Origin of the sequence: Lysobacter sp. FW306-1B-D06B, from assembly GCF_038446665.1 — a bacterium.
Taxonomy (GTDB): Bacteria; Pseudomonadota; Gammaproteobacteria; order Xanthomonadales; family Xanthomonadaceae; genus Lysobacter_J.
The window spans coordinates 1,756,933-2,672,051 of the sequence record NZ_CP151802.1 but is presented as its reverse complement, the minus strand read 5'-3'; the positions used below and the strand labels follow the sequence as shown (position 1 = coordinate 2,672,051).

The 915,119-nt window shown below is 68.0% G+C and carries 795 protein-coding genes, 13 tRNA genes, 9 pseudogenes and 1 riboswitch (1 of these 818 running past the window's edge); of the genes and pseudogenes, 362 read left to right on the top strand and 455 right to left on the bottom strand.

Features of this window, described 5'->3' with window-relative positions; genetic code table 11:
* Positions 1-530, top strand: the 3' portion of a protein-coding gene (locus tag AAFF32_RS12180; RefSeq protein WP_342315317.1) for a ferredoxin--NADP reductase. The gene continues 280 nt to the left of window position 1, outside the view; only the last 530 of its 810 coding nucleotides appear in the window; the start codon falls outside the window, past its left edge; the stop codon is at positions 528-530.
* Between the two features lie 15 nt (positions 531-545).
* Here AAFF32_RS12180 and AAFF32_RS12175 read toward each other — a convergent pair whose 3' ends face one another.
* From AAFF32_RS12175 to AAFF32_RS12155, 5 genes are all read right to left on the bottom strand, one after another.
* Positions 546-3,674, bottom strand: a complete 3,129-nt coding sequence (locus AAFF32_RS12175) for a hypothetical protein (protein ID WP_342315316.1) — start codon at positions 3,672-3,674, stop codon at positions 546-548.
* Positions 3,675-3,877: 203 nt separating this feature from the next.
* Positions 3,878-4,270: a hypothetical protein gene (locus tag AAFF32_RS12170; RefSeq protein ID WP_216958044.1), complete on the bottom strand. Its 393-nt coding sequence runs from the start codon at positions 4,268-4,270 to the stop codon at positions 3,878-3,880.
* Positions 4,271-4,289: 19 nt separating this feature from the next.
* Positions 4,290-4,772: a glutathione peroxidase gene (locus AAFF32_RS12165; RefSeq protein ID WP_216958045.1), complete on the bottom strand. Its 483-nt coding sequence runs from the start codon at positions 4,770-4,772 to the stop codon at positions 4,290-4,292.
* A gap of 312 nt (positions 4,773-5,084) precedes the next feature.
* Positions 5,085-7,424, bottom strand: a complete 2,340-nt coding sequence (locus AAFF32_RS12160; RefSeq protein ID WP_216961689.1) for a TonB-dependent receptor — start codon at positions 7,422-7,424, stop codon at positions 5,085-5,087.
* A gap of 481 nt (positions 7,425-7,905) precedes the next feature.
* Entirely contained in the window at positions 7,906-9,969 is a 2,064-nt protein-coding gene (locus tag AAFF32_RS12155) for an amidohydrolase family protein (protein WP_342315315.1), read from the bottom strand.
* Between the two features lie 164 nt (positions 9,970-10,133).
* On the opposite strand from AAFF32_RS12155, the gene AAFF32_RS12150 reads away from it, so the two are divergent.
* Positions 10,134-12,335 (top strand): M3 family metallopeptidase, encoded by a 2,202-nt coding sequence (locus AAFF32_RS12150; protein ID WP_342315314.1) that lies wholly within the window; start codon positions 10,134-10,136, stop codon positions 12,333-12,335.
* 259 nt (positions 12,336-12,594) lie between these two features.
* Here AAFF32_RS12150 and AAFF32_RS12145 read toward each other — a convergent pair whose 3' ends face one another.
* The gene (locus tag AAFF32_RS12145) at positions 12,595-13,911 is read right to left on the bottom strand and encodes a glycerophosphodiester phosphodiesterase family protein (RefSeq protein ID WP_342315313.1); all 1,317 of its coding nucleotides are present in this window, start codon (positions 13,909-13,911) and stop codon (positions 12,595-12,597) included.
* A 382-nt stretch (positions 13,912-14,293) separates the two neighbouring features.
* Positions 14,294-18,817: a DEAD/DEAH box helicase gene (locus AAFF32_RS12140; RefSeq protein ID WP_342315312.1), complete on the bottom strand. Its 4,524-nt coding sequence runs from the start codon at positions 18,815-18,817 to the stop codon at positions 14,294-14,296.
* Between the two features lie 194 nt (positions 18,818-19,011).
* Between AAFF32_RS12140 and AAFF32_RS12135 the strand changes: the two genes are divergently transcribed.
* Positions 19,012-19,863: an NAD-dependent protein deacetylase gene (locus tag AAFF32_RS12135; RefSeq protein ID WP_342315311.1), complete on the top strand. Its 852-nt coding sequence runs from the start codon at positions 19,012-19,014 to the stop codon at positions 19,861-19,863.
* Positions 19,864-20,031: 168 nt separating this feature from the next.
* Here the strand turns inward: AAFF32_RS12135 and AAFF32_RS12130 are convergent, their stop codons facing one another.
* Complete coding sequence (locus AAFF32_RS12130; protein WP_216958052.1) at positions 20,032-21,471, bottom strand: amino acid permease; 1,440 nt, start codon at positions 21,469-21,471, stop codon at positions 20,032-20,034.
* Between the two features lie 343 nt (positions 21,472-21,814).
* Here AAFF32_RS12130 and AAFF32_RS12125 point away from each other — a divergent pair, with 343 nt between their 5' ends.
* The 3 genes from AAFF32_RS12125 to AAFF32_RS12115 all read left to right on the top strand — a co-directional run bounded on the left by AAFF32_RS12125 (position 21,815) and on the right by AAFF32_RS12115 (position 24,269).
* Positions 21,815-22,984 (top strand): MFS transporter, encoded by a 1,170-nt coding sequence (locus AAFF32_RS12125; RefSeq protein ID WP_342315310.1) that lies wholly within the window; start codon positions 21,815-21,817, stop codon positions 22,982-22,984.
* Positions 22,985-23,086: 102 nt separating this feature from the next.
* Positions 23,087-23,644 (top strand): DUF2939 domain-containing protein, encoded by a 558-nt coding sequence (locus tag AAFF32_RS12120; protein WP_216958056.1) that lies wholly within the window; start codon positions 23,087-23,089, stop codon positions 23,642-23,644.
* 109 nt (positions 23,645-23,753) lie between these two features.
* Positions 23,754-24,269, top strand: a complete 516-nt coding sequence (locus AAFF32_RS12115) for a CHRD domain-containing protein (protein WP_342315309.1) — start codon at positions 23,754-23,756, stop codon at positions 24,267-24,269.
* Here the strand turns inward: AAFF32_RS12115 and AAFF32_RS12110 are convergent.
* The gene (locus AAFF32_RS12110) at positions 24,266-25,171 is read right to left on the bottom strand and encodes a 5'-nucleotidase (RefSeq protein WP_216958060.1); all 906 of its coding nucleotides are present in this window, start codon (positions 25,169-25,171) and stop codon (positions 24,266-24,268) included. The two genes, AAFF32_RS12115 and AAFF32_RS12110, sit on opposite strands and share 4 nt — an antisense overlap.
* Before the next feature lie 157 nt (positions 25,172-25,328).
* On the opposite strand from AAFF32_RS12110, the gene AAFF32_RS12105 reads away from it, so the two are divergent.
* Positions 25,329-26,789, top strand: a complete 1,461-nt coding sequence (locus AAFF32_RS12105) for a DUF1254 domain-containing protein (protein ID WP_342315308.1) — start codon at positions 25,329-25,331, stop codon at positions 26,787-26,789.
* 451 nt (positions 26,790-27,240) lie between these two features.
* Here the strand turns inward: AAFF32_RS12105 and AAFF32_RS12100 are convergent, their stop codons facing one another.
* From AAFF32_RS12100 to AAFF32_RS12085, 4 genes are all read right to left on the bottom strand, one after another.
* Positions 27,241-28,014: an NAD kinase gene (locus AAFF32_RS12100; protein WP_216958064.1), complete on the bottom strand. Its 774-nt coding sequence runs from the start codon at positions 28,012-28,014 to the stop codon at positions 27,241-27,243.
* 278 nt (positions 28,015-28,292) lie between these two features.
* A complete protein-coding gene (locus AAFF32_RS12095; RefSeq protein ID WP_342315307.1) occupies positions 28,293-33,326 on the bottom strand; it encodes an NAD-glutamate dehydrogenase domain-containing protein in 5,034 nt (1,677 codons plus the stop codon).
* A 60-nt stretch (positions 33,327-33,386) separates the two neighbouring features.
* Positions 33,387-33,512 carry a hypothetical protein gene (locus AAFF32_RS12090; RefSeq protein ID WP_256448094.1) on the bottom strand — a complete coding sequence of 42 codons (126 nt, stop codon included), beginning with the start codon at positions 33,510-33,512 and terminating at the stop codon, positions 33,387-33,389.
* Between the two features lie 27 nt (positions 33,513-33,539).
* Positions 33,540-34,745, bottom strand: a complete 1,206-nt coding sequence (locus tag AAFF32_RS12085) for an acyl-CoA dehydrogenase family protein (RefSeq protein ID WP_342317273.1) — start codon at positions 34,743-34,745, stop codon at positions 33,540-33,542.
* Between the two features lie 178 nt (positions 34,746-34,923).
* Between AAFF32_RS12085 and AAFF32_RS12080 the strand changes: the two genes are divergently transcribed.
* From AAFF32_RS12080 to AAFF32_RS12065, 4 genes are read left to right on the top strand one after another with little or no spacing between them, the layout of a single operon-like run.
* Positions 34,924-35,889: a metalloregulator ArsR/SmtB family transcription factor gene (locus AAFF32_RS12080; protein ID WP_216958070.1), complete on the top strand. Its 966-nt coding sequence runs from the start codon at positions 34,924-34,926 to the stop codon at positions 35,887-35,889.
* The gene (locus AAFF32_RS12075; RefSeq protein WP_216958072.1) at positions 35,889-36,986 is read left to right on the top strand and encodes a homocysteine S-methyltransferase family protein; all 1,098 of its coding nucleotides are present in this window, start codon (positions 35,889-35,891) and stop codon (positions 36,984-36,986) included. The genes AAFF32_RS12080 and AAFF32_RS12075 overlap by 1 nt, the downstream gene beginning before the upstream one ends.
* Before the next feature lie 34 nt (positions 36,987-37,020).
* Positions 37,021-39,711: a methionine synthase gene (gene metH, locus AAFF32_RS12070; protein WP_342315306.1), complete on the top strand. Its 2,691-nt coding sequence runs from the start codon at positions 37,021-37,023 to the stop codon at positions 39,709-39,711.
* A 2-nt stretch (positions 39,712-39,713) separates the two neighbouring features.
* The gene (locus tag AAFF32_RS12065; protein ID WP_216958076.1) at positions 39,714-40,862 is read left to right on the top strand and encodes a prephenate dehydrogenase; all 1,149 of its coding nucleotides are present in this window, start codon (positions 39,714-39,716) and stop codon (positions 40,860-40,862) included.
* Positions 40,863-40,996: 134 nt separating this feature from the next.
* On the opposite strand, the gene AAFF32_RS12060 is transcribed toward AAFF32_RS12065, so the two are convergent.
* The 7 genes from AAFF32_RS12060 to AAFF32_RS12030 form a co-directional block, all read right to left on the bottom strand.
* Positions 40,997-41,629: a hypothetical protein gene (locus AAFF32_RS12060; RefSeq protein ID WP_342315305.1), complete on the bottom strand. Its 633-nt coding sequence runs from the start codon at positions 41,627-41,629 to the stop codon at positions 40,997-40,999.
* 6 nt (positions 41,630-41,635) lie between these two features.
* Entirely contained in the window at positions 41,636-43,747 is a 2,112-nt protein-coding gene (locus AAFF32_RS12055; RefSeq protein WP_342315304.1) for an acyltransferase family protein, read from the bottom strand.
* 43 nt (positions 43,748-43,790) lie between these two features.
* A complete protein-coding gene (locus AAFF32_RS12050) occupies positions 43,791-44,465 on the bottom strand; it encodes a DUF2058 family protein (RefSeq protein WP_342315303.1) in 675 nt (224 codons plus the stop codon).
* 136 nt (positions 44,466-44,601) lie between these two features.
* The gene (locus tag AAFF32_RS12045) at positions 44,602-44,847 is read right to left on the bottom strand and encodes a SlyX family protein (RefSeq protein WP_254200128.1); all 246 of its coding nucleotides are present in this window, start codon (positions 44,845-44,847) and stop codon (positions 44,602-44,604) included.
* Positions 44,844-46,184: a UDP-glucose/GDP-mannose dehydrogenase family protein gene (locus tag AAFF32_RS12040; RefSeq protein ID WP_342315302.1), complete on the bottom strand. Its 1,341-nt coding sequence runs from the start codon at positions 46,182-46,184 to the stop codon at positions 44,844-44,846. Before AAFF32_RS12040 ends, AAFF32_RS12045 begins: the two co-directional genes overlap by 4 nt.
* A 128-nt stretch (positions 46,185-46,312) precedes the next feature.
* Positions 46,313-47,101, bottom strand: a complete 789-nt coding sequence (locus AAFF32_RS12035; RefSeq protein ID WP_342315301.1) for an FKBP-type peptidyl-prolyl cis-trans isomerase — start codon at positions 47,099-47,101, stop codon at positions 46,313-46,315.
* 139 nt (positions 47,102-47,240) lie between these two features.
* Positions 47,241-48,176, bottom strand: coding sequence for an FKBP-type peptidyl-prolyl cis-trans isomerase (locus AAFF32_RS12030; protein WP_342315300.1), 936 nt, complete (start codon positions 48,174-48,176; stop codon positions 47,241-47,243).
* Positions 48,177-48,633: 457 nt separating this feature from the next.
* On the opposite strand from AAFF32_RS12030, the gene AAFF32_RS12025 reads away from it, so the two are divergent.
* The 6 genes from AAFF32_RS12025 (at position 48,634) to AAFF32_RS12000 (ending at position 53,170) form a co-directional block, all read left to right on the top strand.
* Positions 48,634-49,044: a hypothetical protein gene (locus AAFF32_RS12025; RefSeq protein ID WP_342315299.1), complete on the top strand. Its 411-nt coding sequence runs from the start codon at positions 48,634-48,636 to the stop codon at positions 49,042-49,044.
* 3 nt (positions 49,045-49,047) lie between these two features.
* Positions 49,048-49,416, top strand: coding sequence for a GntR family transcriptional regulator (locus AAFF32_RS12020; protein WP_216958097.1), 369 nt, complete (start codon positions 49,048-49,050; stop codon positions 49,414-49,416).
* Positions 49,413-50,303 (top strand): ABC transporter ATP-binding protein, encoded by an 891-nt coding sequence (locus AAFF32_RS12015; protein WP_216958099.1) that lies wholly within the window; start codon positions 49,413-49,415, stop codon positions 50,301-50,303. Before AAFF32_RS12020 ends, AAFF32_RS12015 begins: the two co-directional genes overlap by 4 nt.
* On the top strand, positions 50,300-51,358 hold the full coding sequence (locus AAFF32_RS12010) for a hypothetical protein (RefSeq protein ID WP_342315298.1): 1,059 nt from the start codon (positions 50,300-50,302) through the stop codon (positions 51,356-51,358). The genes AAFF32_RS12015 and AAFF32_RS12010 overlap by 4 nt, the downstream gene beginning before the upstream one ends.
* 329 nt (positions 51,359-51,687) lie before the next feature.
* Entirely contained in the window at positions 51,688-52,458 is a 771-nt protein-coding gene (locus AAFF32_RS12005) for a DUF4097 family beta strand repeat-containing protein (RefSeq protein ID WP_342315297.1), read from the top strand.
* Positions 52,459-52,495: 37 nt separating this feature from the next.
* Positions 52,496-53,170, top strand: coding sequence for a hypothetical protein (locus AAFF32_RS12000; RefSeq protein WP_342315296.1), 675 nt, complete (start codon positions 52,496-52,498; stop codon positions 53,168-53,170).
* Between the two features lie 138 nt (positions 53,171-53,308).
* Here the strand turns inward: AAFF32_RS12000 and AAFF32_RS11995 are convergent, their stop codons facing one another.
* Complete coding sequence (locus AAFF32_RS11995; RefSeq protein ID WP_342315295.1) at positions 53,309-54,733, bottom strand: class II fumarate hydratase; 1,425 nt, start codon at positions 54,731-54,733, stop codon at positions 53,309-53,311.
* 153 nt (positions 54,734-54,886) lie between these two features.
* Between AAFF32_RS11995 and purB the strand changes: the two genes are divergently transcribed.
* The 11 genes from purB (at position 54,887) to pilH (ending at position 67,648) form a co-directional block, all read left to right on the top strand.
* On the top strand, positions 54,887-56,257 hold the full coding sequence (gene purB / locus AAFF32_RS11990) for an adenylosuccinate lyase (RefSeq protein ID WP_216958107.1): 1,371 nt from the start codon (positions 54,887-54,889) through the stop codon (positions 56,255-56,257).
* 100 nt (positions 56,258-56,357) lie between these two features.
* The gene (locus AAFF32_RS11985; RefSeq protein ID WP_342315294.1) at positions 56,358-56,759 is read left to right on the top strand and encodes a VOC family protein; all 402 of its coding nucleotides are present in this window, start codon (positions 56,358-56,360) and stop codon (positions 56,757-56,759) included.
* On the top strand, positions 56,756-58,018 hold the full coding sequence (locus AAFF32_RS11980; RefSeq protein WP_342315293.1) for a cupin domain-containing protein: 1,263 nt from the start codon (positions 56,756-56,758) through the stop codon (positions 58,016-58,018). Before AAFF32_RS11985 ends, AAFF32_RS11980 begins: the two co-directional genes overlap by 4 nt.
* On the top strand, positions 58,015-58,929 hold the full coding sequence (locus tag AAFF32_RS11975; RefSeq protein WP_342315292.1) for a GNAT family N-acetyltransferase: 915 nt from the start codon (positions 58,015-58,017) through the stop codon (positions 58,927-58,929). The genes AAFF32_RS11980 and AAFF32_RS11975 overlap by 4 nt, the downstream gene beginning before the upstream one ends.
* A 304-nt stretch (positions 58,930-59,233) precedes the next feature.
* The gene (locus AAFF32_RS11970; RefSeq protein ID WP_216958115.1) at positions 59,234-62,065 is read left to right on the top strand and encodes a 2-oxoglutarate dehydrogenase E1 component; all 2,832 of its coding nucleotides are present in this window, start codon (positions 59,234-59,236) and stop codon (positions 62,063-62,065) included.
* Between the two features lie 82 nt (positions 62,066-62,147).
* On the top strand, positions 62,148-63,365 hold the full coding sequence (sucB, locus tag AAFF32_RS11965; protein WP_216958117.1) for a dihydrolipoyllysine-residue succinyltransferase: 1,218 nt from the start codon (positions 62,148-62,150) through the stop codon (positions 63,363-63,365).
* A gap of 98 nt (positions 63,366-63,463) precedes the next feature.
* Positions 63,464-64,906: a dihydrolipoyl dehydrogenase gene (gene lpdA, locus AAFF32_RS11960; protein ID WP_216958119.1), complete on the top strand. Its 1,443-nt coding sequence runs from the start codon at positions 63,464-63,466 to the stop codon at positions 64,904-64,906.
* Between the two features lie 146 nt (positions 64,907-65,052).
* Positions 65,053-65,646, top strand: coding sequence for a TIGR00730 family Rossman fold protein (locus AAFF32_RS11955; protein WP_216958121.1), 594 nt, complete (start codon positions 65,053-65,055; stop codon positions 65,644-65,646).
* A 252-nt stretch (positions 65,647-65,898) separates the two neighbouring features.
* Complete coding sequence (locus AAFF32_RS11950) at positions 65,899-66,168, top strand: GIY-YIG nuclease family protein (RefSeq protein WP_342317272.1); 270 nt, start codon at positions 65,899-65,901, stop codon at positions 66,166-66,168.
* Between the two features lie 28 nt (positions 66,169-66,196).
* A complete protein-coding gene (locus AAFF32_RS11945) occupies positions 66,197-67,192 on the top strand; it encodes a YhdH/YhfP family quinone oxidoreductase (RefSeq protein WP_342315291.1) in 996 nt (331 codons plus the stop codon).
* Positions 67,193-67,282: 90 nt separating this feature from the next.
* Positions 67,283-67,648 carry a twitching motility response regulator PilH gene (gene pilH / locus AAFF32_RS11940; RefSeq protein WP_216958125.1) on the top strand — a complete coding sequence of 122 codons (366 nt, stop codon included), beginning with the start codon at positions 67,283-67,285 and terminating at the stop codon, positions 67,646-67,648.
* Positions 67,649-67,657: 9 nt separating this feature from the next.
* Here the strand turns inward: pilH and AAFF32_RS11935 are convergent, their stop codons facing one another.
* Positions 67,658-67,780, bottom strand: a complete 123-nt coding sequence (locus AAFF32_RS11935) for a hypothetical protein (RefSeq protein ID WP_342315290.1) — start codon at positions 67,778-67,780, stop codon at positions 67,658-67,660.
* A gap of 100 nt (positions 67,781-67,880) precedes the next feature.
* Here AAFF32_RS11935 and AAFF32_RS11930 point away from each other — a divergent pair, with 100 nt between their 5' ends.
* Positions 67,881-68,402 (top strand): hypothetical protein, encoded by a 522-nt coding sequence (locus AAFF32_RS11930; RefSeq protein WP_342315289.1) that lies wholly within the window; start codon positions 67,881-67,883, stop codon positions 68,400-68,402.
* A gap of 61 nt (positions 68,403-68,463) precedes the next feature.
* Here AAFF32_RS11930 and AAFF32_RS11925 read toward each other — a convergent pair whose 3' ends face one another.
* On the bottom strand, positions 68,464-69,363 hold the full coding sequence (locus AAFF32_RS11925; protein WP_216958130.1) for a DnaJ C-terminal domain-containing protein: 900 nt from the start codon (positions 69,361-69,363) through the stop codon (positions 68,464-68,466).
* Between the two features lie 232 nt (positions 69,364-69,595).
* Between AAFF32_RS11925 and AAFF32_RS11920 the strand changes: the two genes are divergently transcribed.
* Positions 69,596-70,081 (top strand): peroxiredoxin, encoded by a 486-nt coding sequence (locus AAFF32_RS11920; protein ID WP_216958132.1) that lies wholly within the window; start codon positions 69,596-69,598, stop codon positions 70,079-70,081.
* Positions 70,082-70,103: 22 nt separating this feature from the next.
* Here AAFF32_RS11920 and pbpC read toward each other — a convergent pair whose 3' ends face one another.
* Entirely contained in the window at positions 70,104-72,452 is a 2,349-nt protein-coding gene (gene pbpC, locus AAFF32_RS11915; RefSeq protein WP_342315288.1) for a penicillin-binding protein 1C, read from the bottom strand.
* Positions 72,453-72,562: 110 nt separating this feature from the next.
* Entirely contained in the window at positions 72,563-77,512 is a 4,950-nt protein-coding gene (locus AAFF32_RS11910; protein WP_342315287.1) for an alpha-2-macroglobulin, read from the bottom strand.
* Between the two features lie 211 nt (positions 77,513-77,723).
* Between AAFF32_RS11910 and AAFF32_RS11905 the strand changes: the two genes are divergently transcribed.
* Positions 77,724-78,524, top strand: a complete 801-nt coding sequence (locus AAFF32_RS11905) for an MOSC N-terminal beta barrel domain-containing protein (RefSeq protein WP_342315286.1) — start codon at positions 77,724-77,726, stop codon at positions 78,522-78,524.
* A gap of 84 nt (positions 78,525-78,608) precedes the next feature.
* Here the strand turns inward: AAFF32_RS11905 and gyrA are convergent, their stop codons facing one another.
* The 9 genes from gyrA to ugpC form a co-directional block, all read right to left on the bottom strand.
* Positions 78,609-81,269: a DNA gyrase subunit A gene (gyrA, locus tag AAFF32_RS11900; RefSeq protein ID WP_342315285.1), complete on the bottom strand. Its 2,661-nt coding sequence runs from the start codon at positions 81,267-81,269 to the stop codon at positions 78,609-78,611.
* 409 nt (positions 81,270-81,678) lie between these two features.
* A complete protein-coding gene (gene mtnA / locus AAFF32_RS11895; RefSeq protein WP_216958141.1) occupies positions 81,679-82,740 on the bottom strand; it encodes an S-methyl-5-thioribose-1-phosphate isomerase in 1,062 nt (353 codons plus the stop codon).
* Between the two features lie 57 nt (positions 82,741-82,797).
* The gene (locus AAFF32_RS11890) at positions 82,798-83,565 is read right to left on the bottom strand and encodes a DUF3011 domain-containing protein (RefSeq protein WP_342315284.1); all 768 of its coding nucleotides are present in this window, start codon (positions 83,563-83,565) and stop codon (positions 82,798-82,800) included.
* Between the two features lie 88 nt (positions 83,566-83,653).
* Positions 83,654-84,376 carry a DUF3011 domain-containing protein gene (locus tag AAFF32_RS11885; protein ID WP_216958146.1) on the bottom strand — a complete coding sequence of 241 codons (723 nt, stop codon included), beginning with the start codon at positions 84,374-84,376 and terminating at the stop codon, positions 83,654-83,656.
* 87 nt (positions 84,377-84,463) lie between these two features.
* On the bottom strand, positions 84,464-85,435 hold the full coding sequence (gene epmA / locus AAFF32_RS11880) for an EF-P lysine aminoacylase EpmA (protein WP_216958148.1): 972 nt from the start codon (positions 85,433-85,435) through the stop codon (positions 84,464-84,466).
* 4 nt (positions 85,436-85,439) lie between these two features.
* Positions 85,440-87,791 carry an NAD-dependent DNA ligase LigA gene (gene ligA, locus AAFF32_RS11875; RefSeq protein ID WP_342315283.1) on the bottom strand — a complete coding sequence of 784 codons (2,352 nt, stop codon included), beginning with the start codon at positions 87,789-87,791 and terminating at the stop codon, positions 85,440-85,442.
* 316 nt (positions 87,792-88,107) lie between these two features.
* Entirely contained in the window at positions 88,108-88,848 is a 741-nt protein-coding gene (gene zipA / locus AAFF32_RS11870) for a cell division protein ZipA (protein ID WP_342315282.1), read from the bottom strand.
* 111 nt (positions 88,849-88,959) lie between these two features.
* Entirely contained in the window at positions 88,960-92,463 is a 3,504-nt protein-coding gene (gene smc / locus AAFF32_RS11865) for a chromosome segregation protein SMC (RefSeq protein WP_342315281.1), read from the bottom strand.
* Between the two features lie 178 nt (positions 92,464-92,641).
* On the bottom strand, positions 92,642-93,742 hold the full coding sequence (gene ugpC, locus AAFF32_RS11860) for a sn-glycerol-3-phosphate ABC transporter ATP-binding protein UgpC (RefSeq protein WP_342315280.1): 1,101 nt from the start codon (positions 93,740-93,742) through the stop codon (positions 92,642-92,644).
* Between the two features lie 141 nt (positions 93,743-93,883).
* Between ugpC and AAFF32_RS11855 the strand changes: the two genes are divergently transcribed.
* From AAFF32_RS11855 to pgl, 3 genes are all read left to right on the top strand, one after another.
* A complete protein-coding gene (locus tag AAFF32_RS11855; protein WP_216958157.1) occupies positions 93,884-95,269 on the top strand; it encodes a GH1 family beta-glucosidase in 1,386 nt (461 codons plus the stop codon).
* A gap of 284 nt (positions 95,270-95,553) precedes the next feature.
* A complete protein-coding gene (gene glk / locus AAFF32_RS11850; RefSeq protein WP_254200132.1) occupies positions 95,554-96,543 on the top strand; it encodes a glucokinase in 990 nt (329 codons plus the stop codon).
* A 40-nt stretch (positions 96,544-96,583) separates the two neighbouring features.
* Positions 96,584-97,324: a 6-phosphogluconolactonase gene (gene pgl, locus AAFF32_RS11845; protein WP_216958160.1), complete on the top strand. Its 741-nt coding sequence runs from the start codon at positions 96,584-96,586 to the stop codon at positions 97,322-97,324.
* 7 nt (positions 97,325-97,331) lie between these two features.
* Here pgl and AAFF32_RS11840 read toward each other — a convergent pair whose 3' ends face one another.
* Both AAFF32_RS11840 and AAFF32_RS11835 read right to left on the bottom strand, forming a co-directional pair.
* Positions 97,332-97,904: a hypothetical protein gene (locus AAFF32_RS11840; protein WP_342315279.1), complete on the bottom strand. Its 573-nt coding sequence runs from the start codon at positions 97,902-97,904 to the stop codon at positions 97,332-97,334.
* A gap of 181 nt (positions 97,905-98,085) precedes the next feature.
* Positions 98,086-99,024, bottom strand: a complete 939-nt coding sequence (locus AAFF32_RS11835; protein ID WP_216958164.1) for an AraC family transcriptional regulator — start codon at positions 99,022-99,024, stop codon at positions 98,086-98,088.
* Between the two features lie 264 nt (positions 99,025-99,288).
* Between AAFF32_RS11835 and AAFF32_RS11830 the strand changes: the two genes are divergently transcribed.
* Both AAFF32_RS11830 and AAFF32_RS11825 read left to right on the top strand, forming a co-directional pair.
* Complete coding sequence (locus tag AAFF32_RS11830) at positions 99,289-102,498, top strand: efflux RND transporter permease subunit (protein WP_342315278.1); 3,210 nt, start codon at positions 99,289-99,291, stop codon at positions 102,496-102,498.
* Positions 102,495-103,634 (top strand): efflux RND transporter periplasmic adaptor subunit, encoded by a 1,140-nt coding sequence (locus AAFF32_RS11825; RefSeq protein ID WP_342315277.1) that lies wholly within the window; start codon positions 102,495-102,497, stop codon positions 103,632-103,634. Before AAFF32_RS11830 ends, AAFF32_RS11825 begins: the two co-directional genes overlap by 4 nt.
* A gap of 358 nt (positions 103,635-103,992) precedes the next feature.
* Here the strand turns inward: AAFF32_RS11825 and AAFF32_RS11820 are convergent, their stop codons facing one another.
* The 9 genes and pseudogenes from AAFF32_RS11820 to AAFF32_RS11780 all read right to left on the bottom strand — a co-directional run bounded on the left by AAFF32_RS11820 (position 103,993) and on the right by AAFF32_RS11780 (position 116,816).
* Positions 103,993-107,169 carry a discoidin domain-containing protein gene (locus tag AAFF32_RS11820; protein WP_342317271.1) on the bottom strand — a complete coding sequence of 1,059 codons (3,177 nt, stop codon included), beginning with the start codon at positions 107,167-107,169 and terminating at the stop codon, positions 103,993-103,995.
* 41 nt (positions 107,170-107,210) lie between these two features.
* Entirely contained in the window at positions 107,211-108,032 is an 822-nt protein-coding gene (locus tag AAFF32_RS11815; RefSeq protein ID WP_216958169.1) for a carbohydrate ABC transporter permease, read from the bottom strand.
* 1 nt (position 108,033) lies between these two features.
* Complete coding sequence (locus AAFF32_RS11810) at positions 108,034-108,930, bottom strand: sugar ABC transporter permease (protein WP_342315276.1); 897 nt, start codon at positions 108,928-108,930, stop codon at positions 108,034-108,036.
* Positions 108,927-110,096, bottom strand: a complete 1,170-nt coding sequence (locus tag AAFF32_RS11805; RefSeq protein ID WP_342317270.1) for a sugar ABC transporter substrate-binding protein — start codon at positions 110,094-110,096, stop codon at positions 108,927-108,929. Before AAFF32_RS11805 ends, AAFF32_RS11810 begins: the two co-directional genes overlap by 4 nt.
* Positions 109,981-111,747: pseudogene (locus tag AAFF32_RS11800) on the bottom strand (glucoamylase family protein); the annotation flags it as partial. The pseudogene AAFF32_RS11800 and the gene AAFF32_RS11805, both read right to left, overlap by 116 nt.
* A gap of 237 nt (positions 111,748-111,984) precedes the next feature.
* Positions 111,985-114,954 (bottom strand): TonB-dependent receptor, encoded by a 2,970-nt coding sequence (locus tag AAFF32_RS11795; protein WP_342315275.1) that lies wholly within the window; start codon positions 114,952-114,954, stop codon positions 111,985-111,987.
* A gap of 89 nt (positions 114,955-115,043) precedes the next feature.
* Positions 115,044-116,060, bottom strand: coding sequence for a LacI family DNA-binding transcriptional regulator (locus tag AAFF32_RS11790; RefSeq protein WP_342315274.1), 1,017 nt, complete (start codon positions 116,058-116,060; stop codon positions 115,044-115,046).
* A 166-nt stretch (positions 116,061-116,226) separates the two neighbouring features.
* Positions 116,227-116,520, bottom strand: coding sequence for a BolA family protein (locus AAFF32_RS11785; RefSeq protein ID WP_342315273.1), 294 nt, complete (start codon positions 116,518-116,520; stop codon positions 116,227-116,229).
* Entirely contained in the window at positions 116,517-116,816 is a 300-nt protein-coding gene (locus AAFF32_RS11780; RefSeq protein ID WP_216958178.1) for a YciI family protein, read from the bottom strand. The genes AAFF32_RS11785 and AAFF32_RS11780 overlap by 4 nt, the downstream gene beginning before the upstream one ends.
* Before the next feature lie 358 nt (positions 116,817-117,174).
* Here AAFF32_RS11780 and AAFF32_RS11775 point away from each other — a divergent pair, with 358 nt between their 5' ends.
* The 10 genes from AAFF32_RS11775 to AAFF32_RS11730 all read left to right on the top strand — a co-directional run bounded on the left by AAFF32_RS11775 (position 117,175) and on the right by AAFF32_RS11730 (position 126,941).
* Entirely contained in the window at positions 117,175-118,089 is a 915-nt protein-coding gene (locus AAFF32_RS11775) for a ScpA family protein (protein ID WP_216958180.1), read from the top strand.
* A 148-nt stretch (positions 118,090-118,237) separates the two neighbouring features.
* Positions 118,238-119,260, top strand: coding sequence for an SMC-Scp complex subunit ScpB (gene scpB, locus AAFF32_RS11770; RefSeq protein WP_216958182.1), 1,023 nt, complete (start codon positions 118,238-118,240; stop codon positions 119,258-119,260).
* Entirely contained in the window at positions 119,253-121,004 is a 1,752-nt protein-coding gene (locus AAFF32_RS11765) for a pseudouridine synthase (protein WP_342315272.1), read from the top strand. The genes scpB and AAFF32_RS11765 overlap by 8 nt, the downstream gene beginning before the upstream one ends.
* A 265-nt stretch (positions 121,005-121,269) precedes the next feature.
* Positions 121,270-121,572 carry a hypothetical protein gene (locus tag AAFF32_RS11760; protein ID WP_342315271.1) on the top strand — a complete coding sequence of 101 codons (303 nt, stop codon included), beginning with the start codon at positions 121,270-121,272 and terminating at the stop codon, positions 121,570-121,572.
* Between the two features lie 50 nt (positions 121,573-121,622).
* Entirely contained in the window at positions 121,623-122,129 is a 507-nt protein-coding gene (locus tag AAFF32_RS11755; RefSeq protein WP_342315270.1) for a spore coat U domain-containing protein, read from the top strand.
* 4 nt (positions 122,130-122,133) lie between these two features.
* A complete protein-coding gene (locus AAFF32_RS11750) occupies positions 122,134-122,679 on the top strand; it encodes a spore coat U domain-containing protein (protein WP_342315269.1) in 546 nt (181 codons plus the stop codon).
* Between the two features lie 51 nt (positions 122,680-122,730).
* Complete coding sequence (locus tag AAFF32_RS11745; RefSeq protein ID WP_342315268.1) at positions 122,731-123,450, top strand: molecular chaperone; 720 nt, start codon at positions 122,731-122,733, stop codon at positions 123,448-123,450.
* Positions 123,451-123,523: 73 nt separating this feature from the next.
* Positions 123,524-125,278, top strand: a complete 1,755-nt coding sequence (locus tag AAFF32_RS11740; RefSeq protein ID WP_342315267.1) for a hypothetical protein — start codon at positions 123,524-123,526, stop codon at positions 125,276-125,278.
* A complete protein-coding gene (locus tag AAFF32_RS11735; protein WP_342317269.1) occupies positions 125,160-125,954 on the top strand; it encodes a fimbria/pilus outer membrane usher protein in 795 nt (264 codons plus the stop codon). Before AAFF32_RS11740 ends, AAFF32_RS11735 begins: the two co-directional genes overlap by 119 nt.
* A gap of 174 nt (positions 125,955-126,128) precedes the next feature.
* Positions 126,129-126,941 carry a spore coat U domain-containing protein gene (locus AAFF32_RS11730; RefSeq protein ID WP_342315266.1) on the top strand — a complete coding sequence of 271 codons (813 nt, stop codon included), beginning with the start codon at positions 126,129-126,131 and terminating at the stop codon, positions 126,939-126,941.
* A gap of 138 nt (positions 126,942-127,079) precedes the next feature.
* Here AAFF32_RS11730 and AAFF32_RS11725 read toward each other — a convergent pair whose 3' ends face one another.
* The 5 genes from AAFF32_RS11725 to AAFF32_RS11705 form a co-directional block, all read right to left on the bottom strand.
* The gene (locus tag AAFF32_RS11725) at positions 127,080-129,338 is read right to left on the bottom strand and encodes a hypothetical protein (protein ID WP_342315265.1); all 2,259 of its coding nucleotides are present in this window, start codon (positions 129,336-129,338) and stop codon (positions 127,080-127,082) included.
* 135 nt (positions 129,339-129,473) lie between these two features.
* Entirely contained in the window at positions 129,474-129,938 is a 465-nt protein-coding gene (locus AAFF32_RS11720) for a YbaK/EbsC family protein (protein ID WP_216958199.1), read from the bottom strand.
* 205 nt (positions 129,939-130,143) lie between these two features.
* The gene (locus AAFF32_RS11715; RefSeq protein WP_342315264.1) at positions 130,144-130,737 is read right to left on the bottom strand and encodes an OmpA family protein; all 594 of its coding nucleotides are present in this window, start codon (positions 130,735-130,737) and stop codon (positions 130,144-130,146) included.
* Positions 130,738-131,137: 400 nt separating this feature from the next.
* Positions 131,138-131,968: an amidohydrolase gene (locus tag AAFF32_RS11710; RefSeq protein ID WP_216958201.1), complete on the bottom strand. Its 831-nt coding sequence runs from the start codon at positions 131,966-131,968 to the stop codon at positions 131,138-131,140.
* A gap of 80 nt (positions 131,969-132,048) precedes the next feature.
* Positions 132,049-133,197, bottom strand: coding sequence for a pyridoxal phosphate-dependent aminotransferase (locus AAFF32_RS11705; RefSeq protein WP_216958202.1), 1,149 nt, complete (start codon positions 133,195-133,197; stop codon positions 132,049-132,051).
* Between the two features lie 136 nt (positions 133,198-133,333).
* On the opposite strand from AAFF32_RS11705, the gene AAFF32_RS11700 reads away from it, so the two are divergent.
* From AAFF32_RS11700 to AAFF32_RS11620, 17 genes are all read left to right on the top strand, one after another.
* Positions 133,334-133,804: a DUF3293 domain-containing protein gene (locus AAFF32_RS11700; RefSeq protein WP_342315263.1), complete on the top strand. Its 471-nt coding sequence runs from the start codon at positions 133,334-133,336 to the stop codon at positions 133,802-133,804.
* A gap of 114 nt (positions 133,805-133,918) precedes the next feature.
* Positions 133,919-134,569, top strand: coding sequence for a heme ABC exporter ATP-binding protein CcmA (gene ccmA / locus AAFF32_RS11695; RefSeq protein WP_216958204.1), 651 nt, complete (start codon positions 133,919-133,921; stop codon positions 134,567-134,569).
* Positions 134,566-135,258, top strand: coding sequence for a heme exporter protein CcmB (gene ccmB / locus AAFF32_RS11690; RefSeq protein WP_342315262.1), 693 nt, complete (start codon positions 134,566-134,568; stop codon positions 135,256-135,258). Before ccmA ends, ccmB begins: the two co-directional genes overlap by 4 nt.
* Positions 135,259-135,400: 142 nt before the next feature.
* Positions 135,401-136,168 (top strand): heme ABC transporter permease CcmC, encoded by a 768-nt coding sequence (gene ccmC / locus AAFF32_RS11685; protein ID WP_216958208.1) that lies wholly within the window; start codon positions 135,401-135,403, stop codon positions 136,166-136,168.
* Positions 136,165-136,332: a heme exporter protein CcmD gene (locus AAFF32_RS11680; protein ID WP_342315261.1), complete on the top strand. Its 168-nt coding sequence runs from the start codon at positions 136,165-136,167 to the stop codon at positions 136,330-136,332. Before ccmC ends, AAFF32_RS11680 begins: the two co-directional genes overlap by 4 nt.
* A 63-nt stretch (positions 136,333-136,395) precedes the next feature.
* Positions 136,396-136,875, top strand: coding sequence for a cytochrome c maturation protein CcmE (gene ccmE / locus AAFF32_RS11675; protein WP_342315260.1), 480 nt, complete (start codon positions 136,396-136,398; stop codon positions 136,873-136,875).
* Complete coding sequence (locus AAFF32_RS11670) at positions 136,876-138,843, top strand: heme lyase CcmF/NrfE family subunit (protein ID WP_342315259.1); 1,968 nt, start codon at positions 136,876-136,878, stop codon at positions 138,841-138,843.
* Positions 138,844-138,893: 50 nt separating this feature from the next.
* On the top strand, positions 138,894-139,436 hold the full coding sequence (locus AAFF32_RS11665) for a DsbE family thiol:disulfide interchange protein (protein WP_342317268.1): 543 nt from the start codon (positions 138,894-138,896) through the stop codon (positions 139,434-139,436).
* A 29-nt stretch (positions 139,437-139,465) separates the two neighbouring features.
* Positions 139,466-139,885 carry a cytochrome c-type biogenesis protein gene (locus tag AAFF32_RS11660; RefSeq protein ID WP_342317267.1) on the top strand — a complete coding sequence of 140 codons (420 nt, stop codon included), beginning with the start codon at positions 139,466-139,468 and terminating at the stop codon, positions 139,883-139,885.
* A gap of 11 nt (positions 139,886-139,896) precedes the next feature.
* On the top strand, positions 139,897-140,904 hold the full coding sequence (locus AAFF32_RS11655) for a tetratricopeptide repeat protein (protein ID WP_342317266.1): 1,008 nt from the start codon (positions 139,897-139,899) through the stop codon (positions 140,902-140,904).
* A 331-nt stretch (positions 140,905-141,235) separates the two neighbouring features.
* Positions 141,236-142,369: a homoserine O-acetyltransferase gene (locus AAFF32_RS11650; RefSeq protein ID WP_216958215.1), complete on the top strand. Its 1,134-nt coding sequence runs from the start codon at positions 141,236-141,238 to the stop codon at positions 142,367-142,369.
* A gap of 46 nt (positions 142,370-142,415) precedes the next feature.
* The gene (locus tag AAFF32_RS11645; protein ID WP_216958217.1) at positions 142,416-143,012 is read left to right on the top strand and encodes a cysteine dioxygenase family protein; all 597 of its coding nucleotides are present in this window, start codon (positions 142,416-142,418) and stop codon (positions 143,010-143,012) included.
* Between the two features lie 90 nt (positions 143,013-143,102).
* Entirely contained in the window at positions 143,103-143,561 is a 459-nt protein-coding gene (locus AAFF32_RS11640; protein ID WP_342315258.1) for a DUF2214 family protein, read from the top strand.
* 43 nt (positions 143,562-143,604) lie between these two features.
* A tRNA-Leu gene (locus AAFF32_RS11635) sits at positions 143,605-143,691 on the top strand.
* Between the two features lie 192 nt (positions 143,692-143,883).
* On the top strand, positions 143,884-144,372 hold the full coding sequence (locus tag AAFF32_RS11630) for a DUF202 domain-containing protein (protein WP_216958269.1): 489 nt from the start codon (positions 143,884-143,886) through the stop codon (positions 144,370-144,372).
* A gap of 10 nt (positions 144,373-144,382) precedes the next feature.
* Positions 144,383-145,054 carry a MarC family protein gene (locus tag AAFF32_RS11625; RefSeq protein WP_216958271.1) on the top strand — a complete coding sequence of 224 codons (672 nt, stop codon included), beginning with the start codon at positions 144,383-144,385 and terminating at the stop codon, positions 145,052-145,054.
* A gap of 72 nt (positions 145,055-145,126) precedes the next feature.
* The gene (locus tag AAFF32_RS11620) at positions 145,127-145,351 is read left to right on the top strand and encodes a hypothetical protein (protein WP_216958273.1); all 225 of its coding nucleotides are present in this window, start codon (positions 145,127-145,129) and stop codon (positions 145,349-145,351) included.
* Between the two features lie 9 nt (positions 145,352-145,360).
* On the opposite strand, the gene AAFF32_RS11615 is transcribed toward AAFF32_RS11620, so the two are convergent.
* Entirely contained in the window at positions 145,361-145,870 is a 510-nt protein-coding gene (locus AAFF32_RS11615; RefSeq protein ID WP_216958275.1) for a DUF1579 family protein, read from the bottom strand.
* Between the two features lie 36 nt (positions 145,871-145,906).
* Positions 145,907-146,113: a hypothetical protein gene (locus AAFF32_RS11610; protein ID WP_216958277.1), complete on the bottom strand. Its 207-nt coding sequence runs from the start codon at positions 146,111-146,113 to the stop codon at positions 145,907-145,909.
* A 193-nt stretch (positions 146,114-146,306) separates the two neighbouring features.
* On the opposite strand from AAFF32_RS11610, the gene AAFF32_RS11605 reads away from it, so the two are divergent.
* Together AAFF32_RS11605 and AAFF32_RS11600 are read left to right on the top strand one after the other, a co-directional pair.
* Positions 146,307-147,095, top strand: coding sequence for an NRDE family protein (locus tag AAFF32_RS11605; RefSeq protein ID WP_342315257.1), 789 nt, complete (start codon positions 146,307-146,309; stop codon positions 147,093-147,095).
* A gap of 109 nt (positions 147,096-147,204) precedes the next feature.
* Positions 147,205-148,122, top strand: coding sequence for a rhodanese-like domain-containing protein (locus AAFF32_RS11600; protein WP_216958281.1), 918 nt, complete (start codon positions 147,205-147,207; stop codon positions 148,120-148,122).
* 4 nt (positions 148,123-148,126) lie between these two features.
* Here the strand turns inward: AAFF32_RS11600 and AAFF32_RS11595 are convergent, their stop codons facing one another.
* The 8 genes from AAFF32_RS11595 to AAFF32_RS11560 all read right to left on the bottom strand — a co-directional run bounded on the left by AAFF32_RS11595 (position 148,127) and on the right by AAFF32_RS11560 (position 155,092).
* The gene (locus AAFF32_RS11595; RefSeq protein ID WP_254200138.1) at positions 148,127-148,564 is read right to left on the bottom strand and encodes a hypothetical protein; all 438 of its coding nucleotides are present in this window, start codon (positions 148,562-148,564) and stop codon (positions 148,127-148,129) included.
* 75 nt (positions 148,565-148,639) lie between these two features.
* Complete coding sequence (locus AAFF32_RS11590) at positions 148,640-148,837, bottom strand: PspC domain-containing protein (RefSeq protein WP_216958285.1); 198 nt, start codon at positions 148,835-148,837, stop codon at positions 148,640-148,642.
* A gap of 47 nt (positions 148,838-148,884) precedes the next feature.
* Complete coding sequence (locus tag AAFF32_RS11585; protein ID WP_342317265.1) at positions 148,885-149,208, bottom strand: DUF5329 domain-containing protein; 324 nt, start codon at positions 149,206-149,208, stop codon at positions 148,885-148,887.
* Positions 149,209-149,272: 64 nt separating this feature from the next.
* Positions 149,273-150,007 carry an SGNH/GDSL hydrolase family protein gene (locus AAFF32_RS11580; RefSeq protein ID WP_216958287.1) on the bottom strand — a complete coding sequence of 245 codons (735 nt, stop codon included), beginning with the start codon at positions 150,005-150,007 and terminating at the stop codon, positions 149,273-149,275.
* Positions 150,008-150,175: 168 nt separating this feature from the next.
* Positions 150,176-151,252, bottom strand: coding sequence for a class III poly(R)-hydroxyalkanoic acid synthase subunit PhaC (locus AAFF32_RS11575; protein ID WP_342315256.1), 1,077 nt, complete (start codon positions 151,250-151,252; stop codon positions 150,176-150,178).
* Entirely contained in the window at positions 151,252-152,295 is a 1,044-nt protein-coding gene (gene phaE / locus AAFF32_RS11570) for a class III poly(R)-hydroxyalkanoic acid synthase subunit PhaE (RefSeq protein WP_342315255.1), read from the bottom strand. Before phaE ends, AAFF32_RS11575 begins: the two co-directional genes overlap by 1 nt.
* Before the next feature lie 73 nt (positions 152,296-152,368).
* A complete protein-coding gene (locus tag AAFF32_RS11565) occupies positions 152,369-152,986 on the bottom strand; it encodes a phosphatidylcholine/phosphatidylserine synthase (protein ID WP_216958293.1) in 618 nt (205 codons plus the stop codon).
* Between the two features lie 288 nt (positions 152,987-153,274).
* Complete coding sequence (locus AAFF32_RS11560; protein ID WP_342315254.1) at positions 153,275-155,092, bottom strand: 3-hydroxybutyrate oligomer hydrolase family protein; 1,818 nt, start codon at positions 155,090-155,092, stop codon at positions 153,275-153,277.
* Positions 155,093-155,187: 95 nt separating this feature from the next.
* Here AAFF32_RS11560 and AAFF32_RS11555 point away from each other — a divergent pair, with 95 nt between their 5' ends.
* Complete coding sequence (locus AAFF32_RS11555) at positions 155,188-155,853, top strand: response regulator transcription factor (RefSeq protein ID WP_216958298.1); 666 nt, start codon at positions 155,188-155,190, stop codon at positions 155,851-155,853.
* A gap of 403 nt (positions 155,854-156,256) precedes the next feature.
* Here the strand turns inward: AAFF32_RS11555 and AAFF32_RS11550 are convergent, their stop codons facing one another.
* Both AAFF32_RS11550 and AAFF32_RS11545 read right to left on the bottom strand, forming a co-directional pair.
* Positions 156,257-159,610 carry a PAS-domain containing protein gene (locus tag AAFF32_RS11550; protein ID WP_342315253.1) on the bottom strand — a complete coding sequence of 1,118 codons (3,354 nt, stop codon included), beginning with the start codon at positions 159,608-159,610 and terminating at the stop codon, positions 156,257-156,259.
* Between the two features lie 267 nt (positions 159,611-159,877).
* Positions 159,878-162,124: a TonB-dependent receptor gene (locus AAFF32_RS11545; RefSeq protein ID WP_342315252.1), complete on the bottom strand. Its 2,247-nt coding sequence runs from the start codon at positions 162,122-162,124 to the stop codon at positions 159,878-159,880.
* 336 nt (positions 162,125-162,460) lie between these two features.
* On the opposite strand from AAFF32_RS11545, the gene AAFF32_RS11540 reads away from it, so the two are divergent.
* Positions 162,461-163,858: a GntP family permease gene (locus tag AAFF32_RS11540; RefSeq protein ID WP_342315251.1), complete on the top strand. Its 1,398-nt coding sequence runs from the start codon at positions 162,461-162,463 to the stop codon at positions 163,856-163,858.
* Between the two features lie 151 nt (positions 163,859-164,009).
* Here the strand turns inward: AAFF32_RS11540 and AAFF32_RS11535 are convergent, their stop codons facing one another.
* Positions 164,010-166,718 (bottom strand): bifunctional acetate--CoA ligase family protein/GNAT family N-acetyltransferase, encoded by a 2,709-nt coding sequence (locus AAFF32_RS11535; protein ID WP_216958305.1) that lies wholly within the window; start codon positions 166,716-166,718, stop codon positions 164,010-164,012.
* Between the two features lie 123 nt (positions 166,719-166,841).
* Between AAFF32_RS11535 and AAFF32_RS11530 the strand changes: the two genes are divergently transcribed.
* Both AAFF32_RS11530 and dinB read left to right on the top strand, forming a co-directional pair.
* Positions 166,842-167,207 carry an HPF/RaiA family ribosome-associated protein gene (locus tag AAFF32_RS11530; RefSeq protein ID WP_342315250.1) on the top strand — a complete coding sequence of 122 codons (366 nt, stop codon included), beginning with the start codon at positions 166,842-166,844 and terminating at the stop codon, positions 167,205-167,207.
* A gap of 273 nt (positions 167,208-167,480) precedes the next feature.
* Positions 167,481-168,590, top strand: a complete 1,110-nt coding sequence (dinB, locus tag AAFF32_RS11525; RefSeq protein ID WP_216958309.1) for a DNA polymerase IV — start codon at positions 167,481-167,483, stop codon at positions 168,588-168,590.
* Here the strand turns inward: dinB and AAFF32_RS11520 are convergent.
* From AAFF32_RS11520 to AAFF32_RS11510, 3 genes are all read right to left on the bottom strand, one after another.
* Positions 168,587-170,086 carry a helix-hairpin-helix domain-containing protein gene (locus AAFF32_RS11520; protein WP_342315249.1) on the bottom strand — a complete coding sequence of 500 codons (1,500 nt, stop codon included), beginning with the start codon at positions 170,084-170,086 and terminating at the stop codon, positions 168,587-168,589. The genes dinB and AAFF32_RS11520 overlap by 4 nt on opposite strands.
* A gap of 151 nt (positions 170,087-170,237) precedes the next feature.
* Positions 170,238-171,917, bottom strand: a complete 1,680-nt coding sequence (locus AAFF32_RS11515; RefSeq protein WP_342315248.1) for a phosphoethanolamine--lipid A transferase — start codon at positions 171,915-171,917, stop codon at positions 170,238-170,240.
* Entirely contained in the window at positions 171,914-172,663 is a 750-nt protein-coding gene (locus tag AAFF32_RS11510; RefSeq protein ID WP_342315247.1) for a phosphatase PAP2 family protein, read from the bottom strand. Before AAFF32_RS11510 ends, AAFF32_RS11515 begins: the two co-directional genes overlap by 4 nt.
* Positions 172,664-172,949: 286 nt before the next feature.
* Between AAFF32_RS11510 and AAFF32_RS11505 the strand changes: the two genes are divergently transcribed.
* Both AAFF32_RS11505 and AAFF32_RS11500 read left to right on the top strand, forming a co-directional pair.
* Positions 172,950-173,657 (top strand): response regulator transcription factor, encoded by a 708-nt coding sequence (locus AAFF32_RS11505; RefSeq protein ID WP_216958317.1) that lies wholly within the window; start codon positions 172,950-172,952, stop codon positions 173,655-173,657.
* Complete coding sequence (locus AAFF32_RS11500; protein WP_216958319.1) at positions 173,654-174,925, top strand: HAMP domain-containing sensor histidine kinase; 1,272 nt, start codon at positions 173,654-173,656, stop codon at positions 174,923-174,925. The genes AAFF32_RS11505 and AAFF32_RS11500 overlap by 4 nt, the downstream gene beginning before the upstream one ends.
* A 45-nt stretch (positions 174,926-174,970) precedes the next feature.
* Here the strand turns inward: AAFF32_RS11500 and AAFF32_RS11495 are convergent, their stop codons facing one another.
* The 29 genes from AAFF32_RS11495 to tpiA form a co-directional block, all read right to left on the bottom strand.
* Positions 174,971-175,420, bottom strand: coding sequence for a carboxymuconolactone decarboxylase family protein (locus AAFF32_RS11495; protein ID WP_342315246.1), 450 nt, complete (start codon positions 175,418-175,420; stop codon positions 174,971-174,973).
* Positions 175,421-175,511: 91 nt separating this feature from the next.
* Positions 175,512-176,381, bottom strand: a complete 870-nt coding sequence (locus AAFF32_RS11490; RefSeq protein ID WP_216958322.1) for an RNA polymerase sigma-70 factor — start codon at positions 176,379-176,381, stop codon at positions 175,512-175,514.
* Positions 176,382-176,491: 110 nt separating this feature from the next.
* Positions 176,492-176,911 (bottom strand): hypothetical protein, encoded by a 420-nt coding sequence (locus AAFF32_RS11485; protein ID WP_216958324.1) that lies wholly within the window; start codon positions 176,909-176,911, stop codon positions 176,492-176,494.
* Complete coding sequence (locus tag AAFF32_RS11480) at positions 176,908-177,546, bottom strand: DUF5671 domain-containing protein (RefSeq protein ID WP_216958326.1); 639 nt, start codon at positions 177,544-177,546, stop codon at positions 176,908-176,910. The genes AAFF32_RS11485 and AAFF32_RS11480 overlap by 4 nt, the downstream gene beginning before the upstream one ends.
* Before the next feature lie 158 nt (positions 177,547-177,704).
* Positions 177,705-179,813: a polyribonucleotide nucleotidyltransferase gene (gene pnp, locus AAFF32_RS11475; RefSeq protein WP_216958328.1), complete on the bottom strand. Its 2,109-nt coding sequence runs from the start codon at positions 179,811-179,813 to the stop codon at positions 177,705-177,707.
* Positions 179,814-180,075: 262 nt separating this feature from the next.
* Entirely contained in the window at positions 180,076-180,336 is a 261-nt protein-coding gene (rpsO, locus tag AAFF32_RS11470) for a 30S ribosomal protein S15 (RefSeq protein WP_216958330.1), read from the bottom strand.
* 193 nt (positions 180,337-180,529) lie between these two features.
* Positions 180,530-181,486, bottom strand: coding sequence for a tRNA pseudouridine(55) synthase TruB (truB, locus tag AAFF32_RS11465; RefSeq protein WP_216958332.1), 957 nt, complete (start codon positions 181,484-181,486; stop codon positions 180,530-180,532).
* Between the two features lie 156 nt (positions 181,487-181,642).
* Complete coding sequence (gene rbfA, locus AAFF32_RS11460) at positions 181,643-182,014, bottom strand: 30S ribosome-binding factor RbfA (RefSeq protein ID WP_216958334.1); 372 nt, start codon at positions 182,012-182,014, stop codon at positions 181,643-181,645.
* 102 nt (positions 182,015-182,116) lie between these two features.
* A complete protein-coding gene (gene infB, locus AAFF32_RS11455; protein WP_216958336.1) occupies positions 182,117-184,753 on the bottom strand; it encodes a translation initiation factor IF-2 in 2,637 nt (878 codons plus the stop codon).
* Between the two features lie 89 nt (positions 184,754-184,842).
* Positions 184,843-186,330, bottom strand: a complete 1,488-nt coding sequence (gene nusA / locus AAFF32_RS11450) for a transcription termination factor NusA (RefSeq protein WP_216958338.1) — start codon at positions 186,328-186,330, stop codon at positions 184,843-184,845.
* Positions 186,331-186,390: 60 nt separating this feature from the next.
* Positions 186,391-186,966: a ribosome maturation factor RimP gene (rimP, locus tag AAFF32_RS11445; protein ID WP_216958340.1), complete on the bottom strand. Its 576-nt coding sequence runs from the start codon at positions 186,964-186,966 to the stop codon at positions 186,391-186,393.
* A gap of 300 nt (positions 186,967-187,266) precedes the next feature.
* Positions 187,267-187,343, bottom strand: a tRNA-Met gene (locus AAFF32_RS11440).
* An 82-nt stretch (positions 187,344-187,425) separates the two neighbouring features.
* Positions 187,426-188,874 carry an NADH-quinone oxidoreductase subunit NuoN gene (gene nuoN / locus AAFF32_RS11435; protein WP_254200142.1) on the bottom strand — a complete coding sequence of 483 codons (1,449 nt, stop codon included), beginning with the start codon at positions 188,872-188,874 and terminating at the stop codon, positions 187,426-187,428.
* Positions 188,875-188,892: 18 nt separating this feature from the next.
* Positions 188,893-190,389 carry an NADH-quinone oxidoreductase subunit M gene (locus AAFF32_RS11430; protein WP_342317264.1) on the bottom strand — a complete coding sequence of 499 codons (1,497 nt, stop codon included), beginning with the start codon at positions 190,387-190,389 and terminating at the stop codon, positions 188,893-188,895.
* A gap of 51 nt (positions 190,390-190,440) precedes the next feature.
* Positions 190,441-192,624 (bottom strand): NADH-quinone oxidoreductase subunit L, encoded by a 2,184-nt coding sequence (nuoL, locus tag AAFF32_RS11425; protein WP_216958344.1) that lies wholly within the window; start codon positions 192,622-192,624, stop codon positions 190,441-190,443.
* Between the two features lie 16 nt (positions 192,625-192,640).
* On the bottom strand, positions 192,641-192,943 hold the full coding sequence (nuoK, locus tag AAFF32_RS11420) for an NADH-quinone oxidoreductase subunit NuoK (RefSeq protein ID WP_216961719.1): 303 nt from the start codon (positions 192,941-192,943) through the stop codon (positions 192,641-192,643).
* 20 nt (positions 192,944-192,963) lie between these two features.
* Positions 192,964-193,602 carry an NADH-quinone oxidoreductase subunit J gene (locus AAFF32_RS11415; RefSeq protein WP_216958346.1) on the bottom strand — a complete coding sequence of 213 codons (639 nt, stop codon included), beginning with the start codon at positions 193,600-193,602 and terminating at the stop codon, positions 192,964-192,966.
* A 13-nt stretch (positions 193,603-193,615) separates the two neighbouring features.
* Positions 193,616-194,104, bottom strand: coding sequence for an NADH-quinone oxidoreductase subunit NuoI (gene nuoI, locus AAFF32_RS11410; RefSeq protein WP_216958348.1), 489 nt, complete (start codon positions 194,102-194,104; stop codon positions 193,616-193,618).
* Positions 194,105-194,116: 12 nt separating this feature from the next.
* Positions 194,117-195,199 (bottom strand): NADH-quinone oxidoreductase subunit NuoH, encoded by a 1,083-nt coding sequence (nuoH, locus tag AAFF32_RS11405; protein ID WP_342315245.1) that lies wholly within the window; start codon positions 195,197-195,199, stop codon positions 194,117-194,119.
* Positions 195,200-195,214: 15 nt separating this feature from the next.
* Positions 195,215-197,443 (bottom strand): NADH-quinone oxidoreductase subunit NuoG, encoded by a 2,229-nt coding sequence (nuoG, locus tag AAFF32_RS11400; RefSeq protein ID WP_342315244.1) that lies wholly within the window; start codon positions 197,441-197,443, stop codon positions 195,215-195,217.
* Positions 197,440-198,807, bottom strand: coding sequence for an NADH-quinone oxidoreductase subunit NuoF (gene nuoF / locus AAFF32_RS11395; RefSeq protein WP_216958354.1), 1,368 nt, complete (start codon positions 198,805-198,807; stop codon positions 197,440-197,442). Before nuoF ends, nuoG begins: the two co-directional genes overlap by 4 nt.
* 11 nt (positions 198,808-198,818) lie before the next feature.
* Positions 198,819-199,346 (bottom strand): NADH-quinone oxidoreductase subunit NuoE, encoded by a 528-nt coding sequence (gene nuoE / locus AAFF32_RS11390; protein ID WP_216958355.1) that lies wholly within the window; start codon positions 199,344-199,346, stop codon positions 198,819-198,821.
* Positions 199,347-199,375: 29 nt separating this feature from the next.
* Entirely contained in the window at positions 199,376-200,668 is a 1,293-nt protein-coding gene (locus AAFF32_RS11385) for an NADH-quinone oxidoreductase subunit D (RefSeq protein ID WP_216961721.1), read from the bottom strand.
* 8 nt (positions 200,669-200,676) lie between these two features.
* Complete coding sequence (locus tag AAFF32_RS11380; RefSeq protein ID WP_216961727.1) at positions 200,677-201,405, bottom strand: NADH-quinone oxidoreductase subunit C; 729 nt, start codon at positions 201,403-201,405, stop codon at positions 200,677-200,679.
* 1 nt (position 201,406) lies between these two features.
* Positions 201,407-201,979: an NADH-quinone oxidoreductase subunit B gene (locus AAFF32_RS11375; protein WP_216958356.1), complete on the bottom strand. Its 573-nt coding sequence runs from the start codon at positions 201,977-201,979 to the stop codon at positions 201,407-201,409.
* The gene (locus tag AAFF32_RS11370; protein WP_216958357.1) at positions 201,970-202,326 is read right to left on the bottom strand and encodes an NADH-quinone oxidoreductase subunit A; all 357 of its coding nucleotides are present in this window, start codon (positions 202,324-202,326) and stop codon (positions 201,970-201,972) included. The genes AAFF32_RS11375 and AAFF32_RS11370 overlap by 10 nt, the downstream gene beginning before the upstream one ends.
* 164 nt (positions 202,327-202,490) lie before the next feature.
* A tRNA-Leu gene (locus tag AAFF32_RS11365) sits at positions 202,491-202,575 on the bottom strand.
* 125 nt (positions 202,576-202,700) lie between these two features.
* On the bottom strand, positions 202,701-203,183 hold the full coding sequence (secG, locus tag AAFF32_RS11360; protein ID WP_342315243.1) for a preprotein translocase subunit SecG: 483 nt from the start codon (positions 203,181-203,183) through the stop codon (positions 202,701-202,703).
* A 57-nt stretch (positions 203,184-203,240) separates the two neighbouring features.
* On the bottom strand, positions 203,241-203,993 hold the full coding sequence (gene tpiA, locus AAFF32_RS11355; protein WP_342315242.1) for a triose-phosphate isomerase: 753 nt from the start codon (positions 203,991-203,993) through the stop codon (positions 203,241-203,243).
* A gap of 92 nt (positions 203,994-204,085) precedes the next feature.
* On the opposite strand from tpiA, the gene AAFF32_RS11350 reads away from it, so the two are divergent.
* A complete protein-coding gene (locus AAFF32_RS11350) occupies positions 204,086-204,637 on the top strand; it encodes a DNA-deoxyinosine glycosylase (RefSeq protein WP_342315241.1) in 552 nt (183 codons plus the stop codon).
* A gap of 4 nt (positions 204,638-204,641) precedes the next feature.
* Here the strand turns inward: AAFF32_RS11350 and AAFF32_RS11345 are convergent, their stop codons facing one another.
* Positions 204,642-205,592, bottom strand: a complete 951-nt coding sequence (locus tag AAFF32_RS11345) for a 2-oxoglutarate and iron-dependent oxygenase domain-containing protein (protein ID WP_216958362.1) — start codon at positions 205,590-205,592, stop codon at positions 204,642-204,644.
* Between the two features lie 179 nt (positions 205,593-205,771).
* On the opposite strand from AAFF32_RS11345, the gene AAFF32_RS11340 reads away from it, so the two are divergent.
* Complete coding sequence (locus AAFF32_RS11340) at positions 205,772-207,622, top strand: sulfatase-like hydrolase/transferase (RefSeq protein WP_342315240.1); 1,851 nt, start codon at positions 205,772-205,774, stop codon at positions 207,620-207,622.
* Between the two features lie 129 nt (positions 207,623-207,751).
* On the opposite strand, the gene glmM is transcribed toward AAFF32_RS11340, so the two are convergent.
* The 4 genes from glmM to trpB form a co-directional block, all read right to left on the bottom strand.
* Positions 207,752-209,092 carry a phosphoglucosamine mutase gene (glmM, locus tag AAFF32_RS11335; protein WP_216958366.1) on the bottom strand — a complete coding sequence of 447 codons (1,341 nt, stop codon included), beginning with the start codon at positions 209,090-209,092 and terminating at the stop codon, positions 207,752-207,754.
* Entirely contained in the window at positions 209,089-209,991 is a 903-nt protein-coding gene (gene accD, locus AAFF32_RS11330; protein WP_216958368.1) for an acetyl-CoA carboxylase, carboxyltransferase subunit beta, read from the bottom strand. Before accD ends, glmM begins: the two co-directional genes overlap by 4 nt.
* A gap of 97 nt (positions 209,992-210,088) precedes the next feature.
* Positions 210,089-210,904, bottom strand: coding sequence for a tryptophan synthase subunit alpha (trpA, locus tag AAFF32_RS11325; RefSeq protein ID WP_342315239.1), 816 nt, complete (start codon positions 210,902-210,904; stop codon positions 210,089-210,091).
* A 115-nt stretch (positions 210,905-211,019) separates the two neighbouring features.
* Positions 211,020-212,228 carry a tryptophan synthase subunit beta gene (gene trpB, locus AAFF32_RS11320; protein WP_216958372.1) on the bottom strand — a complete coding sequence of 403 codons (1,209 nt, stop codon included), beginning with the start codon at positions 212,226-212,228 and terminating at the stop codon, positions 211,020-211,022.
* 80 nt (positions 212,229-212,308) lie between these two features.
* On the opposite strand from trpB, the gene AAFF32_RS11315 reads away from it, so the two are divergent.
* The gene (locus AAFF32_RS11315) at positions 212,309-213,199 is read left to right on the top strand and encodes a LysR family transcriptional regulator (protein ID WP_342315238.1); all 891 of its coding nucleotides are present in this window, start codon (positions 212,309-212,311) and stop codon (positions 213,197-213,199) included.
* 12 nt (positions 213,200-213,211) lie between these two features.
* On the opposite strand, the gene AAFF32_RS11310 is transcribed toward AAFF32_RS11315, so the two are convergent.
* The 8 genes from AAFF32_RS11310 to prmB all read right to left on the bottom strand — a co-directional run bounded on the left by AAFF32_RS11310 (position 213,212) and on the right by prmB (position 221,916).
* Positions 213,212-213,856 (bottom strand): phosphoribosylanthranilate isomerase, encoded by a 645-nt coding sequence (locus AAFF32_RS11310; RefSeq protein WP_342315237.1) that lies wholly within the window; start codon positions 213,854-213,856, stop codon positions 213,212-213,214.
* Complete coding sequence (gene truA, locus AAFF32_RS11305; protein WP_342317263.1) at positions 213,853-214,656, bottom strand: tRNA pseudouridine(38-40) synthase TruA; 804 nt, start codon at positions 214,654-214,656, stop codon at positions 213,853-213,855. Before truA ends, AAFF32_RS11310 begins: the two co-directional genes overlap by 4 nt.
* A 225-nt stretch (positions 214,657-214,881) precedes the next feature.
* Positions 214,882-216,756 carry a FimV/HubP family polar landmark protein gene (locus AAFF32_RS11300; protein ID WP_342315236.1) on the bottom strand — a complete coding sequence of 625 codons (1,875 nt, stop codon included), beginning with the start codon at positions 216,754-216,756 and terminating at the stop codon, positions 214,882-214,884.
* Between the two features lie 152 nt (positions 216,757-216,908).
* The gene (locus AAFF32_RS11295) at positions 216,909-217,934 is read right to left on the bottom strand and encodes an aspartate-semialdehyde dehydrogenase (protein WP_342315235.1); all 1,026 of its coding nucleotides are present in this window, start codon (positions 217,932-217,934) and stop codon (positions 216,909-216,911) included.
* Between the two features lie 72 nt (positions 217,935-218,006).
* Entirely contained in the window at positions 218,007-218,366 is a 360-nt protein-coding gene (locus AAFF32_RS11290) for an NIPSNAP family protein (RefSeq protein WP_342315234.1), read from the bottom strand.
* Positions 218,367-218,525: 159 nt separating this feature from the next.
* Positions 218,526-219,530: a D-glycerate dehydrogenase gene (locus AAFF32_RS11285; RefSeq protein ID WP_342315233.1), complete on the bottom strand. Its 1,005-nt coding sequence runs from the start codon at positions 219,528-219,530 to the stop codon at positions 218,526-218,528.
* Positions 219,530-220,627: a chorismate synthase gene (aroC, locus tag AAFF32_RS11280; RefSeq protein ID WP_342315232.1), complete on the bottom strand. Its 1,098-nt coding sequence runs from the start codon at positions 220,625-220,627 to the stop codon at positions 219,530-219,532. Before aroC ends, AAFF32_RS11285 begins: the two co-directional genes overlap by 1 nt.
* 344 nt (positions 220,628-220,971) lie before the next feature.
* Entirely contained in the window at positions 220,972-221,916 is a 945-nt protein-coding gene (prmB, locus tag AAFF32_RS11275) for a 50S ribosomal protein L3 N(5)-glutamine methyltransferase (RefSeq protein ID WP_342315231.1), read from the bottom strand.
* 89 nt (positions 221,917-222,005) lie between these two features.
* On the opposite strand from prmB, the gene AAFF32_RS11270 reads away from it, so the two are divergent.
* Complete coding sequence (locus AAFF32_RS11270; RefSeq protein WP_342315230.1) at positions 222,006-222,653, top strand: SCO family protein; 648 nt, start codon at positions 222,006-222,008, stop codon at positions 222,651-222,653.
* A 69-nt stretch (positions 222,654-222,722) separates the two neighbouring features.
* Positions 222,723-223,568 (top strand): archaetidylserine decarboxylase, encoded by an 846-nt coding sequence (gene asd, locus AAFF32_RS11265; protein ID WP_216958391.1) that lies wholly within the window; start codon positions 222,723-222,725, stop codon positions 223,566-223,568.
* A gap of 164 nt (positions 223,569-223,732) precedes the next feature.
* Here the strand turns inward: asd and AAFF32_RS11260 are convergent, their stop codons facing one another.
* Genes AAFF32_RS11260 through AAFF32_RS11250 form a run of 3 tightly spaced genes read right to left on the bottom strand, consistent with a single transcriptional unit; the run spans position 223,733 to position 226,637 of the window.
* Complete coding sequence (locus tag AAFF32_RS11260; RefSeq protein ID WP_216958393.1) at positions 223,733-224,401, bottom strand: lysoplasmalogenase; 669 nt, start codon at positions 224,399-224,401, stop codon at positions 223,733-223,735.
* The gene (locus tag AAFF32_RS11255; protein ID WP_342315229.1) at positions 224,377-225,033 is read right to left on the bottom strand and encodes a hypothetical protein; all 657 of its coding nucleotides are present in this window, start codon (positions 225,031-225,033) and stop codon (positions 224,377-224,379) included. Before AAFF32_RS11255 ends, AAFF32_RS11260 begins: the two co-directional genes overlap by 25 nt.
* A 56-nt stretch (positions 225,034-225,089) precedes the next feature.
* Positions 225,090-226,637 (bottom strand): transglycosylase SLT domain-containing protein, encoded by a 1,548-nt coding sequence (locus tag AAFF32_RS11250; protein ID WP_342315228.1) that lies wholly within the window; start codon positions 226,635-226,637, stop codon positions 225,090-225,092.
* 185 nt (positions 226,638-226,822) lie between these two features.
* Here AAFF32_RS11250 and AAFF32_RS11245 point away from each other — a divergent pair, with 185 nt between their 5' ends.
* From AAFF32_RS11245 to AAFF32_RS11220, 6 genes are all read left to right on the top strand, one after another.
* Positions 226,823-228,349, top strand: coding sequence for a helicase HerA-like domain-containing protein (locus AAFF32_RS11245; protein ID WP_342315227.1), 1,527 nt, complete (start codon positions 226,823-226,825; stop codon positions 228,347-228,349).
* A 137-nt stretch (positions 228,350-228,486) separates the two neighbouring features.
* The gene (locus AAFF32_RS11240; RefSeq protein ID WP_342315226.1) at positions 228,487-228,987 is read left to right on the top strand and encodes a copper resistance protein NlpE; all 501 of its coding nucleotides are present in this window, start codon (positions 228,487-228,489) and stop codon (positions 228,985-228,987) included.
* 184 nt (positions 228,988-229,171) lie between these two features.
* Complete coding sequence (locus tag AAFF32_RS11235) at positions 229,172-229,597, top strand: hypothetical protein (protein ID WP_342315225.1); 426 nt, start codon at positions 229,172-229,174, stop codon at positions 229,595-229,597.
* A 73-nt stretch (positions 229,598-229,670) separates the two neighbouring features.
* A complete protein-coding gene (greB, locus tag AAFF32_RS11230; protein ID WP_342315224.1) occupies positions 229,671-230,186 on the top strand; it encodes a transcription elongation factor GreB in 516 nt (171 codons plus the stop codon).
* Positions 230,167-230,640, top strand: a complete 474-nt coding sequence (locus AAFF32_RS11225) for a GNAT family N-acetyltransferase (protein WP_342315223.1) — start codon at positions 230,167-230,169, stop codon at positions 230,638-230,640. Before greB ends, AAFF32_RS11225 begins: the two co-directional genes overlap by 20 nt.
* A 436-nt stretch (positions 230,641-231,076) precedes the next feature.
* Entirely contained in the window at positions 231,077-232,315 is a 1,239-nt protein-coding gene (locus AAFF32_RS11220; protein WP_342315222.1) for a DUF4010 domain-containing protein, read from the top strand.
* Positions 232,316-232,435: 120 nt separating this feature from the next.
* On the opposite strand, the gene rimO is transcribed toward AAFF32_RS11220, so the two are convergent.
* Positions 232,436-233,785, bottom strand: a complete 1,350-nt coding sequence (gene rimO, locus AAFF32_RS11215) for a 30S ribosomal protein S12 methylthiotransferase RimO (protein WP_342315221.1) — start codon at positions 233,783-233,785, stop codon at positions 232,436-232,438.
* A gap of 144 nt (positions 233,786-233,929) precedes the next feature.
* On the opposite strand from rimO, the gene AAFF32_RS11210 reads away from it, so the two are divergent.
* The 10 genes from AAFF32_RS11210 to AAFF32_RS11165 are packed head-to-tail and all read left to right on the top strand — an operon-like array spanning position 233,930 to position 240,331.
* Positions 233,930-234,598 carry a dienelactone hydrolase family protein gene (locus AAFF32_RS11210; RefSeq protein ID WP_342315220.1) on the top strand — a complete coding sequence of 223 codons (669 nt, stop codon included), beginning with the start codon at positions 233,930-233,932 and terminating at the stop codon, positions 234,596-234,598.
* Positions 234,595-235,023 (top strand): HIT family protein, encoded by a 429-nt coding sequence (locus AAFF32_RS11205; RefSeq protein ID WP_342315219.1) that lies wholly within the window; start codon positions 234,595-234,597, stop codon positions 235,021-235,023. Before AAFF32_RS11210 ends, AAFF32_RS11205 begins: the two co-directional genes overlap by 4 nt.
* Positions 235,020-235,763, top strand: coding sequence for a 5-oxoprolinase subunit PxpB (gene pxpB / locus AAFF32_RS11200; RefSeq protein ID WP_342315218.1), 744 nt, complete (start codon positions 235,020-235,022; stop codon positions 235,761-235,763). Before AAFF32_RS11205 ends, pxpB begins: the two co-directional genes overlap by 4 nt.
* Positions 235,760-236,704, top strand: coding sequence for a biotin-dependent carboxyltransferase family protein (locus AAFF32_RS11195; protein ID WP_216958420.1), 945 nt, complete (start codon positions 235,760-235,762; stop codon positions 236,702-236,704). The genes pxpB and AAFF32_RS11195 overlap by 4 nt, the downstream gene beginning before the upstream one ends.
* Positions 236,705-236,746: 42 nt before the next feature.
* Positions 236,747-236,911, top strand: coding sequence for a DUF5668 domain-containing protein (locus tag AAFF32_RS11190; RefSeq protein WP_199244485.1), 165 nt, complete (start codon positions 236,747-236,749; stop codon positions 236,909-236,911).
* Positions 236,912-236,931: 20 nt separating this feature from the next.
* Positions 236,932-237,687, top strand: a complete 756-nt coding sequence (locus AAFF32_RS11185) for a 5-oxoprolinase subunit PxpA (protein ID WP_342315217.1) — start codon at positions 236,932-236,934, stop codon at positions 237,685-237,687.
* Positions 237,684-238,415, top strand: coding sequence for a DUF969 domain-containing protein (locus AAFF32_RS11180; protein ID WP_342315216.1), 732 nt, complete (start codon positions 237,684-237,686; stop codon positions 238,413-238,415). The genes AAFF32_RS11185 and AAFF32_RS11180 overlap by 4 nt, the downstream gene beginning before the upstream one ends.
* Positions 238,402-239,367 (top strand): DUF979 domain-containing protein, encoded by a 966-nt coding sequence (locus AAFF32_RS11175; protein ID WP_342315215.1) that lies wholly within the window; start codon positions 238,402-238,404, stop codon positions 239,365-239,367. Before AAFF32_RS11180 ends, AAFF32_RS11175 begins: the two co-directional genes overlap by 14 nt.
* Entirely contained in the window at positions 239,364-240,023 is a 660-nt protein-coding gene (gene pcp, locus AAFF32_RS11170; RefSeq protein WP_254200147.1) for a pyroglutamyl-peptidase I, read from the top strand. Before AAFF32_RS11175 ends, pcp begins: the two co-directional genes overlap by 4 nt.
* Positions 240,024-240,037: 14 nt before the next feature.
* Positions 240,038-240,331, top strand: a complete 294-nt coding sequence (locus tag AAFF32_RS11165) for a hypothetical protein (RefSeq protein ID WP_216958426.1) — start codon at positions 240,038-240,040, stop codon at positions 240,329-240,331.
* Positions 240,332-240,398: 67 nt separating this feature from the next.
* Here the strand turns inward: AAFF32_RS11165 and AAFF32_RS11160 are convergent, their stop codons facing one another.
* From AAFF32_RS11160 to apbC, 3 genes are all read right to left on the bottom strand, one after another.
* Positions 240,399-241,160, bottom strand: a complete 762-nt coding sequence (locus tag AAFF32_RS11160; RefSeq protein WP_342315214.1) for a M48 family metalloprotease — start codon at positions 241,158-241,160, stop codon at positions 240,399-240,401.
* A 133-nt stretch (positions 241,161-241,293) separates the two neighbouring features.
* Entirely contained in the window at positions 241,294-241,863 is a 570-nt protein-coding gene (dcd, locus tag AAFF32_RS11155; protein WP_216958431.1) for a dCTP deaminase, read from the bottom strand.
* Between the two features lie 75 nt (positions 241,864-241,938).
* A complete protein-coding gene (gene apbC, locus AAFF32_RS11150; RefSeq protein ID WP_216958433.1) occupies positions 241,939-243,015 on the bottom strand; it encodes an iron-sulfur cluster carrier protein ApbC in 1,077 nt (358 codons plus the stop codon).
* 203 nt (positions 243,016-243,218) lie between these two features.
* Between apbC and AAFF32_RS11145 the strand changes: the two genes are divergently transcribed.
* The 4 genes from AAFF32_RS11145 (at position 243,219) to rnfB (ending at position 249,345) form a co-directional block, all read left to right on the top strand.
* A complete protein-coding gene (locus tag AAFF32_RS11145) occupies positions 243,219-246,041 on the top strand; it encodes a TonB-dependent receptor (protein ID WP_342315213.1) in 2,823 nt (940 codons plus the stop codon).
* A 136-nt stretch (positions 246,042-246,177) separates the two neighbouring features.
* A complete protein-coding gene (locus AAFF32_RS11140) occupies positions 246,178-246,624 on the top strand; it encodes a DUF2147 domain-containing protein (RefSeq protein ID WP_216958437.1) in 447 nt (148 codons plus the stop codon).
* Between the two features lie 122 nt (positions 246,625-246,746).
* A complete protein-coding gene (gene metG, locus AAFF32_RS11135) occupies positions 246,747-248,828 on the top strand; it encodes a methionine--tRNA ligase (RefSeq protein WP_342315212.1) in 2,082 nt (693 codons plus the stop codon).
* 79 nt (positions 248,829-248,907) lie between these two features.
* Positions 248,908-249,345, top strand: a complete 438-nt coding sequence (gene rnfB, locus AAFF32_RS11130; RefSeq protein WP_216958441.1) for an Rnf electron transport complex subunit RnfB — start codon at positions 248,908-248,910, stop codon at positions 249,343-249,345.
* 20 nt (positions 249,346-249,365) lie between these two features.
* Here the strand turns inward: rnfB and AAFF32_RS11125 are convergent, their stop codons facing one another.
* The 6 genes from AAFF32_RS11125 to AAFF32_RS11100 form a co-directional block, all read right to left on the bottom strand.
* Positions 249,366-250,373 (bottom strand): TraB/GumN family protein, encoded by a 1,008-nt coding sequence (locus AAFF32_RS11125; RefSeq protein WP_216958443.1) that lies wholly within the window; start codon positions 250,371-250,373, stop codon positions 249,366-249,368.
* Between the two features lie 19 nt (positions 250,374-250,392).
* Positions 250,393-251,352, bottom strand: a complete 960-nt coding sequence (locus AAFF32_RS11120) for a DUF1684 domain-containing protein (RefSeq protein WP_216958445.1) — start codon at positions 251,350-251,352, stop codon at positions 250,393-250,395.
* Positions 251,353-253,215 (bottom strand): DNA mismatch repair endonuclease MutL, encoded by a 1,863-nt coding sequence (gene mutL / locus AAFF32_RS11115; protein ID WP_342315211.1) that lies wholly within the window; start codon positions 253,213-253,215, stop codon positions 251,353-251,355.
* A gap of 133 nt (positions 253,216-253,348) precedes the next feature.
* Complete coding sequence (locus AAFF32_RS11110) at positions 253,349-254,974, bottom strand: N-acetylmuramoyl-L-alanine amidase (RefSeq protein ID WP_342315210.1); 1,626 nt, start codon at positions 254,972-254,974, stop codon at positions 253,349-253,351.
* 87 nt (positions 254,975-255,061) lie between these two features.
* Positions 255,062-255,538: a tRNA (adenosine(37)-N6)-threonylcarbamoyltransferase complex ATPase subunit type 1 TsaE gene (tsaE, locus tag AAFF32_RS11105; RefSeq protein WP_216958452.1), complete on the bottom strand. Its 477-nt coding sequence runs from the start codon at positions 255,536-255,538 to the stop codon at positions 255,062-255,064.
* Positions 255,535-257,052, bottom strand: a complete 1,518-nt coding sequence (locus AAFF32_RS11100; RefSeq protein WP_342315209.1) for an NAD(P)H-hydrate dehydratase — start codon at positions 257,050-257,052, stop codon at positions 255,535-255,537. The genes tsaE and AAFF32_RS11100 overlap by 4 nt, the downstream gene beginning before the upstream one ends.
* An 82-nt stretch (positions 257,053-257,134) precedes the next feature.
* Between AAFF32_RS11100 and queG the strand changes: the two genes are divergently transcribed.
* A complete protein-coding gene (gene queG, locus AAFF32_RS11095) occupies positions 257,135-258,166 on the top strand; it encodes a tRNA epoxyqueuosine(34) reductase QueG (RefSeq protein ID WP_216961736.1) in 1,032 nt (343 codons plus the stop codon).
* Between the two features lie 396 nt (positions 258,167-258,562).
* On the opposite strand, the gene pgi is transcribed toward queG, so the two are convergent.
* The 6 genes from pgi to pcnB form a co-directional block, all read right to left on the bottom strand.
* The gene (pgi, locus tag AAFF32_RS11090) at positions 258,563-260,080 is read right to left on the bottom strand and encodes a glucose-6-phosphate isomerase (protein ID WP_216958456.1); all 1,518 of its coding nucleotides are present in this window, start codon (positions 260,078-260,080) and stop codon (positions 258,563-258,565) included.
* Between the two features lie 7 nt (positions 260,081-260,087).
* A complete protein-coding gene (panD, locus tag AAFF32_RS11085; protein WP_216958458.1) occupies positions 260,088-260,468 on the bottom strand; it encodes an aspartate 1-decarboxylase in 381 nt (126 codons plus the stop codon).
* Positions 260,469-260,609: 141 nt separating this feature from the next.
* Positions 260,610-261,458, bottom strand: coding sequence for a pantoate--beta-alanine ligase (gene panC, locus AAFF32_RS11080; RefSeq protein ID WP_216958460.1), 849 nt, complete (start codon positions 261,456-261,458; stop codon positions 260,610-260,612).
* A gap of 92 nt (positions 261,459-261,550) precedes the next feature.
* Positions 261,551-262,369 carry a 3-methyl-2-oxobutanoate hydroxymethyltransferase gene (gene panB, locus AAFF32_RS11075; RefSeq protein WP_342315208.1) on the bottom strand — a complete coding sequence of 273 codons (819 nt, stop codon included), beginning with the start codon at positions 262,367-262,369 and terminating at the stop codon, positions 261,551-261,553.
* Positions 262,370-262,399: 30 nt separating this feature from the next.
* Positions 262,400-262,933 carry a 2-amino-4-hydroxy-6-hydroxymethyldihydropteridine diphosphokinase gene (gene folK / locus AAFF32_RS11070; RefSeq protein ID WP_342315207.1) on the bottom strand — a complete coding sequence of 178 codons (534 nt, stop codon included), beginning with the start codon at positions 262,931-262,933 and terminating at the stop codon, positions 262,400-262,402.
* Complete coding sequence (gene pcnB, locus AAFF32_RS11065) at positions 262,930-264,258, bottom strand: polynucleotide adenylyltransferase PcnB (RefSeq protein ID WP_216958467.1); 1,329 nt, start codon at positions 264,256-264,258, stop codon at positions 262,930-262,932. The genes folK and pcnB overlap by 4 nt, the downstream gene beginning before the upstream one ends.
* A 115-nt stretch (positions 264,259-264,373) precedes the next feature.
* Here pcnB and AAFF32_RS11060 point away from each other — a divergent pair.
* Together AAFF32_RS11060 and fdxA are read left to right on the top strand one after the other, a co-directional pair.
* A tRNA-Glu gene (locus AAFF32_RS11060) sits at positions 264,374-264,449 on the top strand.
* A gap of 147 nt (positions 264,450-264,596) precedes the next feature.
* Positions 264,597-264,920 carry a ferredoxin FdxA gene (fdxA, locus tag AAFF32_RS11055; RefSeq protein ID WP_115840725.1) on the top strand — a complete coding sequence of 108 codons (324 nt, stop codon included), beginning with the start codon at positions 264,597-264,599 and terminating at the stop codon, positions 264,918-264,920.
* 107 nt (positions 264,921-265,027) lie between these two features.
* Here fdxA and AAFF32_RS11050 read toward each other — a convergent pair whose 3' ends face one another.
* Both AAFF32_RS11050 and dapA read right to left on the bottom strand, forming a co-directional pair.
* Positions 265,028-265,528, bottom strand: coding sequence for a hypothetical protein (locus tag AAFF32_RS11050; protein ID WP_342315206.1), 501 nt, complete (start codon positions 265,526-265,528; stop codon positions 265,028-265,030).
* 19 nt (positions 265,529-265,547) lie between these two features.
* Positions 265,548-266,453: a 4-hydroxy-tetrahydrodipicolinate synthase gene (gene dapA / locus AAFF32_RS11045; RefSeq protein WP_216958470.1), complete on the bottom strand. Its 906-nt coding sequence runs from the start codon at positions 266,451-266,453 to the stop codon at positions 265,548-265,550.
* A 242-nt stretch (positions 266,454-266,695) separates the two neighbouring features.
* On the opposite strand from dapA, the gene AAFF32_RS11040 reads away from it, so the two are divergent.
* From AAFF32_RS11040 to AAFF32_RS11010, 7 genes are all read left to right on the top strand, one after another.
* Positions 266,696-267,256 (top strand): glycine cleavage system protein R, encoded by a 561-nt coding sequence (locus AAFF32_RS11040; protein ID WP_216958472.1) that lies wholly within the window; start codon positions 266,696-266,698, stop codon positions 267,254-267,256.
* Between the two features lie 71 nt (positions 267,257-267,327).
* Complete coding sequence (locus AAFF32_RS11035) at positions 267,328-267,810, top strand: peroxiredoxin (protein ID WP_342315205.1); 483 nt, start codon at positions 267,328-267,330, stop codon at positions 267,808-267,810.
* Between the two features lie 175 nt (positions 267,811-267,985).
* Positions 267,986-269,383, top strand: coding sequence for a PhoH family protein (locus AAFF32_RS11030; protein WP_216958476.1), 1,398 nt, complete (start codon positions 267,986-267,988; stop codon positions 269,381-269,383).
* Between the two features lie 114 nt (positions 269,384-269,497).
* Positions 269,498-270,178, top strand: coding sequence for a YoaK family protein (locus AAFF32_RS11025; RefSeq protein ID WP_342315204.1), 681 nt, complete (start codon positions 269,498-269,500; stop codon positions 270,176-270,178).
* Positions 270,175-270,996, top strand: a complete 822-nt coding sequence (gene thiD, locus AAFF32_RS11020) for a bifunctional hydroxymethylpyrimidine kinase/phosphomethylpyrimidine kinase (RefSeq protein ID WP_342315203.1) — start codon at positions 270,175-270,177, stop codon at positions 270,994-270,996. The genes AAFF32_RS11025 and thiD overlap by 4 nt, the downstream gene beginning before the upstream one ends.
* Positions 270,997-271,006: 10 nt before the next feature.
* Positions 271,007-271,855 (top strand): alpha/beta fold hydrolase, encoded by an 849-nt coding sequence (locus tag AAFF32_RS11015; RefSeq protein WP_216958481.1) that lies wholly within the window; start codon positions 271,007-271,009, stop codon positions 271,853-271,855.
* Positions 271,856-272,081: 226 nt separating this feature from the next.
* Positions 272,082-273,839, top strand: coding sequence for a sulfatase-like hydrolase/transferase (locus AAFF32_RS11010; protein WP_342315202.1), 1,758 nt, complete (start codon positions 272,082-272,084; stop codon positions 273,837-273,839).
* A gap of 78 nt (positions 273,840-273,917) precedes the next feature.
* Here the strand turns inward: AAFF32_RS11010 and galE are convergent, their stop codons facing one another.
* Positions 273,918-275,003: a UDP-glucose 4-epimerase GalE gene (gene galE / locus AAFF32_RS11005; protein ID WP_342315201.1), complete on the bottom strand. Its 1,086-nt coding sequence runs from the start codon at positions 275,001-275,003 to the stop codon at positions 273,918-273,920.
* 272 nt (positions 275,004-275,275) lie between these two features.
* On the opposite strand from galE, the gene AAFF32_RS11000 reads away from it, so the two are divergent.
* The 11 genes from AAFF32_RS11000 (at position 275,276) to AAFF32_RS10950 (ending at position 287,511) form a co-directional block, all read left to right on the top strand.
* On the top strand, positions 275,276-275,896 hold the full coding sequence (locus tag AAFF32_RS11000) for an XrtA/PEP-CTERM system exopolysaccharide export protein (RefSeq protein ID WP_216958486.1): 621 nt from the start codon (positions 275,276-275,278) through the stop codon (positions 275,894-275,896).
* Positions 275,897-275,907: 11 nt separating this feature from the next.
* Entirely contained in the window at positions 275,908-277,506 is a 1,599-nt protein-coding gene (locus AAFF32_RS10995) for an XrtA system polysaccharide chain length determinant (protein ID WP_216958488.1), read from the top strand.
* Complete coding sequence (locus tag AAFF32_RS10990) at positions 277,503-278,273, top strand: CpsD/CapB family tyrosine-protein kinase (RefSeq protein ID WP_216958491.1); 771 nt, start codon at positions 277,503-277,505, stop codon at positions 278,271-278,273. The genes AAFF32_RS10995 and AAFF32_RS10990 overlap by 4 nt, the downstream gene beginning before the upstream one ends.
* An 88-nt stretch (positions 278,274-278,361) precedes the next feature.
* On the top strand, positions 278,362-279,651 hold the full coding sequence (locus AAFF32_RS10985) for an outer membrane beta-barrel protein (protein ID WP_216958494.1): 1,290 nt from the start codon (positions 278,362-278,364) through the stop codon (positions 279,649-279,651).
* A 13-nt stretch (positions 279,652-279,664) separates the two neighbouring features.
* On the top strand, positions 279,665-280,822 hold the full coding sequence (locus AAFF32_RS10980) for a glycosyltransferase (protein WP_342315200.1): 1,158 nt from the start codon (positions 279,665-279,667) through the stop codon (positions 280,820-280,822).
* A gap of 7 nt (positions 280,823-280,829) precedes the next feature.
* Positions 280,830-281,984: a glycosyltransferase gene (locus AAFF32_RS10975; RefSeq protein WP_342315199.1), complete on the top strand. Its 1,155-nt coding sequence runs from the start codon at positions 280,830-280,832 to the stop codon at positions 281,982-281,984.
* Positions 281,965-283,320, top strand: a complete 1,356-nt coding sequence (locus AAFF32_RS10970) for an O-antigen ligase family protein (protein ID WP_216958502.1) — start codon at positions 281,965-281,967, stop codon at positions 283,318-283,320. Before AAFF32_RS10975 ends, AAFF32_RS10970 begins: the two co-directional genes overlap by 20 nt.
* The gene (locus AAFF32_RS10965) at positions 283,317-284,351 is read left to right on the top strand and encodes a polysaccharide deacetylase family protein (RefSeq protein ID WP_216958505.1); all 1,035 of its coding nucleotides are present in this window, start codon (positions 283,317-283,319) and stop codon (positions 284,349-284,351) included. The genes AAFF32_RS10970 and AAFF32_RS10965 overlap by 4 nt, the downstream gene beginning before the upstream one ends.
* 10 nt (positions 284,352-284,361) lie before the next feature.
* Positions 284,362-285,126, top strand: a complete 765-nt coding sequence (locus AAFF32_RS10960; RefSeq protein WP_342315198.1) for a polysaccharide deacetylase family protein — start codon at positions 284,362-284,364, stop codon at positions 285,124-285,126.
* Positions 285,123-286,253, top strand: a complete 1,131-nt coding sequence (locus AAFF32_RS10955) for a glycosyltransferase family 2 protein (protein ID WP_342315197.1) — start codon at positions 285,123-285,125, stop codon at positions 286,251-286,253. Before AAFF32_RS10960 ends, AAFF32_RS10955 begins: the two co-directional genes overlap by 4 nt.
* A gap of 10 nt (positions 286,254-286,263) precedes the next feature.
* Positions 286,264-287,511 (top strand): glycosyltransferase family 4 protein, encoded by a 1,248-nt coding sequence (locus AAFF32_RS10950; RefSeq protein ID WP_342315196.1) that lies wholly within the window; start codon positions 286,264-286,266, stop codon positions 287,509-287,511.
* Between the two features lie 308 nt (positions 287,512-287,819).
* Here AAFF32_RS10950 and AAFF32_RS10945 read toward each other — a convergent pair whose 3' ends face one another.
* Positions 287,820-288,563: a YdcF family protein gene (locus AAFF32_RS10945; protein WP_342315195.1), complete on the bottom strand. Its 744-nt coding sequence runs from the start codon at positions 288,561-288,563 to the stop codon at positions 287,820-287,822.
* A gap of 121 nt (positions 288,564-288,684) precedes the next feature.
* Here AAFF32_RS10945 and AAFF32_RS10940 point away from each other — a divergent pair, with 121 nt between their 5' ends.
* Positions 288,685-290,520: a choice-of-anchor Q domain-containing protein gene (locus tag AAFF32_RS10940; RefSeq protein ID WP_342315194.1), complete on the top strand. Its 1,836-nt coding sequence runs from the start codon at positions 288,685-288,687 to the stop codon at positions 290,518-290,520.
* Positions 290,521-291,389: 869 nt separating this feature from the next.
* Here the strand turns inward: AAFF32_RS10940 and AAFF32_RS10935 are convergent.
* From AAFF32_RS10935 to AAFF32_RS10910, 6 genes are read right to left on the bottom strand one after another with little or no spacing between them, the layout of a single operon-like run.
* Positions 291,390-292,886: an oligosaccharide flippase family protein gene (locus tag AAFF32_RS10935; protein WP_216958523.1), complete on the bottom strand. Its 1,497-nt coding sequence runs from the start codon at positions 292,884-292,886 to the stop codon at positions 291,390-291,392.
* Positions 292,887-292,890: 4 nt separating this feature from the next.
* A complete protein-coding gene (locus AAFF32_RS10930; RefSeq protein ID WP_342315193.1) occupies positions 292,891-293,772 on the bottom strand; it encodes an alpha/beta hydrolase in 882 nt (293 codons plus the stop codon).
* The gene (locus AAFF32_RS10925; RefSeq protein ID WP_216958530.1) at positions 293,769-294,578 is read right to left on the bottom strand and encodes a hypothetical protein; all 810 of its coding nucleotides are present in this window, start codon (positions 294,576-294,578) and stop codon (positions 293,769-293,771) included. Before AAFF32_RS10925 ends, AAFF32_RS10930 begins: the two co-directional genes overlap by 4 nt.
* The gene (locus tag AAFF32_RS10920) at positions 294,575-300,703 is read right to left on the bottom strand and encodes an amino acid adenylation domain-containing protein (RefSeq protein ID WP_342315192.1); all 6,129 of its coding nucleotides are present in this window, start codon (positions 300,701-300,703) and stop codon (positions 294,575-294,577) included. Before AAFF32_RS10920 ends, AAFF32_RS10925 begins: the two co-directional genes overlap by 4 nt.
* On the bottom strand, positions 300,700-308,001 hold the full coding sequence (locus tag AAFF32_RS10915; RefSeq protein ID WP_342315191.1) for an amino acid adenylation domain-containing protein: 7,302 nt from the start codon (positions 307,999-308,001) through the stop codon (positions 300,700-300,702). Before AAFF32_RS10915 ends, AAFF32_RS10920 begins: the two co-directional genes overlap by 4 nt.
* Positions 307,998-308,255 (bottom strand): hypothetical protein, encoded by a 258-nt coding sequence (locus AAFF32_RS10910; protein ID WP_216958535.1) that lies wholly within the window; start codon positions 308,253-308,255, stop codon positions 307,998-308,000. The genes AAFF32_RS10915 and AAFF32_RS10910 overlap by 4 nt, the downstream gene beginning before the upstream one ends.
* A 153-nt stretch (positions 308,256-308,408) precedes the next feature.
* On the opposite strand from AAFF32_RS10910, the gene AAFF32_RS10905 reads away from it, so the two are divergent.
* Entirely contained in the window at positions 308,409-309,104 is a 696-nt protein-coding gene (locus tag AAFF32_RS10905) for a DnaJ domain-containing protein (RefSeq protein WP_216958538.1), read from the top strand.
* Positions 309,105-309,749: 645 nt separating this feature from the next.
* Here the strand turns inward: AAFF32_RS10905 and AAFF32_RS10900 are convergent.
* Positions 309,750-311,144, bottom strand: a complete 1,395-nt coding sequence (locus AAFF32_RS10900; RefSeq protein ID WP_216958545.1) for a TIGR03013 family XrtA/PEP-CTERM system glycosyltransferase — start codon at positions 311,142-311,144, stop codon at positions 309,750-309,752.
* Between the two features lie 136 nt (positions 311,145-311,280).
* A complete protein-coding gene (locus AAFF32_RS10895) occupies positions 311,281-312,111 on the bottom strand; it encodes a 4'-phosphopantetheinyl transferase superfamily protein (protein ID WP_216958548.1) in 831 nt (276 codons plus the stop codon).
* 261 nt (positions 312,112-312,372) lie between these two features.
* Between AAFF32_RS10895 and tviB the strand changes: the two genes are divergently transcribed.
* Together tviB and AAFF32_RS10885 are read left to right on the top strand one after the other, a co-directional pair.
* Positions 312,373-313,641 (top strand): Vi polysaccharide biosynthesis UDP-N-acetylglucosamine C-6 dehydrogenase TviB, encoded by a 1,269-nt coding sequence (tviB, locus tag AAFF32_RS10890; protein ID WP_254200301.1) that lies wholly within the window; start codon positions 312,373-312,375, stop codon positions 313,639-313,641.
* 2 nt (positions 313,642-313,643) lie between these two features.
* Positions 313,644-314,705, top strand: a complete 1,062-nt coding sequence (locus AAFF32_RS10885) for an NAD-dependent epimerase (protein WP_216958554.1) — start codon at positions 313,644-313,646, stop codon at positions 314,703-314,705.
* A gap of 226 nt (positions 314,706-314,931) precedes the next feature.
* Here AAFF32_RS10885 and AAFF32_RS10880 read toward each other — a convergent pair.
* The 9 genes from AAFF32_RS10880 to AAFF32_RS10840 all read right to left on the bottom strand — a co-directional run bounded on the left by AAFF32_RS10880 (position 314,932) and on the right by AAFF32_RS10840 (position 324,206).
* Positions 314,932-315,008 (bottom strand) — tRNA-Arg (locus AAFF32_RS10880).
* A 205-nt stretch (positions 315,009-315,213) separates the two neighbouring features.
* Positions 315,214-315,306, bottom strand: a tRNA-Ser gene (locus tag AAFF32_RS10875).
* A 66-nt stretch (positions 315,307-315,372) separates the two neighbouring features.
* Positions 315,373-315,579 (bottom strand): carbon storage regulator CsrA, encoded by a 207-nt coding sequence (gene csrA / locus AAFF32_RS10870; protein ID WP_216958557.1) that lies wholly within the window; start codon positions 315,577-315,579, stop codon positions 315,373-315,375.
* Positions 315,580-315,717: 138 nt separating this feature from the next.
* The gene (gene alaS, locus AAFF32_RS10865) at positions 315,718-318,351 is read right to left on the bottom strand and encodes an alanine--tRNA ligase (RefSeq protein ID WP_342315190.1); all 2,634 of its coding nucleotides are present in this window, start codon (positions 318,349-318,351) and stop codon (positions 315,718-315,720) included.
* A 209-nt stretch (positions 318,352-318,560) separates the two neighbouring features.
* Entirely contained in the window at positions 318,561-319,064 is a 504-nt protein-coding gene (gene recX, locus AAFF32_RS10860; RefSeq protein WP_216958563.1) for a recombination regulator RecX, read from the bottom strand.
* Between the two features lie 40 nt (positions 319,065-319,104).
* Positions 319,105-320,142 carry a recombinase RecA gene (gene recA, locus AAFF32_RS10855; protein WP_216958566.1) on the bottom strand — a complete coding sequence of 346 codons (1,038 nt, stop codon included), beginning with the start codon at positions 320,140-320,142 and terminating at the stop codon, positions 319,105-319,107.
* A gap of 215 nt (positions 320,143-320,357) precedes the next feature.
* Positions 320,358-321,014, bottom strand: coding sequence for a transcriptional repressor LexA (gene lexA, locus AAFF32_RS10850; protein ID WP_342315189.1), 657 nt, complete (start codon positions 321,012-321,014; stop codon positions 320,358-320,360).
* Between the two features lie 75 nt (positions 321,015-321,089).
* Positions 321,090-321,590 carry a CinA family protein gene (locus AAFF32_RS10845; RefSeq protein WP_216958571.1) on the bottom strand — a complete coding sequence of 167 codons (501 nt, stop codon included), beginning with the start codon at positions 321,588-321,590 and terminating at the stop codon, positions 321,090-321,092.
* A 78-nt stretch (positions 321,591-321,668) separates the two neighbouring features.
* On the bottom strand, positions 321,669-324,206 hold the full coding sequence (locus AAFF32_RS10840) for a TonB-dependent receptor (RefSeq protein ID WP_342315188.1): 2,538 nt from the start codon (positions 324,204-324,206) through the stop codon (positions 321,669-321,671).
* A gap of 426 nt (positions 324,207-324,632) precedes the next feature.
* Here AAFF32_RS10840 and mutS point away from each other — a divergent pair, with 426 nt between their 5' ends.
* From mutS to AAFF32_RS10825, 3 genes are all read left to right on the top strand, one after another.
* Positions 324,633-327,209 carry a DNA mismatch repair protein MutS gene (gene mutS / locus AAFF32_RS10835; protein WP_342315187.1) on the top strand — a complete coding sequence of 859 codons (2,577 nt, stop codon included), beginning with the start codon at positions 324,633-324,635 and terminating at the stop codon, positions 327,207-327,209.
* Between the two features lie 344 nt (positions 327,210-327,553).
* The gene (katG, locus tag AAFF32_RS10830; protein ID WP_342315186.1) at positions 327,554-329,725 is read left to right on the top strand and encodes a catalase/peroxidase HPI; all 2,172 of its coding nucleotides are present in this window, start codon (positions 327,554-327,556) and stop codon (positions 329,723-329,725) included.
* 137 nt (positions 329,726-329,862) lie between these two features.
* Positions 329,863-330,480: a DUF937 domain-containing protein gene (locus AAFF32_RS10825; protein ID WP_216958580.1), complete on the top strand. Its 618-nt coding sequence runs from the start codon at positions 329,863-329,865 to the stop codon at positions 330,478-330,480.
* 46 nt (positions 330,481-330,526) lie between these two features.
* Here the strand turns inward: AAFF32_RS10825 and AAFF32_RS10820 are convergent, their stop codons facing one another.
* Entirely contained in the window at positions 330,527-330,937 is a 411-nt protein-coding gene (locus AAFF32_RS10820; protein ID WP_342315185.1) for an RNA-binding S4 domain-containing protein, read from the bottom strand.
* Positions 330,938-331,094: 157 nt separating this feature from the next.
* Here AAFF32_RS10820 and AAFF32_RS10815 point away from each other — a divergent pair, with 157 nt between their 5' ends.
* Complete coding sequence (locus tag AAFF32_RS10815) at positions 331,095-332,570, top strand: MATE family efflux transporter (protein WP_342315184.1); 1,476 nt, start codon at positions 331,095-331,097, stop codon at positions 332,568-332,570.
* A 9-nt stretch (positions 332,571-332,579) separates the two neighbouring features.
* Here AAFF32_RS10815 and AAFF32_RS10810 read toward each other — a convergent pair whose 3' ends face one another.
* The 6 genes from AAFF32_RS10810 to ffh all read right to left on the bottom strand — a co-directional run bounded on the left by AAFF32_RS10810 (position 332,580) and on the right by ffh (position 337,507).
* The gene (locus AAFF32_RS10810; protein WP_342315183.1) at positions 332,580-333,524 is read right to left on the bottom strand and encodes a Mut7-C RNAse domain-containing protein; all 945 of its coding nucleotides are present in this window, start codon (positions 333,522-333,524) and stop codon (positions 332,580-332,582) included.
* Between the two features lie 155 nt (positions 333,525-333,679).
* A complete protein-coding gene (gene rplS, locus AAFF32_RS10805) occupies positions 333,680-334,060 on the bottom strand; it encodes a 50S ribosomal protein L19 (protein WP_216958587.1) in 381 nt (126 codons plus the stop codon).
* A 112-nt stretch (positions 334,061-334,172) separates the two neighbouring features.
* Entirely contained in the window at positions 334,173-334,967 is a 795-nt protein-coding gene (gene trmD, locus AAFF32_RS10800; protein WP_342315182.1) for a tRNA (guanosine(37)-N1)-methyltransferase TrmD, read from the bottom strand.
* Positions 334,968-335,073: 106 nt separating this feature from the next.
* Positions 335,074-335,613 (bottom strand): ribosome maturation factor RimM, encoded by a 540-nt coding sequence (gene rimM / locus AAFF32_RS10795; RefSeq protein WP_342315181.1) that lies wholly within the window; start codon positions 335,611-335,613, stop codon positions 335,074-335,076.
* Between the two features lie 35 nt (positions 335,614-335,648).
* Positions 335,649-335,906, bottom strand: a complete 258-nt coding sequence (gene rpsP / locus AAFF32_RS10790) for a 30S ribosomal protein S16 (RefSeq protein WP_216958593.1) — start codon at positions 335,904-335,906, stop codon at positions 335,649-335,651.
* A 233-nt stretch (positions 335,907-336,139) separates the two neighbouring features.
* A complete protein-coding gene (gene ffh, locus AAFF32_RS10785; RefSeq protein ID WP_216958595.1) occupies positions 336,140-337,507 on the bottom strand; it encodes a signal recognition particle protein in 1,368 nt (455 codons plus the stop codon).
* Between the two features lie 119 nt (positions 337,508-337,626).
* Here ffh and ccsA point away from each other — a divergent pair, with 119 nt between their 5' ends.
* The 8 genes from ccsA (at position 337,627) to AAFF32_RS10745 (ending at position 345,437) form a co-directional block, all read left to right on the top strand.
* Positions 337,627-338,418, top strand: a complete 792-nt coding sequence (gene ccsA / locus AAFF32_RS10780; RefSeq protein ID WP_216958612.1) for a cytochrome c biogenesis protein CcsA — start codon at positions 337,627-337,629, stop codon at positions 338,416-338,418.
* 101 nt (positions 338,419-338,519) lie between these two features.
* The gene (locus AAFF32_RS10775) at positions 338,520-338,978 is read left to right on the top strand and encodes a MarR family transcriptional regulator (protein ID WP_216958616.1); all 459 of its coding nucleotides are present in this window, start codon (positions 338,520-338,522) and stop codon (positions 338,976-338,978) included.
* A 2-nt stretch (positions 338,979-338,980) separates the two neighbouring features.
* Positions 338,981-340,489 (top strand): efflux transporter outer membrane subunit, encoded by a 1,509-nt coding sequence (locus AAFF32_RS10770; RefSeq protein WP_216958619.1) that lies wholly within the window; start codon positions 338,981-338,983, stop codon positions 340,487-340,489.
* Positions 340,486-341,685: an efflux RND transporter periplasmic adaptor subunit gene (locus AAFF32_RS10765; RefSeq protein WP_216958623.1), complete on the top strand. Its 1,200-nt coding sequence runs from the start codon at positions 340,486-340,488 to the stop codon at positions 341,683-341,685. The genes AAFF32_RS10770 and AAFF32_RS10765 overlap by 4 nt, the downstream gene beginning before the upstream one ends.
* A 204-nt stretch (positions 341,686-341,889) precedes the next feature.
* A complete protein-coding gene (locus AAFF32_RS10760) occupies positions 341,890-343,452 on the top strand; it encodes a DHA2 family efflux MFS transporter permease subunit (protein ID WP_254200307.1) in 1,563 nt (520 codons plus the stop codon).
* A gap of 107 nt (positions 343,453-343,559) precedes the next feature.
* On the top strand, positions 343,560-344,411 hold the full coding sequence (gene purU, locus AAFF32_RS10755; RefSeq protein ID WP_216958629.1) for a formyltetrahydrofolate deformylase: 852 nt from the start codon (positions 343,560-343,562) through the stop codon (positions 344,409-344,411).
* 50 nt (positions 344,412-344,461) lie between these two features.
* On the top strand, positions 344,462-344,905 hold the full coding sequence (locus AAFF32_RS10750; protein ID WP_342315180.1) for a hypothetical protein: 444 nt from the start codon (positions 344,462-344,464) through the stop codon (positions 344,903-344,905).
* A 70-nt stretch (positions 344,906-344,975) separates the two neighbouring features.
* The gene (locus tag AAFF32_RS10745) at positions 344,976-345,437 is read left to right on the top strand and encodes a hypothetical protein (RefSeq protein WP_342315179.1); all 462 of its coding nucleotides are present in this window, start codon (positions 344,976-344,978) and stop codon (positions 345,435-345,437) included.
* A 9-nt stretch (positions 345,438-345,446) separates the two neighbouring features.
* Here AAFF32_RS10745 and radA read toward each other — a convergent pair whose 3' ends face one another.
* The 9 genes and pseudogenes from radA to murJ all read right to left on the bottom strand — a co-directional run bounded on the left by radA (position 345,447) and on the right by murJ (position 355,420).
* Positions 345,447-346,853 carry a DNA repair protein RadA gene (gene radA / locus AAFF32_RS10740; protein WP_342315178.1) on the bottom strand — a complete coding sequence of 469 codons (1,407 nt, stop codon included), beginning with the start codon at positions 346,851-346,853 and terminating at the stop codon, positions 345,447-345,449.
* Positions 346,854-346,931: 78 nt separating this feature from the next.
* Positions 346,932-347,219, bottom strand: coding sequence for a hypothetical protein (locus AAFF32_RS10735; RefSeq protein ID WP_216958640.1), 288 nt, complete (start codon positions 347,217-347,219; stop codon positions 346,932-346,934).
* A gap of 365 nt (positions 347,220-347,584) precedes the next feature.
* Positions 347,585-348,076: pseudogene (locus tag AAFF32_RS10730) on the bottom strand (pyridoxamine 5'-phosphate oxidase family protein); the annotation flags it as partial.
* Between the two features lie 133 nt (positions 348,077-348,209).
* Positions 348,210-348,285, bottom strand: a tRNA-Thr gene (locus AAFF32_RS10725).
* Between the two features lie 113 nt (positions 348,286-348,398).
* The gene (gene ispH / locus AAFF32_RS10720) at positions 348,399-349,349 is read right to left on the bottom strand and encodes a 4-hydroxy-3-methylbut-2-enyl diphosphate reductase (RefSeq protein WP_216958645.1); all 951 of its coding nucleotides are present in this window, start codon (positions 349,347-349,349) and stop codon (positions 348,399-348,401) included.
* Positions 349,350-349,358: 9 nt separating this feature from the next.
* Positions 349,359-349,865, bottom strand: a complete 507-nt coding sequence (gene lspA, locus AAFF32_RS10715; protein ID WP_216958647.1) for a signal peptidase II — start codon at positions 349,863-349,865, stop codon at positions 349,359-349,361.
* The gene (ileS, locus tag AAFF32_RS10710) at positions 349,865-352,738 is read right to left on the bottom strand and encodes an isoleucine--tRNA ligase (protein ID WP_216958650.1); all 2,874 of its coding nucleotides are present in this window, start codon (positions 352,736-352,738) and stop codon (positions 349,865-349,867) included. The genes lspA and ileS overlap by 1 nt, the downstream gene beginning before the upstream one ends.
* A gap of 6 nt (positions 352,739-352,744) precedes the next feature.
* Positions 352,745-353,761, bottom strand: coding sequence for a bifunctional riboflavin kinase/FAD synthetase (locus AAFF32_RS10705; protein ID WP_342315177.1), 1,017 nt, complete (start codon positions 353,759-353,761; stop codon positions 352,745-352,747).
* Between the two features lie 69 nt (positions 353,762-353,830).
* Positions 353,831-355,420: a murein biosynthesis integral membrane protein MurJ gene (gene murJ, locus AAFF32_RS10700; protein WP_216961741.1), complete on the bottom strand. Its 1,590-nt coding sequence runs from the start codon at positions 355,418-355,420 to the stop codon at positions 353,831-353,833.
* Positions 355,421-355,556: 136 nt separating this feature from the next.
* On the opposite strand from murJ, the gene rpsT reads away from it, so the two are divergent.
* Positions 355,557-355,826 (top strand): 30S ribosomal protein S20, encoded by a 270-nt coding sequence (gene rpsT, locus AAFF32_RS10695; protein WP_216958655.1) that lies wholly within the window; start codon positions 355,557-355,559, stop codon positions 355,824-355,826.
* Positions 355,827-355,965: 139 nt separating this feature from the next.
* Here the strand turns inward: rpsT and obgE are convergent, their stop codons facing one another.
* The 3 genes from obgE to rplU form a co-directional block, all read right to left on the bottom strand.
* Positions 355,966-357,039 (bottom strand): GTPase ObgE, encoded by a 1,074-nt coding sequence (gene obgE / locus AAFF32_RS10690; protein WP_216958658.1) that lies wholly within the window; start codon positions 357,037-357,039, stop codon positions 355,966-355,968.
* A gap of 177 nt (positions 357,040-357,216) precedes the next feature.
* Entirely contained in the window at positions 357,217-357,474 is a 258-nt protein-coding gene (rpmA, locus tag AAFF32_RS10685) for a 50S ribosomal protein L27 (protein ID WP_216958661.1), read from the bottom strand.
* Positions 357,475-357,488: 14 nt separating this feature from the next.
* Positions 357,489-357,797 carry a 50S ribosomal protein L21 gene (gene rplU, locus AAFF32_RS10680; RefSeq protein ID WP_137833398.1) on the bottom strand — a complete coding sequence of 103 codons (309 nt, stop codon included), beginning with the start codon at positions 357,795-357,797 and terminating at the stop codon, positions 357,489-357,491.
* Positions 357,798-358,456: 659 nt separating this feature from the next.
* Here rplU and AAFF32_RS10675 point away from each other — a divergent pair.
* The 4 genes from AAFF32_RS10675 (at position 358,457) to AAFF32_RS10660 (ending at position 365,186) form a co-directional block, all read left to right on the top strand.
* On the top strand, positions 358,457-360,535 hold the full coding sequence (locus AAFF32_RS10675) for a S8 family peptidase (protein WP_216958664.1): 2,079 nt from the start codon (positions 358,457-358,459) through the stop codon (positions 360,533-360,535).
* Between the two features lie 129 nt (positions 360,536-360,664).
* Complete coding sequence (locus AAFF32_RS10670; protein WP_216958666.1) at positions 360,665-361,507, top strand: hypothetical protein; 843 nt, start codon at positions 360,665-360,667, stop codon at positions 361,505-361,507.
* 188 nt (positions 361,508-361,695) lie between these two features.
* Entirely contained in the window at positions 361,696-364,650 is a 2,955-nt protein-coding gene (uvrA, locus tag AAFF32_RS10665; RefSeq protein WP_216958669.1) for an excinuclease ABC subunit UvrA, read from the top strand.
* Positions 364,651-364,799: 149 nt separating this feature from the next.
* Positions 364,800-365,186, top strand: a complete 387-nt coding sequence (locus AAFF32_RS10660) for a thioesterase family protein (RefSeq protein ID WP_254200310.1) — start codon at positions 364,800-364,802, stop codon at positions 365,184-365,186.
* A gap of 215 nt (positions 365,187-365,401) precedes the next feature.
* Here the strand turns inward: AAFF32_RS10660 and AAFF32_RS10655 are convergent, their stop codons facing one another.
* Positions 365,402-365,845, bottom strand: a complete 444-nt coding sequence (locus AAFF32_RS10655) for a copper chaperone PCu(A)C (protein WP_216958675.1) — start codon at positions 365,843-365,845, stop codon at positions 365,402-365,404.
* Positions 365,846-365,888: 43 nt separating this feature from the next.
* Between AAFF32_RS10655 and AAFF32_RS10650 the strand changes: the two genes are divergently transcribed.
* Entirely contained in the window at positions 365,889-366,662 is a 774-nt protein-coding gene (locus AAFF32_RS10650) for an enoyl-CoA hydratase/isomerase family protein (protein WP_342315176.1), read from the top strand.
* An 18-nt stretch (positions 366,663-366,680) separates the two neighbouring features.
* On the opposite strand, the gene AAFF32_RS10645 is transcribed toward AAFF32_RS10650, so the two are convergent.
* The 4 genes and pseudogenes from AAFF32_RS10645 to AAFF32_RS10630 form a co-directional block, all read right to left on the bottom strand.
* Positions 366,681-368,018: a substrate-binding domain-containing protein gene (locus AAFF32_RS10645; RefSeq protein WP_342315175.1), complete on the bottom strand. Its 1,338-nt coding sequence runs from the start codon at positions 368,016-368,018 to the stop codon at positions 366,681-366,683.
* 110 nt (positions 368,019-368,128) lie between these two features.
* Positions 368,129-368,992: a sulfurtransferase gene (locus tag AAFF32_RS10640; protein ID WP_342315174.1), complete on the bottom strand. Its 864-nt coding sequence runs from the start codon at positions 368,990-368,992 to the stop codon at positions 368,129-368,131.
* A pseudogene (locus tag AAFF32_RS10635) lies at positions 368,989-369,806 on the bottom strand (CoA pyrophosphatase). Before AAFF32_RS10635 ends, AAFF32_RS10640 begins: the two are co-directional and overlap by 4 nt.
* Positions 369,807-370,010: 204 nt before the next feature.
* Positions 370,011-370,697 (bottom strand): FKBP-type peptidyl-prolyl cis-trans isomerase N-terminal domain-containing protein, encoded by a 687-nt coding sequence (locus tag AAFF32_RS10630; protein WP_216958687.1) that lies wholly within the window; start codon positions 370,695-370,697, stop codon positions 370,011-370,013.
* A 219-nt stretch (positions 370,698-370,916) separates the two neighbouring features.
* Between AAFF32_RS10630 and AAFF32_RS10625 the strand changes: the two genes are divergently transcribed.
* The 16 genes from AAFF32_RS10625 to AAFF32_RS10550 all read left to right on the top strand — a co-directional run bounded on the left by AAFF32_RS10625 (position 370,917) and on the right by AAFF32_RS10550 (position 386,935).
* On the top strand, positions 370,917-371,699 hold the full coding sequence (locus tag AAFF32_RS10625; protein ID WP_342315173.1) for an enoyl-CoA hydratase-related protein: 783 nt from the start codon (positions 370,917-370,919) through the stop codon (positions 371,697-371,699).
* Positions 371,699-372,094 (top strand): hypothetical protein, encoded by a 396-nt coding sequence (locus AAFF32_RS10620; protein ID WP_216958692.1) that lies wholly within the window; start codon positions 371,699-371,701, stop codon positions 372,092-372,094. The genes AAFF32_RS10625 and AAFF32_RS10620 overlap by 1 nt, the downstream gene beginning before the upstream one ends.
* Positions 372,091-372,807: an endonuclease III gene (gene nth, locus AAFF32_RS10615; protein ID WP_216958695.1), complete on the top strand. Its 717-nt coding sequence runs from the start codon at positions 372,091-372,093 to the stop codon at positions 372,805-372,807. Before AAFF32_RS10620 ends, nth begins: the two co-directional genes overlap by 4 nt.
* 481 nt (positions 372,808-373,288) lie before the next feature.
* Positions 373,289-374,575 (top strand): OprO/OprP family phosphate-selective porin, encoded by a 1,287-nt coding sequence (locus AAFF32_RS10610; RefSeq protein ID WP_216958698.1) that lies wholly within the window; start codon positions 373,289-373,291, stop codon positions 374,573-374,575.
* A 324-nt stretch (positions 374,576-374,899) separates the two neighbouring features.
* Positions 374,900-375,919 carry a phosphate ABC transporter substrate-binding protein PstS gene (gene pstS, locus AAFF32_RS10605; RefSeq protein WP_216958701.1) on the top strand — a complete coding sequence of 340 codons (1,020 nt, stop codon included), beginning with the start codon at positions 374,900-374,902 and terminating at the stop codon, positions 375,917-375,919.
* Between the two features lie 403 nt (positions 375,920-376,322).
* Positions 376,323-377,423 carry a phosphate ABC transporter substrate-binding protein PstS gene (gene pstS / locus AAFF32_RS10600; protein WP_216958704.1) on the top strand — a complete coding sequence of 367 codons (1,101 nt, stop codon included), beginning with the start codon at positions 376,323-376,325 and terminating at the stop codon, positions 377,421-377,423.
* Between the two features lie 400 nt (positions 377,424-377,823).
* Positions 377,824-378,795 carry a phosphate ABC transporter permease subunit PstC gene (pstC, locus tag AAFF32_RS10595; RefSeq protein ID WP_216958707.1) on the top strand — a complete coding sequence of 324 codons (972 nt, stop codon included), beginning with the start codon at positions 377,824-377,826 and terminating at the stop codon, positions 378,793-378,795.
* A gap of 1 nt (position 378,796) precedes the next feature.
* The gene (gene pstA / locus AAFF32_RS10590; protein ID WP_216958709.1) at positions 378,797-379,687 is read left to right on the top strand and encodes a phosphate ABC transporter permease PstA; all 891 of its coding nucleotides are present in this window, start codon (positions 378,797-378,799) and stop codon (positions 379,685-379,687) included.
* Between the two features lie 34 nt (positions 379,688-379,721).
* A complete protein-coding gene (gene pstB, locus AAFF32_RS10585; protein ID WP_254200161.1) occupies positions 379,722-380,531 on the top strand; it encodes a phosphate ABC transporter ATP-binding protein PstB in 810 nt (269 codons plus the stop codon).
* Between the two features lie 162 nt (positions 380,532-380,693).
* Positions 380,694-381,404: a phosphate signaling complex protein PhoU gene (phoU, locus tag AAFF32_RS10580; RefSeq protein ID WP_216958716.1), complete on the top strand. Its 711-nt coding sequence runs from the start codon at positions 380,694-380,696 to the stop codon at positions 381,402-381,404.
* A gap of 675 nt (positions 381,405-382,079) precedes the next feature.
* Positions 382,080-382,445, top strand: coding sequence for a hypothetical protein (locus tag AAFF32_RS10575; protein WP_342315172.1), 366 nt, complete (start codon positions 382,080-382,082; stop codon positions 382,443-382,445).
* An 18-nt stretch (positions 382,446-382,463) separates the two neighbouring features.
* Positions 382,464-383,342 carry a DUF692 domain-containing protein gene (locus tag AAFF32_RS10570; protein WP_216958721.1) on the top strand — a complete coding sequence of 293 codons (879 nt, stop codon included), beginning with the start codon at positions 382,464-382,466 and terminating at the stop codon, positions 383,340-383,342.
* Positions 383,329-384,120, top strand: coding sequence for a putative DNA-binding domain-containing protein (locus tag AAFF32_RS10565; RefSeq protein WP_342315171.1), 792 nt, complete (start codon positions 383,329-383,331; stop codon positions 384,118-384,120). The genes AAFF32_RS10570 and AAFF32_RS10565 overlap by 14 nt, the downstream gene beginning before the upstream one ends.
* 236 nt (positions 384,121-384,356) lie before the next feature.
* The gene (gene rnt / locus AAFF32_RS10560; RefSeq protein ID WP_216958727.1) at positions 384,357-385,004 is read left to right on the top strand and encodes a ribonuclease T; all 648 of its coding nucleotides are present in this window, start codon (positions 384,357-384,359) and stop codon (positions 385,002-385,004) included.
* Between the two features lie 17 nt (positions 385,005-385,021).
* Positions 385,022-385,573: a sugar O-acetyltransferase gene (locus tag AAFF32_RS10555; RefSeq protein ID WP_216961744.1), complete on the top strand. Its 552-nt coding sequence runs from the start codon at positions 385,022-385,024 to the stop codon at positions 385,571-385,573.
* 312 nt (positions 385,574-385,885) lie between these two features.
* On the top strand, positions 385,886-386,935 hold the full coding sequence (locus AAFF32_RS10550) for a lipid A deacylase LpxR family protein (protein WP_342315170.1): 1,050 nt from the start codon (positions 385,886-385,888) through the stop codon (positions 386,933-386,935).
* Between the two features lie 170 nt (positions 386,936-387,105).
* Here AAFF32_RS10550 and sugE read toward each other — a convergent pair whose 3' ends face one another.
* From sugE to AAFF32_RS10525, 5 genes are all read right to left on the bottom strand, one after another.
* Positions 387,106-387,423: a quaternary ammonium compound efflux SMR transporter SugE gene (sugE, locus tag AAFF32_RS10545; RefSeq protein ID WP_216958731.1), complete on the bottom strand. Its 318-nt coding sequence runs from the start codon at positions 387,421-387,423 to the stop codon at positions 387,106-387,108.
* A gap of 107 nt (positions 387,424-387,530) precedes the next feature.
* Positions 387,531-390,449, bottom strand: a complete 2,919-nt coding sequence (locus tag AAFF32_RS10540) for a diguanylate cyclase (RefSeq protein WP_342315169.1) — start codon at positions 390,447-390,449, stop codon at positions 387,531-387,533.
* Between the two features lie 139 nt (positions 390,450-390,588).
* The gene (gene rlmB, locus AAFF32_RS10535) at positions 390,589-391,341 is read right to left on the bottom strand and encodes a 23S rRNA (guanosine(2251)-2'-O)-methyltransferase RlmB (protein WP_216958735.1); all 753 of its coding nucleotides are present in this window, start codon (positions 391,339-391,341) and stop codon (positions 390,589-390,591) included.
* Between the two features lie 286 nt (positions 391,342-391,627).
* Positions 391,628-394,066, bottom strand: coding sequence for a ribonuclease R (gene rnr, locus AAFF32_RS10530; protein WP_216958737.1), 2,439 nt, complete (start codon positions 394,064-394,066; stop codon positions 391,628-391,630).
* 156 nt (positions 394,067-394,222) lie between these two features.
* Positions 394,223-394,307 (bottom strand) — tRNA-Leu (locus AAFF32_RS10525).
* Between the two features lie 253 nt (positions 394,308-394,560).
* Between AAFF32_RS10525 and rnk the strand changes: the two genes are divergently transcribed.
* The 3 genes from rnk (at position 394,561) to AAFF32_RS10510 (ending at position 398,156) form a co-directional block, all read left to right on the top strand.
* Complete coding sequence (gene rnk / locus AAFF32_RS10520; RefSeq protein ID WP_216958738.1) at positions 394,561-394,977, top strand: nucleoside diphosphate kinase regulator; 417 nt, start codon at positions 394,561-394,563, stop codon at positions 394,975-394,977.
* Positions 394,978-395,060: 83 nt separating this feature from the next.
* A complete protein-coding gene (parC, locus tag AAFF32_RS10515; RefSeq protein WP_216958740.1) occupies positions 395,061-397,304 on the top strand; it encodes a DNA topoisomerase IV subunit A in 2,244 nt (747 codons plus the stop codon).
* Between the two features lie 189 nt (positions 397,305-397,493).
* Positions 397,494-398,156 carry a thiopurine S-methyltransferase gene (locus tag AAFF32_RS10510; RefSeq protein ID WP_216958744.1) on the top strand — a complete coding sequence of 221 codons (663 nt, stop codon included), beginning with the start codon at positions 397,494-397,496 and terminating at the stop codon, positions 398,154-398,156.
* An 85-nt stretch (positions 398,157-398,241) separates the two neighbouring features.
* Here the strand turns inward: AAFF32_RS10510 and bfr are convergent, their stop codons facing one another.
* Both bfr and asnB read right to left on the bottom strand, forming a co-directional pair.
* Positions 398,242-398,730, bottom strand: a complete 489-nt coding sequence (bfr, locus tag AAFF32_RS10505) for a bacterioferritin (protein ID WP_216958747.1) — start codon at positions 398,728-398,730, stop codon at positions 398,242-398,244.
* Between the two features lie 112 nt (positions 398,731-398,842).
* Positions 398,843-400,534, bottom strand: coding sequence for an asparagine synthase B (gene asnB, locus AAFF32_RS10500; protein WP_342315168.1), 1,692 nt, complete (start codon positions 400,532-400,534; stop codon positions 398,843-398,845).
* A 329-nt stretch (positions 400,535-400,863) separates the two neighbouring features.
* On the opposite strand from asnB, the gene AAFF32_RS10495 reads away from it, so the two are divergent.
* Positions 400,864-403,215: a penicillin acylase family protein gene (locus AAFF32_RS10495; protein WP_342315167.1), complete on the top strand. Its 2,352-nt coding sequence runs from the start codon at positions 400,864-400,866 to the stop codon at positions 403,213-403,215.
* 172 nt (positions 403,216-403,387) lie between these two features.
* Here AAFF32_RS10495 and dapE read toward each other — a convergent pair whose 3' ends face one another.
* The 5 genes from dapE to map are packed head-to-tail and all read right to left on the bottom strand — an operon-like array spanning position 403,388 to position 409,230.
* Positions 403,388-404,539 carry a succinyl-diaminopimelate desuccinylase gene (dapE, locus tag AAFF32_RS10490; protein WP_342315166.1) on the bottom strand — a complete coding sequence of 384 codons (1,152 nt, stop codon included), beginning with the start codon at positions 404,537-404,539 and terminating at the stop codon, positions 403,388-403,390.
* The gene (locus tag AAFF32_RS10485; RefSeq protein WP_342315165.1) at positions 404,532-404,900 is read right to left on the bottom strand and encodes a Spx/MgsR family RNA polymerase-binding regulatory protein; all 369 of its coding nucleotides are present in this window, start codon (positions 404,898-404,900) and stop codon (positions 404,532-404,534) included. Before AAFF32_RS10485 ends, dapE begins: the two co-directional genes overlap by 8 nt.
* A gap of 8 nt (positions 404,901-404,908) precedes the next feature.
* On the bottom strand, positions 404,909-405,805 hold the full coding sequence (dapD, locus tag AAFF32_RS10480) for a 2,3,4,5-tetrahydropyridine-2,6-dicarboxylate N-succinyltransferase (protein WP_216958761.1): 897 nt from the start codon (positions 405,803-405,805) through the stop codon (positions 404,909-404,911).
* Positions 405,806-408,439, bottom strand: a complete 2,634-nt coding sequence (gene glnD / locus AAFF32_RS10475; RefSeq protein WP_342315164.1) for a [protein-PII] uridylyltransferase — start codon at positions 408,437-408,439, stop codon at positions 405,806-405,808.
* Positions 408,436-409,230, bottom strand: a complete 795-nt coding sequence (gene map / locus AAFF32_RS10470; protein WP_342315163.1) for a type I methionyl aminopeptidase — start codon at positions 409,228-409,230, stop codon at positions 408,436-408,438. The genes glnD and map overlap by 4 nt, the downstream gene beginning before the upstream one ends.
* A gap of 319 nt (positions 409,231-409,549) precedes the next feature.
* Between map and rpsB the strand changes: the two genes are divergently transcribed.
* Positions 409,550-410,362, top strand: coding sequence for a 30S ribosomal protein S2 (gene rpsB, locus AAFF32_RS10465; RefSeq protein WP_216958770.1), 813 nt, complete (start codon positions 409,550-409,552; stop codon positions 410,360-410,362).
* A gap of 134 nt (positions 410,363-410,496) precedes the next feature.
* Positions 410,497-411,378, top strand: coding sequence for a translation elongation factor Ts (gene tsf, locus AAFF32_RS10460; RefSeq protein WP_216958773.1), 882 nt, complete (start codon positions 410,497-410,499; stop codon positions 411,376-411,378).
* A 489-nt stretch (positions 411,379-411,867) separates the two neighbouring features.
* Here the strand turns inward: tsf and AAFF32_RS10455 are convergent, their stop codons facing one another.
* The 3 genes from AAFF32_RS10455 to AAFF32_RS10445 all read right to left on the bottom strand — a co-directional run bounded on the left by AAFF32_RS10455 (position 411,868) and on the right by AAFF32_RS10445 (position 416,315).
* The gene (locus tag AAFF32_RS10455; RefSeq protein WP_216958776.1) at positions 411,868-414,708 is read right to left on the bottom strand and encodes a TonB-dependent receptor; all 2,841 of its coding nucleotides are present in this window, start codon (positions 414,706-414,708) and stop codon (positions 411,868-411,870) included.
* Positions 414,709-414,774: 66 nt separating this feature from the next.
* Positions 414,775-415,737 (bottom strand): FecR domain-containing protein, encoded by a 963-nt coding sequence (locus AAFF32_RS10450; RefSeq protein ID WP_342315162.1) that lies wholly within the window; start codon positions 415,735-415,737, stop codon positions 414,775-414,777.
* 8 nt (positions 415,738-415,745) lie between these two features.
* Positions 415,746-416,315, bottom strand: a complete 570-nt coding sequence (locus tag AAFF32_RS10445; protein WP_342315161.1) for a sigma-70 family RNA polymerase sigma factor — start codon at positions 416,313-416,315, stop codon at positions 415,746-415,748.
* A 510-nt stretch (positions 416,316-416,825) separates the two neighbouring features.
* On the opposite strand from AAFF32_RS10445, the gene pyrH reads away from it, so the two are divergent.
* The 13 genes from pyrH to AAFF32_RS10380 all read left to right on the top strand — a co-directional run bounded on the left by pyrH (position 416,826) and on the right by AAFF32_RS10380 (position 430,715).
* Positions 416,826-417,551, top strand: coding sequence for a UMP kinase (pyrH, locus tag AAFF32_RS10440; protein WP_342315160.1), 726 nt, complete (start codon positions 416,826-416,828; stop codon positions 417,549-417,551).
* Positions 417,552-417,660: 109 nt separating this feature from the next.
* Entirely contained in the window at positions 417,661-418,608 is a 948-nt protein-coding gene (locus AAFF32_RS10435) for a cation diffusion facilitator family transporter (RefSeq protein WP_342315159.1), read from the top strand.
* 121 nt (positions 418,609-418,729) lie between these two features.
* Positions 418,730-419,287: a ribosome recycling factor gene (gene frr / locus AAFF32_RS10430; RefSeq protein ID WP_216958788.1), complete on the top strand. Its 558-nt coding sequence runs from the start codon at positions 418,730-418,732 to the stop codon at positions 419,285-419,287.
* A 19-nt stretch (positions 419,288-419,306) separates the two neighbouring features.
* Complete coding sequence (gene uppS / locus AAFF32_RS10425) at positions 419,307-420,074, top strand: polyprenyl diphosphate synthase (RefSeq protein WP_216958791.1); 768 nt, start codon at positions 419,307-419,309, stop codon at positions 420,072-420,074.
* Positions 420,071-420,922, top strand: a complete 852-nt coding sequence (locus AAFF32_RS10420; protein ID WP_216958796.1) for a phosphatidate cytidylyltransferase — start codon at positions 420,071-420,073, stop codon at positions 420,920-420,922. Before uppS ends, AAFF32_RS10420 begins: the two co-directional genes overlap by 4 nt.
* A gap of 19 nt (positions 420,923-420,941) precedes the next feature.
* Complete coding sequence (locus tag AAFF32_RS10415) at positions 420,942-422,108, top strand: 1-deoxy-D-xylulose-5-phosphate reductoisomerase (protein ID WP_342315158.1); 1,167 nt, start codon at positions 420,942-420,944, stop codon at positions 422,106-422,108.
* Positions 422,109-422,132: 24 nt separating this feature from the next.
* The gene (gene rseP, locus AAFF32_RS10410) at positions 422,133-423,497 is read left to right on the top strand and encodes an RIP metalloprotease RseP (protein ID WP_342315157.1); all 1,365 of its coding nucleotides are present in this window, start codon (positions 422,133-422,135) and stop codon (positions 423,495-423,497) included.
* An 86-nt stretch (positions 423,498-423,583) separates the two neighbouring features.
* A complete protein-coding gene (gene bamA / locus AAFF32_RS10405; RefSeq protein ID WP_216958805.1) occupies positions 423,584-426,067 on the top strand; it encodes an outer membrane protein assembly factor BamA in 2,484 nt (827 codons plus the stop codon).
* Positions 426,068-426,081: 14 nt separating this feature from the next.
* Positions 426,082-427,098 carry a UDP-3-O-(3-hydroxymyristoyl)glucosamine N-acyltransferase gene (gene lpxD / locus AAFF32_RS10400; protein ID WP_342315156.1) on the top strand — a complete coding sequence of 339 codons (1,017 nt, stop codon included), beginning with the start codon at positions 426,082-426,084 and terminating at the stop codon, positions 427,096-427,098.
* Between the two features lie 133 nt (positions 427,099-427,231).
* Complete coding sequence (gene fabZ / locus AAFF32_RS10395) at positions 427,232-427,687, top strand: 3-hydroxyacyl-ACP dehydratase FabZ (protein WP_137833343.1); 456 nt, start codon at positions 427,232-427,234, stop codon at positions 427,685-427,687.
* Between the two features lie 4 nt (positions 427,688-427,691).
* Positions 427,692-428,474 carry an acyl-ACP--UDP-N-acetylglucosamine O-acyltransferase gene (lpxA, locus tag AAFF32_RS10390; RefSeq protein ID WP_216958810.1) on the top strand — a complete coding sequence of 261 codons (783 nt, stop codon included), beginning with the start codon at positions 427,692-427,694 and terminating at the stop codon, positions 428,472-428,474.
* A gap of 377 nt (positions 428,475-428,851) precedes the next feature.
* A complete protein-coding gene (gene lpxB / locus AAFF32_RS10385; RefSeq protein ID WP_216958813.1) occupies positions 428,852-430,054 on the top strand; it encodes a lipid-A-disaccharide synthase in 1,203 nt (400 codons plus the stop codon).
* Between the two features lie 7 nt (positions 430,055-430,061).
* Positions 430,062-430,715, top strand: coding sequence for a ribonuclease HII (locus AAFF32_RS10380; protein ID WP_254200312.1), 654 nt, complete (start codon positions 430,062-430,064; stop codon positions 430,713-430,715).
* Here AAFF32_RS10380 and AAFF32_RS10375 read toward each other — a convergent pair.
* Both AAFF32_RS10375 and AAFF32_RS10370 read right to left on the bottom strand, forming a co-directional pair.
* Positions 430,705-431,175, bottom strand: a complete 471-nt coding sequence (locus AAFF32_RS10375; RefSeq protein ID WP_342315155.1) for a hypothetical protein — start codon at positions 431,173-431,175, stop codon at positions 430,705-430,707. The genes AAFF32_RS10380 and AAFF32_RS10375 overlap by 11 nt on opposite strands.
* Before the next feature lie 53 nt (positions 431,176-431,228).
* Entirely contained in the window at positions 431,229-433,475 is a 2,247-nt protein-coding gene (locus AAFF32_RS10370; protein ID WP_342315154.1) for a tetratricopeptide repeat protein, read from the bottom strand.
* Between the two features lie 141 nt (positions 433,476-433,616).
* Here AAFF32_RS10370 and AAFF32_RS10365 point away from each other — a divergent pair, with 141 nt between their 5' ends.
* The 3 genes from AAFF32_RS10365 (at position 433,617) to dnaE (ending at position 439,163) form a co-directional block, all read left to right on the top strand.
* Positions 433,617-434,258 (top strand): YkvA family protein, encoded by a 642-nt coding sequence (locus AAFF32_RS10365; protein ID WP_342315153.1) that lies wholly within the window; start codon positions 433,617-433,619, stop codon positions 434,256-434,258.
* Between the two features lie 295 nt (positions 434,259-434,553).
* Positions 434,554-435,180 (top strand): hypothetical protein, encoded by a 627-nt coding sequence (locus AAFF32_RS10360; RefSeq protein WP_216958829.1) that lies wholly within the window; start codon positions 434,554-434,556, stop codon positions 435,178-435,180.
* 416 nt (positions 435,181-435,596) lie between these two features.
* A complete protein-coding gene (dnaE, locus tag AAFF32_RS10355) occupies positions 435,597-439,163 on the top strand; it encodes a DNA polymerase III subunit alpha (RefSeq protein ID WP_342315152.1) in 3,567 nt (1,188 codons plus the stop codon).
* A gap of 293 nt (positions 439,164-439,456) precedes the next feature.
* On the opposite strand, the gene AAFF32_RS10350 is transcribed toward dnaE, so the two are convergent.
* On the bottom strand, positions 439,457-441,913 hold the full coding sequence (locus AAFF32_RS10350; RefSeq protein ID WP_342315151.1) for a TIM-barrel domain-containing protein: 2,457 nt from the start codon (positions 441,911-441,913) through the stop codon (positions 439,457-439,459).
* Between the two features lie 173 nt (positions 441,914-442,086).
* On the opposite strand from AAFF32_RS10350, the gene AAFF32_RS10345 reads away from it, so the two are divergent.
* Positions 442,087-443,046, top strand: coding sequence for an acetyl-CoA carboxylase carboxyltransferase subunit alpha (locus tag AAFF32_RS10345; RefSeq protein WP_216958837.1), 960 nt, complete (start codon positions 442,087-442,089; stop codon positions 443,044-443,046).
* Between the two features lie 440 nt (positions 443,047-443,486).
* Here the strand turns inward: AAFF32_RS10345 and AAFF32_RS10340 are convergent, their stop codons facing one another.
* Positions 443,487-444,548 (bottom strand): NADH:flavin oxidoreductase/NADH oxidase, encoded by a 1,062-nt coding sequence (locus AAFF32_RS10340; RefSeq protein WP_342315150.1) that lies wholly within the window; start codon positions 444,546-444,548, stop codon positions 443,487-443,489.
* A 112-nt stretch (positions 444,549-444,660) separates the two neighbouring features.
* Here AAFF32_RS10340 and tilS point away from each other — a divergent pair, with 112 nt between their 5' ends.
* Genes tilS through ispA form a run of 3 tightly spaced genes read left to right on the top strand, consistent with a single transcriptional unit; the run spans position 444,661 to position 447,195 of the window.
* Positions 444,661-446,001, top strand: coding sequence for a tRNA lysidine(34) synthetase TilS (gene tilS, locus AAFF32_RS10335; protein ID WP_254200167.1), 1,341 nt, complete (start codon positions 444,661-444,663; stop codon positions 445,999-446,001).
* Between the two features lie 32 nt (positions 446,002-446,033).
* Entirely contained in the window at positions 446,034-446,327 is a 294-nt protein-coding gene (locus tag AAFF32_RS10330; RefSeq protein WP_216958845.1) for an exodeoxyribonuclease VII small subunit, read from the top strand.
* A complete protein-coding gene (ispA, locus tag AAFF32_RS10325; protein ID WP_216958847.1) occupies positions 446,320-447,195 on the top strand; it encodes a (2E,6E)-farnesyl diphosphate synthase in 876 nt (291 codons plus the stop codon). Before AAFF32_RS10330 ends, ispA begins: the two co-directional genes overlap by 8 nt.
* A 227-nt stretch (positions 447,196-447,422) precedes the next feature.
* Here ispA and AAFF32_RS10320 read toward each other — a convergent pair whose 3' ends face one another.
* Together AAFF32_RS10320 and pmbA are read right to left on the bottom strand one after the other, a co-directional pair.
* The gene (locus AAFF32_RS10320) at positions 447,423-447,875 is read right to left on the bottom strand and encodes a DUF4870 domain-containing protein (protein ID WP_256448096.1); all 453 of its coding nucleotides are present in this window, start codon (positions 447,873-447,875) and stop codon (positions 447,423-447,425) included.
* Between the two features lie 91 nt (positions 447,876-447,966).
* A complete protein-coding gene (gene pmbA / locus AAFF32_RS10315) occupies positions 447,967-449,337 on the bottom strand; it encodes a metalloprotease PmbA (RefSeq protein ID WP_216961753.1) in 1,371 nt (456 codons plus the stop codon).
* A 147-nt stretch (positions 449,338-449,484) separates the two neighbouring features.
* Between pmbA and yjgA the strand changes: the two genes are divergently transcribed.
* The gene (gene yjgA / locus AAFF32_RS10310; RefSeq protein ID WP_216958849.1) at positions 449,485-450,060 is read left to right on the top strand and encodes a ribosome biogenesis factor YjgA; all 576 of its coding nucleotides are present in this window, start codon (positions 449,485-449,487) and stop codon (positions 450,058-450,060) included.
* A 205-nt stretch (positions 450,061-450,265) separates the two neighbouring features.
* On the opposite strand, the gene tldD is transcribed toward yjgA, so the two are convergent.
* The 4 genes from tldD to AAFF32_RS10290 all read right to left on the bottom strand — a co-directional run bounded on the left by tldD (position 450,266) and on the right by AAFF32_RS10290 (position 458,041).
* The gene (gene tldD, locus AAFF32_RS10305) at positions 450,266-451,708 is read right to left on the bottom strand and encodes a metalloprotease TldD (protein WP_342315149.1); all 1,443 of its coding nucleotides are present in this window, start codon (positions 451,706-451,708) and stop codon (positions 450,266-450,268) included.
* A 291-nt stretch (positions 451,709-451,999) separates the two neighbouring features.
* Positions 452,000-455,830, bottom strand: a complete 3,831-nt coding sequence (locus AAFF32_RS10300) for a YhdP family protein (protein ID WP_342315148.1) — start codon at positions 455,828-455,830, stop codon at positions 452,000-452,002.
* 136 nt (positions 455,831-455,966) lie between these two features.
* Entirely contained in the window at positions 455,967-457,460 is a 1,494-nt protein-coding gene (rng, locus tag AAFF32_RS10295; protein ID WP_342315147.1) for a ribonuclease G, read from the bottom strand.
* Positions 457,457-458,041 carry a Maf family protein gene (locus AAFF32_RS10290; RefSeq protein ID WP_216958860.1) on the bottom strand — a complete coding sequence of 195 codons (585 nt, stop codon included), beginning with the start codon at positions 458,039-458,041 and terminating at the stop codon, positions 457,457-457,459. The genes rng and AAFF32_RS10290 overlap by 4 nt, the downstream gene beginning before the upstream one ends.
* A 141-nt stretch (positions 458,042-458,182) precedes the next feature.
* Between AAFF32_RS10290 and AAFF32_RS10285 the strand changes: the two genes are divergently transcribed.
* The 4 genes from AAFF32_RS10285 to AAFF32_RS10270 all read left to right on the top strand — a co-directional run bounded on the left by AAFF32_RS10285 (position 458,183) and on the right by AAFF32_RS10270 (position 463,128).
* Positions 458,183-458,929, top strand: a complete 747-nt coding sequence (locus AAFF32_RS10285; protein ID WP_216958863.1) for an SIMPL domain-containing protein — start codon at positions 458,183-458,185, stop codon at positions 458,927-458,929.
* A gap of 2 nt (positions 458,930-458,931) precedes the next feature.
* The gene (locus AAFF32_RS10280) at positions 458,932-459,114 is read left to right on the top strand and encodes a hypothetical protein (protein ID WP_216958866.1); all 183 of its coding nucleotides are present in this window, start codon (positions 458,932-458,934) and stop codon (positions 459,112-459,114) included.
* Between the two features lie 118 nt (positions 459,115-459,232).
* Entirely contained in the window at positions 459,233-459,901 is a 669-nt protein-coding gene (locus AAFF32_RS10275; RefSeq protein WP_342315146.1) for a TonB family protein, read from the top strand.
* A gap of 266 nt (positions 459,902-460,167) precedes the next feature.
* Positions 460,168-463,128, top strand: a complete 2,961-nt coding sequence (locus AAFF32_RS10270; RefSeq protein WP_342315145.1) for an autotransporter outer membrane beta-barrel domain-containing protein — start codon at positions 460,168-460,170, stop codon at positions 463,126-463,128.
* A 76-nt stretch (positions 463,129-463,204) separates the two neighbouring features.
* On the opposite strand, the gene rlmH is transcribed toward AAFF32_RS10270, so the two are convergent.
* Positions 463,205-463,675, bottom strand: coding sequence for a 23S rRNA (pseudouridine(1915)-N(3))-methyltransferase RlmH (gene rlmH / locus AAFF32_RS10265; protein WP_216958875.1), 471 nt, complete (start codon positions 463,673-463,675; stop codon positions 463,205-463,207).
* Between the two features lie 116 nt (positions 463,676-463,791).
* Between rlmH and AAFF32_RS10260 the strand changes: the two genes are divergently transcribed.
* The gene (locus AAFF32_RS10260) at positions 463,792-465,336 is read left to right on the top strand and encodes an alkaline phosphatase PhoX (RefSeq protein WP_342315144.1); all 1,545 of its coding nucleotides are present in this window, start codon (positions 463,792-463,794) and stop codon (positions 465,334-465,336) included.
* 51 nt (positions 465,337-465,387) lie between these two features.
* Here the strand turns inward: AAFF32_RS10260 and AAFF32_RS10255 are convergent, their stop codons facing one another.
* The 8 genes from AAFF32_RS10255 to leuS form a co-directional block, all read right to left on the bottom strand.
* A complete protein-coding gene (locus AAFF32_RS10255) occupies positions 465,388-465,879 on the bottom strand; it encodes a DUF2269 domain-containing protein (protein WP_342315143.1) in 492 nt (163 codons plus the stop codon).
* Positions 465,876-466,241, bottom strand: a complete 366-nt coding sequence (locus AAFF32_RS10250; RefSeq protein ID WP_342315142.1) for a DoxX-like family protein — start codon at positions 466,239-466,241, stop codon at positions 465,876-465,878. Before AAFF32_RS10250 ends, AAFF32_RS10255 begins: the two co-directional genes overlap by 4 nt.
* Positions 466,242-466,243: 2 nt before the next feature.
* The gene (locus AAFF32_RS10245) at positions 466,244-467,392 is read right to left on the bottom strand and encodes a saccharopine dehydrogenase NADP-binding domain-containing protein (RefSeq protein WP_342315141.1); all 1,149 of its coding nucleotides are present in this window, start codon (positions 467,390-467,392) and stop codon (positions 466,244-466,246) included.
* A gap of 228 nt (positions 467,393-467,620) precedes the next feature.
* The gene (gene rsfS, locus AAFF32_RS10240; protein ID WP_216958880.1) at positions 467,621-468,049 is read right to left on the bottom strand and encodes a ribosome silencing factor; all 429 of its coding nucleotides are present in this window, start codon (positions 468,047-468,049) and stop codon (positions 467,621-467,623) included.
* A gap of 40 nt (positions 468,050-468,089) precedes the next feature.
* Complete coding sequence (gene nadD, locus AAFF32_RS10235) at positions 468,090-468,767, bottom strand: nicotinate-nucleotide adenylyltransferase (RefSeq protein WP_342315140.1); 678 nt, start codon at positions 468,765-468,767, stop codon at positions 468,090-468,092.
* Positions 468,768-468,779: 12 nt separating this feature from the next.
* Positions 468,780-469,847, bottom strand: coding sequence for a DNA polymerase III subunit delta (gene holA / locus AAFF32_RS10230; RefSeq protein WP_342315139.1), 1,068 nt, complete (start codon positions 469,845-469,847; stop codon positions 468,780-468,782).
* Entirely contained in the window at positions 469,847-470,452 is a 606-nt protein-coding gene (lptE, locus tag AAFF32_RS10225; RefSeq protein WP_342315138.1) for an LPS assembly lipoprotein LptE, read from the bottom strand. Before lptE ends, holA begins: the two co-directional genes overlap by 1 nt.
* A gap of 216 nt (positions 470,453-470,668) precedes the next feature.
* Positions 470,669-473,416 (bottom strand): leucine--tRNA ligase, encoded by a 2,748-nt coding sequence (gene leuS / locus AAFF32_RS10220; protein WP_342315137.1) that lies wholly within the window; start codon positions 473,414-473,416, stop codon positions 470,669-470,671.
* Positions 473,417-473,583: 167 nt separating this feature from the next.
* On the opposite strand from leuS, the gene AAFF32_RS10215 reads away from it, so the two are divergent.
* Positions 473,584-474,906: an amidohydrolase family protein gene (locus AAFF32_RS10215; RefSeq protein ID WP_342315136.1), complete on the top strand. Its 1,323-nt coding sequence runs from the start codon at positions 473,584-473,586 to the stop codon at positions 474,904-474,906.
* 22 nt (positions 474,907-474,928) lie between these two features.
* On the opposite strand, the gene AAFF32_RS10210 is transcribed toward AAFF32_RS10215, so the two are convergent.
* Positions 474,929-475,537 (bottom strand): DUF998 domain-containing protein, encoded by a 609-nt coding sequence (locus AAFF32_RS10210; RefSeq protein ID WP_216958899.1) that lies wholly within the window; start codon positions 475,535-475,537, stop codon positions 474,929-474,931.
* Positions 475,538-475,639: 102 nt separating this feature from the next.
* On the opposite strand from AAFF32_RS10210, the gene trxA reads away from it, so the two are divergent.
* The 8 genes from trxA (at position 475,640) to AAFF32_RS10170 (ending at position 486,099) form a co-directional block, all read left to right on the top strand.
* Positions 475,640-476,521, top strand: a complete 882-nt coding sequence (trxA, locus tag AAFF32_RS10205) for a thioredoxin (protein WP_342315135.1) — start codon at positions 475,640-475,642, stop codon at positions 476,519-476,521.
* 150 nt (positions 476,522-476,671) lie between these two features.
* On the top strand, positions 476,672-477,142 hold the full coding sequence (locus AAFF32_RS10200; protein ID WP_216958905.1) for a DUF4442 domain-containing protein: 471 nt from the start codon (positions 476,672-476,674) through the stop codon (positions 477,140-477,142).
* A 163-nt stretch (positions 477,143-477,305) separates the two neighbouring features.
* Positions 477,306-479,309, top strand: a complete 2,004-nt coding sequence (locus tag AAFF32_RS10195) for a bifunctional serine/threonine-protein kinase/formylglycine-generating enzyme family protein (RefSeq protein WP_216958907.1) — start codon at positions 477,306-477,308, stop codon at positions 479,307-479,309.
* Positions 479,310-479,413: 104 nt separating this feature from the next.
* The gene (locus tag AAFF32_RS10190) at positions 479,414-480,124 is read left to right on the top strand and encodes a DUF502 domain-containing protein (RefSeq protein WP_342315134.1); all 711 of its coding nucleotides are present in this window, start codon (positions 479,414-479,416) and stop codon (positions 480,122-480,124) included.
* A gap of 50 nt (positions 480,125-480,174) precedes the next feature.
* On the top strand, positions 480,175-480,957 hold the full coding sequence (locus tag AAFF32_RS10185) for a queuosine precursor transporter (RefSeq protein ID WP_216958914.1): 783 nt from the start codon (positions 480,175-480,177) through the stop codon (positions 480,955-480,957).
* A 257-nt stretch (positions 480,958-481,214) separates the two neighbouring features.
* Entirely contained in the window at positions 481,215-483,038 is a 1,824-nt protein-coding gene (locus AAFF32_RS10180; RefSeq protein ID WP_216958917.1) for a DUF885 family protein, read from the top strand.
* 154 nt (positions 483,039-483,192) lie between these two features.
* Positions 483,193-485,010 (top strand): DUF885 family protein, encoded by a 1,818-nt coding sequence (locus tag AAFF32_RS10175; protein ID WP_342315133.1) that lies wholly within the window; start codon positions 483,193-483,195, stop codon positions 485,008-485,010.
* A 411-nt stretch (positions 485,011-485,421) separates the two neighbouring features.
* Positions 485,422-486,099, top strand: coding sequence for a murein L,D-transpeptidase catalytic domain family protein (locus tag AAFF32_RS10170; protein ID WP_342317262.1), 678 nt, complete (start codon positions 485,422-485,424; stop codon positions 486,097-486,099).
* Between the two features lie 32 nt (positions 486,100-486,131).
* On the opposite strand, the gene AAFF32_RS10165 is transcribed toward AAFF32_RS10170, so the two are convergent.
* The gene (locus AAFF32_RS10165) at positions 486,132-488,552 is read right to left on the bottom strand and encodes a hypothetical protein (protein WP_342315132.1); all 2,421 of its coding nucleotides are present in this window, start codon (positions 488,550-488,552) and stop codon (positions 486,132-486,134) included.
* Positions 488,553-489,411: 859 nt separating this feature from the next.
* On the bottom strand, positions 489,412-490,173 hold the full coding sequence (locus AAFF32_RS10160) for an FkbM family methyltransferase (protein ID WP_216958925.1): 762 nt from the start codon (positions 490,171-490,173) through the stop codon (positions 489,412-489,414).
* Between the two features lie 186 nt (positions 490,174-490,359).
* Here AAFF32_RS10160 and AAFF32_RS10155 point away from each other — a divergent pair, with 186 nt between their 5' ends.
* Together AAFF32_RS10155 and AAFF32_RS10150 are read left to right on the top strand one after the other, a co-directional pair.
* The gene (locus tag AAFF32_RS10155) at positions 490,360-491,397 is read left to right on the top strand and encodes a L,D-transpeptidase (RefSeq protein ID WP_216958929.1); all 1,038 of its coding nucleotides are present in this window, start codon (positions 490,360-490,362) and stop codon (positions 491,395-491,397) included.
* A gap of 9 nt (positions 491,398-491,406) precedes the next feature.
* Positions 491,407-491,835: a nuclear transport factor 2 family protein gene (locus tag AAFF32_RS10150; RefSeq protein ID WP_342315131.1), complete on the top strand. Its 429-nt coding sequence runs from the start codon at positions 491,407-491,409 to the stop codon at positions 491,833-491,835.
* 86 nt (positions 491,836-491,921) lie between these two features.
* Here the strand turns inward: AAFF32_RS10150 and AAFF32_RS10145 are convergent, their stop codons facing one another.
* Complete coding sequence (locus AAFF32_RS10145; RefSeq protein ID WP_216958934.1) at positions 491,922-493,232, bottom strand: DEAD/DEAH box helicase; 1,311 nt, start codon at positions 493,230-493,232, stop codon at positions 491,922-491,924.
* Between the two features lie 341 nt (positions 493,233-493,573).
* Here AAFF32_RS10145 and AAFF32_RS10140 point away from each other — a divergent pair.
* Positions 493,574-495,399, top strand: a pseudogene (locus tag AAFF32_RS10140) (monovalent cation:proton antiporter-2 (CPA2) family protein).
* A gap of 48 nt (positions 495,400-495,447) precedes the next feature.
* Here the strand turns inward: AAFF32_RS10140 and AAFF32_RS10135 are convergent.
* The 5 genes from AAFF32_RS10135 to AAFF32_RS10115 all read right to left on the bottom strand — a co-directional run bounded on the left by AAFF32_RS10135 (position 495,448) and on the right by AAFF32_RS10115 (position 500,005).
* Positions 495,448-496,836 (bottom strand): MBL fold metallo-hydrolase, encoded by a 1,389-nt coding sequence (locus AAFF32_RS10135; protein WP_342315130.1) that lies wholly within the window; start codon positions 496,834-496,836, stop codon positions 495,448-495,450.
* Positions 496,837-496,891: 55 nt separating this feature from the next.
* Positions 496,892-497,209: a hypothetical protein gene (locus tag AAFF32_RS10130; RefSeq protein WP_342315129.1), complete on the bottom strand. Its 318-nt coding sequence runs from the start codon at positions 497,207-497,209 to the stop codon at positions 496,892-496,894.
* Positions 497,210-497,365: 156 nt separating this feature from the next.
* Positions 497,366-497,689, bottom strand: a complete 324-nt coding sequence (locus AAFF32_RS10125; RefSeq protein ID WP_342315128.1) for a thioredoxin family protein — start codon at positions 497,687-497,689, stop codon at positions 497,366-497,368.
* A 26-nt stretch (positions 497,690-497,715) separates the two neighbouring features.
* Positions 497,716-498,831, bottom strand: coding sequence for an alpha/beta hydrolase (locus AAFF32_RS10120; RefSeq protein WP_342315127.1), 1,116 nt, complete (start codon positions 498,829-498,831; stop codon positions 497,716-497,718).
* Between the two features lie 85 nt (positions 498,832-498,916).
* The gene (locus tag AAFF32_RS10115; RefSeq protein ID WP_342315126.1) at positions 498,917-500,005 is read right to left on the bottom strand and encodes a hypothetical protein; all 1,089 of its coding nucleotides are present in this window, start codon (positions 500,003-500,005) and stop codon (positions 498,917-498,919) included.
* Positions 500,006-500,200: 195 nt separating this feature from the next.
* On the opposite strand from AAFF32_RS10115, the gene AAFF32_RS10110 reads away from it, so the two are divergent.
* Together AAFF32_RS10110 and AAFF32_RS10105 are read left to right on the top strand one after the other, a co-directional pair.
* Entirely contained in the window at positions 500,201-502,372 is a 2,172-nt protein-coding gene (locus tag AAFF32_RS10110) for a M13-type metalloendopeptidase (RefSeq protein WP_342315125.1), read from the top strand.
* 240 nt (positions 502,373-502,612) lie between these two features.
* Positions 502,613-504,616, top strand: a complete 2,004-nt coding sequence (locus AAFF32_RS10105) for a M13 family metallopeptidase (RefSeq protein WP_342315124.1) — start codon at positions 502,613-502,615, stop codon at positions 504,614-504,616.
* A 52-nt stretch (positions 504,617-504,668) separates the two neighbouring features.
* Here the strand turns inward: AAFF32_RS10105 and AAFF32_RS10100 are convergent, their stop codons facing one another.
* Both AAFF32_RS10100 and AAFF32_RS10095 read right to left on the bottom strand, forming a co-directional pair.
* Positions 504,669-505,325, bottom strand: coding sequence for a rhomboid family intramembrane serine protease (locus AAFF32_RS10100; RefSeq protein ID WP_216958959.1), 657 nt, complete (start codon positions 505,323-505,325; stop codon positions 504,669-504,671).
* A 196-nt stretch (positions 505,326-505,521) separates the two neighbouring features.
* Positions 505,522-505,863, bottom strand: a pseudogene (locus tag AAFF32_RS10095) (MGMT family protein); the annotation flags it as partial.
* Positions 505,864-505,901: 38 nt separating this feature from the next.
* On the opposite strand from AAFF32_RS10095, the gene AAFF32_RS10090 reads away from it, so the two are divergent.
* Positions 505,902-506,312: a hypothetical protein gene (locus AAFF32_RS10090; protein WP_216958965.1), complete on the top strand. Its 411-nt coding sequence runs from the start codon at positions 505,902-505,904 to the stop codon at positions 506,310-506,312.
* Between the two features lie 153 nt (positions 506,313-506,465).
* On the opposite strand, the gene AAFF32_RS10085 is transcribed toward AAFF32_RS10090, so the two are convergent.
* Positions 506,466-507,593 (bottom strand): inorganic phosphate transporter, encoded by a 1,128-nt coding sequence (locus tag AAFF32_RS10085; protein WP_342315123.1) that lies wholly within the window; start codon positions 507,591-507,593, stop codon positions 506,466-506,468.
* Positions 507,594-507,605: 12 nt separating this feature from the next.
* Positions 507,606-508,232 carry a DUF47 family protein gene (locus AAFF32_RS10080; protein WP_216958972.1) on the bottom strand — a complete coding sequence of 209 codons (627 nt, stop codon included), beginning with the start codon at positions 508,230-508,232 and terminating at the stop codon, positions 507,606-507,608.
* A 248-nt stretch (positions 508,233-508,480) separates the two neighbouring features.
* Between AAFF32_RS10080 and AAFF32_RS10075 the strand changes: the two genes are divergently transcribed.
* A complete protein-coding gene (locus AAFF32_RS10075; protein WP_342315122.1) occupies positions 508,481-509,818 on the top strand; it encodes a hemolysin family protein in 1,338 nt (445 codons plus the stop codon).
* Positions 509,802-510,443, top strand: a complete 642-nt coding sequence (locus AAFF32_RS10070) for an exopolysaccharide biosynthesis protein (protein WP_216958978.1) — start codon at positions 509,802-509,804, stop codon at positions 510,441-510,443. The genes AAFF32_RS10075 and AAFF32_RS10070 overlap by 17 nt, the downstream gene beginning before the upstream one ends.
* A 209-nt stretch (positions 510,444-510,652) precedes the next feature.
* Here the strand turns inward: AAFF32_RS10070 and AAFF32_RS10065 are convergent, their stop codons facing one another.
* From AAFF32_RS10065 to rlmE, 10 genes are all read right to left on the bottom strand, one after another.
* Positions 510,653-511,945 carry an adenylosuccinate synthase gene (locus AAFF32_RS10065; protein WP_216958981.1) on the bottom strand — a complete coding sequence of 431 codons (1,293 nt, stop codon included), beginning with the start codon at positions 511,943-511,945 and terminating at the stop codon, positions 510,653-510,655.
* 240 nt (positions 511,946-512,185) lie between these two features.
* The gene (locus AAFF32_RS10060; RefSeq protein WP_216958984.1) at positions 512,186-512,371 is read right to left on the bottom strand and encodes a DUF2065 family protein; all 186 of its coding nucleotides are present in this window, start codon (positions 512,369-512,371) and stop codon (positions 512,186-512,188) included.
* Between the two features lie 9 nt (positions 512,372-512,380).
* A complete protein-coding gene (locus AAFF32_RS10055; RefSeq protein WP_216958987.1) occupies positions 512,381-513,244 on the bottom strand; it encodes a protease modulator HflC in 864 nt (287 codons plus the stop codon).
* Entirely contained in the window at positions 513,241-514,362 is a 1,122-nt protein-coding gene (gene hflK / locus AAFF32_RS10050) for an FtsH protease activity modulator HflK (protein WP_216958989.1), read from the bottom strand. The genes AAFF32_RS10055 and hflK overlap by 4 nt, the downstream gene beginning before the upstream one ends.
* Positions 514,363-514,475: 113 nt before the next feature.
* On the bottom strand, positions 514,476-515,798 hold the full coding sequence (gene hflX / locus AAFF32_RS10045; protein ID WP_216958993.1) for a ribosome rescue GTPase HflX: 1,323 nt from the start codon (positions 515,796-515,798) through the stop codon (positions 514,476-514,478).
* 114 nt (positions 515,799-515,912) lie between these two features.
* Positions 515,913-516,188 carry an RNA chaperone Hfq gene (gene hfq / locus AAFF32_RS10040; protein WP_216958996.1) on the bottom strand — a complete coding sequence of 92 codons (276 nt, stop codon included), beginning with the start codon at positions 516,186-516,188 and terminating at the stop codon, positions 515,913-515,915.
* Between the two features lie 124 nt (positions 516,189-516,312).
* Entirely contained in the window at positions 516,313-517,290 is a 978-nt protein-coding gene (gene miaA / locus AAFF32_RS10035; RefSeq protein WP_342315121.1) for a tRNA (adenosine(37)-N6)-dimethylallyltransferase MiaA, read from the bottom strand.
* A gap of 623 nt (positions 517,291-517,913) precedes the next feature.
* Positions 517,914-518,813 (bottom strand): dihydropteroate synthase, encoded by a 900-nt coding sequence (folP, locus tag AAFF32_RS10030; RefSeq protein ID WP_342315120.1) that lies wholly within the window; start codon positions 518,811-518,813, stop codon positions 517,914-517,916.
* Positions 518,814-518,935: 122 nt separating this feature from the next.
* The gene (gene ftsH, locus AAFF32_RS10025) at positions 518,936-520,837 is read right to left on the bottom strand and encodes an ATP-dependent zinc metalloprotease FtsH (RefSeq protein ID WP_216959005.1); all 1,902 of its coding nucleotides are present in this window, start codon (positions 520,835-520,837) and stop codon (positions 518,936-518,938) included.
* Between the two features lie 95 nt (positions 520,838-520,932).
* Positions 520,933-521,580, bottom strand: a complete 648-nt coding sequence (rlmE, locus tag AAFF32_RS10020; RefSeq protein ID WP_216959008.1) for a 23S rRNA (uridine(2552)-2'-O)-methyltransferase RlmE — start codon at positions 521,578-521,580, stop codon at positions 520,933-520,935.
* A 73-nt stretch (positions 521,581-521,653) separates the two neighbouring features.
* On the opposite strand from rlmE, the gene yhbY reads away from it, so the two are divergent.
* Both yhbY and AAFF32_RS10010 read left to right on the top strand, forming a co-directional pair.
* Positions 521,654-521,959 (top strand): ribosome assembly RNA-binding protein YhbY, encoded by a 306-nt coding sequence (gene yhbY, locus AAFF32_RS10015; RefSeq protein WP_216959011.1) that lies wholly within the window; start codon positions 521,654-521,656, stop codon positions 521,957-521,959.
* A gap of 57 nt (positions 521,960-522,016) precedes the next feature.
* Positions 522,017-522,391 (top strand): Mth938-like domain-containing protein, encoded by a 375-nt coding sequence (locus tag AAFF32_RS10010; protein WP_342315119.1) that lies wholly within the window; start codon positions 522,017-522,019, stop codon positions 522,389-522,391.
* On the opposite strand, the gene AAFF32_RS10005 is transcribed toward AAFF32_RS10010, so the two are convergent.
* The 5 genes from AAFF32_RS10005 to surE form a co-directional block, all read right to left on the bottom strand.
* On the bottom strand, positions 522,388-523,287 hold the full coding sequence (locus AAFF32_RS10005; RefSeq protein ID WP_342315118.1) for an endonuclease/exonuclease/phosphatase family protein: 900 nt from the start codon (positions 523,285-523,287) through the stop codon (positions 522,388-522,390). The two genes, AAFF32_RS10010 and AAFF32_RS10005, sit on opposite strands and share 4 nt — an antisense overlap.
* Complete coding sequence (locus AAFF32_RS10000; protein ID WP_254200170.1) at positions 523,284-524,048, bottom strand: peptidoglycan DD-metalloendopeptidase family protein; 765 nt, start codon at positions 524,046-524,048, stop codon at positions 523,284-523,286. The genes AAFF32_RS10005 and AAFF32_RS10000 overlap by 4 nt, the downstream gene beginning before the upstream one ends.
* 8 nt (positions 524,049-524,056) lie before the next feature.
* Positions 524,057-524,671, bottom strand: a complete 615-nt coding sequence (locus tag AAFF32_RS09995) for a YqaA family protein (RefSeq protein WP_216959025.1) — start codon at positions 524,669-524,671, stop codon at positions 524,057-524,059.
* Positions 524,672-524,748: 77 nt separating this feature from the next.
* Entirely contained in the window at positions 524,749-525,426 is a 678-nt protein-coding gene (locus AAFF32_RS09990; protein WP_216959028.1) for a protein-L-isoaspartate(D-aspartate) O-methyltransferase, read from the bottom strand.
* Complete coding sequence (gene surE / locus AAFF32_RS09985) at positions 525,423-526,226, bottom strand: 5'/3'-nucleotidase SurE (protein WP_342315117.1); 804 nt, start codon at positions 526,224-526,226, stop codon at positions 525,423-525,425. Before surE ends, AAFF32_RS09990 begins: the two co-directional genes overlap by 4 nt.
* A gap of 170 nt (positions 526,227-526,396) precedes the next feature.
* On the opposite strand from surE, the gene AAFF32_RS09980 reads away from it, so the two are divergent.
* A complete protein-coding gene (locus AAFF32_RS09980) occupies positions 526,397-526,966 on the top strand; it encodes a Smr/MutS family protein (protein ID WP_342315116.1) in 570 nt (189 codons plus the stop codon).
* A 67-nt stretch (positions 526,967-527,033) separates the two neighbouring features.
* On the opposite strand, the gene AAFF32_RS09975 is transcribed toward AAFF32_RS09980, so the two are convergent.
* The 10 genes from AAFF32_RS09975 to AAFF32_RS09930 all read right to left on the bottom strand — a co-directional run bounded on the left by AAFF32_RS09975 (position 527,034) and on the right by AAFF32_RS09930 (position 534,992).
* The gene (locus AAFF32_RS09975; RefSeq protein ID WP_216959037.1) at positions 527,034-527,276 is read right to left on the bottom strand and encodes a hypothetical protein; all 243 of its coding nucleotides are present in this window, start codon (positions 527,274-527,276) and stop codon (positions 527,034-527,036) included.
* A 156-nt stretch (positions 527,277-527,432) separates the two neighbouring features.
* A complete protein-coding gene (truD, locus tag AAFF32_RS09970) occupies positions 527,433-528,491 on the bottom strand; it encodes a tRNA pseudouridine(13) synthase TruD (protein ID WP_342315115.1) in 1,059 nt (352 codons plus the stop codon).
* Positions 528,488-528,967, bottom strand: coding sequence for a 2-C-methyl-D-erythritol 2,4-cyclodiphosphate synthase (gene ispF, locus AAFF32_RS09965; RefSeq protein ID WP_216959043.1), 480 nt, complete (start codon positions 528,965-528,967; stop codon positions 528,488-528,490). Before ispF ends, truD begins: the two co-directional genes overlap by 4 nt.
* On the bottom strand, positions 528,964-529,410 hold the full coding sequence (locus AAFF32_RS09960; protein ID WP_216959046.1) for a hypothetical protein: 447 nt from the start codon (positions 529,408-529,410) through the stop codon (positions 528,964-528,966). The genes ispF and AAFF32_RS09960 overlap by 4 nt, the downstream gene beginning before the upstream one ends.
* Positions 529,407-530,120, bottom strand: a complete 714-nt coding sequence (ispD, locus tag AAFF32_RS09955) for a 2-C-methyl-D-erythritol 4-phosphate cytidylyltransferase (RefSeq protein WP_342315114.1) — start codon at positions 530,118-530,120, stop codon at positions 529,407-529,409. Before ispD ends, AAFF32_RS09960 begins: the two co-directional genes overlap by 4 nt.
* Positions 530,117-530,461, bottom strand: a complete 345-nt coding sequence (gene ftsB, locus AAFF32_RS09950) for a cell division protein FtsB (protein ID WP_216959051.1) — start codon at positions 530,459-530,461, stop codon at positions 530,117-530,119. Before ftsB ends, ispD begins: the two co-directional genes overlap by 4 nt.
* Positions 530,462-530,478: 17 nt before the next feature.
* Entirely contained in the window at positions 530,479-531,765 is a 1,287-nt protein-coding gene (eno, locus tag AAFF32_RS09945) for a phosphopyruvate hydratase (protein ID WP_216959054.1), read from the bottom strand.
* Between the two features lie 106 nt (positions 531,766-531,871).
* Complete coding sequence (gene kdsA / locus AAFF32_RS09940) at positions 531,872-532,705, bottom strand: 3-deoxy-8-phosphooctulonate synthase (protein WP_342315113.1); 834 nt, start codon at positions 532,703-532,705, stop codon at positions 531,872-531,874.
* Between the two features lie 151 nt (positions 532,706-532,856).
* Positions 532,857-534,521 carry a CTP synthase gene (locus tag AAFF32_RS09935; RefSeq protein WP_342315112.1) on the bottom strand — a complete coding sequence of 555 codons (1,665 nt, stop codon included), beginning with the start codon at positions 534,519-534,521 and terminating at the stop codon, positions 532,857-532,859.
* Between the two features lie 231 nt (positions 534,522-534,752).
* Positions 534,753-534,992, bottom strand: a complete 240-nt coding sequence (locus AAFF32_RS09930; RefSeq protein WP_216959063.1) for a hypothetical protein — start codon at positions 534,990-534,992, stop codon at positions 534,753-534,755.
* Positions 534,993-535,243: 251 nt separating this feature from the next.
* On the opposite strand from AAFF32_RS09930, the gene parE reads away from it, so the two are divergent.
* The 3 genes from parE to AAFF32_RS09915 all read left to right on the top strand — a co-directional run bounded on the left by parE (position 535,244) and on the right by AAFF32_RS09915 (position 540,760).
* Positions 535,244-537,151 (top strand): DNA topoisomerase IV subunit B, encoded by a 1,908-nt coding sequence (gene parE / locus AAFF32_RS09925; RefSeq protein WP_342315111.1) that lies wholly within the window; start codon positions 535,244-535,246, stop codon positions 537,149-537,151.
* A gap of 90 nt (positions 537,152-537,241) precedes the next feature.
* Positions 537,242-538,891 carry a PQQ-binding-like beta-propeller repeat protein gene (locus tag AAFF32_RS09920; protein WP_342315110.1) on the top strand — a complete coding sequence of 550 codons (1,650 nt, stop codon included), beginning with the start codon at positions 537,242-537,244 and terminating at the stop codon, positions 538,889-538,891.
* Positions 538,892-539,113: 222 nt separating this feature from the next.
* Positions 539,114-540,760 (top strand): PQQ-binding-like beta-propeller repeat protein, encoded by a 1,647-nt coding sequence (locus tag AAFF32_RS09915; RefSeq protein WP_342315109.1) that lies wholly within the window; start codon positions 539,114-539,116, stop codon positions 540,758-540,760.
* 40 nt (positions 540,761-540,800) lie between these two features.
* Here AAFF32_RS09915 and hutG read toward each other — a convergent pair whose 3' ends face one another.
* From hutG to AAFF32_RS09890, 5 genes are all read right to left on the bottom strand, one after another.
* Positions 540,801-541,598 carry an N-formylglutamate deformylase gene (gene hutG / locus AAFF32_RS09910; RefSeq protein WP_342315108.1) on the bottom strand — a complete coding sequence of 266 codons (798 nt, stop codon included), beginning with the start codon at positions 541,596-541,598 and terminating at the stop codon, positions 540,801-540,803.
* A gap of 36 nt (positions 541,599-541,634) precedes the next feature.
* Positions 541,635-542,999 (bottom strand): glutathione-disulfide reductase, encoded by a 1,365-nt coding sequence (gene gorA, locus AAFF32_RS09905; RefSeq protein ID WP_342315107.1) that lies wholly within the window; start codon positions 542,997-542,999, stop codon positions 541,635-541,637.
* The gene (locus tag AAFF32_RS09900; protein WP_216959080.1) at positions 542,996-544,252 is read right to left on the bottom strand and encodes an FAD-dependent oxidoreductase; all 1,257 of its coding nucleotides are present in this window, start codon (positions 544,250-544,252) and stop codon (positions 542,996-542,998) included. The genes gorA and AAFF32_RS09900 overlap by 4 nt, the downstream gene beginning before the upstream one ends.
* 9 nt (positions 544,253-544,261) lie before the next feature.
* Positions 544,262-545,524 carry a DUF418 domain-containing protein gene (locus AAFF32_RS09895; protein ID WP_342315106.1) on the bottom strand — a complete coding sequence of 421 codons (1,263 nt, stop codon included), beginning with the start codon at positions 545,522-545,524 and terminating at the stop codon, positions 544,262-544,264.
* 218 nt (positions 545,525-545,742) lie between these two features.
* Positions 545,743-546,222, bottom strand: coding sequence for a peptidylprolyl isomerase (locus AAFF32_RS09890; protein ID WP_216959086.1), 480 nt, complete (start codon positions 546,220-546,222; stop codon positions 545,743-545,745).
* Between the two features lie 166 nt (positions 546,223-546,388).
* Here AAFF32_RS09890 and AAFF32_RS09885 point away from each other — a divergent pair, with 166 nt between their 5' ends.
* A complete protein-coding gene (locus AAFF32_RS09885) occupies positions 546,389-546,871 on the top strand; it encodes a C40 family peptidase (RefSeq protein WP_342317261.1) in 483 nt (160 codons plus the stop codon).
* 146 nt (positions 546,872-547,017) lie between these two features.
* A complete protein-coding gene (locus AAFF32_RS09880; RefSeq protein WP_216959089.1) occupies positions 547,018-547,698 on the top strand; it encodes a C40 family peptidase in 681 nt (226 codons plus the stop codon).
* 59 nt (positions 547,699-547,757) lie between these two features.
* Here AAFF32_RS09880 and AAFF32_RS09875 read toward each other — a convergent pair whose 3' ends face one another.
* Both AAFF32_RS09875 and AAFF32_RS09870 read right to left on the bottom strand, forming a co-directional pair.
* Complete coding sequence (locus AAFF32_RS09875) at positions 547,758-548,258, bottom strand: acyl-CoA thioesterase (RefSeq protein WP_216959092.1); 501 nt, start codon at positions 548,256-548,258, stop codon at positions 547,758-547,760.
* The gene (locus AAFF32_RS09870; protein WP_216959095.1) at positions 548,255-548,860 is read right to left on the bottom strand and encodes an NAD(P)H-dependent oxidoreductase; all 606 of its coding nucleotides are present in this window, start codon (positions 548,858-548,860) and stop codon (positions 548,255-548,257) included. The genes AAFF32_RS09875 and AAFF32_RS09870 overlap by 4 nt, the downstream gene beginning before the upstream one ends.
* A gap of 142 nt (positions 548,861-549,002) precedes the next feature.
* Between AAFF32_RS09870 and AAFF32_RS09865 the strand changes: the two genes are divergently transcribed.
* The 3 genes from AAFF32_RS09865 to AAFF32_RS09855 all read left to right on the top strand — a co-directional run bounded on the left by AAFF32_RS09865 (position 549,003) and on the right by AAFF32_RS09855 (position 550,895).
* A complete protein-coding gene (locus AAFF32_RS09865) occupies positions 549,003-549,428 on the top strand; it encodes a hypothetical protein (protein WP_342315105.1) in 426 nt (141 codons plus the stop codon).
* Positions 549,429-549,528: 100 nt separating this feature from the next.
* Positions 549,529-550,407: a subclass B3 metallo-beta-lactamase gene (bla, locus tag AAFF32_RS09860; protein WP_342315104.1), complete on the top strand. Its 879-nt coding sequence runs from the start codon at positions 549,529-549,531 to the stop codon at positions 550,405-550,407.
* A complete protein-coding gene (locus AAFF32_RS09855; RefSeq protein WP_216959103.1) occupies positions 550,407-550,895 on the top strand; it encodes an 8-oxo-dGTP diphosphatase in 489 nt (162 codons plus the stop codon). Before bla ends, AAFF32_RS09855 begins: the two co-directional genes overlap by 1 nt.
* 81 nt (positions 550,896-550,976) lie before the next feature.
* On the opposite strand, the gene AAFF32_RS09850 is transcribed toward AAFF32_RS09855, so the two are convergent.
* Together AAFF32_RS09850 and AAFF32_RS09845 are read right to left on the bottom strand one after the other, a co-directional pair.
* The gene (locus AAFF32_RS09850; RefSeq protein ID WP_342315103.1) at positions 550,977-551,408 is read right to left on the bottom strand and encodes a GNAT family N-acetyltransferase; all 432 of its coding nucleotides are present in this window, start codon (positions 551,406-551,408) and stop codon (positions 550,977-550,979) included.
* A complete protein-coding gene (locus AAFF32_RS09845) occupies positions 551,408-552,706 on the bottom strand; it encodes a dicarboxylate/amino acid:cation symporter (RefSeq protein ID WP_342315102.1) in 1,299 nt (432 codons plus the stop codon). Before AAFF32_RS09845 ends, AAFF32_RS09850 begins: the two co-directional genes overlap by 1 nt.
* Before the next feature lie 143 nt (positions 552,707-552,849).
* Here AAFF32_RS09845 and AAFF32_RS09840 point away from each other — a divergent pair, with 143 nt between their 5' ends.
* Positions 552,850-554,562 (top strand): alkaline phosphatase, encoded by a 1,713-nt coding sequence (locus AAFF32_RS09840; RefSeq protein WP_342317185.1) that lies wholly within the window; start codon positions 552,850-552,852, stop codon positions 554,560-554,562.
* Between the two features lie 596 nt (positions 554,563-555,158).
* Here the strand turns inward: AAFF32_RS09840 and AAFF32_RS09835 are convergent.
* Both AAFF32_RS09835 and purT read right to left on the bottom strand, forming a co-directional pair.
* The gene (locus AAFF32_RS09835; protein ID WP_216959115.1) at positions 555,159-555,593 is read right to left on the bottom strand and encodes a hypothetical protein; all 435 of its coding nucleotides are present in this window, start codon (positions 555,591-555,593) and stop codon (positions 555,159-555,161) included.
* 7 nt (positions 555,594-555,600) lie between these two features.
* Complete coding sequence (gene purT, locus AAFF32_RS09830) at positions 555,601-556,800, bottom strand: formate-dependent phosphoribosylglycinamide formyltransferase (protein ID WP_342317184.1); 1,200 nt, start codon at positions 556,798-556,800, stop codon at positions 555,601-555,603.
* A gap of 126 nt (positions 556,801-556,926) precedes the next feature.
* Here purT and AAFF32_RS09825 point away from each other — a divergent pair, with 126 nt between their 5' ends.
* From AAFF32_RS09825 to AAFF32_RS09800, 6 genes are all read left to right on the top strand, one after another.
* A complete protein-coding gene (locus tag AAFF32_RS09825) occupies positions 556,927-557,856 on the top strand; it encodes a hypothetical protein (RefSeq protein ID WP_216959120.1) in 930 nt (309 codons plus the stop codon).
* Between the two features lie 89 nt (positions 557,857-557,945).
* Positions 557,946-558,809 carry an SPFH domain-containing protein gene (locus AAFF32_RS09820; RefSeq protein WP_216959123.1) on the top strand — a complete coding sequence of 288 codons (864 nt, stop codon included), beginning with the start codon at positions 557,946-557,948 and terminating at the stop codon, positions 558,807-558,809.
* Between the two features lie 7 nt (positions 558,810-558,816).
* On the top strand, positions 558,817-559,104 hold the full coding sequence (locus tag AAFF32_RS09815; protein WP_216959127.1) for a hypothetical protein: 288 nt from the start codon (positions 558,817-558,819) through the stop codon (positions 559,102-559,104).
* 1 nt (position 559,105) lies between these two features.
* The gene (locus AAFF32_RS09810; RefSeq protein ID WP_216959130.1) at positions 559,106-559,300 is read left to right on the top strand and encodes an Arc family DNA binding domain-containing protein; all 195 of its coding nucleotides are present in this window, start codon (positions 559,106-559,108) and stop codon (positions 559,298-559,300) included.
* Positions 559,297-559,473 (top strand): DUF4177 domain-containing protein, encoded by a 177-nt coding sequence (locus AAFF32_RS09805; RefSeq protein WP_342317182.1) that lies wholly within the window; start codon positions 559,297-559,299, stop codon positions 559,471-559,473. Before AAFF32_RS09810 ends, AAFF32_RS09805 begins: the two co-directional genes overlap by 4 nt.
* 43 nt (positions 559,474-559,516) lie before the next feature.
* A complete protein-coding gene (locus AAFF32_RS09800; protein WP_342317180.1) occupies positions 559,517-560,326 on the top strand; it encodes a M15 family metallopeptidase in 810 nt (269 codons plus the stop codon).
* 34 nt (positions 560,327-560,360) lie between these two features.
* Here AAFF32_RS09800 and AAFF32_RS09795 read toward each other — a convergent pair whose 3' ends face one another.
* The 6 genes from AAFF32_RS09795 to AAFF32_RS09770 all read right to left on the bottom strand — a co-directional run bounded on the left by AAFF32_RS09795 (position 560,361) and on the right by AAFF32_RS09770 (position 565,275).
* Entirely contained in the window at positions 560,361-560,756 is a 396-nt protein-coding gene (locus AAFF32_RS09795) for a hypothetical protein (RefSeq protein WP_216959136.1), read from the bottom strand.
* 125 nt (positions 560,757-560,881) lie between these two features.
* Complete coding sequence (locus AAFF32_RS09790) at positions 560,882-561,556, bottom strand: DNA-3-methyladenine glycosylase (RefSeq protein WP_342317179.1); 675 nt, start codon at positions 561,554-561,556, stop codon at positions 560,882-560,884.
* 1 nt (position 561,557) lies between these two features.
* Complete coding sequence (locus AAFF32_RS09785; RefSeq protein ID WP_216959142.1) at positions 561,558-561,935, bottom strand: DUF423 domain-containing protein; 378 nt, start codon at positions 561,933-561,935, stop codon at positions 561,558-561,560.
* A 167-nt stretch (positions 561,936-562,102) separates the two neighbouring features.
* Positions 562,103-563,179 carry an SRPBCC family protein gene (locus tag AAFF32_RS09780; RefSeq protein ID WP_216959146.1) on the bottom strand — a complete coding sequence of 359 codons (1,077 nt, stop codon included), beginning with the start codon at positions 563,177-563,179 and terminating at the stop codon, positions 562,103-562,105.
* Between the two features lie 261 nt (positions 563,180-563,440).
* Positions 563,441-564,082 (bottom strand): response regulator transcription factor, encoded by a 642-nt coding sequence (locus tag AAFF32_RS09775; RefSeq protein WP_216959149.1) that lies wholly within the window; start codon positions 564,080-564,082, stop codon positions 563,441-563,443.
* Entirely contained in the window at positions 564,079-565,275 is a 1,197-nt protein-coding gene (locus AAFF32_RS09770) for a sensor histidine kinase (protein WP_216959151.1), read from the bottom strand. The genes AAFF32_RS09775 and AAFF32_RS09770 overlap by 4 nt, the downstream gene beginning before the upstream one ends.
* 184 nt (positions 565,276-565,459) lie before the next feature.
* On the opposite strand from AAFF32_RS09770, the gene AAFF32_RS09765 reads away from it, so the two are divergent.
* The 6 genes from AAFF32_RS09765 (at position 565,460) to AAFF32_RS09740 (ending at position 570,848) form a co-directional block, all read left to right on the top strand.
* Entirely contained in the window at positions 565,460-566,059 is a 600-nt protein-coding gene (locus tag AAFF32_RS09765; protein WP_216959154.1) for a GNAT family N-acetyltransferase, read from the top strand.
* A gap of 8 nt (positions 566,060-566,067) precedes the next feature.
* Positions 566,068-566,844, top strand: a complete 777-nt coding sequence (gene minC / locus AAFF32_RS09760) for a septum site-determining protein MinC (protein WP_216959156.1) — start codon at positions 566,068-566,070, stop codon at positions 566,842-566,844.
* Positions 566,845-566,868: 24 nt separating this feature from the next.
* Complete coding sequence (gene minD / locus AAFF32_RS09755) at positions 566,869-567,678, top strand: septum site-determining protein MinD (protein ID WP_216959159.1); 810 nt, start codon at positions 566,869-566,871, stop codon at positions 567,676-567,678.
* 3 nt (positions 567,679-567,681) lie between these two features.
* Positions 567,682-567,948 (top strand): cell division topological specificity factor MinE, encoded by a 267-nt coding sequence (gene minE / locus AAFF32_RS09750; RefSeq protein ID WP_137834801.1) that lies wholly within the window; start codon positions 567,682-567,684, stop codon positions 567,946-567,948.
* Positions 567,949-568,101: 153 nt separating this feature from the next.
* The gene (locus tag AAFF32_RS09745; RefSeq protein ID WP_342317178.1) at positions 568,102-568,581 is read left to right on the top strand and encodes a hypothetical protein; all 480 of its coding nucleotides are present in this window, start codon (positions 568,102-568,104) and stop codon (positions 568,579-568,581) included.
* Between the two features lie 260 nt (positions 568,582-568,841).
* Positions 568,842-570,848, top strand: a complete 2,007-nt coding sequence (locus AAFF32_RS09740) for a M2 family metallopeptidase (protein WP_342317177.1) — start codon at positions 568,842-568,844, stop codon at positions 570,846-570,848.
* A 62-nt stretch (positions 570,849-570,910) separates the two neighbouring features.
* On the opposite strand, the gene AAFF32_RS09735 is transcribed toward AAFF32_RS09740, so the two are convergent.
* Positions 570,911-571,762, bottom strand: a complete 852-nt coding sequence (locus AAFF32_RS09735) for a LysR family transcriptional regulator (protein WP_342317176.1) — start codon at positions 571,760-571,762, stop codon at positions 570,911-570,913.
* Between the two features lie 105 nt (positions 571,763-571,867).
* Here AAFF32_RS09735 and AAFF32_RS09730 point away from each other — a divergent pair, with 105 nt between their 5' ends.
* The 3 genes from AAFF32_RS09730 (at position 571,868) to AAFF32_RS09720 (ending at position 575,937) form a co-directional block, all read left to right on the top strand.
* The gene (locus AAFF32_RS09730; RefSeq protein WP_342317174.1) at positions 571,868-573,313 is read left to right on the top strand and encodes an amidohydrolase family protein; all 1,446 of its coding nucleotides are present in this window, start codon (positions 571,868-571,870) and stop codon (positions 573,311-573,313) included.
* A 46-nt stretch (positions 573,314-573,359) separates the two neighbouring features.
* Positions 573,360-574,448, top strand: coding sequence for an aromatic ring-hydroxylating dioxygenase subunit alpha (locus AAFF32_RS09725; RefSeq protein ID WP_342317172.1), 1,089 nt, complete (start codon positions 573,360-573,362; stop codon positions 574,446-574,448).
* Positions 574,449-574,656: 208 nt separating this feature from the next.
* On the top strand, positions 574,657-575,937 hold the full coding sequence (locus tag AAFF32_RS09720) for an amino acid permease (RefSeq protein WP_216959179.1): 1,281 nt from the start codon (positions 574,657-574,659) through the stop codon (positions 575,935-575,937).
* On the opposite strand, the gene AAFF32_RS09715 is transcribed toward AAFF32_RS09720, so the two are convergent.
* The 3 genes from AAFF32_RS09715 to AAFF32_RS09705 form a co-directional block, all read right to left on the bottom strand.
* Positions 575,934-577,187 (bottom strand): multidrug effflux MFS transporter, encoded by a 1,254-nt coding sequence (locus tag AAFF32_RS09715; protein ID WP_342317171.1) that lies wholly within the window; start codon positions 577,185-577,187, stop codon positions 575,934-575,936. The genes AAFF32_RS09720 and AAFF32_RS09715 overlap by 4 nt on opposite strands.
* A gap of 152 nt (positions 577,188-577,339) precedes the next feature.
* The gene (locus AAFF32_RS09710; protein ID WP_216959185.1) at positions 577,340-577,762 is read right to left on the bottom strand and encodes a VOC family protein; all 423 of its coding nucleotides are present in this window, start codon (positions 577,760-577,762) and stop codon (positions 577,340-577,342) included.
* Positions 577,763-578,141: 379 nt separating this feature from the next.
* On the bottom strand, positions 578,142-580,553 hold the full coding sequence (locus AAFF32_RS09705; protein WP_342317170.1) for an ESPR-type extended signal peptide-containing protein: 2,412 nt from the start codon (positions 580,551-580,553) through the stop codon (positions 578,142-578,144).
* Between the two features lie 210 nt (positions 580,554-580,763).
* On the opposite strand from AAFF32_RS09705, the gene AAFF32_RS09700 reads away from it, so the two are divergent.
* Both AAFF32_RS09700 and gcvP read left to right on the top strand, forming a co-directional pair.
* Complete coding sequence (locus AAFF32_RS09700; RefSeq protein WP_342317169.1) at positions 580,764-581,345, top strand: hypothetical protein; 582 nt, start codon at positions 580,764-580,766, stop codon at positions 581,343-581,345.
* 245 nt (positions 581,346-581,590) lie between these two features.
* A riboswitch (glycine riboswitch) is annotated at positions 581,591-581,721 on the top strand.
* Between the two features lie 56 nt (positions 581,722-581,777).
* Positions 581,778-584,675, top strand: coding sequence for an aminomethyl-transferring glycine dehydrogenase (gene gcvP, locus AAFF32_RS09695; RefSeq protein ID WP_342317168.1), 2,898 nt, complete (start codon positions 581,778-581,780; stop codon positions 584,673-584,675).
* 1,009 nt (positions 584,676-585,684) lie between these two features.
* Here the strand turns inward: gcvP and AAFF32_RS09690 are convergent.
* The 4 genes from AAFF32_RS09690 to AAFF32_RS09675 form a co-directional block, all read right to left on the bottom strand.
* Entirely contained in the window at positions 585,685-586,215 is a 531-nt protein-coding gene (locus AAFF32_RS09690) for a hypothetical protein (protein ID WP_216959194.1), read from the bottom strand.
* 83 nt (positions 586,216-586,298) lie between these two features.
* Positions 586,299-587,276, bottom strand: coding sequence for a hypothetical protein (locus tag AAFF32_RS09685; protein WP_342317167.1), 978 nt, complete (start codon positions 587,274-587,276; stop codon positions 586,299-586,301).
* Between the two features lie 31 nt (positions 587,277-587,307).
* Positions 587,308-587,586, bottom strand: coding sequence for a DUF4242 domain-containing protein (locus AAFF32_RS09680; RefSeq protein WP_216959201.1), 279 nt, complete (start codon positions 587,584-587,586; stop codon positions 587,308-587,310).
* A gap of 67 nt (positions 587,587-587,653) precedes the next feature.
* Positions 587,654-588,439, bottom strand: coding sequence for a methyltransferase domain-containing protein (locus AAFF32_RS09675; RefSeq protein WP_216959204.1), 786 nt, complete (start codon positions 588,437-588,439; stop codon positions 587,654-587,656).
* A 181-nt stretch (positions 588,440-588,620) separates the two neighbouring features.
* On the opposite strand from AAFF32_RS09675, the gene AAFF32_RS09670 reads away from it, so the two are divergent.
* From AAFF32_RS09670 to AAFF32_RS09660, 3 genes are all read left to right on the top strand, one after another.
* Positions 588,621-589,331, top strand: coding sequence for a response regulator (locus AAFF32_RS09670; RefSeq protein WP_216959206.1), 711 nt, complete (start codon positions 588,621-588,623; stop codon positions 589,329-589,331).
* Between the two features lie 236 nt (positions 589,332-589,567).
* Positions 589,568-592,426, top strand: a complete 2,859-nt coding sequence (locus tag AAFF32_RS09665) for a PAS domain S-box protein (RefSeq protein ID WP_342317166.1) — start codon at positions 589,568-589,570, stop codon at positions 592,424-592,426.
* A gap of 118 nt (positions 592,427-592,544) precedes the next feature.
* Positions 592,545-592,910: a response regulator gene (locus AAFF32_RS09660; protein ID WP_216959212.1), complete on the top strand. Its 366-nt coding sequence runs from the start codon at positions 592,545-592,547 to the stop codon at positions 592,908-592,910.
* A gap of 208 nt (positions 592,911-593,118) precedes the next feature.
* On the opposite strand, the gene AAFF32_RS09655 is transcribed toward AAFF32_RS09660, so the two are convergent.
* Positions 593,119-595,779, bottom strand: a complete 2,661-nt coding sequence (locus AAFF32_RS09655) for a M1 family metallopeptidase (protein ID WP_342317165.1) — start codon at positions 595,777-595,779, stop codon at positions 593,119-593,121.
* Positions 595,780-596,302: 523 nt separating this feature from the next.
* Between AAFF32_RS09655 and AAFF32_RS09650 the strand changes: the two genes are divergently transcribed.
* Positions 596,303-596,728: a hypothetical protein gene (locus tag AAFF32_RS09650; RefSeq protein WP_216959217.1), complete on the top strand. Its 426-nt coding sequence runs from the start codon at positions 596,303-596,305 to the stop codon at positions 596,726-596,728.
* Between the two features lie 137 nt (positions 596,729-596,865).
* Here AAFF32_RS09650 and AAFF32_RS09645 read toward each other — a convergent pair whose 3' ends face one another.
* From AAFF32_RS09645 to AAFF32_RS09625, 5 genes are all read right to left on the bottom strand, one after another.
* Entirely contained in the window at positions 596,866-597,540 is a 675-nt protein-coding gene (locus AAFF32_RS09645; protein ID WP_342317164.1) for a hypothetical protein, read from the bottom strand.
* A 102-nt stretch (positions 597,541-597,642) separates the two neighbouring features.
* Positions 597,643-598,323: a glycosyltransferase family 39 protein gene (locus AAFF32_RS09640; protein WP_342317163.1), complete on the bottom strand. Its 681-nt coding sequence runs from the start codon at positions 598,321-598,323 to the stop codon at positions 597,643-597,645.
* A 124-nt stretch (positions 598,324-598,447) separates the two neighbouring features.
* The gene (locus AAFF32_RS09635; RefSeq protein ID WP_342317162.1) at positions 598,448-599,569 is read right to left on the bottom strand and encodes a glycosyltransferase family 2 protein; all 1,122 of its coding nucleotides are present in this window, start codon (positions 599,567-599,569) and stop codon (positions 598,448-598,450) included.
* A complete protein-coding gene (locus AAFF32_RS09630; protein ID WP_342317161.1) occupies positions 599,557-600,366 on the bottom strand; it encodes a phosphatase PAP2 family protein in 810 nt (269 codons plus the stop codon). The genes AAFF32_RS09635 and AAFF32_RS09630 overlap by 13 nt, the downstream gene beginning before the upstream one ends.
* A gap of 5 nt (positions 600,367-600,371) precedes the next feature.
* Positions 600,372-600,593, bottom strand: a complete 222-nt coding sequence (locus AAFF32_RS09625; protein ID WP_342317160.1) for a hypothetical protein — start codon at positions 600,591-600,593, stop codon at positions 600,372-600,374.
* Between the two features lie 166 nt (positions 600,594-600,759).
* Here AAFF32_RS09625 and AAFF32_RS09620 point away from each other — a divergent pair, with 166 nt between their 5' ends.
* Positions 600,760-601,533, top strand: coding sequence for a response regulator transcription factor (locus AAFF32_RS09620; protein ID WP_342317159.1), 774 nt, complete (start codon positions 600,760-600,762; stop codon positions 601,531-601,533).
* Positions 601,517-602,920: an ATP-binding protein gene (locus AAFF32_RS09615; protein WP_342317158.1), complete on the top strand. Its 1,404-nt coding sequence runs from the start codon at positions 601,517-601,519 to the stop codon at positions 602,918-602,920. Before AAFF32_RS09620 ends, AAFF32_RS09615 begins: the two co-directional genes overlap by 17 nt.
* Positions 602,921-603,151: 231 nt before the next feature.
* Here AAFF32_RS09615 and AAFF32_RS09610 read toward each other — a convergent pair whose 3' ends face one another.
* Complete coding sequence (locus AAFF32_RS09610) at positions 603,152-604,858, bottom strand: diguanylate cyclase (protein ID WP_342317157.1); 1,707 nt, start codon at positions 604,856-604,858, stop codon at positions 603,152-603,154.
* 172 nt (positions 604,859-605,030) lie between these two features.
* Here AAFF32_RS09610 and AAFF32_RS09605 point away from each other — a divergent pair, with 172 nt between their 5' ends.
* Positions 605,031-605,657, top strand: coding sequence for a hypothetical protein (locus tag AAFF32_RS09605; protein ID WP_216959236.1), 627 nt, complete (start codon positions 605,031-605,033; stop codon positions 605,655-605,657).
* Positions 605,658-605,661: 4 nt separating this feature from the next.
* On the opposite strand, the gene AAFF32_RS09600 is transcribed toward AAFF32_RS09605, so the two are convergent.
* Positions 605,662-606,633, bottom strand: coding sequence for an MBL fold metallo-hydrolase (locus AAFF32_RS09600; protein ID WP_342317156.1), 972 nt, complete (start codon positions 606,631-606,633; stop codon positions 605,662-605,664).
* Positions 606,634-607,185: 552 nt separating this feature from the next.
* Here AAFF32_RS09600 and AAFF32_RS09595 point away from each other — a divergent pair.
* The 4 genes and pseudogenes from AAFF32_RS09595 (at position 607,186) to AAFF32_RS09580 (ending at position 613,855) form a co-directional block, all read left to right on the top strand.
* On the top strand, positions 607,186-609,609 hold the full coding sequence (locus AAFF32_RS09595; RefSeq protein WP_216959239.1) for a DEAD/DEAH box helicase: 2,424 nt from the start codon (positions 607,186-607,188) through the stop codon (positions 609,607-609,609).
* A 158-nt stretch (positions 609,610-609,767) separates the two neighbouring features.
* A pseudogene (locus AAFF32_RS09590) lies at positions 609,768-610,454 on the top strand (ribonuclease H-like domain-containing protein); the annotation flags it as partial.
* A gap of 208 nt (positions 610,455-610,662) precedes the next feature.
* Positions 610,663-611,721: a glycosyltransferase family 4 protein gene (locus AAFF32_RS09585; protein WP_216959243.1), complete on the top strand. Its 1,059-nt coding sequence runs from the start codon at positions 610,663-610,665 to the stop codon at positions 611,719-611,721.
* A 16-nt stretch (positions 611,722-611,737) separates the two neighbouring features.
* The gene (locus AAFF32_RS09580; RefSeq protein WP_342317155.1) at positions 611,738-613,855 is read left to right on the top strand and encodes an amylo-alpha-1,6-glucosidase; all 2,118 of its coding nucleotides are present in this window, start codon (positions 611,738-611,740) and stop codon (positions 613,853-613,855) included.
* 294 nt (positions 613,856-614,149) lie between these two features.
* Here AAFF32_RS09580 and AAFF32_RS09575 read toward each other — a convergent pair whose 3' ends face one another.
* Genes AAFF32_RS09575 through AAFF32_RS09565 form a run of 3 tightly spaced genes read right to left on the bottom strand, consistent with a single transcriptional unit; the run spans position 614,150 to position 617,896 of the window.
* Positions 614,150-615,664, bottom strand: a complete 1,515-nt coding sequence (locus tag AAFF32_RS09575; protein ID WP_254200174.1) for a response regulator — start codon at positions 615,662-615,664, stop codon at positions 614,150-614,152.
* A 1-nt stretch (position 615,665) separates the two neighbouring features.
* The gene (locus AAFF32_RS09570; RefSeq protein WP_216959249.1) at positions 615,666-616,106 is read right to left on the bottom strand and encodes a response regulator; all 441 of its coding nucleotides are present in this window, start codon (positions 616,104-616,106) and stop codon (positions 615,666-615,668) included.
* Positions 616,103-617,896 carry an ATP-binding protein gene (locus AAFF32_RS09565; protein WP_342317154.1) on the bottom strand — a complete coding sequence of 598 codons (1,794 nt, stop codon included), beginning with the start codon at positions 617,894-617,896 and terminating at the stop codon, positions 616,103-616,105. Before AAFF32_RS09565 ends, AAFF32_RS09570 begins: the two co-directional genes overlap by 4 nt.
* Positions 617,897-618,085: 189 nt before the next feature.
* Between AAFF32_RS09565 and AAFF32_RS09560 the strand changes: the two genes are divergently transcribed.
* The 4 genes from AAFF32_RS09560 (at position 618,086) to AAFF32_RS09545 (ending at position 623,059) form a co-directional block, all read left to right on the top strand.
* Positions 618,086-618,265, top strand: coding sequence for a hypothetical protein (locus AAFF32_RS09560; protein WP_216959254.1), 180 nt, complete (start codon positions 618,086-618,088; stop codon positions 618,263-618,265).
* 117 nt (positions 618,266-618,382) lie between these two features.
* Positions 618,383-619,540, top strand: coding sequence for an ATP-binding protein (locus tag AAFF32_RS09555; protein ID WP_342317153.1), 1,158 nt, complete (start codon positions 618,383-618,385; stop codon positions 619,538-619,540).
* Positions 619,533-619,922: a response regulator gene (locus AAFF32_RS09550; RefSeq protein ID WP_216959258.1), complete on the top strand. Its 390-nt coding sequence runs from the start codon at positions 619,533-619,535 to the stop codon at positions 619,920-619,922. Before AAFF32_RS09555 ends, AAFF32_RS09550 begins: the two co-directional genes overlap by 8 nt.
* 134 nt (positions 619,923-620,056) lie before the next feature.
* Positions 620,057-623,059: an EAL domain-containing protein gene (locus tag AAFF32_RS09545; RefSeq protein ID WP_342317152.1), complete on the top strand. Its 3,003-nt coding sequence runs from the start codon at positions 620,057-620,059 to the stop codon at positions 623,057-623,059.
* Between the two features lie 77 nt (positions 623,060-623,136).
* Here the strand turns inward: AAFF32_RS09545 and AAFF32_RS09540 are convergent, their stop codons facing one another.
* Both AAFF32_RS09540 and AAFF32_RS09535 read right to left on the bottom strand, forming a co-directional pair.
* Complete coding sequence (locus tag AAFF32_RS09540; protein WP_342317151.1) at positions 623,137-623,595, bottom strand: hypothetical protein; 459 nt, start codon at positions 623,593-623,595, stop codon at positions 623,137-623,139.
* Positions 623,596-623,689: 94 nt separating this feature from the next.
* Complete coding sequence (locus AAFF32_RS09535; RefSeq protein ID WP_342317150.1) at positions 623,690-624,601, bottom strand: DUF2785 domain-containing protein; 912 nt, start codon at positions 624,599-624,601, stop codon at positions 623,690-623,692.
* Positions 624,602-624,750: 149 nt separating this feature from the next.
* On the opposite strand from AAFF32_RS09535, the gene AAFF32_RS09530 reads away from it, so the two are divergent.
* The 3 genes from AAFF32_RS09530 to fdhD are packed head-to-tail and all read left to right on the top strand — an operon-like array spanning position 624,751 to position 628,042.
* Positions 624,751-626,994: an FdhF/YdeP family oxidoreductase gene (locus tag AAFF32_RS09530; protein WP_342317149.1), complete on the top strand. Its 2,244-nt coding sequence runs from the start codon at positions 624,751-624,753 to the stop codon at positions 626,992-626,994.
* Positions 626,991-627,227 carry a hypothetical protein gene (locus tag AAFF32_RS09525; RefSeq protein WP_342317148.1) on the top strand — a complete coding sequence of 79 codons (237 nt, stop codon included), beginning with the start codon at positions 626,991-626,993 and terminating at the stop codon, positions 627,225-627,227. The genes AAFF32_RS09530 and AAFF32_RS09525 overlap by 4 nt, the downstream gene beginning before the upstream one ends.
* On the top strand, positions 627,224-628,042 hold the full coding sequence (fdhD, locus tag AAFF32_RS09520; RefSeq protein ID WP_342317147.1) for a formate dehydrogenase accessory sulfurtransferase FdhD: 819 nt from the start codon (positions 627,224-627,226) through the stop codon (positions 628,040-628,042). Before AAFF32_RS09525 ends, fdhD begins: the two co-directional genes overlap by 4 nt.
* Before the next feature lies 1 nt (position 628,043).
* Here the strand turns inward: fdhD and AAFF32_RS09515 are convergent, their stop codons facing one another.
* Positions 628,044-629,924, bottom strand: a complete 1,881-nt coding sequence (locus tag AAFF32_RS09515) for a prolyl oligopeptidase family serine peptidase (protein WP_342317146.1) — start codon at positions 629,922-629,924, stop codon at positions 628,044-628,046.
* Positions 629,925-630,109: 185 nt separating this feature from the next.
* On the opposite strand from AAFF32_RS09515, the gene AAFF32_RS09510 reads away from it, so the two are divergent.
* Positions 630,110-631,933 carry a DUF885 domain-containing protein gene (locus AAFF32_RS09510; protein WP_342317145.1) on the top strand — a complete coding sequence of 608 codons (1,824 nt, stop codon included), beginning with the start codon at positions 630,110-630,112 and terminating at the stop codon, positions 631,931-631,933.
* A 279-nt stretch (positions 631,934-632,212) separates the two neighbouring features.
* Here the strand turns inward: AAFF32_RS09510 and AAFF32_RS09505 are convergent, their stop codons facing one another.
* On the bottom strand, positions 632,213-632,563 hold the full coding sequence (locus AAFF32_RS09505) for a GFA family protein (RefSeq protein ID WP_216959283.1): 351 nt from the start codon (positions 632,561-632,563) through the stop codon (positions 632,213-632,215).
* Positions 632,564-632,692: 129 nt separating this feature from the next.
* Between AAFF32_RS09505 and AAFF32_RS09500 the strand changes: the two genes are divergently transcribed.
* The 4 genes from AAFF32_RS09500 (at position 632,693) to AAFF32_RS09485 (ending at position 636,392) form a co-directional block, all read left to right on the top strand.
* Complete coding sequence (locus AAFF32_RS09500) at positions 632,693-633,130, top strand: VOC family protein (protein ID WP_342317143.1); 438 nt, start codon at positions 632,693-632,695, stop codon at positions 633,128-633,130.
* 2 nt (positions 633,131-633,132) lie between these two features.
* Entirely contained in the window at positions 633,133-633,954 is an 822-nt protein-coding gene (locus tag AAFF32_RS09495) for a DUF72 domain-containing protein (protein WP_342317142.1), read from the top strand.
* A gap of 121 nt (positions 633,955-634,075) precedes the next feature.
* A complete protein-coding gene (locus AAFF32_RS09490) occupies positions 634,076-635,041 on the top strand; it encodes an aldo/keto reductase (protein WP_342317141.1) in 966 nt (321 codons plus the stop codon).
* 28 nt (positions 635,042-635,069) lie between these two features.
* Positions 635,070-636,392 (top strand): MFS transporter, encoded by a 1,323-nt coding sequence (locus AAFF32_RS09485; protein WP_342317140.1) that lies wholly within the window; start codon positions 635,070-635,072, stop codon positions 636,390-636,392.
* A gap of 145 nt (positions 636,393-636,537) precedes the next feature.
* Here the strand turns inward: AAFF32_RS09485 and AAFF32_RS09480 are convergent, their stop codons facing one another.
* The 3 genes from AAFF32_RS09480 to AAFF32_RS09470 form a co-directional block, all read right to left on the bottom strand.
* Positions 636,538-637,440, bottom strand: a complete 903-nt coding sequence (locus AAFF32_RS09480) for a cyclase family protein (RefSeq protein WP_216959294.1) — start codon at positions 637,438-637,440, stop codon at positions 636,538-636,540.
* A gap of 236 nt (positions 637,441-637,676) precedes the next feature.
* Complete coding sequence (locus tag AAFF32_RS09475) at positions 637,677-638,576, bottom strand: DMT family transporter (RefSeq protein WP_342317138.1); 900 nt, start codon at positions 638,574-638,576, stop codon at positions 637,677-637,679.
* Positions 638,577-638,634: 58 nt separating this feature from the next.
* Positions 638,635-639,048 (bottom strand): cupin domain-containing protein, encoded by a 414-nt coding sequence (locus AAFF32_RS09470; protein WP_216959300.1) that lies wholly within the window; start codon positions 639,046-639,048, stop codon positions 638,635-638,637.
* 145 nt (positions 639,049-639,193) lie between these two features.
* On the opposite strand from AAFF32_RS09470, the gene AAFF32_RS09465 reads away from it, so the two are divergent.
* The 7 genes from AAFF32_RS09465 (at position 639,194) to AAFF32_RS09435 (ending at position 644,183) form a co-directional block, all read left to right on the top strand.
* Complete coding sequence (locus AAFF32_RS09465) at positions 639,194-640,078, top strand: LysR substrate-binding domain-containing protein (RefSeq protein ID WP_342317137.1); 885 nt, start codon at positions 639,194-639,196, stop codon at positions 640,076-640,078.
* Between the two features lie 110 nt (positions 640,079-640,188).
* Complete coding sequence (locus tag AAFF32_RS09460; RefSeq protein WP_216959305.1) at positions 640,189-640,617, top strand: YciI family protein; 429 nt, start codon at positions 640,189-640,191, stop codon at positions 640,615-640,617.
* Positions 640,614-641,054, top strand: coding sequence for a VOC family protein (locus tag AAFF32_RS09455; RefSeq protein ID WP_342317136.1), 441 nt, complete (start codon positions 640,614-640,616; stop codon positions 641,052-641,054). The genes AAFF32_RS09460 and AAFF32_RS09455 overlap by 4 nt, the downstream gene beginning before the upstream one ends.
* A gap of 197 nt (positions 641,055-641,251) precedes the next feature.
* Positions 641,252-641,659: a VOC family protein gene (locus AAFF32_RS09450; RefSeq protein ID WP_216959309.1), complete on the top strand. Its 408-nt coding sequence runs from the start codon at positions 641,252-641,254 to the stop codon at positions 641,657-641,659.
* Between the two features lie 29 nt (positions 641,660-641,688).
* Complete coding sequence (locus tag AAFF32_RS09445) at positions 641,689-642,114, top strand: YciI family protein (RefSeq protein WP_342317135.1); 426 nt, start codon at positions 641,689-641,691, stop codon at positions 642,112-642,114.
* Between the two features lie 9 nt (positions 642,115-642,123).
* Complete coding sequence (locus AAFF32_RS09440; RefSeq protein WP_216959315.1) at positions 642,124-642,651, top strand: SRPBCC family protein; 528 nt, start codon at positions 642,124-642,126, stop codon at positions 642,649-642,651.
* 209 nt (positions 642,652-642,860) lie between these two features.
* Positions 642,861-644,183, top strand: coding sequence for an RNA polymerase sigma factor (locus AAFF32_RS09435; protein ID WP_342317134.1), 1,323 nt, complete (start codon positions 642,861-642,863; stop codon positions 644,181-644,183).
* Here AAFF32_RS09435 and AAFF32_RS09430 read toward each other — a convergent pair.
* Positions 644,155-644,520, bottom strand: a complete 366-nt coding sequence (locus AAFF32_RS09430) for a DUF1428 domain-containing protein (RefSeq protein ID WP_342317133.1) — start codon at positions 644,518-644,520, stop codon at positions 644,155-644,157. The genes AAFF32_RS09435 and AAFF32_RS09430 overlap by 29 nt on opposite strands.
* Positions 644,521-644,590: 70 nt before the next feature.
* On the bottom strand, positions 644,591-645,184 hold the full coding sequence (locus AAFF32_RS09425) for a YceI family protein (protein WP_216959323.1): 594 nt from the start codon (positions 645,182-645,184) through the stop codon (positions 644,591-644,593).
* A gap of 171 nt (positions 645,185-645,355) precedes the next feature.
* Between AAFF32_RS09425 and AAFF32_RS09420 the strand changes: the two genes are divergently transcribed.
* Positions 645,356-645,520 carry a hypothetical protein gene (locus tag AAFF32_RS09420; protein WP_342317132.1) on the top strand — a complete coding sequence of 55 codons (165 nt, stop codon included), beginning with the start codon at positions 645,356-645,358 and terminating at the stop codon, positions 645,518-645,520.
* A 71-nt stretch (positions 645,521-645,591) separates the two neighbouring features.
* On the opposite strand, the gene AAFF32_RS09415 is transcribed toward AAFF32_RS09420, so the two are convergent.
* Complete coding sequence (locus AAFF32_RS09415) at positions 645,592-645,936, bottom strand: TfoX/Sxy family protein (RefSeq protein WP_216959328.1); 345 nt, start codon at positions 645,934-645,936, stop codon at positions 645,592-645,594.
* Positions 645,937-646,043: 107 nt separating this feature from the next.
* Entirely contained in the window at positions 646,044-648,497 is a 2,454-nt protein-coding gene (locus AAFF32_RS09410; RefSeq protein WP_216959330.1) for a TonB-dependent receptor, read from the bottom strand.
* Between the two features lie 448 nt (positions 648,498-648,945).
* Here AAFF32_RS09410 and AAFF32_RS09405 point away from each other — a divergent pair, with 448 nt between their 5' ends.
* From AAFF32_RS09405 to AAFF32_RS09390, 4 genes are all read left to right on the top strand, one after another.
* Entirely contained in the window at positions 648,946-649,884 is a 939-nt protein-coding gene (locus AAFF32_RS09405) for a DMT family transporter (RefSeq protein ID WP_216959332.1), read from the top strand.
* Between the two features lie 63 nt (positions 649,885-649,947).
* On the top strand, positions 649,948-651,237 hold the full coding sequence (locus AAFF32_RS09400) for an ExeA family protein (RefSeq protein WP_216959335.1): 1,290 nt from the start codon (positions 649,948-649,950) through the stop codon (positions 651,235-651,237).
* A gap of 4 nt (positions 651,238-651,241) precedes the next feature.
* Positions 651,242-652,012, top strand: a complete 771-nt coding sequence (locus AAFF32_RS09395) for a general secretion pathway protein GspB (RefSeq protein WP_342317131.1) — start codon at positions 651,242-651,244, stop codon at positions 652,010-652,012.
* Positions 652,013-652,073: 61 nt separating this feature from the next.
* Positions 652,074-652,469 (top strand): DoxX family protein, encoded by a 396-nt coding sequence (locus tag AAFF32_RS09390; protein ID WP_216959341.1) that lies wholly within the window; start codon positions 652,074-652,076, stop codon positions 652,467-652,469.
* A 67-nt stretch (positions 652,470-652,536) separates the two neighbouring features.
* Here the strand turns inward: AAFF32_RS09390 and dbpA are convergent, their stop codons facing one another.
* Positions 652,537-653,940 carry an ATP-dependent RNA helicase DbpA gene (gene dbpA, locus AAFF32_RS09385; RefSeq protein ID WP_342317129.1) on the bottom strand — a complete coding sequence of 468 codons (1,404 nt, stop codon included), beginning with the start codon at positions 653,938-653,940 and terminating at the stop codon, positions 652,537-652,539.
* A 102-nt stretch (positions 653,941-654,042) separates the two neighbouring features.
* On the opposite strand from dbpA, the gene AAFF32_RS09380 reads away from it, so the two are divergent.
* From AAFF32_RS09380 to AAFF32_RS09370, 3 genes are read left to right on the top strand one after another with little or no spacing between them, the layout of a single operon-like run.
* Positions 654,043-654,636 carry a hypothetical protein gene (locus AAFF32_RS09380; RefSeq protein ID WP_216959347.1) on the top strand — a complete coding sequence of 198 codons (594 nt, stop codon included), beginning with the start codon at positions 654,043-654,045 and terminating at the stop codon, positions 654,634-654,636.
* A complete protein-coding gene (locus AAFF32_RS09375; protein WP_216959362.1) occupies positions 654,633-654,884 on the top strand; it encodes a GIY-YIG nuclease family protein in 252 nt (83 codons plus the stop codon). The genes AAFF32_RS09380 and AAFF32_RS09375 overlap by 4 nt, the downstream gene beginning before the upstream one ends.
* Before the next feature lie 51 nt (positions 654,885-654,935).
* Positions 654,936-655,160 (top strand): RNA-binding S4 domain-containing protein, encoded by a 225-nt coding sequence (locus tag AAFF32_RS09370; protein WP_216959365.1) that lies wholly within the window; start codon positions 654,936-654,938, stop codon positions 655,158-655,160.
* A 9-nt stretch (positions 655,161-655,169) separates the two neighbouring features.
* On the opposite strand, the gene AAFF32_RS09365 is transcribed toward AAFF32_RS09370, so the two are convergent.
* The 5 genes from AAFF32_RS09365 to AAFF32_RS09345 all read right to left on the bottom strand — a co-directional run bounded on the left by AAFF32_RS09365 (position 655,170) and on the right by AAFF32_RS09345 (position 662,708).
* Positions 655,170-656,318 carry a hypothetical protein gene (locus AAFF32_RS09365; RefSeq protein ID WP_342317128.1) on the bottom strand — a complete coding sequence of 383 codons (1,149 nt, stop codon included), beginning with the start codon at positions 656,316-656,318 and terminating at the stop codon, positions 655,170-655,172.
* 330 nt (positions 656,319-656,648) lie between these two features.
* Positions 656,649-657,800 carry a hypothetical protein gene (locus AAFF32_RS09360; protein ID WP_216959369.1) on the bottom strand — a complete coding sequence of 384 codons (1,152 nt, stop codon included), beginning with the start codon at positions 657,798-657,800 and terminating at the stop codon, positions 656,649-656,651.
* Between the two features lie 203 nt (positions 657,801-658,003).
* The gene (locus AAFF32_RS09355) at positions 658,004-659,764 is read right to left on the bottom strand and encodes a DUF885 domain-containing protein (RefSeq protein ID WP_342317127.1); all 1,761 of its coding nucleotides are present in this window, start codon (positions 659,762-659,764) and stop codon (positions 658,004-658,006) included.
* A gap of 129 nt (positions 659,765-659,893) precedes the next feature.
* The gene (locus AAFF32_RS09350) at positions 659,894-661,573 is read right to left on the bottom strand and encodes a PQQ-dependent sugar dehydrogenase (protein ID WP_216959374.1); all 1,680 of its coding nucleotides are present in this window, start codon (positions 661,571-661,573) and stop codon (positions 659,894-659,896) included.
* A 163-nt stretch (positions 661,574-661,736) separates the two neighbouring features.
* Positions 661,737-662,708 carry an alpha/beta hydrolase gene (locus AAFF32_RS09345; RefSeq protein ID WP_216959376.1) on the bottom strand — a complete coding sequence of 324 codons (972 nt, stop codon included), beginning with the start codon at positions 662,706-662,708 and terminating at the stop codon, positions 661,737-661,739.
* 141 nt (positions 662,709-662,849) lie between these two features.
* On the opposite strand from AAFF32_RS09345, the gene AAFF32_RS09340 reads away from it, so the two are divergent.
* Positions 662,850-663,683 carry a helix-turn-helix transcriptional regulator gene (locus AAFF32_RS09340; RefSeq protein WP_342317126.1) on the top strand — a complete coding sequence of 278 codons (834 nt, stop codon included), beginning with the start codon at positions 662,850-662,852 and terminating at the stop codon, positions 663,681-663,683.
* A 224-nt stretch (positions 663,684-663,907) separates the two neighbouring features.
* Positions 663,908-664,789, top strand: a complete 882-nt coding sequence (locus AAFF32_RS09335) for a cytochrome c (RefSeq protein ID WP_342317125.1) — start codon at positions 663,908-663,910, stop codon at positions 664,787-664,789.
* Between the two features lie 15 nt (positions 664,790-664,804).
* On the opposite strand, the gene AAFF32_RS09330 is transcribed toward AAFF32_RS09335, so the two are convergent.
* From AAFF32_RS09330 to hutU, 6 genes are all read right to left on the bottom strand, one after another.
* Positions 664,805-665,380, bottom strand: a complete 576-nt coding sequence (locus tag AAFF32_RS09330; protein ID WP_342317124.1) for a hypothetical protein — start codon at positions 665,378-665,380, stop codon at positions 664,805-664,807.
* A 34-nt stretch (positions 665,381-665,414) separates the two neighbouring features.
* Complete coding sequence (locus AAFF32_RS09325; protein WP_216959383.1) at positions 665,415-666,098, bottom strand: GNAT family N-acetyltransferase; 684 nt, start codon at positions 666,096-666,098, stop codon at positions 665,415-665,417.
* A gap of 7 nt (positions 666,099-666,105) precedes the next feature.
* The gene (locus tag AAFF32_RS09320; RefSeq protein ID WP_216959386.1) at positions 666,106-667,554 is read right to left on the bottom strand and encodes an MATE family efflux transporter; all 1,449 of its coding nucleotides are present in this window, start codon (positions 667,552-667,554) and stop codon (positions 666,106-666,108) included.
* 148 nt (positions 667,555-667,702) lie between these two features.
* On the bottom strand, positions 667,703-668,431 hold the full coding sequence (locus tag AAFF32_RS09315) for a hypothetical protein (protein ID WP_216959389.1): 729 nt from the start codon (positions 668,429-668,431) through the stop codon (positions 667,703-667,705).
* A 66-nt stretch (positions 668,432-668,497) separates the two neighbouring features.
* Positions 668,498-669,571, bottom strand: a complete 1,074-nt coding sequence (locus tag AAFF32_RS09310; RefSeq protein WP_216959392.1) for a hypothetical protein — start codon at positions 669,569-669,571, stop codon at positions 668,498-668,500.
* Between the two features lie 114 nt (positions 669,572-669,685).
* Positions 669,686-671,350, bottom strand: coding sequence for a urocanate hydratase (hutU, locus tag AAFF32_RS09305; protein WP_216959395.1), 1,665 nt, complete (start codon positions 671,348-671,350; stop codon positions 669,686-669,688).
* Between the two features lie 160 nt (positions 671,351-671,510).
* Between hutU and AAFF32_RS09300 the strand changes: the two genes are divergently transcribed.
* The gene (locus AAFF32_RS09300; RefSeq protein WP_342317123.1) at positions 671,511-672,095 is read left to right on the top strand and encodes a TetR/AcrR family transcriptional regulator; all 585 of its coding nucleotides are present in this window, start codon (positions 671,511-671,513) and stop codon (positions 672,093-672,095) included.
* Between the two features lie 3 nt (positions 672,096-672,098).
* On the opposite strand, the gene AAFF32_RS09295 is transcribed toward AAFF32_RS09300, so the two are convergent.
* From AAFF32_RS09295 to AAFF32_RS09285, 3 genes are all read right to left on the bottom strand, one after another.
* Positions 672,099-672,575 carry a hypothetical protein gene (locus AAFF32_RS09295; RefSeq protein ID WP_342317122.1) on the bottom strand — a complete coding sequence of 159 codons (477 nt, stop codon included), beginning with the start codon at positions 672,573-672,575 and terminating at the stop codon, positions 672,099-672,101.
* Positions 672,576-672,579: 4 nt separating this feature from the next.
* Positions 672,580-672,945: a hypothetical protein gene (locus AAFF32_RS09290; protein WP_216959403.1), complete on the bottom strand. Its 366-nt coding sequence runs from the start codon at positions 672,943-672,945 to the stop codon at positions 672,580-672,582.
* A 98-nt stretch (positions 672,946-673,043) separates the two neighbouring features.
* Positions 673,044-673,592: a DUF4440 domain-containing protein gene (locus tag AAFF32_RS09285; protein ID WP_342317121.1), complete on the bottom strand. Its 549-nt coding sequence runs from the start codon at positions 673,590-673,592 to the stop codon at positions 673,044-673,046.
* 117 nt (positions 673,593-673,709) lie between these two features.
* Between AAFF32_RS09285 and AAFF32_RS09280 the strand changes: the two genes are divergently transcribed.
* From AAFF32_RS09280 to AAFF32_RS09270, 3 genes are all read left to right on the top strand, one after another.
* The gene (locus AAFF32_RS09280) at positions 673,710-674,957 is read left to right on the top strand and encodes an ectonucleotide pyrophosphatase/phosphodiesterase (RefSeq protein WP_216959406.1); all 1,248 of its coding nucleotides are present in this window, start codon (positions 673,710-673,712) and stop codon (positions 674,955-674,957) included.
* Between the two features lie 87 nt (positions 674,958-675,044).
* Complete coding sequence (locus tag AAFF32_RS09275; RefSeq protein WP_342317120.1) at positions 675,045-676,610, top strand: AlkA N-terminal domain-containing protein; 1,566 nt, start codon at positions 675,045-675,047, stop codon at positions 676,608-676,610.
* Positions 676,607-677,110, top strand: a complete 504-nt coding sequence (locus AAFF32_RS09270; RefSeq protein WP_342317119.1) for a methylated-DNA--[protein]-cysteine S-methyltransferase — start codon at positions 676,607-676,609, stop codon at positions 677,108-677,110. Before AAFF32_RS09275 ends, AAFF32_RS09270 begins: the two co-directional genes overlap by 4 nt.
* Before the next feature lie 45 nt (positions 677,111-677,155).
* Here the strand turns inward: AAFF32_RS09270 and AAFF32_RS09265 are convergent, their stop codons facing one another.
* Positions 677,156-678,505 (bottom strand): formimidoylglutamate deiminase, encoded by a 1,350-nt coding sequence (locus tag AAFF32_RS09265; RefSeq protein ID WP_216959415.1) that lies wholly within the window; start codon positions 678,503-678,505, stop codon positions 677,156-677,158.
* A 94-nt stretch (positions 678,506-678,599) separates the two neighbouring features.
* Here AAFF32_RS09265 and hutI point away from each other — a divergent pair, with 94 nt between their 5' ends.
* Both hutI and AAFF32_RS09255 read left to right on the top strand, forming a co-directional pair.
* Complete coding sequence (gene hutI, locus AAFF32_RS09260) at positions 678,600-679,826, top strand: imidazolonepropionase (RefSeq protein ID WP_216959417.1); 1,227 nt, start codon at positions 678,600-678,602, stop codon at positions 679,824-679,826.
* A 26-nt stretch (positions 679,827-679,852) separates the two neighbouring features.
* Complete coding sequence (locus tag AAFF32_RS09255; RefSeq protein ID WP_342317118.1) at positions 679,853-681,052, top strand: dipeptidase; 1,200 nt, start codon at positions 679,853-679,855, stop codon at positions 681,050-681,052.
* Between the two features lie 86 nt (positions 681,053-681,138).
* Here AAFF32_RS09255 and AAFF32_RS09250 read toward each other — a convergent pair whose 3' ends face one another.
* Both AAFF32_RS09250 and AAFF32_RS09245 read right to left on the bottom strand, forming a co-directional pair.
* On the bottom strand, positions 681,139-681,327 hold the full coding sequence (locus AAFF32_RS09250) for a 30S ribosomal protein THX (protein WP_216959424.1): 189 nt from the start codon (positions 681,325-681,327) through the stop codon (positions 681,139-681,141).
* Positions 681,328-681,481: 154 nt separating this feature from the next.
* Complete coding sequence (locus AAFF32_RS09245; RefSeq protein ID WP_216959426.1) at positions 681,482-681,892, bottom strand: MerC domain-containing protein; 411 nt, start codon at positions 681,890-681,892, stop codon at positions 681,482-681,484.
* A gap of 87 nt (positions 681,893-681,979) precedes the next feature.
* On the opposite strand from AAFF32_RS09245, the gene AAFF32_RS09240 reads away from it, so the two are divergent.
* The 5 genes from AAFF32_RS09240 to AAFF32_RS09220 all read left to right on the top strand — a co-directional run bounded on the left by AAFF32_RS09240 (position 681,980) and on the right by AAFF32_RS09220 (position 686,800).
* Positions 681,980-684,145 (top strand): TonB-dependent receptor, encoded by a 2,166-nt coding sequence (locus AAFF32_RS09240; RefSeq protein ID WP_342317117.1) that lies wholly within the window; start codon positions 681,980-681,982, stop codon positions 684,143-684,145.
* Between the two features lie 91 nt (positions 684,146-684,236).
* Complete coding sequence (locus AAFF32_RS09235) at positions 684,237-684,674, top strand: MarR family transcriptional regulator (RefSeq protein ID WP_342317116.1); 438 nt, start codon at positions 684,237-684,239, stop codon at positions 684,672-684,674.
* Entirely contained in the window at positions 684,671-685,912 is a 1,242-nt protein-coding gene (locus AAFF32_RS09230) for an MFS transporter (protein ID WP_342317114.1), read from the top strand. The genes AAFF32_RS09235 and AAFF32_RS09230 overlap by 4 nt, the downstream gene beginning before the upstream one ends.
* Complete coding sequence (locus AAFF32_RS09225) at positions 685,909-686,274, top strand: cupin domain-containing protein (protein WP_216959436.1); 366 nt, start codon at positions 685,909-685,911, stop codon at positions 686,272-686,274. Before AAFF32_RS09230 ends, AAFF32_RS09225 begins: the two co-directional genes overlap by 4 nt.
* Before the next feature lie 172 nt (positions 686,275-686,446).
* Positions 686,447-686,800 carry a hypothetical protein gene (locus AAFF32_RS09220; RefSeq protein ID WP_342317113.1) on the top strand — a complete coding sequence of 118 codons (354 nt, stop codon included), beginning with the start codon at positions 686,447-686,449 and terminating at the stop codon, positions 686,798-686,800.
* Here the strand turns inward: AAFF32_RS09220 and AAFF32_RS09215 are convergent.
* Positions 686,797-687,291 carry a transcriptional repressor gene (locus AAFF32_RS09215; protein ID WP_216959441.1) on the bottom strand — a complete coding sequence of 165 codons (495 nt, stop codon included), beginning with the start codon at positions 687,289-687,291 and terminating at the stop codon, positions 686,797-686,799. The genes AAFF32_RS09220 and AAFF32_RS09215 overlap by 4 nt on opposite strands.
* A gap of 28 nt (positions 687,292-687,319) precedes the next feature.
* Positions 687,320-688,726, bottom strand: a complete 1,407-nt coding sequence (gene gltX, locus AAFF32_RS09210; protein ID WP_216959445.1) for a glutamate--tRNA ligase — start codon at positions 688,724-688,726, stop codon at positions 687,320-687,322.
* A gap of 91 nt (positions 688,727-688,817) precedes the next feature.
* Between gltX and lpxH the strand changes: the two genes are divergently transcribed.
* Positions 688,818-689,555, top strand: a complete 738-nt coding sequence (lpxH, locus tag AAFF32_RS09205; RefSeq protein ID WP_216959460.1) for a UDP-2,3-diacylglucosamine diphosphatase — start codon at positions 688,818-688,820, stop codon at positions 689,553-689,555.
* A 25-nt stretch (positions 689,556-689,580) separates the two neighbouring features.
* Here the strand turns inward: lpxH and AAFF32_RS09200 are convergent, their stop codons facing one another.
* The 9 genes from AAFF32_RS09200 to AAFF32_RS09160 form a co-directional block, all read right to left on the bottom strand.
* On the bottom strand, positions 689,581-690,831 hold the full coding sequence (locus AAFF32_RS09200; RefSeq protein WP_342317112.1) for a hypothetical protein: 1,251 nt from the start codon (positions 690,829-690,831) through the stop codon (positions 689,581-689,583).
* Between the two features lie 51 nt (positions 690,832-690,882).
* Complete coding sequence (locus AAFF32_RS09195) at positions 690,883-691,707, bottom strand: ferritin-like domain-containing protein (RefSeq protein WP_342317111.1); 825 nt, start codon at positions 691,705-691,707, stop codon at positions 690,883-690,885.
* Between the two features lies 1 nt (position 691,708).
* Complete coding sequence (locus AAFF32_RS09190) at positions 691,709-692,065, bottom strand: ribonuclease E inhibitor RraB (RefSeq protein WP_342317109.1); 357 nt, start codon at positions 692,063-692,065, stop codon at positions 691,709-691,711.
* A gap of 1 nt (position 692,066) precedes the next feature.
* Entirely contained in the window at positions 692,067-693,533 is a 1,467-nt protein-coding gene (gene purF, locus AAFF32_RS09185; protein ID WP_216959470.1) for an amidophosphoribosyltransferase, read from the bottom strand.
* A gap of 43 nt (positions 693,534-693,576) precedes the next feature.
* On the bottom strand, positions 693,577-694,155 hold the full coding sequence (locus tag AAFF32_RS09180; protein WP_342317108.1) for a CvpA family protein: 579 nt from the start codon (positions 694,153-694,155) through the stop codon (positions 693,577-693,579).
* Between the two features lie 22 nt (positions 694,156-694,177).
* On the bottom strand, positions 694,178-695,212 hold the full coding sequence (locus tag AAFF32_RS09175) for an SPOR domain-containing protein (RefSeq protein WP_216959476.1): 1,035 nt from the start codon (positions 695,210-695,212) through the stop codon (positions 694,178-694,180).
* An 81-nt stretch (positions 695,213-695,293) separates the two neighbouring features.
* On the bottom strand, positions 695,294-696,598 hold the full coding sequence (gene folC / locus AAFF32_RS09170; protein ID WP_342317107.1) for a bifunctional tetrahydrofolate synthase/dihydrofolate synthase: 1,305 nt from the start codon (positions 696,596-696,598) through the stop codon (positions 695,294-695,296).
* 133 nt (positions 696,599-696,731) lie between these two features.
* On the bottom strand, positions 696,732-698,144 hold the full coding sequence (locus AAFF32_RS09165; RefSeq protein ID WP_216959483.1) for an amidohydrolase family protein: 1,413 nt from the start codon (positions 698,142-698,144) through the stop codon (positions 696,732-696,734).
* Positions 698,145-698,312: 168 nt separating this feature from the next.
* Positions 698,313-698,954: a histidine phosphatase family protein gene (locus AAFF32_RS09160; protein ID WP_216959486.1), complete on the bottom strand. Its 642-nt coding sequence runs from the start codon at positions 698,952-698,954 to the stop codon at positions 698,313-698,315.
* A 145-nt stretch (positions 698,955-699,099) separates the two neighbouring features.
* Between AAFF32_RS09160 and AAFF32_RS09155 the strand changes: the two genes are divergently transcribed.
* A complete protein-coding gene (locus AAFF32_RS09155) occupies positions 699,100-699,498 on the top strand; it encodes a DUF3224 domain-containing protein (protein WP_216959489.1) in 399 nt (132 codons plus the stop codon).
* 27 nt (positions 699,499-699,525) lie between these two features.
* On the opposite strand, the gene AAFF32_RS09150 is transcribed toward AAFF32_RS09155, so the two are convergent.
* The 3 genes from AAFF32_RS09150 to AAFF32_RS09140 form a co-directional block, all read right to left on the bottom strand.
* Entirely contained in the window at positions 699,526-700,899 is a 1,374-nt protein-coding gene (locus tag AAFF32_RS09150) for a hypothetical protein (RefSeq protein ID WP_342317106.1), read from the bottom strand.
* 128 nt (positions 700,900-701,027) lie between these two features.
* Positions 701,028-703,196 (bottom strand): S46 family peptidase, encoded by a 2,169-nt coding sequence (locus tag AAFF32_RS09145; RefSeq protein WP_342317105.1) that lies wholly within the window; start codon positions 703,194-703,196, stop codon positions 701,028-701,030.
* Between the two features lie 142 nt (positions 703,197-703,338).
* The gene (locus tag AAFF32_RS09140) at positions 703,339-705,423 is read right to left on the bottom strand and encodes a S46 family peptidase (protein ID WP_342317260.1); all 2,085 of its coding nucleotides are present in this window, start codon (positions 705,421-705,423) and stop codon (positions 703,339-703,341) included.
* Between the two features lie 235 nt (positions 705,424-705,658).
* On the opposite strand from AAFF32_RS09140, the gene tdh reads away from it, so the two are divergent.
* Entirely contained in the window at positions 705,659-706,693 is a 1,035-nt protein-coding gene (tdh, locus tag AAFF32_RS09135; protein WP_216959497.1) for an L-threonine 3-dehydrogenase, read from the top strand.
* Between the two features lie 197 nt (positions 706,694-706,890).
* Here the strand turns inward: tdh and AAFF32_RS09130 are convergent, their stop codons facing one another.
* Entirely contained in the window at positions 706,891-707,568 is a 678-nt protein-coding gene (locus AAFF32_RS09130) for a hypothetical protein (RefSeq protein WP_342317104.1), read from the bottom strand.
* Between the two features lie 88 nt (positions 707,569-707,656).
* Here AAFF32_RS09130 and kbl point away from each other — a divergent pair, with 88 nt between their 5' ends.
* A complete protein-coding gene (kbl, locus tag AAFF32_RS09125; protein WP_342317103.1) occupies positions 707,657-708,862 on the top strand; it encodes a glycine C-acetyltransferase in 1,206 nt (401 codons plus the stop codon).
* 93 nt (positions 708,863-708,955) lie between these two features.
* Here kbl and AAFF32_RS09120 read toward each other — a convergent pair whose 3' ends face one another.
* From AAFF32_RS09120 to AAFF32_RS09090, 7 genes are all read right to left on the bottom strand, one after another.
* The gene (locus AAFF32_RS09120; RefSeq protein WP_342317102.1) at positions 708,956-709,399 is read right to left on the bottom strand and encodes a hypothetical protein; all 444 of its coding nucleotides are present in this window, start codon (positions 709,397-709,399) and stop codon (positions 708,956-708,958) included.
* Positions 709,400-709,522: 123 nt separating this feature from the next.
* Positions 709,523-710,242 (bottom strand): pseudouridine synthase, encoded by a 720-nt coding sequence (locus AAFF32_RS09115; RefSeq protein WP_254200347.1) that lies wholly within the window; start codon positions 710,240-710,242, stop codon positions 709,523-709,525.
* Positions 710,243-710,316: 74 nt separating this feature from the next.
* Complete coding sequence (locus AAFF32_RS09110; protein WP_216959509.1) at positions 710,317-710,814, bottom strand: hypothetical protein; 498 nt, start codon at positions 710,812-710,814, stop codon at positions 710,317-710,319.
* Positions 710,815-710,973: 159 nt separating this feature from the next.
* The gene (locus AAFF32_RS09105) at positions 710,974-712,089 is read right to left on the bottom strand and encodes an OmpA family protein (RefSeq protein WP_216959512.1); all 1,116 of its coding nucleotides are present in this window, start codon (positions 712,087-712,089) and stop codon (positions 710,974-710,976) included.
* A gap of 221 nt (positions 712,090-712,310) precedes the next feature.
* Positions 712,311-713,393: an OmpA family protein gene (locus tag AAFF32_RS09100; RefSeq protein ID WP_216959515.1), complete on the bottom strand. Its 1,083-nt coding sequence runs from the start codon at positions 713,391-713,393 to the stop codon at positions 712,311-712,313.
* A 246-nt stretch (positions 713,394-713,639) separates the two neighbouring features.
* On the bottom strand, positions 713,640-714,746 hold the full coding sequence (locus AAFF32_RS09095) for an OmpA family protein (RefSeq protein WP_216959518.1): 1,107 nt from the start codon (positions 714,744-714,746) through the stop codon (positions 713,640-713,642).
* Positions 714,747-714,931: 185 nt separating this feature from the next.
* The gene (locus AAFF32_RS09090; RefSeq protein WP_342317101.1) at positions 714,932-716,395 is read right to left on the bottom strand and encodes a bifunctional 2-methylcitrate dehydratase/aconitate hydratase; all 1,464 of its coding nucleotides are present in this window, start codon (positions 716,393-716,395) and stop codon (positions 714,932-714,934) included.
* A gap of 135 nt (positions 716,396-716,530) precedes the next feature.
* On the opposite strand from AAFF32_RS09090, the gene AAFF32_RS09085 reads away from it, so the two are divergent.
* Positions 716,531-717,322 carry a class III extradiol ring-cleavage dioxygenase gene (locus AAFF32_RS09085; RefSeq protein ID WP_216959538.1) on the top strand — a complete coding sequence of 264 codons (792 nt, stop codon included), beginning with the start codon at positions 716,531-716,533 and terminating at the stop codon, positions 717,320-717,322.
* A gap of 198 nt (positions 717,323-717,520) precedes the next feature.
* On the opposite strand, the gene AAFF32_RS09080 is transcribed toward AAFF32_RS09085, so the two are convergent.
* Positions 717,521-718,438 (bottom strand): LysR family transcriptional regulator, encoded by a 918-nt coding sequence (locus tag AAFF32_RS09080; protein ID WP_216959541.1) that lies wholly within the window; start codon positions 718,436-718,438, stop codon positions 717,521-717,523.
* Positions 718,439-718,551: 113 nt separating this feature from the next.
* Here AAFF32_RS09080 and AAFF32_RS09075 point away from each other — a divergent pair, with 113 nt between their 5' ends.
* From AAFF32_RS09075 to AAFF32_RS09060, 4 genes are all read left to right on the top strand, one after another.
* On the top strand, positions 718,552-719,811 hold the full coding sequence (locus tag AAFF32_RS09075) for an MFS transporter (RefSeq protein ID WP_342317100.1): 1,260 nt from the start codon (positions 718,552-718,554) through the stop codon (positions 719,809-719,811).
* Between the two features lie 130 nt (positions 719,812-719,941).
* Entirely contained in the window at positions 719,942-721,189 is a 1,248-nt protein-coding gene (locus tag AAFF32_RS09070; protein ID WP_342317099.1) for an SGNH/GDSL hydrolase family protein, read from the top strand.
* A gap of 44 nt (positions 721,190-721,233) precedes the next feature.
* Entirely contained in the window at positions 721,234-722,262 is a 1,029-nt protein-coding gene (locus AAFF32_RS09065) for an aldo/keto reductase (protein WP_216959550.1), read from the top strand.
* A gap of 199 nt (positions 722,263-722,461) precedes the next feature.
* On the top strand, positions 722,462-723,481 hold the full coding sequence (locus AAFF32_RS09060) for a zinc-binding alcohol dehydrogenase family protein (protein ID WP_342317098.1): 1,020 nt from the start codon (positions 722,462-722,464) through the stop codon (positions 723,479-723,481).
* A 280-nt stretch (positions 723,482-723,761) separates the two neighbouring features.
* On the opposite strand, the gene AAFF32_RS09055 is transcribed toward AAFF32_RS09060, so the two are convergent.
* From AAFF32_RS09055 to AAFF32_RS09040, 4 genes are read right to left on the bottom strand one after another with little or no spacing between them, the layout of a single operon-like run.
* A complete protein-coding gene (locus AAFF32_RS09055) occupies positions 723,762-724,541 on the bottom strand; it encodes a fructosamine kinase family protein (RefSeq protein WP_342317097.1) in 780 nt (259 codons plus the stop codon).
* A 10-nt stretch (positions 724,542-724,551) separates the two neighbouring features.
* Positions 724,552-727,359 (bottom strand): AAA family ATPase, encoded by a 2,808-nt coding sequence (locus AAFF32_RS09050; RefSeq protein WP_342317096.1) that lies wholly within the window; start codon positions 727,357-727,359, stop codon positions 724,552-724,554.
* On the bottom strand, positions 727,352-728,071 hold the full coding sequence (locus AAFF32_RS09045; protein WP_216959564.1) for a hypothetical protein: 720 nt from the start codon (positions 728,069-728,071) through the stop codon (positions 727,352-727,354). The genes AAFF32_RS09050 and AAFF32_RS09045 overlap by 8 nt, the downstream gene beginning before the upstream one ends.
* Positions 728,068-729,627, bottom strand: a complete 1,560-nt coding sequence (locus AAFF32_RS09040) for a hypothetical protein (RefSeq protein WP_342317095.1) — start codon at positions 729,625-729,627, stop codon at positions 728,068-728,070. The genes AAFF32_RS09045 and AAFF32_RS09040 overlap by 4 nt, the downstream gene beginning before the upstream one ends.
* Before the next feature lie 361 nt (positions 729,628-729,988).
* Here AAFF32_RS09040 and AAFF32_RS09035 point away from each other — a divergent pair, with 361 nt between their 5' ends.
* The 4 genes from AAFF32_RS09035 (at position 729,989) to AAFF32_RS09020 (ending at position 734,476) form a co-directional block, all read left to right on the top strand.
* Entirely contained in the window at positions 729,989-730,339 is a 351-nt protein-coding gene (locus AAFF32_RS09035; RefSeq protein WP_216959571.1) for a hypothetical protein, read from the top strand.
* 199 nt (positions 730,340-730,538) lie between these two features.
* The gene (locus AAFF32_RS09030; RefSeq protein WP_254200350.1) at positions 730,539-732,596 is read left to right on the top strand and encodes an NADPH-dependent 2,4-dienoyl-CoA reductase; all 2,058 of its coding nucleotides are present in this window, start codon (positions 730,539-730,541) and stop codon (positions 732,594-732,596) included.
* 468 nt (positions 732,597-733,064) lie between these two features.
* On the top strand, positions 733,065-733,523 hold the full coding sequence (locus AAFF32_RS09025) for a cell wall hydrolase (protein ID WP_216959577.1): 459 nt from the start codon (positions 733,065-733,067) through the stop codon (positions 733,521-733,523).
* Between the two features lie 341 nt (positions 733,524-733,864).
* The gene (locus AAFF32_RS09020) at positions 733,865-734,476 is read left to right on the top strand and encodes a glutathione S-transferase N-terminal domain-containing protein (RefSeq protein WP_216959580.1); all 612 of its coding nucleotides are present in this window, start codon (positions 733,865-733,867) and stop codon (positions 734,474-734,476) included.
* Positions 734,477-734,536: 60 nt separating this feature from the next.
* Here AAFF32_RS09020 and AAFF32_RS09015 read toward each other — a convergent pair whose 3' ends face one another.
* The 3 genes from AAFF32_RS09015 to prpB form a co-directional block, all read right to left on the bottom strand.
* Positions 734,537-735,070: a hypothetical protein gene (locus AAFF32_RS09015; protein ID WP_216959583.1), complete on the bottom strand. Its 534-nt coding sequence runs from the start codon at positions 735,068-735,070 to the stop codon at positions 734,537-734,539.
* Positions 735,071-735,414: 344 nt separating this feature from the next.
* Positions 735,415-736,566, bottom strand: coding sequence for a 2-methylcitrate synthase (gene prpC / locus AAFF32_RS09010; RefSeq protein WP_216959586.1), 1,152 nt, complete (start codon positions 736,564-736,566; stop codon positions 735,415-735,417).
* A gap of 246 nt (positions 736,567-736,812) precedes the next feature.
* Entirely contained in the window at positions 736,813-737,697 is an 885-nt protein-coding gene (gene prpB, locus AAFF32_RS09005; protein WP_216959588.1) for a methylisocitrate lyase, read from the bottom strand.
* Positions 737,698-737,794: 97 nt separating this feature from the next.
* Between prpB and AAFF32_RS09000 the strand changes: the two genes are divergently transcribed.
* Positions 737,795-739,042: a citrate synthase family protein gene (locus AAFF32_RS09000; RefSeq protein WP_342317094.1), complete on the top strand. Its 1,248-nt coding sequence runs from the start codon at positions 737,795-737,797 to the stop codon at positions 739,040-739,042.
* A gap of 91 nt (positions 739,043-739,133) precedes the next feature.
* Here the strand turns inward: AAFF32_RS09000 and prpE are convergent, their stop codons facing one another.
* On the bottom strand, positions 739,134-741,026 hold the full coding sequence (gene prpE, locus AAFF32_RS08995) for a propionate--CoA ligase (RefSeq protein ID WP_342317093.1): 1,893 nt from the start codon (positions 741,024-741,026) through the stop codon (positions 739,134-739,136).
* 391 nt (positions 741,027-741,417) lie between these two features.
* On the opposite strand from prpE, the gene AAFF32_RS08990 reads away from it, so the two are divergent.
* Positions 741,418-742,611: a porin gene (locus tag AAFF32_RS08990; RefSeq protein WP_342317092.1), complete on the top strand. Its 1,194-nt coding sequence runs from the start codon at positions 741,418-741,420 to the stop codon at positions 742,609-742,611.
* A gap of 161 nt (positions 742,612-742,772) precedes the next feature.
* Here AAFF32_RS08990 and AAFF32_RS08985 read toward each other — a convergent pair whose 3' ends face one another.
* The 3 genes from AAFF32_RS08985 to AAFF32_RS08975 form a co-directional block, all read right to left on the bottom strand.
* Complete coding sequence (locus tag AAFF32_RS08985; RefSeq protein WP_342317091.1) at positions 742,773-743,756, bottom strand: malate dehydrogenase; 984 nt, start codon at positions 743,754-743,756, stop codon at positions 742,773-742,775.
* Between the two features lie 122 nt (positions 743,757-743,878).
* A complete protein-coding gene (locus tag AAFF32_RS08980; RefSeq protein ID WP_216959596.1) occupies positions 743,879-745,084 on the bottom strand; it encodes a pyridoxal phosphate-dependent aminotransferase in 1,206 nt (401 codons plus the stop codon).
* Positions 745,085-745,379: 295 nt separating this feature from the next.
* Positions 745,380-745,886, bottom strand: coding sequence for a peptidylprolyl isomerase (locus AAFF32_RS08975; RefSeq protein ID WP_342317090.1), 507 nt, complete (start codon positions 745,884-745,886; stop codon positions 745,380-745,382).
* Between the two features lie 204 nt (positions 745,887-746,090).
* On the opposite strand from AAFF32_RS08975, the gene typA reads away from it, so the two are divergent.
* The 3 genes from typA to AAFF32_RS08960 all read left to right on the top strand — a co-directional run bounded on the left by typA (position 746,091) and on the right by AAFF32_RS08960 (position 750,139).
* Positions 746,091-747,920 carry a translational GTPase TypA gene (gene typA, locus AAFF32_RS08970; RefSeq protein ID WP_216959617.1) on the top strand — a complete coding sequence of 610 codons (1,830 nt, stop codon included), beginning with the start codon at positions 746,091-746,093 and terminating at the stop codon, positions 747,918-747,920.
* A gap of 32 nt (positions 747,921-747,952) precedes the next feature.
* The gene (locus tag AAFF32_RS08965) at positions 747,953-748,420 is read left to right on the top strand and encodes a DUF2127 domain-containing protein (RefSeq protein WP_216959620.1); all 468 of its coding nucleotides are present in this window, start codon (positions 747,953-747,955) and stop codon (positions 748,418-748,420) included.
* A gap of 63 nt (positions 748,421-748,483) precedes the next feature.
* Entirely contained in the window at positions 748,484-750,139 is a 1,656-nt protein-coding gene (locus AAFF32_RS08960) for an amidase (RefSeq protein WP_342317089.1), read from the top strand.
* 70 nt (positions 750,140-750,209) lie between these two features.
* Here AAFF32_RS08960 and AAFF32_RS08955 read toward each other — a convergent pair whose 3' ends face one another.
* The 54 genes from AAFF32_RS08955 to AAFF32_RS08690 form a co-directional block, all read right to left on the bottom strand.
* The gene (locus AAFF32_RS08955; RefSeq protein WP_342317088.1) at positions 750,210-751,598 is read right to left on the bottom strand and encodes a 3-deoxy-7-phosphoheptulonate synthase class II; all 1,389 of its coding nucleotides are present in this window, start codon (positions 751,596-751,598) and stop codon (positions 750,210-750,212) included.
* A 119-nt stretch (positions 751,599-751,717) separates the two neighbouring features.
* Positions 751,718-752,221: a disulfide bond formation protein B gene (locus AAFF32_RS08950; RefSeq protein ID WP_216959628.1), complete on the bottom strand. Its 504-nt coding sequence runs from the start codon at positions 752,219-752,221 to the stop codon at positions 751,718-751,720.
* 177 nt (positions 752,222-752,398) lie between these two features.
* Positions 752,399-752,773 carry a 50S ribosomal protein L17 gene (rplQ, locus tag AAFF32_RS08945; RefSeq protein ID WP_200606488.1) on the bottom strand — a complete coding sequence of 125 codons (375 nt, stop codon included), beginning with the start codon at positions 752,771-752,773 and terminating at the stop codon, positions 752,399-752,401.
* Positions 752,774-752,996: 223 nt separating this feature from the next.
* The gene (gene rpoA / locus AAFF32_RS08940; RefSeq protein ID WP_115843835.1) at positions 752,997-753,995 is read right to left on the bottom strand and encodes a DNA-directed RNA polymerase subunit alpha; all 999 of its coding nucleotides are present in this window, start codon (positions 753,993-753,995) and stop codon (positions 752,997-752,999) included.
* A 19-nt stretch (positions 753,996-754,014) separates the two neighbouring features.
* Complete coding sequence (rpsD, locus tag AAFF32_RS08935; protein WP_216959637.1) at positions 754,015-754,644, bottom strand: 30S ribosomal protein S4; 630 nt, start codon at positions 754,642-754,644, stop codon at positions 754,015-754,017.
* Positions 754,645-754,658: 14 nt separating this feature from the next.
* On the bottom strand, positions 754,659-755,051 hold the full coding sequence (rpsK, locus tag AAFF32_RS08930) for a 30S ribosomal protein S11 (RefSeq protein ID WP_158982354.1): 393 nt from the start codon (positions 755,049-755,051) through the stop codon (positions 754,659-754,661).
* Between the two features lie 12 nt (positions 755,052-755,063).
* Positions 755,064-755,420, bottom strand: coding sequence for a 30S ribosomal protein S13 (rpsM, locus tag AAFF32_RS08925; protein WP_216959641.1), 357 nt, complete (start codon positions 755,418-755,420; stop codon positions 755,064-755,066).
* Between the two features lie 234 nt (positions 755,421-755,654).
* A complete protein-coding gene (gene secY / locus AAFF32_RS08920; protein ID WP_342317086.1) occupies positions 755,655-757,019 on the bottom strand; it encodes a preprotein translocase subunit SecY in 1,365 nt (454 codons plus the stop codon).
* Positions 757,020-757,026: 7 nt separating this feature from the next.
* Positions 757,027-757,470 carry a 50S ribosomal protein L15 gene (gene rplO / locus AAFF32_RS08915; RefSeq protein WP_216961790.1) on the bottom strand — a complete coding sequence of 148 codons (444 nt, stop codon included), beginning with the start codon at positions 757,468-757,470 and terminating at the stop codon, positions 757,027-757,029.
* Positions 757,470-757,670: a 50S ribosomal protein L30 gene (gene rpmD / locus AAFF32_RS08910; RefSeq protein ID WP_342317085.1), complete on the bottom strand. Its 201-nt coding sequence runs from the start codon at positions 757,668-757,670 to the stop codon at positions 757,470-757,472. The genes rplO and rpmD overlap by 1 nt, the downstream gene beginning before the upstream one ends.
* Complete coding sequence (rpsE, locus tag AAFF32_RS08905; RefSeq protein ID WP_216959650.1) at positions 757,663-758,205, bottom strand: 30S ribosomal protein S5; 543 nt, start codon at positions 758,203-758,205, stop codon at positions 757,663-757,665. Before rpsE ends, rpmD begins: the two co-directional genes overlap by 8 nt.
* Positions 758,206-758,367: 162 nt before the next feature.
* Positions 758,368-758,721, bottom strand: coding sequence for a 50S ribosomal protein L18 (rplR, locus tag AAFF32_RS08900; RefSeq protein ID WP_216959653.1), 354 nt, complete (start codon positions 758,719-758,721; stop codon positions 758,368-758,370).
* A gap of 28 nt (positions 758,722-758,749) precedes the next feature.
* Entirely contained in the window at positions 758,750-759,277 is a 528-nt protein-coding gene (rplF, locus tag AAFF32_RS08895) for a 50S ribosomal protein L6 (protein ID WP_216959656.1), read from the bottom strand.
* Positions 759,278-759,290: 13 nt separating this feature from the next.
* Complete coding sequence (rpsH, locus tag AAFF32_RS08890) at positions 759,291-759,689, bottom strand: 30S ribosomal protein S8 (protein ID WP_216959658.1); 399 nt, start codon at positions 759,687-759,689, stop codon at positions 759,291-759,293.
* A gap of 159 nt (positions 759,690-759,848) precedes the next feature.
* The gene (gene rpsN / locus AAFF32_RS08885) at positions 759,849-760,154 is read right to left on the bottom strand and encodes a 30S ribosomal protein S14 (protein WP_216959661.1); all 306 of its coding nucleotides are present in this window, start codon (positions 760,152-760,154) and stop codon (positions 759,849-759,851) included.
* A 15-nt stretch (positions 760,155-760,169) separates the two neighbouring features.
* Positions 760,170-760,712, bottom strand: coding sequence for a 50S ribosomal protein L5 (gene rplE / locus AAFF32_RS08880; protein WP_216959664.1), 543 nt, complete (start codon positions 760,710-760,712; stop codon positions 760,170-760,172).
* Positions 760,713-760,723: 11 nt separating this feature from the next.
* Positions 760,724-761,038, bottom strand: coding sequence for a 50S ribosomal protein L24 (rplX, locus tag AAFF32_RS08875; protein ID WP_216959667.1), 315 nt, complete (start codon positions 761,036-761,038; stop codon positions 760,724-760,726).
* 14 nt (positions 761,039-761,052) lie between these two features.
* Positions 761,053-761,421, bottom strand: coding sequence for a 50S ribosomal protein L14 (gene rplN, locus AAFF32_RS08870; RefSeq protein WP_056136003.1), 369 nt, complete (start codon positions 761,419-761,421; stop codon positions 761,053-761,055).
* Between the two features lie 14 nt (positions 761,422-761,435).
* The gene (gene rpsQ / locus AAFF32_RS08865) at positions 761,436-761,705 is read right to left on the bottom strand and encodes a 30S ribosomal protein S17 (protein ID WP_115843866.1); all 270 of its coding nucleotides are present in this window, start codon (positions 761,703-761,705) and stop codon (positions 761,436-761,438) included.
* Between the two features lie 11 nt (positions 761,706-761,716).
* The gene (gene rpmC, locus AAFF32_RS08860; protein WP_137835389.1) at positions 761,717-761,902 is read right to left on the bottom strand and encodes a 50S ribosomal protein L29; all 186 of its coding nucleotides are present in this window, start codon (positions 761,900-761,902) and stop codon (positions 761,717-761,719) included.
* Positions 761,902-762,315 carry a 50S ribosomal protein L16 gene (gene rplP, locus AAFF32_RS08855; RefSeq protein ID WP_055902334.1) on the bottom strand — a complete coding sequence of 138 codons (414 nt, stop codon included), beginning with the start codon at positions 762,313-762,315 and terminating at the stop codon, positions 761,902-761,904. The genes rpmC and rplP overlap by 1 nt, the downstream gene beginning before the upstream one ends.
* A 6-nt stretch (positions 762,316-762,321) precedes the next feature.
* Complete coding sequence (gene rpsC / locus AAFF32_RS08850) at positions 762,322-763,065, bottom strand: 30S ribosomal protein S3 (RefSeq protein ID WP_137835390.1); 744 nt, start codon at positions 763,063-763,065, stop codon at positions 762,322-762,324.
* Positions 763,066-763,079: 14 nt separating this feature from the next.
* The gene (gene rplV, locus AAFF32_RS08845; RefSeq protein ID WP_137835391.1) at positions 763,080-763,415 is read right to left on the bottom strand and encodes a 50S ribosomal protein L22; all 336 of its coding nucleotides are present in this window, start codon (positions 763,413-763,415) and stop codon (positions 763,080-763,082) included.
* A 10-nt stretch (positions 763,416-763,425) separates the two neighbouring features.
* Positions 763,426-763,695, bottom strand: a complete 270-nt coding sequence (gene rpsS, locus AAFF32_RS08840) for a 30S ribosomal protein S19 (protein WP_216959670.1) — start codon at positions 763,693-763,695, stop codon at positions 763,426-763,428.
* A 6-nt stretch (positions 763,696-763,701) separates the two neighbouring features.
* Positions 763,702-764,529 carry a 50S ribosomal protein L2 gene (gene rplB / locus AAFF32_RS08835; protein WP_216959673.1) on the bottom strand — a complete coding sequence of 276 codons (828 nt, stop codon included), beginning with the start codon at positions 764,527-764,529 and terminating at the stop codon, positions 763,702-763,704.
* 10 nt (positions 764,530-764,539) lie between these two features.
* Positions 764,540-764,836, bottom strand: coding sequence for a 50S ribosomal protein L23 (gene rplW / locus AAFF32_RS08830; protein ID WP_115843875.1), 297 nt, complete (start codon positions 764,834-764,836; stop codon positions 764,540-764,542).
* Entirely contained in the window at positions 764,833-765,438 is a 606-nt protein-coding gene (rplD, locus tag AAFF32_RS08825) for a 50S ribosomal protein L4 (RefSeq protein ID WP_216959676.1), read from the bottom strand. The genes rplW and rplD overlap by 4 nt, the downstream gene beginning before the upstream one ends.
* Positions 765,439-765,450: 12 nt before the next feature.
* A complete protein-coding gene (gene rplC / locus AAFF32_RS08820; RefSeq protein ID WP_137835396.1) occupies positions 765,451-766,104 on the bottom strand; it encodes a 50S ribosomal protein L3 in 654 nt (217 codons plus the stop codon).
* Positions 766,105-766,114: 10 nt separating this feature from the next.
* The gene (gene rpsJ / locus AAFF32_RS08815) at positions 766,115-766,426 is read right to left on the bottom strand and encodes a 30S ribosomal protein S10 (protein WP_036137876.1); all 312 of its coding nucleotides are present in this window, start codon (positions 766,424-766,426) and stop codon (positions 766,115-766,117) included.
* 489 nt (positions 766,427-766,915) lie between these two features.
* Positions 766,916-768,106, bottom strand: a complete 1,191-nt coding sequence (gene tuf / locus AAFF32_RS08810; RefSeq protein ID WP_216959677.1) for an elongation factor Tu — start codon at positions 768,104-768,106, stop codon at positions 766,916-766,918.
* 83 nt (positions 768,107-768,189) lie between these two features.
* Complete coding sequence (gene fusA, locus AAFF32_RS08805; RefSeq protein ID WP_216959680.1) at positions 768,190-770,310, bottom strand: elongation factor G; 2,121 nt, start codon at positions 770,308-770,310, stop codon at positions 768,190-768,192.
* A gap of 147 nt (positions 770,311-770,457) precedes the next feature.
* On the bottom strand, positions 770,458-770,925 hold the full coding sequence (gene rpsG, locus AAFF32_RS08800; protein WP_216959683.1) for a 30S ribosomal protein S7: 468 nt from the start codon (positions 770,923-770,925) through the stop codon (positions 770,458-770,460).
* A gap of 56 nt (positions 770,926-770,981) precedes the next feature.
* Positions 770,982-771,356, bottom strand: a complete 375-nt coding sequence (gene rpsL / locus AAFF32_RS08795; RefSeq protein ID WP_216959686.1) for a 30S ribosomal protein S12 — start codon at positions 771,354-771,356, stop codon at positions 770,982-770,984.
* A gap of 309 nt (positions 771,357-771,665) precedes the next feature.
* Positions 771,666-775,889, bottom strand: coding sequence for a DNA-directed RNA polymerase subunit beta' (gene rpoC / locus AAFF32_RS08790; protein WP_342317083.1), 4,224 nt, complete (start codon positions 775,887-775,889; stop codon positions 771,666-771,668).
* A gap of 95 nt (positions 775,890-775,984) precedes the next feature.
* Positions 775,985-780,151, bottom strand: a complete 4,167-nt coding sequence (rpoB, locus tag AAFF32_RS08785; protein WP_216959692.1) for a DNA-directed RNA polymerase subunit beta — start codon at positions 780,149-780,151, stop codon at positions 775,985-775,987.
* Between the two features lie 384 nt (positions 780,152-780,535).
* A complete protein-coding gene (gene rplL, locus AAFF32_RS08780; protein WP_216959694.1) occupies positions 780,536-780,907 on the bottom strand; it encodes a 50S ribosomal protein L7/L12 in 372 nt (123 codons plus the stop codon).
* A 63-nt stretch (positions 780,908-780,970) separates the two neighbouring features.
* On the bottom strand, positions 780,971-781,504 hold the full coding sequence (gene rplJ, locus AAFF32_RS08775) for a 50S ribosomal protein L10 (protein WP_216959697.1): 534 nt from the start codon (positions 781,502-781,504) through the stop codon (positions 780,971-780,973).
* Positions 781,505-781,841: 337 nt separating this feature from the next.
* Entirely contained in the window at positions 781,842-782,540 is a 699-nt protein-coding gene (gene rplA / locus AAFF32_RS08770) for a 50S ribosomal protein L1 (RefSeq protein WP_216959700.1), read from the bottom strand.
* 4 nt (positions 782,541-782,544) lie between these two features.
* A complete protein-coding gene (rplK, locus tag AAFF32_RS08765) occupies positions 782,545-782,973 on the bottom strand; it encodes a 50S ribosomal protein L11 (RefSeq protein ID WP_137835422.1) in 429 nt (142 codons plus the stop codon).
* Between the two features lie 176 nt (positions 782,974-783,149).
* Positions 783,150-783,719 (bottom strand): transcription termination/antitermination protein NusG, encoded by a 570-nt coding sequence (gene nusG / locus AAFF32_RS08760; protein WP_216959702.1) that lies wholly within the window; start codon positions 783,717-783,719, stop codon positions 783,150-783,152.
* A 5-nt stretch (positions 783,720-783,724) separates the two neighbouring features.
* A complete protein-coding gene (secE, locus tag AAFF32_RS08755) occupies positions 783,725-784,102 on the bottom strand; it encodes a preprotein translocase subunit SecE (protein ID WP_216959706.1) in 378 nt (125 codons plus the stop codon).
* Between the two features lie 86 nt (positions 784,103-784,188).
* Positions 784,189-784,264: transfer RNA gene (locus AAFF32_RS08750), tRNA-Trp, on the bottom strand.
* A 163-nt stretch (positions 784,265-784,427) separates the two neighbouring features.
* Positions 784,428-785,618: an elongation factor Tu gene (tuf, locus tag AAFF32_RS08745; protein ID WP_216959677.1), complete on the bottom strand. Its 1,191-nt coding sequence runs from the start codon at positions 785,616-785,618 to the stop codon at positions 784,428-784,430.
* Positions 785,619-785,666: 48 nt separating this feature from the next.
* Positions 785,667-785,742, bottom strand: a tRNA-Thr gene (locus AAFF32_RS08740).
* A gap of 35 nt (positions 785,743-785,777) precedes the next feature.
* Positions 785,778-785,851 (bottom strand) — tRNA-Gly (locus AAFF32_RS08735).
* 81 nt (positions 785,852-785,932) lie between these two features.
* Positions 785,933-786,018, bottom strand: a tRNA-Tyr gene (locus AAFF32_RS08730).
* A 128-nt stretch (positions 786,019-786,146) separates the two neighbouring features.
* Positions 786,147-787,238, bottom strand: a complete 1,092-nt coding sequence (ychF, locus tag AAFF32_RS08725) for a redox-regulated ATPase YchF (RefSeq protein ID WP_342317082.1) — start codon at positions 787,236-787,238, stop codon at positions 786,147-786,149.
* A 78-nt stretch (positions 787,239-787,316) separates the two neighbouring features.
* Entirely contained in the window at positions 787,317-787,898 is a 582-nt protein-coding gene (pth, locus tag AAFF32_RS08720) for an aminoacyl-tRNA hydrolase (RefSeq protein WP_216959722.1), read from the bottom strand.
* A gap of 54 nt (positions 787,899-787,952) precedes the next feature.
* Entirely contained in the window at positions 787,953-788,606 is a 654-nt protein-coding gene (locus AAFF32_RS08715) for a 50S ribosomal protein L25/general stress protein Ctc (RefSeq protein WP_216959725.1), read from the bottom strand.
* 114 nt (positions 788,607-788,720) lie between these two features.
* Positions 788,721-789,680 (bottom strand): ribose-phosphate diphosphokinase, encoded by a 960-nt coding sequence (locus AAFF32_RS08710; protein ID WP_342317081.1) that lies wholly within the window; start codon positions 789,678-789,680, stop codon positions 788,721-788,723.
* 104 nt (positions 789,681-789,784) lie between these two features.
* Positions 789,785-789,861: transfer RNA gene (locus tag AAFF32_RS08705), tRNA-Gln, on the bottom strand.
* 13 nt (positions 789,862-789,874) lie between these two features.
* Positions 789,875-790,780: a 4-(cytidine 5'-diphospho)-2-C-methyl-D-erythritol kinase gene (gene ispE / locus AAFF32_RS08700; RefSeq protein ID WP_342317080.1), complete on the bottom strand. Its 906-nt coding sequence runs from the start codon at positions 790,778-790,780 to the stop codon at positions 789,875-789,877.
* Entirely contained in the window at positions 790,777-791,415 is a 639-nt protein-coding gene (lolB, locus tag AAFF32_RS08695) for a lipoprotein insertase outer membrane protein LolB (RefSeq protein ID WP_342317079.1), read from the bottom strand. The genes ispE and lolB overlap by 4 nt, the downstream gene beginning before the upstream one ends.
* The gene (locus AAFF32_RS08690) at positions 791,415-793,106 is read right to left on the bottom strand and encodes a tetratricopeptide repeat protein (protein WP_342317078.1); all 1,692 of its coding nucleotides are present in this window, start codon (positions 793,104-793,106) and stop codon (positions 791,415-791,417) included. The genes lolB and AAFF32_RS08690 overlap by 1 nt, the downstream gene beginning before the upstream one ends.
* 105 nt (positions 793,107-793,211) lie before the next feature.
* Between AAFF32_RS08690 and hemA the strand changes: the two genes are divergently transcribed.
* From hemA to AAFF32_RS08645, 9 genes are all read left to right on the top strand, one after another.
* On the top strand, positions 793,212-794,492 hold the full coding sequence (hemA, locus tag AAFF32_RS08685) for a glutamyl-tRNA reductase (RefSeq protein WP_216959732.1): 1,281 nt from the start codon (positions 793,212-793,214) through the stop codon (positions 794,490-794,492).
* Positions 794,493-794,543: 51 nt separating this feature from the next.
* Positions 794,544-795,629: a peptide chain release factor 1 gene (prfA, locus tag AAFF32_RS08680; RefSeq protein WP_342317077.1), complete on the top strand. Its 1,086-nt coding sequence runs from the start codon at positions 794,544-794,546 to the stop codon at positions 795,627-795,629.
* Between the two features lie 196 nt (positions 795,630-795,825).
* The gene (locus AAFF32_RS08675) at positions 795,826-796,623 is read left to right on the top strand and encodes a GNAT family N-acetyltransferase (protein ID WP_216959736.1); all 798 of its coding nucleotides are present in this window, start codon (positions 795,826-795,828) and stop codon (positions 796,621-796,623) included.
* 4 nt (positions 796,624-796,627) lie between these two features.
* Positions 796,628-798,343, top strand: coding sequence for a UDP-N-acetylglucosamine-peptide N-acetylglucosaminyltransferase (locus AAFF32_RS08670; protein WP_342317076.1), 1,716 nt, complete (start codon positions 796,628-796,630; stop codon positions 798,341-798,343).
* Between the two features lie 9 nt (positions 798,344-798,352).
* Complete coding sequence (gene moaB, locus AAFF32_RS08665) at positions 798,353-798,874, top strand: molybdenum cofactor biosynthesis protein B (protein ID WP_342317075.1); 522 nt, start codon at positions 798,353-798,355, stop codon at positions 798,872-798,874.
* Between the two features lie 66 nt (positions 798,875-798,940).
* Positions 798,941-799,330 (top strand): helix-turn-helix transcriptional regulator, encoded by a 390-nt coding sequence (locus AAFF32_RS08660; protein WP_216959745.1) that lies wholly within the window; start codon positions 798,941-798,943, stop codon positions 799,328-799,330.
* Complete coding sequence (gene ppk2, locus AAFF32_RS08655; protein ID WP_216959748.1) at positions 799,330-800,106, top strand: polyphosphate kinase 2; 777 nt, start codon at positions 799,330-799,332, stop codon at positions 800,104-800,106. The genes AAFF32_RS08660 and ppk2 overlap by 1 nt, the downstream gene beginning before the upstream one ends.
* Before the next feature lie 148 nt (positions 800,107-800,254).
* Positions 800,255-800,629: a hypothetical protein gene (locus tag AAFF32_RS08650; RefSeq protein WP_216959750.1), complete on the top strand. Its 375-nt coding sequence runs from the start codon at positions 800,255-800,257 to the stop codon at positions 800,627-800,629.
* Between the two features lie 9 nt (positions 800,630-800,638).
* Positions 800,639-801,148: a DUF695 domain-containing protein gene (locus AAFF32_RS08645; RefSeq protein ID WP_342317074.1), complete on the top strand. Its 510-nt coding sequence runs from the start codon at positions 800,639-800,641 to the stop codon at positions 801,146-801,148.
* A 15-nt stretch (positions 801,149-801,163) separates the two neighbouring features.
* Here the strand turns inward: AAFF32_RS08645 and AAFF32_RS08640 are convergent, their stop codons facing one another.
* From AAFF32_RS08640 to AAFF32_RS08630, 3 genes are read right to left on the bottom strand one after another with little or no spacing between them, the layout of a single operon-like run.
* Positions 801,164-801,433 (bottom strand): acylphosphatase, encoded by a 270-nt coding sequence (locus AAFF32_RS08640; RefSeq protein WP_216959755.1) that lies wholly within the window; start codon positions 801,431-801,433, stop codon positions 801,164-801,166.
* The gene (locus AAFF32_RS08635; RefSeq protein ID WP_342317073.1) at positions 801,430-802,032 is read right to left on the bottom strand and encodes a TlpA disulfide reductase family protein; all 603 of its coding nucleotides are present in this window, start codon (positions 802,030-802,032) and stop codon (positions 801,430-801,432) included. Before AAFF32_RS08635 ends, AAFF32_RS08640 begins: the two co-directional genes overlap by 4 nt.
* Position 802,033: 1 nt before the next feature.
* Complete coding sequence (locus AAFF32_RS08630; RefSeq protein ID WP_216959759.1) at positions 802,034-803,299, bottom strand: YihY family inner membrane protein; 1,266 nt, start codon at positions 803,297-803,299, stop codon at positions 802,034-802,036.
* A gap of 112 nt (positions 803,300-803,411) precedes the next feature.
* On the opposite strand from AAFF32_RS08630, the gene wrbA reads away from it, so the two are divergent.
* From wrbA to AAFF32_RS08615, 3 genes are all read left to right on the top strand, one after another.
* Positions 803,412-804,005 carry an NAD(P)H:quinone oxidoreductase gene (wrbA, locus tag AAFF32_RS08625; protein WP_216959761.1) on the top strand — a complete coding sequence of 198 codons (594 nt, stop codon included), beginning with the start codon at positions 803,412-803,414 and terminating at the stop codon, positions 804,003-804,005.
* Complete coding sequence (locus AAFF32_RS08620) at positions 804,002-804,331, top strand: DUF2069 domain-containing protein (RefSeq protein WP_216959763.1); 330 nt, start codon at positions 804,002-804,004, stop codon at positions 804,329-804,331. The genes wrbA and AAFF32_RS08620 overlap by 4 nt, the downstream gene beginning before the upstream one ends.
* A gap of 62 nt (positions 804,332-804,393) precedes the next feature.
* On the top strand, positions 804,394-804,882 hold the full coding sequence (locus tag AAFF32_RS08615; protein WP_216959765.1) for an asparaginase domain-containing protein: 489 nt from the start codon (positions 804,394-804,396) through the stop codon (positions 804,880-804,882).
* 68 nt (positions 804,883-804,950) lie between these two features.
* Here the strand turns inward: AAFF32_RS08615 and AAFF32_RS08610 are convergent, their stop codons facing one another.
* The 7 genes and pseudogenes from AAFF32_RS08610 to sufT all read right to left on the bottom strand — a co-directional run bounded on the left by AAFF32_RS08610 (position 804,951) and on the right by sufT (position 814,827).
* Positions 804,951-807,326: a S8 family serine peptidase gene (locus AAFF32_RS08610; RefSeq protein ID WP_342317072.1), complete on the bottom strand. Its 2,376-nt coding sequence runs from the start codon at positions 807,324-807,326 to the stop codon at positions 804,951-804,953.
* A gap of 385 nt (positions 807,327-807,711) precedes the next feature.
* Positions 807,712-809,694 carry a S8 family serine peptidase gene (locus tag AAFF32_RS08605; protein WP_342317259.1) on the bottom strand — a complete coding sequence of 661 codons (1,983 nt, stop codon included), beginning with the start codon at positions 809,692-809,694 and terminating at the stop codon, positions 807,712-807,714.
* 264 nt (positions 809,695-809,958) lie between these two features.
* The gene (locus tag AAFF32_RS08600) at positions 809,959-810,186 is read right to left on the bottom strand and encodes a proprotein convertase P-domain-containing protein (protein WP_342317258.1); all 228 of its coding nucleotides are present in this window, start codon (positions 810,184-810,186) and stop codon (positions 809,959-809,961) included.
* 132 nt (positions 810,187-810,318) lie between these two features.
* A pseudogene (locus tag AAFF32_RS08595) lies at positions 810,319-811,548 on the bottom strand (zinc-dependent metalloprotease); the annotation flags it as partial.
* 156 nt (positions 811,549-811,704) lie between these two features.
* Positions 811,705-811,932, bottom strand: a pseudogene (locus AAFF32_RS08590) (proprotein convertase P-domain-containing protein); the annotation flags it as partial.
* Positions 811,933-812,064: 132 nt separating this feature from the next.
* Positions 812,065-813,786, bottom strand: a pseudogene (locus AAFF32_RS08585) (S8 family peptidase); the annotation flags it as partial.
* A gap of 483 nt (positions 813,787-814,269) precedes the next feature.
* Complete coding sequence (gene sufT / locus AAFF32_RS08580) at positions 814,270-814,827, bottom strand: putative Fe-S cluster assembly protein SufT (protein ID WP_216959781.1); 558 nt, start codon at positions 814,825-814,827, stop codon at positions 814,270-814,272.
* A gap of 160 nt (positions 814,828-814,987) precedes the next feature.
* On the opposite strand from sufT, the gene AAFF32_RS08575 reads away from it, so the two are divergent.
* Positions 814,988-815,404: a hypothetical protein gene (locus AAFF32_RS08575; RefSeq protein WP_342317071.1), complete on the top strand. Its 417-nt coding sequence runs from the start codon at positions 814,988-814,990 to the stop codon at positions 815,402-815,404.
* Between the two features lie 4 nt (positions 815,405-815,408).
* Here AAFF32_RS08575 and AAFF32_RS08570 read toward each other — a convergent pair whose 3' ends face one another.
* On the bottom strand, positions 815,409-816,851 hold the full coding sequence (locus tag AAFF32_RS08570; RefSeq protein ID WP_216959786.1) for a PLP-dependent aminotransferase family protein: 1,443 nt from the start codon (positions 816,849-816,851) through the stop codon (positions 815,409-815,411).
* A gap of 128 nt (positions 816,852-816,979) precedes the next feature.
* Between AAFF32_RS08570 and AAFF32_RS08565 the strand changes: the two genes are divergently transcribed.
* The 4 genes from AAFF32_RS08565 to AAFF32_RS08550 all read left to right on the top strand — a co-directional run bounded on the left by AAFF32_RS08565 (position 816,980) and on the right by AAFF32_RS08550 (position 819,637).
* On the top strand, positions 816,980-817,522 hold the full coding sequence (locus tag AAFF32_RS08565; protein ID WP_216959789.1) for a hypothetical protein: 543 nt from the start codon (positions 816,980-816,982) through the stop codon (positions 817,520-817,522).
* Between the two features lie 180 nt (positions 817,523-817,702).
* The gene (locus tag AAFF32_RS08560; RefSeq protein ID WP_342317070.1) at positions 817,703-818,542 is read left to right on the top strand and encodes a helix-turn-helix transcriptional regulator; all 840 of its coding nucleotides are present in this window, start codon (positions 817,703-817,705) and stop codon (positions 818,540-818,542) included.
* Positions 818,530-819,042: a hypothetical protein gene (locus AAFF32_RS08555; protein ID WP_342317069.1), complete on the top strand. Its 513-nt coding sequence runs from the start codon at positions 818,530-818,532 to the stop codon at positions 819,040-819,042. The genes AAFF32_RS08560 and AAFF32_RS08555 overlap by 13 nt, the downstream gene beginning before the upstream one ends.
* A 100-nt stretch (positions 819,043-819,142) precedes the next feature.
* Positions 819,143-819,637 (top strand): hypothetical protein, encoded by a 495-nt coding sequence (locus AAFF32_RS08550; protein WP_216959798.1) that lies wholly within the window; start codon positions 819,143-819,145, stop codon positions 819,635-819,637.
* Between the two features lie 180 nt (positions 819,638-819,817).
* On the opposite strand, the gene AAFF32_RS08545 is transcribed toward AAFF32_RS08550, so the two are convergent.
* Both AAFF32_RS08545 and AAFF32_RS08540 read right to left on the bottom strand, forming a co-directional pair.
* Entirely contained in the window at positions 819,818-821,209 is a 1,392-nt protein-coding gene (locus AAFF32_RS08545) for an NAD(P)(+) transhydrogenase (Re/Si-specific) subunit beta (RefSeq protein WP_342317068.1), read from the bottom strand.
* The gene (locus AAFF32_RS08540) at positions 821,206-821,505 is read right to left on the bottom strand and encodes an NAD(P) transhydrogenase subunit alpha (RefSeq protein WP_216959805.1); all 300 of its coding nucleotides are present in this window, start codon (positions 821,503-821,505) and stop codon (positions 821,206-821,208) included. Before AAFF32_RS08540 ends, AAFF32_RS08545 begins: the two co-directional genes overlap by 4 nt.
* A gap of 132 nt (positions 821,506-821,637) precedes the next feature.
* On the opposite strand from AAFF32_RS08540, the gene AAFF32_RS08535 reads away from it, so the two are divergent.
* From AAFF32_RS08535 to AAFF32_RS08515, 5 genes are all read left to right on the top strand, one after another.
* Positions 821,638-821,994, top strand: a complete 357-nt coding sequence (locus tag AAFF32_RS08535) for a hypothetical protein (protein ID WP_342317067.1) — start codon at positions 821,638-821,640, stop codon at positions 821,992-821,994.
* A gap of 111 nt (positions 821,995-822,105) precedes the next feature.
* Positions 822,106-822,621 (top strand): RNA polymerase sigma factor, encoded by a 516-nt coding sequence (locus AAFF32_RS08530; protein ID WP_342317257.1) that lies wholly within the window; start codon positions 822,106-822,108, stop codon positions 822,619-822,621.
* Positions 822,618-823,025: a hypothetical protein gene (locus AAFF32_RS08525; RefSeq protein ID WP_342317066.1), complete on the top strand. Its 408-nt coding sequence runs from the start codon at positions 822,618-822,620 to the stop codon at positions 823,023-823,025. Before AAFF32_RS08530 ends, AAFF32_RS08525 begins: the two co-directional genes overlap by 4 nt.
* Before the next feature lies 1 nt (position 823,026).
* Complete coding sequence (locus AAFF32_RS08520) at positions 823,027-823,482, top strand: DUF3106 domain-containing protein (RefSeq protein ID WP_342317065.1); 456 nt, start codon at positions 823,027-823,029, stop codon at positions 823,480-823,482.
* A gap of 68 nt (positions 823,483-823,550) precedes the next feature.
* Positions 823,551-824,687: an NAD(P) transhydrogenase subunit alpha gene (locus AAFF32_RS08515; protein ID WP_342317064.1), complete on the top strand. Its 1,137-nt coding sequence runs from the start codon at positions 823,551-823,553 to the stop codon at positions 824,685-824,687.
* A gap of 57 nt (positions 824,688-824,744) precedes the next feature.
* Here AAFF32_RS08515 and AAFF32_RS08510 read toward each other — a convergent pair whose 3' ends face one another.
* Complete coding sequence (locus tag AAFF32_RS08510) at positions 824,745-827,018, bottom strand: DUF1631 family protein (protein ID WP_216959818.1); 2,274 nt, start codon at positions 827,016-827,018, stop codon at positions 824,745-824,747.
* A 110-nt stretch (positions 827,019-827,128) separates the two neighbouring features.
* Here AAFF32_RS08510 and AAFF32_RS08505 point away from each other — a divergent pair, with 110 nt between their 5' ends.
* The 3 genes from AAFF32_RS08505 to AAFF32_RS08495 are packed head-to-tail and all read left to right on the top strand — an operon-like array spanning position 827,129 to position 829,260.
* A complete protein-coding gene (locus AAFF32_RS08505; protein ID WP_216959821.1) occupies positions 827,129-827,731 on the top strand; it encodes a nitroreductase in 603 nt (200 codons plus the stop codon).
* The gene (locus tag AAFF32_RS08500) at positions 827,728-828,663 is read left to right on the top strand and encodes a 5'-3' exonuclease H3TH domain-containing protein (RefSeq protein ID WP_342317063.1); all 936 of its coding nucleotides are present in this window, start codon (positions 827,728-827,730) and stop codon (positions 828,661-828,663) included. The genes AAFF32_RS08505 and AAFF32_RS08500 overlap by 4 nt, the downstream gene beginning before the upstream one ends.
* A gap of 30 nt (positions 828,664-828,693) precedes the next feature.
* On the top strand, positions 828,694-829,260 hold the full coding sequence (locus AAFF32_RS08495; RefSeq protein ID WP_342317062.1) for an NUDIX hydrolase: 567 nt from the start codon (positions 828,694-828,696) through the stop codon (positions 829,258-829,260).
* A gap of 96 nt (positions 829,261-829,356) precedes the next feature.
* Here the strand turns inward: AAFF32_RS08495 and pip are convergent, their stop codons facing one another.
* The gene (pip, locus tag AAFF32_RS08490) at positions 829,357-830,301 is read right to left on the bottom strand and encodes a prolyl aminopeptidase (RefSeq protein ID WP_216959827.1); all 945 of its coding nucleotides are present in this window, start codon (positions 830,299-830,301) and stop codon (positions 829,357-829,359) included.
* Between the two features lie 201 nt (positions 830,302-830,502).
* On the opposite strand from pip, the gene AAFF32_RS08485 reads away from it, so the two are divergent.
* On the top strand, positions 830,503-831,141 hold the full coding sequence (locus AAFF32_RS08485; RefSeq protein ID WP_342317061.1) for a hypothetical protein: 639 nt from the start codon (positions 830,503-830,505) through the stop codon (positions 831,139-831,141).
* A gap of 56 nt (positions 831,142-831,197) precedes the next feature.
* Here AAFF32_RS08485 and prmC read toward each other — a convergent pair whose 3' ends face one another.
* A complete protein-coding gene (gene prmC, locus AAFF32_RS08480; protein ID WP_342317060.1) occupies positions 831,198-832,103 on the bottom strand; it encodes a peptide chain release factor N(5)-glutamine methyltransferase in 906 nt (301 codons plus the stop codon).
* Positions 832,104-832,314: 211 nt separating this feature from the next.
* Between prmC and ahpC the strand changes: the two genes are divergently transcribed.
* The 3 genes from ahpC (at position 832,315) to oxyR (ending at position 835,714) form a co-directional block, all read left to right on the top strand.
* On the top strand, positions 832,315-832,878 hold the full coding sequence (ahpC, locus tag AAFF32_RS08475) for an alkyl hydroperoxide reductase subunit C (protein WP_216959835.1): 564 nt from the start codon (positions 832,315-832,317) through the stop codon (positions 832,876-832,878).
* Positions 832,879-833,103: 225 nt separating this feature from the next.
* Entirely contained in the window at positions 833,104-834,693 is a 1,590-nt protein-coding gene (gene ahpF / locus AAFF32_RS08470; protein ID WP_342317059.1) for an alkyl hydroperoxide reductase subunit F, read from the top strand.
* Positions 834,694-834,778: 85 nt separating this feature from the next.
* A complete protein-coding gene (oxyR, locus tag AAFF32_RS08465; RefSeq protein ID WP_342317058.1) occupies positions 834,779-835,714 on the top strand; it encodes a DNA-binding transcriptional regulator OxyR in 936 nt (311 codons plus the stop codon).
* 17 nt (positions 835,715-835,731) lie between these two features.
* Here oxyR and AAFF32_RS08460 read toward each other — a convergent pair whose 3' ends face one another.
* The 3 genes from AAFF32_RS08460 to AAFF32_RS08450 all read right to left on the bottom strand — a co-directional run bounded on the left by AAFF32_RS08460 (position 835,732) and on the right by AAFF32_RS08450 (position 837,315).
* The gene (locus tag AAFF32_RS08460; protein ID WP_342317057.1) at positions 835,732-836,307 is read right to left on the bottom strand and encodes a hypothetical protein; all 576 of its coding nucleotides are present in this window, start codon (positions 836,305-836,307) and stop codon (positions 835,732-835,734) included.
* Positions 836,308-836,471: 164 nt separating this feature from the next.
* Entirely contained in the window at positions 836,472-836,993 is a 522-nt protein-coding gene (locus AAFF32_RS08455; RefSeq protein ID WP_342317055.1) for an adenine phosphoribosyltransferase, read from the bottom strand.
* Between the two features lie 46 nt (positions 836,994-837,039).
* Positions 837,040-837,315 (bottom strand): DUF2007 domain-containing protein, encoded by a 276-nt coding sequence (locus tag AAFF32_RS08450; RefSeq protein WP_216959848.1) that lies wholly within the window; start codon positions 837,313-837,315, stop codon positions 837,040-837,042.
* 116 nt (positions 837,316-837,431) lie between these two features.
* Between AAFF32_RS08450 and AAFF32_RS08445 the strand changes: the two genes are divergently transcribed.
* From AAFF32_RS08445 to AAFF32_RS08425, 5 genes are all read left to right on the top strand, one after another.
* Positions 837,432-839,198: a glutamine--tRNA ligase/YqeY domain fusion protein gene (locus AAFF32_RS08445; RefSeq protein WP_342317054.1), complete on the top strand. Its 1,767-nt coding sequence runs from the start codon at positions 837,432-837,434 to the stop codon at positions 839,196-839,198.
* A 13-nt stretch (positions 839,199-839,211) separates the two neighbouring features.
* Positions 839,212-839,631, top strand: a complete 420-nt coding sequence (locus tag AAFF32_RS08440; protein ID WP_342317053.1) for a hypothetical protein — start codon at positions 839,212-839,214, stop codon at positions 839,629-839,631.
* The gene (locus tag AAFF32_RS08435; RefSeq protein ID WP_216959858.1) at positions 839,631-840,206 is read left to right on the top strand and encodes a nucleoside deaminase; all 576 of its coding nucleotides are present in this window, start codon (positions 839,631-839,633) and stop codon (positions 840,204-840,206) included. The genes AAFF32_RS08440 and AAFF32_RS08435 overlap by 1 nt, the downstream gene beginning before the upstream one ends.
* 16 nt (positions 840,207-840,222) lie before the next feature.
* Positions 840,223-841,287, top strand: coding sequence for a 23S rRNA (cytidine(2498)-2'-O)-methyltransferase RlmM (gene rlmM, locus AAFF32_RS08430; protein ID WP_342317052.1), 1,065 nt, complete (start codon positions 840,223-840,225; stop codon positions 841,285-841,287).
* Between the two features lie 119 nt (positions 841,288-841,406).
* Complete coding sequence (locus AAFF32_RS08425) at positions 841,407-842,108, top strand: hypothetical protein (RefSeq protein WP_342317051.1); 702 nt, start codon at positions 841,407-841,409, stop codon at positions 842,106-842,108.
* Positions 842,109-842,162: 54 nt separating this feature from the next.
* Here AAFF32_RS08425 and AAFF32_RS08420 read toward each other — a convergent pair whose 3' ends face one another.
* Positions 842,163-843,356, bottom strand: coding sequence for an FAD-dependent oxidoreductase (locus AAFF32_RS08420; RefSeq protein ID WP_216959866.1), 1,194 nt, complete (start codon positions 843,354-843,356; stop codon positions 842,163-842,165).
* Positions 843,353-844,636: a 2-octaprenyl-6-methoxyphenyl hydroxylase gene (ubiH, locus tag AAFF32_RS08415; RefSeq protein WP_342317050.1), complete on the bottom strand. Its 1,284-nt coding sequence runs from the start codon at positions 844,634-844,636 to the stop codon at positions 843,353-843,355. Before ubiH ends, AAFF32_RS08420 begins: the two co-directional genes overlap by 4 nt.
* Positions 844,637-844,689: 53 nt before the next feature.
* Between ubiH and AAFF32_RS08410 the strand changes: the two genes are divergently transcribed.
* The 9 genes from AAFF32_RS08410 to AAFF32_RS08370 all read left to right on the top strand — a co-directional run bounded on the left by AAFF32_RS08410 (position 844,690) and on the right by AAFF32_RS08370 (position 854,168).
* Positions 844,690-845,310 (top strand): DUF6580 family putative transport protein, encoded by a 621-nt coding sequence (locus tag AAFF32_RS08410; RefSeq protein WP_216959872.1) that lies wholly within the window; start codon positions 844,690-844,692, stop codon positions 845,308-845,310.
* A gap of 9 nt (positions 845,311-845,319) precedes the next feature.
* Positions 845,320-845,874: a cob(I)yrinic acid a,c-diamide adenosyltransferase gene (locus tag AAFF32_RS08405; RefSeq protein WP_342317049.1), complete on the top strand. Its 555-nt coding sequence runs from the start codon at positions 845,320-845,322 to the stop codon at positions 845,872-845,874.
* A gap of 13 nt (positions 845,875-845,887) precedes the next feature.
* Entirely contained in the window at positions 845,888-846,808 is a 921-nt protein-coding gene (locus AAFF32_RS08400; RefSeq protein WP_216959878.1) for a histone deacetylase family protein, read from the top strand.
* Positions 846,809-847,030: 222 nt separating this feature from the next.
* Positions 847,031-849,511 carry an LPS assembly protein LptD gene (gene lptD / locus AAFF32_RS08395; RefSeq protein WP_342317048.1) on the top strand — a complete coding sequence of 827 codons (2,481 nt, stop codon included), beginning with the start codon at positions 847,031-847,033 and terminating at the stop codon, positions 849,509-849,511.
* Entirely contained in the window at positions 849,508-850,878 is a 1,371-nt protein-coding gene (locus tag AAFF32_RS08390) for a peptidylprolyl isomerase (RefSeq protein ID WP_216959894.1), read from the top strand. The genes lptD and AAFF32_RS08390 overlap by 4 nt, the downstream gene beginning before the upstream one ends.
* Positions 850,879-850,885: 7 nt before the next feature.
* Positions 850,886-851,866 (top strand): 4-hydroxythreonine-4-phosphate dehydrogenase PdxA, encoded by a 981-nt coding sequence (gene pdxA / locus AAFF32_RS08385; RefSeq protein ID WP_342317047.1) that lies wholly within the window; start codon positions 850,886-850,888, stop codon positions 851,864-851,866.
* A 7-nt stretch (positions 851,867-851,873) separates the two neighbouring features.
* A complete protein-coding gene (rsmA, locus tag AAFF32_RS08380) occupies positions 851,874-852,698 on the top strand; it encodes a 16S rRNA (adenine(1518)-N(6)/adenine(1519)-N(6))-dimethyltransferase RsmA (protein WP_342317046.1) in 825 nt (274 codons plus the stop codon).
* Positions 852,699-852,772: 74 nt separating this feature from the next.
* Entirely contained in the window at positions 852,773-853,156 is a 384-nt protein-coding gene (apaG, locus tag AAFF32_RS08375; RefSeq protein ID WP_216959902.1) for a Co2+/Mg2+ efflux protein ApaG, read from the top strand.
* A gap of 10 nt (positions 853,157-853,166) precedes the next feature.
* A complete protein-coding gene (locus AAFF32_RS08370; protein ID WP_216959906.1) occupies positions 853,167-854,168 on the top strand; it encodes a symmetrical bis(5'-nucleosyl)-tetraphosphatase in 1,002 nt (333 codons plus the stop codon).
* A 13-nt stretch (positions 854,169-854,181) separates the two neighbouring features.
* Here the strand turns inward: AAFF32_RS08370 and AAFF32_RS08365 are convergent, their stop codons facing one another.
* The 9 genes from AAFF32_RS08365 to AAFF32_RS08325 form a co-directional block, all read right to left on the bottom strand.
* A complete protein-coding gene (locus tag AAFF32_RS08365; protein WP_342317256.1) occupies positions 854,182-854,676 on the bottom strand; it encodes a dihydrofolate reductase in 495 nt (164 codons plus the stop codon).
* A complete protein-coding gene (locus AAFF32_RS08360) occupies positions 854,676-855,278 on the bottom strand; it encodes a hypothetical protein (RefSeq protein ID WP_342317045.1) in 603 nt (200 codons plus the stop codon). The genes AAFF32_RS08365 and AAFF32_RS08360 overlap by 1 nt, the downstream gene beginning before the upstream one ends.
* A 16-nt stretch (positions 855,279-855,294) precedes the next feature.
* A complete protein-coding gene (locus AAFF32_RS08355; protein WP_342317044.1) occupies positions 855,295-856,089 on the bottom strand; it encodes a thymidylate synthase in 795 nt (264 codons plus the stop codon).
* Between the two features lie 12 nt (positions 856,090-856,101).
* The gene (gene lgt / locus AAFF32_RS08350) at positions 856,102-856,980 is read right to left on the bottom strand and encodes a prolipoprotein diacylglyceryl transferase (protein WP_216959916.1); all 879 of its coding nucleotides are present in this window, start codon (positions 856,978-856,980) and stop codon (positions 856,102-856,104) included.
* 162 nt (positions 856,981-857,142) lie between these two features.
* Positions 857,143-857,631, bottom strand: coding sequence for a TPM domain-containing protein (locus AAFF32_RS08345; protein ID WP_216959918.1), 489 nt, complete (start codon positions 857,629-857,631; stop codon positions 857,143-857,145).
* Positions 857,632-857,641: 10 nt separating this feature from the next.
* On the bottom strand, positions 857,642-858,502 hold the full coding sequence (locus AAFF32_RS08340) for a TPM domain-containing protein (protein ID WP_342317255.1): 861 nt from the start codon (positions 858,500-858,502) through the stop codon (positions 857,642-857,644).
* A gap of 79 nt (positions 858,503-858,581) precedes the next feature.
* On the bottom strand, positions 858,582-859,229 hold the full coding sequence (locus AAFF32_RS08335) for a LemA family protein (protein ID WP_216959922.1): 648 nt from the start codon (positions 859,227-859,229) through the stop codon (positions 858,582-858,584).
* A gap of 172 nt (positions 859,230-859,401) precedes the next feature.
* Positions 859,402-860,136, bottom strand: a complete 735-nt coding sequence (locus AAFF32_RS08330; protein WP_216959925.1) for a TerC family protein — start codon at positions 860,134-860,136, stop codon at positions 859,402-859,404.
* A gap of 17 nt (positions 860,137-860,153) precedes the next feature.
* Entirely contained in the window at positions 860,154-860,534 is a 381-nt protein-coding gene (locus AAFF32_RS08325; protein WP_216959928.1) for a diacylglycerol kinase, read from the bottom strand.
* Positions 860,535-860,832: 298 nt separating this feature from the next.
* Here AAFF32_RS08325 and AAFF32_RS08320 point away from each other — a divergent pair, with 298 nt between their 5' ends.
* Together AAFF32_RS08320 and AAFF32_RS08315 are read left to right on the top strand one after the other, a co-directional pair.
* Complete coding sequence (locus AAFF32_RS08320; protein WP_216959931.1) at positions 860,833-861,135, top strand: antibiotic biosynthesis monooxygenase; 303 nt, start codon at positions 860,833-860,835, stop codon at positions 861,133-861,135.
* A 50-nt stretch (positions 861,136-861,185) separates the two neighbouring features.
* Positions 861,186-861,662, top strand: a complete 477-nt coding sequence (locus AAFF32_RS08315; protein ID WP_216959934.1) for a VOC family protein — start codon at positions 861,186-861,188, stop codon at positions 861,660-861,662.
* Positions 861,663-861,870: 208 nt separating this feature from the next.
* Here the strand turns inward: AAFF32_RS08315 and AAFF32_RS08310 are convergent, their stop codons facing one another.
* Complete coding sequence (locus AAFF32_RS08310; RefSeq protein WP_342317043.1) at positions 861,871-862,893, bottom strand: isoaspartyl peptidase/L-asparaginase; 1,023 nt, start codon at positions 862,891-862,893, stop codon at positions 861,871-861,873.
* Positions 862,894-863,097: 204 nt separating this feature from the next.
* Between AAFF32_RS08310 and AAFF32_RS08305 the strand changes: the two genes are divergently transcribed.
* Complete coding sequence (locus AAFF32_RS08305; RefSeq protein ID WP_216959940.1) at positions 863,098-863,424, top strand: hypothetical protein; 327 nt, start codon at positions 863,098-863,100, stop codon at positions 863,422-863,424.
* Between the two features lie 10 nt (positions 863,425-863,434).
* Here AAFF32_RS08305 and AAFF32_RS08300 read toward each other — a convergent pair whose 3' ends face one another.
* From AAFF32_RS08300 to AAFF32_RS08280, 5 genes are all read right to left on the bottom strand, one after another.
* Entirely contained in the window at positions 863,435-864,670 is a 1,236-nt protein-coding gene (locus tag AAFF32_RS08300; protein WP_342317042.1) for an ABC transporter permease, read from the bottom strand.
* A gap of 61 nt (positions 864,671-864,731) precedes the next feature.
* A complete protein-coding gene (locus tag AAFF32_RS08295) occupies positions 864,732-865,502 on the bottom strand; it encodes an ABC transporter ATP-binding protein (RefSeq protein WP_216959945.1) in 771 nt (256 codons plus the stop codon).
* Positions 865,499-867,058, bottom strand: a complete 1,560-nt coding sequence (locus tag AAFF32_RS08290) for an efflux RND transporter periplasmic adaptor subunit (protein ID WP_342317041.1) — start codon at positions 867,056-867,058, stop codon at positions 865,499-865,501. The genes AAFF32_RS08295 and AAFF32_RS08290 overlap by 4 nt, the downstream gene beginning before the upstream one ends.
* Positions 867,059-867,212: 154 nt before the next feature.
* Positions 867,213-868,490, bottom strand: a complete 1,278-nt coding sequence (locus AAFF32_RS08285; protein ID WP_216959950.1) for a HAMP domain-containing sensor histidine kinase — start codon at positions 868,488-868,490, stop codon at positions 867,213-867,215.
* Between the two features lie 16 nt (positions 868,491-868,506).
* A complete protein-coding gene (locus tag AAFF32_RS08280) occupies positions 868,507-869,223 on the bottom strand; it encodes a response regulator transcription factor (protein ID WP_115843669.1) in 717 nt (238 codons plus the stop codon).
* Positions 869,224-869,331: 108 nt separating this feature from the next.
* On the opposite strand from AAFF32_RS08280, the gene AAFF32_RS08275 reads away from it, so the two are divergent.
* Entirely contained in the window at positions 869,332-869,673 is a 342-nt protein-coding gene (locus AAFF32_RS08275; protein ID WP_216959953.1) for a DMT family protein, read from the top strand.
* Between the two features lie 164 nt (positions 869,674-869,837).
* Here the strand turns inward: AAFF32_RS08275 and AAFF32_RS08270 are convergent, their stop codons facing one another.
* The 5 genes from AAFF32_RS08270 to nudE are packed head-to-tail and all read right to left on the bottom strand — an operon-like array spanning position 869,838 to position 872,680.
* Positions 869,838-870,140, bottom strand: a complete 303-nt coding sequence (locus AAFF32_RS08270; protein ID WP_216959956.1) for a DUF962 domain-containing protein — start codon at positions 870,138-870,140, stop codon at positions 869,838-869,840.
* 22 nt (positions 870,141-870,162) lie between these two features.
* On the bottom strand, positions 870,163-870,999 hold the full coding sequence (mazG, locus tag AAFF32_RS08265; protein ID WP_216959958.1) for a nucleoside triphosphate pyrophosphohydrolase: 837 nt from the start codon (positions 870,997-870,999) through the stop codon (positions 870,163-870,165).
* A 40-nt stretch (positions 871,000-871,039) separates the two neighbouring features.
* Positions 871,040-871,318 (bottom strand): hypothetical protein, encoded by a 279-nt coding sequence (locus AAFF32_RS08260; RefSeq protein WP_216959961.1) that lies wholly within the window; start codon positions 871,316-871,318, stop codon positions 871,040-871,042.
* 16 nt (positions 871,319-871,334) lie between these two features.
* Complete coding sequence (gene cysQ / locus AAFF32_RS08255) at positions 871,335-872,132, bottom strand: 3'(2'),5'-bisphosphate nucleotidase CysQ (protein WP_342317040.1); 798 nt, start codon at positions 872,130-872,132, stop codon at positions 871,335-871,337.
* The gene (gene nudE, locus AAFF32_RS08250) at positions 872,129-872,680 is read right to left on the bottom strand and encodes an ADP compounds hydrolase NudE (RefSeq protein ID WP_216959967.1); all 552 of its coding nucleotides are present in this window, start codon (positions 872,678-872,680) and stop codon (positions 872,129-872,131) included. The genes cysQ and nudE overlap by 4 nt, the downstream gene beginning before the upstream one ends.
* 118 nt (positions 872,681-872,798) lie before the next feature.
* On the opposite strand from nudE, the gene bioA reads away from it, so the two are divergent.
* Both bioA and AAFF32_RS08240 read left to right on the top strand, forming a co-directional pair.
* Positions 872,799-874,217, top strand: a complete 1,419-nt coding sequence (gene bioA / locus AAFF32_RS08245) for an adenosylmethionine--8-amino-7-oxononanoate transaminase (RefSeq protein WP_216959970.1) — start codon at positions 872,799-872,801, stop codon at positions 874,215-874,217.
* Positions 874,208-874,945, top strand: coding sequence for a 16S rRNA (uracil(1498)-N(3))-methyltransferase (locus AAFF32_RS08240; protein WP_216959971.1), 738 nt, complete (start codon positions 874,208-874,210; stop codon positions 874,943-874,945). The genes bioA and AAFF32_RS08240 overlap by 10 nt, the downstream gene beginning before the upstream one ends.
* A gap of 412 nt (positions 874,946-875,357) precedes the next feature.
* Here AAFF32_RS08240 and AAFF32_RS08235 read toward each other — a convergent pair whose 3' ends face one another.
* From AAFF32_RS08235 to pilG, 10 genes are all read right to left on the bottom strand, one after another.
* Complete coding sequence (locus tag AAFF32_RS08235; protein WP_254200186.1) at positions 875,358-875,708, bottom strand: helix-turn-helix domain-containing protein; 351 nt, start codon at positions 875,706-875,708, stop codon at positions 875,358-875,360.
* A gap of 176 nt (positions 875,709-875,884) precedes the next feature.
* Entirely contained in the window at positions 875,885-876,220 is a 336-nt protein-coding gene (locus AAFF32_RS08230; RefSeq protein WP_216959977.1) for a hypothetical protein, read from the bottom strand.
* A gap of 19 nt (positions 876,221-876,239) precedes the next feature.
* Entirely contained in the window at positions 876,240-877,316 is a 1,077-nt protein-coding gene (locus tag AAFF32_RS08225) for a heparan-alpha-glucosaminide N-acetyltransferase domain-containing protein (protein ID WP_342317039.1), read from the bottom strand.
* Positions 877,313-877,810, bottom strand: coding sequence for a chemotaxis protein CheW (locus AAFF32_RS08220; RefSeq protein ID WP_216959983.1), 498 nt, complete (start codon positions 877,808-877,810; stop codon positions 877,313-877,315). Before AAFF32_RS08220 ends, AAFF32_RS08225 begins: the two co-directional genes overlap by 4 nt.
* Before the next feature lie 33 nt (positions 877,811-877,843).
* Positions 877,844-879,520 carry a chemotaxis protein CheB gene (locus AAFF32_RS08215; protein ID WP_342317038.1) on the bottom strand — a complete coding sequence of 559 codons (1,677 nt, stop codon included), beginning with the start codon at positions 879,518-879,520 and terminating at the stop codon, positions 877,844-877,846.
* Positions 879,513-885,827, bottom strand: coding sequence for an Hpt domain-containing protein (locus AAFF32_RS08210; RefSeq protein ID WP_342317037.1), 6,315 nt, complete (start codon positions 885,825-885,827; stop codon positions 879,513-879,515). The genes AAFF32_RS08215 and AAFF32_RS08210 overlap by 8 nt, the downstream gene beginning before the upstream one ends.
* A gap of 94 nt (positions 885,828-885,921) precedes the next feature.
* The gene (locus AAFF32_RS08205; RefSeq protein WP_216959989.1) at positions 885,922-887,943 is read right to left on the bottom strand and encodes a methyl-accepting chemotaxis protein; all 2,022 of its coding nucleotides are present in this window, start codon (positions 887,941-887,943) and stop codon (positions 885,922-885,924) included.
* Positions 887,940-888,542 carry a chemotaxis protein CheW gene (locus AAFF32_RS08200; protein ID WP_216961802.1) on the bottom strand — a complete coding sequence of 201 codons (603 nt, stop codon included), beginning with the start codon at positions 888,540-888,542 and terminating at the stop codon, positions 887,940-887,942. Before AAFF32_RS08200 ends, AAFF32_RS08205 begins: the two co-directional genes overlap by 4 nt.
* A 16-nt stretch (positions 888,543-888,558) precedes the next feature.
* The gene (locus AAFF32_RS08195; RefSeq protein ID WP_115843696.1) at positions 888,559-888,924 is read right to left on the bottom strand and encodes a response regulator; all 366 of its coding nucleotides are present in this window, start codon (positions 888,922-888,924) and stop codon (positions 888,559-888,561) included.
* An 18-nt stretch (positions 888,925-888,942) separates the two neighbouring features.
* Complete coding sequence (pilG, locus tag AAFF32_RS08190; protein ID WP_115843698.1) at positions 888,943-889,341, bottom strand: twitching motility response regulator PilG; 399 nt, start codon at positions 889,339-889,341, stop codon at positions 888,943-888,945.
* A gap of 414 nt (positions 889,342-889,755) precedes the next feature.
* Here pilG and gshB point away from each other — a divergent pair, with 414 nt between their 5' ends.
* The gene (gshB, locus tag AAFF32_RS08185) at positions 889,756-890,727 is read left to right on the top strand and encodes a glutathione synthase (RefSeq protein ID WP_216959992.1); all 972 of its coding nucleotides are present in this window, start codon (positions 889,756-889,758) and stop codon (positions 890,725-890,727) included.
* The gene (locus tag AAFF32_RS08180) at positions 890,724-891,596 is read left to right on the top strand and encodes an energy transducer TonB (protein ID WP_216959994.1); all 873 of its coding nucleotides are present in this window, start codon (positions 890,724-890,726) and stop codon (positions 891,594-891,596) included. Before gshB ends, AAFF32_RS08180 begins: the two co-directional genes overlap by 4 nt.
* Before the next feature lie 151 nt (positions 891,597-891,747).
* Here the strand turns inward: AAFF32_RS08180 and tsaB are convergent, their stop codons facing one another.
* The 4 genes from tsaB to mrcB all read right to left on the bottom strand — a co-directional run bounded on the left by tsaB (position 891,748) and on the right by mrcB (position 897,675).
* Complete coding sequence (tsaB, locus tag AAFF32_RS08175; protein WP_342317036.1) at positions 891,748-892,464, bottom strand: tRNA (adenosine(37)-N6)-threonylcarbamoyltransferase complex dimerization subunit type 1 TsaB; 717 nt, start codon at positions 892,462-892,464, stop codon at positions 891,748-891,750.
* Positions 892,461-894,596, bottom strand: coding sequence for an ATP-dependent DNA helicase (locus tag AAFF32_RS08170; protein ID WP_342317035.1), 2,136 nt, complete (start codon positions 894,594-894,596; stop codon positions 892,461-892,463). The genes tsaB and AAFF32_RS08170 overlap by 4 nt, the downstream gene beginning before the upstream one ends.
* Positions 894,597-894,760: 164 nt before the next feature.
* Positions 894,761-895,294: a tetratricopeptide repeat protein gene (locus AAFF32_RS08165; protein ID WP_342317034.1), complete on the bottom strand. Its 534-nt coding sequence runs from the start codon at positions 895,292-895,294 to the stop codon at positions 894,761-894,763.
* A 2-nt stretch (positions 895,295-895,296) separates the two neighbouring features.
* Entirely contained in the window at positions 895,297-897,675 is a 2,379-nt protein-coding gene (gene mrcB, locus AAFF32_RS08160; RefSeq protein WP_342317032.1) for a penicillin-binding protein 1B, read from the bottom strand.
* Positions 897,676-897,819: 144 nt separating this feature from the next.
* Between mrcB and AAFF32_RS08155 the strand changes: the two genes are divergently transcribed.
* From AAFF32_RS08155 to AAFF32_RS08145, 3 genes are read left to right on the top strand one after another with little or no spacing between them, the layout of a single operon-like run.
* Positions 897,820-899,073, top strand: coding sequence for a glycosyltransferase family 4 protein (locus AAFF32_RS08155; RefSeq protein WP_342317031.1), 1,254 nt, complete (start codon positions 897,820-897,822; stop codon positions 899,071-899,073).
* The gene (locus AAFF32_RS08150) at positions 899,073-899,300 is read left to right on the top strand and encodes a hypothetical protein (RefSeq protein ID WP_216960005.1); all 228 of its coding nucleotides are present in this window, start codon (positions 899,073-899,075) and stop codon (positions 899,298-899,300) included. The genes AAFF32_RS08155 and AAFF32_RS08150 overlap by 1 nt, the downstream gene beginning before the upstream one ends.
* A complete protein-coding gene (locus AAFF32_RS08145; RefSeq protein ID WP_342317029.1) occupies positions 899,297-902,266 on the top strand; it encodes a glycosyltransferase family 1 protein in 2,970 nt (989 codons plus the stop codon). Before AAFF32_RS08150 ends, AAFF32_RS08145 begins: the two co-directional genes overlap by 4 nt.
* Before the next feature lie 18 nt (positions 902,267-902,284).
* Here AAFF32_RS08145 and AAFF32_RS08140 read toward each other — a convergent pair whose 3' ends face one another.
* A complete protein-coding gene (locus AAFF32_RS08140; protein WP_342317028.1) occupies positions 902,285-903,910 on the bottom strand; it encodes a hypothetical protein in 1,626 nt (541 codons plus the stop codon).
* 54 nt (positions 903,911-903,964) lie between these two features.
* The gene (locus AAFF32_RS08135) at positions 903,965-906,127 is read right to left on the bottom strand and encodes a bifunctional (p)ppGpp synthetase/guanosine-3',5'-bis(diphosphate) 3'-pyrophosphohydrolase (RefSeq protein WP_216960010.1); all 2,163 of its coding nucleotides are present in this window, start codon (positions 906,125-906,127) and stop codon (positions 903,965-903,967) included.
* A gap of 67 nt (positions 906,128-906,194) precedes the next feature.
* Here AAFF32_RS08135 and AAFF32_RS08130 point away from each other — a divergent pair, with 67 nt between their 5' ends.
* Both AAFF32_RS08130 and AAFF32_RS08125 read left to right on the top strand, forming a co-directional pair.
* On the top strand, positions 906,195-906,701 hold the full coding sequence (locus AAFF32_RS08130; RefSeq protein WP_216960014.1) for a hypothetical protein: 507 nt from the start codon (positions 906,195-906,197) through the stop codon (positions 906,699-906,701).
* Positions 906,702-906,748: 47 nt separating this feature from the next.
* Positions 906,749-907,228 carry a hypothetical protein gene (locus AAFF32_RS08125; protein WP_216960017.1) on the top strand — a complete coding sequence of 160 codons (480 nt, stop codon included), beginning with the start codon at positions 906,749-906,751 and terminating at the stop codon, positions 907,226-907,228.
* 6 nt (positions 907,229-907,234) lie between these two features.
* Here the strand turns inward: AAFF32_RS08125 and hrpA are convergent, their stop codons facing one another.
* On the bottom strand, positions 907,235-911,296 hold the full coding sequence (hrpA, locus tag AAFF32_RS08120; protein ID WP_342317254.1) for an ATP-dependent RNA helicase HrpA: 4,062 nt from the start codon (positions 911,294-911,296) through the stop codon (positions 907,235-907,237).
* Between the two features lie 97 nt (positions 911,297-911,393).
* Between hrpA and AAFF32_RS08115 the strand changes: the two genes are divergently transcribed.
* The 4 genes from AAFF32_RS08115 (at position 911,394) to AAFF32_RS08100 (ending at position 914,922) form a co-directional block, all read left to right on the top strand.
* The gene (locus tag AAFF32_RS08115) at positions 911,394-911,939 is read left to right on the top strand and encodes a Dps family protein (protein ID WP_216960020.1); all 546 of its coding nucleotides are present in this window, start codon (positions 911,394-911,396) and stop codon (positions 911,937-911,939) included.
* A 165-nt stretch (positions 911,940-912,104) separates the two neighbouring features.
* The gene (recQ, locus tag AAFF32_RS08110; RefSeq protein ID WP_342317027.1) at positions 912,105-913,919 is read left to right on the top strand and encodes a DNA helicase RecQ; all 1,815 of its coding nucleotides are present in this window, start codon (positions 912,105-912,107) and stop codon (positions 913,917-913,919) included.
* Between the two features lie 141 nt (positions 913,920-914,060).
* A complete protein-coding gene (locus AAFF32_RS08105; protein ID WP_254200382.1) occupies positions 914,061-914,465 on the top strand; it encodes a GFA family protein in 405 nt (134 codons plus the stop codon).
* A gap of 19 nt (positions 914,466-914,484) precedes the next feature.
* Complete coding sequence (locus tag AAFF32_RS08100; protein WP_216960025.1) at positions 914,485-914,922, top strand: GFA family protein; 438 nt, start codon at positions 914,485-914,487, stop codon at positions 914,920-914,922.
* The last annotated feature ends 197 nt before the right edge of the window (positions 914,923-915,119 follow it).

Here is a 915,119-nt window from a genome sequence, read left to right as displayed (position 1 = left end):
AGATCCTGATCGGCCGCAAGCCCACGGGCACGCTGTTGATCCACGACCTGCATCCGGGCCGCAACCTGTACCTGCTGGGCACCGGCACGGGACTGGCGCCGTGGCTGGCGGTGATCAAGGATCCGGAAACGTACGAGCGTTTCGACAACGTCATCCTCACGCACGGCGTGCGCAATGCGCAGGACCTGGCTTACCGGGATTACTTCCTCAACGAGTTGCCGCACCACGAGTTCCTCGGCGAGCAGATCGCCGCCAAGCTCAAGTACTACCCGGCGGTGACGCGCGAGGCGTTCGAGTTCGACGGTCGCGACCAGCGCGGCCGCCTCACCGAGCTGTTCGACAGCGGCCGGATGATGGAACACCTGGGCCTTCCATCGCTGGATCCCGAGCACGACCGCGCGATGATCTGCGGCAGCCCGCAGATGCTCGCCGACTTCCGCACGATCCTCGACGGCCGCGGATTCACCGCCGCACCGCGCATCGGCACGCCGGGGCATTACGTGTTCGAGCGGGCGTTCGTGGAGAAGTGAGGACTACGAGGGTCTTCAACCAAGCGAGTTGATCGATCGCACCAGGGTGTGGAGCGCGGTCCATACGTCCGGCAGCACCAGCGGGAGCAGCACCGCGCCCATCGCCAGGAACTTCGGCCATAGGGCCCGCAACGCGCCGCCGAAGCTGAGGTCATCGCCATGCCGGGTGAACATCGCGCCGAGCATCGGGTCCTTCTCCAGGCGCAGCACCGCAACGACGATGATGGCAAAGCTCGCCAGGAGCAGGCCGATCGACATCGTCCTGAGCCAGCGCTCGTATATCGGCGGGTACGCCGTCATCGCCAGCAGAACCGCCAGCGGCGCGGCCAATGCGCACCAGGCCGAGAACCGGATGGCGACCACAAGCAGCTTGAGCTCGGCGACCAGCTGACGTTGCCACGCATCGAACGTGGAAGCATGGGGTGGATACACGCCGTTTCCGTCGATGATGAGCCTCCCTTCGAGGATCCACGCCCGCAGCGGTCGCGACTTCAGGGCCGCAACGTCCTTTCGCCGCAACTCCAGGTTGAACGGCGTCTGGATGGTCTCCTGCAAGGCCTGCGGCGAGGGCCAGTCCTTCATGCCCTTGCGCGCCTGGACGGACGGAATGCTTCTGGACAGCCACAGCGTGACGCGGCCGAGTTGGCGCAGGTGCGAAGCCAGCGTCACCAGGAAAGCCACGCTGCACAACAGGGCAAGCATCGCGAACAACCAGGGATTGCGCGCATCCACGCTCACCGGCCGGGTGTCGGTGAAGTAGAACGTGAAGACCACGATCAGCAGGATGCCCACCGGAATCAGCCAGGGCCGCCTGCTCTGCACGGCATCGGGCCAGTCGAGGGACCGGCCATACACCTCGTAGCGTCGTCCCGCGATGCTCAGGCGCACCACGCCCACGATCGCGAAACAGGCATAAAGACCCCACAGGCAGTACACGGCCCACAGATCGCGGCCATGGGCCAGGTCGAAGGATGCGTCCAGACCGCCCCACCGACCGATCTGACCCAAACGCACCACCGCGACCAACGCCACCACACCGGCGATGACGGTCAGCCCCCAAAGCAGCGCGCGTCCAAGCGTCGCGAGAGACTCCACGGCCTCCGGGTCCTCCACGGGCGCCGGCCGCGAACGGTCCGAAGACGTCGTATCGCGGGCCAGGAACCAGCGGGTGAGCCATCGCGAGTCGGTGACGAGGTGTCCGGCGAAGTTCGACATTACGCTCCCGCCCGGCGTGCCGCGCACCATCCAGACACCGGCCGCGAAAAGGAAGATCGCCAATAGCGCCATCGCCAGGTACCAGGGCCGCTGCAACGCCATGCGCGAATCGGCGGCGACCATGGTGCTTCGGCGCTCCTCGTCCAGGCTCGCGAATCCGGCCAGGGTCGCCACGTACAGCTTGGGATCGCAGGGGCCGCCGGGGCACATCGCACCCATGACGTATTCGGAAAGACCGCCGTCGCGATAACCCGCGGCCCGTTCGCGATAACCGACCATGAGGTGAACGGCACGGAACATGTTGGCGGCGTGGTCGGTCGAGAACGGGATGCGCATCGCCTTGTCACGCGCCTCGCCCCGTTGCTTCAGGTTGGAACGGTCACTTCCGCGCCGTCGTGCGCAAGCGTCCACTTCGCCGTCCCGCAAGCAGACGATGGGGTCCAACGCGGGCACGATGACGGCGCCACGACTGGTCGCGCGGTAGTCGGGATGCACCATGAGATAGTCCATCTCCAGCATCACCGGCAATGCCGCCGGCAACGCCTTGCGCACTTCACTGAGCAGGAAGAGGCGGTCGCGCACATCGGTGGCGACGATCACCACCACATCCGGCTTTCCCCATACCCGCATCGAATCGAACATGCGGTGCAGCATGAGTTCGTCAGAGCGGGAGCTCAGCGCCGGCTGGTACGGAGGCGGACGGTCGACGCCCGCCTCCGTGCTGGCCATGTCCAGTTCCAGCAACCGCCCCGAACTACCCGTCGCCTGCTGGCGCGCCGCCAGTTCCGCCTTGCGCAGACGCGAGTGCTCGGCACGTATGGACGAGATGTTCGGCGAGAACGGTTTGACCTGGAACCTAAGGCTTCCCTTGCCCGGGCAACGCGGAGGGTCGTCGTCCAGTCGGTTCGCAAGGTCCCGGGCCCCTCGTCCGAAGGTGGATTCCTCTGCCAGAAACACGATCCTGCGCTCGTGCAGCAGGTCGTTGTCGCACAGGTATCGGGTGAGCGACTGCATCTGCCTGTCGAGCGTCCAGGCCAGTGAGCCGTACTCCACCTTGATGCCGTGGACAAAGCCATGTTGAGCGATCCACTGATTGGTCGACACCGACGCCGTGGGACTGATCAGGTTCACTTTGAGATCGCCCGGCCGCCCCGAGCCGTCGCACGTTTCGCCCCCACAGCCGAGCCGGCCTATGGCGACCGCCAGCGACTGCATCGAACCGGAAAAGGAAGGCCCGATCACGTTCAAGGTCTTGCTGCCTGGCGATGGTCGCCGGTTGCAGGGCTCCGCGGGCGACAACGCACTCACCGTCGCCCTGACGTCGTTGAACAGCAGCGCGCACTGGGCAGCCACCGCGAACGCACGCGGCTGGACCCCGTAGCTTGGCGAGTCGCCGACCAGATAGACCAGGTCGTACGCGACGTCGGCGGCGCCCAGGGCCAGTTCGCGACCACGCGCTGCCTCGGCACCCGGTTTTCCGTGTTCCCGCCACCCATCCTTTCGGAACAGAAGCAGGCTGGGCATGCCACGATGCTTGCCATCGTAGCTGGCGGTCCCCTGCACGCCTGCAGTGGGCAGAGCATCGGGCTTCCTCGGTTCCCACGAGAAGGCGAAACCGTCCAACTCGTAACCCTTTGCCTGGTAGGCACTCAGCACCGCCGCCACGGCCATGTCGAACGATTTGCCCATCGTCGTTTCGACCGGGTCGGGCACCGTGACCACCGACGCGTGCAGCACGACCTCGCCATCGGGCGGCAGATGGCGCAGGGGTGTGAGCGCGTTCTGCAACTGCGGCGTGGTGATGAAGTACGGGTTGCTCGGGGGTGACACGAGTGCAGGTGCGGATGCGGATGCAGGCTCACCAGGCGCAGGCGCGGCCGAGGATAGGCCGAGCTGGCAGGCCAGGGTCAGTCCAGCCATCCAGTTCATGATGCGGTGGCATGAGCGCTCTCCCGCCGCCATGCGCTGTACGCAGCCTCGCGACCATCCCCGCCCCGAATTCACGTCCCTGCCCATCGGATACCTCCGACGGTGCCAACGCCGGCCTTTCCGGTGACCGGCCAGCGACACGACGATCGCCGGTCGTCAGCCCACGTGAAATCCCAGCGCGACGTGACGATCGTGCGTCGGGATCAGTCGCTGCCTTCGCGCAACCACCTCTGAGCGGCGACCACGTCAACGAACACGCGCGCATCGATCCCGTGGGCGCGCGCGTAGAGTTCGCAATACTCCACTTCCTGCAAGCCGCGAGGCTTCACGTGTGCGATCTTCAGGCGGCGCATCTGCTCCGGATCTGTGCGCACGACCAGCTCAAGCCATTGCGCTTCCGACAGCGGCCCTCCATGCAACTCGTCGACAAGCAGCACCGCACTGGCTCCCGTCTCATGCGCCGCGCGAAGGATCACATGCCAATATGCGATGGCATTGCCCAGGGTTTCCGCACCATGGACGTCCACGCGCAAGCCCAGCGCATGCGGCGCGACCTCGACCTGCAGCGACGACTCGGAGGAAGTGTCGTGCGTCATGGCGGGCTCGGCGGTCGGCTCAGCTCAGCGCGGCCTCGATATCCTTCGCGATCGATTCCGGCTTGTCGGTGGGCGCATAGCGCTTGAGCACGCGGCCGTCTCGGCCGACCAGGAACTTGGTGAAATTCCACTTGATGCCGTCGATGCCGAGGAACCCGCCCTTCTCGTCCTTCAACCACTTCCACAGCGGATGCGCGGCGTCGCCGTTGACGTCGATCTTGGCGAACATCGGGAAGGTCACGTCGTAGGTGAGCGAGCAGAAATTCTTGATCTCCGCTTCGTCGCCCGGCTCCTGGTGGCCGAACTGGTCGCAGGGGAAACCCAGCACGTCGAAGCCGCGATCGGCGTAGTCGCGCTGCAGCTTTTCCAGGCCCGTGTATTGCGGCGTGAAGCCGCACTTGGAGGCGACGTTGACGATCAGCAGCGCCTTGCCTTTGAACTCGTCCAAGGGACGCGGTGCGCCGTCGATGTCGGTGGCGGTGAAGTCGTAGGCGGTGGTCATGGCGGTGCTCCGGTGACGGGTTCAAGGAAGGATAGCGCGGACCGGTGAACGACCCGCGCGCGCCGGAGCCGTCATCCCGGCGAAGGCCGGGACCCAGGCAATTCACCTTCCGAAGGGCGGCATTGCCTCAAGAACCTGCGATACGGGCCTGGGTCCCGGCCTTCGACGGGATGACGGTGTGGATTCGCCTCGATGACGGCTGCGGATTTGCTGCCACGACGGCATCGAAACCGCGACCACGATGCCCACTGCACAAACAACAACGCCGGGGCAAGCCCGGCGTCGTCGCTCATGCGTTGGAACAGGCAACCATCAGAACGAAGCGCGGAACTCCATGCCCAGCGTGCGCGGCTCGTTGATCATGCCGGTGAGGTTGTTGAAGTCGATCGCGCCCACCACCTGCACTTCGTCGGTGATGTTGCGGCCGAACAGCGCCAGGTCGTACTTGCCGTAGTCCCAGCTGTAGCCCACGCGCAGGCCGCCTTCGGTCAGCGACTTGCCGGTGAATTCCACCGAGTCGTACAGGAAGAAGTTCACGTCGCTGCGGTACACCCAGTCGGTGAAGACGTAGAACTCGTTGCCGTCGTTCATCGGGATGCCCCAACGCGCGGTCAGGTTATGCGTCCACTTCGGCGCCTGCGGCAGGGCATTGCCGTTGATGTTGGCGCTGAACGAGCCGGTGACGGGGTTGAACGTGGTCGGATCGGTCACGGTGCAGTTCGGACGCGCCGGATTGATGCTGTTCGCGCAGGTGGCCACGATCAGGTTCGGATCCTTGATTTCCGTGTCGTTGTAGCTGCTGCCCAGCGTCACCAGCACGTTGTCGGTCACGTAGGCCTGGAAATCCATTTCGAAGCCCTGGCCACGGGTTTCGGCGGCATTGAGCAGGATGTTCGCGTTGCCCTGCGCGCCGCCGACGGCGGTGAGCTGCTGGTCGTCGACCTCGTAGTAGAAGACGTTCGCGTTGATGCGCGCGCGGTTGCCCCACAGGTCGGCCTTCACGCCGAACTCGTAGGAGGTCGAAGTTTCCGGCGTGGCGACGGACTTGGCGTTGAACGCGCCGGCGGACTGGATGCTGCTGCCGCGATAGCCGGTGGCGACGCGCGCGTAGAGGTTCACGTCGTCGTTGATCTCGTACGTCGCCGCGAGGTCCCAGCTGAACTTCTTGTCCTTCGGCGAGGCCGACAGATCGCCGTCGGGCTCCTGCGCCGCCAGCTGCTCCAGCGTGCACTTGCCCAGCAGGACGCACGGCACGAAGCCGGTGTTCCAGTATTCCTCGACGGTCAGTTCCTTCTCGTCCCAGGTGTAGCGGGCGCCGGCGCGCAGTTCGAGCGCGTCGGTGGCCTGCCACGTCGCGGCACCGAACACCGCCCACGAATCGTTGGTCTGGCGAATGCGCTGGTAGCCGTCCGGCGTACCGCCGGCCAGGGAGTCGTAGCTGAAGCTTTCGACGTCGTAGTCTTCATTGAAATAGAACACGCCGCCCTGCCAGTTCCAGGCAGTGCCGGTGTTGGACTCGATGCGGAATTCCTGCGTGTACTGCGCGTGGCTCGGAATGCCGTCGGCCGTTTCCGAGGCGAACGGAATCACGCCCGGACCGGACAGGCCCGGCGGCAGGAACACGGCGCCGTAGCCGCCGTCGATGTCGCCGCGGCTGTAGGTTTCCACCGACTCGTAGCCGGTGATCGCATACAGCGTGTAGGTGTCGCTGAGGTTCCAGCTCAGGCGCGCGCTGGCACCCTTGCTGTCCAGCTCGGAATGGTTGAGGCCGTCGAGGGTGACGCTGTCCTCGTCGAAGCCGTCGACCAGGTCGTTGGTGCCCGGCTTGATGATGTTGGCGCGGAACAGGCGCGCGGTGCCGTTGAGGTGGCGCGCGTGGACGTTGAGCAGCAGGTCCCAGTCGCCGCCGTCGTACAGGGCCTGCACGCGGGCCGCGGACTCGTCGTAGCCTTCGAAGCCGTCATTGGGGCCGTCGAAATCGTTGGTGACCCAGTCGTCGCGACGCTGGAACAACGCCGAGGCGCGCGCCGACCAGTTCTCGCTGATGCCGCCGCCGACGGCGCCTTCGAAGTTCACCATGTTGTCGGTGCCGACGCCGAGCTTGCCGTAGCCGCTGAACTCCTGCGCCGGACGCGCCGACTCGAACTTCACCACGCCCGCCGGGCTGTTACGGCCGAACAGCGAACCCTGCGGGCCGCGCAGCACTTCCACGCGGTCCAGGTCGAACACCGGGAAGCCCTTCAGGATCGGGTTTTCCTGCACGACGTCGTCGTACACCAGCGACACCGGCTGCGAGGTATTGAGGCGGAAGTCCGTGTTGCCGTAGCCGCGGATGTAGAAGCGCGGGAACGCGCGGCCGAACGAGGATTCGATGTTCAGGCTCGGCACGCGGCCGGACAGGAAGCGCACGTCGGTGCCGCCGGAGCCCAGGACATCCAGCTCCTGCGCGTTGATCGTGCTGACCGAAACCGGCACGTCCTGCAGGTTCTCGACCCGGCGCTGCGCGGTCACCTGCACGGTGTCCAGCGTGGTGGCGGAGGATCCGGTCGTCGTGGGCTGCGCATCCTGCGCGAAGGCGGCCTGGCCCGGCAGCATCAGGGCGATGGCGACGGTCAGGGCGTGGCGGGGAAGCTTGCGCGAAGCTTGCGGCATGGAAGGCATGGAAACGGTCTCGATGGGTGGCGCCAGGCGATAGGCGGCGCCAAGGGTTCGAAGGCCGACGCATCGATGCCCCTCTCCGACATGCGATGCGGCGATGCAAAGGGTCAGACCGTCCCTTGACGGCCTCGGCGCGGACCCGGTCCCGCGCCATGGCAGCTCGACATGACGGGCGAATGTTACCAGAGTGTTAAAGGCCCGTACCGGGCCGTATTTGGCGCTGTCCGTTCCTTGCCTTCTCCCCATGCGGAAGAAGGTGCCCGAAGGGCGGTTGAGGGGAGCACGCCAGCATCGTAGCCCGGGTAAGCGCAGCGCACCCGGGGTGCGGTCGCATTCCCGGAGGTCGCGTTCCCGCGTGCGCTGCGCTTACCCGGGCTACACGGCTGGCGTGCTCGACAGGCACCACCGCCGTCCATGGCGATGCGCCTGGCTCCGGATCGCCCTGCCCGGCCCTCCTTGGCCGGTCGCCGCAGGCCTAGCGGCCCACCTTCACCGCCGGCGCGAACGGCTTGATCCCCAGCGCCTCATGGATCTCCGCCGGGTAGTAAGCCGTGTCGCCCTTCAGCACCAGCGCCACCTTGCGGATATCGGCGATGTTCTTCGTCGGATCGCCGTCGATCAGCACCAGGTCCGAACGCTTGCCCGGCGTGATCGAGCCCCGCTCGGCCAGCGTGCGGCTGTACTTGGCGCCGTTCCAGGTCGCGACCTGCAGTGCCTGCGCCGGCGTCAGGCCGGCCTGGACATACAGCTCCAGCTCGCGCTGCAGGGTGAAGCCAACCATCTCGTCGGTGCCCGCCACCATCGGCACGCCGGCCTTGTAGGCGCGACCGACGAACTCGACCATCTTCGCGTACGAGCGGTTGTACTTCGCCGCCGTGGCGTCGTCGGGGATGTTCATCTCCGCCGCGCGGCGACCGCGCTGCACGTCCGGCGGCAGGTGGTCGGCGACATCGGCCACGATCGGCGACATCTCGCCCTCGCGCTGGTGCAGGAACTCGAACGTCGCCAGTGTCGGGTCGATCACCACCTGCTTAGCTGCCAGCGTCTGGATGAAGTCCTGCACCGGCTTGCTGTCCAGGTCCAGGCCGTCGGTCTTGTCGGCGGGCAGGTAGAAGCGCGCCAGCGTGCGCGTGTCGGTCTTGTCGTCGACGAAGAAGTTCAGCATCAGCTGATTGATGTGCTGGATCTCGTCGAAGCCGTCGTCCACCACGTCCTGCGCGCGCAGGAACGCCGGCACGTGGCCGCTCACCCGCATGCCCTTGGAATGCGCGTAGGCGACGGTGTCCTTGAGGATGTCCTTGGGGAACGAGTTGTAGATCTTGATCTGCGGATAATGGTGCGCCGCATACCAGTCCACCGCCTTCTTCGCGTCGTCCAGGTTCTTGACCACGAAGCCGTTGCGCGCGGAGAACTTGCTCTCGCCTTCGATGAAACCGGCCGGCACGACATCCGGCGACATCAGCGTGCCGTCCTTGATCTCGCCCATCATCTGCTGGAGCGTGGCGTTGTCGTTGCCCATGTCGCGCACGGTGGTGACGCCGGCGGCGAGGTTGAGCCCACCGTCCCAGCGGCCGACATGGCCGTGCATGTCGAACAGGCCCGGCAGCAGCACCTTGCCGTTGGCGTCGATGACGTGGTCGGCGGCCGCAGCCTTCTTCGAGGCGGGAATGATGGAGACGATCTTTCCGTCCTTCACCAGCACGTCGCTGGCGGCGCCGAGCGTGGCCTTCTCGCTGTCGAACACACGCGCATTGCGGATCAGCGTGGTGCCCGCGAGCGGATGACCCAGGCGCTTGGCCAGTTCGACCAGCGCCTGGCCTTCGGCCTTCTTCTGGCGCGTTTCCAGATCGTTCGCGGCGGCCTGGCAGCCGTCCTCGATCAGCTGCAGGAAGCCCGGATAGATGTAGGCGAACAGGCGCGGGTTCTCCCCGGTCGTCGCCCAGGCGAACGTCGGCACCAGACCGACGCCGGTCATCGCCACCAGTTGCACGTCGCGCGTCTGGGTCCCGCATTGCACCTGCGTCTGTTCCACCTTGCGCGAGGTGAGCGTGCCGCTGGGGATCATCGGCAGCTTGCCGTCCGGCCGCTGCGAGAGCGCGTTGAAGGCGACCGAGAAGCTCGCCGGTGAACCGCCCAGCGGCTGGTAGAGCGCCGTGCCCGTGACCGTCTGCGTGCCCTGGTCGGAGGTGGACTTCCACTGCGCCTGATCGCCGTCGCGGCGGAAACTCTCGTTGATCTTCGCGCCGAAGGTGGACGTGCCCTGCACCTGATAGGTCTGGTACGTGCCGTCGGGCGCGAGAGTGAACGCCTCCTTCAGCTCCGGCCCGCGGCCGTTGTCCTTGAAGATGAAATCGACCTTGGTCGTGCCGTCGGCCTCACGGGTCACGATCTGATGGCCGGCCTGCTTGCCCCCGTCCACCAGGGCGACATAGCGCAGCGTCTCCGCCGCCAAAGCATGCGGTGCGAGGGCCAGCAGCCCCAGGGCCAGCGATCCGGCCAGCGCGGCGCGCGCCCGCGTCTGGCGAGTAGTCGTGTTCATGTCCATCTGTGTCCCGGTGTGGCCCGGACCGGCGGTCCGGTGTTCCCGGAGTGTAGCCAGCCTGTGCCCGTACAGGCCGTTCATCTCCCCATGCCTTTCGTCATGGGTCCGCCCGAGGCCCTTCGGGTAGGCTTCGGGCTCCCTTTGACGAGGTTTCCGTACCCATGAAGCACCCTCTCGCCCTGGCGTTGGCCGTGGCTTTGGCCGCAACCGCCCCCACCTATGCCAAAACCCCCAAGGCAGACACCGCCGTGAGTGCGCAAGCCGCGAACCCGTTCTTCGCCGATAGCCCGCTGTCCCTGCACTACCCGCAGTTCGACAAGATCAAGGACACCGATTTCGCCCCCGCCTTCGACGCCGGCATGGCCGAGCAGTTGAAGGAGATCGACGCGATCGCCAACAACACCGCCAAGCCGACCTTCGACAACACCATCATCGCGATGGAGAAGTCCGGCCGCACGCTGAGCCGCGCGACGGCGGTGTTCTACAACCTGGTCGGCACCGACACCAATCCCGCGCGCGAGAAGCTGCAGGGCGACTACGCGCCGAAGTTCTCCGCGCACCGCGACGCGATCAACCTCAACGGCAAGCTGTTCGCCCGCGTGAAGGCGCTGTACGACACGCGCGACTCGCTGGGCCTGGACGCGCAGGGCGTGCGCCTGATCGAGCGCTACTACACCGACTTCGTCCGCGCCGGCGCCAACCTGTCCGACGCCGACAAGACCAAGCTCAAGCAGATCAACTCGCAGCTGGCCGCGCTGGGCACCAAGTTCAGCCAGAACGTGCTGGCCGAAGTGAATGCCTCCGCCGTCGTGGTGGACACGAAGGAAGAACTCGACGGCCTGTCCGACGAGCAGATCGCCGCTGCCGCCGAAGCGGCCAAGGCGCGCAAGCTCGAGGGCAAGTACGTCATCGCCCTGCTCAACACCACCGGCCAGCCGCCGGAGTCCTCGCTGACCAACCGCGCCCTGCGCGAGCGCATCCACAAGGCGTCGGTCGCCCGTGGCGCGCGCGGCAACGAGTTCGACAACACCGGCATCGTCGCCCAGGTCACCAAACTGCGCGCCGAGCGCGCGAAGATGATGGGCTACCCGAACTACGCCGCCTACGTGCTGGAAGACGAAACCGCCAAGACGCCGCAGGCCGTCAACGCGATGCTCGGCCAGCTCGCCCCGCCGGCCGTGGCCAACGCCAAGCGCGAAGCCGCCGACCTGCAGGCGATGATCGACGCCGAACAGAAGGCCAAGGGCCAGCCGACGTTCAAGCTGGAGCCGTGGGACTGGTCGTTCTACACCGAGAAGGTTCGCCAGCAGAAGTACAGCTTCGACGAATCGCAGCTCAAGCCGTACTTCGAGATGAAGAACGTGCTGGAGAACGGCGTGTTCTTCGCCGCCGGCCAGCTGTACGGCCTGAAGTTCAAGGAGCGCACCGACCTTCCGAAGTACCACCCGGACACCTGGGTGTACGACGTGTTCAACGAGGACGGTTCGCAGCTGGCGATCTTCATCTTCGACCCGTATGCGCGTGCGTCCAAGCGCGGCGGTGCGTGGATGAACTCCTACGTCGACCAGTCGGGACTGATGGGCTTCAAGCCGGTCGTGGCCAACCACCTCAACGTTCCCAAGCCCAGCGACGGCAAGCCGACGCTGCTGACCTGGGATGAAGTGACCACCGCGTTCCACGAGTTCGGCCATGCGCTGCACGGCATGTTCTCGAACGTCGAGTACCCCTACTTCAGCGGCACCAGCGTCCCGCGCGACTTCGTCGAGTACCCCTCGCAGGTCAACGAGATGTGGGCCGACTGGCCGTCGATCCTGGCCAACTACGCCAAGCACTACCAGACCGGCGCGCCGATGCCGAAGGAACTGCTCGACAAGGTGCTGGCCAGCTCGAAATTCAACCAGGGCTTCGCGACGACCGAGTACCTCGGCGCGGCGATGCTCGACCAGAACTGGCACCAGGCCACCGAAGGCCAGCTGCCGGCCGCCAACGGCGTGATGGGCTTCGAAGCCACCGCGCTGAAGAAGGACGGCGTGGACTTCTACGCGGTGCCGCCGCGTTACAAGACGCCGTACTTCAGCCACATCATGGGCGGCTACGCGGCCGGCTACTACGCCTACATCTGGTCGGAAGTGCTCGACGCGAACTCCGTGCAGTGGTTCAAGGAGAACGGCGGCCTGACCCGCAAGAACGGCGACCACTTCCGCCAGTCGCTGCTCTCGCAGGGCGGCAGCACGGATGCGCTGCAGCTGTTCCGCAACTTCGCCGGCCACGATCCGAAGATCGAGCCGCTGCTGGAGAAGCGCGGCCTGACCGCCGCTCCGGCCGCTGCGCAGCCGACGGGCAAGGCGGCTTCGAAGAAGTAAGCGCTTCGAAGCTCGCGTGAAACGAAAGGCCGCCCGGGAAACCGGGCGGTTTTTTTATGGCTGTCGCATCGACCCGCCATTGCCACCTGGCACTGCCACCTGCCGCCGTTCGCCCTGAGCGTAGCGGCGCAGCCGCGAAGTCGAAGGGTGAGCGGGCCGCAGCGCCCAGCCCGTCCATCCTTCGACTTCGCTTCGCTATGCTCAGGACGAACGGTGACAGGCTGGCGTCGTCCCGCTCCGGGTCACGGTGGGGCGTTGCTCACCTTCCCCGAACCCCATTCACCTCAAGAAAAATCTCCCGCGCCAGCACGCCCTGATCCGGCTGATCGATGAAGAACCCCTGCGCGCCGAGCCCATACAACTGCAACGCTTCGGCAACGACCGACTGCGGCACGCCACCCGGCGTCTGCGCGAGGTAGGTTTCCTCCGCGCGCAAGGTATACGGATGCACCTGCAGCCCTGCCTTCAACGCCCAGCCCAGCATCGGATGGACGATCCCCGTGCCCTGCCCCGCAAGCTGCGCCTTGCCGTCGCCGTCGGCGTCCACCGGCGCGGCCAACGTCGTGCGCGGCAACAGACTGCCCTTCCACGGGCCGACGCCGCTGGCGTAGTTCGCCTTCATCCATGCGAGCACGGCTTCGTTCGCGAACGCACCGTAACGCGTGGCGGCATTCAATCCGCCCGGCACCTGCTGCGCGAGGCCGCCGTAGAGCGCCGCGAGATCGGCGCCGTGGGCCACGTTGTAAGCCACGTCGTAGGGCGTTGCACTGACGAAGTCGTCGTAGAGCTGCACCAGCGGCAGGTCGATGCCCGCCGCCGGCATCAGTTTCGTCTTCAGCTCGATCAGGTTCTCGAACTCGAAGCTCTGCACGTAGATGCGACGCGGGTCGGTGAAGCCTTCGGCGACCAGCGTCTCCACCAGCTTCGCGCCGAGCGAGGTGTGGATCGGCGTGCCGTCCAGACGCCGACCTTCACGCGCGAAGTACGTTGGATGCTTGGTTTCCGGATAGATGCCGATGCGACGTCCGTTGCGGCTTTCGCGCTTCACCAATGCGATGACTTCGGCCAGTGTGGGAATCGCATACAGCCCGTCGAAGCGCGTGTTGCCCGGGCGTATCGCCGGGATCCGCTCCTTCGCACGCAGCGTCTTCAGCTCGGCGAGCGTGAAGTCCTCGGTGAACCAGCCCGTCATCGTCACGCCGTCGATGGTCTTGGTCGCGCGGCGATTGGCGAACTGCGGATGCGAGGCGACGTCGGTGGTGCCGGAGATTTCGTTCTCGTGACGCGCCACCAGCACGCCGTCCTTCGTGGCGACCAGATCGGGCTCGATGAAATCCGCACCCTGGCGGATCGCCAGGCGATAGGCCTCCAGCGTGTGTTCGGGCCGGTAGCCGCTGGCGCCGCGGTGGGCGATGACGATCAAGCCCTGGCGGCCGGGTGGGTCCGACGGACGGTGGCGGTCATGGGTCATCGCCGCATCATCGGCGAAAGCGGTGGGCGTGGCGATGCAGCAGGCAAACAAGGTGACGGTGACGGCGGCGACACGGGCCAGGCGCCCGGACAACAACGTATGCATGGTGCGCTCCTTGCGTTCAGGGGACGCCGGCTCCCCCGTGCAACCGGCCGCGTCATGCTCGTCGTTCAAGATTGCGTGACGTTGACGGTGGTGCGTCAGGCGAATGGTCTTGCATCGGCGCGGCAAAGTGCGTGACGACGTCGCTACTTCCCGCCCGCCAAGCACAGCGGACATTCTCGCGAAGGCGGGAATCCAACGGTCGGGCGCGTCACGTCCTTCGAAGGCCGTGCAGGCTCGCATGCATGGATCCCCGCCTTCGCGGGGATGACGGCATTGGGGCGGATGACGAGATGGCCTGGGTCCCGGCCTTCGCCGGAATGACGGGCTGTTGCCAGAACGAGGGACTGCTCCCCAGCTGTCGGCCCGGAACCTGCGCGCCAGCTCAATGCGTCGTACGCACCACCGGCGCCAGCGACGGCAGCGTGACCGGCGCGGCGAAGCCAGCGATCGAACGCTCCGGTTCGCGCAACAGCACGCGGCGGACCGTGGCTTCCTCGTCGTTGGGCAGTTCGGCGAGCAGGTTCACCTCGCCCGACACCAGCGTCGCCAACGGCACGCCGTCGCGATACAGGACGCGCGCCCCCGCCAGCCGCGGCACCTTTTCGCCGGACACGACGGTTCCGACGAGATTGAGCGGATCCACCGCCGACACGACCACCATCGCCCCGTCGTGTGCGCGCTGGCGCACCTGGCGCATCAGGCCGATCGCCTCCGGCAGCGCGAACTGCTCGCCCGACAGGCCCGAGATGAAGCGACCACCGCGAATCTCGCCGCGCGCTTCGAGCCGGTGGTAGACGCGCACCAGATCGCGCCACGCCGGCAGCCACGGCGCTTCGCGTTCGAGCAGGCGCCAGCACACCACGCCGTAGCGGCGCAGCAAGGTGCGCGCGACGTGTTCGACATCCTCCGGCGTGCGCGCTGCATCGCCCGATGCGTTGCGGCGGATCAGCGCCCAGCGGCCCGCATCCTCGATGCCGAACAACGCCGCGCGACGGCGTCGGCCCGGGTTCGCACTCGGGCGCTTCGACGCGGGCACCAGCAAGGCGCGCAATCCGGCGTAGCTGTCGCAATGCACACGGCCGCGCGCGACGAGTTCGGCCAGCACGTCCTCCAGTTCGGTTCGCAGCAGGTGCGCGCCGGTGACCAGTTCATCGAAGAACGAAGCGCCGTGCTCGCCGAGGTAGTCGACCACCTTCTGCGCGCGCGAAGACAAGGCCTCGTCGGCCGCGGGCGGCGGCGCGAGCCGTGTCCACACGCCGGCATCGCGGCGCGGCAGCAACACGACCGGCGTGGCGCGCACCGGCGTGCTGCCGCGCGTGTTCGTGCTGTCGGCAGTGCCGGCGCGCAGACGCGTCCACAGCGTGCGGCCCGCGGTGCACAGGTCGTCGAGCCAGGTGATCGAATAGTCGTTCACGCGCGCGGGCAGCAGCTCGCTTTCCCACGCGGCGGCCGGTGCTTCGAAGCCTTCCATCTGCGCAAGCACGCCGGCCAGCGCCTCCGGTCCGTTGACGCGCGCCAAGGGCGCCACGCGCTGCCAGTCGAACAGGAAGCGCATGAAGTCGCGCGGCGCGACCGGTTCGATCTCGCGGCGCAGGCGCTTGAGCGTATAGCGATGGATGCGCGCCAGAAGGTGCCGCTCGCACCATTCGTCCACGCCGATGCCGGGCGTGAAGCGGCCCTGCATCACGTAGCCTTCGTTCTGCAGGCGCAGCAGCGCCAGCTCGACATCGGCCTTCGTCAGCGACAGGTCGTCCGCGATCACCTGCGCCGGCAGCGGCCCAAGTCCCGTCAGGCGCGAGCGCAGCAGTTCGACCAGCGCATCCTCGCGATCCCACGGCTGCGCGGCGTATTCGGCAGGCGCTTCGATCGGCGGGTGCATCGCGACATCGGCGAACACCGCCTGCAACTGTGGCAACCGCTCGGCCGCGACCCACAGGCCGTTGCCGTCGGGATTGCGCTGACCCACGGGCTTGTCGAGCGCCGGCGGTTGCAGCTGCGTGGCGCGGTGCGCCTTGACCAGCCGCTGCAGCCAGTCGGCCCAGCCGTTCTCGCGCACTTCGCGGATCGTGACCACGCCCAAGCCCATCAGCGCTTCGTGCATCTCGTCGGCGCTGCGCACCTGCGGCCAGCATTCCTCGCGCACGGCATCGATGGCGTCTGCGTCCAGGCGGCCCAGGTCGTCGGCGCTTTGCGCGTCGGTGTAGCGGCGCGTCTGCACGGCCTGCGTGCGGCGCTCTTCCAGAGGCGCGTCATCGAGGAAGGCGTAGGGCCGCGCGTTGAGTATCTCTGCCGCGAACGGCGACGGCGCGCTGAGATCGCGCGCGACCACCTGCACTTCGCCGGCCTCCATCGCACGCAGCACGTCGAGCCAGCCGTCGAGGTCCATCGCTTCGTGCAGGCAATCGTGCAGGGTCTGCGCGACCAGCGGATGATCGGGGACTTCGCGCTCGCCGACGAGGTTCTCCGCGCACGCGACCTGGTCCGGGAAGACGGTGGCGAGCAGGTCTTCGGACTTCATGCGCTGCAACTGCGGCGGCACCTTCTTGCCGCCCACGAAGCGTGGCAGCGCCAGCGCGGTGGTCGCCACCCAGCGCCAGCGCACGCCGAACAGCGGCGCATCGAGCAACGCCTGGATCAGCACGTGCTCGGCGGAGGCCGAATGCAGGTAGCTGGCCACTTCGATCAGCGGGAAGCTGTGGCTGGTCGACAGCGAGAGGATGATCGCGTCTTCCGTCGCCGCCGCCTGCAGTTCGAAGTTGAACTTGCGGCAGAAGCGCTTGCGCAGCGCCAGGCCCCAGGCGCGGTTGATGCGGCTGCCGTAGGGCGTGTGGATGATGAGCTGCGTGCCGCCGGACTCGTCGAAGAAGCGCTCCAGCACGAGCGTGTTCTGCGTCGGCATCGCGCCGAGTGCGGCGGCGGTGCTGGCAAGGTACTCGATGATCTGTCGCGCGGCTTCGGGAATGAGCTTCACCTCGTCGGTGAGCCAGGCGAAGGCGTCGCTGCCTTCGATGTGCGCCAGGTGCTGCGCACGCGCCTGCTCCTCCTCCGGGGTTGCCTCGATGGGGTCGTCCTGCATCGGCGATGACGCCAGCATCGGCGCCACGCGCGCGGTGACCTCCTCGCGCAGGCGCGATACCGCGAAGGACAACTCATCCGTCCGGCCCGGCGCTTCGCCCAGCCAGAACGGAATGCTCGGCGGCTGGCCTTGCGCGTCTTCCACGCGCACCTTGCCGGGCTCCACGCGCAGGATGCGGTAGCTGGCGTTGCCGAGCTGGAAGATGTCGCCGGCCATGCTTTCGACGGCGAAGTCCTCGTTCACCGTGCCGATGAACACCGACTCCGGTTCCATGACGACCGAGTAATCGGCCGTATCCGGAATCGTGCCGCCCGACATCAGCGCGGTGGTGCGTCCGCCCTTGCGGCCGCGCACGACGCGATTGACCGCATCGCGATGCAGATAGCCGGCGCGGATGCCGCGCCGCGTGGTGAAGCCGTCGGCGAGCATGCGCACGATGGCGTTGAAATCCTCGCGCTTGAGCTGCGCATACGGCCATGCGCGGCGGACCCAGTCGAACAGCGCGTCCTCGTCCCACTCGCGGCAGGCGGCCTCGGCGACGATCTGCTGCGCCAGCACGTCCAGCGGCGCGTCTGGCATGACCAGCGCGTCGAGTTCGCTGCGCTGCACGCTGTCGAGCAACGCCGCGCATTCGATCAGTTCGTCGCGTGTCTGCGGGAACAACCGACCCTTCGGCGTACCGCCGACGGCATGGCCGGAACGCCCCACGCGTTGCAGGAAGGCGGCGATCGAACGCGGCGAACCGAGCTGGCACACCAGGTCCACGTCGCCGATGTCGATGCCCAGCTCCAGCGATGCGGTGGCGACCAGCACGCGCAGTTCGCCGCGCTTGAGCCGCTGCTCCGCGTCCAGGCGCAGCTCTTTCGACAGGCTGCCGTGGTGCGCGGCCACCGCGTCCTTGCCGAGCTTCTCGCCCAGGTGGTGCGCGGCGCGCTCGGCCATGCGGCGCGTGTTCACGAAGACCAGCGTGGTGCGGTGCTGCTCGACCAGTTCGGCCACGCGCGTGTAGACCTGCTCCCACTGGTCGCTCGACATCACCGCGCTGAGCGGCGTGGGCGGCAGTTCCAGGGCGAGATCGCGCTTGCGGGTGTAGCCGATGTCGACGATCTCGCAGTCGGGCGTGCCGTCGCTGGCGACGGCGGCGGAACCGACGAGGAATCGCGCGACCTCTTCGATCGGCTTCTGCGTCGCCGACAGGCCCACGCGCGTGAGCCTGCGCCCGCACAGCGCTTCCATGCGCTCCAGCGAGAGCGTCAGATGGCTGCCGCGTTTGCTTGCGGCGACGGCGTGGATTTCATCGACGATGACCGTGCGCACGGTTGCGAGCATCGCCCGACCGGATTCGGAGCCCAGCAGGACGTACAGCGATTCGGGCGTCGTGACGAGGATGTGCGGCGGCTTGCGGCGGTTGGCGGCGCGCTCGGCCTGCGGGGTGTCGCCGGTGCGCACGGCGGTGCGGATGTCCACGTCCGGCAGGCCCATCGCGGCCAGTTCCTCGCGGATGCCGGCCAGCGGGGCTTCCAGGTTGATGCGGATGTCGTTCGACAGCGCCTTCAATGGCGAGATGTAGACGACGGAGGTTTCGTCCGGCAGGCCCGCGGGGGCGTCGAACAGGGCATCGCCGCCGGCATGCTCCAGGCCCTGACGGACGAGCGTGTCGATCGCGGTCATGAACGCGGTGAGCGTCTTGCCCGAGCCCGTGGGCGCGGCGACCAGCGTGTTGCGGCCACTGCGGATCGCCGGCCATGCCTGCACCTGCGCCGCCGTGGGCGCGGGGAAGGCCTTGGCGAACCAGGCCGAGACGGCGGGATGGAAGGCGCTCAGGGGCATCGGTGGATGGTGATGGGGCGGTGTCTCATTCCGTGAGACGAGGATGGGGCACGTCGCGCCCGTTTATCGCGACTGTTCATTGGGGAACGCAAAACGGGGGTCTTGTCCCTCTTCCGCAGGCGCCGGGGCCGCCTTCGTTCATCTTGCCGCAGCCCCTTGCGACGCGGCATTCGGTGCATACCTAAGATGGGGTCATGTCCGCCCTCGCCAACTCCCCTGCCCCTGCCCCGTCCCCGGCCGCCGAGCGCCTGCGCGCCTGGCTGGCGCCGTTCCGACGCGTGTTCGTGCTCACCGGCGCCGGTTGCAGCACCCGTTCCGGCATTCCCGATTACCGCGATGCCGACGGCCAGTGGAAGCGCACGCCGCCCGTCACCTACCAGGCCTTCACCGGCGATGCGCGCGTGAACGCGCGTTACTGGGCGCGCAGCTTCATCGGCTGGCCGCGCATCGACGAAGCGCAACCGAACGCGGTGCACCACGCCTTGGCCGATTGGGGTGCGCGCGGCGGCATCTCCGCGCTGCTCACCCAGAACGTCGACGGCCTGCACCAGCGCGCCGGTAGCCAAGGCGTGATCGACCTGCACGGCCGGCTGGACGGCGTGGTCTGCCTGTCGTGCCGCTCGCATTCCGCGCGCGCCGAGCTGCAAACGCGGTTGGCCGATGCGAACCCCGACTGGGCCGGGCTGGAAGCCACCACGGCGCCCGACGGCGACGCGGACCTGGACGGCCTGGACTTCACCCGCTTCCACGTGCCGGCCTGCGAAACCTGCGGCGGCATGCTGAAACCGGACGTCGTGTTCTTTGGTGAAAACGTGCCGCGCGAACGCGCCGTGCAGGCCGGCGATGCCTTGAAGGCTTCCGACGCGATGCTGGTCGTGGGTTCGTCGCTGATGGTGTATTCGGGCTTCCGCTTCGCGCGGATGGCGGCGGAAGCGGGAATCCCGCTGGCGATCCTCAATCGCGGGCGCACGCGGGCGGATGAGCTGGCTGCGTTGAAGGTCGAGGACGAGGCCGGCGCGGCGCTTGCTGCGGCGCTGGGCGGTTGAGGCAGCGGCGCGCCGGTACCAATACCGTCATTCCCGCCTTCGCGGGAATGACGACTGAAAGCGTGATGGCTGGACGGGCGATTCAAACGCTGGAAGGGCGAAAGTGCATAGCCCAAAAAACGAAAGGCGCCACCCGGCGCCTTTCGCAATTCAAGCGTGGACGAAAGATCAGGCTTCCTGTCCCTTCGCCAGCAGGCTCGCGCGGCGGCTGTAGGCCAGGTACACCACCACGCCCACGACGTTCCACGCCAGGAACCACAGTTGCGTCTTGTGCGGCAGGCTCCAGAACAGATACAGGCAGCCCAGGATCGCCAGCGGCCCCACTACCCACGCCATCGGCGTGCGGAACGTGCGCGGACGGTTCGGATCGCGCACGCGCAGCACGAGCAGGCACACCGCGACCGCGATGAAGGCCACCAGCGTGCCGGCGTTGGCCAGCGCGGCGATCTCGTCCAGACGTGCCACGCCCGCCAGCGCCGCGACCAGCACGGCGGTGAACACGGTGATGGCGACCGGCGTGCCGGTGCGCGGGTTCACCTTCGACAGGCTGCGCGGCAGCAGGCCGTCGCGCGACATCACGAAGAAGATGCGGCTCTGGCCGTAGAAGAACGCCAGCAGCACGGTCGGCAACGCGATCACCGCGACGATACCGATCACCAGCGCCGCGGTGCCGTGGCCGAGCTCGCGCATGATCAGCGCCAGCGGTTCGGCGCTCTTGCTGAAGACGCTGAAGCTCATCGCGCCCACGGCAGCCAGCGCGACCAGCACGTAGATGATCGTGCAGCCGATCATCGAGCCGATGATGCCGATGGACAGGTCGCGGCCGGGGTTCTTGGTTTCCTCGGCGGCGGTGGAGATCGCGTCGAATCCGTAGAAGGCGAAGAAGATGATGGCCGCCGCCGCCATCACACCGCGCTCCATGCCGTCGGCGCCGGTGGACTTGGAGAAGCCATACGGCATGAACGGCTGCAGGTTGCTGCTGTCGAACGCCGGCAGCGCCACGGCGATGAACACGCCCAGCGCGATCAGCTTGAACACCACCAGGAATGCGTTGAGCGTGGCGCTCTCGCGCGTACCGGCGATAAGCATGCCGGCGACGAGGAAGGTGATGACGATGGCCGGCAGGTTGATCACGCCGCCCGCGTGCGGCCCGGCGGCCAGTGCCGCGGGCAGGGTCACGTCCCAGCCTGTGTTTTGCGATACCCATTGCAGGAAGCCGGCAAAGTAGCCCGACCAGCCCACCGCCACGGTGCTCACCACCAGCGAGTACTCCAGGATGAGGCTCCAGCCGACGACCCAGGCGATGGCTTCGCCCAGCACCGTGTAGCTGTAGGTGTAGGCGCTGCCGGCCGCCGGCATCATCGTCGACATCTCGGCGTAGGCCAGCGCGGCGCAGGCGCAGACCATGCCGGCGACGATGAAGGACAGCAGCACGGCCGGGCCCGCCTTGTCCGCGCCCACGCCGATCAGCGTGTAGATGCCCGTGCCGACGATGGCGCCGATGCCCAGCGCGACCAGGTGCGGCCACCCCAGGGTGGGCACCAGCCGCCGCCCTTCCTCATGGACGGTGACCTTGTCGATGTCCTTGCGCCGGAGCCATGACTGCATGGAAGTACCTCGTGTGGAGCGGCTGGGAAGGCGCACATACTGAGCCATCGCACGGTCGGATGCGATGTGCGGTGCAGCTTGCGCGGGAACCGCCCGATGGTGCACGGCACGCCTCGGGCGCGCCGGCGCCGCGAAACGCTCGCAGTTGGAGCCCCGCTCCCGTTCGGGAGAGAGGGGGTGGGGTTAGGGGCGACGTTGCGGCAAGGTCCCTGCCCTCATCCGCCTGCCGGAGAGGGTGCACGAGCCCTCTCCCGCGAGCGAGGGTGAGGGCCGACGTTGCGGCAACGTCCGCACTCTCACGCGCGCCCTCATAATCCGCGTTCCCACGCCGCAGGCCGCTCGTTTGTCCCCCGCCGATTTCCGCCGCTACGCGCTGTTCTATCTGGGCTACTACGGCGCGTTGGGCGCCTACACGCCCTACATCGGCCGCTGGGTCGCGGCCAACGGCCACGGCGGCTACGTGGTCGGCGCGATGCTGGCGCTGTGGTACGGCGGGCGCATCGTCGCGCCGCCGACCTGGGCGCGCATGAGCGCGCGCAGCGCCACGCCGGGCCATTGGCTGGTCGCCGGCTGCGCGCTCGCGCTGCTGGGCTTCGCGGCGTTCGCCGGCTTCGACCATGGCGTGATGCTGTTCGTGGCGATGGCGTGGTTCGGCGTGTTCTTCAACGCGGTGATGCCGCAGTTCGAGGCGATGACGCTCTCCGCGCTGGGCGCGCGCAACCACGACTACGGCCGCATCCGCATGTGGGGCTCGATCGGCTTCCTCGTGGTCGCCGGCACCTACGGCTGGCTGCTCGATCGCCTGGGCAACGACGCCTTCGTCTGGCTCACCCTGCCCTGGCTGGCGCTCACGGTCGCGGCGGCCTGGCTGCACCGGGAAGATCGCCCGGTCCCGCAACCGGCCGCGGAAACCACCGTGCGCGGCGAACTGTGGCGCCGCCCCGGCGTGCGCCACCTGCTGGTGACGGCGCTGCTGATGCAGCTGGGCTTCGGGCCGTTCTACGTGTTCTACACCCTGCACCTGCAGGCCCACGGCCACGACGGCTTCGCGGTCGGCGTGCTGTGGGCGATCGGCGTGAGTTGCGAGATCGCGATGTTCTGGCTTGCCCCGCGTCTGGTGCAGCGCTACGGCGCGCACCGGCTGATGACCGCCTGCCTGCTGGCGACCATCGCGCGCTGGACGACCGTGGCGCTGTTCGGCGGCTCGTTCGCGTGGATGGCGCTTGCACAGAGCGGCCATGCGCTGAGCTTCGCCGCCTTCCACGCCGGCTGCATGCGGCGCATGGCCGAGCTGTTCCCACAGCGTCGCGACATGGCCGCCGCGCAGGGGTTGCTGTACGGCTTCAGCGGCGGCATCGGCGGCGTGGCCGGTGCGGGCGTGGCGGCGGTCATGTGGCAACTGGGCGCGGGGCGTTGGGCGTTCCTCGCCGGTGCGGCCATCGCCTGCGTCGCGCTTGCGGCCCATGTGCTGCCGGCACGCGAGCGGCGCGAGGCCGCGGTCGGCGACGCCTGATCGAAGCAAATCTGCCATGCAAGCCACCGCGGTGAGGGCGGCTTCATCCACGCGCGCGCCGCCGCCCGTACCATCGCGCTTCGTCCCGTCGAGAACGCACGCATGAAGAAGTGGATCGCCCTGGTCGTCGTCGTGCTGCTGGCCCTGGCGGGTTGGATCGCGGCCGGTCCTTTCCTCACGATCAATTCGATCCGCGAGGCGGTCGCGCAGGAAGACACGGCGGCGCTGTCGCGGCATGTGGATTTCGACGCCGTGCGCAGCAGCCTGCGCGCGCAGGTGGAAGACACGCTGGCGCGCAATGCGGGCGCCGGGATGCAGGACAACCCGCTGGGCGCGTTCGCGCTGGGCCTGGCGAACCGCGCCGCCGGTGGCATCGTCGACATGCTCGCCACGCCCGCCGGCATCGGCGCGGTGCTGCAGGGACGGGGGCTGCTCCATCGCATCAGCGGCGGCGGTGTCGATCCCAACGACGGCCTCGCGCACACCCCGCCTCCCGATCCGCTGCGCGATGCCCGCTATCGCTTTGAATCGCCCTCGCGTTTCACCGCCACGGTGCACAACGCCGACGGCGACCCGGTGGTGTTCGTGCTGACGCGCGACGGCTTGCGCTGGAAGCTGACCGACATCCGCCTGCCGCTGCAGGCCCTGATCGGGCCGTGACCGCCCGTCGCCCGGGCGCGGCGCCAGGGCCGGATTTCACCGTCCGATAACCGCGCCGGGACCACCGTCCGCTCGGCGTGATCCGCGCCGCGTTCCGCAGGTGAACGTCATGATCCGCACCGCACTGCTCGGAGTGGCCGTGCTCTTGTCGGCGGCCGCATTCCCCGCGTCCGATGCCCGCGCCGAAAACCGTCAGATCCGCGCCGTCCTGGAAGGCAGCGAAGAAGTCCCGGCCCTGTCCACCGACGGCCGCGGCAGCTTCCGCGCCCGCATCGCACCCGGCGGCGGCGCGATCCACTACGAGCTGGCCTACGCCGACCTGGAAGGCACCGTCACCCAGGCGCACATCCACATCGGCCAGAAGGGCGTGAACGGCGGCATCGCCGCGTTCCTGTGCACCAACCTCGGCAACGGCCCGGTCGGCACGCAGGCCTGCCCCGCGACACCGGGGCGCATCACCGGCGTGATCGTCGCCTCCGATGTCATCGGTCCGAACGGCCAGGGCGTGGCCGCCGGCGAACTGGACGAAGTGGTACGCGCGCTACGCGAAGGCTATGCCTACGCCAACGTGCACAGCACGCTCTATCCGGGCGGCGAGATCCGCAGCCAGCTCGGCGACGACTAGCGGTTGGCGATCCCGTGCGGCACGTGCCCGGCGGCGACGTGGTCGCGCGCCGACAGGATGTTGTGCTCGGAATCGTCGAAGAAGATGTCCGCGCCGAAGGCGTCCAGGAACGGCCCCTTCGCGCGGCCACCGAGGAACAGCGCCTCGTCCAGGCGGATGTCCCACTGGCGCAGCGTGCGGATCACGCGTTCGTGCGCGGGGATCGAGCGCGCGGTGACCAGCGCGGTGCGGATCGGCGAGCCCTGCCCGGTCGGGAAGGCCTGCTGCAAGCGGTGCAGCGCGTCGAGGAAACCGCGGAACGGCCCGCCCGACAGCGCCTGCCCGGCGTGGCTGCGCTCGTGTTCGGTGAAGGCCGCCAGGCCGCCTTCGCGCGAGACGCGCTCGCCTTCGTCGTCGAAGATCACCGCGTCGCCGTCGAAGGCGATGCGCAGCTGGTCGTGGCGCTTTTGTGGTGCCTTCGCCGGCAACAACGTCGCCGCGGCGACGCCGGCGGCCAGCGCGCTGCGCACGTCCTCGGCGTTGGCCGAGAGGAACAGGTCGGCGCCGAACGGACGGATGTACGGATACGGCGGTGCGCCGTTGCTGAAGGCCGCACGCTTGATCGCCAGCCCGTGGTGGGCGATCGAATTGAAGATGCGCAGGCCGCTGTCGGCGGAGTTGCGCGAGATCAGGATGACCTCCACGCGCGGCGCGTCCGGCGGCGCGCCCTCGTTGAGCGCAAGCAGCTTGCGCACCAGCGGGAAGGCGATGCCGGGCGCGAGCAGGTCGTCCTCGTGGGCACGCTGGAATTGCGCGTAGGAATCGATGCCCTCGCGCTCGAACAGCGCGTGGCTTTCTTCCATGTCGAACAGGGTTCGCGAGGAAATCGCGACGATCAACGGATCGGCATCACGGTCGGGCATGGGCCTATTGTGCCCCAAGCCGCCACCGCGGACCGGGCCAGGTCCGCCTTGATGCATCCCTTGCATCCGGGGGAGTAGTGTCCGCGGCAACGGGTCACGCGACGCGGTCCGGCGCGGGGCCGCCGGCTTGTGCCAGTCGAACCGCAAGGAGGACACCATGTCCGCCAGGCCGATCCAGAACGCGGTGCTCCTGGGTGCGCTGCTGCTCCCCGCGTTCCTGCTGCCGGGTTGCCGGCGCGATGCGCCCGATCCCGCGCCCGCATCGGGCACCGCCGTCACCGCCACGCCGGAGGAAGCGCGCAAGATCGCGCGCGATGCCTACGTCTACGGGTATCCGATGGTCGAGATGTACCGGATCATCCACGCCTACAGCATCGACAAGGCGAACCCGCTGTATCGCGGGCCGTTCAACACGCTGCTGAGCTTCGATCGCGTGTTCACGCCGGACGACACCGCCATCGTCACGCCCAACGCCGACACGCCCTACACGCTGGCCAACCTGGACCTGCGCCGCGAACCGGTGGTGTTGAGCGTTCCGCAGATGGACCCGAAGCGCTACTTCGTGTTCCAGCTCATCGACCTGTACACGTTCAACTTCGATTACATCGGCAGTCGCGCCACGGGCAGCGGCGGCGGCCACTTCCTGATCGCCGGCCCGGACTGGGAGGGCCAGCCGCCGCCGGGCATCGACAAGGTGATCCGCTCCGAGACGCAGCTGGTGATGATCGGCGGGCGCACGCAGTTGTTCGGCGCGGACGACATGGCGAACGTGCGCAGAATCCAGGCCGGTTACCAGTTGCGGACGCTGTCGGCCTTCACCGCGACGACGACGCCGCAACCGCCGCCGAAGATCCAGTGGATCGCGCCGTTGTCGCCGCAGGAGACGCGGACCTCGCCGGAGTTCTTCAACCAACTCGCCTTCCTGCTGCAGTTCGCGCCGGTGCATCCGTCCGAGCAGCATCTGCGCGATGGCTTCGCGCGGATCGGTGTCGTGCCGGGCGGCACGATCGATATTGCGGCGCTGGCGCCCGCCGTGCGTCAGGCGCTGGCCGACGGCATGGCCGACGGGCAGAAACAGATCGACTCGCGCCGCGCCGCGGCGACGGGCCGCGCCGACCAGATGTTCGGCACGCGCGAGGCGTTGAACAACGACTACATCGCCCGCGCCACCGCCGCGCAGGTGGGCATCGGCGGCAACTCGCGCGCCGAGGCGATCTACCGCCGGTACGAGATGGACAGCAACGATGAGCTCCTCGACGGCAGCCGCAACCGTTACGTGCTGCGTTTCGCCAAGGGCCAGCTGCCGCCGGTGAACGCGTTCTGGTCAGTCACCGCGTACACGCTGCCGCAGCAGTTGCTGGTGCGCAATCCGAAGGAGCGCTACCTCATCGGCTCGACGATGCTGCAAGACCTGAAGACCGACGCCGACGGCGGCATCACGATCCACCTGCAGAAGGACTCGCCGGGGCCCGCGCTGGAATCCAACTGGCTGCCCGTCCCGGACGGCCCCTTCATGCTGGTGCTGCGCAGCTATTGGCCGCAAAAGGCGATGCTGGAGTACGAGTGGTCGGCGCCGAAGGTGGAGCGGGTGCGGGGTGGAGCGGGTGCGCAAGGGTGATGGCGTCGTAGGCGGGCATGCGATCGCCTCGCACGATTCGCCATCCCGGCGAAGGCCGGGATCCAGGCCATCACGCGCTCCGCGTCTATCGCGTCATTCCAGCGGAAGCTGGAATCCATTTGCTGTTGCTGTGCCGCTGACAAACCACTGGTGAAAGCGTGAAACGTCCCTGGATTCCCGCGTTCGCGGGAATGACGGGCAAGGGAGCGCGTCTGCTGTGCTTGGGTGAAAGCGTGGAAGTAGCTGGATTCCCGCCTTCGCGGGAATGACGGGATGGAAAGGCATGAAGGGAATCGCGAAGCTGTGACACGTCAACGTTTGCAAGCGCTACGTCAGCAGGCGTCGACATGTCATCCATGGCGCAACGCAATCGGCTTCGGAACGCCCGGCCCGGCCATCCATGGCCGGGCGTTCGGCAGGCCGCGCGGCAGTGCCGCGCAAGCGGCCTGCCTCACCCAGCGATGAACTGCTCCGCCAGCATCCGCTCTTCCAGGTTGTGCTCCGGATCGAACAGCAACGTGACCGTGCGGTCGTGCGATTCGCGGATGGTCACTTCGACCACGTCGCGCACTTCGTGCGAGTCGGCGGTGGCGCTGACGGGGCGCTTGTATGGATCGAGCACGCGGAAGCGCACTTCGGTGTCGGCCTTGAGCACGGCGCCGCGCCAGCGACGCGGGCGGAATGCGGCGATCGGCGTCAGCGCGACCACGTTCGCGCCCAGCGGCAGGATCGGCCCGTGCGCGGAGAAGTTGTAGGCGGTGCTGCCGGCCGGCGTGGCCAACAGCACGCCGTCGCAGATCAGCTCGTCCAGACGCGTCTCGCCGTTGAGGTCGATGCGCAGGTGCGCGGCCTGGCGGGTCTGTCGCAGCAGCGAGACTTCGTTGTAGGCCAGTGAGCCGACGGTGGCACCGGACTCGGTCTGCGCGACCATCTCCAGCGGGCGCAGCACGGCCGGTTCGGCCGCATGCAGGCGCGCGTGCAGGCCCTCGCCGTCGTGGTGGTTCATCAGGAAACCGACGGTGCCCAGCTTCATGCCGTACACCGGTTTGCCCAGGCCGCCGTAACGGTGCAGCGTGGCGAGCATGAAGCCGTCGCCGCCCAGCGGTACGAGGATGTCGGCGTCTTCGGGTGCGTGCTGGCCATGGCGCGCGGTGAGCGAATGCAATGCGCGCTGCGCCTCTTCGGCGTTGCTGGCGAGGAAAGCGATGCGGGGCGTCGATGTCATCGGCGGCTCCAGGGTGACGGGGGGAGCATAACCGACGAGGCATGACGTTCGGATTGCCTTGGGACGCAGGCGGCCCGTCCATCCTTCGACTTCGGCCCTACGCTCAGCACGAACGGGGGCGGTCGCGTTGGCTCAGGCGGCAGCGATCGAGCATCACCGTTCGTGCTGAGCGTAGGGCCGAAGTCGAAGGATGGACGGGCCGGCGCCGCGCGTTCAATCCACGCAAAAGAAAAAACCCGGCACCAGGCCGGGCTTCTTCATTCCACTGCGACGACGGTTTACGCCGCCGACGCAACCTGCGCCAGGCGACGCACCGCCACCGACAGCGTCGGGTAGTCCAGCGCCTTCTGGCTGTGCAGGTCGGCGAACATCGCCAGCGTGAAGCGCAGCGAGGAATCGTCGCGCTTGAGCCAGGCTTCGACCTTCTGCTCCGCCGGCTTCTTGCCGCCTTCGGCGAGGATCTGCGAGACCAGCGAGCGCGCCTGCGTGGCCAGCTCGTCGCGCAGTGCACCGCGGGCCAGTGCCTGCCAGCGACCGTCGACCGGCAACTGCTCCACCTGCTCGTACAGCCACGGCAGGCTCAGCGCCGCGCCGAGCGAGAAGTAGGCCTTGGCCACTTCCAGCGGCGAGAGCTTGCGGGCCAGCGAGATCTCCACGACATCGCAGCCGAACTCCAGCAGCGGCAGCGCGGCGAGCTGTTCGGCCAACTGCGCCGGCACGCCCTTGCCCTTCCACTCGGCCACGCGCGCGTCGTATGCATCGCGACGCACGCCCGAGAGCACGCCCGGCAGCGCGGCGCGAACGGCGTTGAGGCCGTCGCTGTAACGCGCCATCGCATGCGTGATCTCCGGCATCTTGCCCGGACGCGACAGCAGCCAACGCGACATGGAGCGCAGCAGGTGCCAGATGACCTGCAGCGCATCGACCTGCACCGACTCCGGCACCTTTCCGTCGAGCGCATCGATCTGCGCCCACAGGTCGCGCGCATCCACCGCCTCGCGGGCGATGGTGTAGGCCTCGGCGACTTCGGCCGGCGTGCGACCGGTGTCCTCGGTCATGCGCAGGGTGAAGGTCGCGCCCATGCGGTTGACCATCGAGTTGGTCACCGCCGTGGCGATGATCTCGCGCTTCAGGCGGTGGCCTTCCATCGCCTTGGCGTACTTGGCCTGCAGCGGCTGCGGGAAGTAGCGCACCAGTTCCTTCGACAGGTACGGGTCTTCCGGCACGTTGGAATCCAGCAACTGCTGGAACAGCACGATCTTGCTGTACGACAGCAGCACCGCCAGCTCCGGACGCGTCAGGCCCTGGCCACGCGACTTGCGCTCGGCGATCTCGGCGTCGGACGGCAGGAACTCGATCTGGCGATCCAGCAGGCCCTGCGATTCCAGCGTGCGGATGAAGTGCTGCTTGGAACCCAAGCGATGCACGCTCATCCGCTCCATCAGGCTGATGGCCTGGTTCTGGCGGTAATTGTCGGTGAGCACCAGCTGGCCGACTTCGTCGGTCATCTGCGCGAGCAGCTTGTTGCGCTCGGGCAGCGTCAGCTTCTTCTTCTGCACTTCGCCGTTGAGCAGGATCTTGATGTTCACCTCATGGTCGGAGGTGTCCACGCCGGCGGAGTTGTCGATGAAGTCGGTGTTGAGCAGCACGCCGTGCTGCGCAGCCTCGATGCGGCCCAGCTGGGTCATGCCCAGGTTGCCGCCCTCGCCCACCACCTTGCAGCGCAGGTCGCGACCGTTGACGCGCAGCGCGTTGTTGGCGCGGTCGCCGACGTCGGCGTTGGTCTCGCTCGTCGCCTTCACGTAGGTACCGATGCCGCCGTTCCACAGCAGGTCGACCGGCGCCTTGAGGATCGCGCTGAGCAGTTCCGCCGGGCTGAGCGCGGTGATCGACGCGTCGATGCCGAGCGCCGTCTTGATTTCCGGCGACAGCATGATCGACTTGGCCGAGCGCGGGAACACGCCGCCGCCCTTGCTGATGAGCGACTTGTCGTAGTCGTCCCAGCTCGAACGCGGCAGCTTGAACATGCGCTCGCGTTCCTTGAACGTCTTCGCGGCATCCGGGTTCGGATCCAGGAAGATGTGGCGGTGGTCGAACGCGGCCAGCAGGCGGATGTGCTTGCTCAGCAGCATGCCGTTGCCGAACACGTCGCCGGACATGTCGCCCACGCCGACGACGGTGAAGTCCGCCTTCTGGCTGTCGCGGCCCATGGCGCGGAAGTGGCGCTTGACCGACTCCCACGCGCCGCGCGCGGTGATGCCCATGCCCTTGTGGTCGTAGCCCACTGAACCGCCCGAGGCGAAAGCGTCGTCCAGCCAGAAGCCGTGCGCGCGCGCGATGCCGTTGGCGATGTCGGAAAAAGTGGCAGTGCCCTTGTCGGCGGCGACGACGAGGTACGGGTCGTCGTTGTCGTGGCGCACCACGTTCGACGGCGGCACGACCTTGCCGTTCACCAGGTTGTCGGTGATGTCGAGCAGGCCGTTGATGAAGCGCTTGTAGCAGGCCACGCCTTCGTTGAACCACGCGTCGCGGTCGACGGTGGGATCCGGCAGCTGCTTGGCGAAGAAGCCGCCCTTCGAACCGACCGGCACGATGACGGTGTTCTTGACCATCTGCGCCTTCACCAGGCCCAGCACTTCGGTGCGGAAATCTTCGCGACGGTCGGACCAGCGCAGGCCACCGCGTGCGACCGGGCCGAAGCGCAGGTGCACGCCTTCCACGCGCGGACCGTAGACGAAGATCTCGCGATACGGACGCGGCTTCGGCAGGTCCGGAACCTTCGACGAATCGAACTTGAAGCTGATGTAGTCGGCCGGGCCGCCGTCGGCGCGCAGGCCGTCCTTGTACTGGATGTAGTAGCTGGTGCGCAGCGTCGCATCGATCACGCCGATGAAGCTGCGCAGGATGCGGTCTTCGTCCAGGCTGGCGACGCGGTCGAACAGACCCTTGAGCGCATTGCGCGTGGCTTCGACCTGCACGTCGCGCTTGCCGGCGCGGGCTTCGATCGCCGGCTCCAGCGTGGCGAGCGTGGCTTCGTCGCCGTGTGCGAGCGCCTGCAGCTGGGCGCGGAACTGCTCCATGCCGGCCTTGATCTCGGCCTTGGACTCGTTGCCGGTGACCGGATCGAACTTGGCTTCGAACAGCTCCACCAGCAGGCGCGCCAGCAGCGGATAACGGTTGACCGTTTCTTCCACGTAGCTCTGCGAGAACGGCACGCCGACCTGCAGCAGGTACTTGCAGTAGCCGCGCAGCATCGCGACCTGGCGCCACGACAGGTTGGCGGTGAGGATCAGGCGGTTGAAGCCGTCGTTCTCGGCATTGCCGCGCCAGATCTGCGCGAAGGCCTGCTCGAAGTTCTCGTCGAGGTTGGACACGTCCAGGTTCGGATCGTTGGTCTCGACCTCGAAGTCCTGGATGAACACGGTCTGGCCGTTCGCCTGCAGACGGTACGGGTGCTCGGAGATCACCCGCAGGCCCATGTTCTCCATCATCGGCAGCGCGTCCGACAGCGGGATGTCGTCGTTCTGGCGATAGAACTTGAAGCGCAGGCCGCCGTCGCCGTTGTGCGCGCGGTAGAGGCTCAGGCGCAGGTCGTCCGGACCGCTCAGCGCGGCCAGGTGCTCGACGTCGTCGGCGGCTACGTCGGCGCTGACTTCTTCGATGTAGCCCGCCGGCAGTGCGCGACCGTAGGTGTTGGTGAGCGTGAGGCCGCGCTGCTCGCCGTGGCGGGCGACCAGCCTCTCACGCAGGTCGTCCTGCCAGTTGCGCACCAGCTTGGACAGCTCGGCTTCGATCTTCGCGCTGTCGGTCTCGATCGTCTCGCCGGACTTCGGACGTACGATCAGGTGCACCTGCGCCAGCGGCGATTCGCCGCCCAGCGTGACGGAGGAATCCACGTGCTCGCCGTGCAGCTCGCGCTTGAGCATGGACTCGATGCGCAGGCGAACGTCGGTGTTGAAGCGGTCGCGCGGGATGTAGACCAGCACCGAGAAGAAGCGGCCGTAACGGTCGCGGCGCAGGAACAGCTTGCTGCGCACGCGCTCCTGCAGGCCGAGGATGCCGGTCGCGGTGCGCAGCAGTTCCTCTTCGCTGGACTGGAACATCTCGTCGCGTGGCAGCGATTCCAGGATGTGGCGCAGCGCCTTGCCGCTGTGGCTGTCGGGCTTCAGGCCGGACTGCTGCATCACGTAGTTGTGACGCTGGCGCACCAGCGGGATGTCCCACGGGCGACGGTTGTACGCGCTGGAGGTGTACAGGCCGAGGAAGCGCTCCTCGCGCACCGGCTTGCCCTTGGCGTCGAAGCTGAGCACGCCGATGTAGTCCATGTAGCCCGGACGGTGCACGGTCGCGCGCGAGTTGGTCTTGGTCAGGATCAGCGCATCGACCGAACCGGACTGCGGCATGTAATGCGCCGCCAGCGAGGTCAGCAGGCGCGGCTTGCCCACGTCCTTACCACGCAGCAGGCCCATGCCCGAGGACTTCACCGCGCTGAGCACTTCCGCGCCGCCCTTTTCGACGACTTCGTACTCGCGATAGCCCAGGAACGTGAAGTGGTTGTCGGACGCCCAGCGCAGGAACTCCTGCGCCTCGCGCTTGCCGGCCTCGCTCACGGGCAGGTTGCGCTGCGCCAGTTCTTCGGCGACCTCGCGCATCTTGACCTGCATCTGCGGCCAGTCGCGCACGGATGCACGCACGTCGGCCAGCACCGCTTCGATCGCCTTGGCGATCTTCGGCATCGCCTCGGCCGGCTGGCGGTCGATTTCCAGATGCATCAGCGATTCGGGCTGGCCTTCGCCGACGGCGAGGATCTTGCCCGTCTTGTCGCGCTGGAACAGCACCACCGGGTGGCCCAGCACGTGCACGCCGATGCCCTGCTCGGCCAGCGCCATCGTCACCGAGTCGACCAGGAACGGCATGTCGTCGTTGGCGATCTGCACGACGGTGTGGGTGGACTCCCAGCCTTCGCCCTTCATCGTCGGGTTGAACAGGCGCACGAGCGCCGAACCGGGCTTGCGTGCGCGGGCGAAGTCGAGGAAATCGGCGGCCAGCTCGGCCCAGCCCTGCGCGTCGTGCTGCGGCAGCTCGTCGCTGCTCATGCGCTTGTAGAAGGCGTTGATGAACGCTTCGGCCTCGGCGTGGCGCGCCTTGGGCAGGTGCTTGCGCATCGCCTCGACGATCGGCGCAAGCGACACGCTGTCGTCCTTGGTGCCGTTCTTCGCAATGGCCTTGGTGGAGGTGCTCTTTGACGACGCGCGTTTGGCCGGCTCGGCCTTGGCGGCAGGTTTGGCAGCAGCGTTACGTTTGGTGCTCATGGCAACGGAAGTTCCAATGGAAGAAGGCCCACGCTCTTCGCGTGGGCCGGGGGATACGGTTCAGTACGGGCTGTTCGCGGGCGCGATCTGGCGCGAGGCCGCGTGTGCGGCGTTCTCGCGCTCACTCCAGTCGCGACCGCGGTCGACAGGGCAGGCGGTGGGACGTGACGATCCGAAACGTTTCATGTCGGTTTCGTGCGTGCCGGCGGCCCGTCAGCGCAGGCCGGTCTCGTTGCGGGCGATCACCAGGCGCTGGATCTCGCTGGTGCCTTCGTAGATCTCGGTGATCTTGGCGTCGCGGAAGTAGCGCTCCAGCGGCATTTCTTTCGAGTAGCCCATGCCGCCGTGGATCTGCACGGCCTGGTGCGTGATCCACATCGCCGCTTCCGAAGCCGTCAGCTTGGCGATGGCCGCCTCGTTGCTGAAGCGCGCGCCGCCCTTGTCGTACTCGCCCTTCTGCCAGGCCGCGCGCAGCGTGAGCAGCGTGGCCGCGTCGAGCTTGCACTTCATGTCGGCGATCTTCGCCTGGGTCATCTGGAACGTGCCGATGGCCGCGCCGAACGCCTTGCGCTCGCGCACGTATTCAAGGGTCCTTTCGTAGGCCGCGCGGGCGATGCCGATGGCCTGGCTGGCGATGCCGATGCGGCCGGCGTCGAGCACGCTCATGGCGATCTTGAAGCCGTGGCCGACGTCGCCGAGCACGTCTTCAGGCTGCGCGACGTAACCGTCGAACTCGATCTCGCACGTGGCCGAGGCGCGGATGCCGAGCTTGGGCTCGGTCTTGCCGCGATGGAAGCCGGCGCGATCGCCGTCGACCATGAACGCGGTGATGCCGCGCGCGCCCTTGTCCGGGTCGGTCATGGCGAACAGGACGAAGTACTTGGCGACCGGGCCGGAGGTGATCCAGCTCTTCTTGCCGTTGATGACGTAGGTGCCGTCGGCCTGCTTCGTCGCCTTGCAGCGCATCGCGGTGGCGTCGGAACCGGACTGCGGCTCGGTCAGCGCGAAGGCGCCGATCTCGCGGCCTTCGGCGATCGCACGCACGTACTTCTGCTTCTGCTCCTCGGTGCCGAACTTGAGGATGCCGTTGCAGAACAGCGAGTTGTTCACCGACATGATGGTGGAGTGCGCGGCGTCGCCCGCCGCGATCTCGATCATCGCCAGCACGTAGCTGATCGGGTCCATGCCGGCGCCGCCGTACTCGGCCGGCACCTCGATGCCCATCAGGCCGTTCTCGCCCAGCGTGCGGATGTTCTCGAGCGGAAACTCGCCCGTCTTGTCGTGGTGCTCGGCGCTGGGAGCAATCTTTTCCTGGGCGATGCGGCGGGCCACATCCTGGATCAACAATTGCTCTTCGGTGAAGCTGAAATCCACGTCGATACCTCGTGCTTGAGTATTTGATCTTGCGAGCCCGCGAATTGTAACTGGCTCGTGTCGGGCGAGGCCATTGCGCGGCGCCGCATGCGGCCCTTCCCGCCCGTTTGCGGAAAACCCCGTTCCCGAACGCGCGGCGTGATACCGCTACCTTCACGTTGCCCTTGACCCTGCGCGCCTTGCGGACGAAACTTATCGCTATATCGCGATAGGTTGATGAAACATGGATCTGGAAGGCTGGTCCTCACGCTTGAAGGTGTTTGCCGACGCCACCCGCGTCCGCCTGCTCGCCCTGCTGGAGCGTGAGGAACTGACCGTGGCCGAGCTGTCCGCCATCACCCGCCTCGCCCAGCCGCGCGTCTCCACCCACCTGGCCAAGCTGAAGGAGGCCGGGCTGGTGCGCGACCGCCGGGCCGGCGTGTCGGCCTATTACCGCTTCGATGACGGCGCCCTGGACCCCGCCCAGCGCGCCCTGTGGCAGACCCTGCGCGAGGGCAGCGACGACCCGCTGCTGCGCCAGGACGCCGAGCGCGTCACTCATGTCCTGGCCTCACGCGCGGCCGACCAGAACTGGGCGGACTCCGTGGCCGGCGACATGGAGCGTCATTACTCGCCCGGCCGCACCTGGGAAGCCATGGCGCGCTCCGCCCTGCCGCTGCTGGAGCCCGGCGACGTGCTCGACGTGGCCTCCGGCGACGGCGTGCTGGCCGAACTGCTCGCCCCGCATTCGAACCGCTACGTCTGCCTGGACTCCAGCACCAAGGTCGTGCTGGCCGCCTCCGAACGCCTGCGCAAGCTCAAGAACGTCGAAGTGCGTGAGGGCGACATGCACGCCCTGCCCTTCACCGACGCGCACTTCGACCTGGTCGTGCTGATGCACTCGCTCACCTACGCCGAGCACCCCGCCCAGGCCGTGGCCGAGGCGGTGCGCGTGCTGCGCCCGGGCGGCCGCCTGCTGCTGACCAGCCTGGCGCGTCATGAGCACCGCAACGTGGTGGAAGCCTATGGCCACGTGAATCTGGGTTTCAGCGAGAAGGACCTGCTGAAGTTCGCGACCCGGGCCGGCCTCGACGTCACCAGTTGCGAGACCGTGACCCGCGAACGCCGCCCGCCCCATTTCGAAGTGATCGCGCTGATCGGCCGCAAGGGCGGCGACAGTGCGACCCGCAAGACCACGAGGAAGTCCTGATGAGCGCCCTGCCCTGGCTGAACCCCGCGCGTGCCGAAGCGCTGCAGCACCTGCTGCGCGAGCGCATCCTGGTGATCGACGGCGCGATGGGCACGATGATCCAGCAGCACGAGCTGGACGAGGCGGCCTACCGCGGCGAGCGCTTCGCCAGCGGCTACGACCACGCCTACGACCACGTCGAGCACGTGCACGAGGAAAACTGCGGCTGCGCGCGCGACCAGCGCGGCAACAACGATCTGCTCACGCTGACCCAGCCGGACATCATCCGCGGCATCCATGCGCAGTACCTGGACGCAGGCGCGGATCTGGTGGAAACCAACACCTTCAATTCGACGACGGTGTCGCTGGCCGACTACGGCCTGGAGCACCTCGCGCGCGAACTCAACGAAGCCGGCGCGCGCCTGGCCCGCGACGCATGCGACGCGGCCGAGGCGAAAGACCCCTCGCGCCCGCGCTTCGTCATCGGCGTGCTCGGCCCGACCAGCCGCACGGCCTCCCTGAGCCCGGACGTGAACCGCCCCGGCTTCCGCGCGATCACCTTCGACGAACTGCGCACGGCCTACCGCGAGGCCGCCGACGGCCTGATCGACGGCGGCGCCGACGTGCTCATGGTCGAGACGGTGTTCGACACGCTCAACGCCAAGGCGGCGCTGTTCGCCATCGAAGAGGCATTCGATGCGCGCGGCGTGCGCCTGCCGGTGATGGTGTCCGGCACGATCACCGATGCCAGCGGCCGCACGCTTTCGGGCCAGACGGCCGAAGCGTTCTGGTACTCGCTCCGCCACGCACAGCCGCTGGCCATCGGTCTGAACTGCGCGCTCGGCGCAAAGGACCTGCGCCAGCACGTCGACGTGCTCGCCCAGGTCTCCGACGCCTACGTCAGCACGCACCCCAACGCGGGCCTTCCCAACGCGTTCGGCGGTTACGACGAAACGCCGGAGGACATGGCCGCGGTGCTGAGCGAATTCGCGCGCTCGGGGCTGCTCAACCTCGTGGGCGGTTGCTGCGGCACCACGCCGGCACACATCGCGGCGATTGCCCAGGCCGTCGCCGGCGTAGCGCCGCGCGCGTTGCCTGCGCTGGTCGCCGCGGCCTGACGCGCCTGTCGATACACCAAGGAATTCGCAACAGATGAACCTCGCACTACCCCGGCAGACGCGGCTGAGCGGCCTGGAGCCGCTGCAGATCACGCCCGAATCCAACTTCATCAACGTCGGTGAGCGCACCAACGTCACCGGCAGCGCGCAGTTCAAGAAACTCATTCTTGAAGGCCGCCTGGATGAAGCGGTTGTCGTCGCCCGCCAGCAGGTGGAGAACGGCGCGCAGGTCATCGACGTCAACATGGACGAAGGCCTGCTCGATTCCGAGCGCGCGATGGTCGAGTTCCTCAACCTCATCGCCGCCGAGCCGGACATCGCGCGCGTGCCGGTGATGGTGGACAGCTCCAAGTTCAGCGTGATCGAGGCCGGCCTGAAGTGCCTGCAAGGCAAGGGCATCGTCAACTCGATCTCGATGAAGGAAGGCGAGGCCGAGTTCCTGCGCCAGGCGCGACTCGTGCGTCGCTACGGTGCGGCGGTCGTGGTGATGGCCTTCGACGAAGCCGGCCAGGCCGACACGATCGAACGCAAGGTCGAGATCTCCTCGCGCGCCTATCGCCTGCTGACGGAAGAGATCGGCTTCCCGCCGGAAGACATCATCTTCGATCCGAACGTGTTCGCCATCGCCACCGGCATCGAGGAACACAACGACTATGCGGTGGCCTTCATCGAGGCCACGCGCGAGCTGAAGCGGCGCTTCCCCTTCAGCCACATCTCCGGCGGCGTGTCGAACGTCAGCTTCTCCTTCCGCGGCAACGAGCCGGTGCGGCAGGCGATCCACGTCGTGTTCCTGTACCACGCCATCAAGGCCGGCATGGACATGGGCATCGTCAACGCCGGCGCGCTGCCGCTGTACGACGACCTGGACGCCGACCTGCGCGAGCGCGTCGAGGACGTGGTGCTCAACCGCCGCAGCGATGCGACCGAACGCCTGCTGGAGATCGCCGACCGCTACAAGGGCAAGAAGGGCGAGAAGAAGGTCGAGGACCTCGCCTGGCGCGAGAAGCCCGTGCGCGAACGCCTGTCGCACTCGCTGGTGCACGGCATCGATCAGTACATCGAAGCCGACACGGAAGAGGCGCGCGCGCTGTCGACGCGTCCGCTCGATGTCATCGAAGGCCCGCTGATGGACGGCATGAACGTGGTCGGCGATCTGTTCGGCGCCGGCAAGATGTTCCTGCCGCAGGTGGTGAAATCCGCGCGCGTAATGAAGAAGGCCGTGGCCTACCTGCTGCCGTACATCGAAGCCGAGAAGCTCCGCACGGGCGATGTCGGCAAGTCCAACGGCAAGATCGTCATGGCGACCGTCAAGGGCGACGTGCACGACATCGGCAAAAATATCGTCGGCGTGGTGCTGGCGTGCAACAACTTCGACGTGGTCGACCTGGGCGTGATGGTGCCGGCGCAGGTCATCCTCGATCGCGCGAAAGCGGAGAACGCCGACCTGATCGGACTTTCCGGCCTGATCACGCCGTCGCTGGAGGAAATGAGCCACGTCGCGCGCGAGATGCAGCGCCAGGGCTTCCAGGTCCCGTTGCTGATCGGCGGCGCCACCACGTCGCGCGCGCACACCGCGCTGAAGATCGATCCGCATTACAAGTCGCCCACCGTGTGGGTGAAGGACGCCTCGCGCGCGGTCGGCGTGGCGCAGTCGCTGATCAGCCCGGACCTGCGCGGCAACTTCGTCGCCGCCAACGACGCCGACTACGCCGAGATCCGCCAGCGTCACAAGCAGCGCGGCGACGGCAAGCGCCTGGTGTCGCTGGAGAAGGCCCGCGGCCAGCGTTTCGAGGGTGGCTGGAACGATTATGTTCCGCCGGCCCCGAAGCAGCCGGGTCTGCACGTGTTCGACGACTACCCGCTGGCGGAACTGCTCGATTACATCGACTGGACGCCGTTCTTCAACACCTGGGAACTGGCGGGCAAGTTCCCGGCGATCCTCACCGACGAGGTCGTCGGCACGCAGGCCAGCGAGCTCTACCGCGATGCGAAGGCGATGCTCAAGCGCATCGTCAATGAGAAGTGGCTGACCGCGAAGGCGGTGTTCGCGCTGTGGCCGGCCAACGCGATCGGCGATGACGTCATCGTCGATGCGAACGGCACGACCGCCACCCTGCACTTCCTGCGCCAGCAGGTCGACAAGCCGGCCGATCGCCCGGATTTCTGCCTTGCCGATTTCATCGCACCCAAGGACAGCGGCCGCCAGGACTGGATCGGCGGCTTCGCGGTGACGGCCGGCATCGGCATCGAAGAGCACGTCGCACGCTTCGAAGCCGACCATGACGATTACAACGCGATCCTGCTCAAGGCGCTGGCCGACCGCTTCGCCGAAGCATTGGCCGAACGCCTGCACGAGCGGGTACGCAAGCAGTTCTGGGGCTACGCCAGCGCCGAGACGCTCGACAATTCGGCGCTGATCGAGGAAGCCTACGAAGGCATCCGTCCGGCGCCCGGCTATCCGGCCTGCCCGGAACATAGCGAAAAAGGCACGCTGTTCCGCCTGCTCGACGCGGAGCATCATGCGGGTGTGCGCCTCACCGAGAGCTTCGCCATGTATCCGGCCGCTGCAGTCTCCGGTTATTACTTCAGCCATCCGAAGAGCCAGTACTTCGTGGTCGGCCGCGTATCAAAGGAACAGGTCGAGGACTACGCGCGTCGCAAGGGCGTGAGCCTGGCGCAGGCCGAACGCTGGCTGGCGTCTAACCTAGACTACGATCCGGAATAGCCGTGGCGCACGGGCCGTCGCCGGTCATCGGCATCGTGGGCATCCACGGTGCGTACGGCCGCTGGCTGCGCACGTTCTTCGAAGGCCGCATGGGTCTGACGGTCGTGGGCCACGACGTCGTCGGCGACGACACGATGGCGCCCATCGAGTTGGTCCGGCGTGCCGACGTGCTGATCTTCAGCGCGCCCATACGCCGCACGCCGACACTGATCAGCGAGTACGTGACGCTGGCCGACGGTGCCGAGCGTGGGCGTCTGTGGATGGACGTCACCTCCACCAAGGACGCGCCGGTGGCGGAGCTGCTGCGCTCGCAGGCCGAGGTGGCGGGACTGCACCCGATGACGGCGCCGCCGAAGACGCCGACGCTGAAGGGACGCGTGCTGGCCGTTTGCCCGGCCCGCATTGAAGCATGGCGGGAATGGTTCAAAGGCTTCCTTGCGCTGACCGAAGCCGAATGCGTCACCGTCGAACCGGCCGAGCACGACCGCGCCATGGCGCTGGTGCAGGGCCTGGTGCACGCCGCGCACATGGCGCAGGCCGACGTCATCCGTGAGTTCGCCCCGCCGCTGGGCGGTCTCGAACGCCTGCATCCGCTGCGCACGGTCGGATACGAACTCGACCTCACCGTCACCGAGCGTATCCTCTCGGGCAATCCGGCGATCTACGAGGACATCCAGTTCGAGAACCCGCATGTGCTTCCGGCGCTGGATCGCTTCGCGCAGGCCATCGACTTTCTGCGCGCGCGGGTACGTCACGGTGGCGAGGAGGCACGAGGCGAAGTCCGTTCACGCCTGCTCGACGAGGGCGCGGCGTTTTTCGGGACTTCGACCCTGGCGGCCGGCAGCCACGGATTCGAGCGGCTGGGGTATCTGCTTGCCGATCTGGAAAGCCCGAACTATCTCAACGTGTTCCTGCCCGAAGACTGCCCGGGTTCGCTGCGCGCGCTGCTGGCGGTGTTCGAGCGCCGCGGCATCAACCTCGCCTCGATCCACTCTTCGCGCACGCCAGACGGCGAACTGCATTTCCGCATCGGGCTGGATCCTGCGCAGGTTCGCGCGATGTCACCGGACGACGTTTCCACACTCTCCGCCAGCATCCAGGACGAAGGCATCGGCCGTGTTCTGCACGGTCGCGGCTTGCAGCGCGCATAGCGCCGACCGCGGCCAGTACCTCGTCAACGGTCGCGCGTCAGCTGGCGCAAACGGAACGCGGGCCGGCGTTGATCTTCGACTACAACCCGGAGCGAACTTAGCTGACGAAGGTAGCGACCGCCTGGGCGCATTCCTCAGCGCGGATCTGCAGCAGGAAGTGCGGCGCGTCGAAGCGATGCACCTGCATCCCGGGCACGATGCCGGCCAGGACCTTCGCCGCAGACTGGCCGATCAGGCGATCCTGGGACGCTTGCAGACATAGAGTAGGCACGGCAATTGTCGCGTGTCGCATCGACCGATAGCGCCTCGATCGCACGAACGCGGATCACGTCGGAATGCACGTGCGACAGGGCCAGCCTCAACGCGTCTACACGCTCGCGAGTGCGCCAGCGCCCCCATAGCAAGATCGACAGCATGGAAACGGGCGGGCTGCGAAACGGAACGAACGACGCGCAGCGCGACAGCCAAGCCTTGCCGGGCAGGTCTACCCGTGCGAACGATGCGCATAGGACCAGCGCCTTCATTCCAGCGGAGGCCTCACGCGCCAGGGAAAGCGCGATGGGGCCGGAAAAGGATTCCGCGATGAGGACAAACTCGCCCGCCGGAAGCCGGGCTCGCACGAACTCGTGGAGTTGCCGATAGCCAAGCGGCTCGTCCGGCGGATATGCAACCACCTGGACGTCGAAGTGCCGTCCAAGTGATTGCACGAAATCGGAAAGCAACGAGCCCGTTCCATCCATGCCGGGCAGGATGACTGCCTTCAGCATGCGTGCCTACCGGGCCAGATCATCCGGCATCTGGTACTTCTGACCCGCCGAACCAGGCCGCACCGATGACAGGTGCGCCAGAAACGCCGGTGTCAGCTTGCGGTTGGCGTAACCGCTGATGTGGTCCCCGTCGAAGTACAGGGGGCGACCGCCCTCCTCCACGCGGCATGTCGCCTCCGGGCACAGCAGCGGGAATGGATCCCACACGCTCACGCCGGGGACCTGCGCGGCGATCTGCGCGAAGGCATCCATCACCGGCCGGCGCAAGGCCTGCAAGTCTTCGCGCGACATGGTCAGCCCCTCGTTGCACGCCGGATTGCCGCGACTGAACCAGTCGGCGCAACGGTACGGCGGCGAGCGGAAGATCGGCTTGGGCGCCTCGAACACGATGGAGATTCCGCGCTCGCCGAGCGGCTTGAGCAGGCCGCTCGCCATTGCCTCGGCTTCCTGCCGGCTCGCCACGGCCGCATCGCCGAAGACGGCGTTGCGAACTTCGGCTGGATCGAAACTCGCCCATTGGTCCGCATAACGCGGCAGGCGAAGCGCAGGAAGGAACAGGACGTCGCCCGCCTGCGCACGCCTTTGCACGTCCGCCAGCGCCGCCTCGCCGAATGCGCGGCAATGAGGCAGTCGGTAGTCGCGCGACGGTTGCAGGTTGATGAAGGAACATCCCGCACGCGTATACAGGTAAACGTCGCGCCCGCTCTGCTCGGCGACGCGCGCCATCAAGCCGGCGTACGCCGCCGCGTGCGAGTCGCCGATGACGAACAGCCGCCCGACTTGCGATGGCTGCGCGCAGGATGACTTCGAGTAGATGCGCACGTCGGCATCGGGCACGGTCTCGACGTGACCGACCGCGGCGCAGTCCGGATACACCGGGCGCGTTTCGCGGCCCATCGGGTACCAGTCTTCGGCGTGCCGCGCGATCACGCTCAGCGACAGCTCCGGCTGCATGCGCCCGACTTTCCGGTACACGCCCATGAAGGCGAAGATCGCCACCACACCGACGCCGATGACGGCCAACTTGCGCGCATTGCGGAACACCGCCGCATGACGGAACGGCGTCTCGATGAAGTAGTAGGACAGCGCCGCCATCGCGAACGTGAGTACCAGCGCGAAAGCCTGAATCGACACGGACTCCAGCCCCACCGTCCATCGCAGCAGCACGAACACGGGCCAGTGCCACAGATAGAGGGAGTACGACAGCCTGCCCACCCAGCGAACAGGACCGCTCTGGAGCACGCCACGCAGCGGGCCACCGGCATCGGCCCGATGCAGGAACGCGAGCAGCCCCAGCGTTCCGAGCACGGGCAGCACCGCGTCGGGCCAGGGCGAGTGCCCCGCACGCGCGGTGATCAGTCCATAGCCGAGGGCGAGGAGCGACAGCACCGCGCCGGCCGTGGCAGCCCACGCGGGAATTCGCGAGAGCGCGCCGGGCGCGTTCGAACGCGTGAGCATCTGGAACAGCAGCACACCGGCGGCCAGTTGCCAGAAACGCGTGGTGAGCATGTAGAACGCCAGCGCCGGCTGCGACTGCGCCACCTGCGTGACGTACACCAGCGAAGCCACCAGGCCCAGCGCGAACAGCGCCATCGACCCGTTGCGCCCGCGCCGACCGTAGGCCCAGGCGAAGAACAGCAGCGGGAAGAGCACGTAGAACTGCTCTTCCACGCCCAGCGACCACGTATGCGTATACGGATTGAACTCGACCTTGGGCGAAAAATAATCGCCGTCGGTTCGCAGCAGGACGAAGTTGCTCAGGCCCACGAAGGCCCAGCGACCGACCTCGTTGCTGGTGTCGCTAAGCCATGCCTGCGGAATGAACAACGCGCTCGCCAGCCCGGTGATCATCAGGCACGCCACCAGCGCCGGCGCGATGCGGCGAATGCGACGCGCGTAGAAGTAGCCCAGGTAGTCGAGCAGGCGCGGCCTGTGGAAGTGCGCCATCGATGCGCTCACCACGAAGCCGGAGATCACGAAGAAGACATCCACGCCCGTGAAGCCGCCCGGCAACAGGCGCGGATCGAGGTGGTAGGCGATGACCGAAAGCACGGCCAACGCACGCAGGCCGTCTATGTACGGGAAATAGCGATGGCGCGTGTCGTCCGTGACGTGCATGCGTCGGAAGTTCTCGAAAAATCGTGGGGCCGAATGGCCGCGCCTACCAGACCAGATCGTCGGGCACCTGGTACTGCGGGTCGGCGTAGGGATCGAGCTCGGCAGGCGCGTTCGGATCGATCTTGAGCGCGACGGCCGGCGCGAAGATCGCCTCGGCCTGCGCAAGCAGTTCGGCCGTCACCAGCAGATAGCGTCCGTCCATCTGCAGCACGCCCAGTTCGCCCGCGTTGAGCGCCTTCAGCTGTGCTTCGTTGACGTAGATGCGCTTGATCTTGCCGCCGTACGGAAAATGGCGGGCGATCTCGGCAGCTGCATCGTTCAGCGACTTGTCCTTGACCAGTTCGGCCAGCTTCGCACGCGCCTCGCGACGCTGGCGCGCTTCTTCCTGCTTGGCGGCCTCGGCGGCGATGCGCTCGTCCTTCTCACGCTGGGCGCGGATGGCGTAGGCCTTGGCCAGATCGATGTCCTCGCGGGACTGCGGCCGACCGCCCGGGCGCGGACCGCCGGGCTTGCCACCGCCCGGTTTGCCACCGTGCGGCTTGCGCTGATCGGGTTTGCGAGGATCTGCGCTGCGCGCGTCCGGCCGGCCCTGCGGCTTGCCGGCGTGGCGGTTTTCCGGCTTGCCGCGACGTTCGTCCTTGGCTGGCGCGGTGCGCTCGGGCTTGGGGGCGGGCTTGAAACCCAGGCCCATCAACTGGTCGCGGAGGCTGTTGCTCATCGTGCTACAGGAAGGATGACGGCTGATGCCGAAGTATAGGCAGCCGGCGCCGTCAGCGCTCGGCCGCAGGGACGAATCGTCGGTGTCCAGTCATGCGGCAGCGCCCGGGAAGGCCTCGGCTGCCACCCTGCCCGCCTCAATAATGCGGCGGCGGCGGTTCCTGCGACGCGTCGGCCGAGAACGGGTTGGCCGCCAGCGCGCTGCGCATTTGCTTGAGTTCTTCCAGCACGCGATGCATCACCAGCGCGTTGCGGACTTCCTCGTCGCGCGCGGCAGCCAGCGCGTCGCTCAGCTCGGACAGCGCCTGCTCCTGGAACGCGAGCCGCGTTTCCAGATCGATGATCCGCCGTTCGAGCTCGTCCTGGTTCTGCGCCATCGTCATTCCGACTGGATCGAGCGCCCGCGCCCGATCCCGTAATACGCCAGCCCCGCGGCCTCGACCTCATCGGGGTGATACAGATTGCGCCCGTCGAAGATCGCCGCATCGGCCAGCGATTGCTTCAGTCGCGAAAAATCCGGGCTGCGGAACTGCTTCCACTCCGTCACCACCACCAGCGCATCGGCGTCGGCCAGCGCGGCGCGTGCCGAGTCGCACAGCACCAGGTCGTCCCGATCACCGAAGATGCGGTGCGCCTCCTCGCTGGCCTCCGGGTCGTACGCGCGCACCTTCGCGCCCGCGTCCCACAGCTGCTGCAGCAGGCGGCGGCTCGATGCCTCGCGCATGTCGTCGGTGTTCGGCTTGAACGCCAGGCCCCACACCGCGAAGGTCTTGCCGGCGATGTCGCCGACGTAATGGCGCTGGATCAGTTCGAACAGATGGCCCTTCTGCCGATCGTTCACCCCTTCCACGGCGCCCAGCAGCTGCGCTTCGTAGCCGTGCTGCTGCGCGGTGCGATGCAGCGCCTGCACGTCCTTCGGGAAGCACGAACCGCCGTAACCCGCGCCGGGATAGATGAAATGCCAGCCGATGCGCGGGTCCGAACCGATGCCCTGTCGCACCATCTCCACGTCCGCGCCCACGCGCTCGGCGATGTTCGCGATCTCGTTCATGAAGCTGATCTTCGTCGCCAGCATCGCGTTGGCGGCGTACTTGGTCAGTTCGGCCGAACGCACGTCCATCACCACGATGCGCTCGTGGTTGCGGTTGAACGGCGCATACAGGCGCTTGAGCCGCTCCACGGCCGTCGTGCTGCTGGCGCCGATGACGATGCGGTCCGGGCGCATGCAGTCGTTGACGGCGTCGCCTTCCTTGAGGAATTCCGGATTGGACGCGACCTCGAACGCCAGGTCGGCGCCGCGCGCGGCCAATTGCGCCGCGATCTCCGTGCGCACCTTGTCGGCGGTGCCGACCGGCACGGTCGACTTGTTGACGACCACCGACGGCCGCTCCAGGTGCTGGCCGATCGTGCGCGCCACCGCCAGCACGTACTTGAGGTCGGCGCTGCCGTCCTCGTCCGGCGGCGTGCCGACCGCGATGAAGATGACGTCGCCATGCGCGACCGACGCCGCGGCGTCGGTGGTGAAGCTCAACCGGCCCGCGGCGTGGTTGGCCTTCACCATCGGCTCCAGGCCCGGCTCGTAGATCGGAATCACACCGCGGTTGAGGCCGTCGACCTTGGCCTGGTCGATATCCACGCAGACCACGTCATGGCCCACGTCCGCCAAACAGGTGCCCGTGACCAGGCCGACGTATCCGGTACCGAAGATGGTGACGCGCATGCGGTTCCTCTGAAGCGAAAGGCGGAGACGGAAAACGGTAGCGACTGGCGGGTGAACGGCATGCGGCCGTCACCCGCCGGAAGCGTCCCTGCGCTATCCGATCGTTCCCGTCGCGCGTTGCGACCGGCTTACTTGCCGGCGCCCGGCTTCACGATGTCGAGCAGTTCGACTTCGAACACGATCGTCGCGTTCGGGCCGATCGGACCGGCACCCTGCTCGCCGTAGGCAAGCTTGCTCGGAATCCAGAAGCGGTACTTGCTGCCCACCGGCATCAGCGGAATGCCTTCCTGCCAGCCCGGCACCATCTGGCTCAGCGGGAAGTTCGCCGGTTCGCCGCGGTCGTAGGAACTGTCGAAGGTCTTGCCGTCGAGCAGCGTGCCCTTGTAATGCGCGGTCACGACATCGTTGACCGTGGGCTTGGGACCCTTGCCCTCGGTGATCACCTGGTACTGCAGGCCCGACGCGGTGGTCACCACGCCCGGCTTCTTGCTGTTCTCGGCGAGGAACTTCTCACCGTCCTCCAGGTTCTTCTTCGCGTCGGCGATCATCTTGTCAATGCGCTTCTGCTGCAGCTTCTTGGCGAAGGCCTCGCGGATCTCGCCGGCCTGCTTCTCGTCCAGCAGCGGCTTCTCGCCGGCGAGCGAGGCCTTGAGCGCCTTGTTCAGCGTGTCCAGGTCGATCTCGTCCTTGACCTGCTCCAGCGAGCGCGCCATGTCCATGCCGATCATGTAGCTGACCTGCTCCTTCTCCGTCGCCAGGCCCGGAATCGCCTTCGCGCCGTCCTTGCCGGCCTGTGCGGCGGCCGCGTCGGTCTTGGCGGCATCGGCCTTTTCGGCAGGCTTGTTGCAGGCGGCGGTCAGCGCGGCGAGCGAGGCGACGGCCAGGACAAGGCCGGTGTGGCGCGGGGTGAACTTCATCGGGCTAAAGCTCCAGTGAGGAAGGATCGCCGGGAGGAATGCCCGTCCCGGCGTTGCGGCCTGACAAACTGCCAGCGCCGAACTGAACCAAAGGCCTACCGCGCGAACGCCGCGCGGCATACCGCGACGCAGTGCCGAATTACAGGATCGCCATCAGTTCGACATCGAACACCAGCGTGGCGTTCGGACCGATCGGGCCACCCGGCGTGCCGTTGGCACCGTAGGCGAGATCGCCCGGGATCCAGAAGCGGAACTTGCTGCCCACCGGCATCATGCCGACGCCTTCGGTCCAACCCGCGATGACCTGGTTGAGCGCGAATTCGGCCGGCTGGTTGCGCGCGTAGGAGCTGTCGAACACGGTGCCATCCAGCAGCTTGCCTTCGTAATTGACGCGCACGCGGTCGGTGGCCTTCGGACGCGGGCCCGAGCCCTGGCGCAGCACCATGTACTGCAGGCCGGAACCGGTGGTGATCACGCCCTTCTGCGTCTTGTTCTGGGCGAGGAGCTTCTCGCCTTCGGCCTTGTTCTTGCCGCCCAGCTCGGCCGCCTGCGCCTGCATCTTCGCCTGCACCTTCTGCTGGAAGGACTGGCGCACGGCGCCCAGCTCGGCCTCGCTCAACAGCGGCTGGCCCTTGTCGAACGAGGTGCGGATCGCCTGGATAACCACCGGCAGTTCAACCTCGTCCTTGATCGGCGCGAGCGAACGACCGACGTCGGCGCCGACCAGGTAAGCGACCTTGTCCTTCGGCACGTCCGGCGCCTTGGTGCCGGCCGGCGCCTGGCCGGTGCGCGCGGCGATGCGCTGCATCAGCGCGGGGCCGACGGTCTGCGCTTCGGTCTCGGTGATCAGCGGCTTGCCGCCGTCGAAGGCGTTCTGAATGGCGCGCTGGAATGCGGCCAGGTCGATGTCGGGCGCCAGCGGCGTGAGCGACTGGGCGATGTCGGTGCCCACCATGTAGCTGGTCTTTTCACGTTCGGTCGTCAGCACGGTCTTGTCCTGGGCAGAGGCCGCCGCGCCGATCAGCGTGGCCGCAGTGGTGAGCAACACGGCGGTGCCGCGCAGAAATGCCTTCATCGGGAACCTACTCCGTATGGGTTTGTCGGCCGGCGTTCTGCCGGCAGCTTGCGATGCACGGCACCGACGATAGGCGCGGCGCGCGACACAAGCCGTGCATTGTCGCGGCATGAACGCGTGGCGGCAATCGTCTGCGTGTCTACCCGCGACGTCGGCACAAAGCCGTGAACGCTGCGCCTGGGCGCGACGCAGGTCAGCGCGACGATGCACCTGCACGCATCGCGGGGCGCTGCCGTCCGTCGCCACGCCTGCAATAGACACCCCGGGCAAAGACAAGCCGATCGTGCGGCGGGATGCTGGGAAGTCCCGCGTCTACCTCCAGGCTGAACAGGGACACCCCTCTCCCGAGACCGTTGGTCGGCCTATGCCATCAGTTGGGTAGAAGCCAGTTGACCGGTCGTATTTTGGTGTTATAGTTGCCTACAACACCGGTCTACTAACGAGCAGGACGTTCACCATGAACCGCAGGTTCCAGAACTCGCTCACCGCCCTGCTGGCTTCCGGCTCGGCCCTCGCGCTTTGCCTGGCGCTGGCGATGCCGGCCCCGCACAAGGCGCAGGCCAACCCGGTCGCGCTGCAGTTCGGCCCGATCGACGCCACCTTCACCCCGACCGACGCCTCGCTCAGCCAGCAGCAGAACATCGACGCGCTGGCCCGCAGCATCGAGCACCGCGCCGACCAGATCGACACCCTTTCCGACGCCGCCACCCTGGCGGCGGAGATCGCCACCGCCGCGGCCTTGGCCCAGGCGGTGAAGGAAGCCCGTGAAACCGCTGATATCGAACCCGAACACAAGGCAAGGACTGCCGCCCGGCATCGCCGGCAAACCCTAGTCATGCCTTATTTCTCATTCGCACCGCGGGGCTGAACCATGACCGCAATCCAATGGAGCGACGGCGCTCCGATCTACCGCCAGCTCAAGGAGCGCGTCATCGCGATGATGCTCGACGGGGTCCTGAAGCCGGGCGACGCACTTCCCTCCGTGCGACAGGTTGCCGCCGAATACCAGCTCAATCCCATCACCGTCTCGCGCGCCTATCAGGAATTGGCGGACGAGGCTCTCGTCGAGAAACGCAGGGGTCTTGGCATGTACGTGACCGAAGAGGCGGCAAAGAAACTGCTGTTCAATGAACGCGAACGCTTCCTGCGCGAGGAATGGCCGCTGGTGCTGGAACGCATCATGCGACTGGGCCTCACGGCAGAAGAGCTGCTGACCCCGGCCCAGGCAGGTACGCAATGAACGCACTCGCCGAAAACATCTCCACCGCCGCGCCGGTCGTCAACGCTCGTGGGCTTCGCAAGGCCTACAAGAACAAGCTTGCCCTGGACGACGCCGCGTTCCAGATCCCGGCCGGCCGCATCGTCGGCCTGATCGGCCCCAACGGCGCGGGCAAGACGACCGCGCTCAAGGCCATCCTCGGCCTGATTCCGTTCGAGGGCGAGCTGCGCGTGCTCGGTCGCGATCCCCGCACCGAGCGCGATGAACTGATGCGCGATGTCTGCTTCATCGCCGACGTGGCCGTGCTGCCGCGCTGGATCCGGGTGAAGGAAGCCATCGAGTTCGTCGCCGGCGTGCACCCGCGCTTCGACCGTGCCAAGTGCGAACGCTTCCTCGCCCACACGCAGCTCAAGCCGCAGATGCGCGTGCGCGAACTGTCCAAGGGGATGATCGTGCAGCTGCACCTGGCGCTGGTGATGGCCATCGACGCCAAGCTGCTGGTGCTCGACGAACCCACGCTGGGCCTGGACATCCTCTACCGAAAGCAGTTCTACCAGCGCCTGCTGGAAGACTACTTCGACGAGGAGAAGACCATCCTGGTCACCACGCACCAGGTCGAGGAGATCGAGCACATCCTCACCGACGTCATGTTCATCCGCGACGGAAAGGTCGTGCTGGACAACGACATGGAGACGCTCGGCGAGCGCTTCACCGAAGTGCTGGTCAACGGCGAGAAGTCCGGCGAAGCGCGCGCGCTCAAGCCGATCGACGAGCGCGCCCTGCCCTTCGGCAAGACGGTGATGCTGTTCGACGGCATTCCGCGCGAACAACTGGCCGGACTGGGCGAGACCCGCACGCCGGGCCTGGCCGACCTGTTCGTCGCCACCATGAAGGGGACCTACGCATGAATGCGATCAACGAATCCCACGAGCTCCCCCGCTCCACCGCCGTGGCCGCGCCGCATCGGACGCATACCTTCAAGATGCTGATGAAGCGCGAGTTCTGGGAGCACAAGGGCGGCTTCCTGTGGGCACCGCTGGTGGCCGGCGGCATCCTGCTACTGCTGACGCTGATGGGCATCGGTGCGGGCGAAGTGCTGCTGCGCAAGGTGCCGGACAAGGCGACGATCAACGTCGAAGGCGGCAGCTTCCAGGTCAACGGCCTGAACCTGTCGCAGCTCACCGCCAACATGAGCCCGAGCGAGCTGCGCGAGTTCGGCGGCGTGATCGACGCCAGCCTCTACATGGCCGCCAGCTGGCCCTTCATCGTGCTGGCCTTCGTGGTGTTCTTCTACTGCCTGGGCAGCCTGTACGACGACCGCCGCGACCGCAGTGTGCTGTTCTGGAAGTCGCTGCCGATCTCCGACCGCGACACCGTGCTGTCCAAGGTCGCCAGCGCGACGCTGATGGCACCGGTCATCGCCGCCCTCGCCGCAATCGCGGTGGTCTTCGGATCGATGGTGGTCTACAGCCTGGTCGTGCTGCTGCACGGCGGCAACCCGTACACGATGCTGTGGGGCCCGGCGAGCCCGCTGAAGGTCAGCCTGCACCTGATCGCCTCGATTCCGGTTTACGCACTGTGGGCGCTGCCGACCGTGGGCTGGCTGATGCTGTGTTCGTCGTGGGCGAAGAGCAAGCCGTTCCTGTGGGCGATCATGATCCCGGTCTTCGCCGGCATCTTCGTCAGCTGGTTCGATCTGATGCACCTGTTCGACCTGGAAACCGGCTGGTTCTGGAAGAACGTCGTCGCCCGCAGCCTGCTCAGTGCGGCCCCGGGTTCGTGGTTCGATGCGGCGCAGATCGGCGACATCGACGTCGACGGCCCGCAGGCCATCCACTCGGTCCTGAGCCTGCGCACGATGTACTCGGTGCTGGCGACGCCGCAGCTGTGGGTCGGTGCACTGGCTGGCGCGGCGATGATCTTCGGCGCGATCCGTCTGCGTCGCTGGCGGGATGAGGGATGAGGCACGCCGCTTGCGCGGCACTGCCGCGCGGCGTGCCGAACGCCCGGCCACGGATGGCCGGGCCGGGCGATCCGAAGCCCACAACCTGACGCCACGGACGGCAGCCACAGTTTTTCCGAAGCGGCGCTTTTGAAGATGAAAGCGACCGCAAGCCCCCAGATGGCAGGCCACCCGAGCCTCCACCAAGCACCACAAGCCGCATCCGTCTTCACCCAAGCAACGCCTTGAAGTCGCAGAACTGAGCCCGCTTCCGCTCGACGCCACGGCCGACGCAACCAACGCCACCGCGCTTGCATCCAAGTAGGGCCTTTCACGGAGAGACCATCGCAATGCGCACCCTGTCCCTGTTCGCCCTGCCCCTCGCCCTGTTCGCCGGCCAGGCCTTCGCCGACGAATGCAAGCATTCGCAGCCGCACAACCTGCAGCTCGATTTCAACGGCGTGAAGACCATCATGTTCGACATCGGCCCGCACGACCTCGTCGTCAACGCCCAGCGCGGCGCCAAGGGCGGCGTGCAGGGCAAGGCCTGCGCGTCCAATCCCGACCGCCTGAAGGAGCTTTCGCTCACCCAACAGCGCGTCGGCGACAAGATCATCGTCAAGGCCGAGCGCGCCGACACCATCAGCATCAGCTTCGGCAGCGCGAACTACGCGTACCTCTCCCTCAACGCGACCGTGCCGGACAACGTGCTGGTGCAGCTGAAGGTCGGCTCGGGCGACGCACGCGTCGTCGGCGCCTCGGCGCTGAGCGCCGACGTCGGCTCCGGTGATGTCGAAGCGCGCGACATCCGCGGCCAGGTCACCGCCGACGTCAACTCCGGCGACATCGAACTGGACACGATTGGCTCCCTGCACATCCTGTCCGTCGGTTCCGGCGACCTGAAGGCGCGTCGCGTCAAGGGCGACGTCGTCATCGGCAGCATCGGTTCGGGCGACGTGGAAGTGCGTGATGTCAGCGGCAGCGTCACGGCCGACAAGATCGGCTCCGGCGACCTCGATGCGCATGCCGTCACCGGCAACCTGACCGTGCGCCGCGTCGGCAGCGGCTCGGTCGATCACAGCGGCGTGTCCGGCCGCGTCGACGTGCCCGTCGACGGCTGACCGACCGCCTTTACTTCCCTTCCAAGGAATCCGCGCCATGAACCTGCGTCCCCTCGCCCTCTCCGCGGTGCTTTCCAGCTTTTGCCTGCTCGCGGCCTGCGGGGCGAATCCCTCCGGCCAGCAGCAGGCGCAGCAGAAGGCCGAACAGACCGGCGGAGTGATCTCCGGCGCGGTGCAGAAGGCCTTGACCGAAGCGAAGAAGGAAATCGCCGAAGGCAACATCAACATCGACAACGGCAAGACCGGCAAGCGCGTCGAACTGTCGCCCAAGGGCGATTTCATCGTCGACGGCAAGCCGGTGCCGGTGACGCCCGAGCAGCGCGCGCTGCTGCTGGAGTACCGCAGCCACGTGGTCGCGGTCGCCACGGCCGGCATGAACATCGGCATGCACAGTGCCGACCTCGCCACGCACGCGGTGACCGAATCGATCAAGAGCGTCTTCACCGGCGGCTCGGACGACATCGACGAGAAGGTGAAGGCGCAGGCGTCGAAGGTGGAAGCGGCGGCGCTGCAGTTGTGCAACGCGCTGCCGGGAATGATGACTTCGCAGGACCGCCTCGCGGCCGCGCTGCCGGAGTTCAAGCCCTACGCGAACCTGACGCAGTCGGACATCGACGAATGCGTCGACGAGGCGAAGGAGAAGAGCCACAAGTTGACGGCGGATGCCGCGGCCGAAGCGGCGAAGGCGTCCGAGGCGCCGTCGAAGCAGTAGGTCGGCAAAGCGGCCACGGCATTCGAACACATCGCTGCCGTCCATGGCGGGCCTGGATGGGCCCCGGATCGCCCGGCCCGGCCATCCATGGCCGGGCGTTCGGCAGGCCACGCGGCAGTGCCGCGTAGGCGGCCTGCCTCACCCACCCGCGCCGCCCCCGCCCTCGTGGATCCCGCCCCGCGTCAACGCCGTCGGATCCAGCAGCGCGCGCAGCTGCTTCTCCGATAGCCCGCTGGTTTCCAGCGCCACTTCCAGCACCGGGCGTCCTTCCTTGTAAGCCTGCTTGGCAATCGCCGCCGCTTTCTCGTAGCCGATGATCGGATTAAGCGCGGTCACCAGGATCGGATTGCGATCCAGCGCCTCGCGCACGCGTTCCGGCCGCGCCTTCAGGCCGGCAATGGCGTTGTCGGCCAGCAGCCGCATGACGTTGCCCAGCAGCTGGATCGAATCGAGCAGGTCGTAGGCGATCAGCGGCAACATCACGTTGAGCTGGAAGTTGCCGCTCTGCCCGGCGACGGTGATCGCGGTGTGGTGGCCCATCACCTGTGCGCACACCATGCAGGTGGCTTCCGGCACCACGGGGTTCACTTTGCCCGGCATGATCGAACTGCCCGGCTGCAGCGCCGGCAATTCGATCTCGCCCAGGCCCGCCAGCGGCCCGGAGTTCATCCAGCGCAGATCGTTGGCGATCTTCATCAGCGCCACCGCCAGCGCACTGAGCTGGCCCGACAGCTCCACCGCGTCGTCCTGCGCGGCGATGCCCTCGAACTTGTCGTCGGCCGATTCGAACTTCGTGCCCGACAACGCCGACAGCGCCTTCGCCATCGCCTTGCCGAAGCGCGGGTCGGCGTTGATGCCGGTGCCGATGGCCGTGCCGCCGATGGGCAGCCGGCGCACGCGCTTGAGGGCGTCCTCGATCCGCGCCTGCGCCGAGGCCAGCTGCGACGCCCAGGCGCCGAACTCCTGCGCGAAGGTCAGCGGCATCGCGTCCATCAGATGCGTGCGGCCGGTCTTGGTGACCTTGCCCAGCGCCCGGCCCTTGCGCTCGATCTCGCGGCGCAGGTGCTTCAGCGCCGGCAGCAGTTGCTCGACGGTGGCGATCTGCGCCGAAACGCGGATCGCGGTGGGAATCACGTCGTTGGAACTCTGGCCGAGGTTGACGTGGTCGTTCGGGTGCACCTTCGCCTTGCCGTCGCCGTTGGCGAGCGCGGCGATCACCTCGTTGGCGTTCATGTTGCTGGAGGTGCCCGAGCCGGTCTGGAACACGTCGATCGGGAAATGCACATCGTGCGTGCCGGCCGCCACGTCCAGCGCCGCGGCGCGTATCGCCCGCGACACGCCCTTGCCGAGCAAGCCGAGGCCGCCGTTGACCTCCGCCGCCGCGGCCTTGATCAGGCCCAGCGCGCGGATGAACTCGCGCGGCATCGGCCGGCCGGAAATCGGGAAGTTCTGCACCGCGCGCTGCGTCTGCGCGCCCCACAGCGCGTGAGCCGGGACCTGCAGCTCGCCCATGCTGTCGTGTTCGATGCGGAAGCCGCTGGCGCGGCGGGCCTGCTTCGCCATTGCGTGGTCCTCGGGGGTCGGATGGGCCGAGCTTACGCCCGGCGCATGGCGGGCGTATCACTCGCCCGAGGGAACGCGGTGCGGCATCCGCGACGGGCCGGCCGGGCGTCGGTAGTAGAATCGCGGTTTGCCTTCGCCCCACAGACGCCCGCCATGTCCGTTGAAGCCCAGTTGCTCGCCCTGTCCCCGCTCGATGGCCGCTATGCCGGCAAGGTGGACGCGCTCCGCCCGATCTTTTCCGAATACGGCCTGATCAAGGCGCGCGTGAAGGTGGAGGTGGAATGGCTGCTGGCGCTGGGCGCGGAACCGGGCATCGTCGAGCTCAAGCCCTTCTCCGATGCCGCCGCGGCGCGCCTGCGCGCGCTGGCCGACAAGCTCACGCCGGCCGATGCGGCACGCGTGAAGGAGATCGAGCGCACCACCAACCACGACGTCAAGGCGGTGGAGTACTTCATCAAGGAGCGCCTGAAGGACGACGCCGAGCTCGGCCCGGCGCTGGAGTTCGTGCACTTCGCCTGCACCTCCGAGGACATCAACAACCTCAGCTACGCGCTGATGCTCAACGAGGCGCGCCAGTACGTGCTGCTGCCCAAGCTCGACGAGCTCATCCAGAAGCTGCGCGCGATGGCGCACGAACACGCCGCGCTGCCGATGCTCTCGCGCACGCACGGCCAGACCGCCTCGCCGACCACCGTCGGCAAGGAAATCGCCAACGTGGTCGCGCGCCTGCAGCGCCAGGGCGAAACCCTGGCCGGCGCACGCATGCCGGGCAAGATCAACGGCGCGGTGGGCAACTACAACGCGCACGTCGCCTCTTACCCGGACGTGGACTGGCCGGCGTTCTCCGAGCGTTTCGTGCATTCGCTGGGCCTGAACTGGCAGCCGTACACCACGCAGATCGAGCCGCACGACGGCATCGCCGAAGTCTGCGACGCGCAGCGCCGCATCGACACCATCGCCATCGACCTGTGCCGCGACATCTGGGGCTACATCTCGCTGGGCTACTTCAAGCAGGCGGTGAAGGCCGGTGAAGTCGGCTCCTCGACCATGCCGCACAAGGTCAACCCGATCGACTTCGAGAACGCCGAAGGCAACTTCGGCATCGCCAATGCGTTGTTCGAACATTTCGCCGCGAAGCTGCCGATCAGCCGCTGGCAGCGCGACCTCACCGACTCCACCGTGCTGCGTGCGCTGGGCACCGCGTTCGGTCATGCGCTGATCGGTTTCGACGCGCTGCTGCGCGGCCTGGGCAAGCTGAGCGCGAACCCGGACCGCCTGGCCGCCGACCTCGACGCCGCATGGGAAGTGCTGGCCGAAGCGGTGCAGACCGTCATGCGCCGCCACGGCCTGCCGAACCCGTACGAGCAACTCAAGGCGCTCACGCGCGGCCAGGGCATCACCGAGGCCTCGATGCGCGAGTTCATCGGCACGCTCGACCTGCCCGCCGCCGACAAGCAGCGCCTGCTGGAGATGACGCCGGGCTCCTACGTGGGCCTGGCGGAGAAATTGGCGCGCGAGATCTGACCGAAACCGGTCACGGCTTGATCACGCTCAGGCCACGAGCCGCGGCGGAGTGTGAGGATGAGCGCCCGGTGCGTGGTGCGCTGGCCTGGAGACGATGCCCATGAACCTCATGGTCAACCTCGATGTCGACGACCTCGCCCGCGCGCAGGCCTTCTACATCGCCGCCTTCGGACTGACAGCGGCGCGCCGGCTCGGGCCGGACGTGCTCGAAATGCTCGGCGCGCAGGCGCCGATCTACCTGTTGCGCAAGGAGGCCGGCAGCGTGGGCGCCGGCGATTCCAGGCGCGACTATTCCCGCCATTGGACGCCCGTGCACTGCGACGTGGTGGTCGACGACCTGGACGCCGCACTGGCGCGCGTCCTGGCCGCCGGCGCCCGCCAGGAGGGCGAGATTCGCGAAGGCCGATGGGGCCGCATCGTCGCCGTCGCCGACCCGTTCGGGCACGGCTGGTGCCTGGTGCAGTTCCTCGGCCGCGGTTACGACGAGATTGCAGGCACATGACCCGGAAAACCCCCACCCCGACGAAGAAGACCACCGCCTCCCAAAAGGTGCCCGCGCGCAACGCGACGCTGCCGATCGAAATCGACGCGCGCCGCCTGCCGCCGCTGGGCATGCCGCCGGAGGTGTTCCTGCGCGATTACTGGCAGAAGAAGCCGCTGCTGATCCGCAACGCCTTCCCCGACTTCCAGACGCCCGTGCAGCCCGAAGACCTCGCCGGCCTGGCCTGCGAGGAGGCCGCGCTGTCGCGCATCGTCATGCACGATCGCGCCAACGACCGCTGGACGCTGCGACACGGGCCGTTCGAAGAGGACGAGTTCCCCGGCATGCCGCACCAGGACTGGACGCTGCTGGTCCAGGACGTGGACAAGTGGGACGCCGACATCGCCGCGCTGCTGCAGCACTTCCGCTTCCTGCCGCGCTGGCGCATCGACGATGTGATGATTTCCTTCGCCGCGCCGGGCGGTTCGGTCGGTGCGCACATCGACCAGTACGACGTGTTCCTGCTGCAGGCGTACGGCCACCGTCGCTGGCAGATCGACACGCGTCCGAATCCGCCGCTGGAGTTCCGTCCCGACGTCGAGCTCAAGCTGCTGCGCGAGTTCACGCCCACGCACGACTGGGTGCTCGGCCCCGGCGACATGCTCTACCTGCCGCCCGGCGTGCCGCATAACGGCGTGGCCGAAGACGCGTGCCTCACCTTCTCGGTGGGCATGCGCGCGCCGTCGGCGGCGGAACTGCTGGGGGATTTCGTCGACACACTGGCTGCGGACGCGGACGAGGCGCTGCGCTACCACGACCCGGACCTGACGCCGCCGTCGGATCCCAACGAGATCGACGTCGAGGCGATGAACCGCGCGGTCGAGGCCTTGAACCTGCTGCGCATGAACGATCCGGATCGACTGGGCGACTGGTTCGGTCGCTTCATCACCGTGTATCGCGCGGCCGGCGAAGTGCACGGCGGTGGCGAGGCGCGTTCGCGCATCGAGATCGAATGGGACCTGGACCACGGCGCCGTGCTGCATCGCCATCCGTGGTCGCGCATGGCGTGGCGGCGCGCGCACCGCAAGGGCGAGCCGGCGCGGCTGTTCGTCAGCGGGCAGGACCATCCGCTGCCGCCCGAGGACGCCGCCCGCATCGCCGATGCGGCGCAGCTGGATGGCGAGGCGTATGGCGCCCTGTCCGAAGAAGGGCGCGACCTGGTCCAGAACCTGCTCCAGGCCGGCCACTACAGCCTGGTGCTGCCGGACGAAGAAGAATGAGCGGCCCGGCAGCGACGGAGGCGTTCCAGGTCGAGGCCATCGCCTTCGACCGGGCCCTGGCCGACCTGCGCGCCGTGCGCGACATCGTGTTCGTGCAGGAACAGGGCGTCCCGGTCGAGCTGGAACGCGACGCGCTGGACCCGCTGTGCCGTCACGTCCTGGCCCGCGACCTGCAGGGCCGGCCGATCGGCACCGGCCGTCTGACCCCTGACCGCCGCATCGGCCGCATGGCGGTGTTGCCGCACTGGCGCAACCGCCGCGTCGGCGAGGCGCTGCTCAAGGCCCTGCTCGTGGAGGCACGCTCACTGGGCTGGCCCGAGGTAAGCCTGCACGCGCAGGTCCCGGCGATGGCGTTCTATGCCCGGCAAGGCTTCCTTCCGTATGGCGAGCGCTTCGTCGAGGCAGGCCTGGACCATCAGTCCATGCGCCTGGCGCTGGACGCGGTCAACCCCGTGCTGCGCCGCGACGGCGGGCTGGCCGCGCTGCTCGGCGTGGCCGAGGGCGCCCGCCGGCAGTTGCTGATCTACAGCCGCGACCTGGACCCGGGCCTGCTGGATCAGCCCGAGGCCCTGAGTGCCCTGCGCCGCCATGGTGTCGGGGGCGGTGAAGTGCGCGTGCTCCTGCACGATCCGGACGCACCCCGGCGAGCGCTCGCGCCGCTGATCGCCCTGGCCCAGCGCCTGCCCAGCGCCTTCGCGTTCCGTGCCATCGAGGAACCGGTGGACCGCGATTACCCGTCCGCCTATGTGGTCAATGACGACAGCGGCTGGTACTTCCGTCTGCTGGGGCACCGATTCGACGGCGAAACGCGCCTGGACGACGGCGCCCGCGCCCGCCAGCTGCGCGCGCATTTTGCGCCCGTTTGGGAACGCGCCCGCCCCTGCACCGAGTATCGCGCGCTGGGCATCTGAGCGACGCCGCGCCGGATTCGTGGCGTGAAGACGCCACGACCACACGCGTTCCCTGCGCCAAACCCCGTGTTTCCGCGCCCGCAACACGCCACCTCTTGAACACGGCGGCGCAGCCCAAACGCTATTCCCGGGCCGCATGACGGCCCACGGGTTTTCGAGATCCGTCCGCTATCCCGTTTCGACGTAAGTGTTAGCCGTTTGCCGGCAGTCAAGGGCTATAATTCCGAATCTTGGCGCCTGAATAGCCGCACGCGTGCAATCCGGGCCCTCTCCGTCTCCCTCACCGAGTTTCCCGATCGCCATCGTGGACAGTCTCCTGAAGCAGTTCTCCCAGTCCTCCCAGCTCGGCGCCAACGCCGCTTTCGTCGAAGACCTGTACGAGCAGTACCTGGTTTCACCCGACAGTGTCGACCCCAAATGGAAGGCGTATTTCGACGGCTTCAAGGGTCGCGAAGCCGGTGACATCCCGCATTCGGCGGTGATCGACCAGATCGCCGAAGCCGGCCGCCAGGCCGCGCGCGGCATGGTGTCCGTGGCCGCCGGTGCCGGCGACGAACGCGAGCGCAACATCGGCCGCCTGATCACGGCCTATCGTTCGCGCGGCCATCTGGGCGCCGACATCGACCCGCTGGGCCTGTGGCAGAAGCCGGAAGCACCGGATCTGGACCTGGCGTTCCACCAGCTCACCAGCAGCGACCTCAACGCCGAGTTCAGCACCGGCGGCGTGGGCGGCTTCGATCGCATGAAGCTCGGCGACCTGCTCGCCCTGCTCAAGGCCACCTACACCGGCCCGATCGGCGCGGAGTTCATGCACATCTCCGACGCCGAACAGCGTCGCTGGATCTACGAGCGCCTGGAGAAGGCCGGCGGCAAGTTCGGCCGCACCGCCGACGACAAGAAGCGCATCCTCGAGCGCCTCACCGCCGCCGATGGCCTGGAGCGTTACCTGGGCACCAAGTACGTCGGCCAGAAGCGCTTCTCGCTGGAAGGCGGCGACGCGCTGATCCCGCTGATGGACACCACGATCCGCCGCGCCGGCGAACAGGGTGCCAAGGACGTCGTCATCGGCATGGCCCACCGCGGCCGCCTCAACGTCCTCATCAACACGCTCGGCAAGCCGCCGCGCCACCTGTTCGACGAGTTCGAGGGCAAGTTCGAGCACGTTCACAGCGATCTGGCCCATCAGGGCGACGTGAAGTACCACATGGGCTTCTCGGCCGACGTCGCCACGCCCGGCGGCCCGGTGCACCTGGCGCTGGCGTTCAACCCGTCGCACCTGGAGATCGTCGACCCGGTGGTCGCCGGCTCCGTGCGTTCGCGCCAGAACCGTCGCGGCGACAAGGGCGCCGAGCAGGTGCTGCCGATCCTGATCCACGGCGACGCGGCATTCGCCGGTCAGGGCGTGGTGATGGAACTGTTCCAGATGTCGCAGGCACGCGGTTTCCGCGTCGGCGGCACGCTGCACATCGTCATCAACAACCAGGTCGGCTTCACCACCAGCGCGATGCAGGACGCGCGTTCGACGCTGTACTGCACGGACGTGGCCAAGATGGTCGGCGCGCCGGTGCTGCACGTGAACGGCGACAACCCGGAAGCCGTGGTGTTCTGCGCCGAGCTGGCGCTGGATTTCCGCAACAAGTTCGGCAAGGACGTGGTCATCGACCTGGTCTGCTACCGCCGCCACGGCCACAACGAGGCCGACGAGCCGGCAGCGACGCAGCCGGTGATGTACCAGGTCATCCGCAAGCACAAGACCCCGCGCGAGCTGTACGCCGCGCAGCTGGCCGCCGAAGGCTCGCTCAGCGCCGACGATGCGCAGGCGCTGGTCGACGGCTACCGCCAGAAGCTGGACGACGGCGTGGTCACCACCGAAGTGGTCGAGGTCAAGCCGGACGAGTTCACCATCGACTGGTCGAAGTACCTGTCGGGCAAGCTGACCGATCCGGTCGACACCACGTTCGACCGCAAGAAGCTCGATCGCCTGGCGACCGTCATCAACGACGTGCCGGCCGATCTGAAGCTGCACCCGCGCGTGGCGAAGATCTACGAAGACCGCCGCAAGATGAGCGCCGGCGAACTCCCGGGCGACTGGGGCTTCGCCGAGAACCTGGCCTACGCCACGCTCGTCGACGAAGGTTACAAGCTGCGCCTGGTCGGCCAGGACTGCGGTCGCGGCACGTTCTTCCACCGCCACGCGATCCTGCACGAGCAGACCAACGACGAGTACGTGTTGCCGCTGCGTCGCCTGGTCAAGAACCCGACCGACGTCACCATCATCGACTCGCTCCTGAGCGAGGAAGCGGTGATGGGCTTCGAGTACGGCTACGCCACCGCCGATCCCATGACGCTGGACATCTGGGAAGCGCAGTTCGGCGACTTCGCCAACGGTGCGCAGGTGGTGATCGACCAGTTCCTGTCCTCGGGCGAAGCCAAGTGGGGCCGTCTGTGCGGCCTGGCGCTGTTCCTGCCGCACGGCTACGAAGGCCAGGGCCCGGAGCACAGCTCCGCGCGCCTTGAGCGCTTCCTGCAGCTGTGCGCGCTGGAGAACATGATCGTCTGCACGCCGACCACGCCGGCGCAGGCGTACCACATGATCCGCCGCCAGATGCGCATGACCACGCGCAAGCCGCTGGTGGTGATGACGCCCAAGTCGCTGCTGCGCCACAAGCTGGCGGTGTCGACGCTGGACGAACTGGCCAAGGGCGAGTTCCAGCACCTGATCCCGGACGCCGCGGCGGACGTGAAGAAGGTCAAGCGCGTCGTCGTCTGCGGCGGCAAGGTCTACTACGACCTGCTGGAAGAACAGCAGAAGCAGGGACTGGACGACGTCGCCATCCTCCGCGTCGAACAGCTGTACCCGTTCCCGCGCGCGATGCTGCAGGCCGAACTCAAGCGCTTCAAGAACGCCACCGATGTCGTGTGGTGCCAGGAAGAGCCGCAGAACCAGGGTGCGTGGTACCAGATCCGCCACCACCTGGCCGCCTGCCTGCAGTCGGGCCAGACGCTGCACTACGCCGGTCGCGCACGTTCGCCCTCGCCGGCCGCCGGCCATCTGGCCGACCACGTCGCCGAGCAGACCTCACTGGTCGCCGACGCTCTGAAGAACCCGCTGCGCGGCGAAATCACTGCCGAATAAGTTGCGTACCTCACGGCCGGCTAACCGCCGGCCGTGGAACCTCACACACGATACGAATCACGTCATCCAGGATGCCCGCCCCATGAGCACCGAGATCAAAGTCCCCGTTCTGCCCGAATCCGTCTCCGACGCCACCATCGCGACCTGGCACAAGAAGGTCGGCGAAGCCGTCAAGCGCGACGAGAACATCGTCGACCTGGAGACCGACAAGGTCGTGCTCGAGGTGCCCTCGCCCGTCGACGGCGTGATCAAGGAAATCAAGTTCAAGGAAGGTGACACCGTCACCAGCCAGCAGCTGATCGCCGTCGTCGAGGAAGGCGCGGCCGCCGCTGCGCCGGCCCCGGCTGCAAAGGCCATCGACGCCAAGAACGATGCCGCCGCCAAGGACGTCGCTGCTCCCGTGCAGCCCAAGGCCGCCGCCGCCGAGGCCCCGAAGGCCGCCGGTGCCGTCGAACAGCTGCCGCCGGGCGCACGCTTCACCGCCGTCACCCAGGGCATCGACCCGGCGCAGGTGGAAGGCACCGGCCGTCGCGGCGCGGTGACCAAGGAAGACCTCGTCAACTACGCCTCGGGCAAGACCGGCGGCGTCGCCGGCGGCGCGCGTCCGGAAGAGCGCGTTCCGATGACCCGCATCCGCGCCCGCATCGCCGAGCGCCTGATGCAGTCCAAGAACTCCATCGCCATGCTCACCTCGTTCAACGAGGTCAACCTGGGCAAGGTCATGGCCATGCGCAAGGAACTGGGCGAGCAGTTCGAGAAGGCCAACGGCATCAAGCTGGGCTTCATGAGCTTCTTCGCCAAGGCCGCCGCGAACGCGCTGCAGAAGCACCCGGTGGTCAACGCCTCCGTCGACGGCAACGACATCATCTATCACGGCTACGCCGACATCTCGATCGCCGTGTCGACCGACAAGGGCCTGGTCACGCCGGTGCTGCGCAACGTCGAGCGCATGGGCTTTGCCGACATCGAGAAGGCCATCGGCGATTACGCCAAGAAGGCCCGCGACGGCAAGCTGTCGCTGGAAGACCTGCAGGGCGGCACCTTCACCATCACCAACGGCGGCACCTTCGGTTCGCTGATGTCCACGCCGATCGTCAACCCGCCGCAGAGCGCGATCCTGGGCATGCATGCCATCAAGGAGCGCGCGATCGTCGAGAACGGCCAGGTCGTCGCCGCGCCGATGATGTACATCGCGCTGTCCTACGACCACCGCATCATCGACGGCAAGGACGCGGTGCTGTTCCTGGTCGACATCAAGAACCAGCTCGAGAATCCGCACCGCATGCTGCTGGGGATGTGAGCCGGGAATCGGGAATGGAGAGTCGGGAATCGTAGAAAGCCCGCTCCGTTCCCACCCTCCCATTTCCCATTCCCTATCCCCCATTCCCGAGTAGAACCATGAGCGAACAGCAGAACTTCGACGTCATCGTCATCGGCGCCGGCCCGGCCGGTTACCACGCCGCCATCCGCGCGGCCCAGCTCGGCCTGAAGACCGCGTGCATCGACGCCGCGCTCGGCAAGGACGGCAAGCCGGCCCTGGGCGGCACCTGCCTGCGCGTGGGCTGCGTGCCGTCGAAGGCGCTGCTGGACAGCTCGCGCCAGTACTACAACCTGCAACACCTGTTCGGCGACCACGGCATCACGACCAAGGACGCGAAGATCGACATCGGCACGATGATCGGTCGCAAGGACAAGATCGTGAAGCAGTTCACCGGCGGCATCGCGATGCTGTTCAAGGCGAACAAGATCGCCACGTTCTACGGCTTCGGCCAGCTGCAGCCGGGCAACGTCGTCACGGTGAAGCAGCATGACGGCAGCACGGTCGAGCTGAAGGGCACCAACGTCGTGCTCGCCGCCGGTTCGGATTCCATCGAACTGCCGTTCGCCAAGTTCGACGGCGAGAACATCGTCGACAACGTCGGCGCGCTGGACTTCACCGAAGTGCCCAAGCGTCTTGGCGTGATCGGCGCCGGCGTCATCGGCCTGGAACTGGGCAGCGTGTGGAAGCGCCTGGGCAGCGAAGTCACGATCCTCGAAGCGCTGCCGGATTTCCTCGCCGCTGCCGACGCCGAGATCGCCAAGGTCGCCGCGAAGGAATTCAAGAAGCAGAACCTCGACATCAAGCTCGGCGCGAAGGTCAGCAACGCCGAGATCAAGGGCAAGGGCAAGTCGAAGGAAGTCGTCGTCACCTACACCGATGCCGAAGGCGAGAAGACGCTCACCGTCGACAAGCTGCTGGTCTCGGTCGGCCGTCGCGCCGCCACCAAGGGCCTGCTGGCCGAGGGCACCGGCGTGAAGCTCGACGCGCGCGGCATGATCGAAGTCGACGAGCACTGCCACACCGGCGTCAACGGCGTCTGGGCCGTGGGCGACTGCGTGCGCGGCCCGATGCTGGCGCACAAGGGCTTCGAGGAAGGCATCGCGGTGGCCGAGCTGATCGCCGGCCTGCCGGGCCACGTCAACCTCGACACCGTGCCGTGGGTCATCTACACCGAGCCGGAAATCGCCTGGGTCGGCAAGACCGAGCAGCAGCTCAAGGCCGAAGGCACGCCGTACAAGGTGGGCACCTTCCCGTTCGCGGCCATCGCCCGCGCCGTCGCCATGGGCGAGCCGGCCGGCCTGGTGAAGGTCATCGCGCACGAGGAGACCGACCTGATCCTGGGCATGCACCTGGTGGGCGTGGGTGTATCGGAACTGGTGCACGAAGGCGTGCTGGCGATGGAGTTCAAGGGCTCCGCCGACGACCTGGCGCGCATCTGCCACGCGCACCCGACCCTGTCGGAAGCGATCCACGATGCCGCGATGAGCGTGGCTAAGCGCTCGATTCACAAGGTGAACTGAAGGCCGGGATTCGTGAATCGGGATTCGGGATTCGTAAGAGCGGACTCCGATGCCCGACACGCTCCCGCTGCAAGCGACGCCGGGCACGCGCCCGGCGTTTGCTTTTGCGAATCCCGAATCCCGAATCTCCCATCCCGAAAGAAGCCATGAAAACCCTCTGCGTCTACTGCGGCTCCAACCCCGGTTCCCGGCCGATCTACACCGAGCGCGCCATCGCGCTGGGCACGCGTCTGGCGAAGGACGGCATCACCCTGGTCTACGGCGGTGGCAACGTCGGATTGATGGGCGTGGTCGCCGATTCGGTACTCGAGGCGGGCGGTGAAGTGATCGGCGTCATTCCCGAGCAGCTGGTGAACTGGGAAGTCGCGCACAAGGGCCTGACGAAGCTGGAAGTCGTCGGCTCCATGCACGAACGCAAGGCGCGCATGTTCGACCTCTCCGACGGTTTCGTCGCCCTGCCCGGCGGCTTCGGCACGCTGGACGAGATGTTCGAGATGCTGACCTGGCGCCAGCTCGGCATCGGCGACAAGCCCTGCGCGTTCTTCGACGTCGAAGGCTTCTACACGCCGCTGATGGGCATGCTCGACCGCATGGTGGCCGAACGCTTCCTGCATCCCGACCAGCGCGACGATCTGTGGCACGGCGACGACCTCGACGCGATGCTCGCCTGGATGAAGGCCTACACGCCGGCGAAGGCGGACAAGTGGATGGATGAGAAGCGGCGGAAGGCGATGCGGTGAGGAACACGACGCGACGCCCTCAAGCTTCGCGGCCGTGTCTGCCCGTGCCCTGCCCCATGGCCGGTGCAACGAACTGTCGTCATCCCGGCGAAGGCCGGGATCCAGGCCGACAACGCAACCGACCTTTTCCGACGCACCAAACCGTCGCTGACCGACTGCGCACACAACGCGCAGCTGCGACGCTCCCAGCCTGGATCCCGGCCTTCGCCGGGATGACGGCTTCGGTGGGCCATGAAGCAACCTTGCGTGTACATGCTCGCCAGCGGGCGTAACGGCACGCTCTACGTCGGCGTGACATCCGATCTCATCAAGCGCATGCACCAGCATCGATGTCGGGTCGTCGAGGGTTTCAGCCGACGCCACGACGTGCACACGCTTGTCTGGTTCGAACTGCATGGTTCGATGTACGCCGCAATCTCCCGCGAGAAAACGATCAAGGAGTGGCGCCGAAGCTGGAAGCTCCGCCTCATCGAATCCACCAACCCCCAATGGCGCGACCTCTTCCCGGATATCATCGGCTGACACGAATCGCCGCCCCCAGCGAGGCCCTATGTCCACCGTCCCTGCCACGTTCGACGTCTTCCGCATCCACAACGACGCCAGCGGCTACCGCAGCGGCGTCGAGCAGGTAACGCTCGACGACCTCGCGCCGGGCGAAGTGGTGATCAAAGCCACCTACTCGTCGGTCAACTTCAAGGACGCGCTGGCCGGCACCGGCGAAGGCAAGATCCTGCGGCGCTTTCCGCTGGTGGGTGGCATCGACGTGGCCGGCCATGTCGTCGCCTCCACCGATGCCGCTTTCAAGGAAGGCGACGAAGTGCTGGTCACCGGGTGCGGCCTGAGCGAAATCCGCGACGGCGGCTACGGCCAGTACGCGCGCCTGGAGTCGAAGTGGGTGATCCCGTTGCCCAAGGGGCTGAGCCTGCGCGAAAGCATGATCCTCGGCACCGCCGGCTTCACCGCCGCGCTGGCGCTGCTGCGCATGCGCGAGAACCGCCAGACGCCCGAGCTCGGCCCGCTGGCCGTGACCGGCGCGACCGGCGGCGTGGGTTCGCTCGCGGTGGACATCTTCAGCCGCGCCGGTTTCGAGGTGCATGCCATCAGCGGCAAGGCCGAACAGGTCGACTACCTCAAGCAGATCGGCGCCTCGCAGGTGCTCGGACGCGACGCGTTGGCCACCACGCGGCCGATGGAATCGGCGCGCTTCGGCGGCGGTCTGGACAACGTCGGCGGGCCGATGCTCGCCAGCCTGCTCGCGCAGACCACGCCCTACGGCAACGTCGCCAGCGCCGGCCTCGCCGCCGCGGCGGACCTGGGGACCACGGTCATGCCCTTCATCATCCGCGGCGTGTCGCTGCTGGGCGTGGCCTCGGCCGGCACCGCACGCGACATCCGTGAAGCCGTCTGGCAGCACCTGGCCGACGACTGGAAGCCGCGCCACCTCGATCGCATCTGCACGCGCGAGGTCGGGCTGGCGCAATTGCCGGACGTCTTCTCCGCCATGCTGGCCGGCGGTTCGCTGGGACGTACGCTGGTCGTGATCTGACGCACGGAATGGAGGCGCGGAAACCGCGCTGCCCGCTGTTGCGGGAACCCTGACGCTGGCTACAATCCCCACACGTTCAGGGGGAAACATATGGCGCGTATTCTCATCGTCGACGACTCGCCGTCGCAGCTCATGGGCATCCGGCGCATCGTCGAGAAACTCGGCCATGAAGCGCTCACCGCCGAGGACGGCGCCGCGGGCGTGGAAGCGGCCAAGCGCGAACTTCCCGACATGATCCTGATGGACGTGGTGATGCCGAACCTCAACGGCTTCCAGGCCACGCGTTCGATCACGCGCGACCCGACCACCTCGCACATCCCGGTCGTGCTGGTCACCACCAAGGACCAGGACACCGACCGCGTCTGGGGCATGCGCCAGGGCGCCAAGGCCTACCTCACCAAGCCCTTCAGCGAGGGCGACCTGTCCGACGTGATCGGCCAGGTCATCAAGCCCTGAGTCGCGCGGTCAGAAGAACAGCCGGTCGATCGCTTCGACCAGGATCGCCACGGCGGTGATCCCGCTCACGCCCCAGAGGAAGCAGATGGCGTTGCGCATCCAGCGCGCGCCTGATGGCAGTTGAGGTCGCATGGGGGAATGGCATCAGAGCCTTCCTCTGCGATCCATCAGAAAACTCTGAAAGCGGCCCACCCCAGGGATGGTCGGACGCCAGTCGAATGCCGGCGCTGGCATGCGCAATTCCGACGAGTCCTATGGAATGCCTCGGGTGCGGCCGAGAGAATCACTGGCTCTCACACCAGTGCCCCTCCCAATGCTTCAGAAAATCCTGTCCTGGCCTGCTGTCCTGCTCGCCTTCGCCGTGGCCGCGATCGTCGGCTTCATGGGCTACACGGAACACTCCGAAATGACCCGCCTGGCCGATCACGGCAAGCAGGCGATCGCGCAGATCGAAGAAGTCGAATGGAAGACGAAGCGCGGCATGGACCGCAACTTCGATCTGACCATTACCTTCGACACCGAGGCGGGCCAGAACGTCAAGGCGAAGCTCCGGGTCGACACCGACACCGGCAAGCGTGCGCGCGACGACGATGAGTTCGTCGAGCTCCCGATCGTCTACCTGCCCGAAAAAACCTCGGTGGTCCGCCAGGCAGGCGAAACCAATGCCTCGATGGGCATGTTCGTGATCGCGGCAATCGCGGCGCTGGCGGGCATCGTCCTGCTGGTCCTGCGACTTCGCTCCAGCAAGGCCTGAGCGGCTTCTCGCCGCTGCGTACCAAGGGGCGCCCTCAGGGCGCCTCTTCGCTTTCAGCGCCTCAGACGCGACGCCAGTCGTCGCCGAACGCCTCGCGCATGCGCTCGTAGGCCTCGCGCTGGTCCTCGTTGTGGATGCGGGGCGCGAGCACTTCCAGCTCGACGAGCTGATCGCCCGGCGGCTGCTTGCCGGTGGGGTCGTTGGGCAATCCGCGACCGCGCAGGCGCAGCTTCCGACCGGACTCGGAATTGGGCGGGATCTTCAACTCCACCGCGCCGCCCAGCGTCGGCACGCTCACCATGGCCCCCAGCGCCGCTTCCCACGGTGCGATCGGCAGCACGTGGATGACGTTGCGCCCGTCCACTTCGAACTGCGGGTGCGCGGCGTACTCGATCTCCAGCAGCAGATCGCCATGCGCGCCCTGCCCGGCCAGGCGGATCACCTGCCCCGGTCGGATGCCCTTGGGCACGCGCACGTCGAGGGTCTTGTTGTTGACCGAAATGCGCACGCTGCCGCCTTCGTAAACGGTCTCCAGCGAGATGGCGAGCTTGGCGCGCGTGTCGCCGCGCGGCTGCGGCCCCGGCCCGCGCTGGCCGAAGCCGCCGCGACCGAACAGGCTTTCGAAGAAGTCGCTGAAGCCGCCACCGGCACCGCCGCCGGCGAAGATCTCTTCGAAGTCCACACCGCCGTGACCGTTGCCGCCGAAACCGCCCGGCGGCGGCTGCACTTCGTCGCCGGGGCGGTAGCCGCGCGCGCGCAGTTGATCGTAGGCGGCACGCTTGGGCGGATCGCGCAGCGCTTCGTAGGCTTCATTGACGGCCTTGAACTTCTCTTCCGCACCCGGCTCCTTGCTGACGTCCGGGTGGTACTTGCGGGCGAGCCGGCGGTACGCCGTCTTGATTTCGGCATCGCCGGCGCCGGGCTCCACGCCCAAAGTTTCGTAGTAATCCTTGAACTGCATGTATGGTCCGTCCCGAAAGGCTGGCCGGCGGCAGTGCCGCACAGGCCGGGAGGTTAACGCACTCGCGGCGAGGCGGCAGTCTTCGCGAGGAACCTTCGCGCGCCTGCCCGAGCGCGTAGTGATGATCGGAAAGTAGGCGCGCCAGGCAGCGCTTTCAAGCGTGTTGACGCCAGCTTCCCCCGCGCCGTCTAGAATCCGTGAAGGCTTCGACACTCACCCCACAGGAACGGACATGACCATCCAGATCGGCGAACGCATCCCTGAAGTCCCGCTGCAGCGCATCCGCGAGGGTGTCGAAACCATCGACACCAACGCGCTGTTCGACGGACGCCGGATGGTGCTGTTCGCAGTGCCGGGTGCGTTCACCCCGACGTGCTCGGAAAAGCACCTGCCCGGCTTCGTGCAGCACTTCGACGAGTTCCGCAGCCGGGGCATCGAGGTCGCCTGCATGGCGGTCAACGATCCCTTCGTGATGCAGGCGTGGGGCGAAAGCCAGAACGTGCCCGACGGGCTGATGATGCTCGCCGACGGCAACGGCGATTTCACCCGCGCACTCGGCCTGGAACTGGACGCCAGCGCCTACGGCATGGGTCGTCGCGCGCGCCGCTTCGCGCTGTACGCCGACGATGGCGTGGTCAAGCTGCTCAACATCGAAGCGCCCGGCGAGTTCCGCGTGTCCTCGGCCGAACACGTGCTGGAAGAGCTCAAGCACCTGTAAGCGGCTGCGCCCGGCAAATCGCTCAACGCAGGACGCGGAAGCTCAGACGCGACCAGGCACCGCTGTCGGCCAGGGCCGTCAGCGAGTGCTCGCCGGGGTCGGCGAAGTCGTGGACGAAGGCGGCCTCGCCCCGGGATTCGCCGATGAGCCGGCCGTCGAGCAGCCAGCGCACGCGGGCATCACCGCCCAGCGCTCGCAATGACAGCCGAATCGCGCGCTCCCCGCCCGGCGCGGGCGCAAGTGTGGCGCGGTCGGCGACGCCTTCGATGCGCAGTTCCTGCGTGGCCTCGCGACCGTCGGGCGTGCAATCGGACGAAAGCGGCGGCAGTCGCGCCGCCTCGCGTGCCTGGCTCGACAGCCACGGCGAGGCCAGCGCGGGCCAGCGTGCGAGTTCGCGGCCCTGGCGCACATGCGGCCGCGTGCAGTCCGCCGATAGTCGCCGTCCGGTTTGCGCGTCCACCTCGAAGCGTTCGATCCCGGCGCTCCACAGCCGTGCATCGCGTTCGGCGAAGGTCGGCGGCACCGAGCCGTCCAGCGTCCACGCCTCGCGCTTCTGGCGGCACAGCTGGGGCGCGGCGGGATCGGGCGGAAGACCCAGCGGCCAGCAGACGTCCGCTTTCGCCACGCCGGCCGGTGGCGGACGCAGGTCGGCGTCGGCGCGCTGGCGCGGCAGGCTGTCGATAACCTCGAACAGCAGCGGCAATGCCGTGATCGCGCCGTACTGGCCCGGCAGCGGCGTGCCGTCCGGGCGGCCGACCCAGACGCCGACGGTGTAGCGCCGCGTACCGCCCAGCGCCCAGGCGTCGCGGAAGCCGTAGCTGGTGCCGGTCTTCCATGCCACGCGCGGCCGACCGCGTGTGTCGAACGTGTCCGCGCTGCTGCCCGGGCGCGGGTTGGCTTCGAGCATCTCGCGCACGATCCATGCCGCGCCGGGCGAAAGCAGGCGCCGGTCCACGCGCGGGGCGTCCGGTTTGTAGCGCACGCGGCCGGCCACGCCCTCGCGATTGAGCGCGGCGTAGGCGCCCACCAGGTCTTCCAGGCGGGCGCCGGTGCCGCCCAGGATCATCGTCAGGTTCGGCGTCGCGCCGCTCGGCCATTGCAGTCGGATGCCGGCATGCGCCAGCCGCGCGGAGAAGCGCGACGGACCGACGCGATCGAGCAGGTCCACCGCCGGCACGTTGAGCGAGAGCCGCAGCGCTTGCGCCGCACCGACCGGCCCGTTGAAAGCGGCGTCGAAGTTGCCCGGCCGGTAATCGCCGAAGGCCTGCGGCGCGTCGACGAGCAGGCTTTCCGAATGGATCAGCCCGTCGTCCAGCGCCAGGCCGTACAGGAACGGCTTGAGCGTGGAGCCCGGTGAACGCCAGGCCTTCACCATGTCGACGTGGCCCAGCCGCGTCGTATCGGCGAACGCCAACGAGCCCACGTATGCGCGCGCCTCCAGCGTGGCGTTGTCGACCACAAGCAGTGCCGCCGAAGTGCGTTCGGGCAATTGCGAGAAGTAGGCGGTGACGCGGTCTTCCAGCGTGCGCTGCAGATCCAGGTCGAGCGTGGACGCCAGCCGCACAGCGTCCGGCCGCTCGAATCGCAGCCGTTGCGCGAGCAATGGGGCCAGCCGCGGCGGTTGCAGCGACCGCGCGACCACGGACTCCACGCGCGCGTCTTCCACCTGCGCGGCCGACCACACCCCCAGTTGCTGCATGCGTGCGAGCACCTTGTCGCGTGCGATGCGGGCGCGCTCGGGCTCGCGATCCGGCCGCAGCCGGCTGGGGGACTGCGGCAGCACGGCCAGCAGCGCGGCCTCGGCGTGCGACAGGCGCGAGGACGGCTTGCCGAGGTAGGCCCAACTCGCCGCCTCCACGCCTTCGACCGTGCCGCCGAACGGCGCGCGATTGACATACAGCGACAGGATCTCGCGCTTGCTCAGGTGCACTTCCAGTTGCACCGCGCGCAGCATCTGCCGCAGCTTGCGCGCGGGTGTGCGCGTGGAGGTGCGTTCATCGGGGTGCGCGTTCGCATCGAGGATGCGCGCGACCTGCATGGTCAGCGTCGAGCCGCCGGACACGACGCGTCCACTGCCGATCCATTGCGCACCCGCCCGCAGCAATGCGAACGGATTGATGCCCGGGTGCCGCCAGAACCAGCGGTCCTCGTAGTTCAGCAGCGCCTGCACGTAGAGCGGCGATACCTGTTCGGGTTCCACCGCGTAGCGCCAGATCCCGCCGGCGTCGGCGAAAGCCCTCAGCGGCGTGCCGTCGGCTGCGGTGACGACGGCGCCACGATCGCGTGCATCGGGCAGCGGAAGCGGGAACGCAAGGTCGGCAAGCATCGCGGCGATCAGCAGCAATTGAGCTGCGAGCAGCGATTTCAGCACCGCTCGGCGGCCTTTCCTGCCGCCCGCAACGGCAGGCAGGATCCCGGCTTGTGCCGGGATGACGACGTTCTTCGCCTGCATTCGCGAGCGCTGCAACACCCCGCCTCCGCCTACTTCGCTCCCGGCTGCACCACCGTCAACGTGGCCGGCGCCACCTTGCCGACGCCCCGCAAGTCCGGTCGGTACATGTCTTCCACCAGCGACGGCGGCACCGTGTACGTGCCCGGCGTGACTGCGCGCACCAGGTAGAACACGCGCGCGGTGTCACCCGGCTCGAGCTTGAGCGCGGCCACGTAACGGTCGTCGCGGAACTCCTCGTGGCGTACTTCGGCCGCGTCGTCGCGATCGCTCAGTTCGATGCCGTCGATCACCACGCCCGCCCACTGCTTGGCGTCGCCGAGGTTGAAGTTCTCGATCTCCAGCCCGGCCGGCAGCAGATCGGTGAGCAGTGCGTCGGGCATCTCCCGCAAGCTGCGCACGCTGACCTGCACGATGAGCGCCTCGCCTTCGGCGAGCGAACCGCCGTTCCACTCCGTGCCCTGGGTCGTGTAGTACTTGCGCACGATGTCGATGACCGAGTTGTCGGGTGCAGGCGCCGTGCGCGGCACGCCGGCCACTTCGAAGCTTGCGTACAGCGGCGGCTCGCCCTTGGGCGCGAAGCTCACACCGCGCGCGACGGCCGCGGCATCGAACAGACGGCCCACCAGCCTCGCCGGACCGGCGTCGCTGGCCGCGTCGCCCACCTTCCATTCGCCCGACACCTGCTTGCCCTGCTCGGCCATCAGCGCCTTGCCCAGACGCGCGAGCGCCACCTGCTCCTGCGTGCTCAGCCACAACCAACCGCTATTGCGACGCGCGTCGAGTTCGCGCCCCAGCGCAACGGCACGCGCGTCGAACTCGGGCTTGTCCAGCTTGTGCTCGTGCACCAGCGCGATCATCAGCGCGTCATCGCGCAGGCGGCTGCCGTAGTCGCCGAAGTAGCCCGGACGGTCCGCCGAGCCGCGCGTGAAGCCCTCGGCGATCGCCTTCGCGCCGCGCACCTTGTCGCCCTGGAGCGTCAGGGCGATGCCCAGGTGGACCAGCGGCAAACCGGTGAGGGCCTGCTTGCGGTCGTTGTCGTACAGCGCACGCAGCGTGCCCAGCGGCGCGCGGTTGACGCGTGCCAGCGCATAACCCGCGTAGGCCTGATAGGCGAACTTGAGGTTCTCGCGCCGGTCGTAGCCGAAGAACGGCGCGCCGCCGGAGAGGAGATCCTCGTTGAGCACCTTCAACGCCTTCTGCAGCATCGAATCGGGCACGGCGAAACCGGCTTCACGCGCGTCGAGCAGGAACTCCACCACGTACGGCGTGATCAGCGGATTGACGTAGTCGCCGTCGCCCCACATCGAGAAATGCCCGGACCCGATCTGCATCGCCGCGAGGCGACCGAACGCGCCTTCCATGCGCGCGCGCCGCTTGGCCGCGTCCAGGCCGGTCGTGCCGAGCATCTTCGCCGTGGCGTCATCCAGTTCCAGCGCGGCGAAGCCCTTGCTGGTGGTCTGCTCCGCGCAACCGTAGGGATACTCCAGCGCGCCCTGCAGCGCGGTGGCGAACGGAATCGGCGGCAGTGCGCTCACCGACAAGCGTGCGTTGACCGATTCGGGCATCAGGCCCTCGGCCAGCGATTCGTCGAGCGCGATCGTGTCCAGCGAATCGAGCACCCGCGTGCGTGCGCGCACCACCGACGGCCACGCCGGCCGCACCGGCAGGTCATAACGCCGGTCGACCTTGTAGCCGTTTCCGTCCACGCGCACGCGCACCTGCGCCACGGTGTAGCCGGCGCGGGCTTGCAGCGGGAAGGTGTACGTCGTTTTCTCTTCCGCGCCAAGCTGCGCCGTGCGCGCACCATCGGCGATGGAGATCGGCCCGACTCCCGTCACCTGCACCTTGAACGTGCCGACGCGTCCGGTGAAGTTCTGCACATCGAGCGTGACATTGCTGCGGTCGCCCGGCGCGAGCACGCGCGGCAGGCTGGCTTCGGCCAGCACGGGCGCGCGCACGATGGTCTCCTGCGCGCGACTGCCGTACGTGTTCGCCGAATACACCAGCGCGGAGACGCGCAGCGTGCCGTTGAAGTCCGGCACCGCCAGGCGCACGCGCGCATTGCCTTTCGCGTCGAGCTTCACGGGCCCGGCGAACAGATCGACCGTCTGCACCTTCGCGGTCGGGCGACGGGCCTGCGGCAGCGCATCCAGCGCCATGTCGCCGCCGAAGCGGATCTTCGCCATCTCGCCTTCGAAGCTTTCGATGACGCGTCCGTACACGTCGTAGGCGTCCACGCCCAGCCGGCGTTGTGCGAAGAAATGCGCCGCGGCGTCCGGCACCGGGAAGCGCGTGATGTTGAGGATGCCCACGTCCACCGCCGACACGGTCACGAACGCCTCCTTCCCCGCAAGCTGCGGCGCGCTCACGGTTACCGGCAGATCGCGCTCGGGCTGCATCAGCTTGGGAACCGACAGACCCACGGCCACCTTGCGATCGCGCCGGTCCATCGGCACGAATGCGACACCGACCGCGCGGGCCGGCGTGACCTTGCTCGGCGCGCTGCCGCCGCGGAAGACCAGTGCGGTCACGTAGATGTCGTGGCGCTCCCAGTCCTTCGTCACCGGAATCTCGAACGTGCTCCCCGCCTTGGCGTCGATGTCCTGCACATAGAGCATGCGGTCGCTTTCGACCATCAGCAGGCCCTTGCCCGCGTGCGGCGGCGTCAGCGTCACCTTGAGCATGTCGCCGGCGCGGTACGCGGTCTTGTCGAGCGCGAGCTTGACCTTGTCCGGGCGCGCGTCGAGGCCGCGGTTCTCGTCGTTCCAACTCCAGCCGGCGGTGAAGGGATAACGCGTCGTCAGCTTCGTCGCCGGATCGAACACGTCGAGGCGGTAATCGCCCCATTCGACCGGGAAATCCACGCGCGCGACGGCGGCGCCGGGCTGCACGTTGCGGGTCTGCACGTCTTCGTAGCGACGCGTGAAGTCGTAATCCCAGCCGCCGTCGTCGGAGTGGTTCCAGTGGTAATCGCGATGTTCGCGCACCAGCGTCACGCGCAGCTCCTGGCCCGGGCGCGGCTTGGCGTCGGTGCCCACGCGCGTGATCTCGAAACCGACGGTGGCATTGGCGTCCGCGCCTTCCTTGTCGTCGAACAGCGGGCGCACGCCGACCAGCGCATCGGCCGGCCACAGCACGCGCTTGAGGCTGCGATTGACGCTGCGGCCACCGGTTTCGTACACGCTGCCGGTGACGATGGCGGCGATGGTGCTGGTCGGCTTGGCTTCGGCAGGCAGCGCGATGTCCTGCTGCAATTTGCCTTGCGCGTCGAGCGTGGTGTCGACGACGTCGGCGGCTTCCTTCGGCAGCGTCAGCGTGGGATCACCGAAGAAGTAGCCGGGCAGTTGGTCCAGCGGGTGCTGTTCGACGGCCACCGCGAGCTTCGCGGTGAAACGGTTGCCCGCGGCGGGCGCGCCGTACAGGTACGCGCCGTCCACGCTGAGCTTGAGCGCGTCGCCGGGCTTGAGGACGGGCTGGGCATCCAGGTCGAGCTTGAGCCGTTCGGGCAGGAACTCCTCCACCCGCAGCGTCATGCCCTGCACCGCATCCTTGCTGCCGGGATCGGTGCGGAATTCCACGCGCCAGCGGCCGGTCGCCGCATCCACCGGAATCACCTGGGCATGGCGCACATAGCCCTGAGCGTCGGGCTGCAGGCGCGTTTCGAGGAAGGTCTTGCCGTCCGGCTGCACGTAGCGCAGGAACAGCGGTTGCAGCGACTTGCCCGCCTTCGGCACGACCGGCTGGCCGTCCTGGTCGCGCAGCAGCGCCGACAGGCGCACCGTTTCGCCGGGACGGTACAGGTCGCGGCCGGACCAGGCGAACACATCGAACCACGCCTGCTCGCGCCCGCTCACCGCGAACTCGGACAGGTCCAGCGCGGGCTGGTTGAACGGCAGCATCGACACATCGCGGCCGTGGCTGGCAACCAGCACATGCGCGGCGTCGAGCTTGTAGCGCAACAAGGCGTTGCCGTGCGAATCGGTTTCTCCCTTGAACACCGTCTCGCCCTTGGCATCGAGCACTTTCAGCTCCACGCCCGACACCGAGGCACCGTTGAGCAGCGAAGCGGTGTGGACGAACAGCGTGTCCTTGTACGCGCGCGCATGCAGGCCCAGGTCGCTGACGGTGAAGAACGCCGTCTCGAACTGGTCCTGGAACTGCCCCGCCCGCTTCATCACGGCGAAGTAAAGGCCCGGTTCCTGCAGCTCCTTGATGTCCTGCAACGGCAGGTAGGTGAGCACGCGTTCGTTGGGCTTTCCGCCGAGGACGAAGCGGTTGACGTAAACGGGTTCTGCCAGGCGCTCCAGGGGCGTCTTTTCGCTGTACTCGCTGCTGAGTTCCCAACTGCCGCGACGGCCGCCGCGCTGGTACTCGGCGAAGAACTTCGGCAGGTCCTTCTCGCGCACGCGAAGGAACTCGACGTCGACTTCCGGCACGTTGACCGACACGACCGGCAGGCCACGGCTTTCGCGCGCGGGCAGCACGCTGCCCTGCGAGGCGAAACCGACGACGGGATCGAGCGGACCGGTGTAGACCTGCTTCGTCAGCGGCTGGCCCAGGCGCTCGCCGGACGCGGCGGTGAGGCCGGCCTTGATCGCCACCGAATAATCCTTGCTCGCTTCCACATGCGGAAAGCGCAGCGTCTTCGCATCGTCGGAGAGCACCCAGCTGCCTTTCACCGGGGCGCCGTTCTTGTCGGTGACGGCGATCAGTTCGTCGAACGACTGCGTGCCCACCAGCGGCTTGCTGAAATCCAGCGCGATGGCGAGTTGCTCGTCGCCCTTCTGGTCGGGATACGCGGCCACGAGGGCGAAACCCTTCACCGCCTCGGCCCTCGCCTTCACTGCCTCGCCGCTGGGCGCCGGCAACTGGCCGTCGGCATCGCGCCGGCATCCGGACAACGCCAGCATCGCGATCGCGATGGACGCGATCCAGGTGAGCAGACGGGCGTGGACGATTCCTTCTGCGGCGCGCTTCATGCGATCTCCCCAAGTTTGCGCCGAGTATAGGAGCAGGCGCGCGGGCGCCGCATTGCGAAATTCACGGGGGAAACGGGTTGCGTCATAAGCCGTTGTGCCGCGCGCGGATGAACGTCCGATGGGAGCGCTCACCTTCCGTCCGGGACACCGTCTGTTTACGGCGGCGGCCCGGGCGGTCACGATGGCCTGCCCCGTATTCCCGGCCCCGGCCATGACCCTCAGCGAGCTCTACGTCTACCCGATCAAGTCCTGCGCCGCCCTGCCCCTCGACGCGACGACCGTCGAAGCGCGTGGTCTGAGCGGCGACCGGCGCTGGATGATCGTCGACGCCGGCGGCCGCTTCATCACCGGGCGGCAGTTCCCGCAGATCACGCTGGTCCAGGCCCGCCCGGTCGACGGCGGCCTGATACTGGAAGCGCCGGGCATGCCGTCGATCCGTGTCGAAGCCCCGCAACCCGCCGCACACGAAACCGTCGAGATCTGGAAGGCGCCGGTCGCGGCTGTCCCCGCCTCCGAGGAAGCCAGCGCCTGGGTCGCCCGTTACCTCGGCACGGACGCGCGACTGGTCTACATGGACGAGTCGGTGCAGCGGCCGGTCAACCCCGTGTACGCGCGGCAGGGCGACATCGTCAGCTTCGCCGACAGTTTCCCGATCATGCTGCTGGGGCGCGGCTCGCTCGACCTGCTCAACACCAAGCTCGACGTTCCGGTCGTGATGACACGGTTCCGCCCTAACTTCGTCGTCGACACGCCCACGCCGCATGCCGAAGACGATTGGGCGCGCGTGGCGATCGGCGAGGTCGAGTTCGACGTGGCCAAGGACTGCACGCGCTGCAATTTCGTCAACGTCGACCCCGCGCTGGGCCGCAAGTCGCACGACGGCGAGCCACTGAAGACGCTGACCGGCTACCGCCGCTTCGACGATGGCGTGACGTTCGGACGGCACCTGATTGCGCGATCGCCGGGCGTCGTGCGGCGGGGCGACGCCGTAACGGTGCTGGCGACGCGGTAACTTTCCCGAACACCGCACGATCACAGCCGCGAAAACAAGAACGCCGCCCGGAGGCGGCGTTCTTGTTCAACACATGGCGATGGCTCAGCTGGCGACCGGACCGGATTCCGTCGCGACCTCGCCCGTCGTGCCGTCCACCGGGACGGCTTCGGTTTCGCTGTCGTCTTCGTCCAGGGAAGCATCGACGCGTTCCAGCGTCTGCAGGCTTTCCTCCGGTGCCATCCGCATCAGCGTCACGCCCTGCGTGTTGCGGCCGACCTGCGAGATCTCCGCCGCGCGCGTGCGCACCAGCGTACCGCCGTCGGAAATCAGCAGCACGTCGTGATGGTCGGACAGCTGCACCGCGCCGATCAGGTTGCCGTTGCGCTCGGTGGTCTTGAGCGCGATCACACCCTGCGTGCCGCGACCCTTGCGCGGGTATTCCTCGAGCGAAGTGCGCTTGCCGTAGCCGCGTTCGCTGGCGGTGAGGATGTCGCCGTCGCCTTCCACCACGATCAGGCTGACCACATGGGCGCCGCCGGAGTTCTTGCCAGCGTCCTCGGCACCCTCTTCGCCTTCCTCGCCCTCGGCCAGGCGGATACCGCGCACGCCGGTGGCCGTGCGGCCCATCGAGCGAACTGCATCCTCGGAGAAACGCACTGCCTTGCCGTTGCTGGCGAACAGCATGATGTCGCGCGAGCCGTCGGTCAGCGCCACGTCGACCAGCGCATCGCCGTCATCGAGATTGATGGCGATCTTGCCACGCTGCAGGCGGAAGGCGAACTCGGTCAGCGGCGTCTTCTTCACGGTGCCGTTGCGCGTGGCGAAGAAGACGAAGCAGTTCTCGGTGTACTCGCGCACCGGCAGCACGGCCTGCACCTGCTCGCCGGCTTCCAGCGGGATCCAGTTGATGATCGGACGGCCGCGCGCGTTCGGGCCGGCGTCGGACAACTGGTGCACCGGCAGCCAGAACACGCGGCCGGCGCTGGTGAAGGTGAGCAGCGTGTCGTGCGTGTTGACCAGCCACAGGTGGTCGATGAAATCCTCGTCCTTGGTCGCCGCCGCGTTGCGGCCCTTGCCGCCGCGCTTCTGCGCGCGGTAGGTGCTGACCGGCTGGCGCTTGGCGTAGCCGGCGTGCGAGAGCGTCACCACCACGTCTTCCGGCGCGATGAGGTCCAGGATGTCGAGGTCTTCCTCGCTGGCGCGGATCTCGCTGCGGCGCGCGTCGCCGAACTCTTCCTTGACGTTGCGAAGCTCGTTGCGGATCACTTCCAGCAGCACGCGCGGATCCTCGAGGATCTCGATCAGGCCACGGATGGTCTCCAGCAGGAGCTTGTATTCCTCGGTGAGCTTGTCCTGCTCCAGGCCGGTGAGCCGGTGCAGGCGCATTTCCAGGATCTGCTGCGCCTGGGTTTCGGTCAGCTGGTAGCCGCCGTCGACCAGGCCCACGCCCGCCGGCAGGTCTTCCGGACGCGAGGCATCGCTTCCGGCCGCGGCCAGCAGCGCGCCGACCAGACCCGGCTCCCAGCGGCGCGCGAGCATGCGTTCGCGCGCTTCGTTCGGGTTCGCCGAGGTCTTGATCAGTTCGATCATCTCGTCGATGTTGGCCAACGCGACGGTCAGGCCTTCCAACACGTGCGCACGCTGGCGCGCCTTGCGCAGTTCGAAGATGGTGCGGCGCGTGACGACTTCGCGGCGGTGCTTGACGAAGACTTCCAGCAGGTCCTTCAGGTTCAGCAACTTCGGCCGGCCGTCGACGATGGCGACCATGTTGATGCCGAACACCGACTCCATCTGCGTCTGCTGATAGAGGTTGTTGAGCACGACCTCGGCCGACTCGCCGCGCTTGACCTCGATGTAGATGCGCATGCCGTCCTTGTCGGACTCGTCGCGCAGCTCGCTGATGCCTTCGAGCTTCTTTTCCTTCACCAGCTCGGCGATCTTCTCGATCAGCCGCGCCTTGTTGACCTGGTACGGGATCTCGGTGACGACGATCGCCTCGCGGCCGTTGTCGGCCACTTCCACCTCGGCGCGCGCGCGCATGCGCACGCGGCCACGGCCGGTGCGGTAGGCGTTCACGATGCCGGCGGTGCCGTTGATGATGCCCGCGGTCGGGAAGTCGGGGCCCGGGATGTAGTTGATCAGCCCGTCCACGTCGATCGTCGGGTCGTCGATCAGCGCGATGGTCGCGTCGATGACTTCCGACAGGTTGTGCGGCGGGATGTTGGTCGCCATGCCCACGGCGATACCCGCCGAGCCGTTGACCAGCAGGTTCGGCACACGCGTCGGCATGACGGTGGGCTCGAGTTCCTTCTCGTCGTAGTTGGGCTGGAAGTCGACGGTTTCCTTGTCGATGTCGGCCATCAGCTCGTGGCTGATGCGCGACATGCGCGCCTCGGTGTATCGCATGGCCGCGGCGTTGTCGCCGTCGATCGAACCGAAGTTACCCTGGCCGTCCACCAGCATGTAGCGCAGCGAGAACGGCTGCGCCATGCGCACCAGCGTGTCGTACACCGCGGTGTCGCCGTGCGGGTGGTACTTACCGATGACGTCACCGACGATACGCGCCGACTTGTAGTACGGCTTGTTGCTGTGCGCGCCGAGCTCGTTCATCGCGAACAGCACGCGACGGTGCACCGGCTTGAGTCCGTCCCGCGCGTCCGGGAGCGCGCGTCCCACGATCACGCTCATCGCGTAGTCGAGGTAGCTGCGGCGCATCTCGTCTTCGAGATTGACCGGGATGATTTCCTTGGCGAGTTCGGCCATCAGGGTTCCGTTCGTGTGTGTGTCCGCGCAGGTGGCGCGAAGGCATTCCCCAACGAAACCGCCGCCCTGCATGGCCGGTTTCGCGCGCCCTTGGACAGGTCACGAAAACGGCGGGACGGGCCTGTACTGCAGCCCGCCGGAAGCGGCTTCAAAAGGACAGGAAATCATACCACGAAGCGGGGTTTCGAGGCACCCCGATTTTCGGCCAGAAACAAGCACTTGCGGGCGATTTGAACGGCTGTTTCGGAGGCGTTCGCCTGGCGCTCCAGGCCGTCATTCCCGCACAGGCACAATCCGGCCCTCAGGCGTGAAACATCCGCCATGGACGAAGCGATGTCGGCAGGCCTGATCCCCGCCCTTTGCTGGGATTGAAGGGCCGCGCGATGGACCGCAGAGGCTGCGGGAACGCTCAGCCCGCGCCGAACGCGGCCCGCATCGCGGCTTCGTCCGGCCGCTCGATCACGCCGCGCTCGGTCACGATGGCGTCGATCAGCTCGTGCGGGGTGACGTCGAAGACCGGGTTCCAGGCGCCGATCTCGTCGGCCGCCGTGCGCACACCACCGACGGCGAACAGCTCGCCCGGGTCGCGTTCCTCGATGTGGATGGCATCGCCCGATGCTGTCTGCATGTCGACCGTCGACGACGGCGCCACGACCATGAACTTCAGCCCGTGATGGCGCGCGGCGATGGCGAGCTGGTAGGTACCGATCTTGTTGGCGGTGTCGCCGTTGGCGCAGATGCGATCGGCGCCGACGATCACCCACTGCACGTCGCCGGACTTCATCAGATGCGAGGCGGCGGAGTCGGCGATCAGCGTGGGCGAGATGCCGTCCTGCTGCAGTTCCCACACGGTCAGGCGCGCGCCCTGCAGCCAGGGACGGGTTTCGCCGGCGAACACCTTGTCGATGCGGCCTTCGGCCACGCCGGCGCGGATCACGCCCAGCGCGGTGCCGAAACCGGCGGTGGCGAGCGAGCCGGTATTGCAGTGCGTGAGCACGCCGCTGCCCGGTGCGATCATCGCCGCACCCAGCGCGCCCATGCGACGGTTGGCGGCGAGGTCTTCATCGGCGATGGCCTGCGCCTCGCGTTCCAACACCTCACGCCAATCGGCGCCGGCGACTGTCAGGACACGACGCATGCGCGCCAGCGCCCAGGCGAGGTTCACCGCCGTCGGGCGCGCGGCGTTGAGGCGCTGCATCGCCGGTTCCAGTGCGGCTGCGGCGTCCGCGCCGTTGGCGGCTTCGACCGTCCGCGATGCCAGCACCACGCCCCAGGCCGCGGCGATGCCGATGGCCGGCGCGCCGCGCACGGTCAGCGCATGGATCGCCTCGGCGACGGCGTCGCTGTCGGCGCAGGTGACGTACTCGACCACGAACGGCAGCTTGCGCTGGTCCAGCAGTTCCAGGGCCTGCCCGGTCCAGCGGATCGGACGGATGCGGTCGTAGCGGTCGAAATCGATGGCGGTGCTCATTCGGGCGAGTTTACCGGGCGACGTGGACCACGTCGCCCGCCCGTTCCGCCCGGTGGCTCAATACACCTGGAAATCGCCCCGGCAGCCGTTGCTCACCCAGACGCCGTTGTTGTCCCAGCCCCAGCTGCGGCCTTCCACGCACGCGGCCTTCGAGGCCTGCCGCACCAGTCGCGCGTCGCGGCGAACGGTGACGTTGCAGCGGCGCGGGCGATTGTCGTCGGAGCCGCAGTAGAGCGTCTGGCCGGGGTTGTTCCAACCTCCGCCATGGCCGCCACCGTCGCCGCCGCCCCAACCGCCTCCGTTGCCACCGCCCCAGCCACCGCCGCTGGCGAACTCGGCACGGCAACCGTCGTTCACCCACACGAAGCCGCGCCCAACGCCCCAGCTGCGACCTTCGACGCACGGCGACTTGGAGTACTGGCGCACCAGGCGCGCGCCGCGTCCGTCGATGGCGCATTGACGGTAGCGGTTGTCGTTGGAGTCGCAGCGCACGGTGCGGCCATCGCCGCCATTGCCGCCGCCACCGTTCCAGCCGCCGCCGCTGGCGAACTCCGCACGGCAGCCGCCGTTGACCCAGACGAATCCGCGTCCCACGCCCCACGTGCGTCCTTCGACGCAAGCGGACTTGGAGTACTGGCGTACCAGCCGCGCGCCGCGTCCGTCGATGGGGCACTGGCGGTAGCGGTTGTCGTTGGAATCGCAGCGCACGGTCTGCGGCGCGCCGTAGCCTTGCGACTCGTATTGCGCGAAGGCCGACGGCGCCCAAAGCGCAGCCAGCGCCAGCGTCGCAAGAATTCCGAAGCCCCTAAGCGGTTGAGCGGTCATCGCATTCCCCTGTCCGATGAGAGTTTGTCTCAGACTAGCGATGAATCCTTAACGGGCGCCGCACCAGAACGCGTCCGTCCGCGTCGGTTCAGCCGCCGGATTGCTGCCGCTGATGGATCTCGAATTCGGCGCGGCATCCGTCCTGCACCCAGATGCCTTCGTCGTCCACGCCCCAGCTGCGGCCTTCGATGCAGGCCGCACGCGAAAGCTGGCGGAACAGACGCACCCCACCCTTCGTGTCGAGCGGGCAATGGCGATGGCGCTTCTCCACGGAATCGCAGCGGACGATCTCGCCACGCGGCGGTTCGTTGGCGACGTCGACCATCATGCGGAACTCGGCGCGGCACCCGCCGGACACCCAGACGCCGCGCGCGTCGGCGCCCCAGTTCTGGCCGCGCATGCAGGGGTTCTTCGACAGTTGGCGGACCAGTTCGACGCCGGCGCGTGTTTCCGCCGGGCAATGCTGCCAGCGGTTGCTGCGCGACTCGCAGCGGATCACGCGCGACCCCGTGCCGCTGCCCACCGTGCCGCCGTAGCCGAGCACGAAGTCCGCGCGGCAACCGTCCTTCACCCACACGCCCGACGGCGTGACACCCCAGGTCTTGTTCTCGTCGCACTGCGAACGCGAAAGCGTCCGCAACAGGCGCACGCCGCCGCGCACGTCGGCCGGGCAGATGTTGTCGTTCCCGTCCTTGGATTCGCAACGCAGGATGCGATCGCCGTAGAAATGCCCGCCCGACTCCTGCGCCATTGCGTCAGGTGCCATCACCGCCCATCCCACCAGCAACGTCGAGACCAACCAGCCGCGCATCATGCACCCCTGTCTTCCAGCCTTCACTGTAAAGGGTCGGGATGTAAACCGGCATCAACGGCCGGCGGAAAGGCGAAAACCGGGACGTCAGGCACGCGCGAAGTCGAACGCCAGCACGTCGGCGATGCGCCCCGTCCCCAGCATGGCCATCATCAGCCGGTCCATGCCCAGCGCGACGCCGGCGCACGACGGGAAGCCCGCCGCCAGCGCCTGCAGCAGGCGTTCGTCGCGCGGCGGTTGCAGGTCCGCGCGCTCGCTGCGGACCTGCAGGTCGCGGTCGAAGCGCGCGCCCTGCTCGGCCGCATCGGCCAGCTCGTGGTAGCCATTGGCCAGTTCCAGCGGGCCCAGGTAGAGCTCGAAACGTTCCGCCACCGGCACCTCGCCCGTGCGGATGCGCGCCAGCGCGCATTGCGAGGCCGGGTAGTCGTACACGGCCAGCAGCTCATCCGGGCGGAACGAGGGTTGCAGGCGATGCGTCATCAACAGGTCGAGCCAGTCGTCGCGGGTCAGGCCGGTGGGGTCGATCACCACCTCGCCCAGCGCCGCGCGCAACGCGTCGTCGCTCGCGAAGGCGGGATCCAGGCCCAGGCGCTCGCGGTACAGGTCGCGATACGCGATGTACGACAGCGTCGCGCTGCGCCCGACCAGTGCAAGCGCCGCCTGCACCAGCGCCGCCGTTTCCTCCACCAGACGCATGTGATCCCAGCCGAGGCGGTACCACTCCAGCATCGTGAATTCGGGGTTATGGCGGCCGCCGGCCTCGCCATCCCGGAATACCCGACCGAGTTCGTAGCAATCGCCGAACCCCGCCGCCAGCAGCCGCTTGAGCGGGTACTCCGGCGAGGTGCGCAGCCAGCGGGTGCGCGAGGCGCCGTCGGTGCGGCCGCTGAATTCCAGATGGAACGAGGCGATGTTGGGATCGGTGTTGCCCGCCACCGACATCACCGGCGTTTCCACCTCGACGACGTCGCGCTGCGCGAAGAAGGCGCGCACGGTTGCATTGAGGCGCGCGCGCAGGCGCAGCGCATCGAAGGACGCGGAAGGCTGCCAGTCGTTCATGCCGTTACGCGCCATGCTCGGCGAGGAACGCCAGCAGGCGCGCTTCGTCCCACACGTCCACGCCCAGCTCCTGCGCCTTGTCGAGCTTGGAACCTGCGGCCTCGCCGGCGACGACGAAGCTCGTCTTCTTCGACACGCTGCCGGCCACCTTGGCGCCGAGCGCTTCCAGCTTCGCCTTGGCCTCGTCGCGGCTCATCGCCGACAGCGTCCCGGTGAGCACGGCGGTCTGCCCTTCGAGCGGTCCGGTGGCGGCGGTCTCGCCGGCGGGCGTGAGCGCCGCCAGTGTCGCCAGCGACTCGCCCCCGCGCCCCAGCAGGCGCGCATGCTCCGCATCGTCGAGCCATTCGGCCAGCGCCTGCGCGGTGTCGGCCGGCAGGCCGGCGGCGACGAAGTTGTGCTGCGGCGCGTCCAGCAGGGCCTGCGCATCCGGGAACGCGCCGGCGAGTTGGTCGGCCCGCACGCGGGTCACCTTCGGGATTTCCAGGTCGACCAGCAACGTCGCCAAATCCAGGCCGTCGCGCAGCTTCGCGCTGGGCGCATGCGTGTCGGTGATGGTCACGCCGCGCGCGAGCAGGTCGTCGATCACCTGCTGGTTGCCTGGCTGGTCGAAGAAGTGGCCGATCGCGCGGGCCACTTCGCCGCCCACGTCGGGCACGCGCTTGAACAGCGGCCACGGCAACCGGCGGATCAGCGCGATGTCGCCGAACCAGTTCGCCAGCGCTTTGGCCGTGCTCTCGCCCACGTGCTGGATGCCCAGCGCGTAGAGGAAGCGTTCCAGCGTCGTGCTGCGGCTGTGGTCGATCGCCTCGATCAGGTTCTCCGCCCACTTGGTGGCGACCTTGCCGGACTTGACCGTTTCGGGCGTGGTGCCGTCGCGCTCGTCGGCGCGCCGCTTCATCTCCAGCAGGTCGTCGAGTTCGAGCTTGTAGAGATCGGCGACCGATTGCAGGTAGCCCAGGTCCGACAGGTCCTCGATGAAGCGCTCGCCCAGGCCTTCGATGTCCATCGCGCGACGCGAGGCGAAATGGCGGATCGCCTCCTTGCGCTGCGCGGCGCAGGTGAGCTCACCCGAGCAGCGCCAGACCGCTTCGCCTTCCTCGCGCACGATTTCCGAACCGCACACCGGGCACTGCGTGGGCATCTGCCATTCCGGCGCATGCGGATCGCGATACTCGGGAACTACGCGGACGATCTCGGGAATCACGTCGCCGGCGCGGCGCACGATCACGGTGTCGCCGATGCGCACGTCCAGTCGCTTGATCTGATCGGCGTTGTGCAGCGTGGCGTTGGTGACGACCACGCCGGCCACCTGCACGGGCTTGAGCCGCGCCACCGGCGTGGCCGCGCCGGTGCGACCGATCTGGATGTCGATGCCTTCCAGCACCGTGGACTGTTCCTGCGCGGGGAACTTGTGCGCGATGGCCCAACGCGGCGCGCGCGAGACGAAGCCCATCTCGCGCTGGCCTTCGTAGTCGTCGAGCTTGTAGACGACGCCGTCGATGTCGAACGCCAGAGAATCGCGCTTGGCGCCGATCTCGCGGTAGTAACCCAGCAACCCTTCCGCCCCGGAGACGATCGCGTTGAGCGCGCTGACCGGGAAGCCCCAGTCGCGCAGCTTCGCCAGCGTCTGCGAATGCGTCGGCGGCAGCTCGTAACCTTCCACGATGCCCACCGCATAGGCGTAGAACGCCAGCGGCCGCTGCGCAGTCACGCGCGGATCGAGCTGACGCAGCGAACCGGCGGCACCGTTGCGCGGATTGGCGAGCACCTTGCCGCCCTCCTTCACCGCGCGCTCGTTGTAGAGCTTGAACGCGGCCAGCGGCATGTAAACCTCGCCGCGCACTTCCAGCACGGCCGGCCAGTCCTTTCCGCGCAGTTGCAGCGGGATGGCCTTGATCGTGCGCAGATTGGCGGTCACGTCCTCGCCGGTCGCGCCGTCGCCGCGCGTGGCGCCCTGCACGAAACGGCCATCCTCGTAGCGCAGGCTGATCGCCAGACCGTCGAGCTTGGGCTCGACCGAGAATTCCGGCGCGCGGCGGCCGAGCTTCTCCTCGATGCGGCGTTCGAAATCGGCGACTTCCTCGTCGGTGAAGGCATTGCCCAGCGACAGCATCGGGATCGCGTGGCGCACTTCGGCAAACGTGCCGGACGGTGCGACGCCCACGCGCTGGGTCGGCGAGTCGGGCGTGACGAGGTCGGGATGCTGCGCTTCCAGCGACTGCAGTTCGCGCAGCAGCGCGTCCCATTCGGAATCGGGAATGGAGGGATCGTCGAGGACGTAGTAGCGGTAATTGGCGTCGTCGATGCGCTGGCGCAGGTCGGCGATGCGTGCGGCGGGAGTGGAAGTCTTGGCCACGGGCGGTCCTTGGGCCGTCGTCCGGCGGGAGCGCGCATATTCTGCGGGTGTGGGCGTGACGGAGGAAGCGTAGGTCACGTGGCCTTTGCCGAACGCAGCAGGCCGCTCCACGTTATCGGCCGCTCCACACATCAGCCCGCCAGCGCCGTCACTTCTTCTATGCCGTCATCCCGGCGAAGGCCGGGATCCAGGCCATCAACGTTCCCGCGCGACGCTTACTTCCGACGCTACCAGCCTGGATCCCGGCCTTCGCCGGGATGACGGTGATAGATGGCGCCGGCACCGATCAATCAGACGTTCCGCGCCGGAACTGGCCTCACCACCGTGCCGGCTTGGTTAGCGGCGGCGCTTCGCGCTGGCGGTCGTAGGCGCGCAGTTCGTCGCGGATGTGCGCGATGCGCTGGCGGCCGAGCGCGTTGCGCTGTTCGTCCAGCACCACGCCGTCCAGCAGTTCGGCCATGCGCTGCGCGGTGGGCAGCATCATCTCCCACGCGTCCAGCGCGTTGACCGGCGCCGGCAGCGTCAGGAAGAACGCGATCGCCGGCGTCTCCAGGGCCTGGATGTTGGGCATGTCGAAACTGCCCGGCTTCATGATGTTGGCCACGCTGAAGACCGGTCCCCGCTCGGGGTGGTTCTCGACGAGGCGGTGGAACACGCCCATGTGGCCGTAGACCAGGCCGGCCTTCTCGGCGGCGACGACGATGTCCGGACCGTGCAGCTTCTGCCCGGCACGCGCGGCCAGGTAAAGGGTGACGATCTTGTCGAACTCCTCCGTGACGCGGCGGCCGAGCTCGCTGTTGGCGCCGCCTTCCAGCGTGCGGTCGAACAGCTCCAGCTCCGCCTGCGCGGTGGCGTCGCCCGCGGCGCGCCCCTGCGCGGCGTCGCGCTCGATCTGCTCGCCCAGCGTGGGCTCGTGACGGACCGTGTCGCCGGACGGCTCTCGGGTCACCCGCCTGCCCTGCCCCGGCTTGCGCGGGCGGCCGAAGAACACGATCGCGGCGACCAGCACCAGGCCGGTGATCAGGATGCCGATCCGCAGCAGGGTCATGTCGGACATTCGATATCTCCTGAATGATGGGATTGGAGATTCGGGATTCGGGATTCGCAAAGGCGATGACGGCGCGCCGCATTCATCGAATCCCGAATCTCCATTCCCGAATCCCGGCTCTTACGCCACACCCGCCAGACGCGAGGCTTCGGCCAGGTCGACCGAGACCAGGCGGCTCACGCCCGGCTCGCGCATGGTCACGCCCGACAGCTGCAGCGCGGCTTCCATCGTCGCCTTGTTGTGGGTGACGAACAGGAACTGTACCTGTTCACTCATCTCGCTGACCATCTGAGCAAGTCGCCCGACGTTGGCTTCGTCCAGCGGCGCGTCCACCTCGTCGAGCAGGCAGAACGGCGCGGGATTGAGGCGGAAGATCGCGAACACCAGCGCCACGGCGGTCATCGCCTTCTCGCCGCCGGAGAGCAGCGAGATGTTCGACACGCGCTTGCCCGGCGGACGCGCCATGATCGACACGCCGGTGTCCAGCAGGTCCTCGCCGGTGAGTTCCAGGTAGGCGTGGCCGCCGCCGAACAGGCGCGGGTACAGCTCCTGCACGCCGGAATTGACGCGGTCGAAGGTGTCCTTGAAGCGGCCGCGGGTCTCGCGGTCGATCTTGCGGATGGCTTCTTCCAGCGTTTCCAGGGCGGTGGTGAGGTCGGTGTTCTGGGCGTCGAGGTATTCCTTGCGCTGCTCGGCCTCGGCGTGTTCGGCGATCGCGGCGAGGTTGACCGGCTCCAGGCGGCGCAGCTTGCCGTCCAGCTCGTTGACGGTGCGCTCCCAGACCTGCGCGTCCATGTCGTCGGTGAGCGTGTTGACCACATCCTCCAGCACGAAGCCCGCCTCGACCACGGCCGCGGCCAGCTGCTCGGCCTTGAGCACGAGCGCCTGCTGTTCCAGGCGGCGCTGGCCGATGGCCTCGCGCTGCTGGATGGCCTGGTCGTCGCGCTGGTGGCGGACCTGTTCGAAGCGGCGCAGGTCGTTGTCGATGCCGTCCAGCGTGGTGCGCGCGATGGTGAGGTTCTGTTCGGTGAGCACGCGCTGCTCGAGCGCGACCTGGCGCTGCTCTTCCAGCACGACGACCGGATCGTCGCCGTCGGTCAGCTGCGCGGACAGTTCGCCCAGGCGCGAGTCGAGCTGGCCGCGCTGGCCGCCCATGCGTGCCAGGGCCTGTTCGAGCGCGGTGATCTGGGTGCGCTGCGATTCCAGGGTGAGCGCCAGTGCGTGCGCGGTGTCGCGCGACTCGCGGGCGACGTTGCGCGCCTGCTCGCGCGCTTCGCCGAAACGGCGGCGTTCGCTCTCCAGCGCCTGGCGCGCGTCTTCCAGCTCGGTCATGCGCATGACCGCTTCTTCCTGCAGGTTGCGCGCTTCGCGTGCCTGCTCTTGCGCGGCCTCGAGGTTCTGCGCGATCTGCGCCAGTTCGGTGTCGATCTTCTCGATGCGCGAGCGTGCGCTGTCCAGGCGGCCCTGCTGGCTCTGCAGCTGGCCGGCCAGTTCCGACACGCTGCGATGCGCCATGTACAACGTGCGCTGCGCGTCCTCGCGCAGCTGCTCGGCGGCGAGCGTGCGATCGCGCAGTTGCACCTGCAGCGATTCCAGTTCCTTCTCGCGCGACAGCAGCGTTTCGATCTCGCCGCGCAGCGTCTGGATGTCGCGCTCGCGCAGCAGCGCGCCCTGCTGAGCCGCGCCGGAGCGCAGCACGCGCACCCAGCCGGCGCCCATGCGTTCGCCGTTGCGGGTGATGACGGATTCGCCCTCGCCCAGACGCGCCAGCAACGCACGTGCCTGGCTCAGATCCTCGGCCGCATGCAGGCGGGCGAGGATGCGGCGGACCGCGATCGGGCCACGCACCTTGGAGGCCAGCGAGGTCGGCGCGAACTCCAACGAATCGTTCTGCGGATCGACCAGCGCCAGCCGCCCTTCGCCGAGTTCGCCGATGGCCTCCACCAGCGTTTCCGGCGACTCCACCAGCACGCCTTCGATCATCTGGCCGAGCGCGCTTTCCACCGCGTTTTCCCAGCCGGCCTCGACCTGCAGCGCCTCGCCCACCCGCGTGGCCGAATCCAGCCCGCGTGCCTTGAGCCAGCTCAACGCCGCGCCCTGCTCCTGGCCGAGCGCGGCGTGCTGCAGGGTTTCCAGCGAGGACAAGCGTCCGCGCGCGGCTTGCGCCTGCTTGCGCACTTCGGCCAGCTCGGTCTGCGTGGCGCGCTGCTGATCCTGCAGATCGCCCAGCGCGCCCTTGCGGGTCTCCAGCTCCTCGCTGAGGCTGTCGATCGAAAACTTCTGCGTTTCGTGCTGTTCCTGCAACGTGGCGAAGGACTCGCTCAGCGCCGTCAGGTCCAGGCCGGAACGCTCGTTGTTGAGCGTCTCGCGGCGGCGGTCGGCGTCCAACACCTGGCGGTCCAGGTGTTCGATGCGCGTGCGTTCCACGTCGGCGGCGCGTGCGGCCTCGGCTTGTGCGCGGCTGTGCGCGTCCCAGCGCTGCTGCCAGTCCACGAGTGCGGCTTCCGCATCGCGCAACGCGTCCTGGCGCATTTCATCTTCGTCGCGCAGCTGTTCCAGGCGCGGCTCGGCGTCGGCCACGGCGGCGCGCAGCACGTCGAGCTTGGACTGGTCGCTGCCCATGTGCTCGCCCAGCTCGGCCAGCGCAGCCATCGCCTCGTCACGCGCCTTGTGCAGGCGGTTGGCCATCTCGCGCTGGTGCTGGATCTGCTGCTCGACGCGGGCCAAGGTGCCGCTGACTTCGTAGCTGGCGGCCTGCGCCTTGTTCAGGGCCTCGGCGGCGTCCTCGCGCTTGACGCGGCCGACTTCGATCTCGCGCTCGGCTTCGCGCTGTTCGGCGATGAGCTGCTGCAGGCGGGTTTCCTGCTGGGCCAGCTTCTCGCGCTGACCCTGCAGCTTCTGGTCGAGGGCGCGATGTTCCAGCGCCTTCCATTCCGCATCCTTGATCTTCCGCTCGGCCTGGATCGCCTGGTACTGCTCGGCCTGACGCGCCTGGCGCTTGAGGTGCTCGAGCTGCTTGCCGACTTCCTCACGCAGGTCGCCCAGGCGGTCGAGGTTCTCGCGCGTGTGGCGGATGCGGGTTTCGGTTTCCTTGCGGCGTTCCTTGTACTTGGAGATGCCGGCGGCTTCTTCCAGGTAGACGCGCAGTTCTTCCGGCTTGGCCTCGATGACCTGCGAAATCATGCCCTGCTCGATGATCGAGTAGCTGCGCGGCCCCAGGCCGGTGCCCAGGAACAGGTCGGTGATGTCGCGGCGGCGGCACTTGGCGCCGTTGAGGTAGTACTGGCTGGAGCCGTCGCGGCTGACGGTGCGCTTGACCGAGATCTCGTTGAACGCCGCGTACTCACCGGTGATGGTGTGGTCGGAGTTGTCGAAGATCAGCTCCACCATCGCCTGCGAGACGGGCTTGCGGGCGGAGGAGCCGGCGAAGATCACGTCGGTCAGCGAATCGCCGCGCAGGCGGCTGGCCGAGCTTTCGCCCATCACCCAGCGCACGGCGTCGATGATGTTGGACTTGCCGCAACCATTGGGACCGACGACGCCGGTCATGTTGGTCGGCAAATGCAGCGTGGTCGGATCGACGAAGGATTTGAAACCGGAGAGCTTGATCGTGGACAGACGCATGCGGCGGGCTTGCCTCTGGCGGCGCCTGGGCGCGGCCTTCGAAGTACCAACTGGGATGAGGTTTGTCGTCCAAGTCCTTGAAAGACACGGGCGAGCTACGGCTTTCCAGCCGTTTACAGAGGGAGTATAGCGGGCCGCAACGCGGCGGCGGCCGGGTCTTCGACGGGCGGCTGCGGGTTCAGGCGCGCAGGCTGCGGCCGGTATCCGGGTCGAAGAAGTGCAGGTGGTCGGGGTTGTGGTCCAGGTGGACGGTGTCGCCGACCTTGGGCAGCTTGCGGGGCGGGAGGCGCACGACCATCTCCTCGCCGCCACAGTCCAGATTGAGGAAGGCCTCGTTGCCGACCGGCTCGACCGTTTCCACCCGGGCCGTCAGGCGCCCGGGGCCGGCGTCGGCCAGGGAGAGGTCCTCCGGCCGCAGGCCCACGATCAGCCGCCGGCCGACCTGCCGGCGCAAGGTGCCGAGCAATTCCTCCTCGGCCACCAGAGCGAAGTCCACTCCGTCCGTCAGGCGCAACGCCAGCCCGCCGCCGCGCTCCACCACCTCGCCCTGCAGCAGGTTCATCTTCGGGCTGCCCAGGAACGTGGCCACGAACAGGTTCGCCGGCCGGTTGTACAGCGCCATCGGCGTGTCGATCTGCTGGATGCGGCCTTTGTCGAGCACCACGATCCGCTGGCCCAGCGTCATCGCTTCGACCTGGTCGTGGGTGACATAGATCATCGTCGTGCCGAGCTTGCGGTGCAGGCGCGCGATTTCCACGCGCGTGGATGCGCGCAGCTTGGCGTCGAGGTTGGACAGCGGTTCGTCGAGCAGGAACACCTGCGGCTGCCGCACCAATGCGCGACCGAGCGCGACACGCTGGCGCTGGCCGCCCGACAGCGCGGCGGGCTTGCGATCCAGCAGCGGTTCCAGTTCCAGCATCTGCGCCGATTCGCGCACGCGACGGGCGACCTCGTCCTTGGACGCGCCGCGCAGCTTCAGCCCGAAGCCGAGGTTCTCGGCCACCGTCATGTGCGGGTATAGCGCGTAGCTCTGGAACACCATCGCGATGTCGCGATCCTTCGGTGCGATGTCGTTCACCACGCGATCGCCGATGCGCAACTCGCCGGAGGTGATCGTCTCAAGCCCGGCGATCATGCGCAGCAGCGTGGACTTGCCGCAGCCGGAAGGACCGACCAGCACCATCAGCTCGCCGTCGCCGATCTCGAAGGTCGCGTCGTCCACGCCCACGTAGCCGTTGGGGTACACCTTGCGCAGACGATCCAGCGTGACCTTCGCCATGAATTCCTCGGGAGCCCCTGGGCGGCCTCGACGGACCGTACCGGCATTTTCGACGCGCCGGCGATGCAAATGTCACCGGCGTCCGCTATCCTGCCATGTAACCGTTTTCATGCCTATCCACCCCGTCAGGCCACCGTACCGATGAGTCAAGCGTCCGATCAGTTCGCATTCCCCAAGGGCTTCCTGTGGGGCGCCGCCACCGCCGCCCATCAGATCGAAGGCTCGCCGCTGGCCGATGGCGCCGGCCCGAGCATCTGGACGCGCTTCGCGCACACGCCCGGGATGATGCTCAACGGCGACACCGGCGATGTCGCGTGCGATCACTACAACCGCTGGCGCGACGACGTGAAGCTGATGCGCGAGCTGGGCCTGCAGGCCTACCGCTTCAGCGTGTCGTGGTCGCGCATCCTGCCCGACGGCACCGGCCGCGTGAACCAGAAGGGCCTGGACTTCTACTCGCGCCTGGTCGACGAACTGCTCAACAACGGCATCGAACCGCTGCTCACGCTCTACCACTGGGACCTGCCGGCGGCGCTGGACGATCGCGGCGGCTGGCTCAACCGCGACATCGCCGACTGGTTCGCCGAGTACGCCAGCGTGATGTACCGCGAGCTCGACGGCCGCGTGAAGAAGTGGGTCACGCTCAACGAGCCGTGGGTGGTCACCGACGGCGGCTACCTGCACGGCGCGCTGGCGCCGGGCCATCGCAGCAAGTACGAAGCGCCGATCGCCTCGCACAACCTGATGCGCGCACACGGCGCGGCGGTGAAGGCGTATCGCGAGATCGGCAAGCACGAGATCGGCCTGGTGGTGAACATCGAGCCGAAGTACCCGGCGACCGATTCGAAGGAAGACGCCGCCGCCGTTCGCCGCGCGCATGCCTACATGAACGAGCAGTACCTGCACCCCGCCCTGCTCGGCCATTACCCGCCGGAACTGAAGGAGATCTTCGGTGACGCCTGGCCGCAGTGGCCGGCGGAAGACTACGAGCTGATCAAGCAGAAGCTCGACTTCGTCGGCATCAACTACTACACGCGCAGCGTGACCAAGGCCGCCGAGAGCTACCCGCTCAACACCGGCGTCGTGCGCCAGCCGCTGGGCACCTACACCGAGACCGGCTGGGAAGTGTTCCCGCAAGGCCTGACCGACCTGCTGCTGTGGTTCAAGCAGACCTACGGCGACCTGCCGGTCTACATCACCGAGAACGGCGCGGCGTTCTTCGATCCGCCGACCGCGATGGCGGACGACGACGGCAAGCGACGCATCAAGGACCCGCTGCGCACCGATTACCTGCGCAAGCACCTGCGGGCGATCCACGACGCCATCGACGCCGGCGTGGACATCCGCGGCTACATGCTGTGGTCGCTGCTGGACAACCTGGAATGGTCGCTGGGCTATTCCAAGCGCTTCGGCATGATCCACGTGAACTACGCCACGCAGGAGCGCACGCCCAAGGACAGCGCGCTGTGGTACTCGAAGGTGATCGCAAGCCACGGGCGTTCGCTGTCCGATCCGCTGCCCTACTGAGGGCGCGTTTTCGCGACGGGATCCGCTGCCCCATTCCCTCCCTCGGCAGCGGGTCCCGCCGTCTTTGTAGCCCGGGTAAGCGAAGCGCACCCGGGTTCGTCGGCGCATCTGCCCGGATGCGCTTCGCTTCCCCGGGCTACGGGAACCATGTTGCCGCGCGCTGATTTCGTATTCAGTCGCCCGGACATCACCTTGGCGCGCCCGCATCGCAGACAGACGCGTGACGGTCCATTACGCTGCGCGACAACCTGCGCGATGCGCGACGACTCCGCCGTGGTGATGCCTTGAGCGACTCCTCCGCCCCCGAATCCCACGCCCTGCTCGCCGACATCGGCGGCACCAACGCGCGTTTCGCGCTGGCCCGGCACGACGACACCGATCCGCTGCTGATGGACAGCGTGCGCGAGTTCGCCGTCGCGGACTTTCCCTCGCTCGCCGATGCCGCCGCGCACTACCTGGACGTCACCGGCGCGCGTGCGCGCACGGGCGTGTTCGCCGTGGCCGGTCGCGTGGACGGCGATGAGGCGCGCATCACCAACCATCCCTGGGTGATTTCCGCCGCACGCACGGGCGAATCGCTGGGTCTGGAATCGCTGCGCCTGGTCAACGACTTCGCCGCGCAGGCCATGGGCGCCTCGCTGCTGCGTCCGCAGGATGTGGTCGCGCTGGGCGGCATCGGCTGGAATGGACACGATCGCCAGGACCGCACCTTCGCCATCATCGGCGCGGGAACCGGCCTGGGCGTGGGCGGGCTGCTGCGTCGCGGCGGCCGCCATTTTCCGCTGCAGACCGAAGGCGGCCATGTCAGCTTCGCGCCGAACTCGCCGGAGGAGATCGAGATCCTCCAGCAGATGTCGGCCGAGTTCGGTCGCGTGTCGAACGAACGCCTGGTCAGCGGCCAGGGCCTGGTGAACCTGCACCGTGCGCTGAGCAACATCGCCGGCGAAGACCCCGGCCCGCTCACGCCCGCCGACGTCACCGCGCGGGCGAAAGACGGCGACCCGCGCAGCCTGCGCACGATCGACGTCTTTTGCGCGGTATTCGGCGCGGCGGCCGGCGATCTGGTGCTGACGCTGGGCGCATGGGACGGCGTCTTCCTCACCGGCGGGCTGGTGCCCAAGCTGCTGCCGTCGATCGCCCATTCCGGCTTCCGCCAGCGCTTCGAATACAAGGGCCGGTTCTCGCCGGTGATGGCGCGCATTCCGACCCTGGCGGTGGTGCATCCGCAGCCGGGCCTGCTCGGCGCCGCCGCGCTCGCCCAGGACGTCGCGTAAGCAGACGTCGTCTTGAGGTGGGCTGTGCGAGGATTCGCGCATGGCCGACCGCTCGCCCCTTCCGCGCGACGACGCCGCTGCGGCGTACGTGCTGCACGTGCATCCGAACCACGAGGTCTGGACCTGGGCCGCGGCCGTGGCGATCGCCGCCGAACTGCGCCGCGAACTGAGCCTGCGGCCGCGCGCGCGGTTGCTGCTGTCCGGCGGTGGCACGCCGGGGCCGGTCTATCGCGCTCTGTCGCAGGCACCGCTCGAGTGGGAGCGCGTGGATGTCGGTCTGGTCGACGAGCGCTGGCTGCTGCCCGACGACCCCGACAGCAACGCCTGGCTCGTGCACCGCGACCTGCTGCGCGATCACGCCGCCGTCGCGCATTTCGAACCGATGACGCAGCCCGGCCGCCACATCGAAGGCGCGGTGGCCACCGCCAACGCGCACGCGCGCAACCAGGCGGCCATCGCGGTGCTCGGCATGGGCGAAGACGGCCACGTCGCGTCGCTGTTCCCCGGCATGGAAGGTTTCGACCGCATCCTCGCCAGCCCGCGCGACTACGCGGTCGTGGACGCGCACGATTGCCCGGGCGCTCGCCAGTGGCCGCGCCGCATCAGCCTCACGCCGTACGGTCTGGCGCGCATCCCGCATCGCCTTCTGCTGTTGCAGGGCGAGCGCAAGCGCATGATCTTCGAGCAGGCCGTCGCATCAAACGACCCGCAACGCTGGCCCGTGCTGCTCGCACTGGACAGCAAGCACGGCCGACCCTTGGAAGTGCACTGGTGCGAATGACGCCGGATCAGGCCGGCTCGGAGGCGATCTGCGCCGGTTGCGCCAAGGCAGGCACGGGGCGGCGCGCCATCTCGACCAGCGTGAACGCATAGGCGGCGACCACGACCGCCGCGCAGGCCGTGACCGGCCATTCCGGAAACAGCCACCACGCCGCGAGCAGCCCGAGGGTGCGCACGATCGCGTGCCGGTAACCCAGCGGATGCGCGACGATCCACGAGTACACGACCCAGTGCAGCCCGAGCGCGATTCCCAGGCTCAGCGGCACGAACCGCGGCATCGCGAAGTACAGCGGGATGTGCAGTGCCCACAGCAGGTTGACCATCACCACGCACGCGCCCATCAGCCGTGACAGCGGATTGTCGCGGCCGGTGAGTTCCTCGCCGCGAACGGACGCGACGGCCAGGGCGAGCGGGAAGATCAGCGCCATCGCGAGCACGAGCACGGTGACGCCCGATTTCAGAGGCAGGAACAGTCCGGCGACGCCCGCCACCGACCAGACGATGGTCCCGGCGATCGGCATGGACATGGAACGACGGCTACGGCGTTCGAAATCGATCCTCAGGTCCTGCAACGTGCTCATGGCGCGATCCCCTGTTGGCGTCGGATGCATCGGCGCGTGCCGGCGCGCGTCCAGTCTGACGGCGCCCACGGCCGGCTGTTGTGCCCGAATGAACACAACGCAGCGGGCGCGCCACTCCCCACCGTGGGGATTGGCGCCCGACTTCAGGCGGGCGGGCGGGCGCAGCGGCGGCCCGGGAGACCTACACCTGCGGCACACCCCGCGAACGACCCACCTCCGAGCGTGGCGGCGCACCGAACAGGCGCTTGTACTCGCGACTGAACTGCGACGGGCTCTCGTAGCCGACATGGCGCGCGGCGGAGAGCGCCTCCATGCCGCCGGCCATCATCAGGCGCCGCGCTTCGTGCAGGCGCAGATGCTTCTGGAACTGCAGCGGCGACATCGTCGTCACCGCCTTGAACTGGTGGTGGAACGAGGAAGTGCTCATGTGCACGGTGCGCGCGAGTTCATCGATGCTCAGCGGCTCCAGGTAGTCCTCGCGCAGCTTCGCCACGGCGCGCGCGATGCGGCTGGAGCGTGTGTCGGTCATCGCCAGTGCACGCAGGCGGTAGCCGAGTTCGCCGGTGAGCACGCGATAGAGGATCTCGCGCCGCGTCATCGCCGCGAGCATCGCCAGATCGTCCGGCGCGTCGAGCAGGCGCATCAACCGCAACACGGCGTCCATCAGCGGCGCGTTGACGCGCGCGGCGTACAGCCCCGGGTCCACGCCTGAAGGCGGCGGTGCCGGCGACTGCCCGGCGTCCACGAGAAGACTCGCCACGTCGTCCGGATCGATGTCCAGGCGCAGGCACAGGTACGGCTCATCCGGCGTGGCCTCGATCACCTGCCCCGACACCGGCAGCGTCACCGACACGACGAGGTAGTTGAGCGGGTTGTAGTAGTAGGTCTGCCCCGCCAGCGTCGCGGTCTTGCAGCCCTGCGCGACGATCACCAGACGCGGCTCGTACACGGCCGGCATGCACTCGGTCGGCTGGCTGATGCGGACCACGCTCAGCGGCGCGTACGCGGTGCCATGGACGCCGTCGGACGGCGTCAATCGGGCAATCCGGCCGGCAAGCTCGCGCAGCGCGGGGCAACCGGCATGGTGTTCGGGCGTTGCCGTGGAAACACTGGCATTCATGGCGTTCCGTCACGTTCCTCAACCATGCCGATTATGGCGTCTAGGCCAGAGGTCATGTTGCCGATCCGGTCGATTTGCAGGATCGGGCAATGATTTCGCAGCAATGGACTTTCCAACGCAACCGCCGCGGCGCGACCATAACCCGGACACGAAAGGCCCACGCGTCGTGCCCCACGCCCTGCCGCCCGTCGCGGCGCAGGTCGCGCGGGACGTTGCGGTTGGCGCCGTCTCCAGACGCTTCGCCCCGCAGAGGCCGGCCGCACCATGTGGATTGTCCAGTACGCCCTGAGCCGCCGGTACACCATCGGCGTGCTCGCGATCCTGATCCTGCTGTTCGGCACCCTGGCCGCGCGGCGCATGCCCACCGACATCCTCCCCGAGGTCGGCATCCCCTCGGTCAACCTGGTGTGGACCTACAACGGCCTGCCGGCTGCGGACATGGCCGCCAAGCTCACCTCGTTCTCCGAGGTGGCGATCATGAACACGGTCGATGACCTGAAAGAAGTGCGCTCGGAGACGATCAACGGCGCCAGCATCGTGCGCATCGATTTCCAGCCCACGGTGAGCCTGGATCGCGCACTGGGCCAGATCACCTCGGTCTCGCAGACGATCCTGCGCCGCATGCCGCCGGGCACTTCGCCGCCGCTGGTGATCCGCAACAACGTGTCCTCCACGCCGGTGCTGATGCTGGTGCTGTCCTCGGATTCGCTGACCGAAGCACAGCTGTACGACTACGCGCGCCTGCAATTGCGCTCGCAGATCCAGACGATCCCCGGCATCCGCATGTCGCTGCCCTACGGCGGCGCGGCACGGCAGATCATGGTCGACCTCAACCCGGCGGCGTTGCAGACCTACGGCCTCACGCCGGCCGACGTCACCGGCGCGCTCGAACGCGGCAGCCCCACCCTGCCCTCCGGCGCGATCCGCGAAAACGCGCGCGAGATGCAGATCTCGCTCGACACGAGCCCCGCAACGGCGGCGGACTTCCTCGACATCCCCGTTGCCTCGCGCAACGGCACGCTGGTGTACGTGCGCGACATCGCTTCGGTGCGCGACGGCGGCGCATTGCAGACCAACGTCGCGCGCATGGACGGTTCCAGCGCGGTGGCCGTTGCGCTGATCAAGCTCGGCAACGCATCGGCCGTGGAGCTGGTGCGCTCGGTGCGCGAGCGTCTTCCCGAAATCGAAGCCTCCGCGCCGCCCGGCACGCGCATCCAGCCGATCTTCGACCAGTCGGTGTTCGTCGACAACGCGATCGGCTCGATCCGCCACGAAGCGCTGCTGGTCGGCCTGCTGGTCGCACTGGTGGTGCTGGTGTTCATCGGCTCGTGGCGTTCCAGCCTGATCGTGCTGTCGGCGATTCCGCTGGCGCTGCTCGCCTCCGTCGCGATGCTCAGCCTGCTGGGCTACACCTTCAACGTGATGACGCTGGGCGGCCTGGCGCTGGCGATCGGCATCCTGGTCGACAACGCCGTGGTGGACGTGGAGAACACCAACCGCAACATCGCCCTGGGCAAGGACGTGCGAACGGCGATCCTGGACAGCGCGAAGGAAGTCGTGTTCCCGGAGATGGTGTCCACCATCGCCATCTGCATCGTGCTCACGCCGATCCTGCTGATGACGGGCCTGTCGGCGTGGGTGTTCACGCCACTGGCGCTGGCGGTGATCTTCGCGATGCTCGCCTCGTTCCTGCTCTCGCGCACGCTCATCCCGGTGCTGTGCTACCTGCTGCTGCCGGCGGACATCAAGAGCCGCGCGAACCCGCGCTGGGCGCCCGAGAAGTTGCTGCTCAAGATCAACCACAAGGTCGAGCACACGCTGGATTCGCTGCGCGACCGGCACCATGCGTTGCTGGTGAAGCTGGGCCACCACGGCGGCGTGCTCGCCATTGCCGCGCTGCTGGTGATCGCCATCGGCGGCGTGTCGGCGGTGTCGCTGGGCCGCGAGTACTTCCCGCATGTCGATGCCGGCCAGCTGCGTTTCCAGGTGCGTTTCCCGTCGGGCACGCGTCTTGAGGAAACCGCTGCGCGCGTCACCGACATCCAGCGCGAGATCCGCAAGATCGTTCCGGCCGACGAATTGCAGACCGTCTACGAGCAGATCGGCGTGCCCGACGCCGTGAACCTGTCGCTGGTCGACAGCGCGGTGGTCGGCTCGTTCGAGGCCGAGATCATGCTGCAGCTGAAGACGCCGCACGGCCCCAGCCACGAATACCTGTCGAAGATCCGCCACCTCATCGCCCAGAAGTACCCCGACGTGAAGATGTTCGAGCGCCCGCCGGACGCGACCAGCCGCACGCTGGCCGGTTCGGCCGCGGCGGCGTTCGAGGTGCGCATCATCGGTCGCGACAACGCGGGCAATCTTGCGCTCGCGCGTGAGATCGAACAGCGACTGGGCAAAGTCCCGGGCGCGGTGGACGTCGCGCTGCGCCAGGTGCTCGATCTGCCCGAATACCAGGTGCACATCGACCGCACGCGTGCCGCGCAACTCGGCCTGGATGCGCAGCAGGCCAGTCGCGCCGTGCTCGCGGTGTTGGGCTCCTCCGGCACGGTGACGCCGGTGTACTGGACCGACACCGTCAACGCGCTGGCCTACACCGTGCAGGTGCAGGCGCCGCCGGTGAACATGACCAACATCGACGAACTGCTCAACGCGCCGCTGCGCATCGGCAGCGATGGGCAGGCGGTGCTGTTGCGCAACATCGCCACGGTCACGCCGCGCCGCGTGCCGGCCTCGCTCGCCCGCACGACGCTGGCGCCGACGATCAGCGTGCTGGCCAACGTCGAAGGCACGGACCTGGGCTCGGTCTACGACGCATTGAACGGCATTACCAAGGAACTGGAAGGCCGCCTCAAGCCCGGCAACCGCATCGAGATCGTCGGCCAGGCCGGCGAGATGCAGAGCGCCTACAGCGAACTCGCCGCGGGCCTGCTGATGTCGGCCGCGCTCGTCTTCCTCGTGCTGGTGGTGAACTTCCAGTCGTGGATACAGCCGCTGGTGGCGATGTCCGGCCTGCCCATCGCGATCGCCGGCGCCGCGTTCGCCCTGTTCGTCACCGGCACGCCGCTGAGCGTGCCGGCGCTGATGGGCGTGATGATGGTGATCGGCGTGTCCACCGCGAACAGCGTGCTGGTGACGAGCTTCGCGCGCGGCCTGGTCGCGCAGGGCCACGATCCGGAACTCGCCGCCTACGAATCCGCCGCCGTGCGCCTGCGCCCGGTGCTGATGACCGCAAGCGCCATGGTGCTGGGCATCGTGCCGATGGCGCTGGGCCTGGGCGAAGGCGGCGAGCAGAACGCGCCGCTGGGCCGTGCCGTCATCGGCGGCCTGCTGTTCGGCACGCCGGCCACGCTGATCCTCGTTCCCTCGATCCTCGCGGTGCTCGGCCGGCGCATGCCCGCCGCCGCGCGCCATGCCGCCCATCCCGAAGACGTGCCCGGTGCCGAAGGTGCCGAAGCAGGAGCCACCCCATGACCACCTCCCTCTCTCACGCGCGCTTCACGTCGGCACGGGGTGCCCTGCTCGCCTTCAGCGCGCTGTCGCTCGCGATCGCGCTGACCGGCTGTAACGGCAGCTCGGCCGAAACCACGCCGCCGCAGGTCGTGGCGGAAGTCCTGACCGTGCAGGCCAAGGCCGCCGACAACACCTTCGAACTGCGCCTGCCCGCGCGCGCGCTCGCCGGAGAATCGGCGCAGCTCTTCCCGCGCGCGACCGGCTTCGTCAGCGAACGCCGCGCCGACCTGGGCGACAAGGTCGAAGCCGGCCAGGTGCTGGCGGTGATCTCCGCGCCCGAATCCGACCAGGCCGTGCGCGAAGCCGCCGCCGTGCTCGCCCAGGCCAAGGCCGACCAGGAACTGGCGAAGGTGAACTACGACCGCGCCGAAGTGCTCATCGGCTCCGGCGCGATCTCCAAGGAGCTCTACAGCGACCGCAAGGCCAACTACGACGTGGCCATCGCCGCGCGCGGCGCCGCCGAAGCGCGACTGGCGGCTGCGCGCGAGCGACAGGGCTTCCAGACCGTGCGTGCACCGTTCTCCGGCATCGTCGTCGCGCGCAATGTGGAACGCGGCGATCGCGTGGTCGGCGATGCGGCCAGTGCCGAACCGATGTTCGAGGTGAACGCGCTCGATCCGCTGCGCGTGGTGGTCGACGTTCCGCAGAACGTGGCGCTGCAGTTGCAGGCCGGCGTGGAAGGCGACGTCACCTTCCCCGAACTCCCGGGCCAGACGTTCAAGGCGCAGGTCGTGCGCAGCGCGAATGCCATCTCGCGCGATGCGGGCGTGATGCGTACCGAGCTGCGCCTGCCCAATCCCGACAGCCGCATTCCCGCCGGCATGGTCGGTACGGTCGCCCTGCATCTCTCGCGCGCGGCGCCGGCGATGGTGGTGCCGGTGTCGACGGTGATCCAGCGCGGCAGCGGCGCGCAGGTGGCGACCGTGAAGGACGGCAGGCTCGACTTCCGCGATGTCACCCTGGGGCGCAACCTGGGCAATGACATCGAGATCCTCTCCGGCGTGGCGGCAAACGACACCGTCGTGCTGGCGCCGAACGCGCTGCTGACCGCAGGCAGTCCGGTGAAGGCGCGGGCGTTCGTGGCGGAGAAGAAGTAGCCCTCGGCGCTCGCGCGCACCTCGGCCGCAGCGCTGCTCGAGGCGATAAAGACACCGTCATCCCGGCGAAGGCCGGGACCCAGGCACGCAGCCTTGCCGCTGCCATTCCGTCATTGCTGCGGAAGCAGGAATCCATTTTGGATCTTCGTGGCGCGCGCCAGCGTCACCCGATCGCAAGATCAACATGGATCCCAGCTTTCGCTGGGATGACGCTCGGGTTGTTTCGGCGCTGCGGTTGTTTCGGCGCTGGGGTTGTTTCGGCGCAGCGGTTGTTCGGCGCTTGATAGTTCGAATGCACTGCGCCTGGGTCCCGGCCTTCGCCGGGATGACGGTATAGCTGCTAGACCGAACGGCGGAATCAACGCAGCGCGACTTCGACCTTCGCTCCCGCACGCTCGATCTTCAGCTCGCCCCCCTTCCACTGCGCGGGCTTTCCGTCGATCCGCGTCGCCCCCGGCGCCGTCGCATACGGCCAGGTCAGCACCACACCGCCCGGCGGCACTTTCGTATCGGGCGACAGCGAGAACAGCACACGCCCATCGCGCTCCATCAGCGAATAGCCAAGCGGCCCGTACGTCGTGCGCAGGTTCGAAACGCCGACGCCCTCGCCCGCCAGCCAGCCCGACGGAATGCCCGCGGCGAGCACCAGCGCATCGTCCGCATCGCGCGTGTACGCGAACAGGTCCAACGCCGAACGCACGTAATCCGAAGCAACCCACGCATGCGGCAGATCGCCCACGAAGAACGGCTTGCGCGGCGTGCGCGAGACGACTTCGGCCCATTGGTTCCACGCGCGCGGCTGCTGGTCGGCGAAGAAGAAATCCAGCGCCTCGTGCGCGCGATCGCGCCAGCCCAGGCGGACGAAGGTGCCGATGGTGCGCAGCTCGTAGGGCGTGTAGTCCTTCCACTCGCGCGTGCCATCGCGACGGGCCACGAACTCGCGCCAGTAGCGTTCGAACGTGTTCGTCAGCAGGTCCTGCGGCAACCGCCCCTGTTCGCCGCCGGGCGCGAGCGCGATCGTCGTGGAAGTCGCATCGAAATCGCCCAGCTCCGCCGCACCCGGCAGGAAGTCGATGCCGTGCTGCTGCGTCGCCGCGCGCAGCGAGGCGTACAGGTCGTCGCGGAACTGGTCGCGCGAGACGGCGAACCGCTTCGCATCGTCACCCTTGCCCAGCCACTGCGCGATCTCCACCGCATCCTTGTAGCCGCGCAGCGCCCAGAAGTTGTCCCAGTACGAGTGCATCGGCTTGGCCGAATAGCCTTCGTGGCTGATCGAGGCCGGCATCATTCCGTAGAACGCGGGATTGCGCGCGCGGTTCGCCTCCGTGCGCTCGCTCAGGCGCAGCTTCTCCATGTACTCGAACGCGCCGACCACGTGCGGCCACATCGATTCGAGCAGGGCGCGGTCGCGGTTGAAGCGGTACACCTCGGCGATGGTGAAGATCAGCTCGCCGTGGCTGTCGTTCTCGGGCACCGGATCGCTGCCGCGATCGTCCACGCAGCACGGCACCTTGCCGTTGTCGAATTGATATGGCGCATACCAGCGAAGGAACTCCGTCGCCACGTCTTCGCGGCCCATGCGCAACAGGCCTTCGCCGATCATCGCGCCGTCGCGGATCCACGCGCGCGAATACGAGCGCGTTCCCGGTTGCAGGCGCGGTCCGATGCGGCTGATCAGCATGTGCGCCAGCGCGGTGCGCAGCGTGTCGACGACGTGCTGCCCATGCGCGGGAACACGCAGTTGCACGCGGTCGAGCTTGCTCCGCCACAGCGCGGCGGTGGCCTCCTGTGCCTTGGCGGCGTCGATCGGCGGACGCGGCGGCTGCGGGTCCTTCCCGGTGAGGCGCACGCTCCAGTCGAACTCGCTCGCCTGGCCCGGCGCCAGTTCCACCGAGTACAACAGCGCACCCGATGCGAGCCCGGTGTCGTCGGACACGCTCGTGGTTGAAGGGCCGACCGCGGTGAACACGTTGCCCGTCTCGCAGCCGCCCGCGCAGAACGAAGACCAGTCCGCGCGCGCCATCCGCGCCACCACGTCGCCCTCGTCGAAACGGCTGGCGAAGGCAGCATGGGACTTGCTCGCGCGCACCGGATTCCGGCCCTCGACCGAGATGACGCCTTCGCTCGCGCTGATCGAATGGATCGCACTCACGCCACCGACGGTGCTGAGGAACTGCGTCGGCGGATTCACCTGCATCGGCCGCGCCGCCAGCGCGAAGACGTAACGACGCGGGTGGTCGGAGGTGTTGCGCAGGCGATAGCGCGCGGTGAGATGGGAATTGTCGCGCTCGCCGTGCGCGAAGGCGGTGATGTCGAGGGCGAACTCGGCGTGCTGCCAGTGCACCGAGGGAATCGGCAGGTAGCCGTCCTGCAGCGACTGCGTCGTCTTCACGTCCGCCCACGACACGAGCCGGCCGTCGCTCACCACGAACGGCTCGATGCTGAAGGCGCCCTTGCCCACTTCGATGGCGCCATCCTCGCCGATCAGGCCCTGTTCGACGCCGCCGTCCAGGCCGAGGATCGTCCAGTACGGCTGCTCGCCGCTGAAACCGCGCGGGAAATGCCCACGCGGCGCATCCTTCGCGACGGAACGCACGAAGTCGTTCGGCGTCGCCGCGAAGGCCAGCGGCTCGATCACTACGTCCGCAAGCGCGTAGTACGGCGGCGAGTAAGGCTGCGCATCCTGGCCGGCCTCAAATTGCAGGCGCAGGTAACGCGCCTCCGATTCGGGCAGCGCGATCGGGTCCTGGCCGCCATTGCCACTGGATACTTCGCGCACGTCCTGCCAGTCGCGACCGTCGCGAGACAGCGCGACGCGGTACCGCGTCGCCGCGTGACCCGGCGCCCAGCGCAGGGTCAGTCCACCGAACTCACGCAGACGCCCCAGGTCCACTTCCAGCAGTGGCGCGGGCGACACCTCTACCGGTGCGATCCAGGCACTGGCCGCGTCGTCGTCGACGGCGAACGCCGGAGCGCCGCCGACCATCTCCACGCTGGCGCGTGCCGAAGGACGCGGCGGCGGTGTGGTGTCCACCGGCCGTCGACGGAAGGTTAGCGTGTCCAGGCACACCGTCCCTTTGCCGCCGACGCTGTTGTAGATCGTGAACTCGACCTTGCGACTGTGGCGCAGCGTCGAGTCCGGCGTAGGACCCCATGCACGGCTGATGTGACGTTTCTTGTAGACGACCGGTGTCCACTCCTTGGGAAACTCGAAGCGCGGCTTGTTTACCCACCACACGTTGTCGCCACTGTCGTCGACCAGCTTGAATTGCAGATCGTTGGGCGGCGAGTCGCCACGCACGCGGAAACCGAACTCGTAGTCGTCGGGATAGTCCAGCGGCAGTTCGCGTTGCAGGCCGGCGTAACCGGACACACCGTTGAAATCGTAATCCAGGCACACCGCCTTGCCGTCCGCGCCCGGCACTGTGCGCAGCTTGCCGCTGACCTGATCGGAGGTGACGACCTGCCACGGCGTCGTGGTTTCGAAGGCGTCCAGCACTCGGATCTCTCCGACGCCCTGCGCCCACGCCATCATCGGAACGAGCACACCGGCCCACGCCACACGCTTCACCGCTCTCACCCTTTCACGCTCCCGACCAGCAGGCCCTGCAGGTAGTACCGCTGCAACGCCAGGAACAGGATCAGCACCGGCAACACCGTCACCACCGACCCGGCCATCATCATCTCGTTGTCCTGCACGTGCTCGCGCGACAGCGAGGCCAGCGCGACGGGCAGCGTGAAATGGCCCGAATCGCTGAGCACGATCAGCGGCCACATGAAGTCGTTCCACGCGCCCAGGAACACGAAGATCGCCAGTGTCACCAGAATCGGCTTGAGCACGGGCAGCACGATCTGGAAGAAGATGCGTGTCTCGCTGGCGCCGTCGATGCGCGCCGCTTCCAGCAGTTCGTCCGGGATCGAGCGCGCGTACTGGCGCACCAGGAAAATGCCGAACACGCTCGCCATCAGCGGTACCACCGCGCCGGCGTACGTATTCACCAGCCCCATCTGCTTGAGCATCAGGAACAGCGGCATCATCGTCACCTGCGCCGGGATCACCAGCGCGGCCAGCAACAGTCGGAACACGCGCTCGCGCCCGGCGAACTTCAGCTTGGCGAAGGCGTAACCCGCCATGGTGTTGAGCAGCAGCGCGATGGCCGTGGCGACCGTCGCGATCAGCGTGCTGTTGAGCAGGTAGCGGCCCATGCCGGCGCGGGCGAACAGCTCGTGGTAGTTCGCCAGCGTGGCGTTGGAAGGCCACAACGGCGGCGGGAAGTGGCTGGCCTCGCCGGGCTGCATGAAGGACACCGACAGCATCCACAGCAGCGGCGCGAGGCTGATCACCGCCAGCGCGATCATCAGGCCGTTGACGATGGCACGGGCCAGGCGCGGGGTCATGTCATTCCGCTCCTTTGCGTCGTGCGAACCACAGCAGGCCGCTGGTCGCCACCGTCATCAGCGCGAACAGCAGGAACGCCACCGCCGACGCATTGCCCAGGTTCCACCACTTGAAGCCCTCGTCGTACATCAGGTACAGCACGCTCACCGTGCTTTGCAGCGGCCCACCCTGGGTGATGACGTAAGGCTCGGCGAACAGCTGGAAATAGCCCGACAGCGTGAGGATGCCGACCATCAGCAGCACCGGCCCCAGCTGCGGCAAGGTCACGTTCCAGAACTGCTGCGCGGGCGTGGCGCCGTCGATGCGCGCGGCTTCGTACAGGTCCTCGGGGATCGACTGCAGACCGGCGATGAAGATGATCATGTTGTAGCCGAAGTTCTTCCACGCGGCGAAGGCGATGATGGTCGGCATCGCCCAGGTGGGATCGCCCAGCCAGTCGATCGGATCCAGCCCGATGGAAGTGAGCCCCCAGTTCACCAGTCCGTAGCGCGTGTGGAACAGGTAGCGCCAGATCACCGCCACCGCGACCACCGTGGTGACCACCGGCGCGAAGAACGCGGTGCGGAAGAACGGCTTGAAAACCGCGACCTTGGAATGCAGCAGCAACGCCGCGCCCAGCGACACCGCGATCGACAGCGGCACGCCGACCACGACGAAGTACATCGTGTTGCCCAGCGCCTTCCAGAACAGCGGGTCCTGCAGCAGGTTCCAGTAATTGCCCAGTCCGACGAAGCGCAGGTTCGACAGATCCGCCAGCGAGTAGATGTCGAAATCCGTCAGGCTCAGTGCGAAGGCTGCCAGCACCGGCAATCCGAAGAACAGGCCGATCACCACCAGCGCGGGCGCGGCGAACATCCAGCCGGCGGTGGAGGCGCTGACCCTGGGCGCGATGCTCATCGCGAACCTCCGGTGGCGGCGTCCTGATCCATCATCCAGCGGCGCTTTTCGAGGATGGCGTCGGCGCGGCGGTCGAGTTCCGTCGCCGCTTCGTCCACGGTGTAGCGGCCGGCGACCAGCTGCTCGCCGACGATGCGCAGCTCCTGCGCGATGCGTTCCCACTCCGGTACTTTCGGCGCGGGTTTGGCGCGTTCGAGCTGTTCGCGAAACGGCAACGTGTACGGGTCGGTCGCCAGCGCCTGGCTGCTCTCCCACGCACTGCGGCGTGGCGGCAGGTTGCCCGTGAGCGTGTGGAATCGCACCTGCACCTGCGGATCCGACAGGTACGCGACCAGCTTCCACGCCGCGTCCTTGTTCTTCGCCTGCTGGAACACGACGAAGCTCGCGCCGCCGGCGACGGACGCACCCGGGCCGTCCGCACCCGGCAACGGCATCGTGCCCCACTTGCCTTCCATCGACGGCGGCAGGCGCTTGCGGAATTCGGCGATGTTCCAGGGGCCGTTGACGTAGAAGGTGTAGAGGCCGCGGCCGAACTCGTTCCAGACGTTGGAGATCTGGTTGTTGCTGAAGGGCGGCGCCCACTTCTGCACGAAGATGTCGTTGTAGAACGCCAGCGTGCGGCGGAAGCCGTCGCTGCGGAAATTGCCGTAGCGGCCGTCGTCGCGCAGCAGCGGGTCGGGCTGCTGGATGGCGAGGTTCAGCAGCGGCTCGTACTCGTTGAGCGGCAGCAGGATCGCGTAACGCTCGGGCCCGACGTGGCGCTTCACCGCCGCCATCGCCTCGCGCCATTGCGCCCAGGTGCGCGGCGGTTGCTTCACGCCCGCGGCCTCAAGGATGTCGCGTCGATAGAACGGCAAGCGCGTTTCCACGTACCACGGCACCGCGTACACATGACTGCCGATCACGCCGGTGTCCCACGAGCCCCGGAAGTAATCGTCGGGCGACATCGACGGCGTACGCGCGAGGAACGGCTCCAGCGGCGCGACCGCGCGCAGCTCGACAAACTCTGCCAGCCAGGTGTTGCCCAGCCCGCACACATCGGGCAGGCCGTCACCGGCGAAGGCGGTCAGCAGCTTCTCGTGCGCGGCGGTGACCGGCAGTTGCTGCACTTCCACGCGGATGTCGGGATGCAGGCGTTCGAAGTCGGGGATGAGCTGGCGCACCATCTCGCCTTCGAAGCCCATCGCCCAGAAGCGCACCACCTGGCGCGTGTCGCGCTCGCCTCCGCAACCGGCGATGACGAGCGTGGCGAGCATCGCCAGGACGAACGCCATCCAGCGCGCAACCCTCGTGCCGATGCCTGCCGTGCCGGACGCGCGCGCGTGGATCATCGCAGGCTCACTTCGGCTGCGGCTTGGATTCGGGTGCGGGCGGCGGCGTCTGCGATCCGCGGTTCACGCGCGACTCCGCCTCGCCCAGCGCGCGCGCCGTGGCGGCGTCCTTCTCTTCCTTGGTCTGCGGCTTGGGCTGCGTCGATGCGGTCTCGCCCTCCTTCACCGGTTCCAGCCAACCGCCCTTGAAGCCCGCCTTCTGCAATCCGTCGCGGATGTACTTGTTCCGCTTCATCACGTTCCAGACGAAGTCGTTGCGGTAGTTGGCGATCATCGCCAGGATCGGCCCCTGGTCGATGCCGATGTAATCGCTGGCGACCCAGCCCTCGCCCGGCACGAGGCGGCCGGTCTTGAGCGGGATGTCGAAGTCGAAGCTGCGATTGAACGAATCCAGGAAGCCGTAGCTGGAGTACAGGTACTCGCCGTAGCGTTCGTGGATCGCCACGGTGCTGGGAATGACGATCTCCGGCGCGAACGGCAGCGACGCGATGGCCGCCGTCGGCGCGATGGTGCCGTCGTCGAAGGTGTCGCGCAGGCCGGCGCCGCGTGCGGAGTAGTGGCGGAACTGGCGCTGTTCGCCGCGGAACTCCTGCAGCGTCTGCTGCGGGCCGTCGCTGGCGGTGAGGCCCCACACTTCCGGGCCGTAGTCCTTCCATTTCATCGGATTGGCGATGGCGTAGGCGCGTTGCGCGTAAGCCGCGCGGCGGCTGTTCTCGAAGTAATCGATGCCGCGCTCGCGCATGTAGTCGTCCTGGATGCCGCGGAAGTCGATCCAGACGTGGCTGTACTGATGGCCGAACAACGGGCCGAAGGCCAGGTATTCCTCGCCCTGATAGACGCCCCAGGAGTCGTTGTAGGTGCGCGTCCACACCTCCCATGCTTCCGGCTCCACCGGATGCGTGGGCGAAGCGAGCGCGAGGATGTAGAGCATCATCGCCTCGTTGTAGCCGGTCCAGTCGTGCTGGATGAAGCCGCTCTCGGGGAACCAGCCCATCGAGATCAACGGCGCGTTGCGCTGCAGCCACGGCCAGTCGACGCGGCGATAGAGCGTGTCGGCGATGTCGCGGATTTCCTTCTCGCGCGGATCGTCGCGGTCGTAGTAACTCTGCGCGAACAGCACGCCCATCATCAGCAGCGCCGTGTCCACGCTGGAGAGTTCGACCCAGCTCTGGTAGCGGTGGCCGGTGTCCATCTCCAGGAAGTGGTAGTAGAAGCCGTGATAGGCGCCCTTGCCTTCCGCCTGCTCGCCGGAAGGAATGTCGCGGAAGAACTTCAGCGTGGTGAGCGTGCGGTCCACCGCCTGGCGGCGGCTGACCCAGCCGTTCTCGATGCCGATCGGGTACGCGGTGAGCGCGAAACCGACCGAGGCGATGCTCGCGAAGGGACGCGAGGGATAGCGATCGGGCGTGAGGCCGTTGACTTCGTTCGTCGTATCCCAGAAGAACTGGAACGTGCGCTTCTCGATGTCGCGGAACAGCGGCGGCAGTTCGAGCTTGGTCGGCTTGAGCGGTTCGACTTCCACCGGAGGCGCGGCTGCGATCGGATAGGTCTGTGATGCCGGCTCGTTACGCCCGCAGCCCGAAATGAACACCAGCACCGCCACCAGCGATGCAGTTCCCCAACTGCGTCGGATCGATTGAAACATCAGCACGCTGTTCATCCAGTAAGAAGACACCCCGAGTCCGCCGACCGCCCCGACGAGGTAGGCGGCCGGCGGACCGGGTCAGAAGTTGAAGCCGAGCGAGAGCTTGAACGTACGGGTCGGGAATGCGACCTGCGAGTTCGGTTCACCGAAGTTGGGGTTCGCCGGGGACCCGAAGTTCCCGGGGAAATCGTCGTAGCCGTCGTAGTTCGCCCAGTCGAAGACGTTCAGGATGTCACCGCGCACCCACATCTTGAAGCCCGAACCGGTGTCGAAGTCCTTCTGCGCCGCCAGATCGACCTGCTTGTAACCGAAGTCGCCATCCGGCTTGTACTGATCGATGAAGCAGTTGTTCGGTCGATCGATGTCGAAGCAGTTGACGAAGTAGCGCGGGATCTTCGACGACAGCGTGATCTTGCCCGAGAGCGTCACGCCCCACGGGCCGTCGTAGAGGCCGGTGGCGACGAGGCGGTGATCGGGCACTTCGGCGTCGTTCCAGCCGTACTGGTTGAGCGTGGGGTAATCCAGCGCGAAGACTTCCGGCGACTCGCGCATCTCCTCCGCGTGCAGGAAGGTGTACGCGATGGTGACGCCCCAGCCGGATTCGGCCGTGTACGGCTTCTCCGCCTTCAGGTACAGCGAACTGGTGCGCGTCTTGAGGCCGTTGGTGCCCAGGATCAGGTTGCTGAAACCGTCCAGTCCCTGGTTGAACGGTGAGCCCCACTGGAAGCCGGGCGCGAAGAACGTGCCGTCGTCGCGACGGTTGCCGAGCAACCATGCGAAGCCGTCGTGCCCTTCCACGTACGAGATCGTGGCGTCCGTCAGCCATTCGCCCACGGTGTTACGCATGCCCAGGCTGAACTGGTCGGAGTACGGCACCTTCAGATCGTTGTCGAGCAGGAACACCTCACGTCCACCTCCGTCGGGCGACGCGAGCGCGGCCAGCGTCGCCGGATCGAAGAACGCCGGATTCCAGTCCACGCACGGTTCGGTCGCGAGCGGGCACGTACCGTCGCCGCGGCGGAAGTACACGTTGGTGGCCGGGAACGTGGCCTTGGTGACTTCCAGTTGCAGCCAGTCGAAGAGATTGCGGTCGTAGGCGCGTCCCGCACCGCCGTAGATCACGTGGCGCTGGTCGGCGTTGAGGTCGTAGGAGAAACCCACGCGCGGCTGCCAGGCGTCCTTGAACGAGTCGCGGTTGTTGCCGGTGCTGATGTAGTCGTTGATGTTCACGCCGGAGTTCGGCGCGTTGATCGCCGTGGACGCGCGCAGCGCGTCGACCACGTCGGCGGGCGTGACGAAGTTGGTGTAGCTGGGGCTCTTCTCGTAGTCGTAGCGCAGGCCGAGGTTGAGGATCAGGTGGTCGTTGACCTCCCAGTCGTCCTGGAAATAGATGCCGTACTGCTTGTTGCTCGACTCCGCGCTGCCGTCGCCGACACCCGGCAGGGCCGAACCGAACCGCACGTGGATGGGCTGGACGAGGCTGCCGTTGACGTCGTAGGTGAACTGCGGGTTGTACGGCTGGCGCTCGATCGCGCTGACGTCGACATCCTTGAACTTCACGCCCATCTTCATGGTGTGGCCCGTGAGGCCCGTGTAGGTCAGGTCGTCCTGGAAGCCCCAGCCTTTCTGTCCCTTCTCCTGGAAGTCCGAGCCCGCCCCGCTGCGCGTGATCAGGCGCGCGTTGACGTCGCTGCCGTTGAAGTTGATCAGGTTGTACGCCACGCCGTTGTTGAGCGGGCTGGGGTTGAAGCTAGCGTCCTCGTAGGTGATGTGCGCGTCGTTGAGCCAGGCACCATGGGTGAACTGGTAGCGCAGGTCTACGCGCGTTTCCTCGTTGAGCTTGTTGGTGGCGTAACTGGGCAGGTTGGGACCGTTGCCGAGGTTGGTCAGCTCGCTCTCGTCGCGGTACTTGGTGGTGAATTCGAAATAATGGTCCTCACCCAGCAGCCAGTCGATCTTGGCGAAGTACAGATCTTCCTTGAAGGGCGCGATGAACAGTCCGGTACCGGCCTCTTCCTGCAGCGCTGCCGGCAACCGGTCGATGGTGTAGCCCTCGCCCAGCGTCAGCGAGCGCGCCCGGTCGAACTCCTTCGCCTCGTAGGCCAGGAAGAAGTGCGCCGTGTCGCGCAGGATCGGGCCGCCGAACGTGGCGCCGTATTGTTCGGCACCGGTTTCGGCCTTGGTGTCCAGACGCTCCTCGAAGACCGTGCGCGTGCGCCAGTCCTTGGAGGTGCGGTCCCAGAAGAAGCTGCCTTCGAAGTTGTTGGTGCCCGAGCGCGTGGTGGCCACGATCGCTGCGCTGTTGAGCTGGTCGTACTCGGCCTTGTAGTTCTGCGTGATGATCTTGTATTCGCCGATGGCCGATTGCGGGAACGGGTTGCCGCTGGTGGAGTCCTGGCCGCTGATGCCGCCGCGCAGCACGTAATCCTTCTGGCCGACGCCGTCGATGTAGACGTTGATGCCATTGGGAGTGCCGGCGCCGGAGCGGATGCGCGTGGAGCCGTCGGCGCCCTGCTGGAATTCCATGCCCGGCGCCAGATCGACGAAGGACAGGAAGTTGCGCGAATTCTGCGGAAGCATGTCGATCTGCTTGCCGCTTACGTAGGTGGCGATTTCCGATGTCTTCACTTCCGCCAGCGCCACACCGGTGACGGTGACCGTGTCGACCGTCGTGGCGTCTGCGACCGGACCGGTCTCCGCGACGCCGCCGGCCGAAAGATTCAGCGTGGCGGTCTGGCCGACGGCCAGCGTTACGGTCTTGGTCGTGGTCTGCCCGCCGGCGACCGCGTCGATGCGGTAGGTGCCGGGCGGGAGGCCGCCGACGTTGTAGGTACCGTTGACGGCCTGCACCTTGCGCGAGAGTCCGGTGGCCGTGTTGGTGGCGGTGATCTGCGCATCGCTCGCGGGGGCCGAGTCGACGGTGACCTGTCCACGGATGGTCGCCGAGGTGCTCTGCGCCATCACCGCGGGGGCGGCGACGGCCAGGCAACTGGCCAGGGCGCAGGCAAGCAGCCTGCGCGACGGAAGGCGGGGGAACCTTGAATTCATATGCTTCCTCTCTCCAAAAGCATGTCGAACCGCATGGAATCGTTTACAGCGAACAGCCACAAGAATCCGTGACGCTCAGCGGGCGTTGGTCACGGAGAACGCGGGGAAGGCGTGGGCGAACCGCTCGACTCGCGCACGATCAGCTCCGTCGAAAGCACCGACGATTCGCTGGCCGCATCTCCGGCGACCTGCGCGATGAGCAATCGGGCCGCGCGCGCGCCGAGTTCGGCGATGTTGACGCGGATGGTCGTGAGCGCCGGGTGGACGTAGCGCGCCAGAGGAATGTCGTCGAAGCCGGCCACGGCGATGTCGCCCGGCACGTTCACGCCGGCCTGCGCGAAGGCGAACAGGCAGCCCAGCGCCATCATGTCGTTGGCGGCGAACACGGCATCGGGCCGCTGCGCGGCGGCGAGCAACTCGTGTCCGGCACGGTGCCCGGAGGCTTCGGAGAAGTCGCCCTGCAACACCCATTCGGCGGTGCCGGGCAGTCGCTGCGCGAGCGCATCGCGATAGCCGCGCAGACGCTCGTGCGCATCGAAATTGCCGGTGGGACCGGCGATGAAGGCGATGCGACGATGGCCGATGGCGACGAGGTGCTCGACCATCGTCACCGCGCCGCCGTAGTTGTCGACGCCCAGCACGGCGGTGCCGTCGAGTTCGGCCTGGCTGTTGATGAGCAGGGTCGGCAGCGACGGATCGAGGTGTTCGCCCAGGCTCGGCGTTTCGACGAAGGGCGACATGACGATCAGTCCGTCGACGCGTCCGCGCATCGCGCGCAGCGCGGCGCCCTGCTCTTCCGGATTGCCGTGATAGCTGGACACCAGCAGGTGCAGCCGTTGCGCGCGGGCGATCTGGTCGATGCCGCGGATGAGCTCGGAGAAGAATTCGCCGTGCAGGTCCGGCAGGACCACGCCGAGCGTCTGGGTGCGCCGGCTGCTCAGGCTGCGCGCGGCGGCGTGCGGCGTGTAGCGCAACTCCTGCGCGGCGGCGAAGACGCGGTTGCGGACGTCTTCGGCCACGTTGCCGTGGCCATTGAGCGCGCGCGAAACGGTGGCCACCGATACCTGCGCCACGCGGGCGACGTCTTTAATGGTTACGCTCGACACGCAGGGCCTCCGCGGACAATGCGCGCGGACTGTAATCGTTTTCAAATTCGAGTGTAAAGCGGACGTTATGTCGTTGCGCGAAACGTCGCCAACGTCTGCCTTCCTGCCACCAATCCACGCGACCATTGCTGCGCCGCGACAACGACGCGCAGCCGACTCGCCGGGCTCATTCCGCCTCGGCCGGGGTCCGCGCGCGGATCGCCAATGCGTGGATATCGGTGTCCATCAGGTTGCCGAGCGCGGCGTAGATCGCGCGATGGCGGGCAATCGGCGTCAGCCCGGCGAAGGCCGCGCTGACCACGTCCACCCGGAAGTGCCCTCGCCCGTCCGCCGCGCCGGCATGCCCGGCGTGGCGGTGGCTTTCGTCCTCGATCTCCAGCGAAATCGGGGCCAGGGCCGCCTCCAGCGCAGTGCGGATCGCGGCCGCGCGCTCGGCCCTGGGCAGCGGGCGGCCGCTCACGGCAGCACCTTGCGGAACGGACGAACCTCCACGCGCTGGTAGACGCCGGCGGCCACGTAGGGATCGGCATCGGCCCAGGCGCGGGCGGCCTGGAGGGACTCGAACTCCGCGATGACCACGCTCCCGCTGAAGCCGGCCGGGCCCGGATCTTCGGCGTCGATGGCCGGGCACGGCCCGGCGAGCAGCAGCCGGCCCTCGTCGCGCAGCGCGGTCAGGCGCGCCAGGTGCTCGGGCCGCGCAGCCAGCCGCTGGGCGAGCACGTCCTTGCCGTCATAGCCTTCGATCACGTACCACATGCGCCGTGCGTCCTCGGATTGGGGGAAACGAGCTGAATTGTAGTCGGCAAGCGGCTGGACACGGCCCGGGCGAGGCCGTACCCTTGCCTTCACAAGGCCGGCTGCAGCGGCCCGACGCGACCGGCTCCCCACACCGTCGCCTCGCACGCACCCAGGTGCGCCGCTGCCCCCGACGGCCCCGAGCCCGAAACCCCAAGTCGCCCGCCACGCCCTCGCGTGACGCGCCGGCCATGGCCGTTCGGACCGGGCCCGACGTTCCGACAAGTTCGTCTTAGCAAGTCCGTTGCATCCCCGGTGGCCCCGACGGCCGCCAGCCTGAGCGATATGCAGTGCCGTGGCCCGGAGGGGCCGCCTCCGAATGACCGAAGAACGCGCAGCCGACGCGAGCGATCCGCAACCCGTGGCCGCCCCGGCCCACACCACGCCTCAGCAGCAGGAAATGCGGCTGGCGGTGGTGCACGGCCAGCCCGTGTTGCAGATCCCGCAGGACCTGTACATCCCGCCGGATGCGCTGGAGGTCATCCTCGAGGCGTTCGAGGGCCCGCTCGACCTGCTGCTGTACCTGATCCGCCGGCAGAACCTGGACATCCTCGACATCCCAGTGGCGGACATCACCCGCCAGTACGTCGATTACATCCAGGCCATGCACGAGATGCGCTTCGAGCTGGCCGCCGACTACCTGGTCATGGCCGCCATGCTGGCCGAGATCAAGTCGCGCATGCTGCTGCCGCGCGCACCGAACGAGGAAGGCGAGGAAGAAGACCCCCGCGCCGAGCTCGTCCGCCGCCTGCAGGAGTACGAGCGTTTCAAGAAGGCCGCCGAGGACATCGATTCCCTGCCCCGCCAGGACCGCGACACCGCGCCGGTGCAGGCCTTCGTCCCGGACCGCGCCTCGGTGCGACTGCCGCCTCCGGTGGATCTGAAGGAAATGCTGCTGGCCCTGCACGACGTGCTCAAGCGCGCCGAGCTGTTCACCCAGCACGCGATCAAGCGCGATGCCCTCAGCGTCCGCCAGCGCATGGGCGAGCTGTTGGAACGCTTGAAGGACGGCGCCTTCTATCGCTTCGAAACGCTGTTCACCGCCGAGGAAGGCAAGCTCGGCATCGTGGTCACGTTCCTGGGCATGCTCACGCTGGCCAAGGAGCAACTGGTGGAAATCGTGCAGGAAGCACCGTTCGCACCGATCTACGTGAAGTCGCTCGCGCTGCTCAAGGACGGGGAAGAGATCGAACTGAGCAGCGAGTTCGACGAGCCGGCAGCCAACGATGGCTGACGGCGCCAAGGCGTCATCCCGCAACACCCCGTCGTCCCCGCGAAAGCAGGAATCCGGCGACCTCCGATTTGGCGTCAAACGCTTCCAAGGCACCGGATGCCCGCGTTCGCGGGACTGACGGGCCAAGAGACTGGAAACCGATCGATCCATGGATCAACAACTGATCACCCGCATCGTCGAAGCCGCGCTGCTGGCGGCGAACCAGCCGCTGACGCTGGCGCAGCTGCACGCGTTGTTCCCCGAAGACCAGCCGGCGCCGGCCGACAGCGTCGAGCAGGCGCTGGAAACCCTGCGCGAAGCCTGTGCCGACCGCGGCGTGGAGCTGGTCGAGGTCTCCTCCGGCTTCCGCTTTCAGGTCAAGGCCGACGTCCACTCCTGGGTGGCGCGCCTGTGGACCGAGCGCCAGACGCGCTACACGCGCGCCACGCTTGAGACCTTGGCACTCATCGCCTACCGCCAGCCGATCACGCGCGGCGAGATCGAGCAGGTGCGCGGCGTGGCGGTCAACAGCAACATCATCAAGGCGCTGGAAGAGCGCGAGTGGATCCGCGTCGTCGGCCACCGCGACGTGCCCGGCAAGCCGGCGCTGTTCGGCACCACGAAGGTGTTCCTGGACTACTTCGGCCTCAAGCGCCTGGACGAACTGCCGCCGCTGTCGGAACTGAAGGACATCGGCGAGCTGGAACCGCAGCTGGCGTTCGAAGGCACGCCGGCTCCGATCGCCGCGGGCATCGCGGACGAAGGCGCCGACGCATCCAACCTCGACGGCGCGCAGGCGTCGGATGAGGACGCGGCCGACGACACCGCCGCCGCGAACGACGGCGGCGCCGACGAAGAAAACGCCGCCGGCGCGGCCGAAGGCGAGGCCGACGACACCGGCAGCGACGAAGCCGCCGACGAGAACGCCGGGCACGCGCAGACCGGCGACTCCGTCGACGAAGTCGCCAATGCCGAGGCTGACGAAGACAACACCGAAATCACCGAAGACGAGGTCACCGACCTCGACATCGACGAAACCGAATATGCCCTCCAGGGCGACCCCGAAGCCGCGCCGGGCAAGCGCGCGGCGGACGCGAACGATCACGAGCAAGACAACGCCGTCGAGACGACGACCGTTCCGAATGATGACGAAGCCGAACTGGCCGAGTCGGAGCAACACAAAAATGACTGAAGAAAAGAGCCGCAAGCTCACCCTCAAACGCGCCGCCGATCCGGACGCCACCGAGGCGCCGCGATTGGAAGAGCGCCTGCACAAGGTGCTCGCGCAGGCCGGACTGGGTTCGCGCCGCGCGCTGGAACAGCGCATCGCCGACGGCCTGGTGAAGGTCAACGGCGAGACCGCGCAGGTGGGCATGAGCGTGAAGAGCGGCGACCGCATCGAGATCGACGGACGCCAGTTCGTCGCCAGTGCGCTGACCGAAGCCTCGCGGGTGCTGATGTACAACAAGCCCGAAGGCGAAGTGACCACGCGCGAAGACCCCGAAGGCCGCCCGACGGTGTTCGAGGCCCTGCCCGCGCTGAAGGGCGCGCGCTGGATCGCCATCGGCCGCCTGGACATCAACACCACCGGCCTGCTGCTGCTCAGCACCGACGGTGAGCTGGCCAACGCGCTGATGCACCCGTCCTTCGAAGTCGAGCGCGAATACGTCTGCCGCGTGCGCGCGCCGGAAGGCCAGGACGTCGTGCCGGACAACATCGTCGACCGCCTCGCCCGCGGCGTGGCGCTGGAAGACGGCCCGGCCAAGTTCGACGAGATCGAACGCATCGGCGGCACCGATTCGCACGACTGGTTCCGCGTCGTGGTGAAGGAAGGCCGCAACCGCGAAGTGCGCCGCCTGTGGGAGTCGCAGGGCTGCCAGGTGAGCCGCCTCAAGCGAATCCGCTACGGCGAAGTCGCCCTGCCCCGCGAACTGCTGCGCGGCCAGTCGCGCGAACTCGCCTCCGAGGCGGTGGAATCGCTGCGCAACAAGCTCGGTCTGGAAGACGGCACGCCGTCGGCGCTGACGCTGCAGCCGGTGATCGGCCAGCGCAAGGCCGCCAAGTCGACGATCGACCTGACCGGCAAGGCCCGCTCGCACGGCTACGTCGGCGGCCACAACACGGCCGACGAAGGCCGCGAACTGCGCCGCTTCGACCACGTGCGCGAAGACCGCGGTCGCGGTCGCGGCGGCCCGCGCAAGCACGGCGGCCTGACCGTCAGCGGCGAAGCCGCGGCGAAGGCCGGCAACAAGCCGTTCAAGCAGCGCAAGGAAAAGGGTCCCAAGCCGTTGCCGGAAGGCAATCCGGCGGCGTTCCGCACCTGGTACGTGCCCGATGGCGTCGATACCGGCCCGAGCGGTCACCGCAATCCCGATGCACGCGGCCCCCGCAAGCCCTACGGCGACAAGCCGCGCACGGGCGGCGGCGGTCGTGGACCGGGCGGTCCGGGCGGCGGTAGCCGCGGTCCGGGCGGCGGCGGTGCCTACGGCGAACGCGGTCCGCGTCGCGAAGGCGGCTTCGGTGGCGAGCGCAGCGGCGGTGGCGGTTACGGCGAACGCAGCGGCGGTGGCGGTGGCGGTGGCGGTGGCGGCGGCTATGGTGAACGCCGTGGCCCGGGCGGCGGTCAGGGCCAGGGTCAGGGCCAGCGCAGCTCGCGTCCGTACGGCCATCCGGGCAACGCGCCGAGCTTCCCGTCCGATCACGCCAATCCCGGCAGCTTCAACCCGTACGGCGACAAGCCGCGCGCGCCGCGTCCGGGCGGTCGTCCCGGCGGTCCGGGCGGCCCGAAGCCGGCGGGCGGCAAGCCCGGCGGCAACCGTCCGGGCGGCAACCGCGGCCCCGGTGGCGGCGGTCCGCGTCCGGCCGGCGCTGGTCCGCGTCCGGGCGGTCCGCGCGGTGGCGGACGCCCCGGCGGCGGTCGCGGTCCGCGCGGCTGATCGTTGAAGTAGTGAAAGAAACAGGGCGCCCAGGCGCCCTGTTTCTTTTTGTGGCGACGCGTCCCGTTGCGATGCATTGGTCGCAAGGCGCTTTGCACTCAGGCGCTCGCCGTTCGTCGCCCGGCACGCACCTTCGTGTGCGAATTCACGCCATTTCACCGTCGCTGAACACGCGCGGGGAAAGCATGGGGCGAGGCACACGTGACCGATGCCTCCGCCCTCCCTCACCGGCCGCACACCGGACGACAACCCAGGAGCCCGCGCCATGGCGATGGAGTGCACGATTCGTGCGGGCGCGGTCGCAAGCGCGCTCATGCTCGCGTGCGCGGCATCGGCGGCGACGCGGACCGGCTCATTTCAGGTTACCGCGCGGATCGACGCATCGTGCCTGATGCGCGCTCCATCGTCCTTCGACACGATGCCCGCAGCTGTCCGCTCGAACGAGCGTGTGCAGGTGATCTGCTCGCCCGCCGTACCGCACGCGGTGTCGATGACGCCGCGCATCTCCTCCGGCCGTGCGGACCACACGCCCGCGGCTCGCCGACTCATCGTCTTCGTCACGTACTAGTCCGGCCGGGCATCGGGTCCGGTCGCAGCACTGACATCAGGAGATCCGCCATGCATCCCGTGCTCCTCCTCAAACCGCTGTGCATCGTCACGATCGCCGTCGTTGCGTTCAGCCCGACGACGTCGACTGCCGCTACCAAGACAGCCACGTTCCAGGTATTGGCGACCATGGTCAGCGACTGCACCATCATCAGCGCGCCGAACATCGACTTCGGCACCGTCGGCGTGACAACGGCCAACATCGACACCACCAGCGTGCTGACCGTCGCGTGCACGCCCAGCACGACTTACACCGTTGCACTGGACGCAGGAACCGGCGCAGGTTCGACCATCACCGATCGACGCATGGCCAGCGGCGGCGGTGGCTCGCTGAAATACCAGTTGTTCCGCGATACCGGTCGCACGCAGAACTGGGGAAACACCACCGGCACCGACACCGTCGGCGGTACCGGCAACGGCAGCAACAACCTGTACACCATCTACGCCCGCATCCCGCCGCAGACGGCGCCTGCCGTGGGCAGTTACGCCAGCACGGTGACCGTCACGATCACCTACTGATCCGATGGCGACCACCGGCCACCGGCACGAGGCGGCTCGCGTTGCGTCCATCGTGCTGCGCGCGTCTCGCCTTTGCGCCATATCGATCATGGTGTCGGCGTTGGGCATCGCACCGCTGGACGCCGCGACGCGCACCGCTTCGTTCACCGTCAATGCAAGCATCATCAACGACTGCACCATCATCGCCATCCCGAACCTCGATTTCGGCACGATCGGTGTGCAGAACATCGCGTACTACGGCACGAGCAACCTCGTCGTCGCCTGCACGCCCGGCACGGCCTACTCGGTGAGCCTGGACGCCGGATCGGTCGGCGGCTCCACCGTCGCGGTGCGCTCTCTGAGCGGTCCCGGCGGCACCATGACGTTCAACCTCTACCGCGATGCCGGATACACGCAAATCTGGGGCATGACGCCCGGCACCGATACCGCCGGCGGCACGGGCACCGGCAGCAACCAGAGCTACACGATCTACGGCCGCATCTACGCGATGCAGACCACCAAGGCGCCCGGCACCTACACCACCACCATCACCGCGACGATCACCTACTAACCGCGCGGGCACCGTGCCCGCCGGTCCTCACCTGCTGCACGGAGACGCGCCATGAAGTTCACCCACCTGTGCAATGCGCTGCTAGTGACTGCTCTGTCGTTCGCCGTTGGCGGAGCAATGGCCGCGTCCATCCACGTCATGCCCACGAGCATCACGCTGGCCCCGGGCAAGGCGACGGCGGTGATGACCATCACCAACGAAGGCGACACGCCGATCAAGGCGCAGGTGCGCGTGTTCGCCTGGGAGCAGCAGGGCAACCAGGATCGCCTCACGCCGACGCAGAAGCTGGTGGCCAGTCCGCCCATGGCGACGCTCGCGCCCAAACAGACCCAGTCGATCCGCGTCGTGCGCGTGGACAAGTCGGCCATCACGACCGAGGAAGCCTATCGCCTGGTCGTGGACGAGATTCCCGATGCGAAGAACGCGCCGACCATCGGCGTGTCCGTGCAGATGCGCTATTCAGTGCCGGTGTTCGTGCTGCCCAAGGCGACGATGCCGCCGGGCCAGGTCACGATCGCCGCGCACGTCACCGGCAATGCGCTGACGCTCAATGCGCAAAACAAGAGCGACTCGCACGTGCAGGCATCCGAAGTGGTCATCGAACACGCCGGCGGGGCCACCACGCCCGTCGTGGGCGGGCTGCTGGGCTATGTGCTGGCGGGCAGGACGATGCAGTGGACCGTTACGATCCCCGCCAACGCCGCCGCCAAGGGGCGCCCCGTGCGCATGACCGCGATGTTCAACGGACAGCCGCTCAAGGTCGACCTGTAACCGGCAGAGCGGGTTGCGACGACGGCGATGCCTCACGGCGCCGCCCTGCCGCTGCGGAAGGGAGAGGCATTGGATGCGCGCGTACACGCGCACAACGCTGTTCATCTGCATCCTGGGGCTGATGTGCATCGTCTCGCCCACGATTTCGCGCGCGCAAAGCGCCGACGTGCCGCCCGCGTCGTACTACCTGGAGGCCTACTTGAACGGTCGGCCGACCGGGCTGGTTGTGCAGGTGGATCGCACGAACGCCGGCTTGCGCATCTCAGCCGATGAGCTGACCGAGATCGGCGTGCGCGTGGATGACCTCCCGCTCGACGCGGACCGCCAGATCCTGCTCGCCGACATTCCCGGCCTTGCCTTCAACTATGTGGAGGACACCCAGCGCATCGAGTTCACCCTGCCTGAAGCCGGGCTCGTGCCCGAACAACTCGGCGTGCTGCCACCGCCGCCCATGCTGACGCGATCGGGCACCGGACTGGTGCTCAACTACGCTGCGCAACTTCAGAACACGCGGGTGGCGTTCGAAGAGAAACGGCAGGGCCGCCGCTTGCACGTGCCGCTGCTCGGATCGGCGCGTTACGGCCGGCTTCCAGTCCTGGGCGCAGAGGAGTTCGAAGCGCAGTACGAGCGCCGAAATCGCACATTCGCACTCAGTACCGAACTGCGCTTCTTCTCGCCCGCGGGCGTGTTCGTCAACACCGGCTACACCACCGTGCAGGCCGGCGAATACGACTACATCCGTCAGGACAGCTACTGGACCTACACCCAGCCCGACGCCCTGCGCACATACACAGCGGGCGATCTGGTGTCCTCGTCACTGACGTGGTCGCGCGCGATCCATCTGGGCGGCTTGAGCGTGTCACGCAATTTCGAAGTGCGGCCGAACCTGGTGACGTTTCCGGTGCCGGCCATCGGCGGCACCGCCGTTGTTCCCACGATGGTGGACCTCTACATCAACGGCCTGCGCCAGTTCACCGGCAACGCCAGCGGAGGCCCGTTCCTGATCGCCCCCCCACCGGCACTGACGGGGGCAGGCATCGCGACGGTGGTGTACCAGGACGCGATGGGGCGCGAGGTCAGCCTCAGTCGCCCGCTGTACATCGATACGCGACTGCTCGGCCGCGGGCTGTACGACTATTCGGTGGAAGTGGGCTATCCACGCCGCAGCTACGGCAGCCGTTCGTTCGACTACGCGGACGATCCGGCGGCCAATGCGTCATGGCGTCATGGCGTGCGCGATGGCTTCACGCTGGAAGCCCACACCGAACTCACGCGCGGCCTGTACAACCTGGGCATCGGTGGCCTGGTGGAGCTGGGCAATTACGGCGTGCTCAATGCATCGGCGACGATCAGCGACGGCGACCAGCACGGCATGCAATGGGGCCTGGGTTACCAGTACCAGTCGCCGCATTTCAACATCGACCTGCTGGGCCTGCGCGCGGATGGCGGTTATCGCGACCTGGGCAGTCTGAAGGACGTGACCGTGCCACAGCGTCAGTTGCATGCTTCGCTGGGCGTTCCGCTGGGCCAACGCCATTCGGTCACCCTTGTCTATACGCGCCAGCAAGCCTCGGACCTGGGCGGCTCGCACATCCTTTCGATCGGATACAACGGTTCCTTCGGCGGCCAACGTGTTCCACGACCGGGACGTGTCCGATTCCCTCGGCATCTACCTCGGCGCATCGCTTTCGCTGGAGCGCCGCGCCAGCGTGGCCAGCAGTGCCAGCCGATACGGCAAGGAGAGTACGGCATCGATCTCGGCGAGCCGTTCGATGGACTACGACCGCGGCGGGTTCGGCTGGAGTGCGCTGCTCGACGGCGGCGATGACGGCTACCGGCACGGCATGGGACGCGTGGACTACCGGGGCACTTACGGCGATGCCTCGCTGCTGCTCGAACACTCCACGCGTGACGATTTCACCTACACCAATGCCACGCTGTTCGCGACCGGCGCACTGGTCTGGATGGACGGCGACCTGCTCGCGTCGCGCACGATCAGTGACGCGTTCGCCGTGGTCTCCACCAACGGCATGGCCGACATCCCCATCCTGCGTGAGAATCGCCTCGTCGGCGCGACCAATCGCGAAGGTCACCTGCTCATTCCGGACCTGCTCTCGTGGCAGAGCAATCGCCTGATGCTGGGAACCGTCGAGCTGCCACCGGACGTGCGCGTGGACGCCGACCGCATGGAAGTGGCGCCGCGCGGGCTGTCGGGCGTGCTGGCTGCCTTCCCGGTGGGGCGCTACACCGGCGCCGTCGTCATCCTCGTCGACGAGCGCGGGCAGCCGTTGCCGGTTGGCACGACGGTGACGGTGACCGACTCCGGCCTGACCGCGACGATGGGCTACGACGGCCAGGTGTTCATCGAGCAACTCGGGCCGCGCCAGACTGTTTCGGCCGAAGCGAACGATGCGACGTGCACGGCGGAAGTCCTGTTCGACGCCGCCGACGTGCTGACGACGATAGGCCCCTTCGTGTGCAAATCCTCGCAGGTGCTGCCATGAACCCGACCACACGCAAGCGCCTTTCATCGCTCGCGTTGCAGGCGTGCTTCGCCGCAGCGGTGTGGTTGCTGTCTAGCGGCCTGCCATTGCGCGCGCAGTCGTGCACGGTTCTGATCGACTCCACCTTGAATTTCGGCGATGTGGATCCGGCATCGAACAATCCCACCGATTTACGTGGGCACGCTCACCGTCGACTGCAAGAACCTCCACGACCAGTACGTCCGCGCCTGCGTGAACTTTGGACTGGTGACGGGAAGCTGGACCCTGCGGACCATGAAACAGGGGACCAACTCGCTCAACTTCAACTTCTACCAAGACGCGGCCCGCAACTCCCTGTGGACCAGCACCTCGGATCCGTCCCGAATGACGTTCATTGCGGATATCTACAACCCGGGCGGGTCGGCGATCCGAACGTACTCCATCTACGGTCGGATACCCGGCGGACAGAAGCCCAATCTGGGCACGTATTCGTCGACCTTCACCACGAACGAAGGCACGGTGCAGGTTGCTGAGTTCAACTCCACCTACGGTCCACCCACCTGCACCTCGTCCACGCCGCCCATCAACTCGCGATTTTCATTCACCGTGGTGGCGAACGTCGGCACCAGCTGTTCGGTCAGCGCAACCAACATCGACTTCGGACAGCAAGGCGTCCTCAGCGCGGCCGTCAACGCCACCGGCGTGATCACCACCACGTGCGGCACGGGGACGACGTACAGCCTTGCGTTGAGCGCGGGGAGCGGTGTCGGCGCGACCGTGGGCGCGCGCCGCATGACGCGCTCAGGAGGCAACGAAACGCTCGCCTACGGGCTCTACGTCGATGCCGGGCGAACCCAACCCTGGGGCGATGGCAGCAGCGGGTCGTCCACCGTTGCGGGCATCGGCAACGCCTCGGCACAAACCAACACGGTGTACGCCAAGCTGCCACCGCAAAGCGCGGCGATCGGCACGTACGCCGACACCATCATCGTGACCGTGACGTTCTGACGGCTCCCTGCGGGAAGATGCATGCGCGCCGCAACGCCCTCCCATCGCCATGATGTCTCCAGTCGACGGGGAACTGGCCTCTCCGCTTGATGGGGAAGGTGGCGCGAAGGGCGGGATGAGATGCAGCCGCGAAGCGTGTCAGCGCAACAACGCCGGCTGCGCGTCATACCACTCGCGCGCGTGCATCACGTGGAAGTCGCGATTCCCGTTGTTCACCGCCACCGCGGTGCTGAGTACGCCCCAGTGCGCGTACAGGCTGCCGGTGCGGCTCTTCCCGTGCAGGCGCAGGCGCGCCTTGACCTGGTAGCGCTGGTTGTCGGCCTGCACGTTGTCGAGGGTGAGCGTGTCGCCGCTCCACTGCACCTTCGCACTGACCTGCGCCTGCCCGGAGCCGATCAGCTTGAACACCCACTTCGGATAGTCGCGCTGCTTGGAGAACATCGACAGCAGGAAGCCCACGTCCTTCATCGCGACGCGCACGCGTCCATTGATGCTGATCGGCTTGTCCCAGTCCATGTGCGCGCGGTCCAGGTCGATGCGCGTCCACCAGCCACTGCGCGATTCGCCACCGGGCTCGGTAAAGCTGACGTTATTCAACGAAACCCGGCTGCCGTCGATGGTGAAGTTGCGCCGCTTGATGTCCGCGCGACGCAGGCGCAGGTCGGTGTCCATGTCGGTGCGCAATGCCAGCCCGGCCAGGTGCATGCGCGCGGCCTTCGCATCCACGCCCAGCGTGCCCTGCCCGATCACGCCCGCGCCGTCCAGGGTGAGGTCCCCCGACAGCGTGCCCGAGCCGCCGTCGAAGCGGATGTGCTCGTTGGGCAGGTAGCGGTTGTAGGCGCGCAGATCGGGCACCTTCGCGTTGGCGAAGGTGAGGTGCGCATTCAATGCGTTGCCGAGCTCCCGCATCGCCCCGGGCTGGCGCATCGCCTCGCGCTCCACGCCCGACAGTGTCTTCAGCGACAGCTGCAGATCGTTGCCTTCGATGTACGGCTGCGACGGCGCATCGTCGGCGGCGACGTTGAAGCGCTGCATGCGCAGGTCGAGGCTGGGCAGCAGTTCGTCGTTCGGACCGGCGTCCAGGCGCGCGTCGGCGCTGGCGCGGCCGCTGATGCGGTTGCCCATGACGTGCGCGATGGCATCGACTTCCGGCACGGTGACGCGACTGCCGCCGGCCACCTTGCCGTCCACCACGCGCACGTCGGCGTCCACCAGCCCCGAGCCATCCAGCGCCAGCCAGGGCGCATCGCTGAACATGCGCCCCAGCCAACGCAGCGAAGCGAAATGCCAGCGCCCGACGACGTGGCCGGAACTGCGGGGCAGCAACTCGCGCAGGCTTTCGTGCGGCGGCGCCAGCGGAATCTTCGTGCCGCGCACCACCAGGTCCGCGTCGAGCGACACGCGGCCGGTGTGCTGCGCAGGCGTCTTGGCGACCAGACGCATGTCGCGATCCACGTCCAGCGCGACATCGAGCGCGCTGCGGTGCATGGCGCCGGTCGCATCGCGGCCGCTGACGGGTACGTTCCAGCGCACGCGGCTGCCCGGCATCACCTCGCCGCGCGCCAGTCCCAGCTTCACCTGCGCCTTGCCTTCGCCAGGTACGTTGGTCAGCGTCACCTTGCCTTGCGGGTCCACGTCCACTTTGATCGCCGAGGCCTTGCCGTCCAGCTCCAGCGCGGCATCGGTGAGCAGCAGTTTGCGAATGCCGGGCGCCTGCGCGCGCGTATGGCGTGCGATGGCGAAGCGCGCGTCGATGCGGCCGTCGCGCAGCAGCTCTTCCTTGCCCGACTTCAGGCGCGCGTTGTCGAAGTGCGCGGTCGAGGGCATGAGTTCCAGTGCACCGCCGCGCAGCTGCTTGTAGAAGCCGACTTCGGCGCGCCCCTGGCCTTCCAGCACGAGGTCGCCAAAATAACCGCCGCGGATCGAATCGGTGCGGATGCGGTCGAACTGCAACACCCAGCCGCCCGGGCGCGCCTGCGGCGGCGGTGTGCGCTCGCCCTTCATCTGCGCGCCGCCGGTGACGCCTTCGGCGACCACTTCGGGCACGCGCACGGTCTTGCGCAACAACGGCCAGATCGCCACGCGCCCGCTCGCCTTCTCCGCATTGACCGACCAGTACGTGCGGGCGACGTGCCCTTTCATCTTCACGTCGTGCACCGTCGCGCGGCCGGGCCAGAACGTGTAGCCGCCGCCCCACTCGATCTGGAACTTCTCCGGCTTGCGGTTCGCCACCCACTCGCCCAGCGGCGTGTTGATGAACACGTTGCCGGCGATCACGTACAGCGCGTACAGCAACGCCAGCGCGAGTGCGATGCGCGCCACCCAGGTGCGAACGCGGGGCGGCAGGCGTTGCCATGCCTGGCGGGCGGGGCCTGCGTCCTTCGCGGCGCTGTTCATGTACGCACTAAGCCACAGGGTGGTGCCAAATTCAGGTGAAGAGGCGGTGACGTGGGGCGCTCGCAGGCGCCCTACCCCTCTCCCTGGCCGCCTTCGGCGACCGGTCCCTCTCCCGCAAGGGGAGAGGGCTGGTGCTCAATGCCGCGTCAGCTCCACCACGCGCGGATGCACCAGGCGTTCGAAGTCGCTCCATTCCATGCGCATCAGTTCGCGGTGCGAACCGGCGTTGAATGCGATGCGGCCGTCATCGGCCAGGCTTTCGGCGGCGTACACGTCCATGTTGTAGAGGTTGCCGAACGGCGGCATCGCCCCGACCTCGCATTCGGGGAAGCGATCCTTGAAGTCGGTTTCGCTCGCCAGCGCGACCTCGCGCGCGCCGCTGACCTGCCGCAGCTGCGAAACGTCGAGCCACTCGTCCGAGGGCAGCACGGCCATCGCGAGGCGGCCGTCGAGCTTCACCATCACCGTCTTGGCCATCGCATGGCGGTCGACATGGGCGCGCATCGCCGTTTCCTGCGCGGTGAAGGCGTGCGGGTGCGTCATCGTGTCGTAGCTGACGCGATTGGAGTTCAGGAATTCCTGTAGACGTGGGGACGACATGGCCGGGGGCTCCTCTGCGGTTGCGGGAGGCCGGGCGCGTCGTTCGTCATCGGCGCGGCGCGCGCCGGCATCGGCGGATTCATGGAAACGCGATCATCGAAACGCATTCATCGAAAAGCCGGGCCGCGCGAACGCGGCCCGGCCAGTGTACGCCCGATGCTGCGCTGCGATCCGGACAGCGCGCGTCAGTCCGGATCGCGGTGCGTTACAGCGAGGCGGTCTGCTGCGGCTGCGCATCGCTGCGCGGGCCGGCGTAGTCGACCACCAGCGAGACGCGACGGTTGGCCTGACCGGCTTCGCCCACGGCGCCTGCGTGCACCTGGCGGTTCTTGTCCTCGCCGTAGCTCACCGCACGCACCTGTGCATCGCCCAGGCCCGAGCCGACGAGGTAGTCGCGCACCGCCTGCGCACGGTGCAGGCCGAGACGGCGGTTGTGCGCGGCCGAGCCGGACGGATCGGCGAAGCCTTCCACCGTGATCACGGCCTGCGAATGGCTGTCGCGGATCACGCGGGCGAAGTCGTCCAGCAGCGGCTTGTCCTGCTCGCTGAGCGTGGCGTCGTTGGTGGCGAAGTGCGCGGCGGTGTCCACGCGAGTGCGGCCGGCGAGCTGCGTGACCAGCGCGTCGTGCTTGGCCGAGAGCGCGTCGAGCTGCGACTGCAGTTTCTGATCGGTGGCGCGAAGCTCGGCGATCGTCGCGTCGAACTCATCGCGCTTGATGTACTTGCTGCAGCCGGTGAGCGCGACGGCGCCCAGCGCCACGGCGAAACCGGTGTTGCGGATCAGACCGGTAGAAACCAAGGGATGTCTCCTTTCAATGACCGTGCGCAATGCCGCGCACGCAATGCCTGCGGGACCGGGGGAAGTCGAAACGCAGGCGCTATTGGACGTGTGTCGTGTTGTTGTTCTGCGCGGGGCGCGCGGTCTTGCGTCTTCAGGTTGTTGAGGTGCCGTAATGAATGACACGGCGAACCTTAACGAGCCATTTTCTGAACAGGCGAGAGGACGCCACCAAGCGCGAACCCGCGCACGGTTCAGTGATGTCAAGACGATGCTCGCGGGATGTGTACCGCGGCCGTTCATGGAAAAAGCCGGGATTCGGGAGTCGGGATTCCGGATTTGAAAAAGCGCGCGACGACCCGGCTGGCACTCCAGGATGAGTTGAGTTGAAGCTGGGCTTCGCAGAAGCGGAAGTCCGCTCTTACGAATCCCGAATCCCGAATCCCGAATCCCCGTTCTTCAGCTCAAACGCATCGGCGTCGAGCATCGCGGGGAAGCGTTCGCGATGCGCCGCGAGATCGGCGGCGGACAGCGTGGCGGTGACCACCGTTTCCACCTCGCCGCATTCGGTGATGGGCTGGCCGACGAAATCGATCACCGCGCTGTCGCCGGCGTAATGCAGGCCGTTGCCGTCGGTGCCCACGCGGTTCACCGCGGCGACGAAGCACAGGTTCTCGATGGCCCGCGCACGCAGCAGCGTCTGCCACGGGTAGCGGCGCGCCGACGGCCAGTTGGCGACGAAGAGCATCAGGTCGAAATCGAGCTCGCCGGCGCGTTCGACATCGAAACGGTTGCGCGAAAACACCGGGAAGCGCAGGTCGTAGCAGACCAGCGGGCAGATGCGCCAGCCGCGCCAGTCGAGCGTGAGGCGGTCGCGACCGGCGGCGTAGCGCTCGTGCTCGCGCGCGTAACGGAACAGATGACGCTTGTCGTAGGTGCTCAGCGCACCGTCGGGCGTGGCGAACAGCAGGCGGTTGTAGACGCCCTCGCCGTCGCGCAGCTGCACGCTGCCGGTCACCGCTGCGTCCAGGCGCGCGGCCTGTTCGCGGATCCACGCGACGGTCTGGCCTTCCATCGTTTCGGCGTTGCCGATGGCGTCGTTGGAAAAGCCGCTGGTGAAGGTTTCCGGCAGGATCACCAGGTCGGTGTTTCCGCGCAGCGGCGCGATCAGGCGGCCGTAGTAGTCGCGGTTGCCGGCCGGATCGTGCCAGCGGGTGTCGCCTTGGACGAGGGTGACGCGCAGGTCGTTCATGGGTGCTCGCGAAGTCAGGGGTTGTTACTTGCCGTCATCGTTTTGTGCCGTCATCCCCTTCGCGGGAACGACAGCTTCGTTCAAAGCTTCTGCAACCGCTCGATCGCCTTGTCCAGCGTCGCCTCGTTCTTGGCGAAGCACAACCGCGCCAGGCGCTGGCCGGACGGTGGCGATTCGTAGAACGGCGAAAGCGGAATCGCGGCGACGCCCTTCTCCGTCGTCAACCAGCGGCAGAACGCGGCATCGTCGAGGTCGCTGACGTCGGAGTAATCCACGAGCTGGAAGTAACCGCCCGGCACGGGCAGCGGCTTCAAGCGCGTGGTGAGCAGCTGCTCGCGGAAGCGGTCGCGCTTGGCTTCGTAGAACGCGCCGAGCTGTTCGTAGTGCTCCGGCTCGGCTTCGATCATCTCCGCGAACGCCCACTGCGCCGGGGCGAAGGTGCAGAAGGTGTTGTACTGGTGCACCTTGCGCAGCTCGGCCGACAACAGCGGCGGCGCGATGCAGTAGCCCAGCTTCCAGCCCGTGCAGTGGTAGGTCTTGCCGAAGCTGGACACGACGAACGCGCGCTCGCGCAGTTCGGGATAGCGCAGCACCGATTCGTGGCGACGGCCGTCGAACACGATGTGCTCGTAAACCTCGTCGGAAAGCAGCCAGATCTGCGTCTCGCGCAGCAGCGCGGTGAGCTGGGCGATGTCGTGCTCGCTGAACATTGCGCCCGACGGGTTGTGCGGCGAGTTGATCATCAACAGTCGCGTCTTCGGCGTGACCGCGGCGCGGATCGCCTGCCAGTCCGGTGCGAACGTGGCCGGGTCCAGTGGCACATGCACGGCGCGACCGCCGGCCAGGTCGATCGCCGGCTCGTAGGAGTCGTAGCACGGGTCGAGCACGATCACTTCCTCGCCCGGCCGCACGACCGCGGCGACGGCGTCGAAGATCGCCTCGCTGGCGCCGGAGACGACGGTGATCTCGGTGTCGGCATCCGGACGGTGGCCGTAGCAGCGCTCGGTCTTGGCGGCGATGGCCTGGCGCAGCGCGGGGATGCCGGTCATCGGCGCGTACTGGTTCTTGCCCTCGCGCATGGCGCGATCGAGGGCTTCGATCAGGCGCTCGGGGACGTTGAAGTCGGGAAAGCCCTGGCCCAGGTTGACCGCGTCGTGCTCGAGGGCGAGCTGCGACATGACGGTGAAGATGGTCGTGCCGACCTTGGGCAGCTTGGTTTGCAGGGTCATCGCGGGTGGGGACTCGACGTGGGGCGGGAAACCGTTAAGTTTAAGGACGCGGGCGCGGCGACGTCATGACGAACGCTCATCTGCGCATCGCAGGGCCACGATTGCACCCGCCACATCGGATGAGGACACTGCCCCCATGCGCGAGCTGCAGATCGTCGACGCCGCCGAACTGGCCACCGCCTACGCCGCCGCGGAGTACGTGGTGGTGCTGGACGGCGATTCCCTGCCGCTGCGCGTGGGCGAGCCCGCGCTGGATCTGGAAGCCTACGCGCCCGCGCCGAGCTACGCCTTCATCACCGCCTGGAATCCGGCCTCGCAGCCGCGCTCGGACACCGCCAACGAAGCCGCTGACGCCCTGCTGGTGGCGCAGCTCGACGGCCTGCGCGTGATCCGCCACGCGGCCTGGGCGCAGGACCTGACGGGCGAGTGGCGCGAGCCGGGCTGGCTGGTGGTCGGACTGGACGACGACACCCTGCTGCGGCTGGCGCTGGAGTTCGGCCAGGCGGCCGTCCTGCACTGGCGGGCGGGCGAACCGGTGCGGCTTCGCATGCTCATGCCCCGCCCGCTCGGCCGTGATGCCGCGCACACCGACTGGGTCGCCGGCTGAGCGAGGCGGTCTGAACGCCGTGGGCGGGCGTCCGCCCGACGCCGGCAAGCGGCGTCCCGCGCCCCTCGCATAAAATGCCGGGCACTCGGCCGACCGGCCGTCCCTGGCCGCCCGATGACGCCCACCGATCGCCCCGCCCCGCCGCTGCTGGCAGCCCGCGGCCTTCGCTTCGCGCGCAATGACGAGCCGGTTTTCGGACCGCTGGATTTCAATGTCGATGCCGGCGAAGCCCTGCTGGTCCAGGGCGACAACGGCGCCGGCAAGACCACGCTGCTGCGCGTGCTGGCCGGCCTGCTGCGCGCCGACGGCGGCGAGATCGACCTGGACGGCCAGCCAGCCGGTCACGCCCGCCGCGCCCGCGCCATCGCCTACCTGAGCCACCTTCCCGGCCTGAAGGCCGATCTGAGCGCGATGGAGAACCTGAACTTCCTGTGCGGCCTGCAGGGCCGCCGCCGGGCGCAACTGCCCGAGAACGCGCTGGCGATCGTCGGCCTGGCCGGCTACGAGGACGCGCTGGCCCGCCAGTTGTCGGCCGGCCAGAAGAAGCGGCTCGGGCTGGCGCGGTTGTGGATGTCGCCGGCGCCGCTGTGGCTGCTCGACGAGCCCTACGCCAACCTCGACCTGGAAGGCATCGAGCTGGTGAATCGCATGGTCCAGGCGCACCTGCGCGAAGGCGGCGCGGCGCTGGTCACCACCCACGGCGCCTACGCCGCGCCACCGGTGCGCACGCGCATGCTGGTGCTGAGCAAGGCCGGTGCGGCATGAGCGCGTCCAACATGCCCAGCCTGATCGGCGCGGCCCACGCCCTGCTCGCCCGCGACCTGCGCCTGCTCTGGCGCCGACGCGGCGATGCGCTGCAACCGGCGCTGTTCGCCCTGTTGGTGGTGGTGCTGTTCGCCCTGGCGCTGGGCGGCGAGCGGACGGCGCTGGCGAAGGTCGCCGCCGCCGTGCTCTGGCTGTCGATGCTGCTGGCCGGCCTGCTGTCGCTGGACACGCTGTTCCGCGGTGATGCCGAGGACGGTTCGCTCGAACAATGGATGCTGGCGCCGGTGCCGCTGGCCTGGCTGGTCGGCGTGCGCACGTTCATGCACTGGGCCACGACCGCGCTGCCGCTGCTCATCGCCGCGCCGTTCCTGGGCGAGCTGCTGTACCTGCCGCGCGAGCAGTTGCCGGTGCTGATGGCCTCCCTCGCCCTGGGCACGCCGCTGCTGAGCCTCATCGGCGCCGTGGTCGCCGCCCTGACGGTCGGGATGCGGCGCTCCGGTATACTCGTGGCCTTGCTCGCGCTGCCGTTGTACGTGCCGGTGTTGGTGTTCGGCGCGGGCAGCGTGGCTGCCTCGGCGCAGGGGCTGGATCCGATCGGGGCGCTGCTGTTGCTCGGAGCCGGGCTCGCCGTGGCGCTGGTGCTGGCGCCACTGGCGGCCGCCGCCGCGATCCGGATCGCGCTGAGTTGAACCGGTTCGCCCGATCGATGGTTCGAACGGAGCTTCGAGCCGGGCTTTGAGGAAGATCAAAGGCCACCGACCCGGCCGACGCGACAATCCGCCGCAACCCGCCACTGCCCGGACCGAACGCCCGGACGTGGGCTGAGAAACGATGAATCCAATCATCCGCTGGTTCCACAAACTCGGTTCGCCGCCGTACTTCGACCGCTTCGCCGCGCGCTGGGCGCCCTGGGGTTACGGGCTGGGCCTGCTGGTCATGGCCTGGGGCCTGTACGGCGCGCTGTTCCAGGTGCCGGCCGATTACCAGCAGGGCGACAGCTTCCGCATCCTCTACATCCACGTGCCCAGTGCGTGGATGAGCATGGCGGTGTTCGGCCTGATGGCGCTGTACGCGGCCATCGCGCTGGTATGGCGGATCAAGCTGTGCGAGATCCTCGCCATGGCCTGCGCCCCGATCGGCGCCGCCTTCACCCTGATCACGCTCGCCACCGGGTCCATCTGGGGCAAGCCGATGTGGGGCACCTGGTGGGACTGGGATCCGCGCCTGACGACGGAACTCATCCTGCTGTTCCTCTACCTGGGCGTGATCGGCCTGTACAACGCCATCGACGACCGCCGCGCCGCCGCGCGCGCCGCCGGCCTGCTGGCGATCGTCGGCGTGGCGCTGCTGCCGGTGATCCGATATTCGGTGGTGTGGTGGAACTCGCTGCACCAGGGCCAGACGATCAGCCTCTTCGGCGAGTCCAAGATGGACCCGAGCATGTACGCACCGCTGGTGTGGATGATCATCGGCACCAAGCTGTGGTTCGTGGGCGCCCTGCTGTCGCGCGCGCGCGCCGACAACCTGCGCCGCGAGAGCGGCAAGGGCTGGGTCGCCGCGCTTGCAGGCGGGAAGCCTGCGCAGGAGAGGCGCGCATGAGCTACCAGAATTACGTCGTCGCCGCCTATGCCGTGTTCGTGATCGTGCTGACGTGGGATTTCATCGCCACGAAGCTGCAGATCCGCCGCGAGCTGCGCGGCGCCCGCCTGCGCGCCTCGCGCGAGGCCGCGCGCCCGGGCAAGGACGCCGAGCTCACCCGCTAGACCGTCCACACCGTTTACGCACGCCAGCCACCGCCAGCCCGCTTCCGTTCGAGAGTGCCCCCGATGAATCCCGTCCGTCGCCGTCGTCTGCTCTGGGTCATCGCCCTGGTCGTGGCCGCCGGCATCGCCACCGCGCTGGTCGCGATGGCCCTGCAGCGCAACATCGCCTACCTCTACACGCCCAGCGAAGTGCTGCGCGGCGAAGCCGGCGGGCACGCGCGCTTCCGACTGGGCGGCATGGTCGCCGCCGATTCGTTCAAGCGCGCGCCCGGCTCGCTGGAAGCCTCGTTCCTGGTCGACGACGGCGATGCCAAGTTGCCCGTGCGTTACACCGGCATCCTGCCCGACCTGTTCCGCGAGAAGCAGGCCGTGGTCGCCACCGGTCGCATGGAAGGCGGCGTGTTCGTGGCCGAGCAGATCCTCGCCAAGCACGACGAGAACTACATGCCCAAGGAAGTCGCCGACAAGATGGGCATGGCGCACAAGAAGCACGACGTGGCGGCGCCCGGCGGCGTCGCACCCGCCGCGCAGGAAGCCAAGTAAGTGCTGGGCGAGATCGGGCAGATCGCGCTGATCCTGGCGCTGCTGGTGGCCGTGCTGCAGGCGGCGCTGCCGCTGGCCGGCGCGCAGCGCGGCGTGGCACCGTGGATGGCGGTGGCGCGACCGGCCGCGTACGCGCAGCTGGCGCTGGTGGCCTTCGCGTTCGTCATTCTCACGCACGGCTTCGTGACGCAGGACTTCTCGCTGCGCTATGTCGCCGAGAACAGCAATTCCCTGCTGCCGTTGATGTACCGCTACACCGCGGTGTGGGGCGCGCACGAAGGTTCGCTGCTGCTGTGGGTGCTGATCCTGGCGCTGTGGACCGGCGCCGTCGCACGCTTCTCGCGCAGCCTGCCGGAGACCGTGGTCGCGCGCGTGCTGGGCGTGATGGGGCTGGTGAGCGTGGGCTTCCTCGCCTTCCTGATCTTCACCAGCAACCCGTTCCTGCGCCTGCTGCCCGCCGCCGCGGAAGGCCGCGACCTGAACCCGCTGCTGCAGGACCCGGGCATGATCATCCACCCGCCGATGCAGTACGTCGGTTACGTGGGCTTCGCCGTGCCGTTCGCCTTCGCCATCGCCGCGCTGCTCGACGGGAAGATCGATTCGCGCTGGCTGCGCTGGACGCGCCCGTGGACCAATGTCGCCTGGGCGTTCCTGACGCTGGGCATCGCGCTGGGTTCGTGGTGGGCGTATTACGAACTGGGCTGGGGCGGCTGGTGGTTCTGGGATCCGGTCGAGAACGCCAGCTTCATGCCGTGGCTCGCTGGCGCGGCGCTGCTGCATTCCCAGGCCGTGACGGAAAAGCGCGGCAGCTTCCGCGGCTGGACGCTGCTGCTGGCCATCGCCGCGTTCTCGCTGTCGCTGCTGGGCACCTTCCTGGTGCGTTCGGGCGTGCTGACCAGCGTGCACTCCTTCGCGTCCGACCCGGCGCGCGGTCTGTTCATCCTGATCTTCCTCGGCATCGTCGTCGGCGGCTCGCTGCTGCTGTATGCGTTGAAGGCGCCGTCCATCGACGAAGCCGGCAAGCCGTTCGAGGTCAGCTCGCGCGAGACGCTGCTGCTGGCCAACAACCTGCTGCTGACCACCGCCTGCGCGATGGTGCTGCTGGGCACGCTCTACCCGTTGCTCGCCGACGCGCTGAACCTGGGCAAGATCTCGGTCGGCCCGCCGTACTTCGCGCTGATGTTCACCTTGCTGATGGCGCCGCTGGTGCTGTTGCTGCCGTTCGGGCCGATCACGCGCTGGCAGCGCGAGCAGGCGTCCAAGCCGCTGGCGATGCTGCTGCCGTGGGCGGGGCTGGCGATCGTGCTGGCTGCCGTCGCGTATTTCATGGCGCCGCAGGGGCCGGTGAAAGTCGCCGCGGGTGTATTCGGTGCGGCGTGGGTGCTGTTCGGCACGGCGCGATTCGTGTGGACGCGCGTGCGCAGCCAGACGACGGGCCAGCGCTTCACCGCAGAAATGCTCGGCATGACGCTCGCCCACTTCGGTGTCGCCGTGTTCCTCGTCGGCGCGCTGTTGACCGAAGGCCTGACGACGCAGCGCGAGCTGGCGGTCGCGCCGGGCCAGACCGTCGAACTGGGCCGCTACTCGTTCCGCTTCGACGGCGCCGCGCATTCGCAGGGCCCGAACTACGAAGCCGATCGCGGCACCGTCACCGTGTTCGAAAACGACAAGCCGTTGACCGTGATGCATCCGGAAAAGCGCGCCTACGCCAGCGGCGGCCAGGTGATGACCGAGGCGGCCATCGCGCGCGGTTTCACGCGTGATCTGTACGTCGCGCTGGGCGAACCGCTCGGCGGCGATACCTGGGCCCTGCGCGTGCATATCAAGCCGTTCGTGCGCTGGGTCTGGGCCGGCGCGCTGCTGATGATGCTGGGCGGGCTGGTGACCGCGACGGACAAGCGCTTCCGCCGCACCGCCACCGCAGCCGACACGGTGCCCGCGAACGAACCGACCCCGGAGCCTGCGTGATGAGCGAATCCCCGCCCAACAGCGACGCAACGCGCAACCGCTCTTCGACGATGCGCTGGATTCCGCTGGTGATCGTCGCCGCGCTCGGCGTGCTGCTCTTCGCCGGCGTGATGCTCAGCCGCAATCCGAACCGCGAGGCCCTGCCCTCGCCACTGATCGGCAAGCCCGCGCCCGCGTTCCGCCTGCCGGTGCTGCACGAACCCGGCCGCCTGGTCACCGACAAGGACCTGCGCGGCGCGCCGTATCTGCTCAACGTCTGGGGCAGCTGGTGCCCGGCCTGCCGCGACGAGCACCCGGTGCTCACGCGTTTCGCCGAGACCAAGCGCCTGCGCGTGGTCGGCTTCAACTGGAAGGACGAGCACGCCGACGCGATGCGCTGGCTGGAACAGTTCGGCAATCCGTATTTCATGGTCCTCACCGACTACGAGGGCAAGGCCGCGATCGACTGGGGCATCTACGGCGCGCCGGAGACCTTCCTGGTCGATGCCGGCGGCACAATCCGCTGGAAGTACGTCGGCCCGCTTACCGACGCGGTGATCCAAAACGAGCTGCTGCCGCAGATCGCGCGGCTCGACGCGGGCAAGCCGCTGTGATGCGCGCGCTGCTGCTCGCCTTCGCGCTCATGCTGGGCACCGGCTCCGCGCTCGCGCAGGTCGCCACCGACGCCTCGCCGCTCACCTTCACCGGCTCGACGGAAGAAAAGCGCTTCCACGCGCTGGTCAGCGAACTGCGCTGCGTGATGTGCCAGAACCAGTCGCTGGCCGATTCCAACGCGCAGATCGCGGTGGACCTGCGTCGCGAAGTGCTCCAGCTGATGCGCCAGGGCAAGAGCGACGCGGAGATCAAGGACTTCCTGGTGGCGCGTTACGGCGAATTCGTGCTGTACCGCCCGCAGGTGGAAAGCAAGACGTGGCTGCTGTGGTTCGGCCCGGCGGTGGTCCTGCTGGCGGGCGGCTTCATCGTGGCCGGCGCGGTTCGCCACCGCTCGCGCCGCTCGGCAACGACGACGCCCGACGAACGCAACGAAGAGCAGGAGTGGTGATGAGCGGTGCGATGTGGGGTTTCGTGATCGCCGGCCTGGTGCTGGCCGTGCTGACGCTCACCTACGTGCTGCGACCGCTGTGGCGCACGCGCCGCGTCGCAGGCGTCGCGGTCATCGTGGGGCTGACGCTGGCGACGGCGCTGGCCTACCTCGCCGTCGGTACGCCCACTGCGCTGGACTTCGCGCAGCGTCGCGCGCCCGAGACGCTGGCCGACGCCATCGCGCAACTGGAAGCCGAACTCAAGCGCGATCCGAACCAGGTCGAAGGCTGGCGCCTGCTCGGCCGCGCGTATGTCGCCGAAGGCAATGCCGCCAAGGCCGCCGACGCGCTCGCGCGTGCGGTGAAGCTGGTGCCGGACGATCCGGACCTGCTGGCCGAAGCCGCCGAGATGCGCGCCCTCGCCGCGCCGGAGCGCCGTTTCGACGCGCAGGGCGTAGCGATGCTGCGCCAGGCGATCGAACTTCAACCCATGCATCAGCGCGCGCGCTGGTTCCTCGGCATCGCGCAGCGTCAGGCCGCGCAACCGGCCGAAGCGGCGAAGACCTGGGAGCCGCTGCTCGCCGTCGTCGATGCGGCGGCCGCGGCACCGCTGCGCGCGCAGATCGACGCCGCGCGCGCCGAGGCCGGACTGTCGCCGCTGCCGCCGTCGGCGACGCCTGCTGCGTCGGCGCCCGCACAGGGCGGCCTCACCGTGAAGGTAACCATCGCGCCCGAACTGGCTGCGAAGGTGCCGGCGAACGCGAGCCTGTTCGTGATCGCGCGCCAGGCCGGCGGCCCGCCGATGCCGGTTGCCGTCGAGAAGCTGCCGGCGACGGATTTCCCGCGTGAAGTCATGCTCGACGACGGCGACAGCCCGATGCCGACGATGAAGCTCTCGCAGCTGGATCAGGTCGAAGTGCTCGCGCGCATCTCGGCCAGCGGTAATGCGATGCCGCAGCCGGGCGATCTGGAAGCGAAGGCGAAGCCGTCGGGCAAGTCCGGCGCGATCGAACTGGTGATCGATCAGGTTCGTCCTTGATGTTCAGCCCCTCTCCCGATGGGAGAGCGGCTGGGTGAGGTCGGCGGAGCACTCCGTGCAGTGGACGTCTGTGCAGGAGCCGTCATTCCCGCGAAGGCGGGGGCTTTCGGGCCGCCGAAGGGCGGCACTCTCCAAGGCTCCGCGGGCGCTCCGCTTTCCGAAGCGCGTGATGCCTTCACAGTTGGATCCCCGCCTTCGCGGGGATGACGCCATGACGCGGATTGGGTGAGTCCCGACAGGGCTCACAGAACCTCGAAGGTTCCCGCACGTGGAACGCTCGACCTCCATCTCCACCGATGCCGATCCGCGCCCTGCCCGTTAAGCTTGTCCCATGACCGAATTCATCCCCCCCGGCACCCGCTGGTTCGACCTGCCCTCCCCGTTCCCGATGAAACGCGGCGGCGAACTGCAGGGCGCGCGCGTGGCTTTCGAAACCTGGGGCACGCTCAACGCCGCGCGCGACAACGCAGTGCTCATCGTCACCGGTCTCTCGCCCGATGCGCACGCGGCCAGCAACGAAGCCAATCCGGAAGCCGGATGGTGGGAAGCGATGATCGGCCCCGGCAAGCCGATCGACAGCGACCGCTGGTTCGTGATCTGCGTGAATTCGCTGGGCAGTTGCAAGGGTTCCACGGGTCCGGCGTCGATCAACCCGATCACAGGCGACCTGTATCGCCTCGACTTCCCCGACCTGTCGGTGGAAGACGGCGCCGACGCCTCGGCGCACCTCGTGCGCGGCCTGGGCATCGAGCATCTGGCCTGCCTCATCGGCAATTCGATGGGCGGCATGACCGCGCTGGCGTTCCTGCTGCGGCATCCGGGCCTGGCGCGCAACCACATCAACATTTCCGGCGCGGCGAAGGCATTGCCGTTCTCCATCGCGATCCGCTCGCTGCAACGCGAGGCGATCCGCCTGGACCCGAACTGGAACCACGGCCAGTACGACGACGCGCACTACCCCGAATCGGGCATGCGCATGGCGCGCAAGCTGGGCGTGATCACTTACCGCTCCGCGCTGGAGTGGGACGGCCGCTTCGGCCGCGTGCGGCTGGATTCCGATCGCGCGGACGAAGATCCGTTCGGACTGGAGTTCGAGGTCGAAAGCTATCTGGAAGGCCACGCGCGCCGTTTCGTGCGCCGGTTCGACCCCAACTGCTACCTCTATCTCAGCCGCTCGATGGACTGGTTCGACATCGGCGAATACGGCGGCGGGCTGGCCAGCATCCGGCTGGAGAAGGCGCTGGCGATCGGCGTGCACACCGACATCCTGTTCCCGTTGCAGCAGCAGGAGGAAATCGCCGACGGCCTTCGTGCCGGTGGCACGGAAGCGACCTTCCTGCCGCTGCCCTCGCCGCAGGGGCATGACGCGTTTCTGGTGGACATCGCCCGGTTCGGACCCGCCGTCGCGGACTTCCTGAACGCACTGCAGGCGCCCTCGGAGGGCGCGCGTACCGACGAGGATTGATGCGACGCAAGAAAGTGCGCGCCGGGGCCGCGATAGAATCGCCCCCATGAACGCCACCGACACGCTTCCCGACTTCGACTTCCCCGGCCACGACAAGCTAGTCGCCGCCATCGACGCCGCCGTGAGCCACGGCGACGAACACGCGGTCACCAGCGCGCTGCGCACCACGCTGTGCAGCATGATCCGCGACCGCGACGTGCGCCTGCCGGAGTGCGTGCACGAACCCATCACCGACCACTACGCCCGCCGCGAGCTCTATCGCAGCCGCGAGCACGGCTACAGCGTGGTCGCGATGACCTGGGGCCCCGGCCAGGGCACGCCGGTGCACGACCACAGCGGCCTGTGGTGCGTGGAAGGCGTGTGGGACGGCGAGCTCGAAATCACCCAGTACGAACTGCTCGAACGCGAAGGCGAGCGTTTCCGCTTCCGCGCCACCGGCGGCATGCACGCCGGCCCGGGCAGCGCCGGCAGCCTGATCCCGCCGCACGAGTACCACACGATCCGCAACGCCAGCGACGACGCCGTCGCCGTGTCGCTGCACATCTACAAGGCGCCGATGGAATCGTGCGCGACCTTCATGCCCGAGCAGGGCGAATGGTTCTCGCGCGTCGCCAAGGTGCTGTGCACCGACGACGTCGACTGAGCCTCGCGCCACAGTCCTGACCTTCGGCACCTTGGCCGCGACGCCCCGCGGCAGTAGCTTGGGCGCTCCCGACGACAGGAGCGCCCACGCGTGCTGATCGATTTCGTCCTTGCTTCCCTGCACCACCTGCTCGTCTTCGGCCTCATCGCCATGCTGGTGGCCGAAGCCAGCCTGCTGCGCGGCACGCTCGACCGCCAGGTCCTGCAACGTCTGGCCGGCATCGACATGGGCTACGGCATCTGCGCGATGCTGCTGATCGTGGTCGGCATCGCGCGCGTGGCGTTCGGCATCAAGGGCCACGATTTCTACCTGCACAACCCCTGGTTCCACGCCAAGGTGGGCGCCTTCTTGCTGGTCGGCCTGCTCTCGATCCTGCCGACGGTGCGTTTCCTGCGCTGGCGCAAGGCGCTGGCGGCCAACCCCATCTATGTGCCGGACGCGGCAGAGATCGCCAAGCTGCGCGGCATCGTCCGCTTCGAACTGCTCCTGCTGGCGGCGATCTTCGTTCTGGCTGCGGCCATGGCCCGCCACGGCGGCCTGGGCCTTTAACCGGCTGCCATCGACTCCGCCCTCGGCTATACTGCGCGCCCGCGCCGGAATGGCGGAATCGGTAGACGCAGCGGACTCAAAATCCGCCGCCCTTAAAAGCGTGTGGGTTCGAGTCCCACTTCCGGCACCAGGATTTCGAAAGGCCAGGTCTTACGACCTGGCCTTTTCGTTTTCTTCGGGTCGGCAGGCAGCATCCGATCGCCGTTCGCATCTCACACCACACTAACGAACCGCGCGACATTGTTCGCAGGCCCGGCGCCTGCGTGCCCGGTATCGCACCAATCGCCGTCCACCGTTTCCCGAAAACGCGAGGCCGCATCCGATGAGTGCCGTCGATCCCACCCCTCCCCCGCTTCCTGCGGAACTCGCCGCGCAGATCCAGGACAAGCCCGATGCGGCCACGTCGTCGACGACCTTGTCGATGTACCGCACGCGGCTGTCGGTATATCGCACGCAGGTGTCGAACCTGCGCTCGCACCTGGCCAACGAACGCACGCATCTGAGCTACCTGCGCACGACGGTGTCGCTGGTGGGCTTCGGCATCACGCTCAATCGCTTCAGCATTTACCTCATCCAGCAAGGCAAGGCGCCGGAGGGCACCCGGCCGCTGCTGGAGAACAGCGGGCAGGCCGGCATCGGGATGGTGGTGCTGGGGCTGATCCTGCTGGTGTGGTCGATCTACCGCTACTGGCGCGTCGGGGAAGACATCGAGAAAGGCCAGTACGTGGCGCGCCAGAAGGGCACGATCGTCGCCAGCTTTGGCCTGCTCGTCATGGGCGGGCTGACGGCCGTGTGGTTGTTCCTGTTCTGAGGTTTCGACCATGCCCATCGAACTGCTCACGTTCCTGCAGACCGCCCCGGCCGTCGCCGCGTCGCACACCTACACGTTGAGTGCATCGAAGGTCTTCCTGTTCTTCTTCATCATGCTGGGACCGTTGAAACTGATCGGCCCGTTCTTCATGCAGACCCGCGCGCTCCCGCCGGCGCAGGCGCGGGCGATAGCGTGGAAAGTGTTCGCGATCTCGGTGGCGGCGGTGCTGGTGGCCGCCTTCCTGGGCGCGTCACTGCTGCGGAAATGGCAGATCGCGCCGACCGTGATGCAACTCGCCGCCGGGCTGGTGTTCCTGCTGGTGGCATTGCAGATGGTCTTGTCGCAATACGAGCCGCCGACGCCACCCGCCGACGCGCCGCCGGAGCCGCAATTGATGCGCCTGGTGTTCCCCATCGCGGTCACGCCTTACGGCGTGGCTACCGTGATCGTGCTGATGGCGATCAGCGCGGACATGCAGCGTTCGGTGTCCGTGCTCGGGCTGGCGATCGCGGTGATGGCGCTGAACCTGCTGGCGATGCTGTTCGCACGCACCGTGATGCGCGGCTTCGGCCCGCTCGTGTTGCAGATCCTCGGCGCGGTGCTGGGCATCCTGCAGGTCGCGCTGGCGCTGCAGTTCATCGTGATGTCGCTGGGGCAGATGGGATTGCGCATCGTGACCTGACGGCGCGATGCGCGATCTCAACCGGCGAGACGCCGATACCGGATCGTGTCGGCCGCCCCAGGGGAGCCGATCATGCCGAACGAGACCTTCAGCGCCTACGACGACGCCGGCAATCGCTACACCGTCCATGTGCGCCGCACCTACATCGACACGCGCAGCGCGGCGGGGCAGCGGCGCGTGGAAGGACTGCGTTCGTATCACCTCAGCGACGGCGGCGCGGTGGACCGCATCGATGCGGACTGCTTCGCCATCGTCGCCAACGGCGTCGCGCTGCGGCTGCACCGACAGGGTGTCTGACCGACCGCCTCACACGCCGGCGTTCGTCACCCGGCGATAGCGCACTTCCACGGCTCGCGCCGCTTCGCCCTGGGGCGAGATGTTGGTCATGGTGATGATGAGCTGGTCGGGATCGGGCTGTTCGATCTCGGTGCGCCAGTCCCAGCGCGGACCGCCCTGCCCGTCGCCGTAGCTGCCCAGCACGTTGAAATGCTCCGCCGTCGCCGGGCCGGTGGAGAACATGATGCTGGTTCCGGTGCCGAAGCTTTCCACCCACGCGGACTCGTAGGCGTTGTCGTCCAGGTGCAGGCCGTAGAGGGCCAGCCCTTCGATCGGCTCTTCGTCGAAACGCGTGCGGTATTCGTGCAGCAGGAAGCGGCCATCGAGAACGCCGCGGATCGTGCCGCGCTGCGGCGCCTCGCATGCGACGTGGTCGGGCTGGAACCACAGGCGGAACGTCCCTTCCCATTCGCCGATCATCCCCGCCATGCGGCGGTGGGCACCGTTGGCGATGGAGGCTTCGAATTCCTTCTTTCCCATGTCGTGCTCCCGGTTGGGCGGGAGCACGCCCGCCGCTCAGGGCAGCAGCGTACCGAACACGACGCGGGAGCGCTCGTCGTAGATGCGCAGCCACAAGGCCTGCTGGCTTTTTTCGGCGCAGCGTTTGGCCTGCGGCAACACCGCAGCCAGCGCGGCTTCGGCGCTGGTGTAGTCAGCGGACGCTTCGGCAATCTGCTGTTGCATCAGGCCGCCGTCGTGGCGAGATAGTTCGACGCGGTACATGAGGGGCTCCTCCCGGCTGGGGGACGTCCTGTGGGACGTGGGGGGACGGATTCATAGGCTGCCTAGGTTTTCTGCCCGTCACAGTCAGCGCGGGCACTACGGCTTTGTAGGACTATCCCTACACTGCTCCAGCCGGGTCAGCTGAACCCGGTGATGATTCCTCTTGTCGATTTCTCCGTATGTGGCTGATTGCATGTGCCTGATCGCCCTCTCCTGGAAGCACCATCCCCGCTATCGGCTCGCCCTCATCGCCAATCGCGACGAGGCGCATGCCCGCCCGACGTCGCCGGCGGGCGCCGACCCGGACGATTCGACCGTCTACGGCGGCCGCGACCTGCTGGCCGGCGGCGGCTGGCTGATGGCGTCCACGCACGGGCGTCTGGCCGCCGTCACCAACGTGCGGGCCGGTCAGCCGGAGGGCACGATGCCGCGCTCGCGTGGAGCGCTGGTGCGCGGGTTCGCCGCCGGCCGCGCCAGCGCACAGGAGGCCCTCGCCTCCATCGCCCCGCACGCCGCCGAGTACGGCCGCTTCAACACCCTGGCCTATGACGGCCAGGAGCTCGCTTTCGCCAGCAATTACCCGGCCTTCCAGACGCACGCTGTCGCCCCCGGCCTGCACGCCATGTCCAATGGCGCGTTCGATGCGCCGTGGCCGAAGAGCGGGCACGCGACCCGCGCGCTGGAGCGCTGGCTCGCCAGCCCCGCCGCGCTCGACGGCGCCACCGACGACGCGGCCCTGTCCCCGTTGTTCGACGCCCTCGCCGACACCACGGCCGCACCGGACGACACGCTGCCCGACACCGGCGTCGGGCTCGAGCTGGAACGCCTGCTCTCCCCGCCGTTCGTGCGCGGCGAGCGTTACGGCACGCGCTGCAGTTCCGTGGTGCTGATCGAGGACGCGCGCATCACGTTCGTCGAACAGGGCTTCGGCCCGGACGGTGTGCGCCTGGGACGCACGCGCGCGACCTTCCCCATCGCCTGAACACGCCAGCGGTCCATCGGCGGCACGCTGCGATGCACGGACGTGCTATCCGCCGGAAAGCGGCGCGCCTACCATGGCGCCACCGCCCCCACGGCGCCATGGATCGTCCATGGACACCCTCCTCCACCTGATCGCCGTCTACGGCCTGCTGGTCGTCTTCGTCAGCGTGCTGCTCGACCAGGGCGGCATCCCGGTGCCGGCGTATCCGCCCATCATCCTCACCGCCGCCCTCGCCACCGACCAGGGCAAGAGCGTGTGGCCGATCGTGCTCGTGGCCGCGCTCGCCGCGGTGCTCGCGGACTGGCTCTGGTACGTCGGCGGACGCCGCCTCGGCGCGAAACTGCTGCGCCTGATGTGCCGGCTGTCGCTATCGCCGGACTCGTGCGTGCTGATGACGCGCGGCATCTACGGCCGATGGGGACCGCCGTCGCTGATCGTCGCCAAGTTCATCCCGGGCTTCGCCGCCGTGGCGACCACGCTCGCCGGCGAGACCGGTACCCGCCCGGGCCGCTTCCTGTTGTTCGATGGCATCGGCGCCTTGTTGTGGGCGGGCGTGGCGGTCGCGCTCGGCGCGGTCTTCCACGAGGCGGTCAACAGCGTGCTCGAACAACTCGAAGCGCTGGGCCGCATGACGGTGCCGGTGGTGCTCGCGCTGATCGCCGCGTTCGTGCTGTGGAAGTACTGGCGACGGGCGATGTTCCAGCGTCAGCTGCGCATGGCCAGGATCACGCCGTCGGAGCTGAAGCAGCTCATGGACGGTGAATCGCCTCCGCTGATCCTCGACGTGCGCCCCGAACCGCAGCGCGCACTCACCGGTTGGATCCCGGGCGCGGTGTTCGTGCAGACGGTCGCCGACGCCACGTTGATGCCGCGCGAGGAAGTGATCGTCTATTGCGACTGCCCGAGCGAGGCGTCGGCCGCCGTGCTGGCGCGCGCGCTCAACAAGCGCGGCTTCAAACGCGTGCGGCCGCTGGCGGGTGGTTTCAGCGCGTGGAAGAGCGACGGGAACCTCGTCGCGTTCGACTGAACCCTCAGGACGCCGACCAGGGCCACCAACCCCGTCCCGTGCTGGCGTAGCGATCGGCCGCGCGCTCGAAGCGGTTACGCACGCTGATGCCGCCCGACAGCAGGTACAGCGGCAGGAACAACGGGCCCAGCGCGAGGTATTGGTAGACATGCGCGCGTTCGTGATCGGCCAGCACGATCGGCGGTTCATCGCCATGGCCGGCCCGGTGCGCGTAGGTGACGCAGGGCGAATCCAGGTCGTCGCCGGTGTGCAGGATCACGTTGCCGAAGGTGATCGCCCCACCCGGCCCCCAGGGCCAGCGGTGGAAGACCAGCGCCATCTCGCGTCCGCGCCAGTGCGCATGCGCGCCGAACGCCAGTCCGAGCGCGCCGAGCAGCAGCCCGACCAGCGTATTGGGCAACGTCCACAGCGCGCCCAGCGCGATGAGCACTCGATGGAGCATGGGCAATCGTCGAAGCATCGGCATGCGCGCAGCCTAGCGCATCGCCTGCGTCTCCCCGGACGCGAACGATCGGACTCAGTCGCCCTCGGGAATGAGCAGCCAGAGGATCAGGTAGACGAGGATGCCGGGGAACGCGGCCGATGCGATGGACACGAGCACGTACAGCGCACGCAGCAGCGTGGAGTTCCAGCCGAAGCGGCGGGCGAAGCCGCCGATGACGCCGGCGACCATGCGGTCGTGACGGGAGCGGTAGAGCGTGCGCGTGGCGTTCATGGCGGCGCGTCCGGTGGCTGGATGCGCCGCCAGTCTAGCGCCCGGCGTCAGGGCGTCGCGTGACGAATCGCCGACAGCCGCGCGCCCAGCCACTGCGCCGACGGCACGGTGCCCTGGCCGGGGCAGCGCACGGCGTACGCCCGGCCGCTCATGCTGCTCTGGGTGCCGGCGCGTTCGATGAACTGCTCGGCGGTGGCGACCATGTCGCGCTTGCGCAGGTAGTCGTACTTGCGCTGCAGGTGCGCGCGCGCCTCGCCGGCCGGGTACCACGTGCCGTTGCGCTGGAACTCGCAGCCGGAGCGACCCAGTGCGTCGATGAGCTGACCGATCTCGCGCTGCGCCTGCGGCGGCGGAGCGGCCCAACCGGACATCGCGCCCAGCGCGAATACGAGACCCACCAGCGATGCCTGCAGTGCCCGCGACGCGTTCATGGCATCACTGTAGTCCGGCCAGCCACGGCCGCACGACGCCGGCCCAGATCGCGTAGCCGCTGGCATTCATGTGCAGCCGGTCCTCCACGAACAGTTCCGCACGCGGCTGCCCCTGCGCATCGAGCATCGGCAGGTAGACGTCGAGGTAATCCACGCCCGGCGCTTTCTGCGCGTACTCGCGCACGAGCGCATTGGCCTCGCGGATCTGCGGCAGCGTGGCTGCGCGCGACGGACTGGGCTTGATCGCCACGAAGCCGATCGTCACGTTCGGCAACTGCGCATGCACCTTCTCGACGAAGGCGGCGAAATCGTCGCGCACCTGCTGCGGGGTGCGGCCTTCCTGCAGGTCGTTGTCGCCGGCGTAGAACACCACGGCCCTGGGCTGGTACGGCGTGACGATGCGATCGGCGTAGTAGGTCGAATCGCGCACGCGCGAACCGCCGAAGCCGCGGTTGATGGTGGCCACGCCGGGGAAGTCGTCCGGCATCGTCTCCCACATCCGGATCGACGAGCTGCCCACGAACACCACGCCGCCCGGCCGGCGCCGCACTACGCTGTCGGCCTGTTCGAAGGCGACGATGTCGGCTTCCCACTGCGAGGAATCGGCGACGGGAACCGCGGCCGACGGGACGCTGTCGATCGGTTTGTGCGAAGCGCAGGCACCGAGCAGGGCCACGCAGAGAATCAGGGCAATTCGGGTCACGGGACGCGTCCTTCGAGAATCGCGCAAGTCTGACATGCGCGATGTCGAAACCATCTCGTCGGATGCGCGGAAGCAGACCTTCGTCACGCGGCGTGGACGGGTGCGCTTCAGGTGACGATAGGAACACGTCATGCCGCCGACGGCGCGTGTGTCGTCGACTGGGCGCAGGCGTCCCGCCTGCGCGGGACTCACGGCTTTTGCGCCCTACTTCGCCCGCTGCGCCAACCAGTCGTGGATCGCCTGCGGCACTTCGCGCTGCGCGCGGCTCGACACGTAGATGCCGATGTGGCCGCCACGGAACGACAGCTCGCTGTAGTCGTCGGTGCCGGTCAGTCCTTCCAGTGCCTTCGACGATGCCGGCGGCACGAGGTGGTCCTGTTCGGCGTAGATGTTGAGGATCGGCACCTCGATCTGGCGCAGGTCCACCGCGCGCCCGCCGATGTCGATGCCGCCCTTGATGAAACCGTTGCCCTGGTAGAACTGCTTGATGAACTGGCGGAACGCTTCGCCGGCCTGGTCGGGCGAATCGAAGATCCACTTCTCCATGCGCAGGAAATCCTCCAGCGCCTTCGGATCGTCCAGCACGTCCACCATGCCCACGTACTTCTGCACGAACAGCCGCCACGGCTTGAGCGTGAGGTAGCACCAGTTCATGACATCCGCCGGCACGTTGCCCAGCGTGTCGACGAACAGATCCACGTCCAGCCCGCGCGTCCAGTTGCCCAGCATGTTGTCGCTGGTGTGGAAGTCCACCGGCGTGACCATCGTGATGAGGTTGCGCAGCTTGTGCGGATTGAGCGCGGCGTAGCACAGCGAGAACGCGCCGCCCTGGCAGATGCCCAGCACGCTCACTGCGTCCATGCGGTACTCGCGGCGCAGGTGATCCACCGCGCCGCCGATGTAGCGCTGGATGTAATCCTCCAGCTCGAGATAGCGATCGGAGCGGTCCGGGTAGCCCCAGTCGAGCACGTACACGTCCTCGCCGCGTTCGAGCAGGCCGCGCACGATCGACTTGTCGTTCTGAAGGTCCACCATGTACGGCCGGTTCACCAGCGCGTAGACGATCAGCAGCGGAACGCGCGCGGTCGGCGCACGGTCGCCGCGGAAGCGGTACAACGCGACCTTGCCGTCGCGCCAGACTTCCTCGCGCGCGGTCGCGCCGTAGTCGATGTCGTGCACCTGGTGCAGCGTGTCCAGGCCGGCGCGCAGCTTGGCCTGGAAGCGGAGCGATTCCTGCGCCAGCGTGTCGGGCGTGAAGCCCAGTGGACCGAATCCGTCCATCAGCGCGCCCTCCCCGTCTTGCCGGCGGTCTTGGCAGCGGTCTTCTTCACCGCCTTCTTTGCAGGCTTCGTCGCCGCCGATGCCTTGCGCGGTGCGGCCGGTCGCGGCGGCGGTTCGGCAGGCGCGGCGCGTGGGGCGCGCGGCGCTTCCTCCGACGGCCCGCGCGCGTGCAGCGCATCGCGCAGTCGACGCAGCTCGCGTTCCAGCTCCACGATCTTGCGATGCGCCGAATCCACTTCCGTCCGCGTGGGCATGCCGAACTGCGTGCTCAGCTGCTCGACTTCCTTCTGCATCCGGCCGCGCAGCGTCATCTGTGCGTTGACCAGCGCGGCGTAGGCGTCACGGAAGCGCGGCGACAACGCGATGTCCGCATACGCCTCCTCGGCGGCGTCGATCCACAGGTCGAACAGCGCACGCACGGAGTCCAGCTGCTTGCCCGGCGCGCTGCGCTCCTCCAGCTTTCGCTCGAAGCGCGTGAAGGCGTCCTGCCCGGCCTCGGCCAGCAGCGTCTGGTAGGCCTGGCTCTGCGATTGCATGTCCATCTGCGCCTGGGCGAGATGCTGCCAGCGCTCCTGGTGCTCGCGCGCGAAACCGAACGCGGGCAGATCCAGCCACGAGCGCCCTTCGCGCTGCATCGACTGCAGCCACGGTGCGAACGCCTCGAACCATTTCGACGGATCGGTCTGCGCACTGCCCGGCATGCTGGCGAACATCTGCGCGAACGGGTTGGCGCCGTCGCCGCCCAGCGCCTGTTTCCACGCCGATGCGATATCCGCCGCATTCGCCTGGCGCCCGGCGAACTGCGCCGCCAGCTGCTGCATCTGCCCGAACCAGCCCTGCGCCTGCGCGTTGAAGCGCGACACGGCCTCGTCGCCCTGCGGCAGGCCACCGCGCGCGAACTGCGACCACCAGCCGATCGCTTCGTTCCAGCCCGGCATCGCCGTACCGGAGGACTGGGGCTGCGTCGCACGCAGGGCATCGCCCCACGCGCTCCAGTAACGCCGGCCCCACGCTTCAAGATCGTCCACGCCCTGCATCGCCATCACCGCCATCGGGGAAGACGGCGATGGTATCAATGCCGCGACCACGCCCATGTGACAGGCGCCGCGGCGGCGCTCAGGGCTTGGGAATGCGCAGCGTCTTGCTGATCATCAGCGAGCCCGACAGCGCGAACATCAGCACCAGCGGATGGAACTGCCACGGTCCCAGCTGGACCATGCCCAGCCACAGGTTGTCGCCGATCGCGCCTTGCGAGGCGGCGACGGCCAGCACGATCACCAGCGCCAGGCTGGTCGGGATCGGCGTGCCCTCGAAGTACTTCACCTTGTCGTCGCCGCCGGACAGCGCCTCGGCGGTGACGTTGTAGCGCGCCAGGCGGCTCACGCCGCAGCCGACGAAGTAGCTCAGCACGATCCAGTCCCAGCCGCCCTGCAGGCCGCAGGCATAGGCCAGGGCCGCGGGCGCGACGCCGAAGGAGATCACGTCGGCCAGCGAATCCAGCTCGCGCCCGAGCGTGGACGCCGACTTGCGCCAGCGCGCCACGCGTCCGTCCAGCGCGTCGAAGATGAAGGCCAGCGGGATAAGCGCCATGCCGATGAGCAGGTCGTTCACCACCCCGTCCTGCAGGAAGCGCATCGCGGCGAAGATCGCGCCGGTGCCGCAGAAGGCGTTGGCCAGCGTGAACCAGTCGGCGAGGTGGAACTCGCGCAACATCGAGAAATGGCGACGCGGCATGCGGCGCTCCGTGTGCGGGAAGCCCCCAGCGTGCCGCAACGGGTGTGAAGCCAGCAAGAGGCAAAAGGATAAGCACGGGGCTTTCAGACAAAAGCTCCCTCTCAGGCCAGAGCCCCTCTCCCGCTTGCGGGAAAGGGCTTGGGTGAGGGCAACGAAGTCGTTGCACAGGGCAGCGAGTGCCTTACAGCACCGCGCAGCCATCGCGTGAGGCTCCGCCTCCCTCATCCACCCCCGGATCACGTCCCGGGCAGGCTCTTCGGGCCCCTTCTCCCGCAAGCGGGAGAAGGGTCAATCGCGCGGCATCGCCAGATCCGACGCCTGCAACGCCTTCCCCGCCCCGCGCGGCGTCGTTTCGATCACCGCGTCGCTCGGCAACGTACCGCCACCGTCCAGGTGCGCGCTCACCCGATCCAGCGCCGCATACACGTAAGGCAGCAGCGGCACGTAGCGCGCGCCGTAGTCCGGCAATCCCAGGAACGCGTCGAAATGCTGCGCGTTGCGCACCTGCCAGTAGCGCACGTCGCGACCGGCGGCCTGGGCCGCGCGCACGTACGGCACGCTGCTGAAGGCGGGCGGGATCAGGCCGTCGTCGGTGCCGTGGATGACCACCATCGGCACACCATCGCGCGGCAGGCCCGCGCGCGTTTCCGCCACGCCCTGCTTCACCCGCCGGGCGTTGTCGTCGTCGCCGGTCCACAGCCCGCGCAGGCATTGCAGCGTGGTGAGTGGCGAGGTCGGGTTGGGTTCCACGATGTTCACGCCCGCGCCGGGCGGTATGCCGCTGGCGTCCGACCACCAGGCCGCGCGTTCGGCCGCGGTGGCGGCGCGCGGGCTGAAATTGGCATCGAGCGCGCTGTAGCGGTTGCCGCACGGCAGTTCGCCGAAACCGTAGCGACCGTAGGCCGACGCATAGGTCACCGCCACCGCGCGCCACAGATCGAAGCCGACCGACAGCGCACCGGCGCGCAGGGCCTGGTCGGTCCAGCCGGCGGCTTTCATCGCTTCGTACGCCGAGCGCGCCTGCGCCGCGGTGTCGTCGCCCTGGATCGCGCCGCTCGCCTTCAACGCCGCGCAGCGCTGCGCCCACAGCGGCGCGACCTGCGCCGACAACGGCGGCTGCGGCAGGTTCTGCAGGTGGAGCAGCGCGCAGGGCATCAGCAGCGCCGCCTGCGTCGTGTAGTCGTACAGCGGACGCGCGCCTTCGACGTACACGTTCGGCTCGCCCGCCACCACGGCGTCGAGCCAGTCGCCGTCCAGTTCCGCCGCGCGCAGCACCGCGCCGCCGCCGTTGGACAGTCCCACCGCGATCACCCGCGTATTGCCGAAATCGAACGGCGCGGACTGCGGAAATGCCGCGTCCAGCGATTGCAGCGCGAATTGCGCCGCCTGCTTTACGTGGCGGCCCCAATCGGCCTCGGGGTTGTCTTTGGAATGCGCATGCTTGAAGGCCACGCCGGACGACGCCGTGGTCACCGGCTCGAACGCCATGCCTTCGCCGCGCGCAACGACCGTGCCGTCCGCACGCACGCCCTGCCCCGCATCCAGGTCGAAATAGTCCGTGCCCGCGCCCTTGTCGGTGTACGCCACCGCGCAACCCTTCGGCAGGCCCCAGGCGCCGGCCACGGCAATCGCGCCGTAGATGCCGCGCGAACCCGACGAAGCCGTGACCACCACGCAGCGCTTGCCCGCATCGAATGCATCGGGAATCTGCACCAGCACGCGGTGCGGCTGGCTCGCACCGGCGACAGTGGCGAACGCGCTGAACTCACGGCCCGGCACCGCGGCGACGCTGCCGTAGAGCTCGCCATAACCGCCGCCCGGCGCGAGGTCGGCGATGCCGCGCCAGTTGGCCCACAGCGCACGACGGCGCAGTTCGGCCGGCGTGGGATGTTCGGCATCGGCGAACGCGGGCGGCGTGATCGCACGCAACCCCGCCAGCCCGAGCCCGCCGGTGAGCAGGTCGTCGTTGCCGCGATGTTCGGTCGTGCGCGATTGCGAGAACACCGGCGCAGCCTCCTTCGCGATGCGTGGACGGGATGTGGCACAGGCGGCCAGCGCGAGCGCGGCCCCGGCGACGACGGCGATGCGGACGCAGGTCGGGTTCATGCGGCGAGCCTAGCAAGGCCCTGCGCCACGCCCATCGTACTTTCGTACCAGCACGGCGCCGCCCCGGATGCGCGCACGCTTGCTAGGCTGGTGCCATGCCGACCCTGCTGATCGCCGACGACCACCCGCTGTTCCGCGCCGCGCTGCGGCAGGCGGCGATGGAGGCCGTGGCGGAGGCGGAGATCCAGGAAGCCGGCAGCCTCGATGCGGTGCTCGCCGCGCTGGAGGCCGACGGCGGCATCGACCTGGTCCTGCTCGACCTGCACATGCCGGGCAATCACGGCCTGGCCGGGCTGGCGGCGATCCGCGCGCAGTACCCCGGCGTGGCGGTGGTGGTGGTGTCGGCCAACGACGACCCGCGCGTGGTGCGTCGTGCGCTCGACCACGGCGCCGCCGGCTACTTGCCCAAGAGCGCCGGCCTGGACGAACTGCGCGACGCCATCCGCGCCGTGCTCGCCTGCGAGCAATGGCTGCCCGCGTCGCTGCGTGCGGCGGTGGCGCGCATGCAGAGCGACAGCGGCGACGCCGACCTCGCCGCGCGCCTGGCGAGCCTGTCGCCGCAACAGTTCCGCGTGCTCACGCTGGTGGCGCAGGGCCTGCTCAACAAGCAGATCGCCGACCGCCTGGACGTGCAAGAACGCACGGTGAAGGCGCACCTGTCGGCGATCTTCGAACGTCTGGGCGTGCGCAACCGCACGCAGGCCAGTGTCGTGCTGCGCGAACTGGAACTGGCTGATCCGGCGCGGCAGTTGGCGTCCTGATTTTCAGTCCGTTGCAGCCCCTCTATCGCCGTCATCCCGGCGAAGGCCGGGACCCAGGCTGTCACGTCATCCGCTCCATCTCGTCATTCCAGCGAAAGCTGGAATCCATTTGGCTGTTCGAGGCCGGGTAAGCAGATGGACAGGCAAGAGCAACATGGATCCCAGCTTTCGCTGGGATGACGGAATGGAAGTCTTCACGCGTGACGGCCTGGGTCCCGGCCTTCGCCGGGATGACGGATTGCGAGAATGTCGGTTCGAGACGTTGAGGGACGCCCCGCCTCACGACAACTCCAACTCCCGCGCCGCCAGCACGTAGCCCGGGTAAGCGCAGCGCACCCGGGTTTCGACCCGTGAGCCGATCTGGAAACCCGGGTGCGCTGCGCTTACCCGGGCTACGAATGCGTCAGGACAACTCGAGCTCCCGCGCCACCAGCGCACGGTCGAGCACCGACTTCAACGCCAGCGGTTTCACAGGTTTGGCGAGCAGCGACAACCCCGCTTCATGCACGGCGCGGCGCACGTCCTCGCCACGATCGGCGCTGAGGATCAGCGTCGGACGCGCGCCGAACTGCGACGCCAACCGCTGCGTCAGCAGTACGCCGGTATCGCCGTCGTCGAGGTGGTAGTCGAACAGCCACAACGCAGCCGGCGCGCGATGCAGCGCGGCCTCCGCTTCCACGCCGTCGAGCGCGGTGACCACGTCATAGCCCCAGCGTTGCAGCACGGTCGCCAGCGCGTCCATCGCCAACGGATCGTTGTCGACCAGCAGCACGCGCAGCGGCCCGTCTTCGCGCATCGCCACGGCGTGCGACGCGGCGGCTGGACGCGCTGCCTGCGCGACGCGCACCGCGAACACCGTGCCCGCGCCGATCCGGCTGCGCAGCGACAGCGGTGCGTCGAGCAGTTGCGCGATGCGCTCGGCGATCGACAGGCCCAGCCCCAATCCCTGCCCCGGCGCGTCTTCGCCGCGACGGAATTCCTCGAAGATCGCCGCCCGCTGGTCGTCGGCGATGCCGGGCCCGGTGTCGTGCACTTCGATGCGCAACCCGTCGCCGTCACGGCGCACGCCCAGCAGCACACTGCCGCGCGGCGTGTAACGCACGGCGTTGGCGAGGAAGTTCTGCAGCACGCGGCGCAGCAGCTGCGGATCGCTGTGCGTCCAGCCGCGCGTGCCGACAAAGCGGAACGCCAACCCACGCGCAGCGGAGATCGCGCGGAACTCCGAAGCCAGCGGCTCCAGCACGTCGGCCAGCGGGAAGGCGCGCGGCTGCGGCACCAGGCCGCCGGCTTCCAGTCGCGACATGTCGAGCAGGCCGGTCAGCAGGTCGTTGGTGGAATCCAGCGCGCCGCCAATCTGCGCCACGGTTTCGCGCTGGCGCGCGTCGTGCACCTGCTGGCCCAGCGCATCGGCGAACAACTGCGCGGCGTGCAGCGGCTGCATCAGGTCGTGGCCGATGGCGGCGAGGAAGCGGCTCTTGGCTTCGTTCGCACGTTCGGCCTCGCGCTTGGCGACTTCCAGATCCGCGGTGCGCTCCACGACGCGCTGCTCCAGCGTCTCGTTCGCCATGATCAGACCGGCCTCGGCGCGGCGGAACGCGGTGACGTCGGTGAAGGTGGCGACGAAGCCACCGCCCGGCATCGGGTTGCCGCGGATCTCGACGATGCTGCCGTCGGGCAGCACGCGCTCGGACAGGTGCAGCGTGCCGGCGCGCATGAAGGCCAGGCGGCGTTCCAGTGCGCGTTCCAGCTCGCGTTCGCTCCAGGCGCGTGCGGGCAGGCGCTGCAATGCCCAGCGCGAGAGTTCGGCGATCGGGCGCCCCACCTGCAGCAGCTCCGGCGGGAAATCGAACAGCTCGGCGTAGCGGCGATTCCACGCGACCAGGCGCAGGTCGGCATCAACCACGCTGATGCCCTGGCTCATGTTCTGCAATGCGGCTTCGAGCACGCGCTGGTTGAAGCGCAGGTCGGCCGAGGCTTCGCCGACGATCGCCGCGACCGTGTCCAGGTCGTGCCCGGTGGCGCGTCGCGCCGCGTCGAGCAGCACACGCGCCGACGCCGAACCCAACACCGCAGCCAGTTCGCGCTCGATGCGCGCTTCGATGGGCGCCGGCACCGGGCCCTCGCCCGGGCCGTCTTCCAGCAGCTGCGCCACGCGCTCGCGCGGCAGGAAGCGCAGGCCGGCGTCGCGCAACGTGCGCACGTCCAGGCCGCGATGCGCGCGACGCGGCGCCTCGCGCCGCCACAACGCCGCGACCACCGTCGCCAGCGTGCCGACGAACAGGCTCGCGCCGACCGCGCGCCCCAGGCGGCTCCAGCCCGTCAGCCCGAACAGGCCGTCGGGCGCGAGCCAGCCCATGCCGAACGGCCCGGCGTCGATCCACGCCGGCGGCGTGCCGCGCGCTTCGAAGGTCATCGGCAGCAACAGCACCCACGCCCATGCCGCGAAGCCGGCCACGATCCCGATCACCGCCGCGCGCGCCGGCGTCTGCGGTCGCCACACCGCGAAGCACAGCACCGGCGCCAGCGTCGCCAGCGCCGAGAACGACACCGCGCCCACGTCGGCCAGCGCGTCGCTGCCCGCGAGCAGGCGGCTGTACGCCCACGCCAGCAGCATGATCGCGACGATGCCGCAGCGACGCAGCGCGATCACGCTTCCGCGCAGATCGCTGCCGTCGTTGCGCGACCACGCACCGCGCAGCAGGCCGGGCGCGAACCAGTGGTTGCCGATCATCAGGCTGAGCGTGAGCGTGCTCACCACCACCATGCCGGTCGCCGCGCTGAGGCCGCCGAGGAAGGCGAACAGCGCCAGGCCTTCCTGCCCCTGCGACAGCGGCAGTGCCAGCACGTACAGGTCCGACGGCACGCCGGTCCCGGCCAGCAGAGCCTGCCCCGCCGTCGCCAGCGGCAGCACCGGCAGCGCGATCAGCACCAGGTACAGCGGAAACTGCCAACGCGCGGTGCGCACGTCGCGCTCGTCGCGGCACTCGACCACGCCGACGTGGAACTGGTGCGGCAGGATGAACATCGCCAGCGCGCCCAGCAGCACCAGCGGTGCGAAGCCATCGGCCGCGCGCGGCGGCGGCGGTGCGGTCGCGCCCTGCGGCAGCTCGCCCAGGCCGAACCAGACGAACGCGCCCAGCGCCAGCATCGCGGCGAGCTTGAACACCGATTCGAACGCCATCGCCAGCACCAGGCCGCGGTTGTGCTCGGCAGCGCTCGCGCGGCGCGTGCCGAACAGCATCGCGAACAACGCCATCGCCAGCGCGACGTACAGCGCGCTGTCCTGCCACGCCGGCGCGGCGGCGCCCTCGGCGGTGCGCGTGGTGAGCATGGCGAAACTCATCGCCACGGCTTTCAGTTGCAGCGCGATGTACGGGATCAGGCCCAGCGCGGCGATCAGCGTCACCGTCGCCGCCAGCCACGCGTCCTTGCCCAGGCGCGTGGCGATGAGGTCGGCGAGCGAGGTCGCATTCGTCTCGCGCGACAGGCGCACGAGCTTCACCATGAAGGCGATCGCCAGTCCGTACAGCAGGATCGCGCCCAGGAAGGTCGGCGGCAGCGGCCAGCCGTAGCGCGCGGCCTGCGTCACGGTGCCGTAGAAGGTCCACGAGGTGCAGTGCACCGCCAGCGAGAGCGCATACACATGGCGCCATTGCCGCGCCAGCACGGTCGGCCGGCGCTCGGCGTACAACGCCGTGCCGAACATCAGCGCCAGCCACGCCAGGCTGGCGAGGGCGACGGTGGTGAAGCTCAGCATGGGCACGCGGTTCGGCTCATGGCTGCAGGATAGCGAAAGCGGCGCGCATTCGATTTCTTCGCCCGCCCTCTCAGAAGATCTGGAGCCCCTCTACCACCGGGAGAGGGGTTGGGGTGAGGGGCAACGGAGTGTCAAGGGACAACCCGCAGTGCAGTAATGCACTGACGGTAAAGACCGTGACGCTTCGTTTCCCCTCATCCGCCTTCGGGCACCTTCTCCCGGAGGGAGAAGGGAAAAGCAGTTGGCGGAGGAAAGAGCCGGTCCGACTCAGAAGTCGTACCGCACCGCCAGGCTGTACTGGCGCGGCGCACCATAGAACCCGGTCAGCACGCCCAGCGCGGCGTTCAGGTTGTAGCCCGTGGTGCGGTATTCCTTGTCGGCCAGGTTGGTGCCCTGCAGCGAGAACGACCAGTTGTCGTCCAGGCGCCAGATCACGCCCGCGTTGATCAGCCCGTAGCCGTCCTGCGTGATCGGCAGCGCGCCGGTGCGGACGATCTCCGTCGTGGCGACTACATCGTCCTGGTAGCTGTAGCCCACGCGCGCGGAGATGTCCCCGCCGTTCGACAGCGGCGTGCGGAACTCCACGTTCAGCGCACCGGAGAACTCGGGCGCGTTGGTGAACTCCTGCTCGTCGGCGATGTTCACACCGGCGTAGATGAACTCGTCGTACTTCGCGTCCAGCCAGGCGACGTTGCCGCTGATCAGCCAGTGCTTGGTCGGCAGCCACTGGTATTCGACTTCCACGCCTTCCACCGTGCCGGAGCCGGCGTTGGTGAAGTCGCCGAAGAACGCGTCGTTCACACCGTCGCCGTTGCTGTCGTAAGACGTGAACACCGACAGCTGGATGTCTTCGTACTTGTTGTGGAACGCGGCCAGGTTGAGGAACAGCGTCTGGTCGAGGAAGGCCATCTTGCTGCCGATCTCGTAGCTGTCGACCGACTCGTCGTCGAACGGCTCGGCCGAACGCGGCACTGCCGTGGCCTGCGCGCGGATGTTGTAGCCGCCCGACTTGAAGCCGCGCGAGGCCAGGCCGTAGATCATGATGTCCGGCGTGATCTGGTAGTCCAGCGAGACCTTCGGCGAGGTGTTCTCGAAGCCGATGCGCTTGTCGAAGTTGGCCGCGATCGGCGTCGGGTTGTTGGCCGCGCAGCGCACCGCCAGCGTGGAGAAGGTGGCATCGGTGTAGCAGCGGTTGAGCACGACGGCATGCTTGCGTTCGTCGGTGTAGCGCGCGCCGACGTCGAGCTTGAGCTTGTCGGTCAGGTCGAACGTCCAGTCCGCGTAAAGCGCCCACTGGTCGGTGTAGATCGTGCCCTGCGTGTCGCCGAAGGACGCGTTGAAGAAGTTGTTGAGGACCTGCCCGCCGGCCTGGCCGTCGAAGAAATACAGGCCGACGACACCGCGGCTGCGACCGCCGCCGTCGTAGTTCACCTGCAACTCGTTGCTGACCTGTTCGTCGCTGTAGAACGCCTTCACGTCGGCGATCTTGTTGGGCAGCGTGTCGAAGTCGATGTTGGTCTCGGTGTCGGACTCGCGCTTGGCGAGGATGTACTTCACCGCCCAGTCGTCGTTCACGCGCCAGTTCACCGTGGCCGAAGCGCCCTTCATCTCGGTGTCGTTGACGTTGGGCATGCCGCTGCGGATGTCGTAGCGCGAATCCAGCGGCGCGATGCCCGGCGCGAAGCGGTTGGGCGCGAGCATCTTTGCGCCGCGCACGCCGGACTGGTCGTCCATCCAGTCGAAGGCGAACTGGATGTCGAGGTTTTCGTTCACGTACGCGCCGAGCTGGCCGCGCGCGGCGAGGATTTCCTTGTCGCTCACTTCCTGGCCGCTGAACAGGTTGTCGCCGAAACCGTCGCGGTTGAGGCTGGCCACGGCCAGGCGGCCGCGCAGCGCGCCATCGCCCACCGAACCGCTGGCGGCGGCGCGCACGTCGAGCTGGTTGTAGTTGCCCACCGTCACCGACACCTGGCCGTCCGGCTCCACGCTCAGGCCGCGCGAGATGTACTTGATCGCGCCGCCGATGGTGTTCTTGCCGTACAGCGTGCCCTGCGGGCCGCGCAGCACTTCGATGCGCTCCACGTCGAACACGTCCAGCAGCGCGCCCTGCGGACGGGCGATGTAGACATCGTCCATGTAGATGCCCACGCCCGGGTCCACGCCCCACAGCGGATCGGACTGGCCGACGCCGCGGATGTAGGCGGTGATCGTGCTGGACGAGCCGCGCGCGGCGTAGATGGTGAGGTTGGGCACCTGCGCGTCGAGGTCGCTGAGGTCCTCGATGTTGAGCTGGTCCAGCGCGTCGGCGGTGAACGCGGTGACGGCGACCGGCACTTCCTGCAGCGTTTCCTCGCGCTTGCGCGCGGTGACGGTGACGCCGCCGAGCGTGGTGGCTTCCTCGCCCTGCGCGGCGACGGTTTCCTGCGCATGCACGGTCGGGGCCAGCAGCGCGGCAGTGATGGCCATGCCGATGGCGATGCTCAATCCGGTGCGGGTGCTCTTTTGCTTGATCATCTCGACGCTCCTCCCCCAACTCGTTCAAGGACGTCCACCGTGTGTTGCCGGCGGACGAAATGGACGACGGCCCTCCCCGTCATGGAGGCAAGCCTAGAGCGCAAGGTCCAAAGACCGCTCCTGTACCTTCGGACAATGCCAACGATCGGCGGGGCTGCGGAGACTGGCCCCGTCTTCCCACTCACCGGGATGACCGCGGGCCTCCAAGCCCGTCATTCCCGCGAACGCGGGAATCCAGCGACTTGAACGTCGCGCGAAGGCACTGGATCCCCGCGTTCGCGGGGATGACGGATCGGAAGCGACGACCGCAGTACTCCACTGGCTTCGGGGAACCCAATGGCATTTCTGATCGTGCTGGCCGCGCTGTGCTTCCTGATGTTCGTGGCCTACCGCGGCTACAGCGTCATCCTGTTCGCGCCGGTGGCCGCGCTGGGCGCGGTGCTGCTGACCGATCCGTCGCTGGTCGCGCCGATGTTCACCGGCCTGTTCATGGACAAGATGGTCGGCTTCCTGAAGCTGTATTTCCCCGTGTTCCTGCTCGGCGCGGTGTTCGGCAAGCTGATCGAGCTGTCGGGGTTCTCCAAGTCGATCGTCGCCGCCACGTTGCGCCTGTTCGGCGCCGGCCGGGCCATGTTGTCCATCGTGGTGGTGTGCGCGCTGCTGACCTACGGCGGCGTGTCGCTGTTCGTGGTGGTGTTCGCGGTGTACCCGTTCGCAGCGGAGTTGTTCCGCCAGAGCGACATACCCAAGCGCCTGATCCCCGGCACCATCGCGCTGGGTGCTTTCACTTTCACCATGGACGCGCTGCCGGGCACGCCGCAGATCCAGAACATCATCCCGACCACGTTCTTCGGCACCAACACCTGGGCGGCGCCGGTGCTGGGCACGGTGGGCGGTGTGTTCATCCTCATCGTCGGCCTGTTCTACCTGGACTGGCGCCGTCGCGTCGCGCTCGCGCGCGGCGAAGGCTATGGCACCGGCCTGGTCAACGAACCCGCGCCCTTCACCGGCCAGCAACTCGCGCATCCGCTCATCGCGATCGCGCCGCTGGTGCTGGTGGGCGTGTCGAACAAACTGCTGACTTCGGCGATCCCGCGCTTCTACGGCGAGAGCCACAGCTTCGATCCGGCCGTCATCGGCGGCGCCGCGCCGGTGGTGCAGGAAGTGTCGAAGATCGCCGCGATCTGGGCCGTGCAGGGCGCGCTGCTGCTGGGCATCCTGGCCGTGCTCGCGTTCGCGTGGAAGCCGGTGATGGCGAGCTTCGTCGAAGGCAGCCGGTCGGCCATCGGCGGCGCACTGCTGGCCTCGATGAACACCGCATCGGAGTATGGTTTTGGCGCTGTCATCGCCGCCCTGCCCGGCTTTCTCGTGGTGGCCAACGCACTGGCTGCCATTCCCGATCCGCTGGTGAACCAGGCCGTCACCGTGACCGCGCTGGCGGGCATCACGGGTTCGGCTTCCGGCGGCATGAGCATCGCGTTGGCGGCGATGTCGGAAACCTTCATCGCCAATGCGAACGCGGCCGGCATTCCGATGGAAGTCCTGCACCGCGTGGCCGCGATGGCGTCCGGCGGCATGGACACGCTTCCGCACAACGGCGCGGTGATCACGCTGCTCGCGGTGACCGGCCTCACCCACCGGCAGGCGTACAAGGACATCTTCGCGATCACGCTGATCAAGACCACGGCGGTGTTCGTGGTGATCGGAGTGTTCTATGCGACGGGATGGGTGTGAGGTTATCGGGCCGCGCCAACGCGTAGCCCGGGTAAGCGAAGCGCACCCGGGTTCAACGTCGCCGCACCGTCGATCCGTGACGCGCCCCGGGTGCGGCCTTCGGCCTTACCCGGGCTACATGGTTGGATCCCGGCTTTCGCCGAGATCACCTCTAAACGGACTTCACCGCATCCGTGATCGGCAAGGACACCGTCACCAGACTCGGATCGTCCGGATGGGTCACCACCGAGAACCCCAGCGCGCGGCACATCTCGATCATCGTGCGGTTCTCCTGCAGCACCTCGCCCTCGATCGAACGCAGGCCGAGCCAGCGCGCGTACTCGATCATGATCTGCATCAGCCGCCAGCCCAGGCCGTGGCCCTTGAGGTCCGATCGCACCAGGATGCCGTACTCGCCCTTGTCGTAGTTCGCGTCCGCATGCAGGCGCACAGCGCCGAGCATTTCGCCCGACGCCGGCTCGATGGCGACCAGCGCGATCGAGCGCGCGTAGTCGAGCTGCGTCAGCTGCGCGATGAACTCGTGACTGAAATGGCGCACCGTCTGGAAGAAGCGCATGCGCAGGTCTTCATCGGAGACGCGGCCGAAGAAGGCGCGGAACATCTCCTCGTCCTCCGGACGCACCGGGCGCACGAACGCCGTCGCGCCATCGGACAGGACGATCTCGCGCTCCCACTCCTTCGGATACGGACGGATCGCGAAACGCGGATGGCCCGGCCCCTTGTGCAGCAGGCGCGAGGGCGACACGCCGATGCGCGCGTCCACCGCGATCAGGCCGTCCTTGTCGGCCAGCAACGGGTTGATGTCGACCTCGCGGATGTCCGGCACGTCGCCGACCAGCTGCGCCAGCTTCACCAGCATCAGCGCGACGGCACGCTCGTCGGCGGCGGGCACGTCGCGGTAGGCCTTGAGGATGCGCGAGACGCGCGTGCGCCCGATCATCTCGTGCGCCAGGCGAAGGTCCAGCGGCGGCAGCGCGAGCGCCTTGTCGTCGATCACTTCCACCGCGGTGCCGCCGCGACCGAACACGATCACCGGGCCGAAGGTCTCGTCGTCCACCATGCCGGCGATCAGTTCGCGCGCCTTGGGGCGGGTGATCATCGGATGCACCGTGACGCCTTCGATGCGCGCGTGCGGACGTGCGTCGCGGGCGCGCGCCAGAATGGACGCGGTGGCCTCGTGCACGGCCTGTTCGCTGAAGAGGTTGAGGCGGACGCCGTCGACGTCGGACTTGTGGTCGATGTCGGGCGAGAGGATCTTCACCGCGACCTGCAGACCCTCGGCGAGCAGCGGCGCCGCCACGCGCGCGGCTTCGTCCGCATCGCGCGCCCGCGCGACCGGCGTGATCGGAATGTCGTAGGCGCGCAGCACACGCGTGACTTCGACCGGATCGAGCCAGCGCCGCCCTTGCGCGATCGCGCCTTCGACGATGGCGCGCGCCGTGGACGTGTCGACGACGAGGTCGTCGGGCAGGCTGGGCGGCGTCTCCATCAGCGTCAGGCGCGCTTCGCGATGGCGCACCAGGTACATGAAGCCGCGCACGGCGTCGGCTTCGGTCGGGTAGTTGGGAATGCGCGCGGCGTTGAGGCGATCGGCGGCCGCATCGTCCGCGCCGAGCCACACCGCGAACACCGGTTTGCGCGCGAGATGGCGCGGCAAGGCATCACGCGCCTGCGCAAGCGCGGCGGCGCGGCTGTCCGCACCGATCAGCGCGGTCGGCACGTTGAGCACGAGCAGCGCGTCGTTGCCCGCATCGGACGCCAGCGCCTGGAACGCGGCCTGGTACGAGGCGTTGTCGACGTCGCCGTAAAAATCCACGGGATTCGTGCCGGGCCAGGCCATCGAGGCGATCGGGCGCATGGCCTCGCGCGCTTCGTCCGACAGCACCGCTAGCGTGCCGCCCATGTCGAGCAGGCGATCGGCGGCGAGCGCGCCGGTGCCGCGGCCGTTGGCCATGATCGCCAGTCGTCGGCCCGGCAGCGTCTCGACGCGGCTCAGGGCTTCGGCCGCGGAGAACAGCTCGTTCAAGGCGCGCACGCGCAACATGCCGGCGCGGTGGAAGGCCGCCGCGTACACGGCGTCGGGCGATGCCAGTGCGGCGGCGTGCGTGCCAGGCGCGGACGGACGCGGCGCGTGCCGCCCGGATTTCACCACCACCACCGGCTTCAGGCGCGCGGCGGCGCGCGCGGCGGACATGAACTTGCGCGCATCGCGGATCGATTCGACATAGAGCAGGATCGCGCGCGAATGGCGATCGCGCGCGAAGTAGTCGAGCAGGTCGGCGAAGTCCACGTCGAGTGCGTCGCCCAGCGCGGCCACCGCGGAGAAGCCGATCGAACGCCCTGCGCCCCATTCGACCAGCGCGGCGGCAATGGCGGCCGATTGCGAGATCAGGGCGATGTCGCCCGGCGGCGGCGTGTGCGCGGCGAAGCTGGCGTTGAGCCTCGCGTGCGGCGCGATCACGCCCAGGCTGCTGGGGCCGGCCAGGCGCAGGCCGTGCTCGCGGGCGATCGCCTGCAGTTCCGCCGCGAGCGAACCCTCGCCCTGCCCGAGCCCCGTGCTCAGCACGACCGCGGCGGATGCGCCGTGTTCGGCCGCCGCCTTCGCGTACTTGGGGACCATCGCGGCGGGCGTGGCGATGACGACCAGCTCCGGCACGAACGGCAGGTCCGCCAGTCGCGCCACGGAGGCGACGCCCTCGATCTCGCGGTGGCGCGGGTTCACCAGTCCGATGGCGCCGGTGAAACCACCGGCCTGCAGATTGCGCAGCACGGCGCGGCCGATGGAACGCTCGCGCGGACTGCCGCCGACCACGGCGACGGAGGCGGGAGCGAACAGCGATTCGAGGGAATAGGTGCTCATCGGGCGTATCGCCAGTCCACCATCATGCACCGCCACCATGCACGCGGCCATGGGGAAGTTTCAAGCTGACATGCCATCGCACGGGCGCGCAAATGGACTTGGGTTCAACACAGCGAGGTCCACATGCGACACGACGTCACGATCCGCTTCGAAGGCATGCCCGTATCCGGGGCACTGCGCGACACCATCCATCGCCATGCGACGAAGTTGTGGCAGTTCGCACCGCAGTTGCAGTCCTGCGATGTCGCGGTGCGTCATGCGGAGCACCGGCACCAGCATGGAAACCGGTATGCCGTGCATGTTCACGCAGTGACGTCCGGCGCAACGTTCGAAGCCGGGCGCACACCGCCGAAGGATCATCGCCACGAGGACGTCTACGTCGCCGTGCACGATGCGTTCGAAGCGATGCGGCGGCAGTTGTCGGAACACGCACGCGGTCGCCGCGAAGGCGTTCGCGATGCGGGAGCGGTCTACGCCGAGGTTGTGTAGTCCCGTCTTGAGATGGCCCTATCCGCAAGCAACTGCCCTCCGCCCCTGCCGTCATTCCCGCGCAGGCGGGAATCCAACTGACCGCCGTCATTGCGTCCTCCGGAAGGCGTGATGCCCTCACAGTTGGGTCCCCGCCTACGCGGGGACGACGGCATGGGCGCGGATGCGGCAGGACTCGGCGCCCGATCTAGCCTCCGCCGGGATGACGGGATGCGGGGCGCGCGTTAGTATTTTGACTAACGCGCCCCCGAGGCGCCCCATGCGCTGCCGCCCGTGTCCGTTCCGCCCCGCAAGATCGTGCATGTCGACATGGACGCCTTCTACGCGTCCGTCGAGCAGCGGGACGATCCCTCGTTGCGCGGGCGGCCGGTCGTGGTCGCCTGGCGCGGGGCGCGCTCGGTGGTGTGCGCGGCCAGCTACGAGGCACGCCGCTTCGGGGTGCGCTCGGCGATGCCGGCGATCCGCGCCGAGCGCCTGTGCCCGCAGGCGGTGTTCGTGCCGCCGGACTTCACGCGTTACAAGGCCGTCTCGCGACAGGTGCGCGAGATCTTCGCCCGCCACACGGACCTCATCGAACCGCTCTCGCTCGACGAGGCCTATCTGGACGTGAGCGCGACCAAGACCGGTCTTCCCACCGCCACCGCCACCGCGCAGGCCATCCGCGAGGCCATTCGCGAGGAGACGCACCTCACCGCCTCGGCCGGTGTCGCGCCCAACAAGTTCCTGGCCAAGATCGCCTCCGACTGGCGCAAGCCGGACGGGTTGTTCGTGATCCGCCCGCATCAGGTCGAAGCCTTCCTCGCGCCGCTGCCCGTCGGCCGCCTGCCGGGCGTGGGCAAGGTCATGGAGCAGAAACTGGAGGAACTGGGCATCGCCACCGTCGCCGACCTGCGCGCGCTCGGGGACGCCGAACTGGAATCGCGCTTCGGCCGTTGGGGCCGGCGCCTGCACGAGCTCTCGCTGGGCATCGACCACCATCCGGTCGAACCCGAGCGCCCTACCCTGCAGATCTCCTCCGAAGACACCTTCGAGCGCGACCTGCTTCTGGAGGAAGTGGAGGCGCATATCGAGCGTCTTGCCGGCAAGACCTGGGACGGGTATTCGCGTGAGCTGGAACGCGATCCCGACCGCATCGCGCGCACCATCGTGCTCAAGCTCAAGACGGCCGACTTCCGCATCCTCACCCGCAGCTTCACGCCACCGGAGCGCCCGGCCAGCGTGGAGCAACTCACGCGCATCGCCTGCGATCTGCGCGCGCGCGTGCCGCTGCCCGCGGACACGCGCTATCGGCTGGTGGGAGTGGGCCTGTCGGGGTTCATCGATCGCGACGAGGAAAGCGTCGCGCAGAGCGATCTGTTCGAACCCGCCACCGCGACGCCCTAGCGACGCTCGTTCAGCCCGTCCTTTTCCAGCGCACGCGCCGCCGATTCCAGCGCGGCGCGCTGTGCGGCGTCGAGGCCGGCGCGTCTCGCGAAATCGGCGACATCTGCAAACACGCCCTCCTCGCGCCGGCTGAGCAGTGCGCGCTGCGCGATTGCCGCGTCGATGCCCGGCAAGGTGCGCAGTTGCTCGGCTTCGGCGGTGTTGAGGTTCACCGCTACGTCCTGGGACGGCATGCCCGGCAACTTCACCGGCGTGCGGCCGAGCAGCCACAGGTCCGGTCCGAGCGTGGCGCGCAGCAGCGCCGGCTGCTGCGCCACGCGCGCCTGCAGCTGCGCCATCTGCGCCCGTGCCGGCTTGAGGCCCGCGATGAACCCGGCCATGTCGCCGATACGTCCGCGCTCGGCCATCGCTTCGGTCGCACGCGGCATGGCGGCATCGGCGGTGGCGCCGTAGGTCGTGTCGAGCACGACGCCGCGCACGCGCGCGCAGTCGGCGGGCACGTCGGCGCAGTAGTGGTCGACGACATCGAGGAACACCGGCGAATCCGAACGGATCGTCCAGCCATCGGAACGCGCAAGCGTGCGGAACAGCTGCGAGTAGCGCGCCACGATCGCCTCGCGCGAGCCCTCGCCCGGCACCAGCCAGCGGTAGAACAGCGTGGCGATCACGCCTTCGGACGACATCATCTGCTGGCCGTTCTTCAGCCGCGCCATGTCGAAGGCGGTGCTTTCGTTGGCGCGCGACCAGGCTTCCGCGTCGCTGCCGGACGGAACCAGTTGCTGCTGCACGAACAGGTTGCGACGCACGCCGTCGATGCGGCCGACGCGATCGAGATTGCTCAGCCAGAACGGCACGAAGGGCTTCGCGTCCAGGCCCAGCGTCAGGTTCTCCAGGCGCGGATTGCGCGAGTACCGCCGCACCAGTCCCTGGAAATGCGTGGCGAAGCCTTCGTCGAACGCGGTCGGGTAATCGGTGACGCTCATGCTGCTGTGCGGCGTGCGCGACCAGCCGTACGGCAGGCCGGGCATCAGCCGACGCAGGAATACATGGCCCATCTCGTGGGTGAAGATTTCCTCGAAGCCGCCATCGGCCACGATGTCGGCATCGACGACGAGATCGACGAACAATTCGTCAACGAAACGGCGGCGGCCGTTCTCTTCCAGCCAGAAGCCACGGCGCGCGAAGCCGCCGTCCTCGGCCGAGAGATACAACCACGTCGGCACCCGCGTGCGCGCGCCGGCGATGCGCTGCGCGCTTTCGTCCAACGCCAGCACGGTGGCCACGAAGCCGTCGCGAGCCTCGCGCTGCACTTGCTCGTAGAGCGCACCAGACGTGACACGCGTGACCACTGGCGCCGGCCGTCCGGCCGGGTCCGCCTGCACCTGTGGCTGCCCGTCGGCGAGTACGGGCGCGAGTACGCCCAATTCAGCCGCCGCGACCGGGCTCATCGCCAGGGCCAGCAACCCGCCTGCACACCACGCCATCGTCTTCGACATCGTCCGATCTCCTCGATCGTACGCAGGATGGCGCACGGACGCAGAGCCGCACGCCTGCCATGCGGCGGCCCACTGCCGACACTTGCCAGCGGCCACGGTTCGCGCTTGGGCGCCGCGTCATGACGAACGCGACGCGGCGCGGGAGGCGGCCTCAGCCGTGGGGCGTGCAGCGGTCGAACAGGTCCAGCGTCGCGTCGTACTCCGGCGTGCGCACCTGCATCAGGCCGAGCACGGAGTGGAACAGGTTGTCCTGACTCACCGGCTCGTGGCTTTCGCGCTTCATGCAGGCGATGTCGATGTCGCGTTCGGCCGCCATGCCGGGGGAGAGCCACATCACCATCGGCACGTGCGTCTGCGTGTCCGGCGCGATCGCGTACGGCACGCCGTGCAGGTACAGGCCGTTCTCGCCGAGCGATTCGCCGTGGTCGGACACGTAGATCAGCGCGGTGTCGCGCGCGGACTGCTCGGCGAGGAAGCGGATCGTTCGCGCGAGGAAATCATCGGTGTAGAGCACGGAGTTGTCGTAGGCGTTGACGATCTCATCGCGCGTGCAGTCGCCCAGGTCGGCCGTTTCGCAGGTCGGCGTGAAACGGCGAAGACGCGCGGGATAGCGATGCGCGTAGCTGGGCCCGTGGCTGCCCAACTGGTGCAGCACGACCACCATGTCGCCGGGCCGACGCGCAACTTCCTCCGACAGGCCGTGCAGCATCACTTCGTCGAGGCAACCTTCGGCCGTGCAGGCCGCGGGATCGCGCGCATGCTCGAACGACTGGAACGGGAGTCCCTCGCACACGCCCTTGCAGCCGGTCTGGTTGTCGCGCCAGAGCGTGGCGATGCCCGCGTGATCAAGCACGTTCAGCAGCGACTGCGAATGCTCGATGCGGTCCTTGTCGTAGTGCGCGCGACCATAGGGCGAGAACATGCAGGGCACCGAGACTTCCGTGGCCGAGCCGCAGGACGTCACGTCGGTGAAGTTGATCGGACCGATCGCACGCAGCTGCGGCGTGGTCTGGCGCGCATAGCCGTTGAGAGCCCAGTTCTGCGCGCGGACTGTTTCGCCCACCACCAGCACCACCAGGCGCGGCTTCGCACTGGGCCCGCGACCGACGACGCGCGCGTTCACGCCGATGGGCGCCTTGGGTTCGTGGCGGCGTGCGCCGTCGTGCTGGAGCACGCGCACCAGCGACACGAGGTAATTGCCTGGCGTGATCAGGTGGCGGACTTCCTTGTGATTGCGCATCAGCGCGGACAGATCCTGGAACGAGACCATCATCGCCCCGCACGCCACCAGCAACGAAAGCACGATGCAGGACAACCGCACCAGCACGCCGCGCCCCACCGACCGCGGGCGCAGCCGCACGCGCCACACCAGCAGCGTCGGCACGACCCCCAGCGCCAGCAGGCTCGGCAGCATGCCCAAGGAAAGCAGCTCGCCGGACTCCTTGCCGTCGGTGTGCAGGATGTTGCGCAGCATGTCGGGGTCGAGATAGACCGTGTACTGGCTCATGAAGTGCGCCGCCAGCGCGGTCACCGGCAACAGCACGGTCAACACCGGCCGGAACGTCCAGCGATTGAGCAGCAGGCACAGCAGCAGCATGTTCAGCGCGCCCACCATCAGCACCAGGCTGAGCGCGGTCAGCCAGCCCTTGGGCCCGTGCAGGGTGCCGGTCGCCGCCACCGCGCGGAAGAACGCGCCGTTGCAGAACACGGTGAAGAACGCGGCCACGAGGAAGGCGAGCCGTTCGACCGTCATCTCCGGTCGCAACGACGACAACCGGCGAAGGCCGCGCAGCGCCTCGTCGAAGGGACGGTGGCGGACGATCGAGCTCATGCCGCCGCTCCCGACTGCGTGCCGAGGCCGGCCGCGAGCCAACGCGCCCGCACCAGGCGCGGTCGGAACGCCCACCACGTCGCCAGCGACACCGCCCAGCAGATCGCCGCCGTGCCGATGTCGTGCGAGACGAAATGCGCGCCGCGCAGCTGTTGCGCGATGCCGAACATCAGACCGGCCGCGAATCCGATCGCCAACCCGGCCCAGCGCCAGCGCGGCCGCACCGCGCCGAAGAAGAAGTACAACGCGAACCACGCATATCCACCGCTGGCGTGACCGGCGGGAAAGCACGCGCCGCGCGGCAGGCCCACCGGCCGCACCGTCCACAGTCCGATGTAGGGACGATCGCCGCCGTAGCGCAGCAGGTCCCACGGGCAGTCCATGTTCGACCAGGACTTGATCCACGCCACGCACAGCATCGACAGCGCAGTGGCGACGAGCAGGTACGCCAGCGGATCGCGCAGGTGCGACCAGGCGTCGCGTCGTTGCGAAACCACCCACGCCACCAGCAGCGTCAGCCACAGTGCGATGCCAACGTCGCGCCCCGCGCGGTGCGCGATACCCTGCGTCAGGAAGGCGTCCCGCAGGACCCAGTGCCCACCCTGCAGCGCGTACAACCGATCGGCCAGCCACTGATCGCCACCGCCTGCCATCGCCAGCGCCAGCAGCGCGGCGACCAGCAACGCCGGCAGCACCGCATGCGTCCACACCAGACGCGGACCGTCGCCGGGTTGAAGGCTGGGCAAGGCGGAACGCGGGGTGGGTCGCGGAACCGGCGCGATGCCGGAAGTGCCGAGGGAAAACACGCTGATCATGACTGCACGCATCGAGGGCCGATGGCCGGGAACGGTGCGAATGCTCGGGGGCGCGTCGTCGGAAACCGGTCGGACTTCGCGGCCACGGCACATCGCCGTTCATGCGTCGTTTCGCGATCAGGGCGCGGCATCGGACTCCGACAGGATTCCCACGCGCGAAGGCGCACAATGCCGCCTCGGCGCGCCCGCGCCGTGAATCGCCGAGGACGGATCGCCCATGCGCGTGCTGGTCGTTGAAGACAACCACAACCTGGTCGCCAACCTGTTCGAGTACTTCGACGCGCGCGGCTACACGCTCGATGCCGCGCCCGACGGCCCCACCGGGCTGCACCTGGCGATCACGATGGAATTCGACGTCATCGTGCTGGACTGGATGCTGCCGCGCATGGATGGCCGCGAAGTGCTCAGCCGCCTGCGCGAAGCCGGGCGCGACACGCCGGTGCTGATGCTCACCGCGCGCGACGAACTGCCCGACAAGATCGCCGGCTTCCGCGCCGGCGCCGACGACTACCTCACCAAACCCTTCCATCTGCCCGAGCTGGAAGTGCGGCTGGAGGCACTGGTCGCGCGCGCGCGCGGGCGCGGCCGCAACAAGGTGCTGCAGGTCGGCGACCTGCGCCTGGACACGGGCACGCTGGAGGTCACGCGCGATGGACGCCTGCTGCACCTCTACCCGGCGTGCCGCAAGCTGCTGGAAACGCTGATGCTGGCCAGTCCGGCGGCGGTCACGCGCGACCGTCTCGAACACGCGCTGTGGGGCGACGACCCGCCCGACGGCGACATGCTCCGCTCGCACATCTACGAACTTCGGCGCAGCGTCGACGGCCCGTTCCCGGTGAAGCTGATCCAGACCTTGCCGCGCGTGGGCTATCGCATCGTCGCATCGGCCAGCACCTCCTCCAATGAGCAGGAAGCGCTGCAATGAGCAAGACCCGGTCCGGCCTGCGCCGGCGCATCCTGCTGGCGTTGTTCGGCTATGTGGTGGTGTTGAGCGTCGCGGTGGTCGTGCACGGTTTCGTGGTCAACGAACACGCCGAACGGCTGGTCTGGCAGACGCTGCTCGATTCGGAAATGGACCATCTGCTCGAACTGCGCCGACAGGACCCCGGTTACCGCTGGACGAACACGCGCAGCATCGCGCTCTACGACGGACGCGATCCGCGCGATGTGCCCGCACCGCTGCGCGGCGTCGCGCCGGGCGTGTACGACGAGATCATCCTCGACGGCGTGGAGCGCGTCGCGCTAGTGCGCCAAGTCGATGGACGTCCGCTGATCCTCGCCCTGGACATCACCGACCTGGAGGAACGCGAGTTCGACATGGGCCTGACGGTCGTCGGCTCCGCTGTGACCTTGATCGCGCTGCTCGGCATCGCCATCGCCTGGAGTGTGAACCGCCTCGTCCGCCCCCTTCGCGACATGGCGCAGGCTATCGCGGCACTGCGTCCCGACCAGTCGGGGCAGCGCATCCACGCGTCGCCGTCGGCCAGTTCCGAGCTGGTGGTGATCGCCGACGCGCTCAACGACTACCTGCAGCGCAATGACCGCTTCGTCGAACGCGAGCGCGTGTTCATCGACAGCGCCAGCCACGAGCTGCGCACACCCGTGGCGGTGATCGGCGGCGCGGCGGAGAACGCCTTGCAGCAACCGCACTTGCCCGACGCCGTGCGCGGCCAGCTCATGCGCATCCAGCGCACCACGCGCGAGGTGGAGCAACTGGTCTCGCTGCTGCTGGTGCTGGCGAAGGATCCCGCGCGACTGGCGCGTTCGAACGATCGCGTCGAGCTGGATCAGCTGATTCCCGAGATCGTCGAGGACCATCGCCACCTCACGCGCGACAAGGACCTTCGCCTCGACATCGTCGCCCTGCCCGCGTGCGAGATCCTGGCGCCGCTGCCCATCGTGCAGGCGGCCATCGGCAATCTGCTGCGCAACGCGATCGAGCACAGCGATCGCGGGCGCATCACGATCCGGCTGGAGACGCCGGCAACGGTGATCATCGACGATCCGGGCCACGGCATGACGCCGGAGGAAATCGCGCAGATCTATGCACGCGTCGCGCGCGGCGGCGGACGCGACGGCGGCGGCATCGGCCTGGATCTCATCTCGCGACTGTGCGAACACCTGGGCTGGAAGCTCGACATCGCTTCGGACGAAGGCCGCGGCACCACGACGACGTTGCGGATGGGGAACTGATCTCCCTCCCCCTGCTCGCAGGGGGAGGAAGAACTGCCTCGCGGCTTAGGCCTCCGGCAGCGGCTTGCGCAGACCGACGTTGAGCACGTTCCAGGCGCGGATCGCGGCGACGGCGAAGGTCAGCTCGGACAGCTCACGCTCGTCGAAGTGCGCGCGCACCTGTTCCAGCGCCTCGTCCGGCACCTGCGCGGCACCGATGGCGTTGAGCGTTTCGGCCCAGCCCAGCGCGGCGCGCTCGCGCGCGTCGAACAGCGGGCTCTCGCGCCACGCGGCCAGCGTGTCGAGCTTGCGCTGGCTTTCGCCCATCTTGCGCAGCAGCACGCAATGCATGTCCAGGCAGTACACGCAGCCGTTGATCTGCGACACGCGCAGCGAGACCAGCTCGACCAGCTTGCTGCCCAGCGGGCCCTTGTGCAGGCCGGTGCTGAGCTTGAGCAGATGCTGGAAAGCCTCCGAGGCGTGGACGGTGTAGTCGATATGGGTGGCAGCGTTCATGGTCGTCTCTCATGTTGGCGGCCACGACGGCCGCTTCATGTACAAGGACGAGCGTGGGCTCCGTCCTGTGACAACCCAGGCGAACGATTTCCTAGTGCAATGCACGCAGCTTGTCGGGGTTGAGCACCGACAGCACCTGGTCGATGCGGCCTTCGTCATCGAGCGAGACGGTGATGATCGAATGCAGCACGCCGTTCTCGAAGCGCAGCAGTGCCGGCTCGCCGTTGACGTGGCCCAGGTGCAGGTCGGCCAGGCCTTCGGTGCGGCGCGCGACGGCCCAGAAAAGATCCGCGATGCGCTGCGCGCTCTCCAGAGGACGCGCGACCGCCGTGGCCTTGCCGCCACCGTCGGCCACCATGCGCGCGTCGGCGCGCAGCAGCGCGACGATGGCGTCGCGATCGCCGTGCTGCATGGCGTGCATGAAGCGTTCGAGCATGCGCCGGTGCATGTCCGGTTCGACGCTGAAACGCTGGCGATCGCTTTGCACGCGCGTGCGTGCGCGGCTCACCATCTGCCGGCAGTTCGCCTCGGTGTGTCCGAGCAGTTCGGCGATTTGCGGGTAGTCGTAATCGAACACGTCCTTGAGCAGGAACGCGGCGCGCTCTTCGGGGCCGAGCTTCTCGAGCACGGCGAGATAGGCCAGCGAAACCTGCCCGGCGATGTCGGCCTGCTGCTCCGGGCCGGGCGTGTCGTCGATGGTCAACGGCTCCGGCAGCCAGGGGCCCGGGTAGACCTCGCGCTCCTTGCGCGCCTGGCGCAGGCGGTCGATGCCCAGCCGCGTGGTGGCCGTGACCAGCCACGCCTCCAGGTCGCGGATCTCCGAGCGGTCGGCCTGGTGCCAGCGCAGCCAGGCGTCCTGGACGACCTCCTCGGCGTCGCTGCGGCTGCCCAGCAGCCGGTACGCCAGCGCGAACAGGCGCGGGCGGTGGGTTTCGAAGGCGGTGTCGGGCGTGGCGGACATGGGGGAGTCGAATCGGGGAAGCCTACTTTCAAGGACGGACGAAGGACGGGATCCGTGACATCCACCGCCCGCTCGAGCGGCGATGCTGGGCCGTCCGATGTCCCTGCCCGTCAGGGCTCGACCTTCGCCGGATCGGGAAGCTTCAGGTCGAAGCACTGCCTCCCACGCGGGTGCCGCCACTGGCCGCCCACGTCCCGCTCGGCCGTGTCGCTATCGAACATCGCGCACAGCCGGTAGCGACGGGCGCCCAGCACTTCGTATTCGTACGGCCGCGACGTGAAGGGATCGCGCATCGCCGGACGCGAGCCGGGGCGAGCCAGCGCGGACAAATTCGGCGGCAGCGCCTCGTTCCGCTCGGCCCAGATTTCGATGTCCACCTTCAGGCTGATCAGGTCGCGTTCGCGTCGTTCGTCCTGCCGCAACAGCCGCTGCTGCGCCGGCGTTCCGATCGCCACGATCGCCGCGATCACCGCCCCCGCAACCACCACGCCTGCCCCGACCAGCAGCCAGCGTCCCGCTGCGGCGCTCATGCGTCCACCTCTTCGCGACGCAGGTCGTGCAGGTACCAGGCGAACGCGCTGCCGGCGATCACCGCCACCACCAGCACCTTCAGCACGAAGCGCGTGCTCAGTTCGCCGCCCAGCAGGTTGAAGACCAGGGTGGTCATGTCGCAGATCAGGACCGTCGCCGCCACGAACAACGTCAGGTACGTCAGCCAGCGCCGCACGGGCGAGAGCCGCTTGATCGGATGGCGGGCCACGTCGCGGGCCACGTAGTGGGCGACGTAAGCAAAGACCGGGAAGGTGATGATAAGCGTCGCGGCGGACCAGCGGATCGAGCTGTCGAGTCGCCAGGCGATGGTGTCGGCCGGATCGGGCCAGGCGCGGTTGATCAGGTCGAACAGCAGGCTGCCCAGATGCCAGGCCGTGAAATACAGCGCGACGAACATCACCAGGTACAGAAACGCCTCGCGCGCGGAGACCGAGGCGCGCGGTCGCGGCACCGGCACGACGTAAGGCACGTCGGCGTAGGTGTCGAGCACGCCGCGCGTCTGCTCGTCACGCCATCCCGCCGCCGACAATGCCCGCGCGATGGACTCCTTGGATTCCCCGCGCACCAGCGCTTCATGGACGAAGCGTTCCAGTTCCTGCGATCCCGATGCCATTGCCTGCCCTTTCCGTGTTGGACGGGGGCAAGCCTAGCAAGACGCCGGGCGCGCGCGCGAAGACCGGGGCGCCGCGGGAAACCGGACGCAAAGAAAAAGCGGGCCGAAGCCCGCTTTTTCAAGATCCGGCGATGTCGCCGAAGGGATACGCGCGCGGCTTACTCGGCCGACACGCCCTCGCCTTCCTCGACGGCCTTGATCGACAGGCGGATGCGGCCCTGCTTGTCGACTTCCAGCACCTTCACCTTGACCATGTCGCCTTCCTTGAGCTTGTCGGAGACCTTCTCCACGCGCTCGCTGGAAATCTGCGAGACGTGCACCAGGCCGTCCTTGCCCGGCAGGATCGTCACGAACGCACCGAAGTCCATGATCTTGGCGACCTTGCCTTCGTAGATGCGGCCCGGCTCGACGTCGGAGGTGATCTGCTCGATACGCGCCTTCGCGGCCTGGGCGGCGGCGGCGTTGACCGAAGCGATGACGATGGTGCCGTCGTCCTGGATGTCGATCTGCGTGCCGGTTTCCTTGGTGATGGCCTGGATGGTCGAACCGCCCTTGCCGATCACTTCGCGGATCTTGTCCGGGTGGATCTTCATCGTCAGCAGGCGCGGGGCCCACTCGCTCAGCTCACCGCGCGGCGCGGTGATGGCCTTGGCCATCTCGCCGAGGATGTGCAGACGGCCTTCCTTCGCCTGGGCGAGGGCGACCTTCATGATCTCCTCGGTGATGCCCTGGATCTTGATGTCCATCTGCAGGGCGCTGATGCCCTCGGTGGAACCGGCAACCTTGAAGTCCATGTCGCCCAGGTGATCTTCGTCACCCAGGATGTCGGACAGCACGACGTAGCGGTTGTCTTCCTTCACCAGGCCCATCGCGATGCCCGCGACCGGCGCCTTCACCGGCACGCCGGCGTCCATCAGCGCGAGCGAGGAACCGCACACGGAGGCCATCGACGAGGAGCCGTTGGACTCGGTGATTTCCGACACGACGCGGATCGTGTACGGGAAGGATTCCATCGACGGCATCGAAGCGAGCACGCCGCGCTTGGCGAGGCGGCCGTGGCCGATCTCGCGACGCTTCGGCGCGCCGAAGCGGCCGGTCTCGCCCACCGAGTACGGCGGGAAGTTGTAGTGGAACAGGAAGTGTTCCTTGGACTCGCCCGAGATGGCGTCGATGATCTGGCCGTCGCGTGCGGTGCCCAGCGTGGTGACCACGATGGCCTGCGTCTCGCCGCGGGTGAACAGCGCCGAGCCGTGGGTGCGCGGCAGCACGCCGACCTTGCACTCGATCGGGCGGACGGTGGTCAGGTCGCGGCCGTCGATGCGGACCTTGGTGTCCAGCACCGAGTCGCGCATGGTGCGGTACTCGAGGTCGCCGAACTCCTTGGCGTAATCGGCGGCGAGCCAGCCCGAGGCTTCGGCGCGGCCGGCCAGCTGCTCCCAGGTGTCCTTGCGGATGACCGAGATGGCGTCGCGGCGCTCGCCCTTGTTGCGGATCTGGTAGGCCTGCGCCAGCGAGGCACCGGCGGTTTCGGTGATCGCGGCGATCAGCGCGTCGTTCTTCGCCGGAGCGGCCCAGGTCGACGGCTTGGTGCCGGCTTCCACGGTCAGCTCGTTGATGGCGTTGATGACCTTCTGCATCTCGCGATGACCGAACATCACCGCGCCCAGCATCACGTCTTCCGACAGCATGTTCGCTTCGGACTCGACCATCAGCACGGCGTTGGACGTACCAGCGACGACCAGCTCCAGGTCGGAGTCGACCAGCTGCGACACGGTCGGGTTGAGGATGTACTGGCCATCCTTGTAACCGACCTTGGCGGCGCCGATCGGGCCCTGGAACGGCGTGCCGGCCAGCGCCAGCGCGGCCGAAGCGCCGATCAGTGCGGGGATGTCGCCGTCGACGTCCGGATTCGACGACATCACCGTCGCGATGATCTGGACTTCGTTCTTGTATTCCTCGGGGAACAGCGGACGGATCGGGCGATCGATCAGGCGCGAGATCAGCGTTTCCTTCTCGGTGGCGCGACCTTCACGCTTGAAGAAGCCACCCGGGATGCGGCCGCCGGCGTAGAACTTTTCCTGGTAGTCGACCGTGAGCGGGAAGAAGTCCTGCCCTTCGCGCGCGCTCTTGGCGGCGACCGCGGTAACCAGCACGACGGTCTCGTCCATCTTGACGATGACCGCGCCGCTGGCCTGACGAGCGATCTCGCCCGTCTCCAGCGTTACCTGATGGGCGCCGTACTGGAAGGTCTTGGTGATTTTTGCCACGTTGGGTTCCTGTCGTTTCTGATGCGTTCCGGTCGGGGCCCCTGCCCCGCTCCGGCCGGCCGACGATGCGGCCTGAATTCGGATGGTCATGCGGCGGACGCGTTGCGTCCGATGCCCGCCGACCTCAGACGGTACGGGGCGTGCTGTGCGCCGTACCGGGTAATGCGAACTTCAACTTGGTACGCACGCCAGGCGCCGTACCGGTGCAGCCAACCTCAAAAACGAACCGCGGCGCATCGCTGCGCCGCGGTGGGTATTGCGTTTAGCGACGCAGACCGAGTTTCTCGATCAGGCTCTTGTAGCGCTCGTGGTCCTTGCGCTTGAGATAGTCGAGCAGGCTGCGACGACGGTTGACCATCTGCAGCAGGCCGCGGCGGCTGTGGTGGTCCTGCTTGTGGACCTTGAAGTGGCCGGTGAGCTGCTCGATGCGGGCGGTCAGCAGGGCGACCTGGACTTCCGGCGAACCGGTGTCGTTGGCGCCGCGCTTGTTGTCTTCAATGATCTTGCTGGTGTCGATGGACATCTTTGCCTCGTGATGCGTGGCCTGCAGAAGCGAATCGACCGGAATGAACCGCGCCGACGCACCGCCTGGCCCGCCGTTTGCTGTGGGATGTTGCGAAAGGGAACTGCTTAGGTGCTTGAAAAGCGACGAAATTGTAACAGCAGGCCCACGCGAATGCGACCCGCCCGAGTGTCTTTCGCGGGAAGACCGGCCTTCACGCGGGCGATCGCGCCGCCTGTTCAGGCTCGCCCGACTGCGCCGCCCAGCGGAACAGGCGCTGCGGCGCGAGCCGCTCCCCGGAACGCTGGCCGATGCCCAGGCAGCGGCCATCGGTCCCGAACACCGCGACCAGCCCCTCTTCACCCGCGGGGCAGTCCACGGCCTGGCCCATGCCCAGCCGACGCGCGGCCTCCGCCTCCAGCTCGACGCGGGGGAACTGGGACAGCCCGGCCTCGATGGGGAGCAGGCACGCCTCCAGCGCTGTCTCACCGCCCTCTTCCAGCAGCGAACGCACCGACTCCAGCGTGTGCATCGCCGGCGCGCGGAAGGGGTCGACCCAGAGCCGGCGCAGCGTGGCGACGTGGGCGCCACAGCCAAGGGTTTCCCCGAGATCTCGGACCAGGCTGCGAACGTAGGTGCCCGAGCCGCACTCCACGTGCAGACGCAGGCGGGGCCCGTCACGGTCGAGGAGTTCGAAGCGGTGTACGACAACGTCCCGCTCGGGCGCCTCGATGGACTCGCCCCGGCGGGCTTTGGCGTAGAGCGGCTCGCCGCCCTGCTTGAGGGCCGAATAGATGGGCGCACGCTGGCGGATCGGGCCGCGCAGCGGGACCAGCGCCGCCTCGATGGCGGCATCGTCCAGGACGGGCACGGGACGTTCCAGCAGCGGCGCGCCGTCGGCGTCGTCGCTGTCGGTGGTCAGGCCGAGCACGGCCGTCGTCTCATAGGCCTTGGCCGAGCCGAGCAGCAAGCCGGCGATCTTCGTCGCCTCGCCGAAACACAGCGGCAGCAGGCCGGTGGCGAGCGGGTCCAGGCTGCCGGTGTGCCCGCCCTTTTCGGCGCGGAACAGGTGGCGCGCCTGCTGCAGCGCCTGGTTGGAGCTCAGGCCCTGCGGCTTGTCGAGCAGCAGGATGCCGTCGAGCGGGCGGAAGCGCGTCTTGGCTTTCGTCATGGATCGTCGCGGGAGTCCATTGGTCGCCACGGTCACCGCGTCACGATCACAAGGTCGCAACGACGGCCTGCCGTGCGAATCCTGCGGGGGATCCGCGGCCAGGGCAATGGGAAACGGAGAAAGACGACGAACGGCGCGGGAGGCTCCCGCGCCGGCTCATTCGTCGGCGTCGGTGTCGGCGACCCGCGGCGTATCGCGCAGCAGGTTGCCGATGCGTTCGCCGCGATCGACCGAATCGTCGTAGTGGAAATGCAGTTCGGGCACGTGGCGCATCTTCACCGCGCGGCCGAGCTGGAAGCGGATCTGCGGGGCCAGTTCCTTCAGCGCCTTGACGGCCTCTTTGGAACGTTCCTGCTGAAGCGCAGTGACGAACACCTTGGCGTGCGCGAGGTCACGCGAGACCTCCACGTCGGAGACGCTGACTGACGGCAGGCCGTGCTCGCGCACGGCCTCGTGCACCAGCGTGCCCAACTCCCTGCGGAGCTGGGCGGAAACGCGATCGGTGCGATGGAACGATTTGCCTGGCACGTGATTTGTGATTCGTGATTGGTGATTCGTGGTGGAACTTGCGTGACCGGGACGCGCTCTTCGCTTCTACGAATCACGAATCCCGAATCACGAATCCCGGCTTCAGAGCGTGCGCTGCACTTCGATACGCTCGAAGCACTCGATCTGGTCGCCCGGCTTGACGTCGTTGTACGCCTTCACGCCGATGCCGCACTCGGTGCCGTTGCGCACCTCGTCGACGTTCTCCTTGAAGCGGCGCAGCGATTCCAGTTCGCCTTCGAAGATGACGGCGTTGTCGCGCAGGACGCGGATCGGCTTGTTCCGCTTGACCACGCCTTCCACGACCATGCAGCCGGCGACGGCGCCGAACTTGGAGCTGCGGAAGACATCGCGAACCTCGGCGGTGCCGATGATCTCTTCGCGGATCTCCACGCCCAGGATGCCGGACGCGACCTGCTTCACCTGGTCGATCACGTCATAGATGATCGAGAAGTAGCGCAGGTCCACGCCGTTGCCTTCGATCACCTTGCGCGCCGATGCGTCGGCACGGACGTTGAAGCCGATGACCGTCGCCTTCGCGGTGAGCGCGGCGTTGGCGTCGGACTCGGTGATGCCGCCCACGCCGGAGCTGATGACGTTGATGCGGATCTGGTCGTTGGACAGCGCGGTCAGCGACTGGCGCAGCGCTTCCACCGAACCCTGCACGTCGGCCTTGACGACGAGGTTGAGGCTCAGCTGGCCCTCGCCCTTGCCCATCTGGGCCATGATGTCTTCCATGCGGTTGCCGGCAGCGGCGACCAGGCGCGATTCACGGCGCTTGGCGTCGCGCTGCTGCGCGACGTCCTTGGCCAGACGCTCGTCGTCGACGACCACGAAGTCGTCGCCCGCGTCCGGCACGCCGGACAGGCCGAGCACCTGCACCGGAATCGACGGACCGGCGCCCTCGACCTGCTTGCCGTTCTCGTCGAACAGCGCACGCACGCGGCCGTACTGCACGCCGCACACGAGGTAGTCGCCCTTCCTGAGTTCGCCCGCCTGCACCAGCACGGTGGCGACCGGGCCGCGGCCCTTGTCGAGCGCGGATTCGATCACCGTACCCGTGGCACGGCCGGTCGGTACTGCGCGCAGTTCGAGCACTTCGGCCTGCAGCGAGATCGCGTCGAGCAGGTCGTCCACGCCCAGGCCGGTCTTGGCCGACAGCTCCACCATCTGGGTATCGCCGCCGAAGTCTTCGGCCACGATGTCCTCGGCGAGCAGGTCGTTCTTGACGCGGCTCGGGTCGGCGTCGGATTTGTCGATCTTGTTGATCGCCACGATCAGCGGCACGCCGGCCGCCTTCGCGTGCTGGATGGCTTCCTTCGTCTGCGGCATGACGCCGTCGTCGGCGGCCACGACCAGCACGACGATGTCGGTCAGCTTGGCGCCGCGTGCGCGCATCGAGGTGAACGCCGCGTGGCCCGGGGTGTCGAGGAAGCTGATGACGCCCTTGTCGGTTTCCACGTGGTACGCGCCGATGTGCTGGGTGATGCCGCCGGCTTCACCGGAGGCCACCTTCGTGCGGCGGATGTAGTCCAGCAGCGAGGTCTTGCCGTGGTCGACGTGGCCCATGATGGTGACCACCGGCGGACGCGCGACCTTCTCGCCCTGCGTCTCTTCGACGTGGGCCAGCAGTGCGTCTTCGGCGCTGGCGGCATCGGCCTTCACGACCACATGGCCCAGCTCCTCGGTCACCAGCGCAGCGGTGTCGTGGTCGATGGACTGGTTGATGGTCGCCATGACGCCCATCTTGAACAGCGCCTTCACCACGTCGCCGCCCTTGAGCGCCATCTTCTGCGCCAGATCGGCGACGGTGATGGTCTCGCCGATGGCGACGTCGCGCACGATCGGCGCGGTCGGTCGGGTGAAGCCGCTGCCCGAACGCGCCTGCTCGGCGTGACGGCGCTGCGGCTTGGCCTTGCCACGCGAGCTGGCGCCACGACGGGCGCGCTCGGAGGCGCTCAGGTGCATCTGGCCGGCGAAGCGGTTGGTGCGGTCGTCGTCCTCGACGGTCGTCACCATCGCGTGCGAGCCACGCGTCTTGTGCGCGGGGGTGCCACGCGGCGCTTCGGCCACGCGCGCCGGAGCGGGCTTGGGGTGACCGTGGCCGTGCGCGGCCGCAGGCTTGGGATGACCGTGGCCGTGGGTGGTCGCAGGCTTGCGCGCGGCCGGCTCCTCGGCGTCTTCGGCGACCACGCTGGCGTCGGCCAGGCGGGCACGCTCTTCTTCCTCGGCCTTCTGGCGCGCGATTTCCTCCGCCTCGCGACGGACCGCATCGGCCTCGTCGGCGCGACGCTTGTCGTCAGCGGCCAGGCGCTGCTGTTCGGCGAGGTTGCGCTGCTTGGATTCCTCCAGCTTGCGCAGGATCTCGGCGCGCTCGTCGCCCTCCGACATCGGCTGGCCTTCGGTCGGCTTCACCAGCGTGACCTTCTTGCGCACCACGACGTCGACGGTCGTCTTGTTCTTGCCGCCGCCGACGGTGATTTCCTGCTTCCGGCTGCGGTTGAGCGTGATCTTCTTCGCCGCGTCGCCCGGTTCGTCGGCCTTGTCGGCCTTGCCGTGGGAGCGCTTGAGGAAGCCGAGCAGCTTGACTTTCTCGATGCTGGTGACGACCTGGTCGGGGCCGCTGAAGGTCATGCCGGCCTCGGCCAGCTGCTCCAGCAACTTCTCGACCGGCGTGTTCACCAGTTCGGCCAGCTTGCGGATGGTGGTTTGCTGCGACATTCGGATTCCGTGTCCTCGTGGCGCGGGGCGGGCCCCGCGCGTGTTGGCGTCATTCTAGCCCGGCGGTGCCGGGCGGGCCGACGCGGTATTCATTCGAACCAGTGCTTGCGCGCTTCCATGATCAGCGCGGCGGCACGGGCCTCGTCGATGCCATCGATATCGGTCAGCTCGTCGGTGGCCATGTCGGCCAGGTCGTCGCGCGTGACCACGCCGCGCGCGGCGAGCGCGTAGGCGGTGGCTTCATCCATGCCGTCCAGCTCGAGCAGGTCGGCCGCCGGCTGGTGCTCGTCGAGCTCCTCCTCGGCCGCCAGCGCCTCGTTGAGCAGGGCGTCGCGGGCGCGCGAGCGCAGTTCCTCGACGATGTCCTCGTCGAAGCCCTCGACCGCGAGCAGCTCGCCGACCGGCACGTAGGCGATTTCCTCGACCGTGCTGAAGCCTTCCGAGACCAGGATGCCGGCGATTTCCTCGTCGACTTCCAGCTTTTCCTGGAACAGCTGGCGGGCGGCGTTCTGTTCGGCCTCCGACTTCGCCGTGACCTGGTCCTGGGTCATCACGTTCAACTGCCAACCCGACAGGCGGGACGCCAGACGCACGTTCTGGCCGCCCTTGCCGATCGCCTGGGCCAGGCGGTCTTCCGCCACGGCCAGGTCCATCGAGTGCTTCTCTTCATCGACGATGATCGACTGCACTTCCGCCGGCGCCATCGCGTTGATGACGAACTGGGCCGGGTTGTCCGACCACAGCACGATGTCCACGCGCTCGCCGTTGAGCTCGTTGCTCACCGCCTGCACGCGCGAACCGCGCATGCCGATGCACGCGCCGATGGGATCGGTGCGGTTGTCGTGCGCGACGACGGCGATCTTGGCGCGGTCGCCCGGATCGCGTGCGCAGGCCTTGATCGACACCAGGCCCTGTCCGACTTCCGGCACTTCGAGCTTGAACAGCTCCATCATGAATTCCGGCGCGGCGCGGCTGATGAACAGCTGCGGGCCACGCGGTTCGCTGCGCACGTCGAACAGGTAACCGCGCACGCGGTCGCCGGTGCGCAGCACATCGCGCGGGATGCCCTTGTCCTTCGGGATGATCGCCTCGGCGTTGCCGCCCAGGTCGACGTAGATGTTGCCGCGCTCCACGCGCTTGACCACGCCGGTGACCAGTTCGCCCACGCGATCCTTCCACGCGTCCACGACCTGCTGGCGCTCGGCCTCGCGCACGCGTTGCACGATCACCTGCTTGGCGGCCTGTGCGGCGATGCGGCCGAACTCGGGGTTTTCGATCTGTTCTTCGATGTAGTCACCGACCTCGGCGCCCTCGACCTCGTCGACGGCGTCCATCAGGCGGATCTGGCGATCCGGTGACTCCATCACGACGTCGTCGGCCACGACCTCCATGCGACGGTAGGTTTCGTAGCTGCCGTCCTTCTGGTCGATGGTGACGCGCACCAGCACGTCCTGGTCGTGGTAGCGCTTCTTCGCAGCCGAGGCCAACGCGGCCTCGATGGCCTCGAAGATGACCTCGCGCGGGACGCCCTTCTCATTGGCGACCGCGTCCACGACCAGCAACAGTTCCTTGCTCATCTTTCTAGCTCCGCACGGTCGGCGACTCGCGCCGCCGGCATTGGGTGGTGATGGGGTGGTTTACTTCTTTGCCTTCGAAGCGCCGCCTTTCGGCGCGCCCTTCGACGGCTTGTCTTTGCCCGGCTTGACCGGGGCGAATCCAAGCGCGGCCCAGTCCGGGACCAGGCGCGCCTTGTCGATGTTTCCGAACGGCACGACGAACTCGTTGCCGTCCAGCACGAAGACGACGTTGTCGCCGTCCACGCGCGCAATCTGTCCCTGCAGCCGGCGGCGGCCGTCCTGCGGCAGCTTCATGGCGACCTTGGCGGTCTCGCCTGCGAAGCGCTCGTAGTGGCCCAGCGTGAACAGCGGGCGGTCGATGCCGGGCGAGGAGACTTCCAGCGTGTACTGGCTGCTGATCGGATCTTCCACATCCAGCTGCGCCGACACCTCGCGGCTCACCGCCTCGCAGTCGTCGATGGTCACCGAGCGCGGCTGACCGTCCTCGCCCACGGCCCGGTCGGCCGGCACGTCGATATACAGGCGCAACACGGCGTTGCCGGGGGCTGCAAGGTATTCCGCGCCCAGCAGCTCGACACCCAGCGACGCAACGGTCGGGGCGAGCAGGTTCGCGATTTCCACAGCTTTGTCCGTCACGCGTCAGACTCCCACGAAGCCGGCACGGGACCCATCCCGATGCCGCGCAATGCCAAAAGGAAACGGCCTCGCGAACACGTTCTTCCGAAGCACGCATTCCTGGAGCAGGAACTTCCGAATCACATACCCACGGGCACGAAAACGACAAAGGGCCCTTGCGGGCCCCTTGTCCGTACAGCTGGATGTCGGTGTGATCGCGTGAGCAGTGCGCGATCACCAAGCCCGGCCTTTGGCCCGGGAAAGCCCGGAATCCGGGCTTTCCTCGGATCGTGTCGATGAACGAACGATCCTGGCCGAAGCTGGTAGCGGGGGCAGGATTTGAACCTGCGACCTTCGGGTTATGAGCCCGACGAGCTGCCAGACTGCTCCACCCCGCATCAGGCCGACCATCATAACGGCCGACTAAAATCTGCGCAAGCCCGATTCATGAATTAAATCGGATTCGCGCTAAAACTGCTGTCAGGCGAACGCCCTCTGGCACCACGCCATGATCGGATTCCAGGCCAGACCCAGTGCGAGCAGCGCCAGCGCGTTCACGCCGAAGGCAATGCGCAGCGGACGGTCGTTGCTGGGCTCCATGGGCTCCCCTTCCGGCTCGTCGAAGTACATCGCCTTGATGACGCGCAGGTAGTAGAACGCGCCGACCACGGCAAACACAACGCCGACGAGCGTCAGCCACAGCATGTCGCCCTGCAGCGCGGCGCGCAGCACGGCCAGCTTCGACCAGAAGCCCAGGAACGGCGGCACGCCGGCCAGCGAGGCCATCACGCACAGCACCAGGCCGGCCATCCACGGATTGCGCGCGTTGAGGCCCTTGTAGTCGTCGATGCGGTCGGCTTCGAAACCGCGGCGCGAAAGCACCACGATGGCACCGAAGGCCGCTGCCGACATGATCGAGTAGCTGATCGCGTAGAACAGCGCCGCGGCGAAGCCCTCACGCCCGCCGCCGGCCAGGCCGACGAACAGGAAGCCCACGTGCGAGATCGTCGAGTACGCCAGCAGGCGCTTGAGATTGGTCTGCACCATCGCGCTGAGGTTGCCGATGGCGAGCGACAGCACCGCGAGGATGGCCAGCATCAGGCGCCACTGCTCTTCGAACGCGGGCGCGCCGACTTCCAGCAGACGGTAGGTCATGCCGAACGCTGCCAATTTCGGCGCCGAGCCGATGAACAGCGTGATCGGCGTCGGGGCGCCGTGGTACACGTCCGGCAGCCACATGTGGAACGGCGCGGCGCCGAACTTGAACGCGATGCCGGCGACGATGAACACCACGCCGGTGATTAGCATCAGCGTCGACTCGCCGGCCTGCAGCTTGTCCTGCGTGACGGCGGCGATCTGGTCCAGCTGCAGCGTGCCCGTGGCGCCGTAAACCAGCGACAGGCCGTACAGCAGCAGGCCCGAGGCGAGCGCGCCCAGGACGAAATACTTGATGGCCGCTTCCGAGGCCAGCGGGCTTTCGCGGTCGACGGCCACCAGCGCGTAGGAGCAAAGCGCCAGCATTTCCAGGCCCAGGTACACCATCACCAGGCTGCCGGAGGACACCAGCAGCATCATGCCGGCGGTGGCGAAGAGCATCAGCACCGACACCTCGCCCTTGTACAGCTCGCGGGCGCGCAGGTACGGCCAGGTGTAGATCATCGCCAGGATGCCGACGACACCGATGGTCACCTTCATCACATCGGCCGCGATGTCGCGGACGAACATCCCGCCGAGCACGGTGCCCTGCCCGCCCACACCGGTGGCGACCATGAAGGTCGCGACCGCGAGCACGGCAATGGCGAACAGGTGGCTGACCACGCGGCGGCGCTCGTCGATGAACAGGTCGATCATCAGCAGCGCGAACGCGCCGAGGATCACCACCAGCTCGGGGAGCAGAGGCATCAGGTCGGCGATGGAACGGACAGGCATGTTCATTGCGCTACGACCTCAGAGCTTCGACGCGGCGATCTGCGTCGCCAGATTCGCGATGGCGGGTTCCATCAGGTCCGTCAGCGGCTTCGGCCACAGGCCCAGGATCAGCACGCCGGCGGCGAACACGCCCAGCACGAAGGCTTCGCGTGCGTTGATGTCTTCCAGTTCGGCAACGTGCGCGTTGGCCACTTCGCCCCACATCGTGCGCTTGACCAGCCACAGCGTGTAGGCGGCGCCGATGATCAGCGTGGTGGCCGCGACGAAACCGATCAGCGGGTGCTGCTGGAAGCTGGCGAGGATCACCATGAACTCGCCCACGAAACCCGACGTGCCCGGCAGGCCGGAGTTGGCCATCGCGAACAGCACCATGAACGCGGCGAACCACGGCATCACGTTGGCGACGCCGCCGTAGTCCTTGATCATGCGGGTGTGCATGCGGTCGTAGAGCACGCCGACGCAGGAGAACATCGCGCCCGACACGAAGCCGTGGCTGATCATCTGCACCATCGCACCCTGCAGGCCCAAACGCGCCGCATCGGTGTTGCCCGCATCGCGCACCAGCGCGAACGAGATGAACGTGCCCAGGGTGACGAAGCCCATGTGCGACACGGACGAGTACGCGATCAGCTTCTTCATGTCGTCCTGCGCCAGGGCGACCAGACCGACATAGACCACGGCAATCAGGCTCAGCGCGATGACGAGCCACGCGTACTCGGCGCCGGCATCCGGCACGATCGGCAGCACGAAGCGGATGAAACCGTAGCCACCGATCTTCAGCATGATCGCAGCCAGGATCACCGAACCCGCGGTCGGCGCTTCCACGTGCGCGTCCGGCAACCACGTGTGGACCGGGAACATCGGCACCTTGACCGCGAAGGCCACCAGGAAGCCGAAGAAGATCCACATCTGCTCCGTCGCCGTCAGCGGCTGCGCGTACATGTCGGCCAGCTGCCAGCTACCGCCCTTCAGGTACAGGTAGATCAGGCCCAGCAGCATGAACAGCGAGCCGAGGAAGGTGTACAGGAAGAACTTCACCGATGCGTACACGCGACGCGGGCCGCCCCACACACCGATGATGATGAACATCGGGATGAGCATGCCTTCGAAGAACACGTAGAACAGCATCGCGTCCAGCGCGGCGAACACGCCGACCATCAGGCCTTCGAGGATCAGGAACGCGGCGTAGTACTGCGCCACGCGCTTCTCGACGGAGGTCCACGCGCCGATCATCGCCAGCAGCGTAGTCAGCGTGGTCAGGCCGATCAGCGCGATAGACACACCGTCCACGCCCAGGTGGTAGCGGATGTTGTAGGCCGGGATCCAGTTGCGGTTCTCGACGAACTGCATGGCCGCGCTGGCCATGTCGAAACCGGTGAACAGCGGGATGCTCGCCAGCAACGTCAACAAGGCGATGCCGGTGGCGAACCAGCGGGCCGCATTGGCGCGCTGGTGGCCAAACGCCATCGTGGCCAGACCGCCGATGATCGGCAGCCAGATCAAGAGGCTGAGCAGGAAGGAAGTGCTCTGCAAGGGCTCGGAATTCACGTCGGGTCCTTGTCGTAATCAGCGCCAGTAGCGGATCAATGCGGCCAGCAGAACAATCAGGCCGACGATCATCGCGAACGCGTAGTGGTAGAGGTAACCGGACTGCATCCGGCGGGTCAGGCGGGCAACCAGGTCGACGACGCGAGCGCTGCCGTTGACCGCGGCACCGTCGATCACGTGCGTATCGACCGCACGCGAAACCTTGCCCAGCGCCAGGCCACCGCCGGCGAAGCCGCCGATCCAGAGCTTGTCGAAGCCGTACTTCTCCTCGAGCACGCGCACCGGCCAGGCGAACAGCTTGCGCGCCTTCGCGGGCAGCTCAGGCTTCCACAGGTACATGATCGTGGCGAGGATGAAGCCGCCCAGCGTCAGCCAGAACGCCGGCGCCTTGAAGCCGTGCAGCGCGTAAGCCACCGGGCCGTGCCACACCTCGGCGCCCACCTTGGCGACGGTGTCGCGCGCGGCGGCCACGTCGATGGAGCCCAGGAAGAACGGCAGCTGCTTGTGATGGCCCATCGTGTCGGTGCCGAACAGCATCTGGCCGACGGTGAAGAAGCCGATTACCACCGACGGGATCGCGAGCAGGATCAGCGGCACCGTCACCACCCACGGCGACTCATGCGGCGTGTGCGCGTGGTGATCGTCATGGCCGTCGTGGCCATGCGCGTCGTGCTTGTGGTGCGCGTCGTGGCCGTGCTGCTCGGCGAGCTGTGCTTCGTGCTCGCTGGAGTCCGCTTCCGGCGCGACGTAGTGGTCCGGCACCGGATCGTGGAAACGTTCCTTGCCGTGGAAGGTCATGTACAGCAGGCGGAAGCTGTAGAACGCGGTGACGAACGCGCCCAGCAGCACGGCCCAGTATGCGTAGGTCGCGACCCAGCTGTGCGCCTCGTGGGCGTGTTCGGCGGCGGCCTCGATGATGGTGTCCTTCGAGTAGAAACCGCTGAAGAACGGCGTGCCGATCAGCGCCAGCGTGCCGATGAGCATCGTCCAGTACGTGATGGGCATGTACTTCTTCAGGCCGCCCATGCGGCGCATGTCCTGCTCGTGGTGCATGCCGATGATGACCGAGCCGGCGCCCAGGAACAGCAGCGCCTTGAAGAAGGCGTGCGTCATCAGGTGGTACACGCCGGCGCTGTACGCCGACACGCCCAGCGCGACCGTCATGTAACCCAGCTGCGACAGCGTGGAGTACGCGACCACGCGCTTGATGTCGTTCTGCACGATGCCGATCAGGCCCGTCCAGAACGCCGTGGTGGCACCGATGAAGAGCACGAACGTCAGCGCCGTTTCCGACAGCTCGAACAGCGGCGACATGCGCGCGACCATGAAGATGCCCGCGGTGACCATCGTCGCGGCGTGGATCAGCGCGGAGATCGGCGTCGGGCCTTCCATCGAGTCCGGCAGCCAGACGTGCAGCGGCACCTGCGCCGACTTGCCCATCGCACCGATGAACAGGCAGATGCAGATGAAGGTCATCAGCGACCAGCCACCGATCGGCGCCAGCCAGCTGCCCGCCTCGGCCAGTGCCGGCCACGCGTTCTGCATTTGCGCGGCGGCCAGAGCCGGCTCGCCCGCACGGGCGAAGACGGTGCCGTAATCCAGGCTGTTGAAGGTGTACAGCACGCCGGCGATGCCGAGCAGGAAGCCGAAGTCACCCACGCGGTTGACCAGGAACGCCTTGAGGTTGGCGAACACCGCGGTCGGGCGCTTGAACCAGAAGCCGATCAGCAGGTACGACACCAGGCCCACCGCTTCCCAGCCGAAGAACAGCTGCAGGAAGTTGTTGCTCATCACGAGCATCAACATCGAGAAGGTGAACAGCGAGATGTAGCTGAAGAAGCGCTGGTAGCCGTCGTCCTCGGCCATGTAGCCGATGGTGTAGATGTGCACCAGCAGCGAGACGAAGGTGACGACCACCATCATCATCGCGGTCAGCTTGTCGACCATGAAACCGACGTTGGCCTCGATGCCGCCGACCTGGAACCAGGTGTAGACGTTCTCGTTGAACGGCGACGCGCCCTGCCAGGCAAGCTGCCACAGGACATGGATCGACAGCGCGCAGCTGGCGGCGACACCCAGGATGGTCACCCAGTGCGCACCGGCGCGGCCCACCTGGCGGCGGAACAGGCCGGCGATGATCGCGCCGAACAAGGGCGCGAGCACGATGGCGAGCAGGACGGACTTGGAGATGGCGTGCTCCACGATTGCGTTCTCCACGTCAGCCCTTCATCGAATCGATTTCGGCCACGTTGATCGTGCGCCGGTTGCGGAACAGCGTGACCAGGATGGCCAGGCCGATGGCGGCCTCGGCGGCCGCGACGGTCAGGATGAAGAACACGAACACCTGGCCGGCCGGGTCGGACAGCTGGCGCGAGAACGCCACGAAGTTGATGTTCACCGCGAGCAGCAGCAGCTCCAGCGACATCAGCAGCATGATCACGTTCTTCCGGTTGAGGAAGATGCCGGCGACGCTGATGCAGAACAGCACCGCGCCGAGCGCGAGGTAATGGCCGAGCGCCAGCCCGGCGCCGAAGAATTCGCTCACGGCTTGCCCTCCTCTGCCGGGGTTTCCGCCGGGGCCGGTGCTACCGGCTTGACGGCGTCCATCTTGATCACGCGCACGCGGTCGGTGGAGCGCACGCGCGCCTGCGCCGACGGGCTCTGGTGACGCGCACCGACGCGGCGGCGCAGGGTCAGCATCACCGCCGCGATCACCGCGACGGTCAGGATGACCGCAGCGACTTCGAACGGCAGCAGGAACTGCGTGAACAGCGCACGCGCCAGCCACTGCGTGTTGCCCGCCGCCGACGGATCGGCCGGGAACGCGGTGGCGACGTTGGCCTTGACGCCGATCAGGGTGAGCATTTCCACCAGCATGACCACCGCGACCACCAGGCCGATCGGCAGGTAGCGCACGTAGCCTTCGCGCAGCGGGGCGACGTCGATGTCGAGCATCATCACCACGAACAGCAACAGCACCATCACCGCGCCGACGTAGACCAGGATGAGCGCCACGCCGAGGAACTCGGCGCCGGCGATGATCCAGGTGCAGGCCACCGAGAAGAAGGTGAGCACGAGGAACAGCACGGCATGCACCGGGTTCTTCACGCTGATGACCGCAACGGCCGCCATCGTGGCGACGGCTGCGAAGAGGAAGAAGGCAATCTGGGCGAGATCCATGTTCGTCAGGCCCTCAGCGGAAAGGTGCGTCGGCGGCGCGGCGTTCGGCGATCTCCGCCTCGAGGCGGTCGCCGATGGCCAGCAGCTGCGGCTTGGTCAGGATGTTCTGGCCGCGCTTGTCGAAGTGGTACTCGTGCACGTGCGTCTCGACGATCGAGTCGACCGGGCAGGATTCTTCGCAGAAGCCGCAGAAGATGCACTTGAACAGGTCGATGTCGTAGCGCGTGGTGCGGCGGGTGCCGTCCTCGCGCTTGGTCGAATCGATGGTGATCGCCAGCGCGGGGCACACCGCCTCGCACAGCTTGCACGCGATGCAGCGCTCTTCCCCGTTGGGGTAGCGGCGCAGCGCATGCACGCCGCGGAAGCGCGGCGACTGCGGCGTCTTTTCCATCGGGTACATCAGCGTGTACTTCGGCTTGAACAGGTACTTGCCGGTCAAGGCAAGGCCCTGTGCGAGCTCGATGAGCAGCAGGCTCTTGAAGTAGGAAACGATGCGATTCATGCGTGATGCCCCTTACACGCCGGGCTCGAAGATTTTGAAGTACGCCATCAGCGCGACCACGCAGATCCACGCGATGGTGATCGGGATGAAGACCTTCCAGCCCAGGCGCATGATCTGGTCGTAGCGATAACGCGGGAACGAGGCGCGGAACCAGATGAAGCAGCTGGCGAAGAAGAACACCTTCGCGAGCAGCCACCACCAGCCGTTGCCCAGCACAGTGCCCAGCACCGGCACATCGGGGATCCACGACGCGGGAATGGGCGACAGCCAGCCGCCGAGGAAGAAGAGCGAGGTCAGGAAGCTGATCAGGATCATGTTCGCGTATTCGGCGAGAAAGAACAGCGCGAACGCCGAACCCGAATACTCGACCATGTGGCCAGCCACGATTTCCGACTCGCCTTCCACCACGTCGAACGGCGCGCGGTTGGTCTCGGCGACGCCCGAAATGAAGTACACGACGAACAGCGGCAGCATCGGCACCCAGAACCACTCCAGGAAGCCGGAGTTGCCCGACTGCGCCATCACGATGTCCGTGAGGTTGAGGCTGCCGGCGCCGACCATCACGCCGACCATCGCGAAGCCCATCGCGATTTCGTACGAAACCACCTGCGCCGCCGCGCGCATCGCGCCGAGGAAGGCGTACTTCGAGTTCGACGCCCAGCCGGCGAGGATGATGCCGTACACGCCCAGCGAGGTCATCGCCAGCAGGTACAGCAGGCCCGCGTTCGCGTTGGACAGCACGACCTGGTAGTCGAACGGCACCACGGCCCACGCGGCGAAGGCCGGCGCGAGCGCGATCAGCGGCGCGAGCTTGAACAGGAAGTTCTCCGCGCGCGTGGGCTGGATGACTTCCTTGAACAGCAGCTTGAACACGTCCGCGAAGGCCTGGAGGATGCCCCGGCCGACGTACATCGGTCCGTGGCGCACGTGCATCCAGCCGATGAGCTTGCGCTCCCAGACGACGTAGAAGGCCACGGTGATGATCACCGGCATCGCGATCAGCAGGATCTTCAGCACGATCCAGACGATCGCGCCCGTCATGCCGAAGGACAGGAAGAACTCGCGCAGCGGATCGACCACGTGGGTGGTGAACATTCCATTGGTCATCGCTTACGCCCTCCCCGCCTGCACGCGACCCGACATCGGCGCGGTGGCGCCGTGGCCGGTTTCGACCCACACGGTGCCGGGCGCGACCTTGTCGCTGACCGAAACCGGCAGCGTCGCGGTGCCCGCGGCGGTGTTGAACTTGCCCACCACGCCATCCGCGAAGCCCAGTGCGGCGGCGTCCGTCGGATTCAGCACGGCCTTGGGTTCGACGTTGAGCGGGTGCGCCTGCAGGGCCGGCGCGCGACGCACGACCGCATCGCTGCGGTAGATCGCGACGCTGGCAGCCACTTCCAGGCCTTCGCCCGCGACGTTGGGCGCCTTGCCGGCGACGACGTTCACTTCGCGCATCTGCATGCTCGCGCGCAGACCGGCCAGATCGACGAACTCGAAGCCCTTGGCTTCCAGTTCGCCACCCAGCGCACGCAGCACGCGCCAGCCGGCGCGCGCCTGACCCGGCAGCTTGCCGCCCGAAACAGTCGCCTGCTGGCGACCATCGAGGTTGGTGAGCGTCGCGTCGATCTCCGGCAGCAGACCGATCGGCAGGATCACATCAGCGACCGCGCGCGTCGAACGGCACGCGAACGTGCTGAACGCCACGACCTGGGCCGCGTTGAGCGCCTTCAGTGCGGTTGCGGTGTCGGCGAAGTCCATGCCCGGCTCGATGCCGTACAGCACATACGCCGAACGCGGATCGGCCAGCATCGCCTGCGCGTCGCGCGAGGTCGGCAGCACGCCGTAGTCGGACAGGCCGACGGCGTTCGCGCCCTGCGGGATGCGATTGAGCGAAGCACCCGTGGCAGCGGCGAAATCGGCGGCGGCCTTGCGGATCTGCGCGGCGTGCGGGCCGTTCTCCGCCAGCGCGCCGACGATGACGACCGCGCGCGTGGCGTTCTTCGCAATGTCGATCAGGCCACTGTCGCCGAGCACGCCGGCGATCTTCGACGGCGCGACGATCGCCTTCTGCGCGATGTCGTAGGTGAAGTCGAAATCGACCGGATTGACGACGTACACCTTGGCGCCGCGGGTCCAGGCCTTGCGCACGCGCTGGTTCACCAGCGGCAACTCATGGCGCAGGTTGGTGCCCACGATGACGATGACGTCGGCGTGGTTGAGGTCGGCGACGGGCGCGGCGAACGTCGTCGCATGCGCGGCGTCGCTCAGGTCGTGCTGGCCGATGCGATGGTCGATATTGCCGGTGCCGAGCGCGTCGGCCAGACGGGCGAGCAGCGCGCCCTCCTCGTTCGAGGTCGCAGGCCCGACGAGCACGCCGAGCTGGTCGGCGGCGTTGTCGCGCAGGATCTTCGCGGCCTTCGCCAGCGCTTCTTCCCACGAAGCTTCGCGCCACTCACCGTTGTCCTTGACCATCGGCGCGTTCGCACGGTCTTCGGCGTACAGGCCCTGGTGCGAGTAGCGGTCGCGGTCCGACAGCCAGCATTCGTTGACCGCTTCGTTGTCACGCGGCACGGTGCGCAGCACTTCACCGCGGCGCACGTGCAGGAACAGGTTGCTGCCCAGCGCATCGTGGTAACCCAGCGACTCGCGGGCGACCAGCTCCCACGGACGTGCCTTGAACTGGAACACCTTGTTGGTCAGCGCGCCGACCGGGCACACGTCGACGACGTTGCCGGAAAGCTCCGTCGTCAGCGGCTTGCCGTCGTAGGTGCCGATCTGCAGGTTCTCGCCACGGTACATGCCGCCCAGCTCGTAGGTGCCGGCGATCTCCGCGGTGAAACGCACGCAGCGCGTGCACTGGATGCAGCGCGTCATCTCGGTGGCGACCAGCGGGCCGATGTCCTCGTCCGGCACGACGCGCTTGCGCTCGACGAAACGGCTCACGGAACGGCCATAGCCGAGCGACAGGTCCTGCAGCTCGCACTCGCCGCCCTGATCGCAGATCGGGCAGTCGAGCGGATGGTTGATGAGCAGGAACTCCATCACGTTGCGCTGCGACTTCAGTGCCTTGTCGCTGCGCGTGGAGACCTTCATGCCATCCATGACCGGCGTGGCGCAGGCCGGCGCCGGCTTCGGCATCTTCTCCACTTCGACCAGGCACATGCGGCAGTTCGCCGCGATGGCCAGCTTGTCGTGGTAGCAGAAACGCGGGATCGCGATGCCGGCCTTGTCGGCGGCCTGGATGATCATCGAGCCCTTCGGCGCGGCCATTTCGACGCCGTCGATGAAGACGGTGACGTGGTCCGGCGGCAGGTTCGGATTTACGGGCTGTGCGCTCATGCGGCGACCTTCTCCACCACCGTGCCGGCGCGCTGGTCATCGACCAGGAAGCGCTTGTTCACGATCGCGTATTCGAATTCATCCCAGTAGTGGCGCAGGAAGCCCTGCACCGGCCACGCGGCGGCTTCGCCGAAGGCGCAGATGGTGTGGCCTTCGATCTGTCCGGCGGCGGCGCGCAGCATCTGCAGGTCTTCCAGCGTCGCCTGCTTGTCGACGATGCGGGTCAGCATGCGGTACATCCAGCCGGTGCCTTCGCGGCACGGCGTGCACTGGCCGCAGCTTTCCTTGAAGTAGAAGCGCGCGATGCGCTGGCAGGCACGCACCATGCAGGTCGTCTCGTCCATCACGATGACCGCGCCCGAACCCAGGCCCGAACCGGCCTTCTGGATCGAGTCGTAGTCCATCGTCAGCGACATCATCACATCGCCCGGCAGCACCGGCATCGACGAACCACCCGGGATGACGCCCTTGATCTTGCGGCCTTCGCGCATGCCGCCGGCCAGCTGCAGCAGGTCGGCGAACGAAGTGCCCAGACGGATTTCGTAGTTGCCCGGCTTGGCCACGTGGCCGGAGACCGAGAAGATCTTCGGACCGCCGTTGTTCGGCTTGCCCAGGTTGAGGAACCACTCCGCGCCGTTGCGGATGATCGCCGGCACCGAGGCGTAGGTCTCGGTGTTGTTGATCGTCGTCGGCTTGCCGAACAGGCCGAAATTGGCCGGGAACGGCGGCTTGTAGCGCGGCTGGCCCTTCTTGCCTTCCAGCGATTCCATCAGCGCGGTTTCTTCGCCGCAGATGTAGGCGCCGGCGCCGAGCGCGCCGTAGATGTCGATGTCCACGCCGCTGCCGAGCACGTTCTTGCCCAGCCAGCCGTGTTCGTAGGCTTCCTTCAGTGCCTGCTCGAAGTGCTCGAACGGCTCGTGATGGAATTCGCCGCGCAGGTAGTTGTACGCAACCGTCGAACCGGTGGCGTAGCAGGCGATCGCCATGCCTTCGACGACCGAATGCGGGTTGTAGCGCAGGATGTCGCGATCCTTTGCCGTGCCCGGCTCGGATTCGTCCGAGTTGCACAGGATGTACTTCTGCGTGCCGCTGCCCTTGGGCATGAAGGACCACTTCAGGCCGGTCGGGAAGCCCGCGCCGCCGCGGCCGCGCAGGCCGGAGCCCTTGACCAGGTCGATGATCGCCGACGGCTCCATCTTCTCGGTCAGGATCTTGCGCAGCGCTGCGTAACCACCGGTCTTGAGGTAGTTCTCGTACGACCACGGAGTGTCGTAGTGCAGCGTCGTGTAGACGACGGTGTGCTCCTGCGGAGCCGGGCCAACCGGACCGTAGCCCTTGGAGTAGTCGTGATGCTCGTGCGCCATGGAGTGAGGCCTCACTTCAGACCGTCGAGCAGCTCGTCCACCTTCGAGGCGTCGAGGTTCTCGTGGTAATGACCGTTGATGACCACCACCGGCGCGCCGCAGCACGCGGCCAGGCACTCTTCCTCACGCTTGAGGTAGACGCGACCGTCGGAGGTGGACTCGCCCAGCTTGCAGCCGAGCTTCTTTTCGGCGTGGCGGACCAGGTCCTCGGCGCCGTTGAGCCAGCAGCTGATGTTGGTGCAGAAAGCGACGTTGTGGCGACCGACCTGTTCGGTCTCGAACATCGAGTAGAAGCTCGCCACTTCGTACGCCCACACGGGCGGCAGGCTCAGGTACTTCGCCACGGCCGCGATGAGCTCGTCGCTCAGCCAACCACCGTTCTGTTCCTGCGCGGCGTGCAGGCCCTGCAGCACGGCCGAACGCTTGCGGTCCGGCGGGAACTTGGCCAGCCAGTGGTCGATGTGCGCGCGCGTCTTGTCAGACAGCGCGACCATCGGGTCGACGTGCTGACAGGCTTCGAAATTTCCGGTCGCCTTCATTTGCCCTTATTCCTCAACGGATCGCCGCCTTAGCGGTCGACCTCGCCGAACACGAGATCGTAAGTGCCGATCATCGCCACGACGTCGGCCAGCATGTGGCCCTTGACGATGGCGTCCATCGACGAAAGGTGCGCGAAGCCCGGCGCGCGCAGCTTCACGCGGAAGGGCTTGTTCGCGCCGTCGGAGACCAGGTAGCAGCCGAATTCGCCCTTGGGCGCTTCAACCGCGGCGTAGGTCTCGCCGGCCGGCACGCAGTAGCCTTCCGAGAACAGCTTGAAGTGGTGGATCAGGGCTTCCATGTCGTCCTTCATGTCCTCGCGCTTGGGCGGAGCGACCTTGAAGTTGTCGACGATGACCGGGCCCGGGTTGGCCTTCAGCCACTTCACGCACTGCTTGATGATGCGGTTGGACTGGCGCATCTCTTCGACGCGCACCAGGTAACGGTCGTAGCAGTCGCCGTTGACGCCCACCGGGATGTCGAAGTCGACCTCGGCGTACTTGGCGTACGGCTGCTTCTTGCGCAGGTCCCAGGCGATGCCCGAACCGCGGATCATCGCGCCGGTCATGCCCCAGGCCAGCGCCTGCTCGGGCGAGACGACACCGATGCCGACGGTGCGCTGCTTCCAGATGCGGTTGTCGGTGAGCAGCGTCTCGTACTCGTCGACGCGCTTGGGGAAGTCGTCGGTGAAGGCGTCGAGGTAATCCAGCATCGAGCCTTCGCGCCATTCGTTGAAGCGCTTGAGCTTGCCGCCCTTGCGCCACGGCGATTCCTTGTACTTGGGCATGCGGTCCGGCAGGTCGCGGTACACGCCGCCCGGACGGTAATACGTGGCATGCATGCGCGCGCCGGAGACCGCTTCGTAGCAGTCCATCAGCTCTTCGCGCTCGCGGAACGCGTACAGGAACACCGCCATCGCACCCAGGTCGAGCGCGTTGGAACCGATCCACATCAGGTGGTTCAGGATGCGGGTGATCTCGTCGAACATCGTGCGGATGTACTGCGCACGCTCCGGCGCCTCGATGCCCAGCAGAGTCTCGATCGCGCGCACGTAGGCGTGCTCGTTGCACATCATCGACACGTAATCCAGGCGATCCATGTAACCAATCGACTGGTTGAACGGCTTGGACTCGGCGAGCTTCTCGGTGCCGCGGTGGAGCAGGCCCACGTGCGGATCGGCGCGGTGGATGACCTCGCCGTCCATTTCCAGGATCAGGCGCAGCACACCGTGCGCGGCCGGATGCTGCGGGCCGAAGTTCAGCGTGTAGTTGCGGATCTCGGCACCGCTGCCGAGGCCGGACGTGCTGGACACGCCGTTGGACATCTGGGCGCTCACTTCTTCACCTCGCCGCGCTGCGCGGCCTCGCCCTGCGCGGTCTCGTAGCGGGCGTCGTCACGGATCACGCGCGGCACGGCCACGCGCGGCTCGATCGAAACGGGCTCGTACACCACGCGCTTCTTGTCGGCGTCGTAGCGCACTTCGACGTTGCCGATCAGCGGGAAATCCTTGCGGAACGGATGGCCGACGAAACCGTAGTCGGTCAGGATGCGGCGCAGGTCCGGGTGGCCTTCGAAGACGATGCCGTACAGGTCGAACGCCTCACGCTCGAACCAGTTCAGGCCCGGCCACACCGGCGTCAGCGAATCCACCACCGGCAGCTCATCGTTGTCGGCGAAGGTGCGCAGGCGCACGCGAGCGTTGTGCTGGTACGACAGCAGGTGCGCGACGGCGGCGAAACGGCGCTCCGGTGCGGCCGCGGCGCCGTTTGGCTGCTCGCCCCACACGAAGCGGCCGGCACTCTTGCCTTCCACGCCACGCGAGAAGCCTTCGGAGGACACATCGGTGTCCCACTCGTCGCTGCCGTAGCTGAGGTAGTCGACGCCGCTGATGTCCACGGCCTGCTCGAAGCCGAACTCATCACGCAGGGCCAGCGCGGTGGCAAGCCACTGCGCCGCGGTGACGTCGATGGTGATCTCACCGCGCGGCTGCGCGACGACGATCATGGCATCGGCGAAACGAGCGCCCAGGCGATCGGCAAAGGCTTGTGCGGTCTCGACCATGTCAGCGGACACCCTGCGGGTTTTCGCCGAAGTTGGTGCCGCGACGGATCTTCTTCTGCAGCTGCAGGATGCCGTAGACCAGCGCTTCGGCGGTCGGCGGGCAACCCGGCACGTAGACGTCGACGGGCACGATGCGGTCGCAACCGCGCACCACCGAGTACGAGTAGTGGTAGTAGCCGCCGCCGTTGGCGCAGCTGCCCATCGAGATGACCCACTTCGGGTCCGGCATCTGGTCGTAGACCTTGCGCAGCGCCGGGGCCATCTTGTTGACCAGCGTGCCGGCCACGATCATCACGTCGGACTGGCGCGGCGACGGGCGGAACACCACGCCGTAGCGGTCCAGGTCCAGGCGCGCGGCACCGGCGTGCATCATCTCGACCGCGCAGCAGGCCAGGCCGAACGTCATCGGCCACATCGAGCCGGTGCGCGCCCAGTTCCACAGCGCGTCCATGCTGGTGGTGACGAAGCCGTTCTGCAGCAGCGGGTTGTCGCCCTCGGGGCGCAGGATGTCGTCCAGCCGCCCTTCGGGCAGCGGGTTGTGCATGAGGTCAGAGACGCTCTGGATCACTCCCATTCGAGCGCTCCCTTCTTCCAGACGTAGACGAAGCCGAGCAAGAGCATGCCGGCGAAGATACCCATTTCGATCAGGCCGACGACACCGAGTTCGCGGAACACGGTGGCCCAGGGCACGATGAAGATGATTTCCAGGTCAAAGATGATGAACTGGATGGCGATGAGGTAATAGCGCACATCGAACTGCATGCGCGCATCCTCGAACGCCTCGAAGCCGCACTCGTAGGGCGCGAGCTTCTCAAGGGTCGGGCGCTGGGGGCCGAGCACTTTGCCCACCACCAGCAGGGCGACGCCGATACCTCCGGCGACGATCAGGAACAGCAGGGTCGGCAGGTATTCGGCCAGCACTCGATGTTCTCTCGCTTCGTTTAGCTCGATCGCGTGAGTCGCGACCTGGCTCGGCGGCAGCCGCCTGGGTGATCCCCGCGCGAGACTCGGCCCGCCGTGCGTGCCGCACCTCGGTCGGTGGTGCTAGTGCTGCAACAGTTCTCTTACAGCAGTGTTGTTCGGTGTGGTGCCCAAGGGGGGACTCGAACCCCCACGACTTACGTCGCTACCACCTCAAGGTAGTGCGTCTACCAATTCCGCCACCTGGGCAATCAAACCTGTTTTGTCGTCCTGACTGCGACCGTGCCGTGTGGGGCTTTGGTCGCTTCCGGTCATCGCTGACCGTACCCGGCAATCCGTGCCGGGCCGATGAAATCAAAGTTTACCGCGTTAGCTCAGCCGCCCGCAGGGGGTTGCGGCTTTGCCGGTTCCGGCGACTGGGCGGCCGGCGCCTGCTCAGGTGAGGCCGGAGTAGCCTCCTGACCCGCAGGAGCCTGCTCTGCCGGAGCCTGCGGAATCGTCGCAGCCGGGGCCGGAGCCTGCGTCGGCGCGGCCGGAATCGCGGCATTGCCGGCGGTCGGCGCGACCGGAACCGCAGGGACCTCGGCCATCACGCCGCTCGGCGTCGGACCGGTGTCGCCGGTGGCCTTGCGCGTGGCCTGCCAGGCCATGAAGAGGCTGATCGCGAAGAACGCGATGGCAAGCCACTTCGTCGCCTTGGAAAGGAAGTTCGCCGAACCGCGCGCGCCGAAGACGGTCGCCGAGGCGCCGCCGCCGAAACCGGAGCCGGCCTGGGCACCCGCGCCGCGCTGCATCAGGATCAACGCAATCATCGCGATCGCGATCAGCACGTAGATGACGTTGAGGATCAACAGCATCGTTGGGTTCTGCTATTCGTCTCGTGAACGACGTCCGGCGGACGGATCCGCGTTTCGTCAGGGCGCCGCCGCAACTGCGATGGCGTGGAAGTCTTCGGCCACCAGCGAGGCGCCTCCGACCAGGCCGCCATCGACGTCCGGCTGCGCAAACAGCGCGGCGGCATTGTCGGCCTTCACGCTTCCGCCGTACAGGATCGGAAGCGAGCCAGCGATTCTAGCATCGCGCGCAGCGATTTCGCTACGGATGAATGCGTGGACCTGCTGGGCCTGTTCCGGGGTGGCGGTCCGGCCCGTGCCGATGGCCCAGACGGGCTCGTAGGCGACGATCGCGCCTTCGAACACGTCCTTGCCGCCCAGCGCGAACAGCGGTTCCAGCTGCTCCTGGATGCGCCACTCGGTCTGGTCGTCCTCGCGCTCGGACAGGCTCTCGCCCACGCAAAGGATCGGCGTGAGCCCGGCCGCCTTGCAGGCGAGGAACTTGCGCGCGACCAGCTTGCTGGTCTCGCCGTGGTACTGGCGGCGCTCGGAGTGGCCGACCAGGCCGTAGGTCGCGCCCACGTCCTTGAGCATCTCCGCGGAGACCTCGCCGGTGTAGGCGCCCTTCTGGTTCGCGCTGACGTCCTGCGCGCCGAAGGACAGGCCGCGTTCGCCGTAGCGCGCGACCAGCCCGGCCAGGTACGGCAGCGGCGGCAGGATCAGGCGCTCCACGCCCTGCGGCGCCGACTTCTCGACCAGCGCATCGAGCAACTCCAGCGCGAAGCGGCGATCGCCGTGCAGCTTCCAGTTTCCGGCAACGATTTTGCGGCGCATGGCCACTCCTTCGAGTATTCGGGGATCTACGGCGCGAACGTCCGGCCGCGAGCGGCGGCAAGTTTACTCCACGTCGGCGAGAATCCGGACCCATGAGCACGCACGACGACGCGAACGCGCAACTTCTGAAAGGTTTCCCCGCGATCGCCGCACGCGATGCGCGCGTGCTGATCCTGGGCTCCATGCCCGGCGTCGCCTCGTTGCAGGCGCGGCGCTACTACGCGCATCCGCACAACCGCTTCTGGCCGATCATGGGCGCGCTGGTGGGCGCCGACCCTGCCCTGCCCTACGCGCGCCGCGTGGCCGCGCTGAAGGCCGCGGGCATCGCGGTGTGGGACGTGCTCGATCGCTGCGAACGCGAAGGCAGCCTGGACTCGGCGATCCGCGACGCGACCGCTCAGGCCAACGATTTCGCCGCGTTCTTCCGCCGCCATCGCCAGGTGCGGGCGGTGCTGTTCAACGGCGCCAAGGCCGAGGCTGCCTACCGCCGCCATGCGCCGCGGCTGGAGGACTTCGGCGTGCGCGCCTGGCGACTGCCTTCCACCAGCCCGGCCAACGCGTCCGTCGCGCCCGCAAAAAAACTGGCCGCCTGGCGCGAAGCGCTGCAGGCGGCCGGTGTCCTCGTCGCGAACGAAGAACGCTGAGGGTTTATTTCAGCTTGATCTCACGCAGGCGCTCTTCCAGGTAGCCGTGCGCGGTGATCGCGTCCGGATAGCGGTTCGGATTCTCGGCCGTGACGCACGAAGGCAGCACGTCGATCAGGAAATCCGGATTGGGGTGCAGGAAGAACGGCGTCGAGTAACGCGGCTGGCGCGCCTTCTCGCCCTGCGGATTGACCACGCGGTGTGTGGTGGACGGATACACGTGGTTGGTCAGGCGCTGCAGCATGTCGCCGATGTTGACCACGATGGTGTCGGCGTTCGCGGTAAATGGCACCCACTCGCCCTTGCGCGAAAGCACTTCCAGGCCCTCGGCGCTGGCGCCGACCAGCAGCGTGATGAGGTTGATGTCCTCATGCGCGCCGGCGCGGACGTTGGGGATGTCGTCGGTGGTGATCGGCGGATAGTGGATCGGGCGCAGGATCGAGTTGCCCGAGTTCGTCTTGTCGGCGAAGTAGGTCTCCGGCAGACCGATGTGCAGCGCCAGCGCGCTCAGCACGCGCGAACCCAGCTGGTCCAGCGATTCGTACAGGCCATAGGCCTGCGCGCGGAACTCGGGAAGCTCCTCCGGCCACAGGTTCGGCGGCATCACGTCGGCGTACTTCGAATCGCGCGGGATCTCGCGCCCGACGTGCCAGAACTCCTTGAGGTCGAAGTGCTTGGAGTCCTTCGCCGTCTCCACGCCGAACGGCGTGTAGCCGCGCGCGCCGCCGCTGCCCGCGACGTGGTACTTGCGCTTGACGTCCTCCGGCAGCGCGAAGAAGCGCTTGAACACGTCGTAGACCGCATCGATCTGCGTGTCCGCAATACCATGGCCGCGAATGCCGGCGAAGCCCCACTCGCGGTACGCCGCACCGAGCTCGGCCACGAAGGCCTCGCGATCGCCCGGACTGGCGGGATCGGTGAAACGACGGATGTCGAGGGTCGGGATGCGGTTCACGGGGGTTCCTGGGACGAAGGTGACGTTAGCCGCACATGATAGCGCCAGGGCGCACGGGCCCAGGGCGAGACCTTCCCGCAGGCCGGTTCAGGTTCGCATGCCTTCCTGCACGGGGACCGAAACTTGCAGTTGGCGGATAATGGCGCCCTTTTTTCGCCTTGGCTCCCCCCACAAGACGAATGGACACCGTCATCATTCCTCCCCGCCGCCAGCGTGCGCTGGCCTGGCTCACCGGCCTCATCCTCGGCAACGCCGTGCTGGCGGTGCTCATCACGCTGAGCAACATCCCGCTGACCGATGCCGCCAGCCGCTGGCATTCGGCGCTGTTCCTGATGCTCGCCCTGCCCGGCCATTTCATCTTCTTCGGCACGCTGGTTGCGCTGCCGGCGTACCTGCTCGGCCGCTTCGTGCGAAATCCGCGCTGGATGATCGTCGTCGCCGTGACGCTGCAGACGCTGTGGATCTGCCTGTTGCTGGCCGATGCGAAGGTCTTCGCGCTCTACCGGTTCCACCTCAATGCGATGGTGGTGAACATGATCTTCGGCGGCGCGCTGCAGGATCAGGTCACCTTCTCGGCGAAGATGTGGGCGCTGCTCGCGTTCGGCGGCGCGGCGCTGTTGACGCTGCAGGTCGTCGCGGCGCGGCTGTGGTGGAAGGCGCTGCGCCGCAAGCCTTCGCTGCTGCGCATCCGCCTGGCGTGGTGGATCGCCGGCGCGCTGTTCCTGATCAGCCAGGCGATGGTCGCTTACTCGGATGCTCGCGGCGACCGCGCCGTCATGTCGCAGCTCACCTACATCCCGTGGGCGCAGCCCATCACCCTGAAGAACGCGCTGCACCGCTTCGGCGTGCAGACCGCCAAGGCGGCCGAGCTGCCCGATACGGGCGATCGCCTGGGTTACCCGCGCCACGCGCCGCAATGCGCGGCCACGCCCGGGTTGAACGTGCTGGTGATCCTGGTCGAATCGCTGCGCCATGACGTGCTCGACCCGGCGGTGATGCCCAACACCTGGCGCTATGCGCAGGACGCGCAGTGGTTCCAGAACCACTTCAGCACGGGCAACGCGACGCGCTTCGGCCTGTTCGGCCTGATGTACGGGCTGCCGGGCGGGTACTGGCAATCGATGCTGGCCGAGCAGCGCGGCCCGGTCCTGATCGACCGCATGAAAGCCGACGGCTACGCGATGCACATCTACGGCAGCGCGCCGCTGTACAGCCCGGAGTTCGACCGCACCGTGTTCTCGCAGGTGCGCGATCGCATCGTCAACGGTCCGTCCAACCTCAAGAGCGCCGAGCGCGACCGCAACGTCGTCTCGCGCATGCAGGCCGACATCCGCAACCATCCGGCAGGCAAGCCGTTCTTCGGCTTCGTATTCCTCGACTCGCCGCATGCGCCCTACCACCTGCCCAACGGCTACCGCGCGCGGTTCGAGCCGATGGCGCAGGAAGTGAACTTCCTCAACCTCGGCCCGGATCACGATCCCACACCGGAGCTCAACCGCTACCGCACGGCGGTCCACTACAGCGACGAGCTGATCGGCGAACTGCTCGAAACACTTGCCGACAGTCCGCTGGCCGCGAACACCGTGGTGCTGATCACCGGCGACCACGGCGAGGAGTTCAACGACCTGCACAAGAACTACTGGGGTCACAACGGCAACTTCTCGGACTACCAGCTGCGCACGCCGTTCGTGCTGCACTGGCCCGGCCGTCCCGCGCGTCGCGTGGACACGCTGACCTCGCACGAGGATTTCGTTCCCACCGTGATGCGTCACGCGCTGGGCTGCAGCAGCGACAGCGCGGACTATTCGACCGGCCTGGACCTCTTCGGCGAGATTCCGGCGAAGCGTCCGCTGCTGGTGGAAAGCTGGTCGCAGCGCGGCATCCGCGATGGCGCGCTGATCTACCTGTTCGACAACTTCGGCTCGGCCAGCGTCGTGGATCGGCACTATGAGCCGATCGAGGACGCACAGGTGTCTGCGGATGCGGTGAGCGAATCGTGGGAAATGCTCACGCGCTTCAAGAAGCGCTGAGTTCCCAGGTGGCGGCGCGGGAGTACGGACCCGCCGCCAAACGGTCGTGGAGGGCGCGCCGCCCTCCTGCGTCTTGTCACGGGAACGCCCCCGTGAGCCCTTCTCCCGAGCAGGGAGAAGGAGCGTTCCTCACGCGGCGTCGCGCACCGCCGCTGCGAGCTTGTCCAGCGTGTCCTGCATCAGCACGGCATCGTCGGCTTCGACGGTGACGCGCACCACCGGCTCGGTGCCGGACGGGCGCAGGAAGGCACGTCCGCGACCGGCGACGGCCTGCTCGGCCTGTACCAGTGCGGCCTTCACCGAAGCGGCTTCGGCCGGCCTGGAGCCCGCGGCGAAGCGCACGTTGATCGTCTTCTGCGGCACCTTGCGGAAGCCGTCCAGCGCATCGCGCAGCGACACGCCGCGACGACGCAGCACTTCCAGCACCTGCAGCGCGCTGACGATGCCGTCGCCCGTGTTGGAGCGGTCCAGGCAGAGGATATGGCCCGAAGCCTCGCCGCCGAGCACGCCGCCGTTGTTCACCAGTTGCTGGTGCACGTAGCGATCGCCCACCTTGGCGCGGATGAAGTCGATGCCGCGCTCGGCGAAAGCGCGCTCCAGCGCGTAGTTGGTCATCAGCGTGCCGACGACCGGGCCGCGCAGGCGGCCGGACTGCTGCCAGTCGGTGGCCATCACGTACAGCAGGTCGTCGCCGTCGCAGACCGCGCCGTTGCCGTCGACGAACAGCACGCGGTCGCCGTCGCCGTCGAAGGCGATGCCGATGTCCGCGCCGGTGGCGCGCACGTGCGCAACCAGCGTGTCCGGATGGGTCGAACCGACGCCGTCGTTGATGTTGATGCCGCTGGGGTCGATGCCGATGGCGTCGACACGCGCGCCCAGTTCGCGCAGCACGAGCGGCCCGAGCTGGTAGGCCGCGCCGTTCGCGCAGTCCATCGCGATGCGCAAGCCGCCCAGGTCGAACCCCTTGGGCACCGAGTTCTTGCAGTGTTCGATGTAGCGGCCCAGCGCGTCGCGCGTACGTACCGCCTTGCCGAGCTGTTCGGACGGCACGGTGCGGAAGGGCTGCTCCAGCGCGGCCTCGATGGCCAGTTCGGTGGCGTCGTCGAGTTTCTCGCCCTCGGCGGAGAAGAACTTGATGCCGTTGTCGTGGTGCGGGTTGTGCGAGGCGGAAATCACGATGCCGCCGTCGGCGCGCATCGAGTGAGTCAGGTGCGAGACGGCCGGCGTCGGCATCGGGCCCATCAGCTGCACGTCGACGCCTGCGGCGACCAGTCCAGCCTCGAGCGCCGCCTCGAACATGTAGTTGGAGATGCGCGTGTCCTTGCCGATGATCACCACCGGGTTGCGCCAGTCACGACGCGGCAGTGCGTGGCCGTAGGCATTGCCCAGGCGCAGGACGAAGTCGGCCGAGATCGCCCCCTCGCCCACACGCCCGCGGATGCCGTCGGTGCCGAAGTAACGGCGGCTCACGCGCGGCTCCCCTCGGAGACGGCCTCGTCTTCCTGCGGCTGGGGCTGCTTCATCATCAGGGCGAACAGCGTGGCGAGGCGATCGCGCAGCTCGCGGCGGTCGCAGATCTGGTCGAGGGCGCCGTGTTCGAGCAGAAATTCCGAACGCTGGAAGCCTTCCGGCAGCGTCTCGCGCACCGTCTGCTCGATCACGCGCGGGCCGGCGAAGCCGATCAGCGCTTCGGGCTCGGCCAGGTTGAGATCGCCCAGCATCGCGAAGGATGCGGATACGCCGCCGGTGGTGGGGTGCGTCATCACGGAGATGAAAGGCAGCCCCTTCGCGCGCATGCGGCCCAGCGCGGCCGAGGTCTTGGCCATCTGCATCAGCGAGAACAGGCTTTCCTGCATGCGCGCACCGCCGGTCGCGGTGAAGCAGACCATGGGGCAGCCCAGCTCGACGGCACGCTCGGCGGCGCGGGTGAAGCGCTCACCGACGACCGAGCCCATCGAGCCGCCCATGAAGGCGAAATCGAACGCGGCGGCCACCAGCGGGCGCTGCTTGAGCGTGCCTTCCATCGCGACCAGCGCGTCGCGCTCGCCGGTGGATTTCTGCGCGGCCTTGATGCGGTCGCCGTAACGCTTCTGGTCCCGGAACTTGAGCACATCGGTCGGGCCGAGCTCGGCCGCGATCTCGCGCGTGCTGCCTTCATCCAGCAGCGCCGCCAGGCGGACGCGGGCGCGGATGGGCATGTGGAAGCTGCATTTCGGGCAGACCTCGAGGTTCTCCTCGAGCTCCGGGCGGTAGAGCACGGCGCCGCAGCGATCGCACTTTTCCCACAGACCTTCGGGCACGCTGCGACGCTTGGCGGCGGCGGCGTCGGTGCGGATGCCCGAGGGCATGAGTTTCTTGAGCCAGGACATGCGTTGAGAGTATTCCCGTTCGGCGTGAAGAAAGCCGGAGCGGATCCGGCCGAGCGGGGCAGTTTAGCGCAGCGGGCGGCGGCGGCCGCGCGCCCTCTCAGGCCGGATGGGCGGCGGCCGATACGGCGTCAAGCGCGGCGCGCAGCGGCGCCAGGAACATGCGGGCCTGTATGGCCGGATCGCCGGCCTCGGCCAGGGCCGCCACCAGGGCACTGCCCACCACCACGCCCTCGGCTTCACGGGCCATCGCCGCCGCGCTTTCGGCGTCCTTGATGCCGAAACCGGCGACCACGGGCACGCGGCTGCGCTGGCGGATCGCATGCAGGCGTTCGCTGGCCGCACCGGTATCGAGGCGATCGGCACCGGTCACGCCGGCGAAACTCACGTAGTAGAGATAGCCCTGCGCATCCGCACACAGCCGCTCCAGGCGTTCGTCCGTGGTCGTGGGCGAGGCGAGCAGGATCAGCGCCAGCCGTTGCGCATCGAATGCACTTCGGAACTCGGCCGCCTCTTCCGGCGGCAAGTCCACCAGCAGCACACCGTCCACGCCGGCCTCGACCGCGTCGCGGGCGAAGCGTTCGGCGCCGCGTATCTCGACGGGGTTGAGGTAACCCATCAGCACCACCGGTGTGTCGGCGTCGCGCTCGCGGAATTGGCGCACGGCCTCGAACACGAACGCCAGCCCCGCGCCGCGCGACAGCGCGCGCTCGGAACTGCGCTGGATCGTCGGCCCGTCCGCCATCGGATCGGAGAACGGCACGCCCAGTTCGATCACGTCGGCGCCCGCCTCCACCAGCGCGTGCATCACGGGCACGGTGGCCTCCAGCGAGGGATCTCCCGCGGTGAGGAACGGGATCAACGCCTTGCGGCGGGCGGAACGCAGCTGGGTGAAGCGTCGGTCGATTCGGTTCATTGCGAGGCCATGGTCTGGTGCTCCGCTTCAAGGGGAAGGCCCGGAAGGCGTGGGATGGGAGGGAGGGATGGTCCCGCCGCGTCCCCGACCTTCCCCTTGAAGCGCAGCGATGCCGCTAGAGCGAAATGCCTTCGCGCGCGGCGATGGTGTGGACGTCCTTGTCGCCGCGCCCGGAGAGGTTGCACAGCACCATCGCGTCGGCCGGGAGCTCGCGTGCGAGCTTGATGGCCTGCGCGATCGCATGGCTGGACTCCAGCGCCGGCAGGATGCCTTCCGTGCGCGAGAGCCGGTGGAACGCGGACAGTGCCTCGGCGTCGGTCACGCCGACGTACTGCGCGCGGCCGGTGTCCTTGAGGAACGCGTGCTCGGGACCGACGCCGGGATAGTCCAGGCCCGCGGACACCGAGTGCGTCTCGATGATCTGCCCGTCGTCGTCGCACAGCACGTAGGTGCGGTTGCCATGCAGCACGCCGGGGCGACCGGCCGCGAGCGAGGCGGCGTGGTGTCCGGTGGCGATGCCCTCGCCCGCTGCCTCGGCGCCGACCAGGCGCACGTCAGCATCGTTGAGGAAGGCGTGGAAGATGCCGATGGCGTTGCTGCCGCCGCCGACGCAGGCCGTGACGGCATCGGGCAGGCGGCCGTATTCGGCCAGCATCTGCGCGCGCGCCTCGCGGCCGACCACGGCATTGAAGTCGCGCACCATGCGCGGGTACGGATCGGGACCGGCCACGGTGCCGATGATGTAGAACGTATCGCGCACGTTGGTGACCCAATCGCGCATCGCTTCGTTGAGTGCGTCCTTCAGCGTCGCCGAACCGCTGGTCACCGGGATCACGGTCGCGCCCAGCAGCTTCATGCGGTAGACGTTGATCTTCTGGCGTTCGATGTCGGTGGCGCCCATGTAGACCACGCATTCCAGGCCCAGTCGCGCGGCCACGGTGGCGCTGGCCACGCCGTGCTGGCCGGCGCCGGTCTCGGCGATGATCCGGGTCTTGCCCATGCGGCTGGCGAGCAGCGCCTGGCCGATGGTGTTGTTGATCTTGTGCGCGCCGGTGTGGTTCAGGTCCTCGCGCTTGAGCAGGATGCGCGCGCCGCCGACCTCACGGCTCAGCCGTTCGGCGAAATAGATCGGACTCGGCCGGCCGACGTAGTGCGCCAGGTCGGCATCGAAGGCGGCGTTGAAGGCGGGATCGACGCGTGCGGCGTCGTAGGCGGCGGCCAGCTCCTCCAGCGGACCGATCAGCGTCTCGGCGACGAAGCGTCCGCCGTAGCGGCCGAAATGGCCGGAGGCGTCGGGGAAGGCGTGGAAGTCGGGACGGGACATGCTCGTGACTTTAGCGAACGACATGACGCCGGAACATGCATAAAATCGGACTGTCCTGTCAGAAAACCTCACACGTCCACATGAGCCGCGACCTACCCCCGCTCAATGCCCTGCGTGCCTTCGAGGCCGTGGCCCGGCTGGACAGCGTCAGTCGCGCCGCCGAGGAGCTGCATGTCACCCATGGCGCGGTGAGCCGCCACCTCAAATCGCTGGAAGAGGCGCTGGGCACCGCACTGTTCGTGCGCGAGGGCCGGGGGCTGGCGCTGACGCCGGCCGGGCATCGCCTGCACGAGGCCGCCGAGGCGGCGTTCGGGCCGCTGCGCCAGGCCTGGTCCGAACTGCGCCGCCGGCCGTCCCAGGCACCGTTCGTGCTGGGTTGCCCGGGCAGCGTGCTGGCGCGCTGGATGATCCCGCGCCTGGACCGCCTCGCGCGCGAGCGTCCCGACCTGACCCTGCACCTGGCCGCCAGCGACACCGCGCCCGACGCCGCCCTGACGGGGCTGGACGCGGCGCTGCTCATCGCCAACGGTCCCTGGCCGGCCGACTGGCAGGTCCACGAGCTCGCGCCCGAACGCATCGGCCCGGTCGTGAGCCCGCGCTTCGCCGGTTTCGAACGCCTGCGCGACGCCGCCCCGGAAGCGCTCGCGCACGAATCGCTGCTGCACACGCAGTCGCGGCCGCAGGCGTGGTCGGACTGGGCGGCCCGGTCGGGCGTCGATGCCGGCGCGCTATCGCCGGGCACCGGCTTTCCGCACCTGTACTACCTGCTGGAAGCGGCGAACGCGGGGCTCGGCGTGGCGATCGCACCCGAACCGCTGGTGACGGAAGACCTGGCCGCCGGGCGGCTGGAGGCGCCGTGGGGGTTCGTCGAAACCGACGCACGTTGGGCGCTGGTCGCGCGCAAACGTGGCAACGATCCGCGCGTGGCGGAACTCGCGCAGTGGTTGCGCGGTGCGTTGGCTGAAGGCTGAGACGCTCCGGGTCTACCGGGCCGCCGCGTCGGCGCGAGCGACTTCCTCGACGAACCGCCGCATCTTCGCGCCGTCCTTCTCGCCCGGCGCGGACTCGATGCCACTGGAGACATCCACGCCCCACGGCCGCACCGCACACACGGCGTCGAACACGTTGTCCGGATGCAGGCCGCCGGCAAGCAGGAACGGCCGGTCCAGATCATCCGGAATGCGCGACCAGTCGAAGCGGTGGCCGGTTCCGCCCGCCCCGCCCTTCGCGTGGCTGTCCAGCAGCAGGCCGACCGCGCCGGGATGACGCGACAACGCAGCCACGTCGGCATCGCCGCCCATCGCGACCGCCTTGAGATATGGCACGCCGAAGTCCCGACAAAACGCGTCGTCTTCGTCGCCGTGGAACTGGAGCAGCGTCGGGTGTACTTCGTCGATCACGCGCCGGACCAGCGCGGCCTCGTTGTCCATGAACAACGCGACGACCTCCACCAGCGGCAACGCCTGCGCACGCAGCGCGCGAGCCTGTTCAATCTCCAGCCGCCGCGAACTGCGCTGCGCGAAGACGAGTCCAACGGCATCCACGCCGAGCATGCACGCCAGCGCGACATCGTCCGCGCGCGTCATCCCGCAGAACTTGATGCGCGTGCGCAGCGGCGCGCGGTTCACAGCGTCACCTCGGCCGGCAGGTTCCACTGCGCCGGATAGCGCGGGCCGAGGAACACCAGCCCGGTCGGCGGCGCCGTCGGTCCGGCGACGGTGCGGTCGCGCACCTGCAGCAGGTCCGCGATCCAGTGCTCGGGTTTCTCGCCGCTGCCCACCATCAGCAGGCTGCCGACGATGTTGCGCACCATGTGGTGCAGGAAAGCGTTGGCCTGCACTTCGACTTCGACCACTTCGCCGTCGCGCGTCACGCGGATGTCCTGCAGTTCGCGCCATGCGTGCGGCGACTGGCAATGCACGGTGCGGAAGGAGGAGAAGTCGTTTTCGCCCAGCAGGGCCTGCGCGGCACGGTGCATGGCGTCGGCGTCGAGCGGGCGGCGCTCCCAGCTCAGGTACGGACGACCGAGCGCGGCGCGCACCGGGCGGTTGAGGATGCGGTAGCGGTAGCGGCGCGCCCGGGCGGAGAAGCGCGCGTGGAAATCCGACGCCACCGGCCGGCACCAGCGCACCGCGATCTGCGGCGGCAGGCGACTGGTGACGCCGAGCATCCAGCTGCGCGGATCGCGCGCGGCGTGGCTGTCGAAATGCACCACCTGGCAGGACGCGTGCACGCCGGCGTCGGTGCGCCCGGCGCAAATGGTTTCCACGGGATGTCCGGCGACGAAGGAAATCGCTTCTTCGAGGGCAGCCTGCAGCGTCTGCTCGCCTTCGCGCTCGGGCTCGCCGTGCTTGCTCAGGCGCTGCCAGCCGCTGAAGCCGGTGCCGTCGTACTCCACGCCGAGCGCGAAACGGCTGGTGGGGGCGATGTCGGCTATGGAGGATTCGGCAGGAGTGTTCACGGGAAAGATGTGCGTTCCGGCGCTGCCCGGAATCGGGGGTCGTGCGGCATCGTGCTTCGCGGGGTGTGCGAAGGCAAATCGCGTTCTGAAGAAAACCGGCGCGGTGCGAATGCGGCGATGTGTGTCGTCGCCGCTTCGTTGGCCCTCACCCCAACCCCTCTCCCGCGGGGAGAGGGGCTCAAAACCTCATGCTCAGCCGAGGTCCTGCAGCATCCTCGACGCGGTCTGGCGCGCGGCCAGGTCGCCGTTGATGACGACTTCGCTCAGCAGCTGGCGCGCGCTCTCGCGGTCGCCCAGGTCGATGTAGGCGCGGGCGAGTTCCAGGCGCTCCTGGCCCGGCTGCGTCGCCAGCGTCGGCTCGACGTGACCGCGGCGGCCGTTGCCGCTGGCGGCGACGTGCCAGGCCGGCGCGATCGGGGCGGACGGCGTCGGCGGAGCCGCCGGACGGGCCTGCAGTGCCGGCTGCGGCGTCAGTTCGAAGGCGGGTTCGGCGCGCGCGGGAGACTCCGCGGCGCGCTCGATGACAGGTTCGGGCTCGAGCACGGGCTCGCGTTCGTCGAAGGTCTCGACCTCGCGCATTTCCAGATCGCCCCCCGGCGCGAACGCATCGGAGATGGACGGCGTCGCCGCCGCGCCTTCCGACGGCGCACGGAACACCGGCTTGGTCGGCCTGCGTCGCCACCACCAGCCGCCCAGCAGCGCCAGCAGCAGCGCGCCGCCGCCGATGGCCCACGGCAGCGCGGAGCCGGTCTGCGCGGCCTGCGTGTCGGCATTGCTCTTGGCCAGGCGCTGCTGCGCGGCGGCCAGCTCGCTGTCCTTCATCGCCACCAGTTGCTGCTGCTTCTGCTGCAGTTGCTCCAGCTCGGCGATGCGGCTCTTGAGTTCACGAACCTCGGCGTCGCGCGCGGCGACCGTCTCCTGGCTCGTCTGCAGTTCCTGTCGAAGCATGTCGCCCTCACCACCGGACTCGATGCCGGACTGGGTGCCCGCCTGGGTCGCGCGCGAGGCGTCAGGCGGAACGATTTCCAGACGGGCATCGGCCGTTGCCGCGCCACCCGCCGTTGCATTGTTGTTGGAGGCCGCGGCAGCGGCGGGCGCTGCACTGGCCGCCGAGGCGACGGCGCCTTCCAACGCCGGCTGCGGCACCGCGCGGCGCGCATTACGCCACTGCTGCACCTGCGTGGCAACCAGACGGCGCGCTTCGCCTGCGTCGACGCTGGCCAGCTCGTCGTCGGCCGGCATGTCGAGCACGGCGCCGGCCTTGAGGCGGTTGATGTTGCCGTCGATGAAGGCGTCGGGATTGGCGCGCAGCAGCGCGATCATCGCCTGGTCCAGGCTGACCTCGCCCGGCATGCGGCCGGCGATGTCCGACAGCGTGTCGCCGCGGCGGACGGTGTAATCGCCCGACAGTTCGCGTGCGACGTCCGGCACCGGCGCACGCGGCGGCGTGGCGACGGCCACCTGCGGCTGCGGCTCGGGCTGCGGCGCGGCGGGGATGTCGCTGGCGTTCGCGTCGGCTTCGGCCGAGGTGTTCTCCTCGCGCGCCACGGCATTGGCGAGCGCTTCCTCGGGCGTCTGCTCGGGCGGCGCGGGCACCGCGGCGGTTTCGGCCGGGCGCTCGATGGTGTTGGGTTCGGAAACGACGGTCTCTTCGATCGCCGGCTGCAGCGGTGCGGACACCGTGCGCGGGGCATCGACCAGCGCGGCGTACTCGCGCACCAGACGGCCCTGGCCCCAGTCGACCGACACCAGGAAGGTCAGCAGCGGCTCACTGACGGGTTGTTCGGTGGTGACGCGGATGACCGGCCGACCAGCCGCATCCAGCGCCGAGGTGAACTGCAACTGCGCGACCAGCCCCATCGGCGGTTGCAGGCCGACGCGGGCGAAGACCATCGGCGAGGCGAGCTCGGCCTGCAGGTTCTCCAGCTCGGCGGGGTCGTTGGAGATGATCGGGATTTCGGCCAGGAACGGTTGCCCCAGCCGTGACTTGACCTCGATCTGCCCCAACCCCAGCGCCGAAGCGGCGCCACTGGCCACGGCCAAGGCCAGCCCCAGCGCGGTGCGCATGTAGCGTCTGGCGGAGCTTTGTTTGGCAACTTGTTGTTTCACTTCGGATCCCTGCCCTTCCCCGGCGCGACTCTAAGCCCTCGCCGGGGGACGGAGCAACGAAAACCGCCGCCGAATGCGACTTCGGCGGCGGATGGGGCCTTGCGGCGGGGTCAGCCGCGCTCGGCCAGGACCAGTTCGGCCAGCTGCACCGCGTTCAGGGCGGCGCCCTTGCGGATGTTGTCCGAGACGATCCACAGGTTCACCGCGCGCGGGTGCGAGAAGTCGTCGCGGATGCGGCCGACGTACACCGGGTCGTTGCCCGAAGCGTGCGTCACCGGCGTGGGATACCCGCCGGCCTTGGGCTCGTCCACCACTTCCACGCCCGGCGCGGTTTCCAGCAGCTTGCGCACGTCCGCCGCGCTGATCTTCTCGCGCGTCTCCACGTTCACCGCCTCGGAGTGGCCGAAGAACACCGGCACGCGCACCGCGGTGGGATTCACCTGGATGCTGTCGTCGCCCAGGATCTTGCGCGTCTCCCACACCAACTTCATTTCTTCCTTGGTGTAGCCGTTGTCCTGGAACTCGTCGATGTGCGGGATCAGATTGAAGGCGATCTGCACCGGGAAGCGCTCCGGGTTGGGCTCCTGGAAGCTCAGCAGCGCGGCGGTCTGCCGGCCCAGCTCCTCCAGCGCCGAACGTCCACCGCCCGACACCGACTGGTAGGTCGCCACGTTGATGCGCTCGATGCCGACCTTGCGATGGATCGGCGCCAGCGCGACGAGCATCTGCATGGTCGAGCAGTTCGGGTTGGCGATGATGCCGCGCGGGCGGTTGCCCACCTGGTCGGGGTTCACTTCCGACACGACCAGCGGCACATCGGCGTCGTAACGGAAGGCCGAGGAGTTGTCGATCACCACCGCGCCGGCCGCGGCGAACTTGGGCGCGTATTCCTTCGACACGCTGCCGCCGGCGGAGAACAGCGCGATGTCGATGCCGCTCGGGTCGAACGTCGCCAGGTCCTCCACCACGATTTTTTTCGCGCCGAACTCGATTTTCTCGCCGGCCGAACGCTCGCTGGCCAGCAGGTGCAAGGTGCCAATGGGGAATTTCCGCTCGACGAGGATGCGCAGCATCGCTTCGCCGACGGCGCCGGTTGCACCGACGATGGCTACATTGCAGGAGTTCTTGGCGTTCATTGGTTCCTTCTTCGTGGTTGGAGGAGGTCCGCCGGAACCATTCCGGCGGGTGTTGCGTTGACACGGACGGACTCAGCCAGCCGGGCCCGCGTCGCCGGCGTTACGGCGTCGCAGGTCGTTGATGGCATCCGGAGACAGCCACAGTACCGCATCCAGGTACTGCTGGATCACCGCGAGCACCGTCTCGCGGGGACCTTTTCGCCATTCCGGCGATCCATAGAAGGCATCCTGCCGGGCGTTCAGATCGGCCAGATCGTCGTAGGCGCGAATCAGGTAGTAGGCATCTTCCTTGTGGAGCGACGGCCCGAAGCTGACCACGTCGTGGCCGGCGGCGCGCAACAGCGGCACGGCGGCCTCGACGAATGCGCGGTGGAAGGTCAGCAGCGTGCCGGGCGCGAGCTGGTAGGTGCGGATCTGGATCAGGCGCTGCATGGCGGAATCCGTGAATTGGTAGCCCGGGTAAGCGGAGCGCACCCGGGTGTCGGCGGCGTGTCCGCATTATCCGACGGTGCGGCGAAGACAACGTGTGGCGGCGGTGGCAGCGTGGTCCCGGGTGCGGCCTTCGGCCTTACCCGGGCTACGGGTGCGTCGCTACTTCGACGCGCCCGGTTTTCGGGCATTCACCGGCGTCGGCGGATCGCCTGCGCGGGGGCCATGACCAAGCGCGGCGATCAGGTTCTCGACCGCCAGCGCCACCATCGCCCGGCGCGTGGCGAGGCTGCCGCTGGCGATGTGCGGCGTGAGCACGACGTTGCGCAGCGCGAGCAGGCGCGGGTTGATCGCCGGCTCGCCTTCGTAGACGTCCAGGCCGGCGGCGGCGAGGCGTCCGCGTTCCAGCGCATCGGCCAGCGCGTCCTCGTCGACGATGCCGCCGCGCGCGATGTTGGTCAGCGTCGCGGTCGGTTTCATCTTCGCGATCGCCGCCGCGTCGACGATGTGGTGCACGGCCGGCGAGTACGGCAGCACCAGGATGAGGTGGTCGGCCTGTGCGATGAGCGCGTCGAAATCGACATACGCGGCGTTGCATTCGCGTTCGACTTCGGCCGGCAGGCGCGAACGGTTGTGGTACAGCACGCGCATGCGGAAACCCGCCGCGCGTCGCGCGATGCCCTGCCCGATCCGGCCCATGCCGAGGATGCCGAGCGTGGCGCCGTGCACATCGCCGCCGAGCATCGTCTCGAAGCTCCACTGCCGCCATTGGCCGTCGCGCAGCCAGCGTTCGGATTCGGTGATGCGGCGCGCGGCGGCCATCATCAGCGCGAAGCCGAAATCGGCCGTGGTTTCGGTCAGCACGTCGGGCGTGTTGGTGACGAGGATGCCCGCCGCCGTCAGCGCCGACACGTCGAGGTTGTTGTAGCCCACGCCGACGTTGGCGATGGCGCGCAAGCGCGGCGCGTTCGCCACTTCCGCCGCCCCGATGGGATCGTTGAGCGTGACCAACGCGCCGTCGCAGGTGGCGAGCGCAGCGGCGATCTGTTCAGACGGATGCTTGCCGACCTGCACCGTTTCGATCACGTCGAAGTGTTCGCGCAGCCGCCCGACGATGTCGGCGAACAGCGGTTGCGAGACCCATACGCGCGGGCGGGTTTCGGCCATCAGAGCTGCGCGGGAATGCGCGGCGTCACCTCGCCGACGTCGCCGCACTGCGCGCGATGACGCAGCGCCTGGTCCATCAGCACCAGCGCGACCATCGCCTCGCAGATGGGCGTGGCGCGGATGCCCACGCACGGGTCGTGGCGTCCGGTGGTGACGACTTCGGCGACGTTGCCGTCGGTGTCCAGGCTGTCGATCGGCAGGCGCAGGCTGGAGGTCGGCTTGAACGCGACCGAGCAGCGCAGCGGCTGCCCCGTGCTGATGCCGCCGAGGATGCCGCCGGCGTGATTGCTGGCGAATCCCTGCGGCGTCATCTGGTCGCGGTGTTCGCTTCCCTTCTGCGACACGACGCCGAAGCCGTCGCCGATTTCCACGCCCTTCACGGCGTTGATGCTCATCAGCGCCGACGCCAGTTCGCCGTCGAGCTTGCCGTAGATCGGTTCGCCCCAACCCGGCGGCACATTCGTAGCGATCACGTCCACGCGCGCGCCGACCGAATCGCCGGACTTGCGCAACGCGTCCATGTACAGCTCCAGCTCCGTCACCTGGCGCGTGTCGGGCCAGAAGAACGGGTTGTTCTCCACCGCCGACAGGTCGAAACCGTGCGGCACGATCTCGCCGATCTGCGACAACCAGCCCTGCACGCGCACGTCGAAACGCTCGGCCAGCCACTTCTTCGCGATCACGCCGGCGGCCACGCGCATCGTCGTCTCGCGCGCGGACGAACGCCCACCGCCGCGGGGGTCGCGGATGCCGTATTTCTGCCAGTAGGTGTAGTCGGCGTGGCCGGGGCGGAACCGCTGCGCGATCTTCGCGTAGTCCTTGCTGCGCTGGTCGGTGTTGCGGATCAGCAGCGCGATGGGTGTGCCGGTGGTGAGGCCCTCAAAGACGCCGCTGAGGATCTCGACCTCGTCGGCCTCGTGCCGCTGCGAGGTGTGGCGCGTGCGGCCGGTGGCGCGGCGCTCGAGATCGTGACGGAAGTCGTCCGGCGCGATCGCGATGCCCGGCGGACAGCCGTCGACCACGCAGCCGATGGCCGGGCCATGGCTTTCGCCGAAGGTGGTGACAGTGAGGAGTTTGCCGAAGCTGTTGCTGGACACATGAAGGCCCGTCGGGTGCGGGCATTCACTTTAGCAACCTCGTTTGGTTGCTGCTGGAACCAGCGGCCCGCTGCATCCGAGCGGCTGCGCAGTCGCCTTCGAAGGCGTGCCGCGACGCCGCCATGGCCGAAGCAGTCAACCGATCATCAACCGAGGCGTCACCCGAACCCGTCATCCCGGCGAAGGCCGGGATCCAGGCTGGCAGCGTTGGAAGTCGCCGATGCTCGCGCTTCGGAAACGGTGATGGCCTGGATCCCGGCCTTCGCCGGGATGACGGCTCATCGTTGCAATCGCCCGCCTTTCGCTGTCAGCCAACGGCCCTACGCTACTTCCGGACGAGCTACTTACAGGCGCGCGTCCGCCAGTTCCTTGATCCGCGCGTGATGCTCCACCAGATCCGCACGCTCCACCACGAAGATGCCCATCTGCCCGACCTTGAACTCCACCCACGCCATGGGCAGCTCCGGCAGCAGTTCGACCAGCGCGTTCTCCGCCTCGCCGACTTCGCAGATCAGCAGGCCGTTCTCGCTCAGGTGATCGGGCGCGTCGCGCAGGATCTTCAGCGCCAGGTCCAGGCCGTCGTCGCCGGCGCGCAGGCCCAGTTCGGGCTCATGCGAGTACTCCTGCGGCAGCGCGTCGGTTTCGTCGTTGGTGACGTACGGCGGGTTGGTGACGATCAGGTCATACACCTGGCCCTGCAGCTGGTTGAACAGGTCCGACTTGCGCAGCGTGACGTTGCCGGCGTGCAGGCGTTCCTTGTTTTCCGCGGCGAGCGAGAGCGCTTCGTCGTTGATGTCCACGCCGTCCACCTGCCAGTGCGGGTGGTAGTGCGCGGTGGCGATGGCGATGCAGCCCGAACCGGTGCACAGGTCGAGCACGCGTTCGATCTCGCGGCCGCCCAGCCACGGCTCGTAGCCGTGCGGGATCAGCTCGGCGATCGGCGAACGCGGCACCAGGGCGCGGCGGTCGCTCTTGAAGCTCAGGCCGGCGAACCAGGCCTCGCCGGTCAGGTAGGCGGCCGGGATGCGCTCGGCGATGCGGCGCTCGAACAGCGCCAGCACCTTGGCCTGCTCGGCCGCGGTCACGCGCGAGGCGCCGTAGACGGGGCTCAGGTCGTGCGGCAGGTGCAGCGCGTGCAGGACCAGCTGCGTCGCCTCGTCCAGGGCGTTGTCGTAGCTGTGGCCGAAGGTCAGGCCGGCCTCGTTGAAGCGGCTGCCGCCGTAGCGGATCAGGTCGATGATCGAGACCTGCTCGAACTGGACGGGGCTGGGGGTCGCGGAGCCGGTCATGGCGAGGCCTTGCAGAGGGGGCGACATTATACGGGCCCCGGCCCGGTATCATGCCCGCGCTCCCGCTCCGAGCCCGACACAGAGCCGCCATGTTCAACCGCACCACGGTCTACATCCTGATTGCCGCCCTGGCCGCGGCCCTGGGCCTGTGGGCTGCCCAGCACTTCTTCGGCCCGTCCACGCAGTCCTCGCTGCCGGCGACCCGCGCCGTGCGCCTGTTCGAGCCCGCCCGCACGCTGCCGGCCTTCACGCTGCGCCAGTCCGACGGCACGCCGCTGATCCCGGGCGAGCTCAAGGGCCACTGGACGCTGGTCTTCCTGGGCTTCACGCATTGCCCGGACGTCTGCCCGACCACCCTGGCCGAAATGGCCAAGGCGCAGAAGCAGTGGGCCGCGCTGCCGGAGGCCACGCGACCGCGCGTGCTGTTCGTCTCCGTCGACCCCGAGCGCGACACGCCCGACCGCATCGGCGAATACGCCCACGCCTTCCATCGCGACACCATCGCGGCCACGGCCGACGTGCCGGCGCTGGAAACCTTCGCCAAGTCGCTGAGCATGGTGTTCGCCAAGGTGCCGGCGCCGGAAGGCGCTCGCGCCGACCAGTACAGCGTCGATCACAGCGCTTCGATGGCCGTGCTCGATCCGCAGGGCCGCATGGCCGGCATCGTGCAGCCGCCGTTCGATCCGGCCGCCATCGCCGCGGACATGATCGCGTTGACGCAGGCCTCGCCGAAGTAACCCTACTCTCGCGCAAGGCCGACGCGCCTTCCGCTTCCGCGCGTGCGTGCGCCCGAATCCGATAACGACATGAGCCTCGTCACCGCCCTCACCTACGTCCTGCCGCACCGCCTGCTGTCGTCGATGGCGCGCTCGCTCGCCTATTCCGACAACCCGCGCCTGAAGCAATGGCTGATCGACACGGTGACGCGTCGCTTCGGCGTGAACCTGGGCGAAGCCGCGCAATCGGATCCGACCAGGTACCCCACGTTCAATGCGTTCTTCACCCGCGCGCTGAAACCCGGCGCGCGCATCGCCGACGCCGATCCGCGCTCGCTGGTGATGCCCGCCGACGGCCACGTCAGCCAGTGCGGGCCGATCGAGAACGGCCGCATCTTCCAGGCCAAGGGCCAGTCGTTCACCGCCGCCGAACTGCTGGGCGACGAAGCCGACGCCGCGCCGTTCAACAACGGCCTGTTCGCGACGGTGTATCTGTCGCCGCGCGACTACCACCGCGTGCACATGCCCTGGACCGGCCGCCTGCGCGAAACCGTGCATGTGCCGGGCCGCTTGTTCAGCGTGGGCACCGCGGCCGTGGCGAACGTGCCGCGCCTGTTCGCGCGCAACGAGCGGCTGGTGTGCCACTTCGACACCGACTTCGGCCCGATGGCCTGCGTGATGGTCGGCGCGCTGCTCGTCTCGGGCGTGGAAACGGTGTGGAGCGGCGAGGAAATTCCCGCCTACGGCGACCGCATCAACCGCAAGGACTGGCGTGCGGAAAACATCACGATCGACCGCTTCGCCGAGATGGCGCGGTTCAACTACGGCTCGACCGTGATCGTGCTGCTGCCGGCCGGCGTTGCGACGCTGGATCCGTCGCTGCATGCCGAATCGCCGGTGCGTCTGGGGCAGAAGCTGGCTACGCGGATCGGCTGAGCATCTACCTTCCCTCTCCCCTTGCGGGAGAGGGACAGGCCGCCGAAGGCGGCCAGGGAGAGGGAGGCGCGCCGCAGAAGCACGGGCTCCGCGCGCTTCCCTCTTCCGACACTTTGCGCCACCTTCTCCCTCAAGGAGAGAAGGACCCCATCTTTACGGATCGCTCATCGCGGCATCGACCGCGCCAGCCCCCACTGCGCCAGCCAATAGCTCGCCAGCACCGCGAACGCTGCCGCCGCGAACGGCGCAACGAAACGGTCCCACGCCAGCAGCGCGTCGGAGAGCACGAAGCACGCCCCGCCCCACGCGCCGAACAGGCTTGCCGCATCGCGCCGCCGCACCCACACGGCCAGAGCCTGCGCCGCCATCGCCGCCAGCACGACCACGTACACCACAACCGGAACCCGTAGTTCGCCCGGCAGCGTCGGCCACAGCTGGCTGAGCACCAAGCCTGCGACCACCGCATACAGCGCGAACGGCCATGCGGAGGCGAACCAGCGTTCGCGCTGGCGCAAGGCCAGCAGGTACGCCAGGTGGGCCAGCAGGAAACTCGCCAGCCCAGGCACGAAGGCATCCATCGGCAGCATCAGGAACACATCGCCGAGCGTCGACAGCGCCAGCCCCGCGAGCAGCCATGCGCGATAACGCGGCAGCGACGAGGCCATGCGCCACACCGACCAGGCGATCAGCAGCGTCGTCAGCGGCTTGAAGATCCAGTGCAGCCACGGCATCGCCGGCGCGTAGGCACCGGCGATCGCCAGCAGCGCGCTGACGGCGACGGCCGCCGCCAGCGCGATCGGCGCGCGCGTCACAGCGCGAGCCGTCGTTGCCATTGCAGCGGCACCTGGATGCGCTTGCCCCAATCGCCGTTCCAGTCCACCGGCAGGCCGGCGGTGCGCAAGGCGTCGACGATCGTGCGGGCCACGGACAACGCCGCCGCTTCGCCCTCTTCGACCGCCCCGTAGTTGAGACACAGCCCGTAGCCGTCGACGGCGTGCTCGGTGTCCTGCATGTGGAAGAAGGCGTAACCGTGCACGGGACTGCCGCGGTCGCGGGTCGCCGCCATTTCGTCGCCGATCTCCGCCACGCCGCAGGTGCCGCAGCAGGTGAAGTTCTGCCGGCATACCACGCCCTGCGATTCCAGCGTGGCGAAGGCGTGTTCGAGGCGGTCGTGATCGGTCACCCGCGGCCAGTCCGCGGCCTGCGCACGGTAGCTTGCGATCTCTTCCTCGAGGATGCGCCGCGCATGCGCGCGCAGGACATCCTCACCGTGCGACTGCATCTCCAGCACTTCCAATGCGTTGTCGACGATGGTGTCGGGTTCGACGTAACCGCCACGCAGGTCGCGGACGATGTAGCTGCGCAGTTCTTCCAGTTGTTCTTCCAGCGGGAGTGCACCGTGAGCGGCCTGCGCCGCCCGCGCGTCACCCCGCCGGAACAGACCGACGATCTTCTGCCAGAGCATGCCCCACCCCCTCCATCCCTGTGGTGGGCCGAGCATGGACCGTCAGGGCGCGCGACTCAACCGTCGCAGCCGTTGAGCTTGAGCTTCTGCCCGGGCTTGATCGCGAAACGCGGCGCCTTGAGCTTGTTCGCCTTCGCCAGATCGCCGGTGTCGCACTGGAACTTCTGCGCGATGGCGGTCAGCGTCTCGCCGCGCTTTACGGTGTAGGTGGAGGGCTTGGCGGGCTTGGCGGGCTTGGCCGGCTTCGGCGCAGCGATCGCGCCCGCCGAGCCCGTACCGGCGCTTTCGGCCTCGTACACGGTGTCGTCCGACACCGGCGTCACCGGCCCGGTGCGCACGATCGCGGAGGACGCATCGCTCAGCACCAGCGTGTGTGCCAGCTCGGCGCGCTGGCCCTGCATGCAGTAGCGGCCGTACAGGCCGACGATCTTGCTCGTCGCGGCCAGCATGGTGCCGGTCGGCAGGTACTGGTCCGCCTGGTAGCGCGGGTTGAGGTTGCGCAGCGCGCGCATGTAGCCCTCGCGCGTGCCGCCGTTGCCCAGGCAGATGGTCAGTTCGTAGATCGAACTGGGCTTGGACAGGCGCAGCGACGCCGGGCGCGCGTCGACCTTGGGCATCGTCAGGCCGTATTCCTTCGGATGCAGGAACAACCACGCCGCGGCGATCACCATCGGCACGTAGTCGCGGGTTTCGGCCGGGAACTGGTTGTAGACCGACTCGTCCCAGAAATTGCGACCGCCGGTGGTGTTGAACACGCGCTGCGCGCGGCCCTCGCCGCCGTTGTAGGCGGCAAGCGACAGCTCGATGCTGCGGTTGAGCGTGCCCAGGCGTTCGTTGAAATACTCCGCGGCGGCCGCGGCGGAGGCGCGCGCGTCGTAGCGCGTGTCGAAGCCCGAGCCGTCTTCGCCCAGCCCGAAGCGGCGGCCGGTGGCGTACATGAACTGCATCGGTCCCGCCGCGCCCGCGCGCGAGGTGGAATGCACGCGGCCGTTGGATTCCTTCGCCATCACGCCGAACAGCAGCGCCTCCGGCAGCCCGGCGCGCTGGAACTGCGGCCACATCGTCTGGCGCAGGTATTGGTAGTTCTCGAAGCTGTCGATCAGCGACGGACGCATGTCGGTGAGCCAGCGGCGGATGCCTGCCTGCACCGCCGGGTTGTACTGCACCATCTTCACGAACTGCTGGCCGTCGGCGCTGAGCAGCGCGGCGGCGCGCGCGGCTTCGGGCACGTCGGCGGTGAAGCTGCCGGCGCCTTCGTCGTCGTTGTCCTCGGGCACTTCATCGCCGGAGGCGAGGTCGGCGTTCTGCTTCAACAGCCGCTTGTAGGCGGTGAGCATCGTCGTGGGCGAACAGCCCTTCTGCTTCACGCAGGCGGCCATCACGTCTTCCATGTCCTCCAGCGCGGCGTCCACTTCGGTGCGGCCGGCCGGATCGGCGTTGCCGATCTTCACCAGGCCCTGGCGGTAGCGCGTCTCCGCCGCCTGCATGCGCTGGTTGAGGGCATCGACGGCAGCCTGGTCGCGCTTGGAGAGCGCATGGGCCTGCGGCATCAGGACGAGCAGGCCAAGCGCCAGCAGCGCGGCGGAAGAACGGAGTACGGGCATGGACTGCGACAACGTGGACGGGGGCAGCGCAGGGTATCCGGGTGCGAGCAAGCGCGACAAGCCGGAAAGGTCCGAATTTGCATGGCCCGTTTGCATGAACGGCAGAAACACGCCCGGAGTCGCAACATGAACACGGCCGCGCACGACGCCCCCTAGAATCGCCGCAACTCCCCCGAGATCCGTCCATGGACCCCATCCTGCTTGGCAAGGCTGTCACCACGCCGCAATCGCTGCCCGAAACCCAGGGCCATGTCGTCCTGCAACCCAAGTTCGGCAACCGCCACGGCCTGGTCGCCGGGGCCACGGGCACCGGCAAGACGGTGACGCTGATGACGCTGGCGGAAGGCTTCTCGCGCCTGGGCGTGCCGGTGTTCCTGGCCGACGTGAAGGGCGACGTGGCCGGGCTGGCGGTGGCCGGCACGGACAACGAGAAGCTGCAGTCGCGCGTGACCGAGATCGGCCTGGCCGGCTACACGCACGAAGCCAACCCGACGGTCTTCTGGGACCTGTTCGGCAAACTCGGCCATCCGGTGCGCACCACCGTGAGCGAGATGGGCCCGACACTTTTGTCGCGCGTGCTGGAACTCAACGACACGCAGTCCGGCGTGCTCGACATCGTCTTCAAGCTCGCCGACGACCGCGGCCTGCTCCTGCTCGACCTGGAAGACCTGCGTGCCCTGCTCGGCCTGGTCGCCGAGGAACGCAAGGACATTTCCACCAGCTACGGCCTGGTCAGCGCGCAATCGATCGGCGCGATCCAGCGTTCGCTGCTGCGCCTGGAGCAGGACGGCGGCGAGATGTTCTTCGGCGAGCCCGCGCTGGAACTCACCGACCTCATGCGCACCACGCCCGACGGGCGCGGCGTGGTCAACATCCTTGCCTCCGAGCAACTGGTGCTGAAGCCGCGCCTGTATTCCAGCTTCCTGCTGTGGCTGCTGTCGGAGCTGTTCGAGACGCTGCCGGAAGTGGGCGACCTGGACAAGCCCAAGCTCGTGTTCGTCTTCGACGAAGCGCACCTGCTGTTCGACGACGCGCCGCCGGCGCTGCAACAACGCGTGGAGCAGGTGGTGCGACTGATCCGCTCCAAGGGCGTGGGCGTGTACTTCTGCTCGCAGTTCCCCGACGACGTGCCCGACGAGATCCTCGGCCAGCTCGGCAATCGCGTGCAGCACGCGCTGCGAGCGTTCACGCCGCGCGATCAGAAGGCGGTGAAGACGGCGGCGGAAACCTTCGTGCCCAATCCCGCGCTGGACGTGGCGAATACGATCTCGCAGCTCGGCACCGGCGAAGCGCTGGTCTCCACGCTGCAGGACAAGGGCGTGCCGATGCCGGTGGAGAAGACGCTGATCGCGCCGCCGCGCTGCCGCATGGGCGCGATCACCGAGGCCGAACGCGCGCAGGTGCGCAGCACCAGCCCGGTCGGGCACAAGTACGACGAACGCGTGGATCGCGAATCGGCCGCCGAGAAGCTGGCCACGCGCGCGCAGGTCGCCACGCAGAACGCCAAGGCGCCGCCCGCCCGCACGCGCGAGCAGGACGAAGCCGAAGACAGCGGCTTCGGCCAGTCGGTGAAGGACGCCGTGTTCGGCACCAAGCGCCGCCAGGGCATGGTCGAGACGATGGCCAAGCAGACCGCGCGCACCGTCGGCAACCGCATCGGTCAACAGATCGTTCGCGGGCTGCTGGGCAGCATCTTCGGCGGAAAGCGTTGATCCTGCGCTTCGCGCCGGATCCCCACGATTTGCTGCGCGAACCGCGGGCCCCGTATGCACTTCCAATCCCCGCCCCTGCCGGGGCGCCCCCTTACCAAGGGGGCTCTCCTCCGTCCTGCCAACGCAAGGAGTTCGTCATGCATGAATCCCGTTCGAAGTTTGTAGCGCTCGCATGTGCGCTGCTGTGTGCACTCTCGCTGTCCGCATGCAAGCCACAGGCGCCTGCGGAGCCTCCCGCAGCGCAGCCGGAAGCCACCGCCCCCGCGCCCGCCGCCGATGCCCAGCCCTCGGCGCAAAGCGCGCCGTTCGACGTGAAGGCCTTCGCCGGTACCTTCACCGGCACCCTGCCCTGCGCCGACTGCCCCGGCATCGACACGCGCATCGTGCTGGCCGCCGACGGCACCTACACGATCACCGAGTCGTACCAGGAACGTTCGGCGCCTGAACTGAAAGGCGACGGCACCTGGACCGCCGAAGAGAACAACCAGCGCCTTCGCCTGGACCCGAACAGCAAGAGCGACAACGACCGCCTGTTCGCGATCCTCTCGCACGACGAGATCCGCCAGCTCGACATGGAAGGCAAGCCGATCGAGAGCGCGCTGCCGTACAACCTGAAGCGCGAAGGCGCCGCGCAGTAACGCATCGGGTGCGGCGCGCCGCCCGTCGGGGCGCCGCGCCGCGTGACCGCTGCCGGCGGCCCGGTGCGTTGTTCCCTGCGTGCTTCAGGACGGGGGCCTGGGTGCAGCGTGTCGACATCGCGGCCGGAGGCGCCGACACGCCCCCGATCCGGCCGACGCGCCTTCAAGGCGCTGGAGAGCCGCCATGTCCCATGCACCCCGTCTGTTCGCCGCCGTCCTGGCCTGCACGGCGAGCCTGAGCTTCGCCGCACCCGCGTTCGCGCAGGAACCGCCCCGTGCCGTCGTGTCCATCTACCGGCCCGCACCGGGCAAGCAGCTCGATTTTCTCAAGTGGATGGCTGCACGCGAAGCGGTTGCGCGCGAGGCCGGGATTCCGGCGCAACAGTGGTACGCGCACATCAGCGGCGACAGCTGGGACTTCCTGGTCATCGGCCCCAACCTGGACGATGCCACGTCCGACAAGGTCGACGCGCTGGAGCGCAAGCGCGGGCTGAAGGTCGGTCCTGCGGCCTCGCTGGAGTTCCGCCAGGTAATGGCCTGGCACACCGACACGCTGGCGGCCGGCCCGATGACGGCGTCGCAGCTCATCGACGCGGCGGGCAAGCCGTAGCGCTTGAGCGCCAGCGGCGACTCTGAGATAACGGCGTCCCATTGCAGTCAACGGCGTGCTTCGCCGCAATCGCATGTCCCGCTGGCGCCCCCCTGGCGAAAAAAGCACCGCGTTGATCACCCGTTCCGGCCACGACCGGCTGAAGGCCGAGCTGGACGAGCTGTGGCGCGTGAAACGCCCGGAAGTGGTCGCGGCGCTCGCCGCGGCCGCCGCCGAAGGCGACCGCTCCGAGAACGCCGAATACACTTACCGCAAGAAGCAACTTGGCGAGATCGACCGCCGCGTGCGCTACCTGAGCAAGCGCGTGCCCGCGCTGCGCGTGGTGGACACCGTGCCCAGCGATCCGGAAGCGGTGTTCTTCGGCGCGCGCGTGGAGATCGAGGACGTCGCCAGCGGCGAATCGCAGCGCTACCGCATCGTCGGCCCCGACGAGACCGACGCCAAGGCCGGCTGGATCAGCATCGATTCGCCGCTGGCGCGCGCGATGCTGAAAAAGCGCCTGGACGACGAGTTCGAGGCGATGCTGCCGGGCGGCGCGGCGCGGTTCGTGATCGTCGAAGTTTCCTACGATGACGGCCGGGACGGCTGACGGCATCGTCCTGCGCGAGGCCACGATCGCCGACGCTGCGGCGATCAGCACACTGGTGAGCGCGCTGACGCGGCGCTGGATCGCCCCGGATTGCGACGAAGACGGGATCGCGCGGCTGCTCGATTCGATGGCGACGCAGCGCATCGAAGAGCGGCTGCGCGAGGGCCATCGCCACGTCGTCGCCGAACGCGACGGCCGCATCGTCGGCGTCGTCGCCCTGCGTTTGCCTTCGCACCTGTACTACCTGTTCGTCGCCGAGCAAGCGCAGCGGCGCGGCGTCGCGCGTGCGCTGTGGGACGCGGTGCGCGTCGCCGCCGATCCGGACGCGCCGGTCACGGTCAACGCCTCGCTGCTCGCGGTGCCTGTCTACCGCAAGCTGGGCTTCGAACCCGCGGCGCCGGAACAACACGATCGCGGGATTCGCTTCGTGCCGATGCGCTGGGTTCCGCGCTGACCGTTGCCCGTCATTCCCGCGAAGGCGGGGCTTTTGGGCCGCCGCACGGCGGCACTCTCCATGGACGTTCCACGCTTCCACCCAAGCACGGCAGACACCACCCCTTGCCCGTCATTCCCGCGAAAGCGGGAATCCAGCGACTTTCCACGCTTCAACCCAAGCACGACAGACGCGCCCCTTTGCCCATCATTCCCGCGAAAGCGGGGCTTTTGGGCCGCCGCACGGCGGCACTCTCCAGCGACGTTCCACGCTTTCACCCAAGCTCGGCAGACGCGACAACGCCCTCATCAGGCGCTCATACCGGATAGCCGGAGCAAAGGCACTGGATTCCCGCTTTCGCTGGAATGACGTTTTGCAGCGCCCCCACCGTCCCTTTTTTCGCGGGAACAACGCCGTCGGTGTTGTAGCGTGTACGCCCCACCAATTCCCCACCCGCATGGACCACGACCAGCTCCAGGGCCTGCTCACCGCGCTCGCGATCGGCCTGCTGATCGGCGTGGTGCGCGAGCGCCGCCACGGCGAAGGCCCCGCCGTCGCGGGCATCCGCACGCACGCGATGGTCGCGCTCGCCGCGGCGGTGGCGACGATGCTCGGCGTGGCGGTGCTGGTGGCGGTGACGCTGGCCGTCGGCGTGCTGGCGGTGGCGGCCTACCTGCGCACGCGCGGCGCCGATCCCGGCATGACCGGCGAAATGGCGCTGCTGGTCACCACCATGCTCGCCGCGCTCGCGCAGTCCGAGGGCTCGCTGGCCGCCGGCCTGGCGGTGATCGCGGCGGTGCTGCTGTTCGCCAAGTCGCCGCTGCACCGCTTCGCGCGCGACATCGTCAGCGAACGCGAAGTGCAGGATGCGTTGCTGCTCGCCGCCGCCGCGCTGGTGGTGCTGCCGATGCTGCCCGACGAGCCCGTCGACCCGTGGGGCGTGCTGGTGCCCTCGAAGCTGTGGAAGCTGGTCGTGCTGGTGATGGCGGTCGGCATGCTCGGCCACATCGCGCTGCGCGCGGTCGGTGCGCGCTGGGGATTGCCGGTGGCGGGCTTCTTCTCCGGTTTCGCCTCGTCGACGGCGGCGGTCGCCGGCTTCGGCCAGCGCACGCGCGAGGAAGCGGCGCTGACCGGTGTTTCGGCCTCCGCGGCCTTGCTGGCCAACCTCGCCTCACTGTTGCTGCTGACCGGCATCCTCGCCACCGCCGCGCCCGCGCTGCTGCGGGCCAGTGCGTGGCCGCTGGCCGCGGCCGCCGGCGTGCTGGCGATCACCGCCGCCATCGGCCTGCGCCGCCAGGCCGAAACGCCGGCGCTGCCGCACGAACCGCAAGCGCGCGCGTTCAAGCTCAGCCACGGCCTGTTGCTGGCCCTGATGATCGCCGTGGTGCTGGTGCTGTCGGCGTGGCTGCGCAGTGTGTTCGGCGACATGGGCGCACTGGCGACGGCGGTGCTGGTGGCGCTGGTGGAACTGCACGCGGCGGCGGCGAGCATCGCGCAGTTGTCCTCCGCCGGCGGGCTGACGATGACGCATGCGCAGTGGGGCATGGCCGGGCTGCTGGCCTCCAGCGCGATCGCCAAAACCGTGCTCGCCTTCGCCAGCGGCAACCGGCGCTACGCCTTCTGGGTGGGCGCGGGGCTGGTGGGAATGGCGGTGACGTGCGGCGTCGTGACGGCGCTGGTCACGGCGACGGCCTGACGGCCCGGCGGCGACGTCCGAAGTCCCGCGCGCAACGCGTGATCGCTTGCGCGCAAGACCGAATCGGCGGATCGCAAGGGAAATCTGCTTGCGCGCGACGCGGCGCGGCGCAAGCGCGTCTTAGTCGTCGAACGCGACCTCGCCGAACAGGTCGTGCTCATCGGCGCCCATGATCTCCACGTCGACGAACTCGCCCGGCTTCAGCCCGGCCATGAAGCCGTTCTGGATCTGCACCAGGCCGTCGATCTCCGGCGCGTCGTACATCGAGCGGGCGATGGCGAGTTCGCCGTCCAGTGCGTCGACGATGCAGCGCTGCGTCGTGCCCACCTTGGCCTCGAGCCTGGCCGCGGAAATCTCCGCCTGGCGCTCCATGAAGCGCGCCAGGCGCTCCTGCTTCACTTCTTCCGGCACCGGGTCGGGCAGCGCATTGGCCGTCGCGCCGTCCACCGGCGAATAGGCGAACGCGCCCACGCGATCGAGCTGCGCCTCGTCGAGGAAGTCCAGCAGCTCCTCGAACTCGGCCTCGGTCTCGCCCGGGAAGCCGACGATGAAGGTCGAGCGGATGGCGATGTCCGGTGCGATCGAACGCCAGCGCTGGATGCGTTCCAGCGTCTTGTCCACGGCGCCGGGGCGCTTCATCAGCTTGAGCACGCGCGGGCTGGCGTGCTGGAACGGGATGTCGAGGTACGGCAGCAGCTTGGGCATGCCGTTGGAACCCGTTTCCGCCATCAGCGCAATGATGTCGTCCACGTGCGGGTACGGATACACGTAATGCAGGCGCGTCCAGATGCCCAGCTCGCTCAGTCCTTCGCACAGCGCCTTCATGCGCGTCTGGTACGACTTTCCGCGCCACTCGTGCTGCGCGTACTTCACGTCGACGCCGTAGGCGGACGTGTCCTGCGAGATGACCAGCAGTTCCTTCACGCCGCCCATGGCGAGCTTTTCGGCTTCGCGCAGCACCTGATCGACCGGGCGCGACACCAGGTCGCCGCGCATCGACGGGATGATGCAGAAGCTGCAGCGGTGATTGCAGCCTTCGGAAATCTTCAGGTACGCGTAGTGCTTGGGCGTGAGCTTGATGCCCGTGTCGGGCACCAGGTCCAGGAACGGGTCGTGCTTGGGCGGAAGCGCCGCGTGCACGGCGTTCATCACGCTGCCGTAGTCCTGCGGGCCGCTGATGGACAGCACGCCGGGGTGGGCTTCACGGATCTGCTCGGGCTTCTTGCCCAGGCAGCCGGTGACGATGACCTTGCCGTTCTCGGCGATGGCCTCGCCGATGGCGTCCAGCGATTCGGTCACGGCCGAATCGATGAAGCCGCAGGTGTTCACCACCACCACGTCCGCGTCGTCGTAGGTCTGGACGATGTCGTAGCCCTCCACGCGCAGCTGGGTGAGGATGCGCTCGGAATCGACCAGGGCCTTCGGGCATCCGAGGCTGACGAAACCGACTTTGGGATTGGCAAGGGACATGGACGGACCGGAACGAAAGGGCAGCTGGCGGCGGCCCATCACCTTCGCGATGCGAGGGCGACGAGGCTGCGACGGGCGGGAAGGCTGCGGAGTATAGCGTCAGGGATAGAATCGACCTGTCCCCCGACCAAACTGAACAGCGCCATGGCCCACTGGATCGACCTGGAGACCCTGGACGGCCCCGTGCGCGCCTGGCGGGCCGACCCGGCCGGCCCGTCTCACGGTGCCGTGATCGTGTTGCAGGAGATTTTCGGCGCCAATGCGCACATCCGTGCCGTCGCCGAGCGCTTCGCCGCGGCCGGGTTCGTCGCCCTGGCGCCGGCGCTGTACGACCCGGTCGCGCCGGGGATCGAACTGGGCTACGACGAAGCCGGCACGCAGCGCGGCGTCGCCCTGCGCAACGAACTGGGGTTCGACCGCGCGGTGGACATCGTCTCCGCCGCGGCCGAAAGCTTGGGCGAAGAGGGCCTGCGCGTGGGCGCGGTCGGTTTCTGCTGGGGCGGCAGCGTGGCGTTCCTGGCAAACGCACGCCTTGGGCTGCCGGCCGTTTCGTACTACGGCGCGCGCACCCTGCCCTTCCTCGACGAGCCGCTGCGCGCGCCGATGATGTTCCACTTCGGGCAAGCCGACACCAGCATTCCCGCCGACGCCGTCGAACAACACCGCCACAAGCAGCCGCGTGCGACCATCCACGTCTACGCCGGTGCCGGCCACGCCTTCAACCGCGAGGTCGACAACGACGTCTACGATCCGGCCGCGGCGGAAACCGCGTGGCGGCGGACCATCGAGTTCCTCGAGGAGAACCTGCGATGAATCGCAGCGACGCGCACGGCGATTGGCATCTGCACGAGCAGCTCGCGCAGGACACGCACCCGGTCGCGCACCTCGCGCTGAGCGAGCTGCGCCTGATGGACGACGCCAACCACCCGTGGCTGATTGTGGTGCCGCGCGTGACCGATGCGGTGGAGCTGATCGACCTGGACGGCGCGCAGCAGGCCGCGTTGCTGCAGGAGATCAACCTGGCCAGCCATGCGCTGCGTGCGGTGTTCAAGCCGCACAAGCTCAACGTGGCTGCGCTGGGCAACGTGGTGTCGCAGTTGCACGTGCATGTGATCGCGCGTTTTCCCGACGACATCGCCTGGCCGCGCCCGGTGTGGGGCACGGCGACCGCGCAGCCTTATACGCCCGAGGCGCTGGTCACGCGCATCCAGCAGCTGCAGGGCGCGCTGAAGCAGTGACATCGCGCCCGGCCTGCGACATCGAACCGCTGGCCGACGACGCCTGGCTGCTGCGCTTCGGCGACACGCTAGACACCGGGCTCAACACCGCCGTGCACGCGATGGCCGCGCGCCTGCGCAGCGCCGGCCTGCCCTGGCTGCGCGATCTGGTGCCGGCATTCGCGAGCCTGGGCGTGTTCTTCGATCCGGCGATGGACCCGGCCGTGGTGCATGCGCGGTTGCTGGCGATGATCGAGGACGATGCGTCGGGCGATGGCCTGCCCCTCCCCCTGCGCACAGGGGCCGGAGACAACAGCAACGCAACGAACCTCGTCGAAATCCCCGTGCTCTACGGCGGCGAACACGGTCCCGATCTCGAATCCTCCGCCGCCGAACTCGGCCTGACGCCAAGCGAACTGATTCAACGCCACACCGCCGGCGAATACACCGTGGCGATGATCGGCTTCGCGCCGGGCTTTCCTTACCTGTCGGGCCTGGATCCCGCGCTGGCGTTGCCGCGACTGGCGACGCCGCGCGCCAGCGTCGCCGCGGGCAGCGTCGCCATCGGCGGCGCGCAGACGGGCATCTACTCGCGCGAAAGCCCCGGCGGCTGGCGCGTGCTCGGCCGTACGCCGTTGCGTCTTTTCGACCCCACGCGCGAGCCGCCGACGACGCTGCGACCCGGCGATCGCGTGCGCCTGCGCGCCATCGACGCGGATGAATTCGCGCGCCTCGAACAAACCGACGGAGCACGCGCGTGACGCGTGCCCTGCATGTCATCGCACCCGGCCTGCTCACCACGGTGCAGGACCTCGGGCGTCCCGGCTGGCGACACCTGGGCGTGGCGTACGCGGGCGCGCTCGATGCGGATGCCGCAGCGCTCGCGAATCGGCTCGTGGGGAACACCGCCGGGACCGCCGTGCTGGAACTGACGCTGCGCGGACCGACGCTGCGACTGGACGCACCCGCGCGGATCGCGATCGTCGGCGCGCAGATGGTGGCGAAGCTCGACGGCGAAGCGGTGCCCTGCGGACGTCCGGTCGACCTGCCCGCGGGCACGCTCGAACTGGGCGCGCTGCGCGACGGCGCGCGGGCCTGGCTGGCGATCGACGGCGGGATCGACGTGGCGCCGGTGCTGGGCAGCCGCAGCACCGATCTGCGCGGCGGCTTCGGCGGCGTGGACGGCCGGGCGCTGCGCAGCGGCGACGTCCTGCCGCTGGGCGAGGCCACGGCGCGCGACATCCACACACCGCGCGCACCGAAATGGTGGATCGACCCGTCGCACGACACGCACCTGCCGATCCGCTACCGCCCGTCCGCGCATGCGGCCGCGGCGGCGTTCGCGCGGCGCGGCTGGCGCGTCAGCGCGAGCAGCAACCGCCAGGGCCTGCGCCTGCAGGGCGATGCGCTGGCCGTGCCGACCGCCGACGGCGTGTCCGAGCCCGTCGCGCCGGGCACCATCCAGCTGCCGTCCGACGGCAACCCCATCGTGCTGCTGGCCGACGCCCAGACCGTCGGCGGCTACGCGAAGCTCGGCCACGTCATCGCCGCCGACCTGCCCCGTCTGGCGCAATGCATTCCGGGACAGACGCTCCACTTCGCGCCCTGCGATGCCGCAACCGCCCATCGGCTGGCTTGCGCGGCGCGTGCGCGCCTCGCCAGAATCGGCGTGATGATCGATGCGCGCCTCGCCGCGGTCTGAACCCACTCCCTTCTTTTCAAGCAACCTCCAGGCTCGACTTCCATGAAATCCCATATCGTCGGCGCGCTGGTGCTGGTCGTGATCGGCACCCTGTTCCTGCTCAACAACCTTGGCTTCACCGACATGAGCCTGGGCCGCCTGCTGATGACCTGGTGGCCTGCGATCCTGATCGTGGTCGGCCTGGGCATGCTGTTCAAGCGCGGCTGAGGCCGCGCGGCGACACCGTCGTGGCCGTGCGCATCGACTTCAACTGCGACCTGGGCGAAGGCTGCGGCGACGACGCGGCGATCCTGCCGCATGTCACGTCCGCCAGCATCGCCTGCGGCGGCCACGCGGGCGACGAGGCGAGCATGCGCGAAACGTTGCGCCTGTGCCGCGCGCACGGCGTCGCGGCGGGCGCGCATCCCTCGTTCGAGGATCGCGAGCATTTCGGCCGGCGCGTGCTCGACAAAGCGCCGGCTGAAATCGCCCGCACGGTGCGCGAACAGATCGAACGACTGCGTGCCATCGCCCGCGAGGAAGGCGTCGCGCTCGCGCACGTCAAGCCGCACGGCGCGCTGTACAACGTCGCTGCCGACAACCGCGACGTGGCCAACGCCATCGCCGCAACCGTGGCCGCCATCGACCCGGCGCTGGTGCTGTACGGCCTGTCCGGCTCCGCATTGACGCGGGCCGGTGCGGAACACGGCCTGCGCGTGGCCCACGAAGTCTTCGCCGAGCGCGGCTACGACGCACGCGGCCGCCTGCGCCCGCGCGGCACGCCCGGCGCGGTGATCGAATCGCTGGACGACGCCGTCGCGCAGGTGCGACGCCTCGCGCTGCACGGCGAAGTCGTGGCCGATGACGGACGCGTGGTGCCGGTTCGCGCCGACACGCTGTGCCTGCATGGCGATCGCAGCGATGCGGCGGAATTCGCCCGCGCCGTGCGCGCCGCGCTGGAAGCCGACGGGATCGCCGTGCGCGCATTCGGGGCGGCGGCGTGAACGACGCCATCAACTACTGGCCGCTGCTCGGCGTCGCCTGGGTCGTCGTCGGCTTCGTGCTGCGCGCCAACCCGGTAATCGTGGTGGTCAGCGCCGGACTGGTCAGCGGATTGCTGGCGGGCAAGTCGATGGGCGAACTGCTCGCGCTGCTGGGCGAAAGCTTCGTCTCCAACCGCGCGCTGCTGATGTTCGCGATGACGCTGCCGACCATCGGCCTGCTCGAACGCGCCGGCCTGCGCGAGCACGCGCTGCGCTGGATCGCGCGCTGGCGTGGCCTGACGCTGTCGCGGCTGCTCGCCGGTTACCTCGCGGCGCGCCAAGGCTTGAGCATGATCGGCCTGATCGACATCGCCGGACATGCGCAGACCGTGCGCCCGCTGCTGGCGCCGATGGCGGAATCGGCGGCGAACAAGCCCAACGGCCCGGTCTCGCGCGAGGACACGCAGAAGGTGTACGCGCTGGCCGCCGCGACCGACAACGTCGGGCGCTTCTTCGGCGAGGACGTGTTCCTCGCCTTCGGCGCGGTGCTGCTGATCCAGGGCTTCTACGCCGAACACGGCATTCATCTGGAGCCGCTGCAGATCGCGCTATGGGCGATTCCCACCGCCATCGCCGCGTTCGTGATCCACGCCGTGCGCATCGTCTTCTTCCAGCGCGGGCTGGACCGCCGCACCGCCGCGCGCCGCGCCGCGCAGCCTTCCGCGGAGCGCGCCGATGCTGTCGATTGAGCATTTCTATGCACTGCTTGCGCTGTTCCTGCTGTACGCGGGCCTGCGCAACCTGCGCGAGCGACGCTACGCGCACGCGGCGTTCTGGACCCTGATCGCGGTGCTGTTCGCCGCCGGCCGGCCGGTGCTGGATGCCGCGAAGGCCGGCGACAAGCTTCCCGCGCAGTGGGCGGGCGCGGCCGTGATCGCGCTGGCGTTGCTGGCCACGCGCATGCGCCGCGAGCACATCGAGGAAGCGCCGGAAGCGCAGCGGCTGGCATCGGCATTGCGACTGGGCCATCGATTGTTCGTGCCGGCGCTGATCATCCCGGTGGTGACGGTGCTGATCGTGCTGCTCGGGCCGAAGATCGCCATCGGCGGTACGCGGCTGTTCGGCGAAGGCAGCATCACGCTGATCGGGCTGGCCATGGCCTGCGTGCTGGCGACCTTCGCGGCGATCGCGGTCACGCGCGAGCGCCCCGTCGCCGCGCTCGGCGAAGGCCGGCGCCTGCTCGACACGATGGGCTGGGCGGCGCTGCTGCCGATCGTCCTGGCGACGCTGGGCGGCGTGTTCGCGGCCAGCGGCGTGGGCGATGCGGTGGCGTCGATCGTGTCCATGCTGATCCCCGCCGACAGCCGTCTCGCCTGCGTGCTCGCCTACGGGTTGGGCATGGTGTTGTTCACGGTGATCATGGGCAACGCGTTCGCCGCGTTCCCGGTGATGACCGCCGGCATCGGCCTGCCGCTGCTGGTGCAGGAACACGGCGCGGCGCCGGCCATCCTGGGTTCCATCGGCATGCTCACCGGCTACTGCGGCACGCTGATGACGCCGATGGCGGCCAACTTCAACCTCGTGCCGGCCGCGCTGCTGGAGCTGGACGATCCCAACGCCGTGATCCGCGCGCAGTTGCCGACGGCGATTCCGCTGCTGCTGGTGAACCTCGCGCTGATGTACTGGCTGGCGTTCCGATGAGCGCGACGCCGATGCCGCATGTGCTGCTGACCGGCTTCGCGCCCTTCGGCGGCGAGACGACGAACCCGAGCTGGGAAGCCGTGCAGGCGCTGGAAGGCGAGGTCGTCGCCGGGCATCGCATCGTCGCGCGTTGCCTGCCGGTGGAGTTCGACGCGTCGCTGCCTGCGTTGCGGCACGCACTGGACGAACTGGCGCCGTCGCTGGTGATCTGCGTCGGCCAGGCCGGCGGACGTGCGCAGCTGTCGCTGGAACGCGTGGCGATCAACGTGATCGATGCGCGCATTCCCGACAACGCCGGTGCGCAGCCGGTCGACGAGCCGGTGGTGATCGACGGCCCGGCCGCGTACTTCACCGGGCTGCCGGTGAAGGCGATGCTGGCGGCGCTGCGCAACGCGGGCGTTCCGGCCGAGATTTCGCAGACCGCCGGCACCTACGTCTGCAACCACGTCTTCTACGGACTGATGCACGCGCTGCGCGATGTGCCGGGCACGCGCGGCGGTTTCGTCCACATCCCCTACTCGCCCGCGCAGGCCGCGCTGCACGCCGGTGCGCCGAGCCTGCCGGTGTCCGTCGTCGCGCAGGCGCTGCGCATCGGCGTCGCCATCGCCCTGACCATCGAACACGACGTCCGCATCGGTGCGGGCGCCACCCACTGAAAGGACCTTCGAGAATGCGTAAACCGTTCGCCGCCCTGCTCGCCACGGCGCTGCTGTTCCCCACCCTCGCCTGCGCCGCGTCGCAGTCGTTCTACGACAAGAAGGCCGCCGAAGCCGGCGGCGCCGGCCAGCGCACGGTGAGCCTGTACGTCGACGTCGACCTGGGCGCGCGCAAGAGCGGTTCGGCGGGCGAACTCAACCAGGCGCACAAGGCCTTCAACGCGAACGGCTTCGATGTGGTGAGCGTGGTCGGCTACACCGAGAACGGCGACTTGCAGGGCTTCTTCGTTACCTACGTGCGGCGCTGAGGGACGCAACCCCTCACCCCAACCCCTCTCCCGCAAGCGGGAGAGGGGCTTCACCTCGCGGCGCGCCTCAGCGCTTCTTGCCCGCGATGTACTTCTGCAGCGCCTCGGCGCGCTGCGCCGACGCCGGATGGCTGTCGAGCAGCCCGGTCTTCTGCGCACCGCCCAGCTTCTTCATCGCCTCGACCGCGCCGTTGGGATCCAGATTGTGGCGGAGGAGGAAATCCACGCCGTACTTGTCGGCTTCGGTCTCGTTGCCGCGGCTGAACTTGGCCTTCACCACCGCCTCGCCGAGCGCGCCGAGCTGCGAAGACGCCAGCGCACCGACATTGCCGCCGGCCGCGGCCGCACCCTTGCGCGCGGCGCTGGTGAGGTAGGTGGTCTTGAAGCGCTCCAGCGAGTGCCCCTTGCGCACGTGCCCGATCTCGTGGCCGATCACCGCCATGAGTTCGTTGTCGTTGGGCATCAGGTCCATCAGGCCGGCGAACACGCGCACGGAACCGTCCGGCGTGGCGAAGGCGTTCACGTCCTTGACCATGTAGACCTTGAAGTTGAGGTCGAGGCCGTCCTCGTGCTCCATGCCCTTGGTCAGCCGCGCCAGCCGCTTGGCGTACTGGCTGCTGGCGGGCGCGACGGTGTTGTCCTTGTCCATCTGCACCACCGACTGGGCGGACAGCTGGCTGACTTCGGCGCTGGACATGGTCAGGCCCTTCACCGCGTCGCCGCCGGCTTCGAGCATCTTGTCGTTTCCGAGCAGGGCGCCGAGCTTGCCGGCGTGGGCGACGCCGATGCACAGCGTGCAGGCGGCAAAAAGCGAAATCAGTCGTTTCATGTCGTTCCTTCAGATGGGCGGGATGAATCACGCGCAAGGCTGCTTGATGCCTTTTTCCGCGGCCATCAGAGAGATTCGCAGGCAAACAAAAGGCCCGCGTTGGCGGGCCTCTCGATGCTTTTCCCGGGCGGGATCAGGTGCGCGGCAGCGTCACGCCGACCTGGCCCTGGTACTTGCCGCCGCGGTCCTTGTAGGAGGTCTCGCAGACTTCGTCGGACTGGAAGAACAGCATCTGCGCCACGCCCTCGTTGGCATAGATGCGCGCGGGCAGCGGCGTGGTGTTGCTGAATTCCAGCGTGACGTGGCCTTCCCATTCCGGCTCCAGCGGCGTCACGTTGACGATGATGCCGCAGCGCGCGTAGGTGCTCTTGCCCAGGCAGACGACCAGCACGTCGCGCGGGATGCGGAAATACTCGACCGTGCGCGCCAGCGCGAAGGAGTTGGGCGGGATGATGCACACGTCGCTTTCGATGTCGACGAAGCTGCCGCTGTCGAAATGCTTGGGATCGACGATCGTGGAGTTGATGTTCGTGAACACCTTGAACTCGCGCGAGCAGCGCACGTCGTAGCCGTAGCTGGAGGTGCCGTAGCTGACGATGCGGTGCCCATCGGCGGCGGTCTTGACCTGGCCCGGCTCGAACGGTTCGATCATGCCGTGCTGTTCGGACATGCGACGGATCCAACGGTCGGACTTGATGCTCATGCGGTGCGTGCGGGCTCGGGCGTGGGAACGGCGATTGTGTCAGCCGGGGAAGGCCGGGGCCAGAGGCCCCGGGGTTCAGATCAGCGAGGCCGACAGCGGCGTGGCCACGCGCGGGCGCAGGGCCAGCTCGATCGCCATGCGCCGGGCCGTGGCGCGGTACGCGGCGGCCGCGGCGCTGTCGGGCGCGGCGACGACCACCGGGGTGCCGGCATCGCCCTGTTCCCGGATCGCGATCTCCAGCGGCAGGCTGCCCAGCAGCGGCACGCCGTACTGCGCGGCCATGCGCTTGCCGCCGCCTTCGCCGAACACGTGCTCGGCGTGGCCGCAGTTGGAGCACACGTGCACGGCCATGTTCTCGACCAGGCCCAGCACCGGCACGTTGACCTTCTCGAACATCTTCAGCGCCTTGCGGGCGTCCATCGTCGCCACTTCCTGCGGCGTGGTGACGATGACCGCGCCGGCCACCGGGATCTTCTGCGCCAGGGTGAGCTGGATGTCGCCCGTGCCCGGCGGCAGGTCGACGATGAGGTAGTCCAGGTCGCCGCCGAGCGATTGTCCCCAGCGGGTCTCGCCCAGCAACTGGGTCAGCGCGGAGGTCGCCATCGGGCCGCGCCAGATCATCGGCGTGTCCTGTTCGACCAACAGGCCGATCGACATGGCCTCCACGCCGTGCGCCTGCATCGGCTCGATGCTCTTGCCGTCGGGGCTGTCGGGGCGGCCGCTGAGGCCGAGCATGGTCGGAATGCTGGGGCCGTAGATGTCGGCATCGAGCACGCCCACCCGCGCGCCTTCGCCGGCGAGCGCCAGCGCCAGGTTCACCGCGGTCGTGGACTTGCCGACGCCGCCCTTGCCGGAGCCGATGGCGATGAGGTTGCGCACGTTCGTCAGCGGCGAAAGCTGGGGCTGCACGGCGTGCGAAACGATGCGCGGATGCAGCTCCAGCCGGGCCAGCGTCGCGCCCTGGGCGGCGAGGAGCGCGGTGATCTCGCGCTCCATCCACGGCCGCAGATGGGCACACGGGAAGCCCGGGGCGATTTCGACCACCACGCGACCCTCTGCTTCGACCGCGCGGATGCGCGCGCCGGTCTGGGCCAGGGTGAGGTCGGTGTCTGGGAGCGGGAGCGCAGCGATTCGGTCTTGCAGGGAATCCATCACGAAGACAGCCGGAAAGTAAGACCGCCATTCTACGGGATCGCCGGCCAAGCCAACTTTTGATTGCGCAATGCACCACTCACGGTTGTATTTTCGGATTGTTCCGATTCTTCCCCGCTCCGCGCATTGCGATGGTCCCAGCGCCACGAAGGCGCGCGCCGCGATCCCATCCGCGCCGCGATCAACCATCGCAAGGGGAAAACATGAAGTCGATTCCGCAGTCCGCCGGGCGCACGCGCCTCTGCCTGGCCATCGCCGCACTGCTGGCGCCCGCCTGCGCCCTCGCGCAGACACCGGCGCCCACCGATCTGGACAAGGTCACCGTGACCGGCTCGCTGATTCCACAGACGCAACTGGAGAACTTCACACCGGTGACGGTCGTTTCGGCCGAGGACATCCAGGTACGCGGCTTCACCAGCGTCGCGGACGTCCTGCAGCAGTCCACGTTCCAGACCGGCGGCCTGCAGGGCGGGCAGACCTCGGCCGCCTTCACCCAGGGCGCCGAGGCGGCCGGCATGTTCGGACTGGATCCGGGCTACACCAAGTACCTCATCAACGGCCGTCCGATGGCCAACTACCCCGCGCTCTACAACGGCAGCGACACGTTCAACAACATCAGCGGCATTCCGGTGGATCTGGTGGAGCGCATCGAGATCCTGCCCGGCGGGCAGTCCTCGCTGTACGGCTCCGACGCGATCGCCGGCGTGATCAACATCATCCTGAAGAAGCAGGTCGACGGACTGTCGCTGAACCTGCGCGGCGGCTGGTACGACGAGGGCGGCGGCGACAGCCTGCGCCTGAGCGCGTCCGACGGCTGGAGCGCGATGGACGGCCGCCTGCAACTGCTCGCCGGCCTGCAGATGGAAACCCGCGATCCGATCTGGGGCCATCAGCGCGAGCTCACGCGGCAGTACAACCCACGCGGCACCTCCGCGCCGCTGGCCAGCCGCGACTACGTGGTGATCAACGCTTCGGCGCGCAACACCTACCTGTTCCTCGATCCGGCTCAGTGCGGCAACGTCACCGGCCAGTTCGACGGCACCGAAGCGCTGCAGATGCGTCCGGGCTTCGGCGCGTACTGCGGTTCGTTCAGCACGCCGGGCTATCGCACGTTGCGCAACGGCAAGGACAGCGCGCAGCTATACACGCACGCCACCTTCGACGTGAACGACGCCGTCCGCCTCTACGCCGACCTGCTCGCCGGCCAGGAAAACGTGGACTACGCCACCGGCTCCAACTACACCTGGTGGGGCACGAGCGCGAAGTACGGCTACTTCTACGATCCCGATCGCCGCGCCCTGCTCAACCTGCAGCGCGCGTTCGCGCCGGAGGACATAGGCGGGCTGGGCTTCGCCGACATCATGAACACCGACCGCAACCGCTCGACCATGATCACGCTGGGCGCGCAGGGCCAAGCCGGCGGGAACTGGGACTGGGACGTCGGCTTCACGCGCAGCGACTACCGCCTGCGCGAACACCAGTGGGCGCGATTCGCCGATCCCATCAACGCCTATTTCGAACAGCACGTCCTGGGACCGAAGCTGGGCATGCGCGGCGCCTATCCGATCTTCCGCCCCAACTACGCCGCGTTCTACCAGCCGATCTCGCCGGCCGACTTCGCCGGCTTCACCGGCTATGTCGACACCGACAGCAGGACCTACGACAACCTGCTGCGCGCGCAGCTGACCAACACCTCGCTGTTCGCGCTGCCCGGCGGCGACGCGGGGCTTGCGGTGGTGGTCGAGGCCGGCACGCAGGGTTGGGAATACCGGCCCGATGCGCGACTGGTGCAGGATCCGGACACGCTGAAGTCCCAGGTGTGGGGCCTCACCTCTGTCAGCGGCGAAGGCGATCGCGACCGTTACGCGGTGACCGGCGAACTGCGCCTGCCGCTGTGGAAGCCGCTGACGCTCACCCTCTCCGGCCGCTACGACGCCTTCGACGCGAACGGCCGCACGATCGACAAGCCCACCTACAGCCTGGGCATCGAATACCGCCCGATCGAAAGCCTGCTGCTGCGCGGCAAGTACGGCACCGCGTTCCGTGCGCCGACGCTGTCGGACATGTTCCAGGGGCCGAGCGGTTACTACAGCTCCACCACCGACTACTACCGCTGCTACCAGCAGGACCCGCGCTACACGCCGGGCAACACCGACGATTGCACTTACGATTCCTCGCAGTTCTTCGGCCAGCAATCGGGCAATCCGGACCTGCGTCCCATCGAGGCGGACGTCTGGAATGCCGGCCTGGTGTGGGCGCCGACGACGCGCCTGTCGATGTCGCTGGACTACTTCGTCTGGGACATCCGCGACGAAGTCGACCAGCAAAGCGCCGACCAGCTCATGCTTGCCGAATTCTTCTGCCGCACCGGTGGCGCCAACACCGCCACGGCGAGTTGCGCGCAGGCGCTGGAGTGGGTCAAGCGTGGCGAGAACGGCGAGATCCAGTCGATCCACACGCCCAAGGTCAACGTATCTCGGCAGAAACTGGAAGCCGTCACCGCCAGTGCGAACTACACCCTCGACCTAGGCCGCCACGGCACGCTGAACTTCGCCGGCCACTACACCAACAACCTCGAGCACACGGTCACGCCGCTGCCGGGCGACGAACCCATCGACCTGCTGCGCGATCCCTACGCCATGTGGCTCTACGACAGCTATGCGAAGACGCGCGCCGACGCCTCGCTGGGCTGGAACATCGGCAAATGGACGACGACCGCCTACGCCAACCGCATCGGCAAGACGCCCAACTACCTGGCCTACAGTTCCAAGTCATGGGACTACGTGCACCCCGGCGGACAGAAGGCCGGCTGGTGGGCGCCCTACACCACCTGGAACCTGAGCCTGAACTACGACGTGAACGACGACATCCGCCTCTCGCTGCTGTTCAACAACGTCCTGGACAAGACGCCGGAGCATCAGGCCGCCAATTACCCGGGCACGTCGGGCACGCCGTTCAACAACTACCTCTACAACCCCTACGGGCGATCCATCTACGCGGAGATGCGCTACGAGTTCGGCCACTGAAACCGCCCTTCCCCGCCACCGGACCGGTGGCGGGGTTCGCGCGCCGAACGCGGCCGAACAGTGCCTACGAGCGCACGCTCCATACGCCATGGGATGCGGTATAACTGGCGCGAACCGAATCCCTGGGAGGGGACACATGCTCACCAAGAAGCCCGCCAAGTTGCTCGCCCTGCTGTTGCTGACGCTGCCGCTGGCCGCGTTCGCGCAGACCTCGCCGGTCGGCCAGTGGACCACCATCGACGACAAGACCCAGAAGCCCAAGTCGGTGGTCGAGATCTACGAGGCGAAGGACGGCAGCCTGGCCGGGCGCGTCACCGAGATCCTGCAGTCCGATCGCGGCCCGAACCCGCTCTGCGACAAGTGCTCCGGCGACCGCAAGAACAAGCCGGTCAAGGGGATGGTGATCCTGTGGGGCATCAAGCAGAAGGGCGAGACCTGGGAAGGCGGTCAGATCCTCGATCCGGCCAGCGGCAAGGTCTACTCGGTGAAGGTCACGCCGGTGGAGGGCGGAAAGAAGCTGGAAGTGCGCGGCTTCATGGGCTTCTCGCTGCTGGGCCGCACGCAGACCTGGTCGCGGCGCTGACGCCGGCACCGCTGCACGTTGCACGACGACGCCCCGGCCTGGCCGGGGCGTTTCGTTTCCGCCACCGGAACGCCGCGGGGCGCATGCGATAATCCCGGGCTCACTTCGCTCACCCATCCCCCATGTCCCGCGAGTTCGTCGTTTCCTGCGCCCTGCCCTACGCCAACGGGCACCTGCACCTGGGCCATCTGGTCGGCTACACCCAGGCCGACATCTGGTGCCGCGCCCAGCGCATGGCCGGCCACAAAACCTGGTACGTGTGCGCCGACGACACCCACGGCACGCCGATCATGCTCGCCGCCGAAAAGGCCGGGCAGACGCCGGAATCCTTCATCGCCGGCATCCAGGCCAGCCACGAACGCGACTTCGCCGACTTCGGCGTCGCCTTCGACCATTACGACTCGACCAACTCCGAGCGCAACCGCATCCTCACCGAGGCGATCTACGCCAAGCTCGACAACAACGGCCACATCGCCCGGCGCTCGGTCGCGCAGTTGTTCGATCCGGTCAAGGGCATGTTCCTGCCCGACCGCTACGTGAAGGGCATCTGCCCCAACTGCGGCACGCCGGACCAGTACGGCGACAACTGCGAGAACTGCGGCGCGACCTACTCGCCGACCGAACTGAAGGAACCGCGCTCGGTCATCAGCGGCGCCACGCCGGAACTGCGCGAGTCGGAGCACTTCTTCTTCGAAGTCGGTCAGTTTGAGTCGTTCCTGCGTGAATGGCTGTCGGGCGACGTCGCATTGCCGGGCGTGAAGGCCAAGCTGCAGGAGTGGCTGGATGCCGAGGGCGGCCTGCGCGCGTGGGACATCTCGCGCGATGCGCCCTACTTCGGTTTCCAGATTCCCGGTCACCCGGGCAAGTTCCTGTACGTCTGGCTGGATGCGCCGATCGGCTACCTGTCCAGCTTCCAGGCGCTGTGCGAGCGCGAAGGCCTGGACTTCTGGTCCTACCTGCGCCGCGACAGCACGGCCGAGCTGCACCATTTCATCGGCAAGGACATCGTCAACTTCCACGGCCTGTTCTGGCCGGCGGTGCTGCATGGCGCGGGCTTCCGTGCGCCGACGCGCCTGCACGTCAACGGTTACCTCACCGTGGACGGCGCGAAGATGTCGAAGTCGCGCGGCACCTTCGTGATGGCGCGCACCTACCTCGATGCCGGTCTCGAACCCGAAGCGCTGCGCTACTACTACGCGACCAAGACCGCCGGCGGCGTCGACGACCTCGACCTGAACCTGGCGGACTTCATCGCCCGCGTGAATGCCGACCTGGTCGGCAAGTTCGTGAACCTCGCCAGCCGCTGCGCCGGCTTCATCGAAAAGCGCTTCGACGGACACCTCGCCGATGCACTGCCGGACGCGGCGATGTACGCGCGTTTCGTCGAGCAGCTCGCACCGATCGCGCAGGCCTACGAACGCAATGAAGCGGCCACCGCGCTGCGCCTGACGATGGCGCTGGCCGACGAAGCCAACAAGTACATCGACGAATGCAAGCCGTGGGTGCTGGCCAAGCAGGACGGCGCGGACGCGCAGCTGCAGGCCGTGTGCACGCAGGGCCTGAACCTGTTCCGCGTGCTCAACGCCGCGCTCAAGCCGGTGCTGCCGCGCGTGACCGCGCAGGCGGAGGATTTCCTCGCCGCGCCGGTGAAGACGTGGAACGACCTCGCCGCACCGCTGCTCTCGCACCGCGTCCAGCCTTACGCACCGCTGTTCACCCGCATTGACCCCAAGCACATCGACACCATGATCGAAGCCTCCAAGGACTCGCTGAAGTCCGAAGCCCCCAAGACCGAAGCCCCGGCCAAGGCCGAAACCAAGGCCGCTGCGAAGCCCGCTGCCGCACCTGCGCCCGCCGTGGGCGAAGCGGCGCAGTACATCGGCATCGACGACTTCACCAAGCTCGACCTGCGCGTGGGCAAGGTGGTGGCGTGCGAGTTCGTGGAAGGCTCCGACAAGCTGCTGCGCTTCGAACTCGATGCCGGCGAGCTGGGCACGCGCCAGATCTTCTCCGGCATCCGCGGTTCCTACGGCGAGCCGGAAAAGCTGGTCGGCCGCAGCGTGGTGTTCATCGCCAACCTCGCGCCGCGCAAGATGCGCTTCGGCGTGAGCGAGGGAATGATCCTGTCGGCGGGCTTCGACGGCGGCTCGCTGCACCTGCTGGACGCCGACGCCGGCGTGCAGCCGGGCATGCCGGTGCGCTGAGCGTCGGGATTCGAGATTTGGGATTAGGGATTCGTAACAGCGATACACCACCCGATTCGTCCACGCGAGATCAGATGTCATGCCTTCGCGAATCCCGAATTCCGAATCCCGAATCCCGGAAATCACCGAACGCCTCGACCGCCTCCTCCCGCAGACGCAATGCGGGCAATGCGGTTTCGCGGGTTGCCGTCCGTATGCCGAGGCGATGGCGCGCGGCGAGGCCGATGTCGACCGCTGCCCGCCCGGCGGCGATGAAGGCGCACGTGCGCTGGCGAAACTCCTGGAAGTGCCGGCGAAGCCCTACGACCGCACGCGCGGCGAACACAAACCGCCGCTGGTCGCATTGATCGTCGAGGCCGACTGCATCGGCTGCACCAAATGTATCCAGGCGTGCCCGGTGGACGCGATCGTCGGCGGCTCCAAGCACATGCACACCGTCATCGACCCGCTGTGCACCGGCTGCGAGCTGTGCGTGCCGGCGTGCCCGGTGGACTGCATCGTGATGGTGGCGGCGTAACGGCCGCCACACGCAGCGCCTTACTTCGTCTCGACGACTGCCTTCGTCGCTTCGTCGGCCGCGCAGACCGAGCACACACGCTCGACCGTATACCCCTTCGCGCGCAGTTTCTCGATCACGCCGTCCTCGCCGAGCAGGTGCAGCGCACCGACCACGACGAGCGTCTCGCCCTTCTTCTGCCCGTCGAGCATCTGCTGGATCTGCGGCACCCAGGCGTCGTTGCGCTGCACGTTGACGATGCGGTACGTCTGCGGCGTCTTGTCGCGCATCTCTTCGCGCGCGAGCTTGTCCAGGCGCGCGATGTCGCCAGCGCGCCAGGCGCCGTGAAGGTCTTCGAGCATGCCCGGCATCTCGGTGGGCTTGTCGAGGAACTCCTTCAGCGACGTCACCTGCTCGGCCATCGGCGTGGAATCGAGCACGTTCAACTGCGTGTCCAGCGACTCCAGCCCGCCCGTCGCCTTGCCGCTCGCCAGCGCCTGCTGGATCAGCGTCTGGTCCAGGCCCTTGTCCGGGCGGAACCCCATCTGCTGGGAAATGCCCAGCATCAGCGACAGGTTCACGAACCACGGCTCGTAGCCGTCGAACTGGGCGATCGACGAACCGCGCTGGGCGAGGATGCGGTTGAACTTCTCGCGCATCGCCGCCGGCAGCACCTGGCTGAGCGTGCGGCCATCGGCGTATCCGGCCGCAGCGAGGAATCTCTGCGCGATCGACGGATCCAGCATCTGCTCCGGCGGCACTTCGAACACGACCTTGTCGGACGCTGCGAAGGCCTGGTCGATATCGCCCGACAGCGGATAGTCGCTCTCCCTGAGCAGGTGGAACGACCCCAGCAGATACACCGCGTTGTCACGGTCGGACACCTTCCACAGCAGCGGCACCGGCGGCGTAGCGGCCGGCGCGGCGGCGGCGACCTGCGCCGGCGCGGCCGGCGCCGGGGCATGCGCCTGCTCGACCGCCAGCGCCACCGACATCAGGCCCGCGGCAGCGGCGAGCGAAAGCAACAACAGTTTCAGGCGGCGGCGCATCGGGTCGGTGTTCCTGGTATCACGGAGCGGAATGGGTGTAGGTCTTCTCGCCGGCCTGGATCGCGACATCCAGGCGGTTTTCCGGCGGCGGCAACGGGCAGGTCGCGAAGGCGGTGAACGCGCACGGCGGGTTGCGCGCCTGATTGAAATCCAGCACCACCTTGCCGCCGATGCCGGGCTTGGCGACATCGAGGAAGCGGCCGGCCGGATAGCTGCCGTGCCCGCTGGTGCGATCGGCGAAGACCAGGAACAGCGTTTCCTCGCCCTCGTCCAGCGCTTCGATGCGGTAGGTCTTGCCGTCGCGTTCGAACTCGATCGCGCCCGGATTAGGCACCGCATCGGTGGTGCCGATGATGTTGGCGATCTCCAGCGTCTTGCCCGCCGGGTGCGGAACGAAGCGGCCTTCCACGCGCCAGTCGCGGCTGGTCGGCCAGTACTCCAGGCCGCGGAAGCCGGTGCGGGTGGCGGCATCGGCGTGCTTCACGCGCAGCAGGTAGCGATCGCCGCGCTTGATCACCGTCGCCATACCCTTGCCCTCATCGAAGGCGATCACGCTGGGACCGGTGGGCGCGTCGTCGGCGCGCAGGACGGTGGCGCCGGTGAGCGGCTGGCCGTCGAGCGTCATCGCCGCGCCCTTCTCGGGCACGAAGCGCAGGGTGTTGTTCTGCAGATCGATCATGCCGAAGTGCGACGGCCCCATCGACAGCTTGATGCCGTTACCGGCCGAGGAACCGATGTAGTGCGCGCCCGGCTCGATCCAGTGCAGGCCGATGAGGCTGGTCCAGCCGTCGGCGCGCGTGAGGTCGACGACGCGCTGCTGCCGCACCATGTCCAGCTCGTTCTGGAACGAGGCCTGCGCCGCCTTGGCCTGTTCCGCCGTCGCGGCGTCGTCCTTCTGCGACCCGCAGGCCGCGAGCGTGCCGATCATCATCACTGCGAACATCCTCGAGACGAGCTTCCCCTTCGCCACTGCACTCATTCAACGTCCTCGCAGGAACCAACGGTCGATGTCGGGCAGCGTGAAGCGTGCCCAGGTGGGACGGCCATGATTGCACTGGCCGGAGCGTTCGGTGATTTCCATCTCGCGCAGCAGGGCGTTCATCTCGGGCAGAGTGAGACGCCGGTTGGCGCGCACGGCGCCGTGGCAGGCCATGGTCGCCAGCAGTTCGTCGCGCGCGGCGCCGACGCGGCGCGATTCGCCGTGTTCGCGCAGGTCGGCGAGCACGTCGCGCAGCAACGCTTCGACATCGCCATGGGCGAGCAGCGCGGGCACCGAGCGCAACGTCAGCGACTGCGGGCCGCTGCGCGTCACTTCGAAACCGAGTTCGGCCAGCGTCTGCGCTTCGCGCTCGGCCACTTCGGCCTCGCGCTCGGACACCGCCAGCGTCGCCGGCACCAGCAGCGGCTGCGTGCGCAGGCCTTCGCCGTCGTGTGCGGTCTTGAGTTTCTCGTAGCCGATGCGCTCGTGCGCGGCGTGCATGTCGACGACGATCAGCCCCTCGGCGCTCTCGGCGAGGATGTAGATGCCGTGCAGCTGCGCGATGGCGTAACCCAGCGGCGGCAGCGTGGCGTCTTCGGTGCGTGGCAGCGTGGCGGGCTGTGCGGTCTGCGCGAACGACGGCGCGGCGGTCGCGGCATTTCCACCGCCGTACAGGGCCGCGTAGCCGGCGCGCGTATCCGCAACCTGCATCGGCAACGGTGCCTGGGACGCGCGTTCGAGGTAGCTGTACGACGGCGAGGACGCACCGTATCCGGCGGAGTAAGCGGACGGCGCGCCGGGCCCATCGTTCGCGGGCACGCCGGCGACACCCGCCACGGTGCCGGCGCGCGTTTCCGCCAGCGCGTCCTGCAGCGTGCGGTAGACGAAATCGTGGATCAGGCGCGCATCGCGGAAACGCACTTCGTGCTTGGCCGGATGCACGTTGACGTCGACGCGGCGCGGATCGAGTTCCAGGAACAGCACGTAAGCCGGCTGCCGTCCGTGGAAGAGCACGTCGGCGTACGCCTGCTTGATCGCATGCGCGATGCTGCGGTCGCGCACCGCGCGGCCGTTGACATAGAGGTACTGCTGGTCCGCGCTGGCGCGGTTGTACGCGGGCTGTGCGATCCAGCCGTGCAGGCGCAGGCCCTGTCCGGAGCCCATCGCATGCCCCGCACCGGCGTGGTCGACGCGCAGCGCGTTGCGCGCGAACTCCTCGCCCAGTGCTTCGTGCAGGCGCACTTCGGAAAGCAGGTCGCCCTCGCCTTTCCAGCGCCGCGACGGCTTGCCGTTGTGCGAGACACGCAGCTCGACGTCCGGACGGGCCAGCGCCAGCTGGCGCAGCCATTCCTCGATGTGGCCCAGCTCGGTGCGCTCGGCCTTCAGGAACTTGCGCCGCGCCGGTACGTTGAAGAACAGGTCGCGCACCTCGACCGTCGTCCCCTGCGGATGCGGCTTGGGCGTGATCTCACCGACGCGACCGCCGTCGACTTCCAGCGTCGCGGCGCGGTCGCTGCCGTCGCGGCGGGACGTCAGCGCGAACCGGCTGACCGAGGCGATGGACGGCAGCGCTTCGCCGCGGAAGCCGAGCGTGGCCACGCCTTCCAGGTCGTCGAGCGAAGCGATCTTGCTGGTGGCGTGGCGCGACACCGCCAGCGGCAGTTCGGCGGGCTCGATGCCCTTGCCGTCGTCGCGGATGCGGATGAGTCGGACGCCGCCTTCTTCCAGGTCGATGTCGATGCGACGCGCGCCCGCGTCGAGCGCGTTCTCGACGAGTTCCTTGACCACCGACGCCGGGCGCTCGATGACCTCGCCGGCCGCGATCTGGTTGATGAGGGTGTCGGGGAGCTGACGGATCGTCACGGTGTGGCGATGCGCTCCGGCATCGTCGAGGGAATCGACAGGAATGATAGCCGACGCAATGCCCGCCGACCCGGCCCGGACAAACAAAAACGCCCGGGAATCCCGGGCGTTGGCGTGTACGAGGGGCAATGGTTCAGAGACTGCCGCCGTTCGCTTCGCTCGTGGCGTACTGCGCGTCGGCGCGCGCCGCGTAGAGCGTTCCCGGCGGCGGCTGGCGGGTGAAGTAGGTGTTGACGCCGTCCAGCACCGCGCGCGCCAGGTTGCGCTGGTGGGCGGGGTCGATGAGACGGCGCTCCTCGTCCGGGTTGGAGATGAAGGCCGTTTCGACCAGCATCGCCGGCATGTCGGAGGTGCGCAGCACGGCGAAGTTCGCGCGCTCGATGTTCGGCTTGTGGTTGGAACCCACGCGCTTGAGGCCATCCAGCACGTGCCCGGCGGCGTCTTCGGACGCCTTCATGTGGCCGCTCTGGGTGAGATCGAGCAGCACGGAGGCCAGCGTGTTGTTGGTCTGCTCCAGGCGCACGCCACCAATGAGGTCGGAGGCGTTTTCCTTGTCGGCCAGCCAACGCGCACGCTGCGACGACGCGCCCTTCAACGAGAGCACGTAGACGGACGAGCCCTTGGCGGAGCGGTTCTCGGCCGCGTCGGCGTGGATCGAGATGAACATGTCCGCCTTGGCCTGGCGCGCCAGCTGGGCGCGACGCGGCAGCGGGATGAACACGTCGGTATCGCGCGTCAGGTAGGCCTTCAGGCCCGGCGTGCCGTTGATCTGGCGTGCGAGTTCGCGGGCGATTGCCAGGGTCACGTCCTTCTCGCGCTTGCCCGACGGCCCGAGTGCACCGGGGTCCTGGCCGCCATGACCGGCGTCGATGGCGATGACGAGCGGGCGCATGCCGCGGCCGCGCATCACGTCCTTCATGGTCTTGACCGGGGCCTGCGTGGTCGCGGGATCGGCGGCGGAGGCCGTGGCGGCGCCCGGCACGGGGGTCGGGACGCCTGTGGCGATGCGGGTGGGAACGCCGGTCGCGATGGTCGTGGCGACGGGCGCATTGGCGGTCGCCGACCCCGCCGACGCCTGCGGTATCGCCGCCGACGGCACCACCGGCGTGACCGTCGGCATCGCCGAAGGCGGCGCTGCGGTGGTCGCCACGGTGGATGGAGCCGACGTACCGCCATCGTTGCGCGCAACGATCTCGGTGATCAGACGGGTGGTCGCGGCCGAGGATGCGGCCGGATCGAATTTGCTTGGCTCGCCTGCGGCAGGCGCTGCCGGAGCGGCGCCAGTCGCGGGCGCGGTCGCGGAAACAGTTGCCGCCGGTGCAGGCGCGGTGGCAGCCACCGCCGCAGAGGGGGCGCCATCACCCGGCCACTCCAGCACCAGTCGCGGTCCGTTGCCGCCCTGCTCGATGCGCGGCTTGAGGACGGCGACCGGCTGGGCCAGATCGAACACGATGCGTGCGGTGCCCGGCGTCGGCTCGCCGGTGCGGACGGACTTGACCACACCGGTGGCGCTCGGCATGCGGAAGCCGCGCGCCAATGCCGAGGCCGGCAGGTCGATGACGAGCCGGTCCGGTCCCTTGAGGTTGATGACCTTGAAGTCGGCGGCGCGGTCGAGCGCGATTTCGGCGCGCGTGCCGGTGGCGCCTTCGCTCAACTCCAAGCCTTTGATTTCACTGGCGTGAGCCAGATTCCAGGCGAGTGCCGCGAGCAGCGCGAGGCCGAGCAGACACTTCTGGACGGTGGCGGCCTTGACACGCATGAGCGGTAGTCAAGCACCGGCAAATCAAATTTGCAAGCACTTTTTCCTTACGAATCCGGGACCTGCTGGCGTTTCCTTCAAACCCGTTCAGGAGTCGGCCGCAACTCCGTGCCCGACGGAGACCCGCCCGACCCACGCCTCCCCGGTTCCGGACCCCGCGCGCAGCCGGGCAACCCGCCCGGGACCGCGCATCGCCAGTTCGACCGTAAGGTCCGGCGACGGCAGCGCGCCGACGCCCCGCTCCGGCCATTCGACCAACCACAGCCGCACTTCCGCGCCGTCCAGGCCAAGGAATTCCAGCTCGCCCGGATCGGCGATTCGATACAGGTCCAGATGCCAGGCCTCGCCGCCGTCGGCCAACGGATAGCGCTCGACCAGCGTGTAGGTCGGGCTGCGAATCGCGCCCTGCACGCCGAGCGCGCGCAGCAGTGCGCGCGCAAGCGTCGACTTGCCGGCACCGAGATCGCCGTGCAGATGCACCACGGCCTGCGCGGGACGCGTGATCGCCAGACGCGCACCGAGCGCGTCGGTGGCATCGGCATCGGGCAACCACACTTCGGTCATCGCATCGGCTCCGGGACGTACGGTTCTTGATTGGCGAAATGACGCAACCACGGCATCAGATCGCTGGGCAGCAAGCCGCGCTCGCCGCCGTCATGCGCGGCGGCGTCACCGGCCACCGAATGCAGCAAGGCACCGCAACTGGCCGCATCGAACGCGTCGTTGCCTTGCGCACGCAAGGCCGCGATCACGCCGCTCAGCACATCCCCCATGCCGCCCACCGCCATGCCGGGATTGCCCGCGGCGATCACGCGCGGCGCTTCGTGCGCGGACATGACGATGGTGCCTGCGCCCTTGAGCACAACCACGCACGCATACCGCTCGCACAACGCGCGTGCGGCGGCGAAGCGATCGCGCTGCACGTCGGCGGTACTCACGCCGAGCAGTCGCGCCGCTTCGCCGGGATGCGGCGTGATGACCGCATCGGCAGGCAATGCGAAGGGTTTGGTTGCCAGCAGATTCAACGCATCCGCATCCAGAAGCAGCGCTTTTCCGCTGGCGATCGCGCGTTCGTACAGCGGCGGCCCCCAGTCGTCACGCCCCAGCCCCGGCCCCAGCGCGATCGCATCGGCGCGCTCCAATGCGGCGTGGAAAGCGTAGGTGTCGCCGACTTCGTGCACCATCGCTTCGGGCACGCGCGCGAGCAATGGCGCGATGTGTCGCTCGCGCGTGGCGACTTCCACCAGCCCCGCGCCACTGCGCAGCGCTGCTTGCGCGCACAGCATGATCGCGCCGCCGCTGCCGTGGTCGCCGCCGATGCACAGCACGCGCCCGTTGCGACCCTTGTGCGTGTCGCGCGGACGCGGTGCGAGCCAACGCGGAAGATCCGTCGCGGACAGGCGCTCGGCGGCGTGCGCGATTCCTTCGAAATCCGCGGCTTCCAAGCCGAGGGATGCAAGCGACAGCGCGCCCGCGTGATCGAGCGCGCTGCCGGTGCGAAGGCCGGCCTTGCCCGCCATGAATTCGAGCGTCCGCGTCGCGATCACGGCGTCGCCGGGCACGCAGCCGCGATCGGAGTCCACACCACTGGGCACATCGAGCGCGAACACCGGAGCATGCGCGCCGTTGATCGCCGCGATCAGCGCCTGCGTCGACGCGTCGGGCGCACGCGAGAATCCGATGCCGAACACGGCATCGACGATCACCTCGGCGCGCGGCAGAGCTTGTTCGAAGTCAATGACGACTCCGCCGACTGCGGCATAGTCGTCGGCCGCGCGACGGGCCAGTTCGCCGCGTGGCGCGTGCTCGCGCAGGCGCACGACCCGGACTTCGCGCCCGGATTCATGGGCGTGGCGCGCCAACACATAGCCATCGCCACCGTTGTTGCCCGGCCCGCAGGCCACCACGATCCGCTGCGTTTGCGGCCAGTGCGCGAGCAGATCGCGCCATGCGGCCTGGCCGGCACGGCGCATCAGCTCGAAGGCGTCGCCCAGGCGCTGCGCGGCGTGCGTCTCGAGTTGGCGCAGCGCGGCCGCATCGTAGAGCGGATGAACGAAGGGGGCGGCAGCGTGGGCCATCGCGCGATTCTATACTTGGCGCGCCGTGAAACCCGTCGAATCGCCGCCGCTCCCTCCGACCACCGCGCCCGACCTCGAGGCGCTGGCCGACCGCGTGCGCGAACTCGCGCGCGAGTTGGGCTTCCAGCGCTGCGGCATCACCGGCATCGAGCTTGGCGAGGACGAGGCCCACCTGCGCGACTGGCTTGCGCAGGGGCTGTACGGCTCGATGGACTGGATGGCGCGCCACGGCGAACTGCGCGCGCGCCCGCACGAACTGCATCCGGGCACGGTGCGCGTGATCTCCGTCGGCCTGGACTACGGCCGCGACAGCGACGAAGCCTGGGCCACGCTGGACGACAGCGAGCGCGGCTACGTGGCGCGTTACGCACTCGGCCGCGACTATCACAAGCTGATGCGCCAGCGTCTGCAACGATTGGCCGACCGCATCGCCGACGTCGTGGGGCCGTTCGGCCATCGCGTGTTCGTCGACTCCGCGCCGGTGCTGGAGCGCGCGCTTGCGCGCAACGCAGGGCTGGGCTGGATCGGCAAGCACACCTGCCTGATCGACAAGGACGGCGGTTCGTTTTTCTTCCTGGGCGAGATCTACGTCGACCTGCCGCTGCCGATCGACACGCCCGCCAGCGCGCATTGCGGCACCTGCCGGCGCTGCATCGACATCTGCCCGACGCAGGCGATCGTCGCGCCGTACCGACTGGATGCGCGGCGCTGCATCGCGTATCTCACCATCGAGCACGAAGGCGCGATTCCGGAAGAACTGCGCGCCCCGATCGGCAACCGCATCTTCGGCTGCGACGATTGCCAGCTGATCTGTCCCTGGAACAAGTTCGCGCAACGCACGGACGAACCCGATTTCCGTGTCCGAAACAATCTGGACAAGGCCACGCTGGTGGAGCTGTTCGCGTGGAGCGAGGATGAATTCATGCAGCGCACCGAGGGTTCCGCTATTCGTCGCAGCGGCCATGAGCGCTGGTTGCGCAACATCGCCGTCGCGCTGGGGAATGCGCCATCGACGCCGGAGGTGATCGATGCACTGCGCGCAAGGCGCGAAACGTCCAGCCCCGTCCTGCGCGAGCACATCGAATGGGCGCTGCGAAGGCATGGGGCTGGCTGAGGAAGACGCAGCGACGGGATGGCGTGCCGCCATGCGGTAGCGGGAACGGGACCGCCTTCGCAGAAGGTCGAGTGTGTGCCAGAACTGCTGTCATCCCGGCGAAGGCCGGGATCCAGGTTGTCACGCTGTCTGACACCTCACGTCATTCCAGCGGAAGCTGGAATCCATCTTGTTGGTGATGTTCACAGGTAATCGGGAAGGCGTGAAACGTCCCTGGAGAGTACCGCCATACGGCGGCCCAAAAGCCCCGCGTTCGCGGGAATGACGGTGAGGCGGTTTGCCGCAAACGGAGTGCCCGTACGCTGCGGGCCTGGGTCCCGGCCTTCGCCGGGATGACGGTATTTGCGGTGGTTGCGGTGATGGCGGGCCGGCAGCGTGAGCGCTGCGCAGCGAACGCTACACGTCCCCGCGCAAACGCCCCAGCAACTCGCGCGTCACCGGATCATCCGCACCCGCCTGCCCTTCCAGTGCCGGCAACAGACGGCTGGCGACCTGCTTGCCCAGCTCGACACCGAACTGGTCGAACGCATTGATCCCCCACACCAGCGACTGCAGGTAGACGCTGTGTTCGTACAGCGCGAGCAGCGCGCCGAAAGAGAACGGCGTCAGCGCGTCGAGCAGGATCGTCGTGGTCGGCCGCCCACCGGCGTAGTTCCGGTGCGGGTCGTCGCTGTGCTGGCCGTTGGCGAACGCCTCGGTCTGCGCGAGCAGGTTGGCGTGCAGCGCGCGATGGTTCTGCGGATACGGCGCATCGGCACGAACCACGCCGATGAAGTCCGCCGGCACGATCGAGGTGCCCTGGTGCAGCGCCTGGAAGAAGCTGTGCTGCGTGTCGGTGCCTGCACCGCCCCACCACACCGGCACGGTTTCGACGCCGACCGGCGTGCCGTCGGTGCGCACCGACTTGCCCAGGCTTTCCATGACCAGCTGCTGCAGGTAGTTCGACAGCAACTTCAGGCGTTCGTCGTACGGCAACACCGCCTGCGTCGAATACCCCAGGCCGTTTCGGTTCCACACGCTGGTCAAGGCGTGCCACGCGGCGAGGTTGCGTTCCAATGGCGCGCGCAGGACGTGCGCGTCCATCTCGGCCGCGCCCGCCAGCATCTGCTCGAACGCGTCCATGCCGATCGCCAGCGCGATCGGGAAACCCACCGCCGACCATAGCGAATAACGTCCGCCGACCCAGTCCCACATCGGCAGGATGCGCTCGGGCGGGATCGAGAACGCCTGCGCGGCGCGTTCGACGTTCGCCGAGACGGCGTACAGGCGCTCGGTACCGCCCAGCCAGTCGCGCAGGATCGTGCCGTTGAGCAGCGTCTCCTGCGTGCCGAACGTCTTGGAGATCAGCACCGCGGCAGTGCGCGCGGGATCGAGTCCGGCGAGCACGCGCTGTGCGGCATGGCCGTCGACGTTGGAGAGGAAATGCACGCGGAAGCGCCCCGGCGCCGGCCCGCTCAGGGCGTCGACCGCCAGGCGCGGTCCGAGGTCCGAACCGCCGATGCCGACGCTGACGATGTCGGTGACGTCAGTGGCCGCCAGCGCGTCGATCAGCGTGCGCATGCGCTTGCGCGCGTCCAGCGCCTGCGCGTGCGCGGCCTTCGCGACGGGCGCGTCGGACAGATCACTGCGCAGCGCGGTGTGCAGCACCGAGCGGCCTTCGGTCAGGTTGATCTTCTCGCCGTCGAACAGCGCCTTCACGCGCGCCGGCGCATCGACCGACTGCGCGAGGGCGAACAGCGCCTGCAGTGCTTCGCGGTCGTAATGCTGGCGCGCGAAATTCGCGTAGATCGGGCCGACGCGCAGGGCGAAATCCTGCGCGCGTGCCGAGTCGTCGGCGATGAGGGTCTTCAGCGGTTGCTGGAGGGCACGCCCGGCCTGGGCGCGAAGTTGGCTCAGACGGGCGTCGGCACTCATGTCCGGATCAGGCGGCCTGGGCCGGCATGGACCGGTTGGTGTGCGTGAGCGCGTTGTCGCGGTCGACGTAGACCAGCGTGGGCTTGTACTTGGCGGCTTCGGCCTCGTCGCACACGCCATAGGCGCAGATGATGACCAGGTCGCCCGGCTGCGCGCAGTGCGCGGCGGCGCCGTTCACCGAGATCACGCCGCTGCCCTCTTCGCCGCGGATGGCGTAGGTGACGAAACGGTGGCCGTTGTTTACGTTGTAGATGTGGATCTGCTCGTACTCGCGGATGCCGGAGATGTCGAGCAGGCGGCCGTCGATGGCGCACGAGCCTTCGTAGTGAAGCTCGGCGTGGGTCACCGTGGCACGGTGGATCTTGGCCTTGAGGACGTTCAGTTGCATGGTGTTCGGCTCCGACCGCGGGCGCGGGCGTGTGGACGCAATTGGGGAAAGTCTAGCAGCGCATGGCGCGGTGCAACATCACCCCGCCTTCGCCATTGTCGACGGCCATGGAACGGTTAAGCCCGCCCATGGCGGCGGCGTTCAGGCGGTAAATTCGAGGTTGTCGATCAGCCGCGTACGGCCCAGGCGGGCGGCGATCAGGGCGACCCACGGTCCGGCCTCGCCGTCGGCGGGCACGGTCAGGTCGGGGCGACGGACCACGGCGTAATCCGGGACGAACCCTTCGGACACGAGGCCTCCGTGCGCGGCGGCTTCCACCGTTTCGCGCGGCTGCCCGGCCCGCACGGCGTCGGCCATGGCGGACAGGCAGCGGTGGATTCCGGCGGCCTGCGCGCGCTCGTCGGCCGACAGGTACTGGTTGCGCGAACTCATCGCCAGGCCGTTGGCCTCGCGGACGATCTGCGCGCCGACGATCTCGATGGGGAACGCCAGGTCGCGGACCATGTAGCGCACCACGGCCAACTGCTGGTAATCCTTGCGCCCGAACACCGCCACATCCGGCTGCACCTGGTTGAACAGCCGCGAGACCACCGTGGCGACGCCGTCGAAGTGGCCCGGACGGTGCGCGCCTTCGAGCGTCTGCGTCACCTGCGGCACCTGCACGCGCACGGTGGCCTCCACCCCGTAGGGGTACATCGCTTCCACCGTGGGCAGCCACATCGCGTCGCAGCCCGCGGCCTCCAGGCCGCGCGCGTCGGCGTCGGGTGTGCGCGGGTACTGGGCGAAATCCTCGTTCGGTCCGAACTGCGTCGGATTGACGAAGACACTGGCGACCACCCGATCGGCATGCTCGCGCGCGAGCTTCACCAGCGAGAAATGCCCGTCGTGCAGGTTGCCCATCGTCGGCACGAAGGCGACACGCAGGCCGTCGCGTTTCCAGCCGCGGACGCGTTCGCGCAGGCGGGCCAGGTCGGTGAAGGTTTCGATCATGGTGTGAGCGTGGGGATCAGACGCGGAAAGCAGAGGGAGGCAGGTATACGCCGGACGAACCGAGCACGGGCTCGGAAGCGGCCCGCAGGCGCTTAGGCGTAGGAGTGTTCGGCGTCCGGGAAGGAACCGTCGCGCACCGCCTGGGCGTAGGCGGCGAAGGCACCGGCCACCGAACCGCCTTCGACCAGGAAATCCTTCACGAAGCGCGGGCGGCGGTGACCGGAGTGCACGCCCAGCATGTCGTGCAGCACCAGCACCTGCCCGTCGCATTGCGGGCCGGCGCCGATGCCGATGGTCGGGATGTGCAGGTCGGTGGTGATCGCGGCGGCGACCGGCGTCGGCACGCATTCCAGCACCAGCAGGCTGGCGCCGGCGTCCTGCACGGCGCGAGCGTCTTCGCGCAGGCGTCGAGCGGCGAGTTCGTCACGACCCTGCACCTTGTAGCCGCCCAGGCGCAGCACCGACTGCGGGGTCAGGCCGAGGTGGGCGCAGACCGGAATCTCGCGATCGACCAGAAAGCGGATGACCTCGAGCTTGTGGCCCGCGCCCTCCAGCTTGACCATCGCCGCGCCGGCCTGGAGGAATGCGATCGAAGCTTCCAGCGCCCGTTCCGGTGTGGCGTCCGCACCGAACGGCAGGTCGGCGACCAGCAGTGCCTTGTCCAAGCCGCGCGCGACGCACGTCGTGTGATAGGCGATGTCGGCCACGGCCACGGGCAGCGTGCTGTCCTGGCCCTGCACCACCATGCCGAGCGAATCGCCCACCAGCACCAGGTCGACACCGGCGCTGTCCATCGTGCGAGCGAAACCTGCGTCGTAGCAGGTCAGCATCACCAGCTTGCGGCCGTCGCGCTTGGCATCTGCCAGCGCGGGCACGGTCCAGGGCTTCTCGTTCGGAGTTCCGCTGTACATGGGGTCTGAGTTGGCGCCGGCCGAGGAGGCTCAGGCGGGATCGTGGGGGTCCGCATACGTTACCCCCTGCACCTGCGCCGGTGCCATCCCGGCCAGTGCCTGCGCGGCCGTTCCAACGCCGGGAATGCGGGCGTCGGGCGAAATTTCCGCAAGCGGCACCAGCACGAAGGCGCGCTCGTGCAGGCGCGGATGCGGCACGTGCAGGCCCGGCTCGTCGATGCGCTGTTCGCCGTAGAGCAGCAGGTCGAGGTCCAGCGTGCGCGGCCCCCAGCGGTCGCTGCCATCGGCGAGGCGATGGCGGCCGGCATGGCGCTCGATGTCGAGCAGGTCGGCCAGCAGTTGCTGCGGCGCGCGCGAGGTGCGCAGCATGGCCACCGCGTTGATGAAATCCGGCTGCTCGGTAACGCCCCACGCGGCGGTCCGGTACAGCCGGGAGGCGCGCACCAGTTGCGTTCCCGGCAGCGCATCCAGCGCGCGCAACGCAGCCCGCAACGTCGCGATGCTGTCGCCCAGGTTGCTGCCCAGGCCAATGAAGGCGACCGGGCGGTCGTCGGTTTCGCTCATTCGCCGCCGTTGACGGGCTTGCGACGACGGCGACGGCGCTTGCGCGGTGCATCGCCCTCCTCGCCCGGTTCCACCTCGTGATGCGCGTGCGCCTCCACGGCCAGCGCCTCACCCGGATGAAGCTGCGCTTCGCGCCAGAACGCCACGTCGTCGGCGTGTTCGTCGGACGCGGCCAGGCGCAGGTTGAGGAAGTCGAACGCTGCCCGGAAGCGCGGATGCGAAAGCAGTCGGAACACCCGCTTGCGCTGGCGCTGCGAGAAGCGCGACTGCAGCAGCCAGATCTCCTGCATCGGCAGCGAGAAACGGCGCGGCAGCGCGATCGTCTCCAACTGGTGCACGGTCACGCGATCGGCAGCGCGACGCTGCGCTTCGGCCGCGTGCACACCCTGCGCCTGCAGCTGCGCCAGGGCACGGCAGTACGCCGGCCACAGCAGCAGCGCGAACAGGAACGCAGGCGATACCGGCTCGTCATTGGCGACGCGCGCGTCCGTGCCGCTCAGGCCTTCCAGCAGCATGCGACGCAGCGCACCGGTGCGGTTGGACTTCAGCGCGGCCGCGGTCTCGGGCAGCAGTGCGGGCAACAGGCCATGGCGTTCCAGGCCGATGAAGCTCTTCACCGCGTGGCCGGACAGGAACAGCTTCAGGCACTCCTCGAACAGGCGCGCCGGCGCTGCTTCGCGCAGCAACGGCGCGAGCTCCGGGATCGGCACCGCGGTGGCTGCTTCGATCTCGAAGTCGAGCTTCGCCGCCAGGCGCACCGCGCGCAGCATGCGCACCGGATCTTCGCGGTAGCGCGTATGCGGATCGCCGATCAGCCGCATCAGGCGATCGCGCACGTCCTGGTAGCCGCCGGTGTAGTCGCGCACCGAGAAGTCCTCGATCGCGTAATACAGCGCATTGGCGGTGAAGTCGCGACGGACCGCGTCGTCCTCGATCGTGCCGTACACGTTGTCGCGCAGGACGCGGCCGCCCTCGTGCAACTCGCGGTCGCCGCTGCCGTCGTCGCTGTTGGCGCGGAAGGTCGCGACCTCGATGATCTCGCGGCCGTAAACCACATGCGCCAGGCGAAAGCGGCGGCCGATCAGGCGGCAGTTGCGGAACAGCCCCTTGACCTCTTCCGGCGTCGCGTTGGTGGCGACGTCGAAGTCCTTGGGGTGGCCGCCGATGAGAAGGTCGCGCACCGCGCCGCCCACCAGATAGGCGTCGAAACCGCCCTCCCGCAGCCGGTAGAGCACGCGCAGGGCGTTGGGACTGATGTCACGCCGCGAGACGTTGTGCTGGTCGCGCGGGATGATCTGCAGATGGGTTTGGATGTTGGCTTGCATCAGGCGGGCTTGCCGCGGGTCCTTTGAAAGATGGTCGTTGCCTGGGGCTACGGCGGCGCATATACTAGCAAGCCGCGTTGTGTTGAGAGCCTCCGCGGGGTTCACCGCTCCATCCGCTCCCATCGTCTAGAGGCCTAGGACACCGCCCTCTCAAGGCAGTAACACGGGTTCGAATCCCGTTGGGAGTACCAATTCCGAAGCCCGCGCAGCGATGCGCGGGCTTTTTCGTTGCGGCCCCGGCGATCAGCCAAACCCCGGATTGGGACCTGCGGCGGCGAATCGTTAAACTACCTCCCGCGCCACTGCTCACGCGCGCCTTTCCCACGGAAATTCCCGCCATGCCCTTCGTCGTCACCGAGAACTGCATCAAGTGCAAGTACACCGACTGCGTGGAGGTGTGCCCGGTCGACTGCTTCCACGAGGGCCCGAATTTCCTGGTGATCGATCCGGACGAGTGCATCGACTGCACGCTGTGCGAACCGGAGTGCCCGATCAATGCCATCTACCCCGAGGACGACGTGCCGGCCGGCCAGGAAGGCTATGTCGCGCTCAACGCCGAGCTGTCGAAGGCCTGGCCGGTGATCACCACGCGCAAGGACCCGCTGCCGGACGCGAAGGAGTGGGAAGGCAAGCCGGGGAAGCTGGATCTGCTGGAGCGCTGAGCCCGTTTCCCGCGAGAGCGGTTGAGCCGCGCGGATGCTGTCTGGCTGACGCACAAAAAAACGGGCGCCCACGGCGCCCGTTTTTTGTGCTGCCGCGGCGTCGACGCTTACTGCGCGCCCAGCGCCGTGCGCAGCGTGTCGACCAGCTTCTTCGGCGCATCGCCGGTGGCCGGCAGGCCGCGCGGGTCGACGGCCGAAACGTAGGAGCCCGCACCTGCACCGGCCACGCGCACGAGGAAGTTGCTGCCCTCGTAGCCCACGTCGTAAACGCCCAGCGCTTCGGCGCGGCTGGTGATGTTGACGCCCTCCACCGCCGCCAGCGCCTCGCCGACCTGGGCGTAGGCCTCTTCGCGGGCGATCGGCAGCGTGAAGCCGCCGGAGGCCTGGCCGGTGCTGATCGCCTTGGCGGCGGCTGCGGACGGTACGTTCACCGCAGTGTCGGTGCGCGGCTGGTCCAGGTCCGGCGGGACTTCCAGCGGACGCGTTTCCGGGCTCTGGGCGTAGAGGTCGCTGCCCTTGCGGAACCAGCTGCAACCGGAGCCGACCACGATTCCGGCCAGCAACAGGCCGGCCACGGCGGCACGGGTCATCGAAACATTGGGACGCATGTAAGTCTCCTGCAGAGGTTCAGGCCACGAGCGATTCGCGGCATTCCAGTTCGAGTTCGGCCACCAGCGCGGCGATCGCCGTCGCGGTGTCCGTGTGTGCGGCCGAGAGCGACAGCAGCGGCAGACGCAGCCCGTGGCCGATGCCCCTTCCCGCCAGCAGTGCCTTGACCGGGATCGGGTTGGGCTCGACGCCGAGGAAATCGTAGGCCGGTTGCAGACGCGCATCGAGTGCCAGCGCCGCGTCGCGCTTGCCGGCGCGGGACAGGTCGGCCAGGCGACGAAACGCGCGCGGCACGACGTTGGACGCGACCGAGATCACACCGTCGGCGCCGGCGAACATCGCACGGCACGCCGTCGGATCGTCGCCGCTGAGCACGGCGAAGCCGTTGTCCTTGAGCGCCAGCAGCGCGGCCATGCGGTCGGGTTCGCTGCGCGCTTCCTTGATGCCGACGATGCGCGGATGCGGCGCGAGTTCGGCCACGGTTTCCGGCAGCAGGTCGCCGCCGGTGCGACCGGGCACGTTGTAGAGCACGAGCGGCAGTGCGCCGTCGTCGGCGATGGCGCGGTAGTGCGCGATCAGGCCGGCCTGGGTCGGGCGCACATAGGGAGGCGTCACGACCAGCGCGGCGTCGGCGCCCAGGCGCGCAACGCGGCGGGTCAGTTCGATGGTCTTGGCGGTGTTCGACAGGCCGGTGCCGGCCAGCACCGGCACGCGGCCGGCCACGCGTTCCACCGCCGTGCGCAGCAGCGTGTCGTATTCGGCGTCGAATAAGGCCGCCGCCTCGCCGGTCGATCCGGCCACCACGAGGCCCTGCGTGCCCGACTCCAGTTGCTCGTCGAGCAGTCGGTTCCAGGCGTCGAGGTCGAGTTCGCCGGACGCGGTGAAAGGCGTCGCCAGCGCGGTGATGCTGCCGGTAAGTCGCAAGGTCTTCAGGGTCCGAGGCCGCGTTTGCTTCTAGGTCCGTGCGATTTCGCACGGGTCGTTGGGCCGGGCCGTCGACCTGCGTCGTCGACTCGGGGCGTTCGAGCGGTGTCGAGCGCGCGCTCAGCGCCTTGCGATGTTACTTGCGGCCCGAAAGCGCGGGCAAGTATGCTCCTCGGCAAGCACGGGCCCCTCACGGGCCACCATTCAGTATCGCAGCTCACGCTCCCGACGCAGGCGCCGCCTTGACCGATTCCGCTTCCCGGCCGTCGCCGAACGAAAACCACCTCCTGATCAACGCCTACACGACGCATCCGGAGTCGCCGCTGCTTTCGGTGACGCGCCGGATCGCCGATTCGGGCTGCAATCTGGTGGACGCGCGCCTGGCCACGGTCGGTCGCGACGTGTCGGTGACCGCGCTGGCGGTGGGTTCCTGGGACTCGGTCGCCAAGCTGGAGGCCATGCTGACCCGCCTGGAGCGGGAAGAAGGCCTGAAGCTGGTGTGGTACCGGACCGGCGCCAAGCAGGCGCAGTCCAACCTGCTGCCGTACGTGGTCGAAGTGGTCGCGGCCGACAAGGCGGGCATCCTGTTCCAGCTGGCCGATTTCTTCGACCGCCAGGGCATCACCATCGAAAGCCTGCATTCCTCGCGCTACCGCGCCATGCAGACGGGCGCGGAGATGTTCTCGGCGCAGATCACCATCGGCGTGCCGTCGAGCATGCACATCGCGGCGCTGCGCGACGACTTCCTGGAGTTCTGCGACCACCTCAACCTCGACGCGATCATGGACCCCATGAAGTTCTGATTGCGAAACGCGCGCGAACGCGGCAAGTTGGTACCCGCAGCGGGCCAGCGCAGGAGCGATGAAGAAGTACGATGCTCGACACCGGCGACCGAATTCCCAAGACCGTTTCCGCCCTGCCCCTGGCGCTGTCCAGCGGTGAAACCGCCTCGCTCAAGGATTTCACCGGCCAGTGGCTGGTCCTGTACTTCTACCCGAAGGACAGCACGCCCGGCTGCACCACCGAGGGCATCGACTTCAACGCCCTGCTGCCGAAGTTCAAGAAGGCCGGCGCCACCGTGCTGGGCGTCTCGCGCGACTCGATCAAATCGCACCAGAACTTCTGCGCCAAGCAGGGCTTCAAGTTCGACCTGGTCAGCGACGGCGACGAAGCGCTGTGCAACGCCTTCGGCGTGATCAAGCCCAAGAAGCTCTACGGCCGCGAGTACGTCGGCGTGGAGCGCAGCACCGTCCTGATCGACCCCAAGGGCGTCATCGCCCAGTCATGGCGCCCGGTCAAGGTGCCCGGCCATGCCCAGGCCGTACTCGACGCGCTCAAGGAACACGCAACGCAGTGACCCCCTCCGCCTGCCCTTCGCGCCGCCGTCCCGCCCCGCGGGCCACGGCGGCGTCGCCGTGCGCGCGCGGTCCGCGTCTTGCATGTGCCGCAGTCAGGTTTCCGAACGCACAACGCAGTAAATCGTTCCATCAGCCACCGTTCTCCACGCTGTCTCACTCGCTCCGGAGTGTTCGATGACCAGAAGCAAGCGGATCTACGTGCTCGACACCAACGTCCTCATGCACGACCCGACCGCGCTGTTCAAATTCGAGGAGCACGATGTCTTCCTGCCGATGCAGGTCATCGAGGAACTCGACAACGCCAAGAAAGGCAACTCCGAAGCCAGCCGCAACGCCCGCCAGGTCAGCCGGTTCCTCAATGAGCTGATCGAAGCGCAGGGCAGCGACAAGATCTCCACCGGCATCCCGCTCAGCCGCCCGCAGGGCCTGCAGCTGCGCGGCGAGCAGAGCATCGGCCGGCTGCGTTTCCAGACGCGCGATTTCGACTCCGGCAAGCGCTTCGGCGCGGTGATCCCGGACAACCACATCCTGGGTTCGATCCTGGCGCTGAAGGAAAGCGAGCCGGGCGTGCCGGTGGTGTTCATCTCCAAGGACATCAACCTGCGCATCAAGGCGTCCATCGCCGGCATCGCATCGGAGGACTACGAGAACGACCGCGCGCTGGACGACTTCAGCCTGCTGTACACCGGCGCGACCGCGCTGCCGGAAGACTTCTGGCAGCGCTACGGCAAGGACCTCAAGTCCTGGACCGAGAAGGGCCGCACGTTCTACGAAATCTCCCGTCGCGACGAAGACGACTTCCATCCCAACCAGTTCCTCTACCTGCCCGGCGACGAGGAATCCGAACTGAAGGTCGCGCGCGTCACCGACGAGAAGGCGGTGTTGCAGATCGTCGACGACTACCGCCACCACCAGCACGCGGTGTGGGGCATCGCCGCGCGCAACCGCGAGCAGAACTTCGCGCTCAACGCGCTGATGGATCCGGAGATCGATTTCGTCACCCTGCTCGGCACCGCCGGCACCGGCAAGACGCTGCTCGCGCTCGCCGCGGGCCTGGCGCAGACGATGGACCAGCAGCGTTACCGCGAAATCATCATGACCCGCGCGACGGTGAGCGTGGGCGAGGACATCGGCTTCCTGCCCGGCACCGAAGAGGAAAAGATGACGCCGTGGATGGGCGCGCTGACCGACAACCTGGAAGTGCTCACGCACAACCAGGACGGCGGCAGCTGGGGCCGTGCGGCGACCAACGACCTGCTCGCCAGCCGCATCAAGATCCGCTCGCTCAACTTCATGCGCGGCCGCACCTTCCTCAACCGCTGGCTGATCCTGGACGAAGCGCAGAACCTCACGCCCAAGCAGATGAAGACGCTGATCACCCGCGCCGGCCCGGGCACGAAGATCGTCTGCCTGGGCAACGTGGAGCAGATCGACACGCCGTACCTCACCGAGACCACCTCGGGCCTCACCTACGCCGTGGACCGCTTCAAGAACTGGGAGCACAGCGCGCACGTGACGCTGCGTCGCGGCGAGCGCTCGCGCCTGGCGGACTACGCCTCCGAAGTGCTCTGAACCACCGCGTCGAATAAGCCCCTCTCCCGCTCGCGGGAGGGGGGTTGGAGTGGGGAGCCTGGTTGCCGTCAGGCACAATGCAACGCATCCACTTCGAACGGGCTGCGTCGCTCCATGATCAAACGCCTTCCCGCCTGGGTCTGGCTCGGCGCCGCGACGCTCGCTTTGGTGGCGGGCATGGTGAATGTCGTGGGTTACCTGGGTTTCGAACACCAGGCCATCACCCACCTCACCGGCACGACGACCCTGCTCGGCGCATCGCTCGCACAGGGCGATACCCGCGCTTCATGGCATCTGCTGACCGTGGTGCTGTCGTTCGTCGGCGGCGCGGTGCTGAGCGGGCTCATCATCCAGGACAGCACGCTGCGATTGGGCCGCCGCTACGGCGTGGCACTGGCGATCGAGTCGGCGCTGCTCGTCGCCGCCGTGCCGCTGTTCGAACGCCAGCAGATCGCCGGTGCCGCGCTCGCGGCGATGGCCTGCGGCCTGCAGAACGCGATGACCGCCACCTACAGCGGAACGCTGGTACGCACCTCGCACCTCACCGGCATGTTCACCGACCTGGGCGTCTTCCTCGGCCACCGCCTGCGCGGCGTGCCGGCCGAACCACGCCGGCTGTGGCTGTGCCTGTCGATCATCGGCGGCTTCCTGCTCGGCGGCGTGGTCGGCGCGCTGCTGTTTCCGCACCTGGGCTACCGCGCCTTGTACGTGCCCGCCGCAATCACCGGCGTGACCGGAGTGGCGTACGTCGCCTATCGCCTGCACCGCGGTCCGGCAGGCACACTGTCGCCATGAATCCTGCTTCCCCGCCCATCTGCGCGCTGACCATCGCCGGCTCCGACTCCGGCGGCGGCGCCGGCATCCAGGCCGACCTGAAGACCTTCGCCGCGCACCGCGTGCACGGCCTGAGTGCGCTCGCCGCGCTCACCGCACAGCACACGCGCGGCGTGACCGCGGTGCACGTGCCCGATACCGCATTCCTGCGCGCGCAGATCGACGCCTGTTTCGACGACTTCACCATCGGCGCGGTGAAGCTGGGCATGCTCGCCAACGCCGACGTGATCCACGCCGTCGCCGATGCGCTGGAACACCACCGGCCGCCGCACGTCGTGCTCGATCCGGTGATGGTCTCCACCTCCGGCGCGCGGCTGCTGGAAACCAGCGCACTGGATGCCCTGCGCACGCGATTGATCCCACTGGCGACGCTGATCACGCCGAACCTGCCGGAAGCCGAACTGCTCGTCGGCCGCGACATCGGCACGGTCGATGCGATGCGCGAAGCCATCGACGCATTGCGCGGGCTCGGCGCACGCGCCGTGCTGCTCAAGGGCGGCCACCTGCCGGCCGCGGCCTCGCGCGAGGAAGTGGTCGATCTGTTCCGCGACGACAACGGCGCGCACGCCATCGCCCACGCGCGCCTGCAACTGGATGCGCACGGAACCGGCTGCACGCTCGCCTCCGCCGTGGCGGCCAACCTGTGCCTGGGCATGGGCCTGCGTGAGGCCAGCGTCGCCGCCACCGACTACGTGCACGCCGCGCTGCTTGGCGGCTATCGCCCAGGTCGCGGCGATGTGCTGGTGCTGGATCACTTCGGAGCTGCTCCCCGTGGATGACGCAACGCGAATGCAGTCCGTAAAGGCGCTCGACCTCGACGCCCAAAGCGCCGACGGCCATCGCTTCCAGCTGATCGCGCGCATTCCGTCCGCGCCTCACGCAAGTCTGCTGTGGTTGCCGGCGATGGGCATAGGCGCCAAGCACTACCTGCCCTTTGCCGAAGCCCTCGCGCGGCGCGGCGTCGCGGTTTTCCTGCATGAATGGCGCGGCGCGGGCTCCAGCAGCCTGCGCGCCGGGCGCGGCAGCGACTGGGGTTATCGCGAACTGCTCACCCTCGACATCCCCGCCAGCGAGGCACTCGTCGCACAGCACGCGCCCGACACACCGCGCATCCTGGGCGGCCACAGCCTCGGTGGGCAGCTTGCCTGCTGCCGCCTCGGCCTGTCGCCGGAGAGCGCGCAGCGGCTGTGGCTGGTCGGCAGTGGCGCCCCGTACTGGCGCGCCTTTCCGCTACGCACCGCGTGCTGGCTGCCGTTCGTGTATCGATTCCTGGCCTGGCTGGCGCAGTTCCACGGTGCCCTGCCCGGTCGCCGCATCGGCTTCGGAGGCCAGGAAGCGCGCGGCGTCATCCACGACTGGAGCCGCACCGGCCTGTCCGGCCGCTATGCGGCGCAAGGCGTCGATCTGGACCTGGAAGCGGCGATGGCCGCGCTCACGCTGGACGTGCGCGCCGTCGTGCTCGCACAGGACTGGCTCGGGCCGCCGTCCTCGCTGGACTTCCTGTTGTCCAAGCTGCGCCGCGCCAATGCGCGCATCGACGTGCTGAGCGCCTCCGCGCTGGGCGCGCGCGCCGATCACTACGCCTGGATGAAGCAGCCCGACGCCGTCGTCGAGGCACTGCTGGATCCCTCGCCCTGACCGTTCGTCCGGGCACGCGACCGACGTCGCCCCCGCCTTGCGTTAGCCCGGAATGAGGCCACCTTCCCTTGCCGAAGGGTCGGCGGCCGGAATCCGGCCGCGCGCCGGGCATACAAGCGGTTTCCGTCCCTCCACTGCCCGCAAGGGACGCTGGAAGGGGTAACGGAGCAACGGGGGGCTCGATCGCATGGGCGGATGGGTATCGAGGTTTCCGGCTGCATGGATCGTGGTGAAGCTGGTCCTGATCGGCATCTATCTGCTTGGCACCAACCGCCTGCTCGCCGAGCGCGTGGCCCACATCGGGCTGCAACCCGGCCTGGCGGTGTTCGCCGCGGTCTGGCTGTTGTGCATCGTCTCGATGCTGGTACTCGCGTTCCATGCGCGTGCGGTCACACGCCTCGTATGGAGCGCGATCTTCTTCCTCGGCAGCACCTTCACCCTCGCCCACGCGCTGATCGTCTCGCGGCATCTTGGTCTGCTCGAATTCGAACAACTGCTGGGCCTGATCGGCTTCGCCAGCAACCTGAAAGGCTTCCACGACACGCAGGTGCTGCAGGCCGTCGCGTGGTCGGCGCTGGGCGTGATCGCGATCAATCTGCCGCCGTGGCTGGCGCCGCCCAACTCCGCCTCGCTGCTGCGCTGGCCGCAGCGCAATCCGGGACTGCTCCAGTTCCTGCCGATCCTGGCGATCGGCGCGATCCTGTACCTGCGCGGTGGTGAAGGCTCCAACGGTTTTCCCGGCCAGTACAACACCGCGGCGTTCGCCGGCGTGCTCAGCGCTGAAAAGCTTCTGGCACCTCCCGCACCGGAGCGCGAGGACATCGCGCTGGCGCACCTGGGCCAACGCCCGTTCCGCCACATCGTGTTGGTGATGGACGAAAGCGTGCGCGGCGACTATGTCGATCTCAACGTCGAGGACGGCGTGGAAACGGGACTGCGTCCGTTGGGCCCGGCGCTGTTCAACTTCGGCGTCGCGGCCTCGTCGGCCAACTGCTCGTCCACCTCCAACGCCAGCGTGCGCTACGGCGTCACCCGCGACAGCTACCTCAAGGACCTGCAGATCAACCCATCGTTCTGGCGCTACGCATCCCGCGCCGGCTACCGCACGGTCTACATCGACGCACAGCGCAACGACGGCAAGTTGCAGAACTTCATGGACAAGCGCGAAGTGGGCGAGATCGACGAGTTCGTCCAGGTCGGCACCGCATACGCGCCGGACGCGAAGGACATCCAGGCCGGCCGCCTGCTCAACAGCGTGCTGCTGCGCGACCGCCCCAGCTTCACCTACGTCAACAAGATGGGTTGCCACTTCCCGTACGAGGGCAAGTATCCGACGGCGAACACGCTGTACTCGCCCACGATGCCGCGCACGTTCCTGTCGAAGGAAGCCGACGACGGCACGGGCTACCGCCTGGCCGAGAACGCCGAACAACGCTGGCGCCAGGTCAACAGCTACCGCAACTGCGTGGCCTGGAACACGCGCGGCTTCTTCCGCGAGGCGCTGGCGAACGTGGATCTGTCGGACACCTTGATCCTCTACACCGCCGACCACGGCCAGAACTTCCACGAAGACGGAAGCCCCGGCGAGCAGACGCACTGCACCCCCGGCCGCGCTTCGGCGGGCGAAGGCCGCGTGCCGATGGCGGCGATCACGCGCAATGCCGAACTCTCGCCGTTGCTGCGCGATGCCTCGCGGCGCAACCAGGACAAGACGACCCATTTCAACGTCTATCCCACGCTGCTGACGCTGATGGGCTATGGCCCCCCGTCGGCGCAGGCGAATTTCGAACCGGACCTCATGGCGACTTTGCCTGAAGACCGACGCGCATTCCTGTCCACTTACTTCGTGCGTTTCGGACGGGATCCGGTGTGGAATTCCATCGGCCGCCCCGCACAACTGCGCGACGGACTCCAGCAGGCCCTGGCCGACGACGATCGACGCCCCCTCGCGGGCGACACGGGCACGGCTGGCGCGGCGCCTTGAGCGCCGTCGTCGCACGTACCACGACACTTTGACGAACGGCTCCCCGCGAGCGCTTACGCGCAAGCGGAGCCGCACGCATCAATACGCATCGGCCACCCGCGCCGCCACGATCTTCGGCCTGCGAACCCGCATGACCGGCGTGCGGCGTACCGACGTGCGGTAGCCCTCCGGATTCATCGCCTGCCACCGCCACGCGTCCCGGCACATCGCGTCCACGTCGAACTCCGCGCGCCAGCCCAGCAGTTCCTGCGCCAGCGAGGGATCGGCGAAGACGGACGCCGCATCGCCGGGGCGGCGGTCGACGATCTCGTAGGGAATCCGCCGCCCGCTCGCCCGCTCGAACGCGTGCACCAGTTCCAGCACGCTCACGCCGCGGCCGGTGCCGAGGTTGACGGTCACACTGCGATCCTCGCGCACCATGTACTCCAGCGCGTCCACATGCGCGCGCGCCAGGTCCACGACGTGGATGTAGTCGCGCACGCCGGTGCCGTCCACGGTGGGGTAGTCGCCGCCGAACACGCGCAGTTTCTCGCGAACGCCCACGGCGACCTGGCAGATGTAGGGCATCAGGTTGGTCGGCTCGCCGCAGGGGTCCTCGCCGATGAGGCCGGAGGCGTGCGCGCCCACCGGATTGAAGTAGCGCAGGTTCGCCGCGCGGAAACCGGTGTCGGCAGTGCACAGGTCGCCGATGAGTTGCTCGGCCACCAGCTTGGTGCGTCCGTAGGGGTTCATCACCGACAGCGCCGCGTCTTCGCGAACCGGCACCTGGGCTGGCTCGCCATAGACCGTGGCCGATGAACTGAACACCAGCCGGCGCACGCCCGCCGCCTGCATCGTCTGCAGCAGGACGATGGTCCCGCTGATGTTGTTGTCGAAGTACTCCAGCGGGCGTCGGCAGGAATCGCCCACCGCCTTGAGTGCGGCGAAGTGCAGCACCGCGTCGAAACGGTACGTGGCGAACAGCACCGACAACGCCCCGCGATCGCGCAGGTCGACACGATGCACCGGGACCGGCATGCCGGCCAGGCGACGCAGGCGCGGCACCACGCGCGCGGAACTGTTCACGCCGCTGTCGGCGACGACCACCTGGTGGCCGCGTTCGGCCAGGCTCAGGCAGGTATGGCTGCCGATGTAGCCCGCGCCACCGCAGACGAGGATTCGCATGGACGGTCGATTCCGGAAAGGCCCTCACCGGGCAACGCGTGACGACCGCCCGGGCGACCGACACGCACGCGCCGCCGGTGTTTCGTGGCGGCTCCCCCGGACGACGCTGATCCGCCGTCCTGATACCTCCAACGCAAAGTGCGGCCCGCGCCGGGCAGGTCGGAATGGCGTGAAATCCGGCATGCGCCGGCATGCCCCCGGCACGAGCCCAATTGGCCGGATTTCCGCCGTCGCGCCGTTCGCTCAGGACGAATGCAAGGGGGTTGTCCGACATGCGCACGTTCCACTTCGTACTCGTCATTGCTTTGATGGTGTTCGTCTCCGCCTGCGCCTCGTCGGGGCGCTCGGCAAACTCGCCGCCTCCGGCGGAATCGGAAAATCTGGTCGACGCCTACCAGATCGGCATCGATGACATCGTCCAGGTGTCGGTGTGGCGCAACCCGGAACTGGGCATCACCGTGCCCGTCCGGCCCGACGGCAAGATTTCCGTGCCGCTCGTCGGCGACGTGTCGGCCGGCGGCCGCACGCCCAACGCCGTCGCCAAGGAGATCCAGGAGCGCCTGGCCGTCTTCGTCCGCGACCCGCAGGTGGCGGTGATCCTCACCGACCTGCGCAGCCATGAATACCTCTCCCGCGTGCGCGTGACCGGCGCCGTGCGCCAACCGATCTCCATCCCCTTCCGCCAGGGCATGACGGTGCTCGACGCCGTTCTCGCCGCGGGCGGAGTGACCGAGTTCGCCGCGCCCGCCAAGTCCGACCTCTACCGCAAGACCGGCGAAAGCACGCGCAGCTATGCCGTGCGGCTGGACCACATCCTGGAAGACGGCGACCTGACGACCAACTTCAAGGTCGCGCCGGGCGACGTCATCACCGTCCCGGAACGCACACTGTGAACGGGGCATCGATGGACCTGACGGTCCCGGAGACGCGCCCCTCCGCCGTCGCGGCGATGGTGCCGGTGGCCTTCGAGGAATGGCGCCGCCGCCCGGTGATGCTGGCGACGGTGTTCACCCTGATCGCGCTGGGTGCCCTGGTCTTCGGCCTGCTGCTGCCGAAGAAGTACAACTCGCAGACGACGATCCTGGTCGAGGAAAGCAACATCATCAAACCGCTGATGGAAGGCCGCGCCGTGCCGACCAGTGTGGTGAGCCGCGCCGCGATCACGCGCGAGGTCGCCTTCAGCCGCAAGACGATGGAAGAGATCCTCAAGACCGGTGGCTGGCTGGCGAAGAACCCCACGCCGCTGCAGAAGGATCAGATCATCGAGATGATCACCGGCCGCACGATCATCTCCAATCCGCGCGACAACCTCATCCGCGTGTCCTACACCGACACCGATGCGGCGCGCGCGCACGACGTCACCCAGCGCTTCGCCGAACTGATCATCCAGGAAAGCCTGGCGACCAAGGCGAACGAAAGCCGCGACGCCTACGACTTCATCGACTCCCAGGTGCGCGCGTACCACAAGAAACTCACCGACGCCGAGTCCAAGCTCGAGGCCTACCGCAAGTCCAATCCGGACGCGCGCCCGGGCATCGACGGCGACGTGAACTCGCGCATCGGCGAGCTGCGCCGCATGGCCGACACCTCGCGCATGGAGCTGATGGACCTGGAATCGCAGGGCAATGCGCTGCAGGGCCAGCTCAACGGCGAGAACGAAGTCAACGTGGTGCAGACGCGTTCGGGCCAGCTGCTGGCGCGCATGGCCGAACTGGAAGCCGAGCACGACAAGCTGATGATGAACTACACCGAACAGCATCCGGACGTGGTGCGCATCCAGCACCAGATCCGCGACCTGGAAGAAGAAGTCCGCAACGAAGACGCACGCGTGGCCGCGCGCAAGGCCGCCGGTCCCGGCAATTCGTCGGGGCAGGACATGGCCAGCAACGGCACCGCGCTTGGCGGCGTCGCCGGGTTCAACCCGCTGTACGGCGAACTCAAGAGCAAGCTCTCCGAGAACCGCCGCCAGGCCGCCGCGGTGACGTCGCGCATCAACACCAGCCAGGCCCTGCTCGATCAGGAACTGGCGCGCAGCCGCCACATCGCCGCTTCCGAGAGCACGCTCGCCGAGCTCTCGCGCGACTACGAAGTCAACCGCGATCTCTACCAGGACCTGCTCAAGCGCCGCGAGAACGCGCGCGTGTCGATGAGCCTGGACTCCGAGCAGCGCGGCCTGAGTTTCCGCGTGCAGGAACCCGCCAGCTTCCCGCTGCGCGGTGTCGGCCTGCGTCTGGTCCACGTCGCCAGCGCCGGCCTCGGCGCCGCCGCATTGGCGCCGTTGCTGCTGCTGTTCGGCTTCGTCCGCCTGGATCCGCGCGTGCGTTCGCCCTATCAGATCGAAACAGCGGCGGCGCTGCCGGTGCTGGGCTCCGTGCCGCGCTACCAGACCGCGCCTTCGCGCCGCCAGGGCACGCGCCGCTTCGTGATCGCCGCGATGATCTTCCTGGTGGTACCGCTCGTGTACGGCCTGACCCTCGCCCTGAAGATGGTGAACCTGCAATGAGCGCCGCCAATCCCGAACTCGCACCCGAACTCGCACCCGCGCAGGAAGACTCCGCCCACGAAGACGGCCGCGAACGCGACCTTCGCCCCACCATCTCGCGCACGGCGGGCGTTGCCCAGCTCACGCCGACGCAGCTGGAAGACCGCGCGATCATCCACCGCGGCGGCGTGTCGCGTCCGGAGGTCGATGCCTTCCGCGAACTGCGCACGCGCCTGCTTTCGGCGATGGAAGGCAGCTTCGTGGCCCTGGTCGCGCCGGTCAGTGCCGGCAGCGGCGGCAGCTTCGTCGCGCGCAACCTCGCCACCGCGATGGCCTTCGACGAAACCAAGAGCGCGTTGCTGGTCGATTGCGACCTGCGCCATCCCACGCAGGCGCGCACGATGAAGATCGAGACCGAGGCCGGCGGCCTGGTCGAGTACCTGGAAGATCCCGAAGGCGACCTGGGCGATGTCATCTACGAGACCGGCGTGAACGGCTTGCGCCTGATCCCGGCCGGCACGCCGCGCGAAATCGGTGCGGAGTACTTCTCCTCCGTGCGCATGCGCCTGCTGCTGGATTCGATCCGCAGCCGGCATCCGAACTGCTACGTGTTCCTGGACGGACCGCCGGTGCGGGGCACGCCGGACGCACGCATCCTGGCCGACATCGCCGACGTGGTGATCCTCGTCGCCGGCTACGGACGCGACACGGCCGCGTCGATCGCGCAGGCGGCGGCGAATTTCGATCCGGGCAAGTTCGCCGGCGTCGTCTTCAACGAAGGCGTTTGAGAGCCAGCTCAGGGGAGATTCAATGGCCAACGGAAGACTCCATGCGGTCGCGGGCTCGTCCCGTCGATCCGCGCTCTGCATCGCCCTGTTGGCCACGCTTCCGATGGGAGCGAAGGCGGCGCAGATCAACTATTCGATCGGCGGACGCGTCGAGCACAGCGACAACATCGCGCTGACGGAAACCAATCCGCAGGAAGAAAGCACGCTCGCCACCGACCTGGACTTCGACCTCACCCAGACCGGCCGCAACACGGCACTCACCGCGCGCGGCGGCCTGGAGTACCTCTACTACACCGGCGATCTCTTCGACGACGACCTGCGCGCCACGATGGTGGGCACCTTCAACTGGAACACGTGGCAGGACCGGCTGAAGTTCATCATCGAGGACTACGCGAACTACGAGCCGATCGACGTACTCGCCGCCGACGCGCCCAACAACCAGCAGCAGGTGAACGTGTTCGTCGCCGGTGCGCAGTTCAACCTGCGCCCGGGCGCGGCCACGCGCGTGCGGCTGGACCTTCGCTACAACAACTACTGGGCCGAGGAAACCGACGACTTCAACGGCGACCGCTACAACGCGGCCTTCACCCTGTGGCAGGAACCCAGCGCGACCACGCGCTTCGCCGTGACCGTGGAAGGCAGTGAGGTCAAGTACGACCAGGTCAGCCTCGACACGCTCGGCGCCGACTACCGCCGCCTGGACACCTACGTGACCTGGAACCGCAACCTGGCCAACATCAACGTCGAAGTACGCGCCGGCTATTCGTGGATCGAGCTGACCGACTTCGGCACCAAGGACGACGCGCCGCTGTTCCGCACCGTGTTCACCTGGCGCGCTACACCGCGCAGCACGCTGGACATGGGCCTGTACTACCAGTTCTCCGACGCCGCGCAGGAACTGATGATCAACTCCGGCGACCCGACGCTGGGCGGCACGCCGCTCACGCCGGTGGACACGCCCAGCGCGGATCCGACCGGCGTCACCATCGGACCGGACCTGTACCGCCAGCGTCGCATCGACATCGGCTACCGCTACAACGGCGAGCGCTTCAACGCCAGCGTTCGCCCGTACTACGAAGACAACGACTACATCGACCCCACCGCCGACAGCGAAGGCAACTACGGCATCGGCGTGGGCATGAGCTGGGCGATCCAGCCCTCGCTGTTCCTGACCGGCTCGATGTCCGCCGGCGTGCGCAGTTTCGACAGTTTCGACCGCGACGACGACGACTTCTCCGTCTACGTCGGCATCCTCAAGGTGCTGACCCGCCACTGGAGCTTCGCCTTCGATCTGCGCCACCAGGAACGCGACTCCAACACTCCCGAAGCGAGCTATGACGAGAATGCCGCCATCTTCAGCGTTCGCTATACCCGCTGAGCCGGCGGCCGCCGTGCGCGCGGGCGATCGGCGCATCCGACTGCTGCTGATCACCGACACGCCGGTGCTCGCGCCCGGCGGCAGCGAACGCTTCCTGCAGAACCTCGCCACGCGCCTTCCGGCCGATGCGTACCGGATCACGCTGGTGCAGCTGCACGAGCAGAAGATGCCCGGCAACCACGGCCATCACCTGCTGAGCCAGCCGCACCTGCGCATGCTGTCGCTGCCGGTGCACGCGGTGTACGACCGCAGCGGCGTGAGCGTCTGGCGCCGCCTGGGCGAGATGCTGCGTCGCGAACGCTTCGATGTGGTGCAATCGCAACATGAGAAGGCCGACGTGCTCAACGCGCTCCTGCCGCGACTGCCGGGCACCGTATACATCTCCAACCGCCGCGACATGGGTTTCAAGAAGAGCCCGAAGCTGCAATACGCCTTCCGCTGGCTGAATCCGCGCTACGACACCGTCGTCGCACCGGCGCGGCAGATCCTCGCGGGCCTGGCCGATTGCGAGCGTCTGGACCCGCTGCGCATGACCTGGATCCCCAACGGCGTGGACACGCGCCGTTACGCGCCCGCGCCGTTGCAGCGCCGGCTCGATGCGCGCGCCGCGCTGGGGCTGGATTCCGAAGCGATCGTGTTCGGCTGCGTCGCACGCATGACGCCAGTGAAGCGCCACGTCGACCTGATCGAAGCCTTCGCCACCGTGCATCGGGAGCTGCCGCAGGCGCACCTGCTGCTGGTCGGCGACGGCCCCGACCTGCCGCAGGTGCAGGCGAAGATCGCCGAATTCGGCGTGGGCGACGCGGTGACGCTGCTCAGCTTCCGCGACGACGTCGACGACCTGTTGCCGGCGATGGACGCGCTGGTGCTGTGCTCCTCCAGTGAGGGCATGTCCAACGCGATTCTGGAGGCGATGGCCTGCGGCTTGCCGGTCGTCGCCACCGCGGTCGGCGGCAACCTGCACCTGGTGCAGCACGAACAGACCGGCCTGCTGGTTCCGCCGATGGATCCGATCTCGCTGGCCGCTTCGCTGCAATGGCTGGCGCAATCGCCGCACGCGCGCCGCCGCATGGGACTGGCCGCACGCACGCGCATCGAGCGCGAGTTCTCGCTCGACGCGATGGTGCTGGCCTTCGACCAGCTCTACCGGCGCCTGCTGGGCCGTGCCTGAGGCCGCCATGAGCGAACGTCGACCCGTCGCCCTGCAGGTCCGCTCCAGCGCCGGACTCTACGGTGCCGACCGCGTGGTGCTCGCATTGAACCGCGCGCTCGTGCACGCAGGCGCACGCGGCCGGCTGCTCAGCATCAACAACTACCGCATGCAGGAGCAGGCGCTGCACGACATCGCCTCGGCCACCGGCCAGGACGCGGTGCTGCTGCCCTGCCGGGGCCGCGTGGACACGGCGACCGTCGGCGCGCTGGCCGCGCAGATCGACGCCGCGCGCGAACGCGAGGGCCGCGCGCCCGTCGTCCACGTGCACGACTACAAGAGTGCTTTCTACGCCTGGCTGGCGACGCGACGCCAACCGGCGCCGCTGGTCGCCACGCTGCACGGTTGGGTCGAGGGTTCCACCTCGCTGCGTCTGTACACGCGGCTCGAGCTCGCACTGCTGCGCCGCTTCGATACGCTGGTCGTGGTCGCCGGCGAGCAGATCGATCGCCTCGTCCGCGCCGGCGTACCGCGCTCGCGCATCCGCCACGTCGACAACGGCATCGACTGCCCGGTGCGCGACGAGCGCGGCGCCTCCAGTCTGCGCGCGGAACTGAGGCTGTCGCCGAAGGCGCGCGTGTTCTCCGCCGTCGCGCGGCTGTCGAGCGAGAAGAACCTGGCGATGCTGCTGCGGGCGTTCGCGCCGGTGGCCAATCGTCATCCCGATGCGGTGCTGCTGCTCGCCGGCGACGGCCCGCAGCGGGAAGAACTGCAGGCGCTGGCCGAGCGCCTGTCGCTGGGAACGCGCGTGCGCTTTCTCGGCGTGCGCCACGACATGCCCGCCGTCTACACGCTCAGCGACCACCTCGTACTGCCCTCGCTTACCGAAGGCATGCCGCTGGTGGTGCTGGAGGCGATGGCCTGCGAAGTGCCGGTGATCGCCAGCGCCGTAGGCGACGTCCCGCGCCTGCTGGCGCAAAGCGCGCATGGCCGACTGGTGCCGCCGGGCGATGCGGACGCGCTGGAGCAGGCGCTCGACGAAGCCGCATCGCAAGCGACTGCGCGCGACACGAGCGCGCGCGATTACGTGCGCGAGCGCCACAGCGCACACGCCATGGCGATGGGATACGTGGACATCTACCGATCGCTTCGGGAGCGGGGCCATGCCCGGCGCGCATCCTGACTCCGGCGGTTCGCGCTTCCCGCTCGCGGCGCGTGCGCTGCGCGGCGGCATGCCGACGGCCACGCGCACGCGTGTGCCGGCCCTGCCCGGCGCCATCAACACCGCTGCGGCCGTGCCCACGGCGGGCCGCGCACCGCGCAACTGGGCGCTGTACCTGTTCCTGATCCTGCTTCCGTTGCAGAACATCACCGCCGGCTACCTGCCCAACATCGGCGGTGGCTTCAACTTCCTCAACGTGATGTTCCTGATCTCGCTGTTCACGGCGATGGCACAGGGCGGGAAGCTGGCACCCAACGAACCCGTCAACCTGTGGGCCGGCCTCTACGCCGGCTACATGGTGCTGTCGCTGCTGGTCGGCTATCACTTCGTCGACGATCCGGCCAACCACTTCAACCAGCTCAAGGATCACCTCGTCGGTCTGTTCGTGGTCTACGTCGTGCAGATGAGCGTGCGCGACTGGAACGGCGTGCGCATGGTCGTCCTGGCGACGCTGTTGCCGCTGCCCTACATCGCCAAGGTGGTGTGGAACCAGCACGTCAGCGTCGCCAGCACGCACTACACCGACGACCTGCGCATCAGCGGCACCTTCGCCCTGCTGGGCGCGAACGAATTCGCCGCGTTCTGCGTGACGGTTGCCGTCGTCCTGTTCGCGCTGCTGCTCGCCTGCCGGATCTCGCGCAAGTGGAAGCTGCTGCTGCTCGGCGGCATCGGCTGCATGATCGTGGGCGTGCTCTACGCCTATTCGCGCACGGCCTACATCAGCCTGATCATGGGCATGGTGGTGGTCATCATGGTCTGGCGCGGGCGGCTGAAGCTGATCCTGCCGCTGTGCCTGGCCGTGGCCGTGGCGCCGGCGGTGCTGCCCAAATCGGTGGTGGAGCGCTTCGACAGCACCACGGTGGAGGAAGGCAAGCGCGACGAGAGCACGGAGCTTCGCATCGAATATTGGAAGATCGCCTGGTCCAACTTCCTGCGAAATCCCGTGGTCGGAACGGGTTACCACACCTTCCACCACCGCGAGATCAACCCCTACGGCCGCGACACCCACAACCTCTACATCCGCCAGCTGAGCGAGGGCGGCGTGCTCGGGGCGATCGTGCTGTTGGGCATCCTGCTGGCGGTGCTGCGCACGGCCATGCGCGAGGTGGCCCAATCGCGGACAGGCACCTGGCGTTACGCCCTCGCGCTCGGGCTGATGGGCGCGTGGGTGTCGATGATCATCAGCAACCTGTTCGGCGACCGTTTCACGTATTACCCGGTAGTCGCCTACTTCTGGGCCTATGTGGCCCTGGTGATGAAGGCACGCCACCTGCCGCCGGAGGATTCCTCACGATGACCGCCGCACTGCGCGCCTGGATGCGCTACACGCTCGCCCTGTGCAGCCACTACAGCGGGCTGGATGCGCTGTACCGCCGGCTCAGCGGCTCGGGCCTGGTGATCCTGATGCTGCACCGCCTGCGCGATGACCACGACCCCTACCCGCTCAGCGTCTCGCGCGCGCAACTGCGGCAGCTGGTGACGTGGCTGCGCGCGCGCGGCGCGCTGGTCGGGCTGGACGACGGCCTGCGCGCGCTCTCACCCGAACGCGCGCAGCGCATCCACTACGCGCTCACCTTCGACGACGGCTACCGCGACAACCTCGGCCTGATCGACGCCCACCTCGGTCCCGTACCGGCGGTGGTGTACGTCGCCACCGGCCACATCGGCGGCGAGCCCATCTGGGCCTATCGCCTCGTGCACGCGGTGGAATCGCGCAGCCGCAACGCGCTCGACCTCGGCGGCCTGGGGCTGGGGCATTTCGATCTCTCGCTCAGCGACGACCGCGTGCGCCTCTACGAACTGTTGCCGCCGCGCCTGAAGAAACTGGAACCGGCCGAACTGGAAGCCTGGGTCGACCATGTCTGCGAACAGACGCGGCCGCGGCCGCTGCCGCACGAAGATCGCGAGATGCTCGAGTGGAGCGACGTGCGGCGCCTGGCCGACGGCGGCATCGAGATCGGCGGCCACACCTGCAGCCACGCGATCCTCAGCCGCCTGGACGATGCGGCGGCGAGCGAGGAAATCGGTCTCTCGCACGCCAGCATCCTCGCCGCGCTGGGCACGCCGCCGCGCCATTTCGCCTACCCCAACGGCGGGCGCGAAGACTTCGGCGAACGCGACGTGCGCCTGGTGCGCGACGCCGGCTTCGCCACCGCCACCACGTCGATCGAGGGCGTCAACCGCCCCGGCGCGGACCCGTACCGCCTGCTCCGCTTCAACGTGCACGAAGACCGCTTCCGCGCGCCATCCGGCCGACTGTCCAGGGCGCTGTTCTTCAGCGAGACCAGCGGCATGCTCGGCTGGCTGCGCGAGGCGCGAACCGCATGAGGTGCTGCCCGTGAGCACGCTTCCGATCCTGATGTACCACGGCCTGCATCGCGAGACGTCCTCGCGCGGCCGCTTCGATCCGGTGTACAGCGTGCATCCGGAGATGTTCGCCCGCCAGCTCGACTGGCTGCTGCAGCAGGGCCATCGCACGGCGCTGCTCGACGAACTCCCCGCCGGCCGCCGCGACGGACGCGATGTCGTCATCACCTTCGACGACGGCGACGTGTCCAACGTCGAGATCGCCCTGCCGCTGCTCGCCGAACGCGGCCTGCGCGCGGAGTTCTTCGTCACCACCGACTTCGTCGGCCAGTGCGGCATGCTCGCGCCGGACGACATCCGCTGCCTCGCCGCGCACGGCATGGGCATCGGCTCGCACGGATGCACGCACTCGTTCCTCTCCGACCTGGACGTGACCGATCTGATGGCCGAGCTCGACGACAGCCGCTGCCGCTTGCAGGCGATCTGCGGGCGGCCGATCGACTCGCTCGCCCTGCCCGGCGGCCGTGGCGGCGAACGCGAACTGCTCGCCGCGCAGCGACTGGGCTATCGCCACCTGCTCGGCTCGGTGCCCGGACCGAACCGCCGTCTGCGTGCCGATGCCTGGTTGCAGCGGTTGCCGGTGACGCGCCAACTCGCGCTCGACGACTTCGCCGCGCTGGTGCACTGGCGCGGAATCCCGCCCCGCTGGATGCAGGCACGCCACGCCGCGCTCGCGCTGCCCAAGCGCGTGCTCGGCAACGGCGGCTACCAGCGCCTGCGCGAGCGCCTGCTGTGAGCGCGGCGCTGCTGTTCTGGTGCTGCATCGCGCTGGTCGCGTACGCCTACGCGGGCTATCCGCTGTTGATGACGCTGCTGGCGCGGCGCTACGGGCACTCGCCGTTCGAGCACGACGACGGCGAACACCTCACCGTCGTCATCGCCGCATTCGATGAAGAGGCGCGCATCGCCGCGCGCGTGCATGACATTCTCGACCAGGACTACCCGGCCGATCGCCTGCGCGTGCTGGTGGTCAGCGACGGCAGCCGCGACGGCACCGCGCGTGCGGCCGCTTCGGTGGACGATGCGCGCGTGGCCGTGCTCGAACTGCCGCGCAATGTCGGCAAGGCCGCCGCATTAAACGCCGCGCTGCGCGAGGTGGACAGCGAACTGGTGGTGTTCACCGACGTCAGACAGCGCTTCGCGCCCGGCGCATTGCGTGCGCTGACGGCGCCGTTCGCCGATCCGTCCATCGGCGCCGTGAGCGGCGAGCTGATGATCGCCGCAGCCGAACACGGCACGGGCGAAGGCGTCGGCCTGTACTGGCGCATGGAGAAACGACTTCGTTCCGACGAAGCGCGGCTGGGATGGCTGCACGGCGTGAGCGGCTCGATCCATGCGCTGCGCCGCCGTTTGTTCGTGCCCATTCCTGCCGGCACCGTGCTCGACGACATGTGGATGCCGTTGCAGGTGCTGCGCTCGGGCCATCGGGTCTGGATGGCGCGCGAGGCCGTCGCCTTCGACCGCGCCAGCGTCAGCGTCGACGAGGAATTCCAGCGCAAGCTGCGCACACTGGCCGGCAACTGGCAACTGGTGGCGCGTCTGCCGTGGCTGCTCAATCCGTTCGCGAACCCGGTGTTCTTCGCCTGGTGCTCGCACAAGTTCCTGCGCCTGCTGGTGCCGTGGGCGCTGTTGATCGCGCTGGCGGCTTCGGCCTTCGCCGAAGGGACGTTCTACCGCGTTGCCTTCGGCGCGCAACTGCTCGGCTATGGCGGTGCATTGGGTGGTCTGGTGCTGCCGCGACTGGCGGCGCGCATGCCGCTGCTGCCGGCGGCCAGCAGTTTCGTGATGCTCAACTTCGCCGCGCTGCTGTCGCTGCCGGCCTCGCTGGCGATGGATCCGTCGCGTCTATGGAAGAAGCACTGAGAGGGACACGATGGCCCGCATCCTCGCCGTAACCAGCCGCCTGCCATTCCCGCCGCGCGAAGGCCACCAACTGCGCGCCTGGCACGTACTGCGCGCACTGGCTTCACGCCACGAGGTGACGCTGCTCAGCTTCCAGCGCAACGACGACCTGGCCGACGAAGCCGCGCCGCTGCACGCCGCGATGGCGCGCGTGGAGACCTTCCGCATTCCCTGCGAGCGTTCCCGCGCCGCGCTGGCGACCGCCGTGGTGCGCGGCACGATGACGCGCACGCCGTTCCTGGCGGCGAAGTACGACTCGCCCGCACTGCGTTCGCGACTCACCGCGCTGGCGGGCGACGCGGACCTGGTCCACTTCGACATGCTGCCGCTGATGGCGCACGCCGACTGCGTTCCCGACGGCATCCCGGTGACGCTCAATGCGCACAACGTCGAACACGACCTGCTCGCCACGCGCGCGCGCATCGAAACGCGCGCCTGGGCGCGGCGTTTCCTGTCAGGCCAGGTGCAACGGCTCAAAGCGTTCGAGCGCGCGGCCTGCGCGCGTGCCGACGCCGTGCTGTCGTGCTCGGTCACCGATGCGCAGGCACTGCGCGAGCTGGCCCCCGGATGCAAGGTGCACGTCATCGCCAACGGCGTGGACCTGGATGCGAACCGCCCCTCACCGCAGGCGCCCGACCCCGACCGGCTCGTCTTCGTCGGCCAGATGGGCTGGTTTCCGAACCGCGACGGCGTGGAGTGGTTCCTGCGCGAGGTCTTCCCGCGCATCCTCGCGCAGCGCCCGACGACGCGGTTCGAACTGGTGGGCAAGGCGGACGGATTCGAAATACCCGAGGCGGTGCGCGCCAACGTCACCCTCGCCGGTTTCGTCGACGACCTGCGCCCGCACGTGCACGCGGGCTCGGTCTACGTGGTCCCGTTGCGCGCGGGCAGCGGCACGCGGCTGAAGGTGCTTGAAGCGATGGCACTGGGCAAGGCGATCGTCACCACCTCGGTCGGCAGCGAGGGCATCGTGCTTCGCCATGAACGCGATGCGCTGTATGCGGACGATGCGGCGTCGTTCGCCGATGCGGTGCTGGCGCTGCTGGCGTCGCCTTCGCGTGCCGCGGAATTGGGCGTCCGGGCGCGGCAACTGGCCGAAGCCGAGTACGGCTGGGACGCGATCGGCACGCGACTGCTGAACGCGTATGAGCCGCTGCTCACCTCGAACGTGCGCGTGCCGCGGGCGCATGTGGAGACGTTGGGGGCGATTGAGGCTTGAGGGGTGTTACCAGACACCGTCATCCCCGCGAAGGCCGGGACCCAGGCTCGTAGCGCATGGGCACTCCGGTGGCGGCAAACCCTGTCACCGTCATTCCAGCGAAAGCTGGAATCCATTTGCTTTTGCTCCTCAGGACAACAAGGTAGAAGCGAAGAGCGAAAATGGATTCCAGCTTTCGCTGGAATGACGTGATGTGGTTCACCCGTGAAGGAGCGCCCGAACGCAACGGGCCTGGATCCCGGCCTTCGCCGGGATGACGGATTACGAAGACGACCGCGCGCGACGCCACCGCTTCACTCCGCCTTACTTCACTCCGCCTTACTCCGCCCCGCCTTCCACCGATAACTCACCGTCCCCGCCAGCTCATACAACGCCAGCTGCGTCTTCTGCATCGCCGACAACTGCGGCATGAAGTAACCCACGCTCCCCATCGGCACGAACGCCGAATCGCTCGCCACCGCGCACGGCGTGAATCCCGCCGCTCGGAAGGCCACCACCGCACGCGGCAGGTGCGTGGCCGAACTCACCACGCGCACGCGCGCCGGCAGCGTGCCTCGCAGCGCCATCGCGCTCTCCCACGTCGTCGTGGATTGCGTCTCTTCGCTCAGCATGGCCGCAGGAATGCCCCAGTCCTGCGCCAGCCGCGACAGCACCGTGGCTTCCTTGATCGCGAACGGACCGCCGCCGGCGATGACCATCGGCACCGGCGGCCCGCTGCGCCACAGCGCCACGCCGCCGCGCAGTCGGCGCCAGCTCGCGGGCATCAGCGCGATGTAATCGTCCTGCGCGCGGGGTTCGTCCGCCAGGCCGCCGGACAGCACGACGATCGGGGCGCCCGCATCACCGGCACCGCATCGCGCGTCGGTGGGCACATGCGATTCCACCACGCGGATCAGCGCGTTCGCGCCCAGCGGCGTGCACAGCAGCACGATGGCCAGCCCCGCGGCGACCAGCACCACGCGCCACCACGCACGCCCGCGTCGCCACGACATCCACGCCACCGCCATCCACAGCAGGGCCCAGGTCATCGGCGAGAGCAGGAGGTGGTGCATGGCCGGCGCAGTCTTGCATGAACAGGCGGGCTGCGCACGCGAAGGCCGAAGCACGGCGTACAACGCGTTCTTCACGGTATCGGGCCCTCGCCCGCTCCCTTTCCCGCGCCCGGTGTTCGCCATGAAGCTTCCACGCCTTCGCTCCGCCTCCCTCGCCCTGCTCGCATGGTGCGTGCTCGCCCCACTCGCGGGTTCGCTGTCCGCGCAGGCATCGGCAGCGACGTACTACGTGCGCACCGACGGCGGCGACGACGCGCAGTGCAACGGCCGCGCCGACGTGGCGTATCCGGGCAGCGGCAGCAACGTGGATTGCGCGTGGAAGCATCCCAACTACGCCCTGCCCGCCAACGACAAGCCGCGCATCGACGGCGGCGACACGCTCATCATCGGCCCGGGCGAGTACATGATCGGCTGGGATTCGCCGGGGCTTTCGACCAAGAGCCTGCGTTGCGACCGCAGTTCGCCCTACGACTGCTACCCCGCCGCGCCGCCCAGCGGCAAGCCCGATGCGAAGACGCGCATCCTCGGCGCGGGCCACGACAGCGGCTGCAAGGCGCCGCCGAAGTTGTGGGGCACCAACCGCGTCGAGCTCGTCTTCAACCTGCAGGATGCCGACAACGTCGAAGTCGGCTGCCTGGAAATCACCGACAAGAGCGACTGCGTGGAATTCCACGCCGACGACGCCGTGCGCTGCGAGCGCGACGCACCGCCGTTCGGGCAATGGGCGTCGATCGGAATCGGCGCCAAGAATTCGAAGAACGTCTATCTGCACGACCTCAACGTCCACGGGCTGTCGGGCCGCGGCATCATGGCCGGCGGCCTGCGCGACTGGACGATCGAGCGCGTGCGCATCGTCGCCAACGGATGGGCCGGCTGGGATGGCGATGTCGGCGAAGGCGAGAGTTCCAACGACGGCGACATCGTGTTCCGCAATGTCGAGATCGCCTGGAATGGCTGCGCCGAGCGCTGGCAGACCGGCGAACCGTTCGCGTGCTGGGCGCAGGAGGAAGGCGGTTACGGCGACGGACTGGGCACCGGCAAGACCGACGGCCACTGGTTGATCGAAGACTCGCGCATCCACCACAACACCTCCGACGGACTCGACCTGCTCTACACCGACGAATCCAAGACCGCCACCGTCGTCGTGCGCCGCCTCTACGCCGCCGCCAACGCGGGCAACCAGGTGAAGACGGCGGGCAACGCGTTGATCGAGAACTCGGTGATCGTCGGCCAGTGCGCCTACTTCCACGGCAAGTTCGCGATGAGCGACGGCGACATGTGCCGCGCCTACGGCAACGCGCTGTCGATAGGCATCGGCCCGAAACAGACCGCGACCGTGCGCCACAACACCATCACCGGCGAAGGCGACTGCCTGATCCTTACCGCGGGCGGCAACGCGACCTCGCGCGTGGACATCTACAACAACGCGCTGATCGGCCAGAAGGACGTCACCGCCAGCGACGGCGACATGCGCAGTTGCGGCCATTACGCCGACGAGAGCACGGCGGTGGTGACCTTCGCCGGCAACGCCTTCTGGGACGTGAAGGACGACATGTGCCCGCCGGGCAACGTATGCGGCCGCGAGCCGAAGATCGCGAGCATGGAGATGGGGAGCTTCGATCCTGCACCGCTCGCCGGCAGCCCGCTGATCGACCATGCGACGCACCAGACCAGCGTGACTTCGGACTTCCTGCGCCAGTCGCGCCCGATGGGCGCGGCACCGGACATCGGCGCGATCGAATACCAGGGTGGACAGGCGAAGGCGACGGGCGCCACGCCCTCCACATCGAAGGCCGCCTCCGGCGATGCGGACGGCACGAAGATCGACCAGACCTCCGGCGCGGCGACGCCGACGCAATCGTCGGGCTGGATGATTGGCACGCTGGCGGCGGCATCGCTGCTGACGGCCGGTGTCGCGGCGGCAATGCGGAAGCAGCGCGGGCGGAAAGGCGCGTAGTTCGCCGGTCATCCCGGCGAGGGCCGGGATCCAGGTCGTCACGCTATCCGTTACATCACGTCGTTTCAGCGAACGCATCAGCACATAAGCGCATTGCCAATGCCGTCATCCCGGCGAAGGCCTGTCCGAGCTGGTCGAAGGGCCGGGATCCAGGCTGTCACGCCATCCGACATGTCACGTCATTCCAGCGGAAGCTGGAATCCATTTTGCTGTTGCTGTTCACAGGCAACAGGCAAGCGTGAAAAGTCCCTGGATTCCCGCCTTCGCGGGAATGACGGTGAGGGCGTTCACCGCAGAGGGAGTGCCCGGACGCTGAGGGCCTGGGTCCCGGCCTTCGCCGGGATGACGGTGAATTTGCTGTTGCTGTTGCTGTTGCTGTTGCTGTCGAACAGCCTTTCAGATCACTAGCCCCGAAGGGCGCCGCACATGGATGTGCGGCGGTGAGCGCTGAGCCATGGATGGCGAATCGCGAACGCGCCTACTCGCTGTCCGGTCGTGGGATTGGTTTGGGCAAATGGAAGGCCCTTTCTTTTGGTTACTTTTCTTTGGGCAAGCAAAGAAAAGTGACCCGAGCGGCGTAGCCGATCGGAAGCTTTGCTATTGCTCCTTCTTTGAGAAGCCTGAGAAAGCCAAATCAAAATGGATTCCAGCTTTCGCTGGAATGACGGTGACAAGGTTTGCCACTATCGGAGTGCCCACGTACTGCGGGCCTGGATCCCGGCCCTTCGACCAGCTCAGGACAGGCCTTCGCCGGGATGACGGTGAAGTGGGTCGCCGCACGGGGAGTGCCCACGCCCTGCGGGCCTGGGTCCCGGCCCTTCGACCAGCTCAGGACAGGCCTTCGCCGGCATGACGGGGACCGCAAGCCCCTACCCCACAACCCCCTCACTCACCCGCCGCTCCACCGCACGCAACTTCGGATACAGCATCGCGCGCAAGCGCCCATCGAGCGTGAGCAACGCCAGCAGATACGGCCCGCCGATCAACATCCCACCGACCAGCATCCGCTGCCAGCCCGGCCGCAGGTCCAGATGCACGGTGATCCACTCGCCCGCCAGCGCCAGCACTCCCGCGCACAACGCCGTCAGCAGCGTGCGTCGATCCGGGAACTGCCGCAGCGCCGGGTTGACCAGCAGGCAGGCCGCGATGCTCGACACCGCCGAGCTCGCCAGCGTCGCATACGCCGCGCCCATCACACCCCAGGCCGGAATCCACCACCAGTTCAGCGCCGCGTTGATCGCCACCGCACCGCACATCAGCACCATCACCGTCTTGGTGCGACGTTCCAGCACCAGGCCGAAACCGCACACCAGCAGCACCGGCAGCACAGCGTTCATCGCGCCCATCAGCTCGAACACCGGCCCCGACGCCGCCTTGCTCGCGCCGCTGAGCGCGATGATCAGATCGGTGCCCAGCGTCCACAACAGCAGCGCCACGCCGATCGCGGCGTAGGTCATCGGCATCAGCATGGTGCGCTTGAGCGCGCGCACGGCGGCCGCGCCTTCGGTCACATAGACGCGATTGGCGGCGGGCGTGAACGACTCGAACACCGTGAGGTTCATGAACATGTGCACCTGCATCGCCAGCGCCGCGCCGACGCTGTAGATGCCCACCACCGCGAAATCGCCCGACAGGCCCTTGAGCATGATCCGGTCGATCGACACCAGCGCGACGGCGAGGATTTCGGTCATCACCAGCGGCATGCCGTAGGCGAACGACTGGCGCATCTCGCCCGCGTTCACCGTATCGCGCGCGAAGTGCAGGTGCCGGCGTGCCCAGCCCAGGTAGAACACCAGGCCGATCACCACCGCCAGCAGCTTGCCGCCGTACGCGGCGGCCGCCGTGTGCTGCACCGCCATCACCGCGCCGAGCATCAGCGCCAGCTGCAACCAGCGCCACGCCACGCGCGTGAACATCACCGTTCGCGACTGCTCGGTCACGCGCAGCACGGTCTCCACCAGGCTGGAATAAACCAGCATCGGCGTCATCACCAATGCCATCCAGAACACCGGCGAATGGCCGTCGCCCGTCGCGTAGCCGTGCACGATCGCCACCGCGCCGACGAACGCCCACAGCACCAGCGAGCCGAGCATCGGCAGGTAGAACAGGTTGGTGGCGAAGGCGCGCATGCGCGCTTCGTCGCCGCCGTGCGGATAGAAGCGCTGGATGGAATGCTGCGCGCCGAGCTTGGCGACCGCCACCGCCATCAGCACCCAGGTCTCGTAGTAGCCCAGGATGCCGTACTGCGTGTTGTCGAGCAGGCGCGTGAGCAGCGGGAACGACACCAGTCCCGCCATCATCACCAGCACGTTGGCGGTGGAATAGCGCAGGTAGTGCTTTGCCAGACCGGGGGAAGACTCGCTCATCGCGTCAATGCGACCCCACTGCGCCGAATTCCGAACGCATCCACGCGCCGATCCGCGCCAGCAGCACGCGCCGGTGCTTGCGCAGGAAGAAGGTGTGGTCGTACTCGCGCCAGAACTCCAGCCTCACCTGCGGCGATGCCGCCGCGCGCCCCAGGCAGGCGGTCAGCTGCGAGCGGTGGTTGAAGTAGTGGTACGCGCCGCCGGTGAACACGAACAGCAGCCTCGCGTCGCGCTCGACCATCTCGGCCAGCATGCGCCGTGCATCCGCGCGCGCGGGCCAGTCGCGGAAATCCGCCAGTGATGGCCCGGCGTTGCGGCGCGACAGCAGGAAGCGCAGCACCTTGCCGAAGTCGAGCAGGCGCGGCAGCGCGTGCCGCACCCAGAAGCCCGGCGTGGGATACGCGACGCCGTCCAGCAGGATCGCACCGGCGATGCGCGGATCACTCGCGCCGACATGGAAGGCGTCGTCCGCGCCGGAACACAGACCGCACAGCACGAAACGCTCCACCCCGGCTTCCTGCGCGAGCAGTCGCATCGCGGCATCGGTCTCACGATGGCGGCGCTCGCCCGCGGCCTTGCCGGGCAGCGCACTGTCGCCCAGTCCCGACTGGTCGAAACGCAGGACGGCGAAACCCTGCGCCGCCAGCATTCTTGCGAGGTCCACGTGCACGCGGAACGGCCCGGTGTGGCGCGTCAGGCCGGCATTGAGCAGCACGACACCCACCTTCGAGGCCGCGCCCAGCGGACGGGTGACCACGCCGACCAGGCCATCGCCGAAGCGGTGCGCCGTCTCCGTGGCCTCCAGTGCGGGCAGCCCTTCGGCTGCGCGTGCGGAGGGCAGTTCCTGGCGTTGTTCCAGCGCTTTCTCGTCGAGCTGCAGATTCACCACGGCACCTGTTCGGTCATGCGCTGCGCCAGCTGGGCCACGGCGCGTCGCGGAAACACCTGGCCGCCGAAGCGCGACGGCACGGTCCATTCCGGCCGCTCGCCTTCGTCGAGCAGCACGGCCTCCACCGACACGCCGTTGGCGCGCTGCTCGCGCGCGAAGCGGTCGAGTTCCTCGTCCATCTCCCACACCGCCATGCGCACACGGGTGCCGCTCGGCAAGCGCAGCTTCGCCGCGTCCAGGCCTTCCAGCGCCGACAGCAGCGCGTCGTCGACACCGAAGCCGAGCAGCTCGCCGGCATCGGACTCGTGGCGCGCGTTAACGTAGCGCCCGCTTTCGTGAAGTTGCCGCTGGTGCTGCGCTCTCCACTCGCGCACCAGGCGCGCACCGTCGAGTTGCGGATCCCACAGCACCACTTCCGCCGGCTCGGCGCTGCGCTCCAGGTGTGCGAACAGCGGCAACGCGGCGCTGCGCAGCGCCAGCCAGTGCAGGCGCGGTACTTCGCTGCGACGCAGCAGTTCGCTCGATGCCTGCTGCAGATCGTCGAGCATGCCCGGCAGCGTGAGCGCGGTGTCCTCGCCGGCCGAATCGCCCGTGCCGAACCAGTCGAAGGTCAGCGTCGGAACGCCATGCTGACCGACCGCTTCCGCCAGCGCCCACAAGGCACGATGGCTGCGTATGCCGTCCTGCAACAGCGGCGCGCAGACCAGCAACGCGTGGTCGGTCGACGCCGCGGCGCCGTCGCATTCGTGCAGCAGGCCGAACAGGTGGCGGTCCGCCGCGCCGAAGAAGAAGGGCGCGCTCATTCCACCGTCCCCGGCGTGCGCAGCAGGCGCTTCATCTGCCGCGCCATGCGCGCGCCGACGCCGCCCTTTTCCTCGCGGACGATGTGCTCGGGCAGGTCGGAGGCGATCTGCGCAAGGTTCTGCGCCGCCAGCCGCATCAGCTGGATGCGCACGCCCGTGTCCTTCACCACGCGGCTGGACATCTGCACGGCAAGCATCGAATTGCCTCCCAGGTCGAAGAAGTTGTCGTCGATGCCGACCTCGACACCGAGCAGGTCCTTCCACACGCTGCGCAGGTACTCGGCGCGCGGGTCCTGCGCGGCCACGCCATCGCCCGTTGCGGCGGTTTCGCGCGGTGCGTCCGGCGCGGTCACGGCGACCCGACCCTGCGCGCGCAGGATGGCGTTGCTGAGCTGGGCCACCAGCGACGGCGATTCGATCATCACGCGGTGGTCGCCGGGGATCGAGAGGACATCCACCGAACCGACCAGACCGTCCCAGCCCAGCGTGGGCTTGTTGCGCAGCATCGAGGGTTGATCGCTGGCGCGGAACAGCACCAGCGCGCCCGGATAGGGCTTGACCACGTACTTCCCGTACGCGCGCATGTGCGTGGCTTCCAGCTCCGCATAGCGCACGTTGTGCGGCAGGGCCTCGCCCGCTTCACGCGCGGCCTGCGCCTGCTGGCGCAGCTTGGATGCCTGCAGTCGGCCGTTGACCACACCGCCGATCGTGGCGATGCGTTCGCCCAGCGATTGCCCCTGCATGCGTCGATGCAGTCGCTGCACGCGCGCGGACAGGCCGCGGCGGGCGTCGTCGCGATAGCGCAGGCCGAATTCGGCGGAGGTGTCGACCAGGCCCAGCAGGCCGACCGTCTCACCGGCAGCCATCAACTGCTGCGCCATTTCGTAGGCGATGATGCCGCCCATCGAACCGCCGGCCAGGTGGTACGGGCCGTGCGGCTGCACGCTGCGGATCTCGGCCACGTAACGCTGCGCCATCGCCTCCACGCTTTCCAGCGGTGCGGTGCGGCCGTCCAGACCCAGCGCCTGCAGGCCGTACACCGGGATGCCGGCAGGCATCGCTTCGGCCAGCGGGCGGTAGTTGAGCACGTTGCCGCCCACGGCATGCACCAGGAACAGCGGCTTGGCATCGCCCTGCGCGCGGATGGACACCAGCGGCGCCCACGGATCGCGCTCGCCGCCGTCCAGCGCGTCGGCGTCGTTGCGGGCGCGCTGGTACTCGCGCGCCAGCGCACGCACGGTGCGCGCGGTGAGCAGCGTTGCCAGCGGCAGGTTCACGCCGGTCTCGCGGTTGAAACGGTGGAACATCTGCACGGCCTGCAACGAGTGCCCGCCGAGCGAGAAGAAATCATCGTCCGCGCCGATGTCGGGCTTGCGCAGCAGGTCGCGCCAGATCGCCAGCAGCTGCGTGCCCAGTTCGTCGAGCGGTTCGTACAGTTCGGCGTCCAGCGCCGCCGGGGCCGGCGCAGCCTCGATCGGCGTCGACTCGACGCTGCGGCCGAACTGCAGCGCCTGGCCGTCGTCGAACTGCGTGATCTGATCCAGCGTCAACGACGGATCGCGTCCCAGCGCCTTGAGCACGGCGATGTAACGGTCGCGCAGCAGCGCGGCGGTGTCGTCGAGGAAGATGTCGGCGTTGTAGATGAAGCCGCCCGACAGACCCGTGTCCTGTTCGACGAACCACAGGCCCAGGTCCTGCGTGGACGCGGTCTGGAACACCGGATAACGCTCGTGCGTGAGCGGACCCCATTCGCACACGCGCTGGCGGATGTCCTGGAACGAGAACAGCGCGTGGTAGAGCACGGCGCCGCCTTCGCGGCTGCGTACGCTGAGCTCCCGCACCAGGTCTTCCAGGCGGATGTCGGGGTGCGCGAAGCTGTCGAGCACCACGTCCTTCACCTGCTTGACGGCCTGCGCGAACGTCATCGTCGGATCGATCTCCATCCGCAGCGGCAGCAGGCTGGTGAAGTAACCCATCAGGTTCTCCACCTCGGCCGTGTTGCGACCGCGCACCGGCGTGCCGACGATCAGCTCGCGCAGGCCCGAGGTGCGGCTGATCAACGCGAAGTACGCGGTGAGCAGCACCATGTACAGCGTGGCATCGACCTGCTTGGCGGTGTCGTGCAGCGCTGCCGTCACGTCGTGCGCCACCACGATCCGATGCGTGACGCCCTTGCCCGACATTCCGGGACGACGCGGCATGTCGGTCGGCAACGCTTCGATTCCCCTGGACGCCGTGCCCTGCGCTGTACCGCCGAGGCGCTCGCGCCAGAAGGCCAGTTGCTTGGCGTACTCCGGCCCCTGCAGCCATTCGTGGTGCCAGGCGGAGAAGTCGGCGTAGCTCACCGTCAGTTCCGGCAGCGTCGGCTCGCGGCCTTCGATCTGCGCGGCGTAGAGCTCGGCCATGTCGGTGTACATCAGGTCGAACGACCAGCCGTCCCAGATGAGGTGGTGGGTCATGAAGAACCACACGTGTTCTTCCGGCCCCAGGCGGAACAGGCGCGAGCGGACCAGCGGCGCGCGGTCGAGTTCGAACGGCGTCTGGATCAACGCGTCCATGCGACGCGAGACTTCGGCCTCGCGCTCGTCTTTCGGCAAGTGGCTGACGTCGACGACGTCGGTGATGTCGACATCCACCGCGTCGTGCACGATCTGCATCGGTTCGCCGTCGACCAGACCGATCGTCGTGCGCAGCACGCTCTGGCGCTGGATCATCGCGTCGATCGCGGCCTGGAAGGCATCCAGCTGCAACGGCCCGCGCAGTCGGTGCGCGCTGGGCGTGTTGTAGGTGATCTGCCCAGGATTGAACTGCTCCAGCAGGTACAGGCGTTCCTGCATCACCGACATCGGCCCGCGCGTGCGGTCGGCCAGCGGCTTGATCGGCTCGCGCTTCGGCGCGGCTTCGCCGTCGATGCCCTGCACCATGCGCGCGAGCTTGGCCACGGTCGGGCCGTCGAACAGAGCACGCAGCGACAGCGCGATGCCCAGTTCCTTGTTGATGCGCGAGGTCAGCTGCGCGGCCAGCAGCGAGTGTCCGCCCAGCGAGAAGAAATCATCGTCCACGCCGACTTCGGCCACGCCCAGCACCTGCGCCATCGCCTCGGCGATGGTGCGTTCCAGCGCGTTGCGCGGCGCGACGCGTTCGCCGGCGAGCTTCACCGCCAGGTCCGGCACCGGCAGGGACTTGCGGTCGATCTTTCCGTTGGGCAGCAGCGGGATCGCGTCGAGGAACAGGATGTGCTGCGGGATCATGTAGTCGGGCAGCGAGCCCTTGAGGTAGGACGCGAGCAGCGATTCGCCCTCCCCCGTGGTCAGGCTGTCGGACACCACATAGGCCACCAGCCGCACATCGCCCGGGCGATCCTCGCGCGCCACGACCACGGCGCGCGCGACCTGCGGATGCGCCGCGAGCAGTGCTTCTATCTCGCCCAGTTCGATGCGATAACCGCGCACCTTCACCTGGAAATCCAGGCGGCCCTGGTGCTCGAGCACGCCGTCCGGACGCCAGCGGCCGCGATCGCCGGTGCGATACAGCAGCGCACCGCTCGCGGTGGAGAACGGATCGGGCACGAAGCGCTCGGAGGTGAGTTCGGGGCGGTTGAGATACCCCAGCGTCACGCCGTCGCCGCCGATCCAGATCTCGCCCGGCACGCCGAGCGGGCACAGCTCGCCGCGCGGATCCAGGATCCACACCTGCGTGTTGTCGATCGGCCGACCGATGTGGATGTCGCTTGCCGTCGTCACGCGCGAGCAGGTCGACCACACCGTGGTTTCGGTCGGCCCGTACACGTTCCACAGCGAGCCGCAGCGCTTGAGCAACTGCGCGGCCAGGTCCGGCGGCAGCGCTTCGCCGCCGCACAGGATCTTGAAGTTCGCATCGCCCTTCCATTCGGCGTCCAGCAGCAGCCGCCACGAAGCCGGTGTTGCCTGCATCACGGTGGCGCCACTGGCGGCAATCAGCGCCTTCAGCGCGACGCCGTCGGCGGCGGTGACGCGGTCGGCCAGTACGACGCGCGCGCCCACGCTCAGCGGCAACAGCAGTTCGAGCACGGCGATGTCGAACGATAGCGTGGTCACCGCGACGAGGCGGTCCTCGGCGGACAGCCCGGGCTCCTTCGCCATGCTCGCCAGGAAGTTGCTCACCGCGCGATGCGGCACCTGCACGCCTTTCGGTCGGCCGGTGGAGCCGGAGGTGTAGATCACGTACGCGATCGACTCCGGCTGCGCCGCGCCCTCGTCGCGGCCCAGGCGCGTGGCCGGCAGCGATGCAAGTTCGTCGTGCAGCGTGTCCAGCGACAACACGGGGCGCCCGCGCAGATCGAAATGGGCGGCGTGCTTCGTCGTCGTCAGCAGCGCAGCCAGGCCCGCGTCGCCGGCCATGTAGGCCAGGCGTTCGGCGGGGAAATTGGGGTCCAGCGGCACATAGCCCGCGCCGGCCTTCAACACGCCGAGCAGGCCGGCCAGCATGTCCACGCCGCGATCGAGCACCAACCCGACCAGCGTTCCGCGGTGCACGCCGCGCGCGCGCAACAGGTGCGCGATGCGGTTGGCGCGTGCTTCCAGTTCGTCGTAGCGGATGGACTCGCCGTTGAACTCCACCGCCACGCGCTCCGGCGTGCGATCGCATTGACGTTCGAACGCCTCGTGCATGCGGCACTCGCGGTCGAACGCGACCGCTGCCGGTTGCAGCGCCTGCAGTTCATCGCGCGCGGCATCGGAGACCACCGACAACCGGCCGAACGCAAGCGTGGGCCGTGCCACGGCGGCGCGCAACAGCGTTTCGTACGCGGCCAGCCAGCGGCGGATCGTGGCGTTGTCGAACAGGTCGGTGTTGTACTGGCACTCCAGGCGCATGCCGCCCTGCACCTGCACGGCGTTGACGAACAGCTCGAAGTTCTCGTAGCTGCGCGGGTTGGTGATCAGGCGCATGCCCAGGCCGTGGAAGCCGGTGCTCTCCTGGTCCATCGCCTGGTCGATGTTGAACATCACGCTGCACAGCGGCAGGCGTGCGGGATCGCGCTGCAACGGCAGCTTCTTCAGCAGCGTGCCGAAGGTGTAGCGCTGGTGTTCGATGGCATCCAGCAGCGTGGACTGGGCCGCGCCCAGTGCCTGTTCGAACGGCTGCGCCTGGTCGAGTTCGAAGCGCAGCGGCAGAAGATTCACGCAATGACCGACCAGATGGTCGTGGCCGTCCACCGACTGACCGGCGGCGGGAATGCCGATGACCACGTCGTTCTGCGCGGTCAGGCGCGACAGCAGGCCGGCGAAACCCGCCAGCAACGTCGCGAACAGGCTCGCGCCCTGGCGCGCACCGAGGCGACGCACGGCGGCGACGAGTTCGTTGTCGAGGATGTGGTCTTCGCGGATCGACGCAAACGTGCGGCGCGTCGGCCGCGTGCGGTCGGTCGGAAGATCCAGCACCGGGCCGCCGTCGGCAAAACGCTTGAGCCAGTACGCCTCGTCGGAGCGGTACGTCGCACCGTGCGGATGTTCGGCCTCGGCCAGCGCGTAGTCGGCGAAGGATTCGGCGGGCGGCAGCGGCTGCGCGCTCTGGCCCACCGCCTGCGTATACAGCGTGCCCAGTTCGCGCACGATCACCCACCACGACCAGCCGTCGCAGACCAGGTGATGCGCGGTGAGCACGAGATGATGATGGTCGAGGGACAGGCGCAGCAGTTCGGCGCGCAGCAGTGCGCCGTGGTCGAGATCGAACGGCGTCTCCACGACCTCGCGCGCGTGCGCGGCGATGCGTGCGGCGCGCTCGGCGTCGTCCAGTGCGGACAGGTCGATCAGCGGCAAGTCGATGGCGCGCTCGTCGCCGACGCACAGCGTCTTGCCGTCGGGGCCGAAGTTGGCGCGCAAGATGTCGTGCCGCGCCACCAGCCCAGCCAGCGCGGCCTGCAGCGCATCCACGGACAGCGGACCGCGGAAGTCCAGCGAGATCGACTCGTTGTACGCCAGCGAGGCGTCGTTGCCGAGGCGATCGGCCAGCCAGACTTCGCGCTGCGGTTCGGTGGTGGGCGCTACGCGGGAGAGCGGGCCGTCGGCGAACGGATCGTAGTCGACGGCCGTGTCGGTTCCATTCGACTTGTCCAACCTGCCCTTATCGAACACGGCTGCATTCATGCGCTCACCTTCATGTACTTGCCCGGCTCCGCCGGGTTCGGCACGAACCAGGCCGGCGTGCCGTCGGGCTCGCGGCCCAGGCGCGCGCCGGGCACGACGGGCTTGCTCGCGTCCATCACCGTTTTTGGCGTGGCCGCGCGGCGTGGCAACAGTTCCATGTCCTGCAACTCGCTCACCGATTCCTTGAACGCGGTGGCGATCCGCGCGATGTCCTCGTCGCTGTGCGCCGTGGTGATGAAGCACGGGAAGTTGTCGAGGATGTGGATGCCGCGCAGGCGCATCGCCGCGAACAGCAGGTCCTGCAGCGGGTGGTTCTCGGGCCAGTGGGTCTTCCACACCGACGCGTACTGCTTCACCGACACCGGCGCACCGACATCGGCACAGTAGGCGTTGATGTCCGTCGCCAGCGCTTCGGCCTTGGCGTTGAGGCGCTTCTGCAACTCGCCGCCGTCGGCCTTGAAGTGTTCGAGCACGGCCTTGGCCGCGACCAGCGCCAGCGGATGGCGCACGAAGGTGCCGGCGAAGTACGTCACGCCCACCGTCGGCACAGAATCGTCGCCGTACTGCCAGTGGCCGCCGTCGAGCGCGTCCATGTACTCGCGCTTGCCGGCAATCACGCCGATCGGGAAGCCGCCGCCGACGACCTTGCCGTAGGTCGCGATGTCGGCCTTGATGCCGAAGATCGCCTGCACGCCGCCCGGGTTTGAGCGGAAGCCGGTGACCACTTCGTCGAAGATCAGCAGCGCGCCGTTGTCCTGGGTGAGCTGGCGCAGTTCCTTCAGGAACTCCACCGGACGGAAGTCCAGGCGGCGGCTCTGCACCGGCTCGATCAGCACCGCGGCGATCTCGCCGATGCGCGAGCGGATGATCTCCATCGACTCCGGCGTGCCGTAGTCGAGCACCAGCACGTTTTCGGCCGTGTTGCGCAGGATGCCCGGCGCCGCCGGCACCGCGCGCAGCGACTTGGTGCCGCGCACGATCACTTCGTCGACGATGCCGTGATAGGAGCCGGTGAACAGCACCACCGTGCTGCGCGCCGTCACCGTGCGGGCGATGCGCAGCGCACCGAGCACCGCTTCGGAACCGGTGTTGCACAGCGCGGCGCGGTCGTGACCGGTGAGCTCGCACACCAGCTGCGCGACTTCGCCGGCGACGGGGTGCTGCGGGCCGATCTCGTAGCCCTTGTCGAGCTGCTCGCGCACTGCGTCGAGCACGAAGTCCGGCTGCCAGCCGAACAGGCTCATGCCGAAACCGTTGAGCGCGTCGATGTACTCGTTGCCGTCGATGTCGAACACGCGCGAACCCTTGGAGCGCTCCACCACGATCTGGTAGACGATCTCCTTGGTCAGCGGACGGAAGCCGTTGACCACGCGCGGATCGGCGAGCTGGGCGCGGTTGGCCTGCGTGTACTCCTTCGACTTGCGCGTGCGCGCGATGTAGCGGTCGAAGAACGTGTCGAGCTTGGCCTTCTGCTGCGGCGAGAGGTCCAGCTCGGCGTTGTTGTCGATGCGCGCGATCGCGCCGAAGGCCTTCTTGACGTCGTACTTCTGCTGCACGGCACCGGTGTCTTCCTCGCCTTCGGCGGGCTTGGGCGCGGCGGCCGGTGCGGATGCGACCGGAACCGGCGCCGCGGCGACGGGCTGCGGTGCGGGCACGGCGACGGGAGCCGTCGCGACCGGCGCGGCGACGCCGCCGGACAACAGCGCCAGCTGCTGCGCCATCAACTGCATCTGCTGGGCGATGACCTGGCGGGTGAAGTCGTTGCCGCCATCGAGCGCAGGCAATGCGACCGGCGCCATCGCGACCGGCGCGTACGCGGCAGGTGCGGCGACGGCCACCGGCGCGGCGGCCACTGGCGCGGGTACGGCTTCGGCCGGCAGTTCCGCATCGAGCATTCCGGCCAGGCGATCCAGGCTGGCGCAGTCGCCCATCAGCTGGCGGAAGTTCACCGGCACGCCGAATTCCTTCTGCAACTGCACCGCGACCTGGGTCAGCATCAGGCTGTCCAGGCCCAGCTCGATGAAGTTGGTGTCCGCGTCCGCGTCGGTCATGTCGAAGCCGGCGACGTTCTCGAACAGGCCGCGCAGTTGCCCGACCAGGCGCTCGCGACGGCCGGTGGCGGCCGCGGGGGCGACGGGGACGGCGGCGGGCGTGGACTGCGGCATGACGGTCTCCAGTACGGTCGGGGTTCGTGCGGCGGCCGCGACGGCCGGATGGGGAATGACGTTGCTCGGGTTCGCGGGTACTGCCTCCACCCAATAACGTTGTCTCTCGAATGGATAGGTCGGCAGGCGCAGGCGATGGCGAATCGCACGCGTGTCGAAGGCCGCCGGATCCACCGCGGCGCCCTGGCTCCACAGCTTTCCGGCGGCGGCGAGGACATCGCGGCACTCGCTGGCGGGGTTGTCGGTGAGCGTGGCGACGGCGGCGATGCGCTGCTTCTGCACCAGCGGCTGCTGGCGCGCCAGCGCGTTCAGCGTGCCGCGCGGGCCGACTTCGAGCAGCACGCGCCCGACGTCAGCCTCGCCTTCCAGCAACGCCTGCAGCGCGCTGGAGAAGCGCACGGGCTCGCGGAGGTGACGGGCCCAGTAGTCGGGCGAGGTGGCCTCGTCTGCGTCCAGCGCCGCGCCGGTGACGGTGGAGACGATGGGCCGCGTGGGCGGATTCAGGCGCACGGCGGCCACGGCTTCGCGGAACGGCGCGACCACCGCTTCCATCATCACCGAGTGGAACGCGTGCGAGGTGCGCAGCGCACGGCAGGCGATGCCCTCGCCTTCCAGCTGCGCCTGGAATGCCGCGATGGCATCCGACGGCCCGGCCACCACGCACGCCAGCGGCGAGTTCTCCGCGGCCAGCGACAGCGTTTCGGGCAGGCGCGACTGCACGGCGTCCGCCGGCAGCCGGATCGACAGCATGGAACCGGCCGGCTGCGCCTGCATCAGCGCGCCGCGACGGGCGATGAGATGCAGCGCGTCGCGCAATTCGAACACGCCCGCCAGCGTCGCGGCGACGAACTCGCCGATGCTGTGGCCGATCATCGCCGCCGGCTCGATGCCGCGGCTGATCCACAGCTTCGCCAGTGCGTACTCGATGGCGAACGTCGCCGGCTGCATCACCGAGGTCGGCAGCAGCGCTTCGGGTTCGTCGCCGAACATGCGTTCGCGAAGGTCGAAGCCCAGATCCGTGTGCAGCAGCTGCGCGCATTCATCGAGGGCGGCGCGGAAGACCGGCTCGCTCTCGTACAGGCTGCGGCCCATGCCGGGGTATGTCGCGCCCTGCCCCGGGAACATGAAGACGATGCCGCCCGCGCGCGCCGGTCGGCTGCGTGCGGCTTCGGCCTGCGTGTCGGGCGCGCGCAGCGCGTCGATCGCGCCGGACACGTCGTCGGCCGCGATGGCGATGCGGTGCGCGAATGCCTTGCGGCCCACGGCCAGCGTCCAGGCCACGTCGGCAAGGTTGAGGTCGCGATGCGCGTGGAGATGATCGGCCAGCCGGTTCACCGCCGCGCCCAGCGCCGCCGGCGTGCGTGCGGAGAGCACCAGCAGCTGCGCGCCGACGGCGTCGCCGGATTCGGGCAGTAGCGGCGCTTCCTCCAGCACCGCGTGCGCGTTGGTGCCGCCCAGGCCGAAGGAACTCACGCCTGCGCGGCGCGGCGCGTCGCCCTCGTTGTCCCATGCGCTCATGCGCGCATTGACGACAAAGGGCGTGCTGGCGAAGTCGATGGTCGGGTTGGGTGCTTCGAAATGGATCGTCGCGGGAATGCGCTTCTCGTGCAGCGCCAGCGCAGTCTTGATCACGCCCGCCGCGCCGGCGGCCGTCACCATGTGGCCGACGTTGCTCTTGAGCGAGCCGATGCGGCAGAAGCCGGTGTCGTGCGTGCCGCGACGGAACGCGCGCGTGAGGCCCTCGACTTCGATCGGGTCGCCCAGCGGCGTCGCCGTGCCGTGCGCTTCCACGTAGGAAATGCTGCGCGCGTCGATGCCGGCGCGGTCGTGCGCCAGCGCGATCACCGCCGCCTGCCCTTCACTGCTGGGCGCGGTGAAGCTGGCGCGGTTGGCGCCGTCGTTGTTGAGCGCGGCGCCGCGGATCACGGCGTACACGGGGTTGCCGTCGGCAATCGCATCCGACAGGCGCTTGAGCAGCACCACCGCCGCGCCGTCGCCGAACACCGTGCCCTTCGCGTTCGCATCGAACGTGCGCGTGTGGCCGTCCGGCGACAGCATCGATCCTTCCTGGTACAGATAGCCGCTGCGCGGCGGGCACGTGACCGCGACACCGCCGGCCAGCGCCATGTCGCACTGCCCGGACTGCAGGCTCTCCACCGCCTGCGCGATGGCCACCAGCGAGGTCGAGCACGCCGTGTGCACGCTCACGGCCGGGCCGGTGAGGTTGAGCTTGTGCGCCACGCGCGTGGCGATGTAGTCCTTCTCGTTGCCCAGCATCACCTGCAACGCACCGACGCGGTTCACCAGCTCCGGATGCGCGGAGGCGTGACGCTGGAAATAGGTGGCGTTGTTCATGCCGCCGAAGATCCCGGTGACGGTGGCGCCGGTGGAATCCGGTGCATGGCCGCCGCGCTCCAGGACTTCCCAGCACAGCTCCAGGAAGATGCGCTGCTGCGGATCCATCAACTCCGCCTCGCGCGGGCCGATGCCGAAGAACGCCGCGTCGAACAGCTCCACGTTGTCGATCACGCCGCGTGCGGCGATGTAGGACGGGTCGCTGCGGTCGCTGGCGCTGACTGCCGGATCGAGTTCGTCGATGCGGAACTTCGTGATCGAGTCGCGGCCTTCGCAGAGGTTGTTCCAGAATCCTTCGACATCGTCCGCGCCGGGGAAGCGCCCGGCCATGGCGATGATCGCAATGGGTTCGCGTGCATCGACCGCGCTGCGGCGCGCAGGCGCCTGCGCGGCCTGCACGCCTTCGAGCACGGCCGCGAGCCGCGCGGGCGTCGGGTTCTGGAAGATCGTCGGCGCCGCCACACGCGGGCCGGCGTCGTCGGTCTGCCAGCCTTCGTTGCGGATCTGCTCGGCCAGGCGCACCGCCAGCAGCGAGCTGCCGCCGAGTTCGAAGAAGTTGTCGTCGCGACCGACGCCCTCGATGTCGAGCAACGCGCCGAAGGCTGCGCACAGCTTCGTTTCCAGCGGCGTGACGGGCGGCGCGTGATCGACGGTGAGCTCCGGGCGGCGGCGATCGGGCGCCGGCAACGCGCGACGGTCGACCTTGGCGTTCGCGGTCAGCGGCAATTCGTCCAGGCGCACGTAGCGCGTGGGCACCATGTACGGCGGCAGGGACGCGGCCAGGTGCGCGCGCAGCTGCGGTGTGTGCGCCTCCACGCCCGTGGGGACGTAGTACGCAACCAGGCGCTTCTCGCCGGGGAAATCCGCGCGCGCCACGACCGCGCACTGCGCGATCGCCGGGTGGCGCGAAAGCACGGTCTCGATCTCGGTCAGTTCGATGCGGTAGCCGCGGATCTTCACCTGCGCATCGGTGCGGCCGACGAACTCGATCAGGCCGTCGTCGCGGTAACGCACCTGGTCGCCGGTGCGGTACAGCACGTCCGCATCGTCGCGATAGGGATTGGCCACGAAGCGGTCGGCATTGAGTTCGGGGCGTTTGAGATAACCGCGCGCCACGCCGACGCCGCCCACGCACAGCTCGCCGATCACGCCGGCCGGCAATGGCTGCAGGCGACGGTTGAGCACGTAGGCGCTGGCATCCTGCAACGGCCGACCGATCGGGATCGACGCCGTGCCTTCGGGCAGATCGCGCGGGATCTCGTAGGAGGTGCACATGATCGTGCACTCGGTCGGGCCGTAGCCGTTGTGCAGGCGCAACGTCGGCGAGATCGCGTGCATGCGGCGCACGTGGTCGACGGAGAGCGCCTCGCCGCCGATGATCAGGTCGCGCAGGCCGGCAAAGATCGTGGCGTCTTCGTCCACCACGGCATTGAACAGCGCAGCGGCCATGATGCCGGCGTTGACATCGTGGCGCTCGATGGTCTCGCGCAGGCGCGTGGCGGTCGGCGCCACTTCGTCGTGCACCACGATCGTGCCGCCGTTGAACAGCGTGCCCCACAGCTCCAGTCCGGAGATGTCGAAGCCCAGCGGCGCCTGGTGCAGCATGCGCGTTTGCGTGTCGAGGGTGACGTAGTCGATGCCGTGCAGGCGGCGCACCAGTGAGCGGTGGCGGATCTCCACGCCCTTGGGCACGCCCGTGGAGCCGGAGGTAAACAGCACGTAGGCCAGCGAGTCGCCGTCCGTGCCGGGATCGAACGCGGCCGGGGCGTCATCGCCGTGGACGTTCACGCGCGCCGGTTCGCGCGGCAACGCGGAGGCGTCGATGGCGGGGTCTGCCACGAGCGTGCGGACACGCGCGTTGTCGATCATGAAGGCCAGGCGATCGGCGGGCAGCGCAAGATCCAGCGGCAGATACGCGCCGCCGGCCTTGATCACGCCGAGCAGCGCGACGACGGCATCGAGCGAGCGCGGCAGCGCCACGCCGACGATGTCGCCCTTGACGACGCCCGCCGCGCGCAGGCGCGTGGCCAGCGCGGCGGCACGACGATCGAGTTCGGAATACGTGATGTGCGCATCGCGATGCTCCACCGCGACCTTGTCCGGCCATGCCGCCAGTGCCTGTGCGAAGCAGGCGTGCACGGTGTCGTGCAGCGTGCGCGCGGGCGGCGCCACGCCCCACTCCTGCAATTGGCGGGCGCGGTCGACGGGATCGAGTGCGTCGATACGCGAAAGCGGCTGCGCGGGAGCGGATGCGATCGCACGAAGGACACGCGTGGCCGCATCGCCGATCAGCAGCGCGGCCTCGTGCGTGAGCGGTGCGCGGAAGGTGACGTGCAGGCCGCCGTCGTCCAGGTGCCACTGCGATGCGGCGAACGCCGGAAGCGATGCTTCCGGTGCTTCATTCACCGCCCACACGCACGGCTGTGTCGATTCGGCGGCGGCGTTCAATGTCGCACCGACATGCGCGGCGGCGAGCGATGCCGGCGCGATGCGCGCCTGCCGCCATGCATCGCCGCACGACAGCGTCACCAGTACTTCTTCGCTGCCTGAGAGCCAGGATTCCACGGCCGCGAGCGCGGCGGCGAGTGCATGGGCGCGGGTCAGGCCGTGGCCGGCGAGCGCGGACGCGAGGCCGTCATCCACATCCAGCGTCAGCGCACGCGATGCGTCGCCGGCGGCATCGGCGTGCTGCGGCAGCACGTCCAGCAATGCGGAATCGATGGCCGGCGTCGCGCCGGGAATGGCCTGTGCCCGAACCGCTTCAGCCCGCGTACTCATTCCACCTGCTCCTTCTGCAACTGCCGGACGGCGCAGGCGCCGTCGGCAACGATCACGTCCAAACCGGCGACGATCGGCCGCCGGTCATGCGTTGAAAGCCGGTTGTCGGGCCGGCTCGGCGACGTCATTGCGCGCCGATGCGTTGCCCGGCCGATGGCGGGCGTGTCGTTGCGCACAACGTGTCCGGCACCTCGACGCGGGACGCCAGGCCCCTGCGCGAACGGAAATTGCCGGAACTCCACGACATCGCTCACCCCACATGCGGCACGACCGATGCCACCCGGCATCTGTCTCTTCCCTGCCCCTCTCATCAGTCCAAACGGTTCTCGCCGGATCAAACGGCCATTCGCCGGCGACAGTGCGTGACGACGGCCACCGCGCTAGGATGGCGCCGACAAGGGGGGCCCATGAGCCAGGACTTCGCGCTTCTGTACATGCAGCTTGGCCTGCATCCGGACTGCAGCCTCGAAGACCTCAAGCGCGCGTACCGTATCCGCGTGGCCGAACTGCACCCGGATCGCCACCTCGACCGGCCTTCCTCGAACGACGCAAGCGCCCTCACCGAACTCACTGCGCTGTATTCCGGCGCGATCCGCTTCCATCGCATTCACGGGCGTCTTCCGGGATCGACGTTGCGCAGCCCGGTCACGGTGCAGCGAGCGGTTCCCGATGCAGCCACGCCCGCGCAGGCGCAGGCACAGCAGACGCATTCCCGGACGATGTCCGCCACGTCGCACGAAACCCCCACCAGCGCTACGCCGCGCATCGCGGTGCTGAGCGTGCTCGTGCTGGTGGTCGTGATGGTGGTGCTGCACTGGTCCGAGACCGCACAGGTGACGCCGCAGGCCGACGCCAATGGCGCGGTGGCCGAAACCGCCGATCCGGATGCGCCCCGCCTGGAACTGGGCATGGAGGAAGCGGCGGTCGTCGCGATCCAGGGCCCGCCGGAACGCGTGCAGGACGATGTGTGGAACTACGGTTCCTCGTGGGTGCGCTTCGAGGAAGGCCACCTCGTCGACTGGGCAAGCGTGCCGCCGAACCGGCTGATGACGCCCACGCCCAGGCCGCCGACGCCGGAAGAGGACGAGGCGCAGGAGCCCTGAGGGCCGTCCGCGGTGTGTGACGCGCGGCCTTCGAACGAGCATGCGAGTGGGTTCGGACGAGGTCGCCGCTGGGTCGAGCGGGCAACGGAAAGACCTAACGTACCGGGATCAGGCAGCAGGCTGGGCTGTCATTTGAGAATCGTCGCATGTTCACCACTTCGCAGAGCGTCCATGCTCGCTGGGACAGTAACCGTCCATCTGCTGCTCGTGGCGAGCATCCATCAGGCGTCTTGGAGAGGAAATGCCCTCCGCCCGGTCAATCCCGACTTTGAACAAATGGTTCGGACGCACTGACGCAGTTGCCTGCGCTGTGTTCGTGCTGCTGTTCGGCTGGACGTTCATAACGTCCAGGTCACCTGACGAAGAAGCGTGGATCGTCATCGGTTGGTCAGCGATCATGGCGCTCTGCCTTGGCATTGCCTCCATCCTTAATCTTCGGAGACGAAGAGGAGGCTTTGCGGTGCACTGGATAGCTTAGTCGCTTGTCTCGATTCCGATCGCGATGACTATCGTCATGTCCAGCTATGAGGCGCGTTGATGTGTCGCAATTGACTCCGCCGACCAGCAACAGTCTTTATGGTGATGCGATCCTCGTTCGAACCCGCTCCTCCCCTCAATAAGGACCAGCGCGGCGGTGCGCGTTGTTTACCGGGACCCGCGCTGGAACAGCACCACCTCGACCGTCTGCAACAGGATGATCAGGTCGAACACCAGGCCGTGATTCTTCACGTAGAACAGGTCGAACTTGAGCTTCTCTTCGGCATCGCGCACCGAAGCGCCGTACGGGTAGCGCAGTTGCGCCCAGCCGGTCAGGCCCGGCTTCACGCAGTGGCGCACGGCGTAGTAGCGGATCTCGCGACTGAGCATGTCCACGAACTGCGGACGTTCCGGACGCGGGCCGACGATGCTCATCTCGCCGCGCAGGATGTTGAACAGCTGCGGCAGTTCGTCCAGCCGCGTGAGGCGGATGAACTTGCCCACGCGCGTGGTGCGATCGTCGCCGCGTTGCGCCCAGCGCGCCACGCCGTCGCCTTCGGCGTCCACGCGCATGCTGCGGAACTTGATCAGCTCGAACGGGCGCCCGCCTTCGCCGATGCGCGTCTGCTGGTAAAGGATGGGACCGCGCGATTCGAGCCGGACCAGCAGCGCGACCACCACCATGAACGGCCAGGCCACCAGCAGCAGCGCGGACGCGGCCAGAACGTCGAACAGCCGCTTGTTCATGCAGCGCGAGGTGGAGTGGTCGAAACCGCCTGAAAACACCAGCCAGGACGGATCGCACAGGTTGGTGGTGACGATGCCCGCCTCGCGCTCGAAGAACGTGGACAGGTCGGTCATCGCCACGCCGCGCTGCACGCAGGTCAGCATTTCTTCCATCGGCAGGCCGCCGCGGCGCTCGTCCGGCGCGACCACCACTTCGCTGATCTGCAAGCGGTGCGCAACTTCCGACAGCCCGTCGGGCGCGACCACCTGCATCGACGTCGGCACGCACGATTCCTGCCCGTTGATCGGCACGAAACCGACCAGCGTGAAGGCGCGTCGGTCGCTGCCGCGGCGCATGCGCGTGTTGATCAGGTCCGCGTTGTGACCGGCGCCCAGCACCAGCACGCGCCGTCTGAACAGGTCGCCGCTGAACACGTGCATCACACAGAAGCGCAGCAATGCCATCCCGAGCAGGCCCAGTACCATCGCGATCACGATGACGCCGCGGCCGATGTACGCGGTAGGGATCAGGTAGTACAGCACCATCAGCCCGATGCCGCCGATCGCGAACGACACCAGCAGACGCAGCGCGAATTCGAACCGGTTCAGGCGCACGTGCACCTGGTACAGCCCCAGCGCCGACATCGCGGTGGTGACGAACATCGCCACCAGCGCCGCGCGCAGGGTGAGGTTCTCGGAAAAGATTTCGTGCCCCTCGGGGTCGTTCATGAAGCGCAGCCACGCGGCACCAATGACCGCCGCCATCAGCAGCAGCACTTCGAGCAGCCACAACAGCAGCAGCGCCCGGTTCTTCAGACTCGCCTTGCCGAACGTCATGGACCGCACTCCCACGACGTGCGCACGCGGGCGCACGCACGTCTGTCAAACAACTGGTCGAAGGTTCGGAGGATCCCCGGCCCGGTGGGCCGTGCGTCGCGCGTCATGGACATGACGTTCCCCCTCTGCGACGCCATCACGACAGGTACAACGCCCTCTCGCCGGCCGTCCGGCCAGCGGAGTTCCCAAGCGGGTGCGCAAGCAAACATTCGACCGCGGCCTCACGCGGCGCCGCTACGGCCGCGGTCCATCGCTCGCCTACATCGAGCATGGCCAGGCGCACGCTGCACGCCGCAGGTTCCCGCGCGTGCCCGGCCAGTAAAAACTCCGCGCCGGCAGCGGCGTGGAAACTGCTCATCTCGCGCGCCAGGCCGATGCCTTCGGCCTTGAGCAGGGCTTCCTTGCGCACCCACAGCGCCAGCAGCGCGCGGCTGCAGGCCGGTTCGGGAAAGCCCGCCAGTGACTGCCATTCGTCCGGATGACAGACGCTGGCCGCGATGCCGGGCAATTCGGCCGCGCGGAACGCGGCTTCGATATCCACGCCCACCGGCCCCGCCGCGCACAGCGCGAAGGCCGCCACGCCGTCGGCATGGCTGAGGCTGGTGCGCACGGGCCGGCCGCGCAGGTGCACGCCGGGCAACCACGGGGCGCCTTCGGCATCGCGCGCGATGACGACCGACGCCTCGTCCAGATCCAGCGCCCGCGCCACGAAAAGCCGGTGCAGCGCATACGTCAGCGCCAGCGCTTCACGGTCGGCCGCGAAACGGCGCTGACTCACGCGCTGGCGGTGTGGCGCGTCGAGCATCGCCCAGGCTTGGTCCAGCCAGGGGTGCCAGTCGCGCAGGTCGACGACGGCGGTCGCACAGGCGCCGGGCGCCATCGGCCCGCACGCGAACGCCTCGCGCAGTGAACACGCCGATGCTTCCTGTCGCCATGCGACCGCCACCCTCGCCCCCTGTCCGGTCATGCCGGTTCCGATTCGGATTCAACTGAAGACGAACGCAGCGGTGGCCTGGACGCGGACACGGCCTGTTCCGGGCCCGCGCTGCGTTTGCTGCATCAAGGCGACCGTGGCCGCATGCGGCCGGTCGCCAGCCAACGAACGAGCGAGTGAATGGACACGACCGATTTCGGGGAACGGCTGGTCCACCGGCCCACACGCGACACCCACCGGCGCGATGCCGACGCGGCAGCGCAAGGCGGAGGCGTCGCCGCATCGCCACCCTCGCTGCAGACGGTGCGCGTGGGCGTGGTCGGCCTGGGGTATGTCGGATTGCCGTTGGCGGTGGCCTTCGGCCGCCAGTACGACACCGTGGGCTTCGACATCAACGCCCAGCGCGTGGCGGAACTGCGCGACGGGCGCGACAGCACGCTGGAAGTGGAACCGGCCGACCTGGCCGAAGCCCGCCGCCTGCGATGCAGCAACGACCTGGACATGTTGCAGCGATGCAACGTCTACATCGTCACCGTGCCCACACCCATCGACGCGGCCAAGCGCCCGGACCTGGGCCCGCTGGCGCGCGCGAGCGAGGCGCTGGGCAAGGTGCTCAAGCGCGGCGACGTCGTCGTCTACGAATCCACCGTGTACCCCGGCTGCACCGAGGAAGTCTGCGTGCCGATCCTGGAGCGCGCCTCCGGCCTGGTGTTCAATCGCGACTTCTTTGCCGGCTACAGCCCGGAGCGCATCAACCCGGGCGACCGGGAACACCGCCTCACCAGCATCCTGAAGATCACCTCCGGCTCGACACCGCAGGTGGCGGATTTCGTCGATGCGCTGTACGGCTCGATCATCGAGGCCGGGACGCACAAGGCCAGTTCGATCAAGGTCGCCGAAGCGGCGAAGGTGATCGAGAACACGCAGCGTGATCTCAACATCGCGCTGGTCAACGATCTGGCGATCCTGTTCAACAAGCTCGGCATCGACACGCTGGAAGTGCTGCAGGCAGCGGGAACGAAGTGGAACTTCCTGCCGTTCCGGCCGGGGCTGGTCGGTGGTCATTGCATCGGCGTGGACCCCTACTACCTCACCCACAAGGCGCAGGAAATCGGCCACCATCCGGACGTGATCCTCGCCGGCCGCCGCACCAACGACGGCATGGGCGCGTACATCGCCAGCGAGGTCGTGCGACTGATGGTGCGCAAGGGCATCAACCCGGTGCAGGCGCGCATCCTGATCCTCGGACTGGCATTCAAGGAAAACTGCCCCGACCTGCGCAACACGCGCGTGGTCGACATCGTGCATGCACTGCACGGGTACAACGCGCAGGTGGACGTGCACGATCCTTGGGTGAATGGCGGCGATGCCGCGCACGAATACGGCATCACACCGGTTCCCACGCCCGCACAGGGCGGCTACGACGCCGTGATCGTCGCGGTCGCGCACCGCGAATTCGCCGAACTGGGCGGGAACGGCGTGCGCGCATTCGGCAAGCCCGTGTCGGTGGTCTACGACGTCAAGTACGTGCTTCCGCGCGATGCGGTGGACGGCCGGCTGTGAGCATGAAGGTCCTGGTCACGGGTACGGCAGGGTTCATCGGATCGCATGTCGCGCAGGCGCTACTCGCCCGCGGCGACGAGGTGATCGGCTTCGACAACCTCAACGACTATTACGACGTGCGACTCAAGCGCGCACGGCTGGCCCGCTTCGCCGATCATCCCGGCTACACGCACGTGCACGGTGATCTCGCCGATCGTGACGCGGTGGAAGCGCTGTTCCGCGACCATCGCCCCGCGCGCGTCGTGCACCTGGCGGCGCAGGCGGGCGTGCGTTATGCCGCCGAGAATCCGCACGTATACGTGGCGAGCAACGTCACCGGGTTCCTGCATGTCATCGAAGGATGCCGGCATCACGGCGTGGAGCACCTGGTTTATGCATCGACCAGTTCGGTATACGGCGCGAACACCGCGATGCCGTTCTCCGAACACCAGCACACCGAACATCCGCTCACGCTCTATGCCGCGACCAAGAAAGCCAACGAGGCGATGGCGCACAGCTACGCGCATCTGTACGGATTGCCATGCACCGGGCTGCGCTTCTTCACCGTGTATGGTCCGTGGGGCCGGCCGGACATGGCGTTGTTCCTGTTCACGCGCGCGATCCTGGCGAGCGAGCCGATTGCGGTGTTCAACCACGGTCGCCACAAGCGCAGCTTCACCTATGTCGACGACATCGTCGCCGGCGTGGTGCGCGCGCTCGATCGCGTGCCCGGTGTGGATACGCGGTGGGACGGGCATTCGCCCGATCCCGCGAGCAGTGGCGTTGCGCCCTATCGGCTGTACAACATCGGCAGCGGTGAAAGCGTCGAACTGTTGCGCTACATCGAAGTGCTCGAACAATGCCTCGGGCGCAAGGCGACGATGCGCATGCTGCCGTTGCAGGCCGGCGACGTGCCCGCGACCGAAGCCGATTGCACGGATCTCGCACGCGACATGGGCTATGCACCCAGCGTGACGGTGGAAGAAGGCATTGCGCGATTCGTGGCGTGGTATCGCGAGTATTACGGCGATGCGCCGGAGCATGGACGCGAGTCGAACGCCGCAGCGGAAGTGACCGCGGGTTGAGCGTTGTCGGCGATATCGGCCTTCGCGTCGGTCAGGCTTGCGCTTGTCGTGCCGTCATTCCCGCGAAGGCGGGAATCCAACTTTCCAGACTCACGCTTTCCGGACGACACAGCGGCGTTTGCGAGTTGGATTCCCGCCGTCGCGGGAATGACGACTCGAGAGAAAATCCCGAATCGCAGACAAAACAAAAGGGCCGATGCTTTCGCATCGGCCCTTCTGCCTTGTATGGCGCGCCCGGAGAGATTCGAACTCCCGACCACCAAGTTCGTAGCCTGGTGCTCTATCCAGCTGAGCTACGGGCGCTGAGTTGAAAAATTATGAAGGACCGTTTCCGATTCGTCAAACATTTTTCGAACATTTCTGTCGATGCCGTTGAAGGCGATTCGACAGTGCACGGACCGCGCGGATCTCGTGCGACCGCTTCGGATTGCCTGCGCGACGCGGCGTACCGCTTCGTGCAGCGCCAGCATGCCGAAGCATCCTGGCCAATCCGGCCGGTCGATGGAACTGGCGGAGACTGAGGGATTCGAACCCTCGATGGAGCTTTTGACCCCATACTCCCTTAGCAGGGGAGCCCCTTCGGCCTCTCGGGCAAGTCTCCGCGGAACATCAAAACGGTGCGGGCGCAAAGGATAACGGCTCGCCCCGCATACGGCAAACGATTTTCTCAGGCCGCGCCGTGCTTGCCCGAATCGTTGTCCGCAGGCTCCTCGCCGCGCTGGATGCGCTGATAAATTTCTTCACGGTGAACCGCAACATCTTTCGGTGCGGTAATTCCAATGCGCACCTGGTTTCCCTTGACGCCGAGCACGGTGACAGTCACCGAGTCGCCGATCATCAAGGTCTCACCGACGCGACGCGTCAGGATCAGCATCTAAACGTCTCCTATAAGCCGGCTTACGGGTCCGGCATATGGCACTCCCCGGGGAGTGCCGCAGATCACATAAAAACGTAGGCCATCTTAGCGGTGGGCCAAACAGGCCCGCAACCGCAGGTGGCTTGCGTTCACCATTCAGCCAAGCTTGTTTTCCACCCAACGGGCCACTTCGGCAAGTGCCTGGACCAGGGCCGGACCATCCTCGCCGCCTCCCTGTGCCATGTCGGCGCGACCGCCGCCCTTGCCATTGATCCGACTGGCGACATGCGCGAGGAGTTCCCCGGCCTTCACCTTGCCGGCCGCACTGCCGTTCACTCCCGCCACCAGGGCTGCCTTCCCGTCCGCCGCGCCGGCCAGAACGATGACGGCATCGCCGAGTTGCTGCTTCAGGCGGTCCACCGCGTCACGCAGCGCCTTGGCGTCGAAGCCCTCCAACCGCGTCGCCACCACCTTCACACCGTGGACCTGCGTAGCGGAGCCCGCGAGATCGGAGGTCGCGCCGGTGGCGGCCTTGGCCTTGAGCGACTCCAGCTCGCGCTCGAGCTTCCTCTGGCGATCGAGCAGGCTGCGCAACTTGTCGGACACGTCCGCCGCATTGCCTCCCAGCAGGCGGGCCGCATCGTCCAGACGACGCTCTTCCTCGGCCACGAAGTCCAGCGCGCCCTGCCCCGTCAGCGCCTCGATGCGACGTACGCCGGCCGACACGCCGCTTTCGGAGACGATCTTGAACAGGCCGATGTCACCGGTGCGCGAAACGTGGGTGCCGCCGCACAGTTCGGTCGACGCCTCGCCCATGCGCAGCACGCGAACATGGTCGCCGTACTTCTCGCCGAACAGCGCCATCGCGCCGAAATCCAGCGCTTCCTGCATGCCCATGTGGTGCACTTCGGCAGCGTGGTTGTTGCGGATCTCGGCGTTGACGCGGCGCTCGATCTCGGCAAGCTCGCCCGCGCTCATCGGCGCGAAATGCGAGAAGTCGAAACGCAGGCGGTCGGGCGCGACGAGCGAACCCTTCTGGGTGACGTGATCGCCCAGGACGCTGCGCAGCGCGGCGTGAAGCAAATGGGTGGCCGAATGGTTCAGCACGGTCGCTGCGCGGCGCACGCTGTCGACGGTCGCGCGCACGCGTTCACCGCGCTGCAGCGAGCCGCTGGCGAGCGTGCCGACGTGGCCATGGAACTGGCCGGCGAACTTCACCGTGTCGCGCACGGCGAAGCGTGCCGCACCGGCTTCGAGGTCGCCGGTATCGCCGACCTGGCCGCCGCTTTCGGCGTAGAACGGGGTGCGATCGAGAATGACCGCGGCCTCTTCGCCCGCCTCGATGCGGTCGACCGCGCGACCATTTTTCAGCAGCGCGACAATTTCCAAGCCCTCGTCACCCAGTCGCTCGTAGCCGAGGAACTGCGTCGGCGCCAGTTGCGCGGCCAGCTCGGCCGGCATCGTCGCGGCATTGCCGAACTTGCCGGCGGCGCGGGCGGTTTCGCGCTGCTGTTCCATCGCAGCGTCGAAGCCTTCCATGTCCACCGACAGGCCGCGCTCGCGCGCGATGTCGGCGGTCAGGTCGACCGGGAAGCCGTAGGTGTCGTACAGGCGGAACGCGTCCACGCCCGGAATCGTCGTGTTCGAGCGCGAAGCGACTTCGTCGAAGATGCGCATGCCCGAATCGAGCGTCTCGGCGAAACGCTCCTCCTCGGCCAGCAGCGCGCGCTCGACGAACTCACGCTTGGCGGTCAGCTCCGGATAGGCATCGCCCATCACTTCGACCAGCGGCGTCACCATGCGGCTGAAGAACTGGCCCTTCTGGCCCAGCATCCAGCCGTGGCGCAGCGCCCGGCGGATGATGCGGCGAAGCACATAGCCGCGGCCTTCGTTGCTGGGCAGGACACCGTCGACGATGAGGAAGGCGCAGGCGCGGATGTGATCGGCGATCACGCGCAGCGACTTGTTGTCCAGATCGGCGGTGCCGGTGAATTCCGCGGCCTTGGCGATCAGGTGCCGGAACAGGTCGATCTCGTAGTTGCCGTGCACGCCCTGCAGCACGGCGGCCAGGCGCTCCAGGCCCATGCCGGTGTCCACGCACGGCGCCGGCAGCGGTTCGAGCGTGCCGTCGGGCTGGCGGTCGAACTGCATGAACACCAGGTTCCAGATCTCGATGAAGCGATCACCGTCCTCATCGGGCGAACCCGGCGGGCCACCGGCGATGTGGGCACCGTGATCGTAGAAAATTTCTGTGCACGGACCGCAGGGGCCGGTGTCGGCCATCTGCCAGAAATTGTCTGATGCGAACGGCGCGCCCTTGTTGTCGCCAATGCGGACGATGCGCTCGGCCGGCACGCCGATCTTCTTGTTCCAGATCCCGTAGGCCTCGTCGTCGGTGTGGTAGACCGTGACGGTCAGGCGCTCGGGCGCCAAGCCCCAGACCTGGGTCAGCAGCTCCCAGGCCCAGGCGATCGCGTCTTCCTTGAAGTAGTCGCCGAACGACCAGTTGCCGAGCATCTCGAAGAAGGTGTGATGGCGCGCGGTATAGCCGACCTGATCGAGGTCGTTGTGCTTGCCGCCGGCGCGCAGGCAGCGCTGCACGTCGGCCGCGCGCACGTAGCCCGGCTTTTCGCTGCCGAGGAAGACGTTCTTGAACTGGACCATGCCCGAGTTCGTGAACAGCAACGTCGGGTCGTTGGCCGGCACCAGCGGTGCCGAGGGCACGATGGTGTGGGCCTTGCTGCGGAAGAACTCGAGGAAATCGCTGCGGATTTCGGTAGTGGTTTTCATGCCTGTCGCGCGAAGTCGGTGACGGGGCCGGAGTGACTCGGACCGGCCCATGCCCTCTTGATTGGGGGCGTCGACTGGAGCAGGCAACCCAGGCCGGAAAGCCCGCTAGCGTAGCAGGCCCCGCGGCGATGCGCTTGGCAAAGTGGCATCGCCGGGTTGGCGGCGCCTTGGCAGTATCCGGCCGCCCTGCGGGGGGCGGCGGGGTCATCTCACTCGTCGTCCGGGTCCCACCGGGTCGCGGCCCGTACGCTGGAGTGGTCGAAACCACGGCGGATCAGGAAGTCCGCCGCCTTGCGACGCTGGGCGATATCGTCCACCGCGGCCCCGAAACGGCGGCGGACCAGATCGCGGGCGTTCTCGGTCCAGTCGCCTTCGAAGGTGTCCATGGCGCGGGCGACGGCCTCGCGATCGAGCCCGTGCGTGGACAACTCGGCACGGATACGCAGCGGCCCGTAGCCACTGGCGGCGCGGTTCCGGACGACTCCCTGGGCGAAACGCTCGTCGTCCTGCCAGCCCTCGCCCGCCAGCCGATCCACCGCGGCCTTGACCTCGCCGGCATCCAGGCCACGCGAGGTCAGCTTCCGGTTCAGCTCCTTGCGGGAGTGCTCGCGCCGGGTCAGCAGGCCCAGGGCACGTTGCACGGGGGTCTGCTCCCGTCCCTTGCGACGGGGCCGGCTCTCGCCGGGCCCGCTGTCGCTCGGATCGTCATGCATGGCGTGATGTCGCCTTCATTGGATCCAGCCCCGTACCGGTTTACTCGTCCTCGGCCGCGTCATTGGCCTCTTCGCGAGAGGCTTCGGCCGGCACGAACTTTTCGCGCAGCGCGGCTTCGAGCCTGGCCGCCACTTGCGGGTTGTCCTTGAGGTACTGGCGGGCGTTCTCCTTGCCCTGGCCGATGCGCTCGTCGTACGCGCTGTACCAGGCGCCCGACTTCTCGACCAGCTTGGCCTCCACGCCCATGTCGATCAGCTCGCCCTCGCGCGAGATGCCCTCGCCGTACAGGATCTCGGTGACCACCTGCTTGAACGGGGGCGCCATCTTGTTCTTGACGACCTTGATGCGGGTCTGGTTGCCGATGATCTCGTCGCCCTTCTTGATCGAACCGATGCGACGGATGTCCAGGCGCACCGAGGCGTAGAACTTGAGCGCATTGCCGCCGGTGGTGGTTTCCGGGCTCTGGCCCGGCATCATCACGCCGATCTTCATGCGCAGCTGGTTGATGAAGATCACCAGGCAGTTGGAACGCTTGATGTTGCCGGTGAGCTTGCGCAGCGCCTGGCTCATCAGGCGCGCCTGCAGGCCCGGCAGCTGGTCGCCCATCTCGCCTTCGATTTCCGCCTTCGGCGTCAGCGCCGCAACGGAGTCCACCACGACCATGTCGACGGCGTTCGAGCGCACCAGCATGTCGGCGATTTCCAGCGCCTGCTCGCCCGTGTCGGGCTGGCTGACCAGCAGGTCGTCGACGTTGACACCGAGCTTGCCGGCGTAGATGGGATCGAGCGCGTGCTCGGCGTCGATGAAGGCGCAGGTGCCGCCGGCCTTCTGGCACTGGGCGATGGCCTGCAGCGTGAGGGTGGTCTTGCCCGAGGATTCCGGACCGTAGACCTCGACCACGCGGCCCTTGGGCAGGCCGCCGATGCCCAGCGCGATGTCGAGCATCAGCGAGCCGGTGCCGATGACCTCGGCGGCCTCGATCGTGCGGTCGCCCATGCGCATCACCGAGCCCTTGCCGAACTGCTTTTCGATCTGGCCCAGTGCGGCCGAGAGGGCGCGCTTCTTGTTGTCGTCCATCGTGGTGGTTCCTTCAGTGTCAGTGGCGGAAGTCGTTGCTTGGGTCGCAATCTAGCGGGCGCGTATCGCACGGGTTGAGACGCGAACGCGGTCGTCGTCAGATTGCATGGGCGATGGCTCGCCGGGCATGAGGGGTGTCCGGGACAGGGTGTGGGAAAACCCCGCACCCTGCCCCGGAACGCCACTGACGCCGGTCCGGCCATTCGCCGGGAAGTTCATCGGTTCGGCCTCACCAGGCCGCAGTACAGGCCTTCGATGGCGAAGTCCTGGCCCGGCTCGACCTCGATCGGTGCGTAGTCGGGATTACGGGGAAGCAGGCGAATGCGGTCCTTGCCGATCTTGAGGAGCTTGACGGTGATCTCCTCGTCGATGCGCGCGACCACGATCTGGCCCGAGCGCGCGTCGTTCGTGCGGTGCACGCCGATGAGATCGCCGTTGAAGATGCCTTCGTCGCGCATGGAGTCGCCCTTCACCTTGAGCAGGTAATCAGGGGTGGGCGAGAAGAAGACGCGGTCGAGAAGGACGAAGTTGTCCGAGCCGATGTCGGCGCCAATCGGACGACCGGCGGCGACCTGACCCAGCACCGGCAGGCGCAGCGCATCGTTGGCGGCCTCTTCGGCTTCGACGTGCTTCACCGGGAGTTCGCGGGCGGACAGGTCCGGCACGGCGCACAGACGGATCGCGCGCGCCCGGCCCGGCATGCGCTGGATGGCGCCGGCCTGCTCCAGTGCTTCCAGGTGGTACTGCGCGGCGCGGACGCTGCTGAATCCCATCGCGCGGGCGATCTCCGTCTGCGACGGGGGAACGCCCTCGACCTCGATGCGCTCGGCGATGAGGGCGAGGATGGCGCGCTGGGTGTCGGTGATGTCCATTAGTAGCAATACTACTAACAGACTTTCCGGGGCGTCAACGCCGCTCGTCGGCCCCGGGTGGACTCGGCCGGTGGATCAGGCCATCAGCTCGGCCAGCCCGTGCAGCGCGGCGGCCACGGTCTGGCGGCGCACGGCGTCGCGGTCGCCGTCGAAATGGAACGTGACAGCCGTGGGATAGCCGCCGCGACGCTTCCACGCGATCCACACCGTGCCCACCGGCTTGTCCTCGGTGCCGCCGCCGGGGCCGGCGATGCCGGTCACCGCTACTGCGAGCGTGGCGCCCGAATGCACGAGTGCGCCGGAGACCATTTCGATCACCGTCTCGCGGCTCACCGCTCCATGGGTTTCCAGCGTCTGCGGACGCACGCCCAGCAACGCCTGCTTGGCCTCGTAGCTGTAAGCCGCCATGCCGCACTCGAACCAGCCCGAGGAACCGGGGATGTCGGTGAGCATCTTGGCGATCCAGCCGCCGGTGCAGCTCTCGGCGGTGACCAGGGTCTGGCGATGGGCGCGGGCGGATTCGCCGACCTGTTCGGCCAGGCGCAGCAATGCGGTGTCGGTGACGTCGTTCTTCATGGGCCGAATGATAACGGGTCGGCCCAGCCCTCAACCCAACCCCTCTCCCGCGTGCGGGAGAGGGGCTTCGAGCTCGAATCAGTACAGCACCCGCAACGTCATGCCGTAGGTGCGCGGTGCGCCGAGGAACGCGTTCCACGAACCGGTCTGCAGCGGCGCGTCGAAGCCGACCTGCATGTAGTCCTCGTCGGTGAGGTTGAGCGCCCACGCCTCCACGCTCCAGCGGCGGTTGCTCGCGCCGATGCCCACGCGTGCGTTCACCACGGTGTAGGCGTCCTGCAGCTTCTCGGGGTCCAGGTCGGAACCGGTGTTGTAGTCCGACATGTACTTGCCGCCGATGTTGAAACGACCCATCAACGTATCGGTGAAGTCCCACTCGTACGTCACCGACGCCGTCGCCGACCAGTACGGCGCGAAGCTGGCACGGCTTCCGGGCAGGCGCGCGAGGTCGGCGTCGGGCAGCGGGTCATCGCCGTAGCGCGTGTCCGCGTACACGACGCCACCCTGCAGGCTCAGGCCTTCCAGGCGCGTCTGGTACAGCACCTCGGTGTCGATGCCCTTGGAGATCAGCTCGGGAATCGAGCGCACCACGAAGCTGGTCCCGAGGAAGCTGTTGAGCTGGAAGTCGCTGTACTCCTGGTGGAACAGCGTCGCGTTGAGCAGCAAGTTGCCGTCGGCCCACGTCGTCTTGGTGCCCAACTCGTAGCTGTCGACGAACTCCGCAGGGAACGAGGTGTCGTTCACCGGCACGATGCCCGCCGTGCCGCTCGACAGACCGTCGGACGATTGCACGCGATCGAGGTTGAAGCCGCCGGCCTTGTAGCCGCGCGCGCCGGAGGCGTAGACCATCACCTGCTCGTTGAAGCGGTACGCGGCCTTGAGCGTGCCGGACCACTCCTTTTCCTCGCGCTCCTGGTGCGTGTCGCGACCGTTGTGGCGCACGTTGGCCCAGGGCAGGCAGCCGAAGGCGACCACCTGCGGCACCATCGCCGGAATCGCCGCCGCCGGCGCGCCGCGCGCGGCCAGCGCCTGCGCGGCGCGGGTCGGGTTGGTCAGCAATGCGCTGCAACCCGGGCTGCCGTTGGGATTGGAGTAGACCGAATCCAGCGTCTTCTCCTCACGCGTGTAACGCAGGCCCAGCGTGAGGTCGAGCGCGTCGGTGGCGTGCCAGGTGTTGTTGGTGAAGATGGCAGTGCTCTTGGCGTTCTGCTCGTAGTCGTCGTCCGCGCCCAGGCCCGCGAACACGGTGCCGAACGGACGTCCCGTCGCCTGCGAATAGAACGCCGCCGCATTCGCCATGTTCACCACGCCGGGCGGCAGGCGCGCGGCCAACTGGCCCAGCACCGCCGTCGACAGGTACGGCTCGTAGCCCGCGCCGATGCGATAGGAATCGTGGCGCGTGAGGTCTTCGTCGGAATAGAACAGGCCCACCATCCAGTCCACCTTGTCGGTGGAACCGGTGAAGCGGAACTCCTGACTCAGCGTTTCGAAGGCCGTCAGCGATTCGTCCGGGTTGGCCTCGCGGTACAGCAGGTCGGCGCTGGAGAAGTCGAAGTCCAGCCCGTTGATCGCCTCCCAGTCGCGCCAGCCGGTGATGGACGTCAACTCCGCCCCGCCGAACCACGGCGTGATCCAGTCGACCTGCATCGCCACGCCCTTGTCCTTGATGTCCTGCTCCGTGCTGCGATTGCTCCAGGCCTCGCGTGCGAACGGGTCGGCCACCGGGGCCACGCCGCTGTCGGTCGCCAGCGCGTCGATGATCGCCGCCGTCGGTCCGCGCACGGTGGTGACGCCGGCGCAGCAGTTCTCCTCGCGGCTGGTGAAATCGCCGATGAAGGTGATGTCGAGGTTGTCGGTGGGCTCCAGCAGGAACTGGCCGCGCAGCGAATGGAAGTTCTGATCGGTGTCCTCGTGCTCGGTGCGCGGGCCGGCGCCGGTGTGCACATCGAGGTAGCCGTCGCGCTTGCGCTTGGCGGCATATACGCGGAAGGCGGCCATGTCGCTCACTGGCATGTTCAACGAACCCGACACGCCCAGCGCGTTGTAGTTGCCCGCGGTGATCTCGCCCTCGACCTGGGTGATGTAATGCGGTCGCTTGGTGATGACGTTGATGACGCCGGCGGAGGTGTTCTTGCCGAACACGGTGCCCTGCGGGCCCTTGAGCACTTCGATGCGCTCGATCTCGCCCAGGTCGCCGAAGCCCACGCCGTTGCGCGGACGGTAGATGCCGTCGATGACCACGCCCACGGAGGATTCCAGGCCCGCGTTGTCGCCCACCGTGCCGATGCCGCGGATGCGCGCGACCGTCTGCACTTCGCTCTGGGTGCTGCTCACGGTGAGGCCGGGCACGAGGACCTGCACGTCCTTGACGTCACGTACGCCGGTGTCGCGGATGATCTGGTCGCTCAGCGCGGTGACCATGATCGGCACGTCCTGCAGCGCCTCTTCACGCTTCTGCGCGGTCACCACGAGGCCGGCGAGCGTCTTGGCCTCCTTGTCCTCAACCTCCTGCTCGGCGCTGAGGCCACTGCGCGGCACTTCCTGCGCGCGCACTTCGATCGCCGGCGACGATGCGAGCGCCACGGCGATCGCATACGGCATCAGCTTGCGACTCAACTCTCCCGAACCCTTTCCCGAACTGAAGCCCCCGGACATCCACGGATTGCACGAACCCATCGCGATCCCCTCCCCTCGTCGGAATGACTGGCGTGTGTCGTTATTGGAATGGCTTGCTTGCGAACTCCTGGCAACGTGCCCGGACGGGCACATGCCGGTGGCGCGACCGGCGGGTCTGGAAGTTATGGCTACGACGCGGTCCAGTTCCCCAACAGACGTGCGCGTACGGCGAGCCGACCGTAGCACGCCGCAGGCCCGGGTCACGCCGCAGCGCACAAGCCGCGGGCCGGGGCGTCCCGCTGCGGGTGCAACACGGTTCGGCGCCGCATGCAACGGCGCCGGAAAGGCCGTCGGCTGCTAGCCTAGTGGCCCGCTTCGCCGGCCCTTCCGCCGGCGCCACCGCCCCCCGCAGCAGATCCACGATCCATGAGCCAAGCCGAACGGCCGCAAGAACACACGCCCCTGATGAAGCAGTACTTCGCCGCCAAGGCGGACCATCCGGACGTGCTCATGTTCTTCCGGATGGGGGACTTCTACGAGCTGTTCTACGACGACGCCCGCAAGGCGGCGCGGCTGCTGGACATCACGCTGACCCAGCGCGGGCAGTCCGGCGGGCAGCCGATCCCGATGGCCGGCGTCCCGCAACACTCCGCCGAGGGCTACCTGGCCCGCCTGGTCGCGCTGGGCGAATCGGTGGCGATCTGCGAGCAGATCGGCGATCCCGCGCTGGCCAAGGGCATCGTCGAACGCAAGGTGGTGCGCATCGTCACCCCGGGCACGGTGACCGACGAGGCGCTGCTCAACGAGCGCCGCGACACGCTGCTGCTGGCCGTCGCGCGCGGCAAGACCGGCTACGGGCTGGCCTGGGCCGACCTCGCCGGCGGCCGCTTCCTGGTCAACGAAGTGGCCAACGAGGACGCGCTGGAGGCCGAGCTCGCCCGCCTGGAACCGGCCGAAACACTGATGGCCGACGAGGACGGCTGGCCGTCGTGGCTGGCCGAGCGCACCGGCCTGCGCCGTCGCGCGCCGTGGCTGTTCGACGCCGACAGCGGCCGCCGCCAGCTGCTGCGCTTCTTCAACCTGCACGACTTGTCCGGCTTCGGTCTGGAAGACAAGCCGCTGTCGATCGCCGCGGCCGCCGCGCTGCTGGGCTACGTCGAGGAAACGCAGAAGCAGCGCCTGCCGCACCTGACCTCGATCGCCGTGGAATCCGGCGACGGCGCCATCGCGATGAACGCCGCCACGCGCCGTCACCTGGAACTGGACACGCGCGTGGACGGCGATACGCGCCACACGCTGCTGGGCGTGCTGGATTCGACGATCACGCCGATGGGCGGCCGCCTGCTGCGCCGCTGGCTGCATCGTCCGCTGCGCGATCGCGGCGTGCTGCGCCATCGCCAGCAGGCCGTGGCGACGCTGCTGGAATCGCGTGCGGGCGATGATCTTCGCGAACGCTTCCGTGCGCTCGGCGACCTGGAACGCATCCTCTCGCGCATCGCCCTGCGCAGCGCGCGCCCACGCGACCTGTCCACGCTGCGCGATGGCCTGGGCATGCTGCCGGACGTGCGCGCCACGCTCGCGCCGCTGGATTCGCCCTGCCTGGCCGATCTGGCCGCGGAACTGGGCGAACACGACGAACACGCGCACCTGCTCAAGTCGGCGATCGTGCCGCAGCCGCCGGTGCTGGCGCGCGACGGCGGCATCTTCAACGAAGGCTACGACGCCGAACTCGACGAACTGCGCACGCTGTCGACCAACGCCGACCAGTTCCTGATCGACCTGGAAGCGCGCGAGAAGGCCGCCACCGGCATCGCGACGCTCAAGGTCGGCTACAACCGCGTGCACGGCTACTACATCGAAATCAGCAAGGGCCAGGCCGACAAGGCGCCGACGCACTACACGCGTCGGCAGACGCTGACGGGCGCCGAGCGTTACATCACCGAGGAGCTCAAGCAGTTCGAGGACAAGGTGCTGTCGGCGCGCGAACGTTCGCTGGCACGCGAGCGCCTGCTGTACGAACAACTGCTGGATGCGTTGAACGAACGCCTGGAACCGCTCAAGCGCTGCGCCACCGCGATGGCGGAACTCGACGTGCTGACCTGCTTCGCCGAACGCGCGCAGGCACTGGACTGGGCGCAGCCGCAGCTTGTCGACGAACCGGGCCTGCGCATCGAGCGCGGACGTCATCCGGTGGTCGAAGCGGTTCGCAGCGATCCGTTCGAGCCCAACGACCTCATCCTCGGCGAGGATCGCCGCATGCTCGTCATCACCGGCCCGAACATGGGCGGTAAGTCGACCTACATGCGGCAGAACGCGTTGATCGTGCTGCTGGCGCATATCGGCAGTTTCGTGCCGGCTTCGCGCGCCGTGCTCGGGCCGGTGGATCGCATCCTCACCCGCATCGGCGCGGGCGACGACCTCGCGCGCGGGCAGTCGACCTTCATGGTCGAGATGAGCGAGACGAGTTACATCCTGCATCACGCCACGTCGCAGTCGCTGGTGCTGATGGACGAGATCGGCCGCGGCACGTCGACCTACGACGGCCTCGCGCTGGCCGAAGCGTGCGCGCGCCATCTGGCGCATCACAACCGCGCGTACACGCTGTTCGCCACGCACTATTTCGAACTGACGACGCTGGCCGAGCCCGGCAGCGGCATCGCCAATGTGCATCTGGATGCGGTGGAACACGGTGACCAGCTCGTCTTCATGCACGCGGTGAAGGACGGCCCGGCCGATCGCAGCTTCGGCCTGCAGGTCGCGGCGCTCGCCGGTCTGCCCAAGGCCGTGGTGCAGCAGGCGCGCGGCCGCCTGGCCGAGCTGGAGCAGCAAAGTCGCGACGCGCCCACGCCGTCGCTGGCCCCGGTCGCGCTGGATGCACCGCAGCAATTCGGCCTGTTCGCGCCCTCCTCCGCCGCACTCGACGCGCTGGCGTCGATCGACCCGGACGAGCTGACGCCCAAGCAGGCGCTGGAAGCGCTGTACCGGCTCAAGGCGCTGGGCTGAGCAGAACGATCGAACACCGCACGTAGCCCGGGTAAGCGAAGCGCACCGGGTTCCCTGCCGTCGATCCCCGGGTGCGCTTCGCTTACCCGGGCTACTTCACGCCGTGGCCATCCCGCTTGAGGCGCGTTGTTACGTTTTCGTTGTCGCTGCGCGTTTGCCATAGCCGGGACGAATCGAATCGTTCGGATCATTCGATTTCATCTCCCGCCTGAACCTCACTAACGTGTCCCCGCAGGGGTATTCCGTCATCCGCCCGCGTTGCAATGCAGGCAGGCGCCGGCGCGCGGTCGCCCCGTCCTTCGTCGAACACGCACGACCCCAGGCACGCACCCAGGAGAGAGCAGATGTCCCTTGAATCGAAGTGTCCTTTCAAACACACCGTCGGCGGCGGCCGGACCAACCAGCACTGGTGGCCCAACCAGCTTCGTGTCGACCTGCTCCATGACCACTCCTCCAAGTCCGACCCGATGGGCAAGGGCTTCAACTACGCGTCCGAATTCAAGAAGCTCGACTACGCGGCACTGAAGAAGGACCTCGCCGACCTGATGACCGATTCGCAGCCCTGGTGGCCGGCGGACTTCGGCCACTACGGACCGCTCTTCATCCGCATGGCCTGGCACAGCGCCGGCACGTACCGCATCTTCGACGGACGTGGCGGCGGCGGTCGCGGCCAGCAGCGTTTCGCACCGCTCAACAGTTGGCCGGACAACGTGAGCCTGGACAAGGCGCGTCGTCTGCTGTGGCCGATCAAGCGCAAGTACGGCCAGCAGATCTCGTGGGCCGACCTGATGATCCTCACCGGCAACGTCGCGCTGGAGACGATGGGCTTCAAGACCTTCGGCTTCGGCGGCGGACGCGAAGACGTGTGGGAACCCGACCTGGACGTGTTCTGGGGCGAGGAAGAAGAGTGGCTCGGCGATCGCCGTTATTCGGGCGACCGCGAACTCGACAATCCGCTCGGCGCCGTGCAGATGGGCCTGATCTACGTGAATCCGGAAGGTCCCAACGGCAATCCCGATCCGGTCGCGGCCGCGCGCGACATCCGCGAGACGTTCGCGCGCATGGCGATGAACGACGAGGAGACGGTGGCGCTCATCGCCGGCGGCCACACGTTCGGCAAGACACACGGTGCGGGTGATCCGAAGAGCGTGGGCGTGGATCCGGAAGGCGACGACATCGTCGCGCAGGGCCTGGGCTGGCACAGCACGCACGGCACCGGCATCGCCGGCGACGCGATCACCAGCGGCCTGGAAGTGACCTGGACCAGTTCGCCGACGCGGTGGAGCAGCAATTTCCTGTGGAACCTGTTCGGCTACGAATGGGAGCTGACCAAGAGCCCCGGCGGCGCGCACCAGTGGCAACCCAAGGGCGGCGCGGGCGCGAACACCGTCCCGGACGCGCACGATCCGGACAAGCGGCGCGCTCCCGCGATGCTGACCACCGACCTCTCGCTGCGCGTGGATCCGGCGTACGAGAAGATCGCGCGGCGTTTCCTGGAACGTCCGGACGAGTTTGCCGATGCATTCGCGCGCGCGTGGTTCAAGCTCACGCATCGCGACATGGGTCCGCGTTCGCGTTACCTCGGTCCGGAAGTGCCGGCCGAAGAACTGATCTGGCAGGACCCGGTCCCCGCCGTCGACCATCCGCTGATCGACGAAGCCGACGCGGATGCGCTGAAGAAGAAGATCCTCGCCTCCGGTCTCACCGTGCCGGAGCTGGTGTCCACCGCGTGGGCGTCGGCATCCTCGTACCGCGGCTCCGACAAGCGCGGCGGTGCGAACGGCGCGCGCATCCGCCTGGCCCCGCAGAAGGACTGGGAGGTCAACCAGCCCGAACGCCTGGCCAAGGTGCTGAAGGTCCTTGAAGGCATCCAGTCCGACTTCAACGGCGGCGGCAAGAAGGTGTCGCTGGCCGACCTGATCGTGCTGGCCGGCAATGCCGGTGTCGAACAGGGCGCGAGGAATGCCGGCCAGGAGGTGACCGTTCCTTTCGCTCCGGGCCGCACCGATGCCTCGCAGGAACAGACCGATGTCGCGTCTTTCTCCGTGCTGGAACCGCATGCCGACGGCTTCCGCAATTACCTCAAGTACAAGGCCGGCGTGCCCGCCGAATCGCAGCTCGTCGACAAGGCGCAGCTGCTCACGTTGACCGGGCCGGAAATGACGGTGCTGGTGGGCGGCATGCGCGCACTCGACACCAACTTCGGCCAGACCGCGCACGGCGTCTTCACCGACCGCCCCGGCACGTTGTCCAACGACTTCTTCGTGAACCTGTTGAGCATGGACACGGAGTGGAAGCCGACGACGGACAACGAAGCGGTGTTCCAGGCATTCGACCGCAAGACCGGCGAAAAGAAGTGGACCGGCACGCGCGTGGACCTCATCTTCGGCTCCCACTCGCAGTTGCGCGCTTTCGCCGAGGTGTACGCCAGCAAGGATGCGGGGAGGAAGTTCGTCGACGACTTCGTCTCTGCGTGGACGAAGGTGATGAACCTGGATCGTTACGACCTGGCCTGACGCAAGTCGGCAAAGCAGAGAAAGAGGCCCGGCCAATTTTCGCCGGGCTTTTTTCTTGCGCGAGAATCTTCACGCCATCACGACGTTTGAACGTCGCGGCGCTAGCATCAACGCCCCCACCTCTCCACGGCCGCGCCATGAACAGCTCACTCACCAACGACCTGCTCAACCAGTTGCAGGGACAGCCGCTGGCCGACATCGGCAATCAGCTCGGCCTCTCGCAGTCGCAGACGGAAGGCGCCGTGTCCGCCGCATTGCCGCTGCTGCTGGGCGCACTGGGCCGCAACGCCAGCCAGCCGCAGGGCGCCGAGGCGCTGTTCGGCGCGTTGCAGCGCGACCACACGGGCCTGGACATCGGCAGCGTGCTGGGCGCGGTGATGGGCGGCGGCGGTCAAGGCGGTTCGATCCTTGGCCACGTGCTCGGCAACCGCCAGCAGAACGCGGCACAGGGACTGGGCGCGGCGACGGGCCTCGGTCAGGGTCAGGCCGGCACGCTGCTGCAGATGCTCGCGCCGCTGGTGATGGCCTACCTCGCCAAGCGCATGTTCGCGGGCAACGGCGCGGGCAACGCACTGGCGGCTTCACCGCAGCAACTGGGCGACGTGCTGGGCCAGGAGCGCCAGTCGATCGCGCAGCAGGGTGGCATCGGCGGCGGCCTGATGGGCGCAGTGCTCGATCGCGACGGCGACGGCGATACCGACTTCTCCGACCTGATCGGCCTGGCAAGCACCTTCCTCGGCGGCGGGCGACGCTGAGACGCCATGCTTCGCCCTCTCTCCGTGAGGAGAGGGGGCATCGCGGTTACAACGCGTCGATATCGCCCAGCGCGCGGATGAGCCGCCGCGCGCGTTTGTCGGGTTTGGTTTCCGGCGCGCGGTAGCCGGTGCGCTCGGCCACGCGCAGCGCGCGCGCCTGTTCACGCGCGAGGCGTGAGGGCTCGCTTTCGGCATACAGACCCTGTGCGACGCTGGCCGGGCCGCGCGTGTCGCCAAGCCCGCGCACTTCGACTTCGAAGGTTTCCTCGCCTCGCACGATACGCAGCGAATCTCCCACGCGCACCGCGCGTGACGGCTTTGCGCGCTGACCGCCGACGTCGATCTTGCCGGTCTCGATCGCATGCTTGGCCAGCGAGCGCGTCTTGAAGAAGCGCGCCGCCCACAGCCACAGGTCCAGGCGCACGGTCTGCGCGGAAGAATCGATTGCGTCGCTCACTGCAGGTCCGAAGGATCGCCGGTCGTTCGTCATCCAGGTTGGACATCATTATCGCAGCACCGGCGTCGCGGGCGCGCGTGCGATCGGACATGGCGCGCAGTTCGCGGCCTCGGTGCTACCGTGCGGGCCTCTTCACGTCGCCGGATCCGCATCCCGCATGGCGCCCACCACGCACAACCTCACCGAAGGCCCCATCGGCCGCAACCTGCTCGCTTTCGCGCTGCCCATCCTCGCCGGCAACATCGCCCAGTCGCTCAACGGCTCGGTGAACGCGGTCTGGGTCGGCCGCTTCCTCGGCGAGGAAGCCCTCACCGCGACGGCGAACGCCAACAACATCATGTTCTTCCTGATCGGTTCGGTGTTCGGCATCGGCATGGCCGCGACCATCCTGATCGCCCAGGCGATGGGCGCGCGTGACCTCGTGCAGGCGCGGCGCGTGATGGGAACCAGCGCGACTTTCTTCGTCGGGCTTTCGCTGGCCATCGCGGCGCTGGGCTGGTGGTTGTCGCGCCATCTGCTGGCGGCGATGGGAACGCCCGAAGCCTCGCTGCATCTGGCCGAGGATTACCTGCAGGTGATCTTCCTGGCGATGCCCGCGTTGTACATGTTCGCCTTCGTTTCGGCGGCGTTGCGGGGCGTGGGCGATTCGCGCACGCCGTTCCGCTTCCTGCTGGTGGCGGTGCTGCTGGACATCGTGCTGAACCCGGTGCTGATCTTCGGCCTGGGACCGTTCCCCAAGCTCGGCATCGCAGGTTCGGCATGGTCGACGCTGCTGTCCCAGACGACGACACTGGCCGCGCTGCTGCTGCACCTGCGGCGCAAACGCCATGCGCTGTGGCTGGGGCGGAAGGACGCAGGCATGTTCCGCATCGACGCGACGATCCTTCGCGCGCTCATCGTAAAAGGCGTGCCGATGGGCCTGCAGATGGTGCTCATCTCGCTGGCGATGATCGCGATGATGGCGATGGTCAACCATCACGGCACCGACACCACCGCCGCCTACGGCGCTGCGCTGCAGCTGTGGACCTATGTTCAGATGCCGGCGATGGCGGTGGGCGCGGCATGCTCGTCGATGGCGGCGCAGAACGTCGGCGCGCACCGATGGGATCGCGTGTCGGCAACGGCGCGCGCGGGCGTGCTCATGAACTTCCTGATGACCGGCGCGCTGATCGTCCCGCTGATCGTGCTCGATCGCTGGACGCTGTCGCTCTTCCTTCCGCCGGGCAGCGATGCGCTGGAGATCGCCCGCCACCTCAACCACATTTCGATCTGGTCGTTCCTGTTCTTCGGCGTGACCTTCGTGGTGTCCGGCGTGGTGCGCTCCACCGGCGCGGTCATCCCGCCGCTGCTGATTCTCGCGCTGGCGCTGTGGGGCATCCGCGTGCCCTTCGCGAACCTGATGCAGCCGCACATCGGCGTGGACGCGATCTGGTGGAGCTTCCCCATCAGCGCGGTGTGTTCGATGGTGATGGCGCTGGCGTACTACCGCTACGGCCACTGGCGGCGTGCGCGCATGCTCGTGCCGGACCGTCATGAAGTCGCCGCACCGGCGGAAGTGCCGGCACAGCCGCCTTCGCCGGTGGCCGATCCCAGTGCGGAACCGGAAGACAAAGCAGTGGAACCGGCCCGCTGACGCGCAGGCTCAGATCGGCACGCCGACTTCGGCGAGGCGTTGCCGCAATCGCGAGAGGTGACTGCCGGGCCAGTAGATCTGGCCGCATGCGCGGCATCGGCTCAGCGAGCCCGCAAGTTCGCCCGGCATGCGTAGCGGCGGTATCGCGCGGCCCCGCTTGTCCGGGCCCGGAGGCGTCGGGTTGCGCACTTCCGGCGGCGTTTCCGGGTCGCGCTCCGGCGGCGCGCGACCGGGATCGCGACGCTGCGGCGCGTTCCCGGGATCACGGCGCTCGCGCTCGCCCGAATCGGGATCGCGCTGCCGTGGCGACGGACGATCGGGGTCGTGTTCGTCCGGTGCGACGCCAAGACGCTCGACTTCGCCGTTGCAGCGCGCGCAACGCGTGAACGGATCGATGCGCGCGTCGAGTTGGAAGCGGTCGCAGACCTCGCGCAGCTGCCGGCGTGGGTCGGTGGCATGCAGGAAGGCGCCGTGCGTGAGTGCGGAGCGCTTGAACAATCCCGTATCGCGGCTGAGCAGGATGCGGTGCTGGGTGCACGAGATCATCAGGAGCTCATCGTCGTCGTAGTCGTTGCGATAGAGCGTGTCGAAGCCGAGCAGGCGCAGGTACGACGCCAGCCGCCCCAGGTGCACGTCGAGCACGAAACGCGGTTCGCGCAGCGGTCGCGGACGCAGGCGGTTGCCCTCCCCCAGTTCGAAACGCTCGAACATCGGATAGACCGCCACGCGTTCGCCGCCTGTGAGCCGGTGCGTGAAGGGAACGGGTTCATCGTCGACCAGGACTTCGGTGTGCGGCACGCCCAGCGATTCGATGCGGTCCTTCACCGAAGGCGTGCCGTCGAACGCATGCGTGAAGCTGCGCTTGCGGCGTTCGGGGGCAAGGAAATCGCCGAGTTCCTCGTAGAAGCGGAATTCGCACGATGACTGCGGGCACGGGCGCAACAGGCTGGCCACGACGGCATCCGACGCGCGATCACGCGATCGCAGTGGGCAGGCTACGACGCGCAGTGTCGGCACCGCGGCAAGACGCGCGTTCCGACGCCGGAAACGACGACGGCCGCCCTGAGGCGGCCGTCGGAGCGCGCGGGCGCAAGGCCCGGCAGCGCGGATTACTCGGACTTGGCGTAGGCGGACAGGTCTTCCTTGATGCGCGCCTTCTTGCCCTGCAGACCACGCAGGTAGTACAGCTTGCCCGCGCGCACCTTGCCGCGACGCTTGACGTCGACCGAAGCGATGGTGGCGCTGTGGGTCTGGAACACGCGCTCGACGCCGTAGCCGTGCGAAATCTTGCGCACGGTGAACGAGGAGTTCAGACCGGCGTTCTTGATGCCGATGACCACGCCTTCATAGGCCTGGACGCGCTCGCGGTTGCCTTCCTTGACCTTCACGTTGACGACGATGGTGTCGCCCTGGCTGAAGGACGGAAGCTGGCGCTGGATCTGCTCGGCTTCGAAGTTCTGGACGAGCGTGTGGATGGAGGGCTTGTTCATGGCTTTGGCCTGTTGGAGTCGTTGTAGCGCGAGTGCACGTGGACCCGCGTCTGGCATGGGTGGAGCAAATGGAAGCCGCGGATTATAACGGCATTTTTCCCGACGTGGCTAGTTACGCCGGCCCGGGAAGGCCCTTGGCCGGCCCCGGGACCGGCCCGGCGTCCTCGTCCGCCTCCAGGGCCGCCCGATAGGCCGCCAGGAGCTTGCGGTCGGCCTTGGACAGCGCGGCCTCGTCGATCAGGTCCGGGCGCCGCTGCCAGGTCCGGCCCAGCGACTGCATGCGGCGCCACTTGGCGATCTCGGCGTGGTTTCCCGACATCAGGACCTCGGGCACGCTTCCCAGCTCATGCTCGACCGGCCGGGTGTAGTGCGGGCAGTCCAGCAGGCCGTCCTCGAAGCTGTCCTGCACGGCCGACTCGGCGTCGCCCAGGACGCCCTCGCGCAGCCTGGCCACGGCGTCCACGACCACCGCCGCGGCCAGCTCGCCGCCGGACAGGACGTAGTCGCCGATGGAGATTTCCTCGTCGACCTCGGCGCGGATCAGGCGCTCGTCGATGCCTTCGTAGCGACCACACAGCAGGATCAGGCGCTCGTGCCCGGCCAGCTCGCGCACCTTCGCCTGCGTCAGCGGCGATCCCTGCGGGCTCATGTAGACGACCTTCGCGGGCGCCGGATCCGCCGCGCGGGCCGCGCGCAGGCTGGTACGCAGCGGGTCGATCAGCATCACCATGCCAGGCCCACCGCCGAAGGGACGGTCGTCGACGCGGCGGTAGTTGCCTTCGGCGTAGTCGCGCGGGTTCCAGCCGTGCACCGACAGCAGGCCGCGCTCCACCGCCCGGCCCACCACGCCGAACGCCGCGCATTGCGCGACGAAGTCGGGGAATAGGCTGACGATGTCGATGCGCATGGGCCGGGATTCGGGGTTGGAGATTCGGGATTCGATGGCGGAACTGAGGCTACGGCGACGCTTCTGCTTTTGCGAATCCCAAATCCCGAGTTCCCAATCCCGGCTCTCAGAAATCCGGATCCCAATCCACCGTCACCATGCCGGCGCTGAAATCCACCGACACGACGTACTGCGGCTGGACGAAGGGAATCATGCGTTCGCGCTCATCATCGCGCGCGACGAGCACGTCGTTGGCGCCCGTGGCGAACAGGTGCGAGACCGTGCCCAACGGCACGCCGTCCACCGTCACCACGCGCAGGCCTTCCAGATCGACCCAGTAGTACTCGCCTTCGCTCGGCGGCGGCAGCGCGGAACGCGGAACGTAGATCTCGGTGCCGCGCATGGCCTCGATGGCGTCGCGGTCGGTGATGTCCGGGAAGGTGGCAACGGTGTACTTGCCGCTTTCCTTGCCGCGCACGCCGCGCACTTCGCGCTCGTTGCCCTGCGTGTCGCGCAGGATCCAGGGCTGGTAGCGGAAGATCGCGCTGCGCGGTTCCGTCCAGGATTCGAGTTTGGCTTCGCCCTTGATGCCAAAAGCGCCGGAAATCCTGCCCAGCAGGATCCGGCGCTCTTGAAATCCGGCGCGCTCCGTGGAGTCGCCCGTCATGGGATCGTGGCCGCGCTTGAAGCGCGGCCCGCGGATCAGGCGGCGGTCGCGGCCTTCGCCGCTTCCTTGTAGATCACGGCGACCTTGTCGGTCAGCTGCGCGCCGTTCTTGATCCAGTGCTGCACGCGCTCGATGTCGAGCTCGACGCGCTTCTCGGCGCCCTGGGCGACCGGGTTGTAGTAGCCCACGCGCTCGATGTTGCGGCCGTCACGGGCGTTGCGGCTGTCGGTGACGATGACGTGATAGAACGGACGCTTCTTGGCGCCGCCGCGGGCGAGACGAATCTTGACCATGGTTCGGTGTTTCCTGTGTTGCCCAGCTGCCGGGATGGCAGGGTAAGCCGGCAAGTATAAGCCATTGATCGGGGTGGGGAAACCCCGGTCCGGGCGCGACGCCACGGTCCACGCCCCTTAGCCAAGAGGCGGTTCGCCCCGCAGGCGCGAATGGGCGGGGCATGGAGGCGCACTGGTTGGGGTCCAGGGTCTGCTCAGCAAACCCCGGGGGGAGTTCCGGCCAAGCCGGAAACTCAGCGGAACGGCATCCCGCCGCGGGCGCCCATCATGCCCTTCATGCCGCGCATCAGGCCCTTCATGCCGCCGCCGGACAGCTTGGACATCATCTTTTCCATCTGCTGGAACTGCTTCATCAGCTTGTTGACGTCCGCAGGCGTCATGCCGGCGCCCTTGGCGATGCGGGCGCGGCGCGAGCCGTTCAGCAAACCCGGATTGCGGCGCTCCTTCTTGGTCATCGAATTGATGATGGCCACCATGCGCGGCACTTCCTTGCCCGTGACCTGGCTCTTCACCGAGTCCGGGATCTGCCCCATGCCCGGCAGCTTGTCCATGAGGCCGTGAAGGCCGCCCATGTTCTGCATCTGCTCGAGCTGGTCGCGCATGTCGTTGAGGTCGAACTTCTTGCCCTTGGCGACCTTCTCGGCGAGCTTCTGCGCCTTGTCCTTGTCGACCTGCTGCTCGACCTGCTCCACCAGCGAGAGCACGTCGCCCATGTCGAGGATGCGGCTGGCGATGCGGTCCGGATGGAAGACGTCCAGGCCGTCGGGCTTCTCGCCCACGCCGATGAACTTGATCGGGCGCTGGGTGATGTAGCGCACGCTCAATGCGGCACCACCGCGCGCGTCGCCGTCGGTCTTGGTGAGCACCACGCCCGTCAGCGGCAGCGCTTCGCCGAAATGCTTGGCGGTGACGGCGGCGTCCTGGCCGGTCATGGAGTCCACGACGAACAGCGTTTCCACCGGATTGACCGCGGCGTGCAGCGCCTTGATCTCGGCCATCATCGCGTCGTCGATGCTGGTGCGGCCGGCGGTGTCGACCAGCAGCACGTCGACGTAGGACTTGCGGGCGTCGTCGATGGCCGCCTTGACGATGGCTTCGGGCTTCTGATCGGCGCTGGACGGGAAGAACAGCACGTCGACCTGCTGGGCGAGCGTCTTGAGCTGCTCGATCGCGGCCGGACGGTAGACGTCGGCCGACACCACCATCACCTTCTTCTTGCGCTTTTCCTTCAGGTGCTTGGCGAGCTTGCCGACGGTGGTCGTCTTGCCCGCGCCCTGCAGGCCGGCCATCAGGATGACCGCCGGAGCCGGCACGTTGAGGTTGAGGTCGGCGGCCTGGGAGCCCATCACCGCCGTCATCTCGTCGCGCACGACCTTGATCAGCGCCTGGCCCGGGGTCAGCGACTTGAGCACTTCCTGGCCGACCGCGCGCACCTTGATGCGCTCGATCAGCGCCTGCACGACCGGCAGGGCGACGTCGGCCTCCAGCAGCGCGATGCGCACCTCGCGCAGCGACTCGCGGATGTTCTCCTCGGTCAGGCGGCCGCGGCCGCGCAGGCGCTCGATGGTGCCGGACAGGCGCTGGGTAAGGGATTCGAACATGCGGGCGCCACCTGGGTGGAAGCAGAAAACGGGGCGCGAAGTATAGCCCTTCGCCAACTGCGACCGACTGCGCAACCGGCCCGCTGCGGTTCGTCTCGCCGCTGTGCGACACTGCGGCGATGACAATCGTTCTCATCGCCATCGTTCTGTATCTGATCGCGACCGCCCTTCTCGTCGGCGGCGTGCGCCAGGACCGGCCCCACCCGTCGCGCCTGTGGCTGTTCCCCGCCGTAGGCGGCGTGGTGCTGCACGCGCTCGCGCACCTGATCGCCTGGCGCACCAGCGGCGGGGCGGACATGCATTTCTACGCGGCGCTGTCCCTGGTGGGGCTGGGCATGGCGGCCCTGACGACGCTGGTCGGCGGCGGCGGACGGATGGCCGCGCTGGGAGTGGTCGTCTTCCCGATCGCGGCCCTGGCGCTGTTCGGCTACCACCATCACGGCCACCTGCTGGGCGAGCAGCTCGACTGGCGCCTGCAACTGCACGCCTGGCTGGCGCTGCTGGCCTACGCAACCCTGGCGATCGCCGCGTTGCTGGCAGTGATGTCGTGGGCCCAGGAGCGCGCCCTGCGCCGGCGCGAGTTCCACCGGTGGCTGCGCGCCCTGCCCCCGCTGGTCGAGCTCGAAACCCTGCTGTTCCGCACCATCGCGGTCGGCTTCGCCCTGCTCACGGCGACGCTGCTGACCGGCCTGCTGTTCGTGGAAAACCTGTTCGCTCAGCACCTGGTGCACAAAACGGTACTGAGCGTGCTGTCGTGGCTGTTGTTCGGCGGGCTGCTGCTGGGCCGCTGGCGCTACGGCTGGCGCGGCGCCACGGCGGTGCGCTGGACCCTGGCCGCGATGGCGCTCCTGATCCTGGCCTTCTTCGGCAGCAAGTTCGTCCTCGAACTGGTCCTCCGCCGCCCCACCTGACCCCCGTTCAGCTTTAGGCCCATCGCTGCAACGCGGCATATCCATTGCTGAAACAATATTTGCATTGACAAATATTGCGCGGGCGAAGAATATGCCCGCCCATGTCCAAGTCCCTACCCCCGTCCGCCTGCAGCGGCTCGACGCTGGGCCTGCTGTTCCGGCAGGTCCGCGATGCCATGTGGGCGCGCATGGAGCACGAACTGGCCGCCGCCGGCCATGAGCTCACCTTCAGCCAGTACATCGCGTTGAAGAAGCTGTCCGACGGTCCGCATGGCGTCACCGACCTCGCCCGCGCCGCCGAGCTCAACCCCGGCGCAATGACGCGCCTGCTCGACAAGCTGGAAGCGCGTGGGCTGGTGGCCCGCGTGGCCGACCCGGCCGACCGGCGCGCGCTGAACATCAACCTGACGCCAGCCGGTCAGGCGATGTGGCAGGACGTGAACCAGTGCGGCCAGCGCGTGCGCGAGCGGGCGATGCAAGGCATGGACGACGCCGAACGCGCGCAGCTCACCCGCATGCTCGAGCAGGTGCGCGACAACCTTTCCCTTTCCGACTCCTGACCATGGCCCATTCCTTCCCCCGCCCGCCTCGCGGGCTGAAGCCCGTGCCGTTGAAGCACGCGTTGTCTGCGATGGCCATCGCGCTGATCGTCGCGGGTTGCGCCAGTTCGCGCGGCCTGGTCCCCGAAGGCCGCCCGCTCGAAGCGGACAGCCTCCAGGCACAGCGTTCCTTCGCAGATGCGAACGTTTCCGCCGCGGCATTCCCGACGCAGGACTGGTGGACTTCGCTGGGCGACGCGCAACTTGATGCGCTCATCAACGAAGCCCTGCAAGGCACGCCGGGCCTCGATGCCGCCGATGCACGCGTGCGCCAAGCCGTCGCGCAGGCCGGTCTTGCCGACGCGGAACGCAAGCCGACGCTGGGCGCGAGCGCGCAGTACTCCGGCGTGCAGATTCCCGAAACCGTCGCGCCCGAACCGTTCGGCGGTTCCTACCAGGGCGTCGGTCTGCTGAGCCTGAACTTCAAATACACCTTCGACCTGTGGGGCGGTGAAAAGGCCAAGTGGCAGGCCGCCCTCGGACAGGCGCGCGCGGCGGAAGTCGATGCGCAGGCTGCGCGCTTGACGCTCTCGTCGAACATCGCCCGCGCCTATGTCGCATTGGCCCAGGCGTTCGACGCGAACGACGTGGCCAAGGCCGATCACGATCGCGCTTCGCGCCTGCTTGAACTGGGCCGCCAGCGCGTCGCCGCCGGCCTGGATAATCAGTTGCAGATCCGCCAGGCCGAAAGCGCCGTCGCCAGCGCGCAGCAGCAGATCCAGGCCAGCGAGCACGAGATCGAAACCACGCGCAACGCGATCGCCGCGCTGCTGGGCAAGGGCCCGGATCGCGGCCGCGACATCGCGCGTCCGACCGTCCTCAGCACGTCCACGCCGACGCTTCCGTCGGTGCTGCCGAGCGAACTTCTCGGCCATCGCCCCGACGTCGTCGCCGCGCGCTGGCGCGTGGAAGCCGCGCAGCACGGCATCAAGGCGAGCAAGGCCGCGTTCTATCCGACCATCAACCTGAGCGCGCTGGCAGGCCTCGCCGCCGGAAATCTCGGCGATCTGTTCAGCAGCGACGCGCTTCTGTTGCAGGGCGGCCCGGCGATCAGCCTGCCGATCTTCGACGGCGGCCGGCTGCGTAACAACCTCGCCAACAGCGATGCGACGTACGACCTCGCGGTGGCGAACTACAACCAGTCGCTGGTCGGCGCGCTGCGTGAAGTCGCCGACGCCGTGCATTCGGCGCGCTCGCTCGACGCGCAGATCGTCTCTGCCACGCAGGCGCGCGATGCCGCGCAGAGCGCATGGGACATCGCGACCTCGCGCTACAAGGCCGGCCTGGGCACGCAGCTCGACGTCCTCGCCGCGCAACGTCCGTTGCTCGAAAGCGACCGCCAGCTCACCGTGCTGCGCGCGCAGCGCCTGGCCGCTTCCGTCGACCTCGACCGCGCGCTCGGCGGCGGTCTGGTCCTGACTTCTCCTTCTCCGAATTCCGACTCCGACATCGCCAAGGCCGCAACGCCATGACCACCGAACCCAATCCCAACGCGCCGACCGCGAAGGCGCCCGCGCCGCAATCCAACGGCAAGCGCAAGAAGGCGCTGACGATCCTCGCCGCCGTCGTGGCCCTGGCGGGCATCGGCTGGTCAGCGTGGTACGTGCTTGTCGCACGCTTCCACGAAGACACCGACGACGCCTACGTGCAGGGCAACGTCGTCAGCATCGTCCCGCAGACGCAGGGCACGGTGGTGAGCATCGACGCCGACGACGGCATGAAGGTCGAAGCCGGCCAGCCGCTCGTGCATCTGGATCCGAACGATGCGCGCGTCGCCTACGACCAGGCTGTCGCCAACCTCGCCAACACCGTGCGCCAGGTGCGCGGCCTGTACAGCACCGTCGAAGCAGGCGCCGCCGATCTGGCCGCACGCGAAGCGCAGGTCGCGCGCGCGCGCGCCGACCTCCAGCGTCGCGAAGGCCTCGTCAGCAACGGCGCCGTGTCGGCCGAAGAACTTGCGCATGCGCGCAACGAACTGGCCGTGCTCGAAGCCGGGCTGCGCGCCTCCAGCGGCAACCTGTCGCGCAATCGCGCGCTCGTCGACGCCACCACCGTCGGCAGCCAGCCGCAGGTCGAAGCCGCCGCGTCGCAACTGCGCCAGGCGTATCTCAACCTCCAGCGCACCGCGATCGTCGCGCCGGTCTCCGGCTACGTCGCCAAGCGCCAGGTGCAACTCGGCCAGCGCGTGCAGCCGGGCGTGAACCTGATGACGATCGTCCCGCTGGAACAGCTGTGGGTGGAGGCGAACTTCAAGGAAACGCAGCTGGCGAAGATGCGCATCGGCCAGCCGGTGAAGGTGCATGCCGACCTGTACGGCGGCGACGTCGAGTTCGACGGCAAGGTCGCCGCGCTGGGCATGGGCACGGGCAGCGCGTTCTCGCTGCTGCCGGCGCAGAACGCCAGCGGCAACTGGATCAAGATCGTGCAGCGCGTGCCGGTGCGCATCGAGATCGAGCCCAAGCAGTTGGCCGACCACCCGCTGCGCCTGGGCCTGAGCATGCACACCGACGTCACCGTGCGCGACCAGACCGGCCCCGTGCTGGCCGCCGCGCGCAAGGACGACAAGCCGCTGTTCACCACCGCCGCGTACGAGAAGCAGCTCAATGATGCGAACGCGCTGATCGACAAGGTGATCCGCGAGAACCTGCCGGCCACGCGCCAGGGCTGATCGCCCGATCGCACCCTCACTCGTTCCACTGGTTTTGCCGTCATGCCCGCGAATGCGGGCATCCAGAGACTCCTCCCTCCCCCGAACAGTCACTGGATTCCCGCGTTGGCGGGAATGACGGCCCTTCCTTCCCGCCGTGCCTAGCCGCGCGTCGAACACGCCAAGACCCACGCCATGTCCACCATCGCGCAACAGGAAGAGGAGATGGGCTTGCCGGTCACGCCGGAGCCCAAACAAGCCTTCCGCCCACCCAACATCGCGTTGACGACCGTCGGCCTTGCGCTGGCGTCGTTCATGCAGGTGCTCGACACCACCATCGCCAACGTCTCGCTGCCGACCATCTCCGGCAATCTCGGCGCAAGCGCCAACCAGGCGACGTGGGTCATCACGTCCTTCGCGGTGAGCAACGCCATCGCGCTGCCGCTCACCGGCTTCCTCACGCGCCGCTACGGCGAGCGCAAGCTGTTCACCTGGGCCACGCTCGCCTTCGTGATCGCGTCGCTGCTGTGCGGCCTGGCCAATTCGATGGGCCTGCTGGTCGCCGCGCGTGCGCTGCAGGGCTTCGTCGCCGGCCCGATGTACCCGGTCACGCAGGCGCTGCTGATCTCGATCTATCCACCGCACAAACGCGGACAGGCGATCGCACTGCTGGCGATGGTGACCGTCGTGGCGCCGATCGCGGGCCCGATCCTCGGCGGCTGGATCACCGACAACTACAGCTGGGAGTGGATCTTCTTCATCAACGTGCCCATCGGCATCTTCTCCAGCATTGTGGTCGGACGGCAGCTCAAGGGCCGCCCCGAGCGGCTGGAGAAGCCGAAGATGGACTACATCGGCCTGGCGACGCTGGTGCTGGGCGTGGGCGCGCTGCAGATCATGCTCGACCTGGGCAACGACGAGGACTGGTTCAACTCGACCAAGATCGTGTGGCTGACCGTGATCGCGGTGATCGCGCTGGCGGTGTTCGTGATCTGGGAACTCACCGAGAAGGACCCCATCGTCAACCTGCGCCTGTTCCGCCATCGAAACTTCGCCAGCGGCACGGCGGCGATGGTGATGGCGTACTCGGCGTTCTTCAGCGTGGGCCTGCTGGTGCCGTTGTGGCTGCAACGCAACCTGGGCTACACGCCGATCTGGGCCGGCTACGCGAGCGCACCGATCGGCATCCTGCCGGTGCTGTTGACGCCACTGGTGGGCAAGTACGCGCCCAAGACCGACCTGCGCGTGTTGGCGACATTCGCCTTCATCGTGATGGCGGCCACCAGCTTCTACCGATCCGGCTTCAACCTCGACGTGGACTTCCAGCGCGTGGCCGAAGTGCAGCTATGGCAGGGCCTGGGCGTGGCGCTGTTCTTCATGCCGGTGCTCACGATATTGCTGTCGGACCTGGAACCGCACGAGATCGCCGCGGGCTCGGGCCTTGCGACATTCGTGCGCACGCTCGGCGGCAGCTTCGCGGCGTCCCTCACGACGTGGGCGTGGAACCAGCGCAGCACGATCCACCATGCGCGCCTGACCGAGAACATCAGCGCCTACGACCCGGCGATGCAGCAGACGGTCGCCGCACTGGGCCAGGGCGACACGCAGCGCGGCGCATTGGCGCTGAACCAGATGATCTCGCAGCAGGCGGTGCAGATCGGCTTCAACGAGATCTTCCACCTGCTGGGCATCCTGTTCCTGGTGGTGATCGTGTTCGTGTGGTTCGCCAAGCCGCCGTTCGCGGCGAAGATGGGCGGCGGCGGCGCGGCCGCCGCGGGCGGACACTGAGTCGCGGGATCGAAGGAAAGGGCCGGGAAACCGGCCCTTTTCGTTTCGCGGGCCGGGCCGGCTCGCGCATTGCGTTGTAACGAGCATCCGATCGCGTCAGCGCCTCGATGCCTCACTACGTCCTCACCCTCTCCTGCCCCGACCGTCCCGGCATCGTCAACGCCGTGACCGGGCACCTGCTTCGGTACGAGGGCAACATCCTCGAAGCGCAGCAATACAACGACCGGGAAACCGACCGCTTCTTCATGCGCACGGTGTTCGCGCTGGCGGCCGGATCCATCGCCGAAGTGCGCGATGGCTTCGACTCGCTAGCCCGGGCCTTCCGCATGGAATGGTCGCTGCGCGATCGCGACGTGCCGCGCCGCGTGATGCTGCTGGCGTCGAAGTTCGACCATTGTCTGGCAGACGTGCTCTATCGCTGGCGCATCGGCGAACTGCCGATGGAGATCACCGCCGTCGTCGCCAACCATCCGCGCGAGACGTATCGGCACCTGGACTTCGACGGCATTCCCTTTCATCACCTTGCGGTCGAAAAGGGACGCAAGCACGAGCAGGAGGCGGCCCTGTCCGCGCTCATCGACCAGACCGGCACGGAACTGGTCGTGCTCGCGCGCTACATGCAGGTGCTCTCCTGCGATCTGGCGAAGAAGCTCACCGGGCGCTGCATCAACATCCACCACTCCTTCCTGCCGGGCTTCAAGGGCGCGCGTCCGTACCACCAGGCGCACGCGCGCGGAGTGAAGCTGATCGGGGCGACCGCGCATTTCGTCACCGCCGACCTGGACGAGGGCCCGATCATCGAGCAGGACACGCAGCGCGTCAGTCATCACGACACACCCGACGACCTGGTCCGGATCGGACGCGACATCGAGCGGCGTGTACTGGCGCAGGCGCTGCGTTATTGGCTGGACGACCGCATCCTGCTCAACGGCCATCGCACGGTTGTGTTCGCGGTGTGAAGGCCTGGGCGTTCAAATTTCGGACACGCCCGCGCGAGTAAGTTCGGGGCATGGCTGCCGTCCGCTGGATCCTGCTGATTTGGCTGGGCACCGTCGTTCTCTCGACGTTCCTGGTCAGCTGGGTGGTGCTGTGGCACCGCCTGGCCTTGCAGCGCGAGGCCTGGCGATTGCAGTCGGCGTTCGACGCCCTGAGTTTCGATACGCCCCAAGGTCCGGTGTGCGGCGATGCGCTCACCGTGGTGAAGATCGCCTACCAACTGGACAATCACGCCGCTTCACCGCGCGCGCCGGTGGGATACGAGGAGCCGTGGGATTCGCTGTGGTATGCCGCGGGTCCGGGGCCGAGTTATTTCGTCGCCATCTGCAGCACCGACGTGCGCGATCACGCACCGCACTGGTGCGTGCGTGCCTTGGACGAGCCGCGCATGCGCGCGGCTATCAGCGGCGACCGGCATGCGGAAATGCTCGCCTTCGGCGAGGCGATCGAAGCCTGAGAGGATCGACCACTCCGGCGCGCGTGACTAGAATCGCCCGCTACGCCGCAGGACGCGGCTGGGGGATGTCATGGGGTACCGGCTTTCGGGGAAGGTGGTGTTCGTCCTGCATCTGATGGCGCTGGCGCTGATCAGCGCGGCGTTCACCAACATCGGCGGCAGCGGCTGGCTTCCGCCGGTGCTGTGGTTGATCGCCGCCTGGTTGCAATGGATGCTGACCACGCCCGGTGCGATGCGCGACATCGTGGGCGGACGCAGAATGCGCCTGCACAGGAACGTGGAGCAGAACGGCTGGGAGCATTGGGGCCATGCGCGCCGCCGCGACTGGGACCGCAAGGGCCGACAGTCTCGGATCTTCCTGCACATCGGATGTTTCGCGATCGCGCTGTTCTTCTTCGCCCAAGACCACGGGACGCGCTGGGGCGCGGCGCTGCTTGCGACTGCGTTTTCGCTGGGCGTGGAAATCGGATTCCGCGCGTTCATGACCGGCGACGCGTCGCAGTGGCGGCGCTACACGCGACGCTCGTCCTGACGCGAGGGCTCAGGCGCGTTCCAGCGCGTCCGCCAGTCGCTCCACACCGATCACTTCCATCTCGCCCACGCGACCGCTCCTGGGCGCGTTCGACTTGGGCACGATGGCGCGCTTGAAGCCGTGCGTGGCGGCTTCCTTCAGGCGTTCCTCGCCGTTGGGAACAGGCCGGATCTCTCCCGACAGACCGACTTCGCCGAACGCCACCGTCTGTTCGGCCAACGGCCGATCGCGCAACGAAGACAGCACCGCCAACAGCACGGGAAGATCCGCCGCCGTTTCCTGCACGCGGATGCCGCCGACCACATTCACGAACACGTCCTGGTCGCCCACGCCGATGCCGCCGTGGCGATGCAGCACCGCCAGCAGCATCGCCAGGCGGTTGCCCTCCATGCCGACCGCGACGCGGCGCGGGTTCGACAGCGGCGAGGCATCGACCAGCGCCTGCACTTCCACCAGCAACGGGCGCGTGCCTTCGCGCGTGACCATCACGCAGCTGCCCGGCTGCGGGCGTTCGCTGCCGGAGAGGAAGATCGCCGACGGGTTGGGCACTTCGCGCAGGCCCTTCTCGCCCATCGCGAACACGCCCAGTTCGTTGACCGCGCCGAAGCGGTTCTTGAACGCACGCAGCACGCGGAAGCGGCTGCCGCTTTCGCCTTCGAAATACAGCACGGCGTCGACCATGTGCTCGAGCACGCGCGGGCCGGCGATCCCGCCCTCCTTGGTAACGTGACCGACCAGGAACACGGCGGTGCCGGTTTCCTTGGCATAGCGCACCAGGCGCGCGGCGCTTTCGCGCACCTGGCTCACCGAGCCGGGCGCGGCGCTCAGTTCCTCCGTCCACAGCGTCTGCACGGAGTCGGCGACGATCAGGCCCGGCTTCATCTTCGCGGCGTGTTCGAGCACGCGTTCCACGCCGGTTTCCGCCAGTGCGTGCACGCCGTCCACCGGCACGCCCAGGCGCGAGGCGCGACCGGCCACCTGCGCCAGCGATTCCTCGCCAGTGACGTACAGGCCCGGCAGCGTTCCGGCCATCTTGCTGATCGCCTGCAACAGCAGCGTCGATTTGCCGATGCCCGGGTCGCCACCCACCAGCACCACCGAACCGTGCACCAGGCCACCGCCGAGCACGCGGTCGAACTCGCCGATGCCGGTGCTGACACGGTCTTCTTCGCTGTGGCGAACGTCCTTGAGCGCAGTGACGGCCGGCGCGTCGGCCTTGCCGGCCCAGCTGCCACGCCGGCTCGCGGCGACGCTCGCGCCCGCCTTGGCGGCGGGCTCCACGACGAACTCGCTCAGCGTGTTCCAGGCGCCGCACTCACCGCACTGGCCCTGCCACTTGTTGTGGTCGGCGCCGCACTCCGAGCAGACGTACGCGGTGCGGGCTTTGCTGCTGAGGGACTTCGCGGGTTTGGACATGAACGGCGGCGTGGCGAACGGATTGCCCGCACTCTACCCGGCCCGCGTCGCGGAAAGCGAGACGCGGGCGATGCGCGCTCAGGCGGCGTGGCGCAGGTGGAACTCGGGATAGAACGCGCTCAGTTCGCCTTCCGGCAGACCCAGCAGGCCGCCCACGTCGCCCTGCGGGACGATGCTGTAACCGCGCGCATCGATGTCCTTGGCGATGCCCTGCCAATCCAGACGCGGGGCGGCGCTTTCGCTGTCGACGGTCCAGCCGAAGCGGACCTCGCCCAGCACCGCCATTTCCTCATCGGGAAGCGGCGCGCCGCACGGCGCCACCACGAAACCTTCTTCCTGCCCCACCACGAAGACGTCCATTCGCATGCTCAACACCCTGTCATGCCCCTTCCGAAAAACTGGCGGCATGGTGGCGATCGCCGCGCTAAAAATCGGTGAACGCGAGATTGCGATGAGATGAAACGTTCAGGCGCGCGGGGTCGTGATGGAAGATTCATGCACGATGTGCTTGAGCACGAGGCGCGTGCGAGTCATTGCACGGCCAGTCAGCCGGAGGCGCTGCGCGTTCGCTTCGCTGCCGCCTTGCGTGCGGGCTTTGCCGTCTTCTTCGCGGCGCGCGTGGCGGAGGACTTGCGCGCGGCCTTCTTCGGCGCCTTCGCCGCGGCGCTGCGCGCGCCGCGCGGGGCGTCGGCGTGCGAGGGCGGCAAACGCTTGCGCGGGCGCTTGGCGGTGAGGTCGACGATGCGGTTCTCGCCCATCACCTCTTCCTTCTTCGTCACCCGCGCGATGAGGAAGCTGACCGCCTTGCCGATCCAGGTGCCCGGGCCGTCCCAGTATTCGACCGAATGAACGTCCACCTCCAGCAGCGTGAGGTTGGGATCGTTCCGGCCCTTGGGGAAGAACGCCTTCATCGCATCGTTCCACAGGGCATCGATGACGGCCTGCTCGCGGTTCACGCTCGCGGTACCGGTCATGGAGATGTAGACGTTCTTGCTCTTGGACGCGTAGGCGAGGTTCACCTTGGGATGGCGGCGGATCTCGGCGACCTTCGGGCTGTCGGCCTGGGTGAAGAACCACACGCGCCGTCCGTCGAACTGCGCATGCTGCGTGGACAACGGCCGGCTCATGAGGAAGCCGCCCTTGCCCGTCGTCGTCAGCATGGCGATGTCGATCTTCTTCAGCAGCGCGCCGATGCGCTTCACGTTCTCGTCGATACCGGCCATCGCTCCACTCCTCGGGGAAAGCCGTGACTGTTTCACCGAAGGTGCCGCGCACGCGTGAAGGGCGCATTCTTTACGCGCTCACGACGGGCCAAAAAAGAAGCCCCGCCGAAGCGGGGCTCAAAATAACGAAAACTGGTGCCGGAAATAGGAATCGAACCTACGACCTACGCATTACGAATGCGCCGCTCTACCAACTGAGCTATTCCGGCGGGTGTCTTTGCGGGATTCCGGCCTGGCCGCTCGGGCCGGGCGGCGGAGATTTCCGCGAGCCCGGAATTCTAGGCGCCCGCCCGTTCCCGGTCAATCGGCGCCACCGCCCCGGTCAATCGACCAGTTGCAGACGCAGCTCCTTGGGCAGCGCGAAGACCATGTCCTCCGGCTCGCCGTCGAGTTCGGACACATGCGCCGCGCCCAGTTCGCGCAGGCGGTCGATCACGCCGCGCACCAGCACCTCCGGCGCGGACGCGCCGGCGGTGACGCCGATGCGCTGGCGGCCGGTGACCCAGGACGGGTTGATCTCGATCGCGCCGTCGATCAGGTAGGCCTCCACGCCTTCGCGCTCGGCCAGCTCGCGCAGGCGGTTGGAGTTGGAGCTGTTGACCGAACCGACCACCAGCACCAGGTCGCAGCGCGCGGCCAGTTCGCGCACGGCGTCCTGGCGGTTCTGCGTGGCGTAGCAGATGTCGTCGTTCTTCGGGCCTTGCAGGGCCGGGAACTTGGCGCGCAGCGCCTCGATCACGCCACGGGTGTCGTCGACCGAGAGCGTGGTCTGGGTCGTATAGGCGACATTCTCGGGCTGGTCGATCTCCAGCGCGGCGACGTCGTCGTTGTCCTCGACCAGGTAAATGCGGCCGGAACCCGCCTCGCGACGCCACTGGCCCATCGTGCCCTCGACTTCGGGGTGGCCCTCGTGGCCGATCAGGACGACATCGCGACCGGCGCGGCAGTGACGCGCCACTTCCAGATGCACCTTCGTCACCAGCGGACAGGTCGCGTCGAACACCTTGAGGCCGCGACGCTCGGCTTCTTCGCGCACGGCCTTGGCCACGCCGTGGGCGCTGAAGATCACCGTGGCGTTGTCCGGCACCTCGTCGAGCTCCTCGACGAAGATCGCGCCACGGTGCTTGAGGTCGTCCACGACGAAGCGGTTGTGCACCACTTCGTGGCGCACGTAGATGGGCGCGCCGAGCGTCTCGATGGCGCGCTTGACGATCTCGATGGCGCGGTCGACGCCGGCGCAGAAACCGCGGGGATTGGCGAGCAGGACGTCCATGGCGGCAGTTTACCGGGCCGGGCCGGCGGCCGGCGCCGGTTTCGTGAACAGGCCGAACAGCGCGATGCCGATGGCGCCGGCCACGATCGCCGCGTCGGCCAGGTTGAACGAAGGCCAGTAGTAATCGCGCCAGTGCCACTGGATGAAGTCCACGACGTGGCCGTGCATCAGCCGGTCGATCACGTTACCCAGGGCGCCGCCGATCACCAGCGCATACGGCAGCGCGCTCTTCCAGTCGCGCCGCGGCGTGCGGCTCAGCCACCAGCCCAGCAGGCCGCTGATGGCCACGGCCAGCACGACGAAGAAGTACTTCTGCCAGCCGCCGGCATCGCTGAGGAAGCTGAATGCCGCACCGGTGTTGTAGGTGCGGTACCAGTTCCAGACGCCCTCGATCACCGGGACCGCGGTGTATTCCGGCAACGAGTTCAGCACCCACAGCTTGGTCAGCTGGTCGAGCACAATCACCAGGACGGAGACCGCCAGCCAGGGCAACGCATTGGGACGCACCGGAGCCATCAGAACCACTCCCGGTTCTCGCCGGCACCGGCGACGTTGACGACGCAACGTCCGCACAGTTCCGGATGCGCGGCATCGCCGCCGACGTCCGCCCGGTACTGCCAGCAGCGCACGCACTTGGTTTTGGTGGTCGGCGTGGCGAGGACGGCGATGTCCTTGATGCCGTCGTCGGCGATCACCTCGACATCGCCGCTGATGAACAGGAAGCGCAGTTCATCGGCGAACGGTGCCAGCCAGTTTTGGTCGGCGACACCGGCCTTGAGGCTGATTTCGGCTTCCAGCGCCGCGCCGATGTCGCCGGCGGCGCGCATCGGTTCCAGCGTCTTGCTGACTTCCTCGCGCAGCGCGAGCAGACGTTCGAAATCATCCGCGGCCAGCGGCGCGTCCTCGGGGAGCAGCGCCAGGCCGTCGTACCAGGTGGCGAACAGGACGTTCTCCTCACGCGGGCCGTGCTCGGTCTGCGTCGGCAGGTGGCGCCACATCTCGTCGGCGGTGAAGGCCAGGATCGGCGCGATCCAGCGCACGAACGCCTCGGCGATGCGGTACATCGCGCTCTGCGCCGAACGACGGCCGCGCGAGTCTTCCTGCATCGTGTAGAGACGATCCTTCGTGACGTCCAGATACAGCGAGCCCAGGTCGACCGAGCAGAAGTTCGACAGTGCCTGCACGATCTCGGCGAAGTCGTAGCGCTCGTACGCGCTGGCGATGCGGTCCTGCAACTCGGCGGCGCGGTGCACGATCCAGCGGTCCAGCGCGACCATGTCTTCCAGCGGACGCAGGTGCGTCTTCGGCTCGAAGCCGTTGAGGTTCGCCAGCAGGAAGCGCGCGGTGTTGCGGATGCGGCGGTAGACGTCGGAGTTGCGCTTGAGGATGTTGTCCGACACCGACATCTCGTTGCGGTAGTCGGTGGAGGCGATCCACAGGCGCAGCACGTCGGCGCCCATCGCGTTGATGACCTTCTGCGGCTCGACCGTGTTGCCGACCGACTTGGACATCTTCTTGCCCTGCTCGTCCACGGCGAAGCCGTGCGTCAGCACCTGGCGGTACGGCGCGACACCGTCCATCGCCACGCCGGTGAGCAGCGCGCTGTGGAACCAGCCGCGATGCTGATCGGAGCCTTCCAGGTACAGATCGGCCGGCTTGTACAGGCCATCGAGCGGACGCTGCGCAAGCACGCATTCGTGGCTGACGCCGGAGTCGAACCAGACGTCGAGGATGTCGGTGACCTTCTCGTATTGCGCGGCTTCATCGCCGAGCAGTTCTTCGGCGGTCATCGCGTACCAGGCATCGGCGCCGGCCTGTTCGACCTTCGTGGCGACCTGGCGCATCAACTCCGGCGAACGCGGGTGGATCTCGCCCGTTTCGCGATGGAAGAACAGCGCGATCGGCACGCCCCAGTAGCGCTGGCGCGAGATCGTCCAGTCCGGGCGGCCTTCGATCATGTTGTAGATGCGCGCCTCGCCCCACTCCGGAACCCAGGCGACTTTGCCGATCTCGCCCAGCGCATCGCGGCGCAAGCCGGCCTGCTCCATCGAGATGAACCACTGCGGCGTCGCGCGGAACACCACTGGCGTCTTGTGGCGCCAGCAGTGCGGGTAGCTGTGCTTGATCGTGTGGAAGGCGAGCAGGTGCCCGCTGGCGCGAACCACGTCGACCAGCATCGGGTTCGCCTTCCAGATATGCACGCCGGCCAGCACGATGCCGTCCGCCGGCGGCGTCGACGGCAGGTACGCGCCGCGTCCGTCGACCGGATTGATCTGCCCGGCGCTGTAGCGATCGGTCAGGCCGTACTTCAGGCCGACCGCGTAGTCCTCCTGGCCGTGGCCCGGCGCGGTGTGGACCATGCCGGTGCCGTCCTCGGCCGACACGTGGTCGCCGACCAGCACCGGGATGTCGCGCTCGGCATAGAACGGATGCTCGAGCACCACGCCCTCCAGCGCGCTGCCCAGCGCGCGGCCGAGCACGACGACCTCGTCGACGCCGTAACGCGCCAGCGCCTTGCCGGCCAGCGCTTCGGCCAGCACCAGCACACGGCGGCTGCCGTCGGCCGTGCGCGGGCCTTCGACCAGCACGTAGTCCAGTTCCGGGCCGACGCTGATCGCCAGGCTCGCCGGCAGCGTCCACGGCGTCGTCGTCCAGATCGGCATCGCCACGCGCACGCCGTCATCGACCGCCGCGCCGAACAGGCGCGCCAGCGCGTGCGGGTCGCGCGCGTCGTAGGCGACATCGATCGCCGGGGATTCCTTGTCGGCGTATTCGATCTCCGCCTCGGCCAGCGCCGAACCGCAATCGAAGCACCAGTGCACCGGCTTGGCGCCGCGCACCAGGTGGCCGCGCTCCACGATCTTCGCCAGCGACCGCATGATGTCGGCCTCGTAGCGGAAATCCATCGTGCGGTATGGGTTGTCCCAGTCGCCGACCACGCCCAGGCGCTTGAAATCGCGGCGCTGCAGGTCGATCTGCTCGGCGGCGTATTCGCGGCACTTCTGCCGGAACGCGGCGGCGTCGAGTTTCTCGCCGACCTTGCCGAACTTCTTCTCGACCTGGTGCTCGATCGGCAAGCCGTGGCAATCCCAACCCGGCACGTACGGCGCGTCGAAGCCGGCGAGCAGCTTGGACTTCACCACGATGTCCTTGAGCACCTTGTTGACCGCGTGGCCGATGTGGATCGCGCCATTGGCGTATGGCGGTCCGTCGTGCAGCACGAAGCTGCGCTCGCGCGTGCCGACCTTCTCGCGGATTCGCGCGTACAGGCCCTCGTCTTCCCAGCGTGCGAGCGTTTCCGGCTCGCGCTTGGGCAGGTCGCCGCGCATCGGGAACTCCGTCGCGGGCAGGTTCAGGGTGGCTTTGTACTGGTTCGGGTCTTGGCTCACGGGAACCTATCGCTGTGCTGCTGTCTGGGGGGACTCCGCACTCGTTCGTGCGGGCTCGTGTGCGGCGGCGGAACTGGCGGGAACGCCGAGGATCGCGCGCGCCTGCACGGCGTCACGGTGCATCTGCGCGGTCAATGACGGCAGATCGGAGAACTTCAGTTCGTCGCGCAATTTGGCGACGAACTCGACCTCGATGCGGCGGCCGTAGAGGTCGCCGTCGAAATCGAACAGATGGGCTTCCAGCAGCGGCTCTACGCCGTCCACCGTCGGCCGCGTGCCCAGGCTGGACACCGAGGCATGAGGATGTTCGCCCACGCCGTGCACCCAGGTCGCGTAGATGCCCGACAAAGCAGGCGTGCGACCGCCGAAGCGCAGGTTGGCCGTGGGAAAGCCGAGCGTACGGCCGAGCTGCTTGCCCGGCACGACGTGGCCGCCGATCGCGTACGGCCGGCCGAGGAAGCGCGCGGCCGTGGCGAAATCGCCCGCGCGCAGCGCCTCGCGGATACGCGTGGCGGAGACGCGTTCGCCATCGAGCAGAACGGGTTCGATCTCGCCCGCGACGAAGCCGTGCTCCTGCCCCATCGCGCGCAGCAGCGCGATGTCGCCTGCGCGCGCCTTGCCGAAGCGGAACTCCGGGCCGACCCACACTTCACGCGCGGACAGACGATGCACGAGCACCGCGCGCACGAACTCCTCGGCAGTGAGGCTGCTCAGGCGCCGATCGAAACGCAGCAGGCCGAGCTGGTCCACGCCCATGGCACCGGCGCTCGTCGAAAGCAGACGCTCGGCCTTGGCACGCGGCAGCATCAGGCGCGGCGGTGGGTCGTTGGGTGCGAAGAACTCACGCGGCAGTGGTTCGAAACTCAGCACCACGCACGGCACGCCGAGCGCGCGCGCACGATCCCGCGCGTGGCGCACCAGCGCCTGGTGGCCCAGGTGCAGGCCGTCGAATGCGCCGATGCAGACCACACTGCCGTGCGGGCACCGGGGCCCGCCCTCGACGTCTCGAAACAGCCTGCTCATTGCCCTGAAGTATAGCCGCGAAGGCCCGTCTCCAAGGCTCGCCGTATGGTTCCTGCCCGACATGGTCCGTCAGTGCTCGCGAAGATCGCGCGGGCGGAACCCGAGCGCCAGCAGCGCCAGCACATAGACCAGGCCACCGCCGCAGACCAACACCGCCAGGTACCCCACCCGCGCCAGCTTGCCGATGACGGTGAAATCCGGCGCCCAGATCAGGCCAGCCCACAACGCCGCCGCCATCGCCGCGCATGCGACGAGCAACCGCATCGTGTAGCGCATCCAGCCGGGCTGACGCTGGTACACACCGGCCTTGCGCAGCCAGTGCCACAGCAGCGCGAGGTTGAGGTAGCTCGCCGCGGCGCTGGCGAAGCCCAGCGCGAGGTGCAAGCCGGGCGTCTGCTCCAGCGCGACCATCACGCCGCGCGCGCGCACTTCCGGCGTCGTCCACAGCAGGTACAGCACCCACAGGAAGACGACATTGAGCACCATGTTGGCGATCAGCGACGCCACGCCCGCACGCACCGGCGTGCGCGTGTCCTGGCGCGAATAGAACGCCGGCAGCACGATCTTCACCAGCGCGAAAGCCGGCAGACCGAAGCTCAGGCCGAACACCGACATCGCCGCCATGCGCGTGTCGAACGCGGTGAACTTGCCGCCCTGGAACAGCGTCGCCACCAGCGGCTCGGCCAGGAACATCAGGCCCAGCATCGCCGGCATCGAGATCAGCAGCGTAGTGCGCAGGCCCCAGTCGAGCGCCTTCGAAAAACCCTCTGCGTCGGTCTTGACGTGGTGCCGCGACAACGCCGGCAGGATCACCGTGCCCAGCGCCACGCCGAAGACGCCCAGCGGCAGCTCGAGGAAGCGATCGGCCTGCGACAGCCAGGTCTGCGAACCGACGAACAGCAGCGACGCGATGACGGTGTCGAGCAACAGATTGATCTGCGCCACCGAGGAACCGAACAGCGTCGGCACCATCAGGCGCATCACCTTGCGCACGTCCGGGTGGCTCCAGCCCCACTTCGGCAGCGTCAACAGATTGAGCTTGCGCAGCGCCGGCAACTGGAACACCAGCTGCGCGATGCCGCCCGCCAGCACCGCCCAGCCCAGCGCCAGGATCGGCACCTCCAGGTGGGGGGCCAGCCACAACGCGCCGGCGATCATGAACAGATTGAGGATCACCGGCGTAAAGGCCGGCAGCCCGAACCGGTGGAAGCTGTTGAGCGCGCCGCCGGACAGCGCCGTCAGCGACACGAACAGGATGAAGGGGAACGTCAGCCGCAGCAGGTCGACCGTGAGGCCGAACTTGGCCGGATCGTCGAGCGCACCCGGGCTGAAGATCGCCGCGATCTGCGGGGTGAAGATCAGGCCCAGCGCGGTCAGGACCAGCAACATGCCGCCCAGCGTGCCGGACACCCGCGCCACCAGTTCGCGCAGGTCCTGCGGGCGGGTTTCCTTGATCTCCGTGAAAACGGGCACGAACGCCGTCGAAAACGAGCCTTCCGCGAACAGGCGCCGCATGAAGTTCGGAATACGGAACGCCACCCAGAACGCGTCCGTGCCGGCATTGGCACCGAAGGCGTGGTTGATGGCGATGTCGCGGACCAGGCCCAGGACCCGCGACACCATGGTCATGCTGCTGAAGGAGAGCAGCCCCCTGATCATTCTCGGCGCGGTCACGCGCATTCTCCCTGTACGTTGTCCCACGCCTTATGGTTGACGCAACCCACTGAATCCTCCATACTTTCTGGTCTGATTGTCCCCAGACCCACTTTCACTTACCAGTTTCCAGGAATTCGCCGTGGCTAACATCAAGTCCGCCAAGAAGCGCGCCAAGCAGACCGTGGTCCGCAATGCCCGCAACGCCAGCCAGCGTTCGATGCTGCGTACCGCCGTCAAGAAGGTGCTCAAGGCCCTGGGCGAGAACGACGCCGCCGGCGCCGAAGCCGCCTTCGTCGTCGCGCAGCCGATCCTCGATCGCTTCAGCTCGCGTGGCCTGATCCACAAGAACAAGGCTGCCCGCCACAAGGCTCGCCTGAACGCCCGCATCAAGGCCCTCAAGGCCGCCTGATACGGCGTCACGGGGACGGGAGTCCACGGCAAGGCGCCTCGCGGCGCCCTCGCCTGCCGACAGGCTCCGGGCGGCAACGCTCCAGGCAGCAAACAAAAACCCGGCCGATGCCGGGTTTTTTGTTGCCTGCGCGACGGCCTCAGGGGACTGCATCATGGTCCTCGCCCGCGCGCTGGGCTTCCAGCGCGTCTTCGCGCTGGCGGTCGAAGAAGGCCATCACGTCGAGCATGATCGGCCAGGTGCCTTCGCGGCTGATGGCCGACACCATGTACCAGCGATCCTTCCAGCCCAGCTCGTCGATGACGGCCTGCGCCGCAGCCTTCTGCTCTTCTTCCAGCAGCAGGTCGGCCTTGTTGAGCACGAGCCAGCGCGGCTTGTCGAGCAGTTCGGGATCGTGCTTTTCCAGCTCGCGCTCGATCGCACGCACCTGCTCGGCCGGGCTCACGCCCTCCACGCCACCCTCCATCGGCGCGATGTCGACCAGGTGCAGCAGCAAGCGGGTGCGCTGCAGATGCTTGAGGAACTGCGTGCCCAGGCCCGCGCCATCGGCCGCACCTTCGATCAGCCCCGGGATGTCGGCGATGACGAAGCTGCGATGCGCCTCGACGCTGACGACACCAAGGTTCGGATAGAGCGTGGTGAACGGATAGTCGGCCACCTTCGGCGTCGCCGCCGAAACGGCGCGGATCAGCGTGCTCTTGCCGGCGTTCGGAAAACCCAGCAGGCCCACGTCCGCAAGCAGCTTGAGTTCGAGCTTGAGCGCGCGCTCTTCGCCCGGCAGGCCCGGCAGCGCCTTGCGCGGCGAGCGGTTCACCGAGCTCTTGAAATGCATGTTGCCCAGGCCGCCCTTGCCACCCTTGGCGACCAGCAGGCGCTCACCGTGACGGGTGAGATCACCGATGACCTCGTCGGTTTCGACATTGGTGATCACGGTGCCGACCGGCACGGTGATGACGAGATCGTCGCCGGCCTTGCCGTACATCTGCCGACCCATGCCGTTCTCGCCGCGCTTGGCGCGGAACTGGCGCTGGTGGCGGAAGTCGACGAGCGTGTTGAGGTTTTCGTCGGCCAGCAGCCATACGCTGCCGCCATCGCCGCCGTCACCGCCGTCGGGGCCACCGAGCGGAATGAACTTCTCGCGACGGAAACCAACGCAGCCGTTGCCGCCGTTGCCTGCGCTGACCTGGATTTCGGCTTCGTCGACGAGTTTCATGGGGCTGGGATTCGCGATTCGGGATTGGGGATTCGATAAAGCAGGAGCAGCGGGGGATTCTAGCGATGCATCGAGACGGGGCGTTCTAGCGAATCCCGAATCTCAAATCACGAATCCCATCGCTTGAAACGAAAAGCCCCGCCGAAGCGGGGCCCCTCGCGCACTGCGTGTCGACGATTACTCGGCGACGACGCTGACGGTGCGGCGCTTCTTCGGGCCCTTGGTCGAGAACTCGACCTTGCCGTCGACCAGCGCGAACAGGGTGTGGTCGCGGCCGAGACCGACGCCGGAACCCGCGTGGAACTGGGTGCCGCGCTGGCGGACGATGATGTTGCCGGCCTCGATGGCCTGGCCGCCGTACATCTTCACGCCGAGGTACTTCGGGTTGGAGTCGCGGCCGTTACGGGTGGAACCTACGCCCTTTTTGTGTGCCATGGCTGCTTCTCCTCTTAGCCGGCGATGCCGGTGATTTCGATTTCGGTGTAATGCTGACGGTGGCCCATCTGCTTGCGATGGTGCTTGCGGCGACGGAACTTCACGATGCGCACCTTGTCGGCGCGGCCGTGGCCGATGACCTTGGCGGAGACGGTGGCGCCCTTGAGCGCGTCGCCGACCTTCACGCCATCGCTGCCGCCCAGCATCAGGACGTTGTCCAGCTTGATCTCGCTGCCGACTTCGACATCGAGCAGCTCGACGCGCAGGGTTTCGCCCTGCATCACGCGGTATTGCTTACCGCCGGTGACTACAACTGCGTACATGACCAGATTCCTCTGTAGTTATTTTGGTCGCTGTCGCACCCAGAACCGGGCGGACAGAAGCGGAATTCTAGGGCTTTCAGCGGGTTGGAGCAAGTCTGCCCGGGTCCAATCGGATCGGGCCGGGCGCTTTGGACCGACTCCCGGGGAGACGCCCCTCGCCGCCTTCCGGCTCGGAACCGCGACCCTCGGCACACTTTGCCCCGCATTCAGCAATGTATTGATTCTAAAGGATTAACCGCTCCTCTTGCGCGGTTCCGATGGTTCCACTACGGTCGGCCGACGTGGATGGCTACAGGGCGTCGTCCACGTCCCAGCCAACTGGATTGGCCTGCGCCCGCGCGCGGGTCGGGGAGCGGTCGCTGTGTTCGAGTCAGCCCTGATGTCGCAGGAAGCGCGTCTTCCCGTCCGCTCGGACGAGACTTTTTCCCGGGCCACACCGCCCCCCCCCACCCTCGTCCTGAGCCGGCGCGTCACGCACGCGGCCGTCGCCTCATTTCGCCTTTTCGATCCACGTGCTCGCGCACGGCGTCCGGATGACGCCGCACGTGCGCACGCCCCCAGTCGCGCGATGGCACCTGCCCGTCGCGGACGCGCACCCGGCGCCGCTCAGGGGGAGGCACCGGGCGTTCCTGCAGCAGCCAACAACAAAGGACGTTGTCATGACTCGCAAAGCACGCACCCTGAAGTGGACCGCTCTCGCCGTCGCCACCGCGATCCTCGTCGCGCCCGCGGCCTACTCGGGCGGAAAGCTCCCCGTCGCCAACAAGGTCAAGGTTTCCACCCTCTCCCCGCAGGCCGCCAAGGCCGCCAAGAAACAGCCGCAGCAGTTCGATCGCTTCATCATCACCTACCGCTCCGACGCCAAGCGGCTTAGCGCCGCTGCGTCGAACCAGCAGCTCGCCAGCGCCGCGCAGAACCTCGGCCTGGGCATCGCGCCGCTGCGCACGCTGGCGACGGGCAGCTCGCTGATCCGCACCGACCGCAAGCTCGACAGCGCCGCGACCAAGGCGCTGATGATCGAACTGATGAAGGACCCGGCCGTGCTCGCGGTCGAACCCGATCGCCTGCGCAAGCCGCTGATGGTGCCCAACGATCCGCTGTACGCGCAGCAGTGGCACTACAAGAACGGCCCGGGCGGCATCAACGCCGAACCGGCGTGGGACATCGCGACGGGCGATGGCGTCGTGGTCGCCGTGCTCGACACCGGCAGCACGCCGCATTCGGAGTTGAACGGCCAGTACGTGGCCGGCTACGACTTCATCATCGACACCGAAGTCAGCGTGGACGGCGACGGCCGCGACGCGGACCCGAACGATCCGGGCGACTGGCACGACGGCGAGTGCAACATCTTCGGCATCCCCGAGGACAGCAGCTGGCACGGCACGCACGTGGCCGGCACCGTCGCTGCGGCGACCAACAACAACGCGGGCGTGGCCGGCGTGGCGTTCGGCGCGAAGGTGCAGCCCGTGCGCGTGCTGGGCAAGTGCGGCGGTTACGAGTCCGACATCATCGACGCGGTGACGTGGGCGTCCGGCGGCACCGTGGCGGGCGTGCCGGCGAACGCGACGCCGGCGGAAGTCATCAACCTCAGCCTCGGCGGCAGCGGCGCGTGCAGCGTGGCCGAACAGGCGGCGTATACCGCGGCGAAGGGCCGTGGCACGACGGTCGTCGTCTCCGCGGGCAACTCTTCCGCCGACGCAGCGGGCTTCTCGCCCGCAAGCTGCAACGACGTCATCACCGTGTCTTCGGTCGGTCCGACCGGCGCACTGTCGGGCTTCTCCAACTACGGCAACGTGGTCGACGTCGCGGCGCCCGGCGGTTCGGGCGTCGCACCGGCGGCGGACAACATCCTGTCGACGCTGAACTTGGGCCTGCAGGGCCAGGAAGGTGAAGGCTACGCCTGGTACGCGGGCACCTCGATGTCGGCACCGCACGTCTCGGGCACGATCGCGTTGATGCAGTCCGCGGCCGCCACGCCGAAGACGCCGGACCAGATCAAGAAGATCCTGGAGAACACCGCCTACGCATCCGGCGGCTTCCCCAGCGGCTGCAGCTACAACAAGTACTGCGGCGCCGGCATCATCGACGCGCGCTACGCCGTGGCCGTGGCCAAGGGCACCGAGCCGCTGCCGCCGGACGTCCCGCCGCCGCCGGCGCCGCCGCCGGCCATTCCGCTCAGCAACGGCGTCACCGTCACCGGCATCACCGTGCTGGCCGGCGACACCATCCGCTATGAGCTGCTGGTGCCCAACGGCGCATCCAACCTGCTGTTCGCCATGTACGGCGGCACGGGCGATGCGGACCTGTACGTGCGTCGCGGCGCCGAGCCGACGACCACCGCGTACGACTGCCGTCCGTTCAGCGCCGGCAACGCCGAGAACTGCTTCTTCCCGGCCCCGCAGGGCGGCAAGTGGTACGTGTGGGTTCGCGGCTTCAGCAACGCCTCGGGCGTGTCGCTGTATCCGAGCTTCGTCGATGCCAACTGGCCGCGTTCGGTGGAAGCCGAAGCCATCCAGCTGGCCAACCACCGCACCCAGGTCACGCTGGACTGGACGCACGGCAAGAAGAACATCGACATTTACCGCAACGGCGCCATCCTCAAGACCGTGAAGAACAAGGGCACCGCCACCGATACGTTCCGCATCATCGGCAGCGGCACCATGAGCTACAAGCTCTGCAACAACGGTACGCAGGAATGCGCGGATCCGGTGGAGATCGAGTACGCCTCGCACAAGTGATCCGGCCGTCAGCGGATTGAAGGTGCAGCAAACGGGAGGAGCCCGGTACGCCGGGCCCTTCCTCCCCACGATTCCGGCCCGGCGTCCGGGCCGTTCCCCCAATCGCCGGCAATCGCCGATGGAGCGCCCATGAATCCAGTCCGTTCGATTTGGTCCGTCGCACTCGTCGCCGTCATCGCGACGACCGCGGCCTGCAACCGCGACACCCCGACTTCGCAGACGGCACCGCAGGCGGCCACCCCCGCGCCTGTCGCCCAGTTCGACGCGACCCTCAACCTGGTGAACAACAACGGCACGGTGCGCTATGACGGCACCGTTGACACCGACGCCACCCGGCAGGCCATCGAGGCCGCGCTGAAGCTCGCCTACGGCGGCAGCGTGTCGGGCGAATTGAAGGTTGACCCCGGCGCCCGGCGCGCCCCCTGGCAGGAGGCCTTGCCGAAATTCCTCGACGCCTTCACCCAGCCCGGCGCGGCGGTGTCGTTCGAAGGCCGGCGCATCGAACTCCACGGCCACGCCAGCGAGGCCGACCGCAAGGCCCTGCTCGCCCGCGCCGAACTGCTCTACCCCGGCTACGCCTACACCGGGCTCTTCCAGGGCGTGGGCGAAGGCGCGCCCGTGGACGGCGCGAGCGCCGTGCTCGCTCAGGTGAAGCCGGGCACGTCCGGCGGCGCGCTGGTGAAGGCGCTGAACGAAGCGGTCACGCAGACGCCTATCCGCTTCGAGCCCGGCAGCGCGCGCGTGGCGCCCGACAGCCTGGCCCTGCTGAGCAAGGCCGCACAGGTGATCCAGGCCTCCGGCGACGGCACGCGCCTGCAGATCACCGGCCCGTCAGGCGACGATCCCTCGCTTGCGCAGCAGCGGGCGGAGGCCATCAAGGTCCAGCTGATCGTCAACGGCGTGAGCCCGGCGGCGCTGGAAACGACCACACAGGCCGGCACCGGCGACGCGACGTCGTTCCGCCTGCTCTGACGCCTCGCGGTTTCGTTCATGAAGGTCGGGGACGCGCAATGCGTCCCCGAAGTCGCCGTGGAACATCCCGGCGACGGCTCCACGCCGGGCTTTGGTTCCAGCCATTTGCCCCCATCTTCGCCTGTCGATACGCTCCTCTGTTCGCCCTCGCGCTCCGCGGTGGCGACCCTCCCCCATACAGGCAACCGATGGCGCTGGATTACATCCGCATCCGCGGCGCGCGGACGCACAACCTCAAGAACATCGACCTCGACCTGCCTCGCGACAAGCTGATCGTGATCACGGGCCTGTCGGGCTCGGGCAAGTCGTCGCTGGCCTTCGACACCATCTACGCCGAAGGACAGCGCCGCTACGTCGAGTCGCTGTCGGCGTACGCGCGGCAGTTCCTCTCCGTGATGGAGAAGCCGGACGTCGACCACATCGAGGGCCTGTCGCCGGCGATCTCGATCGAGCAGAAGTCGACCTCGCACAACCCGCGATCGACCGTAGGCACGATCACCGAGATCTACGACTACCTGCGCCTGCTCTACGCACGCGTCGGCACGCCGCGCTGCCCGGACCACGGTTATCCGCTGGAAGCGCAGACGGTCAGCCAGATGGTCGACCAGGTCGTCGCGCTGGGCGCCACCGAGGCCGGCCGCGAGCAGCGCTACATGCTGCTGGCGCCGGTAATCCGCGAGCGCAAGGGCGAACACGCGCAGGTGTTCGAACAGCTGCGCGCGCAGGGCTACGTGCGCGTGCGCGTGGACGGCGTGCTGCACGAGATCGACGCCGTGCCGCCGCTGGCGCTGCGCGTGAAGCACACGATCGAAGCGGTCGTGGATCGCTTCAAGCCGCGCGAGGACATCAAGCAGCGCCTGGCCGAGTCCTTCGAGACCGCTCTCAAGCTCGGCGACGGCATGGCCCAGGTCATGTCGCTGGACGATGCCGATGCCGCGCCGCTGTTGTTCTCGTCCAAGTACAGCTGCCCGGTGTGCGATTACTCGCTGCCGGAGCTGGAACCGCGCCTGTTCTCGTTCAACTCGCCGGTCGGCGCCTGCCCCACTTGCGACGGCCTGGGCGTGGCGCAGTTCTTCGATCCGGGGCGCGTCGTCGTGCACCCTGAGCTCTCGCTCTCCGCCGGCGCGGTGCGCGGCTGGGATCGACGCAACGCGTACTACTTCCAGCTGATCCAGTCGCTGGCCAAACACTACAAGTTCGACGTGGACGCACCGTGGCAGTCGCTGCCGGCGAAGGTGCGCGACGCGGTGCTGTTCGGCAGCGGCGAGGAACTGATCACCTTCACCTACCTCACCGAAGCCGGCGGGCGCAGCCAGCGCAAGCACCGCTTCGAAGGCATCGTGCCGAACCTCGAGCGCCGCTACCGCGAAACCGAATCGGCCGCAGTGCGCGAAGAGCTGGCCAAGTACATCAGCGAACGCGCGTGCACCGACTGCGGCGGCGCGCGCCTGAACCGTGCCGCGCGCAACGTGTTCGTCGCCGAACGTCCGCTGCCCGACATCGTGGTGATGCCGGTCGACGAGGCGCTGGCGTTCTTCAAGGCGCTCAACCTGCCCGGCTGGCGCGGCGAGATCGCGATCAAGATCGTCAAGGAAATCTCCGACCGCCTGCGCTTCCTCGTCGATGTCGGCCTGGATTACCTCACGCTGGAACGCAAGGCCGACTCGCTCTCCGGCGGCGAAGCGCAGCGCATCCGGCTGGCCTCGCAGATCGGCGCGGGCCTGGTCGGCGTGATGTACGTGCTCGACGAGCCGTCCATCGGCCTGCACCAGCGCGACAACGAGCGCCTGCTGGGCACGCTCACGCGCCTGCGCGATCTGGGCAACACCGTCATCGTCGTCGAACACGACGAAGATGCGATCCGTCTGGCCGACCACGTGGTCGACATCGGCCCCGGCGCGGGCGTGCACGGCGGCGAAGTCATCGCGCACGGCACGTTCGAGGACCTGCTCAAGGCGCCGCGTTCGCTCACCGGCCAGTACCTCAGCGGCAAGCGCCGCATCGAGATCCCGACCAAGCGCCACAAGCCGGATGCGAAGACCACCTTCCACCTGCGCGGCGCCACCGGCAACAACCTCAAGGACGTGGACCTGGCGATTCCGTCGGGGCTGTTCACGGCCGTCACCGGCGTGTCGGGCTCAGGCAAGTCGACGCTGATCAACGACACCTTGTTCGCGATCACGGCCAATGAACTCAACGGCGCTTCGCACACGCCGGCGCCGCATCGCGATTACGAGAACATCGAATTGTGGGACAAGGTCGTCGACATCGACCAGTCGCCGATCGGCCGCACGCCGCGCTCCAATCCCGCCACCTACACCGGCCTGTTCACGCCGCTGCGCGAGTTGTACGCGCAGGTGCCGGAAGCGCGTTCGCGCGGCTATTCGCCGGGCCGTTTCAGCTTCAACGTGCGCGGCGGCCGCTGCGAAGCCTGCCAGGGCGACGGCCTGATCAAGGTCGAGATGCACTTCCTCCCAGACGTGTACGTGCCGTGCGATGTCTGCGGTGGCAAGCGCTACAACCGCGAGACGCTGGAGATCCTCTACAAGGGTTACAACATCAACGACGTGCTGGAGATGACCGTCGAGGATGCGTTGAGCCTGTTCGAGAACATCCCGGCCATCTCGCGCAAGCTGGAAACGCTGATGGACGTGGGCCTGAGCTATATCAAACTGGGCCAGAGCGCGACCACGCTGTCCGGCGGTGAGGCGCAGCGCGTGAAGCTGTCCAAGGAACTCTCGCGCCGCGACACCGGGCGCACGCTGTACATCCTGGACGAGCCGACGACGGGCCTGCACTTCCACGACATCGAGCACCTGCTCGCCGTGCTGCATCGCCTGCGCGACGACGGCAACACGGTGGTGGTGATCGAGCACAACCTGGACGTCATCAAGACCGCGGACTGGGTCATCGACCTGGGCCCGGAAGGCGGCCATCGCGGCGGCACCATCCTGGCCTGCGGAACGCCGGAGGACATCGCAGCGCTGCCGCATTCGCACACCGGCCGGTTCCTCGCACCGCTGCTGGGCACGAAGGTCGAGGCGCCGTCACGCAAGGGCAAGGCCGCCTCGAAGGACGCAGGCAAGGCGACCGCGAAGGCGCCCGGCAAGTCGAACACCACGAAGAAGAAGTCCGCCGCATGAGCGACCCCGCAGCACCCAAGGCGCGCAAGACGCCGACCCGCCGCCGCAAGCCGGCGGCGAAGAAGGCCAACGACACTGCGGCTGTCGCTGCATCCGCGCCGAGCGAAAGCGCGCAAGCCACCCAGCAGGAATCGCAGGCGCCCGTCGCGCTGATCCGCGTGCCGCTCTCGGTGCGCTGGCGCGATCTGGACGCGTTCAACCACGTCAACAATTCGAAGTACCTCAGCTTCCTCGAAGAAGCGCGACTCCGCTGGATGCTGAGCGTCCCCGGCCAGGGCCTGGACGACCACGTCGCACCCGTCGTCGCCGCAGCCAACCTCAACTACCGTCGCCCGATCGAGTGGCCGGCCGAGGTGGACATCGAACTCTTCGTCGAACGTCTGGGCAGCACCAGCCTCACCATCGGCCATCGCATCCTCGATGCGAAGGACGAGACGGTGCTGTACTGCGACGGCAACGTGGTGATGGTGTGGATCGACCGCAACACGGGGCGTGCTGCGCAGTTGCCGGAAGCCGTGCGGACGGCCTGCTCCTGAGGCGGCACATCGTCGCCTCGGGGCCATTGCCGTCATCCCAGCGAAAGCCGGGATCCATTTCGATTTAGAACTCGTTTGAATATGGATTCCAGCTTTCCCTGGAAAGACGAGTCCACGCGATCCCCGACGACCGGGACCATAGCGCGCTAACCAAGCTCACAAACGAAAAGAGCGACGTCGCGCGTCGCTCTTCTTCTTTGCGTGGACCGCGCCGCTTACTCGCCGGCCTTCTTCACCACGAACTCGCCCAGCACCTTGCCGCCATTCTTCGTCTTGAATTCGATGGCGACCTTGCTGCCCGCCTTCAGCGTCGCGCCCGGCTCCATCAGCATCAGGTGAAGCCCGCCGGGCTTGAACACCGCCGCCTGACCCGGTGCGATGCGCAGCTCAGGAACCGCACGCATGCGGCTGACGCCGTCGACCACGCGCGTCTCGTGCAGTTCGACCGAACCGAACGCCGCACTGCTGGCACCGGTGATCGTCACCGGCTTCGTGCACGGATTCTCGATGCGGGCGAAACCGGCCATCATCGGCATCGCGGCTGGCGGCATGCGCACCCAGCCTTCGCTGATTTTAGGCATGCATTCGGTGGCGGAAACGGCGGACGAGGCCGCCAGCAGGAGGGCCATCAACCCCAGTCGGATGCGCGACGTGTTCATGCGCCTATGATACCGAAGTCCCGTCAGGCCCCGAGGAGCCGCCATGAGCCTTGTCGAAACCCACTCCGCCGACGGCATCGTCGAAATCAAACTCGCGCGCGCGCCGGTCAATGCGCTCAATCCCGCCCTCTGCAACGATCTGACCGCCGCGCTGGCCGCGGCCGTCGACGGCGGCGCTCAGGGCATCGTGCTCGGCGGCGGCGCGAAGGTGTTTTCCGCCGGCCTCGACGTGCCGCACCTGCTTTCGCTGGGCGATGATCGCGACGCATTGCTGGCTGCGTGGGAGGCCTTCTTCGATGCCGCGCGCGCGATCGCCGAATGCCCGGTGCCGGTGGTCGCGGCCATCGGCGGCCATGCGCCCGCCGGCGGCTGCGTGCTGGCGCTGTGCTGCGACTATCGCGTGATGGCGCGCAGCGAAGATCCGGCCAAGCCCTTCCGCATCGGCCTCAATGAAACGCAGGTCGGACTGGTGGTGCCGGTCGGCATCCTGCGCCTGATGCAGCGCGTGGTGGGCACCTATCGCGCCGAACGGCTGGTCGTCGCCGGCGACATGGTGGAAGCCGAGCGCGCCGAGCGCATCGGCCTGGTCGACGAACTCGTCCCGGTCGACCAGGTCAACGCACGTGCGCGCGAATGGCTGGCGCAACTGCTCCGGCTGCCGCAACCGGTGATGCGCCAGACCCGCGCGATCGCACGCGCGGACCTCGTCGCTGCGATGCAGCCGGAACAGATTCAGCTGCCGAAGTTCATCGCGGCCTGGAGCGATCCCGCCACGCAGGCCGCGCTGCATGCGCTGGTGGCCCGGCTCGGCAAGTAGCGCGCCGGGCCTCGCGACTCACAGCATCCAGATTTCCACGCGTTCATTGCGATAGCGCGCCGCCGCCGTGCCCGGAGCGGTCAGTGGCACCTGCGCGCCGACACCGCGCGCGTGCAGCACCGTGACGCCGCGCGCCATGAGTTCGTGCGCGACGAGATCGGCGCGGTCGTTGCTCATCATCGTCGCGGCCACCGAGCTGCCGCCAGCGGTATCGGCGAAACCCAGCACCAGCAGGCGACGGCCGCGATTCACCGGCAGCTGCATGAAGGCCACGACGCGTTCGATGTCGCGCACGGCGCGGCTGTCGTACACGCTGCTGGCGACACCGCTGTCGTTGTTGCCGGTGAGGTTGAAGCGCAGGCTCAGCGGCAGGCGCGTGGCCTGCGCGACGAGATCGCGATAATCCTTCGGCCCGACGAGCGTCGGCGGCGCATAGCCCGGTCGCAACGTCACGGCGAAGTGGCCTGCGCGCGTCACCGCGTCCTGGCCGCGCTGGCCCATCGTGTAGAGCGCGAAACTGCGGCTGAGCGCGCCCATCATCTGGCCGCCGTACAGATAGAAGCGGCGCGACAACGGGTAGTCCTCGCTCTGCACGGACAGGCGCGTCGGCGCGACCGCGCGGCCGCCATCGGACAACGCAAGCGGACGCACGCTGGCGCCCCACGGCTGGCGCAAGGTGACGAAGCCGATGCCCGTCGGATCCTGCGCGATCGCACGCACCAATGCGTCGCCATCGGCGTGCAGCTGCGCGGGCGCGTACGCCGCGCCCTGCATAACGCGTTCGTCGACCAGATCGCGCGCGGAGTTGGCACCCGCGACGCTGTGCAGGTGGATCGCGCCACGACCGCCGACGTCGCGCCAGTCGTGCACCTGTCCGGACAGCACGCGACGCAGCTGGGCGAAGCCGAGTTTGGCGATGGGATTGTCGCGATGGACGACGACGGCGACACCGTCGAGCGCCAGCGCGAACTCCTGATCGTGCGAGGCCAGATCGCCGAGCTGCCAGCCGGCGTCGAGTTCGGCCGCGTCGGGACGACCCGTCATCATCGCGATGTGCGCGTTGCCATCGACGACGTCCTGGAACCCCTGCGCCGAACTGCTCGCCTCAATCTCCACGATCAGCGGCAGACCGTCGCGCTGGGCATGGATTTCGGTGAGGTTCGGCCGCGGCTGCGTGCGCCGGATGCCGTCATAGCCGATGTCGCGCAACCACGACTCCGCCACGGCCGGCACCAGCCGCGCCGCCATCGTCTGCGAACCGTGGATGCGGACGCGCTCGGCGTCCACCTGTGCGTGCGCGACAGCGCTCGCTCCCAACAACGTTACCGCCAACCACCAACCTGCGACGCGTGACATGGCGCACGCCCCCTGCGTGAAATCGCGCAAGGATCGTGGGCTTGGATGACGCTCAGGTTACGGTGGCGCCGTTTTGCGTGACAGCCGTGCGAGCCGGCCGAAGCGGCACATCATTCGCCGCGCGCGATGGGCCGCTGCGGATCGTCGATCCAACCGCTCCAGGAACCGGTGAACAACCGTGCATCGTTCACGCCGGCATGTTCCAGCGCGAGCAGCAGGTGGCAGGCGGTGACGCCCGAGCCGCACATGGCGACGACCTCGCCGCTGTCACGTCCCTGCAACAGGCTCTGGAATTCGTGCGCCAGTTCATCGGCGGGACGGAAGCGCCCGTCCTGCATCGACTGCGCATACGGGCGGTTGCGCGCGCCGGGCACATGACCGGCGACGCGGTCGATCGGTTCGACATCGCCACGGAAACGCTCTGCGGCGCGCGCATCGAGCAGCAGGCCGCCGGAGGCGACGTGCGCCTGCACCTGGCGCTCATCGAGCAGGCGTTGCTCGTCGAACGTGGACGGGTACGGCGGTGCGGGCGTCGCCACCGGCACGCGCGATTCCAGCGGCAGCCCCAGCGCCTGCCAGTGCTGCAGGCCGCCGTCGAGCACCGCCACGCGCTCATGCCCGAGCGTGCGCAGCATGAACCACAACCGCGCGGCCGCGAGCGCACCGTCGGCGGCGTCGTACACGACGACCTGATGCGCGGGCGTCACGCCCCAGCGGCCGAGTGCCTCGGTGAAATCCGCGGCGTCCGGCCACGGATGGCGCCCCGCGTGCGGCTTGCGATGATCGGACAGCTCGCGATCCAGATGCGCATAGAACGCGCCGGGAATGTGCGCGGCGCGCCAGGCCGCTTCGCCCGCTTCGGGTTCGGCGAGGCTGTGGCGCGTATCGAAGACGATCAGGTCTTCGCGCCCCAGCGCGGCGGCCAGGTCTTGCGCGGACACCAGCGTGCGCCACGTCGTCTTCGTCTCGCTCATCGGATCGCCTCCAGGCGCTGGCGCAGGTTGAACAGCATCGAGGCCGTCGCGCCCCAGATGCGTTGCGCCGGATATCGGTACTCGAACACCTGGCGCGGACGGCCGCGGAAGTCGAGCGTGTGCGTGGCCAGGTTGGCCGGATCGAGCAGGAACGCGAGCGGCACTTCGAACACGTCGGCCACTTCGTTCGGATCGGGATGGGCGACGTAGTCGCTCGCCAGCACCGCGACCACAGGCTGCACGCGATAGCCGGTGATGGTCGCCAGCGGATCGAGGAAGCCCAGCGGATGGATCTGCGGCGCGACCAGGCCGATTTCCTCATGCGTTTCGCGCAGCGCGGCGGCGACGGCGTCGGCATCGTCGTGTTCGATGCGCCCGCCGGGAAAGCTCACCTGCCCCGCATGTTGACGCAGCGCATCGGTGCGGCGCGTGAGCAGCACCTGCGTGCCCTGCTCGCGCGGGACCAGGCCGACGAGCACGGCGGCTTCCACGCTCGTCGCGTCATCGGATACCAGATCGTGCAGCTCCGCCAGATTCCAGCCCGGTCCGGGCGGCGGTGCGGACAGCGGATACAGCGCGGCCGCGAGGCCGGGCCAGTCGGGCAGCTCGAACGCGGCGTCCGGCCGGGTCACCGGCGGCGCGACTCACGCTCGGGCAGCACGGATTCCATCATGCGCAGGCGCTCGTCGTCGTTCATCTGCGACCAGCGCGCGATCTCCGCGCCGGTGCGATGACAGCCGTTGCACAGGCCGTCGTCGTCGAGCGAGCAGATGCCGATGCAGGGACTGAGCACGGCACGGAAAAGAGTATTCATGGAGCGACTACCGTAAAGCGCGCTTGCATGGGATTCAACCTGCGACGTCCGTGTTGCCTGCGATGCGGATCGCAGAAAAACGTCGAGCCGGCGGGGCCGGCTCGACGGTGGTGTTGCTTCAGGCGTTGTGGGCCTGGATCACGGCTTTCGCCGTAACGACGCTTCGGCAAGCCCGCTCGCGCTCTGCGCGAGCAGGCCGAAACGTCACTTGACGCTGACCAGCTTCACTTCGAACTGCACGGCCACGTTCGGCGGGAACGGCGTGCGCGGATCGGCGCCGTAGGCCTTGTCGGACGGCAGGGTGATTTCCCACTTCGAGCCGGCCGGCATCTGCAGCAGCGCTTCGCGCATGGCGGCCATTTCGATGTCGCTCACCTTGATCGACGGGATCTGCTGCGCCGGACGCGCCTGCGCCGGACGCTCGCCCCACGCGTAGGGACCGGCGACTTCCAACTGCACGGTGCTGGCCTGGGTCGGCTTGGCGCCGGTGCCCTTCTCGATCTCGCGGTACTGCACGCCGCTCGGCAGCGCCTTCACGCCGGCCTTGGCCTTGTTGGCGGCGATGAACTGATCGCTCTTGGCCTTGTTGGTCGAGGCGGCCTTGTCCCACTCCGCCTTGGCCTTGGCCTGCTGGCGCTGCTGCATGTTCTGCACCGCAGTGCGCAGCTGGTCGACCGGCACCGACGGCTGCTTCTTGGCGTAGCCGTCCTGCAGACCCTTGACGATGGTGTTCACATCGACCTGTTCACCGCTCTCGATGGCGTTGCGACCCAGGTCGTAACCGAGCGCGTAGCTCAGCTTGCCCTTCTCGCTCGAGGTGTCCTGCGCGACGGCGTTGCCGGCGGTCAGTGCCAGGGCCGCGACAGCGGCAGCGATCAAACGCAACTTCATTCGATGGAATCTCCGTGATGGCTCGGGGCGGGACTACCGCTCCTTAGTGATAAGGCCCGCACCGGTCGAATGGACCCGGATGGACGCGCTAGGATACCGGCGCCCGTGCTTAATCGCCACTGACGCCGAACCGCTCTGACAGCGGTTCCGGGGCCGAAGTTCCGCGCCCCGGCAGACGGCAGCCCCCGCCCTCTTCCACCCCTCCAAGACCGCCTTCCCATGTCCGAATCGCCCGTCCTGATCGCCGACCGCGGTGCCGTCCGCGTGGTCACCGTGAACCGTCCCGACAAGCTGAACGCGCTGAACGCGGCCACGCTGGACGCCCTCCTGGCGGCCTTCGAGGCCGCTGCGGCCGACCCGGCCGTGCGTTGCGTGGTCCTGACCGGCGCCGGGGCGAAGGCGTTCGTGGCCGGCGCGGACATCGCCGAGATGAACGGCCTGACACCGGTCCAGGGACGCGACTTTTCCCTGCGCGGGCAGAAGCTCATGCGCGGAATCGAAAAGATGCCCAAGCCGGTGGTCGGCATGATCAACGGCTTCGCCCTGGGCGGCGGGCTGGAACTGGCGATGGGCTGCCACCTGCGCATCGCCGCCGACACGGCCAAGGTCGGTCAGCCGGAGATCAACCTCGGCCTGATCCCGGGCTTCGGCGGCACCCAGCGCCTGCTGCGCCTGGCCGGTCGCGCCGCCGCGCTGGAACTGTGCCTGGTCGGCGCGCCGATCGACGCGGCGCGTGCGCGCGAGCTCGGCATCGTCAATCGCGTCGTGCCGGCGGCGGAACTGGAAGCGGAGACGATGAAGCTCGCCGAGCAACTGGCGAACGCAGCGCCGCTGGCGCTGCGCGGCATCCTGGACTGCGTCAACGTCGGCGGCGAGTGCGGCATCGAGGAAGGCCTGGAATACGAGACCGCGCAGTTCGGCCTGATGTTCTCCACGCAGGACATGCGCGAAGGCACCGGTGCGTTCCTGGAGCGCCGCAAGCCGTCCTTCAGCGGCCAGTGATGCAGCACGCGCCCGGCGAATGCGCATGCGGTTGCCGCGATCCGCGCGGCGCCGCGGTGCATGCGATCAATGCGGCCTTGCGCGTGGACGATGTGGATCGCGCGATCGAGGCCGGCCTGCTCGATCGCGATCTGCAATGCACGTCATGCAGCGACGATTGCCGCGCGGTGCTGCACGCCGCACGCGATGCACGCTCCAGCGCACTGGCCGCGCGCGAACGCTACCGCACCCGCAACGCACGACTGGAACGCATCGCACGCGAACGCGCGCTCAAGCGCAGCGTCGTGCCCTCCAGCGAAGCGACGCCCAGCGCGCCCAAACCCGCCCTGCCCTCGGCCGCCGCCGCCGCGCTCGCGCGTGCGCGCGAGAAGGCCGCGCAACGCCACAAGCCATGACGCCCGCTGCCACGAAGAAGAAGCCCGCCGCCAAGCGCGCGCGGCGCACGAGCCGCCTGTCCGCCGAGCAGATCCACACCCTGTTCGCGCGGTTGAAGCAGCTCAACCCCAAGCCCGAGACCGAACTGGAATTCACCACGCCCTATGAACTGCTCGTGGCGGTGACGTTGTCCGCGCAGGCCACCGACGTGGGCGTCAACAAGGCCACGCGCAAGCTGTTCCCCGTGGCGAACACGCCGCAGGCCATCGCGAAGCTGGGCGTGGAAGGACTCAAGCCGTACATCTCCACCATCGGCCTCTACAACACCAAGGCGGCCAACGTGGTGGCGATGGCGCAGCAGTTGATTGAACACCACGGCGGTGAAGTGCCGCGCAATCGCGACGCACTAGAAGCCCTGCCCGGCGTGGGACGCAAGACGGCGAACGTCGTGCTCAACACCGCCTTCGGCGAACCGACGATGGCGGTGGACACGCACATCTTCCGCGTCGCGAACCGGACCGGGCTGGCGCCAGGCAAGACCGTGCGCGCGGTCGAAGACGGGCTGCTCAAGGTCGTCCCGCCCGAATACCTGCACGACGCCCATCACTGGCTCATCCTGCACGGCCGCTACGTGTGCAAGGCGCGCAAGCCCGACTGCCCGCATTGCGTGATCCGCGACATCTGCCGCTACCCGGACAAGACGCCGGGGGAGCCGGAGCCGGTTCTGGGTTGACGCCTTCAAGCCCCTCTCCCACCGGGAGAGGGGTTGGGGTGAGGGGCAACGCAGTGGCAACTCCAAACCTTGCGATGCGCGGCCGCACGGGTGTTCTTGACCTGCGCGAAAGTCCAAATGGATTCCAGCTTTCGCTGGAATGACGTGATGAGGCGGATAGGGTGACAGCCCGGACCCCGGCCCTTCGACAAGCTCAGGACAGGCCTTCGCCGGGATGACGGTGTCTTCGAGATGACAGCCGTCGTAGCCCGGGTAAGCGAAGCGCACCCGGGGCGCGGCGAGCTACAGGTGCGTCCATCCCGGGTGCGCTTCGCTTGCCCAGGCCACAAGTGCCTAACCCCGCCCCCAACACCTCACCGCCCATCGGCCGCTTCGTCATGCGCGCGTCATCGCAGCGAAATAAGTCAGCGTTGTCACATTTACGCAACCTTCACGACCTAGCCTGCGCAGCGTCTTCTCATCGCCCCAAGGGCTAACGTCCATGAAACTCTCCCGCAGCACCCTGTCCGTCGCGCTGCTCGCCGCTCTCGTCGCGCCCGCCGCGCATGCCGAAATCGCGCTCGACGTGATCGGCAACTCCGAAGTCTCCTTCGAAGGCCTCGTCCAGGCCGACTACAACTACTTCGACAGCGACTTCGCCGACCTCAACGTCGGTGGCGACACCCTCGACGGTCGCGACAGCGACAACGAGCTGCGCCGCGCCGAGCTGGTGCTCAAGGGCAAGGGCCCGGGCAACTTCGAGTGGGTCGTCGGCTACGACGCCAAGGCCGACAAGTGGCTGGACGTCAACGCCAAGTACAAGATCCGCGGCGATTCCAACCACTTCTTCCAGCTGGGCCAGTTCAAGCAGCCCAACAGCCTGGAAGAGCTGTCCTCGACCAAGAACAACGACTTCATCGCCAAGGCGCTGGTCACCAACACCTTCGGCGTGGCCCGTCGCCTGGGCGGCCAGTACCGCTACGGCACCAACGACTGGGGCTTCACCGCCAGCTACTTCACCCGCGAGCTGACCGAGCACCCGGCTCCGACGCCGCACGGCCCGGGCTACGGCCTGCGCGGTAACTGGGCGCCGATCAACGACAAGGGCAGCATCGTCCACCTCGGTCTGTCGTACGTGGATTACGACACCTTCCAGGACACCGTCCGCCTGCGTGCCCGTCCGGGCGCCGACCTGTCCGGCACGCGCCTGGTCGACACCGGCAACATGACCAATACCGATCGCCAGAAGACCGTCGGGGCCGAGGCCATGTGGGTCACCGGCCCGGTCAAGGTGCAGGGCGAGTACATGCAGACCAAGGTCGAGCGTTACCCGAACGGCAACCCGCGCCAGTCGCACAACTTCGACGGCAACAGCTGGTACGTCAGCGGCCTGTGGAACATCACCGGCGAGACCTGGGGCTACAAGGACGGCGTGCCGACGACCCCGCTGCCCGACGAACCCGCCAGCGGCATGTGGCAGGTCGGCGCGCGTTACGACTCGATCGACCTGGACGACGGCATCGTCATCGCGCCGACCTCGCCGACCGCAGCGGCGGCCGTCGACGGCGTCCTGGGTGGCGAGATGGACACCTGGACGGTCGGCGTGAACTGGTACTGGCGTTCGAACTTCAAGTTCATGCTGAACTACGTGATGGTCGACAGCTCGAAGTTCATGGCCCGCACCCCGGCCACCGGCCTGGTCAATCCGGCCAACCAGAACGTGCTCGTCAACCGCAAGGTCGACGACAACCCGAACATCTTCGAAGCGCGCATGCAGTTCTACTGGTAAGCGATCCAGCACGTTGCCCGGGTAAGGCCGAAGGCCGCACCCGGGTTGCTTCACCCATGCAATGTCCCGGGTGCGTTGCGCTTACCCGGGCTACGAAAGTCTTCTCTCTCTTTTTGTTTCCTCCCCTCCGGGCGCGGTCCTTCGGCCGCGCCCTTTTTTTGCAATCGATCTCGCGAAGCCCGTCTCCCGCGCGCGGGAGAGGGGGAACGTCGATGGGATCGCGCCGTAACACCGCTGTCACACACCGGTCCCGGCGCTGTCATGCAACCGTCGTCAAATGCGCGTCGTACGGGTCAGGCCCGTCGTCCACTCCAGGAGAGCTCTGTGTTCAAGTCCATCCAGTTCCGCCTCGCCGCGATTGCGGTCGCCGGTACCTTCGCGATCACCGCGCAGGCCGCCGACGTCACCGGCGCCGGCGCGTCGTTCGTGTACCCGGTCATGTCGAAGTGGTCGGCCGACTACAACAAGGCCGCCGGCAAGAAGGTGAACTACCAGTCGATCGGTTCCGGCGGCGGCATCGCCCAGATCAAGGCCGCGACGGTCGACTTCGGTTCCTCCGACGCGCCGATGAAGCCCGAAGAGCTGGCGCAGTTCGGCTTGGCGCAGTTCCCGTCGGTCATCGGCGGCGTGGTGCCGGTCGTCAACGTGCCGGGCATCGCCTCCGGCGCCCTGAAGCTGGACGGCGAAACGCTGGCCAATATCTTCCTGGGCAAGATCACCAAGTGGAACGACCCGGCGATCGCCGCGCTCAACGGCGGCGTGCAGCTGCCGGACCGCAAGATCACCGTCGTGCACCGTTCGGACGGCTCGGGCACCACCTTCAACTTCGTCAACTACCTGTCGAAGGTGTCGCCGGACTGGAAGTCGAAGGTCGGTGAAGGCACCGCCGTGAAGTGGCCGGTGGGCATCGGCGGCAAGGGCAACGAGGGCGTCGCCGCGTACGTGAAGCAGATCGTCGGCGGCATCGGTTACGTCGAGCTGTCCTACGCGCTGCAGAACAAGATGGCCTACTCGCGCCTGAAGAACGCCGCTGGCAACTTCGTGCTGCCGTCGGACGAGTCCTTCCAGGCCGCTGCCGCCAGCGCCGAGTGGGGCAACGCGAAGGACTTCTACCTGGTGATGACGAATGCGCCGGGCGCGAACTCCTGGCCGATCACCGCCACCAACTTCATCCTGATGTACAAGCAGCCCAAGAACGCCGCCGGCGCCAAGAACGCCAAGGAATTCTTCCGCTGGGTCTACGCCAACGGCGACACGCAGGCCAAGGCGCTGGACTACGTCCCGCTGCCGGACGCGCTGGTGAAGCAGATCGAGACGTATTGGTCGACGAACATGAACTACTGATCCGCTCGCGGATTCAGGCGTCACCGGAAGGCGGGCCTTGTGCCCGCCTTCTTTGTTTTTTCCCTCCGGTGTCCTGGCTGGAGCCTGGCGCACCAGACGAAATCCCTCGCGCCGCGCTCTTTGCCCCTCCCCCTGCTTGCAGGGGGAGGGTTGGGAGGGGGTGTGAGGCGCGCCAGCGCCGAGCGGTCCGGCAAACCTCGCCGTTACACGGCTTCGCCCCCCTCCCCAGCCCTCCCCTGCAAGCAGGGGCGGGAGCAAACCGCACGCTGGGGAGGGGGCAAAGACGCGCTTCCGGCCATCACTACAGAAATGTGACGGTCAGATGTCATTGGGCTGTAACAAAAAGATCATCAAATGGCGCAGCCCGGCCCGCGAGCCGGAATCCTTCCCCTTGGAGCTGCGCATGAACCCGTCGTCGGCCCGTATTGCCGCCCTCGCTTTCGCCATCGCCCTCACCGTCGCGGCCTGCAAGCCCGCCGGCGACAACGCCAACCCGCAGGCCACGGCCGCCGACACGGGCGCGCCCGCTGCGGGCGCACCGGCCGGCGACCAGGTCGCCGCGCAGATCACCGGCGCCGGCGCGACCTTCATCTACCCGCTGATCTCCAAGTGGTCGGACGACTACAACAAGGCCACCGGCGCCAAGGTCAACTACCAGTCGATCGGTTCCGGCGGCGGCATCGCCCAGATCAAGGCCGGCACGGTGGACTTCGGTTCCTCCGACAAGCCGCTGCCGTCCGATGAACTCGCAACCGCCGGCCTGGGCCAGTTCCCGTCGGCCATCGGCGGCGTGGTGCCGGTGATCAATGTCGAAGGCATCGAAGCCGGCAAGCTGCGCCTCACCGGCCCGCTGCTGGCGGACATCTTCGCGGGCAAGGTCACGATGTGGAACGACGCGGCCATCGCCGCGGCGAATCCGGGCGTGGCGCTGCCGGCGACGAAGATCAACATCGTGCACCGCTCCGACGGTTCGGGCACGACGTTCAACTTCACCAACTACCTGTCCAAGGTCTCGCCGGACTGGAAGGCGAAGGTCGGCGAAGGCACGTCCGTGCAGTGGCCGGGCGGCGTGGGCGGCAAGGGCAACGAAGGCGTCGCGTCCTACGTGAAGCAGATCAAGGGTTCGATCGGTTACGTCGAACTGGCCTACGCGCTGCAGAACAAGATGGCCTACGCCTCGCTGCAGAACGCCGCCGGCAACTGGGTGCAGCCGAGCGCGGAAAGCTTCCAGGCCGCCGCCGCAGGCGCCGACTGGGCGAACGCGAAGGACTTCAACCTGGTGATCACCAATGCGGCCGATGCGAACGCATGGCCGATCACCGCCACCAACTTCATCCTGATGCACAAGCAGCCCAAGGACGCCAAGCGCGCCGCGGACACGCGCGCGTTCTTCAAGTGGGCCTTCGAGAACGGCCAGCAGCAGGCGCAGGCACTGGACTACGTCCCGCTGCCGCCGGCGCTGGTGCAGCAGGTCGAGGCGTATTGGGCGGCGGAGTTCAAGTGACGAATTGGCCCGCTCGCGCTCAGCGCGAGCGGCTTTGCCAATTCGTCATCCCCGCGAAGGCGGGGATCCAACTCGCAGATCCCATTCCGCCTTCCGTAGAGAGTGACGAACCTGACAGTTGGATAGAGCCGCCCTGCGGCGGCCCAAAGGACCCCGCCTTCGCGGGAATGACGGCAAAAGATCAAGCGCAGACACCCGTCACGAAGCAAGCGCAAGCGCATCACGTCCCGCACCACGCAAGACGCACGAAGCACCACGTCATCCCGCGAACGCGGAGAACCATGAACGCACGAACCGGATCGCCCTCCCTCTCTCCCCGCGATACGACCAGTACGTCCATGGCCTCCCGCTTTCGCGGGCATGACGAAAACCTCGGAACAGGCCACAAGAAGCCCACCGGATGAACACCACCACCCTTCCTGCTGCGCAGCTTCCCAAATCGCGCGACCACAAGGACGCGCGCAACGACAAGCTGTTCCGCTATGTCCTCACCGGCACGGTGATCTTCGTGCTGGTCGCGCTCGCCAGCGCGGCGCTGTCGATGCTGTGGGGCGGCCGCCACGTGCTGGCGACCGAAGGCCTGGACTTCTTCATCACCGCGCAGTGGAACCCGGTGGAAGACCAGTACGGCGCGCTCGTGCCGATCTACGGCACCATCGTCACCGCGCTGATCGCCATGCTGATCGCGGTGCCCGTGAGCTTCGGCATCGCCTTCTTCCTCACCGAAGTGGCGCCGCGCTGGGCGCGCGGCCCGATCGGCACGGCGATCGAACTGCTCGCCGGCATTCCCTCGATCATCTACGGCATGTGGGGCCTGTTCGTGCTGGTGCCGGTGATGACCGAATACGTCACGCCGTGGCTCAACGACCACATCGGCAGCCTGCCGGTGATCGGCGCGCTGTTCCAGGGCCCGCCGCTGGGCATCGGCATGCTCACCGCCGGCATCGTGCTGGCGATCATGGTGATCCCGTTCATCTCCTCGGTGATGCGCGAAGTCTTCCTCACCGTGCCCACGCGCCTGAAGGAATCGGCCTATGCGCTGGGCTCCACCAAGTGGGAAGTAAGCTGGGACATCGTGCTGCCGTACACGCGCTCGGCGGTGATCGGCGGCATCTTCCTCGGCCTGGGCCGCGCGCTCGGCGAGACGATGGCGGTGGCCTTCGTGATCGGCAACAGCGTGAACTTCTCCGCGTCCCTGCTCGAGCCGGGCACGACCATCGCCGCGCTCATCGCCAACGACTTCGGCGAGGCGACCGAAACCTACCGCTCCGCGCTGCTGCTGCTGGGCTTCGTGTTGTTCATCGTCACCTTCGTGGTGCTGGCGATCGCACGCCTGATGCTGATGAAGCTGTCGCGCAAGGAGGGCAACTGACATGGCCATCGCCGCGAAAACCGCGCAGGAATTCAAGGTCGCCGACGCGCTGTATCGTCGTCGCAGGATCGTCAACGCCGTCTCCCTGGTGCTTGCCTGCGCCGCCGCGCTGTTCGGCCTGTTCTTCCTGGGCTGGATCCTGTGGACGCTGATTTCCAAGGGCATCGGTGGCGTCAACTGGGCGCTGTTCACCCAGAACACGCCGCCGCCGATGCAGGAAGGCGGCCTGATGAACGCCTTCTTCGGCAGCGCCGTGATGTGCGTGATCGCCATCCTGATCGGCACGCCGCTGGGCATCGCCGCCGGCACGTGGCTGGCCGAGTACGGTCATGCGCGCAAGTTCGGCACGGTGGTGCGCTTCGTCAACGACATCCTGCTGTCGGCGCCGTCGATCGTGCTGGGCCTGTTCGTCTACACGCTGGTGGTGATGCAGACCGGCGGCAACTTCTCCGCGCTGGCCGGCGCGATCTCGCTGGCCTTCATCGTGCTGCCGGTGGTGGTGCGCACCACCGACGAGATGCTGCGCCTGGTGCCCTCGCAAATGCGCGAGGCCGCGCTGTCGCTGGGCGTGCCGCAGTGGAAGGTGATCGTGCAGGTGCTTTATCGCAGCGCTTCGGCGGGCATCGTGACCGGCGTGCTGCTCGCGCTGGCGCGCATCTCCGGCGAAACCGCGCCGCTGCTGTTCACCGCCTTCGGCAACCAGTACTGGAGCGCCAACGTGCTGCAACCGATGGCTTCGGTGCCGGTGGTGATGAACCAGTTCGCCGGCAGTCCCTACGAGTCGTGGCAGGTGCTGGCCTGGGCCGGCGCGCTGGTGCTGACCGTCTTCGTCCTTCTCATCAGCCTGGTGGCCCGCGCCATCGTGCTGCGCAATCGGATCAGCCATGACTGACCTTTCGAACCCGAACCTTGCCCGGACTCCGGCCATGAACGACGCCCGCATCGCCCTCGCCACCCCCGAGCGCGCCGCCGCCGCGGCATCGCCCGTGAAGCTCGCCGCGCGCGGACTGAACTTCTACTACGACAAGTTCCACGCGTTGAAGGACATCCAACTGGAGATCCCGGAAAAGCGCGTGACCGCGCTGATCGGGCCGTCGGGTTGCGGCAAGTCCACGCTGCTGCGCATCTTCAACCGCATCTACGCGCTGTATCCGAAGCTGGAAGCGCGCGGCGAGGTGCTGCTGGACGGCGAGAACATCCTCGATCCGCGCTATCCGATGAACCGGCTGCGCAGCAAGGTCGGCATGGTGTTCCAGAAGCCCGTGCCGTTCCCGATGACGATCTACGAGAACGTCGCCTACGGCATCCGCCACCACGAGAAGCTCTCCAAGTCGGAGATGGACTCGCGCGTCGAACACGCGCTGCGCCAGGGCGCGCTGTGGGACGAGGTGAAGGACAAGCTCGGCCAGAGCGCGCTGGGCCTGTCGGGCGGCCAGCAGCAGCGGTTGTGCATCGCGCGCGCCGTCGCACTGCGCCCGGACGTGCTGCTGCTGGACGAGCCGACCTCCGCGCTGGATCCGATCTCCACCAGCCGCATCGAGCAACTGGTCGAAGAGCTGAAGAAGGACTACACGATCGTCATCGTCACCCACAACATGCAGCAGGCCGCGCGCGTGTCGGACTTCACGGCCTTCATGTACCTGGGCGACCTGATCGAACACGCCGCTACGGAAACGATCTTCTCGAATCCGAGCAAGCAGCAGACCGAGGATTACATCACCGGGCGGTTTGGGTGAGGCAGGCCGCTTGCGCGGGTTAGGCGGGCCGTTTGCGCGGCATCGCCGCGCGGCCCGCCGAACGACCGGCCATGGATGGCCGGGCCGGGCGACCCGAAGCCGAATGAGTTTCGCCATGGATGGCAGAAGTGCCTTTCCAGGCCAAAGACGGACACCACACACATGAGCACCCACATGCACGACCACATCGTCAAGAGCTACGACGACGAGCAGCGCCGCCTGCTCAACGAGACCCTGCGCATGGGTGAAATGGCCGCTTCGCAGCTGGAGTCCGCGCTGGACGTGGTCCAGCGCCGCGACGACAGGGCCGCCGAGCGCATCATCGCCAACGACGAGGCGATCGACGCGCTGGAGCAGGAAGTCAGCCACGACGTCATGAAGCTCGCCCTGCGCGGGCCGATGGCGCGCGACCTGCGCGAGATCCTCGCCGCGATCCGCATCGCCTCCGACATCGAACGCGTGGGCGACTACGCGGCCAATGTCGCCAAGCGCTCGCTCGCGCTGAACCTGTCGCCGCCGCTGCCGCACGTGAGCGGGCTGCACGCGATCGGCACGCTGGCGGTTCAGCAGGTGCGCGACGTTCTGGTGGCCTACCGCGACAACAACGTCGAACTCGCCCAGCGCGTGCGCGCCCGCGACGCCGAACTGGACGTGGCCTACACCGCGCTGTTCCGCGAACTGCTCACCTACATGATGGAGGACGCGCGCAGCATCACGCCGTGCACACACCTGTTGTTCATGGCCAAGAACATCGAGCGCATCGGCGACCACGCCACCAACATCGCCGAGAACGTGTGGTTCCTCGTGCGCGGCGAGGAAGCCCTGCCGCCGCGCGAGAAGCGCGACGAGAGCAGCACGACGGCCGCGCCCTGAGCTGCCGGGAATCGGGAATCGGGAATCGGGATTCGGGATTCGGGATTCGGGATTCGGGATTCGGGAAAGCGTCTCCGAAGCCGTCATCCCGGCGAAGGCCGGGACCCAGGCTCGGAGCGCATGGGCACTCCCTCCAGCGTGAACCACCTCAACGTCATTCCCGCGAAAGCGGGAATCCAGGGACGTTTCACGCTTTCCCCGTTGCCCGTGAGAAGCAACAACAAAATGGATTCCAGCTTCCGCTGGAATGACGTGAAGTATCGGATGGCATGACAGCCTGGATCCCGGCCTTCGCCGGGATGACGGATCTGAAGGGGTCGTGCTGAAGCATGCATCCCGTCAGCGCACAGCGCACCAGGGCACGTCACAGCGCGACAAAGCGCACCGAGCGGCACGGCACGTCAACCGCACGACACGCCCCTGCCCGCGCCAACGCCTGAACTCCACCCTTCCAACGCACGCCCCCCACGACTGATGGCCTATGCGCCAGCGCGCCCGATTGCGCACAGTCGCAGCTTCCCCGCCGCGCGGTGTGGAAAACGCTTACGGTGCATGCTGCGCCGCATCAACACGCACTGTTCACCGCGCGCTAGCCAAGGCCCTGTCATCGTTCCCCGGCCCCTTCCCGGGCCACCTTCCGCGGGTCCACCCGCATCGCACGCAGGAGTCATCACCATGTCCAGCAAGACCAGCAAGACCAGCAAGACCGTCGTTCTCGTCGCCGGCGCCGCCCTGGCCGGTGGTCTCGCCCTGTCCGGATCGGCGTTCGCCATGACCGACCTCGCATCCGGCTACATGCTTAGCGCCGGCGAAGGCGCGAAGGCCGGTGAAGGCAAATGCGGCGTCGAGAAGATGGACACCGACAAGGACGGCAAGGTCTCCCAGGCCGAATTCGGCGCCGCCCACAACGGCGACACCAGCAAGTTCGCCACGCACGATGCGAACAAGGACGGCTTCCTCAGCGCCGACGAACTCAAGGCGAAGAAGGGCGACAAGATGGAAGGCAAGTGCGGCGAAGGAAAGTGCGGCGGCATGGCGTAACGCTCGCACACCGATCGCATGAGTCGCCTGCCTGAAACGGCCGTCGGCCTAGGCCTGCGGCGGGCCCTGCTGGGCCCGCTGCGGGACGCCGCGCCCGGCGCAGATCCAAAACGGGATTTCGATTTCCTCGAATGCGCGCCGGAGAACTGGATCGGCGTCGGCGGAAAACTCGGCGACGCGCTGGACGAACTGAGCGCGCGCCATCCGATCTCGTGCCACGGCCTGTCGCTGTCGCTCGGCGGGTTCGCGCCACTGGACGAAACCTTCCTCGCGCGCGTGCGGCGTTTCCTCGATCGCCACCACGTCGCGCTCTATAGCGAACACCTGAGCTACTGCAGCGACGACGGCCAGCTCTACGACCTGCTGCCGCTGCCGTTCACCGAAGAAGCCGTGCACCACGTCGCCGCGCGCATCCGGCAGACGCAGGACATCGTGGGACGTCGCATCGCGGTGGAGAACGTCTCCTACTACGCGACGATGCCCGTCGCCAGCGGCCAGCACGCGCTCGCGGAAGCGGACTTCATCAATGCGGTGCTCACCGAGGCCGATTGCGACCTGCTGCTGGACGTCAACAACATCTACGTCAATGCGATCAACCATCGCTACGACGCGCATGCTTTCCTGGCGGCGATGCCCGCCGAACGCATCGTCTGCATCCACGTCGCCGGGCATTACGACGAAGCCGACGACCTCAAGGTCGACACCCACGGCGCCCCTGTGAAGGATGCGGTGTGGTCGTTGCTCGGCGAGGCCTACCGGCGTTTCGGTGCGCGCCCCACGCTGCTGGAGCGCGATTTCAACATCCCGCCTTACGCCGAACTGCTCGACGAGTTGGCCACCGTGCGCAGCGTGATGCGTGAACACGCGCCCACTCCGGCCTCGCATGCACGCGCCTGACGCACCGCCGCTGTTGCGCGCGCAGCAGCTCGCCCTCACCCGCCATCTGCGCGACCCGCAGGCCGTGTCGGCGCCGAAGGGCGTGGAGGACCGGCGCCTGGCGATCTACCGCGACCTGGTGTTCAACAACGTCGAAAGCCTGCTGGCCGGCAATTTCCCGGTGATCCGGCAGCTGCTGGGCGACGCCGACTGGCATGCGCTGGTGCGCGGTTTCTTCCGCGACCACCGCGCGCAGACGCCGTTGTTCCCGGAACTGGGGCGCGAGTTCCTGCGCTTCCTGGAAGGGCGCGAGGATCGCGATCCCGCGCTGCCTGCTTTCCTCTACGAGCTGGCGCATTACGAATGGGTCGAGCTGGCGTTGCAGATCAGCGATGCCACGCTGCCGCCGCACGATCCGCTTGGCGACTCCGCAAGCCCGGAGCAAGTTCTGCTCGATGAGGTGCCGGTACTCTCGCCGCTGGCGTGGCCGCTGGCCTACGCGTGGCCCGTGCACCGCATCGGACCGGATCATCGTCCCGACACCCCGCCGCCGGAGCCGACACTGCTGCTGGTTCGACGCGACGCCGACGGCGAAGTGCGGTTCTCGCAACTCAGTCCCCTCGCCTTCCGCCTGCTGCAGCGGCTGGAGCAGATGCCCACGCTGAGCGGACGGGCGCAACTGGAAGCGCTCGCGGTGGAAGCGGCGCAGACGGACATCGACGCCTTCGTCGAACAAGGCGCCGCGCTGCTGGCGCAGATGCAGGGTGCCGGCGTGATTCTGGGGACGCAGCCGCGCTGAGTGCGCGTCGTCTGGCCGCTGGTCATACCGTCATCCCGGCGCAGGCCGGGACCCAGGCTGTCACGCCATCCGGAAAGCAGCCGCCGACTGCTGCGACGTCGCGAGCCTGGGTCCCGGCCTGCGCCGGGATGACGGTATGACCAGCGGTGACACGACCTGTAACGCTTGGCGGCTCGATGTGGCGAATTGCACACGCATCCATCGGGCGAAATTCCACCGTCTGCTACCCTTTCACCATGCCCAACGCCGACGCTCCCACCCCGCCTTCCCGCCTCGCCACACGTTTCCGCGGCTTCCTGCCGGTGGTGGTGGATGTGGAAACCGGCGGTTTCGACTGGAACCGCCACGCGCTGCTGGAAATCGCCGTCGCGCCGATCGACATCGACGAGAACGGCCTGCTGTTCGTCGGCGAGATCACCAGCAGCCATGTCGTGCCGGCGCCCGGCACCGACATCGATCCCAAGTCGCTGGAAATCACCGGCATCGACATCGACCACCCCTTCCGCGATGCGAAGACCGAGCGCGTGGCGCTGGAATCGGTGTTCGCGCCGGTGCGCGCGGCGTTGAAGAAGCACGGCTGCCAGCGCGCGATCCTGGTCGGCCACAACGCGCATTTCGATCTGAACTTCCTCAACGCCGCGGTGACGCGCAGCGGCCACAAGCGCAATCCCTTCCATCCTTTCAGCGTGTTCGACACGGTGACCCTGGCCGGCGTTGCCTACGGGCAGACCGTGCTGGCGCGCGCCGTGCAGGCCGCGGGGCTGGAGTGGAACGGCGAGGAAGCGCATTCGGCCGTGTACGACACCGAGCGCACCGCGCAGCTGTTCTGCCGGATCGTCAACGCGTGGCCTTCGCCGATTCCGGCCGTGGTGGCCACGCCGTGAGCGATACCCAATCGCCGATGCAGCGCATGCTCGCCGGCGAGCTCTATCGCGCCGACGACGCGCAGATCCAGGCCGCACAAGCCGACGCGCGCGAGTGGATGGTGCGCTACAACGCCGCGCTGGGCCTCGCGCCGGCGCAACGGCATGCGCTGTTGGTGGAGCGCCTTGGCGCGGTCGGGGCCGGCAGCGAGATCCGCCCGCCCTTCCATTGCGACTACGGCTTCAACCTGCACCTCGGGCGCGGCGTGTTCCTCAATTTCAACTGCGTGATCCTCGACGTGGTGCGCGTGGAGATCGGCGATGGCACGCAGATCGGTCCGGCCGTGCAGATCTACACGGCCGATCATCCGCGCGATCCGGCGCAGCGCGCGCAGGGCTGGGAGTTCGGCCGCCCCGTACGCATCGGCCGCAACGTGTGGATCGGCGGCGGCGCAATCCTGCTGCCGGGCGTGAGCGTGGGCGATGACGCACTGATCGGCGCGGGCAGCGTGGTCACGCGCGACGTACCCGCGGGCGCGACCGTGGCCGGCAATCCGGCGCGCATCGTGCAGCCACGCACGGGCCCGTAACGGTCACGAGTTCGTCCGCCTTCGGGCATTGATTCGCGGCGGGCAACGCGATGTCGCCGTGACCGGCGCTTCCGTCGGATGAGGCCGTTGCCGACAATCCCCGACCCGAGCGCACGGCGCACGCGCATGCGGACACGGACGCCTGTGCCCGGGCCTTAAAACCGTTTTAAAGAATCGCTGCTGGAATGCTCCGTCGCAGGCGTTGCATCGCCGCCGTGCAGGCGCGATGCGATCCTTTGCGCCCCCACACCGATGCCCCGTCGCGGCCGACCGGCCGTGTCGGGCGTCGACCGTATCCGGAACACACACCCGATGAACCGTCTTGGATGGCTGCTGCCGGCCGTCATTGCCTGCGGCTGGGCCGGCGGCGCCCACGCGCACGGCCGCGAAGAATGCACCAACGGCCGCACGCGCCTGCCGCCCATCGTCAACCTGCGCGTGGACAACGACCTGCTCGGCGGCCAGGACCAGGGCTACAGCAACGGCGTGCAGCTCACGCTGGTCTCGCCGAACCTGCGCGACTACACCGACGATCCCTGCATCCCGCGCCTGGCGCGCTGGGTGAACCGCCATCTCAATGCGCTGCAGCCGGAAACCTTCGAGCAGCAGAACATGATCGCCACGTTCTCGCAGGGCATCTTCACGCCCACCGATTTCACGCGCAGCGACCTCATCGAGGACGACCGCCCCTACGCCGCGGCGCTGCTGGTCGGGCTGGGCTACAACGCGCGCGAAGGCGACCGCCTGCGCACGACGCAGCTGCAGTTCGGCATCGTCGGTCCGGCCGCGCTGGGCAAGGAAGCGCAGGACGCCGTGCACCAGATCACCGACAGCGAGAAGTTCCGCGGCTGGGACAACCAGTTGGAGAACGAGCCTGTGTTCCGCATCGTCCACGAGCGCATGCTGCGCTTCTCCTCCAGCGACGGTGCGCGCGGATGGGGTTGGGACACGATCGCGCATTACGGCGGCAGCTTCGGCAACCTCGCCACCTACGCCAACGCCGGCGCCGAGTTCCGCTTCGGCAAGAACCTGCCCGACGATTTCGGCAGCACGCCGCTGCGCCCGGCCGGCGAGAACACCGCGCCCACGCGCCAGCCGCAGAGCCAGTACACGCCCGGCGCGCACCTGTTCCTGACCATGGACACGCGCTGGGTGCTGTGGGACATCACGCTGGACGGCAACACCTTTCGCGACAGCCACAGCGTGGACAAACGCCACGCCGTGGCCAACGTGGGCTACGGCGTGGCGGTGATGCTCAACCGATGGAAGCTGGCGCTGGCGCGCTACCACGGCACGCGCGAGTTCGACGGCCAGCGCGAGACGCCGGTATTTGGCAGTTTCACGATCAGTCGGGCGTTCTAGACGACTCGCTCAACGAGACGCGTACTGAGTCCCTCTCCCCTTGCGGGAGAGGGACAGGCTCGCGAAGCGAGCCAGGGAGAGGGGTTGGGCCATTGAAGGCACGCGCTGCGCGCGCCCCCTCTTCCGCCCCTTCGGGGCACCTTCTCCCGCAAGGGGAGAAGGGAAAAACTTCACGGCGAGGCCAGCTTCAACCCGATCAGCCCCGCGATGATCAACCCAACGCTGACCATGCGCAGCGCGTTCACCGGCTCGTGGAACAGCACGATGCCCAGGATCACGGTGCCGACGGCGCCAACGCCGACCCAGATCGCGTACGCGGTGCCCACCGGCAGCGACTTCATGGCGATGCCGAGCAGCCCCAGGCTGATCGCCATGGCGGCCACCGTGCCGACCGTGGGCCAGAGCCTGGTGAAACCGTCGGTGTACTTCAGGCCGATCGCCCAACCCACTTCGAACAGGCCGGCGAGAACGAGGATGATCCAGGGCATGGGAACGTCTCCAGTCGTGTGGGGCCGTCCCCGGGCGAGATGGAGAGGCGGGGCCGTCCCCGCTTCCTGAGCGCGGCGATTATTCCACACGCGCGTAAAGGCAACCTCTACAGACGCTGACCCGGCGGATTCTCGTCCACGCAGATCACGTTGCGGCCCTGCTTCTTGGCGCGGTACATCGCAGCGTCCGCGCGTTCGAGCAGGCGCGCGGGCGTGTCGTCGGTGCGGCACTCCGCGATGCCGACGCTGAAGGTGACGTGCAGGCCCGGCACGCCCACCCATTCGCCGTGCTCGCGGAACGTCTCCTGCATCCGCTCGCAGATCGAGAGGGCATCGTCCATCGTCGTGTCCGGCAGCAGCAGCGCGAACTCCTCGCCACCCAGGCGCGCGAGCAGGTCGGCGGTGCGGCTGCCGGCGGCCAGCACCCTCGCCGCTTCGCGCAGCACCGCGTCGCCGACGGCGTGCGAGTGCGTGTCGTTGATGCGCTTGAAGTGGTCCAGGTCGACCAGCGCCAGGCACAGCGGATGGCCGGCGCGCTGCGCCACCGCCATGTCGCGCTTGAGCACCTCGTCGAAGCGCCGGCGATTGGGCAGGCCGGTGAGCACGTCCTCGCGCGCCTGTCGCTCGTAGGCGACGGCCTGCTCGCGCACGCGTTCGAGCAACTCGGCGCGCTCGCGGTCCACGGCGATCAACCGTTCGGCCTGCGCCTGCAGGTCACGCGTGCGCTCGTTGACCAGCCGCGCCAGGCGCAGGTTCTTGGTGCGGTAGCGGTGCAGCAGGTAGCGATAGAACACCCAGAGCGTGATCAGCAGCACCAGGGCCAGCGCGGCGCGCAGCTCATGGCGCTGCCACCACAGCGGCTCCACGGTGAAGGCCCAGCTGGCGGTCTGCGTGGTCCACGGCCCGCCCGGATGCGCCGCGGCGACCTCCAGCACGTAGTCGCCTGGCGGCAGGCCGATGAATTCGACGTTGCGCTGGCGGTCGCGTTCGATCCACCGCGGATCCAGGCCCAGCAGACGCGTGCGATACACGATGCGATCCGACGTCAGGTAGCTGAGCCCCACGTACGACACGCTGATGCGCTTGCCGCCCGGCAATGCGACGCCGGTGGTGAAAGGGATATCGCGACCGTCCAGCTGGACGCGTTCGATCACCGTCGGCGGCGGTTTGCGATCCAGGTAACGCTGCATGCGCGCCGGATCCACCGCGGCGACGCCGGCCGACGTCGCCAGCCAGAGGCTGCCGTCGCGACGCAGGATCGCCGAAGGCGCGGAACTGCCGTTGGCCTGCGCACTGGGCATGCCGTCGGTTTCGGTAAAGCGCTCGCTCGGCAACGCGATCGTGCGGCCGTCGGCAGTCGCGTCGAGCGCCTCCAACCGGATGCGCAACACGCCGCGATTGCTCGTCACCCACGCATTGCCCACGCGATCGGGCACGAGCTGGAACACGGCGTCCACCGGAAGTCCCTGCTCCAGACCGACGCGCGCGAGTGCGCCGTCGCGGTAGCGATACAGGCCGCGATCGGTGGAGATCCACACGTCCTTGCCCACCGCCTGGAAACCGAACACCGAACGCGCACCGCCCATCCCGTTCACGTCCAGGCGGCGGACGCGTCCATCGCGCATCACATGCGCGCCTTCGACCGAGCCGATCCACAGCGCGCCGTCGATACTCGCCAGCGCGGTGATCAGGCCCTGCGGCAATCCCGGCGCCGATGGCGCATGCGCGCCCTGCCCGTCCAGCGTCACCAGGCCACGCCGCGTGCCGGCCCAGACGGTTCCGTCGCGGTCCACCACGATCGCGCGGACATGGCCGCTGGGCATGCCTTCGTCCTGCGAATAACGCTGTGCCGGCCGGCCGTCGCGCAGGCGGAACACGCCGTCGGCGAAGGTGCCCACCCACAGTTCGCCGGTGGAATCCTGGGCGATGCTCAGCACCGACAGGGCATCGCCGCTTTCGCTCCGCACGTCGATGGCGCGGATGCGGCCGTCGGCGCCGACGTGGTCGAGCCCGCCGCCCCCGCCGACCCAGAGCGTGCCGTCGCGGTCTTCGAGCACCGCGCGGACGTAGTCGCCGGAAATGCCGTCCTTGCGCGTGAGCGCGCTGAACAACGTTTCGCGCAGGCGGAACAGCCCGCCGTTCGCGCCGACCCAGACGCTGCCTTCAGCGTCCTCCAACAAGCTGGCGATGCGGCCGTTGGGAAGCGTGTCGCCGGCCGGCAGTCGCTCGATGCCGTACGCGCCGATGCGAAGCAACCCGTGGTTCTCGGTGCCGAGCCAGAGATCGCCGTTGCGATCGCGCAGCATCGCGGTGAAGTGGCCGACGCCTGGCACATCGCGGAAGGCCACGGCCTCGCCCTTGACGATGCGATAGATGCGTTCGTCGGCCGCGAGCCACAGCGAGCCGTCCGCCGCGCGATACGGCCAGACCAGGCCCGCCGGCAGGTTCCAGCGTGGCGGCGCGCGATGCCAGCGGCCATCGGGCTCGCGGATCGCCAGGCCATCCATCGTGCCGACCCAGATGCGGTCGTCGCCGTCGATGGCCATGCGCGGGAAACTTGCCGGCAGCGGAATCCCGGGCGGCGGCGCGACGTAGGTGAAGCGATCGTCCGGGTCGAGCCGGCCCAGCCCGTGGTTCTCGAACAGCAGCCACAGGCGCCCGTGGCTGTCCATCGCCATGTCGTGGATGAGCGCCTGCGGCCAGTCGGCGCTGCGGTCCCAGAATCGCCACTGGCCGTCGGGCTGCTGCCGGCCCAGGTTGCCGCGCGAATCGCTGAGCCACAGGCGGCCGGCGGGATCGACATAGAGTGAGCCCACGCCGTTGTCGCGCAAGCCCGGCGTGGTGCCGCGCGCGATTACGGTGAAGTCGATGCCGTTGTAGCGCGCCGCGCCTTCCCAGGTGGCGAACCACAGGTGGCCTTCGGGCGTCTGGGCGATGTCGCGCAAGGAGTTGTGCGGCAGGCCGTTGCGCGAACTCCACGCGTCGATGACGTAGTCGTGCAGCGGCGGCGGGCCGGAGACGGCCATCGCCACCGCCGGGAGCCAGCACGCGAACGCGGCAAGCCATCGCGCCCAAGCGCGATGCTTTCCCCGAATCTGCGTTGCCCCCATCCGCGATCCCGATCCGTCTTCAGACGCAGGCGTTATCGGCCCCGTGTGCCCACACTCAAGCCCTCTGGCGCACCGCTTCGAACAGCGTCACGCCGGCGGCCACGGAGACGTTCAGGCTTTCCACGCCCGCACCACCGGCGCCGGGCATGGGGATGCGCACGAGCTGATCGCAGTTCTCGCGCGTGAGGCGACGCAGGCCATCGGCCTCGCCGCCCAGGACCAGGCCGACATTGCCCTTCAGGTCCAGCGCGTACAGCGAGGTGTCCGCCTCGCCCGCCAGGCCGTACAGCCACACGCCGAGCTTCTGCAGGTCGCGCATGGTGCGCGAGAGGTTGGTCACCGGAATGACGGCGACGCTGTCGGCGGCGCCGGCGGAGGTCTTGCGCACGGTCGCGTTGACCTGCACCGACTTGTCCTTGGGAATGATCACCGCCGTCACGCCCGCCGCCGCCGCGCTGCGCAGGCAGGCGCCGAGGTTGTGCGGGTCCTGCACGCCGTCCAGGACCAGCAGCAGCGCGCGGCCTTCGGCCGCTTCGATCAGGCCTTCCAGCTCGTTCTCGTTCCAGGTCTTGGCCGCGGCATAACGCGCGACCACGCCCTGGTGGCGCAGGTTGCCCACGACACCATCGAGCGCCTGCGTGGCGACGCGGCGCACGTCGATGTCCAGACGGCGCGCGTTGGTCTCGATTTCGGTGATGCGCGGATTCTTCGCGCCGGCCTCGATCAGCACCTCGCGCACATGCTCGGCGTCGTGTTCGAGGGCCGCCGACACGGCGTTGATGCCGGCGATCCATTGTTTCTGGCTCATCGTGTTTCCAGTTGCGTTGGGCGGGTGGGCGCCAAGAAAGTGGGTATCGTCCGGCGCGCGCGGGCGCAGGTCCAGTGATTTTTGGGGCTGCGTCGGTGGAAACGGCTTGCGAATGCGTCCGAAGCTCGTGGTCCCGCGGGAACCCCTGCCCAGGCTGTCATCCCCGCGAAGGCGGGGATCCAACTGTCCGTGCCGGTCCGCTCTCCGGAAGGCGTGGAGCCTGTCGCAGCTGGATCCCCGCCGGCGCGGGGATGACAGCTGAAAAGCATGGCCTATCCGCCGGATCTCAGTACTTCTGCTTCACCCGCTTCGCCGGCTGCCCGCGCGGGGGAAGCGACTTCACGCCACGCTCCTCGACCAGGCGGAAATCGATCTTCCGCTCCTCCACGCTGGCCTTCATCACCACGATGCGGACGCGGTCGCCGAGGCGGAACTCGCGCCCGGAACGCTCGCCGGCCAGGGTCTTTCGGATCGGATCGAAGTGGTAGTAGTCGTGCGGAAGCTGGGTCACGTGCACCAGGCCGTTGACCTTGGACTCGTCCAGTTCGACGAACAGGCCGAAGCTGGTCACGCCGCTGATCACGCCCTCGAACTCGCCGCCGACGTGCTGCTCCATCCACGCGGCGCGGTAGCGCTCGTCGACCTCGCGCTCGGCCTCGTCAGCGCGGCGCTCGCGTTCGGAGCATTGCAGCGTCAGCGCGGCCATCTCGCTGGGCGAGTAGCGGTACTTCTCCGGCCGACCGCCGGTGAGCGCGTACTTGATCGCGCGGTGCACCAGCAGATCGGGATAGCGGCGGATCGGCGAGGTGAAGTGCGTGTACGCCTCCAGCGCCAGGCCGAAGTGGCCGACGTTGTCCGGCGCGTACACCGCCAGCGACTGGCTGCGCAACAGCACCGATTCGATCAGCGCCGCATCGGGACGCTCGCGGATCTTCTTCAGCAGCGCGGTGAAATCGCGCGGTTCCACGCGACCCCACGGCGGCATGCGCAGCTTGAATTCCTTGAGGAACTCCTGCAGGTCGGCGTACTTCTGCTCCGGCGGACGCTCGTGGATGCGGAACGGCGACGGCACGTGGCTGGCGAGCAGGTACTTCGCCGCCTCCACGTTCGCCGCGATCATGCATTCCTCGATCAGCTTGTGCGCGTCGTTGCGCTGGAGCATGCCGGCCTGCACGACCTCGCCCTTCGGGCCAAGCACGAAGCGCACTTCGCTGGACTCGAATTCGATCGCGCCGCGGCGCTCGCGCGCCTTCGACAGGATCTGGTAGAGCTGGTGCAGGCGCTCGACGTTGGGCAGCAGCGAATCGATCTGCGCGACAGCCTCGGCCTTGGCGTCTTCCGGCACGTCGCCGACCGCGTTCCACACCTGCGTATAGGTGAGGCGCGCGTGCGAGTTCATCACCGCCTCGAAGAACTTCGACTGGGTGACTTCGCCTTCGCGGTCGATCTGCATGTCGCAGACGAAGCACAGGCGATCCACCTTCGGATTGAGCGAGCAGATGCCGTTGGACAGCGTCTCCGGCAGCATCGGCACGACGAAGCCGGGGAAGTAGACGGACGTGGCGCGCTTCTGCGCTTCATCGTCCAGCGGCGTTCCGGGGCGGACGTAATGAGAGACGTCGGCGATGGCGACAACCAGGCGGAAGCCGTTCTTGTTCGGCTCGCAGTACACCGCGTCGTCGAAGTCCTTCGCGTCCTCGCCGTCGATGGTGACCAGCGGCAGTTTGCGCAGGTCCACGCGCTGCGCGGCGACCTCTTCCGACACGGTCAGCGGCACGTCGGAGGCTTCGTCCAGCACCGCTTGCGGGAATTCATGCGGAATCTCGTGGCCGTGGATCGCCGCCTGCACCGCGAGCGACGCGGTCAGCCGGTCGCCCAGCACCGCCAGCACGCGGCCGATCGGCGTGCGCTGCGGGCCGTGCTCGTCCGGCGACTCGATCAGTTCCACCACCACCAACTGGCCGTTCTGCGCGCCCAGGCGCTGGTCGGTCGGCACTTGCACGTTGCGTTGGATGCGGCGGTCGTCGGGCACGACGTAGCTGATGCCGGCTTCCAGGCAGAAGCGGCCGATCAGGCGGTTGAGGCGGCGTTCGAGCACGCGCAGGATCGCGCCCTCGCGGCGCCCGCGCCGGTCCACGCCGGTGACGCGCGCAAGCACTCGATCGCCGTGCATCGCCTTGCGCATTTCCATAGGCGGCAGGAACAGGTCGTCGCCGCCGGCTTCCAGGCGCAGGAAGCCGAAGCCGTCGGGATTGGCGATCACCACGCCCGGCAGCAGGTCGAGCTGCTGCGCCGGCAGGAATTCGCCGAGGCGGTTCCGCAGGATCTGGCCGTCGCGCACCATCGCGCCCAGGCGCTTGCCGAGCGCGTCGAAACGGTCGGGTTCGGTCAGGCCCAGGCGCTGCGCCAGGTCATCGGCCGACATCGGGCCGTCGGCCTGCGCGAGCAGTTGCAGGATGACTTCGCGGCTGGCGATGGGCTGCTCGTAACGTGCGGCCTCGCGCTCGGCGTGGGGGTCATGGAACGTGGAGCCGCGAGCGGGGCCGCGTCCGGCGCGCTGCGGGGCCGGCGGCGGTTCGGGCATCCAACCGGGGCGCTTGGCGGCGGGCTTGCCCTTGCCGGGCGCGCCGCCGGATGTTCCGGGGCGGGCCGCCTGTTTCGGGGCGTTCTTGCGCGATGCGGACTTGGCGCCTGATTTCCCGCGGCTCGGGGTCTTCTTGCTCATTCAGGGATGGTCGCACATCGGCATGAATACGGTGTCGCGGGGAGGTGTCGCGGATTGAACATCCGCACGCGACGTGGCCGGAGCGCAGAAACGAAAAACCCGCCGGTGGGCGGGTTATCGAACTCCGGTCGGGTGTTGCATCGACCGGCTATGGTGTGGTGCCCAGGAGAGGACTCGAACCTCCACGGTTTTACCCGCTAGTACCTGAAACTAGTGCGTCTACCAATTCCGCCACCTGGGCTTCGCAACGATTTGTGCCGTGCGAGGCCGCGTATGTTGCGTCGCGGCGGGCGGCTTGTCAACGCCTCGTCACGAAAATTTTCACATTCGCAGCCACTCGCGCCAGTCGCCGCACAGCGCCCCGCCCGCAACCCCTACTTCCGGCTTTGTCGGCTTGAAGCCGCGGCCGGTTCGGGGCTATGGTCGCCGGACATCTTTCGTCTGCGGGCGGCGCACCACCCGGTGCGGCGCCCGCGCTGTTTGGAGAGCCGTAAATGTCCGTCCCCAATCCCCCGCCGCTGCTGATGTCACGCCTGGACGTGGAGCGCATCGAATCGCTGCTCGAGACGCCCGCCGCGCAGGCCGTCGACACCTCCGCGCTGGAAGCCGAGCTGGAGCGCGCGCAGATCGTCGAGCCGGCGCAGATGCCGCCGGACGTGATCACGATGAACTCCACCGCGCGTTTCCGCGACGAAACCAGCGGCGAGGAGCATGAAATGACCCTGGTGTTCCCGCGCGACGCCGACGGCAGTGCGGAGAAGGTGTCGATCCTGGCGCCGGTCGGCAGCGCGCTGCTGGGCATGCGCGTGGGCGATGCGATCGAATGGCCGGTGCCGGGCGGTCGCACGATCCGCCTGCACGTGCTGTCGATCCGCTATCAACCCGAAGCCTCGGGCGAACTGCACCGCTGAACCGTGGCGGTGTGTCGGGCCACGGGCGCGGCACACCGCTAGAATCACTGTCTCGACGACTCTTTCCCGGTCTGCACCGCTAAATGAACGACACCGTCCGTCCGGCTTTCCACGGCTTCGAACAGATCCCGCTGCGCGAATACGCCGAGCGCGCCTACCTCGATTACTCGATGTACGTGGTGCTCGACCGCGCCCTGCCGTTCCTCGGCGACGGGCTCAAGCCGGTGCAGCGCCGCATCATTTATGCGATGAGCGAGCTGGGCCTCAACGCGGCGTCCAAGCCGAAGAAGTCCGCGCGCACCGTCGGCGACGTCATCGGTAAGTACCATCCGCACGGCGACAGCGCCTGCTACGAGGCGATGGTGCTGATGGCCCAGCCGTTCTCGTACCGCTACCCGCTGGTGGAAGGCCAGGGCAACTTCGGTTCGACCGACGATCCCAAGTCCTTCGCCGCCATGCGCTACACCGAGGCCAAGCTGACGCCGATCGCCGAAGTGCTGCTGGGCGAACTCGGCCAGGGCACGGTGGACTGGACGCCGAACTTCGACGGCACGCTGGAAGAACCCTCGTGGATGCCGGCGCGCTTGCCGCACCTGCTGCTCAACGGCACCACCGGCATCGCGGTCGGCATGGCCACCGACGTGCCGCCGCACAACCTCAACGAAGTTGTCAGCGCCTGCGTGCGCCTGCTGGACGACCCCGACGCCACCACGCGCGACCTGTGCGAGCACGTGCGCGGCCCGGACTACCCGACGGCGGCGGAGATCATCACGCCGGCCGCCGACCTTCAGCAGATGTACGAGACCGGCCTGGGCAGCGTGCGCGCCCGCGCGATCTACGTGAAGGACGGCCCGAACCTGGTCATCACCGCCCTTCCCTACCAGACCTCGCCGGGCAAGGTGATCGAACAGATCGCCACGCAGATGCGCGCCAAGAAGCTGCCGTGGCTGGAGGACATCCGCGACGAGTCCGACCATGCCAACCCGACGCGCATCGTGCTGGTGCCGCGCAGCAACCGCGTCGATGCGGAACAGCTGATGGGCCACCTGTTCGCGACGACGGATCTGGAGAAGAGCTTCCGCGTCAACTTCAACATCATCGGTCGCGACGGCCGCCCGCAGGTCAAGGGCCTGAAGGCGTTGCTGACCGAGTGGTTGGCCTTCCGCACCGACACGGTGACGCGCCGCCTGAAGCATCGCCTGGACAAGGTCGAGCGTCGCCTGCACCTGTTGGAAGGCTTGCTGGTCGCGTTCCTCAACCTGGATGAAGTGATCCGCATCATCCGCACCGAGGACGAGCCCAAGCCGGCGCTGATGAAGCGCTTCAAGCTCAGCGAGGAGCAGACCGACTACATCCTCGAAACCAAGCTGCGCCAGCTCGCGCGCCTGGAAGAGATGAAGATCCGCGGCGAAGAGGACGAACTCAAGGCCGAACGCGAGCGCATCATCGCCACCCTGGAAAGCAAGGCGAAGCTGAAGAAGCTGGTCAAGGACGAACTGCTGGCCGATGCGAAGAAGTTCGGCGACGCCCGCCGTTCGCCGCTGGTCGCGCGCGGTGCGGCGCAGGCGTTGAGCGAGACCGAGCTGGTCGCCAGCGAACCGATGACCGTCGTCATCAGCGAGAAGGGCTGGGTGCGCGCCGCCAAGGGCCACGATGTGGACGCCGGCGCGCTGAGCTATCGCGACGGCGACGAATTGCTGGCGGCGGTGAAGAGCCGCAGCACGCAGCAGGTGGCCTTCCTGGATTCGACCGGCCGCGCGTATTCCACGGTCGTGCATTCTCTGCCGTCGGCGCGCGGCAACGGCGAACCGCTCACCGGCCGATTCTCGCCGGCGCCGGGTGCGTCGTTCCAGGCGCTGGCCAGCGGCGACAACGACACCCGCTTCGTGCTGGCCTCCAGCCACGGCTACGGTTTCGTCACCCGTTTCGAGAACCTCACCGGCCGCAACAAAGCCGGCAAGGCGATGCTCTCGCTCACTCCGGGGGCGAAGGTCGTGCAGCCAGCGCCCGTGACGGACGTCGAACAGGACCGCATCGCCGTGGTCACCAACGTCGGCCACCTGCTGGCGTTCCCGGTCGGCGAGCTGCCGGAACTCGACAAGGGCAAGGGCAACAAGCTCATCGACATTCCAAAGGCGAAGCTCGGCACCGAGCGCGTGGTCGCCGTCGCCGTCGTCTCGGCGGGCGGCACGCTGGTGGTGAAGTCGGGTACGCGCACGATGTCGCTGTCGTTCAAGGACCTGGACACTTACCTCGGCGCACGCGCCACGCGTGGCGGGCTGCTGCCGCGAGGGTGGCAGAAGGTCGAGGGGTTGGCGGTGGAGTGATGACGGACGCGCCATCCGCGCGTCCACGTTCTTGAGGCCCTGTCATACCGGCGAAGGCCGGTATCCAGGCCATCACGGTTTCCGCTTCCAAGCGCGCCTTCTTCTTGAGCGTTACGGGCCTGGATCCCGGCCTTCGCCGGGATGACGGGCCACAGGCGGATGCCGCCTCACCCACCCACAGGATCGCCCATGCAGCACGACTTCTGGCACCAGCGCTGGCACGACAACCAGATCGGCTTCCACCAGGACACGCCGACGCCGCTGATGCTCAAGCATTGGTCCTCGCTCGGTATCGCATCGGACACGCGCGTGTTCGTGCCGCTGGCGGGCAAGACGCTCGACATGGCGTGGTTCGCCGCGCAGGGCCATCGCGTGCTCGGCGTGGAGCTTTCGCGGATCGCGGTGGAGGCGTTCTTCGCCGAACAGGGCGTCACCGCGGAGCTGAGCGAGTCGAAGTACGGCACGCACTACTGCGCCGGAAACATCGAACTGATCTGCGGCGACGCCTTCGGCCTCGACGAAGCGATCCTGTCCGACTGCGGCGCCGTGTTCGACCGCGCGGCGCTGATCGCCCTGCCGGCCGACCTGCGCCGCCGCTACGTGCACGAGCTCTACGCGCGCCTGCCCTCGCACTGCCGCGGGCTGCTGGTGTCGCTGGAGTATCCGCAGCACGAGAAGGACGGCCCGCCCTTCAGCGTGGTCGAGGACGAAGTGCGCGAACTTTATTCGCGCGACTGGGACATCACCACGCTGGAACGCCGCGACATCCTCGCGACGCAGCAGAAATTCATCGACGAAGGCGTCACCGCACTGGACACGGTGGTGTACGCCTTGCGGCGAAAACTCACGTAGCCCGGGTAAGCGAAGCGCACCGGGGGTGCAGCCATGTCGGGCCCCGGGTGCGCTTCGCTTACCCGGGCTACAACACTGCGACGACTTACTCCTGTTCCGACGGCTTCTGCGCCAGGCGCGCCGTCAGGTAGTTCTGGACGCCCAGGCGCTTGATCAGGCCGAGTTGCTGCTCCAGCCAATGCGCGTGGTCTTCCTCGGTGTCCTGCAGCTGCACGCGCAGGATCTCGCGGCTGACGTAATCGCCATGCTGTTCGCACAGCGCCATGCCCTTCGCGAGCGCCGCGCGCACGTGGTATTCCACTTCGAGGTCGCGCTGCAGCATTTCCTCGACCGTGTGACCGGCGACGAACGCGTCCGGACGCATGTCCGGATCGCCCTCCAGGAAGAGGATGCGCCGCAGCAGCGCATCGGCATGCTCGGTCTCTTCCTGCATCTCGTGGTTGATGCGCTCGTACAGCGACAGCAATCCCATGTCCTCGTAGCGGCGCGAATGGATGAAGTACTGGTCGCGTGCGGCCAACTCGCCGCGCAGCAGGAGCTTCAGGTAATCGACGACTTCGGGATGGCCTTTCATGGGGGAACCTCCTTTCCAGGCCTGCATGTTGCCCGATCGTGGCGGGCCGCGTTCAAATCGGAATCAGTCGCAGTAGCCGCGGCGGGAAGCCTCCGCCGCGGCGCTCCAGCGCCTACAGCGCCGCCTCGTGCACACCCGCCACGGCACGACCGGACGGGTCGGCCATCTTCGCGAAGGCCGCGTCCCAGGCGATCGCCGCCGGCGAGGAACACGCGATCGACTTGCCGCCCGGCACCGTCTGCGCGCAGGCCACTCCCGGGAAGAACTGCTCGAAGATGTGGCGGTACAGATACGCCTCCTTCGTCGTCGGCGGATTCACCGGAAAACGGCTGGTCGCGGCGGCGAACACGCGATCACTGACCTGGGCTTCAGCGTGCGCCTTCAAGCCGTCGATCCAGCCGTAACCGACGCCGTCGCTGAACTGCTCCTTCTGTCGCCACAGGATCGAATCGGGCAGATAGCCTTCGAAGGCTTCGCGCAGGATCGCCTTCTCGATGCCGCGGCGCCCGTCGGCGCGCGAACGCACCATCTTGTGCGCGGCGTCCATGCGCATCGCCACCTCGAGGAATTCCACGTCCAGGAACGGCACGCGCGGCTCCACGCCCCACGCCATCATCGACTTGTTCGCGCGCAGGCAGTCGTAGTTGTACAGCGCGTCGAGCTTGCGCACGGTTTCCTCGTGGAACTCACGCGCGTCGGGCGCCTTGTGGAAGTACAGGTAGCCGCCGAACACCTCGTCGCTGCCCTCGCCCGACAGCACCATCTTCACGCCCATCGCCTTGATGCGTCGTGCGAGCAGGAACATCGGCGTGGAAGCGCGGATCGTGGTGACGTCGTAGGTTTCGATGTGGCGGATCACTTCAGGCAGCGCATCCAGGCCTTCTTCGAACGTGTACGTGAAGCCGTGATGCACCGTGCCGAGCGCTTTCGCCGCGACTTCGGCGGCGGCAAGATCCGGCGAGCCGTCCAGCCCGATCGCGAACGAGTGCAGACGCGGCCACCACGCTTCGGTCGTGTCGTTGTCCTCGATGCGCTTGCGCGCGAAGCGTGCGGCGACGGCCGCGACCAGCGAGGAGTCCAGCCCGCCGGACAGCAGCACGCCGTAGGGCACGTCGCTCATCAGCTGGCGATGCACGGCGCGCTCGAAGGCTTCACGCAGCTCCTGCTTCTGCACTTCGACGCCGTGGGTGGCGCCGTAATCGCGCCACGGCCGTTCGTAGTACCGCACCGGTTCGCCGCGATCGCTGTCGTAGTAATGGCCCGGCGGGAATTGCGCGACGTCCGCGCAGGTATCCGCCAGCGCTTTCATCTCCGAGGCAACGCACAGGCGTCCGTCGCGGTCGTGGCCCCAGTACAGCGGGCAAACGCCGATGGGGTCGCGGGCGATGAGGAAGCGGTGATGCGTGCGGTCCCACAGGGCGAAGGCGAAGATCCCGTTCAGCGCGTTGAGCCAGCCGGCGATGTCCTCGCGTTCGCGATACAGCGCGCTGATGACCTCGCAGTCCGAGCCGGTCTGGAACGCGTACGGCTGCGTCAACGCCTGCTTCAGTTCGCGATGGTTGTAGATCTCGCCGTTGACCGCGAGCACCAGCTCGCCGTCGGCCGAACGCAACGGCTGCGAACCGCCGGCCGGGTCGACGATGGCCAGGCGCTCGTGGACGAGGATCGCGCCCTCGTCCAGATGCACACCGCTCCAGTCCGGGCCGCGGTGGCGCTGGCGTTGCGAGAGCTCCAGCGCACGGCGGCGCAGGGCCTGCACGTCGTCGCCGGGTTGGAGGCCGAAGATGCCGAGGATCGAACACATGACGGGATTTCCTTGAGGGTGGACGGGATTGAAGGGGCCTGAAACGACGAAGCCCGCGCTTTTCGGCGCGGGCTTCGTGGGTGCTAGTGCGGTCTGTTACACGCGCTAATCACCGGCCCGCGGGAGGCTGGCGTTATTGCGGTTGTTATTGTTCAGGCCCAACGCGATGCGGCCGCGGAGCGCGGCGGCGGCGATGTAGGCGGTGGCCTGGACGGAAGACATGGCCCGATCCTGCGGCACTCCGGCGCCGCATGCAAGGGGCCGGGGCGCGACCGTGTCGCCGTCCATCGGATAAGCTCGGCCCCGGGGAAACATCGGGCGAAGGTTCTATGAAGAAGTGGATCGGGCGCGTGCTGATCGCGCTGGTGCTGCTGGTGGTGGTCGCGGTGCTGGGCGTGTGGTGGCTGATGCGCGGCAGCCTGCCGCGTCTGGAGGGCGAGGTCGCCCTGCCCGGCCTGTCGGCGCCGGTGACGATCCAGCGCGACGCGAACGGTGTGGTGACCGTGGAGGCCGCCAACGAGAACGACGCCATGCGCGCGCTCGGCTACGTGCACGCGCAGGAACGCTACTTCGAAATGGACCTGCTGCGGCGCACCGCCTCGGGCGAGCTGGCGGCGCTGTTCGGCCCGGTCGCGATCGGCGTGGACAAGGAACATCGCGTGCACCGGATGCGTGCGCGCGTGACGCGCGACCTCGACGCGATCCTCGGCGACAAGCGCGCGATGGCCCAGTCCTACGTCGACGGCGTCAACGCCGGTGTCGGCGCATTGAAGGTGCGGCCGTGGCCGTACCTGCTGCTGCGTACGCAGCCCGAGGCATGGACGCTGTCCGATTCGGTGCTGGTCGGCTATGCGATGTACTTCGACCTGCAGGACGCGAAGAACGAGCGCGAACTGGCGATGTGGCGCATCCGCCCGCATCTGCCGCAAGCGCTGTATGCATTGCTCGCACACGACGGCACGAGCTGGGACGCGCCACTGGCCGGTCGCCCGCGCGGCGACGCCACGCTGCCCGGCGCGGATATCGTCGATCTGCGCCAGCTGCCGATGCAGGAAGGCCCGCGCCCGGCCGACGTGCCGGAGCGCTCCGACGTGGGCAGCAACAACTTCGCCGTATCGGGCCAGCTCACGGCCGACGGTCGCGCGATCGTGGCCGACGACATGCACCTGGGCCTGCGCGCACCCAACATCTGGTTCCGCGCGCGTCTGCGCTATCCGGACGCGCGCGCACCGGACGGCCGCGTCGACGCCAACGGCTTCACCCTGCCCGGCCTGCCGGCGCTGGTGGTGGGCAGCAACGGCCATGTCGCCTGGGGCTTCACCAACAGCTACGGCGACTGGGCCGACTGGAAGCGCGTGCCCGATTGCGACGACGACAGCTGCGCGGGCGCGACGAGCACGGTCGAGATCATTCGCGTGGCGGGTTCGGACGATGTCGAGTTCCCGGTCGACGAGACACAATGGGGCCCGATCCTGCATCGCGAGGACGACGGCAGCAGCCTCGCGCTGCGCTGGATCGCCCAGCAGCCCGGCTCGATGAACCTGGGCCTGGCCGATTTCCTGCACGCCCGCTCGCTCGACGACGCGCTGGCGATGGCCGACCGCACCGCGATCCCCGCGCAGAACCTCGCCATCGGTGACAGCCAGGGGCGCATCACCTGGCGCCTGCTGGGGCCGATGCCGCAACGCGGCGCAGGCTGCGATCCGACGCAGGTCGTCGAACCGGCGACGTGCGCGCCGTGGCCCATCACCACGGCCTCCGGCACCGCATTGCCCATCGGCACCGTGCAGCGCGTGTGGACAGCGAATTCGCGCGTGGTCGATGGCGCGCTGCTCGCGCGCGTCGGCGACGGTGGCTACGCCAACGGCGCACGCGCGAAGCAGATCCGCGACGGCCTGTTCGCCAAGGATCGTTTCACCGAGCGCGACCTGCTCGCCATCCAGCTCGATGACCGGGCGTTGTTCCTCAAGCGCTGGTGGACGCTGCTGCGCGAGCGCGACGGCGCGGCGAAGACGCCGGCGCTGCACGAACTCGCCGCCGCCGCATCGACTTGGCAGGGCCGCGCGAGCGCCGATTCGGTGAGCTACCGCGTCGTCCGCGCGTGGCGGCTCGCGGTGCACGACCGCCTGCTCGACGGCCTGACCGCACCGGCGCACGCGGCGCTGGGCGACAAGTTCGAAATGCCGAACCTCTCGCATTTCGAAGGCGTGGCCTGGCCGCTGGTGACGCAGCGTCCGGCGAACCTGCTGCCGCGCCGCTTTGCTTCGTGGGAAGCGCTGTTCGAGGACGCCGCGCGCGAAGTGCGCGATGAACTGGCGACGGACGGCCCGATCGCGAAACGCACCTGGGGCGAACGCAACACCGCGAAGATCTGCCACCCGCTGTCGCGCGCTTTGCCGGCCGCAGTGAAGTCCTCGCTGTGCATGCCGGCGGACGAGCTGCCCGGCGACAGCGGCATGCCGCGCGTGCAGGGCCCGAACTTCGGCGCTTCCGAGCGCATGGTCGTCGCACCCGGCCACGAGGCCGACGGCATCATCCACATGCCCGGCGGCCAGAGCGGGCACCCGATGTCGCCGTTCTGGGGCGCGGGGCACGACGACTGGGTGCACGGGCGGCCGACGCCATTCCTGCCGCAGGAAACGAAGTACGCGATGAAGCTCGTGCCGGGCGGGACGCGCTGAGACGTCTTCCGCATGGTGCGAATGCGCTGTTGAGGCTGTCATTCCCGCGAAGGCGGGAATCCATGCATCCGATGGAGTTCCGCCTTCCGGCGCGCATGACGCGTCGGAAGGTTGGGTTCCCGCCTTCGCGGGAACGACAGCACGGTGGAGTTCGGCACCCGCGCTCGCCGAATCAGGCCAGCAGCATCCGCTCGATCAACTCGCGATACAGCCCCGGCAGCCGCTCCAGGTCCGCAACGGCGACGTTCTCGTCCACCTTGTGGATGCTCGCGTTGACCGGCCCGATCTCGATGCATTGCGCGCCCAGCGGCGCGATGAAGCGCGCGTCGGAGGTTCCGCCGCCGGTGCTCTCCTCCGGCACACCGCCGCAGTAGCGACCCAGCACCGCACGCGCCGCGGCACGCAGCGGGCCTTCGGGTGTGTAGAACGGTTCACCACCGCGATGCCAGCGCACCTGGTATTCCAGTCCGTGGCGGCGCAGCACGTCCTCGCACTCGCGTTCGAGCTGCTCCGCGCGCCAGTTCGGATTGAAGCGCAGGTTGAACAACACCTGCAGCTCGCCCGGAATCACGTTGTTCGCGCCGGTGCCCGCGTGGATGTTGCTGATCTGCAGACTGGTGGGCGGGAAGGTTTCGAATCCGTCATCCCAGCTTCGCGCGGCAAGTTCGGCCAGCGCTGGCATCGCCTGATGGATCGGATTGCGCGCCTTTTCCGGATACGCCACATGCCCCTGCACGCCCACCACCGTGAGCGTTGCCGACAGCGTGCCGCGTCGGCCCACGCGCAAAAGATCACCCAGCACCGCCTTCGACGAGGGCTCGCCGGTGATGCACCAGTCGATGCGCTCGCCGCGCTTGCGGAACGCTTCGGCGACCTGGCGCACGCCGTCCACCGCGTCGCCTTCCTCGTCGGAGGTCACCAGCAACGCGACGCGCCCCGGGTGATCGGGATGCGCGGCGACGAAACGCTCCAGCGCCACCACGAACGCCGCCACGCTGCCCTTCATGTCGGCCGCACCGCGCCCGTAGAGCACGCCGTCGCGAATCTCCGGCTCGAAGGGATCGCTGTGCCACATTTCGCGCGGACCGGGCGGGACCACGTCGGTGTGCCCGAGCAGCGCCAGCGTCGGCCCATCGGACCCATGCGCCGCCCAGAGGTTTTCGACGTCGCCAAAGCGCAGGTGCTCGCAACGGAATCCCGCCGCGAGCAGGCGCCGCGCGATCAGCGCCTGGCAACCGGCGTCCTCGGGCGTGACGGAACGTCGCGCGATGAGGTCGCTCGTCAGCGCGAGGACATCGCCCGCGTCGGCTGCATGCTCAACCAAGGGAACCCACCCCGAAGCGCTTCTTGAAGCCGTTGTCGCTGAAACCCTGCGTGACGGTGCCGTCGTCGGCGACCACCAGCGGGCGGCGGATCAGCTGCGGGTATTCCTTCAGCAGCAGCTTCCACTCGGCATCCGAACCGGGCGTCTTGCGGATGTCGGGCAGCGTGCGCCAGGTGGTGGACGCCTTGTTGATCATCGCCTCCCAGCCACCGAGCTTGTCCTTCCATTCCACCAGCGTGTCCGGCGACTGCCGGTTGTCGCGGTAATCGACGAAGGCATAACCGATGCCGAAGCGGTCCAGCCACTTGCGAGCCTTCTTGCAGGTGTCGCAATTGCTCAGGCCGTAGAGCGTGGTCGTCATGCCGTCGCTCACTCCGCCAGCCCGCGCAGCAGCTCGTTGATGCTGGTCTTGCTGCGCGTCTTCGCGTCGACCTGCTTGACGATCACGGCGCAGTACAGCGAGTGCGAGCCGTCCTTCGCCGGCAGCTGGCCGGACACGACGACGCTGTACGGCGGTACGTAGCCGTAGGTGATCTCGCCAGTGGCGCGGTTGTAGACGCGCGTGCTCTGGCCCAGGAACACGCCCATGCCGATCACGCTGTGATGGCCGACGACGAAGCCTTCCACCACTTCCGAACGCGCGCCGATAAAGCAGTGGTCCTCGATGATCGTCGGGCTGGCCTGCAGCGGTTCCAGCACGCCGCCGATGCCGGCGCCGCCGGACAGGTGGCAATGCTTGCCGACCTGCGCGCACGAACCCACCGTCGCCCAGGTGTCGACCATCGTGCCCTCGCCCACGTGCGCGCCGATGTTGACGAAGCTCGGCATCAGCACGACGTCCTTGCCGATGTGCGCACCGCGGCGCGCGATCGCGCCCGGCACGACGCGCGCGCCGAGCTTGCGGAAGTCGGACTCGCCGAAGCCTTCGAAACGCGCCGGCACCTTGTCCCAATACGGCGCGGGGTAACCGTCGACGATCTGCATCTCGTTGACGCGGAAGTACAGGAGCACCGCCTTCTTCAGCCACTCGTTGACCGTCCAGCCGCCCTTGCCGTCGGGCTCGGCGACGCGGAATTCGCCGGTTTCAAGACCCGAGATCACCCGCTCCACCGTCGGACGCGTGGAGCCTTCGATCTCGTCCAGCGTCAGCATCGCGCGGCGCTCGAACGCGCTGTCTACCATGAACTTGAGTTCGTCGACGCCCGGCCCCTTCGGCTCGGCCTTCTTGCGCACGGTCTTGCGGGCGGTCTTCTTCTGCAAAGCCATTCAACAATCTCCTTCGAGGCAGGCGAGCAAGGCATCGCGCAGCGCCTGCCGTTGCGTTTCGTCGAGCGCGCCGTCGCGCCCGTTGCGGGGGTGGGTGATCTGGAACACGTCCTCGGCGCGCTCGCCGAAGGTCGCGATGCGCGCATCGTGCACGCTCAGGCCCAGGCTGCGGATCGCGTGCGTCACGTCGGCCAGCAGTCCGGGGCGGTCGGGGCACACCAGGCTGAGCATCGTGCGCGTGCCGGATTCACTTTCGAGCGTGTCGAACCCGATCTGCGGCGCGAAGCGGAAATGCTTCAGGTGGCGCGGCTGCGCACGACGCGCCGGCTTGATGCGGTCGAGGTCGCCGGCCAGTGCGGCACCCAGGCGCTGCTCGACATCGTCGGTGGAAGGCGGACAGCGCGGATCGATCGGCACGACTTCGAAACTGTCGAACACCATGCCGTTGGGACCGTCGAGCACGCGCGCCTGCTGGATCGCCAGGCCGCAGCGATCGAGCGTGGCGACGATGGCGGCGAACAGGCCGTCGCGGTCGGGCGAATGCACGAACACTTCCAATGCCCCGGCGTGCTCGCCCAGCGCACGGGCACGCACGAGCGTCTGGCCGACATCCAGGCCGCGTAGCGATGCGGCCTGCCAGGCGATCTGGTCGGGACGCCCGCGTTCGAAACCGATCTGCGGCATGCGCGCGAACAGCGCGTCCACCTGTTCGTCGCCGATGCCCATCGTCGCCAGCATGGCGCGCGCCGCGTCGCGCGTTTCGTCGGCGCGTTCGTTGCCGGCGACCGGGTGCTCCAGGCCGCGGCGCAAGGCCAGTCGCGTGGCGGTGTAGAGGTCTGCGAGCAGCCGGTCCTTCCACGCGTTCCACAACTTGGGCGAGGTGCCGGCGATGTCCGCGCAGGTCAGCAGGTACAGATGGTCCAGGCGTTCGCGATCGGCCACCTTGCCGGCGAAACGGTGGATCACCTCGGGATCGGCGATGTCCTGCTTCTGCGCGGTGACCGACATCAGCAGGTGCTGGCGCACCAGCCATTCCACCAGCGCGGTGTCGGCCTGCGACAGGCCCATCGTGCTGCAGAAAATGCGCGCGTCGTCGGCGCCGAGTTCGGAATGATCGCCGCCACGGCCTTTGCCGATGTCGTGGAACAGACCGGCCAGCAGCAGCAGCTCCGGCTTGCGCAGGCGCGGCCAGATTTCGTGCGCGATGGAAAAGCGCTCATCGGCGATGCCCGAGGCGAAGCGCGCGAGATTGCGCAGCACCGCCAGCGTGTGCTGGTCCACGGTGAAGACATGGAACAGGTCGAACTGCATGCGCCCGGAAACTTTGGCGAACGCGGGAATCCAGCGTCCCAGCACGCCCAGGCGCGCCATGCGCTCCAGCGCATGCACCGGATGCGGGCCGCGCAACAGCGACAGGAAACGTTCGCGCAGCGCGGGCTCGGCTTGCTGGAACGCGGGCACGCGCGACAGCGATTCGGCCAGCGCGCGCGCCGTCTGCGAATGCAGTCCGCGCACCGCGTCGTGTGCGGCCCAGACGGCGAACAGCGCGAACACGTCGTAGGCGTCGCGCGGCCAGTGCGGGTCGCGCGCAGCCAGGTAGTCGCGGCGCAATTCGAACGCGTGGTCGATCGGAATCGGCGCGGTCTCGCCTTCGATCTGCTCCTCGAACCGCTGCAACAGGCGCTCGCCGATGCGCTGCACCAGTGCGGCGCTGCGGTAGAAGCCCTGCATCATCTGCTCGACAGCGAGGTTGTCGGCGTTGTCGACGTGACCCAGGCGTTGCGCGAGCGTCTTCTGGTAATCGAAGCGCAAGCGTTCCTCGCGCTTGCCGGCCACCAGGTGCAGGCCGAAGCGCAAGCGCGACAGCGCACGGCGTTCGCGTTCGAGCGTGGCCAGTTCGTCCGCGCCGAACTGGCCGATGGCGACCAGCGATTCCAGGTCGCCCGTACCGACGATGCGCAGCGCCATCCAGCGCAGCGTCTGCACGTCGCGCAGGCCGCCGGGGCCTTCCTTCAGATTCGGCTCGAGGTTGTCGGCGGTGTCTTCGTAGCGCGCGTGGCGCAGGCGCAGTTCTTCGCGCTTGGCAGCGAAGAACTCGCGCGCCGGCCACACCAGGCTGGGGGTGATCGCCGCCTGCAACGTGTGCAGGTGCGCGACCTGCGCGATCAGCGGGCGCGCCTCCAGCATCGAGGTGAGCACGGTGATGTCGGCGGCCGCTTCGGTGCACTGCGTGGAGGAGCGCACGGCGTGGCCGACCGGCAGGCCGCCATCCCAAAGCAGCGCGACGAAGCGCGAGAGCGCCTCGGCGTGTGCGGCCTGCGCATCGGGCTCGGCCAGCACCAGCAGGTCGATGTCGGATTGCGGGAACAGCTCGGCGCGGCCGTAGCCGCCGATGGCGAACAATGCCAGCGCTGCGTCGTCGGGAATGCACGCTTTCCATGCCGCGCGCACCTGCGCGTCCATCGCGCCGGCGCGCGCCGCGAGCAGGCGGTCGATGTCGGCATCGGGATCGGCGTCGAAGGCCTTGGCCAGGCCCGCATCGACCGTGGCAATGGCGCTGCGGATCGCGGCCGCGTGGCCAGCGGCATCCTGCGCCGCCGAAGGCTCATCGACGGCGGCGGAGCGATCAGTCATAGGTCGTTGTCGTCGCCCGGCACGCGGGTGAGGATGTCCACGCCATCGTCGGTAACGGCGACGGTGTGCTCCCATTGCGCGGACAACTTGCGGTCCTTGGTGACCACGGTCCAGCCGTCGGGCAGCAGCTTGGTATAGCGCGAGCCCTCGTTGATCATCGGCTCGATGGTGAAGGTCATGCCGGGCTTGAGCACCAGCCCTTCGCCCGCGCGCCCGTAATGCAGCACCTGCGGGTCTTCGTGGTAGATCCGGCCGATGCCGTGGCCGCAGTACTCGCGCACCACGCTGAAGCGTTCGCCCTCGGCGTACTCCTGGATCGCCGCGCCGATGTCGCCCAGCGTCGCGCCCGGCTTCACCGTGCGGATGCCGCGGAACATCGCCTCGCGGGTCACGTCGACCAGGCGCTTGGCCATGACCGAAGGCGTGCCGACCACGTACATGCGGCTGGTGTCGCCGTGCCAGCCGTCCTTGATGACGGTGACGTCGATGTTGACGATGTCGCCGTCCTTCAGGACCTTGGCCTCGCTCGGGATGCCATGGCAGATGACGTTGTTGACCGAGGTGCAGACGGTCTTGGGGAATCCCTTGTAGCCGACGTTGGCCGGGATCGCCTTCTGCACGTTGACGATGTGATCGTGGCAGATGCGGTCCAGTTCCTCGGTGGTCACGCCCGCCTTGACGTGCGGGGCGACGACCTGGAGCACCTCGGCGGCCAGGCGGCCGGCGACGCGCATCTTCTCGATCTCTTCGGGGGTTTTGACGGTAATGGCCATGGCCGCATTATGGCCCATCCGAGGGCCGTTCAGGCTCAGGGAATGGCCAAAGTTGCCCGTAACACTGCGTTACGGCTACAATTCCGAGGCTCAGTGGCCGGCCCCGTGCCTACCCCTGCCGCCCACGCCAGGGCGAGAGCGATCCGGCCCAGCCGGTCGCAGGCGAATACACACCCGCAGCCACACGTCGTGCCGGGGTGCCGGAAACCCACCAGGGAAGCCGGTTCGGCCACGAACGCTGCGGGGAGGCCCAACCCCGGAACCCCTGCCCCGGCCCTCGCCGGTGCACCGCCACCCCTTTCCCGGCGGACGGTTCCACTGCCTTGGAGTTCAAGCAATGCCCCAGATCACCATGCGCCAGATGCTGGAAGCCGGCGTCCATTTCGGCCACCAGACCCGCTACTGGAACCCGAAGATGGGTCCGTACATCTTCGGCGCCCGCGGCAAGATCCACATCATCAACCTCGAGAAGACCGTTCCGCTGTTCAACGACGCGATGAACTTCCTCTCGGGCATCGCCCAGAAGCGCGGCATGATCCTGTTCCTCGGCACCAAGCGCTCGGCGCGTGAGTCGATCAAGGAAGAGGCCGAGCGTTGCGGCATGCCGTACATGAACCAGCGTTGGCTGGGCGGCACGCTGACCAACTTCCGCACCGTGAAGCAGTCGGTGCAGCGCCTGAAGGAGCTGGAAGCGGCCGAGACCGACGGTACGTTCCAGAAGCTGGTCAAGCACGAAGTGCTCGGCCTGCGTCGTGAGCGCGACAAGCTGGAAGCCTCGCTGGGCGGCATCAAGGACATGAACCGCCTGCCCGACGCGCTGTTCGTGATCGACATCGGCCACGAAGACATTGCGATCAAGGAAGCCAAGAAGCTCGGCATCCCGGTCGTCGCCGTCGTCGACACCAACTACGACCCGGCCCTGGTCGACTACGCCATCCCGGGCAACGACGACGCCATCCGCGCCGTGCAGCTGTACGCCCGCGCCGCCGCCGACGCCGTGCTGGAAGGCAAGGCCGCCGCTCCGTCGGCCGCCAGCGTTCGCGAGGAAGACTTCGCCGAAGCCGGCGAGACCGAGGAAGGCGACCGCAAGGCTCCGCGCCGCGCCCCGGCCAAGAAGGCTGCCGGCAAGAAGGCCGAAGCGGCCGAGTAAGACCCGCGTCATGCGGCCACGCGATCCTGCGTGGCGCTACGGCGTTTTCCGCGACGGACGGGCCTGCCCGCCGTCGCGATCCGGATTCTCAAGGCGGGCCCGAGCCCGTCCTACCCTATTTTTCGAGGTACCCCATGGCTGAAATCACCGCTTCCCTGGTCAAGGAACTGCGCGAGCGCACCGGCGCCGGCATGATGGAGTGCAAGAAGGCGCTCACCGAGAACAACGGCGACATCGACACCGCGGCCGAGTGGCTGCGCAAGTCGGGTCTGGCCAAGGCCGACAAGAAGGCCGATCGCGTGGCCGCCGAAGGCCGCATCGCCGTCGCCCAGGCCGGCGGCAAGGCCGTGCTGGTCGAGATCAACTCCGAGACCGACTTCGTCGCCAAGGACGAGAACTTCATCGCCTTCGCCAACGCCGTCGCCCAGGCCGCCCTGGCCTCCGGCGCCGCCGACGTCGAAACGCTGAAGGCCGCCAAGCTGGCCTCCGGCGAAACCGTCGAGGAAGCCCGCGCCGCCGCCATCGCCAAGCTCGGCGAGAACATCCTGATCCGCCGCATCGCGCGCACCGACACCGACAACAACGTCGCTGCCTACGTGCACGGCGGCAAGATCGGCGTGCTGGTCGAGGTCAAGGGCGGCGATGCCGACCTGGCGCGCGGCCTGGCGATGCACGTCGCCGCGATGAACCCGCCGCACATCAAGGCGTCGGACGTTCCGGCCGACTTCGTCGCGAAGGAAAAGGAAATCGAGCTGGCCAAGATGTCCGACAAGGACAAGGCCAAGCCGGCCGACATCCTGGAGAAGATCATCAGCGGCAAGATCGCCAAGATCGTCAACGAGGTCACGCTGTACGGCCAGCCGTACGTGCTGGACACCAACCAGACCGTCGAGCAGGTGGTGAAGGCCGCCGGTGCCGACGTCGTCGGCATGCAGCGCCTGGCCGTCGGCGAAGGCATCGAGAAGGTGGTGGAAGACTACGCCGCCGAAGTCATGAAGCAGGCCGGCCTGGCGTAAGCCGACCGCCTCTTCGGGGCAAAGAAAAAGGCCGCGAGCGATCGCGGCCTTTTTCCGTTTTGCGACACCGGGGGATGGCGCCGCTGGGGGAGGGTCTGGAGAAGCCGTCCAGGGCTTCTCCAGAAGGGATCGCAGCGGCAGGGTCCGCTTTGATCCGACCGGCAGGTCCCGTGGTTCCCGCCGGATACGCACCGTCCTGGTACGCATGCACCGTGGTCGCTTACGCGACCGCCCCGGAAAAGTGCGCCATCCCTGGCGCGGAGACGTCCATATCCGTCGTCCTGATCCGGTTACGAACTCCATAACGCGGGTGGGTGGCGCCCCCCCTACCTCGCTCGGTAAGTTTTTTTGACGACCGATGAGCCGCGCGGCGCGCGGAGAGGTCTGTGAGCGCTATCCCGGCGAACGCCGGGACGGGATCATCTGCCTATCAGGGCGAGCAACGCCGGACCGGCGTCCCGCCGGCGTGGCCGCAATCGAGCGCCCGCCTCAGAAGCTGTAGGCGGCGCTGATCAGGTAGAAGCGACCGCGCGGATCGTCGTAGGCGATGTCGTAACCGCCCTTCGCCGGATCGTAGTTGCGCGGCTCGCGGTCGGTCACGTTGTCGATGTTCAACGACAGGCGCCAGTTCGCGAAGCCGCCATACGCGACGTACACGTCCGCCGTCGTCGACGCCGGCGTGCGGCACTTGCCCGCTTCCGCGTTGAGCGTCGCGCACGGCCTGCCCGGCGCGGCGATTTCCACCGGCCCCAGCTGATGCACGTTGAGTGCGCTCGCCCAGTTGCCGCGTAGCCATTCGATGCCGGCCAGCACCGAGCGTTGCGGCGAGCCATGCCCGGCGTAGTCCAGCGCCGGCGCAGCGGGATCGAGCTGGCGCTCCAGCTTCGACAAGTAACTCGCCGCCAGCCGGAACGTGAAGCGGCCCGCGGCAGTGGTGTCGAGTCGGTACTCCGATTGCAGTTCCCAACCCTCCACTTCGGTGCGGCCGACGTTGGTGAAGTAGTCGTTGATCGCCACCAGCTGACCCTGCTCGTCGCGCTCCACCGACAACGGGAAGGACTCCGGATCGGCCACCGCGTCGGTGGTGACGATCTCGTTGCGGCGGCGGATGCGGAAGCGATCCAGGCTCAGGTCGAACGATTCGGTCGGCGCCCACACCAGTCCCAGCGTGTGACTGCGCGAGGTTTCCGGTTGCAGGTTCGGGTTCTCGATCGCACCGTGCTCGACGATGCAGTAGTCGACGCCTTCGAAGTTGGTCGGAATGGCGCAAGGCGCCAAGCCCGGCGTGGCCTCGACCGCCGCGAACGTGCCGCCGCCGACGCTGGGGCGGCGCAGCTCGAACAGCGACGGCGCGCGGTAACCCGTCGCCGACGTCGCGCGTACCGTGAGCGTCTCCAGCGGATTCCACTTCAACCCGAACATCGGCGAAGTTTCGCTGCCATAGCCCTCGCGATGATCGATGCGCCATGCCGCGTCGGCGTGCAACCAGGTGGCGATGGGCAGGCTCATTTCCGCGTAGAACGCCGAGCTGTAGCGATGGTCGTCCAGGCGGCTCTTCTGCGCGCCCAGCGCCACGTCACCGTCGAGCATGCGCGGGTCGGGCTCGTTGCGCAGCGCGTCGCGCGACCATTCCACGCCCAGGGCGGTCTGCGTCTGTCCGCCCGGCAGCGTGAACCACGGCCCGTTGATCGCGAAGGTGAACTGATCGAAGCGCGCGTCGCCCTCCACTTCCACGCGCGGCGAAAGTGCGGCCAGCACCTCGGGCGAGTTGTCGGGCGAGTTGAAACGGTAGCTGTAATCCATCAGCGCTTGCGACAACGCGCTGTTGCTGATCAGCCCGTCGATCTGGTTGTCGACGCGGTTGCGATGATGCGAGACGCCGCCGCGCCATTCCCATTCGCGCCACAGGCCCGACAGGCCCAGGTCGAGATCGACCGTGCGCGAGTCGCTGCGACTGCGCACCGGGCCGACGTCGAAGAAGGCGTAGTCCAGCTGCGTGGGCATGTCGGGAAACAGATCGTCCGGATGCCCCGGCGGCAGCGGAATCGAGCCGTGCAACGGTGCGGCCTGCAGGCGTTGCTGCACCTGACCCAGTCGCAGCGAGCCATCGAACTCCACCGTCCCGCCCAGCGGCTGTCGCAGGCGCGCGTACACCGCGCCGCTTTCCAGCTCCGGCTGCAACGTGAGATAGCGCGGCACGTCGAGGAAGCACTGGCCGTCGGCGTCGCGCACGTCATCCGGGCACAGCGGCTGCACGATCGCCATGTCGAAGAAGCTGAAATAGCCAAGCGGAATGCGTCGATCGGCCAGGCCGTAACGGCTCAGATCGGCGGTGCGCCATTGGCGATCGCTGCCCTGCAGCGCGTCGCGATGGAAGTAGTCGGCGGCGAGGAAGAAGTTGCCGCCACGCGCGGTCTCCTGCCCGTAGCTGAGCGACAACCGCCGCTGTTCGGCGTCGCCGTGCTCGGACAATCCGTAGCGCATCGCGATCTCGCCGCCGGTCTGCTGCTTCTTCAGGATGATGTTGATCACGCCGGCCATCGCGTCGGCGCCGTAGATGGCCGACGCACCGCCGCGCATGATCTCGATGCGATCGACCATGGTCAGCGGAATGCCGTTGAGGTCCGTCAGCCCGCCCAGGTCGGCCGAGGCCAGGCCGTAGTTCGCCACGCGGCGGCCGTCGATCAGGATCAGCGTCGCGCGCGGCCCCAACCCGTACAGGCTCGTCGTCGCCGCAGCGGCAAACGGCTGCTGCGACTGGAAGCCACCGTCGGTCGCCACGTCCACCGGGTGGTGGCTGATCATGCCGGGCTGGTAGCTCAGCAGTTCGAACAGCGTCTGGTAACCGCTGGCCTCGATCTGCGCGCGGCTGATGCGGGTCAGCGGCGCGGGCGTCACCACGTCGATGGAGGCACGCGGAATGTGGGTGCCGGTGACTTCGACCGTCGCCAGCTCCACCGGCTCGCGCGCGGGCTCAGGCGGGGGCGGCGGCGCGACGGCAGGCGCGGGCGCGCGTTCGATCAGGAAGGCGCCGGGCGTGACCTGCACCGCTCGCAGCCCGGTGTCGCGCAGCAGCACGGACAGCGCCTGCTCCGCGGAGAGGCTGGCCTGGAGGCCGGCGGAACGGCGCTGCCCGACCAGCTCGGGCGCGTACATCACCTGCACGCGACTCTGCGTGGCCAGCGACTGCAGCGCATGGTCGAGCGTTCCGGCCGGAATGGCGAAACGGGTGACCGACGAGGGCGATTGCAGGGCGGCGGCAGGCGTCGCGGCGCATGCCAAGGACAACGCACCGACAATGGCAAGGGTGAGGCGTAACTTCCTGGCCATTCGTACGGTTACGGCGACGGGAAACCCGCACCATACGAGAGCGCGCCGGGCCGGCGCAATGGATTTTTAACGATCGCTGGCGTGCAGGACGATCTCTTCGGCGCCCTTGCGCTCCGCGCGCAGCGACCAACCACGCTCGAGCACGGCCACCAGCGCGTCCTGATCGCCGGCGTGGAACACGCCACTCACCGTCAGCGCACCCAGCGCGGGATCGGCCAGGCGCACCTGCTGCTTCGAATAGCGGTTCATCTCCGCCAGCAGTTCGTCCAGGCGACGCTGCTTGAAGACCAGATCGCCCTGCGGCCAGGCGCGCGCGGCGACGACGTCCAGCGGCGCCTTCGTACCGATCCGCCCCTTCGTGTCGACGTCGACCTGCTCGCCCGGCGCCAGCGCCGTGGCCGTGCCGCCGCCGGCACTCACGTCCACGCGTCCTTCGAGCACGCCGACGTTGACCGCGTCGGCACGATGGCTGACCTGGAACGTGGTGCCGATGTCGCGCACGGTGCCCGCACCGGCCTTCACGAGGAAGGGCCGATCCGGATCGACGCCGACGACGAATTGCGCGCGGCCGCGTTCCAGTTCCACCAGGCGCTGCCGTCCATCGAAACGCGCGGTGAGTCGCGAGCCCGTGTCGAGCAGCACCACGGTGCCGTCGGCCAGGGTGACTTCGGATTGCTCGCCCATCGTGGTGGCGAACTGCTGCGGCTCCGCCTCGGCGAAGGGCTCCTGGCGCCACCAGATCGTGGTGACGGCCAGGACCAGGACCGCCGCGGCGGCGGCCGGTACCCAGCGTCGCCACCCCACACGTGCCGGGGCGCGACGCACGGCGCGCGTGGCGGCGCGCAGCATCTCGTCCGAGCGCAGCTGCGCGGAGAGCATCTGCAGGCGCTCCACTTCCAGCCAGGCTTCGACGTTTTCCGGCGCCTGCGCCAGCCAGTCCTCGAACGCAGCGCGATCGGCCGGCGTGCAGTCGGGCGCCAGCAGGCGCGCCATCCAGGATTCGGCTTCGCCGTCGGCGGGGTTGGACATCCGTGTGTTCATGAGCGTCCCTCGCGGTCGGCGCCCACCTGCTTCAGCCGGGAGCGAAGCAGCGACAGCGCCTTTCCGATGTGCTTCTCGACGGCTTTCACCGAGATCCCGCAGTGCTGCGCGATCTGGCTGTAGCTCATGCCGTCGATTCGGTTGAGCAGGTAAACCTGGCGGCAGCGCTCGGGCAACTGCAGGATCGCCGAACGCACCAGCGCCAGTTCCTGCTCGTGTTCGATGCGCTGGTCGTGGCTGGGCTCCAGAGAGGGCAGCCCGACGAAATCCTGGTCCAGGCTCACGTGTGCGAAGACCTGCCGGGTCGTATCGCGCCGCCCGCGATCGTGGATCACGTTGATGGCGATGCGGTACATCAGCGGCCGCAGCTGTTCGAACGGCTGGGCGCGGTAGCGCATCAGGCGGACCAGGGCTTCCTGAGCCACGTCCTGCGCATCGTCCTCGCCGATGCGGCGGCTGAGGTAGGCGACGAGCAACGCGCGGTGCTCGCGCACGAACCGGTCGAAGCCGTCGTCACCCTCGCCCATGGCGCCGGGCGCGTCCTCGTCGGGGGAGCGGTGGGGCATCATCGCGCTCACCGGCGAGCTCCTGCCGGCTGGCCCCAGGGGCGGCAAAACGAGGCCGAAGGTCGAAAAAGTCTCGAACGCATGATGGGGACCGACGGCTCCTGCAAGGTCGCGAAGATCGGCGCCGTCGGGTTCGTCCCGCTCATTCCCGCCGTCCGTACCCGACGCCGGGCGCCCGTCCTCGGGCAGCGCATGTCGCAACGATGAGTTGTAGCACGCAAGCGCCACCCATGCGGAGGCCTCGGCGGGCCCGAGGCCGGCCGACTCCATCGCGCTGGGGCTGTACGCACGTCCGTCCATGCCAGATCAACGCAGGGGGCCGCCCCTACCCCACCCGCGCCCGACGGCTCCGTTCAGGACTGCAACGCGGTTCTCACAGGGTCCGGCGCGGGAGCCGCGCTTCACCGGGTCTGGACGCCGCGCCGATCGGCAGCAGGCACCGCCGTGCGCGGTCGACCACGCGCGATCCCGTACAATCCCGCCGTTTGCCCCCCACATTCCGAGGTTCCCATGTCCCAGCTCGCCTATCGCCGTGTCCTGCTCAAACTGTCCGGCGAGGCGCTCATGGGGGATGAGGACTACGGCATCGACCCGAAGATGATTGGCCGCCTCGCCCGCGAGGTGATCGAGGCCCAGCAGGCCGGGGCCGAGGTGGCGCTGGTGATCGGCGGCGGCAACATCTTCCGCGGCGCCGGCCTGGCCGCCGGCGGCATGGACCGGGTGACCGGCGACCAGATGGGCATGCTCGCCACCGTCATCAACGCGCTGGCGATGCAGGACGCGCTGGAAAAGCTCGGCGCCAAGTGCCGGGTGATGAGCGCGATCAAGATCAACGACGTGTGCGAGGACTACATCCGCCGCCGCGCCGTCCGCCACATGGAAAAGGGTCGCATCGCGATCTTCGCCGCCGGCACCGGCAACCCGTTCTTCACCACCGATTCCGGCGCGGCACTGCGCGCGATCGAAGTCGGCGCCGACCTGCTGCTCAAGGCCACCAAGGTCGACGGTGTGTACGACAAGGATCCGAAGAAGCACCCGAACGCGGTCCGTTTCGACAAGCTGACCTACGACGAGGTGATCGCCCGCAACCTGCAGGTGATGGACACCGCCGCCTTCGCCCTGTGCCGCGACAGCGACCTGCCGCTGCGCATCTTCGACATGGGCCAGCCGGGCCAGCTGCTGCAGATCCTGCGCGGCGAGAACATCGGCACGCTGGTGCAGGGCCGCAACGGCTGATCGCGCGCGACGCGCGGCGCACGCTGCGACGCGCGTTCCTTTCGGCGACGCAATCCCGTTTGCCACGCCTGTAATAGAGTCCGCCCGCCCCCCGTGCCACCATCGCACCATGGGCCACGGACATCACCACGATCACACGACGTTCAACGCCACGCGCGCATTCGCGACGGTGACGTTGATCAACCTGCTCTACACGGCACTCGAGGCCGGTTACGGCTTCGCGACCAATTCGCTCGCGCTGCTGTCCGACGCGCTGCACAACCTGGGTGACGTGCTCGGCCTGGGCCTGGCGTGGGGCGCCGCGGTGCTGGCCCGGCGCGCGCCGACCGACCGCCACACCTACGGCTGGCGCCGCGCCACGTTGCTCTCGCCGCTGGCCAATGCCGTGCTGCTGGTCGGCTTCTCCGGCGCGCTGGCCTGGGAGGCCGTGCGCCGCTTCAACGCGCCGCCTGAAATTCCCGCGCTGCCGGTGATCGTCGTGGCCGCCATCGGCATCGTCGTGAACCTGGGCGCGGCCTGGCTGGTGCGCGATGGCCACGAACACGACCTCAACCGCCGCGGCGCGTTCCTGCACCTGGTCGCCGACGCGGCCGTCTCGCTGGCCGCCGTACTGGCGGGCGTGGGCATGTGGTGGCTGGGTTGGGAGTGGCTGGACCCGGCGATCGCGCTGCTGATCAGCATCGTCGTCGCGGTGGGCTCCTTCAGCCTGCTGCGCGATGCCTTCAATGCCGCCATGGACGCGGTGCCGCGCGGAATCCGGCAGAGCGACGTGCAGGACTTCCTCGCCGCCCAACCCGGCGTCAAGGCGGTGCATCACCTGCACATCTGGTCGCTCGGCGCGGGCGAGATCGCGATGACCGCCCACCTGGTGCGCCCGGACCAGGGCGACCACGATGCCTTCATCGATCGCCTGAACCACGAACTCGACGAGCGCTTTCGCATCAACCATCCGACCCTGCAGGTCGAACTCGGCCGCGCCTGCGAACACGACCGCCACGACCGCGCCCCGCACGGCGATCGCGCCCATCACGGGCACGACCACGATCACGCCCACTGAGGCCGCCGCGCCCCTGGATCCCGGATCCGCCCTCCCCGCCCCCTGATGGACGTTGCCCGGGCGGGGATGCGCGGCGTGCCTATATAATCCCGCGATTACCGCAACAGGACCGGAGCCGGCGATGCTCAACGACATCAAGAAAGACGCACAGACCCGTATGGCCAAGAGCGTCGAAGCGTTTCGCCACGATCTGATCAAGATCCGCACCGGCCGCGCCTCCACCGCGCTGGTCGACCACCTCAAGGTGAACTACTACGGTTCCGAGATGCCGCTGTCGCAGGTCGCCTCGGTCGCTATCTCCGACGCGCGCTCGCTGACGATCACCCCCTGGGAGAAGCAGATGGTCGCCGCCGTCGAGAAGGCGATCCTCGCCTCCGACCTGGGCCTGACCCCGAACACCGCCGGCACCGTGATCCGCCTCAACCTGCCCGCCCTGACCGAAGAGCGCCGCCGCGAACTGTCCAAGCTGGTGCACTCGGAGAGCGAGAACGCCAAGGTGGCGATCCGCAACATCCGCCGCGACGCCAACCACCAGGTCAAGGAACTGCTGAAGGAAAAGCAGATCACCGAAGACGACGTGGCGCGCTCGGAAGTCGACATCCAGAAGATCACCGACTCGGCGATCAAGGACGTCGACGAAGTGGTCAAGGCGAAGGAACAGGAACTCATGGCGGTCTGACGGGTCAGACCGTCCCGTCATGTCGTCGGAATCCACCATCGAAAGCGCACGCGTCCCGCGCCACCTTGCCGTCATCATGGACGGCAACGGCCGCTGGGCCGAGCGCCGCCGCCGCCCGCGCGTCATCGGCCACCGCGCCGGCGCGCGCGCGGTCAACGTATGCATCGACTTCTGCCTGGAACGAGGCATCGAAGCGCTGACCCTGTTCGCCTTCTCCAGCGAGAACTGGGGCCGTCCCGAAGACGAGGTCGGCGCGTTGATGAAGCTGTTCCTCGGCGCCCTGGAACGCGAGGTCGACGAGCTCGACCGCCGCGGCGTGCGCGTGCGCTTCATCGGCGAACGCGAGCGCTTCAACGAGGCGATCCGCGCGCAGATGGCCTCGGCGGAAGACCGCACCCGCGCCAACACCCGCCTGCACCTGACCATCGCCGCCAGCTACGGCGGGCGCTGGGACATCGCGCAGGCCGCGCGTTCGCTGGCGCAGGATGTCGCCGCCGGGCACCTGGATCCGGAAGACATCGACGAGCGCGCACTGGCTTCGCGCATGAGCCTGGCCGACCTGCCCGCACCGGACCTGTTCATCCGTACCGGCGGCGAGACCCGCATCAGCAATTTCCTGCTGTGGCAGCTGGCCTACACCGAACTGTGGTTCACCGACCTGTTGTGGCCCGAGTTGGATGCGGCGACACTTCAACGCGCCCTGGACGACTACTCTGGCCGCCAGCGCCGCTTCGGCCTTACCGGCGCCCAGGTCGCGCCGGCCCCGACCAACGAGACTCCCGAATGACCCGAACCCGCCTGCTCGCCGCACTGGTGATGGCGCCGGTCGCGATCGCCGCGATCCTGCTGCTGCCCACCCCATGGATGGTCGCGCTGGCGGCGGTGCTGTTCCTGGCTGGGCTATGGGAGTGGTTCGATCTGGCCGAGATCGAAGACACCCTCGCCCGCACCGTGCTGCTGGTCGCCAATCTGGCGGTGATGGTCGCCATCGTCTGGGCCTCACGTTCCAGCACCGGCTACAGCATGGTGCTGTTCCAGCTCGCGTCCGTGATCGGCGTGGTGTGGTGGCTGCTCGCACTGCTGTGGCTGGGCCGTTACAACTTCGCCAGCGACCACGACACCCACGCGCGCATCTTCAAGTTGGCCGCCGGTGCGCTGAGCATGATCCCCGCCTGGTGCGCGCTTGCATGGATCCACGCCGGCCAGCCCAACGGCCATCGCTGGCTGCTGACCGCGCTGGCGATCGTGTGGGCGGCCGACAGCGGTGCGTACTTCGCCGGTCGCAAGCTCGGCGGCAAGCTGTTCGGCGAACGCAAGCTGGCGCCGCGGATCAGCCCCAACAAGACGCTCGAAGGCCTGGCCGGTGGCGTGGTCGCCGGCGTCGTGATCGGCGTGGTGTTCGCCCTGATCGCAGGCGCGACGCCCAGCCAGTTGCCGGCCGTCGCGCTGGTGGCACTGGTCGCCGTGCTGTTCTCGGTGATCGGTGATCTGTTCGAAAGCCTGCTCAAGCGGCATGTCGGCGTGAAGGACTCGGGCAACCTGATCCCGGGCCACGGCGGCATCCTCGACCGCGTCGACGGCGTGCTGGCCGCGCTGCCGGTGTTCGCGCTGGGCAAGGCGGTCATGGGTTTCTGATGCGCGCGGGCCTCTGATCATGCGCAGCGTCGCCGTACTGGGTGCCACCGGATCGATCGGCACGTCCGCACTGGACGTGATCGCCCGTCATCCCGACCGCCTGCGCGCAAGCGTGCTCGCCGCCGGCAGCAATGCGAGCGCGCTGGTCGAACTGTGCCGTCGCCATCGTCCGGATCACGCCGTCATCGCCGATGAAGGCGCATTCGCCGCGCTGCGCGATGGCCTGCGCGAGGCGGGCCTGCCGACGCAACCGCACTGCGGCGACGAAACGTTGCAGCAACTGGTCGCCGGCGATGCGTGCGACACGGTGGTCGCGGCCATCGTCGGCGCCGCGGGATTGCCGTCCACGCTCGCCGCCGCGCGTGCGGGCAAGCGCCTGCTGCTGGCCAACAAGGAATCCCTGGTGCTCGCCGGCGAACTGCTGATGCAGGACGCGCAGGCGGGCGGCGCGACCATCGTGCCGATCGACAGCGAGCACAACGCCATCTTCCAGTGCCTGCCCGACGCGCATGCGCACGCCGGGCTCAAGCGCATCCTGCTGACCGCCTCGGGCGGGCCGTTCCGCGGCCGTCGTCGCGAGGAACTGACCGATGTCACGCCGGAACAGGCCGTGGCCCATCCGAAGTGGTCGATGGGGCCGAAGATCTCGGTCGATTCGGCCACGCTGATGAACAAGGGCCTGGAGGTCATCGAGGCCCACCATCTGTTCGGCGTGGACGGCGACCGCATCCAGGTCTTGGTGCACCCGCAGAGCCTGGTGCATTCGCTGGTGGAATTCGTCGACGGCTCCACCCTCGCCCAGCTCGGCCTGCCCGACATGCGCACCGCACTGGCGGTGGGTTTCGGCTGGCCCGAACGGATCGAGTCCGGCGTCGGCGGGCTGGACATGCTGGCGCACGGGCGGCTGGACTTCGAGCCGCCGGACCTGGCGGCCTTCCCCTGCCTGCGGCTGGCTTTCGAGGCCCTGGCGGCGGGCGGTACCGCCCCGGCCGTGCTGAACGCTGCGAACGAAGTGGCGGTTTCAGCCTTTCTTCAGCGCCGGATCGGTTTCCTAGCCATACCCGCGCTGGTCGAGGACACCCTCGTCGCGCTTCCCTCCACCCCGGCGACGTCGCTGGCGGCCCTGCGAGATGCCGATGCACAGGCACGACGCCACGCCGCCCAGTCCGTCGCCGCATGCGCATGACCTGCCACGAGAGCCCACAACATCATGAGTGAGTTCCTCGGCTCCATCTGGTGGTTGATCGTCGCCATCGGCGTGCTCGTCACGTTCCACGAGTTCGGCCACTACTGGGTCGCCCGCCGTTGCGGGGTCAAGGTGCTGCGCTTCTCGGTGGGCTTCGGCAAGCCGCTGTGGACGCGTCGCGGCAAGGACGGCACGGAGTATGTGGTCGCCGCGATCCCGCTCGGCGGCTACGTCAAGATGCTCGACGAACGCGAAGGCGACGTGCCTGCGCAACTGGTGGACCAGGCGTTCAACCGGCAATCGGTGTGGAAACGCATCGCGATCGTCGTGGCCGGCCCGGTCGCCAACCTGATCCTGTGCGTCGCCCTGTTCTGGGCGATGTTCGTCGTCGGTCGCGCCGACTACGCGCCGGTGGTGGGGCATGTCACCGGCATCGCCGCTTCGGCGGGTCTGCGCGCGGGCGACACGATGCTCGCCGTCGGCGACCGCGCGACGCCGACCTGGAGCGAGGCCGTCCTCGCGCTGATTCCCGCCGCACTCGACCACGCCGACACGCCCGTGCGCGTGCGCACCGCCGGTGGCGACGAGGTCACGCGCCAGCTGCGCCTGTCCGACCTGCCCGCGTCGTTCGATGAGCGCCGCGCGGTGGAGGTCATGGGCCTGACCCCGCGCTACATGCTGGTGCCGGCGTTGATCGGCCGCGTCGCGCCGGACACGCCGGCCTGGGGCGTGCTCGCCGAAGGCGACCGCATCACCGCCATCGACGGCCAGCCGGTCGCCTCATGGGACGACATCGGACCGCTGGTGCAGACCCTGGGCGCGCGCGGTGGCGCGACGATGATCGAGGTCGATCGCAAGGGCGACCGCCTCGCCCTGGAGATCGTGCCCAAGCGCATGAAGAGCGCCCAGACCGGCCAGGACTACTGGGGCCTGGGCGTGCAGATGGCGCGCCCGCCGGAACCGGCAAAGGATGCGGTGCTGCGCTACGACCCCATCGCGGCCGTCCCCGCCGCCGTGCGCGAAAGCGTCCACCAGGCGCACGAATTGTTCGCAATGATCGGCCGCGCCTTCACCGGCCGGGTCTCGGTACAGAACACCGTCGCCGGCCCCATCACCATCGCCCGCGCCGCCAACATGTCGGCCCAGAACGGCACCGCGTGGTTCTTGCAGATGCTGGCGATGCTGTCGCTCAGCCTGGGCATCCTGAACCTGCTTCCGATCCCAATCTTGGACGGCGGTCACCTGCTGTATTACCTTATCGAGCTGGTCAAAGGCACCCCGGTCAGCGAGCGGGCAATGGCCGCCGGACAGTACGTCGGCCTGGCGCTGATCGCCGGACTGATGGGTCTGGCGTTCTACAACGACATCATGAACAACCTGGTGCGCTGATGCCGGACACCTTCCTGCGCAGACCCGCTTCCGCCTCGACCCTACGCCCGGCTCCGGGCCAACACGACCCTCAACCGGACGTACTAATGACGCAAACGCCGACCCGCCGCCTGCTTGCCCTCGCACTGATCGCGGCAATGGGCTCGACCGCCCTGCCCGCCCTGGCGCAGACGGCCGATCCGTTCGCGCTGGCCGGCACGCCGGAGACGTCCACGATCGGTACCTTCACCGTCAGCGACATCCGTATCGACGGTCTGCAGCGCATCTCTGCCGGTACGGTGTTCACCTATCTGCCGGTCGAGCGCGGCGACACGATCGACGCCTCCCGCGTCGGCGAGGCGATCCGCGCGCTGTACAAGACGGGCTTCTTCGAGAACGTCGACATCGGCCGCCAGGGCGACATCCTCGTCGTCACCGTCGCCGAGCGTCCCGCGATCAACAAGCTCACCCTGACGGGCAACAAGGACATCAAGTCCGAGGACCTGCTCAAGGGCCTGAAGGAAGCCGGTCTGTCCGAAGGCGACACCTTCGACCGCCTCGCGCTCGACCGCGTGACGCAGGAACTGACGCGCCAGTACAACAACCGCGGCAAGTACAACGTCGAGATCAATCCGACGGTCTCGCGCCTGGATCGCAACCGCGTCGACATCACCATCAACGTCAAGGAAGGCAAGGCGGCCAAGATCCGCCACGTCAACCTGATCGGCAACGAGAAGTTCGAAGAAAAAGACATCGTCGAGTCGTGGGAGTCGAAGGAGCACAACTGGCTCAGCTGGTACCGCCGCGACGACCAGTACTCGCGCGAGAAGCTCTCCGGCGACCTGGAAAAGCTCAACTCCTGGTACCTGGACCGTGGCTACGTCGACTTCAGCGTCGACTCCACGCAGGTCTCCATCAGCCCCGACCGCCAGGACATGTTCATCACTGCCGGCGTGACCGAGGGTGAGCAGTACAAGGTCTCCAGCGTGCAGGTCACCGGCGACACGATCCTGCCGAAGGAGCAGATCGAGCGCCTGGTGCTGGTCAAGCCGGACCAGATCTTCTCGCGCCGCCTGCTGGAGATCAGCTCCGACGCGATCGTCAACACGCTGAGCAACGTCGGCTACGCGTTCGCGCAGGTGAACCCGATTCCGGATGTCCACCGCGAAGACAAGACCGTCGGCATCAACATGCAGGTGGTCCCGGGCCCGCGCGTCAACGTGCGCCGCATCACCTACAAGGGCAACACCCGCACCAGCGACGAAGTGATCCGTCGCGAGATGCGCCAGTTCGAAGGTTCCTGGTACTCGCAGGCCGCGATCGACCGTTCGAAGATCCGCCTGCAGCAGCTGGGTTACTTCGAGACCGTCGACGTCGAGACCGTGCCGGTGCCGGGCACGAACGACCAGGTCGACGTGGTCTACAACCTCAAGGAAACCACGTCGGGCAGCTTCGTGTTCGGCCTGGGCTTCTCGCAGCTGTCCGGCCTGACCGCGCAGGTGCAGCTGTCGCAGACCAACTTCCTGGGCAGCGGCAACCAGGTGTCGGTGCAGGCGCAGCGCAACGACTACATGCAGCGCTACGACTTCTCGTTCCGCAATCCGTACTTCACCGACAGCGGGCTGTCGCTGGGCTACAACCTGTGGTGGCGCGAACTCGACTACTCCGACTTCAACACCGCGCAGTACTCGACCAACTCCGGCGCGGCGCAGGCGGTGTTCGGCCTGCCGATCACCGAGACCGACACGGTCACGGCGATGCTGGGCATCGACACCAACGAGATCCTCGTGTTCCCCGGCTCCACGCCGCAGAGCATCGTGGATTACATCCTCGCCCTGGATCAGCAGACCTTCCACGCCTGGCGCGCGGAAATCGGCTGGGGCCGCAACTCGCTCGACAGCTTCCTGACGCCGACCCGCGGCATGCAGCAGCGCGTGTGGCTGGAAACCACCCTGCCGGGCTCGACGGTCGAGTACTACAAGCTCAACTACAACATCTCCAAGTTCTGGCCCCTGTCGCGCCACTTCGTGCTCAACACACGCGCCGAACTCGGCTACGGCGACAGCTACGGCGACGACACCACGCGCAACCTGTGCCGCACGCCGGGTAACTACTCCTGCGTGCCGGGTGATGCCGACTACATCCGCACCATCACCGCCGGCGGCCTGCCGTTCTTCGAGAACTTCTACGCCGGTGGCGTGCGCTCGGTGCGCGGCTTCACCGACAACACGCTCGGCCCGCGCGACTCGCCGGCCGGCAATCCGAACTACCAGCAGCCGATCGGTGGCGCGTTCAAGACCGTGGGCTCGCTGGAAATGTACTTCCCGACCCTGCTCGACACGCCGGCCGCACGCGTCTCCGCGTTCGTCGACGTGGGCAACGTGTTCAAGGACTACGACGCGTTCGATTCCGGCGAGCTGCGCGCTTCGACGGGCCTGGCACTGATGTGGCGCTCGCCGATGGGCCCGATCTCCATCAGCTATGCCTTCCCGCTCAAGAAGCAGGACACGGAGTACAACCCCGACGGCAGCCTGCTGCGGGAAGGCGACGAGCTCGAGCGCCTGCAGTTCACCTTCGGCGGTACGTTCTGACGGCGGCGACGTCCATGCCGTCCACCACGTACACCGCACAGGAGCTGGCGCAGCGTTTCGACCTGCGCCTGCACGGCGACGCCGCCACACACGTGGACGGCGTCGGCACGCTGGCCCGCGCCGGCGCGTCGCAGGTCGCCTTCCTCGCCAATCCGAAGTATCGCGGCCAGCTCCCGCAGAGCCAGGCGGGCATCGTCGTCATGCGCGAGGACGATGCGGCCGGGTACGACCGCACCGCGCTCATCGCGCGTGACCCGTACGCGGCTTTCGCGAAGATCTCCGCACTGTTCGAGCCGCGCCCCGTGCGCGATCCGGGCGTGCATCCCTCCGCAGCGATCGACCCGAGCGCCAGCGTCGATCCGTCCGCGCACGTCGGCCCGTTCGTCAGCATCGGCGCGCGCAGCCGCATCGAGGCCGGCGCCATCATCGGCCCCGGTTGCGTGATCGGCGAGGACTGCGTCGTCGGCGCCGGCAGCGAACTCATCGCCCGCGTCACGCTGGTCACGCGCGTGCGCGTGGGCCAGCGCGTGACGGTGCATCCAGGCGCCGTGCTCGGCGCGGCCGGCTTCGGCCTGGCGATGGAAGCCGGACGCTGGCTCAACGTGCCGCAGCTGGGTGGCGTGGTCGTCGGCGACGACTGCGAGATCGGCGCCAACACCTGCATCGACCGCGGCGCGATCGAGGACACCGTGCTCGAGGAAGACGTGCGCCTGGATAACCTGATCCAGATCGGCCACAACGTCGTCATCGGTGCCCACACCGCCATCGCCGGTTGTGCCGCGGTGGCCGGCAGCGCGCGCATCGGGCGCTACTGCCTGATCGGCGGCGCGGCGGGCGTGGTGGGCCATCTGGAAATCTGCGACAAGGTCATCGTCACGGCGATGAGCCTGGTCACCAGTTCGATCCGCGAACCGGGCGAGTACTCCTCCGGCACGCCGCTGATGGACAACCGCAGCTGGCGCAAGAACGCCGCCCGCTTCAAGCAGCTCGATGCCCTCGCCCGCCGCATCGGCGGCCGCGGCGACGACTGACCGTACACCGGCGTCGGGGGCGCCGACGCCCCAGTCGCGGTACGATTCGCCCCTTACCCGACTCCGGGCCTGGCCCGGATGCCGCACACGATGCGCGGCCTTCACGCGCAGGACGCGCAAGCAAGGAATTTCCATGAGCCTCAACGTGCAACTCCCGCTCGACGTCACCGCCATCCAGAAGCTGCTGCCGCACCGCTATCCGTTCATGCTGGTGGACCGCGTGGTCGAGCTCGAACCGCACAAGCGTGTGCTGGCCTACAAGAACGTCACCTGCAACGAACCCTTCTTCCAGGGCCATTTCCCCGGCCATCCGGTGATGCCGGGCGTGCTGGTGGTGGAGGCGCTGGCGCAGGCCGGCGGCGTGCTGACCCAGCTGTCGAACCAGAACACCGCCGACGGCCGCCTGTTCTACCTGGTGAAGATCGACAACGCCAAGTTCTCCAAGATGGTGGTGCCCGGCGATCGCCTGGATCTGGAAGTCTCCATCAAGCGCGTGATCCGCAACGTCGCCATCTACACCGGCGTGGCCAGCGTCAACGGCGAGCAGGTCGCTTGCGCCGAGATCGTCTGCGCCGAAGCCAAGGGCTGATGCCATGACCGCGCGCATCCATCCCAGCGCCATCGTCGAACCGGGTGCCCGCCTGGGCGAAGGTGTGCAGGTAGGCGCGTTCTGCTACATCGGCGACGAAGTCGAGATCGGCGATGGCTGTGTGTTCGGGCCGCACTGCAGCGTGCAGGGCCCCACGCGCATCGGCCGCGAGAACCGCTTCATCGGCCACTGCGCCATCGGCGGTGAACCGCAGGACAAGAAGTACCACGGCGAGCGCGTCGAGCTGGAAATCGGCGACCGCAACCTGTTCCGCGAATTCACCACGATCAACCGCGGCACCGGCACTGGCGGCGGCATCACGCGCATCGGCCACGACAACTGGTTCCTGGCCTACACGCATGTCGCGCACGACTGCATGATCGGCAACCATTGCGTGTTCTCCAACAACGCGACGCTGGCCGGGCACGTCACCATCGGCGATCACGTGATCCTCAGCGGCTTCGCCGGAGTGCACCAGTTCTGCCGCATCGGTGCGCATGCCTTCATCGGCATGGGCGCGCTGGTCAACGGCGACGTTCCGCCGTTCCTGATGATCGCGCAGGACGGTTACGGCCGCCCGCGCGGCATCAACAGCGAAGGCCTCAAGCGCCGCGGTTTCGATGCCGAGCGCATCGGCGCAATCAAACGCGCATACCGCGCGCTGTACATGTCCGGCGGATCGCTCGAAGACGCTCGCGCCAAGCTGGCCGAACTGGCCGCCGGCAGCGAGGATGCGCGCATGTTCCTGGAGTTCATCGACGCGGGCGAGAAGCCGCTGCTGCGCTGAGTGCGTCGCGGTACCGGCCGGATCGAACGCCGTTGCAGTCGAGCCTCATCGCTTCTCCAGACGTCATCCCGGCGAAGGCCGGGACTCAGGCTCGCACCCTCGCAGCCGCCATGCCGTCATCCCCGCGCAGGCGGGGATCCAACGGCCCGATCCATCACACTCTGCGTCGAGCGTGATACGCCTGCGAGTTGGACCCCCGCCTACGCAGGGATGACAGCTTCCGGGCTGATGGCGTGACAGCTTGGGGCCCGGCCTTCGCCGGGATGACGGTGTCCCTCTGCCGCTGCGATGAGCCAGCCCATACAGCCCGACCACCCCACCCTCGGGCTATCATCCCCGCGTGATCACCGCGCACCGCGGACACCCGCACAGACGCCTTGAGCCCCTACGAATCCCCCGCTCCCGTCCATCGTCCCAAGCGCATCGCCCTGTGTGCGGGCGAAGCCTCCGGCGACCTGCTGGGTGCAGGCTTGATCGCGGAGCTGCGCGTGCGATTCCCCGATGCGGAATTCGCCGGCATCGGCGGCGATCAGATGCGCGCGGCCGGTTTCGACAGTTGGTACGACGCGTCCGAACTGGCGGTGATGGGCCTGTCCGAAGTGCTGCGCCACCTGCCGCGCCTGCTGCGCCTGCGCCGCGCGTTCCGTCAACGCCTCCTCGCGTGGCAACCGGATGTGTTCATCGGCATCGACGCACCCGACTTCAACCTCGGCGTCGAACGCTGGGCGCGCGACCGCGGCCTGCGCACCGTGCATTACGTGAGCCCGTCGGTATGGGCCTGGCGTGAGAAGCGTGCCGAGAAGATCGGTCGCAGCGCCGATCGCGTGCTGTGTCTGTTCCCGATGGAACCGGCGATCTACGCGCGCCACGGCGTGGACGCGCGTTTCGTCGGCCATCCGCTCGCCGACGAGATGCCGCTGGAACCCGACCGCGACGCGGCGCGACGCCAGCTCGGCCTGGACCTGCACCGTCCACTGCTCGCACTGCTGCCCGGCTCGCGCGTGGGCGAAATCGAGCGACTGGGGGCGGACTTCCTCTCCGCCGCGTCGCAACTGCTCGCGCACGATCCGATGCTGCAGGTGGTCGTGCCGATGGCAAACGACCATGCGCGCCAGGCGTTCCAGCGCGTGCTCGCCACGCACCCGGACAGCATCGCGCTGAGTGCCACGCTGCGCATCCTCAACGGGCAGGCGCGCACGCTGATGATCGCCAGCGATGCGATCCTGCTCGCTTCCGGCACCGCGACGCTGGAAGCGATGCTGGCCAAGCGGCCGATGGTGGTCGCCTACAAGGTCGCGCCGCTGACCTATTCGCTGGTGAAGGGCCTGGGCCTGCTCAAGGTCACGCAGTATTCGCTGCCGAACGTGCTCGCCGGCGAGGCCGTCGTGCCCGAACTGATGCAATACGACTGCACGCCCGACAACCTCGCCTCCGCGGTCGCGACGTTCCTGCACGATCCGGCCGCCGCAGAAGCGCTGGCGCCGAAATTCCGCGAACTCCACCTGCAACTGCGCCAGGACGCCTCCGCGCGCGCAGCCGACGCCGTGGCCGAACTCATCCAGGCGCGCCATGTCGCATGACGCGCAGATGCCGCTGGACCTGGGCGCGCGTCGCGACGGCGCACCGCTGCGCGTGGCCGGCGTGGACGAAGCCGGACGCGGTCCGCTCGCCGGGCCGGTGGTGGTGGCGGCGGTGGTGTTCGCGCCGGGCCGCACGCCGATCAACGGGCTCGACGATTCCAAGCAGCTCACCGCGCAGCGACGCGAGATGCTCTACGAGCGCATCGTCGAACGTGCGGTGGCGTGGCACATCGAGTTCGTAGCGGTCGAGGAGATCGACCGCATCAACATCTACCACGCGACGATGAGCGGCATGAGCCGCGCGCTGACCTGCCTGCACCACACGGTCGACGTGGCGCGCATCGACGGCAACGCACTGCCGCGCAACCTGCCCTGCGTGGGTGAAGCCTGGATCGGCGGCGACGCGCGCGATCGTTCGATCATGGCCGCCTCCATCCTCGCCAAGGTCGCGCGCGACCGCTACATGCAGGGGCTGCACGAACGCTTCCCGCACTACGGCTTCGACCAGCACAAGGGTTACAGCACGCCGGCGCACCTGTCGGCACTGGTGAAGCACGGGCCGTGCCCGGAGCACCGGCGCAGTTTCGCGCCGGTGCAGGCTGCGCTTCGTGGCGAACGCTCGCTGGAAACGCCGGGCGACCTGCTCGCCGCTACTTCTTGATGATGATCGCCGGGTCGACGACCTTGCCGTTGGCCTGGATGCCGTACTTGTAGTTGTCGCCGGGCCGGCCCTGGATCACGGCCGCCACCTTGTAGCGCTCGGCCGCCTGCGCCGCCTGCAGCGCGCCGCCGCGGGTGCCGGTCAGTCCGGCGTTGGAGAACACCAGGTTGAACTGCGTCGTCCGGTCCGCCGGATCGCGCCATGTCACGGTCGTGCCGTTGTCGACGTAGCACTTGTTCGGAACCGCCGATGGCGTGCCGTCCACCGCGTACTGGATGTCGACGTAGACGGCCTTCGGGCCCGCTCCTTTTTCCTCGACGGAGGGGCACACCACGCCATCGTCGGCGCCGGGCGTGGTCAGGCGCACCGACTGCTGCATGGCCGCGCCGTTGCTGCACGCGCTCACGGACAGGACCACGGCGATGGCGAGCAACGCCATCGCGCACGGCATCGTTTTCATTGTTCTTCTCCTTCGTGGAAGCCCGCGGGGGACGGGCGGGATGGCGGGACGGCCTACTGCGCCGTGCCGGTTTCGCGATCGACTTCGTCGGTGTGCGCGAGCAGAGGCCGCAGCAAAGGCACGGACTGGATGCGCTGCGCGGGAATGCCCTGCGTGCGGGCGAGATCGACGTGCTTGCGTGCGGACGCCTCATCGCCCAAGCGCGCCATCGTCTGCGCGCCCCACAGGGCGACTTCGCCGCGCTCGGTGCCGAGCGCCTCGGCCTTGGCCTGCATCGCGCGCGCCTCGTCGGCACGGCCGAGATTGGCGTAGTACCACGCGACCTGGGCGAAGCCCTGCGCGTCGTCGGGTTTGAGTTCCAGGTAGCGCCGCGCGAGCGTGGCCGCGCGTTCGTAAGGTTCCCGCGCCTGCTGCACGCCGGCGCCGCCGGCGGCCGTCAGCGCGTCGCCGAGGTTGCCCCACAGCCGGAAGTCGCTGGGATCGAGCTCGGCGGCGTGCCGGTACAGCGCGGCGGCCTGCGCGTACGCGCCCTGGTCGAACTTCAATGAGCCCAGGTTGCTCAACGCCGCGTAGTTGGGCTTGATCTGCAACGAGCTTTCGTACGCCTCGCTGGCGCGCTCGGGATCGCCGCTGACCGCATACAGACCGCCCAGGCTCGACCACAGGCTGGCGTCGTCGGGCTGGTACTGGATGGCTTCGCGATACGAAGCGATGGCGCCTTCGACGTCGCCGCTGATGTACAGGTGATAGCCGCGCTCGCGCGCCACGCGCGCATCGCGCGGCGCCAGTTCGCGCGCGCGTTCGTAAAACGCCATGGCTTCGGCGTTCTGTCCCTGCGCGCTGGCGACGTTCGCCAGGCCCAGGTACGCCTGTGTGCGCAGGGCCGGATCGGACAGCGCGCGGTGGTAGTGCGTCGTTGCGACCTTCGCGTTGCCCTGCGCGCGATGCAGATCGCCCAGCGCCAGGCTGACGTCCAGCAACGAGGGGTCCATCTGCGATGCCTGTTCGCACGCCGATTGCGCGCGCACGAAGGCCGCGGTGTCGCGCGCGCTTTCGAAGCGTGCGATCTCCGCCTGGCAGATGCCCGCCTGCGCGCGCGCGAAGCGCGGGTCGATCGCCAGCGCGCCGCGGTAGAAGTTGATCGCACTGTCGGCGCTCTGGACGTCGCCGCCTTCGCGGTCGCGCATGCGCTGCTGGCCCTTGAGGTAGGCGTCGTAGGCGGCGACGCTGCGGGTCGGCGTCAAACGCCGTGCCAAGGTCCGGCGCGCGGCGTCGATGTCGGCCGACGGCAGCACGCCGACCAGGGCCTGCACCACTTCGTTGGCGATGTCGCTCTGCAGGGCAAACACGTCGCCGGTTTCCCGATCGTAACTATGGGCCCACAACGTGAAACCCGTGCGCGTATCGGACAACCGCGCGCTCACGCGCACCCGCTGGCCCTCGCGGCGCACGCTGGCGTCGAGCACGGTCGCCACGTCCAGCTGCGTGCCCAGGCGCTTCACGTCCGGCACCGCGCGGTCGGCCGGTCGCGGGGCGGCCACCACGGTCAGCCCGGGCACGCCGGCCAGCGCATCGATCATCTCCACGCCCAGGCCTTCGGCGAAGTAGTCGTTGCCCTTGGCCTCGCCCAGGCTGGTGAACGGCAGCACGGCCACCGAAGCGGCCGCGGGTGCGGCGGCCGCGCGCTGGTGCTGGCCGAACCAGTACCCGCCCGCGGCGATCGCCAGCAGCGCGGCGGCGGCCAGCCACCAGCGCCGCTGGCCCGACACCTTGCGGCGCGTGGCCAAGCCCGACGCGGCGGCGGGCACCGGCGGCGCGAAGGGTTCGGGGGCGAGCAGCGGGGCCTCGGCTTCGTTGGCGGCGACGGCCATCTCCGCCGGCACCGAATGGCGCACGACCACCTCGTCGCGGGTTTCGGCCGGTACGACGGCGGGCGGCGGGGCCTCGGCGTCGCCGCGAAGATCGCCGATGAACCGGTAGCCCAGGGCGTGCTGGGTCTGGATGTAGCGCGGATGCTGGGAGTCGTCGGCCAGCGCATGGCGCAACTGGGCGATGACCCGGGTCAACACGCCCGGCGTCACATGCCGGTGGCCCCAGACCTGGTCGAGCAGGTCATCGCGCCCGACCAGCTCCCCCGCCCGCCGCAGCAGGATCAGGAGCACCGAGAAAGCCTTGGGTTCGACCGTCTGCTCGGTTCCCGCGCGCGTCAAAGTGTGCGCGGCCGCATCGACGACGATGTCGTCGAATCGGTACCGTTCGCCGTTCGGCCCGCCCTGGCCTGCCATCTGGTGCGGATCCATCGGCAAAACCTCATGGATTCCTCATCATCCGAAGCGGACGATGACTAAAGGCGCGCGCGGCCATCATGACTCATGGCGGGGGGAGGTGGAACCTGACCCGGCGCCGCAAGAACGGTGCCATCCCTCCCCCGGAGTACCGCCATGAACGCCCTTTTCTCCACCGTGAACCCGCTGCCCGCCATCCTGCTGAAGCCGTTCGATGGTCCGAGCCGGCGTCGTTGCATCAATGGATTCCAGCTCAGCGCCGGCGATGTCGACCGCTTCAACCGCCTGCTGGCCCGTATCGGCGGCCATGCGCTGGAGACCGACCAGCTCGCGTCCGCCGGCCGTGAACTGTCCCGCCCGGGACATCCCGGTTCCGCCCCGCCGTGCATCCGCCAGCGCCTGCGCTGGATCGCCGCCGTCGAGCAGCTGCGCGACGACCGCCATTTCGAGCCGGCCAACGATGGGGTCGCGGCCACCGCCGCCGCCATCGTCGACTACGCCCGCAGCCGTGACGACCTGATCCCGGACTGGATGCCACAGGTCGGGCGCCTGGACGACGCGATCGTGGTCGAGACGGCATGGCCGCGACTGGCGGCCGAGGTCGACGACTACCTCGACTTCTGCCGGGTGCGCAGCGAGGAAGCCCGTCAGCGCGGCCGCAACCTGGCCGGATTCGTCTTCACCCGCGGCGACTGGGAACAAGTCCGTTACGAACAGGCGGTGCTGGACCAGTACGAGCGTCAGATCCGCGAGAGCAGCTTCCTGCCTGCATCGACCCCGATGTTCCGGGTCCACTGAGCCCGCAGGGACGCAGCGAACCCCGCAGGGAGGCAACGCCGGAGGCCGCCGCAAGGCGGCCTTCGTCGCATTCACGTCCTTCATCGCCATGAATGCGCCGGCGCGTGCGTAGCCGTCGTCGGAGCGTTGCCGCGCTCACAGACATCCCCGGGGCGTGGGCGCATCATCGGGCTGCATCCCGCACACGGATCGCGGGACGACCCGCGCGATGCAGACGGCCGCAGCGCGGGCCCCTCACCCACCCCTCTTCCGCGAGCGGGAGAGGCCAGGCCGCAGAGCGAGGTGTGCCATGCGCATGTCCCATCCCACCCCCACCGCGCAGCCGCTGCCGTTCGACCACATGTACAGCGGCATGGGCGCGCGCGATGCCACCGGCCCGGTTCCGCTGTCGGACATCGCCGTGGTCCAGTTCGACCAGCTCCTGCACGAGATCCACGCCGATGCGCCACGCGTCGACGCCGACCGCCTGCAACAGCTTGCGTCGTGGTTGTTCCGCCTGCCTTCGGGCGATGCGCACGAAGTCATCGACTCGCGCATGCGTCGCGTGCAGGAACTGCGCGCGATGCTGCAGGACGAAGACTGGGACGCCGACGAGGCGAGCCACGCCCGCATCGGCAAGCTGCTGGCCTACATCGACCGCGAGGACGACCTGATCGCCGACCGCACGCCGCTGCTCGGCCAGCTCGACGACGTGCTGCTGATCGAACTGGCGTGGCCGGCCTTCGCCGACGATGTGGAGGACTACCGCGACTACTGCGCGTACCGTCAGGCCGAACACCCCGACGGCACCGCATCGCAACGCCGCGCCGCCTGGGTCCGCGATCGCATGGACGAGCTGGCCCTGTGGCAGCACGTGCTGTGGATTCGCGAGCAGCATTACGCGCCGTGGAATCTGCCGCAGCGGTTGTTCCGGGTGTCGTGAATCCCCAATCCCGACCCGCTCCCGGCCCCACATCCTCATTCCACCGCCGTAGCCCGGGTAAGCGAAGCGCACCCGGGACGCCGAGTCGCAGCGCCTCACATCGTCATTCCAGCGAAAGCTGGAATCCATCTTGATCTTGCGCCCGGGCGAAACCTCGCCTTCCAACGAGAAGCGAAAATGGATTCCAGCTTTCGCTGGAATGACGGGCCCGAGCGCCGGGTCGCACGGGCCCGGGGCGCGCTTCCCTGACGCGGGCTACGGCCCTGACCCGCCGCCATCGAGCCCCTCTCCCGCTTGCGGGAGAGGGGTTGGGGTGAGGGCAAAAGCGCCGGCGGAGCCGACCCATGCCCACTGACGTAACCCATCCAAAAAACAAGTCTTGTTCCCCCCGGTCAGGCTGCTAACCTGCCACCGGCATGTCCGCAGTCCCTTTCGTCCATCTCCATCTCCACAGCGAGTACTCGCTCGCCGACTCGACGATCCGCATCGGCGAGCTGGTGAAGCGCTGCGTCGCGTTGGCGCAGCCGGCGGTCGCGCTGACCGACGTCGACAACCTCTTCGCCGCGGTCAAGTTCTACAAGGCTGCCGAAGGCGCGGGGCTGAAGCCGATCATCGGCGCCGACATCGGCCTGGCCGATGGCAACGAAGCCACGTCGCGCATGACGCTGCTGTGCCGCGACCGCAACGGCTATCTCACCCTCTCGCGCCTGCTCACGCGCGCCTGGATGGAAGGCCACCGCACCGACGGCGTCGCGCTGCGCCCGGAATGGCTGCGCGAGGACAACGCCGGCCTGTTCGCGCTGGCCGGCCGCCACAGCCTCGCCGGGCGCCTTGCCACCAGCAATCGCCACGAACTCGCCGAAGCCTGGCTGATGGACTGGCGCAGCGTGTTCGGCGAACGCCTGCACCTTGAACTCACGCGCACCGGCCGCGAGGGCGAGGAGGCGTTCAACACCTTCGCGCTGCACGCCTCGGCCGCGCGCTCGCTGCCGATCATCGCCAGCAACGACGTGCGCTTCCTCGACGCCGAAGGCTTCGACGCGCACGAAGCGCGCGTGTGCATCGCCTCCGGCCGCGTGCTGGACGACCCCAAGCGCCCGAAGGACTACAGCGCCGAGCAGTACCTGAAGTCCTCGCAGGAGATGCAGGCGCTGTTCCACGATGTGCCCGACGCGATCGACAACGCGTTCTCGCTGGCGATGCGCTGCAACGTCGAGATGAAGCTCGGCGAGTACGCGCTGCCGGCGTTCCCGGTGCCCAGCGAGCACACCATCGAGAGCTGGCTGCGCAACAGCGCGCGCGAGGGCCTCGAGAAGCGACTGGAGAAGAACCCGCTCGCCCCCGACAAGTCGCGCGAGGACTATGACGCGCGCCTGGAAGTCGAGCTGGACGTCATCATCAAGATGGGCTTCCCCGGCTACTTCCTGATCGTGGCGGACTTCATCAACTGGGCGAAGGACCACGATATCCCGGTCGGCCCGGGCCGCGGTTCGGGTGCCGGTTCGCTGGTGGCGTGGGCGCTGGGCATCACCGATCTGGACCCGCTGCCGTACGACCTGCTGTTCGAGCGATTCCTCAATCCCGAACGCGTGTCGATGCCCGACTTCGACATCGACTTCTGCATGGACCGTCGCGACGAGGTCATCGACTACGTCGCGCGCAAGTACGGCCGCGACCGCGTCTCGCAGATCATCACCTACGGCACCATGGCCGCGAAGGCCGTGGTGCGCGACACCGGGCGCGTGCTCGGCCATCCGTACGGCTTCGTCGACGGCATCGCCAAGCTCATCCCGAACACGCTGGGCATCAGCCTCGACGACGCGATGGGCGAGTCGGAAGCGGCCAAGCAGGACAACACGCTCGCGTCCTCCGACCTCATCCAGCGCTACCACAGCGAGGAAGACGTCCGCGACCTGATGGACCTGGCGCGCAGCCTGGAAGACCTCACCCGCAACGCCGGCAAGCACGCCGGCGGCGTGGTGATCGCGCCGAGCCCGCTGTCGGACTTCTGCCCGCTGTTCGCCGAACACGACGGCGAAGGCCGCGGCCGCAACCCGGTCACGCAGTTCGACAAGGACGACGTCGAAGCCGTCGGCCTGGTGAAGTTCGACTTCCTCGGCCTGCGCACGCTGACGATCATCGATTGGGCGGTGAAGGCGATCAACAAGCGCCTGGCGAACACGGCCGTCGAACCCGGCCCGGCGATGGCCTACACGTTCAAGGACGTCGCCACGCCGCAGTTCGACATCGCCGCGCTGCCGCTGGACGACAAGCTCAGTTACGAGCTGTTCGCGCGCGGCGACACGGTCGCGGTGTTCCAGTTCGAATCGCGCGGCATGCGCGAGCTGCTCAAGCGCGCCCGGCCCGATACGTTCGAAGACATCATCGCGCTGGCCGCGCTGTTCCGTCCCGGCCCGCTGGGCTCGGGGATGGACCGCGAATGGGTCGATCGCAAGCACGGCAACACCGAAGTCACCTACCCGCACGAATCGCTGGAACCGGTGCTGGCGCCGACCTACGGCGTCATCGTGTACCAGGAACAGGTGATGCAGATCGCCCAGGTGCTGGCGGGCTACACGCTCGGCGGCGCCGACATGCTGCGTCGCGCGATGGGCAAGAAGAAGCCCGAGGAGATGGCGAAGGAACGCGCCAAGTTCGAGACCGGCTGCAAGGAGCGCGGCATCGAACCCAGGGTCTCCAGCCCGATCTTCGACCTGATGGAGAAGTTCGCCGAGTACGGCTTCAACAAGTCGCACTCGGCCGCCTACGCATTGGTGGCGTACCAGACGGCGTGGCTGAAGGTGCACTACCCGGCCGAGTTCATGGCCGCGGTGCTGTCCTCCGACATGGACAACACCGACAAGGTCACCGCGTTCCTCGACGAATGCCGCGTGATGGGCCTGACCGTGCTGCCGCCGGACGTGGATGCCTCGGCGTACATGTTCGAAGCCAAGGACGCCACCACGATCCGCTACGGCCTGGGCGCGGTGAAGGGCGTCGGTCGCGGCGCCTGCGAGGCGATCGTGGAAGCGCGCCGCGCCGGTCCGTTCGATGCGCTGCTGGATTTCTGCAAGCGCGTGGACAGCGGCAAGCTCAACCGCCGCGCGCTGGAAGCGCTGACGCATGCGGGCGCGCTCGACAAGCTCGGCAAGAACCGCGCAAGTCTGATGCTGCAGCTGCCGGAAGTGCTCAAGGCCACCGACCAGCTGGCGAAGGAGCGCGAGGCCGGTCAGGTGTCGCTGTTCGGCGGCTCCGAAGCCTCCACGCCCGCGCTGCATCTGGACCTGCCGGAAACCGACGAGTGGCCGCTCACGCAGATCCTGCACGGCGAGCGCGAAACGCTGGGGCATTACCTCAGCGGCCACCCGTTCGATCCGTATCGCGATGAAGTGCGCGGGTTGATCGGCAACGACCTCAGTGCGCTGGAGAAGATCTGGGAGAACCGCCCCGAACAGCGCGGCTGGCGTCAGGAAGTGGAGACGGTGGTCGCCGGCCTCGTCGTCGGCCTGCGCAAGAAGGGCGACAGCCAGATGTTCGTGCAGATCGAGGACGGTCGCGGCCGCCTGGAATGCGCGTTCTTCTCCGAGACCTACACCGAATTCGCATCGCTGCTGGTGCGCGACCGCCTGCTGGTGATCCAGGGCGGACTGCGCGAGGACAGCTTCAGCGGCGGCTTCGCGCTGCGCGCCGCGCGTGCGTGGAGTTTCGAGCAGATCTGCGAGAAGCACGCGCAGCGCCTCTCGCTGCGACTGGACCTGCGCGAGGCGGGCACGATGCAGCGCGTGGATGCGCTGCTGTCCTCCTTCCGCCCCGGTTCCACGCCGATCCGCATGGATCTGCTGGTGCGCCGCGGCGCGGCCGGTTCGCTGGACCTCAACGGTACGCAATCGATCCGCATCGACGCGGAACTGCCTTCGCGCCTGCGCGCGACGCCGGGCGTGCGTGCGGTGAAGCTGGCGCTGTCGAAGCCCTGGGCGAATTGAGCGAGTAGCCGCGACGCGGCCAAGGCCCGTAACGCAAGGGCATCCCTTTCGCGTGAACTACCTCACCGTCATTCCCGCCTTCGCGGGAATGACGGTGAGGTGGGTTTCCGCAACGGGAGTGCCCGCAGGTTGTGGACCTGGGTCCCGGCCTTCGCCGGGACGACGATGCAGCATCCGTTCGCTGGGATGACGATGCAGCGCCGTAGCCCGGGTAAGCGAAGCGCACCCGGGAAGCCGGGCGCGCGTGCCCCGGGTGCGCTTCGCTTACCCGGGCTACGGGACGACCTTGAGCATCAGAACACCACCTCGACACCCCAATCACGCTTCGCTTCAACCACGTCGAACACCACCGTCTTCGCACGCGCATCGAACGTCCACTTCGACAGCGAACGCCCCTCCACGCGCACGTCCACCGGGCGACGCTCTACACCGAACAGCGTCACCCTCGCCTCGCGCCACCACGGCGCGAAGCCATCATTCGATACGCGCGAACGCAGCACGAACGAGCCTGCACCGACCTCGCATTCGTACGCCACGCGCAGCAACGCGCCGTCGCGGTACGCGAAGCTCTCGCCGTCGTCCTGGTACAGCGTGCCGCGGCAATCCTGCGCGCCGGCATCGGGCAGGTAGACCTGCAGTTCCAGCGGCCCCTGCGGCGTTTCGCCGGTGTGCTGGACCAGCGGCTGCATCGGAATGATCGCGCCGGCACGCGCATACAGCGGCGTGCTCGAAGGGCGTGGGTCGATCTTGATCGGTTCCTTCGTCGCGACGAACCGCTGCGAGGTGCCGAACGCATACCATGCACCCGGCGGCAACGACACCACATGCGCATCCAGGCGTTCGTCGACGACCGGCGAGACGAACAGATCGCCGCCGAACAGGAAGTCGCGATCGTTGCCGTAGAACGCGTCGGCCTTCGGATAAGCCAGGAACACCGGCCGCATGATCGGCATGCCCGTACGCGCGTTCTCTTCGGCCGCGGTGTAGAGGTAGGGCATCAGGCGATAGCGCAGTTCGATCGCATCGCGCCGCAGCGTTTCGTGCTTCGGGCCGTCGACCCAGGCTTCGTGCGGGCGCGTGTCGGTGGCGGCGTGGTTGCGGAATACGGGATTGAACGCGCCCAGCTGGAACCAGCGCGTCAGCAGGTCCGGCGGCGGCGAGCCGATGAAACCGCCAACGTCGTCGCCCGCCAGCGCCATGCCGGACAGGCCCAGACTCATCAGGTTCGGCGTGCTCTGCGCGAGGTGGTGCCAGCTGGCGGTGTTGTCGCCGGTCCACGTTGCCGCGTAACGCTGCGCGCCCGCGTACGCCGCGCGAGTGAGCACGAACGGCCGCTGCGCCGGTTGCAGCTTCAACAGACCTTCATACGTCGCGCGCGCATTGAGCATGCCGTACACGTTGTGGATCGCGCGGTGGTCGCGAGCCGTGCCGTCGTCCATGCGGTGCACGGCATCGAGCGACATCGTGTTGCCGGGCACCTTGAACACCGACGGCTCGTTCATGTCGTTCCAGTAACCGGCCGCGCCCATCGACGCGAAATCGCGGTACAGCCCGCCCCACCAGTCGCGCACGCGCGTCAGCGTGAAATCCGGGAACACCGCATCGCCCGGCCACACCTCGCCGATGTAGAGCGAGCCGTCCGGCTTGCGGATGAAGGCATCGGCCGCCATGCCGGAATCGAACGCGCCGTAGCCTTTCCCCGGATCGTGCTTGATGTGCAGGTCGGTGATGAGCACCGTGCGCAGGCCTTGCTTGCGCAGGTCGGCGATCATGTCCGGGAAGTGCGGGAACTGCGCGCGGTCGACGGTGAACGGCGCGTAGCCTTGCTGGTAGTCGATGTCGAGGTAGATCGCGTCGCTGGGGATGCGGTGCTCGCGCAGTTGCTTGGCAATCTCGCGCACCTTCGACTCGGGGTTGTAGCTGTAGCGCGATTGCTGGAATCCCAGCGACCACAGCGGCGGCAGCGGCGTGCGTCCGGTGAGCGCGGTGTAGCGTTCGATCACCTGCGCCGGCTGCGGGCCGGCGATGACGTAGTAGTCCAGCGCGCCGCCTTCGGCGCCGAAGCTGAAGAAGGCGTCCGACTCCTTGCCGAAATCGAAGCTGCTGCGGTGGGTGTTGTCGAAGAACACGCCATACGCCACGCCGCCGCGCAGGCCGATGAAGAACGGGATCGACTTGTACAGCGGGTCGCTGTAGCCCTGCCAGGCGTAGGCATCGACGTTCCACATCGCGAAGGCGCGGCCGCGGCGGTCCAGCGGGCCGGCCTTGTCGCCCAGGCCGTAGTAGTGCTCGTCGTTCGGCATGGATTTCCATGCGCGCACGCGCGTGCCGTGCGCGGTGGGCATCCACGCCATCGGCAGCTGGGCTTCATCGGCGAGCAACGGGCGCCCGTCGCGATCCACGAAGTCCACGCGCAAGGGCGATCGGTGCACGATCGCGACGACTTCGCCCGCTTCGATGCGAACGGCCTGGCGTGTTTCCTGCACCGCAACGGCCGGTGGCGCGGCGGCCTGGACGACGGCCCAGGAGGCATCGCCCTCGAAGCGCCCTTCCGGCGCCAGGCGCACGCGGAACACGCCGGGCGCGTGGGCGCTCACCTGCAACCGGGCCGGCCCGCTGTGGACGATCACCCCGTCCGCGCGACGCTCGACCTTCCCCGCATCGCCCAGGTGGCGCCAGCCGGCGGCCTGGACCGGCCCGACCAGCCCCCACGCCAGCAGCGCGCAGGCCGCCCATCCCCATGCCTTCATCCGACGATCCCCGTTCGAGTCCCTGGCCGGATTCAAGCACGGGCCCGGCACCGTGCGGCCCGTGGAGGCCATGAAGTCGTTTTCAGTGCCGATTCCGTACTGCAAACACACCTCTCGGTACGGTCACCCGGCCTCGGCTAGACTGTCGGCCGTTTCCGGCCAACGGCCCCCGCATGAATCCGAACTACCTCGACTTCGAGCAGCCCATCGCCGACCTGGAAGCCAAGATCCAGGAGCTGCGCCACGCCAGCAATGCCCCGGCGGTGGACGTGGACGCCGAAGTGCATGCGCTGCAGGACAAGCTGCGTATCCGCACCGCGCAGATCTTCCGCGACCTCTCGCCCTGGCAGGTGTCGCAGCTGGCCCGCCATCCGGCGCGCCCGTACACCAACGATTACATCCGCGTGATGTGCGACGAGTTCCAGGAACTCGCCGGCGATCGCGCGTATTCCGACGACGCCGCCATCGTCGGCGGCCTGGGCCGCATCAACGGCCGCAGCGTGGTGATCATCGGCCACCAGAAGGGCCGCGACACCAAGAGCAAGATCAAGCGCAACTTCGGCATGCCGCGTCCGGAGGGCTACCGCAAGGCGCTGCGCCTGATGAAGCTGGCCGAGCGCTTCCGCCTGCCCATCCTCACCTTCATCGACACCCCGGGCGCGTACCCGGGCGTCGGCGCGGAGGAGCGCGGCCAGTCCGAGGCCATCGCGCGCAACCTGCTGGAGATGAGCGAGCTGAAGGTGCCGGTGATCTGCACGGTGATCGGCGAAGGCGGCTCCGGCGGCGCACTCGCGATCGGCGTGGGCGATCGCACGATGATGCTGGAATACAGCACCTACTCGGTGATCTCGCCCGAAGGCTGCGCTTCGATCCTGTGGAAGGACGCGGGCAAGGCCAAGGACGCCGCGGAACAGCTCGGCCTCACCGCCAAGCGCCTGCTCGGCCTGGGCCTGGTCGACAAGATCGTGCGCGAGCCCATCGGCGGCGCGCACCGCAATCCCAAGCAGATGGCCACGCGCCTGAAGGCCGTGCTGCTCAATGAACTCGACGCACTGGAGCAGTTGCCGGTGGAAGAGTTGCTCGAGCGGCGCTATCGGCGTCTGCGCGGGTATGGGGCGTACGAGGCGGCGTAAGGTCGATCGAGCGGACGGCGATCGCTACGACACACGGTCGTACCGAACGCCGTCATCCCGGCGAAGGCCGGGACCCAGGCCCGTAACTCGGGGGCACTCCTTTCGGATGAACGACCCTCATCGTCATCCCGGCGAAGGCCGGGACCCAGGCCCGTAGCTCGGGGGCACTCCGTCTCGGGTGAACTGCCTCACCGTCATTCCCGCGAACGCGGGAATCCAGGGACGTTCCACGCTTTCCCGATTGCGCTTGAACGACAACAGCTAAGGGCTTGCCGCGGCTGACATGCAGCAGATAGAGCCTGAAAAGTCCCTGGATTCCCGCGTTCGCGGGAATGACGGTGAAGGCAGCTCACTCGAAAGAGAGTGCCCATGCGCTAACGCCTAGGTCCCCGCCTTCGCGGGGATGACGTTGATTTGAACGGCCAGGCCACGGGCACGGATCACCACGCCCGCAAATACTGCTCCGGCGCATGCAACTCGCCTGACAGCTCCCTCGCCGCGCGACGCGGGAAATACGGATCGCGCAGCAGTTCGCGCGCGAACAGCACCACGTCCGCCTCGTCGTTCTCGACGATGGCTTCGGCGTGCTCGGGCTTGGTGATGAGCCCGACTGCGCCGGTTGCGATTCCAGCTTCATTGCGGATGCGTGAGGCGAACGGCACCTGGTAACCCGGCGACAGCGGGATCTTCGCGCCGTGCATCAGCCCGCCGCTGGAGACGTCGATGAGGTCGATCCCGCGCGACTTCACGATGCGCGCCAGCTCCACGCTCTGTTCGATGTCCCAACCGCCCTCGGCCCAGTCCGTCGCCGACAAACGCAGCCACAGCGGCAGCCGTTCGGGCCAGACCTTGCGCACGGCGTCGATCACTTCCAGCAGCAGGCGGATGCGGTTGTCGAACGAGCCGCCGTACTCGTCGTTGCGGTGGTTCGACAGCGGCGACAGGAACTGGTGCAGCAGGTAACCGTGCGCGGCGTGGATCTCCGCCAGCTGGAAGCCGGCTGCCTTCGCGCGCCAGGCGGCGCAGGCGAAGTCGTCGACCACGTTCTTCAACTCGCTTTCGTGCAGCGCGCGCGGCAGCGGCGAGGTTTCGCTGAAGGCGACGCCCGAGGGCGCCACCGGCGTCCAGCCGCCGTCCTGCGGCGTCACCGCGATCCCGCCCAGCCACGGCGGCGCGACGCTGGCCTTGCGCCCGGCATGCGCGAGCTGGATGCCCGGCACCGTGCCCTGGCACGCGACGAAGCGCACGATGCGCGACCACGCCTCGGCCTGGCCGTCGTTCCACAGGCCGGTGTCGGAGGGCGAGATGCGCCCCTGCGCGGACACCGCGGTGGCTTCGGCGATGATCGCGCCGGCGCCGCCGACGGCACGGCTGCCCAGGTGCACCAGGTGCCAGTCGTTCGGGACGCCATCGACCGCGGAGTACTGGCACATCGGCGCCACCACGAGGCGATTGCGCAAGGTGAGCGAGCGCTGTTCGAGCGGGGCGAAGAGCCGGGCCACGGCGGACTCCTGTAAGGCGATTGCGGGGACAGCCAAATGGTGCGGCCGCGCGGCGCCGGCCGCAGCCCCATCGATGGGTTGCTGCATTCCACCGCCGTGGCACCATCGCGCGATGCCCGCCTCCACGCTCGCCCAGGCCTTGCACGACCGTCCCTCCGCGCCGCTGTGCGTGGGATTCAGCGGCGGCCTGGATTCGACCGCGCTGCTGCACCTGCTGGCCGCCGAACGTCCCGCGTCGGGGCTGCGGGCGATCCACGTGCACCACGGCCTGCACGCCGACGCCGACCGCTGGGCGACTCGCTGCGAACGGGCCTGCGCGTCATTGAACGTTCCGCTGGCGGTGATCCGTGTGAACGTCGTGGCGGCCGGCGACGGCCCCGAGGCGGCCGCGCGTGCGGCGCGGCATGCGGCGTTCGCGCAGGCCCTCGCGTCCGGCGAGGTGCTGGCGCTGGCGCATCACCGCGACGACCAGGCCGAGACCTTCCTGCTGCGCGCCCTGCGTGCCTCCGGGCCGGACGGATTGGCGGCGATGCGGCGCTGGCGGGCGTTCGGGCCGGGTCGGCTGTGGCGGCCGCTGCTCGACATCGACCGCGACACGCTCCTCGCCTACGCGCGTTCGCACGCGCTGGAATGGATCGACGACCCCAGCAACGCCGACACCGCCTTCGACCGCAACTTCCTCCGCCAGCGCGTGCTGCCGCTGCTGCGCGAGCGCTGGCCGCATGCAGGCGATGCGCTGGCGCGCTCGGCGGCGCTGTGCGGACAGGCGAACGATCTGCTGGACGATGGCGACGCGATCGCGCTCGCCGATGTCGCCACGGCCGATCCGCACTGCCTGTCGCGCACGCGCCTGCTCGCCCTGCCCGATGCGCGCCGCGCGCGGGTGCTGCGCCGCTGGATTAATGAACTCGACCTGCCGCCACTGCCGGCGAACGGGATCGAACGCATCGAGCGGGAGATCCTCGCCGCACGCGCCGACGCCGAGCCCGCGTTCCATTGGCAAGGCGCCGTGGTGCGCGCATGGCGCGACCTGCTGCACGTGGAAACCGCGCGCCCTTCGCTGGACGTGGACTGGCGCGCGCAATGGGACGGACGCGCGCCGCTCGCGCTGCCGCACGGCGGCACGCTGGCGCTGGAAGGCGCGGCGGCGTTCGACGCGCCCCTGACCGTGCACGCACGTCGCGGCGGCGAGCGGCTGCTGCGCGCCGGCCGCACGCATTCGCACGCGCTCAAGCACGTCCTGCAGGAACTCGGCGTGCCGCCCTGGGAGCGCGAACGCTTGCCGTTGTTGAGCGATGCGGACGGCGAACTTCTCGCCGCGGGCGACGTGGCCCATTCCGCCGCCTTCGACGCATGGCTGCGCGCACGCGGCGCACGGCTGAGCTGGCATCGCGATGGCCTCGTCGCGCCCGGGACCGTGTCCTGCGCCCCAACCGCCGGCGACGGCAATTGACCCCCGCCGGGGCGCGGTCGCACACTTCACGCATGCCCCGCAAACCCGCCTCCGAAGACGCGCCGGCCACCTCGCCCGTCAGCGATTTCGAGCAGTCCCTGGACGCGCTCGAACAGCTGGTGGAGAAGATGGAACACGGCGAGATGAGCCTGGAAGACTCGCTGGCCGCGTACGAACGCGGCGTCGGCCTGTACCGCCGCTGCCAGAGCGCGCTGGAAGAAGCCGAATTGCGCGTGCGCCTGCTCAGCGACCCGCAGCAGCCCGCAAGCGGGGAGCCGTTCTCCACGCCGCCCCTGCAGAACGGACAGAGCCCCGGCGATGTCTGACCTCGCGCGCTGGCGCGAACGCGCCGACGCCGCGCTGCACCGTGCCCTGCCCGATCCGCACTCGCCGCCGCAGCGCCTGCACGCGGCGATGCGCCACGCCGTGCTGCTCGGCGGCAAGCGCATGCGGCCGTTGCTCGTGTACGCCGCCGGCGCCACGTTCGGCGCGAACGCCGACGCGCTGGACGCACCGGCGGTCGCGGTCGAACTGATCCACGCCTACTCGCTGGTGCACGACGATCTGCCGGCGATGGACGACGACGCCCTGCGTCGCGGCCAGCCGACGGTGCACGTCGCCTTCGACGAAGCCACCGCGATCCTCGCCGGCGACGCGCTGCAATCGCTGGCGTTCGAAGTGCTCGCATCGACCGACGCGCCCGACGCGACGCGCGTGGAGTTGCTGCGCACGCTCGCCGTCGCCTCCGGCGCGGCCGGCATGTGCGGCGGCCAGGCGCTGGACCTGGCCGCGACGGGCAACGGCGCTTCGCTGCCGGTGCAGGCGCTGGAACGCCTGCATTCGCTCAAGACCGGCGCGCTCATTCGCGCTGCCGTGCGCATGGGCGCGCTGTGCGGCGGTGCTTCGGGCGATGAGATCGAACGCCTGGACCGTTACGCCGCCGCGCTGGGCCTGGCCTTCCAGGTGCGCGACGACATCCTCGACATCGAAGGCGACAGCGCCACGCTCGGCAAGACCGCCGGCAAGGACATCGCGCAGGACAAGGCGACCTTCCCCGCGCTGATCGGCCTGGACGCCTCGCGCGCGCGTCTGGACGAACTGCGTCGCGCCATGGACGAGGCGCTGGCACCGTTCGGAGAACGCGCGAACACGCTGGCTGCGCTGGGGCGGATGGCGATCGAACGCGATCGCTGAGGAGCGCACGCGGATGCGGGTGGGGATGCGGACGCGGGCGCTCGCGGTGCGTCCGATATCGTCATCCCGGCGAAGGCCGGGACCCAGGCTGTCACGCCATCAGACACTTCACTTCGTCCGACACATCACGTCATTCCAGCGAAAGCTGGAATGACGGACACCACAAAGAAAACGCCCGCTTCAATGAAGCGGGCGTTCTCTTTTCAAACGAGTCTTCGACGCGTCGCCTACTTCACCAACCGCAACGTGAAGGGATAACGGTACGCCACGCCATCGTTGGCCTTGATCGCCGCGACGATGGTGAACACCAGCCACGCGATGCCGATCACGAACCACGCCGGAATCGCGATCAGGAACCCGATCCCCAGCGTCACGAACACCAGCACCCACAACGCGAAGAACACGATCGCCACGGTGATGTTGAAGTTGAGCGCTTCCTTCGCCTGGTCGTCGACGAAGGGCATCGTGTCCTTCTTGATCAGCCAGATGATCAGCGGGCCGAGGAAGGTGCCCCAGGCGCCGACGCCGGAGGTCAGCACCGCACCGGCGATCGCCGACAGATGCGCGAACATCGCCCACTGCCGCTGCTCGGCGGCCACGCCGCTGGGATGATCCTGCGACGGCGACGGTGGCGGCGGTGGTGTGGAGGTCTGGCTCGGGTCGAACGGATTTTCGCTCATGCCGGTTGCTCCCTGAATGGACAGCCCCACTTTCCGCCCGGCCCGATGACAGGTCAAGCGGCGCAGGTCATGCGCCGCCGCAGCGCGAGGCTCAGCTTTCCGACTCGCCGGCCACCGTCATGCGGCCGACCAGGATGGAGCCGGTGCGCACGTGTGAACGCGGGTCGACGTCACTGCCCACGGCCTCGATCGCCGCGAACATCGACTTGAGATTGCCCGCCACCGTGATGCCATCGACCGGATACTGGATCTGGCCGTCCTCGATCCAGAAGCCCGCCGCGCCGCGCGAGTAATCGCCGGTGACGTTGTTCACGCCCTGCCCCATCAGCTCGGTGACGAGCAGCCCGCGGCCCATGCCGCGCAGCATCGATTCGAAATCGCCCGCGTTCGCCTCGACCTGCAGGTTGTGCACGCCGCCGGCGTTGGCCGTCGTCGCAAGGCCGAGCTTGCGCGCCGAATAGCTGCCCAGGATGTAACGCTCCAGCACGCCGTGCTTCACCAGCGACGATTCGCGCGTGGCGACGCCTTCGGCATCGAACGACGCGGAGCGATAACCGCGCGGCAGGAACGGGCGCTCGTCGATGCCGAACCAGTCCGGGAACAGCTGCTGCCCGGCCGAATCAACGAGGAAACTCGCGCGGCGATAGAGCGCGCCGCCGGACACCGCGCCGAGCAGGTGGCCGATGAGCGAACGCGCCATTTCGGCGGCGAACAGCACGGGGTACTCGCCCGTGGCGATCTGGCGCGGATCCAGACGCGAGGCGGCGCGCTGCGCGGCCTTGCGGCCGATGGTGGCGGCCGATTCCAGGTCGTCCGCCGACAGGCCGATGCTGTACCAGCCGTCGCGCTGCATCGCATCACCGCGGCCGGCGATCAGCGCGCAGCCCAGGCTGTGCTGCGTGCTGCGCTCGCGGCCGATGAAACCGTGCGAGTTGGCGTACACGCTGATGCTCTCGCCGGTGCCGAGCGAGGCGCCGTCGGAGTTCTCGATGCGCGGATCGGAGTCGCGGCCGGCCTGCTCGCAGGCCAGCGCCAGGTCGAGCGCACGGTCGGCGTCGATGGGCCACGGATGCCAGGAATCGAACTCGCGCAGGTCCGTCGCCATCAGCGCGGCGTCGGCCAGGCCGGCGGCGGCATCGTCCTCGGTGTGGCGGGCGATCGCGCAGGCCTGCTCGACCGTGGAATCCAGGCTGTCCTCGCGCAGGTCGGCGGTGCTGGCGCTGCCCTTGCGCTGGCCGAAGTAGACGGTGACCGAGATGCCGCGGTCGCGCGTGGACTCGACCGTCTCCACCTCGCCCATGCGGACATTGACGCTGAGGCCGGATTCCTCCGAGCACGACACCTCGGCCTGCGTGGCGCCGCGCGCGCGGCAGTGGTCCAGCAGGCGCTGGGACAGGCCGGCGAGCGCCTCCAGGCGCGCGTGGCTGTCGCCGAGCGAGGCGGCGTAGGCGGTCGGGTTCAGGGTGGCGATCTGGCTCAAGAGGGGGTCCTTCGGGGTTTTTCAGGCGCGCGATTGCACAGGATGAACGCGGAAAAGCCGTGTGAAGTGCTTTATCCGCGGCGATCCGCGAAAATCCGTGCCGGAGACTTTGGAAACAACAGGTGCGCCATGCGCGGTAGAGACGACGAAACCGGTGAATTCTTCAGCCCCAGCCGCAGCCAGAACCGGCGCGAGGCGCTGGAGGTGCTGGCGCTGGGCGAGAAGCTGGTGTCGCTGACGGAGGCGCAGCTGGCCAAGCTGCCCGTGCCCGATTCGCTGCTGCCGCACATCCGCGAGTGCAAGCGCATCACCGCGAACATCGCGCACAAGCGTCAGCTGGCGTACCTGGCCAAGCAGATGCGCCGCGAGGACGACGAGGTGCTGGAGGCGATCCGCGACGCGCTCGACGAGGACGGCGAGGCCGCGCGGCGCGAAGTGGCGGCGATGCATCGCATCGAAGCGTGGCGCGAGCGCCTGATCGCCGACGGCGATGCGGCGCTGGCGCAACTGCTCGACGAATACCCGACGGCCGACCGCCAGCATCTGCGCGCCCTGGTCCGCAGCGCGCTGGACGAGCGCAACAAGAACAAGCCGCCGCGCGCGTTCCGCGAGCTGTATCGGGAGCTGCGCGAGTTGATTCTCGGTGGCGCGAACGCGGCGGACGATGCCGAAGACGACGGCTCCGACGAACGCCTGCAGGACTGATCTGAGCGGCGCCTGCCGAAAAGACGTCAACTCCATCGCAGGATTCGCCATCCCAGCAAAAGCTGGGATCCATCTTGATCTCACGCCGAGCTTCATTCGCTGCGCGTCGAACGCAGAAGCAACATGGATCCCAGCTTTTGCTGGGATGACGAGGCGACCGGGTCCGGCTTGGTCCATTGCCACGTCTCGCTCCTGAATCCCCGCATCAAGCCTGCGTACCGCCCACCGTCAGCTGGTCGATCAGCAACGACGGCTGGCCCACGCCCACCGGCACGCTCTGGCCGTCCTTGCCGCATACGCCGACGCCTTCGTCCAGCGCGAGGTCGTGGCCGATCATCTTCACGCGCTGCATGGTTTCAGGGCCGTTGCCGATCAGCGTGGCGCCCTTCACCGGCGCGGTGATCTTGCCGTCCTCGATGAGGTAGGCCTCGGTCGCGGAGAACACGTACTTGCCGCTGGTGATGTCCACCTGGCCGCCGCCGAAGTTCACCGCGTACAGGCCCTTCTTCACCGAGCGGATCATCTCTTCCGGATCGTGCTGTCCGGCGAGCATGTAGGTGTTGGTCATGCGCGGCATCGGCAGGTGCGCGAAGGATTCGCGACGGCCGTTGCCGGTGGGCGCCATGCCCATCAGGCGCGCGTTGAGCGTGTCCTGCATGTAGCCCACGAGCACGCCGTCCTCGATCAGCGTCGTGCAGTTGGTCGGCGTGCCTTCGTCGTCGACGTTGAGCGAACCGCGACGTCCCGGCAGCGTGCCGTCGTCGACGATGGTCACGCCGGGCGAGGCCACGCGCTGGCCCATGCGGCCGGCATAGGTGGAGGTGCCCTTGCGGTTGAAGTCGCCTTCCAGGCCGTGGCCGACCGCTTCGTGCAGCAGCACGCCCGGCCAGCCGCTGCCGAGCACCACCGGCATCACGCCGGCCGGCGCGTCGATCGCCTCCAGGTTCACCAGCGCCTGGCGCAATGCTTCGCGCGCGAGCTTCTCGGGCTTGTCGCCGTCGAGCAGTTCGGAATAGCTGTAGCGACCGCCACCGCCGGCATAACCACTTTCGCGGCGGCCGTTCTGTTCGACGATCACCTGCACGTTCAATCGCACCAGCGGGCGCACGTCGGCGGCGAGCACGCCGTCGCTGCGCGCGACCAGGATGGTGTCGACGCCGCCGGACAGGCTCACCATCACCTGCTGCACGCGCGGATCGGCCGCGCGCAGCAGCTTGTCGACGCGACGCAGCGCTTCGACCTTGGCTTCGTTGGCGTAACCGTCGATGGGGTCTTCGGGCACGTAGAGTTCGCGACCGCCGCCGCGCACCAGCGAATGCGGCGCCTGCACCGAGCCGTCGCGGGCGATGGCACGCGCCGACTTGGAGGCGGCGAGCAACGCCTGCGTGTTGATTTCATCCGAATAGGCGAAGCCGGTCTTCTCGCCGCTGATGGCGCGCACGCCCACGCCCTGCTCGATCGAATGCGCGCCGTCCTTGACGATGCCGTCCTCCACCGTCCAGCTCTCGCGGCGCGCGTGCTGGAAGTAGAGGTCGCCGAAATCCACGCCCGGGCCGAGCAACGTGCCGAAGGTGCGTTCGAGCCCGGCCGCGTCGAGCCCGGCGGGCAGCAGCAGGCGGTGTTCGGCGATCTGGATGGGCAGGGTCATTCGGCTTCTCTGGAGTGGATCGGGAGCCCACGGGCCGTGCGCGGATGCGGCGTTCCGGCCGGAAAGCCCGGCGGACACGGCGGTGGAGGGTCAGGAACGAGATGGTGGCACAACCGGCGAACGCAACGGCTTCACGTGGCGGCCGGGCGGCAGGAAACGCGGCATTTTCGGTGTGGGGCACGCGAAAGCAGCTTCTTGCCCCTCTCCCCTCGTCTCGTCCCGCCCGGCCCGAGCGCGTAGCGCTCGGGCGTTCGTCAGCGCGCGAACCCGTGGTTCGCAGGCAGCGCCGGCTCACCCCTCCGGTTTCGGCTCTCCCGCCTTCGCCTGGCCGGACTGGCTGCCCACGACCTCCACCTTCGGCTCCTTCCACGGCCCCGTGACGCGGTACGTCCGCGAGGCCATCTCGCCGATGGGTTTCTGCAGCACCGCATTGGCTGCCGCGCCGATGGCGGCACCGACGGGGCCGGCGGCGATCGCTCCGGCCACGGTCAGCAGGTTGCCGGCCTTCGGGCGTACTTCGATGGTCTGGTCGAAAGTCTGCGCGCGCAGGTTCGCCGTGCCGCGAATGCCGATGGACGCAGCCGGCCCATCAATGGACAGGTTGTCGCTGTGCGCCATGCCGCCGGCGAAGTTCACCTTGCCGCCGGCGCGGTTGAAGGCGAAGCCCTTGTTGAAGAAGTCGCGGAAGTCGAGCATCAGCCGGCGCGGCAGTTGCGCCAGGCTCAGCAGGCCGAGCACGCGGCCCGCGCCGGGTTCGACTTCCAGCAGGCGGCCGTCGCGGATGTCGGCCTCCAGGCTGCCGTCGAGCGAAGCGACGTTGAACGCCGCCGGGCTCCCCGCCCAACCCGCCGCGAAGTGCATCGTCCCGACGCCGCCGCCGAGCTGCCGGCCCATGCCGAACCCGGCCAGCAGGCTGCCCAGGTCCTGGCTGTCGATGCGCACGTCCAGTTGGGTGCGCGCGGTCGCGCCGCGTCCGTTCCAGTCGCCGCTCACGTCGATGCGCTGCTTGTCCGAACGCATCTGCACCTGGTCGATGCGCATGCCGGTCGCGGTCGGCAGCGTGCGCAGCTTCGCTTCCCCCAGGCGCGCGTCAGACACGCGCAGGTCGGCGATGTCGATCGTGAGCGGCGGAATCTTCGCCGGATTGAACGCGTCGTCGGCAGGCGGCGCGGACGGAGGCGGTGTCGGCAGGCCCGCGGGCGGTGCGGGTTGCTTCGGCGCGCGCCAGTACATGCGATCGAAACGGCCGGCGATGGCCGCGCCTTCGGCCGCCGGAATCAGCACCGCGCCCTGCAGCGCCGCGCCTTCCGCCTGAACTGCAGTGGCGCCCTGTGCCGCCGGCACCACCACCAGATGCGTGTCGTTGAACACGCCTCCCAGCAGATTCAGGCGCTGCGCGGTCACGTCGATGCGTTGCAGTGACAGGCCTTCGCCGCCACCGCCGCCTTCGAGCAGCGCGATCCAGTCGATCGCATCCAGCTCGTTCGCACGGCCCGTCGCCACCAGTCCGCGCGCGGGCGGCACATCGTCCACGCGGTTGCTGCCGAGCGCCAGGCGCACGCCGGTCTGTCCGTTCTGGCTGCGCGCGCGCACCGCGATGACGTTGCCCAGGTTCACGCGAATGTCGCCGCTGCCCATCGGCAACGGTGTTTCCACCGCCGTCGCCAGCGATTCGTCGGCGTCCTTGCGCAACGGTTCGGGCAGCGTGAGCGCGGTGCCGACCAGGTTGGACTGCAACTGCAACATCGTCGGCGCGGTCTTGCCGGCGGCGACCTTGGGAATCGCGATGCCGACCGTCCACGACGAGCGCCCATCCACGTGCGGCTTCAGCCACGCCATTTCAGGCGCGCGGTCGAGCAGTTCCTTCGTGCCCATCTGCGCGTCCAGGCCGGCTTCGAACGCGTTGCCCTTGTCGCGCACGAACGCCTCGCCGGCGCGCAGCGACAGCGTGCCGGGCTGACCCTCGTGACGCACCTTCAGGCCGTCGGCGCGGAAGCCGCCGCGCGCGTACTCGGCGCGTCCGCTGACCTGGTCGAAGTCGAGCTTCCAGCGCGGATCGCCCAGCTTGGCGTTGTCGAGCTGCACGGTGCCGCCGATCGCCGTGACCGCATTGGGATGCAGCGGCATGTTCATGTCGAACCCGACCTTGGCCGGGCCGCTGGCGACGACGTTCTTGAGCGTCTCGCCGTGTTCCTTCTGCAACGGGCTTCGGCGCAGCAGTTCGAGCAGCTGCGCCGCATCGGCGGCGCCTTGCGCCTGCACGGTGAGTGCGCCGCCGCGGTAATGATCGATGCCGGCGCGGATCTGGCCGATGGCCACGCCCGCAATGCGTCCGCGTCCCTGCACGGTGAAGCCGTCGGCGATGAAGGCCACGTCGGCGTCGAGGTTCTCCGCCGCCGGCCAGTCGGGCTGGAACTTGACCGACGCCCCGTCGAGCTTCGCGGTCGCTTCGAACAGGCCGTTGCGATCGCGGAACGGCCAGTCGTCCAGATCGCCGGACACCACGGCGTGCGCATCGCGCAGGCGCCCGCCGACCAGCGCCGAATCCAGCCAATCCACCACCTTGGGCGACATCAGGTGGCGGACCCAGAAGCCCTTGGCGACGGGCACCTGGGTTTCATCGATGTCGGCGGCGATGTCGATGCGCGGGCGCGAACCGTCGCCCTGCCACCACAGGCCACCGCGTGCATGCACGCCGAAATCGGGGCCCTTGATGGCCAGTGCCGGCGTACCGATGCGCCAGCCGTTGCCTTCGCGCCATCCGGCGACCGAACCCTGCAACGCCACCGTGTGCGCGACGCCGAATCCGCGCGGCCAGTCGAAACGCATCGGCGAGGCGGGATCGAGCTGCAGCGCGAAGCCGTCCGCATCGCCCAGGAATTGCCCGGCCAGTCCGCTCACGCCCGGCGCGTTGCCGACGGCGTCGAAGCCGAACGCCGCGATGCGCGCCTGCGCGCGCAATCCACCGCCACGCACGCCGGCCACTTCGACGTTCTGCAGCGAAACGCGCGGACGCGTGTTGTGCAGCCACACGCGCAGGCCCGGTGCGAGGTGATCGCTCAGGGACGCGGCGGTGAGCAGCGGACCGGCATCGATGCGGTCGGCGAGCAGCGCATAACGGCGGCCACCGGCGACGACGAGGCCGTCGAGCTTCTGCGCTTCCTTGCCGGTGTCGATGCGCAGCGTCTTGGCATCCACGCGCCAGCCGCCGTCGATGACGCGCCAGCGCGCCAGCGCCGCCACGCGCGTGAACTGGACGCGCGGCACCGCGCCGCCCGCGAGCGGCGCGCCGCGCAGGCCGACGCGCTCGAGCGCGACGTCGGCGGTGACCTGGGTGATGCGGTGGTCGCGCAGTTCGGCCCAGGCTTGCGCGCGGCCTTCGCCGGATTCGCTGCCGATGCCGGCGATCTGCAACAGCGGCGCCCATGCCGCCAGATCGGCGCGGCGCGCGCCCATGTAGGCGCGGCCGTCGCCCTTGATGCGGTCGAAATCGAGCACCGTGTCCAGCGTCGAGGACGCAACGCCTGTCGAATTCACGCTGGGCCAGGCACGCACGCCGGCGCGCACGCGCGGACCGTCGACACGCAGGCGCAGGTTGATGCGCGGGACTTGCGCATTGATGCCCAGGTTGGGCGCGATCACGGTGATCTTGCCGTCGATCACCTGCAGCTCGCCCAGTCCTTCCAACGCGGAGAACGGATCGCGCTGCGGCTGCTCCTGGCCCGGCAGGCCGCGCACCTTCCAGCGACCGTCGGCGGCGCGTTCCAGGGTCAGGTCCAGTCCACGCAGGCGCAGCTCGGAGAACGCATGCCCCGGCAGCAGGCCGGCGTACACGGAGACGAGCATTTCCGTGTCGCCGACGGTGAACGCCGAATCGCCCGCGCCGATGCGCAGGTTGTCCAGCCGCAACAGCGGGCCGCGGCGCGTCCACGCGGTCTGCACCTTGTCGAACGAGACCGGCCTGCCCGCGCGTTCACTCAACCATGCGGCCACGCGCTGCGGGTTGCTCTCCGCCAACGGCAGCACCTGGCTCGCCACCGCCAGCACCAGCGCGACCAGCACCAGCGAGAGCGCGACGAGATAGCCCAGCCCGCGACGGGCCATGCGCATGCGGCGGCGCATCGGAGTCGGCATCGTTCAGCTCGCGCGCAAAGGGAACCGGGAGACGGAATGGCGCATCCAGCCATTCTCCCGCCACGTACGAGAACGCCGCGTTACCGCGGCGTCGACCCTCCGGTGTTCCCGGCGGCGCATCAGTTCACAGCAGCACGACATCGAACTGCTCCTGCGCGTACTGGTCGTCCGCCTGGAAGCGGATCGACTTGCCCAGGAATTCCTCCAACTCGGCCACCGCGGCGGACTCTTCGTCCGTGATGCGCGCGACGACCTTCGAAGACGCGATCACCATCAACCGCTGCGCATCGAACTGGCGCACCTGGCGGACGATGTCGCGGAAGATCTCGTAGGTCACCGTTTCCGGCGTCTTCAGCGTGCCGCGCCCGCCGCATTCGTGGCAGGGCTCGCACAGCTGGCGCTCCAGGCTTTCGGTGGTGCGCTTGCGCGTCATCTCCACCAGGCCCAGCGGCGAGAACTCGTACACCGTGGTCTTGGCGTGGTCGCGCGCGAGCGACTTCTCCAACTGCCGCAGCACCTGGCGCTTGTGCTCGGAATCGGTCATGTCGATGAAGTCGATGATGATGATGCCGCCCAGGTTGCGCAGGCGCAGCTGGCGCGCGACCGACTGCGCCGCTTCCAGGTTGGTGCGGTACACCGTCTCTTCGAGGTTGCGCTGGCCGAGGAACGAACCGGTGTTGATATCGACCGTCGTCATCGCTTCGGTCTGGTCGATGACGAGGTAGCCGCCGGACTTGAGCGGCACTTCCTTGTCGAGGGCGCGCTGGATTTCGTCTTCGACGCCGTAGAGGTCGAAGATCGGGCGCGCGCCGGTGTAGTGCTCGATCTTCTCGTCGAGCCCGGGCATGTACTGCGCGGCGAACACGCGCAGGCGCTCGCAGGTCTCGCGCGAATCCACGCGCACCTTTTCCACGTCCTTGCGCATCAGGTCACGCACGGCACGCAGCGGCAGGTTGAGGTCTTCGTACACGCGCTCGCCGACGCGGGCGCTGCGCGCGCGTTCCTCGATCAGGCCCCACACGCGGCCCAGATAAGCGACGTCCTCGGCGAGCTGCTCCTCCGGCTGGCCTTCGGCATTGGTGCGCACGATGTAGCCGTGGCCGTCGCCCGTGGGCGCCAGCGAGGTGATGTGGGTCTTCAGGCGCGCGCGCTCGGCTTCGTCCTCGATGCGCGCCGACACGCCGACCACGCGCGTGCGCGGCAGCAGGACGAGGTAGCGCGAGGGAATGCTCAGCTGCGTGGTCAAGCGCGCGCCCTTGCTGCCGATGGGATCCTTCACCACCTGCACGACGATCTCCTGCCCTTCGCGCAGGAGTTCGGCGATGGGCCGCGTCGGCGTCGGCGGCAGCGGGGCTTCCTCGCCGGCGTTCTCGCCTTCGGCCACCGGCGTGGGCTTGACGATGTCGGCTGCGTGCAGGAACGCCGCGCGCTCCAGGCCGATGTCGACGAACGCCGCCTGCATGCCCGGCATCACGCGCTGGACCTTGCCCTTGTAGATGTTGCCCACCACCCCGCGACGCCAGCCGCGCTCGATGTGCAATTCCTGCAGCATGCCGTTCTCGACGACGGCGACGCGGGTTTCGCGGGGGGTGACGTTGACCAGGATCTCTTCGCTCACTTCACCACTCCGAACTCGCGCAGCAGCGTGGCCGTCTCGTACAGCGGCAGCCCCATGACACCGGAATAGCTGCCGGACAGTCGGGTGGTGAAGGCCTCCGCGAGGCCCTGGATGGCATAGGCCCCGGCGCGCCCGTGCGGCTCGCCGCTGGCGACGTAGGCGTCGATCTGCGCCGGGGTCAGTTCGGCGAACGTCACCTCCGACACCGATACGGCCTGGCCCTCGCGCGCGGGCGAGACCACCGAAACGGCGGAGATGACCTGGTGGGTGCGGCCCGACAGCCGGCGCAGCATCGCGGCGGCGTCCGCCTCGTCGGCGGGCTTGCCGAAGACTTCGCCGTCCAGCACGACCTCGGTGTCGGACCCCAGCACCACGGCGGCCGGATTGCCGACGACGCGCAGCAGCCCGGCCCCCGCCTTTTCGCGGGCGACCCGGCGCACGTAGTCCTCGGCGGGCTCGCCGGGCTGCGGGTGTTCGGGGATGTCGATGTCCAGGACGCCGAACTCGGCGCCGGGCTGGCTCGAGAGCAGCCGGCCCAGCAATTCGTGACGGCGTGGGGATTTGGAGGCGAGATACAGCATCGAGGAAGAATAACCCGCGCTGACTGACGGACCGAACGGGCATTATCTGCAACCCCGACCGGGCTCACGAATCGTTCACCGGAACGCCAAGACCCTAGGGCCCGTCGCTGACGGCCGGCCCTACCACCCCAAGGAGTTGTCATGCCCCAGCTGTCCCGCCTCTCCCTGCGCCCCCTCGTCATCGCCGCCGCCCTCGCTTTTGGAGCCCTGCCCGCCGTGAGCCCCGCCCAGACCACGCCTTTCGTCGCCACCGACGGCACGCTGCTGAACGTGTCGGCACAGGCCGAGGCCCGTCGCACGCCGGACATCGCGACCCTGTCCACGGGCGTGGTGACGCAGGCCGCCGACGCCAACGCCGCCATGCGCGCCAATGCCGAACAGATGGCCAAGGTGGTCGCGGCGATCAAGGCCGCCGGCATCGCCGAGCGCGACGTCCAGACCAGCGGCGTCAACCTCAACCCGCAATACAAGTACGGCGACAACCAGCCGCCGACCATCACCGGCTACCAGGCGATGAACAACGTCAACGTCGTGGTGCGCGACATCAACAAGCTGGGCAAGATCATGGACGCGCTGGTGGCCACCGGCGCCAACCAGATCAACGGCCCCACTTTCGACCTGGACGAAGGCAAGAAGGAAGCCGCCTACGACGAAGCCCGTCGCGCGGCGGTGGAGAAGGCCCAGGCCCGCGCCGAGATGTACGCCAAGACGCTGGGCAAGAAGGTGCGCCGCATCGTCAGCATCAGCGAGGGCGGCAACTTCGCCCCGCCGCGCCCGATGCCGATGATGGCGATGAAGGCGATGGATCGCATGGAATCCACGCCGATCTCACCGGGCGAAAACGTTCTGTCGGTCAACATCGACGTGGTGTTCGAACTCGGGAACTGACCATGTCGAAGTCCGGCAAGACCGCTCCGCCCGCCGCCGATCCCAAGCCCGGTCGTAACCCGGGCTACGCGGAGACCGAACCGCGCGATCGCGAGGACGCGCATTCTCCGAAGCCTCGCGACAAACCGCATCCCGACGATGGCGGGTTGGATCGCAAGCCGGAGACGGAACCGGACAAACCCTGACATCGCCGATCGTTCTACAAACGGGCCCGCCACGCGGGCCCGTTTCTTTTGTGCGTCCTCAACCCCGTAACGCGCGCGGGTGCGTTTGCGGTCATGGCACACCCCAGGAGGTCACGCCATGGCACACGCGATCCACTTCCCTTCCGGCACCACGCGCGATCCGATCGACGGCGGCCGCATCGCCGCGAACACGGGAACCCTGCTGATCAACGGCGCGGTGGTGCTCGCGCTGCTGGTGCCGTTGTCCCAGCAGATCGTGCAAGCGCCGGTGCAACGCGACGATGCGATCCAGATCGTGCAACTGGAAAAGCCCAAGCCCATCGTTCCGCTGCCGCCCGACCCCGTCGAGATCGTTCGCAAGCCGCCGCCCCCCACCTCGCAACCGGTGCGCCCGCCGCAACCCGTCGCGCGCGTCGAACAGCAGGTCGTGGATTCTCAGCCGGGCGATGTCGCGATCACCGCGCCGGACGTCGCCATCGACACCACACCATCGCTGGAGCCCGTCGCACCGCCGGCCGCGGCGCAGTTGCAGGCGCTGGTGTCGCCGCCTCCGCCGTATCCGGGCGACGCGATGCGCGCCGGACTGAGCGGCACGGTGGAGCTGGAGATCCTCGTCGGTGCCGACGGCCAGCCGCTTGACGTGCGCGTGGTGCGCAGCAGCGGGCACCGCGTGCTCGATCAGGCCGCACGTCGCACCGTGCTGTCGAAGTGGCGTTTCCAGCCGGCCACGCGCGACGGACGCGCGGTGGAGGCGCTTGGACGTGTTCCGATCGAGTTCAAGCTGTAGTGCGGGGTAGCACCCCCTCGCGTGGATAGCACGCAGCCCGCTGCGTGCTGCCAACCGCATCAGACTTCTTCGCATATCGAAGCAGAAAGCCGGTCAAGACACTGAAGCCGCTCCGGGTGACCGGGGCGGCTTTTTTGTTTGGCAGGCGTATCCGAGTCGCGCGACAGCGACATCCGCCTGCAGGCGTCCGCTCCGCCACGCAAGCGCCTGCGCAGCCACACGTTGCGTGCACACCGCCTTCCAACTTCACAGACAAGGCTTCCGCCATGGAATCTCGCAAGGGAAAACCGAACTTCGCTTTCAACAAGCATCCTCTGGCAAGCATCATCGGCGTGTTCTTCCTCAACAGTAGTCCGGCGGCGTACGCCCAGGCCTGCATCGTTTCTTCGACGTCAGGCACCGACGTCCCGGCCACCGCGTCCTGTACGGCTGGGCAGATGGTCCTATTTGCCAGCGGAAGGGGCAGCAGCATCACCGGCGCTCCCGGCATTGCGCTGGCGACCTCTGGTCCATCAAGAGCCACCGTTCGTGCTCAAGAGGAAGGAGCATTGACGCTCGATGGAGGATCGGTCACCTCCAGCGGAAATTCGGCTATCGCAGTCAGTACCCAGTCGCTTGCGCATGCGTCGCTCAGGAATGTAGTCATCACCTCGACGGGAGATTCCACAGCAGGTCCGACTGGCGGCGTCTTGTCCGAGACTGGATCCACTGCACGCCTGATCGGCGGGTCTGTCAGTTACACCGGCACCAACGGAAACGCTGTGAATGTCTTCAGCGAGGCATCGGATGCGGCGGAGTCCGTCGTAACACTGGAAGGAACCACCGTCACGGCCAACGGGCTCGGTGCATGGGGCATCAATCTGCAAGGTGGCAAGGCGGTGGTGCGCGATACCACCATCAATACGCGGGGCGAGATCGCCGACGGCATCCACCTGACCGACCATTTCGCCAGGTACGACGACGGGTCCACGCTGGTTCTGGAGGGTAACAACACCATCGTGACGGATGGGGTGCAAGCCAATGGCATCGCCATCAGTGGCGGCGCCCAGCTGACCATCGATGGCACCACCAATCGTCTGCCCGACACCACCGTGAAGGGGAGACGAAGCGCGGTGCTATACGCGGATCAGGTAAGCGCGCCAGTGGGCGCCGTCTCCCTGATTACCGTTCAGAACGGCACCCGGATAACCAACGGCGGCAGCTACGAAGGGACGATCGGTGTACGGGCGAAGGACGGTGCCCGGGTTTCGCTGATGTCGGGAACGGTCGTCAGCATGTCGGGGACCTCGGTGGAAGGCGTACGCGCCGACAACTTGGGCAGCCGGATCTCGGTTGATCACAGCCAGATCGAAGTCGCCGGCTCCGGAGCACAGGGCGCCCGCCTGGAAAACGAAGGCCGGCTGGAATTGAACGCGAGCACGCTCCAGGCCAGCGGAACGGACGCCACGGCATTGCGCATGATTGGCGTGAGCACCCAACTGGTGAACACCGCCACGCTCGATGCCAGCACCCTGACCAGCACCGACGGGCCGACGATCAGCGTTCTCGGCGGCGATGCCACTGTCGCGGCGACAGACTCGGAGATCACCAACAGCCGCGATGGCATCGTCCTGTCGAGCACACAGGACAGCATCGTGAGGCTCAATGCGGTCAACTCGTCCATCCGCGGCACCGTCCAGACGGAGGCAGGCAGCCAGGCGACACTCGCGCTGGACGCCACAAGCCTGTGGAGCCTCACTGGCAACTCCAGCCTGACCACCCTGACCAATGAAGGCACGATCGCCTTCACCGCTCCCGCGGCAAGCGGCTTCAAGACCCTGGTGACCACGGGCAATTACGCCGGCGACGGGCTGATCGTGCTGAACACTCAGCTCGGCGACGACAGTTCGCCCAGTGACAAGTTGATCGTGAAAGGCGACACCAGCGGCGACGGCCGGCTGCGCGTTCTCAATGCAGGCGGCGCAGGCGCGGCTACTGCACAGGGCATCGAGGTCGTCCAGGTGGACGGCACGTCCACGGGCACCTTTGCGCTCGACGGCCGCGCCGTGGCCGGTGCGTACGAGTACCGGCTGCATCAGGGCGGCAACGCGGCCGCGGGCGGCGATCCCACCGATGGCAACTGGTATCTCCGATCGGAAGCGACCCCTCCTGTTCCGCCCGTTCCGCCCGTTCCGCCTGTACCGCCCGTGCCTCCAACACCGCCGACGCCGCCCGCACCTCCCGTGCCGCCGGTGACGCCCATCACTCCCACTCCGAGCGGCCCGACCTCCCCCATCCCGCTCTACAGACCCGAACCCGCGGCCTACCTCGCCAATCAGGCCGCGTCGACCCGCATGTTCAATCACGCCATGCACGATCGCATGGGCGAGCCTAACCTCGGCCTACACGGCGCCGATGGCCGCACGTCAGCGGCCTGGGTGCGCGTCACGCGGAACCAGATGGACGGACGCACCGGCGAGAATCAGCTCGATGCCGGCACGGACACTTCGGCGCTGCAGATCGGCGGGGAGATCGCACGCTGGAACGATGACAGCCGTTTCCATCTCGGCCTGATGGGCGGCACCGGACGCGCCGAAACCCGCGTGACCTCCACCGCGCTGACATCCGCCGCCAAGGGCAAGGTGATCGGCTACAGCCTGGGCCTGTACGGCAGCTGGTTCGCCAACGCGAAGGACTCCACCGGCCTGTATCTCGACAGCTGGCTGCAGTACGGCCGTTACGACAACAAGGTGCACGGCGACTACCTGGCAGAGGAACGCTACGACTCGCGTGCGCTGGCGGCATCGGTCGAAGCTGGCTACGCCGCACGTTTGAGCTCCGGCGGGAAGACCGACTTCTACATCGAACCGCAGGCGCAGGCGATCTTCAACGACTACTCCGCCTCGCGGCATGTCGAGAACAACGGCACCGTCATCGATCAGGTCAAGGCCGGCGGTTGGACCACCCGAGTCGGTGTGCGCTTCTACGGCCATGCCGCAGACGCGGACGCCAACCTCGTGCAGCCCTTCGTCACCCTCAACTGGTGGCGCGACAGCGATGCACATGCCATGTCGTTCAACGACACCAGGCTGGCGCTGCAACTGCCGCGCGACCGCTACGAGGCCAAGCTGGGCGCGCAGGCGCAGCTCGGCGGCGGCTGGACGGGCTGGGGCGACCTGGGCCTCACCTACGGCGCCGGCGATTACCGCGATGTCGCGGGCCAACTCGGCCTGAACTATCGCTGGTAAGCCCGTCACCAGTGGCGATCGCGAAGCCACCCCGGGCATACCGGGGTGGCTTTTTCATTCCAGGGGAACGGCGCCCTCAGGCGCGGTGATACGGATGATTCGCCAGCAACGCAGCCGCGCGATACAGCTGTTCGGCGAGCACCAGCCGCACCAGCATGTGCGGCAGCGTCAGCGGGCCGAGCGACCAGGATTCATCGCCGCGCGCGATCACGTCGGGCGCATGGCCTTCGGGCCCGCCGATCAGGAACGCGAGGTCGCGACCCTGCGCGCGCCAATGTTCGAGCCGCTGCGAGAGCTGTTCCGACGACCATGTGCGTCCGCGTCCATCCAGCGTGACCACCAGCGCGTTCTTAGGCAACGCGGCGATCACGCGGGCCCCTTCGTCGGTTGTTGCGCGCACGGCGTCGCGGCCCTTGCCGCGCAGGCCGGGCTCGATCTCCACCAGTTCCAGCGGCAGCCAGTGCGACAGCCGCTTCTGGTACTCGCCGAATCCCTCGGCCACCCAGCGCGGTGCGCGCTCGCCCACGGCGATCAGTTTCGCTTTCATCGTCACGATGGTAGCGGCTGCGCGTCACGATGCCGCGCATTGACGCGAGGCTGTCATCTTCCGGCCACGCCGCACTCCTAGCGTTCGGGCTTCCCCCAGCCCCGCAGGAGATGCAGATGGATTCGTTCGATCCCTCCCGCCGCCAGGTCCTCAAAGGCAGCGCCGCCGCGATGGCGGTAGGCGCCATCGGCAGCCTGAGCGCGCTGTACACGCGCCAGGCCATCGCCGGTGGCGATCCGACCCGCCTGGCACCGATTCCCAGCCGCTACGGCCCGCTCGCGCCGTCCATCGATCGCAGCACCGGCCTGCCACTGCTGCAACTGCCGCGCGGCTTCAGCTACCGCTCCTTCGGCTGGAGCGGCGACCGCATGAGCGATGGCCAACCCTGCCCCGACCGTCACGACGGCATGGCCGTGGTCGCCGTGCGCAAACCGGGGCGCGGGCACGACCGTCACCCCGGACGCGGGCACGGTCACGGCCACGAACTCGTCCTGGTCCGCAACCACGAACGCGGCGGCGCCACGCCCATCAACGCACCCGGCATGTACGACAGCGGCGACATCGGCGGTGGCCAGCGCGCCGGCGGCGGCACCACCAACCTGATCCACCGCAACGGCGAGTGGCACAGCATGGAAGCCAGCCTGGGCGGCACGCTGGTCAATTGCGCCGGCGGCCCCACGCCGTGGGGCACATGGCTGACCTGCGAGGAGATCAAGACCAACGACGCGTCCAGCACCGGACGCCGACACGGCTACGTGTTCGAAGTGCACGCCGATGCGGAGCGCACGAGCGGGCGACCGCTGGTGGGCCTGGGGCGCTTCAGCCACGAAGCGGTGGCGGTCGATCCGCGCACCGGCATCGTCTACCTCACCGAAGACGACCGGAACAAATCCGGCCTGTACCGCTTCATTCCCAACGACCGGGCCGGCCGCTACGGTTCGCTCGAACACGGCGGGCGCCTGCAGGCCGCACGCGTTCGCGGCAAGCGCAACGCCGATCTCACCGTGGCGAAGATCGGCGACGAATACGCGCTGGAATGGGTGGACATCACCGATCCGGACCTGGACACCATCGCAGCGCCCGCGGGCTTTCCCGACATCTCCGCGGGCGAGACGCTCAGCGGCCCGTTCGCGCAGGCGTGGAGCGATGGCGCGCTGCGCATGAGCCGCGGCGAAGGCATCTGGCACAGCTACGGCAAGCTGTTCATCGTCGACACCAGCACCGGCGTGGACGAACAGGGCCGCCGCGGTCGCGGCAACGGCTCGGTGTGGGTGCTCGACCTGCTCACGCAGCGCATGCGTGCGCTGTTCGTGAGCGGCCACCAGCTGGCCGCGCACAACCCCGACAACATCACCGTGAGCACGCGCGGCGGCGTGTTGCTGTGCGAGGACGGCGGCGAAAGTCCGGACGAATACGGTCCCGGCGCGCGTCTGATCGGCCTCACGCGACGCGGGGAGTCGTTCTATTTCTGCAAGAACAACATCGAGCTCACCTCCACGCAGATCGCCAACGCCGGCAAGACGATCGCGGAAGGCGACTATCGTGAGAGCGAGTTCTGCGGCGCCTGCTGGGATCCGTGGAGTCGCAAGATGTTCGTCAACATCCAGACGCCGGGCATCACGTTCGCGATCACGGGACCGTGGGAACGCGGGCATTTGTGAGGCGCGGGCATCAGAGCGCGGCCGCACAGGGAGGTGCGGTCGCGATGGGGCTCAGAACGGCAGTAGCTGCGCCCAGGACGCCGGTTTGACCACCATGAGATAGAACACCGCCAGCATCGCAATGAAGGCTGGATAGCCGAGCGCTTCCCACCAACGTGCATAGCGCCAGTACTCGGCGGGCAGCACGCCGGCCCCATCCACCGCGGCGGCGGCCATCGCCGCCATGCGCACCTGCAGCCACACAACGGGCAACCACAGCGCGCCCGTCGCCACGAACAACACGATCGACAGCGCAAGCCACGGTGTCGTGAGCGGCCAACCCGCCAGGTACGCCATGAGCAGTCCGCTGGCAGGCTGAATCAGCACCGCCGGCATGGTGAACCAGAAGTCGGCGCGAACCACCAGCCGCGCCACGACGGCCTGCGCCTGCACGTTGCCGCTGCGGTTGGCAAAGAACAGGTAGAACGCCGTGCCGAAGCCGGTGCCGACCAGCACCACGCTCGACAACACATGTATCCACTTCACCCACAAGTAGACCGTCATTTCGTCGTCCTCATCAGGATCCACAAGGCCGCGGCGATCGGAACGTTCTTCGTCAGTGGCCCCAGTGGATGCAACCAAAGCGAGGGATCGAGCACGCTGGCTATCGCCGTCATGGCCAACATCATCGCCAAGGCCCAGAGGTAGATGCGACGCGACGGCCGTAGTGCAATAGCGACACCGAGCAGCAGGTCCACGGCCGCGCCGGCCACGATCAGCGCGACAGCGATATCACGGTGGAAGATGCCCGCGTTCGCCAGCAACTGCATGCTCTGGCCGTCGAGTTCCCAAAGGCTGACGAGCGCCGTCGCAAGCCACACGAACACGATGCTGCCGCGCAGAACCTTCTCGTCGACTGCCTTCATGGTTACGTCGACGCGATGGCGGGCAGTACTGCCGGCGACGATGCCGGCGTTTCGTCGACGAGGTCTACGATCATTCCCCACCGCGCGAACTCCGGCTCGAACTCGCGCAACGACAACAACCCCGCCGCCGTGAAGGCGCCCGGCATCATCACATCGCCGGCGATCAGCTTTCGTGCCAGCACGATCGCGGCCATGCACGGGATCTCAGGGCCGTGGTCATCGTCCGCCGCAATGTGCCACGCGCGCCGCGCAGAGCGCCCTGCATCATCAAGTCCTTCCACACACACGACCATTCCGCCGAGCGACGAACCCAACCAGTCGAACAGGCCGGCGGCGCGGTTCAACGCACCGGCCCAGCGTTCCGGCCGCCGGAGCAGGCGCATGCCGCGTAACGCTGCCAGCACTGCGAATGCACGCTGCGCTGCGCCTACCTCGAGCGCGGCACGGAACATCACGCGGTCGCGTACGTGGTATCGCGCGGGGAACAATTCGAGGTCGGGGATATCGCACAGCGCGCCGAGGCGTGGTCGCAGCCGCTGGAATTCGACCCGTTCCGGCGCGGCCCACCCTGCCGCCTGCGTCCACTGCCCACCGCTCCAGATCCGGATCGGCTCGCCGCAATAGCTCAGCACCGCCGCCAGGGTCGCCTTGCCGCGCGGTGCCGTCTGCGCGGGCGCGATGCATATGTCCACCGAATGGATGGCCTGCCAGCCTGCACACAAGTGTTCGATGACGGCCGAGGACAGAGCGGGCACAGTGCTCGCGCCGCTGATGCCCGTTCGACCGGCCCGCAGGAACGCATCGCCCAGCGCCTGCGGGAAATCGCAGACGAAGCGCCGTCCGTCGGCCAAATCGATATAGTGCGCACCCGCCCGCGCCGCCGCATGAGCTACGGCGTACGACTGCTGCTGGAACGGGCCGGCGACATGGATCACCAGGCCGACGCCGAGCGCACGCAGCGCGTCGCCGAAGTCCGGCGCGTAGCAGTCGATCGACACGGCCGTCGCCCGCCCGCACAACGAATCGACCAATCGCTGCGCCTGGCCGAGGTCGCGCCCTGCCACTTGCAACTCGATCGCGGGGTCCGTTGCCAAGGCCCGACAAATGCGGGCGCCGAAATTTCCGTACCCCCCCAATACCAGCGTTTTCATCCGTCCCGCTCGGCCATGCGTTCGTGGCGATCAGTATCACCGAGGTGCGCGAAGTCGCGATAGGAATTGGGAGTGTCCGATTGGGCAGGCCTGGATTCCGGCCCTCGCCGGAATGGCGGCGACATCGGCCCCGGCGCTAAGGTTGCAGTCCAATTGCAGGGGTCGAGTTCTCCCCCAACGAAAACGGCGCCTGAAAGCGCCGTTTTGCGATGCGGTTTGCGGCTGCGTTTACAGGCGCTCTTCCATGTCCGTCTCGACTTCCTCGTCGTCCGCGCCCGGCGGCTGGTCGCCGACCGTCCACAGACGTTCCAGTGCATAGAACTCGCGCACGCGCGGCAGCATGACGTGGACCACCACGTCGCCCAGGTCGACCAGCACCCATTCGGCCTCCCGCTCGCCTTCCACGCCCAGCGGCTGGACGTCGAGCTTCTTGGAGAACTTGACCACTTCGTCGGCGATCGACTTCACGTGGCGGGTCGAGGTGCCCGAAGCGATGACCATGTAATCGGTGACGCTGCTCTTGCCGCGCACGTCGATTTCGGTGACATCGCGCGCCTTGAGTTCCTCTACGGCCGCATGCACGGTCTTCAGCAGGAGGTCCACCGGCGGCGGCGGGTTGGGCAGGCGGGTCTTGATGACTTGCGCTTCGGTACTCAAGGGGCGTTGGCTCTCTTCTGGCGACTGCGGTGCTTGGAGATTATAACGAAGCCGGCGTGACGCCCCGGACGCGGTACAGGCCGTGGCGGCGGATGTACTCGGCCACGGCCGCGGGCACGCCGTCTTCCCACGCCTCGCCCGCGGCGATGCGCTGGCGCAGCTGCGTCGACGACTCCGGGCGTTCACGCTGCAGCGGGAACACGGCGAATCCACCCGCCGCGCGGCTGTTCAGGTCGATGGCCTGGCACCGTCGCGGGCCGATTTCGGCCTCGACCTCCGGCGCCCGCGCGGCCACCGCGACCGCCTCCAGATGCGCTCCCGGACGCGCGACCGCCAGCAGGTGCGCCAGATCGAACAGCTCGCGCCAGCGATTCCACGTATGCAACTGCAGCAAGGAATCGCCGCCGATCATCCACACCAGCGGAACGTCCGGGCCGAGTTCCTCGCGCAGGCCGCGCAGCGTGTCGACGGTGTAGGACGGGCCCTCGCGGCGCAGCTCGCGGCGGTCGACCTTCAGGCCCGGCTCGCCCGCGATGGCCAGGTCGAGCATGCGGGCACGGGCCTGTGCGTCGGCATGGGTGACGTCCTTGTGCGGCGGGTCGGCCGCAGGCACGAGGAAGACCCGCGCCTGAAGCGCGTCACGCACTTCGCATGCGACGGACAGGTGTCCCGCATGCACGGGATCAAAGGTGCCGCCGTAGTAGACGCGCAGGCCCATGCGCAGCGCGCGTCAGCCGGCGACCAGGCGCGTGGCGCGCGGTTCGGCCACGGCGAGCAGCAGGCGTTCCAGCGCCAGCCAGGCGTCTGCGGGCTCCTCGCCCAGGCGCGGGCGGCCCTTGGCGATGCGATCCACGCGACCGGCTTCGGCCACGAACGCGTCCCAGCGCGGCGCGGCATGGCGGGCCAGCGCGCGCTTGTACATCGGCTGCTTGGAATCCCAGATGCGCTGCGCCTTGAATTCGGCGACGAGGTTGCCGCCACGTGCCTGCACGCGCGCGAGCGCCGCGGCGCGCTGCAGTTCCATGACGATCATGCCGAGCAGGCCCGGCACCGCCTCGCCTTCCGCACGCAGGCCGGCGAGCATGCGCGAGACCTGCGCGCCCTGTCCGTTCATCGTTGCGTCGACCAGGCGGAACACGTCGAAGCGCGCGGCGTCGGCGACCAGTTCGGCCATGCGTTCGCGATCCAGCGACTGACCGTCGGACAGCAGCGCGAGCTTGTCGATTTCCTGCGCCGCCGCGAGCAGGTTGCCCTCGACGCGATCGGCCAGGCTCTGCACGGCTTCGTGGTCGGCACGCAGGCCGCGCGCGCGCAGACGACGTTCGATCCAGTCGGGCAGTTCGTGCGGCTTGATCTGCCACGCAATCGCGATCTGGCCGATGCGGCCGATCGCCTCGCTCCATTTGCCGCCGTGCTGCTTGCTCCACTCTCCGGCGGTGATGAGCAGCGTCACGTCCTGCGGCGGATCGGCGCAGAAGTCCGAGATCACTTCCGCACCTTCCTTGCCGGGCTTTCCGCCAGGCAGGCGCAGTTCGACGAGACGGCGGCTGGCGAACAGGCTCGGCGCACGGAACGTGGCGGACAACGCGTTCCAGTCGGGTTCGCGCTGGTTGCCTTCGGCCTCGAACACTTCGCGCTCGGCGATGCCCGCACGGCGTGCGGCGGCGCGCACGGCGTCGGCCGCTTCGAGCACGCGCAGCGGCTCGGGGCCGGCGATGAGGTAAGCCGGGTGCAGCGCGGCAGGCTCGGGCCGGTCGAGGCCGAGCTGGGCGACGAGCTGCTCCGGACGCAGTTCCATCAAGGGGTGGTCGTGTTGGACGCCGGCGGTGAGGTCTCGTCGGCCGGAGTCGGAGTCGGAGTCGGAGTCGCAGCCGCCGGAGCTGCAGCGGCCTCGGCGGTGGCGCGGCGCGCGACGGCGTCGAGTCGACGCAGCACGGAGGCGACCATCTCGCGGCGCATTTCACCCTGCAGGATTTCGCGTTCGCCTTCCGTGCCGATGGCCTGCACGGGATTGGACACGTAGTCGCGTGCCAGTTCGATCGTCTGGCGCGGCACCGGCGTGGTGCCGTCGGCTCGGCGCAGTTCGAACGTCACGGCATAGCGCAGCGAGTACTCCTGCGCGCGGCCGAATTCGTCGAGGCTGATCGGGCGATCGCCCCATTGCTCGTTGATGAGGTCGAGCACGGTGGCGTCGACCGTCTGCTCGGTGGCGGGCACCGCGCCGGCGCGGGTCAGTGCCTGCGCGAGCGATTCGGCCAGCGGGCTGTAGCGATCGACCGAGACGACGCGAACCGGGCCGAGGTCCGGCGGCAGTACCAACGCGCTGCGCAGATGGAAGCCACAGGCCGACAGGGCCAGCACCAGGGCAACGGGGATGGCGCGCTTGAACAGGGATCGGGTCATGCGGGAAGTCTGGACGAGGCGTCGGCCACCATCAATAGCGAACGCCTCGCTCTCGTTCAGTGAAACCCCGGCGAGGCCATGGCCGGCATGCTTTTGCCCTAGCCCCTGAGTCAGGGGCGGTTCGCGCCGCAGGCGCGAAAGGGCGGGTATGGCACTAGAGGCGCGCGGCCCAAAGTTTGCCACGCAAACTTTGGGGGTTGGTCCGCCGCAGGCGGACTAACCCGCGACGATGTTGACGATCTTTCCCGGCACCACGATCACCTTGCGCACCGTCATGCCTTCCATGTACTTGGCCACGTTCGGCTCGGCCAGCGCGAGGCGTTCGGCTTCGGCCTTGTCGATGTTGACCGGCACGTCGATCGTGCCGCGCAGCTTGCCGTTGACCTGCACCGCCAGCGTCACCGCGTCGCGCTCCAGCGCGGCCGTGTCGGCGACCGGGAACGGCACGTCCTCCAGCAGCGTTTCCTTGTGACCCAACGCCTGCCACAGCGCATGGCAGACATGCGGCGTGACGGGGTTGAGCAGCAGCACCATCGCCTGCAGCGCTTCGTGGCGCACGGCGCGGCCCTGGTCGCTCATGTCGTCGAACTTCGACACGTGATTGAGCAGCTCCATCAGCGCCGCGATCGCGGTGTTGAAGCTGTGGCGGCGGCCGTAGTCGTCGCCGACTTTCTGGATGGCCTCGTGCAACTGGCGGCGCAGCGTCTTCTGTGCGGCGTTGAGCTGGGCGACGTCGACTTCCGGATGATCCGGCTGCGAAACATGCGTGAGCACTTCGCGCCAGAAGCGGCGCAGGAAGCGCGCCATGCCTTCAACGCCGGCTTCGTTCCATTCCAGCGACTGTTCCGGCGGCGCGGCGAACATCGAGAACAGGCGCACCGTGTCGGCGCCGAACTTGCCGACCATCAGTTGCGGATCGACGCCGTTGTTCTTCGACTTCGACATCTTTTCCGTACCGCCGATGACGACGGGCTTGCCGTCGGCCTTCAGCGTCGCACCGGTGATGCGGCCGCGCTCGTCGCGGATGACTTCCACGTCGGCCGGGTTGATCCAGTCCTTCGAGCCGTGCGCGTCCTCGCGATAGAACGTTTCGGCGATGACCATGCCCTGCGTGAGCAGGTTGGTCGCCGGCTCGTCGCTGTTCACCAGGCCCTGGTCGCGCATGAGCTTGTGGTAGAAGCGGAAGTACAGCAGGTGCAGGATCGCGTGCTCGATGCCGCCGATGTACTGGTCGACCGGCGTCCAGTACTTCGCGCGCTCGTCCACCTGCTGTTCGGCGCCCGGCGAGGTGTAGCGTGCGTAGTACCAGCTCGACTCCATGAAGGTGTCGAAGGTGTCGGTCTCGCGCTCGGCCGCGCCGCCGCACTTCGGGCACGTGGTCTTGCGCCATTCCGGGTCGGACTTGATCGGCGAGGCCACGCCCGAGAACGCGACGTCTTCCGGCAGCACGACCGGCAACTGGTCTTCCGGCACCGGCACATCGCCGCACGACGGGCACAGGATGACGGGAATCGGGCAGCCCCAGTAACGCTGGCGGCTCACGCCCCAGTCGCGCAGGCGGTAGTTCACGCGGCGCTGGCCGCGGCCTTCGGCCTCGAAACGCGTCGCCAGTGCGTCCAGCGCCTGCTGGAAATCCAGGCCGTCGTACTCGCCGGAATTCACCAGCCAGCCGCGCTCGGTGTACGCGCCTTCTTCGCGGATGCGACGTTCGAATTCCTCCACGACCTGCACGGCCGCCGAGGTTTCGTACACATCCGAGCGCGCGCCGCCGAGCGCGCTGCTCATCGGGTCTTCGTGCTTGGCCAGATCGCCCGCGATTTCGGCGAGCGCATCGCCCACCTCCGGCGGCACGATCACCATGCGGATCGGCAGCGCGTACTTGCGCGCGAATTCCCAGTCGCGCTCGTCGTGGCCGGGCACCGCCATCACCGCGCCGGTGCCGTAGTTCATCAGCACGAAGTTGGCGACGAAGACCGGGATCTGTTCGCCGGTGATCGGATGGACGGCGCGCAGGCCGGTGTCCATGCCGCGCTTTTCCTGCGTTTCCAGTTCGGCTTCGGTGACGCCGCCCTTCTTCAGGTCGTCAAGGAACGCCGCCAGGTCGGGATTGTTCGCCGCCGCCTGCTGCGCCAGCGGATGTTCGCCGGCGATCGACACGAAGGTCACGCCCATCAGCGTGTCGGGACGCGTGGTGAACACGTGCAGCGGCTCGATCGCACGGCCGTCGGCGTCGACGACGTCGAAACGGATATCCAGGCCTTCGCTGCGGCCGATCCAGTTGCGCTGCATCGTCTTGACCGCGTCCGGCCAACCCGGCAGCGCGTCCAGGCCGTCGAGCAGTTCCTGCGCGTAGTCGGTGATCTTGAGGAACCACTGCGGGATCTCGCGCTTTTCCACCAGCGCGCCGGTGCGCCAGCCGCGGCCGTCGATCACCTGCTCGTTGGCCAGCACGGTCTGGTCGACCGGATCCCAGTTCACGACCGAATTCTTGCGGTACGCCAGGCCCTTCTTCATTAGGCGCACGAACATGCGCTGCTCGTGCACGTAGTACGACGGCTGGCAGGTGGCGAACTCGCGCGACCAGTCGATCGCATAGCCCATCTGCTGCAGCTGCGCCTTCATGTGCGCGATGTTGGCGTAGGTCCACTTGGCCGGCGCGGTCTTGTTCTTGATCGCGGCGTTCTCGGCCGGCAGGCCGAAGGCGTCCCAGCCCATCGGCTGCAGGACGTTGTGGCCGGTCATGCGTTTGTAGCGGCTGATGACGTCGCCGATGGTGTAGTTGCGCACGTGGCCCATGTGCAGCGCGCCCGACGGGTACGGCAGCATCGACAGGCAGTAGTACTTGGGCTTGTCCGAGGCCTCGTTCACTTCGAAGGCACGCGTGCCCTCCCAGAAGCGCTGCGCATCGCCTTCGATGGCCTGCGGGTCGTAGGGGCGGGTTTCGGTTGCGGCTTCGACGGACACGGCGTTCTTTGGGGCGTGGGGGAAAGACCTTCAAGCCTACCGCAGCGCAGCAAGGCCCGCCACGCGAAGGCCGCGCCATGCCCGATCTGCGCCGCCGGTCGCCTCCGCCGCGCCGGGCCTGTGCTTCAATCGACCGTTCCAGGGGACGAACAATCGGGGAGTCGTACGTGTTGAAGCCGCTCAGTCTTGCGCTGCTGGCCGCGATGGCCAGTGTTCCAGTTCATGCCGCCCAGCCTGCCGCCGGAGCGGCCAAGGACGCGCTCCAGGCGCTCCAGTGCGGCCAGGTGTTCGACGCCCGCACCGGCAAGCTCACCGGCCCGCAGACGCTGGTCGTCCGCCAGGGGAAGATCGAGCAGGTCGTCGGCGGCACCGCCGCGGACATCGCCGGCGCCACCCGCGTCGACCTGAGCGGCCACACCTGCATGCCCGGCTGGACCGACCTGCACGTGCACCTGGGCAGCCAGTCCAGCCCGCAGAGCTATTCCGAAGGCTTCCGCCTGGATGAGGTGGACTACGCCTTCCGTTCCGTGGATTACGCGAACAAAACGCTGATGGCCGGCTTCACCAGCGTGCGCGACCTCGGCGGCGAAGTCAGCCCGCACCTGCGCGACGCGATCAACCAGGGCCTGGTCGACGGCCCACGCATCTGGGCAGCCGGCAAGTCCATCGCCACCACCGGTGGCCATGCCGATCCCACCAACGGCTACAACGACGCGCTCTCGCACCTGATTGGCCCGCCCGGCCCGACCGAAGGCGTCATCAACTCCATCGACGACGCCCGCCAGGCCGTGCGCCAGCGCTACAAGGAAGGCAGCGACGTCATCAAGATCACCGCCACCGGCGGCGTGCTGTCGTACGCCAAGTCCGGCGATGCGCCGCAGTTCACCGTCGAGGAAGTGAAGGCCATCGTCGACACGGCCAAGGACTACGGCTACCGCGTCGCCGCGCACGCGCACGGCGAGGAAGGCATGAAGCGCGCGGTGCTCGGCGGCGTCACGTCCATCGAGCACGGCACCTACATGAGCGACGACGTGATGAAGCTCATGAAGCAGCACGGCACCTGGTACGTGCCCACCATCTACGCCGGCCGCTTCGTCGCCGACAAGGCCAAGATCGACGGCTACTTCCCCGATGTCGTGCGCCCGAAGGCGCAGCGCATCGGCGCGCTCATCCAGGACACCGCCGGCAAGGCCTACAAGAACGGCGTGAAGATCGCCTTCGGCACGGACATGGGCGTGGGCCCGCACGGCGACAACGCGCGCGAGTTCATCTACATGGTGGAAGCGGGAATTCCCGCGCCGGTCGCGTTCCAGGCCGCGACCATCCGCGCCGCCGAAGTGCTCGGCGTGGACGACCAGGGCGTGATCGAAGTGGGCAAGCGCGCCGACATCGTCGCCGTGCCGGGCAATCCGCTGGAGGACATCCAGCAGGTGATGAAGGTCGACTTCGTGATGAAGGACGGTACGGTCTACCGCACGCCGGAAGCCTGATCCTTGCGCGCGTCGGGGTCGCCTAGCGCGACCTCGACGCGACGACCACGCTCGCCAGCCACACCAGCAGCAACAACCGCTGCGCGAGCGGGCCGACGAGCACCGCGGGCGGCAGCACATTGAGCACCACCGCAAGCGCACCGGCCACGAGGAACACCACCGCCACGTGCCGCCATGCGTGCTCACGCAGCACGCCCATGCCCAGCAGCAACGCGCCCGGCGCGAACGCCAGCCACCACAGCAGCCAGGCCGTGGCATGGCGCTGGCTGACCGCGCCGTCCAGGTCGTGCGGGTCCAGCGTCAGCAGCCCCTGCGCGGCGAACGCCAGGGCCGAGATCACCAGCATCCAGGCGCCCAGTGGCGCGAGGCGGCCGATGCCGTCGGGCAAGCGCCCACGCAGCCGCACGAACGTCCACGCCGCCAGCAGGCCGGGCAGCACGAATCCGAGCAGGTTGAAGAACACCGCACCCGGGACACCGCGCGCGCCCAGCAATCCCAGCGGGTGCTGCGCATGCGAGAACGCCGGCAAGGCCGCCGCGAATCCCAGCACCGCCACGACGCAGCAGGCGGCGGCCAGCCAGCCGGCAAGGCCATCGAACCGGGACGGAGATTGCGCGCTCGGACGACTCATGCCCGCATGCTAGCGTGACCGCCCGCATGGCGCCCGTCCCGGCTTGGCAAGGACACGCGCCGTCCCCATCTCCCGAGCATTGCCCACGAGCCCCCGCCGATGATGTCCGACGCCTCCGCCCACGCCCACGTTTTCGACGCCACCGCCGACAATTTCGAGACCGAAGTCCTGCAGAAGTCGCTGCAGACGCCGGTTTTGGTCGATTTCTGGGCCGAATGGTGCGGTCCGTGCAAGACGCTCGGGCCGATCCTGGAGAAGCTCGCCGCCGACTACCAGGGCGCGTTCCGCCTGGCGAAGGTCGACGTGGACAAGGAGCCGCAACTGGCGGGTGCGTTCCAGGTGCGTTCGATCCCGACCGTGTTCCTGGTGAAGGACGGGCAGCTGGTCGACGGCTTCCCCGGCGCGCTGCCCGAAGGTCAGCTGCGCGAGTTCCTCACCCATCACGGCATCCAGCCCGCGCCGGCGAACGACGAGTCCACCGACATCGCGCCGGAGGAAGCCGCCGCGCCGATCGATCCGCATGCGGAAGTGGTGCGCCTGCGTCATGAATCCGAAGCGGCGCCCGACAACGCCGAGCTCAAGCTCGACCTTGCCCTGGCCCTGCTGCGCACCGGCGCGGCGCAGGAAGCCGAGCAGCTGCTCGACGCCCTGCCCGCCAATCTCGCCACCGACGACCGCGCCCAGCGCGCCCGCTCGCGCCTGGGCTTTGCCGCGCTGCTGAAGGACGCGCCGGCGCGGGAAGTGCTCGAAGCGGCCATCGCCGGCGATCCCGACGACCTGCGCGCCCGTCACCTCCTGGGCGCCCTGCGCCTGGTCGACGGCGATGCCGAGGCCGGGCTGGAGCAGTTCCTGGAAATGCTCCGCCGCAACCGCGGCTACGAGGACGGCCTGCCCCGCAAGGCCCTGATCGACGCCTTCCGCGTGATCGAGGACGAAGACCTGGTGGGCCGCTACCGCCGGAAGATGTCGTCGCTGCTGTTCTGATCGACGGCAGCACGTAGCCCGGGTAAGCGAAGCGCACCCGGGGACGCTCGCCGCCGAACGGTCCAAACCCGGGTGCGCTCCGCTTACCCGGGCTATCACGATACGCATCCGTATGGCAGGCTGTGCGCCCCACACGCAGCCCCGCTCCGAATGAAAGCCAGTGTCCTGCGCCGCGGCCTCAACTTCTGGCCGCCGTTTCTTTTCAGCGGCATCCACGTCACGCAGATCTCCGACGACTACCGCCACGCGCACGTCGAACTGCGCATGCGCCCCTGGAACCGCAACTACGTCGGCACGCATTTCGGCGGCAGCCTGTTCGCGATGACCGATCCGTTCTGGATGCTGCTGGCGATGAATGCCCTGGGCCGCGAGTACTGGGTCTGGGACAAGGCCGGCGAGATCGAATTCGTGAAGCCCGGTCGCGGCACCGTGCACGCCGACTTCCGCCTGCGCGATGAAGCGCTCGACGAACTTCGCGCCGCCACCGCGAACGGCGAGAAGGCACTGCGCTGGTTTGACACCGATATCACCGATGCACAGGGCGAGGTCGTCGCACGCGTGCGCAAGCAGCTCTACGTGAGGCGCAAACCCGCACATCGCGAAGGCGCCGACAGCGTGTAGGAAACGGCAGAAACCGCCCAAAATCCGGCCGTTTCCGACAAAAACTGACGCTGTGCGTCATCACACTGAACCAACGATCGTGCGCACATCGTGGATGTGATGGGCACGTCGTGAGCTTTCCCCTCTCTCGGCGTATGCTCCTGCTTCGCGACAGGGGGCCGCGATGTCCGGTTCTGCAGGCAACAACGACAACACATCGCCATTGCCGGAGATCGCCGGTTATCGCCTGCACAAGGTGATCAACCACGGCGGCATGTCGACCGTGTACCTGGGAAACCAGCTTGCGCTCGCGCGCGAGGTGGCGATCAAGGTGATGTTGCCGCTCGCGCTCGCCGACGAAGTCAGCCGTCGTCGCTTCGAGAACGAAGTGCGCACGATCGCGCGACTGGAACATCCCAACATCGTCGGCATCCACGAAGTGGGCCGCACGTTCGACGGCCTGCCCTACTACGCGATGCCCTACCTACCGCGCGGCCACCTCGGCCAGCGCGAGCTGAGCAAGGATGAACCGCGCGCGATCGAGATCGCGCTGACGCTGCTTCAGGCGCTGGACTACGCGCATGCGCGCGGTGTCGTGCATCGCGACGTCAAGGCCGAGAACGTGCTGTTCGACGAAAGCGAGCGCGTGCTGCTCGCCGATTTCGGCATCGCGCTGCGCCGTGGCTTCGGCCCGCGCGTTACGACGGCGGGCCTTGCCGTGGGCAGCACCGCGTACATGGCGCCCGAACAGGCGCGCGGCGAAGACGTCGACGGCCGCGCGGACCTCTACAGCATGGGCGTGCTGCTGTGGGAAATGCTCACCGGACGCCTGCCCTTCGAAGCCGCCGACGCCTTGTCGATGGCGGTGATGCACGCACAGGATCCGATTCCGAAACTTCCGCAGCATCTGCGCCACTGGCAGCGCTTCATGAATCGTGCGCTGTCCAAGCAGGCCGCGCATCGCTTCCAGGATGCGACGCAGATGGCCAACGCGATCCGCGGCGTGCAACAGCGCAAGCCGTGGACCGGCGCGGTGGAGAGTCTTCGCCGCCTGCGCCCGACGCAGCGCTGGGCGATGCCGGTGTGGGCGACGCTCGGCGTGACCGCGGTGACGCTGGTCGTGCTCGCTTTCAGCCTGGGCCGCGACGAGGCCGAAAAACCCGCGCCGATGACGCCCATCGCGACGGCACCGCAGGCGACGCCGTCGGTCGACCCGACCGCCGCGATGCTGCAACCGCTGCCCGAGGCGCCGCTGCAGCATGCGCTGGAGGACGCGCGCCAGCAGATCGCGCGCGGCCGCCTGACCGAGCCGGAGGATGCCAATGCCTTCGACAGCGTGCTCCTCGCCTGGCACACCGACAGCACGCATCCCGACGTGGCCAAGGCCATCGACCAGCTCACGGCGGCGTTTTCCGATCACCTCGTTCGCGCAGTGAAGGACGGCAAGGACGATCGTGCTCGCGAACTGGCCTCGCGCGCGGCCGCGCTGGGCCAGCAGACGGGCACCGCCAATTCGGCGGCGCAGCAGCAGTTGCGTGAGGCGACCGGCAAGGCGCTCGACGCGCGCCTGCAGAAGGCCGTCACCCGCCGCGATGCCGCCGACGCGCAGCGCCTGACCGCGCTGGCCGAACAGTTGCAGATGCCACGCAAACTCGACCCGCGCCTGATCGCGCAGGCCAAGGCGCTGCCAAAGGGCCTGGCGCGCGGCAGCAAGATCGAGACGGCCTCGCTGAGCAGTGCAAAGGTCAGCGTCGCGCTGACGCCACGGCCAGTGAGCCGCCGCGAATACGCGCGCTTCGCCGCAGCCAACGGCCGCGAGCCAGCGCTGTGCCGCGAGCGCGCTTCGTTGTTGCGCGTGCTCGATCCGCGCGACTGGCAGTCACCCGGTTTCCGCCAGGACGAAAACGACCCGGTGGTCTGCATCTCCCTGGAAGACGCGCAGGCCTACGCGCACTGGTACAGCGCGCAGACCGGACGCCGTTACCGCCTGCCGAGCGCGGAAGAGATCGCGCAGACGGGGGTGGAGATCGACGGCCGCGCGGTGTCGCTGTGGCTGCGCGACTGCGGCCAGAACTGCCAGCAGCGCCAGGTCAGCGGCGGTTCCTGGCGCAGCCACGAGGGCCAGCGCACGCTCGCGGCAGCGCGCGGGTACGACGACGTCGGGTTCCGCCTCGTGCGCGAGCGCTGAGGCGCCGCCGTCCACGCCAAAGGCCGCCGAGCGCGGCCCATGCGACGCTGCGATCCGCCCGCGTATGCCAACTGCGGGTGATCGATCGCCTTACAATCCGCGCCATGCCGACCTCCCCCGAGTCCCCCGCCGCCGCGTCGATCCGGCCCGCCGCGCCCAAGCCGAGCCTGCAGAAGCTCTTCCTCACCGGCCTTCTGACCCTGCTGCCGATCTGGCTGACCTGGGTCGTGGTCAAGTTCGTGTTCGTGATGCTGTCGGACATCAGCCAGCCGTTCATCACGCCGATGCTGCAGAACCTGGCGACGACCTACCCGCGCCTGCACTGGCTGGACGACCAGTGGGTGCGCACCGTGCTCGCGTTGCTGGCGACGCTGGCGGTGATCCTCTTCTCCGGCGTGATGGCGCGCTACGTGCTGGGGCAGCGCCTGCTGCGCTGGTTCGAGGCGCTGATCGGGCGCATTCCGCTGGCGAGCATCGTCTACAGCAGCGCACGGCAATTGCTCGACATCCTGCAGACCAAGCCCGACGGCACGCAGCGGGTGGTGCTGGTGGATTTCCCGCACAAGGAAATGAAGTCGATTGGTTTTGTCACGCGCGTGATCCGCGAACACGGCACCGGCCGTGAACTCGCCGCGGTGTACGTGCCGACCACGCCGAATCCGACCTCCGGCTACCTGGAAATCGTGCCGGTGGAGAAAATCACGCCGACCGACTGGACCGTGGATCAGGCCATGAGTTTCATCATCTCCGGCGGCGCGGTGGCGCCCGACAGCATTCCGTTCTCGCCGCCTTCGGTGGACGAAAAGCCGCACTGACAACCGCACCGACGTCGCGTGAAGGGGAGAAGCGCACCGTGAGCGAACCCGTGTCCCAATTCGTCGTCGCACGCACGCTCGACGATCGCGCGGTGCGACTGTTCATCGTGCTTGCCGGGTTCTTCTGCGTGAACGCGGTGCTGGCCGAGTTCATCGGCGTGAAGATCTTCGCGCTGGAAGAAACGCTGGGCATCGATCCGCTGCACTGGAACCTGTTCGGCCAGACCGGTTCGCTGAGCTTCACCGCCGGCACGTTGCTGTGGCCGGTGGTGTTCCTGATGACCGACGTCATCAATGAGTTCTTCGGCCGTCGCGGCGTGCGCATGATCTCGTGGCTCGCGGCGGGCCTGATCGTGTACGGCTTCGTGTTCGCCTTCGCCGCGATCGCCATCGCGCCGGCGGACTGGTGGGTGAAGGCCGCGCAGTCGCAGGGCGTGGACGACTACCAGGCGGCGTTCGCGGCGGTGTTCGGCCAGGGGTTGTGGACGATCGCCGGCTCGCTGGTGGCTTTCATGATCGGCCAGCTCATCGACGTGGCGGTATTCCACCGCATCCGCAGCGTCACCGGAGAGAAGTGGGTGTGGTTGCGCGCGACCGGTTCGACCGCCGTCTCGCAGCTGGTGGACAGCTTCGTCGTGCTCTACATCGCCTTCGTGCTGGGGCCGCAGAAGTGGCCAACCTCGCTGTTCCTCGCGGTCAGCACGGTCAATTACGCCTACAAGATGCTGGCGGCGATCGCGCTGATTCCGCTGATCTATCTGGTGCGCGCGGGCATCACGCGCTACCTGGGCGAGGCGCGCGCGCAGGAGCTGCGCGAGCAGGCGGCCGCGTAGGGATTGTTGCCGTCATCCCCGCGAAGGCGGGGATCCAACCATCCGGACCATCACGCCTTCTGGAGAGGGTGATACGCCTGCGCGTTGGATGGTGCCGCCATGCGGCGGCCCAAAACACCCCGCCTTCGCGGGAATGACAGCTATCGCCGCATGCCCCGCAAAACGCGACGCCCGCCCCGCACGCATGACCTTCGGCCCATGCCACCCCGGGGTGGCCGGGCGAGCCTTCGGGGTCGCCCGTCAACCCGGACTTTCCCATGCCGCATCCTGCGCGCCCGTTCCTCCGCCTTCCGCTCGCCATTGCCCTCGTCCTGGGCGTCACCGCCGCCCTGCCCTCCGCCGCCTTCGCGCAGGCGCCGGCCGCCACTGCCACGCAGAGCGCCAAAGCCACGCGTCTGAACGCGATGTACGAGCAGTACTGGGATGAGCTGCTCAAGCTCAACCCGCTGCAGGCGACGTTCCAGGGCGACAACCGTTACAACGACCAGTTGCCGAACACGCTGTCGGCGCAGTACCGCCAGCAGATGCACGAGTTCAACACGCGCTGGCTCAAGTCGGTGAAGGACGTGGGCAGCGACGGGTTGTCGGGCCAGGACCTGCTGAGTTACGAGATCTTCGTGCGCGATCGCGAGGATTCGCTGGAAGCGGAGAAATTCCCGACCTGGCAGCAGCCGATCAATCAGTTCTACAACTTCGCCGCGACCTTCGTGCAGTTGGGCACCGGCACCGGCGCGCAGCCGTTCAAGACGGTCAAGGATTACGACAACTGGCTCAAGCGCGCCGCGCAGGCGCCGGCGATCTTCGACCAGGCCATCGCCAATTCGCGCGAAGGCATGAAGAGCGGCGTCGTGCAGCCGCGCGCGCTGATGGTGAAGGTGATCCCGCAGCTGGACGCGCTGATCAAGGACAAGGCCGAGGACACGCTGTTCTGGGGGCCGGTCAAGAACTTCCCCGCCGATTTCAGCGACGCCGACAAGCAGCGCCTCACCTCGCAGTACAAGCAGCTGATCGAGAAGCAGCTGATGCCGGCGTATCGCGAACTGCGCGATTTCATCGCCAACGACTATCTGCCCAAGACGCGCGCCACGTCCGGCCTGGATGCACTGCCCAACGGCGCGGCGTGGTACGCCTTCAACGCGCGCAACTCGACGACGACCGACCTCACGCCCGCGCAGATCCACCAGATCGGCCTGGACGAAGTGAAGCGCATCCACGGCCAGATCGAGGGCGTGATGAAGCAGGTGGGCTTCAAGGGGTCGATGTCGGACTTCTTCAAGTTCATGCAGAACGACCCGCGCTTCTCGTTCGCCGATGAGCCGTCGCTGCTGGCGTACTACCGCGGGCTGGAAGACAAGATCAACCAGAAGATCCCGGAGCAGTTCTCGCTGATTCCCAAGGCGGCGTTCGAGATCCGCCCGGTCGAGCCGTTCCGCGCGCAGTCGGCGGCGGGCGGTTCGTACATGCGCCCGAGCCAGGATGGCAGCCGTCCGGGCATCTTCTACGTCAACACCTACGACCTGCCCACGCGCAAGACGTGGGATGCGGAAGACCTGTACCTGCACGAGGCGATCCCGGGCCACCACTTCCAGCTCGCGCTGCAGCAGGAGCTCACCGGGCTGCCGAAGTTCCGCCGCTTCGGCAGCGAGATCGCTTTCAGCGAAGGCTGGGGGCTGTACGCCGAGTCGCTCGGCAAGGACCTGGGCGTGTACACCGATCCGTACAACTACTTCGGTTACCTTCAGAACGAACTGTGGCGCGCCATCCGCCTGGTCGTCGATACCGGCCTGCACAGCAAGGGCTGGACGCGCGAGCAGGTGATCAAGTACATGCTCGACAACTCCGCCGAAAGCGAAACCCAGTCCACCGCCGAAGCCGAACGCTACATGGCCATTCCCGGCCAGGCGCTGGCGTACAAGATGGGCGAGTTGAAGATCAAGGAAGTCCGCGCGAAGGCCGAGAAGGCGCTGGGCCCGAAGTTCGACGTGCGCGAATTCCATGCCGAGGTGTTGAAGGACGGCTCGGTGCCGCTGGAAATCCTCGAAGGCAAGATCGACCGCTGGATCGCGGAGAAGAAGGGCTGATGACTACTCCCTCCCCTGCGAATGCAGAGGAGGGTTGGGGAGGGGCGAAGTGGTTCGCGGTACGCTCGGCGCTGGCGCGCCTCAACCCCCTCCCAACCTCCCCCTGCGCGCAGGAGGAGGAGCAAACCCCACCAGACACCACCAGGAGAACTCCATGAAGTTCCGTCCGCTGTTGCTTGCCCTCGCCGTCTCCGCGGCCGTCGCCGGCTGCTCCAAACCCGCCACCGACACCGCCGTCACCGGCACGCCCGCCACCACGCAGAACGCGCAGGCCAAGGCCGATCAGCTCAACAAGCTCTACACGGATTTCTGGGAGGCGTACCTGAAGCGCAACCCGGTGCTGGCGACCTTCACCGGTGACACGCGTTACAACGCCGAGCTGCCCGACTTCGGTTCGCAGCAGTACCGCGACGAGTCGAAGAAATTCCTCGAAGACTGGCTGGCCAAGGTCCAGGCCGTGGGTTCCGAGGGCCTGACCGGCCAGGACCTGCTCAACTACGAGATCTTCACCAAGGACGCGAAGGATCAGATCGAATCCTTCCAGTTCCCGGGCTGGATGACGCCGGTGAACCAGATGGACAGCACCGCCAGCCTCGCCGTGCAGTTCGGTTCGGGCAGCGGCGCGCAGCCGTTCAAGACCGTGCAGGACTACGACAACTGGCTCGCCCGTGGCGCGCGCATCCCGGTGCTGTTCGACACCGAGATCGCCAACATGAAGCAAGGCATCGCCGCCGGCGTCGTGCAGCCCAAGGCCCTGATGGAGAAGGTCGTCCCGCAGCTGGACGCGCTGATCAAGGACAAGCCGGAAGACACGCTCTTCTGGGGTCCGATCACCAACATGCCCAAGGACTTCAGCGACGCCGACAAGACGCGCCTGACGGAGGCCTATCGCAAGATGATCGCCGAGCAGCTGATGCCGGCGTACAAGAAGCTGCGCGTCTTCATCAACGACGAATACCTGCCCAAGACGCGCGACACCTTCGGCCTGGACAAGCTGCCCAACGGCGCGGCGTGGTACGCCTACAACGCCAAGCAGAGCACCACCACCGACCTGACGCCGGCGCAGATCCACCAGATCGGTCTGGACGAGGTCGCACGCATCCACGGCGAGATGCAGAAGGTGATGACGGAAGTGGGCTTCAAGGGCTCGCTGCAGGACTTCTTCAAGTACGTGCAGACCGACAAGAAGTTCGAGTTCAAGAGCCAGGATGAGCTGCTCAAGTACTACCGCGGCCTGGAAGCGAAGATCAACGAGAAGGTCCCGACGCAGTTCTCGGTGATCCCGAAGTCGCCGTTCGAGATCCGCCCGGTCGAGCCGTTCCGCGAGAAGTCCGCGGCCGGCGGCCAGTACTATCCGCCGAGCGAAGACGGCACGCGCCCGGGCATCTTCTACGTCAACACCTACGACCTGCCCTCGCGCAAGATCTGGGACGCGGAAGACCTGTACCTGCATGAGGCGATCCCGGGCCATCACTTCCAGATCGCCACGCAGATCGAGCTGAAGGACATGCCGGCGTTCCGTCGCTGGAGCATCCAGAGCGCGTTCGCCGAAGGCTGGGGCCTGTACGCCGAATCGCTGGGCAAGGACCTGGGCGTGTACACCGATCCGTACTCGTACTTCGGTTACCTGCAGAACGAACTGTGGCGCGCGATCCGTCTGGTCACCGATACCGGCCTGCACAGCAAGGGCTGGACGCGCGATCAGGTCATTGCGTACATGAAGGAGAACTCGGCCGTCAGCGACACCACCGCCGTGGCCGAAGCCGAGCGTTACATCGCATGGCCCGGCCAGGCGCTGGCGTACAAGATCGGCGAGTTGAAGATCAAGGAACTGCGCGCGAAGGCCGAGAAGGAACTGGGCGCCAAGTTCGACGTGCGCGAGTTCCACAATGAAGTGCTCAAGGACGGCGCCGTGCCGCTGGCGGTGCTGGAGCAGAAGATCGACCGCTGGATCGCAAGCAAGAAGGGCTGATGGCCGCGGCGCGATGCGTCGCGCCGTCGCTCAAATACGAAACGGCCGGGCCGCGAGGTCCGGCCGTTTTGTTTGCTGCGGTCTCCCATGCGCTTGCTGCGCCCGGCCCTCGCTGTACGGCGGATTCGGGGCTCCGCGTCCATTGGCGCCAGCGCGTTCATCTGCCTGAACTGAACCGCGCGTCCCCGATCACCCGCGCTCGCCTTGCAACACGCCGTAAGGGACCTATATTCGCCATTCCTGCGCCTGTGCGGATGCCGCTCCGGGTGCCTCCGTCGATGCCTGCATCGACCCGCACCTTCCCTTGCCATGCCCGCCGCACTTCGTCTTCTCTTCGCCGCCGCCACCCTGCTTGCCGTGCCTGTCCTTGCGCAGGCCGATCGTGTCGGGCCGCCGCGCAAATCCGTCTCGATGCTCCCGACCTTGCCTACTCTCGAGCCGGGTGGACGCTGGTTGTCGCGTCTGGCACCGGGTGCCGATCCGAAGGTGCTCGACCTCGCCGTCTCGGCCATGGAGTGCGCGCAGGCCAGCGGCATCGGCGCCGCCGCCCGGCGACTGGCGGTGATCGATTACAGCCGCCCCTCGCTCGTGCCGCGCCTGTGGGTGTTCGATCTAAACGCCGGAAAGCTGTTGTACGAGGAAGTCGTCGCGCACGGACAGGGCTCGGGCGACAACCTCGCCACGCGGTTCTCCAACCGCGATGGGAGCCACCAGTCCAGCATCGGGCTGTTCGTCACCGCCGACACGTACACCGGCAAGAACGGGTATTCGCTGCGCATGCGCGGTCTCGAGCCGGGCGTGAACGATGCCGCCATGGCGCGCGCGATCGTGATGCACGGCGCTCCGTACGTCGATCCCGAACAAGGCCGGCGCATGGGCCGGCTCGGCCGCAGTTGGGGCTGCCCTGCCGTGCGCAGCGTGGTCGCCAAACCGATGATCGACCTGCTCAAGGACGGCCAGTTCGTGTTTTCGTACTACCCCGACCAGGCATGGCTGGCACGCTCGGCGCTGCTCAATTGCCCTGCGGTGCGAGCCCAGCGCGAAGGGTTTGCGCATCGGCCCGACACCGGACACCCGGCCTCGGGCTGAATCCTGCGCGCGTGAGGGCGGTGCGTCGGCCGTCAGCTCGCCGCACGCAATCGCTGACGGTTCGCTTGCCACGCCGCATCGCGGGATGGCACCGGGGTGGTCGACGCCCACTGGCGGCTCGCCTGCTCCCACAGTTGCAGCAGCGGCGCATCGGCTCGTCCGTCGATCTGCAATCGCGCGGCGGCTTCGCAGTGTTCGCAGGCCGTGCGCGCGTCGCCGTCGCGCAGGGCAAGCCTGGCGAGCGCCTGGCGCGCGCGAACGTCCTGTAAGCCCATTTCGCTCAGCCGCTGCCGTACGGCCGTGTCCACGGGCTGCGCCAATCCCAGCTTCGCTTCAACGTGGCAGCGCATGGCGGGAACGGCCAGCGCCCCATGGTTCAGCAATGTCGCGACGAGTCCATCCACTCGGATGAAATCGTCGTGTGCCTGCGCGGTCGGGAGGCAGGCGGCACGTTCGAGCATCAGTTCGGCGGCTTCCAATCGCAGTTGCGGCTCGCCGGCCCGGTCGACGAAGGGGACCACGCACTGCAGCGCGTCGGTCAACACGTTCGCTCGCGAGCCCTCGCCGGCATGGGCAGCGCGGCGGCGAAGCAATCGCGCACGCGCGTGTGCGACGTGCGGGTTGCCAGGAAGCATCGCTTCCAGGCGCTGCAGGATCGCATCACCCTCAGTGAAGCGCGCGCGTGCGGCATCCCCGCGCAGATGGGTGATTTCCAGCGTGATGAGTTCCAGCCAGCTCAGCATCATGTCCGGCGTGGCATCGGGGCCCGTGAGGACGTCGCAGTAGCTGTTACGGAAGTTGCGCAAATGCAGCACGCGCGTGGCGCCTCCCGCGAGGGCGGCATGCGCCAGTTCGTTCTCCACCTTCGCCGCGTACCAGAGCGCGCGGTGGTCCGCTTCTACCGTCTTGAGGCCGGCGGCGAGAAGCGCATCGGCCTCCATGCGAAGCTTCGCCGCATCCGGCGACGCCGAAGCACGTGCCTGTGCCTGCAGTGCTTCCTGCAGGTTCCAGTGGCCACTCGAGGCCGGATCGCGAAGGAGATTTGCGGCGTCGCGGAACGCCACGGCAGCTTCGGCGAACCCTGCGGCCTTCCGCTCCTGCCCCTCGTCCGAGGGCGTGGCTGCCGCCCGCTGCGCCAGCGCTTCGCCGAGCGCGAGGAGACTGTCGGGATCGGCCCGCTCCGACCGGTCCACGGCCCGCTGCATGGCGACGACGGCCGACTCCAGCGTCTGGCGCTGGTCCGCGCCCCGCTCGGCACCGGCCTGATGCAACCGGTAGTGCCCTACCCGGTACCAGCCCGCCGGATGTTCCGGATCGCGCTCGAGGAGTTGCTCCAGCGCATCGGCCGCCCCGGCATACGCCGTCGACGCGCCGCTGTCGCGCGCGATGAGCGACCAGGCGAAGGCAGTCAGCTCCAACACGTCCATCGACGCTGGCGACGGGACCTGCACTGAACCCAGCACGGCCAGTGCCTGATGCGGATGGCCCGCCTCCAGGAGCGCCCGCGCTTCTTCAACGGAATCATCGGCGGAGGGAGTCGGAACGCTGGCATGCGGAATGTCGGGCGTCGGCTCCGGTGCCGCAGCGGGGAGCGGCTCCGTGGCGGAGTGGGCGGGCTCCGCCACGAGTGACTCCGTGGCGCGGCCGGGCGTCGCGAGAATGCCCAGCGCCTGCAGGTCGACCAGCGGCACGGAAACGGAGGGCGTCGCTTTCGCTGACGCGCCGGTGCCCCGCTCGTCCGGACGCGTTGCGACTGCCGGCGATTCGTTGAAGAAGGAGGGAGGCGCAATGCGGTTCGCGGTGCCTTCGGGCATCGCGGCCTGTGCGTTGACGATCGCTTCGAGCCTGTCGTTGACGACGTGCGATTCAACCGTGGGCGCGGCCGTGACCGATGAGCTCCGTTCGGCGGGGACAGACGCCGCTGCGCTTGGATCCATTGCTTGCGCGGCCGCAAACACCAGAGGAGGACCGGGCCGGACGGGTTCCACGGTCGCGTGAACGGATTCGAGCAGCATCGGCGTAACCGGCCTGGGTGCGGTCGCCGCCGATTCGGCGCTCTCGCTCTCGATGTCTTCGACGAACAGCAGGCCGTCTGCCGCCTCGCTGCCGGCCCGGAATCGATGCGCGAAGCCCGCCTCTGTGCTCGACGGCGCTTCCCACGGGGCGCGGTGGGACTCGTGGTTCGGCTCCCAAGTCCCTTCTCCGGCCAACATCTGCACCTTGGCGCCGATCGCATGCCCGGTCTGTTCGTTCGGGATCGGATCCGAGGGCGGTGCATCCAAGTTCCGGTTATTCATTTTCAGTGTTCTCTGACGTTTTCGCCTCGCGATGCCGGGCAGAAACAGGCCGAATGCGGCAAGGCCGGCGACGGGCAGCACGAGCTTCCATGGAACGGCCGACGCGAACCCCATGCCAGCGCCCTCGCGGCCGATACTGGCCGTAGCTACCGCCACGACGCTCGAATCCTCAGGTGCTACGGAGGCGCGATTGATTACTGTGGGGGATGGCGCGGGAGGAGTTGCTTCACGACCAACTGCATTGGCGGCAACTACGGGGGCCGGCGCTTGTTGCGTATCGCCGCCGCCCGTTTCCTCGACATCGCGCGTGTCGAAGAAGGACGTCACGTAACTTGGCCGCTCTGAGGCTTTGCGCAGCGGCTCGTCGTTTGCCAAGGGAAGCGGCCCTGCGCTTTCCGTCACAGCATTCGCGGTTACTTCGCCACCCGACTCGACGGGCGTCGCTTGGAGTTCGACCGCTGGACGAACCACGCCCGCGTTCCTCTGGCGGACACGCACGGCTGAGGTCGTCGCATGCCGCGCACTTCCGGCCCGCCGATCAGCACGGACAGGTCGGGGCGGCGTAGATGGCGGAGGCAATGGCTCCACCTTATCGACAGTCTCGGCGGCGGGACTGGCGACCTCCGACCAGCCGGCGCCCCCGGGGTATTGCCCGAATCCGCTGACGGGCGCACGAGGCGGCGGACTGACGGGTCTTGGCGGAGCGGGTTTCTTGCGCCGCCAGAACATCCACGACCTGCGCTTCGTGGGCTCACCAGCGGTTGGAGCGGTCGGGGTCGGGGTCGCCCCCTTCGCCGCGCCAAGGTAGGTCGGCGGAGGGGGCTGGCCTTGTTCGACAGTTGCGGAATCCGCGGGGGGCGATGCCGGGGCGGCCCCGTGCATCGAGAACATCAGTGCAACGAATGAAGCCGGAACCAGCGTTGCCCTGATGCGCGGAGCAAGCCCGGTCGCAATCCTCCGCCTCTTCCCTGCTGTCGTCATCCCCGCCCCCCGCTCCGGTCAGACTCGCCGGCCGTTACAGCTCGATCAGTCTCTCGAAGATCACACCGCCTTCCTGAGGTACGGCGATCACGTTCTGATACACGCGACCCGGGAAGATGTTGAGCGCGTTACCGACCTGGTTGTTGCGCGAATACAGGTACGGCAGGTGCGACCAGCAGCGGTAGCCGAGGTCCTTCACGCGACGGATTTCTTCCTCCGCCATGTCCTGATCGCCCATGCGGAAATACAGGGCCGGGCGGTGCTTGCGGATGGTGGCGGCCGCGCCATCGAGGACCGAGCAAAGCTCTCCCGCATAGTTGATCTTGAGCAGGTGCAGCGCATCGAGGTTCAGGTCGTCGAGCGTCTTGACCGGCACTCGCTCGCGGCGCTCGCTGACGCTTTCCACGCTCGGCACCAGCGTGCCGAGTTCGGCCACGCCTTCCATGCGACCCAGCCACATCGGGTGCGTGTGCACATTCGATAGGCCATTGAGCGCGACGTTGGCGCACAGCTGCTGCATCACCATGCGGCGCGGTTCGATGACGTGGACCTGGCCACGATCGCCCACGGCGCGCGCGAACCAGAGCGCATGCGCACCGTATTCGCTGCCCATCTCAAGCACGAACTGGTGGTCGGACACGATCTCGCTGAGCAGGTCGAGCTCCTGTTCGATCCACTCACCGTACTGCGCGAGCGAACGGGAGGCCGGGCAGCGACCAGGAACGGAATTCATGACGCCGTAGCGCGTCTTCCAGAGCTGGGGAATGCCTTCGGTGGGGCTGTGCAGGTTGTTCATGCGGCGACTCAGGATATGAAACGACAGGGAAACCGACCCGCAAGGGTGCTCGGTTATGGCAACAGATCTTGGAGGTCGAGCGCACCAAGAAAAATGAGAACCGTCTGAAAAAGCGGCCGGGCGCCGGCGGTGGCAGAAGTAATTTGCTTCACGCTACGCTGCCCAACCCGTCGAATGGATATCGCGATGACACGCCTGCTCCTGGCCCTGTCACTCACCCTGTATGCCTGCCTCGCGGACGCGGCGGTTCCGATGTGGGGCGCGCGGCAATCCAGCCCCGCCGGCACGGCGCCGTCGCAACTCAAGCCGGGCGAGTGGATCTGGGGCGGCGACAATCGCGCCGGCCCGCTGGCCGTCGTGGTGAGCCTGTCGGACCAGCGCGCGGTGGTGTACCGCAATGGCATCCCCATCGGCGTCAGCACGGTCAGTACGGGGCGCAAGGGCTACGAAACCCCGACGGGCGTGTTCACGATCCTCCAAAAGGACAAGGACCATCGCTCCAGCCTCTACAACGCCGCACCGATGCCCTACATGCAACGGCTGACGTGGGACGGCGTCGCGCTGCACGCGGGCGGCCTGCCGGGCTATCCGGAATCGCACGGCTGCGTGCATCTGCCTTCGGAATTCGCGCGGCTGCTGTTCGACTCGTCGAACATGGGCATGGTCGTGGTCGTTTCGCAGGAAGGCCGTTCGCCGGAAGACACGGCGCATCCGGGCGCGCTGATCCCGATCAATCCCAACACGGGCGCCGAGGCCGCGATTCCGCCGCTCCAGGCCGGGCAGAAGTACCGTTGGCGACCGGAAGTGTCGACTGAAGGCCCGGTGTCGATCCTGCTCAGTGCAGCCGATGGCCAGGTGATCGTCTATCGCAACGGCATCGAGATCGGCCGCTCGCGCGTGCTGATCCGGCAGCCGGAACAACCGCTGGGCACGCACGCGTACATCGTCAAGGACGGTTTCATGTCCGGCGACAACCCGCTGCTGCCCGGCACACGGATGCCTAACTGGAGCACGATCGGCATTCCGGGCAACGGCCCGGCGGCCGGTCAGCTGCTGGGACCGGAGACGATCGATCGCGTGGTGATTCCGCACGATTTCGTCGCCGCGGTGCTGCCGCTGCTTACGCCCGGAGTGGTGATGCTGGTCACCGACGAACGCGTGCAGACGCAGACCACCGAAGGCGCCCCGGTGCAGGTGCTCGACTCCGACCCGCCGGAAACCTGAGGCCTTGCCATGGATCCGATCCTCGCCACCTTGCATGCCTATCGGGACGCCGTGCTGGCGAAGGACGTCGAGGCGTTCGTCCGGCTCTACGACGACGACCTGCACGTCTTCGACATGTGGGGCGACTGGTCGCTGCGGGGACTCGCCGCGTGGCGGCGCATGGCACAGGGCTGGTTCGGCTCGCTCGGCGACGAATGCGTTGTGGTCTCGTTCGACGACATCCAGTCATCGATCGCAGGCGCCATCGCATACGGCCACGCCACCGTCACCTACACCGCGCAGTCGAAGGACGGCGTCGCCGTGCGCTCGCTGTCGAACCGGATGACGCTGGTGCTGCAACGGCGTGGAGAGGACTGGAAAGTCGTGCACGAGCACACTTCCGCGCCGATCGAACACGCAACGCTGAAGGCCGTGTTGCAACGACCGCGCGACGCCTGAATCGCGCCTCGCGCAACGCACCCCGAAAAGACAAAGGCCCGGTCGACTGACCGGGCCTTCGCATCTTCATGCGATGAAGACGTGCCTCAACCGTTGGCAACGCCGCTGCGCGAGCCGCGGCCCTGGCCGCCGCCGCGATGCTGCTTCGGACCCGCATGCGCGTGGCGCGGCGCAGGCTTGCCGTGCGGACGGTGCGCGGCCTTGCGCGGCGCGCCCTGCTTCTGGCGCGGATTCGGCAGCGGCGCGTTGAACTGGATCGCGCGGCTCGGCGCGAAGCCCTCCACGACCACCAGCTCGACTTCCGACTTCAGCATGTTCTGCACCTGGCGCAGCAGGCCGCCCTCTTCCGGCGCGACCAGCGACAGCGCTTCGCCGCTGGCGCCGTTGCGGCCGGTGCGGCCGATGCGGTGCACGTAGTCTTCGGCGACCATCGGCAGGTCGTAGTTGATGACCAACGGCAGGTTCGGGATGTCCAGGCCGCGCGCGGCGACGTCGGTGGCCACCAGCACGCGGGCCTTGCCGGCCTTGAACTGGTTCAGCGCCTTCTGACGCTGCGCCTGGCTCTTGTTGCCGTGGATCGCGACGGCAACCAGGCCCGACTCTTCCAGCTGCTCGGCCAGGCGGTTGCAACCGTGCTTGGTGCGACCGAACACGATGGCCTGGTCGGTGTGGCGCGCGCTCAGGATCGACACCAGCAGGTCACGCTTGCGGGCGACGTCGACCGGATGGGCGCGATGCGTGATCGTCTGGACCACGGCGTTCTGCGCGGCAACCTGCACCTGCTTCGGCGAGCTCATGAACTCCATGGCGAGCGCCTTGAGCTGCGATTCGAACGTCGCCGAGAACATCATCGTCTGGCGATCGCGCGGAAGCTTGCCGAGGATGCGCTTCATCGCCGGCAGGAAGCCCATGTCGAGCATGCGGTCGGCTTCGTCGAGCACCAGCAGCTCGATCGAATCGAGCTTGACGGTGCCGCGATCCAGATGGTCGATCAGGCGGCCCGGCGTGGCGACGAGCACATCGACGCCACGGCGGAACATCTCCACCTGCGGGCCCATGCCGGCGCCGCCGAAGATGGCGCTGATGTTCATGCGCAGATGCCTGGCGAAGCCGCGCAGGTTGTCGTTGACCTGCACCGCGAGTTCACGCGTGGGCACCAGCACCAGCGCGCGCGGACGACGGAAGCCGTTGGGCGAGGTCTGCTTGGACAGGCGGTGCAGCAGCGGCAGGCCGAACGCGGCCGTCTTGCCGGTGCCGGTCTGGGCGCCGCCCAGCAGGTCGTGGCCGGCCAGCGCCATCGGGATGGCCTGGGCCTGGATCGGCGTCGGAGTGGTGTAGTTCTGTTCGGCCAGCGCGCGCAGCAGCGCGGGCGAAAGCCCGAGGGTTTCGAACGTCATGCGATGTAGCTCCGTATGCGCGCCATCGCGCCGTGCCGGCTGAACGCAGCAGGCACGGACGAAACGTCGCGTGATGCCCCCGGCGTTCCCTGAACCGCGCCGGCGGTGATCGTGTTGGCCGGCGACCGGATGCTCCGGGCCGTGTCTGCGCTACGAAAGACGTGCGGGATAGAAGCCGTTTGCTCGAACCGCAATGCGGTCCACGGCGGGCATACCTGGGAAACGTACCCTTGCGGGGAAGGCAGCCGTGCGCTGAACGGGGCGGACTCTACGCGAAAGCGGCCGGTCCCGCCACCCATGTAGGCTGCGCGGGCCGGTGCGATTCATAATGAGGACGAACGATGGCGGATGTGGGGTCGAACGATCTGGTCAAGGTGGTGGCCCTGCTTGGGGCGGCCGTGGTGGCGGTGCCCGTGTTCAGGCGCCTGGGGCTGGGCTCGGTGCTGGGATACCTGGCCGCCGGGCTGGTGATCGGCCCCTTCGGCCTGGGCTGGTTCTCCGACCCGCAGGCGATCCTGCACGTCGCCGAGCTGGGCGTGGTCATGTTCCTGTTCCTGATCGGCCTGGAAATGCGCCCCTCGCATCTATGGAGCCTGCGCAAGCAGATCTTCGGCTGGGCACCCTGCAGATCGTCGCCTGCACCGCCGCCCTGACCGGCGTGGGCCTGTTGTTCGGCTATGCGCCGGTGGTCGCCTTCATCGGCGCGATGGGCTTCGTGCTGACCTCCACGGCCATCGTGATGCAGCTGCTGGCCGAGCGTGGCGACATCGCCCTGCCCCCGGGCCAGAAGATCGTGTCCGTGCTGCTGTTCGAGGACCTGCTGATCGTGCCCCTGCTGATGCTGGTGGCGCTGCTGTCCCCCGCCGAGCCGAGCGCCGACACCTCGCGCTGGGCCTCGATAGGCATAGGCGCCGGCGTGCTGGCCGCGCTGGTGGCGGCGGGCATCTGGCTGCTGAACCCGCTGTTCCGGCTGCTCGCAGCGGCCCGGGCGCGCGAAGTGATGACCGCCGCCGCGCTGCTGGTCGTGCTCGGTTCGGCGCTGCTGATGCAGTTGGGCGGGTTGTCGATGGCGATGGGCGCCTTCCTGGCCGGCGTGCTGCTTTCCGAATCCACCTTCCGCCATCAGCTTGAGGCCGACGTCGAACCCTTCCGCGGGCTGCTGTTGGGGCTGTTCTTCCTCGGCGTGGGCATGGCACTGGACCTGGCCGTGGTGCGCGAGAACTGGGTGCAGATCCTCGGCGCCGTGCTCGCGATGATGGTGGTCAAGGCGCTGCGCATCTATGCGGTCGCGCGACTGTTGGATTCCAGCCATCACGAAGCCCTCGACCGCGCCACGCTGATGGCGCAGGGCGGCGAGTTCGCCTTCGTCCTGTACTCCACCGCCGCCGCCAGCGGCGTCATCGCGGCGACGCAGAACGCCAACCTCACCGCCATCGTCGTGCTGTCGATGGCGCTGACGCCGCTGGTGACGCTGGCCGTGCGGCCGTGGTTGAAACGCGACGAGGTCACGCTGGGGGACGATGTCGATGTCGCCGACGGCCTGAGCGGCAGCGTGCTGATGATCGGTTTCGGCCGGTTTGGCCAGGTGGTCAGCCAGTCGCTGCTCGCGCGCGGCGTGGACGTGACCATCATCGACAACGACGTGGAGATGATCCGCAGCGCCAGCACCTTCGGATTCAAGATCTACTACGGCGATGGCACGCGCCTGGACGTGCTGCGTGCGTCCGGTGCGCATACCGCGCAGGTGATCGCGGTGTGCATCGACAACAAGGATGCCGCCAACCGCATCGTCGAAGTGGCCAAGGCGGAATTCAGCCAGGCCCGGCTGTTGGTGCGTTCCTACGATCGCGAGCATTCGTTGGAGCTGATCAATGCCGGCGTCGACGTGCAGGTGCGCGAGACGTTCGAGTCGGCGATGAAGTTCGGCCATGCCGCGCTGTGCCAGCTCGGCGTGCCGAAGGAGGACGCGCTGGAGATCGTCGAGGACGTCCGCCGTCGCGATGCCGAACGCGTGCAGTTGGAGTTGTCCGAAGGCCTGCGCGCGGGCACGAGGCTCCTCATCGGCAACGTGGCGCACGGGCCGACGCCGACGCCGTTCACCCGCCCTCGGCATGCGGCCACGCCCCTTACCGCGGAAACCGCGGAGGCGACGCGCGAACCGTCCTGATCGCGCGCGCCCGCATTGCATCCCGGCACACGTGCCGGGATGCGCGCCTCACACCTGCAACGTCAAGCCCGGCCGCGCCAGCGTGGCGTGCACGCCCCAGGCATCGCCGATCTCGCCGGCCAGCGCTTCGCGCGCGCGATCCTCGCCGTGCACCAGCGCCAATGGCGGATGCGCGATGCCCTCGCCGCCGGCGATGGCGCCATACCAGGCCATCAAACCGCGCTGATCGGTATGCGCCGAAAGCCCGCCGACCGTATGTCGCTGCGCGTTCACGCGCACATCGTGTCCATGGATGCGCACCCAACGCGCACCATCGACCAACCGCCGGCCGAGCGTGCCTTCGGCCTGGTAACCGACGAACACCACATGCGTCTGGCGCCGGTCCAGGCGATGGCGGAAGTGATGCAGGATCCGCCCTGCGTTCGCCATGCCGGAGCCGGCGATCACGATCGCCCCGCGCTCGATCCGGTTGATCGCCATGGACTCATCGCGCGTCTGCGTGAAATGCAGATTGGGCAGACGGAACGGCGTGGGCTTGTCGCGCCACACGCGCTGCGCATCCTCGTCGAAGAGGTCGGCATGGCGGTCGTAGATCGCCACCACCTTCTGCGCCATGGGGCTGTCCAGGAAGATGCTCCAGCGCGCCAGGTTCCATTCGTCCCAGTGGCGCGCGAACCAGTACAGCAATTCCTGGCTGCGCCCCACGGCGAAGGCCGGGATCAGCACGTTGCCGCCTTCGCGCCAGGCCGTGTCGAGGATGGTGCCCAGTTCGCGGATCGTCTCGGCGCGATCGCGGTGCAGTCGATCCCCGTACGTCGACTCCATCAGCACCAGGTCGGCGCGGTCGATCGGGGCGGGGTCGCGCAGGATCGGCGTGCCCTTCGGCCCCAGGTCGCCGGAAAAGAGCAACCTGCGACCGTCCGCTTCCAGCTCGACGCTGGAGGAACCGAGGATATGTCCGGCCTCGCGGAACGTGAGTTCGACTCCCGGCAGGATCTGCGTGCGCGTGTCATAGCGCAGCGGGCGCACCAACGCCATCGCCGACTGCACGTCCTCGCGCGTGAACAGCGGCAGCGCCTGCGGTTCGCCGTCGTGGCGGTAGCGGTTGTGACGCTCCGCCTCGCCCTCCGAAATGGACGCGGCGTCCATCAGCATCACCGGCATGAGGTCGGCGGACGCCTCCTGCGCGAAGATCGGTCCGCGAAAACCGCGCGCGACCAGCAGCGGCACGCGGCCGATGTGGTCGATATGCGCGTGGCTGATGACCAGCGCATCGATGGCCGCCGGTTCGAACGGAAACGGCTCGGTATTGCGGCGCTCGGCCTCGGGACTTCCCTGGATCATCCCGCAGTCGAGCAGCACGCGCCGTCCGGCCGCCTCGACTTCATGCAGCGAGCCGGTGACTTCACCGGCTGCCCCGTGAAAATGCACACGCATGTTTCGCCTCGTCGCGTTGTAACCGCGACCAAGCTACCACGGCGTACGGCATGCCTCAGGACGCAGGCGGCACGATGCGTTCTTCGCGCACGACCGTCCCGTCGGCGCGGACATCGCGATAGACCACGCTCTCCGCGGGCCGACCATAGTCGCGCGAATCACGCGGGTATTCCCTCCAGGCCGCAAGCAGATCGACGTTCTGCTTCTCGATCGCCTCCAGGCTGCGCGCGATGCGGCGCAACAAGCCCTTGATGCCGAACACCGCGAACGGCACCAGGATCCACAGGATCGACAGGATCAGGCCGAAGGCGAAGATGCAGAACCACAGGAATGTGTTGGCGTTGTAGGCCGCGTTGGCGACGGTGCTGTCCATCGTGCGCTCCGTGGTGTGGGACGTGACGGTGGAAGTCTTGGTGAGCGCGCGTGATTCCAACGTGCAATCCGGCGTGAGATGTGCGTGACGAAGGATGGCGCGATGGCCACGGTTCAGCCTCCGCATCAACGAAGGCATGCACGCGCGCGGCGCGCCTCATTCGATGGCGTCGAGCGCCTGTCGGATTTCGTCCGCGTGCGAAGGACGCACGAGGCGCGCGACCTCTTCGCCATCGCGCAGCACGATCAGCGTCGGCCACAACTTCACCCGGTACGAACGCCCGAGCGGACGACCGGGACCGTCTTCGACCTTGACGTGGCGAACGTCGTCGCGCGGCGCGAGCACCGCCTCGATGAACGGCTGCGCGCCGGTGCAGTAGCCGCACCAGTTCGTGCCGAATTCCAGCACCGACACGCCGGCCCAGGCATCGACCTGCGCGCGTGCGGGTTCGTCGTCGGTGTAGGTGCGCACGTAGCTCATCGGGCGCAAGCAGACGCGATGGTGCGTTACCTCGCCGTGACGCCCGCGCCGTCCTGCGCGAGCGGGCGCGCGTACTGCACCAGGCTCAGCAGCAGCTTGCCGGGCTCCTCCCACGGGATCATGTGCGAGGCGTTCTCGAACCACACGCCCTGCTTGTATGGCGCCCTGACCTGCTTCAGCCATGCATTCGTGGGCTCGGAAGGCGTGGTGTAGTCGTGGCGTCCCATGAACATCAGCACTGGAATCGGAAAGTCGCGCACGCCGGACATGTCGACCTTCAGGAATTCCGGCAGGATGCGCCCCAGCGTGAACACGTTCCCGCCGTCCACCGCGCAGCGTTCGGCGTCGGTGTACTCCGGCGAGAGCAACGGCGCGCGATAGAAGTAAGTGGATTCGTCACGGTACGCGGTGAGGCCGCCGTAGTACTGCGCCCACTTGCGTGCGGCGATGATGCGCTCGCGCGTGATCGGCTGGTCGCCCGGATACGGCGCGATGGCCTCCATCTCGCGCACCGCCTCGGCGTTGCCCTTGGCCTTCGCGGTGGCCATGGCGTAGTCGAAGCTGATGCGTTCGTTCTCGCGCACGTTGATGACCTGGCCCACGCCGATGTAGGCATGGAACAGATCCGGCCGCTTCAGCGCCGCCTGCATGGAGATGATCGTGCCCCAGCTGTGCCCCATCAGGATGAGCTTGCGCTTGCCGTAACGCTTGCGTACGTCCTGCGCCATCGCGATCACGTCGTCGACGAAGTTGGGAATGTGGATGGTGTCGGCGACCCGGGCCTCGTCGTTGGCAACGAAGGTCCTGCCCGCGCCGCGCTGGTCGTACGTCACCATCGTGAAGTACTCCTCCAGCGGGCGCTGGAACTGCCACAGCGTCGGCGTCAGTGGCGAGGCCGGGCCGCCGTGCACGAACAGGATGATCGGGTTGGCGCGGTCCTGGCCGCGCACGTTCACCCATTGCTCCACGCCGTTGAGGGCGACCTTGTACGACTCCTGCACGCCGTTGGGCGCGACGATGCGGCCCAGGTCGGCCACGATCTTGCGCGCCGGCTCGTAGGCGGCGGTGTCGCGGCAGGTCTGTGCGTGCACGCTCGTGGCGGCGCTCGCAGCAATCAGCACGGCAATCAGGAATCCCTTCACGTTCCAACCCCGGTGTCCGAAGAACGCCGGAGCTTAGGGAGCCGTCCTCACGGCGACAAGTGACGGTCGTCCCGCGACGCGAAGTTCACCGCGGCGGAATGCGGAATCGCGACAGCGTCCAGCGCGTCACGTCCTCTTCCCATTCGTCGCCCTTCATCGGCGTAATCGGCAGCGCGAGATTGGCCACGATCATCCACTCGCCCTGCACCGCCGTGGCGGCCGGGAACAGCAGCCCGCGCGGCGCGCCATCGTGCAAGCCCTGGAACTGCCCGGCACGCACGCGCACGCGGCCGTTTTCGTCCAGCGCCACCACGGTGTCGGTCTGGTTGGAAGCCACCCACAGCAGGCCATCGTGGAAGATCAGGCCGTCGGCGCCGTAGACGCTCTCGGCCAGGACGCTGACGGGGCCCGACGGCATGTCCATGCGCAGCACGCGACCATCGCCGGCATTGTTGATGTACATGCGCGACTCGTCCGTATTGAACGCCAGGCCGTTGGCGCCGAACGGCAGCGCGCCGGTCGTGCCCAGCAGCGGATCGCGCGAGATCGCCACGACCGTGCACGGCGCGCAGGTCGTGGCCTTCTCGATGCGATAGATCGCACCCTGGAAGGAATCGGAGACGTACAGGTTGCCCGCGCGATCGAACACCATGCCGTTGATCGCCGGAAAGCCCTTGGCGCCGAAGGTGATGGCGTCGCGACTGCCGTCGGGGTTGTCGATCTGGCGCGCGCTCGGTTCCGGCGGCGTGAGCGCCTTGAACGACAACACGTCCTGGATCGGCGTATCCGCATCGAAGCGCACGGGAAGTCGCTGGAGTTTCGAAGCGCCGAAGTTCAGTACGTAGACGTGGCCGTCGCGGACCTCCACGCCGGTGAGAGGCGTGGCGCCGAACGCGCGGCTCGCCAGCAGCCGGCCTTGCGCGGAGTAACGCAGCAGACGGTTGTTGCGCGCGCTTTCGGGCTCGCGCGCATCGAAGGTGCTGACGAAGATCTCGCCGGTGGCCGGATCGACGGCGAGGCCTTCGGGCTGGCGCACGCCGTCGGGCAGATCGATGAAGTGCTCCACCGGCACGAGGACGGGCCCGGTGTCGGCCGCGCCGGCCAGGCCTGCCCACGCAAGCAGCCAGGGCAGCATCCACAGACCGTGGCGGCGGATCGGGTTCGAAGCGTGCATGCGGAGCCTCCGGCGGAACCTGCGATTGGGCCGATGGTGGGCCGGTCGAGGGTGGCGGGATTGGACGGCCGTGCGGGCCACGGGCTTTGCAGGATCGGCCGTCCCGGGCGGGAGTGTCCCGCCGCTGTACGAACAAACCCCAAGGCCCCCGTCATCGTGACCTTCGACACCCTCGGCTCGGGACAATCGTGTCTAATGTCGCCCGGTGCCCCGGTCCGGGGCCTGTCCCAACTCACCAATGCCTGCCGGCTGGAGCCCTCCGTGAGCCTCAAGAAACCGCAAGTCCTCGTTCTGTCCCTGGCTGTCGTCGCCGCGCTGACCGCGTGCGGCAAGAAGGAAGAGGCCGCCGCACCGGCCGCCGATGCCGCCAAACCTGCGCAGCCGGCCGCCTACACGCTCGACGAGGGCAAGCTCCCCGGCGTGAACCGCTTCGCCGCGTCCGACCTGGACACCACCAAGAACGCCTGCGATGACTTCGGTGGCTACGTCAACGGCAAGTGGCTCGCCGCCAACGCCATCCCGGGCGACCGCACCTCGTGGGGCGCGTTCGAGATGCTCGATGAGCGCTCCACCGCCGTGCAGCGCCAGCTGGCCGAGCAGGCCGGCGCCGACACCAACGCCAAGGGCGTGGAAAAGATCGTCGGCGACTTCTGGGCCACCGGCATGGACGCGGCCAAGATCAACCAGCAGGGCATCGCCCCGCTGAAGCCGCAGCTCGACGCCATCGCCGCGCTCGACAGCCAGGAAAAGATCGCCGACTACCTGCGCACCAGCGCGGCCAAGGGCGAGAACGTGCTGTTCGGCTTCGGTCCGGAAGCGGACTTCAAGGATTCCCGGAACAACATCGCCTACGCCTCGCAGGGCGGCCTGGGCCTGCCGGACAAGCCGTACTACTTCGACGCCGACAAGAAGGACAAGCTGGCCGCCTACGAGCAGCACGTCGCCAAGGTGCTGGAGCTCAGCGGCATTCCCGCCGCCGACGCCGCCAAGCAGGCCAAGGACGTGATCGCGTTCGAGACGCGCCTGGCGCGCGCCTCGCTCGACAAGAAGACGCTGCAACGCGACGTCTCGCTGTACTACAACCCGATCAGCCCGGCCGATGCCGACAAGCTCGCGCCGAACTTCCCGTGGACGAAGTTCTTCGAATCGCAGGGCGTCGCCACGCCGGCGATGTTCTCCCTCGCCATGCCGGCCTTCCACCAGGAAGTCAGCAAGATGCTCGCCGACGTGCCGGCCGAGCAGTGGCAGTCGTACCTGCGCTTCCACACCGTCGACTCGGCTTCGCCGTACCTGTCGGATGCGTTCGTCGAAGAGAACTTCAACTTCTACAACAAGACCCTGCGCGGTCAGAAGGAACTGAAGGAACGCGGCAAGCGCGTGCTCGACGTGATCGAGAGCGAGGCCGGCGAAGCGCTGGGCCAGATGTACGTGAAGGTGGCCTTCCCGCCGGAGTCGAAGGCGCGCATGGAGGAGCTGGTGAAGAACCTCTCCGAGTCGCTGAAGACGCGCATCGAGCACCTGGCGTGGATGGGCGACGACACCAAGAAGAAGGCGATGGAGAAGTGGGCCGCCTTCACCCCCAAGATCGGCTACCCGGACAAGTGGCGCGACTGGACGGGCCTGGACACCACCCGCGACAGTTACATCGGCAACGTGCTGGCCGCCAACGAGTTCAACTACAAGTGGGAACTGGGCAAGATCGGCAAGCCGGTCGATCGCACCGAATGGGGCATGCCGCCGCAGATGGTGAACGCCTACTACAACCCGCTGCAGAACGAGATCGTCTTCCCGGCCGCGATCCTGCAGCCGCCGTTCTTCGATCCGAACGCGGATGACGCGGCCAACTACGGCGGCATCGGCGCGGTGATCGGCCACGAGATGACGCACGGCTACGACGACCAGGGCAGCCGTTTCGGTGCCAGCGGCAACTTCGAGAACTGGTGGACCGACGCCGATTCCAAGGGCTTCTCCGGCCGCACCGACAAGCTCGTGCAGCAGTTCGACACCTACCGCACCGACGCGGGCGGCAAGGTCGACGGCAAGCTGACGCTGGGCGAGAACATCGCCGACCTCGGTGGCCTGGCCACGGCCTACGACGCCATGAAGAAGGCGACCGAAGGCAAGCCGGACCCGATGACCGACGGTCTGACGCGCGACCAGCGCTTCTTCCTCAACTGGGGCACCGTGTGGCGCCGCAACTTCACCCCGGAAGAGCTGAAGCTGCGCCTGGCCACCGACGAGCACGCTCCCGCCACGTTCCGCGCGATCGGCGCGCCGTCGAACCTGCCGGCGTTCGCCGCGGCGTTCTCGTGCAAGCCGGGTCAGCCGATGGTGCGCGAGGCCGACAAGCAGGTCGTGATCTGGTAATCGTGTAAGCCAAAGCGCAAGACACGGCCGCACTCGTCGTCGGCCGCGCGAAGGCCCGGGCTCCCCGGGCCTTCTTTTTTCCGAAACTGCGATGGCCGCCGCGCGCGCTTCCTTCGCCCCTTCGGCGACCGCAGGGAGAAGGGAAAGGCCGGTGAATGCGGCGATGTCGCGTGAACGGCCCGCCTCACACGTCCATTGCTAGACTCCGGCCACCTTGCCCTCCCCCGGTACGGAGCCGCCATGAACCTTCGTCCGCTCGTCTGCGCTCTGGCCGTCTGCCTGATCGCCATCCCCCACGCCGAGGCCCAGAAGAAGCGCGCCGCCAAGCCCAAGGCGCCGGCCGCGGCGACCGCCTGCAGCGACTTCTACGCCAACGCCAATGCCGACTGGCTGCGCAGCAACACGACGCCGCCCGCGTCGGGCTCGGTGTCGGCGCTGGAGCAACTCGCCGCGCGAGCACGCCAGCAGCAGCTGGACCTGCTCGACGCCGCATCGAAATCGCCGCAGAACAACGTGCAGAAGCTGCTGGGCGATTTCTGGGCGAGCGGCCTGGACGAAGCAGCGGTGGAGCGCGATGGTGCACAGCCGATCGCGCCGCTGCTCGCGCGCATCGACGCGATCAAGAGCGCCAAGGACATTCCGCCCGCGATCGCCGCGCTGCACCAGGTGGGCATCCCGGTGGTGTTCAACTTCGGCGCCGATGTCGACCTGGACGATCTGAACCGCCACATCGGTTACTTCGCACAGGGCGGGCTCGGCCTTCCCGATCCGGCGTACTACGCGCGCAACGACGCCGACACGCAGGCGCTGATGGGGCGCTATCGCAATTACGTCGAACAGATCCTCGCACTCACCGGCACGCCGCAGGCGCAGATCAAGACCGATGCGCAGGCGGTGCTGGATCTGGAGACGCGCATCGCGAGCGCATCGAAGTCCTTGGTCGACCTGCGCGACCCGCGGCGGAACTTCGCGCCGGTCGACACCAAGTCGCTGGCAAAGCAATACAAGCGCCTGCAACTGGGCGATTTCCTCAAGGTCCAGGGCGTGACCGACGACCGCGTGTCGATGGCGAACCCGCAACTGTTCTCGCAACTGGACAACCTGGTCGGCAGTCTCAAGCCGGCGCAATGGAAGGCGTACCTGCGCTGGCGCGTCGGCGATGCGATGGCGCCGTACCTGGCCAAGCCGTTCCGCGATGCGGACTTCGAATTCCGCGGCCGTGTGCTGCGCGGACTCGCTGCCCCGCCGACACGACCGCAGCAGGTGCTCGACGCGATCACGCTCGCCGCCGGCCCGATGGTGGGCCGCGAGTACGCCGCGCGTTACTACTCTCCGGCCACCGACAAGCGCGCCGAAGACATCGCCGCGCAGATCCGTAACGCGCTCGGCCAGGCACTGGATCGCGACACGCGCTTCAGCGCCGCCGCGAAGGCCGAAGCCAAGGCGAAACTCGACAAGCTGAAGATCGAAGTCGGTACGCCCAATCGCGATCTGGACTACACCGTGCAGCCGATGGGTCGCGGCAGTTTCGGCAGCAACATGCTGATCGCCTCGACCTGGCGCCATCGCGAGGAAATGAAGCGCATCGGTCGCGGCAACGCCGACCGTCGCTGGGACGTGTTGCCGCAGGATCCTTCGCTGGCCTACGACATCACGCAGAACCGCTTGATCGTGACCGCCGCGATGCTGCAACCGCCGGTGTTCGACACCTCCAAGGACGCGGCGTGGCTGTATGGCTCCTACGGCGCGCTGGTCGGGCACGAGCTCAGCCACGGTTTCGACAACCGCGGACGTTACGTCGATGCGAAGCAGGAACTGCGCGACTGGTGGACGCCGACCGAAACCTCGGCGTGGGACGCGTTGAGCAAGCGCGTCGCCGCGCAGTACTCGGGCTTCGACTATCCGGACCTGAAGGGCACGCGCGTCAACGGCACGCAGACGGCGGACGAGAACATCGCCGATCTGATCGGCGTGGAACTCGCATCCTCGGCCCACCGCGCGGCCGAGCCTTCGGCAGCGAAGACCGCGCAACAGTCGTTCTACAAGGGCTGGGCCTCGTTGTGGCCGCAGCGGATGACGGCGGAGGTCGCGCAGCAGCGCGCCGCCACGAGCGTGCATGCCCCCGGGCAATGGCGCACGAATGGACCATTGCGCAACGAAGCGCCGTTCGGCGAGGCGTTCGCGTGCAAGGCCGGCACGCCGATGCAGCTGGCTGCGGACCAGCAGATAAGAGTGTTTCCGTAATCCGCCGTCGCTTCAGTCCAGTACTCGAAGCGACGGCGCGCGTTCTTGGACCTCAGCGCACCACGCGCATGCGCGGCGGTCCACCCTTGCGCCGGAACGGCGGCTGCCCGCGCCAGTAGCGGATCAGCAGCCAGCCGAACAGCATGCCGCCCAGGTGGGCGAAATGCGCCACGCCCGGCATCGCGTTGGTGATGCCCAGCAGCAGCTCGATCGCGCCGTAGACGATGACCAGCGTGCGCGCCTTCATCGGGATCGGCGGAATCAGCAGCATCACGCGCTGGTTCGGGAAGAGCATGCCGTACGCCAGCAGCAGTCCAAAGATGCCGCCGGAGGCGCCGACGGTCGGATACGCGGCGCCGCCCTGCGACACCATCCAGACACCGACTCCAAGCTGGCACAGCGCCGCGCCGACGATGCAGACCAGGTAATACGTCAGGTAGCGGCGATCGCCCCACACGTGCTCCAGCGGCGCGCCGAACATCGCCAGCGCCAGCATGTTGAACAGCAGGTGGGCGAAACCGCCGTGCATGAAGCCGTAGGTGATCAGCTGCCACGGCATGAACTCGACGCCGTACAGCTCGGCATCGTTGTGCGGCGGCCACAGCATGAACTGCGCGAGCGCGACGTCGCCGATGGCGAGCTGCAGCACGAACACCAGTCCGTTGGCGATCAGCAGGGCCTTGGTGACGGGGGGAAGGTTGGAAAACATCACGACTCCTCGGGTGCGCTACATGGTAGCCGGCGCGAAGCCGCGCGGGTGCGTGCGGACGATCGTGCGGTGCCGGACGCTCCGGCCTTCGGCCAGCGGGTCAGCGCCCGGCCTGGCGACGCCTGGGAGCGGCCTTCGCGGCCGGCCTGGCGGGCTTTTCCGCCACGCTGCGCCGCGCAGCCGCACGGGGCGCGGGCGTGGGCATGCCCCACATTTGTTCGTCGAGCGTCGCCGCGGCGCGTTGGCCCTTCACGCGGCCGCCCTCGATGCGCACGCCTTCGGCGCGCAGGCGCTGGCTCTGCTCGCGGAATCCGCGCGAACCTTCGGGAAACGCGATGCGCCCGTCCGAACGCAGCACCCGATGCCACGGCAGGTCCGGATCCTCGTTCTGCCCAAGCAGCCTCGCCACGAGCCGCGCTCGGCCCGGCAATCCGGCGCGCCGCGCGACCTCGCCGTAGCCGGCAACCTCGCCTGCGGGGATCGCGCGGATCGCGGCGAGAATACGTCGATGCGATTCGTCGGCAGGCGACTTGCTCATCGCGGTAGCATAACGGCTTCCCCCGGAAGGAGCCGCCCGTGCGCAACTTCGACTCGATCCGCCGCCACCTCCAGGCCGCGAAATTCCGCCTGACCGATCATGACGTGGACGTCGTGTGCATCGAGCTCTCACTCGAGCACGGCACGCGCCACCAGGCGATCTTCCTCTCCGAACTGGACGACGATGACGGCCGTCCCTACCTGCGCGTCAGCACCGCGGTCGCGCCGATCACCGGCCTGGACGCGAAGAAGGCGCTGATCTTCAACTGGCAAAGCCGCGTGGGCTACCTCGCCATCGGCGACCTCGATGGCGTGCCGCATCTGCAACTGTGCGAGAACCGCCCCTACGACGGCCTGGATGCGTCGGAGATCGATCGGCTGGTGCTGGAGATCGGCGGCCTGGGTGATCGCATGGAGCGGATGCTGTCGGCGGGTGGCGACCTGTTCTGATTCTTCGGGATTCGGGATTCGGGATTCGGGATTCGGGATTCGGGATTCGGGATTCGGGATTCGGGATTCGGGATTCGCAGGATCATGCAAACAAAAAGCCCGCCGATGGCGGGCTTTTGCTTTTACGAATCTCCAATCTCGAATCCCGGCGTCTCACGCCCAGCCGAACATCCGGAACATCTCAAAGCACAGATACGCGATGCCGCCGGCGGCGGGAATCGTCAGGATCCACGCCCAGATCATCTTCTCCACCACGGTCCACTTGATGGCGTTGAAGCGCTTGGCCGTGCCCACGCCCATGATGGCGGACGAAATGTTGTGCGTGGTCGAGACCGGAATACCCAGCGTGGACGCGGCCATGATCACCGAGGCCGCGCTGGTTTCCGCGGCGAAGCCGTTGATCGGATGCAGCTTCACCAGCTTGTGGCCGAGCGTCTTGATGATGCGCCAGCCGCCCGCGGCGGTGCCGGCGGCCATCACGATGGCGCACGTCAGCTTGATCCACAGGTCGATGTCGTTGTGTTCCAGCGCGTTCTTCGAGGGGTGCAGGAACGCCAGCCACGACGGCAGGTTGTCCAGCGTGCCCGCCGACTGCGCACCCACCAGCGCCAGCGCGATGATGCCCATGGTCTTCTGCGCATCGTTCATGCCGTGCGCGAAGCCCATGCCGGCGGCGGATGCGAGCTGCGCCTTGCCGAAGAACGCATTGACCCAGCGCGGACGCGCCATGCGCGCGAGGATGCCGCCGCTGCGCGCCATGAAGGAAATGATCGCAAACAACAGGCCCATCACCAGGAAACCGGCGGCGAAGCCCAGCAGCGGCGAGGACACCATCGGCACGATGACCTTCCACAGCACGCCGGCGCTCTTGTACCAGGGGTCGGCTGGATGCGACCAGATCACCGAGTGCCAGTTGTTGCTCGCCGCGGCCACCGCCGCGCCGCACAGTCCGCCGATCAGCGCGTGCGAGGACGAGGACGGCAGGCCCTTCCACCACGTGATCAGGTTCCACACGATCGCGCCCAGCAGCGCGCACAGGATCAGCTGCGAAGTGACTTCGACCACGCCCGTGTCGAGCAGGCCGGAGGCGATCGTCTTGGCGACGGCCGTGCCCCACAGCGCACCGAGCAGGTTGGTGATCGCCGCCAGTGCCACCGCCTGCATCGGCGAGAGCACCTTGGTCGCGACGACGGTCGCGATGGAGTTGGCGGTGTCGTGGAAGCCGTTGATGTACTCGAACGCGAGCGCCGCGAACACCACGACCAGGACCAGGGTCAGCATCGGCCCGGCCCCTTACGAGTTCTTCAACACGATTTCGTAGGCGACCACGCCGGCTTCGCGGCAGCGGTCGATGGCCTTCTCCAGGATCTCGAAGAACTCCTTGAGCAGGAACATCTGCAGGTTGTCCAGGCGGCCGGAATAGATGTCGCGGTACAGCTCGAGCATCAGGCGGTCGGCTTCGTTCTCCAGCGAGCGCAGCTGGTCGTTGAGCGCCTTCATCGGCTCCAGCTTGAGGTGGCGCAGCTGCTGCACCATCTGCACGACCACGGCCGAGGCCTGCTCGAGCATCGCCGCGCGCGGCGCGAAGTCGATGTGCTCCAGGTGGCGCGTGGCGAGCGAATAGCGGTCGGCGAACTTCTCGACCTGCTTGGGAATCTTGTACAGCGCCGAGGCCAGGGCTTCGATGTCCTCGCGCTCGATCGGGGTGATGAAGCTGTTGACCAGCTCCTGGCTGATCTTGTCGGAGGCGTCGCGTTCGCGCTGGCGGGCCAGCTTGAAGGCGTCCAGCGCGGGCTGGCGATCGGCGGCCTTGAGCATCGCGTGGAGGGCCTTGGTGCTGTCGTGGGCGGCGACGGCGGCCTCCTCCAGCAGCGTATAGAACTGGTTGCCTTGGCCGAAGATCGTTTGCAGGGAGAACATGCTGAGGGGGCCTCGTGATGCCGGAACGCCCGGCTCGGTGGGGACTGCGGGGCGAATTATGACGGTTTGGCGTCAAAGGCGCGCGCCCATGCGGCGGTTGAAATTGGCGGGCCTGCTACCATCCCTTGGCTTTCCCCCTCCTTGCCCCCTTCAGATCTGATGGACGACGACCCAGAACGGCCGCCCAGCGCCGCCACGCCCCCTCACGGCGCGTGCACTCCAGCCTGCCATCCTGAGGTACGGACCGCATGCTGGAACTCCTGATCGTCATTGCCCTGATCGTCCTCAACGCCTTCTTCGCGATGTCGGAGATGGCGCTGATGACCTCGCGCAAGATCAAGCTCAAGCAGATGTCCGAGACGAGCCGCGGCGCCCAGGTGGCGCTGGAGCTGGCTGAGCACCCCGACAATCTGCTGTCCACCGTGCAGGTGGGCATCACCTCCATCGGCATCCTCACCGGCACCTTCGGCGGCGAGTCCATCGGCCTGGCCATCGCCGGCTGGGTGCAGGGCGCGTGGCCCAATGCCGCCCAGTACGCCCGCCCGATCGGCCTGGGCACGGCGGTCACGCTGATCACGGCCGCCTCGGTGATCTTCGGCGAGCTGATCCCCAAGCGCCTGGCCCTCACCGCGTCCGAGCGCATCGCCTGCGCGGTCGCGATCCCGTTGTACTGGCTGTCGCGCATCGCGCGCCCCGCCGTCGCGGGCCTGGGCGCGATCAACCGTTTTTTCCTGCGCATGTTCGGCGTGAAGGACGACGCGCGCAGCGAGATCAGCGAAGAGGAAATCCGCCTGCTGGTGAGCGAAAGCCACGAGCAGGGCGTGATCGACAACGACGAGCGCAAGATGATGAACCGCGTGCTCGGCCTGGGCGACCGCACCGCCGAAAGCCTGATGACGCCGCGCACGCGCATCGCCTGGCTGGACGCGTCCGTCGACTTCGCGCAGAACCTGGAGTCGATGCGGCAGACGCCGTTCTCGCGCTATCCGGTGTACCGCCACAACGACAGCGAAGTGCTGGGCATCCTGGAAGTGAAGTCGCTGCTGGACCGCCTCGACGAGAAGGCACCGGACCTGTTCAAGGAGCTGCGCGAGCCGTTGTTCGTCTCCGAGTCCACGCACGCGATGAAGCTGCTGGAGATCTTCCGCGAGGAACAGCAATCGCTCGCGCTCGTGGTGGACGAATACGGCGACATCAGCGGCGTGGTCACCATCGCCGACCTGATGGACGCCGTGGTCGGCCGCGTGCATTCCGTCGGCGTGCCCGGCGGCGAGGCCGAGGACGATAACAACGCGCCGGTGGTGGAACGTCCGGATGGCTCGTTCCTGCTCGACGGCTCGCTGCCGGTGGAAGACCTGCGCGAGCTGATCGGCGGCGGTCGCCTGCCCGACGAGGATGAGCACGACTTCCACACCGCGGCGGGCATGGTGATCGCGCATTTCGGCCGAATTCCCTATGTCGGCGAGCATTTCGACTGGGCGCAGTGGCGTATCGAAGTCGTGGACCTGGACGGCCCGCGCATCGACAAGCTGCTGCTTTCCCGACGCCCCGAACCGGAGCCGGTGACGGATGACACCTCCGGCTGACCGCGATCGCCACGAATACCGCGAGGCGGGTACGCGGGCGTTGCTGGACGTGTTCGCCGCGGGTGATCCCAACGAGCAGCTGCGCATGGGCGACGTGCTGCACGGCCTGGGCGACCGTTCGTTCGGCATGCTGCTGTTCGTCTCGACGATCCCGGCGTTCATTCCGATTCCCGGCGTCGGCGGCGCGGTCAGCGGGCCGCTGGTGATCCTGATCGGACTGCAGTTGCTGATCGGCCTGCGCCAGCCGTGGTTGCCGAAGTTCCTCGCGCGACGCGGCCCGCACCGTCATGCGATGGCGCGCTTCCGCGATCTGCTGGCGCCGTGGCTGACGCGGCTGGAGAAGGTCGTGAAGCCGCGCCTGCCGGTGCTGCTCGACCACCGCCTCGCCGATTTCTTCACCGGCCTGCTGCTGTTGCTGCTGGGCCTGCTGCTCTCGCTGCCGATTCCCTTCACGAACTATCTGTTCGGTGCATTGCTGCTGCTGTTCGCACTCGCATTGCTGGAGCGCGACGGCTGGCTGCTGTGCGCGGCGTGGGGTGCGGGCGTCGTGGCGATCACGGTGTTCGGCGTGCTGTCAGGAAGCCTGGCCGCGGTCGCCGCGCGTTGGATCGACATGCTGTTCTGACTTCAGTGCCCTCTCCGCCCACCGGAGAGGGGTTGGAGTGAAAGCAAGCCAGCCTCGCTGACAGCCAACCCTCATCCGCCTGCCGGCACCTTCTCCCGCAAGCGGGAGAGGGGCTTCATCTGGGTGGTTGTCGTAGCGGCCTCGAACTTCTCATCCAACAAAAAGGCCCCGCAATGCGGGGCCTTTTGTTCTTTCGATCGACGCTTCGCTTACGCGAACGGATCCTGCAGCACCATGGTCGCGTCGCGGTCGGGGCCGGTGCTGACGATGGCGATCGGGCAGCCGGCCAGTTCCTCCAGCGCGCGCAGGTAGGCGCGGGCGGCGGGCGGCAGCTTGTCCCACTCGGTGACGCCGTGCGTGTTCTCTTCCCAGCCCGGGAACTCCAGGTACACCGGCGTGCACTCTTCCCAGCCGGCGGCGTCGAGCGGCGCGTATTCGGTGCGCTTGCCGCGGTATTCGTACGCGATGCAGATCTTCAGCTTCTCCATGCCGTCGAGCACGTCGAGCTTGGTGATGCACAGGCCGGTGATGCCGTTGACGGCCACGGCACGACGCAGCGCGACGATGTCCATCCAGCCGCAGCGACGCGGACGGCCGGTGGTAGCGCCGTACTCGGCGCCGCGGTCGCGCAGGCCCTGGCCGACTTCGTCGTCCAGTTCGGTCGGGAACGGACCGCCGCCGACGCGCGTGGCGTAGGCCTTGGCGATGCCCAGCACGTAATCGACCGCGTCCGCGCCCACGCCGGTGCCGGCGTACGCGCCGCCGACGGTGGTGTTGCTTGATGTGACGTACGGGTAAGTGCCGTGGTCGATGTCGAGCAGCGAGCCCTGCGCGCCTTCGAACAGCACCTTCTTGCCCTGCTTGCGCAGGTCATGAAGGATGCCGGCGACGTCGGACTTCATCGGCTCGACGTATTCACCGAAGGCCAGCGCTTCATCCAGCGTCTGCTGGAAGTCGACCGCGTCCACGCCCAGGTACTTGGTCAGGACGAAGTTGTGATAGTCCATCGTTGCGCGCAGCTTCTCGGCGAGCTGCTGCGGGTAATGCAGGTCGGCCACGCGGATGCCGCGACGCGCGACCTTGTCTTCGTACGCCGGGCCGATGCCGCGACCGGTGGTGCCGATGGCCTTGCCGCCGGCGGCCTTCTCGCGGGCCTGATCCAGCGCGATGTGGTACGGCATGATCAGCGGCGTGGCCGGGCTGATCTTCAGGCGCGAACGCACTTCCACGCCGTTGGATTCGAGTTCGGCGATTTCCTTCTGCAGCGCCGCCGGCGACAGCACGACACCGTTGCCGATCAGGCACAGCGCGCCTTCGCGCAGGATGCCGGAGGGAATCAGGTGAAGGACGGTCTTCTTGCCGCCGATGACGAGGGTGTGGCCGGCGTTGTGGCCGCCCTGGAAACGCACCACCGCCCCGATGTCCTGCGTGAGCAGATCGACGATCTTGCCCTTGCCTTCATCGCCCCACTGGGCACCGAGAACGACGACTGACTGACCCATTTCGAAGCTCCTGACTCGAGATCGCTGACTAGCTGCATTGATGGCCGCGGGGGCGGGGCTGCCGCGGGGCTCGCGCATGGAGCCCCCGCAAACAGCAAGAAAGCCGGCGGGGCGCTGGGCCCCGTCCGGCTTTTGTGCATTATCCGGGTTTTGGGTGGGCGGGACCACCCCGGCGGGCGGTCTCCCGTTCAACTTCGTGCGATTCCGACCGATCCGGTCAGGCCGTGGCGCGTGAAGGCCTCAGGAACGGATCCACCACAGCGACAGCAGGCCCAGCCCGACCACGATCGCGCCCACCACCCGCAGGTGGCGGTCCGGCATGGCGTGGAGCTGTTCGGCGGCCCGTTTCCAGCCGCGGGGGGCGACGAACAGGAACAGCCCTTCCAGCACCGCCACCAGGCACAAGGCCGAGACCAGTTCGAGCATGTGGGCCGGTCAGCGGTCCGAACGCAGGTACTGCAGGAACGGGTCGTCGCGGTCGAGCACGACCACGCCGTCGCCATCCGCGAACGCCTTGCGGTACGCCTCCAGGCTGCGTTGGAACGCGTAGAAACTCGGGTCCTTGTTCGCGGCCTGCGCATACAGGCGGGTCGCCTCGGCATCGCCCTCGCCGCGCAGCTTCTGCGCGTCGCGCTCGGCCTCGGCCACGATCACCTGCTTGTCGCGATCGGCCTGGGCACGGATGGCCTGTGCCTGCTCCACACCCTCGGCGCGCAGCTGGCTGGCCACCTGCAGGCGCTGGCTGCGCATCTGGTTGTAAACCGAGCCGACCACGTTGCTGTCCTGCGGCAGCTCGATGCGCTTGATGCGGATATCGACGATCTTCACGCCCAGCGTCTGGGCGCCTTGGTTGATGGCGTCGAGCTGGCGACCGATCACCGAAGTGCGGTCGCCCGACACCACCTGCTGCAGCGTGCGCGAGTTGATCTCGTTGCGCAGCGAGTCGCGGATGATCGGCGCCAGGCGCTCGACTGCGGTGGTCTCATCGCCGCCGGTGGCGCGGTAGAAAGCGCGCAGGTCATGGATGCGGCCCAACGCGAAGAAGTCGACGCTGACGTTCTGCTTGTCGGCGGTGAGGTAACGCTCCGGTTCGGCATCGAGCACTTGCAGTCGACGATCGAACACGCGCGAGGTTTCCACCAGCGGCCACTTGAAATGCAGGCCGGGGCCGATGTCGGTACGCACCACGCGACCGAGGTTCAGCACGATCGCGCTGTGGCCTTCGCCGACCACGAACACCGAGCCGAGCAATGCGAACAGGGCCGCGACGACGGCGGCGATCCACAGGGAGAATTTCATCGCGTCACCTCCTCGCGTCCGGTCGGCCGGGGCGAGCGTGCGGGGCGTCCCGTGTCAGCGGGCTCGGGGGTGATGGTCGGCGTCAGCAGGTCCGGCGTGAGCAGCGGCGAGCTCGGTGTCGCGGGCGCGGCACGCTTGTCGCCCATCGGCACGTAGATCAGCTGGCGCGAATCGCCGCCGATGATCGTGCGGCTGCCGGCGAGCACGTCCTGCACGGTGTCCAGCCACAGGCGCTTGCGCGTGACCTCGGGGGCGTTCTTGTACTGGTCCACCAGCAACGAGAAGCGCGTCGCGTCGCCCTCGGCGCGGGCCACCGAAGCCGCCTTGTAGCCCTCGGCGGCGGCGCGTACGCGCGAGGCCTCACCGCGCGCTTCCGGCACGATCTGCTTGGCGTACGCCTGGGCCTGGTTGATCGCCGTGGTCTTCTCGGAGGCGGCGCGCTGCACTTCGTCGAACGCGTCCTTCACCTCGTCCGGCGGACGGGCGTTGGGCAGGTTGAGTTCGGTCACGACCAAGCCGGTGCGGTAATCCTGCAACGAAGCCTGCAGGCGCTGGCGCACCGTGGTGGTGAGCTCGGAGCGCGCATTGAGCACGGTGTCCAGGTCGGAGCGGCCGACCTGTTCGCGCACGGCGCTCTGCGCGGCTTCCTTCAGGACACGGTCGGCGTCGCGCGAACCGAACAGGTACATCTGCGGATCGCCGATGCGGTACTGAACGTTGATCTCGACGTTCACCATGTTCGCATCGCGGGTGAACACCGGGACGGTGTCGCTGTAGGCGTTGCTCTGCGTGGCGTTGACCTTGGTCACGCGCTCGATCGGCCACGGCGCCTTGAAGTGCGGTCCGGGCTGCAGCACGCGCGAGAACTGGCCGAAGCGCAGGACCACGCCGCGCTCCTGCTCGGTCACCAGGACGAAGCAGTTGAACACCAGCCAGAGGCCGAAGACGATGCCGACCCAGCGCAGGATGCTGCCGCCGCCACCGCCACCACCGCCGCCTCCGAAGAGGCCGCGCAGCGGATCGAGCAAGGCGTCGAGGCCGCGCCCACCGGGCCTGCGGCGCGGGGTTCGTCCGTTCGAACCGCCGGAATTGTCACTGCCAGGGGTGTTCCAGGCCATGCCTGCTCCAAGAAGGGGGTGCGCGTCCGCATTCAGGCGCGCTGACGTGCGTCGATTCTAGGTGGGGGTGCGGTGTGCCTCAAGCAAGGCGCGTCGGAACGCGCCCAAGCCGCTCAGGCCGCATCTTCGTCGTCCTGCTCGGGCAAAAGCGGCCGCAAGGCTTCGCCATGCGCCTGCACGAACAGCCGCTGCGCATCGGCCAACGGCAGGTCCACGCGGATCCGCCAGCCGTGCTCGTCGTGATCCTCGCCGCGCACCGCGCCCAGATCGTGCAGGCGAGCGCGCAGTTTCGCGGCCTGCGGCGGCAGGCGCACCTCACCGACGACGTGGCGCAGCTCCAGGGCTTCGGCCAGGGCCTGCCGCAGCAGATCCAGGCCGGTGCCGTCGCGCGCGGACAGCCATACGCGCACCCGGCCTTCGGCCGGGCGGTCGATGCGCGGCTGCACCGGCTCGCTGCCGTCGCCGTTGCCGAGGCGGTCGATCTTGTTGAACACCAGCAGTTGCGGCAGATCGCCGGCGCCGATGTCCTTGAGCACTTCATCGACCTGGGCGATGCGCTCGTCGCGCAGCGGATCGGCCGCGTCGACGACGTGCAGCAGCAGGTCGGCCTCGCGCGATTCGGAAAGGGTCGAACGGAACGCCGCGACCAGCTCGTGCGGCAGATCGCGCACGAAACCGACCGTATCGGCCAGCACCACGCCGCCGCCGGAGAGCTCGATGCGGCGCACCGTCGGGTCCAGCGTCGCGAACAACTGGTCGGCGGCGTAGGCATCCGCGCCGGTCAATGCGTTGAACAGGGTCGACTTGCCGGCGTTGGTGTAGCCGACCAGCGCCACGCGCGGCAGCTCGCTGCGCACGCGCGCGCGACGCATCTGCGTGCGCTGCACTTCCACTTTTTCCAGGCGCTTCTGCAGCTGTTCCAGGCGCTTCTGCAGCAGGCGGCGGTCGGTTTCCAGCTGGGTTTCGCCGGGACCGCGCAGGCCGATCGAACCACCGCGCTGACGCTCCAGGTGGGTCCAGCCGCGCACCAGGCGCGTGGACATGTGCTTGAGCTGTGCGAGCTCGACCTGCAGCTTGCCGTCATGGCTGTGGGCGCGCTGGGCGAAGATGTCCAGGATCAATCCGGTGCGGTCGACCACACGGCGCTGCAGCGCCTTCTCGAGGTTGCGCTCCTGGCCGGGCGACAGCGGGTGGTTGATGAGGATGAGGTCCGCGCCGGTGGCGTCCGCGGCGGCTTTCACCTCTTCCAGCTTGCCGCTGCCGATCAGCATGGCGGCGTTGGGGCGGTCGATGCGCGCGGTCAGCACCGCGGCGACCGTGGCGCCGGCGGAGCGTGCGAGGTCGGCGAACTCCTCCAGCAATCCCTCGTCCGGCGGACCGCCAGCGTGGGGTTGGATCAGGAGGGCGTGCTCGCCTTTGCGGGATCGTTCGAACAAACGGGTCAACCTGTGCGGGGGCAGGATGACAAGATGGGCGCCGACCCGCGGCCGCACAAGGGCCGCAGGTCATCGGCAAGCCGGCGTACGCCGCCGGCCCGCCCGGGCGAGGCCTTATTCGGCCTCGTCGGAGCCCTCGCCGCCACCTTCGGCGGACTGGACGTAGCCGCCACCCGGCCCCACGCGCACGTTGCGCGCCGGCACGACGGTGGAAATGGCGTGCTTGTAGACCATCTGGCTCACGGTGTTGCGCAGCAGGACCACGAACTGGTCGAAGGATTCGATCGTGCCCTGCAGCTTGATGCCGTTGACCAGATAGACCGAAACCGGCACTCGTTCGCGTCGTAGCGCGTTCAGGAAAGGATCCTGCAAAGACTGTCCCTTGGACATACGTAGTTCCCCAACTCGTTCTAGTTATAAGGGTCGGCGCGCGGGACGCCGTATCGCCGGCTGTCCCCGCAGCGGCGACCGCCCGATGGTAGCGCAAACCCGGTTCGGTGCACGCGCACCGGATTCAACCCCTGGTCGAAGCGGCGGCGCCGTGCATGAAAGCCGCCCGCGCCGCCTCCAGCGACTCGCGCTGGCGCAGCGGATCGAACCAGCGCGCGTCGAGTTCGCCGCGCAGCCAGGTGAGCTGCCGCTTGGCGAGCTGGCGGGTGGCATAGACGCCGCGGTCGCGGAATTCCGCCGGATCGGTCGCGCCGTCCAGATGCTCCCAGGCCTGGCGATAACCCACGGCGCGCAGGGCCGGCAGGTCCAGCGGCGCCGGGTGGTCGCGCAGCTGCGGGATCGCGCGCAGCGCCCTCACCTCGTCGAGGAAACCGTCGGCCAGCATCAGGTCGAACCGCCGCGCGATCCGCTCGTGCAGCTCCGCACGATCCTCAGGTGCCAGCACCAGCTTGAGCACGCGGACCGGCAGGCGCGGAAGCTGCGAGACCTCCCGCCGCCAGTCGCTGATGGTGCGGCCGGACAGGCGGAACACTTCCAGCGCTCGCTGGATACGCTGGGCGTCGGTGGCGTGGATCCGCGCCGCGGCGTCGGGATCGATCTGCGCCAGTTCCGCATGCATCGCCGCCCAGCCACGCGACTGCGCCTCGGCCTCGAGCCGGGCGCGCATGTCCGCGTCGGCCTCGGGCATGGGCGACAGGCCCTGCAGCAGCGCGTGGAAGTACAGGCCCGTGCCGCCGGCGAGGATCGGCAATCGTCCCCGGGCCAGGATGTCCGTCACGGCGCGGCGCCCGCCCTGGGCGAACTCCGCCGCCGAGTACGGCTGCCACGGCTCGCGCAAGTCGATCAGGTGGTGCGGCACGCGCGCGCGCTCGGCCGGTGTCGGCTTGGCCGATCCGATGTCCAGCCGCCGATACACCAGGGCCGAGTCCACACTGACGATCTCGCCGCCGAAACGCTCCGCCCAGTCGAGCGCGAGCGCGGTCTTGCCCGAGGCGGTCGGGCCCATCAGGGCAATCGCGAGGGAGCGCGTGTCGGCGGGCATGTCGGGCGCGGCGTGTCGGGGGCGTAGCCTCGCACAGCCGCCGTCGTCGGGGAACCTCGCCGCGCTTTCCACACAAGGTGTGGAGAACCGCTGGGGCAAGGCTGTTGATAACGTGCTGCAGCCCTGATGCCGCAAGGGCTCCCGGGAGTCTGGCGAAATTTTGGCCAACCCTCGCCCGCTATCCACATTGCCTGTGGACAAGCCTGCGGACAGCGGTGTGGAGAGCGGCCGCATAGCTCGGCGTGGCGCGGCCTCGTGCAGGTCTGGCTAAAAAATCACCAGCGATGAGGCTTGACGAACGCCGCACTTTCGGCCGTGTCGTCGACATCGACCCCGCCCGGTTTCGGATGCAACCAACGCGACTATCCACACAGCCTGTGGACAAACCTGCGGACAGTCGTGTGGAGACACGCCTGCATCCCTTGCGACACAAGCATTGCAAGAGGGTTGGCGAAAAATTGATCGCAGAAATCGTTTGACTCGCGTGTCGATTTCGGCATCACCGCATGCGCTATCCACACGCCCTGTGGACAAGCATGCGGACAGCCGTGTGCGTATCACGCTGCATCCCTTGCGCACCAAGGCAGGCAGCGTGTTTGCTCAAAAAATCGCCAGGCGACGGATCATTCGTCGTCGGGCCACTTCGGCATCGACGACGCCGGCTTCGCCCGCGGTATCGCCTGCGAAGCGACGGCGTTCCACACCTTCAACGCATCCACGGTCGCGGCGACGTCGTGCACGCGCAGCAGTTTCGCGCCGCGCTGCGCGGCGATGAGGTGCGCGGCGACCGAGCCGATGGCGCGATCGCGTGGATCGCTGCGCCCCACCAGTTCGCCGATGGTGCGCTTGCGCGACAGGCCCGCCAGCACGGGCACGCCCAGTTCGACGAAACGCTCCAACTGCGCGAGCAGGACCAGGTTGTGCTGTGTGTCCTTGCCGAAACCGAAGCCGGGATCGACGACGATCTTCTTCTTCGCGATGCCCGCCATCTCGGCGGCGAAAATGCGCTCGGCGAGGAAGCGGTGCACCTGCGCGACGACATCGTCATAGTGCGGCGCCTCCTGCATCGAACGCGGTTCGCCCTGCATGTGCATCAGCACGACCGGCACGCCGAGCGCGGCGGCCGCGTCGAGCGCGCCGTCGCGGCGCAGTGCATAGACGTCGTTGATCATGCCCGCGCCGGCTTGCACTGCGGCACGCATCACCTCCGGCTTGGAGGTGTCGATACTGAGCGGCAGTTGCGTTTCCTTCGCCAGGCGCTCGATGACGGGAATCGTGCGGCGGAGTTCTTCCTCGACGGACACTTCGGCTGCGCCCGGACGCGTGGATTCGCCGCCGACATCGAGCAGGTCCGCGCCCTCCTCCGCCAGCTTCAGGCCGTGCGCGACCGCGGCTTCGAGCGTGTCGTGCGCACCGCCGTCGGAGAACGAATCCGGTGTGACATTGACGATGCCCATGACGCGCGGGCGGTCGAGGACCAGCGGTCGGCCGTTGCAGTCGAGAGTGAGCGTAGTGTCGAACATGGGCGGGATTCGGGATCGGGATTCGGGGGAATCGTATCGCTTCCTTCGGGCTGCGATCCGCACAAAGAAAAACGGCACCGTTGCCGGTGCCGTTTCGAATCCCGAATCAGGAATCCCTGCTGTCAGGTCTGCGCCGCAGGTCCGCCAATGGCGCCCGGACGCTCGCTGTCGTCCTTGGACGTCTTGCCCGACTTCGACCAGTCGGCCGGCGGGCCCGGCGTACGCCCGGCCATGATGTCGTCGATCTGGTGCGCGTCGATGGTCTCGTACTGCAGCAGCGCATCGGCCATCACGTGCAGCTTGTCGAGGTTGTCCTGCAGGATCTGCTTGGTGCGCCCGTAAGCCCTGTCGAGGATGTTGCGCACGACTTCGTCGATGCGGCGCGCGGTCTCGTTGGACACGTTCTTGTGCTGCGTGACCGAGCGACCCAGGAACACCTCGTCCTCTTCCTCACCGTAGGCGATCGGACCCATCTCGTCGCTCAGGCCCCACTTGGTGACCATGTTGCGGGCCATCTTGGTGGCGCGCTCGATGTCGTTGGACGCACCGGTGGTGACCTTGTCGACGCCGAAGATCAGTTCCTCGGCAACGCGACCGCCGTAGAGCGAGCACAGCTGCGATTCGATGGCGACCTTGTTCATCGAGTACTTGTCGCCTTCCGGCAGGTACATCGTCACGCCCAGCGCGCGACCGCGCGGGATGATGGTGACCTTGTAGACCGGGTCGTGCTCGGGAACGACGCGGCCGACGATGGCGTGGCCCGCTTCGTGGTACGCGGTGAGCTTCTTCTCGTCCTCGCTCATCGCCATCGAGCGACGCTCGGCGCCCATCAGGATCTTGTCGCGCGCCTTGTCGAAGTGCTCCATGCGCACGTCCTTGGCGTTCTCACGCGCCGCGAACAGCGCCGCCTCGTTGCAGAGGTTGGCCAGGTCGGCACCGGAGAAGCCCGGCGTGCCGCGCGCGATGGTCATCGGCTCGACGTCGTCGTGGAGCGGCAGCTTGCGCATGTGCACGCGCAGGATCTGCTCACGGCCCTTCACGTCCGGCAGGCCCACCACGACCTGGCGGTCGAAGCGGCCCGGACGCAGCAGCGCCGGGTCGAGCACGTCCGGACGGTTGGTCGCGGCGATGACGATCACGCCCTCGCCACCCTCGAAGCCGTCCATTTCGACGAGCAGCTGGTTGAGGGTCTGCTCGCGCTCGTCGTGACCGCCGCCCAGGCCGGCGCCGCGATGGCGACCGACGGCGTCGATTTCGTCGATGAAGATGATGCAAGGCGCGTGCTTCTTGGCCTGATCGAACATGTCGCGCACGCGGCTTGCGCCGACGCCGACGAACATCTCGACGAAGTCCGAGCCGGAGATGCTGAAGAACGGCACCTTCGCCTCACCGGCGATGGCGCGCGCGAGCAGCGTCTTGCCGGTGCCCGGCGGGCCGACCATCAGGACGCCGCGCGGAATCTTGCCGCCCAGCTTCTGGAACTTGGAGGGATCGCGCAGGAACTCGACGAGCTCGCCGACTTCTTCCTTCGCCTCGTCGCAACCGGCGACGTCGGCAAGCGTGACCTTGACCTGGTCCTCGCCCTGCAACTTGGCGCGCGAACGGCCGAAGCTCATCGCGCCCTTGCTGCCGCCCTGCTGCATCTGGCGCATGAAATACACCCAGATGCCGATGAAGAGCAGCCAGGGCAGTACGTTGATGATGATGTACAGGATCGACGGGCCGCTCTGCGGCGGCGCCTGCTCGATCGCGACCTTGTGGTTGATCAGGTCGTTGATGAGGTCCTTGTCTTCCTTGGGCTTGTAGGTCGTGAACTTCGAGCCGTCGGTGCGCAGACCGGTGATCGTCGCGCCATCGTCGGCGATCTTCACTTCCTTGACCTTGTCCTGCTGGACCTGGTGCACGAACTGGTCGTAGGCGAGCGGGTCGCTGCTCGCGGCACGCGGCCCGAACGCCTGGAAGACCACCATCAGCACGACGGCGACGATCACCCAGAGCAGCAGATTCTTGGCCAAATCGTTCATTCAGTTCCTACCTGGCGCCGGTGGCGCGTTGCAGCGGGGGCGGCGCCCTGCCGTGGATCGGCGGTCGCCGTACAACAATGGGGTCCGTTCCAACCTTACTTCATTACCGCACGCTTGCCCTGTGCCAGCGCATAGACCTCGGGCGACCGCTTGCGCGAGGCCTCCGGTTTGCGGATCACGACCTTGTCATAGCGCCGGCGCAGCTCCTTGACGTATTCGTCGAAGCCCACGCCCTGGAACAGCTTGATCAGGAAGTTGCCCCCGGTGCGAAGGTGCCGGTCGGCGAAGTCCATCGCCAGTTCCGAGAGGTACATCGCCCGGGGCATGTCGACAGCATCCACGCCACTCTTATTGGGGGCCATGTCGGACAGGACAAGGTCCACGGTCTGGCCGTTCAGCGCGGCCACCAACTGGGATAGGACCGCATCCTCCCTGAAATCCCCATGAAGGAATTCGACCCCGGCCAGAGAGGGCATTTCCAGGATGTCCAGGGCGATGACCCGCCCGGGGCGGGCAGCATCGAGACGGTCGAGCTCCTGGCGGACCCACTGCGACCAGCCGCCGGGAGCCGCGCCGAGGTCGACCACGACCATGCCCGGCTTGAGCAGGCGGTCGCGCTCGACCAGTTCCTCCAGCTTGTAGGCCGCGCGCGAGCGCAGGCCTTCGGCCTTGGCCTTCTTAACGAAGGGGTCGGAAAAGTGTTCCTTGAGCCAGCGCTGGCTGGATTTGCTGCGGCTCGCCATCGGCCGGCGTCGGGGGTGAGCGTGGGGGCCGTCATGATACCCTGCGCGGCCCCCCTGAGTTTTCAGTATCCCGATGCAAACCGTCCTGACCGCCACCCAGACCCGCTTCCTGCGGGGCCAGGCCCACGACCTGAAGGCGATGCTCCAGGTGGGCGGCAAGGGAATCACCGATGCGCTGGTGGCCGAAATCGACCTGGCGCTGGAGCATCACGAGCTGATCAAGGTGAAGGTGGGCGCCGAGGACCGGGACGCCCGCGACGCAATGATCGATGAGATCGCCCAGCGTACGGGGGCCGCCCTGGTCCAGCGTATCGGTCACACGGCCGTGCTGTACCGGCCGAGCAAGGACAAGCGCCAGATCGTCCTGCCGCGGGCCTGACGGCCGGCGCGGCGGCCCCGGGTTGGCGCCCTGCGCTCCCGTCCCCATCTCGCCCCCATGCAGCTCAATCTCGAACACCCCGATCACGAGTTCTACCTGCGCGGCGCCGACGGCGTCTCCGCGCGGGTGAACGAACGCACCCTCGCGTCCAGCTTCGTCCTCTCGCCCAACCGCCTGCTCGAAGACTGGCCGGTGCGCGACGTGAAGGCGCTGACGCCGTCGGACATGGACGCCGTGCTCGCGCTGGAGCCGGAAGTGATCCTGCTCGGCAGCGGCGCGACACAGGCTTTTCCCCCTGCCTCGGTGCTGGCCGCATGCCTGAAGCGTGGCGTGGGGCTGGAGACCATGACCAATGCCGCCGCCGCGCGCACTTATAACGTGCTGGCGAGCGAGGGCCGGCGCGTCGTCGCCGCGTTCGTCCTGGCCGGCTAGTCGCCCAAGCGCGGGGCGAATGGCAACCGCGCCCAGATTCCGAAATGGTCCGACGCCCACCGCCCGTCCGCATCGGGCGTGTCGAGGATGCGTCGCGCCTGCGCTGTTCCGAATGCACCTTGCTGCGCGTGGATCCGATCGATCCGCGCGGGCGGATTGAAACGCGCGTTGAGCGTGGCGTGTGCGTCGCCTTCCACCGCGACTCCCGCATGCGCGGCCGCGTAGGCATCGACGAAGCGAGCGCGCAATGGCGCCATCTCCGCCGTTCCCACCGTCGTGTTGAAGTCGCCGCCTATCACCACCGGGGCGTCGCCGCGCGTGACCTCGACGAACGCCATCAGATCCGCGATCTGACGCGCCCGCGTGGCGCCGCTGCGATCTTCGAAATCCAGGTGCACGACGTACAGATTGACGGGATGTCCTTGCACGTTCGTGCGCACCCAGCCTGCGATGCGATAGGCGCCGTCGGGTTGCAGGCGACGGAAGCCGCGCAGCGTCGCCGGCTCGCGGGTCAGGATCGCATTGCCGTAACGGCGCGCGCGGTCGGTCGCATCCACCGACACGAAGAACGCGTGGTAGCCCAGCGCATCGGCCAGGGCCTGCGCCTGGTTCGGCAGCCTTTCGTCCTGCAGGACCTCCTGCAACAAGATGACGTCGGGCGAAAGCCGGCGCAGTTCGGCCTCGATCATCGCTTGGCGATGCGGCCAGTCCTCGCGGTCATGCCAGAGGTTGAGGGTGACGACATCGAGGGCCGGCGCTTCATCGCGCGGCGATGTCGTCGCCGCACACGCGGCGAGCATCCACGCCATCGCCACCGTACACGCGCACTTCCACGCCTGCCGCACGAAGCCCGAGCGGTGAACTGCGTGTCCGCATTGCGCGGACGTCGCACTCATCGCTTGGGCAGGTACTGCAGCGGATCGACCGGCTTGCCGTTGTAGCGCACTTCGAAATGCAGCATCTCGCGCGGCGCGCCGCTGCGGCCCATCTCGGCGATCTGCTGGCCCGAGCGCACCAGCTGGCCTTCGTTGACCAGGCGATTGCGGTTGTGCCCGTAGGCCGACAGCCACTGCTCGTTGTGCTTGATGATGATCAACTCGCCATAGCCGACCAGGCCCGAGCCCGAATACACCACCACGCCGTCGGCGGCCGCGCGCACCGGCGCGCCGCTGGCGCCGCCGATGTCGATGCCCTGCTTGGTCGGCTCGCCGGTGACGTAGCGGCCGATCAGTTCGCCGTCGGCCGGCCAGCGCCATTTGATGTCGCTCACCACCGGCGCGGCGGGCTTGGGTGCGGCCGGCGTGGTGGCGGGCGGCGCGGTTCCGGTTGCAGGCTTCGTCGGCGTGCTGGCCGGCGGACGCGTCGTGGCGGTGCTGCCGCCCTTGCCCGCCGGATACAGGCGCAGTCGCTGTCCGGGATAGATGGTGTACGGCGGATCGATGCCGTTCCACGCCGCCAGGTCCTGCGCGCGAATGCCATTGCGCGAGGCGATGGCGAACAGCGTCTCGCCCCGCTTCACCGTGACGGCGACGCCCGGTCGCGGACGCGACGGCGCCTGCGAGGATGCGCCTGGCTCGCGGTAGACCTTCGCGGTCCCGCAGCCGCCCATGACGAGGGCGATCAACGTGGCGGCAACGATTCGCGATGTTCCGGTCATGCGTCCTCTCATCCGAACTGCGCCTTCCACACCAGCCATCCGATCACGGCCACCAGCAGCACCAATGCGATCCAGCCGATCGGCTCGATGTAACGCCGCAGCGCCGCCTCGGCGCGCACGCCGCCGATGCGGATCACCAGCGCGATCAGATACACGCGCTTGCCTCGACCGATCAGCATGCTCAGCACGTACTGCGGCATCGGCACGCCGACGATACCCGAGGCCCATGTGAAGACCTTCATCGGAATCGGCGCGAACCCGCCCACCACCAGCAGCCAGAACACCGCCCAGGGCGACTCGGCCATCTTGGCCTGCACCGTGGCGATGCCCGATTCGATGCCGCCCAGCATGCCCATCGCGGCAAACAGCGGCTTGACCGCCTCGAACGCGAAGTGGCCCAGCGCGTAGCCGACCAGCGCCCCCACCATCGAGCCGGCCAGGCTGATCGTCGCGAACCAGAACCCGCGCCGCGGCTGCGCCACGCACATCGGCGCCAGCATGACCTCGGGCATCACCGGGAAGATGATCGCCTCGATGAAACTCAGCCCGACCAGATAAGCCGGTGCGTGGCGATGGCGGGCCCAGACGAGCGCCCGTTCGTACAACGGTCCGAAGATCTTCAAACGGCGGCCCCTGCTGGTGTCGTCGGTATGCGGTGGTCAGTGTCTTGCGTCGATGCGGAACACGGCCTGTCGGTGCGTCAGTCGACCATGCCCGACAGCAGCGGCACGAACACCACCGGCGCCAGTGATTCCTGCGTGACGTTGCCGTCGGCGTCCTTGCGCAGCTTGAGCAGCGACTGCGAACCGGCCCCGCCGACGGGCGCGACCAGCGTGCCGCCCGCGGCGAGCTGGCTGGTCAGGGCTTCCACCAGCGCGGGCGCGGCGGCGGTGACGATGATCGCGTCGAACGGACCGTTCTCCGGCCAGCCGATGCGGCCGTCGTCGTGCTTGCTGCGCACGTTCATGCCGAGCTGACGGAAACGCTTGCGCGCGGTGCGCAGCAGCTCGCCGATGCGCTCCACCGTGTGCACTTCCAGCCCCAGCGCGGCGAGCACGGCGGCCTGGTAGCCCGAGCCGGTGCCGATCTCCAGCACCTTCTTCGGTTCGGTTTCCAGCAGTGCCTCGGTCATCTTCGCCACCACCCACGGTTGCGAGATGGTCTGGCCGTGGCCGATGGGCAGCGCCGTGTCTTCGTAGGCACGCGTGGCGAGCGCTTCGTCGACGAACAGATGGCGCGGCACCGTGCGTATCGCGTTGAGCACGCGCTCGTCGCGGATGCCGTTTTCGCGCAGGCGGTCGACCAGCCGGTCGCGCACGCGCTGCGAAGTCATTCCGGAGCCGATCGCCTCCGGCTGCAACCGCATGCGCAGCGTCATGCGGTGCGCTCCGGGTTGCGACTGGCGGGATGGCCGAGCGAAGTCGCCAGGCCGTCGACCCAGCTCGCCACCTGGTCCAGCGCGTGATAGCGCGTCAGGTCGACCTGGATCGGCGTGATCGAAATGTGGCCGGTGCGCACGGCGTGGAAATCGGTGCCGGGGCCGGCATCCTGCTCGGCGCCGGCCGGGCCGATCCACCACCACTGGCGTCCGCGCGGGTCCTGCTGCGGGATGCAGGCCTCGGCGCGATGGCGGTTGCCTAGGCGCGTGACTTCGAAGCCGCGCACCTCCGACCAGGGCACGTCGGGCACGTTCACGTTGAGGATGGTGTCGGCCGGCAGCGGGTCCACGCGCAGGCGGGCGATGATTTCCGCCGCCGCACGCGCCGCGGTTTCGTAATGCTTGCCGGTGTGGTCCACGGTCTGCAGCGACATCGCCACCGCCGGCAGGCCGAGGAAGCGCCCTTCCATCGCCGCGGCGACGGTGCCGGAATAGATCACGTCGTCGCCCAGGTTGGCGGTGTTGTTGATCCCGGAGACGACGATGTCCGGTTCCGTCTCGAGCATCCCCGTGATGGCCACATGCACGCAGTCGGTGGGCGTGCCGAACACGCGCCAGGTCGAACCGTCGAGCTGCTGCACGCGCACGGGCGCGTCCAGGGTGAGTGAGTTGCTGGCGCCTGAACGGTCGCGATCGGGCGCCACCACCAGGACTTCGTGGCCCGCCGCACGCAGCCCTTCGGCCAGGACGCGGATGCCCGGCGCGTCGACGCCGTCGTCGTTGCTCACCAGAACTCGCATGGACTCCCTTGTTGCGCTTGCCGGATCGTGAAGCCGGCGCGAGCCTGGCCCGCGCCGCGCGAGGGCCCATCATAGCCGATGCCGCCCACCGCTCCGGAGGCCGCCGGCACGGTCTGAAGCACGGTCTGCGAATGGCTTGCGGTATGGGCCGACGACGCTAGGCTTGTCGCATGTCCGAACGACGAGACGATGACGAAGACGACGCCGCGCTGTTCCGCTCGGCGATCGGGCCGGTGCGGCCGATGCGCGACACCGCACCGCCGCCGTCTGCGCCCCGGCCACGTCCTCGCGCCCGCATGGCCGAGCGCGACGAGGCGCGTGCGCGCGAGGAGTTCCGCCATGCGCTGGAGGACACCCTGCTGGAAGCCGGCGATGCCCTCAGCTACCGTCGCGACGAGGTGACGCCGCGCCTGCTGCAGAAGCTCAAGCGCGGCGAGATCGCAGTGCAGGAGGAACTGGACCTGCACGGCGCCGATTCGCGCGAGGCCGAGCAACTGGTGCGCGCCTTCCTGCACGACGCCCGCCAGCACGGCGTGGGGTGCGTGCGGATCGTGCACGGGAAGGGATTGCACGGCGCCGCCTCGATCGCATCCGGCGGCATGCCGGTACTGAAGAACCTGGTGGACCGCATGCTGCGGCATCGCGCCGACGTGCTCGCGTTCCACTCCGCGCCGCCGGCGCAGGGCGGCACCGGTGCGGTGTTGGTGCTGCTCGCGCCCCGCCGCCTGCGCTCGCCCTGAACCGTCTTGTCCGGATCAGGCGGCGGCTATCGCCGTCGGTGCGAGGCCGAAGGGCGCCGAGCAGGGTTTACTTCGGCTGTCCGGATTCCTGGGCAATCTGCGCAGCCGACTTGCGCGGCAAGTTCACCCAGACCACTTCGAGGCCGCGGCGACGGGCGACGCGCTCGACATAGGCCATGTACTCCTCGTCGGCGTCCATGATCGACGGCGAACGGGGTTCGGGAACGTAGGTGCTCTTGGCTTCCATGCCCGCGCAGGCGGACAGGCCTACCGCGGACAGCAACACGGCCATGCGTAGCGATGCGTTCATGACGACATCTCCATGACGTGGTCGCCGCATCCCTCGGATGCAGCGGCAGCGCGCGCGAGCACGCTGCAATTCCGGCTTATACGCCCGCCCTCGAATGGGACCAGTGCCGCCAGGTGCTTTCCGACGAACGGTTGGAAAGCCGGCGTGAAGCGTGCTTCAGCCCGCGCGCCCGACGGCCTGGACGTCGCCGAGTTCGGCCAGCACTACCGTGGCGTAAGCGCCCGGCGGGAGCGCGAATACCAACTCCAGAACGCTTTCCTCACGCCATGCCCACGTCAGGTCGGCGGGCTTCAGGCGCAACGCGCGCCGCTCCTGGCGCAGCCCTTCGGCTTCCAGGCCGGTTCGCAGCGCCAGCGCTTCCTCATCGGCGAGCGCCGCCTGCTCCAGTTGCGCCGCCGTTCCGGTCGTGCGCGATTCGCCGCAGCCCCACAGCGGGCCGGTCGGATGGATGTCGAACGCGGCCAAACGCTGCGCCAAGGCGTCGTCGAACGGCTCGGGGCCGAACACGCTGCGGCTGCCGTCGAGCATCCACACCTCGCCGTCCAGCGGCGTGTCCCAGCATGCTTCGCGCACGCGCTGCGCGAGCACGCGGTTGAACAATTCCGAACGCGCCGCCGACACCAGCAACGTGCGCTGCTCACGACGCACGCGACGACCGGCGAACATCGCCCGCGCGTTGGCGACGTTGTCGCCGTCGCGGCCGAAGCGCTGCTCGCCGAAGTAATTGGGAACGCCGCGCGCGGCGATCGCATGCAGGCGTTGCTCGATCGCGCCGCGTTCGCCCACCACGTCGCGCAGCGCCAGCACGAAGCGATTGCCCGCCAGCGCACCGCGCGGCAGCTTCTTCGCATGCCAGGCGTGCTCCACCACCGTCAGCCGCTCCTCGCCTTCGGCGAAGTCCAGCGTTGCCAGGTCCGGCGCGACTTTCTTGGGCAGGTGCACGGTGAAGCGCTGGCGCGTGACCGCATGGCGGTCCTTCAGGCCCGCATAGCCGATGCCGACCTCGCCCACGCCGGCCCATTGCGCGATGCGCTTGGCGGCGAAAGCAGTGTTCATGCCGCGCTTTTCGATGGTGAGCAGCAAGTGCTCGCCGCTGCCGCTGGGCTCGAAGCCGGGCAGCTCCTCAACGAAGAAATCCTCCGGCGCCACGCGCATGCGCGCGGTCAGCACCGCATCGCCGTGCGCGCGCGCGAGTTCGTTGCCGCGATCGTTCACGGCTTCACCAGCAGGCACACGGCCATCGCCGCGATGCCCTCTCCGCGCCCGGTGAATCCCAGCTTTTCGCTGGTGGTCGCCTTGATGCTGATGGCCTCGATATCCACGCCCAGGTCCTGCGCGAGCAGCTCGCGCATCGCCGCCGCATGCGGGCCGACCTTCGGCCGCTCGCACACCACGGTCACATCGCAATTGCCGAGGCGCCAGCCACGCTCGCGCGCGAGCGCGTCGCAGTGGCGCAGGAAGGCGCGGCTGTCGGCGCCCTTCCATTGCGGGTCACTGGGCGGGAAATGCTTGCCGATGTCGCCCAGCGCCAGCGCACCGAGGATCGCATCGCACAGTGCGTGGATGACCACATCGCCGTCGGAATGCGCGACGACGCCGCGATCGTGCGGCACGCGCACCCCGCCGAGCACGACGTGGTCGCCTTCACCGAAGGCGTGGACGTCGTAGCCCTGGCCGATGCGGATGTTCATTTCGACAACAGCGCCTTGAGCATGCGCTCGTGGTTGATCATGCCACCCAGTCGCGACATGCCCACCTGCACGTCCGGATTCTCCACCACTCCGCCCATCGCCAGCTCGCCCAGCGTCTTGAAGGCGTTGCCGAAGCCTTCGGAACCTTCGCTCACGATGGTCTGGCGCGCCAGCGCGGTGCAGTCCACGGCGATCAGGCGCTCGAAGATGGCGGCTGCATCCTTCTCCAGCTTGGCGCGATCGTCGGCGTCGATCCGCGTCATCGCCTGCAGATCAGGATGCACGGAGATCGCCGCGTAGATCCATTGGACCAGCACGCGCCGGTCGTCCTGCGTGGCCGAGGTCTTCAGGCAGGCCGACAAGGCCTCGCCGGACTGCCCGGCCTGCGCGGTCGCGCCGCACGTTCCCACCAGCAATAACAGCGTCGCAATGATTCGCTTCATACGGACTCCCCCTGTTCCGTCGTGTGGTGTTTCCGGATTTCGAACAGCAATTCCATCAGGCGCAGATCGGTAGGCGTGGTGACCTTGAGGTTGTCCTCGCGGCCTTCGACCAGAAGCGGGCGCACGCCGGCACGCTCCATCGCCATCGCTTCGTCGGTGACGACGACACCGTCGGCTCGCGCACGTTCCAGCGCGGCCGTGAGCGCGCCACGGCGGAACGCCTGCGGCGTGAATGCACGCCACAACCGCTCGCGCGGTTCGGTGGACTGGATGCGGCCGCTCTCGTCGGCACGCTTGAGCGTGTCGCGCACCGGCGCGCCGAGGATCGCGCCATCGCCCTGTTCGGCGATGGCGATCAGTCTGTCCAGATCGACCGCGTGCAGGTTGGGGCGCGCGGCGTCGTGCACGAGGATCAGCGTGTCGTCGCCGACGCCCGCCGGCAATGCCTGCAGCGCGGCCAACACCGAATCGGCGCGTTCTCCGCCGCCCACACAGCGCAGCACCGGCTTGCCTTGCAACGAAGTCCAGCCCGGCCAGTGCGCGTCATGCGCCGACAAGGCGACCATCGCGCCGGCCACGCGCGGGTGCGCGAGCAACGCGTGCAGTGCGTGTGCGATCAACGGCTGGCCGGCGACTTCGAGATACTGCTTGGGAATCTCACCGCCGAAACGCGTGCCGCGGCCGGCGGCGGGGAGCACCGCCCAGATCACGGTGCCGGCGCCTGCGCGTCGTCGCCGGAAGGCGGTGCGTCGGCGGGCTCAGTCGAGCCCTCGGGCTCGACCACGCGATAGAACGTCTCGCCGGGCTTGATCATGCCCAGCTCGTTGCGGGCGCGCTCCTCGACGGCGGCTTCACCGGACTTGAGGTCCTCCACTTCCGCCGCGAGCGCGTCGTTGCGCTGCTGCAATCCCGCGTTCTCGCGCGTCTGCTGCTGCACCTGCGTCTCCAGGCGGGCGACCGAGCGGCTGCCGCCCTCGCCCACCCAGAGCCGGTACTGGAGGAACGCCAGCAACCCGGCTAGCACCACCAGCAGCAGTCGCAACCAGCGCATGCGCGCGAGCCCGGGCCTTAGCGCTTGATCGAGACGAAGGCGTCGCGGCCGGCGTACTTCGCGGCCGAACCGAGCGCTTCCTCGATGCGCAGCAGCTGGTTGTACTTGGCGACGCGGTCGCTGCGGCACAGCGAGCCGGTCTTGATCTGCGTGGCCGTGGTGGCCACGGCGATGTCGGAGATCGTCGTGTCCTCGGTCTCGCCCGAACGGTGCGAGACGATCGCCGCGTAGCGGTTGGCGTCGGCCATCGCGATGGCTTCCAGCGTCTCGGTCAGCGTGCCGATCTGGTTGACCTTGATGAGGATGGCGTTGGCGACGTGCTGGTCGATGCCTTCCTTGAAGATCTTCGGGTTGGTGACGAACAGGTCGTCGCCGACCAGCTGCACCTTCTTGCCGAGCTTGTCGGTGAGCTGCTTCCAGCCGGCCCAGTCGTCCTCGGCCATGCCGTCTTCGATGGTGATGATCGGGTACTGCGCGGCCCAGTTGGCGAGGAAGTCGACGAACTGCTCGCTGGTCAGGCGCTTGCCTTCGCCGGTGAGGTTGTACTTGCCGTTCTCGTAGAACTCGCTGGAGGCGACGTCCAGGCCGAGCAGGATGTCCTCGCCCGCCTTGTAGCCGGCCTTGCCGATGGCTTCCAGGATGGTTTCCAGCGCTTCCTCGTTGGAGCGCAGGTCCGGCGCGAAGCCGCCTTCGTCGCCGACGGCGGTGCTCAGGCCGCGGCCCTTGAGCACGGACTTCAGCGCATGGAACACCTCGGTGCCGGCGCGCAGCGCTTCGGCGAAGTTGTCCACGCCGACGGGCAGGATCATGAATTCCTGCAGGTCGACGTTGTTATCGGCATGCGCGCCGCCGTTGATGATGTTCATCATCGGCACCGGCAGCACGGCCTCGCGGTTGCCTGCCAGGTACTTCCACAGCGGAAGCTTCTTCGATGCGGCGACCGCGTGCGCGTTGGCGAGCGACACGCCCAGCAGCGCGTTCGCGCCCAGGCGGCCCTTATTTTCCGTGCCGTCCAGGTCGATCATGCGGCGGTCCAGGCCGGCCTGGTCGTCGGCATCGAAGCCGTCCAGCGCCTTGGCGATCGTCACGTTGACGTTCTCCACCGCCTTGCGCACGCCCTTGCCCAGGTAGCGGGTCTTGTCGCCGTCGCGCAGTTCCACGGCTTCCTTGGTGCCGGTGGACGCGCCGGACGGCACGGCCGCGCGGCCGACGCTGCCGTCGCTCAGGGTGACTTCGGCTTCGAGAGTCGGGTTGCCGCGGCTGTCGAGGATCTCGCGGGCGTGGATCTTGGCGATGGTCGTCATGGGTTCGTCGTAAGGGCGAAAGGCGGTTTGGACACGGATTAAAGCAGAACCGGACCGGGGCGGCATCGCGCCGCGCGTGCGCGACGCCTGCTGGCCGGTGCGGATGTCAGACGGTGGATTCGAGGAACCCGTTCTTCTTGGTGACGCGGTCGATCTCCATCAGTGTCTCCAGCAGCGCGCGCATCTTCGGCAGCGGCCAGGCGTTGGGGCCGTCGGACAGGGCTTCGTCCGGCACCGGATGGGTTTCCATGAAGATGCCGTCGATGCCGACCGCCATCGCCGCACGCGACAGCACCGGCACGAATTCGCGCTGGCCGCCGCTCTTGCCGCCGGCGCCGCCGGGCAGCTGCACCGAGTGCGTGGCGTCGAAGACGACCGGGCAGCCGGTGTCGCGCATCACGCTCAGCGAGCGCATGTCGCTGACCAGGTTGTTGTAGCCGAAGGACACGCCGCGCTCGCAGGCCATGATCTGCGTGTTGCCGGTGGCCTTGGCCTTGTCGGTCACGTGCTTCATTTCCCAAGGCGAGAGGAACTGGCCCTTCTTGATGTTCACCGGCTTGCCGGCGCGGGCCACGTTCTGGATGAAGTTGGTCTGCCGGCACAGGAACGCCGGCGTCTGCAGCACGTCGACGACGGCGGCGACCTCGTCCATCGGCGTGTACTCGTGCACGTCGGTGAGCACGGGCACGCCGATCTGCTTCTTCACCTCGGCCAGCACCTTCAGGCCTTCTTCCAGGCCGGGGCCGCGGAAGCTCGTGCCCGAGGTGCGGTTGGCCTTGTCGAAACTCGACTTGAAGATGAAGTTGATGCCGAGCTCGGAGGTGATTTCCTTGAGCTTGCCGGCGGTGTCGAGCTGCAGCTGCATCGACTCGATCACGCAGGGGCCGGCGATCAGGAAGAAAGGTTGGTCCAGGCCGACTTCGAAACCACACAGGTTCATGCGTTGCTCCCGTTGATCGTCATCCCGGTGGAGACGCGGACCCGACCGGCGGATCCAGACTCCAGAGAATGATCGTCGCTGCAAAGATCAAAATGGATCCCGGCTTTCGCCGGGACGACGGGCGGGAGCGCGGCTCCCGCCCGATGCTGCGTCAAGCCGTCGCTTCCTTTAGCAACCGCCCGCCGGCCTGCGCCCGGCGCTCGCGCGCGGCGCGGATGAAGCCGACGAACAGCGGATGGCCGTCGCGCGGGGTCGACAGGAATTCCGGGTGCGCCTGGCAGGCCAGGAACCACGGATGCTGCGGCCGCGGCAGTTCGACCATCTCCACCAGCAGGTCGTCCATCGACTTGGCGCTGATCACCAGGCCGGCGTCTTCCAGTTGCGTGCGGTAGCGGTTGTTGAATTCGTAGCGATGGCGATGGCGTTCGGCGACGACGTCCTTGCCGTACATCTCGCGCGAGAGCGTGCCGGGCTTCAGGCGCTGCTCCTGCAGGCCCAGGCGCATCGTGCCGCCCAGGTCGCTCTCCTCGCTGCGGCGTTCGATCTCGCCGCTGGAGGTGCGCCATTCGGTGATCAGACCGATCACCGGGTGCGGGCTGGCCTTGTCGTTCTCGGTGCTGTTGGCGCCGCCCAGGCCGGCGACGTGGCGGGCGTAGTCCACCACCGCCGCCTGCATGCCGTAACAGATGCCAAAATACGGCAGGCCGGTCTCGCGGGCGAACTTCGCGGTGAGCACCTTGCCTTCGAAGCCGCGATCGCCGAAGCCGCCCGGCACCAGGATGCCGTCGACATCCGCCAGCGCATCAACGCCCTGCTGCTCCAGGTCGGTCGATTCCAGCCACTTGAGCTTCACGCGCGTGCGCTGGCGCAGGCCGCCGTGCTTGAGCGCCTCGGCCACGGACTTGTAGGCATCCTGGTGGTCGACGTACTTGCCGACCACAGCAATCGTGACGGTATCGACCGGATGCTCGCTGGCATCGACCACTTCGTCCCACTGCGACAGGTCGGCTGGGCCGGCGTTGATGCGCAGGCGGTCGAGCACGATGGCGTCGAGCCCTTCCTCATGGAAGCGGCGCGGCATCTTGTAGATGTTGTCCAGATCGACGGCCGAGATGACGGCGCGCTCCGGCACGTTGGTGAACAGCGCGATCTTGCGGCGCTCGCTGTCGGGCAGCGGCTGCTCGCTGCGGCACAGCAGGATGTCGGGCTGGATGCCGATGGAGCGCAGTTCCTTCACCGAATGCTGCGTCGGCTTGGTCTTCAGCTCGCCGGCGGCGGCGATCCACGGCACCAGGGTCAGGTGCATGAAGATCGCGCCCTCGGGGCCGCGCTCGCTGCGGATCTGGCGAATCGCTTCCAGGAACGGCAGCGACTCGATGTCGCCGACCGTGCCGCCGATCTCGACCAGGCCCACGTCGAAGCCGTCGGTGGCCTCCACGATGCAGCGCTTGATCTCGTCGGTGATGTGCGGGATCACCTGCACGGTGCCGCCGAGGTAGTCGCCGCGGCGTTCCTTGCGGATCACGTTGTCGTAGATCCGGCCGGTGGTGATGGAGTTCTTGCGGGACAGGCGCGTGCGCAGGTAGCGCTCGTAGTGGCCCAGGTCGAGGTCGGTCTCGGCGCCGTCGTCGGTGACGTACACCTCGCCGTGCTGGAACGGGCTCATCGTGCCCGGGTCGACGTTGATGTACGGATCGAGCTTCATCATCGTCACGCGCAGGCCGCGCGCTTCGAGGACGGCCGCCAGCGAGGCTGCCGCGATGCCCTTGCCAAGAGAGGACACCACGCCGCCGGTGACGAAAATCAGGGGAGTCATGGTTTTGCTGCCGCTGGAAAGCCGTAGTTTACCGACTCGGCCGGTTCTCGGCGAGCCACGCGGCGGTCGCGGCGACGGCCGGATCGACACAAATGCCGATGGCGCAAGGGTTGCGGCGGATCGAAGGGCGATCGACGGAAGGCTTCGTTCCGGCCATGTCGCCAACGGCGATGCGCCGGAACGAAAAACGCCCCGCGATGGCAGGGCGTTCGGGGTGACGCGAAGGGACGCTCAGCGCTCGTCCTCTTCCTCCGGCTCACGGGTCGGATCGGCCTTGGCCTTGTCCTTCTTGCCGGCCTTGGATTGATCGGCCTTGGGCGCGTCGGCCTTCTGCTCGGCCTTGCCGCGCGAGTCCTGTGCCTGCGCGCGCTTGGCGGCGTCGGCCTGCGGATCGGACTGCTGCTGGGCGAGCGCCGGCACGGCCAGGGCCATGGCGATCAGGGCGGGAAGCACGAGTTTGCGGATCTTCATCGGGGAACGACCTCCAGGAACGGGAGAACGGCGGGGACCGGCGGGGCCGGGAGCGCCAGGCGGCACCCTACCCCATGGCGCCCAGCCTGCACTGAACGGGGCGCTCACCGCCCTCAATGGGGGCGCGGGGCTCCAGCGCAAGGCGGTGATCGCGACGGCGAGCCCGGTCCTGCGAGGCCGCTTGCGTCCGCGGTTGTATTTCCGGCGCCGGCCGCCGACCATCCCCGCTCCCGCCTCGTCGTCGCAGAAAAATGAGTTCCCGTTACAACGCCGCAGACATCGAAGTCCTTTCCGGCCTTGACCCCGTCAAGCGCCGCCCCGGCATGTACACCGACACCTCGCGCCCGAACCATCTGGCGCAGGAGGTCATCGACAACGCGGTCGACGAGGCCCTGGCCGGCCACGCCCGCACCATCGAAGTGACGCTGCACAACGACGGCAGTTGCTCCGTATCCGACGACGGCCGCGGCATGCCGGTGGACATCCACCCGGAGGAGAAGATCCCCGGCGTCGAACTGATCCTCACGCGCCTGCACGCGGGCGGCAAGTTCAGCAACAAGAACTACACCTTCTCCGGCGGCCTGCACGGCGTCGGCGTCAGCGTGGTGAACGCGCTGTCCAGGCACGTCGAGGTGAAGATCAAGCGCGACGGCAACGAATACCGCATGACTTTCAAGGACGGCGACCGCGCCACGCCGCTGGAGGTCGTCGGCACCGTCGGCAAGAAGAACACCGGCACGCGCGTGCATTTCTGGCCCGACGCGAAGTATTTCGACACGCCCAAGTTCAACCTGCGCGCCCTGCGTCACCTGCTGCGCGCCAAGGCCGTGCTGTGCCCGGGCCTCACCGTCAAGCTGTTCGATGAAGCCAGCGAAGAGCGCAACGAGTGGTATTACGAGGACGGACTGCGCGATTACCTGCGCGGCGAATTGGCCGAACGCGAGCTGCTGCCGCCGGAGCTGTTCGTCGGCAAGTTGACCAAGGACACCGAGACCGCCGACTGGGCCGTGGCCTGGGTCGTCGAAGGCGAGCTGGTGCAGGAAAGCTACGTCAACCTGATTCCGACCGCGCAGCACGGCACGCACGTCAACGGCCTGCGCACCGGCTTCACCGATGCGCTGCGCGAGTTCTGCGACTTCCGCAACCTGCTGCCGCGCGGCGTGAAGCTGGCACCGGAAGACGTGTGGGACCGCGTCGCCTTCGTGCTCAGCATCAAGATGACCGACCCGCAGTTCAGCGGGCAGACCAAGGAACGCCTGTCCTCGCGCCAGGCCGCGGGCTTCGTCGAAGGCGCGGCGCACGATGCGTTCTCGCTCTGGCTGAACCAGCACGTCGAGATGGGCGAGAAGATCGCGCAACTGGCGATCGAACGCGCCGCCGCGCGTTTGAAGACCGAGAAGCAGGTCGTCCGCAAGAAGGTCACGCAGGGCCCGGCCCTGCCGGGCAAGCTGGCCGACTGCGCCAGCCAGGACCTGTCGCGCACGGAACTGTTCCTGGTCGAAGGCGATTCGGCCGGCGGCAGCGCGCGCCAGGCGCGCGACAAGGATTTCCAGGCGATCCTTCCGCTGCGCGGCAAGATCCTCAACACCTGGGAAGTCGCCTCCGGCAGCGTGCTCGCCTCGCAGGAAGTGCATGACCTTGCCGTCGCGATCGGCTGCGATCCGGGCAAGGACGATCTGTCGGGCCTGCGCTACGGCAAGGTGATCATCCTGGCCGACGCCGACTCCGACGGCCTGCACATCGCCACGCTGCTGAGCGCGCTGTTCCTCAAGCATTTCCCGTCGCTGGTCGCGGCCGGGCACGTGTTCGTCGCGATGCCGCCGCTGTTCCGCGTGGACATCGGCAAGCACGTGTTCTACGCGCTGGACGAAGAAGAGAAGCGCATCCTGCTGGAGAAGATCGAGCGCGAGAAGGGCGATCGCAAGAAGGGTTACAGCGGCCAGGTCAACACCACCCGCTTCAAGGGCTTGGGCGAGATGAACCCCTCGCAGCTGCGCGAATCGACCATCCATCCGGACACGCGCCGCCTCGTGCAGCTCACCGTGGACGACGACACGCAGACGCATTCGCTGATGGACATGCTGCTGGCGAAGAAGCGCGCCGGCGACCGCAAGCAGTGGCTGGAGACCAAGGGCGACCTGGCGACGCTGGAAGTGTGATTCGATAGCGCCGGGGCGGGGAGCCCCATCGCGATAACCGCCTGCGCATGAGGCCGGGCGGACAATCTCATGGAACACAAGGGGGAGCTTGTGCATAAGAGAAATGGACGAATCCTGGCGACGCTGGCCGTCGCCTTCTCGGTGGCCGCCTGTGGTGGCGGTGGTGGCGGGGGCGGCGGCAATCAGAGCGTCCCGCCGCCCGCACCGACGCCGACCCCTTCCACGGCGACGGTGACGATCACGCCCAAGGGGCCGATCGTGCACAACGACTACACCGGCGTCTCGTTCACCACGATGGCCGAGGGCACGGTGGCGGCCACCAACCTCGCCCCGGGCGAGAGCATCTACCTGCGTCTGCGCGACACGAACAACACCCTCGCCATGCCGGCGACGCAACCGGTGACGCCGAACCAACCGTTCAAGTTCGCGCTCGGGCCGAAGGGCGAGCTGATGCCCAGCGACTACTCCGGCCAGATCGAGTTCACCGCCTGCCGCGACGCCCAGTGCACCAGCATGTACGGCCCGCCGGTCAGCGTGGCCTACAGCCTCGACATCTGGACGCTGGGCGAATGGGAGACGATCCAGCGCGATGCCACGCATGCCGGCTTCGTGCCCACGACCATCGACACCACCCGCCTGAACCTGATCTGGGATTGGCGTCCGCCGGCCCCCACGGGCGCCGTGCTCGACACCTTCATCACGCGTCCGGCCACCGACGGCGACGGCGTGGCCGTGCTCGCCGGCTATAACCGTCCCAGCGGCCCGCAGGAGGCCGCGCTGTACTCGATCCATGAGCACAGCGGCAAGACGCGCTGGTCCTATGCGATTCCGTCGGGGACGTATGCGCAGGCACCCGCCACCGGCGTCGGGCAGGTCTTCCTGCAGACGCTCAACAGCCCCACCCTGCTGACGTCCTTCGACCCGCACACCGGCGCCGTGAAGTACTCCATCGGATCGGGCGCAGGCACGGGCACGCAGACGCTGGCGCCTACCAGCTACGCCAACCTCAGCTTTTACAACGCCGGCCCGAACGGATCGGAACTCCACTCGATCGATAACGTCAGCGGCACACTGCGCTGGTCGCGCCCGCGCACCACCAACCTGCAGGCGGGCACGCCGACGGTGCGCACGGGCGAGGTGATCTACCAGAGCGGAAACAAGATCGAAATCGTGGACATCCTGACCGGCGCGCCGCGCGGCACGATCAACGATCCCAGTTCCGACGGCGCCAGCAGCGCGTTTGCGCGTTCCATCGTCGCCCTGGGTTCGCGCGGCAATGCGATCGCCGTTTCGTACAACAGCGCGACCGGTGCGCATCCGCTGTCGAGCTTCAACCTCGACGGCCGGCGTTGGGAGTGGTCGACCTCCGCCTCGTACCGCAGCTTCGCGGTGTCCGACGGCATGGTCTACGCGTACCGCGAAGGTGCGCCGGTGCCTACGCTCGATGCGATCGACGAAGCCACCGGCACGGTGAGCTGGTCGTGGAGCCCGCAGGCCATCGACGCCCAGGTGCGTACGACGGGCAACATCATGCTGACGCAGAACCTGGTGTTCATCAGCACCGAGGGCAATGGCGGCGACAGCTACGTCTGGGCGATCGATCGCGCCACCCGCCTGCCGGCCTGGCGCTATCCGGGTGGTGGCTACGTGATCATGTCCGGCGGCCGCACGATCTTCGTGCTGACGGGTCCGGGCAATGGCCGTCCGCCCGAACTGCTGCGTGCATTCCGGGTGCAATGAGCGCGCTACCCGCCCCGGGCGCCGCGCGCATGATCGGTGCCGCCCGTGGTGCATCGTGCGGTCTGCGCGAATCGGTAAAGGCCGCATCGCCTGCGGCCGCAATGCAGGCTGCATCGATGAAGTTGGACGAGCGGTAACGCGGTATCGGGGCCGGGGGCCCCTCGTTGAACCGTCCGAGCATGAAGCCGGCTGTGGATCACTTATGGACACAAGGGGGAACGGGTGAAGTTGAGGCATGCATTGGGTGCGACGTGCGTCATCGTGTCGCTGGTCGGTTGCGGCGGCGGTGGTGGCGGCGGCGGAAATGACGGCGGCGCCAACAACGGCCAGCCCAGCCCGGGCGGCACGCCGCCCACGGGAACGCTAGCCAGCGTCGATATCGCGCTGACGACGCCACCGATCCTGGAAACCTTGCCCCTCGGGTACATCAACACGGTGACGGTGGAAGGCACCTGGACCGGGCGCAACCTGGGCAACGGCGCCGTCTACGTGAAAGTCACCGACGACGCCGGCGCCACCACATACAAGATGCCGGCACCGCAGGCCGCACCTGGCGGCACGTTCCAGATCCTGCTGGAAGTCCCGGCGTCCCACTCGGTCGTGGAGCGATCCGGCACACTCTCGTTCACCGCCTGCGGCGACGCGAACTGCGCCACGCCGTACACGGGCGTGGCGGGCAAGCTGGACTACCGCGTGCTGTTCTCCGACATCGGCGAATGGGAGACGATGGGGCGCGACGGCACGCACCGCAGCTATGTTCCGATCACGATCGACCCGACGCGCATCGAGGAGGCCTGGGAATGGACGTTCCCGAAGGACGCCGCGGCACGCCAGGCCATGCTCACCCGACCGGCCACCATCGTCGGCACGGTATTCGTCACCGGCTTCAACTTGACCAACGACCGCAGCCAGTACGGCCACACCCTGTTTGCGCTGGACGAGGCGACCGGGAAGGTGAAGTGGTCCTTTCCGGTGGAGGGACATGCACTTGCGCCCGGCGCGGCTCGCGGCCGCGTCGTGCAACCCGCACTCGACAGCAGCGCCATGCTCACCGTGCTTGATGCGGCGCTCGGAAAGAAGCGCTTCACGCACGGACAGTCCACGGCGAACGCGTCCACGCTGGTGCCATCGTTTTACGACCGCAAGGCGTTCTTCATGGGCGGTGACACGGGCAACGAAATACGCAGCATCGACCTCCACACCGGCGCGCTCGACTGGTCGCGCCCGCGTATCGGGATGCAGACCACCACGCTGGCCGTGGACGGCGCCCATGTCTACTACCACACGGGCTCCGAGTTGGAGATCCTCGACCGTGGCTTCGGCTCCCGGTATGCCCTGATCACGGACCCCGCCTCGGATGGGGCGTTCGTTCCCGGCCCCACCGCTCCGATGCTGGGCTCGCAGGGCAATGTGATCGTCCGCTCCTGGCACGGCGCGACCCACACCGCCAAACTCACCAGCTTCGACATTGCAAGCCGGCAATGGGCGTGGTCGACGGTGGACTCGTACACGACCCCACTCGCCGTCGGCAAAGACATGGTGTACGCCTACCGCGAAGCGATCTCGATGCCCCTGGTGCATGCCATCGACGAGAGTACGGGCAACGTGATGTGGAATTGGATACCGCCCGCCCCGAGCCAGACCAATGTCGCCGGCAACCTCGTCGCGACCGACAACCTGCTGTTCGCGAGCACCTCTGGCGCCTACTCAGCCTGGACATGGGCCATCGACCTCAGCACGCGCCAGGTCGTGTGGCAGTATCCGGCCAGTGGCTATGTCGTCATCTCTGCCAACCGCATGATGTACCTGCTGGCAGACAAGCCAAACCTGGGAACGCCGGAAAAGATCGTGGCATTCCGCCTGCGCTGATATGCGTGGGGCGCTGCCCTTACGGGACAGCGCCCGTTGTTCAGGCCAGCGTCGCCGCCAGCAAGCGACGCAATAGGGCCTGCAGCACCGTCGCCTTGCCGGACTCGTAGGCGAACGTGTCCTCGTCCATGTAGTTGCGCTGGCTGATCTCCAACTGCACGGCCTCCACGCCACGCGCGGGCTGGCCGTAATGGCGCGTGATGTAGCCGCCCTTGAAACGGCCGTTGACGACGTGGTCGTAGTCGATCTGACCCGACAGCACGGCTTCGAGCCGCTGCTGCAGCGCCGGCGAGCAACTCGCGCCGCTCGACGTGCCCAGGTTGAGGTCCGGCAGCCGTCCTTCGAACAGGAACGGCAGGTCGCTGCCGCGGATCGAATGGCCTTCCCACAACACGACACGGCCGTGCTGCGAGCGGATGCGTTCGATCTCGCCGGCCAGCGCATCGTGGTACGGGCGCCAGTAGCGCTCCACGCGCTGTGCGACCTCGGCTTCGTCCGGCGCCTGGCCGTCGAGGTAAACCGCTGCGCCCGTGAACTGCACCGCCGGGCACAGGCCGGTCGTGTTCTGGCCGGGGTACAGCGAGGTGTCGTCCGGCGGGCGGTTCAGATCGACCACGTAGCGCGAATGGCGCGGCACGATGACCGACGCGCCCAGCTCGCGCGCGAAATCGTACAGCACCGATACGTGCCAGTCCGTGTCCGGCGCGCGACGCGCCGAGGGCACCATGCGCGCTGCCAGTTCGTCGGGAATGTGGCTGCCGTCGTGCGGCAGGCTCACCAGCAGCGGCGCGGTGCCGCGATGCAGGGTGAAGATGTCGGAGTCGTGTGGAAGGTTCATCGTGTCGTGCTCGATTGCTGGCGTTGCGCGGCATGCTCAACGCATCAGCACCACTTCCTCGGCGCTGGTCGGGTGGATCGCGACAGTGTCGCGCAGATCGTCCAGGGTGATGCCGCGCCGCAGCGCGACGGCAAAGCCCTGCAGTATTTCGTCCGCCGCCTCGCCCAGCAGGTGGATGCCAACCACCCGGCGTTCGGCGTCCACGCACACCAGTTTGAACAGGCTGCGCTGCGGGATGTCGGCCAGCGCGGCGAGCATCGGCCGGAAGCCGGCGCGGAAGACCTGCACCGCGTCGCCGTGCAGCGCGCGCGCCTCCATTTCGGTCAAGCCCACCTGCGCCAGCGGCGGATGCGAGAACACCACGGTCGGGATGTTTCGTGCGTCGAGCAGCGCGGTGGCACCGCCGTACAGGCGATCCATCAACCGGCGCGCGGCGGCGATGGCGACCGGCGTCAGCTGCGCATTCGAGGTGATGTCGCCGACGGCGTAGATGCCCTCGACATTGGTCGCGTGGCGCTCGTCCACCGCGACCTGGCCGCCGGCCTCGGTGACTACGCCGGCGCGTTCCAGCTGCAGCCGCTCGCTGTTGGGGCGGCGGCCGATGGCGAACAGCACGGCGTCGAACGCCTCGCTGAGCGAGCCGTCTTCGCAGCGCACGCGCGTGCGCGCACCGTCCTTCTCCAGCGCGGAGACCGAATGGCCGAAATGCAGGCGCAGGCCGGATTGCCGGTAATCCTCGGCGAGCTGCTCGGCCAGTTCCTGATCGAAGCCGGCCAGCAACCGTTGTCCGCGCCCGAACAGTTCGACGCGACTGCCCAGCCCCTGCAGCAGACCGGCGAGCTCCACCGCGATGTAGCCCGCGCCGACCACCGCCACGCGCTCCGGCGCGGCGCGCCACTGGAAGAAATCGTCGGACACCGCGGCCAGGTCGGCGCCGGGGATCTCCGGTCGCTGCGGCCTTCCGCCGGTGGCGATGAGGATGCGCTGGCCGCGCAGCAGCGTGCCGTTCTCGCATTCCACCGTGCGCGCGTCGACGAAGCGCCCGAAACTGGGGACCACCATGATCCCGGCCGCATCGAGACGGCGTCGGTAACTGGCATGGATGCCGGCGATGTAACGCTCGCGGTGGACGATGAACTCCGGCCAGTCCAGCGTGCAGGCATCCGCCGGCCCGACGTCGAAGCCGAGCGTGTGCGCCAGGCGCAGGCGACCGGCGACTTCGGCCGCCAGCCACATCGCCTTCTTCGGCACGCAGCCGACATTGACGCAGGTGCCGCCGAGCAGGTGCGGCTCCAGCAGCGCGACACGCGCGCCGTGCTCGGCCGCGCGAAACGCGCCGGCCAGGCCACCGGAACCACCGCCGATGACGATCAGGTCGAAGCCGCTGGCGTGCGCGTTCATTCCAGGCGCTCGAGTGCGTAGGGCGAAGGATCGATCGCCGGCGTGCGTCCGGCGATGAGGTCGGCGACCAGCTGGCCCGTCGCCGCGCTCATGCTCACGCCCATCATGCCGTGCCCGGTGGCAGCGATCACGCGCGGGTTGCCCGGCACGCGGCCGATGATGGGGACGTCGTCGCAGCTCATCGGCCTCCAGCCGAACCATTGTTCGTGCTTCTGCGCCCCATAGGGTTCGTGCAGGTATTCGGCGGCGCCGCGTTCGAGCGCGGCGAGCCGTCGCGGATTGAGCGAATCGTCATAACCGCTGAATTCCATGGTGCTGCCCAGGCGGAACCCGCTGTCCCAGGCGGTCACGCAGACCTGGCGTTCGCGCAGCACCAGCGGCCGGCGCGGCACGCGTGAGGGGCTGGAGTACGTGATCGAGTAACCCTTGCCCGGCTGGATCGCGCCCTTCAGTGCCGGCGCGCCGATCGCATCGGCCAGCTTGGGCGACCATGCGCCCAGCGCCATGACCATCTCGCGCGCCATCACGTCGCCCTGCGCGGTCGATACGCGCACGCCCTCGCCTTCCTCGCGCACGCCGGTGAAGGCGCAATGCTCCACGACGGTACCGCCGCGTTCGCGCACCACGCGTGCGAGTTCGCCGACGTAGCGATCCGGACGCAGGACGGCGTCGCCGTCGAAGCGGATCGCGCCTGCGACACCGGGCTTGAGCGCGGGTTCCATGCGCTCGTAGGTGCCGCCATCGACCACGTCCACGCGCACGCCCAGTTCGCGCAGGAAATCGATCTCTTCCTGGGCGTGCTGGAATTCGTGCTCATCGCGGAAGACGTAATCCTCGCCCGAGGGGGCGAACTCGCAGGCGAGGCGGTAGTCGCGAACCCAGTCGGCCAGGCGCTCGCGCGAATCGTTGAGGATGGCCGACTTCGCGCGTGCGCTGCTGCGCCAGTCGCGATCGTTGCACCGTCCCGCGAAGCGCAGCAACCACGACCACAGCCGCGGATCGAACCGGGGGGCGACGTAAAGCGGTGCGTCAGGCGTGAGCATCCAGCGCAGCGCGCGCAGCACCACGCCCGGCGCGGCCAGCGGTGGCGCGTGGCTGGGCGTGATGGTGCCGCAGTTGCCGTGCGAACTTCCGCCGCCGACGCGGCCGGCGTCGATCACGCGGACACTGCGTCCGCTCTCCAGCAGAGCCAGGGCGCTGGCCAGACCGATCACGCCTGCGCCGACGATCACTACATCTTCGCGCTGTTCCATGAGGCGAGTTTAGAGGCTGAGGGCGGCCGCGGGCCGCATCGGTGGAAATCGCCCATAGGTGCAAGCCCGCCACAGCCATTCCACGGGCCCGAAGCGGAAGCGCGCCAGCCACCAGCGACTGGCCAGTACCTGCAATGCGAACACGACCACCACCCCGAGCAACTGCCAGCGGCGCGGCACCTGTTCCCACAGGCCCAGACCGTAGCCGTAGAACACCAGCGTGCCGATCACGGACTGCAACAGATAGTTCGTCAGCGCCATGCGGCCGGCCGGTGCCACCACGCCGAGGAGGCGAGCGCCGGTGGCGGTGGCCAGCGCGCGGATCGTCCATGCCAGGTAGCCCAGGCTCATCAGCGGCGAGGCGAGCAGCATCAGCGACGCCGCGATCATCGAGCGGGCGCCATCGCCTTCCCAGTCGAACGTCACGGTGATCGACGCGCTCACCAGCGCCATCGCCACGCCCGCGGGGAACGCGACCCAGCGCAGGCCGCGATGCAGCCGCGCATGCGCAGCGGGGCTGGCGATCGCGCCGCTGCGCAGCAGCCATGCGCCAAGCAGGAACATGCCGACCGCGAAGGCCTGGAACACCAGCGTCTCGTCCAGGTTGTGAAGCAAGTACCGCGCGCGCATCTGGGTCGCGTCCCACCACGAGCCGGCCGAGTACGCGGCGATCTCGGCGGCGCGCCATGCCTGTTCGTTGGCCAGACGCGCGGCCTGGCCCGGCTCGTCGCCCGGCGACGCAGCCGACCCCAGCCCATGCATCAGTCCGCCCATCAGCAGCAGCGACAGCGCCGGCAGTCCGTACAACGCCGCCCCCCAGCGCCCCTGGCGTTCGGGTTCGGCGTCGCGGAACCAGAGCAGGGCGAACGCGCCGATGGCGTAGCTCACCAGGATGTCGCCGGCCCAGATCAGCAGCGCGTGCACCAGTCCGATCACCATCAGGCCGATCGTCCTGCGCAGGTACAGCGGGCGGAAATTGCGACCGGCCGCGCGCGCACGTTCGTCCATCAGCGCGAAGCCCATGCCGAACAGCAGCGCGAACAGCACCCAGAACTTGCCCTGCACGAACACATAGACCAGCCACGACAGCGCGTGGTCGAGCGGCGCCTGCGCGGGATCGATGCCCGCGCCCATGTCGGGCAGCGGGCGGCTGAAGTACTCCACGTTCATCAAGCCGATGCCGAGCAGCGCCAGCCCGCGCAGCACGTCCAGCGACCGCAACCGATCCGGCGCCGGCGTCGGCGCGACCGCTGCATCCCGCGAATGCGTCATTCCCATCCCGCTCTCACCCGCATGCCGTCCCCCGTCGCTTTGCGATTAGAGCATGCGGCTTTCGCTGGATCCTGCGTCGAATCTCCGCTGGGCATTGGGAACTGCACGCGGCGTCGTGTCGGAATCCACCGCGTCGCAGAGCGCCGCCACGGATCATGCCGCCGCAAACGCAGACGGCCCGCTTGCGCGGGCCGTCGGGTGTCGCGGTGAGCGAAGGCTCAGTGCTGGTGGCCGCCTTCGCCGTGCACGTGGCCGTGCTCGATCTCTTCCGCCGAGGCTTCGCGCACGTCGGTGATCTCGATGGCGAAGTGCAGGTCCTTGCCGGCCATCGGGTGGTTGAGGTCGACGTCGACCACGCTCATGCCGACCTTCTGGATGGTGACGGCGCGCGGACCGAAATTGGTCGGCAGCACGGCCTGCATGCCCGGCTCCAGGCGGGCGCCCTTGAAGTGCTTCTTCGGCACGCGCTGGGTCAGGCCCTCGCGGCGCTCGCCGTAGGCTTCGGCGGCGACCACGTCGACTTCGAACTTCTCACCGGCCTCGCGACCTTCCATCGCCTTCTCCAGGCCCGGAATGATGTTGCCGTGGCCGATCAGGATCGCCAGCGGCTCGCGGCCCTCGGAGGTTTCCAGCGGCTCCTGGCCGACTTCGGAAACGGTGTAGTGGAAGAGGACGACGCGGTCTTTCTCGATCTTCATGGAATGGAACTCGGCTGTTGGCCGCGACGGCGGCGGCACGGGTGCGGCGGCAGGCTTGCCGTCGACGACATGAACGGCCAAAGTACCGGCCGTGACGAAAGCTCGGCATTATCCCGGCAAGCTCTTTCCCGCGCCAGCACGCGGCGTCTCCTTCTTTCTATTGGCCCTGGTCGTGGCCGCTCTGGCCGGATGCGGCGGCGGGCGCGAGACCGTGCGCCGCGCCCCACCGCCGGCGCAGCGCGCCTGGCCGGTCGTGTCGCCGGAAAATCCGGCCGCGGCCAATGCGGTCCTGATGCGGGCGATCAGCCTGGTCGGCACGCCCTACCGGTACGGCGGCAACACGCCCGAGAGCGGCTTCGACTGCAGCGGGCTGGTCAACTACGTCTACCGCGACACGCTGGCGCTGAGCCTGCCGCGGACCTCGCGCGACCTGGCGGCCTTCCAGGGCCCCAAAATCGTGCCCGACCGCCTCGCCGCGGGTGACCTGGTCTTCTTCGGCCAGAGCGGCAACGTCAGCCATGTGGGCATCTACGTCGGCGAAGGTCGCTTCGTCCACGCCCCCAGCACCGGCGGTACGGTCCGCCTGGACCACCTGGACGGCAGCTACTGGCGCGACCACTACACGGGCACCAAACGGGTCCTGCGCTGAGGCTTCCCGGTGATCGGCCAGTGAAGCCGCTGGCACGATTTGTGACCTGGCGCGAATTCACGTAACGAAAAATTTACGAAATACGAACGACATTCGTCGCTTAGACAGGCATCATCCCCGGCGACTCGATGTGTGATGACTGCGTGATGCCCCATTCGACCCCAGGCGCCAACCTCGCCCCGACCAGCCGCAACCGGCATTCCGCCCGGTTCGCGCTCGCTGCGGCACTGGCCCTGCTGGCCGCTCCGGCTATCGCGCAACAGATGCCGTCCTCGTCCCTGGCCGGCGATTCCGCCGACGGCCCGGCACCCGTCGCTCACACCGCGCTGCCGGAATCGATGAACCTGTCCGACCGCGCCCTGCTCCTGGCGACGGACCTGAACCGCCTGCTGGCGCCCACCGCCTCGGCGAACGATCCGGTGGCGCAGCTGCCGGCCGAGAAGCAGAGCAAGATCAAGACCGTCCTGACGCGCGCCATGGCGCTGCTGGGCACGCCCTACCGCTGGGGCGGCAGCGACCCCGACAAGGGTTTCGACTGCAGCGGCCTGGTCGGCTACGTGTTCCGCAACGCCCTGGGCATCGAACTGCCGCGCGTTTCGCGCGAGATGGCCAAGAGCGGCGAGCTGATCGCCGATCGCGCCAAGCTCAACGAGGGCGACCTGGTGTTCTTCGGCCGCCGCGGCCGGGTGGACCACGTCGGCATCTACGTCGGCGAAGGCCGCTTCGTCCATGCCCCCAGCCGTGGCAAGGACGTCCAGGTCTCCAGCCTGGAAACCGGCTACTGGAGCCAGAAGTTCATGGAAGCGCGCCGGATCGAAGGCATCTGACGCTTCCCGCTACCGAATTCACGAAGGCCGCCCTGGGGCGGCCTTTTTCTTGGGCCGTATCAGGCGGCGTCGTTCACCGCGGCCAGCCGTTCGACGGTCTGCTCGATGCCCTTGCTCAGCTCCATCACCTTGAGCGCGTACTCGGCCAGGCGCTTGTCGTCGTCGTTGACCGGCGTCCAGGCCGGCACGGGCGTGGGCTTGCCCTCCACCGCGTCCAGCGCGACGAAGACGATGATGCAGTGGGTGCACAGGCGCTCCTGCTCCGGCCCTTCCATCGGGTCGCGCGCCTTCACGTCGATGGCGAAGTGCATGCTCGATGTGCCGGTGTGGACCAGCTTGGTGTGCACGGTCACCAGATCGGAGATGCGGATCGGGGCGACGAAGCGGATGCCGCCCACCGCGACCGTCACGCTGTAGCGGCCGCTCCAGCCGACCGCTGCGGCATAGCCGGCCTGGTCGATCCATTTCATCACCATGCCGCCGTGGACCTTGCCGCCGTAGTTAACGTCGGTCGGCTCGGCGAGGAACCGCAGGTTGAGTTCACGCTGACGTCCGCTCATGCCACTGCTCCCGTCGGGTTGTTCACGTTCGCGCCTGCATGGCGCACCACTGCCGCACCGACGTTGTGCACGCCGGCACGCAGCCGGTCGTCGGTGAGGACGCCGTAATCGGGCAGCTTGTCCGCCGCCTGCCCCACCGCCACCTGCTGCGGCACCACCAGCAGGCCGAGCTTGGCCAGCGCATCGCGCAGCACCAGCAATGAACGCAATCCGCCCAGCGGACCGGGCGAGGCGGAGACGATTCCCGCCACCTTGTCCTGGAACAACGACACGCCCGTGCGACCCGATTCGGTCGGCCGCGAGATCCAGTCCAGCGTGTTCTTCACCAGCGCGGGCATCGAGCCGTTGTACTCCGGCGTGCTGATCAGCAGGCCGTCGTGACGCCCCATCAGCGATTGCAGCGCGCGCACGGCATCGGGGACGCCGCTGGCCTCGATGTCGCCGTCGTAGATCGGCAGCGGGTAGTCGCGCAGTTCGATCAGCGTGACCTGCGCGCCGGCCCGGCGCGCGCCTTCGGCCAGCACGTGCACCAGGCGCCGGTTGTACGAGCCCTGGCGCAGGCTGCCGGCGAAGGCGAGCAGGCGGGGCGGGTGGTCGGACATCGCGGGCTCCATCGCATGGGGGCGTTCGATTATGCGCGGCGACCCGTGCTTGCGGCGGGCACGTTGCGGCGGGCGCGCTTGCTCCCGGCCCGCTTGCGCGCGATCCTCGCCGCCAACGAAGCGACGGACGGGAGACGCCGCGATGGGACGCACGATCCTGGGGATGCTGGTCGGCGTGGTGCTGGCGATCGCGGTCATCGCGGCGGTCGAAATGCTCGGTCACCGTTTCTGGCCGCCTCCGGCGGGGCTGGATCCCACCGATCCGGCCAACGAGGCGGCCTTCGCCGCCTTCATCGCGGGCATGCCGTTCGCGGCCAAGCTGACGGTGCTGGTGGCCTGGCTGCTGGGCACGTTCATCGGCGCGCTCGCGGCGGCGAAGATCGCCCGCCACCAGACCGCCGCCGCGCTGCTGGTCGCGCTGGTGGTGCTCTCCGGCGTGGTGGGGATGATCATGAAAGTGCCGCATCCGACCTGGTTGTCGGTCGCGGGCCTGCTCCTGCCGATCCCGGTCGCGCTGCTCGCCATGCGCCTGGTGTACCGGCGCTCGACGTTGCCGCGCGTGCCGTGATGCGAAGCGACGCCTGAGAACGCGTGCGGCCTCGCGGGAGCGGCTTACACTGTGCGCTCCCCCTTCGCGACACCTCGACGCATCCATGCGCCCCGCTTCCATGAGCCCGTTCGCTGCGCCTCTCGTCCTGCTGACTGCCCTCGCCTTCCCTTCCCTGACGTACGCCGCAGAACCGCTGCTGCCGGAAGCCAAAGCCTATACATCACGCGATTCCTGGCGCCGTCCGATCGCGCCGTTCGCGTTGGCCGATCGCACGTCCTACATCGGCACCGAAGGATTGGGCGCGGTGCTGATCAAGACCGACGCCGGCGCCGTCCTCATCGACGGCGGATTGCCGCAGGCGGCGGACATGCTGCTGGCAAACATGCGCGCACTCGGCGTCGCACCAAAGGATCTCAAGCTGATCCTGCTCAGCCACGCGCACATCGACCACGCCGGCCCCACCGCCGCCATCCAGCGCGCGACCGGCGCGCGCCTGGTCGCCAATGCCGAATCGGCCGTGCTGCTGCAACGCGGCGGCTTCGACGACCTGCACTTCGGCGACGACATGCTGTTTCCGCCGGCGAATGCCGACCGCATCGTGATGGACGGCGAAGTCGTGGAACTGGGCGGCGTCGCGTTCACCGCACACTTCACGCCCGGCCACACGCCGGGCAGCACGAGCTGGACCTGGACCGACACGAAGAACGGCAAGCCGCTGCGCATCGCCTATGTCGACAGCCTCAGCGCGCCGGGCTACCAGTTGGTCGGCAACGCCCGCCAACCGCGCATCGTCGACGACTACCGCCGCGCGTTTGCCGAAGTCCGCACGCTGCCCTGCGACCTTCTGATGACACCGCATCCGGACGCCTCGGGCTGGAAGCTGGGCGAGTCCACCGCGCCGACCACGCTCACCTGCCGAGCGTATGCGGACCGCGCCGAGAACGCGTTCGACAAGACGCTGCGCGAGCAGCGCGCCGCCGCGAAGGACGCACGCTGATGCCGTACATGCCCATCGTGGCCACGCTCGGCTACGTGCTCTCGCCCGACGGCCGCGAAGTGCTGATGGTCCATCGCAATGCACGGCCCGACGACCACCAGCTCGGCAAGTACAACGGCCTGGGCGGCAAGATCGAACGCGACGAGGACGTCGTGGCCGGCATGCGCCGCGAGATCCTCGAGGAAGCCGGCATCGAGTGCGAAGCGATGCAGCTGCGCGGCACGATCAGCTGGCCCGGCTTCGGCAAGCACGGCGAGGACTGGCTGGGCTTCGTGTTCGTCATCACGCGCTTCAGCGGCACGCCGCACGCGAGCAACCCGGAAGGCACGCTGGAATGGGTGCCGATCGAGCGCCTGGACGAGCTGCCGATGTGGGAAGGCGACCGCAACTTCCTGCCGCTGGTGTTCGACGACGACCCGCGCGCGTTCCACGGCGTGATGCCGTATCGCGATGGGCGCATGAAGTCGTGGGCGTATTCGCGGATCTAGCGCCCTGCCCTCATCCGCCTGCCGGCACCTTCTCAGCTCTGCAGAGAGGGGGTGGGCTGAGGGTGTCGGAGCGGCAATCGCTCAGGTCGCTGCGTTCCCGTTCTCGACCTGATATTCCATGTTGATCGAATACGGCGTCTCGACGAAGCCGTACTTCGCATACAGGAATTTCGCATCCCCATCGGCCACCAGCGACACCACCGCAGACACCGGCGCGTTCGCACGCAGCCAGTCGTTGAGCGCGGCCATGATGCGCCGACCCAGCCCGTGCCCCTGATACTCGGGCACGACGGCGATATCGACCACGATGAAGAAGCAACCGCCGTCGCCGATGACGCGACCCATGCCGACCACCACGCCTTCGTCGAGCAGGCTCACGCCGTAGAGCGTGTGCGGCAGGCCAAGCCTTGCGGCCTCGACGGTCCGTGTCGCCATGCCCGCCTGCGCGCGCAGGCGGCAGTAATCCTCCGCGCCGGGGAACCGTTCGACCAGTTCCACCTGCGCCGCGTCCATCAGCCGGCGTCCCGCGCGCCGCGCACTTCGGCCTTCTCGCCTTCGGCGATGCCGAGGTTGCTCGAGGCGGCTTCGTACACGTCGCGGTCGAGCAGGCCCGATTCCTTCGCCACCAGCACCGGCACCACCATCTGGCCGGTCACGTTGGTCATCGTGCGCATCATGTCGAGCACGCGATCGATGGCGACCAGATAACCGATGCCTTCCAGCGGCAGACCCGCCGCCGACAGCACCAGCGTCACCATCACAATCGCGGTGCCCGGCACGCCGGCGGTGCCGAAACTGCCGAGCACCGAGGCGATGAGGATGGTGATGTACTGGCTCGGCTCCAGGTGCAGGCCGAAGTACTGCGCGACGAACATCGAGGTCAGCGCGGGATAGATCGCGCCGCAGCCATCCATCTTGATGCTCGCGCCCAGCGGCACGGCGAAGGCGGCGTAATCCTTGTCCACGCCCAGGTTGTGCGTGACCGAGCGGATCGCCGCCGGCATCGCCGCGAAACTCGACGAGGCCACGAAGGCCACCTGCATGCCCGGCGCCGCGCCGCGGAAGAACTTCAGCGGATTGAGCCCGTGCGCCGCCAGCAGGCTGCCGTAGACGAACACGATGTGGATCGCGCACGCCAGGTACAGCGCGAACACGAACGTGCCCAGCGGCAGCAGCTTCTCGAAACCGTATGCGCCGACCAGCGAGGCGATCAGGCCGAACGTGCCCAGCGGGGTCATCTCCAGCACGAAGCGCGTGACCTGCACCATCGTGTCGCTCGCCTCGCCCACCAGCTTGCGCAGGCCGGCGACGCGTTCGCCCAGTTTCACCAGCGCGAAACCGACCAGCCCGGCGAACACGATCACCTGCAGGATCTTGCCTTCGCTCAGCGCCTTGAACGGATTGGCCGGCACCACGTCGAGCAGCACCTGGAGCGGCGAAGGCAGCTCGCGCACGCTGTAGTCGGGCGCGACGGTGAGCCCGGTCAGACCGCGGCCGGGCTGCAGCAGCCAGCCGATCGCCAGCCCCACGCCGACCGCGAGCGCGGCGGTGATCGCGAACCAGAGGAAGGTGCGCCCGCCCAGCGCGGCCACCGACTTCTGCCCGTGCAGGCTGCCGATGGCGTTCATCACCGCGAAGAACACCAGCGGCACGGCGACCATCTTGATCAGGGTGACGTAGATGGTGCCGAGCGGACCGAACCAGACCTCGGCCGAATGCCCGAACGCCCAGCCCGCCAGCGCGCCCAATACGAAGCCCGCCAGCACGCGCTGCCAGAACGGAATTCGCAACCAGGCGGACACCACCTTCATCAGGACCTCTTTACACAAACGGGCGACTTTGCACGATAGCCCACGACATTTGGGGTGGCGACCCCGTGAATGCAACGCCGGTGTCCCAGAGCTGCAATAACGCGCCTCATAATCGCGCATTGCCTTCCGACGACGCCTCCCGAATGTCCCGAACGCCCTGCACCGTCCTCGCCTTCGCCACCACCCTGCTGGCCTGCGCCTGCGCCAGCACCGGCGGCGCATCGCCCGATCCGGCAAAGCCGACCGCGCTGGAGGTCGAGGTCCCGTCGATCCGCCACCCCGCCGGCGAAACGCCGCAGTGGTGGTTCCGCGACGGCGCCGCGCAGGCGGCCGCGCGTGGCGCGATGTCGGGCCGCGCGAAGAACGTGATCCTGTTCGTCGGCGATGGCATGAGCCTGACCACCGTCGCCGCCGCGCGCATCCTCGACGGCCAGCGCAAGGGCGGCCCGGGCGAAGAGAACCGGCTGAGTTGGGAGAACTTCCCGTCCACCGCGCTGAGCCGCACCTACAACACCGATTCGCAGACGCCCGATTCGGCCGGCACGATGAGCGCCATGGCGACCGGCGTGAAGACGCGCGCAGGCGTGCTCAGCATCGGCCAGCAGGCGCCGCGCAAGGATTGCGCGCAGGCGTTGAAGGCGCCGGTGCTCACGCTGTGGGAACTGGCCGCCAGCCGCGGCTTCGCCACCGGCGTGGTCACCACCACGCGCGTCACGCACGCCACGCCGGGCGCGACCTTCACCCACACGCCCGAGCGCAACTGGGAGAACGACACCGAACTCAGCGACGAGGCGCGCGCCGACGGCTGCGTCGACATCGCCCGCCAGCTGGTCGAAACCCCTTACGGCCACGGTCCCGACGTGTTGATGGGCGGCGGTCGGAAGAACTTCATGCCCGTGTCCGAGCGCGACCCGGAGTACGACGACAAGGTCGGCGAGCGACTGGACGGCCGCGACCTCATCGCCCAGTGGAAGCAGCGCCATCCCGAAGGCACCTACGTCTGGAACGCGCAGCAGCTCGCCGACGCGCCGGCGCACGGCCCGCTGCTGGGTCTGTTCGAACCCGACCACATGCAGTTCTCGCAGGACCGTCCGCGCGACGGCGCGGGCGAGCCCACGCTGGCGGAGATGACGCGCGCGGCGATCGCGCGCCTGAAGCAGAACGACAAGGGCTTCGTGCTGCTGGTCGAAGGCGGCCGCATCGACCACGCGCACCATTACGGCAACGCGTACCGCGCACTCACCGACACCATCGCGCTGAGCGAAGCGGTGCAGGCGGCGGTGGATGCGACGTCGGCGCAGGACACGCTGATCCTGGTCACGGCCGACCACTCGCACACGCTGAGCTTCGTCGGCTATCCCAAGCGCGGCAATCCGATCCTGGACAAGGTGCGCGGCAGCAGCGGCGAGGACGACGGCAACGGCAGCTACGCGCTGGACCAGCTCGGCCTGCCCTACACCACGCTGAGCTACAGCAACGGTCCCGGCTACATCGGCGCCAGCGCACAGCAGCCGGAAGGCCCGAAGCGTTTCCTGCACACCGTGAGCGGCGTGCAGATCCCGAAGAACGGCCGCCCCGACCTGCGCAACGTCGACACGCAGGACCCCGACTACCTGCAGGAAGCGCTGGTGCCCACCGCGGCCGAATCGCATGGCGGTGACGACGTCGGCATCTGGGCGCACGGCCCGGGCAGCGACGCGGTGCGCGGCAATGTCGAGCAGAACACGATCTTCCACTTCCTCCTGCAGTCCATGCCCGCATTGCGTGGCGAGCTGTGCAAGGCCGGCGACTGCGACGACAACGGCGTGCCGGTGACGTTGCCGGATCCGGATAAGTTCCGCGCGGCTCGGGAGTAAGGCGGCGCGGGGGTAAGTGGGCATGGGCGTGAGTGCAAGCGTGGGGCGACGGCGGCGAATCCTCGCGGTCGTTCGCGCCTGATCTGACGGGCGGCTCGACGGTCGCCGCAACAGCAAGGACTCACTGTCATCCCGGCGAAGGCCGGGACCCAGGCTGTCACGCCGTCCGCTGCGTCACGTCATTCCAGCGAACGCATCAGCACATAAGCGCATTGCCAATGCCGTCATCCCGGCGAAGGCCGGGATCCAGGCCGTCATGCGGCCCGACATCTCTCGTCATTCCAGCGAAAGCTGGAATCCATTTTTTGCTGTCGCGGTTCAAGCGCAGCAGGGAAGGCGTGAAACGTCCCTGGAGAGTGCCGCCATGCGGCGGCCCAGAAGCCCCCGCCTTCGCGGGAATGACGGTGACGAGGTTTACCGCTGAGAGAGTGCCCGCATGCCGAGGGCCTGGATCCCGGCCTTCGCCGGGATGACGGTCATGTGGTTCATCGCAGACGGAGTGCCCACGCACCGAGAGCCCGTGCTGGATTGCCAGGTCCGCCGTGACTCGCCGCTCGTTCGCCGCGCTGCGGACGATGGTCCGCAGGCAGCGCGGCTCATCCCTCCGGCGGCAGCTTCGCCGTCGTCGACGGCACCGCGTCGGACGTGGGGTTGGCGAACTCCACCGGCAATTGCGCGGTCCGCGCGGACGCCAGCGGCGCCGGCGGGAGCGATGACACCGCGCCGGCTTCGGCGAGCGGCACGCGCGGGCCGAAACCGAACGCACCGTCGCTGCGCGCCGACACGATCATGCGCACCATGTTCGACGGAATCATCAGCTCGATTTCCACCGACTGGTCGTCGGCCGTGCGTCCCTGCAAGGTCATCTCGATCAGCGCGCCACCGGTGTCGATCGCGCTGCACAGCACGTGCGGGCCGTGCGGGCCGTCGTGCAGGTACGGCCGGATCGCTTCGCCGAGGATTTCCAGCGCCTGCGGATACAGGAACACCGCGTAGCCCTGGAACCGTTCGTGCTTGGCATCTTCGTGCATGGGGGCCTCAGCGCAGTTCGATGGAAAGGGCAGCGGCGGCATTGCGCGCCGATTCGCGCGCAGCATCGACATCGTCCGCGAGCGCCAGCGTCACCGCCACGCGGCGATGGCCTTCCACGCGCGGCTTGCCGAACAGGCGCAGCTGCGTGTCGGCCTGCGCCAAGGCGGCATCGACGCCGGAGAACACCGGCACGCCATGGCCCTGCGCCAGCACCGCGCACGACGCCGCCGGGGCGAACTGCCGGATCGCCGGAATCGGCAGGCCCAGGATCGCGCGCGCATGCAGCGCGAACTCGCTCAGGTCCTGCGAGATCAACGTGACCAGCCCGGTGTCGTGCGGGCGCGGCGACACTTCGCTGAACCACACCTCGTCACCCTTCACGAACAATTCCACGCCGAACACGCCCCAGCCGCCGAGGTCGTCGGTGATCGCGCGCGCGATGTCTTGCGCACGTTCCAGCGCGCGCGGCGACATCGCCTGCGGCTGCCAGCTTTCGCGGTAATCGCCGTCGCGCTGCAGGTGGCCGATCGGCGCGCAGAACGTGGTGCCGCCGGCGTGACGCACGGTCAGCAGGGTGATTTCGTATTCGAAGTCGATGAAGCCCTCGACGATGACGCGGCCGGCACCGGCGCGACCGCCCGTCTGTGCGTACTCCCACGCGTTGTCGATGTCCGCCTGCACGCGCACCAGGCTCTGGCCCTTGCCGGAGGACGACATCACGGGCTTCACCACGCAGGGCAGGCCGATTTCGGCGACCGCGGCGCGATAGTCCTCCAGCGTGTCGACGAAACGGTAGGGCGACGTCGGCAGGCCCAGCGTCTCCGCGGCGAGTCGGCGGATGCCTTCGCGGTCCATCGTCAGCCGCGCGGCGCGGGCGGTCGGGATCACGCGCACGTCGCTGCCGCGCGCGGCGAACTCACGCTCCAGTTCGACCAGCGTCTGGGTGTGGATCGCTTCGATCTCCGGCACGATCAGATGCGGACGTTCCAGCGCGATCAGCGCGCGCACCGCTCCGCCGTCGAGCATGTCCAGCACGTGGCTGCGATGGGCCACCTGCATCGCCGGCGCATCGGCGTAGCGGTCGGCGGCGATGACTTCGGCACCGAAGCGCTGCAGCTCGATCGCCACTTCCCTGCCGAGTTCGCCCGAACCGAGCAGGAGCACGCGGAATGCATGCGGGGACAAGGGCGTGCCGAGCGTGACCATGCGCGATCCGGATGTCTTGGGGAGGCCCGCCAGTTTACCGGTTGCCGTCGGGCGGCGTGGTCGCGCGGGCGAACGGGCACGCGCGGACTATGGACGCGCCGCATCGGCATGCGATCCTTGCCGACGATGCCCGGCCCCCACCCGCGCAACCTGCCCGCCCTGATGCTCCTCGCGTTCGCGATGGTGCTGTCCGGCTGCGCGCGCGAAAGCGATGCGCCGAAGGCGAGCGAGCACGGCACGCGCCTGGCGGGCGTGCTGCTGGATCCGCAGATGGACGAGATCAGCGGCCTGGCCGCCTCGCGTCGCCATCGCGACGTGCTGTGGATGCACGACGACGGCGGCAACCCCGAGCGCCTGTTCGCGGTGAGCACCAACGGCACGCGGCTGGCGACGTTCCGCGTGGAAGGCGTGACCAAGACCGATTGGGAAGACATCGCCGCCTTCGAACTCGACGGCAAGTCCTACCTGCTCCTGGCCGACACCGGCGACAACGGCGGGCTGCGCCGCAGCCTGCAACTGCACGTGATCGAGGAGCCGGAGAAGATCGAGAACGCGCGGCTGCGCCCGGCCTGGTCGATCGCATTCCGCTGGCCGGACGGCGCGCGCGACTGCGAGGCCGTCGCAGTGGACGCCGCGCGCGAGGAAGTCCTGCTGATCTCGAAAAAGCGCCAGCCACCGGAGCTGTTCGGGCTGCCGTTGCGTCCTGCGGGTACCGCGCTGCAGACCGCCCAACGCATGGGAATGCTGGCCGGCGTGCCGCAGCCGTCGGCGGAGATGCTGCGCCGCAGCCCGCAGCGCGCACGTCTGGACAGCCAGGTCACCGCGGCCGACCTCTCACCCGACGGCCGCACGCTGGCGGTGATGACCTACCGCTGGCTTTTGTTCTATCCGCGTCGCGGCGACGAAACCTGGGGCGAGGCCGTCGCCCGCGTGCCCCGCTTCGAGCCCCTGCCCTGGCTGCCGCAGGCCGAGGCGCTGGGCTGGAGTGCCGACGGCCGCTCGCTCTTCGCCACCGGCGAGTTCGTGCCGGCCCCGCTGTACCGGATCACGCCCTGACGCCGTCCGTCGGCGGCCTGCCCGGCGCGATTGCGTCAGTTGATATCTTTCTGATATCAAACCTCCAACGAAGAATGGAGGCGAAGGCGATGAAAGAGAACCCGATCCGCTCCCTGCCGGGCATCCCGGTCCTGCTGGTCCTGATCGCAATCGACGTCATCGCCCTGTGGCAGCTGATGCAGGCCGTCGACTCCGGCACGCCCCTGCGGGTTGGCATCGCGATCCTGGTGCTGGTCGTGGCCACCTTCTGCCTGCTCGGCCTGTACATGGTCGAGCCGAACAAGTCGGTCGTGCTGAGTCTGTTCGGCAAGTACGTGGGCACCGAGAAGGAGAACGGCCTGCGCTGGAACAACCCCTTCTACGGCACCCGGAAGGTCAGCCAGCGCGTGCGCAACTTCGAGAGCGGCAAGCTCAAGGTCAATGAGCTGGACGGCAGCCCGATCGAGATCGCCGCCGTCATCGTCTGGCAGGTCGTGGACAGCGCCGAGGCGGTCTACAACGTGGACGATTACGAGAGCTTCGTGCACATCCAGTCCGAATCCGCACTGCGCGCGATGGCGACGAGTTACCCCTACGACCAGCACGAGGAAGGCCAGCTCGCGTTGCGCAGCCACGCCGCGGAAATCAGTCAGCACCTGCAGGACGAACTGGCCGAACGCCTGGCCGACGCGGGCGTGCGCGTGGTCGATGCGCGCATCAGCCACCTGGCCTACGCGCCGGAAATCGCCCAGGCGATGCTGCAGCGCCAGCAGGCCAATGCGATCATCGCCGCACGCACGCGCATCGTCGCCGGTGCGGTGGGCATGGTCGAAATGGCGCTGGCCGAACTGCAGAAGAACGGCGTGGTGCACCTGGACGAGGAGCGCAAGGCGCAGATGGTCAGCAACCTGCTGGTGGTGTTGTGCGGCGAGCGTTCCACGCAGCCGATCGTCAACGCCGGCACGCTCTACTGAGATGGCGATGGGCGACTACGTACTGCCGCTGATCCTGGCGTTGAGCAGTCTGCCGGCGTTCGTCGCGGCGAAGATGATGGGTCGCGGCCGCCCGCGCGGCGCGCCCGTGCCGCCGCTGGCGCGGCTGATGCGGCTGGTGGGCGTGGCGATCGTGGCCGGCGCGCTCGGCCTGCTGTGGGCCGGTGGGGACGAGACGCGGCGGCTGGTGGTGATCGTGGCGATGGTCGTGGCGGTCAACGGCCTGGGCCTGTTGCTGCTGTTCAAGCTCGGCCGCAAGCGGCCCGGACCGCGCTGACGTGACCGAGAAGAAGGCCTACCCGCTGCGCATCAACGCCGACGTACTGACGGCCGCACAACGCTGGGCGGACGATGAACTGCGCAGCCTCAACGCGCAGATCGAGTACGTTTTGCGCGACGCTTTGCGACGCGCGGGCCGCCTGCCCGGCCCGCCCGCGAATCCCCATCCCGCATCCGACGAGGAATCGACGTGAATCAGTGGACGTACCAGGTGATCGAAATCGTGCCGCGCATGCTCGGCCCGGCCGTCAGCGAACGGCTGCAGGAAGAGCTCAACCGCCTCGGCGAGGAAGGCTGGGAGCTGGTCAGCGTGATTCCGGTGACGCCGTTCGACCATCTGCGCGCGGTGCTCAAGCGCCCGGCCTGACGCGGCGGGTGCATCGCCGGCCGCGCCCCGCTACCCTCTCCCGATGCGCGGCCCGATCCCCAACAAGACCGTCCTGATCAACACACCCCGGATCGAGGTCTGGCCCGGCGGTCTGCTGCGCGCGCGCAGCAATTTCGATGCGCGGGCCCTGTCGCGGGCTCGCCACGTGCTGCGGCGCAAGCGCGACGGCCAGTACCTGGCCGCCGACCTCCCCGAAGGACTGCTCGCGCTGGTGCCGCACCTGCGCCGCGAACCCGGGCTGGACGCGGCGCTGGACCTGGTCGAAGCCGCCCCCGGCCACCTGCGTGCCGGTCTGGAACACGTGCACGAACTGCCGCTGGACCGGCTCGAGGACCGCCTGGAGGCGCTGGGCCTGGACGACGCCTACGCCGAGCGCACGGGCCTTGCGCTGGTGGCCGAACCGGACTGGCTGGCCTTCGCCGGTTTCGATCGCTACCGCCGCCCGCTGTGGCTGCGCGTGGAAGCCGCGCGCGCCTGGGCGCTGATGCACGACGCCGCGCTGCGCGATGACGTCGTGCTGGAAGCGATCTCCGGCTACCGCAGCCACGACTACCAGCTGGGCATTTTCGAACGCAAGCTGGCCCGCGGGTTGAGCGTGGAGGAGATCCTCACGGTCAACGCCGCGCCGGGCTACAGCGAACACCATTCCGGCCTCGCGCTGGACATCGGCACGCCGGACGAACCGCCGGCCGAGGAATCTTTCGAAGGCACCCGCGCCTTCGCCTGGCTGCGCGACAACGCCGACGCCTACGGCTTCGCGATGACCTACCCCCGCGACAATCCGCACGGCATCGTCTACGAGCCGTGGCACTGGGCCTACCGCATCGCGTGACGCGGCGCCGCTTTCTGCCCGCGACCTCCGGGCATCACTCCTTGTCCAGCGTGATGCGCGTCCCGGCGACGGTCTTCTGGGTGATGGTCAGGTCGAAGCTCGCGTTGCCGAGGTGTTTCTTCAGCAGCACGTCCTCGCCGTCGTCGACCTCGACCTTGTAACGGTCGCCGAGTTTGGCGCGAAGGGTGTCGCGGATGATCCGCGCGATGTGGTTTTCGTTGGCGTCCTTGGGCACCTGCACGGTGACGTCCACGGGCGCGGAATCGGCGGGCGCAATGCGGAAGACCACGACGCCGTCGCTGTCGGCGTCACTGCTGACCTGGATGCGCCACTTGTTGGACGGGCTCGCCAGTGCCAGCGCGGGCAACAGGGCCAGCAGCACGGCGGCGAGGGAAACGCGGGTCAGGCCAAGGGGATGGAGCGATCGCATGACGAACCTCCTCGGGCAGGGTTGGATCGGGCAGGGTCGATACGGCCTACGGCAGCGCGAGTCTAGGCACGCGGGGCGTCACGCCGGCGTCGCGGTCTCGGTGCACACGGATCGGCCGCGCGGACTCAGTCCTGCGAACGCTTGGTGGCTTCCTTCGCCGCCACCGCCAGGTCGGCGATGCGCCACAGGTAAAGGCTGGCGTAGGTCCGGTACGGGCCCCAGCGTTCACCCAGTTCGGCCAGCGCCTTCGGCGTCGGCATGGATTCCAGGCCGTCCACGCGCTGCGCGCCCTTGCGGATGCCCAGGTCGTCGGTGGGCAGCACGTCGGGGCGGCCCAGGCGAAACATCAACATCATCTCCACCGTCCAGCGGCCGATGCCGCGCACCGGCACCAGCGCCTGCACGATGGCGTCGTTGTCCATGACGCTCATGCGCCGCAGGTCGGGAATCTCACCGCCGGCCTCGCGCGCGGCGAGATCGCGCAGCGCAAGCGTCTTGTTGCGGGACACCCCGCATGCGCGCAGCCCCGCATCGTCGATGCGCGCGAGCGTGTCGGCATGGAAGCGCGTGGCACCGATGGCGACCTCGACGCGGCCGACGATCGTCGCCGCCGCCTTGCCGCTGAGCTGCTGGTAGAGGATCGCGCGCGCCAGCGCATCGACCGGATCGAACGGCTTGCGCCAGCGCGGATCGGCTTCGATCGGGCCGATCTTCTTCATCCACTTGGCGAGCCGGCGGTCGCGCTTGAGCAGATGCGCATGCGCCGCTTCGGTGTCGAATCCGCGCGCGTGCCGGGGCATGTCAGCGCCTCAGCGCATCGATCGCGTAGAGCACCCACGCGAGGATCATCAGGCTGCCGCCGATCGGCGCGAACCGCGTCGGCAGCCCCGCGAACACCGCACCGGCCAGGCTGCCGGAAAACACCAGCGTGCCCAGCAGGAGCAGGAACAAGGCGATCGTGCGGAAACCGCGCGGCCGTCGCGGCACCAGTGCCGCCAGGGCGATGCCGTGGCCGAAGGCGAACAATGCCGCGCTGTGCAGGCGTTGCTGGTCCACGCCCTGCACGGCGTGCGCGGCATAGGCCGACAGCGCGACGGCTCCGGCCGCAAGCAGCGCACCGCATGCGACGAGGATGCGCGCGGATACAGGCAGGTGATGCGTGCTCGGGTAAAGGCCCATGCGATTCGTCCGGAACGCGAGTGGCGCCACCATAGCGCCTCGCCGCACGCGCGTGAAAGCCCGGCGGCGCAACACGCCATCGCGCGCAACCGGTTTGGCCGGACAAAAACAAACGCGCCGCGGAATCCGCGGCGCGTTCGGTGAAGCTTCGGCGTTTGCCGGGCGTCTTACTTGACGGCCCAGAACACGTCGTAGGTGCCTTCCTCGGTGAAGCCCGCCGTGATGCCGCCGGTCCAGGCCTCGTACGGACGTTCGACCGTCTCGTAGCCGTGGGTCATCGCCCAGCCACGCAGTGCATCGCGCACCTTCGACAGGTTGGCCATGTGGCCCTTGAAGCCCGGCACGACCGCAACGCGGGCCGGCTCGTTGAACACGGCGGTGACCGGGCCTTCGAGCTTGATGTCCAGCTTCTGGGCGCCGTCGGCGGCACCGATCTTCTTGACCGGCTGGGCGACGTCGAAGGAATACATTTCCGAACCGAACTCGTTGGTCACGATGCGGACCGGACCGGCCGGCTCCAGGCCGTTGGCGGCCATGACCTTCTTGATCCACTCCATGTTGGAGTTGATCTGGCCCATGACCTTGTCGTTGGTGCGCTCCACGGCAGCGGTGACGACCAGCAGGTTCTCGGCCGGACGCTCCACGATCTTCGGCGCCTTGGCCGGATCGTCCTTGCTCAGCTCGGCGTAGTCGTAGTTCGGCACGGCAGCGAGCATGTTGGTCAGGCGCGACAGGCCCATCTTCATGTCTTCGCCGACGTTGCTGCTGACGTACAGGCCGGCGTAACGGCCGATCAGGTTCCAGCCGTAGTCGACGTCGTAGGTCTGGGTGATCTCGACGTTACGACCACCGCGGCCGGTCGGCTTCAGGGTGAACTCGGTGCGCTTGTTGCGGCCCGGCTCGATGTCGGTCAGCGCATAGGCGACGCGCTTGCCCGGGTCGGAAGCGGTGATCTCCCAGCTGCCCTGACGCAGACCCTTTTCCTTGGAGTCGTAGTCAAGACGGGCGCCGACGCCCGAATCCGGACCCGACAGCTTCAGCTGGATGTTCGGATCGCGCAGGACGAGCGGGTTCCAGTCCTTGAAGCGGCGCAGGCTGTTGATGGTGTCGTAAACGATGGTGAGCTTGCGGTTGGTTTCAACCGAGTGCTGCAGATGGCGGCTCGACGGCAGCGCAACACCCACGATGAGGAACAGCGCGGCAACGATTGCCAAGGAAATCAAAATCTCGATCAGACGGGTCATTCAGGTTTCTCCGAGGGCACCGGACCCGGTCTAGCCGGGACACAGACCGGCAATCGTATCAAGGAAGCTGCGGCCGGGGCAGCCGTCCGGGGCAACAAAAGTGAGCCCCGGGGCGCCTTGGCGCGGGCCGGCAGGATTGGCAACGTGCGGTTGCGGCCGATGGCCGGCTTGCCGGGGTGGCGGCCCGGGAGATGGGCGCTCCGGCCACCCTCGTCCCGGCCCTCTCCCGCAGGCGGGAGAGGGGGGCGTTCACCTGCGATTTCAGACCAGCTGCAGCTCGAAGGCCTTCAGCACCGCGCGCGTGCGATCGCGCACGCCAAGCTTGGAGAGAATGTTCGAGACGTGGTTCTTGATGGTGCCTTCGGCGACGCCGAGCGAATTGGCGATCTCCTTGTTGGAGAAGCCACCGGCCATCAGGCGCAGGATCTCGGTTTCGCGTTCGGTCAGCGGGTCCGGACGGTCTAGGCTGACGAAATCGTTGCGCATGTGCTCCAGGCCCGAAAGCAGGCGCTGGGTCACGGCCGGCTGCACCAGCGAACCGCCGTCGGCCACGGCCTGGATCGCGCTCACCAGCTGCTCCAGCGAGACGTCCTTGAGCAGGTAGCCCTTGGCACCTGCCTTCAGGCCGGCCAGCACGAGCTGGTCGTCATCGAACGTGGTGAGGATGATCGTCGGTGGCAGCGTGTTGTTGCGCGCCATGTACTGCAGCGCCTCCAGGCCCGACATCGCCGGCATGCGCATGTCCATCAGGACCACGTCGGGCTTGAGCTGCGGAATCAGTTCCACCGCCTGGCGGCCGTCGCCGGCCTCCCCTATCACTTCGATGCCCTCCGCCAGCGCCAGCAGGGAGCGGACGCCCTGCCGGACCAGCGTCTGGTCGTCGACTATCAACACACGGATCATGCGATGGCTCCTTCGCAGGCGGCGGCCGCAGCCGCCGAGGCCGGCAGGGTCAGATGCAGGCAAAAGCCCGCACCCAGCCGGGTTTCGATCTTGAGGTCACCACCATGCGCCTGCAAACGCTCGCGCATGCCGCGCAGGCCGTTGCCTGCGACCAGATTGTCGGCGCCGTGCCCGTCGTCGCGCGCGCTCATGACGATGCAGTCCGCACGCCGGCCGGCGTTGATCCACAGGTTGCGCGCGCCGGCGTGACGCACGGCGTTGGTGATGATTTCCTGGGTGCAGCGCAGCAGCACGTGGGCGCGCTCCGGATCGTCCATGGTGAGCGGCGCCTCGATGTCCATGTGGATCTCCAGCGCCGGCACGTTCTCGGCCAGCGGCAGCAGCGCGGCGGACAGGTCGATCGCCCCGCCCTCGCGCAGCTGGCTCACGGCTTCGCGCACATCGGTCAGGAGCAGGCGCGCCAGCGTGTGGGCCTGCTGGACGTGCTCCTTGACCCGGCCGTCGGACAGGTGCCCGGCGACTTCGAGGTTGAGGCTCAGCGCGGTGAGGTGGTGGCCAAGCAGGTCGTGCAGCTCGCGCGAGATGCGGGTGCGCTCGTTGACGCGCACGCTCTCGCCCAGCAGGGCGCGGGTGGCGCGCAGCTCGGCATTGAGGCGGCGCTGCTCCTCGCGGGCTTCGGCCTGCTGGCGGGCCACCAGGGCGGTGACGAAGACCAGGCTGGAGAAGCCCATGTAGGTCATCGACTGGAGCACCGCGACGACCGGCGGGAAATCCAGCGCCTCCACGAACACCGGGATGATCGCGATGTTGCCGCCGATCAGAAGGATCAGCCCCCATCGCACCGACATCAGCCAGGGCAGCAGGCCGGCCACCACCATCAGCAGGATGCTGCCCAGGCCGGTGCCCGAGAAGTAGCCGACGCCGATCGCGCAGGCGGTCAGTATCAGCAGCAGGAGGTGGTCGAAGATCCCCGGGTGGCGCTGGCCGAGCTGGCGGGTGATCCACCAGTAGACCGCGCCGAAGGCCAGGTACACGGCGAGCCAGCGCAGGATCTGCAGGGTCGGCGGGCCTTCGGTTTCCGGGCTCAGGATCGCCGGATCCAGCCAGACGTTCAGCAGCCACAGGCCCACAGCGCCCCAGGTGAACAGGCCCGCGTAGCGCAACAGTCGAGTGTGGTTTAGGCGGGCCAACATCCACGCATGCTAAACGCATCAAGGGCCTGGGGAGCCGTCCGAAAGTCATGTCTCAGCGATCGGCGGGCCTTTGCGCCGGATGGCAGGCATCCGTAGCGACGGGTCGCCCGGGGGGTGAGGCCATGCGATAATCGCCCCGCCGGCCGCTTCGCGCCTGGTCTGAATGCTTTAGCTGGAGCCTGGAATGTCGATCGTCGTCCGCGACGTGCGAGAGCACGAGCTGGATTCCGTCCTTGCCCTCAACAACGCCGCCGGCCCCGCGATCCTGCCGTTGGATGCGGCGAGACTGCGTCACTTCTTCGATACCGCCGAATACTTCCGCGTCGCCGAGCGCGACGGGGCCATCGCCGGTTTCCTGATCGGCATGGGCAGCCACACGGACCACGACAGCAGCAACTTCCGCTGGTTCCGCGAGCGCTATCCGGATTTCTTCTATATCGACCGCATCGTCGTGGCCAGCCGCCGCCGCGGTGGCGGCGTGGGCCGCGCGTTCTATGCCGATGCCCAGAGCTACGCGGAGCTGCGCTACCCGCAGATGGCCTGCGAGGTCTTCCTGGAAGGCAGCAACGACCCCGCCCTGCTCTTCCACGGCAGCTTCGGCTTCCACGAAGTGGGACAGCACATGATGGACGAGGCCGACGTGCGCGCCGCCATGCTGATGAAGCCGCTGTGCAGCTACACCTGGGTGCGCGACACCTACGGCGATGCCCTGCCGCAGGCGCCGTGGATCACCCGTCCGCGCACCGCCTTCGCCGCCCGCCGCGCCACGGGTACCGCCCTGTGAGCGCCGCCATGGATTTCGAACTGGCCGGTGAGCTCAAGATCGGCCAGGTCGGCATCGCGAACCTGCGCATCCGCACGCTCGACGTCGCCAAGCTGGTCGAGGAGATGCGCGGCCGCGTGCAGCGCGCGCCCAAGCTGTTCGCCCGCGCCGCCGTGGTGATCGACTTCGGCGGCCTCACCCGCACGCCCGACGAAGCCACCGCGCGCGCGCTCATCGAAGGCCTGCGCGACGCCGGCGTGCTGCCGGTCGCGCTGGCTTACGGAACGACCGAGATCGAGCGTCTGTCCGAGGCGCTGGGCCTGCCGCTGCTGGCGAAATTCCGCGCGTCCTACGAGCGCGACGAGGCCGCCGCCGCGGCCGAAGCGCCGGCACCGGCGCGTCGCGAACCCGAACCCGCGCCCAAGGCCGCCGCCAAGAGCGCGCCCGCAGCGCCCGCCCCCGCGACGTCGAACGCCGCGCCGGGCATGATGCAGTCGGTGCCCGTGCGTTCCGGCCAGCAGATCTACGCCGAGAACCGCGACCTGACCGTTCTCACAACGGTGGGGGCTGGCGCGGAGGTCATCGCCGACGGCTCGGTGCATATTTACGGTCCGTTGCGTGGACGCGCGCTTGCAGGCGCGAAGGGCAACGAACAGGCCCGCATCTTCTGCCGCGAGTTCCATGCCGAACTCGTCGCGATTGCGGGCCATTACAAAGTGCTGGAAGACATTCCCAAGGAACTGCGCGGCAAGGCCGTGCAGATCTGGCTCGAAGACCAACAAATCAAAATCGCGGCTCTGGATTGAGACCGCATTAACGGAGGATTTTTAGTGGCCGAAATTATCGTAGTGACCTCGGGCAAGGGCGGCGTCGGCAAGACCACGACCAGCGCCAGCCTCGCCTGCGGCCTCGCGCGTCGTGGCCACAAGGTCGCCGTCATCGACTTCGACGTCGGCCTGCGCAACCTCGACCTGATCATGGGCTGCGAGCGCCGCGTGGTGTACGACTTCGTCAACGTCGTCAACGGCGAAGCGAACCTGAAGCAGGCGCTCATCAAGGACAAGCGCTTCGAGAACCTGTACGTGCTCGCCGCCTCGCAGACGCGCGACAAGGACGCGCTGACGAAGGAAGGCGTGCAGACGGTGCTCGATGCGATGGTCGCCGACGGCTTCGACTACATCGTGTGCGACTCGCCGGCCGGCATCGAGAAGGGCGCCTACCTGGCGATGTACTTCGCCGACCAGGCGCTGGTCGTGGTGAACCCGGAAGTGTCCTCGGTGCGTGACTCCGACCGCATCCTCGGCCTGCTCGCCTCCAAGACGCGCCGCGCCGAAAACGGCGAGCGCATCAAGGAACACCTGCTGCTCACCCGCTACAGCCCCAATCGCGTGGAAACGGGCGAAATGCTGTCGGTCGGCGACGTCGAGGAAATCCTCGGCCTGAAGACCATCGGCGTGATCCCCGAATCCCCCGACGTGCTCAACGCGTCGAACAAGGGTGAGCCGGTCATCCTGGAAACCGAATCCAACGCGGCCCAGGCCTATGACGACGCCGTGGCGCGCCTGCTGGGCGACACCCGGCCGATGCGTTTCATCACCGCAGAGAAGAAGGGTTTCTTCAGCAAGATCTTCGGAGGTTGAGGAATGGGACTGTTCGATTTCCTGCTCGCCAAGAAGCAGACCGCCTCGATCGCCAAGGATCGCCTGCGCATCATCGTCGCGCACGAACGCGCGGGCCGCGGCGGCACGAGTCCCGACTATTTGCCGATGCTCCAGCGTGAACTGCTGGAAGTGATCCGCAAGTACATCAACGTCGACGCCGAAGCGGTGAAGGTGGACTTGATCGGCGAAGGCGACAACAAGGTGCTCGACATCTCGGTCGCGCTGCCGGAGAACCCGGCGCAGGCGTGACAAGCCTGACCTCCCCTTCTCCCGCGTGCGGGAGAAGGTGGCCGAAGGCCGGATGAGGGAAGCGAAGGGAAGCGACTCATCCGGCGTCGCTCCGCGCCACGCCCTCACCCTGGCCCTCTCCCGCAACCGGGAGAGGGGATCACATAACGCACCATGCTCACCCTTTCCGACATCGACTTCGACGCCACCGCCTCGCTGCTCGCGCGTTACGCCCTCGTCCTGCACCGCGTCGCGGACGGCGAAACGATCCCCGGCAGCTACTGGGGCGAGTGCGAAGCCGGCCTGATCGGCAGCGACGTCTACGCACGCGGCGACACGCCCGTGCATTCGCTGCTGCACGAAGCCGCCCACCTGATCGTGCTCCCGCCCGAGCGACGCGCGCAGGTCCACACCGACGCCACCGATTCCATCGAGGAAGAAGACGCCGTGTGCGTGCTGCAGGCGCTGCTCGGCGATGCGATTCCCGGCGTCGGCCGCGAGCGCGTGCTCGCCGACATGGACGGCTGGGGCTACACGTTCCGGCTGGGCTCGGCGAAGGCGTACTTCGAACAGGATGCGGACTCGGCCTGGGCCTGGCTGGCAGAACGCGGCCTGGCGGATTCCCGTACGCGCAGGTTGACGCTGCCCGTTTGAAGCCGTCATTCCCGCGAAGGCGGGGTCTTCTGGGACGCCGAACGGCGGCACTATCCACCTGAACGCACCACTCGCTCTCCGGAAAGCCTGATGCGCCGGAGACATGGATCCCCGCCTTCGCGGGGATGACAGCTTCGGTATCGGCGCTGGCGGTGCTCGCTGCACCGCACCACAACCTTCTTCCCTTGCGCCGGTCCCGCCCCGCCTCTAGCCTTCCGGGGCCTGCCGCCCTTGGCGCGCAGTTCTTACCGGAGAGAGCCATGACGAAACCCATCCGCGCCCTGCTCGCGCTCAGCATTACCGCGGCCGTGATCGGCCTGGGCGGTTGCAAGAAGGAACCGACCCCGACCACGACCACCGGAGCGCCCGCCACCGCGCCGGCCGGCGAGACCGCCGACCAGTTCGTCGCCCGGGTCAACGACGAGTATCGGAAGATGTATCCGGAGATGACCGCCGCGCAGTGGCTGTCGTCGACCTACATCAACGACGACAGCCAGCTGCTGTCGGCCAAGGCGAACGAGCGCTACCTCGCCCAGCTCAACAGCTGGATCGATCAGGCCAAGCGCTTCGAAGGCCAGCAGATGTCGCCGGAAACGGCGCGCGCGATCCAGTTGCTCAAGCTCGGCACCGCGATGCCGCCGCCGAAGAATCCCGAGCATCTGGCCGAGCTCACCCAGATCGCCACGAAGATGGAAGGCACCTACGGCGCCGGCACCTACTGCAAAGGCGAAGGCGACGACAAGCAGTGCCGCCAGCTCGGTGATCTGGAAGACGTGCTACGCAGCAACCGCGACTACGACGCCCAGCTCGATGCGTGGCAGGGCTGGCACACCGTCGCGCAGCCGATGCGCAAGGACTACGTGCGCTTCGTCGAACTGGTCAACGAAGGCGCGCGCGACATGGGCTTCGCCGACACAGGCGAGATGTGGCGCTCGGGTTACGACATGACGCCGGCGGAAATCGCCGCCGAAACCGACCGCCTGTGGAGCCAGGTCAAGCCGCTGTACGAACAGCTGCACTGCTTCGCGCGCACGCGCCTGGATGCGAAGTACGGCACCGATCGCGGCCACGTCGCCGGCAACATGCTGCCCGCGCACCTGTTGGGCAACATGTGGCAGCAGGACTGGGGCAACCGGTGGGACATCCTGGCGCCGTACCCGGACGCGAGCATTCCGGAAATCACCGGCGCGCTGGAATCGCAGTACAAGGCGTCGTTCGACGCGCAGCTGACCAAGAACCCGGGCAAGCGCTCGCCGGACGACCTGGCGCAGATCGAGCAGGACGCCAAGCTCGCCACCGCCAAGCTGATGACCGAACGCGCGCAGGACTTCTACACCTCGCTCGGCATGGCCAAGCTGCCGGAGAGCTACTGGTCCAAGACGCAGTTCATCAAGCCGCGTGACCGCGACGTGGTCTGCCACGCCAGCGCGTGGGACATGAACATGGCCGGCGACGTGCGCACCAAGATGTGCATCAAGCCCAACGAAGAAGACTTCACCACGATCTACCACGAGCTCGGCCACGTGTATTACTACATGGCCTACAACAAGCTGCCGCCGCTGTTCCAGCAAGGCGCGCACGACGGCTTCCACGAGGCCATCGGCGACACGATCGTGCTGGCGATGACGCCGCAGTACCTGCAGTCGATCGGCCTGGCCGGCGACCAGCAGGTGAGCAACGAGGCGCTGATCAACGCGCAGATGCGCATGGCGCTGGCGAAGGTGTCGTTCCTGCCGTTCGGCCTGATGATCGACCGCTGGCGCTGGGGCGTGTTCGACGGCTCGATCAAGCCGGCCGACTACAACAAGGCGTGGTGGGAACTGAAGGCCAAGTACCAGGGCGTCGCCCCGGTATCGGCGCGCGGCGAAGAGTTCTTCGACGCCGGCGCGAAGTACCACGTGCCGGGCAACACGCCGTACACGCGCTACTTCCTCTCGCACGTGCTGCAGTTCCAGTTCTACAAGGCGCTGTGCGATGCGGCCGGCCACAAGGGCCCGCTGTACGAGTGCAGCTTCTACGGCAACAAGGAAGCCGGTGCGAAGTTCCAGGCGATGCTGAGCAAGGGCGCGAGCCAGCCGTGGCAGAAGACGCTGAAGGAGCTCACCGGCGGCGAGCAGATGGACGCCTCGGCGGTGCTGGAGTACTTCGCCCCGCTGCAGACGTGGCTGAAGCAGCAGAACGAAGGCAAGACCTGCGGCTGGCAGGCCGATGCCAGCGTCGCCGCACCGGCGCCGACGGACAAGCCGGCGGCTCCGGCGAAGAGCTGATCGCGCTTCGTTCGCGGTACCACGAAAGGCCGGCGCAAGCCGGCCTTTCGCTTTGATGCGGCTCAGTCCGGCGCGGTGAGCTGCTCGCAGCGCCGCGCGAGCTTGTCCACCAGCGCCAGCACGGTGGCCGACGCTTCCGTGCGATGGTGCAGCGCCAGGCGAAGTGGACGCATCACGGGCAGGCCATCGCGCGGTTCAAGAACGCGATGCCCCGCGCGCACCGCCCGCAGCGGCAACAGGCTGATGCCGAGCCCGTCGGCGACCGCCGCCTGCAGGCTCGCCAGGCTGCCGCTGGAATACGCGATGCGCCACCCCCGCTGTTTCGCGTCCAGCGCCTGGAACATCTCTTCGCGATACAGCCCGCCGACCGGAAACACCGCCAGTGGCAGCGGATCGAGCGAGAGGCACGGATGGTCGCGACTGTCGATCCACGCCAGCCGTTCCGGCCACGAACGCACACCGCCCGCGCCACGCTGCTTGACCAGCACGACGTCGAACTCGCCCCGTTCATAACCGGCCGACAGCGCGCCGCTGAGCCCGCTCGTCACTTCCAGTCGCAGTCCACCACGATGACGCGCGAAAGCCGACAGCACCGGCGTGAGCGCCGCGCCCGCCAGATCCTCCGGCACGCCCAGGCGCACGATCTCCTCGCGATCGCCGCCGCTCATCGCCGCGCGCGCCTCATCGCCCAACTGGAGCAGGCGCCGCGCATAGCCGAGCAGGCGCTCACCGGCCTGAGTGGGACGCACGCCGCCGGGTTCACGTTCGAGCAGTCGCTGCCCGACTTCCTCCTCCAGCCGCCGCAGCTGCTGGCTCACGGTGGACTGGGTCAGGTGCAGCGCCTGGGCCGCGCGGGTGAAGCCGCCGGATTCAACCACGGCGACGAAGCTGCGCAGAAGCAGGGGGTCGTACATGGGGCCGCCATTCGATTTCCCACTGGAGTGGATGGGATTATTTAATTGGGCGATGCCACGCGCAAACCGTATGGTTTCCCCGATCCCCGAATCCCGCCGCCGTCCATGAACAAGCCCCTGGCCCTCTCGCTCGCCCTGCTGGTCGCCGGCCACGCGTCCGCCGCCGAGCGCGTCGATCTGCTCGTGCGCGACGCCACCGTCGTCGACATCGCCACCGGCAAGCTGCAGCCCCACCGCAGCATCGCCGTGCGCGACGGCCGCATCCTCGCCGTGGTGGATGCCAAGCGTGCGAAAGCGTACGAGCCCGCGCAGGTGATCGATGCAAGCGGCAAGTTCGCCATCCCCGGCCTGTGGGACATGCACGTGCACTTCGGCGGCGGCGAAGCGTTGATCGGAGAGAACCGCAACCTGCTCCCGCTGTACGTCGCCCATGGCATCACTGCCGTGCGCGACGCCGCCGGCGACCTGAGCCCGAGCGTCTTCCAATGGCGCGACGCCGTCGCCGACGGCAAGCTCCCGGGTCCGCGCATCCTCACGTCCGGGCCGAAGATCGAAGGCTACAAGTCGATCTGGCCGGGCGATCTGGAAATCGGCAACGTCGCCGAACTCGATGCCGCGCTCGACCAGCTCCAGGGCTGGAAGGTCGACTTCGTCAAGATCACCGACAACACGCTTTCGCCGGAGCTGTTCATCGAAGCGGTGAAAAACGCCGACCGTCGCGGCCTGAAGACCTCCGCGCACGTGCCCTACGCGCTGACGCTGGAGGAAGTCAGCGCCGCCGGCCTGGATTCGATCGAACACCTGGACTACGCCTACAAAGCGGGATCGCCGCTGGAGAAATCGCTGGGCGAGAAGATCGCCAGGGGCGAGACCACCAGCCGCGACGCATGGACGCAGTGGAACGCCACCTTCGATCCCGCCCGTGCGATGGCCGCCTACCGCAACCTCGCTCGGCACGGCACCGCGATCACGCCGACGATCAACGGCAGCCGCGTGGTGACCTACCTCGACCAGGACGATCACCGCGACGACGACTACCTGAAGTACATCGGCCCGGGCCTGCAGGCGACCTACACCTGGCGTGTGGAGCGCGCGGCGAAGGACGATGCCGCCGCCGTCGCGCGTCGCCACGAACGTTTCGAGACCAGCGCCAGCGTGCTGCCGATGCTGCAACGCGCCGGCGTCACGATCCTCGCCGGCACCGATGCGGGCTTCCTCAACTCATACAACTATCCGGGCATCGGCCTGCACGACGAGCTGGGCTGGCTGGTGCATTACGGCCTGACGCCGCAGCAGGCATTGCAGGCGGCGACCATCAACGGCGCGCGTTTCCTAGGCCATGACGACGAATACGGCACGCTGGCGCCGGGCAAGATCGCCGACGTCGTGCTGCTGGACGCCGACCCGCTGCGCGACATCTCGGCGACGCGCAGGATCCACGCGGTCGTGCTTCGCGGCCAGGTCCACGGCCGCGCCGATCTGGACGCGATGCTGGCCGACGTGGCGCGTCGTGTTGCGGCGCAGCGGGCGCAGGCGCCAGCGAGCCCCTGAGCGGCGGCGCTTCCCCAAATAGCGGAGGCGGTCGTACCCTGCGCGCATGAACCGCGCCGACCGCCTTCCCGACCTCGCCCCGCAGCCCCTCGACCACGCCACCGCCCTGCCCGCCCGCTACTACGCGGACCCGGCGATGGTGGCGCTGGACCGCCGCGCCATCTTCGACGCCGGCTGGCAACTGCTCGCCCACGTCTGCCAGCTGCAGAACGCGGGCGACCACGTCGTCGGCGACTTCGCCGGGTTGCCGGTCATCGCGGTGCGCGGCGCGGACGACGAGATCCGCGTGTTCCACAACGTCTGCCGCCATCGCGCCGGCCCCATCGCGACCTGCGACGGCCTGGCCGCGAAGGCGTTGCGTTGCCGCTACCACGGCTGGACCTACACGCTCGACGGCACGTTGCGCTCGGCACCGGAGATGGGCGGCGCGCCCGACTTCAACGTAAGCGACGTGCACCTGCCGCAGCTGGCGGTGCGGGTGTGGCAGGGCATGGTGTTCGCCGCCGTGGACGAAGCGCGCGCGCCGGACTTCGATGCCTTCGTGGCCGGCATCGACGCGCGCATCGGCCCCACGCGTCATCTCGAACGCTACGGCCACCACCGTCGCGTCGGCTACGACGTCGCCTGCAACTGGAAGGTCTACGTCGACAACTACCTCGAGGGCTACCACGTCCCGCACATTCATCCCGGACTGAACAAGCTGCTCGACTACCGCAGCTACATCACCGAAACGGCGCACTGGTACTCCTACCAATGGAGCCCGCTGGAAAGCGGCGACGGCCTCTACGGCGACGGCGACGCCCTGTACTACTGGATGTGGCCGAACACGATGCTCAACATCCTGCCCGGCCGCCTGCAGACCAACCGCGTGATTCCCAAGGGCGTGGATCGCTGCCGCGTGGAGTTCGACTTCTACTACGCCGTCGACGAATCCGACACGGGCCGCGAACGCCGCCAGGCCGACCTGGACTTCAGCGATGAAGTGCAACTGGAAGACCTCACCATCTGCGAGGACGTGCAACGCGGGCTGTCGTCGGGCTCGTACGAGCCCGGGCGCCTGAATCCGCTGCGCGAGAACGCAGTGCACCATTTCCATGAGCTGCTGCGTTCGGTGTATCGCGCGGATGGCGCGTGAGCGCGCTCGCTTCGCGTCCGTCCCGCAGATCGCATCGGAAGCGCCTCTTGTCCGTTCGCCCTGAGCGTAGGCGCGAAGCGCCGAAGTCGAAGGGCGCTGCCGGCATCAAGGCCCGCCCGTCCTTCGACTTCGCTTCGCTACGCTCAGGACGAACGGTGTATGCGCACCGCGCGTCGAGTCCGCCGAGCCCTTCCCATCTGACGCCTCCATGACCACTTCCCGCCCTCTCGGCTTCTGGTCCGCCACCGCGCTCGTCGTCGGCAGCATGATCGGCTCCGGCGCCTTCCTGCTGCCGGCGGCGCTGGCGCCGTTCGGCGCGGCCAGCCTGCTCGGCTGGGGCATCACGCTGGCCGGCGCGATGCTGCTGGCGATCACCTTCGCCCGCCTGTCCATGCGCTGGCCGCAGACCGGCGGGCCCTACGTGTTCGCGCGCAATGCCTTCGGCGAGTTGCCGGGATTCGTCATCGCGTGGAGCTACTGGATCTCGATCTGGTGCGCCACGGCCGCAATCGCCGTCGCCTTCGCCGGCAGCATGGGGTCGATCTTCCCCGCGCTCACCGCGACTCCGCTGCGCGCGGCCGCGTGCGCGCTGGGCGCGCTGTGGGTGTGCAGCGGCGTGAACCTCATCGGCCTGCGCGAAGCCGGGCGCGTGCAGCTCGTCACCACTGCACTGAAGCTGCTGCCGCTGCTGCTGTTCGGCCTGGTCGCGCTGTGGTTCGTCGATGCGAAGCACTACACGCCGTTCAATCCCACCGGCGACAGCCTGCCCCATGTCGCCAATGCCGCCGTGGCATTGACGCTCTGGGCGATGCTCGGCCTGGAGGCCGCGACCGTGCCCGCAGGCTCGACGGAAAACGCGCAGGTCAACGTGCCGCGCGCGACGGTGCTGGGCACCCTCCTGGCCGGTGTGGCGACGATCCTCGCCTGCACCGCCGTGCTCGGCCTGTTGCCGGCCGAAGTGTTGAAGGATTCGCAGGCCCCGATGGCCGATGCCGCGCGTTCGCTGTGGGGTCCGGCGGCGGGCGTGACGCTCGCCGTGGTGATGGCGATCTCCTGCTTCGGCGCGCTCAACGGCTGGATCCTGCTGTCGGCGCAACTGCCGCTGGCCGCCGCGCGCGACGGCGTGTTTCCGAAGGTCTTCACCAAGCTCGATGCCGGCGGCACGCCCGTGTTCGGCGTGATCGTGAGCAGCCTGCTGGCCAGTGCGCTGGTCGCGGCGAACTACAGCCGCTCGCTCGTGCAGGTGTTCACCTTCTCGATCCTGCTCTCCACCGCCGCGACACTGCTGCCTTACGTGGTCAGCAGCATGGCATGGCTGGTGCGCGGCCACGGCGCGGGCAGTCGCATCGTCGCTGCGCTCGCGCTGGCCTACAGCCTGTATGCGATGTTCGGCATCGGCGCGGAAGCATTGGCGTGGGGCGCGGTGCTGATCGTCGCCGGACTGCCGCTGCACTGGGCCATGCGACGTCGCGCGGCGCTGGCGAACTAGAGCGTTTCGCCCGGCACGCCGGGCGCCGCCTCGCTGCGGCTGCGCAGGCGCGAAACGCGCGCTTCCCAGCGCCAGAATGCATAGCCCACCGCCAGGAACACAGTAGCCGCCGCCACCAGCCACAGCGCATGGCCGCTGATCCACGGCGACAGCACGCCGGCGATCAGCGCGTTCAGCACCAGGCTGGTGAAGGCCTGCAACGACGAAGACGAACCGCGCTGGCGCGGGTACATGTCCAGGATCGACAGCGTCACGATCGGAAACACCAGCGCGATGCCGAATGCGTTGAGCATCATCGGCAACACCGCCCACGGCACGCGCGGCACGTCGGTCCACAGGTTGTAGCCCAGGTTGAGCAGCATCGCGACCGCCGAGCAGGCGAAGCCGATCGACACCAGCCGCGCGCCGCTGACCTTGCCCGCGCTGCGCCCGGACACGAATGCGCCCAGCACCATGCCGCTGATCATCGGCACGAAGAACCAGCCGAACTCGCGCTCGCTGAGCTTGAGGATGTCCATCACGAACGCCGGCGCCGAGGCGATGTACACCCACAGCGCGGCGAAGTTGAACGCGCTCGCTGCGGCCAGGCGCTGGAAGCGCGGATTGATCAGGATGGCGACGTAATCGCGCAGCAGGCGACGCGGCACCATCGGCAATCGCGCATCGACCGGATGCGTTTCCGGCAGCATGCGCCAGGTCGCAAGGATCAGCACCACGGCGAACACGACCAGGAACCAGAAGATCGCCGGCCAGTGCGCCCAGCCGAGAATCCAGCCGCCGACCACCGGCGCCACCGCCGGCGCCACGCCGAAGATCATCGACACCTGGCTCATCAGTCGTTGCGCGTCGTCGCCGTGCAGCACGTCGCGGATGACCGCGCGGCCGACGATCAAGCCCACGCCGGACGACAGTCCCTGCAGCGCGCGGAAGGTCAGCAGCGTCGGCAGGTCCTTCGCCAGCGCGCAGCCGGCCGAGGCGATGGCGAAGATCACCAGGCCGCCGAGGATGACGCGCCGCCGCCCGATCGCATCCGACAACGGGCCGTGCACGATGCTGGTGAGCGCATAGGCGACCAGGTAAACGCTGATGGTCTGCTGCATCGCCAGCTTGTCCGCGCCGAACTGCGCGCCGATGGCGGGGAACGCGGGGAAAATCGTGTCGATCGAGAACGGCCCGAACATCGCCAGCCCGCCGAGCAGGAGCGCGAGTGTTCGGATGGGAATGGAGAGCGTGGCGGGTTGGCTGGGCATGGAGTGGGAGCGGGCTGGATACTGCGGATGATCATCAGGGCCGTCATTCCTGCGAAAGCAGGAATCCAGTGACTTCATCGCGCGTCAGGTCGCGGCCGGAGCAAGTCGCTGGATTCCCGCTTTCGCGGGAATGACGGAAGAACGGAAGACGCTCAGGTTTCGTCCGGCGCTCCTTTCAGCTCGACGAGATTGCCTTCCGGATCGTAGAGATACTGAGACGGCCCTTTGCCTTCTGCGCCGTAGCGCGAACCAAACTCGGCCACGTGCGCGCCGTATGCGTGGAGGTGGGCGAGGATCGCATGGAGGTCGAACGGTTCGGCACGCAGGCACAGATGGTCCATGTTGCGGCCTTCGTGCCCGGGCGCGGCACCGCCCTGGCGGCCGATCGTGCCCTGCACATCGATCAGGTCGATCAGCGAGCGGCCGGCGCGCAGCTGGGTCAGGCCGATGGTTTCTTGTCGACGCTCGACGGTGCAGCCGAGCACGTCGCAGTAGAAGGCGACCATGGCCGGCACGTCGCGAACGCGCAGCACGACGTGGTCGATCTGCTGCAAGCGGAACGGCGGTGTGGGCATGGTCGGCATCCTGCGCGGGTGCACAGGATACCGCGAGCCCTACCCCTCTCCCTGGCCGTCTGTGGCGGCCTGCCCCTCTCAGCCCTGCACTCCCTTCGGTCGCCGCAAGGGGAGAGGGCAACGCAGGTGCTTCTCGCGGAGTTGCTGGAGCTGTTGCAGGTGTTGCTGTTGCTGTTGCTGCTGTTGTTGCTGCTGTTGTTGCTGCTGTTGTTGCTGCTGTTGCTGCTGTTGTTGCTGTTGTTGCCTTGCTTTCCCCTTCTCCCCTCGCGGGAGAAGGTGCCCCGAAGGGGCGGAAGAGGGGGCGCGCAGCGCGAAGCAAAAAGAACGGGGCGGTTTCCCGCCCCGTCCTCCCACCACTACAAACGTGTCGCGCTACCCGTTACAGCTTGTGCGCAAAACCCACGCCCACCGAGCGCTCGTCGCCGCTGAACGCCGCACCGAAGCTGACCTGGCTCTTCTTGCCGACCGGCTTGGCGTAGCCGGCGGAGATCGCGCCATACCCCTGCTCCATGCCCAGGCCCACCGACCATGCACCGTTCGGATTGCCCACGGCGGCGGCCGCGGCACCCGACGCCATCTGCGCCTGCGCCATCGACATCGCACCGTGCTGGCTGATGCTGCGGTCCTGCTTCATCACCTGGGTCGCGAGCTTGTCCATGCCATTCCACACGTCGTCGATCTTCTGGTCGGTGTAGCTGTTGGCCTGGACCAGCACTTCGGTGGTGTTCTGCTGCAGACGCGTGTTGAGCTGGGACACGTTGACCGCGTCGTGATCGGCCACGCCGTCGGCGACGTTGTGGATCGTCACGGCCGTGGTCGCGCCTTCGCCGCCCATCGTCATGCTGGTCTTGCCAGCATCGTCGTAGGTCATCACCGACTTGGACTCGCCGTTGGCACCGATCACGCCCGCCGACTTCAACTGGCCCAGGTTCACCGCATCGTTGTCGGCCTTGGCCGCGGCCACGCCCGTCACCACGCGGTCGCCCGCCGTGCCGGCCATGTTCACCGACGTACCGTCGCTGTCCTTGGCGACCGTGATCGCCGCTGTGTTGCCGGCGATGTCGGTCGTGTTCTGCGTCACGGCCTGGTTGGTCGTGTACAGCTGACCGCCGTTGACGGCGTCCTTGCTGTTCGCGGCCACGGTGCCGTCGGCCACGTTGAGCAGCTTGCGCGCGCCATTCGTGCCGGTGAAGTCCACCGCCGCACCGTCCGTGTCCTTGCCCACCGTCAGGTTCGCACCGGCAACCGACTGCTGCACCAGGCCAACCGTGCCGTTGCTGATGTTGTTGACCGTGGTCTGCAGGCTATTGATCGACGACGTGTTGCCGGCGACGTTGGTGTTGAGCGTGTTGATGTTGCCTTCGGCAGTCGTCACGCGGCCACCGAGGGCGCTGATGTCGGACGTGTTCTGCGTCACCGCCGTGTTGAGCTTGCCCAGCGCGCCATCGACCTTTACGAAGCCCGCACCCACGTCGGCCGCCGCACCGGAGGTGCCGCCGATCGAATTGGCATTGGACAGCGCGTAGCTCGGCGCGGAAACCGCACCGGTGGTGGCGTTGTAGGTCGAACCGCCGCCGAGCGCAGCGGCCGTGTCGGCACCCTGCTTATCGACAGTGGCGTCCTGCGCCTTGAGCTGGCTGACGTTGACGGCATCGGTGAGGGCCGAACCGGCGGCCAGGTTCGTCAGGCGACGCTCCTTGCCGGCCGAGCCGATCGAAACTTCGCCGTTGGCGGTCGAGGCAGTGCCCGACAGCGCGGCCGAGCCCGGGTTGTAACCGGCCTGGGTCAGGTCGGCGGTGGTGGTGGAGCGCGCGCCCAGCGCCACGCTGTTTCCAGCGGAGGCATTGGCGTTGCTGCCCAACGCAACGGCAGAAGTGCCGCCCGCCTGGGAGGTCTCGCCCACCGCCAGGCCGCTTAGGCCCGTCACCTTGGAATTGGTGCCAATGGCCGTCGCCCAGGACGCGGTCGACGCATCGGCGCCGTTGCCCATCGCCACGGACTTGTCGCCGGACTTGGAGTCGCCACCGATGGAGATGGAGTTGTTGGCACCGGCCACGTTCGCGGCACGCTGGCCAATCGCGATGCTGGCCGAGCCCAGGGAGCTGGCGCTCTGACCAACGGCGATGGTCGCCTGCCCCACGGAACTCGTGTTCTGACCAATCGCGATCGAGGAACCCGTACCCGACGACACGGCTCCGCCGCCCACGGCAATGGCCTCGGGGCCGGTCGCCAACGAATCGGCCAGCGTCGAGTTGACATGGAAGTACTTGGTGGCGCTGACGAGCTGACCATAGGTAGCCGCATCGCTGGCGACGGTGCCGTCGGCCAGGCCGGTGATCTTGTGGTTGGACATCGACAAGGTGTCCAGGACGCTCAGGCCGGTGTTCGTGATCGTCAGCTTGTCGACGCCGCCCGCGCCCAGACGGACCGAGTTGGGGTCGTTCACGGTGACGTAGGCACCCCAATTGCCGGCCGCATCGTAGGAGATCATCGCGGCTTGCATGTAGCCACCACCGGAATTGCACTCGGACGCACTGCTGGCGATAACACCCGGATCGGAGGAATTGAAGCAGGTGCCGCCACCATTGGAGACCAGACCGCTGGTGTAGGAGTTGGCGGGCGCGGGGGCGGCGAACGCGCTGGACGCGCCCACGGCGCCCAGGACGAACGTGAGCGCAGCCAGGGTGGCCGGCGCGCTGGACGCAGCCTTCTTGCGGCCCGTGGCAAGTTCGGAAGCGACGACCCAACGGCCGGTCACGGTGTTGAAAACGATGCGGTAGATCTTGTTCATTTGGGAGGGATCTGAAAGTTGGCGGTCGGGCGCCGGAAATTCGACATCGCGAATTCTTCTCAGCGGCGCATCGCCGTGAATCAGACGTTTCCTAAACGCCAACACCGACTTGCTTGACCCTGCCCAGAGAGGTTCCCGAATAAATTCTTAGGAATTGTCTTAGTCGAAAATTTGGCTGGCGTTTGGTTTCAAACGAGCGCCGGGCGACACATGCGCAAGCGTTTTCACTCAATGGAGGCGCGCGAAGCTCGGAAAAAACCGAAGCGCGAGGCTCATGGCTTGGTGCGCGAGGCTTCGAACTCGGAGCACGAGGCGTTCCTGCTCGGCGCGCGGGGCTCGGAGCTCGACGCTCCGGGCTTTTTGCTCGGCGTGCGGGGCTCGGAGCTCGGCGCTCCGCGCTTTTTGCTCGGCGCGCGGGGCTCGGAGCTCGGCGTTCCGGGCTTTTTGCTCGGCGTGCGGGGCTCGGAGCTCGGCGCTCCGGGCTTTTTGCTCGGCGCGCGGGGCTCGGAGCTCGGCGCTCCAGGCTTTTTGCTCGGCGTGCGGGGCTCGGAGCTCGGCGCTCCGGGCTTTTTGCTCGGCGCGCGGGGCACGGAGCTCGGCGCTCCGGGCTTTTTGCTCGGCGTGCGGGGCTCGGAGCTCGGCGCTCCGGGCTTTTTGCTCGGCGCGCGATTCGGAACCCGGCGTTCCAGCGGCGGAAGGTCACACCGCCCCTGCCGTCATCCCCGCGAAGGCGGGGATGACGTTGATGGCGGGATGACGTTGATGCCGGGGACGACGTCGATGCCGGGATGACGTCGGCGCGCAGATGACCTGATTCAAAACGCCAGGCTGCGCTCCCGGGACCCGGCCTGCGCCGGGGTGACCACCAGGGAGCGCCAGGCCCGGCCACACATGCCCTGGCCCGGGCATGCAGCCAGCCCACCCGGGTATAATTCCCACGCAAGCAGACGGTGGGAGAAGCGGTCCCGGCCTGAATGGCCCGGATCGCTGCCGAAGGCGCAAACGCCCGGAATCGCTCAGGCCCCATTACCGCCGTCCGCTCACACTCTGGAGAGACCGACCGCCCCCATGGGGCCGGAACCGGCGCCGAAGGGGCAAGAAGCCAGCGGGGTCATCCTCCCCCGCCCCGCGCTTTGAAACTCTCAGGCAAAAGGACAGAGGGGCACTCCATGTGCGCGACCGCGCACCGCCGGCTTTCGAGCCAACTACGGATGCCCCCGTCAAATGAGCCAGAAGACCCCTTCCCTGCGCGCCCTTGAGCACCACGACGCCTTTCTCGAACGCCACATCGGCCCCAACGACGCCGAAGTCGCCCAGATGCTGGGCGTGGTCGGCTTCGATTCGCTGGAGTCGATGACCGACGCGATCGTCCCGGCGTCGATCAAGTCCGCCGCCCCGCTGGCGCTGCCGGCACCGATCACCGAGGTCGAGGCCATCGCCAAGATCCGCGCGATCGCCGACAAGAACCAGGTCTTCCGCAGCTTCATCGGCCAGGGTTACTACGGCACGCACACGCCCAACGTCATCCTGCGCAACATCCTGGAGAACCCGGCGTGGTACACGGCCTACACGCCGTACCAGGCGGAGATCTCGCAGGGCCGCATGGAAGCGCTGATCAACTTCCAGACGATGTGCGCCGAGCTGACCGGCATGGAGATCGCCAACGCCTCGCTGCTCGATGAAGCCACCGCCGCCGCCGAAGCGATGACGCTGGCCAAGCGTTCGGCCAAGTCGAAGTCCAACACCTTCTTCGTGTCCTCCGGCGTGCATCCGCAGACGCTGGAAGTGCTGCGCACGCGCGCCGAACCGCTCGAGATCGAGCTGGTGATCGCCGACGATGCTGAAGCGGCCAGCATCGACAGCTTCGGCGTGCTGCTGCAGTACCCCAACACCTTCGGCCAGATCCACGACTACAAGGCGCTTGCCGACGCCGTACACGCACGCGGCGGCGTGGTCGCGGTCGCCACCGACCTGCTCGCGCTGACGCTGATCGCCGCACCCGGCGAATGGGGCGCGGACATCGTGGTGGGCAACACGCAGCGCTTCGGCGTGCCGTTCGGTTTCGGCGGCCCGCACGCGGCGTTCATGGCGTGCCGTGACGCCTACAAGCGTTCGATGCCGGGCCGCCTGATCGGCGTGTCCATCGACGCCGAAGGCAAGGCCGCGTATCGCCTGACGCTGCAGACGCGCGAGCAGCACATCCGCCGCGAGAAGGCCACGTCCAACATCTGCACCGCGCAGGTGCTGCTGGCGGTAATGGCGTCGATGTACGCCGTCTACCACGGCCCGGAAGGCCTTGCGCGCATCGCGCGTCGCACGCACCGCCTGGCGACGCTCCTCGCCGTCGCCCTGCGCGATGCCGGCGTCACCGTCGGCCCGGACTTCTTCGACACGCTGCACATCGTCGATGTCGATGCGAACGCGATCCACGCCAAGGCCACGGCCGCGCGCATCAACCTGCGTCGCATCGACGATCGCAGCGTCGGCATCTCGCTGGACGAAACGACCACGCGCGAGGACATCGTCGCCATCGCCGCGCTGTTCGGCGCCAAGCTCGACGTCGATGCGCTGGATGCGAAGGCCTCCGACGCGTTGCCGTCGGGCCTGCTGCGCACCAGCGCGTTCCTCACGCACCCGGTGTTCAACACGCACCACAGCGAACACGAACTGCTGCGCTACATGCGCTCGCTGGCCGACAAGGACCTGGCGATGGATCGCACGATGATCCCGCTGGGCTCGTGCACCATGAAGCTCAACGCCACCGCCGAGATGATCCCGGTGACGTGGCCGGAGTTCGGCAACCTGCACCCGCTCGCTCCGGCGTCGCAGGCCAGCGGCTACAAGCAGCTGATCGACGAACTCGAAGCGATGATGGTCGAATGCACCGGCTACGACGCCGTCAGCCTGCAGCCCAACTCCGGCGCGCAGGGCGAATACGCCGGCCTGCTGGCGATCCGCGCCTACCACCGCTCGCGTGGCGAAGCGCATCGCGACATCTGCCTGATTCCGGATTCCGCGCACGGCACCAACCCGGCCTCGGCGCAGATGTGCGGCATGACCGTCGTGGTGACCAAGACCGACAGCAACGGCAACGTCGATGTCGAGGACATCCGCCGCGCTGCCGAAAAGTACAGCGACCGCCTCGCCGCGATCATGATGACCTACCCGTCCACGCACGGCGTGTTCGAGGAGGAAGTCGTCGAGATCTGCGAGATCATCCACAAGCACGGCGGTCAGGTGTACACCGACGGCGCCAACATGAACGCCCTCGTCGGCCTGGCGAAGCCGGGCAAGTGGGGTTCGGACGTTTCGCACCTCAACCTGCACAAGACCTTCTGCATTCCGCATGGCGGCGGCGGTCCGGGCGTCGGCCCGTGCGCGGTGAAGTCGCACCTGGCGCCGTTCCTGCCGGGCGCGCTGAACGGCGACGGCGTGAAGACGCAGGGCGTTGGCAACGGCGAGGTGGGCATGGTGTCGGCGGCGAGCTTCGGCTCGGCCTCGATCCTGCCGATCAGCTGGATGTACGTGACGATGATGGGCGCCGCCGGCCTGCGCCGCGCGACGCAGGTGGCGCTGCTCAACGCCAACTACATCGCCAAGCGCCTGGCCCCGCATTACGAGACGCTCTACACCGGCCGCAACGACCTGGTCGCGCACGAGTGCATCCTCGACCTGCGTCCGCTGAAGGATGCGACGGGCGTGTCGGCCGAAGACGTCGCCAAGCGCCTGATCGACTTCGGCTTCCACGCACCGACGTTGAGCTTCCCGGTGGCGGGCACGCTGATGGTGGAGCCGACGGAGTCCGAGTCGCTGCACGAGCTGGATCGCTTCATCGACGCGATGATCCAGATCCGCGACGAGATCCGCGCAGTGGAAGAAGGCAAACTGGATCGCGAGGACAACCCGCTCAAGAACGCGCCGCACACCGCGACCGCCGTGTCGGCGAGCGAGTGGACGCACGCGTACCCGCGCGAACTGGCCGCCTTCCCGCTGCCGAGCCTGCGCCTGCAGAAGTACTGGCCGCCGGTCGCGCGCGTGGACAACGTCTACGGCGACAAGAACGTCATGTGCGCGTGCATCCCGGTGGATGCGTACAAGGACGACGAGCCGGTGGAGGCGTAAGGCGCTTCGGCGTCATCGGATTGTCCGGCATCCTCAAGTTGTAAGGCAGACGCCCCGCTTTTGCGGGGCGTTTGTTTTTGGGGGGTTCCGCTGCGGCGCTTCTCGCGATCGCGCCCGCCCTCACCCCAACCCCTCTCCCGCACGCGGGAGAGGGGCTAGGAATGACGCCATCCTGGCGAAGGTCTGCCAGAAACCGTCATCCCGGCGAAGGCCGGGATCCAGACTGTCACGCCTTCCGCCACTTCTCGTCATTCCTGCGGAAGCTGGAATCCATTTTGCTGTCGCGGTTCAAGCGCAGCAGGGAAGGCGTGAAAAGTCCCTGGATTCCCGCCTTCGCGGGAATGACGGTGAGGTGGGTTGCCGCAGAGGGAGTGCCCGTGCGCTACGGGCCGGGATCCCGGCCTTCGCCGGGATGACGGTGAATTTGCTGTGGCTACGGTGGACTTGCTGTTGCTGCTGATATTGCTGTTGCTGTTGCTGTTGCTGCTGCTGCTGCTGTCGAACAGCCTTTCAGGTCCCTAGCCCCGAAGGGCGCCGCACATGGATGTGCGGCGGTGAGCGCTGAGCCATGGATGGCGAATCGCGAACGCGCCCTTACTTCCTCCGGTCGTGGGATTGATCTGGGCCCACTGCCCTTTCTTTTGGTTACTTTTCTTTGGGCAAGCAAAGAAAAGTGACCCGAGCGGCGTAGCCGATCGGAAGCTTTGTTGTTGCTTTGGTCTTTGCTTCGAAAAGAGCGCTAGAGCCAAATCAAAATGGATTCCAGCTTTCGCTGGAATGACGGTGAGGAGGTTCACGGCAGAGGGAGTGCCCGTGCGCTACGGCCCTGGGTCCCGGCCTTCGCCGGGATGACGGTGAACGGGATGACGGTGAAGTCGTTTGCCGTAGAGGAAGTGCCCGTGCGCTACGGCCCGCCTCCCTCCCCTGCCCCGCCACAATCGCAACCACCAAACGAAAAGGCCCCGCAAAGCGGGGGCCCTTCCGAATGCCGCGCGAACCCCGCAGCACCTCATCGTCGTCGCTCGACCAGCGACACCGGCATCATCGTGCCGGCGCGCGAGGCCGCGCCCATCCGCGCACCGTCGCCGCCGCAATGCGCCATCGGCCACACCCGCGCCAGGCGCAACCGCACCACGCAACCCAGCGCCATCCAACGGTCCATGCGTTGCTCCGCGTGCGACGGCGCACCGCGCTGCGGCGTGAGCCCCCGCCGCAACGAACCACGCGGGATGGCCAGCGAGGCACGACGCGCGGTCGTCGTGCGCATCGCAATCGCCTCCCTGCGCTCGACGGCAACATCGCGCGCGTCACGCACCGCATGCACACGCACCGGGGGGAGGTCGTGGATGCGCGGCGCCTGCATCGCGAGCGGGGCGGGCTCGCGCTCGACCGTCGCGTACACGCGCACGGTCGGCAGGTCGAAGGTGCGGATCGCAGGCGCGGGCATGTTCGCCGCGTCGCTGGCGGAGGCAGTGCGGGTGGCGATGGAGTGGGTTGCCGCGACCATCGCCAGCGCGGCCATCAGGGTCATCGTTTTCATCTTGGCAATTCCGGTCTGTCGACGTCCGTCGTGAGCGGCCGCCGTGGGGTGCGTGATACGCAATCGGGGTTTTGTTTTTTGAATCAGACGTCCGGGACGATCGATTCCAGCGCGACATCCAGTCGCCTTCGCTGCTGCGGCGTGGCCAGCTCGTCCAGCACGCGGACGAAACGCGGGTGGCGCACGCCCGAGCCGATGTACTGCCAGCGGTACGCCCGACGCAGCACGTCCACGACGTGCAGTTGCTGGCGCATCCCGAACGGCCGTCCGCAGGCGACGACGAAATACGCCGCATCCGCATCGGCCTGCGCGCGCAGGATGTCGTCCATCGCGCCCAGCAGCGCGATCAGGTCGTCGATCGCCACGTCGCGCTCGCCTTCGTCGATGCGCGCGTCTTCGGCACGCAGTTCCAGTTCATCGACGACGGAGTGCTGGCACTCTTCGCGGAAATGGAACAGGAACACGTCCTTCCACAGCGGGCACAGCTCCTGGCTCGGCGCGATGCTTTCCTCGTAATGGCGCTGCACGAACAGCTCGATCATGAAGATCAGCGCCAGCACCGCCCAGTTGCTGCGCGCCATGACGAACATCGCCACGGTGTTGGCTTCGGCCATCTTGGCGTGGCCGGGCGGCATGCGCGCTTCCAGCAGCACTTCCAGGCGACGAAACAGCTCCTGGTGCTTGATCTCCTCGTCGGAAAAGCGGACCAGCGCTTCCAGTGCGCTCTGATCGCCCAGCCAGTGCTGGCCCGACGTCTGCAGCATCTTCGCGCCGATGAACCGCTCGCACAGGCCGAACATCCAGGCATAGGTGCGACCCTGCACCTGGCTGAAGAAACGGCGCTCGTTCCCGTCGAGGAAATCGATCCGGTCGACGAGCGAGAGCCCGGCGGGGAGGAAGGTACGGTCGTGATCGAAATCGCGGCCGCGGATCACGTCGGCGTCGATGTCCCAGCGCACGCGCCTGGACACTTCGATGCAGCGCGCGTAACGGGCGCTGTCGCCGGCCGCCACTTCGGCGTTCCATCGCGGGGCGGTTGTACGGGCAGTTGCAACGTTCATTCGTGACTCCGGTCTTGCTCGTGGCGACGGCTCACGCCGGCGCCATGGTGGGGTCCAGCATCGACTTCACTTCCACGATGGCATCGGCGGGAAAGCCGGAACGCTTGGCGTGTTCGCGGATCAGCGCTTCATCGCGCGCCAGATAGATGCAGTACGTCTTGTTGCCGGTGACATACGAATGCACCCACTGGATACCCGTGCCGAGTTCGTCCAGAACCCGGTTGGATTGCAGCGCGACGCCGCACATCGCTTCCACCGGCTGCGAGCCGATGCCTTCGATGTTTCGTTCTATGACGTATTTCCTGAGCATGACGATTCCCTCCGTTGTTGCGTCCCTCATGGGGCGCGGGGTGCCGGCGAGGGCCGGCGGATTCTGGTCAGCGCTTGATGGCGAGCACGTTGGCGCCGTAGGCGTGCAGATGGCCATGGAACTTGCGATCGACATCCGTGCCTGCGAAGCATTCGAAGCGCTCGGTGACCTGCGCTTCGCTCAGTCCGCATTCCTCCAGCAGTTGCAGCAACATCGCTTCGGTCAGCGCGCCGCCGATGCACGAAGCCCACAGATCGGCGTTCGCACGCGCGGCCTGCGCCAGTTCGCGATCGAGCACCACATCGGCGAGGAAGAGCGTTCCGCCCGGCCGCAGCACGCGCACGATCTCGCCGATCACGCGCGGCTTGTCCGGCGCCAGGTTCAACACGCCGTTGGAAATCACCACGTCCACGCTGGCGTCGTCCGCCGGCAGATCCTCGAACGTGCCTTCGTGCAGCTGCACGCGGTCCAGCAACCTCGCCTGCGCCGCGGCGCGCAGCGCGCTGGCGCGCATGCCGGGCGTGAGATCCACGCCGATCGCGCGGCCCTCCGGGCCGGCGGCCCGCGCTGCAAGCAGCAGGTCCATGCCGGCGCCGCAGGCGTGGTCGAGCACGACCGCCCCGGCAGGAATCGTGCCGATCCGCAGCGGATTGCCCACGCCGGAGAACCGCTCCGTGCACGCGTCGGGCAACGCCGCCAGTTCGGCCGCGTCGTAGCCCAACTGGCGCACCGCGTAGGCCGCGCCGGTGTGGAAGTGGAAGCCGCTGGTCGGCGCGCGGGCGACGCGCTCATAGGTCGCTCGCACCTGCCGATTCAGGTAGATCGTGTCCAGCACGAGCGGGCAACGGCTCATCTTGGCCTCTCTTCACCGGCGCACCGCCGGCATGGGGGCCAATCTAATGACGGCCGGTAACGGCCCGATGTCCCGTGTGACTGGATTTGTATCGGTTGGTAACAGCGGCGGATACTCACCGGCGCATGCGGCAGGATGCCCAACCGGCTTCCCCGTTCGCGAAGACATTGGCAGGTACGCGATGGCCCATACGCCCTGTGTCCTGGTGGTCGACGACGACCGCCCCACCCGCGAGATGCTGCTCGAGGCGCTCTCCACGCACGGCTTCCGCGCACGCGAAGCCGGCGACGGCGCGGCGATGCGGCGCGAGCTGGAAGTCGAAGCGCCGGACCTGGTGCTGCTCGACATCCGCCTGCCCGGCGAGGACGGTTTGTCGCTGGCGCGCTACCTGCGCGAGCGTTACGACGTGGGCATCATCATGGTCACCGGCTCCGGCGATGTGATCGACCGCATCGTCGGGCTGGAAATCGGCGCCGACGATTACGTCGCCAAGCCCTTCGATCCGCGCGAGTTGCTGGCGCGCGTGAAGAGCGTGCTGCGGCGCATCCAGGCGCGGCCCGAAGCGCCGGCGGCGCTCACGCAGAATCCGCGGCAGGTGCCGTTCGGGCGTTGCACGCTCGACCTGGACGCGCACCAGCTGTTCGACGCCGACGGCAGCGAAGTGATGGTCACGCACATGGAGTTCGACCTGCTGCGCGTGCTGCACGAGCATGCGGGCAAGGCGCTGTCGCGCGACCAGATCCTCACATTGACGAAGAACCGCGAGTGGGAGCCGTTCGACCGCTCCATCGACATCCGCATCGCGCGGCTGCGGCGCAAGGTGGAAGCCGATCCCGACAATCCGCGGGCGATACGCACGGTGCGGGGCGTGGGGTATATGTTCGTGCCGTGACGCGTTCCCACCGTCCGTCCTGAGCGTAGCGAAGCGAAGTCGAAGGATGAATGGACCCGCCACGCGCCCGTCCGCCCTTCGACTTCGCTTCGCTACGCTCAGGACGAACGGTGATGCGGTGTCGATTCGTCCCGGCAGCGGCGAAGCTCCGCCTTTTTGTTTCAACCCTGTAACACCACGACCGCGCCCGAATCCACGCTCCTATACTCGCCCCACCCCGCCCCACGGGACATGCGATGAACGCCGGCATTCCCCCGCCGAACGCACAGGTCGACGACCGCGAACGCGCCCTGCGCGAAAGCGAGCTGCGCCTGCAGCAAGTGCTCGACAACACCTCCGCCGCCGTGTTTGCCAAGGACCGCGCGGGCCGCTACCTGTTCGTCAACCGCGAGTTCGAACGCCTGACCGGCCGCGATGCCGACGCGCTCATCGGCCGCAACGACCGCGACATCTTTCCGCCGGACATGGCCGCCGCGCTGCGCCGCAACGACATGCGCGTGCTGCTGGAGGCGCGCGCGATGGAGTTCGAGGAAAGCGGCGTGTTCGCCGGCGAGCAGCGCACGTTCCTGTCGGCCAAGTTCCCGCTGCTGGACATGGACCAGATGCCCTACGCCGTGTGCGGCATCGCCACCGACATCACCCTGCGCAAACAGGTCGAGACCGCGCTGAGCAGTTCCGCGCTCGCCGTCTCGCGCGCTTACGGCCGCGATCTGTTCGTCGAGTTGTCGCGTTACCTGGCGGCGATCCTCGACGTGGACGTGGCCTTCATCGCCCAGATGCGTCCGGACGATCCGGCGACCATGCACGTGCTGGCGTTCGTCGCCGACGGCGTTCCGCGCGAGCACTACGACTACGGGCTGGCCGGCACGGCGTGCGAGACCGTCGTGGGCCACGGCTTCCGCCTGTATCCGGCGGCGCTGGGTTCACTGTTCCCGCTCGACACCGACTTCATCGACATGGAGGCCGAAGGCTACGCCGGCTTCCCGCTCAACGATTCGCAGGGCCGGCCCATCGGCATCGTCTCGATCATGTCGCGGCGACCGCTGGAGCAGCCCGAGTTCATCGAATCGGTGATGAAGATCTTCGCCGTGCGCGCGGTCGCGGAGATCGAACGGCTGCGCGCCGACCAGGCGCTGGCGATGTCACAGAGCAGCTACCGACAGATCTTCGAAGCCAGCGAGGATGCGATCTTCGTCCACGACGTCGACACCTTCCGCATCGTCGACGTGAACCCGAAGGCCTGTGCGCAGTTCGGCTACACGCACGACGAGATGCTGGAGATGGACATGGACCGCCTGGGCACCGGCGAGCCGCCCTACAGCGGTGCCGATGCGGCCGCGCACCTGGCGCGTGCGCGCAGCGAAGGCTCGGCGGGTTTCGAGTGGCACCGCCGCAACAAGGACGGCAGCCTCCACTGGGACGAGGTGTTCCTCAAGGTCGCCAACATCGGCGGCGCGCCGCGCATCCTCGCCTTCACGCGCGACATCACCGAGCGAAAACTGGCCGAAGCCTCCGCATGCCGGAACGCCGAGCACCTGCGCGCCACGGTCAATGCCGCGCTGGACTGCATCATCGCGATGGACGAGCGCGGCACCATCATCAAGTTCAATCCCGCCGCGGAAGCGTGCTTCGGCATCCCCGAGCGCGATGCGCTGGGACGCTCGCTGGCCGAGACGATCATCCCCGAGCGCTTCCGCGAACGGCACCAGTTCGGCCTGCGCCGCTATCTGGAAGGCGGTCCGGGACCCGTGCTCAAGAAGCGGCTGGAGGTCGTGGCCCAGCGCGCGGACGGCAGCGAGTTTCCGGCCGAACTCGCCATCGGCGTGGACGACAGTCCCGCGGGCAAGACCTTCATCGGCTACCTGCGCGACATCACCGAACGCACCGAAGCCGAAGAGCGCCGTCGTCGCCTGGAAGCGCAGCTGCTGCAGGCCAAGAAGATGGAAGCGCTGGGCCATCTCACCGGCGGTATCGCGCACGACTTCAACAACCTTCTCGCCAGCATCATGGGCTACGTCGCGCTCGCGCACGAACGCAGCGACGACGGCGAGGACACGCGCCTGTCGGGTTACCTCGACCAGGCCTTGCAATCCTGCGAACGCGCGCGCGACCTGATCCAGCAGATGCTCATGTTCAGTCGCGGCCAGAAGGGCCAGGCGCAGGCGATGGACGTGGCCGGCTGCATCGAGCAGAACCTCGCGGTGCTCCAGCCGACGCTGACCGAAGGCATCGAAGTCGAACAGGACGTGCAGCCCGGCGTGAGCGCGGTGGAGTTCGATCCGGTGCAGCTGGGCCAGGTGCTGCTCAACCTGTGCGTGAACGCGTGCGACGCGATGCAGGGCGAAGGACGCCTGCGGCTCGGGCTGTCCGATGTGCGCATCGAGGCCACGCAATGCGCCGCATGTCGGCAACCGATGGAAGGCGAATTCGTCGAGCTGCGCGTCGCCGACACCGGCCCGGGCATCGCACCGGCGGTGCTGGAGCGCATGTTCGATCCGTTCTTCTCCACCAAGCCGCCGGGCAAGGGCGCGGGCATGGGGCTGGCGACGGTGCACGGCATCGTCCATGAGCACGGCGGGCACTTGCTGGTGGATACGTCGCCGGGGCAAGGCACCGCGTTCCGCGTGCTGCTGCCGGCCTGCTCGGGCGCGGCGAGGCCGCGCATGTCGCGACGCCGCTCCGACCGTTCCGGCGTGCCGCGCCGCGAGGGACGCGTGCTGGTGGTGGACGACGAACACAGCGTCGGCGAGTTCATGTGCGAACTGCTGTCGAGCTGGGGACTGGAGGCGGACTTCGTCTCCACGCCGGAGCTTGCGCTGTCGCGCGTGGGCGAATCGCCGGCGCATTACCGCCTGCTCATCACCGACCATTCGATGCCGTCGATGACCGGCGTGCAGCTTGCGCAGGCGCTGGAGGCGATCGCGCCGCAGCTGCCCGTGCTGCTGTACACCGGGCTGGCGGACCGGATTCGCGAGCCATCGCTGCCGGCGAACATGCTGCGCACGGTGCTGCGCAAGCCGATCGACCACGCGCGGCTGTCGCGCATCGTGGGTGATGTGCTCGGTGAACAGGGCGTCGGTGGCGAAGCCGCGTGACCGCGCCCACCGCTCATACGCGGCGACGCGCTCCGTGAATCCGCAAGGTTGACCCTGTCGTCACGACCGCGTGCGGCACCATGCAAGCCGTGTTCGGCGATGTGGCGGAAACGAGGTGATGAAAGCCAACGTCCTGATGGTCGAGGACGAAGCGTATCTGGCGATGGCCCTGGAAGACCTGCTGACCGACGCGGGCTATCACGTGCTCGGCGCGGCGCGCCTGTCGGATGCGCTGGAGATCGCCGATCACGAGCACCTCGACGTCGCCCTGCTCGACATCAACGTGCAGGGCGAGGCGGTGTATCCGCTCGCCAGCCGCCTGCGCGAGCAGGGCGTTCCGTTCGTATTCGCCTCCGCCTACTCCGAACGCAACATCCCGCAGGATTTCCGCGATTGTCAGATCGTGCAGAAGCCGTACACGTCGGAGCGGATCATCGAGGCGGTGGAGTCGATGCTGGAGGGTGGGAAGGCGCAGGCGCATTGAGGCGGTGCGCGCAGCGCCGCAAGTTCCTCCATGCCCCTTCTCCCCTTGCGGGAGAAGGTGCCCTCGAAGGGGCGGAAGAGGGGCGCGCGTAGCGCGTGCTCTAACGCGGCCCTACCCCTCTCCCTGGCCGCCTTCGGCGGCCTGTCCCTCTCCCGCAAGGGGAGAGGGGAAGCGCTCGGGTGTCGGCGCTCGTTGCTGCGTGGTCGCCCTACTTGCCCTGCTTCCCCAACCAAGCATCCACCGCCGGCAACCGCTCCTGCTTCACCTTCACGCGATAGGCGATGTTCGCCATCGCCGTTTCCGAGGCGCGGCGCGAGCTCTCGGCGACATGCGCCTGCGCATACGCACGCACCTTCCCGATCATCGCCGGATCCAGCGAGTTGTTCGCCAGGCGCGGGTAATAGCGTGCGCGCGAAGTGGAATCGACCTTCGCATCCACCTGCGCCAGGTGCGCGACGGCGAAATCGAATGCGAGGTCTGGATGCAGCGAAGCCACCGTGCGGATCATGCTGGCGCTGTTGGTGGCGCCGGGTTCGTCGGTGAGCGCCAGTTCCAGCGCGCGCTTCGCCAACGCCGGATCCTGCGCGGAGGACAGCAGCGAATAGAGCTCGTCCTTCACCAGCGGCGTCTTTTCCGCCTGCGCCGCCGCATGCAGTCGATCCCACGTCGCCGCGTCGGCATGGCGCGCGACCACGCCCAGCACGCTGCGGCGCAGTTCGCCCGGCAGCGCCTTGGGATCGCGATCCTGCGCGGCGTAACGGCGGCGGGATTCTTCGACGACCGTGCGGTCGCCCAGCGCGCCCAGTGCTTCGATGAGGTCGGTGCGCAGGATCTTCACCGGGTCGGATTCGCCCGTCGCCGCGTCCCAGCCCACGCGCGCGAACACCGGCGCCAACTGCGCGATCGCGAACGCGCGGAACGTCGCCTGGCGCGCGGCGTCGCCGTCGTAATAGGCGTCCAGGCTGCGCAGCGTGCCCGCGATGTCGCCCCAGATCTGCGGATCGGCGTCGCGCGGCGTGGCCTTCACCAGGTCCAGGTAATCCGACGGCGACTGCAGCCCCGCCATGCCCAGAGCCCACACGTCGTTCATCACGCCGAGCTGGTCGATCGGATCCAGCCGCGTGAAGTCCTTGCGGATCGCGGCGAACTGCGGCGCGTCGTAGAGCGTGCGGTAGTAGCCGCTCTGGCCCGCATTGACGATCACCGGCCCGCAACCGGGCACGTCGATGCGGCCCTGCCCGCCTTCCACGATCGTGCGCACGGCATCGGCGCCGGGCACCTGCACGATCACGGGCACGCGCCAGCGCAGCGGCTGCTTGCCGGGGCGATCGCGCGTGAATTCGTCCTGCGTGAGCGTGAGCGAGGTCTTGCCGCCCTCGCATTTGTCCGCGGCCACGCGCAGCAGCGGAATGCCCGGCTGCAGCGTGAAGTCGTGCGCGAGGTCCAGCACCGGCTTGCCCGCGGCAGCCTGGATCTCACGCCACAGGTCGTCGGACACCGTGTTGCCGTACGCGTGCGCCTTCATGTAGTTGCGCACACCTTCGCGCCAGGCATCGGCGCCGACGTACCCTTCAAGCATGCGGATCACCGCGCTGCCCTTCTGGTAGGTGATCGCATCGAACGCCTGGCTCGCCTGTTCGACCGTTTCCACGTGCTGCACGACCGGGTGCGTGGTCGCCACCGCGTCCAGCGCCATCGCCGATTCGCGCGAACCGATGCTTTCCAGCCGCGTGTTCCATTCCGGATGCAGCTTGTCGGTGGTGCGCGAGGCCATCCACGTCGCGAAGCCTTCGTTGAGCCACAAATCGTCCCACCAGCTCATCGTGACCAGATCGCCGAACCACTGGTGGGCGATCTCGTGCGCGGCCACGGCGAACACGCGCTGCTTGTCGGACTGCGTGGAGATGCTCGGGTCCAGCAGCAGCGTGTGCTCGAAGGTGAAGATGGCGCCCCAGTTCTCCATCGCGCTGAAGAACTGGCTGCCGCCCGGCGAGGCGACGTTGTCGAGCTTGGGCAGCGGGTACGGCGTGCCGAAGTATTGGTTGTACTCGCGCAGCACGTCCACCGAGGAATCCAGCGCGAAGCGCGCCTGGTCGATGGCGCCGCGCTGCGTGACCACACCCACTTCGACGCCATCGGCCCGCGCGGTGGCGCGTTCGAAATCGCCCACCGAGAGGAACAGCAGGTAGGTGGACATCTTCGGCGACGGCGCGAACACCACGCGCGTGGTGCCGTCGTGCAGGTCGCTGCTGGACGTGGCGGGCATGTTGCTCACCGCCATCTGCCCGGTCGGCACGGTCGCCTCCAGAGTGAAGGTGGCCTTGTGCGCGGGCTCGTCCCACGAGGGGATCATGCGGCGCGCGTCGGAGTTCTCGAACTGCGTGAACAGCGCGCGCTTGCGGCCGGCCTGGGTCTCGTAATCGATGGCGAACAGGCCGTTGGCCTGCGTGCCGATGCGGCCTGTGTATTGCAGCGCGAGTTTGTACGCACCCGGCGCCAGCGGCTGGTCGAAGCTGAAGGTGGCGGTCTGTGCGGCGGCATCGACGGCGATCTTCGGCGTGAGCGCGCGGCCCTTGCCGCTGGCGGGCACGAGCGAGGCGGAGGAGAACGCCATGTCCAGCGCGTTGAGGGTGATGGCCGGCGTGGGCTCCAGAACCTCCAGCGTGATTGTCGCCTTGCCTGCGAGCGTGAGCGCGTCGGCGTTCGGCGTGATCGCCACGTCGTAATGCGTGGGTCGCACGTTGCGCGGCAGCTGCGTCGTCGTGTCGGCTCGGGTCATGGTCGCAGCGGGAGCGGAGGGCGCCGCCGGCGAAGCGGCACAGGCGGTGGCCAGGGCCAACGCGACGGCGGAAACCAGAATACGGCGCATCGTTCGACAGCCTCGTGATCGGAAGGTGGACAGGCACAGTGCCAGAGCGCGAGTGTGCCCGTCCTGCCCGGTCGCTGCTGCACCGCGGATGAGGCGTGAGTCACTTTCTTGCAAGGTGGCGGGATGCTTGCGCTGCTGGCCGCCTGCCCTCACCCCAACCCCTCTCCCGCGGGCGGGAGAGGGCTGGAGGACCCGTCATCCCTGCGAAGGCCGGGACCCAGGCTGTCACCCTGTCCGCTGCCTCACGTCGTTCCAGCGAACGCTGGGTCTTTTGGGCCGCCGCACGGCGGCACTATCCATTTTTTGCCGTGGCTGTTCACAGGCATAGGGGAAGCGTGAAATGTCCCTGGAGAGTGCCGCCGTGCGGCGGCCCATAAGCCCCGCCTTCGCGGGAATGACGGTGAACGGACCCGATTCATCTACCCCACCCGCCGCCCCTCCCCTTCGCGCAAAGTTGACGCGCAGGCAACGAAACGCCGCGCACCCTCGCGCTACCTGAGACACACAACCCTGGGAGGGCGCGATGAAATCAGGACTCACGATGACGGTGCTGCTGGGCTCGCTGCTGCTGGTTCCGGCCGCCGCGATGGCCGGCGACAAGGCCAAGATGGATACCAACGGCGACGGCTCCGTCAGCGCGGCCGAACATGCCGCGGGCGCGAAAGCGATGTTCACTTCGATGGACGCCAACAGCGACGGCAACGTCACCGCCGCCGAGATGGATGTACGTCACGCCGCCAAAGCCGCCGGCAAGCCGGACCGGATGAAGATGACCTCCGCCGAGAAGATCAAGACGATCGACACCAACGGCGACGGCCAGCTGTCGGCCGCCGAACACGCCGCCGGTTCGCAGGCGATGTTCACCAAGATGGACGCCAACGGCGACGGCAATCTCACCGCGGCCGAAATGAAGGCCGGGCACGAGGCCGCGATGGCTGGCACTCGCTGACGCACCACGCAACTCGCTCTTCCTTCTCCCCTGTATGGAGAAGGTGCCCGCACATTAGGGAGGAGGTAGCGCGCGGCTTGCGGCGCTGCGCGTTCGAACGCGCAGCGCCTGACATGGCTTCGCATGGGAACAGCACCCTACGGCGGTGAGGGTCGGGATATTGCGGTGAATGTACGTTGGTTCGGGCACAAATCGGGCGATTTGATCCCGGATACCGGCGTTAGAAGGTATCGCGTCAATGTCACTCCGTCTTGCGTTCGAATGGCTGCATGAGTGGCTTCGACCGTTTCAAAGAGGCTTGAGGCTGTCCCAGAGGTCGCCTCCGACCGCCTTGCCCGCTCGATCAAGAGGCCGGGGGCGGTGCACAACTCGGTAGGGAAAGCGCCACGGAAGCCGTAGCGCTGCAGTTGAGCCACGGACCAGACGCGCTCTTGCGGAAAACGAAGCGCGAGCGATCCGGTTCGAGCGTAGTCGGTCGTGGCGATCCATGTTGCGCCCGTTTTCTCGAGCAGTTCAGCGATGGCATCTTGGGTCGCTGCCCATCCGCGCGCTTGGTTGGGTGGATTGTCGGCCGTGCCGATCGGGGTGACCGGGTTGAAGGCGGTCGCGACCAAACCGACGCTCATCAACAGTGCGATGGCGAGGGTGGCCGTGGTCCAAAGCCGCGGCGACTGCGCTTGAGCTAGGCCAAAGGCCGCAGGAATGGCGAAGAGCGCCTGCAGCGGCACAATCCAATTGGCTTGAACTGGCGCATGTGTCGCGTGATAGGCGAAGTAGAGCAGGAGCGGAACAGAGCTCCAGACCAGCAGCATGCTGTCTTTTGGCGGGGCCTTGAGAGCTCGGAAGGCGAACCAGGAGACCCATGGTGTCGGCGCCAGGAGCAGGAGCGCGGCATATTCCCCGAGATATCGGGGCTAGAAGCCGGAGGCGACGAGGCGCGCGCCCTGGCGTTCCAAGCCGAGCCAATCGTTTTGCAGGTTCCAGAAAAGATAGGGCAGAAGCGGCAGGATCGCCGCCGCCATGGCCATATAAGGCAGACGTGTGAGCAGGTACGCGCGGCCCTTTGGCGTAGCAATCAGGTACGCCAACAACCCGAAGGCCACAAAGGCATTGGTGAACTTCGACAGGCCGCCGAACCCGATGATCAAACCTGTGCAGACCCACCATAGCGTCGCCGAACGTGTGTCTGGGGGCGTGTTGGTCGAACGGAGCGCGGCCCAAAGTGCCGCGACCCAGAATAGGGTTGAGGGCGCGTCGGGCGTGGCGAAACTGCCCAGAGCGAAGACAAGCAGGCTGAGGTTGTAGAGCGTTGTCGCCAGCACTGGCAGACCCGCAGCACCACCGGACATGCGCCGAGCCATATCGCCCACGAGGTATCCCGAGGCGACAAAACCAAGCACCGAAAGCAGGCGGATGCCGAGCGCGGTTTCACCGAAGAGGTGGGTTCCCATGCGGATCATGTAGGCGATCATGGGCGGATGATCGTAATACCCAAGCGCCAGATCGCGGGCCCACAGCGCGTAGTAGGCTTCATCATCAAAGAGGGGCACCCATGCGGCGATGGCGAGGTGAACGGCAAGAAACGACAGCGACATGGTGAAAACGGAAAGCCGCATCAGAAAAGTTGCCTTTACCGAAGAACGCCGTGTTGCTGAGCCCCCGAAAGCCGCAATGCTCCGAACTTAGCCTTCCGCTCTTGGCTGTTTGTTATGAGATTGATTAGTCGCCAAAGCGATATGCCACCCGCGTTCGTCCACGAGTGCGCCATGTAACCAGTGAAGAAGCAACAAAATTCCAAAGTGCGCCGGCAATCGCGCCGGCGATACTCGCCAGGGCCCAGAACGGCAGGGCCGCAAAGGAAAGATTGGCCACACCCACATTCATGACCGCACCCAGCGCACAGACTGCGTAGAAACTCAGCAATCCTCGCCAGATTGCGCGCCCGCGCAGAGCGCGGTCCCGATAGGTGATCAAGTTGTTCCACAGGAAATTCGAATTGATGGCTACGAACACCCCAAAGGCCTGCGCCAACGCAAACTGATCTACCAGAAAGGCCAGCGCAATCTTGACAGCAAGAAGCTGCACGAAGATGCCCGTGAAGCCGACGGTGCAGAACAGTACGAACCGCGTCGATACGAGTCCGCGAGTCTTGCGGACCACCAGCAGCGACAAGAATTCGAGAGCGACAGCGGAATCCATCTTGGATTCTCCGGCGTGACGCGACCGAAACGTGTAGGGGATTTCATGCGTCTTCCATCGCCCTGCAGACGCGGCCAGCATGTCGGCGAGGATCTTGAACCCTTCGCCTTGTAGGGATGTGATCACCTCATTGAAAGACAGGCGGCGCACCATGAAAAACCCGCTGATCGGATCAGAGGCCGCGATGTTCAGCATACGCCGTGTCAGGGCTGTCGCACGATCGCTGCCCCATCGCCGGATACGGGACAGACCACGCCCATTCGACCCTCCGTCAATGTTGCGACTGCCGATCACGATGTCCAATTCGTCATCCCCCCGCAACGCATCAAGCATGGGTGCAAGCCGGGTTTCGTCATGCTGCAAGTCCGCATCGATCACGGCGCAAAACGGGGACGTGGAGGACAGGATGCCTTCGATACAGGCCCCGGCGAGGCCCCGCCGCCCGATCCGTTGGATTACGCGGACATTGTCGAATTCCAGGGCCAGGGAACGCACTTCCTCAGCCGTGCCATCGGGGCTGTCATCGTCCACATAGATCGCCTCCCATGACCGCCCGTCAAGCGCGGCACGCAACAGATCGAACAGCCGCCGAACATTGTCCCTTTCGTTGAATGTGGGGATTACGACGCTCAGGTCATACATGCGTCGGCCCTGATGTTCTTGAACCGCTGTGAGATCTTGTAGGCAAGGAAGCCCACCAGAGCTCCGATGACCATGCCGGCCAGGGTGTCCAACGGATAATGCACACCCACGTAAATACGGCTGAAGCCCACGATCGACGCCCAGGAAAGCAAAAGAAACACCAGGCACCTGTAGTTTCTTCTGAACAGCAAACCCAGGAAAACCGCCAGCGCCATCGAACTCGCAGCGTGTGCTGAGAAGAATCCATAGCGCCCACAACGCGGCGCGATGTAACGGATGATTTCCCGCAAATGCGCTTCCCGGCAGGGCCTGGGGCGTTCGAAGCCGTGCTTGAAGAGATTGGCCAACTGATCTGTTACGGCGATCATCACCACGATCAGCGCCATACAAATCAGCGTATTTTTCAATCCATAGTGGCGATACATCAGATACATCAAAGCCACATAAAGCGGAATCCATGAAAGTTTGTCGGTGACAAACAGCCACAAACCGTCCCAGCGTTCTGAACCCAGCGAATTCAGAAACACAAACAGTTGCTCATCCAGCAGTTGCACCCCACCGAAGAAGCTGCTGACCGCAACCCGCGACGGATACCACTGCACCGCTTCGCCCATAAGCAGCGCGTTGGTCGCGATCCACAGTCCGAGCAGTCCGCCGCCGGCAGCGGCCGCAACGCCGACCCAGCGCAAAGGCTTGATCGAGAGGGAGGTAACGCCTTCGATCGCCAGTCGCAACGGACCCAAGGCGCTCCACTTCGAGCGGCCGCCCGTACGCGGGCCGCGGTCGTACTCGATCACCCGGGTCACCATGCCGACCCAGGCAACAGCCCCTTCATGTAAGCCCTGGCGCCAGGCCCAGCCCGGCCGTCATCGTGGCTTCCTTGCCGAAATTGCTGCTGATGCGCAGCAGCCGGATCGGCGGCCTCGTTGTAGAACGAAACGATGATCGAAATTTCAATGCGTTCGCGACACGGGCGCGTGCCTGAGGCGTACCCGAGCGGAATGATCCCTGCGTGCGGATGCATGCGATGCCTCGTGCTATAACGAGGCGCGACTGTCAGGCGATGCGTCTTTCCGGATACTTACCGGCCAGGAAGTGCCCACCGGCCAGGCAAAAGTTCGGCCAGGTAAGTATCCAGTAAGGAAGGCGCTCGACAATATCGCTCCCTTGCCGCTCGTGCTGTCGAACGCATGCAGGTGCAGGTGCAGGTGCAGGTGCTTTCAGCGCGAGTGCGTTACGCCCCATCACTCACCAAGGAACGAAACGACACGATGAGCCGCATTCTCCTGGTCGAGGACCACGAGCGGCTTGCGCGACTGGTTTGCAAGGGACTCGTGGCAGCCGGAATCGCCGTCGATGTCGTCGATCGCATCGACGCGGCATGGGCCACGATCCGGCGGCTGCCTTACCAGGCGGTGGTGATCGATCGCGGGTTGCCAGATGGCGATGGGCTCGTCCTGCTGCAGCGCATGCGCCGCGCCGGAATCGGCGTGCCCTGCCTGGTGCTGACAGCGCGGGATGCGTTGCGCGACCGTGTGGAAGGTCTGGATGCCGGCGCCGATGACTACCTTCCAAAACCATTCGCCATGGATGAGATGGTGGCGCGCGTGCGGGCATTGCTGCGCCGCCCGGTGGATGTTCGCCCGCTCGATCCCAGCCACGGCGATCTGACGCTGCGGCCTGCCTCCGGCATCATGTGTTGCGGCGAGCAGAGCGTGGCGCTGGCCGCGGCAGAGATGCAGATCATGCTGTTGCTGCTGCGCAAGCACGGGGAAGTCGTGCGCCGCGGCACACTAGAATCGGTCGGGTGGGGATTGGGCGAGGCCGTCACCCCGAGCGCGCTGGATGTCGCCCTGCATCGCATCCGCCGCAAGCTGCTCGCCATCGGTTCGCGCCAACGGATCATCAATGCCAGAGGTCTCGGCTATGTCCTTCGTGGAGCCGGCAATGCCGAACAGCCTTAGCCTGCGTGTCCTGCTCGCGTATGTGGTTGGGGTGACCCTGAGCATCCTGCTCATGATCCTGGTGCCCCTCATGCTGACGACTTACCGCAGCGACCTGTTGCTGGAGGCAGACCTGACCGAGTACACGCGGGACCTGGTCGAGGCGGTCCGGTTCGACGACATGGGTGTCCCAGACCGACTCGCTGCCAGCGAGGATGGCGATAGGTGGATCTACGAGAGTCTCAAGGAGGAAACCGCTTACCGCGTGCTGGACGAATCCGGGCGTACGGTGCTTGTCTCCCCGGCCGGAGAAGAATTCTGGTCTACCGTCGAACCGCCGCGACTTGTGCCTGGAAACTTCAACCTCGAGCGAGGGGGCGTCCAGATGCACAGCGTCATCGAGCCCTTCGAGCATGGCGGAAGAACCTGGTACTTCCAGTTCGCTGCCAGCACAAGAATGCTGGGCTTCATCTATCAGGAATTCACCTTGCCATTCATGGGTGCGGGCGTCGCCATATTCAGCGTGGTGCTGCTCGTCGTCTTCGGCATCTGCGCCTATGTCACGCTCGGATACACGCTTCGGCCCTTGCGCAACCTGTCGGAGTCGGCAACCTCAATCTCGCCGCGCACACTCCACGCGCGATTGCCCACCGAGGCGGTACCTTCCGAGATCGCGCCCTTGGTGCACAGCTTCAACCGCGCACTCGACAGACTGGAACACGGGTACCGCGTGCAGCAGGAGTTCCTTGCGACGGCTGCGCACGAGCTGAAGACGCCGCTGGCATTGATCCGCGCGCAGGTCGAGTTGAGGGAGGAGGGCGAGGACCGCGACTCGCTGCTCGGTGACGTCGAGCACATGGCGCGCCAGGTGCAGCAACTCTTGCTGCTGGCGGAAGCCAGCGAGGTGCAGAACTACGACTTCGCCACGACCGATGTGCAGAAGGTTGCGCAGGACGTCGCTGCCCACCTGCAGCGCATGGCCGAGGCGGCGCACGTGCATGTGACCCTTTCCGCAAGCACGTCCGTTGCGCAATGGCGAGCCGATCGCGGTGCGCTGTTCACGCTGCTGAAGAACCTGCTCGAGAACGCGATCCAGCACGCGCCGCGCGGCACCGAGGTGCGGGTGGAGGTGGACGCTGCAACGGTGACGGTGCGCGATTCGGGCCCCGGCGTGGATCCGCAACAACTGTCGCAAATGTTCTCCCGCTTCTGGCGCGGCGCCCATCGGCGCGACCAAGGCGCTGGCCTCGGCCTGGCCATCTGCCGGGAAATCGCGCTGGCGCATGGATGGGCGCTGTCCGCGCACAGGGCAGACCCGGGATTGCTGCTCCGGTTGTCCGTGCCGGACCAGCCGCGTCCGGCTTCATCTTCTGCTGGCCCAGGCCCCGGCAACATCGGATCCCCATGATGGAAAGAACCATGTGCCGTACGGACCGATCGTCGGCCGCCGGCACGATGGCGGGAACGTAGAGGCACCGCCGACCGGCTCGCGTCGGAAGCCGCGGGGCTCAGCAAGAATTGGGCATCGGGTTGCAGACGCTGCGCGGGGCCGAACAGTTCGATTACGGCGCCACCCAGAAGCAGGAAGTCTGGCGCGACTGCCGCGGAAAATCCGCGGCCATTCGGGCTTGAGCGCCGATCAAACGCGGCCGAGCACCGGCACTTCGTCTGCGACCGCCACGCGGTCCCGGCCCTCGTGCTTGGCGCGGTACAGCGCACGATCGCCGGCGCGCATGAGCTCCAGGCCCACCTCCCCGTGCTGCGGCATCAGCGCCACGCCGATGGAGACGGTGATGCGCAACGCCGCCCCACCCGCCTCGCCGATGCGCAGCAGTGCGGCGCTGGTGCGGATGTCCTCGGCGCGTTCCAGCGCGGTGGGCAGGTCGCTTTCCGGCAGGATCAGCGTGAACTCCTCGCCTCCGTAACGGCAGGCGATGTCCTCCGGGCGGCACTTGTCCTTGAGCATCCGCGCGAACGCCGCCAGCGCCGCGTCGCCCATCGCATGGCCGTGGCGGTCGTTGAAGGCCTTGAAGTGGTCCACGTCGAGCATCAGCACCGCCAGCGGCTGCTGGCGGCGCTGGCAACGCGCGATCTCGCGCGTGAGCGACTCCTCCAGATAGCGGCGGTTGAAGAGCCCGGTGAGCGCGTCGCGCACGGCCTGGTGGCGCAGGCTCTCGCGCAGGCGCACGTTGGCCAGCGCCAGCGAGAGCTGCTCGCACAGCCGCACTGCCAGCGATTCCTCCGCGATGCGTCCCTGGCCTTCGCCCTGCAACGAAAGCCAGCCCACCACTTCGCCGTGTGCGCTCAGCGGCACGCACAGCCCGTGCACGTCGTGCGCGCCGGAAGGCCGGCCGATGTGCGCACAGCGCAGGCCGTGGCGCAGGTCTTCCATCGCATACGGCGCATGACGACGCACCGACCAGCACGACTGCAACGCCGGCGCCGGATCGTTCGGCGCGACCGATGCGCCCCACTGCGCGACGAGTTCGGCGTGGTCGCGCGACGCGCGGATCACATAGAGGTAACCGCCCAGACCCGGCAGCAGGCGGCGGAAGGTGGCCGCGGTGATCTCGTACAGCTCCTGCGCATCGGAGGCGCCCTGCAGCATGCTCGAGTACTGGCTCAGCGAGGCCATGCTGTCGGACAGGCGCGCGAGCTGCTGTACGGTCGCGTTGAGCTCGCTGTTGGAAGCCGACGCCGAAGCTTCGGCCTGCTGGCGCACGCGGTTCTCGCGCGCAAGCAGACGCTGCGCATGACCGATGAGGAGCAGGCTCAACGGAATGCCGATGCCGGCGGCGAGCAGCGTCAGCCACGCCGAACGCTCGGCACGCTGCGAGCGCATCGACAGCAGCACGTTCTCCGCGTTGCGCAACTGCTCCAGGCGCAGCGCCACGTCGCGGTCGCCGGCGCGGATCGCCGACAGCGGCGGCACGCCCTTCTGCGGGCCCGTGACGCCGGCGCGCCAGGTCTGCATGGCCTGCACGCTCAAGCGCAGGCGGGCGTCCAGCGTGCGGCGCATCTGGATCACGCGATCGTGCTGGGCGGTGTTGTCGATGACCAGTTCGGTGAGCAGGTCCGATTCGCGCTGCAACTCACCGGCGATGCGCCAGAAGTTGTCGCGGTTCTCCGCGCGCCCGGCCAGCAGGTAGCCGCGCGATTCGGCCACGGCCTGGTGCTTGAGCGACTCGATCCGGTCCAGGTGGCGCAGCACGGCGTAGGTGTGCGTGACGGAGCGGTAGTCGGCGGCGAACTGGATGGCGTTGGCCACCACGTACAGGCCCAGGGCCACCAGGATGACCGTGGCCGCCAGGAACACGCGCAATGGCGAGAAATGGCGTTTGCGCATGGGACGAACGTGGGGCTCCGGGCGCGATGGCGACGCGCTGCTGGGCCTCCATGCCGTAAAGATTGAGGTGCGTGACGGCCGGGCGGGCCGCTGCGTACCGGGATTGTCGGGCATTCTATCGGCCGATTGCGCTGTTTCTTGAGACGCAGGGCGCAGCTTCCGGAGCCGACGCATGATCGCCATCGACGTCCTGCTCGAACCCGATGCCCTCACCCGGGCCCGCGCCGGCGAGGTCAACGCCGCGCTGCGCATCGGCCATCCCGCCGGCTTCGCTTTCGACGCCACCCACCTGCCGCACGTCACCCTCGTGCAGCGCTACCTCTACGCGCACGACCTCGACGCCTTGTACGCCGCCATCGGCGCCATCGCCGCCCGGCATGGACCGCTCGCGTTGTCGTTGGAGGTGAGCGGCATTTCGGTGCGCGTGGAGGACGGAACGGGCAACGCGTCGTGGCGGATCGGCGACTCACCTGCGTTGCAGGCGCTCGCCGATGACTGCCTCGCTGCGGCGCAACGCCTGGCGGTGGCCGGCGGCGGCGCGGAGGCCTTCGTCGCCAACGACGACGGCACGCCGATCCGCGATTCCACGATCCGCTACGTCGAGCACTTCGTGCCCGAACACAGCGGTGCGCACTACCGCCCGCACCTCACGCTCGGCGTGGGGACGGCGGCGGCATTGCGCGAGCTGGAAGGCGCACCGTTCGCGCCGTTCGCGTTCTCGCCGGTGGCGATCGCGGTGTACCAGCTCGGCAACCACGGCACCGCGCGGCGGTGCCTGTGGCGCTGGCCGGCCGACTGAGGGCTCAGTTCTCCGGCACCCACACGAACGCGTCGCCCTGCGCCTTCACGTGCCCCAGCCCGGGGAACGGGAAGTGCACCGCATACACGCGCAGGTTCTCGTCGGCGACGCGTTGCAGCAGCGCACGTCGCGCGGCCTCGGCCTTGGGCGCGTCCTGGTCGTATTCGATCTTCCACTGCGGACGCTGCACCGAGACGACGTAGTGATGCGCGGCATCGCCGAGGTAGAGCAGTCGCTCGCTGCCCGATGCGATCTCGTACGCGCTGTGGCCGGGCGTGTGCCCCGGCAGCGCGACGGCGGTGATACCCGGCAGCACCTGCGCGCCCGGTTCGAACGTGGTGACCTTCGGCGTGATCGCGGCCACGAGCGCCGCGGCGTTCGGGTTCTTCTTCATCGCCTCCCATTCGGGCGCGGACAGACGCACGGTGGCCTGCGGGAAGGCCAACTTGCCTTCGCGCGTGAGCAGCCCGCCGACGTGGTCGGGATGACCGTGCGAAATCAGCACGTCGGTGATCTGGTCCGGCGCCACGCCCGCCGCCTGCAACGATGCCTGCAACCGGCCGGCACGCGCCCAGGTCGCATCCGCGGCGCCCGTGTCGAACAGCACGGTGTGCCCGCCGTCGCGCAGCAGCAGCGGCTGGATGCTCAGGTGCAGCGCATCGGTCGGCAGACCTGCCGCGGACAACAGCGCGGCCACGTCGGCGGTGGGCTGGCCGACGCCGAAGGTCTTGCCGTCGTTGGCGACGTCGATCTCGCCGTCCTTCAACGCGACTGCGTCGAGCGTGCCGATCTTGAAGCGGAAGACATCGGCGTTGGCGGCCGGTTGCGATGTCGACGGTGCGGGCTGCGGCGTCGTGGCGGCGGGCGTTGCGGTTGGGGTTGCGGCGGTTTCAACGGGCTGCGGCTTCGAACAGGCGGCGAGCGTGGAGGCCGTCGCGACGGCGGCGATCAAAACGGAGAGGCGGGTGCGGTTCATGCGATGTCCTTGACGTGGGAAGGCGGTCGCCTGCGATGTCGCTCCGTTGCGGAAGAGGACTCTGAGCAGGTGCCGATGTGCGTAGCGTAGCGCGGGCGGTAGCGTGGCTTTGTGGGGCGTCGGTGCAACGGCTGCTCAGCGCGCGCCGCTTGCCCTCACCCCAACCCCTCTCCCGCAAGCGGGAGAGGCTAAGGGCGGCGTCGGTCCAGTGGAGGCATCCCATCAGCCGTCATCCCGGCGAAGGCCGGGACCCAGGCCGTCACCCCGTCCACTACATCACGTCATTCCAGCGAAAGCTGGGCCTTTTGGGCCGCCGCACGGCGGCACTCTCCATCTTACTGTTGATTCTTCTGTAGCGACTGAAAGGCAGCCGGGAAAGCGTGAAAAGTCCCTGGAGAGTGCCGCCGTGCGGCGGCCCAAAAGCCCCGCCTTCGCGGGAATGACGGTGAGGTGGTTTGCCGGAAGGGAGTGCCCGTGCGCCACTTCGCCTCATCTCACCCCCTGAGACGCCCCTCCCCTACAACGCACTGCCATCCGCGAAGAGCCACACGCATGACCCAGCCGGCGCGCAGTCCATCCGACCTGTCCGTCTTCCCGGAGGTCGCGCGGCCACGCCCTGCCACCGACGGGCGTGCGCTCGCGCAGCGGCTGGAGAACAAATACCTCTCGCGCATCACCGGCGTGCACACCGTCCCCGGACGGCCCGAGCGCAGCGTGCCGATGCCCGACGACGTGCCCGCCGGAATCGTGCAGGCGCTGCGTGCGCGCGGCATCGACCGCCTCTACTCGCACCAGGCCGAAAGCTGGGACGCCGTGCGGCGCGGCGAAGACGTGGTGATCGCCACCGCCACCGCGTCGGGCAAGAGCCTGTGCTACCTGCTGCCGGTGCTGGCGGCGGCCTCCACGCAGCGCGCCAAGGCGTTGTTCCTGTTTCCGACCAAGGCGCTGGCGCAGGACCAGGTGGCCGAGTTGCTGGAACTCAACAACGCCGGCAACCTCGGCGTGCGCACCTTCACCTTCGACGGCGACACGCCCGGCGATGCGCGACAGGCGATCCGCCTGCACGGCGACATCGTGGTGAGCAATCCCGACATGCTGCACCAGGGCATCCTCCCGCATCACACCAAATGGGCGCAGTTCTTCGAGAACCTGCGCTACGTGGTCATCGACGAAGTGCACAGCTACCGCGGCGTGTTCGGCTCGCACGTCGCCAACGTGATCCGCCGCCTGCAACGCGTGGCCGCGTTCTACGGATCCAGGCCGCAGTTCATCCTGTGCTCGGCGACCATCGGCAATCCGAAGGCGCACGCCGAAGCGCTCACCGAACGCGACGTCACCGCCATCACCGAATCCGGCGCCCCCAGCGGCGATCGCCACGTACTGCTGTGGAACCCGCCGGTAGTGAATCCCGACCTGGGCCTGCGCGCCTCGGCGCGCTCGCAGAGCAACCTGATCGCGCGGCTTTCCATCAAGGCCGGGCTGAAAACGCTCGTGTTCGCGCAGTCGCGGCTGATGGTCGAAGTACTGACCAAGTACCTCAAGGACGTCTTCGACCACGACCCGCGCAAGCCCGCGCGCATCCGCGGTTACCGCGGCGGCTACCTGCCCACCGAACGCCGCGAGACCGAACGCGCGATGCGCGCCGGCACCATCGACGGCATCGTCTCGACCTCCGCGCTGGAACTGGGCGTGGACATCGGCGCGCTCGATGCCGTGGTGCTCAACGGCTATCCCGGCTCGATCGCCGCGACGTGGCAACGCTTCGGCCGCGCCGGCCGTCGCAAGCAACCGTCGCTGGGCGTGCTGGTCGCCAGTTCCGATCCGCTGGACCAGTACGTGATCCGCCATCCGGAGTTCTTCGCGAGCGCATCGCCCGAACACGCGCGCATCCACGCCGACCAGCCGGTGATCCTGCTCGACCATATCCGCTGCGCCGCGTTCGAACTCCCATTCCAGGCGCGCGAACTCTTCGGCCCGGTCGATCCGCAGGTGTACCTGCAACTGCTCTGCGAAGACGGCGTCGTCCACAACGAGAACGACCGCTGGGAATGGATCGCCGACAGTTACCCCGCCAACGCGGTGAGCCTGCGTTCGGTGGCCGATGGAAACTTCGTCGTGGTCGATCGCACCGACGGCCGGCAGACGATCATCGCCGAGGTCGACTATTCCTCAGCGCCGCTGACGCTGTACGAAGGCGCGATCTACATGGTGCAGGCCGCTCCTTACCAGGTGGAGAAACTCGACTGGGACGGGCGCAAGGCATTCGTCACGCGCACGCCCGTGGATTACTACACCGATGCCATCGACTACACGAAGCTGAAAGTGCTCGAACGCTTCGACGGTTCACCCGCCGGCCGCGGCACCTGTCATCACGGCGAGGTGCACGTCGTGCGACGCGTGGCCGGCTACAAGAAGATCCGTTATTACACGCACGAGAACATCGGCTACGGCCCGGTCACCCTGCCCGACCAGGAGCTGCACACCACCAGTGTGTGGTGGCAGTTGCCGCAGGACGTGCTGGAAGCGACCTTCGCCTCCAGGCAGGAGGCGCTCGACGGCTTTCTCGGCGCCGGCTACGCGCTGCACGTCGTCGCCAAGCTCGCGGTGATGGCCGAAGGCGTGGACCTGCAGAAGGCCGTGGGCGACGGCAACGGCGCGTGGTTCGCCAGCGCGGACGGGCGCGGCCGCGGACAGCTGCGCGGCGGCGACGACGGCAACGCGTCAATCGAGGAAGGCGAACGCTTCGTCCCCACCGTCTACCTCTACGACAACTACCCCGGCGGTGTCGGCCTGAGCGAGCCGCTGCACTTCCGCCAGCGCGAACTGGTGCAGCGCGCGGTGGAACTGGTGGAACGCTGCGACTGCAAGGCCGGCTGCCCGGCGTGCGTGGGGCCGGTGCTCGCCGCCGACGAGGACGCGACCCTCGCCCCGCGCGCACTCGCGTTGCGCGTGCTCAAGGCGTTGTCGCCGGCATGAGCCTGACCCTCGCGCGCCTGCAGCAACTCAAGCGCCAGGCCGGTGCGGCGACGCCGTCGCAGGACGTTCCCACGCGCGTCGCTGCGCCGAGTGTGGACGATCTGCGCCGCCACCTGCGTCGCCGAGCGCCCTCGCTGGAGCCGACGCCGTCGATCGCCTCGCACGACCGCCACGTTCCCGGCATCGAGATTGCGCCGGGCCTGCGCCAGCTCGAAACGCACCTGCCCTTCGCCCCCGGCGCGGACCGGATCGACGGCCGTTTCGATCGTCGCGATCCGCTGGACGCCTCCAGCCTCATGTTCTTCGATACCGAAACCACCGGGCTGGCCGGCGGCAGCGGCACGCGCGCGTTCATGATCGGCGCCGCCGACTGGCACGCCGGCGCGCTGCGCGTGCGCCAGTTGCTGATCACGACGATGGCCGGCGAGGCGGCGATGCTCGATGCATTCCGCCAATGGCTGCGGCCCGACACGGTGCTCGTGAGCTACAACGGCAAGTGCTACGACGCGCCGCTGCTCGCGACGCGTTTCCGCCTGCACCGCATGGGCGCGCCGCTGGCGTCGCTCGGGCATGTCGACCTGCTGTATCCCACGCGCCGCCGCTACCGCGGCCGCTGGGAGAACTGCCGGCTGGCGACCATCGAACGCCGCGCCCTGAACGTCGTGCGCGAGGACGACCTGCCCGGCTCGGAAGCGCCCGAAGCCTGGCGCTCCTACCTGCGCGGCGGCTCCGCCCACAACCTGCGCCGCGTGCTGTCGCACAACGATCGCGACGTGGTGACGCTGGCGGAGCTGTTGCAGCACCTGTCGTCGTTGAGCGCGCAGGAAGCCGAGAGCTCGACGTAAGCCCCTCTCCCGCGCGCGGGAGAGGGGTTGGGGTGAGGGCAAGGACGGGTTCGCAAAGACTGGTCGCGATGCGCGCGCCCCACGCATCACACGTTCTTGAAGAAACTTGCCCTAAGGTCAATGCCTTGCCATTACCGGCACGGCTGAACGGAGCGCGCATTCATGCACCCGCCTCGGCCGTACCGTGGCGTCCCGAAGAAATGCGCGTATGAAGATCGCCCAGGTTTCGCCGCTGTACGAAGCGGTCCCGCCGAAGCTGTACGGGGGCACGGAGCGCGTCGTCGCGCACCTGTGCGATGCGCTGGTGCAGGCCGGCCATGACGTGACGCTGTTCGCCACCGCGGACGCGCAGACCGACGCCACGCTCGCGCCGATGCGCGACCAGGCGATCCGCCTGGATCCAGCGCCGCTCAAGAGCGATCTGGCCGCGCACCTGGCGATGCTCGACGAAGTGCGACAGCGCGCGGACGAGTTCGACATCGTCCATTTCCACATCGACCTGCTGCACTTCCCGTTCTTCCAGGACGCACCGTGGCGCACGCTGACCACGCTGCATGGCCGACTGGATCTGAAGGATCTTCCGCAGGCGTATGCGTGCTGGCCGCAGTTCCCGCTCGCCTCGATCTCCGACCACCAGCGCCGCCCGCTGCCCACCGCGAACTGGGCCGGCACCGTGCACCACGGCGTGCCGACCGAGTTGTACGAGTTCAGCCCGACGCCGCGCGGCGGTTACCTCGCCTTTCTCGGGCGCATCTCGCCGGAGAAACGGCTTGATCGCGCCATCGAGATCGCACGTCGCGCCGGGCTGCCGCTCAAGGTCGCGGCCAAGGTGGACGCGGTGGATCGCGCGTACTTCCATGACGAAATCGAACCGCTGCTCGACGACCCGCAGGTGGAGTACATCGGCGAGATCAGCGACGCGCAGAAGAGCGACTTCCTCGGCGGCGCGGTCGCGCTGCTGTTCCCGATCGACTGGCCGGAGCCGTTCGGCCTGGTGATGATCGAAGCGATGGCCTGCGGCACGCCGGTGGTTGCATGGAACTGCGGATCGGTGCCAGAGGTGCTCGATCCCGGGCTCACCGGCCTCATCATCGGCGACCTGGACGAGGCCGCGCGCGCGGTGCACAGCGCGGCCCGCTTCGATCGCAGCCGTATCCGGGCGCGTTTCGAACAGCGCTTCTCGGCAACGGCCATGGCGCGCCGCTACGTCGAACTGTACTGGCGCGTGCTGGAGCAGGGAGGCACGCGCATCCGCCTCACCGCCTGAGCGGCCCGCCCCCCACATGGATCCCGCCGCCGCCGCGACCTTGTTCTCCAGCTACGTCCTCAAGGACGGCGACACGTTTCTCATCGCCAATCCCAACGGCGACGTGATCGGCGAGAGCGACGGGCAGTTCCACAACGACACGCGCATTCTTTCGCGCTTCCGCATGACGCTGGGCGATTCAGCGCCTGCGCTGTTGAGCTCGATGGTCTCGCGCGACAACGTGTTCTTCGTCGCGCACCTGACCAACCGCACGCTGCCGCCACTGGGCGGCGACGAGACGCCGCACGGTCTGGTGCACATCAAGCGCACGCGCTTTCTGTGCGCGGACCGGTTGTTCGAACGCGTGGCGCTGACCAACTACGGACGCGAGGACGTGCGACTGAGCCTGGTGTTCGATTGCGATGCGGACTTCCGCGACATGTTCGAAGTGCGCGGCAGCCATCGCGCCGCGCGCGGGCAATCCCTGCCGCCGCATCCGCGCGAGGACGGCCTGACTTTCGGATACGTCGGCCTGGACGGCGCACCGTGCCGTTCGTCCATCGTCTTCTCGGAGGCGCCGCGCCGGATGGACGACGGACGCCTCGCGCTGGATGTCACCCTCGCCTCGCGCGAACGCCACGAGTTCTACCTGGAAGTGAGCGCCGACGATCATCCCACCAAGGCCACGCGCGCCCGTTACCGCGCCGCGGCGAGCGTCGCCCGCACGCGCATGCGGCGGCGGCAGCGGCGGCTGTCGCGCGTGCGCAGCGAGGCGCCGCTGTTCAACTCGTGGATGGAACGCTCGCGCGCCGACCTCGCGCTGCTGACCAGCGAACTGGACACCGGACCGTATCCCTACGCGGGCATTCCGTGGTTCTCCACGCCATTCGGGCGCGACGCGGTGATCACCGCGCTGCAGACGCTGTGGCTGGATCCGCAGCTTGCACGCGGCGTGCTGGCGTTCCTTGCGCAGCACCAGGCCAAGGAAGAGTCGTCCTTCATGGACGCCTCGCCCGGCAAGATCATGCACGAGACGCGCAAGGGCGAGATGGCGCGCCTGCGCGAGCTTCCCTTCGGTCTCTACTACGGCGGCGTGGACACCACGCCGCTGTTCCTGGTGCTCGCCTCGGCCTATGCGCGACGCACCGGCGACATCGAATTCATCCGCCGCATCTGGACGGAACTGAAGGCCGCCGCGGCCTGGATCGAGCGTGTATGCGATGCCAACCCGCTCGGCTTCCTCGACTACGCGCGCGGTGAGGCGACGGGTCTGGCGAACCAGGGCTGGAAGGACAGCTTCGATTCGGTCTTCCATGCCGACGGCCGTTCGCCGCAGGGGCCGATCGCGCTGGTGGAGGTGCAGGGGTACGTATTCGAGGCATTTCGCGGGATGTCGCGCCTGGCGCTGGCCGTGGGCGAAGACGGGCCATCGCGGCAATGGCTCGTGCGCGCCGAGCGCATGGCCGATGCGGTGGAGCGTCATTTCTGGATGGACTCGGGCTTCTACGGCATCGCCGTGGACGGCGAGAACGCCTTGTGCGCGGTGCGTGCGAGCAATCCCGGGCACCTGCTCTACATGGGACTGCCCACGCATCCGCGCGCGCAGGCGGTGGCGAGGCAGCTGATGTCGCAGGATTTCTTCAGCGGCTGGGGCGTGCGCACGCTGGCGGTCGGCGAAGCGCGCTACAACCCGATGTCGTATCACAACGGCTCGGTGTGGCCGCACGACAGCGCGCTGTGTGCGGCGGGTCTGGCGCGTTACGGACAGCGCGAGGCTTCGGTTCGCCTGCTGCGCAGCGCGTTCGAAGCGGCGGTGGCGTTCGACATGCGGCTTCCGGAACTGTTCTGCGGTTTTCCGCGCGTGCCCGGCGGCGCACCGGTGGCGTATCCGGTGGCGTGCCTGCCGCAGGCGTGGGCGGCCGGCTCGGCATTCATGTCGTTGCAGGCGTGCCTGGGAATCGACATCGACGGACCCGCTGCGGAAATCGTGCTGGACCACCCTCGCCTTCCGGCCGGCGTGGAGGAACTGTCGATCCGCAACCTCGCCCTCGGCGAACGCCGCGCGCATCTGGTGCTCAAGCGTTTGGGCGATCGCGTGGCGGTGTTCGTGGAGGGGCCGGATGCGGGGGGCGTGGTGGCGCGCGTGCGTGGGTGAAGCACCGCGCATCAGGCGAAGACCGGCATGCGCCGGCCTTCGCGGAAGGCAACGATCAGTGCTTGGAGAGCACGAACGCGCGCAGATCGCCGCGATCAAGGCCTGACTGGCGATTCCTCGCTCCCCGCTTCGGATTCCTGCGCAGTGATTAGGGACGCGTGCAGGCGCATCGCCCGGCCATCATTGGGGCGATGAATTCAATGGAATGATCAATGCGATCGGATCCGCTTTCCGGTAAGCGGACGCGGCGGGCTCTTCATGCCGCGCCACGCAACTGCGGCTATCGGCAAGGCATCAACGCGCCAACGCCTTCTCCACCGCCCGGAACACCGCCCCCATCTGCAACGGCTTGAGCAGTATCGCTGCCACTTCATCGTCCGGCAGCGCATCGTGGCGCAGCGGATCGGCCGGATCGCCGAGCGTGATCACCGGACCGTCGAAGCCCGCATCGCGCAATGCAAGCAACAGGCTCACCGCCGACAGCATCAGGATCTGGCTGTCGATGATCGCCAGCGCCGGCAGTCCCTCGCGTTCGATCAACCGCAACGCGGCCGCACCGTCCACCGCGATCAGCGGCTCATACCCCTGGCTGTCCAGCGCGTTGGCCAGCAGCGACAAGCGCGTGCCATCGCCGTCCACCAGCAGGATCCGCTGCCCGTTGCCGACCGCGAAGGTTTCCCCGGGCACCTGCGCACCTTCGATCACGATACGCAGCGGCAGGTGCAGTTCGAACGCGGTGCCCTGCCCCGGCTGGCTCTCGACCTCGATGCGTCCCTGCAGCGAATCGACGAAGCGCTTGCACGACAGCAGCCCCAGCCCCGTGCCTTCGGGCTTGGTGGTGAAGAACGGGGTGAACAACTGCGAGCGGGTGTGCGCATCCATGCCGCAACCGGCATCGGAGATGCGGATGCACAGCCGCTCACCATTTTCGTGCGGGCCGCGCGAGGCGGACAGACGCAGCTCGCCGCCCGCTTCTTTCATCGCCTGCACGCCGTTGAGCGCCAGGTTGACCAGGCACTGCTGGAACTCGATGTAGTTGCAGTGGACGACGAGGTCTTCCTCCAGCGGGTCCACCACCAGCGCGATGTTCCTCGGCAGCGTGCCCTGCAACAGCAGCGCGACGGCCTGGAACAGTTGCGCGACGGCCACGTCCTCGCTAGCGCGGTGCGAGCCGCGCACGAAGGCCAGCATGGATTCGGCCATCTCGTGCCCGCGCCGACCGCTCTCGGCGATCAGCGACGACAGGCGACGGATGTTCGGATCTTCGCTATAGGCGTTGAGCAGGTCCGGCACGATCAGCAGCGGCTGCAGCACGTTGCGCAGGTCGTGACTGAGGCCGGCGGCCAGCATCGCCAGGCAGTCCAGGCGCTGCGAGCGCATCAGTTCCTTTTCGGCCAGCTCGCGTTCGCGCGCGGTCCGCGCCTCGCGCACGGCGCGCGCGACCGCGTTGGGCAGGCGCGCGGGGTTCTGCTTGAGCACGTAGTCGTTGGCGCCACGATGCAGCGCGTCGATCGCGGTCTCCTCGCCGATGGTGCCGGAGACGAAGATGAAAGGCAGCTCGCCGTCGACTTCGCGCAGGATGCGAAGCGCCTCCATGCCGGAGAACCCCGGCAGCGACAGGTCCGACAGCACGACGTCGTAGCGGTCGCGCGCGAGCGCATCGCGCAGGTCGCGCTCGCTGTCGACGCGATCGAACTGCGCCGCAAGGCCCGACTCCAGCAGCTGCTCGCTCAGCAGCTCGGCGTCTTCCCACGAGTCCTCCACCATGAGGACGCGAAGGACTCCCAGCGAAGGCGCGGCCTGGTTCATGTCAGGCCTTTTCCGGCGCCTGGTTGATCACGGCCCAGAACGTCCCCAGCGTCTTCACCGCCTGGAAGAACTGGTCCACGTCCACGGGTTTGACGACATAGGCATTCACGCCCATGTCCCAGCTGCGCGCCAGATCGCTTTCCTCGCGCGAGGACGACAGGATCACCACCGGCAGGCAGCGCAGTTCGTCGTGCTGGCGGATCGTCTGCAGCACTTCCAGTCCGTCCAGGCGCGGCATCTTGATGTCCAGCAGCAGCACGGCGGGAAGGCCCTCGCCGCGACCTGCGAACTTGCCCCGGCGTAGCAGGTAGTCCAGCGCTTCCACGCCGTCCTCCACGTGCACGATGGGGTTGAGGAGGTTGGCCTCGCGCAGCGCGTCGATCGCCATTTCGGCGTCGGCGTGGCTGTCTTCGGCCAGCAGGATGGTGCGGTATTCGCTCATGCGATGGATCGCTCTTGGATGGGCGCATCCAGCGCCGCGGGCAGGGTGAAGTGGAAACTCGCGCCCTCACCGGGCGCGGATTCGGCGCGGATGCGGCCGCCGTGGCGCGCCAGGACGCGGCGCACGCTCGCCAGGCCGATGCCGGTGCCGGGGAACTCGGTGGGCTTGTGCATGCGCTGGAACACGCCGAACAGCTTGCCGGCGTAGGCCATGTCGAAGCCGGCGCCGTTGTCGCGCACGGTGAATTCGTGGCTGCCATCATCGAGCACGCGATGGTCCACGTCGATCACGGCCACGTCGCGGCGCGAGGAGTACTTGATCGCGTTGCCCAGCAGGTTGCCCCAGAGCTGGCGCATCATGTTTTCGTCGGCGACCAGGATCGGCAGCGGCGCGATGTGCCACTCCACGCGCGTGGCGCGCGCTTCGGCACCGGCGTCGAGCATCGCGCGCGTCTCGGCCACCAGCGACTGCATGTCCACCGCCTGCAGGCGCAGTGCGCTACGGCCCAGGCGCGAATAGACCAGCAGGTCGTCGATCAGCTGCGACATGCGCCGCGCCGAGCCGCCGATCACGTCCAGATAATGCCGCGTCTTCTCGTCGGTGCCCTCACCCAGATGACGGGTGAGCTTGTCGGAGAAGCCGGCCACGTGGCGCAACGGCGCGCGCAGGTCGTGCGAGACGGAATAGCTGAAGGCTTCCAGCTCGCGGTTCACTTCCGACACCTGCTCGACCTTGCCTTCCAGCTGGCGGTTGAGTTCGGCGATCTTCTGGTTCGTGGCCTTCTGCGCGGAGACGTCGGACACCGTCATCAGCACGACATGGTCGTCCACGTCCGGCAGCGGCATGCGCCGCGCGTTCAGCAGCACGGTGCGCGCGGTACCGTCGGGCTGGTGCTGCTCGTGCTCGAAGTCCCACAGCTCGCGCCCGCGTTGCAGCACGTCGCGCAGGCGTTGCTGCAGGACGGGATCGTTCCATGCGCCGCCTGCGTCGGCGAGTGCGTGCGGGCCGTCGCCCGGGATCGCGTACATCTCGGCGAACGCGGCGTTGTGCATGACGATGCGCTGGTCGTCGTCGAACAGCACGATCGGTTCGCGCACCGTCTGCAGCACGGCCATCGCGCGCTCGCTGGCGCGGCTGGAGCGTTGCTCGGCACGAATGCGGCTGGCGATCTGCCGGCCCAGCAGCAGCATCACGATGCCCACCAGCAGCAGTTGCACCGCCATCGCCGCCCAGCTCAGCCACATTGCGTTGCGACGCTGCGATTCGGCGTCGTAATTGCGCTGCGCCAACAGTGCCTGCTCGTTGCGCAGCATTTCCTGCAATGCCGGCCGGATCGCGAAGCGCGACACCAGCGGCATCAGCGCCTGCGCGCCATCGCGGTGGTCACCGCGCAGGAAGTCCTCGATCGTGTCCACGCGGCTTTCCACCAGCTCGCGCAGGCGTCCGATCAGCACCTGCTGCTCGGGGTTGTCGGCGGTCAGGCGGGTGAGCCGGTCGAACTGCGGGCCGAGCTCCACCTTGCCGGAGGCCATGCGCTCGCGCGCCAGCGGTTGGTCCACGCCCAGCGCGATCAACATGCCGGAGGATTCGATCTCGCGCACCGTCAGCGCCAGCTGGGCGACGGCGGTTTCCACCTCGTGCGTGTGGGCCACCGCGTCGGCCGCCTGCAGGTTCTGCTCCGACAGGCGCTGCAGCAGCAGGAACGGCGTGACCATGATCAGCACGATGCCGGCCGCGAGCAGCGGCAGCCTCCATCGTCCCCACCCGAAGCGAGTCATGGTCGTTTCCATCGGTCCCCTGAACCGGCGAAGTCACCGGCGAACAGCGGCCGATCCTAACGGATGCCCGCGCGTGCGTCAGGTGAAGATCATGTGGACCGGTTTGCGACATCGGCCTTTTGACTGCGTGGACGCCGGGTTTCACCTGGCGTGGGCGGCGATTGTGCTCTGCTGCGTCACCAGCACCCCACCGCGCTTTCCATGAGCAAACTCCATCGCGACCCATCTGGCCTGGACGAGGCCGACACGCGCAAGGGCGAGCTGCGCAAGCCCGACGACCGCGACGATCAGCCCGGCCAGGGGGCCGACCTGACGCCGCCGCTGCGCGATACCGCGCTGGACGCAGGACACGAAGCCCCGCCCTCTTCGACGCATCATTGATCGTGGTCGTGCGCCGGTGCACGGAAATTTAACGCCGTGCAAACTAGTCTCGCCCGACGAAAGGGGGATGTGACATTGGTCGACGCAATTCCCGCGCGGCCGCCGCATGAAAGCGGCGTGGCCGTGGGCGGACCCTCGTTGAGGGGACTGGACGACGAAGCCCGGCAACTGGCGCTGCTGATCGGCAGCGTCACCGACTACGCCATCTACATGCTCGACCCCGACGGCTACATCCGCAGCTGGAATCCCGGCGGTGAGCGCATCAAGGGCTACACCGACAGCGAGATCGTCGGCCAGCATTTCTCCCGCTTCTACACGCCCGAAGACGTGGTCAAGGGCGAACCGCAGCGCGGTCTGCAATGCGCGCGCACCGAAGGCAAGTTCGAGGCCGAGGGCTGGCGCCTGCGCAAGGACGGCACGCGTTTCCGTGCCAGCGTGGTGATCGATCCGATCTGGCACGACGGCGAGCTGATCGGTTTCGCCAAGGTGACCCGCGATGTCACCGAGCGCTACGAGGCGCAGCTGCGCCTGCAGGACGCGCAGAAGGCGCTGGTGCAATCGCAGAAGCTGGAGGCGATCGGCAAGCTGACGCTGGGCCTGGCGCACGACTTCAACAATCTGCTGACGGTGATCGTCAACAGCCTGGACCTGATCAACCTGCAGCACGCGCAGGACGCGCGCACGGGCGAGTGGGTCGAAGCCGCCCAGCGCGCCGCCGACCGCGGCGCCCTGCTCACCCGTCAGTTGCTGGCGTTCGCACGCGCACAGAACCTGGCGCCGGAGGTGCACGACGTCAACCACCTGCTGGCGTCTTCGGCCGAACTGTATCGGCGCGCGTGCGGGCCCTCGATCCAGTGCGCCTTCGAGCTGGGCGAGGACATGCCGCAGCTGGAAGTGGACGCGACGCAGTTCGAGGCCGCGGTGCTGAACCTCGTCGCCAACAGCCGCGATGCCCTCCCCGGCGGCGGCACGATCACGGTGCGCACGCGCAAGGTCCGTCGCGCGCCGCCGGACACGCCCGATGCGGAGCCGCGCGACTACCTGGCCATCGAGGTGATCGACAACGGCGAAGGCATGAGCGCGGACACCGTGGAGCGCGCGGCCGAGCCCTTCTTCACCACCAAGGACATCGGCCGTGGCAGCGGACTGGGACTGAGCCAGGTGTACGGATTCGTTGCGCAATCGGGCGGCTTCGTGCTGCTGCGCAGCGCGCCCGGCCAGGGCACGACGGTCGGCATGCACCTGCCCGCACGCACGGAGTGCAACGATGGCTGAGCACGACGTCCTGCTGGTGGAGGACGAGGACGACCTGCGCATGCTCGTCGGCGAAGCGCTGCGCCTGACCGGCTACCGCGTCACGCTCGCCGCCGACGGCCCGCAGGCCGTGGCCGCGCTGGAACAGGGGCGATTCGACGTCGTGGTCAGTGATGTGAGCATGCCCGGCGGCATGTCCGGCATCGATCTGACCACGCATGCGGCCCGGCTGCAGCCCGATGCCCGCATCATCCTGGTCTCCGGCTTCGCCCGCGCGCAATTGCCGGCGTTGCCGGCCAACGTGGGTTTCCTGCCCAAGCCCTATCGCATTCCGCAACTGCTGGAACTGCTGCGCGAACACGTGCCCTCCTGCGAACCGGCGCTGGCCCGCGTACCGGGCTGAAGAACCGGCCGCATCGGCCGATACCGTGGAAGACGCGCCATGCCGGCGCACGTCAACGTGCGCTCACGGCGTTGTCACATCGCAGCGTCCCGAATACCACCTCATCCTCCGGTACACCGACCACCGCACACGCGATGCCTTCCGCCGAAGCCTCCAGCACCGCGCCAGGCCGCACCCAGTCGGCCGCTGCCGTACTGGCCTTCGGACTCGGGCTGGCGGTGGTGCTGGGCATCGTGCTGGTCGTGGTCGCCGCGTCTGATCGGCGCAATCGCCTGGTCGCCGCGGAGCAGCAGAACCTCGCCCTCACCTCCGGCGCGGGACGACTGGTGTGGTTGCAGCTTCGCAACCTGGAACGGGCCATGCTCGGCATCGCCGGCGATGCGCAGCGCATCGAGGACACCGCACCGGAGCACGCCCTGCCCCTCGTCGCCGAATCCTTCGCCGGCGTCGCGCAGCGCCAGCAGGAGCTGGAAAGCCTGGAGCTCACCGATGCGCGCGGCCGCCCGCTGAGCGGCGGACGCGGCGAGCCGGAGTTCGCGCGCTGGCCGGACCTGCAACGCGCACGTGCGCACGCGCGATCGATGTCCGTCGGCCCACTGCAACGGCATGGCGGCCGATGGCTGTTGCCGTTGGCGGTGCCGATGCGCGGCGACCGCTGGATCATCGCGCGGCTGCGCACGGAGGAGCTGCACGGGCTCATCCGCCACCTCGAAGGCGACCGCCGTCGCCTCATCCAGCTTGCCGACGCGCAATCGCGCATCGTCGCCGACAACCGCGGCCTGCAGTACGTGGGCGATCGCGACGACGATTTCGTGGCCGCGCAGGTGGAGCCACGCTCGGTCGAGTCCGGCACCGGATACGGCGACGGCGTAGCGCGCATCACCGCGTCCGGTGCGGTGCCCGGCTATCCGCTGCACGTCAACGTGGGCCTGCCGCGCACCAGCGTACTCGCGCCTTGGTGGCGACTGGTCATCGCCGGCACCGTGCTGTACGCGCTGTATCTGGTCGGTCTGGCGTACCTGGTGCGCGTGGTGAAGCGCAACGCGCGCGACAACGCCGCCATGCTGAAACGCCTGACCGAAACCGCCGAAGGCCTGCGCCGCGCGCAGGAACTGGGCCGCACCGGCACCTGGAGCGCCGATCGCAGCGGCACGATCCGCTGGTCGGACCAGGTGGCGGAACTGGTCGGGCTGCGTGGCGATCGCCACGACGCGACGATCGAGGACTTCTACGCAAGCGTGCACCCGGACGATCGCGAGCGCGTGTCCGCCGATTTCGCCCAGGCCTGGCGCAACGGCGAGCCGTACTCGCTCGACTACCGCATCCTCGGCGACGACGGTGTCGTGCGTTGGATTTCTGCGCGCGGCGCCGCGGTCATCGGCCCGCACGGCACCGAGCAGATGAGCGGCACGGTCATGGACATCACCGCGCGAATGGAAGCGCAGCAGGCGCTGGCGGACACCGAACGCCAGTTCCGCCTGCTGTTCCAGCGCAACCCGCTGCCGTTCTGGGTGTTCGACGTGGAGACGCTGCGGTTCCTGGAGGTCAACGAGGCGGCCATCGCGCAGTACGGCTACACGCGCGAGGAGTTCCTCGCCATGACGATCTTCGACATCCGCCCCGAAGAACATCGCCATGAAGTGATGGAGGATCTTGACCGACACGCGGGCGCGCACCACGACGAAGCGCGCATGTGGGTGCACCGGCGCAAGGACGGACGCCTGCTCGAAGCGCGCGTGTACGCCACCGACATCGAGCTGCGCGGCCGGCCCGCGCGGCTCGTGCTCGCCGAGGACGTGACCGATCGGATGGCGCAGCAGCGCGAGCTGGCGTATCGCGCCAGCCACGACATGACCAGCGGCCTGCCCAACGCCGACGCGCTGGCGCAGCGCATCGATGCGATGGCGCCGGGGCCCTGCCGCGTGGCGAGCATCCAGCTGCGAGGGCTGGAGCTGATCGAGGACAGCCTGGGCCGCGAAGCCGGGCACGACACGCTGCGCGCGATGGCCACGCGCGTGGCGCGCCTGGGCGAGCGCTTCGGCGCCGCGGGCCACGTGCGCGGCGACGAGTTCGCGCTGGTGGTGTGTCCCGCGCAGGCCTGGGATCAGGCCTTGCAGAATCTGCAACGCGAGCTGGCGCGACCGATCCCCGGTGAGGACACGCTGCACCGTCTGGAATCGTGGATCGGCGTGGCCGACCTGCGCGCCGGCGAACACCAGGCCGCCCAGGCCATCGGCAACGCCGGGCTCGCGGCGCACGTGGCCCGCACCGAGCACCGTCCCGTCGTGGTGTTCGAACCGGGCATGGCGCGCCACGCCAGCGACCGCCTGCGCCTGGCCGGCCGCATCCATCGCGCCATCGACGCGGACGAGTTCGAGCTGCATTTCCAGATCCTGTGGGATGTCGGGCGCTCACGGCCGGCCGGTCTGGAAACGCTGATCCGCTGGCCGCAGAGTGATGGCGGCTACCTGCCGCCATCGCAGTTCATCGGCATCTGCGAAGACACCGGCCTGATCGTCCCGCTGGGCCGCTGGGCCATGCGCGAAGCCGCCGCGGCGCAGCGTCTGCTGGGCCGCGCCGGATTCGGCGATCTGCCCGTGGCAGTGAACGTGTCGCTGATCCAGTTCATCGACGGCGACATCGCGCACGACATCGAGCGCACGCTGGCCGACTACGAACTGCCGCGCGGCGCGCTCCACATCGAGCTGACCGAGAGCGTGCTGATGACGCGTCCGGAGCAGGCGCTGGATACCCTGCGCCGCCTGCAGGACGCCGGCGTGTGCATTTCGCTGGACGACTTCGGCACGGGGTTTTCGAGCATGTCCTACCTCAAGCAGCTGCCGCTGGATGCGATCAAGCTGGACCGCTCGTTCGTGCGCGACGTCGATCGCGACGAACGCAGCGCCTCGATCTGCGATGCGCTGCTGACGCTGGGGCACGGCCTGGGGCTGAAGGTGGTCGGCGAAGGCGTGGAGACGCAGGCGCAGTTCGAATGGCTGGCCGCGCACGGCTGCGACCAGGTGCAGGGCTTCGGCATCCACCGCCCCGCACCGCTCGCACAAGCGATCGAGCAATTGCGCACGATGCGCGACTGGATCGACGGGCCGTGGCAGGCGTCGGGGACGCATTCGCGCTGACGCTTCGGCAAAGGGCACCGCCTGCCGGCACCTCTCCGCTCGCGCGAGCGGGGCTCGGGTGCGGCATTCCACGCGCCTCAGGTCAACGTCGGATACAGCCGCCGCATCGTGAAGCACACGCGCCACTGCCCCTGGTCGATCACCACCAGGTACGACGCGGATCGCAGCGTGCGTGCGATGCGCCACTTGCACGCAGGAAAGGTGAACCCGCGCAGCGTCGAAAACGGCGCGCCGTGTTCGCGCACCATGTCGGCCAGCGTGCGCGAGGTGAGTTCCAGTGCGCTGTCCAGCGTGCCGCTGCCCAGCAGGAGCATGATCAGCGTTTCGATGCCGTCGCGATCGGCCTCATCGAACGCCTTCAGGCATTCGAAAGGCTCCAATTGCCCGTGATCCTCACTTGGATCATGCAGGTTCTCGTAGCGGTAGCCGCACTCGAGGCACTGGTGATGGCGAACGATCTCGTCGGACAGACGCAGGCTGCGCACGCGCTCGCCGCAGCGTGGACACAACTCGTTGCCCCTCGGGGAGAAAGACATGGTGGGGCCGACCCTGGCTCCGGAATGAAGAGCCATCCTCGGCAGAACGCGCGGGCGCTTGAATCGGAACGTTCTGAAAACCGCCCGCCGCGCGTCAGGGAAGCGTTTTCAGGGCGGCCACCACGCCGGGCAGCAGCGTGCGCACGCGTGTGTCGGCGGACTGGTCGGCCTCGACGTAGACCGCCTGCAGGAAGGCCACCAGATCGTGTCGCCGTGCCAACCATTGCGGGTCGCGCCAGGCCAACGACGGATCGCCCAACCGCGTGACCAGGGCCGCGAACCACGCCGTCCAGCCGGCCTCGTCGCGAATCGCGCGCTGCGCCGCGTACACCACGGGCGCCGCCAGCCGCTGCGGCTCGCCGAAGACATACGCCACGCCCGACGCGGGCACCGCCTGCGTCGCCACCGCATCGACGATGCGATGCAGCTGCGGTCCGTCCAGCGCCGGATTCAGCGAGAGCTGCATCAGCCAGTCGGCACCGTGCGCGACACCGTGGCGCCAGCCCTCGTCCGGTTCGAAGCCGCGGTAATCGCGCACCGATTCCAGGTACGCGACCGCGCGCAGCACCATCGTCGAACGTTCGGCGGGCGTCATCCACGGCGCGAGGCGATCGGTGCGCGCGACCTCCGACAGCACCAGCGCCGCGAACGGCCATGCGTAGCCGTCCGCATCGGGCGCGCCCAGCATCGCGTAAAGGCGCTCGCGCATGGCGCGCAGAGTCTCCGGCGGCAGCTCGCCCTTGCGCATCCAGCCGGAGAGCGCTTCGAAGGCGATGCCATCGCGCAGGCCCGGGTCGGGCGCCGCGAGGCAATCGGTGAGCGCCAGCGCGAGCGCGGCACGCTCGTTCGCATCGGCGATGACGAAACCGCCCTGTTTCAGCGACTCCAGCCGCTCCACCGGCCAGCCGTCGGGCGGACACGCCTGCGCGGCGGACGCGCTCGCGCACGCGCCGAACGACAGGCAGACGGTCATGACCGTGGAAAAAAGGATCGGCGGATGGCGCATGTCATCGGGTCCAGCGCGGGGCGCCTTGCGGCACGGCCCGGCGACTATGCCACCGCACCGCGCCGCTTTCACCCGTCGTCATCGCCGCGCGGCGCGCGCGGGCCTATCATGCGCGCATGCCGGCCGCACGGCCGCCCCGCCGCATCGCGATGTCCCACAAGAAGCCCATCGAACACTACCTCAAGCCCGCCGGCGGCTGGGACGCGCTGCGCAGTTCCTGGCAGGCACTTCGCGACCAACAGGTCGTGATGAAGGGCGCCTCCACGCTGCTGCGCGCCAACCAGCCGCGCGGCTTCGACTGCCCGGGCTGCGCCTGGCCCGACCGCAATCCGCATTCGACCTTCGAATTCTGCGAGAACGGCGTCAAGGCCGTCGCCAACGAGACGACCTCCAAACGCGTCACGCGCGCGTTCTTCGAACAGCACACCGTCGCCTGGCTCGACCAGCAGGACGACCACTTCCTGGAAGCACAGGGCCGTCTCACCGAGCCGATGCTGTACGACGCGGCCAGCGATCGTTACCGGCCGATCGCGTGGAACGAAGCGTTCGCCTCCATCGCGCGCGCGTTGAACACGCTCGGCTCGCCGGACGAGGCGATCTTCTACACCTCGGGGCGCACGTCGAACGAAGCCGCCTTCCTGTACCAGTTGTTCGTGCGCGAGTTCGGCACCAACAACCTGCCCGACTGCTCGAACATGTGCCACGAAGCCTCGGGCGTGGCGCTGACCGAACAGCTCGGCAGCGGCAAGGGCTCGGTGACGCTGGAGGATTTCGAGCTAGCCCAGGCGATCTTCATCTTCGGCCAGAACCCCGGCACCAACCACCCGCGCATGCTCGGCGAACTGCGCAGCGCGGCCAAACGCGGCTGCCGCATCGTCGCCTTCAATCCGCTGCGCGAGCGTGGGCTGGAGCGCTTCGCCAACCCGCAGTCGCCGGCCGACATGCTCGGCGGCGGCAGCACGCAGCTGGCGTCGGAGTACTACCAGCCGCGCATCGGCGGCGATCTCGCCGTGGCGACGGCGCTGTGCAAGGTCGTGATCGAGAGCGGCGCGGTGGATCGCGAGTTCATCGACGCGCATACGCACGGCTACGAGGACTTCGCCGCCACGGTCCGCGCGACGCAATGGGACGCGCTGGAACGCGAATCGGGCCTGTCGCGCGCCGACCTCGAACAGGCCGCGCGCACCTACCTGGACAGCACGGCCACGATCGTGTGCTGGGGCATGGGCATCACCCAGCATGCGCGCAGCGTGGCGACGATCCAGATGCTGGGCAACCTGCTGCTCCTGCGCGGCAACATCGGCCGGCCGGGCGCGGGACCGTGCCCGGTGCGTGGGCATTCCAACGTGCAGGGCGACCGCACGATGGGCATCTACGAGCAGCCCTCGGCCATATTCCTCGATCGCCTTGGCGCGGAGTTCGATTTCGCCCCGCCGCGTGCGCACGGCTTCGACACGGTCGCCGCGATCCAGGCCATGCACGACGGCCGGGCGAAAGTGTTCTTCGCGATGGGCGGCAACTTCGCCGCCGCCACGCCTGACACGGCGCTGACGCATGAAGCGCTGCGGCGATGTGAACTCACCGTGCACGTGAGCACCAAGCTCAACCGCTCGCACCTGGTGCACGGACGCGACGCGCTGATCCTGCCGTGCCTGGGACGCACCGAGATCGACCTGCAGGCCGACGGCCCACAGGCAGTGACGGTGGAGGATTCGATGAGCATGGTGCACCTGTCGTCGGGGATGAATCCGCCCGCGTCGGAGCACCTGATGTCGGAACCGGCGATCATCGCGCACCTGGCCGCCGCCACGCTGCCGGGCAGCCGCACGCCGTGGCTGGAACTGGTGCGCGACTACGACCGCATCCGCGACCGCATCGCGCGCGTGATCGAGGGCTTCGCCGACTTCAACGTACGCGTGCGCACCGACGGTGGCTTCCACCTGCACCATCCCGGCCGATCGCGCATGTTCCCCACCGCCAGCGGCAAGGCCGGCTTCTTCGCACACGCGCTCGATGCGCACCGCGCGCAGGACGAGGTGCTGCAACTGATGACGGTGCGTTCCCACGACCAGTACAACACCACGGTGTACGGACTGGACGACCGCTACCGCGGTGTGCACGGGCTGCGCCGCGTGTGCTTCATCTCGACGGCCGACCTGGCGCGCCTCGGGCTGCGCGACGGCGAGCATGTCGACATCACATCGGTTTGGCACGACGGCGAGCGCACCGTGCGCGACTTCCGCCTGGTCGAATACGACATCCCGTCCGGCTGCCTGGCCAGCTACTTCCCCGAGACCAACGCGCTGGTGCCGCTGGACCACCATGCCGAACGCGCGCGCACGCCGGCGTCCAAGTCCATCCCCGTGCGCCTGCGCCGGAGCACGCCGGCATGAGCGACGACGACGCGCTCGCGCTGCTGCGCCTGTTGCAGTCCGAAGACGGCCAGTCGATCCACCGCGTCGCCAAGCGCCTGCACCTGGGCCTGAGCGAGCTGCAACGCCTGCTTGCGGCGCTGGGCGACGATCCGCGCTTCGACGGACTGGATCTGGTCGAACGCCGCCAGGACGGTGGGCGCACCGTGCTGTGGCTCACCGCGAAGGGACGGCAACTGGTGGACGCGGCATGAACGAGCCGCTGCAATCCGTGCAGGCATTGCGGTTGCATGCCGACGATCGCGCGCCGCACGCGGGCCGCGCGCCGCACTTAGACCACGTCATCGTCGAGGCGCCCGTCGCCCTGCTCTACAACGGCGAGTCCTTCGCCGTGATGATGGCCACGCCCGAATCGCTGGAGGACTTCGCGCTCGGCTTCGCGCTGAGCGAAGGCATCGTGGCGGAGCCGGCGGAATTCAGGCTGGTGGACGTGGTGCGCCACGACACGGGCGTGGCGTTGCACGCGGCGATTCCGCAAGCGCGCTTCGATGTGCTGCAGGAACGTCGTCGCGGCATGGAAGGCCGCAGTGGGTGCGGGCTATGCGGCGTGGAGAGCCTTCAGGCCGCGCTGCGCCCGGTGCCGCGCGTGGCGACGGGCGCGACGGTGGAGATCGCCGCGATCCGCGCCGCACTGGTCGAACTCGCACGGCAGCAGCCGCTCAACGCACTCAGCGGCGGCGTGCATGCGGCCGGCTTCGCGCACGCCGGCGGTCTGCTGGTGCGCGAGGATGTCGGCCGCCACAACGCGCTGGACAAGCTGATCGGCGCAATGGTCCGCCATGCGCCGCCGCTCGCGGCCGACGCGGGCTTTCTCGTCATCACCTCACGCGCGTCGTACGAGATCGTGCACAAGGCGGCGACCGCGGGCATCGGCCTGGTCGTGGCGATCTCCGCACCGACAGATCTTGCGATCCGCACCGCCGACGATGCGGGCGTCACGCTCGCTGCGTTCGCGCGCGGCGATTCGCTCAACGTCTACACGCATCCGCGACGGATCGCGGAGCGCTGACTCAGCGCGCCAGGCTGCGATCCAGGAAGCGCAGCACCGATTCGTAGTACTTCCTGCGCGATTCCACGCCGTAGAACCCGTGCGTCTCGTCGGAAGGAAAGTAGCCGTCATACGGGATCTTGGCTTCGTCCAGGGCGCGTCGCATCGCGCGCAGGTGTTCGGGCGAGACGCGGCGATCGCGCATGCCCTGCACCAGCATCACCCGCGCGCGGATGCTGCCGGCGTGCGCGGTCGGCGATGCCTGGCGCAGTTGCGCCTGGTCCTCGCCCAGTGAGCGCGCGAGGTACGCGCGTCCCCATTCGGAACGCTGCGTGTCGCCCCAGCGGTAGAGCGTGGGCAGATCGTAGGGACCGGCCATGCCGACGACACAGCGGTACAGCTCCGGCTCGCGCACGGCGCCCATCAGCGCGGCGTAGCCGCCGTAGCTTTCGCCCCAGATGCAGATCCGCGACGCATCGGCGCCGCCGTGTTCGATTGCCCAGCGCGTGGCGTCGGTAAGGTCGTCCTGCATCGCGCGGCCCCACTGGCGGTAGCCGGACTCGATGAACGCGCGGCCGCGGCCCTTCGAACCGCGGAAGTTGATGCGCAGCACCGCATAGCCGCGCGTGGCCAGCATCTGCACGTCGTCGGCGAACGCCCAGCCGTCGGCGACGCCGAACGGCCCGCCGTGCGGCATCACCACCAGCGGATGCGGGCCGTCGCCTGCCGGCCTGTTCAGCCATCCGTGAAGTACCACGCCGTCGCGCGCGGTGAACGTCACCGGCGTCGATGGCCGCATCGCGGAAGCCGCAAGCCACGGCCGGCTGCGCGCCAGCAGCTTGAGATCGCCGCTGGCGGTGTCGAGCAGATAGAAGCGCTCCGGCTCCACCGCACTGGTCACGGTGACCAGCGCGCGGCGGCCGTCGCGACTGGCGCTGGTGACGCGCGCGAGTTCACCGGGAAACGAATCGATGAGTTCGCGCGACAGCGCCGCGTGCGGGTGCGCGGTGTCGAAGAAGCGCACCTGCGGCCGGATGCCGCCGTACACCGCGCCGATGGGCTCGTGCCCGTCGAAGGACCACACCAGGCTCTGCGGGTCCGAATCGGGATCGCTGGCGACCACCGTGCGCTCGCCGCTGACCAGGTCGATCCGCTCGATCACGTCCGGCCCCTGCTTGCGTTCGCTCCACAGGAAGCCGTAGCGACGGTCGTAGCTGGTGCCGATGGGCGTGGACTCGATACCGCTGTCCTGCTCGTCGTTGATCTTCGTCCAGGTGCCGTCGCGCAGCAGGTAGACCTGCTGGCGATCGTCGTCGTCGGTGTTCCAGGAAAAACGCACCGTGCCGCTGCGGTCGGCGAGGAAATCGGCATTGGGAATCGGCGCGTCGACGATGTCTTCGCGCGAGCCCAGCCCGTCGCTGCGCATCTTGCGCACGCGTGTCCAGCAATCGTTGATGGTGACCTTGCGGCAGTACGAGGTCAGCACATGCTCGGGGTCGTCGATCAGCGGGTCGATCATGTAGCCGGGGAATGAGCGGCCGTTGCGGCCATCCACGTCCACCGAGTGCTGGTTGGGCAGCATGTACGGCTGCTCCAGCGTGCCCAGCTTGATCGAGACCGAGGCGAACAGACGCGTGTCGGACACCCACGTTTCGGATTCGACGAAACCGTCGCGGCCCGGGTCGATCTTCGCGGTGACCTGCATGTCCGCCAGGCGCAGGATGGCCAGCACGGTGCGGTCGTCGAAGGGCACGCGGGCCGCCACGTAGTCGCCGCGCGGCGACAGGGTCATCGATTCGTACTGCGGTTGCTTCAGGAAGTCCGCCAAAGCGGGCCCGGTCGCCCCCACGTCCGCCACCCAGGCCAGCGGCACCAGCGCCGCGGCCGCGATCCACTGCTTCATGTTTTCCCCCTGCGCCGGCTCCCCCGGGTGCAGGTGGACGATACCCGCTCCGGCGGCGCCGCGCAGCGGTCGGCCAGAGTCGGCAACGGCGCCTCAACGATCGGCCTATGGGGTCGGGCCTACGCAGGGGATATCCTCGCGGGACCGCGGCCCTGCCGCCTGTTCCGACCCTTCGAGACCCGTCCATGCCGTCGTTCCGTCCCACCCTGCTCGCCGCCGCCGTGCTCACGGCGAGCCTCGCCGCCTGCCAGCCGCAACCTTCTCCCGCCCCCGCCGACACCAAGGCCACGGCCGCCGCGCCGGCCTCCGACGCCGCCGTGGATGCGCGCTTCGCCGAAATCTCCCAGCAGTGGCTCGACGGCTGGCTGCGCCTGAACCCGGTCTCCGCCACGCAGATCGGCAAGCACGACTTCGACGGCGAGATCGACGATCTCAGCGCCGCCGGTCGCCAGGCGCAGGTGGACTTCGCCAAGAAGATCCTCGCGCAGCTCGACGGCATCGACACCGCCAAGCTCTCGCGCGAGAACCAGATCGACGCGGCGATCCTGCGCAACCAGGTGCGCGGCGATATCTGGAGCATCGATACGCTGCAGAGCTGGGCCTGGGATCCGCAGGTGTACAGCGGCCTGGCCGGTGGCGCGATCTACAACCTGATGGCGCGCGAGTTCGCACCGATGCCGCAGCGCCTGAAGTCGGCGACCGCGCGCATGCAGAAGATCCCCAGCATCTACGCGCAGATGCGCGAGAACCTGGACCCGGCGCGCGTGCCGAAGATCCACGCCGAGAAAGTGGCCAAGCAGAACGCCGGCATGCTCAGCCTCATCGACACCTTCATCGTGCCCAACGCCGGCCAGTTGCAGGGCGAGGATCGCAAGCAGCTCGACGCCGCCGTCGAAGGCCTGCGCAAGGCCGTCGCCGAGCAGCAGACCTGGCTCGACAAGACGCTGGTGCCCAACGCGAAGGGCGACTTCCGCATCGGCCAGAAGCTGTACGACGAGAAGCTGCAGTTCTCGCTGAACTCCTCGCTGTCGCGCGCGGAGATCAAGCAGCGCGCCGAAGGCGAACTCAAGCGCGTGCGCGGCGAGATGTACGCCATCGCCCAGACCGTGCTGAAGGACAAGCCGAACGCGCCGGACATGCCGGCCAACCCGACGCCGGAACAGCAGCAGAAGGCGATCGAGGCCGCGCTCGAACTGGCCTACGCCGACAAGCCCGCGCGCGACCAGGTCGTGGACTTCGCCAAGCAGACGCTGGCGCAGGCGACCGACTTCACCCGCAAGCACGATCTGGTCACCGTGCCGAACGATCCGGTGAAGATCATCCTGATGCCGGAGTTCCAGCGCGGCGTGGCGGTGGCCTACTGCGATTCGCCGGGTCCGCTCGACAAGGGCCTGGACACCTACTACGCGATCTCACCGATCCCGGACGAGTGGGACGACAAGCAGGTCGACTCGTTCCTGCGCGAATACAACAACCGCATGATCCATCTGCTGTCCATCCACGAAGCGATGCCGGGCCACTACCTGGAAGGCGCGCATTCGGCGGAGTCGCACTCCACCCTGCGTTCGGTGCTGCGCTCGGGCCTGTTCGCCGAAGGCTGGGCGGTCTACACCGAGGACATGATGGCCGACGCCGGCTACCTGGATAACGACCCGCTGTTCCGCCTGGTGCAGCTGAAGTTCTACCTGCGCACGATCGCCAACGCGATCCTCGACCAGGGCGTGCACGTGGACAACTGGACCCGCGAGCAGGCGATGGAACTGATGACCAAGCAGGCGTTCCAGCAGGAGAGCGAGGCTGCCGGCAAGTGGGATCGCGCGCAGCTCACCTCGGCGCAGCTGCCGACGTATTTCGTCGGTGCGCAGGAGCACTTCGACATGCGCAAGGCCGTGGAAGCCAAGCTGGGCGGCAAGTTCAACGCCAAGGCCTACCACGACCAGGTGCTGAGCTACGGCGCGCCGCCGGTGCGCTTCGTGCGCGAGATGATGCTGGACGAGCCGATCCAGTAAGCGGCTGCTTCAAGGCTTCTTCAAAACCCCTCTCCCACCGGGAGAGGGGTTGGGGTGAGGGGCGGCGAAGCGGAAACGATGACCCGCCGATGCACCGTTTGGACCGCCATGTCACGCCTTCCGGAGCGTGATGCAGCCGATGCATGGATCCCCGCCTTCGCGGGGATGACAACTCAGGAACACGACGTTTCTCCGTAGCCCGGGTAAGCGAAGCGCACCCGGGATCACGGCCACCGCACCCGGGTGCGCTTCGCTTACCCGGGCTACGAGTAACGCCTCTCAGCGCGAACGCCCGTCGTAATGCACCACCTTCAACGACGAGGCCTCCACACCGTCCAGGCAGCGCGCGTTGATCGCGATGACGGCCGTGCCGTCCGGTGCGGTGCCTTCGGTGAACGGCGAGATGCCGCAGTTCGGGCAGAAGTGGTGCTGCAGCTTGTGGGTGTTGAAGGTGTACGTGCGGAAGTTCGACTCGGGCGTCTTCAGCTCGAACGTGGTGCGCGGCACGAACCACAGCAATCCGCCGCGCTTGGCGCACATCGAACAGTTGCAGTCCAGGACCTGCTCGATCTCTCCGTCGACTTCATACGCGATGCCGCCGCAGTGGCAGCCTCCGGTGTAGTGCGTCATGGCGTGCTCCTTGGTCCGTGAGCGCCGATTCTGCCCCAGCCACGCCGCGCACGGTGTGCACGAAGCGACATCGGCTTAACCGGGCGGCGTTATGCTTCGCCCCCTCACTGTCCCATCGAGGCCGCCGACATGCCCGCATCCCGCCGAGGCAGCACCGTGATCCCGACGTTGAGCTATCGCGACGCGCCGGCCATGATCGACTGGCTGGTCCGCGCGTTCGGTTTTCAGAAACAGGCCGTCTACATGGACGGCGACGTCGTCCTGCATGCGCAGCTGACCTGGGGCGACGGCATGATCATGCTCGGCTCCAGCGGCAAGGACGGCGACTGGGCCAAGCTGATGGCGCAGCCGGACGAAATCGGCGGCCGCTCCACGCACGGCTTGTGCGTGATCGTCGACGACCCCGATGCGCATTACGCCCACGCGAAAACCGCAGGCGCCACCATCGTCATCGACATCGCCGACCAGCACTACGGCGGACGCGGCTACGCGGCGCGCGATCCGGAAGGTTACGTGTGGTGGTTCGGCAGCTACGATCCGTGGAATCCCGAAGGCGAAAATCCCTGAGCATGGAACTCTTCGAAGCACATCCCCGTCCCGTGGACGGCATCCGCGTCGGCATCGGCGGCTGGACGTTCGCGCCGTGGCGCGACAACTTCTATCCCAAGGGCCTGGTGCAGCGCCGCGAGCTGGAATACGCCAGCCGCAAGCTCACCGCGATCGAAGTCAACGGCACCTACTACGGCGCGCAGAAGCCGGCCACCTACGCCAAGTGGGCCTCGGAAACGCCGGAGGGTTTCGTCTTCTCGGCCAAGGCGCCGATGCGGATCATGCAGTCGCGCGCATTGGCGAAGACCGGGCCGCAGATAGAGGATTTCCTCGGCGGCATCGCCTCGCTGGGCGACCGGCTCGGGCCGATCGTGTGGCAGTTCGACGAGAACCAGCGCATCCAGCGCGAGAGCTTCGGCGAGTTCCTGCGGCTGCTGCCCGCGTCGGTCGAAGGCCGTGCGTTGCGGCATGTGCTCGACGTACGCGATCCTGCGTTCGTGAATGCCGACTACGTCGCGCTCGCGCGCCAGCACAACATGGCGACCGTGTTCACCGATTCGGACGAACATCCCTCCTTCGCCGATGTCACCGCCAATTTCGTCTACGCGCGGCTCATGCGCGCGCGCAGCGACGTGCCGACCGGCTACACCGATGCCGAACTGGCGACGTGGGCGCAGCGCGCGCACGAATGGGCCGACGGCCGTCAGCCCGACGCGCTGCCGTATCTGTCGAAGGACGCCGCACCGCAGCGCAAGCGCGACGTGTTCGTGTACTTCATCAGCGCGGCGAAGGAGCGAAATCCGGCCGCGGCGATGGCGCTGATCCAACGGCTGGGCGCGTGAGGCCGGCGGCTCGTCGCAAACCCCGACGTCGACCCGTGCCGAAAGGCACTCGCCTGCGCGCCTTCTCGACACTATCAACGGCATAGTCGGCATTCCCGTCGCCGTGAAGAGAGCAATCGCCATGACCAGCCGTCGCGAGTTCATCTCCACCGCCACCCTCGCCGCCGCCGGCGTCGCCCTGGCGCCGCTGGCCGCGTGCAGCCAGGAGCGCGCACCGGCGAAAGCCGCCGCGACCGCCGCCGTGGCGCCACCCAAGCCCGGCACGCTCATCACCCGCACCATTCCCTCCAGCGGCGAAAAGATCCCGGTGATCGGCTTGGGCACGTCGGGCAGTTTCGAAGTCGGAAGCGACGCAGGCGAACGCGCACCGCTGCGCGAAGTGCTGGAGGCCTTCGTCGCCGGCGGCGGTACGCTCATCGACACCGCGCCCACCTACGGCACCGCCGAGGACGTGCTGGGCGACCTGATGGCGCAGACCGGCACGCGCGGCAAGCTGTTCATCGCCACCAAGCTCTCGGGCGTCACCGGCAAGGACGAAGGCATCAAGCAATTCAACGACACGCTGCGGCGCCTGCGCACCGACAAGGTCGAACTGCTCCAGGTGCACAACCTGCGCGACACGGCGACGCAGATCGCACTGGCGCGCGAGCTCAAGGCGCAGGGCAAGACGAAGTACACCGGCCTCACGCATTACCGCGAAGACGGCCAGGCGCAGCTTGCGGAGGAAATGCGCAAGCACAAGCCCGACTTCATCCAGATCAACTACTCGCCGGTATCGCGCGGCGCGGAGCAGACCGTCTTCCCGCTCGCGCAGGAACTGGGCTGTGCGGTGATGATCAACCGCGCGTTCGAGGACGGCCGGCTGATCTCGCAGGTGCGCGACAAACCGCTGCCGCCGTGGGCGAAGGACGTCGGCGCCGATTCGTGGGCGCAGCTGTTCCTGAAGTTCGTGCTGAGTCATCCGGCGGTGACGGTCGTCATTCCGGCCACGTCGAAGGTGCGCCACCAAGTGGACAACCTGCGTGCCGGCACCGGCTCGCTGCTGGATGCGAAGCAGCGCGACGCGCTGATCGCCGCACTGGCCTGAGCGTGTCCGTCCTGAGCCTGGAGCCTTGATGAACTGGCAATCGCGCATCGCCCGCCTCTTCGGTGTCGCCGAAGGCGAAGCCAAACCGGTCCTCACCGGCGCAACGCTCTTCTTCGTGATGTTCGCCGGCTACTTCATGCTGCGGCCGGTGCGCGAAACGATGGGCGTCGCCGGTGGCGTGGACAACCTGCAATGGCTGTTCACCGGCACCTTCCTGGCGACGCTGGCGGCGATGCCGCTGTTCGGCTGGATCGCATCGAAGGTGCCGCGCCGTCGCATCCTGCCGTGGACGTTCGCGTTCTTCGCGGTGAACCTGGCGTTGTTCGCGATCGGCTTCCAGAGCGATCCGGACAACCTGTGGATCGCGCGCACGTTCTACATCTGGATCTCGGTGTTCAACCTGATCGCGATCTCGGTGATCTGGAGCGTGTGCGTCGACCTGTTCCCCAACTCGCAGGCCAGGCGTCTGTTCGCGCTGATGGCCGCCGGTGCGAGCTTGGGCGGATTGGTCGGCCCTTTGCTCGGCATCGCGCTGGTGGGCCCGATCGGGCACGCCGGCCTGCTGTGGCTGGCGGCGGCGCTGCTGCTGGTCGGCATCGGCATCGCGCGCAACCTGCAACGCTGGCGCGACGCGCAGCCGGTGCGCGACGAACTCACCGCGCAGGCGCGTGCGCGCCCGCTTGGCGGGCATCCGTTCGCGGGCATCACGACAGTGCTGAAGTCGCCGTACCTGATGGGCATTTCGCTGTTCGTGCTGCTGCTGGCGAGCGTGAGCACGTTCCTGTATTTCGAACAGGCGCGACTGGTCGAACTGAACTTCCCCAACCGCGCCGACCAGACGCGCGTGTTCGGCACCATCGATGCGATCGTGCAGAGCCTGACGATCCTCTCGCAACTGTTCATCACCGGCCGTCTCGTGCAGCGCCTGGGCCTGGCCGCGTTGCTGGTCGCGGTGCCGGTGGTGACGATGCTGGGCTTCCTGTGGCTGGCGCTGGCGCCGACGTTCGCGGTGCTCGCGGTAGTGATGGTGGTGCGCCGGTTCGGCGAGTACGCGTTCGTGCGACCGGGCCGCGAGATGCTGTTCACCGTCGTGCCGACCGAGGCGAAGTACAAGGCGAAGAACTTCATCGACTCGGTGGTGTACCGCGGCGCCGATGCGGTGAGCGGCTGGGCGAAGGCGCTGGTCGACATGCTCGCCCAGCACCCGGCCCTGGCGGCGTTGATCGGCGCGGGCATCGCGCTGGTGTGGGCGTTGACGGGCGCGGGGCTGGCGCGTGCACAGAACAGGATCGTCGAGCAGGAAGCGATGGCGGAGGGGTTCGATGTTGCGGGTGAGGGGTTGCGGCGGTAGGGCGTGGGCCGATGCGCGCGTTGCAGCGCTCCTCCTTCCCCCTCTCAAACTCCGTCATCCCGGCGAAGGCCGGGATGACGACTTCGGCAGCGATGACAGCTTCGCCTAGACGCGGAACGTCAGCTTCGGGCTGACGAACCCGCCGTCAGCGCAATCGCGCCATCGCCCGCACCGGGAACGTCCCCGCCCCGCGCACCTTCGGCGGCATCGCGCTGAATTCGAAGCCCTCGTCCGGTAACGCGGCCAGGTTGCACAGGTGCTCGACGATGAGGATGTCCGCGCCCAGCAGCACCGAATGCACAGGACGCGCCTTGCCCTGCGTCGCGTCCTGCGAGGTGTCGTCGATGTTCATCGAATCGATGCCGACGAGCTTCACGCCGCAGTCGCGCAGGTACTCGGCCGCGTCCTGCGTCAGGAACGGATGCTCGACCGCGTACGCCTCCTCGCGCCAGAACGCATCCCAGCCCGTGTGCACCAGCACGGCGCGACCGCGCAGTTCCTTGTCGCGGAACCAGGACGCGTCGATGCCGCGCACATCCTGATACGGCGCGCGGATCACGATCGTGTCGAGATCGCAGAACGCCTCCGGCCCGATCTGCGACAGGTCGTCGCCGTGTTCGTACCGGTGCGACGGGCAATCCAGGTACGTGCCCGTGTTGGCGACGATCTCGATCTTCGCGATTTGGAACTCCGTGCCCGGCACGTAGATCTCGCGCGAGCGTTCTCGGCTGAGGTAGTCGCAGATGCGTGCGGCCGGCAAGCCGGGATACGTGACCATCCCGTCCTCGATGTCGTGGCTGAGTTCGACGTAGACGCGGCGACCGCCGTCCGCCTTCGCCTTGCGCTTGTGCGCTTCGGTGATGATCTTCTTGTTGAGGATGCGCGCGGGGCCGACCATCAGCAGGCGCAGGTCGCGGACGATGTAGTCGACGAGCGCGGCGTCGTCGATGTCGTCACCGTCGATGTCCAGGCGGAAATCCTGGCCCTGGATGCCACCGCCGTTGGTGAACTCGAAGTCGAAATCGAAGACGACGCGCTTGTCGGTCATGGGTTGGTCCTGATTCGGGGAGTACGTGTATCGCCACGGAGCAGCATTGGTGCGCGCAGGTTCCGGCGCAGTGCGTACTCGACACCGTTCGTCCTGAGCGTAGGCGCGCAGCGCCGGAGTCGAAGGATGATCGGAACGGCCGCGGATCCGCCCGCCCTTCGACTTCGCTTCGCTACGCTCAGGACGAACGGTGAAGGTACGACGCGTCCGGCAGCGAGCGACGGACGCGATGTCGCCTACTTCGCCATTCGCTGACTCAACGCCACGCTGCCCAGGATCATCGCACCGGCGATGCCCATCTTCACGGTCAGCGGTTCGTCCAGTAGCAGCCACGCCCATGCGACGCCGAACACCGGAATCAGGTACGTCACCGTGGACGCACGGCTCGCGCCGATGCGCGCGATCAGGCGGTAGTACATGACGAAGGCCAGGCCCGTGCAGACCACGCCGAGCATGGTCGCGGAGAACCACGACTTCATCGGGATCGCATGCGTGGGCCAGTTCGCGATCGCGAACGGCAGCGTCAGCAGCGCGGACGTGCCCAGCGTGGCCGAAGCCACTGCTGCAGGCGGCAGGCCGGTCAGGTGGCGACGCACCAGGTTGATGCCGATGCCGTACAGGAACGCCGCCGCAGCACCCGCGGCCACCGCCCAGCCGACCTGGTCGCCGCCGGCCGTCTTGTCGCTGGCCAGCACCACCACGCCGACGAAACCGGCGACCAGTGCGATCGCACGACGCGCACCGATCTTCTCGTGGAAGAACAAAAAGCCCACCAGCGCGGTGAACAGCACCGTCATCGCATTGGCGATCGCGCCGATGCCCGCCGGCGCACGCTGCGCGGCCCAGGCGAACAGCATGAAGGGCACCGCCGAGTTGATCGCGCCGATGATCGCCAGCTTCGGCCACAGCTTCGCGGGGAACTGCGCGCGCGCACGCCACAGGAACGGCAGCAGCACGAGCGAACCCAGCGCCAGGCGCACTTCCACCAGCGGCATCGCGCCGAAGTCCCGCGCGGCCACGCGCATGAAGAGGAACGAAGCGCCCCAGATCGCGCCGAGCAACGCCAGCTCCAGCGGCGTCAACCAGCCGCGTTCGCGCGCATCGGGCAATCCGGAAGTCGAAGCAACGGTGTTCATCGGGGACCTCGTGGGGGAGGAACGAAAGTGGCAGGACGATCCGGGTGGAAGCCCGCGATCAACCCTGCGTCGGGTGGTAACAGTGCGTGATCGATTCGGGACTGCCACCGGCGGCGAGGAATGCGGCGTCGCCCAGGTTCATGCCGATCAGGCGCACGCCGGTCTCGGTGTGCGGGCGGTGGCGGCTGTCGGGCGCGAAACAAACGTAGGTGCCGGCGCCGAATCGCGCTTCGCCTTCGATCACTTCGCCGCTGATGACGTAATACGACTCGCCCGTCTCATGGTGGTTGAGGACCGGCCACTGCGCGCCCGGCGCCATGTCGACCACCCACACACGCAGGCCGGGGCCGGCGGGCAGGTCCCGCCGCGTGCAACCTTCGCCGACCGGCTGTGCGGGCACGGAGTCGACGTCCAGCGCCTGCATCGCGGCGCGGCTGACGGTGTCGGGTTCGATGGTGAAAGGACGGCCCACTGCGCGGCTCCCACGGCCCCGGCCGGGGTCGGCGCGGTGGCGATCAAGAAATCTGGCTTTTGCCGGAACGGGTATTTTGATTCCGCCGCCGGGCCTTGCAAGCGCATACTTTCCGGGTCAGACACAAACGAAATTTGAGGCTTGCATGGCCCTGAGAGCGGACTGGCTGCCGGCCCTGACGGCCTTCGAATCGGCGGCGCGCCACCAGAACTTCGCCCACGCGGCCGAGGAGCTGCACCTCACCGCCAGCGCGGTCAGCCACCACGTGCGCAAGCTGGAATCGCGCCTGGGCGTGGTCCTGTTCCAGCGCCATGCGCGCGGGGTCTCGCTGACGGCCGAAGGTCGCCAGCTCGCCGACGCCGCCGGCACCGCGCTGGCCGACGTCGACGGCGTGCTGCGCAGCCTGCGTGGCGCACGCGAAGCGCACGACCGCGTGCGCATCACCACCCTGCACTCGCTGACCTACACCTGGCTGCTGCCGCGGCTGGCGGCGTTCACAAGCGCGAACCCGGGCATCCGCCTCAACGTGGACACCGAAATCGCGCTCACCCGCTTCGACGAGGGCGGCCCGGACCTGGGCATTCGCCACGGGCCGGGGCACTGGCCCGGGCTCACTTCGCATTTCCTCATGGACGAGGCGCTGTTCCCGGTGGTCTCGCCCGCCTATGCGCGCCAGGCCTGCATCGAGACGGCGGCCGACATCGCGCGCCATCCGCTGATCGCCGACCACGCGCGACAGGGCTGGCACGACTGGTTTCGGGGCGCGCACGTGCACGGGGCGAAGGTCGAGGAGCGCTACACCTTCAGCGACACCACCGACGCCATGAAGGCCGCCGCCGCGGGACTGGGCATCGCCCTGGCGCGCTCGCGCATCGCCGTGCCCTACCTGGAATCGGGCGAACTGGTGCGCCTGCCCGGCCCGGCCCTGCCCGCCCGCTGGGGCTACTACGTGGTCTATCCCGCGCACCGGCGCCTGCGGCCGGCCGCGCAGGGCTTCGTGGACTGGCTGCTGGAGAGCGTCCGCGCCTGAACCGACCGCCGGTCGGAATGTTTTTTCGCAGGCATGTCGATTCCGCCTCCGCTGCTTCGTCGTCCTCACAAGAGCGCGGGATTGCCCGCCGCCCGACCGGAGAGACGACGATGAAGTTCATGGTGATCGTGCGCGCCACGCCCGAAAGCGAATCCGGCGCGATGCCCAGCGAAGAAATGCTCACGCAGATGGGCCGCTACAACGAAGAGCTGGCCAAGGCCGGCGTGATGCTGGACGGCCAGGGCCTTTACGCCAGCGCGAAGGGCGCGCGCGTACGCTTCGACGGCGACCGCCGCAGCGTCGTCGACGGGCCGTTCGCCGAGACCAAGGAACTCATCGCCGGCTTCTGGATCTTCCAGACCGCCTCGCTGCAGGAGGCGATCGAATGGGTCAAGCGCTGCCCGAATCCGGACGGCGGCATGAGCGAGATCGAGATCCGCCAGGTCTACGAAGACGGCACCTGCGGCGGCGATCTCTCGCCGGAACTGAAGGCGCAACACGAGCGCATCCGCGCGCAACTGGAGGCACGTTCGCAATGACCGCCACCACAGGCCAGCCGCCCATGAAGATCAACGCCTACCTCAGCTTCGACGACCAGTGCGAAGCCGCCTTCCGCTTCTACCAGCAGGTGCTGGGCGGCACGCTGGAAACGCTGATGCGTTTCGGCGACACGCCCGCGTGCGACCACGTCCCCGAATCGCACCGCGATCGCATCATGCATGCGCGGCTGGTGGTGGGCGACCAGGCGATCATGGGCTCGGACTCCGTACCCGAGCACCCGTACGAAGGCATCAAGGGCGTGTCCATCGCACTCAACGTCGATTCCATCGGCGAGGCCGAACGCGTGTTCAACGCGCTGAGCGAAGGCGGCCAGGTGATCATGCCGCTCGACCAGACCTTCTGGGCCGCGCGCTTCGGCATGTTCGTCGACCGATTCGGCGTGTCGTGGATGGTGAATTGCGAAAAGGATCTGTAGCCCTTCCGCGCAGTTCCAGCGCCTTCGTTGGCGCTTACGAAGTCCCCATCGTTCCCGCGAAAGCCCCAGCTGTCATTCCCGCGCAGGCGGGAATCCAGCGCGCCGGCGTCACTGCGTCCTCCGGAGGGCGTGACGCCTCCACGGTTGGATTCCCGCAGCAGAGCAACCAAAGAAACCTTCACCCCAGGAACCCACCCATGCCCACCCAGATCTTCGTCAACCTCCCCTGCCACGACCTGCCGAAGTCGAAGGCCTTCTTCGAATCGCTCGGCTATTCCTTCAACCCGCAGTTCACCGACGACAAGGGCGCCTGCCTGGTCGTCAGCGACACGATCTACGTGATGCTGCTCACGCGCGAGTTCTTCGGCACGTTCACGAGCAAGCCCGTCGCCGATGCGCACAGCACGCTGGAGGCCATCACCTGCCTGTCGCTGGACAGCCGCGAAGCCGTCGACGACATCCATGCCAAGGCGCTGAAGGCCGGCGCGAAGAGCGCTGGCGATCCGCAGGACTACGGCTTCATGTACTCGCGCGCGTTCGAAGACCTGGACGGCCACCAGTGGGAATTCGTGCACATGAGCGGCACGCCGGACCAGGCGGGCTGATCGCATCCATTGCAGACGGAGACACGACCATGCGCTTCATGATGCTGATGATCCCCAAGGGCTACGAATCCGCCGAGCCCGGCACCCTGCCGCCCGCCGATCGCGTCGCGGTGATGATGAAATACAACGAATCGCTGCAGATAGCCGGCGTGCTGCTCGCACTCGACGGCCTGCATCCGCCGTCGATGGGCGCGCGCGTGAGCTTCGAAGGCGGCAGGCCGCACGTCACCGACGGCCCGTTCTCCGAAGCCAAGGAAGTGCTCGGCGGCTACTGGATGATCCAGGTGAAGTCGCGCGAGGAAGCCATCGCCTGGGCATCGCGCTGCCCGGGCGCGGAAAACGAAGTGATCGAGATACGCCAGGTCATGGAGTTCGACGACTTCCCCGCCGACGTGCAGGGCGCCGCCTGCGATTTCGAAAAGTTGCAGCAATCCACCCAAGCCAACCGGAACTGAGGACGTTACATGTTCAAGATCATCGGACTGATCGTGCTGGTGCTCATCGTCGCCGTGCTGCTGTTCGCGGCGACGCGGCCGGACACCTTCCGCATCGAACGCAGCATCGTGGTGAAAGCGCCGCCGCAGCGCATCCATGCGCAGATCGAGGATTTCCATCGGTGGCGCGCGTGGTCGCCGTTCGAGGCGATGGACCCGCAGATGAAGCGCGAGATCGCCGGCAGCCCGGCGGGCACCGGCGCGGTCTACACCTGGGATGGCAATTCCAAGGCCGGCGCGGGACGCATGGAGATCCTGGAATCCACGCCGACGTGCGTGCGCATCCAGCTCGATTTCACCCGGCCGATGACGGCGCACAACACGGCCGAATTCCTGCTCGCGCCAGAAGGCGACGGCACGCGCGTGACCTGGGCGATGCACGGCCCGCAGCCGTACATCGGCAAGGTGATGGGCCTGGTGTTCAACATGGACGCGATGATCGGCGGCGATTTCGAGCGCGGGCTGGCGAACCTGAAGCGGGTTTCGGAGCAGGGGTAAAGCCTTTTGCTTTCAGTACGTGTCGTTGATTCCTTCTCCCCTTGAGGGAGAAGGTGCCCGAAGGTCGGATGAGGGGTCGCGCGAAGCGCGCCTGCCGCGACCGGTTACCCCTCTCCCTGGCCGCCTGCGGCGGCCTGTCCCTCTCCCGCAAGGGGAGAGGATGGACCGCACTTGCACCTGACCTCCCACGATGGTTCCATCGTCCGCCTATGACGGCGACCGACCTCCATCGCACCATCGATGCCGTCTGGCGCATCGAATCCGCCCGACTCATCGCCTCGCTCGCGCGCATGGTGCGCGACGTGGGGCTGGCCGAGGAACTCGCGCAGGACGCGCTCGTCGCCGCGCTGGAGAAATGGCCCGACAGCGGCGTGCCCGACCAGCCCGGCGCATGGCTGATGGCCACCGCCAAGCACCGCGCCATCGACCGCCTGCGCCGCAGCAAGCTTCAGCAGCGCAAGCACGAGGAGATCGCACGCGAACTGGAAGACGAACAGGCGCACGCCGACGACGCGCACATCGACGCGCTCGACAACCCGTTCAACGACGACCTGCTGCGCCTGGTCTTCACAGCCTGCCATCCCGTGCTGCCCACGCATGCGCAGGTGGCCTTGACGCTGCGCCTGCTCGGCGGCTTGACCACGGACGAGATCGCGCGCGCGTTCCTGGTGCCCGAAGCCACCATCGCCCAGCGCATCGTCCGCGCCAAGCGCACGCTGGCCGAGAAGCAGGTGCCCTACGAAGTGCCGCGCGGCGACGAACTGAACGAGCGCCTGTCGTCGGTGCTGGCAGTGATCTACCTGATCTTCAACGAAGGCTATGCGGCCACCGCCGGCGACGACTGGATGCGCCCCGGCCTGTGCGAGGACGCGCAGCGCCTGGGCCGCATGCTCGCCGAGCTGATGCCCGACGAAGCGGAAGTGCACGGGCTTATTGCGCTGATGGAAATCCAGGCCTCGCGCGCGGCCGCACGCATCGGTCCCGATGGCGAACCGGTGCTGCTGCTCGAACAGAACCGCGCGCGTTGGGACCAGCTGCTGATCCACCGCGGATTGAGCGCACTGGAGCGCGCGCAGAAGCTCGGCTCCGCGCGCCATCCGGCGGGCAGCCCGTACACGCTGCAAGCCGCCATCGCGGCCTGCCATGCCCGCGCGAGGACCGCGGAGGAAACCGACTGGGCCGCGATCGTCGGCCTGTACGGCGCATTGGCGCGCATCACGCCCTCGCCGGTGATCGAACTCAACCGCGCGGTGGCGCTGTCGATGTTGTTCGGCCCGGCATCGGGATTGGCGGTCGTGGACGCGCTGAAGGACGAGCCGGCGCTGAAGGACTACCACCTGCTCCCCGCGGTGCGCGGCGACCTGCTCAAGAAGCTCGAGCGCTGGGACGAGGCACGCATCGAATTCGAACGCGCTGCGGACATGACCCGCAACGCGCGCGAACAGGCGCTGCTGCACCGGCGCGCCGCCGAATGCGCGGCGGCGTCCGGCGACGCGGGCGCGCTTATGCCGTCATCGAAACGATCGGCTTGAACCCGCCCCAGAACATGCGCTTGCCGTCGAACGGCATGCTCTTGGGGTCCAGCCCGGCGATGCGCGGATCCTTCATCACCTTGGCGTTGATCCGGTCGCGCGCGGCGCGCGACTTGTAGGTGATCCACGAGAACACCACGACCTCGTTCGGCTTGAGTTTCACCGACTGCGGGAAGGACGTGGTCTTGCCCGGCTGGACGTCGTCGGCGACGCACTCGTGGTATTCCAGCGCACCGTACTCGAGCCAGACCTTGCCGGCCGTGCGCGCCAGCTTGCGGTAGGCGTCCACGCTGTCCTTGGGAACCGGGACGACGAAACCATCGACATAGAAAGCCATCGTTTTCACTCCTGGGATACGCGGCGGGAAGCCGCAGGATGCGGGATGCGGTGTTAGCGCGAGGTCTGCTTCACGGCTTGCGCGTGGCTTCGACCTGGATGCGCAGCGCCACGTTCATGTCGAAGCCGTAGTCCTTGCCGGCGTCGATGCCGAACGCGTCTCGGCGGAATTCGCCACGCGCGTCGGCGCCGCAGAGCTCGCGCTTGTTGAGCGGATGCGGGATGCACTTGAAGCGCTCGATCGTCAGGTCCACGGGGCGCGTGACGCCGTGCAGCGTCAACTCGCCCTTCACGCGCGTGGGCGCGCCGTCGCGGAAGTCCGCCAGCGTTCCGGTGTAGGTGGCCTGCGGGAACTTCGCCGTGTCCAGCAGCGTGTCGTTGCGCGCGTGCTCGTTCATCGCGTCCAGGCCGTAGTCGATGCTGTCGGTGTCGATGACCACCTTGACGCTGCCCGTGCCCGCGGCGCGGTCCAGCAGGATCTCGCCGCTGCTGCGGTTGAACTTGCCGCGCCACACCGAGATGCCCATGTGGTCGGCTTCGAAACTGGGGAAGGTGTGGGCGGGGTCGATCTCGTAGGTGGCGGGCGCGGCCGTGGCCGTGGCGGCGGCAGACAACAGCGCGACGGCGACAAGCGTCGCGAACGGCGAAATGCGGCGTGCGGACATTGGGATTCCTCGTTGTGTACGGCCAGCGCTATTGCGGCCTTCTCTGGAACGACGAATGGAAAGGCCCGGAATCGACATGGGGCCCCGGCCTTTTCTCATGGACGAAGCGTGCAGCGGTTCCGGAAGGTACGCCGCAGGCCTACAAGGAGCCAGCCATGCCGCAGCAGTCGGATGTACGTTTCCTCTTCCGCATCACGGATCGTATTCGCCGATCCAGCGGCGCTGGAGCAGTTCAACCTGCGCCTTCAGGCGTTCGCCAGGAACGCGCTGGAGGAGCAAAGGCTGCAGAAGCTCATGTCCAGGTACCGCTCAGCGCAGGCGCAGACGGCGCGGTGATGACACGCCGAGCGTGACCGCCTGGGTCCCGGCCTTCGCCGGGATGACGGTGCCACTGCGACGCGTACCCGCTACCGATCGCGTTTGGGCTTCCGCGACGCCCGCGACGCCGCAGCGCGCGCCAGTTCCGCCCACGGGCGCATCGCTTCGGCCGAATCCATCGCCGCGTCGGGCAGCGACCAGTAACTCATCGTGATCGGCTCGGCCTGTCCCAGGTACACATAGGGTTCGCACCCGGCGGCTTCGAAGAGCAGTCGCGTCTCGTCGTCGACTTTCAGGTACAGCGCCTCGCCCATCACCACGCCGATCAGCGCGCCGTCGAGATAGACACCGTGGCCGCCGAACATCGCGCGCGTAGTGACGGCACCGAGCGGATCGAGCAGGTCGTGCAGGTGGGCGAGGTAGGCGTCGCTCATGGGGAGACACCGCGCAATGCAGGGAAACGCGTTGGAAGGTGACGGCGGCCCTGCCCTCACCCCACCCCTCTCCCGCACGCGGGAGAGGGGCTTTCAGATCGTCGTGCTCAGAACTTGTGCCACAGCCTCACGTACCACGCCGCACCGTTGAGGCCGAACTGCACGCTCTCGTAGATGTGGCCGTTGTCAGTTTCGTCGGGGTTCTGCTTCGTCGGGAACTTGTCGAACACGTTCGCCCCGCCCACCGTGAACTTGGTGTTGTCGCTGAAGGCGTAGGTGAGGCTGACGTCGGCCGAGGCCTTGCTTGCGTAGTGCTGGTTCGGCACGCCCGCTTCGGTGCCGGAGAACGTGCCCAATTCCTGCTCGCCGAAGTAGATGCCCTTCACCGTGGCCTGCCACGCGCCGCGCTCGTAATCCACGCCAAGCACCGCCTTGCTGCGCGGCGCGCCGTTCTCGATGAACAGACGGTCGCGCTCTGGCAGCAGCACGTCTTCGCGGCCGGCCAGTGCCGGCGGCGTGTTCACCTGGGTCACGTCGGTCTTGGTGTAGTTGGCGCCCAGGTAGGTGTTCCAGTGCGCATTGGCCCAGTCGAAGTCGTAGGTGACGGTGAGGTCGGCGCCTTCGGTGCGCGTGTCCACGGCGTTGAAGAAGAAGCGCGCCAGGCCCACGTCCATCGCTTCCAGGATCGGCCCGATCGACGGATCGCTGGTGTCGAAGTCGCCGCTGAGCACGACGCGGTCGTCGATGTCGATGCGGTACAGGTCCAGCGTCAGCGACACGTCGCTGCGCGGCGACCACGTCAGGCCCAGCGTCGCGCTCTGCGAGGTTTCTTCCTTGAGGTTGGGCACGCCGGCCAGGCGCGCCAGTTCGCTGTCGTTGGAGGCGATGACCACGTCCACCGGCTCGCCGCTGATGAAGTCGGTGATGGTGGAGGAGAAGTACTTCTGCTGCAGCGACGGCGCGCGGAAGCCGGTGCTCACCGAGCCGCGCAGCAGCACCGTGTCGCTGGCGTGGAAGCCGGCGGCGATCTTGCCGTCCAGCGTGGTGCCGAAGTCGCTGTAGTCCTCGTAACGCACCGCGTAATCCATCATGAAGCGGTCGGTGAAGTTCACCTCCAGGTCGGCGTAGCCGGCCCAGCTCTCGCGCTCCTTGTCGGTGACGTCGCCCGGCTGGAAGCCCGGGAAACCCTGGCTGCCCGGATTGCCGCCCTCGCCCGCGCCGTCGTAGTCCAGGTACGAACCTTCCTCGCCCTGGCGGATGCGGTAGCGCTCCTCGCGCCGCTCGACGCCGAAGGCGACGTTGACGCCGCTCAACACGCCGTCGAAGTAGCGCGAAACATCGAAGTTGCTGGTCTTCTGCTCGAACGAGAAACCGCCCGCGTCGAAGCTCGCCGGGCTGATGCCGCGCCCGCCGTTGAGCAGGTCCAGGTTCGCCAGCGAGGCGTTGAGCGTGCGGTTGATCGTGTAACGCAGCTCGTTGTAGCCGTAGGTCTGCGACAGGTCCCAATGCCATTGCGCGACGTCGCCGCGCAGGCCGAGGATGCCGAAGCGGTCTTCCAGCTCGCCGTCGATGAAGGGCACGAAGCCGTCGGGGTACATCGCCGCGGAGTTGCGCGAAGGGATGTCTTCCGAGCCGATGCCTTCGCGCGCGAACGCCGCAGACGATGCGTCACGCGACTGCATGCCGGCGGTGAAATAGACCTCGGCCGCCTCGCCCAGCGGCGAGTCGCCATTGAGGAAGACGGTGCGGTTGGTGATCTTGGAATCGCCGATGATGCGCGGGCCGTCGCGCGGCACGGAGCGGTCGGAGCGGTCGCGGTCCTGCCATTCGCCGGTGACGGTGAACATGCCGCCGGTGGCCAGTTGCGCGCCGCAGTACGCGGTGGCGAGCCAGTTCTCGCCGTCGCCGCGCGTGTATTCGCCGTAGCCGGCCACGGCCTCGCAGCCCTTGTCGCGCTTGAGCGAGATGTTCATGACGCCGGCGATGGCGTCGGAGCCGTACTGCGCCGCGGCGCCGTCACGCAGCACTTCGACGGCGTCGATCGACATCAGCGGAATCGAGTTGAGGTCGGTGCCCGTGTTGCCGCGATTGCGCGCGCCGTAGATGTTCACCAGCGCGACGGTGTGGTGGCGCTTGCCGTTCACCAGCACCAGCGTCTGGTCCGAACCCAGGCCGCGCAGCGCGGCGCCGTCGATGAGGTCGGCGCCGTCCGCGCCGGTCTGGCGGGTCGAGGTGAACGAGGGCGAGGCGTATTGCAGCGTCTGCGCGAGGTCGAACTGCGCGCCTTCCTCGACGGCCTGGTCCATCGGCAGCACGTCCACGGGCGACATCGAGGCCGTGTCGGAGGAACGCTGGATGCGGCGCGAGCCGAGCACCGAGACCGTGTCCAGGGTCTTGGCCTTGCCTGTTTCTTCTGCTCGCGCCTCGGCCGGGGTTTCCGGTTCGCCGGTCACCGGCGGCGTCTGCTGTTGGGCGAAGGCGACCGAACTGGCGAGCAGGCCACCCGACAGCCACAACGCGGCGTGGACGGCATGGAACAGACGGCTGCGGTGCTGACTCATGGGCACTCCCTGGCGTTGGCGGTCCCCCAGCCTAAATCGAATTGTTAAGAATTTGCCAATTTTTGCGCCCGAGTCGGCAAATGTGACGGGGTTTGCGGAACGCTCCTGCGGGCGCCGGTGATAGGGCGAAAGCCCCTCTCCCACCGGGAGAGGGGTTGGGGTGAGGGTCGGCGAAGGCCGGGCGGTGAAGACTCGCCACAGCCGCTTTGCATGGCGGCTTCGAGAAGGCGTGACGGCCTGGATCCCGGCCTTCGCCGGGATGACGGTGTCTTGGGGATGACGGTTTTTTTTGGAGACGACGGTGTCTTGGAACGACGGTGTTCCTATAGCCCCTCTCCCGCTTGCAGGTCGCCGGGACGACGGTGAGCCGATGGGTGACCCAACGCATCCCCGCGCGACCGCACGTTCCGGCGACAATGACTCCCCTTTCCCGCCCCGCTTCCATCGCATGACCCCGTCCAGCAAAGCGCAACTGCAAATCCATTTCTGCGTGCTGCTGTGGGGCTTCACCGCGATCCTGGGCAAGCTCATCACCCTGCCCGCGCTGCCGCTGGTGTGGTGGCGCATGCTGCTGGTGGTAGCGGCGCTGGCGCTGGTGCCGCGCGTGTGGCGCGGACTGCGCGCGATGTCGGCGCGGACGATGCTCGCCTACGCCGGCATCGGCGCACTCGTGGCGCTGCACTGGCTCACCTTCTACGGCGCGATCAAGCTCTCCAACGCTTCGGTGGGCGCCACCTGCATGGCGCTGGGCACGGTGTTCGTGGCGATGATCGAGCCGTGGCTGACGCGCACGCGCTTCTCCAAGCGCGAGCTCGCGCTGGGCCTGATGGTCCTGCCCGGCGTGGTGCTGGTGGTCGGCGGCGTGCCGGCCGGCATGCGCGTGGGCATCGCGGTGGGCGCGCTGTCGGCTTTCCTCGTGGCGATCTTCGGTTCGCTCAACAAGCGCATGGTCGAGCACGGCGATCCGCTCACCGTCACCGCGCTGGAGCTGGGCGCGGGCGTGCTCGTGCTGACGCTGCTGGCCCCGCTGATGCCGGTGATCTTCCCCGCCTTCGCGGGCCCGCTGCTGGTGGCGCCGAGTGCACACGACGGCGCGCTGCTGGTCGCGCTCGCGCTGGCCTGCACGCTGCTCCCGTTCAGTCTGTCGCTGGTGGCGCTGCGCCACATGAGCGCGTTCGCGCAGCAGCTGGCGGTGAACCTGGAGCCGGTCTACGCCATCGTCCTGGCCGTGCTGTTGCTGGGCGAGCAGCGCGAGCTGACGACGCTGTTCTACGTCGGCGTGGCCATCATCCTCGCCGCCGTGTTCATCCATCCGCTGCTGGGCCGGCCGCGCCCGCTGCAGCAGGAAGTGCTGGGCACGGCGGAAGCAAAAGGCGCAGCGGAGTGATCCGCCGCGCCTGTCCGGCCGATTTCGTGGCAGGCTAGACGCCTCACCCCGACTTGGCAGCGCATGTATCTCGAGCACTACGGCCTGAGCGAGCCGCCGTTCTCGATCACGCCGGATCCGCGTTTCGTGTTCCTCAGCGAGCGCCACCGCGATGCGCTCGCGCACCTGTTGTTCGGCATCACCCAGGGCGGTGGCGGCGGTTTCGTGCAGCTCACCGGCGAGGTCGGCACGGGCAAGACGACGCTGTGCCGCCTGCTGCTGGAACAGGTCCCGGAGAACACACGCGTCGCGCTGGTGCTCAACCCGCGCCAGACGCCGGTGGAACTGCTGGAGACGATCTGCGAGGAATTGCACATCGACCTCGACGGCCGTCACGGCAGCGCCAAGGCGCTCATCGACGCGCTCAACGCCTACCTGCTCGATGCCTACGCGCAAGGCCTGCGCGTGGTGCTGGTGATCGACGAGGCGCAGAACCTGTCGGTCGATGCACTGGAGCAGGTGCGTCTGCTCACCAATCTGGAGACGCCGACGCAGAAGCTGCTGCAGATCGTGCTGCTGGCGCAGCCGGAACTGCGCCGCATGCTCGCGCGCGAGGACCTGCGCCAGCTCGCACAGCGCATCACCGCGCGCTTCCATCTCACGCCATTGGACGCCGCCGAGACCGGCGAATACCTGCGTCATCGCTACCGCATCGCCGGTGGCACGCGCTTCCCGTTCGACGCTTCGGCGGTGAAGCGCATCCACCTGCATGCCGGCGGCGTGCCGCGCCTGGTCAATGTGATCGCCGAACGCAGCCTGCTTGCCGGCTACGCACACGACGTGGCGATGCTGGATGCGCGCTGGGTCGATCGCGCGGCCGCGGAGGTGTTGCCGGCGAAGGCATCCGATGCGCACCGTCGTCGCTGGTTCATCGCCGTGCCGGTGGCCGCGCTGGCGGTGGCGACGATCGGGTTCGCCACGTGGTGGTGGATGCGCGCTCCGGCGCGCGCCGAAGCGCCCATTCCGGCGCCTGCACGCCCCGTGGCCACCGCACCGGCGCCCGTCGTGCATGCGCCGGGCCTGGACGCGGAAGCGTTCGCCGCCGCGCTGCGCGAGGCGCCGTTGCGCCCAGGCGCGACCGGCGCCGTCGTCGAATGGATCGCGCGTCGCCTGCAGCCCGGTTACCTGCCCGCATCGAACGCCCCGGCGGTCTTCGATGCGGCGATGCAGGATGCGGTGCGCCGCTTCCAGCTCGACCACGGCCTGACCGCCGACGGTGTCGTCGGCCCGGCCACCTTGATGGCGCTGGCCTCGCGCGGCGGGACACCGCAACTGCTCGGCTCGCTGGCCGCGCCTTCCGACGGAGCGAAATGAGGCGATGTCGCTGATCCTCGACGCCCTGCGCAAGTCCGAAGCCGAGCGCCGCCGCGGCCAGATGCCGGACCTGCATGCCGAATTGCCGCCGCTCGTCCATGCCACCGCACCGCGCCGACGCGCATGGCCGTGGTGGTTCGCAGGCCTGGCCGTGCTGATGGCGGCGACCGCGCTGGCGTGGAGCCAGTGGGCAAGCCGTGCGGCATCCGTGTCCGCTGTGCAGACGTCAGATCGACACGATCCGCGGACGGCGATGAGCAAGCCGCCCGCACCGATGGCGAGGTCTGCACCTGCGCCGTCCTTCGCACTGCGCCCCGTCGCGCAGCCGACACCGGCGCCACACGACGTGCGCCCGGCCGCCCCGATGGCATCGGTGGAAACGACGCCCCGGACGCAGGCGCCCGCCGCCATCGCGCCCGCTGCGCGTGAGCTTCCGGCCGCCCCATCGGCCGCACCGCTACCTGCTGCGCCCGTCGCCCTTGCAGCGACGACGCCGGCACCCGAGGCGCTCCCTGCCCCGACCCTGCCTTCCTTGCCGGATGCCGGCGGCACGGTCCGCCTCGCCGATCTCTCGCCCGGCGAACGCGAGCAGCTCCCGGCGCTGAAGATCAGCATGCACATGTGGGGCGCCACCCCGGCGCAGCGCTTCGCGATCATCGACGGCACGCGCGTGGCCCAGGGCGACCGGGTGGGCGAAGCGGTGGTGGAAGAGATCGCCGCCGACGGCGTGGTCCTCAACTGGCACGGCCGCCGCCTGTCCCTGCCCCTGCGCTGACGGTTGCGCCGGAGGCGGCGGCGCGTGACCATCCGCTGGTCCGACCAAACGGGGTAGCGCCATGAACAGCACCACCCAGCAAGACATCGGCAAGCTGATTCTCCGCATCACGCTCGGCGTACTGGTTTTCCTGCACGGCATCAGCAAGCTCGAAGGCGGCCTGGACGGCATCTTCAAGCTGGTCGAAACGCAGGGCTTTCCTGCCTTCTTCGCCTATGGCGTGATCATCGGCGAGGTCATCGCGCCCTTGCTGGTCATCGCCGGATTCTTCTCGCGAATCGGCGGCATCATCATCGTGATCAACATGCTGTTCGCGCTGTACCTGGTGCACCTGGGCGACATCGGCCGCCTCAACGACCAGGGCGGCTGGGCGATCGAGCTGCAGCTGATGTACCTCTTCGGCGCCGCAGCGGTGGCGCTGCTCGGGCCGGGCCGGTGGGCGTTCAACCAGCGCTAGTTGCGCGGTTTGCTCCACGCCTCTGGACATTGCCCGGGATCGGAAACGGTCCCGGGCAAGCTGTTTCCTACAGCCGGTTCACCCGGAACTTGCGTCCCTTGATCTTGCCCTCGCGCAACCGCGCCAGCGCCTGCGCCGCCTGCCCGCGCACGACCGCGACGTACGAACGCGTCGGGAACACGTCGATCTTCCCCACCGCATCCGCCTTCAATCCCGCATCCCCGGTAAGCGCGCCGAGGATGTCGCCCGGGCGCAGCTTGTCCGTGCGGCCGGCATCGATGCGCAGCGTCGTCATCGCCGCAGGCGGCACGCTCGACGGCTTGCCCGACAGCGGCGTGCCCTTGAACCAGTTCAACGGCGCGCCTTCGCGTTCCTCGATCGACGCCACGCGTCCCTGCTCGCGCGGGCCGCACAGCGTCAGCGCGACGCCGTCGCTGCCGGCGCGACCGGTGCGGCCGATGCGGTGCACGTAGGTGTCGGCGTCATGGGGGACGTCGAAGTTCACCACCATCGCCAGCTCCTTCACGTCGAGCCCGCGCGCCGCCACGTCGCTGGCCACCAGCACGTTGCAGCTGTGGTTGGCGAAGCGCACCAGCACCTCGTCGCGGTCGCGCTGCTCCATGTCGCCGTGCAGCGCGAGCGCGGTGAAGCCGTAATACGCGAGCGATCCGGCAACCTCGTCCACGTCGCGCCGCATGTTGCAGAACACCACGCACGATTGCGGCTTCTCCTGCAGCAGCAGCGCGGCCAGCAGTTGCGTCTTGCGGGCCGGATCGACCTCGTAGAAGCGCTGTTCGATCGAGCCGTGGCGCTCGCCGCCCTCCACCGTCACTTCCACCGGATCGCGCAGCATCGCGCGGCTGATCTCGCGCACGCCCTCGGGGAACGTGGCCGAGAACAGCAACCCCTGACGCGAGGCCGGCGTGGCGCGGACGATTTCGCGGATCGGTTCCTCAAAGCCCATGTCGAGCATGCGGTCGGCCTCGTCGAACACGAGCGTGCGCAGCTTCTTCAGATCCAGCGCGCGCTTGCGCAGCAATTCCTGGATGCGGCCCGGCGTGCCGACCACCACCTGCGGCGCGTGCTGCGCCAGCGAATCCAACTGCGGCTGCAGCGGCGTGCCGCCGCACAGGATCGACAGCTTCAGATTGGGAACGGCGAAGGCGAGCTTGCGCAGCTGCTTGCCGACCTGGTCGGCCAGCTCGCGCGTCGGGCACAGCACCAGCGCCTGCGTCTCGGTCCGGGTGGCATCAAGCCGGTGCAGCAGGCCCAGGCCGAAGGCGGCGGTCTTGCCGCTGCCGGTGGGGGCCTGCGCGATGAGGTCGCTGCCGTCGAGGATCGCCGGCAGGCTCGCGGCCTGCACCGGCGTCATGTGGGTGTAGCCCAGCGTCTGCACGCCCTGCAGCAGCGCGGGGGCGAGCTCCAGGCGCTCGAACGTGGGGGCCTGCGTCGAATCGGGGGATGCGGTCATGCGCCATGATCGCAGCTGGGGGCGTGAACGCGCCATGCCGCGGACGATGGCCTATCCTGCGGCCACCGGCCCTGCGCCCAACCTTCACGGCCCTCGCGCGCCATGGAACCCGCCGCCGTCGCGACCGAACCGATCTTCGTCCACATCCGCATCGTCCTGGGCATCGTCCTGGGCCTGGCGCTGACGACGCTCCTCAAGGGCCTGGCGAAGTTCGTCCAGCACCCCGGACGCGAGCGCATCTACGGCGTGCACCTGGGCTGGGCGCTGTCGATGTTCATCCTGCTGGTGCACTTCTGGTGGTGGGAGTTCGGCCTGGTGCGCGTGCACCCGTGGACGTTCACCTCCTACGCGTTCCTGATCCTGTACGTCGTCGTGCTGTTCCTGCTGTGCACGCTGCTGTTCCCTGACGACCTGGCCGACTACAGCGGCTGGCGCGATTACTTCCAGTCACGGCGCAGCTGGTTCTTCGGGATCATGGCCTGCCTGTACGTGATCGACTTCATCGACACGCTGATCAAGGGCAAGCCGTACTACCACCACTTCGGCATCGAGTACCCCATCCGCAACGCGGTCTACGTCGCGCTGTGCCTGGTGGCGATGAAGGTGGGTTCGGAACGGTTCCATCGCGCGTTCGTGGCGTTCGCCATCGTGTACGAGCTGTCGTGGATCTACCGCCTGTACGATTACCTGGAATGAGCGCGACCTGGTACGTCTACCTGCTGGAATGCCGCGACGGCAGCCTGTACACCGGCATCACCACCGATGTCGCGCGCCGCTACGCGCAGCACCTCGCCGGCAAGGGCGCGCGCTACACGCGTTCGCGTCCGCCGGTGCGGTTGCTGGGGCAGTTTCCGCATCCGGACCGCGCGTCGGCCAGCCGCGCCGAGCACGCGATCAAGCAGCTGCGCCCGGCGCAGAAGCGGGCGCTGTGTGCGACGGGTTGAAGGCGTATGTTGAAGGCGTATCCTGAGCGCCCTCGCCCGCCGGCCCCGTCCATGCAGCACATCGATTTCGAACTCGACCGCGACCACGTCGAACTCAACCAGCTGCTCAAGCTGGTCGGCCTGTGCGACAGCGGCGGCGCCGGCAAGGCCATCGTCGCCAGCGGCGTGGTGCGCGTGGACGGCGAAGTCGAACTGCGCAAGACCTGCAAGATTCGCGCGGGACAGGTCGTGGTCGTGGACGACGTGGAGATCCGCGTCGTCGACGCATTCGCCTGAAGCGCCCCGTCAGACCATCGACGAAAACAGCTTGTCGAGCACTTCGTCCACCGGCATCACCAGCAGCACCAGCGGCAGCAGCGGCGCCGCGGAGGCCGCCACGAAGGCGATCAGCACGTAACGCTGGATCGGCACGACCACCAGCGTGTCCACCGTCGAATAGACCGCGGTGAAGTCGGCCAGTGCCGACGGATCGCCCGCATGCAGGATCGGCCGCGCCTCGCCGCGCGCGCGGCCGGCCCAGGTGGTGTCGAACTGTTCGGCGCAATCGGTGCCGATGACGCCGTAGTCCATCAGTCCCGCGCGCTTGAGCGCCGCCAGCTTCGGCACGAACAACAGCAGCGGCGCGATCATCACCGTCAGCGCGATCACCACGTAACCCAGCAGCACGTAGCGCAGGCTCATCAAGGTCACGCCCAGGTAAGCGATCTCCACCGCCAGGCTGCCGCACAGCAGCAGCGAGCCGACCAGCGGCATCACCAGGAAGGCCGCCTGCGCGAACCCCAGGATGCCCAGCCCGCCGTGGCCGTCGGGATGCGCGACATAGAGCGTCAGGTGCAGGCGCGAGAGCCGCCACAACAGGCTCAGCCACAGCAGGAAGCGCCACATCCACAGCAGGCACAGGAAGCGGAACAGCGGCATGCCGACCCAGTGCAGCCATAGGCCGGCGGGACTGAGCGCGTGACCATTGCCGTGACGCCAGCTGCTGACGTGGTCGAACACGTCCAGCGCGGCCACGGTCACCGCGCCGGCGACCGCCAGCACGAACAGCAGCAATTCGGGGATCACCGAATCTCGCCACCGCCGCACGCGCGCGAGCACCGCTTCGAAGCGCGGCTGGTCTTCCGGCGTCACCAGCCCCTGCAGGTGATGCATCGCGCGCCACAGGCGCTCATCGGCGACCGGCACGGCGAGGATGAGCAAGGGCATGGCCAGCACGAAGCGCGCCCAGACGGTGTAGTCGCGCAGCAACGGCACCTGCACGCCGCCCAGCAGGGTCCGGTCCATCGCGGCAAGCACGACGGTGGGCAGGAGCACGATCGTCATCAGCACGATCGTCACCGGCGGCGCCATCCATCCCTCTCCCCCGCGGCGGCCGAAGCGCGTGAGCCGATACATCATTCCGCCGCGCATCAACGAATAGCGCTCTTCGAACATCCGCCTGCTCCGGGAGGGGATTGCGGCGGACACTAGCATGGGGAATGTGGGAGGGCGGTGTGGCTTGGTCGTCGCGACGGCACCCGGGACCAATCCGACGAAACGGTCGCGCCACGAAACCCGTCATCCCGGCGAAGGCCGGGACCCAGGCTGTCATGCCCTCAGCCATCTCACGTCATTCCAGCGAAAGCTGGAATTCAAAAACTCCAGGGAAAGCCTGGAAAGTCCCTGGATAGTGCCGCGTGCGGCGGCCCAACAGCCCCGCCTTCGCGGGAATGACGATGAAGTAATTTGCGGAGAGCGAGTGCCCACGCGCCGAAGGCCGGGACCTCAGCTATCCCCGCCCTGCTTCGCCGCTGCCGCCTTGGACACGCTCTGCGGACCTTGCGGCGGCGTGACCGTCGCCGTATCGCGGTCGAATTCCGACAGCGGACTCTCCGCCGGGCACGCGCGATCCGGGAAACCGAAATCGGTGCGCAACGACAGACCGCAGGCGTTGAGGGCATCCAGATCGGTGTCCGGCGTCTTGCAGCGCTTGTCGAAGGCACGCACGAAGGAATCGCGCCGGTTGACGAAATCCTCGCCGCACTTGCGCATCAGGCGCAGCCGGTCCAGATCGTCCTGCGCCGGGTTCACGCCGTCCAGGCCATAGAGCTGCAACTCCTCCGGCGTGAGCAGGCGCAGCCCGCGGTTGGGCACGGCCATCATCAGGTCCGCCACCGCGGTCGCGGCGCCGTTGCGCTCCAGGTAATCGCGCACCCGGTCGTACACCACGCGCAGCTCGGCGTTGAGCTGCGCGCGCGTGGTCGCGGTGGAGCTCATGCGGATGATGCGGTGGATGCCGACGCGGCCGGCGATCATGCGCGTGTCGCCCGCGCTGAGGATGAACACGCAAGCGCTGTGGCAGATCGCACCCTCGCGCACCCAGATCGTCCAGCGCGATTCGGCGATGAAATCGCCCACGACGATCGCGTCCTCGACCTGTCCGCCCGCGGAATCGACGTCGAGCACGCGCTTGCCGATGTCCAGTTCGTCCGCGACCTGCGTGACGCGCTCGATCAGCGTGCCGAACTCGGCGGTGATCTTGCCCTTGTAACGCAGTCGCGCCACCCCGGCATCGGCGCAGGGCGACAGCGCGGCCTTCAGCGCCTCATGGTCGAACGCCTGCAGCACGTCGCCGTCGCCGCGCTGCGCGTAGTCCAGGTCGCAACTGATCGAGGCCTCGCCCGCGCTGAGTTCCAGCGGCGCGTCCCAGAGCTTCTTCGGTTCAGGCTCCGGGCGCACGGCCTCGCGGATCGACGTGCGTGCCTGGCGCGGCCCCTCCGGCTTGACGGGCGCGACCTTCACAGGCGCCGTGCTGATCGCGCCGCCTTCCTGCGGACTGGCGACTTCCTCGATCACCATGCCATGCGTCACCGGTTCCGGCTGCTGGCATGCGGCCAGCAACAGGCAGATCAACAACGGTCCGGTAAGCCTGGGCATTGGGAGCGGAGGTCTCCGAGGTCGGGTATGCGGGGATCCGCCGGCAGGAACATGAATGCGCGCGTGGCGTTCGTCGTCGATGCAGCGGTGCGCACAGCATACGACGATCGGGCTGACTCGCGGCCGAGCAAACGCCTCGCGCTTTCACACGCAGCGGCATGGCGCGTCGGCGAACGCATCGCCGCGCGCCCGCACGCCCAGGCTCATCTCGCCGCCGCGTCGCGCGCCTTCTCTTCGGAGATCCACGCCTCGACCCGCTCGCGCAGGAAGCGCAGCGGCACCACGCCCTCGCCCAGCACTTGCTGGTGGAACTGCTTCAGGTCGAAGCGCGGGCCCAGCGCGGCTTCGGCCTCGCGGCGCAACGCGAAGATCTCCAGGCCGCCGGAGTCGTAGGCGGTGAGTTGCCCGGGCATCGCGGCGATGCGATCGACCAGGTCGGCAGCGGTCTCAGGTGAGAAGCGCCCGCTCTCGGCCATGAACGCGACCGCGCGCTCGCGCGTCCAGCCGAACATGTGGATGCCCGGGTCGACCACCATGCCGCGCGCCGGCCACAGGCGTCGGCTGATCTGCGCGTAGGGCGTGGTGTAGATCCCGGCCTCTTCGCTCAGCGCTTCGGAATAACGCGCCCAGCCTTCGGCGTAGGCCGAATTGAACGCCAGCGCCGACAGCGGATGACGTTCGCCCACTTGCCGCGCCAGCGCCAGCTGCAGGTGATGGCCCGGCCAGGTTTCGTGCACCAGCGTGATCTCCGCCGCACCACGGCGGTCGGCATCGGGGTGGTCCAGGTTGATGCGGTAGATGCCGGGGCGCGTGTCGTCCGGATCGGGTTCGTAGTGCGAACTCACGCCGGTGCCACGCTGCTCGGGCTTGAGCGGCTCCACCACCGCCGGCTGCACCGGCATCGTGGCGAAGTACGGCGCGCTCTTCTCACGGGCGGCGTCCAGCAGCGATCGCGAGAACTGCAGTTGTTCGTCGGCGGATGCGAAGCGGTTGCCCTTGGCTTCGTCCACGCGCTTGACGATCGTCGGCAGGTCGGTCGTGCCGAACATCGTCTTGCCCAGCGCCTGCACGCGCGCCAGGTTGTCGGCGACGGTGCGCTCGCCCAGGTCGTAGACGGCCTTGGGCGTGCGATCCAGCGTGGTGTACGAACGCAGCATCGCCTGGTAGCACTGCGCGCCGTCGGGCAGCGCGGACAATGCGATCGTCTCGCGCGCCCTGGGCTGGTATTCCTTCACGAGGAAATCGCGGTAACGGCGCAGCGCGGGCTGCACCTGCTGCGCGACCACCTGTTCGAACTGCGTGGCGAACGCCGCGTCCTTCGCCTTCTCGCCGGGCGCGAAATACGGCGACTTGCGCGGCTCCAGCGCGAGCATGCCATCGAGCTGCTTCACCACGCGCGCGACGACGGCCTTGGGCGCGGTGTAGCCGGCCTTCATGCCCGCACGCAGGTTGGCGATCTCGTTGTCCACGTAGGCCGGCAGCGTGCGCCAGCGGGCCAGCGCCTGCGCGCGTTCGTCGGCGGTGGCGACGGGCTGGCGGTCGGCCAGATCGGTGAAACCGGTCTGCCAGCCGAACATGTGGTTCACGTTCCACTGCTCGGCATGGCACACGCGCAGCGCGCGGTTGGTTTCGAGCATGTCGCGCAACTGCGCGTAGGCCAGCTGCGCGCCGCGATCGTTGTCCAGCTTCGCGCGATCCACGGCCTGCAGGCGCGACCAGAGTTCGTCCTCGCGTGCATCCAGGCGCGCGTTGTCGGCGGCGGAGTTGCGCGGCAGGTAGTCGTGACGCTTGAGCGGCAGGATCTCGTAGTACGCCGGCGTGGGGTCGTACTCCAGCGCCAGCGCGACCATGTCGTCGGCGATGGCCATCACCTGCCCGGGGGCGTCGTCCGCCGCGCAGGCCGCCATCGGCGCCAAGGCCAACCCCATGCACACCACACTGCTCCAACCGCCTGCGAATCGCATGACTTGGCTCCTGCCAGGTAGGTCAGGCGATGGTAGTGGCTGGCGACGGGGTGCGGATGTGTCGTCGGTCCGGGGGCGGTTGCCGCGCCCCTCTCCCCACCGGCGAAGAGGGGTTGGGATCAGGCCGGATCAGCGACGCAGCAACCGCTCGCGCAGGATGTCGCGCGCAAGCCGCGCTGCCTCTTCGCGCGACATCGTCGGCGCCGATGCCGGTGCGGGCAGGGCCTGCGGCGCTGCCAGTGCCGCGGCCGCCAGCCCGCCGCCCGTGCCCGGCACGGGTTCGATGACGAAGATGTCGCCATCGAAATCGACGATGTAGAGATTGTTCGACGTATCCACGCCGAAGCTGACGACGTTGTCGATCACGCCCGCATTCGGCGTGAAGTCGGCGTTGCGCAGCACGAACTGCGCCGACGGGATGGTCGAGCCGATCAGGAACTGGCTGCTCAGGATCGACCAGATGTTGGGCCGCACGAAGTCCGCGAAGATGTACTGCCCGCGCAGCGACTCCAGCGGTCCGCGGTAGATGTAGCCGCCGGTGACCGAATCGCCCTCGCGCGGGCCCGTGCCGTGCAGGTACTCGGCGATCGGCGGGGTGAGGCCGGTGGTCGAACCGCCGCGGAACGGACGCGTGCCTTCCAGGATCGGCCAACCGAAATTGGCGCCGGCATCGCCCGGGCGCATCAGGTCGATCTCCTCCACCGTGCCCTGGCCGACATCGCCGATGAGCAGATTGCCGGTGAGGGGATCGAAGCTGTTGCGGAACGGATTGCGCAGACCGTAAGCCCACACTTCCGGCGCGTTGGGCGCGCTGAAGGGATTGCCGGCGGGGATCGCGTAATCGCGATTGGCGTCGCTGGGAAACGCATCGCTGGACGGATCGATGCGAAGGATCTTGCCCAGCAGCGTCCCGCGGTTCTGGCCGTTGCTGTCCGGATCGCCGCTGCCGCCGCCGTCGCCAACGCCGAGGTACAGCATGCCGTCGGGGCCGAAGCCGATCCATCCACCGTTGTGGTTGTTGCGCGGGTGCGCGATGCGCAGGATCGCGTCGCCGGAAGCGGCATCGGCCTGATCGCGGTTGTTGGTCAGCGTGAGGTAACGGCGCAACTCGATCGTGCCGTCGGTCGTCGTCAGGTAGATGAAGAAGCGGCCGCTGGTGGCGAAATCCGGCGCGGTCGCGAAGCCCAGCAGGCCGCGTTCGCCGTCGGTGGACACCTGGCCGGTGATGTCCAGGAAAGGCGTCGCCGCGATGACGCCCGTGGACGGATTGAGGATGCGGATGCGGCCGGCGCGCTCGACCACGAACACGCGCCCCGTCGCGTCCGGGACGGGCGCGAGGAAGGTGGGGAAGTCCATGCCCGTCGCCACGCGACGCACGCGCAGCTGCGCGCCGGTGACGTCGGTGACGGTCACCGTGAGCGCCATCGTGGCGCTCTGCGTGCCGTCGCTGGCGGCCAGCGTGACCTGGTACAGGTTGTCGTTGTTGGCGTCGGTGGGGGCTTCGAAATCCGGCGGCGAGAGGAACTGCAGCGCGCCGGCCGCACTGATGATGAAGCGCGCCTGGTCGGCGCCGCCATTGAGCGAATACGTGACGGGTCGGCCTTCCGGGTCGGTCGCGACCGCGGTGTAGAACACGCCGGCGGTGCCTTCGGGCACGGTGGCCGACGTGGGCGAGGTGAACGTCGGCGGTCGGTCGGTCGGCGCACCGGGGATCTGTTCGTTTCCGCCCCCGCCTCCACCGCCGCAGGCCGCGAGCATCGCGGCCAGGACCCAGCTCATCGCCTGCACTGCGTGCCGTGCCTGCACCATGGGTGTGCTCCCGGGCCCGGGCGGTCGCCGGAGCGGCGGGCCTGCGGGCGGCCGCCAGCGTGTCAGAGGCCGCCGCGTCGGTATGTGAAGGCCGACGCAGTTCACTCCACGGTGATCGGCCCCGCGCCCCCGTTCGTCGGTGGGCGCGCGGGGCACGCTTCGCTCACACGCCCCACAACCGCCGTGCTTCCTCGGCGATGAGGTCGGGGAACTCCTCGGGGAAGAACAGCTTCGCGCCGTCGACGCGACGCACCCCGCGCGAGACGCCGAAGGCGCGATCCAGGTGGTCGGCGCCGGCTTCGGAGAAGATCGGATCGCCTGTGCCCCAGACGATGCGCGTCGGCGCGCGGCTGGCCTTCAGTGCCGGGCCGATGCCGTCGAGCCAGTTGCGCTCCAGCGCGACGGCGAAGGCGTTGGTGCGTGCGGCCTCGCGCACCAGCGGCGTCAGGTACACGTCGATCGCCTGGTCGCTCGGGTGGGTCGCATGCGTGAACGTCTGCCCGCCCAGCCCTTCCGGCGAGCGCGCCAGCGCCTTGTCGGCCAGCCACGGCGCCAGCCACTGCTGCGCGAACTGGCCCTGCTTCGCCAATGCGATCACCGGTTGCAGCGCCGGCGGCGGGCATTCGATCTGCGAATCGCAGTTGGTCAGCAGCAGCGTGCGCACGCGATCGGGATACGTCGCCAGGAACAACTGCGCCGCCTGCCCGCCGCTGTCGTTGGCGACCAGATCGACGCGATCGACCGACAGGCGATCGAGCAGTTCGGCAAGCATGCGCACCTGCGCGTCTGGCGCCAGGCTCTGGCCGGGCGCAACTTCGGTGTAGCCCAATCCGAGGAAATCCGGCGCGATGCAGCGACGATGCGGCGACAACCGCGAAAGCGCGCCGCGCCACTGGAAGCCGTTGAGCGGAAATCCGTGCAGGAACAGCGCGGCCTCGCCGCTTCCGCGTTCGACGTAGGCGATGCGACCGGCCGACGTGCTCACGAAGCGGCGCGCCGCGAGGAACGCTGCGGCGTCGTCCGCGTCGGACGTGTGCACGACGGGCGACGACGCGACATGCGCGAAGGCGCTGCGATCGACCAGACCGGCGGCCAGCGCGCCGACGCCCAGACCCAGGAATTGCCTGCGTTGCATGGGAGAACTCCATGCCGGGACCGCCCCGGCCTGGAGCGCATCATTCGCCCGCGCGGTCATGGTCTCAACGAGGCCGCAGGTCATGCGGCCATGACCTGGCAGGTCATGGAATCGCTGCGGCGCGCCCCGTATGCTCGCCGCGTGAACCGCGCCGCCCCGTCCACCGCCGCCACTTCCGACGCATCGCGACTGGGCTCGCTCCTGCGCGAATGGCGCGCGGCGCGTCGGCTGAGCCAGCTCGACCTCGCGCTCGACGCCGGCGTCTCGGCGCGCCATCTCAGTTGCGTGGAAACCGGCAAGTCGCAGCCCAGCCGCGACATGATCGCCCGCCTCGCCGACGCACTCGACATGCCGCTGCGCGAGCGCAACGCGCTGCTGGTCGCCGCCGGCTACGCGCCGCGCTATCCCGAAACCGCGCTGGCGACACCGGAACTGGCGCAGGTGCGGCGCGCGATCGAGTTCATCCTCGCCCAGCAGGAACCGTATCCGGCGTTCGTGCTGAACCGGCACTGGGACGTGCTCATGGCCAACGCCGCCGCGATGCGCGTCAACGCCTTCGTGATGCACGGCCGCACCAGCGCGCATACGAACATGATCCGGCAGATCTTCGATCCCGACGATCTGCGCGCCGCCGTCGACAACTGGGAGGAAGTGGCCGGCGACCTGATCCGTCATCTGCACGGCGAGATCGCCGCCGCACCGTCGGATACGGCGGCGCGCGAATTGCTGGACGAAGTCCTCGCCTTCCCCGGCGTTCCGGCGCGCTGGCGACTGCGCGATGTCGAAGCCGCACCCACGCCGCTGCTCACCACCGTGCTGCGTCGCGACGAACACCGCCTGCGTTTCTTCTCCACCATCACCACCTTCGGCACGCCACGCGACGTGACGCTGGAAGAGCTGCGCATCGAATGCTGCTTCCCGGTGGACGAGGCCACGGCCGCGCTCTGTCGGCGTCTTGCGAAGGACGCGGGCTGAACACGTGCGCTGGTGGCTTTTCCTTCTCCCCTTGCGGGAGAAGGTGCCCGAAGGGCGGATGAGGGGTACGCGAGCAAGCGCGTAACCGCGCTTCGCGCGTCCCCTCTTCCGGCGCTGCGCGCCACCTTCTCCCGCAAGGGGAGAAGGGAAACGTTTGCTGGCCTGTTCCCCCACCGCTTCCCGTATCGGTGTTCACATCACCTGAGAGCAAGGCAATGCGGCGTGTGGCGAAGTGGCTGGGCTGGAGCGTGATCGTGCTGGCGGCGATCGTGGCGGGCGTGTTCGCGACCGCCTGGGCCCTGAGCGAACGGGCGTTTTCGCGCACCTGGCACGTGCAGGATCCGCCCTTGGCCGACACGGTCGCCAGCGCCTCGCCGGAACGCGGCCGCCATCTGTTCGCCACGCGCGGTTGCGCCGACTGCCACGGCGCCGACGGCGCGGGCAAGCTGCTGGTGGACGCGCCAGGCGTGGTGCGCATCGTGCCGAGCAACCTTACGCGCAGCGTGCGCGATCCGGCCTGGACTGACGATCGCCTCGCCGCCGCGATCCGCCACGGCGTCCGCCCCGACGGCACGCCGCTGATGATCATGCCCACCGGCGATTACACGGACCTGGACGATCAGGACGTCGCCGCCATCGTCGCCTTCATGCGAACGCTTCCGGTGGTGGACACCGATCCGGGGCGCACGCAAGTGCATCCGTTTGGCCGCGTGCTGTACATGTTCGGCAAGCTGCCGCTGGTGCCGGCCGAGCGCGTCGACCACACGCCGCGCGAGCGCACGGCGCCGCCAGCAACGGCCAGCGTCGCCTATGGAAAATACGTCGCGCAGGTGTGCACCGGCTGCCACGGTTCGGATTTCGCGGGCGGTTTCGTGCTCGAACCCGGCACGCCGCCCTCGGCCAACCTCACGCCGCATGCGAACGGACTGGCGACGTGGAACGAAGCCGACTTCCTTCGACTGATGCGAACCGGCCAGCGCCCCGACGGCCGCCACCTGCATCGCATGATGCCGTGGAAGTCGTACAGCCAGATGCAGGACGTCGAGCTGCGCGCGGTATGGGCTTATCTGGATTCGCTGCCGCCCTCACCCGGCCGCAAGCAATGACGCCGACCGCGCGCGTCAGTCGATGCGATAGACGCGCGCCTTCGGCATCCCATCCACGACCTGCAGGAACCAGCGACCCGCGACGCCGGGGACGACGAGGATCTCCGGCGCGTCGAGCGTCTTCGGCAATTTCAGCGCGCCCTTGAGCACCTTCCACTGCTGCCCGTTCTCCAGCTCGAATACCGTGCCGGGCTCCCAGCCACTGACCGAACCCTTCAGGCGGCTCTTGATGGGTTCGTCGTTGAAGCCGATCAGTGCGGAGCGATCGCGACCGGCCTCGTCGTCATGACGCGCCGCCGGTGCGCTGGCAATCGGCGCATTGGCTGGCTCTGCCGCCGTCGTCGGTGCAGCGGCCGCCACAACCGGCGTCGATCGCTCCTGCGCCTCGCGCAGCATCCCGTTGAGCCGGCCCAGTTGCTCCGGCGTAAGCCCCACCGAACGCAGCTGCTCCGGCGTGAGCCGCTCCTCGATGTTCACGTAATGCGATTGCGCCCATGCGGCGGGCGACAGCGCGAGCGCCACAACGAACGACACGGCAACGGACAGGAACGACGGCTTCATCGGGGGCGCCTCGGGGATCGACGGCGCCACTTTGCTACGGTTTCATTTCAACGAGGTGACAGCCTCAGGCCTCGCCGCGACGCAGCGACCAGAACGCTATGTCGCAGCGCTGTTCGTAGCCGCCGCGCGCGTAGAGCTCCTTCGCGCGGGCGTTCTCGTTGGCCACGTGCAGGAACGGCGTGCGGCCGCGCGCGAGGTTGTCGTTGCTGAGCATCGCCAGCAACCGGCGCGCGTAACTGCGCCCCAGGAACTCCGGGTGCGTGCACACTGCGCTGATTTCCTGCCAGTCGTCCATGCCCATGCGCTCGCCGATGATCGCGGCCAGTTGCCCGTCCTGGTAGATGCCGAAATAGCGCCCCAACTGCATCGTGTACGGGCGGAAGTAATGGGGGTAGACCAGCGCGGTCAGCGCGAGCACGTCCTCGCGGTGCGCCTCGCCCAGCTCGATGATCTGCGGCCCGTCGACTTCGTCCATCGGACGCGTGCAGACCATCTGCGCCAGCATCGCCAGCTTTTTCGCTTCGAAGCCTTCCGGCACGCGCGGAAGGCGGTCGAGCAGCAGCGCCGTCTCGCCGGGCGCGAGCAGCGCCTCCAGCGCTTCGCGCGCTTCGACGCCCTCGCGAGGCACGCCCAGGAACGGCGCGATGTGCGCCGGATACCGCATCACCTCACCCTGCGCGAGCGCGATGCCGCGATGCCGGCTGCGCAGCGCTTCCCAGATCGGATTGTCCAGAATGTGTCCCGTCATCGTCGCCCTACACCTTCACCGTTTTCCATTTGCCGCGCGAGAACAGCCACAGCGTGAACAGACCCACCGCGGTCTCGGAGACGAACACCGCCCAGAACACGCCCGAATACTGCCAGCCCAGATGGATGGCGAGCAGATAAGCCAGCGGAATCTGGATCAGCCAGAAGAACACGACGTTGATCTTGGTCGGCGTGACCGTATCGCCGGCGCCGTTGAACGCCTGCACCGACACCATCCACCAGCCGTACACGAAGTACGAATACGACAGGATCCTCAGCCATTCGCCGCCCACCTCGATCACTTCCGGGTCGGAGGTGAAGATCGCGATCAGCTCGTGATGGAACAGGAAGAACGCGACCGACATGGCGAAGGTGAAGGCCATGTTGTACCAGCCGATGTGCCACACCGCCGCTTCGGCGCGCTCGGGGTGATCGGCGCCGAGGTTCTGCCCCACGAGCGTCGCGGCCGCGTTGGACATGCCCCAGGCCGGCATCAGCGTGAACATCATGATGCGGATGGCGATGGTCGCACCGGCGACCGCGTCGCTGCCGATGCTCGACAGGATGCGCATCAGGAAGATCCAGGACGTCATCGACACCAGCATCTGGCCGATGCCGCCCAGCGAGGTGCGCACGATGTTCCACAGCACCGCAGCGTGCACGGCGATCTGCGACATCGTCACGCGGATGTGCTTTCCGCCATGGAACAGCACGTACAGCTGCAATGCCACGCCTGCGCCGCGACCGATATTGGTGGCGATCGCCGCGCCCTCGATGCCCAGCGCAGGAATCGGGCCCAGGCCGAAGATCAGCAGCGGGCACAGCACGATGTTCAGGCCGTTCGCCAGCCACAGCACGCGCATCGCGATGGCCGCGTCCCCGGCGCCGCGGAAGATCGCATTGATCACGAACAGCAGCATGATCACCGCGTTGCCGCCGAGCATCCACTGCGTGTAGCGGTAACCGTGCTCGATGCTCCACGCGTCGGCGCCCATCAGCCGCAGCAGGTCCTTCGCCCAGACGATGCCGATGATCGCGAACGGCAGCGACACCAATAGCGCAATGAGGATCGCCTGCACCGCGGTGATCGCCGCTTCCTCGCGCTTGTTCTCGCCGATGCGCCGGGCCACGATCGCGGTGACCGACATCGCCAGCCCCATCGCGATGGAGTACAGCAGGAACAGGTAGGTTTCCGTCAGCCCCACCGTCGCCACCGCCGACGGCCCGAGCTTGGCGACGAAGAAGATGTCGACCACCGCGAAGGTCGATTCCAGCACCAGCTCCAGCACCATCGGCACCGCGAGCAGGAACACCGCGCGGCGCAGCGGGATCTTCGTGTAGTCGGCGTTGGTGCCGCGGATGGCCTCGCGCAACTCGGACCATAGCGAGGCGCGCACAGCGGGTGATCCCGCGCCATTCGCGCCAGGGTCGAGGGTCGATTCGGGTTCGTGGCTCATTCGGTCGTCCTGTTCGTCTGGAAGGGAATGCAAAGGCGCATCCCGCGCCTTTCCCGTATGACGAACGAAGCGTACCGAATTCGACAGCGCGCCACGACCACCCGGCGCGGCCCGCTGTTGTGCGGGCTCCGAGTGATCGAACGACGAGTCAGCCCACCGCCAACCCACCCCACCCGCGCGCGAAGTCCTGCCACGCCGTCGTGCGCGGCAGCACCTGCATCAGTGCGAAGTGGATCGCGAACAACACGGTCAGCACGATGAACGCGCTCTGGCCATGGCGGCCACGGTCGCGCCAGATCAGCACGCCGAGGATGAGGAACAGCAGGCCGAAGCTGATCAGCGGGATCGCCGGCCCGAGGCCCGGCATCGTGGTGGCCAGCAATCGTGCCAGCGCCGGATCTAGCAGCGTCAGCGTCGTGCCGACCATGTAGCGCGCGTGCAGCGCGGTATCGCGGCGGTGGTAGATCGCCAGCGCCCAGGACAGCAGGAGGATCGTCGCGGCGCCGATGGCGAGGTACAGGATGAACGTCTGGAAGCCGAAGCTCTGTGGCGTCGCGGCGGCCATGCGGATGCGGGAGAGCCACAGGCAGGTCAGCACGATCGCCGGCACCAGCGCATACGAGAACTTGCCGACCTGCCGGTGCAGGGCGAGACGTCGCGTGCGCACCAGCCACGGCTGCACGAACAGCATCGCGAACCACGACATCATCAGCGCGGCGTGCAGGTGCGTGACCGCGTCGGCCTCGCCAATGCGGCGCACGTAGCTGGGCCAGAAGCCCGCCACCGCCAAGGCCAACAGGGCCCAGATCCAGATCGTGCTGCCCGTGCCCCACAGGCCGGGGCGGCGCGTCGCGCCTGCATTCGAGATCACCGCCATCGTGGCCGCTCCATTCACCGTCGCTGGGAGAACGACGGACCGCGCTGGAAGCGGACAATCTTGTCGTCAGGACGCGGGCTTGCCCTGCATGCGCACCGCGAAGGCGCGCGCCGGGTTGTCGACGAACAGCGTGCGGATCGCATCCTCGCCCAGGCCGCTCTGCCGCAGCGCCGGGATCAATGCCGTGAACAGCGGATCGAACGGCTTGAACTCACCGCCACGGGGCTGGCCGGCGTTGTACCAGCCCGCGTCCTGCGAGACGAGCACGCGCGCCAGCAGCCCGGCCTCGCGCATGCGCCCGATCAGCGCCGCATAGTCGGCCTCCTGCCCGGGACGAAAGCCATCGAACGACACCCACGCGCCGCGTCGCGCGGCCTCGACGTGATGCGCGCCTTCGGCTTCATTCTGCGCATGGACCCAGATCCACGCGGAAGGGGCGACGCCCGAGGCTTCCAGCAGATCGAGCTGCGCGAAAGCGCATCGCGCGTTGCGCCCGGGCGCCACCTCGCTCCACGGCCCGGTGTGCGCGGCGATCACCAGTCCCGTTTGCAACTGCGTCCGGGCCGCGGCGCGCAGGACCTTGCGTTCGATCCCGGTCAGCGGATCGCCTTCGATGCCCAGCTTGATGAGGCCCGGCCGCACATCGGTGCCGCCGATGCCGTCGCGCCACTCGCCGATCCAGCGCGCGGCCAGCGCTTCGTCCGTGTCACTGTGCACGTAAGGTGGAATGAAGCGACCGCCGGCGGCGACGTAGGCGCCGGTCACCGTGAGCATGTGCAGGCCGCTTTCCTGCGAAAGACGGCGGATCAGCGCCGGATCGCGACCGAGCGTCGTCGCGGTGCAGTCCACGAGCGTCCGGCAGCCTTGGCGCCGGATCTCGCGCAGGTAAGGCAGGACCACCTCGACGACCTCGTCGATGTCGGGCGTCAGCGGTTGCGCCACTTGCTCGGCATGCGGGCGCAGATCGGCGTAGAGGTGTTCGTGCACCAGCGTCATGCCGAGTGCGTCGGCATCGACCGGACCGAGTACGGTCATCACCGTGCCGCCGTCCGGCCGCACATCACGACCGCTGCGGACGCAGCCCGGCAAGGCCATGGCCAACGACGACGCCAGCGCGCCGAGGAACTGCCTGCGATGCATCGGGCGACTCCGTGCGACAAGGCCCGCCGATCTTACGCCCGGGATTTCGTTACCGCCGAAACGAAACGGCCCGGTTGCCCGGGCCGTTCGCGGCGTGCCAGCGGGCGTGAAACTTCACGCCATCGGCAGCTTGAGCCCCTGCTCCTTCGCGCACTGCTGGGCGATCTCGTAGCCGGCGTCCGCGTGGCGCATGACGCCGGTGCCCGGGTCGTTCCACAGCACGCGCGCCAGGCGCTTGTCCGCTTCTTCCGAGCCATCGCAGACGATGACCACGCCGGAGTGCTGCGAGTAACCCATGCCCACGCCGCCGCCGTGGTGCAGCGAGACCCACGTCGCGCCACCGGCGACGTTGAGCATCGCGTTGAGCAGCGGCCAGTCGGACACGGCGTCGCTGCCGTCCTTCATCGATTCGGTCTCGCGGTTGGGCGAGGCGACGCTGCCGCTGTCGAGGTGATCGCGGCCGATGACGACCGGCGCCTTCAATTCACCGTTGCGCACCATCTCGTTGAACGCGAGGCCGAGCTTGTGGCGCAGGCCCAGGCCGACCCAGCAGATGCGTGCGGGCAGGCCCTGGAAACTGATGCGTTCGCGCGCCATGTCGAGCCAGCGGTGCAGGTGCTCGTCGTCGGGGATGAGTTCCTTCACCTTCGCGTCGGTCTTGTAGATGTCCTCCGGATCGCCACTCAGCGCGACCCAGCGGAACGGGCCGACGCCGCGGCAGAACAGCGGCCGCACGTACGCCGGCACGAAGCCCGGGAAGTCGAACGCGTTCTCGCAGCCTTCGTCCTTCGCCATCTGGCGGATGTTGTTGCCGTAGTCGAACACGGGGATGCCCATGTCCTCGAAGGCGAGCATCGCTTCCACGTGCACGCGCATCGACTTCATCGCCGCGTCGCGCACGCGACCCGGGTCCTCGGTCTGCATGCGCTGCCACTGCTCCACGCTCCAGCCGATCGGCAGGTAACCGTGCACCGGATCGTGCGCGGAGGTCTGGTCGGTGACGGCATCCGGACGCACGCCGCGGCGCACGAGCTCGGGCAGGATCTCCGCCGCGTTGCCCAGCAGCGCGATCGACTTCGCCTCGCCCGCTTCGGTGTACTTCTCGATGCGCGCGAGCGCGTCGTCGAGATCGGTCGCCTGTTCGTCGACATAGCGCGTGCGCAGGCGCATGTCGATGCGGCTCTGCTGGCATTCGATGTTGAGCGAGCACGCGCCCGCCAGCGAAGCCGCCAGCGGCTGCGCGCCGCCCATGCCGCCCAGGCCGGCGGTGAGGATCCACTTGCCCTTGAGGTCGCCGCCGTAATGCTGGCGGCCCATCTCGACGAACGTCTCGTAGGTGCCCTGCACGATGCCCTGCGAACCGATGTAGATCCACGATCCGGCCGTCATCTGGCCGTACATCATCAGGCCCTTCTTATCGAGCGCGTTGAAGTGCTCCCACGTCGCCCAATGCGGCACCAGGTTCGAGTTGGCGAGCAGCACGCGCGGTGCGTCCGGATGCGTGGGGAAGATGCCGACGGGCTTGCCGGACTGCACCAGCAGCGTTTCGTTGTCTTCCAGTTCGCGCAGCGACTTCAGGATCGCATCGAAGCTTTCCCAATCGCGCGCGGCGCGGCCGATGCCGCCGTAGACGACCAGTTCGGTCGGATTCTCCGCGACCTCGGCGTCGAGGTTGTTCTGGATCATGCGGTACGCGGCTTCGGTCAGCCACGACTTGCAGGTCTTGTCGCTACCGCGCGGTGCGCGGATGACGCGGGAAGGGTCTTTGCGGGTCGACATGGAACGCTCCGTCGGCAGGGGCGTCGCGTTCGCGACGCGCGGGGGTGCATGCCGAGAATTATCGCGCCGTGCCCGCCGCGCGGCAGCGCCCGTATCAACACTGGCCGGCGATTGCGTGCGATTTTCCGCCGTACGGCGCCATTTTGTATACGCTGTATACATGAGCCGCCGCCCCGCCACTGCCGACCGCATCCTGCGCGCCGCGCGCACGCTGTTCGAACGCGAAGGCGCGGCCGGCGTAAGCATGCGCCGCGTGGCCGCCGCGGTGGGGCTGACGCCGATGGCGATCTACCGGCATTTCCCCAATCGCGAGGCGCTGCTCAAGCGCATCGGCGACGACAGCTTCGATGCGATCACGCGTCACTGGGACGCGCGCGGCCGCGGCGGTGACGTGCTCGAGCGCCTGCTGGCGGTGCAGCGCATCTATCTGGATTACGCGCTGGCGCATCCGCACCTGTTCGACCATGCGTTCTCCACGGCGCGCGACGATGCGCGGCGGTTTCCGGACGACTTCCACGCGCGGCGCTCGCCGACGCTCAACGTCGTCGCCGACGCAGTGCAGGACGCGATGCATGCCGGCGTTCTGCGCGGGGACGATGTATGGGACGTGGCGATGACGTTGTGGGCGCACACGCACGGCCTGATCGCGCTGTATCGCGCGGGACGTTTCAACTTCGACGATGCCGCATTCCGGCGCTATTACGAAGCGTCGCTGCAGCGGCTGCTGCGGGGATTGCTGGCGTAGCGGTTAGCGCCCCGGCTGGATCGCCGGCGCCTTCACTTCGTTGGGCGGCGGCGGTGGCGGAATGCCCTCCACTTCCAGCCGCTGCACCTGCTGCTCCTTGCCGGCACGCCAGGCCTCGTGGTTTGCCACGCGCGCTTCGAATTCCTGGCGCAGTCGTGCGGATTCTTCCGGTGACACCGCGGCACGGCGCGCGTCGGTGCGCGCGCGATCGGCATCCATCAGCCGATCCTGGCGGTCGACCTGATTGCGCAAGGTGTCGGCCTGCACGCGCCGGCTGGAAACATCGAGCTGCCGGTTCAGCCGGTTGAGCGATGCGTTGTCGCGCGAAGTGTCCACGCCCACCGGCAAGGACGGCGGCGTGGCGGGCGAGATCGGCGCCACGCGCGGCGGCTGCAGCGTGTTGGCCTGCTGCGCGAACGCGACCGGCGCCAGCCCGAAGGCCAGCGCGATGACGATCGGCAGACGACGCATCGTCTTCATGCGATCAGTGGATCGATGGATCCAGGCGGCGCAGGGCGTCGGCGAGATCGGTCTGGCCGGTACGGTCGATCTGCTCGCGCGTATAGGAACGGCCCGGGCCGATGCACACCGGCTTGCCGGTCTTCGGATCGCGCGTTCGGATGTTGCTGCCGGTTTCCTTCAGGCAGCCGGCGGTGGGCCGCTTCGTGTCGTTGCGACCGTCGGGGGAGACCTGCGCATCGGAGGCGGCCTGTGCGTCCACGGCAGCCTGCGGAGCATTGGCCTGCGCCTGCGCATCGGCCGACACGGCCTGCGCGGAAGCACTGCCCAGCCCGAGCACGAACAGCCCGGCGGCAAGGAGAGCAGCGCGGTGGTGGGACATGCGGTCCATGGCATCACCAGGAGGAAGGCGGCGTCAGCGCCGCAGGTCCACCATACAACGCCCCGTCTTTGCCGAAAGTGAGGGCGGCGGCGTGATTTAGGGAGTCGTCAGGCTTGTGGACACGTGGCCTGGCGGCCTTCGCGGAAGGCCAGCGCTTCGGCCTGCGTGGCCGGGCGCGGATCCACGCCGTCGTCGAACAGCACGCGCCAGACACCGTCCGCGCCCCGGTGCCAGACCGAATGGAACGCGCCGATGCGGTAGCGCTGCGTGGTCTTCGGGTCCAGGTCCTCGAACAGCGACGGCCCGCTGGACCAGGCGATGTCGCCGACGCCGCCAATCGTGGTGCGGGTGGGATACCACGACAGCTTGAATCGCTTGCCTTCCACGATCCCGGTCCAGCGCTTGGCGATGGCATCGCGGCCGCGCGTCGGCTGCGCCTGACTCGCGCCGAAGGCGGCGTCGGGTTCCAGATGCGATGCGAAGGCGGCGCCGTCGTGGTCCGCGACGGACTGGGCGAAGCTGAGTTCGCGCGTCCACACCTCGCATTCGGCGCGGGTCATGCGCGTCGGCTCGGGTTTCGGCGGCGTCTGTGCCACGGACGCGGCGGACAGGCTCGACAACAGGGCGGCGGCGACAACGGTCGTGACGGTCTTCATGACGGGCTCCCGTGCCGGCGGGGACGTCCCGTCGGGTTGCGGCCACTATTGGCACGGCCGTGCGCAATCGCCAGCGACTAAAGTCATGCCGCAACACACGCTCGTTATGATCGACCGATGCGCTTGCTCCGAATCGCGGCCGTTGCCGCCTGCCTCGTCCTCTCCGCCTGCAGCACCCCTGCCCCGCGCGCCTTCGCTCCACCGCCGCGCGCGCAGGCGGTCATCCTCGTTTCCATCGATGCCTTCCGCGCGGATTACCTCTCGCCGCAGGCAACGCCGAACCTGGCGCGCATCGCACGCGAAGGCGCACACGCGGACTGGATGAACCCGTCCTACCCCTCGCTCACCTTCCCCAATCACTACACGCTGGTCACCGGGCTGCGTCCGGACCATCACGGCGTCATCCACAACCGCATGAGCGATGCCGGCATCGGCGGCTTCGCCGTGGCCGACCGCAATGCCGTGGACGACAGCCGCTGGTGGGGCGGCGAACCGATCTGGGTGACCGCCGAGAAACAGGGCGTGCGCAGCGCCAGCTGGGCCTGGCCGGGCAGCAGCGCGGCCATCGGCGGCGTGCGGCCGAGCCAATGGGTCGCCTACGACGAGCGCGTGCCGCCCGCCCGCCGCGTGGACGACGTGCTCGCCTGGCTCGGCGCACCGCAGGCGCAACGACCACGCCTGGTGTCGCTGTACTTCGAACAGCTCGACAAGGCCGGCCACGACTACGGCCCGGACTCGCCGCAGGTGCGCGCGACGCTGCGCGACCTCGACGCGGTGATCGGCCGGCTGTACGACGGACTGGCTGCGCGCGGCATGCTCGATCGCACCGACCTGATCGTGGTATCCGACCATGGCATGGCGAAGGTCGGCCCCGGCCGCGCGATCGGCGTGGTGGACATGATCGATCCGGCGATCGCGACCGTGGTGTCGGACGGTCAATCGATCGGTGTTGCGCCGCGTCCCGGTCGCGAGCGCGAGGCGGAACAGCGCCTGCTCGGCGCCCACGCACAGTACGACTGCTGGAAGCGCGAGGACTTGCCGGCGCGCTGGCACTACGGAACCAATCCGCGCGTGCCGCCGATCGTCTGCCAGATGCATGAAGGCTGGGACGCGCTGTATCCGGAGAAGCTCGCCAAGCGTCCGCCCGAAGCGGCGCGCGGCTCGCACGGCTTCGATCCCGCACTGCCGTCGATGCGGGCGTTGTTCATCGCGCGCGGCCCTTCGTTCGTGCCCGGTGCGCGCATCGCGCCGTTCGACAATGTGGATGTGTATCCACTGCTCGCGCGAGTGCTCGGCGTGATGCCTGCGGCGAACGACGGTGACGTGGCGCCGCTGTTGCCTGCACTGCGCGAGGCGGCGCCTTAAGGCAGGCCCCCGGGCGTCACGACGGCCTTGCACATTCATGTCCGAATCCGGCGAGTCCGCCTCTGTGCGCGGTGTTAGCCTGACCCCATGCCCAGCCCCGCCCCCCACGTCCACGCCGACACTCTGCCCGCCTGGCAGGTGTGCGAACAGGCCCGCCGCACGCGTGATCCGCGCTTCGACGGTCTGTTCTTCACCGCCGTGCTGAGCACGCGCATTTATTGCCGCCCGGTGTGCCCGGCACCGACGGCGCGGCGCGTCGTCTATTTCCGACACGCCGCGGCGGCCGAGGCGGCGGGCTACCGTCCCTGCCTGCGCTGCCGGCCGGAACTCTCGCCCGACGACGGCAGCTGGCGCCGCGGCGACGCCGCGCTGGCGCGTGCGTTGAAGCTGATCGACGACGGCGCGCTCGCCGAACAGCCACTCGCCGCCCTGGCGCAGCGCGTGGGTGTGGGCGAGCGCCAGCTGCGTCGCCTGTTCGTCGAACGCGTCGGCGTCGCGCCGATCGGCGTGCACGGAACGCGCCGGCTGCTGTTCGCCAAGCAACTGCTGACCGAAACCACACTGCCGATCACGCAGGTCGCGCTGGCCGCCGGCTTCGGCAGTCTGCGCCGCTTCAACGACGCGTTCCGTACCGCGTACCGCCTGGCGCCGCGCGATCTTCGCAAGGGCCGGCGCGAAACCGCTGCGCACAATGCGCGTGACGTCCTCACGCTGCGACTGGGCTATCGCCCGCCCTACGACTTCGCGGCCATGCTGGATTTCCTGCGCGGGCGTGCGCTGCCGGGCGTGGAGGTCGTGGACGAACACGCATACGCGCGCGTGATCGGCCCCATCGAACAGCCCGGCCGGCTGCGCATGAGCGCGTGGCCGAACGGCGAGCACGCGCTGAAACTGGAACTGCACGGCGTGGCCACGGCACGACTGCTGGAGATCGTGCAACGCCTGCGGCGCATGTTCGATCTGGACGCGGACCCGCAAGCCATCGCCGGCGCGTTGTCGTCGGATGCGCGCCTGGCGCCGCTCCTCGCGCAACGTCCCGGGCTGCGTTTGCCGAGCGGCTGGGACGGCTTCGAGATCGCGGTGCGCGCCATCATCGGCCAACAGGTGAGCGTGGCCGCGGCGCGCACGCTGGCTTCGCGCCTGGCGCAGAAGTACGGGCGCGCGTTGCCGCAGCCGTTCGCGCCGGGTCTGGCGCATCTTTTCCCCACGCCCGAAGCGCTGGTCGATGCGGACCTGGAAACGATCGGCCTGATCCGTTCGCGCGCGCAGACCGTGCGCGGCGTTGCCAGTGCGCTGATCGAAGGTCGCGTGGATTTTCGCGCCGAACGCACGCTGGAGGATTTCACCGCACGCTGGGTCGCGTTGCCGGGCATCGGCCCGTGGACGGCGCAGTACATCGCGCTGCGGGCGCTGGGCCATCCGGATGCGTTTCCTGTGGAGGATCTCGTCCTGCAGAAGGCGCTGCCGGCCGACGGCACGCGCATGACCGCGAAGGCACTGGGCGCGCGTGCGCAAGCATGGAGCCCGTGGCGCGGCTACGCGGTGATCCACCTGTGGCGCGACTGCGTGCCGACACCGGTCGCGCGCGCGGAGAAGCCCGCGCGCAAAACACGCACGGCGCGCAGCGATACCCGCGTAGAGGCGACCGCATGACGATCCGCTACGCGCACGTGCCCAGCCCGGTCGGCCCGTTGCTGCTCGCGGCGAGCGACGAAGGGCTGCATCTGATCGAGTTCCAGAACCCGCGTCATCCCATGGCGCACTGCGCGCAATGGAAGGCACGCGAGTGCGACGTGATCCGCCTGGCGGCGCGTCAGCTGGGCGAGTATTTCGACGGTGCGCGACAAGCGTTCGATCTTCCGCTCGCGGCGCGCGGCACGCCGTTCCAGCTTTCGGTGTGGCACACGCTGGACTCGATTCCCTACGGCGGAACGATCAGCTACGCGCAACTGGCGCAGCGCGTGGGTCGTCCGTCGGCAATGCGCGCCGTGGGCGCGGCGAACGGCCGCAATCCCCTGCCGATCGTGCTGCCCTGCCATCGCGTGATCGGCAGCGATGGCAGCCTGACCGGGTTCGGCGGCGGACTGCCGACGAAGGAGTATCTGCTGCGGATGGAAGGGGCGTTGCCGGTGGCGGTGGACCTGTTTGGCTGAGAAGTTCCCTTCTCCCCTTGCGGGAGAAGGAAAAGCGCTCTGCGATCACTCCGCCATCAAGCGCGCCATCGCCTCGCGATAGCGTTGCGCGATCGCGTGGCGTTGCAGGTGCGCACCGCCCTCCACCACGCGCCTGCCGCCCACGTACGCCTCGCGCACGAGCGGACGATTGCCGCTGAAGATCCAGCGGTCGACCGCATCTTCGGCCTTCAATCCGTACAACGCCGGTGCATCGGTGTCGAGCACCACCGCATCGGCATACTCGCCCGTCGCGAACGTGCCGATCGCATGGCCCGTCGAATTCCTAGCGCTGCGTGCGACATCGCGCAGCAGCGTTTCGCCCACGCTCGGCGAGTCCGCGCGCACTGCGATGTTGCGATGGCGCGTGGACAGGCGCTGGCCGTATTCCAGCCAGCGCAGTTCCTCCACCGGGGAGACGGAGATGTGCGAGTCCGAACCCACGCCCCAGCGGCCGCCTGCATCCAGGTAATCGCGCAGCGGGAACAGGCCGTCGCCAAGGTTGGCCTCGGTGGTCGGGCAGATCGCCACGGTCGCGCCGCTGCGCGCGATGCCCTGCGTTTCCGCAGCCGTGAGGTGCGTGGCGTGAACCAGCGTCCAACGCGCATCGACCGCGGCGTTGTCGAGCAGCCACTCCACCGGACGGGCGTTGCGCAGGGCCAAGCAGTCCTGCACTTCGCCGATCTGCTCGGCGATGTGGATGTGCACCGGCATCGCGGGCGGCAGGGCGTCGAGCACCGTGCGCATCGCCTGCGGCGGCACCGCGCGCAGGCTGTGCAGCGCGCAGCCGACATGCAGCGACGGGCCGACATCCTCGCACAGGGTTTCGATCAGGCGCAGGTAGGCGTCGACGTCATGGCCGAAGCGGCGCTGGCGTTCGCCCAGCACGCGGCCGTCGAAGCCGCCGGTCATGTAGAGCACGGGCAGCAGCGTCAGCCGGATGCCCGCATCGCGGGCGGCGGCGATCAGCGCGCGCGACATCGCGGCCGGGTCGTCGTAGGGGCGGCCGTCGGGCGCGTGGTGCAAGTAGTGGAACTCGCACACCGTCGTGTAGCCGGCTTCCAGCATCTCCACGTAGAGCTGCGCGGCCACCGCCTGCAGCAGCTCCGGCGTGAACCGCGCGGCGAAGCGGTACATGGTCTCGCGCCAGGTCCAGAAGGAGTCTTCCGGGTTCGTCTGGCGTTCGGCCAGACCGGCCATGGCGCGCTGGAACGCATGCGAGTGCAGGTTCGCCACCCCCGGCACGATCCAGCTGGCGCTGGCGGTGGGCTCGGCCGACTCGATGGCGCGGATGCGGCCATGGTCGTCGATGTCGAAGCCGGCGTCGGGGCGCCAGCCGTCGGGGGTCCAGAGCATCGCGGCGTCGAGGGTCTTCATGCCGGCATTGTCGCCCGAGGGCGCGCTCGTGACGATCCTTCCGCCGATGCCCGGCGGCGATCCGGCCGGCCCGTGGCCCGGCTAGAATCCCGTCATGACCTCCAACGCGCATACAGCCTGGGACGGGCTGATCCTCGGTGCTTCGCTCGCCACGCTCGATGCGCCGCAGGGGTATGCGGACGTCCTGGATGGCGCGATCGCCTGGAAAGACGACACGCTGACCTTCGTCGGACCGCGCTCCGCCCTGCCCGACACGCCGCAGCGGCTGGCGCGCGAGGTGATCGAGAGCAAGGGCTGGATCACGCCCGGGCTGGTGGACTGCCATACGCATCTGGTCTTCGCCGGCGATCGCGCACGTGAGTTCGAACTGCGCCTGCTCGGCGCCAGCTACGAGGACATCGCCCGCTCCGGTGGCGGCATCCTCTCGACCGTGCGCGCCACGCGAGCGGCCGACGAAGGCGAACTGCTGCGCCAGTCGCTGCCGCGCGCGCATGCGCTCATCGCCGACGGCACGACCACGCTGGAGATCAAGTCCGGCTACGGCCTGGACTTCGAGAACGAACGCAAGATGCTGCGCGTGGCGCGGCGCCTGGAGCAGCTCGGGATCGGCGTGCGCACCACGTATCTGGCCGCGCACGCATTGCCGCCGGAGTTCGCCGGTCGCGCCGACGACTACATCGATGCGGCGATCGAATGGCTGCCGCGCCTGCATGCCGAAGGGCTGGTCGATGCGGTGGACGCGTTCTGCGAGGGCATCGGCTTCACGCCGGAACAGACGCGCCGCATGTTCGACGCCGCGCGTGCGCTGGGTCTGCCGGTGAAGCTGCATGCCGACCAGCTCAGCGACCTGGGCGGCGGCGCGCTGGCGGCAGCGTTCGATGGGCTGTCGGCGGACCATGTCGAACACACCAGCGACGAGAGCGTGCGCGCGATGGCGCAGCGCGGCACCGTCGCGGTGCTGCTTCCCGGTGCGTACCACGTGCTGCGCGAAACGAAGCTGCCGCCACTGGACACCTTCCGTGCGCACGGCGTGCCGATGGCGGTGGCCACCGACTGCAATCCGGGCACTTCGCCGCTGCAGTCGCTGCGCCACGCGATGCAGCTGGCGTGCACGCACTTCCGTCTCACGCCCGAAGAAGCCCTGCGCGGCGCCACGGTCAACGCCGCGCGCGCCCTGGGCCTGCACGATCGCGGCGTGCTGCGCGTGGGCGCGCGCGCCGACTTCGTGCTCTGGAACATCGGCCACCCGGCCGAACTGTGCTACTGGCTCGGCGGCCGCCTCGCGCAGGCCGTCCATGCCGGCGGGCATCGCGTCACTTGAAGCTTCACTTTCCACGGGGAAACAACATGCGTTTTCGCTTCGCCGCTCTGGGCCTGTCGCTGTCGCTGGCCGCCATTCCCGCCTCCGCCGCAAGCGACGCCGCGCAGCGGCTCGCGCACGACGCGATCATCGTCGACACGCACATCGATGCGCCGAGCATGCTGCTCTCGCATTGGGACGACCTGGGCGTGGCGACGCCGGGCAAGGAGTTCGACTACCCGCGCGCACGCCAGGGCGGGCTCGACGTGGCGTTCATGTCGATCTACACCTCGCCCGACGAAGACGCCGCCGGCACCGCGTGGCAGAAGGCGAACACGCAGATCGACGCGGTCGAGGCGATGGTGGGACGTCATCCGGACAAGTTCGCGATCCTGCGTTCGCCCGCCGATCTGGAGAAACTGCGCAAGGGCGGCCGCGTGCTGCTGACGCCGGGCATGGAGAACGGCGCGCCGATCGGCGACGACCTTTCCAAGCTGGCAGCGCTGCAGGCGCGCGGCGTGCGTTACATCACCCTCGCCCACAGCGCGAACAACCGCATCGCCGATTCGTCCTACGCGCGCGACAAGAAGTGGGGCGGACTGAGCCCATTCGGCGAGCAGGTCGTGGCCGAGATGAACCGGCTCGGCATCATGGTGGACGTCTCGCACATCTCCGACGACGCCGTGCGCGACGTGCTGCGCGTCACCGACGTGCCGGTGATCGCCAGCCATTCGGGCATGCGCCACTTCACGCCGGGCTTCGAGCGCAACATCAGCGATGAGCTCGCGATCGCGGTGGCGAAGGAAGGCGGCGTGGTGCAGTTGGTGTTCGGCACCGGCTTCGTCAATCCGCAGGCGGCATCGGACACGCAGGCGTACTTCATCGCGGAGGCGGCGTTCGACCAGGAGAACGCGAAGCTCGCCGCCGCGGGCAAGCCGGTGAAGTCGAAGGACGCGTTCGACAAGGAATGGGAGCTCGCGCATCCGTCGCCGGAAACGCACATCGATGCGGTGCTGGACCAGATCGACTACGCGGTGAAGCTGATCGGCGTGGACCACGTCGGCATTGGTTCGGACTTCGACGGCGTCAGCGGCCACCTGCCGGTGGAGCTGCGTTCGGTGGCCGACTATCCGAACCTGGTCGAAGGCCTGCAGAAGCGCGGTCATTCCGACGCGGACATCCGCAAGATCCTCGGCGGCAACCTGCTGCGCGTGTGGGCGCAGGTGGAGAAGGCGGCCAAGCGCTGACGGGCCGCCTCCCGGCGCCGGAAAAACAAAAGCCCCGCCAAGGCGGGGCTTTTTTGCGGCACAGGCGGGAGGTCCCGCCGGAGCGCTTACTCCTTGGTGGCAGCCTTCTTCACCGCGACCTTCTTGGCGGCCGGGGCCTTGGCCACGGTCTTGGTCGCCTTCTTCGCGACCGGGGCGGCGGCGGTGCCGGCGGCCTTGGTCGTGGCCTTGCGGGCATTGCCGTAGCTGGAGTTGTAGCGCTTGCCCTTGGCGGTCTTGCGGTCGCCCTTGCCCATGTTCTGCTCCTGAACTGTCCAAATCCGCACGGGGTGCGGGGGTTACGAGATTACTGCGGTCGCTTCGCGCGAGGCCGCGCAGTCTACCACGCGGGAGCCTCTGCCCGTTCCGCCGCACACACCTCTCCCACTGGGCCTCGCCTGGAACGGCGAATCAGTGCGCGCAGGTGGCGTCGTGCACGTGGCCGTGGTTCAGGCGCAGGTTCGCCAGATGGGCCAGGCCCACGAGCGTGCCGCCGAAGGTCATTGCGATCGCATGCGGAATCACGCTCTGGTGCAGTGGCTGGTACAGCACGCCGAACCACAGGATCGCCAGCCCCGGCACCATCAGCGACAGCGCTTGCACGGCGCGATGTCGGCGGTAGCCCCAGAACATGCTGAACAGCCCCAGCCCAGTGGCGAACAGAACGAAGGCTTCCTCGAACCCCGTGCCCAGCCATGCCGCGACGCCCAGCGACGGCAGCACGGCGATCACCAGCGGCAGCAGCGCGCAATGGATCGCGCACAGCAAGGAGCCGAAGGCACCGATGCGGTCGAGCAGGCTGCGGGGGCGAAGAGGCGGCATGGAGGCGTGACTTTCGGGAGGGTGCGGAATCCGTTTCGTTATAATATAACATTACGCAACTTCCGCCACCCCACTCTACCTCGACCGATGCCAAAGCGCTCGCTGACCCGCCGACTTCCCCTGGTGCTCGCCCTCGCCGCCGCGCTGCCCCTGGCCGCGCAGGCCGATGACCAGGACCACGCCCATCAGCCCACCGACCTGGCCGGCGTGGAGGTCAAGGCGACGCCGCTGGTCGGCACGGCCGAGGATCTGGTCCGGCCGGTCGAGGTCCTGGCCGGAGAACGGCTCGACGAAGTCAAGGCGAACTCCCTGGGCGAGACCGTCGGCAAACTGCCCGGCGTGCAGTCCTCGTACTTCGGTCCCGGCGTCGGGCGGCCGATCGTGCGCGGCTTCGACGGCGCCCGCGTGCAGGTGCTGAGCGACGGCCTGGGCTCGGGCGACGTCTCCACCGTCAGTGTCGATCACGCGGTCACGCTGGAGCCGTTCCTGGCCGACCAGATCGAAGTGCTCAAAGGCCCGGCCACCCTGCTCTACGGCAGCGGCGCGATCGGCGGCGCCGTGAACGTGGTCGACGGCCGCATTCCCGAGGCAGTGACCGACCAGCCCCTGCAAGGCCGTGCCGAACTGCGCGGCAACACCGTCAACGACGAAAAGACCGGCATGTTCCGCATGGATGGCACGTCGGCTTCGGGCAATTTCGTCTTCCACATCGACGGCCTGCATCGCGAGACCGGCGATTACGACATCCCCAACTACCCGGAAAGCCGCGAGCTGATGGCGCGCGAAGGCGAAACGCCGGACCCGGCCACGAAGGGCACGCTGCCCAACAGCTTCGTGCGCACCGACAGCGGCGCGCTGGGCGTGAGCTGGATCGGCGAGCGCGGTTTCCTGGGCGTGGGCGCAAGCCTGTTCGACACGCGCTACGGCGTGCCCGCCGGCGCCCACGAACACGGGGACGACCACGCCCACGAAGGCGAGGAACCCGCGCACGAGGAAGAAGGCCCGGTCACCATCGGCATGACGCAACACCGTTATGAAGTGCGCGGCGGCCTGGACGACCTGGGCGTGTTCAAGTCGCTGCGCGCCAAGGTCGCCCATACCGAGTACACGCACACCGAATACGAGGGCGGCGAAACCGGCACCGTCTTCGACAACACCAGCACTGAGGGTCGCCTGGAACTGGTGCACCAGCCGCTCTGGGGCTGGAACGGCGCCGTCGGCCTGCAGTGGGCCCAGCGCGATTTCGAGGCCATCGGCGAAGAGGCGTTCGTTCCTCCGTCCAAGGGACGCGATGCGGGCCTGTTCTGGCTGGGCGAGCGCACCTTCGGCGCGATCAAGACCGAGCTGGGCGCGCGCGTGGACCAGAACAAGATCGACGTGAACGAAGCCGAGGCGATCGGGCCGGATCGCGATTTCCATACGACGAGCCTGTCGGCGGCGTTCAAGTGGGACATCAACGAAGCGTTCCACCTTTCGTTCGGCCTGGACCGCGCGCAGCGCGCGCCAACGGCGGAAGAGCTGTATTCCAACGGCCTCCACGTCGCCACTTCGAGCATCGAACTGGGTTCGCCGCTGATGGACGAGGAAACCGCGAACCGCGCGGAGATCGGCCTGCATTGGCACGGCGGTCCGTTCAAGGCGAGCGCGTCGGTCTACCACGTGAAGTACGACGATTTCATCTACCTGGCCGACACCGGCGTGACGGAGGACGGCAACCCCGTGCGCCTGTGGACGCAGGACGACGCGCGCTTCAACGGTGCCGAAGCCGAGGTCAACTGGAACTTCGCCGACAACGACAGCGGCAGCTGGAACCTGCGCGTGTTCGGCGACGTGGTGCGCGGCGAACTGACCGGCAGCGGGACGCGCGAAGTGAGCTTCGCGGTGCCGCATGGCGATCATGCCCACGACTACACCGTCGATCTTCCGCGCGGCGGCAACCTGCCGCGGATCGCGCCGCAGCGCCTGGGCGGCGAGGTGCGCTGGGAGCTGGGTGCTTGGCGCGCATCGCTTGGCGCGATCCGTTACGCACGCCAGGATCAAGTCGCCGCGAACGAAACGGAAACGCCCGGGTACACGCTCGTCGACGCGCACGTCGCCTGGCACAAGGACACGCCGAAGGGCAACGCGTGGGAAGTGTTCCTCGACGGCAGCAACCTGCTCGACGAGGAGGCGCGCGTGCACACCTCCTTCCTCAAGGACGTGGCGCCGCTGCCGGGGCGTGGCGTGGCATTCGGCGTGCGGGCGTTCTTCTGACGCCCCTGCTGCGAGCGCCCTTCCCCACCTGAACAGCGCCGGCCCATCGCCGGCGCTTTTCTTTTCCGGAAATGGGTGTATATACACGCTTATGGAAACCCCAGCCGCCCCCCACAGCCTGTGTACCTGCTTCCGCCTGCGCAAACTGGCGCGACAGGTAACGCAGCGCTACGACCGCGAGCTCGCCCTTGCCGGCCTCAACCTCAACCAGTATTCGATCCTGCGCCGCGCCTCGCGCACGCCGCAGACCGTGAGCGCGCTGGCACGTGAGATCGGCATGGACCGCACCACGCTCAGTCGCGACCTCAAGCCGCTCGTCACCGCCGGCTGGATCGAACTGGCCAGCAGCGACACCGACGCACGCCAGCGCCTGGTGCAGGTGAAGCCCGCCGGCAAGCGCGTGCTCGAGCGCGCGCAGCCGCTGTGGCGCAAGGCGCAGGACGACATCGACGCACGCCTGGGCACTACGGGCGTGAACGCATTGCACACCCATCTCGACCGCGCGATGGCGCGACTGGACGCCGAATGACCACCGCGCCCCACCCCACCGCGCGCTACTGGCCGCTGGTGCTCGCCGCCACGGCGATGCTGATGATCACCATGGGCGTGCGCCAATCGATGGGCCTGTTCGTCGCGCCGATCGGCCGCAGCACCGGACTGGGCATCGCACAGATCAGCTTCGCGCTTGCGATCGGCCAGTTCGTCTGGGGCGCCGTGCAGCCGGTGTTCGGTGCGATCGCCGACCAGCGCGGGCCCGGCCGTGTGCTCGTGGCGGGCGGCATCCTGCTGGCCGCGGGCATGGTGCTCGCACCCACGCTGCCTTCCGAATGGGGACTGCTGCTCACGTTGGGCGTGCTCAGCGCGGCCGGCGCGGGCGCGGGCAGTTTCTCCATCCTGATCGGTGCGACCGCGCGGCAAATGCCAGCGGAAAAGCGCTCGATGGCGGCCGGCGTGATCAATGCCGGCGGTTCGTTCGGACAGTTCGTGTTCGCGCCGCTGGTGCAGGCCGTGATCAGCGCCGCCGGCTGGGCGGCGGCGATGTGGACGCTGGCGGCATCGGCGCTGATGACGCTGCCGCTTGCCTGGCCGCTGCGACGCCGCGCGGACGACGCGCCGCAGGCCGTCACGCCTTCCGCGCCCGATATCGGCCTGCGCGAACAGCTGCGCACCGCGGTGCGCGATCGCAGTTACTGGATGCTGCACCTGGGCTTCTTCACCTGCGGCGTGCACATCGCGTTCCTGGTCACGCATCTGCCGAGCGAGATCGCACTGTGCGGGCTGCCGGCCAGTGTGTCGGCGGTGTCGCTGGCGTTGATCGGCCTGTTCAACGTCGCCGGCAGCCTCACCGCGGGCTGGCTCGGCCAGCGCTGGCGCATGAAGTACCTGCTCGCGGCGATGTATGCCAGCCGCGCGGTGATGATCGCGATCTACCTGGTCTCGCCGCCGACGCCCCTCACCTTCTTCATTTTCTCCGCGGGCCTGGGCCTGACCTGGCTGGCGACCGTGCCCCCGACTGCGGGCCTGGTGGGCAAGTTGTTCGGGCCGCGTTACCTGGGCACGCTGTTCGGACTGACGCTGCTGTCACATCAGCTCGGCGGATTCTTCGGAGCATGGGTAGGCGGGTTGGTCCTGGAGCGCTTCGGCGACTACAGCTGGATGTGGTACGCCGACATGGTGCTGGCCCTGCTCGCGGCCGCGGCGAACCTGCCGATCCGCGAAGCCGTTCCCGCACTGGTTCGCCCGCAGACGCAGACGGAGCCGACATGAGCACGCAATCCGACGGAGCAATCAATCTCGCGCGCAAACTGGCGACGTTCGACGAGCATTGGCAACCGCGAACGGTTGCGACGTTCAACGGCCACGACATCATGGTCGTCAAGGTGAAGGGCGAGTTCATCTGGCACCATCACGACGACACCGACGATCTGTTCCTCGTGCTGAGCGGGCGCATCCGCATCGAGCTGCGCGATCGCGTCGTGGAACTCGGCCCGGGCGAACTGTTCGTCGTACCGCGCGGCATCGAGCACCGGCCGGTGGCGGTGGAAGAAGCGCACTTGATGCTGATCGAACCGACAGGCACGCCGAACACGGGCAACGCCGCGACCGCGGCTCGGCGGCGTGTCGTCTGACAACGACACGCGGACGCAACGAAGGGATGCGCCGAGCAGCGAGATCGCTGCCTATCACATGCACTTCTATTGTGAAATGCGATTTTTTCTCGTGCGATTCACATGCATGACGCTAAGACTTTTTCGCAGTATGGCTCCGCGGCGACGTGCCGTGTCTCAGTGGAGCGTCAACATGAACAGCGCCATTCTCTGGCCCTTCGCTTCATCGGATGTGCAGCGGCCGTCGTTCCGCTTGCGTGACGGCCGCTGGCTGTTGGCGACCGCACTTCTTCTGGCCGGCACGCAGAGCTGGGCACAATCCGGGACGATCACGATCCAGGGGGTGATCGTCGACGGAGTCACCGCGAACCACAACGAACAGGGCGTCGCGCCCGCGGGTTACCAGACGCCGCGCGTCACCTCGACGCAGGCGTTGAACGACATCGCAGCGCCGCGTGGGGAGATCCTGGACTACTTCGCCGAACGCTCGAACGAAGCCGGCATCTCCACCGACCGTCTGCGGCTGGTGAAGGTGGATTACCTCTAGGCGGCGGAAGGTGCCGCCGCGCAGCTGGCGCAGACGCCGTGCACTTCCAGCGTCTGCGCCTGCGGGGTGAAGCCGAGTTCGCGCGCGCGGCGGTCGAGCGTCTCGACGATGCGTTCGTCTTCCAGCTCCGTCGCCGACTGGCAGCGGTCGCAGATCAGGAACGGCACCGCATGCTGCGCCGAGCCCGGGTGGTGGCAGCCGACGAATGCGTTGATCGATGCGAGCTTGTGGATGAAGCCGTTCTCGAGCAGGAAGTCCAGCGCGCGATACACCGTCGGTGGGGCGGCGGCATCGTGCGTGGTCTTCATCTGATCGAGCAGTTCGTAAGCCTTCACCGGACGGCCGGCGTCGGCGATCAGACGCAGGGCGTGCGCGCGGATCGGCGTGAGCCGCAAGCCACGCGCCTCACACGCGCGCTCGACCTCGTGCACGAAGGCGTCGCCGTCGTGGACGTGATGCGAGGGATCGGTGCAGGCGTGACCGTGGCTCATGGCGATTCCGTTTGCGGACAGTCCCGATTTAGGCCCCGACCGGCACTTTTGCAAGGGCCGCGTCGATGCGCACCAGCGCTTCGGCCTGCCCTGCCAGGTACACGGTGTGGGAGATATCGGGCGAGACCTGCGTGCCGGTGATCGCCACGCGCATCGGCTGGGCGACCTTGCCCATGCCGATGCCCAGGGCCTCGGCGGTGGCGTGCAGCGCGGCCGACACCGACTCCGCGCTCCATTCCGGCAACGCGGCCAGGCGCTCTCGCGCGTCGGCCAGCGGCGCGCGCGCGGCGGCGGTGAGGTGCTTGGCGACTGCCGCGTCGTCGTACTGCGTGAGCGGGCCGAACCATACGGCGGCGCGTTCTGCCATTTCCTTCAGCGTCTGCACGCGATCGCGCAGCGCAATCACGATATCGGCCGCCTTCGGCCCCTTCGCCAGATCGAAGCCCTGCGCGAGCAGGTGCCATTCCAGGTGCTTGCCCACTTCGACCGGCTCGTCGCTCTTGAGGTACTGCTGGTTGAGCCAGCCGAGCTTGGCCGGATCCAGGCGCGAAGCCTTGGCGTTGACGTCCTTCAGGTCGAACAGCTGCGTCATCTGCGCGATGGAGAAGATCTCCTGGTCGCCATGCGACCAGCCCAGGCGCACGAGGTAGTTGAGCAGCGCGTGCGGGAGATAGCCCATCTCGCGGTACTGCATGACGTCCGCCGCGCCGGTGCGCTTGGACAGCTTGGCGCCTTCCGGGTCCAGGATCATCGGCAGGTGCGCGAAGTGCGGCACGGTCGCGCCGAGTGCGCGGTAGATGTTGATCTGCCGCGGGGTGTTGTTGACGTGGTCGTCGCCGCGCACGACATCGGTGATGCCCATGTCCAGGTCATCGACCACGACGGCGAAGTTGTAGGTCGGGTAACCGTCGGAGCGGAAGATCACCAGGTCGTCGAGCTCGCTGTTGGCGATCTCGATGCGTCCCTTCACCTTGTCGTCCCACGCGACCACGCCGTCGAGCGGGTTCTTGAAGCGGATCACGCGGTTGGGATCGTCGCGGAAGCCTTCATTGCGATCGCGATAGGCGCCGTTGTAGCGCGGCTTGTCGCCGGCGGCCATCGCCTTCTCGCGCATGGCCTCCAGTTCGTCCTTGGTTTCGTAGGCGTAGTACGCCGTGCCGGCGGCGACCATCTGCTCGGCCACCTCGCGGTAGCGGTCCAGGCGGTGCGTCTGGTAGATCGGGCCTTCGTCGTAGCCCAGGCCCAGCCACTCCATCGCCTGCAGGATGGCGTCGATGGCGGCCTGCGTGCTGCGCTCCTGATCGGTGTCCTCGATGCGCAGGATGAACTGCCCGCCGCGGCGGCGCGCCTCCAGCCAGCAGTACAGCGCGGTGCGCGCACCGCCGATGTGCAGGTAGCCGGTGGGACTGGGGGCAAATCGGGTGCGGCAGGTCATGCGGGCGGCTCGGAACGGCGGAACCGGCAATTTTACCGGACCCGGGCGCCAGACCGCGTCGACCCGGCCGCCACCCCCTAGAATTGCCGGCATGACGACCCTCTTCATCTCCGACCTGCACCTGGACGACGAACGCCCCGGCATCACGGATCTCTTCGTCCGCTTCATCCGGTCGGAAGCGCGCGGCGCGGACGCGCTCTACATTCTGGGCGACCTGTTCGAGGCCTGGGTCGGCGATGACGATCCGTCCGAGGCCGGCGCCATCGTCGCGCGCGAGCTGCATGCGCTGCAGGCCTCGGGCGTGCCCGTGTCGTTCATCCGCGGCAACCGTGATTTCCTGCTGGGCGAGGACTTCGCGCGTCGCGCGGGCATGCGCATCCTGCCCGACCCGGCGGTGGTGGTGCTGTACGACGAGCCCACGCTGATCATGCACGGCGACACGCTGTGCACCGACGACGTCGCCTACCAGCAGTTCCGCGCGCAGACGCGCAATCCGCAGTGGCAGGCGCAGTTCCTCTCGCAGCCGCTGGTGGCGCGCGTGGCGTTCGCGCAGCAGGCCCGCGCGGCCAGCAAGGCGCACCAGAGCGGGCTGAAGCAGCAGGGCACGATGGAGTCCATCACCGACGTCGCGCCCGCAACGGTGGACGGCACGTTCAGCCGCTTCGGGCTGGATCGCATCATCCACGGCCATACGCACCGCCCGGCCGTGCATGAACTCCATGTCGACGGCCGCCCGCGCGAACGCATCGTACTGGGCGACTGGTACGACCAGGGGTCGGTGTTGCGGGTGGATCGCAAGGGGTTCGACCTGCGCGGCCTGCCGCTGTAAACGCAGGCCGCTTTTCAGCCTCGAATCAGGTCGACGCCAGGTCCGGGTGAAACGCCGAGTGGGCGGTTTTCCACGCCCACGCCGCATCGTCTTCGCCTTCTTCAACGGTGATCGTCAACAGCAACAGACGGCCGTCCACGGCGACGCTGGTCATCAGATGGCGGGACGTTTCCAGTTCGCTCTCGTCCCAGTAGGCCGCGCCCATGACGTGATGATCGGACCACCGTTCGGCCTGCGTGTCGCCGATCACCTTGTCGATGGCGCTTCCGGCATCGAGGCCGTCCACCTTCAACGCGCTTACGTAGACCGCGCGCCGGCCGTCGTGAAGCTGGAGGTTGCCTCCGTCGTTGAGCACGTCGGTCTGGAAATGCCCGGGCAGCTCGACCGTCCAGCCACCGAACAGGGGATACGTGCACGTGCCGCGGCGATAGCCGATCGGGCCGGCGCGAGGCGCGTCCGCCGCCGGTTCGCGCAATAGAAGCTCCCGCAGTTCTTCGCGTTCGGGCGACTCGGTGCCGGCGCGCTCGTAGCAGGCCTGGACGAAAGCCATCGTGCGGCGTTCGGACTCGTCCCGCGGCGGAACCCACGCCAGTTCGCACCAGGCCAGGACGTCGGCGATCCCTTTCCAGAAGGCGGCGTCGCGGTCCATGCCCCACCAGGGGAAGAACGTCATCGCCGCAGCACGGCGCACCGAAGCGTCGGTGGCGAAGTCCGCGAACCACTCGCGCGTGCGCGCGCCCATCGGCGTGGCGATCATCCCGGCCAGGCGCGGCGATCGCTCTGCGATCGGCATGCACACCGAGCAGCGAGATTCACTGTCTGCGGCCGATTCATCGTCGGCGACGTGGGACGACAGCGCCGCCAGCCACTTGACCATCTCGTCCTGCAACGCATCGAAGTCACGCGACAGCGCGAAGCCGGATTCGTCGCCTTCGTCTTCTGCGGCCCAGTCCCATTCGACGGACATGTCCTGCGCCATGCGATCAAGCAGACGCACCAGGAGCGCGTGATAGCCCGGGCCGACCGTGCTCGTCTTGGCCTGGGCCTGCAGACGTCCGTCGTCGAGCAGTTCGATGTAGAGCCCTTCCTCCGCGGGATGCCACACGGCCCACACACCGGCGTCGTCCTTGGTGACGGTCAGGCGCTCGGACAACAACGGATCACCCAGGCAATCCCGGTAAATCCGCGTCAGTTCCTGCGCCAGCGCCGCGATCGTGGGCCTCGCCCACGTACGTCGCTTCCACGGTGTGCTTGTGACCAGAAATCCGACGCCCATCTGCCCCTCCTCCTGAAAGGCGATCTTCGCCGCGCGCCCTGTGTCTGGCAATCACCGGGGCGGAGCGTCGTTCCCCGTCAGCGCTTCGAGCGCCGCAAGTTCTTCCGGTCCGAATCCCGCCGCGCCGCGCGCTTCGTGATTGAACGGACCATAGAGAACCGCACGCGCATATTCGGCCAGCAACTCGCGAAAACGCGGCACGGGATCCACGCCCGCGCGTTCGCAATACCAGCGGTACCAGCGCGAACCGGCGGCGACGTGGCCGACCTCCTCGCGCAGGATCACTTCCAGGATGTCGGCAGTGGCGTCGTCGCCCAACGCACGCAGCTTCACGATCATCCCCGGCGTGACATCCAGCCCGCGCGCTTCCAGCACGCGCGGCACCAGCGCCATGCGCGCCAGGCCGTCGTGCGCGGTCTTCTCGGCCATTTCCCACAGGCCGTTGTGTGCGTCGAAATTGCCGTAGTCATGGCCGAACTCGCGCAGGCGATCGCGCAGCATGACGAAGTGGCGCGCCTCATCGTGGGCGACGCCGACCCAGTCGGCGTAGAACCCGCGCGGCAATCCACGGAAGCGGTACACCGCGTCCCAGGCCAGGTCGATCGCGTTGAATTCGATGTGCGCAATCGCGTGGATGAAGGCCGCCCGCCCATCGTTGGTGCCGAAACCGCGACGCGGCAGGTCGCGCGGATGCACCAGCAGCGGGCGCTCCGGACGGCCGGGCATGCGGATGGGTTCGGGTTCGGGCGCATCGTCGGGCATCGACAACTCGCCACGCGCAAAGGCCTCCGCCGCGGCGAAGGTGAGCACCACCTTCTCCTCCGGGGAGGCCGCGTCGAGGCACGCGCGCGCGGCGTCGAACAGCGAAGCGGTCACGTCAGTGCGTGTCGGTGGCCGGATCGCAGCCCCAGCCGTCGGGATAGCCGCGGTACTGCTCCGCAAGCCGGGCCAACGCGCCTTCCAGCTCTGTAATCGCCTTGTGCTGCGGCGCCATCACGCGCGTCGCGCTGACTTCCCAGATGCCGTCGTCATCGTCGAAATCCGGGCCTTCGACCACCAGGTCGGGCTGCGCCGCTGCCGCGGCGGCGAAATCCTGCGCATCGGTTTCCTCCGCGAACACGTGGAAGAAGTCGATGGGGCGCGGTTTCTCGAGGTCGTCGCCGTCCTCGATCATGCGCTTGAGCAGCTGACCGTTTTCGTCGTCCGGAATCAACGCCAGCCGCAACTCGCGCACGTCACGCCCTCCGCGTCTTCTTCGCTTCATCCGAGCGCAGCTGCTTGATGCGCTCGAAATAGCCCGGCTCGATGCCGGTCACGTACTCGCCGTTGAAGCACGAGGAGTCGAAGTGGTCGATGCGGTGCTTCGGGCCCGACACGGCTTCCTCCAGGTCGGACAGATCCTGGTAGATCAGCCAATCCACGCCGAGCAGCTTCTCGACTTCGTCGTCAGTGCGATCGTGTGCGACGAGCTCGTCGGCCGAGGGCATGTCGATGCCGTACACGTTCGGGAAGCGCACCGGCGGCGCGGCGGAGGCCAGGTACACCTTGCGCGCACCGGCGTCGCGCGCCATCTGCACGATCTGCTTGGAGGTGGTGCCGCGCACGATGGAATCGTCCACCAGCAGCACGACGCGATTGCGGAATTCCAGCGGAATCGGATTGAGCTTGCGACGCACCGACTTCGCGCGCTCGCCCTGCCCCGGCATGATGAAGGTGCGGCCGACGTAACGGTTCTTGATGAAGCCTTCGCGGTACTTCACGCCGAGCACGTTGGAGATTTCCAGCGCCGCGTCGCGCGAGGTGTCGGGAATCGGGATGACCGTGTCGATGTCGTGGTCCGGGCGCAGGCGCAGGATCTTCTCGCCGAGCTTCTGGCCCATGCGCATGCGCGCCTTGTGCACCGAGACCTCGTCCATCATCGAGTCCGGGCGCGCGAAGTACACGTACTCGAAGATGCACGGCGTGTGCTGGCGCGGTTCGGCGCACTGGCGCGTGAACAGTTCGCCGCGCGGCGTGATCACGATCCCCTCGCCCGGACGCACGTCGCGAACGCGCTCGAAGCCGAGCAGGTCGAGTGCGACCGACTCGGAGGCGACCGCGTACTCGTCCTGGCCGCCGCTGTGGCGCTTGCCCAGCACCAGCGGGCGGATGCCGTTGGGATCGCGGAACGCCACCAGGCCCAGGCCCAGCACCGTGGCGACCACGGCGAATCCGCCGACGCAGCGACGGGTCACGCCTTCGACCGCGCGGAACGCGGCCTCGGGGTTCAGCGCCTTCTGCGTGTCCAGTTCGTGCGCGAAGACGTTGAGCAGCACTTCCGAATCGGATTCGGTGTTGACGTTGCGGCGGTCCTGCTCGAACACCTCGCGACGCAGCGCATCGGTGTTGATCAGATTGCCGTTGTGCGCCAGCGCGATGCCGAAAGGCGAGTTCACGTAGAACGGCTGCGCTTCGTCGGAGCCTTCACTGCCCGCCGTGGGATAGCGACAGTGGCCGATGCCGACGCGGCCTTCCAGCAGCAGCATCGATGCTTCGTCGAACACATCGCTGACCAGGCCGTTGCCCTTGTGCACGCGCAGCTTGCTGCCGTTGGCCGTGGCGATGCCGGCCGCGTCCTGGCCGCGATGCTGCAGCACCGTCAGACCGTCGTAGAGCTGCGCCGCGACGTCGTTGTGGCCGACGATTCCGAGAATGCCGCACATGGTGATGAGTCCTGCTGTGAAGTTGTGTGTTGCGTGGAGGCCGTCAGGCCTCGCTGACCGGCGCCGGCAGGGCCGGTCCGGTGTCCGGCGTCGCCGCCGGGGATGATTCCTCGTGGCCCGGCGTGCCGCGACCGTCGAGGTCGACATGCTCCGCGGCCCACTCCGGCAGCCATGCGCGCATCCACTGCGCACCGAAAACGAACACCGGCACCACCTGCGAGCGCTGCCATTCCGGCTCGCGCGGCAGGGCCGTCAGGCCCAGCAGCAGCACCAGCGCGCAGGCGACGAACGCGCCGCGTGCGATGCCCAGTGCCAGACCGAGCGCGCGGTCCAGCCCCGACAGGCCGACCGACTGCACCAGCTTGCGCACCAGCCAGCCGACCAGGCCGACCACCACCAGCACGCCGATGAAGCACAGCGCATAACCGCCGAACAGCTCGCCCGCGCCGACGTCACCGTCGCCGGAGAGCATCAGGCCGACGTCCGCACCGAAGCGGAACGCTGCCCAGCCGGCCAGGACCCAGGCGATGAGCGAGGCGAGCACGCCGACGAAGCCGCGCATCAGCCCGAACACCGCCGACATCGCGACCACCACCAGCAGCACCCAGTCGATCGCGCCCATGTTCCGCCCGGCCTAGATGGGGTCAGGGATGCGGGCGGACAATGCCGCTCACACCCAGCCGGGACGCCACCTGGGCCTTGAGCTGGTCGGCATCGGCGCGGCTGGAGACGGGGCCGACGCGGACGCGGTTCAGGACGCCCTTGTCGGTGCGGACCTGTTCTACGAAGGCGCTGAAGCCGGCGCCGCGTGCGCGGTCGCGCAGCTTGTCGGCCTCCGAGGCGCTTCCGAAGGCACCCAGTTGGACCGCGAACCCCACACCGGCGGCGGCCGGCGTGCTCGGACGCGCGGCGGGCTGCGATACGGGGGTCGCGGGCTTCTCGACCTTCGCGACCGGCTTCTCGGGTGCCGGAGCGGGTTTCGGCGCGGCGGGCTTGGTTTCGGCCGGCAGCGGCTTCGAGGCCACCGGGGCGGGCTGAGATTCTGCCAGCGGGACCGGCGCCGACACGGCGGCGGCCTGGGCCGGCGCCGGCTGCGAGACGGCCGCGACCGGCGCAGCGGTTTCGGCGTCCAGCACCACGACCTTGGCGCCGACGTCGCCGCGCACGCGACCGGACTGCAGGCGCGCGGCTTCGGCCTCGGCCTGCGTGGCGAACGGGCCGATGCGCACGCGGTGCAGCGTGCGGCCATTGCTCGGCACGGGTTCCTGGTAAGCCGCGAGCTGGGCGCCCTGCAGCGCCTTGATGACGCGGTCGGCGTCGCCGGCGCTGGCGTAGCTGCCGAAGCTCACCGCGAAGTTGCCGCCCGCGGTGGCGGCCGGCAGCGCGCCTTCGACCGGCGCAGCCTGCGGCGCGACGGTCGTGTCCACCGTGGGCAGCGTGTCGTTGGCGTTCGCGTCGGCGTTCATGCCCAGTGCGCCGCCTTCCGGCGCCTGGCCCGGGCTCACCAGGGGCAGTTCGCGGGTCTCGAAGTCGCCCTGCGGCGCCTTGGGAAGTTCGAGCGGGACATTGGACGCCCCGCTTTCGGGCGCCGGCCCCTTGATCAGCATCGGCAGGAAGATCACCGCCAGTGCGATCAACACGACCGCACCGATGACGCGCTGTTTCAGGGCAGGTTCCATCGGTTCTCGTTTACCGCAGGCGGATTGCCGCGCGAATTATACCCTCGCGATCCGCCGCGACTGGCACGGCGTCCGCAACGTTCAGTCGCGGGCGAGCGATTCCAGCGCCGCCGCCACGGTGTGGAAGGAACCGAACACGAGCACCCGATCACCCGGTGCCGCCGCCGCGCGGGCCGCAGCGAGGGCCTGCGCGACCGTCGCATGGCGTGCGCCCTCGCCCGCCGGCGTGCCGCGAAGGCGTGCGGCGAGCGCGTCGACGTCGGCGCCGCGCGGGCCGGCCTCGGTCAAACCGGCCAGGTGCCAGGCGTCCACGCCGGACGCCAGCGCCGCGACGACGCCCTCCACGTCCTTGTCCACCAGCGCCGCGTAGACCGCGATGAGGCGACCGGGCGCCGGCTCCGCGCGCAGCCAATCGGCCAGCGCGCGCGCGGCCTGCGGGTTGTGGCCGACATCGACGAGGATCTCCACGCCGTCGCGCTCGAACCGCTGCAGACGGCCACCGACGTGCGCGTTCTCGATGCCTGCGGAGATCGCCGCACGCGGCAGCGGCTGCGGCGGCCGGGGCAACGCGCGCAGCGCGGCAATGGCGACCGCGGCGTTGCGCAACTGCACGGGCGCGGCGAGCCGCGGCATCGGCAAGTCCATGCGACGCCCGACCTCGCGCCAACGCCAGCGCACCGGTTGCGGGCGCCCGTCGGCATCCAGCTCGGGCCCGAGCGGCTCGAAGAAGAAATCGTTGGAGATGCGCCAGGTCGGCGCACCGATGCGATACGCATGGCCGAGCACGCTCGACGGCGGATCGTCGTCGCCCAGCACCAGCGGTTTCCAGGCGCGCGCGATGCCGACCTTTTCCGCGCCGATGGCTTCGCGGTCGTCGCCCAGATAGTCCTGGTGGTCCAGGTCCACGGTCGTGATCACGGCGACGTCGGGATCGACGAGGTTGGTCGCGTCGAGTCGCCCGCCGAGCCCGACTTCCAGGACGGCCAGGTCCAGGCCCGCGCGCTCGAACAACCACAGCGCCGCGAGCGTGCCGTACTCGAAATACGTCAGGGGCGTCTGGCCGCGTGCGTCTTCAATGGCCTCGAAGGCCGTGACCAGCGCGGCGTCGCCGACGTCCGCGCCGTCGATGCGCACGCGCTCGTTGTAGGCCAGCAAGTGCGGCGAGGTATACGCACCGACCTTCCAGCCCGCGGCGCGCGCGATGGCCTCGATGAAGGCGACCGTCGAGCCCTTGCCGTTGGTGCCCCCCACCGTGATGACGGCCTTGGCGGGCCGGCCCACGCCCAGCCGGTGCGCGACTTCGCGGATGCGTTCCAGCCCCATGTCGATGGTCTTGGGGTGGATGCGTTCGATGTACTGGAGCCAGTCGGGGAGCGTGCGGTTCATGCGGGGATTATCGCCTGCGTGGGCTCCCCGCTCGCACGCCCATCGACACGGCGATCATCGCGACCGCGCGCGGACGCCTGCCCGGCCTGCGCCGCCGCGGCCTTCCGGGCGTCCGTTCTCGGCCGGTTCCGATCTAACGGATCGTGTTCTTGAAGATCCGCCCGTCCTTCACGATGACGCGGAAGTTCTGCTGCGGACGCGTGATGAGCGAGATGTCCGACAACGGATCGCCTTCCACCAGGATCATGTCGGCGATCGCCCCCACTTCGATCACGCCCAGCCTGCCGGGATACGGATTGCGCTTGCCCGACAAGGCCAGAAGCTGGGCGTTGGTGCTGGTGGCCATGGTCAGCGCCTCGGCGGGCGTGTACCACTTGGTGAGGCTGGCCAGCAATTCACCCTGCCGACGCGCGAGCGCAGCGGAGAACAGCACGTCCGTACCGAAGGCGGTCTTGAGCTTGTACTTCTTCGCCAGCCGGTACGCATTGTCGGTGCCGGCCAGCACCTCGCGTCCCTTCGCGTATTCCTCCGAATCCGGCGGGAAAGCGCGGATCAGCTCTTCCGGCAGCGGCTGGATGCTCAACCACGTGCCCTTGTTCGCCATCAGCTGCGCCGTGGTTTCGTCCATCAGGTTGGCGTGTTCGATGCACTGGACGCCGGCTTCGACCGACTGCCGGATGGCATCGGGCATGTAGGCATGCGCCGTCACGTACGTGCCCCAGTTGCCGGCTGCGACGACGGCCGCGCGCAGCTCCTCCGGGCTGAAGGTGACGACATCGAGCGGACTGTGCGGCGAGGAAACACCGCCGCCGGCGGTCAGCTTGATCTGCGACGCTCCGTGCATCAGCTGCTCGCGCACGCGAATGCGAACCTCGTCGGGGCTGTCGGCGATGGCGGTATCGCCCAGGACTTCGGTACGCGATTCGGAGGCGCCGAGCGTGCGCGGCAACTCGATCGGGCTGCGGAAGTCGCCATGGCCGCCGGTGACGCTGATGATCGCGCCCGAAGGATAAATGCGCGGCCCGGCCTGCCAGCCTTCGTCGATGGCGCGCTTGAGACCGAACGAATTGCCGCCCACGTCGCGCACCGTGGTGAACCCGCGCTGCAGCGTGTCCGACGCTTCCGCGCCCGCGAGGAGGTTGAGGTAGCCCGCCGTCGACGTCATCGCCACGGCGATGGTCGGGCGCACGGCCATGGTGTGCCAGTGCATGTCGATCAATCCGGGCATCAGCGTGCGTCCGCCGCCGTCGATGATCGTCATTCCCGCCTCGGCGGGCATGTCGACGTCGCCGATCTCGACGATGCGATTGCCGCGCACCAGCACGTTGCGTGCGGACTGCAGCGACGGATCGATGCCGTTGAAGATGCGGACGTTGCGGAACAGCACACTGGTTTGCGAAGCCGCCGGTCGTGCCGACGCCGCGGCGTCAGCCGGTGCCGTCTTCGCGCTCGTGGCGACGTCGCCCCGCGAAGACTCCGACGGCTTGTCGCCGCAGCCTGTCACGCACAGCACTCCCGCGAGCAGGAGCATCTTGAGCGAGGCCATGCGCGCTACTCCGTGTCGTGAGTAGCGCCTCGTCTACCGGGGCCGCCGTGAATGAGGCGTGATGGTTACCGCGCCGGCGCATGCGTCATGGACGCGCGCGCCGACGACGCGAACCGGCCAGGGCCGCAACGCGCGAAATCCGGCGGCGCTGCCGTGTACTTGCGTCGATTACAGCGCGCGGTGCACGGCTTCGCCGAAGAACGGCGTGTGGTGGCTGCAATCGTTGAGGCGCACGACATCGAGATGATCGACGTCCGGCCCTTCGAGCAGGTTGATCGTCGTCGGCGCCTGGCGGAAGGTCCACAGTCGCGCGAGCGGAATGCCCAGCACGTGGCACAGCAGCACGCGGTTCACGGCGTCGTGCGCGACGACCAGCAGCGTGTCGTTGTCGCCGAGCCCTTCCGTGGCACGTGCGAAGGCCGGCCACGCGCGATCGAACACGTGCTGCAGCGATTCGCCTTCCGGCATCAGCACTTCGTGCGGTGCGTCGCGCCAGGCTTGCAGGCGCTCGCCATCGCGTTCGCGGATCTCGCTGGCGAGCAGCCCTTCCCACGTGCCGTGGGCGATCTCCATCAGGCCCGGGTCCAGGGTGAGCGGCAGATCGCGATCGCCGAGGGCGAACTCGGCGGTCTGGCGCGCGCGCCCCAGCGGCGAGGCGACGGCGCGCGTGATCGGCACTTCGCGCAGGCGCTCGCCCAGCGCACGGGCCTGGCCGATGCCGACTTCGGACAGCGGGATGTCTTCCTGGCCCTGGTAACGGCCTTCGGCGTTCCAGGGCGTTTCGCCATGACGTGCGAGCAGAATGCGCATGATCGGATCCGTGTGTGGGGCGGTGCGACGATAGCGTCGCGCCGAAGCACCGCAGCCTAGCAAAAGCCGCAGGCCGCACAACGGTTGCACTGGCAACCGCCGCCCGGCTGCGGGACCATGCGCTTCCCCACATGGAACCAGAGCGATGGCACAGGTCAAAGGCGAGTTCGACGTCAAGCGCACGCCGGAAAGCGGGTTCGACCTCGGCGGCGGCACCGTCGCGGGGCACTTCCGCTTCGACAAGCAGTTCCACGGCGCGCTCGACGCCACGGGCGTGGTGCACATGCTCGCGGTGGGCACGCCAGTCGACGGCTCGGCGGCCTATGTCGCGATCGAGCGCATCAGCGGCACGCTCGATGGCCTCACCGGTTCGTTCCTCACCCAGCACAACGGGACGCTCGACCGGGGCGAACCGAGTCTGTCGGTGACGGTGGTGCCCGACTCGGGCACGGACGAACTCACCGGGCTGCGCGGCCGCATCGTCATCGACATCGTCGAGGGCAAGCACTACTACACCTTCGACTACGAAATCAGCGAGGGCTAGGCGACCCCGCCTGCCCGCATCCGGTCGTCAAAGACCGGCTGCCTCGCGATAGCCGCGCAGCGCGAAGTAGAGCCCGACGGCGGTGCGCTCCATGTGGATCGGATCGCGTTCCACGCGGGGCGAGTGGAATTCCATCAGCGCAAGCTCGCGCCATGCCGCGCGCGCCGCCTCCTTGTCAGGGCTTGAGTAGCGAAGCCACAAGCCCAGGATTGCCTGATCCTGGGGGAACTGCCGACGGGCCCGATCCAACTGCGCCAGATCCTCCGCCGTTGGCGCAGGATTGCCGACCAGACGACCGGCCAGGCGGCTGGCCGCGAACCTCACGTCGCCATAGCGCGTCCATCCCAATTCATCCGTCTCCTTGAGGCCCGGGTCGCTCACCCGCGCCTGCATCGCCGCCAGCAGACGCAGCGCACCGATATCGCCCGCGTCCGATTGGGCACGCCCGGCGAGCGATGCCGCGTGCGCCGCGAGCAACTCCTGCGCCGAAGCGATGTCGAGATTGATCGCGGTAACGACCAGCAACCTCGCAAGGGCCGCATCGTCCGGCAGCGGATAGCGCCCCAATGCGAGCCCGCACGTTTCCATGCGCTGCTTCCATTCGGCCTTGACGGATGCGTCGGGATCTCCGCTCGCTTCGGACGCGCTCGCTTCCGCCTCGAACGCAGGACGCAGGCACGCGAGCTGCCCAAATACCGCCGGTGCTTGCGGACTGGAGGGCGCCGCGGCCTGCGCAAGCGCGGCCAGGGCCTTTCCGCGGTCCTGGCCGATACCGAAGCGAATCGCGTTCTCCAGGCCGCCGTCCAGGTCCGCCAGCGAACCCGACGTCCTGAATGCCAGCAGGCGGTCGGCGTGCGCCCTGAGCGCGGGCCGCTCGCCCCACAGTTGTTCGAGCACGTCCTCGAAGCGCCCGTGCAGGCGCCCCTTGACGCTATCGAACATCGCGAATGCGCGCTTGTCGTCGCCGAGCTTCAGATAACAGTATCCGGCGAGCATCGGCATGTAGCCCGTGACCAGGTCGCTGCGTTCCAACGCCGTCCAGGCCTCCAGCGCCTTGGGACACTCCTCGCGCCGCGTGTAATGCAGCGCCAGCTCCAGCCGCACCAGATCGTCGCCCTTGCTCAGTTCGTACGCCTGCGTGTGCCATCGGTAGGACGCGTCGGGGTGCAGCGAAAACAGCAGGTTTCCCGCGGTGAAATACGAACGCCAGTCGGCCTTGTCGATCGCCTTGTCGAAGCGCGCAAGGGCCCGGTCCGGATGCCCATCCAGGTAATCCGGAACGGCGGCACGCTGGACTTCATCGAAACGGCGACCCGATGCCTCGATCCTTGCGATATCCGACGTCCGATCCGAGGCCTCCGATCGAAGGGGAAGCAGCCCGGCCATGGCGAAAACGAACACGATGCCGCACTTGGCAACGTTGAAACTTTGCGAGTTCACTGACTTGTTGGCTCCATGCCTGGCTGCGTTGCAGCACCGTGCGCCACGCTGTCAGGCGACAGCGTGGACATTGTTTTCGCAGACGTGCCCTACTTCTTCGGCGCCACGCCCATCTCGGCCAGCAACTGCGGCGCCGGATACACCTCCTGCATGATCCAGCGCATGTAGCGTTGGTCGACCGCGATCATGCGCGTCATCGCCGGATCGAACACCCAGTTGCTGCTCACCGACTCCCAGTTTCCGTCGAACGCCAGGCCCACCAGCTTGCCCTGCGCATCGAGCACGGGCGAGCCGGAATTGCCGCCCGTGATGTCGAGGTCGGACAGGAAGTTCACCGGCACCGTCTTGAGCTTCTTGTCAGCCAGTCCGCCGTAGTTCTTCGCGGCGATGGCGTCGAGCAGCACTTGCGGCGCGTTGAACGGATCCTTGCCGGTGGCCTTCGCCGCGACTTCCTCCAGGCGCGTGAACGGCACCTGCTTGCTGCCGTCGGTCTTGGTGTAGCCCATCACGTTGCCGAAGGTGATGCGCAGCGACGAATTGGCATCGGGATAGACGAACTGCCCCTTGCTCTTCTTGTAATCGGCCACGGCCTGCAGATAGCGCGGGCGCGCCACGAGCGCGTCGCCGGCGCGCGCCTTGCCTTCCTGCTCCAGCTGCAACACGGTCGGCATGATCGCCACCGCGAACTGCACGGCCGGATCCTTGCTCTTTTCCAGCGTGGCGCGGTCGGCCTTCATCAGCGCGATGCGCTGGTCGGTGCTGCCCAGCTTCGTCTTCGACAGCTTGTCGAGCGCGGCGTTGATCGCCTTCGCGTCGTTTCCGCCCAGCCACTTGTCCAGCGCCGGCACGCGCTGCGCGTCGGGGAGCTTCACGTATTCGCGCAGCCAGTAGGCCTGGAGTTCGCGGTCCATCGCGGGCACGTAACGCCGTTCCATCTGGCGCATCGCGCCTTCGATGGTCGGCAGGTCGCGCTCCTGGTAACCCTGTTCGCGCTCACTGTCGGGCTTGGCGCGCTCCAGCGAGAGACGGTACAGCTGCGTCGCAGCGCCCAGCGTGCCGGTGCTGCGCAATTGGCCGAACACCAGGTCGCGCTCGCGGTGCGTGCGCGCCGCCTCGTCCAGCGACACCAGCATGGTGTGCGCCGCCAATGCCGCCTCGCCTTTCGCGCCCTGACCGCGCAGCCACTCCAGCACGGCGGCTTCTTCCGAATGCTTGGTCTGCGCCGCGCCGATGCGCTTGAAGCCTTCGAGCTGGCCGTCGTAATTCTTCATCACGTTCTGCCAGCCGCGCACGGTGCTGGCGTACTTCACCGCGATGTCGGGATTCTTCGCGCCTTCGGCCTGCACCAGGGCGACGAGCTTCTTGTAGTGCTCGCCGATGGTCGGGTACGTCCAGTTCGCGGTTTCGTCGAACTCCTCGGCCAGCGCGTAACGCGCGGTGCGGCCCGGGTAGCCGGCGACCATGACGAAGTCGCGCTCGCCCAGCGGCTTGTCGGCCAGCTTGAGGTGGTGCTTGGGCACGTAGGGCACGTTGTCGGGCGAGAACGCCGCCGGCTTGCCGTCCTTGCCGACGTAAGCGCGATAGAACGCAAAGTCACCGGTGTGGCGCGGCCACATCCAGTTGTCCACTTCGCCGCCGTAGTTGCCGATGCTGCCGGGCGGCGCGTAGACCAGGCGCACGTCCTTGATTTCGAGGTTGCGGAACAGGCGGTAGCTGTTGCCGCCGGAGAAGCTGTACAGGCGGCAGCGATAACCGGCTTCGCGCTCGCACGAGGCGACCAGTTGCTTCTCGATCTTCTCCAGTGCCTGCGTGCGACCCAGCGCGTCGGGGGCGGCATCGATGGCGGCGTGCACCTGCTTGGTGACGTCCTGAATGGTGTCCAGTGCGTAGATGCGTGCGTTGGGTCCGGCGGACACTTCCTGCGCGAGCGTGGCGGCGTTGAAGCCGTCCTGCATCAGGTTTTTTTCGGGCGTCGAATTGAGCTGGATCGCGCCGTACGCGCAATGGTGGTTGGTGACGACCAGGCCCTGCGGCGAGACGAAGCTTGCGGTGCAGCCGCCAAGCGAAACGACGGCCGCCATCGGATCGCCGGTGAGGTTGGCCAGCTGCGAAGGATTGAGCTTGAGGCCGGCCTTCTTCAACGGTCCGGCGATCTCCGGCAACTGCTGCGGCACCCACATGCCCTCGCCCGCCGCGGCGGTACCCGCAGTGGCGACCAATGCAACGAACACGGCCGCGGCCAACCCCGTATGACGCATGCGCAACTCCTCGCTGAAGTTCAACGGCCGAGTCTAGCCTGCACCGGCGTGGCGCGGCCATGCTGCGGCGCACAGCGACGGGGAGTTCTCACGCGGCCATTCATGCGTCGACGAACGGGCCGGATCGGCAAACGCCGCTGGATCATTCCGCCGGCAGGTTCATTTCCTTCAGCAGATGCGGCGCCGGATACACCTTCGCCAGCAACCAGCGCAGGTAGCGCATGTCGACGTGGATCGCACGCTTGAAGCGCGGATCGAACATCCAGCTGGCGCTCACGGCTTCCCAGTTGCTGTCGAAATTCAGGCCGATGAGCTTGCCTTGCGCATCCAGTACAGGTGAGCCGGAATTGCCGCCCGTCGTGTCGAGATTGGTGAGGAAATCGACCGTCTGCGTCTTCAGGCTGGGCTCGGCGGTGCTGCCGAAATCGCCCTTGGCGATCGCATCGAGCAGCGGCCTGGGTGCGTTGAACGGCTCTTCGCCGGTGTGCTTCTCGACGATGCCCTGCACCGTCGTCAGCGGGCGGTAGTGCACGCCGTCGCGCGGCTCCATCGCGCTGATCCGGCCGTAGCTGACGCGCAACGTGGAGTTGGCATCCGGATACACCGCGCGCCCTTGCGAGTTGCGGTAGGCGATCAGCGCGCGCATGTACGCAGGACGCAGGCGCAGCAGCTCGCCGGCACTGGTCTTGCCCGCGTCGTCCAGGCGCAGGATCGCCGGCATCAGCGTGGCGGCGGCCTTGAGCAGCGTGTCGTTGGATGCGGCGAGCGTCGCCGAATCGGCCTGCATCGCCGTCAGGCGCTTGTCTTCGTCGCCCAGCTGCGTGCCGGCGTACATCGCGTCGAGCTTCTGCTTCAGCTGCGCGGGCGTGGTGCCGAAGACGGCGTCGAACTCCGGCACATGCTGCGCGGCCGGCAATGCCTGGTACTGCGTGAGCAGCTCGGTCAGCAGCGCTTTTTCGACCTGCGGGGCGTAGCGGCGCTGGGCCTGCTTGAGCTGGCCGGTGATCAGCACTTCATCGCGCTGCTGGTAGCCCGCTTCGCGCTGCGCGTCGGGCTTGGCGCGCTCGTTGGCGAGGCGCTGCACGGTGAGCGCGGCGCGCAGCAGTTGCGTCTGCGACTGCACCAGCCCCAGCAGCTGTTCACGCTCGCGCATGGCCACGCCCTTGTCGAGCACGGCCTGCGCGGCGGCGATGTCGGCGCGTGTGGCGGCCGCATCGGGTTGCTTGTCGAGCCAGGCGAACATCGCCGCCTCGTCCTCGCGCCGCACGCGCGCGGCGTCGCTGCGACGCAGGCCGTCGAGCTCGCCCTGCGCGCGCTTGAGCGTGTTCTTGAAGCTGCGCACTTGCGAGGCGTACGCCACGCGCGCGGCTTCGTCCTTCGCCGCCGTGCCTTCGACCACGTCGATCATCTTCTGGTACACCGCCACGCGCGAGGGCAGCTGCCAGTCGATCTGATTGGCGAACTCCGAGGCCATGCGATGACGGAACGTCACGCCGGGATAGCCGGCGAGCATGGCGAAATCGCCTTCCTTCACGTTGCGCGTGGACACCTGCAGGTGCGCCGGCGGCACGTAAGGCACGTTGTCGGGCGAGTAGTCGGCGGGCTTGCCGTCCTTGCCGACGTAGGCGCGCAGCAGGGTGAAATCGCCGGCGTGGCGCGGCCAGACGAAGTTGTCGACTTCGCCGCCGAAGTTGCCGATGTCGTTGGGCGGCGCGTAGACCAGGCGGACATCGCGCAGCTCGAGCTGGCGCACGAGGTAGAAATCCGTGCCGTAGTACATGTTGGCGACGCTGCATCGGTAGCCGGGCTCGCGCTCGCAATCGGCGATGGCGGCCTTGGTCGCGGTGTCGACGGCGTCGTAATAGGCGCGACCCTGCTTGCCGCGTGCATCGGCGAGGATGCGGTCGGTGATGCGGTCGAAGCCGGTGGTCACCAGGACGCGGTAGTCGGGGTTGGCCGGCAGCTCGCCGGCGCGGTCGGCGGCGATGTAGCCGTCCTGGATCAGGTCGCGTCCGGGCTTGGCGTTGTACTGGATCACGCCGAAGGCGACGTGGTGGTTGGTCAGCACCAGGCCGTCCTTCGACACGAACGCGCCGCTGGCGCCGCCGACCTTGACCACCGCATTCATCGGCGGCTTCGCCAGTTCGGCCAGGTCCTGGGCCTTGCCGCGGAAGCCGGCGGCCTTGAGCTGCCTGGCGATGTCGGGCAGCTGTGAGGGCATCCACATGCCCTCGTCGGCCTGGGCGGCGTTCAGGCCGGACGCGAGGCCGAAGACCAGCGGGATCGAAAGGGACAGGCTCAACAGACGGCGGCGCATGGTGTGGGCGGGGCTCGCGGGGCGGTTCGGAGAGCCCGGGACGATAGGCGAACCCGCCCGTCCACGGCAAACCGCCTCCCGGTCAAGGGCGGGGCGGCGCGTATAATTCGCCCCTTCTTTCCCGCCAGTCGCGGACGATTCCCACATGACGCAAACGATGAAAGCCCTGGTCAAGCGCGAAGCCGGCAAGGGCATCTGGATGGAAGAGGTGCCGATCCCCTCGCCCGGCCCGAACGAGGTCCTGGTCAAGCTCGAGAAGACCGCCATCTGCGGCACCGACCTTCACATCTACCTGTGGGACGAGTGGAGCCAGCGCACGATCAAGCCGGGCCTGGTGATCGGACACGAGTTCGTCGGCCGCGTGGTCGAACTCGGCGCCGGCGTGACCGGCTACAAGATCGGCCAGCGCGTGTCGGCCGAAGGGCACATCGTCTGCGGCCATTGCCGCAACTGCCGCGCCGGCCGCCAGCACCTGTGCCCGAACACCGTCGGCATCGGCGTGAACCGCAACGGCGCGTTCGCCGAATACATCGTGATGCCGGCCAGCAACCTGTGGCCGATCCCGGACCAGATTCCGTCGGAACTGGCCGCGTTCTTCGATCCCTACGGCAACGCCGCGCACTGCGCGCTGGAGTTCGACGTGGTCGGCGAGGACGTGCTGATCACCGGCGCCGGCCCCATCGGCATCATCGCCGCGGGCATCTGCAAGCACATCGGCGCGCGCAATGTCGTCGTCACCGACGTCAACGACTTCCGCCTCAAGCTCGCCGCCGACATGGGCGCCACGCGCGTGGTCAACGTCGCCAAGACCTCGCTCAAGGACGTGATGGCCGACCTGCACATGGAAGGCTTCGACGTGGGCCTGGAAATGAGCGGCAACCCGCGCGCGTTCAACGACATGCTCGACTGCATGTACCACGGCGGCAAGATCGCGATGCTGGGCATCATGCCCAAGGGCGCGGGCTGCGACTGGGACAAGATCATCTTCAAGGGCCTCACCCTCCACGGCATCTACGGCCGCAAGATGTACGAGACCTGGTACAAGATGACGCAGCTGGTGCTCAGCGGTTTCCCGCTGGGCAAGGTGCTCACGCACCAGTTGCCGATCGATTCGTTCCAGGAAGGCTTCGAGCTGATGGAATCGGGCAAGGCCGGCAAGGTCGTGCTGAGCTGGAATTGATCGCGGCCGCTCCGTAACGACCCGTCGATCCCGCATGTAGCTGTCATCCCCGCGAAGGCGGGGATTCAGCTCGCAGTTCCGATTCCGCTCTCCGGAGAGCGTGACGCTTTCAACGTTGGACGGTGCCGCCATTCGGCGGCCCAACAGCCCCGCCTTCGCGGGAATGACGGCAAGAGCGACGCCCATGTTCGCAGCGCTCACACCAGCGTGACGCGCAACCCCTCGCGCCACCAGCGCCATGCCAGCACCGCGAACATCGCGGTCAGCCACAGGCCCAGGTGCCACTCCAGTACGTTCTCCCAGCGGTCGAGCAGGGCCGGATCGCTCAGCGTGTAGCGCACCGTCACGCTCGCCACGCCCAGCGCCATGAAGCCCAGCGCGACCACGAGCAGCGAACGGTAGCCCGGCACCTTCGGCCCCATTTGCGACAAGGCGTGCAGCGTCGCCAGCAGGGCGAAGTACGTGAAGGCGAAATACAGGCTGATGCCATAACGCCGCATCGCTTCGTAGGCGCGGCCGTCCGTTCCCAGGAACGTCGCGTACAGCGCCAGGAACAGTCCGGCCAGCAGCCCCAGCCACGGCAGTAACCGCGCGCCCGCGGGCGTGTGGCGGCGCAACCACAGGGCCGCCGCCACCCAACAGAGCACCTGCACCGTGGCGCACGGCAGCATCACCAGGCGGAACAGGTGGTTCCCGAGTCCGTACCGGGCAGCACGGCTGATCGACACGCATCCGTCCCAATACAGATTGCAGTCGGGGATCAGCCCGGCATGGACCGACAGCCACCACGCCACATGCCCCACGGCCAGCGGCAGCACCGCCGCCAGCATCGGCAAGGGCCACAGCGGCACGGACATGGCGGCGCGCGTGTTCATCGCGGCGGATGCTAGGGCATCGGCGCGACCTGCGCGTCAAGACGCCCGGTAAACTGGCCGCCTTCAGAACGCCCGCACGGACCCCGCAATGACCACCGACGCCTCCCCCACCGCCCGCTACGCGCAGGAACTGGATTCGATCCGCGACGCCGGCCTGTTCAAGTTCGAACGCATCATCACCTCACCGCAGTCGGCGGAGATCACGCTGGAAGACGGCCGCACGGTGCTGAACTTCTGCGCCAACAACTACCTGGGGCTGGCCGATCACCCTGATGTCATCAAGGCGGCGAAGGACGCGCTGGACACGCACGGCTTCGGCATGGCGTCGGTGCGATTCATCTGCGGCACGCAGGACCTGCATAAGCAACTGGAGAAGACCATCGCGGACTTCTTCGGCACGCAGGACACCATCCTCTACGCCGCCTGCTTCGACGCGAACGGCGGCCTGTTCGAGCCGTTGCTGGACGAGAACGACGCGATCATCTCCGACGCGCTCAACCACGCTTCGATCATCGACGGCGTGCGCCTGTGCAAGGCCAAGCGCTACCGCTACGCCAACTGCGACATGGCCGACCTGGAGAAGCAGCTGCAGCAGGCCAAGGCCGACGGCGCGCGCACGATCCTGATCACCAGCGACGGCGTGTTCTCGATGGACGGCTTCATCGCGCCGCTGGACGAGATCACCGCGCTGGCATCGAGGTACGGCGCGCTCGTGCACATCGACGAATGCCACGCCACCGGCTTCCTCGGCAAGACCGGTCGCGGCTCTGCCGAAGTGAAGGGCGTGATGGACAAGATCGACATCTTCACCGGCACGCTGGGCAAGGCGATGGGCGGCGCGCTGGGCGGTTTCACCACTGCGTCGAGCGAAGTCGTCGAGCTGCTTCGCCAGCGCTCGCGCCCGTACCTGTTCTCCAACTCGCTGCCGCCGCACGTGGTGGCCGCGGGCATCAAGGCCTTCGAGATGCTGTCCGCCGCGGGCGAACTGCGCGAACGCCTGGTCGAGAACACCGCCTACTTCCGGGACGAGATGACGAAGGCCGGCTTCGACATCAAGCCCGGCGTGCATCCGATCAGCCCGGTGATGCTGTACGACGCGCCGCTGGCGCAGAAGTTCGCCGCGCGTCTGCTGGAAGAAGGGATCTACGCGATCGGCTTCTTCTTCCCCGTGGTGCCCAAGGGCCAGGCGCGGATTCGCACGCAGATGTCGGCCGCGCACACGCGCGAACACCTGGACCGTGCGATCGCGGCGTTCATCAAGATCGGCCGCGAGCTGGGCGTGATCAAGGGCTGAACCCTGCGGTCGTCGCGGTCCGAAGTCGCGAGAAAAGAAAAGGCCGGTCGATGACCGGCCTTTTTTCTGGCGCTTGTTCTACCGCGTCCGGGCTTACTTGCCCTTCGCTTCAGCCGCGACCTGCGTACCGGCCGGGGCCGGCGCCGCACCACCCGACGCAGGGGCACCCTTCGCCACGCGGATGCCGCGCGACTTCATCCAGGCATCGAATTCCTCGGCGGTCATCTTCTTGCCGTTCTGGTGCATGTTGAAGCGGTACGGCGTGTTGTCGAACTGAGTCTTGGGCTTGTACTCGTTCGGATTGAGGTTGGCCGTTTCTTCCTTGGCCGGTTCGGCGGCCTTCGCCTCTTCGGCCTTGGCGGCCGGCTTGGCGGCGGCCTTCTTCTTGCCGGCGAACGCCACGGACTGCGCGGCGTCGAAACGCACCATCGAATGCTGCGAGACCTGCTTGCCTTCCACCTTCACCTGCGTGCCGGTGTTCGCCGTAGCGGCGGCCGACACGAGCAGCAGCGAAACCGCCATCGTTACCTTGAGCATGTTTGTTTCCCCACGACGAAGTTCGCGGAAGTGTCTGCCCAAGACGGTGCGCAGCGCAAGCAGAATTGTCGGAAAAACAGTGATTTCCCCCACACTCCTGCATTGATCTGGCAGGGCGCTCCATCAATCCTTCACATCGACATTGCTGAATAGCGTCCTGACCTCATCGGCAGCGAGTTCGCGCCAGCCGCCCTTGGGAAGCTCGCCCAGCGCGAGCGGACCGATCGCCACGCGCACCAGCCGCAACACGTCGATATCGAAGGCAGCGAGCAATCGACGGATCTGCCGGTTGCGGCCTTCGTCGAGGACGATCTCCAGCCACGCATTGCGTTCGCCTGCGCGCAGCAGCCGCGCCGACGCGGCCCGCAAATGCTCGCCGTCGGCGATGGCGCCTTCCATCAGCGCAGAAAGGAGTGCCGCGTCCGGCACGGCGTTCACCTGCACGTGGTAGGTCTTGAGCGGCCCGCTGTCCGGGTCGGTGATGCGCGCGGCCCAAGCGGGATCGTTACTGAACAGCAGCAGGCCTTCGCTGGCCTTGTCCAGGCGGCCCACCGGCGCGAGCCACGGCAGCCCGGCACCGTCGAAGCAGCGATAGACGGTGTCGCGCCCGCGTTCGTCCTGTGTCGTTGTTACCAGGCCGCGCGGCTTGTTGAGCATGAGGTAGACGCGCCGCGGCGCATCCAGCTCGCGGCCGTCCACGACGATGCGTTGGCCGCCGTTCTGGACGATGGGGAACTCGGGATCGCGCACGATGCGTCCGTCGATCTCGACGCGACCGGCCTGGATCCAGCGCGCGGCCTCCGCACGCGAACACAGTCCCTGCTTCGACAACACGCGCGCCAGCCCGTGGCGCGTTTGCGGCGCAGTGGCACTGCTGCGGGTGTTTCGAGCGCCGCCCGGCGCGCGCGGTGCGCGACTCACTTCTTGACGGGTTCGCTCTTCGGCGCTTCGACGGCGGGCGGCGGCGTTGCGACCGTCTTGGCCTTCACCACGCGCACGCCCTTGGCCTTCATCCATGCATCGAACTCTTCGGCGGTCATGCGCTTGCCATTCTGGTTCATGTCGAACCGCCACGGCGTGTTGTCGAACTGCGTCTTGGGCTTGTACGCCGCAGGATCGTTGGCGTTCGGCATCGCTGCCGGTGCGGCGGGCAGCGCCTTGGCGACCTGGCACCCTTCCACGCGCAACCGGAACAACACCTGGTCCACCGACAGTGATTCGTCGAACGCCTGCGACAGCACGCCCGTCGGCGCGCCGAGCTGGTGACTGGGCACGACGAGTTCCGGCGCGATGGGCGCCACGACGGTCGGGCGAATCGGCAGCGACTTCGGCGCGGCCATCGAACCGCATTGCGCGCTCTGCGCCTGGACGGCGCCGGCAAGCAGCAGGCAGGACAGACCGATCAGGGTGCGCATGGCGGTTTCCTCGAATCCCGGGCGCCGGCAGTGTACGCCTGTGGTACCGCGAACGGCCGTGAACGCACACCGGCATGCTCCTGACCGCAAGAACGACGAAGCCCGGCGCGAGGCCGGGCTTCGACGTGTTGCCGCGGAGAACCCGCGTCCCCCTGCCGTTTAGCGGGCGAGGTTCAACTCGGTACGGCGGTTCTTCTCGCTCTTGCAGGCCGGGAAGGCCTGGCCCATGTCTTCCAGCGGACGGCTCTCGCCGTAACCGATCGGACCGGCCAGACGCGAAGCGTCGACGCCGTTGCGGGTCAGGTAGTCGTACACCACGCGTGCACGGCGCTCGGACAGCTTCTGGTTGTAGCCTTCCTTGCCGCACTGGTCGGTATGGCCGGCCACTTCAGCACGCAACTCCGGATGGTTCCTGAGGATATCGGCCGCTGCGGAAAGCGTTTCGATCGAACCCGGGCGCAGCGTCGCCTTGTCGAAGTCGAAGTTCACGCCGCGCAGATCGATGGACACCGCCGGCACCGGGCAACCGTCCGGACCGATCAACTCGCCGGCCTTCGAGTTCGGGCAGCGATCGTCGCAGTTGTTGACGCCGTCGCCGTCGTCATCGAGATCCTTGCAGCCCGGGGTGCGCGGCGGCGGCGGCGGCGGGACGGCGGCCGTGGCCGGCGCACCCAGCGGGATCACCACGCCGATCGAGGCCAGCAGGTCACCGTACCGGTCATCGCCGTTCAGGGCGGAGCTGCCGGAACGCGAACTGAAATCGCGATCGTCGAAGTCCGCGCGGTAAGCCAGCTCGGTGCGGAGCGCGGCGCGCTTGCCGAACAGCCCGCTCTGGATGCCGATGCCGACCTTCGCGGCGAGGTTGCCTTCCTCGCGCTGCTCAAGCGGTGCCGGAATGCCGGCGCCGAGGAACTCCTCTTCCGAACGCTGGTAACCCAGGCCCATCAGGATGTAAGGCGCCCAGTCGCGACCCTCGGCGGTGAAGTGGCGACGCAGATCGAGCGAGATGCCGTACTGCGACCAGTTGAGGTCCTGATTGTCCTCGAAATTCGGGTTCTGGTAGTTCAACTCTCCGTCGAGCGACCAGTTCTCGTTGAGGAACTTGCCCACGCCCAGGGTGCCGAACGGCGCATTGCGCGTCTCGCGGTGGCTGTCCTGAATGTTCATGCCGGCCGAACCAGTCAGGTACCAGCGATCATCGAATTCCTGCGCGCTTGCCGCATGGGCAAACGAAAGGCCGGCCATGACGGCCATACCCAGTAGACGAATTTTCAAAGTGTCACTCCTTGCAGCAAGGGAATCAGCGGGGGATCTTCTGAAAGCGCTGCGCCGAACGGGAAGCTCTTGCTGCCGGCGCGCATTCACAAAGCGCAAGAATGATAAGAAATGGTTAGCCCGATTCCTCCGAGAAAGCTTCTCAGCCCGAAACGACGAAGCCCGGCACGAGGCCGGGCTTCGAAGCAACGCGGAATACTCCGCGTCTATTCCAACGTCCGTTAGTTCTGGACGTTCAACTCGGTACGACGGTTCTTCTCGCTCTTGCAGCCCGGGAAGGCCTGACCCATGTCTTCCAGCGGACGGCTCTCGCCGTAGCCGATCGGACCGGTCAGACGCGAGGCGTCGACGCCGTTGGTCGTCAGGTAGTCGTACACCACGGTGGCGCGACGCTCCGACAGCTTCTGGTTGTACGCATCCTTGCCGCACTGGTCGGTGTGGCCGGCCACTTCGACCTTCAGCTCCGGATAACGCTTCAGGATCTCCGTCGCTTCCGACAGGATCGAGACCGCGTCAGGACGCAGCGTCGCCTTGTCGAAGTCGAAGTTCACGCCCTTCAGGTCGATCGACACCGGCACCGGGCAACCGTCCGGACCGATCGTCTGGCCGGCCTGCGAGTCCGGGCACTTGTCGTCGCAGTTGTTGACGCCGTCGCCGTCGTCGTCCAGATCCGCGCAGCTCGGCGCGGCCGGAGCCGGCGGCGGAGCCACGGCCGGAGCACCCAGCGGGATGATCACGCCGACCGAGGCCAGCAGGTCGCCGAACCAGTCTTCGTCCGGAGCATTGATGCTGCCGTCGTCGAAGTCGGCGCGGTAGGCCAGCTCGGTGCGGATGGCGGCGCGCTTGCCCGCGATGGCGCTCTGCACGCCGACGCCGACCTTGGCGGCCAGGTTGCCTTCCTCACGCTCGCCCGGGGAGACCGGGTTCGGGAACGCGTCGAACTCTTCTTCCGAGCGCTGGTAACCCAGGCCCATCAGCAGGTACGGCGCCCAGTTGCGGCCTTCGGCCAGGAAATGACGACGCAGGTCGAGCGAGACGCCGTACTGCGACCAGTTGAGGTTCTGGTTGTCGTCGTTGTTGGGGTTCTGGTAGTTCAGCTCGCCGTCGAGCGACCAGTTCGGATTGAGGAATCTGCCAACACCCAGGCCACCGAACGGCGCGTTGCGCGTGCCGCGGTCGTTGTCCTGGATGTTGAAGCCGGCCGTGCCGGTCAGGTACCAGCGGTCATCGAATTCCTGCGCGCTGGCGACTTGGGCAAACGCCAAACCGGCCAGCATCGCGGTGCTCAACAAACGGATCTTCATCTGTCACTCCTTGGATCAGTAAGGAAGGTTGGGGGGAACACGTCCAAATACTGCAGGCGGCGCACACACCCGGCAGGACCGCTGAACGGGGGCCAGAGGGGCTCGCCGCGGGTCACTGACGGGCGAAATGATACACCCGTCAAGACGATTGTTAATACTAGTTAACGTTATTTCAGAAGAAAGTCTGCTAAACGACGAAGCCCGGCGGCTGCCGGGCTTCGAAGTGCGGTTCCCCGCGACGTCCCCTTAGTTCTGGACGTTCAACTCGGTACGACGGTTCTTCTCGCTCTTGCAGCCCGGGAAGGCCTGACCCATGTCTTCCAGCGGACGGCTCTCGCCGTAGCCGATCGGACCGGCCAGACGCGAGGCGTCGACGCCGTTGGTGGTCAGGTAGTCGTACACCACGGTGGCGCGGCGCTCGGACAGCTTCTGGTTGTAGTCGTCCTTGCCGCACTGGTCGGTGTGGCCGGCCACTTCGACCTTCAGCTCCGGATAACGCTTCAGGATCTCCGTCGCTTCCGACAGGATCGAGATCGCGTCAGGACGCAGCGTCGCCTTGTCGAAGTCGAAGTTCACGCCCTTCAGGTCGATCGACACCGGCACCGGGCAACCGTCCGGACCGATCGTCTGGCCGGCCTGCGAGTCCGGGCACTTGTCGTCGCAGTTGTTGACGCCGTCGCCGTCGTCGTCCAGATCCGCGCAGCTCGGCGCGGCCGGAGCCGGCGGCGGAGCCACGGTCGGGGCCCCCAGCGGGATCACGACGCCGACCGACGCCAGCAGATCGCCGTACCAGTCGTCGCCGTCATCGGCGGTGACACCGCCCGGCCGCGAGCTGAAGTCGCGATCGTCGAAGTCGGCGCGATAGGCCAGTTCGGTGCGGATGGCAGCGCGCTTGCCGGCCAGGGCGCTCTGGATACCGACGCCGACCTTCGCGGCGACGTTGCCTTCCTTGTCTTCGCCCGGCGAGTTCGGATCCGGGAAGCGGTCGAACTCGGCTTCCGAACGCTGGTAGCCCAGGCCCATCAGGACGTACGGCGCCCAGTTGCGGCCTTCGGCGTTGAAGAAGCGACGTGCATCGAACGAGATGCCGTACTGCGACCAGTTGAGATCCTGGTTGTCGTCGAAGTTCGGGTTCTGATAGTTCAGTTCACCGTCGAGCGACCAGTTGTCGTTGAGGAACTTGCCCACGCCCAGCGTGCCGAACGGCGCGTTGCGCGTATCGCGGTCGTTGTCCTGGATGTTCATGCCGGCCGATCCGGTCAGGTACCAGCGGTCGTCGGCGACCTGTGCATTGGCGACCTGGACCAGACTCAGACCACCCAGCAGGGCGGCGCAGAGGAGTTTCTTATTCATGTATCAAGCTCCTTGATCAGAAAATCGGGAACGGCGCCTGCGATGTCCCCATGGCGTTCCATGGTTGACGGCCGCCCTACGACGCCATCGGGACGCAGGTTAAGTTTGCAGATGTGAAAGCGGTGTTAACGGTGAACTAACAAACATGAGAGTTCCCGGGGCTGTTTTTTCGACTTGGAAGCAGTTCATCTGTCGAACAACGCCATGAATTGCGTGATCGGCATGGCGTCGAATCCACCTGGAGACGACGCCAGCGTCAACAGCGTGCGAGCCTGCATTTCAGGCAATTTCGAGGCGATCGCGTCCTCGAACTTGCGCATCAGTACCGGCATGCCTTCGCTGCGCCGCCGACGGTGGCCGATCGGATAATCGACGCACACGTTCGGCGTCGATGTTCCATCTTTGAAGAACACCTGAACGGAATTGCCGATATACCGCTTGTCGGGATCGAAGTACTCCTGGGTAAACCGGGGGTTTTCGACGACGGTGGTCCGGGCACGCAGCGCATCGATCCGGGGATCGGCCGCGACGGCATCGGTGTAGTCCTCCGCGGTAAGACGGCCGAAGAGCAGCGGAGCGGCCACCATGTACTGCAGGCAGTGGTCGCGGTCGGCGTAATTGGCCAGCGGGCCGGTCTTGTCGATGATCCGAAGCGCGGCCTGCTGGGTTTCGATGGCGATGCGCTCCACGGCATCCACGCCCCCGCGCGCCAGCTTGGACGCCACGTAGGGGTGCAACTGCATCGCGCACTCCACCGCCGTCTGGGCATGGAACTCGGCGGGGAAGCTGATCTTGAAGAGCACGTTCTCCATCACGTAGCTGCCGAAGGGGCGTTCGAACTCGAACGGCTTGCCGTCGAAGGCGACGTCGTAGAAGCCCCACGTCGGCGCCGTCAGCGCGCTGGGATAGCCGACCACGCCCTTGAGCGCATTGAGCGCATGGATCACCGCGCGGCGGCATGCGTCGCCCGCCGCCCAGCTCTTGCGCGGCCCCGTGTTGGGCGCATGCCGGTAGGTGCGCAGCGCACCGTTGTCGATCCAGCTGTGCGAGACGGCGGTGATGATCTGTTCGCGGTTGCCGCCGAGCATCGCCGTCGCCACCGCCGTCGATGCCAGGCGAACCAGGATGACGTGGTCCAGCCCGACACGGTTGAAGGCGTTGCGCAGCGCATAGCCGCCCTGGATCTCGTGCGCCTTGATCGCCCAGCCCAGCACTTCGCGCACGGTCATCGCCGGTTTGCCCTGCGCTTGCGCCTGATGGCCCAGGTAGTCGGCGACGGCGAGGATCGCGCCCAGGTTGTCGGAGGGATGCCCCCACTCGGCGGCGAGCCAGGTGTCGTTGAAGTCGAGCCAGCGGATCTGCGTGCCGATGTTGTAGGCAGCCTGCGCGGGATCGAGCCGGTACCGCGTGTACGGCACGCGCGCGCCGCCGGGCATCTGCGCACCGGGTACTAGCGGTCCGAGATGCTTCACGCACTCGGCATGGTCCATCGCCAATGCCGCGCAGGCGAGCGAATCCAGCAGCATGAAGCGCGCGGTCTCGTAGGCCTCGCGCGATCCCACGGCGGGGTCGAGGACGTAGTCGGCGACCTGCGTCATCGGGGCATCCGGCGGCGGGCGGACGGCGGAACGGATCGGAGCGTGGCTCATGCGGTGGGGTCCACGACGGCAAGCGCGTAGCGTGGTCCACCGAGTGCGGCCCCGCCGTGAAGCCGCCGTGGACGGAACGCACCGACGCGCAGGGCACGCTTGGAAAAGCCACGGCACAGGCACACCCTTATCGACATGGACGCTCCCAGCCACCTGCCCAGCCTGTTCCTCTCACACGGCTCGCCGATGCTCGCCGTGCAGGATTCCCCTGCCGGCCGTTTCCTCGACGGTCTTGGCCGCCAGTTGCCCTGGCCCAAGGCGATCGTGGTCGCTTCCGCGCATTTCATGACCGAGCGGCCGATGGTCGGCGGCCACCTGCAACCGCATACCGTGCACGACTTCGGCGGTTTTCCCGCGCCGCTGTACGAGATCCGCTACCCCGCGCCAGGCGCGCCGGATCTGGCCATCGACATCGCCGAACGTCTCGCCGTCGCCGGCCTGCCCGCACGCGTGCGCGAGAACCACGGCCTCGACCACGGCGTCTGGGTGCCGCTGCGTCGCATGTATCCCGATGCCGACGTGCCGGTGGTGCCGCTATCCGTGATGCCGCACGGCGACGCCGCACAGCACTTCGCACTCGGCCGCGCACTCGCGCCGCTGCGCGACGAGGGCGTGCTGATCGTCGGTTCGGGCGGATTCGTGCACAACCTCGGCGATCTGGACTGGCAGCATCCGGACGCGCCGTTCGCACCGTGGGCGAGTGAGTTCGCGCAGTGGATGCACGAACAGCTGGACGCGGGCGACATCGATGCGCTGCTCGACTGGCAGGCGCGCGCGCCGCACGCGCATCACGCGCATCCGACCGTGGAGCATCTGATGCCGTTGTTCGTCGCGCTCGGCGCCGGCGGCTCGGCACCGACCGCGCGCACGCTGCATCGCTCGCATGAGTTCGGGTCGCTCGCACTGGATGCGTTTGCGTTCGAGTGAGCGGCGATGCAGGTCGCCCGACACCGTTCGCCCTGAGCGTAGGCCGCAGGCCGAAGTCGAAGGGTGGACGGCACATCACGGTTGAGGTCCGCTCGCCCTTCGACTTCGGCGCGTCGCGCCTACGCTCAGGACGAACGGAATAGCGACCTCCCACTCCTCACCGGAACCTCTTTTCCGGCGGGAGAAGGGCGCCAGTACTCACCTGCGCAGACAACTCTCCCACGGCGGATCCAAGAACCGCTCCGCCAGAAAATCCGCAAACGCCCGCACGCGCGGTGGTACGAGCCTGCGCTGCGGCATGACGGCGTAGATGCCGCTTTCGGCAATCGGGTAATCGGCCAGCACCTGCACCAGGCGCCCTTCGCGCAGGTCGTTGCACACGTGCCAGCTCGAATGGATGGCGATGCCCAGTCCCGCCACCACGGCATCGCGCACGAGCTCGCCGTAGTTGGTTTCCATGTGCCCGCGCACGCGCACCGCGATTTCGCCCCCGGCGCCGTCGCCGAAGCGCCACACGTCCTGCCGCCCCTGCGTGCCGACCAGCAGCACGCATTCGTGTTCGGTCAGTTCCTGCGGTGTGCTCGGCATGCCGTGGCGGCGCACGTAGTCCGGCGAGGCGCAGAGCACGCGCTGGTTCACCGCGAGCTTGCGCGCCACCAGCGAGGAGTCGTCCAGCGCGCCGATGCGGATCGCCATGTCGAAGCCGGCACTCACCAGATCGACCATCTGGTCGGTCAGGTTGATGCTCAGCTTCACGCGCGGGTGCAGCGCGAGGAACTCCGGCAGCAGCGGCGACAGGTACTGCCGCCCGAACGACGCCGACGCGGTCACGCGCAGCGTGCCGGTGATCTCCTCGGCCGCCTGGCGCAGCCCGCCGGTCAGCGCCTCCAGGTCCTCCACCAGCGGCCGGCCCTGCTCGGCGAGCGCAGCGCCCTCGGGCGTGGCGTGCAGGCGGCGGGTGGTCCGGTGCAGCAGGCGCACGCCCAGGTCGCGCTCCAGCCGCTTCAGGCGCTGGCTGGCCACCGCCACCGACAGGTCCAGGCTGCGCGCTGCCGCGCTGATCGAGCCCAGGTCCAGCACGCGCAGGAACAGGGCGATGTCGCCGATGCGGTCCATGGCGGGCTCCTTCGTGGATTCTCAACGATCCATTGAAACTGATTAGCCATCCTGCCGGTTTCCGAAGAAGATTCAAGCCCCTAGGCTGCCGTCCTCCCTCAGGACCCGCCGCCATGGCCGCCCCTTCCCTACCCGCTTCCCTCTCTGCCGCACCCGGCCCGGCGCCCACCGGCCGCCTGCCGCTGGCGCTGTACGCCCTGACCGCCGGCTCCTTTGGCATCGGCTGCGCCGAGTTCGTGATCATGGGCCTGCTGCTGCAGGTCGCCGCCGACCTGCATGTCTCCATCGCCGCCGCCGGCATGCTCGTGTCCGGCTACGCGCTGGGCGTGTTCGCCGGTGCGCCGATCCTGACGCTGCTCACGCGTCGCATGCCGCGCAAGGCCGTGCTGATGGCGCTGATGGGCATCTACACCGTCGGCAACATCGCGTGCGCACTGGCACCGGACTACACCACGCTGATGATCGCCCGCGTGATCACCTCGCTCACGCACGGCACGTTCTTCGGCGTCGGCGCGGTGGTCGCCACCGGGTTGGTGCCGGCCGAGCGCAAGGCCTCGGCGATTTCGATCATGTTCTCCGGCCTTACGCTCGCCACGCTGCTGGGCATGCCTGCCGGCGCGTGGCTGGGTCTGCACCTGGGCTGGCGTTCGACGTTCTGGGCGATGGGCGCGGTGGGCGTGATCTCGTTCGCCGTGATCGCATTGCTGGTGCCGCGCAGCCGCGACACGGCCGAGCCGGTCGCACTGCGCGACGAACTGGCGACCATCGCGCGTCCGCAGGTGCTGCTGGGCCTGCTGATGACGATGCTCGGCTTCGCCGGCGTGTTCGTGGTCATCACCTACGTGCAGCCGTTGCTGACGCAGCTCACCGGTTTCGCCGAAAGCGCGGTGTCCCCGATCCTGCTCGTGTTCGGCGGCGGCATGGTCGTGGGCAACCTGCTCGGCGGCCGCCTTGCCGACCGCAAGGCCACGCCGGCGCTGATCGGCACGCTGCTGGCGCTCGCCGTCGTGTTGGCGGTGATGAGCTTCGCGTTGCGCAGCCAGATCGCGATGGTCGCCTTCGTCGGCCTGCTCGGCATCGCCGCCTTCGCCACCGTGTCGCCGCTGCAGCTGCGCGTGCTGGGCTTTGCCGAAGGCGCCGGACAGAACCTCGCCTCGAGCTTCAACATCGCCGCATTCAACCTCGGCAACGCGATGGGCGCATGGCTGGGCGGCGTGGTGATCGACCGCGGGCCGGGGCTGGCGGCGATCACCTGGGTCGCATCGACCGTGACCGTCGCCGGCTTGCTGGTGGCACTGTGGAGCGTGTGGCTCGAACGCCGCGCGCCGCGTGCACAGGCGCTGCCCGTCGACTGCGTGCCCGAAAGCGCCTGATATCGCCTTGCTCGTCGTTCCCGCGAAAGCGGGAACCCAGCGACTCTCGCGCCGTCGTAGGGCAAAGACACTGGATCCCCGCTTTCACGGGGATGACGGAATCAGAATGGATTCGCTCCTGGAGAATGCCGTGTCGAAACGCTCCGCCCGCCTAGCCTTCATGGCCGCCTCGCTGCTCACCTTCGCGGCGCTCGCACCGCTGCACGCCACGCAAGCGCCGCAACCGACGTGGATCCCCACCTGGACCACCAGCCCGCAGCCGCGCTGGGACGGTGACTTCGCGCTGCCGACCAACCTGCCCTTCCAGTTCTGGAACCAGACCGCGCGCGTCAGCCTCGGCGGCAAGCGCGTGCGCGTATTGCTGTCGAACGAATACGGCACCGCGCCGCTTGTCATCGGCGCCGCGCATGTCGCCAAGGCCGGCAAGGACGCGACGATCGTCGCCGGCAGCGACCGCGCGCTCACCTTCGGCGGCAAGTCCAGCGTGACGATCCCCGCCGGCGCACCGATGCTCAGCGATCCGGTCGAACTCGATGTCGCGCCGCTGACGGAGGTCTCGATCAGCCTGCACCTGCCAGAACCCACAGCGCCGGCCACGTTCCACTGGGATGCGCGCCAGACCGCGTACGTCGGTGCGGGCGATCAGACGGCGGCGGTGAAGTTCAAGCACGACACCACGCTCACCACGCGCGTGTTCGTCAGCGCCGTGCTGACCGAGCCGACGCCCGGCGCGCGCACCGTCGTCGCCATCGGCGATTCGATCACCGACGGCAACATGGCGACGATGGACGCCAACACGCGCTGGCCCGATGCGCTTGCGCAACGATTGGCCCCGCGCAACGTCGCCGTCGCCAATGCTGGCATTTCCGGTGCGCGCCTGCTGCGCGACCGCATGGGGCTCAACGCGCTCGCGCGTTTCGACCGCGACGTGCTCGCCCAGCCCGGCGTGAGCAGCGTGATCGTGCTGCTGGGCATCAACGATATCGGCTGGCACGGCACCCCGCTCGGCCCGGACGAGCCCATCGCGAGCGCCGACGAGCTCATCGCCGGCTACCGCCAGCTCATCGCCCGCGCGCATGCACACGGCGTGCGCATCGTCGGTGGCACGCTGACGCCGTTCGAAGGTGCGCTGCAGGACACGCCGATGCGCGGCTACTTCAGCCTCGACAAGGAACGCGTGCGCCAGGCGGTGAACGCATGGATCCGCGACAGCGGCGAGTTCGACGCCGTCGTCGATTTCGACGCGATCACGCGCGACCCGGCAAACCCGCGACGCTTCCTGCCAGCGTACGATTCGGGCGACCACCTGCATCCGGGCGACGCGGGCTACCGTGCGATGGCGCAGGCGATCGATCTGGACGCACTGCTGCGCGACTGAGTTCGCATTCCCTCCCCCTCTTTCCCCACCAGAGGATGCATTCGATGGACTACCGTTATCTCGGCAATTCCGGCTTCCGCGTTCCCGCGCTGAGCTTCGGCACCGGCACGTTCGGCGGCAAAGGCGAACTGTTCGGCTCATGGGGCAACACCGACGTGGCCGAAGCGTCGCGCCTGATCGACGTCTGCCTGGACGCCGGCCTGAACCTGTTCGACAGCGCCGACGTCTACTCCGGCGGCGTGGCCGAAAGCATTCTCGGCGCGGCCATCAAGGGCCGGCGCGACAAGGTGCTGATCTCGACCAAGGCCACGTTCCGCTTCGACGAGAACGACCCCAACGCGGTGGGCTCCTCGCGCTTCCACCTGCTGCGCACCGTGGACGCGCAGCTCAAGCGCCTGGGCACGGATTACATCGACCTGTTCCAGCTGCACGGCTTCGATGCGAAGACGCCGGTGGAGGAAACGCTGCGCACGCTCGACGACCTCGTGCGCGCGGGCAAGATCCGCTACCTGGGCGTGTCGAACTTCTCCGGCTGGCACCTGATGAAATCGCTCGCCGCCGCCGATCGCCACGGCTGGACGCGCTACGTCGCCAATCAGGCGTACTACTCGCTGATCGGCCGCGATTACGAGTGGGAACTGATGCCGCTGGGCATCGACCAGGGCGTCGGCGCGGTGGTTTGGAGCCCGCTGGGCTGGGGGCGCCTCACCGGCAAGATCCGCCGCGGCCAGCCGCGTCCGGAAGTGAGCCGCCTGCACGCCAGCGCCGACTACGGCCCGCCGGTGGACGAGGAACATCTGTATCGCGTGGTCGATGCACTCGACAAGGTTGCCGAGCAGACCGGCAAGACCATTGCGCAGATCGCGCTGAACTGGCTGCTGCAGCGACCCACGGTGTCGACCGTGGTGATCGGTGCGCGCAACGAAGAGCAACTGAAGCAGAACCTCGGCGCGGTCGGCTGGAACCTCACGCCGGAACAGGTCGCGCTGCTGGACGAAGCCAGCGCGCGCACGGCGGTGTATCCGTACTGGCATCAGGCAGGGTTCTCGGAGCGGAATCCGTCGCCGGTGTGAGTTAGTTCGGCCACCGCTCCCTTCGCCCCTCCCCTCCAGGCGATCGCCCCTCTCCCCTTGCGGGAGAGGGACAGGTTCGCGAAGCGAGCCAGGGAGAGGGGTGTGGCCGCTGTAAAGGCACGCGCTTCGCGCGCCCCCTCTTCCGCCCCTTCAGGGCACCTTCTCCCGCAAGGGGAGAAGGAAATGCCGGAGTTCCAGAATGAAAGCCATCGCCCTCACCCGCTACCTCCCCATCGACGACGCGCAGTCACTGGTCGATATCGAACTGCCCGACCCGCCCAAGCCCACCGGTCACGACCTGCTAGTGCGCGTCGAAGCCGTCTCGGTCAATCCCGTCGACACAAAAGTACGCTCGCCCAAACCGCAGGTCGAAGCGCAGCCGAAGGTGCTCGGCTACGACGCCGCGGGCATCGTCGAAGCCGTCGGCGACAAGGTCACGGCTTTCAAGCCCGGCGATCGCGTGTATTACGCCGGCGACATCACCCGTCCGGGCAGCAACGCGCAATTGCAGCTCGTGGATGCGCGCATCGTCGGTCGTCCGCCGTCGTCGTTGGACCAGGCGCAGGCCGCCGCGCTGCCGCTCACCGCGCTCACTGCGTGGGAGCTGCTGTTCCAGCGCATGCCTTACGACAGCGAGAACGGCGGCAAAGGCAAGACGCTGTTGATCATCGCCGGCGCCGGCGGCGTGGGTTCGATCGCGATCCAGCTTGCACGCCGCGCCGGCTTCACCGTCATCGCCACCGCTTCTCGCGAGGACACCATCGCGTGGGTGAAGGAGATGGGCGCGCACCACGTCATCGACCACCGCCAGCCGCTCGCGCCGCAGTTGTGGGCGCTCGGATTCGATACGGTCGATGCCGCGCTGAACCTGTACGACACCAGCGGCTACTGGGAGCAGCTGGGCGAAGTGCTCGCGCCGCAGGGCCATGTCGGCCTCGTCGTCGAGCCGAAAGAACCCGTGCGCCTGGGCGACCCGTACAAGTTCAAGTGCATCGGCATCCACTGGGAAATGATGTTCGGCCGCCCGCGTTTCCAGACGGCGGACATGGACGAACAGGGCCGCATCCTCGATCGCGTCGCCCAGCTGATCGATTCCGGCGAGCTGCGCGGCACGCATCACGACACGCTGTCGCCGATCAACGCGCAGAATCTGCGCGAGGCGCATCGCCGCTTGGAGTCGGGGACGACGATCGGGAAGCTGGTGTTGGCGGGCTGGTGAGTGGCGCTTGCGCAGCCGGCGTGCAGCACGCCAACTGCAACCTGACGCGGGGATTTCCTGCCGTCTCCCAATTCCGTCATCCCGGCGAAAGCCGGGATCCATCTTGATCTCGACCTTCGCAGCGCCCACGTGCCTCGCGAACAGCCAAATGGATTCCAGCTTTCGCTGGAATGACAAGAGGGGGCGGGAGGCATGACGGCCTGGATTCCGGCCTTCGTCGGAATGACGGTAACGGAGGGGAAACGGCGTAGCCTGGGCAAGCGCAGCGCACCCGGGCGGGTCACACAAACCGCGCCAACACCTCACGCACGCCACCCAGATAACTGCCACCGAACAGATTGAGGTGGTTGAGCAGGTGGTACAGGTTGTAAACCGGCGCGCGCTCGCGCCAGTCGGGCGCGGGCTTGGCGATGCCCTCGTAGGCACGCCAGAACGCCTCCGGCGGTGCGCCGAACAGCGTGAGCATCGCCAGCTCCGATTCCGCCCAGCCGAAATGCACGGCGCCGGCATCGATCAGCGCGGGTGCGCCATCGCCACAGCAATGCAGGTTGCCCAGCCACAAATCGCCATGCAGCAGCACCGCCGGTTGCGGCGGGATCAGCTCGTGCAGGCGCGCGCACAGCGCGTCGACCGCATCCACGTCGTCGGCCGCGAGATGCCCTGCATCGAACGCGCGTCGCGCCTGCGGCAATAGACGATGCTGCGCGAAGAAGCGCCAACCGTCGTCCGCCCACGCATTCGACTGCGGCGTCGGCCCGCAGTAACCGTCGCGCTTGAAGCCGAACCGCGCGTTGCCGATCGCATGCTGCGCGGCCAGGCGTTCGCCGGCCTTCGTCCAGAAGCCGTCCTTCTGCACGCCGTCGCCGAGGTCCTCCAGCACCAGGCGTTCGGGTTCCAGCGCGAGCACGCGCGGGACACGCATCGCGCCCGCACCGGCCAATGTCGCCAGCCCTGCCGCTTCGGCACTGAAGAAATCCGCCGGCGCGCCCGGCCATCGCTTCACCACCACCGCGAGGTTGCGGTACGTGGTGTGCTGGATCTGCTGGCGGCCGGTGTTCATCGCGTGCGTCTTACGCCGCTTCCGCGTCGGCGCGACGATCGCGCTTGAGCACCGCCACCGGCTCCGCCCACGCATTGCCGCCACGGCGCTTGCTCGTGGCCAGCACCAGGTCGGACGGCTCGAACACGTTGAGGTTGTGCGTGATCGGCGTGGTCAGGATGTACTGCGCATCGGTCGAACGCAGGAAGCGGCCGACCTTCTCGATGTTGAACACGTCCAGATGCGCGAACGGTTCGTCGATGAAGACGAAGCCGCCCGGCTGATCCTCGTCGCGCAGCAGGCCGACGAGCAGCAGCAGCGACTTCATGACCTGCTGGCCGCCCGAAGCCTCGCCGTCGTCCAGGCCGATCCAGCCCTTGCGGTCGAAATCGAACTTCACCGTCAATCCCGCCTGCGCGAGCGCGACGTCCTCGTTCACCAGCTCCGGCATTTCAACGTCGACACCGATGCCCGCCAGTTCGCCCAGCGACGCGAGGTTCTTCTTGTAGCGGCGCACGGTCGCGCGCAGCACGTTCATGTACGCGCCGCGCGCTTCTTCGGTGATGCGGCGGGCGCGATGCAGATGCGCCTCGCGCTTGCCAATGGCCGATTCGAGTCCGTCGTGGTCGGCAGCAAACTTGTCGCGCATCGCGATGCAGGCCGCATCCACGATGTAACCGCCGCGTTGCAGGCGTTCGTCGATGCGTTCGATCTCGCGACGCACCGCGCCGGCGCTTTCGTATTCCTCGCGCGCCTGTCGCAGCGACTCGATCGAACGCCACGCCACCGGCATCAGCGCGCGCTTCCTGCGGAAGTCGACGATGCGTTGCACCAGCTGAGAGCGCTCCTGCGCGATCTGCTGGCCGCGCTCGCGCAGTTCGTTGTCGAGCGAACGGATCTCGCCCGCGCGCGTGGCGCCGGCGATGCCTTCGGCCTTGTCTTCGGCCTCCAGTCCGTCCAGTCGCGAACGCGCTTCGGCCAGCGCAAGGCCCGCCTGCTGCGCGGCCTCGGCCATCGCCGGCATGCGCTCGGCGGCGTCGGCGAATTCGGCGGCGCGCGTCACCAGCTCCTGCCCCGCGTCGAGCCCGAGCAGGCGCGACTGCTCGGCATCCACACGCTTGCCCAACTCGCTCAGTTCGTCCTCGCGTGCGTGTGCGCGCTGCTGGATTTCGATCTGCTCGGCGCGCAGTTCCTCCAGCCTCGCCTGGCGTGCGCCGCTGCCGAAGTGCGGTGCGCCGCCGCCGATGTGGCGACCGCCGCGGTGCTCGCGCAGATAGCCCTTGCGCGTGATCCAGTCCTGCCCCTTCGGCAGTCGGCGGCCGTCGTCGATGTCCTCCACGCGCTGGACCTTGTCCAGTTGCTTGGGCAGCCACGCCGGCGGCTCGCTGGAGAACTTCACGATCTCCAGCAGCGAGCCCTTGGTCGCCTTCTCCACGGGCGCCCGCGCGCCGACGACGAAATGGCGGTACTGCATGCGTTCGCCGAGCTTCCACGCGGCGGCTTCATCGCGCGGGTTTTCCAGCACGATCAGGTGACGGTACGGCGCGAGCACGGCTTCCACCGCCACCGACCACTTCGGATCGACGATGTCGACCAGCTCGGTGAGCACGCGGTGCTCGATGCCCGCCTCGTCCAGCGCGTTGCGGAAGTCGCGTTCGAACGGTTCGACGATGCGACCGCCGCCGCTGAGCGCGGCGACCTGCGCGGCGATCTCGCCCGTGCGCTTGCGGTCGCGCTCGCCTTCCAGCTTGAGTTCCGCCTGGCGGCGGCGGCCTTCCTCGACGCTGCGGCTCAGTGCTTCGACGTCGACGACGCCGCGCTGGGCCTGCACCCGCGCCAGTTCGTCGCGACGCCGCACGAGCACGTCGGCGTCGCGCGCGTGGTCGCGTGCGGTGGTGAATTCGGCCTCGCATGCACGCACGTCGGCGCGGGCGCGCTCGATGGCGGCACGCAACTCGTCGCGCTGTCCGGTCGCACCGGACTCGCGCGTGCGCAGCTGGGCATGCACGCGTTCGCGTTCGCGCAGCGCGCGGCGCAGGCCGGTCAGGCGCGGGCGCGCGCCTTCCAGTGTGGCGCGCAGGTCGGCCAGTTCGATCTTCGGTGCGATCTCGGCCTGCAGGCGCTGGCGCTGGTTGTGCAGCGCCTGCCCTTCCTCGAACGAACGCACGTCCACGCGCGCCGATTCGAGCTTGAAATGCAGCTCGCCCAGGCCGTGGCGCAGCTGTTCGATTTCCTTCTCGACGTCGAGCTGTTCGTTCTTGGCGCGCTGGTATTCGTCCAGCACGGCCTTGTCTTCGAACACGTCGAACACCAGTTGCAGCAGCTCGCGCGGCGACAGCTGGCAGAGCTTGTCGGTCGCACCCTGTTCCAGCGTGAGCACGCGGCAGATCGCGCGCGTCAGGCCGGCGCCGGCCAGGCGCACGCGGTAGTCGCGCACGCCGAGCCATTCGCCGCCCTGATCGAGCTGTTCGACCGGCACGTCGCCGGCGACGATCTGGTAATCGCGCGACCAGTCGCCGCCACGCTTACGGATGCGACAGGCCAGCGTCACGGCCTCGTCCTTGATCGGGAAGAACGGACGGCCGCCGCGGCGGTCGGGGCGGTTGCTGACGACGGCGCGCAGCCAGGCCTGGCCCTTGCCGTTGTGGCGCAGGTAGGTCTTGTAGTCGCGCGCGGTGTCGCGGTCCTCGATGGCCAGCAGCGTGCGCAGCGCATCGAGCAGCGTGGTCTTGCCCGAACCGTTCGGGCCGACGACGGTGATGACGGAGGCATCCAGCGGCAGCTGGAAGCGCTGCCAGTAATCCCAGTGCACGACTTCGAGGCTGCGGAACTCAAACATCGGCCTGCGCCTCCAGTGATTCGTCGGTGGTGTCGAGCACGTCGTCGTCCTCGATGCTGTCGGCATTGGCGGCCTGCGTCGCGCGCGCCTGTTCGACGACGTAACTCAGCGCGCCGTCCATCACGCGGCTGGCGATGCGTTCGTAGTCGAAGGCCAGGTCGAGCAGCGGGCCTTCGGCGATGCGCTCCTTGCGACGCACGATGAAGCCGTGGCGCTGCAACGCGCCCAGCGAAAGATTGATGCGGAACTTGCCGCCGAGCTTGTCGCCGAAGTCGGCGACGAGCGTGCGTTCGTTGATGGGCTCGACCATGTCCTGGCCGATGGGCACCGGCTTGAGTTCGGCGAACATCTGCTCCTGGTCCTGCTGGCGATCGCTTTCCTGCCGTGCTATCTGGCGCTGGCGTTTGGGCAGCACCAGCAGCGACCACAGCACGACCAGCAACGCGAGCGCGTCGCGGTCCAGTTGCAGGTTGCTCGCGGCCCAGGCGCGTGCGCTTCCGAAGACTTCGTTCTCCTGCGCGCGCGCCACGCCGACGGCGACGTATGCAGCGTAGGGATGTTCGAGCAGGCGCATGCCGGCGGCGGCGAGGCGACGGTCGAGTTCGTCGCGAAGTTCCGCGTCGACCAGGACCTGGCGCACCGCGTGGTCGTCGCGCGGCAGCCAGCGTTCGGCGAGCAGTCGGGCGATCAGGGTGGCGGTGGGGTCGCTCATTGGGGTTCCGGGGTAGTTGCGGCGGAGGTCGCGGGCTTCTTCCGCTTCGGCTTTTGTTCTTGCTCGTCATTCCCGCGAAGGCGGGGTCTTTCGGTCCGCCGCACGGCGGCACTCTCCAGTGCCTTCGCTGTTCCCTGTGCGCTTGTGGGTTTCAAGTCGCTGGATCCCCGCTTTCGCGGGGATGACGATGGGAGAGCGGCAGCGTCATCGGCTGTGGTGGCGTCGCCGTGGAGGGGCCATTCGTCGCCATCGGATACATCGCGCGCTCCGGATTCGACCATTGCATCGCCCTGCCCCACCAACCACGCCCGGCTCATGTACGCCACGCCCGCGCGACCCACGTCCTCGAACTGCGTCCCCACTTTCCAGCGCAGCGGCAGTTGCGCGATGGAGGCGCTGACGCCGTTGCGGTTCTCCGCGCCGGGGTCGCCGATCAGGCCGAGCAGCGACAATCGGTACGCACTCACCGCGAAACCGTCCTGCGGCACCCAGTCCGACAGCGTGGTGTCCACGTCCGCATCCAGCGATGCCAGCTGCGACAGCCACTGCTCGGCGTGCGCGTAGTCGTTCTCGGCGACCGGCGCCTGCGTGTCGTGCGGTGCGCTCTGCGCCGGGGGCAGCGACGCGTCTTCCTGCGCTTCGCGCTCGCGTTCGACCAGTTCGTACTCGGCGATGTCCAGCGCGATGGGCGCCAGCACGAAGGCCGGCGCGGCCACGTGCGCGAGCGCGTCGTGCGACAGCGCGGCGAGCGCGTCGGCGTCCATGCCGCGCAGGTAGCGGTTCACATCGGTGGACGACAGGCCGCTGGCGCCGATGTGCACGCGGTGGCGGTCGAGCTGGTTCAGCGCACGCTGGAACACCGAGGCCTGCCGCAGCATCGCGCTCTGCGCGCGGCCGATCTGCTGGGCGACGCGGTGCGTGGCCGCGTCGAGTTCTTCGTCGGCGGCGATTTCCTTGACGATCGCCGTGCCCTTCTCCACCCACTGCCACACCTGCTGCAAGGTGCCGGCGGCGCGCTGGATGCGGTGCTCGGAACCGCTGAGCACGGCCTGATCGAAGTCCTCGCGGTATTCGTTGAGGCGCGACAGCAGGTGCTGCAGGTCGTCGCCGCGCACCTTGCCGACCGACTGGCCGGCGGCAAGCTGCGCGGTGACGTAGGCCAGCTCGTCGCCTTCGCGGTTGAACTGCAGCAGCAGGCCGATGGACGACAGCGCCTGGCGGCCAACCGGACTGATGCGGTAACGCTGGGTGTCGTTGTCCCAGCGCAGCAGGTCGTTGTCGCGCAGGCGGCCCAGCACGGTGTCGAACTTCACCGGATCCAGGTAGGCGAAGTGATCGCGCAGTTCCTGCGGGGTCCAGTCCGGCGCGGCGCCGCGCTCGCCGATGGCACGCAGCACCAGCAGGCGCACCATCACGCTCTCCTCGCCGCCGTGGAACAGGGTCGAGAAGGCGCGCAGGAGGTCGCGGGCGGAAAGCAGCGGGTGCAGGTCGGGCAGATCGGCCGCGACGATGCCGTCGCGCAGATAGTCCTGCAGGGGTGCGGAAACGTCGTCCATGGAGGACCGGAAACTACGGGTGAGCCATGGTGGGTGAGGGGCGGGCGCGAGACAACTCTTGCGCGGCGGGCGGATTTGAGAGTGAGGCATGCCATCGAGGGCTAGGCTGCGGCGTAGCCCGGGTAAGGCGCAGCCGCATCCGGGGTTGGGGGGGCGTCGGATCGGTCTGGGCGTCGGATCGAACGTCCCGGGTGCGCTTCGCTTACCCGGGCTACGGGCTGTGTCACGTTTCCCGTTCCATCACTCCCGCCCACCCGCCGCCGGTCGCAAAGCCTGCTGCTGTCGATTCATTCCCGCGCCGTTCGTCGTATGCAGGAGGGCCGACGACCTGCCGTCCCCTCATCAACGAAGGAGTGACCTGATGAAACGATTCCTCGCCGTGTTCCTGGGTTCGCAGGCGTCGATGGACGCCTGGAAGGCCCTGTCCGAGGACGAGCGCAGCCGCCGCGAGAAGGCCGGCATGGAGGCCTGGGGCCAGTGGGTCGGCAAGCACCAGAAGGCCATCGTCGACAACGGCAGCCCGTTGGGGAAGACCAAGCGGATCAGCGCCAAGGGCGTGGGCGACGTGCGCAACGAGCTGGCCGCCTGGACGGTGGTCGAGGCGGACTCACACGAGGCCGCGGCGCGTATGTTCGAAGGCCACCCGCACTTCACGATCTTCCCGGGCGATGCGGTGGAGGTGATGGAGTGCCTGCCGATGCCGGAGGGGTGAAATAGGCCGACTGCCCTGCCTCTGCCCCTCCCCCTGCTTGCAGGGGAGGGAGATGACGGCCGAGAGGCTTCGTGCTTCCGGCGGCCTCCAATCAACTTCGGGCACCCGACCCGACGAACGCGCTTGAACGCCGCCGGCTTTCCCGTCATCGTGCCGGCTTCCGTACGCCAGCGTATTCATCATGACGATCGCCAGCCCGTTGAGCCCGGCCCCGGAGCCGATTTCGGTCCAGTCGCCGCACTCGCTCTACCCGCACCTGTTCGCGCCGCTGGACCTGGGCTTCTGCACCCTGCCCAACCGCGTGCTGATGGGGTCGATGCACACAGGGCTGGAGGACAAGGCCGCGGATTTCCCCAAGCTCGCCGCCTACTTCGCCGAACGCGCGGCCGGTGGCGTCGGCTTGATCGTCACCGGCGGCTTCTCGCCCAACCTCGCCGGCTGGCTCAAGCCCTTCGGCGGGACGATGCGCTTTCCGTGGGAGGTGAGCCGGCATCGCCAGGTGACCGGCGCGGTGCACGCGCACGGCGGGCGCATCTGCCTGCAGATCCTGCACGCCGGCCGCTACGGCTACAGCCCGCTGCAGGTGGCGCCGAGCAAGTTGAAGGCGCCGATCAACCCCTTCACGCCGCGCGCCCTGTCGGCCGGCGGCGTCGAGCGGCAGATCCGCGCCTTCGTGCGCAGCGCGACGATGGCGCGCGAGGCCGGCTACGACGGCGTCGAGGTCATGGGCTCGGAGGGCTACCTGCTCAACCAGTTCACCGCGCCGCGCACCAACAAGCGAAGTGATGCCTGGGGCGGCGACGCCGGCAAGCGCATGCGCTTCGCGGTGGAGATCGTGCGCCGCATCCGCGAGGCCTGCGGGCCGGATTTCATCATCGTCTACCGCTTGTCGATGCTGGACCTGGTCGACGACGGCCTGGCCTGGGACGAGGTCGTGCAGCAGGCCAAGGCGATCGAAGCCGCCGGCGCGACGCTCATCAACACCGGCATCGGCTGGCACGAGGCGCGTATCCCGACCATCGCCACTTCGGTGCCACGCGCGGCCTTCACCGGCATCACCGCGCGGCTGAAACCGCACGTGCGCGTGCCGCTGGTGACGACCAACCGCATCAACATGCCCGACGTCGCCGAGGGCATCCTCGCGCGCGGCGAGGCGGACATGGTGTCGATGGCGCGGCCGCTGCTGGCCGACGCGCAGTGGGTGAACAAGGCGCGCGAGCAGCGCGCGCTCGATATCAATACGTGCATCGCGTGCAACCAGGCCTGCCTGGACCACGTGTTCCAGAACAAGACCGCCAGCTGCCTGGTCAATCCGCGCGCCTGCGCGGAGACCGAACTGAACTACACGCCGACCGCGAATCCGAAGCGCATCGCGGTCGTCGGCGCCGGCCCGGCGGGCATGGCGACGGCGGCCGTGGCGGCCGAGCGCGGGCATCGCGTGACGCTGTTCGAGGCCTCGGGCGAGATCGGCGGCCAGTTCAATCTGGCCAAGCGCATCCCCGGCAAGGAGGAGTTCCACGAGACCCTGCGCTACTTCGGCCGCCGGCTGGAGCAGACGGGCGTGGAGGTCCGCCTGGGCACCTACGCCGAGGCCGCCACGCTGGCCGGCTTCGACGCGGTCGTGCTGTCCACGGGCATTCGCCCACGCGAGGTGGATTTCCCGGGTGCCGACCATCCCAAGGTCGTCTCCTACATTGACGTGCTCACCGGGCGCGTCGTGCCGGGGCGCAAGGTGGCGATCATCGGCGCCGGCGGCATCGGCTTCGACGTGGCGGAGTTCCTGGTCGAACATGGCCCCAGCGCCGCGCTCGACCCCGCGCGCTGGCGCGCCGAATGGGGCGTGGACCTGGGCTACGACGGCAACCGCGGCGGCCTGGCCGCGCCGGAGCCCGAGGCGCCCGCGCGCGAGGTCTGGCTGCTGCAGCGCAGCCCCGGTCGCCCGGGCGCCCGCCTGGGCAAGACCACGGGCTGGATCCACCGCGCCACGCTGAAGGCCAAGAAGGTGCGGATGCTCGGCGGCGTGGAATACCTGGGCGTGGACGACGAGGGCCTGCACGTGCGCGTGGACGGCAGCGATCAGGTGCTGGCGGTCGATCACGTGGTGATCTGCGCCGGCCAGGAACCCTTCAAACCGCTGGCCGATGAGCTGGCGGCGCAAGGCACTCCGGTGCACGTGATCGGCGGTGCGGACGTGGCCGCGGAGCTCGATGCCAAGCGCGCGATCAACCAGGGCAGCCGCCTCGCAGCCGCCCTTTGACCGAACTGCGCAAGCCTTGCAGGGCGGGGCCTGCAAGGCTGCCAAACGTACGAAACCGCATCGTCGAAACAGCGGCGCGGTCACCGGTTCGCTCCGAAGCTGAACAGGCCGTTGGGATTTCCGGGCATCGACAGTCCGGACAAATATCCTTTCGCAACAATCAGTTGCGCTGTCCGGTCGGATTTTCCAGCCGGATCGACAGGCCCCGGTCAAGTCCCCTGTATTCACGTAGCGTTTAGATTCGCGAAGCTACCGTGCGCCAACTTTTTCAGCCGCCCCGCTTGGGCGGCGACCCTCACCGCCCGCGCACCCGATCTTCCGCGCGGCTTTGGTGAATGGGCAAAAGCGCGCCGTAGAGTGCGCTGCCCTCCCCAGTACGCCATGCCGGTTCGTGCCGTGGTTGCCGTCCTCCTCATAGGAAGCGGACCTCGAAGCGGATCGGCGCAACGGAGCAAGGAGTCCGATTAGATGAAACTGGCTTGGATCCTGTGGCTGGCCTCTGTGCTTCCGCCGCAAACCGCCGATTCGCTGTGCCTGAGCACCACCGTCTACCTGGAAGCGCGCGACCAGTCGGTCCGCGGCCAGAAGGCGGTCGCCGAGGTCGCCCTGCGCCGCCGTGACAGCGGGCTGTGGGGCAACACCGTCTGCGACGTGGTGACCGCGCGCAAGCAGTTCGCGCCGACCCTGGTCTCGCCTGCCACGCGCCTGAGCAACACCGAGGCGTGGGCGGAGGCCGTCACCATCGCCCTCGACGCCGAGCGCAACTGGGCCCTGCCGCCCGGCCAGCGCAAGGAGATCGTCCCGGGCGCGAGCCACTTTGCCGCGCATGCGATCGCCAGCCCGTCGTGGCGCACGGCGTATCAGGTGGCGACGATCGGCGATCACACCTTCTATAAGGTGCAGTCGTTGAAGCCGAAGCGCTCGTAAGCGCTGCGCTTTTTCGGGTCGCCTGCGGCGGCCTGTCCCTCTCGCGCAAGGGGAGGGGCTGTGCATGACAGGCATCCACACCCCGTTCGAGCGTAGGCCGCAGGCCGAAGTTGAAGGGTGGATGGGCCGGAAACACATCGGACTTCCCCGCCCTTCGACTTCGCCGCTCCGCGGCTACGCTCAGGGCGAACGGTTCCGTGGAAAACACCGCCTGGTCGCAACGGTAAATGCGTCCCCGGCCAGTGCGCCCAAGGCAATAGTCCGTTTCACACCGTCGCATTGAGGCGGGGACGGGCCATCGTCCATAGTTCGGGATTGCCGCACTTTCGAGGGATCCCCGCATGAAGCTCTACACCAAGCCCGGCGCGTGCTCGACCGCCGACCACATCGCCCTGCAGTGGACCGGCCAGCCCTTCGCGCTGGAGATCCTCGACAAGGAGACGATGAAGGCTCCGGCCTACCTGGCGATCAACCCGTCCGGCGCGGTGCCGGCGATCGTCGACGGCGACTTCGTGCTGACCCAGAACGCCGCGATCATGGGCTACATCGCCGACACCTTCCCCGAGGCCGGCCTGGCCGGCGACGGCAGCCCGCGCCAGCGCGGCGAAGCCGCCCGCTGGCTGGCCTTCGTCAATTCCGATATCCACCCGGCCTTCAAACCGCTGTTCGGACCGGCCGCCTTCATCGCCGACGAGGCCCAGCACGACGCCGTGAGGGACGCCGCGCGCAAGCGCGTGCGTGGGCTGTTCGAGTCGGCCGACCGCCAGCTCGCCGGCAAGCAGTGGATCGCCGGTTTCCGCAGCTACGCCGACCCCTACCTCTACATCACGCTGCGCTGGGCCGACGGCCTGGGCATCGACCTGTCGGGACTGGCCAACCTGGCGTCCTTCAAGGCGCGCATGGAAGCCGACCCGGGCGTGCAGAAGGCGCTGAAGATCGAAGGCCTGGCGTAAGCAAGGCGCACGGCGACGCGGAGGCGGTCCGGCCGCCTCCGTGTTCTCACCGCGGTGGCCTCAGGCTTCCGCGAGCGAGCGGAAACGCCGCTCCATCTCCATCGCGAATCCCACATCCCGGGCCTTGCCCAACGCCGTGTGGAAATCCGGCAACAGGGCCAGCAGGTCGCCGACGTCGCTGCAGCGTTCGACCTTGAGCTGCAGGAAGTACCCCCGCAGGCCCAGGTGCTCGCGCACCGTGTCGGACATCAGCGTGTACAGCGCGGAGTAGCCCACGGCCGATGCGATCGGCGCGGACGCCGTGGCGGCAGCCGGCTCGATCGCTGCGGGCCCCGGACGGGCGGCCTCGCGGATCGTGGCGGCCGCAGCGGCGGCCAGGCTCTGCGGCACGGCGATCAGCCCCATCGCTTCGAGCTGGGCCAATGCATCGTCCGGCCCCTTGAGCCCGCCGATCACGCCACGCAGCTGGCCGACATTGCGTTGGCCATCCACCATCAGCAGGATCGAGCGGAGCACGTTGGGCAGCTTCAGCGCGCGACTCTGAATCTCGTCGCGCCCGGCATCGGTCTTGTTCGGCACTTCGTCATCGCGCATGGTTTCCCCCAAACCACTAGCCACGAATGCCGGCCGACTATGCCACGGCCGGGCGTGGCGCGCGCGTGCCCGTGTTCATGGCCGCCTTCGGCAACGCAAAGGACTTCGTGCGTGCTGTTGCTGTTCCCTTCTCCCCTTGCGGGGGAAGGTGCCCCAAAGGGGCGGAAGAGGGGACGCGCGTAGCGCGTGCTGTACGGCAGCGGCCCTACCCTTTCCCTGGCCGCCTTCGGCGGCCTGTCCCTCTCCCGCAAGGGGAGAGGGATTTACACCCCTGAGTTCGTACTCGCCAAAGAAAAGGGCCGCATCGCGCGGCCCCTTCCCTGTCTTGCAAACGTCGAATGCGATCAGCGCTTTTCGATCGGCACGTACGCGCGATCTTCCGGCCCGACGTAGTTCGCGCTCGGACGGATGATCTTGCCATCTTCGCGCTGCTCGATCACGTGCGCGCTCCAGCCGGTGGTGCGCGCGATGACGAACAGCGGCGTGAACATCGGCGTCGGGATGCCCATCATGTGGTAGGCCGATGCGCTGTACCAGTCGAGGTTCGGGAACATCTTCTTGGTGTCCATCATCAGGTTTTCGATGCGCTCGGACACGTCGAACAGCGTCTGGTTGCCGCCGTCCGCGCACAGCTTGCGCGAGATCTCCTTGATGATCGGATTGCGCGGATCGCCGATGGTGTACACCGGGTGGCCGAAGCCGATGATGATTTCCTTCTTCTCCATGCGCGCACGGATGTCCGCCTCGGCCTCATCGGCGGTGCCGTAGCGGCTGATGATGTCCATCGCCACTTCGTTCGCGCCGCCGTGCTTGGGGCCGCGCAGCGCGCCGATGGCGCCGGTGATGCACGAATGCAGGTCCGAACCCGTACCCGCGATCACGCGCGCGGTGAAGGTGGACGCATTGAACTCGTGTTCGGCGTAAAGGATGAGCGACTTGTCCAGCGACAGCGCGTGCAGCGCGCTCGGCGCTTCGCCGTGCAGCAGGTGCAGGAAGTGCGCGGCGACGGAATCATCGTCCGTCTCGACGTCGATGCGGCGGCCGTTGCGGGTGAAGTGCCACCAGTACAGCAGCATCGAACCGAAGCTGGCGATGAGCTTGTCGGCGATGTCGCGGGCTTCGGAGGCCGGATGGCCTTCGCGCTCCGGCAGCACCGTGCCCAGCACCGAGCAACCGGTGCGCAGCACGTCCATCGGGTGCGCGTTGGCGGGCACCAGTTCCAGCGCTTCGGACACGATCGCCGGCAGGCCACGCAGGCGCTTGAGCTTGGCCTTGTAGGCCTTCAGTTGCGACGTCGTCGGCAGCGCGCCGTGCACGAGCAGGTGCGCGACTTCCTCGAACGTCGACTCGGTGGCCAGGTCGTGGATGTCGTAACCGCGGTAGTGCAGGTCGTTGCCGCTGCGGCCGACGGTGCACAGCGCGGTGTTGCCCGCGGCGGTACCGCTCAGGGCGACGGATTTCTTGGCCTTGGGCAGGACCTGGTTGGTCTCGGTCATGTGGGTATTCCTCCTCGTGCTTGTCCGGTCGTACCGGGGTGCGACGTTGTCAATTTTGCAGGGTGGCAAAGGGGATTCGATCAGATCAAAGCCTGACTGCGACGAGGTGTCGCAGGCGACCGTGGTGGGCACCTATCGCGCCCGCCACGGTCGAAATGGCGGACCGGACGCGCCGGCGGAGATAGGGACAGGGGGACTCAACGGGAAGGCCCTGTACGCTCCGTCGGCCGACCTTTTCATCGCGCCTTACTTCTTGCTCGCGAACAGCGCGTCGAGCTTGTCCTCGAACGCGTGGTAGCCGATGCGATCGTACAGTTCCTCGCGGGTCTGCATGGTGTCCACCACGTTCTTCTGGTGGCCGTCGCGACGGATGGCGGTGTAGACATTTTCTGCCGCCTTGTTCATGGCGCGGAACGCCGACAGCGGGAACAGCTGGATCGCCACGCCCACCGAGGCCAATTCGTCGCGGGTGAACAACGGCGTCTTGCCGAACTCGGTGATGTTGGCCAGCACCGGCACCTTCACCGCGTCGACGAAACGCTGGTAGGTGGGCAGGTCGTAGGCGGCCTCGGCGAAGATGCCGTCGGCGCCGGCCTCCACGCAGGCGATGGCGCGCTCGATCGCCGCGTCCACGCCATCCACGGCGATGGCGTCGGTGCGGGCGATCAGAAAGAAGTCCGGATCGGTCTTCGCATCGGCGGCAGCCTTGACGCGGTCGACCATCTCGCCCTGCGACACGACCTCCTTGCCCGGACGATGGCCGCAGCGCTTGGCCCCGACCTGATCCTCGATGTGACATGCGGCGGCGCCGGCCTTGATCAGCGACTTCACCGTGCGCTCGATGTTGAACGCGCTGGGCCCGAAGCCGGTGTCGATGTCCACCAGCAGCGGCAGGTCGCATACGTCGGTGATGCGGCGCACGTCGATCAGCACGTCCTCCAGCCCGGAGATGCCCAGGTCCGGCAGGCCCAGCGAGCCGGCGGCGACGCCGCCGCCGGAGAGGTAGATCGCGCGGTAGCCGGCGCGCTGGGCCAGCAGCGCGTGGTTGGCGTTGATGGCACCGATGACCTGCAGGGGCTTTTCGGCGGCGAGGGCGGCGCGGAAACGGGCGCCTGCGGAAGCGGAACTCATGGGGGAACTCCTGTCTGCGACGGGCGCCAATCTGGCACCATCCCACTGGTTGATCAATCTTGATCGTTCCAATCAATCTGTCTGGCAATCTATCGCCATGGACGACCTCCTCTCCGCCCGCGACACCTGCCGTCTGCTCGGCATCAGCCGGGCCACGCTGTACGCCTACGTCAGCCGCGGCCTGCTCGAATCGCGCCCCGGCCCCGACCACCGCAGCCGCCTGTACCTGCGCCAGGACGTGGAGCGGCTGGCGGAGCGCCAGCGCATCGGTCGCGGCGCAGCGCGCGGGGCGGCGCAGAGCCTGGATCGCGGTTTGCCCGTGCTGGAGACGCGGATCTCGCTGATCCGGCCGGACGGGCCGTACTACCGCGGCCGTTCGGCGATCGCGGAGGTGCGCGCCGGTGCCAGCCTGGAGGACACCGCGCGTCTCCTGTGGGACTGCGGCAGCGACGACCCCTTCGCGATGGCGGTGCCGGGCTGGCCGGACACCGTGGCGAGCATCGCCGTCGACGCACGTCTGCCGCCGCTGGAACGCACGATGGCGGCGATTCCGCTGCTGGCGCTGCAGGAGCGCCATTCGTTCAACTCGGCGCCGCAGGTGCGGCATCGCGTCGCGGCGACGCTGCTGCGTCAGAACGCCGCGCTGCTGGTCGCGCAACCGCCGTCGGCCGATCCCGTGCATCGCGTGCTGGCACGCGCGTGGCGGCCGGGCGATGCGGCATTCGAGGACCTCGTGCGCGCCGCACTGGTGCTGTGCGCCGACCACGAACTCAACGTCTCCGCCTTTGCCGCGCGCGTGGTCGCTTCGACCGGTGCGCATCTGCACGCGACGGTGTGCAGCGGATTGGCGGCCTTGTCGGGGCCGCGCCACGGCGGCGCCACGGCACGCGCCTACGCATTGATCGCCGAAGCGTCTCAGGCCGATTCGCCACGCGATGCGATCGCAGCGCGATGGCAGCGCGGCGACGACCTGCCCGGCTTCCGCCATGCGCTGTACCCGGACGGCGATCCACGCGCGGCGGAACTGCTGCAACGCCTGCGCGACGCGGCGCCGGATCCGGCGCAGCTCGATGCACTCAACGCGATGGTCGAAGCCACCGAGGAAATCAGCGGTCAGCACCCGAACATCGACTTCATGCTCGCCGCGATCTGCCACGCCTATGCATTGCCGGCGACGCCGGCGCTGGTGATGTTCGCCGCCGGGCGCCTCGCCGGCTGGCTGGCGCATGCGCTGGAGCAGCAGGCGCACGGTGGACTCATACGACCGCGTGCGCGCTATGCGGGTGTGCAACCGGGCGGAGTGGAAGAGCACGCCGCAGCGGTATCTCCTCACCATTCGCCCTGAGCGTAGGCGCGCAGCATCGGTCGGTCGCAGCCCCGTCCGCCCTTCGACTTCGCTCCGCTACGCTCAGGACGAACGGGAAATACGTCCGGTGTCAGCCTCCTGTATCGGGGCCCCGCTCCAGCGCGCGCTTCACTTCCTCCAGCGCACCGGGGTCGTCGAGCGTGGACAGATCACCCGGATCGCGACTCTCCGCCAGCGCCTGCAACGAACGCCGCAGCAGCTTGCCCGAGCGCGTCTTCGGCAACGCGTTGACCACGTACACGCGCGCCGGCTTCGCCACGCCACCGAGTTGTTCGACCACGCGCTGCTGCATCGCAGCGGCCGCATCGGCAGGCGATTCGTCGGGACGCTTGAGCGTGGCGAACACGACCGGTACCTGACCCTTGAGTTCGTCGTGCACGCCGATGACGGCGGCCTCGGCGACATTGGGATGCGTGGAGCACGACTCCTCGATCTCGCGCGTGCCCAGGCGGTGACCGGCGACGTTGATGACATCGTCCGTGCGGCCGAGGATGAAGGTGTAGCCGTCCTCGTCGCGGATCGCCCAGTCCAGCGAGCTGTAGACGAGCTGCTTGAAGTGGCTGAAGTAGCTGGAAAGGAATCGCGCGTCGTCGTTCCACACCGTCGTCAGGCAGCCCGGCGGCAGCGGCGGCTCGATCACCAGCACACCCTTCTCGCCGGCCTTCACGTCCTCGCCGCTGTTGTCGTCGATCACGCGCAGCTTGTAGCCCGGCGTGGGCAATCCGGGCGAACCGAACTTCACCGGTTTCAGGTCCAACCCCGGCATCAGCGACAGCACCGGCCAGCCGGTTTCGGTCTGCCAGTAGTTGTCGATGATGGTCTTGCCGATGCCGTCGGTGATCCAGTGCGCGGTGGGTTCGTCCAGCGGTTCTCCGGCGAGGAACAGCCACTGCAGCTTCGACAGGTCGTGCTTCTTCAGGAACGCGGGATCCTGCTTCTTCAACACACGGATGCCGGTGGGCGAGGAGAACATCGTGCGCACGCCGTACTGCTCGCAGATGCGCCACCACACGCCGGGGTCGGGATTCGTCGGTAGGCCCTCGTACAGCACCGACGTCGCGCCGGCGATCAGCGGCCCGTACACGTTGTACGAATGCCCCACCGCCCAGCCGACATCGGACGTGGAGAACATCACCTGCCCCGCGCGCACGTCGTAGATCGACCACATCGACAACGCCAGCGCGACCGCGTAACCGCCGACATCGCGTTGCACGCCTTTTGGCTTGCCCGTAGTGCCCGACGTGTACAGCAGATAGCTGGGCTCGTTGGATTCCAGCCATTCGACGTCGACTTCCTCGCCGTCGTACTGCGCGTGGAGCGCGGCATAGTCCGCGTCGCGACCTTCCACGTTCGTACGTTGCGGATCGAGCCCGCGATCGACGATGAGCACCTTCGGCGGCGGCGATTTCGCCGCAGCGCAGGCGGCATCGACCAGCGGCTTGTACGCAATCACCTTGCCGCCGCGCATGCCGGCGTCGGCGCAGATCAGCAGCTTCGGTGTCGCATCGTCGATGCGCAGCGCCAGGTTGTGCGAAGCGAAACCGCCGAACACCACCGAATGCACCGCACCGATGCGCGCGCAGGCCAGCATCGCGAACACGGCCTCGGCCATGTTCGGCATGTAGATCACCACGCGATCGCCGCGGCCGACGCCGAGCGAACGGATCACCGCGGCGAAGGTGTTCACTTCGCGATGCAGCTCGCGGTACGTGATCTCGCGCGTGACATTGGTTTCCGATGAGATCGCCACGAGTGCCAGCTGGTCGCCGCGTTCGTGCAGATGGCGGTCGACGGCGTTGAAGCACAGGTTGGTTTCGCCGCCGACGAACCACTTGCGGAATGGCGGAGTGGAATAGTCGAGGATCCGCTCCGGCGGCTTGTGCCAGTGGATCGCCCTCGCCTGCTCGCCCCAGAACTCCTCGGGCTGTTCGATCGAGCGGCGATAGAAGTCTTCGTAGCGCATGGCGGGGCCTTTCCAACGACGATCCGTCGAGGCTAGTCCGTGACACGTGAGCGTTCGTTACGACGATGGTCGAAGAGGCTGCGTGATGGCACGCCTGCGCACGTAAGCGGTTGATTTGGCAGGAACGCTCCCGAGCCCCGCTGCACGACATGGCGCGATGCAGCAAGGCGCGATGCGCGCAACGTCCAATTTTCAGCCGGTCGAGGCTGGCGCGTGGCGGCATTGTTGCGCCCCGTCCGCTTGCCTTGCTCGCACCGCTTGCAGCGCGAGCTGGCGAATCCGACGCCTGCGTCGGAACCGTTCAATGCGACCTCCAGCGTCGAAAGCGACTGACCCCTTCGCGTCCGTGCGCGACTTCGCACGCCTCCTTCTTCCGAACGACCGACTTCCCATGAATCCATCGATCCTGGCCGCCGCACTGGCCGGCCTGCTGCTTTGTGCGACCGACGCGACGGCCGGCGACTTCGACGCCTGGCCGACGCACCACACGTTCGCCGACGGCACCGATCTTTCCGCTTCCCTCAACTTCGCTTACGACCTCAACGATTTCTCCGGCGATCGCGGCTATGGAACGGCCACGACAACGCTGCACGACGACGATGGCATGCGCCGTCGCGAGTTCGGCGCCGCGCTGAAGAAGAAGGGCGTTTACGACGCCACTGTCGGCATGGACTTCGAAACGAACACCTGGCTCGATGTCGCACTGCGCGTGGAGACCAAGGCGTTGTTCGGACAGGACATGGGCCGCATCCGCGTGGGCTATTTCAAGACGCCTGTCGGTTTCGAGAGCAATTCGGCATCGCGCGCGGGCAGCCTGATGGAGAACGCGGCCGCGTCGCAGGCGGTGTTCGAAGGCCGACGCACGGGCGTTGAGTGGTCGCTCGCGCGACCTGATTACGCTTTCAGCGCCGCGTACTTCTTCGGGCACGACCTGCAGGGCGACAACCCCGGCACGACGGCGGCGGCGCGCGCGTTCTGGCTGCCGCTTCACGGTGACGCGCGCGTGCTGCATCTGGGCGTGGCCGCGTCGGTGGAGAACCCGCACGGCAACACTGACGGGCGCAGCATCTACACGGCGCCGGGCGCGCGCTTCCGCGCACGTCCGCAAGCCGGCCTTACTGATGTGCGGCTGGTCGATTCGGGCAAGCTGATGCATGTGGACCGCATCGACCGTGCGGGGCTGGAGGCCCTGTGGATCGACGGCCCCTGGTCACTGCAGGGCGAATACCTGATTGGCAGCGCGCAGCGCGATGACGGCTTGCGCGATTTCACCGCGCAGGGCGGCTACGTTACCGGCAGCTGGCTGCTCACGGGGGAATCGCGCCCTTACTCCGGCGGGAACGTCGCCAATGTGAAACCCGCGAAGGGCTTCGGTGCAGTGGAATTGCTGGCGCGCTACGGCGACCTCGATCTGAACGACGCGGGCATCGCCGGCGGCCGCCAGCGCGACATCACCTTCGGCGCGAACTGGTATCTCACTTCGCACTTCAAGTTCCAGGCGAACTACGTGCACGTGCTGGATGAGAAGCGCGCGGCGTATTCGGCGACCGACGAGGTGGAACTGCGGGCGCAGGTGCAGTTCTGATTCTGATCTCTTATCGACGCTCTTAATCTGTCATTCCCGCGGAATGACGACAGCAAGCACGAAGCGATGTAGCAGCCGACAGCTGCGTCAACGAAAAAGGGCGGCCATTGGCCGCCCTTTTTTTGTCTCGTGCGACTGCCGAAACAGTCGCGCAATGCGGATTACAGCAGGTGCGAAACGCCGGCGCGCTCTTCTTCCAGCTCGGCCAGCGTCTTGTCGATGGCCTTCTGGCTGAAGTCGTCGACCGGCAGGTCCTTCACCATCGTGTACTCGCCGTCCTTCGTGGTCACGGCGAAGCCGAACATCACGTCCTTCGGAATGCCGTAGCTGCCGTCGGACGGAATGCCCATCGTCACCCACTTGCCGTTGCTGCCCAGCACCCAGTCGCGGATGTGGTCGATGGCGGCGTTGGCGGCCGAAGCAGCCGACGACAGGCCGCGCGCTTCGATGATCGCCGCGCCGCGCTTGCCGACCTTCGGGATGAACTCGTTGGCGTTCCAATCGGCGTCGTTGATCTTGTCCTTCAGCGACTGGCCGTTGACCGTGGCGAAGCGGTAATCCGGGTACATGGTCGGGCTGTGGTTGCCCCACACGACCAGCTTCTCGATGTCGCCCACGGCGACGCCGGCCTTGTTGGCCAGCTGCGACAGCGCACGGTTGTGGTCCAGGCGCAGCATCGCGGTGAAGTTCTTCGCCGGCAGGTCCGGCGCCGACTTCATGGCGATGTAGGCATTGGTGTTGGCCGGGTTGCCGACGACGAGCACCTTCACATTGCGCGAGGCGACCTTGTTCAGCGCGGCGCCCTGGGCGGTGAAGATCTTCGCGTTTTCCAGCAGCAGGTCCTTGCGCTCCATGCCCGGGCCGCGCGGACGCGCGCCGACCAGCAGGGCGATGTCGGCGTCCTTGAACGCGACTTCCGCGTCATCGGTGCCGACCATGCCGACGAGCAGCGGGAACGCGCAGTCTTCCAGCTCCATCATCACGCCCTTGAGCGCGGCCTGGGCCTTCTCCATCGGCAGCTCGAGCATCTGCAGGATGACGGGCTGGTCCTTGCCGAGCATTTCGCCGGAAGCGATGCGGAACAGCAGCGAGTAACCGATCTGGCCGGCAGCACCGGTGACGGCAACGCGGACGGGGGTCTTCATGGTGAAACTCCGGGATTCGTGATTCGTGATTCGTGATTCGGGATTCGTGATTCGGAAACAGCGGCGGCGCTACGGGAGGATTCGGGATCCGCTTTTGCGAATCCCGAATCTCGAATCCCGAATCACTGCAGTTCAGCGAAGAATTCCTGGAAACGCTGCAGGCCCGGTGCGAGCTGCGGCGTCGGGCAGGTGTAGCTGATGCGCAGCGCGCGCGGCTCGCCAAAGGCCGAGCCCGGCACGCAGGCCACGCCCTTGGCTTCCAGCAGTGCGTTGCAGAAGTCGACGTCGTTGTTGATCTTCGTGCCCGTTGGCGTGTGCGTCTTGCCGAAGGCGACGCTGATGTCCGGGAACACGTAGAACGCGCCCTGCGGACGCGGGCAGACGACGCCCGGGATGGCGTTCATCACGTCCATCACCTGGTCGCGTTTGGCCTGGAACTCGGCGCACTTCTGCGTCGGCACGTCTTGCGGGCCGTTGAACGCGGCGATGGCCGCAGCGCAGACGACTTCCGGCACGTTGGTGATGTGGTTGGAATTCATCGTCACCAGCGCCTGCGCGACGACTTCCGGACCGGCCATGAAGCCCACGCGCCAACCCGGCATGCCGTAGGTCTTGGACAGCGAGTCGAGGAAGATCACGCGGTCCTTCAGCTCCGGGCGGGCGTGCACGAAGTTGTGGTAGCCCAAGCCGTCGAACACCATCCGGTTGTAGATGTCGTCGGTGATGATCCAGGTGTCCGGATACTTCACGATGACGTCGGCCAGCGCGTCGATTTCTTCCTTCGTGTACACCATGCCCGTCGGGTTGGACGGGTTGTTGAACAGGAACACGCGCGGCTTCTTCGCAAGCGCGACATCGAGCTGCGCGGGCGTGAGCTTGTAGTTCTGTTCGGCCGGGCACGGCAGCAGGTCGATCTTCGCGCCGACGATCTCGGCGATGTCGAGGTAGCTGGTCCAGTACGGCGTCGGGAAGACGATGGTGTCGCCTTCGTCGAGCAGCGCTTCGGCGAGGTTGTAGATGACGTGCTTGGCGCCGATGCCGGTGGCGCAGTTGACGCGGCCGTAGCCGGTCAGACCGATTTTCGCCATGTGTTCGACGAACGCGTCGAGCAGCGCGTCGGGTCCGCGATTGCTGCCGTACTGGCCGCTGTCTTTCGACAGCGCTTCGCGTGCGGCGGCGTAGACGTGCTCGCCGGGGAGGAAGTTGGGAACACCGATCGAGAAACTGATGATGTCGCGGCCTTCGGCCTTGAGCCGCTTGGCCTTCTCGGCAACCTGCATGATCGCGCTGGGCTTGGCGCGACCGATGCGCCGGGCAAGCTGGGGCATCGCGGGAACCTCGTTGGGGTCGATGTGGGGTGTGCTCGAGGCTGGAACTGCAGCCGCGAAAACGGCCGCCATCGAGCCTTGCGATGTTAACACGCGGACCCGGGCGCCCCGCCCCGCCGGATGCGAAAACGCCCGCCCCGGCAAGCCGGAGCGGGCGCCTCAGTTCGACGGGGTATTCAAGCCGTCATCCCCGCGCAGGCGGGGACCCAGGCGTCCGACTTGTCACGCCCCGGCAGCAGGCGCTGCGGGTACGGACAGTTGGATTCCCGTCTTCGCGGGAATGACATCGATCAGGTTACGGGCGCGCGTTCGCATCCAGGGTCTTGTTCCACTCGGCCACGCGGTCGGCCTTGGCGGCCAGCACGGCGGCAGTGTCGCCTTCGATCTTCACCGACTTGATCGTGTCGCCCTGCTTCACGCTGTCCACGATCTGCTGCCCTTCCAGCACCTTGCCGAACACCGTGTGCTTGCCGTCCAGCCACGGGCACGGGACGTGGGTGATGAAGAACTGGCTGCCGTTGGTGCCCGGGCCGGCGTTGGCCATGGACAGCACGCCGCGCTCGTGGGACAGGCCGGTGCGGGTTTCATCTTCGAAACGGTAGCCCGGGCCGCCGGTGCCGGTGCCCAGCGGGCAGCCGCCCTGGATCATGAAATCGTTGATGACGCGGTGGAAGCTCAGCCCGTCATAGAAGCCGCGCTGGGCCAGATTGACGAAGTTGGCGACCGTCAGCGGCGCCTTGTCGGCGGCCAGTTCCACGCGGATGGGGCCGCGGTCGGTGTCGAAAGTGGCGATCAGGCTCATGAATGCGTCTCCTGGACGTTGTTCGGGGAAAGGAATCGGTGGGAGAAAGGGGCAACTCGCCGTTCAGATGGCGGCGGTGGCGGGGCTTCACAAGGGTCCGCGAGCGCCTCCCGGCGCCGTCTGCCTGAACAAGCAACGGCCATGTTTGCAAGGTATAATATTCGGCTACCCCTCGCCTGAGCGCCGGTCTGCCGGCCTGTCCGCATGTCCATCGAACGCCTGCGCAATATCGCCATCGTCGCCCACGTCGACCACGGCAAGACCACCCTCGTCGACTGCCTCCTGAAGCAGTCCGGCACCCTTTCCGAGCGCACCGTGCTCGCCGAGCGCGCGATGGACAGCAATGACCAGGAAAAGGAACGTGGCATCACGATCCTCGCCAAGAACACGGCGATCACCTGGCAGGGCAACCGCATCAACATCGTCGACACCCCGGGCCACGCCGACTTCGGCGGCGAGGTCGAGCGCGTGCTGTCGATGGTCGACTCGGTGCTGATCCTCGTCGACGCGATGGACGGCCCGATGCCGCAGACGCGCTTCGTGACGCAGAAGGCGTTCGCGATGGGCTTCAAGCCGATCGTCGTGGTCAACAAGATCGACCGCCCGGGCGCGCGTCCGGACTGGGTCATCGACCAGGTGTTCGACCTGTTCGACAAGCTCGGCGCCACCAACGAGCAGCTGGACTTCCCGATCGTCTACGCCTCGGCGCTGCACGGCTACGCCAGCCTCGACGATGCCGCGCGTTCGGGCGACATGACCCCGCTGTACGAAGCGATCATGAAGCACGTCGCGCCGCCGCAGGTGGACGAGGACGGCCCGTTCCAGATGCGCATCAGCCAGCTGGACTACAGCAGCTTCGTCGGCCTGATCGGCATCGGCCGCATCCAGCGCGGCAAGGTGAAGAAGAACATGCCGGTCAGCGTGATCGACCGCGAAGGCAAGAAGCGCCAGGGCAAGATCGTGCAGGTGCTGGGCTTCATGGGCCTGGAGCGCATCGAGACCGAGGAAGCCGGCGCCGGCGACATCGTCGCCATCGCGGGCGTCACCGACCTGTCGATCTCCGACACCGTCTGCGCGCTCGACGCGCCGGAAGCGCTGCCCGCGCTGACCGTGGACGAGCCGACGATCAGCATGACCTTCCAGGTGAACAACTCGCCGTTCGCCGGCCACAAGGAATACAGCGGCGGCAAGTTCCTCACCAGCCGCCAGCTGCGCGAGCGCCTGGAGCGCGAGACGCTGCACAACGTGGCGCTGAAGGTCGAGGAAGGTTCCGATCCGGACAAGTTCCTGGTGTCGGGCCGCGGCGAACTGCACCTGTCGGTGCTGATCGAGAACATGCGCCGCGAAGGCTTCGAACTCGCCGTGTCGCGTCCGGAAGTGATCATCAAGGAAATCGACGGCCAGCTCATGGAGCCGATCGAGCAGCTGGTGGTCGACATCGAAGAGCAGCACCAGGGCGGCGTGATGGAAAAGCTGGGCATCCGCAAGGCCCAGCTGAAGAACATGGAGCCCGACGGCAAGGGTCGCGTGCGCCTGGACTACATGATTCCGGCGCGCGGCCTGATCGGTTTCCAGAACGAGTTCCGCACCCTGACGCAGGGTTCGGGTCTGCTGTTCCACGTGTTCGACCATTACGGTCCGAAGGAAACCGGCGCGATCGCCAAGCGCCTCAACGGCGTGATGATCGCCAACGCCGCCGGCGCCACGCCCGCCTACGCGCTGGGCCCGCTGGAAGAGCGCGGCCGCCTGTTCGCCGCCGAAGGCGACAACGTGTACGAAGGCCAGCTGGTCGGCATCCATTCCAAGGACAACGACCTGACCGTCAACGCGATCAAGACCAAGCCGCTCACCAACATGCGCGCTTCGGGCAAGGACGACGCGATCAAGCTGACGCCGGCGATCAAGTACTCGCTGGAGCAGGCGCTGGACTTCATCGAGGACGATGAGCTGGTCGAAGTCACGCCCAAGGAAATCCGCCTGCGCAAGAAGCAGCTCACCGAGAGCGAGCGCAAGCGCGCCTCCCGCGCGGCTTGAACCAAAACGGTGGCGCCGTGTCTGATCACGCCATGACCGACGCCACCTACGACTCCCGGCCGCAGGCCCATCCGGGCCTGCATGCCATCGCGATCTTCGAGGCCGCCAAAGGCCTGCTGGCCTTCGCCGCCGCCAGCGGCCTGGAGCTGCTCGGCCCGGCCCCGCTGCTGCGCTGGCTGCACGAACTGATGACGCGGTTCCAGTTGGATCCGCAGACCGGCGCGCTGGCGCGCTTCTCCGACCTCATCAATCCCGACAGCGTCCATCTGGCCGCGGGTTTGATCTTCGCCTACGGCATCCTGCGCTTCGTCGAGGCCTGGGGCCTGTGGCGCGTCAAGGTCTGGGCGTCGTGGCTGGGCTGCATCAGCGCCGCGATCTACCTGCCGCTGGACGTCTATGCCCTGTTCCGCCACCCCGGCTGGATGTCGGTCGCTGTCCTGGCGATCAATTTGATCGTCGTCGCAGTGCTGGCACGCGACATCCGTAAGCGGCGCCCCTGAGCCCCCGCCAGCCAAGCTGAATGGCGTATCCTCGGGTCAGCCACCTGCGACCGGGGAATCGCAATGCGCTCTTTGATCGTCAAGACGTTGCCACTGGCAACGCTGCTCGCGCTCCTGCCCGCCTGTAACCGCGCCGACGTACCCGGCACGGCCAAAGCCGGTCCGACCGCGACGACTTCCGCCAAGCCGGCCGCCGCGCCCGCACCGGATGGAAACTTCGCCTTCGCCGAAGTCGGTATCGACGAACTTCAAGCCCGCATGGGACGTGGCGAGCTCACCAGCCACGCGCTGACGCAGGCGTACCTGGACCGCATCGCCGCGATCGACGACGCCGGCCCGCATCTCAACGCGGTGATCGAAGTCAATCCGGCCGCGCTGAAGGAAGCCGATGCACGCGACGCCGAGCGCAAGGCCGGCCGCGTGCGCGGCCCGCTGCACGGCGTGCCGATCCTGCTGAAGGACAACATCGACGCGACGCCGATGGCGAACTCCGCCGGCTCGCTCGCCCTCGCCTCGCACCATCCGCGCACCGACGCCTTCGTCGTCGCGCGACTGCGCGATGCGGGCGCGGTGATCCTGGGCAAGACGAACCTCAGCGAGTGGGCGAACTTCCGTTCCTCGCGTTCGACCTCCGGCTGGAGCGCGCGCGGCGGGCAGACGCGCAACCCGTACGCGCTGGACCGCTCGCCCTGCGGTTCCAGCTCCGGCAGCGGCGCGGCCGTGGCCGCCAACCTCGCCGCCGCCGCAATCGGCACGGAGACCGACGGCAGCATCGTCTGCCCGTCTTCGGTCGCGGGGTTGGTGGGCATCAAGCCGACGGTCGGCCTGGTGAGCCGCAGCGGCATCATCCCGATCTCGCACAGCCAGGACACACCCGGCCCGATGGCGCGCAGTGTCGCCGACGCGGCAATCCTGCTGTCGGCCATGGTCGGTCGCGACGACACCGATTCCGCCACGGCCGAAAGCACCGGCCGGGCGATCTTCGACTACCACGCGCGCCTCAACCGCGACGGCCTGCGCGGCGCCCGCATCGGCGTGCTGCGCAAGGCGATGGGTTTCCATCCCGCCGCCGACGCCGCGCTCGAGCGCAGCCTGGAGGCCATGCGCCAGGCCGGCGCGGAGATCGTCGACGTCGAACTGCCCACCGCCGGGCAATGGAACGACGCCGAGATGGACGTGCTGCTGTACGAGTTCAAGCACGGCCTCAACGGCTATCTGTCGCGCAGCGGCGCGCCGGTGAATTCGCTGGAGGGGCTGATCGAATTCAACCGCCGCAACACCAAGACGGAGATGCCGTTCTTCGCGCAGGAGCTGTTCGAACGCGCGCAGGCGAAGGGCACGCTGGACGAGATGGCGTACATCGACGCGCGCAGCCAGGCTAAGCGACTGGCCGGCAGCGACGGCCTGCAGGCCGCGCTCACGGCTTCGACACTCGATGCCATCGTCGCGCCTGCCACCGCGCCGGCGTGGCTGATCGACCCGGTCAACGGCGATCATTTCCTCGGTGAAGGCTACGGCGCCGCCGCCGTCGCCGGTACGCCGAGCGTCACCGTGCCGATGGGCGATTATTTCGGCCTGCCGATGGGCATCGTCTTCATGGGCCCGGCGTGGAGCGAACCGCGTCTGATCGAGCTGGCGTTCGCATTCGAACAGAAGACGCGCGCGCGCAAGGCGCCGCAGTTCCTGGCGACGGCACCGCTAGGAACGACCAAGGGCTGATGTCTGTCGCCCCCGCTGAAAATGCAAAAGGCCCGCCGAAGCGGGCCTTTTTCTTGCATGAGCCTACAGGTCAGGCCGGTGCCGCGATCTGCGCCTGCTTGCGCACGATCAGCATCGCGATCTCCAGTGCCTGCTCGTAGTTCAGGCGCGGATCGACCGTCGACTTGTACGCGCGCTCCAGATCGCTCTCGGTGAGCTCGCGCGCGCCGCCGAGGCATTCGGTGACGTCCTCGCCCGTCAGCTCCAGGTGCACACCGCCCAGCCGCGTGCCGGCGGCGGCGTGCAGTTCGAACGCGTCCTCCAGCTCGCTGCGGATGTTGCGGAAGCGGCGCGTCTTGTAGCCGTTGCTCGTGCTCTCGGTGTTGCCGTGCATCGGGTCGCACACCCACAGCACGCGGCGGCCGTCGCGGCGCACCGCCTCCAGCAGCGGCGGCAGCTTCTCGGCGATGCCGGTCGCGCCCATGCGGTGGATGAAGCTCAGGCGGCCCGGCTCGTCTTCCGGATTGAGCAGGTCGATGATGCGCAGCAGTTGGTCGGGCGTCACCGACGGACCGACCTTCAGCGCGATCGGATTGCGGATGCCGCGGAAGTATTCGGCGTGCGCGCCGTCGACCTGCGCGGTGCGCATGCCGATCCACGGGTAGTGCGTGCTGAGGTTGAACCAGCCCCAATGGCGCGGCACCTGGCGCGTCAGCGACTCCTCGTAGGGCAGCAGCAGCGCTTCGTGCGAGGTGTAGAAGTCGACGCGGTTGAGGTTGTGGACCTCGCTGCCCGACAGCGTTTCCATGAACCGCACGGCGTCGCCGATGGCATTGACCATGCGGCGGTATTCGTCGGCGAGCGGCGAATGGCCGACCCAGCTCAGGTTCCAGTATTCGGGATGGTGCAGGTCGGCGAAGCCGCCGTCGATCAGCGCGCGGACGAAGTTCATCGTCATCGCCGAACGCGCATGCGCCTTGATCATGCGACGCGGATCGGGCGTGCGCGCTTCGGGCGTGAACTCCGGCGCGTTGACCATGTCGCCGCGGTAACTGGGCAACGTGACCTCACCGATCGTTTCGGTGTCGGTCGAACGCGGCTTGGCGTACTGGCCGGCGAAGCGGCCCACGCGCACCACCGGCTTGCGCAAGCCGTGCACGAGCACCAGGCTCATCTGCAGCAGGACCTTGAGCCGGTTGGAGATGACGTCGGAGGTGCAGCCGGCGAAGCTCTCCGCGCAATCACCGCCCTGCAGCAGGAAGCGCTTGCCTTCCTGCGCGTCGGCGAGCTGCTGCTTGAGCGAGAGGATCTCCCACGAGGTCACCAGCGGCGGCAGCGAGCGGAGCTCGCCCAGCGCGGTCTCCAGCGCCTGCGCGTCGGGATACTGCGGCAACTGCATCGCAGTGCGGTTGCGCCAGGACTGGGGCGACCAGTCAGCGGGCAGGTTCACGGCGCGGAGGGTGCGGTCGGACGTAGGCATGACACGATGCTGCAATGCGGCGAACCACTATGGGCGCTCGCACGGCGCGCTGCAACCGTTACAGCGGCAACCGAGCCGGGCCACCCTTTCACGGGTCCGGGATAACTGGGGTAACGCAGTCAGCGGCGGCGAAAGGCCGCATAGCCCGCCCACGCCGCCAGCACGACGAAGCAGATGAGGCTCCACCACGGCATCGACAGGCCCCAGAAGGTCCAGTCGATGTCGCCGCAGTTGCCGGTGGCGGTCATCACCTTGCGCACGACATCCCACGTCGACATCGTCTCGCGCATGAAGGACAGCGGCGCGCCGCACGAGACGGCGCCCTGCGGCTGCATCTGCACCCAGACATGTCGACCGGCGACCGCGATGCCCGCCAGCGCAGCCAGCAGCGCGGCGGTGCCGTAACCGACCCGGCCCGCCGGCCGCTTCGGTCCGTGCAGTGCACCGATCAGGAACACCACGCCCAGCGCCGCGAACGCCACACGCTGGAAGATGCACAGGTTGCAGGGCTCCAGGCCGTCATGCAGCTGCAAGTAGATCGCATACGCCAGCAGGCCGGCACAGGCGAGGAAGCCGAGGAAGAACTGGAGGCGGAACGAGCCGCGCGGGAGTTGGGTCGTCATGGCGACAAAGCTTAACCGCCCAACCCTGTCCGTGGCATGGGCATTGGCCGCGGTTGCGCGCGTGGAGCGAACGTTTCGTCGCAGCGCCCTGCCATTGGACGCAAAAAGCAAAAGCCCCGGAAGAACCGGGGCTTTGCTGGATCGTCCCGATGGCAGGCCATCGAGTCGGCCGACGGATTACTCCGCAGCGGCTTCCGGACGATCGACGAGTTCGACGTAGGCCATCGGCGCGTTGTCGCCAGCGCGGAAACCGCACTTGAGGATGCGCAGGTAGCCACCCGGACGCGACTGGTAGCGCGGGCCGAGGGTGGTGAACAGCGTGCCGACGGCTTCCTTGTCGCGCAGGCGCGAGAAGGCGAGGCGGCGGTTGGCAACGCCATCGACCTTGGCGAGGGTGATGAGCGGCTCGGCGACGCGACGCAGCTCCTTGGCCTTCGGCAGGGTCGTGCGGATGAGGCCGTGCTTGATCAGCGAGGCCGCCATGTTGGTGAACATGGCATCGCGGTGTGCACTGGTGCGGCTGAACTTACGGCCGGCTTTCTGGTGGCGCATGACGGTGATTCCTGTGGAATGTTGGGACGTTGGATTTCGCTGTCGCCATCCAGGCGTTGGAACTTGGACTGCGGATGGTCCGAACCGACCGCTCCCTGGTCGGAGAACCGCGGGGCTTAGGCTCCGTCGGTTGAAACACGCTGCGCTTCACTCTTGAAGCGCAGCGCTTGAAACGTTGTTGCTGCCATCGACGCGCGGCACAGTGCCGCGCAAGCGCCGATGCTTAGCCCATCATGCCGTGGGAGGCGATGCCTGCCGGCGGCCAGTTCTCGAGCTTCATGCCAAGGGAGAGACCGCGCTGGGCGAGCACTTCCTTGATTTCCGTGAGCGACTTCTTGCCGAGGTTCGGCGTCTTGAGCAGCTCCACTTCGGTCTTCTGGATCAGATCGCCGACGTAGTAGATGCTCTCGGCCTTGAGGCAGTTGGCCGAACGCACGGTCAGCTCGAGGTCGTCGATCGGACGCAGCAGGATCGGGTCGATGCCGCTGGTGGCCGGCTTCGCCGCACCGCGATCGCGGTGGGTGAAGTCGCCGAACACCGACAGCTGGTCGGTGAGGATGTCGGCGGCGGTGCGGACGGCTTCCTCGGCGTCGATCGTGCCGTTGGTCTCGATGTCCAGGACCAGCTTGTCCAGGTCGGTGCGCTGCTCGACGCGGGCCGCTTCCACGGCATAGGCGACGCGGCGGACCGGCGAGAAGCTGGCATCCAGCATCAGGCGACCGATGGCGCGGGTTTCCTCATCCGGACGACGACGCGCGGCAGCCGGCTGGTAGCCGAAGCCGCGTTCGATCTTCAGACGCATGTTGAGCGCGGTGTCCTTCGTCAGGTGCGCGATCACGTGCTCGGTGTTGAGGATCTCGACGTTGTGGTCGGTCTTGATGTCGCCGGCGGTGACAATGCCGGGACCCTGCTTGGCCAGCGACAGCGTCGCCGACTCGCCGGTGTGCATGCGGATCGCGACGTCCTTGAGGTTCAGCAGAACCTCAAGCACGTCTTCCTGCAGGCCTTCGACCGTGGTGTACTCGTGCAGCACGCCATCGATCTCGACTTCCGTGATTGCGAAGCCCGGGATCGACGACAGCAGCACGCGGCGCAGCGCATTGCCGAGCGTATGGCCGTAGCCACGCTCCAGCGGTTCGATGACGACCTTGGCACGGTTGCCCGTAAGGCGCTCGATCTGAGGGCCGCGCGGGCGCAGCACCTGGTTTGCGGTAACCGTCATGTGTTGGCGTCTCCTGGGATTACTTCGAGTACAGCTCGACGATCAGCGCTTCGTTGATGTCGGCCGGCAGGTCGGCACGGTCCGGAACGGCCTTGAACACGCCAGAGAACTTCTTGCTGTCGACTTCGACCCACGACGGCGAGAGGTCCATCTGCTGCGCCACGGTCAGGGATTCCTGCACGCGGAGCTGCTTCTGGGCACGCTCGGCGAGCGCGATCGCGTCGCCAGCCTTGACCTGGTACGACGGCAGGTTGACCGACTTGCCGTTGACCGTGACACCGCGGTGCGAAACCAGCTGGCGGGCGGCCGGACGCGTCACCGCAAAACCCATGCGGTAGACGACGTTGTCCAGGCGGGTCTCGAGAAGCTGCAGCAGGTTTTCACCCGTGTTGCCCTTCTTGGTCGAGGCCTTCTTGTAGTAGTTGCGGAACTGACGCTCCAGCAGACCGTAGATACGCTTCACCTTCTGCTTTTCACGCAGCTGGGTGGCGTAGTCCGACAGCTTGCCCTTGCGGGCGGTCGGGCCGTGCTGACCGGGCTTCTGCTCCAGCTTGCACTTGGAATCGAGGGCGCGGGCCGACGACTTCAAGCCCAGGTCGGCGCCTTCGCGACGGGCGAGCTTACAGGTGGGACCAATATAACGAGCCATGTTCTTTCAGCTCCTCAGACGCGGCGCTTCTTCGGCGGACGGCACCCGTTGTGCGGGATAGGCGTCACGTCGATGATGTTGATGATCTTGTAACCGACGTTGTTCAGCGAACGAACGGCGGACTCACGACCCGGACCCGGGCCCTTGATGCGGACTTCCAGCGACTTCACGCCGTAGTCCAGCGCGGCACGGCCGGCCTTTTCGGCGGCGACCTGCGCGGCGAACGGGGTCGACTTGCGCGAACCGCGGAAACCCGCGCCGCCCGAGGTCGCCCACGACAGCGCGTTGCCCTGGCGGTCGGTGATCGTGACGATGGTGTTGTTGAAAGAAGCGTGGACGTGAGCGATGCCGTCGGTGACGACGCGCTTGATCTTCTTCTTGGTTTTGGCAGCAGCCGGCTTAGCCATGGTCTAAGTCCCTTACTTCTTGATGGCCTTGCGCGGACCCTTACGGGTACGTGCATTGGTCCGGGTGCGCTGGCCACGCAGCGGGAGGCCGCGACGGTGACGCAGGCCGCGGTAGCAGCCCAGGTCCATCAGTCGCTTGATCGCGATACCGACTTCGCGGCGGAGGTCGCCCTCGACCACGTACTTGCCGACTTCGGCGCGCAGACGCTCGACTTCGGGTTCGGACAGGTCACGGATCTTGGTGGTCGAGGTGACGCCGGCGGCATCACAGACCTTCTTCGAACGGGTACGGCCGATGCCGTAGATGCTTTGCAGCCCGACCCAGACATGCTTCTGGGCAGGCAGATTGACGCCCGCAATACGCGCCATAACGCGATCTCCAACTGATTTGGCGGCCAGGACGGATTAATCCCGGCGGAGTGAACTGGAAAGTTTAACAAGGTCTCGGGTTAATAGGAAGCCCTGCCGCATCCCTAGGGACGCGGCAGTGCCCGGCATGGGGAGTGTGCCCATGCTCCGGCGACGAAACCGGACTGGTCAGGCAAGGCGTTGAACTGCCCTGCCCTCCCCCGCGCGCTACTCTGGCGCGCGTAAGGTCCGGGATCACCCGCGCGCGAGACCGCCGCGCGAGCCGCCCTTCAAGTTCGCCTTCTTCAGCAGGCTCTCGTACTGATGCGACATCAGATGAGCCTGGATCTGGGCGATGAAATCCATGACCACCACGACCACGATCAGCAGCGAGGTGCCGCCGAAGTAGAACGAAGTGCTCAACTCAGTGCGCATGACCTCCGGCAGGAGGCACACCATCACCAGGTAGGCCGCGCCGGCCGCCGTGAGGCGGGTAAGCACGCCGTCGATATAGTCTGCCGTGGCCTTGCCCGGACGAATGCCCGGAATCAGCGCGCCCGACTTCTTCAGATTATCGGCGGTTTCCTGCGAGTTGAACACCAGCGCGGTGTAGAAGAACGCAAAACCGACGATCAGACCCGCGTACAGGATCATGTGGAGCGGCTCGCCCGGGTTCAGCCATTGGCTGACACGGTGCAGGAACGACCCCGAATTGCCCTGGCTGAACCAGTTGGCCGCCGTCGCCGGGAACATCACGATGCTCGAGGCGAAGATGGCCGGGATCACGCCCGACATGTTCAGCTTCAGCGGCAGGAACGAGGACTGGTTCATGTACGCGCTGCGGCCGCCTTGGCGACGCGCGTAATTGACCGTGATCCGACGCTGGCCCCGCTCGACGAACACCACGAAGAACGTGAAGCCCAGGACGATCGCGACGACCAGGATGGCCTTCAGAGCGCTCATGTCGCCGTTGCGGATCTGCTCGAACATGCCGAACACGGCCGCGGGCAAGCCCGCCACGATACCCGCGAAGATGATCAGCGAAACACCGTTGCCGATGCCGCGCTCCGTCACCTGCTCACCGAGCCACATCAGGAACATGGTGCCTGCCGTGAGGGCCAGCACCGCGGTCAGGATGAAGCCCGGGCCGGGGTTGTAGACCACCTGGATGCCCTGGCTCGCGCCGCCGGCCTGGAGGGCCGTGGCGATGCCCCAGGCCTGGAACACGGCCAGCGGGATCGCACCCATGCGCGACCACTGGTTGATCTTGCGACGACCCGACTCGCCTTCCTTCTGGATGGCCTTCAGGCTCGGCACGATCTGCACCAGCAGCTGCACGATGATCGACGCGGAGATGTACGGCATCACGTTCAGCGCGAACAGGCTGAAGCGATGGAGGGCGCCACCGGAGAACATGTTGAACATGTCCACGATGGTGCCCTTCTGGGTTTCCATCAGCCGAAGCATTGCTTCCGGATTGACGCCCGGCACCGGGATGTAGCAGCCGATGCGGTAGACGATCAGGGCACCGACCACGAAAAGCAGGCGCTGGCGGAGCTCGGTGAACTTACCGAGTCCGCCACCGAGGCCGGCTACCGCGTTGCTACCGCTGCGCGCCATCCGTCGATTACTCCTCGACCTTGCCGCCGGCCGCTTCGATCGCGGCCTTCGCACCGGCCGTAGCGGCCAGACCCTTCAGGACGAACTTCTTGGTGACTTCGCCCTTGACCACGATCTTGGCCTGCTTGGCGGTGCTCGGCACCAGCTTGGCGGCCTTCAGCGCGGCGAAATCGACGTCGCCGGCCGGCAGCTTGTCCAGCTGGTACAGCAGCACTTCGGCCGTGTCCTTGGACAGCTTGGAGCGGAAACCGATCTTCGGCAGACGGCGCTGCATCGGCATCTGACCGCCTTCGAAGCCGGCCTTGATCTTGCCCTTGCCCGAACGCGCGAACGAGCCCTTGTGGCCACGGCCGGCAGTCTTGCCCAGGCCGGAACCGATACCACGACCGACGCGGGTGCGCTCGGTGCGGGCGCCCTCGGCGGGCTGCAGAGTGTTGAGACGCATGTTGATTACTCCTCGACTCGGACGAGGTAATGGAGCTGATTGATCAGGCCACGCACCTGCGGGCTGTCCTTCAGTTCACGCACGTCATTGAGCTTGTTCAGGCCCAGGGCGCGCACCGACAGGCGGTGGCGCGACTGGGTGCCACGAAGACCCTTGACCAGGCGCACCTTCACGGTGCCGCCGGCGACAGTTTCCTTCTTAGCCATGGACCAGGTCCTCCACCTTCTTGCCGCGCTTGGCCGCGATCTTGGCCGGCGAGTGCATGTCGGACAGGCCCTTCAGCGTGGCGCGAACCAGGTTGATCGGGTTACGCGAACCCACGGCCTTGGCCAGCACGTTCTTCACCCCGACGGCTTCGAGGACGGCGCGCATCGCGCCACCGGCGATGACGCCGGTACCCTCGGAAGCGGGCTGCATGAACACACGGGCTGCGCCGTGGCCGGCCTTGACCGAGTGCCACAGGGTGCCGTTGTTCAGATCGACGTTGGACATCGACTTGCGGGCATACTCCATCGACTTCTGGATGGCGACGGGCACTTCGCGCGCCTTGCCGTAGCCAAAGCCGACCTTGCCGTTGCCGTCGCCCACCACCGTCAGCGCGGTGAAGGTGAACTGGCGACCACCCTTGACGGTCTTGCTGACGCGGTTGACCGCGATCAGCTTCTCGATCATGCCATCGTCGATCTCTTCGCGGTTGCGGTCGCGATCACGACCCCGCGGTGCACGTTGTTCTTCTGCCATTTCGATTGCTCGGTAGTTAAAGGGATTTGCGGCTTCGCCGCTTATGGTTGTGAGGTACATCGGGTGCTTCGCGAAGGCGGCAATCCGTCGTCGCGCCCGGCATAGCCCATGCCGGCGGGAAGAAACCTAGGGGTGGGGATGGAACCCCACGCCTTCAAGGCATCAGAACTGCAGGCCGCCCTCACGAGCGGCGTCGGCCAGAGCCTTGATGCGGCCGTGGTACCGGTAGCCCGAGCGGTCGAAAGCGACCTTCTCGACGCCGGCAGCCTTGGCCTTCTCGGCGATGGCGCGACCGACCTTGGCGGCCGCGTCGGCGTTCTTGCCGTTCTTCAGACCTTCCTTGACGTCGGCCTGCACGGTCGAGGCCGAAGCCAGAACCTTGGAACCGTCGGCAGTGAAGACCTGGGCGTACAGATGCTGGCCGGTGCGCAGCACCGACAGGCGCGGCACGCCGAGTTCGCGGATGTGCGCGCGGGTCGACTTGGCGCGGCGCAGGCGGGCGGTGTTCTTGTTCATGTGCGTTCTCCGAAAGCTGAAGACCCGGTTAGGCCTTCTTGGCTTCCTTGCGGATGATGACTTCGCCGGCGTACTTCACACCCTTGCCCTTGTAGGGCTCCGGCGGACGGACGGCGCGAACCTTTGCGGCGAACTCACCGACGGCCTGCTTGTCCGCGCCGGCGATGACGATCTCGGTCTGCGTCGGCGTGGCAATCGTGATGCCGGCCGGAGCCTGCAGCAGCACCGGATGCGAGAAGCCCAGCGCGAGGTTCAGGTCCTTGCCCTGCATCGAGGCGCGGTAACCGACGCCGACCAGCTCGAGCTTGCGCTCGAAGCCATCGGAGACGCCCTTGACCATGTTGGCCAGGATCGCGCGCAGCGTGCCGGACAGCGGAATCAGCGCAGCGTCCTCGGTGGAGAACGTGGCCTGGCCGTTTTCGACCTTGAGGTTGATGGCGGCCGGCTTGGCAACGCTCAGGGTGCCCTTCGGGCCCTTGGCGCTGATCGAATCGGCCTGGATGTTCAGCTCGACGCCCTTCGGGAGGGCAACCGGCTTCTTGGCAACTCGGGACATGTCTATTCCTCCCTTAGGCCACGAAGCACAGAACCTCACCGCCGACGCCCTGTTGGCGCGCCTGCGCATCGGTCATGATGCCCTTCGAGGTGGAGATGATGGCGATACCAAGGCCGTTGAGGACCTTCGGCAGCTCAGCCTTGCCGCGGTACTGACGCAGACCCGAACGGGAGAAGCGCTCAAGACGCTCGATCACCGGCTTGCCTTCGTAGTACTTCAGCGAGATTTCGAGTTCGGACTTGCCCGCACCGACGTCGGTCACGCGGGAATCCAGGATGTAGCCCTCGTCCTTCAGAACCTTGGCGATGGCTACCTTGATCTTCGAAGACGGCATCTTCACCGTCTGCTTCCGAACAGCCGCCGCATTCTTGATGCGGACCAGCATGTCGGCGATGGGATCAGTCATGCTCATGTATATGCACCTATGAGTAGCACCGATATCCGCGGAATTGCGAATTCAGTTGTAGTGCCGACCCAGGAACGGAAAGTTCCCGTCGGCGGTCCCGCCCTGTTCGGCCGGGACCGGACGCGAGCGAGCCGGCAAGTCTAGCAGACTTGCCGGCGTCTCGTGTTACCAGCTGGCCTTGCGCAGACCCGGGACGTCGCCGTTCATGGTCGCCTTGCGCAGCATGTTGCGGCCGAGGCCGAACTTGCGGTAGACGCCACGCGGACGGCCCGACAGCTCGCAGCGGTTGCGCTGGCGGCTCGGCGAGGAGTCGCGGGGCAGCTTCTGCAGCTTGGTGACGGCGTCCTGCTTCTCTTCGTACGAAGCGGTCTGGCTGGAGATGATCTTCTTCAGCGCGTCGCGCTTGGCGCCGTGCTGCTTCGCCAGCTTCGCCCGCTTGATCTCGCGGTTGACCATGGAGGTCTTAGCCATTGTTCAATCCTCGAGTTAGTTGCGGAACGGGAAGCGGAAGGCTTCCAGCAGGGCCTTGGCTTCGGCGTCGGTCTTCGCGGTCGTGGTGATCGCGATGTCCATGCCGCGGATCGCGTCGACGGCGTCGAAGTCGATTTCCGGGAAGATGATCTGTTCCTTCACGCCCATGTTGTAGTTGCCACGGCCGTCGAACGAACGACCCGACACGCCGCGGAAGTCACGCACGCGCGGCAGCGAGATGTTGATCAGACGGTCCAAGAACTCGAACATGTGGGCGCGACGCAGCGTCACCTTGCAGCCGATCGGCCAGCCGTCGCGGATCTTGAACGAAGCCACCGACACGCGGGACTTGGTCACGATCGGCTTCTGACCGGCAATCTTGGTCAGATCGGCCACGGCGTTTTCCAGGATCTTCTTGTTGGTCGCGGCTTCGCCGACGCCCATGTTGATCGTGATCTTGGACAGGCGCGGCACTTCCATCGGGTTCGTGTAACCGAACTTCTTGGTCAGGGCCGGGACGACTTCGTCCTTGTAGAACTTTTCAAGACGGGTGGTCATTTGAGCATTCCTCAGGCGTCAACCGCCTCACCGCTGGAGCGGAACACACGCAGTTTGCGTCCATCCTCCAGCACCTTGAAACCGATGCGCTCGCCCTTGCCAGTGGCAGGGTTGAACAGCATCACGTTGGAAATGTGGATCGGCGACTCGCGCTCGACCACGCCGCCCGGCTGTCCAGCCTGCGGATTCGGCTTGGTGTGGCGCTTGACGACGTTGATGTTCGACACGACGACCTTCTCGCCGAGCACGCGCACCACTTCGCCCTTCTTGCCCTTGTCCTTGCCGGTGGTGACGATCACCTGATCGCCCTTGCGGATACGGTTCATATCTATTCCTCCGCTCAGAGCACTTCAGGAGCGAGCGAGACGATCTTCATGAACTTCTCGGTACGCAGCTCGCGGGTCACAGGCCCGAAGATGCGGGTACCGATCGGTTCCTGCTTGTTGTTCAGGAGCACGGCGGCATTGCCGTCGAAGCGGATCAGCGAACCGTCCGGACGACGCACACCCTTGCGGGTACGCACGACGACGGCGTCGTAGACGTCGCCCTTCTTGACTTTGCCACGCGGGATCGCGTCCTTGACCGTGACCTTGATGATGTCGCCGATGCCGGCGTAACGGCGCTTCGAGCCGCCCAGCACCTTAATGCACATCACTTCCTTGGCACCGGAGTTGTCGGCCACATCGAGGTAGCTCTGCATCTGGATCATGACTTAGCCTCCTCTTATTCGGCCGCGCGGCTGACGATTTCAACCACGCTCCAGTTCTTGGTCTTGGACATCGGAGCAATCTCCTTCACGCGCACGACATCGCCTTCTTTGCAGGCGTTGTCGGCATCGTGGGCGTGGAGCTTGGTCGAGCGACGGATGTACTTGCCGTACAGCGCGTGCTTGACCTGGCGCTCGACGAGCACGGTGACGGTCTTGTCCATCTTGTTGCTGACGACCCGGCCTTCAACCGTGCGGACAGCCTTCTCTGTATTGTTGTCGGTCATGACTGGGGTCCTTACTTCTTCTCGCCGAGCAGCATGTTCACGCGAGCGATCTCGCGGCGCACGCGGCGGGACTCATGGGTCTTGGCGAGCTGGCCGGTGGCCTTCTGCATGCGGAGAGCGAAGCTCTCCTTGTGCAGCTCGGCCAGGTGGGCCTGCAGCTCGGCAGCCGACTTCTCGCGCAGTTGCTTGAGTTCCATTAGCGCACCGTCCGGGTAACGAAAGTGGTGGTCACCGAGAGCTTGGCGGCGGCCAGACGGAACGCTTCACGCGCCACGTCCTCTGCCACGCCTTCGATCTCGTAAATCATGCGACCGGGCTGGATCTGGGCGACCCAGTACTCAACGTTGCCCTTACCGGAGCCCATTCGGACTTCGATCGGCTTCTTGGTGATCGGCTTGTCGGGGAACACGCGGATCCACATCTTGCCGCCGCGCTTGACGTAGCGGCTGATGGAACGACGCGCTGCCTCGATCTGGCGCGCGGTCAGCTGACCGTGCGCCGTCGCCTTAAGGCCGTATTCGCCGAAGCTGACGGCATTGCCGTTCCAGCTCAGGCCCTCATTGCGGCCCTTGTGTACCTTGCGGTACTTGGTTCGCTTGGGTTGCAACATGGTCGATTACCTCTGTTCGCGGGCGCCACGGCCCGGACGGTCGCTGCGATCACCGCGGTCACCACGGTCACCGCGATCGCTACGCGGCGTGTCGTCCTGCTTTTCCTGGCCGACCTGGGAGAAGTCGAAGACCTCGCCCTTGTAGACCCACACCTTGATGCCGATGATGCCGTAGGTCGTCTTGGCTTCAGCGAAGCCGTAGTCGATGTCGGCACGCAGCGTGTGCAGCGGCACGCGACCTTCGCGATACCACTCCGAACGCGCGATTTCGGCGCCATTGAGACGGCCGGCGACGTTGACCTTGATGCCCAGGGCGCCCAGGCGCATCGCATTGCCCACGGCGCGCTTCATCGCGCGACGGAACATGATGCGGCGCTCGAGCTGCTGCGCGATCGACTCCGCGACCAGCTGCGCGTCGAGTTCCGGCTTGCGGACCTCGGTGACGTTGATGTGCGCCGGAACGCCCATCACCGCACTGACTTCCTTGCGCAGCTTCTCGATGTCCTCGCCACGCTTGCCGATCACCACGCCCGGACGGGCGGTGTGGATCGTCACGCGGGCGTTGTTCGCCGGACGCTCGATGAAGATCTTCGAAATGCCGGCCTGAGCCAGCTTCTTGCGCAGCAGATCACGGACCTTCAGGTCCGCTGCCAGGAAACCGGCGTACTGCTTCTTGTTGGCAAACCACTTGGAGTTCCAGTCCTTGGCGATGCCCAGGCGGATGCCAGTCGGATGTACTTTGTGACCCATTGTCTGACTCCGCCTTACTTGCCCGCGCCCACAACCACAGTGATGTGGCTGGTGCGCTTGAGGATGCGGGTGCCGCGGCCCTTCGCACGCGCCATGAAGCGCTTCAGTGCGGGACCCTCGTCCACCATGATGGTCGTGACCTTGAGCTCGTCGATGTCGGCGCCCTGGTTGTTCTCGGCGTTGGCAATAGCGGACTCGACCACCTTCTTGATCAGGTGGGCGGCCTTCTTGTCCGAGAACTTCAGCAGGTTGACGGCGCGCTCGGCCGACAGACCACGCACCTGGTCAGCGACCAGGCGGGCCTTCTGCGGGGAGATGCGCGCGGTGCGCAGGATGGCTTTCGCTTCCATGGTCATCTCCTTACTTGCCCGACTTCTTGTCGCCGCCATGACCCTTGAACGTACGGGTCAGGGCGAATTCGCCAAGCTTGTGGCCAACCATGTTCTCGTTGACCAGCACCGGGATGTGGTTCTTGCCGTTGTGGATGGCGAGCGTGAAGCCCACCATTTCCGGCAGCACCATCGAGCGACGCGACCAGGTCTTGATCGGCTTCTTGTTGTTACCCGCGGTCTCCACCTTCTTCATCAGGTGGTGGTCGACGAACGGGCCTTTCTTCAGTGAACGTGCCATGGCCGATTAGCTCCTGCGATCGCGCACGATGAACTGCTGGGTGCGCTTGTTCTTGCGGGTCTTGTAACCCTTGGTCGGAACACCCCACGGGGTGACCGGATGCGGGTTACCCTGGCCGGCCTTGGCCTCACCACCGCCGTGCGGGTGGTCGACCGGGTTCATGGCCGCACCGCGGACGGTCGGGCGAACACCGCGCCAACGCTTGGCGCCGGCCTTGCCGAGCTTCTCAAGGTTGTGCTCGTCGTTGCCGACTTCGCCGATGGTGGCGCGGCACTCGGCCGGCACCTTGCGCATTTCGCCGGAGCGAAGACGCAGCGTGGCGTAGCCCTGCTCGCGAGCGATCAGCTGCACGCCGGCGCCAGCGGCGCGGGCCAGCTGGGCGCCCTTGCCCGGCTTCATCTCGATGCAATGCACCGTCGAACCGACCGGGATGTTGGTCAGCGGCAGCGTGTTGCCCACGCGGATCGGGGCGTCGCGGCCCGCGATCACCTGGTCGCCGTCCTTCAGGCCCTTCGGGGCGATGATGTAACGGCGCTCACCGTCGACGTAGCACAGCAGCGCGATGTGCGCGGTGCGGTTCGGGTCGTACTCGATGCGCTCGACGCGGGCGGGGATACCTTCCTTGTCGCGCTTGAAGTCGATGATGCGGTAGTGCTGCTTGTGACCACCACCCACGTGACGGGTGGTGATGCGGCCGTGGTGGTTACGACCGCCGGTCTTGCCCTGCTTCTCTACGAGGGCCGCGTGCGGCGCACCCTTGTGGAGGCCCGGGGTCACCACGCGAACCGCGCTGCGGCGGCCGGCGGAGGTGGGCTTGAAAGTCATCAATGCCATGGGTCTTTCCTCAGGCCTTGGCCATAACGTCGATCGACTGGCCTTCGGCCAGCGTCACATACGCCTTCCGCCAGCTGCCGCGGCTGCCAGCGCGGAAACGGAAGGACTTGTTCTTGCCCTTGACGTTCACGACGTTGACCGCCTCGACCTTCACTTCGAACAGCTTTTCCACGGCGACCTTGATGTCGGCCTTGGTAGCGTCCGTCGCGACTTCGAAGACGTACTGGTTGGAAACTTCCTGCAGACGTGCGGTCTTTTCGGACACGCGCGGCGCACGGATGATGTTGTAGAGCTTGGCCTCGTTCATGCCAGCCACTCCTCGATCTTCTTGACCGCGTCGGCGGTGACCACGACCGAGTCGGCGCCCACGAGGGAGACCGGATCCAGGCCCTGGACGTCACGCACTTCGACGTACGGCAGGTTGCGCGCCGAGAGGTACAGATTCTCGGTGGCATCTTCGGTGACGATCAGCGGACGCTTGCCGACTTCCAGGCTCTTCAGCTTGGAGATCAGGCCGGCGGTCTTCGGGGCGTCCAGATCGAACGACTCGACGACCATGATGCGGCCCTGGCGGTTGAGTTCCGACAGGATCGCCGCCATCGCGGCGCGGTACATCTTGCGGTTGACCTTCTGCGCGAAGCTGCGCGGCTTGGCCGCGAAGGTCACGCCGCCGCCGACGAAGATCGGAGCCGTCAGCGCGCCATGACGCGCACCGCCGCCCTTCTGCTTCTTCGACTTCTTGGTCGTGCCGTTGACTTCCGAACGGGTCTTCTGTGCCTTGGTACCGGCGCGACCGGCGTTGCGATAGGCAACGACCACCTGGTGAACCAGGTCTTCGCTGAATTCGCGGCCGAAGATCGCGTCGGAAACCGACAGCGTCTTGCTGCTATTGGTGATGGCGAGTTCCATCGTCATCTCTCCTTATGCCTTGCTCGAGGGACGCACGATGACGTCGCCACCCGGCGCACCCGGCACGGCACCCTTGATGGCGATCAGGCCGCGCTCGGCGTCGACCTTCACCACTTCCAGGCGCTGCGTGGTCTGGGTTTCTGCGCCCATGTGACCGGACATCTTCTTGCCCGGGAACACACGACCCGGCGTCTGGCGCTGGCCGATGGAGCCCGGCGAACGGTGCGACAACGAGTTACCGTGCGTCGCGTCGCCCATCGTGAAGTTCCAGCGCTTGATCGTGCCCTGGAAGCCCTTGCCCTTGGTGACGCCCTGGACGTCGACCAGCTGGCCGGCGCTGAAGATGTCGGCCTTGATTTCGCCGCCCACTTCAAAGCCGCCGATCTGGTCGGCTTCCACGCGCAGCTCCCACAGGCCGCGACCGGCTTCGACCTTCGCCTTGGCGAGGTGACCGGCAATCGGCTTGTTGACGAGCGCGGCGCGGCGCACGCCCACGGTCACCTGCACGGCGCTGTAGCCGTCGGTGTCCGAGGTCTTGATCTGGGTGATGCGGTTCGGCGTCGCCTCGATCAGGGTCACCGGAACCGACTTGCCGTCTTCAGTGAAGAAACGGCTCATGCCGGCCTTGCGACCGACGATGCCCAACGAATACTTCTTCGCGGTCATGGTGGCGGCCTCAGGTCAGCTTGATCTGGACGTCAACGCCCGCCGCGAGCTCGAGCTTCATCAGCGCGTCCACGGTCTTGTCGTTGGGGTCGACGATGTCGAGCACGCGCTTGTGCGTGCGGGTCTCGTACTGGTCGCGCGCATCCTTGTCGGCGTGCGGCGAAACGAGAATGGTGTAACGCTCGATCTTGGTCGGCAGCGGGATCGGGCCCTTGACCTGGGCACCGGTACGCTTCGCCGTCTCGACGATCTCGCTGGCCGAACGGTCGATCAGGCGATGATCGTACGCTTTCAGCCGGATTCGGATCTTTTGGTCCGCCATGACGGAATTCCTTGGTTAAAAGAGCGACGGGCCGGCCTCTGGGTGTGCCGAACCCCTGGAAAACGCGAATACCCCGGGGCTGCACCCTCGCCCCGGAGCTTCCTTGCCTGAAAAACAAGGCGGGCCGGTTTCCCGGTCCGCCCAGACGGAGTAGAACGCACGAAGAGCCCCGTTTAGCGTTCCTTGGAAGCCCGAAGGCCCAGAACGTACGGAGCGCGCCGTGCGACATGTCCCTGTCTGGCGAATACGAGGCGCATCCTGCACCTCATTTCGCTGGTTGCGGCTTCCCGAAAGACGCCGCAGTGGTCGAGCATTCTAACCGGATATCCACAGCCCTTGCAAGCGGGCGGCGGACCGGAAGTGCGCAACGCTGTTCAGCTGGTTTCGACGCCACCTTGGAGACGCCGAACTTGCCAGTCGTCGCCCCGCTCTGGCGGGGATACGAACCAGCAAAGCCGTGGTCGCTTTACGCGACCACGGCCCGGTTCATTACTTGAGGATCTTCGCCACGACGCCGGCGCCGACCGTACGACCGCCTTCGCGGATCGCGAAGCGCAGGCCTTCGTCCATCGCCACCGGGTTGATCAGCTGCACGACCATCTTGATGTTGTCGCCCGGCATGACCATCTCGACGCCTTCCGGCAGCTGCACCGCGCCGGTGATGTCCGTCGTGCGGAAGTAGAACTGCGGGCGGTAGCCCTTGAAGAACGGCGTGTGGCGGCCGCCCTCGTCCTTCGACAGCACGTACACCTCGGCTTCGAACTCCGTGTGCGGGGTGATCGAACCCGGCTTGGCCAGCACCTGGCCACGCTCCACGTCGTCACGCTTCGTGCCGCGCAGCAGCAGGCCCGCGTTGTCGCCCGCCTGGCCCTGGTCCAGCAGCTTGCGGAACATTTCAACGCCCGTCACCGTCGTCTTCTGCGTCGGACGGATACCCACGATTTCGATTTCGTCGCCGACCTTGATGATGCCGCGCTCGATACGACCGGTCACCACGGTGCCGCGGCCCGAGATCGAGAACACGTCTTCCACCGGCATCAGGAACGGCTTGTCGACGTCACGCTGCGGCTCCGGAATGAACGTGTCCAGCGCTTCCACCAGCTTCAGGATCGCCGGCACGCCGATTTCCGACTGGTCGCCTTCCAGCGCCAGACGCGCCGAACCCTTGATGATCGGGGTGTCGTCGCCCGGGAACTCGTACTTGGTCAGCAGCTCGCGGACTTCCATCTCCACCAGCTCCAGCAGCTCGGCGTCGTCCACCATGTCGGCCTTGTTCAGGAACACGACGATGTACGGCACGCCCACCTGGCGCGACAGCAGGATGTGCTCGCGCGTCTGCGGCATCGGGCCGTCTGCGGCCGAGCACACCAGAATCGCACCGTCCATCTGCGCCGCACCCGTGATCATGTTCTTCACGTAGTCGGCGTGGCCCGGGCAGTCCACGTGCGCGTAGTGACGGTTCGGGCTTTCGTACTCAACGTGCGCCGTCGAGATCGTGATGCCGCGCGCCTTCTCTTCCGGCGCCGCGTCGATCGCGTCGTACGCCTTGAACTCGCCGCCGAAACGCTCCGCACCCACCTTCGTCAGTGCCGCCGTCAGCGTCGTCTTGCCGTGGTCGACGTGACCGATCGTGCCCACGTTCACGTGCGGCTTGGTGCGCTCAAACTTACCCTTGGCCATGGCTTTCTCTCTTTAAAAATGAATTGCTTGTTGATCTTGCTTGTCGCGAGGCCGGCAAGCCGGCCTCGCCAGAGGTGTCACGCTCAGCCGCCCTTCTTCATCACCGCGTCGGCGATGTTGGTCGGGGCTTCGGCGTAGTGATCGAACTCCATCGTGAACGTTGCGCGGCCCTGCGACATCGAACGCAGCGACGTCGCGTAGCCGAACATTTCGCCCAGCGGCACCATCGCGTTGATGACCTTGCCCGACGGGCTGTCGTCCTGACCGGACAGCAGACCACGACGACGGCTCACGTCGCCCATGACGTCGCCGACGTAGTCTTCCGGCGTCACGATCTCGACCTTCATCATCGGCTCGAGCAGGACCGGATCCGCCTTGCGGAAGCCTTCCTTGAACGCCATCGACGAAGCGAGCTTGAACGCCATTTCCGACGAGTCGACGTCGTGGTACGAGCCGAACACCAGCTTGACCTTGACGTTCACGACAGGGAAGCCAGCCAGCGGACCGCTGGTGATGGTTTCGCGCAGGCCCTTCTCGACCGCCGGGATGAATTCCTTCGGAATCACGCCGCCGGTGATGTCGTTGACGAACAGGAAATCGTTCTCGACATCCGGGTTGGCGCGATCGGCTTCGTTCATCGGCGACAGCTCGATCACGACGTGACCGTACTGACCCTTACCACCCGACTGCTTGGCGTGCTTGTAGTCCGACTTCACGTCCGACTTGCGGATCGTTTCGCGGTAAGCCACCTGCGGCTTGCCGACGTTCGCTTCCACGTTGAACTCGCGGCGCATGCGGTCAACGATGATGTCCAGGTGCAGCTCGCCCATGCCGGCGATGATCGTCTGGCCGGATTCCTCGTCGGTACGAACGCGGAAGCTGGGATCTTCCTGAGCCAGACGGCTCAGGGCCATGCCCATCTTTTCCTGGTCCGACTTGGTCTTCGGCTCGACGGCCATCGAGATGACGGGCTCCGGGAACGTCATGCGCTCAAGCGTGATGATGTGATCGCCCGAGCACAGCGTGTCGCCCGTCGTCACGTCCTTCAGGCCCACGGCGGCAGCGATGTCGCCCGCGCGCACTTCCTTGATCTCGTCGCGCTGGTTGGCGTGCATCTGCAGGATGCGGCCGATGCGCTCCTTCTTCGACTTGACCGGGTTGAACACCTGGTCGCCGGAGTTGAGCACGCCCGAGTAGACGCGGAAGAACGTCAGCGCACCGACGAACGGGTCGGTCATGATCTTGAACGCGAGCGCCGAGAACGGCTCGGAATCGGACGCCTTGCGGCTGTCTTCCTTGTCGTTCTCGTCGATGCCCTGCACCGGCGGACGATCGGCCGGCGACGGCAGCAGGTTGATCACGCCGTCGAGCATGGCCTGCACGCCCTTGTTCTTGAACGCCGAACCACAGAACACCGGAACGATCTCGACCTTCAGCGTGCGCATGCGCAGGCCTTCGACGATCTCGGCCTCGGTCAGCTCGCCTTCGGAGAGGTACTTCTCCATCAGCTCTTCGGTGGCCTCGGCGGCGGCTTCGATCATGAAGCTGCGCGCGCTCTCGGCCTTCGCCTGAAGGTCGGCCGGAATGTCGCGGTACTCGAACTTGGTGCCCTGCGAAGCGACATCCCAGTGGATGGCCTTCATCTTGAGCAGGTCGACCACGCCCTCGAAGCCGTCTTCGGCGCCGATCGGCACCTGCATCGGAACAGCGTACGCGCCCAGGCGCGACTTCAGCTGCTCGACGACCTTGTCGAAGTTGGCACCGGTGCGGTCCATCTTGTTGACGAACGCCATGCGCGGCACGGAGTACTTGTTGGCCTGACGCCACACGGTCTCCGACTGCGGCTGCACGCCGCCCACGGCGCACAGCACGAACACCGCACCGTCGAGCACGCGCAGCGAACGCTCGACTTCGATGGTGAAGTCGACGTGGCCGGGGGTGTCGATGATGTTGAAGCGGTGCTGCGGCAGGGATTTGTCCATGCCGGTCCAGAACGCGGTCGTCGCGGCCGACGTGATCGTGATGCCGCGCTCCTGCTCCTGCTCCATCCAGTCCATCGTCGCGGCACCTTCGTGCACTTCGCCGATCTTGTGGCTGACACCGGTGTAGAACAGGATGCGTTCGGACGTGGTGGTCTTGCCGGCATCGATGTGGGCCATGATGCCGAAGTTGCGGTAACGCTCGATGGGAGTGGTGCGAGCCACGGGACCCTCTCGTAAGTTTTCGAATTCCAGATGGCCAGATGCCGGCTCGTGGCCGGCGTCCGGTTCGCATGGCGGCTGTCTTGCCGCCGCGGCAGCTCAGCGGGCTGCCGGGGCTGACGCCCCCTATATGGGGGCGCCTCGCTCAGATCACCAGCGGTAGTGGGCGAACGCCTTGTTCGCTTCCGCCATGCGGTGGGTTTCTTCGCGCTTCTTGATAGCGCCGCCACGGTTTTCCGAGGCGTCCATCAGCTCGGCCGCAAGCTTGCGCGGCATCGAGTTTTCGCCACGCTTGCGGGCCGATTCGATCAGCCAACGCATCGCCAGCGCCATGCGGCGCGAGGCGCGCACTTCGACCGGCACCTGGTACGTGGCACCACCGACGCGGCGGGACTTCACCTCGACGGCCGGGGACACGTTGCCCAGCGCCTTCTCGACCAGCTCGAGGGCGTTGGGGTTCTTCTCGCCGATGACTTCCATCGCGCCGTAGACGATCTTCTCGGCGACCGACTTCTTGCCGCTCTGCATGACCATGTTGATGAAACGGGCGATCGTCTCGCTGCCGTGCTTGGGATCGGGCAGGACCGAACGCTGAGGGGTGGAACCTTTACGCGACATGGTGCGTACCTATTCTCGTGATTCTTGTACGGGGCCGCCGGAGCGACCAACCGGGATTAGGACTTCGGACGCTTGGCGCCGTACTTGGAGCGACCCTGGCGACGCTTGGTGACGCCGGCGGCGTCGAGCGAACCGCGCACGGTGTGGTATCGCACGCCCGGGAGGTCCTTGACGCGACCGCCGCGGATCAGCACCACCGAGTGCTCCTGCAGGTTGTGGCCTTCGCCGCCGATGTACGAGATGACCTCGTAACCGTTGGTCAGACGCACCTTGGCCACCTTGCGCAGCGCCGAGTTCGGCTTCTTCGGGGTGGTCGTGTAGACGCGGGTGCAAACGCCACGACGCTGCGGGCAGTTCGCGAGCGCCGGCGAGGCGCTCTTGTAGGTTTCAGGGCTGCGCGGCTTGCGCACCAGCTGATTGATCGTCGCCATCTGGAACTCTTTGAAGAAAGACCGGATCGGCCTTTGCGTGGAAAAAACCAAACGGCATGCAGGGACACCCGGCACACCGAGACGAAAAAGTATAGCCCGCGTCGGACGTCACCGTCAACGCGGACTAAACCGGATGCCCCGCTCGGCCACCTGAGCGGCCACGACGCGGGGCTTCACTGCGATCCCGCCCATCCTGGGCCGAACACGAGGGCCATCCTGGCACCTCATTTCGTGATCTGGGCGGCCCCACGTGGGGCCGCCAAAGTGCCGGGATTGTACCGGCTATTGCACTTCGATGGAACCCGCGCCTCAGGAGGCGCTGGACTCCTCGCCCTCGACGTCCGCGGTCTCGACCGGCTCGGCGGTCGTCACCGGGCCCGCGAGGGTCTCCAGCTCCGATTCCGTCAGGCCCGTGGCGCCGCGACGGCGCTGGGTGTGGTACGCCAGACCAGTACCGGCCGGGATCAGGCGACCCACGATCACGTTCTCCTTCAGGCCACGCAGGCTGTCGCGGGTACCGCGGACGGCCGCCTCGGTCAGCACGCGGGTGGTCTCCTGGAAGGAGGCCGCCGAGATGAACGACTCGGTCGCCAGCGAGGCCTTGGTGATGCCCAGCAGGACCGGCTCGAAGCCGGCCAGGATCTCATTGCGGGACGCCAGCTTGGCGTTCTCCTCGATGAGACGCTGACGCTCGACCTGCTCGCCGTTGAGGAACTTGCTGTCGCCCTGGTCGGTGATCTCAACCTTGCGCAGCATCTGGCGAACGATCACCTCGATGTGCTTGTCGTTGATCTTCACGCCCTGCAGGCGGTAGACGTCCTGGATTTCCTTGGTCAGGTACACGGCCAGCGGCTCGACACCCAGCAGGCGCAGGATGTCCTGCGGGCTCGGCTCGCCGTCCACCACGGTCTCGCCCTTCTCCACGTGCTCGCCTTCGAACACGATGATCTGGCGGTACTTCGGGATGAGCTCTTCGTGCTCGTTTCCGTCGGTGTCCTTGATGATCAGGCGCTGCTTACCCTTGGTGTCCTTGCCGAACGAGACGATGCCCGAACGCTCGGCCAGCACGGCCGGATCCTTCGGCTTGCGGGCTTCGAACAGGTCGGCCACGCGCGGCAGACCGCCCGTGATGTCGCGGGTCTTGGACGCTTCCTGCGGGATCTTGGCGACCACGTCGCCCACGCCCACCGGCGCGCCGTCCTGCAGGTTCACGATCGAGCGCGGCGGCAGCAGGTACTGCGCCGGCAGGTCGGTACCCGGGATCGACAGGTCCTTGCCGTTCTTGTCGACGATGCGGACGATCGGACGCAGGTCCTTGCCCTGCGAGCCGCGACGCTTCGGATCGGTGATCTCGCGCGAAGCCAGGCCGGTCAGTTCGTCGGTCTTCTCGATGACGGTCACGCCGTCGACGAAGTCGATGAAGCGAACGAAGCCCGCCACTTCCGACACGATCGGGTGGTTATGCGGATCCCAGTTGGCGACGGTCTGGCCGGCCTTGATCTCCGCGCCGTCCTTGACGTTGACGGTCGCGCCGTACGGCAGCTTGTAACGCTCGCGCTCACGGCCGTGGCCGTCGAGCACCGACAGTTCACCCGAACGCGAGACCGCCACCAGGTTGCCGCTGGCGTGCTCGACGTGCTTGAGGTTGTTGAACTTGATCGTACCGGTGGTCTTCACCGTGACGTTGTCGATCGCAGCCGCACGCGACGCCGCACCACCGATGTGGAACGTACGCATCGTCAGCTGGGTACCCGGCTCACCGATCGACTGCGCGGCGACGACACCGACCGCTTCGCCGTGGTTGACCAGGTGACCACGGCCGAGGTCGCGACCGTAGCAGTGCGAGCACACGCCGAAGGAGCTGGAGCAGGTGATCGTCGAGCGCACCTTGATCGACTGGACGCTGGCGTCCTCGAGCTTCTGCACCCAGGCTTCGTCGAGCAGCGTGTTGCGCGTGACGATCGGTTCCTCGTCATTGCCCGGCAGGAACACGTCCTCGGCCACAACGCGACCCAGCACTCGGTCGCGCAGCGGCTCGACCACGTCGCCGCCTTCGACGATCGGGGTCATCGTGAGGCCTTCCAGCGTGCCGCAATCGCTCTCGGTGATCACCACGTCCTGCGCCACGTCGACGAGGCGACGGGTCAGGTAACCCGAGTTCGCCGTCTTCAACGCGGTATCGGCCAGACCCTTACGGGCACCGTGGGTCGAGATGAAGTACTGGAGAACGTTCAGGCCTTCGCGGAAGTTCGCGGTGATCGGCGTCTCGATGATCGAGCCGTCCGGCTTGGCCATCAGGCCGCGCATACCGGCCAGCTGACGGATCTGCGCCTGCGAACCACGCGCGCCGGAGTCGGCCATGATGTAGATCGAGTTCATCGACTTCTGGTCGATGGTCTCGCCCTTGGCGTTCTCGACCTTCTCGGTGCCGATCGCGTCCATCATCGCCTTGGCCACGCGCTCGTTCGTGCGCGACCAGATGTCGACGACCTTGTTGTAACGCTCACCGGCGGTGACCAGGCCCGACTGGTACTGCTCCTGGATTTCCAGGACTTCGGCTTCGGCCTCGTCCAGGATGCCCTTCTTCTCGACCGGGATCAGCATGTCGTCGATGCCGATGGAGACGCCGGCGCGCGTTGCATACGCGAAGCCGGTGTACATCAGCTTGTCGGCGAACACGACCGTGTCCTTCAGGCCGAGCATGCGGTAGCACGAGTTGATCAGGCGGCTGATGTTCTTCTTGGTCAGCTCGACGTTGGTCAGCGCGAACGGCAGGCCTTCCGGCAGGATTTCACGCAGCAGGGCGCGACCCACGGTCGTGTCGACGATCGAGGTCTTCTGCTCGCTGGTGCCGTCCTCGTTCTTCACCGTCTCGGTGATACGCACCTTGCACTTGGCGTGCAGCTGGACGGCGCGGTTGTCGTAGGCGCGCTTCACTTCGGCGACGTTGGCGAACACCATGCCCTCGCCCGCCTTGTTCTCAAGGCCGCGGGTCATGTAGTACAGGCCGAGCACGACGTCCTGCGACGGCACGATGATCGGCTCGCCGTTCGCCGGCGACAGGATGTTGTTGGACGCCATCATCAGCGCACGCGCTTCCAGCTGGGCTTCCAGCGAGAGCGGCACGTGGACGGCCATCTGGTCACCGTCGAAGTCGGCGTTGAACGCGGTGCAGACCAGCGGGTGCAGCTGGATCGCCTTGCCTTCGATCAGCACCGGCTCGAACGCCTGGATGCCCAGGCGGTGCAGCGTCGGCGCGCGGTTCAGCAGGACCGGATGCTCGCGGATCACCTCTTCCAGGATGTCCCACACCTCGGCCTCTTCGCGCTCGACGAGCTTCTTGGCGGCCTTGATGGTCGTGGCCAGGCCACGGCGCTGCAGCTTGGCGAAGATGAAGGGCTTGAACAGTTCCAGCGCCATCTTCTTCGGCAGGCCGCACTCGTGCAGGCGCAGGGTCGGGCCGACCACGATGACCGAACGGCCCGAGTAGTCCACGCGCTTGCCGAGCAGGTTCTGGCGGAAGCGACCCTGCTTGCCCTTGATCATGTCGGCCAGCGACTTGAGCGGGCGCTTGTTGGTGCCGGTGATGGCACGGCCGCGACGGCCGTTGTCCATCAGCGCGTCGACCGATTCCTGCAGCATGCGCTTCTCGTTGCGCACGATGATGTCGGGCGCATTGAGCTCAAGCAGGCGACGCAGGCGGTTGTTGCGGTTGATGACGCGGCGGTACAGGTCGTTCAGGTCGGAGGTCGCGAAGCGGCCGCCGTCCAGCGGAACCAGCGGACGCAGGTCCGGCGGCAGCACCGGCAGCACGGTCATGACCATCCACTCCGGACGGTTGCCGGACTCGAGGAAGGCTTCGACCAGCTTGATGCGCTTGGTGAGGCGCTTGAGCTTGGTTTCGCTGTTGGTGGCGGCGATCTCTTCCTTCAGCGTCACCATTTCCGACTGCAGGTCGATCGTGCGCAGCAGCTCGTACACGGCCTCGGCGCCCATCGCGGCTTCGAAGTCGTCACCATGCTCCTGACGCGCCTGCAGGAACTGCTCTTCGGTGAGCAGCGTGCCGCGCTCCAGCGCGGTCAGGCCCGGCTCCGTCACCACGTAGGCTTCGAAGTACAGGATGCGCTCGATGTCACGCAGCGTCATGTCCAGCATCAGGCCGATGCGGGACGGCAGCGACTTCAGGAACCAGATGTGCGCGACCGGCGAGGCCAGGTCGATGTGGCCCATGCGCTCGCGGCGCACCTTGGCCAGCGTCACTTCCGTGCCGCACTTCTCGCACACCACGCCGCGGTGCTTCATGCGCTTGTACTTGCCGCACAGGCACTCGTAGTCCTTGATCGGACCGAAGATGGCGGCGCAGAACAGGCCGTCGCGCTCCGGCTTGAAGGTGCGGTAGTTGATCGTTTCCGGCTTCTTCACTTCGCCGTAGGACCACGAGCGGATCAGGTCCGGCGAGGCGAGCGCGATCTTGATCGCGTCGAAGTCGATCGCCGCGCGCTGCTGGTTGAAGAGGTTGAGCAAGTCTTTCATGTCTTTCTCCAATCGGAGGAATTCGTCGATGGGCTGTAGTTCGCTGAATCAATGAAACGGGAAACGCGCGAGTCGCTGCGTTTCCCGCCCACCGGTCAGGTCTCTTCCAGCTCCATGTTGATCGCGAGCGAGCGGATTTCCTTCACCAACACGTTGAAGGACTCCGGCATGCCGGCCACCATTTCGTACTCGCCATCGACGATGTTCTTGTACATCTGGTTGCGGCCCTGCACGTCGTCGGACTTCACCGTCAGCATTTCCTGCAGGGTGTAGGCCGCGCCGTAGGCTTCCAGCGCCCAGACTTCCATTTCGCCGAAACGCTGGCCGCCGAACTGCGCCTTGCCGCCCAGCGGCTGCTGGGTGACGAGCGAGTACGGACCGGTCGAACGCGCGTGCATCTTGTCGTCGACCAGGTGGTTCAGCTTCAGCATGTGCATGTAGCCGACGGTGACCTTGCGCTCGAACGCTTCGCCGGTACGACCGTCGAACAGTTCGGTCTGGCCGCTGGACGGAAGTTCCGCCAGTTCCAGCATGCGCTTGATCTCGGACTCGGCCGCACCGTCGAACACCGGCGTCGCCATCGGCACGCCGTCGGTCAGGTTCTTCGCCAGGCGCAGCAGTTCCTCATCGGTGAACTGCGTCAGGTCGACACGCTCACCCACCACATTGTTGTCGTGGTTGTAGATGTCGTTGAGGAACTTGCGCAGCTCGCTGATGGCCTGCTGTGCATCCAGCATGCGCTGGATCTTCTGGCCCAGGCCCTTCGCGGCCCAGCCCAGATGCACCTCGAGGATCTGGCCGATGTTCATACGCGACGGCACGCCCAGCGGGTTCAGGACGATGTCGACGGTCTGGCCGTCGGCCGCGTACGGCATGTCCTGCACCGGCACGATGGTCGACACGACACCCTTGTTGCCGTGACGGCCGGCCATCTTGTCGCCCGGCTGGATGCGGCGCTTCACCGCGAGGAACACCTTCACCATCTTCAGCACGCCCGGAGCGAGGTCGTCGCCCTGGGTGATCTTGCCGCGCTTGTCGGCGAAGCGCTTCTCGAACTCCGCCTTGTGCACTTCGATCTGCTTCTGCGCGCGCTCGATCGCCTCGACGGCGTCGTCGTCCTTCATGCGCAGGGTGAACCAGTCCTTCTTCGACAGGCCATCGAGCACCAGCGAGGTGACGGTGTCGCCCTTCTTCAGGCCACCACCGCCGTTGGCGGTCTTGCCGACCAGCTGCGTCTTCAGACGGTCGTAGATGGCCGCTTCGAGGATGCGGTACTGGTCGTCGAAGTCCTTCTTGACGCGACGGATCTCGTATTCCTCGATCTGGCGCGCGCGCTTGTCCTTCTCGATGCCGTCGCGGGTGAAGACCTGCACGTCGATGACGGTGCCGTCCATGCCCGGCGGCACGCGCAGCGAGCTGTCCTTAACGTCGGACGCCTTCTCGCCGAAGATCGCACGCAGCAGCTTCTCTTCCGGCGTCAGCTGGCTCTCGCCCTTCGGCGTGACCTTGCCGACGAGAATGTCGCCCGCACGCACTTCAGCGCCGATGTACACCACGCCCGACTCGTCGAGGCGGTTCAGCGCCTGCTCGGAGACGTTCGGGATGTCGGCGGAGATTTCCTCCGGACCCAGCTTGGTGTCGCGCGCGACGCAGGTCAGCTCTTCGATGTGGATCGTGGTGTAACGATCCTGTTCGACCACGCGCTCGGAGAGCAGGATCGAGTCTTCGAAGTTGTAGCCGTTCCACGGCATGAACGCGACCAGCATGTTCTGGCCCAGCGCCAGCTCGCCGATGTCGGTCGAGGGACCGTCGGCCAGCACGTCGCCGCGCGCGACCACGTCACCCACGTTCACCAGCGGACGCTGGTTGATGCAGGTGTTCTGGTTGGAACGCGTGTACTTGATCAACGTGTAGATGTCGACGCCGGCGTCGGTCTCGCCGACGATCTCCGACTCGTTCACCTTGACCACGATGCGGCCGGCGTCGATCTGTTCGATCACGCCACCACGACGTGCATTGACCGTCACACCCGAGTCGCGCGCCACGGCGCGCTCGATGCCGGTGCCGACCAGCGGCTTCTGCGCACGCAGCGTCGGCACGGCCTGGCGCTGCATGTTCGCGCCCATCAGTGCGCGGTTCGCGTCGTCGTGCTCGAGGAACGGCACGAGCGCCGCGGCGACCGACACGGTCTGCATCGGCGAGACGTCCATGAAGTGGATCTCGCTCGGCGGACGCAGCATCGACTCGCCCTGGTAACGGCAGGCGACGAACTGGGCGGTGATGTGGCCCTTGTCGTCGGCCGGCGCGTTGGCCTGCGCGATGACGTACTCGTTCTCTTCGATCGCCGACAGGTACTCGACCGCGTCGGTGATGCGACCGTCCACGACCTTGCGGTACGGCGTCTCGAGGAAGCCGTACTTGTTGGTGCGGGCGAACACGGCCAGCGAGTTGATCAGGCCGATGTTCGGGCCTTCCGGCGTCTCGATGGTGCAGACGCGACCGTAATGCGTCGGGTGCACGTCGCGCACTTCGAAGCCGGCGCGCTCGCGGGTCAGGCCGCCCGGGCCGAGGGCCGACACGCGACGCTTGTGCGTGACTTCCGACAGCGGGTTGTTCTGGTCCATGAACTGCGACAGCTGCGAGGAGCCGAAGAACTCCTTGATCGCGGCGGCCACCGGCTTGGCATTGATGAGCTCCTGCGGCGTCAGGCCTTCGGACTCGGCCATCGACAGGCGTTCCTTCACGGCACGCTCGACGCGGACCAGGCCGACGCGGAACACGTTCTCGGCCATTTCGCCGACCGAACGCACGCGACGGTTGCCCAGGTGATCGATGTCGTCCACCACGCCGCGACCGTTGCGGATCTCGGTCAGCACGCGGATGACGTCGAGGATGTCCGACGTGTTGCCGCACTCACCGCGCAGGCGCACGGACTCTTCGTCCTTGCGCTCGGCGAAGTACTTGGCGTCGTACAGCACCGAAGCGCCCTCGGTGGCCTTGCGGCCGAGGCGACGGTTGAACTTCATGCGGCCCACGGCCGAGAGGTCGTAGCGCTCGAAGGTGAAGAACAGATTGTGGAACAGGTTCTGCGCGGCGTCCTTGGTCGGCGGCTCGCCCGGACGCATCATGCGGTAGATCTCGACCAGCGCTTCCAGCTGCGTCTTGGTCGCGTCGATGCGCAGGGTGTGCGACAGGTAGGCGCCACGATCCAGATCGTTCACCCACAGGGTGCCGACGGACTCGATGCCGGCCTTGCGGAACGCGGCCAGCTGGTCTTCGCTGATCTCGTCGTTCGCGGTGGCCAGCAGTTCGCCGGTCTTCGCGTCGACGACGTCGTGCGAGAGGATGCGGCCGACGAGGTACTCGTCCGGCACCGCGAGCGCAGCCACGCCGGCCTGCTCGAGCTGCTTGACGTGACGCGCGGTGATGCGACGACCGGCTTCGACGATGACCTTCTCGCCGTCGGCCAGGTCGAAGTTCAGCGTTTCGCCACGCAGGCGCTCCGGCACGAGCTCCAGCTGCACGCCTTCGTTCGGATCGACGTGGAACGTGTTGATCTCGAAGAACTCACGCAGCATCTCTTCGTTGTTGTAACCGAGCGCGCGCAGCAGCACGGTCACCGGCAACTTGCGGCGACGGTCGATACGGGTGAACAGTGCGTCCTTCGGGTCGAACTCGAAGTCCAGCCACGAACCGCGGTAAGGAATGATGCGGGCGCTGTACAGCAGCTTGCCCGAGCTGTGCGTCTTGCCACGGTCGTGGTCGAAGAACACGCCCGGCGAACGGTGCAGCTGCGAGACGATGACGCGCTCGGTACCGTTGACGATGAAGGTGCCGTTGTCGGTCATGAGCGGAATCTCGCCCATGTAGACCTCCTGCTCCTTCACGTACTTGATGGCCTTGGTCGACGACTCGCGGTCGTAGATCACCAGGCGCACGGTCACGCGCAGCGGGGCGCCGTAGGAGAGACCCCGGTTGCGGCACTCGCGCTCGTCGAACGGGGGATCGCCGAGCTTGTAGCCGACGTATTCCAGCGCGGCATTGCCGCTGTAGCTGACGATCGGGAACACCGACTTCAGCGCGGCATGCAGACCGCGGTCGGCGCGCTTGGACGGATCGGTGTGTTCCTGCAGGAACTCGCGGTAGGAATCGACCTGGATGGCCAACAGGAAGGGCACTTCAAGGATCGACTTACGCTTGCCGAAGTCCTTGCGGATGCGCTTCTTCTCGGTGAACGAATAATTCGTGGACGCCGTGGTCATGTGAGCTGCCGCCTCGGGTTTTCTTGATGCCGGGATTCGGGATTCGGGACTCGGGATTCGCGTGGTACGCAGGCGTGTCGGCCGGCGGAGGCTATGCAGGTTCGGCCCGTTGCGGCGCCGTGCGTGCTCAGTTTGCGAATCTCGACTCCCGAATCTCGAATCCCGTGGGGAAGTGAACTGTCAGTTGGAAGCCGCGGGTATTGCCGGCACCCGCACGCCCTCTAATGCTGCTTCCAACTACCAACTCGGTTGGGTTTTCGTCCGATCCGTGGCCGCGAACCGGGGTCTTGCTACAACGGCCAAAGGCCGGGGGCTCTCGCCCCCAGCCTTCAGGTGGTCGCCGGTACTGCGCTCTCGGTCAAGAGCAGGCGACGCGGGTGCTGCTTACTTGAGCTCGACGGTCGCGCCAGCGGCCTCGAGTTCCTTCTTGAACTTCTCGGAGTCTTCCTTCGACACGGCTTCCTTGACGGTCTGCGGAGCACCTTCGACGAGGTCCTTCGCTTCCTTCAGGCCCAGGCCGGTGATGGCGCGGACGGCCTTGATGACCTCGACCTTCTTCTCGCCGGCGGCCTTCAGGATGACGTTGAACTCGGTCTGCTCTTCGACCGGGGCAGCGGCGACGGCCGGACCGGCAACAGCAACCGGAGCAGCGGCGGTGACGCCGAACTTGTCTTCGATCGCCTTGACCAGGTCCATAACCTGGCTGATGGTCATGCCGGCAACGGCGTCGATGATCTGTTCGTTGGACAGGGACATGTTGTTAACCTCTGGAAATTTTTGAACTTACGAATGTGTTCAGTCGCGTGAACGAAGCGGCGATCAAGCCGTCTCGGTCTCGGCTGCGGCTTCTGCGGTTGCTTCGCCGCCACCCTGCTTGTCGGCCACGGCCTTGACGGCGCGGGCGAACATGGTGACCGGCTCGGCCAGGACGCGGGCCAGCATGGCCAGGGCCTGTTCGCGGGTCGGCAGCGAGGCGAGAACTTCGACGTGCGAGCCCGGATAGAGCTTGCCGTCGATGGACACGACCTTCGCCTGCAGCTTGTCGTTGGTCTTGGCGAATTCCTTGATCAGACGCCCGGCAGCACCGGGGTCTTCCGACGAGAACGCGTACAGCAGCGGACCGACCAGTGCATCCTTCGTGCACTCGAAGTCCGTGCCTTCGACGGCGCGCGCGGCCAGGGTGTTCTTGACAACCTTCAAGAACACGCCGGATTCGCGAGCCTTCTTGCGCATCGCGGTCATCTGACTGACCGTGGTGCCTGCGTACTCGGCAGCAACCAAGGAGTGGGCCTTCGAAGCGACTTCCGCCAGTTCGGCGACTACTTCTTGCTTCTGGGACAGATTGAGAGCCATTGCACTCCTCCAAATGAACTCCGCTCACGGCTCCAGCCGTTTGCGGTCCTGGGCGGCACCGGATCCATGGCGCCGGGGATGTTGAGACATCCCGGTGGTGGCCACTCCAGAAAAATTTCCAGAAGGCACCATCTACGCAGGCCGACCCGGAGGGGTCCGGATTAAGCAGCCCCGCTTCCACCGACGGCGATTCCTTGCCATGTCGAGCATCCCTGCCCGTCGCCGGTAGGCGCTGACCGCACCTGCGGTCTTTGACGGCTGCCGCCCCGATCGGGACCGGGGCGACGCCCTCAAAACTTGCTACCGACGGTTCGACACACCGTCGGCATGAAACGAATTACTTCAGCGTCAGCGAAGCCTGGTCCACGGTCACGCCGGGGCCCATGGTCGAGCTGATCGAAATCTTCTGCAGGTACTGGCCCTTGGCCGTCGCCGGCTTGGCCTTGATCAGGTCAAGCAGCAGGGCGTGCAGGTTGTCCTTCAGCGAAGCGTCTTCGAACGAGGCCTTGCCGATGGTGCAGTGGATGATGCCGGCCTTGTCGGTGCGGTAACGCACCTGGCCGCCCTTGGCGTTCTTGACGGCTTCGGCCGGGTTCGGCGAAACGGTGCCGACCTTCGGGTTCGGCATCAGGCCACGCGGACCGAGAACCTGACCCAGCTTACCGACGACGCGCATGGCGTCCGGGGTGGCGATGACGACGTCGTAGTTCAGGTCGCCGGCCATCATCTTTTCGGCCAGATCGTCCATGCCGACGGCTTCGGCGCCAGCGGCCAGGGCCTCATCGGCCTTCGCGCCCGCCGGAGCGAACACGGCCACGCGGACCGACTTGCCGGTACCGGCCGGAAGCACGGTCGAACCGCGCACCTGCTGGTCGGACTTCTTGGCATCCACGCCGAGACGCACGGCCACGTCGACGGACTCGACGAACTTGGCCTTGGTCGCGGTCTTGATGATCTTGATGGCTTCGTCGATGGCGTAGGTCTTGCCGGGGACGACAGCGGCCTTGATGGCCTTTTCGCGCTTGGTCATTGCCATGTTCTTAACCCTCCACCACCAGACCCATGCTGCGGGCCGAACCCGCAATCGTCTTCACCGCCGCGTCGAGGTCGGCCGCCGTCAGGTCGGCTTCCTTCTGCTTGGCGATCGCTTCCAGCTGGGCGCGGGTGACCTTGCCCACCTTCTCGGTGTTCGGGCGCTTGGAGCCGGAGGCGATGCCCGCAGCCTTCTTCAGCAGCACCGAAGCCGGGGTCGACTTGGTGACGAAGGTGAACGTACGGTCGGAGTACGCGGTGATGATGACCGGGGTCGGCAGACCCGGCTCGAGCTTGGAGGTCGCGGCGTTGAAGGCCTTGCAGAACTCCATGATGTTCAGGCCGCGCTGACCGAGGGCCGGACCCACCGGCGGCGACGGATTGGCCTGACCGGCCTTGACCTGCAACTTGATGTAACCGACTACTTTCTTAGCCATTTCTTCCTCTCCGGGTGCAAGCGCCTGGACCTCAGGCTCCCCATCGCGCCGGGAAAATCACGTGTCCCGACATCACGTTTTGACTGAAAAATGCCGCTGACACGGCAACGGCCGCCCCGTGGCGGCCGGCCTTCCGGCCCGCGCCCAAGGCAGCGAGCCGATAAGTATAGCAGGTTTTAGGCCTTTTCGACCTGGCCGAATTCCAGCTCAACCGGGGTCGAGCGGCCGAAGATGAGCACCGCCACGCGCAGGCGACTCTTCTCGTAGTTGATTTCCTCGACCACGCCGTTGAAGTCGTTGAACGGGCCGTCGATGACGCGAACCATCTCGCCCGGCTCGAACAGGACCTTGGGCTTGGGCTTCTCCACGCCTTCCTGAACGCGCTGCAGGATGGCATCGGCCTCACGGTCGGCAATCGGGAGCGGGCGATCGGCGGTTCCACCGATAAAGCCCATCACCTTCGGGGTCTCCTTGACCAAGTGCCAGCTCTCGTTGTCCATGCGCGGGATGCCCGCCTCGTCATGGGTCGCGATCTGGACCAGGACGTAGCCCGGGAAGAACTTGCGCTCGGAACGACGCTTCTGGCCGGAGCGCATTTCCACGACTTCTTCCGTCGGGACGAGCACTTCACCGAACCGGTCCTGCATGCCGTCGCGGACGATGCGGTCGCGCAGCGCCTGCGCCACGGACTTCTCGAAGCCCGAGTAGGCGTGGACGACATACCACCGCTTGTGCACTTCGCTCATTAGCTTTACTGCCCCAGGATTAGCTTGACCAGGAACTGGATGAGCAGGTCCATGGCTGCGAGGATCAGACTGAGGACGGCCACCGCGATCATCACCACCCAGGTGGTGCGCATGGCTTCCTGGCGGGTCGGCCAGACGACCTTGCGCAGCTCGAAGCGCGACTCGGAGAGGAACTCGCGAGTCTGCAGGCCCTTGCCGCTGGTCAGGAAGACGCCGGCACCCAGCACCAGGCCGGCCGCCACGGCCAGCGCGCGGATCGGGCCCGCCCACTGATCGAAGTAGATGTACGCGGCCACGCCAGCGGCGACCAGCAGCAGCGCCAGTGCGTACTTGACGATGTCGCCGGCAGAGGCGGACCCGGGTTGTTCGACCTTGCTGTTCATCCGATCCATCGCGCGGCACGCGCGCCGCGTGTGTTGTGGGAAAGACCGACCACGTCTGACCGGCTTCTGCGGAAGATCCGCATGGGTGGCACGCCAGGAGGGACTCGAACCCCCAACCTGCGGTTTTGGAGACCGCTGCTCTGCCAATTGAGCTACTGGCGTATGGAACCTAGTGTATGGGTTTTCTTAAGACGGCGAAGGCGGACCGAAGCCCGCCCTGCCGATCTTCCGGTTTCGGGACCGCAGGGCGGGTCCGATGACCGGGCCCCGGCTTCCGCCGGGATGAAATCCAAACCCCGCGCGCCGAAGCGCACGGGGTCGGTTGTTACTTGAGGATCTTCGCCACGACGCCGGCGCCGACCGTACGACCGCCTTCGCGGATCGCGAAGCGCAGGCCTTCGTCCATCGCCACCGGGTTGATCAGCTGCACGACCATCTTGATGTTGTCGCCCGGCATGACCATCTCGACGCCTTCCGGCAGCTGCACCGCGCCGGTGATGTCCGTCGTGCGGAAGTAGAACTGCGGGCGGTAGCCCTTGAAGAACGGCGTGTGGCGGCCGCCCTCGTCCTTCGACAGCACGTACACCTCGGCTTCGAACTCCGTGTGCGGGGTGATCGAACCCGGCTTGGCCAGCACCTGGCCACGCTCCACGTCGTCACGCTTCGTGCCGCGCAGCAGCAGGCCCGCGTTGTCGCCCGCCTGGCCCTGGTCCAGCAGCTTGCGGAACATTTCAACGCCCGTCACCGTCGTCTTCTGCGTCGGACGGATACCCACGATTTCGATTTCGTCGCCGACCTTGATGATGCCGCGCTCGATACGACCGGTCACCACGGTGCCGCGGCCCGAGATCGAGAACACGTCTTCCACCGGCATCAGGAACGGCTTGTCGACGTCACGCTGCGGCTCCGGAATGAACGTGTCCAGCGCTTCCACCAGCTTCAGGATCGCCGGCACGCCGATTTCCGACTGGTCGCCTTCCAGCGCCAGACGCGCCGAACCCTTGATGATCGGGGTGTCGTCGCCCGGGAACTCGTACTTGGTCAGCAGCTCGCGGACTTCCATCTCCACCAGCTCCAGCAGCTCGGCGTCGTCCACCATGTCGGCCTTGTTCAGGAACACGACGATGTACGGCACGCCCACCTGGCGCGACAGCAGGATGTGCTCGCGCGTCTGCGGCATCGGGCCGTCTGCGGCCGAGCACACCAGAATCGCACCGTCCATCTGCGCCGCACCCGTGATCATGTTCTTCACGTAGTCGGCGTGGCCCGGGCAGTCCACGTGCGCGTAGTGACGGTTCGGGCTTTCGTACTCAACGTGCGCCGTCGAGATCGTGATGCCGCGCGCCTTCTCTTCCGGCGCCGCGTCGATCGCGTCGTACGCCTTGAACTCGCCGCCGAAACGCTCCGCACCCACCTTCGTCAGTGCCGCCGTCAGCGTCGTCTTGCCGTGGTCGACGTGACCGATCGTGCCCACGTTCACGTGCGGCTTGGTGCGCTCAAACTTACCCTTGGCCATGACTGTCGACTCTCGCTTAAGGACGGTGTGCAGGTGGTGCGTAAAAGTTGGTGCTCACGAAAGGAATCGAACCTTCGACCTCCTCCTTACCAAGGAGGTGCTCTACCGACTGAGCTACGTGAGCAAGTTGTTCCAGCAGTTTGTCTGTCGCGGCATCAATGGAGCGGGAGACGGGAATCGAACCCGCACCATCAGCTTGGAAGGCTGAGGTTCTACCATTGAACTACTCCCGCGCCGGACAAACCTGCTTGGGTACTGCGCCGGTGGATGGTAAGTCCGCCGGTTTTTCCACCAGTCTAGCGACCGGGTGAAGCTGGTGGAGGGAGGTGGATTCGAACCACCGAAGGCGTAAGCCAGCAGATTTACAGTCTGCCCCCGTTGGCCGCTTGGGTATCCCTCCAAAAGAGCCCGCAATTTTGGGACTGGACGCCGAAGTTGTCAACGCGTTTCAGACATCAATTTTCGCGCGATGCACTCTTCCGCGTCTCCCGCCCCTCCCGTCCCGCCGACGGACGGCGGCTCCGGGCCTTACACGTTGAAGCGGAAGTGCAGCACGTCGCCTTCCTGGACGCGGTATTCCTTGCCTTCCAGACGCAGGCGGCCGGCGTCGCGGGCGCCGGACTCGCCCTTGTACTTGATGAAGTCGTCGTAGGCGATGGTTTCGGCGCGGATGAAGCCCTTCTCGAAATCGGTGTGGATCACCGCCGCGGCCTGCGGCGCCGTCGCGCCCGACTTCACGGTCCATGCGCGGACTTCCTTCACGCCGGCGGTGAAGTACGTCTGCAGGCCCAGCAGCTTGTAGGCGGCGCGGATGACCCGGTTCAGGCCCGGCTCGTCCAGGCCCAGGTCGGTCAGGAATGCGTCGCGATCGGCGTCTTCGAGCTGGCTCAGCTCCTCCTCGATCGCCGCACACACCGGCACTACTTCAGCGCCTTCGGTCACGGCGCGGGCGCGCACGGCATCCAGGTGCGGGTTGTTCTCGAACCCGTCCTCCAGCACGTTGGCGACGTACATCACCGGCTTGAGCGTGAGCAGGAACAGGTCGCGCAAGAGCACCTTGTCGTCGTCCGACAGACCCAGCGCGCGCGCCGGCTTGCCGGAGTCCAGGCCGGCGCGCACGCGGCTCAGGACCTCCACGCGCGCCTTGGCGTCCTTGTCGCCGGTCTTGGCCGAGCGCTCGGCGCGCTGCAGCGCCTTTTCTACCGACTCCAGGTCGGCCAGCGCCAGCTCTGTGTCGATCGTCTCGATATCGGCGATCGGGTCGATGCGGTTGCTGACGTGGATGACGTCCGGATTCTCGAAGCAGCGCACCACGTGCGTGATCGCATCGACTTCGCGGATGTGGGCCAGGAACTTGTTGCCCAGGCCCTCGCCGCTCGCCGCGCCGGCCACCAGGCCTGCGATGTCGACGAACTCCACCGCGGTCGGGATGACCTTCTGCGGCTTGACGATGCCCGACAGCGCGTTCAGGCGCGGATCCGGCACGGGCACGACGCCCACGTTCGGCTCGATCGTGCAGAACGGGAAGTTGGCCGCGGCGATACCGGCCTTGGTCAGGGCGTTGAAGAGGGTCGACTTGCCGACGTTCGGCAGGCCGACGATGCCGCATTTGATGCCCATGGCTGTTGTTCCGTGATTCGAGATTCGGGATTCGGGATTCGCAAAGGCAGCGCTTCGCGAATCCCGAATCCCCAATCCCTAATCCCTGCCCGTATGCAGCCGTTTCATGGCTTCGTTGAAATCACCGGCCACCGCCAGTGGCAGCACGTCGTCGGCGTCGGCGATGGCGCGCAGGATGGAGGCTTCGTCATCGACACCCGGCTTGCCCAGCACCCACGAGGTCACGCGGTCCTTGTGCCCCGGATGGCCGATACCCACGCGCAGGCGATGGTACTTGCCGTGGCCGAGCAGCTTGGTGATGTCGCGCAGGCCGTTCTGGCCACCGTGGCCGCCGTCGAACTTCAGGCGCGCAGTACCCGGCGCGAGATCCAGTTCGTCGTGGACGACCAGCATCTCCTCAGGCTCGATCTTCCAGTAGCGAAGCGCTGCCGTGACCGACTTGCCGGAGAGGTTCATGAACGTGGCCGGCTTGAGCAGCCACAGCGGCCGGCCGGCGATGTCGATCTTGGCGGTCTCGCCGAACAGCTTGGATTCCAGGCCGAAGCGCACGCCCTGGCGCTGCGCGAGGGCGTCAACAAACCAGAACCCGGCGTTGTGCCGGGTCCGGAGATGTTCGGCACCGGGATTTCCCAGGCCGACGATGAGGCGCAAACCGGCCATCGTGAACTCACGCGGCGACCCGCCCGCTCGCGCGGGCGGGTCGTCGGGACGTGATTACTTCTCGTCCTTCTTGGCGGCCTTGGTCGCCGGCACTTCGGCCGGCGGCGCATCGGTCGTTTCTTCCGACTCGACGCGGCCGTGCTTGGCGATCACGACGGCAACGTCGTGTTCCTTGCCCAGCTTCAGTTCCGGCAGCTCGACGCCCTTGGGCAGCTTGATGTCGGACAGGTGGACGATGTCGCCCACGGCCAGCTTCGACAGGTCGATCTCGATGAACTCCGGCAGGTCCTTCGGCAGGCAGCTGACGGTGACTTCGTTGAGCTCGTGCGTGATCACGACGTCGGCGGCCTTGCCGGCCGGCGAGGTGTCCTGGTTCAGGAAGTGCAGCGGCACCGAAGCCTTCAGCGCGGCGTTGAGATCAACGCGCTGGAAGTCCAGGTGCATGATGATTTGCTTGAACGGATGGCGCTGGATGTCACGCAGCAGCACCGGCTCGGACTTGCCGTCGATGTCGAGCGTCAGGATCGAGGAGTAGAACCACTCGTTCTGCTGGGCCAGCCAGGTCTTCTCGTGGTCGAGCTGGATCGGCAGCGGCGCGGACTTGCCGCCGTAGACGATGGCCGGGATGCTGGCGGCGTGGCGAAGGCGGCGGCTCGCACCCTTCCCTTCGACCTTGCGGCCAGTGGCCTTGAGGATGTGTTCGGACATTTTCGTAACTCTCTTTGCTTGCAATGAACCCGCCTCGCGGCGGGATGGACGCTCACCCGCGACCAGGTGAGCGGTTTGCGGTGAAGGCCGGAGCCGTCACCGCGGGTTCTTTGATCAGTCGACGTAGAGCGAGCTGACCGATTCGCCGAATGCCACGCGGCGGATCGTCTCGGCCAGCAGCTCGGCGACGCTGAGCTGACGGATCTTGCTGCACGCCTTTGCCGCGTCCGAGAGCTTGATGGTGTCGGTGACCACCAGCTCGTCGAGCTGGGACTTGGCCACGTTGTCCATCGCCGCGCCCGACAGCACCGGGTGCGTGCAGTACGCGACCACCTTGGTCGCGCCCTGCGCCTTGAGCGCATTCGCCGCGGCGCACAGGGTGCCCGCGGTGTCGACGATGTCGTCGACCAGAACGCAGGTCTTGCCTTCCACGTCACCGATGATGTTCATCACCGTGGCGACGTTGGCGCGCGGACGGCGCTTGTCGATGATCGCCAGATCCGCGTCATCCAGGCGCTTGGCGATCGCACGCGCTCGCACCACGCCGCCGACGTCCGGCGAGACCACCACCATGTTGTCCGTGCCGTGCGCGCGCCAGATGTCGGCGAGCAGCAGCGGCGAGGCGTACACGTTGTCGACCGGCAGGTCGAAGAAGCCCTGGATCTGGTCGGCGTGGAGGTCGACCGTCAGCACGCGATCGGTACCGACCGCGCTGAACATCTTCGCCGCGACCTTCGCCGTGATCGGCACGCGCGAGGAGCGCGGGCGGCGATCCTGGCGGGCGTAGCCGAAGTACGGCACCACCGCGGTCACGCTGGCCGCCGAGGCGCGCTTGAGCGCGTCCACCAGCACCAGCAGTTCCATGAAATTCTCCGCCGTGGGCGCGTTCGTCGGCTGGATGACGAACACTTCCTGGCGACGCACGTTCTCCTCGATCTCCACCTGCACTTCGCCATCGGAGAAACGCCCGACGAGCGCCTTGCCCAGGCGGATGCCAAGTTCCTTGCACACCGACTCGGCGAGCGGGCGGTTGGCGTTGCCGCTGAAGATCAGCAGGTTGCGGTCGTTCTGCATGGTCGGGCCGGTCGGGGATCAAGGATTCGGGATTGGGGATTCACAACGACTTGCGAAACCCCAATCCCGAATGCCCGACCCTTGTGTGGAGTTCCGGTTGGAATTGGCAGGGGCGGTAGGATTCGAACCTACGGATGCCAGGATCAAAACCTGGTGCCTTGGGCCTCTTGGCGACGCCCCTGCAGTGGTTCCCGTCAGGGAGCCGGTGTTGCGGTTGTTGCCTGCTTCGCCCAGTCCGCCAGTGCACGATGCAGCGGGGAGGCGTGAGCCCCTTCCGCCACCCAGGCACGAAGCCAGGTCGGCAATGCAGCCAGCGCCGCTTCGGCGGCTTCGCGTGTGGCGAATTCGACGAAGCAACCGCTGCCGGAGCCGGTCAGGCGCGGTGAACCGACCTGCGACAGCGCAGCGAACACGGCCTCGACGGCTGGCTCGCGCGCGCGCAGCACCGGCTCGAACGCATTCCCGAGCGGCACACCCGAAACGAAGTCCGACATTGTCGCGGGAGGGGCATCACGCGTCAATTCAGGGGACTTGAACAAAGTCGCCGTGGGAGCGTGCACGCCCGGATCGGCCAGCACGTACCACGCCGGCGCGAGCGGCATCGTTGCGAGGCGCTCGCCGATCCCCTCGGCCCACGCATTCTCACCGCGGACGAAGACGGGCACGTCGGCGCCCAGTTCCAGGGCCAGAGCCGCCAGGGCGTCCAGATCCAGGCCCGTGCTCCATAGCGCATTCAGGGCGACGAGCACGGTCGCCGCATCCGACGAGCCACCGCCGAAGCCGCCGCCCGCCGGAATGCGCTTTTCGATGACGATATCGGCACCAAGGCTGCAATTGGCGGCATCTTTGAGCATGTTCGCAGCACGAACCGTGAGGTCGTCCGCCTCTTCCACGCCGGGCACAGAGGGCCCGGCCCGGCGCACCTGCCCGCCCTCGCGGACCCGCAGGCGAAGGGTGTCGCCCCATTCGAGGATCCTGAACACCGTCTGCAACAGGTGGTAACCGTCCTGGCGGCGGCCGGTGATCCGCAGGAAGAGGTTCAGCTTGGCCGGCGCCGGCCAGGTCGACCACGCCGCGCCCCGCAGGCCCGACGCAGTCACGGGGTTTCGCCCGGCGACCAGGTATCGACGATCAGTCGCACCTTCGCCTCGCCCCGGGTGGCGGTGAGGCGCGCGGGCAGGACCGGCGTCGAGGCGGGCTCGGCCGGCTCCACCTGCCATTCGGCGTAATCAATGGTCCAGCCGGCCTGGACCAGCCGGACCGGGCGGTCGCCGGCGCCGTAGACGATCTGGGCCGGGCCATAGCGATCGGCATCGGCGCCCACGCCCCGAACCCAGTCGGCCAGCGCCCGCACGGGGATGTTCCAGCCGGTGGTCTGCACCAGCATGGCTTCGACGTCGTCGCTCGCGCGCGGACCGCCTTCGATGCCCTCCAGCCGCGCGCCGCGATCGTCGCCGCTGAGGCGCCAGCTCTGGCGCGTCACGGGTGCGCTCAGGGAGACGGTGAAGCGGTCGTTCGACTGCTGCCAGTCGATCCGCCCGCTGCCGCCCTGCTTGCCGTTGGAAACGGCGATGCGGCCCGACAGCGACCAGTCGCGCAGGTTCGCGCGAACCTGGTCCTGCGCCTGTGCGCGTGCTTCGTCGACGAGGACCTGCGGCGCGCGCGTCGGCTGGGAGACGCAGCCCGCCAACAGCAACGTCGCCAGGACAGGCGCGAGGAAAGCCGAAGCACGCATCATTCGCCGATCTTCTCCAGCGCGCGCTTGAGCGAGCGGTTGTCGGGGTCGATCTTGCGCGCCTGTTCGAAGTACTTGCGCGCTTCGTCCTTGCGACCCAGATCCCACAGCACTTCACCCAGGTGCGCGGCGATTTCCGCGTCCTTCTGCAGGGTCAGCGCGCGACGCAGCTCCACCAGCGCCTCTTCCTTGCGGCCCAGTCGATAGAGCACCCAGCCGTAGCTGTCGATGATCGCGGCGTTGTCGGGCTCGGCGGTGCGCGCGCGTTCGATCAGTTGCAGCGCTTCCTGGTAACGGGTGGTGCGATCGGCGAGCGTGTATCCCAGGGCATTGAGCGCGGCGACATTGTCGGGCTCGGCTACGAGGATCTTGCGCAGATCGGCTTCCGCGCGCGGGACGTCGTCGCGACGCTCCCAGCTCAGCGCGCGGGCGTAGAGCACTTCCGGATCGTCCGGGAACGCCGCCAGGCCGCGCGCGTACGCGTCCATCTCGCCGGTCGCGTCCTTGTCCTTGGAGCGCAGCGAGGCTTCCAACAGATAAGCGTCGCGGCGCGCTTCGTCGTCGACGGAGGCGTCGGCCTGCAATTCGCGCAGCGAGCGGTAGGCTTCTTCGTCGCGATCGAGTTCGTGCAGCACGTTCGCCGCGCGAAGCCGCGCCGACAACCGCTGCCCGCCGCCGGGCACGCCGCGGTACCAGGCCAGCGCTTCGTCGAAACGGTCCAGGAACTCGGCGATCTGGCCCAGCAGCAGGCGGCGCTGCGGGTCCGGATCGCTGGATTTGGCGCGCAGCTCCTCGTACAGCCGCGCCAGCGCGGATTTGTCCTCGGCCTGCGCCAGCAGGGCCGCGCGCAGGGCGTAGGTCTGGTCGTCCTGCGGCCCCCTGGCCAGCACGTCCTCGGCGGCAGGGTAGTCGCCCAGGCGGTGGTATTCGTCGGCGATGGCGCGACGGAGTTCGACGTCGTCACCGGCCTGGTTGGCCAGCGTCGCCAACAGGTTTCGGGCTTCTTCGGTCTTGCCGGCTTCGCGCAGTTGGCTGGCGCGCAGCAGGCCGACGCGGGCCTCGCCCGGGAAACGCTCGACCACTTCGCCGACGATGCGTTCCACCAGCGCCGGCTGCTCCAGGCCCTGCGCCAGTCCGCCGAAGGCCAGCCAGGCCTGCAGCTTGTTGGGGATGCGGTCGGCGTCGATCAGCTTTTCCAGCAGGCGCGCGGCCTGCTTGGGGTCGCGCGCGCCGCCGGACAGCACGCCCAGCGCCTGGCGCCAGCCGGCGTCGCCGGGCGACTGCAGCAGATCGGTCAGGTGCTTGCGGGCGGCGCGCTCGTTGCCGCGACGGATCGCCAGCACCGCCTCGGCGGCGGACAGGCTGAGCCCTTCGCCGCCCTGCTTGCGCCACAGGTCCAGCGCCTGCGCGGCACGCTTGTCGTCCTTGGCGAGCAGGGCGATGCGGGTCGCCCGCTCGGCCAGGGCCACGTCGTCGGCTTCGCGGGCGGCGTCCAGGTAGGCCTGTGCGGCCTCGTCCAGACGGCCGGACTGCAGCGCGAACTCGCCCGCCAGCAACGCCTCCAGCGACGCGCTCGTGGGATCGGGGGTGGGTGCTGGCGCCTTCTCGGCGGCCAGCAGCGGCGTGAAAGCAATGGCCGCGACAAGGAGGGAGGCGCAGATGGGACGGAGCGTGCGCGAGGCAACGGGCATTCGAACGGGCCTGATGGAAGCCGGGACGGGACGGGGCCGGTAGAATGTCGGCCTTCCGGGTAGCCAGCAGCTTATCGCAAGCACCTGAATGAGAGTCCGGCGTCAATGAGTTTGTTCGTACTAGGCATCAATCACCAGACCGCGCCGGTCAGCCTGCGCGAACGCGTGGCGTTCTCGGCCGATACGGTCCCCGCCGCGCTGGATGCCTTGAAGACCTTGCCGCAGGTGCACGAAGTCGCCCTGCTCTCCACCTGCAATCGCACCGAGCTGTACGCCGTTTCCCATGACGACGGCCAGGCGCTCGCCGACTGGCTGGCCACGCACCCCGACGACGTCGGCGACCTGCATGCCTACCTCTACCGCCACCGCGATGCCGACGCCGTCCGCCACCTGTTCCGCGTCGCGACCGGATTGGACTCGCTGGTGCTGGGCGAGCCGCAGATCCTGGGCCAGGTGAAGGACGCCTGGGCCACCGCCCGCAGTGCCGGCACGCTGGGCAGCCAGCTCGACCGCCTGTTCCAGCACGCCTTCAGCACCGCCAAGCGCGCGCGCACCGATACGCGCATCGGCGCCAATCCGGTGTCGGTCGCCTCTGCCGCCGTGCGTCTGGCGCAGGAGTCCTTCGCGCGTCTGGAAGACTCCACCGTGCTGATGATCGGCGCCGGCGAAACCATCGAACTGGCCGCGCGCCATCTCGTGCAGGCGCGCGCCAAGCGCCTGCTCGTCGCCAACCGCACGCTCGCCCATGCGCAGGAACTCGCCAGCCGCCACGGCGGTTTCGCCCTGCCGCTGAGCGAGATCGACAAACACCTGGGCGAAGCGGACGTGGTGATTTCCGCCACGGCCAGCCGCGATCCGATCCTGGGTCGCGCGCAGGTCGCCGCCGCGCTGGCTCCGCGCAAGCATCGGCCGATGCTGCTGCTCGACCTCGCCGTGCCGCGCGACATCGCGCCGGACGTGGCCGAGCTGAAGGACGTGTTCCTCTACACCGTCGACGACCTGGAACGCGCCATCGAAGACAACCGCCGCAGCCGACGCGAAGCAGCGACGGAAGCCGAGGCGATCGTCGAAATGCAGGTCGCGCGCTTCACCGAAACCCTGGCCGCCAGCACCCGCACCGAACCGCTCAAGCGCCTGCGCGCGCACGGCGAGGCGGCGAAGACCGACGTGCTGGCAAAAGCACAGCAGCAACTGGCCGCCGGGCAGGACCCGGCGCAGGTACTGAACTTCCTGGCGCACACGCTCACCAATCGCCTGCTGCACGCGCCGACCGTCGCGCTGCGCGAGGCCGCGCTGACGGGCAATGCCGATCTCGGACGCGCCGCGGAAAAGCTGTTCGCCGCCCGCGACGACGCCAATGGAACGGGCGAGGACCGGGAGGCCTAGCGACGCTGTGCGCGTCCGCGGTGCCTTCCCTTCCTTCGCTCATTCCGGCCCATGACCCCTACCCTGCGTCGCAAACTGGAAGCCCTCGCCGAACGCCGCGAGGAACTCGAACGCCTGCTCTCCGACGCCGGCGTGATCGCCGACGCGGACCGCTTCCGCCGCTTCTCGCGCGAGTTCGCGCAGCTCGAACCGGTGGCCAACGCGCTGAAGGCCGAAGCGCAGGCCAAGGCCGACCTCGCCGCCGCCGAAGCGATGCGCGAGGATCCCGAGCTGGCCGGACTCGCACAGGAAGAAATCGCCGCCGCGCACGAACGCCTGGAGCGCCTGGACGCCGAACTGCTCGCGCACCTCATCCCGAAGGACACGCGCGACGAAGGCGATCTCTACCTGGAAGTGCGCGCCGGCACCGGCGGCGACGAAGCGGCGATCTTCGCCGGCGACCTGTTCCGCATGTACGCGCGCTACGCGGAGCGGCAAGGCTGGAAGGTCGAAATCGAATCCAGCAGCCCCGGCGAGCACGGCGGCTTCAAGGAAGTCATCGCGCGCGTGGAAGGCCGCGGCGCGTACTCTCGTTTGAAGTTCGAATCGGGCACACACCGCGTGCAGCGCGTACCGGAAACCGAATCGCAGGGCCGTATCCATACCTCGGCGGCGACGGTGGCGATCATCCCGCTGGAAGCCGAGGGTGAGCCGATCCAGATCAATCCCGCCGACCTGAAGGTCGACACGTTCCGTTCCAGCGGCGCGGGCGGACAGCACGTCAACAAGACCGAATCGGCGATCCGCATCACCCACGTTCCCAGTGGCGTGGTGGTGGAAAGCCAGACCGAACGCAGCCAGCACGCCAACCGCGACAAGGCGATGAAGCGCCTGAGCGCGATCCTGGCCGAAGCGCAGGCCGCCAAGGCCGCCGCCGCGCAGGCCGCCACGCGCAAGTTGCAGGTCGGCAGCGGCGACCGCAGCCAGCGCATCCGCACCTACAACTTCCCGCAGGGCCGCATCACCGACCACCGCGTGGAAGGGCTCACCTTGTACGACCTGCCGAACGTGATCCAGGGCGACATGGACGAACTGGTCGGCCGCTTGCAGCACGAGCACCAGGCGGACGAACTGGCGCGGCTGACACACGAAGCCTGAGTCGAGCCCCTCTCCCACCGGGAGAGGGGTTGGGGTGAGGGGCAACGCAGCGACTACGCCAAACCATCGGTGGTAATGCACTGCGCGTTCGCTCGCTTCGTTCCGTTCCCCCTCCTCCGGCCTCCGTTCCTCCGCACGGAGAAGGGAAGTGCGACAAAGCTACAATCGTCCGCAGCCTACGAGCCGGACACCCCCGATGCCCCTCGCGATCAAGCGCGTCACCCTCGACGACCTCGACACGGTCGTCCCGCTGTTCGACGCCTACCGCCGCTTCTACGCACAGCCCTCGGACGAGGCGCGCGGCCGTCGTTTCCTCGAAGCGCGGCTGCTCACGGAAGAATCGGTGATCCTGCTGGCCAGCGACGACGGCCGGGCGCTCGGTTTCACCCAGCTCTACCCGACGTTCTCCTCGGTACGCACCGGGCGGCTGTGGATCCTCAACGACCTTTACGTCGATGCCGACGCGCGCCGCGGCGGTGTCGGCAAGGCGCTGCTGGACGCGGCGGCGGATTTCGCCAGGGCCGACGGCGCGGTCGGAATCACGCTGGAAACCACGCAGGACAACGCGACCGCTCGCGCGCTGTACCGCGCGGCCGGATGGGAAGAAGCGCAGACGCAGTGGTACTCGCTGTCGTTCGCGCCGGCCGCACTCGCGCCGCACGACGAGCTGGTCTTCTCCTACGGCACGCTTCAACACGTCGACGTGCAGCGCCGCCTGTTCGGCCGCAGCTTCGTCGGCACGGCCGACGCATTGCCGGGTTACCGCATGGACTGGCTGGAAGAACGCGATTCCGCCGCCGTAGACGCCAGCGGCGTGGTGCGACATCCCGTCGTGCATGCGACGGGCGACGCCGCCGATCGCGTGCCGGGCATGGTGCTGCGCCTGAGCGGCGCCGAACTGGAGCGCGCCGACGCCTACGAAGCCGGCGACTATCGCCGCGTACGCGTGCGCCTGGCATCCGGCCTGGAAGCGTGGCTCTACGAAGCCGCCTGAGCCGATGAACCACGCCGCCGATCCGCGCGTCGAACTGCGCCGCGCTCTGGAGCGCAACCCGGGCGACGGCTTCGCCTGGATCCTGCTGGCCGAGCACGAACTCGACCACGGTGATGCCGTCGCCGGCGAAGCGGCGGCGCGGCGCGCGCTCGCGTTGCGCCCGGGCCATCCGGAAGCCCTGGCGCGGCTGGGCCGCGCGCAATGGATGCAGGGCCGCCGCGCGGAGGCCGTCGCCAGCCTGCGCGCCGCCGCCGACAACGCGCCGGACCATCCCGGCATCGCCGTGTGGCTCGGCCATGCGCTGGAAGACACCGGCGAAGCCGAACCCGCCGCCGACGCCTACGCGCGTGCGCATGCGCTGGCGCCGGACGAACCGCAGATCGCCGCGTACCTGCTGGCATGGCGGCGACGCCTGTGCGACTGGCGCGACCTCGACGCCCTCGCCGCACAGGTGCGCGAGGCCGTGAACCGGGGCACCGCCGCGGTGGAACCCTTCGCCTTCCTCAGCGAGGACGCCAGCGCTGCGGAGCAACTGCGCTGCGCGCGTCTGCGCGCCGGCGAGATCGCACGACAGACGCGCCCCTTGCCGCCCGCGCCGGCGCGAAATCGCGAACGACTGCGCGTCGGTTTCCTTTCCAACGGCTTCGGCGCGCATCCGACCGGGTTACTGACGGTCGCGCTGTTCGAACAACTGCGTGAACTGGATTCACTCGACCTGCATCTGTTCGCGCTGAACGAAGACGACGGCAGCCCGATCCGCCGTCGACTGCACGCCGCGGCGCACACGCTGCACGACGTGTCGCGGCAACCGCACGCGCGCATCGCACAGCGCATCCGCGAAGCCGACATCGACGTCCTGTTCGACCTGCGCGGCTGGGGCGGCGGCGGCACGCCGGAAGTGCTGGCGATGCGTCCGGCGCGCGTGCAGGTGAACTGGCTCGCCTATCCCGGCACGTCGGGCGCGCCATGGATCGACCTCGTGCTGGCCGATGGCTTCGTGTTGCCGGAGTCGATGACGCGCGACTTCAGCGAGAACATCGTGCGATTGCCGCGCTGCTTCCAGCCGTCCGACACGACGCGGGCGATTCACGCGCCGCCCTCGCGCACGGAATGCGGGCTTCCCGAACGCGACCACAAAGGTGGCGGCGTCGTGCTGTGCTGCTTCAACAACAGCTACAAGCTCAATCCACGCAGCATGGCGCGCGCGTTCGCGGTCCTGCGCGACGTTCCCGGCAGCGTGCTGTGGCTGCTCTCCGGCCCGGGCCGCGCCGATGCGCGCCTGCGCGCGGCCGCGCAGGCGCAGGGCGTGGATCCGCAGCGCCTGGTGTTCATGCCCAAGCAGCCGCATGCCGACTACATGGCACGCCTGCAGCACGCCGACCTGTTCCTCGACACCGGACCGTACAACGCGCACACCACCGCATCCGACGCGCTGTGGGCCGGCTGTCCCGTGCTGACGCGACCGGGCGAAACCTTTGCCGCGCGCGTGGCCGGCAGCCTCAACCATCATCTGGGAATGCAGGCGATGAACGTCGACAGCGACGAAGCGTTCGTCGCCCGCGCGGTTTCACTGGCGCGCGATCCACAGGCATTGCAGGCGCTGCGCGCGGAACTGGCACAACGTCGGCGTGAAGGTGGGCTGTTCGACATGGCCGGCTTCGCCCGAGATTTCACCGACGCCGTGCAGCGCATGGCATCGTCCCCCAACGTGAAGGAGTAGGCTGCCCGCATGACCGCCACCGCAGAATTGATCCCGCTGAACCTGTGCGTGCTTACCGTGTCCGACACGCGCACGCTGGCCGAGGACAGCTCGGGCGATTACCTCGTGCAGGCGCTTACCGACGCCGGACATCGCCTCGCCGAACGCGCGCTGCTGCGCGACGACCGCTATCAGCTGCGCGCGGTCGTCTCGCGCTGGATCGCCGACGAGGGCGTCGATGGCGTGCTGGTCACCGGCGGCACCGGCTTCACCGGTCGCGACTCCACGCCCGAAGCGCTGCTGCCGCTGCTCGACAAGGAAATGCCCGGCTTCGGCGAGCTGTTCCGTGCGGTCAGCTTCGACGAGATCGGCACCTCGACATTGCAGTCGCGCGCCTTCGCGGGGCTGGCGAACGGCACGTTCGTGTTCGCGCTGCCGGGCTCGACCTCGGCCTGCCGCACCGCGTGGGAGAAGATCATCCACGCGCAGCTGGATTCGCGCACCAAGCCCTGCAACCTGGCCACGCTGCGCCCGCGCCTGCGCGAACGCTGACGCGCGCATCACCGACGCGGCGCCATCGTCGCAACCACGTCGTCATCGCTGTGATGGAGTGAGGACATGCCGCTGGACACCACCCTGCGTTTGCTCGCAAAAGCCAGCGGCATGAGCGCCGCCGACATCGCCACCGCGATCCCGCGCGCCGGCGTCGCCACGGTCAGCGCCTGGCTCAAGGGCGAGAAGCTGCCCGGGCGCGAACAGCTCGACGCCCTGGCGCGCGCATTCGGCGTACCGGCCGGCGCACTGCTCGCCGAACTGGCCAGCACCTTCGATCCCGCGCGCACCCAGGGCGAACACGACCTGCTCGCCGCCTACCGTGCGCTCGACACGCGCCAGCAGGGCGCGCTGCTGGAAGTCGCGCGCAGCATGGCCGGCACGCGCAAGCGCACGGCATCGGCGAGTGCGGCCGGCACGGCCTCGCGTCCACGCCGCCGGCGGAGCGCCGGGTGATGGCCAAGCTCAAGCGCAAGGAATACGACGCGGCGCTGGAGCCGTTGCAGGTCGAACTCGTCGAAATGGCGCGCTGGCTCAGCGACACCGGCAAGCGGCTGGTAGTGCTGTTCGAAGGTCGCGACACCGCCGGCAAGGGCGGCGCCATCGACGCCATCGCCGAGCACCTCAACCCGCGCCAATGCCGCATCGTCGCCCTGCCCCGCCCGACCGAGCGCGAGATGGGCCAGTGGTATTTCCAGCGCTACATGCCGCACCTTCCGGGTGCCGGCGAAATCGCGCTGTTCGACCGCAGCTGGTACAACCGCGCCGGCGTCGAGAAAGTGATGGGCTATGCCGACACCGAGCAGGTGCGCACGTTCCTGCGCCAGGCGCCGGTGTTCGAGCAACTGCTGGTGGACGACGGCATCGTGCTGATCAAGTACTGGCTGTGCTGCGACCAGGCCAAGCAGGAGGAGCGCTTCGCCGAACGTCTGCTCGATCCGCTCAAGCGCTGGAAGCTCTCGCCCATCGACGTCGCCTCGCGCGAGCATTACGACGACTACACCCGCGCCCGCGAAGCGATGCTCAAGGCCACCCACACCGAGCACGCGCCGTGGACGCTGGTCGAGTTCAACGACCAGCGGCGCGGTCGCCTGGCGCTGATCCGGAATCTGCTCGACCGCATGCCCGACAAGCGCGTGCCGGAGCACACGGTCGAGTTCCCGCCACTGGAAGGAAAGCCCCGGAAGGAGCGCTACACGGTACTCAAGCCCATCGCGCCGACGCGCGACTGAGGCCGCGCCTCCCGACGACCGGCAGCCCGATGCCTTTACCGGCAGCCTCGCAGGGCCATACAGTGCGGTGGGGGCTGGTTGGGGACGGGCTGCGCTGGGGTAGGCACGGCCGACCGGCAGGTTCTGGGCACGACCAAGGGGGATCGTCATGGAACAGCAAGCCAGGGCGGCGCACGCGCATCGCACCGTCGCCGGGATCCATTGCGTCATCGCGGTGATGGCCGCGATTTTCGCTTACCTGATGACACGCCAGGCACCGCTGTTGGGTGCGTTGGCGCTGGCGGCGCCGTTCGCGGTGCTGGCCGCCGTGCACTTCGCCGTCGCGTCGGGCGCGGAGCAGTGCCGATCGTGGGCGCGCACGGCATCCACCGTGCTGGGCGTGATGATGCTGCCGCTGATTCCACTGGGCACCGCCATCGGGCTCTACCTGCTGTACAACACGCGCGGCGAATGGGTGCACAGGCAACGGCTGTCGGATTCGCTCGGCGAAGGCTGGCCGCAGCTGCAACGCGATTCGGCCTGAATCGTGCCGATGAAGCATCTGCTGCTGGTCGGGCTGATGCTCCTGCCGATGTCGCCCGCCACGGGCGCCACGCCGATGACGGTGGCGCAGATCGTCGCCGCCGATCGCTGGACGCTGGCCGAAGGCGAATGCGAGGGGCATCCGCTGTTCCTGCGTTTCCGCGAGGACTTTCGCGAACACCCCGACGTGAGCGCCTACCCGCACCTGATGCGGGTGGTCTGGCACTACGCGCCCAATGCGGCCGGCATGCCCGACCGCACGGCCAGCGAACAGATGGGCGTGTTCGAGGATTGGCTCATCGCCGCGGTCGAACCGGACCAGACCGCCGTGCTCGCCGCCGTGATCACGCACGATGGCGATCGCCAATGGTTGTTCTACGGCGCCGACGTACGTGCGTTCGCGCGGGCACTGCGGGCGATTCCGCAGGGCGACGTGCGCCTGCCGATCGACGTCACCACCGAACGCGACCCGGACTGGACGAACCTGCACGAAGGCACGCTGTCGGGCCTGGCGGGTTGAAGCGTCGCGTACCGCTCACGCGGTCGTGAAGCCCTCGCCCACTTCCTCATCGCGCGCGGGCAAGCGTTCCAGATCGTCCACGCGCGCCATCGGCGGGCCTTCGCGCAGCCAGGCGGCGAGGTCATCCAGGGCCGTTTCCTCGCCTGCCGCGATCACCTCGACGCGGCCGTCGGGCAGGTTCTTCGCGCAGCCGCGCAGGCCCAGCCGCAGCGCTTCCTCGCGCGCGGACGCGCGGAAGAACACGCCCTGCACCTTGCCGCTGACGATGAAGCGCGCCGCGCTCACGACTGCCCGGCCTTCGGCCCTCCGGCCTTCGTGATCGCCGCTTCGATGTCCTTGGCCGTGATCGGACCGAGGAACTTGTCGGCGACCTTGCCGTCCGGCGCGATCAGGTAGGTCATCGGCAATCCGCGCGGCGTGGCGAAATCGGCCGGCGGGTTGAACGTATCCACCACCGCGATCGGGTACACCACCGGGTGCAGCTTCAGGAACACTTTCATGTCGTCCGGCGTGATGTCCTCGTAGGCCAGGCCGACGACCTCGATGTGCTCGCGCATCGCGTCCAGCGCCGACAACTCGGGCATTTCCTTCAGGCACGGCTTGCACCACGTCGCCCAGAAGTTCACCACCACCCACTTGCCCCGGCGCGCGGCCAAGTCGTACTGCTGGCCATCGACCGTGGCGATGGTGAGCTTGGGCACGTCGACATCGCTTTCCGTGCGCGGCTGTTCGGCGGGTTGCGGCAGGGTCAGCGCGCCGGTGTCGGCGGGCGTTTGCGGCGCGGCCAGGTCGGTGTCGGCGGGCTTTTGCTTGCACGCGGCAAGCAGCATCGCCGCAGCGAGCGCGACGACAAGGAGGGAAACCGTGGGCACACGGCTGGACATGTCAGACCTCGTCGGCATGGATGGAGGATGCGCGCCGCTTGAGCAGCTCGCGCAGGGGAAGGCGCAGTTCGTCGAGCGCGGCGATGGCCGAGCGCCCCAGGGAATCGTCACGGCACGGCAGCACCGCTTCGGCGACGGGGATTCGCAACTGGCAGGCTTCGTACAGCTCGGCCAGGGAGAGTTCGTCCAGATCGCGGGAGAGTATCCATTCGCCGGTCTCGGCACGGCGCACCACGTTGATCGTGTCCAGCTGCGCCAGCATCTGCTGCACCAGCGCATCGGTCAGCATGGGCTCCAGGTTCTCGATCTGGTCGCTGTGCAGCCCGCGCCCGTGCTTTCGCGCTTCGTCGAAACGCGCGAGCAGCCGCAGCAGGCCGTAGATCTCGAAGCCCAGCGGCAGGCGCATGCCGACGGGCTGATAGCGGAACTCGGACATCGACGAGGCCAGCGACGCGCCCAGCAGGATCGCCACCCAGCTCATGTAGATCCACAGCAGGAAGATCGGCACGAAGGCCAGCGTGCCGTAGATCTTCGAGTAGGAGCCGAAGTTGCCCAGGTACAGGCTGATGCCCCACTTCACGATTTCGAACAACACCGCCGCCAGCGCCGCGCCGGCGAAGGCGTGGCGCCAGTGGATCGTGCGATGCGGAACGACGCGGTAGATGGCCGCGAAGGCGAGGAACTCCAGCGTCATCGGCGACAGGCGCAGCATCGCGGTCTGCAGCGTTCGACCGGCTTCGGTTTCGAACATCGACATCGCGAAGAACTTCGCCGACAACGCCAGGCTGGCGGCGGCCATCAGCGCGCCGAGGGTCAGCACCGTCCAGTACACGAGGAAACGTCCGATCCGCGGGCGCCCCGACTTCACCCGCCAGATCCGGTTGAACGCCGACTCCACGCCGTTAAGCGTGATCAGCAGCGACACCACCAGCGCGATCACGCCTGCGGCGGTGAGCTGGCCTGCGTTGGCCGAGAACTGCTTCAGGTACGCCTCCACCGACCGCGCCGCACTGGGCACGAAGTTGGAGAAGATGTAGTCGCTGAGCTTGTCGCTCCATTCGCCGAACACCGGGAACGCCGACAGCACGCCGAAGACCACCATCGACAGCGGCACCAGCGCGAACACCGTCGTGTAGGCCAGCGCGCCCGCCGCCTGGAACAGGTTGTCCTCGAGGAAACGCCGCGCGAGGAAACGGAAGAAGGTGCCGACGCGGGCGCGGTCGCGCGCGCGTTCGCTCCATCGGTACAAGGTATCCAGCGGGTCCATGCGCCGGAGGGTAACCGATGGGCGCAGGTAGCGGGGTCATGGCGCGCCGCGGCCGGCGGTGCCTGCACATCACGGCGTTGCCGTTATCCTGTGCGCCCTGAAGGAGGACGCGATGCCCGAGATCCTGGTGCTCTACTACAGCCGCGGCGGTTCCGTGGCACGGTTGGCGCGACAGATTGCGCGCGGCATCGGCGAGGTCGAGGGCGTGAGCGCGCGCATCCGCACCGTGCCACCCGTGGCCGCTGTCACGCAGGCCGCCGCGCCGCCGGTGCCGGAAGACGGTGCCCCGTATGTCGAACCACGCGATCTGGTCGAATGCGCCGGACTCGCGCTCGGCAGCCCGACGCGCTTCGGCAACATGGCCGCGCCGGTGAAGCACTGGCTCGACGGCCTGGTCGGCGAATGGACCAGCGGCACGCTGGTGGGCAAGCCCGCGGCGGTGTTCACCTCCACCGCGACCATGCATGGCGGCCAGGAATCCACTCTGCTGACGATGATGGTGCCCCTGCTGCACCACGGCTGCGTGTTGATGGGCATTCCCTATACCGAGCCCGCGCTGAGCACCACGCGCAGCGGCGGCACGCCCTACGGCGCCTCGCACGTGGCCGGCAACGACGACGACCCGCAGCCGACCGATGAAGAGGCGCAGCTGGCGCGCGCGCTCGGCCGCCGGCTGGCGACGCTGGTGGCGAAGGTGGCGGCATGAACGCGCGACACGTGCTGGTCATCGCCCTGCTCGCCTTGACCGCGTTGTTCATCGCGTGGTTCGCGGCGGATGCCTCGCCCGTCGCCGAACTGCTGGTGTTCGCCCTGCCGCCGCTGGCCCTGGCCGCCGGCGTGCTGCGCCGGATGCGCGCGGCGTCGTTCTGGGCCGGTGTGCTGGCCCTGGCGTGGTTCAGCCATGGCGTGATGGTGGCCTGGTCGCGCCCGGCCGAACGCGGCTTCGCCCTGACCGAGGTCGTGCTGGCCATCGTGGTGGTCTTCTCCGCGAGCCTGCCCGGCCTGCGGGCGCGGTTCGCGCGCAAGGGCTGAGGGCGCGGGCGGCGGTGCGGCCGGTATAATTTCGGCCGTCTTCCACGCGCGCGCATTCCACGATGGACCAGCTCTGCATCGTCACCACCGGCGGCACGATCGACAAGATCTACTTCGACGACAAGTCGGATTACCAGATCGGCGAACCGCAGATCGGCGGCATCCTGCGTGAGCTGGGCGTCGCATTCCAGTTCAACGTGATCCCGATCCTGCGCAAGGATTCGCTGCACATCACCGCCGACGACCGCGAGCTGATCCGCGCGACCATCGCCGCCCAGCCGGTCAAGCACGTATTGCTGACCCACGGCACCGACACCATGGTGGAAACGGCCAAGGTGCTCGCCAGCCTGGAGGGCAAGACGATCGTCCTCACCGGCGCGCTGAGCCCGGCGCGCTTCCGCGGCTCGGACGCGGAGTTCAACGTCGGCTGCGCGGTCGGTGCCGTGCAGTCGCTGCCGCCGGGCGTGTACATCGCCATGAACGGCCGCATCTGGAATCCACTGGAAGTGCGCAAGAACGTCGCGGCGAATCGCTTCGAGCCGATCGGCTGAGTCGCTAACCCTTCACACGACAATGCCCGCCCCCGAAGGAGCGGGCATTGATTGGTGCTCGGCGTCGATCAGAAGCGGATCGACCAGTTCTGCAGGTACCCCGTGTCGCCGCCCGCGCCGTCGTAGACGCGCAGCTTCCACGTGCCGTTGAGCGGATGTGCCGACAGGTTCAGCGTCACCGTCTTCTGCACGTTGTCCGTGCTGTACCCGGTTCGGTTGTGCAGGTTGTACAGCGTGCCGTTGGGCGCCACCAGGTCCACCTTCAGATCGCCCTGGTACGTGTGGATGATGTTGACCGTGACCGGCGTGCTCGCCGACGCGTTACCGCTGCGACCCGACACGACGATCGGGCTCTCGATGGTCGTCAAGTCGAGGATGTTGTAGCGGGTGGCGTTGGAATAGGTCACGGCGCTGGGCGCCGCGGCATAGTCGGCCACCAAGCTCGCCCCGGAGAAGGCGGAGTACGCCCTGACCATGACGTGGTAGGTACCCGCCTGCGGCGCGGCGAAGGTGCACGTTTCATTGTTGCCGCCCAGGTACGGCCTGCAGTCGTAAATCGTGGTGGTGGGGGCACTGCCGAACTTGACGTACATGTCCGCGTCGCCTGTGCCACCAGAGAGCTTGAACGTCAGGTTGCTCGCGCCGGCCGGAACGGCGAACGTGTACTTGCGTTCAGTACCGGCAGCCGCCGACAGCCCGGTGACAGGCACGCCCTTGTTCAAAGTCGTGGAGGTGACGGGCAGGACGTAGTCGGCTACCAGACTCGCGCCCGAGAACGCGGAGTAGGCCCTGACCTTGACCAAGTACGTACCCGGCTGCGGTGTGGCGAACGAGCAGGTTTCGTTGTTTCCACTCTGGTAGGGCCTGCAGTCGAAGCTCGTGGTCGTGGGCCAGTCGCCAAACTTGACGTACATGTCCGCGTCGCCGGCGCCGCCGGACAGCTTGAATGTCAGGTTGGTCGCACCGGCCGGAACATTGAACGTGAAAAGTCGCTCATCGCCAGCAGGAGCAAGAATCCCTGTGACGGGCACACCCTTGACGAGCGCGACGACAGACGGCAACACCGGCGGCACCACCGGCGGATGCACTGTGTCCACCGCGAGCCGCGCGTTGACGATGCCGGGGCCGATTGCCGGCGACTGTATCGAGGCGAACGGCGTGGCGGTGCTCTTGAGGATGGCTTCGATCTGCGCCGGCGTCTTCGGCGTCGCAGACGCCGCCTGCATCAGAGCCACCACGCCCGACACATGGGGCGCTGCCATCGACGTGCCTAGGTAGGTGGCGTAGGACTCGGTCCCCGGTGCGGTTGTACCGCTGTTGAGGGTGGACAGGATGTCCGAGCCCGGCGCGGCGATATCGACCAGCGAACCATGGTTGGAGAAGCTCGATCGCACACCGGCGCTGGTGGTGGCTGCCACCGCGATCACGTTGTTGCAGTTTGCCGGGGTTGCAGTGGACGCATCGGCGTTCGAGTTGCCCGCGGACACGACCACCGTGGTTCCGCGGCTAACGGCGCTGTTGATCGCGTTCTGGTACGTAGCACCGCATGCGGCGGTGCCGCCGAGGCTCATGTTGATGACTTCGGCGGGATTGGCGTTGGCCGGTACGCCCGCGACCGTGCCACCGGAGGCCCAGACGATGCCATCGGCGATGTCGGACGTATAGCCACCGCACTTGCCCAGCACGCGCACGGGAAGGATCTTCGCCGCGGGCGCTACGCCAGCCACGCCCTTCCCGTTGTTCGTGACGGCGGCGATGGTTCCGGCGACGTGGGTTCCGTGCCAGCTGGAGTTCCGTGCCGCATGCGCGTAACCGCACGAATTCGCCGCCACCCAGTCGCCCGGGTCGCTGGCGTTGGCATCGCGCCCGTTGCCGTCATTTGCCATGGTGATGTCGGTGACGAAGTCATAGCCCGGCAGCACGTTGGCGTTGAGGTCGCTGTGACTGGTGATGCCGGTGTCCAGCACCGCGACCACCGATCCCGCTCCCTGGGTCACATCCCACGCGACGTTGGCGCGGATGCCGTACGTTCCGGAGTAACCCCACTGCAGGCTGTAGTTGGGGTCGTTGGGGGTCAGGGTCGGATAGTTGAGGCGGTCGACCTCGACGTACTCGACGTTCGGATCGGCGGCGATCTGGCGCATCAGCCCTTCCGCTTCGACCCGGTCGAGCCTGTTGCGGGTGACGACCACGTCCGCGCCCAGGGCCGTGCGTCGCAATTGTGACAGGCCCACCGCTGTGCCACGCGTGCTGCGCGCTGCAGCGGTGGAGAGCGCGCGCTCGCGTGATGCGGCGCTCATGGCTTCGGGACTTCCATCCCGATACTTCACGATGAAGCGCTCATAGGTCGCGCCGGACTCGAGGCCCGAGACATCGACACGCGCCTGCGCGAGCGCAGTTGCCGTCGATAACGATGGCCACGCCGCCACGATGGCGATCGCCATCAAACGCGTGCAAAGGGAACTACGGGAACGACCGTGCATCTTGCGGACTCCTTCCTTCTGGACAACCGGACTCCCCGCCATGTCTGGGAACGAACCGGATCGGGAGGCATGGGTCGCAACAGCATGGGAACCAGCCCCTGCGTCATCGCGTCTTCGCGATGCACTGGCCCATGCAACCATCTCTCAAGACCGGAAGCCCCCCCTGATGATTCAATGCGGGGCATTGATAGACGAACGCGTCGATCTTCCCCGCGCCATGGTCCCGAGAGAAGGCGAATATGTATCAGCCCGGTGCACACTACTTCTCAAAAAAGCGCCTAAAAAACAGGGGCCCCGACGTTTCCGCCGGGGCCCCGTACCAAACTCGAAATTGCTTTTATAGCCGTCAGAACGTGATCGACCAACTGTTGATGTAGCCCGTATCCAGGCTGGCGTTGTCGTTCACACGCAACCGCCAAGTGCCATTGAGCGCCTCGGTCGACAGATTGCGCGAGTACGTCTGCACGAGGTTGTCCGCGCTTCCGCCGGTGCGGTTGTGCAGGTTGTAGACGCTGCCATCGGGCGCGACCAGATCCACGCGCAGGTCGCCGCGATAGGTGTGCACGATGTTCACGCTGACCGATGCGTTGGTCGGCGCGTTGCCGGTGCGGCCGGAGACGGAGATCGGGCTTTCCACCGTGGCGTTGTCGTTGATCGGGAAGTCGGTGCCGTTGGTGTACGTCTGCGGACCTCCGGTGCTTCCCACCGTGACCGACGAGGTCTTCGTGTTCGTCGCGCCATCGTCGTCGGTAACGGTGAGCGTGACCGTGTACGTGCCGGCCGAGGCGTAGGTCTTGCTCGGACTCGTCGCGGTCGACGTGGTGCCGTCGCCGAAGTTCCAGCTGCGCGAGACGATGCTGCCGTCGGTATCGCTGGAGCTGTCGGTGAAGGTCGCCGTAAGGCCGCTGGTGGTGAAGCTGAAGTTCGCCGTCGGCGGCGTGTTTCCGCCACCACCGCCGGCCGCGTCGACCACCGCCTTGGCGTCGAGGATGCCCGGGCCGATCGTCTGCGACGGCGTGACCGGGAACGGACGGAAGTTCGTCTTGATGATCTGCTCCACTTCCGCCGGCGTTTTAGGCGTCGCCGCCACCGACTGCAGCAGCGCGATCACGCCGGCCACGTGCGGTGCCGCCATCGACGTGCCGTTGTAGCTGGCGTAGCTCTCCGCGCCCGGCGTCGTGGTGCCGGCGTTGAGCGTGGACAGGATGCTCGAACCCGGCGCGGCGATGTCGATCAAGGCGCCGTAGTTGGAGAAGCTGGAACGCTGGCCGGTGCTGGTGATGGCCGCCACGGCGATGACGTTGTTGCAGTTGGCCGGTGTGAAGCCGGACGTGTTGGCGTTGCTGTTACCCGCGGCGATGGCGAGCGTGGTGCCACGGCTGACAGCGCCGTTGATCGCGTTCTGCATCGTCGCGCTGCACGAACCGCCGCCGCCCAGGCTGAGGTTGATCACTTCCGCCGGGGTCGCATTCGCAGGAACGCCGCTCACCGTGCCGCCCGAGGCCCAGGTGATCGCATCGGCGATGTCGGAAATGCTGCCGCCGCACTTGGCCAGCACGCGCACGGGCTGGATCTGTGCGTTGAACGCCGTTCCGGCCACGCCGACGCCGTTGTTGGTGCGCGCCGCGACCGTGCCGGCCACATGCGTGCCGTGCCAGCTTGAATTGGAACCGACAATCTGCCCGCATTCGCCCGCGCTGTACCAGTCGCCCTGGTCGGCGGGATTGGAATCGCGGCCGTTGCCATCGCGCGCGGCGGTCGCATCGCTGACGAAGTCGTAGCCGGCGATGACATTCGCGTTGAGGTCGCTATGACTGGTAATGCCCGTGTCGAGCACCGCGACCACCACGCCCGTGCCACTGGCGCTGTCCCAGGCTTCGTTCGCGCGGATGCCTGCGTCGCTGTCCTGGTAGCCCCATTGCTCGGGATAGCGCGGGTCGTTCGGCGTGAGCGCGATCTGGAGCAGACGGTCGACTTCGATGAATTCGACGTTGGGGTCCGCGGCGATCTGGCGCATCAGCTGTTCGGCTTCTGCGCGATCCAGCTTGCGATCGGCGCGCACGAGTTCACCGCCGACCGACAGACTGCGCAGCTGTTGCAGGCCGACGGCCTTGCCACCCACGCCCAACGAAGCGGCGGCATCCAGCGCGCGCTTCATGTTGGCGGCGTTGGCGCGCGGCGCGCTGCCGTCGCGGTACTTGACGATGAAACGGTCGTGCGTCGGCGCCGATGCGAGGCCGCTCAAGTCCACGCGATCGGCGGCGAAGGCCGGCGCGCAGGCGCACGAGAGGATCACCGCGGTCGCGGTGGCCAGAGCATGCAGGCGCATGCGGTTGGAGCACAGGTTGCGTGAGGACATCTCGATTCACCCCATAAGTCCATTCAATGCCGCGTTGCGCGGCGGGGAAAGGTCGAAGCGGCGTGGCGTCATGACGCTCGCGCTGCGACAACCGACGATGGTGGCGTCGCCGCCGCAAATGCGGCTGCGAAAGGGGGCGATCGCCACGGACCTCGATCGACAGCGGCCGCCCTGCACGGCCGCGTCGAGAAGGCGCCCCTCAGCGGGGCGCCATGCGACTTGCTGGAGTCGCCTTCAGAACGTGATGCTCCAGCTGTTGATGTAGCCCGTGTCGCCGCCGGCGTTGTCGTTCACGCGCAGCTTCCAGGTGCCGTTGAGCGGCTCGCTCGTCAGGTTCTTCGTATAGGTGCCGACGAGGTTGTCCGCGCTGCCGCCGGTGCGGTTGTGGATGTTGTAGAGCGTGCCGTCGGGCGCGACGAGGTCGACCTTCAGGTCACCGCGGTAGGTGTGCACGATGTTCACCGCGATCGACGCGCTCGCCGGGCCGTTGCCGCTGCGGCCGGACACCGTGATCGGGCTGTCGACGGTGGCGTTGTCGCTGATCGTGTAGTCGGTGGCGTTGCTGTAGGTCTGCGTGCCGCCACCACCGCCGCCGCGGAAGGCCGCGATGGTCGCCTTGGTGTTCACCAGCACGCGCTGGTTGTGGCTGGTGGCCGCCGTGCCCATCGCGACGCCCTGGTAGGTGACGTCCGGGTTCGACCAGTAGTTCAGGCGCGGGCAGCCGCTGGTGCAGTCGTAGGCCATGATCGTGCGCCACGCGTTGTTGGGCGCGCGGTAGCCGTGGCCGTAGGCGTAGGGCGAGGTGCTCGGATCGGTCGCGGGATCATGCCGTGCCGACTGCAGGTGGCCGATTTCGTGCGCGAACGAGTAATAGCCCGTGGCGCAATCCCAGTACGCGGTCGCGAACGCCGTCGTCGCGCTGGAGCCGATGCCCGACGCCAGGCCGCAGGCGGAACTGTCATTGCCGATCAGCACCGCAACGTCGGCCGCATTGCTGTCACGCAGCGCGTGGATGGTGTCCATGTAGCCGTCGCTGGTGCCGCGGAAGCGCGACAGGTCGGTGCTCATGCCGACGTCGTTGTAGGTGACGCTGCTGTAACCTGCCAGTTCCAGGTTGATGCCGACGTTCGAGTTGACGTAGCCCTGGTTGGACTCGGCCACCGCCAGCTGCGCGAGCGCCTGCATGTCGCCGCCGTAGGCGGAGACGGCGGCGCTGGTCGCCACGACCAGCACGCGGATCGTCGCCGTTGGGCCAGGATCGATGGCGAGCGCGCCGACGCGTCCGGCGGGCGGTTCCATGTTGATCTGCGGAAGATCACCGAAGGCGCTGGGATGATCCGGCGGCATCGCCCGCTCGTTGACTTCGATCACCGCGTGGCTGCCGTCGGGCAGCGGGCGGATGCGGTAGAGTTGGCCATTCACGCGCACGTTGCCGGTGATGCCCTGCCCCCGCCTCACCAGGATCACGGAGTTGTTCTCGTCGTGCTTCACTTCGCGCGCGGTCATCGTGCGCGCCTTGGCTGTTTCGCGAACGTGGCCGATCCAGACCAGGCTGCCGTCGGGCTGCGCCTGCGCCTTTTCGAGCACGGCGTTGACGTTGCGCAGGCCGAGGTCGAGGCCGATCTCGGCGTTGCTCTCGCTCACCGCCGCGGGGTTGGTGCGCAGCGCGCGCAACGAGGTGGTGGTGGCGTTGGCGGCCAGGCGGCCGGCGGTGGTGGCCGAGGCCGACTGCACCTGCGCCGGGCCCAGAAACAGCGGCTCGGCGGAGATCGCGGTGCCGCACAGCAGCAGCGCGCCGGTCGCGACCAGCACGCGCGAATGCATGGAAATCCTGCGGTTCATACGTATGTCCTCCTGCGTGGATGGGTGTCCTTCCCCGCGACGCGCATCGGACGCGATGCGCTGCGCCGATCCGTGCGCCGCGGCAGGAAATCCCCGCTCCCGGCGCGTGCCGGGAGCGGGTTTGGTCACAACTTCAGATCAGAACGTCACCGACCAGCTGTTGATGTAGCCGGTGTCGCCCGATGCGTTGTCGTTCACGCGCAGCTTCCACGTGCCGTTGAGCGCTTCGCTCGACAGGTTGAACGTCACCGTCTTGTTGACGTTGTCCGCGCTGCCGCCGGTGCGGTTGTGCACGTTGTAGAGGCTGCCGTCGGGCGCGACCAGGTCCACCTTCAGGTCGCCCTGGTAGGTGTGCACGATGGCGACGGTGACCGAGGCGTTGGTCGGCGCGTTGCCGCTGCGGCCGGACACCGTGATCGGGCTGTCGACGGTGGCGTTGTCGCTGATCGTGTAGTCGGTGGCGTTGCTGTAGGTCTGCGTGCCGCCACCGCCGGTGGTGTAGCTGCCGGTCAGGCTCAGGCCCGAGAACGCCGAGTAGCCGCGCACCAGCACGTGGTACGTGCCCGCCTGTGCGGTGGCGATGTTGCAGGTCTCGGCGTTGCTGCTGCCTTCGGACTTGCAGTCGTAGCTGGTCGTGGTCGGCGCGCTGCCGAACTTCACGAACAGGTCCGCGTCGCCGCTGCCGCCGGAGGTGACGAAGCTCAGCCCGCTGGCGCCGGAGGGCACGACCAGCGTGTAGCGCAGCTCCGTGCCGGCACTGCCCGACAGGCCGGTGACCGGCGTGCCGTTGGTCAGCTGGCCGGTGGGCGGCGGCGTGGTGCCGTTGGCGGCGTCGACCACGGCCTTGGCGTTGAGGATGCCCGGGCCGATCGGCTGCGACGGCGTCGACGGGAACGCGGTGACGTTGGCCTTGATCAGCGCCTCCACCTGCGCCGGCGTCTTCGGCGTGGTCGCCACGGCCTGCAGCAGCGCGACCACGCCCGCGACGTGCGGCGTCGCCATCGAGGTGCCGTTGTAGCTGGCGTAGGTTTCCGAGCCCGGCGTGGTCGAACCGCTGTTGAGCGTGGACAGGATGTTCGAGCCCGGCGCGGCGATGTCGATCAGCGAGCCGTAGTTGGAGAAGCTCGAACGTGCGCCGGTGCTGGTGATCGACGCCACGGCGATGACGCTGTTGCAGTTCGCCGGCGAGGCGTTGGACACGTTGACGTTGTCGTTGCCCGCGGCGATGACGAGCGTGGTGCCGCGGCCGACCGCGCTGTTGATCGCGTTCTGCGTCGTGGTGCCGCATGCGCCGCTGCCGCCGAGGCTGAGGTTGATGACTTCGGCCGGATTGGCATTGGCCGGCACGCCGCTGACGGTGCCGCCGGAGGCCCAGATGATCGCGTCGGCGATGTCGGAGTCGTAACCGCCGCAGGTGCCCAGCACGCGCACCGGCACGATCTTCGCGCCGTACGCCACGCCGGCCACGCCCTTGGCGTTGTTGGTCACCGCCGCGATAGTGCCGGCCACGTGCGTGCCGTGCCAGCTGGAACCTTGCGCGGCATGCGAGCCGCCGCATTGGTTCGCGCTGACCCAGTCGCCCGGATCGCTGGCGTCGCTGTCGCGGCCGTTGCCGTCGTTCGACACCGCGGTGTCGATGATGAAGTCGTAACCCGGCAGCACGTTCGCGTTGAGGTCGCTGTGGTTGGTGATGCCGGTGTCGAGCACCGCGACCACCGCGCCTGCGCCGTTGGTGACATCCCAGGCCTGGTTGGCCTTGATGCCGTACGTGCCGGAGTAGCCCCATTGCTCGCTGTAGCGCGTGTCGTTGGGCGTGAGCAGCGGCTTGTTGATCTTGTCGACCTCGACGTACTCGACGTTCGGATCGGCCGCGATCTGGCGCATGAGGCTCTCGGCCTCCACGCGGTCCAGCTTGCGGTCGGCGCGCACCACGTCGGCGCCGGTGGCGATGCGACGCAGATGCTTCAGTCCCAGGGCCTTGCCGCGACCCGTCGAAGAGGCGGCGGCCGTGCTCAGCGAACTTTGCAGCGTGGCGACATTGGCGCGTTCGGCGCTGCCGTCCTTGTACTTGACGATGAAGCGGTCGTTCTTCGTCTCGGCGTCCAGGCCCGAGAGATTGACGCGGGCCTGCTGCGCAAGCGCCGGAGCGGCGAGCGCCGACGACAGGGCGATGGCGGTTGCGACGGAAAGCGCATGAGCGCGGATGCGGCGATCAGACATCTGGTGGAACCCCCGAAGTTGGGACTGCGTGATGGAAAGACCTACCTACCGGCGCCGATGGGCACCGTGTGACGGGCCTTGTGTGCGGCCGTCCGCGTCGAGGCGGACGACCGTTTTGCCAGCTGACACCTCCGGTGCCGCAGAAGCTGCGACAACCCGGCATCACGCACTCCGGAGTCTCGGCGGTTGCCCGCCCCCTGTTCCGCGACCCTGCCAGCGCAGTTGCCGGGCCTTGCCCCCCGTTCCGGCCCGGTACCGGCGGGGTCACGCGGCCGACCGGAGCCGGCCGCGTCTCAACACAACGCGAGGTGTACCCGATGCCCCACCACCCATCGACGCGACAGGATTGGCAAAGTCACCCATTTGTGGATGCCATCACTGTTCAGGTACGGCCGTCACAGTTGCGCCCGGTGGACAACACCAACGAAAACGCCCCGCTGGGCGGGGCGTTCGTGCACTGCACAACGGTTTTCACGGGGATGCTCAGAGCATCCCGGTCTCCAGGCGCGCGGCCTCGGACATCATCGTGCGGTTCCACGGCGGGTCGAAGACCAGGTCCACATCGGCCTCCACCACCGTCGGGATCATCTCCAGCTTGTCGCGCACGTCGGCGACCAGGATGTCGCCCATGCCGCAGGCGGGGGCCGTCAGGGTCATGCGCACTTCGACGCGGCGCTGGCCGGGCTTTTCCGGATGCGGCGCGATGCGGGCCTCGTAGACCAGGCCCAGGTCGACCACGTTGATCGGGATCTCCGGGTCGAAGCAGGTGCGCAGCTGGCGCCACACCATCTGCTCGACCGCCTCGTCGTCGGCGCCTTCGGGCAGTTCCAGGGGTTCGGGCGCTTCCTTGCCGATGGCATCGGCATCGCGGCCGGCGACACGGAAGAGGTTGCCTTCGACGAACACGGTGTAGCTGCCGCCAAGGCCCTGGGTGATGTAGCCCACGCTGCCCGCGGGCAACGTGACCTGTTCGCCCTGCGGGACCATGACGACGGCGCAATCGCGCTCGAAACGGACGGGTTCGCTGCTGCGGGAATACATGCCGGGAAGATTGGGGTGCCGGGCCCCGGCACAAGTGCGGCCATTCTAGCGGCACCGTGCCCGCACGAGCCCGTCGCGCACGCGATGCAGCGTTGCCGCGCCGGTCGTTTTGAGCGCTCGCCCGCTATGCTGTGCGGCCTGTCGCCCCCGCGAGCGTTCGATGACACCACCCGCCCCTGCCCGCCGCACCTCGTGGCTCTCGTGGCCGCTGTTGCTGCTCGGCGCGTTCGGCTTCGCCGCGGTGTGGGTCCTGGCCAGCCTCTACAACGGTCGTCAATTGGGCTGGATGGCGGTGCTGGGCGCGCTCGACATCGCCTGGATGCTGCGTCTGGGCGGCTGGCGTCCGGGCCTGGGGCGGATGGTCGCCGGCGTCGCCGCGACGGCCGGGATCGTGATCGCAGCCAACTGGTTCATCACCGCCACGCAGCTGGGCGGCATGCTCGGCCTGGACCCGTGGGACTCGGCCATGAAACTGGGCGGGCACCACGCGTGGATCCTGGTTCAGCTGGCCAACAGCGCGATGGACGCGGTGTGGATCGGCGTCGGCCTGCTGGCCGCGGCGTGGCTGTCGCGCTGAGGCCTCAGGCCGCGTCGAACTCGTCCAGGCAGGTCGCGAACAGCGCCACGGCCTCCTCGATCTCCGCCACCGACAGTCCGCAATACCCCAGCAGCAGGCCGGCGCTGTCGGGCGGCGCCAGGTAATACGGCGCGATCGGATAGAGCCCCAGCCCCAGGCTGCGCGCCCGCGCGATGAACGCCTCACCTTCGGCCGCATTGCGACCGTTGAGCCAGACCACCAGATGCATGCCGGCGTGTGAATCGTTGATGCGCAGCCGCCCGCGTCCGCAGCGCTGCAATCCGTCCAGCAGCGCATCGCGGCGCTCCTTCAGCGTCTTCCACGCGCGGCGCAGATGGCGCTCGAAACCGCCGTCGACGATGAAGCGCGCCAGCGCCGCCTGCTCGATGCCGCAGGAGCCGAAGTCGTCCTGCCACTTGGCGTTGACGTAATCCCCGCGCAGTCCCGCCGGCACTACCAGGTAACCCAGCCGCAGCGAGGGGAACATCGCCTTGGAGAAGGTGCCCACGTAGATCACCCGATCGCCCTCGTCGAGCGAACGCAACGCGGCCAGCGGTCGCGCGTCGTAGCGGAACTCGCCGTCGTAGTCGTCCTCCAGGATCCAGCTCCCGTGGCGGCGGGCGTAGTCGAGCAGTTCCAGCCGGCGCGGCAACGACAGCACCGCGCCGCTGGGGAACTGGTGCGAAGGCGTGACGCAGATGAGCTTGGGCGCGTGCGTGGGCAGGTCGTCGACGATGAGCCCGTGTTCGTCGACGTCGCGCGTGACGACCTTTGCGCCGTGGATCTGCAACGCCTCGCGCATCGCCGAGTAGTGCGGCTCCTCCAGCAGCACCTCGTCGCCCGGATCCAGCAGCACGCGCGCCGTCAGCGCCACCGCCTGCTGCGTGCCGGCCACGATCACCACGTCCTGCGGTTCGGCCTGGATGCCGCGCCGGCGCGCCAGGTAGTCGCACACGGCTTCGCGCAACGCCGGCACGCCCTGCGAGGCGGGGTAGTTCGGCGAGGTGTAGGCCGCCGCATGAGCCAGCTCGCGCGCCCAGGCGCTGGTCAGCGCGGGATTGGTCAGCGGAACGCCGTACTGGAAGGCGTAACGCACGCCGGGAATCGCGCGGCCGGGTATGCGCAGGTGATCGTGGATGACGCGCGCGCGGCGGGCGAACTGCGACTGCGCCGGCAGCGGCATGTCCACCGCGTGCAGCGGGCGCGGGGCCTGCAGAGGCGGTGTCACGTAGCTGCCCGAGCCGACGCGGCCATCGACGAAGCCTTCGGCGCGCAGCTGCTCGTAGGCGGCCAGCACGGTGTTGCGCGACACGCCCAGCTCGCGCGCAAGCTGGCGCGTGGCGGGCAATCGCGCGCCCTCGCTCATGCGGCCGCCGAAGACGGCGCCCTTCAGCGCCCGAGTCAGTTGGGCATGGAGCGGACCACGACCGTCCAGCTGCAGGTGCATGGCGGATCTCCGCAGTCGATTGGCCCCATTGAACCCCCCTGAATTGGCCCTTGCCAGTGCCAATTCTTCGCGGCCTCATAGGGCCATTCGCCGTCGCCCGTCCGCCCGCCCCCAGGAGCTTCGCGTCGATGAAAACCGCGCCCATGAAAGCCGCGCCGATGAAGGCCGGCCCCGTGCTGCCCTCCGCACGCTTCGCAGGCCACGCCCGCCCCGCGGCCTGGGCCTGGATCGTCGTCGGCGGCCTGGCCGTCGGCAGCGCCGACCTCCTGTTCGCGATGGCCTGGTGGGCGCAGTCGGGCACCCCGCCGGTGCGGATCGTGCAGTCGATCTGGGCCTGGATCGTCGGCCGCGAAGCGGCCTTCGCCGGGGGCATGGCCTCGGCCGCCGCGGGCGCGGTCCTGTACTACACGCTGATGTCGGCGATCGTGGCGATCTACCACCTGGCCGCGCGCGACTACCGCGCGCTGCGAGACCGCCCGCTGCTCGCCGGTGCGCTGTACGGCGCGGCGTGGTTCGTGCTGCTGCACGTCGTGATCGTGCCGTTGTTCTCGGCCGCGCCGCCACGGCGTTTCCTTCCCGACTGGAACCTCGCCTGCCTGCTCGCCCACATGGTGCTGATCGGCATTCCGACGGCCTGGATGGCGCGGCGCTGGTACGGCCCCGCGCCTTGATGACGCGCTGATCCGCGCACCCGATGGCAAGAGGCCGGCCGCTGAACGCGGCCGGCCTTGTTTCATGCGCGCCGCCGGACGAATGGCCCCCACGGGACCTGCCGAATTGGTTCTCCAAACCCGGCCCATGCGTGGTTAGCGTGGGGCCATTGGCGACATGCGCCGATCGGGCCCTTCGACATGCCGTTGCATCGCCACGAGCTGCCTCCCTCCGCGCGACTGTCCCCCGACGCGCTCGCCGCCGACGATTGGCACCTCGTCGTCGCGCATGGCGCCGCCGCGGTGCAGCTTGCGTCGAACTGGCCCTCGCTCTGGCTGCCGCTGCGCGGACGGCTGGCGATGCAGGCACCCGATGCGCAGTGGTTTCTGCGCGCGGGCGAAGCGCAGCTGTGGCGCGCGGCGACGCTGCGCGTGCAGGGCTCGCACGAATCGCGCTGGATCGCACTCACTGCATCGCAGGAGGTGTGGTGCCGGCACGTCGCGAACCTTCGCGACGAAGAAGAACCGTTGCCCTGGCGCGGCGAAGCCGACGACATCCACGACACCCTGGCCGCACTCGTTCGCGACGACACCGCGCTCGACGCCCTCCTGCCCGCTCTGCTCGAACGCCAGCGCGACGTCGCCGCGTGCCTGCCGCGCTGCCGTGGGCGCACGCTGGCGCACCGGCGTCAGGCACTGCTGCGCCTGCTGTGGCTGCGCCATCTGATGCAATGCCATGTCGAGGCCGACGACGACGCGACGGTCGACGTCGCCTGGCTCGCCGAACGCGCGCACTACTCGCCCGGGCATCTCATCCGCCTGCATCGCGCGGTGTTCGGCGAAACGCCGAGCGACTACTTCGCGCGGCTGCGCCATGCGCGTGCATGGCAGCTCGTGCGCGAGACCGACATGCCCGTGGCGACGATCACGCACAAGCTCGGTTTCGAAAGCCAGAGCGCCTTCTGTCGCGCGTTCAAGCACGCCTTCGGCATGACCGCCACCGAAGCACGCCGCTTGGAGACCAACGCATGCGCGGCCTGACACGGCACGCACTCGTCTGGGGCGTGCTGGGCGGATTGCTCGCGGGCACGCTCGACATCCTGTACGCCATCGGCTTCTGGTCGCTGTACGGCGTGCCGCCGCAACGCATCGCGCAGAGCATTGCCGCAGGCGTATTGGGGCGCGCCGCATTCTCCGGTGGAGCATCGAGCGCGCTGCTGGGCCTGGGGCTGCACTACCTCATCGCCGCCTGCATGGGCCTGGCCTATGCGTGCGCCGCACGCGACGCGCTGCCGCTGCGCGATCGGCCGTGGCGTTACGGCGCGCTGTACGGACTGGTGCTGTACGCCTTCATGAATTTCGTCGTCGTGCCGCTGTCGGCGTCGCCGCGCGGCGGTTCGCTTCCGACGGTCTGGACGGTGTGCAGCGTGATCGCACACGTCGTGCTCGTCGGCTGGCCGTGTGCGTGGTTCGCGCGGCGCGGGTGGGACGGGCGATGGTCGCGAACGCCTGCCTCGCCGGCCTTCGTCGCCGGTTCCTGAGCCCGCCCCGGTCATTCCGCTTCACCCCGCTCGCGCGCCTCATCGAGCCGCGCGGTGCCGCTGCGCGCGCAGGCGGCCCGCACCGCATGGAGCAACGCTGATGAACCGCACGTCCCTCGCAATGCCGTCCTTCGCAACGTCCGCGCTGGTGCTGTTGCTGGCCGCCGCGTCCGTCCCCGCCGTCGCCGGTGGCCGCTGCAAGGAGATCCGCGCCGACCTCGACGAGATCCAGTCCACCACCGGCTGCAACGCCGGCCTGGCTTCGTGCTTCCTCGGTGAGGTCGAAGGCAGCCACGGCTTCCGCGGCGTGACGCACTTCGCCGCCGACAGCGCGGTGTCGACCAGCCCGGCCACGTCGCCCAACTTCCTGATCTACAGCGGACCGTTCGAATACCGCACACGGCGCGGCACGATCATCGCGCGCGAGACCGGCGTGACCACGCGTGGCCCGGAGGGCGTGGTGACGGCGTATCAGGAGATCGTGTCCGGCACCGGCGAGTATGCCGGCGCGACCGGTCACTTCTTCGTCAGTGGCCACAAGACCGGCGGCACCGTCGACACCTTCGTCAACGGTGAGATCTGCACGGTGCGTTGAGCACTGCGCATTCACGCTCGTCGATTGTCTACGGAACCCGTGATCCCGGCGCAGGCCGGGATCCAGGCCATCATGTCAGCCGAAGAGCAGGCTTCGGTGGAACTGCGGCGTGCCTAGCCTGGATCCCGGCCTGCGCCGGGATCACGTCTTCGGTGACCCGTCGAATGCGCGATGCGCGCCTCAGTGCCCGCCGCCGTCCAGCGCCTTCAACTCGCTCACCAGCGCGCTGGCCATCTCCGCACCGTCGCCATAGAGCATGCGCGTGTTGTCCTGGTAGAACAGCGCGTTCTCGATGCCCGCGAAGCCCGTGCCCTTGCCGCGCTTGATGACGATGGTGTTCTTCGAGTTCGCCACGTCGAGGATCGGCATGCCGTAGATCGGCGAGCCCGGATCGGTCTTCGCCACCGGGTTCACCACGTCGTTCGCGCCGATCACCAGCGACACGTCGGTGTTGGGGAACTCGGGATTGATGTCATCCATGTCGGCGATGAGGTCGTACGGCACGCCCGCTTCGGCCAGCAGCACGTTCATGTGGCCGGGCATGCGTCCGGCAACCGGATGGATCGCGAACTTCACCTTCACGCCGCGATCGATCAGGCGCTGCGCCAGCTCCCAGATCTTGTGCTGCGCCTGCGCCACGGCCATGCCGTAGCCGGGCACGATCACCACGCGTTCGGCGTAGGCCATCATCGCGGCGACGTCGCCGGCTTCGATGGGCTTCTGCGTGCCGCTGATCTCCTGCGCCTGCCCGCCGCCGCCGAAGCTGGAGAACAGCACGCCGTGGATCGGGCGGTTCATCGCCTTCGCCATCAGCTGCGTGAGCAGCGTACCGGCCGCGCCGACCATGGTGCCGGCGATGATCAGCGCCTCGTTGCCCAGCACGTAACCTTCGAACGCCACCGCAAGACCGGTGAGCGCGTTGTACAGCGAGATCACCACCGGCATGTCGGCGCCGCCGATGGGCAGCGTCATCAGAACGCCCAGCGCCAGCGCAAGAACGAAGAACCCGATGATGGCCGGCACCGAAAGCGAGTGCACGACGATGCCGCCCAGCACCAGCATCGCCACGAACACGGCGAGGTTGAACAGCTGCTGCCCCGGGAACACCACGCGCTTGTCGAGGCGTCCGTCGAGCTTGGCCCAGGCGATGATCGAACCCGACAGCGAGATCGCGCCGATGGCGGCGCCGATGACGGCAAGCACCAGCGCCGTGGGCGAAGGCGCCTGTCCGGCCGCGGAGAAACGCAGCAGTTCCACCGCGCCGATCGCCGCCGCCGAACCGCCGCCCATGCCGTTGTAGAGGGCGACCATCTGCGGCATGTCGGTGATGGCGACCTTCTTGCCGGAGATCCACGCCGCCGCGGTGCCGATGACGAGCGCGGTCACGATCAGCGGCAGGTTGTGCAGACCCGGCAGCAGGAACGTGGCGACGGTGGCGATCACCATGCCCAGTCCGGCCCAGCGGATGCCGCTGCGCGCGGTCATCGGCGAGGCCATGCGCTGCAGGCCCAGGAGGAACAACGTGGCGGCGACGAAGTAGCTGGCCGAAGCGACCCAGACCAGGGCGCTCATGCCTTCGACCCCGGCTTCTTGCTGGTCTTGAACATTTCCAGCATGCGCTCGGTCACCACGTAGCCGCCGGCGGCGTTGCCCGCGCCCAGCAGCACGGCGACGAAGCCGATGACCTTTTCCAGTGTGGTGTCGGCGTGACCGAGGACGACCATCGCGCCGATCAGGACGATGCCGTGGATGAAGTTGGAGCCCGACATCAACGGCGTGTGCAGGATCACCGGCACGCGCGAGATGATCACGTGCCCGGCGATAGCCGCCAGCATGAAGATGTACAGCGCCACAAACCCGTCGCCCATCACCCATCCCCGTCCAATTGTCATCCGCATCATAACCGCCGATGAACGCGGCGCCAGTCGTGTCAACCGCGCCGCACGCGGGACGTTCCCCCTCCCGCAAGGCCCGTCCGGGCCGATCAGGAGGAGGCACCCATGAAGCACGCATCGCGCAGGCGTTGGCTGTTGACGGGACTCGGGTTGCTGGCGCTCGGCGCCGTTTCGGCGGCCAGTGCGGGGGACTTCGGCGATCGTGTGGACCGTCGCCTCGACCGCAAGGGCGAACGCGTGGAAGCGCGGCTGGACCGCAAGGGCGACCGCATCGACCACCGCCTGGACCTGCGCGCGGACCGCCAGGCCGCGCTCGGCCACTGGCGCAATGCCGCCCGGCTGGACGCCAGGGGCGACCGCATCGACCGCCGGCTGGACCGCCGCGGCGACGTCGCGCAGGCGCGCTGGGACCGCAGGGGCGACCGATTCGATCGCCGCTGGAATCGTTCGCACTGGGATTAATTCTTAGCCCTTATGCTCCGACGCGTGAACCGCGAACCCGAAGACGACGTGCTGACCGCCGCACCGGCCGACGCACACGCCCGCGCCGCTTCCTCTCCGGAGGCGGCGCCGGTGCGCCTGCCGGCGTCGCTGGAAGAGTTCCTGTCCGGCATCGGCACGCGCGCATTCCGCTTCGCCGAACTGGGCCTGCGCCATCGCGACGACGCGCTGGATGCGGTGCAGGACGCGATGATGAAGATGCTCGCCTACCGCGAGCGCCCGGCGCAGGAATGGACGCCGCTGTTCTGGAGCATCCTGCGCAGCCGCATCGTCGACGTGCAGCGTCGCCGCACGTTCCGCCTGCGCTGGCTGATGCCCGCGCCGGAGCGCGAGGACAGCGCGCTGGACTGGGCCGACGACGCACCCGACCCCTCGCGTGCCCACGAAGGCCGCGAGGCCTACGGCAAGCTGGCCGATGCGCTGGGCAAACTCCCGGCCCGGCAGCGCGAGGCGTTCAGCCTGCGCGTGCTGGAAGAACTCGACGTCGCCACGACCGCGCGGGCGATGGGCTGCAGCGAAGGCGCGGTGAAGACCCATCTGTCGCGCGCACGCGAAGCGCTGCAGCGGCAACTGGAGGATTGGCGATGACACGCGAGCACGAACCGATGAACCGCAGCGACGACCGTTTCGACCAGACCATGCGCGCGTTGCACGCGCAGGCGGTGGCGCAGGTCTCCTCGCCCACCCGCGCGCGCCTGCGCGTCGCGCGGCAGGCCGCCGCACGGCCGGCCGTGGAGCGCGAACCGCGCCGCGGCCTGAACTGGGTGCTCGGCAGCGGCCTGGCGGCGGTGTTCGCCGTCGCGATCGGACTGCAGCTGCGTCCGTCGCAGGCGCCGGCGCCCGCACCGTCCGCGGCCGCCGTGGCGAGCGCGACGAGCGAGTCCAACACCGCCTTCGATACCGACACCGCCATCGCCGCGCTCGACGAAAACCCCGACCTGTACCTGTGGCTGGCGTCCAACGACGACGCCGTGCCGACCCTGGAGCCGTGACATGCGCACCTTCGTGCTTTCCCGCGTTTTCGCCTTCGCGCTGATGTTCGCCAGCGCGCCATTGCTGGCCGCCAACCCGCCCGCCGCCAAGCCGTTGCCGGCATGGGAGCAGCTCACCCCGGCGCAGCGCGAGACGCTGATCGCACCGATGCGCGATCGCTGGAACGCACAGCCCGACGGCCGCCAGCGCATGCTCGACCGCGCACAGCGCTGGCAGCAGATGACGCCCGAGCAGCGCCAGCGCGCGCGCCACGGCATGCAGCGCTGGGAAAGCATGAGCCCGGAGCAGCGCGAGCAGACCCGCGCCCTGTTCGCGAAGATGCGCACGCTCGACGAACCGCAGCGCAAGGCATTGAAGGCGCAGTGGCGGGACATGACGCCCGACCAGCGCCGCGACTGGGTGAAGGCCAACCCCGCGCCGGCCGACATGCCGCCCGGCCGGCCGCCGCGCGACTAAGCCGCACCGTCGCACCGCCCGCGTCGCTTCCGCTAGGATGCGATGACAACCGGTTCGGGGAGCGGAGCATGGCGGGCATCACGATTGGCGTGGCGAGCGAAACCGCAAGCGGCGAGCGCCGCGTCGCATTGACGCCCGAAACCTGCAAGAAGCTCGTCGCACGCGGCGCACGCGTGCGCTTGCAGCGCGGTGCCGGACGGCTCGCGGCCTTCACCGACGAGGCCTACGCGGACGCCGGTGCGGAACTCGTCGCCGACGCGAACGCCGCACTGGGCGAAGCCGATGTCGTGCTCTGCGTGCAGCCGCCTTCGCCGCAGACGCTGACGTCGTTGCGCGAAGGCACGGCCGTCGTCGGCCTGCTCGCCCCGCAATCCGATGCCGCGCGCGGCGAGGCCATCAACGCGCGCAAGCTGCTCGCCTTCCCGCTCGAACGCCTGCCGCGCACCACGCGCGCGCAGGCGATGGACGTGCTCAGTTCGCAGGCCGGCATGGCCGGCTACAAGGCCGTGCTGATCGCCGCGCAACTGGCGCCGCGCTTCTTCCCGATGCTCACCACGGCCGCCGGCACGATCCGCCCGTCCAAGGTGCTGATCGTCGGCGCGGGCGTGGCGGGCCTGCAGGCCATTGCCACGGCCAAGCGCCTGGGCGCCCAGGTCGAAGGCTTCGACGTGCGCCCGGAAACGCGCGAACAGATCGAGTCGCTCGGTGGAAAATTTCTCGACCTGGGCGTCAGCGCCGCAGGCGAAGGCGGCTACGCCCGTGCGCTTACCGACGAGGAGCGCGCCGAACAGCAGCGTCGTCTTGCCGAACACCTGAAGAACGTCGATGTGATCGTCTGCACGGCCGCTGTGCCGGGCCGTCCTGCGCCGAAGATCGTCACTGCCGCGATGGTCGCCGGCATGCGCCCGGGCAGCGTGATCGTCGACCTCGCGGCCGAAACCGGCGGCAACTGCGAACTCACGCGTCCCGGCGAAAACATCGAAAGCGGCGGAGTCCTGGTCGCGGGCCCGCTCAACCTCGCCAGCATGGGGGCGGTGCACGCCAGCGAGATGTATGCGCGCAATGTGCTCAACTTCGTGAGCTTGTTCGTCACCGAAGACGCTTCGCGCGAAGGACGGCTCGCACTGGATTGGGACGACGAGCTGCTGGCGAAGACAGTGTGGCCGGAACGCGTGATGGCGCCGGCGGTGATCGCGGCTACGTAGTAAGGATTGCGCGCGCTGCGCGCATGCCGCGATTCGCGTAGACGACGAGGACGCCGCTCAGCGCGTCCCCGTTCCCCTGTCCAGATGGCGGCGCACCTGACGCATCGCCTCGTCGAAGGCCGTGCGTTCGGCGCCGACGGTGAGGCGGCCGGCGCCGGCCAGGGCGGACAGTTCTTCCGCCGAGGCGACCAGCACGCGCAGGCCGCGGCGATTCACCAGCAGGTAGCGCGACGTGAGCGGGCTCAGCCATGCGATCTTGACCGCCGTCGTCTCGCCTTCGGCGTTGGTCAGGCGCAGCCAGTCGCCGACATCGAGCGTGCGCATGCGCTCGGCAAGCAGAGGGTCGTGACGGACCGTGTCGGTACCGCCGACCAGCCACAGGCGACGCTCGGCTTCGCCGGCGTCGTCCTCCGGCATCGACAGCGGCGGCGCCGGCCGTTGGCGTCGCGGCGTGTCCGGCGTCGCCAGCGCGCGCACCAGGCCGGCCATGCCGTGCTGGGCGGCGCTGTCGTCCAGGCCGGAGCTGGCCAGGCATTCGATGATCGAAGGCTGCAGGGCGAGCAGCTGGTCGGCCAGTTCGGCGCCGCGATTCTGCTCGGCCAGGCGGTCGGCCATCACCAGCGCGTCGCCCAGGGCGATCGCCTCGGCGTGGCGGCGCGGATCGGCGTTGTCGCGCAGCAAGGTCTGCACGACGTGGTGGCGCCAGGGCATCGCGAGGAAATCGGCCACCGCCTGCGTCAGCGTCGTATCGCCCAGGCGCTCTTCCAGCGCGTTTTCCGCCTGAGCGCGTGCGGCGCCCAGACGTTCGCGGCCGTAGGTGGCCTTGGCGGCGCGCTGCTCCTGCAGTTCGAAACGGCGGCGCTGCTGCGCAAGCAGTGCATCGAGCTCGGCATGGGCGAGTTCGAACACCGCCAGGTCTTCGTTGTAGTCGGCCACGACGCGCTGCGAAACCTCGGTGGCGCGGTCGAGCAGTTCGCGGTCCTGCGGCGTCTCGCCGTCGTTGCCTTCGCAGGCTTCGGTGATGGCATCGAGCAGGCGGCGCGCGGGGTGTTCGCGCTTGACGAACACGGCGTTGTCGGTGAGCGCGACCTTGACGTACGGCAGCACCAGTCGCGCGTACAGACGGCGCGCACGGTCCTGCAGTGCGTTGTGGCGGAACAGCGAGTCGAACAGCATCGCGACCAGGTCGATCGCGTCTTCCTCTTCCGGACTGAAGCAGGCCTGGTCGGGATTGAGGCCCAACCGGCGCGCGCCGTCCTGCAGATGGTCGCGGATCGTCTCACCCAGGCGGCCGGTCACGGCCAGCGCGCGTGCGAATGCATCCGGCGGCTCGGCCTGCAGCAGCGAAGCGACGCTGAGGATTTCGTCCACGCGCATTTCGCGGCGCTGCATCACCGGGCGGTCGGGCTGCCCAGCCGTGCCGCCGGAGGCCACGTCGCCGCGCGCGATCGATTCGCGCCACGCGTGCAACTGGCTGCGCAGCTGGGCCAGTTCCTGCGCCATCGCCGCGATGTCGGGCTGGGACACCGGGGCGCCGCCCGGGCCGGGCGCATAGCCGCCGGCATAACCGCCGAGGCCGTCCTGCGGCGCCACGTAGCCAGGGGCGCCATAACCACCGCCGCCGTACACCGGCGCGGGCGGCGGCACGACCGGCTCGCGGCGGAACTCGTCCTGCGGCGGGCGCGGCGCCATCGGGGCGCCGTAACCGGAGCTGGCGAGCAGCGCGTTGATGCGCGCGTACAGATCGCCCAGCAGGCGGATCAGGTCGGTTTCGTAATGACGGAACAGGCGGCCGCGCAAGGTGTCGGGCACCTGTGCGTCCAGCAGCGTCTGCGAGAACGCCTGGACCAGGCGCTCCGGGCCGATCGGATTGATGCCGGCCGGCACGCGCATGGCCTCCGACAACGCCTGCAGACGGGTCTGCAGTGTATCCAGCGGGCGGGCGAAGCGCGCCACGAGGGCCTCGTTCAGGCGGCCGCTGGCGAGCTCGTATTCCAGTTGCTGTTCATCGACCAGGCGCAGGGTGACATCGCCGCCGCTGCGGATGCGCAGGGCGCGGAAGTCGTCGAACGCCTGCGCCACCTGCTGGCGGTACTTCATGACGTGCGAGGCCTGGTGCTGGCGCAGCACCCACAGCGCGGCCTGTTCTTCGTAATGATTGGTCTTGCCGTCGCCCTTGAGCAGGGCCACCTTCAGGGCATCTTCCACAGGCCCGTAAAGCGAACCCGGCAGACCGCCGAGCGCCTCCAGAGACTGGCGCTTGATTTCTTCGAGCACGCGCAAGGGATCGGTACGCGTGGCTTGAGCGACGCCGTGCGGGTAGCCGGACACCTGTGTTCCCCTGTAACTAGGACCGAACGTGCCGTGCGCCGGCAGTTCCCCGGCACATAGTGGCAAGATACGACACCGTCTTGCAGGCCCTCTTTGAACAATTGTGACTGATGTCGCTAAACACTTCTGACCCCCAGCAAATCGACCTCGCCCTGGCCTCCCTGGACGCCCGTCGGTCGGTCCCGCCGAAGCAGCTCGGCGAGCCTGCGCCCGACTCCGAGACCCTCCTGCGCCTGCTCCAGTCGGCCGTGCGCGTGCCGGACCACGGCAAGCGGGTGCCGTTCCGCTTCCTGAGCTTCCGTGGCGAGGCCCGGCATGCCTTCGGCGAGCGCCTGGCCGCCCGCAGCCGCGAGCGCGACCCGGAGGCCAGCGAAGCGGTGTACGAAAAGGACCGGCTGCGATTCTCGCACGCGCCGCTGGTCGTGGCGGTCATCGGCCGCTTCGGGCCGGACGAAAAGATTCCTGAATCGGAGCGGTTTTCCACCGCCTCGTGCGTCTGCTTTGCCCTGCTCCAGGCCGCCCAGGCGCTGGGGTACGGCGCGATCTGGCTGACCGGCTGGCTGGCCTACGACCCGGTGGTGGACGGCTGGCTGGGCCTGGGCGAGCACGAGCGCGTGGTCGGCTTCATCCACATCGGCACGCCGAAGCTGGACGCGCCCGAGCGCGAGCGCCCCGATCCGCGTGACCTGCTGACGCACTGGAGCCCGACGTGAGCGCGGCACCCGCGGCCGGCGGCACGCTCTATCTGGTGGACGCCAGCCTGTACGTGTTCCGTGCCTGGCATTCCATGCCCAACGAGTTCCACGACACGGAAGGCTGGCCGACCAACGCCGTGCACGGCTTCGCCCGCTTCCTGCTGGAGCTGCTCGACCGCGCGCGCCCACAGCACATCGCCATCGCGTTCGACGAAGCGCTGGACTCGTGCTTCCGCAACACGCTCTACCCGGCCTACAAGGCCAATCGCGAGCCGGCGCCGGAAGAGCTCAAGCGCCAGTTCGTGCATTGCCGGCAGCTGTGCGAGGCGCTGGGGCTTGCGGTGCTCGCGCACGGCGAATACGAGGCCGATGATCTCATCGGCACTGCGGCGACAGCCGCGCGCATGCACGGGTTCCGCTCGGTGATCGTCTCGGCCGACAAGGACCTCTCGCAGCTGTTGGGCGAACACGACGAGCAGTGGGACTTCGCCAAGGGCCAGCGCTGGGGCGCCGCCGGCGTGCCGAAACGCCACGGCGTGCACGCGCATCAGATCGCCGACTACCTCGCCCTCACCGGCGATGCCGTCGACAACATCCCCGGCGTGCCCGGCATCGGCGCGAAGACGGCGGCGGCGCTGCTGGGGCATTTCGGCACGCTCGACGCGCTGCTGGAACGCGTGGAGGAAGTGCCGTTCCTGCGCCTGCGCGGCGCGGGATCCACGGCCGCGAAGCTGCGCCAGCATCGCGAACAGGCGCTGCTGTGCCGCCAGCTCACGACCATCGCACTGGATGCACCGCTGGGCGAAACCTCGCTGCATTTCGTGCGGGGTCGCGCCGATGCGGCGATCCTCGGCGCGCTCTGCGACGGGCTGCGCTTCGGCCCGATGACGCGACGCAGGTTGTACCAGTCGGCCGGGCTCGACTTCGCCCCGTCACAGCTTCCGTCGTAGCATCGGCCACCGCACCCACCGCCGACACCGATGACCGATCCCGCCACCGAACACGTCGAGGAACCGCTCGAAACCCTGTACGAAGGCCCGTGGCTGCGCATGCTGCGGCGCGGTCGCTGGGAGTACGTCGAGCGCACTCACGGCGACGGCATGGCGGTGATCGTCATCGCGGTGACGCCGGACGACAAGGTGCTGTTCGTGGAGCAGTACCGCATCCCGCTGGGCGCGCCGACGATCGAGATGCCGGCCGGCCTGGTCGGCGACGACCGCGCAACCGACACGCTGGAAGCCGCCGCCGGCCGCGAGCTGATCGAGGAAACCGGCTGGGCCGCCAAACGCCTGGAAGTGCTGCTGGTGGGGCCGACCTCGGCCGGCATGAGCAGCGAGCGCATCGCCTTCGTGCGGGCCCGCGACCTCACACGAGTCGGCGCAGGCGGCGGCATCGACAACGAGAACATCACCGTGCACGAAGTCCCGCGCGCGCAGGCGCCGGCGTGGCTGATGCAGAAGCAGCGCGAAGGCTACGAGCTCGACCTCAAGCTCTGGGCGGGGCTGTGGATGATCGAGCACAACCCGGACGGGTCGCCGGCGGGCTGAGCGTTTCGACTCGCTTCTCGCAACTGCCCCACATCCCTCTCCCCTTGCGGGAGAGGGATAGGCCGCCGAAGGCGGCCAGGGAGAGGGAAAAGGCCCTCAGCCCGCGAACCGATCCGTCGCGCGCACCAGCGCATCCACATTCTCGGCTTCGAACGCCGAATGGCCCGACGCCGGCGTGATCGCCAGTTCCGCCTTCGGCCACGCCTTCTTCAGATCCCACGCATTGGCGACCGGGCAGACCACGTCGTAGCGACCGTGCACGATCACGCCCGGAATGTCGGCGATGCGGTGCGCATCGCGCAGCAGCTGGTCGTCGACTTCGAAGAAACCGCTGTTGACGAAGTAGTGGTTCTCGATGCGCGCGAAGGCCAGCGCGAACTGCGGGTCCTCGTGGCTGGCGGCGAAGTCCGGGTCGATGTGCAGGAAGCTCGTTGCGCCTTCCCACACGCTCCATGCCTTGGCGGCGCCCAGCCGCGTGGCTTCATCGGTCGAGGTGAGGCGGCGGTGGTAGGCGCTGATCAGGTCGTGGCGCTCCACCACCGGAATCGCCGACAGGTAGTGCTCCCACGCATCCGGGAACAGGCGCGAGGCGCCTTCCTGGTAGAACCATTCCAGCTCCCAGCGACGCAGCATGAAGATGCCGCGCAGCACCAGTTCGGTCACGCGCTTGGGATGGGCCTGCGCGTACGCCAGCGCCAGCGTCGAACCCCACGAACCGCCGAACACCTGCCAGCGGTCGATGCCGAGTTTTTCGCGCAGCCGCTCGATGTCAGCGACCAGATCCCAGGTGGTGTTGTCGACCAGATCCGCGTGCGGCGTCGAGCGCCCGCTTCCGCGCTGGTCGAACAGGATGATGCGGTAGCGCGCCGGATCATGGAAACGCCGCATCTTCGGGCTGCAGCCCGCGCCGGGGCCGCCGTGCAGCAACACCACCGGTTTTCCCTTGGGATTGCCGCACTGCTCGTAGTACAGCGTGTGGCGATCGTCGACCTGCAACGTGCCGCTGTCGAAGGGTTCGATCTCGGGATAGAGCGTGCGCATCGGGGAACCTCGTCTGGGGAAGCTGGATTCTAGCGCGCGCCTCGCGGCGAGCCTGCCACGACGGTCAAGGCGAAAGAGTCGGTGAGCTTATGCCCCGGAAAACAAAACTTTTAGGAGGTGTCTGATGCCCCCCGTGCGCGACGCGGACAAAACTGCGCGTCCGTCCGCCGGACGGCCATCACTGAATCAGGAACGTAATACGTGAAGAAGACCTTGATCGCCCTGGCGCTCGCCGCCGCCCCGTTCGTGTCGTTCGCCAGCGAGTCCAATGGCATCGGCCACACCTATGTCCAACTCGATGCCATCTACCAGGATGCCGACGGCCTCTATCCGTATGGCGCCGGGTTGAGCGGCTCGTATGCATTCACCGACACGTTCTTCGCGACCGCCAGCTACGCGAGCACCCGCGACAACGATTTCAATGCGGACCCCTACAGCCCCCGCTATTACGACACCTACAACGAGCACTACCGCCAGACCAACTGGTCCTTGGGCGTGGGTTTCAACCAGTCCCTCGGCAGCCGGGCGGACTGGGTGACGCAGCTGTCTTACGTCAACAGCTCGACCACGATGCGCTTCGAGGATGACTACTACTACTACCGTGCACGCACCCGGTCGAGCGGCTACAACATCAGCACCGGCGTGCTGGGCCGACTGACCGACAAGCTCAACGCCAATGCCTACCTGGGTTATGAGGATTTCAACCATAACTACGACGGTGACTTCTACGCTGCCTTCGACATGGTCTACGCCTTCAACAAGACCTGGGGCCTGCATGGCGGTGTGAAGTTGAACGACGGGATGGAAACCTACACCGTCGGCGTTCGCGCCAGCTTCTGATCCTCCGGCTCGTCGACGAAAAGCCCGGCTCGATGCCGGGCTTTTCTTTGCGCAACTCACACGGAGGGCGTGCCCGCGGTTGGATCGCGTCGATCCGTGAGGCAGCCCAGTGTCACCCGGTCGCGCCGCTCCCAATCCTGTTCGGTCTGCACCGCTTCCAGCCCCGCCGCCTCGAACACCGCGCGCACCGCGGCGCCCTGATCCCACCCGTGCTCCACCAGCAACCATCCGCCGGGACGAAGATGCGCAAGCGCCCCGGCCGCGATGCGGCGGATGTCGTCCAGGCCATCCGCGCCCGATGCGAGCGCAGCGCGAGGCTCGAAACGCAGATCGCCCTGGCTCAGGTGCGCGTCGTCTTCGGCGATGTACGGCGGATTGCTGGCGATGAGGTCGAAACTTTCGCCCGTCAGAGGGGCGAGCCAGTCGCCCTCGCGGAATTCCACGCCCGCCAAGCCGAGCGATTGCGCATTGGCGCGGGCCACTTCAAGCGCGTCGGCACTCGCGTCGGTGGCGATGACGGTCGCCATGGGCCGTTCGTGGGCGATCGCCAGCGCGATGGCGCCCGTGCCCGTGCCCAGGTCGGCCACACGCAGCGGACGGTCCGCCGGCAGACGCTCCAGCGCGAGTTCGACCAGCCGCTCCGTTTCCGGTCGCGGGATCAGCGTCGCGGGCGTGACTTGCAGGTCGAAGCGCCAGAAGCCGCGGCGCCCGAGCAGGTAGGCCACCGGCTCGCCCGCCAGGCGACGCTCGAGCAGACGCTCGAAATCGGCCATCTCCACCGCCGCCGGCACGTCGTCGCGATGCGTGTAGAGCCAGGTCGATCCCACGCCGAGGGCGTGGCCGAGCAGTCGCTCGGCCTCGGCGCGGGCTTCGTCGCCGGGCAACTGGCGGGTCGCGGCGGCCAGGAGGGCGCCCACGGTGGCGGCGGTCTGGGAGGGGCGGAACTCGGAGGCATCGTCCATCGCCCATTTTCGCGTGCGAAGCCGCCTGCGGCGAGGTTGGCCTTGCGGTGCTTCGACGCTGCCCGCATCTGAATGGGTCGATGAGCGTCAAGCCTTCAATAGCTTTTATCTATTAAATCCATTCCATCAATCAACTTGATGGATTAATGCGCCATCCGTAACCTCTCCCTATCGATTTTCACCCTCACCCACCCAGCCAAAGGAAGCATCCATGTCGCTGATCAACACCGAAGTCCTGCCGTTCAAGGCCACCGCCTATAAGAACGGGGAATTCATTGAAGTCACCAATGCCGACCTGAAGGGCAAGTGGTCCGTGGTGTTCTTCTACCCGGCCGACTTCACCTTCGTCTGCCCGACCGAGCTGGGCGACCTGGCCGACAACTACGCCGAATTCCAGCGCATGGGCGTGGAGATCTACGGCGTGTCGACCGACACCCACTTCACCCACAAGGCCTGGCACGACACCTCCGACACCATCGGCAAGATCCAGTACCCGCTGGTGGGCGACCCGACCGGCACCATCACCCGCAACTTCGGCGTGATGATCGAGGAAGCCGGCCTGGCCGACCGCGGCACCTTCGTGATCGACCCGGAAGGCAAGATCCAGATCGTCGAGATCAACGCCGGCGGCATCGGCCGCGACGCCAACGAGCTGCTGCGCAAGGTCAAGGCCGCCCAGTACGTCGCCGCGCATCCGGGTGAGGTCTGCCCGGCCAAGTGGAAGGAAGGCGAGAAGACCCTGAAGCCGTCGCTGGACCTGGTCGGCAAGATCTAAGTCGTCACGTTCCAACGCTGCACCGTCGCCTCGGTATCGAGGGGCGACACCGGAGGGGCGAGGCCGCCCGTGGACCCGCCCCTCCCCCCAGCCTCCGCGCGAGGCCCGGCCAGGTTGCTGGCCCCTTCTCTTCTTTGGATGTCGCGACGCTCGGGCTGTTCCCTCCCTCCCAACCGCCCGGGCGCTCGCGGCGTTCATCCCGAACAACCCCATTGGAGCCGTCGCATGTTGGATGCCGATCTCAAGACCCAGTTGAAGGCCTATCTGGAAAAGGTCACGCAGCCGATCGAGCTGGTCGCATCGCTCGACGACGGCGAGAAGTCGCGTGAGCTCGAAGGCCTGCTGCAAGACATCGCCTCGCTCTCCGACAAGATTTCGTACTCGCGCCGCGACGACGACGCACGCCGGCCGTCCTTCGCGATCAACCGCGCCGGCACGGACGTGAGCGTTCGCTTCGCCGGCATCCCGATGGGCCACGAGTTCACCTCGCTGGTGCTCGCGCTGCTGCAGGTTGGCGGCCACCCTTCCAAGACCGCGCAGGACGTGCTTGATCAGGTGCGCGACCTGGAAGGCGAATACCACTTCGAAACCTATTTCTCGCTCTCGTGCCAGAACTGCCCGGACACCGTGCAGGCGCTGAACCTGATGAGCGTCATCAACCCCAACATCCACCACGTCGCCATCGACGGCGCGCTGTTCCAGGACGAAGTGGAAGCGCGGCAGATCATGTCGGTGCCGACCGTGCTGCTCAACGGCGAGGTGTTCGACCAGGGCCGCATGACGGTCGAGCAGATCGTCGCCAGGCTCGACACCGGCGCTTCGCAGCGCGACGCCGCGAAGATCAAGGCCAAGGACGCCTTCGACGTGCTCGTTATCGGCGGCGGCCCGGCCGGCGCCGCGGCCGCGGTCTACGCCGCACGCAAGGGCATCCGCACCGGCATCGCGGCCGAGCGTTTCGGTGGCCAGGTGCTGGACACGATGGCGATCGAGAACTTCATCTCCGTCACCTACACCGAGGGCCCGAAGCTCGCCGCCGCGCTGGAGCAGCACGTGCGCGAGTACGACGTGGACCTCATGAACCTGCAGCGCGCGAGCAAGCTGATTCCGGCCACCGAGCCGGGCGGCCTGATCGAAGTGCAGCTGGAGAACGGCGCGTCGCTGAAGTCGCGCAGCGTAGTGCTGTCCACCGGCGCGCGCTGGCGCCAGATGAACGTCCCCGGCGAGGAGCAGTACCGCAACAAGGGAGTGGCCTACTGCCCGCATTGCGACGGCCCGCTGTTCAAGGGCAAGCGCGTGGCGGTGATCGGCGGCGGCAACTCGGGCGTGGAGGCCGCGATCGACCTGGCCGGCATCGTCTCGCACGTTACGCTGATCGAGTTCGACGGCCAGCTGCGCGCCGACGAAGTGCTGCAGCGCAAGCTGCGCTCGTTGAAGAACGTCGTGGTGATCACCAACGGCCAGACCACCGAAGTGCTCGGCGACGGCCAGAAGGTCACGGGCCTGATCTACAAGGACCGCGTTTCCGGCGATCCGCTCCAGATCGAACTGGAAGGCATCTTCGTCCAGATCGGCCTACTGCCCAACACCGAATGGCTCAAGGGCGCGATCGCGCTGTCGCCGCGCGGCGAGATCGAGATCGACTCGCACGGCCGCACCTCGGTGCCGGGCGTATTCGCCGCGGGCGACGCCACGACGACGCCGTACAAGCAGATCGTGATCGCCATGGGCGAAGGCTCCAAGGCCGCACTGAGCGCCTTCGACCACCTGATCCGCACCAGCGCGCCGGCCGAATCGGCCGCCGCCGTCACGGCATGACCGCACCCGCGCCCTCCCGGCTTGCCGGAAGGGCGCGGTAGGTTGAAGCTTCACACTCACGCAGCATCGACGCGAGGGACACCGCTTGAACCTGCGCGATCTCAAATACCTGGTGGCCCTGGCCGACCACAAGCACTTCGGCCGCGCCGCCGCGGCCAGCTTCGTCAGCCAGCCGACGCTGTCGACCCAGATCAAGAAGCTCGAGGACGAGCTCGGCGTGGCGCTGGTCGAACGCGCTCCGCGCCGCGTGATGCTGACGCCGGTGGGCCGCGAGGTCGCCGAACGCGCGCGCAAGGTCATCGCCGATGTCGAGCAGATGGCGGAGATCGCGCGTCGCAGCCAGGACCCCGAGGCCGGCACGGTCCGGCTGGGCCTGTTCCCCACGCTGGGGCCTTACCTGCTGCCGCACGTGGTGCCGCGCCTGCGCCAGCGTTTTCCGCGCCTGGAACTGTTGCTGATCGAGGAAAAGACCGACCAGATCCTCGCGCGTCTGCGCGATGGGCGCCTGGACGCGGGTCTGCTCGCGCTGCCCATCCATGACGACCAGCTGCACGTGGCGGTGCTGTTCGACGAACCGTTCCTGCTGGCCGTGCCGCAACAGCATGCGATGGCCGAACAGGATTCGCTGGACCTGCACGACCTGGATCACCAGCACCTGCTGCTGCTCGAGGAAGGCCACTGCCTGCGCGACCAGGCGCTGGACGTGTGCCACATGGCCGGCGCCGACGAACGCGACGGGTTCCGCGCGACCAGTCTGGAAACGCTGCGGCAGATGGTCGCCGCCGGTGTCGGCATCACGCTGTTGCCGGTGCTGGCCGTGCAGCCGCCCGTGCCCTCCTCCCCCGACATCCACCTGCTGCGCTTCCGCGGCAACGCGCCGCATCGGCAGATCGCGATGGTGTGGCGGCGCAGTTCGGCGATGGGCGACTTCCTGATGCAGCTGGCGGGCGAGTTCCGAAAATTGCCCGAGCACCTCCTGCGCCCGCCGCAGCACGCGCCGTCGCAGGACAGCCGGCTGTAACCGGCGACGCGATCGCCTCACTCCATGCCGGTCTGACCCAGCCGGTAGCGCGTGAGGAGCGTCGTGCTCACGAGCATCGCGATGACGATAAAGGTGCAGGCCGCGTGCACGCGCCGGTTCGCGCTCCACGCGCACAGCACCATCAGGCCGATGCCGAAGATCTGCACGAGACGGAACGGCACGATCAGGGCGTTCAGTCCCATCATCGATTCCAGCAACAACGCCCATGCGCCCGCCGCCGCAAGCAGGCTGAAGAACACGGCGCGCGTGTCGTAGTAGTGCTTCTGCACGTCGATGGTGCCGTCGACGAGTTCGGGCAACAGGACGTGGCTGGCGATCACCAGCATGGCCGGCCCCAGCAGCACGAAGGCGAAGCCGGTGTAGGTCCATTCCTGCACGCCGCGCAGCATCCAGAACGACCACCACATCTGGATGTGCAGGCCGATCATCAGCACGATCCACATCGCGTGCAGCCAGTAGGGCTGCACCCGGCGGCGCACCTGCACCATGTTGCCGATGCCCGCGAACAGCTGGGTCAGGCCGAGGCTCAGCACCATGGACACCATCACCGCGAGGTAATTGAACGCATCCATCGGCGTGCGCCCGGCTGGCCGGCTCGGGCCGGCGATGTCGAGCGTAGCGCTCCGGCGCCGGTCGTTTCGACTGCCGGGGCGTAGCGGTGCCGTCGAAGGCGCGCTTCCCGTTTGCCGGAGCGGGCTGCGCCGGGACGCAACGCCCTGCCGAGGCGATGCCCCGCTCAGTAATGCAGCAAGGCGTGCAACGGCACTCCCACCGGCCAGCGCGACCGCCCGCCCAGCGCATCCAGTTCGATGAGCACGCTCGCGCCGACCAGGGTCGCGCCGAGCTTCTCCACCAGTTCGCGTGCGGCCGCCAGCGTCCCGCCGGTTGCCAGCACATCGTCCACGATCAGCGTGCGTTCGCCCGGACGCAGCGCGTCGTTGCGCGCCTGCAGCCGGTCCGTGCCGTATTCCAGCGCATAGGACACCTCGACCAGCGGCGGCGGCAGCTTGCCCGGCTTGCGCAGTGGGACGAAGCCGGCATGCAGCTTCTGCGCCAGCGCCGCGCCGAAGATGAAACCGCGCGATTCGATCCCGCACACCGCCTGCACCTCACTGCCCTGCCACGGCTCGGCCAGCGCGTCGATGCAGCGGGCGAAGCCGCCCGCGTCCGCCAGCAGCGGGGTGACGTCGCGGAAGGTCACGCCGGGCTTGGGAAAGTCGGCGACGGCGCGGATCAGGGAGCGGAAATCGGTGGACATAGGACGGGCCGGCGTTGGGGCCGGTCACCATACCGGAAAGGGCCGTTCAGGCCGGCAGCCACCCGTGCGACGAATCCGCGGCCTCGTCGTCATCGGGCTCGGCGGCGGCGGGCTGGTTCAGCGGAAGCGTGGCGACGATGTCACTGGCTTCGGGCCAGACCACGTCCGGCACGCACACCAGGATGGTCCCGAACAGCGGCAACTCGCCCATCCCGCCCGTCAGGGCTTCGCCCTGCAGGAATACAGGGATCTCCTGCGCCTCCAGCGCATGCCGCACCAGATGGGCGTCGATCAGGTTGGCGGCTTGGTAGACGACTTTCATGGCGGGGCTCCCGACGGGGCGTATCGACAGCATACGCCCGGCCCTGAACGCGGGTGACGGCGGCGGCCGGCATCACCGGCTAAACTTGACGGTCTTACCCGTCCACGGCTTTACGCATGTCCGCTACGCCCCACCACGCAGCCCCCGCCACTCCGTCCGCCCCCGAAGCCGCCGCGCCCGCGAAGCAGGACTTCATCCGGCAGATCGTTCGCGAGGATCTGACCAGCGGCAAGCACCAGGCCATCCGCACGCGCTTTCCGCCGGAGCCCAACGGCTACCTGCACATCGGCCACGCCAAGGCGATCTGTCTGGACTTCGGCATCGCCGCGGAATTCGGCGGCGACTGCAACCTGCGCCTGGACGACACCAACCCGGTGAAGGAAGACCCCGAGTACGTGCGCGCCATCCAGGACGACGTGCGCTGGCTCGGCTTCGAATGGCACGACCTGCGCCACGCCTCGGACTACTTCGGCGTGCTCTACCTGGCCGCCGAGAAGCTGATCCGCCAGGGCGACGCCTTCGTCTGCGACCTCAGCGCCGAGCAGGTGCGCGAATACCGCGGCACGTTGACCGAGCCGGGCCGCGAATCGCCGTTCCGCAATCGCAGCGTGGAGGAAAACCTCGACCTGTTCCGCCGCATGCGCGCCGGCGAGTTCGCCGACGGCGCACGCACGCTGCGCGCGAAGATCGACATGTCCAGCGGCAACATGAACCTGCGCGACCCCGCGCTGTACCGCATCAAGCACGTCGAGCACCAGAACACCGGCCACGAATGGCCGATCTACCCGATGTACGACTTCGCCCATTCGCTCAGCGACGCGGTGGAAGGCATCACGCACTCGCTGTGCACGCTGGAGTTCGAGGACCACCGCCCGCTGTACGACTGGTGCGTGGACAAGGTCGACCTGGCCAACTCGCCGGACGTGCTGGAACCCGCGCTCGCCAAGGGCTTCCCGAACGAGGCCAGCAAGCCGCGCCAGATCGAGTTCTCGCGACTGAACTTCAACTACCTGGTGATGAGCAAGCGCAAGCTGCTGGCGCTGGTGAACGAAGGCCTGGTCGACGGCTGGGACGATCCGCGCATGCCGACACTGCAGGGCATCCGCCGCCGCGGCTACACGCCCAGCGCGCTGCGCCTGATGGTCGACCGCGTCGGCATCAGCAAGCAGAACTCGCTGTTGGACATCTCGATCCTGGAAGGCGCGCTGCGCGACGACCTCGACTCCGCGGCGCAGCGGCGCATGGCGGTGATCGATCCGCTCAAGCTGGTCATCACCAACCTGCCGGCCGGCTTCGAAGAATCGCTGACGTTCCCGAACCACCCCAAGGACGAAAGCGCCGGCTCGCGCACGATGCCGTTTTCCAACGAGCTGTGGATCGAGCGCGAGGACTTCGAGGAAGTGCCGCCGAAGGGTTTCAAGCGTCTGATCCCGGGCGGCGAAGTGCGCCTGCGCGGCGCCGGCATCTTCCGTTGCGATGAAGTGATCAAGGACGGCGACCGGGTCGTGGAGATACGCGGCGAGCTCGACCTGGAATCGCGCCCCGGCATGGCCGGCGCCGACCGCAAGATCAAGGGCACCATCCACTGGGTCAGCGCGAAGCACGCGGTGAAGGCCGAAGTGCGCCTGTACGACCGCCTGTTCCTCGTCGCCGATCCGGATAACGACGAAGGCGGCAAGACGTACAAGGATTACCTCAATCCCGAGTCGCGCCGCACCGTCACCGGCTACGTCGAACCGGCCGCGGCCGCGGCGTCGCCGGAGCAGTCGTTCCAGTTCGAACGCATCGGCTACTTCGTCGCCGACCGCCACGACCACCGCAGCGACGCACCGGTGTTCAACCGCAGCGTCACCCTGCGCGACACCTGGGCCACCAAGGCCTGAGAAGGAGCCTGCCATGCGCCGCCTGCCGAAGATCCTGCTCGCCGCTGTGCTGATGATGTCGTTGTTCGCGATCGCTTCGTGCGCCTCGCCGCAGGCCGAGCCCGCGCAGGCGGCGACGCCGCAACGTGCCGCCGCGCCGCAGCCGGAACCCAAGCGCGTGGAGGCCCCGGCGGCCGCCGCAACCGGCGAGGCGATCAAGCTCGATTTCAGCTGCAAGACCGATTCCGACTGCGCCGTGAAGAACGTCGGCAACTGCTGCGGCGCCAAGCCCGCGTGCGTCAACGCCAACAGCCCGACCGATCCGGAAGGCGTCAAGGCCGAATGCGCGCGCAAGGGCATCATGGCGATGTGCGGCTTCAAGCCCGTCGAGGGCTGCCAATGCGTGAAGGGTGAATGCAAGGACAAGGTCGCCGAAGTGGAATCGGTGCACTGATGCTCTACGCGCAGGTCCACCTCACGTTGCCGGCATGGGTGCACGAGTCGGTCGACACCGATCGCGCGTACGTCGGCGATGAAGCCAAGGTCGAACTCGCCGTCGCGCTGTCGCGCACGAACATCGAGGCCGGCAGCGGCGGGCCGTTCGGCGCCGCGGTGTTCGGTCCCGACGACCGTCTCATCGCCATCGGCGTGAACCGCGTGCTGCCGCACAGCTGCTCGCTCGCGCATGCCGAGACGATGGCCTACATGCTCGCCCAGCAGCGCACGCAGCGCCCGCGCCTCAACGAGGACGCGGTCGGCGAACACATCGGCCCGATCACGCTGGCGACTTCCTCGCAGCCGTGCTGCCAGTGCTACGGCGCGACCATGTGGGCCGGCATCGACCGCCTGCTGATCGGCGCGCGCAGCGAGGACGTGGAAACGCTGACCGAGTTCGACGAAGGCCCGCTGCCGGCGGACTGGGTCGGCGAACTCGAACGCCGCGGCATCCAGGTCGTGCGCGACGTGCACCGCGAGGCCGCGTGCGACGTGCTGCGCGCCTACGGCGAGTCCGGCGGCGAGCGCTACTGATGGCGCGCGCAACGTCATGACGCCCGGCGACGCCCTGCTCTGCTACTGCCGTCCCGGCTTCGAGCCCGAACTCGCCGGCGAACTGAGCGAGCGCGCCGCGCTCGCCGGCCATCCCGGCTACGCGCGCACCGAACGCAACAGCGGCTACGTCGAATTCCTCGGCGCCGACGCCGGTGCGCTCACGCGCGCGCTTCCGTTCGCGTCGCTGATCTTCGCCCGCCAGAAGCTGACCCGCATCGCCGAGCTGCGTGGACTCGATCCGAAGGACCGCATCACGCCGATCCTGCGCACGCTCGAAACCGTGCTTTCCAACGCATACACCTTCGGCGAGCTGTGGGTGGAGCATCCCGATTCCGACGAAGCCAAGCCGCTGGCCGGGCTCGCGCGCAGCTTCGGCAATGCGCTGCGGCCGGTGCTGCGCAAGGGCGGCTGGCTGACGGGCGTCGACGATCCGCGTCGCGCCAGGCTGCACGTCGTGTTCCTCGCCGGCGACCACGTGCTGCTGGCCATCGCCGAGGCCGGCGACAACGCGCCGTGGCCGCTCGGCATCCCGCGCCTGCGCATGCACGCCGATGCACCCAGCCGTTCCGCGCTCAAGCTGGAAGAAGCGCTGATGGTCCTGCTCAGCGAGAAGGAGCGCGAGAAGCTGCTGCGCGAAGGCATGCGCGGCGCCGACCTCGGCGCGGCGCCCGGCGGATGGAGCTGGGTGCTGGTGCGACAGGGACTGCGCGTGATGTCGGTCGACAACGGACCACTGCAGGAGAAGCTGATGGAGAGCGGGCGCGTCGAGCACCTGCGCGAAGACGGCTTCCACTGGCATCCACGCGCGCCGTTGGACTGGATGGTGTGCGACATGGTCGAACAGCCGCGGCGCGTCGCCGAGCGCATGGCGACCTGGGTGCGCGAAGGCTGGTGCAAGCACACGATCTTCAACCTCAAGCTGCCGATGAAGAAGCGCTGGGACGAAACGCGCCTGTGCCTGCAACTCTTCGAGGAACAGGCCGGAAAGCCGCTGCTGATTCGCGCGCGCCAGCTCTACCACGACCGCGAAGAGATCACGGTTTTCGCGACATCGCGCTAACACCACACTCACATGGGTGAACGCTGCGCATCGCGCGACGCGCCGGTGTGCGTGAATTGACCTGCGGTTGATGTTGGGCGGGCTAGCGTCGGCCTCGTCCCATACAGCGAGGTCACATGATGAAGTCCGCGCTTTACCTTCCCAAGAATGTGATGGGCCCGAAGCTGTTGGCGATGGCGATCCTCGCCACGCTGGCCATCGCCGGCCCGGCCGCTGCGCAACGCACGCAGGGCGAACCGGCGAAGTCGAAGATCCAGGCCGAGGCCGCCGCCGAGGTCGCCTCGGAACAGGCCGAAGCCGCACGCGCCAGCGCGCAGACCGCGCGCGATGCCACCAGCGTCAGCGGCGGCACCTACACCACCATCAACCAGCAGGCCGACGCCGCGAACAAGGCCGCCAACCAGGCCGTCAACGCCGCTCACGACGCGCGCAGTGCGCAGAGCGCCGCGCAGTCCTCGGCCAATCCGAAGCAGGGCGCGGTCGAAGCGCGCGAAGCCGCGACCGCCGCCACCAACGCCAGCCTGCAGGCCCAGGCGTCCGCGGACGCCGCGGTGGAGCAGGCGTATCCGCAGCCGGCGCCGCCTCCGGCGACGGCACCCGCCTATGCGGGCCCGGTGAAGGAAGAGGTGCACGCCACCTCCAGCCCGCCGAATTCGACGCTCACCAACAAGGTCGATTTCAACGCGCTGGACACCAACCGCGACGGCAACCTCAGCCGCACCGAAGTCAGCGCGAACGCCACGCTGTCGGCGGATTTCAACGCGATCGACGCCAACCGCGACGGTCGCATCACCCAGCGCGAGCTTGCCGGCGGTAAGTGACCTGTCGAAGCCGTCGGCGATGGCGAACCCCTCCCGCGCCGGGAGGGGTTCGCTTTATTGACCGGCCGCGTGACGCCAGAAGGCGTGTGTGAGCGGCGGAAGTTTCCCGGCCAGCCCCAGCAGCGGCCCGCGCAGCAGCGTGGCCGCGACCGAATCGTTGGAGAACAGACGGTTGATGCCGTCGAAGGCATACGCCGACATCGCATTCTCGCTGCGCTGCTGCCGCGCCCAGCGTGACAGGCGCGCGGCCGGATCGCGCCCGGCTCGCTGCGCATCGGCCAGCGTGCGCCGCAGCGTCGCCACGTCGCGCAATCCCAGGTTCACACCCTGCCCCGCCAGCGGATGCACCGCATGCGCGGCGTCGCCGACCACGACAAGGCGTCCGGCGACGAGCGACTGCGCCAACTGCAAACGCAACGGGAATGCGGCGCGGCGGGACACGCGCGTCAGTGCTCCCAGCGTGCCAGCGAACGCGGACTGGAGTTCGCGCAGGAACGTCGTGTCGTCGATCTCCAGCAAACGCTGCGCCTCGACGTCGGGCAGCGTCCACACGATCGAGCTGAGATTGGGCTCGCCGAACGGCAGGAACGCCAGCGGCCCCGTCGGCAGGAAACGCTGCCAGCAGGTGGCCTGGTGCGGCAGCTCGCTTTCGACGAACGCAACCAGCCCGCGCTGGCCGTAATCGCGGCGCGGCGCCTGGATACCGGCAAGCGAACGAAGCTTCGATTCGGCGCCGTCGGCGGCGACCACGATCCGCGCACGCAGCGAGAGCCCACTTTCGAGCACGACGGTCGCACCGCTGTCGTCCTGCTCGAGCGCGACGACGCTGTCCGGGCAGTGCAACTGCACGCCCGCTGCCGGCAAGGCGGCCCACAGGCGATCGACGAGCAGCGCGTGTTCGACGATCCAGCCCAGCTCGCGACGGCCGAAGGCGTCGGCATCGAAGACGAGTTCACCGCCACCGGCCGCGTCCCACACCCGCATCGCGCGGTACGGTTGCAGCCGTGCGGATGCGATCTCGCGCCACACGCCCAGGTCGTCGAGCAGCGCCGCGTTGTCGGGCGCGAAGGCATACACACGCAGGTCGATGCGTTCGGCGTCGGGCGGCAGCGGCTGCCAGGCCGGCGGCTGGCGGGATTCGACCAGCGCCACGCGCAAACCGTCACGCGCGAACGCGAGCGCGGCCGCCGCGCCGACCACGCCGGCGCCGACCACCACCACGTCCAGTCCGCTTCCCCGCCGGCTCATGCGCGGTTCTCCCGGCACAACGCGGGCACGTCGCCGCGATAACCCATCGCACCGCCGACCAGATAGGACTGCGCCGAGGCGATGCGATCCACCGCGAACAAGCCCAGGCTGCGCAGCGGCCGCAGCAGCGGCGCGGCGTTCGCGGTCAGGCGGGCGAGGCCGTCGGAGAATCCCACCGTGCGTTCGCGATCTTCGCGGCGGCGCGCGGTGTAGGCGTCGAGCAGCGCGGCATGGCCGCAATCGCCGCTTGCATCCAGCGCGCGCATGTCGGCGATGAGTTCGGCCAGCGTGAGCGCATCGCGCAGGCCGAGGTTGAAACCCTGCGCGCCGATCGGGTGAATCGTCTGCGCGGCGTTGCCGATGAGCACCGCACGCGGTGCGACGGTGCGATGCGCGACGACGCGGATCGCTGCGTGCGCGCTGCGCGGTCCGCACGACAGGAACCGTCCGGCGCGCCAGCCGAAGGCCTCCTGCGCACGCGCAAGGAAGCCGGCTTCGTCCAGCGCGGCCACGGCGTCGGCGTCTTCGCGCGCGACGGCATGGATCAGGCCGTAGTGGCGGTCGCCGCGCGGCAGCAGCGCGGTCGGGCCGTCGTTGCCGAGGCGTTCGTAGGCGGTGCCGTCGGGCGGTCGCGAGCCGCGCACGCGCGCGACGAACAGCGTCTGCAGGTAATCGTGCTCGTCCACGCCGATGCCCAGCGTTTCGCGCACGGCGCTGCGCGTGCCGTCGGCGGCGACGAGCAGGCGCGTGTGCAGCAAACGTTCGCCGTCGGCATCGGCCACGCGGATCGCGCGCGATTCGTCCGATACGTCCGCCAGGCCGAGGAAGCGCACCGGCCGATAGCGTGTGAGCGTCGTCGCTTCCGCGAGCCGGGCTTCCAGCGCTTCGCCGAAATCACGTGCGACCACCACGCGACCGAACTCGCTGCGGCCGTAACGCGCGGCGTCGAGCAGGCCGCGGCCGAAATCGCCTCGGCGGCTGATGTGGATGCGCTGGATCGCACCGGCCGGCGCACGCAGCTTCTGCATGACGCCGAGCGCGGTGAGCGCGTTGACGGTGGCCTCGGCGAAGCTGAGGTTGCGCTCGTCGAACACCGCCGGCAGCGTGCCGGGCGGCGTGGCCTCGACCAGGCCGACGTCGAGTCCCAGGCGCTCCAACGCGATCGCCAGGCTGGCGCCGACCAGGCCGCCGCCGACGATCACAACGTCGTGGACGGTGTCGCGCGAGGGGGTGTCTCCGGGCGCGCCGGAGGGCGGAGTTGAGGGGGCCGCTACAGGCATTGCGCTATGCTAACGGTTCCTGAAGGCCCTGACCTTCCCCAGATTCCGCCCCGATGAACCGTCCAGTTTCGACCTCGCCCGCTACGCCCGCCTCCAGCTCCCTGTTCGCCCCCGGCCCGCTGGTGCTGATCGGCATGATCGTCATCGCCGCGCTCTCGCGCCTGCTGCCGCATCCGCCGAACTTCTCGCCGGTCGAGGCGGTCGCGCTGTTCGGCGGCGCCTACTTCGCCTCGCGCGCGTTGGCCATCGCGATCCCGCTGGTGGCGATGCTGCTGTCGGACGTGATCCTGGGCCTGACCCTGGGCGGTACGTACTTCGAACACTTCACCAGCTCCACCTACCTGGTGACCTGGCTGTCGGTTTACGTCTGCATCGCCCTGTCGGCGGCGCTGGGCTTCGGCCTGCGCGGTCGCGTGAGCGGCGCGCGCGTGCTGGGCTATTCGCTGATGGGCTCGGTGCTGTTCTTCGTGGTGACCAATTTCGCCGTGTGGGCGACGGCCACGCCGGTCAACGCGCATCCGGCCTGCATGACCGGCCTGATGCCGTGCTACGCCGCGGCGCTGCCGTTCTTCCAGTGGACCGTGCTGGGCACGCTGTTCTACGCCGCGATCCTGTTCGGCGGCTTCGCCCTGCTGCGTCAGCGCGTGCCGGCACTGCGCGCGCAGACGGTGTAAGCGGCGCCGATGGGCAACCGCCTTTCGAAGATCTACACCCGCACCGGCGACGACGGCACGACGGGGCTTGGCGACGGCAGCCGCGTCGCCAAGGACTCGGCCCGCGTCGCCGCCTACGGCACCGTGGACGAGGCCAATTCCTGCATCGGCCTGGTGCTGGCCGCCGATGTGCCCGATGACATCCGCCGCCTGCTCACCACGGTGCAGCACCAGTTGTTCGACCTGGGCGGCGAGTTGTGCATCCCGGGGCATGCGGCGATTTTCGACGCGGACATCGAGCGGCTGGAACAGCAGCTCGACGCATTCAACGAACCGCTGCCGCCGCTGAAGGATTTCATCCTGCCCGGCGGCGGTGAAGCGGCGGCACGCTGCCACATCGCGCGGACGGTCGTACGCCGCGCCGAACGCGAGGCGGTGTCGCTCGCGCGCGTTGAGGACGTGCGTCCGGAAGCGGTGCGCTACCTCAATCGCTTGTCCGACCTGCTGTTTGTGCTGGCGCGCGTCCTCGCGCGTGCCAGCGGCCACGGCGAAGTGCTGTGGAACCACGAGCGGCGCAAAGGCTGACGCGCCGCGCGCCATGCGCATCTACACCCACCCCGCCTGCACGCGCCACGACCCGGGCCCCGGGCACGCGGAGCGTCCCTTGCGCCTGGTGGCGGTGACCGAGGCGCTGCGCGAAACATTCGCATCCCTGGAATGGGAAGAAGCCCCGCGCGCCAGTCGCGGGCAGCTGCTGCGCGTGCACGACGACGCGTTGCTCGCGCTGGTCCTGGACACGCCGGTCGAAGGTCCGATGGCGCTGGATCCCGATACCGTGCTCGCTCCCGGTTCCGCCGAAGCCGCGCTGCGCGCAGCCGGCGCCGGCATCGCGGCGGTGGATGCGGTGATGCACGGCGAGATCCGCCGCGCCTTCTGCGCGGTACGGCCGCCGGGTCACCACGCCACGCCGTCGGCGGCGATGGGCTTTTGCCTGTTCAACAACATCGCCGTGGCCGCCGCGCATGCCTGCGACAAGCACGGACTGTCGCGCGTGGCCGTGGTGGATTTCGATGTCCATCACGGCAACGGCACGCAGGCGATCTTCGACACCGACCCGCGCGTGATGTACCTGAGCTCGCACCAGATGCCGCTGTATCCCGACACCGGGTACGCGAACGAGCGTGGCGTGGGCAACATCGTCAACGTACCGTTGCCGCCGGGATGCGGCAGCGAGGGGTTCCATCGCGTCTGGCGCGAACAGCTGCTGCCGGCGCTGGACTCCTTCCGCCCGCAGCTGCTCTTCATTTCCGCCGGCTTCGACGCGCACAAGCGCGACCCGCTCGCGCAGGTGGAGCTGGAAACCGAAGACTACGGCTGGATCACGCGCGAACTGGTGGCCATCGCGCGTCGCCATGGCAACGGGCGCGTCGTGTCGATGCTCGAAGGCGGGTATGACCTGGCGGCGTTGCGCGAAGCCAGCGTCGCCCATGTGGGCGCACTGCTGGAAGGGCTCGACTGATCGCCGCTCGCGGCCCGCGTCGCCCAAGCCCGCACGGCCTGCGAACCGCACGCGACCTTCGCCGTTCGCGCCATCGTCATCCGCCGGCGGCACTCGCCCTCGTGCCTTGACGCGGAAATGAACAGCGATGGGCGCAAGATGGACCTCGCGTTGCCCCCTCGCAAGGGATACGGCAATCTAGCGACCCGTTTTTCCTGAACGCAGACGATCACGGTCCCCCGAGTGCGCCCAACCCTCCGACTGCTTCCGTTGTCGCTGTGCATCGCGCTGGCCCTGCCGGCGCACGCCGCCGACGGCGACGAGGAGGACTGGTATCTGTGCCCGATCATCGATGCCGTGCCCCGGTTCGAGGACGCGCCCGCGCCCATGGGCGGCATCGCCAGCCGTTCCACCGAACCCACCGACATCGACGGCGGCCAGCTCGAACGTGCCGGCAGCGAGCAGGACATCGTCGTCCAGGACAATGTCCGCCTGAACCGTGGCGACCAGTTCCTCGGCACCGACAAGCTCAGCTACAACGCCGAAACCGGCAAGTACAGCGCCATCGGCAACGTGCGCTACCAGGACAGCGGCATGCGCATCCTGGCCGACCGCGCCGAGGGCGACCAGAACGCCGACCAGCACCGCATCGAGAACGTGCAGTACCAGCTCACCGAGCGGCGCGGCAACGGCGGCGCGGACCGCATCGAACTCGACGGACCCAGGGGCCACCTCATCGGCTCCACCTATTCCACCTGCGCGCCGAACCAGCGCGCGTGGGAACTGCGCGCCAACCAGATCGATCTCGACACCGCCGAAGGCATGGGCGTGGCGAAGAACGCCACTGTGCGCATCGGCCGGGTGCCGGTGCTGTACGTGCCCTGGTTTACGTTCCCGATCGACGATCGTCGTCGCACCGGCCTGCTCTATCCGCAGTTGGCCCTGTCCGGACGCAACGGCTTCGACTACCGGCAGCCGGTCTACCTCAACCTGGCGCCGAACTACGATGCCACGCTCTACCCGCGCTGGATGAGCGACCGCGGCGGGCTGATCGGCGCAGAGTTCCGCTGGCTGTACGAGAAGGGCAAAGGCGAGGTCTACGGCAACTGGATGCCGAGCGACGACCTGCCCCGCAACGAGCCGGACCGCTACCTCAATCCGGAATTCGGCAATCCTTCCTCGAGCCTGCCGGACAAGAACCGCGGCCAGTTCGCGCTGTATGCCACGCACAACATCAACAGCGCCTGGTATGCCAGCACGAACCTGGGCTGGGTGAGCGACACCCATTACTTCGAGGATTTCAGCAGCAGCCTGTACGGCATCTCGATGTATTCGATCCGCAGCGACGCCGGCGTGTATGGCCGCGGGCGCTACTGGAGCGCGTCGGTGATGGCCGACCATTACCAGCTCGCCGACTACACGCTCAGCGACTTCAACCTCCCGTTCGATCGACTGCCGCGCGCCTCCCTCAGCTGGGCGCAGCCGGTCATGCCCTGGTTGCAGGCGGGCGTGGATGCCGAGGGCGTGCGCTTTGCGCACACTGAGTTCCTCGGCGGCAACCGCCTGGACGTGAAGCCGTTTGTATCCCTGCCACTGGAAGGCGCCAGCTGGTACATCCGGCCCAAGCTGGCCTGGCGCTATACGGCATACCAGCTCGAGGGCAGTGCCGTCGACCGCGCTACCGAATACTCGCAGCGCGTCCTGGGTTCCAACGCCCCGCCCACGCCCGAGTTGGTCCAACAGTTTTCCGACCGCAACCTCACGCGCAGCCTGCCGATCACCTCGGTCGACGCCGGCATGTACTTCGACCGCAACACGGAGTTCCGCGGCACCAGCTACCTGCATACGCTGGAGCCGCGCCTGTACTACCTCAATATTCCGTACCGGAACCAGGACAACTTCCCGGTCTTCGACACCGGCTCGATGACCTTCAGCTGGGGCCAGCTGTTCCGCGACAACCGTTACACCGGCGCGGACCGGCAGATGGACGCCAACCAGCTGACGGCGGCGCTGACCACGCGCTTCATCAGCGAAGAAGACGGCCGCGAACGCCTGGCGGCCAGCATCGGCCAGATCCAATACTTCGACGACAGCCGCGTCACGCTGCCGAATCAGGCCACCATCGAATCGGGCAAGTCGGCCTGGGTGGCCGATGCCAGCGTCACGCCGAACGATCGCTGGAACCTGGGCGCGACCTACATCTGGAACCCGAAGTACCGCGGCGAAGACTTCGTCAGCGCACGCGTGCGCTACCTGTTCCCCCGCGGCGGCATCGTCAACGTGGGCTATCGCTACCGTCGGAATGCGGCCTTCCGCGAGGGGATCGACCCGCCGAGTTCCAGGGATCAGCTGGAGCAGGCCGACTTCTCCTTCCTGTACCCGATCAATGAGACGTGGAGTCTGGTCGGCCGGTACTACTACTCGATCCTGGACCGGAAGGAACTGGAGACCATCGCCGGTGTCCAATGGGAAAGCTGCTGCCTGGCCGCGCGTCTTGTCGGCCGGCGCTACATCCGCAACCGAGACAGCGAACTGGACACCCGGATCATGTTCGAATTCGAGCTGAAGGGCCTGGGCTCCGCCGGCCAGAACACGGAGCGGGCTTTGCGCCGTGGTATCCTCGGGTACGACCGCGACGACCTGTATCTCGTGCCGCCCACCTCGACGCAACGCCTGAACAACGGCGGCGGCCAAGTCGAAACCACCCCCGACCCGACCCTATGAAGAAACTACTCGCGTCCGCCCTTGCCGTCGCGGTGCTGTCCACGACCGCCCTGCCGGTGGCGACCGCCCTGGCCCAGACCGCGACCTCCGTCCAGCCCATCGACGGCATCGCCGCCATCGTGGATGAGGACGTGATCCTCAAGACCGAGCTGGATCGCGCGGTGAACAACATCCTGGCCCAGTACGCAGGACGCGAGAACCAGCTTCCGCCTCGTGACGTGCTGCAGCGTCAGGTGCTGGAACGCCTGGTGCTGGTCAAGCTGCAGGTCGCCCGTGCCCAGGGCACCGGCGTGCGCGTGACCGATCAGGAGGTCGACCAGGCCATCGCCGGCATCGCCCAGCAGAACCGTGTGACGCCCGAGCAGCTGCGCCAGCAGCTGGCCCGCGAGGGCACGCCCTACAACGATTTCCGCAGCTCGATCCGCGATGAGTTGCTGATCCAGCGCCTGCGCCAGCGTTTCGCGCAGAGCCGCGTGTCGGTCAGCGAGGCCGAGGTCGACGCCGCCATGGCGGCCCAGGCCAACGCGGGCAGCCAGTTCCACCTGGCCCATATTCTCGTCGCCCTGCCCGAGGGGGCCACGGCCGAGCAGATCGCCGTCGCCCAGAAGAAGGTCGAGGGCGTGAAGTCCCTGATCGACAAGGGCGAGATGGATTTCTCCGCCGCCGCGGTCCGCTACTCCGACAGCCCCAACGCGCTGGAAGGCGGCGACCTGGGCTGGCGCAGCATGGACGAGATCCCCAACGCCTTCGCCACGCTCATGCGCAACATGCAGCCGGGCGACGTGACCCAGCCGATCCGCGGCCCGAGCGGTTTCCAGCTGCTCAAGCTGGTCGAAGTCCGCGACGCGTCGCAGGCCGGTCCGAACCTGGTCACCCAGTACCAGGCGCGCCACATCCTGATCCGCGTCAGCGACTCGGTCGACGACGCCAAGGCCAAGGCCCAGGCCCAGACCCTGCAGGCCCGCCTGATGGGCGGCGCCGACTTCGCCCTGCTGGCGCAGGAAAACTCGCAGGACCAGAGCTCCGCCGCCAAGGGCGGTGAGCTGGGCTGGTTCACCCGCGACGATTTCGGCCCCGAGTTCGGCAATGCCGTCGCTGGCCTCCAGGCCGGCCAGGTGTCCGCACCGATCCGCACCCAGGCCGGTTACCACCTGATCAAGCTGGAAGGCACGCGCGAATCCGACGTGGGCGACCGCAACCGCCGCGCCCAGGTCCAGGAAACGATCGGCCGCCGCAAGCTGGAAGACGAGTGGAACCGATTCCTGCGCGAGATGCGCGGCGAAGCCTTCGTCGACGTCCGCGTCGGCAAGGCCGCCGACGCCGCACCGGCCTCGCCCACCACCCCGGCCCCGCCCACCGGCGGCTGATCCGGACATGACCCCTGTTCGGCTCGCGCTGGTGCCGGGCGAGCCGGCGGGTGTCGGTCCCGAGCTCTGCGTCCACCTGGCGCAGCGCCCCCGCGATTACGCCCTGACGGCCTTCGCCGACGCGCGCTCCCTGCGCGCCGCGGCCGAGGCGCTGTCGTTGCCGCTGCACCTGCTCGATGCCGGGGCGGTGGCGACGCAGCCGGGCGAGCTGGCGCTGGTCGAAATCCCCAACGCCGTCGTTCCCGACTTCGGTCGCCCCGACCCGCGCAACGCCGAGGCCGTGATCCGCGCCCTGCGTGAAGCCGCACGCGGCTGCCTCGACGGCCGCTACGCCGGCGTCGTGACCGGCCCCGTGCACAAGGCGGTGATCAACGAGGGCGGCATCGCCTACACCGGCACGACTGAGCTGCTGGCCGAACAGGCGGGGCGCGAGGTCGTGATGATGCTCGCCAACGACATCGTGCGGGTCGCGCTGGTCACCACGCACCTTCCGCTGCGCGAGGTCGCCGACGCGATCACCGCCGATGCGCTGGAACGCACGCTGCGGATCACGCACGACGCGCTGCGCCGCGACTTCGGCATCGCCGAGCCGGTGATCGCCGTGCTCGGCCTCAATCCGCATGCGGGCGAAGCGGGGCATCTGGGGCGCGAGGAGCTCGATCTGATCGAGCCGTTGCTGACAAAGCTGCGCGCCGACGGCATGCGACTGGTCGGCCCGCTGCCGGCCGACACCGCCTTCCTGCCGGCCAAGCTGCGCGGCTTCGACGCGGTGGTCGCGATGTACCACGACCAGGGCTTGCCGGTACTCAAGTACAGCGGCTTCGAGCACGCGGTGAACCTCACCCTGGGCCTGCCCTACCCGCGCGTCGCCGTGGACCATGGCACGGCGCTGGACCTGGCCGGCAAGGGCACGGCCGACCCGTCCAGCCTGTTCGCCGCGGCCGACACCTGCGCCCGCATCGCCCGTAACCGCCACACGCCGGCATGATGTCCGCATGACCACGCGCAGCCCCCATTTCAGCGAGCCGGCCAAGAAGCACCTGGGCCAGCACTTCCTGCACGAACGCGGGATCATCGACAAGATCGTCCAGGCCGTGGACCCCAAGCCGGGCGACCGCCTGGTCGAGATCGGCCCCGGCCAGGGCGCGATCACCTTCCCGCTGCTCGATCGTCATCGCGAGCTGACGGTGATCGAGTTCGACCGCGACCTGATCTTCCCGCTCACCGAGGCCGCACGCGCGCACGGCACGCTGGAAGTGATCCACCGCGACGTGCTCACCGTCGACTTCACCGCGCTGGCACGCAACGCCGGCGACGAAGGCAGCCAGATCCGCCTGGTGGGCAACCTGCCCTACAACCTGTCCTCGCCGATCCTGTTCCATGCGCTGGACCACGCGGCGGCGATCCGCGACATGCACTTCATGCTGCAGAAGGAAGTCGTCGATCGCATGGCCGCCGGCCCCGGCAGCAAGGTGTACGGCCGACTGGGCGTGATGCTGCAGGCGTACTGCCACGTGACGCCGTTGTTCGACGTGCCGCCGGGCGCGTTCCGCCCACCGCCGAAGGTAGATTCGGCCGTGGTGCGGATGGTGCCGCGCAAGCCGGAGACGATCGGCGTGGAGGATCCGGCCGTGTTCTCTGCGGTCGTTCGCGACGCCTTCGGCCAGCGGCGCAAGACGCTGCGCAACGCGCTGTCCAATCAATGCGATTCGGCCGCCATCGAGGCCGCCGGCATACGCCCGGATGCACGCGCCGAGCAGATCGAAGTCGCCGATTTCGTCCGCCTGGCCAATGCGCTGGCGCGCCAACGCAGCGCGTGAACGACCGCGGCGCTGCGAATCGCGCCTCCACAATGCGTTGACCTATCGCGGGCCTCACGCCCTAAACTGTCCGCATGGAACGCAGTACCGACTACGCCTTCGACATCTCCGTGGCGACCCGCTACCTCGACGACCAGTCCGAGCCGGGCCAGGACCGCTATGTCTTCGCTTACACCATCAGCATCCGCAACAGCGGCAGCGTGCCCGCGCGCCTGACGCGCCGTCACTGGCTTATCACCGACGGCAACGGCAAGGTCCAGGAAGTCGAAGGCGAAGGCGTGGTGGGCGAACAGCCCTGGCTGCGCCCGGGCGATGATTTCGAATACACCTCCGGCGCCGTGCTGGAAACCACGCACGGCATGATGGAAGGCAGTTACACGATGGTCGGCGACGACGGCACTCCGTTCGAGGCGCCGATTCCCGCCTTCAGCCTGTCCGTGCCCCGCACGCTGCACTGACGGATACGCCATGAGCATCTGGGCCATCGGCGACCTGCAGGGCTGTTACGACGCGACGCAGCGGCTGCTGGAACGCATCGCGTTCGATCCCGCGCGCGACCAGCTATGGTTCTGCGGCGACCTCGTCAATCGCGGCGGGCAGTCGCTGGAGACGCTGCGGCTCGTGCATTCGCTGCGCGCGAACAGCGTGGTGGTGCTGGGCAACCACGACCTCTCGCTGCTGGCCATCGGCGAGCGGCGCGAGGACGAGCAGCGCAAGGTCAACCCCGACCTGCAGCGCATCGTGCTGGCCGAGGACCGCGACGAACTGCTGACCTGGCTGCGCACGCAGAAGCTCGTGCACGCCGATCGAAAGCTGGGCTGGATGATGGTGCACGCCGCGCTCGCGCCGCAGTGGACCACGCAGATGGCCGAGCGGTTCGCGCGCGAAGTGGAAGAGCGCCTGCACGGCGACCAGTTCCGCCGCTTGCTCAGGAACATGTACGGCGACAAGCCGGCATGGCATCCCAAGCTGGCCGGCATCGATCGCCATCGCGCGATCATCAACGTGTTCACGCGCCTGCGTTACTGCACGCCGCGCGGCCGCATTTCCTTCGAGGACAAGGGCAGCCCGGGCACGCAGCCGGTCGGTCTGTACCCGTGGTACGAAGTGCCCGGCCGCGCCGAACGCGACCTCAAGATCGTCTGCGGCCATTGGTCCACGCTGGGGCTGTTCATCGGCCACGGCGTGCACGCCATCGACACCGGCGCGGTGTGGGGCGGCAAGCTGACGGCGCTGCAGCTGGACACCGACGAGCTGCGCCTGGTGCAGGTGCCCGGTCGCGACGTGCCGGCACAGCCGCCGCGCCCGCGCCCGCCCTACCATCCCGACGACAAGCGCCCGCAGCGCCCGCGCCAGAACCACAACCAGAACGGTCAGCGTCGCCAGCAGGGGCGTCCGCAGCCGCGCACGGAAACGTCGACGCAAGGCGTGCCGGCGCAGACCGCACCGGTCGAACAGGACCACGATTGAATCCGCGCGCCGCTCAGGCGCGCGCGTAATCCACGAACTCGAACGCGAAGGCGTGCTTTGCATCGCTGTCGTGATGCTCTCGCGCGATCACGCGCCACTGCGATGCATCGAAGCGGGGAAAGAATGCGTGCGCATCGTCGACCACGGTGTCGACGTGCGTGAGGTACAGGTGCGTGGCCTCGGGCAGGCACAGCCCATAGACTTCGCCGCCGCCGATCACGCACAACTGCTCGGCGCCGTCTTCGACGGCCAGGCGCATCGCCTCGTCCAGCGACGCCACCGCCTGCATGCCCTCGAACGGCACCGTGCCCGAGCGCGTCAGCACCAGGTTGCGCCGCCCGGGCAATGCGCGGCCGAGCGACTGCGCCGTCTTGCGCCCCATCAGCACAGGTTTGCCGAGCGTGAGCGCCTTGAAGCGCTTGAGATCGCCGGGCAGGCGCCACGGCAGGTCGTTGTCGCGGCCGATGGCGCCATGGCGATCGAGCGCGGCAATGAGGACGACCGGGATCACGGCGTTGCCGTCTCCAGTGCAGCGATCGGCGCGGGAGCCGAATCGCTGCAAGCCAGCTGCATGCCTTCGATGGCCGGAACCAGCGCCTCGTGCAGTTGCGAATCGCGCGGATACAGAAGCGCGACTTGAGCAGTGCCGTGCGGGTACTCGATGACCCACGCGATCCGGCTTGCATCCTTGCGTTGCTTGTAGGGCCCCATGTAGCGCGTGGCGGAGCGGCCACCGATGGAGACGGTCTCGGTCGAGCGCACGTCCATGGAGCCGGTGGCCGCACCCAGCAGTCCGATCCTGCCGACCTTGCCCAGCCCCTTCTTGTCGAGCTCGGCGAACACGTTGGCATCGCACTGCTGCGTCAGCGCCAGCGCGAAGGGCTGGCCCTCGTGCAGCACGAAGATCTGGTGCACGGAGAACCCGCTCGCGCCCGGCGTGGTGGGAGCCTCTTCCTTGCCCAGCGCGTACCCCGGAGGCAGGTCGAACTGCCCCACGATGCCGTGCACCGTGCCTGTCCGCGTCGAAGCAGCGGGCGCCGCTTCCTGCGCGAGTGCCGATCCGGCCGCCAACGCCAGCAATCCCCACACTCCCCACATCCTTGTCTTCATCCCCTCTCCCCTTTGGTTACACCGCCACCGGCGCCTTGATGGCCGGCAGCGGGTCGTAATGCTCGATGGCGATGTCGTCGAAGGTGAAGCCGAAGATGTCCTTCACGTCCGGATTCAACCGTAGCTGCGGCAGCGCGCGCGGCGTGCGCGTGAGTTGTTCGCGCGCCTGGTCGAAGTGGTTCGAGTACAGGTGCGCATCGCCCAACGTGTGCACGAAATCGCCCACGCCCAGCCCGCACACCTGCGCCACCATCTGCGTGAGCAGCGCGTAGCTGGCGATGTTGAACGGCACGCCCAGGAAGATGTCGCCGCTGCGCTGGTAGAGCTGGCAGCTGAGCTTCCCGTTGGCCACGTAGAACTGGAACATCGTGTGGCACGGCATCAGCGCCATGTGCGGCAGGTCGGCGACGTTCCAGGCCGAGACGATCAGCCGGCGCGAATCGGGATTGCGCTTGATCTCCTCCACGACCCAGCGGATCTGGTCGATCTCGCTGCCGTCGCTGCCGGTCCAGCGGCGCCATTGCTTGCCGTAGACCGGGCCGAGTTCGCCGTCGGCATCGGCCCACTCGTCCCAGATGCTGACCTTGTTGTCCTTCAGGTAGGCGATGTTGGTCTCCCCCTGCAGGAACCACAGCAGCTCGTGCACGATCGAGCGCAGGTGCAGCTTCTTGGTCGTGACCAGCGGGAAGCCTTCGGACAAATCAAAACGCATCTGCCAGCCGAATACGCTGCGCGTGCCGGTGCCGGTGCGGTCGGCCTTGTCGGTGCCGTGTTCCAGCACATGGCGCAGCAGGTCGAGGTATTGCTTCATCGCGATCTCCGCTTACTTGACCGGCACGAAGGGCTGCGGCTCCAGCGTCGGCTGGCGACGCGACCACCACAGCCAGACCAGGCCCAGCGCAATCAGCGGCAGGCTCAGCACCTGCCCCATCGTCAGCCAGCCGAAGGCGAGGTAGCCGATCTGCGCATCGGGCACGCGGACGAACTCCACCAGGAACCGGAAGCAGCCGTACAGCAGCGCGAACAGGCCCGAGACCGCGTAGCGCGGTCGCGGCTTGCTCGAGAACCACCACAGGGCGAGAAACATCACCAGCCCCTCCAGCGCCGCCTGGTACAGCTGCGAAGGATGGCGCGCGAAGCGGTCCAGCGCGCCGGTCGCGAACTGTGCCTGCAACTGCGGCAGGCTCATCCCCGCGAACTCGGCTTCCGCGCGCGGAAAGATCACGCCCCAACCGGCCTGCGTGTACTTGCCCCAGAGCTCGCCGCCGATGTAGTTCCCCAGCCGGCCGAAGCCCAGTCCCGGCGGCACCAGCGGTGCGAGGAAATCGACCGTGTCCATCAGGTGCAGCTTGTGGCGATGCGACCACCACCATGCCGCCGCGACAACGCCGATCAGGCCGCCGTGGAAGCTCATGCCGCCTTCCCAGATGCGGAACAGCATGAGCGGGTCCTTCAACAGATCGCTGAAGGAATAGAAGAAGACATAGCCCAGCCGACCGCCCAGCACGACGCCGAGCATCGCGTAGAACAGCAGGTCGCCGTAGGACTGCTCGTTGACGCCCGGCAGGCGCCCGGCGCGCACGCGCAGGCGGCCCAGCCACCAGGCCGTGCCGAAGCCCAGCAGGTACATGATCCCGTACCAGTGCACCTGCAGCGGGCCGAGGTGGAAGGCGATCGGGTCGATCTGGTGCAGAACGGTCATGCGGCGGCTCGCGGAGGCGTCGCCGTATTGTGCCCGACGCGGACGGGCGACGGATTGCCGCAGATGCCGGCGGGTCTTCGCCGACAGCGTCCGTTCCGAGACGGTTCCGTAACGATCACCCTCCCCCTTGGCACAGGCCCGGGTTCGACGGACTGATCGACCTCACAGCACGTAAGGCAGGTCCGGCAGCTCGTTGACGTCGTGCGCGCCGTCCTCGCGCGGGAAGTGCTCGACCAGGATGGCGGTCATCGCCGCCACCCCCGCCAGCACGCCGGCTTCGGCCTCGCCCGCGCGCAGGCGCTCCTCGATCAGCTGGCACACGCCGCGCCATTGTTCGTCGCTGACGCGCCCCTGGAAGCCACGGTCGGCGACGATCTCGATCCGGTGGTCCGCCAGCAGCAGGTACAGCAGGACGCCATTGTTCGCGTGCGTGTCCCACACGCGCAGTTGGGCGAAGGCCTCGTGCGCACGGTCGCGCGCCTGCGCACCGGACAGCACCGCGCGCGGATGCAGGCCCGGTTCGACGGCGAAACAGATCTCGCCGGTGTGCAGCAGCTCGCTGTCGGCAATGGCCCGCGTGATGCGCTGCAGGCTGTCGCCGGGGAACAGGCGCTTGGCCGAGGGGGCGAACAGGTGCTTGAAGACTCTCATCGCCCGCTCCTCACCAGCTGCCGGAGGCGCCACCGCCTCCGCTCATGCCGCCGCCACCGCCCCAGCCGCCTCCGCCGCCGAAGCCCCCACCGCCACCGCCAAAGCCACCGCCGCCCCAACCGCCTCCGCCCCAGCCACCGTAACCGCGATCGCGCGCATAGCGACCGGTCGGCACCGCGGCCAGGCCGAAGAAGAAACCGATCAGCGCGCCGATGCCGCCGACGACCAGCACCGAGGAAATCAGCCACGCCACGCCGCCCGCGGCCGCGCCGCCGATCAGGCCGCGCAGCAGCGACGGCGCGCGCCCGAAGATGCCGCGCGCCACCTGCGCGACGATGAACGCCACGAACAGCGCGATCAGCCATCCGCTGCCGCCACCGCGGCGTTCGGCGCGGTGGTCGGCCATCGGCGCCGGCAGTGGCTCGCCGTCGATCAGTTTCACCAGCGCCGCACTCGCGTCGGTGATGCCGCCGCGGTAATCGCCCGCGCGGAATTTCGGCACCAGGTATTCCTGGATCACCCGCGCGGAGGTCGCGTCGGGAATCGCGCCTTCCAGCCCGTACCCGACTTCGATGCGCACGCGCCGGTCGTCCTTGGCGACCACCAGCAGCACGCCGTCGTCGACGCCCTTGCGCCCGATCTTCCACTGCTCGAAGGCACGCACCGAGTATTGCGCGATGTCCTCCGGCATCGTGGTCGGCACCACCAGCACCTGCAGCTGGCTGCCCTTGCGCTGCTGCAACGCGAGCGCCTGCGTTTCCAGCTGCTGCTCCGTCGCGGCGTCGAGCGTGCCGGTGGTGTCGATCACCGGCGAATCCAGCGGCGGAATCGGCGCCAGCTGCTGCGCCTGCGCGAAGGCGCAGGCGAGCATCAGCACGAGCGCGGCTACGGGCGCGCGCAGCACCGAGAAAACACGCCGGACATTCACGATGCGGCTCCGCGCCCGCGCATCAGCCATTCGACGGCGCGGGCTGCGGCGGCGGCGGGGTCTGCTGCGGTTGCGGCGGCTGCGCCGGCGCACCGAAGTCCACCTTCGGCGCGTCCTGGATCTGCGCTGCGTTCTCGACCGTGAAGTTGGGCTTGGGCTTGTAGCCGAAGACCATCGCGGTGAGGTTGGTCGGGAACTGGCGGATGTAGGTGTTGTAGTCCTGCACCGTCTGGATGTAACGCTGGCGTTCCACCGTGATGCGGTTCTCGGTGCCTTCCAGCTGCGCCTGCAATTGCAGGAAGTTCTGGTCGGCCTTGAGCTGCGGGTAGTTCTCGCTGACCACCAGCAGGCGGCCGATGGCGCTCTGCAATTCGCCCTGCGCCTGCTGGAACTGCGCCAGCGACGCCGGATCGTTGGCGTTGACGTTGATGCTGCCCACGCGCGAACGCGCCTCGGTGACCTGCGTGAGCACCTGCTGCTCGTGGCTGGCGTAGCCCTTCACGGTCGCCACGAGGTTGGGCACCAGGTCGGCGCGGCGCTTGTAGACGTTGAGCACCTGCGACCAGGCGGCGTTCACCGCTTCATCCTTCTGCTGGATGGTGTTGTAACCGCAGCCGCTCAACATCGCGACCGCAACGACCAGCACGAACGCTTGCACCAGACGGACCATGGGGGAACTCCTTCCGTGACGTTGGCCGGCATTGCACCACTGCACCGTGCGGCGCGCAATGGAGACGATGTGCACGCCCGCGCGAACGTTACGGGCGCGTTAGTGCGCCTGCGCAAACGAAAACGGCCTTCCCGGAGGAAGGCCGTTCGCGGCGACACCGGTGGGTGCGCGCTTATTCCGGCTGCAGGCGTGCCTGTGCGCGGCGCTTGGACCACAGGTTCAGGCACTCCACCAGCGCCGAGAAGCCCATCGCGCCGTAGATGTAGCCCTTCGGGATGTGCAGCTCGAAGCCGTCGGCGACCAGGTACACGCCCACCAGCACGATGAAGGCCAGCGCCAGCATCTTGATGGTCGGGTTGTGGTCGATGAACTGGCCCAGCGGCTTGGAGGCCAGCAGCATTACCGCCACGGCAAGCAGGATCGCCGCCACCATCACCGGCGTGTGGTTGGCCATGCCGACCGCGGCGATCACCGAGTCCAGCGAGAACACGATGTCGATCACCGCGATCTGCGCGATCACGGCCATGAACGACGCCTTGGGCTTGGTGTGGATGTCCTCTTCCTCGGACTCGCCGACGATGAGGTCCTTGATCTCCATCGTGCCCTTCACCAGCAGGAACGCGCCGCCCAGGATCAGCACCAGGTCGCGCACCGAGATGCCCTGGCCGAGCACGGTGAACAGGTCGTTGGTCAGTCCCGCCAGCCACGCCAGCGTCAGCAGCAGCGCGATTCGCGTGATGCACGCCACCGCGATGCCGAACTTGCGCGCCTTCTCGCGCTGCGCGTACGGCAGCTTGCTGACCGCAATGGAGATGAAGACGAGGTTGTCGATGCCGAGCACGATTTCGATCGCGCTCAAGGTCACGAGGGTGATCCACACATGCGGATCGGTCAGCAGCTCAATCACTTCGGGTTCCTACCTGGTCAGATCAGTCGGGGCAGCAGGATCGCGCCCCAGGTCAGCACTACGTTCATCATCACCACGAACACCGCGGCCGAGCCCATGTCCTTGGCGCGGCCGGCCATCTCGTGGAATTCGGCGCCATAGCGTTCGATCACCGCCTCAACCGCCGAGTTGAGCAGCTCCACGCTCAACACCAGCAGCATCGAGCCGATCATCAGCACGCGCTCCACCGGGGTCTGTCCGAGCCACCAGCCCACCGGGGCCAGGATGACGAACAGGTAGACCTCCAGGCGGAAGGAGGATTCGTGCAGCCATGCGGCGCGCAGGCCCTGCATGGACCACATGGTGGCTTTGGCGATGCGCGCGGGACCGCGCGGCAGGTGTCCGAATTCGTCGGCCATGCGTGAGACTCAGGCCGCGTACCGGGCGCGAACCCGGCCTGGCACCACGGAAGCCGGACGGGGATTCCCGGACGGCGTGCACACGGCTTGGGTCGGATCTGCGATCGGCATGGAGGCGTTCGTGGACGTGAAGGGGTCGCGGGCGGGCCGCGACTGGGGGCCGATTTTGCCACAAAGCCCCGCCCTCGCCCCGGGCCGTCGGTTGGGGCCGGGCGCTGTCATGCCCCCGTAGCGGCTTCTTCGCGCCCCGTTAGCGACGCACGGCCTAGCCTGAGCGGCCCGTCCGGAGCGCTTCGCCATGTCCCGCTGCGCGTTGCTGGCCCGCCTGGAAGCCAAACCCGGCAAGGAAGAGGAGCTCGAACGGTTCCTGCGCGGCGCCCTGCCGCTCGCCGAAGCCGAGCCCGGAACGCGGACCTGGTTCGCGCTGCGCTTTGGCCCGACGTCGTTCGGCATCTACGACACCTTCGACACCGAGGCCGGTCGCCAGGCGCACCTGGACGGGCCGATCGCCGCGGCGTTGATGGAGCGCGCCGACGAGCTGCTGTCGCGCCCCCCGCAGATCGACCGCGTCGACCTGCTCGCCAGCAAGCTGCCGCACTGATTCCACCCCGGGGCGGCGCATGCCGCCCACCCCCGACCATGGAGGCCGAGATGAGCGTTCCCGCTACGCCCGAGGGTTACCACAGCGTCACCCCGTACCTGGTTGTCGACGACGCGAAGGCGGCGCTCGACTTCTACCGCGACGCGCTCGGCGCGGAAGAGATCTTCCGCCTGCCGATGGGCGACAAGATCGGCCATGCGGAAATCCGCATCGGCAATTCCATGCTGATGTTGTCGGACGAATGGCCGGACATGGACGCCTACGGCCCCAAGCACCGCGGCGGCGCGACCGCCACGTTCGTCATTTACGTGCCGGACGTGGATGCGTCGTTCGACCGCGCGGTGAAGGCCGGCGCCAAGGTCGACCGCCCGCTCAACAACGAGGCCTGGGGCGACCGCATGGGCACCGTGGTGGATCCGTTCGGGCACAAGTGGAGCCTGGCGACGCACATCGAGGACGTGTCGCCGGAGGAACTCAAGCGGCGCATGGACGAGTGGATGAAGCAGCAGGCGGGGCTGACCGCCTAGCGCGCCCCCCATTGCGATGCCGGCAAAGCCCCTCTCCCACCGGGAGAGGGGTTGGGGTGAGGGGCAACGAAGTGGCGGCGATGCCGCTCGTAATGCATCGCCGCGCTTGCCGATGTTCGCCAAATGGGTAGTGCGGCTGTGCGTCCGCCGGAATGACGAGATGCGGTGGCAGGCGTGATGCCGGCCTACGCCGGGATGACGGTATCCCTCACTCGCCCTCGTGAATCGCCGTCCCGCGACTGCCATCGGGCTTGATCCACCCGCGGAACATGCTGCCGCTGTTGAACGGCATCGCGATGTTGCCGTCCTTGTCCAGCGCGATCGCGCCGCCATCGCCGCCCGCGGCGGGCACGACCTTGTTCACCACCTCGTTCGCGGCGACCTCGAGCGAATCGCCGCGATACGCCATGCGCGCGCAGATGTCGTGCGCGACCGCGTTGCGGATGTAGAACTCGCCCCAGCCCGTGCCCGACACGCCGCAGCGGTCGTCCGCCCAGGTACCCGCGCCGATGATCGGCGCGTCGCCCACGCGGCCCCACTTCTTGTTGGTCATGCCACCGGTGCTGGTGGCGGCTGCGATGTGCCCCTGCGCATCCAGGGCGACCGCGCCGACGGTGCCGAAATACGTCGGCGCTTCCATCGTCCCGTTGTACGCCTCGCGCTTGCCCTTGGCGGCTTCCTCGCGCTGCGCCTTCTCCAGCTGCTGGCGACGCTTTTCGGTGTCGAAGTAGCTGTTGGGCACGCGTTCGATCTCCGGATGCGCGTCCGCGAAGGCTTCCGCTCCGCCACCGGCGAGCATCACGTGCGGGCTCTTCTCCATCACCGTGCGCGCGAGCTTGATCGGATTCTTGATTGTCGTGACGCCCGCCACGGCGCCCGCGCGGCGCGTGTGCCCTTCCATGATCGAAGCGTCGAGCTCGTGCCCGCCCTTGGCGTTGAACACCGCGCCCTTGCCGGCGTTGAACTGCGGCGCGTCCTCCATCACCACGACAGCGGCGGTCACCGCATCGAGCGCGGAACCGCCGCGCTGCAGCACGGCGTTGCCGGCGTCCAGCGCGCGGTTCAACGCCGCATGGTAGGCGCGGCGCTCCTCGTCGCTGATCGCGTCCTTCGGCACGAAACCCGCGCCGCCGTGGATGACCAGCGCCGTCTTCGGCGTGGCGGAGGATTCGGCGGCGTGAGCGTTGAAGGTCATGGCGATGAGGGCAAGCATCGGGATGAACAGGCGCATGCGAGCGGAGACCGTGATCAGGGCCCTCGAGAATAGCGTCTGAGGAGGCTTTTCAGACATATCCGATGGCCGCGGCTCACCGCCACCCCCGATGCTGGCAGCCTTCGCGCAACGAGTGATTTCGCCAAGCGCAGACGAACACCTCTCTCAGGTTACGGCGCATTCCACGCGCGCGCCGGCCCCCACACCCAAGGAGCCCGAGTCATGCATCCCATTCTCGTAACCTTGCTCGTCGTGGGCGCGGGCGACTACACGCCCCCACCGCCGGAGGCGCCCGAATGGGCGTACTACCAATGCATGATCGAAAACTCCAGCAAGTACGCGCGCAAGACATCGCTGGCGGAAGAGGCGATCACTGCGGCTCGGGCGTCGTGCCATTCCCTGCGTGAGGAACTGCTGGCCCGCTTGTATATGGACGCCTACGAATTCCAGAATTCGGAAAGCAGCAAGCGTTCGTCGGCACACTTGCTGCGCAGGATCGATGGCCAGCTGTACCCCTTCTTCGTCAAGGCGGCGCTCGATTCGAAGTAGTGCACAACGGCTACTGCTGCCGCAACGCCTCGATCGGATCCAGCTGCGAAGCCTTGCGCGCCGGGTAATAGCCGAAGAACAGGCCGGTCATGATCGAGAACGTGGCGGCCAGCGCGATCACCTGGCCGTTGAGCGCCACCGGCAGGTCGCTGAACTTCCCGACCAGCAGCGCGCCCACCACGCCAATGACGATACCCAGCACGCCGCCGCCCAGCGAAAGCAACATCGCCTCGGCGAGGAACTGCCGGCGCACGTCCGATGGACCCGCGCCGACCGCCATGCGCAGGCCGATCTCGCGGATTCGCTCGGTCACCGAGACGAGCATGATGTTCATGATGCCGATGCCGCCGACGATCAACGAGATCGTCGCCACCGCGCCGAGCAGCAGCGACATCAGCCGCGTCGTCGCCGTGCGCGTGGCGACGATCTCGGAAATGTTGCGAACGTTGAAGTCGTCTTCCTCGCCCGGCTTGATGCGATGGCGCTGGCGCAGCAGGCCCTCCACTTCGCCCTGCGCGTAGGACAGGTCCTTCGCGTCGGACACGGTCAGCGCGATCTGCATCACCGCGCCCGACGGCAGGCCCATCGCGCCCATCAGGCGGCGGCGCGCGGTTTCCAGCGGCACCATCACCACATCGTCCTGGTCCTGGCCGAACCCGCCCTGCCCCTTGGGCTTGAGCGTGCCGACCACGGTGAACGGCACGCGGCCCAGGCGGATCGTCTGACCGATGCCCGGCTCGTCGCCGAACAACGTGCGCCGCACCGTTTCGCCCAGGATCACGGTCTTGCCTGCGCTGGTGTAGTCCTGCGCATCGAAGCCCTGGCCGTTGGCGATCACCCAACCGTTGATGTCGAAGAAGTCCGCCTGCACGCCCTGCCAGCTGGTGGAGGCGTTGTTCTCCGCGTACACCACCTGCGTGTTGCCGCGCAGCGCGCCGGCGACGTACTGCACTTCGGGGATCTCGCTGCGGATCGCGTCGACGTCGCCCTCGTTGAGCGTGAAAAAGCTCGCCGAGCTCATGCGCACGCCGCCACCGCCGCGGCCCGCGCCGGGGCTGATGTCCAGGCGCTGCGAGCCCAGTCCGGAGACCATCTTGTCGATTTCCTGCTGCGTGCCCTGCCCCACCGACACCATCACGATCACCGCCGCGATGCCGATGATCACGCCCAGCGAAGTCAGCGCGCTGCGCATCCAGTTGCCGCGCAACGCGTAGATGGCGGTGCGCAGGATGTCGGAGAAGTTCATGGTGTGTGGCCGGGATTCGTGATTCGGGATTCGGGATTCGCAAAAGCGGGGCTCAGGAGCGTCATGGCGCTTCTCCCAATCCCGAATCCCGACTCCCGAATCCCGGCTCTTCATGCATCTGGCCATCGCGCATCACGTAGATGCGGTCGGCGTGCGCGGCCACGTCGGCGTCGTGGGTGATCAGCACCACGGTGTGGTCCTCGTCGCGCAGCCGCTTGAACAACGCGAGGATCTCCTCGCCGGTCTTGCTGTCGAGCGCGCCGGTGGGTTCGTCGGCGAGCAGGATCGGCGGCCGGTTGATCAGCGCGCGCGCGATCGCCACGCGCTGCTGCTGACCGCCGGAGAGTTCGCTCGGACGATGGCCGACGCGCTCGCCCAGGCCCACCGCGACCAGCGCCTCGCGCGCACGCTCGATGCGCTCGTGCGGCGGCACGCGCGCGTAGCCCAGCGGCATCGCCACGTTGTCCAGCGCGCTCATGCGCGGCAGCAGGTTGAAGCCCTGGAAGACGAAGCCGATCTTGTCCAGACGCAGCGTCGCCAGTTCCTCGGCGTCGAGCGTGGACACGTCCACGCCGTCGCATTCGTAGCTGCCCGAGGTGGGCGTATCCAGGCAGCCGATCAGGTTCATCAGGGTCGATTTGCCCGAGCCCGACGGCCCCATGATCGCGACGAACTCGCCGCGGTCGATGCGCAGGTCCACGTCGCGCAGCGCCTGCACTTCGGCCTCGGTGTGCGCGGAGTAGGTCTTGCACAGCGCACGGGTGAGGATGACCGGCGTCGCCGCCGGCGCGCGCGCCGTGCGCCCGATTGCGTCGTCGCGGGTCCCGCTCATTCGCGCGCCTTCTCGCCGGTGACGATCGGGTCGCCGGCCTTCAGGCCGCCGCCGGAGATCTCCGTGCTGGTGCCATCGCTGGGCCCCAGGCGCACGGTCACCGCAACGGGCTGGCCGCCGTCGAGCTTGTAGAGCTGCACGCGCTTGGCGTTGAACAGGCCCGACAGCGTGGCGTCCCACTGCTTCTTCTGCGCGTCGTCGAGCGAAGCGCGGAAGGTGCCGAAGTCTTCCTTGAAGCGCTCGGCCATGCGCTGACGCATCTGCGCCTGGTTGTTGCCAGAACCGGGGCCGCCCATCACCACCATGCCGCCCGGACCGCCGCGACCACCACCACCGCCGCCGAACAGGCGGTTGCCGCCGCCCTGCTGCGTCGCCTGCGCCTGGCGCGCGGCCTGGCGTGCGCGGACGGCCTCGATCGCGGTGTCGAAGGCCGCCTGCTGGTCGGCGTTCAACTTCATCGCGGTGGCCGTGCGCGTCAGATCGTCCAGCATGCCCGTGCCGCCGCGCGGGCCACCGGCCTGCGGCGCCGCGCCCGGTGCGTTCTGGCCGGCATCCGCGGGCTTGTAGCGCAGCGCGGCGTTGGAGACCTTCAGCACGTCGTCGCGCTGGCTGACTTCGATTTCGGCGTTGACCGTCAGGCCCGGCAGCAGCGTGCCGTCGCTGTTGTCGACGGTGACGACGACGGGATAAGTCACCACGTTGTTCGTCGTCGTGGCCGACAGGCGGACCTGCTCGACGGTGCCGCGGAACTGGCGGTCCGGGAACGCATCGACGGTGAAGGAGACGTTCTGCCCGGCCTTGACCTGGCCGATGTCGGCCTCGTCCACCGCCAGCTCGATCTTCATCTTCGCCAGATCCTCGGCGATGGTGAACAACTCCGGCGCCTGCAGGCTGGCCGCGACCGTCTGGCCGGGCTCGATGCTGCGCGTGAGCACCACGCCGTCCACCGGCGAGCGGATCACGGTGCGATCCAGGTTCACCTGCGTGGTCTGCGTGGACGCGGTCTGCTGGCGGATCGAGGCCTGCGCCGCGTTGACCTGTGCGCGGGCCTGGTCAAGCGTGGCCTTCGCCAGGTCGACATCGCTGCGCGCGACCAGCTGGCGCGCGCCGAGGTCTGCCTTGCGCTTGTAGTCCAGCTCGGCGTTGAGCAGCGTCGCCTGCGCCTGGTTGAGCGAGGCGTGCGCGCTTGCGATCTGCGCGTTGCCCTGGGCGATCTGTGCCTCGTAGGTCTTCGGGTCGATGCGGGCGATGATCTGGCCCTTCTTCACCTCGTCGTTGTAGTCCACCAGTACGTCGGTGACCTGACCGGACACCTGGCTGCCGACGGTGACGGTGGAGATCGCGCTGAGCGTGCCGGTGGAGGAGATCGCGACGCGGATGTCGCCGCGTTCCACCGGCACGGTGCGATAGGCCCCGGCGGAGGCTTCCGCGCCGCGCTGGCGATAGAGATAGACGCCGCCCGCCACGAGGGCGAGCACCACGGCGGCGGCGATGCCATGGCGGATCCAGGGCGTGGGCTTGCGGGCGTTGCGGGACGACGGGCGGGCTGCGCTCATGAGGCTCGCTTCAAGGGTTCTGCCGGCGCAAACGCACCGGGGGCGCCTGCGTTGACAACCGCGGCGCCGATTCGTTCATTGGAGGATCGTGTCACGGCCGCCACCGGCGGCCAACGTTAAGGATGCACGAACGCACGTTCGCGTCGCGGGGCGATCAACGCGCGAAGCGGATCACCGCCGTCGTGCCCTGCCCCGGCGCGCTGGCCAGGCTCACCGGCCAGCCGAAGCGTTCGCCCAGGCGTCGCACGATCGACAACCCCATACCCTTGCCGTCGCTGTCGGCCGAATCGGCGCGGAAGAACGGGTCGAACGCCTTGGCCAGGATTTCCGGCGACATGCCGATGCCGCTGTCGCGGATCACCACGCGGTCGGGCATCAGGCGGATTTCGATCTCGCCCGATTCGGTGAACCGCACCGCGTTGCCCAGCAGGTTGCCGACCATTACCCGCAGCACGTGCGGCGGTGCGATCAGGCGCGGGGCGCCTTCGTCGTGCAGGCTCACGCTCACCGGGCGATCGCTCAGCAACGGGCGGATGCGATCCACTTCGGCGCTCACGATGTCGCGCACCTCGAACTCCTCGCTCTGCGGCGCCACGTCGGCCTCGCGCGCGAGGATGAGGAAGGCCTCGATCACCGCCTCCATGTCGCGCCCCGCCTGCTGGATGCGCGAAAGCGAACGCCGCGTGCGCGGGCTGTTCTCGTTGTCGGCCAGCATCAGATCGGTGGCGACGCGGATGACGGTGAGCGGCGTGCGCAGTTCGTGGCTGGCATCGCGGGTGAAGTTGCGCTCGCGCTGGACGAAATCGCCCACGCGCTGCGACAACCCGGTGAGCGCGCGCGAGAGCTTGCGCACTTCATCGCCCGCCTCGGCCGGCAGGTGCGCGGTGGCGATCGCGCTGGCATCGGGATCGCGCGGGTCCCAGTGCGCGACCTGGTTCGCCAGCCAGCTCACCGGCGTGACCATGCGCTTGGACGTGCGGTACGTCAGCCAGATCAGCACGCCGCTGGTCACCAGCGACAGCAACAGCGAGACCAGGCCGGTGAACAACACCGACTGGTCCGCCAGCCACGCCGAGAAGATCAGGTACAAGGTGCCCTGCGGTCGGCGGTCGACGTAGACCAGCCGCCCGCTTTCCGGCAGGCGCTGCACGCCCGTGCCGGTGACGTCGCGCAGCTCGGCCGGCAGTTGCGGTTGCAGGTTGCCCGGGATCACCAGGTAGCTCGACATCGTCGAGCTGCTGGGCAGCCGATGCGTCGGGTCCTGTTCGTAGGCGCGCCAGAACGCCGCCGCCTCCTGCGCCACGCGCTGCTCCACGACCTTCTGGCGCACGACGATGCCGGTGAGCAGGATGCCCACCGTGATCACGATGCTGCCGATCAACGCCTGCGTGATGAACGCAAGTTTGATCCTGCGCGGAAGTCCGTGCGCCATGGCGTTCCCGCGCCGCCTACTCGGGCGGCTGCGATATGTCGGCCACGCGATAACCCGCGCTCTGCACGGTGTGCAGCAGCTGCTTGTCGAACGGCTTGTCGATGGTCTTGCGCAGGTTGTAGAGGTGACTGCGCAGCGTGTCCGAGTCGGGCAGCCCGTTGCCCCAGATCTCGCGTTCGATCTCCTGCCGGCTGACCACGCGCGGCGATTCGCGCATGAGGATCGTCAGCAGGCGAAGTCCGATGGGCGAGAGCTGCAACTCGCTGCCGCCGCGAGTGACGCGCAGGCTGGCCGGATCGAGCACCAGATCGGCGACCTTCAGCACTTCGCCGCCGACCTGCCGGCGCTCGCGGCGGATCAGGGCGCGCAGGCGCGCTTCCAGTTCCTGGATCGCGAACGGCTTGGTCAGGTAATCGTCGGCCCCGGCGCCCAGTCCGGTGAGCTTCTCGTCCAGCGTGTCACGCGCGGTGAGCATCAGCACCGGCGTGGACTTGCGCGCCTCCTCGCGCAGCTTCTTGCACAGCTCCACGCCGTCCATGCGCGGGAGCATCAAGTCGAGCACGATGACGTCGTAGTTGTTCTCCGTCGCCAGGCGATAGCCGTCAAGGCCGTCGCTGGCATAGTCGACTTCGAACCCCCGGCCTTCGAGGTATTCGCCGACCATTTCCGAGATGTTGCGGTTGTCTTCGACAATGAGGACCAGGCCGCCGTCCCTTGTTCCGGTACCCTGCATGCAAAAACCCTCCCGACGCTTCAGCTTTGTGAAGGCTGCCGGGCCGCCGGTGGAGGGACCGTGAAGGCCCACCACAAAACCTGAACGAAACCCTAGCGATTCCTTCTCATGCCCCTGGACCGCATCCTCCCCATCGCCCTGCTGCTGGGCTCGAACATCTTCATGACCTTCGCTTGGTACGGGCACCTGAAGTACAAGTCCGCGCCGCTGATGCTGGCGATCTTCGCCAGCTGGGGCATCGCGTTCTTCGAGTACTGCCTGATGGTGCCCGCCAACCGGATGGGCAGCTCAGTCTACTCGGCGCCCCAGCTCAAGGGCATGCAGGAGGTCATCACCCTGCTGGTCTTCGCGGGCTTCTCGGCCTGGTACCTGGACCAGCCGCTGAAGTGGAACCACTGGGCCGGCTTCGCGCTGATCGCGGTGGCGGCGTGGTTGATCTTTCTGGAGTGAGGTCCGGTGTTGGCCTTCTCCCCTTGCGGGAGAAGGTGCCGACGGGCGGAAGAGGGCGCGCGCAGCGCGGACTTGTGCCCCCTCTCCCTGGCCGCATTCGGCGGCCTGTCCCTCTCAGCTCTGCACTCCCTTCGGTCGCCGAAAGGGGAGAGGGAAAACAGAAATCAGAACCGTATCCTCCCGCTCAAGATGTCCTTGAACATCACCCAGTCGCCGACGAACGAATAGAACGGGTGCTTGAACGTCGCCGGCCGGTTCTTCTCGAAGAAGAAGTGCCCGACCCAGGCGAAACCGTAGCCGCACACCAGCGCCGCCAGCAGCCACCACGCATTGCGCTGCACGATCGCGGTCGCCAGCAGCGCCAGCACGCCGCAACTGCCGATGAAATGCAGTCGCCGACTGGTGCGGTGGCTGTGTTCGCTGAGGTAGAACGGGTAGAACTCGCGGAAGCTGGCGAAGCGCGACATGTCGTCCTCCGTGGCTGACCGCTCAGGCCTTTTCGGCGGCCTTGGCGCGATCCCAGAGGCGATCCTGCGCTTCCAGCGAAAGCCCGGCAAGCGGGGTCCCGTCGGCCTCGGCCAGCGCCTCCATCGCGCGGAAGCGGCGCTCGAACTTGAGGTTCGCCCGGCGCATCGCCGCGCCCACGTCCACCTGCGCGTGACGCGCGAGGTTGGCGCAGACGAACAGCACGTCGCCGATCTCGTCCTCCAGCCGGTCCCGCGCCGCGGCGTCCTGCGGATCGGCGTCCAGTGCGGCGAACTCCACCCGCACCTCGTCGATCTCCTCGTGCAGCTTGGCGATCACCGGCGTGACGTCGGGCCAGTCGAAGCCCACGCGCGCGGCGCGCTTCTGCAATTTCACCGCGCGCTGCCACTCGGGCAGGCCGCGTGCGATGCCGGCGAGCGCGGAACGGTCCTCATGGCCGCTGGCCTCGCGCTCGCGGCGCTTCTGTTCTTCCCATGCGACGGTCTGCGCGTCCGCGTCCTCGACCGACGCATCGCCGAAGACATGCGGATGCCGGCGCACCATCTTGTCGCAGATCGCCGCGACCACGTCGCCGAACGCGAATGCGCCCTGCTCGTTCGCCATCTGCGCATGGAAGACCACCTGCAGCAGCAGGTCGCCCAGTTCGTCCTTCAGATCGACCAGGTCGCCGCGGTCGATCGCGTCGGCGACTTCGTACGCTTCCTCGATCGTGTACGGCGCGATCGTGGCGAAGTCCTGCTCCAGGTCCCACGGGCACCCGCCGTTCGGGTCGCGCAGGCGGGCCATGATGTTCAAAAGGGTATGGACATCACGGAAATCGAAGCTACTGAGTGACGTCATCGCAGTTCACGGAGTCAGGGAAGCGAACCCGAACAGTACGTCATCCAATGCCGTCCTGCGGTGCTGCTTTATCGGCAATGGCATGCGCCTGGGCGTCCTTCTTCTTGTCCAGCCACTCGGTGCGGAGCATCCAATACACCAAAGCCACGGACACGCCGTACCAACCGAAGAACAAGATACCGGCCAAGAGGACGAGGACTGCTTCCGCCGCCGCACGCCATCCGGACTGCTGTGCAGCCAGATGCGAGCGCCCGACAACAAGCGTCGGTCCCAAGATGAGTATCAGCACGACAACAAGCATGATCAATGTGATGGGCATGGCGCGCGCAGCTGGATCAGGAAGTGATCCATTCTTGCCACGGCAGCGACCGATCGCCCAACGCGACGAAGTCGCCGTTGAGGATCCGCTCGCGCTGGTTGTAGCGGAACGGTCGGCCCAGCGGATCCAGCACCGCGCCGCCCGCGCCTTCCAGCACGCACTGGCCGGCGGCGGTGTCCCATTCGCTGGTCGGGCCGAAGCGCGGATACACGTCGAGCGTGCCGTCGGCGAGCTTGCAGAACTTGAGCGACGAACCCAGCCCCAACGGCTCCGTCTCGCCCATGCGGTCGATGAAGGCCTGCGTGCGCGTGTCGCGGTGCGAACGGCTGGCGGCCACGCGCAGCGGCGCGGTCGCCGGCGCGCGGACGTGCAATGCCGATTCCTGCGTGCCTTTGCGAAGGAACGCGCCCAGCTCGGCGCCGCCGTGCCACAGCTCGCCCGTCACCGGCGCCTGCACCACGCCGAACACGGCCACGCCGTCCTCGATCAGCGCGATGTTCACCGTGAACTCACCGTTGCGCTTGACGAACTCGCGCGTGCCGTCGAGCGGATCGACCAGCCAAAGCCGCGACCACTGGCGGCGCATCGCCGTCGGCACTTCGTGCGCGGATTCCTCCGACAACACGGGAATGTCCGGCGTGATGCGCGCCAGTCCATCGACGATGCAGCGGTGCGCGGCCAGGTCGGCGGCGGTGAGCGGCGAATCGTCGTCCTTGTGCTGGACGGCGAACTCGCTGTCGTAGATGCCCAGGATCGCGGAAGCGGCGTCGTGCGCCAGCGCGATCACCTCCTCGCGCAGTGCGGCAGGAATCATTGCGTGTGCGTCCTCAGCCATTCGCGGGCGATGAAAAGAGCGGCGATGCTGCGGCCTTCGGAGAAGTCCTCGCGCAGGATCAGCTCGTGCAGACGATCGAGCTTCCACGGCACCACTTCGAGTTCCTCCGGCTCATCGCCCGGCAGGCGCTCGGGATAGAGATCGCGCGCCAGCACCAGGTGCGCCTGGTGGCTCATGTACGTGGGCGCCAGCGTGAGCGCGCGCAGCACCTGGATGTCGCGCGCGCCGTAGCCGGCTTCTTCCTTCAGCTCGCGGTCGGCGGCCTGGACGGGCGTCTCGCCGGCGTCGATGCGGCCTTTCACCAGGCCCAGTTCGTAACGGTGCACGCCGGCCGCGTACTCGCGCACCAGCAGCACGGTCTCATCGTCCAGCATCGGCACCACCACGACCGCGCCGTGGCCGCGTCCATGCAAGCGCTCGTAATGGCGGCGCTCGCCGTTGGCGAACTCCAGGTCGAGGCGTTCGAGCCGGTACGGTCCGGCATCGTGTTCGGTGATGCGATGGATGGTGGGCAGGCGACGCGACATGCGGGATTCCGGAAGGGATGCTGGCCCGCGTGGCGCTCGGCATTGGATGCCCGCGTACTGCGGCGGACATCTGGACCTCGGCCCGGGCCGGCCCGGTGTGCGGGGCTAGAATGGCGGGATGCAGCGATTCGACAACATCATAGCGCGCGCCGACGCGGACGCCGTCGCAGACACCTGGCGCGAGCGCGACCTCGCCGTGCTCTGGCACCCGTGCACGCAGATGCGCGAACACCCCCACACCCTTCCCCTGCTCCCGATCGAACGCGGTGAAGGCGCCTGGCTGGTCGGACGCGACGGCCGTCGCTACCTCGATGCCATCAGCAGCTGGTGGACCAACCTGTTCGGCCACGCCGAGCCGCGCATCGCCGCGGCCATCGCCCGGCAGGCGACCACGCTGGAGCATGTGATCCTTGCCGGCGTCTCGCACGCGCCGGCGGTGGAACTTGCGGAGAAACTGCTCGCCATCGCCCCGCGCGAGGCCGGCCGCGAACCGCTGGCGAAGGTGTTCTACGCCGACAACGGCTCGGCGGGCGTGGAAGTCGCGCTGAAAATGGCCTTCCACTGGTTCCGCAACCGCGGCATCGAAGGACGCACCAAGTTCATCGCGCTCGACAACGGCTATCACGGCGAAACGCTGGGCGCGCTGGCGGTCGGCGACATCCCGCTCTACCGCCGCGTGTATGCGCCGCTGCTGGCCGAAGCGCTGTTCGCGCCCTCGCCCGACGCCTACCTGTGCGAGCCGGGCGAATCGCCCGCCGATCGCGCGCAGCGCGCCGCCGATGCGCTGGCGACGCTGCTGGAACGCCATGCCGGCGAGGTCTGCGCGCTCATCATGGAGCCGCGGGTGCAGTGCGCCGGCGGAATGCGCATGCACGATCCGCGGTACCTCAGGCGCGTGCGCGAGTTGTGCGATGCGCACGGCGTGTTCCTGATCGCCGACGAGATCGCCGTGGGTTTCGGCCGCACCGGGACGTTGTTCGCATCGGAGCAGTCGGGCGTGCAGCCGGACCTGATGTGCCTGTCGAAAGGCCTCACCGGCGGCGCGCTGCCGCTGGCGGCCGTGCTGGCGACGCAGTCCATCTACGACGGCTTCCTCGACGATTCGCGCGAGAAGGCCTTCCTGCATTCGCACAGCTACACCGGCAATCCGCTGGCGTGCGCGGCGGCGCTCGCGTCCATGTCGATCCTGGAGGAGGACGACGTGATCGCGCGCAACCGCGGAACCGCCGCGCGCATGGCCGCGTTGTCGGCGCCCTTCAGCGATCACCCGCACGTCGCCGACGTGCGCCAGGCCGGCATGATCGTCGCGTTCGAGCTGACGCAGAACGGCGACAAGCGCACGCCCTTCGATGCCGCCGCGCGCATCGGCCTGCGCGCCTACCGCGCCGCCCTGCAACGCGGCGTGCTGCTGCGTCCGCTGGGCGACGTGCTGTACTGGATGCCGCCGTACTGCGTCGACGACGACGCATTGCGCCTGCTTGCCGACACCACGCGCGCGGCCATCGACCACGCCATCGAGGAGGCCGCATGCGCCTGACCCGCGTCCATGTCGACGAACCGCTGCGCGCCGGCGCGGAGATCGCCCTGCCCGAAAGCGCCGCCGCCCACCTGGGCCGCGTGCTGCGCTTGGGCGTGGGCGATGCCTGCGTGCTGTTCAATGGCGACGGCCACGACTACGCCGCGCGCATCGTCGCGATGAGCAAGCGCGAGCTGCGCGTGGCGATCGACTCGGCCGAATCGGTGTCGCGCGAATCGTCGTTGAAGCTCGTGCTGCTGCAGGGCGTGGCGCGCGGCGAGAAGATGGACCTGATCCTGCAGAAGGCGACGGAACTGGGCGCGACCGCGTTCCATCCGCTGTGGTCGCAGCGCAGCGAAGTGAAGCTGGACGAAGCACGCGCGGAGAAGCGCCTGGCGCACTGGCGCAGCGTGGTGTCGTCGGCGTGCGAACAGAGCGGGCGCGCGTTCGTGCCGGACGTCGCCGCACCGGTGTCGCTGGCGGCGGCGCTGGGGTCGCTCGAGACCGGTGGAACAAGGCTGATCCTCGATCCCGACGGCGAGTTCGCGTTCGGCACGCTGGCGTTCGATGCATCCCAGCCCGTGTACCTCGCCATCGGCCCGGAAGGCGGCTGGTCGCCGCAGGATCGCGAGCAACTGCGCGCGAGCGGATTCCATGGGCTGCGACTGGGCCCGCGCATCCTGCGCACGGAGACGGCCGGACTGGCGGCCATCGCGGCCTTGCAGGCGCGCTTCGGGGATTTCGCCTGAGGCATCGAAGCGGCGCCGATGCGCGCGCCGCTCCCGTTCCGCACCGCCGGGGCGAACTCCGCGCCCCGGCGATGCATCCACGCGCGGCATTCCCTGCGGGCCCGGGCGCTTCCGTCATCGCCCTGCCCCGCGCCGCGTGACGGCGACGGGTGCGGTCGCGTCCCTGCGTCGTCCTCTCCACACCCGTCGCACGGATTCGTCGAACCGACGTCCATGCGGGTCGTCTGTTCCAGCGAACGCGCGACCTTCGCAGCACAGGCCTGTGCCTTCGCGGCCGATGCGTTAAGCGCTACTGCCCTTCCCCACCCGTATCGGCCGCAGCGGCGATGCACGTGCGGCGGACAGCCTTCGTGGCCAGGCTGCGCTCAGTCCTGCTATCCGGACAGCGCGGCGAAGCGCACGCGCACCGCTTTCAGCCGGCCAGCAGCTCGATCACGCGCACGACGGCCTCGCGCTTGTGCCCGCTGACGCGGCGCAGGCTCTCCAACGCGCGGCTTTCGACGTCGTCGCGCGCGTAGTCCTGCATGGTCACGGCGGTGTCGAGCGCGCCCGCCTCCGGGTGCGATTCACCGCGTCCCGTCGCCAGCCACTCGAAGTACACCTGCGTCTCGCACGCGATCTGCGCCAGGTGCGCGACGCTGGGGTGCGTGCCGGCGTCGCGCTCCCACTGCGTGACGGCGCTGCGCTGCACCCCCAGCCGCCTCGCGAGTTCCGCCTGCGTGAGGCGTGCGGCGACGCGCGATCTCCGGATCCTCGAAGACATGGAGTACATGATCGACCCTCCAGGTTGGCCCTCCAGACTGGAGACAACGCAAGTACTGCTGCCCGGCAGGACAGGCCCGCGAGGCCGGCAGATGAACGGCAAAGGCGGCAGAAATGCTGTCCTGGCAGCGCGGCTGACGGCATTCCGTCCAGTTCCGCTGCCCCGGTCGGAACCGCTTACGAAAGCCGCACGACGAGCAGCATCAGCGCCGCGAAACCGAGGAACACCGCGATCGCGACGATGGTGGCCCAGCGCGCCAGGAGCGACGTGTCGTCGTGTTGGAGCGTCGCCTCGAACGCCGTTGCGTCGACCTTGTATGCAGGCTCGTGCGCGGGATCGCGCAACACGCGGCGCGCGTCGTCGGCCTGTTCGTCGATGCAGGCGAACAGCGACCAGAACCGTGCGGCACGCGAACCTCCCTGAGCCACGTAGGTAGGAATGCCCTTGTCGCGAAGCCGCTCACGCAAGCGGTCGAGGTCGTCCGGATCGTGGAAGCGTCGGATGAATTCCATCGCGCCGTCGAACGCCCGCTCAGATCTTGAAGTAGATGCGCCGCGCATCCAGCACGCGCACCACGATCCACCACACCGCGACGAACGCCAGCGCATAGGCCAGCGATGGCACGAACGGGCCGAAGCGCGGCGTCATCCAGCCGGCGAACGCGTGCTGGTAGAGCGGATCGAGCCAGCCCAGGCCGGCCAGCGCATAGAGCATGAAGGCCGAGCCCGCGTAGGCGGCGATGGCGTTCACGCCGAACGCGCGACCCAGCGGCGGCCAGCCGCGCAGGTCGATCAGCGAATGGAACACCGCCAGCACCCAGCAGGCGATGCCGCCCGTCCACAGCACGTAGGACGGCGTCCACAGGTTCTTGTTGAGCGGTTGCCACAGCGACCATGCCAGGCCCGCGGCCATGGCGATCAAGCCTGCGATCCACAATGCGCGACGGTCGCCGCGTCGCAGCCAATCGCCCGCGCGCAGGCCCAGCAACGTCGTCGCCAATGCGCCCAGCGTGCTGACCAGGCCTTCGGGATCGTGACCGCGTCCCGTCGCCGCATCGAGCTGATAGACGTGCACGCCCAGCAGCGCGTGGTCGATGCGGCTGGCGATGTTCACGAACGGCTCCAGGCTCCCGCCCGCCGCAAGCAGCGCGCCGTAACCGAAGAGCAGCGCGCCGAATACGAGCCACTGCGTGCGCGGCCACGTGTACAGCGCGAGCACGCCCGCCGCCGCGAAGCACAGGCCGATGCGTTGCAGCACGCCCGGCACGCGGTAGTGCGCCACGTCGAATGCCCACAGCGCGCACAGGTGCAGCAGCAGACCCAGGCCGACGATGCGCGCGCCGCGCACGAGCACGGTTTTCGTCAGCGCGCTCGGGTCGTCGCCGCGTTCCACGCGCGGCATCAGCGCCAGCGCGATCGACACGCCGACGATGAACAGGAACATCGGGAAGATCAGGTCGGTCGGCGTGAAGCCGTGCCAGACGGCGTGTTCGAGTGGCGCGTAGACGTGCCCCCAGTCGCCGGGATTGTTCACCAGCAACATCGCCGCGACGGTGACGCCGCGCAGGGCGTCGACGGAGGCGTAGCGAGGCGCGGTCGCTTTGCTCAAGCCGCCTGCGCCAGCGCCAGGCCGATCTGCTCTTCGATCACGCCCAGGTCCGGCAGGAATGCGGCGTCCTCGTTGAGCAGCACGCGCGCCTGCACGCCGTTGGGCAGCGGGTTGTGGTCGTCGACGACCATCAGCGTATCGCGCGACACCGTGACCAGGCGCGGGAAGCCCTGCGTCAGCAGCGCGAAGTACGGCGAGCGCGGATTGCCGCCCAGCGCACGCAGCACGACCACCTTGCTGCCCAGCCCGCCGCGTTCGTTGGCCAGCCCCGAGAGGCGGCCGAATGCGATCAGTGGCAGCTGCCAGCCGCGCCAGCGGATGCGGCCCAGCAACCAGTCCGGCGCATCGGCGATGGCATCCGGCTCGGCGTAGGAAAGCACTTCGGCGATGGTGGCGTTGGGCAGCAGCAGGCGCCCGCCGGCGACCTGGATGAGCACGCCGCGGATGTCGTTCTCGACGGCACCGGTGGTGTTGGCAGGATGTTCGTTCGCCATTTTCGTAGTCCTAGGCGCGATCTCTCGCGCGGCTTACCGCCAACGTTCGGCCAGTCGCGCCGCCAGTTCGGCCGGCTGGCCGGACTGCGCGCCGCGTGCGATCAGCGCCGAGGCCGCGGCGGCATCGTAGCAACCGTCCGGCGCCTGACCGGCGACCAGACCGCCTGCCCACGACAGGTTCATTGCACCATCGACCTGCGCCGCATCGGCGCCGCTGAGCATCAGCACCGCCGAATCGGCGGTCGGCAGCACGGCCAGCACGTCACCGTCGCCCTCGACGAAACGCATGCCCGACTCGCTCACGGTGATGGAGATTTCCGCCGGCAGGATGTAGATCGTGCCGGCCATCGCGAACAGGCCCGGCTCGGCCAGGCGCACCTGCAACGGCGTGGCGCGCTGCATCTGCGCGACCAGACGGTCGTAGCGGCCACCGTCCAGGCGCTGCTGGACCAGCACCGGGCGCGGGAATTCCGCCGGCAGCCCGCCGAGCAACTGGCGCACGGCATCCGGCCCGCCGATGCCGGCCAGCACCAGCACGGCACCACCGAACTGCGAAACCGGACGCTCCTCGACGAGCTCCAGCGCGGAGATGCGGCGCTCGATGTCGCCCAGGTCGCGCTGGAACTTGTGGTTCGGGTCCGCCTCGCGCGTCGCATGAGCGGCAGGCGTGTCGTCGGCGAAGGACCAGTCCGGCGCGGCCGGCGCGGCGACTTCGGCGCGCGGCGCGGCGGACAGCGTGCCCTCGCGGCTGGCGTCGAACATCAGCACCGGCGCGTCGGCGGTGACGGTCGCCAACGCTTCGGCGGCCGGCGCATCCATCGTCATCTCGACGACTTCGGGAATCGACGTCTCCAGCACCACCGGAGTCGGTGCCGCGTCGGCGACTTCGAAATCGAAACTGGACTCGAACGGTTCGATCACCAGTTCGGCCTCGTCCACCGACATCGTCGGCGCGTCGGCGGCGAAGCTGAGTTCGACCGCCGCCAGCGACGGCGGCAGTTCGATCGCTTCGGCAACGTCGAAGCTGGCTTCGGCGGCGACTGGATCGAACGGGTTGTGGCGGCTCTCGTGCGTGTACTGGGTCACCGGCGCGGCGGCGGCCTCGACGGCCGGCGTCGCGACTTCCACTGCCGCCACAGGCGTGGCGGCCACCGGCACGACCACCGGCTCGACAATCAGCGACGCGATTTCGATCGTCTCCACGGCCTGCGTGGCGATCTGCGGCGGCGCGGCGGACACGTCCACCACGCGCGGCGGTTCCGCGGGCGCGGCGACTTCGACGGCCGGCGCCGCGACTTCGACCACCTGCGGCGCGACGGCCACCGGCGGTTCCGGCGGCTCCATGCCTTCGGGTTCGTGGCCCGGCGGCAGCACGTCGCCGTGGCCGTGCAGCTTGGCGGCGAGATGACGCACCCAGCGCGCCAGGTCCCAACCCTCACGGGTCGCGGCCAGCGCGGCTTCTTCGTAGATCACTTCCACCGACGGGTCGGCGAGGACGGGATCGAAACGCTCGATCACGTCCTCGGTGACCGGATCCAGCGCGACCACCACCACCTGCGGCGAGACCTGCCCGAGCGCGTCGAGCTGCAGCGTGGTCGGGTCGGCTTCCAGCACCACGTTGGCGCCTGCGTCGGCCAGCGCCGAGCGCAAGCGTTCGCAGGCAGCGCCCGGTCGCGCCAGAAGGACCGCGCGACGCGAAGACTCACTCATTCCGCGTGGCCCCTGCATTGATGCCGAGCAGCTCGTACACGTTGCGGACCAGTTCCGGCTCCTGGTACGGCTTGCCGAGGTAGCGTTCCACGCCGATCTCGAACGCGCGCTGGCGGTGCTTGTCGCCGGTACGCGACGTGATCATCACGATCGGCACACCACGCAGGCGCGAGTCGCCCTTCATCGCGGTGGCCAGCTCGTAACCGTCCATGCGCGGCATTTCGATGTCGAGCAGCATCAGGTCCGGCACGCGTTCGGCCATGCGTTCCAGCGCGTCGATGCCGTCCTTCGCGGTCATGACCTCGAAGTTGTGGCGCTCCAGCACGCGGCCGGTGACCTTGCGCATCGTGACCGAGTCGTCGACCACCATGACCAGCGGCACGCGGCGCGTTTCCACCGGCGCTTCCGGCACGGCCACGAAGTCGCGCGGCAACAGCTGCTGGCGGCGCACCAGCGGCGCGACGTCCAGGATCACCACGACGCGGCCGTCACCCATGATGGTGGCGCCGAAGATGCCCGGCACCGATGCGACCTGCGGGCCGACCGGCTTCACCACGATTTCGCGATTGCCGACCACCTGGTCGACGCACACCGCGGCGCGCAGGTCGCCCGAGCGGATCAGCAGCAGCGGCATCTGCAGGTGGCCTTCGGCCTTGGCCGTGCCATGGCCGACCAGCGCGCCCAGGTCGTGCACCGCGTAGTCCTCGCCGCCGTAGCGGTAGGTCGCGTCGACCATGTCCAGGCGGTCGCGGGCGATGCGGCCCACGCCGCGCACCGAGGCGATCGGCACGGCGAAGGTGGTCTCGCCGATGCGCACGAACACGGCCTGCGTGACCGCCAGCGTCTGCGGCAGGCGCAGCGTGAAGGTGACGCCCTTGCCGGGTACGGAGCGGATGTCGAGCGTGCCGCCCAGCTGGCGGACTTCGCTGGCGACCACGTCCATGCCGACGCCGCGGCCGGCCAGGCGGCTGACCGATTCGGCGGTGGAGAAGCCCGGTTCCAGGATCAGCGCGTCGATGGCGGCGTCGGACAGCGTGACGCCTTCGGGCACCAGGCCACGCTCGATGCCGCGCTTGAGGATCGCCTCGCGGTTCAGGCCGGCGCCGTCGTCGCCGACTTCCAGCACCACTTCCGAACCTTCGCGGCGCACCGCGATGCGGATCGTGCCTTCGTCGGACTTGCCGGCCTTCTTGCGCTTGTCCGGCGTTTCCAGGCCGTGCGCGACGGCGTTGCGGAGCATGTGCTCCAGCGGCGCGGTCATGCGCTCCAGCACGTTGCGATCGAGTTCGCCCTGGGTGCCGTCGAGCTTGAGCGCGACATGCTTGCCCAGTTCGCCCGAGGCCTGGCGCACGACGCGGCGCAGGCGCGGCAGCAGGCCGTCGAACGGCACCATGCGCGTGCGCATGAGGCCTTCCTGCAGCTCCGAGCTCACGCGCGACTGTTGCAGCAGCAGCGTTTCGTACTGGCGCGTCAGGTCGTCGAGCGTGGTCTGCAGGCTGGTCTGGTCGGCGGCCGATTCGGCCAGCGCGCGCGAGAGCTGCTGCAGCGTGGAGAACTGGTCGAGTTCCAGCGGATCGAATGCCTGCTCGCCGTCGTCGCCTTCGCGCTGGTAGCGCGCGACGATCTGCGCTTCGGTTTCGATTTCCAGGCGGCGCAGCTGGTCGCGCATACGCGTGTTGGTCGCGGCCATTTCCGCGATCGCGCCACGGAAGGCGCCCAGCTGCTGTTCCAGGCGGGCGCGATAGATCGCGACTTCACCGGCGTAGTTGACGAGGCGGTCGAGCAGGTCGGCGCGGATTCGCACCTGTTCCTGCGGCGCACGCACGCCGATGTCGTCTTCGTCGCCGACCGGCTGGTCGCTGATCGGGGCCGACAGCGGCTTGAGGTCGGCGTGCGACTCGTCGGCATCCGTGTGCACCGGCTCGGCGACGACGGGCTTGGGTGCCGGCGTCGGAGCCGGCGTCGGTGCCGGCTTTGCCGGCGCAGCGGCGACCGCCGCGGCCAGGTGGCCGAGCGTGGTCTCGCCGCGGGCTCGCGCGTCGAATTCTGCGATGAGCGCTTCCGGCATGGCGATCGCGCGGCGTTCGCCGACGCGGGTGACCATCGCGTGCAGGCGGTCGAAACCGCGCTCCAGCAGCGGCACGCCATCGCGGCCGAGTTCGCAGCGGTTTTCCACCACCGCTTCCAGCAGCGATTCCATCGCGTGGCCGAGTTCGCCCACGGCCATGATGCCGGCCATGCGCGCGCCACCCTTGATGGTGTGCAGGTCGCGCTGCATGCCCACCAGCGTCTCGCGCTCGGTCGGTGCTTCGCGCAGCTGCGCGAGCAGGCCGTCGGAGTGGTCGAGCAGGTCGCTGGCTTCCTCGACGAAGATGTCGACCAGCTCCGGATCGAGTTCGCTCAGGTCCAGCGCTTCGTCCGGATCGTCGTTGCTGGCCAGCGCGTGCGCGATGAGCGCGGCCACGGCCGGCTCCTGCGCTTCGGGCGTGACCGGCGCGGCGACGGGTTCGTCCGCGGCCGGCGCTTCGGCCGAAGCGTCCTGCGCGAATTCCTCGACCTCCGGCAGCCCGTCACGGACGTCGCCGATGGCGGGCGCGTCGATGAAGGCATGGCCGACGGCCGTGGCTTCGAGCGCCGTCTGCTGTTCGCGCGCGGCGCGGTCGGCTTCGGCGTATTCGGCTTCCAGGCGCGCGTATTCGGCCTCTTCGTCCGCGATGCGTGCGGCTTCCAGGCGTTCGGCTTCCAGGCGCTCGGTGGCGATGCGCTCGGCTTCGAGCAGCTCGGCTTCGATGCGCTGCTGTTCGGCCAGCGCGGCGGCGGCTTGCGCGGCCACGCGCTGCGCTTCGGCCTCGGCCTGCGCTTCGGCTTGCGCACGCTGCGCGGCTTCGGCAGCCAGGCGTTCGGCTTCGGCCTGCTCGGCGGCGATGCGTTCGGCTTCGGCCTGCTCGGCGGCGAGGCGTTCGGCTTCGGCCTGCTCCGCAGCAAGTCGCTCGGCTTCGGCCGCTTCGGCAGCCATGCGCTCCGCTTCCAGGCGCTCGGCTTCCTGGCGCGCTTCTTCCTCGCGCTTGAGCAGGGCCAGGCGCTCGGCTTCGCGCTGCTGTTCCTCCAGCGCGAAACGTTCGGCTTCCAGGCGCTCGATTTCCACGCGCCCCGAGTTGGCACGCTCGATCGCTTCGCGTTCGGCTTCGATGCGGCGCGCTTCGGCCAGTTCGGCCTCGATGCGCTCGGCCTGCGCGGCCGGGTCGGCGAGGTAATCCGGGCCGACATCGGCAGCCAGATCGGTGAACTCGCTCAGGTCGATCGCCGAAAGCGTCGCTTCGACCTCGATCGGATCGGCCGTCATCGGCTGGCGTGCATCCGGCAGGCTGTCGCGCAGCGCACGCATGCGCTCGGCGAGGCCTTCGAAGGCGGGGATGCGCGGCGACGGGGACTTCAACGTCGCCAGCGTGCGGCGGATCGCCTCGGCAACCTCGCCCATCGCGGCCACGCCGTCGGTGCTGGCCGGCTGGCCCAGGGCCAGCAGGCGCTTGACGTACACCTCGGTCGGACCGGTGATGTCGGTGATCACCGGCACCTCGGTCATGGCGAAGGCGCCGTTGAGCGTGTGGAACGAGCGCTGCAGGCCATCGTCGGCCGGGCGCGGCTGCACCTGCGAGGCGGCCAGCCACTGCTCGATCGTGACCAGGTGACCGCTGACCTCGGCGTCGAGGATTTCCAGCAGCACCGAATCCACCGAGGCCGGCACGCCGGGTTCGGGTTCCAGCACCGGCTCGGCGTCGAGGACGGGGACGTCGTCGAAGTTGATTTCCTCGACTTCGATCGCGCCGCTGTCTAGGCCGTCGAAGCTGACGGCTTCCAGGATGATCTCTTCGGCCTCCGGCGCGATGACCGGCTCGATGACCGGCTCGATCGCCTCGACCGCCGGCTCCACGGCCGCTGCGAGCTTCGGCGCGGCCGGCGTGAAGATCGTTTCGTCGCCTTCGGCCAGGCGCTCGGCATGGGCTTCCATCGCCGCCAGGTCGGCGGTGATGGCGCCTTCATTGCGCAGCGCGGCGTGCAGCTGCGGCAGTGCGGCGTAAGCGTGGCCGACCAGGCCGATCACCGCCGGGCTGGCCGGACGGGTGCCGTCGAGTACGCGGTTGAGCAGGTTCTCGATGCGCCAGCTGAACTCGCCCAGCGTCTTGGCGCCGACCAGGCGGCCGGAACCCTTGAGCGTGTGGAATACGCGGCGGATCGGACGCAGGCGCTCGCTGTCTTCCGGCAGGGCGTGCCATTCCGGGAGCAGGTCGCCCAGGTGACGGATCTCTTCGTCGAGCTCCTCGAGGAAGACCTCGCGGATCTCGTCGTCGATGTCGTCGCTGTGCTCGAAGCCGCCGGCGGTGACCTGCTGCGGCGTGCTGGCGACCGGCGCCGGCGCGGGCGTCGGTGCGGCGGTCGGCACCTGCGCGACCGGAACTTCGGCCGCGAGCGTCGCCGAGGAGAGCGCGCTGGCGTCGAACGCGGGCGCGACCGGCGTGCCAAGCGTGATCTCGTCGGTCAGCTCGAACTCCGGCACGCGCGCCAGTTCCTCGCGGCTGATCGGCGAGGTCGGCGCCATCGTGGCGGCGATGTCGAACTCCGGCAGCGGCCAGTAACGCAGCGCTTCCAGACTCTGGCGCGTGATGTCCAGGATGTGGTTGCGGTTCGGGCGCTGCTCGCGCAGCGCTTCGAGGTAGTACTCCAGGCTGGCGAGCGCGTCGGCCAGCGTGTCCAGTTGCTGGCCGTTGGGCACGCGCTTGCGGCCGATCAGCTCGACCTCGGTGTAGCGCTTCACGCCTGCGAGGTAGTCGGCCGGCTGCGGCAGTTCCAGCATGCGCAGCGCACCGGCGACTTCGTCCAGCACGCGCGGGACTTCGGCCAGTTCGGCGTGATCCCAGTTGGTTTCCACGAAGGCCACGAACGCCTGGCGCGCATCGCCGAAGTTGGCGATGGCTTCGCGCACGAGCACGTCGAGCACCTTGCGTGCTTCGCCGGCGAGCAGATCGTCTTCGGCGCCGCTGTCGGGCAGGCCAAGGCGCGAGACCTGGTCGTCCAGCGAGGCGTCGACGTAAAGCAGTGCACCGGCGACGTCGAGCAGCGCGCCCTCGTCGGCCGGACGCTTGCCGGAGACGATCTCGTGCATCGCATCGCGCTGCTGCATCACGACGGTACGGGCGACGCCCAGGCCCATCATGCCGAGCGTGTCGCTGACGCGGCCGAGCGCTTCCACCTGCGGCTTGAGCTCGGCGACGTCGGTCTGGCCGGTGCGCAGGTGCAGGTCGAGCGCGTCCTTGACGCGCAGCAGGTCTTCCTTGATCGCCGCGGCGACGGTGTCCAGCAGCGCGCGGTTGCGGCCGGAAAGCGAGCCGCGGGCGTGTTCGAGTTCGGATTCGCTCGGCAGGTGCGCGGCGAGTTCGAAGGTGTGGCGCAGGTCGTCCAGCGCCGGATGGCGGCCGTCGCTGTGGGCGACGTGATAGAGCAGCTGGCGGGTCGGTTCGGCGGCCGGTTCGGAGCGATGAGCGCCGAAACCGTCGTCGGCCAGCATCAGGCGCGCTTCGCGCTCGACGCCGCCGAAGGCCTGGCGCAGCGCGCGCGTGGGCGGCAGCGCGCCGTCGCGCAGCGCACCGGCCACGGAGGACGCGACCCACAGCATGCGGCGCACGGGTTCCAGGATGACTTCGCCAAGCAGGCCGTCGATGGCCGCGGCGAGCTTCTCCGGCTGCGCCGGGTTGCCCTCTTCCGGCCAGGTTGCCAGCGCATCGCGCAAGGCGGTGAGGTGCGACGACGAAGCACCGCGCACCGGCGCGTTGCTCGGCAGCGCGCTGGGCAGGTTGGCCGGCAGCGGACGGTCGAGGTCCGGCGCGAACAGCACGCTTTCGTTGAGGCCCGCCTCGCCGCGCGTGGCGCGTAGTTCGTTGAGCAGCGGCAGCAGCACGATCGGAATATCGCGATGGCCGCCCTGCAGGCGTTCCAGGTAGTCGGGCAGCAGGACCACGCCGCGCATCAGCGCCGCGCAGGCTTCGTCGCGATCGGCGACCTTGCCCTGCTGCAGCGCGAGCGCCAGGCGCTCCATTTCCTCGGCGACCATCGCCGGGGCATACAACTCGACCATGCGCAGCGTGCCGTGCACCTGGTGCAGTTGCTCGGCGCACTGGCGCATGCGGCCGCTGTCGGCGGGATTCTCGGCGTACGCCTCGATCTCCTGCTGGGCCAGGCGCAGGGTTTCATCCAGCTCCGGCTTGATCCAGCCGAGCGTGGTGGTGTCGATCGCCTCGCGCATCACGGTCATCGCTCACCTCGCATGGATGCAAGGTGGCGCGACCTGGGGCGCCATCCGGGGCTGAAGCTGTTCATCGTGACCCGACCTTGTTCCGATCCGCCCGTCAGGCCGGCAGCTTGAAGTCGGCGACCGAGCGACGCAGGTCGGCGGCCAGTTGCGCCAGGTTTCCAATCGAGGCCGCCGTCTGGTTCGCACCCTGCGAGGTCTGCGCGGTAATCGACTGGATGGTGTTCATCGTCGCGGTGATGTTCGATGCCGCGCTGGACTGCTGCTGCGCCGCGCTCGAGATGCCCTGAATGAGGTTCGACAGGTCCGACGACACCTTTTCGATCTCGCCCAGCGCGGTACCCGCGTCCTCGGCCAGTCGCGCACCGGCGACCACTTCGGAGGTCGTCTGTTCCATCGAGGACACCGCTTCGTTGGTGTCGGACTGAATCGTCTGGACCAGCGTTTCGATTCGCTTGGTCGCGTTGGACGCACGTTCTGCGAGTCGCTGCACTTCGTCCGCCACGACCGCGAAGCCGCGGCCCGCTTCACCGGCCGAAGCCGCCTGAATTGCCGCGTTCAGCGCCAGGATGTTCGTCTGTTCCGAGATGTCGTTGATCAGTTCCACGATCGAGCCGATTTCCTGCGACGACTCGCCCAGTCGCTTGATTCGCTTCGAGGTTTCCTGGATCTGGTCGCGAATGCTGTCCATGCCCGCGATCGTCTGGCGCACCACGCCCGCACCCTTGGTCGCGATCTGCACCGAGCGCTGCGCCACGTCCGCCGATTCGGCCGAGTTGCGCGACACCTGGTTGATCGAGGCCGCGATTTCACTGATACGGCTGGAAGCGGAGTTGATCTCCTGCGCCTGGTGCTCTGCGGCTTCGGCCAGGTGCATGGCGGTGGCCTGCGTTTCCTGCGCGCTGGCGGCGACCTGCACCGAGGTGTCGGTAATGGTCTGCACCAGGCTGCGCAGCTGTTCGACGGCGAAGTTGATCGAGTCCGCGATCGCGCCGGTCATGTCCTCGGTCACGGTCGCCTTCACGGTCAGGTCGCCTTCTGCGAGCGAACCCATTTCGTCCAGCAGGCGCATGATCGCCTCCTGGTTACGGTCGTTGAGTTCCTTCGTGGTCAGGTAGCGCTTCTTCTGCTGGCTGTTCAGCGAGACGACCAGGAAGACGATCGCGAACAGCGCGATCAAGCCCGAGACGATGGACACCAGGATGTGGCCGATCGGATTGGTGCTGCGCACCGAACCGAACGAGGTGAAGGCGCGGAACAGGCCCTGGCTGTCGGTCAGCAGCTTGTTGGAGCCGCCGGTGATCGACTCGGCCGCGGCCTGCGCGGCGAACAGGTTCTGCGAGGACGACAGGATCGCGTCCAGGTCCTTCTTCATTTCCAGCCACAGCGTCTCGGCCTGGCCGAGCGCGGCGATCGCGTTGGAGTTGCCCAGCGGGGTCACGCCGAACGCGGCGTCGCCCTTGCGCAGGCCGGTCAGCACGTTGCCGAACACCGCGGCGTCGCGACCCAGCGCTTCACCGGCGAGGGCTGCACCGCTGCCGCCAGCGCGGATCTGCGTGATGCGCTCGGCCATCTTGCCCGACAGCACCACCTGGCGCAGGGCGATGTAGACCTGCGAGGACGGCGAGCCGGAAGCCGACATCGCGCGGACCAGTTCGTCCAGGCGCGCCTGCAGCTGCGGCACGCGGCTGGCGAAGCTGTCGGCGTTGCCGGCCAGGGCCAGCACGGCCTTTTCGCTGGCGACCACCTGGTCGGCGCTCTTGCCGAGCGGGCCCCAGGTTTCGGTCACGGTGCGGATCGGGCCGGAGACGCCGGCGGTGTCGCCGAAGTTGGCGTTGAGCTGCTCCACGTCCTGCACGATCGCCGAGCGGGTTTCCTTGAACGCGGCGAACGCGGCGGCGTCACCGCTCACCGCTTCCTGGCCCTGCACGGCCAGCTTCTGCGAGTTCACCTGCAGGTCCGAGGCCGAGGAGCTCGCTCCGCCCAGGCGCGCGGCCTTCCACGTCGCGTAGCCGGTATTCAGACCGAAGATGAGCACCGATACGCCCAGCACGACCAGCCAGGTATTGACGCCAAGATTGCGGCCCTTGCCGGCAGCGCTATCCATCACAGTGCTCATGGTTGAACCTCGGAAACGTTGCTGATGCGATGCGGCATTTCGGATGCCGCCTGACGGAATTCGGGCGTGCGGGCCAGCTTGTCCAAGCTGAAGATGCCCCACGTGTGCGCGTCGAGGCGGTAACCGCGTTCGACGAAGTGCGCGTAACGGCCCTGCGTCAGCGCGACGATCGCGTCGTCGCCTTCGGCTTCGGGCTCAAGTTCGATGCGGTGTTGCTCGTGGAAGCTGCGCTGGCCGTAGAGCTCGTCGATCAGCACGGCCACGTCGCCGCCGGGCTGGCGGACGAGGAGGATGCGCTGGCTTTCGTGCACGACCGTGCGCTCGCCTTCCAGAAACTGCTTGAGGTCCACGATCGGAAGGAGGTTGCCGCGCACGTTGGCCAGGCCCAGCAGCCAGGGCTGCGCGCCCGGGACATGGGTGACCTGCGGCAGCGGCAGGATTTCCAGGACCTCGCCGAAACCGGAGGCGAGACGGCGGGCACCGATGCGGTAACCCACGCCGCGCCACAGGCCCGGAGCGTCCAGCTGCTCGGGCAGGCCGACCACGTGCGCCAAGCTGCGGCGCTCGTAGTCCACCAGCACGTCGAAGGGCGACTGCAACATCGGGACTCCGGACTCAGGCGCCCAGCAGGGCGTTGATGCGGGCGATCAGCTCGTCCTCGCGCGGCGGCTTGACGATGTAGTCGCGCGCGCCCTGGCGCATGCCCCAGGCCTTGTCGGTGTCCATGCCCTTGGTGCTGACGATCAGCACCGGGATGGTGCTGGTGTCGGCGTCGCGGGACAGCGCGCGCGTGGCCTGGAAGCCGTTCATGCCGGGCAGCACGACGTCCATCATCACCAGGTCGGGCTTCTCGCGCTTGCAGGTCTCGATGCCATCCTCGGCGTTGCCGGAGGCCAGCACCTGGTGGCCATTGCGCTCGAGGAGCTGGGTCAGGACGGCCGTGTCGGTCGGCGAGTCCTCGATCAGAAGAATACGTGCCATTGGTGCCCTACCCCCCGGTCAGGCGTTTACGTGCGTGCGGATCGCGTCGAGCAGTTCTTCGCGTGTGAATGGTTTGGTGAGGTACTGCTCGGAGCCGACGATACGTCCGCGCGCCTTGTCGAACAGGCCGTCCTTGGAGGACAGCATGATGACCGGCGTGCCCTTGAACAGATGATTGTTCTTGATCAGCGCGCAGGTTTGATAGCCATCCAGCCGCGGCATCATGATGTCCACGAAGATGATCTGCGGCTGTTGATCGGCGATCTTCGCCAGCGCCTCGAAGCCGTCGGTGGCGGTAACCACCTCGCAGCCCTCGCGCTTGAGCAACGTCTCGGCGGTTCGGCGGATGGTCTTGGAATCATCGATCACCATGACCTTCAAACCGCCGAGGCTGCCGTTGCGGACCTCGTCTAGCATTTTCGAATTCCCCCATGCGAATGCCGCCGTGTGCAGGCACTTCGCCAGCCGTCTTTATTCCAAGCCTCGCGAATGCTGTCAAGCAGCGGTTTCGAGGGGCAAGCTGAATGCGCCGCGGGGACGGCCTGGCCGGCTCCGCTTCCGGATCGTTCTCGAAGGACCGCCTGGCGGTCACGCGACGATGCTGGGCACGCGCATTGCATATACCGGAAAGGCATGACATTTCCGAGCGCCGGGGCCCCAAGCCGGGACGCCGGTTCCAAGTCTCCGGGCCGGCCCGCGCCGGCCGCTCCGCCCGGCCGCGCCAGGGCAGCGGAGGCGATAAGGGGACGGACCGCAGCTTTCCGCCGATGGCGCCCGGCGTGCGCGGAAGGGCCTGTTACCATCGCGACCACCCTTCCCCCAGCCACCGCCATGCCGCTCGACATCGTCGTCGTGATGGACCCCATCGGGTCGATCAAGATCGCCAAGGACTCGACCTTCGCCATGCTCCTGGAGGCGCAGCGCCGCGGCCATCGGCTGCATTACGTGCGCCCCGGCGGGCTGTCCGTGCGCGACGGCCGGGCCGAGGCAATCGTCGCCCCGCTGCGCGTGCGCGACGACAAGAGCGGGTGGTTCGAGCTGGGCGAGTTCGCCACGCTGCACTTCGGCCCGGGCCAGGTCGTGCTGATGCGCAAGGACCCGCCGGTCGACAGCGAGTACATCCACGACACGCAGGTGCTGGGCCTGGCGCAACAGGCCGGCGCGCTTGTCGTCAACGATCCACAGGGGCTGCGCGACTACAACGAGAAGCTCGCCGCGCTGCTGTTCCCGCAGTGCTGCCCGCCGACGCTGGTGAGTCGCGACGCGGCCGCGCTGAAGGCCTTCGTCGGCGAGCACGGCGAGGCGGTGCTCAAGCCGCTGGACGGCATGGGCGGTCGCTCGATCTTCCGCGCGCGCGCAGGCGAAGCGAACCTCAACGTGATACTGGAAACGCTGACGCAGGGCGGCCACAGCCTGGCGATGGCGCAGCGTTATCTGCCGCAGATCAGCGAAGGCGACAAGCGCATCCTGCTGGTCGACGGCGAGCCGATCGACTACTGCCTGGCGCGCATTCCGCAGGGCGACGAATTCCGCGGCAATCTCGCCGCCGGTGGTCGCGGCGAAGGCCGTCCGCTGAGCGATCGCGATCGCTGGATCGCAGCGCAGGTGGGCCCGGAAATGAAGCGTCGCGGCATGGTGTTCGTCGGCCTGGACGTGATCGGCGACTACCTCACCGAAGTCAACGTCACCAGTCCGACCTGCATCCGCGAACTCGATGCGCAGTTCGGCATCAACATCGCGTCGGTGCTGTTCGATGCGATCGAGTCGCGCGTGGCCACGCAACCGGCGGCACGCACCGCATGAGCGCAGTCGTCGCGCGCCACGACGACGCGGGCAACGGCCGCGTCAGCGCCACCTTCGTCCTGTCGCTGATCGTGCACGGCATCGTGCTGCTGGGCGTGGGCTGGACGCTGGAGAAGGCGGCGCCGGTGATGCCGACGCTGGACGTGATCCTCACCCAGACCACCAGCGCGCTGACGCCGAAACAGGCGGATTTCCTCGCCCAGGCCAACAACCAGGGCGGCGGCGAGCACGACAAGAGCACGCGCCCGCGCGAGGCGCAGTCCGGTCCCCTGCCGCAGGCCGCCACCGGCATCGCGCCGCGCACGCTGCGCGCGCAATCGCCCGCACCACAGCCGGCGCCGCAGGCGCGCGTGGTCGCCAGCACGCGCGGCGACACCGCCACGCCCACGCCGCGCAGCACGCCCTCGCCCAGCGAGCGTCCGCTGCCGCGCGGCGAAGAAAAGATCGAGCGCGACATGCAGATGGCGCGGCTGGCGGCCGAGATCCACATGCGCTCGGAGCGCTACGCCAAGCGTCCATCGCGCAAGTTCGTCTCGGCCAGCACGCAGGAATACGTGTGGGCCGGCTACCTGCGCGAATGGGTGGACCGCGTCGAGCGCGTGGGCAACCTCAACTATCCCGATGAAGCGCGTCGCCGCCGGCTTGCAGGACAGGTGGTGATCAGCGTGGCGATCCGCCGCGACGGATCGGTCGAGCGCGCCGACATCGTGCGCAGCAGCGGCATTTCCCTGCTCGATGCCTCGGCGCTTCGCATCGCCAAGCTCGCCGAGCCTTATCCGCCGTTGCCACGCACCGAGGAAAACCCGGACATCCTGCATGTCACGCGGACGTGGAACTTCCTGCCGGGCGGTGAGCTGGTCGACGATTGAGCGCGGCGCGCTCGCGGCGCAGGCCCGGTGTCATCGAGCTCGCACCGGCAACTTCGCGATTACGTCATCCCAGCGAAAGCTGGGATGACGGGTAACGGAGCGGTGGCTAATGGGCGAAGACTCGCACGAGCCAGTCGCCCGACGCCCTCAACTACCGTTTCGCTTCCCGCAGCGCCTGCTGCTCGCGCAACGTCAACGCGACGTTATTGCGCAGATACGCAGGCTCGATGCGTTCGGCCGGCACCGCTTCACCGCGCGCATAGGCCTTTACGGCGAGGCGTGCGATATCCGCCGCATGCGGCAATTGCGTTGCATCGATCGATGCAAAACGACTGGAAAGACGCTGCGAAAGCGCATTCTCGGCCGCACCGAAACCGGTACCGACACCGAACCATCCGCTCTCGTCGCCGGGCACCACGACGCTGTCGGGCGCGCCGACGCGCTCATCGCTCAACGCAAACGCATCGCCATCGCGCAGCTGGAACGCGGCCGAGTACACCTCGCCCATGCGCGCATCGATCGCGGTGAGCACGCGGCGCGGTGCGCCGTCGCCGTCCGCATCGGCCCGCATCGCAAGCGCGGCGAGCGTGGACACTGGCACCACAGGGCGGTCCAGCGCCAGCGCGATGCCCTGCGCCAGCGCGATCGCCAGCCGCACGCCGGTGAACGCCCCGGGGCCACGGCCCACGGCGATCGCGTCGAGCTGGGAGCGCTTCACGCCGGCATCGGCCAGCAGTTCGTCTGCCCATGGGAGCGAGAGTTCAGCGTGCCGGCGCGGCGCGAGCTCGAACCGCTCGCGCACCTGGCCGTCGATCGACAAGGCGATCGACAGGGCTTCGGTAGAGGTTTCCAGGGCGAGCAGCTTCATGGCGTGGATTCTAGCGGCGTGGCGGCGGTCTCCGTCGCGAAGAACGCCCCCACGTCCTCGACGTGCCGCGTCTTGGGCAGCGGCGGCAGCGAGTTGAGGAAGACGCTGCCGTAGGTCTTGCTGGTCAGGCGCGGATCGCAGAGCACCAGCACGCCGCGGTCGCTTTCGTTGCGGATCAGGCGGCCTGCGCCCTGCTTCAGCGCGATCACCGCCTGCGGCAGTTGCTCGTCGCGGAACGGATTGCCGCCGTTGCGGCGGATCGCGTCCAGGCGCGCTTCGAACACCGGGTCGTCCGGCGCGGCGAAAGGCAGTTTGTCGATCACCACCACGCTCAGCGCATCGCCGGCGACGTCCACGCCTTCGCGGAAACTCGCCGCGCCCAGCAGCACGCCATTGCCGGACGCGCGGAAGCGGTCCAGCAGCACCGGACGCGGCGCCTCGCCCTGCACGAACAGCGGCCACGGACCGTCCTTGAGCAGTTCCGCCGCTTCGCGCAGGGCCCGGTGCGAGGCGAACAGCACGAAGGCACGGCCGCCCGAAGCTTCGAGCACGGGCCGGATCTTCTCCACCATGCTCTCGTTGTAGTTGCGCACGGTCGGATCGGGCAGCCCGCGCGGCATGTAGCACAGCGCCTGCGTTTCCCAGTCGAACGGACTGGGCACCAGCAGGGTGTGCGGCGGGTCTTCACCCTTGAGGTACAGGCCGAGCTTGATCGCGAAATGCTCGAAGCGACCGCCGACGGCGAGCGTGGCCGAGGTGAAGATCCACGCCGCCTGCGAACGCGCGCGGTGCTGCGCCAGCGGGCCGGCGACGTCCAGCGGCGTGCGGCTGAGGCGGAAGCCGCGCGCGGTCAGCTCGTACCAGAGCACGCTGCCGTCGTCCTTGGGCTTCTTCTTCGCGCCGGCGCCGACGTCATCGGCGCTTGCCTCCTGCGAATCGACCTCGGCGAAATCCTCGGCGAATTCGTCCTCGTCCTGCGAGTGCGTGGAATCGTCGCGCCAGCGCTTCAACCGGCCTTCGAACTCCACCGCGCGCGCGGCGCAGGCATCGAAGCCCGGCGAGGCCGACGCGAACGGCAGCACCGCCGCATGGAACGCGCGCAGCGCATCCTCCAGCCCATCGAAGGCCTGCTCGACCGCGGGCTCTTCGGCCGCGCGGCGACGCGTGCCACGCACGGGCAGTTCGTCCATCGCGGCACGCAGCGCGCGCACGCTCTGTTCGAGTCCTCGCGCGGGATCCTGCACGGCGGCGAGCGCGGACGGCACCTGGCGGCATTCGGTCAGCGCGTCACGGGCCAGTTCGACCAGCGGACGCGCGCTCAGCGCTTCGCCGAAGAACTGCGCAGCCAGTTCCGGCAGCTGGTGGGCCTCATCGACGACGAAGGCCTGCGCACCGGGCAGGATTTCGCCGAAGCCTTCCTGCTTGAGCGCGAGATCGGCCAGCAGCAGATGGTGGTTCACGACCACCAGATCCGCCGCCTGCGCGCGCTGGCGCGCCTGCACGACGAAGCAGTCGTTGAAGAAGGGGCACTCGCTGCCCAGGCAGTTCTCCGCCGTGCTGGTGACCATCGGCAGCAGCGGCGAGTCGTCGGGCAGCGCGTCGAGTTCGGCCAGATCGCCCATGCGCGTGCGGCCCGACCAGGCGACGATGCGCTGGAACTGCGCGGCCATCTCGCGCGAAGTGAACTTGGGCTCGCCCTGCGCCTGGCGCATGCGGTAGTGGCACAGGTAGTTGGCGCGACCCTTCAGCAGCGCGGTCTTCAGGCCGACGCCGAGCGCATCGCGCACGCGCGGCAGGTCGCGGTGATAGAGCTGGTCCTGCAGCGCGCGCGTGCCGGTGGAGACGATGGTCTTCTTGCCCGACAGCAATGCCGGCACGAGGTAGGCGAACGTCTTGCCGGTGCCGGTGCCGGCTTCGGCCAGCAACGTGCCGCGATGGTCGACGGCCTCGGCCACGGCCGCGGCAAGGTCCTGCTGCGCCGGCCGCGAGGCGAAGGACGGAATGTTGCGCGCGAGTTCGCCGCCTTCGGCCAGCGCTTCGCGGCTGGCCTGGGCCAGACGGCTGACCGGGCGCGCGTCGTCCGGCGCGGCGTCGCGGGTCGATTCGATGGGCGATGGCGCCTGCGCGTGCATGAGGTCTCGACGTGGTCCCGGGGTCGCGCATCTCGCGCATGGATCGCATGCGGACGCCACCTGTCACGACACGCGCCGATCAGGAGAACTCGCGGGACGGCCAGGCCGTCGCTGCGCATACGGGGCCTATTCTAGCCCCGGCCTTCCGTCCGGCCCGTCGATCGTCAGTAACGCACGGGCGCGGCGACGGTGCAGGCGTCGCGTTCGCGGCGCGCATCGGCGACCGAGTCACCCGGAACTTCGACCGGAACCGCGCGCGCCTGCCGCACCTGGGCGATGGTTTCCCAGTGGCGGCGGCACAGCGGGCCGACCTTCGAGCCGCGCTCGATGCCCTGCCGCGCGAAGCGTTCTGCGCCGGCGAGGTCCTTTTCCAGCAGCGCTGCCTCGGCGCGCTCCTGCAGCAGCGCCGGATCGTCCGGGTTGAGCTGCAGCGCGTGGTCGAGCGCCTGCGCGGCCTGCGCGTATTGGCCGGCTTTCTCGAAGCGCTCGGCGTCCTCGCGCAGGTCGTCGACCTGCGGATCGCGGATGGGCTGCACGTCCAGCTCGGTGCTGGCCGCGCCGCCGGATGCGCGGATCGCGGTCACCGCGGCGACGGGGTCGATGGTCGGCGCCGGCGGGGGCGGCGGCGTGGTGCTGCATGCGGCCAGGACGGCGCCGGCCAGTGCAGCGATTGCGATGCGGGGGATGCGGGGGGACATCATCACGGGGTCTCTGGCGGCGGGGCGTCCTCGCGCGGGGCTTCTTCTTCCTTGCGGCCGATGCCGAACCAGTCGCGCCAGCCGCCGCTTTCCTCCTGCACGGGCTCCGGCGCGGGGCACGGGGCGTACGGGGGAGCGAAGCCGGCGACGAAGGCGAAGCGGCGCGCGCCGGGGCAGTCGGCGTCGGTGGTGTTGGAGGCGATCGTCCACTGCCAGTCGATGCCCTTGTTGCCCACTTCCAGCGGCGCGGTGGGCAGGCGCGAGAAGATCGCCGACCACACGCGCATCGCGCCGGTGGCGCCGTACAGGCCGGTTTCCTTGTTCTGGTCGTTGCCGACCCAGATCACGGCGAGGTGATCGCCGGTCCAGCCGGCGAACCAGCTGTCGCGGCCATCATTCGACGTGCCGGTCTTGCCGGCGGGCGACAGACGACCCAGACCGTCGCGCACGAGCTGCGTGCCGGTGCCGTTGGACACCGCCTGCTGCAGCGCGATGGTGATCAGGCGCGCGGCGATGGCGTCGCCTTCCTGCGCCGGGGCGGGTTCCTTGTCGTAGCGGTTGAGCGCTTTCCCGTTGGCGTCGAGCACGCCGCGCACGGCGTGCAGCGGCTGGATCTCGCCGCCGGAGGCCAGGAACTGGTACAGCTGCGCCATCGCATACGGGCTCTGGTCCACCGCGCCGAGGATCAGCGAGGGGTTCGGCGTGGATTCGATGCCGGCCAGCGTGCGGATCAGGCTGGAGATGCGCTCCGGGTCCACCTGCATGCCCACGCGCACCGTGGCCTGGTTGTAGGACATCGCCAGCGCATCGATCAGGCGCACCGTGCCGTGGCTGCGGCCGTCGGAATTGCCGGGGTTCCAGTTCTTGTTCTTGCCCAGCGCGACGGTGACGGGCGAGTCGTCCACCCAGCTGGCCAGCGAATACTTGCCCGGCTGCGCCAGCGCCAGCAGGTACACGAACGGCTTGAGCAGCGAGCCGACCGGACGCTGCGCTTCGACCGCGCGGTTGAAGCCGTGCTCGGCGACGCTGCGGCTGCCGACCACGGCGACGACGTTGCCGTTGTGCACGTCGGTCACCACCAGCCCGGTCTGCAGCGGCGGACGGCGCTTGTTGTCCAGGCTCTTGAGCGTACGCGCGACAGCGCCTTCGGCCATGGCCTGCGCTGAAGGCGACATGCCGCTCATCACGCTCAGGCCCGCGCCGGCCAGCGCATCGGCCGGATAGTCGCGCGCCAGCTGGCGGCGGATCAGGTCGATATAGGCCGGGAAACGGTTCGCGGCCGTGCTGCCGGGATCCTGGGTCACGCCCAGCGGAGCCTTCAGGGCGCGCTGGTATTCGGCGTCGTCGATGAGCTGCGTTTCGTGCATTTCGCCCAGGACGAAGTTGCGGCGTTCCAGTGCGCGCTCGGGATTGCGACGCGGGTCGTAGTACGACGGGCCGCGGACGATGCCGATCAGCAGCGCGATCTGTTCGGTGCTCAGATCGGCCAGGTCGCGGCCGAACCAGAACTCCGCGCCGGCGGCGACGCCGTGGATCGCCTGCGCGCCGCGCTGGCCCAGGTACACCTGGTTGAAGTACGCCTCCAGGATCGTGCCCTTGTCGTAACGGGCCTCGATCAACAGGGCGTACAGGATTTCCTTGCCCTTGCGGCTGATCGTGCGCTCGCGGCCGATGCCCAGCAGGCCGCTGCGCGCCAACTGCTGGGTCAGCGTGCTGGCGCCCTGCGTGCTGCCGGTGGCGGTCTTGAAGGCCGCGCGGATCATGCCGCTGAGGTCGATGCCGTAGTGGCTGTTGAAGTCGCGGTCTTCCACCGCCTGCAGGCCGGTGACCAGCAGCTCCGGCACTTCGCGCAGGCGCACCAGGCGGCGTTCCTCGTTCTTCTGGCCGTAGAGCGTGGCGATGCGTGCCGGGTCCAGGCGCGCGGACTTCAGTGCGCGCTTGTTCTGCGGATCACGCACCGAGGCGACCTTGCTCCCGGAGAGCACCACTTCGATGCGACGCGCCTGGACGTCGCCGTCCACGTCCTTGAAGCCGCGGCTGGACACCAGCCAGCGTCCGCCGTTGCGGGCATAGGTACCGGGCCGGGTGCCGTCGCCGGCGTGATACGCGGCCGCGTCGAGTTCGGTCTTGAGCGTGGCGGCGTCCAGGGTCTTGCCGGGCGCCAGTTCGAGCGGGCGTGCGTAGACGCGGGTCGGAATCTGCCACTTCAGCTGGCCGAAGCGCTCGCCGACTTCGTGATTCAGATACAGCGTGTAGGGGATCAGGAAACCCAGCCCCAGGCCGATCGCCGCCAGCACCCAGATGACCAGCCTCCGGCGCCACTGCGGGGCGCGCTCGTCGGCGTTGTCGTTTTCGTCTTCGTCGTACTCGATGTGGGCCACGGCATGGGAGAATGGCAGGGCTGTGCCCTCGTCCGGGCGAGTCTAGCGCAGCCTTCCATCGCCACCCCGCGCTCAGGGTGTCCAGGGATTACTCCGAGCTGAATGAAACCGGCGGCGCACAAGCGCTGGCCTGAAGGTCAAAACGTGTTCGACGAGGTTGTCTGGCAATTCAAGCGGTGGGTTCAACGCTATCGACGCCTGCTTTCCAGCCTGCGCATGCGCGGCTGGGCGGGGACGCTCGAACGCGTGCGACAGCCCAGGCCGAATGAGGCCCCCGACACAGGGCCGGCGGTAAGCATCCCGGTGCCGGCCCCCGGCGCGCGCCGCATCCTCATCGTCGATGCGGTGTTTCCGGATCCCGAACGCGATTCCGGTTCCGTGCGCCTGTGCACGATGATCCGCCTGGTCGGCGAAATGGGCTGGCACGTGCATTTCCACGCCGACGAAGGACGTGCCACGCCGACGGACCTGCGCCAACTGTCCGCGCTGGGCGCGAGCGTCTGCGAAGGCGGCATCGTGCGCTGGCTGCGCGCGAATGGCGGGGCGCTAGACGCGGTGATCCTGTCGCGCGCGCCGGTCGCCGACCAGTACCGCGGCCTGGTGCGCAAGTTCGCGCCGCGCGCCCTGTTGATCTTCGATACCGTCGACCTGCATTTCCTGCGCGAACGCCGCGGGGCAGACCTGCTCGGTGATCCCGCGCTGCAAAGGCACGCGCAAGCGACGCTGCGTCGGGAACTCGAACTGATCGCCGCCTGCGACCTGTCGCTGGTGGTGAGCGAGGAAGAGAAGCGGATGCTTGCCGACCTGGCTCCGCGACACCGCGTCGAACTGCTCAGCAACATCCACCGCGTGCATGTCAGCGCCACGCCGTTCGAACAGCGGCGCGACCTGCTGTTCATCGGCGGCTTCTCGCACCCGCCGAACCTCGACGCCATGGTGTGGTTCACGCGCGAAGTATTGCCGCTCGTCCACCGGTCGCTGCCGGAGATCACCCTGCACGTCGTGGGCGACCTCACCCAGGCCGCCATTGCGCAACTGAGCGCCCCGCGCGTGGAGTTGCACGGACGCGTGGCCGATCTCAGCGCATTGCTCGACGGATGCCGCCTGTCGGTGGCGCCCTTGCGATTCGGCGCGGGCGTGAAAGGCAAGGTGAACACCGCGATGAGCCACGGGCTGCCCGTGGTACTCACGCCCATCGCCGCGGAAGGCATGCACGTTTCGCACGAGCGCGACGCGATGATCGCCGGCGACGAGCGCGAGTTCGCCGACGCAATCGTCCGTGCCTACCTCGATCCGGCGCTGTGGCACAGGCTGTCGGACGGCGGCCTGCAGAATGTCGCCACGCATTTCTCCGAAGACGTTGCACGACAAACCCTAAAGAACATCCTTCCACACTGATGCGGATCGCCCAACTCAATCGTCTCATCACGCGCCAGCCGGCCATCAAGCGCGGCCTGGTGCGCCTGGTCGCATGTTTTCCGGCGCTGGACATGTACCTGCGCCGCAGGATGCACCGCGACCATCACCAGCCCCCGGTGCTGTTGATGGAAGCGGCGCGACTTCCGGAAGAAGCCGCCGCGATCTACCGTCGCCTCAATGAACGCAAGGCCGGTCGCCGCGCATGAAGATCCTGGTCGACCTGCTGGGCGCTCAGACCCAGAGCCATCGGCGTGGCATCGGGCGCTATACGCGCGACCTGGTGCGCGCACTGCTCGACATCGTCGATGACCGCCACGAAATCCACTTCGCGCTGAGTTCGCCACTGGATGGGCCCAGCGATGCGCTGATCGCGGAGTTCGGCACGCGGGTATCGCCGCACCGCATCCACTGGCTGCGCCTGCCCTACGAAACGGCCGCCTACGACCCAGCCAACCAATGGCGCCGCTGTGCCGGTGCGCGCCTGATGCGCCATCAGCTGGAGGCGCTGCGTCCTGACTGGGTCCTGCATACCAGCGTCGTGGAAGGTTTCAGCGACGATGCGCTGGTGCCCGATCGACCGGTCGACGCGGTCCGCACCGCATCGGTCCTCTATGACCTGATTCCGCTGCATGTTCCGGAACTGCTTCCCGAGGCGAAGAACCGGGACTGGTACGAAGAGCGGTTGACCTATCTCAAGCGCTCCGACCTGCTGGTGGCGATCTCGGAGTGGACACGGCGCGACGCGATCTCGCTCGTGGGCCTGGAAGAAGACCAGGCGATCTTCATCGGAACGGCGGTCGACCCGCGTTTCACGCCGGCCGCCGCGACATCGCCCGCCGGCCCGTTGCTCAAGGCGCGCATGCAGATGCAGCGGCCTTTCGTGATGTACGCCGGCGGCTTCGACCAGCGCAAGAACGTCAACACGCTGCTCGACGCCTATGCGCGCCTGCCCGTTGCGCTGCGCGAGGGACATCAGTTGCTGCTCGCCGGGCACGTCGACCCGACCGCACTGGAGACGCTGCGTTTCGAAGGCAGGCGACTGGGATTGGGTGAGGATGACGTCCTCATCACCGGCTCGGTTTCCGACGAGGAACTCGCCTGGTTGTACGCAAGCTGCGCGCTGTTCGTATTCCCGTCGCTCATGGAAGGATTCGGCCTGCCACCGCTCGAGGCGATGGCCTGCGGCGCGCCGGTCCTGGCCAGCTCGGCGACGAGCATTCCGGAAGTCATCGGACGCGAGGACCTGCTGTTCAATCCGGATGATCCGGGCGAACTCGCGCAGCGCATGGCACGCGTGCTCAGCGATGCCGCTTTCGCAGCGGAACTGCGCGACTACGGTCCGCGCCGCGCAAGCGAGTTCGACATGAAGCGCGTCGCCGCGCGGATGCTGGCGGGCATGGAACGCAAGGGCGGCGAGCCGCCGTTGCAGGCCCGGCCGGCCGCGGAGCGCGTCGCGACCCAGACCCCGCACGGGCTGCCGTCGTGGTTGCCCGCGAGCGCGAACGCAGCGGCCGCATCGCCGCATGGCGCCCCCTCCACGAACGATCCCATCGGCCTGACCGTGCTGCGCACCGACACGATGCCCGTCGCGGCCGTCGCCGAGGCCGCGGCCGCACGGCCCTGCGTCGTCCTGCTTGGCGAGAGCCTGCGCAAGACAACGGCCGAAGACGCTCGCGCAGGTATCTACGTCGCGAGCGGCTACGCTGCTCTGGCAGCGGCCGATCGCAGCGGAATTCAGCCCGCGCTGTCGGCGTGGGCGCCGAGCCTGCGTGAGGCGGTCGCCATCGTCGCGCAGACGCCCGCGTTGGCCGAACAGGCCCGCGCGCTGCTCGGTGATGAGGGCCACCCGCGCGTGTTCGAAGCATCCTCGCGCTGGCAGGAGGACGTCGTGCACGAGTGCGGGACGTCGGAGCGGGCGCGCGAGGCACGGCTCATCGAGGACATCATCGCCCTCCCCGGCTCGTCCACCCACGACGATCTCGCGCAGATTGCCTATGGCATCGCGGCTTCACGCGCGACGCGCGGCGAACGCTGGTTCGTCGATGTCAGCACCATCGCCGTAAACGACATCGGCACGGGCGTGCATCGCGTGGTCAGGAGCGTGCTGCGTTCGTGGCTGCAGTCGCCGCCGCCGGGCGTGCGCATCGAACCGGTCCGCTTCGACCGGGGCAGTTTCCGTTATGCGCGCGCGTACACGACGAAACTGCTGGGACTGCCCGCGCTGGCATTGCAGGACGCCATTGCCGAACCCGCGCCGGGCGACATGTTCGTGGGTCTGGACTGGTCGCCCGAAGCGATTTCGGCCGCGCTCCCGCGCCTGCAGGACTGGCGGCGCGCAGGCGTGCGAACGGCCTTCGTCGTCAACGATTTGATGCCGATGCGGCTGCCGGAGTTTTTCCATGCGTACTCGCGCGTGGCGTTCGAACAGTGGCTCGGCCACATGTCGTCCGTGGCCGATGGCGTGGCATGCATCTCGCGCGCGACCGCGCAGGACTACCGCGCGTGGTTGCAGGAAGCGCAGCCGGCGTTCCAGTTCGGCCGGGCGCCGGACGTGGGGACGTTTGCGATGGGCGTGGATTCGCACGTGCTCGAAGGCAGCGACGGCGACCTGCGCCCCACGCTTCGCGATGCGCTGGCGAAGCGACCCACCGTGCTGATGGTGGGCACGCTGGAGCCGCGCAAACGCCACGAGGACGCACTGGACGTCGCAGATCGCCTCTGGGCGCGCGGGCTCGACTTCAACCTGGTGGTCGCCGGCCAGCGCGGCTGGCTCACCGACGCGCTGATCGCACGCATGAAGGCGCACCCGCGCCTGGGCCAATCGTTGCACTGGCACGAAGACGTGGGCGATCGCGAACTGGGTGCGCTGTATCGCAAGAGCACGCTGCTGCTCGCCGCTTCGGCCGGCGAAGGCTATGGGCTTCCGCTGATCGAGGCCGCGCGGCACGGACTGGCGGTGGTCGCGCGGGACCTGCCGGTGTTCCGTGAAGTGATGGGCGACAGCGCGCAGTACCTCGCCCCCGATCCCGCCCTTTGGGACGAGCCGCTGACGCGAATGCTGAGCGCCCCGCTCCCGCCGGCGGCACAAAGGTCGTGGCCGAGCTGGGACGATTGCGCGAACGAACTGGCGGCGTTGTTGCGACAGGTGCGTCGCCAGGGCGCTGCGTTCTAGCGCAACAAGATCGCCGACTCAGTTCGCGGCCGACGCCGCACGCAGGCGATCGGCGAACTCGCCCAGGCCGATGGCCTGCGGATCGAGTTCGCGCGCCGCGCTCAGCGCGGCCTGCGCGGCGGTCAGTTCGCCTGCGCCCAGGCGCTCGTCGCCGACGGCGATCCAACGCTGCGCCAGTCGCCTGCGCGCTTCGCGCAGTGCGGCGCTCTCTCCTTCCAGTGCGGCGCGGGCGTCCAGGCACTCACGGGCGCGGCGCAGGCGGTTGCCGCGCAATTCCTCTTCGAAACATCGGCGCGCCGCCGGCAGCAGTCGCGCCATCGCGCCACGCACGCGCGGATCCTGCGGCGCCAGCGCCTGGGCGGCACGCAGCTTGTCGAAGGCGCTCTCGCCGGGCGGTGTGAGCAGATCGCCGCGTCCTTCGGCCTGCGTGGCATCGGCCAGCAACTGGTCGACGCGACGCTTGCGCTGCGCCGAAGGCTCGCGCTGTCCGTAGCGCTGCTGCGTCTGCCGGGCCTGGGTGAGGCGCTGCTCGGCCTGGGCGATGCCGGGCGCCTGGAGCGAAATCGCGCGCGCGTCGCGCAGCGCGGCCTCGGCTTCGTCGAAACGGAAATCGGCGGCGTAGCGTTCGCTGCGCTCGGCATAGGCATTGGCGACGTGCAGCAGGCCACGCTCGGCGGCGCCGTCCTCGGGCATCGCGGCGAGTGCGGCGAGGTAGCCGTTCAGGGCGTCGTCGAGTCGGCCACGACGCAGGTCAGCATCGGCCTGGGTGCGGCGCTGCTCGCCGGCTCGGGAAAGTTGCGCCAGCGCATCGGGTAGATCCACATGCCCCGCGTCGGCGGATTGCACGCGACGGATGCGCGCGGACGCCTCGGCCAGTTCGCCGCGCGCCAGCGAAGTGCGCGCCAGTTGCAGCAGGTCGGCCAGCGTGTCCTCGCGGCCCTCCAGTGCCTCGGTGCGGTTGGGCTGCAACGCGAGCACGCGCTGGTACAGCGGCAGCGCGGTGTGCTCCGCCCCGTCCAGTTGCCCCGCCAGACGCGCGGCGGCGGCCTGCGCGAGCAGCGTGTCGATGCCGGCTTCGGCGGATTCGCGGGCACGCAGTTGCTGTTCCAGCGCTTCCACCTTCGCGCGCGGAACGGCCATCTCGCGTGCCAGGGCGATGAGCGTATGCGCCTGCGGGTACTGGCGCGCGCGGATGGCCGCTTCGGCACGCACGAGCGCGGCCGCGCCCACCTTCGCCAGCCCCTGCCGCGCCTCGTTGCGATCCGGGTCCAGCGCCAGCGCGGCCGCATACAGCTCGCGCGCACCGCGACCGTCGGGCGAGGTCAGCCGACCCTGCGCCAGCGCGCGAGCGGCATCGACCTGCAACTGCTGCGCCCGCGTCTCCGGCCAGAGCAGATCCGACAGCGGCTGTCGCAGCACGAACAGGCCCGCGCCCACCGCGCCCAGCGCCAGCATCGCCACCAGCCATGCCCACGGCCGGTTGCGCACCACCGGCACGGCGGGCCGGCGGGATGCGGGCTGGAAATCGTCCGGATCCCACGCGCCCAGCGTCGGCTCCACGCGCCCACCCGGCGGCACCGCGCCGTCGGACGGCGCGCCGGGAATGCGGTCAGGGTTGGGGTCTCGGGGTGTCGTGGAACTCACCGGGCAAGGATAACGCCCGGATGGTCGCCCGTTCGTCGCGCTTTCCTCGCGCGTTCAGCGGCGTTGTGCGTGCTCCACGCCCGGAAGCGCAGACAGCTTCCCCAACAGCGTCGACAACTGGCCGAAATCGCCCACCCGCAGGCGCAGGCCCAGACGCACGCGTGCGCCGTTGCGCTCGGTGTCGCTGCGGATGCTGACCACATGCGCGTTGCCCTGCGCGATCAGGTTGGTGACTTCCTTGAGCAGCCACTTGCGATCCAGCGCCAGCACTTCCACGTCCACTTCGTAACCGCTGCCCGCGCGCCCCCATTCCACCGGCAGCACGCGCTGCGGCTGCGCCGCGGCCAGGCGTTCGAACGACGCGCAGCCGGGGCGGTGCACGCTCACGCCGCGCCCGCGCGTGAGGTAGCCCACGATTGGTTCGCCCGGAAGCGGCTGGCAGCAGCGCGCCAGCTGCACCAGCAGATTACCCACGCCTTCCACGGTGAAGTCATTGGACTTGCGCGGCACGCGGCGCGGCGGCGGCGGTGTGGTGACGGTCGTCGTGGCCGGTGCCGCCTGCGCGGCTTCGCGGGCGCGTTCGTGTTCCAGCAGCGCGCGGCCCACCTGGTGCGGACCGATGTCGCCCAGCGCGACCTGCACGTACACCTCGCCGTCGCTGGCCAGGTTGAACTTCTCCCGCGCAGGGGCGAGGTCCGCGCCCAGCAAGCCGAGGCGGCGCAGTTCCTTGTCGAGCAGATCCTTGCCGGCGGATTCGTTGCGCGCGCGATCGAGCTTGTGGAACCACGCGCGCACCTTGTCGCGCGAACGGCCGCTGGCGAGGAAGCCGTTGGCCGCGACCAGCCAGTCGCGGCGTGGCTCGCCGGTCTTGGCGGTCATGATCTCCACGCGATCGCCGCTGCGCAGCTTGTGGTCCAGCGGCACGATGCGCCCGTCCACCTTCGCGCCGCGGCAGCGGTGACCGACCTCGGTGTGCACGTGGTAGGCAAAATCCAGCGGCGTCGCACCGGTGGGCAGGTCGATCACCTCACCCTTGGGCGTGAGCACGTAGATGCGGTCCTCGACCAGTTCGGTGTCGAACTCGCCCGCCAGCGACGCCTCCTCGCGCCCGGCCTCGCCGCCGGCCTCCAGCAGCCGCCGCATCCAGGCGATCTTGCGATCGAACGCCGCGTCGGCGCTGTGGCTGCCCACTTCCTTGTACTTCCAGTGCGCGGCCACGCCGAGTTCGGCCTGCCGGTGCATGTCGTGCGTGCGGATCTGCACTTCCAGCGTCTTGCCTTCCGGGCCGATCACCGCGGTGTGCAGCGAGCGGTAATCGTTGCGCTTGGGCCGGGCGATGTAGTCGTCGAATTCGCTCGGAATCGGCGTCCACGTCGCGTGCACCACGCCCAGCGCGGCATAGCAGTCACCGAGGCTGTCGACCAGCACGCGCACCGCGCGCAGGTCGTAGAGTTCGCCGATCGGCACGTTCTTGCGCTGCATCTTCTTCCAGATGCTGTAGATGTGCTTCGGGCGCCCGGCGATCTCCGCCTTCAGCCCCTGCGCGGCCATCGCCCCGCGCAGCGTGCGCTTCACTTCTTCGATGTAGCGTTCGCGATCGCCGCGCTTCTCGTCGAGCAGGCGGGCGATCTGCTGGTAGGTCTGCGGTTCCAGGTAGCGGAACGCGAGGTCCTCCAGCTCCCACTTGAGCTGCCAGATGCCGAGCCGGTTCGCCAGCGGTGCATGGATGTCACGGGTGAGCATCGCCAGTTCGCGGCGCTCGGGCTCGGGCAGGCGTTCGGCGTGACGCATCCGCGCGAGCTGTCGCGCCAGCAGGATCGGCACCACGCGCAGGTCGCGCACGATTGCCAGCAGCAGGCGGCGCAGGCCTTCGTTGCCGGCCTGGCCGTGACGCTCCGCGTGCAGTGCCCAGACCTGCTCGGCGGCGCGCTGGCCTTCCAGCAGCGGCGCCACGCCGGGGAAATCGCGTTCGACCAGGGTCCGCAACGAAGCTTCCCAGGCCGGGTTCGCATGCAGCAACGCGGCGGCCACGGTGTCGCCGTCGGCGCCGAGCAGCGCGAGCGCGTCGAGCATGCTCGCCACGACATCGGGCGGCTCGCCGGCCCCGTTCTGCGCCGTCGCCGCGGCCTGCTGCATCGCACGGCGCAGCGTCGCGGGAATGCCCGTGCTGGCGGGATGCGCCAATGCGTCATGCGGCAGGGAAGACGGTGTTGCCATGGCGGTGGAACGGTAGGCGACGCGGGGACGGTCTACACTAGCCCGCATCCCCCTGGAGGAACAGCGCATGACCCGCATCTCCCCGCCGATCCGCCTCCGCCTGGCCGCGCTCGCCGTGTCCGTGGCGCTGATGCCCCTGGCCACGACCGCACTGGCCCAGCAGAAGATCGAGCAGCAGATGTCCTACGAGCAGTTCAAGGCGTCGGGCCTGGACAAGCTGTCCGCGGCGGAGCTGGCGAACCTCAATGCCTGGCTGGATGGCAAGCTCGAGGTCGAGACGGCGAAGGCGGCCGAAGTCGCCAAGCAGGAGACTTCCGATGATCGCCGCGGCCTGCTCGAGCGCGAATCACGCGACCCGGTGACCGCGGCACTCGCCGGCGGTTTCACCGGCTTCGGCAAGGGCCGCAGCTTCACGCTCGATAATGGCCAGGTGTGGCAGCAGATCGACGACGCCTCGCTCAGCGCCAAGCTGGACAAGCCGCAGGTGCGCATCACGCCGAGCCTGGTGGGCGGTGCGTGGTACCTGTCGGTGGAGGGTTACAACACCCGGGCCAAGGTGCAGCGCGTCAAGTGATCCGCACCGCCTGACGTCCCTGCCCCATCGACCCGCGAGGTGAACCGATGCGTTGCTCCACGCTGTTGCTTGCGATCGCGATGCTGCTGTCTGTGCCGGCCCTGGCCGCGCAGCGCGACTACGTTCCCCTCGAACAGCGCCTGAGCGCGGAAGAACTGCGCGCGACCGGGCTGGACACGCTGTCGGCGGACCAGCTCGCGCTGCTCAACCGCCTGCTCAGCCAGGAGCGCGCCGAAGCACTGCGCGCCGCCGACACGCAACGCACGCAGGACGAGGCCGGAAAGCGCCCGCCACGCACGGCGGCGCAGGCGGTCACCGCCACCGTGCCGGGCCAGGCGCGCGGCTGGACGAAAGGACAGACGCTGCTGCTCGACAACGGCCAGCGCTGGCGCGTGCTCGACGGCGGCGTGAACTTCGCACGCCCGGTGAGCGACCCGAAGGTGACCATCGCGCCGGGTTTCCTCGGCGCGTGGTACCTGCGCATGGACGACGGCACGCCGCCGATCAAGGTGCAGCGCGTCGACTGACGCGCGTCAGCGACGCAGCTGCGACAGCCGCTGCGCCAGTTTCTTCGGCGACACGCCGCCGCGCGTGCCCAGTTCCTGCGCGAACAGCGACACGCGCAGTTCCTCCAGATCCCAGCGCAATGCCTGCCATTCGGGAGTGTCGTCCTGGCCGGTTTCTGTGGCCGTGGCCAACGCGTCGACGAACGGCTTGAGTTCGAGCATGCGCGCCTGGTCGCGCACCGGATCGCGCAACGCACGCTCACCGCGCAGCGCGAGTGCCTTCAGATAGCGCGGGTACTCGCGCAACGCGTCGGCCGGCACGCTGCGCAGGAATCCCGGCGGCGTCAGCGTCGCCAGGTGCGCGCGCATGTCGTCGAGGTTGCCGCTGGCCCATCCCATCAGCGGTGATTCGAGCTTGGCGCGTGCTTCGGCAACGGCGGACAGGATCGCCTCGGCCTGCTTGAGCCGCTCCATCGCATCGCCGAACAGTTGCTTGGCGATGGCGTCGCGGTGCGAGGCGAACGTCGCGGCATCGCGGATGTCGCCCAGCGCTTCTTCCGAGGCCAGCGAGGCGAACGCACCGTCGACGAGGTCCGCGCGCAAACGATCGCCTTCCCTGAGGCCGTCCGTGCGCGGCGCGGCCGCCTCGATCGAGGCGTAAAGCAGCCCCGTCTTCGGCGACACCGGCAGTTGCTTGCGCGCCTGCTTGAGCTTGTCCGCCAGGGCGATCGCGAGCAGCCGGCGCACGCCGCGCGGGTGTTCGCGCCGCGCGACGTCGCGTTCGGCGTGCACGCGCAACGACACGCTGTCGCCATCGTCGTGCAGCGCGGGATACGCGGGCACGCCGCCGGCGCCCGCCACCGACACGGGAATCGGCGCATCCGGGAACGTCGTCAAACCGCGTTGCGCCAGACCGTCCGCCGCCTTCGCCGCGAAGGCCGCCGCCGCGCGTTCGCCGAAGCGGGCGCGCAGATCGTCCAGGTCGCGCGATTCGGCCAGCACGGACTTGCCGTCACGGTCGAGCAGCCGCAGGTTCATGCGCAGGTGCGGCTCCAGTGCGGCCTCATCGAAATCGATCGCTGCGACCGCAACGCCACCGAGCTTGTGCAGGAAGCGCGCGAGTTCGCCGGTGATGCTGTCGGCGCCGGGCTGCGGATTGGCTTCGTGGAAGGCGCGGGCGAAATCCGGCGCCGGCACGAAGTTGCGACGGATCGTCTTCGGCAGCGTCTTGATCAGCGCGGCCGCCTTGTCCTGCACGAAGCCCGGTGCGAGCCAGCCCAGGCGCACCGCATCGAGGGCATTGAGCAGATGCAGCGGAACGGCGAGCGTCATGCCGTCGTCGGCCGCGCCGGGCTCGAATCGGTACTTCACCGCAAGCCGCGCGTTGCCCAGCGCGAGGTACGGCGGGAAACGCACGGCGTCGCTCTCGTCGCCGATCATCAGGTCGGCGAGCGACCATTCCAGTGCGGCCTTCTCGTTCGCGGGCAGCTTGCCGTACCACGCATCCAGCGCCTGCGCGTTGTGCACGTGCGGAGGCAGGCGGTCGAGGTACCACTGCGTCATCCAGTCCTCGTCCACGACCAGACCGCTGCGGCGCTGCTTGGCTTCCTCGTCGCGCGCCTTCGCCAGCGTGGCGAGGTTGCGCGGCAGGAACTGCGCACGCGTGTTGATCTCGCCCATCACCAGCGCGTCGCGCGCGAAGATCGCGCGGCTTTCTTCAGGAAACAGCGCGCCGTAATGCACCGGACGCTTGGGCGCCAGCACCAGGCCGAACAGGCTGATCTGCTCGCTGCCGACCACGCGTCCCTGCGAGCGCGACCAGCGCGGATCGTGCTGGCGACGCGAGAGCAGGTGCGAAAGCTCCGCGATGGCCCAGTCCGGTTCGATCGCGGCATTGGTCAGCGACCACACGCGCTCGGTGTCGAGCAGCGTCGCCGACAGCACCCACGGCGGTGGCTTCTTCGCCAGCGGCGAACCGGGGAAGAGCTGGAACTTGCGCCCGCGCGGGCCGTCGTACTGGCCACGATCGCCGCGCGTGCCGACCTGCGTCGGCAGACCGGCGAGCAGCGCCTTGTGGAGCGTGGCGTAGGCGGACTGGTCGAGCGCGCCTTGTTCGTTCACGGCGGCGCGCGATTCCTTCCAGTCCAACTCTTCGGCCATCAGCTTCAACTGCCGATGCAGCTCGCGCCATTCACGCATGCGCAGGAAACCGAGGAAGTGCTTCTCGCACCAGCCGCGCAGCTTCGACTGCGTGAGGTCCTCGTGCGCCGCGTTGTAGGCGTCCCACAGCTTGAGGATGCCAACGAACTCCGACTTCGCATCGGCGAACTGCGCGTGCGCGTTGTCGGCGGCGGCGCGCTGGTCGGCGGGACGCTCGCGCGGGTCCTGGATGCCCAGGAAGGACGCGATGACCAGCACCTCGCGCAGCACGCCGTGCTGGTTCGCCGCCACCAGCATGCGCGCCAGCTTCACGTCGACCGGCAGGCGCGACATCAACTTCCCGGTCGGGGTGAGCCGGCGTTCTTCATCGACGGCGCCCAGCTCGGCCAGCTGCTGCCAGCCGTCGGCGATCGCACGCGGATCGGGCGGTTCGAGGAACGGGAATTCCTCGATGCGCCCCAGGCCCAGCGAGAGCATGCGCAGGATCACGCCCGCCAGCGCGGCACGGCGGATTTCCGGATCGGTGTAGCGCGGGCGCGATTCGAAATCGGCTTCCGAATACAACCGGAAACAGGTGCCTTCACTGATGCGTCCGCAACGGCCCTTGCGCTGGTCGGCGCTGGCCTGGCTGACCGGCTCGATGTGCAGGCGATCGAGTTTGCCGCGCGGACTGTAGCGCTTCACGCGCGCCAGGCCCGGATCGACAACGTAGCGGATGCGCGGCACCGTCAGCGAGGTTTCCGCGACGTTGGTGGCCAGCACGATGCGGCGCTTCGGGCCGGGGTTGAACACGCGGTCCTGGTCGCGCACGGACAGGCGCGCGTACAGCGGAAGCACTTCGGTCTCGCGGTATTTGCGCCGCTCCAGCGACAGGTGCGCGTCGCGGATCTCGCGCTCGCCCGGCAGGAAGATCAGCACGTCGCCGCGCGGATCCTCGCGGGTGATCTCGTCGCAGGCGGCGACGATGCCGTCGTTGGTGGTGCGCTCGCCTCTCCCTTCGGCATACGTTGCAGTGGCCATCTCTGGCGCGACGCCACCGCCTTCGGAAGGCCCGGCCCGGCCATCCATGCCCGGTCGTTCGGAGGCGCGGCGTGCACTGTCGTGCCCGCCAGCTCGCGCCTCCTCACCCTCCAGCGGGCGGTAACGCACGTTCACCGGATAGCTGCGGCCTTCCACGTTCACCACCGGCGCGCCGTCGAAGTGCGCGGCAAAGCGCTCGGTGTCGATCGTCGCGGACGTCACGATGATCTTCAGGTCCTTGCGACGTTGCAGCAGCTGCTTGAGATAGCCCAGCAGGAAATCGATGTTGAGGCTGCGCTCGTGCGCCTCGTCGATGAGGATGGTGTCGTACTGCGAGAGCCAGCGGTCGGACTGGATTTCGGCCAGCAGGATGCCGTCGGTCATGAACTTCACCGCGGTCTGCTCGCCGACGTTCTCGGTGAAGCGAACCTGGTAGCCGACCGCGCCGCCCATCTGCGTCTGCAGTTCTTCGGCCACGCGACGGGCCACGGCGCGCGCGGCGATGCGGCGCGGCTGGGTGCAGCCGATCATGCCGGCGGCGCCGCGGCCGGCGGCCAGGCACAGCTTCGGCAGCTGGGTGGTCTTGCCCGATCCGGTCTCGCCGGCGATCACCACCACCGGGTGCGCACGAATCAACTCGACGATCTCGTCGGCCTTTGCCGCAATGGGCAGGTTGGGGTCGACGGGCGCCGCGGGCAGCGAGGCGGTGCGCGCTTCGCGCTGCGCCACCGATGCCGCCAGCGCCTGCGCGAATGCATCACGCGCGCGAGCGTCGGCGGGCTTGCCGCTCCAGCGCGACCACAGTCCGTGCAGGCGGCCACGGTCCCGGCTCAGCGCACCATCGATGGCGCGCCGGGCCTGGCGTAACGCATTGCTGACATCGGCCTGACTAGACTCCGCCGGGTCCATAGACTTCATCGATTGCACTGCCAGAAAGAATGTATTTCACGTCGCGGTCGACGCCGCCTATTGTCGCCGCAATGCCATGATCGAAGGGAGAACACCGATGGCCAAAGCCAAGAACACCAAGCCCGCCAAGTCCGACAAGACCCCGCTGACGCCCACGGCCTCCAGCCAGGCGATCGACATCGGCATCACCGCCGGCGACCGCAAGAAGATCGCCGAGGGCCTGTCGCGGTTCCTGTCCGACAGCTTCACGCTTTACCTGAAGACCCACAACTTCCACTGGAACATCACCGGGCCGATGTTCAACAGCCTGCATGTGATGTTCGAGGGCCAGTACACCGAGCAGTGGAACGCGCTGGACGAAACCGCCGAGCGCATCCGCGCCCTGGGCTTCAACGCGCCGGGCTCGTACGCCGAGTTCATCCGCCTCAGCTCCATCCCCGAGGAGCCCGGCCTGACCGAAGCGCCGGACTGGAAGGAAATGGTGCGCCAGCTCGTCGCCGGCAACGAGGCCGTGGCCCGCACCGCGCGCAAGGTCCTCAAGACCGCCGACGATGCCGGCGACGACCCGACCGTGGACCTGATGACGCAGCGCCTGCAGACCCACGAGAAGTACGCGTGGATGCTGCGCTCGCTGCTGGAGTGATGGCGGCGCGCCGCGTTTTCAAGCGTTCCTGAGCCCTCTCCCGCGCACGGGAGAGGGCTTGGCGAGGGCGCAGCCGGCCTTTCGCGCCCGGATCGCGGCCCTCTCCCACCCGATTTCCCGGCCTTTTCCGAATCCCTGCGACAACGCGCCGGCTAAACTAGGCGCATGTCCGACCCCGCTCTCGATCTGCTCCGCCGCGTATTCGGCCACCCCGACTTCCGTGGCGAGCAGCGGCAGATCGTCGAGCACGTCACCGGCGGTGGCGACGCCCTGGTCCTCATGCCCACCGGCGGCGGCAAGTCGCTGTGCTACCAGCTGCCCGCCTTGCTGCGCGAGGGCTGCGGCCTGGTGGTCTCGCCGCTGATCGCGCTGATGCAGGACCAGGTCGAGGCGCTGCGCCAGCTGGGCGTGCGCGCGGCTTACCTCAATTCCACGCTCGACGCGGCCGGCGCCGCGGAGGTCGAACGGCAACTGCTCGCCGGCGAGCTGGACCTGCTCTATGTCGCGCCCGAGCGGCTGCTGACCGGGCGGTTCCTCTCACTACTGGAGCGCGCGCGCATCGGCCTGTTCGCCATCGACGAGGCGCACTGCGTCTCGCAATGGGGCCACGATTTCCGCCCGGAATACCGCCAGCTCACCGTGCTGCACGAGCGCTGGCCCGACATTCCGCGTATCGCCCTGACCGCGACGGCCGACGCGCCGACGCGCCGGGAGATCGCCGAACGCCTGAACCTGGAGGACGCGCGCCAGTTCGTCAGCTCCTTCGACCGGCCGAATCTGCGTTATCGCGTGGTCCACAAGGACGGCGGCGGCGTGCGCCAGCTGCTGGATTTCCTCGACGGCCACCGCGGCGAGAGCGGCATCGTCTACGCCTTTTCGCGCAAGCGCGTGGAAACCGTGGCCGAGCAGTTGCAGGCGGCGGGGATCAACGCCCTGCCCTACCACGCGGGCATGGAGGCATCGCTGCGCGCCGGCAACCAGCGGCGTTTCCTGCAGCAGGACGGCATCGTGATGGTCGCGACCATCGCCTTCGGCATGGGCATCGACAAGCCCGATGTGCGTTTCGTCGCCCATGTCGACCTGCCCAAGTCGATCGAGGGCTATTACCAGGAAACCGGCCGCGCCGGCCGCGACGGCGAGGCCGCCGAGGTCTGGCTGAGCTACGGACTGGGCGACGTGGTCAACCTGCGCCAGATGATCCAGCAGGGCGAAGCCGGCGAGGAGCGCAAGCGCCTGGAGCTGCGCAAGCTCGATGCGCTGCTGGGCTACTGCGAATCCACGCAGTGCCGCCGGCAGGCGTTGCTCGGCTGGTTCGGCGAATCGCACGCGGGCGCCTGCGGCAACTGCGACAACTGCCTGGAGCCGCCGCGCAGTTGGGACGGCACGCAGGCCGCGCGCAAGGCTCTGTCGTGCGTGTACCGCACCGGCCAGCGTTTCGGCGCGGGGCATGTCATCGACGTGCTGCGCGGCGTGAGCACCGACAAGGTCCAGCAATGGGGCCACGAGCGCCTGAGCACCTGGGCCATCGGCAACGACCTGGACGAACGCCAGTGGCGCGGCGTGTTCCGGCAACTCGTGGCGGGCGGCCTGCTGGAGGCCGACGTCGAACACCACGGCGCCCTTCGCCTCACCCCGGCGAGCGGGCCGGTGCTTCGCGGCGAAGTCGAGCTGCGTTTCCGCCACGAGCCCGAGAAGCCGACGCGTGGCCGGCGTGGCCGAGGCGGCACGGCCGCCGCGCCGATGATCGACCTGGATCCGGACTCGCAGCTGCGCTTCGACGCGCTGCGCGAATGGCGCACGACCACCGCGCGCGAGCAGAACGTCCCCGCCTACGTCATCTTCCACGACAGCACCCTGCGTGCGATCGCCCAGGCCGCGCCGGACGACCTGGACGAGCTCTCCCGAGTGCCCGGCATCGGCGCCAGCAAGCTCGACCGGTACGGCGAGGCGGTGCTGCAGCAGCTGTTCGACGCCGCCTGAGCGCTCAGGTTGGCGCCGCAGCTGCCGCTATCCAGAGTGGGCCAACCGGGCGGCCCATCGTTCATGCGTCCTCGCGCCACAGACACGGCCGGGGCCGTATAACCGCGAAAACCCGCCACGTTCAGGGTCGTGGAGGACAACATGGGACTGAACATAGAAGGTGGCTGCCTTTGCGGAGCCGTGCGCTACCGGGCCACTGCGCCACCGGTGTCGCGCAGCATCTGCCACTGCCGGAGCTGCCGGCGCGCGAGCGGCGCACCCTCGGTCGCGTGGTCGACCTTCCATGTCAACAGCATCGTTTTCCTCAGCGGCATGCCCGTGCGCTATCGCTCATCGACCCACGTGGTGCGCACGTTCTGCGGCAACTGTGGCACGCAGCTGAGCTACCGGCACGACGACGACGTGGGCAGCATCGACATCACGACCGCCACGCTCGACGCGCCCGAGGAGTTTCCGCCGACCAAGGAAATCTGGATCGAGCACAAGCTTCCGTGGGAACGGACCAACGAGGCGATGCGGCATTACCCGCGCACGAGCACGTCGTGATGAAACAGGGAGGCAGACGATGTCGGAGCAGATGATCTTCGACGGTGGCTGCCTCTGCGGCGCCATTCGCTACCGCGCGACCAGCGCACCGTTGCGCGGCGTGATCTGCCATTGCGGGATCTGCCGGCGCCACTCCGGTGCGCCGGCCCTGGCGTTCGTGCATTTTCCCGCCGCGGCCTTCCAGTGGCTGACTTCACCGCCGAGCTGGTACCGCTCCTCTCCACACGCCGAACGAGGCTTCTGCTCCGTGTGCGGAAGCACGGTGGGCATGCGCGAGGATGTCCTCGCCGACCGCGTGCAGGTATGCGTCGGCAGCCTCGATGCTCCATCCGCCGTACGCATCGACGACCACGTCTGGACGAAGTCCCGCTTGCCATGGTTCGACACCACCGATGGCCTCCCCCGTTTCGCGCACAGCAGCACGGCCGTGCCCAGCCAGGCCTCGAGCACAGACTGACGCAATGACTGCAGTGGCGCTGCGACGGAACCTCCCGCGTGGTGGGCCCGATGCCTGTTCCGCAATCGTCACATTTTCGCATCGACAACAGCGATGCACCCAGCGAAAGTCCCGCGCGCACCGGCGACGGAACGCCCCATTCCCTCAGGCAATACCGATGAATGCCCTACTGCAATCCGGAGTGCTCTTTCTCCTGC

Coding starts and splice junctions, on each gene's coding strand:
- AAFF32_RS11295 (WP_342315235.1), bottom strand. CDS start 217,934: ATGAACGCCAAGAACTCCTGCAATGTAGCCATCGTCGGTGCAACCGGC.
- AAFF32_RS08400 (WP_216959878.1), top strand. CDS start 845,888: ATGCGCATCTACACCCACCCCGCCTGCACGCGCCACGACCCGGGCCCC.
- AAFF32_RS12055 (WP_342315304.1), bottom strand. CDS start 43,747: ATGCACGTCACGGACGACACGCGCCATCGCTATTTCCCGTACATAGAC.
- AAFF32_RS09255 (WP_342317118.1), top strand. CDS start 679,853: ATGCGTTTTCGCTTCGCCGCTCTGGGCCTGTCGCTGTCGCTGGCCGCC.
- asnB (WP_342315168.1), bottom strand. CDS start 400,534: ATGTGTTCGATCCTCGGCATCTTCGGCCTCCAACCCGGCGACGACGTG.
- AAFF32_RS11125 (WP_216958443.1), bottom strand. CDS start 250,373: ATGCGCCGCCGCCTGAAACTGTTGTTGCTTTCGCTCGCCGCTGCCGCG.
- AAFF32_RS11490 (WP_216958322.1), bottom strand. CDS start 176,381: ATGTCCGCCACGCCCGACACCGCCTTCGAAACCCACCGCCCGCGCCTG.
- AAFF32_RS10760 (WP_254200307.1), top strand. CDS start 341,890: ATGGGCTTGCCGGTCACGCCGGAGCCCAAACAAGCCTTCCGCCCACCC.
- AAFF32_RS11835 (WP_216958164.1), bottom strand. CDS start 99,024: ATGAATGCCAGTGTTTCCACGGCAACGCCCGAACACCATGCCGGTTGC.
- AAFF32_RS08240 (WP_216959971.1), top strand. CDS start 874,208: ATGCGCCTGACCCGCGTCCATGTCGACGAACCGCTGCGCGCCGGCGCG.
- AAFF32_RS09660 (WP_216959212.1), top strand. CDS start 592,545: ATGAAAGCCAACGTCCTGATGGTCGAGGACGAAGCGTATCTGGCGATG.
- secG (WP_342315243.1), bottom strand. CDS start 203,183: ATGCTGTTGATCCTCAACGTCATCTACGTGCTGATCGCGATCGCGATG.
- AAFF32_RS09365 (WP_342317128.1), bottom strand. CDS start 656,318: ATGTTCGAAGAGCGCTATTCGTTGATGCGCGGCGGAATGATGTATCGG.
- AAFF32_RS12090 (WP_256448094.1), bottom strand. CDS start 33,512: ATGAAACGTTTCGGATCGTCACGTCCCACCGCCTGCCCTGTCGACCGC.
- AAFF32_RS10625 (WP_342315173.1), top strand. CDS start 370,917: ATGTCCGAATCGCCCGTCCTGATCGCCGACCGCGGTGCCGTCCGCGTG.
- AAFF32_RS09155 (WP_216959489.1), top strand. CDS start 699,100: ATGGCACAGGTCAAAGGCGAGTTCGACGTCAAGCGCACGCCGGAAAGC.
- AAFF32_RS08305 (WP_216959940.1), top strand. CDS start 863,098: ATGCATCCCATTCTCGTAACCTTGCTCGTCGTGGGCGCGGGCGACTAC.
- AAFF32_RS10115 (WP_342315126.1), bottom strand. CDS start 500,005: ATGCACGCTTCGAACCCGATCCGCCGCCACGGTCTGTGGATGCTGCCC.
- uppS (WP_216958791.1), top strand. CDS start 419,307: ATGTCGTCGGAATCCACCATCGAAAGCGCACGCGTCCCGCGCCACCTT.
- rlmM (WP_342317052.1), top strand. CDS start 840,223: ATGACGCCCGGCGACGCCCTGCTCTGCTACTGCCGTCCCGGCTTCGAG.
- panD (WP_216958458.1), bottom strand. CDS start 260,468: ATGCAACTGAACGTCCTCAAGGCCAAGATCCACCGTGCCACGGTGACC.
- AAFF32_RS11985 (WP_342315294.1), top strand. CDS start 56,358: ATGAACCTCATGGTCAACCTCGATGTCGACGACCTCGCCCGCGCGCAG.
- AAFF32_RS11110 (WP_342315210.1), bottom strand. CDS start 254,974: ATGCGTGTCAAGGCCGCCACCGTCCAGAAGTGTCTGCTCGGCCTCGCG.
- AAFF32_RS09525 (WP_342317148.1), top strand. CDS start 626,991: ATGAGCGACGACGACGCGCTCGCGCTGCTGCGCCTGTTGCAGTCCGAA.
- AAFF32_RS08115 (WP_216960020.1), top strand. CDS start 911,394: ATGGCCAAAGCCAAGAACACCAAGCCCGCCAAGTCCGACAAGACCCCG.
- AAFF32_RS09845 (WP_342315102.1), bottom strand. CDS start 552,706: ATGAAGGTGGTGTCCGCCTGGTTGCGAATTCCGTTCTGGCAGCGCGTG.
- AAFF32_RS09220 (WP_342317113.1), top strand. CDS start 686,447: ATGAACAGCGCCATTCTCTGGCCCTTCGCTTCATCGGATGTGCAGCGG.
- pcnB (WP_216958467.1), bottom strand. CDS start 264,258: ATGCAAGCCAACATCCAAACCCATCTGCAGATCATCCCGCGCGACCAG.
- AAFF32_RS10290 (WP_216958860.1), bottom strand. CDS start 458,041: ATGCTGTATCTCGCCTCCAAATCCCCACGCCGTCACGAATTGCTGGGC.
- AAFF32_RS08545 (WP_342317068.1), bottom strand. CDS start 821,209: ATGAGCGCCCTGGTCTGGGTCGCTTCGGCCAGCTACTTCGTCGCCGCC.
- AAFF32_RS08450 (WP_216959848.1), bottom strand. CDS start 837,315: ATGAAAGTCGTCTACCAAGCCGCCAACCTGATCGACGCCCATCTGGTG.
- AAFF32_RS09160 (WP_216959486.1), bottom strand. CDS start 698,954: ATGCGCATTCTGCTCGCACGTCATGGCGAAACGCCCTGGAACGCCGAA.
- AAFF32_RS09960 (WP_216959046.1), bottom strand. CDS start 529,410: ATGAAGCGAATCATTGCGACGCTGTTATTGCTGGTGGGAACGTGCGGC.
- prpC (WP_216959586.1), bottom strand. CDS start 736,566: ATGACCGAGACCAACCAGGTCCTGCCCAAGGCCAAGAAATCCGTCGCC.
- AAFF32_RS10105 (WP_342315124.1), top strand. CDS start 502,613: ATGAACCTTCGTCCGCTCGTCTGCGCTCTGGCCGTCTGCCTGATCGCC.
- rplS (WP_216958587.1), bottom strand. CDS start 334,060: ATGAACAAGCCCTCCATCCACACGCTCGTCCAGAACTTCGAAGCCGAG.
- AAFF32_RS10135 (WP_342315130.1), bottom strand. CDS start 496,836: ATGCGTGTGCATTTTCACGGGGCAGCCGGTGAAGTCACCGGCTCGCTG.
- hfq (WP_216958996.1), bottom strand. CDS start 516,188: ATGTCCAAGGGACAGTCTTTGCAGGATCCTTTCCTGAACGCGCTACGA.
- AAFF32_RS08420 (WP_216959866.1), bottom strand. CDS start 843,356: ATGAGCCGGCGGGGAAGCGGACTGGACGTGGTGGTGGTCGGCGCCGGC.
- AAFF32_RS10210 (WP_216958899.1), bottom strand. CDS start 475,537: ATGAGTCGTCCGAGCGCGCAATCTCCGTCCCGGTTCGATGGCCTTGCC.
- phaE (WP_342315255.1), bottom strand. CDS start 152,295: ATGGCGATGCAGGGCGTGGACGATCTTGAAGCGTGGGGCCGGCGTTAC.
- AAFF32_RS09495 (WP_342317142.1), top strand. CDS start 633,133: ATGGAACTCTTCGAAGCACATCCCCGTCCCGTGGACGGCATCCGCGTC.
- rplU (WP_137833398.1), bottom strand. CDS start 357,797: ATGTACGCAGTTGTAGTCACCGGCGGTAAGCAATACCGCGTGATGCAG.
- AAFF32_RS11830 (WP_342315278.1), top strand. CDS start 99,289: ATGTGGATTGTCCAGTACGCCCTGAGCCGCCGGTACACCATCGGCGTG.
- AAFF32_RS11225 (WP_342315223.1), top strand. CDS start 230,167: ATGACGGCCGGGACGGCTGACGGCATCGTCCTGCGCGAGGCCACGATC.
- AAFF32_RS09980 (WP_342315116.1), top strand. CDS start 526,397: ATGTCCGAACGACGAGACGATGACGAAGACGACGCCGCGCTGTTCCGC.
- AAFF32_RS11950 (WP_342317272.1), top strand. CDS start 65,899: ATGCTCGCCAGCGGGCGTAACGGCACGCTCTACGTCGGCGTGACATCC.
- AAFF32_RS09215 (WP_216959441.1), bottom strand. CDS start 687,291: ATGAGCCACGGTCACGCCTGCACCGATCCCTCGCATCACGTCCACGAC.
- AAFF32_RS08710 (WP_342317081.1), bottom strand. CDS start 789,680: ATGCAGAACGACCGCAACCTGCTGATCTTCAGCGGCAACGCCAACCGC.
- AAFF32_RS10415 (WP_342315158.1), top strand. CDS start 420,942: ATGCGCAGCGTCGCCGTACTGGGTGCCACCGGATCGATCGGCACGTCC.
- AAFF32_RS10940 (WP_342315194.1), top strand. CDS start 288,685: ATGAAGCTTCCACGCCTTCGCTCCGCCTCCCTCGCCCTGCTCGCATGG.
- AAFF32_RS09680 (WP_216959201.1), bottom strand. CDS start 587,586: ATGCTCAGGAAATACGTCATAGAACGAAACATCGAAGGCATCGGCTCG.
- purF (WP_216959470.1), bottom strand. CDS start 693,533: ATGTGCGGCATTCTCGGAATCGTCGGCCACAACGACGTCGCGGCGCAG.
- AAFF32_RS12030 (WP_342315300.1), bottom strand. CDS start 48,176: ATGAAGGCATTTCTGCGCGGCACCGCCGTGTTGCTCACCACTGCGGCC.
- AAFF32_RS08105 (WP_254200382.1), top strand. CDS start 914,061: ATGGGACTGAACATAGAAGGTGGCTGCCTTTGCGGAGCCGTGCGCTAC.
- AAFF32_RS10935 (WP_216958523.1), bottom strand. CDS start 292,886: ATGAGCGAGTCTTCCCCCGGTCTGGCAAAGCACTACCTGCGCTATTCC.
- AAFF32_RS09795 (WP_216959136.1), bottom strand. CDS start 560,756: ATGCGATCGCTCCATCCCCTTGGCCTGACCCGCGTTTCCCTCGCCGCC.
- nuoG (WP_342315244.1), bottom strand. CDS start 197,443: ATGAGCGCACAGCCCGTAAATCCGAACCTGCCGCCGGACCACGTCACC.
- AAFF32_RS08150 (WP_216960005.1), top strand. CDS start 899,073: ATGCGGATCGCCCAACTCAATCGTCTCATCACGCGCCAGCCGGCCATC.
- AAFF32_RS11700 (WP_342315263.1), top strand. CDS start 133,334: ATGCGCGAGCTGCAGATCGTCGACGCCGCCGAACTGGCCACCGCCTAC.
- phoU (WP_216958716.1), top strand. CDS start 380,694: ATGAGCACCCACATGCACGACCACATCGTCAAGAGCTACGACGACGAG.
- folC (WP_342317107.1), bottom strand. CDS start 696,598: ATGAACCGCACGCTCCCCGACTGGCTCCAGTACATCGAACGCATCCAC.
- AAFF32_RS08210 (WP_342317037.1), bottom strand. CDS start 885,827: ATGACCGTGATGCGCGAGGCGATCGACACCACCACGCTCGGCTGGATC.
- typA (WP_216959617.1), top strand. CDS start 746,091: ATGTCCATCGAACGCCTGCGCAATATCGCCATCGTCGCCCACGTCGAC.
- sugE (WP_216958731.1), bottom strand. CDS start 387,423: ATGCCCTGGATCATCCTCGTTCTCGCCGGCCTGTTCGAAGTGGGTTGG.
- AAFF32_RS09245 (WP_216959426.1), bottom strand. CDS start 681,892: ATGCCGCCTCTTCGCCCCCGCAGCCTGCTCGACCGCATCGGTGCCTTC.
- tuf (WP_216959677.1), bottom strand. CDS start 768,106: ATGGCCAAGGGTAAGTTTGAGCGCACCAAGCCGCACGTGAACGTGGGC.
- moaB (WP_342317075.1), top strand. CDS start 798,353: ATGACCGCCACCGCAGAATTGATCCCGCTGAACCTGTGCGTGCTTACC.
- radA (WP_342315178.1), bottom strand. CDS start 346,853: ATGTCCAAACCCGCGAAGTCCCTCAGCAGCAAAGCCCGCACCGCGTAC.
- AAFF32_RS08540 (WP_216959805.1), bottom strand. CDS start 821,505: ATGGGCGACGGGTTTGTGGCGCTGTACATCTTCATGCTGGCGGCTATC.
- AAFF32_RS09325 (WP_216959383.1), bottom strand. CDS start 666,098: ATGACGGGACACATTCTGGACAATCCGATCTGGGAAGCGCTGCGCAGC.
- fdhD (WP_342317147.1), top strand. CDS start 627,224: ATGAACGAGCCGCTGCAATCCGTGCAGGCATTGCGGTTGCATGCCGAC.
- AAFF32_RS11545 (WP_342315252.1), bottom strand. CDS start 162,124: ATGATCAAGCAAAAGAGCACCCGCACCGGATTGAGCATCGCCATCGGC.
- AAFF32_RS08280 (WP_115843669.1), bottom strand. CDS start 869,223: ATGCAGGGTACCGGAACAAGGGACGGCGGCCTGGTCCTCATTGTCGAA.
- AAFF32_RS12130 (WP_216958052.1), bottom strand. CDS start 21,471: ATGCAGTCATGGCTCCGGCGCAAGGACATCGACAAGGTCACCGTCCAT.
- AAFF32_RS09275 (WP_342317120.1), top strand. CDS start 675,045: ATGCCCAGCCCCGCCCCCCACGTCCACGCCGACACTCTGCCCGCCTGG.
- AAFF32_RS12080 (WP_216958070.1), top strand. CDS start 34,924: ATGGATCTGGAAGGCTGGTCCTCACGCTTGAAGGTGTTTGCCGACGCC.
- yjgA (WP_216958849.1), top strand. CDS start 449,485: ATGCGCGGTAGAGACGACGAAACCGGTGAATTCTTCAGCCCCAGCCGC.
- AAFF32_RS09740 (WP_342317177.1), top strand. CDS start 568,842: ATGACGAAACCCATCCGCGCCCTGCTCGCGCTCAGCATTACCGCGGCC.
- lexA (WP_342315189.1), bottom strand. CDS start 321,014: ATGGACATCACCGACACCCAGCGCGCCATCCTCGCCCTCATCGCCGAG.
- ahpC (WP_216959835.1), top strand. CDS start 832,315: ATGTCGCTGATCAACACCGAAGTCCTGCCGTTCAAGGCCACCGCCTAT.
- rplE (WP_216959664.1), bottom strand. CDS start 760,712: ATGACCACCCGTCTTGAAAAGTTCTACAAGGACGAAGTCGTCCCGGCC.
- pgl (WP_216958160.1), top strand. CDS start 96,584: ATGGCCGACCGCTCGCCCCTTCCGCGCGACGACGCCGCTGCGGCGTAC.
- AAFF32_RS11885 (WP_216958146.1), bottom strand. CDS start 84,376: ATGCGCGGCTGGTTGGTCTCGACGTTGCTGGTGGGATGGGCGGTGATG.
- AAFF32_RS11385 (WP_216961721.1), bottom strand. CDS start 200,668: ATGTCCAACGGCGTGTCCAGCACGTCCGGCCTCGGCAGCGGTGCCGAG.
- ispF (WP_216959043.1), bottom strand. CDS start 528,967: ATGAACATCCGCATCGGCCAGGGCTACGACGTCCACGCCTTCGGTGAA.
- AAFF32_RS11905 (WP_342315286.1), top strand. CDS start 77,724: ATGACCCTCAGCGAGCTCTACGTCTACCCGATCAAGTCCTGCGCCGCC.
- pth (WP_216959722.1), bottom strand. CDS start 787,898: ATGGCCGGTTTGCGCCTCATCGTCGGCCTGGGAAATCCCGGTGCCGAA.
- AAFF32_RS08235 (WP_254200186.1), bottom strand. CDS start 875,708: ATGTCTTCGAGGATCCGGAGATCGCGCGTCGCCGCACGCCTCACGCAG.
- ccmB (WP_342315262.1), top strand. CDS start 134,566: ATGAGCGCGTCCAACATGCCCAGCCTGATCGGCGCGGCCCACGCCCTG.
- AAFF32_RS09370 (WP_216959365.1), top strand. CDS start 654,936: ATGCAGCACATCGATTTCGAACTCGACCGCGACCACGTCGAACTCAAC.
- AAFF32_RS09820 (WP_216959123.1), top strand. CDS start 557,946: ATGAAAGAGAACCCGATCCGCTCCCTGCCGGGCATCCCGGTCCTGCTG.
- AAFF32_RS11175 (WP_342315215.1), top strand. CDS start 238,402: ATGCTGTCGATTGAGCATTTCTATGCACTGCTTGCGCTGTTCCTGCTG.
- AAFF32_RS08220 (WP_216959983.1), bottom strand. CDS start 877,810: ATGGCGAACGAACATCCTGCCAACACCACCGGTGCCGTCGAGAACGAC.
- AAFF32_RS09395 (WP_342317131.1), top strand. CDS start 651,242: ATGTCGCTGATCCTCGACGCCCTGCGCAAGTCCGAAGCCGAGCGCCGC.
- AAFF32_RS10570 (WP_216958721.1), top strand. CDS start 382,464: ATGAGTCGCCTGCCTGAAACGGCCGTCGGCCTAGGCCTGCGGCGGGCC.
- AAFF32_RS12110 (WP_216958060.1), bottom strand. CDS start 25,171: ATGCCCGACCGTGATGCCGATCCGTTGATCGTCGCGATTTCCTCGCGA.
- dbpA (WP_342317129.1), bottom strand. CDS start 653,940: ATGACCGCATCCCCCGATTCGACGCAGGCCCCCACGTTCGAGCGCCTG.
- AAFF32_RS11535 (WP_216958305.1), bottom strand. CDS start 166,718: ATGAGCACCTATTCCCTCGAATCGCTGTTCGCTCCCGCCTCCGTCGCC.
- AAFF32_RS10905 (WP_216958538.1), top strand. CDS start 308,409: ATGAGCCAGGACTTCGCGCTTCTGTACATGCAGCTTGGCCTGCATCCG.
- prmB (WP_342315231.1), bottom strand. CDS start 221,916: ATGACCGGCTCCGCGACCCCCAGCCCCGTCCAGTTCGAGCAGGTCTCG.
- AAFF32_RS08610 (WP_342317072.1), bottom strand. CDS start 807,326: ATGGCGATCGCCATCGTGGCGGCGTGGCCATCGTTATCGACGGCAACT.
- AAFF32_RS10370 (WP_342315154.1), bottom strand. CDS start 433,475: ATGGATCCGCACCAGATGGCAGGCCAGGGCGGGCCGAACGGCGAACGG.
- AAFF32_RS09165 (WP_216959483.1), bottom strand. CDS start 698,144: ATGGCCTCGCTCAAGATGCTCCTGCTCGCGGGAGTGCTGTGCGTGACA.
- AAFF32_RS12075 (WP_216958072.1), top strand. CDS start 35,889: ATGAGCGCCCTGCCCTGGCTGAACCCCGCGCGTGCCGAAGCGCTGCAG.
- AAFF32_RS11605 (WP_342315257.1), top strand. CDS start 146,307: ATGTGCCTGATCGCCCTCTCCTGGAAGCACCATCCCCGCTATCGGCTC.
- AAFF32_RS09935 (WP_342315112.1), bottom strand. CDS start 534,521: ATGACTCCCCTGATTTTCGTCACCGGCGGCGTGGTGTCCTCTCTTGGC.
- gshB (WP_216959992.1), top strand. CDS start 889,756: ATGCCGCTCGACATCGTCGTCGTGATGGACCCCATCGGGTCGATCAAG.
- ahpF (WP_342317059.1), top strand. CDS start 833,104: ATGTTGGATGCCGATCTCAAGACCCAGTTGAAGGCCTATCTGGAAAAG.
- AAFF32_RS08550 (WP_216959798.1), top strand. CDS start 819,143: ATGAACCGCACGTCCCTCGCAATGCCGTCCTTCGCAACGTCCGCGCTG.
- AAFF32_RS08645 (WP_342317074.1), top strand. CDS start 800,639: ATGAAGCATCTGCTGCTGGTCGGGCTGATGCTCCTGCCGATGTCGCCC.
- rpsB (WP_216958770.1), top strand. CDS start 409,550: ATGCCCCAGATCACCATGCGCCAGATGCTGGAAGCCGGCGTCCATTTC.
- AAFF32_RS11530 (WP_342315250.1), top strand. CDS start 166,842: ATGCGACACGACGTCACGATCCGCTTCGAAGGCATGCCCGTATCCGGG.
- AAFF32_RS09500 (WP_342317143.1), top strand. CDS start 632,693: ATGCCCGCATCCCGCCGAGGCAGCACCGTGATCCCGACGTTGAGCTAT.
- AAFF32_RS10630 (WP_216958687.1), bottom strand. CDS start 370,697: ATGAAGTTGCGTTTGATCGCTGCCGCTGTCGCGGCCCTGGCACTGACC.
- AAFF32_RS09180 (WP_342317108.1), bottom strand. CDS start 694,155: ATGGGCGCGATCGACTGGGTGCTGCTGGTGGTGGTCGCGATGTCGGCG.
- AAFF32_RS11955 (WP_216958121.1), top strand. CDS start 65,053: ATGAAAACCCTCTGCGTCTACTGCGGCTCCAACCCCGGTTCCCGGCCG.
- AAFF32_RS09675 (WP_216959204.1), bottom strand. CDS start 588,439: ATGAGCCGTTGCCCGCTCGTGCTGGACACGATCTACCTGAATCGGCAG.
- tdh (WP_216959497.1), top strand. CDS start 705,659: ATGACGCAAACGATGAAAGCCCTGGTCAAGCGCGAAGCCGGCAAGGGC.
- AAFF32_RS10920 (WP_342315192.1), bottom strand. CDS start 300,703: ATGAATGCAGCCGTGTTCGATAAGGGCAGGTTGGACAAGTCGAATGGA.
- fabZ (WP_137833343.1), top strand. CDS start 427,232: ATGAGCCTCAACGTGCAACTCCCGCTCGACGTCACCGCCATCCAGAAG.
- pgi (WP_216958456.1), bottom strand. CDS start 260,080: ATGAGTGCCGACGCCCGTCTGAGCCAACTTCGCGCCCAGGCCGGGCGT.
- AAFF32_RS08560 (WP_342317070.1), top strand. CDS start 817,703: ATGCCGTTGCATCGCCACGAGCTGCCTCCCTCCGCGCGACTGTCCCCC.
- rpmC (WP_137835389.1), bottom strand. CDS start 761,902: ATGGAACTCAAGCAACTGCGCGAGAAGTCGGCTGCCGAGCTGCAGGCC.
- AAFF32_RS09790 (WP_342317179.1), bottom strand. CDS start 561,556: ATGCCCCGGCACGCGCGCGGATTCGACACCGAAGCGGCGCATGCGCAT.
- AAFF32_RS10950 (WP_342315196.1), top strand. CDS start 286,264: ATGGCCCGCATCCTCGCCGTAACCAGCCGCCTGCCATTCCCGCCGCGC.
- AAFF32_RS08990 (WP_342317092.1), top strand. CDS start 741,418: ATGAATCCATCGATCCTGGCCGCCGCACTGGCCGGCCTGCTGCTTTGT.
- AAFF32_RS11550 (WP_342315253.1), bottom strand. CDS start 159,610: ATGCTGAGCTTCACCACCGTCGCCCTCGCCAGCCTGGCGTGGCTGGCG.
- AAFF32_RS11480 (WP_216958326.1), bottom strand. CDS start 177,546: ATGGCATCGGGATCGCAGGAACTGGAACGCTTCGTCCATGAAGCGCTG.
- AAFF32_RS11290 (WP_342315234.1), bottom strand. CDS start 218,366: ATGCAGCGCCTGATCCAGATCCGCACCTACCAGCTCGCGCCCGGCACG.
- thiD (WP_342315203.1), top strand. CDS start 270,175: ATGAATCCTGCTTCCCCGCCCATCTGCGCGCTGACCATCGCCGGCTCC.
- AAFF32_RS12165 (WP_216958045.1), bottom strand. CDS start 4,772: ATGACCACCGCCTACGACTTCACCGCCACCGACATCGACGGCGCACCG.
- AAFF32_RS09250 (WP_216959424.1), bottom strand. CDS start 681,327: ATGGGCAAGGGCGACCGCAAGACCGCCAAGGGCAAGCGCTACAACTCC.
- AAFF32_RS09065 (WP_216959550.1), top strand. CDS start 721,234: ATGGACTACCGTTATCTCGGCAATTCCGGCTTCCGCGTTCCCGCGCTG.
- AAFF32_RS08955 (WP_342317088.1), bottom strand. CDS start 751,598: ATGCCTACGTCCGACCGCACCCTCCGCGCCGTGAACCTGCCCGCTGAC.
- AAFF32_RS11910 (WP_342315287.1), bottom strand. CDS start 77,512: ATGAAGCGCGCCGCAGAAGGAATCGTCCACGCCCGTCTGCTCACCTGG.
- AAFF32_RS12000 (WP_342315296.1), top strand. CDS start 52,496: ATGAACCTGCGTCCCCTCGCCCTCTCCGCGGTGCTTTCCAGCTTTTGC.
- rpsO (WP_216958330.1), bottom strand. CDS start 180,336: ATGTCCATCGACACCAGCAAGATCATTGAAGACAACAAGCGCGGCGCC.
- AAFF32_RS09715 (WP_342317171.1), bottom strand. CDS start 577,187: ATGCCCAGCCAACCCGCCACGCTCTCCATTCCCATCCGAACACTCGCG.
- lpxH (WP_216959460.1), top strand. CDS start 688,818: ATGACGACCCTCTTCATCTCCGACCTGCACCTGGACGACGAACGCCCC.
- AAFF32_RS09350 (WP_216959374.1), bottom strand. CDS start 661,573: ATGGTGCAGGCACGGCACGCAGTGCAGGCGATGAGCTGGGTCCTGGCC.
- AAFF32_RS08310 (WP_342317043.1), bottom strand. CDS start 862,893: ATGCGCCTGTTCATCCCGATGCTTGCCCTCATCGCCATGACCTTCAAC.
- hflK (WP_216958989.1), bottom strand. CDS start 514,362: ATGGCCTGGAACACCCCTGGCAGTGACAATTCCGGCGGTTCGAACGGA.
- rplN (WP_056136003.1), bottom strand. CDS start 761,421: ATGATCCAGATGCAGAGCTACCTCGATGTGGCCGACAACTCCGGTGCC.
- AAFF32_RS10435 (WP_342315159.1), top strand. CDS start 417,661: ATGGGCCACGGACATCACCACGATCACACGACGTTCAACGCCACGCGC.
- AAFF32_RS10125 (WP_342315128.1), bottom strand. CDS start 497,689: ATGAGCTACGTGCGCACCTACACCGACGACGAACCCGCACGCGCGCAG.
- AAFF32_RS10195 (WP_216958907.1), top strand. CDS start 477,306: ATGTCCGGTTCTGCAGGCAACAACGACAACACATCGCCATTGCCGGAG.
- AAFF32_RS09580 (WP_342317155.1), top strand. CDS start 611,738: ATGGATCCCGCCGCCGCCGCGACCTTGTTCTCCAGCTACGTCCTCAAG.
- AAFF32_RS10055 (WP_216958987.1), bottom strand. CDS start 513,244: ATGAAATTCTCCCTGTGGATCGCCGCCGTCGTCGCGGCCCTGTTCGCA.
- AAFF32_RS08300 (WP_342317042.1), bottom strand. CDS start 864,670: ATGAACTTCTCCGACATCCTGCGCACCGCCATCTACGCGTTGCGCGGC.
- dcd (WP_216958431.1), bottom strand. CDS start 241,863: ATGAGCATCAAGTCCGACCGTTGGATCCGTCGCATGTCCGAACAGCAC.
- rplP (WP_055902334.1), bottom strand. CDS start 762,315: ATGTTGCAACCCAAGCGAACCAAGTACCGCAAGGTACACAAGGGCCGC.
- AAFF32_RS10640 (WP_342315174.1), bottom strand. CDS start 368,992: ATGAGCGAGACGAAGACGACGTGGCGCACGCTGGTGTCCGCGCAAGAC.
- AAFF32_RS09410 (WP_216959330.1), bottom strand. CDS start 648,497: ATGAGTCAGCACCGCAGCCGTCTGTTCCATGCCGTCCACGCCGCGTTG.
- pilG (WP_115843698.1), bottom strand. CDS start 889,341: ATGCTAGACGAGGTCCGCAACGGCAGCCTCGGCGGTTTGAAGGTCATG.
- AAFF32_RS11645 (WP_216958217.1), top strand. CDS start 142,416: ATGAACGCCACCGACACGCTTCCCGACTTCGACTTCCCCGGCCACGAC.
- AAFF32_RS09440 (WP_216959315.1), top strand. CDS start 642,124: ATGTTCAAGATCATCGGACTGATCGTGCTGGTGCTCATCGTCGCCGTG.
- AAFF32_RS12095 (WP_342315307.1), bottom strand. CDS start 33,326: ATGAGCACCAAACGTAACGCTGCTGCCAAACCTGCCGCCAAGGCCGAG.
- AAFF32_RS10070 (WP_216958978.1), top strand. CDS start 509,802: ATGACACCTCCGGCTGACCGCGATCGCCACGAATACCGCGAGGCGGGT.
- AAFF32_RS10365 (WP_342315153.1), top strand. CDS start 433,617: ATGAACGCCCTTTTCTCCACCGTGAACCCGCTGCCCGCCATCCTGCTG.
- AAFF32_RS10610 (WP_216958698.1), top strand. CDS start 373,289: ATGAAACTCTCCCGCAGCACCCTGTCCGTCGCGCTGCTCGCCGCTCTC.
- AAFF32_RS10495 (WP_342315167.1), top strand. CDS start 400,864: ATGAAGAAGTGGATCGGGCGCGTGCTGATCGCGCTGGTGCTGCTGGTG.
- AAFF32_RS09465 (WP_342317137.1), top strand. CDS start 639,194: ATGGCCCTGAGAGCGGACTGGCTGCCGGCCCTGACGGCCTTCGAATCG.
- prfA (WP_342317077.1), top strand. CDS start 794,544: ATGACCCCTACCCTGCGTCGCAAACTGGAAGCCCTCGCCGAACGCCGC.
- AAFF32_RS11300 (WP_342315236.1), bottom strand. CDS start 216,756: ATGCGCACCGCGCTGGGGCTGGCCTTGGCCGTGGCCAGTGGCGCCGCT.
- AAFF32_RS08425 (WP_342317051.1), top strand. CDS start 841,407: ATGAAGTCCGCGCTTTACCTTCCCAAGAATGTGATGGGCCCGAAGCTG.
- AAFF32_RS10675 (WP_216958664.1), top strand. CDS start 358,457: ATGACTCGCAAAGCACGCACCCTGAAGTGGACCGCTCTCGCCGTCGCC.
- AAFF32_RS12025 (WP_342315299.1), top strand. CDS start 48,634: ATGAACCGCAGGTTCCAGAACTCGCTCACCGCCCTGCTGGCTTCCGGC.
- AAFF32_RS10100 (WP_216958959.1), bottom strand. CDS start 505,325: ATGTTTTCCAACCTTCCCCCCGTCACCAAGGCCCTGCTGATCGCCAAC.
- rplQ (WP_200606488.1), bottom strand. CDS start 752,773: ATGCGCCACCAGAAAGCCGGCCGTAAGTTCAGCCGCACCAGTGCACAC.
- AAFF32_RS09270 (WP_342317119.1), top strand. CDS start 676,607: ATGACGATCCGCTACGCGCACGTGCCCAGCCCGGTCGGCCCGTTGCTG.
- AAFF32_RS10065 (WP_216958981.1), bottom strand. CDS start 511,945: ATGGGTCAGTCAGTCGTCGTTCTCGGTGCCCAGTGGGGCGATGAAGGC.
- glnD (WP_342315164.1), bottom strand. CDS start 408,439: ATGACTGATCGCTCCGCCGCCGTCGATGAGCCTTCGGCGGCGCAGGAT.
- AAFF32_RS09460 (WP_216959305.1), top strand. CDS start 640,189: ATGAAGTTCATGGTGATCGTGCGCGCCACGCCCGAAAGCGAATCCGGC.
- secY (WP_342317086.1), bottom strand. CDS start 757,019: ATGGCGCGCAGCGGTAGCAACGCGGTAGCCGGCCTCGGTGGCGGACTC.
- AAFF32_RS11505 (WP_216958317.1), top strand. CDS start 172,950: ATGCGCGTGCTGGTCGTTGAAGACAACCACAACCTGGTCGCCAACCTG.
- AAFF32_RS10575 (WP_342315172.1), top strand. CDS start 382,080: ATGTCCAGCAAGACCAGCAAGACCAGCAAGACCGTCGTTCTCGTCGCC.
- AAFF32_RS11190 (WP_199244485.1), top strand. CDS start 236,747: ATGAAATCCCATATCGTCGGCGCGCTGGTGCTGGTCGTGATCGGCACC.
- AAFF32_RS10995 (WP_216958488.1), top strand. CDS start 275,908: ATGGACCTGACGGTCCCGGAGACGCGCCCCTCCGCCGTCGCGGCGATG.
- epmA (WP_216958148.1), bottom strand. CDS start 85,435: ATGAACGACTGGCAGCCTTCCGCGTCCTTCGATGCGCTGCGCCTGCGC.
- AAFF32_RS10965 (WP_216958505.1), top strand. CDS start 283,317: ATGACCGCCGCACTGCGCGCCTGGATGCGCTACACGCTCGCCCTGTGC.
- lgt (WP_216959916.1), bottom strand. CDS start 856,980: ATGACCGTTCTGCACCAGATCGACCCGATCGCCTTCCACCTCGGCCCG.
- AAFF32_RS10175 (WP_342315133.1), top strand. CDS start 483,193: ATGAAGTTCCGTCCGCTGTTGCTTGCCCTCGCCGTCTCCGCGGCCGTC.
- AAFF32_RS10555 (WP_216961744.1), top strand. CDS start 385,022: ATGCAGCGCATGCTCGCCGGCGAGCTCTATCGCGCCGACGACGCGCAG.
- AAFF32_RS09435 (WP_342317134.1), top strand. CDS start 642,861: ATGACGGCGACCGACCTCCATCGCACCATCGATGCCGTCTGGCGCATC.
- AAFF32_RS11540 (WP_342315251.1), top strand. CDS start 162,461: ATGGCATTTCTGATCGTGCTGGCCGCGCTGTGCTTCCTGATGTTCGTG.
- AAFF32_RS09015 (WP_216959583.1), bottom strand. CDS start 735,070: ATGCGCGATGACGAAGTGCCGAACAAGACCGATGCCGGGCGCGACGAG.
- AAFF32_RS11585 (WP_342317265.1), bottom strand. CDS start 149,208: ATGTCCGGTTGGGCCGCTCCGCCGCCGCAGGCGCAGCGCGAGATCGGT.
- wrbA (WP_216959761.1), top strand. CDS start 803,412: ATGCCCGAGATCCTGGTGCTCTACTACAGCCGCGGCGGTTCCGTGGCA.
- AAFF32_RS09390 (WP_216959341.1), top strand. CDS start 652,074: ATGAACAGCACCACCCAGCAAGACATCGGCAAGCTGATTCTCCGCATC.
- AAFF32_RS09710 (WP_216959185.1), bottom strand. CDS start 577,762: ATGCCCACACCGCCGTTCCGCTTGCAGCAGATCGACCACGTCGTGCTG.
- AAFF32_RS10945 (WP_342315195.1), bottom strand. CDS start 288,563: ATGCACCACCTCCTGCTCTCGCCGATGACCTGGGCCCTGCTGTGGATG.
- AAFF32_RS09570 (WP_216959249.1), bottom strand. CDS start 616,106: ATGAGCGAATACCGCACCATCCTGCTGGCCGAAGACAGCCACGCCGAC.
- murJ (WP_216961741.1), bottom strand. CDS start 355,420: ATGATCAGGGGGCTGCTCTCCTTCAGCAGCATGACCATGGTGTCGCGG.
- AAFF32_RS09550 (WP_216959258.1), top strand. CDS start 619,533: ATGGCTGAGCACGACGTCCTGCTGGTGGAGGACGAGGACGACCTGCGC.
- AAFF32_RS09655 (WP_342317165.1), bottom strand. CDS start 595,779: ATGCGCCGTATTCTGGTTTCCGCCGTCGCGTTGGCCCTGGCCACCGCC.
- AAFF32_RS09050 (WP_342317096.1), bottom strand. CDS start 727,359: ATGTTTGAGTTCCGCAGCCTCGAAGTCGTGCACTGGGATTACTGGCAG.
- ppk2 (WP_216959748.1), top strand. CDS start 799,330: ATGGCCAAGCTCAAGCGCAAGGAATACGACGCGGCGCTGGAGCCGTTG.
- scpB (WP_216958182.1), top strand. CDS start 118,238: ATGGATCAACAACTGATCACCCGCATCGTCGAAGCCGCGCTGCTGGCG.
- AAFF32_RS09720 (WP_216959179.1), top strand. CDS start 574,657: ATGACCACTTCCCGCCCTCTCGGCTTCTGGTCCGCCACCGCGCTCGTC.
- AAFF32_RS11485 (WP_216958324.1), bottom strand. CDS start 176,911: ATGAGCGCCGCAGCGGGACGCTGGCTGCTGGTCGGGGCAGGCGTGGTG.
- nuoE (WP_216958355.1), bottom strand. CDS start 199,346: ATGAAGGCGACCGGAAATTTCGAAGCCTGTCAGCACGTCGACCCGATG.
- AAFF32_RS11780 (WP_216958178.1), bottom strand. CDS start 116,816: ATGTGGTACGTGATCGAAGGCTATGACGGCAAGGACGTGCTCGCCCAG.
- tsf (WP_216958773.1), top strand. CDS start 410,497: ATGGCTGAAATCACCGCTTCCCTGGTCAAGGAACTGCGCGAGCGCACC.
- apaG (WP_216959902.1), top strand. CDS start 852,773: ATGGAACGCAGTACCGACTACGCCTTCGACATCTCCGTGGCGACCCGC.
- AAFF32_RS10275 (WP_342315146.1), top strand. CDS start 459,233: ATGGCACACGCGATCCACTTCCCTTCCGGCACCACGCGCGATCCGATC.
- AAFF32_RS10645 (WP_342315175.1), bottom strand. CDS start 368,018: ATGTCACGCGTCGCAGGTTGGTGGTTGGCGGTAACGTTGTTGGGAGCG.
- rpoC (WP_342317083.1), bottom strand. CDS start 775,889: ATGAAAGACTTGCTCAACCTCTTCAACCAGCAGCGCGCGGCGATCGAC.
- AAFF32_RS09380 (WP_216959347.1), top strand. CDS start 654,043: ATGGAACCCGCCGCCGTCGCGACCGAACCGATCTTCGTCCACATCCGC.
- AAFF32_RS09345 (WP_216959376.1), bottom strand. CDS start 662,708: ATGCAACGCAGGCAATTCCTGGGTCTGGGCGTCGGCGCGCTGGCCGCC.
- infB (WP_216958336.1), bottom strand. CDS start 184,753: ATGTCGCAGCAAACCACCATCCGCAAGCTGGCCGAACTGGTGAACACG.
- pstS (WP_216958704.1), top strand. CDS start 376,323: ATGAACCCGTCGTCGGCCCGTATTGCCGCCCTCGCTTTCGCCATCGCC.
- AAFF32_RS11140 (WP_216958437.1), top strand. CDS start 246,178: ATGCTCACCAAGAAGCCCGCCAAGTTGCTCGCCCTGCTGTTGCTGACG.
- AAFF32_RS08660 (WP_216959745.1), top strand. CDS start 798,941: ATGCCGCTGGACACCACCCTGCGTTTGCTCGCAAAAGCCAGCGGCATG.
- AAFF32_RS08575 (WP_342317071.1), top strand. CDS start 814,988: ATGACACCACCCGCCCCTGCCCGCCGCACCTCGTGGCTCTCGTGGCCG.
- rplX (WP_216959667.1), bottom strand. CDS start 761,038: ATGAACCGTATCCGCAAGGGCGATCAGGTGATCGTCACCACCGGCAAG.
- AAFF32_RS11680 (WP_342315261.1), top strand. CDS start 136,165: ATGAGCTACCAGAATTACGTCGTCGCCGCCTATGCCGTGTTCGTGATC.
- AAFF32_RS11050 (WP_342315206.1), bottom strand. CDS start 265,528: ATGCGTCCCAATGTTTCGATGACCCGTGCCGCCGTGGCCGGCCTGTTG.
- AAFF32_RS12115 (WP_342315309.1), top strand. CDS start 23,754: ATGATCCGCACCGCACTGCTCGGAGTGGCCGTGCTCTTGTCGGCGGCC.
- AAFF32_RS08445 (WP_342317054.1), top strand. CDS start 837,432: ATGTCCGCTACGCCCCACCACGCAGCCCCCGCCACTCCGTCCGCCCCC.
- AAFF32_RS08205 (WP_216959989.1), bottom strand. CDS start 887,943: ATGAGCACTGTGATGGATAGCGCTGCCGGCAAGGGCCGCAATCTTGGC.
- kbl (WP_342317103.1), top strand. CDS start 707,657: ATGACCACCGACGCCTCCCCCACCGCCCGCTACGCGCAGGAACTGGAT.
- parC (WP_216958740.1), top strand. CDS start 395,061: ATGAACGACACCGTCCGTCCGGCTTTCCACGGCTTCGAACAGATCCCG.
- tldD (WP_342315149.1), bottom strand. CDS start 451,708: ATGACCCTGCCCATCCAGATCGCCGAACACCGCCTGCTGCTGCCCGCC.
- AAFF32_RS10075 (WP_342315122.1), top strand. CDS start 508,481: ATGCTGGAACTCCTGATCGTCATTGCCCTGATCGTCCTCAACGCCTTC.
- AAFF32_RS11810 (WP_342315276.1), bottom strand. CDS start 108,930: ATGAGCATCGCGCCCAGGGTCAGCGCCTCCACCGCCGGCTGGATGTTC.
- AAFF32_RS08505 (WP_216959821.1), top strand. CDS start 827,129: ATGTCGCTAAACACTTCTGACCCCCAGCAAATCGACCTCGCCCTGGCC.
- rpsG (WP_216959683.1), bottom strand. CDS start 770,925: ATGTCGCGTAAAGGTTCCACCCCTCAGCGTTCGGTCCTGCCCGATCCC.
- AAFF32_RS09505 (WP_216959283.1), bottom strand. CDS start 632,563: ATGACGCACTACACCGGAGGCTGCCACTGCGGCGGCATCGCGTATGAA.
- AAFF32_RS08130 (WP_216960014.1), top strand. CDS start 906,195: ATGACCCGCATCTCCCCGCCGATCCGCCTCCGCCTGGCCGCGCTCGCC.
- AAFF32_RS10450 (WP_342315162.1), bottom strand. CDS start 415,737: ATGTCCAACCCCGCCGACGGCGAAGCCGAATCCTGGATGGCGCGCCTG.
- nadD (WP_342315140.1), bottom strand. CDS start 468,767: ATGGGCCTGCGCGTCTACTACGGCGGCACCTTTGATCCCGTGCATGCG.
- AAFF32_RS11710 (WP_216958201.1), bottom strand. CDS start 131,968: ATGAACGACCTGCGCGTCACCCTCGTCCAAGGCGACACCCGCTGGCAC.
- folP (WP_342315120.1), bottom strand. CDS start 518,813: ATGTTCGACACTACGCTCACTCTCGACTGCAACGGCCGACCGCTGGTC.
- AAFF32_RS09870 (WP_216959095.1), bottom strand. CDS start 548,860: ATGTCCGACCACCCGCCCCGCCTGCTCGCCTTCGCCGGCAGCCTGCGC.
- miaA (WP_342315121.1), bottom strand. CDS start 517,290: ATGCCCGCCGACACGCGCTCCCTCGCGATTGCCCTGATGGGCCCGACC.
- AAFF32_RS09780 (WP_216959146.1), bottom strand. CDS start 563,179: ATGACCCGTCTGATCGAGATTTTGATTTCCTTGGCAATCGTTGCCGCG.
- AAFF32_RS09685 (WP_342317167.1), bottom strand. CDS start 587,276: ATGAACGTTGCAACTGCCCGTACAACCGCCCCGCGATGGAACGCCGAA.
- pstC (WP_216958707.1), top strand. CDS start 377,824: ATGAACACCACCACCCTTCCTGCTGCGCAGCTTCCCAAATCGCGCGAC.
- AAFF32_RS12170 (WP_216958044.1), bottom strand. CDS start 4,270: ATGACGCACGACACTTCCTCCGAGTCGTCGCTGCAGGTCGAGGTCGCG.
- AAFF32_RS09890 (WP_216959086.1), bottom strand. CDS start 546,222: ATGAAGATCGAGAAAGACCGCGTCGTCCTCTTCCACTACACCGTTTCC.
- lpxA (WP_216958810.1), top strand. CDS start 427,692: ATGACCGCGCGCATCCATCCCAGCGCCATCGTCGAACCGGGTGCCCGC.
- hrpA (WP_342317254.1), bottom strand. CDS start 911,296: ATGGACCCGGCGGAGTCTAGTCAGGCCGATGTCAGCAATGCGTTACGC.
- gorA (WP_342315107.1), bottom strand. CDS start 542,999: ATGAACGCGCACGCCAGCGGCTTCGACCTGATCGTCATCGGCGGTGGT.
- AAFF32_RS11145 (WP_342315213.1), top strand. CDS start 243,219: ATGAAGTCGATTCCGCAGTCCGCCGGGCGCACGCGCCTCTGCCTGGCC.
- AAFF32_RS09450 (WP_216959309.1), top strand. CDS start 641,252: ATGCCCACCCAGATCTTCGTCAACCTCCCCTGCCACGACCTGCCGAAG.
- AAFF32_RS09690 (WP_216959194.1), bottom strand. CDS start 586,215: ATGAAAACGATGACCCTGATGGCCGCGCTGGCGATGGTCGCGGCAACC.
- yhbY (WP_216959011.1), top strand. CDS start 521,654: ATGCAAACCGTCCTGACCGCCACCCAGACCCGCTTCCTGCGGGGCCAG.
- AAFF32_RS10375 (WP_342315155.1), bottom strand. CDS start 431,175: ATGAAAACGATGCCGTGCGCGATGGCGTTGCTCGCCATCGCCGTGGTC.
- ftsH (WP_216959005.1), bottom strand. CDS start 520,837: ATGAACGATTTGGCCAAGAATCTGCTGCTCTGGGTGATCGTCGCCGTC.
- AAFF32_RS09310 (WP_216959392.1), bottom strand. CDS start 669,571: ATGCATCGCAGGCAGTTCCTCGGCGCGCTGGCGTCGTCGTTGGCCATG.
- AAFF32_RS10770 (WP_216958619.1), top strand. CDS start 338,981: ATGGCCCATTCCTTCCCCCGCCCGCCTCGCGGGCTGAAGCCCGTGCCG.
- AAFF32_RS10915 (WP_342315191.1), bottom strand. CDS start 308,001: ATGAGTACGCGGGCTGAAGCGGTTCGGGCACAGGCCATTCCCGGCGCG.
- AAFF32_RS09080 (WP_216959541.1), bottom strand. CDS start 718,438: ATGGACCGCATCGGCGACATCGCCCTGTTCCTGCGCGTGCTGGACCTG.
- AAFF32_RS09060 (WP_342317098.1), top strand. CDS start 722,462: ATGAAAGCCATCGCCCTCACCCGCTACCTCCCCATCGACGACGCGCAG.
- AAFF32_RS10655 (WP_216958675.1), bottom strand. CDS start 365,845: ATGAACACGTCGCGCATCCGACTGGGGTTGATGGCCCTCCTGCTGGCG.
- AAFF32_RS09565 (WP_342317154.1), bottom strand. CDS start 617,896: ATGGAAACGACCATGACTCGCTTCGGGTGGGGACGATGGAGGCTGCCG.
- AAFF32_RS11650 (WP_216958215.1), top strand. CDS start 141,236: ATGACCGAATTCATCCCCCCCGGCACCCGCTGGTTCGACCTGCCCTCC.
- rpoA (WP_115843835.1), bottom strand. CDS start 753,995: ATGACGGTTACCGCAAACCAGGTGCTGCGCCCGCGCGGCCCTCAGATC.
- gcvP (WP_342317168.1), top strand. CDS start 581,778: ATGAGCCAGAAGACCCCTTCCCTGCGCGCCCTTGAGCACCACGACGCC.
- AAFF32_RS09825 (WP_216959120.1), top strand. CDS start 556,927: ATGCCCGGCCCCCACCCGCGCAACCTGCCCGCCCTGATGCTCCTCGCG.
- AAFF32_RS09645 (WP_342317164.1), bottom strand. CDS start 597,540: ATGCTGCTGGTCTGGAGCTCTGTTCCGCTCCTGCTCTACTTCGCCTAT.
- rlmB (WP_216958735.1), bottom strand. CDS start 391,341: ATGAGCCAGAAACAATGGATCGCCGGCATCAACGCCGTGTCGGCGGCC.
- rplW (WP_115843875.1), bottom strand. CDS start 764,836: ATGAACGAGGCCAAGCTCTACAACATCATCCGTGCGCCGCGCGTGTCC.
- gltX (WP_216959445.1), bottom strand. CDS start 688,726: ATGACCTGCCGCACCCGATTTGCCCCCAGTCCCACCGGCTACCTGCAC.
- ccsA (WP_216958612.1), top strand. CDS start 337,627: ATGACAATCGTTCTCATCGCCATCGTTCTGTATCTGATCGCGACCGCC.
- AAFF32_RS09615 (WP_342317158.1), top strand. CDS start 601,517: ATGCCGAACAGCCTTAGCCTGCGTGTCCTGCTCGCGTATGTGGTTGGG.
- AAFF32_RS08975 (WP_342317090.1), bottom strand. CDS start 745,886: ATGAGCCTGATCGCCACTTTCGACACCGACCGCGGCCCCATCCGCGTG.
- trpA (WP_342315239.1), bottom strand. CDS start 210,904: ATGAACCGAATCGACCGACGCTTCACCCAGCTGCGTTCCGCCCGCCGC.
- nuoF (WP_216958354.1), bottom strand. CDS start 198,807: ATGGCGCACGAGCATCACGACTACTCCAAGGGCTACGGTCCGGTTGGC.
- AAFF32_RS09475 (WP_342317138.1), bottom strand. CDS start 638,576: ATGAACACCGTTGCTTCGACTTCCGGATTGCCCGATGCGCGCGAACGC.
- AAFF32_RS09175 (WP_216959476.1), bottom strand. CDS start 695,212: ATGGAACCTGCCCTGAAACAGCGCGTCATCGGTGCGGTCGTGTTGATC.
- AAFF32_RS09360 (WP_216959369.1), bottom strand. CDS start 657,800: ATGCCCAGGCTTACCGGACCGTTGTTGATCTGCCTGTTGCTGGCCGCA.
- AAFF32_RS09840 (WP_342317185.1), top strand. CDS start 552,850: ATGTCCCGAACGCCCTGCACCGTCCTCGCCTTCGCCACCACCCTGCTG.
- mazG (WP_216959958.1), bottom strand. CDS start 870,999: ATGACGTCACTCAGTAGCTTCGATTTCCGTGATGTCCATACCCTTTTG.
- hutG (WP_342315108.1), bottom strand. CDS start 541,598: ATGAACCTTCCACACGACTCCGACATCTTCACCCTGCATCGCGGCACC.
- pcp (WP_254200147.1), top strand. CDS start 239,364: ATGAGCGCGACGCCGATGCCGCATGTGCTGCTGACCGGCTTCGCGCCC.
- folK (WP_342315207.1), bottom strand. CDS start 262,933: ATGAGCGAAACCGACGACCGCCCGGTCGCCTTCATTGGCCTGGGCAGC.
- purB (WP_216958107.1), top strand. CDS start 54,887: ATGTCCGTTGAAGCCCAGTTGCTCGCCCTGTCCCCGCTCGATGGCCGC.
- AAFF32_RS08145 (WP_342317029.1), top strand. CDS start 899,297: ATGAAGATCCTGGTCGACCTGCTGGGCGCTCAGACCCAGAGCCATCGG.
- AAFF32_RS08525 (WP_342317066.1), top strand. CDS start 822,618: ATGACACGCGAGCACGAACCGATGAACCGCAGCGACGACCGTTTCGAC.
- AAFF32_RS11375 (WP_216958356.1), bottom strand. CDS start 201,979: ATGGGAGTGATCCAGAGCGTCTCTGACCTCATGCACAACCCGCTGCCC.
- AAFF32_RS11560 (WP_342315254.1), bottom strand. CDS start 155,092: ATGAACCCGACCTGCGTCCGCATCGCCGTCGTCGCCGGGGCCGCGCTC.
- fdxA (WP_115840725.1), top strand. CDS start 264,597: ATGCCCTTCGTCGTCACCGAGAACTGCATCAAGTGCAAGTACACCGAC.
- AAFF32_RS11935 (WP_342315290.1), bottom strand. CDS start 67,780: ATGCGACCTCAACTGCCATCAGGCGCGCGCTGGATGCGCAACGCCATC.
- rseP (WP_342315157.1), top strand. CDS start 422,133: ATGAGTGAGTTCCTCGGCTCCATCTGGTGGTTGATCGTCGCCATCGGC.
- AAFF32_RS09785 (WP_216959142.1), bottom strand. CDS start 561,935: ATGGGCCTTTACCCGAGCACGCATCACCTGCCTGTATCCGCGCGCATC.
- AAFF32_RS10885 (WP_216958554.1), top strand. CDS start 313,644: ATGAAGGTCCTGGTCACGGGTACGGCAGGGTTCATCGGATCGCATGTC.
- smc (WP_342315281.1), bottom strand. CDS start 92,463: ATGCGTCTGTCCACGATCAAGCTCTCCGGTTTCAAATCCTTCGTCGAT.
- lptE (WP_342315138.1), bottom strand. CDS start 470,452: ATGACCCGATCCCTGTTCAAGCGCGCCATCCCCGTTGCCCTGGTGCTG.
- AAFF32_RS09705 (WP_342317170.1), bottom strand. CDS start 580,553: ATGAACAAGATCTACCGCATCGTTTTCAACACCGTGACCGGCCGTTGG.
- AAFF32_RS11890 (WP_342315284.1), bottom strand. CDS start 83,565: ATGACCGCTCAACCGCTTAGGGGCTTCGGAATTCTTGCGACGCTGGCG.
- AAFF32_RS12155 (WP_342315315.1), bottom strand. CDS start 9,969: ATGAACACGACTACTCGCCAGACGCGGGCGCGCGCCGCGCTGGCCGGA.
- hutU (WP_216959395.1), bottom strand. CDS start 671,350: ATGTCGACCCGCAAAGACCCTTCCCGCGTCATCCGCGCACCGCGCGGT.
- AAFF32_RS11930 (WP_342315289.1), top strand. CDS start 67,881: ATGCGCAATTCCGACGAGTCCTATGGAATGCCTCGGGTGCGGCCGAGA.
- AAFF32_RS11760 (WP_342315271.1), top strand. CDS start 121,270: ATGGCGATGGAGTGCACGATTCGTGCGGGCGCGGTCGCAAGCGCGCTC.
- AAFF32_RS09420 (WP_342317132.1), top strand. CDS start 645,356: ATGTACGTTTCCTCTTCCGCATCACGGATCGTATTCGCCGATCCAGCG.
- AAFF32_RS11855 (WP_216958157.1), top strand. CDS start 93,884: ATGAGTCAAGCGTCCGATCAGTTCGCATTCCCCAAGGGCTTCCTGTGG.
- AAFF32_RS11625 (WP_216958271.1), top strand. CDS start 144,383: ATGCCCATCGAACTGCTCACGTTCCTGCAGACCGCCCCGGCCGTCGCC.
- AAFF32_RS08270 (WP_216959956.1), bottom strand. CDS start 870,140: ATGTCGCGCTTCGCCAGCTTCCGCGAGTTCTACCCGTTCTACCTCAGC.
- AAFF32_RS11205 (WP_342315219.1), top strand. CDS start 234,595: ATGAATCGCAGCGACGCGCACGGCGATTGGCATCTGCACGAGCAGCTC.
- AAFF32_RS08535 (WP_342317067.1), top strand. CDS start 821,638: ATGAAGCACGCATCGCGCAGGCGTTGGCTGTTGACGGGACTCGGGTTG.
- tpiA (WP_342315242.1), bottom strand. CDS start 203,993: ATGCGCCGCAAAATCGTTGCCGGAAACTGGAAGCTGCACGGCGATCGC.
- AAFF32_RS11775 (WP_216958180.1), top strand. CDS start 117,175: ATGACCGAAGAACGCGCAGCCGACGCGAGCGATCCGCAACCCGTGGCC.
- AAFF32_RS09280 (WP_216959406.1), top strand. CDS start 673,710: ATGCGCTTGCTCCGAATCGCGGCCGTTGCCGCCTGCCTCGTCCTCTCC.
- AAFF32_RS11580 (WP_216958287.1), bottom strand. CDS start 150,007: ATGTCAGACTTGCGCGATTCTCGAAGGACGCGTCCCGTGACCCGAATT.
- AAFF32_RS08335 (WP_216959922.1), bottom strand. CDS start 859,229: ATGGTCCGTCTGGTGCAAGCGTTCGTGCTGGTCGTTGCGGTCGCGATG.
- AAFF32_RS11220 (WP_342315222.1), top strand. CDS start 231,077: ATGGACCACGACCAGCTCCAGGGCCTGCTCACCGCGCTCGCGATCGGC.
- AAFF32_RS11555 (WP_216958298.1), top strand. CDS start 155,188: ATGCCGACCCTGCTGATCGCCGACGACCACCCGCTGTTCCGCGCCGCG.
- AAFF32_RS12050 (WP_342315303.1), bottom strand. CDS start 44,465: ATGAGCAACAGCCTCCGCGACCAGTTGATGGGCCTGGGTTTCAAGCCC.
- AAFF32_RS10255 (WP_342315143.1), bottom strand. CDS start 465,879: ATGACGGTCTACTTGTGGGTGAAGTGGATACATGTGTTGTCGAGCGTG.
- mtnA (WP_216958141.1), bottom strand. CDS start 82,740: ATGAGCACCGCCATCGATTTCGACCGCTACGACCGCATCCGTCCGATC.
- AAFF32_RS08650 (WP_216959750.1), top strand. CDS start 800,255: ATGGAACAGCAAGCCAGGGCGGCGCACGCGCATCGCACCGTCGCCGGG.
- AAFF32_RS10900 (WP_216958545.1), bottom strand. CDS start 311,144: ATGACGTTCGGCAAGGCGAGTCTGAAGAACCGGGCGCTGCTGCTGTTG.
- AAFF32_RS11000 (WP_216958486.1), top strand. CDS start 275,276: ATGCGCACGTTCCACTTCGTACTCGTCATTGCTTTGATGGTGTTCGTC.
- AAFF32_RS09735 (WP_342317176.1), bottom strand. CDS start 571,762: ATGTACGACCCCCTGCTTCTGCGCAGCTTCGTCGCCGTGGTTGAATCC.
- AAFF32_RS10650 (WP_342315176.1), top strand. CDS start 365,889: ATGAGCCTTGTCGAAACCCACTCCGCCGACGGCATCGTCGAAATCAAA.
- AAFF32_RS12060 (WP_342315305.1), bottom strand. CDS start 41,629: ATGCTGAAGGCAGTCATCCTGCCCGGCATGGATGGAACGGGCTCGTTG.
- AAFF32_RS11820 (WP_342317271.1), bottom strand. CDS start 107,169: ATGATGGCGTGGGCGCAGGGCGTCGGAGAGATCCGAGTGCTGGACGCC.
- AAFF32_RS08315 (WP_216959934.1), top strand. CDS start 861,186: ATGAGCGTTCCCGCTACGCCCGAGGGTTACCACAGCGTCACCCCGTAC.
- AAFF32_RS10330 (WP_216958845.1), top strand. CDS start 446,034: ATGCCCCGCAAACCCGCCTCCGAAGACGCGCCGGCCACCTCGCCCGTC.
- AAFF32_RS09055 (WP_342317097.1), bottom strand. CDS start 724,541: ATGAACACCGGCCGCCAGCAGATCCAGCACACCACGTACCGCAACCTC.
- AAFF32_RS10060 (WP_216958984.1), bottom strand. CDS start 512,371: ATGCTCGAACTGGTCTCGGCCTTGTGCCTGGTGGCGGTGCTGGAAGGG.
- AAFF32_RS11610 (WP_216958277.1), bottom strand. CDS start 146,113: ATGTACCGCGTCGAACTATCTCGCCACGACGGCGGCCTGATGCAACAG.
- AAFF32_RS09620 (WP_342317159.1), top strand. CDS start 600,760: ATGCAGGTGCAGGTGCAGGTGCAGGTGCTTTCAGCGCGAGTGCGTTAC.
- AAFF32_RS09230 (WP_342317114.1), top strand. CDS start 684,671: ATGACCACCGCGCCCCACCCCACCGCGCGCTACTGGCCGCTGGTGCTC.
- AAFF32_RS09880 (WP_216959089.1), top strand. CDS start 547,018: ATGCCCCATTCGACCCCAGGCGCCAACCTCGCCCCGACCAGCCGCAAC.
- rplV (WP_137835391.1), bottom strand. CDS start 763,415: ATGGAAGCGAAAGCCATCCTGCGCACCGCGCGCATCTCCCCGCAGAAG.
- AAFF32_RS11350 (WP_342315241.1), top strand. CDS start 204,086: ATGAGCACGCACGACGACGCGAACGCGCAACTTCTGAAAGGTTTCCCC.
- rplK (WP_137835422.1), bottom strand. CDS start 782,973: ATGGCTAAGAAAGTAGTCGGTTACATCAAGTTGCAGGTCAAGGCCGGT.
- rpmA (WP_216958661.1), bottom strand. CDS start 357,474: ATGGCACACAAAAAGGGCGTAGGTTCCACCCGTAACGGCCGCGACTCC.
- AAFF32_RS09400 (WP_216959335.1), top strand. CDS start 649,948: ATGTATCTCGAGCACTACGGCCTGAGCGAGCCGCCGTTCTCGATCACG.
- AAFF32_RS10925 (WP_216958530.1), bottom strand. CDS start 294,578: ATGAGCGCGCCCTTCTTCTTCGGCGCGGCGGACCGCCACCTGTTCGGC.
- AAFF32_RS10130 (WP_342315129.1), bottom strand. CDS start 497,209: ATGGACAGCACCGTCGCCAACGCGGCCTACAACGCCAACACATTCCTG.
- hutI (WP_216959417.1), top strand. CDS start 678,600: ATGACCTCCAACGCGCATACAGCCTGGGACGGGCTGATCCTCGGTGCT.
- rpsH (WP_216959658.1), bottom strand. CDS start 759,689: ATGAGCATGACTGATCCCATCGCCGACATGCTGGTCCGCATCAAGAAT.
- panC (WP_216958460.1), bottom strand. CDS start 261,458: ATGATCGAAACCTTCACCGACCTGGCCCGCCTGCGCGAACGCGTCCGC.
- AAFF32_RS08515 (WP_342317064.1), top strand. CDS start 823,551: ATGGCGGGCATCACGATTGGCGTGGCGAGCGAAACCGCAAGCGGCGAG.
- AAFF32_RS10200 (WP_216958905.1), top strand. CDS start 476,672: ATGAAAGCCAGTGTCCTGCGCCGCGGCCTCAACTTCTGGCCGCCGTTT.
- AAFF32_RS08360 (WP_342317045.1), bottom strand. CDS start 855,278: ATGAAGACAAGGATGTGGGGAGTGTGGGGATTGCTGGCGTTGGCGGCC.
- ccmA (WP_216958204.1), top strand. CDS start 133,919: ATGACGCCCACCGATCGCCCCGCCCCGCCGCTGCTGGCAGCCCGCGGC.
- lspA (WP_216958647.1), bottom strand. CDS start 349,865: ATGGCTCCGGTGCGTCCCAATGCGTTGCCCTGGCTGGCGGTCTCCGTC.
- hemA (WP_216959732.1), top strand. CDS start 793,212: ATGAGTTTGTTCGTACTAGGCATCAATCACCAGACCGCGCCGGTCAGC.
- AAFF32_RS10420 (WP_216958796.1), top strand. CDS start 420,071: ATGACCCGAACCCGCCTGCTCGCCGCACTGGTGATGGCGCCGGTCGCG.
- greB (WP_342315224.1), top strand. CDS start 229,671: ATGTCCCGCTGGCGCCCCCCTGGCGAAAAAAGCACCGCGTTGATCACC.
- galE (WP_342315201.1), bottom strand. CDS start 275,003: ATGCGAATCCTCGTCTGCGGTGGCGCGGGCTACATCGGCAGCCATACC.
- AAFF32_RS09510 (WP_342317145.1), top strand. CDS start 630,110: ATGCCGTCGTTCCGTCCCACCCTGCTCGCCGCCGCCGTGCTCACGGCG.
- recQ (WP_342317027.1), top strand. CDS start 912,105: ATGTCCGACCCCGCTCTCGATCTGCTCCGCCGCGTATTCGGCCACCCC.
- AAFF32_RS10765 (WP_216958623.1), top strand. CDS start 340,486: ATGACCACCGAACCCAATCCCAACGCGCCGACCGCGAAGGCGCCCGCG.
- holA (WP_342315139.1), bottom strand. CDS start 469,847: ATGGAACTGCGTCCGGAGCAGCTCGTCGCCCAGCTCGGCCTCGACCGG.
- AAFF32_RS10975 (WP_342315199.1), top strand. CDS start 280,830: ATGAGCGAACGTCGACCCGTCGCCCTGCAGGTCCGCTCCAGCGCCGGA.
- AAFF32_RS09130 (WP_342317104.1), bottom strand. CDS start 707,568: ATGAACACGCGCGCCGCCATGTCCGTGCCGCTGTGGCCCTTGCCGATG.
- AAFF32_RS11600 (WP_216958281.1), top strand. CDS start 147,205: ATGGACACCCTCCTCCACCTGATCGCCGTCTACGGCCTGCTGGTCGTC.
- AAFF32_RS11980 (WP_342315293.1), top strand. CDS start 56,756: ATGACCCGGAAAACCCCCACCCCGACGAAGAAGACCACCGCCTCCCAA.
- rplA (WP_216959700.1), bottom strand. CDS start 782,540: ATGGCAATGACCAAGCGCGAAAAGGCCATCAAGGCCGCTGTCGTCCCC.
- AAFF32_RS10250 (WP_342315142.1), bottom strand. CDS start 466,241: ATGAAGGCAGTCGACGAGAAGGTTCTGCGCGGCAGCATCGTGTTCGTG.
- tilS (WP_254200167.1), top strand. CDS start 444,661: ATGCCCGCCTCCACGCTCGCCCAGGCCTTGCACGACCGTCCCTCCGCG.
- AAFF32_RS09515 (WP_342317146.1), bottom strand. CDS start 629,924: ATGAAGCAGTGGATCGCGGCCGCGGCGCTGGTGCCGCTGGCCTGGGTG.
- AAFF32_RS09145 (WP_342317105.1), bottom strand. CDS start 703,196: ATGCGTCATACGGGGTTGGCCGCGGCCGTGTTCGTTGCATTGGTCGCC.
- nuoI (WP_216958348.1), bottom strand. CDS start 194,104: ATGAATCGCATCGTTTCCTACTTCAAGAGCCTGCTGCTCATCGAGCTC.
- AAFF32_RS11520 (WP_342315249.1), bottom strand. CDS start 170,086: ATGTCGAAGACGATGGCGTGGTGTGCAGGCGGGTTGCTGGCCCTGGCG.
- AAFF32_RS09090 (WP_342317101.1), bottom strand. CDS start 716,395: ATGAGCCACGCTCCGATCCGTTCCGCCGTCCGCCCGCCGCCGGATGCC.
- rplL (WP_216959694.1), bottom strand. CDS start 780,907: ATGTCCCTGTCCAACGAACAGATCATCGACGCCGTTGCCGGCATGACC.
- AAFF32_RS12010 (WP_342315298.1), top strand. CDS start 50,300: ATGAATGCGATCAACGAATCCCACGAGCTCCCCCGCTCCACCGCCGTG.
- AAFF32_RS12175 (WP_342315316.1), bottom strand. CDS start 3,674: ATGAACTGGATGGCTGGACTGACCCTGGCCTGCCAGCTCGGCCTATCC.
- rpsM (WP_216959641.1), bottom strand. CDS start 755,420: ATGGCGCGTATTGCGGGCGTCAATCTGCCTGCCCAGAAGCATGTCTGG.
- AAFF32_RS09545 (WP_342317152.1), top strand. CDS start 620,057: ATGCCTTCCGCCGAAGCCTCCAGCACCGCGCCAGGCCGCACCCAGTCG.
- AAFF32_RS10815 (WP_342315184.1), top strand. CDS start 331,095: ATGGCGCCCACCACGCACAACCTCACCGAAGGCCCCATCGGCCGCAAC.
- AAFF32_RS10155 (WP_216958929.1), top strand. CDS start 490,360: ATGACACGCCTGCTCCTGGCCCTGTCACTCACCCTGTATGCCTGCCTC.
- rpsQ (WP_115843866.1), bottom strand. CDS start 761,705: ATGACCGACAACAATACAGAGAAGGCTGTCCGCACGGTTGAAGGCCGG.
- AAFF32_RS08100 (WP_216960025.1), top strand. CDS start 914,485: ATGTCGGAGCAGATGATCTTCGACGGTGGCTGCCTCTGCGGCGCCATT.
- apbC (WP_216958433.1), bottom strand. CDS start 243,015: ATGGATTCCCTGCAAGACCGAATCGCTGCGCTCCCGCTCCCAGACACC.
- AAFF32_RS12120 (WP_216958056.1), top strand. CDS start 23,087: ATGAAGAAGTGGATCGCCCTGGTCGTCGTCGTGCTGCTGGCCCTGGCG.
- AAFF32_RS08340 (WP_342317255.1), bottom strand. CDS start 858,502: ATGCTCGCCTGCGCCTTCGCGCAGGCGCAGCAGCTGGCGCCGATTCCG.
- AAFF32_RS11245 (WP_342315227.1), top strand. CDS start 226,823: ATGGACCCCATCCTGCTTGGCAAGGCTGTCACCACGCCGCAATCGCTG.
- AAFF32_RS10150 (WP_342315131.1), top strand. CDS start 491,407: ATGGATCCGATCCTCGCCACCTTGCATGCCTATCGGGACGCCGTGCTG.
- AAFF32_RS09430 (WP_342317133.1), bottom strand. CDS start 644,520: ATGGCTTTCTATGTCGATGGTTTCGTCGTCCCGGTTCCCAAGGACAGC.
- AAFF32_RS09535 (WP_342317150.1), bottom strand. CDS start 624,601: ATGCGCCATCCGCCGATCCTTTTTTCCACGGTCATGACCGTCTGCCTG.
- rplC (WP_137835396.1), bottom strand. CDS start 766,104: ATGACCGCGAAGAAGTATTCGTTGGGCATCGTCGGTCGCAAGGCCGGC.
- AAFF32_RS09000 (WP_342317094.1), top strand. CDS start 737,795: ATGGACGACCTCCTCTCCGCCCGCGACACCTGCCGTCTGCTCGGCATC.
- minC (WP_216959156.1), top strand. CDS start 566,068: ATGGATTTCGAACTGGCCGGTGAGCTCAAGATCGGCCAGGTCGGCATC.
- AAFF32_RS08615 (WP_216959765.1), top strand. CDS start 804,394: ATGGACCAGCTCTGCATCGTCACCACCGGCGGCACGATCGACAAGATC.
- AAFF32_RS09405 (WP_216959332.1), top strand. CDS start 648,946: ATGACCCCGTCCAGCAAAGCGCAACTGCAAATCCATTTCTGCGTGCTG.
- AAFF32_RS09850 (WP_342315103.1), bottom strand. CDS start 551,408: ATGGACGCGGCGCAGGTGGAACTGGTCGAACGGTTCCCCGGCGCGGAG.
- AAFF32_RS11750 (WP_342315269.1), top strand. CDS start 122,134: ATGGCGACCACCGGCCACCGGCACGAGGCGGCTCGCGTTGCGTCCATC.
- AAFF32_RS09610 (WP_342317157.1), bottom strand. CDS start 604,858: ATGCGCAAACGCCATTTCTCGCCATTGCGCGTGTTCCTGGCGGCCACG.
- AAFF32_RS09560 (WP_216959254.1), top strand. CDS start 618,086: ATGAGCAAACTCCATCGCGACCCATCTGGCCTGGACGAGGCCGACACG.
- AAFF32_RS10750 (WP_342315180.1), top strand. CDS start 344,462: ATGGCTGCCGTCCGCTGGATCCTGCTGATTTGGCTGGGCACCGTCGTT.
- AAFF32_RS08370 (WP_216959906.1), top strand. CDS start 853,167: ATGAGCATCTGGGCCATCGGCGACCTGCAGGGCTGTTACGACGCGACG.
- AAFF32_RS10445 (WP_342315161.1), bottom strand. CDS start 416,315: ATGCCCCACCGCTCCCCCGACGAGGACGCGCCCGGCGCCATGGGCGAG.
- AAFF32_RS10010 (WP_342315119.1), top strand. CDS start 522,017: ATGCAGCTCAATCTCGAACACCCCGATCACGAGTTCTACCTGCGCGGC.
- rpoB (WP_216959692.1), bottom strand. CDS start 780,151: ATGACCACGGCGTCCACGAATTATTCGTTCACCGAGAAGAAGCGCATC.
- rpsS (WP_216959670.1), bottom strand. CDS start 763,695: ATGGCACGTTCACTGAAGAAAGGCCCGTTCGTCGACCACCACCTGATG.
- AAFF32_RS09425 (WP_216959323.1), bottom strand. CDS start 645,184: ATGTCCGCACGCCGCATTTCGCCGTTCGCGACGCTTGTCGCCGTCGCG.
- rplD (WP_216959676.1), bottom strand. CDS start 765,438: ATGGAACTCGCCATCACCAATAGCAGCAAGACGCTGTCGGTTTCCGAC.
- AAFF32_RS10270 (WP_342315145.1), top strand. CDS start 460,168: ATGGAATCTCGCAAGGGAAAACCGAACTTCGCTTTCAACAAGCATCCT.
- AAFF32_RS08215 (WP_342317038.1), bottom strand. CDS start 879,520: ATGAGTGAGTCTTCGCGTCGCGCGGTCCTTCTGGCGCGACCGGGCGCT.
- rplJ (WP_216959697.1), bottom strand. CDS start 781,504: ATGGCTCTCAATCTGTCCCAGAAGCAAGAAGTAGTCGCCGAACTGGCG.
- AAFF32_RS10510 (WP_216958744.1), top strand. CDS start 397,494: ATGCAGCACGACTTCTGGCACCAGCGCTGGCACGACAACCAGATCGGC.
- AAFF32_RS08670 (WP_342317076.1), top strand. CDS start 796,628: ATGAACCACGCCGCCGATCCGCGCGTCGAACTGCGCCGCGCTCTGGAG.
- AAFF32_RS11920 (WP_216958132.1), top strand. CDS start 69,596: ATGACCATCCAGATCGGCGAACGCATCCCTGAAGTCCCGCTGCAGCGC.
- trpB (WP_216958372.1), bottom strand. CDS start 212,228: ATGTCCCGTCCCGACTTCCACGCCTTCCCCGACGCCTCCGGCCATTTC.
- pilH (WP_216958125.1), top strand. CDS start 67,283: ATGGCGCGTATTCTCATCGTCGACGACTCGCCGTCGCAGCTCATGGGC.
- rpsK (WP_158982354.1), bottom strand. CDS start 755,051: ATGGCTAAGCCGGCTGCTGCCAAAACCAAGAAGAAGATCAAGCGCGTC.
- AAFF32_RS10345 (WP_216958837.1), top strand. CDS start 442,087: ATGAATCCGAACTACCTCGACTTCGAGCAGCCCATCGCCGACCTGGAA.
- AAFF32_RS09240 (WP_342317117.1), top strand. CDS start 681,980: ATGCCAAAGCGCTCGCTGACCCGCCGACTTCCCCTGGTGCTCGCCCTC.
- AAFF32_RS08565 (WP_216959789.1), top strand. CDS start 816,980: ATGAAAACCGCGCCCATGAAAGCCGCGCCGATGAAGGCCGGCCCCGTG.
- AAFF32_RS11615 (WP_216958275.1), bottom strand. CDS start 145,870: ATGGGAAAGAAGGAATTCGAAGCCTCCATCGCCAACGGTGCCCACCGC.
- AAFF32_RS08440 (WP_342317053.1), top strand. CDS start 839,212: ATGCGCCGCCTGCCGAAGATCCTGCTCGCCGCTGTGCTGATGATGTCG.
- AAFF32_RS09120 (WP_342317102.1), bottom strand. CDS start 709,399: ATGCTCAAGGTAACGATGGCGGTTTCGCTGCTGCTCGTGTCGGCCGCC.
- bioA (WP_216959970.1), top strand. CDS start 872,799: ATGCAGCGATTCGACAACATCATAGCGCGCGCCGACGCGGACGCCGTC.
- AAFF32_RS10565 (WP_342315171.1), top strand. CDS start 383,329: ATGCACGCGCCTGACGCACCGCCGCTGTTGCGCGCGCAGCAGCTCGCC.
- AAFF32_RS09225 (WP_216959436.1), top strand. CDS start 685,909: ATGAGCACGCAATCCGACGGAGCAATCAATCTCGCGCGCAAACTGGCG.
- AAFF32_RS09455 (WP_342317136.1), top strand. CDS start 640,614: ATGACCGCCACCACAGGCCAGCCGCCCATGAAGATCAACGCCTACCTC.
- AAFF32_RS12040 (WP_342315302.1), bottom strand. CDS start 46,184: ATGCGCGTCACCATCTTCGGTACCGGATACGTCGGCCTGGTCACGGGC.
- AAFF32_RS09595 (WP_216959239.1), top strand. CDS start 607,186: ATGACCCAGCCGGCGCGCAGTCCATCCGACCTGTCCGTCTTCCCGGAG.
- AAFF32_RS09085 (WP_216959538.1), top strand. CDS start 716,531: ATGGACGCTCCCAGCCACCTGCCCAGCCTGTTCCTCTCACACGGCTCG.
- nusA (WP_216958338.1), bottom strand. CDS start 186,330: ATGAGCAAGGAACTGTTGCTGGTCGTGGACGCGGTCGCCAATGAGAAG.
- lpxD (WP_342315156.1), top strand. CDS start 426,082: ATGCCGTCCACCACGTACACCGCACAGGAGCTGGCGCAGCGTTTCGAC.
- ftsB (WP_216959051.1), bottom strand. CDS start 530,461: ATGCGCTGGTTGCGACTGCTGCTGGTGGTGCTAGCCGGGTTGCTGGCG.
- AAFF32_RS10110 (WP_342315125.1), top strand. CDS start 500,201: ATGTCGCCCGGTGCCCCGGTCCGGGGCCTGTCCCAACTCACCAATGCC.
- AAFF32_RS12045 (WP_254200128.1), bottom strand. CDS start 44,847: ATGACGATGGCGCAGAACCAGGACGAGCTCGAACGGCGGATCATCGAT.
- AAFF32_RS10085 (WP_342315123.1), bottom strand. CDS start 507,593: ATGCTGACCCTGGTCCTGGTCGTGGTGTTCGCGGCGCTCGCGTTCGAG.
- AAFF32_RS11590 (WP_216958285.1), bottom strand. CDS start 148,837: ATGAACGCCACGCGCACGCTCTACCGCTCCCGTCACGACCGCATGGTC.
- AAFF32_RS10360 (WP_216958829.1), top strand. CDS start 434,554: ATGTCCCATCCCACCCCCACCGCGCAGCCGCTGCCGTTCGACCACATG.
- AAFF32_RS10990 (WP_216958491.1), top strand. CDS start 277,503: ATGAGCGCCGCCAATCCCGAACTCGCACCCGAACTCGCACCCGCGCAG.
- AAFF32_RS11595 (WP_254200138.1), bottom strand. CDS start 148,564: ATGCTCCATCGAGTGCTCATCGCGCTGGGCGCGCTGTGGACGTTGCCC.
- AAFF32_RS09800 (WP_342317180.1), top strand. CDS start 559,517: ATGCGCGGCCCGATCCCCAACAAGACCGTCCTGATCAACACACCCCGG.
- prpB (WP_216959588.1), bottom strand. CDS start 737,697: ATGAGTTCCGCTTCCGCAGGCGCCCGTTTCCGCGCCGCCCTCGCCGCC.
- ccmC (WP_216958208.1), top strand. CDS start 135,401: ATGAATCCAATCATCCGCTGGTTCCACAAACTCGGTTCGCCGCCGTAC.
- AAFF32_RS09835 (WP_216959115.1), bottom strand. CDS start 555,593: ATGCACGAAGATGCCAAGCACGAACGGTTCCAGGGCTACGCGGTGTTC.
- AAFF32_RS09320 (WP_216959386.1), bottom strand. CDS start 667,554: ATGAGCCACGAACCCGAATCGACCCTCGACCCTGGCGCGAATGGCGCG.
- AAFF32_RS10160 (WP_216958925.1), bottom strand. CDS start 490,173: ATGAACAACCTGCACAGCCCCACCGAAGGCATTCCCCAGCTCTGGAAG.
- AAFF32_RS08620 (WP_216959763.1), top strand. CDS start 804,002: ATGAACGCGCGACACGTGCTGGTCATCGCCCTGCTCGCCTTGACCGCG.
- AAFF32_RS10775 (WP_216958616.1), top strand. CDS start 338,520: ATGTCCAAGTCCCTACCCCCGTCCGCCTGCAGCGGCTCGACGCTGGGC.
- AAFF32_RS11495 (WP_342315246.1), bottom strand. CDS start 175,420: ATGAACGCTGCCACCCATATCGACTACACCGTCCACGCCTCGGAGGCT.
- alaS (WP_342315190.1), bottom strand. CDS start 318,351: ATGAAAACCACTACCGAAATCCGCAGCGATTTCCTCGAGTTCTTCCGC.
- rimM (WP_342315181.1), bottom strand. CDS start 335,613: ATGACGGGCGACTCCACGGAGCGCGCCGGATTTCAAGAGCGCCGGATC.
- AAFF32_RS12035 (WP_342315301.1), bottom strand. CDS start 47,101: ATGAAGTTCACCCCGCGCCACACCGGCCTTGTCCTGGCCGTCGCCTCG.
- bamA (WP_216958805.1), top strand. CDS start 423,584: ATGACGCAAACGCCGACCCGCCGCCTGCTTGCCCTCGCACTGATCGCG.
- AAFF32_RS12020 (WP_216958097.1), top strand. CDS start 49,048: ATGACCGCAATCCAATGGAGCGACGGCGCTCCGATCTACCGCCAGCTC.
- AAFF32_RS10005 (WP_342315118.1), bottom strand. CDS start 523,287: ATGAGTGCGACGTCCGCGCAATGCGGACACGCAGTTCACCGCTCGGGC.
- AAFF32_RS10350 (WP_342315151.1), bottom strand. CDS start 441,913: ATGAAGGCATGGGGATGGGCGGCCTGCGCGCTGCTGGCGTGGGGGCTG.
- kdsA (WP_342315113.1), bottom strand. CDS start 532,705: ATGAACCTGTGTGGTTTCGAAGTCGGCCTGGACCAACCTTTCTTCCTG.
- tsaB (WP_342317036.1), bottom strand. CDS start 892,464: ATGAAGCTGCTCGCCCTGGAAACCTCTACCGAAGCCCTGTCGATCGCC.
- cysQ (WP_342317040.1), bottom strand. CDS start 872,132: ATGATTCCTGCCGCACTGCGCGAGGAGGTGATCGCGCTGGCGCACGAC.
- AAFF32_RS11515 (WP_342315248.1), bottom strand. CDS start 171,917: ATGAGCTCGATCGTCCGCCACCGTCCCTTCGACGAGGCGCTGCGCGGC.
- AAFF32_RS11925 (WP_216958130.1), bottom strand. CDS start 69,363: ATGCAGTTCAAGGATTACTACGAAACTTTGGGCGTGGAGCCCGGCGCC.
- AAFF32_RS09540 (WP_342317151.1), bottom strand. CDS start 623,595: ATGTCTTTCTCCCCGAGGGGCAACGAGTTGTGTCCACGCTGCGGCGAG.
- AAFF32_RS08630 (WP_216959759.1), bottom strand. CDS start 803,299: ATGGACCCGCTGGATACCTTGTACCGATGGAGCGAACGCGCGCGCGAC.
- AAFF32_RS11660 (WP_342317267.1), top strand. CDS start 139,466: ATGCTGGGCACCGGCTCCGCGCTCGCGCAGGTCGCCACCGACGCCTCG.
- AAFF32_RS09865 (WP_342315105.1), top strand. CDS start 549,003: ATGGGACGCACGATCCTGGGGATGCTGGTCGGCGTGGTGCTGGCGATC.
- AAFF32_RS12015 (WP_216958099.1), top strand. CDS start 49,413: ATGAACGCACTCGCCGAAAACATCTCCACCGCCGCGCCGGTCGTCAAC.
- rpsP (WP_216958593.1), bottom strand. CDS start 335,906: ATGGTCAAGATTCGTCTCGCCCGCGGCGGCGCCAAGAAGCGTCCGTTC.
- AAFF32_RS10705 (WP_342315177.1), bottom strand. CDS start 353,761: ATGAGCAGGCTGTTTCGAGACGTCGAGGGCGGGCCCCGGTGCCCGCAC.
- recA (WP_216958566.1), bottom strand. CDS start 320,142: ATGGACGACAACAAGAAGCGCGCCCTCTCGGCCGCACTGGGCCAGATC.
- frr (WP_216958788.1), top strand. CDS start 418,730: ATGCTCAACGACATCAAGAAAGACGCACAGACCCGTATGGCCAAGAGC.
- AAFF32_RS10260 (WP_342315144.1), top strand. CDS start 463,792: ATGGATTCGTTCGATCCCTCCCGCCGCCAGGTCCTCAAAGGCAGCGCC.
- AAFF32_RS08390 (WP_216959894.1), top strand. CDS start 849,508: ATGAAGAAACTACTCGCGTCCGCCCTTGCCGTCGCGGTGCTGTCCACG.
- AAFF32_RS09300 (WP_342317123.1), top strand. CDS start 671,511: ATGAGCCGCCGCCCCGCCACTGCCGACCGCATCCTGCGCGCCGCGCGC.
- AAFF32_RS11725 (WP_342315265.1), bottom strand. CDS start 129,338: ATGAACAGCGCCGCGAAGGACGCAGGCCCCGCCCGCCAGGCATGGCAA.
- AAFF32_RS08605 (WP_342317259.1), bottom strand. CDS start 809,694: ATGCGCCTGCATGCTCTGGCCACCGCGACCGCGGTGATCCTCTCGTGC.
- pdxA (WP_342317047.1), top strand. CDS start 850,886: ATGACCCCTGTTCGGCTCGCGCTGGTGCCGGGCGAGCCGGCGGGTGTC.
- AAFF32_RS09900 (WP_216959080.1), bottom strand. CDS start 544,252: ATGGAACAGCGCGAAGATGTAGTGATCGTCGGCGCAGGCGTGATCGGT.
- AAFF32_RS10550 (WP_342315170.1), top strand. CDS start 385,886: ATGAACCGTCTTGGATGGCTGCTGCCGGCCGTCATTGCCTGCGGCTGG.
- AAFF32_RS11210 (WP_342315220.1), top strand. CDS start 233,930: ATGGCCCACTGGATCGACCTGGAGACCCTGGACGGCCCCGTGCGCGCC.
- AAFF32_RS11255 (WP_342315229.1), bottom strand. CDS start 225,033: ATGCTCTGGCAGAAGATCGTCGGTCTGTTCCGGCGGGGTGACGCGCGG.
- purU (WP_216958629.1), top strand. CDS start 343,560: ATGCCTCACTACGTCCTCACCCTCTCCTGCCCCGACCGTCCCGGCATC.
- AAFF32_RS08355 (WP_342317044.1), bottom strand. CDS start 856,089: ATGAAGCAATACCTCGACCTGCTGCGCCATGTGCTGGAACACGGCACC.
- metH (WP_342315306.1), top strand. CDS start 37,021: ATGAACCTCGCACTACCCCGGCAGACGCGGCTGAGCGGCCTGGAGCCG.
- zipA (WP_342315282.1), bottom strand. CDS start 88,848: ATGTCCGACATGACCCTGCTGCGGATCGGCATCCTGATCACCGGCCTG.
- AAFF32_RS10280 (WP_216958866.1), top strand. CDS start 458,932: ATGTCGAAGTCCGGCAAGACCGCTCCGCCCGCCGCCGATCCCAAGCCC.
- AAFF32_RS09575 (WP_254200174.1), bottom strand. CDS start 615,664: ATGAACCAGGCCGCGCCTTCGCTGGGAGTCCTTCGCGTCCTCATGGTG.
- AAFF32_RS08520 (WP_342317065.1), top strand. CDS start 823,027: ATGCGCACCTTCGTGCTTTCCCGCGTTTTCGCCTTCGCGCTGATGTTC.
- AAFF32_RS08980 (WP_216959596.1), bottom strand. CDS start 745,084: ATGCCCCAGCTTGCCCGGCGCATCGGTCGCGCCAAGCCCAGCGCGATC.
- AAFF32_RS08295 (WP_216959945.1), bottom strand. CDS start 865,502: ATGAGCGGGACCCGCGACGACGCAATCGGGCGCACGGCGCGCGCGCCG.
- pstA (WP_216958709.1), top strand. CDS start 378,797: ATGGCCATCGCCGCGAAAACCGCGCAGGAATTCAAGGTCGCCGACGCG.
- AAFF32_RS10245 (WP_342315141.1), bottom strand. CDS start 467,392: ATGAAAACGCTGGTATTGGGGGGGTACGGAAATTTCGGCGCCCGCATT.
- AAFF32_RS09770 (WP_216959151.1), bottom strand. CDS start 565,275: ATGTTGGCCCGCCTAAACCACACTCGACTGTTGCGCTACGCGGGCCTG.
- rplF (WP_216959656.1), bottom strand. CDS start 759,277: ATGTCCCGAGTTGCCAAGAAGCCGGTTGCCCTCCCGAAGGGCGTCGAG.
- AAFF32_RS12105 (WP_342315308.1), top strand. CDS start 25,329: ATGTCCGCCAGGCCGATCCAGAACGCGGTGCTCCTGGGTGCGCTGCTG.
- AAFF32_RS08195 (WP_115843696.1), bottom strand. CDS start 888,924: ATGGCACGTATTCTTCTGATCGAGGACTCGCCGACCGACACGGCCGTC.
- AAFF32_RS09375 (WP_216959362.1), top strand. CDS start 654,633: ATGAGCGCGACCTGGTACGTCTACCTGCTGGAATGCCGCGACGGCAGC.
- AAFF32_RS10080 (WP_216958972.1), bottom strand. CDS start 508,232: ATGTTCTCCCTGCAAACGATCTTCGGCCAAGGCAACCAGTTCTATACG.
- AAFF32_RS10540 (WP_342315169.1), bottom strand. CDS start 390,449: ATGGCCGTCTCCGGCCCGCCGCCGCTGCACGACTACGTCATCGACGCG.
- AAFF32_RS10845 (WP_216958571.1), bottom strand. CDS start 321,590: ATGAAGAACGACGTCACCGACACCGCATTGCTGCGCCTGGCCGAACAG.
- pyrH (WP_342315160.1), top strand. CDS start 416,826: ATGTCCCAGCTCGCCTATCGCCGTGTCCTGCTCAAACTGTCCGGCGAG.
- AAFF32_RS10180 (WP_216958917.1), top strand. CDS start 481,215: ATGCCGCATCCTGCGCGCCCGTTCCTCCGCCTTCCGCTCGCCATTGCC.
- AAFF32_RS11825 (WP_342315277.1), top strand. CDS start 102,495: ATGACCACCTCCCTCTCTCACGCGCGCTTCACGTCGGCACGGGGTGCC.
- AAFF32_RS09875 (WP_216959092.1), bottom strand. CDS start 548,258: ATGAGCGGACGTCAGCGTGAACTCAACCTGCGGTTCCTCGCCGAGCCG.
- nusG (WP_216959702.1), bottom strand. CDS start 783,719: ATGAGCGAAGTGCACAAGCGGTGGTATGTCGTCCACGCCTACTCGGGC.
- AAFF32_RS09700 (WP_342317169.1), top strand. CDS start 580,764: ATGCGCAAGCGTTTTCACTCAATGGAGGCGCGCGAAGCTCGGAAAAAA.
- AAFF32_RS08275 (WP_216959953.1), top strand. CDS start 869,332: ATGCCCCTGGACCGCATCCTCCCCATCGCCCTGCTGCTGGGCTCGAAC.
- AAFF32_RS11620 (WP_216958273.1), top strand. CDS start 145,127: ATGCCGAACGAGACCTTCAGCGCCTACGACGACGCCGGCAATCGCTAC.
- AAFF32_RS09315 (WP_216959389.1), bottom strand. CDS start 668,431: ATGGCGGTGATCTCGAATGCAGGCGCGACGCGCCGCCCCGGCCTGTGG.
- AAFF32_RS09600 (WP_342317156.1), bottom strand. CDS start 606,633: ATGAACCGCACCCGCCTCTCCGTTTTGATCGCCGCCGTCGCGACGGCC.
- AAFF32_RS09140 (WP_342317260.1), bottom strand. CDS start 705,423: ATGTGGATGCCCTCACAGCTGCCCGACATCGCCAGGCAGCTCAAGGCC.
- pip (WP_216959827.1), bottom strand. CDS start 830,301: ATGCGCACGCTCTATCCCGAGATCGAACCCTTCGACAGCGGCACGTTG.
- accD (WP_216958368.1), bottom strand. CDS start 209,991: ATGTCCTGGCTCAAGAAACTCATGCCCTCGGGCATCCGCACCGACGCC.
- AAFF32_RS09415 (WP_216959328.1), bottom strand. CDS start 645,936: ATGAGCGACGCCTACCTCGCCCACCTGCACGACCTGCTCGATCCGCTC.
- AAFF32_RS09295 (WP_342317122.1), bottom strand. CDS start 672,575: ATGAAGACGATGCGTCGTCTGCCGATCGTCATCGCGCTGGCCTTCGGG.
- ccmE (WP_342315260.1), top strand. CDS start 136,396: ATGAATCCCGTCCGTCGCCGTCGTCTGCTCTGGGTCATCGCCCTGGTC.
- obgE (WP_216958658.1), bottom strand. CDS start 357,039: ATGAAACTCGTCGACGAAGCCGAAATCCAGGTCAGCGCAGGCAACGGC.
- nth (WP_216958695.1), top strand. CDS start 372,091: ATGACGCCCGCTGCCACGAAGAAGAAGCCCGCCGCCAAGCGCGCGCGG.
- AAFF32_RS08555 (WP_342317069.1), top strand. CDS start 818,530: ATGCGCGGCCTGACACGGCACGCACTCGTCTGGGGCGTGCTGGGCGGA.
- AAFF32_RS10895 (WP_216958548.1), bottom strand. CDS start 312,111: ATGACCGGACAGGGGGCGAGGGTGGCGGTCGCATGGCGACAGGAAGCA.
- prpE (WP_342317093.1), bottom strand. CDS start 741,026: ATGCGCTACGAAGACTTCTATCGCCGCTCGATCGAACAGCCCGAGGAG.
- AAFF32_RS10825 (WP_216958580.1), top strand. CDS start 329,863: ATGAACAGCTCACTCACCAACGACCTGCTCAACCAGTTGCAGGGACAG.
- AAFF32_RS08455 (WP_342317055.1), bottom strand. CDS start 836,993: ATGTCCACCGATTTCCGCTCCCTGATCCGCGCCGTCGCCGACTTTCCC.
- truB (WP_216958332.1), bottom strand. CDS start 181,486: ATGACGAAAGCCAAGACGCGCTTCCGCCCGCTCGACGGCATCCTGCTG.
- AAFF32_RS10735 (WP_216958640.1), bottom strand. CDS start 347,219: ATGCGAATGGACGTCTTCGTGGTGGGGCAGGAAGAAGGTTTCGTGGTG.
- prmC (WP_342317060.1), bottom strand. CDS start 832,103: ATGGACGATGCCTCCGAGTTCCGCCCCTCCCAGACCGCCGCCACCGTG.
- bla (WP_342315104.1), top strand. CDS start 549,529: ATGAGCCCGTTCGCTGCGCCTCTCGTCCTGCTGACTGCCCTCGCCTTC.
- AAFF32_RS08965 (WP_216959620.1), top strand. CDS start 747,953: ATGACCGACGCCACCTACGACTCCCGGCCGCAGGCCCATCCGGGCCTG.
- rpsE (WP_216959650.1), bottom strand. CDS start 758,205: ATGGCAGAAGAACAACGTGCACCGCGGGGTCGTGATCGCGACCGCAAC.
- AAFF32_RS10745 (WP_342315179.1), top strand. CDS start 344,976: ATGGGGTACCGGCTTTCGGGGAAGGTGGTGTTCGTCCTGCATCTGATG.
- ubiH (WP_342317050.1), bottom strand. CDS start 844,636: ATGCCTGTAGCGGCCCCCTCAACTCCGCCCTCCGGCGCGCCCGGAGAC.
- AAFF32_RS09490 (WP_342317141.1), top strand. CDS start 634,076: ATGACCAGCCGTCGCGAGTTCATCTCCACCGCCACCCTCGCCGCCGCC.
- AAFF32_RS11120 (WP_216958445.1), bottom strand. CDS start 251,352: ATGAGTGCAGTGGCGAAGGGGAAGCTCGTCTCGAGGATGTTCGCAGTG.
- AAFF32_RS08285 (WP_216959950.1), bottom strand. CDS start 868,490: ATGGCGCACGGACTTCCGCGCAGGATCAAACTTGCGTTCATCACGCAG.
- AAFF32_RS08635 (WP_342317073.1), bottom strand. CDS start 802,032: ATGTCCAGCCGTGTGCCCACGGTTTCCCTCCTTGTCGTCGCGCTCGCT.
- rnr (WP_216958737.1), bottom strand. CDS start 394,066: ATGAGCAAGAAGACCCCGAGCCGCGGGAAATCAGGCGCCAAGTCCGCA.
- trxA (WP_342315135.1), top strand. CDS start 475,640: ATGTCCGACGCCTCCGCCCACGCCCACGTTTTCGACGCCACCGCCGAC.
- AAFF32_RS08690 (WP_342317078.1), bottom strand. CDS start 793,106: ATGCCCGTTGCCTCGCGCACGCTCCGTCCCATCTGCGCCTCCCTCCTT.
- dapD (WP_216958761.1), bottom strand. CDS start 405,805: ATGGCTTTGCAGAAGAAGACCGCCCGCAAGACCGTGCGCAAGAAGGCC.
- katG (WP_342315186.1), top strand. CDS start 327,554: ATGTCCCTTGAATCGAAGTGTCCTTTCAAACACACCGTCGGCGGCGGC.
- AAFF32_RS08135 (WP_216960010.1), bottom strand. CDS start 906,127: ATGGCAACACCGTCTTCCCTGCCGCATGACGCATTGGCGCATCCCGCC.
- parE (WP_342315111.1), top strand. CDS start 535,244: ATGAGTTCCCGTTACAACGCCGCAGACATCGAAGTCCTTTCCGGCCTT.
- AAFF32_RS10320 (WP_256448096.1), bottom strand. CDS start 447,875: ATGAGCGAAAATCCGTTCGACCCGAGCCAGACCTCCACACCACCGCCG.
- AAFF32_RS09775 (WP_216959149.1), bottom strand. CDS start 564,082: ATGATCCGTGTGTTGATAGTCGACGACCAGACGCTGGTCCGGCAGGGC.
- rimO (WP_342315221.1), bottom strand. CDS start 233,785: ATGTCCCTTGCCAATCCCAAAGTCGGTTTCGTCAGCCTCGGATGCCCG.
- AAFF32_RS09625 (WP_342317160.1), bottom strand. CDS start 600,593: ATGCATCCGCACGCAGGGATCATTCCGCTCGGGTACGCCTCAGGCACG.
- trmD (WP_342315182.1), bottom strand. CDS start 334,967: ATGCGCATCGACATCGTCAGCCTATTCCCCGACTTCGTCGCGCAATGC.
- AAFF32_RS08325 (WP_216959928.1), bottom strand. CDS start 860,534: ATGGCCGACGAATTCGGACACCTGCCGCGCGGTCCCGCGCGCATCGCC.
- AAFF32_RS09355 (WP_342317127.1), bottom strand. CDS start 659,764: ATGCGATTCGCAGGCGGTTGGAGCAGTGTGGTGTGCATGGGGTTGGCC.
- rpsC (WP_137835390.1), bottom strand. CDS start 763,065: ATGGGTCACAAAGTACATCCGACTGGCATCCGCCTGGGCATCGCCAAG.
- rlmH (WP_216958875.1), bottom strand. CDS start 463,675: ATGAAAGCGAAACTGATCGCCGTGGGCGAGCGCGCACCGCGCTGGGTG.
- AAFF32_RS11015 (WP_216958481.1), top strand. CDS start 271,007: ATGCAGTCCGTAAAGGCGCTCGACCTCGACGCCCAAAGCGCCGACGGC.
- AAFF32_RS11340 (WP_342315240.1), top strand. CDS start 205,772: ATGGACACCGTCATCATTCCTCCCCGCCGCCAGCGTGCGCTGGCCTGG.
- asd (WP_216958391.1), top strand. CDS start 222,723: ATGAGCCTCGTCACCGCCCTCACCTACGTCCTGCCGCACCGCCTGCTG.
- rpsD (WP_216959637.1), bottom strand. CDS start 754,644: ATGGCTCGTTATATTGGTCCCACCTGTAAGCTCGCCCGTCGCGAAGGC.
- AAFF32_RS08960 (WP_342317089.1), top strand. CDS start 748,484: ATGCGCTCTTTGATCGTCAAGACGTTGCCACTGGCAACGCTGCTCGCG.
- rpsJ (WP_036137876.1), bottom strand. CDS start 766,426: ATGGCGGACCAAAAGATCCGAATCCGGCTGAAAGCGTACGATCATCGC.
- nuoH (WP_342315245.1), bottom strand. CDS start 195,199: ATGTTCACCACCCACGTGGTCGATCCGCTGCGCGAGTTCTTCCTGTCC.
- AAFF32_RS11995 (WP_342315295.1), bottom strand. CDS start 54,733: ATGGCGAAGCAGGCCCGCCGCGCCAGCGGCTTCCGCATCGAACACGAC.
- AAFF32_RS11665 (WP_342317268.1), top strand. CDS start 138,894: ATGCGCTGGATTCCGCTGGTGATCGTCGCCGCGCTCGGCGTGCTGCTC.
- purT (WP_342317184.1), bottom strand. CDS start 556,800: ATGGTCACGCTCGGCACGCCCTTGTCCCCGCATGCATTCCGCGTGCTC.
- AAFF32_RS09815 (WP_216959127.1), top strand. CDS start 558,817: ATGGGCGACTACGTACTGCCGCTGATCCTGGCGTTGAGCAGTCTGCCG.
- AAFF32_RS08410 (WP_216959872.1), top strand. CDS start 844,690: ATGAACCGTCCAGTTTCGACCTCGCCCGCTACGCCCGCCTCCAGCTCC.
- AAFF32_RS09765 (WP_216959154.1), top strand. CDS start 565,460: ATGTCGATCGTCGTCCGCGACGTGCGAGAGCACGAGCTGGATTCCGTC.
- AAFF32_RS09990 (WP_216959028.1), bottom strand. CDS start 525,426: ATGACGCTGCGCATGCGGTTGCAGCCGGAGGCGATCGGCTCCGGAATG.
- secE (WP_216959706.1), bottom strand. CDS start 784,102: ATGAACAGCAAGGTCGAACAACCCGGGTCCGCCTCTGCCGGCGACATC.
- AAFF32_RS09235 (WP_342317116.1), top strand. CDS start 684,237: ATGGAAACCCCAGCCGCCCCCCACAGCCTGTGTACCTGCTTCCGCCTG.
- AAFF32_RS09730 (WP_342317174.1), top strand. CDS start 571,868: ATGAACAAGCCCCTGGCCCTCTCGCTCGCCCTGCTGGTCGCCGGCCAC.
- AAFF32_RS09855 (WP_216959103.1), top strand. CDS start 550,407: ATGCCGTACATGCCCATCGTGGCCACGCTCGGCTACGTGCTCTCGCCC.
- AAFF32_RS09020 (WP_216959580.1), top strand. CDS start 733,865: ATGAAGCTCTACACCAAGCCCGGCGCGTGCTCGACCGCCGACCACATC.
- AAFF32_RS09635 (WP_342317162.1), bottom strand. CDS start 599,569: ATGTATGACCTGAGCGTCGTAATCCCCACATTCAACGAAAGGGACAAT.
- AAFF32_RS09110 (WP_216959509.1), bottom strand. CDS start 710,814: ATGCGCACCCTGATCGGTCTGTCCTGCCTGCTGCTTGCCGGCGCCGTC.
- ispA (WP_216958847.1), top strand. CDS start 446,320: ATGTCTGACCTCGCGCGCTGGCGCGAACGCGCCGACGCCGCGCTGCAC.
- panB (WP_342315208.1), bottom strand. CDS start 262,369: ATGTACAGCGGAACTCCGAACGAGAAGCCCTGGACCGTGCCCGCGCTG.
- AAFF32_RS11805 (WP_342317270.1), bottom strand. CDS start 110,096: ATGGTGCGCCAGCTCATCCCCGACTTCGAACGCCTGCATCCCGACATC.
- AAFF32_RS11815 (WP_216958169.1), bottom strand. CDS start 108,032: ATGACCCCGCGCCTGGCCCGTGCCATCGTCAACGGCCTGATGATCGCG.
- AAFF32_RS10145 (WP_216958934.1), bottom strand. CDS start 493,232: ATGACGTTCGAAACCCTCGGGCTTTCGCCCGCGCTGCTGCGCGCGCTG.
- AAFF32_RS08180 (WP_216959994.1), top strand. CDS start 890,724: ATGAGCGCAGTCGTCGCGCGCCACGACGACGCGGGCAACGGCCGCGTC.
- rpmD (WP_342317085.1), bottom strand. CDS start 757,670: ATGGCTAAGAAGGAAACTGTCGCCGGCGGCACCGTGAAGGTGCGCCTG.
- AAFF32_RS10170 (WP_342317262.1), top strand. CDS start 485,422: ATGCTCCCGACCTTGCCTACTCTCGAGCCGGGTGGACGCTGGTTGTCG.
- AAFF32_RS08230 (WP_216959977.1), bottom strand. CDS start 876,220: ATGGAATTCATCCGACGCTTCCACGATCCGGACGACCTCGACCGCTTG.
- AAFF32_RS11165 (WP_216958426.1), top strand. CDS start 240,038: ATGCGTAAACCGTTCGCCGCCCTGCTCGCCACGGCGCTGCTGTTCCCC.
- AAFF32_RS11270 (WP_342315230.1), top strand. CDS start 222,006: ATGTTCAACCGCACCACGGTCTACATCCTGATTGCCGCCCTGGCCGCG.
- AAFF32_RS08985 (WP_342317091.1), bottom strand. CDS start 743,756: ATGAAGACCCCCGTCCGCGTTGCCGTCACCGGTGCTGCCGGCCAGATC.
- AAFF32_RS09585 (WP_216959243.1), top strand. CDS start 610,663: ATGAAGATCGCCCAGGTTTCGCCGCTGTACGAAGCGGTCCCGCCGAAG.
- rpsN (WP_216959661.1), bottom strand. CDS start 760,154: ATGGCTAAGACCTCCATGGTCAACCGCGAGATCAAGCGGGCGAAGCTG.
- ychF (WP_342317082.1), bottom strand. CDS start 787,238: ATGGGCATCAAATGCGGCATCGTCGGCCTGCCGAACGTCGGCAAGTCG.
- AAFF32_RS10300 (WP_342315148.1), bottom strand. CDS start 455,830: ATGCGCCGCCGCATGCGCATGGCCCGTCGCGGGCTGGGCTATCTCGTC.
- AAFF32_RS12005 (WP_342315297.1), top strand. CDS start 51,688: ATGCGCACCCTGTCCCTGTTCGCCCTGCCCCTCGCCCTGTTCGCCGGC.
- AAFF32_RS09665 (WP_342317166.1), top strand. CDS start 589,568: ATGAACGCCGGCATTCCCCCGCCGAACGCACAGGTCGACGACCGCGAA.
- AAFF32_RS09975 (WP_216959037.1), bottom strand. CDS start 527,276: ATGAACGCATCGCTACGCATGGCCGTGTTGCTGTCCGCGGTAGGCCTG.
- metG (WP_342315212.1), top strand. CDS start 246,747: ATGTCCCGCGAGTTCGTCGTTTCCTGCGCCCTGCCCTACGCCAACGGG.
- AAFF32_RS11840 (WP_342315279.1), bottom strand. CDS start 97,904: ATGAGCACGTTGCAGGACCTGAGGATCGATTTCGAACGCCGTAGCCGT.
- AAFF32_RS10455 (WP_216958776.1), bottom strand. CDS start 414,708: ATGGCCAGGAAGTTACGCCTCACCCTTGCCATTGTCGGTGCGTTGTCC.
- AAFF32_RS11655 (WP_342317266.1), top strand. CDS start 139,897: ATGTGGGGTTTCGTGATCGCCGGCCTGGTGCTGGCCGTGCTGACGCTC.
- tuf (WP_216959677.1), bottom strand. CDS start 785,618: ATGGCCAAGGGTAAGTTTGAGCGCACCAAGCCGCACGTGAACGTGGGC.
- gyrA (WP_342315285.1), bottom strand. CDS start 81,269: ATGGCCGAACTCGCCAAGGAAATCATCCCGGTCAATCTCGAAGACGAG.
- nudE (WP_216959967.1), bottom strand. CDS start 872,680: ATGTCGCGTCGCCTGCCCACCATCCATCGCATCACCGAACACGATGCC.
- AAFF32_RS09265 (WP_216959415.1), bottom strand. CDS start 678,505: ATGAAGACCCTCGACGCCGCGATGCTCTGGACCCCCGACGGCTGGCGC.
- AAFF32_RS11035 (WP_342315205.1), top strand. CDS start 267,328: ATGCTCGACACCGGCGACCGAATTCCCAAGACCGTTTCCGCCCTGCCC.
- rpsL (WP_216959686.1), bottom strand. CDS start 771,356: ATGGCGACGATCAATCAGCTGGTGCGCAAGCCGCGCAGCCCTGAAACC.
- AAFF32_RS12160 (WP_216961689.1), bottom strand. CDS start 7,424: ATGCCGCAAGCTTCGCGCAAGCTTCCCCGCCACGCCCTGACCGTCGCC.
- AAFF32_RS10190 (WP_342315134.1), top strand. CDS start 479,414: ATGCCGACCTCCCCCGAGTCCCCCGCCGCCGCGTCGATCCGGCCCGCC.
- AAFF32_RS11100 (WP_342315209.1), bottom strand. CDS start 257,052: ATGGCCCACGCTGCCGCCCCCTTCGTTCATCCGCTCTACGATGCGGCC.
- AAFF32_RS09640 (WP_342317163.1), bottom strand. CDS start 598,323: ATGTCGCTGTCGTTTCTTGCCGTTCACCTCGCCATCGCCGCATGGGTG.
- AAFF32_RS08570 (WP_216959786.1), bottom strand. CDS start 816,851: ATGCACCTGCAGCTGGACGGTCGTGGTCCGCTCCATGCCCAACTGACT.
- rnfB (WP_216958441.1), top strand. CDS start 248,908: ATGCCTTCGCGAATCCCGAATTCCGAATCCCGAATCCCGGAAATCACC.
- mutS (WP_342315187.1), top strand. CDS start 324,633: ATGAGCCAAGCCGAACGGCCGCAAGAACACACGCCCCTGATGAAGCAG.
- AAFF32_RS11975 (WP_342315292.1), top strand. CDS start 58,015: ATGAGCGGCCCGGCAGCGACGGAGGCGTTCCAGGTCGAGGCCATCGCC.
- AAFF32_RS11945 (WP_342315291.1), top strand. CDS start 66,197: ATGTCCACCGTCCCTGCCACGTTCGACGTCTTCCGCATCCACAACGAC.
- AAFF32_RS09650 (WP_216959217.1), top strand. CDS start 596,303: ATGAAATCAGGACTCACGATGACGGTGCTGCTGGGCTCGCTGCTGCTG.
- rplB (WP_216959673.1), bottom strand. CDS start 764,529: ATGGCATTGATGACTTTCAAGCCCACCTCCGCCGGCCGCCGCAGCGCG.
- AAFF32_RS08165 (WP_342317034.1), bottom strand. CDS start 895,294: ATGTCCCCCCGCATCCCCCGCATCGCAATCGCTGCACTGGCCGGCGCC.
- rsmA (WP_342317046.1), top strand. CDS start 851,874: ATGACCACGCGCAGCCCCCATTTCAGCGAGCCGGCCAAGAAGCACCTG.
- bfr (WP_216958747.1), bottom strand. CDS start 398,730: ATGAAAGGCCATCCCGAAGTCGTCGATTACCTGAAGCTCCTGCTGCGC.
- AAFF32_RS09530 (WP_342317149.1), top strand. CDS start 624,751: ATGTCCCACAAGAAGCCCATCGAACACTACCTCAAGCCCGCCGGCGGC.
- AAFF32_RS11235 (WP_342315225.1), top strand. CDS start 229,172: ATGTCCCATGCACCCCGTCTGTTCGCCGCCGTCCTGGCCTGCACGGCG.
- rnk (WP_216958738.1), top strand. CDS start 394,561: ATGTCCGTCCCCAATCCCCCGCCGCTGCTGATGTCACGCCTGGACGTG.
- lpdA (WP_216958119.1), top strand. CDS start 63,464: ATGAGCGAACAGCAGAACTTCGACGTCATCGTCATCGGCGCCGGCCCG.
- AAFF32_RS09285 (WP_342317121.1), bottom strand. CDS start 673,592: ATGAAGACCGTCACGACCGTTGTCGCCGCCGCCCTGTTGTCGAGCCTG.
- AAFF32_RS08495 (WP_342317062.1), top strand. CDS start 828,694: ATGACCGATCCCGCCACCGAACACGTCGAGGAACCGCTCGAAACCCTG.
- sucB (WP_216958117.1), top strand. CDS start 62,148: ATGAGCACCGAGATCAAAGTCCCCGTTCTGCCCGAATCCGTCTCCGAC.
- AAFF32_RS11565 (WP_216958293.1), bottom strand. CDS start 152,986: ATGCCGCGTCGCCATTTCTCGATGTTGCGCGAGTTCCACCTCGCCGAC.
- AAFF32_RS09040 (WP_342317095.1), bottom strand. CDS start 729,627: ATGGACGACGTTTCCGCACCCCTGCAGGACTATCTGCGCGACGGCATC.
- AAFF32_RS10380 (WP_254200312.1), top strand. CDS start 430,062: ATGCCGCTGGACCTGGGCGCGCGTCGCGACGGCGCACCGCTGCGCGTG.
- surE (WP_342315117.1), bottom strand. CDS start 526,226: ATGCGAGTTCTGGTGAGCAACGACGACGGCGTCGACGCGCCGGGCATC.
- AAFF32_RS10670 (WP_216958666.1), top strand. CDS start 360,665: ATGAATCCAGTCCGTTCGATTTGGTCCGTCGCACTCGTCGCCGTCATC.
- AAFF32_RS09075 (WP_342317100.1), top strand. CDS start 718,552: ATGGCCGCCCCTTCCCTACCCGCTTCCCTCTCTGCCGCACCCGGCCCG.
- AAFF32_RS08675 (WP_216959736.1), top strand. CDS start 795,826: ATGCCCCTCGCGATCAAGCGCGTCACCCTCGACGACCTCGACACGGTC.
- AAFF32_RS08320 (WP_216959931.1), top strand. CDS start 860,833: ATGTCCCGCTGCGCGTTGCTGGCCCGCCTGGAAGCCAAACCCGGCAAG.
- AAFF32_RS08405 (WP_342317049.1), top strand. CDS start 845,320: ATGGGCAACCGCCTTTCGAAGATCTACACCCGCACCGGCGACGACGGC.
- AAFF32_RS11575 (WP_342315256.1), bottom strand. CDS start 151,252: ATGGACGGATTCGGTCCACTGGGCTTCACGCCCGACACGCTGGCGCAG.
- AAFF32_RS09095 (WP_216959518.1), bottom strand. CDS start 714,746: ATGAATAAGAAACTCCTCTGCGCCGCCCTGCTGGGTGGTCTGAGTCTG.
- AAFF32_RS11380 (WP_216961727.1), bottom strand. CDS start 201,405: ATGGTCGAGACCGCACAAGCCTTTGCCGATCGCCTGGGCGCTCGTTTC.
- ffh (WP_216958595.1), bottom strand. CDS start 337,507: ATGTTCGAATCCCTTACCCAGCGCCTGTCCGGCACCATCGAGCGCCTG.
- AAFF32_RS09445 (WP_342317135.1), top strand. CDS start 641,689: ATGCGCTTCATGATGCTGATGATCCCCAAGGGCTACGAATCCGCCGAG.
- AAFF32_RS09745 (WP_342317178.1), top strand. CDS start 568,102: ATGCTCACCCTTTCCGACATCGACTTCGACGCCACCGCCTCGCTGCTC.
- AAFF32_RS10285 (WP_216958863.1), top strand. CDS start 458,183: ATGCCCCAGCTGTCCCGCCTCTCCCTGCGCCCCCTCGTCATCGCCGCC.
- AAFF32_RS08170 (WP_342317035.1), bottom strand. CDS start 894,596: ATGCACGCGCAGGCGCCATCGCCCATCGAATCGACCCGCGACGCCGCG.
- AAFF32_RS08715 (WP_216959725.1), bottom strand. CDS start 788,606: ATGTCCGAACACATCCTCAAGGCCACTGGCCGCAAGGTCGAAGGGAAG.
- AAFF32_RS11740 (WP_342315267.1), top strand. CDS start 123,524: ATGCGCGCGTACACGCGCACAACGCTGTTCATCTGCATCCTGGGGCTG.
- recX (WP_216958563.1), bottom strand. CDS start 319,064: ATGCATGACGATCCGAGCGACAGCGGGCCCGGCGAGAGCCGGCCCCGT.
- AAFF32_RS11630 (WP_216958269.1), top strand. CDS start 143,884: ATGAGTGCCGTCGATCCCACCCCTCCCCCGCTTCCTGCGGAACTCGCC.
- AAFF32_RS08345 (WP_216959918.1), bottom strand. CDS start 857,631: ATGAGAGTCTTCAAGCACCTGTTCGCCCCCTCGGCCAAGCGCCTGTTC.
- minE (WP_137834801.1), top strand. CDS start 567,682: ATGGGACTGTTCGATTTCCTGCTCGCCAAGAAGCAGACCGCCTCGATC.
- AAFF32_RS09485 (WP_342317140.1), top strand. CDS start 635,070: ATGAACTGGCAATCGCGCATCGCCCGCCTCTTCGGTGTCGCCGAAGGC.
- AAFF32_RS11315 (WP_342315238.1), top strand. CDS start 212,309: ATGAGCCGCGACCTACCCCCGCTCAATGCCCTGCGTGCCTTCGAGGCC.
- dnaE (WP_342315152.1), top strand. CDS start 435,597: ATGTCCGCAGTCCCTTTCGTCCATCTCCATCTCCACAGCGAGTACTCG.
- AAFF32_RS11705 (WP_216958202.1), bottom strand. CDS start 133,197: ATGACCCTGCAAACCAAGCTGCCCAAGGTCGGCACGACCATCTTCACC.
- AAFF32_RS09895 (WP_342315106.1), bottom strand. CDS start 545,524: ATGACGCATTCGCGGGATGCAGCGGTCGCGCCGACGCCGGCGCCGGAT.
- AAFF32_RS11025 (WP_342315204.1), top strand. CDS start 269,498: ATGATCAAACGCCTTCCCGCCTGGGTCTGGCTCGGCGCCGCGACGCTC.
- AAFF32_RS11160 (WP_342315214.1), bottom strand. CDS start 241,160: ATGAAACGACTGATTTCGCTTTTTGCCGCCTGCACGCTGTGCATCGGC.
- AAFF32_RS09100 (WP_216959515.1), bottom strand. CDS start 713,393: ATGAAGATCCGTTTGTTGAGCACCGCGATGCTGGCCGGTTTGGCGTTT.
- pstB (WP_254200161.1), top strand. CDS start 379,722: ATGAACGACGCCCGCATCGCCCTCGCCACCCCCGAGCGCGCCGCCGCC.
- csrA (WP_216958557.1), bottom strand. CDS start 315,579: ATGCTGATCCTGACGCGTCGCGTCGGTGAGACCTTGATGATCGGCGAC.
- AAFF32_RS11500 (WP_216958319.1), top strand. CDS start 173,654: ATGAGCAAGACCCGGTCCGGCCTGCGCCGGCGCATCCTGCTGGCGTTG.
- AAFF32_RS09035 (WP_216959571.1), top strand. CDS start 729,989: ATGAAACGATTCCTCGCCGTGTTCCTGGGTTCGCAGGCGTCGATGGAC.
- AAFF32_RS11240 (WP_342315226.1), top strand. CDS start 228,487: ATGCATGAATCCCGTTCGAAGTTTGTAGCGCTCGCATGTGCGCTGCTG.
- ispH (WP_216958645.1), bottom strand. CDS start 349,349: ATGGACGTCCTGCTCGCCAATCCCCGCGGTTTCTGCGCCGGCGTCGAC.
- AAFF32_RS11755 (WP_342315270.1), top strand. CDS start 121,623: ATGCATCCCGTGCTCCTCCTCAAACCGCTGTGCATCGTCACGATCGCC.
- nuoN (WP_254200142.1), bottom strand. CDS start 188,874: ATGCCTGTCCGTTCCATCGCCGACCTGATGCCTCTGCTCCCCGAGCTG.
- rnt (WP_216958727.1), top strand. CDS start 384,357: ATGCCCAACGCCGACGCTCCCACCCCGCCTTCCCGCCTCGCCACACGT.
- tsaE (WP_216958452.1), bottom strand. CDS start 255,538: ATGACCGAAGTGTGGTTGCCCGATGCCGATGCCACCGACGCGCTCGGT.
- AAFF32_RS11250 (WP_342315228.1), bottom strand. CDS start 226,637: ATGCCCGTACTCCGTTCTTCCGCCGCGCTGCTGGCGCTTGGCCTGCTC.
- AAFF32_RS08460 (WP_342317057.1), bottom strand. CDS start 836,307: ATGGATGCGTTCAATTACCTCGCGGTGATGGTGTCCATGGTGCTGAGC.
- AAFF32_RS11720 (WP_216958199.1), bottom strand. CDS start 129,938: ATGTCGTCCCCACGTCTACAGGAATTCCTGAACTCCAATCGCGTCAGC.
- ugpC (WP_342315280.1), bottom strand. CDS start 93,742: ATGGCGAAGGTCACGCTGGATCGTCTGCGCAAGGTGTACCCCAACGGC.
- AAFF32_RS09025 (WP_216959577.1), top strand. CDS start 733,065: ATGAAACTGGCTTGGATCCTGTGGCTGGCCTCTGTGCTTCCGCCGCAA.
- AAFF32_RS08435 (WP_216959858.1), top strand. CDS start 839,631: ATGCTCTACGCGCAGGTCCACCTCACGTTGCCGGCATGGGTGCACGAG.
- uvrA (WP_216958669.1), top strand. CDS start 361,696: ATGGCGCTGGATTACATCCGCATCCGCGGCGCGCGGACGCACAACCTC.
- AAFF32_RS11415 (WP_216958346.1), bottom strand. CDS start 193,602: ATGGATCTCGCCCAGATTGCCTTCTTCCTCTTCGCAGCCGTCGCCACG.
- AAFF32_RS10000 (WP_254200170.1), bottom strand. CDS start 524,048: ATGACCGGAACATCGCGAATCGTTGCCGCCACGTTGATCGCCCTCGTC.
- AAFF32_RS11285 (WP_342315233.1), bottom strand. CDS start 219,530: ATGGCCGAAACCCGCCCGCGCGTATGGGTCTCGCAACCGCTGTTCGCC.
- AAFF32_RS11795 (WP_342315275.1), bottom strand. CDS start 114,954: ATGAATTCAAGGTTCCCCCGCCTTCCGTCGCGCAGGCTGCTTGCCTGC.
- eno (WP_216959054.1), bottom strand. CDS start 531,765: ATGACGACCATCGCCAAGATCCACGCCCGCGAGATCCTCGACAGCCGC.
- map (WP_342315163.1), bottom strand. CDS start 409,230: ATGGGCCATAATGCGGCCATGGCCATTACCGTCAAAACCCCCGAAGAG.
- AAFF32_RS09200 (WP_342317112.1), bottom strand. CDS start 690,831: ATGGGCGTCGGATTTCTGGTCACAAGCACACCGTGGAAGCGACGTACG.
- AAFF32_RS12100 (WP_216958064.1), bottom strand. CDS start 28,014: ATGACATCGACGCCCCGCATCGCTTTCCTCGCCAGCAACGCCGAAGAG.
- AAFF32_RS09605 (WP_216959236.1), top strand. CDS start 605,031: ATGATCGCCATCGACGTCCTGCTCGAACCCGATGCCCTCACCCGGGCC.
- sufT (WP_216959781.1), bottom strand. CDS start 814,827: ATGTATTCCCGCAGCAGCGAACCCGTCCGTTTCGAGCGCGATTGCGCC.
- lolB (WP_342317079.1), bottom strand. CDS start 791,415: ATGCGTGCTTCGGCTTTCCTCGCGCCTGTCCTGGCGACGTTGCTGTTG.
- AAFF32_RS11030 (WP_216958476.1), top strand. CDS start 267,986: ATGACCAGAAGCAAGCGGATCTACGTGCTCGACACCAACGTCCTCATG.
- AAFF32_RS09725 (WP_342317172.1), top strand. CDS start 573,360: ATGAACCGCGCCGACCGCCTTCCCGACCTCGCCCCGCAGCCCCTCGAC.
- AAFF32_RS09290 (WP_216959403.1), bottom strand. CDS start 672,945: ATGGACCGCATGTCCCACCACCGCGCTGCTCTCCTTGCCGCCGGGCTG.
- AAFF32_RS12145 (WP_342315313.1), bottom strand. CDS start 13,911: ATGCATACGTTGTTGTCCGGGCGCCTGGCCCGTGTCGCCGCCGTCACC.
- AAFF32_RS08260 (WP_216959961.1), bottom strand. CDS start 871,318: ATGCCCATCACATTGATCATGCTTGTTGTCGTGCTGATACTCATCTTG.
- AAFF32_RS08125 (WP_216960017.1), top strand. CDS start 906,749: ATGCGTTGCTCCACGCTGTTGCTTGCGATCGCGATGCTGCTGTCTGTG.
- AAFF32_RS08950 (WP_216959628.1), bottom strand. CDS start 752,221: ATGACGACCCAACTCCCGCGCGGCTCGTTCCGCCTCCAGTTCTTCCTC.
- AAFF32_RS10620 (WP_216958692.1), top strand. CDS start 371,699: ATGCAGCACGCGCCCGGCGAATGCGCATGCGGTTGCCGCGATCCGCGC.
- AAFF32_RS12140 (WP_342315312.1), bottom strand. CDS start 18,817: ATGCCCCTGAGCGCCTTCCATCCCGCCGTCTCGGCCTGGTTCGCCAAG.
- AAFF32_RS09670 (WP_216959206.1), top strand. CDS start 588,621: ATGGCCCATACGCCCTGTGTCCTGGTGGTCGACGACGACCGCCCCACC.
- AAFF32_RS09930 (WP_216959063.1), bottom strand. CDS start 534,992: ATGAAGATCCGCAAACTCGTGCTTCCCGCCCTGATCGCCATGGCCCTG.
- AAFF32_RS12135 (WP_342315311.1), top strand. CDS start 19,012: ATGTCCGCCCTCGCCAACTCCCCTGCCCCTGCCCCGTCCCCGGCCGCC.
- AAFF32_RS08290 (WP_342317041.1), bottom strand. CDS start 867,058: ATGAGCGCAGCCCGCCCGTCGTCCCGCAACGCCCGCAAGCCCACGCCC.
- AAFF32_RS11260 (WP_216958393.1), bottom strand. CDS start 224,401: ATGGCAACGACGGCTCGCGCTGTGACGCGCGCGCCGATCGCGCTGGCG.
- AAFF32_RS12150 (WP_342315314.1), top strand. CDS start 10,134: ATGAAGCACCCTCTCGCCCTGGCGTTGGCCGTGGCTTTGGCCGCAACC.
- AAFF32_RS10970 (WP_216958502.1), top strand. CDS start 281,965: ATGCCCGGCGCGCATCCTGACTCCGGCGGTTCGCGCTTCCCGCTCGCG.
- AAFF32_RS11765 (WP_342315272.1), top strand. CDS start 119,253: ATGACTGAAGAAAAGAGCCGCAAGCTCACCCTCAAACGCGCCGCCGAT.
- AAFF32_RS10485 (WP_342315165.1), bottom strand. CDS start 404,900: ATGACGACCACGCTCTACGGCCTGAGCAATTGCGACACCTGCAAGAAG.
- AAFF32_RS11745 (WP_342315268.1), top strand. CDS start 122,731: ATGAAGTTCACCCACCTGTGCAATGCGCTGCTAGTGACTGCTCTGTCG.
- rlmE (WP_216959008.1), bottom strand. CDS start 521,580: ATGGCGAGCCGCAGCAAATCCAGCCAGCGCTGGCTCAAGGAACACTTT.
- AAFF32_RS09480 (WP_216959294.1), bottom strand. CDS start 637,440: ATGACCGACAAGCGCGTCGTCTTCGATTTCGACTTCGAGTTCACCAAC.
- AAFF32_RS09045 (WP_216959564.1), bottom strand. CDS start 728,071: ATGAGCGACCCCACCGCCACCCTGATCGCCCGACTGCTCGCCGAACGC.
- rplR (WP_216959653.1), bottom strand. CDS start 758,721: ATGAACAAGAACACCGCCCGCCTGCGCCGCGCCAAGTCGACCCGCGCG.